Source organism: Sphingosinicellaceae bacterium (assembly GCA_019285715.1).
In the GTDB taxonomy this organism is placed as follows: domain Bacteria; phylum Pseudomonadota; class Alphaproteobacteria; order Sphingomonadales; family Sphingomonadaceae; genus Glacieibacterium.
The window spans coordinates 3411715-4315706 of sequence record CP079108.1; the positions used below are offsets into that span (position 1 = coordinate 3411715).

Consider the following 903992-nt stretch of genomic DNA (forward strand, 5'->3'; position numbering starts at 1 on the left):
GTCCTCCGACAGGCCCTTGGGCGCCATGTCGGATTCGATGTCGGAGACGAAGCCCCATTTGTAGGTCGCGAGATCGTCGACCGCGGCGATTGCCGCGGCGTCGCGGACGGGCCCATCTTCGTGAACAGATTCGAGAAGGAGGTCGTCACTCATGCCAAAACTCCGGCCTTGATGCGCGCGGGCTGCAGCAGGTCGGCAAGCGACACCGCCAGCAGAGCGTCCCGTACGGCGCGATTGATCGGGCCCCAGTGGCCGCGGACGGCGCAGCTGCCCTCGAGCGCGCAGGACGAGACTTCGCCGTCCTGGCAATTGGTCAGCGCGATCGGACCGTCGACCGCCTCGACGATGGCCGCGACGCTGATTTCCCCGGGGGCGCGGGCAAGATGAAAACCGCCGGCGACGCCGCGGGTCGAGACCAGCAGGCCCTGCTTGGCGAGGGTGCCCATCAGCTTGGCGACGGTCGGCGCCGGGATGCCGGTGTGCGCGGCGACGGCGGCGGCGGACAGCCGGGGGTCGTCGCACTTCGCCGCGGCGGTCATCACCACCACGGCATAGTCGGCAAGGTTGCTGAGGCGGATCACGGCGTTCCTTGTGGAGCGGCTTTGGGAAAGCGGAGCGATTTGGTCCGGCTTACATGGCGACGCGACGGCGCGGGGTCAAGCGGTTGCGAGGGCTTGTTATCCGCGAGCGCGTGCCGCTAACTCCGCGCCGAGAGCACCGCCGGGTGCCAACAAGGGGATTGCCGTGCGCTTTGCCAAGTGTTTCCTGATTGCCGGTCTCGCCGCGACGGCGCTGACCCCCGCCTCCGGCCAGGCGCTGCGGCCCGACCAGGCGAAGTTCCGGGCGCTGTACCAGGAGCTTGTCGAGACCAACACGACGCTGTCGGTCGGGTCGTGCACGCAGGCGGCGGAGCAGATCGCGACGCGGTTGAAGGCGGCAGGCTACCCGGATGCCGACCTGACCCTGTTCAGCGTGCCCGAACATCCGAAGGAAGGCGGGCTGGTCGCGGTGCTGCCGGGCACCGACCCCAAGGCCAAGGCGATCCTGCTGCTCGCGCACCTCGATGTCGTCGAGGCGAAGCGCGAGGACTGGACCCGCGATCCGTTCAAGCTGATCGAGGAGAACGGCTATTTCTATGCGCGCGGCGCGTCCGACGACAAGGCGATGGCGGCGATCTATGCGGACACGCTGATCCGCATGAAGGGCGAGAAGCGCGCCCGGCGGACGGTCAAGCTGGCGCTGACCTGCGGCGAGGAGACCAACGGCGCGTTCAACGGTGCCGAGTATCTGGCGGCCAACAAGCGCGACCTGATCGACGCGCAGTTCGCGCTGAACGAGGGCGGCGGCGGCAGCGTCTCGCCCGACGGCAAGCCGGTCGCGCTGGCGCTCCAGGTCAGCGAGAAGATCTCGCAGAACTACACGCTGGAGGCGACCAACCCCGGCGGCCACTCGTCGCGGCCGCGCCCCGACAACGCGATCTACCAGATCGCCAACGCGGTGACGAAGATCCAGGGCTACACCTTCCCGGTGACCCTCGACGCCACCACGACGGCATTCCTGACGCGCAGCCAGGCGGTCCAGCCGGCATCGGTCGCCGCCGCGATGAAGGCGCTGGTCGCCAACCCCAGGGACGCAGCCGCGGCGGCGCTGCTGTCGAAGGACCCGCTGCTCAACTCGACGCTGCGCACGACCTGCGTCGTCACGCTGATCGGCGGCGGCCATGCCGAGAATGCACTGCCGCAGCGCGCCACCGCCAACGTCAACTGTCGCATCTTCCCGACCGAGACCGTCGAGGCGACCCAGGCCAAGCTGACCGAGATCATCGGCGACAAGGGCGTCAGCATCGTCATGAAGACCCGCCGCGGCCCGCCGTCGAAGCCGACCCCGCTCGACCCCGCCGTACTCGGGCCCGCCGAGGCGGTCGCGAAGTCGATGTACCCCGGGCTGCCGATCATCCCGTTGATGTCGACCGGCGCGAGCGATTCGATCTTCCTCGCCGCCGCCGGCATCCCGTCCTACGGCGTCCCCGGCATTCTGTACGAGGCCGACTGGGGCGGCATCCACGGCCTCAACGAGCACATCCGGGTGAAGTCGGTCTATGACGGCCGCGACTTCCTCTACACGCTGATCCGCCGCTACGCAGAGTCGAAATAGGGAGGCGGCGCGGTCGCCAGCGGGGTGTAGAAGGGGGCGTCAGCGAAAGGACGACGCCGTGAACGCACCCTACATGGACCCCCGCGAGGAGTCGGCGGAGCGCCGCTGGTCGCGCTTCAAGCCGATCACCACCGGCGACGAGTATATCGCCTCGTTGCGCGGTCGCGACGTCAAGGTCCACCTGTTCGGCGGTATCGTCGAGGAGCCGGTCGACCACCCGATCATCCGCCCGTCGATCAATGCGCTCGCCCGCACCTATGACCTCGCGGTCGAGGACCCGGAACTGGCAACGGCGTGGTCGGAGCTGATCGGGGCGCGGGTCAACCGCTTCCTCCACATCGTCGGTTCGCCCGTCGACCTGGTCATGAAGAACCGCATGCAGCGCCGCCTCGGGCAGCTGACCGGGACCTGCTTCCAGCGCTGCGCCGGGCTGGACACGATCAGCGTGCTGCACTCGATCACCTACGACATCGATGCCGCGCACGGCACGTCGTACCACCAGCGCTACCTCGAGTTCATGCGCCACGCGCAGCGCAACAACATCATCATCGGCGCCGGCATGACCGACCCCAAGGGCGACCGCTCGAAGCGCCCGAGCGAGCAGTCCGACCCCGACCTGTTCATGCACGTGACGCGGCGCACCGAGCGCGGACTCTACGTCACCGGCGCCAAGGCGCACATGACCGGCGGGCTGAACTCGCACTGGATCTGCGTCATGCCGACGATGAACCTCGGCCCCGCCGACAAGGACTATGCGGTCGTCGGCATGGTGCCCGGCGACGCGGCGGGCATGACCTACATCTACGGCCGCCAGTCCTGCGACACCCGCGCCATGGAGCCCGGCGACATCGACAAGGGCAACGCGAAATTCGGCGGGCAGGAGACGCTCGTGGTCTTCGACAACGTCTTCATCCCGTGGGAGCACGTGCTGATGGACGGCGAATACGAGTTCGCCCAGAACATGGTGGCGCGCTTCACCAGCTATCACCGTGCCTCCTACGTCTGCAAAACCGGGCTCGGCGACGTCATGGTCGGGGCGGCGGCAGCGATCGCCGAATACAACGGCGCGGACCAAGCGAGCCACGTCAAGGACAAGCTCGTCGAGATGACCCACCTCAACGAGACGATCTACTCGTCCGCCATCGCCTCCAGCCACGAGGCCAAGCAGCTCGATTCGGGCATCTTCATGAACGACGCGATGCTGGCCAACGTCTGCAAGCACAACGTCACCCGCTTCCCTTACGAGATCAGCCGGCTGGCGCAGGACCTCGCCGGCGGCCTGATGGTAACCCTCCCCTCCGAAGCCGATTTCGAGGACGAGGTCACCGGGCCGATCCTGCGCAAGTACCTGCAGGGCCGTTCGAACGTCCCCGTCGAGCACCGCCAGCGCATGCTGAGGCTGATCGAGAACATGACGCTGGGGCGCAACGCGGTCGGGTATCTGACCGAGTCGATGCACGGGGCGGGCTCACCGCAGGCGCAGCGCATCCAGATTTTGCGCGGCATGGAGGTCGAGCGGAAGAAGGGCTACGCGGCGGACCTGGCGGGGATCGTCGAGGAGGTTGAGGGGTAGGTCGCGATACGACCGGGCGAAGGCGTTTCTACCCTCCCCCCTTGAGGGGGAGGGACAGGTCGCGTCTTCGCGACCAGGGAGAGGGAGGGGAGCCGCTCACTCGGAATGAGCGGCCCCCTCCCCTCTCCCTGGCTGCAAGGGCAGCCGTCCCTCCCCCTCAAGGGGGGAGGGTAGAAGGTGCAAGCCTACACTCGCTCGATGATGATCGCCGGGGCCATGCCCCCCGCCGCGCACATGGTGATTAACCCGTACCGCCCGCCCGACCGCTCCAGCTCGTCGAGCGCGGTGCCGATCAGGATCGAGCCCGTCGCACCTATCGGGTGGCCGAGCGCCATCGCGCCGCCGTTGATGTTGACCTTGGCGCGGTCGAGGTCGAGGTCGCGGATGAACTTCTCGGCGACGACGGCGAACGCCTCGTTGATCTCCCAGACGTCGATGTCGTCCTTGGTCAGCCCGGCCTTCGCCAACACCTTCTTCGCCGCCGGGACCGGCGCATTGAGCATCAGCGTCGGGCAGTCGCCGTAATTGGCGTAGGCGACGATCCGCGCGCGGGGCTTGAGGCCGTGGGCGTCGGCATAGGCCTTCGAGGTGATCAGCAGAGCCGCCGCACCGTCGACGACGCCGCTTGAGTTGCCGGCATGGTGGACGCCCTTGAACTCGAGGCCCGGATAGGCGCGGGTGATCTGGTCGCGGAAGGTCGGGCCACCCTCATCGAGCGCCACGTCGGCGACCACATCGAAGCTCGCTTTCAATCCGGCCAAGCCCTCGGCGGTGGTCTGCGGGCGCGGGAACTCCTCGCGGTCGAGGGCGACGCTGCCGTCCTCGTTCATCACCGGCACGACCGACTTCGCGAAACGCCCTTCCTTGATCGCGACATCGGCGCGCTGCTGGCTGACCAGTGCGAGCGCGTCGACCGCCTCGCGCGAGATGCCTTCCCGGGCGGCGATGGCGTCGCCACAGACGCCCTGGTGCGACTGGGGGTGGATGGCGTCGAGCGCCTTGTTGCCTGACCCCATGCCCATCGGCTTGATGCCCGCTGCATGCTCCTCGGCGCCGACGCTGGTGGTGTAGCTCATCATCTCGGTGCCGCCGGCGATGACGACGTCCTCCATGCCCGACATGACGCTGGCGGCGGCGAGGTTCACCGAGGTGATGCCGCCGCCACAGAAGCGGTCGAGCGTCGTGCCACTGGCGCGCGTGTCATAGCCCGCCGCGAGTGCCGCCATGCGCCCGAGGTCGCCGCCCTGCTTGCCCTTCTGGGTCGAGGTCGACCAGATGATGTCGTCGACGTCGGCGGTGTCGAGGTGATTGCGCTCCTTGAGCGCCTTCAGGACCGTGGCCGCGAGGTGCTGCGGGTGCAGGTGCGACAAAGCGCCCTTGCCCGGCTTGCCGACGCCACGCGGCGTGCGGACGGCGTCGATGATGTAGGCGTCGGTCATATGGTCACTCCCAAGGCGTCGTTTTCGCCAGCCTAGCCCCAGCCCGCGATCAAAGCACTGCCCTTCTTCGCGGGCTCTACGGTGCCAAGCCGTGCGCGACCCGGGGGCGTCCGCGCGGGGGACGTGTGGCGGCCCGGTCGTACGAGCGGCACAGGAACAGTTCATGGGCCTGGTTGTTCAAGATTAACCTCCGCACCGATATACAAGACCAGATGCTGCCCAGCCCCGCTGCGAATATTGTTGTGCGTCCCCTCGGCCCCATCGGGGCCGTTGCTTTTATGCTGCTGCTCGCGGCCTGCGGCGCCAAGGACGACAAGAAGGGACCGCCCCCGACCCCCGAGGCCGGGGTCGTGACGCTCCACACCGAGACCGTGCCGCTGTTCATCGAACTGCCGGGGCGCACCGCGGCCTACGAGACCTCGGAAGTCCGTCCGCAGGTGTCGGGGCTGATTACCGCGCGGCTGTTCACCGAGGGGGCGCTGGTGAAGAAAGGCCAGACGCTCTACCGGATCGACCCGAGCCTGTACCGCGCTGCCGCAGCGCAGGCGCAGGCGAACCTCGCCAGCGCCCAGGCGGCGCAGGTGTCGGCGCAGGCGAAGGCCGACCGCTACAAGCCGCTCGCGCAGATCGAGGCGGTCAGCAAGCAGGACTTCAGCGACGCCACCGCGAGCGCCGGGCAGGCGGTCGCGGCGGTCGCCCAGAACCGCGCGGCGGTCCAGACCAGCGCGATCAACCTGCGCTTCACCCGCCTGCCCGCGCCGATCAGCGGCCGCATCGGGCGCTCGCTGGCGACGACCGGCGCGCTGGTGACCTCCGGGCAGGCGGACGCACTGACGACGATCCAGCGGCTCGACCCGATCTTCGTCGATATCCAGCAGTCGAGCGCCGACCTGCTGGCGCTGCGTCGCGCGCTGTCGAGTGGTGGGGCAACCCCTTCGTCGGCCACGGTGCGCCTGCAGCTCGAGGACGGCAGCGACTACGGCTTGACCGGCCGGGTCCAGTTCTCCGAGCCGATGGTCGACCAGACCACCGGCACGGTGACGCTGCGCGCGACCTTCCCGAACCCCAAGGGCCTGCTGCTGCCCGGCATGTACGTCCGCGCCCGGCTGTCGCAGGCGACCGCGCCCGATGCGATCCTCGCGCCGCAGACCGGCGTCGCGCGCGATCCGCGCGGGTCCGCCACCGCGCTCGTCGTCGGGCCGGGCAACAAGGCGGTGCTCCGCAACATCACCGCGGACCGCACGGTCGGCAACGCGTGGCTGGTGACCTCGGGCCTCAAGGCCGGGGACCGGCTGATCGTCGAGGGGCTCGGCCAGATCAAGGCCGGCCAGGTGGTCAAGCCGGTGCCGGCGGGGTCGAAGCCGCAGCCCAAGCCCAAGGATGGTGGCAAATCCAGCGGCGACGCGGCCTCGAATAGCTAGGCGGTGCTGTCGAAAATCTTCATCGACCGGCCGATCTTCGCGTGGGTCATCGCTATCGTCATCATGCTGGCGGGCATCGGTGGTATCGTCGCGCTGCCGGTCGCGCAATATCCCGATATCGCGCCCCCCTCGGTCAACATCCGCGCCACCTATCCGGGAGCGTCGGCGGAGACGCTTGAATCCAGCGTCACCTCGGTCATCGAGCAACAGCTGACCGGCATCGACGGGCTGATCTATTTCTCCGCGACCTCGAACGCTGCCGGGCAGGTCACCGTCACCGTGACCTTCGACAAGGGCACCAACCCCGACATCGCGCAGGTTCAGGTCCAGAACAAGGTCCAGCAGGCGCTGTCCCGGCTGCCCCAGCAGGTGCAGGCGCAGGGCCTGATCGTCACCAAGTCGAACCCCGACTTCCTGATGGTCGTCGCGGTCTATGACGAGAGCGATCGCAAGACGAGCGGCGACGTCGCCGACTATCTGGTGTCGTCGCTGCAGGACACCATCGGACGCATCAAGGGCGTCGGCGATTTCAACGTCTTTGGCGCGCAATACGCGATGCGAATCTGGCTCGACCCGTTCAAGCTGGCGAGCTTCCAGCTGATGCCGAGCGATATCACCGCGGCGATCCAAGCCCAGAATACCCAGGTCGCAGCGGGCCAGATCGGCGGCCAGCCGGGTCCCGACACGCAGATGCTGAACGCGACGGTGACGGCGCGGTCGCGGCTGACGACCCCCGCCCAGTTCCGCGAGATCATCGTCAAGACCCAGGCGGACGGCTCGAAAGTCCTGCTCCGCGACGTCGCCCGGGTCGAGCTCGGTAGCGAAAGCTACACCCAGACCGGACGGCTCAACGGCCATCCAGCATCGGGTATCGCGATCCAGCTCGCGCCGGGGGCGGACGCGCTGAAGACCTCGGAACTGGTCCGCGCCGAGATCGTGCAGGCCGCCAAGTCGTTCCCGGACGGCTTCAAATACGCCTTCCCGCTCGACACCACCGCCTTCATCAAGCTGTCGGTGGAGGAGGTCGTCAAGACATTGGCCGAGGCGATCGTGCTGGTCGTCATCGTCATGTTCGTCTTCCTGCAGAGCTGGCGCGCGACGCTGATCCCGGCGATCGCTGTGCCGGTCGTGCTGCTCGGCACCTTCGGCGTGCTGGCGCTGTTCGGGTTCTCGATCAACGTGCTGACCCTGTTCGGGCTGGTCCTGTCGATCGGGCTGCTCGTCGACGATGCGATCGTCGTCGTCGAGAACGTCGAGCGCGTCATGGAGGAAAATCCTGAGATCAGCCCGCACGACGCGACCGTGCAGTCGATGGACGAGATCCAGACCGCGCTGATTGGCATCGCCATGGTGCTGTCGGCGGTGTTCCTGCCGATGGCGTTCTTCGGCGGCTCGGTCGGCGTCATCTACCGCCAGTTCTCGATCACCATCGTGTCGTCGATGATCCTGTCGGTGATCGTCGCGCTGGTGCTGTCCCCCGCCCTCGCCGCGACCCTGCTCAAGCGCCCCGACCACGACAAGAAGCCCGGCGTCGTCGGCCGCCTCGGCAAGCGCTTCAACGACTGGTTCAACCGCACCGCCGACCGCTACGTCGAGGCGGTCAAGACGATCATCGCACGCAAGTTCATCGCCATCGTCGGCTATGCCATCGTCGTCGCCGCGCTGCTCATCCTGTTCGTCCGCCTGCCGACCAGCTTCCTGCCCGACGAGGACCAGGGCATCGCGCAGATCCAGTACACCCTGCCCGCCGGTGCCACCCAGGCGCGCACCATCGCGGCGGTCGAGACCATCGAGAATTACTTCCTGAAGCAGGAGCACAATACCGACTCGATGCTGGCGATCGTCGGCGCGAGCCAGCAGGGCACCGGCCAGAACACCGGCCGCGGCTTCGTCGCCTTCAAGCCGTGGGAAGACCGCAAGGGTGCCGATAACGCCGCCGTCGCGATCACCAAGCGCGCCACCGCGCAGCTGTCGGGCGAGCTTCGCGACGTCAAGTTCTTCGCCCTCAACCCGCCGCCGGTGCGCGGCCTCGGACAGTCGAGCGGCTTCACGCTCGAACTGCTCAACACCGGCGGGCTGAGCCGCGCCGAGTTCAAGGCGGCGCGCGACAAGCTGCTGGCCAGTGCGCAGGGCGACCCGATCCTCGCCAAGGTCCGCCAGAACTCGCTGGAGGACGTGCCGACGCTGCAGGTGGTCGTCGACCAGGCGAAGGTCGGCGCGCTCGGCATCACGCAATCGGATGTCGACTCGACGATCAGCGGCGCGTGGGGCGGTGTCTACGTCAACGACTTCGTCGACCGTGGCCGGGTCAAGCGGGTCTACGTCCAGGGCGACGCGCCCTATCGCAGCCGGCCGGAGGACCTTTCGAACTGGTTCGTCCGCACCGCCACCGGCACGATGGCGCCGTTCTCGGCCTTCGCGAAGACCGTCTGGCAGCAGGCGCCGACCACCCTCGCACGCTTCAACGGCCAGTCGGCGTACGAAATCCAGGGCGACGCCGCCCCGGGCCAAAGCTCGGGCGAGGCGATGCAGAAGATGACCGACCTCGCCAAGGACCTGAAGGGCACGTCGGTCGCGTGGAGCGGCCTGTCTTATCAGGAACGCCTGTCGGGCGGGCAGACGCCGATCCTGTACTCGCTGTCGCTGCTGGTGATCTTCCTGTGCCTCGCGGCCTTGTACGAGAGCTGGTCGATCCCGTTGTCGGTGCTGTTGGTGATTCCACTCGGGCTGGTCGGCGCGGCGCTGGCAGTGACGCTGCGCGGCCTCACGAACGACGTGTATTTCCAGGTCGGGCTGCTGACCACGATGGGCCTGTCCGCAAAGAACGCGCATTGCCTCGCCTGATTTGCTCCCGCGGCGGGGGTCGTTGCCTCATTTAAAATGCTCTCGAGATTGTTCGGGAGCGAGCTATGAGGACGGTGAGCATGGCAACGCGTACGGAGCTGGTCGCTGCGATCAGCGAACGGTACCGATCGGCTGATCGAGCAAGCAAGGGCCGGGTGCTGGACGAGTTCGTTGCGGTGACGGGATTTCACCGCAAGCATGCGATGCGGCTGATGCGGGCGGGCCCCGCGGTCACGACGGCGAACGTCCGCATCGAGCGTCGGATCTACGACGAGGCGGCCCGGACCGCGCTTATCGTGCTCTGGGAGGCGGCGGATCGGCTGTGCGGCAAGCGATTGCGACCGCTCATTCCGATCCTGCTGGAGGCGATGGAGCGCCATGGCCATCTGGACTTGGCGCCGGCGGTGAGGTCGCAGCTGACGAAGATGAGCGCGGCAACGATCGATCGCGTGCTTCGCGCCGCAAAGGCCGGTAATCGCAAACCGCGGCGACGTGGTGTCGCGGGAACGGCGCTCCGGCAAAGCGTACCGATCAGGACGTTTGACGACTGGGACAATCCGGCACCGGGGTATGTCGAAGCCGATCTCGTATCGCACAGCGGTCCGGTCGCGAAGGGAAGCTTTGCGTGGACGTTCACGTTGACTGACATCGCGACCGGCTGGACTGAGTGCGCGCCGCTACTGGTTCGCGAGCAGACGGTGCTCGTCGCGGTGCTTAGCGAGGTGCGCAGGCTGATGCCGTTCCCGCTGCTGGGGTTCGACACTGACAACGATAGCGTCTTCATCAACGAGACGGTGCGCGATTACTGCGCTGCCTCCGACATCGCGTTCACGCGCTGCCGACCCTATCGCAAGAACGACCAGGCATGGGTGGAGCAAAAGAACGGATCAGTCGTGCGCCGCCTGGCTGGCTATCGTCGCTTCGAGGGGCTGGAGGCGACCGTTGCGCTGGCTGAGCTGTACGCGGCGTCGCGCCTGTTCGTGAACTTCTTCCAGCCCTCGTTCAAGCTGGCCGAGAAGCACCGCGACGGTGCGCGGGTTCGCAAGCGCTATCATGCACCAGCGACGCCCTATCAGCGGTTGCTCGACGATCCGCGGGTATCTGATAAGACCCGGACACGCGTGCGTGCGATCTTTGCCGACCTCGATCCCGTCCGCTTGCTGCGCGATATCAGGGCGGCCCAACAGCGGCTGGTCGCCCTTGCCGACATGGTCAGCCCAGTACCGGTGAGCGAGCAGCCCGCGGCCCCACCATTGGACGCGTTCCTCTCCAGCTTGCAAACGATATGGCAGGGCGGTGAAGCGCGACCGACTGCATCCAATAAACCGGTCATCAAGCGCGGTCGTCGCCGTCCCGATCCGCTGATCGAGGTGAGCGAGCAGTTGAAGCGCTGGTTCGAGGACGAGCCGTGGCGCACCGGCAGGGAGCTGCTGGAAAAACTTCAGGTCGAGCGGCCCGACAACTATCCCGATGGCCTGATCCGTACCGTCCAGCGCCGCCTTAAGGTCTGGCGGTCCGAATACGCTCACGCACTGGTGTTCACTCATTCCGGGCTGGCGGCGGAATCTCCTACGGATACGGCGATGCCGGTGTCGGTGCTAGTCGAAGGTTGATGGGACGCTGCTCCGCTTCGCCTACGGCTCCGCTCCACAGCGTCCCATCAACCGGGAATCGACCTCGCCTGGTGATCGGCGTAGGGGAACACTCTGGTGAGGCAACGGCATCACCGCTCGGGAACATCTTCTCGTGAGGCAACACGAACGCCATCCTGATCGTCGAGTTCGCCGAGCAGGCGGAGCGTGGCGGCAAGTCGCCCTATGATGCCGCGATGGAAGCAGCGCGGCTGCGCTTGCGGCCGATCATCATGACCAGTCTCGCCTTCATTTTCGGCGTCATCCCGCTGGCGATCTCGACCGGGGCCGGAGCGCAGAGCCGCATCGCCATTGGTACCGCAGTGATCGGCGGCATGTTGACCGCGACCATATTGGCGATCTTCTACGTGCCGCTCGCCTTCGTCCTTGTGCGCGGCCTGTTCGGCGGCAAGGGCACGAAGAAGGACGGCGAGGCGGACGATGCGAAGCCCGACCTGTTGGCGCTGCCCGCTCCCGAAGAGCCGCCGCTGCTGCCGCCACCCGGAGCGCAGCCGGCATGAGGAAGTTCGTCCTGCTCGCCGGGCTGGCTGCGCTGACCGCGTGCAGCCTCGACCCGCACTACGTCCGCCCGACGCCGCCGGTGCCGGCAGGCTGGCCGCGGGGCGACAGCTATCTGCGGGCCAGCGAGGCGACGCTGCCGGCGGTCAGCTACCGCGATATCTTCCGCGACCCCAAGCTCCAGACGATCATCGAGCAGGCGCTCGCCAACAACGAGGACCTGCAGGTCGCGCTCGGTAACGTGCAGGCGGCGCGGGGCCAGTACCGCGTCCAGCGCGCCCAGCTGTTCCCGCAAGTCGGGGCCAACGCCGGACTGACCACAGGTCGGCGCAGCACGACCAGCGGCGTCACCGGCACCGGAACCGGGACGGGTACGGGCACTGGAATCGGGACCGGCGTGACGACTGGCACGAACGGCGCCAGCGGGCGTTTCTCGACCAGCTACGACGCCAACATCGGCGTCAGCGCCTTCGAGATCGACCTGTTCGGGCGTGTCCGCAGCCTGAGCCGCGCCGCGCTGCAGGAGTATCTGGCGACCGAGGCCGGCGTCCGCGCTACCCGCCTGACCTTGGTCGGCGAAATCGCGACTGCCTATCTGACGCTCGCCACCGACCGCAGCCTGCTCGGCATCGCGCTCGACACCGAGAAGAGCGCGCAGATCACCTACGACCTGACCAGCGCGCGGCTGCGCGGCGGCGTCGCACCGCGCACCGACGTCCGCCAGGCCGAGACCATTCTCGCGCAGGCGCGCTCCGACTACGCCGCGCAAACGACCTTGGTCGCGCAGGACCGCAATGCGCTCGAGCTGCTGGTCGGGGCTCCGGTCGCCGACGCGCTGCTGCCGGCTTCGATCGAGAGCGTCGACACGCTGCTCGCCGAGCTGCCGGCGGGGCTCGACTCGCGCATCCTGCTGCGCCGGCCCGATGTCGTGCAGGCCGAGTACACGCTGCGGGCGACCAACGCCCGGATCGGCGCGGCGCGCGCGAACTTCTTCCCGACGATCAGCCTGACGGCGCTCGCGGGACTGGCCAGCACCGCGCTGTCGTCGCTGTTCACCGGCGGGGCGTTCGTGTGGTCGGTGGCGCCTAGCGTGTCGCTGCCGATCTTCGATGGCGGCGCCAACCGCGGCAACCTCCTCTACGCCCAGGCGCAGCGCGACATCGCGGTGGCGCAGTACAAGAAGGCGATTCAGACGGCGTTCCGCGAGGTCTCCGACGCGCTGGCCCGGCGCGGTACCATCGACGCACAGACGGCCGCGCAGGTCGAGCTGGAGCAGGCCGCTGCCGACACCAACGTCCTCGCGACGGCGCGTTACCGCGAGGGCATCGACCCGTTCCTCAACACCCTCGACACCCAGCGGACCCTGTACACCGCCCGCCGCGCGCTCGCGCAGACCCGGCTGATCCGGGCCGAGAATCTGGCGACATTGTACCAGGTGCTCGGCGGCGACATGCTCATCGCCGACCCGCCGCCGACGACCGCAGCACCGCTCGCGGAGCCGTCGCCTCGTTAGGCTGTTCCGTTTTTGTTCTTGGATCAGTCTCGATATCCGCGCTATAATCTCGAGGTGGGCGAGTCGCCGCGGGAAGCTGGAGAGGTACCATGTCGAGCAAACTGGTCGAACTGCCGGGCAGCCATCATGACGCCCCGGTCGGCAAGCGGCTCGGCGCCGTTGCCCCCGGGCAGACCATCGAGCTCAGCATCTACCTGAGGGACCGCGACGGCGACCCGTTGCTCGACATTGCGCCCGGCGCGTCCGCAGCGGTCGCACCGTCGCGATCGGCAATTGCCGCGACGCGTCACGACGAGCATCGCGCCGACTTCAAGGCGGTGGCCGATTTTGCCGAGGCGCGTGGCCTGAGCATTATTACCGAGGATGCGGCGCGTCGGCTGGTCCGGATTTCCGGGCCGGCGGACAAGGTCCAGGCGGCATTCGGCACGACGCTCAGCGAATACGACGACGGCGGGCGGCAGTTCCGCGGGCGCTCGGGTGCACTCAAGCTGCCCGCCGACGTTGCCGACCGGATCACCGCCGTGCTCGGGCTCGACACCAGCCCGATCGCGACGCCCAAGTTTCGCGTCAACGCCAAGCCCAAGGCGGCGAGCGCCTTCCTGCCGAGCGCCGTCGGGCAGGCTTATGGTTTTGAGGGCGGCCCGACGGTCGGCAAGGGCCAATGCATCGGCATCATCGAGCTCGGCGGCGGCTATCTCGACAGCGACACGGCGGCTGGCTTCGCCGCGATGAAGCTGCCGGTGCCCAAGGTCACGGCGATCGGCGTTTCGGGCGGAGCCAACACGCCGGGCGACCCGAGCGGTGCCGACGGCGAGGTCGCGCTCGATATCCAGGTCGCGGGCGGTGTCGCGCCGGGTGCCACGATCGCGGTCTATTTCGCGCCGAACACCTCGCAGGGCTTCGTCGACGCGATCAGCCAGGCGGTCCACGACCAGGCCAACAAGCCCTCGGTGATCTCGATCAGCTGGGGCTCGGCGGAGGCAAACTGGAGCCAGCAGGCGATCGCGGCGATGAACGCGGCGTTCAAAGATGCGGCGACGCTCGGCGTGACGGTCTGCGCGGCGTCGGGTGACGGGCTCGCAACCGACGGCGAGACCGACGGCAAGGCGCACGTCGATTTTCCGGCATCGGACCCCTATGTGCTCGGCTGCGGCGGCACGTTGCTGCACGCGAGCGGCGGCAAGCGCACGACCGAAACCGTGTGGAACTCGAATGGTGGCGGCACCGGCGGCGGCGTCAGCGGCTCGTTCGTCCGACCGTCCTACCAGGCCAAGGTCAAAATCCCGTCCGGCGGCGGCGCGAGCGGCGGCCGCGGCGTTCCCGACGTGGCGGGCAACGCCGACCCGAACAGCGGCTATCTCGTCGTCGTGGCCGGCAAAACCGAGCAGATCGGCGGAACCAGTGCCGTCGCACCGCTGTGGGCTGGCCTGATCGCGGCGATCAACGCCAGCGCCGCGAGCCCCGTCGGTTTTCCGCATCCGCGCCTGTACGGCGATGCGGCGGCGTTCCATGACATCACGTCGGGCTCGAACAAGGTCGGGACCGTCGGCTACCGCGCAACCAAGGGTTGGGATCCCTGCACTGGTCTCGGTTCACCCGATGCGCCGAAGCTTCGTGCGCTTTTCGGTAGTTGAGCCAGGGCAGGCACGGTGCCGCCGTCCCGGGCGGTGTGGCTGACGGGCAGGTCGGCCACACCGCCCGGCGTCGGACCCCGGCTAGGCCCCGAAGGGGACCGCGTTGCCGAGGTCGTGCCGCAGCGATCCGGTGCCCCGCCGTTGCCGCGCCGCACTGCCGACGATACCGAAGCCGGCGACCAGCAGCGCCCAGCTGGCCGGCTCGGGCACCCCGCCGACCGATGTCGGCGCGGTCAGGAACACGCCCGAGTCCGAGGTGTACGAGACGCCTTCGACATGCCCGATGCTGATGCTGCCGGTGTTCAGGAAATCGAGTCCGACCTGGCTGGCCCTGAGGCCAAGGCTGAAATCGATCGGAATGTCCGCGGTCGCACCGGTGATCGCGTAGATGCCGGTGAAGCGCGTATCGAGCGGATCGTAGCTGGAGAACGACGAGGACACCCAGCCGCCGACCCGCGGCGCGCTGGCATAAGTGAAGACAGGGTAGTTGCCGTAAACCCCGTAATAGCCCGCGCCATAGTCCCCGAACTCGTAAGCAGAGGCACTGCCGAAGTAGAACCCGTAGTTCAGTTCGCCCGACGCGGTGGCGGGGTCGCTGCCGCCGACCAGCGTGCCGTCGAAGGCGAAGCTGACCGGAATGTAGGTGACCGTGCTGGCGGTCGCGCCGGCAATCGTGAAGTGCAGCGTATCGAGAAGGCGCGCCGAGGCGTTGGCGCCGCTGTAGTTGGTGGCCGTGGCGAGCAAGTGAACCTTGCCGGCCTTGAGATCGGCGTCGGCGTAGGCGTAGGCCGCGTCGGGCAGTGCGACGACGCTCGATGAGTCATGGGCGGCGGTCAGGGTACCGGTGGTGTCGGTCGATCCGCTGACCGTGACGACCGCGTTCTGCTGGCTGAGGTAGGCACCGGGATCGCACGGCGAGCCACCACCATCGTTGTTGATGAACTGCGCGCCGGTACTGCCGGCGTTGTACTGCGCCGCGCAGCCGCGAAGATAGCCGCGACCCGTGTTGGCGACCGTCTCGACATGATAGCCGGCATAGGCCGGAGCGGCGCCTGCGATGCAGGCGGCGGTAGCGACCGCTGCCAAAGCGGCGCTCCTCGCGACGCGGTGCGAACGGGCAGTTTTCGTGATCGAAGCATAAGCCATAACGCTCTCCTGTTACTCGTCGCGGGCACCAACCGGGACGGCGGATGCACTTCGACACCTGGCTCCCCCGCCCCCGTGTCGTCGTTAACTCCGTCTTAAAGTCGCATCGGCCTGGTCGATATCGACCGGATGGGGGAGCCGGATGGGGGATGGCCGAAAGGCGATTTGACCTTTGGTCGCCGCCCGGCAAAGCTCCGAGGATGGCACGAACATTGCCGACCAGCCTGCCGGGCAACGCGACCCCGGTCGACCGCGCCTACGCGGTGTCGCACCCGCTGCGCCCGATGCTGACCGCGGGTATCCTGTCGTTCGGGCTGTTCGTGCTGTCAGCGGCGCTCAGTTACGCGACGATCCGCGCCGCACCGCCACCGCTGACCCGGCCGCTGGTCGCCTACACAGCGATCTTCGCCTCGATCTGGGTTGTGGGCATGATCGTCATGGTCGCGCGGCGGGCGGGCCACGCCGAGCGGGTGCGGATCTGGAGCCGCTTCGCGATCGTCATCATCCTGGGCAGTCACCTTGCCTGCTTCGTGCTGATCTGGGGCATCATGCCGTTCGTCCCGACCTCGGCGCAGCTGCTGATGGCGATCCCGCTGATCGGCTGCGTGCCGACCCAATTGATCTGCAGCCCCGAGAACAGCCTCGCCAATCGCTGCGGGGTGATCGGCATCATCGGCTCGCTGGCGGTGTTCTTCGCGACCCGCGGGACCGAGCTCGCGGACTATGCCGCGCTGTATATCTGCGGCTTCGGCATCGTCATGTTCATCCTGGGGGACCGGGTCGCAGCGACGGTCCGCGCCACCGTCGCGGCGCGTCTGGCGAGCGACGATGCGGCACGGGTCCTCGACCGGCTGCTGGGCGAGGTCGCCGCCGAGCGCGATGCCAAGACCAAGTTCATCGCCGCAGCCTCGCACGACCTCGGCCAACCGCTCGCCGCCGCTGCATTGTTCTTCGACCAGAGTCTGCGCTCGACCGATGATCTTGCCCGCGCCAAGGCGGTCGAGGGGGTCCGCCGCGCCTTCGCCTCGGCCGAGCAATTGCTGTCGCACATGCTCGGGCACCTTCGGCTCGAGGCCGACGCGGTCGTGCCGCATCGCTCGCGGGTCGATATCCGGACGCTACTCGCGCGGGTGGCGACGCAGTGCGCGCCGGCGGCCGCGGCGGCGGGCATTGCCATCCGCATCGGCGGCGCGCGCGAGACGCTGCTGCTCGACCCGTCGCTGATCGAGCGGGCGCTCGGCAACCTCGTCAACAATGCCATCCAGCACAGCGGCGGGCGGCGGATCCTGCTCGGTGCCCGGGGGCGCGGCGACACCGTCCGGCTGTGGGTGATCGACGACGGCGTCGGCGTGGGTTCAGTCGACGCGCGGCACATCTTCGACGACTATTACCAGGCGACGCGGGGAGGCGACACCGTCCGCAGTGGCTTCGGCCTCGGCCTGTCGTCGGTCCGGAGGCTGGCTGAGCTGATGGGCGGGTCCGCCGATCTCGAGCGCCGCTGGTCGCACGGCGCGGCCTTCTACCTGGAGTTCGAGGCCGTGGCAGCGCGCCAATCCCACCGCGACGAGCTCGCGGCATGAAGTCGTGCCTGATCGCCGACGATCACGTCCTGATGCGCGAGGCGCTCGCCGGGACCGTCCGCCTCGGCTGGCCGGACGTGGCGATCACCGAGGTCGGCGATTTTGCGGCCGCCTGGGCAGCGGCAGCGCGCCGCCCCGACGTCGCGATCGTCGACCTGATGATGCCCGGGGCGCTACCGGTTGCCGGCATCCGCGGCATTCGCGACGCCGCGCCTGACACCGCGATCCTCGTCGTCACCGGGACCAGCGACGACCAGTTGATGCTCGACCTGCTTGACCTCGGCATCGCCGGTTTCGCGGCCAAGACCTCAAGCGGCGCAGTCATCGAAGCGGCGTTGCGGCTGATCGCTGCCGGGGGCCGCTACCTGCCAGCCCGCCTTGCGGAGATTGCGGCATCCCGGGTCGATGCTGCTCCGCCTGGCGGGAGGCCGGCGGGCAGCCGCCAACTGCTGACCGACCGGCAGCTCGCGGTCCTCCGCCTCGTCGCGCAGGGCCTGTCGAACAAGGAGATCGCCCAGTCGCTGGAGCTCGCGCCGGAGACGGTGAAGACGCACCTCGCGCGCGTCCAGTCGATCCTCGGGGCGAAGAACCGGACCGATGCGGTAACGCGAGGGCGCGATCTGCTCTAACGGGCGTAACGATGCGATCGTTTGTCGTCGTCCACACGGGACGGACTGAAAGCGAGGATCGGCGCGATGACGAACACTCCACCGGACAGCTATCGCCGCCACTTCCTCGGCACCGCGGCGCTCGCCCTTGCCGCCCTGCCCTTCGCGACGCGCGCCGGGACCACCAGCGCCGTACCGGGCACGCACACCAGCCTCGGGCCGTTGAAGCAGGTCGACGCCGGTGTCCTGAGCATCGGCTACGCGGAAGCCGGTCCTGCCGATGGCCCCGTGGTCATCCTGCTGCACGGCTGGCCCTATGACATCATCAGCTACGTCGATGTCGCCCCGTTGCTGGCGGCGCGCGGGTACCGGGTCATCGTTCCCTATTTGCGCGGTTTCGGAACGACGCGGTTCCTGTCGGGCGCAACGCCGAGGACTGCGCAGCAGTACGACGACATGGAGCGGCGGCTCGCGGCAGCGCCGGGTATCACCATACCGACGATCACCCTGGAGGGCGATGCCAACGGCGCCCCCCATCAACCCGAGACCGCCTACGCCGGCAAGTTCAAGGGCCGTTACCTGCACCGGCGGGTGAGCGGCGGCATCGGCCACAACCTGCCCCAGGAAGCACCCGAGGCGTTCGCGCAGGCGGTGGTCGATGTCGACCGAATGGTGGTTTGACACGAGCTGTTCGACGGACCGCCGCGAGAACGCTGGACAGCGGCTCGCGAAACCAGCACCCCGTTCCCACCGTGGGTCGGGCCGCGCGAGTATCTCGGCGAGATCAGCATGATGACCGGGAGGCCCTATCGGTGACAGTCGCCGCGGTCACCTACGGCAGCGTGCTGGAACTCCCGAAGCCAGCCATCGAAGCGCTGCTGGTCGACGACCACGACTTCAGCGATGCGCTCGAACGCTCCGTCCAGCGCGGGCTCACCTTGCTCGACCGCGATGCAGCCGCCCGGACCTGCGATCCGCTCGACGACCATCGCACCATGCTGGCGCACATCCGCCGGTTCCTGCGCTACCCGCTGCGGAAATAGCCGGAAACGCCGCGCGCCTCGTCAGGCGGGTTCCCGGAGTAACCCGACCTGCCGCGCCACAGCCTTGATGCGGTCGATCGCGGCGCGCTGGTCGCCGGTGATCGCCTGGACCGGGTCGGCCGTCAGGATCGGCAGGAACGGGTCCTCGACGCCGCTGTCGAGCCCCGACAGCGCCTCCATCACCGCCATTCCGAAGAACGGCACTGTGGGCGCGCTGTAGCCGCCCTCGTGGAGCAACACGAGGCGGCCGCCGCAGACCCGCTCCGCCAGCGCCTTCACGCGCTCGGTCATCGCGCGGAAACTGCCGCTGTGGAGCGACATGCGGCCGAGCGGGTCCATCGCGCCCGCATCGAAGCCGCAACTGACGAGGATAAGGTCGGGCGCGAAAGCCTCCAGGACGGGAATTGCGACCTCGTCGATCGCGGCCATATAGGCGTCGTGGCCGCAGCCGGCGTGCATCGGCAGGTTGAGGTTGAAGCCGGCCCCGGCCCCCGCGCCGGTATCCTCGACCGGGCCGGAGCCGGGCGGGAAGTTGCCGTCCTGGTGGAGCGAGATCGTCAGCACCGAGGGGTCGTCGTAGAAGATCTTCTGCGCGCCGTTGCCGTGGTGGACATCCCAGTCGAGGATCGCGACCTTGCCGATGCCGAGCGCCGCCTGGGCATGGCGGGCGGCGATGGCCCCGTTGGCGAAGATGCAGAAGCCGCGGCCGAGGTCGGCTTCGGCATGGTGGCCAGGCGGGCGGACGAGGGCGTAAGCGTTGTCGACCTGCCCCGCGACGACCGCCTCGACCGCCGCGATGACGCCGCCGGCCGACAGGGCCGCGATATCGTAGCCGCCGTGGTCGAGCAGCGCGAACTCGCCCGCGTCGCCGCCCTCGGCATCGCTCAGCGCCTGGACCCGGTCGACGTAGGCGACGGTATGGACGCGCAGCAGTTCCTCGCGGGTCGCTAGGCGCGGCTTGATCGTCGTCAGGCTGTCCGCCGAGAAGCCGCTGACGTCGAGCAGGTTCTTGAAGCGGCGCTTGGTCTCCGAGTTCTCGAAATGCTGGCCGGGCTGGATGAAGCCGCGGGCGAGAAAGACCCCGGCGGCGGGCGCGATCTCGTGCCACATGTAGCGTTCGTGCCAGACAAATCCGGTGGTCATGCGGCGGGTTCTTCCTTGGTGTCGTCCCACGGGGACCACATGGCGCGGGCTTCGGCCCAGCCCTCGGCGGGAGTGCCGGGGCCGGGCGGGGTGTAGCGGGCACCGGGCACCGGGTTGGCCGGCGGCGTCCAGGTGCCGCGCTCGACGAGCTTCTGGATGTTGCCGCGGTAGATCTCGTCGACCTCGGCATGATGGGCCGGTTCGCGGTCCATCCACAGGTTCTTGGGGTGGATCGGCTCCGCGTACATCTTGGCGAACAGCTCGGTGCGAAGGTCCTTCAGCCAATTCGAATTGAGGTTCATCGCGCGGTGCTGGCGCAGCGACTCGATGTCGATGATCGCCGCGGTCATCGTGTTCGCACCGCCCGCCGAATAGCTGATGACGTTGCCCCGGAAGTCGACGATATGCCCGTTGCCACCGGCGATATCGACCGGGTGGCGCGAGCTCGGCGACAGGTACACCGGCCCGACGTTCGGGCACAGCATGTAGACGCCGTTGAACTCGGCATGCGCGCGGTTCTGGATCATCCAGGTGCCCCCGCCGGGATAGCCCGCGCCGGTCATCGGCATCGCTTCGGACGGGCGATAGACAACCTCTGCTCCGTTAAAGGCGAGCGCGCGCACGGCCTCCGGATATTCGCCGTCCGAGCAGCAGATCGTGCCGATCATGCCGATGTCGTCGGTCCTGAGCACCGGGTAGAAGGCGTCGAGCCCGTCGCCAAAGCGCTCGACCCAGCGGTCGTAGACATCGTGCGGGGTGCAGGAACGCTCGCGGCACCAGATGTGGTTCTTGGCGGCGCGGTGGATGACGTCGCCCTGCGGCGAGATCACGAACAGCGTGTTGAAGAAGCGGTCGTCCATCACGTCGGGCCAGCGCGCCTTGCACTGGCCGATGATGTAGGTGCCGTACTGGCGAGCGAGTTGCCCGAGGCGCTCGGTCTCCTCGCCGGGCAGGTCTATGAACATCTCGCGCGCTGCGGTGACGTGCGGCACGTCGAAGATCTCGTCGGTGAAACCGGTCAGCGCCCCTTCCGCCAGCGCGACGATCTTCACCGGTGCATTGATCGCGCAGATCGAAACCGCGGCGTGGAAGGCATCCTCGATGGTCTCGAGGTTGTGCCGGATGTGCCGCCGCTCGGCGATGCCGGTGACGATCGTCGACAGGCCGATCGCCATATAGGGCGCGACGTAGGGCGGTGGGGCGGGAGCTGTCGTCATTGAGCCTCGGGTGAAGGGGTGCCGGTCGGCGATCAGGGAGCGGTGCGGGCGTCGAAGCCCAGCAGGCGGGTGACGAGCTCGGTGCGGTTGCCGACATCGAAGCGGCGGAACAGCTCCTGGACATGGTCGCGCACCGTGTAGGGCGAGAGGTCGAGCCGACGGCCGATCTCCTTGTTGGTGGCGCCCTGGCAGACGAGTTGCGCGACCTGCCCGGCGCGCGGCGGCAGGCTGGCGACGAGCAGCGGCGTACCGTCGACCGGCGGACGGCGCGGGGCTGGGGTCGCGGCCCGGGACAGGACGGTGCGGGTCGCGGCGACGCCGTGCGCGACGGGGCGCGTCCGGCGCGACGGCGGTGACCAGTCGCGCATCCCGCCCAGCGCGATCGAGGTCGCGCGGCAGATCGCGCCGAAGCGCTCAACGTCGCGCACCGCATACGGCCCGTCGCGGTCACTGGTGGCGATGTCGACCGTGCCGACGATGGCGCCGTCGACGAGCAGCGGCCCGATCACCGTCTGGTCGAAGCCCCAGCGGCGCAAATAGGCCCGGCTCGGCGAGGTCTTCCAGACGTCGATGCCGTGGAGGGCCGCGCCGGAAGCCGGCTTCCCGACCGCGACGACGTGGCGGAGCAGCGGGTCGTCGGCCCGCATGTTACGGTCGTAGTCCTCGAGGAACCCGTCCGGCACGTTCTCGGCGAAGCGGATTTCGCCGCCCCATCCTTCGCCTGAACCGTCGCCCGCGAACAGGTAGAGCCCGAGCGTGTCGGCCCCCATCCACTGGCGCAACGCCGCGAAGCAGGCACCGGCCAGCCCGGCCAGCGTCGTCGACGCGGCGATGCCGAGGACGCTGTGCAACAGCGCCGCCTCGGTCGCTGCCGCCCCTGCCTGATCGAAATTCCGGTTCATCGTCGTGCACGGCTCCCGCCAGCCAGCTTTCAGCATTCGGCAATTCCCGACGCCACGCAAGGGCCGGCCCCCTACGCCTGTCGGAGTTGTGCGCACGCTGCGCATAGCGTCTTTTTCGTAACCTGAGGCGGCTGCATACGGGCCGACGGGAGTAGGCGATGACATCCAAGGAAAACCTGCGGTTCGGCATCTTCATGCCGCCGATCCACGAGCTTCACGAGAACCCGACCTTGTGCCTCGACCGCGACATGGCGGTCATCGAGCATCTCGACCGGCTCGGCTACGACGAGGCGTGGATCGGCGAGCACCACAGCGCCGGCTCCGAACTGATCTCCAGCCCGAAGATGTTCATGGCGGTGGCGGCGACGAAGACCCGCAACATCGCATTGCCTCGCCTGATTTGCTCCCGCGGCGGGGGTCGTTGCCTCATTTAAAATGCTCTCGAGATTGTTCGGGAGCGAGCTATGAGGACGGTGAGCATGGCAACGCGTACGGAGCTGGTCGCTGCGATCAGCGAACGGTACCGATCGGCTGATCGAGCAAGCAAGGGCCGGGTGCTGGACGAGTTCGTTGCGGTGACGGGATTTCACCGCAAGCATGCGATGCGGCTGATGCGGGCGGGCCCCGCGGTCACGACGGCGAACGTCCGCATCGAGCGTCGGATCTACGACGAGGCGGCCCGGACCGCGCTTATCGTGCTCTGGGAGGCGGCGGATCGGCTGTGCGGCAAGCGATTGCGACCGCTCATTCCGATCCTGCTGGAGGCGATGGAGCGCCATGGCCATCTGGACTTGGCGCCGGCGGTGAGGTCGCAGCTGACGAAGATGAGCGCGGCAACGATCGATCGCGTGCTTCGCGCCGCAAAGGCCGGTAATCGCAAACCGCGGCGACGTGGTGTCGCGGGAACGGCGCTCCGGCAAAGCGTACCGATCAGGACGTTTGACGACTGGGACAATCCGGCACCGGGGTATGTCGAAGCCGATCTCGTATCGCACAGCGGTCCGGTCGCGAAGGGAAGCTTTGCGTGGACGTTCACGTTGACTGACATCGCGACCGGCTGGACTGAGTGCGCGCCGCTACTGGTTCGCGAGCAGACGGTGCTCGTCGCGGTGCTTAGCGAGGTGCGCAGGCTGATGCCGTTCCCGCTGCTGGGGTTCGACACTGACAACGATAGCGTCTTCATCAACGAGACGGTGCGCGATTACTGCGCTGCCTCCGACATCGCGTTCACGCGCTGCCGACCCTATCGCAAGAACGACCAGGCATGGGTGGAGCAAAAGAACGGATCAGTCGTGCGCCGCCTGGCTGGCTATCGTCGCTTCGAGGGGCTGGAGGCGACCGTTGCGCTGGCTGAGCTGTACGCGGCGTCGCGCCTGTTCGTGAACTTCTTCCAGCCCTCGTTCAAGCTGGCCGAGAAGCACCGCGACGGTGCGCGGGTTCGCAAGCGCTATCATGCACCAGCGACGCCCTATCAGCGGTTGCTCGACGATCCGCGGGTATCTGATAAGACCCGGACACGCGTGCGTGCGATCTTTGCCGACCTCGATCCCGTCCGCTTGCTGCGCGATATCAGGGCGGCCCAACAGCGGCTGGTCGCCCTTGCCGACATGGTCAGCCCAGTACCGGTGAGCGAGCAGCCCGCGGCCCCACCATTGGACGCGTTCCTCTCCAGCTTGCAAACGATATGGCAGGGCGGTGAAGCGCGACCGACTGCATCCAATAAACCGGTCATCAAGCGCGGTCGTCGCCGTCCCGATCCGCTGATCGAGGTGAGCGAGCAGTTGAAGCGCTGGTTCGAGGACGAGCCGTGGCGCACCGGCAGGGAGCTGCTGGAAAAACTTCAGGTCGAGCGGCCCGACAACTATCCCGATGGCCTGATCCGTACCGTCCAGCGCCGCCTTAAGGTCTGGCGGTCCGAATACGCTCACGCACTGGTGTTCACTCATTCCGGGCTGGCGGCGGAATCTCCTACGGATACGGCGATGCCGGTGTCGGTGCTAGTCGAAGGTTGATGGGACGCTGCTCCGCTTCGCCTACGGCTCCGCTCCACAGCGTCCCATCAACCGGGAATCGACCTCGCCTGGTGATCGGCGTAGGGGAACACTCTGGTGAGGCAACGGCATCACCGCTCGGGAACATCTTCTCGTGAGGCAACACGCGGGCAATTCGAATTGTCATCCCGGACCACATTGTTATCCCGGGCTTGACCCGGGACCCAGCTTCCTCCGAGGTCCGAGCGTTGGGTTAGCTGGGTCCCGGGTCAAGCCCGGGATGACATGCACGGGTTCGAGCCCTGCCAAGCATCTAACTGCCGCTCGGCCGCTTCGCCCAATTCCGCAGGTCGGCCTCGACCGCGGTGAACAGGCGCAGCGGAGCGCCCTCCAGCTGCCGACCGACGCGTGAGATCAGTCCGAGCGTGGTCTCCTCGATCGTCGCGTCGGCGAGCGGGATCGCGACCAGGGTGCCGTCCTCGAGGTCGGTGCGGACCGACAATGCCGGCAGGATCGAGATCGCGGTTCCCGACCGCGCCACCTCGCGCATGATGTGGATCGAGTTGGTCGTCATCGCCGGCTCAAGGAAGACGTGATGCCGGAATTCGGCCGCCGCGAGGATCTGGCGGATGCGGAAATCCTTGGGCGCGAGGCACAGGTCGTGCTCGAGCAGGTCGCTCAGCATTACCTGCTGCGCCGTCGCGAGCGGGTGCGTCGGCGCCATGATCGCCATCAGCGGCTGCGCGACCGAGGTCCGCAAGCGGATCTTTGGGTCGGGCGGAACCTGCAGCACCAGCCCGAAATGCGCCTCGTCGGCGAGCACGCTCTGGACGATGTCGGCGGATGACTTGACCTCGACGGTCAGGTGGATCTGCGGATTGGCGCGCCGGAAGATGTCGAGCATCCGGGTAAAGGCATTGCCCAGGAAACCCTCGCCGACGCCGAGGATGACATGCCCCGAGCGGACGCCGCGCAGGTCGTGCAGGCGGGCCAGCAGCGCTTCGCGGTCAGCGAGCATGCTGCGGTAGTGCTCGGTGACCAGCGTGCCGGCGTGGGTGAGCTGGATAACGCGCCGCCCACGCTCGATCAGCGGCAAGCCGTATTCGAGCTCCAGTTGAGCGATCTGGCGGCTGATCGAGGACACCGCGATGCCCATCCGGTCACCGGCGGCACGCATCGAGCCGGCACTGGCGGCCTCGTTCAGGTAGCGGAGCGCGGTCACTGTCATCGTCGCACCTCGTTGCGAATGCACAGCATCGCGCATCGTTGCCGTCACTGCAATGATGTACCGAAGGCGTTGTCATTGATGGTGCATGATCGCTGGCCTAGACCCGACCAAGGACTATATCACCGGGGGACCATCGCGTGACGAGCAAGCGCTCAAGGACGGACTGGCGCGGGTACATCCCGGCGATGCTGACGCCCTTTGCTGCCGATGGCGCGCTCGACCTGCCGACGCTGGCCCGCCACCTCGAATGGCTCCACGGCGAGGGTATGCACGGCCTCGTCATCGGTGGCACCACCGGCGAGTGGACCAGCCTGTCACCGGTCGAGCGGCGCCAGTTGTTCACCGCGGTCGGAGCGCAGATGAAGGGCCGGCTGCCACTGCTGGCGGGCTGCACCAGCTACACTCCGGACGAGGCGGTGGCGCTCGCCGAGCACGCTGCAGCTGCAAGCTTCGACGGCATCCTGCTGACCCCGCCGCCCTATCTGAAGCCGACCGAGGAGGAAATCTTCCGCTTCTACGAGGCCGTCGCGGCGCGCTCGCCGCTGCCGCTGTGCGTCTACAACTGGCCGCCCGGCACCGGCATCGACATGTCGCTGGAATTGCTCACCCGCATCGCGGCGATCGACAACGTCGCCGCGATCAAGCAGTCGACGGGCGTGCTCAGCCGCTTCGTGGCGACCTTCTTCGCGCTGCGCGAGCAGGTTCGGGTGTTCGGCTTCTCGATGGACGAGCATGGCCTGACACTGTTGCGGGTCCACGACGGCGACGGTACGATGGGCGCCGGCGGCGTCCTCGGGCGCGACCAGCCGGATTTCTACAACAACCTGTGGCGCGGCGACATCGATGCGGCGCGGGCCTGCGGCGCGAAGGACCGACTGATCCTCGACCTCTGGTACACCCCCGATCTTGTCGGCCGCTTCGGGTCGGGCCCAGCTGCGCTCAAGGCGGGTTTCGCCGCGCTCGGCATGTCGCTCGGCGGCGTCCGCGCACCCTTGATCGACGTCGACGACGCGGGCCGGCAGCGCATCGCCGAGACATTGCGCGCGGTCGGCAAGCTGTAGGGGATGGACCGCGCCGACGTCCTGGTCGTCGGCGGCGGTTTGACGGGTTGCGCGACGGCTTTCCACCTCGCGCGCGCCGGGGCCTCGGTGATCCTGATCGAGGCGGGCGAGCTGAACGGCGGCGCATCGGGGCAGAACGCGGGCTCGCTCCACTTCCAGATCGAGCGGCGCTTCCTCGAGAACGGCGAGGCGCTGGCCGAGCAGGCGACGCGGGTGCTGGCGCTCAACCGGCTCGCGGTCGCCGACTGGCAGGGGCTGCAGGCGATGTTCGACGACGACCTCGAGATCGTCATGGACGGCGGGCTGATGGTCGCCGAGACCGCGGCCGAGGTCGCCCAGCTCCAACGCAAGGTCGTCCGCGAGCAGGCGATGGGTCTCGCGACCCGCTTGATCGGCGGCGACGAATTGCGCGGACTGGCGCCGTATCTCGCGACCACAATCCAGGCTGCGAGCTGGCTCGGATCTGAGGGCCACGCCAACCCGCGCACCATTGCCCGTGTCTTCGCGCGCGCGGCGATCGCCGATGGTGTCGATGTTCGCACCCGCACCGTGCTGACCGGGGCCACAAAGCACCACGGCGGGTACGCGGTCGACCTGGCTTCGGGGGACGTGGCGACGACGGTCCAGGCCGACCGCGTGCTGCTCGCGACCGGGGCCGCGACGGCTACGGTCGGCGCGCTGTTCAACCTGCACCTGCCGATCTTCCCCGCCGGGCTGACGATGAACATCACCGACCGTCGCCCGCAGTTCCTGCCGCATCTGGTCCAGCACGTCGGTCGGCGCCTGTCGATGAAGCAGGCGCATAGTGGCAATGTCCTGATCGGCGGCGGCTGGTCATCGACCCTGCGCAAGTCGCCGACGGGAGGCTTCGACGTCAGCCGCCCGCCCGAGCTGCAACTGGCGTCGGTGCAGGGCAATCTGCGCGCCGCGGTCGACACGGTGCCTGCGGTCGCGTCTCTCAACATCATCCGCAGCTGGACCGGCATCGTCGCGCTGACCGTCGACCAGCTGCCGATCGTCGGTCAGGTCGCGCCGGGGCTGTTCGTCGCAGCCGGAGGTTCCGGCTTCACGCTGGGGCCGACCTTCGCCAGGTTGCTAGCGGCGCAGATGGCGGGCAGCCAGCCGGCGCCCGAACTGGCGATCTTCGGGCCGGGGCGGTTCGACCACCTCAATGGATTCATGGGCTGATGCGCATCGAGGATAGCGTCACACGCGGGCCGGGGCTGGACATCCTCGTTGACGGGCGCGTGGTGCCGGCCTTCGGCGGCGAGACGCTGGCGACGACGCTGATCGCCGCCGGGATCAGCGCCTTTCGCGATGACAGCCGCGACCGGCCGCGCGGGCTGTTCTGCAACATGGGGACCTGCTGCGAATGCTTCGTCCGGGTGACGGTGCCGGGGCGAGCCGCGCGCGACGTCAGGGCCTGCCTGACCCTGGTCGCTGCCGGCATGGCGGTGGAGCTGGCGCGGCATGACTGAGCCTTCGGTCTTCGATCTCGCGATCGTCGGCGGCGGCCCGGCCGGGCAGGCGGCTGCCGAGATCGCCATCGCCAATGGCCTGTCGGTCGTGATGTTCGACGAACAGCAGCGCCTCGGCGGGCAGATCCTCCGCCAGCCACCGGTCGGCTTCGCGGTAGCCCGGTGGATGCAGGGTCGGGCCTACCGCGGCGTCGCGGCCCAACTGGCGCGCGCCACCGCACTCACAGCGATCGACTGGCGCGGCGGCACGTCGGTGCTGGGCCTCTTCAAGCGCGCCGACGGCTTCGATATCGTCGCCAACGGACCCGCCGGACCGGCCTCCGCCGTGGCGACACGCGTGCTCATCGCCGCTGGCTGCTACGACATGCCGGTTGCCCTGCCCGGGTGGACGACGCCCGGCGTCATGGGCGCGGGCGCGGTGCAGGCGTTCATCAAGAGCCAGCAGTTCCTGCCCGGCCGGCGCTTCGTATTGGCGGGGACGCACCCTCTACAGCTTCTCGTCGCCGATCAGGTCCGGCGCGGCGGCGGCACGGTGGTCGCGGTGATCTTCGCGCAGTCGGCGGCCGCAGCGGTGGCCCGCGTGCTCGCCGACCCGTTGACCGCCGTCCTCAATGCATCGACGCTCGCCAGCGCGGCGGTGTCGTTCGCGCGGCTGCGCTGGGCCGGCGTGTCGGTCCGGTTCGGCACGACGGTCGCCCGCGCCGAAGGTCGCGCACGGCTGTCCTCGGTCACCCTGCAGAACTGCGTCGCCTCCGGCCCGACCGGGCGAACCGCCGGCGTGCTCAATTGCGACACGCTGGCCCTGTGTTTCGGCTTCCTGCCGCAGGCCGACCTGCCGCGCGCCACCGGCTGCACGGTCGAGCGCGATCCGGCGACCGGCGGCTGGGCGACGACGCACGACGCATGGCTGCGGAGCAGTATCGTCGGCCTCTTCGTCGCAGGCGAGACGACCGGGGTCGCGGGCGCCGACTGCGCGCTGGAGGAGGGGCGGATCGCCGGGCTCGGCATCGCGCTCGACGCCGGCCGCCTGACCGTGGCGCAGGCCGACGCAGCAGCTCGCGCACCCCGCGCTCGCCTGGCCCGCCGCCGGAAGTTCGCGGCGATGCTCGCCGACATCGCCTCGCCCGCGGCCATCGTCCCGCAATTGATCGACGACACGACCATCGTCTGCCGCTGCGAGGACGTCACCCGGGGACAGTTGCGGGCGGCGATGGCGTCGCGCGGTGGCCCGGGAGGAGCAAGCTCGCTGAAGCTCGTCACCCGCGCCGGCATGGGCCTGTGCCAGGGCCGGTCGTGCGAGCAGGCGGTTATGACCATTCTCGGCGAGACCGGGCGACCGGCGGGCTTCACCGCCCGCTTCCCGGTGCGTCCGGTCGCGGTCGCCGACCTGATTTAGGCGACCGTCGCGGTCGCCTCGATCTCGATCAGGAAGTCGGGCAACGCCAGCGTAGCGACCCCGATCATGGTGTTCGGGGCCGGTGTTGCGCCATCGTAGAACGCGCCCAGTTCGGCACCGATGACGCCGAGCTTGTCGGGCGTATGACCGACGATATAGGTTCGGATGCGGATAACGTCCGCCGGCGTCGCGCCCGCTGCCGCAAGTACGGCACGCAAGTTGGCGAGTGCCTGCCGGGTCTGCGCTGCGAGGTCGCCGGGACCGACGAGGGTGTAGTCTTTGTCCCACGCCACCTGCCCGGCAAGATGCAGCGTCTTGCCGCCGTCCTGCAGCGTCGCGTGCGAGAACCCGTAGGCGACGCTGTCGTACAGTTCGGGCGGATTGATCCGTTCGATGGCCATGGAATGCTCCTTCGCGGGTTCAGTCGACGATTTCGAGCTGGTGCCCGAACGGGTCGCGGACATAGAGGTTTTTCTTGCCGGCCAGCGGCCCGCTGTCGATCAGGATCGTCTCGAGGACGGTGCAGCCCTTTTCCGCCAAGTAGCGCGCGGCGACGTCGACGTCGTCGACCCGCAGGCCAAGGTGGTGACCGCCCCGGTCGCAGTTGCGCGGCACATGCGTGTTGCGGTCGTCGGGCTTGTCGTAGGTGACAAGCTGGAGGTTCAGGTTGCTGGTCAGCTTGAGCATGGCCAGCGTCAGCCGCGCCCCGGCAACTCCGACATGCGCCTCGGTCCAGTCGCGGCCGTCGGCTCCGGCGGGGATTTCGGCGGCATCGATCGGACCGACGCGGAACAACTCCTGCGCCCCGAACACGTCGCTGTAGAAGGCGACCGCGGCGTCGAGATCGGGGACGGTGAACGAGACATGGTCGGCGGCGAGGAACTGCGGGCGGGAGGTCATGAACGGCTCCTCATGGTCGGTGGTACAGGTGTCGCGGTGGCGGCCCTCAAGCGCAACGTCAGGCCGCCGTCGATGTCGTTGCCGCCAGCGCAACGGCGGGGCGGAGCAAGGCGCTGACGACGACCGCGACCGCCGCGTTGAGCAGCATTGCGACCAGCCCGGGCTCCCAGCCCGGCAGCAACGTGCCGGCCAGCGCCGTCACGGCCGGGACCAGTAGTGTCACATAGCCCGCGACCATGCCCGCGAACACGCCGACGGCGCTGGCCCGGGTCCAGGTGAACGCCAGGAACACACCCGGTGCAAGCATGCCGATCGAGGCGTAAGCCGACAGCCCGATCTCGACCAGCGAGCGCGTGCCGCCGATGGTCAGCCACACCGCGACCGCGGCAAAGCCGATCATCGACACCCGCGCCACTGTCAACCCGCCGCGCGGCGACAGCCGCGGCAGCAGCGGTTGGATGACGTTGCGCGAGAAGATCGAGCCCATGGTCAGCAGCAGCACCGACCCCGGCACCAGCGCCAGCAGGCAGGCGGTGCCCGCCAGCATCCCGATCACCCACGGCGGATAGCGGTCGGCGACGAACTGCAGCAGCGCGGCATTGAGGTTGCCGTCGGGCGGGATGGTGCCGGCCAGCAACGCCGCGAACCCGAGCAGGATGATGAACAGGTAAGATAGCGAATACAGCGGCTGGAAGATCGCGTTACGCCGGATCGTCGAGGCGTCGGCGGCAGAGAAGCACAGCTGGAACATGTGCGGGAAGATCCAGGTGCCCAGCGCGACGTTGAGCGCCGAGGTCATCAGCCAGGTCGTGCCCAGCCCCGCCGCGGGTTGCAGCCCGGGCAGGCTGCCGACGCCGGGATGCCGCTCCTGCACCAGACGGAACACGTCAAGCATCGAGGTCGCGCCGACATGCGAGGCGACGGTCGCACACAGCCCGGCGACCAGCGCCAGCATCAGGATATCCTTGACCCCGGCGGCGAAAGCGGCCGAGCGCAAGCCCGCCAGGAAAACGAAGGCGAGCATCGCGACGGCAGCGAGGATAGCCGCTGTGGTGCCTGAGACCTCGCTGCCAAGTGTCAGCCGCAGGATCAGGCTGAGCGCGGTGATCTGAATCTGGACGTAGACCACCAGCGCGGCGATGCCGGCGACCGCGACGATGATACCGAGCCAGTTGGCGCGGTAGTGGTCGGCGAAGAAATCGGCTTGGGTGATCAGGCCGCGCCGGCGCCCCGCGGCCCAGATTTCCGGCATCAGCCAATAGCCGATCGCCGCTGCCAGCGAGACCGAGCAGAACGCCAAATACGCCGGTGCGCCGTACGCCCAGGCAAAGCCGGATATACCCAGCACGGCGAAGGTCGTGTAGATTTCGCCGGCGTTCAAAAACCAGAAGATCAGCGTTCCCATGCGGCGGCTGCCGAGCGCCCAGTCCTCGACGTTCTTCGCGCGTGCAGCGCGGCGGCCATAGGCCATCGCACCGACGATAGTCGCTACGACGATCGCCAGCGTCAGTGCGAGGATCAAGGCGTGCCGTTCCGGGCTTCGCGGCGACGGTCGATCAGGTAGACGATTGTGATGACGAGGCTCGCGAAGACCACGCCCCCCATCTGCCACGCCATTGCGAAGGGTAGGGCAAAGGGCCGGGCTTCGATCCCGTTGGCCCACGGAGCGAGCGCAACCTGCCAGACGAACGGCAGCACCAGCAGCGCCAGGTGCCAGCGGCGTTGTCGTGGTCGATCGCTTGCCATGCCGCGCCCTCCCTTCGCTCGATCGTCGCGCTACTCCGCAACGGCAGTAAGCTCAGTTAATCGGCATTTCGCAAGCGCAGCAAGCGCAATGAGTTCGCAATTTCGTTGTCAAAAACGCTTGGCTATTTATCGGTATCGCCTGGCAGTGCATCGAGATTTTCCTGCAGGCGCCCAATCAGTCCTATCAGCCGGTCGAAATCGCTCGCGGAAAATCCGGTGATAACCCCAGCGTAAACCGGTGCCGTGATCTCGCGCGCCGCGGCCAGCAGATCGCTTCCGGCGGCGGCCAGGAAGACCTGGCGGACCCGCGCGTCGTCGGGCTTGACCTCCGACGACACCAGCCCGGCCTTCTCCATCCGCTGGACGATCCTCAGCATCGTCGACAGGTTGATCACCGCCGCGTCCGCCAGCTCGCCGACGCTGCGTGGCATGCGCTCGCCCAGCACCATCAGCACGCGCCAGTTCGGGATATCGAGTCCGATTGTCCGCAGCCGCGCCTCGATGACGATGTTGTACCGGCTGACGGCGCGGTTGAGCAGGTAGAACGGATAGCGGTCGACCTTGAAGCCCGGGCTGCCGGGATCGCCCAGCTTGCGGTTGTCGCAGGCGATGCTGTTGTTGTCGGGCACGCTCCGCAACTAGCCCCTGCAATCGTTCCGGGCAACGCGAGAATGGTTGCACGTGCAAGTTTTATCGGTCACACTTCGAGTCGTCATCCGGACCCGGGGAAATTGCATGTCAGCTGAACTGCTCCACAATTTCGCGCAGGCCGTCGCCAGCGGCACGATCCGCGCCGTTGACCTGACCCAGATCCTGTCGGAGGACACCCCCGTCCTCGTCCTGCCCGACGAGTTCGGCCAGTGCGCCGCCTTCAGCCGCGAGGAAATCTCGCGCTACGACGAGCGCGGCGTCGCCTGGTACTGGAACAATTTCACCGTCAGCGAGCACACCGGCACGCACTTCGACGCGCCGGTCCACTGGATCACGGGCCGCGACCGCGCCGACAACTCCGTCGACAGCGTGCCAGCACGCGATTTCGTCGCCCCGGCCGTGGTCATCGACTGCTCGAAGGAGGCCGCTGCAAACCCCGATTTCCTGCTGACCGTGCCGTTCATCGAGGCGTGGGAGCAGGTCCATGGCCGCATCCCGCCGCGCAGCTGGGTGCTGATGCGCACCGACTGGTCGAAGCGTTCGCCCGAGGATTACGTCAACCGCCGCGAGGACGGCGCGCACACCCCGGGCCCCGATCCCGATGCGGTGCGGATGCTGGTCCACGACCGCGATGCCCACGGCTTCGGGGTCGAGACGATCGGCACCGATGCCGGGCAGGCCCACCTGCTGACCCCGGCTTACCCGGCGCACACCTTCTTCCACGAGGCCGGGCGCTACGGCCTGCAGTGTCTCGAGAACCTCGACCAGTTGCCGCCGACCGGCGCAGTGATCGTCGCCGCCCCGCTCAAGATCAAGGGCGGCTCCGGCAGCCCGCTGCGCGTTCTCGCGCTGGTCCAGGACTAAATTCGTGGCGGAACGTTCGTTCGCACGCGAAGTCGAGCACCTCCGGCTCGGCGCTGGCGATGTCTTCCACGGTGAAGGCATCCTCGCGGTCACCAAGGGGCTGTTGCAGGCGGGCGTCGCCTACGTCGGCGGCTACCAGGGCTCGCCGATCAGCCACCTGATGGACGTCTTCGCCGATGCGGACGGGCTGTTGAAGGAGCTCGGCGTCCACTTCGAGGCCAGCGCCAGCGAGGCGACGGCGGCGGCCATGCTCGCGGCGTCGGTCAACTACCCGCTGCGCGGCGCGGTCGCGTGGAAGTCCGTCGTCGGCACCAACGTCGCCTCCGATGCGCTGTCGAACGTCGCGTCGGGTGGGGTAACCGGCGGCGCGCTGATCATCGTCGGCGAGGACTACGGCGAAGGCTCGTCGATCATGCAGGAGAGGACGCACGCTTTCGCCATGAAGTCGCAGATGTGGCTGCTCGACCCGCGTCCCAACCTGACCAGCATCGTCGACATGGTCGAGAAGGGCTTCGAGCTGTCGGAGGCGTCGAGCACCCCGGTCATGCTCGAGCTCCGCGTCCGCGCCTGCCACGTCACCGGCGAGTTCGTCGCCAAGGACAATGTCCGCCCGCCGCTCACCGTCGGCGAGGCCGCCTCCAACCCGCGCCGCGCCACCGACCGCATCGTGCTGCCACCCGCCAACTTCCTCCACGAGAAGGAAAAGATCGAGGAGCGCTGGCCCGCCGCGCTGCGCTTCGTCGCCGAGCAGCGCCTCAACGAGCACTTCGGTCCGACCAACGGCGAGATCGGCGTCATCGTCCAGGGCGGCCTGTTCAACAGCCTCAACCGCGCGCTCGAGCTGATCGGCCTGTCGGACGCCTTCGGCAACGCCGAGATCCCGGTCTATTGCCTTAACGTCACCTACCCCCTGCTCCCCGACGAGGTCGCCGCCTTCTGCCTCGGCAAGACCGCGGTGATGATCGTCGAGGAAGGCCAGCCCGAGTTCATCGAACACGAGCTCAATACGCTGGTCCGCCGCGCCGACCTGCAGACCCGCATCGTCGGCAAAGACGTGCTGCCGCGCGCCGGCGAATATACCGGGCAAGTTCTCGTCGAGGGGTTGACCAAGTTCCTGCGTACCTGGGCGCCCGCGCTCGCTCCTGACGCACCCACGCCGGTGGTGGCCGAGGCCCAGCCGCTCGCCGTCGCCGAGGTGCCGCAGCGTCCCGCCGGCTTCTGCACCGGCTGCCCGGAGCGCCCGATCTTCACGGCGATGAAACTGGTCGAGCGCGAACTCGGGCCGAGCCACGTCTCCGCCGACATCGGCTGCCACCTGTTCTCGATCCTGCCGCCGTTCGACATCGGCAACACCACGATGGGCTACGGCCTCGGCGCGGCTGGGGCAGCGGCGTTCCGCCCGTCGGGGCAAAGCGACTCGAAGCGCGCCATCGCGATCATGGGCGACGGCGGTTTCTGGCATAACGGCCTGACCTCCGGGATCGGCAACGCTGTGTTCAACCAGGACGATTCGGTTACGCTGATCGTCGACAACGGCTATTCGGCGGCGACCGGCGGACAGGATATCCTGTCATCGTCGGCGGATAATCCGAGCCGCAGCACGCATCACTCGATCGAGCGCGCGGTGCGCGGCATCGGCGGCGAGTGGGTGCGGACGCTGACCCGGACCTACGACGTCAAGGCGATGCGCGACACGCTGCGCGAGGCGCTGACCACCAAGATCGCGGGGCCGAAGGTCATCATCGCCCAGTCGGAGTGCATGCTCAACAAGCAGCGCCGCGAGAAGCCGCTGGTTGCGAAGGCGGTCAAGGCCGGCAAGCGCGTCGTCCGTGAGCGCTTCGGCATCGATCCCGACACCTGCACCGGCGACCACAGCTGCATCCGGCTCTCAGGTTGTCCTTCGCTGACCGTCAAGCCCAACCCCGACCCGCTCCGCCTCGACCCGATCGCGCATGTCGAGAACAGCTGCGTCGGCTGTGGCCTGTGCGGCGAGGTCGCGCACGCCGCGGTGCTGTGCCCGAGCTTCTACCGCGCCGAGATCGTCCAGAACCCGACCCGCTGGGACCTGCTTGCCGAGCGCATCCGGGCTGCGGTGATCGGCTTCTTCCAGGCGCGGACCGACCGCGCCCTCGCCGCGCGGGCGTTCTGATGGCGCGCCAACGCCGGACGCTGGCGATCCTCGCGCTGGGCGGGCAGGGCGGCGGCGTCCTCGCAGACTGGATCCTCGCGGTCGGCGATGCCAACGGCTGGCGGACGCAGGGCACCTCGGTTCCCGGCGTCGCCCAGCGCACCGGATCGACGATCTACTACATCGAGATGTTTCCCAGCGGCGGCCACGCCCCTGCGCCCGCCCCGGTCCTCGCGCTCAACCCGGTGCCGGGCGACGTCGACATCGTCATCGCGTCCGAACTGATGGAAGCTGGCCGCGCGATCCTGCGCGGCTTCGTAACTGCCGACCGCACGACGCTGATCGGCTCCACCCACCGGATCTATGCGATCTCCGAAAAGACCGCGATGGGCAACGGCCTCGCCAAGAGCGACCGCGTCGTCGAAGCCGCCGGCCGTCGCGCCAGGCGCTTCATCGGCTTCGACATGGACGCCGCCGCTGCCAGCGCCGGCAGCGTCATCAGCTCGGTGATGCTCGGCGCGCTCGCGGCCAGTGGCGAACTGCCGTTCGACCGCGCATCTTTCGAGGCGGCGATCAAGGCGAGCGGCATCGCGGTACCGGCCAACCTGCGCGGCTTCGCGGCCGGCTGGGACGCGGCACTCGGCGAGTCTGCGATGCCGCTGGAGGTGGTGAATACTCTCCCGGTGCCGACGACTGCGGCGGGCACGGCTTTGCTCGCGCGCATCGAGAAGGAGCTGCCGGCACGTGCCCGGCCGCTCGCAACCGAGGGCGTCCGCCGGCTGATGGACTATCAGGACGCCGCCTACGCGACGCGCTACCTCGACCGCCTCAAGGGCATTGCCGCAGTCGACGACGGCTTCGACGGCCACGCGCTGACCGCGGAAGCGGCGCGCTACCTCGCCCTGTGGATGAGCTATGAGGATACGATCCGCGTCGCCGACCTGAAGACCCGCGCCAGCCGCGTCGAGCGCGTCCGCACCGAGGTCCACGCCCGCGACGGACAGCTGCTCGGAATCACCGAGTTCATGCACCCGCGCCTGCAGGAGGTCTGCGAGACCATGCCCACGGCGCTCGGCCACTTCATCCTCAGCAGGCCGGGGCTGGTGCGCCGCCTGGAGCCGCTGTTCTCGCAGGGTCGCCACGTCCGCACGACCCGGCTACGCTGGTTCCTGGTGCTGCATTTTCTCGCCGGCCTGCGCCGCTGGCGTCCGAAGACCTTGCGCTTCGGAGAGGAGCAGGCGCGCATCGAGGCGTGGCTCAAGCTGGTCGCGGACGTCGCCTCGCACGACCCCGCGGCGGCGCGCGAACTGGTCGAATGCCAGCGGCTGATCAAGGGCTACGGCGACACCTTCGCGCGCGGCCTGCGCAACTACGACACGATCGTGGCGGCCTATCGCTCCGGGCAACTGGGTGGCGAGCCCGCGACCGCGATCCGTCGCCTGCGCGAGGCCGCGCTGGCCGACGACAAGGGCGACGCACTGGCCGAAACCAGCTTTGCACTGCAACTCGCGTCATAGCTCTTCAGGTGCGCGACTCCCGCTTGATGCCGGATGACAGCCCAGGTGGGCGGCGGGTTGCGCAACCGCTGGCTCGAGCTCGTGGGCCGGTAGCGCAGATCGGAGCGCCTAGCGTTCGCCGTTGCGGCGCATCGGCATCGCATCGATCGTCCGGCTCAAGGTCGCAAACGAAAGCGGGGCCTGCGCGCGGAGCTTTTCGCCACCGTCCTTGCCGATCAGGATCACGGTAAAGCGATCGACCGGCAGGTGGTAGGCCCGCCGTAAGCCGGCGGCACCGTCGGACGCGCCGCGCACCGCGGTGCCGAGCACCTCGACCAGCACGAGGTCACGGTCGTCGCTGCTTTCGCTCATCGCGGCGAAGATGCGGCGCTGGTCGGCAGCGGCGGCGTCGGCAGCATCCGGCGCGGTTACCAGCAGCACCCGATTTTTCCAGCGTAACTGGCTAACAGTTGCTGGCGGAGCCGGTGTGGCGGCGAAAGCCGCAGCGAGGGCGATCAAGGCGGCAGCGGACATGCCGGTCAAACGCGATCACCGCAAATCGGCTCCCGCTAGAAGAACAGCTTGCGGACCGTCAGGCGGACGGTCCGCCCGAGCGGATCGAGGCGGTCGGGCTCATAGCGGATCGGGACTGCTCCGGTGCCGTCGACAACCTTGGTACGGGCATCGAACAGGTTCTCGACCGCGAAGGTGACACGCGCGCCGCGCAGCCACGGGTGCTTGCGCGCCAGGCCGGGCACCTGTCCGAGGTCGGTGAACAGGCGCAAATTAAGCGTCGCGAGATCGGAAAAGACGAGGTTGCTGGTTGGCCGGTCGGCGATGCCGTCCACGGTCGTGCCGCTGTGCCAGTTCGCACTGAGCCGCGCGCCGATGCCGTTCCTGGTGAAGCCTGCCTGCGCCTCGATCTCGTGGCGCGCCTGGCCACCGCTGCTGCCGATCGCGGAGCCGTGGAGCAGGTCGAGCACGGGGATGCCGTCGCGGATCAGGATGTCGTCGCGGATATGCCAGGTGTGGTAGATCGCGAATTGCAGCCGGCCGCCGCCGCCGCCAAATCCGCCGCCGCCGAAGCCGCGCCCGCCGCCACCCGGCCCGCCACCACCGCCGGGCCGCCCGTCGCCGCGCTCGCCACCGGGCGGCCGCGGCAAGCCAGCACCGGCAGCGCGCAGGGCGGCGAAACGGTCCTGCGCCGCCGACTTCAGCGGCTTGGAGAAGTTGATCCCCCAACGCAGTTCCTTGCGGTCCTCGCGGGCGATATTGACCGGGCGCGCATCGATCTGGGTAAGATCGCCATTGGCGTCGCGGACGAAGCGGTCGGCGAACGCAGCCTCGATCTCCGGGGTGACGCTGCCGCTCGGGAACGCCAGGATAGCGTTGCGGGTCGCGCTGCGGACGTAGTTGGCGGTCAGCGACAAGTCGATCTTGGGCCATGGCTTGAGGGTCAGCCCGACCTTCACGACGTGGCGGTTGTCGGCGGTCAGCGCGCGGTTGCCGCCGTCGATCCGGGTGACATCGACAGTGCTGCCGGTGCGATAGTCGAACACCGGAGTCTGCGGGGTGAACAGCATCGGGTTGCCGATCTGCTGGGGCGTCGGCGCGCCGTCCTCGTCGGTCGCCGAGACGACCAGGCTGATCGCCGTAACCGGCATCCAGTGCAGGCCGTATCCGATCGTCGTCAGTGTGCCGAAGTCCGACAGATGATCGAGCGCCAGGTTGGCATTGATCGACAGGTCACCGATCGCCCCGAGCACGCCCTTGCGACGGCTGGTCAGCGGTATGTCGAGATTGACCTGCCCGTTGCCGGTGGTGCGGTTGACGCGGCCGGATTGGGCCAGCCCCGCGCGGACGGAGTCGCTGTCGAAGCCGCTCGCCGCGAACCCCGCGCGGACGCTGGTCGACACCGGGCCCGCCGGCAGGTCAAACAGCGGTCCGCTGAGCAGCAGGTCGGCGTTCCCCGAGGTTGCGACCGAGTGCGCACGGTCGCTCAGCCGCATGCCGAGGCGGGCGGGGTCGATCGGGCCGAAAGGGTTGAGCGTCGGGTCGCCACCCGTCAGGGCGGTCTGGAGCGCACCAATGTCGAAGCCGCGGTCGGTCAATGTGCGGCTCTCGTTGCGGTCGAAGGCGCTGGTCAGCGACCACCGCCAACGCGCCAAATCCCCATCGAAGGTGAAGCCGAGGTGGGCGGCGGTCGCGCGTGTGCGCTGCCGCAGCGGCTCGCCGGGATCGAGGTAGCGGTCGACCGCGACGTCATTGCCGAACGGCGAGAACGGGTTGCCCTGCGGCAGGTCGAGAGCGGCGCTGGCCAGGCCGAGCCGGGCGTCGCTGTCGTTGTACTGGAACCGCCCGTTGACCGTCGCGCCGACCTTGCCGAAGTTGCGGTTGAGGACCGCGTTGATCGACGCCTGCTGGGTCTCCGGCAGCAGCGTCCGGTAGGGCGACAGGTCGGTGGTGTTGGGCTGGTTGGCGGTCGCGGCGAAGGCCCCCAGCGCCGGGGCTCCGGTGGTGGCGGACACCGGCACCCCGGCTACGGCGACCGGCTGTCCCGCCAGCGCGCTCAGGGCCGGGTCGATCTCCGCGTTTCCAGCCGCCGCGGCGACGTTGCCCGTCAGGTCGTAGGGGCGGCGCGGCTGGGTCTCGGTGATGTCGCGCTGGCTGTCGAGCAGCGGATCGCTGTGCTGGTAATTGAGCGCGAGGTTGAACCGCCCGTTCTTGTTGATCCTGAGCAGCGTCGCGTCGGCGGTCGGGTTGTCGCCACCACCACCGGTCGAGGTCCGCCCCGCGAGCTCGCCGGTGACGGCGCGAAAGCGTGGGCGCAGGACGATGTTCACGACGCGGCTGTCGGCCCGGTAACCGTATTTCAGCGCGACCTCCTCGGGCAGGATGTCGACGCGCGAAATCGCCTCGACCGGGATGTCGCGAATTTCGGACAGCCCGGAGATGCGGTGCCCGTTCAGCAGCACTACCGGTGCGTCGCCACCGCGCCCGCGCCCGCTGGTCGTCTGCGGGGCCAGCTCGTCGAGCAATTCAGCGAGCGAACTGACGCCGTAGGACCGGATCTCGGCAGGACCCAGCTGCTGGTCGGGCGGAATGTCGCCGATCACCGCACCGCGCTGGCGCTGCCCGGTGACGACGATGTCCGGGTCCGCGTCGACGGGTTCGCGGTCGGGCGCGCTGCTGCGTTCGGCCGGCGGTTCGGCGCGGGGCGGCACCGCCTGTGCTGCGAGCGCTGCAGGCAGCACGCCGAGGGCCAGGCACGAGGTCAGGCCCGCACGGCGGACGCCGTCGAGCAGCGAGGCCTGGCGTTGCGCCGTTCGCAGCAATGCCCTCGTCACGCGGGCTTGCGGTCGCCGGCCGACTTCATACTGGGCCGCCTCGGCAGCTCGGTGCGCGCGATGAAACCGTCGGCATCGAGATCGAGCATATCGAACCGGCGATCGGCAGCCGCGACGAACTCCGCCTGGGTGATGGTGCGATTGAAGTCGCCGTCGGTGGACGCGACCGGCTCGGGAATGTTGAGCAGCCCGAAGCGGCCGGCACCCTGCAGGCCTTCGCTACCACCGCCAGAGCCGCTCGGCGGAGCGCCGTCGCCGCCGCCACCGCCGCCGCTATGACCGCCACCGCCGCCCATGCCGCCGCCCATGCCGCCCCCGCCCCTGCCGCCGCCCATGCCGCCGTGATGTCCGCCGCCGCCAGCGCCACTGCCACTGCCACTGCCACTGCCACTGCCGCGCGCTGGCCTGCCGCCACCGCCGCCGACGCTGATCTCGGGCGCGACGACGGTCTCATAGTGGTGGACTTCATCGGGCGACAGCTCGCCGTTACCATCGGTGTCGAGGGTCTTGAAGAAGCGCACCGCATCATGGCGAAACTCGGCGCGCGACAGTCGCGCATCATGGTCGCCGTCTGCGCCGTCGAACCACATCGTCATCGAGGCATCACGGCCGCCGGCGCGGAACGGCTCACCCATCGGGCTGATGAACAGCTGACCGCGCGCCGGGCCGTCACCGGCGAACCGCGGATGACCCATGCCGCCGCCGTGCGGTGGCGGCTGCGGTGTCGCGCAGGCGGACAGCAGGCAGATCACCGACCAGCCAAGTATCCGCTTGTCATGATGTTTCATCGATCGTCGGCCCCAGTTCGGGCCGAGGCTGCAGCCGCCGGCCGGTTCACGCGAGCCTTACGGTTGGTCCGGTGGATAGTCCCCGCGCCGGACGCCGCAGGAACTGCCGTCCCGATCGGCGTGATCCGGCAGGGGGATCGATAGCTCACCCTTCGTAGAGGGCCGCAGTGCGTGTTGCGGGTGGGATAACGGTTTTGCGAAAACAGACAGATGCTCGTCGCGCGAAGCTGTGCCTGCTTGTCCTCGGCGCGGTGGCGCGACCAGCCTGGGCGGGAGACCTCACGGTCAGCAACAGCCAGACGACCGCCACCACGACGTCGTCGGCCGACGGTGCCGGCCCCGGCAATATTACCGTCGCGAGCGGCGGCTCGATCATCACGAGCTCGGGAACTGCGGTAACGATCGACTCGCCGAACACGGTGACCAACGGCGGCACCATCGGGTCGAGTGCGGTCTCCGGCACGGTTGCCCTGCGGTTCAGCGGCGCCGGCGGCAGTCTGGTCAACAACGCCACCATCGACATCACCGGCACGGGCGGCAGCGGCAACACCGGCATCCTGGTCTCTGGAGCCAACGCCAGCGGCACGATCTCATCGGGACTAACGGGCGTGGTCACGGTCACCGGGGACAACGCGCTCGGGGTTTCCGTCGCATCGGCCTTTACCGGCAACATCGGGCTACGCTCGGTAACCGTCGCTGGCGCGAACTCGACGGCGATCTCGCTCACCGCCCCGCTGGCCGGCAACCTGATGTTGGCCGGCACGAACGCGTCGACAGGCGCCGGCGGCTACGGCGTGCTGGTCGCAGCACCGGTGAGCGGCACGATCGCCAACGGGTCCGCGATTTCCGCTGGTACCGCGCGGACAACCGACAGCTCCGGTGCCCTCGTCGACGGCGCCGTTGCCCTCGCCGGACTCCGGGTCAGCGCCGGTGTCGGCACCGGCATCGTCAACGACCGCTATTACATCGATACCACCGGTGCGGTCGTCGCCCCGGCGCTGGTCGATACCACGGTCGATACTCTGGTCACCGGCAGCATCACCGCAACCGGATCGGCGCCCGCATTGTGGGTCGCACCGGACGCAAACGCGCCGCAAGCGCTCGTCGTCGGAGCCGTGGGGCAAGGCGATGGCGCCTTTGCGATCGTCAACCGCGGCGTGATCTCGACGTCAATCGCCACCGCCGGTGCGGCAGCGGTCGCGATCAGGGTCGGCGGTGGCGGTGCGACGACGACATTGGTCGGCGGCATCAATTCGCAAGCGACCGCGACGATCTCGGCGGTGGCGCTCGATGCCGCGGCGACGGGCGTCGACCTGCTCGCGGGAGCGACGGTCCCGGAGTTCCTGAACCAGGGCGGGCTGGCCGTCGCGACGTCTCAGTCCGCAGCGTCCGGTTCGACGCCCATCGGCGCGGGCGGCGCGGCCTATGGGCTCATCGTCGAGCCCGGCGCATCGCTGCCCTCACTGGTCAACACCGGGACGATCACCGCCACGGCCACGGGTGCCAACGGCAGCACCGCGATCCTCGACCGCTCGGGCTCGCTGACGTCGATCGTCAACAACGGCACGATTACCGCAGTTGCCGTTGCCGGACAGGCGATCCGGGCGATCGACCTCAGTGCCGGAACGGCGGGCGCAACGGTCACCAACAGCGGCACCATCACCGGTGACATACTGTTCGGCAGCGGCGCCTCGACGCTCCAGGTCACCGCCGGCACGATCAACGGCACCATCACCTATGGCAGCGGCGGCGGACTGCTGGCGATCAGCGGTACTGGCGTGCTGGACACCACCCCGATCAGCGGGACGCCGCTCGACGTGACGCTCGCCGACACCGGCAAGCTCAGCCTCGCCAGCGGCACGACGACGCTGCGCTCGGTCGCGGCGAGCGGCAACTCGGTGCTGGTCGTGCCGGTCCAGCCCGGCGGCAGCGGCCTGCTGGTCCAGGGCGCAGCCTCGTTCACCGGCAACAGCACGGTTGTCCTTTCGCTCCAGTCGCTGGCGTTGAACCAGTCGCTTGCGGTCATTCAGGCCGACGGCGGAGTGACCACCGATCACCTGGCGACGCTGGTCGACAGCGCGTTGTCATCCTACCTGTTCACTGCATCCGCTCCGATCCTGACGCCGACGACGCTGAGCGTCGTGCTGCTGCGCAAGTCGGCGGCCGACATCGGCCTGACCGGGGGCCAGGCGAACCTCTACAACGCTTCGATCGATGCCCTGCCCGCCGGCTCCGCCGAGGCGTCGGCAATCGCCAATCTGCCGGACCGTGCCTCGGTCGTTGCCGCCTACCGCCAGATCACCCCGCCGAGCGCCAGCAGCGCGCCGCTGCGGATCGCGGAGTCGCTCGCCGACACCGGATTTGGGGCCGCCGCCCAGCGGCTCGAGGTGATCGACGCAATCCGCCGGCAGGGCGGCCACGGCATCGGCGTCTGGGGCCAGGAGCTCGGCGACTTCCAGAAGGAGGCCGCAGGTACCGAGGACCTCGGCTTTACCTCCTCCGCGCTCGGCATCGCCGGTGGCATCGACACGCCGTTCCTCCGCCACGGCACCGTCGGCATATCGGTGCTGACGAACTTCGCGTCGATGAAGCTGAACGGCGGCGACGGCCTCGCGGACGTGCCGTTGCACATCTCGACGGAGGGCATCGCGCCGTACGCCTCGTGGTCGTGGAAGATGTTCTACGTCCAGGCGATGGGGCTTGCGGCCAAGGTCAAGTACAGTAGCTCTCGGACCCTCAGCATCGGCAGTTTCAGCGACACCGTCGACGCCGACTGGCACGGCACGCAGTTCGGTGCAGGCCTGACGCTCGGCGCGCGCTTCGACTTCGGTCGGCTCGAGATCAACCCCAGCAACTCGGTCCATTGGACCAGGCTCAAGCAGGACGGCTACACCGAGACCGGCGGCGGCGCGTTCGCGCTTGCCGTCGATGGGCGGTCGGATACCGTCGCGACCGACGCCGTTCGGATGTCGCTCGCCTACCTGTTGCCGCTCACCGACGACGCCAAGCTGAGCATCGAGGCGCACGCCGGCTACGTCCACCAGTTCAAGGACAACCCGAAACAGACCGCCGCCGAATTCATCAGCGCCAGCGATGCGATCGACCTCCCCGCCGACGTCGAGAAGGAGGACAAGGCAGCCTATGGCGGAAGCTTCGGCTATCTGCAGGATTCGCTCGCGGTCAGGCTCGGCTACGACCGGCGCGCCAGCTCGGCCTACCGCGACCAGTCGGTCGCCCTGACCGCCGGGTTCGCGTTCTAGCCTGCACAATCGCCCGGAAAGCGGGCTGTCGCCGAGGGCGGATCAATTCTGCTGGAAGCGTACGCTCGTTGCGCGTGCCGGATAACGATTGCGCCCACTGGCTGCTTGTTTCGGCCGCGCAATTTGGCAAGCTAGCGGCAGCACCCGAAAACGAGAGAAGTTGCCATGGCGTCGCCGCGTTCGATCCAGAGCCGCGTCGGCGAGTCCGCGCCGGTGCCGCACTACGAGCTGTTCATCGGTGGCTTCTGGACACGGTCGAGCCGCAACGCGACCGAGCTCAAATGGGTGACGCTCCAGATGGGCAAGCGCGCCTACCCGCCGCTCGGACTGTGAGCGACCGCACACCGGCCCGCGCCGCCGTCCTGCGGACCCAGGGTGGCAAGTTCCTCGTCGAGCCGATCTCCATCGAGGCACCGCGCAACGACGAGGTGCTGGTCCGCGTCAGGGCTGCCGGTCTGTGCCACACCGACCTGATCGCACGCGACCAGCTGTACCCGGTCCCGCAACCGATCGTGCTCGGCCACGAAGGTGCGGGCATCGTCGAGCGCGTCGGCGCGGGCGTCACCAAGGTCGCGCCCGGCGACCGGGTGGTGATGAGCTTCCTCGCGTGTGGCACCTGCCCGAACTGCCGCGCGGGCGCGCCGGCCTATTGCGCGGAGCTGTTCGGCCTGTGCTTTGGAGGCTGTCGCCCGGACGGCAGCAGCGCCCTCGCCGACGATCACGGCGGGCTGTTGCACGGGCATTTCTTCGGCCAGTCGTCGTTCGCCACGCACGCGATGGCCAGTGAACGCAACGTCGTGAAGCTGCCCGACACCATCCCGTTCGAGCTGGCGGCGCCGCTCGCGTGCGGGCTGCAGACCGGCGCGGGTGCGGTCCTGAACGTGTTACGGCCGCGGCTGGGCGAAAGCATCGCGCTGTTCGGGGCCGGCGCGGTCGGCCTGTCGGCGGTGATGGCGGCCAAGGCGATCGGTGCCGGGCCGGTGATCGTCGTCGACCCCAACCCGGCGCGACTGGCGCTGGCGCTCGAACTGGGCGCGGACCTGACGATCGATCCGACTGCTCTCGATCCCGTCGCCACGATCCGCAAGCAGTACGGCGGTGCCCGGTTCTCGCTGGAAGCGACCGGGCGCGCGGACGTGCTTCGCCAGGCGATCGATGCGCTGATGCCGCGCGGCGTCTGCGGGATCGTCGGCGCGCCGGCGCTGGGGGTCGAGGCCTGCTTCGATGTCAGCGACGTGATGGTCGGCGGCAAGACGATCCGCGGCATAGTCGAGGGCGACAGCGTCCCCGACCGCCTGATCCCGGAGCTGATCCGGCTGCACGCCGAGGGGCTGTTCCCGATCGAGAAGCTCGTCCGGACTTACACCCTCGACCAGATCAACGACGCGGTCGCGGATGCCGAGGCGGGCACGGTGGTCAAGCCGGTTATCGTCTTCGCCTGACGCGCGCTAAAGCTTCACGGCGTTGAGGCGGAGCGCATTGAGCACTACCGTGAACGAGGACAGCGCCATCGCGGCCCCGGCGAACATCGGCGACAGCAGGATGCCGGCGACCGGGTAGAGCACGCCGGCGGCGACGGGCACCCCGATCCCGTTGAACAGGAACGAGAAGAACAGGTTCTGGCGGATGTTGCGCATCGTCGCCTTCGACAGCTTGCGCGCCCGCACGATCGCCGAGATGTCGCCGCTGGTCAGGGTCATGCCGGCGCTCTCGATGGCGACGTCGGTCCCGGTCCCCATCGCCAGCCCGACGTCGGCGGCGGCGAGCGCGGGCGCGTCGTTGATGCCGTCGCCGGCCATGGCGACGCGGCGGCCCTGCGCCTTGAGCTCGCCGACAATCCGCGCCTTGTCCTCCGGCTTCAGTCCGGCCCGAACCTCGTCGAGGCCGCCGACCGCAGTCGCCACGGCATTGGCGGTCGTCAGATTGTCGCCGGTCAGCATGATGACGCGCAGGCCATCGGCACGCAGCGCGGTGATGGCGTCGCGGACATTGCTACGGACCGGGTCGGCGACGGCGAGGAAGCCCGCCAGCCTGCCACCGATCGCCACGAACAGCGTGCCGCCGCCGGTCTTGCGATGCGCGTCCGCAGCCGCTTCGACCGTCGCCGGATCGACCCCGACCCGGGTCATCTGCGCCCCATTGCCCAGTACCACCGCTACGCCGTCGACCATCGCGCTGACGCCGAGCCCGGTCTGCGAAGCGAAGTCTTCGACCTTGCCGAGCCCGAGATTTTGCTCACGCGCCGCACTGACGATCGCGTGGGCGAGCGGGTGTTCGGACTGCGCCTCGACCGCCGCCGCGGCCGCGAGGAGCTGCGGCGCGGTGAAGCCCGGCGCGGGCTCGGTCGCGATCAGGCGTGGCCTGCCCTCGGTCAGCGTGCCGGTCTTGTCGACGACCAGCGTGTCGACCTTTTCAAAAGCCTGCAGCGCTTCGGCGTTCTTGATCAGCACGCCCGCCTGCGCCCCGCGCCCAGCGGCGACCATGATCGACATCGGCGTCGCCAGCCCGAGCGCGCAGGGGCAGGCGATGATCAGCACCGCGATCGCGTTGAGCAAGGCGTGCCCCATGCGCGGCTCCGGGCCGACGATGCTCCAGACGATGAAAGTGGCGACCGAGACCAGGACGACCGCAGGCACGAACCAGCCCGACACCCGGTCAGCGACGGCCTGGATCGGGGCGCGACTGCGCTGAGCGTCCGAAACCATGCGGACGATGCGCGACAGCATGGTGTCGGCACCGACCGCGCGGGCCGCCATGACCAGGCTGCCGGTGCCGTTGACGGTGCCGCCGGTGAGGGCCGCGTCGGCGGACTTCGCGACCGGTGCCGGCTCGCCGGTCAGCATCGACTCGTCGACCGCCGAACGCCCTTCGACGACGATGCCATCGACGGGAATCGCCTCGCCGGGTCGGATGCGGAGCCGGTCACCGACCCGCACATCGGCGAGCGCGACCTCGGCTTCGCTGCCGTCGGCTGCCAGCCGATGCGCGGTCTTGGGGGTCAGATTGAGCAGGGCCCGGATCGCCCGGCCGGTCGCAGCCCGAGCGCGCAGCTCGAGAACCTGCCCTAGCAGGACGAGCGTCACCACGACGCCCGCCGCTTCGTAGTAGACCGGGACCCCGCCGTGCATCCGGAACGCAGGCGGAAACACCCCCGGAAACAGCGTCGCGGCGAGGCTGTAAAGGAACGCCGCCCCGACGCCGATCGCGATCAGCGTGAACATGTTGAGATGCCAGGTGACGACCGACGTCCACCCCCTCGCGAAGAATGGCCAGCCCGCCCACAAGACGATCGGCGCGGTCAGCGCGAGTTGCACCCAGGCCGAGGTGCGTGCCTCGAACAGGTGCCAGCCGAACATCTCGGACCCCATCGAGACGATCAGCAGCGGCACCGTCAGGACGCCGGCAACCCAGAGCCGCCGGGTGAAGTCGATCAGCTCCGGATTGGGCGCATCGTCGAGGGAGGGCGCGGCCGGCTCCAGCGCCATGCCGCAGATCGGACAGCTTCCCGGTTTGTCGCGGCGAATCTCGGGATGCATCGGACAGGTCCAGACCGCCCCCGGCACTGCTGCCGCCACCGGCTGCGCCTTACCGAGGTATTTGCCCGGGTCGGCAATGAACTTCGCTCGGCAACCGGCGCTGCAGAAATGATAGGCCTGCCCGTCGTGGTCGCTGCGATGCGGCGACCGAGCCGGGTCGACGGTCATCCCGCAAACGGGATCCTTGACCGTGGTGCCGAGCCCGTCGCTCGCGAGCCAGGCATCCTGGTCGCCACGGTCGTGAAAATGCGGGTCGTCCATGGTGCTGGTCCTTTGACCCGACACATATAGGGCCGATTACGCCGGGACCCTCATGGGCCCCGGTGCCAGCAACGCGAGCGTTCCGCATTCCCTGAACATTTCCGATCGTCGCCGATCCATCGCCCACCCCGCGGTCGCATGAGCATCAGGCATCGCGTAAATGCTTGGAATACCAACGGTGAACTTGAACACGGCGATGACGGTCGCGAAAATCCCGATCCGCAATGGCACGTAAGGCCGGAGGAGCATGACGAGGTCGGCAACGACGAGGACAGCGAAGGCCGCAGCCCAGGCCCCGAGATGATGGAGTTCGCGCGGACAATGGCCTGAGTTTCGACGATTTCTCCATCGGCTCGCTCGTGCGCATATTGCAGCGCGAACGGCTAGCGGCTGCGGACGCGTTTCCGGCGGTGCTGATCGAGCCGTTGCTGGCCTTCGACGATGTCGGAGAGCCCGTAGATGATCTTGGTCGCCCGCTCGCCGTCAGGCTGGTCGTTCGCCAGGAAGTGTCCGTTGGCGGCTGGATTGGCGGTCAGCGACCTGCCGCAGGCGCGGCGCGCGAGGCCGAATGACGGCCCGTACACGCCACCAAGGTCACGGCCGAAACCCGGGCGGTCTGCAAAGCCGCCCGAAGTTCGCCAAATCACTGGAAAAATGGTGCGCCCGGAACGATTCGAACGTCCGACCCTCAGATTCGTAGTCGCATTTTGGGCCTACGCTAGGGCTTTTCTCTACCGTCGTTTGCTCACTCGGGCTAGACCTAAGTCATAGCAAATGCTGTACTTTGCGCACCGTGGCGTGGCCCGGCGTAGGTAGCCCGAACTGACCCTCGCCGATGCATTCCCCGGACTAAACCCGGACTAAAAATCGCGGCGACGGTGGTTGGTATGGCGGATCAAAAGCTCGTCCTTTCGGACCGAACGATCTTGAAACTGCCGTTCGCGGCGAGCGGGCAGTACAAGGTTCGCGACGCCGAACTGCCCGGACTTCTGCTCCTCGTCGGCCGTCGCACCAAGACATTCATGGCGCAGGGCGAGTTTTGGCGAAACGGTGAGCGCCAGTTTTCCTCGCGCATGAAGCTCGGCGAGGCGGGCGAGACCACGACGCAAAAGGCTCGCGCCAAGGCCAAGGAGATGCTCGGGCAGATTGCGCGCGGTGTTCGGCCCGGCGAACCCGAGAAGCCGAAGCGGCAGGACGTGACGCTCCGCGCGGCGTGGGAACGTTACCGCGATGCCCACATGCTACGCAAAGGCCGCAGCGCCAGAACAATCGCGAGTTACAGCGATCACGTTGACCGCCTGTTCGTGAAGTGGGCGGATAAGCCGCTTCGGCACCTGGCGGAGCAGCCGTCGCGCGTCGCCGAACTGCATGACGAGATCAGCGCGCGAAACGGTCCGTTTATCGCCAATGGCTCGATGCGGACGCTCCGGGCAATCTACAATCACGCTCTGAAGACCAACTTGGAATTGCCTGCGCGCAACCCGGTGATGGCGGTCGACTGGAACCGCGAACGCCGCCGCGACACCGCTCTCGGCGTCGAGGATCTCCCCGCGTGGTTTGGCCAACTCGCCAGGCTGGAGAACCCGATCCGGCGCGAGTTTCATCTGTTCACGCTGCTTTCGGGCGGACGATCGACCGCGACCAAAATGATCCGGGTCGAGCATATCGATTGGCGGCACCGTTCGCTCCACATTCCCAACCCTAAGGGCGGGCCCGAGCGGGCCTTCGACATCCCGCTGTCACGTGAGATGATCCGGTGCCTTGTGCGGGCGACCCGCCTTAGCCGAAAACTTGCGGGTGGAGGCGGTCCGATCTGGGTGTTCAGCGCCGTCAGCGAAGCCGGCCACCTCGTCGAGCAAAAGGAGGACCGGTCGGTCTTGTCGAAGTGGGGCAATGATCTGCGGCAGAGTTTTCGGACGCTCGGCCAGGCTGCCGGCGTGTCAGAGTTCGATGCGCGTCTGCTGATGAACCACGCCATTCAGGGCGTGAACGCCGGTTACATCACCCGCCACAAGCTGCTGAATACGCATCTTCGCAAACAACAGAACGCGATCAGCGACCTAATGATGGCCGCGGCACGAACGGCCGCGAAAACGGACGACTGCATCGCTAAGTGGCTTTCGCGTCGCGATGTCGAGCCGCGATGAAAATGCGTGTTAGCCGTCGCTCAGCCAAGATTCGCGAGGCTTCGCATTGCGATCACCAGCCGTGAAGATTTGCCGAGGCGGACAAAACCATGCGCTTCGTAGAAGCTGATTGCGCGATCGTCGATCGCATCGACAACGACCATCGATGACCCAACCGTGTCAGCGCTATCGAAAGACTTGCGCAGCGCGCTCGCGAGCAGGACCGCGCCCAAGCCCTTTCCGTGACGGCTCCGGTCTACCGCAAGGCGTCCGAGCAAGGTGGCGCTGACCAGCGGGTACCGCGGGATATGCTTGCGTGCGGCCTCGGGGACTTCGCCCTGCTCAAGCGCCGTCGCACAGAGGGTGAAGTAACCAAGAATTCTGTCCGGCGCGTCGATCGCGGTCATCACGAATACCGCATTCGCTTTGCGGCGCACATCCTGCGACGCCTGCGTCTTCAAATAGCGATCGAGGCTCTCGACGCCGCAGCTGAAAGCATCGCGATCGTGGTTCGGACCGAGCGGCTCGACACGGAGGTCGGCCGGAGGAATAGCCACTTATGCCACGACCCGCCTACGCTCGGCCTTGAACGCGCGCTGCAGGCGGTCGCTGACCGGGGGCGGGCTGACGAGGACGTGGAAGAACGACGAACGCTCTTCTTCGGTCAGCACCAGCGTCTCATGCCGCGCGATCGTCCGCTCGGCAGCCTCGGTCAAAGCCGATAGGCAATAGTCGGTAAGCTTGCGCCGCTCGAGCTGAGCGGCGCGCTCGACGAGCAGCTTCGTCGGCTGATCGACGCGGAACCCCATGCGCTCGGCACGCTGGCGCGCATCCTTCGTGATAATTGTCGCGTTCGGCATATCGAATCTCCTTGCTCGATGTACGTCCAACGTACGTCCAGTTCAAGTGAGGATAGAGTGAGAGAGCGGCTGCGCTTTCCGTGACGGGTTCGAGGTCGAGAGAGAGTCTCGCGGCCGCCCGTCGCGAAAGGCTTTGCCATGATCAAGAACGATGTGCGGCGCGACGTGGGTGCCGGTGCCAAGCCGGTGACCAGCGGCTTCAAGGTGGATATCTCCCGAGGGCAGCGGATCGGCCGCGTTTCCTCGGAATGGTTCTCACGCCCCGACGACGAGCGCTATCTCTCGCTGAGCGCGCTGCATGACGCGGTCCGCACGCGCGCGGAGCGAGCCACGGCACGCACCGTCGAGACCAAGTCGCTCCGTGTCGAGGCGCGGACCAACGACGTCAGCCGGCTGTCCCTCGCGATTCCGGGTTGTCCCGATCTGGTTGCCCCCACCCACTGGTCGTTCGGCCAGCTGTGCGGCCTGGGTTGGGCGGTGCCGCGTGCCATGCTGCCCGACCTTCCGCAGCGCGCGCTGGCAACGCTGCGCAGCCAGTTCGTGGAAACGCGCTCGATCCGCCAGCTTGCTCGCGATGCGCGCGCCATCCTCGGCGCTCTGCTCGCCGACAGCGAAGGCCCTCGGCGCCACTGAGTTACGAGCAGGGGGCGTTCTGTCCGACTGCAAGGCCGCAATTTTGCTCCTGCCAATCTTAATCGGAGGCGAGCGCTGATATTTGGTGGATTGCGCCCTGGCCGCTTTCGGGCCGGACGACTTGGATAGCGGACATATGTTCATCGGACGGGGCAGGAGAGTTTCGGCCGCGATCGGTGCCAAGCGAGCGGCTAATCATCTGCCGAACCGCGACGTCAGGCGAGGCACGATAACGCCAACGCCAACGCTGGCAGTTATGCGTCTCACCCTTATCGCCCGGCTAGATTCTTACGAAGTCTAAAACAAACCTGGGCCCGCTATTGGATGCCCGAGCCCCTGTGTAGCCCAAACTACCTAAAGCGGATACCGGCACCGAACATTGCACGTTGACGGGAAGTGTGGTCGTCATAACGCGAATAGACGTACTGGCCGTTGACGTAGAACATCGGCGTCAGCGAATACTCGACCCCGCCGCCGGCCTGGTAGCCGTCGGTCGAGTAGTGGTCGGTTGCCAAAAACCCTGGCCCGACGATGTTGCCGTTGACGTAGTACAGCCCCGTGCTCGACAGGAAGCTGTTGCGCTGCTTGTCGTTGACGTAGCCGCCCTTGCCGAACACCATCAGCGATGGCGTGAGCAGATAGCCGACGCGGATCGCGGCACCCAGTTCGTGCGACGACTGCTGGCACAACGCGCCGCCGTTCAGGGTGGTGCAGGCCGACGTGCCCTTGTTCGGACGCCAGTAGCTGCCCTCGGCGCCGACGACGATCTTGCTGCCGATCATCCCGTCGAAACCGAAGGTGCCGCCGTAACCGAGCTTGGTATTCTTGTCCCCCTCGGCCTTGAAGCGGTCACCGCCGACGTTGCCCTCGAGACGAAAGCCCCGGAACGAGGTTTCGACCTGGGCCGTGGCGACATGTGGTGCGAACAGGGCGGTCAGCAGCCCGGCGATTACATAGCGGCGCATTAGAATTTCCTTTGTGATTGCTGTGGGTTGAAACTTGCGAAGTCATGCGCCGGTTGCGTCGTGCGTGTTCATGATCGCAGCGATGCGGCGCACGCCGCTGGCGCGGTCGAGCTGGACGACGATGTCTATCATCGAGCGGGCGTAAGCGAGGGTGTCGGCGCGGCCGAGCCCGAGGCCGGACTGCATCACCATGAGCGCCAGTTGCTCGAGCGCGCCGGCCGGCGAGTTGGCATGGATCGTGGTGAACGAGCCGGGATGGCCGGTGTTGATGGCGCGCAGGAAGCTGACCGCCTCCTTGCCCCGGATTTCGCCGAGCACGATCCGGTCCGGCCGCAAGCGCAGCGCTGCCTGCAGCAGATCCTCGGTGGTAACGCGCGCTTCGCCGAGCTCGCCCTTCACCGCAACCAGCCCAAGCCCGTTCGGGCTGCGCAACCGGATCTCGGGTGTATCCTCGACGAGGATGACGCGCTCGCGCGCCGGCACTTCGGCAAGCAGCGCGTTAAGGAAGGTGGTCTTGCCGGTCGATGTGCCGCCGCTGACGAGGATAGTCTTCCGCTCCCGGACAGCGCGGCGGAGGTAACCGACGGGGTCGGCGCGCGGATCGAGCGGGGCGGCGGGCACGGCCTCGGCGAGCGCGCCGTGATCGTAGGCATCGAGCGGCAGATCGATAAGCCGGTGACGCCGGATCGCCATCGCCCAATGGTCACGCGTCGCCGACGGTGCCACGAACTGCACCCGGGCACCGTCCGGCATCGTCGCGGCAAGCAGCGGCGACACGCGGTTGACGCCCTGATTGCTGATCCGCGCGACCTGCTCGGCCAGCCGCTGAACATGACGATCGTCGAGCTCCGGCAGCGCGACCCGCAGCATGTCGCGCTCACCCGCTACTTCAATCCAGGCCTCCCCCGGCCGGTTGACGATGATCTCGGTGACGTCCTCGCGGTCCAGCCACGTCCGGAACGGCGCCAGATAAGCGTCGAGGAAAACGCTGCCACCCGCGATCTCGTGGAGCATCGCGCTCACGGGAGGACGCCGTTCGCGGCGACGGCGTCGGCTGCGAGGGCATCGCTGGCGACAGTCGAGAAATCGAGGTCCTTGGCGGTGAAGACGCGGATCGGCTGGCCCTGTGCGACACGGATGGTCGGCGGTATCTGGCCGTTGCCCTGCGCCGCGACGCCCGCGGCGCTCGTTCCGCCCGCGAGCACCACGGACGGATTGCCGATCGCCGAAAGGCCACCGATGACGGTCAGCAGGGCGGCGGCCCCGAAGCGTTTGAAGAAATGGCTGTCGACCTTACCGTCGAGCCCCGACGTTCCGGTGAACCCGACCGCCGGCGATGCCAGCGCGACGGAGACGCCGTCGGGCCGGATCAGCCGTGACCAGATCACGTAAGCGCGGGTCTGGCCGGCGGCGAGGCCCGACTTGTACTGCCCGATCAGGCGCGAGGAGCGCGGGATAAGGACGCGCGTGCCGTCGAACGACTTGACGTCGCGGCTGACCACGGCACGGACGAAACCCGGCAGGTCGGTATCAATCGCGGTTTCGAGCACCGCAGGGATCAGTGTTCCCTGGGTGACCGTGGTCGTTGGATTGCCGAGCTGCTCGGCGGTGGCGACCTCGGCCGAGCCATTGCCGATGCGCGCCGCGAACTGTTCGTTGTCGTTGCCCCCGGCCGCGAGCGGCGACCTGGGTACGGCGCTCCCGGGCACCGCTGTTGCCGTGGTGGCCGCGGTCGTGACGGCTGACGGAACGCTATTGTCGTACACCATCAAGGGCGCCGGGCCACGATCGACGGCCTGCGGTATCGCGACCGAGGGCACCGAAGGCATCATCAGCGAGTGCGGCGCGATCGGCACGACCGCACGCACCGGCGGCGCAGTGAACACCGGCGACGCGCGGGCCACGACCGGCAGTGGCGGTGCGGCCGGCGGCAGGCGATGGCTGTTCATCGACCACAAAGTGAGCCCGCCCAGCGCCAGCGCGATGCTCCCGCCAACGATCAGCCCGCCGGTATCCTTGCCGGCCTCGCGGCGCGCGACGATCGGGAAGGCGTTCTCGCTCGCCAGGACCAGTGCCTGGTCGTCGAGCACGGTCCGTGGATCGGTCGCCTCGTTCGGCAGGAAGACCAGCCGGCTCGGGGACGTGGTTTCGGTGGTCATTGCGCGTTACTCGCGAGACTGGCGGAGGGCGGCGCGAAGACTGCCGGGGCGGCTTCGCGGCGCGCCTTCCGCGCATGCCGATCGGCGGCGGGTTGTGCATCGGCGGGTTTCAGCGTCGCCATCTGCTTGCCGGAGCGCAGGATAAGCTGCGCCGGCACGTCATCGACGACGATGTAATTGCCGCGCGTCGTGTAATTGACCGGGCCCTCGATGCCCGGCGCTTCGGTCGCCAAGATCGCGGGCAGCGGCACGTCCGCCGGCCATGCGAGGAACGTCGAATGCCCGTCGTCGAACACCCGCGACGGCAGCAGAGCCTTGTCGCCCCGGCTCGCCCACGCGAAGTTCAGCGTGCTCGGGTCGGGTTCGATCGGCTTCGCTTCGGCCACCACGACCGGCGCTGCCGGAACTGCCGCGACAGGAGCCGGCCGGTGCACTGCCGGGTATGTGAACCGCAGCATGTAGACCGGCTCGGCGCGCGGCGTGCTGATCAGGTCGAACAGATAGGTGCGCTGGTCGGTCACCACTGTCATGTTGGTCCGGGCACCGGGCTTGATCGGCTTCAGGAACAGCAGGTCGGCGCGCTTGTTGGGCGCCACCTGCCAGCCGGCGCTGTCGCCCACCGCGACATTCTCGATGCGCTCGTCCGGGGCGAAGGCGATCGTCGACTGGGTGTCGCCGCGGCCGTGGATCGTGACGACCTCGCTGGGCTGGTAGAGATGCGAGGCGATGCGCGGGTCCGCGTGGGCAGCGGTGCCGGCGGCGAGCATGAGAACGACCAGGCTTCGCAGTCTCACGATACATGCTCCTTCGACAGCGCGGCAGGTGCGGCGCGGAACCGGCTGCCGACGCTCTGGATGCGGCGATCCGCCGTGCGAGCGGGACGGGCGGCGTCGCCGCCGATCGAGACGATCTGCGCCGATATTGTACGTCCGCGCCCGAAGCTGCCGGGTGCATTGGCCGGGTCGGAGGCGATGCTCACGGGGATAGACGCGACGATGCGACGGACGCGGTCGTCGCCGCCATTGGCGCTGACCGCGGCTCTAGTCCCGGACACGACCGGAGTGACGCTCGGCAGCGCACTCGCATTGCCCGTAGTCACAACGCCGTCTCGACAGTCGCTCCCGCCCGAAATCCGCCATCCGGCGATGATCGTGCTGGCGGTCTTGAGCACCATCAGCATCAGCGCGCAGTAGACACAGACGCCGAGGAACAGCACCGCGACGTCGCGGGCCTGGGGCTGGCCACCAGCGGCCGCGATGTTCCCGACCAGCGGGCTCAGCGCGCCGACCGCAGCCCCGCCGATCAGCACCGCGAACAACGGCACCAGCGCGAACATCACGACAGCCTTGAGCCACCCGACGAACAGGCCGCGGCTACTCCGGAACAGCGCCAGCACGATGAACAGCGGGCCGATCGCGAGCAGGGCCGCAAGCGCGATCTTGGACGTGAGGAGCACGCCTGCGGTGCCGAGCATCAGCAGGATCGCGCAGACCCACAATGCCGTCGCGGAGGAGAAGCCGCCGACCGTCGCCGCCGCCGGCGTGATCCCGGTATCGGTGGTCGCGCCGGGCTTGCCGGCCTGGGTCGCGGCATCGGCGACACCCGCAAACAGCTGGTCGAGCCTGTCCGCGAACGCGACGGTGGCCGAGCCGTGGCTGCCCGCCAGCAGGCCGGCGATCTGGTCGGGAGCACCACTCGCAAGCGTCCAGACGACCTGCTGATACGCGACCCACGAGGTTGCGAAGGTCAGGACCAGCCCGAGCGTCAGCATGCGCGGCGTCAGTGCCGAGATGCCGAGGCGTGAGCGCCCTGTCAGCAACGAGATCGCGAAGAAGGCGACGAACAACGTCAGGCAGCCGGTCAGCACCGGCATCAGCCTGCCGTCCGCTCCAAACAGCCGGCCGAAGGCGTAGGCGGTGGCTTCGCCGGTGCGGCAGTCGATCGCCCGCAGCGCCTGCGCGATACCCGCCGCGCTGTCGCTGTTGGCAAGGCCGGGGCAGGCGCTCATTCCGCCGCCTCGAAGAAGCGAGTATCGGCCGTTTTCCCGGGCCACTCGGCACCGGTCAGCGCGAAGTACCACGCCGCAGGCTCGTCGCCGAGCATCGCGCGCAACCCATCGAGCCGGCGTACTGTCATCTCGCGGCCCGACAACACTGCGAGGATATCCGGCTGGCCGCTCAGGTCGAGCCGGGCCACCACCGAATGATTGGCGTGGCGGACCAGGAAGCAGTGGCTGTGCGCCGGCAGCTGCCGGATCAGGTCGAGCTCGTGCTCGGTCAGGCCGAAGCCGATGCAGTAATCCTCTGCCCGCGCCTTGGCGTTGGGGGTGAAGATCATCGTTGCAGTCTGCTCGACGATGGCCGAGGCGATCCGGCTGTCGAGCGCATCGCGCGCCGACTGGGTGGCGAAGCCGACAAGGGCGTTGCGCTTGCGAAGTGTCTTCAGCCAGTCGCGGATCCGCGCGGCGAAGACCGCGTCGTCGAGCGCTTTCCAGCCCTCGTCGATCATGATCATCGTCGGTGTGCCGTCGAGCCGCTCCTCGACGCGGTGAAACAGGTACATCATAGCCGGGGTGCGCAGTGCCGGCGTGTCGAGCACAGCGGTCATGTCGAAACCGATGGTGCGGGCGTCGAGATCGAGCTCGTCAGCGGCATTGTCGAACAACCAGGCGTGCTCGCCGTTGCCGATCCAGGGATCGAGCCGCGCGGCAAGGTCACCGGGCTCGGGTCGCCGGCTGCCCGCCAGCAACTCGCGGAAGTAGCGCAGGCGACGGAAAGCGGGCTCCGCCTCCATCAGTGCATCGACGGCGGCAGCGATCGTGCCGGCCTCCTCGGTGCCGATCACTGCCAGCATCACGCTGAGCCAGTCGCGCAGGAAGGCGCGGTTGACCGCGGTGTCGGGGAGGCGGAGCGGGTTGAAGCCGGTCGGTTCGCCGGGCAGCAGGCGGCTGTAATAGCCGCCGCAGGCGCGTAGGAAGATTTCGGCACCGCGGTCCTTGTCGAATAGGATGGTCCGCGGAGCAAACCGCTGGGCCTGCGCCGCGAGGAAGTTGAGCACCACGGTCTTGCCCGAACCCGACGGCCCGATGACCGTGAAGTTTCCGAGATCGCCCTCATGGAAATTGAAGAAGTACGGCGTCGCGGCGGTGGTTTCGAAGACGGTGACGGCCTCGCCCCAGTGGTTGCCCGCGGCCCGGCCGATCGGCATCCCGTGCATCGACAGGAAGCCCGCCGCGTTGCCGGTCGAGATCAGGGCGCGGCGCACGACGTAATTCTCGTTGCCCGGAAACTGCCCCCAGAAGCTGGGCTCCAGATTAATGTCTTCGCGCACCGCCACCGCGCCGATGTCGGCGAGCGTCGCGGCGGCGGCTGCCATCGCGCTGTCGAGGCCCGGAAGGTCGGCCGCGCGAACCATCAGCGACAGATGGTGATCGCCGAACCCGGCTTGCCCGGCACCTAGGGCATCGCGGGCCGACAGCATCTCGCGCCGTTCGGCACCCGCTTCCTCGTCGGCCGAGCGCAGGCGGCGGATGGCGAGGTCGATCCGCTCGCGCGCGACCTGCCGATCAGCCGGGGCAAAGCTTTCGGTCAGCACCAACTCGTGCGGCAAACGCAGCACGCCGTCGATCAGCCCGGCCCGCGTCGTGTCGGGATAGTCCTTCATCGAGATCACGCCCGCGAACTCGCGCCCGCCTGCACGGCGTACCTCGATCGCATCGAGGCCGAAGCTCACCCGCGCATAGGGGATGTGGTGGCCGACATCGACATCGTAGGAGGGCAGCAGCACCGGCCGCATCTCGCCGTTGTAGATCGCCGACAGCATTTCCAGCGGCTCGGAGCAGCGGCCCCCGCTGCCGTCGTAAGTGCCGAGCATACGTCCGCCGTAGGCTCCCAGCCCGGCGAGCAGGGCCGTCGTCGCGGCATCGAGCGCGCGCAGATCCGCCACGTCGACGTCGACCCGCGCGCCACCCATTCGCCGCCGCAGCCGCTCGGGCCAGCCGGTCTTGCCGCGTGCCGGGCGACGGACGATGCTCAGCACCTGTTCGTTGACGAACAGCCGGCGCTCGTCGAGGCGCTGCTGCCAGCGCGCGTCGAGCATCGCTGCAAACGGTGCCTCGATCCCATGGTCGAGCTGGACCGAGACGCGCCGCCGAACGACATGATGGTAGATTACGAAACGCGCATCGAGCGCCGAGCGCAGCATCACCTCACGCACCCCTAGGTGATGGTCGAGCGCCTCCGAGTCTTCGGTCTCGAAGGCCAGCCCCGGCACCTGGATCATCCGCATCGCCGAACCGTCGCGCAGCATCAGCGTGTTCGCATCGAGATGACGCGCATAGGGCAAGCGGTCGCCCGCGCGGGCTTCCTTCTGCCCCCACGCGGCCGGACCTTTCCACTTCGCCATCGCCGAATTCCTCACTGGATTTTCAGGGCGCGTAGCTGTTGCAGCCCCAGCGCTTCCAATTGCGGACGCGCGGGGTGCGGCTGACCTTGGTGAGCCACAGGTCGAAGATGCGGGGCTCGCGCAGGGATGCGAGATAGCCGACGCCGTGAACGATGAGTGCCACCGGCAACGCCAGGAAGCTGCGCGTCATCAGGAAGGCCTCGGTGGTGACGGCCGCGTTGAGCACGAAGAAGCTGTAGGTGACGCCCGCAAACATCTGCGGTCGGGTTAGCGCCCGGAACACGGGCGTGCGAGCCAGCACCGCTCAATGCACCATCGCGGTCGTCTGGATGCCCGACACGATCGCCGAAGCGCCGAACAGCACGAAGCAGCCGACGATCACGGTCGCGCCGAAGCGCCAGTTCAGACGGCCGGTCAGCATCATGAAGCCGACCATGGCGACGGCGATCACCGCGACCGCTGTCGCGACGTTGCCGAGCAGTGTCCCCTGCAGCCAGCCGAGCGCAGCGACAATGGGCCCCGAGCCGGCGGGATCGGCACCGGCAGCCTGCGCCGAGGCGGCGGCGGGCAGCGCCAGCGCGACGAGCCACAGGTGGAATCGGTGTCTAATGTGAGTCATGGCTGCATTCCTTGCAGGACGGTGCGCTGGTCGTGTCGAGGCGATCGATGATCGAGGTGACGTAGGCGCGGGTTTCGGCGATGGCCGGCAGGCCGGTGGTCCGCAGCACTCGGCCGGGACCGGCATTATAGGCAGCGAGCGCGCGCTCGACGTTGCCGTCGAACAGATCGAGCATCGTCCGGAGATAGCGCGCGCCGCCGGCTAGATTGGCTGCCGCATCGCCCGGATCGACCGCCAAGGCATGAGCTGTACCGGGCATCAACTGCGTCAGCCCCCGCGCGCCTTTCGGAGAGACAGCGGCCGCGTGCCAGCGGCTCTCCTGCCACACTAGCGCCGCGAGCAGATTCGGACTGACCCGAGCTCGTTCAGCCGCCTGAGACAACGAACTCCGGAACGCGATCGGGACAACTGGTGCATCGACAGTCGTCAGGGCCGCATCGGGAATGTCCGGACCCAGCATGGCGACAGCTTCTGGATCCGCTTTACCGGTGACGCCGCGGTTGTTTGCCCGGACCGTGACCGAGCCGTTGGCCCCGATCTCGAACACGTCGGCGCGCGCCGCGCCAGCCAACCCCACGAAGCAGAGCGTCGATGCGCAAAGCGCAGGAAAGGAACCGCGTCTCACACCAGGGTCCACAACAGCACGAGGTTGAGGCCGGTCACGGTCGCCGAGACACCGACCGAGGTCCACTTCAACCAGCCCCGATTGGCGAAGTCGCCCATGACCGCAGGGTCGGAGGTGATTCGCACCAGTGGCACGACCGCGAACGGGAGCTGCAGGCTGAGCACGATCTGGCTCAGGACCAGCAGCTTCGTGACGCCGCTACCGCCGTAGACGCTCGCGACGAACACCGCAGGGATGATCGCCAGCGAGCGGGTTACCAGTCGCCGCGCCCAGGCCGGCATACGCAGGTCGAGGAAGCCCTCCATGACGATCTGTCCGGCGAGCGTTCCGGTGACCGTCGAATTCTGGCCCGACGCCAGCAAGGCGACGGCGAAAACGACACTGGCAGCACCTGCGCCAAGCAGCGGGCTAAGCAGCCTGAACGCCTGGCCGATCTCGGTGATGTCGGTGTGCCCGGCTTCGTGGAACGCTGCCGCCGCGAGGATCAGGATTGCGGCGTTGACGAAAAATGCCAGCGTCAGGGCGACGGTGCTGTCGATCGTGGCGAGCCGCACGGCTTCGCGCTTGCCTACGTCGGAGCGGCTGAACCGCCGGGTTTGCACAATCGACGAGTGCAGGTAGAGGTTGTGGGGCATGATCGTCGCGCCGAGGATGCCGATCGCGAGGTAGAGCTTGCCCGGGTTCATGACTATGTCGGCGTGCGGCACGAAGCCAGCCCCGACCGCGCCGAGTGCCGGCATAGCCACTATCATTTCATAGACGAAGCAGGCCGCGATCAGCCCGAGCAGCGCTATGACGAACGCTTCGAGCCGGCGAAACCCGCGCTTTTGCAGGGCCAGCACAATGAACACGTCGGCAGCGGTGAGACAGACCCCGACGGCCAGCGGAATGTCGAACAGCAGCTGGAGAGCGACCGCGGTGCCCAACACTTCGGCGAGGTCGCAGGCGATTATGCCGACTTCGCAAAGCAACCACAGCGTGATGCGGCCGGTGCGCGAAGTGCGGCTGCGGCACGCCTGCGCCAGGTCCATGCCGGTGACGATGCCGAGCTTGGCGGACAATGCCTGCAGCAGCATCGCCATGACGCTGGCGAGCAGCACCACCGACAGCAGCGAATAGCCGAACGCCGAGCCGCCCGCGATCCCCGTCGCCCAGTTGCCGGGGTCCATGTAGCCAACGGCCACGAGGTAACCCGGCCCGGTGAAGGCGAGGAGCTTCTTCCAGAACTGCCCTGCCCCCGCCGGAACACCGACCGAGGCGTGCGCCGCGTCAAGACTACGGCGCGTGATGTTCGCGAGCCCGACGGTATTGGGCAGTGGAAACGTGCCGTGCACTGAGGTGCCCTTCCCTAGGCCAGTCGGTTCAGGACGCGCAGGGTCAGCTTGCGGTGCTCATGTTGATCGTCCCGTTGACACCGGCCGGGAAGAACCCGCCCTTGGTCGCCGCGAGCTTGGTCAGATAGACGATATCGAGCACTTGGCCGGTGGTCCGGCTGTAGACGATGCTGTTGGAGTCCGTCGGCACGAGGTTGGCGTTGCCGTTCGCGTCGACGAGACCCTGGTCATCGTCGCTGGATCCATCAAGGCTGTCTCGCGCGTCGGAGATCTTCCCAGCGGCGGTGATTAGCGTCGGTGCCTGAATGCCCTTGGCGTATAATACAGTCCGCACGAGGCCGGCGTGATAGGCCTCCGCAGCGAGGATACCGGCCGCGGCCTCAATGTAGGTTGCGTTCTGGATGGCGGCGGCAGCGCCCTTGTATGCGGTCACGCCGACATCTTCAAAGATGAAGGCGCCGAGCAGGAAGTTCTCGTCGCTGGCGTAAGGATCGAAGGACTGACCCGCGCCAATCAGCCCGGCGGCACGCGCCGCGCTGGAGAATGCGCCGTTGGGATCAGTGCCGATATCGATCGTTGGCTGTGCCACGGCCGAGGCGCCAAGCGCGCTGCGAAGGAAGTTGACGTGCGCCAGTTCATCGCCCGCGATCTCGATCGCATAGGCCTTGACCACCGGATCGGTGAACATCACCTGCCGCCCACCGGTCGCTGCACCCTGCGTGCCGGTGCCGGTCTGCATGCTCGATGCGAGGCCGATGCCGTTGACTGCATATTGATAGAAACTGGCCTCGAGATACTCGAGGTTCAGCGCGAAGTTGAGGATGTCGGCATCGCCGATCTGCGGTGCCGAGGTCGAGTCCGGAACGCCTTTGCCATCGCCGCCGTCCCCGCAACCGGCGAGCATGGCGGAAGCCGCAATCGTTGCGCCGGCGGCACCGGCAACTTTCAGGAATGAGCGGCGCTCCTCGCGGCGCTTCGCTTGGCGCTCAAAGACTTCGGCGATGAGATGGTGCTGGTTCATCGGAACAATTCCTTCCGCTTTAAATGACGTCAGGCCGCACTTGCGGCGCTGAGGTTGATTGCGCCGTTGACGCCGGCGGGGAAGAAACCGCCGCTCGTCACCGCGGCACTGTTCAAATAGACGATGTTGAGCACCTGTCCGGTCGACCGGCTGTAGGCGAGGCCGTTCGCATCGAGCGGTACGATGTTGCTGGCGGTACCGATATTGCGGATGCCTTGGTCGTCGTCGCTCGGCCCGTCGAGACTGTCGCGCGCATTTGAAATTGCCTCGGTCGCATCGACCAGCGACGGGGTCTGGATGCCCTTGGCGTAGAGCGTCGTGCGCACGATGCTGGCGTGATAGGCCTCGACCGCGAGGATGCCGGCGGCGGCCTCGAGATAGGTCTTGTTGGTGATCAGCGGTGCCGCGCCCTTGTAGGCGGTAACCCCTACATCCTCGAAGATAAACGCGCCGAGCAGGAAGTTCTCGTCACTGGCATAGGGGTCAAACGACTGGCCTGGCCCGATCAGGCCGGCAGCACGTGCGGCACTGGAGAAGGCGCCGTTGGGATCGGTGCCAACATCGATGGACGGCATTGCCACGGCCGACGCGCCGAGCGCGCCGCGCAGGAACGCCACGTGCGCGATCTCGTCACCGGCAATTTCCCTGGCGTAGGATGCGACCACGGGATCGGTGAAGTTCACGGCACGGCCGCCAGTTACAGTGCCTTGCTTGGCGGTGCCGGTCAGCATGCTGGCGGCGAGGCCGGTGCCGTTGACCGCATAGGAATAAAACTGAGCCTCGAGATACTCGAGGTTCAGAGCGAAGTTGAGGATATCGGGGTCGCTCGGCGCTGCCGCCTTGGCGGCGGTCGAGATGACCGATGCACTTCCGGCGGCTGTCGCAAGGGCGCCAAAAGCCCGGAAGAAAGCGCGTCGTTGGTCGCGCCTCTCGGCCCGCGCTTCAAGCGCTTCGAGCAATTCGGTCTGGTCGGGCATAGCGCCGCTCCTATGGAACATCGGCACAAATGCTGGACGAATTTATCGTGCGGAACCAGCGTTCTAATCGGCCCGGTACGCTGGCGTTCCTTCAAGTTGGACTGATCCGGACAGCAGCCAAATGGTTCCATTATTTTATTCATCACAGCGCAGATTTTTTGCGCATCGCGAACGCCAGCGCACCGTATCTGTCCGAGCAACAAGGAATCGCCAGCCTATATGCTGACCGCTGTTAAGAGCGCCGACTCTCCAAATCAGTTTCTGCGATCGTTAAGCGTCGACGACCGGGTCTTGCTCGCCGGAAAGCTTAGTCGGATCACCGTAGAGCCGGGCGAAATACTTCTCGATGAAGCCTATCCTATTGCTGCCGTCTATTTTCCGGAGACCGTCATCGTCTCCATCGAAAGACAGTTTGGGGATACCCAGCATGTCGAGACGGCCGTGGTTGGATATGAAGGGATGATTGGCTGGTCGGCACTGGTCGGTTCAGGCCAGTCTCAAGAGCGAGCGGTTATCCAGATGCAGCCAGGTACAGTACTCGTCATCTCGATCGTCGATATCATGGCTGCCTGCGAGGCAAGTCGGACGCTGCAATACGCGGTGATGCGTTTTGTCGGCATCGTAATGACACAGATGTCACAGGCAATCGTCTCGCTTGCCCGTGACTCGCTCGATCTGCGCGTCTGCCGCTGGCTGCTGATGCGACACGACCGCATTCCCACGGACCAGATATTTATCAAACACGACGAGATCAGCCGCAACCTAGGCTCACGTCGAGCCAGCGTGACGGACTGTCTACATGTGCTTGAAGGACAGCTGCTTATTCGTTGCTATCGCGGCCGTATAATTGTCCGCGACCGTGCAAGCTTGGAGCGGCACGCCGGGCAATCTTATGGCGCTGCAGAAATGTATTATCGCACCATGATCGGCCCCTTTGGATCTCAATCAATATAGAAGTGTATAGCCGACGATGCCTTTGTTCGACGAAAGATGAAGGCGCGTGTTGGTCCGGAGATGGCTGAGCACTTCTGAATCGCGCTGTTGAATAATCGCGCATAATTTTCGGCGCCGACATGCACACGGAGTTGTAGACGTCGGTTCAGCTTCAAGCGGCTACCCATGAGCACTGTCTGGCCTGTGAACCGGGGAATGCACTGCTTAGGGTCAGGACCCATTGATCTGCACGTCGCGCTCTGATTCAGGCTCCGCAAGGAGACTGAGCATGAGCGACCTGTACGGGCTGACCGAGAATCAGATGGCGCGGCTTGAGCCGTATTTTCTGAAAAGCCATGGCACGCCACGGGTTGATGATCGGTGGGTGTTGAGCGGCATCGTTTTCGTAAACCGCAATGGCTTGCGCTGGCTGATGCACCCAGGGAGTAAGGACCGTCCAAGACGCTCTACAACCGCTAGAAGCGGTGGGGCGAAAGGGGCGTGTTCCTGCGCATGATGGAAGGATTGACCGCCGCGAGCGCTACGCCGAAGACGATCATGATCGACGCGACCCATTTGAAGGCGCACCGCACGGCATCGAGCCTGCGGGTTAAAAAGGGCGTCTCGGTCGACTCATCGATCACACCAAAGGCGGCATGAACACGAAGCTGCGCGCGGTCACCGACGCAGACGGTCGCGTACTGAGCTTCTTGATGACCGCTGGCCAGGTCAGCGACTACACAGGGGCCGCAGCGCTGCTCGACGATCTGCCCAAGGCGCACTGGCCGCTGGGCGACCGCGGCTACGACGCCGACTGGTTCCGGGATGCCCTGCTGGCAAAGGGCATAACACCCTGCATTCTTGGACGAAGATCGCGGATCATGCCCGTCAAATACGACAAGCGCCGGTAGCCGAGCCGCAGCCGCATCGCGATCATGTTCGGACGCCTAAGGGACTGGCGCCGCGTCGCTACCCGCTATGATCGCTGTCCAACGGTCTTCTTATCGGCCATCGCCTTGGCCGCCACCGTCATCTTCTGGCTTTGATCAGTGAGTCCTGACCCTAGCGTGTTAACGCTCGTCGCTATTCGTTTCAGTGATCGGCGGCTTGGAACTCTTGGGTTCAAACAAGCCGTTCACACGCGCTGAAGTACGACGCAGCGACGAATGGCATATGCAAGACGAACACTGTCGGCTTGTCAACTATCGTTCGTAGCAGTTAATGTTATCGCACTTGATAAGATTATATCAGATGGTGGGTCATACTAGACTATAAAAATAGGCTCCAGCGAAACGAAATGCTGCGGACTGTATTGTTTCCTGATCTTGGAATATAGAATTCCAGCATATGTGTCTTCGCTATCGGTGCGAAACAACTCTATACCGTTCCGTCTACGTGAGTTTCGTTATCGCAACGGCTTTAGGGATAAAACCGTCGGTGTGCTTTACATTCTGTAGTCGTAATGATCGCTTAAGTCATTGTAATCTTCCAGTTTCCACTATTGGCACACTAATTGCTTCATTCTTAAGACAGGGGGGCGTTTCGAAGGAAGATGAACAGATGAAACTGCCTCATATTTTGTTGCCTGCCCTGGCATTTCTGGCTGCCGCTGCTGCGCCGGCTGGAGCCGTAACTTATATCGTGGCTCCGGGTGCGCCCGATCCGGGTAAGTTGGCCACCGAAACAACCTTCTTTACATTCGACTCTGCGCCGACCGCAGGCTTCTCCTATAGCGGCAACTACGATATCGTCACCGGCACGTCGAAGAATCATTATGCGGCACCGGCCGGCGACACGACGGCATTTTTCTACACCTCGCCGGAAAAGCCGAACGGCGTTGCCACGTTGAACACACTCGACCTCTCGACCGTCAGTTTTTACTGGGGCTCTGTCGATGATTATAACACGGTCGACGTACTCGGTGCCGGCGGTGCTACACTAACCAGTATCAACGGGGCCGACTTTTCACCTGCAAACGGTGGACAGGATACCGCTCACACTAACGAGCGTATCTACATCACCGCCGGTGCAAATGAGGTGATCACTGGGTTGCGCTTCCACGCCACCGGCATCGCCTACGAGATCGATGATGTCGCTGGCACACTTGCGAACGGTAGCAACCCGTCGACGGTTCCCGAGCCCGCGTCCTGGGCCTTGATGGTTGCAGGCTTCGGCCTGGTTGGCGTCGGCGCTCGTCGGCGCCGTGGGGCAACGATGCGCGTTAGCGCCTAACCCGCAATCTGACTGAGACGCGGGGATTTGATCCTCGCGTCTCATCACTGACTAGGAACGCGTCAGCGCCGAAAGCCAGTTAGTTTAGGCCATCGCCATTCCGGCTGTCCACGCATAACCTTAATTTCTATGCTCTCGGCGCCGCGTCAGAGACAATCTGACTTCATATCCGTTCGGAATATCAACTGCGTATCTAACTACCTAGACCAACTAGTACTTCTGTAATGTCAATATTTGTCGTCGCTGATGCAGTCGTTGCAAGGGCAATTGAGTTGAGGAACTATAGTTCGCCATAAGCGATATTGTGCATGTGGTCCGTTTCCAGACCGCCGCCTAGGTCGAAGGTTGCCGGAGGCCCGAATGATAAATCCGGTGTTGAGCGACGATGAATTAGAGACGTGGTTCATTCGTCACGTCCATGAGGCACGTCGTATGTCTCACGACAATCTCTTACCGATCGCGCCATGGATCCCGATCATCGGCCTGCCCGCCAATGACCGCTGAACGATGGTGCATAAGTCGTCGATAAGGCTGGGATAGGCTCAACCCAACGTGTCCTTAACTCGCCCACAGATGATAACCATGATGCGGTGTGAACGAAAGTTAACAGACGTGATCAGGCAGTGTTCACGTCACTGGCCGCAAGCTGGGTATGAGAGGGCTTGCTGAGCAGCGGCGACGTGTCGTGCGAACCTGCCCTCCTGAACAACGATGTTGGTAGCAGCTATCGCGCCTAGCACGCCTGGTGGGCAGTTCGATCAACGCCGTCTCGTAGGCTAATTCGAGGGACGTGATGTGGCCGAAAATGACGATTGGCGCCGTGAACGCGCTGAGGCACTTGGCTTCGGTGGGAGCAGCCGCATAAACGGGGCCGTGCGCGTCGAGGAAGCGGCCTTGCCACGAGACGGCGTCCTGCCGATGATGCGGCAGGCGCCTGCTGCATCGGCAGCAACGTTTCCGCCGCCACCCCAGAGACGTCCCGTGCAGAGTGATGACGACATGTTGGCCCATGCCGAGGCCCCTCCACAACGATCTAGCTCCGCCACTCGTCCGGACCCACCCAGATCTCGCGGACGCCTAACCCAACGGCAGATCAGCCCGCTGGTCGTTGCCGCTGCAATTGTGGCGCTAGGCGCCAGTGGCAGCCTCGGTTGGGTTCTCCACGACGACGTATCGAGCGCCGCTAACCGCCGAGCCGTACCTGTAACTCACGTCACGCTCCTCAGTCCCCCGACCGTTTCGGCGGAGGTTGTGGTATCGGCTCCGGCGGTCTCGCTGCCTGCAGACGGCGTTCCCGCAACACTACCCGATCAGCCTAAGGAGGCTGCTTCTCGAGCCCCAAATATCGATGTCGGGTCTCGATTGATGGCACCTCAACGCTCCGCAGTATCGAGCCGCAGGGTGGTGGCTACGAACGTTCGGGTAGCCGGGGCAGCGCGAGGATCTCGTTGGTCCCGACCGGCGCATTCACTCGGCCTGTCACGCTACAACTTTGCGCCGAGCTTCAACTGTCGTCGGGCAACGGCCAAGGTCAATCAGATGATCTGTCGAGACAGAGAGCTGGCGTCACTCGATAATCAGATGTCTGCGGCGTACTACGGCGCCATCGAAGGCGGCAACTCTCCGTACGTGCGCGCGATTGATGCCGGGCAGACTGACTTTCTCAACGAAAGGTCCCGGTGCAGGAGCTCAGCGTGTACGGCTCAGGTTTATCGTGATCGCATCGATCAGCTTGCCGAGTTTAATTCCACAGGCCGGGATTAGATGCACCCGGCGAGCCTGCCGATTAGCATCCGCAATTCTGTGCCCTAGCGTTTGTCGTGGCCGGTCAAGACGGCCCCTGCGATGACCGCCGCGCACAATTCAGCGAGGGACGTGATCGCTGCAATCTCGGTTCCCTCGGCTCCTCGCCCGGATCCCTCACACCCAGAGCACGATCGCCGCCGACTCGAACAACGCGAGCATGCCGTCCTCGTAAGTCGGTATCTGCCCAAACGGCTGCAGAACACGATGCGGTGGCTCCTTCAACGCGGCGAAAGAGAGCAGACGCACGTCATAAGGCTGGCCCACCTACTCCAGAGCCCACCGCACCGCCAGATCCCGCGCCAGTCCCCGGCCACGATCGGAGGACAGCGCGAAGGCGGTGATCGTCGGGTTCATGCGGTGGCTCAAGCTGGGCGGTAGCACGATGCTCGCCGGCTCAAGGTCCGACAAGAGTACCGACATGAACGGACGGCCGAAGTCGGGGAGCTGAAAAGGCAGCCGGAATGATTTCCGTCTTCGTCGTCGCAGGTCGGTGGGCGGTGTCGGCGGATATCGTCCGCCAGTCGCGGATGTCGGCAGCCATGCGTTCGGCCCGTTGCTCGGCGCGGTTCAGGGCGTCCTGTCCGAGCAACAGGTCCAATGGCGGCTCGTCGGCTTCGACGAGCTGCAGCATCGCTGCCGCCGCAAGTGCCGGGTCACCGGCCTGGCGGCCGTCGTTCGCCGACCAGTTCGCCAACGCCTCGTCGACGGCGCGGTACGCCCGTTCCGCAGCGGTCCGTCGGATCGATTCCTCTCCGAGGAATTCGGTCCGGAAGGCGCCCGGCGAAACCACCGAGACCCAGAGACCGAACGGCGACACTTCGGCAGCCAGACTGTACGACATGGCGGACAAGGCGGCCTTGGTGGCGCCGTAGACGCCGGCGCCCATGCTCGGCGCCACGCCGGCGATCGATGCCATGTTGACGATGTGACCGCTGCCCTGCGCCCGCAGGTAGGGAAGGGCGGCGCGGATCAGCCGGAAGGGCGCGAAGACGTTGACCTCGAACAGGTCACGGAGCGCCTTGTCGTCGGTCTCCTCGATCGGACCGAGCAGTCCGTAACCGGCATTGTTGACCAGGACATCGATCCGACCGTGCACCCCGAACGCATCGGTCGCCAGACGGGCGGCGGCTTCGGGATCGCTTGCCTCGAAGGGAAGGACGGTGAGGTCACCGGGCAGGCCTTCAGGTGCGTCGCCGCTCCGCGTCGTGCCGATCACGCGGTCGCCGGCCTCCAGTGCCGCCGTTGCGAGCGCGTGGCCCAAGCCGCGGGAGATGCCGGTTATCAGCCAGGTTCTGGCCATGTCTCTTCCTCCATATCGATGCAGGCTTCGGCTGCATCGTCAGGAGCGATATGCGCCCGGAGGTGTTGGAGGATAACGCCCGGTGTTCCACTCGTCGTTGTGAGCGAGATTAGATAATCAGCTCTTCCCGCGCAGGACGTCGATCACCGTCCGTAGAGCCGGAGACATCTGGCGTTGCCGGGGATAGCAGAGATGGTAGCCGGGAAAGGTGTCGGTCCAGTCGAGCATGAGCGCTTCCAGGCCCCCGGTCGCAAGATGGTCCGCGACCTCGCGCTCGGTGACGAAGGCTATGCCGGCCCCGGCGAGCGCGGCACCTATGGCGACCTGCCGGTCGTCGACGATAAACGACCCGGTGACCGCCTTCTCGAACCATTCGCCGTCGCGCCTGAATTCCCAGGCGTAGGGCGTCTCCCGTCCTTCCCATCGCCATTGGATGCATCGATGATGTTGGAGGTCGTCGGGCACGATCGGCCGTCCGTGCTCTGCGAGATAGGTGGGCGACGCCACGGGTATCTGTCGAAGGTCAGAACCGATCCTGACCGAGATAATGTCCTGATCGATCTCCTCGCCGATGCGGACGGCGGCATCGAACCCATTCGCCACGAAGTCGATGGTCGCGTCGGTCACAGTCAGGTCGAGGACGACGTCGGGCGCAGCGGCAGCCAGACGGGCGAGCGCGGGTGCCACCTCGAACCTCGCCGCCACCCGGGAAGCGACGATGCGGACGGTGCCGCTCGGCCGGTTGGCGATGCTACGGGCGTCGGAGAGTGCGCCGCCGATCGCCTGCATCGCCGGTCCCAGACGCGCGGCGAGCGCCTTGCCGGCCGGGGTGAGGGCGACGCTGCGGGTGGTGCGGTTGAAGAGCTGGATGCCCAGCCGTTCCTCGAGAGTGCGGATTGTGTGACTGAGCGCGGACGGTTTGACCCGCAGCGCGTCTGCGGCTTGCGAAAAGCTCAGACGTTCGGCCACGAGCAGAAACGCCCGGAGATGGACAAGGTCGCCCGGCGAAAGCTCGTTGCCGATGCTGATGGAGAGCCCTTTCCAGGTCCTCGACACGAAGTGCCGACATCTCGTTGTCGAATGGACGATGCCACCTGAAGCAGTGATGTCCGCGCTAAGGTGCCCGCGATGTTAAAGGTTGCGGCACCCAAGTCCGCACATATCGACGTTGTCTATGTGACAGTCAAACGCTTGCCGTCCGTATGTCGCAAGTCACGCGAACGGTTGCCGCTGTATCCGAGCCGAAGCATGGAACCTGCATCGAACCGAAAGGCGCTTGGATCGCGATGGACATGTTTTGCGTACTTCCTCTCGCGCGGAGGAGGCAGGCTCTCTCCGACGTGCACCAAGGAATGACTGCAACGCCCCAGACATGGCCGTTCGAGACTGGCCAAGTTCGCCGAAACGGTCGGTCGGTGCACATGAACGAGCGGCAGGTTTCGGGGCGCGGGAGGTGCCGCCTGAACGGCCGATTTTGGGTCCTCGCTACCGCGAAGCCGCCAAGCAGGGAACGCCCAACGGCGTATCTTCGGCAACCTCAGTACCAAGCGCCGTCGCCAGCAGCCGCGCCAAAATCAATGTCCGGAACACTGCGTCCGCTCATCCGGGAACGGTCTCGCACATCACCCCCGATCACTTGGTGTCCAGCAAGGCAACAGAAACTTCCCAATGATCTGAGTGCCCATCTTTTTGATCTTGGGTGCACCATAATTTCGGTCACTTACCGTCGCATTTGTGGTTCCGTCTGGAAAAAGCAGCTAAAACGTAGGTTGCGTTATTCCTGTTCAACAGGCCTCTCGCGAGCGGCATGGCAGCGGGCGCAGGCTTGCGGATCAGCGGCGCGGGCTTCTACGACCATCAATGGGAGTTCCTGGCAGCTTCATGGCGGCGAGAACCTAATCCCGACCGTCCGCGGCCCTTCCTGGGCTCCCAAGACCAGACTTACGCTCAGCTCTACAACGGCTATTGCGCGTATCATCGCTGCGACGACATGCGCGGCGCATCGCGCGGCGATGTTGGGCATTGAGGCAGAGTGCACCCTGTTCGTCCCGACCCATTCCGGCCCGGCCAGGAGAGCGTGTGGGACTATCCACGCCCGGCCATCGCGGAGCGGACCGCCGCACACATCCTGATCAGGCTTGGAGGGGCGATCGTTGCCGACACCCGTCGGGCGGTGCGGACACTCGAGACCAGCCATCCGCCAAGCTATTATATTCCGCCCGAGGACATCGCGCCGGGTGTCCTGGTGCCGGCCGGAGGGTCGAGTTTCTGCGAGTGGAAGGGGCACGCTCGCTACTTCGACGTGAAGACGGACGGCGCGCACCGGGCGAGAGCTGCCTGGTCGTACCCGGACCCGACACCACCCTTTACGATCCTGCGCGACCACGTCGCCTTATACGCGGGGGCGATGGACGCGTGCTTCGTCGACGGCGAGCCGGTCGTCCCGCAGCCCGGCGGCTTTTACGGCGGCTGGATCACATCGGCGGTTGCCGGGCCGTTCAAGGGTATGCCCGGAAGCCGGTTCTGGTGATGGAGACCGTAGTCGCGCCGGACGGTCGCACCATCGCGGTCCTTGATCCGGCTGCCGCACCGTCTGCCTCAGGGCATCCACGGGCTTGGCTTTCCGCCTGACCCGTGGCTTTCTGGACCGGCAGGACGGGGTGAAGGCGACGCACGATCATCAGACCTCGGGACAGCGCCAGCGGATCTGCCTGCTTGGCGCGACCGGCACGATCGGCCGTGCGGTGACGTCTGCCCTCGTACAACGTGGCCACGACGTCGTCTGCTTCGGGCGGGGCGGCGCGGCGTTGGCGGGGGCGACCGTCAGGGTACTGGATGTCACGGATCCGCTGTCCTGGGCTCGCGACGGCTTCGCAGGCGAGCCTTTTGACGCCGTGGTGTCCTGCATGGCCTCGCGCACCGGCGTGCCGGACGATGCCTGGGCGATCGATCACGGCGCACATTTGAACGCGCTTGCGGCGGCGCAGCAGGCCGGCGTGCGCCACTTCGTCCTGCTGTCGGCGATCTGCGTGCAGAAGCCGCTGCTCGCTTTCCAGCGCGCCAAGCTGGCTTTCGAGGCAGCCCTGATTGCATCCGGCATGCGCTATTCGATCGTGCGTCCGACCGCCTTCTTCAAATCGCTGTCCGGCCAGATCGAGCGCGTACGGCAGGGCCGGCCCTTCCTGATCTTTGGCGATGGACGCCTTACTGCGTGCAAGCCGATCAGCGACGCCGACCTCGCCGACTACATCGCCGGTTGCCTGGAGCACGAAAGCCGCTGGAACCGTATCCTGCCGATCGGCGGCCCGGGCGAGGCGATCACGCCCCGCGAGCAGGGAGCGGCGCTGTTCGCGCTGCTCGGGCGCGCGCCGAAATTCCGATCCGTACCGGTCGCCCTGCTGCGCGGCATCATCGGTGTCCTCGGCACCTTCGGCCGCATCGCACCGTCGTTCGCCGCCAAAGCCGAACTTGCTCGGATCGGCCACTATTATGCCACCGAATCCATGCTCGTATTGGACCCGCGCAGCCACCGATACGATGCGGCGGCAACCCCTTCGACCGGCACCGAGACGCTCTTCGACTACTACGGCGCCGTGCTCGCCGGCACCGCCGCTCCGGAACGCGGCGACCACGCCGTTTTCTGAGCCAATCGCGCAAGAAGCCACTTCGTGTGGACGAAGGCAGAAAGTGCGGAGGATCGCGGCCCGGATGGCCGGCTTGGCGGTTCTCGGCGAAAGTCGGCAGAAAAGATGGGCAGCGACGACCAATTAGCCTCCCGTTCGCAAGACACCCGCTCCGTTATTTCATTCGCTCACAAAGGGTTAGCGGGCGTCGATCTGGACCATAGCCATCGGGAAAATAGAGCAGTCTTGGGTCAGCCGGTGTAAGGAAATCCCATTCAGGCTCCCTGGCGCGGGGTTATTCCCGGGATATCGCTGGCTTGCCTAGACCGATCGCATCCGGCCTCGCACTATCGCCACCGATGACTTGATAGAGTGTGATGCGATTGGTCAGCGCCGTGAGATCGGTGGCAATCCGGGTTTGGCGCGCGGTGTAGAGCGCGCGTGACGTGCTCCCCTGAAATCAGGCCATTGGTAAGTTGGGCTCATCGAGAGGAGATGAGCCATGCGACGGAGCCGTTTTACCGAAGAGCAGATCATTGCCGTGCTGCGAGAGCATGACGCGGGCGTGAAGACGGCGGAGTTGTGCCGCAAGCACGGGATCAGCGACGCGACGTTCTACAACTGGAAGGCGAAGTTTGGCGGGATGGCGGTGTCCGAGGTCGCCCGGCTGCGGGCGCTTGAGGACGAGAACCGGCGGCTGAAGAAGCTTCTGGCGGAATCGATGCTCGACGTTTCGGCGCTGAAGGACCTGCTGGCAAAAAACTGACCCGGCCTGCAGATCGCTTCGCGGCGGTGGAGAAGCTCGTGGGCGACCACGGCTTCTCCGAACGCCGCGCCTGTAGGCTGATTGGAGCGAACCGGTCGGCCTGGCAATACGAGCCGGTGCGTAGCGACGACGGCGCGGCGCGGGAGCGGTTGCGGGCCATTGCGAACGAGCGCCGGCGGTTCGGCTACCGGCGGCTGGCAATCATGCTCAGGCGTGAAGGCAAGACCATGAACCTGAAGAAGATCTACCGCCTGTACTGCGAGGAGCGGCTGACGGTCCGCAAGCGCGGCGGCCGCAAGCGCGCATTGGGAACGCGGGCACCGATGACGTTGCCCCAAGGTGCCAACCAGCGCTGGAGCCTCGACTTCGTCAGTGATGCATTGGCCTGCGGCCGGCGGTTCCGAGTGCTCAATGTCATCGATGACTGGAGCCGCGAATGTCTGGCCAGCGTCGTCGACACGTCGATCTCGGGCAAGCGGGTTGTCCGCGAACTGGCGGCGATCGTCGAGCGTCGCGGCAAGCCGCTGACGATCGTCAGCGACAATGGCACCGAACTGACCAGTCGCGCGATCCTGGCTTGGTGCGAGGAAACCGGCGTCGAGTGGCACTACATCGCGCCCGGCAAGCCGACGCAGAACGGCTTTGTGGAATCGTTCAACGGTCGCTTGCGCGACGAGTGCCTCAACGAGCACGCCTTCACGTCGCTCGCCGCCGCGAAGCGCATCATCGCGGCATGGCAGCTCGACTACAACACCGTACGGCCGCACAGCGGGCTTGGCGGGCTGTCGCCCGCCGCGTACGTCAGCCGTCCCAATCCGGGACAACTGTGGACCGAGCCTAACTTATGCGCGGCCTGAAAACGGGGAGCACGTCACGCGCTGTGCCACCAAGGTTGTCAGATAGGTATCGATCCCCTCGCGGTAGCGCGCCTCGGCCAGCGTGTAGGCCTGGCTCGACGCGGTGAGCAATGCCGCCTGCGCGGCTTGCTGGCGCTCGATCGTACCGGCGCGGGCGAGCGCATCGGCGACTTCCCGGAAAGCGGTCTGCACGGCCTTCTCATACTGCGCGACGTACAGGTCGCGCTGGGCCTTGCTGTAGTCGAGATTGCCGCGAGTGGTGCCGCCGAAGATCGGCAACGATGCCGACGGACCGGCCGACCACGAAAACGCGCCGCCGGTGAACAGCGAGGACAGCGCGGTGCTGGCAAAGCCGACCGCCGAGGTCAGCGTGATCGTCGGAAAGAATGCCGCGCGCGCCGCGCCGATATTGGCGTTGGCACCGACTAACTGATGCTCGGCCTCGATCACGTCGGGCCGGCCCAGCAACACCTGCGACGACAGCCCGACGCGGACCTTGGCGATCCCCCTCCCCAGATCGTCGAGCGTGCCGGGCAGCAGCGCATCCTCGACCGGCGCACCGACCAGCAACTCGAGGGCGTTGCGGTCCTGCGCGACCTGCGTGGTCGCGTTCTCGACGTCCGAGCGCGCCTGGGCGTTGGTGGTTTCGATCGAGCGGATGTCGACCTTGCCGGCAAGCCCGGCCTCGTTGAGCGCCACCGTAAGCTTCAGCGACCGCGCGGTGCTGGCGACGGTGTCCTGCGCGACGACGAGCAGTTCCTGGTCGGCGGCCATCGTCGCATAAGCGGTGGCGGTCTCGGCGATCAACGTCAGCCGCGTGTTGCGTGCGCCCGCCTCGGTGCCGAGATAGGTCTCGAACGCCGCCTTGCTGAGGTTCTTCAGGCGGCCGAACAGGTCGATCTCGAAGCTGCTGATGCCGACATCGGCCGCGAAGACGTCGACCGCTCCGCTCGCGCTGCCACCGCCGGCATACGACGCCGTGCCGCCAGCCGCGATCGTCGGCAACTGCGACGCGCGCTGGACGCGGTAGCTGGCACGCGCCGACGCGACATTGGCGACGGCGACGCGCAGGTCGCGATTATTGGCCAGCGCGCGGTCGATGATCGTGCGGAGCTTCGCGTCCGTCAGGACCTCGCGCCACGGCAGATCGACCTGGGTCGTCGATGCGGCAGGACCGTAGGATGCGCCGGTCGGCAAGCTCGGCGCCACCGGCAGGCCTGGCCGGACGTAGGCGGGCGCGAGATTGCAGCCCGACAGCAGCGCCGCCGCGGCGCCGGTGAGAACAAGCGCACGCATCACCTGGTCTCCGGCGCGGGCAAGGCCAACGGGGCCGGCGCGGGAGCCGCCTTGTCCATGCCGAACAGACGGCCGACCAGCACGAAGAACAGCGGCACATAGAAGATCGCGATCGCCGTGGCGGTCAGCATTCCGCCTACCACCGCCGTACCGATCGCGATCCGGCTCTGCGCGCCGGCCCCCGTCGCGATGGCAAGCGGGATGACGCCGGCAATGAAGGCAAGGCTGGTCATCAGGATCGGCCGCAGCCGCACCTTGGCCGCCTCGAGCGCCGCGTCGAGCGCGTTCTTGCCCGACTTGTGCGCGTCCTCGGCGAATTCGACGATCAGGATCGCGTTCTTTGCCGCCAGCCCGATCGTAGTGAGCAAGCCGACCTGGAAATAAATGTTGTTATCGAGCCCGCGCAGCGTCACCGCCAGGACCGCGCCGATCACGCCGAGCGGGATCACGAGCAGCACCGCGATCGGGATCGACCAGCTTTCGTACAGCGCTGCGAGACACAGGAACACGACCAGGATCGAGATCGCATACAGCTTGGGCGCCTGGCCGTTGGTCAGCTGCTCCTGATAGGACAGCCCGCTCCAGGCATAGCCGGTGCCTTGCGGCAGCTTCTGCTGCAGGGCGACGATCGCCTTCATCGCGTCGCCTGAGCTTGCGCCCGACGCGGCCTGGCCCTGTATCTCGTAGGATGACTGGCCGTTGAAGCGCGACAGCGACGACGGTCCCTTGGTCCAGCTCGATGTGGCGAAGGCCGAGAAGGGCGTCATCGTGCCGGTGGCGGAAGCGCGCACGAACCAGTTGTCGAGATCGGTCGGCAGGGCGCGGAACTGCTGGTCGGCCTGCATGTAGACGCGCTTCACACGCCCGCGATCGACGAAATCGTTGATGTAGGTGCTGCCCCAGGCCGAGCTGAGCGTGGCCGTCACGTCGCTCTCGGCCAGCCCGAGCGCGGCGAGCTTGGTTTCGTCGATATCGACGTGCAGCTGCGGCGTATCGTCGAGCGAGCCGGCGCGAACGCCCGCGAGCGTGGGATCCTGCCCCGCGGCCGCGATCAGCTGGTTGCGCAACTCGAGGAAGCGCGCCTGGCTGAGGCCGCCGGTATTGAGCAGCTCGAAGGTGAAGCCGTTCGACTGGCCGAGCCCCGAGATCGCCGGTGGGGTCAACGCAAAGATTTGGGCGTCACGGATCGCCGCCAGCTTCATCGTCGCGCGCCCGGTGATCGCCTCGGCGGAATCGGCCTTGTCGCCACGGTCGCTGAACGGCGCCAGGTTGCCGAAGGCGAGCCCCGCGTTCTGCCCCGAGCCCGAAAAGCCGAAACCCTGGATGCTCAACAGGCTGGCGACGTTCTTCTTCTCGTCGGTCAGGAAGTAATTCTCGATCTGATGGGCGACCGCATCGGTGCGCTCCGCCGTCGCGCCGGCGGGCAGCGTGAACTGGATCAGCGCCTGGCCCTGGTCCTCGGCCGGCAGGAAGCCGGTCGGCAGGCGCACGAACAGCACGGCGAGCACCACGCAGATCACCGCATAGACGCAGAGGTGAAGGAAGCGACGTCCGACGACCCCACGGACCGCGCTGACGTAGCGCCCGGTCGTCCGGTCGAACCAGCGGTTGAATTTCCCGAACGGTCCCTTGCGAGTGAGCGGGTCCTGGTGGCTGGGTTTCAGGAGCGTGGCGCACAGGGCTGGCGTCAGGATGAGTGCGACAAGCACCGAAAGCAGCATCGCCGAGACGATCGTGATCGAGAACTGCCGGTAGATGACGCCGGTCGAGCCACCGAAGAACGCCATCGGCAGCAGCACGGCCGACAGCACCAAAGCGATGCCGACGAGCGCGCTGCCGATTTCCCCCATCGACTTGATCGTCGCGTCGCGCGGCGAGAGACCTTCCTCGGCCATGAGGCGCTCGACGTTCTCGACCACCACGATCGCGTCGTCGACCAGCAGGCCGATCGACAGCACCATGCCGAACAGCGTCATCGTGTTGATCGAGTAGCCGAACAGCGCCAGCACGCCGAACGTCCCGAGCAGCACGACCGGCACCGCGATCGCCGGGATCAGCGTTGCCCGCCAGCTCTGCAGGAAGACGAACATGACGATGACGACGAGGACTATCGCCTCGAGCAGCGTCTTGACGACCTCCTCGACCGACAGCTTGATGAAGTCGGTCGTATCGCGCGGATAGTCGATGACATAGCCATTCGGCATGCCGGCTTCGAGCTCCTTGACCTTGGCCTTGACCGCCTCGGCGGTGGCAAGCGCATCGGCCCCGGGAGCGAGCTGGATCGCGATCGCGGCGCCGGGATGCCCGTTGACGCGGGACACGGTGTCGTAGCTCTCGTTGCCGAGTTCGATCCGCGCCACGTCGGACAGGCGCACCACCGAACCATCGGTCTGCGACTTGACGATGATGTTGCGGAACTGCTCCGGCGTCTGGAGCCGCGACTTGGCGGTGACGGTCGCATTCAGGCGCTGCCCGGCCGGTGCCGGCTTCTGCCCGATCTGCCCGGCCGAGACTTCGACGTTCTGCGCCTGGATCGCGGCCTGCACGTCCGACGGCATCAGTTTGACCGCGGCCAGCTTGAACGGATCGAGCCAGATGCGCATCGCATATTGCGACCCGAAGACCTGGCTCTGGCCGACGCCGTTCACGCGCGCCAGCGGGTCCTGGTAGGTGTTGACCAGATAGTCGGCGATCGCGGTCTGGTTGGCGCGATCGGTCTTGTCGTACACCGCGACGATCATCAGGAAGTCGCTGTTCGACTTGGTGACCGTCAACCCCTGCTGCTGGACCTCGTTGGGCAATCGCGACAGCGCTTGCTGCACCTTGTTCTGGACCTGCACCTGAGCCGTGTCGGGATCGGTGCCTTTCACGAAGGTGACGCTGATCTGCGCGCTGCCCGACGAACTCGACGTGGACGAGAAATACAGCAGCCCGTCGATGCCGGTCAGCTGCTGCTCGAGGATCTGGGTGACGCTGGTCTCGAGCGTTGCGGCCGATGCACCCGGATAGGTCGCGCTGACCGACACCGACGGCGGCGCGACGTCGGGGTATTGCGCGATCGCCAACGACATTGCCGAGGCAATGCCGGCCAGCATGATGCCGATCGCCAGCACCCACGCAAAGATCGGTCGGTCGATGAAGAATTTGCTCATGGCTCAGTTCGCCTTCACGGCGACGGGCTTGACCACAGCGCCGGCCCTGGCCTTGTCGACGCCCTCGACGATCAGGCGGTCGCCAGCCGTGAGGCCGGCCGTGATCAGCCATTTGTCACCGATCGCACGGTCGGCGGTGACGGTTTTCTGCACCACTTTATTGTCCGTGCCGACGAGCAGAGCGGTCGCGGCCCCGGTCGGGTCCCGGCTGATCCCGTCCTGCGGTGCGAGGATCGCGTTGGGCACGATCGCCTCGGGCGCCACGATCCGCACGAACATGCCGGGCAGCAGCAGGTTGTTGGGATTGGGGAAGCGCGCGCGGATCGTCACGCTGCCGGTGTTCTGGTCGACCGTCGCCTCGGCGAACTCGATGCGGCCAGCCTGCGGATAGTCGGTGCCGTTCTCCAGCTTCAACCGGATCGTGGCGCTCGCGGGCAGCGCGCCGCCCGAGGCGAGCGCTTGCCGTAACGCGACAATCTTGGCTGACGACTGTGTGATATCGACGTAGATCGGATCGAGCCGCTGGATCGTCGCCAGCGCATCGGTCTGGCTCGCCGTGACCAGCGCGCCCTGCGTATAGGCGGACCGACCGATGCGCCCGCCGATCGGCGCGGTAATCCGGGTGAAGCCCAGGTTGATGCGCGCGGTCTGCAGCGTGGCGCGGGCTTCGCCGACTGCGGCGCGGGCCGTCCCTGCCGCGGCGGTGACATCGTCCTTGTCCTGCTTGCTGACCGCCTCGATGTCGGTCAGCCGGTCGTAGCGCTTGGCCTTGGCCTCCGCGGTAACGAGACTGGCCTGTGCGCTCGCCAACGCGGCGGTCGCCTGCGCGACGGTCGCGCGGTAGAGCGACGGGTCGATCTGGTACAGCGGCTGGCCGGCCGCGACGATCGCACCTTCGGTGAACAGCCGCGCCTTGATCAGCCCGGAAATCTGCGGACGAACCTCCGACGTCAGGAAGGCCGTCGTGCGGCCGGGCAGTTCGGTCGAGAGCGTCACCGCGCCTACGGCCAGCGTCACGAAGCCGACCTCGGCCGCCGGTCGTTCAGGCGGCGCCGCCTTGTCGGCACACGCGCCCAGCACCAACACCAGCGGCGTCAGAGCCAGGGTGGCGGATCGGGCCGACACGGGAAAACGCATGAAACTCTCCGGAAGCACTGGCGGATCGTGCAATCCGGCGCGGTCCGTCCTGTGCGACGCACGCCGTTCCCGGTAGCCAAAGTTGGTGTCGATCACGTCAATTCGGTTGTCGTCCTGTAACGGCACGCAACGCCTTGTATCGGCGTGTGTCGGGACCGGGCCGCACCGAGACTTCCAATCCGCGCGATGCTATCCAGGGCGGATGCAGGCGAACCAGGAACAGCAATCCAGCCGTATCCTCGTCGTCGACGACGATGACGACATTCGCGAACTGATCACCGCGCAGCTGGTCCGCGACGGCCAGGATGTCGTCGGTGTCGGTAGCGTCGCTGACATCCGCGCCGCGCTGGCCGAGCGACCCGTCGACCTGATCGTGCTCGACCTGAACCTGCCCGACGGCGACGGCCTCAACCTGTGCCGCGAGCTTCGCGCCGAGGGCGTCACCAGCGGGATCATCATGGTCACCGCCCGCGACAGTGCCATCGACCGCGTGCTCGGCCTCGAGCTCGGGGCGGACGACTATCTCACCAAGCCGTTCGAACCGCGCGAGCTCGTCGCGCGGGTCCGCAATCTGCTGCGCCGGACGCGGAGCGAGGATGGGGCCAGGTCGCGCAATGCGCGCGTCGCGACCTTCGGCGGGTGGCGGCTCGACCTGCTGCAGCGCCGGCTGGTCGCGCCCGACGATCGCCTCGTGATCCTGTCATCGGCCGAGTTCCGCTTGCTCAGCCGCTTCACGGAGGCGCCCAATACCGTGTTGGCGCGTGAGGAATTGCTGCCTGAGCGCGCCGCGACGGTGAACTATGATCGTTCGATCGACCTCCAGATCAGCCGTCTTAGGCAAAAGCTCGCCGGGGTAGCCGGCGGCGAGGCGCTGATCCTGACGGTGCGCAACGAGGGCTATGTGCTGGCGAGCGATGTCACTTATTCCTGAGCCGCGCGGGATGCTCGTCCGGACCCGGGATTTCATGAGATCGATGGCGGGCCGCATCTTCCTGATCCTGGCGATCGGCATGACCGCCGCCTCGATCGGATCGCTGTTGCTGGCCGAGCATGCCCGTCGACATGACTTCGACCAGGCCCGGCTGGACCGCGTCGCGATGAGCGTCGCCGACATCGCCGAGCGGCTGCAGCAATCGCCCGAAATCTTCGGCAAGATGCTTGCCGAGCGGCGGATCCTCGGCGCGCTGCCGGCTCCGGCCAACGTCTCGCTGGCCGCGCCCGATCCCGTCCTGGCACGGCTCCTGAGGTCCCGCCTCGGCAGCGCCGCGCACGCCGAGGGTGGCCAGTTGCCGGGCGGGCTGTGCCTTCCGCCGCAAGGCAAGGATATCGATCGGCTGGCCGCGGGCATCGCCGACATGCCGATGCCAGAGTGCTGGCTGGTGCGCTTCGTCGACAAGGCCGGGGTGCCGCGCGCCCTCGCCATCATCCTGCCGACACTGATCATCCCGCGCAGCTCGATGCTGGACCCGGCCTATCTTCTGGTCGTGGTGGCGGCGAGCGCGGTGCTGGCGATGATCGTCGCACGGATTGCCGCCACCCCCCTGCGGCGTCTCGCGGACGCGGCCCGTACGATATCGGTCGCATCTGAGCCCGAGCCGATTGCCGAGCGCGGCCCGACCGAGGTCCGCGCCGCGCTGAAATCGTTCAACGTCATGCAGCGGCGCGTGCGTGACGGCGTGCGCGACCGGACGCAGTTGCTGGCGGCGATCAGCCACGACCTGCAGACCCCGCTGACGCGCCTGCGGCTGCGGCTGGAGCAAGTCGCCGACGAGGCGCTGAAGGAGCGGCTGACCACGGATCTGGCGGCCACGCAGACACTGGTGCGCGAGGGCCTCGAACTCGCCCGCAGCAGTGAAAGCAGCGAGCCGATATCGAGCGTCGACATCGACTCGCTGCTGTCCAGCATCGCCGAGGATGCGAGCGAATTCGGGTCGGCGGTGACCTTCGAGAGTGGTTGCGGGGCCGTCGTCCGGGTCAAGCCCAACGCTTTGACCCGGGCGGTCGTCAACCTCGTCGACAATGCCGTCAAATACGGCGGCAGCGCGCACATCGCGTGCTCGGACTCGACGAGGGGGCTGACGATCACCGTTCGCGATCAAGGCTCCGGTATTCCCGAGGACCGGATCGAGGCGATGTTCGCACCGTTCGAACGTGGCGGTGCGAGCCGCTCACGATCGACCGGCGGGACTGGCCTGGGGCTGACGATCGCCCGCGCTCAGGCGCAAACCTTCGGCGCAAGTGTCTCGCTGGCGAACCACCCGGAGGGCGGTCTGCTGGCGTCGATCGTGGTCGCGAAATAGCCTGCTTCCCGGATGCGCGGTCGCTCTCCCAGCCGTCCGCTTGTCAGCCGAGGTCGTCCAACGCCGTCACCGCTTCATCGGGAAGCTCCAGCGACGCCGCAGCAAGGTTCTCGCGGAGATGAGCGACCGAGGATGTGCCCGGGATCAGCAGTATGTTCGGCGAGCGCCGCAACAGCCAGGCGAGCGCCACCTGCATCGGCGTCGCACTCAAACGTGCCGCCACCTTGGACAGCGTCTGCGACTGGAGCGGACTGAAGCCACCGAGCGGGAAGAAGGGAACGTAGGCAATGCCGTCCGCCGCCAACGCGTCGATCATGGCATCATCATCCCGGTGAGCGAGGTTATACTGGTTCTGCACGCAGACGATCTCGACGATACCACGAGCCTGCTCGATCTGTTTGAACGTCGCATTGCTCAACCCGATGTGTCGGATAAGGCCCTGCGCCTGAAGTGTGGCGAGCGCGGCGAGTTGCGGCTCGACCGATCCCTCTTCCGGACCATGCCCGTTGCCGCCACCCATGAGGCGCATGTTGACGACCTCCAGTACGTCCAGGCCGAGGTTCCGGAGATTGTCGTGCACCGCCGCTGTAAGTGCTGAGGCATCCTGCGCCGGGTTCCACGACCCATCAGGACCGCGCACCGCGCCGACCTTCGTCACGATCGTGAGGTCGTCGCGATAGGGGTGGAGCGCCTCCCGGATGAGCTGGTTGGTAACGTGCGGGCCATAGAAATCGCTGGTGTCGATATGGTCGACTCCGCTCGCGACCGCTTCGCGCAGGACGGCCAGCGCCGCGCCGCGGTCGCGCGGCAGGCCGAATACGCCAGGGCCTGCAAGTTGCATGGCACCATAACCGAGCCGCTTCACGGTGTGGTCGCCGAGCCGGAAGCTGCCTGCCTGATCAATCGTCTGGATGTCTGTCTCCTCTTCTTCGACCAGTTAGACGTTGCCCGACCGCGCGATAATCCATCATGGTCCGCACGAGCTGTACGGAAAATCGGACAATGGATCGTGATCTTGGAGACCTGAGCGCGTTCGTCGCCGTGGCGAAGGCGCGCGGCTTTCGCGACGCGGCACGAACGAATGGGACCAGCGCCTCCACGTTGAGCGAAGCCGTGCGGCGTCTGGAGACGCGGCTCGGTCTGCGCCTGCTCCACCGCACCACGCGCAGTGTCACCCCGACCGAAGCTGGCGCGCGGCTATTAGAGCGGCTGACCCCGGCACTCGGGGAGGTGGACGCGGCGCTCAATGCCCTTCGCGGCCTCCGGGAAGGCTCGGCGGGAACGCTCCGCCTCAACGTGCCCGTCAGCGCAGCACGTCTGGTGCTGCCGGCGATCCTGCCGGGCTTCCTCGCCGCTCATCCCGGCATCAGCCTGGAGATCGTCGCCGAGGACAGCTTCGTCGATGTGCTCGCCGCAGGATGCGACGCCGGCATCCGCTACGACGAACGGCTGGAGCAGGACATGATCGCGGTGCCGATCGGCCCGCGCGTCCAGCGGATCGCCACGGCTGCCGCGCCCGCGTATCTCGATCGCCACGGCCGCCCTGACCATCCGCGTGATCTGCTCGCGCACGCCTGCCTGCTCGGACGTTTCCCGAGCGGCGCTTTGACGACGCCGTGGGAGTTCGAGCGTGCCGGCGAGATCGTCCGTATCGAGCCGCGTGGTCCGCTCATCGTGCAGGTCGGCGGCGCGATCGATCTCGCCGTCGATGCCGCCGTCGCCGGGGTCGGGATCGTCTCGCTTTTCGAGGATTGGCTGCGCCCACATCTCGACAGCGGCGCATTGGAACCAGTGCTGCCGGATTGGTGGCAGCCATTCTCAGGCCCATTCCTCTATTACTCCGACCGCCGGCTGGTGCCGCCCCCACTGCGCGCGTTCATCGATTTCATAAAGGCGACTGCCTGAGCATAACTCCGAATGGATCGGCAGCGCTGGCTGCCGCGGAGTTGCCGCTCGGCGGTCGCGCCAATCCATCGTCGTTCCTGGCCACACCGCGGTTGCCGGAAAGCTGCTTCTCTCTCATGAGCGCGAGCTACCAACACTACCGGTTTCCAACACCGACTGGTGCGCATCTCCGGAAATGGCACTCTGCCTGTAACCCGCCGCTCCGCCGGTGTGCCGGCCTTGCTCTCGCTAGCTCCACGCTGAATATTGCTCAGTGGAGTTGCATCAACAAGCGCGTGACGGCAGAGGATGGAGCATGCGCATCAGCCGCGCGGACCTGGCGGACTTTGCCTACTTCATCCTCTGGCGAAGCACCGCAGCTTTCGCCGCGCAGGGGTGGAGCTTGGCGTTACCGCCTCCGCCCTCAGCCATTCGCGAAGGGGCTCGAGACACGCATCGGCGTGCGCCTGCTCAACCGGACCAGCCGCAGCGTCACATTGACCGCGGCGGGAGAGGATTTTTACGCGGCGCTCACGGCACCTTTCGACGCGATCGGGACTGCCGTGGAGGGACTGAACTGCTATCGCGATGATCCAGCGGGCCGGATCAGCCTGAACGTCATGGAGCACGCGAGTTCGCTGCTGCTCGCTCCGGTTCTGCCGGTATTCGTGGAACGCTATCCCGGGATCGCGATCGACGTCGCGATCACCAACCACATGGTCGACGTTGTTGCGCAGGGTGCCGATGCCGGCATCCGCTGGGGCGGCACGGTGCCCGAGGACATGGTCGCCCAACGCTTGTCGAGCGACATACCCTGGGTAGTGGTGGGCTCGCCTGCGTACCTCGAGCGGCACGGCGTTCCCGCACAATGCAGTGATCAATCGCACGATCGCGTGGACCTCGGCGTGATTGGCCGCATGCACCAAGCGATCAACTATCCGCGCCTGGCCGTGGCCTTCAATCCGTTCAGCCCTTTCGATACGGCCTATCTAGCCGAGCTTCTCGGCTTCTACGGCGATGTCGGTGAAGCGAATGCGATTCTGAGAGCAGCGCAACAGCGCTTCCCAGGTCATGCCCAGCTAGCGCTAGCCGATTTCAGTTGTCGGCGCTCGGCGGCGATTCAGAGCATCCGGCATACTGATTAGCGGCGCTTGCCGTGCTCGGTACGATCGTCGCAGACTTCGCGCTGCCGATGGACCCGCTGCTATCCGTCGGTCTTGTCTGCGGTCGATCTCGCAGCTACGGCCACATTCGCTGCAACTCGCGGTGCCGGTCGATCCACTGGTGCTTGAGCGCCCCCGCGATGTGCAGCGCGAACAGCCCGTACAGCGCCCACGCAAATCCCGCGTGCCAGCCGAAGAAGATACCGTGCAGCCGCTCCTTGCCGGGCTGGGCGATGCTCATGATCCAGCCGATGCGCGGCACCTCGACGAGGCCGAACAGGGTCAGCGGATGCTCAGCGGCGGCCTTGAAGGCGCTGTCGTGCATCCAGCCGGTCAGCGGCAGGCCGACGATCACCACGTAGAGCGCGAAATGGGCGAGGTGCGACGCGGTCTTCTCCCAGCCGGCATAATGCGGCAGCGGCGGCGGCGCGTGGGTAACGCGCCACAGGATGCGAAGGGCGACTAAACCCAGCACGGTCAGTCCAATCGACTTGTGCCCGTCGATCGCGGGCCGGATCCAGTTCTCGGGCAGGCTGTCCGCAAGCAGGCCGAGCGCCACGTTGATGCCGATCAGCAACGCAATCAGCCAGTGCAGCACGATCGCCGGCCGCGTGTATTTGTCGCTGCGTGTCACGTCGCCTCGGATTCACCCTGCATGAGACATCAGGTCATGGCACGTTCACCGCACCAGCCGCTATGGGCCATGTTGCCGCTCGCGAAGGGTCCGTCTTGCCGTCCAGCCTCCAGACTTCGCTCCACGCACACTCACCGCGATTTGCAGCCCCGCCGACGCCGCTCGCGAGCCTGCTCGTCCACGGCGGCGTGGCGCTGCTGTGGGTGCTGCTGTTCGGCGGCGCCTTCTTTTTCACGGGCGTATTCGCCTGGAGCGTGGGCCTCGTCTACATCGCCTACGACACCGTGCTGCTGGGGTTCACGGCGATCCAGACCTGGACGCTGCGGCGGCTTCAGCCGTTGCCGGAGCGGGGCACGCCCGTGCGCCTTGGCGTCATCGTCGCCGCGTACAATGAGGCGGCGGTCCTGCCGATCACGCTCGACGCCTTGTTCGGCCAAGCCGACGCGCCCGAACTGATCGTCGTTGCCGACGATGGGTCGAGCGACGGCACCGCGGCGTTGCTGACGGAGCGATTCGGGCTCGTCCAGCCGCTGCTCGGCGGGTTGAGCGCACCGAGCCCTAGCCACCCGAGCCTGCGCTGGCTACGCCTGCCCCACGGCGGCAAGGCGGCGGCGCTGAACGTCGCACTGGCAGCGATCGATGCGGAGGTCGTGTTAACGGTCGATGCCGACACGCTGCTGGAGCCAGACGCGATCCGGGCCGTGCGCGCCGCCTTCGCGGCCGATCCCCGGCTGGTCGCGACTACCGGCGTGCTGGCGCCGGTTTGCGACACCTCCGTCGGCGGCCGGCTGTTCGAGTGGTTCCAGCGCTACGAATACATTCGCAACTTCCTGTCCCGCTTTGCCTGGGCCCGGCTCGACTCGCTGCTGCTGATTTCGGGCGCGTTCGCCGGCTTCCGGCGCGATGCGGTGCTCAGCGTCGGCGGGTTCGACCCCGATTGCCTGGTCGAGGATTATGAGTTGATCCACCGCCTCCGCCGTCATTCGGCGCTCAGCGGACTGGGCTGGCACACGGCCGTTGTCGGCGGGGCACGCGCCCGCACCACCGCGCCCGCGACGTTGCCGGCGTTCCTCGCGCAGCGGCGGCGCTGGTTCGGCGGTTTCCTGCAGACCCAATACTGGTACCGCGACATGGTCGGTGACCGCCGCTACGGCGCGCTGGGCCGGTGGATGTTGCCGGTCAAGGCGTTCGACACGCTGCAGCCCGTATTCGGCCTGACCGCGTTCGCGCTGCTGGTCTTCTACCTCCTCACGGGCCGCGTCCACGTGCTGCTGCCGGTGGCGCTGGTGATCGCGGCCAAGATCGCCATCGACCTTGCCTTCCACCTCTGGTCGCTCGTGCTCTACCGGCGTTGGGCGGGCGGGGCGCCAATGGGCGTTGCTGCGGCGGTGCTCGCCTCGCTGCTCGAGCCGTTCAGTTTTCAGCTGCTCCGCCACACCGGTGCGGCGCTGGGCTGGGTGACCTTCCTGACCGGTCGGCAGACCTGGAGCGCGCAGAGCCGTGGCGGGCTGGTCAAGGCCTGATCCCCTGGCAGCGCGTTCGGTCGACGCCTCAGTTCATCCGGGCCATCGTCGCGCCTGAGGCGATCAGTCGGTACATGCGGCCGGCGACGGGCGTGTCGAACCAGAAGCGTTCATAACCGCCCTTGTCCTCCTCCGCGTGCCAGAACCCGGCCTTGTCCTCCACGAGCGGCCCGGCGCCAAGCGCCACCAGCCGGTCGCCGCGGACGACGAAGTCCGCTCCGCCAATCCATGGATTTGGGGAGCGGTAAGCACCCGCCAATGCCAACAGCCGCGCCGGCGCCGGCGCTGCCCGAGCGGGTGCCTCGTTGCGCCCGAACGCACGGTCGCGGTACCAGAGCCTGTCGGGGTTCGCGTTCTTGTCCCCGTTCAAGGGAGCGGAGAACTCCAGCATCCCGGCGCGAAAGCCCGGCAGATCTGTGATGAGCCTGCCGCCCAATGCCTCCAGGCGCCCGGTCCGACCGCCCGAGCGAACCACGAGACCGGTGATGCTTTTGGCAAATTCGAGGACGGTTCCGTCGGCGGAAACCCATCGGCCGACATACCGCTCGGGCGTGTCGACCCGGCGCGGCTCGTACAGATCCGGCTGGGGCGGCAGCGGCTTGTTCGCGCGCACCGCCCGCAACGCCCGCATCGCATAGGCGGTCACCGCGACCGGTCGGTGCTCGGCGAGGATACCGTTGGTGCTCGCGAACGCGCCGACGCCGTCCTCCGCATCGACGTCGAAGGACGAGGCGAAAATCTGCATGCCACCGGTGTGATGGAGCATCTGCCGGCCGTCGATCTTCGTGCGCATGAAGCCGGACGAGTAACCGCCGCCGACCTCCTCGGCCTTCGCCACGTTGCCGAGCAGCGCCCTGGCGCTCGCATCGGGGAGCAACGGAGCACCTTTGCCGCGACCGAGCGCAATCACGTAGCGCAGATAGGCGGCCATGTCCGCGGCCGTCGCCATCACGCTGCCCGCGGCCTCGTCCATCTCGTTCCACGGCCCCTCGACCAGCGCGCAGCCGAACATCGGCGGCAGGTCGTCGGCCGTGACATAGCCGGTCGCCATGCGGCTGCGGTCCTCGACGTGGACGTGCGCCGTCGCCTGCAGCATGCCGATCGGCTTCTGCACGCGCTCGCGGATCACTTCCGGATGGGGCCGTCCGGCGACCTGTGTGATCAACAGGCCGATCAGCTCGTAGCCGGTGTTGCTGTAGGAGAAGTTGGTGCCGGGCTTCGCGCCGGTCCAAAGCCGCCCATCCGGGGAGTTCGGCGGGATCGGGGCACCGTCCGGCAACCCCGCGACGTGGTTGAGCAAGTGCTGCGCGGTGATCGGCTCGGGCGGCAGGCAGTGCAACGGCAGGTAGCGCGACACCGGCGCATCGAGGTCGATCTTGCCCTCGGCGGCGAGCTGCCACAGCGCCAGCGCCCCAAGCGACTTGGAGATGGAGCCGATCTCGAACAGATGGTCGGGGCCGACCGGGGTGCGGCTGGCGAGATCCGCCCAACCGATGCAGAGCTCGGCCTCGAAGCCTTCATCGTCGACCAGCGAGACGATCATGCCCGGCAGGCCGGTCGCGACGAGTTCAGCCTGCGCGCAGGCCCGGATCGCCTCGATCGCCGCGGCATAGTCGCGCTTGCCCGACGCCCGGAGCGTGACCCGTCCCGGATACACCTCGGTCGCGGCAACGGCAGGTGCGACGGCGGCGAGCGTGGCTGCGCCGAGTAGCGCACGGCGAGTCATGGTCATGTGAAGGCCCCCAATCACTGTCAGCCCATCAGTAAGGCGGCCGACGCGAGGGTCCAAGCGCCCTTTCGCTGCCCTGGGTGGTCGCGTCGCCGAGGTTCTTGACCGTCACGCTGACGACGCGCGGGGCGCGGTTGATGACCGCGTCGGTGACATGGGCGATTTCGAATGTCTGGCCGGTCTGAGCAGGTATCGCCCAACGTTTGCGCGATGACGATGACGTAGCCGGTGTTGGTGCGAACACTGGCCGGCCCGATCATCTCGACGACGGCATCGTTGCTATCGGTCGCCGCGTTATAGACGGGATCGCCGACATTGAGCACCGGTATGACGCCAGCGCCAACGCTGGCGTCATCACGCACAGCAGCGCAGTGACTGCCGAGGCCGTCAGCTAGACACTTCCTCCCAACAATCGCGATCGAAGCCGACCCTGCCGCGGGGCAGGCACTGTGGTGCGCGCAGTCCAGGGAGCCAGTCATCCAACCCCAAAGAACCGTCGCCCCTCAGTAGCTGGCAGCACAGCAAGATGATGATGCGCGCCACCCATGTGCCCACCGACTGTGTGTCAGGCGACTCAATCTACGCTCGCGTGGGCCCCGCGAATCGGTCACTCCAGGCCAACTAGTAAAGAATAACACCGGTTAGGCACTGTCACGCAATGAGATAGCAGATTATCGGTCTACGACTACTCTATCAGACGGGTGATTCTTCTGACAACAACAATAGAGACGAGTTGCGATCGGGATCAGGGCAGAGAATTGTCGATTCCATACAATCCTGGCGTATTGCTTCACGCTATGACGCTGAAGAAGGGCCATCCACTGTGAACCGACGGCTAGAAAGCGCCGCTCGGTCGGGAGACCCGCGATGAAACCTATCAGCAATGGCGCCGATGACAATCAGGACCATACGGCCGACATACTCGATGACGTAGTTCTCGATCATTTTACCGCGACATCGCCTGCAATCGGCCCATTTGGCGAGACGACACTTAGCTGGTCGGTCAGCGGTCCGGCCGGCTTCCACGTGCAGCTCAATGAAATCGACGTTGAGCGCTCCGGCAGCCAGGTCGTGAAACCGCCCGTGACTGAAGCTTACCGACTGTCGGCACGGGCCGGACAAGGCAGGCGCAGCTTGTCGACGCTGTCGATCCACGTCGACACCTCGACCTGCGCCGTGGTTCAGCCATCGTTCAACGATGGGCCGGGCGAAATGCTGAAGCTCCTCGTCGACCAGGTGCTCGCTGCCGACACGTCGCTGTCGATCGCGCAGCGCGTCGTCTTGGGTCCGTTCGGCCAACAGCATCTGGAGCCGCGCCAACCGACGATCAGCTTCGACCTCGGGGTCATGACGATCGAGCTGCACCTCAAGAAGAACCATGTCGCGGACGCGCCCGATCCGGATATCGACGTGACCATCAAGACCGGGCTGCGCCTCGATCCCGAGACGGGCGCGCTTGAAACGGTAAATGCCACCGTTACCGGCGAAATCGATCAGCCGTGGTGGATCGACCTGGTGCCGGTCTATGGGTTGATCGTCTCGATCAAGACCGGTGAGGCCGAAACGCGCCTGCCGATGCAGTTCGCCCCGGTCATCGCCGCGATCCCGCAGCTCGTCGGGTTCGTCTACGCGATCGATGCGAGCCGCCAGCGCTACCAGACGGTCGACATCCCCGGCGGCGACGCCAACCCGGCGATCCGCCTCGTGGCATGTGCCAAGCCCCGCACCTTCCCTTTTCCGACCGGCACCGTCGACATCGGACACCAGGTCGAAATCGAGCAGGCGACTGTAAGCCAGCCACCCCGCTCGACCGGGCCAACTCGAGTGCTTGAGCCTTCCGGCGCGGCGGGCCCGCGTCGACGCTAACCCGGTAACCGACACGTCCGATCGAACTCCAGGTCGCATCCGCACAACGTTGCGGGCTTGGGTCTCGGTGCCGCCAAAGCAGCGGCCCGGACCTGCCATTTGAGCAGGAGGTTTCAATGACTGACGATCCAATGGTGATGAATGACAGTGCCGACCCGTCCCGGTTCAAGATCGGCGCGACGTCCGCGGCGCGGCTGGCGTCGCTCAGCGGCGTCGCGACCGAGAAGTTGACCGACCTGACGATCAGCGATGCGACCAAGCAGTTCGCCCACCTGATCGATCCGCAGCTGTTCCTGTTCCACAAGATCTGCGGGACCGTGGTCAAGACCGATCCGGTCACCGGCACGGATTTTCCGGTGCCCTTCGCGACCGTCCAGGTCGAGGATACCGACTGCTCCTTCCTCGGCTATTTCCCGGTGAACTCGCCGTGGAGCTGGTACTTCCCCTTCCGTTGCCACCGCGAGGTCATCGCCACGGCCAAGACCGACGCCTGCGGCAATTTCTGCGTGTGGGTGCCGCGTTGGGACATCGACTGGGTGGTGCGCTGGCGGCTCCAGCGCAAATGCTTCCCGATAATCTTCGAACGACCGAACCTGCACGACCTGATCGACCAGATCATCCCCCAGCAGGTGCCGCCGATCCCGCGCGGTCCCGGTGATCCCGGTCCACGCCTGCCGATCGATCGCGGCCAGCTCGTCGATCGCATCGCGTCGTCGTTCGGCCGTACCGTGGGCACCAAGCTCAACCGGCTGCTGACCCCGGCGACGTTCGGGACCAACACCACGGCGGTCGACGCCGCCCTCGTGTCACCGGCCTTGCTCCCGCACATCCGGCCACCGTTGCCGGCCGAGATCCACGCTCTCGACGTGCCGCAGCCGGCCGGCCTGAAGGACGCGCCGTCGCCGACCTCGACGCTGCTCGCCAACCGCCTGTCGCTCGATCCTTCGGTCCTGAAAGCGGTCGACATGCGGCGCTACATTGGGCCGTTCAAGCGCTGCTTCGATGTCATCTTCCCCGAATGGACGCCGATCATCGATGTCCCCGACATCACCTTCCGCGTCCTTCAGGACACCGACGGCGACGGGGTCGAGGAGCAGATCTACGGCGAGACCTATTTCCAGGTGCGCTGGGACGCGGGCAACATCGGCCCCGTCACCCTCCACGCCGGCCCCAACGCGAAGGCGGCACCGCTGTGCGGCCCGACCAACATCCCGTGCGGCGACGTGCCGGCGATCGTCACTGCCGGGCGGCTGCCGGTGACCGGCGACCCGTCGACCTATGACGCCGCGACCGGCTACGCAGTCCGGACCAACCGGCCGCACCCGTCGGGAACGTTCGGCGAGGTCTCGAGCACGCCGGCACAGTCACCGCTGGCCGGTGTGCTGGCGCTCTATGGTTGCGCCAAGACGGACCCGACGGCGACGCACTACCGCCTCGTCTTCCGCTACAGTCCCGATCGCGGCGTCACCTTCACGTCGCCGACGCCGTTCACCAACTTCACCTGGCCGCTGTACCGGCTGAACGGGTCGGGCATCGGCGAATGGTATGTGGCGACGCCGGACGCACTCGGCTGGTATCCGATCGCATTGCCGGCAGGGCCGAACCCGTGGCTGCCCGAGGACCTGTTGCTCGACTGGCCAACCGGTACGCTTGCCGACGGACTTTACGCCGTGACCCTGCAGGTCGGCACCGGCGGCGCCGTCAGCCAGAGCTCGGCCGAGGTGGCGTTCACCATCGACAACAGCGCGCCGACCGGGCTGTTCCAGGTTGCGGCGGGCACGTCGCCCGGAGGCCCGTTCACGCCGATCGACGGCGTCTGTCCGGTGGTCCGGCGCGGGGTCGTACCCCACGACCTGTACTTCCAGGTCACCCTGCACGCCGCCGCTCACCACTTCCGCTCGGTCGAGCTGTCGGCCAGCGGCTGCGGCGCGGGTTCGTTCCAGTTCGAGAGCGGCTCTGGCGGCGTCCAGGAACCGGCCGGCGGCACGACCTTCCATCACTGGCACACCGCGGTCACCGACAACGACGATGTCATGCAGGTGATCTACAAACTGCCGAGCACCGCACTCGAGGGCACCTACAGCTTTGGCGGCGACATCTGGGGCCGCGCCTTCAACCCGGATGGCGGTGACGGCGGCCAGCTCGCGGTGCCACCGTGGGAATATAGCCCGGGGTACGTCCACATCACCCCGAGCGTCGCCTTCTCGGTCTTCAATTCGAACTAGTGGAGAGCTGGTTCGGCCTCGTGATCGCGACGCTGGCGACATGGCGACTGTGCCATCTGGTCGCTCACGAGGACGGGCCGTTCGGATGGGTAGCTTGGCTGCGCCGGCGGGCGGGCGGTGGGCAGTTGGGGCAATTGATGGACTGCCCCTTTTGCCTCAGCCTGTGGTTCGCCGCGCCGTTCGCTGTCTGGCAGGCCCGCGGCGTCGCCGAGGGAGTCGGCCTGTGGCTGGCCATCTCGGGTGCCGCGTGCCTGGTCGAACATGCGGCAGCGGACTGGCGGAGACCCTCGCTCCCACTGATCGACTTGATGCCTCCTGACCGGTCCGAGTCGAGCAACGCGAAGGACAGAGAGTGACCTGCTGTTCCGACCGGAGAACCGCCACAACGACGCCCTGGCTGAGGGCTGCGGCGAGCGCCCCACCGGCCGCCCCTGCCCGGACATCCACGCTGCGCTATGTCGGAACGACGCCCGTGGCGCTGCGCGGCCCGAGCGGACGGATCTATACGGTGTATCCGGGGACGCGTGACGTCACGATCGACGACGCCGATCGGTCAGTCTTGCTCAAGACTGACCTGTTTGCAGACAGCTAGGACGGCACCTGTAAACAGGACGACTGGAGGATCTCGGCAGATACGCGTTCCTATCGGATTGGCGCACATCACGTCCTCGACGGCCATGACACTGTTTCGGCCGCGCCCCGGCCATACGCACCGGCTCATCGTTCGATCGAAAGTTTCAGGCGTTGGCGCCGCCAATTCCGATATTGCTTTGCGCCTGAATCTGATGTCACCTGTCGTCACGGCGCACTGAGACAAAGCGCGTCGCCCGAAACAACGTTTCCCTGGGGAGGGTGTGCGTGGTTCGGGGACAAGCCTATGTTGACACGACGGAATCTGCTCGGGCGCATCGGCGCTGCCGGTGGCGCGGGTGCGGTCGCGAGCGCGATGCAGTCGCTCGGGATGTTCGGCGTCGCCGAAGCCGCGACCCCGCCGAATTTGCCCGCGAGCTTCGGCAAGGGCCAGCGCGTCGTCGTCCTCGGGGCCGGGGTCGCCGGGCTGGTGTCCGCCTATGAGCTTCAGGAGGCCGGCTTCGAGGTCACCGTGTTGGAGGCGCGTCACCGCGTCGGCGGCCGGGCCTGGACGGTGCGCGGCGGCGACAAGATCGAGATGATCGGCGAGGCGACGCAGACCGCGCGCTTTTCCGACGGAGTCTATTTCAACGCCGGCCCGGCGCGGTTGCCGAGCTTCCACCAGGGCATGCTCGGCTATGCCAAGAAGTTCGGGGTGCCGCTCGAGGTCGAGATCAACTCCAGCCGCTCCGCCTATATCGCTGACCAGAACGGCAGCCGCATCAAGATGCGCGTCGCGATCAACGATACCCGCGGCTATTTGTCGGAGCTGCTGGCCAAGGCGGTCAACCAGGGCGCGCTCGACCAGGCGGTAACGCCCGAGGAGAAGGCCAAGCTGCTGCCGTTCCTGAAGTTCTACGGTGACCTCGACGAGAACATGGCGTTCAAGGGTACGGCGCGCTCGGGCTTCGGGACGCCACCGGGGGCGGGCGTGTCGAGCTTCGAGACGCCGGCCGCGCCACTGCCGTTCGACAAGTTGCTGGCCAATCCGCAGCTGCCGATGACGCTGTTCGAAGACATGATGTACATGCAGGCAACGATGTTTCAGCCGGTCGGCGGCATGGACCAGATCAGCGTCGGCATCGAGCGCAACCTCAAGAACCGCGCCATCCGCAACGCCGAGGTCAAGCGCATCCGCCAGCGCCCCGAGGGCGTCGAGATCACCTATGTCGACCGGCCGAGCGGCGCCGCCCGCACGATCAAGGCCGACTATGTCGTCTGCACCATCCCGTTCCCGGTGCTGGCGAAGATCGACACCGACTTCCCGGCCGCGACCACCGCCGCGATCGCGAGCGTCATCTACGACGCCTCCAACAAAGTCGCGTTCGAGGCGCCGCGGTTCTGGGAGCGCGAGCAGATCTACGGCGGCATCAGCTTCGTCGGCGGTGACACCTCGCTGATCTGGTACCCGTCCGCAGGCCTGCACAGCGAGCGCGGCATGCTGCTCGGCACCTACACGTCGGGAGCCAAGGCGCTGGAATGCCAGGCCCGGCCGCTCGCCGAGCAGATCGCCGCGGCGCGTGCCGCGATCGAGATGGTCCACCCCGGACACGGCGCCGATTGCGTCGACCCGCTGGTCGTCAACTGGCGCAAGATTCCGTACAGCCTGGGGCCGTGGCCGGCGTGGAACGGCATCGCCACCGGGCCGGGCCAGGAAGGCCATATCGACAAGCCCGCCTACCGCCTGCTGTGCGAGCCGGCCGGCCGCGTCGTCTTCGCCAGCGCCGCGCTCAGCCAGACCCCGGGGTGGCAGGAGGGCGCTGTCCAGTCCGCCCATGCCGCAGTCACCGCGCTCGCCGGACAGGTCACCGCCCGCGCCGTGACCGAGCCGGTCCGTGCATTGGCCGCGGCGGCTTAGCTGTCGTTTAATGTTGTATAATAGTCACATCAATCCTGCCAATCGTTAGCTGCAATTCGGAAGTATCTTGTCAGTAGACGTGGGTTAATCACAGATACGTAACGCGACTAAGAACCAAAACTAAAGTCGTTGAGCGGGGATATAACTGAAAAAGCCGTTTTGGTAACTGGATAACTGCGTTCTGTTGTCACTATCCCGGACTTTGAGTTACGGAAATATGCTGGAAGACGTCGAAGAGCGTGTCTGGCGGTGGGGAGGTTTGCCGAAACCTTATCGGGGAACTCCAAATGACTAGAACCACACAGATTTCGTACGTCGCGTTGGCTTTTGCCAGCCTCTCGGTCCAATCCGCAGGCGCCCAGACCGTCGCTGCCGCCCAGACGACCGCTGCTGCCACCGACGACAGCAGCGAGATCATCGTTACCGGCACCCGCGCCGTCGGCACCTTGGCCGTCGACAGCGCCGCCCCGATCAAGATCGTCGGTGCCGATGCGATCGGCCATGTCGGCCAGCCCAACCTCAACCAGGTCCTGACCCAGCTGGTGCCGTCGTTCACCGCGCAGGGGTTCGGCGGCGACACCGCCAACCTGACGCTGTCCGCGTCGCTGCGCGGCCTCAACCCGAACGAGACGCTGGTCCTGGTCAACGGCAAGCGCCGCCACGGTACCGCCAACCTGCAGATCCTCGCTGGTGCCTTCCAGGGCGGCGCGGCTCCCGACCTCGACTTCATCACCCCGGCATCGATCGACCATATCGAAGTGCTCGAGGACGGCGCCTCGGCGCAATACGGCTCCGACGCCATCGCCGGCGTTATCAACGTCATCATGAAGTCGGGCGAAGGCGGCGAGTTGTCGGCAACCGCCGGCCAGTATTACGGCGGCGACGGGCTGACGTACTCAGCCAGCGCCAACTACGGCATCAAGTCGGAGCGCGGCTTCCTGAACGTCACCGGCTTCTATCGCTATCACGACTTCAGCAACGCCGGGAAATACGACATCCGCATCTACGACCCCGCGACCGGCGGCGTCCCGGCCGGCACCGACCCGGCGCTGGCAACCGCGCTGCTCGGCATCAAGGGCTACCCGAACCTCAACCGCGTCGTCGGCGACGCGCGCTCGAAGTTCGGTGTCGCATCGTACAACGGCGGCTACGATATTACCGACGGCGTCCAGGCCTACAGCTTCGGCTCCTACGGCGTCCGGCGTGCCGAGTCGTACGAGAACTACCGCCTGCCGAACCGGGTCGTCGGATCGACCAACGTCGGCGAGGACGGGCTCTTCCTGCCCGGCACCTACGGCGCTCCCGACGCGCTCGTCCCGCGTCCCGAGGGCTTCAAGCCGCAGGAGGCTCTTCGCGAAATCGACTTCCAGTTTACCGGCGGCCTGAAGGGCGACATCGGCGACTGGAGCTGGGACCTGAGCACGACCTACGGCAGCGACCGGACCAAGATCAAGACCTTGGATTCGCTCAACCCGCTCCTCTACACCCAGTATCACGACGACCAGTCGGACTTCTACGATGGCCTCTACAAGGCCACCGAGTGGACCAGCAACCTCGACATAACGCATGATTTCACCGGCGTCGGCACCCTTGCCGGCGGTGCCGAATATCGCCGCAACACCTACGAGATCGGCGCCGGCGAGCCGAATTCCTACTACGGCACCGGGGCCCAGTCGTTCCCGGGCTTCAACCCGCTGGCGGCCGGCAAGCACAACCGCAACAACTATGCGTTCTACGGCGACTTCCTGCTGACCGCGATCGAGAACCTGAAGCTCGACGGTGCCGTGCGCTACGAGCATTATTCGGACTTCGGCAGCAGGACGACCTTCAAGGTCACCGGTCGCTACGACTTCACTCCCACGGTCGCCGTGCGCGGCACGGTCGCGACGGGCTTCCGGGCACCGACGCTGGCGGAGGAGCAGTACACCGCCGTCAACGTCGCGCCGGGCTCGGCGACCGCCCAGCTGGCGGCGAACTCGAACGCCTCCAAGGTGCTCGGCATCCCCAACCTGGAGCCCGAGAAGTCGACCAACTACAGCGCCGGCGTCGTGCTGCGCCCGGCCCGTCACCTGGTGCTGACCGTCGACGCCTACCAGATCAAGCTGCGTGACCGGATCATCGGCAGCGGCTCGATCTCGGCCGACACCAGCAACCCGGCAGATCCGGTCGCCGCCGCCATCAAGGCTGCGGGCGTCGTGCTGGAGGCCGACCTGCCGGCGTTCGTCTCGGCGTTCATCAACGGACCCGACACCCGCACCCGCGGCATCGACGTCGTGGCCAGCTACGACACCGACTTCGGCAACGCCGGCAAGGCCGTCTTCACGCTGTCGGCCGCGTACAACAAGACCAAGATCACCAGGCAGGGCATCGATCCGGCGATCGTCGCCGCGACCGGGCAGACGCTCTACAACGCCCAGACCGACAGCTTCCTGACGACGTCGGTGCCGCACCTGAAGCTGATCGCCGGCGTCAACTGGTCGCTCGGCGACTTCACCGTCGTCGCCCGCGAGACCTTCTACAGCAAGTCGGTGGCCCTGCTGTACAACGACAACGACCCCGCTGCCGCCTCCAGCTATGCGTACAGCAAGGTCGGGTCCGCGGGCATCACCGACCTCGAGGTCGACTACAAGCTGACCAAGCAGATCACGCTGGCGGCGGGCGCGAACAACCTGTTCAACAAGCGTCCCGAGAAGGTCCGCTTCGATGCCGACGGCATCCTGTCGGGCGACTCGGCGGTCGGCGGTGCGCCCTACCAGTTCGGTCCGTACGGCATCAACGGCGGCTATTATTATGGCCGCGTGACGTTCGCCTTCTAGTACAACGACAGAACCGCCGGTCCCTCAACAGACCGGCGGTGTTACCCTGGGGAGTTATCCGATGTCCTTCATCCGCCCGACCGCAGCGCTGCTCACCGCCGCACTGCTTGCCGCCACCGCGGCGCTGCCCGCCACCGCCGCCGAGATCATGCGCCACAAGAACCCCGGCACGGCGATCATCCTGCAGGGCGTGACCGTGCCCGCCGGTGCCGAGATGCTGTACCTCAGCGGTCAGCTCGCCTCGCCGATCGACCCCGCCAAGCCGATGTCGCCCACCCTGACGATGGCGGACTACGGCGACACCAGGACCCAGACGATCAGCACCTTCACCAAGATCAAGGCGGCGCTCGCGGCGCACGGCTTCACCATGGCCGACGTCATCAAGCTGACGGTGTTCGTCGCGGGCGACCCGGCGCTCGGCGGCAAGATGGACTTCACCGGCTTCAACGACGGCTACAAGCAGTTCTTCGGGACGCCCGAGAACCCGAACCTCGTCGCCCGCTCGACGGTGCAGGTCGCGGCGCTGGCCGGCCCGGCGTTCCTGGTCGAGATCGAGGCGACCGCCGCCAAAGCTCACTGACCGCCCCCGTTTCATTCCGGCGAACGCCGGAACCCAGTTGCCCCCAGCACTCAAGTTCCGACCGTGCCGCGCAACTGGGTTCCGGCCTTCGCCGGAACGACAAACTACGCGCTCCCGCCGAGCGCCTTCCCCATCCGGATCAGCGGCACGCGGGCTTCGCCGACCTCGATCCGCTCGACCGGCACATAGCCTGCCGACAGGTACAGCGGCTCCCCGCTCAGCGTCGCCATCAGTTCGACGCGGGCGAACCCTGCCGCCCCGGCGGCACCCTCGCAAAGCCGGAGCAGCAGCCGCCCGACGCCCTGCCGCACGAAGTCGGGGTGGGTATACATCGCCCGCACCCGCGCCGGGTCGTGGCGCGGGTCGAGCAGGCCGGGGTCGCGCTGTTCCTTGCTGTGGTCGCCGCCGAACAACGTGCGCCGCTTGCTCCAGCCGCCGCAGCCGACCGCGCGCCTACCCTTCTCGATGATGAAGTAGGTGCCGTCTTCGACAAGCTGGGTGTCGAGGCCCATGACGCTGGCGCTCGCCTCGACCTGCGCGTCGGACAGGAACCCGCGCTGGAGCTGCGCGATGGCGAGCCCCATGATCGCCCGCAGTTCGGGCAGGTCGTCGAGCGTTGCGAGCCGGTGCGTGAAGTCCGTCATCGCCGCATGATGTCGGAAAGCGATGCGCGCTGTCCAATCAGCATTGGGCGATTTTATCCGCCTGTGGCGCCCCACGCGCTTGCCGCTGCCGGGGCCATGCTCTAACCGCACCCCCTTGAGGGCCCCATGTCGCGCACCGCCACGATCCAACGCCGGACCAACGAGACCAAGATCGACGTCACCGTCGATCTCGATGGCACCGGGCTGTACGATGTCCAGACCGGCATCGGCTTCTTCGACCACATGCTGGAGCAGCTGTCGCGGCACTCGCTGATCGACCTGATCCTGACCTGTGACGGCGACCTCCACATCGACCAGCACCACACCACCGAGGACGTCGGGCTGGCGATCGGGCAGGCGATCGCGCAGGCGCTCGGCGACCGGCAGGGCATCGCCCGCTACGGCGAGGCGCACGCGCCGATGGACGAGACGCTGACCCGCGTCGTGCTCGACATCTCGGGCCGCCCGCACCTGACCTGGAAGTCGGGCTTCACCACGACGCGCCTCGGCGAGTGGGACACCGAACTGATCGAGCACTGGTTTCAAAGTTTCGCACAGACCGCGGGCATCACCCTGCACGTCGAGACGTTGTACGGGCAGAACAACCACCACATCGTCGAGAGCTGCTTCAAGGGACTGGCGCGCGCGTTGCGGCAGGCGGTGACGCTCGACCCGCGCAAGGCGGGCATGGTGCCCTCGACCAAGGGCACGCTCGGCGGGATGGTGGCACCCGCCGGCATCGCCGGCAAACTCAACAATGCCTGAGGGGCCGACGCTCGTCGTCGACTACGGGGCAGGTAATCTGCGCTCGGCGGCCAAGGCGCTCGAAGCGGCAGGCGCAACCAATGTAGTCGTCTCGGGCGAGGCCAGCGCCGTCGCTGCCGCAGCGCGAATCGTCCTCCCCGGTGTCGGTGCCTTCGGCCAGTGCATCGGCGCTCTGCGCGCCAAGCCGGGCCTCGTCGCGGCGCTGGAGCAAGCGGTCCACGGCGACGGCAAGAGCTTCCTCGGCATCTGCGTCGGCATGCAGTTGCTCGCGACCCGCGGCCACGAGCACGGCACTTTCGCGGGCCTCGACTGGATCCCCGGCGAGGTCGTGCGGATCGAGCCCGGCGCCGACCACCTCAAGGTCCCGCACATGGGCTGGAACGACGTCCGCGCCCGCCAGCCCGGGTTTGTCGAGGGCAGTGGGTACTTTACGCACAGCTACCGGCTGGTTGCGGACGACGCGGCCGATGTCGTCGCGACCGCGGACTATGGCGGCGAGATCGCCGCGGTGATCCGGCGCGGCAGCGTGACCGGGGTGCAATTCCACCCCGAGAAGAGCCAGGCCTATGGCTTGGCGTTCCTGCGGGACTGGCTCGGCAACCCCACCCCTAGCCCCTCCCCTGAAGGGGAGGGGAACCCGCACGGCCGTACTGCTCCCCTCCCCTTTAGGGGAGGGGCCGGGGGTGGGGTCTTGGCCCGAGGAACAGCATGACCTTCACGATCTACCCCGCCATCGACCTCCACGCCGGCCACGTCGTCAGGCTAGCCGAGGGCGACCTCGACCGCGCCACCGACTACGGCGACGACCCCGCGGCACAGGCCGTGATGTTCGCCGAGGCCGGAGCGGGAGCGCTACATGTCGTCGACCTCGACGGCGCATTTGCGGGCAACAGTGTCAACGGCGCGGCGGTCGAGCGCATCGTCGCGGCCTTCCCGGGGCGGGTCCAGCTCGGCGGCGGCATCCGTAGCCGTGCTTCGCTCGATGCGTGGCTGGAGCTCGGCGTCGCGCGCATCGTGCTCGGGACCGCCGCGCTCGCCGACCCGCAGCTGGTCACCGAATCAGCGAAAGCCTACCCGGGGCGCATCGTCGTCGCGGTCGATGCGCGCGCCGGCATGGTGACGACGCGCGGCTGGGCCGAGACCTCGACGCTGCCGGTCGCCGAACTGGCCCGGCGTTTCGAGGGTGCGGGCGTCGCGGCGCTGCTGTTCACAGACGTCGGCCGCGACGGCATGCTCAAGGGTGTCAACCTCGAGGCGACGCTGGCGCTGGCCCGGGCGGTCAACATCCCGGTATTGGCGAGCGGCGGCGTCGCCGGTCCCGAGGACATCGACGCGCTCAGGCTTCACGCGGGCGACGGCATCGAGGGCGTCATCGTCGGGCGGGCCATCTATGACGGGCGGCTCGACCTCGCGGACGCGCTTGCCCGCGCTGCCTAGGTGCTCGCCACCCGCATCATCCCCTGCCTCGACGTCGCCGGCGGGCGCGTCGTCAAGGGCGTCAACTTCGTCGCGCTGACCGACGCCGGCGACCCGGTCGAGGTCGCCCGCGCCTATGACGCCGCCAACGCCGACGAGCTGATCTTCCTCGACATCACCGCCAGCCACGAGAACCGCGACACCATCCTCGACGTCGTGCGCCGCACCGCGGACGTGTGCTTCATGCCGCTGACCGTCGGGGGCGGGGTGCGCTCGGTCGCCGATGCGCGGGCGTTGCTGCTGGCCGGCGCCGACAAGGTCGCGGTGAACTCCGCCGCTGTCGCCGACCCCGCACTGATCGATGCACTCGCCAAGCAGTTCGGCGAGCAGTGCGTCGTCGTCGCCGTCGACGCGAAGCTGGTCGAGCCCGGACGCTGGGAGATCTTCACCCACGGCGGCCGGCGCGCCACCGGGATCGACGCGCTCGCCTACGCCGTCGAAGCGGCCGAGCGCGGCGCGGGCGAAATCCTGCTGACCAGCATGGACCGCGACGGCACGCGGTCGGGCTACGACCTCGCACTGACCCGCGCCGTCGCTGACGCCGTGCCGGTCCCGGTGATCGCCAGCGGCGGTGTCGGCACGCTCGAGCATCTGGTGGAGGGCGTGCTGCAGGGCCATGCGTCGGCCGTGCTAGCAGCCTCGATCTTCCACTTCGGCGACGCCAGCATTGCCGACGCCCGCTCGACAATGGCGGCGGCGGGCATCAGGGTGCGGTCGTTATGAGCTGGACCCCGACCGACACCTTCGATCGCCTGCACGCATCCGTGGTCGAGCGTCGCACCGGCGATCCGGAGACCAGCTATGTCGCGAAACTGACCGCCAAGGGTCGCGCCAAGATCGCGCAGAAGCTCGGCGAGGAGGCAGTCGAGACGGTGATCGCCGCGATGCAGGACGACCGCGCCGCGCTCACGTCCGAGGCGGCGGACTTGATGTTTCACCTGAGCGTGCTGCTGGCCGATGCAGGGCTCAGCTTCGACGACGTCCGCGCCGAACTCGTGGCCCGGGAGGGTGTCTCGGGGCTGATCGAGAAAGCATCGCGAAAGGACTGACCATGCCCGTCCCCGCCGTCGGCCCCTACGACGACCAGAACATCTTCGCGAAAATCCTGCGTGGCGAAATCCCGTGTCGGAAAGTGTTCGAGGATGATTTCGCCCTCGCCTTCCACGACATCGCCCCGCAAGCGCCGGTCCACGTCCTCGTCATCCCGAAGGGGCCACACGTGTCGTGGGCGGATTTCTCGGCCAAGGCGCCGGACGCCGAGATCGTCGGCTTCGTGCGCGCAGTGGGCCAGGTAGCGCGCGATTTGGGACTCGAGGAGCCGGGCTACCGGCTGCTCGCCAACGCCGGGGTGCATGGTCATCAGGAAGTGCCCCACCTGCACGTCCACGTCTTCGGCGGACGGCAGATGGGGCTGATGCTGCCGAAGTAACGGCGGGCGACGCCGCTTGTCCGGCAGGTCGTTCGCTTACTCGGCCCAACCTTACTCCGCGGCGCGCTTCTCGCTGTTCGGCTGCGCCATGTCGCGGTGCATCTTGGCCAGCGCCGGGTCGGGCAGGATGTTGGTCATCAGCGCCTGGAACTTGTTCTTCAAGCCCGCGACGACGTGGTCGTCGTTGGCCATCAGCGCCTCGTAGCCGACCTTGGCGACATCCTCGGCGCTCATCTTCTCCGACTGGCCGACCTTGGTGTCGTCCATCTCGGCGCGGTGGAAGAACTCGGTCTCGGTGGCGCCCGGCATCAGCACGGTGACGACGACGTCCTGCTCCTTCAGCTCCTCGCGGATCGCCTCGCCCCAGCTGTCGAGGAAGGCCTTGGTGCCGTTGTAGACCGACTGGAAGCTGCCCGGCATCAGGCCGGCGATCGAACCGGTGATCAGGATGCGGCCCGAACGCCGCGCGGCCATCGCCTTGGCGACGTGCTTGACGATATGGACCTGGCTGGCGACGTTGAGCTGGATCATCTCGAGCTCGGTATCGAGGTCGGTCTCGGTGAACCGGCCGCCGAGGCCGACGCCGGCGTTGGCGCACAGCACGTCGATGTCGCGGCCGAGGCCCTGCACCGTCTCGAGGACCTTGTGGATGCCGTCGCGCTGGCGAAGGTCGGCTGTCACCGCAGTGACGGCACCGCCGTTGGCCTGGAGCGACTGCGCGGCGGTCTCGAGGCCGGCGGCATCCTCGGAGTTGATGACGATGTCGTAGCCGTTCTGCGCGAACTGCCGCGCGAGTTCGAGACCGATGCCCGACGAGGCACCGGTGATCAGGGCGAGGGGACGCGAGGACTGGGGATTCATGGGGTTAGCTCCTGGGCTTGAAGGATGTCCTCGAACCGCGCGACCCGCCGACGTGTTCCGCAAAGAGGGTGGTTGTTTCGTGGTTGCGGCGATTGACCGCCGTTGCCGGGCCGTGAAGCGCCGCGGGCGACGGTGTCGACGGGGCTGCAATTCAGGCTGTAACACCTACCTCGCAGGGTGAGCGTCCACGACAACGGAGAACGAGCATGAAGATCGATCGCAAGGGTTCGGCGGAGTGGAGCGGCGGCCTGAAGGACGGGCGCGGCTCGATCACGACCGCCAGCGGCGCGCTCAGTGCCTACCCCTACGGCTTCGCCAGCCGCTTCGAGGGCGTCGCCGGGTCCAACCCCGAGGAATTGATCGCCGCCGCCCACGCCGCCTGCTTCACCATGGCGATGTCGCTGGCGCTCGGTGATGCCGGGTTCAAGGCCGACAAGATGGACACCAGCGCCAAGGTGACGCTCGAGCAGGTCGACGGCGGCTTCGCGATCACGGCGTCCGCACTGACGCTGACCGCGACCATTCCCGGCATCGACCAGGCGACGTTCGACGCGGTTGCGGCCGGGGCCAAGGCGAATTGCCCGGTCAGCAAGCTGCTCAAAGCGGAGATCACCTTGGACGCCAAGCTGGTTTGAGGCACGCCGCCCGCCACTTGCTTCTTGTCATTCCGGCGAACGCCGGAACCCAGTTGCCCCTCAGCGCTCCGCGTTGTGAGCTTGTGGTGCAGCTGGGTCCCGGCGTTCGCCGGGATGACAACTGAGCCGGAATGACAGCTGAGCCGGAATGACAATGTGGAGGGCACGATCCGCCAACTCCCGCAGGTGACGGCGGCCCGTTGACGCACTAGTCTGCTCCCCTTGCGCCACGACGGATAGGTCAGTATATCTGACCTATCTCTTGGGGAGTGTCCTGAATGGTTGCCGGCCTGCCGCCTGTCTCGCTCGACGACAAGTACCGCTTCACCGAGGGGCGCGTCTTTATGTCGGGCGTCCAGGCGCTGGTCCGCCTGCCGCTGGTCCAGCGCGCCCGCGACCGCGCGGCGGGGCTCAACACCGGTGGCTTCATCTCCGGCTACCGCGGCTCCCCGCTCGGCAACTACGACCAGGAGCTGTGGCGCACCAAGAAGCTGCTCGCGGCTGAGAACATCATCTTCCAGCCCGGCGTCAACGAGGAGCTCGGCGCCACCGCGGTCTGGGGCTCCCAGCATGTCGGCATGCACAAGGGCGCGACCGTCGATGGCGTGTTCGGCATCTGGTACGGCAAGGGCCCCGGCCTCGACCGTGCCATGGACGTGCTCAAGCACGCCAATGCGGCGGGCACCTCGCCCCACGGCGGAGTGCTGGCGATCGTCGGCGACGACCACGGCGCCAAGTCCTCCACCCTGCCCCACCAGTCCGACCATAATTTCCAGGCGGCGTTCGTGCCGTTCCTCGCCCCCGCCAGCGTCCACGAGTTCGTCGAATACGGCCTGCTCGGCTTCGCGATGAGCCGCTTCGCCGGGACCTGGGTCGGCTTCAAGGCGACCGCCGACACCGTCGAGACCTCGGCCACCATCGACCTCGCGAACGAGTGGAAGCCCATCGTGCTGCCGCCCTTCGACTTTCCCGAAGGCGGCATCTCGATTCGCGGCGGCGACATCTGGCGCGAGGAGGACACTCGCCTCCAGCGCTACAAGGGCTTCGCCGCCCTCGCCTTCGCCAAGGCCAACCGCATCGACCGGATCGTCTGGGACACGCCCAAGCCCCGCTTCGGCATCATCACCACCGGCAAGGCCCATGCCGACACCATGGAAGCCCTCGAGGAACTCGGCATCGATGCCAAGGTCGCCGCCGAGATCGGCCTCCGGGTCTACAAGGTCGGCATGCCCTGGCCGCTCGAACCCGACGGCATCCGCGCCTTTGCCGAAGGGTTGGAGGAAGTCCTCGTCATCGAGGAAAAGCGCGAGTTCATCGAGCACCAGCTACGCTGGCAGCTGTACAACTGGCGCGAGGCCGTGCGGCCCCGGGTGGTCGGCAAGCACGACGAGAACGGCGAGTGGCTGCTGTCCCCCGACAACGAGCTGACGCCGGGCGTCATCGCCAACGTCGTCGCCGGCCGCATCCAGAAATACTACGACACCGACGATATCCGCGGCCGCCTGGCGTTCTTCGCCGAGCAGGCCGACAAGGCCGCCGCCTACGAGACGCCGATCAAGCGCACGCCCTACTTCTGCTCGGGCTGCCCGCACAACACCTCGACCAAGCCCCCCGAGGGATCGCGCGCGCTGGCGGGCATCGGCTGCCACATCATGGCGCTGTGGATGGACCGTGCCGAGACCTTCACCCAGATGGGCGGCGAGGGCGTGACCTGGGTCGGCGAGGCGCCGTTCACCACCGAGAAGCACGTCTTCGCCAACTTGGGCGACGGCACGTATTTCCACTCGGGCATCCTCGCAGTGCGCCAGTCGATCGCCGCCAAGGTCAACATCACCTACAAGATCCTGTACAACGACGCGGTCGCGATGACCGGCGGCCAGAAGCATGACGGCGAGCTGTCGGTCGACCAGATCGCCGCGCAGATGGTCGCCGAGCACGCGAGGAAGGTCGTCGTGCTGACCGAGGACCTGTCGCGCTACAAGGGTGTCGTGCTGCCGACGTCGGTGCGCCTGCTCGACCGCGCACACCTGCCCGAGATCTCGGCCGAGTTCGCCGAGACCGAAGGCACCACGGTCATCATCTTCGACCAGACCTGCGCCGCCGAGAAGCGCCGTCGCCGCAAGCGCAAGACGATGGACGATCCGGCCCGCCGCGTGTTCATCAACGCCGCGGTCTGCGAGGGCTGCGGCGACTGCTCGGTCCAGTCGAACTGTGTCTCGATCGAGCCACTGGAAACCGAGTTCGGCCGCAAGCGCCGCATCAACCAGTCGAGCTGCAACAAGGACTATAGCTGCCTCAAGGGCTTTTGCCCCAGCTTCGTCACCGTCGACGACGCCCAGATCCGCAAGGCCGAGCAGAAGAACCTTGCCGCGGCGATCGACCTGTCGGGCGTCGCCGACCCGGTGATCCCCGCGCCCGGCCACGGCTACAACATCATGGTCACCGGCATTGGCGGCACGGGCGTCCTGACCGTGTCGGCGCTGCTCGGTACCGCCGGTCACGTCGAGGGCATCAGCGCGACCACCGCCGACATGGCCGGTCTCGCGCAGAAGGGTGGCGCGGTCTACTCGCACGTCCGCCTCGCCGCCACCGACGACGCCCTGCTCAGCCCGCGCATCATCGCCGGCGGTGCCGACCTCGTGCTGGCGTGCGATGCCGTCGTCGCGGCCGACAAAGCGACCCAGACGCTGATGATCCCGAGCCGGACCGCGGTCGTCGCCAACGCCGACATCGCGCCGACGTCGGACTTCGTCCGCAACCGCGACCTCGACTTCCAGAGCGCGCGAGTCGAGCGCAGCATCCGCAAGGCCGCCAACCCCAACGCCACCAGCTTCGTCGCCGCCGATACCATCGCGGTCGCCCTGCTCGGCGATGCGATCGGCGCGAACATCCTGATGATGGGCTATGCGTGGCAGTCGGGCCTGATCCCGCTCAAGCTGTCGAGCCTCGAAGGCGCGATCGAGTTGAACGGTGTCGCCATCGACTTCAACAAGCGCGCGTTCGCGCTCGGTCGCCTGCTCGCAGCGCGCCCCGACAAGGTCGTCGCCATGGTCGAGGCCGCGCGTGGCCCGGCTCCCGAGCCGCTGTCGACGACCCTCGACGGGCTGCTCGACAAGCGCGTCGCCGACCTCACTGCCTATCAGGACACCGCCTATGCCGAGCGCTACCGCAGCCTCGTCGAGCGCGTCCGCGCCGCCGGCCACGAGCCGCTGACCGAGGCGGTCGCCAAGTCCTATTACAAACTCCTCGCCTACAAGGACGAGTACGAGGTCGGGCGGCTGTATTCGGATGGCCGCTTCCGCGCCGCGTTCGATGCGCAGTTCGCGGGCGGCAAGCCCCGAGTCCAGCTCAGCCCGCCGATCTTCGCACGCATGGACCCGGCCACAGGTCGGCCGAAGAAGTACAGCTTCGGGCCGTGGGTGTTCTCGGTGTTCGGCATGCTGGCGAAGCTCAAGGGGCTACGTGGTACCGCGTTCGACGTCTTCGGCTACAGCCACGAGCGCCGCTCTGAACGCGCCGCGATCGTCGACTACGAGGCCGAGGTCGACCGGCTGCTGGCGGGCCTGACGGTCGACAACGTGGCCCTCGCCACGGAGATCGCCGCGTTGCCGCTTGCGGTCCGTGGCTTCGGTCCGGTCAAGGACGCGGCGGCGGTCAAGGTCGCCGGCGAGCGTACCGCCTTGTGGTCGCGCTGGCCCGGCGAGGCGACCCGCGCCGCGGCTTGAGATGCTACCCGACCAGTAACTATACTTAACATCCTGCTTGCTTCTTGTTCATTCGATCCGTAACGGGTGAACAAGAAGCGGGGGTTTCATGAAGATTTTACACGGGCTTGCGGGCACAATGGCGCTCGCTTTGGCCATTTCGCCAGCGACAGCGGGTAAGCGTTCGGGACACGAGGCGGTCGACCTCGACCCGTCGAGCCGCGGCGTCGTCACCGGGACCGGTCTCGAATCGCGGGACATCGTCGGCATGGCCGACCGGCTGGTGCGCGATCTGCTGCAGCGTCCCGACTTCGTGAACACCGCTAAGCCGCCGCGGATCATCGTCGACTCCTCGCGGCTGGTGAACAAGTCGAGCCAGCGCCTCGACACCGACATGATCTCCGACCAGCTCCGCGCCCAGTTGATGCGCGCCGCCGCCGGCCGCATTCGCTTCCTCAGCCGCGAAAACCTCCAGGACGTCATGGACGAGCGCGAGCTCAAGCGCAGCGGCCAGGTCGATGTCGCCACCAAGGGCATGGCGCACGCGGTCGCCGGGTCGGACTACAAACTCACCGGCCGCATCACCTCGCTCGACAGCCGCAACAACAACACCGGCATGACCCAGCGCGCGATGCAGGTGGTGTTCGAGGTGATCGACCTCGAAACCAGCGAAAGTGTCTATATTTCAGAGCCTTACATGATCCTCAGGGCTCAGGGCGACGACGTCGTCTACCGCTAGGACGCACCTGCCAGACGCCGAGGGGGCTCGGCGGCAGGCGCGACCGATAATCTGAATAGGGGCTACAGGCATGAATATCGTACCATTTGCGCTGGTCTCTGCGACCGCGCTCGCCGTCGCTGGCGCAGCGCTCGCGCAAGATGCTCCGCCGGCCGTCGCCACCTCTGTCAGCGCTGACCCGGCAATGGACCCGGCCACCGCCAAGGCCGCGCTCAAGGCGCGTGAGCAGCAGGTCAAGGCCTGGAAGGCGCAGTACGGCGACGGCCCCTACCCCGACGAGATCGACGGCTTCACCCAGACCCGCTCCGAGGCACTGCGCCCCTACTTCAAGGCGCTCTACACCGGCGGCGAGCGCAACGCCGTGCTCAATCTGTCGCGCCTCGGCCTCGCGGCGATGGAAGTCGGCAGCTACACCGACGCCGAGCGCGCCTTCGACGCCGCCCTGCTCCGCATCGAGTCGGTCTACGCCAAGAACAAGTCCGCCGAAGCCGCCCGCTCGGTCTTCCACAAGGAGTCGAACAAGGACTGGAAGGGCGAGCCTTACGAGCGCGCCATGGCCTATTACTACCGTGGCCTGCTGTACCTGCGGAAGGGCGACTACAACAACGCCCGCGCCTCCTTCAAGGGTGCCGAATACCAGGACACCGTCTCCGAGGACGAGGAGTTCCAGAGCGACTTCGCGCTGATGGACTACCTCATGGGCTGGGCCTCGCAGTGCGCCGGCGACAACGGCAGCGAAGCCTACGACACCGCGATCAAGGCCGAGAAGGGCCTGACCGCGCCCGGCGCCGCTGACAACGTGCTGATGATCGCCGAGCTCGGCCACGGCCCCTTGAAGGAGAAGGACGGCAAGCAGAAGGAAAAGCTCGTCTTCCGCCCCGCCGAGGGCTTCCCCGAGACCGGCGCGGTGTTCGTGCTGGCCCCGGCGACGGGCGCTTCGACACATTACGACAGCCACCTCGCGAGCAGCGTCTACTACCAGGCTACGACCCGCGGCGGCCGCGCCATGGACGGTATCCTGAACGGCAAGGCGAACTGGAAGACCGGCACCGCGACCGCGGGCAACGCGCTCCTCACCGCCGGTCTCGTGCAGGGCGGCGATGCGGGCATGTACATGGCGCTGGCTGGGGCGCTGTTCTCGCTGGGCTCGTCGGCAATGAAGACCGACGCCGACATCCGGCAATGGGACACTCTGCCCGACGGCGTGTCGCTGTCGACGACGAAGCTGGCCGGGCCCTTCACCTCAACGATCAGCTACGTCAGCGAGAACGGCGCGCTGACCCTGCCGCCGACGCCGGTGATGCAGGCGACGGCGGGCAAGTGCACGATCGTCTGGACGCGCTCGCGAACCGCGCTGACCGGCGGCGACACGCCCGGCGACGATGCCAAGGTGCGCGCCGCGGTCGCCAAGAAGAAGGACGTCGTCCAGAAGGACAAGCTGTTCCGGACCGGCATCGTCTCGACCTTTCTGCCCGAATGATCGCCCTTCAAGGAGCCCCGCCGATGCGCATCCTGCTCGCTGCCGCCTTGCTTGTCGCAACCGCTGGCCCCGCACTGGCCACCGAGAACAAGGTCGTCAGCTGCAAGACCTATCTGGCGCGCTGGGCAGGCCATACTGGCGGTCCGGCGCTCGTCGCCAACGTGCCGTCGTCGATGACCCCGATCGACCTCAACGCGGTGCTGTTCACCGACAAGAAGCTCGACCGGCAGGTCATCGTCGAAGGGCTGTTCGCGCAGCGCACGCCGGTCGGCGGGCTGCGGGTAATGGCGCGGCTGGTCAACTGCACCGACAAGACCCTGGTCATCCAGGCACGGTCGAACTTCATGGACGCCAACCAGCTGCCGACCGAGGCGGCGTCGGCTTGGCGGACCCTCTACCTCTCGCCCCGCGCCACCTCGGTCTACGAGGAAAACTCGGTCGGCCCGCAGGTCGGGGCCTATCTGATCGAAGTGCGGCCCGACCTGTGACGAACCTCATCCCCGGAGCTGGCCAAATGCGGACCCTGATCGCCGTCGGCCTGTTGCTCGTCGCGTCTGCCGCGGCAGCGCAATACCGCGACGATCCCGCCGGTGCACCCGCCGGGGCCTTCCGCGACGGACCCGAGGTGCTCGCGCCGCCGCCGGTGCCGATCCCGGCCGGTGTCGTCGCGGCGGGCAACTTCCGCGCCGTGTACGACCGCGTCGGCCGGCCCCGGATGCTGGTGTTCTGGAACCGCAGCTTCAGCGACGAGGTCAGTTCGACCTACCGCGACAATCTTCACGCCGAAGCCAGCGCGAGCAGTGCCGCTTCGGGCTCGACGTCGACGCGCTCCGGCTGGAACGGCACCGACTCGAAGACCGCCGCCGAGGGTAGCAGCCATTCGTCACTCGACGTCTCGGTGGGGGCACAGCGGGTCGAGGACGGCCGCTTCAACCCACTCGAAGAGAACATCGATTTCGCCGTCGAGGCCGCGTTCTCGCAGACTCTCGCCGGTAACGGTGCCCAGCTGATCGACCGCAGCCTGGCGATGCGGACGGCGCGCGGCGCACGTGGGGCCGGCAGCCGCCCGAACATGCAGGCGATCGAGACCGAAGCGGCCACGTCGCGCGCCGACCTGCTGATCGAGGTGCTGCAGACGTCCGCCTCCGGTACTCCCACCGGGGCGGTGTTCAAGGTCACCGTCAAGGATATCAAGCGCGCCCGGCTGCTCGCCACGTTTACGACCGCGGGCGATCGTCCGTACCGCAAGCCCAGGCTCGTCGCCGGGGCTGGTGGCTTCGTCCGTGCCGGCGCCGAAGGCACGTCGCCAGATGGTGTCGGGCGTGAGCTGGCCAACCGCACGATGGCGGCGCTCGCGGGGTCGCTGCGCTAGCCTACCTGGTTGATCCTAAAACCTGTTTCACGTGAAACAGGTTCGCACCTTCACCCTTGCGTAACAAAGCAGGCCTTGCCCGCAAACGCCAGCTTGGCGCACGTGTCCCGCGCCGCGTCGCGCGATGCGAACGGCCCGAGCTGAAACTTTACCACCGGCCCGGCGGAGTCAAAGATTGGCTTGGCCTTGCCGATCGCGCCCGAGTTCGCCGACTTCACCGAAGCCCAAGCGGCGTCGGCGAGCTTTTGCGACGAGAACGCCCCGAGCTGGACGCGCCAGCCGGCAGGCTTCGCCGGGACCGGTTTCAGGTCGGCGAGCGCCACCGTCGCGGGCTTTAGGTCGACGACATCGGCCTTTGCCGGACGCGCGTCGGCAAGCACTGGCTTCGGTAGCGGCGTTGCGGCGGGAACTGTTGCAGTCGGGGCCGAGGTCGCTGTCGTGGTCGCCGCATCCCCGGGGTTTGGCGGGCCCAGCGATCCACGCGCGGTCGCCGTGGCGGGTGCGACCGGACGCGGATCGGGGACGGCGGTGGCGTTGTCGATCGGTTTCGGCGCTGGCGGCGTCGTGCCCGGCAGGAACGGCTTGGGGCCGGGAACGGCAGCGCTGGCGTCGGACTGGAGCTTCGGAGCCGGGTGCGTCACCGGGTAGGCGGTCGTGATATCGGCGGGGGGCCTGACTGTCGTCGAGCGGGCCGGGTTCGGCACCACGGCCGCGGGCGGCCTCGCCTGGAACGTCCGCGACGACAGGCTGGCGTCCGCGGTCTGCGTCACCGGCTTCGTCACGACCGGCGGGGGCGGGGCAAAGCCGAAGGCCGAGCGCACCGAGGCGACGACGTTGCCCGCCGCGGTGCCGATCGCGCCGGTGGCGTTCGTGGCGAGGCTGCCGGGACGCTGGATGCCGGCCGGGCCGGTACGCTGGATGCTCGCGGCAGCCAGCGCACTCGGTACGCCGGTTCCGGCTGCGAGGCTGGCCGCCATCGCGGTGCCGGCACTGCGCGCATCCGGGGTCAGTACCGGCTCGATCGAGCCCAGCGCGGTCGTCGCCTGCGCCAGTCCGCTCGCCTGGGCGCGGAGCAGATAGCCATAGGCAAGGCCGAGGTTCTTAGGGGTGCCGTCGCCGTTGTAGGCCGCGATGCCGAGCACGTACTGGGCCCGCGCCTCGCCCCGATCCGCGGCCTGCTTGAGCCACTTGACCGCCTCGAGCTTGTCGCCCGCCTGGAACAGCGCGATGCCGAGGTTCGCCTGCGCCGGCAGGTGCCCCTTGAGCGCGGCGCGGCGGTAGTAATCGCGCGCGACTGCCGGGTCCTTGGCGACGCCGCGCCCGAGCTTGTAGGCCTGCCCCATGTTGAAGCAGGCGTCGGCATCGCCTTGGGCGGCAAACGGCAGCCACGCGGCGACGGCGGCGGGATAATCGCCGGCTCGCCAGCGCTCGACGCCCGACTGGACAGTGGCGGGCTGGCCCACAGCGGCAGCACCAACGGCGAGGGTAATCAGGCTCAACATATTGGGATCATGAACTCCACACGATGTCGCCGCCCTTAACGGTCATCGCGACGCGGCCTTGCACGGCCATGCCGTCGAACGGCGTGTTGCCGGCGCTGGCGACGCTGGCGTCGGCGTCGATCCGCCAGGGTGCGCCGGGGTCGTAGACGATGAGGTCGGCGGGGGCTCCGGCAGTCAGGTGCCCCCCGGGCAGGCCGAAAATCCGCGCCGGGGCGGAGGTCATCGCGGCCAGCACGATTTCGCGGCCGATGCCCTCGTTGGTCAGCGTCAGCGCCAGCGCGAGCAGGGTCTCGGCCCCGGTCGCACCCGGCGCGGCATCGGCGAACGGCAGGCGCTTGTCCTCCTGCGTGCGCGGGTCGTGGCCGCTGGCGATGACGTCGATGGTACCATCCGCTAGGCCCTCGATGACGGCACGGCGGTCGTCGTCGTGGCGCAGCGGCGGCGACAGCCGCGCGAAGGTCCGGTAGCCGGTCACTGATTGCTCACCGAGCAGGAAGTACGCAGGCGTGACCCCGCAGGTGACCGCGACGCCGCGCGCCTTGGCGTCGCGGACGAGTCCGATACTTTCCGCCGTGGTGACCTGCCGGATGTGGAGCTTGCAGCCGGTGGCCTCGGCGAGGCGCAGATCGCGGGCGACGCGCAGGGCCTCGGCAAAGGCAGGCGCGGCCGGCAGGCCCATGCGGGTCGCGAACTCGCCCTCGGTTGCGACGGCGTCGCCGGTCAGGCCGTCGTCCTCGGCGTGGACGACCACCACCAGGTCGAAGCCGCGCGCATACTGGAGCAGCCGGTGCATGACGCCGCTGTCGTTGATCCCGGCGCGCCCGGTGGCGCAGCCGACCGCCCCGGCCTCCGCGCACAGCCCGATCTCGGCAAGCTCGACGCCAAGCAGCCCGCGGGTCGCGGCGGCGAGCGGATGGACCCAGACGTCGGGCTTGCCGATGCGCTGGGCGAATTCGATCAGCGCGGGGTCGTCGAGCGGCGGCGAGCGGTCCGGCATCAGCACCACCCGCGTGATCCCGCCCGCGAGACAGGCGGCGGCATCGGCGGCGAACACCCCGGCGTCGATCAGTCCGGGCGCGAGGTGCTTGCCGCCGCAGTCGATGACCTTCGCGTCGGCAGGGGCAGTGCCGCCGATGCTCTCGATCAGCCGGTCGCGGACGACCAGCGTGCCGAGATTCGCGGCGTTGGTGAAGGCAAGGACGCTCACCAGCCGGCGACCCCCCGCCGGCTCCGCGTCAATACGTCGAGGCAGGCCATGCGGACGGCGACGCCCATCTCGACCTGCTCGGTAATCGCCGAGCGGGCGATGTCGTCGGCGACCGCGGTGTCGATCTCGACGCCGCGGTTCATCGGGCCGGGGTGCATGACCAAGACGTCGGGCTTCGCCTTGGCCAGGCGCGCCGCGGTCAGGCCGTAGAAGTGGAAGTATTCGCGTGGGGACGGCACATAGCCGCCGGTCATGCGCTCGCGCTGGAGGCGGAGCATCATCACGACGTCGGCGCCGTCGAGGCCCTCGTCCATTGAGGTGAAGACCTCGACGCCCATGCGGTCAACGTCGGTGCCGATCAGCGTCGGCGGCGCGACGGCGCGGACATGCGCGCCGAGGCTGCCAAGTAGCTGGAAGTTGGAGCGCGCCACCCGGCTGTGCAGGATGTCGCCGCAGATCGCGACGGTCAGCCCCTCGATGCGCCCCTTGCGGCGGCGAATGGTCAGGGCGTCGAGCAGCGCCTGGGTCGGGTGCTCGTGGCGGCCGTCGCCGGCGTTGAGGACCGGGCAGTCGACCTTCTCGGCGATCAGCTGCACCGCGCCCGCGGCCTGGTGGCGGATGACGATCGCATCGGGGTGCATGGCGTTCAGGGTCAGCGCAGTGTCGAGCAGGGTCTCGCCCTTCTTCACTGACGACTGGCCGACGGTCATGTTGACGACGTCGGCACCCAGCCGCTTGCCGGCGATCTCGAAGCTGAGCAGCGTCCGGGTCGAGTTCTCGAAGAAGGCATTGATCACCGTCAGGCCGCGCAGCCGGTCGTCGTGCTTCTCGCGGCCGCGCCCGATCTCGATCCAGCTCTCGGCCTCGTCGAGCAGATAGAGCGCTTCCCACGGCTTCAACTCGGCGACGCCGAGCAAGTGACGATGGGGGAACGGGTGGACGCCGGCGGCGGCGAGATCTGCGTGGCGCGCGGTGGCGTTCATCGGGGCACCGTGTAGCGGTTTGCAGGGGGCGGCGGCAAGCGGCGGGCGGACTCGACCAGTCGTGCGGGCGGCACGGACTGGCGGCGGCATCGTGTCGACGACAACGTACCGGGGCCGGCGGAACTTGCATTTCGCTAAATTTTCGCCCATATCGCCGGTGCCGAAGGTGCCTCACCCGACGAGGCGCTGTTACGGCCCCTAATTCGTTGATGCGCTACCGGTGCTCTGCAGGGATTTTCCCCGGCGGGCTATCGAGACTAAGGACGTTACTATGACGGCAGGCACTGTTAAGTTTTTCAACACCACCAAGGGCTACGGCTTCATCGCCCCCGATGGTGCTTCCAAGGACGTTTTCGTCCACATCAGCGCCGTTGAGCGCGCCGGCCTCGACGGCCTGAACGAAGGCCAGAAGGTCAAGTTCGACGTCGAGAACGATCGCCAGGGCCGCGCTTCGGCCGTCAACCTGTCGCTCGCTTAAGTCGCCTGTGGCGAAGGAAGAAGCCCTCAAGGTCGAAGGCGTGATCGCGGAGATCCTGCCTGATGGCCGGTTCCGCGTTAAGCTGGAAAACGACCACGAGATCATCGCCTACACGGCGGGCAAGATGCGCAAGAACCGCATCCGCTCGATCGTCGGCGACCGGGTTCATGTCGAAATGACCCCGTATGATATCGACAAGGGCCGCATCGTCTTCCGCGAGAAGACCGCACCGATGCCGATGAACCAGAGACGGTTCTTCCGGCGCTAGGGCGCTCCTCGCTGAAAGCTTCCACCCCCTCCCGGCAACGGGAGGGGGTTTTGCTGTGTGGACTAGCTCAGCTCGAATTCCGCCGGGTCGGGCGCCCGCGTCGCGCTCCAATAGTCGACTAGGGCAAACGGCCAGTTTTGGGCCACCCGCCCGGACTTCGCCTTGTACCAGCTCGACACGCCCGACACGCCCCAAGCCATCTTCGCGTTCGCCGCATCGACCCGCAGGTTAAAGGCGTCGTGGACCGCGCGCTTGGGAGCCAACGCCGTCCCGCCGCCCTCGATCAGCAACTTCAGGCAGCCGAGGATGTAGTTCACACTCGCCTCCGAGAAGAACACGATCGAGCCGTTGACGACAATGTTGGTGTTCGGACCGTAGAGCATGAAGAAGTTCGGGAAGCCCGGCACGGTCATTCCGAGATAGGCGCGTGCGTCGCCGGCCCACTCAGCGTGGAGGTCGCGGCCGGCTTCGCCGGTGACCCGCATCGGCATCAGGAATTCCGACGCCGTGAAGCCGGTCGCGTAGATCAGCACGTCCGCCTCGATCAACCGCCCGGACGCCAGCCGCACGCCCGTCGGCTCGACTGCGGCGACCGGATCGGTGATCAACTCGACGTTCGGCTGCTTGAGCGCCGCTGCCCAGACGCCGTTGTCGACCAGCATGCGCTTGCCACCGGGGGCATAGGTCGGGACGAGCTTGGCAAGCAGGTCAGGCCGGTCCTCGTATTGCGACGCCAGGCTCGCCTCGAGCATTGCCCGCAGGCCAGCATTCGCCGGCGACAGCGAGCCGGGTTCGTTCCAGCCCTCCTCGTGCGACACCGCCGGCAGCAGGAACTCGGTCAGCGACCAGAACAAGGCGAAGCGGTACCACTTGGCGTAGAACGGCGCGTGGCGGAGCAGCCAGCGCTTTTCGTGCGCGACCGCGTCGTGATACGCCGGCTGGGGCAGAAGCCACGGCGGCGTGCGCTGGAAGATGCTCAGGCTAGCGACGTCGGCGGCGATCTCGGGCACGATCTGGAACGCCGACGCGCCGGTGCCGATGACCGCGACGCGCTTGCCCTTGAGGTCGACGTCGGCTCGCCATTCCGCCGAGTGAAAGGCTGTCCCCGCGAAGCTGCCGATGCCGGGCAGGTCGGGCAGCTTCGGCCGGTTCAGCTGCCCGACCGCGCTGATCACGGCGCGGGCGCGCAGGGTCTCGCCGCCGACCAGTTCGACCGCCCACGCGCTGCCGTCCCAGACCGCCGACGCGACCTTGGTGTTGAAGCGGATGTGCGCGGCGAGGTCGTATTTCGCGCTGATGCGCTCGAAATAATCCTGCAGCACGTCACCGGTCGAATAGCGGTACGGCCATTCGTGTGCAGGCTCGAACGAGTAGCTGTAGAGGTGATTCGGGGTGTCGACGCGGACACCGGGATAGCGGTTCGCCCACCATGTCCCGCCGACCTTGTCGCGGGCCTCGACAATGGTGAACGGCACCCCCGCCTGCTTCAGCGCGATGCCCGCGAGCAGGCCCGACATTCCGGCACCGACGATCACGACCGGCCATTCGGCCTTGGTCGCCGTCGGCGCGTCGATGACGACGCGCGAGGCCAGGGGCAGGCCGTCGAGGTGGAGTTCGTCGGTCAGGAAGTCGTGATAGGCGGCGGGCACGTCACCGCCGGCGACGTAGTTCAGCGCGCGCTCGACAGCGGCTGCCGTGGGCCGGGGCAGTTCCGGGAAACCGGCATCGCGCCACCGGCTCAGGTGTACGAGGGCAAGGTCGCGGGCGCGTGCCTGCTGGTCTGTGGGGATGCCGCCGTTCTCGTCGCCGAGCGCGCTCAGGCCGGTCGCGGGCGGGTCGAAGCCGTCGAGATGGTCGGCGTTTCCGGTGAAATGGATGAGGCTGGCGAGCAGCGCCGGGATATGTGCCGCTTCGAGCGCGGCACGGATGCTCGCGTCGTCGTCGGTGAAAGGCTCGGCCATCCAACTGTCTCCCAAGGTCTTTTCCCGGGAGCTTAACGTGCACGGCAACCGGGCGCGACCCTTGTTTTCGGGCGCCCCTCAGAGCGTAGGGTCGAGGAACTTCGTCATGTCGTCCAGCGCCGGAGCCTTGCCTCGGAACGGCTTCGACAGCGCCAGCAACAGTCCGATGTGGCCAATGCCCGGATAGTCGATGACCTGCGCCGAAGCCCCTGCCGCCTTCAACTTTGCGGCCAGCGACGTGGCGTTGCGCGGCTTGACCGTGGTGTCGTCATGGCCGGTCAGCAGCAGCGAAGGCGGCGCGGCGGCGCTGGCAAAGCTGATCGGCTGGTTGACCCTGGGGTCGCTGTTGCGCCCGAACGCGGCCTCCGCCGACCCGCCGGGTTCGAACGGGTAGAAGTCGTAGGGGCCAGCCAATCCGACGAAGGCCTTGATGCTGCCCGGCGGCACGCGCCCCGGCTCCAGCGCCAGCATCGCGGCGATGTAGGCACCCGCAGAGTGACCTGCGACCGCGACCCGCGCCGGGTCGCCGCCGTAACGCCCGACGTTGGCGCGAACCCACGCCATTGCCGCCGCGCCGTCGTCGACGAAGGCCGGAAAGTGCACTGCAGGCACCTTGCGGTAGTCGGGCACGACGACGACGAAGCCGCGCGCCGCCAGCGCATGGCCGACAAAGCCATAGCCGTCGCGGCTGCCGGTCGCCCAGCTGCCGCCATAGAAGAACACGATGACGCGGGCGTTGCTCGCGTCCCTGGGTGCATAGACGTCGAGGCGCTGGAGCGGGTCGATGCCGTACGCGACCCCGTCGCCGACCTTGCTGGTGCCGCCGTCGCCGGGCGTCAGGTCGTTCAGGGTGCGGAGCGTGCCGAGGCTCGAACAGCTGGCGAGCAACGCGGTGCCGACGAGCGCAAGGCCGATCCCGATGACGCTGCGGCGTGTGATTGTCTGCATTGCTGCTCCCGGCTTGCCCGCTCACCGGCTTGGCGTCACTGTCCATTACGTTTCAGCGGAGTGGAAGATGCGTCGGATTGCGGTTCTTGGGCTTGGGCTGGTCGCGAGTGCGGCCAGCGGCGCGGCACCGGCGGTTTCACCCGTCGAGCTCCGCGCGACGATCGAGCACCTCGTCGGCTTCGGGACCCGCCACACCATGTCGGACCAAGCCTCGCCGACCCGCGGCATCGGCGCGGCACGAACCTACGCGGCTGCGAGCTTCGCGGAGATCGCGGCGAAATGCGGCGGCTGCCTGACCATCGAGCAGCCCGAGCAGATCGTCGAGGGCAAGCGCATCGCGACGCCGACCCGGCTGGTCGACGTCCTCGCCGTCCAGCGCGGCACCAGCGATCCGGAGCGCGTCGTCATCATCTCCGGGCATATCGACAGCCGCAACACCGACGCACTCGATGCAACCGGCGACGCCCCCGGCGCGAACGACGACGGATCGGGCACGGCGGCGGTGATCGAGGCGGCGCGGGTCCTTTCGGGTCGCAAGTTCGCCGCGACCATTGTCTACGCGGTACTGTCGGGCGAGGAGCAGGGCCTGTACGGCGGCAAATTGCTGGCGGCGACCGCCAAGGCGCGCGGCTGGAAGGTCGAGGCAGTGCTCAACAACGACATCGTCGGCAATACCCACGGCTCCGGCGGGGCCAAGGACGACCGCACCGTGCGCGTCTTCGCGGAGGGCACACGCGCCACCGAGACTCCGGACCAGGCCACCAGCCGACGCTACAACGGCGGCGAGGTCGACAGCCCGGCGCGGAACCTCGCACGGTTCGTCGAGGCGCTTGGGCCGAAGGCCGGGATCACCGTCGAAATGGTCTACCGCACCGACCGCTACAGCCGCGGCGGCGACCAGGTGCCGATGCTCGAGGCGGGCTATCCCGCAGTCCGCATCACCGAGCGCCAGGAGAACTACGACCGCCAGCATCAGAACGTCCGCGTCGAAAACGGCCGGCGCTACGGCGACACCATCGACGGGGTCGACTTCGGGTATCTGGCGAAGGTGACGCGCCTCAACGTCGCCGCGCTTGCCGCGCTCGCTGCTGCTCCCGCGCCGCCCTCGGGTGTGACCATCGAGGGTGCGGTGACACCGGACACGGTCCTCAAGTGGCAGGCGGTGCCGGGCGCGGCGCGCTATGTCGTGTGGTGGCGCAAGACCGACGCGCCGCGCTGGCAGTTCAGCCGCGACGCCGGTGCTGCGACGACGCTGACCCTCAAGGGCATCGACATCGACAGCTGGTTCTTCGGGGTGTCGGCGGTGGCAGCGGACGGCTCGGCGAGCCCGGTGGTCTTCCCCGGCGCGGCAGGCGCATTCTGATGGGCAGCCTCTACCCGCCGATCGAGCCATACGAGACCGGCACCCTCGACGTCGGCGACGGCCATGTCCTCTATTACGAGCGCAGCGGCACGCCCGGAGCCAAGCCCGCGGTGTTTCTCCACGGTGGGCCGGGTGCCGGCATCTCGCCCGAGCATCGTCGATTGTTCGATCCCGCGCGCTACGACGTGCTGCTGTTCGAGCAGCGCGGCTGCGGCCGCTCGACGCCGCATGCAGGGCTCGAGGCCAACACGACCTGGCACCTGGTCGCAGACATCGAGCGCTTCCGCCGGTTGGCGGGGGTCGAACGCTGGCTGGTGTTCGGCGGCTCGTGGGGCTCGACGCTGGCACTGGCCTATGCCGAGACGCAGCCGGAGCGCGTCACCGAGCTGATCCTGCGCGGCGTCTATACGTGCACCAAGCCGGAGATCGACTGGTACTACCAGTTCGGCGTGTCGGAGATGTTCCCCGACAAGTGGGAGCGATTCCTTGCCCCCATTCCCGAGGCCGAGCACGGCGACCTGCTCCACGCCTACCACCGCCGCCTTACCGGCGACGACCTCGCGGTGCAGGTCGCGGCCGCGCGGGCGTGGAGCCTGTGGGAGGGTGAGACCATCACACTGCTGCCCGATGCCGAGAAGTCGGCGCACCACGACGACGGGCATTTCGCGGTCGCTTTCGCGCGGCTGGAGACGCACTTTTTCGTGCACGACTGCTGGCTCGAGCCGGACCAGTTACTCCGCGATGCCGGGCGGCTGGCGGACATCCCCGGCACGATTGTCCAGGGCCGCTACGACATGCCGTGCCCGGTGCGCTACGCGTGGGCGCTGCACAAGGCATGGCCGCGCGCCGACTTCCACCTCGTCGAGGGGGCCGGCCATGCCTGGGACGAGCCCGGCATCCAGTCGCGGCTGGTGGACGCGACCGACCGCTATGCCTGAGGCCGCCACGCGGAACCGCTGACGTCGGCGCTGGTTGGCGAGCTCAACCGGGAGCCCTGCAATGCCGATCCGCGCCGTCCTGTTCGATCTCGACGGGACCCTCGTCGACAGCAATGACCAGCACGTCGCGGCGTGGGACGAGGCGTTTCGCGCCGCCGGCTACACGTTCCGGCGGGGCATGATCCACAACCAGATCGGCAAGGGTGCCGACGGCTTGGTTCCCGCCCTGATACCGTGGGCCGACGCGGAGTTGGCGGACGCTCTTGGCGAGGCCTCGGGCAAGATCTTCAAGGACAAATACCTCGATGCTATCCGGCCATTCGCGGGTGCGCGCCAGCTACTCGTTCGGGTCCACCGCGCCGGACAGCGCATCGTGCTGGCGTCGTCGGCATCGATGGCCGAGGTAGAACACTATCTCGACCTGCTCGACGCGCACGATCTGGTCACCGCCACGACCAGCGCCCACGATGTCGAACACACCAAACCCGCGCCCGATATATTCAAGGCGGCACTGGCCAAGCTCACCCCGATGACCGCCGGAGAGGCGATCGTCGTCGGCGACACGCCCTATGACATCCAGGCGGCGAAAGCCTGCGGAATCCCGACGATCGCCGTTCGTTCGGGCCGGTTCCCCGACATCTCGCTGTTCGATGCCGGCGCGTTCGCACTTTACGACGATGTCGCGACGCTACTTGCTGGCTACGATAGCTCGCCGCTGGCCGCGCAGCCCGACGCGCTGCACCACCGGCTCTAGGCCGCGCTCGCCGCCGCCGCGCGCTCGGCTAGCCAGCGCTCCAGCCACTTGATCGAATAGTCGCCGGCCTGGAACTCGGGATCCTCGATCAACGCCTGGTGGAGCGGGATCGTCGTCTTGGGGCCGTGGATGACATACTCCTCGAGGGCGCGCCGCAGCCGGTTGATCGCGTCCTCGCGGGTCGCGCCGTAGACGATCAGCTTGGCGATCAGCGAGTCGTAATAAGGTGGGATGCGGTAGCCGTCATACAGCGCGCTATCGACACGGACGTGGAGGCCGCCCGGCGCGTGATAGTCTGTCACCCGGCCCGGCGACGGCGCGAATGTGGCGGGGTCCTCGGCGTTGATCCGGCACTCGATGGCGTGGCCCTCGAAGCGCACCTGCTCCTGCGTGACAGACAGCGGCAGCCCGGCGGCGATGCGGATCTGCTCGCGCACCAAGTCGATGCCGGTGACCGCCTCGGTGACCGGGTGCTCGACCTGGAGCCGGGTGTTCATCTCGATGAAATAGAATTTCCCGTCCTCGTAAAGGAACTCCATCGTGCCGGCGCCGCGGTATTCGAGCTTGGCGACGGCAACGCGGACGATCTCGCCCATGTCGGCGCGCTGCTGCGCCGACAGCGCGGGCGACGGAGCTTCCTCGAGCATCTTCTGGTGGCGGCGCTGGAGCGAGCAGTCGCGCTCGCCGAGGTGGATCGCACCGCCCTTGCCGTCGCCGAAAACCTGGAATTCGATGTGCCGCGGTTCGGACAGGTACTTCTCGATGTAAACGGTGTCGTCGCCGAACGCCGCCTTGGCCTCCTGCTTCGCCGCCGCGATCAGGCCCGGGGCGCTCGCCGCATCGGGGATGACCTTCATGCCGCGGCCGCCACCGCCAGACGCGGCCTTGACCAGCACCGGGTAGCCGATGGTGTCGGCGATCGCGATGGCTTCCTCGGCGCTCGCGACCGGACCGTCGGAACCGGGGACCAGCGGCAGGCCGAGCATAGCCGCGGTGCGCTTGGCCTCGATCTTGTCGCCCATGCGGCGGATGTGGTCGGGGGTCGGCCCGATCCATACGATGTTGTGCTCCTCGACGATCTCGGCGAAGCGCGCGTTCTCGCTTAGGAAGCCGTAGCCCGGATGGATCGCGTCCGACTGCGAGATTTCCGCCGCCGAGATAATGTTCGGCACGTTGAGATAGGAATCGGTCGCCGACGCCGGCCCGATGCAGATCGCCTCGTCGGCCATGCGGACGTGCATCGCGTCCGCATCTGCGGTCGAGTGCACGGCAACGGTCTTGATCCCCAGCTCGCGGCAGGCGCGGTGAATCCGGAGCGCGATTTCGCCGCGATTGGCGATCAGGATCTTCTTGAACATGGTCTGCGGCCGCGGGTTCATTCGATGATGACGAGCGGCTCGTCGTACTCGACCGGCTGCTCGCTCTGGATGAAGATGCGCGTCACGACGCCGTCACGGGGCGCAGTGATCGGGTTCATCACCTTCATCGCCTCGACGATCAGCAGTGTGTCGCCCGCCTTGACCGCCTTGCCCTCGGTGATGAACGGCGGGCTGCTCGGGTCGGCGGTCAGATAGGCCGTGCCGACGATCGGCGAGCGGACCAGCCCCGGATGCGTCTTGTAGTCGTCGACAGCAGCCGCCGCCGGGGTGGCTGCCGCAGCGGCCGGGGCCGGCGGTGCGACCGCCCAGACGTTGCCTGCCGAAGGTCCGGGCTGCCCGGAATACTGCGGCGGCTTGCGAACGACGCGGATGCGCCGTTCGCCGTCGGTGACCTCGATCTCGGTCAGCTGCGTGGTGTCGAGAAGTTCGGCGAGCTCGCGCACCAGCGCGGTGTCGACCTGCATGCCCGTGCCCTCGGTCATTTGGTCCTCAAGATTTGTGGATCCCGTCCAAGTGTCAGAATGCCGCAGCCGCGTCCAGCGCCAGGCGATAGCCCAAGGCTCCGAAACCGGCGATGGTTCCACGCGCGACGGGCGCCAGGTGGCTGCGGTGGCGAAAGCTTTCCCGCGCATGGGGGTTCGACAGATGGACTTCGATGACCGGCGTGGTGACGGACTTCACCGCGTCGCGGAGCGCCACCGAGGTGTGGGTCAGCCCACCGGCGTTGAGGATCACGGCGCGGACGCCGCGGCTCGAGGCCTCGTGGATCCAGTCGATCAGGTGGCCCTCGTGGTTCGACTGGCGCAGGTCGATCGCCAGGCCCAGCGTCTGGCCGTGGTCCTCGAGCATCGCCGCGATATCGTCGAGCGTGTCGCTGCCATAGATCTCGGGCTCGCGGGTCCCCAGCAGATTGAGGTTCGGCCCGTTCAGGACGAACACGAGGTTGCTGGCATCGCTCACGGCGGTGCTTATATGGACCAAACCGCGCCCCGTCATCCCTCCGTCATTTCTAGGCCCATGACCCTGTCCATCATCATCAACGGCGAGCCCCGCCGCGTTGCCACCGGCAGCACCATCGCCGCGCTGCTCGGCGAACTCGGACTCGATGCGGCGAAGGTCGCGGTCGAGCGCAACCTGAGCATCGCGCCACGGTCGGCGTTCGCGCAGACTGCGCTCAGTGACGGCGACACGCTCGAGATCGTGCATTTCGTGGGCGGCGGCCAGGATGACGGCGACGGCTGGGAGGTCGCGGGCCGTAAGTTCAGCTCGCGGCTGATCGTCGGCACCGGCAAGTACAAGGACTATGCCCAGAATGCCGACGCGGTCGAGGCTTCGGGGGCGGAGATCGTCACCGTCGCGGTCCGCCGGGTCAACGTGACCGACCGAAATGCGCCAATGCTGACCGACTTTATCGACCCGAAGAAGTATACCTATCTGCCGAACACCGCCGGCTGCTTCAACGCCGACGAAGCGGTGCGGACGCTGCGGCTGGCGCGCGAGGCGGGTGGCTGGAAACTGGTCAAGCTCGAGGTGCTCGGCGAAGCGCGGACCCTGTACCCCGACATGGCCGAGACGCTGGTCGCGACCAAGACGCTGGTCGCCGAGGGCTTCGACGTCATGGTCTACTGCGCCGACGACCCGATCGCGGCGAAGAAGCTGGAGGACCTCGGCGCCTGCGCGATCATGCCGCTCGGCTCGCTGATCGGCTCAGGCCTGGGCATCCAGAACCCGGTGACGATCCGCATGATCGTCGAGGGCGCCACGGTGCCGGTGCTGGTCGATGCCGGCGTCGGCACCGCGTCCGAGGCGTCGGAGGCAATGGAGCTCGGGTGCGCCGGCGTGCTGATGAACACCGCGATCGCCGAGGCCAAGGACCCGATCCTGATGGCGCGGGCGATGAAGCTCGCGGTCGAGAGCGGCCGGCTGGCTTACCGCGCCGGACGCATGGCCCGCCGACGCTACGCGGACCCATCGAGCCCCTTGGCGGGCCTGATCTGAGGCTTGCCCGAAACGGCTTAACCGGTCAGGTTGCGCCCTAGTAACGGGGAGTCGCGTCCATGGGCCTGATCGGCTGGATCGTCGTCGGCGCTGTGCTGATCGGGCTGTACACCTGGTACGCCAACATCGTCACTCGCCGGAACCGCGTCGGCGAAGCGCTGGCGGGTGTCGACGTCCAGCTCAGCCAGCGCCACGACCTGATCCCCAATCTGCTCGCGGTCGCCAAGCGCTTCATGGAGCACGAGCGCGGGCTGCTGGACGAGATCACCGCGCTCCGCGCCAAGGCCGCGAGCGCCACACAGCCGGCCGCCAAGTTCGCCGCCGAGGGCCAGCTCGATGCCGGGCTCGGCAGGCTGTTCGCGGTCGCCGAGGCTTATCCGCAACTCAAGTCCGACGGCCCGATGATCGAAGCGCAGCGCGGCCTGACCGAGGTCGAGACCAACATCGCCGCTGCCCGGCGCTTCTACAACACCGCCGTGACCGACCTCCGCAACGCGACGCAGATCTTCCCCGGCTCGCTGCTCGCGGGGCTGGCGGGAGCCTCGACGCCGCCGCCGTTCTTCGAAGCCCCCGAAGCCAGCCGCGCCCCGGTCGACGCGGCGAAATACCTGTAGGGGTAGGCGCCGTGACCGAGCCTGCCGCCGCTGCCCGTCCGGCGCTGGCACGGGTCGTGCTGGTCTCGGCGCTCGCTGCGGGCGTGGCGGTATTCGTGGCGTCGGTGATGGCCTCGGTCCACAAGACGCCCGGCATCGGCGGGCTGATGACCGGCATCTTCGCTGGCCTGTTCGGCGGGCTGCTGGTCGCGGTGGGCGGTGCGTGGCTCGGCATGAGACTCGCGGTGCCGGATGTCCCGCCGGTGATCGACACCGCGCTTGGCGATCGGCTCGCGGCGGGACTGGGGGACGTGCTCGGCGAGCTCGAGGCGACCCGCGTCGACCTGTACGCACAGGCGATCGCCCGCGCGCGGTGGCGGGTGCCGCTCGGCATCGCCGGCGGCGTGGTATTCTGGCTGATGCACCAGTTCGGTGGTGACCCCGACGGGGTCTTCGAACTTCTGATGTATCTCGGCATGGGCGGCATGGGGGGCGCATTGCCTCGCCTGATTTGCTCCCGCGGCGGGGGTCGTTGCCTCATTTAAAATGCTCTCGAGATTGTTCGGGAGCGAGCTATGAGGACGGTGAGCATGGCAACGCGTACGGAGCTGGTCGCTGCGATCAGCGAACGGTACCGATCGGCTGATCGAGCAAGCAAGGGCCGGGTGCTGGACGAGTTCGTTGCGGTGACGGGATTTCACCGCAAGCATGCGATGCGGCTGATGCGGGCGGGCCCCGCGGTCACGACGGCGAACGTCCGCATCGAGCGTCGGATCTACGACGAGGCGGCCCGGACCGCGCTTATCGTGCTCTGGGAGGCGGCGGATCGGCTGTGCGGCAAGCGATTGCGACCGCTCATTCCGATCCTGCTGGAGGCGATGGAGCGCCATGGCCATCTGGACTTGGCGCCGGCGGTGAGGTCGCAGCTGACGAAGATGAGCGCGGCAACGATCGATCGCGTGCTTCGCGCCGCAAAGGCCGGTAATCGCAAACCGCGGCGACGTGGTGTCGCGGGAACGGCGCTCCGGCAAAGCGTACCGATCAGGACGTTTGACGACTGGGACAATCCGGCACCGGGGTATGTCGAAGCCGATCTCGTATCGCACAGCGGTCCGGTCGCGAAGGGAAGCTTTGCGTGGACGTTCACGTTGACTGACATCGCGACCGGCTGGACTGAGTGCGCGCCGCTACTGGTTCGCGAGCAGACGGTGCTCGTCGCGGTGCTTAGCGAGGTGCGCAGGCTGATGCCGTTCCCGCTGCTGGGGTTCGACACTGACAACGATAGCGTCTTCATCAACGAGACGGTGCGCGATTACTGCGCTGCCTCCGACATCGCGTTCACGCGCTGCCGACCCTATCGCAAGAACGACCAGGCATGGGTGGAGCAAAAGAACGGATCAGTCGTGCGCCGCCTGGCTGGCTATCGTCGCTTCGAGGGGCTGGAGGCGACCGTTGCGCTGGCTGAGCTGTACGCGGCGTCGCGCCTGTTCGTGAACTTCTTCCAGCCCTCGTTCAAGCTGGCCGAGAAGCACCGCGACGGTGCGCGGGTTCGCAAGCGCTATCATGCACCAGCGACGCCCTATCAGCGGTTGCTCGACGATCCGCGGGTATCTGATAAGACCCGGACACGCGTGCGTGCGATCTTTGCCGACCTCGATCCCGTCCGCTTGCTGCGCGATATCAGGGCGGCCCAACAGCGGCTGGTCGCCCTTGCCGACATGGTCAGCCCAGTACCGGTGAGCGAGCAGCCCGCGGCCCCACCATTGGACGCGTTCCTCTCCAGCTTGCAAACGATATGGCAGGGCGGTGAAGCGCGACCGACTGCATCCAATAAACCGGTCATCAAGCGCGGTCGTCGCCGTCCCGATCCGCTGATCGAGGTGAGCGAGCAGTTGAAGCGCTGGTTCGAGGACGAGCCGTGGCGCACCGGCAGGGAGCTGCTGGAAAAACTTCAGGTCGAGCGGCCCGACAACTATCCCGATGGCCTGATCCGTACCGTCCAGCGCCGCCTTAAGGTCTGGCGGTCCGAATACGCTCACGCACTGGTGTTCACTCATTCCGGGCTGGCGGCGGAATCTCCTACGGATACGGCGATGCCGGTGTCGGTGCTAGTCGAAGGTTGATGGGACGCTGCTCCGCTTCGCCTACGGCTCCGCTCCACAGCGTCCCATCAACCGGGAATCGACCTCGCCTGGTGATCGGCGTAGGGGAACACTCTGGTGAGGCAACGGCATCACCGCTCGGGAACATCTTCTCGTGAGGCAACACGGGGGTTATTTCTGGGCCACCGCGGCGCTGAGCGGGCGCTACGTTCGCCTGTACAAGGATCGCGTCCTGCCCCGTCTCGCCGCCGGCTTCGGGCCGATCTCGTACCGTGAGGCCGTCACCCCCGACCTCGCTCAGCTCCGCGCCGAGCACGTCTTCGCGGACTTCGACGACCACAGCTGCGTGGACGAGCTGTTCGGCACCTACCGTGGCCTGCAGGTCAGCATCATGGAGCTGTCCCTCCACAAGGGCAGCGGCGACGACCGCCGGACGGTGTTCAACGGCCTGATCGCGCAGATCGACCTGCCGCGCGGGCTCAGCGGCGACACCGCGATCATCGCCGACGAGGGTATGGCCGGCACGGTGCGCGACTGGATGATGCGCGGCGACCGCCAGCGCGTCCGCGTCGAGGACCCCGAGTTCGAGGCCGCATGGCAAGTCTATGGCACCGACCAGATCGGCGCGCGCGCGCTGCTGACCCCGGCGTTCATGGAGCGCTTCAAGCAACTCGCGCGCCGTCCGGGTTTCGGCAAGCCGCTGGGGCTGGCGAACGGCAACCACCTGCTGCTGGCGCTGCCGAGCTGGGGCGGGTCGCCGTTCAGGACGCCGAGTTTCAGTAAACCCGCCGCCAGCCGCGACACGCTGATCGCGCTCCATGACGGCATTGCCGCGCTGCTCGCGACGGTCGACGCGGTCATCGACCTCGACCAGGGCAGTCGGGCGACCGCAGCGCGTCAGGTGACCGGAGGCAGCGCCGCCAGGACCTGAGTGTAGAGGTCGCGCTTGAACGGCACGATCAGCGAGTCGAGTTCGTCGCGAGCCGCCCATTGCCAGGCGCTGAACTCGGCATGCTTGGTGCCGATATCGACGTCGGCGTTGGTGCCGAGAAAGCGCATCGCGAACCACTTCTGACGCTGGCCGCAGTAGCGGCCCTTCCAGATTGTGCCGATCAGCTCGTCGGGCAGGTCGTAGTAGAGCCATTCCGTGCTCTCGCCGACGACCTCGACGAGATCAGGCGACACCCCGGTCTCCTCGGTCAACTCGCGCAGCGCCGCCTCGAGCGGCTCCTCGCCCTTGTCGATGCCGCCCTGGGGCATCTGCCACGCCTCCAGCGTCGAATCGAGGCGCTGGCCGACGAAAACCAGCCCCTCCGCGTTCAGCAGCATGATGCCGACGCCGGCACGGTAGGGCAGCCCGGACGTGTGCGTGCGATCGGTCAACGTCCGGTCTCCTTGCAGGCAGCTGCGGTTTCGCCCTTGCGGCAGGTCAGCAGCGGCGCGAGCCGTTTCAGCTTGGCGGCGGCCTGTCGTTCGAAGCCGGCGGTGGCGGCGCCGCGCTCGGCGTACTGGACGGTCCACATGTTCTGGTCGTCGCGGAAAACCGCGATCACGGCGCGCTCGCTGCCGGGTCCGCCTTCAGCGCCGCAGCCGATGACGACGGTACGATAGGCAAGCGGCGGCTGCATCGTGGGGCCGAGGTCGCGGTAGACGCGTCCGGGACACGTGCCACGATCGAAGACGGCACTGGCCAGGGCCTTGTCGGGTATCCGTGCAGCCCAGCCACCTTTCTCGCCGGATACCGTGATCATGCGGGTCCAGCGTTCCGGCATTTCCCCGTCGGGCACATATTCGAACAGGAAGCTGGACGTCGTCTGGCCCCGCCAGGATGGGACGAACGGGCGCGGCAAATCGAACCCTACGGTTCGCGTCCACACCTGCTGCACTGTCGTCAACTTGCCGAGGCCGGGCTTCTTCCACATCTGGCGGGTCACTTGCGCCATCGGGGCGACTGCGTCGGCACCCGGGTCGGCAGCAACGGCCGAGGCCCCGAACGCCACTAACAACAGCGCGACGAGGCGCTTCATTCGGCGGCCTGGGCCTGAACGACGACTGGCAGGGCGGCCACCGCTTCGTCGATCAGCAGCTTGAGGTCGGCGAGGCAGCCGTGGAGGTCGGCCTGCGCGCTCGGGATCGCCGCCCTGAGGTTCATGCAGCCGTGGATCTGGCCCGCAGCCTCGCGGAAAATGGTACGGACGCCCTGCCCGACCAGCTTGGCGGCATAAGCACGACCCTGGTCGCGGAGCGGGTCGAGGCCGCAGGTGAAGACCATCGCAGCAGGCTGCCCGGCGACGTCGTAGGCGAACGGCGAGGCGTAGGCGTGCCCGAAATCAGCGCTGCCCCCCATGTAGTGTTCGGTGAACCAGCCCATACCCTCGCGGGTCAGCAGGAAACCTTCGGCGAACTCGTCCATCGAACCGCCCTGGGCCGCCATGTCGACGCCGGGGTAGATCAGCCACTGCGCGAGGATCGGCACCGCGAGCTTGCCGCTCAGCTGCTGGCTGATCACCGCCGCGAGGTTGCCGCCGGCACTGTCGCCCGCCGGGATCAGCCCGGTAATCACATGCCCGATCGCCATCGGCGTCTCGGCGAGCCAGCGCGTCGCGGCGAGGCAGTCCTCGGTCGCGGCGGGGAAGGGGTGCTCAGGAGCAAGGCGATAGTCGACGCTGACGACCGTGACGCCCAGGACGCGCGCCACCTCGGCACACAGTGGATCGTGGGTCTCGAGGTCGCCGATGACCCAGCCGCCGCCGTGGTAGAAGACCACCACCGGTCCGGGACCGGGATTCGCCGACGCACTGTAGACGCGCGCCGGTATCGAGTGACCGTGCGGCGACGGGATCTTGAAGTCGACGACATGAGCAAGGTCGCCGCGCGGCAGCTCCGCGATCTGGCCCATCATGCGCATCATCTGGCGTGCAGCCTCGGGCGTGCCTTCGTGCATTTGCGGGCCGGGCTGTGCCGCGACCATGTCGAGAACGGAGCGCACGTCGGGACGGACGAAAACCATGTTGCGACTCTCCCCAGAGGTTCGAGGCGACCATAGGCACGGCGCGCGGCGCTCGCCAAGGGCCGGACCGACGTCGCGGCTCCGGTGAACGCTTATTGGGGCGCGAGCGGTTTCGGCTCGCTGGGCGGCGGCGGCTTCTTCGGCGGCTTGGGCTTCTTGGGCGGCGGCGGCGCGTTCGGATCGGCACCCTGGGGCAGGTTGGGTTCGCCGTTCATCTTGACGAAGTCGGACGGCGGCGGCACCGGTGCAGCGGCGGGCGCCCCCTCGGGAGCGGGCTCGGCGAAACCCGGCACAGGCGGACCCAACAGCATCGTCAACAGGGCGAGTCCGGCGCGCTTCAGGATGTGCACGGCGCCGGGGTCAGGCTGACCACCGCCCCGTTGGCAAGGTCGAGGACCTGATCGAAGCAACCGTCCGGGCGGCGGATTCTCTGCCGGATATGGCGGTCGTCGATCTTCTGGCTGCATAGCACGGTCACCGATCCCCCGTTCTGCATCTGCGTCAGCTGCCAGTACGGATTGGCACGCGCTGGCCACCCGTCGGTTGCGACAGCCGGACGAAGATAGGGCGACACCCTGCCCTGCGACGACCACATGGTCGCGCTGGCGGGAGTGACCGCGGGCGTCACGGCGCGGATGCGGCTCCGCGAATAGTCGATACGGTCGCGCAGGAGCTCGGCCGGGACCCAGTAGATCGCGCCCTCGTTCTGCTCGTCGAAAACACGGACCAGGACATCCCCGGTCTTGCAGATGGTGCCGTCGATCGACAGCTTGCTGGTGGCGCTCTGGTAATAGCGGTAGGGCGCGTTGAGGCAGGTGATGTTGCGGCTGGCGACCTTGATCTGCTCCTCGGCCTCGGCCGCCGAGCCCGACTTGATGTCCTTATAAAACGCCATGCCCTTGTCGAACCATACCGGCACCGCGGAAATCAGCGGCACGATGATCGCGGGCACGAGCAGCAGTTGCTTGAGGCTGACGCCGCCGCTGGAGCGCGGAGCCGCCGGGTCAGGGCTGGCAGCGGTAGGAACTGGAGACGCGGCAACGTCGGACATGGGGGCTCCCAAGTTTACGAAGTTTCGGCGCGGCCCTGCCTTATTTTATTGGGGCATAGCACCGGCCGGTAAAGACTTTGTCAATAGATAGAGGGTGGCGGCGCAACCGGTCGCGTGGCGGCGGCGGCCCGCGCCGCCTATGTCGGCGGTGTGAGCTTTGCCCTCGTCCACCACCCCGACTATGTCGCGCCGCTGCCCGAGGGGCACAGCTTCCCGATGGACAAATACGGGCTGTTCATGGTGGCGATGGCGGCGAGCGGGGCGGCCTATGACCTTCACGAGCCGGAGCCGGTGCCGATCGACTGGATCGAGGCGGTCCACGATCCAAGTTACGTTGCCGCGGTCTTCGACGGGTCGCTCGCGCCCGAGCGGCAGCGGCGCATCGGCTTCCCGGTCACCGAGCGGATCGCGCGACGCTCGCGGCTGGTCAGCGGTGGCACTTGGCTGGCGGCCCACCTCGCGCTCGCCCGGGGCTTTGCGGCGAACAGCGCCGGGGGCAGCCACCACGCGCTGCCGGACGGCGGCGCGGGCTACTGCGTGTTCAACGACCTCGGCATAGCCGGCGCGCGCCTGCTGGCCGAGGGCGCCGTCGAGCGCATCCTGTTCGTCGACCTCGACGTCCACCAGGGCGACGGCACCGCCGCGATTTTTGCCGACGAGCCGCGCGCCGCGACCTTCTCGATGCACGCCGCCAAGAACTTCCCGGTCCGCAAGATGCAGTCCGACCGTGACGTCGAGCTGCCCGACGGGATCGGCGACGACGACTACCTCGCCATACTCGGCACCGAGTTGCCAGCCCTGCTGGACGCCCACGCCCCCGATCTCGTGCTGTTCCAGGCAGGTATCGATCCGCATGTCGACGACCGGCTCGGGCGGCTGGCGCTGACCGACGAAGGCCTGCAGCAGCGTGACGGATACGTCGTCCGCACCTGCCGGCAGCGTGGTATCCCGGTCGCGGCGACACTCGGCGGCGGCTACGGTCGTGACCGTCTGGCGATCGCCGAACGCCATGTTCGCGGCGTTCTTGCGATGGCGACTGTCGCTTCCCGCTATTCGTCGCCCTAACAAAACTTCTTGGCCCACCTATTTCGACAGGCGTAGAGGGCGCGGACTAATCTCCCTTGGGATGTGTGAATGGCAACGGCCCTTAGTGACGTTTTCGACAACCAGAATGACAAGCCTGCCGAAGCCGAAGCGGTCGTCGTCCGCTTCGCCGGCGATTCCGGGGACGGCATGCAGCTCACCGGTGGCCAGTTCACCCTGTCGTCGGCGCTGAGCGGCAACGACTTCGCGACCTTCCCCGACTTTCCCGCCGAAATCCGCGCGCCGCAGGGCACGACCTTCGGAGTCTCGGCCTTCCAGATCAACTTCGGCTCGATCGACATCGAGACCGCCGGCGACGAGCCGGACGTGCTGGTCGCGATGAACCCGGCCGCGCTGAAGACCAACGTCGGGGCGCTGAAGGCCGGCGGCCTCGCGATCATCGACACCGGCGAGTTCGGCGCGCGCAACCTCGCCAAGGCCGGCTATGCGGTCAATCCGCTCGAGGACGGCAGCCTGGCCAAGTGGCAGATCCTGGCCTTCGACATCAGCGCCCAGACCCTGATGGCGGTGAAGCCCTTCGGCCTCGGCAACAAGGAGGCGCTGCGCTGCAAGAACATGTGGACGCTCGGCCTCGCGCTGTGGATGTTCGACCGTGACCGCGCCCCGCTGATCGAGTGGCTGACCGTCAAGTTCTCGAAGAACCCGGTGCTCGCCGAGGCCAACGCCGCCGCGCTCAACGCCGGTCACGCTTATGGTGAGACGGCCGAGATCGGCGGGCCGCTCAAGCAGTATCATGTCGACGCCGCGGTGGCCGAGCCGGGCTATTACCGCACCGTCACCGGCGGCGAGTCGCTGGCGCTCGGCCTCGTCGCGGGCGCCAAGCTGGCGGGGCTGGAGATGTTCTTCGGCTCCTACCCGATCACGCCCGCCTCGCCGATCCTGCACAATCTGGCCCGGCTCAAGGAGTTTGGGGTCACCACCTTCCAGGCCGAGGACGAGATCGCCGCGATCTGCTCCGCCATTGGCGCGAGCTATGCCGGGCAGCTGGGCGTCACCTCCTCGTCCGGCCCCGGCATCGCGCTCAAAGGCGAGGCGATGGGCCTCGCGATCATCACCGAGCTGCCGCTGATCATCGTCAACTCGCAGCGCGGCGGGCCGTCCACGGGCCTGCCGACCAAGACCGAGCAGTCGGATCTGTACCAGGCAGTCTATGGCCGCAACGGCGACGCACCGCTGGTCGTGCTGGCGACCCGGTCCCCGAGTGACTGCTTCGAGGTCGCGGTCGAGGCGTGCCGGATCGCGACCCAGTTCATGACCCCGGTGATGATCCTGACCGACGGCTACATCGCCAACGCCGCCGAACCGTGGCGCGTCCCCGATCGCGCCGACTTCGAGGCGTTCCCGGTCGATTTCGCCGAGGGTCCTGACGCCGATGGCCGGGTGCTGCCTTACAAGCGCGACCCGGAGACGCTTCGCCGCCCGTGGATTCGCCCCGGCACGCCCGGCATGATGCACCGCATCGGCGGCATCGAGAAAGCCGTCGACACCGGCCACATCAACTACGAGCCGGCCAACCACCAGGCGATGACCGACATCCGCAAGGCCAAGATCGACGGCATCGCGCGCTACATCCCAGAGCAGGCGCCAGAGATCGGCAATAGCCGTGGCAAGCTCGCAGTCGTCGGCTGGGGGTCGACTTACGGCGCGATCCGGAAGGCGGTGCAGCGCTCGCGGATGCGCGGGCTGGACGTGAGCCACATCCACATCCGCAACATCTGGCCGCTGCCGTCGAACCTCGGCGACCTGCTCCGCGGCTACGACAAGGTGCTGGTGCCCGAGATGAATACCGGCCAGCTCAAGACCGTGCTCCGCGACCAGTATCTGGTCGACTGCAAGCCGCTCAACAAGGTCAGCGGCCACCCCTTCAAGATTACCGAGATCGAAGCTGCCATCGAGGGACTGCTGGCATGAACGACATGACCCCCATCCCGCTGCCGACGACCAAGCCCGACGACTGGGCGACCGATCAGGAGGTGCGATGGTGCCCGGGTTGCGGCGACTATGCGATCCTGAAGGCGGTGCAGCGGACCATGCCCGACATCGGCACGGCACGTGAGAACACCGTGTTCGTCAGCGGCATCGGCTGCTCGTCGCGCTTCCCGTATTACATGGAGACCTACGGTTTCCACACCATCCACGGCCGCGCGCCGGCGGTGGCGACGGGGATCAAGCTGGCCAATCCCGAGCTCGACGTGTGGATCGTCACCGGCGACGGCGACGGGCTGTCGATCGGCGGCAACCACCTGCTCCACCTGCTGCGGCGCAACCTCGACGTGCAGGTGCTGCTGTTCAACAACGAGATCTACGGCCTGACCAAGGGTCAGTATTCGCCGACCTCGCGGACCGGCACACGCTCGCCGACGACGCCGTTCGGGTCGGTCGAGCGGCCGCTCCACCCCTGCGCTTTCGCGATGGGCGCCGGCGCGCGCTTCGTCGCCCGCACCATCGACACCGCGCAGAAGAACATGCCCGAGGTCCTGAAGCGCGCCCACGCGCACAAGGGCACCAGCTTCGTCGAGATCTTCCAGAACTGCATCGTCTACAACGCCGACGTGTTCGCCGCCTTCACCGAGAAGAAGAACGCCGCGGACAACCAGTTGTGGTGCGTCCACGGGCAGCCTTTGCTGTTCGCCGGCGGCAGCAAGGGCCTGCGCCTCAACTCGGCGACGATGGAGCTCGAGGTCGTCGACATCGCGGTCGGCGACACCGCGCAGGTGCTGATCCACGACGAGACCAGCCGCGTCCAGGCGCAGTTCCTGATCGACATGCCGTTCGGGCCGTTCCCGATGGCGCTCGGCGTGCTGTACTGCGATCCGGTCACGAGCTTCGAGGTCGCCATCGAGGCGCAACGCGAGCGCGTCGTCGCCGACAAGACCGCGGACTTCAACGCGCTGCTCCGCAAGGGCCAGAGCTGGGAAGTCATGGCGAAAGAACTGCGCCCGGTCTGACTTGCTACCCTCCCCCCTCGGGGGGAGGGACAGGCGTGCCCTTGCGCGCCGGGGAGAGGGGCGGGGGCCGCTCACTCGGGATTCCCCCACCCTGCCCTCTCCCTGGTTGCGACGAAGCAACCTGTCCCTCCCCCCAAGCGGGGGAGGGAAGCCTTGCCCCACTACCGAAACGTCGCCACATAGCCCCCATGGCAAATCCCGCGCCCAACGCGCGCCGCACCTTCGCGATCATCTCGCATCCCGACGCCGGCAAGACGACGCTGACCGAGAAGCTCCTGCTGTTCGGCGGCGCCATCCATCTGGCGGGCGTCGTCAAGGCGCGCGGGCAGAACCGGCGCGCGCGCTCCGACTGGATGAAGATCGAGCAGCAGCGCGGCATCAGCGTCACCAGCTCGGTGATGACCTTCGAGCGCGGCGGCGTCACCTACAACCTGCTCGACACGCCAGGCCACGAGGACTTCTCGGAGGACACCTACCGCACGCTGACCGCCGTCGACTCCGCGGTCATGGTCATCGACGCGGCGCGCGGTATCGAGGCGCAAACCCGCAAATTGTTCGAGGTCTGCCGGCTCCGCGACGTGCCGATCATCACCTTCATCAACAAGGTCGACCGCGAGGGCCGCGACCCGTTCGAGCTGCTCGACGAGGTCGCCGAGATGCTGGCGCTCGACGTCGCGCCGCTGAACTGGCCGGTCGGCCAGGGCGGGCAGTTCCGCGGCCTGTGGGACCTGCGCGGCAACAAGTTGCTGCTCCCCGACGGCACCGACACCAAGGCGGCGGGCCGCACCGAGCAGCTGACCGGCCTCGACGACGCGCGCCTGCCCGGCCTTGTCGGCGACGAGGGCGCGGCGATCATCCGCGAGCAGGCGGAGCTGGCGCTTGGCGGCTACGCGACCCTCGACATCGACCTGTACCGCAAGGGCGCGCTCACGCCGGTGGTGTTCGGCTCGGCGCTCAAGGACTTCGGCGTCGAGGCGCTGATCGACGCGCTGGCGGACTATGCGCCGACGCCGCGCTCGCAGCCCGCGCTGCCCGCCGCGGTGACCCCCGACCGGCCCGACGTCACCGGCTTCGTGTTCAAGGTGCAGGCCAACATGAACCCGCAGCACCGCGACCGCATCGCCTTCATGCGGGTGTGCTCGGGCAAGTTCCGGCGCGGCATGAAGCTGAAGCAGGTCTCGACCGGCAAGCTGATCGCGATCAACTCGCCGATCTTCTTCTTCGCGCAGGACCGCGAGATCGCCGACGAAGCCTTCCCCGGCGACATCATCGGCATCCCCAACCACGGCGTGCTGCGGGTCGGCGACAGCCTGGTCGAGGGTGAGGACGTGACCTTCACCGGCATCCCCAACTTCGCGCCCGAGATCCTGCGCCGGGTCAAGCTCGGCGACCCGACCAAGTCGAAGCAGTTGCGGACCGCGCTCACCGACATGGCCGAGGAGGGCGTCACCCAGCTGTTCCGGCCGCTGATCGGCTCGCAGTGGATCGTCGGCGTCGTCGGGCAGCTCCAGCTCGAGGTGCTGATCTCGCGGCTGGAGGCCGAGTACAAGGTCGACGCGGGCATCGAGCCGTCGCCGTTCGACACCGCGCGCTGGGTCGGTGCGGACGAGCCCAAGGCCCTCCAGGCGTTCATCGACAACCACCGCGGCGCGATGGCCGAGGACCGCGACGGCGCGCCGGTGTTCATGGCCCGCGACCAGTGGGAGCTCAACTATGTCGCCCAGCGCGAGACCGCGCTGCGCTTCACCGCGACCCGCGAGCGGGCATGATCCGGGCCGCGCGCGCCGCATGATCGTCACCTGTCCCGGTTGCGCCTCGCGCTACCGCGTCGGGGACGAAGCGGCCGTTCCCGGACGGCGGTTGCGGTGCGACAACTGCGGCACGCGGTGGAAGATCGAGGACGAGCCTGAGACCATGCTGACCGATGCGGCGCTGGTCGACTTCCCGGACGACGACGAGGAACCGCGGCGTCGCGGCTTCGTGCGGCGGCACTGGCTGGCGATCGTCGGCGTCATCGTGCTGCTTTTCGGCGCGACCTTGTTGTGGCTGATCTTCACCGCGCCGCTGGGCCGGGCGCTGGAGCCGCTGAAGGAACCGAGCCTCGTCATCCTGGATGCAGCCGGCAATCCGATCGCACGACGCGGCAACTACAAGGAGCAGCCGGTCACCATCGCCGAGCTGCCGAAGTACGTGCCGGCAGCACTCATCGCGATCGAGGACCGGCGCTTCTATTCGCACTGGGGCATCGACCCGCAGGGCATCCTGCGCGCGCTGTTCCGCAACGCCGAGAAGGGCGGCGTCAGCCAGGGCGGCTCGACCCTGACCCAGCAGCTCGCGAAGACCAGCTTCCTGAGCTCCGAGCGCAGCATCAAGCGCAAGCTGCAGGAGGTGATCATCGCCTTCTACCTCGAGTCGCGCCTGACCAAGGACGAGATCCTGTCGCGCTACCTGTCGAGCGTCTATTTCGGCGAGGGCGCCTACGGCATCCGCGCCGCTGCCCGGACCTATTTCGATCGCTCGCCCTCGCAGCTGACCGTCGGACAGGCGGCGATGCTCGCTGGGCTGGTCAAGGCACCATCGTCGCTCGCTCCGTCGCGCCATCTGGCGGCGGCGCAGGCGCGCGAGCGCGTCGTCCTGCAGGCGATGGTCGAGGACGGCGCGTTGACCGCCGATCAGGTCCGCCACGTCCAGCCGGCGCGCTTCGTCCCGGGCCGCGAGGCGCTGCCGACCGGTTCCTACTTCGCCGACTGGGTGCTGCCGCAAGCCAAGGCCGCGATCGACGTCGCGCAATACGGCGACACCGCGGTCAACACGACGCTCGACCCGGCGCTGCAGAAGGACGCCGAGCGCGCCGTCCGCGAGGTGCTGGGCCAGTACCGGGGCCTCAACGTCACCCAGGCGGCGCTGGTCGCGATGCGGCCCGACGGGCGCGTTGTCGCGATGGTCGGCGGCGCCGACTACAAGGCGACCAGCTTCAACCGTGCGACGCAGGCGATGCGGCAGCCGGGCAGCTCGTTCAAGCTGTTCGTTTATCTCGCCGCGCTGCATGCCGGGGATACGCCGAACACCATCATCGACGACTCGCCGATCACCATCGGCGACTGGCAGCCCAAGAACGACGAGGGCAAGTACCGCGGCCCGATCCCGCTGGTCACCGCGTTCGCGGCGTCGAGCAACATCGCCGCGGTCAAATTGGTCCAGCAGGTCGGGGTCGAGGCGGTGCGGGCGCAGGCGCGTCGGCTCGGCGTCACCGTGCCGCTGTCGAACTACGAGGGGCTGGCGCTCGGCACCTCGGGCATCCCTTTGATCGAGCTGACCTCAGCGTACGCAGCGGTGGCGGCAGGCGAGTATCCGGTCAAGCCGATCGGGCTGAGCAACCCGACCCGCGAGGGTGTCGCCGACAAGTTGCGCGGTGTCGTCAAGTCGCTGCGCCCATGGCCCGAGCGCGAGCCGATGATGCAACTCCTCAAGTCGGCGGTGGCACGCGGCACCGGCAAGGACGCGACCCTTCCGATCGCCACCTATGGCAAGACCGGCACCACCCAGAACCACCGCGATGCGCTGTTCGTCGGCTTCGCGGGCGATCTTGTGGTCGGCGTCTGGGTCGGCAACGACGACAACTCGCCGATGGGCGGCAGCGTTGTCGGCGGTACCATCCCGGCGCGGCTGTGGAAGCACTTCATGACCGCCGCGCTGACCCGCGAGGGCCTGCTCCGCGCGCCGCCGCCGCGGACGTTCCAGGACGATCTCGGCGACGCGCTCGGCAAGGCCGGGGTTGCGGTCGATGCCCTCGACGCGGCGGGTGACCTCGTCGGCGGCGTCATCGACAACGTCACCGGCGGCGACCGTGACAGGGGTCGCGATCGCGAGGACTCGCCGGAGTCGCCGCCACCGCCCGAGGACCAGCGCTAGGCACGAGGTGCAGCGCACGAGAGCGTCCGATCTGCAGCGATGAGAAAGATCAAGTGGCCGTTCGTTCAGCGCAATCCCGTTTGTACCAGATGGGCGATGCGTAGGACAGGGCGCGGAATCGTTGCTCAGTTCGATCCGAAGGCCGATGCCAACCCCGTTGTCATCCCGGGCTTGACCCGGGACCCAGCTAACCCAGCGCTCGGGCTCCGGGGTTAGCTGGGTCCCGGGTCAAGCTCGGGACGACAGGGGTCGCTACGCGTCCAGCAAGGTGTGGGCACCGCGGATGAAGCGGTGGAAGGGGATCGGCCGGCCGGGCGTCTCGAAGCGGGCCGCGACCTCGGCCAGGATCATGCGGGTGATCTGCGGCAGGTCGAGCTTGGCCGCCTCGTCCCAGTCGAACCACGCCAGCTCGCCGAGTTCGCCGGAGCCGCTGCCGGGTTCGAGGGCGACCAGCGCCGTTGCCTCGGCGACGAAGAAGCGGGCATCGAAGCGCCGCGTCCGGCCCGGCGGGGTGATCGCACGAGCGACGTAGTCGAGGGCGCCGAGGTCGGGAAGCGCACCGGTGGCGAGGAAGTGGCGCCACTCACCCCGGCTGCTGCGCGGTGTTGTCCCGGCCCTGGCGAGGAGCAGCCCGGTCTCTTCGAAGGTCTCGCGGATCGCCGCCAGCGCCAGCGCCCGGCCACGCACGCCGGGGCAGCCGCGCTCCAGCGCCGCTGCGACCTCGGGGCGAAGCTCCGACGCCACCGGCACACGGAAGTCGCTCGGATGGATGCGCCCGCCGGGGAACACCCATTTGTCGGGCATGAAGCTGTGCCCGCGGCTGCGCTGGCCCATCAGGACACGCGGCACCGGTCCGTCACGGCGGACGATCAGCAGGGTCGCGGCGTCCTTGGGCTTGGGGGCGGGCATGAGCGCACTGTGGCGCTCCCGCCTGCCCCCGGCAACCGGTCGGCCCCTAGCGTTTAAACCAGGGTCGCGAGCGCGCTACGATCAAAGCCCTGGAGCTCGGCCCCGCGGCCGTCGCGGACCTTCTGGACCCAGTCGGGATCGACGATCAGTGCGCGGCCGACTGCGACGAGGTCGAACTCGCCCTTGTCGAGACGCTCCAGCAAGCGCTCGAGCGAGGCTGGCTTGGAGCCCTCGCCGCCGAAGCCCGCGATGAACTCGCCGTCGAGGCCGACCGAGCCGACGGTGATCGTCGGGGTGCCGGTGACCTTCTTGACCCAGCCCGCGAAGTTGAGGCCGGCCTCCCCGTCGAGGTCGGGAAACTCGGGCTCCCAGAAGCGCCGCTGCGAGCAGTGGAAGACATCGGCACCGGCATCGGCGAGCGGTCGCAGCCAGGCCTCGAGCGCCTTCGGGTCGGGGGCGAGCTTGGCATCGTAGTTCTGCTGCTTCCACTGCGAGATGCGCAGGATCACCGGATAGTCGGGGCCGACCGCGACCCGGACCGCCTTCAGGATCTCGGCGGCAAAGCGCGCGCGCAGCGGCAGCTCGGCACCGTTCCAGTCATCCTCGCGGGCATTGGTGCCGTCCCAGAAGAACTGGTCGATCAGGTAGCCGTGCGCGCCGTGCAGCTCGACCGAGTCGAAGCCGAGGCGCTTGGCGTCGCCGGCGGCCTGGGCAAAGGCGGCGATGGTGTCGCCGATGTCGCTGTCGGTCATCGCCTTGCCGTGCGGCTTGCCGGGCTTGAACAGGCCCGACGGGCTCTCCGGCTCGCCGTCCGACCCGGCGTGGTTGATCGCGCTGCCGACGTGCCACAGCTGCGGCGCGACGAGGCCGTTCGCGGCGTGGACCTCCTCGACGACCTTGCCCCAGCCGGGCAGCGCGTCGCCGTAGAAGTGCGGGTAGTTGGGATCGTTGGCCGAGCCCGGACGCTCGACGACGGTGCCTTCGGTCACGATGAGCCCGACTTCGCCCTCGGCACGGCGGCGGTAGTAGGCCGCGACGTTGTCGCCCGGGATGCCGTTCGGCGAGAAGCTCCGCGTCATCGGCGCCATGACGATGCGGTTGGGCAGGTGGAGGCCCTTCAGGTCGAACGGTTCGAACAGCGGATTGGTCATGGGTGCGTCCTGTAGTTGGCCGGGCGATCTACGGTCGAGGAGGCGGCGGCGGCAAGGCGTCGTTGGGCAAGGATTTCTTGTGGGCGGTGACGTATCGCAGGGGTGGCGGCGGGGCAAATGGTAGGATGTGGACGCTTATTAACCATATTGAGCCGCCTACCATTTCAAATAACCGGTTATAACAACCTTCTTCGTTAGTCTATTCGGTTAGTTTTGTCAAGGTGGATCGCGGCTTGTCCCTCGTCCGCAGGGGAGCAGGTTGCCGGGCGCGTCCCCCTCCCCTAGAGACGCCGGCTGCCTTGAGGACATCGACCCGTGACTGCCGCCGCCGCCACCCTTCACCTGCCGATCCGGCTGAGCACGCTGCTGCGTCTCGCGGGCCCGGTGGTGCTGTCGCGGCTCGGCATCATGACGATGGGGCTGGTCGATACCATCGTCGTCGGGCGGCATTCGGGCGTCGAGCTGGGGTATCTGGCGCTGGCGTGGGCGCCGACGGGGATCGTGCTGACGACCTCGATCGGGCTGCTGTCGGGCGTGCAGGTGCTGACCAGCCAGGCGATCGGCGAGGGTCGGCGCGAGGACACCGGCGCGGTGCTGCGGCGGGGCCTCATCTATTCGGCGCTGATCGGGATTGTCGCGGCGGCGCTGCTGATCGTGGGTGGCCCGTGGTTCCTCCACCATGTCGGGGTCGAAGCCAGCCTCGCCGACGGTGCGACCCCGGTGCTGGTCATGCTGGCACTGTCGCTGCTGCCGATCCTGGTCGGCGACGCCGGCATCTTCTGGCTCGAGGCGCACGGCCGTCCGGTGCCGGGTGCGGTGGTGATGTGGGCGTCGAACGTCGTCAATCTCGCGCTCAACCTGTGGCTGGTGCCGGGCCGCTCGCCGTTCGCGGTCGAGGGCGCGGTGGCGGCGAGCTATGCGACCTTGATCAGCCGGATCGCGTTCCTGATCATGGTCGCGGTCGCGATCCTCGGCTGGCACGAGGCCAAGTCGCTGGGCGTCCTGAAGCGCCACGGCCGCGACCGGGGTGCCGAGGCCGCGCTGCGCCGCATCGGCTATGCCGCGTCGTTGAGCTATTTCGTCGAGGCGGGCGCGTTCCAGGCGATGACCATCGTCGCGGGCTGGCTCGGCGCGACCGCGGTCGCGGCGTGGGCGGTCACCGTCAACGTCGCCGCGCTGATCTTCATGCTGCCGCTCGGCCTCGCGACCGCGACCGGCGTGCTCGTCGGGCGCGCCTACGGGGCCGGCGACCGGGTCGGCGTTCGCCGCGCCGGGGTGCTGGGTTTCCGCGCGGTGTTCGGGCTGCTGCTGATCGTCTGCGCCATCGTCGGCTTCGGCAACCACGCCATCGCCGCTGCCTATACCCACGACCCCGCAATCCGGGTCGCGGCCGCGTCGGCGCTGCTGCTGTCGTGCCTGTTCTACGTGGCGGACGGGTTGCAGGTCGTCGGCTCGCAGTCGCTGCGCGCACAGAACGACATCTGGGCGCCGACCGCGACGCATTTCTTCAGCTATCTCGTGGTCATGATCCCGGCGTGCATCCTGCTTGCGATCACGGCGGGCCTCGGCGTCGACGGTATCGTGCTGGGTGTGGTGATCGCGTCGCTGGTGTCGGCGGCGCTGCTGATCGGGAGATTCTGGTGGAAGGTGCGGGGGCACGGCTGAGGGCACGCGAAGGGCGCACGGCCGCCTTTGTCATCCCGGGCCCCATTGTCATCCCGGGCTTGACCCGGGACCCAGCTAACCCCGGAGTCTGAGCGCTGCGTTAGCTGGGTCCCGGGTCAGGCCCAGGATGACACGTGATTGCAAACCCCGCCTCAGGCCGCGACCCGCTGCACTCGCGTCGCGCCGCTGGCGATCTCACGCTGGATGTCGCGCACGTAGATACCGAAATCGAGCTGCATGGTGTGGCGCGGGCTGGCGTAATAATGGCCGCGGTGGAGCGTCTCGTCGCTGGCGATGACGCGGCGCATGGTCGCCTCGTCGGGCAGCGCGTACTGGCCGCTCGCCCACGCGACGAACAGCTTCGACTGCTGCTCCGCGAGGTTGACCAGCGTCGGCAGCGACTGCGCCAGCCCCATGAACCACAGGCCGTGGCGCGCCGGCTCGGGCTGCACCATGCGCTTGAACAGCGGCAGATGGTTGCCGGTGACGGGGGCATCCTCGGGGCTGAGGAAGGGGAACTCGACCCGGTAGCCGGTGGCGGTGACGATGACGTCGACCGCCTCGACGCTGCCGTCGCTGAAGCGCACGTTCGGGCCTTCGAGCGCGGCGATCCCGGGCCGCACGACGATGTCGCCGGCGGCGCAGCGGGGCAGGAACTCGGCCGATACGGTCGGGTGGGCGTGGAGCGGCGCGTGGTCGGGCTCTGGCAGCCCGTAGTCGGTCATGTTGCCGACGGCGCGGCGGACAGCGCCAGCCGCGAGCTTGCGCGCCAGCTTCGGCGGGATCCACGCGGGCAGCGGCGTCTTGTCGATCGGGCGGCCGCCGAGCATCTTGGGCAGCACCCAGACGCCGCGCCGCGCCGACACGAACAGCCGCTCGGTGACCGTGCGCTGGGCAAGCTCGGCGGCGATGTCGACGGCGCTGTTGCCGAGGCCGACGACGACGACGCGCTTGCCGGTCATGTCGACCGGGTCGGTCGGGGTGCGGTAGTCGTGGGCGTGGATGACGGTGCCGTCGAACCGGCCCGGCCATTCGGGGCGGTTGGGTGACCAGTGGTGACCGTTGGCGACGACGACCGCGTCATACGCCTCGGTGCCGAGCTTCGACGTCACGTCCCAGCGGCCGTCGTCCCGGCGCGCGACACTGGTCACTGGCGTCTCGAAGCGGATCAGCGGGCGCAGGCCGAAGTGGTCGACGTAGTCGTTGAAATACTTTGCGATCAGGCTGTGGTGCGGGAAGTCGGGCCAGTCGGCGGGGACCGAATAGTCCTCGAACTGCAGGCGGGTCTTGGACGTGTCGATGTGCAGCGACTGGTAGGCCGAGCTCATGCCATTGGGGTTGGCGTAGGCCCAGTTGCCGCCGATCCGGTCCGACGCCTCGTACCAGTCGAACTCCAGCCCCTCGTCCTGCAGCCGCTTGGCGGTGGTGAAGCCCGAGCAGCCGGCGCCGATGATCGCGGTTCTCATGGACGGGATGCTACGCCGGAAGGCCGGGCGGGCGATAGCCTGTCTGGTGCGCGATCTCGGTCCACAGCGCAGCGGACAAGCGGCGGGTGATCGGGCCGGGCTTGCCGCTTGCGATCGGCTTCCCATCGAGCGCGACGACGCCGACGACGGGCGCGCTCGTCGAGGTCAGGAACGCCTCGTCGGCGGCGTGCGCCTCGGCGAGCGTGAACGGCCGCTCCTCGACCCGCAGCTGCAGGTCCCGCGCGAGCCGGATCGTCGTCGCGCGCATCACGCCGGGCAGGATGCGCGCACTCAGCGGGTGCGTGACGAGGGTGCCGCCAGCCACGATCCAGGCGTTGGTCGAGCCGCCCTCGGCGACGACCTCAGCCTCGTCGACGAGCCACGCCTCGAACGCCCCCGCCGCCTTCGCCGCCGCCTTGGCGAGGACGTTGGGGAGCAGCCCGACCGTCTTGATGTCGCATCGGCCCCAGCGCTGGTCGGGCACGCTCAATACCGCGACGCCCCTGGCCTGCAGCGCGACGCGTCCCGCGAAGTCGAAGGCGCGGACGGTCATCACCAGGGTCGGGCGCAGGCCGGCGGCGATGGCATGGTCGCGGCGCCCGGCCCCGCGCGACACCTGGATGTACAGCAGCGCCTCGGTCGCGCGGTTGTGTACGATCAGCCGGCGCGCCTGCAGGTCGAACGCGGCGGCGCTCATCGGGGCGGGGATGTTGAGCGCCGACAGGTTGCGGGTCAGGCGCGCGAGATGCTGTGGCCAGTCGAGCAGGCGGCCGTTCAGCACCGCGCCGACCTCGTAGACCGCATCGGCGAACTGGTAGCCGCGGTCCTCGATCGAGACGCGCGCGTCCGCCAGCGGCACCATGCGACCATCGACATAGGCGAGACGCGGCATCTTTCCCCCGGGCGGCGGCGTTGCACGGGGGTTAGACCGTGTTGCCACCCTCACCGCAAGGCCGCCGAATGCCAGCCCCGACCCCAGAGCCGCAGATCATCTGGTTCCGACAGGACCTCCGCCTTGCCGACCAGGCGGCGGTCGCGGCGGCGGCACGGCGCGGGCCGGTGATCCCGGTCTATGTGCTTGACGACGAGACGCCGGGCGCGTGGCGGATCGGTGGGGCGCAACGCTGGTGGCTACACCACAGCCTTGCGGCCCTCGATGCCGACCTTAAGGCGAAGGGCGCGCGGCTGCTCCTGCTGCGCGGGCGGGCGGGAACGGTGCTGTCGGAGCTTGCGCGCGCCACCGGGGCAGGCGCGGTCCACGCGCTGTGGCACTACGAACCGTGGGCGCGGATCCAGCAGGAGGAGGTCGCAAGCGCCGCGGAACTCGTCCTCCACGACGGCAACTTCCTCAGCCCGCCGGGCACGGTGCGGAGCGGCGGCGGCTCGCCCTACAAGATCTTCACGCCGTTCTGGAACGCCCTCAAGCAACGCATGCCGCCGCCGGAGCCGCTGCCCGCTCCTGAAGCGCTGGCGTTGGCCGAGGCTCCGGCGGGCGATGCGCTCGCGGATTGGGACCTGCTGCCGACCAGGCCCGACTGGTCCGGCGGCTTCGACGTCTGGACCCCGGGTGAGGCGGGGGCGCAGGCCGCGCTCGCCGCCTTTGCCGCCAAGGCCCGCGACTACGAGCGCGCCCGCAACTACCCCGCCGAGGCTGGCAGTTCGCGCCTGTCCCCGCACCTGCACTTCGGCGAGGTCTCGCCCGCCGCGGTCTGGCACGCGGTCCCAGACTCGGACTCGTATCGCCGCGAGATCGGCTGGCGCGACTTCGCCACCGGGCTGATCGACAGCCGGCCCGACTATCACGTCGCCCACGGCCGCGCGCAGTTCGAGGGCTTCGCCTTCCGCGACGCCCCCGACGAGCTGAAAGCGTGGCAGCACGGCCGCACCGGCTACCCGGTCGTCGATGCCGGGATGCGGCAGTTGTGGGCGACCGGCTGGATGCACAACCGGGTGCGGATGATCGCCGCGTCGTTCCTGGTGAAGCACTTGCTGGTCGACTGGCGGCGCGGTGCCGAGTGGTTCTGGGACACGCTGGTCGACGCCGACCTCGGCAACAACTCGCTCGGGTGGCAGTGGATCATGGGGTCGGGCGTCGACAGCTCGCCGTTCAACCGCATCTTCGCGCCGGTCGGGCAGAGCGCCAAGTTCGAGGCAGCGGCGTACATCCGCGAGTGGGTGCCGGAGTTGCGCGGGCTGTCGGACGAGGCGATCCATGCGCCGTGGGAGCGCGGCGGGGCGAAGGGCTATCCGCCGCCGCTGGTCGATCACGCCGTGGCGCGGGCGCGGGCGTTGGCCGCGTACGGGGCGATGCGAGGCTGACTTGCTACCCTCCCCCCTCGGGGGGGGAGGGTAGAAGGGCTAGCTTCGCAGCGCCTCGATCGGACTGAGCTTTGCCGCGCGCGTCGCCGGGTACCAGCCGAAGAATACCCCGATCGTCGCCGACACCCCGAACGCGACCAGCACCGCGAACAAAGTCACCGACGTGTCGAAGCCGATCAGCCCGCTCGCGACATTGGCGCCGAGCGTCCCCAGCCCGACCCCGACCGAGCAGCCGAGCAGCGACAGCATCAGCGCCTCGAGCAGGAACTGCAGGCGGACCGCCGCCCGGCTCGCGCCGATCGCCATCCGGATGCCGATCTCGCGGGTGCGCTCGGTGACCGAGACCAGCATGATGTTCATGATGCCGATGCCACCCACGATCAGGCTGATCGAGCCGATCGCGGCGAGCAGCGCGGAGATCGCCGCGGTCGTCGTCGACAGCGTGTCGGTGACCGCGGTCAGGTTGGTGACGGTGAAATCGTCGACGGTGCCGGGGTCGAGGCGGTGCGTCCGGCGCAGCAGCGTGGCAATGTTGTCCTGCACCGCATCGAGGTTCTCGGACGCGTCGACCCCGACTGCGATGGTCCGGATCGAGCGGCGGAAGGCGTTGCCTTGGAGCTGGCGCAGCGCGGTGGTCAGCGGCACCACGATGATGTCGTCGCGGTCCATTCCGCCGAACCCTTGCCCGCGCTTGGCCATGATGCCGATGACCGAGAAACTGGTGCCCTTGATGCGGACGCTCTGCCCCATAGGGTCGTTCGCGCCGAACAGGTTGTCGGCGACCGACTGGCCGATCAGCGCGACGCGGGCGGCGGCGCGCTCCTCCATGTCCGAGAACGCGCGCCCCTGCACCGGCCGCCAGTCCTGGACGATGAACCACGACGGCGGCGCGCCGGTGACCGTGGTCGCCCAGTTCGCCGGGCCAGCGACGACCTGCGCCGGGATCTGCGTCGAAGGCGCCGCGGCGACGACGTTGTCGAGGCGGCTGATCGCGTCCGCATCGTCGAGACGCAGCGTCGCGCCCGTCCCCGCGCCGCCCATGAAGCCGCCCGACTTGCCCGACCCCGCGGTGACGATCAGCATGTTCGAGCCCAGCCCGGCGATCGAGTCCGCGACCTGCTTCTGCACGCCGCCGCCGATCGCCAGCATCAGGATCACCGCCGCGACGCCGATGATCATGCCGAGCATGGTGAGCGCCGAGCGCAGGCGGTTGGCGACGAGCGCGGACCACGCCTCGGCGAGCATCGCGGGGATCATGAGCGGCCACCCTTCCCTTCAGGGGAGGGTCGGAGAGACGGCGCAGCCGGCCCCGGGGTGGGGGCTTCCGCGAGTGCATCGACGTTGGAGCTTGCGACGAAGGGCCCACCCCCGGGGCCGGCGCCAAGGAGCGCCGTCTCTCCGCGCCCCTCCCCTGAAGGGGAGGGGGTAGGGGTGTCCACCACCTCCGGCCCGTGCCCGTACAGTGCGGCCTCGGTCGGCGGGCCGTCGTAGAACACCAGCCCGTCCTGGATGCGGACGACGCGGTCGGTGGCGCGCGCGACCTCGGGATCGTGGGTGACGATGACCACGGTCACGCCCTGCTCGCGGTTGAGGGTCTTGAACAGCCCGAGCACCTCGACCCCGGTCTTGGTGTCGAGCGCGCCGGTCGGCTCGTCCGCCAGCAGCAGGTCGGGGTGGTTGGCCAGCGCCCGCGCCACGGCGACGCGCTGCTGCTGGCCGCCGCTGAGCTGCGAGGGGCGCGAGCGGGGCTTGTCGCCGAGGCCGACCGAGGCCAGCAGCGCCTGCGCGCGCTCGTCGCGGTCGCGCTTCGAGGCGCCCGAATAGACCAATGGCAGCGCCACGTTGCCGAGCGCCGTCAGGCGCGGCAGCAGGTTGAACTGCTGGAAGATGAAGCCGATGCCCTTGTTCCGCAGGCGCGCCAGCGCGCTCTCGCCGAGCGTCGCGGTGTCCTGCCCCTCGAAGCGGTAGGTGCCGCCGGTCGCCGAATCGAGGCAGCCGATGATGTTCATCAGCGTCGACTTGCCCGACCCCGACGGCCCCATGATCGCCATCAGCTCGCCCTTGTGGACGTCCATGCTGACGCCGTGCAGCGCCCGGAACGTGCCCGCCTCGCTGGCATAGTCCTTGACCACCCGGTCGAGCGACAGGACCGGTTGCGCCGGGCTTGGCGTCATTTCTTGTTGCCGCCGGTGCCAGGAGGCCCGAAGCCGCCCTTCTTGTCCTTCGACGTGTCGCCGGTGATCATCAGGTCGCCGGCCTTGAGGGGCCCCGAGACGATCTCGCTGTTGTCCTGGTCCGACGCGCCGATCTTGATGCGGACGGCCTCGGGCTCGGCCTTGGTCAGGCGGAACACCGTCAGCATCGCCGGGTCGGTTACCGCGCCCCGCGCGCGCTTCGCCGGCACATAGTCGGCGGGCTTCCAGCTGAGCGCGGCGTTGGGCAGCAGCAGCGCGTTGGCGTGCTTCGAGACCAGGAACGAGGCGTTGGCGGTCATGCCCGGCAGCAGCGCGCCGTCGGGGTTCGCGACGCTGACGATAACGGTGTAGGTCACGACGTTCTGCTGGGTCGTCGGGTTGAGACGGATCTGCGCGACGGTGCCGGTGAAGTTGCGCTGGCCGTAGGCGTCGACGGTGAAGGTGACCGCCTGCCCGATCCGGACCTTGGACACGTCGGCCTCGGCGACCGCGGCCTCGATCTGCATCTTGGTCAGGTCGCGGGCGATCCGGAACAGCTCCGGCGTCGAGAAACTAGCCGCGACGGTCTGCCCGAGGTCGACCGAGCGCGCGATGACGACACCGGTCACCGGTGACCGGATGATCGTGTACCCCAGGTTGGTGCGGTCCTGCTTGATCTGCGCCTCGGCGGCGAGGACCTGCGCGGCGCTGCTCGAGGCGCTCGCCTGCGCGGTCTCATAATCCTGCCGGCTGATGTAGTTCTGCTTGAACAGCTCATTCGAACGGCGCGCGTTGGCTGCGTTGAGCGCCGCGGTAGCGCGGACGTTGGCCAGCGCCGCCTCGCTCGCCGCGAGCCGGGCGGCGTAGACCGACGGGTCGAGCTTGAGCAGCAGCTGGCCCTCGACGACGCGACTGTTGAAGTCGGCGTGAAGCTCCGCGACCGTGCCCGAGACCTGGGTGCCGACGCTGATGACGCGGACCGGGTTGAGGATGCCGTTGGCGGTGATGACGTCGCTCAGGTCGCCCTGCGTGACCGCGGCGGTCTTGTACTGCGACCCCGGTATCGGCTTGTGGGTCTGGCGGTAGATCAGCCACGCCGCGACGGCGAGCACGACGACCGCGAGGAAGATCCAGCGCTTCTTGATCCGCGGCAGTCTCATCGACCCGTCCTCATGCTGTCGACATTCTCGCCGATGCCGCCGATCGAGCGGGCCAGTTGCGCCTGCGCGGTGCGGACGTTGAAGTCGGCCTGCACCAGCTGCTGCCGCGCACTGGCGAGCTGGCTTTGCGCGTTGAGCAGGTCGGTGAACGTCCCGACCCCGGCCTTGTAGCGGCCCTGCGCGATGTCGGCGGCGGCGGTGGCGCTGGCGATCAGGTCGCGCGCCGTCGCCAGGCTGCGGATCGCGGTGTCGAGCGCGGTGTAGTTACTGAACACGTCGAGCCCGGCGTTCTGGCGGGTCTGCTCGGCGACGGCGCTCGCGCGGTCGAGCTCGGCCTTGGCCTGCGTCACCTGGTAGGTGCGCGCGTAGCCGTTGAACAACGGGATCGACAGCGTCAGGCCGACGCTCGCGGTGTTCCGGTCGGTGTCCGACGCCGCATAGCTGACGCCGTTCTGAGCGCTGGCCCCGACCGTCGGGCGCAGGTCCGAGCGCGCGGCGCGGACGTTGGCGGCGGCGACGTCGACCTGCGCGCGCTGGGTCAGGATGTCGGGGCGCAATTTCTCGGCGTCGCGGATCAGCGTATCGACGTCGGTCTTGAGCAGGTCACTCGACCCGAGCGGCGGCGGCGGTGCGAGGTCGAGCCCGGTCGATGGCGGCAGCCCGACGGTGGTCGACAATTGCCCGTCGCTGGTACGAAGGTTGCCTTGCGCCTGCACCAGGGTGAGCTCGGCCTGCGACAGCGAGCTTTGCGCCTGGAGCCGGTCGGATGGGGTAGCAACGCCCGCGACTTCACGACCCCGGGCAACATCGAACGACTGCTTGGCGAACGCCACGCTCGCCTCGGCGGCGGTCACCGAGGCGCGGTTGGCGTTGACCGAATTGTAGGCGGTGACGGTGTTCAGCGCGACGGTTTGGGCGGTATCGGCGAAGCTGGCGAGCGCGGCCGCCTGGTTGGCGCGCGCCGCGTCGATGCGCGCGCGCCGCCCGCCGAAGTCGAAGATCAGCCAGTCGAGCGCGAGGTTGGCGGTCGACCCAAGATCGGTCGAGCTGCCCGACGCGAAGAACTCCTGGCCCGGCGCGATCAGGACGCTCTGGTTGCGGAAATAGTCGGTGCGGCTCAGCGTCGGGCCGATGTTGGCGCTCAGCGTCGGCAGTTCGGCGGCGCGGGCGATGCCGACCCCGGCCGCGGCGCTGCGCACGCTGGCCCAGGCGACCGCGGTGGCGGGGTTGCGGCACAACGCGAGGTCGACGAGATCGGGCAGCGTCAGCGGGCCTGCCGGGGCAGAGTCTCCACACGCCGGGCCGTTGGTGACGCGGGGCCGCTCGGTCGGCATCAGGTGGCGCGGGTCGTCGGTGCCCGCCAGCGCTGGCACGGCGGTCCCCGCCCAGCCGAGCATGGCGGTCAGGCTGGCGAGGATCGTCAGTCGGAGAAGCATCAGTCCCGGGTCATAGCGGCGCGGCGACAGCCGTCGAGGGAATACGTCGCCGCGCCTGTCCGTCACCCGAGGTCGAACACCAGCAGCTCGGCGCCCTCGTCGCTGGCCATGGTCAGGCCGGAGACGTCGCTGAGCGCGAGCCCATCGCCCGGCGCCATCGACTGGCCGTTGACGACCGCGTTGCCCTTGACCGCCTGCACCCAGGCATAGCGCCCGGCCGCGAGCGGCACGTCCAGCTTGCCTTCGGCCGCCAGCGTGGCGCGGTGGATCGCGGCGTCGCTGGTGATCTTGACCGCCTCAGGCCCGCCCTCGGGACTGGCGACGAGGTCGAGGCGGCTGTCGCCCTGCACGACCTTGGGCAAGGTCACCTGCTCGTAGCCCGGCGCGATCCCGGTCCTGGACGGCATCAGCCAGATCTGCAGCAGGTGCGCCGGCGCCGTCTTGCTGGCATTCGCCTCCGAATGCCGGATGCCGGTGCCGGCGCTCATGCGCTGCGCATCGCCGGGCAGGATGACCGCGCCGGTGCCGGTCGAATCCTTGTGCTCGAGTGCGCCGTCGACGAGGTACGTGACGATCTCCATGTCCTGGTGGGCGTGGGTCGGGAAGCCACCGCCGCCGGCGATGCGGTCCTCGTTGATCACCCTGAGCGCGCGGAAGTTCATGCGCGCGGGGTCGTGGTAGTCGGCGAAGCTGAACGTGTGGAAGCTGTCGAGCCAGCCGTGGTTGGCGTGGCCGCGCGCGGCGGATGGGCGGTAGCTGAGCATCGAGGCCTCCTTTGGTTGGTCGGGATGTGGGGCGGGTCGGTGCGGGAGGCTAGGGGGAGGGCATGCATTCTACCCTCCCCCCTTGAGGGGGAGGGACGGTCGCCGCTTGGCGACCAGGGAGAGGGAGGGGAGAAAGTGGTGACGCGGCCCTCGCGCCCGCCTAAACCCGCTCGCATGACCGACCGCCTGACCATCGGCCTCGCCCAGTTGAACGCCAGCGTGGGCGACCTCGTCGTGAACTCCGATGCGATCCTCGCCGCCCGCGCGACGCTCCCGGATGCCGACCTGCTGGTCACGCCCGAACTGTCGATCGTCGGCTATCCGCCCGAGGACCTCGTGCTCAAACCGGCGCTGGTCACCGCCTGCCGCGAACAGCTCGACCGGCTCGCCGCAGCCACCGGCGACGGCGGCCCCGGGCTGCTGGTCGGGCTGCCGATCGCGGAGGACGGCAAATTGTACAACGCCGCCGCCCTGCTCGATCACGGGCGCATTGTCGGCATCACCCGCAAGCACGAGCTGCCCAACTACGGCACCTTCGACGAGAAGCGCATCTTCGAGCCCGGCCCCCTGCCCGGCCCGCTGGTGTTCCGCCACGTGCGGCTGGGCGTCGCGGTGTGCGAGGACATCTGGTTTCCCGACGTCACCGAGTGCCTCGCCGAGACCGGCGCGGAGATGCTGATTGTCCCCAATGGCTCGCCCTTCGAACTCGGCAAGGACGACCGGCGGCTCAGCCTCGCGGCCTCGCGGGTCGGCGAGGCGGGTATGCCGATGATCTACCTGAACCGCGTCGGCGGGCAGGACGAACTGGTCTTCGACGGCGCGAGCTTCGTCCTCAACGCCGACCGCAAGCCGATGTGGCGGCTGCCCGACTGGGACGAGACCGTCGTCGCCACCCAATGGAGCCGCAGCCACCACGGCTGGTCCTGCGCCCCCGGCACCCTGACCCCCGGCGACGACGACCCCGCGGACATCTATCACGCGATGCTCGTCGGCCTGCGCGATTATGTGAACCGCAACCGCTTCCCCGGTGTCGTGCTCGGGCTGTCGGGCGGCATCGACTCGGCGCTGTCGGCGGCGGTCGCGGTCGATGCGCTCGGGGCCGACCGCGTGCGCTGCGTGATGATGCCGTCTCGCTTCACCGCGCAGGACAGCCTGGACGATGCGGCCGAGTGCGCGCGCCTGCTTGGGTGCCGGCTCGACGACCTGCCGATCGCACCCGCGATGGCGGCCTTCGACGACATGCTTGCGCCGCTGTTCGAGGGCCGGCCGCGCGATCTGGCGGAGGAGAACATCCAGTCGCGCATCCGCGGCCTCAGCCTGATGGCGCTGTCGAACAAGTTCGGGCCGATGCTGCTGACCACCGGCAACAAGAGTGAAATGTCGGTCGGCTATGCGACGATCTACGGCGACATGGCGGGCGGCTATTCGGTCCTGAAGGACGTCTACAAGACCACGGTGTTCAAGCTGTCGGAGTGGCGCAATGCGCACAAGCCGTGCCTCGGCATGGGGCCGTCGGGGCCGGTGATGCCGCAACGGGTGATCGACAAGCCGCCGACCGCCGAGCTGCGCGACAACCAGCGCGACGACGACAGCCTGCCGCCGTACGACGTGCTCGACGCGGTACTGCTCGGGCTGGTCGAGGACGAGTTGTCCGCCGGCGACCTGGTGGCCAAGGGCTTCGACGCGGCGCTGGTGACCCGCATCGAGCGGCTGCTGTATGTTGCCGAGTACAAGCGCCGGCAGGCCCCGCCAGGCGTCAAGATCGGCCGCCGCAACTTCGGCCGCGACCGCCGCTACCCGATCACCAACGCCTTCCGCACCGGGGCGTGAGGTGATCCTCACCCCCACTCCCATTGTCATCTCGGGCTTGACCCGGGACCCAGCTCAACCCAGCGCTCGGACTCCGGAGTCAGCTGGGTCCCGGGTCAAGCCCGGGATGACAATGGGGTCCGGGACGTACGCAATCCGCAATTTGGTGTGGCTCACCTCGCCAAGCTAAGCTGATGTGAACACCGATTCGGTGAACATTCAGGTCGAGATGAGAACGATGCACCGAAATTTCGCCCCGCACACCGCCGCGTGAGCCGCCGGCTCGACCCCGACCTGCTGCTCCACGCCTACCGCATCGGCGCGTTCCCGATGGCCGACAGCGTCGAAGCCGAGGACGTCTACTGGGTCGAGCCGCGACTGCGCGGCATCATCCCGCTGGGTGGCTTCCATCTGTCGCGGAGTCTCGCCAAGACGGTACGGCAGGACCGTTTCGAGGTCACCGTCGACACCGACTTCCCCGGCATTATGCGCGCCTGTGCCGCCGCCGCGCCGGGGCGCGAGGACAGCTGGATCAACGGCACTATCCTCGACGCCTACGCGGTGCTGCACGCGCGCGGCAACGCGCATTCGGTCGAATGCTGGATCGACGGCGAGCTGGTCGGTGGGCTGTACGGGGTCAAGCTGGGCGCGGCGTTCTTCGGCGAGAGCATGTTCAGCCGGGTCCGCGATGCCTCGAAGGTCGCACTGGCGCACCTGGTAGCGCGGCTCGGCGTCGGCGGTTTCCGGCTGCTCGATACGCAGTTCCTGACCGGGCACCTGGCCGGGCTCGGTGCGATCGAGGTGCCGCGCGCTGCCTACCGGGTTCAGTTGGCGGGGGCGATCTCGGTCCCCGGCGACTTCTTCGCGCTCGAGGGCTTGGCGGGCTTGCCATCGCCGGCCGCTGCTTTTCCCGCCGCGACGGTGTCCGGGCCGGTGGCCGGAAAGCTCATCGTGCAGCTCTTGACCCAGACGTCGTAGAGCGCGTGCTCGAGCGGATGGAGCGACGGGCTCTCCGCGAACATCCAGCCCGAATACAGCCGGCGGGTCGCGGTGCGCTGCGTCTCGTCGATCTGCAGGAATGCGCCGGTCAAGGTCGCTTCCCACGGCGGCGTCGTCTCGCAGGCCCGGACCCGGATGGTCAGCGTATCGAAGCTCACCGTTTGACCCGGGTGCGCCGTGAACGACTCGGTGCGGCCATTGCGCTTGTTGAGCGCGGCGAAGGCGACGACCCGCTCGGCCATCGGGGTGGTGCCGGCGAGCGGGACGACCGGCACCGGCTTGGCGGCAGGAGCGATGGCCTTGCGGGGAACCGCGGCCGTAGCCGGCGCGACCGGCACCGCGGCACCGACCGCGAGCGCCAGCATGATGATCATTGCGCCGGGGGCGGCGCCGCGCCGGGAGCAGCCGCTCCGGCGGGTGCCTTGGTGCTGTCGCCGCTGCCCGAACGGTTGATGTAGCCGCCGATCAGACCCATCAGGTCGGTCGCGCCCTGCGTGTCGTCGATCTCGTCGCCGGCCTTGAGCGTCTTGGGGTCGCCGCCGGGCATCAGCGAGATGTAGCTGCCGCCGAGAATGCCCTCGCTGGTGATCGCCGCACTCGAGTCGATCGGCAGCTTGATCGCCGGGTCGATCGACAGCTGGAGCACGGCCTGGAAGGTCTTGGCATCGAGGCGCTGCCCGGTGACGCTGCCGACCTTCATTCCCGAGACACGGACGTCGGTGCCGGTGTTGACCCCGGTGACGTTCGGGAAGCGCGCCGCGATCGTGTAGCCGCCGTCGGGGCCCTGCCCGGTGCGCTGGTAGGCGAACACCACGAAGCCGACCGCGACGATCAGAACGAGCAGGCCGACCAGCGCCTCGACGACGTTATCCTTGAGCAAGGCACGCATTTATTCGGGGCTCCAGGCTTCGTAATCGCCCGTCGCCTTCGCCCGCTTGGCGGTGACGGCGAGGCTGCCCGAGGGCGCATGCGCCGCAGCCGTACCGGTCAGGTTGGGCACCCACGGCTTTTCCCAGACCCGCGGCTTGATCGGCAGTTCCGACGGCAGCGTGTCGATGGTCTTATGGAGCCACAAATACCATTCGGGCGGCACCCGGCTCGCCTCCGGGGTGCCGTTGTAGATCACCCAGCGGTGGCCGGCCTTCGAGCCGTAATAGACGTTGCCCTGGGAATCACGGCCGACTTCCGTGCCCGTGCGGCGCGTCGCGATGAGCGTTCCCAGCCCGGGACCGTTCCACCACGTAAAGAGCATCGACAGCAGCTTCATAGCGCGCGGCTTAGAGCGCGTCGCGGCGGCGGGCGCAAGGGTGGCGCTCGACTGGCATCAGTTGGACGCTCAGCCGGGCAGCTTGTAGCGGACCGCGTCGCCGGGCTTGAGCCCGATCTTCGCGGCCTCGCCGGCATTGAGTTCGAGCACCGCCGCCGCCGCGCCCGACGACTGTATCAGGTCCCGGGAATAGGGCTTGGCATCGGCCGCGACGTTGAGCACGCGCGAATCGGCACCGATAAAGACGATATCGAGCGGCAGGATGGTGTTCTCCATCCAGAAACTCGCAGGCCGCGGCGGTGCGAACGGGAAGATCATGCCCTGGTTCGCCGCCATCGCGGTGCGGAACATCAGCCCGCGCTCCTGCTGTTCGGGGCTCGCGGCGATCTCCACCGAATAATTGTGGCGGCCGCTGCTGGTGTCGAGGCGGAGCTTGGTGCGCGGCAATTCCGCTTGTGGCGCGACGATCGGTAGCGCCGCCACCTGTGCGACCGGGAGCAGGGCCAGCAGCAGCGCTGCCGCGAGGAGTTTCAAGCCGGAGGTTGTGCGAGCCATTCCACCGTGTCGCCGCCGCTCGGCCCGTCGTCAATGCCAACATCGCTGGCTTGGTCGCGCTTTCCTGCCTCGTCGGCGCTGCGGCGACCACTGCCACGCTCCTGCAGCACGACGGCGAGCGGCCCCTTCTGGCCGGGCGCGATGCGCGCTTCGAGCAATTGCCCGGGCTCGAGTTCGAGCAGGCCGGCACGGCGCACCGTCTCCATGTGGACGAAGATGTCCTGGTCGCCGCCGTCACGGACGACGAAGCCATAACCCTTGAGGCGGTTGAACCACTTGACGGTGACCGGCTCGAGGTCGCCGGCACTCGACAGCAGTGCCACCGGGTCGACGCGGCCGGCGGTACGCGCCAGCGCCGTCTCGGGATCGGGACCGATGGCGGTCGACAGGTCGAGGTCGATGATTGCCTTGGCTTGGCGCCCGCGGTCGCGCTGCAGGATCGTGCAGGTCAGCGTCGCGCCTTCGGGCAGGCTGCGCCGGCCGATCTCGCGGACGACGGTAAAATGGATGAGGATGTCGCCGTCGGCGTCGTCGGGGACGATGAACCCATAGCCGCGCACGGCGTCGAACCACTTGACCACGCCACGCGCCTGCGGCTCGGGCGTCCCCCCGTCTTCGGTCTCGCTCAAGTCGCCAACCAGTACGCTATTTTCGGTCACACGGCCCCCCACGCGACCCACCAAGTCAACTTTCGTAGCACATGAACGGGGTATGACGAAACCATGTTGTTGCAAGCAGCCGGTCAGGCGTTCTATTCGTGCTTCGGGCATCGCGACTGCCTATCCCGATTTGGAGTCAAGCCGTGGAATTAAAAGGCGAAACCCGAATCGCTGCGCCGCGCGAAGCGGTCTGGACGGCGCTCAATGATCCCGCCGTCCTGGCCCGTTGCATCGAGGGCGTCGAGACGCTCGAGCGCACGACCGACGCCGACGGGCAGGTTCGTTTCGACGGCAAGATGAATGCAAAGGTCGGCCCGGTGCGCGCTACATTCGCGGGCGGAGTCACCGTGACCGAGCCCGATCCGCCGCACCGCTATGTCCTGGTCGGCGAGGGCAAGGGCGGCGTCGCGGGCTTCGCCAAGGGCCAGGCCGAGGTCGTGCTGACCGCAGATGGCGCGGACACGCTGCTCACCTACGCGGTGACTTCGAGCGTCGGCGGCAAGCTGGCGCAGCTCGGCAGCCGGCTCATCGAAGGCACCGCCAAGGGCTATGCCGCGACCTTCTTCACGCGTTTCAAGGCCGAGGTCGAGGGGCCGGCCGAGTCCGCCGCGGTCGCCGAATTTGCCGGCGGGGCGGGCGACTCGGGCCTCGCGAGCGGCGCGGCCGAGGCCGGACTGGCCGACACCGGAATGACCGAGGGCGGCAGCGTGTCCGCCAACCTGACCGAGACCGCCGCCGACCCGCAGGCGCTGCCCGCGGTCGAGGCGGCACGCGGCGGGGTCCCGCCGCTCGTCTGGGGCACTGTCCTCGTTATCGTCGTGGCGATGGTCCTCGCGTGGCAATTGCTGTGAGCGACACCGACGATCTCGGCATGCTGCTTGGTGCGGCGCAGGCGTGGCTCGCGGCCGGGCACGGCGTCGCCATCGCCACCGTCATCGAGACCTGGGGCTCCGCACCCCGCGCCAAGGGCGCACACCTCGTGGTCCGCGACGACGGGCTGTTCGAGGGCTCGGTCAGCGGCGGCTGCGTCGAGGGCGAGGTCATCTCCGAGGCGCTGGCGCTGATCGCCCCGGACGGCTCTTCAGCCGGACCCTCGAACAGCGCCGGCTGGACCCGCCTCGACTACGGCGTCGCGGACACCCGCGCGTGGGAGGTCGGGCTGGCCTGCGGGGGCAAGATCGCGGTGCTCGTGCAGGCGGTGGCGGAGGGCGTGTTCCCGCCCGCACTCATTGCCGCGCTCGCCGAGGCCCGCGCTAGTGGCACGACGCTGACCCTGGCCACAGACCTCGCCAGCGGCGTCACCAGCATCGGCGACACGGGCGATTTCGTGCGCCTCTACCCGCCGCCGCTGCGCCTCGCGATCGTCGGCGCAGTCCACATCGCGCAGGCCCTCGTGCCGCTCGCACGGCTGGTCGGCTACGACGCCACCGTCATCGACCCGCGCGGGCTGTTCGCCGCCGGGCCGCGTTTCGAGGGCGTCGCCATCGACGACCGCTGGCCCGACGAGGCGTTGGCGGAGTGGCAACCCAACCGCGCCAGCGCGGTCGTCGCGCTGACCCACGATCCCAAGCTCGACGATGTCGCGCTGGCGGCGGCGCTGCGCTCGGACGCCTTCTACATCGCCGCGCTCGGCAGCCGGAAGAACCATGCCGGGCGGCTCGAGCGGCTCCGCGCGATGGGTTTCGACGACGCCGCGCTGGCCCGCATCCACGGCCCTGCCGGACTCGACATCGGTGCCAGCGGCCCGGCCGAGATCGCGCTGTCGGTCGCGGCGCAGATGGTCGCGGCTTGGCGGGGCAAGGCTTGAGGTTCGCGAGCGTTCACGTGGCGCAGGCAGCCGGCGCGCTGCTCGCCCACGGGCAGACGGTCGGCGGCGCGCGCTGGGCCAAGGGGCGAATACTTTCCGACGACGACCTCGCCCTCGCGGTGGCGTCTGGACTCGCGGCGCTGACCGTCGCGCGCCTCGACGCGGGCGATGTCGAGGAAGCCGTCGCCGCGGCCCGGCTCGGCAAAGTGCTTGCGGGAGGAAACATCGTCGCGCTCGACCCCGCGCACGGTCGGGTCAACCTCGCCGCAACGGCGGCCGGGGTGTTCCTGGTCGAAGCGCCCGCGGTCGATGCGCTCAACGGCGTCGACGAGGGCATCACACTGGGCACCCTGCCCGCCTTCGCGCGGGTCGCGGCGGGTGACATCGTCGCGACGGTCAAGATCATTCCCTATGCCGTACCGGGACCGGCGCTCGATGCGGCGCTCGCCTTGGTCCGTCCGCTCGGCGTCGCGGTCTTCGAGGCGGTGGTCGTCGACCTGATCCAGACCGTGCTGCCCGGCCAGAGCGGCAAGGCGCACGCCAAGACGCTCGCCGTCACCAGCGCGCGGCTGGCGTCGCTCGGCGCGGTCACCGGGCACAGCGAAACCTGCGGCCACGCCGTCGCCGCCCTCACCGAACGCCTTGCCGCCCCGACCGTAGCCCGCATCACGCTGGTCGCCGGAGCCTCCGCCACCGTCGACCGCCGCGATGTCGTCCCCGCCGCGATCGTTGCTGCCGGCGGTGTCGTCGAGCGGCTCGGCATGCCCGTCGACCCGGGAAACCTGCTGTGCCTCGGGCGCATCGGCGACCGCGTCGTCATCGGCCTGCCGGGGTGCGCGCGGAGCCCGAAGCGCAACGGCTTCGACTGGGTGTTGGAACGGCTGGTGGCGGGCCTACCGGTTGACGGCGCGGGGATCGCGGGCATGGGCGTCGGCGGGCTGCTTGCCGGAGCTGAACCCCGCGCTCGCCTGCCGTGAAGGTTGGCGCGCTGATCCTTGCCGCTGGGCTTGGTCGGCGCATGGGCGGCCCGAGCAAGCTCACCGCCGACCTGCATGGCAAGCCCGTCGTCGCGCACGTCGTCGACGCGGTCACCGCCGCTGGCCTCGGGCCGCCGCTGGTCGTGCTCGGCGACCGCGCCGACGAGGTCCGCGCCGCGGTCGGCGAACGTACCGCAACCTTCGTCGTAGCAGCGGACTATGCGGAGGGCATGTCCGCCTCGCTGCGCGCCGGCCTCGCCGCAGCGCCCGCCGAATGGGATGCGGTGCTGGTCCTGCTCGGCGACATGCCACTGGTCCAGCCTGCCACCCTCAGCGCCCTCGGCGCAGCGCTTCTGTCACCACAAGCCGTTGTTATTCCTGAGTATGATGGCCAACGCGGGAACCCGGTCGGCTGGGGCCGCGACCACTGGCCCGCCCTCGTCGCGCTCACCGGCGACACCGGCGCTCGTTCGCTAATACCCCGCATAGGCGTCACGTTCGTACCAGTCGACGACCCCGGCATCCTCGCCGATGTCGACACGCCCGAGGCGCTGGCAGCGCTGCGCGACCGCTAGCGCAACGTCGCCAGCCACTGGAGCACCGCGGTCTCGAGCGCGATGCGGCTGTCCGAGTAGCTGTGGTCGGTCGCGAAGTGCCGCTCGGTGACCTGCGTCCCTCCGGCCTTGCGGACACCGGCGACCAGCGCGTTGGCATCGCCCAGCAGACCGTCGTCGGAGGTCACCACCAGCAGCGGCAACCGCGCCAGCCCGGGTGCTGCCGCCCCGACGTCGAATGCCGCGGCGTTGGCGGTGAGCTCGTCCGCCATCGCGGCGGGCGTCGTCACCAGCGTCTCGGTCTCGCCGCCGGTGAAGCCGAGCAGCCGGTCGCGCGGCATCTTGCCGAGGTTCCCCATGTTGGCCATCGAGACCAGCGCCGCGCCGATCAGCAGCGGGTCCTTGGCCGCGACCAATACGGTCACCCAGCCGCCCATGCTGTGCCCCTCCAGCGCGATCCGGCGCGGGTCGATGCCGAGCTTGGTGGCGTTCCCCGGCACGCGTAGGTAGGCTAGCACCGCCGCCGTATCCTCGGGGTTCTGGGCGAAGTGGAACTGCCCCGGGCTGCCCCATGAGCCGCGGTAGTTGAAGGTCACGGCGTTCCACCCGGCACGCCGCACGGCCTGGGCGAGGTCGAGGTTCTTCTCGTTGCCGGGCCAGCCGTGGCACAGCACCAGCGTCGGATGCGGTCCCGCCCCCGAGGCAAGGTAAGCGACCGCGACGATCTCGACCCCGCCGACGGGGACATGCAGCACCTCCATCCGCGCCGGGTGAGCTGCGTCATGCGGCGGGTCGGTGAACAGCGCCGCCGGGGGTGCCGCGAGCGTCGGCGCGGCGATCAACAGCGCCGCCAGGGCAAGCATCAGCCGCATGTCAGTCTTCCTCGGGTTCGCGCTTCAGGACACTGCGCACGGTCGCCATGTCATGCCCGGCGCGGAGCATCGCGCCAACCTGCTTGCGGTGGCGGTCGATGTCGAACGGCAGCCGGTCGTACGGGCCGAACCGGCGACGCCGCGCCAGTGCCTCGGCTGCGGAGGCGTTGTCGACGGTGTCGCTGATCTCGCGCGCCAGGTCGCGCTCCAGTCCCGCTGCTCCCAGCGCCTGCCCGACCCGCATTCGGCCGAAGCCCTTCGACGCCAGCCCGCGCGCTTTTGCCTCGCCGAAGACGCGGTCGTCGACGTATCCGCGCTCGACACAGCGGGCGACGACGGCAACGGTCGGGACCTCGCCGGGCCCCGCCCAGCCGCGTTCCCACAGCTTGCGCCCGAGGTAGCGCTGCAACTTTGCTGCCGTCGTCGCGTACTTGCCGACATAGCGCAGCGCCATGTCGTCCAGCGCCGCCGCATCGATGGGCGGTGGCGGCGGGCGCTCCTCACGAGGCTTGCGCTCGCGAGGCTGGCGTTCATCGCGGGTTTTGGATCTGGAGCGCACCGCCATGCTTCTGCCATAGTGGAGTCCGAATTTGAACGTGTCGCTCTGACAGTGGAAATTAACGACCGGATGCGCGCGATCTATCGTGCAGACATTCGGCGAGGGGTTCGAGGAGAGGCTGGCTTGCCGCAGACGATGGACGATAGCGCTGTGGCGCTAGCCCGACGGCCCGTATTCGCGGCCGTTCCCAGCGTCGTGGCCGCCGTCGAAGGTGCCCCTGTCACGCCGACGCTGGATGCGCTGCCGCGGCGACTTGCTGATTTCGACACGCTCGGCGAGGCGCTCGATTATGCCGCGCGCGGCGTTCGCGGCCTCAATTTCTTCGATGCGCGTGCGACGCTCGCCCGTGCCTACCCGTTCGCCGAGCTCCGCAGCGACGCCCTCGCGCACGCGCAGCGGCTGATCGCCGCCGGGGTCGCTCCCGGCGAGCGCGTCGCGCTGATCGCCGAGACCGGCGCGGACTTTGCCGCGCTGTTCTTCGGCGCGATCTATGCCGGCGCATTGCCGACGCCGCTGCCACTGCCGACCTCGTTCGGTGGCCGCGATGCCTATGTCGACCAGATCCGCGTCCAGCTGACCAGCTGCGACCCACTGCTCGTGCTATCGCCGCCGGGCCTGTTTGCGCTGGTTGCGGAGGCCGCCGCCGAACTGCCGCGCTGCACCGCGCACGACTGGGCGGTGTTCGCCGGCCTGCCGGTGCCCGACGTCGCGCTGCCCCGCGCCGACGCCGACGACATCGCCTATCTCCAGTATTCGAGCGGCAGCACCCGCTTCCCGCACGGCGTCGCGGTCACTCACCGCGCCCTGCTCGCCAACCTGTCCGGCCACGCCATCTCCACCGAGGTCCAGGCCGACGACCGCATCGTGTCGTGGCTGCCGTGGTACCACGACATGGGGCTGGTCGGCTGCTTCCTGTCGCCGCTCGCCAACCAGATGTCGTCGGATTACCTCGCGACCGAGGATTTCGCGCGCCGGCCGCTGTCGTGGCTGACCCTGATCAGCCGCAACGAGGGCCACACCCTCAGCTATTCGCCGACCTTCGGCTACGACATCTGCGCCCGCCGCGTCTCGTCGGCGATCGACGTCCACGCGCGCTTCGACCTGTCGCGCTGGCGGGTTGCCGGCAACGGTGCCGACATGATCCGCCCCGACGTGATGCAGCATTTCGTCGATGTCTTCGATGCGGCCGGGTTCAAGCCGTCGTCGTTCCTGCCGAGCTACGGTCTCGCCGAAGCCACGCTCGCGGTCAGCATCATGCCGGTCGGCGAGGGCATCGTCACCGACCTAGTGGACGAGCGCGAGCTATCGGGCGAAGGTCGCGCTGGTCCGGTCGATGCACTCAAGCCGATCCGCTACCGCGCCATCGTCAACTGTGGGCGCCCTGTCCGTGGCCTGACCGTCGTCGTCCGCGACGAGGCTGGCGAGGTTCTCCCCGACCGTCGCATCGGGCGCATCTTCGTTGCCGGCGAAGGTGTCATGTCGGGCTATTTCCGCGACCCCGACGCCACCGCCGCCTGCCTGAAGGACGGCTGGCTCGACACCGGCGACATGGGCTACCTCGTCGATGGGTACATCTACATCGTCGGCCGCGCCAAGGACATGATCATCGTCAACGGCAAGAACCACTGGCCGCAGGACATCGAGTGGGCGATCGAGCAGCTCCCGGGCTTCAAGGCGGGCGACATCGCCGCCTTCTCGATCACCTCCCCCGCCGGCGAGGAGGAGCCCGCCGTGCTCGTCCAGTGCCGCACCTCCGACCCCGTCGAGCGTGCCAACCTCCGCGACGCGATCCGCAACAAGGTCCGCAACCTGACCGGCATGACCTGCGTGGTCGAGCTCGTCCCGCCGCGCACGCTGCCCCGCACGTCGTCGGGGAAACTGTCGCGCACCAAGGCGCGGCTCCAGTATCTGTCGGGCGAGATCCAGCCGTTCGAGATCGCCGCGTGACCCCTCTACCCTCCCCCCTCGAGGGGGGAGGGCAGTGATCCTCGCGGTTACTGGCGGTACCGGGTTCGTCGGGCGCCACCTGCTCCGCATCGCCGTCGAGCAGGGCCATCACGTCCGCGCCCTCGCCCGCTCTCCGCAGCCCGACCAATCCGGCGTCAGCTGGTTCGCCGGCGACCTCGCCACCCCCGGTGACCTGTGCCTCGGAGCCGACGCCGTCATCCACGTCGCGGGGGTCATCAGCGCCCGCACACCGGCCGGGTTCGCGGTCGGCAACGTCGACGGCACCGCCTCGATCCTTGCAGCCGCTTCTGCCGCCGGTGTCGCGCGCTTCGTCCACGTCTCGTCGCTGGCCGCGCGCGAGCCCTTGCTGTCCGACTACGGCGCGAGCAAGGCCGCCGCCGAACGGCTGGTCGAGGCGTCGGACCGCGATTGGTCGATCGTCCGCCCGCCCGGCGTCTACGGCCCCGGCGACCGCGAGACGCTGGCGCTGTTCCAGATCGCGGCGCGGGGCCTCGGCATCGTCCCGGCGCGGGGGATGGTCTCGATGATCGAGGTCGGTGACCTGACGCGGGCGCTGCTCGCGGTTGCCGCCGGGCCGGACACGCACCGGATCGATGAGGTCAGTGACGGTACCCCCGTCGACCATGCGACGCTGGCGCTGACCCTCGGCAAGGCGGTCGGGCGGCGCATCCGCCTGATCAACCTGACCCCCGCGGCATTGCGCATCGCCGCGTCGTTCGACATTGCTCAAGCGCGGCTGCGTGGCCGCTCACCCCGCCTCAGCTTCGACCGTGCACGCTACCTCACTCACCCCGACTGGACCGCACACGGCGACAACCTCGCGGGTGTCTGGGAGCCCAAGGTCGGATTGGCGGAGGGCACCGCCGCGACCGCGGCATGGTACCGCACCGCCGGCTGGCTGCGCTAACGCAGCACCTGCTCGAGGCAGTAGGCGATCAGCGTCAGCGCCAGCCCGACTACGAACACCCGGTAGCCATAGCCGAGATACTTGAATTTGCGGTGCTTGAGGACGGAGCCCATCTGGTGGATGTCGCGCAGCATCGCGTCGTGGATGCCCGGGTTGCTGCTCAGAATCTTGACCATGTGGTCGCGCCACTCGGCCTCGGGCAGGTCCGCGAACGCCCCGAAGAACAGCATGTTGTGATTAACCGCCTTTTGCGGGCGACCGATCGACGGCATTACCGCAAGGATGCACAGCCCGGCCCCGGCGAACGCCGAGAAGGCAAGGATCAGCAGAGACGGCGACAGCTGGTCGGCATGGCCCTGGCTGACCACCAGCGCGAAGATCACCGACGCGGCGGCAATCACGATGTTCGCCTTCTGGTCGGCCATCTGCGAGAGCGAAACGTGGTGCTGCTGGATGGTCTGCAGTGCGAAGATCGCGCTGTTCGCGACGCTCGCCCGGTCGCTCGCCACGATCGCTGGGTTCGGCTCGTCCGCGAGTGGCTTCGCGCTATCCGCTACCGGCGTCGCGAGGCCTGTATCTTCGACTGTCGCCATGTCCGTGCCCCTTGACAGCGGCATCGCACGTCGGGGCGCTTCCCGGCAAGACCCGGCTAACGCCTCAGTGCGGCAATAAGCCCGCCGACCCGGCGACGAACAGCACGAAGCCGCCGACCAGCCCAAGCAGGAAGACCCGGTAGGCGTGGCCGATGAGCTTATACTTGCGCCGCCCGAGCACCTGACCGAGCTGATACACGTCGCGGACCATGGCGCGACGAACCGTCGCGTTGCTGGTCATGACGTCGGCCATCCGGGCCTGGTAGGTCGCCTCGTCGAGGCCGACGAAGCTTCCGAAGAACATCATGTTGGGCGTGTTGCCCGGCCGTCCCTTGGTCAGCGGCACGACCGCGGCAATGGCCAGCACTGCCGCCAGGAACGATGCGCCCGCGATGCACAGCAGCGGCAACCCGACCGCCTGCGTGCTCGCATCACGGAAGATCAGCGTCATGATCACCGCCGTTGCACCGATCAGCATGCTCGCCTTCTGGTCGGCCTGCGAGCTGAGCTGGACGTGGTGCTGTTGCATGGTCCGCAGCATGTAGATCGCGTAGACACCGTCCGGACCCTCATCGTCGCTACCAACGCCGTCTACCACTCGCGACTCCGATGTTCTTGTTTCGCCGACGGCTAGCAGCCCAGCCCCGCTTTGGCCATTTTGTCTTGGCATCGCCGGATGACAATCAGGAGTAGTGAATGCCGGGCTCTCAACCTCTCGACCGGAAGGCGATCTTCGACCGGATCGCCGCGCTGATCGAGCCGCTCAACAAGAAGGGCATCGTCGTCACCGAGAATACGACCTTCGCGGATGACCTCGAGCTGGACTCGCTGACCGTCATGGACCTGGTCGCGAATATCGAGGACGAGTGGGACATGGTGCTGCCGCTTAACATGCTGCCCGAGCTGGAAACCGTGGGGCAGGTCGCCGACGCGGTGGCGAAGCTTGCCCCGGAAGCAAAGACAGCGTGATCAACCTCCTCGATAAGTTCGACGGCATCGTCGCCGAGCGCCAGGCGCTGCTCGACTCCGGCATGCGCGATCCCGTCGGCGTCGTCATGTCGGCGGTGATCTCGCCGACCGAGGCGATCATCAACGGACGCGAGACGATACTGGTCGGCACCTACAATTACATGGGGATGACCTTCGACCCCGACGTCATCGCGGCGGGCGAGCGCGCGCTCCACGACTTCGGCGCCGGCACCACCGGCAGCCGCGTGCTGAACGGCACCTACGCCAGCCACAAGGACTGCGAGGCGGCGCTGCGCGAGTTCTACGGCACAACCCACGCGATGGTGTTCTCGACCGGTTACCAGGCCAATCTCGGGATCGTTTCGACGCTGGCGGCGCGTGGCGACTTCGTCATCCTCGACGCCGACAGCCACGCCTCGATCTACGACGGCTGCGCGCTCGGCAACGCCGACATCGTGCGATTCCGGCACAACAGCGTCGAGGACCTCGAGAAGCGCCTGCGCCGGCTGCCGCCCGAAGCCGGCAAGCTGGTGATCCTCGAGGGCGTGTATTCGATGCTCGGCGATATCGCGCCGCTCGCCGACATGGTCCGTGTCGCCAAGGCTGCGGGCGCGATGATCCTCGTCGACGAGGCGCACGCGATGGGCTTTTTCGGCGAGCATGGCCGCGGCGTTACCGAGGCAGCCGGCGTCGAGGCCGACGTCGACTTCATCATCGGCACCTTCTCGAAGTCGGTCGGCACCGTCGGCGGCTTCTGCGTGTCGAACCATCCGAAGTTCGAGGCGCTGCGGCTGGTGTGCCGCCCCTACGTGTTTACCGCAGCGCTGCCGCCGACCGTCATGGCGTCGAGCGCCGCGTCGATCCGCAAGCTGATGCACAGCCCCGCCAAGCGCGAGCGGCTGTGGGAAAACACCCGAGCGATGCATTCCGGGCTGCGCGCACAGGGCTTCACGCTGGGCACCCCCGACGCCCAGAGCGCGATCATCGCAGTGATGATGCCCGACCAGGAGACCACCGTCCGGATGTGGCAGGCGCTGCTCGAGCGTGGTGTCTACGTCAATTTCGCGCGGCCGCCCGCGACGCCGATGGGGACATTCCTGCTGCGCTGCTCGCTTTGCGCCGAGCACCGGCCCGAGCAGATCGCGACGATCCTGCAAGCGTTCGCCGATGCCGCCGCCGAAGTCGGGCTCGACCTAGCGCACGGCCCCCGAGCGGAGCAGGCGGGGTAGCAGCACCAGCCCGCCGAGGATCGGCCAGCGGCGCTGCCACGGTGCGATCGGCACCGGCACCCCGGCGTGGCGCTCGATTTTCCACGCCAGGTAATCGAGGCCGCCGTCGAAGGTGAAGGTTGCCTTGGCGAGGCGCGCCACCGACAGCATTTTGCCCTCGCGGCGGCGACGGCTCCATGCGGCAGCTCCAGTCGCGCGGTTGACGCCGGGCGCGATAGTGATCCGGTCGCCGTCCATAAACGCGGGCACTCGCGCAGCGGCCAGGGCGGGTGCGGTGAACGCACGGTAGCGCTCGGGGTCGGCGGCGAAGATACTGTCGCCGCGCCCTTTGCGCTCAGTACGCAGCTCGGCGGCAAAGGTCAGCGCGAAGGCCCCGGTCCACAGCGCCTCGACGGTCAGGTCAGCGGGCAGCGCCGAGGCAGCTGCCGCCAACAGCGCTGGCGCCGCCTGCGCCACCGCCGCGATGGCGGCCTCCCGCGCCGCCTCGTCCCGCACCCACACCAGCCGCGACGGCTGCGCGAACCGCGCCCAGACGCTCGGGTTGCGGGTCCGCGCGCTGCACAGCCGGGCGAAGTCGGCGCTGTCGAGGACGGCGTACTTGGCGCGCAGCCCTGCATAGGCGACCTGAAAGACATTGGGCGGCACCAGCCGGTTGGCCCGCGCCCGCCAGCCACCACCGTACGCTTCGTCGTAGCTGTCGACGATGACGTAGAAGTCGAGCATCAGCCCGTCGAGCGAACCCGACCGCAGACACGAACCGTAGAACAGGACGGCGTTGGTGGAGGGCAGCAGACCCGCGACGTGCGCGGCGAAAACAGTGACCTCGGGCGCGACCGCAACGGCGAGCTCGGCGGCTACCAGCCCTCGCAGCTCAGGCGGCAAGGCGGACGAACGACACCGGCGCGGTCGTGGTCAGGGTGATCGACCCACCGCTCGCGGCCTGGAAGATTTCCCCGTCCATGACGACGCTCGGCCGGCCGCCTTCGATTCGGATGGTCTCGCCGCCCTCGAGGTGAAGGCCGCCGATCGAGCGGTTGCCGAGGCGGCCGATCAGGACCTCGAACGCGATGCGGATCATGGTGATCGGGTTCTGCTCGATCGCCATCATCTTGAGAGTGCCGCCGATGCCGTTCGGACGGATGTTGAGCGCGATGCGTTCGAGCGTCGTCACCATCACGACCATGAAGTTGCCCTCCTGCCGGCCGTCGCCGCGGGTCAGCCGCATGCGGTCGTTGCGGCCCGGCAGCCATGTCGCCTTGATCCCGAGGACGACGCCGAAGACCATCGCAACCGCGGCAAGGAAGTGGCTGAGCCAGTTGGGCAGGCCGAGCGGATAGATCTTCTCGCGGCAGAACAGGATGATCGAGGCAAGGCCCGCACCGCCAAGGAACATGCCGAGCACCGGGCGGGTGTTGTCCTGGCCCGTGGTCAGCGCGATCAGTTGGCGATGGACGACGTGCGGGTCCATGCCGTCGCTGGCGATGCGCACGAGCTGGCGCAGCGCGCCCAGCGCGTCGCCCTGGGCACCGAGATCGAGAGCGATGAGGTTGGTCTTGCCGTTCGGCAGCACCGCGACCGGTGGAATGCGCCCGTCAAAATGGCCGCCGAGGTGCAATTCGGTCAACGCCGCCTGGACGGTGCCGTCGCCGCCGTTGATCGCCAGCACCATCGGCTTCATCCGGGCGATCGTGCGCAGCGCCTCCGGCACCTCGCTGACGTCCTCGACCTCATAGTGGAAGATGTTGGGGTGCGCGGCGACGAAGCTGCGGACCTGCGGCAGGATCGCGAGGTTGCCGGTCGAGCGCGGATTCGACAGCAGCGCAATCACTGGCATCGGATTTGGCGAAGCGACCGGCGGCGCGGTTCCGGCAACTGTCGGGCCGCTGACCGCCGAGAGCTTTGCCGCGATCGGCTTGACGCGTGCCAGCAAGCTTAGCGGGAGGCTGGCGTTCACAGGTAGTTCAGCCGGATATCGACGGTCGTCAGCCCGGTGCCGGCGGCAAAAGCGACCTTGCCGACGTCGGGCTTCGACCAGCCGAGCTTGGGATTGTTCGAGAAGCCGCCGCCGTCCTTGAAGATATTGGCGTGATGGTCGCCGTTGCGGTCATGGAGGACCGCAACGCCGTAACGGCCGGCACCCGGCAGCGCGACGCAGACATCGGCGTCACCGCTCGCCGGCACCGCGACGTCGATGCGGCGTACATAGCGGCCCGAAACCAGCCAATCGGCGCTGGTCGCCTGGTAGGTCGAGACGCGGATCAGGCCCTCGCGATCCTTGAATCCATGGATCTTGACGAGCAGCGCGGCCGCGTGCCCGGAGCACGCTGCGGCATCGGGTCCGATCGCCTGCGCCCCCCCCGGCTGGGCAAGTGCGGCAACCAGTGCGACGCCAAGTCGTGCCCCGAGTCGTGCAGCGCCGCGCGCGAGCTTCACTTTTGCCATGACCTTCGGTTAGCGCCGCCGTATAGGCGGCACGCAGACGAGCAGCCTGAATGGTCCGCATCTGCGGCTAAAATTTGTCCGAGGGACGGCAGCAATTTGGGACTACTGACCCGCTTCGACCGCTACCTCGCCCGGTTGATCCTGGTACCGCTGATCGCGTGCCTGACGATCGCGGCGATGTTGCTGCTGCTCGACAAGATGCTCAAGCTGTTCGATTTCGTCATGAACGAGGGCGGCCCGGTGTCGGTCGTCTGGCGCATGCTGGGCAATCTGATCCCCGAATATCTGTCGCTCGGCATCCCGATCGGAGTGATGCTGGGCATCCTTCTCGCCTTCCGCAGCCTCGCGATTTCGAGCGAACTCGACGCGCTGCGGGCCGTCGGCATCTCCTACAATCGGCTACTCCGGGTCCCGATGATCTTCGCCGCGGTGTTCGCGGTGATCAATTTCGGCATCGTCGGCTACCTCCAGCCGTATTCGCGCTACGCCTATGAGGGGCTGCGCTTCGAGCTGCGCTCCGGCGCGCTCGGCGCCAGCATCAAGGTCGGCGAGTTCGCCAAGCTCGGCAAGGGCATGACGCTCAGGGTCGAGCGTTCGGAGAATCGCGGCCGCGACCTGTTCGGGCTGTTCGTGCGGGCCGAGGGCAAGGACGGCAAGGCGCTCGCAGTCACCGCAAACACCGGCACCTTCCTGTCGACCGACGACCCCGACGTCATCCTGCTGCGCCTCCACCACGGCACTCTGGTCCACAGCAACGGCGACAAGCAGCTGCCGCGCGTGCTGTCGTTCGACCAGCACGACTTGCCGATCAACCTGCCGACGATGGAGAACTTCCGCGCCCGCGGCGACCGCAACCTCGAGCTGACGGTGCCCGAGCTGGCGCGCGTCGACCTCGATCCCAAGGCCGGGGCGCTCGACAAGTTGCAGAGCGCCTCGACGCTGAACCGGCGCCTCGTGCAGTGCGTGGTGATGTTCGTGCTGCCGTTCCTCGGCCTCGCGCTGGCGGTCCCGCCGAAGCGCTCGAGCTCGGCGCTCGGAGTATTCGTCGCGATCGTGCTGATCGTCACCTATCACAAGATCAGCGAGTATGGAGAGCGCATGGGCTCGATCGGCCGCGTCGACCCGGTGCTGGCACAGTGGATCCCGTTCACCATCTTCACCGCAATCAGCCTGTGGATGTACTACGTCCTCGCCTACAAGCCGGGGGGCCAGCCGATCGGCTTCCTCGACCGATGGTTCGCCAAGCTCGCGAGCCTGGTCACCAAGGCGGCACGGCGGGCGACGCCGTACCGCGACAGCGCGCTGTCGGCAGGCTGAACCCTATGGCCATGTTTCCGTCGGCGACGATCGCCCGCTATACCGCGCGCCTGTTCCTGATCCGCACGTTCGCGTTCCTGGCTGGCCTCGTGGTCATCCTCGAGACACTCGACCTGCTCGGCGAATCGAGCGCGATCCTCGCGGTCGCGGGCAACGGCGAGCATCAGCTCTGGCATTACGTGGCGTTGCGCGTGCCGCAGCTGATCCAGCTGTTCCTGCCGTTCTCGGTGCTGCTCGGCACGCTGGTGACGCTGGCGACGCTCAACCAGAACAGCGAGGTCGTTATCTTCAAGTCGGCGGGCATCTCCGCGCATCAGATCCTCAGCCCGCTGATCCTCGCCGCATTCGGCATCGCGGTCGCCAATTTCGCCTTCAACGAACGCATCGGGGTGCGCGCGACCGAGACCCTCGATGCCTGGCAGGCGGTCAACTACAAGTCCGTCCCCCAGACCAGCGGGGTAATGACGGAGCAGTGGGTGCGCGGCGGCGACGACCTGTTCCACGCGACGACGGTGCGCGGCCACGGCGACGCGACCCGACTCGGCGACGTCGTCATCTACGACCGAGACGGCAACCGCCTGACCCGCATCGTGCGCGCCGAGAGCGCACGCCCTGTACCCGGCGGGTGGGAATTGACCCAGGTCCGCAGCTTCGACGTCGCCAAGGGCATCGAGACCCCGAGCCCGACGCTGAACTTCCCCAGCACCGTCATCGCGCCGCAGTTCACCGCCGGCACCATCGAGCCGAGCCACGTGCCGTTCTGGGACCTGCTCACCGACATCGAGCGCCAGCGCGATGCGGGCAAGAACGTCGACTCCCTCGTCGCGGCCGCGAACCACAAAATCTCGGGGCCGTTGTCGGCGGTGCTGATGCCGCTGCTCGGCGCGGTCGCGGCGTTCGGGCTGGCGCGTTCGGGCCGGCTGTTCGTCCGCGCCGTGATCGGCATGTTCCTCGGCTTCGCGTTCTTCGTCGCCGACAACTTCATGGCGGCGATGGGGAATTTCGGCACGGTTCCGCCCATCCTGGCGGCATGGGCACCGTTCATGCTGTTCTTCCTGATCGGCGAGACCGTGCTGTTCCGCACCGAGGAGTGAGCGCCGAGCGGCGCGAGGTCACCACTCGCGACGTCGCTCGCGCTGCCGGAGTCAGTGTCGTCTCCCGCCTCGGCGCGGTCGTCGAGGTCCTCACCACCCCCGCCCTGACCTGGCTGTTCGGGGTTCCCGCCTACGGAGTCTACACCGTCCTCGCCGCCGCCGTGACGCTCTGCCAGGGCACCGTCGACTGCGCCATGACCAGCGTCCTCCAGCGCGTTGTCCCCCAGGCCCGAGACGAGGACGAAGCCGCCGCCGCGGTCAAATGGGCGCTGATCCTGGGGACCGGGCCGTCGATCGTCATCGCGTCGGTCGTCAGCGTGCTCGCTGGCCGCATCGCCCTGACCATCAACGCCGCCCCCGCCGACCGGCCCAGCCTCGCCGTCGCCGTGATCCTGTTCGCCTGGGCCTTGCCCCTCAACAGCCTCGTCGAAGTGACCACGGCCGCGGTTCGTGCCCGGCACGTCTTCGGCCCGGAAATCCGCCTCAAGGTGTTCTGGGAGCAGGTCATCAAGCTCGGGCTGGCGGCCGGCCTCGGGCTGGCGGGTTTCGCCCTGGGGGTCGGCTGGGGACGCGGCGCATTGGCACTAGCGCTGGCCCACCTCGGCTCGCAGGTCGCTGTCGGTGCGCTCGGGCTCCAGCTCGTCGCGCGCTTCTACGATGTCGGCCAGATCTGGCGAGCGCCGCTCCACGTCGCGCAGGCGCGGCACATGCTCGCCTACGGAGCGGGTATCATTCCGGCGAACCTGCTGCGCCGCGCGCTGACCGACCTGCCCGCGATCCTGCTAAACCGCTGGCTGCCCGGCACCAGCGGCGCGGTCGCGGCGGGCCTGTACGGCATCGCCCGCAAGCTCAGCAGCATCCCGCAGCTGGTCCGAACCGTCTTCGCCTACGTGATGTCACCGCTGGCGTCCTCGCAGGCGGCGCACGACCGCGCCCGCATTGCGCCGCTGTTCGGCTTCGCGACCCGGCTCGCCACCGCGCTCGCGCTCCCGCTGGCCGCCGCGATCATCGGCATCGGGCCGATCCTCCTCGGGGGCTTCGCGCCCGGTGCCGGAGCGGCCTTCCCCCTCCTCGTGCTGCTCGTCGGCGCCCGCGCTGCCGAAGCCGTCGCCGGCCCCGCCAGCTCGGTTGTCGAGATCATCGGCCATCGCGCCCGCCCGACGATCAACGCCGTCCTCGGCCTCATCGTCTGGCTCGGGCTGGCGTGGTGCCTTGTTCCCCGGCTGGGTGCGACCGGCATGGCGGCGGCAGTCGGTGCCTCGATCGTCGTCAGCGCCTGGGCGGCGCTGGCGCAACTCGCGGCCTACGACCGCCTCGCGCCGTTCGCGGCTCCCTATTGGCGCGTTGCCGGCATGGCGGTCATAGGAGCGGCCGTGACGATCGGCGTCGGGCTGGCCCCCTGGGGATGGGTCGCCGTCCTGCCCATCGCGATGTTCAGCGGCTGGGCGACGCTCCGCTACGGATTGTCGCTGGCCGACCGCGCGGCACTCGGTAGCCTTGGTCGGCGTTTAGGCGTCGGGGTAGCGCAGATCACCGCGCAGCCCTAACTCTATAAAGTCCTAAATCTGCCGCATTGGCCGCCTAACCAGCCGCCCGAACTTCAGGAGAATATGGTGAAGGCGCTTACCCTGCCCAAGCCCGGAATCTGGAACCGCTCGCATTATCTGAACAAGATGACGCTGAGCGAACTGGTCGTCGCCTATTTCCAGTATTACGCGATCCAGGCCTATCTCGCGCTCGCCGTCGTCGCGGCAGCGGTCGCGGCTTATTATCCGCCGACGCTGCTGCAGGGCGTCGTCGCGACCGTGTTTGCGGTGCTCGTCTACCCGCTCGTCTGGTACGGCCTCCACCGCTTCGTTCTGCACGGCCGCTGGATGTTCAAGTCGCCGCTGACCGCCAAGACCTGGAAGCGTATCCACTACGACCACCACCAAGACCCCAACCACCTCGAGATCCTGTTTGGCTCGCTGTCGACGACGCTGCCGCCGATCGTCATCATGACGATCCCGGTCGGCTGGCTGATCGGCGGCGTCGGCGGGGCTGCGGTCGCGCTGTGTGCCGGGCTGCTGACGACGTGCTTCTACGAGTTCTGCCACTGCATCCAGCACCTCTCGTACAAGCCGAAGAACCGCTATCTCGCATTGATGAAGGCGCGTCACATGGCGCACCACTTCCACGACGAGAGCGGCAATTTCGGCATCACCAACTTCGCCTGGGACAAGGCCTTCGGTACCTTCTACGAGCGCGAACAGCGCCCGGCGAAGTCGCCCACCGTGTTCAATCTCGGCTACACCGACGAGGTCGCGGAGACCTATCCGTGGGTCGCCGAGATGTCGGGCGGCGTCGCCAAGGGCCATCCGCGGCAACGCCAGTCCGCATGACCCTGACAATTCGCGCGGCGACGACGCCCGCCGATCACCGCGCTTTCGTCGACCTGCAGTGGGCGCTGTACGGCAGCGATCCGCACTGGGTGCCGCCGCTGAAGGGCGAAGCACTCGGGCTGATCGCGGGGCCGAAGAAAAACCCCTGGTTCGAGCACGCCCGCGCCGCTTTTTTCCTCGCCGAGCGTGACGGCAAGGTTGTCGGTCGCATCTCGGCGCAGGTCGACGACCTCGTCCTCGAATACCAGGGCAAGACGCTCGGTCAGTTCGGCATGTTCGAGAGCATCGACGACCAAGCCGTCGCCGACGCGCTGATCGCCGCCGCTGCCGGTTGGCTGCGCGGCCAGGGCATGAACCGGATGCAGGGACCGTTCTCGCTGTCGGTGTGGGATGAGGTGGGGCTCCACGTCACCGGCTTCGACAGCGATCCGACGATCATGATGGGCCACGGCCTGCCCTACTATGAGCGGCTGCTGACGGCCGCCGGCTTCGCGCCCGTCAAGGACACCCACACCTGGCAGGTCGACATTACCCGCCTGTTCCCGCCGCTGGTCCAGAAGATCGTCGCGAACGGCGAGAAAAATCCGCGCATTCGAGTCCGGACACTCCGCAAGGCGCAGTTCGACAGCGAGTTCTCGACGATCCTCAACATCCTGAACGATGCCTGGGCGACCAACTGGGGCTTCGTGCCGCTGACTCCGGCGGAGATCACGCACGCGGGCAAGAAATTCAAGCCGATCGTCTTCGAGGACCTGATTTACCTCGCCGATTACGACGGCGAGACCGTGGGCTTCATGATCGCGGTGCCCGACATGAACGAGGTCATCAAGGGTCTCGACGGCAGGCTGTTCCCGTTCGGCTGGATCAAGCTGCTGCGCCAGCTGCGCCGTCCGCGCAGCTTACGCATCCGCGTCCCCCTGATGGGCATCAAGAAGAAGTTCCAGGGCTCGCGCACCGCGTCGACGCTGGCGTTCATGATGATCGAGTACACCCGCCGCAATGCCCACAAGAAGTTCCACTCGACCGACGCCGAGATCGGCTGGATCCTCGAGGACAACGGCCCGATGCGCTCGATAGCCGAGGTTCTAAACGGCACGATTACGCGGACGTACCGGGTATTCGAGAAGGCGATCTAGCTCCGGAGCGTGATCCACGTCGGCGCGTGGTCGCTAGCCTTTTCCGCCGCCCGCACCTGCCGGTCGACCCCGGCGTCGAGCAACCGGTCTGCAAGCGCCGGCGATAGCAGCAGCCGGTCTATGCTGAGCCCGAGGTCGCGCGGCCACGCGCCCATCGTGTAGTCCCAGAAAGTATAAATCTTGCCGGTCGGGTGGACGGCGCGCAGGCCATCGGTCCAGCCCTGCCCGATCAGCGCCCGGTAGGCGGCGCGGCTCTCGGGCTGGCAAAGCGCATTGTCGGCCATGGCGCGCTCGCTGAAGGCGTCCTCGGTGGTCGGACAGACGTTGTAGTCGCCGGCCAGCACCACCGGCACTTCGCTCGCCAGCAGCCCCGCCGCGTGCGCGTGAAGGCGCGCGAACCAGCTCAGCTTGTAGTCGAACTTCGGGCCGGGAAACGGGTTGCCGTTGGGCAGGTACAGCGCCGCGACCAGCAGCCCATCGACCGCGGCCTCGAGGTAGCGCGACTGGACGTCCTCAGGATCGCCGGGCAGGCCGCGCTGGGTTTCGACCGCCGGCCGCTTCGACAGGATCGCGACGCCGTTCCAGCTCTTCTGGCCGTGGACGAGGGCATGGTACCCCGCCGCCTCGATCGCGGCATGGGGGAAGTTCTCGTCGGGAGCCTTGAGCTCCTGCAGGCAGGCGACATCGGGTTGCGCCTCCGCCAGCCAGTCGAGCAGGCGCGGCAGGCGCGCGTTGATACCGTTGATGTTGAAGGTGGCTATGCGCATGAGCGGCGGTGTAGCGCCCCGCGCCGCGAACTCAAACGCCCGAAGCTCAGATGCCGAACGAAGTCCCGCAGCCGCAGCCGCTGGTCGCATTGGGGTTGGTGACTTCGAACGCCGCCGCGCCGATCTTTTCGACGAAATCGACCTGCGCACCCTCGAGAAACGGCAGGCTGACCGAGTCGACGAGCATCGTCACGCCGTCGGTCTCGGTAACCAGGTCGTCAGCACCGATCTCGTTCTCGAGCGCGAACCGATACTGGAAGCCAGCGCACCCGCCCCCGTCGACTGCAAGGCGGAGCTTGAGGCCGGGCTTGCCCTGCTTGGCCGCGATCGCGGCGACCCGCGCAGCGGCGGCGGGCATCAGGATGGGTGCGCTCATGGACAGGATGTAGGCGCTTGCAGGCTCCGCTTCAATCGCGGTGCCGGCGCTCCTCGCGGCTAGTTGCGGATCAGGATCGGCTGGAGGCCGGTGGTGTGCAGCGTAAAGGTCGTGGTGTCGTCACTGGTATCGAGCAGCGTGACGTTGGTCGGGCCTTCGACGCCGCGCGGTGCAGCACCCTGCGCGGCGAGCATGAAAGCGCTCGCCTCGAGGAACGGCCGTGGGTTGATGGCGCGGCCGTCGAGGCGGATCTCGTAGTGGAGGTGGGTGCCTGTCGAGCGGCCGGTCGAGCCCATGCGGGCGATCAGCTGGCCCTGGCGGACGTGCGCGCCGGGCTGCACGAGGATCGCCGAAAGATGGCCGTAGCGAGTCGCGAGGCCCTTGCCGTGGTCGATCTCGACGAGGTTACCATAGGCTCCCGAGCGACCACCGGTGACGACCGTGCCGTCGGCGGCTGCGTAGATCGCCTCACCCGGCGTACCCGCCATGTCGAGGCCGGCATGCATCGCGGAGCGGCCGTTGAACGGATCGTAGCGGACGCCAAACGGGGACGTAAACGTATAGGTCTTGACCGGTACGTACGACGGGATCGCGGCAATCGCCGCCTCCATCGCAGCGACCTGCTGGTAGCTGGTCGCGAGCGTCGTGAAGCGTGGGTCGCTGGCAGTCGTCGTAACGGGGATGTACGGGCCGCCGATACCGACCGGGGTGCTGCCGGTGAAACGCTTCGGGTCTAGGCCGACTCGGCGCAGCAGCGCCTCGGCCGCCTGCAGGCGGCTCTTCACCGAAGACGCCGCGCGGTCGATTAGGCCACGATCGGCAGTGGCGTTCCCGGTCGTCGGGGTCTCGGCCATCAGCGCGTCGACCTGATGCTGAAGGCGGGCGAAGTCGGCTTGCTTGGCGGTGTCGACCGCGCCGGGCGTCGCGGCGCCCAGCCAGGCTGCGATCAGTGCTGCTCCACCTAATGCCATGTGCGCCGCAAGTCCTTGATTCGGCGAGCGAGGTACAAATCATCAGCGATCGCCCACGAGTACACCCGCGAACGCCTTCGACCGCCGAAAAGCTTGAACCCCACCCGAAGCAAATAACTTGCCGACGGGCTGGCCCGCCGACCCCCCTGTTGGAGCAGCGATGCCGAAGCCCGGCAACCCGCCAGCGCCCAACCGAGGGTGAGTTGCGCTGAAGGCGCGGCGAGCCGATGATTTACGCAAATATACTTAGGCTGGGATGCAACTTTACAGGCGGTTGGGCGTGCAACGACCCGATTCCCGGCATCATTCTGGCGACTTTGCCGCTGTCAGCACTTCGGCTGCGTGGCCGGGGACCTTCACCTTGTGCCAGGCGCGGACGATCTTGCCGTCGGTTCCGACGAGGAAAGTGGCGCGCTCGATGCCCATGTATTTGCGGCCGTACATGCTCTTCTCGACCCACACGCCCCAGGCTTCGCAGGCGACGCCGTCGGGATCGGAAGCGAGTGTGACGCCGAGATCGTACTTGGCGCGGAATTTCGCGTGGCTGGCGAGCGCATCCTTCGACACGCCGATCACCTCGACCCCAGCCTGTTTGAAGTCGGCGGCGAGCGCGGTGAACTCCTGCCCCTCCTTCGTGCAGCCCGAGGTATCGTCCTTGGGGTAGAAATAGACCACGGCTCTGCGTCCGGTGATGGCGGTGCGCGCGCCGGCGTCGGTGTCGAGGTCGAGTGCGGGGGCGGTGTTGCCAGTCTCGAGGGTCATCGCGAGTGTTACCTTTTGCTGCCGAAGACCTCTGCCCATGCCGCAATCACCCGCGCCTTGGCGAGTCCCAGCGCGGCCTCGACGTCGGTCTCTCCGGCCAGCCGCGCCAACAGGTCGCGGGCAGTGGCGCTCGGCGCTCCGTCGGGAGCGACGAGGCGCAGCGTCACCAGGCAGCGGGTCAACAGGCTGTGCGCGTCGACGAGGTCGGGCCTCAGCACCGCGATCGCGGTCCCGAGGTCGGGGTTGAGGCCGGCGCCGTCACGGAGCTGAAGGTAGTGGACGATGAACTCGAGATCGACGAGCGCGCCTGGCGCAAGCTTGACGTCCCACTTGCCGCCGCCCGGCTTCGCGGCCGCGATCTCGGCCCGCATCGCGACGACCTCCTTTGCCAGTGTCGGCGGCGGCGTAGCGGTCAGGATGGCGCAGATGGCGTCGGTCACTGGGCCGGGGTCGCCCGCGACCACCCGCGCCCGGGTCAGCGCCATGTGCTCCCAGGTCTCGGCCTCCTCGGCCTGATAGCGCGCGAAGCTGTCGAGGCTGACGGCGAGCAGTCCCTTGGCACCGAACGGTCGCAACCGCGTATCGACCTCGTACAGCGCCCCGGACGCGGTCGGCACCGACAGCGCTGCCGAGACCCGCGCCGCCAGTCGGTTGAAGTACTGGGTGCCGGCGTAGGGCCGCTCGCCGTCCGATACCGCGTCATGCGCGCCGGTGAACAGGTAGACGAGATCGAGGTCGGAGGCGTGGCTGAGCAGTACGCCGCCGTAGCGCCCGAGCGCGAGCACCACCAGTCCGCCGTTCGCGATGCGACCGTGGACGGCCTCGAAGTCCGCTGTAATACGCTCGACCAGCAGCGCCAGCGCGACGTCGGCGAGGTGGGCGAGGTCGCGCCCGACGCGCAGCGGATCGGCCCGCCCCTCGATAAGCTGGGCACCAAGCTGGAAGCGTCGCTCGCCGGTCCATCGGCGCACACGGTCGAGCACCTCCTCGGTATCGCGCGCGCCCGCTACCATCGCGTCGAGATCGGCGCGCAGCCGCGGTGCATCGGGCAGTGGCGAGAAGGCATCGGCACCTAGCAGCACGTCGAACAGCGCCGGCGTCCGCGCCAGCGCGTCGGCAAGTACCGGCGTCACCCCGAGCAAGCGCCCGAGCAGCGGCACTAGCGGCGGGTTCGCCTCCAGCAATGCGAGGAACTGTACGCCTGTGGGCAGTTGCGCGAGGAAGCCATCGAGTCGCGCCGCCGCCTGCGCCGGGTCCGCCGCCTTGCCGAGCACGTCGACGAGCGAGGGCAGGAGAGCTTCGAACGACGCCTTCGCCGCCTCTGACCGCAGCGCCCTGTACGACGACGTCCGCCAGCGCGCGATCATCGGGGCCAGCAGCTTGCCGGTCTTGCCGAGCCGTGTCGCCAACGCCTTGGGCTCGTCGGGCAGCGACTTCGGCCCCTTCGCCTCCGCGATCAGCCGGTCGAAGGCGCGGGCTACCGGGGCCGTCGTCGCCTTGAGGCGGCGCTCGAGGCCGCGCCAGTCGTCGAACCCGCACAGCCTGGCTAGCGCCAGTCGCTGCGGTGCCTGCATCGGGATGCTGTGGGTCTGCGCGTCTTCCAGCATCTGCAGCCGGTGTTCGACCGAGCGCAGTGTGCGGTACGACGCGGCAAGGGTGTCGGCTTCTTCCGACGAGATGCGACCCGCCACGGCCAGCGCGACCAGCGCATCGAGCGTTGCCGGCGCGCGCAGCCCGGGCTCGCGGCCGCCCCAGACGAGTTGGTGGAGCTGGGCGAAGAATTCGACTTCGCGGATGCCGCCACGCCCACGCTTGAGGTCGAAGCCGGGGCCGAGGCTCTGCCCCGCGTCGAAATGATCGCGGATTCGCAAGGAGACCGCCTGGATGTCGCGAATCGCGGTGTAGTCGAGGCTGCGGCGCCAGACGAAGCCCCTGATTGCGTGCAGAAAAGCCTCGCCGAGCGCGATGTCGCCGGCGCACGCCCGCGCCCGGATGAAGGCGGTGCGCTCCCAGGTCAGTGCCTCGGACTGGTAGTAATGCTCGGCCGCGGCGACGGGCAGCGCCAACGGGGTCACCTCGGACGCTGGCCGCAACCGCAGGTCGACGCGGAAGACATAGCCCTGAGGGGTCGGGTCGTTCATGATCGCGACCGCGCGCCGGGCGATGCGAACCGCAGCCTCGGCGACGTCTTCGCGGGGCCGTACCGGTATCAGGCCAGGCTCGTAGAGCAGGATCAGGTCGACATCGGACGAGTAGTTGAGTTCGTGGCTGCCGAGCTTTCCGAGCGCCAGCGCGACCAGGCCACGATTCGGCGCTTCGCGCTCTGCGAGCGCGGCGGCGATACTACGGTCGAGGGCAAGATCGGCGAAATCGGACAGCACGCCGGTGACGCGCTCGAGCGGCCAAGCACCCGACAAGTCAGCGATCGCGACGATCAGCGCGACCTGACGCTTCGCAGCGCGGAGAACCATCGCCGGATCGCCATCGGCCCCCGCAGCAACGAATGCGGCGGTTATAGCGGCATCGGCGCCGTCATCGATTAGCCCGGTGGTGCAGTGGGGTTGGCTACGGATCAGGCCGCGAAGGTAGGGTGCGTATGACCATGCATGGGCCAGCGCGGTCGCCAATCCCGGCTCGGGAATACGGCCGGCGAGCAGCCTGGCAAGTTCCGGCGGCGGATCGAGGGACGGCAGGTGCACGCGCCTATTGGCACTCCTGCCGCCCCAATGTCATCCCGCGTCAGGCGATCGTCGACCTCAGCATCCACGCGTTCTCTTCGTGTACGCCGATACGAGCGATGATCATGTCCTCGGTGAACTTGTCGTCGTTCTGCTCGGCGACATTGCTGACCTCGAACATGCGGCGAGCAACCGCCTCGTTGTCGCCGACGAGGATCTGGAGCATTTCCGCGGTCGTGGTGTGCGGGGTTTCGACGTCGACGCAGCTCAGGTCGCGGAACTCGGCGAAGCTGGCGGGCGCGACATGGCCGAGCGAACGGATGCGCTCGGCGATCGCGTCGGCGGCCTGGTGAAGCTCGTTGTACTGTGCATCCGTGAGCTTGTGGATACCGAAAAAGCCAGCGCCCGTGACGTTCCAGTGGACGCCCAAGGTCTTGAAGTACATTGCGTAGCTGTCTGCCAGCGCCTGCTTCAACGCTGTCGCGACGGCATCGCGCTGCTTGGTCGAGATGCTGATGTCGAGGACTTCGTCGTCGGTCGCACCCTTGCCGCTAATGATGCTTTGCGCGTTGCTGGCCATGTCATGTCTCCGATGGTTGCGATTGTGTTCGTCCAACCATCCGACGTTAGCACTGTTCCGTAGCGCTTCGGCTAGCACCCGCCCGCACTAACCACGTGCGAGCGTGTCGACCTGCCCCATGATCTGGTTGAGCGCCGAAACGCCCTGGGTCGGCGGATCGAGACGCCGCGACGGCAACAGTCCCTCGTTGAGGATGATCTCCAACGCCGCACGGCCACGCGCGACACGCGACTTGATCGTCCCGACCGCGCAGTCGCAAATCGACGCCGCTTCCTCGTAGGCGAAGCCGCCCGCCCCGACGAGGATCAGCGCCTCACGCTGCGCCTGTGGCAGCTGCATCAAGCCACGCTGCAAGTCGGCAAGGTCGATCTGGCGGTCCTGCCCGGCCGGTGCCGCGAGCAGCTTGTCGGCGGTGAAGTCGTCCCACTCGCCCTTGAAGCGCGACCGGCGCATCTGGCTGAGGAACAGATTGCGCAGGATGATGAAGGTCCACGCCCGCATGTTGGTGCCGGCCTGGAAGCGCTCGCGCGCCGCCCACGCCTTGAGCAGAGTCTCCTGAACCAGATCGTCGGCGAGATCGCGGCTGCCCGACAACGAGCGCCCGAAGGCACGGAGGTGAGGGATGACCTGCGCGAGCTGGTCCTTGAAGTCCTTGTCCGACAGCGCTTCGGGACGCGGCGGAGGCGGTGCCTCGCCCTCGCCGAGGCGCGCCAGGATGTCCATGAACATCTGCGGCACCGCGTCGTCGCTCGACTCGGCGAATGCGACGCGCAGGAACGCACCCAGGTCCTTCGCCGCCGGCGCGACCGGAATCGCGTTGGGATCGGGAGTGTGATTGACGCGCGGCGCGCGAACTTGTCTGGCCATGGTCTTCTCCCCGGCGCAAAAATTCAGTCTACGGACTTCAACCGTAGACCGAATAGATAATCGCGAACGCGACGATGACCAGCACAAGGGCGACAATCATTATCGTACGCACTTGCGTGCCTCGCGAACCACCACGCGCCTCGGTGGTCGTCAATTTGATCTTATCGTCGTTCACTATGTCCCTCGCTCTCGGCCTCGTAACGGGTGCGACCGTGCTCGGTTCCGTCGGCAGTGGTCAGGCGAAGCTTGCGTCAGCCGAAGCTGGCGGTCGAGTTGAAGAACAGCGCCTGGGCAATTGCCGCTTTCACCGTCGAGCGCTGGAATGGCTTGGTGATCAGGAACGTCGGCTCGGGACGCTCGCCGGTCAGCAGGCGCTCCGGGAACGCCGTGATGAAGATCACCGGCACCGAGAACTCGCCGAGGACATCCTTGACCGCGTCGATCCCCGAGCTGCCGTCGGCGAGCTGGATATCGGCGAGGACCAAGCCTGGCTTGTCGGACTTGGCAAGTGCAGCTGCCTCGTCGCGGGTGACGGCGATGCCGGTGACTTCGTGACCGAGGTCGCGGACGATCGACTCGATATCCATCGCGATGATCGGCTCATCCTCGATGATCAGCACGCGAGTCGCGGTCTGGCGGTCGATCTCGGCCAGCGCCTCGGCGACCAGGCTGGCGACATCGCCAGGGGTGCTGTCGATGAGATAGCCGGCGTCCTCGTTGGTGAAGCCCTCCATCGCAGTCAGCAGCAGCGCTTGCCGCGACAACGGCGTGATCGCCGCAAGCCGGTCCTGCGCAACGCGTTCCATGGCGTGGATGGCATCGGGTTCGACCGCGACCTCGACGTTGGCGCTGCTCCAGATCGCGTGGAAGATCTTGTACAGGCCAAGGCGCGCATCGACGTCACGCGGGAAATCTGCCGGACTGGCGACGATAGCCTCGAGGGTGGCACGGACGAACGAATCGCCGTTTGATTGGCTGCCGGTCAGCGCGCGGGCGTAGCGGCGCAGGTAGGGAAGGTGCGGTGCGATATCGGAGGCAAGTGACATTGGCGGTGAGAACCCCTGTTAACGGGCGTTGCTGTCGGCCGTTTTCGGTAAAAGGTGACCGGCGAATTTACCGGCCATAGCGTCTAAGCATCTGCACGAACAGTCGACTGAGTTTTTTGTTTCGCTATTGAGACGAGCTACCCTATCGAACGGCCAGTTGGTACGTTGATGCGTCTCCGGGCAGGGACAGATTCGATCCACCATCTGGGGACCCAATGGCCGAAACGTGCGAACCCCGTGAACATCGATCCTCGACGCCGGGCACGCCGTTGGACGTCGTCGGCACGGCTCTGCGGCAGGCCTTCGACGCCGATGCTGCCGAACCGCTCCCCGAGACATTCGAGGACCTGTTGCGGCAGCTTCGGTAAGCGTGGATCGTCAGGTCCGGATTGAGAGGCCCGGATTGAACAGTCGACCAGCACGATCACCTTTGCGCGACTGGTCGATGACCGCCAAGGTGATGGTGGCGCTGGCGGTGGCGCTGCTACCGCCAGGCGTCGTCGCGGTCGGCGCGGCGCTCCGCAGCTACCAGGACGCCGTCGCCCACGGCGAAAGCAGCAGGCTTGGGCTGGCCCAGGCGCTGTCCATCGCCCTGCCGATCCTGATGTGGTTCGCGGCGCTGGCGATCGGCTGGATCATTGCGCGCCACCTGATTGTCAGGCCGCTGACCCAGATGCGCGATGCCGTCGAGAATTATACCCGCGGCGACAAGGACGTGCGACTGTCGGGGCAGCGCTTCTTCAGTCGGGAGGTCGCCGAACTCGCCGCCGCATTCGATAGCCTCGCCGACGATATCAAGGTCCACGATGCCGAACTGGTCGCGTCCCTGGTCGAGCAAAAGCGCCTGACCCGCGAGGTCCATCACCGGGTCAAGAACAACCTCCAGATCGTCTCGAGCCTGCTCTCTATCCAGTCACGCGACGCCGCCAGCGCCGAGGTCGCGCACGCCTATGCCGTCGTTCAGGCCCGGGTTGCGGCGCTCGCCGTCGTGCACCGCTGGATGTACGAGTCGGATGCGCCGGGCGACACCCACGGCGTCGACCTGAAGGCCCTGGCCACCGACCTTGCTGCCGGGCTCGAGCAGAGTCTGGCGGCCAGCGAGCAGATCAACGTCAGTATCGTGCCGCATGTGGAGCGGCTGTTCGTCAGCCAGGACACCGCCGTGCCGCTCGCCTTCCTGATCACCGAGCTGATCAGTTGCGCAGCGCGCAGCAGCGCACCCGATGCGCTCGCGGCGACAGTCTCGGCATCACAATTCGATGGCCGGGCAGTGTTGACCATCGCTGCGCGGGTGTTCGTCGGCGGAGACATTCTCGCCGCAGGGCGCACTCATCCAAGCAGCCGCATCGTCGGGGGGATGGCCCGGCAATTGCGCACGCCGCTTGTGCATGACCCAGTCGCGGGCAGCTACGCCATCGCCTTTACGCTGCCCGCGCAGTAGGGCCTCTACAGCGCGACGTGCGTCACTTCGCCACCGCTCGGCGGCTTCTGGGTGATATTCGCCGCGGCAACCTGGAACAGCTGGACGAGCTTGTTCGGCTCATCCCACAGCGTCGCGTGCGACGGCGTCACCTCGATCAGCGCGGTCGTCGGCGCCTCAGGACCCTCGGGCATCCACGCCTCGGCGAACGGCGACCACAGTTGCTTCGCCTTGGCGGCATCGCGGACCACACGGGCCTTGCCGGTGACCGAGACCCAGCTGTTGGCACCATGCGCGCCGAACGAGACGTTGATGTCGGAGTCGTCGGCGATCTCGGTGGTCTTGCTGCTGTCGATGCGGGTGATGAACCAGAGTTTTCCTGCCTCACGATCGACGCTGGCGCTCATCGGCCGGCTCTCCAGGCCCTGCGGCCCGCTCGTCGTCAGCATTCCGGTGCGGATATCCTTGATGGTATCCCAAAGCTTTTCGCGGTCGTCCACAAGCCGTCTCCCTATCGAAGTTACGGGCGACAGACGTTTAAGTCGTTACGGCGGTTCCCGATTTTAATCGTGTGGTAGACGGCTTCCCGCAAATCCGCTTTGCCTACCGGAAATTCTCGATTGAGGGTGGAACCCTAACCTAGGTTACCCGTTCAACACGTCGGATAGCGGCATTTGCCCCCCCGCTCCCGCTATCCTCCCAAGGGCCCGGCGACATCATCCCCCCCGAATGTCGTCGGGCCCACACTTCAAAAAAGTAAAAAATCGCCAGCCTGCGGAACATGCCTGCTCCGCAGGATTTGTTGCGTCGTCAACATGACGCATCTGGAGATTTACGCATGAAGAAGTCCGCCATTCTCGCCACTGCCATGGTCGCTGCGCTCGGCCTTGCGGCCTGCAACACAGTCGCCGGCGCCGGCAAGGACGTGAGTTCGGCCGGCAAGGCGGTTACGAAGACGGCCAACGACGTCAAGAACTAGTCGACGGTTGCCGCTCTGGGGCAAACACTCCAGAGCGGCCTATACGAGGTCGTCGGGCACGAACCACGAAGGCCGCGCGAACCGCCGCGCCCGCGCCAGCTTATGCGGTACGATGAAGCCCTGCCGCGCAGCCGGTTCCAGCGACAGATTGGCCAGCCCTATGCGCCGCCATGTCGCCAGGCCTTTCTCCAACGCAATACCGCCGTCGGCCTCGCTGGCGAGTAATTGTGACCACGCCTGACGGCGAAACGCCGCGACGCCGGCAGCATCTTCCCACAGCATCCCGAATTCGGTGTCCCAGCGCAGGCTGCGACCATTGATGTTCGCCGACGAAACCAATGCGTGCCGGTCGTCAGCGATCAGCAACTTGGCGTGGAGGCAACTTGGCGTGGAGGTAGATCGTTCCCGCACCGAACACCGTGCCGCGATCCGCGACGAATTCCTTCTCCGCCTCGGTCGCAGCCGTCGGCCTGGCGAGCATGAACAGACCAACCCGGTCGCCGAGCGCCTTGGTCAGGACTTCGAGGTTGCGCATCTGCAGCCACTCGCCGTGCCGATGCGGAGTGCGCCGGTCGCCGTCGTAGGCGACCTCCTCCGGGGCGCTCGGCAGCACGACGATGACCTCGAGTTCGGGCCGCGCCCGTGCCCGCGCGACGATCCACCGGGCGGCGTCCTTGTAGCGGAAGAACTGTGCCTCGATGTAGAGCGAGCGCTCCGCGGCGCCGATCAATCGCCAGTGCGCATCGGCGATCTCCATCACCTGCGGGCGCGGCCCGACCGCAAACAGGCGGTGGTCGCGGCTCGAGACGGTGCGGACTGCCTGCACCGTCGCTTCGCCGACCGCCTCGGGTACCGGCGGCAGTGCGTCGATCGATGCCAGCGGGTCGAGAGCCAGGGCGCGGTCGGTGCCGCTCGTCCAGTGCTCGGCGATGGCGCGGAAGCGGGGCAGCTCGGCGTTCCAGCAATCGCGGAAGTGCGCCGCCGCGTCGACCACGGCGGGCCCTTCGACCGCGACGCTGAGGTCGTGCCAGGTCCGGTCGGCGCGCTGGCGGTGGCGCTTGTCGTCATAGCGCCGCTCGTCGACATCGAGACCGCCGACGATCGCGGTGCGCCCGTCGATGACCGCGAACTTCTGGTGGTAGGTCGCGGGCCACAGCCGAGGCGCATGGCCAAGGCGGAAGCGCGGCCGCCCCCTGGCATCAAGCCGGTGGTGCCGCCACAGCCCGGGGCGGACGCTGAGCAGCTCGGCAGGATTATCGGCCTCCGCTCCCATGCGCCGCAGAAGGCGCGCGATCTGGACGCCGACGACGATCCGCAGCAGTTGCCGCGTCCCGAAGCCAAGTTCGCCCTCGTGCTGGATGACGATGATCTGCAGCCGCTCCTGCATCGCCTCGGGCAGCGTCGCGCTCATCGCCCGCAGCGTCCGGAAGGTCGACCACGAGCCGCCGTGGAGGTGGTCCGCCATGATCGGCTCGAAGTCCGCGAGCAGCAGCCGGACCGTTACCCCCGCTTCGATGACGTGCCGGATCAGCGCGGTCCAGTCGCCGAGGCCAAGCGCCCTCGCCTCCGCTGAGCGCGTCGCGGTGTCGGGATCGAAGATCCGGAACGCCAGCCAGACCTGTCCGGTCGCGGCGAGGACCCGGCGTTCGAGGGCCGGATACATGTCCGCCGCCTCGATCAGCGGGGTGACGCGGTTGCCGGGCCGGGCCGGGAACAGCGGCCGCTCGAGCACGGTGCCGGGATCGCCGGCGCACACAAACAAGTTGCCGGGATCACCGGCGTTGACGAACAAGTTGCCGGGATCACCGGCATTCACGATCAGGTCGGCCAATCTATTCGGCGACGACCGGCAGTCGGGCTGCGTCACGCGCGCGCCGCCGCTCGGTGAACCAGATTCCGATGATCGAGATTTCGTAGAGAATCACCAGTGGCACCGCGAGGGCGATCTGCGACCACAGGTCGGGCGGGGCCAGGATCGCGCCGACGATGGTCGCACCGACGATGGCGTAGCGCCGCGACTTGATCAGCTGCTGCCGTGTAATGATCCCGGCGCGTTCGAGCAGCATCAGCAGCACCGGCAGCAGGAACGCTACGCCAAATGCGATGATGAACTGCATGACCAGCGCGAGATAGTCGCCCATCGCCGGCAGGGCTTCCTGCGCCAGCCCGTTGCGGCCGCCATTGTGCTGGAAGCCCAGGAAGAACTTGAACGCGGTCGGCATGACCACGAAATACGCGAGGCTAGCGCCCATCGTGAACAGCACGGGCGTGGCGATCAGGAACGGCAGGAACGCGCGCTTCTCGCGCTTGTATAGGCCGGGCGCGACGAACGCCCACAACTGGTTGGCGATGACTGGGAAGGCGAGCACGAAGGCGGCGAACAGCGACACCTTGATGTCGACGAAGAACGCCTCGTACAGCTTGGTGTAGATCAGTTTTCCGCCCGAGCCGGGACCGAACGCTACCGCCAAGGGTCGGACCAGGAAATCGAAGATTCGCTGAGACTGGGTAAAGGCGATGCCGAAGCCGATGATCAGCGCACCGATGCACCACAGCAGCCGCCGCCGCAGCTCGATCAAGTGATCCATGAGCGGCGCCTTGCTGGCGTCGATATCGGCGTCGTCGCTCATGTTGCGGGGTGGACGGACGCGGGGTGAACCGGCGCGAGCGGCAACTCGGGCTCAGCGGCGCCGACGGTCGGAACTGCCTCGGACGCGGTCAGGTGCAGCTCGGGCAGCGCCTCGCTGGGCAGCGGCGGCTCCGGTAGCGGCCCCTCCGGCAGCGCCGTCATCGGCGTGGCGGTCATCAAGGATCCCGATGTCGCGGCGACGATCGCCGCGTTCTGCGCATCCCACTGCTTCTGCATTTCCTCGAGCTCGGACTCGCGCATCATCGTGTCGAAGCCGGCGCGGACATGGCGAGACATCGCGCGCGCCTTGCCGACCCACTGGCCGACGAAGCGCATGACACGCGGCAAGTCCTTCGGGCCGATCACCACCAGGGCGACGACCGCGATGAACAGGAACTCGCTGCCGTCGATACCGAACACGGCTACTGGCCTTTAAGGGCGCGGTGCTTCGCCGGGAGTCGGCGCGGGAGCATGCACGACCGGCGGGGCGGGTGCGACCGGGGGCTGGATCTGCTGCGTCACCGTGGTCGTGGGCGCGGTCGGGTCTTCGGCAAGACCCTTCTTGAAGCTGTTGATACCCTTGGCGAAATCACCCATCAGGTCGGAAATCTTGCCGCGGCCGCCGAACAGCAGCATGAACACGATAATGACCAGCAACCAGTGCCAGATGCTGAATGAACCCATGACGTAAACTCCTTCGCCCCTCCGATATGGGGCCCGTGACGCGCGCTTTCTAGCGCAGCGACGCGGCCACGTCATCCGGCGCGTCACTGCGTACGGTAGCCATCGTCTTGCACGCCGCGCGGGCGTCGTGTTAACGTAAACGTCAACCAACCGCCTGGGGAGGCTGATCGTGGACCTGAATTTTTCGCCCGAGGACATCGCGTTTCGCGACGAGGTCCGCAGCTTCATCGCGGCGAACTACCCCGCCGGGCTCCGGCAGAAATCCGAAGAGGGCGAGGAGCTGGCGAAGGAGGATTTCCTCAGCTGGCACCGCGCGCTCGCCAAGCAGGGCTGGGCCGGCATCGCCTGGCCCACGGAATACGGCGGCACCGGCTGGACCTCGGTCCAGAAGTACATCTTCGGGGAGGAGAGCGCCCGCGCCGACGCGATGCGGCTGCTGCCCTTTGGCCTCAACATGGTCGCGCCGGTGATCTGGACCTTCGGGACGCCCGAGCAGAAGGCGAAGCACCTGCCCGGCATCCTGTCGGGTGAGGTGTGGTGGTGCCAGGGCTATTCCGAGCCCGGCGCCGGCTCCGACCTCGCCTCGCTGCGCACCAAGGCCGAGCGCTTCACCGGCGACGACGGCAAGGAATATTACAAGGTCAACGGCCAGAAGACCTGGACGACGCTGGCCCAGCACGCCGACTGGGGCTTTTTCCTGGTCCGCACCAATTCCGAGGTGAAGGCGCAGGAGGGCATCAGCTTCCTTCTCATCGAAATGAAGACGCCGGGCATCACGGTCCGCCCGATCATCACGCTGGGCGGCGAGCATGAGGTCAACGAGGTCTGGCTCGAGGACGTCATCGTGCCGGTCGAGAACCGCGTCTACGAGGAAAACAAGGGCTGGACCTGCGCCAAGTTCCTGCTCGCCCACGAGCGCACCGGCATCGCGGGGGTCGCTGCCTCGAAGCGCGGCGTCGAGAAGATCAAGTCGATCGCGCGGACCGAGCTCGACAGCTTCGGCAGCGAGTCGAAGCCGCTGCTCGACAACCCGTTCTTCCGCCGCAAGGTCGCGGAACTCGAGATCGACTTGACCGCGCTCGAGTTCACCGAGCTGCGGACGCTGGCCGGCGAAAGCTCCGGCAAGGGCCCGGGGCCGGAGTCGAGCCTGCTCAAGATCAAGGGTACCGAAATCCAGCAGCGCATTACCGAACTCGCGCTGGAGGCGGTCGGCCACTACGGCGCGCCCTATTTCCGCGGCTTCGGCGAGGGTGACAACGAGCACCCGATCGGTCCCGACTACAGCCACCGCGCCGCACCGACCTACTTCAACATGCGCAAGACGAGCATTTATGGTGGATCGAACGAGATCCAGCGCAACATCATCGCGAAGATGGTGCTCGGGTTGTAATGTCTACCCTCTCCCCTTGAGGGGGAGGGACAGGTCGCACGTGCGACCAGGGTGAGGGTTCGCGCCCCGCCCCCTCATCCTGGCGCGAAGGCGCCTGTCCCTCCCCCTCAAAAGGAGAGGGAAGTATTCTCGGGGACCGACACATGGATTTCAACTTCAGCGACGAGCAGACTATGGTCCGCGACTCGGTCGCGCGCTACCTCGCCGATACCTACGATTTCGAGACCCGGATGAAGACCGTGCAGGGCGAGGCCGGCTGGAACCCCGCGGTATGGAAGGCCTTCGCCGAGGAGCTTGGTATCCTGGGTGCATCGTTCTCGGAGGCCCACGGCGGCCTCGGCGGCGGCGCGATCGACAACATGGTCATCATGGAGGAGATCGGCAAAGCGCTGGTCATCGAGCCGTATCTGTCGACTGTCGTCATCGGCGGCGGCTTCCTGAAGGCGGCCGGTGGCGCGCTGGCGGACACAGTCATCCCGCAGATCATCGCGGGCGAGGCGATCATCGCCTTCGCCTACGCCGAGCCGCAGGGCCGCTACAATCTCGCTGACCTGCGCACCACGGTGAAGCCCGACGGCGACGGCTTCACCCTCAATGGCCACAAGGCGGTCGTCCGCGACGCGCCGTTTGCGACCCATTTCATCGTCACCGCGCGCGGCAGCGGCGGCCAGCGCGACCGTGATGGTGTTTCGGTCGTCCTGCTCGCGGCGAATACGCCCGGTATCACCCGCCGCGACTACCCGACCGTCGATGGGGGCCGCGCCTCGGAAGTCTATTTCGAGAACGTCCACGTGCCCGCCGAAGCCTTCATCGGCACCCATGGTGCCGCGCTCGAGCTCGTCGAGCAGGTCGTCGACGAGGCCATCGCAGCGGTCTGTGCCGAGGGTGCGGGCGTCATGCGCCGCCTTCACGAGGGTACTCTCGACTACGCCCGCCAGCGCAAGCAGTTCGGCAAGGCGATCGCCGATTTCCAGGTGCTCCAGCATCGCATGGTCGACATGTTCATGGAGGTCGAGCAGGCGGTGTCGATGACGCTGATGGCGACGCTCCGTCTCGAGGACGCCGATCGCGGCAAGCACGTCTCGGCAGCCAAGAACAAGATCGCCCGCGGCATGCGCTTCACCGGCCAGGCCGCGGTCCAGATCCACGGCGGCATCGGCATTTCGAACGAGCTCGCAATCGGCCATTATTTCAAGCGCGGCACGATGATCGAGAGCCAGTTCGGCGACGGCGACTACCACCTCGCGCGCTTCGAAAGCCTGATGGACTGACATGGCGGGCGGCAGCGCGCCGCCGCCAACGCCCTGAACATCGATGCTACACGATCGGCGCTACAGGATCGGCGGGCCGCCGAACGGGGGGCCACCAGCCATGCCGCCGCGACCGCGCTTGCGGCCATGGTCACGCTTATCCATCTTCTCGAAGCGCGACCGCATCGACTTCGCGTCCGCGACGAAGGCCCGGCGGTCGGCGGTGCTGAGCCCCTGCAGGGCCTGCAGCACGGCTGCCTGACGCCGCGCGTGCATCGCGGTAGCGGCGTCGCGCTCGTCGTCCATGGCGCGCTTCAGTGCCTGCGGATCGAGCCGATCGGCACCCAGCACCGCAAGCATGTGGTCGCGCGCGGCCCCGACCCGGGCACGCTCGGCGCGGTCGACGTCGCTGCTCGGACGCAGCGCCTCGGTCACCGCGCGACGCCCGGCCTCGCTCATCCCGGCGAAGGGCCGCGGGCCGCGCCGGTCCATCTCGCGGCCATCCGGTCCGCCGGGGGGTGGTCCCTCGAACTGCGCCAGCGCCGGAACCGCTGCCAGCAGCGCGGCGGCCAGCATGCCGGCCCGCACCAGCCCGCCCCGTCTCGGCGTCGTCATAGCACGTCCTCTTCGTCCGGCGTCGTCGTGAACAGCGTCGAGAAAGCCCCGGCCGCGGTCAGCGGCGCGGCCGTTCCCGTGGACACGGTCGCCACCGGCACGGGAGCCGGAGTCGGCGTGCCGATCAGCAGCACTGCCGCCAGCGCTGCGGCAAGGCCGCCGCCGCCAGCCGCCCAGCGCCGCCACGGCCGCGCCGGCTGCAGCACGCGTGCCGCCGCCGCGCCCGCATCGACTCCGGCACCAACATCGCGCCGCGCCCACTCGCCGAGCATTGCGTCGAGCTCCGCGGCCTCGGCCTGCTGCGTTCGCAACGCGGGATTGCTGCGCAACGCGGCGATCACCGCCTCGCGTTCTTCGCCAGGCCAGCGCGCCGAGTCGGCACCGTAGCTGTCGAGGATTTCGCGCGCGCGCGCCGGGTTCGTCATCGTTCTCTTTCGGGTGCATCGCTGGCCAGCAGCGACTTTAATTCCATACGTGCACGTCCAAGCAATCCCTCGACGGCCTTGGGCGTGGTGTCCAGCGCAGCAGCGACTTCGGCCATGCTCGCGCCCTCGCCGTGGAACAGCGCGATGGCGGCGCGCTGGCGCGGATTGAGCATCGCCATTGCCGAGTCGATGCGGCGTGCGCGGGCGTTGGCGGCGGCAGCTTCGGCGGGATCGGGGCCAGGGTCGGCGATATCCCAGGCATCGTCGAGGGTCGTCGTGACCCGGTTCTGGACAAGGCGGATGCTACGGCGGCGGTCGAGGCAGAGGTTGACCAGCACGCGCCGGAACCAGGCACCGACGCTGCCGCGCTCAGGGTCATAGCGTCCTGCCAGCGTCCACAGCCGAGCCAGCGCGACCTGCACTACGTCTTCGGCGTCGGCGCGGTTGCCGAGCACGCGAGTCGCAAGCCCGAGCGCGCCGCCGTGGAGCTTGAGGACCAGCGCGGTGAACGCCTGCGCGTCGCCGTTCGCGACCCGCGCCATCAGCCGGGCATCTTCGTCGAGCGGTTCGATCTTCACAGCCTGCATACGCTCACGCTACGCCACTTGCGTCACCGATCCCCCGCAGCTCAGGCGACGGCGCGACTAACCAGCAATTTGTCGATCTTGCGGCCGTCCATGTCGACCACCTCGAAGCGCCAGTCGCCGACGACGACGACCTCGCCGGTCTCCGGCAGGTGCCGCAGTTCGCTCAGCAGATAGCCCGCGACGGTCTGGTAGTCGCGGCTGGTGGGCAGTTCGAGGCCGAGCCGGTCGGCCATTTCGTCGGCGGCGAGCGAGCCCGACAGCAGCCACGAGCCGTCCTCGCGCTGGACGCAGGCCTCGGTACCCTCGTCGATATCGGAGCGGAACGCCCCGGCGATCGCCGCCAGCAGGTCGGCAGGCGTGACGATGCCTTCGAAGTGCCCGTACTCGTCATGCACCAGCGCGATCGGGATGGCAGCGTCGCGCAGCACGGCTAGCGCGTCGACCGCGTCGATGACGTCGGGCAGCACCGGGGCTGGTTGTGCCAGTTCGCGCAGGTCGAGCGGCCGCCCTTCGATTAGCGCGGCGGCGATGTCGCGCGCCTGGATGACGCCGATCACCATGTCGACGGAGCCCTCGGCGACCAGCAGGCGGGTGTGCGGGGTCGCGACCAGTGCCGCGCGAGTCTCCTCGTCGCTGGCCCCGGCGTCGAGCCATTCGACCTTGTTGCGCGGGGTCATGACGCCGCGCACCCGCCGATCGGCGAGCCGCATAACGCCCGAGATCATCGCGCGCTCCTGGACTTCGATGACGCCGGCATGCTCGGCCTCGAGCACGACCGAGCGCAGTTCCTCCTCGGTTACGGAATGCTCGGCCTCGCGCTTCTGGCCCAGAAGCGCGAAGATGCCGGCGCTGGTCCGGTCGAGCACCCACGCGAAGGGTGTCGCGACGCGGGTCAGCCACGTCATCAGAGGCGCGACCGCGATGGCGATGCGCTCCGGCGAGCGCAGCGCGAACTGCTTGGGCACCAGCTCTCCGATGATGAGCGAGATATAGGTCGTGACCACGATGACTAGCCCGAAGCCGAGGTCTTCTGCGTTGGCGGGCGTCATGTGGGCGTAGGCGACGAGGCGCTCCGCGACCGGCCCGGCGAGCTGCTCGCCCGAATAGGCACCGCTGAAGATGGCGACCAGCGTGATGCCGATCTGGGCCGACGACAGGAAGCGCGCCGGGTCTTCGCCAAGCTTGAGCGCGGCCTGTGCGCCGCGGTTGCCGCGCGCCGCGAGGCCTGCCAGCCGCGGCCGCCGCGATGCGACGATCGCCAGCTCCGACATTGCCAGGAAGCCATTGAGGAAGATCAGCGCAACGATGATCGCGACATCGATCCAGGGGAAGGCGTTCATCGGCTCCTGCCGCGCGGGTTCGCGCTGGTCGGTTGGCTGTAGCGGCATCGCGCGCTTCGCGCCATCCGTTCATCGACACGACACCGATCCCGCGCTAGCCCGGCAGGAACGAGGAGACCGAATGAGCTCGCCGATCACGACCGTGCGTACCGTCGCCGCTGTCGCCGCCACCAGCCTGCTGCTTGTCGCCTGCACCAGTGCGCCCGCCCCCCAGCCCGTCAGCGCGCCCGTCGTGCGCGGCGCGAACGTGTCGGCGGCGATGCTCGGCCCGGTCCTCAACACCCGCCGGGTCCGCGTCCAGGCGACCAGCGCGGCGAGCATCGGCCCGGTGCCGAGCGGCGGCGTGGTCGCCTACATGGACCGGCAGGAGCGCGACCTCCGCGCGCGTACTGCGGACACCGGGGTCGAAGTCGTGCGCCAGGGTCAGAATATCGACCTGCGCATGACCAGCGGGATCACCTTCGATTTCAACGCCAGCACCGTCAAGGCGCAGTTCCGCACCACCATGATTGCCATCGCCCAGACGCTGGCGGCCTATCCGTCGACATTCGTCGATGTCGCGGGCTTCACCGATTCGCTCGGCACCGACCCGGTCAACCAGGCGCTGTCCGACCAGCGCGCCGCCGCGGTCGCCGACAATCTGGCGCGCCTCGGCGTCAACCGCGCTCGCATCGCCACCAAGGGCTACGGCAAGGCGCAACCGATCGCCTCGAACGCCGACGAGGCCGGACGGGCCCGCAACCGCCGGGTCGAAATCCACATCTCGCCGATCGTCGAAGACGACGTCCGCGGGCGCTACTGAGGCTCGCATGGCATCCATCCTCGTCCTTTACGGCTCCTACCGCTCCGACCGGACCGGCATCCGCCTCGCCGATTACCTGGTCCGCCGGCTTGGCGAACGCAGCCACGCGGTCGAGTTGATCGACGCCAAGGCGGTCGGCCTGCCGATGCTCGACCGCATGTTCAAGGAGTACGCGCCCGGCACCGCACCGCCCGCGATGGCAGACCTCGCCGCCAAGATCCGCGCTGCCGACGCCTTCGTGTTCGTCGCCGGCGAGTACAACTGGGGTATCCAGCCGGGCCTCAAGAACCTCACCGACCATTTCCTCGAGGAGTGGTTCTGGCGGCCCGCCGCGATCACCAGTTACTCCGCCGGACGGCTCGGCGGCGCGCGCGCGAACTCGATGTGGCACCCGGTGCTGACCGAGATGGGCATGGTCGTGGTCCCCAGCACGCTGACCGTCGGCCCGATCACCGGCGCGCTCGACGCGCACGGCCAGCCAACCGGCGATGCGGGCAAGGCGCTTGAGGGCAGCTTCGGGCGGTTCGCCGCCGACCTCGAATGGTGGACTGAGGCGGGCAAGGCCCAGCGCGCCAAGGGGCCACCGCCTTATTGAAGCCGAGCCTTCTGCTTTGCGGCGAAGAAGTAGAGTAAGCGGCGCGAATATGAACGAGAGTTGTCAGAGTTGATACCGTCACGATTTTTCTGCGAACTCGCTTTTGTGCCGTCCAGCGATGAGAAAGATCACAAGCCAGCGAGTCCGGCGTAACCACACTGTACCAGATGGGTAAACTGTAGGACAGCGCGGCTTACCGGTATAGGGCCCTCACTTCCGTTCGACCTGTGGATGCCCCGAAGACGATCACTCGAGTAAGGGCTGCGCATGGACGCCGAACGCACTGCCATTGCCGAAGACTGTCTCAAGGCCGCACACAACGGCAGCCTCAGTTTTCCCGAGATAATCGGAACTCTGCTCGAGGTAGGCTTCGAAGGTTATTCGGTCGACTATCGACGCAACAGCCAGACCTATTAGCTTCCGGACGGCTACACTATCGATCTAGCACTGCCATATCCCGTAGAATCGGTTGCAGCAGCTTTCGACAAAGCTGGTGTTGCGGCGCTGGTACGCTGGGCGCAAATCAATGATTCGGAATACAACTATTCTGCGTTCTCCGAAAAGGCGAAGGCAGCAGGCTGTGCCGGATATATCGTCTCGTTCCCAGGCCACCGGGTGGTCTATTACGGGCGCACTGCCGAAACGCACGTCGAACTCTTCCAGAAGTAGAAGCGCTTCTATCGACGCATATCGGGGTCGGTGGCGACGTTTCGCAGCCAATCGACCCGTTTAAACGATCGCCCCTGCCGATTACCGCCGCGAACCGCCGTTCTGGCTATCCCTCATTCCCACTCGATCGTCCCCGGCGGCTTCGACGTATAGTCGTACACCACCCGGTTGATGCCGGGGACCTCGTTGACGATGCGGGTCGCGCAGGCGCTGAGGAAGCTCGGGTCGAAGGGGTAGATGTCGGCGGTCATGCCGTCGACCGAGGTCACTGCCCTGAGCGCGCAGACGTTGTCGTAGGTGCGGCCGTCGCCCATCACGCCGACGGTGCGAACCGGCAGCAGGACCGCGAACGCCTGCCAGATCGCGTCGTACAGCCCGGCCTTGCGGATCTCGTCGAGATAGATGACGTCCGCTTTCCGCAACGTGTCGCAGCGCTCCCTAGTGACCTCGCCGGGGATGCGGATGGCGAGGCCGGGGCCGGGGAACGGGTGGCGTCCGACGAACGCCGGCGGCAGGCCGAGCTCGCGGCCGAGGACCCGGACCTCATCCTTGAACAGTTCGCGTAAGGGCTCGACGAGCTGCATGTTCATGCGCTCGGGCAGCCCGCCGACATTGTGGTGGCTCTTGATCGTGACCGAGGGCCCGCCGGTGTAGCTAACGCTCTCGATGACATCGGGGTAGAGCGTGCCCTGCGCCAGGAACCCAACACTGCCTTCCGGGCCGCCGATCTTCTTCGCCTCGGCTTCGAACACCTCGATGAAAGTCTTGCCGATGAACTTGCGCTTCGCCTCAGGGTCGGTGACACCCGCCAGGCCCGAAAGGAACAGGTCGGCGGCGTCCACGTGGACAAGCGGGATGTGGTAGTGCTCGCGGAACAGTCCGACGACCTGCTCGGCCTCCTGCGCGCGCATCAAGCCGTGGTCGACGAAGACGCAGGTCAGCTGGTCGCCGATCGCCTCGTGAATGAGGACCGCCGCAACCGCTGAGTCGACGCCGCCCGACAGCCCGCAGATGACCTTGCCGTCGCCGACCTGGGCGCGGATGTCGGCGACCTTGGCGGCGCGGTAGGCGTCCATGCTCCACGTCGCGGTGCACCCGGCAACATGGCGAACGAAATTGGCGAGCAGCTTGGCACCGTCGGGCGTGTGGACGACCTCGGGGTGGAACTGGACCCCGTAGCGGCGGTGTTCGTCGTCGGCGATGGCTGCGAACGGCGCACCTTCGGTGGTCGCGACGACGCGAAAGCCGGCCGGGATGGCGTCGATGCGGTCGCCGTGGCTCATCCAGACCTGGTGGCGCTCGCCCGCCTTCCACAGCCCGTCGAACAGCATGCAGTCGGCGGCGATGTCGATGAAGGCGCGGCCGAACTCGCGGTGGCTGGACGGCAGCACCGAGCCGCCGAGCTGCGCCGCCATGGTCTGCTCGCCGTAGCAGATGCCGAGCACGGGCACGTTGCTGTCGAACAACGCCTGCGGGGCGCGCGGGCTGCCGATCTCGGTGGTCGAGGCCGGGCTGCCGGACAGGATGACGCCACGAGGCTGCAGGCGCTCAAGCGCTTCCTCTCCCTTGGAGAACGGCACCAGCTCGCAATAGACACCGGCCTCACGGACGCGGCGGGCAATCAACTGCGAAACCTGACTGCCGAAGTCGAGGATCAGGATGGCTTCGGGGTGTGCGGACATGCGCTCCCCTAAAGCCAAGCGGCCGGGCTGTCACCCCCGGCCATCATGTCCTCTAGCCGAGGCGGATGCCGGTGACCTGCCCGTAGGCGGCGCGGCACGAGAAGCCGAGGCGCTGCAGCGGCGCGTTCTGGCCGCGGTCGATCTCGAGGTAGCCGAGCACGTTGGCACCGCCCTCGATCGGATCGACGCGGTCGATGCCGGTCACGTGAGCGCGACCGCCACGGGTCTCAGCCTGTTGCTCGGCGGCGCGGGTGCAATCCTCGACCGGGCCGTTCTCCGCCGAATTACGACCGTCGAGCGCTTCCGGGGGCGGCGGCGGACCGGCCTCGCCATAGACTTCGGGCTCATAGCCCTGGGCGTAACCCGGCTGCGGCGACGGATCGCCGTAATAGACCGGAGGCTGGTCACGGTTGTTGTTCGAGGCCGCGACCGCGATGCCGCCGATGATCGCCGCACCGAGCAAGGCACCGCCGAGGCCGATACCGCCACCGCGATGATAATTGTGGTAGCCGCCATGATAGCCGCCGTAACGGCGCGCCTCGGCGGGAGCGCTGGCCAGCGCGAGCGACAGGACGAGGGCGATTCCGGTATTGCGGGCGATGCGGTTTGCGACGGTCATTGATCGTCTCCTTCGACCCGGTTGTAGGCGGAACGGGCTATACCGTCGATGAACCGATCAGGCGGCGAGCCGCTGGAGTCCGGCGCGCCAGTTCTCGGGGAGTGACGTGGGCCGGCGATGCGCGCGGTCGACGTAGACGTGGACGAAGAAGCCCTCCGCGGCGGCCTCTGCGACGCCGGCCGTGAACAGCCCGACTTCGTAACGGACGCTCGATCGGCCGAGCATCGCGACGCGCAACCCGAGCTCGACGACCTCAGGAAAGGACACCGGGCGGGCGTAGCGGCAGCCGGTCTCGACGACGAGGCCGATCAGCACCCCACCCGTAATGTCGAGCAGCCCGGCCTCGACGAGATAGGCGTTCACCGCGGTGTCGAACAGGCTGTAGTGAACGACGTTGTTGACGTGCCCGTAGGCGTCGTTGTCCATCCACCGCGTCGCGACCGAGCGAAACACCGGGTAGGCGTCTCTCGGCCGGAACGGCGCCGGCATCGGACTCGGCTCAAGCGGCTTCGTCGAACTCTTCGACCGGGCCCGAATCCTGGCCCTTGGCGCTGGTGTCGCGGTCGACGAACTCAACGATTGCCATCGGGGTCGCATCGGAGCGGCGCAGGCCGGCCTTGACGATGCGGATGTAGCCGCCCTCACGGGTGGCGTAGCGCTCGGCCAGGATGTCGAACAGCTTGACCAGCTGGACATCGTCCTTGAGGCGGGCGTCGGCGAGGCGGCGGTTCGACAGACCGCCATGCTTGGCGAGCGTGATCAGCTTCTCGACGTACGGGCGGATTTCGCGCGCCTTCGGGAGCGTCGTCTTGATCTGCTCGTGCTTGATCAGGCTGGCGGCCATGTTGCGGAACATCGCAAGGCGATGGCTCGTGGTCCGGCCGAGCTTCCGGTTCGAATTGCCGTGACGCATGGTATTTCCTTCGTTCGTTCGGGGGCCGTGTCAGGTACCCCGGAGCAGGCCGCGCGAAATTGCGCGGCCTATTTCCGTCGGCGCGAGGCTTAGTATTCGGCTTCGAGCTTCTTCGCCATCTCCTCGATGTTCTCGGGCGGCCAGCCGGGGATTTCCATACCCAGTCGCAGCCCCATCGCGGTCAGCACTTCCTTGATCTCATTGAGCGACTTGCGGCCAAAGTTCGGGGTCCGCAGCATCTCGCTCTCGGTCTTCTGAACGAGGTCGCCGATGTAGATGATGTTGTCGTTCTTGAGGCAGTTCGCCGAACGCACCGACAGCTCGAGCTCGTCGACCTTCTTGAGCAGGAAGCGGTTGAGCGTCGCGGTGTCGTCGATCTCGATCGGGCCGCCGGTGTGGACGGCGTGGCTGACCTGCGTGACCTGCGACGGCTCGTCGAAGTTGACGAACAGCTGGAGCTGGTCCTGCAGGATTCGCGCGGCATAGGCGAGCGCATCGTCCGGGGTCAGCGTGCCGTCGGTCTCGACGGTGATGTTGAGCTTGTCGTAATCGAGCTCCTGCCCGACGCGGGTGTTCTCGACCTTGTACGCGACCTGGCGCACTGGCGAGTACAGGGCATCGACAGGAACCAGCCCGATCGGCGCATCGGCCGGGCGGTTGGCCGACGCCGGGACATAGCCCTTACCGGCCTCGATGGTCAGCTCCATGTTGAGCGTGGCGCCCTCGTCGAGGGTGCAGATAACCAGCTCCGGGTTCATGATCTCCATGTCGCCGGTGACGGCGATCTGGCCGGCCGTGACGGGGCCCGGTCCGGTCGCCGACAGATGCACACGCTTGGCCTGATCGCCCTGCATGCGCACTGCGATCTGCTTGATGTTGAGGACGATGTCGGTCACATCCTCGCGAACGCCGGCGAGCGACGAGAACTCGTGCAGCACGCCGTCCATCTTGATCGCGGTGACCGCGGCCCCCTGGAGCGACGACAGCAGGACGCGGCGCAGCGCGTTGCCCAGCGTCAGGCCGAAGCCACGCTCGAGCGGCTCGGCAACGAAGACGCCCTTGCGGCGGCTGTCGACGCCGGGCTTGCTCTCAAGCCGATTCGGCTTCTTAAGTTCGGTCCAGTTCTTTGCAATGACTGCCATTTTTTCCACCTCGGGGGGCTGGGATCGCGCGGGTCGTCACCCGTCGATCGAATTAGAGTGCCGCGACCGCGCAATCGCGGACGACGGCTACGGCAGCGTCAGACGCGGCGGCGCTTCGGAGGCCGAACGCCGTTGTGCGGGATCGGCGTCACGTCGCGGATCGCGGTGATGTTGAAGCCGACCGCCTGCAGGGCACGCAGCGCGCTCTCGCGACCCGAACCCGGACCGCGAACCTCGACCTCGAGGGTCCGCACGCCGTGCTCGGCGGCCTTCTTGCCGGCGTCTTCGGCGGCCATCTGGGCGGCGTAGGGCGTCGACTTGCGCGACCCCTTGAAGCCCATCGTGCCGGCCGACGACCAGGCAATCGCATTGCCCTGCGCGTCGGTGATGGTGATCATCGTATTGTTGAAGCTGGCGTTCACATGCGCAACGCCAGAGGTGATGTTCTTGCGCTCGCGGCGCTTGATGCGGGCTGGTTCACGGGCCATCGGTCTATCCTGAAACTGGAGCGAAGTTTACGACTGGTGCGCATAAACGCACTTATCGCTTACTTCTTCTTGCCGGCGATCGGCTTGGCCTTACCCTTGCGGGTGCGGGCATTGGTGTGGGTGCGCTGGCCGCGAACCGGCAGGCCGCGACGGTGACGCAGGCCACGGTAGCAGGCGAGGTCCATCAGGCGCTTGATGTTCATCGCGGTCTGGCGACGCAGGTCGCCCTCGACCGAGAACTCCTTGTCGATCTTCTCGCGGATCTGCAGCACCTCGGCGTCGGTCAGGTCCTGGACCCGACGCTCGCGCGGGAAACCGAGGTCGGTGACGATACCGAGAGCCTTGGTCCGGCCAATGCCGTGGATATAAGTCAGCGCGATCTCGACGCGCTTGTTGGTCGGGATGTTAACACCCGCGATACGTGCCACGTTTACGTTCTCCCAAGCTCCACGGGCTGCCCGGGCTGGCACCCCATCTCAAAGCACGAAACCGGTGCGGCCGCAGCCACCCCGGTCAGGTTCATCCGGTCAATCGGAAGCGGGCTAGCTAGGCAGCGAATCCCGCAATGTCAAGTCACTTACGAATTTGTTCCGCGGACCGGTGCGTTTCCGAGCACCTCGTCGATGGCCTTTGCCACCACGTCCATGCTCGCCATGCCGTCCACCCGCGAAACCAAGCCTTTGGCTTCGTAATACGGCAGGATCGGCGCGGTCTTGGCGCGGTACTCGGCCATCCGGGTGCGGACGACCTCGGCGTTGTCGTCGGGGCGGCGCTTGAACTCGTGGCTGCCACAGACGTCGCAGACCCCCTCGACCTTCGGCTGCTTGGTGCGGTCATGGTAGAGCGCGCCGCACTTCACGCAGGTGAAGCGTCCGGTGATGCGGTCGACCAGCGCGTCCTCGTCGACCTCGAGCTCGATGACGTGGTCGAGCTTCAACCCCTTGGCGGCGAGCATCGCGTCGAGCGCCTCGGCCTGGGCCTGGGTTCGCGGGTAGCCGTCGAGAATGAACCCCGGATGGTCCGACGGCACGTCGAGGCGCTCGGCAATCAGACCGTTGACGATGTCGTCGGAGACCAGTTCTCCGGCGTCCATGACCGATTGGGCGCGCTTGCCGAGCTCGGAGCCCGACTTGATCGCGGCGCGCAGCATGTCACCGGTCGACAGCTGGACCAAGCCTCGGTTAGCCGTGAGGCGTTCGGCCTGGGTGCCCTTGCCCGCCCCTGGCGGTCCGAGCAGGACAAGTATGATCAACGGCGATTTCCCCTGAGCTTGGACTTCTTGATGAGCCCTTCGTACTGGTGTGCGAGCAGGTGCGACTGGATCTGTGCAACGGTATCCATCGTGACGTTGACGACGATCAGCAGGCTGGTGCCGCCGATCGCGAGCGTGCCGAGACCCATCTGCGCGGTCAGGAATTCCGGCAGCAGGCAGATCAGGGTCAAATAGGCGGCGCCGATGACGGTCACGCGGGTAAGGACGTAGTCGAGGTACTCGCTGGTGCGCACGCCCGGCCGGATGCCGGGAATGAAGCCGCCGTACTTCTTGAGGTTCTCAGCCGTCTCCTCGGGGTTGAAGACCACCGCGGTGTAGAAGAAGCTGAAGAAGATGATGCCCGCCGCGTACAGCAGCATGTACAGCGGCTGGCCGTGCTGGAGCGCGGCGGTGACGGTCAGCAGCCAGTCGGGGCCGGTGCCGGTACGCCCGGCGAACTGCGCCACGGTCAGCGGCATCAGCAGCAGCGACGACGCGAAGATCGGCGGGATGACGCCCGATGTATTAATCTTCAGCGGCAGGTGCGAGCTGTCGCCCTGGAACATCTTCGATCCCACCTGGCGCTTTGGATACTGGATAAGGATCCGCCGCTGGGCCCGCTCCATCAGGCAGATGAAGGCGATGGTGGCGAGCGCGATGATGCCGATCAGCACCAGGAAGCCGCCGTTGATCGCGCCGGTCCGTGCCTGCTCGAACAGCTGGCCGATCGACATCGGCAAATGCGAGACGATGCCGGCCATGATGATCAGCGAAATGCCATTACCGATGCCGCGGCTGGTGATCTGCTCGCCGAGCCACATCAGGAACATGGTGCCGCCGATCAGCGTGATGACGGTGGTGATGCGGAAGAACCAGCCCGGGTCGATGACGGCGGTGCCGCCGCCCCAGCTCTCGAGGCCGGCGGCGATGCCGTAGCCCTGGATCGCGGTGAGCAGCACGGTGCCGTAGCGGGTGTACTGGTTGAGGCGCTTGCGGCCGCTTTCGCCTTCCTTCTTCAGGGTGGCGAGGCTGGGGACCAGCGAGGTCATCAGCTGGATGATGATCGAGGCCGTGATGTACGGGGTCACGCCAAGCGCGATCAACGACATGCGCTGCAGCGCGCCGCCCGAGAACATGTTGAAATAGTCGAGGGCGCCGCCCTTGGTGGTGTCGAACAGCGACGCCAGCGCAGCGGGATCGACGCCGGGCAGCGGTACGAACGACACCAGCCGGAAGACGATCAGCGCGCCGAGGGTGAACCACAGGCGCTTCTTGAGTTCGGTAGCCTTGCCGAAGTTCGCGAAGCTGAGCTGCGCGGCCATTTGCGCTTGTGACGCCATTCTCGTTCCCACCCGTGCGGGCCGCAAAGGGGGCCCGCTGGCCTAGATAGGCAGGCACGAAGCGAAGCGCCATGCCCGCAAAGCAGAACGGCCCGCCCCGGATGGAGCGGGCCGGAGATTACTTGCCCTTGGCAGCAGCTTTGGCAGCCCGGGCGGCAGCGATCGCCTTGGGTCCGGCGAGCGGCTTGCGCTCCGCCCGGCCCTTGGCTTCGCGTGCCGTGGCACGGTCGACCTTCTGCTCGTCGCGGCTGCGTGGTGCGGCCTTCGGAGCCGGCAGTTCGAGGCTACCACCGGCGGCTTCGAGAGCCGCCTTGGCACCGGCGCTGGCACCGGCGAGCTTCAGCTTGAGCGGGGTGGTCAGGACGCCCTTGCCGAGCAGGCGGACGCCTTCACGGGCGTGGCTGATGACACCGGCGGCGACCAGCGCGGCGCCGTCGAGAACGGTGTCGGCGTTGATCTTGCCGGCATCGACTGCGGTCTGCAGCGTGCCCAGGTTGACCTCGGCATACTCGACGCGGAAGACGTTGTTGAAGCCACGCTTCGGCAGCCGCATGTGGAGCGGCATCTGGCCGCCTTCGAAGCCGGCGATGCTGACACCCGAACGGCTCTTCTGGCCCTTCTGGCCGCGGCCGGCGGTCTTGCCGACGCCCGAACCAATGCCGCGGCCGACACGGACGCGCGACTTGCGGGCGCCGGGATTATCTCGAAGGTCGTTCAGTTTCATGGTGTGCACTCGCTTTCGCTTTGGTCGCGCAGTTAAGGTTTATTGCTTCGCTCGATCGCACATGGATAATATCCGGCAAGATATCCGAAAAAGTATCCAGCGTATCCAGCGATACACAAGGCGGTCAAGCTGATCATGACGCGAACATAAACGTTTGCCGTCAATCGGCTCAAATTACTCGCCCTCGACGCTCAGCAGATGCCGGACCTTGCGGATCATCCCGCGGACCGAAGGGGTGTCCTCCAGCTCCCGCGAGCGGTGCATCTTGTTGAGGCCGAGACCAATCAGCGTCGCTTCCTGGTCGGGGCGACGGCGGATCGGCGAGCCGGTCTGGGTGATCTTGACGGTGTTGGCCATGTTCGTAGTCCTCAGGCGACCGCTTCGGCGTCGGCTTCGACGGTCCGCGAACCGGCGTCGCCACGGCGTGCCATCAGGTCGGCGATCTTCTTGCCGCGACGCTGCGCCACCGACTTCGGCGACGTCTGCAGGCCGAGTGCCGCAAACGTGGCGCGGATCATGTTGTACGGGTTGCTGGTGCCGACCGACTTGGTCACCACGTCCGAGACGCCGAGGCTCTCGAACACGGCGCGCATCGGGCCGCCGGCGATGATGCCGGTACCCTGGGCAGCCGAGCGGACATAGACCTTGCCTGCACCGAAGTGGCCGTAGCCGTCGTGGTGGAGGGTGCGGCCGTCACGCAGCGGCACGCGGATCATCGCCTTCTTGGCGGCGGCGGTCGCCTTGGAGATCGCCTCCGGAACTTCGCGCGCCTTGCCGTGGCCGAAACCGACCCGGCCCTTGGCATCGCCGACGACGACGAGCGCTGCAAAGCCGAAGCGCTTGCCGCCCTTTACCGTCTTCGAGACACGGTTGATGTGCACGAGCTTTTCGACGAGCTCCTCGCCACCATCGCTCGAACCGCCGCGGCTGTCGTTGCGACCACGGCCGCCACGATCGTTGCCGCCACGACCACGACCGCCGCCGGGACCACCGGGGCCACCGCCGCCGGGACCGTTGCGACGCCCTGCGTTGGGGCCTGCGCCTGCTGTCTCAGCCATCGCTTAAAACTCCAACCCGCCTTCGCGGGCTCCCTCGGCGAGCGCCTTGACGCGGCCGTGAAACAGAAAACCGCCGCGGTCGAAAACGACGCTGGTGACGCCCGCCGCCTTGGCGCGCTCAGCCAGCCGCTTGCCGACGTCCGCCGCTGATCCGCAGGTCGCGCCGGTCGTCTCGCGGACATCCTTCTCGAGCGTCGAGGCGGCAGCGACGGTGGTGCCGAGGCTGTCGTCGATGATCTGCGCGTACATGTGCTGCGAGGTGCGGTGGATCGACAGGCGGGGACGCGCGCCGGCCTTGGCACGGAGCGAGGTCCGCACCCGGCGACGCCGCTGCTCGAACAGGGAGAGGTTCTTGCCCATTACTTCTTCTTCCCTTCCTTGCGGAAGATGATTTCGCCGCGGTACTTGATGCCCTTGCCCTTGTAGGGCTCCGGCTTCCGCCAGCGGCGGATTTCGGCAGCGACCTGGCCGACGACCTGGCGGTCTGCACCGCTGATCTCGATCGTCGTCTGGTCGGGCGTCTTGATCGCGATACCCTCGGGGATCGGATAGTCGACGTCGTGGCTATAGCCGAGTTGCAGCTTCAGGTTCTTGCCCTGCACCGACGCGCGGTAGCCGACGCCGGTGATCTCGAGGACCTTGGTGAAGCCGTCCGAGACGCCGACCACGAGGTTCGACACCAGCGTGCGGTGCATGCCCCAGAAGGCGCGCGCCCGCTTCGTCTCGTTCGCGGGAGCGACAGTGATGCCGTCGTCGCCGAGGACATACGAGATCTCGTCGACCATCTTCATCGCGAGCATCCCCTTGGGACCCTTCACGCTGAGCTGGCCGCTCTCGATGGAGGCGGTGACGCCTGCCGGCATGGGGACCGGCTTCTTTCCGATGCGCGACATACTCAGAATACCTGGCAGAGGACTTCGCCGCCGACATTCTGCTCGCGCGCTTCCGCGTCGGACAGAACACCCTTGGGCGTCGAGACGATCATGATCCCGAGCCCGTTGCGGACGCGGGGGATTTCGGTGGCGCCCGAGTAAACCCGGCGGCCGGGCTTCGAGACGCGGGCGACGTGCTGGATCGCCGGCTGGCCCTCGAAATACTTGAGGTCGATACGGATGCCCGCGGCGGGACCCATGTCGGCATCGCTGTAGCCGCGGATATAGCCTTCGCGCTGGAGCACGTCCAACACGCGGGCGCGGAGCTTCGAGCCCGGCGTCAGGACCGAGTCCTTGCGCGCCTGCTGGCCATTGCGGATGCGGGTGAGCATGTCACCCAGGGGATCGGTCATCGACATGTGGCGTTCCTACCAGCTGCTCTTGGTCACGCCGGGGATCAGGCCCTTGTTGGCCAGCTCCCGGAGCATGATCCGCGACAGCTTGAACTTGCGGTAATAGGCGCGGCTGCGGCCGGTCAGCTCGCAGCGGTTGCGGACGCGGCCCGGGGTCGCATTGCGCGGCAGCTCGGACATCTTGAGGCGGGCCAGCAGGCGCTCGCTGTCATCGAGCGACTCGTCGGCGGCAATCGCCTTCAGGGCCGCGAACTTCGGCGCGAACTTCTTGACCAGCGCCTTGCGGTGCTCGTTCTTCTTGATCGAGGAGAGCTTGGCCATGCTTAAGCCGCCTTTGCCACGGGCTCGATCATCCCGATGAAGGGAAAGCCGAACGCCTTGAGGAGCGCGCGCGCCTCGTCGTCGGTGCGCGCGGTGGTGGTGATGATGACGTCCATGCCGCGGACCTGGTCGACCCGGTCATAGCTGATCTCGGGGAACACGAGCTGCTCCTTGAGGCCCATCGCGTAGTTGCCACGCCCGTCGAACGACTTCGGGTTCAGGCCGCGAAAGTCGCGGACGCGCGGCAGCGCGATGGTCACGAGACGGTCGAGAAACTCGTACATCTTCTCGCGGCGCAGCGTCACCTTGCAGCCGATCGGCATACCTTCGCGCAGCTTGAAGGTCGCGACCGACTTCTTCGCCTTGGTGATGACAGGCTTCTGGCCCGCGATCAGCGCCATCTCGGCAGCCGCCACGTCGACCTTCTTCTTGTCCTGGGTGGCTTCGCCGACACCCATGTTGATGACGATCTTGTCGATCTTGGGAACCTGCATCAGGTTCTTGTAACCGAACTCCTCGATCAGCGCGGGACGCACCTTCTCCTGATAGAGAGTCTGCATCCGCGTCAGGTTTGCCTGATCAGCCATCGATCACTTCTCCCGAGCGCTTGGCGACACGCACCTTGCGACCGTCTTCCAGAAACTTGAATCCAACCCGCGTCGGCAGGCCCGTCTTCGGGTCCTCGATCGCGACCTTGGAGACGAACATCGCCGCTTCGATGCGCTCGAGACCACCCTGGGGGTTGGCCTGGCTCGCCTTCTTGTGGCGCGTCATCATGTTGATGCCGCTGACGATGACCTTGCCGGTCTTCGGCATGGCGGTCGTGACGACGCCGTGCTTGCCCTTGTCCTTGCCGGACAGGACGACGACCTTGTCACCCTTCTTGATCTTGGCAGCGCTCATTACAGCACCTCCGGAGCAAGGCTGATGATCTTCATGTGGCCCGAGGCGCGCAACTCGCGGACGACTGGCCCGAAGATGCGGGTACCGATCGGCTCCTCGTTCTTGTTGATCAGCACCGCGGCATTCCCGTCGAAGCGGATCACCGAACCGTCGGCGCGGCGGATGTCCTTGGCGGTGCGAACGACGACGGCCCGGTGGACGTCGCCCTTCTTCACCTTGCCCTTGGGCGCGGCTTCCTTGATCGACACGACGATGGTGTCACCGACGCCGGCGAACCGGCGCTTCGAGCCGCCGAGCACCTTGATGCACATGACGCGCTTGGCGCCCGAGTTGTCGGCGACGTCGAGGTTGGTCTGCATCTGGATCATACGTGCGATCCTTCGATCACTTGCCCGGCGGTCACGGTGTCGAGCACGCGCCAGGTCTTGAGCTTGCTAATCGGGGCACACTCTTCGATGCGCACCACGTCACCGGTCTTGACGGCGTTCGCCTCGTCATGGGCGTGGTACTTCTTCGAGAGGCGGATGATCTTGCCGTAGACCGGGTGACGGACCTGGCGCTCGATGAGCACCACGACCGTCTTGTCGGTCTTGTCGGAGACGACTGTCCCCTGCAGGATGCGCTTGGGCATTACTTCGTCTCCTGCGCGGCTGTCGCGCGCTGCGTCTGCAGCGTCTTGATGCGCGCGATGGTGCGGCGGACGGTCCGCACGCGGGCCGGCTTCTCGAGCTGCCCGGTCGCGGCCTGGAAGCGCAGATTGAACTGCTCGCGCTTCAGCTCGCCGAGCTGCGTCGCCATCTGGTCGTCCGACTGGACCTTCAAATCTTGCGTCTTCATCTGCTTATGCCTCGCCGGTCGGCTCGCCGAGGCGAACCACAACCTTGGTCTTGATCGGCAGCTTCGCGGCGGCGCGCTCGAAGGCGCCCTTGGCGATCTCGTGGCTGACGCCGTCGATCTCGAACATGATACGGCCCGGCTTGACCCGTGCCACGTGGTACTCGATCGCACCCTTGCCCTTGCCCATGCGGACTTCGGCCGGCTTCGACGTCACCGGGATGTCCGGGAAGATGCGGATCCACAACCGGCCGGCACGCTTCATGTGACGGCTGATCGCGCGACGTGCCGCTTCGATCTGGCGCGCGGTGATCCGCTCGGGCTCCATCGCCTTCAAGCCGAAGGCACCGAAGTTGAGTGCCGAGCCGCCCTTGGCGTCGCCGTGGATGCGACCCTTGAACTGCTTGCGGTACTTGGACTTTTTGGGCTGCAACATCTTGTATTACCTCAGCGCGCCGGACGGACGCCGGAAGTCTGCGCTTCCATCATCAGCCGGTCCTGCGACATCGGGTCGTGACCCAGGATTTCGCCCTTGAAGATCCACACCTTGACGCCGCAGACACCATAAGCGGTGTGGGCCTGCGCTTCGGCATAATCCATGTTGGCGCGCAGCGTGTGCAACGGCACCCGGCCCTCGCGATACTGCTCGCTCCGCGCGATCTCGGCGCCGCCGAGACGGCCACCGCACGAAACCTTGATGCCGTCGGCACCGAGGCGCATCGCCGACTGAACTGCGCGCTTCATGGCCCGGCGGAAGGCGATCCGGCGCTCGAGCTGGTCGGCGATGCCCTGCGCGACGAGGCGCGCATCGACTTCCGGCTTGCGGATCTCGACGATGTTCAAGGAGACTTCGCTCTTCGTCATCTCGCCAATCTGGCGGCGGAGCTTCTCGATGTCCGCGCCCTTCTTGCCGATAATCACACCAGGACGAGCAGCGTAGATCGAGACGCGGCACAGCTTGGCCGGACGCTCGATGACGACCTTCGAAATCGCGGCCTGCATGTGCGTCTTCATGATGAAGCTGCGGATGCGCAGGTCCTCCAGGAGCAGCGTGCCATAGGTGTCGCCTTCGGCGTACCAGCGGCTGTCCCAGGTGCGGTTGATCTGCAGGCGCAGACCGATCGGATTGGACTTGTGACCCATTATGCTTGCTCCGCCGGATCGGCCAGTTCGCGCACCACAACGCGTAAGCGGCTGAACGGCTTTTCGATGCGCGCCGCACGACCACGGGCGCGCGGGGTAAAGCGCTTCATGACCAGGGCCTTGCCGACGCTCGCCTCGTGGACGATCAGCGCGTCAACATCGAGGTTGTGGTTGTTCTCGGCGTTGGCGATCGCGGACGCCAGAACCTTGCGCACGTCGAGCGCCATGCCCTTCTTGGAGAAGGTCAGGATGTCGAGCGCGTCCGACGCCTTGCGGCCGCGGATAAGGCCGGCAACGAGGTTGAGCTTGTACGCCGAGCCACGAATGGTCGTCGCCAGTGCCAGCGCCTCGCGGTCGCCGACCTTGCGGGGATTGTTGGGCTTGCCCATCAGCGCTTGGCCTTCTTGTCGGCGGCGTGACCCGTGAAGGTCCGCGTCGGTGCGAACTCGCCGAGCTTCATGCCGACCATGTCCTCGTTGACCGAGACCGGGATGAACTTGCGGCCATTATAGACGCTGAAGGTCAGGCCGACGAACTGCGGTAGGATCGTCGAACGGCGCGACCAGGTCTTGATCGGACCACGCGTGGTTCCAGCCTGCGCGGCCTCGGCCTTCTTGACGACATGCAGGTCGACGAACGGACCCTTCCAGACGGAGCGGCTCATAGTCAGCCCTTCTTCTTCTTGGCGTGACGCGACCGGATGATCATGTGGTCGGTCGACTTGTTGGAGCGCGTCTTCGCACCCTTGGTCGGCTTGCCCCACGGGGTCACCGGATGGCGACCGCCCGAGGTCCGGCCTTCACCACCGCCGTGCGGATGGTCGACCGGGTTCTTGGCAACACCGCGGGTCAGCGGGCGACGGCCCATCCAGCGGACGCGACCGGCCTTGCCGAGGTTCTGGTTCGAGTTGTCGGGGTTCGAAACCGCGCCGACCGTCGCCATGCAATCGGAGCGCGTGTAGCGCTGCTCGCCCGAGTTCAACCGGATGATGACCATGCCGCGGTCACGACCGACGACCTGGACGAAGGTACCGGCGGCACGGGCGATCTGGCCACCCTTGCCGGGCTTGAGCTCGACGTTGTGCACGATGGTGCCGACCGGCATCGAGCCGATCTCCATCGCATTGCCGGGCTTGACGTCGACCTTCTTGCCGGCAGTGACGACATCGCCGACGGCGAGGCGCTGCGGCGCGATGATATAGTTCTGCTGGCCGTCCGGATACTTGACGAGCGCAATGAACGCCGACCGGTTGGGGTCGTACTCGAGCCGCTCGACGGTCGCCGTGACGTCCCAGGTGCGACGCTTGAAGTCGACGATGCGGTACAGCTGCTTGTGGCCGCCGGCGATGCCGCGAGCCGTAGCGTGACCCATGTTGTTGCGTCCGCCCGACTTGCGCAGACCCTCGGTCAGTGCCTTGACGGGACGACCCTTGAACAGGTGCGACCGGTCGACGAGGATCAGGCCGCGGCGACCCGGGCTCGTCGGATTATAGGATTTCAAAGCCATGACTTAGATTCCCGTCGTCACGTCGATGCGGTCGCCTTCGGCGAGCGTCACGACGGCCTTCTTCTCATCGGCGCGGGTGTAGGGCTTGCCCTTCCAGCGCTTGTTCTTGCCCTTCTGGACCATCGTGTTGACGGCCATGACCTTGACCGAGAACAGCGCCTCGATGGCAGCCTTGATCTCAGGCTTGGTGGCGCGGTTCGCGACCTTGAAGACGACCTGGTTGAATTCGCTGACCATCGTCGACTTCTCGGTAATGACCGGCTTCAGCACGATGTCGTAGTGCTTGAGATCGATCGCCGCCGGGGCGGATTTGGGGGCCTTAGCCATTGACGCGCGCCTCCAGGCTAGCAACCGCGGCGCGGGTCAGGACCAGCGTGTCGTGGTTGAGGATGTCGTAGACGTTGGCGCCGATTGCCGGCAGCACGTCGATCTTGTGCAGGTTGGCGCAGGCCATCCCGAAGTGGGTGTCGATCGCATCGCCGTCGATGAACAGGCCGCTGGTGATGCCGAGGCCCTCGAGCCGCGCGAGCAGCGTCTTGGTCTTGGCTTCATCGAGCGTCAGGTTCTCGACGACCACCAGCTTGCCCTCGGCGGCCTTGACCGAGAGAGCGATGCCGAGGCCGAGGCGACGGATCTTCTTGTTGAGGCCCGGATCGAAGTCACGGACGCGGGGACCGTGAGCCTTACCACCACCGATGAACTGCGGCGCGGCGCGGTTGCCGTGGCGGGCGGTACCGCCACCCTTCTGGTTGCCGAGCTTCTTGCCGGTGCGCTTCACTTCGCTGCGCTCGCGCGCCTTGCGGGCGGTGGCGCGGCGCTTTTCGAGCTGCCACGTCACGACGCGGTGCAGGATGTCGACGCGCGGCTCCTTGCCGAACACGGCGTCCGACAACTCGATGTCGCCGGCGGCCGAATTGTCGAGGTTCTTGACTTCAAGCTTCATGGCTCAAGCCTCCTCGGTAGCGGTTGCGGGGGTGGCGTCGTTGACCTGTGCGGCTTCGACGGCCTCGTTCTCGATGACCGGGGTCTCGGCAACGGTGTCGGCCGGAGCAGCGTCACGCGACCTGAACGAACCGGGGTACGGCGCGTCGGCGTGGCGCGCGACCTTGACCGCGTCCTTGATCAGCAGCCAGCCACCCTTGTGACCGGGGACCGAGCCCTTGAGGAAGATCAGGCCGCGCTCGACATCGGTCGAGACGACTTCGAGGTTCTGCTGGGTGCGCTGACGGTCGCCCATGTGGCCGGCCATCTTCTTGCCCTTGAAGACCTTGCCCGGATCCTGGCGCTGGCCGGTCGACCCGAGCGAACGGTGCGAGACCGAGACGCCGTGGGTGGCGCGGAGGCCACCGAAGTTCCAGCGCTTCATGCCGCCCTGGAAACCCTTACCGACGGTATCGCCGGTAATGTCCACGAACTGGCCGGCAACGAAGTGGTCCGCCGACAGGGCCGCACCGACATCGAGCAGCGCGTCTTCCGACACGCGGAACTCGGCGACATGCGCCTTGGGCTCGACCTCGGCCGCAGCGAAATGGCCACGCTCCGGCTTCGTCGTGTTCTTGGCTTTCTTGGCACCCGCGCCGAGCTGCACCGCGGTGTAGCCGTCACGCTCCTGGGTGCGGGTGGCGACGACCTGGCAGCCCTCGAGCGCCATGACCGTCACCGGGACATGTTTCCCGTCGCTCAAAAAGAGCCGGGTCATTCCCATTTTCTTCGCGATCACGCCACTGCGCATGATCAATTCCTTTCCTATCAGAGGCCCCAAGCAGGGGCTTGACCAAATGAAGTTCGCTCCGCGTATTTCGTTCGTAAGTTCAAGCCTGGAGCTTGATCTCCACATCGACGCCGGCGGCGAGGTCGAGCTTCATCAGCGCGTCCACGGTCTGCGGCGTCGGGTCGACGATATCGAGAAGCCGCTTGTAGGTGCGGACCTCGAACTGCTCGCGCGACTTCTTGTCGACGTGCGGGCCCCGGTTCACGGTGAACTTCTCGATGCGCGTCGGCAGCGGAATCGGACCACGAATGGCGGCACCGGTGCGCTTGGCCGTATCGGCGATCTCACCCGTGGCCATATCGAGGACCCGGTGATCGAACGCCTTCAGGCGGATGCGAATGTTCTGCGTGTCCATCGAAACCAATCAAATCTCAAAAACGAAGCGGCCCAGCGAGTAAGCGCGGGCCGCTCAACTCGAATCGCTGGGATCCGAGGCGAGCGGCCCTATAGCCTTACTTGCTGATCTGCGCAACCACGCCCGAACCAACGGTGCGGCCGCCTTCGCGAATTGCGAAGCGCAAACCCTGCTCCATGGCGATCGGAGCGATCAGCTTGACCTGCAGCTGGACGTTGTCGCCCGGCATGACCATCTCGGTGCCCTCAGGCAGCTCCACGGTGCCGGTGACGTCGGTGGTGCGGAAGTAGAACTGCGGGCGGTAATTGGCGAAGAACGGCGTGTGACGGCCACCCTCGTCCTTCGACAGCACGTAGACCTCGGCGGTGAACTCGGTGTGCGGCTTGATCGAGCCCGGCTTGCAGAGAACCTGGCCGCGCTCGACGTCCTCACGCCCGACACCGCGCAGCAGCGCGCCGATGTTGTCGCCGGCCTGGCCCTGGTCGAGCAGCTTGCGGAACATCTCGACGCCGGTGCAGACGGTCTTGCGGACCTCGGGAGCGATACCGACGATCTCGACTTCCTCGCCGACCTTGACGATGCCGCTCTCGACGCGACCGGTGACGACCGTGCCGCGACCCGAGATCGAGAATACGTCCTCGATCGGCATCAGGAACGGACGGTCGAGCGGACGCGCCGGCTGCGGGATGTACTCGTCGACAGTCTTCATCAGGGCGATGATCGCGTCGCGACCGATCTCGTCGCGCTTGCCGTCGAGGGCGCAGACAGCCGAACCCTGCGTGATCGGCGTGTCGTCACCCGGGAAGTCGTACTTCGACAGCAGCTCACGGATCTCGAGCTCGACGAGCTCGAGGATTTCGGCGTCGTCGACGAGGTCGACCTTGTTCATGAACACGACCATCGACGGCACGCCGACCTGCTTGGCGAGCAGGATGTGCTCGCGGGTCTGCGGCATCGGGCCATCGGTCGCCGAGACGACGAGGATCGCGCCGTCCATCTGGGCGGCACCGGTGATCATGTTCTTCACATAATCGGCGTGGCCCGGGCAATCGACGTGCGCGTAGTGGCGCGCTGCCGTCTCGTACTCGACGTGCGCGGTCGAGATCGTGATGCCGCGCTCGCGCTCCTCGGGAGCCTTGTCGATGTCGGCGTACGCCGTGAACGTGGCGCCACCGGTCTCGGCGAGAATCTTGGTGATCGCGGCGGTCAGCGACGTCTTGCCATGGTCGACATGACCAATGGTGCCGATGTTGCAGTGCGGCTTGTTCCGCTCGAATTTCGCCTTACCCATGAGTCCTCATCCTTCGTCGAATTGCTGCCCGGCCCGGGGAGCCGGGGCGTCTAGTTTCTGTGCAAGTAAAAGTAAAGGCGCTGACCGAAATCAGGCCATCTTGAGCTTGATTTCCTCGGCCACGTTCGAGGGCACTTCCTCGTAATGGCTGAACTGCATCGTGTACTGCGCGCGACCCTGCGACATCGAGCGGAGCTGGTTGACGTAGCCGAACATGTTGGCCAGCGGCACCATCGCCTCGATCACCTGGGCGTTGCCACGGCTGTCGGTGCCCTGGATCTGGCCACGACGGCTGTTCAGGTCGCCGATGACATCGCCCATGAAGTCCTCGGGGGTGACGACCTCGACCTTCATGACCGGCTCCAGCAGCTTGATGCCGGCCTTGGTGGCGGCTTCGCGCATGCCGCCGCGACCGGTGATCTCGAACGCCAGCGCCGACGAGTCGACGTCATGGTAGGCACCGTCATACAGGCGCGCCGTGAAGTCGATGATCGGGAAGCCGATCAGCGAACCCGAAGCGGCGACCTCGCGGATGCCCTTCTCGACCGAAGGAATATACTCCTTCGGAATGTTGCCGCCCTTGACCTCGTCGAGGAAGATAATGCCCGAACCACGCTCGCCGGGCTCAACCGAGAACTTGATGCGGCCGAACTGGCCGGAGCCGCCCGACTGCTTCTTGTGGGTGTAGTCGACGTCGACCTTGCGGGCGAGTGATTCGCGGTACGCGACCTGCGGCGCGCCGACGTTGGCCTCGACCTTGAACTCGCGGCGCATGCGGTCGACGAGGATCTCGAGGTGAAGCTCGCCCATGCCCTTGATGATAGTCTGGCCGCTCTCCTGGTCCGACGAGACGCGGAAGGACGGGTCCTCCTGCGCCAGGCGGTTGAGGGCGATGCCCATCTTCTCCTGGTCGGCCTTGGTCTTGGGTTCCACCGCGACCTCGATAACGGGGTCCGGGAACTCCATGCGCTCCAGGATGATCGGCTTCAGCGGCGCGCACAGCGTGTCGCCCGTGGTGACGTCCTTCAGCCCGACCAGCGCGACGATGTCGCCGGCATAGGCTTCCTTGATGTCCTCGCGGTTGTTCGCATGCATCAGCAGCATGCGGCCGATCTTCTCGCGCTTGTCCTTGACCGAGTTGAGCACGGTCGAGGCGGCTTCCATCTTGCCCGAATAGATGCGGGCAAAGGTCAGCGTGCCGACGAACGGGTCGGTCATGATCTTGAAGGCGAGCGCCGAGAACGGTGCATCGTCCGAAGCTTCGCGGATCTCGTCCTCGTCCTTCAGGTTGATGCCGTGCATCGGCGGAATGTCGAGCGGGCTCGGCAGATAGTCGACGACGGCGTCGAGCAGGGGCTGGACGCCCTTGTTCTTGAAGGCCGAGCCGCACAGCACCGGCACGAACGCGAACGCCAGCGTGCCCTTGCGGATCAGCGACTTCAGTTCAGCGGTCGTCGGCTCGGTGCCTTCGAGGTACGCCGTCATCAGGTCGTCGTCCTGCTCGACCGCCATCTCGATGAGGTCTGAGCGCGCGGCAGCGGCAGCCGCCTTCATGTTCTCGGGGATTTCCTCATACTCGAACTTGGCGCCGAGGCTCTCCTCGAGCCAGACGATGGCGCGGTTCTCGACGAGGTCGACGAGGCCGATGAAATCACCCTCGAGGCCGATCGGCAGGTACAGCACCGCCGGACGCGCACCGAGGCGGTCCTTGATCATCTCGACGCAGCGGTCGAAGTTCGCGCCGGTGCGGTCAAGCTTGTTGACGAAGCACATCCGCGGGACTTTGTACTTGTCGGCCTGGCGCCACACCGTCTCTGACTGCGGCTCCACGCCGGCAACGCCGTCGAAGCACGCTACCGCACCGTCGAGCACGCGCAGCGAACGCTCGACTTCGATGGTGAAGTCGACGTGGCCGGGTGTGTCGATGATGTTGATGCGGTGGTCGTTCCAGAAGCACGTCGTCGCGGCAGACGTGATCGTGATGCCCCGCTCCTGCTCTTGCTCCATCCAGTCCATCGTCGCGGTGCCTTCGTGCACTTCGCCGATCTTGTAGGACTTGCCGGTGTAATACAGGATACGTTCGGTGGTCGTGGTTTTCCCGGCGTCGATATGCGCCATGATCCCGATGTTTCGGTACATGTTGAGCGGGGTCGTGCGAGCCATTTCGGGCAGTCCTAAATCAGCGTTGTGCTTGCGAATTCGACGATGTGATCAGGGGAAGAACAGCTTGGTGATCGCTGCTCCTGCCCCCAGCAAGGCCGCCGTCGCGAGCATTGCCTGAAAGATCATCGCGCGCGGCAGAAATTCAACCTCGGCTGCAATCTTCCGCACTTCAACACGCGTTTTCGAGATTTCCTCGAGCGTCTTGTCGATGCGCGCGATCTGCTCGCGCAGGTCGAGCGAAGGTTCCAGCTGGGTTGCCATGCCGCCTCCTAGCACATCCCGCCTACCAGCGGTAATGCGAGAAGGCGCGGTTGGCTTCGGCCATGCGATGCGAGTCTTCGCGCTTCTTGACCGCGGTACCGCGGTTATTGGCGGCGTCGACCAGTTCACCCGACAGGCGCTGGGCCATCGTGTGCTCCGAGCGGTTGCGCGCGGCACCGATCAGCCAGCGAATGGCCAGGGCCTGCGAACGCTCGGGACGAACCTCGACGGGGACCTGGTACGTCGCACCACCGACGCGGCGGCTGCGCACCTCGATGCCCGGGCGGACGTTCGCCAGTGCATCGTGGAACACGCCGATCGGATCGCGACGGGTCTTCGACTCGACGGTCTCGAGGGCATTGTAGACGATCGACTCAGCGACCGACTTCTTGCCTTCGACCATGACGAGATTCATGAACTTGGAAAGGATGACATCCCCGAAACGGGGATCGGGGAGAATTTCGCGCTTCTCCGGGCGACGACGACGGGCCATCTATCTGATCCTTACTTAGGCCGCTTCGCGCCGTACTTCGAGCGCGACTGCTTGCGGTCCTTGACGCCCTGGGTGTCGAGCTGGCCACGGATGATGTGGTAGCGCACGCCGGGAAGGTCCTTGACGCGACCGCCGCGGATCATGACGACCGAGTGCTCCTGGAGGTTGTGCTTCTCACCCGGGATGTATCCGATGACCTCGAAGCCGTTGGTCAGGCGCAGCTTGGCGACCTTGCGGAGTGCCGAGTTCGGCTTCTTCGGGGTCGTCGTGTAGACGCGCGTGCAGACGCCGCGCTTCTGCGGGCAGGCTTCCATCGCGGGAACCTTGTTGCGGGCCTTCTGCGGCTCGCGACCCTTGCGGATCAGCTGGTTAATCGTTGGCATGCGTTCACGTCACCTTATCTGTTCGGTCAGACCGATCCCCAACGGACCGATCTCACCTACTCCAGCCTTGCACCACCCTCACGGCATAAGCGCGAAAGGCCCCATCTCTGAGGCCCGTCGCGCGCGGCACAGCCTGTCGTTGCACGTTTCCGACACCGGCGGGCCGAGTCTCATGGACCCCACCGCCGAACGGAAGCGGGCCTTTACTGGAAGGTCCGCCGCCAGTCAACGGGTGCACCGCGAGGCCCCGTGGCGGAGAGGGTGGGATTCGAACCCACGGTGCGCTTACACGCACAACGGTTTTCGAGACCGTCCCGATCGACCACTCTGGCACCTCTCCGCGAGGCGTTGTCGGGGCCGCTGGCCCGGTCGAGCCGGGGCCTATAGACCGGCCGAGCGGCGCTTGCCAAGCCTTGGCAGCGCCCGGCCCTTCACGAAACCCGACATGCGCCTATATGTTGTGCAGTAGAGAGGCGTACCACCATGACGATTTCCGGTTCAGAGAACGACGAGATGGCGACGCCGGAAGGCAATGTCGCGGCGACCGCCAGCTTCGGCATCGGCGAGATCGTGCGCCACAAGCTGTTTCCGTTCCGCGGCGTGATCTTCGATGTCGACGCCGAGTTCGCCAACTCCGACGAGTGGTGGGAGGCGATTCCCGAGCCGGTGCGCCCGCGCAAGGATCAGCCGTTCTACCACCTCCTCGCCGAGAACGACGACGCCGCCTATGTCGCCTACGTCAGCCAGCAGAATTTGATCCGCGAAGGCGACGGCGCCGAGGAAGTCGGCCACCCCGCAATCAAGCAGATGTTCGGCGCGTTCGAGGGCGGCCGCTACATGCTGCGTCCCGAGGTGCGGAACTAGACCGACGGCAATGTCATCCCGGGCTCGATCCGGGACCCAGCTAACCCAGCGCTCGAACTCCGGAGTTAGCTGGGTCCCGGGTCGAGCCCGGGATGACATTGCCGTCAGATTCGCTTCGTCACGCCGATCGCGACACGGCATCCTGCGCGGATCACCGCGCTGAGCAGCGGGTAGCCGCCCATCTCCTCGGCCCCGTGCGCGATCGCGGTCGCCTTGTGCTCGACCTCCTCGGCCTGGAAGTCCGCGATGTGCGCCTCGAGTTCGGGGTCGCTGCCCGCGAGCGCGTCGCGCTGGGACTGGTAGTGCGCGTCGATCTCGGTCTCGACGGCGGCCGTGCACGCCATCGCCGCCTTGGGGCCGAGCAGCGCCGTCGCCACGCCGAGCGCATAGCCCGCAACGTGCCACACCGGCTGCAGCAGCGTCGGCCGTACCCGGCGCTCGGTCAGCAGGCGCTCGAAGACTTCGAGGTGGCGCTGCTCCTGGAACTTCATCCGCGCAATCTCGGCACTGCCCGGCGCGCGGCCGCCCATCACCGCCAGCTGCCCGGCATAGATTCGCGCCGCGCCGTACTCGCCCGCGTGGTCGACGCGGATCATCTGGGCGGTGCTCTCCCGGCGGTCGCCCGGCAGTGCTAGCGTTTTCTCAGTAGCCACAACGCGCCTCCAGCGATCCCGAACGACAGGACCCCGTTCCACCCTGCCATCGAAAGCCCGAACAGGGACCACGCCGCCGTGTCGCAGCGGACCAGCGCGGTCGCCATCACCTGCGCCATGATGTCGGCGCTGCTGCCGCCGTTGAACGCTGCGCTGCACGCCGTCGGCCCAGTCCACCAGTGCAGCTCGACGCCCATGTGGAAGAAACCGATTGCGCCACTGGTGAGCGTTGCCAGCGCCGCCAGCGTCACGACGACGCGGTTGCTGCGCAATGCCCAGGCCAGCAGGCCGAGCACAATCGCCGCGAGGTGCGGCCAGCGCTGCCACAGGCACATCTCGCACGGCGCGAGCCCGCCGACGTGCTGGAACAGCAATGCCCCGCCGAGCAGCGCGCTCGACCCGAGCAGGACGAGGGCGTTGGCGACTTGATTAGAGCGCATAGCGAACCACCACGAACACCGCGAGCAGGCCCGCGACAGCAATCGCCACCGAATGGAAGTGGCGTTCGATATAGCCCTGTGCGGCGCGGCCATAGTATTTGAGCAGCAGTGCCACGACGAGAAAGCGCCCGCCGCGCCCGATGACCGAGGCGGTCAGCGCCCCGAGCAGGCCGAGATGGACACTGCCCGCAGCAATCGCCGCGGGCATCGGCGCGACGAGGAAGGCGAGCGGCCACAGTAAGGCATTGCCGGCGACGGCGCGCCCGAACTCCTCGAACTCGGCGGTGCGGCCGGTCACTTCCAGGATCGGCACGCCGACGCGCTCGAACAGGAACGCGCCGATGTAATAGGCAATGACCGCCCCTGCGGCCGAAGCGATGGTGCCGAGCGCGGCGTAGCGGAGCGCATGCCGGGGCCGTGCGATCGACATCGGCAGCTGCATCAGCTCGGGCGGTACGGTGAAGAACGCACCGTCGATGAAGGCGACGGTCGCCAGCCACAGCGGCGCGGCGGGGCGCCCGGCCAGTTCGAGCATCCGGTCGTAGAGGCGGCGCAGCACGGCAGCTCCGTCGGTTGGACCGGCGCACCGGCGGCGCGCGGCGTCTAGCACCCGCTCAGGTCGCGGTCACCCTCTCAACCGACACGACCGCCGGCGCCGCCTTCAACGCAGCGGTGATCGCGTTCAATTGCTGCAGGTCGACGACCTCGATGTCGATGATGTCGGTGTGGAACTCGCGGTCGCGGTGCTTCAGCGACAGGTTGACGATGTTGCCGGCGTGGCCCGCGATGATGTTGGCGACCGCCGCCAGCGCACCCGGCTGGTTGTGGACGACGGTGGCGACGCGCGCCGTGGCCCCCGGGCTCTCGGGGTCCCAAGCGAGGTCGAGCCGGTCGCCCGCCTCGCGCTCGAGCACCGGGCATTCGAGCGCATGAACCTCGACCCCCTGCCCCGGCCGCGACAGCCCGGCGATGCGGTCGCCCGGCACCGGGTGGCAGCACGACGCGAGGTGGAAGGCGGCACCCTCGCTTAGCCCCTTGATCGGGATCGCGGGCGCGGCCTTGGTCTTGCGCGGCTTGCGCGTGCCCTCGGTCGAGCCCGGGTGCAGCGCCTCGCGCAGCGCCGTTTCGCCAACCGTCTGGCGGGCGAGCGCGACGAACAGCGCAGAGCGGTCGGGCAGCTTGAGCCGGGTCAGCGCGGCACCCACCGCCTCGTCGCTGTCGAGCAATTTGTAGCGGGTCAGCACCGCGTCGAACAACTGACGGCCCATGGTGAGCTGGGCGTCGCGCTCGCGGGCCCGGACCTGGCGGCGCACCGCGGCGCGCGCCTTCGGGGTCACCACGAAACTCTCCCACGCCGGGTCGGGCGCCCGGACCTTGGAACGCAGGATCTCGACCTGGTCGCCGTTGACCAGCCGGGTCCGCAGCGGCACGTCGCGGCCGTTGACGCGCGCGCCGATGCAGGTGTCGCCGATCTCCGAATGGAGCTGATAGGCAAAGTCGACCGGAGTCGCGCCCTTGGGCAGCGGTTGCAGCGCGCCCTTCGGGGTGAACACGAAGACCTGGTCCTCGAACATCGCCATGCGGGTATTCTCGAGCACCTCCTGCGGGGTCTGCGCGTGCTCGAGCATCTCGACGAGGTCGGCGAGCCACGGATAGCTTTCGCGTGCTGCGGCACCCTCGTCGCCCTGCTTGTAGGCCCAGTGCGCGGCGACCCCGAGTTCGGCCTCGGCATGCATCGCGGCATCGCGGATCTGGATCTCGATTCGGGTGCCCTCGCTGTAGAACACCGTGGTGTGGAGCGAGCGGTAGCCGTTGCGCTTGGGCGTCGAGATGAAGTCCTTGAAGCGCCCGAACACCATCTTCCAGTGCTGGTGGATGATGCCGAGCGCGCGGTAGCAGTCGGCGGGCGAGGTCGTCACCACCCGGAACGCCATGACGTCGGACAGCGCCTCGAAGGCGACGCGGTGGCCCTCCATCTTGCGCCAGATCGAGAATGGCCGCTTCTCGCGGCCCTGCACGGTCGCCTCGACGCCGTGCTTGGCCAGCTGCGTCCGGATGTCGTTCGAAATCCGCGCCACCATATCGCCGCCGCCGGCGCGCAGCCGGTCGAGCCGCGCGACGATCGAGGCGTGCGCCTCCGGCTCGACCTCGCGGAAGCCGAGCTCGTTCAGCTCGTCCATGACCTCGTACATGCCGATCCGCCCGGCCAGCGGCGCATAGATGTCCATCGTCTCGCGCGCGATCCGACGGCGCTTGTCGGGATTCTTGATGTGGACCAGCGTCCGCATGTTGTGCAGGCGGTCGGCCAGCTTGACGAGCAGCACGCGGATATCGTCCGACATCGCCAGCAGGAACTTGCGGAGGTTCTCGGCCGCGCGCTCGTCGTCGGACTGCGCCTCGATCTTCGACAGCTTGGTGACCCCGTCGACGAGCCGCCCGACGCTCTTGCCGAACAGCCGGTCGATCTCGTCCTGGGTCGCGACGGTGTCCTCGATGGTGTCGTGGAGAATGCCGGTAGCGATCGTCTCGACGTCGAGGTGAAGGTCCGTGAGGATGCCCGCGACCTCGATCGGGTGGCTGAAATACGGGTCGCCCGAGGCGCGCAGCTGCGCGCCGTGCGCCTTCAGCGAGAAGACATAGGCCCGGTTGAGCAGGTCCTCGTCGGCCTGCGGGTCGTACGCCTTGACGCGCTCGACGAGTTCGTACTGACGGAGCATGCCCTCAACGTAGTGGAGAAGTGCAGCAGGGCAATGGAATTGAAGTTAATGGAATCGCAACGATGACGCAGCCGCGGTCGGGCTAGCGGACGACCGCTAGCCCGACCGCGGCTTACTCGTAATCCGGACCCATGTTCTGGTTGCGCGGCGGCTGCGCGGCCGTAAGCCGGAGCGCTTCGGCCGAGGCGGCGAGCGAGCCGACCGCGTCCGGGGTCTCGTCGTTGTCGGCGATGACACGCTGCATCGAAGCGATCAGCGACTCCGCGAGGATCGCGGGCGAGACTGTCTCCTCGGCGATCTCGCGCAGGGCGACGACGGGGTTCTTGTCGCGGTCGCGGTCGATCGTCAGTTCGCCGCCGCTGCTGATCTGGCGGGCGCGCTGGCCGGCGGCGAGCACGAGCTCGAAGCGGTTCGGAATCTTGTCGACGCAATCTTCGACGGTAACGCGCGCCATCTGCTACTCCGGGGTGTTCTGGAAGGCCGCGTCGGCTACAGCCACCCGGCTCTCAAGTCAAGGTTTTGCCTTGACCTCGCCCCCCGACGCCGCTAACGCCCCCGCTTCGCAATTGGCCCTGCACCCCCGGTGAAGCAGTGGCCGCGCATGGCAGTTCCTTAGGCAGGAGCTCGGTCATGCGGTGCGAGACCGGGGTATGCGGGCATCCTGCCTGCAGTCAAAGCGAATTGGACCGACATGACCAAGCGTACCAGTGCGAAGTACAAGCTCGACCGCCGTATGGGTGAGAACATCTGGGGCCGCCCGAAGTCGCCCGTCAACAAGCGCGAATACGGTCCCGGCCAACACGGCCAGCGCCGCAAGTCGAAGCTGTCGGACTTCGGCATCCAGCTCAAGGCGAAGCAGAAGCTCAAGGGCTATTACGGCGACGTCACCGAGAAGCAGTTCCGCGCCACCTACGCCGAGGCCGTCCGCCTCAAGGGTGACACGTCGCAGAACCTGATCGGCCTGCTCGAGCGCCGCCTCGACATGGTCGTCTACCGCGCCAAGTTCGTGCCGACGATCTTCGCGGCGCGCCAGCTCGTCAACCACGGCCACGTCATGGTCAACGGTCGCCGCTGCAACATCGCCTCGGCGCGCGTCTCGCCGGGTGACACCATCGAGCTCGGCAGCAAGGCCAAGGACATGGCGCTGGTCATCGAAGCCCAGGGCCTCGCCGAGCGCGAGACCCCCGAGTACGTCGCCGTCGAAGGCACCAAGGCCACCTACGTCCGCGTCCCGACGCTGGACGAGGTTCCCTACGCGGTGAAGATGGAGCCGAACCTGGTCGTCGAGTTCTACTCGCGCTAAATCCGAACTGCGGTCGCGATTAGCGGCTGCGTCCCAACTTACTCCCGTCATCCCCGCGCAGGTGGGCACCCATCACCCCGCAATGTCGTGGTGATGGGTCCCCGCCTTCGCGGGGATGACGTGCGTCCGGGGGGATGACGTGCGTTTGCGGGAGGCGGCGCGCGTCTGGCCTACCCCCTACCCCGCCGCTGCCACTTTAGCCGCCCGCGCCTGCGCCACCGCCGCCTTCAGCGCATCATACCCGACCATCCCCATCAGCACCCGGTCGCCGACGACGTAGCTCGGCGTCCCCGTCAGCTGCAGCTCGCGCCCGAGGTCGAGGTTTTTCGTCACCTCCGCCTTGAGGTCCGGCGCGGTCAGGTCCTTCGCGGTCTTCGCCGGGTTCAGCCCCGCCGCCGTCGCCGCCGCCAGAGTACGATCGTGGCTCAGCCGTCCCGAACCCGCGAACAGCCCGTCGTGGAATGCGAGATACTTGCCCTGCCGCGCCGCCGACAGGCTCGCCATCGCGGCCTCGGTCGAGGGCTCGCCGAGCACCGGGAAATCGCGGAACACCACCTTGAGCTTGGGATCACTGGCGATCAGCCGGTCGACATCGGCATGCGCCGCCTTGCAGTACGGGCAGGCGTAATCGAAGAACACCACCAGCCGGACGTCGCCGTTCGGATTGCCCGCGACGGCCCCGGCGAAAGGCGTCTCGAGGGCGCTGCGGTGCGCCGCCAGCGTCTTCGCGACCGTCCGCGCCTCCAGCCCGTTCATCGCCTCGGGAATGATCTCGGGGTGCGCGAGGATGTACTCGCGGACGATCTGCTCGATCGCGGCGCGGTCCTTGCCCGTGATGCCCGCAGCCGGGTCGCCGCTCGCTTGGCCCGTGACCAGCACCGTCGCCATCACAGCCGCGCCCACGCCCGCCGTCAGTGCCAATCCACGCATCGTCATGCTCGCAATCTTGTTCATCGGGTGTGTGCCGCTCAGCGCCGGTGCTTGCGGTCGGCAATTTCGTTCGAGGCGAACTCGGCGATGTCGTCCGCCCGCAGCCAGTCGCGGCTGCCCTTGGGGAGCCCGGCGCGGGCAAAGCGCGCGCGCGCCGCCGCGGTCTTCATCTCGCCCTCGAGGCTGCTGCTCTCGGCCTGCGCCAGCGCGGCGCGGGGCTCATCGTGCTGGCGGTCGTAGATGACCCCGAGCTGGTACCAGGCGAAGGGGTTCTCAGGGTCCTGCTGGATGGCGCGCTTGAGTACCGGGATCGCCTCCTCGAAGTCCTTGGGGTCCTCGGTGGCGATCAGCGCGTGCCCGTACAGCGTCGCGATCAGCGGCTCGTTGCCCGCCGCCGCGACGGCGCGCCTGAGTACCGGCACGGCTTCCGCCGGCTTGCCCCCCTCGAGCAGGATCTGGCCCTTCAGCTCGAGGAAATACGGGTCGTTCGGCGCGGTCTTGAGCAGCGCGTCGATCTCCAGCCCGGCGGCGTCGTCATAGGCGCTGCGGTGCCACGCATAGGCCCGAGCATAGCGCGCGCCCGCCGACACGTCGCTGTCGGGATAGGTCGCGAAGACGTGCTTGGGGTCATCGACATAGCCGACCAATTTGCCCTTGATCCGCAGGAAGCGCGCCTGCAGCGCCGCGTCGACCGGCGTGTTCCAGTACGGCGACGCCTTCAGGTCGGCCTCGAGGTTCTCGATACGCTGGCCCGACAACGGGTGGGTGCGGTCGTAGGCGTTGTCCTGCTTGATCGCGAGCCGGTACTCTTCGCCGAGCAATTTGTGGAAGAAGTCGATCATGCCCTTGCCGCTGATCCCGGCGGTGCGCAGGAAGCCCGCACCGGCGGCGTCGGCGCGGCTCTCGACGTCGCGGCTGAACGCCAGATACTGGCTCTGCGCGATGCCGAGCCCGCCGCCCAATATGCCCATCGCCGCGTCGGGCGCGCCGGCGGCGACGGCCGCACCCGCCAGCAGCAGCGACAGGATCGAGATGCGGGTCGCTGGCCCGGCGCCCTCGCCGAAGCGGATCAGATGCCCGCCCGCAACGTGGCCGAGCTCGTGGGCGATGACGCCCTGCAGCTGGTTGACGTTGTCGGCCGCGATGATCAGCCCGGAAAAGATGAAGACGTTCTGGCCACCCGCCGCGAACGCGTTGATCGAGGGATCGCCGACGAGGACGACCTGCACCGACTTCGGGTCGAGGCCGGCCGCCAGGATCAGCGGCCGCGCGATGTCCTTGAACAGCGCCTCGGTCTCGGCATCGCGGAGGATCGACGGCGCGGACTCCTGCGGCATCGCCGGCGTCGCCGCGACCAGCGCGAGCGCCATCCCGGCATATCTGGCTAGCTTGCGGGCAGGAGACACGGCGCTCACCTCGCCGCCATAGACTGAACCCGTGGTGAAGGGGAGACTTTCCGGCGTCGTTCCGTCATAAGCCGCGACATGAAATTCCTCGATCAGGCCAAGATCTACCTGCGCTCCGGCCAGGGCGGCGACGGAGCGGTGTCCTTCCGGCGGGAGAAGTTCGTCGAGTTCGGCGGTCCGGACGGCGGCGACGGCGGCAAGGGCGGCGACATCATCTTCGAGAGCGTAGCCGGGCTGAACACGCTGATCGACTTCCGCTACTCGCAGCACTTCAAGGCGCAGCGTGGCACCGGCGGCTCGGGCCGCAACCGCACCGGCGCGGGCGGCGACGACCTGATCATCAAGGTGCCGGTCGGGACGCAGGTCATCGACGACGAGACCGAGACGCTGCTCGCGGACTTTACTGCTCCCGGCCAGCGCATCATCCTGCTGCGCGGCGGCGACGGCGGCAAGGGCAACGACTTCTACAAGACCTCGACCAACCGCGCCCCACGCCAGTTCCAGCCGGGCTTTCCGGGTGCGGAGTGCTGGGTCTGGCTGCGCCTCAAGCTGATCGCCGACGCGGGCCTGCTCGGCCAGCCCAACGCCGGCAAGTCGACCTTCCTCAACGCCGTCACCAACGCCGAGGCCAAGGTCGGGGCCTACCCGTTCACGACCCTGAAGCCCCAGCTCGGCGTCGTCGGCTGGAAGGGCCGCGAGTTCGTCCTCGCCGATATTCCCGGGCTGATCGAAGGCGCGGCGGAAGGCGTCGGCATCGGCGACCGCTTTCTCGGCCACATCGAGCGCTGCCGCATCCTGCTGCACCTCGTCGATGCCAGCGCCGACGACCCGGTGGCGAACTACGAAGTCGTCCGCGACGAGCTCGAAGCCTACGGCGCCGGCCTCGACGACAAGGACGAGATCGTCGCGCTGTCGAAGTCCGACGCGGTCGACGCCAAGACGCTGACCAAGCTCAAAAAGAAGCTCGCCAAGGTGTCCGGGGCGGAGGTGTTCGTGCTGTCGGCGCTCAGCCGCGCCGGGGTCGACGACGTGCTCGACCGGCTGATCGAGGTCGTCGGACGCGCCAGCGAGCAGAAGGACTCGGAGGCGAAGGCGTGGACGCCGGTCTAGCAACGCGTGCGGAACTGTTCCGCTTGACAAAACGAACCATATCGGCTAGTGAGAGGATGTCGGATGGTCCTGCGCCGTTCGATGCCGGGACGAGGGCGCGCTACCCGAACCCCGGCGCGATCGATGCAGGGGCAATCACGGATAGTCGCCGCCACCGGCAACCCGCGAGACATCGACCGGACGCGCATCCGGACGCTGGACCGCACCCCCTACGACCCGAACACGCCGATGGCGTCCTGCCCCTGCATCGTCCGCGCTGCTGCCGCATCCACGCCAAGGCCCCCGCCCAGTTTGCGCCGGGAGGGGAAAATAGCCCGGGATGGACGGCGAGACACTCGCCCCCACGGTGTTGGAACACCGGCGGGGGCTTCCGAGCGTCTGCCGTCCTGCCCCCCGTGAACCGGGAGGCGCGCCGTTGAGCGCCCGCTTCGCCCCCGCCGCGGCCCCGCGCCTGGTCGTCAAGATCGGCTCCTCGCTCCTCGTCGGCAGCGACGGTGCGGTCCGCCGCGACTGGCTCGCCTCCGTCCTCGCCGACATCGCGACGCGGCGAGCCGCTGGCCAGCAGGTCGCGATCGTCTCATCGGGAGCGATCGCGCTGGGCGCACGGCGGCTGGGCCTCGCGAAGGGCGGGCGGGCCAGCCTCGAGGATGCGCAGGCCGCGGCCGCGTGCGGCCAGATCGAGCTGGCGCGGACCTATGCCGAACTGCTCGGGCATCACGACACGGTTGCCGCGCAGATTCTGCTGACCTTGGGCGATCTGGAGGACCGGCGTCGCTACCTCAATGTCGCGGCGACGCTCGATCGGCTGCTGTCGCTCGGCGCGGTGCCGGTGCTGAACGAGAACGACAGCGTCGCCACCCAGGAAATCCGCTTCGGCGACAACGACCGGCTCGCGGCGCGCGCGGCGCAGGCGGCGCAGGCGGGCGCGGTGATCCTGCTCTCCGACATCGACGGGCTGTACACCGCCAACCCGCGCCTCGACCCGGCCGCGACGCTGATCCCGGCGGTCGAGCGCATCGCCGACGTCGCGCACATGGCGGATGGGACCTCGGCCTCGGGGCTCGGCTCGGGCGGCATGGCGGCAAAGGTCCAGGCGGCGCGCATCGCGGTACAGGCGGGCATCCACCTCGCGGTCGTCGACGGGCGTGCCGACCATCCGTTGCAGCGCTTCGACTCGACCGGCCACGGCACGGTGTTCGTCGCCGAGGGTGGTGCCAGCGCGCGCAAGGCGTGGCTGGCGGGTCGCCTGACCGTCGCGGGAAGACTGACGATCGATGCCGGCGCCGCGGCAGCGCTCGGGCGCGGCAGCAGCCTGCTTGCAGCGGGAGTCGTCACGGTCGAGGGCGAGTTTGCGCGCGGCGATGCGGTCGCGGTAATCGCCGGCGGCACGGTCATCGCCCGCGGTCTGGTCGCCTACGATGCCACCGAAGCCCGCGCCATCGCGGGCGTGCGCAGCGACGCCCAGGCCCCGATCCTCGGCTATGCGCCGCGTTCGGCGATCATTCACCGCGACCAGCTGGTGCTCGTCGCCGGGACATGAAAAAGGGCGGGCGGTTTGACCCGCCCGCCCTCATTTTTCATCGACGCAATTAGGCGGCGACGGTGTTGCTGCGGCGACGGGCGGCGAAGCCGACCATCATGAAGCCGCCAACCATCAGCGCCCACGACGCGGGCTCCGGCACTGCGCTGACCGACAGGTTGTCGATCTCGAAGGCGCGGTCGGTCGACGTGAAGTTGATCGACTTGATCTGGTCCGACGCCAGGAAGTTGAACGTGTAGCGGCCGGCAGCGAGGCTCCCGCCACTACCAAGCGCAGTCGTGCCGTTCAGGCCGACCGCACTCAGCGTGTTGTAGCTGTCCGGCGTGCCCCAGTCGAAGGAGATGCTCGTGATGAAATTGCTCGACGTGTAGGTGGCGGTGCCGGTCTTGGCACCCTCGATCGGCACGGCGAGGAACGGCGAGGCGTTCGGGCCGGTGGCGACGTTGTGGATGCTCGTCATGAACAGGCTGTACGAACCCGAGAAGCCCGGAGCGGTGCCGTTATTGAAGTCGATAACGGTGGTCGCGGCGTTCGCTGATGCGGCTGCGAAAAGAGCGGTGGCGGCGAAGGCGATGTTCTTCAATTTCATTCCGAAACGCTCCCGAAACAACACCTTACGAGCGGTGTAGCCTAACATTAAGCAAGGATTGGGCCAAGTTCAAAAAGCACGGAAATCCGCCATCTCTACGCTTTGGTAACCATTATAGTGTAAAACTTACCGACACTTTATGTCGAACCGGATCACCCGGCCTCGTCGGCGAATATGCCGGCGTCGCCCCGCTCCCGCCGCCGCGCTGCCTCGCCCGCGCTCTGCGGTTTTACGAACACCGCCGAGATCTCGGGATGGGCGGCGCGCAGGCAGGCCTCGAGTGCCTTCACCGCAGTTTCGATCTCGGGCGTCCGCAAGCTGTCGATGAAATCAACGCTCAGCGTCACCACGACCTGGTCGGGGGCGAGCTGGATCGTCGCGACGCCGTTGGCATGCTCGACACCGGGGATCGTCGAGGCGAGTTCGAGGATCGCGGCGCTCAGGGCCGGGTCGGCGCGCTCGCCGAGCAGCAGCGCCTTCGATTCGCGCCCTAGGATCAGCGCGACGATACCGAGGATTGCGCCGATGACGATGCTGGCGACGCCGTCCCAGCGCGGATCGCCGGTGACCAGCGCCAGCCCGACACCGGCGGCGGCGACAAGGATGCCCGCCAGTGCCGCGGAGTCCTCGAACAGCACCATGAATGTCGCTGGGTCCTTGGACGACCGGAACGCCTGCCACCAGCTCTGCTCGCCCTGGGCGCGCCGGAACGCCCGCAGCGCGATCATCCACGAAATGCCCTCGAAGACGAACGCCGCGCCCAGCACCGCGAAGACGATCCCCGGGCGCTCGATCGAATTCGGGTTCTGGAGATGGTGGATGCCCTCGTAGATCGACACCCCGGCACCACCCGCGAAGATCAGCAGGGCGACGACGAACGACCAGAAGTACAGCTCGCGGCCATGGCCGAGCGGCAGTTCGGCATCGGGCGGCAATGCGGCGCGGTGGAGTCCGTACAGGAGCAGGACCTCGTTGCCGGTGTCGACCAGCGAATGCACCGCCTCGCTGAGCAGCGCCGACGAGCCGGTGACCGCGGCGGCGACGAACTTGGTGACGGCGATCGCAAGGTTGCCGATCAATGCGGCGACGACGACCAGCTTCGATTCCTGCGCCACGCATTCTCCCGACGACCTGCAAAGGCTGGGCGCGACGGCCCGGCTGTGACATGAACCGCCACTGTGACACTGAACGCCATCATGACCGATAGGGCACCATCCGAAGACGCCGGCGCAGCGATGGCGCGGATCGGCGGTGCCGCGCGCGCCGCCGCCGCGACACTGGCGCGCCTGCCGACCGCGACCAAGGCCGCTGCCGTGCGCGCCGCCGCCGCCGCTTTTCGGGAGCAGTCGCCGGCCATCCTCGCCGCCAACGCCGCGGACATGGACGCGGCGGTCCACCTGTCGCCCGCGCTGCGTGACCGCTTGCTGCTGACTGCCGAGCGCATCGAGTCGATGGCCGACGGTCTCGACGCCGTCGCCGGGCTCGACGATCCCGTCGGACGGGTTATCGAGACCTGGGAGCGACCGAACGGGCTACAGTTCGAGCGCGTCCGCGTGCCGCTCGGCGTCATCGGCATCATCTACGAGAGCCGCCCCGGGGTCACCGCCGACGCCGGGGCGCTGTGCCTGATGGCGGGCAACGCCTGCATCCTGCGCGGCGGGTCGGAGGCGGCACGCTCCAACGCCGCGATCCACGGCGCGATGGTCGGGGCGCTGGCCGCGACGGGACTACCTGAGGACGCCGTCCAGCTGATCGCCGGCACCGACCGGGCGATGGTCGGCGCGATGCTGGCGGCGCACGGGTTGATCGACGTGATCATCCCGCGCGGCGGCAAGGGCCTTGTCGCGCGCGTCCAGGCCGAGGCGCGGGTGCCGGTGCTCGCGCACCTCGACGGCATCAACCACGTCTACGTCGACGCTGCCGCCGACCCCGCCAAGGCAGTCGCGCTGGTGGTCAACTCCAAGCTGCGCCGCGTCAGCGTCTGCGGCGCGATGGAGACGCTGCTAATCGACTGCGACTATGCAGGCGGACGCGCGATGGTCGCGGCGCTGCTCGACGCCGGCTGCGCGCTGAGGGGCGACCCGGTTGCTCAGGCATTCGACCCGAGGGTGAGCGCCGCGACCACCGCCGACTTCGACACCGAATGGCTCGACTCGGTCGCCAGCGTCGCGGTCGTCGACGGCGTTGCGGGCGCGGTCGCGCACATCGCGGCGCATGGCTCGCACCATACCGACGCGGTCGTCACCGAGGACGCCGGGGTCGCCGCACGCTTCCTCGCCGAGGTCGACTCGGCGATCGTGCTGCACAACGCCTCGACGCAATTTGCGGACGGCGCCGAATTCGGGTTCGGGGCCGAGATCGGCATCGCGACGGGCCGCCTCCACGCCCGCGGCCCGGTGGCGCTGGAGGGGCTGACGACGTATAAGACCGTCGTGCGCGGCAACGGACAGGTGCGGGCGTGACGGCGAAGCGGGATATTCGGGACGAGGACTGGGTCGACGACCTGCCGGTGCCGCCATGGGTGCGCCCGCTGTCCCTCGATGAGCAGGCCGCGCTGATCAAGGAAGCGCAGGACGAGTTCGATCGCGGGGAAGGCATTCCACACGACGAGGCGATGCGGATCATCGATGCGATGCTGGCTAAATACCACTAGATGCGAATACCAAGCTGGTCGCCCCGTTCGCTGGACGACCTGCGCCGAATTCAGGACTATTTCGATGCGATCGACGAAGATCTTTCGGAACGCATAATCCGGTCGATCCGCAGCACTACTAACCGCTTGATCGATCACCCACGCTCAGGATTGCCCATCGGTGACAGCGGTTTTCGAAAGCTGATCGTGCCGCGTTACTCGTATGTCATCATATACCGGGTTATTGGAGACGACACGCTCGTGTTTCGTGTCCGTCACATGGCCGAGGACTGGCACCCCGCTTGACCCGCATCGGCCTCCTCGGCGGCTCCTTCAACCCGGCCCACGCCGGGCACCGCCGCATCAGCGTCGGGGCACTCGATCGGCTCGGACTGGATGAGCTTTGGTGGCTGGTCAGCCCGCAGAACCCGCTCAAGACTGCCGACGGCATGGCACCGCTGGCGGCGCGACTCGCGTCGGCGAGGGCGGCGGCGCGGCATCCGCGGATCCGGGTGATGGCGGTCGAGGACGAACTCGGCACGCGTTTCACCGTCGATACCGTCGCGGCACTGCAGCAGCGGCACCCGCGCCACCGCTTCATCTGGTTGATGGGGGCCGACAATCTCGGCCAACTGAACCGGTGGCGCGACTGGCGTGTTCTGGCCCGGCGCGTGCCGATTGCCGTTTTCGCCCGTCCGGGGTATAGCCTTAACGGTCTCGGTGCGCCGGCAATGGCGTGGTTGAGGCGATGGCGGCGGTCACCTGCGACCGCGCGCGACTGGACGAGGTGGACGCTGCCCGCGATCGTGATGCTCGAACTCAGGCTAGACCGCCATTCGGCGACGCAGCTTCGCGCATCGGATCCGGATTGGGCAACGCGCTCTCCTACCCCCTCATGAGGACTTCGATTTGGCACTGACCCCCGCCGCCGCGCTCCGCGCCGTGGCTCCCGTGAACGACGCTGAAGTGACGGCGCTGCACGACCTGATTCTCAAGTCGCTGGACGACGACCAGGCGGTCGAGGTCGTGACGATCCCGCTCGCCGGCAAGACCAGCATCGCCGACCACATGGTCATCGCCAGCGGCCGCTCGAGCCGCCAGGTCGCGTCGATGGCCAGCAAAATTGCTGAGCGCATCAAGACCGACCTCCACCGCAGCGTCCGCATCGAGGGGCTACCGACCGCCGACTGGGTGCTGATCGACGCGCAGGACGTCGTCGTCCACCTGTTCCGCCCGGAGGTCCGGCACTTCTACAACCTCGAGAAGATGTGGACCTTCGACGGCCCGTCCGGCTCGACCAGCGAACGCCGCGCGCCGCCCAAGGTCGCCAAGGATCTGGTCGTCGAGGACGATGCGCCGTTCGACACCGCGCCCGAAGGCGTCGAGGCCGACTATCCGATCGACGAACTGCCGATCGACGATTTCGAAGACGACACCCGCGACGCCTGAGCGTCGTGCGGCTCCACGTCATCGCGCGCGGGCGGATCGGGCGCGGCCCCGAGGCCGAACTGGTCGCCCGCTACCTGAAGCGTATGACGTGGCCGACGAACTTTACCGAGCTTGGCGAGACGGGTCCGTTGCCGGAGGCCGTGCCGCAGTCGCGGACCGTGGTGCTCGACGAGCGCGGCCCGGCGCTCACGTCGAAAGCGCTCGCCGAGAAGTTGGCGGCGTGGCGTGATGACGGGGTGCGCGAGGCGCGTTTCCTGATCGGGGGCGCGGACGGGCATGACGCGGCGACTCGCGACGGGGCGGACCTGCTACTCAGCTTCGGCCCGGCGACATGGCCGCACCTGCTGGTGCGCGCGATGCTGGCGGAGCAGCTGTACCGCGCGACGTCGCTGCTGGCGGGGCATCCTTATCACCGCGAGGGGTGAGGCTCGCGGTTAGAGGCTCGCGGAGCCGCTCGCACCCACCCCCAACCCCTCCCTTGAAAGGGAGGGGAGCAGCAAGCGCAGGAGGATTCCCCTCCCCTTCAGGGGAGGGGTTAGGGGTGGGTACTTTCTAGCCTCGCCCTACCCGACGTCCCGCAAAAAGCTCAGCAGGTCCGCCGTCACCCGGTCCTTGTGCGTCGCCAGCAGCCCGTGCGGCGCCCCGTCGTACTCGACCAGCTTCGCCCCCGGGATGCCGCGCGCTGCAGCCCGCGCGGTCGCATCGATCGGCACGGTCTTGTCGCCGGTGCCGTGGAGGATCAGCGTCGGCACCGTGAAGCTCGCGAGGTCGGGGCGGAAGTCGGTCTTGCCGAACGCATCGACGCAGTCGAGCGTGCCCTTGAGCCCCGCCTGCAGTGCCGACGCGACCGACCACGCGATGACCTCATCGCTGACCGGGCTGCTGATCAGCCCCGCGCCGTAGAACGACTTCATGAAGCCCGCCAGGAACTTGGGCCGGTCGGCCTTGATGCCGTCCTTGATTTTTTCCAGCTCCTCGCCCGGCACGCCGTCGGGGTTGTCGTTGGTCTTGAGCACGTACGGTACCACCGACGACACCAGCACGGCGGCGCGGGCCTGGCCGGGATTGCGCGTCAGGAAGCGCGCGACCTCGCCGCCGCCCATCGAGAAACCAACCAGCGCCGGCTCCTCCGCCTCGGTCGCCTCGATCACCGCTGCAAGGTCGTCGGCCAGCGTGTCGTAGTCATAGCCGTCCCACGGCTGCTCCGACCGCCCGAAGCCGCGCCGGTCATAGGCGATGACCCGGTAGCCGGCGTGGGCCAGCCCGAGCGCCTGGTCGTCCCAGCTGTCGGCATTGAGCGGCCAGCCGTGGATCAACACCACCGGCGGACCCTCGCCCCACTCCTTGATGTACAGCTCGATGCCGTCGCTGCCTTCGACGTAGGGCATGGTATTCTCTCCGGTTAGTGAACTGGGCCAACGCCTGCGCTGTGCCGCGTATCCGCGTCATTCGTGCCATGGCGCGTTCAGGCTGCCGCGACTATGTTGCGCTTCGACCCTGGGCTGCGGTTCGGCCCCGGCTCCGAAGGAGTACGCGTCATGTCGAAGGCCTGGAGGATCGCGCTGCCCTTGGTGGCGCTGGCGCTGCTGCCCGCGTCGGCGGCGGTGCAGCCCCCCGCCGGTCCCGACGATAACGACACGTACAAGCAGCTCGACACGCTGATGGACGTCTTCAAGCGCGTCCGCACCGACTATGTCGACAAAACTACCGACAAGGCGCTGATCGAGGGTGCGATCAACGGCATGCTGGCCAGCCTCGACCCGCACTCGAGCTACCTCGACGCCCGCGACTTCGCCAACATGCGCCAGACTACCGACGGCGAGTACGGCGGCCTCGGCCTCACAGTTTCCACCGAGGAAGGTGCGGTCAAGGTCATCGCCCCGACCGACGACACTCCGGCAGCGCGCGCCGGCATCAAGGCCGGCGACTTCATCACCCACTTGAACGGCGAACTCCTGTACGGCGTCAGCCTGAGCGACGCGGTCGACAAGATGCGCGGCGCGCCCGGCACGACGATCAAGATCACCGTCGTCCGCGAAGGCGCGACCAAGCCGCTCGAGTTCACCCTCAAGCGCGAGGTCATCCAGATCAAGCCGGTCAAGATGGAGGTCCGCGGCACCGTCGGCGTGATCCGCATCTCGGCGTTCAACAAGAAGACCGGCGCCGACACGCGCGCCGCCGTCACCGACGTCGAGAAGCAGCTCGGGTCGAAGCTCAGCGGCTTCATCGTCGACCTGCGCTCGAACCCCGGTGGCCTGCTCGACCAGGCGATCGAGGTCAGCGACGTCTTCCTCGATCACGGCGAGATCGTCTCGCAGCGCGGCCGCACCAAGGCCGACATCCAGCGCTATTACGCCCACGCCGGCGACCTGACCGAGGGGCGGCCGGTGGTCGTTCTCGTCGACGAGGGCTCGGCCTCGGCGTCGGAGATCGTCGCGGGCGCGCTGCAGGACCACCGCCGCGCGCTGATCCTGGGCGCGCGCACCTTCGGCAAGGGCAGCGTCCAGACGCTGATCCCGCTCTCCCCCGACACCGGGCTGCGCCTGACCACGGCGCGTTACTTCACCCCCGCCGGCCGGTCGGTCCAGGAAGGCGGCATCGAGCCCGACATCGCCGTGCCCCAGCTCAGCGACGCCACCGTCCGCGACCGCCCCGCCCGCCTGCGCGAAGCCGACCTGCGGCGGCACCTGGTCAACGAGATCAAGACCCCCGACGACAAACTGATCGAGGCCGACGACAAGCCCGACCCGCGTTTTGTGGCAACGGCGGACGGGCTGAAGAAGGCGGGGGTGACGGACTACCAGTTGGATTATGCGACGAAGCTGGTGACCCGGCTTGGCGCGAGCCCGCCGGTGTTGAGCGCCAGCGCGGGGTAGCGGCGAGGCGCGGAGTAGCGCTGGGATCTTGTCATTCCCGCGCAGGCGGGAACCCATGAACACGAACTGTCGAGTTCAGTTGCACATGCGTGTTCATGGGTCCCCGCCTGCGCGGGGATGACAACGGCCTCAGCGCGCCACCTCGATCACCGCTTCCGACACCCAGCCCTTAGTGCCGAGTTCGTCCTCGACCTCCCAGAAGCCGACCGACTTGTTGCCGGTGGGGTACAGGATCGCGCCGGGGTCGAGCGACTTGATCACCCGGCCCTTGACCGAGGCCGTCGCGAACATCCGGCCCGGGCGCTTCATCGACACCGCCTTCTGCTCGGCGGGGCCGGCGATGGTCTGCGCCATGCCCTGGATATCGTTGACCATCTTGGCATAGGCATCGAGGTAGGCGAGCGCGACGACCTGGCCGATCTCGGTGTCCTGGTAGGTGCTGGCACCGCCGGCGGCGAGGAAGCCGCCGGTGAAGAATCCGCCGCCGCCGCCGAAGCCGACGTCGGTCTTCTTGGCCTGGCCCTCGGCGACATACTCCTCGGACGTCTTGTTGTTGATCGTGTTGAGGACGACGTTCGCGACGCGCTTCTTGACGTTGATGCCGCCGAGCAGCGCCCCGCCGATGCCGGGCACGAAGCCGCCCAGCAGCCCGCCGATGTTGGTACCGCCGCGGTTGCCGTTCGCCGTGACGATGTCGGGGATGACCGTGAAGTCGGCCTCGACCATCTGGCCCTTGCCGACGACGCCGCCGCGGCGCAGTTCGCCGCCGCCGGCGAGGTCGCGCTCGCGCTGCATCGCCTCCATCCCGCGCGCCGAGCGGTTGACCAGGCGGAAGCACTTTGACTGCTGGACGTAGACCCGGATCAGCGCTTCCGGCGAGCCGAGGCCGAGGCCGCCCCACCAGTTGGTCTCGGGCAGCGATACCGCCAGCGTGCCGAGCGGCCGCGGGCATTGCGGCAGCGTAGCCTGCACCGCGCCGCGCTGCTTTTCGATCGAGCCACGCCGGCCCGCTTCGATCTGTGCCGTTGCGGGGAATGCCCCGCCGAGCATTGCTGCCGTCGCGACTGCCGCGCCGAGCCGATAACCCAATGAAACCTTAGCCACCTGTACGCCTCCCTGAACGTTGCCGTTCCATAACGTGGTGCCCAAGGCTTTTCCAGCCGAGGTTTCACCGATGATGCGACGCTGCTAGACGATAACCGATGATGACCGACACCGATACGCTGAACGAATTCCGTGCGGCGGGAGCCTTGCTGGAGGGGCATTTCATCCTGTCCTCCGGGCTCCGCTCGGGGCGCTACCTGCAGTGCGCGCGGGTGCTGATGGACCCGGCGCGCGCCGCCCGGCTTGTCGCGGCGCTGGTTGCCAAGCTGCCGCCGGAAGCGCGCAACGTCGGCGCGGTCGTCGCCCCGGCGATGGGCGGCGTCATCGTCGGCTACGAGGTCGCGCGCCAGCTCGGGTGCCCGTCGATGTTCGTCGAGCGGCCCGGCGGCACCTTCGAGCTCCGCCGCGGCTTCACGCTGACGCCCGGCCAGACCGTGCTGATGGTCGAGGACGTTGTCACCACCGGGCTCAGCTCGCGCGAGGCGATCGCCGCGATCGAGGCCGCCGGAGGCCGCGTCATCGCGGGCGCTTGCCTCGTCGACCGTTCCAACGGCAAGGCCGATATCGGCGTGCCCCTCACCTCCCTCATAGCGCTCGACGTGCCGACCTACAGCGCCGACGCGCTGCCGCCGGAGCTCGCGGCGATTCCCGCGGTGAAGCCGGGAAGCCGGGCGGCGTGAAAGCCCTGGTCGCACTGGCAGCCCTGGCGCTGGCCACGGTCACGCAGGCCGCGCCGTCGGAGCAGGCCGACCCGGCAATCGCCCGTGCTTTGCTCGAGCGGCATCTCCCGGACATTGAGGCGAGCTCCGATGCGCCGGATGCGGCGCCACCGCTCGCGAAGTCGCCAGTGATGATGCCGGCCGGTTTTCCAGGCGTTGTCGCGGTTAGCAGTGCCAGCGACGGCGTAATCCAATCCAACGGCAAGCTCCCCAACGCACCACCGCCGAACGCAATCTGGCGCTGGGCCTCGGTGACCAAGCAGGTCGTCGCGGTCCTGGTCATGCAGGAGGTCGAGAAGGGCCGCATCGACCTCGACGCCCCGGCAACCAAGTATCTGCCCAAGGTCGCCCTGCCCGGTGGCGACACGGTCACCGTGCGCCGCCTGCTCAACCACACCTCGGGGCTGTTCGACCCGGAGGATGGGCCGAAGAACGCCGCCGGAGTGCCGCTCACCTACCTGCGCTCGTCGCCGAAGCCCGCGCCCGGCCTCGACCCGCAGTGCCTCAAGCCGTCGGGCCGCGCCGTCGGCGAGGGCTTTCGCTACAACAACTGCGATTATCTGGTCCTCGACGCGCTGCTCGAAGCGGTCACCGGCAAGCCCTTCGCGATGCTGGTCGCGGAGCGCATCGCCGAGCCCCTCGGCCTGAAGTCGCTGCGCGTCCTCCAACCCGGCGAAAAGGACGACATCGTCGCCGTCGACGACAAGGGCGCGACCGATACCGACATCGACCCCGGCCGCTACGGCGCCGCCGCCAACCTCGCCGGGACCGCCGTCGACCTGCTGACGTTCGACCGCGCGCTGATCGACGGGAAGCTGCTCGGCAAGGCCGCGACCGCCGAGATGTGGCAGGGCGACCCGAAGGCCGGATATGCGGCGCTCGGCGTCTGGTCGTACCCGGTCAAGCTCAAGGGCTGCACCACCCCGCAACACGTCGTCGAGCGGCGCGGGCAGGTCGGCAATGTCCAGGTCCGCAACCTGATCGCGCCCGAGCGCGGCATCGCCGTCGTCGCCTTTGCCGCCTCGAGCGTCCCCGATTTCGGCGAGCCGTGGCAAGGCAAGGGCCTGACCTACGAACTTCTGAGTGCAGCTTTATGCCCCTCCGCCTAGGCGTCAACATCGACCACGTCGCGACCATCCGCAACGCGCGCGGCGGGCGGCATCCCGACCCGGTCCGCGCCGCGATCGTCGCCGCTGCGGCCGGAGCCGACGGTATCACCGCACACCTGCGTGAGGACCGCCGCCACATCACCGATACCGACATCGACCGGCTGATGGCCGAGATCGACCTGCCGCTGAACCTCGAGATGGCCGCGACCGAGGAAATGCTCGGCATTGCGCTGGCCCACCGCCCGCACGCCGCCTGCATCGTCCCCGAACGCCGCGAGGAGCGCACCACCGAGGGCGGGCTCGACGCCGCCGGACAGCACAACACGCTCGCGCCGTTTGTCGCGCGCCTCAAGGACGCCGGCGTCCGCGTCAGCCTGTTCGTGGCCCCCGACCTGCACCAGCTCGACGCCGCCGCCCGCCTCGGCGCTCCGGTCGTCGAGCTGCACACCGGGCCCTACGCCCACGGGTCGGGCGACGCCGAGCTCGAGCGCCTGAAAAAGGCTGCCGAGCACGCCGCCGGGCTGGGCCTCGAGGTTCACGCCGGGCACGGGCTGACCTTCGACAATGTCGGACCGGTCGCCGCGATCCGCACGCTCGCCGAGCTCAACATCGGGCATTTCCTGATCGGCGAGGCCGTGTTCACCGGTCTCGACCACGCGATCCGGACCATGCGCGCGGCGATGGACGCGGCCCAATGATCCCCTCCCCTTCAGGGGAGGGGCGCGGAGAGACGGCGCATCTTCGCGCCAGCCCCGGGGGTGGGCACTTCGCTCCGATGTCGACTGCCGGTGCGCGCGCGGAAGCACCCACCCCGGGGCCGGCTGCGCCGTCTCTCCGACCCTCCCCTGAAGGGGAGGGTGAGGCATGATGGTCCTCGGGCTCGGCAACGACCTGTGCAACATCGAGCGCATCCAGTCGTCGCTCGACCGCTTCGGGCAGCGCTTTATCGACCGCATCTTCACACCGCTCGAGCAGGCTCGCGCGGAGCGTCGCCCGCTGACCCGCACCGGCACCTACGCCAAGCGCTTCGCCGCCAAGGAGGCCTGTGCCAAGGCGCTCGGCACGGGCTTTCGGCAAGGCGTGTTCTTCCGCGACATGGGCGTCGTCAACCTGCCGAGCGGTGCACCAACCCTGACGCTGACCGGCGGTGCGGCGGAGCGGCTGGCGTTTCTCACGCCGCCGGGGCATAGCGCGCTAATACACCTGACCCTTACCGACGATCATCCCTGGGCACAGGCGATCGTCCTGATCACGGCGAGCAAGGCATGACGGATACTGTGATGGCGACCAAGCCGGCCGAGAAGAAGACCAACTGGGCCCACGAGGCCTGGCAGTTGTTCCTGCTCGCGCTCGTCGTGCTGGGCATCCACAGCCTCGTCGCCAAGCCGTTCTACATCCCCAGCGGATCGATGGAATCGACGCTGCTTGTTGGCGACCAATTGATCGTGTCGAAGTTTCCCTATGGCTACAGCTACCTGTCGCCGAGCATCCCCTTCGTCGGGCCGGTCCTTCCGGAAATGCAGGGCCGGCTGTTCGCGCATTTGCCGCAGCGCGCCGACATCGTCGTGGTCAAGTCACCGGTCACCCACGACGACTGGATCAAGCGCGTCATCGGGCTCCCCGGCGACACCGTCGAGATGCGCAACGGCGTCCTGTGGCTCAACGGCGCCGCCGTCCCCAAGCGCCCCGAGGCCCCGGCTGAAATGATCGTCTCGCCCAACACACCGTGCGACGGGCCGTCGTCCCAGTACCTCACCGTTCGCCCCGACGGCGTCTCGGTATGCCGGGTGCCACGCTTCCGCGAGACCATCGACGGGCGCAGCTACGATGTCCTCGACCTCGGCCATACCGAGCAGGACGACTATCCCGCGACCATCGTGCCCGAGGGCCACATCTTCCTGATGGGCGACAACCGCGACAACTCCGAGGACAGCCGCTTCCCGTCGAACGTCGGGCTGGGCATGTTGCCGATCGAGAACCTCGTCGGGCGGGCCGAGTTCATCACCTACTCGGTCGACGGCTCGTGGTCGCTCGACCCGCGGACCTGGTTCTCGGCACTGCGCGGTGGCCGGGCCTTCAGCAGCCTGCACCCGAGCGCCGGCAAGTAGGCACGAAAAAGGCCCGGGACTCGCGCTGAGTCCCGGGCCTCTTCGTTCCCCGTTCGAGCGGGCTTAGCAGCGACCGTCGCGCTCGATGGCGTTGCCGGCGACAGCGCCGAGGCCGGCTCCCGCTACAGTCCCGATGCCGCGGTTGTAGCGGTGGCTGACGCTGTTGCCGATCAGGCCGCCGGCGATCGCGCCGAGAACCGCGCCGCTGCCATCAGTGCGGCACCGATAGCCGCGATCATAGCCGCGGCGATACCCGTAGCCGCCGCTGTAGGCACCGTAGACCACCGGGTAGCCGCCACCGTAATAGCCACCGTCGTAGTAAGGATCGCCGTAGCCGTAGCCATAACCGTAAGCGGGCACGACGTAGACCCGAGGACGATAATAACCTCGACCGTAATAGCCGCCGCGGTAGCCGTAGCCGCCGGCGTAATAGCCGCGGCCACCGTAATAGCTGCCGCGGTAGCCACCGTAGCCGCCGCGATAACCTCCGCCACCGCCGTGGTAACCGCCACCGCCGCCGCCATGATAGCCGCCGCCACCGTGGTAACCGCCGCCACCGTGCCCGCCGCGATCGGCAAGGGCGGGGGTTGCCGCCAGTGTCGCGAGACTCGCGACCGCGATCAAAATCGCTTTCATCGACGCTCTCCTTTAAGCATACTGCCCAGCCTTGCCGGGTACCTCACCGGTATCGCAGTGACGGCGTTAACGCGCTCTGAACCGGAACATTCGTGGTCCTTCGCGCATTGTTTCGTAGGCTATTCAATATTCAAGGGTGATCGCTCATGCGTCTTCTAAGCTCGTTGGTCCTCGCTGCAGTCGCGACGACTTCACTGGCCGTAACCCCCGCCGAGGCCCGCCGCCACGACAACCGCTATTATGACGGCAACCGCTATTACTCGAGCTACGACGACTGCATGCGGCGTCGCAGCCGGGCCGCCAAGCGCGGCACGGTGATCGGCGCGGTCGGTGCCGGTGCCGGTGCTGCCGTGCTCGGCGGCAACCTCGGCGAGTCGCTTCTCGGTGCGGGTGTCGGCGCTGTCGCCGGTAACGCCATCGGTCGCGGCAGCGAGAAGCGCTGCTACCGCCGCCGCTAGAGGTTCGTCACCCTCCCCTCCCTAATCGGGAGGGGAGCCGGACCTAGCGCCGCGGCTTCTTCCGCCCGGCATCGTCCTCGAACAGGCTCGCGAGCTGATCGATGATCGTGCCGCCGAGCTGTTCGGCATCCATGATCGTCACCGCCCGCGCGTAGTAGCGCGTCACGTCGTGGCCGATGCCGATAGCGACCAATCCGACCGGTGAGCGCCCCTCGATCCAGCCGATGACCTGCCGCAGGTGGCGCTCCAGGTAGCTGCCGGTGTTGACCGACAGCGTCGAGTCGTCGACCGGTGCGCCGTCGGAGATCACCATCAGGATGCGGCGATCCTCGGGCCGCGCCAGCAGCCGGGCGTGCGCCCACAACAGCGCCTCGCCGTCGATGTTTTCCTTCAGCAGCCCCTCGCGCATCATCAGCCCGAGGTTCTTGCGCGCCCGCCGCCACGGCGCATCGGCCGCCTTGTAGATGATGTGGCGCAGGTCGTTCAGCCGCCCCGGTTTGCCCGGGCGTCCCGCTGCCAGCCACGCTTCACGACTTTGACCACCTTTCCAGGCGCGCGTGGTGAAGCCCAGGATCTCGGTCTTGACCGCGCAGCGCTCCAGCGTCCGCGCCATGATGTCGGCGCAGATCGCCGCGATCGAGATCGGTCGCCCGCGCATCGAGCCCGAGTTGTCGATCAGCAGCGTCACGACGGTGTCGCGAAACTTGGTATCGCGCTCGATCTTGTAGCTCAGCGCGTGCATCGGATTGGTGATGATCCGCCCGAGCCGCGCGGCGTCGAGCAGCCCCTCCTCCTGGTCGAAGTCCCAGGCCCGGTTCTGCTGCGCCATCAGGCGGCGCTGGAGCCGGTTGGCGAGCTTGGTCACCGCGCCCTGCAGGTGGACGAGTTGCTGGTCGAGGTACGACCGCAGCCGGGTAAGTTCTTCCGGGTCGCACAGCTCCTCGGCCCCGACGATCTCGTCGTACTTGGTGGTGTAGGAAATATAGTCGAAGTCCGGCGGCAGGTCGGCAATCGGCGTGTTCGGCCGCCAGGGCGTCATGCCCTCACGCCCCTCCTCGCCCATCTCGGCCTCGGACACCATGTCGGTGTCCATGTCGACCTGCTGCGACTCGCCGTCCTCGGACGCCTCGTCGGACTGCTCGGCGCGGGTCTCGACGGACTGGTCGGCGGAGGCCCCGGCGTCGTCCTGGTCGTCGCCGTCGTCGGCGGGAGCGTCGGCGTCCTCGGGGTCGCCCTCCTCGCCATCCTCGCTGTCGGGCTCGGCGTCCGGGTCGGTCCCGAGGCCGAGGTCGCTGATCACCCGGCGCAGTGCGAGGCCGAACGCCGACTGGTCGTCGATATTGCCGAGCAGCGTATCGAGGTTTGCCCCCGCCCGCGCCTCGATATCGGTCCGCACCAGACTGATCGCCGTCGCCGCCGCGCGCGGGATCGCCGCCCCGGTCAGCCGCTCGCGCACCAGCAGGCCGAGCGCCGTCGCCATCGGCACTTCGTCCGCCGACCGCGCCCGCACGATCGGATCGGTCTTGACCCGCGCCTCGGTCATCCGGTCGAGATTGACCGCGACGCCGAGCATCTCCGACGACCCGATGGCCTCGATCCGCGCCTGCTCGACCGCGTTGAAAATGTCGCGCCCGATCCCCGCCTCGGGCTGGTCCACGGCATGCAGCTTGGCGTCATGGTGGCGCTTCCTCAGCGCGAACGCGTCCGCCCAACCGCGCACCTCCGCAACCTGGTCCGCGGGCATGGCCCGCCCCGGCTGCGGCACCCGCGCCTGATCCCCGAAACACGACGGCTTGTCGGCGGTGTACGCGAGCTCGAAGTCCGGCTCATGCCCAAGCGCCCGCAACGTCGCGGCGAGCGCGATGCGGAAGTCCTCGAGCGGATTGTCAGGCTGGGCCATCGCGCCGCGAAGCCTAGCGCTTGCCCTTGACCGCGACTGATTCCGGCAGGTCCTCGCCGAACACCCGCTGGTAGTATTCCGCCACGATCGACCGCTCGGCCTCATCGCACTTGTTGAGGAAGCTCAACCGGAACGCGAAGCCGACGTTCTTGAAGATCGTCGCGTTCTGGGCCCAGGTCAGGACCGTACGCGGGCTCATCACGGTCGAGATGTCGCCCGACATGAAGCCCTGGCGGGTCATGTCGGCAACCTTGACCATGTTGGCGACCTGCTTGCGCCCCGCCTCGGTATCGAAGCCCGGAGCCTTGGCGACGACGATCTGGCTCTCGACCGCGGGGGCGAGGTAGTTGAGCGTCGTGACGACGTTCCAGCGGTCCATCTGGCCCTGGTTGATCTGCTGGGTGCCGTGATACAACCCAGTGGTGTCGCCGAGGCCGACAGTGTTGGCGGTGGCGAACAGCCGGAACCACGGGTTCGGGCGGATGACGCGGTTCTGGTCGAGCAGGGTTAGCTTGCCCTCAACCTCGAGCACGCGCTGGATGACGAACATCACGTCCGGGCGGCCGGCGTCGTACTCATCGAAGACCAGTGCAGTCGGGGTCTGCAGCGCCCACGGCAGCAGGCCCTCGCGGAACTCGGTGACCTGCTTGCCCTCGCGCAGCACGATCGCGTCCTTGCCGACGAGGTCGATGCGGCTGATGTGGCTGTCGAGGTTGATACGGATGCACGGCCATTTCAGGCGCGCCGCGACCTGCTCGATATGGGTCGACTTGCCGGTACCGTGGAAGCCCTGGACCATGACCCGGCGGTTGAAGGCAAAGCCCGCGAGGATCGCCAGCGTCGTGTCCGGGTCAAAGACATAGTTTGGATCGAGGTCGGGCACGCGCTCGTCGGCGATGGAGAACGCCGGCACCGTCATGTCGACGTCGACCCCGAAGACGCTGCGTGCGTCGATGGTGATATCGGGCGCGTCCATCGCGGTGGTCGCGTGGTCGTGGGTATCCGGCGTGTCGGAATCGGCGTTGAGTACGGTGGCCAACTCAGGCTCCCTGTGATCGTGACGAACGTTGCAATCGAGGCGTCAACGGGCGGTTTTTGGGTCAGCCCGGAAGGCTGCGGCGGACTTCAGGTGCGTATAGGCTTGAACCACGTCCTGCAACTTTCGTTCGTGGCTGCGGTCGCCGCCGTTACTATCGGGATGGAAACGCCTGACCAACGCTTTATAGGCCCGTTTTATCGTCGCAAGTGTCGCCGACGCGTCGAGCTCCAACGTCTTCAAGGCCTTGACGTCAACCTCGGCGAGCACCGTACCGGCATTGGTACGGCGACCGGCGAAGGCGTCCTGCCCGAACTTGCCGTGAAGCGCGTTCAGCGGGTCGTTGAACTTGTAGCCGTTGACGTCGTGGACGACGTGCGCCCAGCCGGCCAGCGGCGACTGCGCCTCGCTGATCTCGTCCGGCGCCATGCCGTCGAAGAAGTTGTAGCCGGCGTTGAACTGGCGGACATGGTCGAGGCATAGCCACTGCCAGCCGCCGACATGACCGGCGACGCGGTTCGAGGCGGGTGCGCGGAACTCGGCTTCGGTGGTGCAGCCCGGATGCGCGCAAGGGGTCGGCTGCGGCAGCTCGACGCGGCCATGAAAGCGCGCGCGGCGCGGCGGGGAATGATCCTGGTCCAAGGGAACTCGCGTTGGGTGTCGGACGTCGGCATATAGGCGGTCATCAGCCGCCAAGGGAGTCGTCGATGGGTGAACGGGCCAACGAAATCGAGCAGCGTCTTGTCGCAGCGCTCGCGCCAACCGCGCTGAAGGTGATTGACGACAGCGACGACCACAGCGGCCACGCCGGCCATTCCGGCGCGGGCGAGAGCCACTTCACCGTCCGGCTGACCGCGGCATCCTTCGCGGGCCAGTCGCGCCTCGAGCGACAGCGCGCCGTCTACGCAGCCCTTGGCGACCTGATGGCTCCCGACCGCATCCACGCCCTCGTCATCGAGGCGAAGGCTCCCGGCGAGGACTGACCGCACGCGGCCCTATCGTTTCTGCAGCTTGACCGAGCGGGCACTTGCCGCGAGCGTCAACCCATGGACCTGAACTGGAGCGCCGCCGACCTCGCCTTCCGTGACGAGGTGCGAGCCTTCTTCGCCGCGGAACTGACACCCGAGCTGCGTGACGCCGCCGCTTGCTTGACCAGCGTGTACGCGCCCCCGGAGATCGCGCTCGAATGGCAGCGCCGCCTCCACTCCCATGGCTGGGTCGCGCCGTCGTGGCCGGTCGAGTACGGCGGCTGCGGCTGGAGCCAGGTCCAGAAATACATCTTCGCCCGCGAGGAAGCCGAGGCGGGCGCCCCGCCGCTGTCGCCGATGGGCCTCGGCATGTGCGGCCCAGTGCTGCTCGGCTACGGTACGCCCGCTCAGAAGGCGCATTGGCTGCCCCGGATGCTCGCGGGCGACGATTTCTGGTGCCAAGGCTACTCCGAGACCGAGTCGGGCTCCGACCTCGCCTCGCTGCGGATGAAGGCGGTCCGCGACGGCGACGACCTCGTCTGCACCGGGCACAAGATCTGGACCACCCACGGCCACGCCGCCAACATGATCTTCGTGCTGGTCCGCACCGCGACGCTCGCCAAGCCGCAGCAGGGCATCACCTTCGCGTTGATGGACATGACCAGCCCCGGCGTCACCGTTCGCCCGACCGTGTCGCTGTCGGGCGAGCACATCCAGAACCTGATCACCTTCGACGAGGTCCGGGTGCCCGTCGCCAACGTCGTCGGCGCCATCGACGACGGCTGGCGCGTCGCCAAGTACCTGATGGAGTTCGAGCGCGGCGGCAGCCAGTACGCCCCGCACCTGCGCACTCGCCTGAACCGCCTCGGCGCGCACATCGCGACGCTCGAGCACGGCGGCGCCGCGCTCCGCACGCGCATGGCCCGCGTCGCTACCGATGTCGAGGCAATGGACGCGCTCGAACTCCAGTTGATGAGCCGCCTGTCGGTCGGCGGCGCGCCCGGCACCATGGCGTCGGTCCTCAAGGTCCTCGGCACCGAACTCAGCCAGCGCCTGACCGAAGTCGAGCTCGACGCCGCCGGGCCCTACGCCGCCGCCTGGCAGCCGCAGCTGACGGTGCCGGGCGGCCCCACCCCCGGCTTCACCGCACCCGCCAACGGCCGCGCCGCGGGCAGCGCCTTCGCCGCCAAGGCCGTCCCGAAATACCTCAACGACCGCGCCGGCTCGATCTACGCCGGCAGTAACGAAATCCAGCGCAACATCGTCTGGGGCACCCTGGGTCGCCAGTAATCGGCCGCCGCTGCAGTTGCCGAGCGACGCCCGCTTGCGTTAATGGGCAGCGCGCCATGCCGGCTTAGCTCAGATGGTAGAGCACCTGATTTGTAATCAGGGGGTCGCGGGTTCGATTCCTGCAGCCGGCACCGTCGCGCGCTGGGCCGGTGCTGCGGCGGCGACGGCCATGAACACCCGGTCGTCGACGGCGTGGAGGCGGCGGACATCGTCGCGTGTCGTTGGGGTCGGGCGGGTCAGGAAGACCGGGGCATCGACGTGCAGCGGGGCGCTCGCGATGCGGCCGGTCGAGACCGTCGAGGGGGCCAGCCACAGCACCGCCGCGATCGCCACCGCCCAGCGGATACGGTGGCCGGGTTTCGGAGCCACGATCACAGCGAGAAGCTCACGCCGGCGCGGGCCGCGACCGAGGCGCGGCCCTGCTGCTGCTCGGCGCTGACCTCGCCGACGAGGCGGAAGCCGCCGCTGCCGCCGACCGCGCGCAGGCGGCCGATCCAGCCGTTGGTGCGGTCCTGGGCGCGGAGCGTAAAGGCGTCCCCGCCGGCGAACCGCGCCGTGGTGTCGCCGAGCCCGCCACCGACGATCTGGCGGCGGCCGCCCTCGGTCTCGATCCGGAACCAGTTTTCGACAAAGGTGCGGTCGCCGAAGTTGAGGCCCGCCACCAGGGTCGCCGACAGCGCAAGCTCGTCGCTGTTGCGCGAGTCGACGTTCAGGTCGAAGGCCTTGCCGCCGCCGTTCTCGGTGTAGCCGCCCTCGTGCAGGCGGTAGTAGTCGACCGCGGCGACCGGGCGCACGGTGAAGCGGCCGAAGCGCGTCTCGTAGGCGATGGCACTCGAGGCCGACAACAGGCTGCCGTCCCACTTGCCCTCGGCGTCGCGCGACACGGCCTCGCTGCCGATGCTGCCCTGGAAATGGCGCGTGCCGGTGAAGTTGATCTTCGCGCCGGAGACGCGGGCATTGGCGGTAAAGCCGTGCCATTGACCGCGCCAGTAGGCGGCAAGTTCGTACTGGTCGGAGCCGACCTCGTTGTCGGTGCCACCGTCGGCATCCTTGCCGTGGAGGTAGGCGAGCGAGCCACCGAAGCTGCCGACCCCGGTGGCGATTTCGCCGCCGCCGGTCGCGCCCCAGCCGCTGACGTCGAAGCCGGCGGTGCTCGCGATGCTCTTGGAGCGGCCCCACGCAACCTGCTGCAGGTAGGTGCTCCAGCGGCCGTGCTCGACGAGGTTGCCCTGCGGGTCGGCGAGCAGCCGGGCGGTGGCGCGCGATCCCTGGGTCACCGCCTCGAAGGTGCCGCCGGCGTGATCGGGCAGCAGCTGGCGCAAGGTGGTGCCGAAGCGTTTGGCATCGGCGATGTCGAGGAACGCACCCGCGACCTTGGCATCGCTGTCGAGCGCCTTGACGACGGCGTCGTAGGCCCGTGACTGGGAGTCGTTGAGGCCGAGTTCGGTCGCGGTCTTGCGCTTCAGTTCGACCGCGATCTCGTTGGCGCTGCCGGCGATGACATTGCTCTTGAAGATGAAGGGCAGCAGCATCGGGCTGGCGGTGAGGTTGGCGGCCCCGCTGATCGAGCCGGCCTGCACGATGACGTAGCGCCCCTCCGCCTGGCTGACGTTGCTGAGGGTCAACGCGACCTGCGACCCGGCGGCGAAGCTCGCCGCACCGGCGACCTGGAACACCGTGTTGGTCTTAGCCGCGGCGTCGATGGTGACGCCGAGCACGCCCTGTGCGCCGACGCTGAGCGAGCCGAGCGCGACGGCCCCCTTGGTGTTGAGCATCAGCGCGCCGCTGCCGACGTTGACCGCAAGGTTGCCGCTGCGGAGCAGGCTGCCGGTGAATTTACTGCCCTCGGTGATCGACAGCTGGTCGCTGCCGCCGCCGAAATCGGTGGTGCCGGTGAAACTCGACTTGCCGCCGAGCGACAGCGTGTCGTTGCCCGAGCCGAACAGGATGTCCCCGGTGATCGACGGTGCGGTCGCCCCGGCGGCACCCGCAACCTGCCGGACAACGGCACCAGCGGTGTTGGCACGCAGGTCGATGGCGACGTTGCGGGCGGAGGTCGCGGTCGCCCCCGACGCGGCAATGGTGCCGCTGTTCTCGACCAGGGTGAGCGTCCCCGAGCGGTCGACGATGCCGGTCGCGAAGCCATCGACGCCCGACGCAACCGCCTTGACCGTGCCGCTGTTGCGGATCGTGCCGACGGTCGCGCCGGCATCGATGGCGATCGCGGTCGAGGTCGCGGTGGCAACGCCGCCACCGGCCGCGCCGACCACGCCCGCGACCCGGATTTCGGCGACGCTGGCACCGTTGCCGAAGCGCAGGGCGGTCGCGCTGGCGTTGTTGGAGATCGCCTGGACCGTGCCGTTTACCGCGATGCCGCCGGCGATTGTGACCGCGCCGCCGAGGCCACCGACCTGCAGGCCGGTCGCAGCGACGTCCTTGTAGACACCGAGCCCGGACACACTGCCATCGATGACGAGGCCGAAGGTCGACCCGGTGACCGCGCCGATGGTCACGGCATGATCCGCTGCGCCGATCCGGACGGCGGGGGCGGCGCCGTAACTGGTGACTGCGGCGGCGCCTTCGGTGGCGTCGGGGATGCCGTCCTTGTCCTCGTCGTCGTTCTTGGGATCGGTGTCCTTCGGTGCGATGGCGAGGATGATGCCGCCCGCGACATTCCCCGCGACGCTGAGCGCCGGACCGCCCTGCAGCAGGTCGTCGGCGTCGAGCTTGGTGATGTCGGCCGGCAGCGTCGTCGCGCGGTAGCCCGTCGCGCTGAGGGTGCCCTGCACGACCAGTCCGCCACCGATGTCGCCGAGGAACGACGCGCCGATCGCATCCTTGCCCTGGGCGGTCACCGTGCCGGCGACGCGAACCGCTCCGCTGACGGCGTTGGCGCGGACCCCGACCGAGCGGTCGCCGACGACCGCGACCGTGCCGCTGGTACTGAGCGACCCGGTCAGCGCGCCGTCGAGGGCGATGCCGGCGGAGTCGTTGCCCTCGATGCCGATGCCGCCGGTATTGGCGACGTTGCCGGTGAAGGCGCCCGCGGTACGGATGCCGGTGCGGCGGAACCCGGAGGCGAGGCCACCGTCGAGGTCGCCGTCCTTGTCGGTGTCGACCGGGACATAGGTCTCGTCGACGGTGATCGTGCCGCTGTTGAGGATGGCGCCGGTACTGCCCATCGCAGCGAGGATGCCGACGGCGTCGTTGGCGTCGGTGATCTTTACCGTCCCTTCGTTAGTGATCTTGTTCACGCCGCTCAGCGTCACGCCGACGCCCGTCCCCAATGTGATCGAGCCCGCCGACGTGATCCGGATGTCGTCGGCCGCACCGCCCTTGATCGTCGCGGTCGCCGCCGCCGTCGTGCGCTTGGTGTCGATCAGGGTCTCGGCATGCGTCGCGCCGGCGAGCAGGAGTGCGAGCGGGGTCAGGCAGGTCGACGCGAACAGTGTACGCAAGGCAACTTACTCCGGCACAGGCGGGGGAACGCGGGGTGCGCTTGCCTGTCAGGAGGGTTGACGATGTCGTAACCGGCCAGCCTTGGCGGCGGCCAGCAATTTTCTCAGAAGCGCGCGTCGATGCCGAGACGGAGGGTGCGCGGCCGCAACGGCGTGATCTGGTCGGCGCCGAGCGACTGGTACGGCGTGCCGAGCGCGAAACGGTTGCCGGTGCTGTCCGCCAGATTGGTCAGCGCCAGCGTCAGTCCGAGTTCGGGGCGGCCGACACGCGCGGTCAGCGCGGTATCCAGGTAGTTCCCCTGCGCCTCGCCGAGCAGCGGCCCGACGCCGAGCCGCGACGTGCCGGTGTAGCGCGCCGACGCGCCGATCCGCAGGTCGAGGGTGTCGTTCAGCGCAGTGTGGTAGTCGATGCCGAGACGCGCCGTCACCCGCGCGACGTTGGGGATCCGGCGGAGCGGCGTGGCCAGCATCGGCGCGGCGGCCGAGGCTCCGTCGGCCAGCGCTGCGCTGGAGGCTATCGGCAGCGCCGCGCCGAGCAGCGCCACGCCGACCAGCGACTGGATGTCGGGGCTGGTGACCTTGCTGTCGTTGACGATCACCGCCGCATCGATCGACAGGCCCGGCATTGGCCGCCAGCCACCGGTCACCGCGAAGCTGTAAATGCGCCCGTCGCCGATGTTGGCGGTGGTCGGCAGGCCGTTGCCGTCGATGAAGTCGGCCTGGATGTCGCGCCACCGGGTCCGCGACACGGTTGCCGCGAGGTCGTAGTCGCCCTTGCCCGTGACGCCGGTGCGGACCCCCGCCTCGATCGTCGCGACGCGGTCGCTCTGGAAGCGCCGGACGAAGTCGGTGTCGACCGACAGCCCGCCGGGGCGGAAGCCTTCGCCGTAGCGCGCGAACAACTCGATGGCACGGGTTGCCTTCAAGGTCGCCGACAGCGACGGCAGCACGCGGGTGTGTGTCCGGCTGGCGACGATGCTCTCGCGCGCCAGCTCGACGGTCTTGGCCAGCGCCTCGACGCTGGTCGGGACGTCCTCGACCCCGCCGGACAGCTTCGACCGTGACAGCCGCGCGCCGCCGGTGATGGTCAGCCCGGCCAGCGGCACGACGCTGGCCTCGCCGAACAGCGTCGCCTCGTCGATGGTGTTGGCGACACCGGTGACCGGCGCGGGCGCGTCGAGCGGCCCGAGCGAGCGCTTCAGCCGCGCCCGGTTGTGGAGCAGGCTGCCGCCGAGCGTCCAGCCGAAGCCGTTCTCCAGGGGGCGCCACAGCCGGGTCTCGTTGGTGATCAGCGAGGTGTGGTTGCGCTGGTCGAAGACCCTGTCCTCGATGTCCGCGGTGGTAGCGTCGAAGCGCTCCGCCAGCGTCTGGCTGGCGATGCCGGTCGACGACACGAGGCGGACACCGTCCCACGCCTTGGTGACCACCAGGTCGCCGAGCCGATAGTCGGCGTCGAACCCCTGCGCGATGGCGCTGGCGTGGGTCAGCAGGGGCCGGCCGCGGTCGGCGTACTGGCTGTCGTCGCCGCGGATCGACTGGAGCGTACCGCCGAGGTCGACGATCCAGTCGTCGCCGGCATCGAGCCGCAGCGCGATCCGGCCACCGGCGGTGCGCGTCCGGTTGATGTTGTCCAGATGGCGCTCGACGTCGTCGATATAGCCGCCCTCGGTGATCCCGTAGCCGACCATGCGGAGGCCGAGCTTGTCCTTGACCAGCGGCAGGTTGACCATGCCGCCGACGTCGCCGCTCGGATCACCGTGCTGGGTCGCCGAGACACCCGCCGAGATCGACGCCTCGGGTTCGCCGAGCCGTGGCGGGTTGCGGACGATGCGCAGGATGCCGCCGAGCGAGCCGGCACCGTACAGCGTCCCCTGCGGCCCTTCGAGGACCTCGACCGCGGCGACGTCGTACAGGCGCAGGTCGGGGTCGGGGGCGTTGTAGGTCAGGCGGACGTCACCGAGGTACTGGCCGACAGTCGCCTGGGTCGGGCCGGTGAAGCTCGAATCGGCGATGCCGCGGATGAACAGCTTGTTGCGACCGTCGCCGAGGTGGGTCGACGAGATGCTCGCCAGCCGCCCCAGCACGCTGTCGCTGCCGCCCTCGCCCCCGAAGCTCAGGTCGTTGCCGTCGAGGCGGGTCGCAGTGCCGGCGAAATTGGCGAACTGGAAGCCGCGTTTGGTCGCCGTGACCACGATCGGGGCGTCGTCGGCCACGGCGGCGCGCATGGCGAACAGGGTCGGCACGGCGGGAGCGGAGGCAATCGCCCGGCGCACCACCGGGCGGTCGATGCGCCACGTGACGGCGTCGATCGCGACCAGCCGCGCGCCGCTCATCCTGGTCAGCCGGGCCAGCGCCGCCGCGACGCCGCGTTCCTTGATGGCGGGCACGCGCTGGCTCCAGAGCCCGTCGTCGCCGATCGCGACGCTGATGCCCGCCTGCCGCCCGAGCACCGCGACCGCCTGGCCGAGGGTCCCGGCGGGCAGGTCGAGCGTGGGCGCAGATGCGGCAATGGCCGCGACGGGTGTCGCGGCCAGCAGAGTGGCAAACAGGAGTGCGCGGGGCCGGGTCACCCGGTCCGTTCGGCCAGCAGCCAGCCGTCCGCGACCGGCCGCACCTCGACGCCGAGCAACGGCCCGAGGCGGTTCATCACGGCGTTGCGGTCGCGCCCGAAGCTGATCACGCCGCGGAACTTGCGGGCCGCGACCGCCGGGCTGGCGGTGATGTGGGTGCCGAGATTGCGGGTCAGGTCCTCGGCGACCAGCGCCAGCGGCGTGCCCGCATAGACCAGCCGCCCGGTCCGCCACGCGCCGATGACACCGGGCTCGATCTCACCGATCACCAGCCTGGTATCGCGGTCGACGACGTGGAGCGTGCGGCCCCCGGACAAATGGACGTTCTCGCCCTTCGGATTGTAGACCACCGCCCCTTCCGCGACCGCGACGTCGGTCGAGCCGTCACGCCGCACGACGTTGAACACCGTCCCCGCATCGACCAGCGTCGCGCCGCCGACGGCCAGCCGAAACGGGTCGGCGGCGTTGTGGACGACGGTGAACACCGCCTCGCCGTGGTCGAGGGTCACGGCGCGTGCGTCATTGTGGTCAAGGGTCAGCCGCGTACCGCCGTTCATCGCGACCTGGCTGCCGTCGGCGAGGGTCAGCGTCCGGGTCTCGCCCGCCGCAGTCTCGATATCATAGGGCGCAGTCCGGTGCCCCAGGGCGCCGTAGCCCAGAACGAGCAGCGACGCCGCGATCGCGCCACCAAGCCAGGCGCGGCGCGGGATCGCGCGGCGTGGCGCTGGCGCGAACAACGGGCGGGGTGCCCGCGGCACCAGGTCGTCGAGCTCACGCTCCGCGTCGGCGAGGGCGTGATAGGCATCAGCGTGGCCGGGCGACGTACCGAGCCAGGCGGCGAACGCCTCCCAGTCGGCGAACGCGGTCTCGCGCTGCCGGATCACCCAGTCGAGCGCCTGGTCGTCGATGGTCATAGGTCCGGACTTCGCGGGTTCAGGGTTCATGGCATCCTCGTGCGCATGACGTTGCCGCGGTCCACGGGCCTTGATGTCCTGTCGGCTTGGGCTCTAGTTGTCATCGAGGCGCTGCCTGAGTTCGATCATCGCACGGTAGGCGCGGCGCAGGTCGCTCTCGACCGTGGTCAGGCTGATCCCGAATTCGCTCGCGAGGTCGCGCTGGGGAATGCCATCCAGCCGGTGCCGCCGGAACACCGCCGCGGCGCGCTCGCCGACGCCGTCGAGCACCGCCCGCGCCTGCTGCAGTTGTTCGCGCGCGATGAGGGCGCGCTCAGCCGCCGGCTCGGCGACGACGTCGACTTCGTCGCTCCAGGCATGATCGCGCTTCGCCGCCTGCCGCGCCGACCGGTAGCGGTCGAGCATCAGGTTGTTCGCAGCGCGGTACAGATACGCCAGCGGCTGCGCGACCGGGCCCGGAGGAGCCTTGCCGATCTTGATCCACAGTTCCTGCAGCAGGTCCTCCGCGGCGTCGCCGGCACCGTGGCTGCGCAGGAAACCGAGCAACGCTGCACGGCTGCCGAGGAACACAGCCTCGAGCCCATTGGCCGGCTCGGTTCCCGGTCCGGGACTGGTCGATGCAACACTCGTCATTGAGGTCGCTGGACCTAGCCGAAAGGCTGCGGCGGCGATACCCATCGTGCTTGTCGGCGCTGGCCCCGCGTTTCGGCGCACCTAGTCAAACAATGTATTGCAGCCTCCGGTCGATCGACCGACAGGCGGACAAGCGATTGCCGGGGCTCACGCAGGTCCCGCACGATGCAAGCCTGGGAGGCAAGATGGCGGACGGGTTCGCGCTGGCCGGAGCCTGCAACTGCGGGGCGGTTCGCTACACGATCACGGCACCGCCGCTTTCCGTGATGGCCTGCCATTGCACGAGCTGCCGCCGCCAGTCGGGGTCGGCCTTCTCGGTCAACCTGATCATTCGCACCGAGGACATGGCCGTCGAGGGCGCGATGGCGTCGTGGGAGGACCGCGACACCAACAGCGGCGCGCCGCTGTCGCGCGAGTTCTGCGGAAGCTGCGGCTCACCGATCCGATCGGTGCCGTCGGTCAGCCCGCAATTCCTCGCGGTCAAAGCCGGAACGCTGGTCGAACCCGACCGATTTGCCCCGTCGATGCATATCTGGACCAGTTCCGCCCTGCCGTGGGTCGTGATCCCGGCGGACCTGCCCCAGTTCGCGCAGGGACCGCAGTAGTTGCAAACCGAGTCCCGCCCCGCCGGAGCTGCGGAATCCTTCGCTGTCGACCGTCCACTGGCGGGCATCCGCGTCGTCGACGGAGTGCGCGGGCCGCTTGCGGCGATCACCCGCTATCTGGCCGAGCTCGGTGCCACCGTCGACCGCGTGGTCCCCGCCGACCCCGCGGATCCGTTCGCCGACATCGCCGCCAACATCGGCAAGCGCTCCTTCGGTGCCGCCATCGACAGCCCCGCCGCGCAGCCGCTGATCGCTGCTGCCCACGCCATCGTCGTCGAGGCCGGGCAATGTATCGACCTCGCCGCGCTGCGCCGCGAGCGCCCCGCGCTGGTGACCATGACGGTCAGCGATTTCGGCACCGGCAATCCGATCAGCGGCTGGCAGGCGACCGACCCCGTCCTCCACGCGCTCTCGGGCGAGCTGTCGCGCTCGGGCATCCGTGGCCAGCCGCCGCTGCTGCCGCCCGGCGAGCTGGCGTACCAGTGCGCCGCGTCGCAGGCGGCCTTCGCGCTCGTCGCGGCGCTGTACAATGCGCTCCGCACCGGCGTCGGCGACCATATCGACTATTCGGCGCTCGATGGCGCGGTGCAGGCGCTCGACCCCGGCTACGGCATCAACGGCAGCGCGACTATGGGACGGCCCGCCCACCTGCTGTCGCGCGACCGGCCCTCGCGGGGGTTCTCGTACCCGATCCTGCGCTGCGCCGACGGCCATGTCCGGATCTGCATCCTCGCGCCGCGGCAGTGGCTGGGCATGTTCCGCTGGATGGGCGAGCCCGCCGCCTTCGCCGACCCAGCCTTTGCCGGCATCTCGCACCGCAACCGCTCGCCCGAGTTGATGCCCGCGATCGCGGCGTTCATCGCCGAGAAGACCCGCGCCGAACTCGAGGCCGAGGGCGAGCGCCGCGGCGTCCCGATCGCGGCGGTGTTGACCTTCGCCGAGTGCATGGCCACCGAGCACATGCGCGCCCGCCACGCCTTCACCGAAGCCCGCCGCGACGACGGCACGGCCGTGACCCTGCCGAACGGGGTCGTCACGGTCGAGGGTGAGCGCCTCGGTATCGCGCCCACCCCCACCGCTGCCGCTACCGAGCCGGACTGGTCGCCGCTGCAGCCCGCCACCGCGCGCATCTTCACCGGGCTCCGCGTCCTCGACCTCGGTGTCATCGTCGTCGGGGCGGAACAGTCGCGCCTGCTCGCCGACCTCGGAGCCGACGTCATCAAGGTCGAATCCCAGGCGTTCCCCGACGGCAGCCGCCAGTCTTACCTGTCCTACGGAATGTCGATCAGCTTCGTCACCGGACACCGCAACAAGCGCAGCCTTGGCCTCAACCTGCGCGATCCCGCCGGGCATGCGCTGTTCCTCGAGCTTGCCAAAAAGGCCGACGTCATCCTGTCGAACTACAAGCCGGGCACGCTCAAGTCGCTCGGCCTCGACCACGAGCAGATCGCCGCGATCAACCCGGCGATCGTCATGGCCGACAGCTCGGCGTTCGGTGCGACCGGACCGTGGAGCACGCGCATGGGCTATGGCCCTCTGGTCCGGGCCGTGACCGGGCTGGCGACTGCGTGGCGCTACCCCGACGACCCCGAGGGCTTCTGCGACTCGGTAACGGTCTATCCCGACCATGTCGCAGCTCGGATCGGCGCGATGGCAGCGGTGGCCCTGCTGATCCGCCGCCTGCGCACCGGCCGCGGCGGCACCGCGAGCATTGCCCAGTCCGAAGTCATGCTGGCGCACTTCGCCGCCGATGCGGCACGGCTCTCGCAAGGCCAGCCCACCGGCGGCCCGCCCGACTGGCCCTGGCAGGTCTATCCGACGTCCGGCGACGACGAGTGGTGCGTGGTCACGGTGCGCGGCGGCGCGGACTGGAGCGCACTCGACGCCCTGGTCGGCGTCGGTGGCGACCCGCTCGACACTCCAGTCGCGCGGCTCGCGGCGCGTGACCGCATCGACGCCGCCCTCGGGCCGTGGCTGCTGGCGCGCACCGCCGACGCCGCGATGACCGAGCTGCAGGCCGCTGGAGTTCCGGCCGCGCGCATGCTCCGCGTCGCCGACCTCCCCGACTTCGCCTATTTCCGCGAGCGCGGCCTGTTCCGGACCGAGGCGCACCCGTTCCTGCCCGACGACTTCCTGACCGAGCGCTGGCACGTCCCCAGCCTGACCAACGCCGAGCCGCCGACCCGCCCAGCGCCGCTCGCCGGCGAGGATACCGCCGAGGTCGTCGCGGACTGGCTCGGCCTCGATCCGGCGAAGGTCGAGGCCCTGATCGCCGCGGGGGTCATCGAACCGCTGGCGGAGGACGTGCGCGCCGCCGCCGAGGCCGCGCGCCGGGTCTAGGCGGAGCGGGCCGGCCGCCACATCGGCATCAGCGGCGGGCAGCCCGGCGCGGGTATGAACGTCGGGCCGGGCACGAACCCCTGCCCGGCGTAGAAGCTGGTGTTCCGGGGGTTGCTGTTTTCGAGATAGCAATCGGTACCGGTCGCATCGCACTCCGCAAGAACCGGTGCCAGCAGCGCCTGGCCGAGCCCCTGCCCGCGCGCGCCCGGCGCCACCCCGACCGCGAACAGGTACAGGTGAGGCGCGACCGGGCGGTGCTGCTTCATCGCCGCATCGACCGCCAGCGCGCGGCGGACCGAGCCGAGGCCGGAGCGTCCGAGCATCTTCGCCGCGACCGCCAGCGTCGCCCCGAGCGGCAGTTCCTTCGACCGCCCGGGCTCGAGCCACATCGTGCCGCCGTTCTCGCCGGCGAGGAAACAGCGCCCGCGCGGCAGGTAGACGTAGCGCGCCAGCGCCTGGAAGGTCGACACGATCATGGCCGCGCTGCCGAGCGTCCAAAGCGACACCGGGTCCGCCGCGAACGCGCTGCCGATGACCCTGCCGAGCGGCTCCCAGTCGCCGGGAGCCGCTGTCGTGATGCTTGCTGCCATGATGTGACGCTGGCTTCCCGGGCGCCGCGACGCAAGCGTTCGTTTCGGAAGCGCGGCGCTGACTCGCTTGCCGCTGCGTGATAATGACGGGCCGCGCATTATCCGGGGGCTACTCGATGACGATCGCCTACATCCCGAACGACCCCGTCTCCGGCACCCCGTCCCGCCAGATCACGCCGTCGCCCGACCGCGCCGCGCCCAAGGTCGGTTTCGCCGTCGCCGGCCTGCCCGTCGAGCAGGTCTACGGCCCCGACAGCAAGGAATACGCCGCGTGGACGGCGCGCGAGGCGGCACTGTCGGCGATCAACGCCTACGAGGCCTGCGCCGGCGCGCTGAAGGCCTGGCAGGGCACGCCGCCGCGCATGACCTTGCCGCTCAACACCGACGCCGGGCAGGACGTCAACGCCTACTACGACCGCGCCAGCCTGTCGTTCTTCGAGAGCCCGATCGCCGGCAAGACCTTCTATTCAGGGGCCTCGCAGGACACCGTCGCGCACGAGACCGGCCACGCCATCCTCGACGCGCTGCGCCCGGACCTGTGGGACGCGGCGATGATCGAGGTGTCGGCGTTCCACGAGGGCTTCGGCGACTGCATCGCGCTGATGACCGCGCTGTCCGACCAGCAGAACCGGCTGGCGATCCTCAAGAACGATCCCAAGCTCGCCAACGCCAACCCGGTGGAGACATTGGTCGAAGCGCTGGCAGCCGCAGTCGCCGCGGCGTTCGGCCCGACGATCAATGCCGCGCTGCCCCGCCACTGCCGGAACGACTTCCGCTGGCTGCTGCCGACCCAGCTGCCCGCCGACGGCCCGGGCACGGTGCTGATCAACGAGATGCACTCGCTCGGGCAGCTGCTCGGCGGCACCTTCTACCGGACCATCGTCGGCATCTTCCTGCGCACCAAGCAGGACGAGGCCGGGCTGTGGCAGGCGACCAAGGTGGCGATGTGGCTGCTCGTCAACGCGGTGCTGCGCGCGCCGGTCAAGCCGCGCTATTTCCAGTCGGTCGGGGTCAACATGCTGGCGCTCGACGCGGCCGCCTACAAGGGCGCCAACAGCCCCGACATACGCGCGGCCTACAACCACCACGGCATCGACGTCGGCTCGTCGACGCTGCTGACGCCGCAGCAGCCGCTCGGCCCGGTCGCGGCAGGGTTCGCGGCGTCGGGCGACACCCCGCTCGGCAGCGGCGGCGACCGCGACCTCGCGACCCTGCTCGGTGCTCCCGCCGGGTCGACCACCAATTACCGCCGCGTCGAGTTCGGCGCGCGCGCCGTCGCCGTCGCCAGCATCGACCGCGCCGTCGACATCGGCAGCCTTGATCCCCGCCTAGCGGGTGCGGTCGCGGTCGCCCCGCAGGAGGCCTTTGTCGGCGAGAGCGGCGGCAGCGCGGCCTTGCTCGGCGCGGTCGACAGCGGTGCCTCGATCAGCGCCGAGGTCCGGTCCTTCGTCGAGACCCTGCTGCGGCGCGACGACATCGCCTTCGACGCGCCGCCGGCGGCCGCGAAGAAGCGCGCGCCCCGCAAGCCGAAAGGCACCGGTGCGGTCGCGACCCCGGGCACCAAGACCCACGCCGTGACTGCGGGCGTGACGGGCTCCGCACCCCAGCTCCGCCGCATCGCGTTCGCGTGCGGTTGCCGGCACCGCCCCTAGTACGCCGACTTCCGCCGCTCGATCAGCCGCTGCTTGCCGTTCTCGCGCACCAGGACGTGCGTCACCCCGGGCGGCAGCGGCGCGAGGGGGTCGTCCGTTTCCAGCACGCGTCCATGCTGCTTCAGGACCGCGAGGAACGCCGCCGCCTCATTCCTTGCTTCATCGGCATCGTCACCCATCCGGGCATCCTGCCGCAAAACCTCGACACCCGCGAGCAATCTGCCGCATACTCGGCGTTCGACGGGGGATGGAGGCGGACCATGGCTGACGGGTCAGCGGACGCGACCGGCCCGATGTTGCCGCCGGACGCTCCGCCTGCCGCCCCCTTGCCCGTTGCCGCCCGCCGCCGCCCCCGCGCCATTTCGGTCCCCAGCGTTCGCCGCCTCCGGGTGTTCGCGCTCGACCCCGCCCTCGCCGCGAGCCTCGACACCGTGTCCCTCGCAACCGCCACGATCGACGTGCCCTACGAGGCCGATCATCGTGGCAATTCCGTCCTCCGCCCCGGCCCGGTCGGCGAGTATATCGAGGTCGTCGACGTCGATCCGGCGTCGGACCGCGCCTACCCGCCGGTCAACCTCGACGACCCGCGGCTGCTCGCCAGCGACGGCCTGATGCCGTCGGAGGGCGACCCGCAGTTCCACCAGCAGATGGTCTACGCGGTCGGCATGAAGACCATCCACGCCTTCGAGGGTGCGCTCGGGCGGCAGGCATTGTGGGCACCGCGCAACACTGTCGTCGGCGGCAAGGCGGTGTTCGAGTACGTGCCGCGGCTGCGCATTTACCCCCACGCGCTGCGCGAGCGTAACGCTTATTACAGCCCGCCCAAGGCGGCGCTGCTGTTCGGCTATTTCCCGGCAGCCGCCGACGTCGGCTCGACCGTGGCGGGGACGATGGTGTTCGCCTGCCTGTCCGCCGACATCGTCGCGCACGAGATGACCCACGCGCTGCTCGACGGCGTCCACCGCCATTACCGCGAGCCCTCCAACCCCCAGGTCGCGGCGTTCCACGAGGGTTTTGCCGACATCGTCGCGTTGTTCCAGCACTTCACCATGACCGATGTCGTCACCGCCTCGATGGCGCACGCGCGCGGCGAGATCGGCGCGGCGCGGCTGCTCGGCGGGCTCGCGGTCCAGTTCGGCGACGCGGGCGGGCGGGCCGGAGCACTCCGCGACTACCTCGACCCCGCGACCGGTAAGCCCCGGCCGGACAACCCGACCGAGGCGCACTCGCTCGGCGCGCGGCTGGTGTTCGCGGTCTACGAAGCCTTCGTCGCCATCGTCGAGAAGCGCATCGGCGACCTCGTGCGGCTGGCGACCGGCGGTTCGGGCATCCTGCCGCCGGGCGAGCTCCACCCCGGGCTGCTCGAACGGCTGGCGCGCGAGACCTGCAAGGCAGCGGCCCAGCTGCTGCGGATCTGCATCCGCGCGATCGACTATTGCCCGCCCAACGACATCACCTTCGGCGAGTACCTCCGCGCGCTGCTGACCGCCGACCTCGACCAGGTCGCCGACGACCGGCTCGGCTACCGTACCGCGCTGATCCAGGCTTTTCGGGGTCACGGACTCCTCCCGCCGCGCCTGCGCACAGTGTCGGTCGAGAGCCTCGCGTGGCGCGCGCCCGCCGACACCCGCCCGGCATGGCTGGCGACCGCGATCGCCAAGTTCAACATCGACTGGGCGGTGACCGCCGACCGATGGACCAGCTACCGCGTCGCCGCCGATCGCAGACGCCTGCTCCATGGCCACCTCGCGCGCGCCTTCAAGGGGCGGGGCGGCGACGCCCTCGCCGACGCACTCGGGCTCGACCCCAAGCTCGGTGCCTTCGACGAGAACTTCCAGCCGATCCAGGGGAGTGGCCTCGACTTCCACGTCCACAGCCTGCGCCGCGCCCGCCGCGTCCGCCCCGACGGCACCCCTGCCAACCAGATTGTCGCGGTCATCGCCCAGCGCCGCCCCGAACTCGTCGACCCCACGCAACCCGACGGCCCACGCTTCTGGTTCCGCGGCGGCGTCACGCTGATCGTCGACCCGGCACCCGAGGGCCATTTCCCGGCCCAACCGGAGATTCGCTACTCGGTGGTCAAGCACATGCTCAGCACGACGCGCCTCGACCGCCAGCGCGCCTTCGCCGCCGCACCGCCGGGCAGCGTCATCCGGTCCCAATATTTCGACACCCACGCCCTCGCCGCCGCCGAGCCCTTCGCCATGGCGCACGCGGACGACATTTCGTGAGCCAAACCTCATGAGCAAGGTCCGCGCCCGCCTCTATTGCCACGGTCTCGGCGACTGCAGCCTGATCGAGTTCGCGCGGCCAACCGGGGCCAAATCGTTCTGGATGCTGATCGATTGCGGCATCCACAACAGCGCGCCCGGGGGGCCGTCGCGCATCGCTGCGGTCGTCGCCGACATCGCCTCGCTGACCAGGCAGCTCGACATCGTCGTCCTGTCCCACGAGCACTGGGACCACGTCTCGGGCTTCGCGACAGCCGACTTCGCGCAGTTCGAGGTCGGCGAAATCTGGTGCGCGTGGACCGAGAACCCGGCCGACGCGCAGGCGCAGGCGCTCGACACGTTCAAGGGCGAGGCACTGACCGCGCTCGCCGGAGCCGCCGACCGGCTCCGCGCGACCGCCGACGACGGGCCCGCCGCAGCCGCCTTGGCGGACGGCCTCGACGCCTTGCTCGGCTTCAACTTCGGCCTTGCCGGCGAGAAGTCGCGCGATGCCCGCGACAAGGGCATCGCGCTCGGTAACGGCCATGTCCGCTACCTCGAGCCGGGCGCGGTCGTGCCGCTGCCGGCCGGACTCGGTGTCACCGCTTATGTGCTCGGGCCGCCGCGCGACCCGAAGGCGCTCGGCGTCCGCGACGGGCCGAACAGCTACGGCATCGCCGCCAGCCTCAACGCCAGCTTCGCCCTCGCCGACGGCACTATCGGGGTCGACGACGATGCCGGCGCGCCTTTCGACGAGACCGAGGGCATCGCGCTCTCCGCGTTACCCACGACCGGAAGGCATGCCGCCTTCCTCCGCGACCATTACCTCGGGCCGGCGGTGGTCGACCCAGCGCCGCTGCCGACCGACCCCGACCCGCCGCAGACCGACCAGGCGTGGCGGCGCATCGACGGTGACTGGCTCGGCGCGGCCGCCGACCTCGCGCTCCAGCTCGACGACCGCACCAACAACACCAGCCTGGTACTGGCGCTCGACCTCGGGCGGTCGAAGGACGGGCTGCTGTTCGCCGGCGACGCGCAACTCGGAAACTGGGGCTCGTGGGCGGCGGTCGCATTCGCCGACGGCACCACCACCGCCGACCTGCTGGCGCGAACGACACTGTACAAGGTCGGCCACCACGGCAGTAGCAACGCCACCGCCCGCACCGGCGGTCTCGAAGCGATGACCCACAAGGCGCTGCAGGCGTTCGTGCCGACCGACGAGGTCATGGCCCGGAAGGTCGGCTGGGGCGCGATCCCGGCGCCCGGCCTGATGGCGCGCCTTGCCGAGAAGGGGGCCGTGACGCGTTCCGACGAGGTCGGCGGCAAATTGTTCGTGGATTATGAATTCGGTGCGTTGCCCACGTCTGTCATCCCGGCGCACGCCGGAACCCAGTTCGGTAAAGCGGGTGCGCGGAAAGCTGGGCCCCGGCGTGCGCCGGGATGACAGGTGTGGGCGGTCTAGGCTCGCCGCCAGGTCGTCCCGCCGGGTCCATCCTCCAGGACGATGCCCCGCCCCGTCAACTCGGCGCGGAGGCGGTCGGACTCGCCAAAATCCTTAGCCGCGCGGGCAGCCGTCCGCCCGGCGACGAGCGCGTCGATCTCCGCATCCTCAGGCGACCGGGCTCCGGCGTCGGGCTCCAGCAACCCCATCAGGCCCATCGCCGCGCGCATCCCGCCGACATCGTCGAGCCGTGACAGCCGCGCCAGCGTCGCCACCGCGTCGGGGGTGTTGAGGTCGTCGGCGAGCGCGGCGATGAAGCGCTCGGGCACCGCGGTCGCGGGCGCGTCGGAGCGGCGCAGGAAGCCCTGCCAGCGGTCGAGGGTCGACTTCGACTGTTCCAGCAGAGCGTCGTTCCACTCGAGCGGCTGTCGATAATGCGCGCTGAGCAGGGCGAGGCGCAGCACCTCGCCCGACCAGCCGGCGGCCAGCAGGTCGCCGACAGAGGTGACGTTGCCGAGCGACTTCGACATCTTCTCGGTGCCCATGCTCAGGAAGCCGTTGTGCATCCAGACCTGCGCCAGCGGCGCGTGGTTTGCGCAAGCCGACTGCGCGAGTTCGTTCTCGTGATGCGGGAAGATCAGGTCGAGCCCGCCGCCGTGGATGTCGACGGTCGTGCCGAGCACCTCGCGGATCATCGCCGAGCACTCGATGTGCCAGCCCGGGCGGCCACGGCCCCAGGGCGAGCCCCAGCCCGGCTGGTCGTCGAAGCTCGGCTTCCACAATACGAAATCGGCGGGGCTGCGCTTGTACGGCGCAACCTCGACGCGGGCACCGGCGATCATCTCGTCGAGGCGGCGACCCGACAACTTGCCGTAGTCGGGGAACGCACCGACGTCGAACAACACGTGCGCCTCGGCGGCGTAGGCGGCGCCGCGCTCGACCAGTTCGGCGATCATCGCGACCATCGCGGGAACGTATTCGGTCGCATGCGGCGCGACGTCGGGTGGCTCGACCCCGAGCGCGCCCATATCGGAGAGGTAGTGGCCCTCGAACTCGGCGGTGACGTCGGCGATGCGGACGCCCCGCGCCTCGGCGGCGGCAATGATCTTGTCGTCGATGTCGGTGATGTTGCGGGCGTAGACGACCTGCCGCTCGGGATATTGGTGCCGGAGCACGCGGCGCAGCAGGTCGAAGACCACCGCGGGCCGGGCGTTGCCGATGTGGGCGCGGCTGTAGACCGTCGGGCCGCAAACATACAGTGTGACGCGGTCGGCGCGGGCCGGCTCGAACGCCTGCTTGCTGCGGGTCAGCGTGTTGTAGAGGCGCAGGGTCACGACCTGGGGCTCACGACTTCTTGTGCGCCTCGGCGTTGGCGATGGCCGCGCGGGCGCGGCGCTGCTCGACGAAATCGACCATCGCCTTGGATGGCGCCTCGATCAGCGGCGCGGTGCGGACGGGGCGCAGCCATTCGGGGCGCAGGCCGGGGTCGACGACGTCGAACACCATGGTACCAGCGAGGAATAGTACTGAGGCCGCAAGCAGGCCCTTCAGTCCGCCGAAGCCGAGCCCGAGGAGCCGGTCGAACGGCCCGAGCAGCGAATTACGCGTCTGGCCGCCGATCGACGTGGCGATCGCGCGGACGACGAAGAACGCGGTGAGGAAGATCACCGCGAACGCCAGCACCGCACCGCCGGCCTCGGTCCCGGTGAAGCGCGTCGCGATGGCCTTGCCCGGCGCATAGAGGTAATGGACCGCGGCGAAACCGGCGACCCAGCCGAGCAACGACAGCACCTCGGTGACGAAGCCGCGCGACAGCCCGCTGAGCCCGCCGAGCGCGATCAGCAGCAACGCGACGATGTCGAAAGCGGAGAGGTGGAGAGCCATTATCGTCGCGTGTAGGGGATTGCCGCGGCGCGGTGAAGGGCGGTCAGTGCTCTGCCTTGACGCCGAGATAGTCGACCAGCCCGTTCAGCGTCCGGAAGCCCTGGATGCGCAGGCCGCCACCTGCGGTGCTGGCGGGCGCCAGCGCGGCGCCGAAACCGAGTTTCGCCGCCTCCTTGAGCCGCAGCCCGGCGTGGCCGACGGCACGCACCTCGCCCGACAGCGCGATCTCGCCGAACGCGATGGTGTCGGCGGGCACGACGCTGTCGGTCAGCGCCGAGATCAGCGCGGCGGCGACGGCGAGGTCGGCGGCGGGGTCCTGGACGCGCAGGCCGCCGGCGACGTTCAGGTAGACTTCGCAGGCCGAGAAGCTGAGGCCGCAGCGCGCTTCCAGCACCGCGAGGATCATCGCCAGCCGGCCGGAGTCCCAGCCGACGACGGCGCGCCGCGGGGTGGCGCCGCTCGCCAGGCGGACGACCAGCGCCTGGATTTCGCACAGGACGGGGCGCGTGCCCTCCAGCGCCGGGAAGACGACGGTGCCGACCACCGGGCTATCGCGATCGGTGAGGAACAGGCTCGACGGGTTGGCGACCTCGGCCAGCCCGCCCTCACCCATCGCGAAGACGCCGATCTCGTCGGTGCCGCCGAAGCGGTTCTTGACGGCGCGGAGGATCCGGTACTGGTGGCTGCGCTCGCCCTCGAAGTACAGCACGGTGTCGACCATGTGCTCGAGCACGCGCGGGCCGGCGATCTGCCCGTCCTTGGTGACGTGGCCGACGAGGACGACTGCTGCACCACTGGTCTTGGCATAGCGGATCAGCTCCTGCGCCGCCGCCCGCACCTGGCTGACGGTGCCGGGCGCGCCCTCCAGCGTGTCGGAGTGCATGGTCTGGATGGAGTCGATGATGACTAGCGCCGGCGGCGGGCCGGCGGAGAGGGTCGTCAGGATATCACGGACCGACGTCGCGGCGGCGAGCTGGACCGGGGCCTTGGCCAGCCCGAGGCGGCGGGCGCGCAGGCGGACCTGGTCGGACGCCTCCTCGCCGGTGACGTAGGCGACGCGGTGCCCGTCCTGCGCCATGCGGCCGGCGGCCTGCAGGAGCAGGGTCGACTTGCCGATGCCGGGGTCGCCGCCGATCAGCACCGCCGACGCCGCGACGAGGCCGCCGCCGAGCGCCCGGTCGAGCTCGGCAATCCCGGTCGAAAGGCGGGGCGGGATCGCGACATCGTCGTCAAGGCCCGCCATCGACAGCTTGACGCCGCCGCCACTGAGCGAGTGCTTGGCGGAGAAGGCGGTGACCGTCGCCCCCGCCTCGGCGCTGATGGTGTTCCACTCGTTGCAGTCGCCGCACTGCCCGGCCCAGCGCGACGCGACCGAGCCGCACGCCTGGCAGACATAGCGGACGGCGGCGCGGGCCATGAAGTTTTCCCCTGAACGAAGCGGGAACATAGCGCCGGGTCAGGCGGAGGGCAAGGGCGCCTTCGGCTTACCGACGCGCCCGAACCAGCGGACGATGAGCGGGCTGGCAAGCAGTGGCACGAACGCCGCGTAGGGCAGGATCATGCCCGCCGTGAACGCGAGGACACCGACGAAGACCGGCGCCCATGCGCGCCGCTGCCCGCGCCGCCGCTCGACCGGGTCGACGATCGGATCGAGCAGGTCGCTGGTCGCGAGCGTTCGCATGACGAGCAGGTTCATCAGGCCGGCAAAGGTCAGCCAGACCGCGTAGAAGCCGATGCCGACGCGGGTGCTGGCGTAGTTGCTGATCACCGCGGTTGGGAACGGCATGAAGGCGATGCTGAGCAGGAACAGCAGGTTGCGCCAGACGATGCGGTCGTTGGCCCTGGTCAGGTAGCCGAAGGCGCGGTGGTGGCCGATCCAGAACCGCCCGATCACGAAGAAGCTGATCAGGAAGCCGATATACTGCGGGATCAGCGCCAGCAGGGCGTTGGCAAGTTCGAGCTCGGTGACCGGGTGGTGCAGTTCGGGGACGCGAACCTCGATGATCAGCAGGGTAATCGCAATCGCGAAGATCGCGTCGGAGAAGAACACCAGCCGGTCGAGCTGGACGCGGTCGTGGTGCGCGGGGCTGGTCATCGGAGGCCAGCCTATGCGGTGGCGGTCGCGCGCGAAAGCCCACTGTCATGCGCCTGAAATATCGGCGACGGATTGATCGCCACCGGATGTCCGGCCTAGACCGGCGCGCGAAGGAAACGACGATGATCAAGCGCTTTGCCGCCGTGCTGGTTCTACTCGGAGTTGCGACGGGGGCCAGCGCGGCGCCGCCGCCGCGCCCGAAGCTTGTCGTCGCGATCTCGATCGACCAGTTCTCGGCGGCGCTGTTTGCCCAGTACCGCGGGCGCTTCACCGGCGGCCTCAAGCTGATGCAGGCGGGCGCGGTGTTCCCGAGCGGCTACCAGAGCCACGCCGCGACCGAGACCTGCCCGGGCCATTCGACGCTGCTGACGGGGCGCCACCCCGCCGCGACCGGGATCGTCGCCAACATGTGGTACGACCCGACGCTCGGCCGGCAGGTATACTGCGTCGAGGACCCCGCCGGTCCGGTCCCCGGCCGCGAGACCGCCCCGCGCGGACCCGCCCACCTCAGGGTGCCGACGCTCGGCGAGTGGATGAAGACCGCCAACCCCGCCAGCCGGGTCTATGCAGTGTCGGGCAAGGACCGCGCCGCAATCACCATGGCCGGTCACAATCCCGACGGCGTCTTCTGGTGGGACGACGAGCGCGGCTTCAACACCTACGTCCCCGCCGGTACGCTGGCCGAGGCGCGACTGGCTCCGGTGGCCGCGTTCAACAAGGCGCTGGCGACCCGCTGGGCCAAGGCCCCGCCGGTCTGGCGGCCCGCCGGCATGGGCTGCGTCGCGGGCGGCAGCGACCAGTTCGGCAAACTGACCGTCGCGCACAGCATCCCGCCCGCGGGCTACACCGGCGACTGGACCGACCCCGCCAACCTCAAGTATTTCCGCGCGACCCCGATGCTCGACGAGACGACGCTCGACATGGCGGCGGCGCTGCTCGACCGCTTCAAGCTCGGACGCGGCCCGGCTCCCGACCTGCTCGCGGTCAGCCTCAGCGCCACCGATTATGTCGGGCACCGCTACGGCAGCGAGGGTGTCGAGGCGTGCGACAACCTCGCCCATCTCGACCGCGCGCTCGGCGTGTTCCTGGCCAAGCTGGCGGCGTTGAAGGTGCCGGTCGTCGTCGTGCTGAGCGCCGACCACGGCGGCATCGATGCGGCCGAGCGGGTCGCGGCGCGCGGGGTTCCGGCCGAGCGCCTGAGCGCCGACGTGATCGCCGAGGTCGGGGGTGCGGTGCAGGCCGAGCTCAAGCTCGACTTCCAGCCGCTCGCCGGTGACGCGCAGCAGATCAACATCACCGGTTTCGGTGAGCGCGACCCGAAGCTGACGGCGCAGATCGCTGCTGCCGCGACCCGCCTGCTCCGCGCTCGCCCCGACGTCGTCGCGGTGTTCAGCCGGGCGGAGGTCGCCGCCGCGGTCCCGCCGCCGGGCAAGCCGGTCGACGAACTGACCCTCGCCGAGCGCTTCCACGAGAGCTACGACCCGGAGCGCAGCGGCGACATCGCGGTCGCGCATAAACCGTACAGCAGCGGCGGGGCTCCCGCGGTGCTCGGCGACTATGTCGCGGGCCATGGTAGCCCGTGGAACTACGACCGCCGCGTGCCGATGCTGTTCTGGTGGCCGGGCGCGACCGGCTTCGAGCAGCCGCTGCCGGTCGAGACCGTCGACATCGCGCCGACGCTGGCGGGGCTGCTCGGGGTGCCGACGACGACGGTGGACGGTCGCTGCCTCGACCTCGACGCGACCGCGACCGGGAACAGCTGTGCACCAGCGGCAAAGTAACGTCTTTCAGGTCCGCTCCGAAGCGCCTTAAGAGCAACCGGGGAGCGACCATGCGCGAGAAGGAACTGCGGCTCGCGCTCGTCTGCTACGGCGGCGTCAGCCTCGCGGTCTACATGCACGGCATTACCAAGGAGGTCTGGAAGCTGTTGCGCGCGTCGGCGGCGGCGCACGCGCGGCCCGATGCCGAGCACAAGGTCATGATCCGCGATTCCGAGGCCGTCTACCTCGACCTGATCGCCGAGCTCGCCCCGCGCCTCGACTTGCGCATCGTCAGCGACATCATCGCGGGGGCAAGTGCCGGCGGCATCAACGGCATTTTCCTGTCGCACGCCATCGCCGGCGGCTTCGACCTCGAAGCGCTGCGCGACCTGTGGCTTGGCGGTGCCGACATCGACAAGCTGCTCGAGCCCGAAGGTGCGGCCGGGCGCTTCAGCAAATGGTGGGCGGCACCGCTGGTGTGGTGGGCGCAGCGCCGCGGCATCGGCATGGACCTGGTCGAGCCCGAAGTTCGCGCCGAGGTCCGGGCCAAGCTGTCGCGGCTGATGCGCTCGAAGTGGTTCAAGCCGCCGTTCTCGGGCGATGCCTTTACGGGCATGCTGTACGACGGCTTTGTCGCGATGGAGGCGGGTGAGCGCGGCCCGCCGCTGATCCCCGCCGGGCTACCGCTCGACCTGTTCGTGACCGTCACCGACTATTACGGCAGCCCCGAGCACCTGCGCCTGCACTCGCCCGCCGACATCGTCGAGACCGAGCACCGGCTGGTCATCCACTTCGTCTCACCCGGCGGCGGCGACGCGACCGCGCGTGCCGACGGCCGCTGCCTTGGCAACCGCGCCGAGCTGACGTTCGCCGCACGCGCGACCGCATCGTTCCCCGGGGCCTTTCCGCCCGCCCGCATCGGCGAGGTCGACGCGGTCGTCGCGTCGCGCGCCGCCCATTGGGACAGCCGCTCGGCTTTCGTCGCGCGGGTCTTTCCGGAGCGCCACGGCAACGGCGACGCGACGCTGATCGACGGCAGCGTCCTCAACAACCGCCCGTTCGGACCGGCGATCGAGGCGCTGCGCCATCGCCCCGCGCACCGCGAGGTCGACCGCCGCTTCGTCTACATCGACCCCAAGCCCGGGGCACACACCGACCGGGCGGCGGGCGAGGTCCTGCCCGGCTGGTTCTCCACCGTGCTGCGCAGCCTCGCCGACATCCCGCGCGAACAGCCGATCCGCGACAACCTTGCGGCCATCGCGACCCTGTCGTCGAGGATCCGGCGGCTGCGCTTCGTCGTCGACGGCATGACCCCGCAGGTCGACGCGGCAATCGAGGGCGCGGTGGGGGCCCGTTTCTTCATGTTCAAGCTGACCCGAACCCGACTGTCGGACTGGCGCTCGCGGACCCAGAGCGTCGCCGCCAAGGAGGCCGGATACGCTTACGCCGCCTACGCCCAGCTCAAGCTCAGCCACGTCGTCGAAGCACTGGCCGAGCGCCTGATCGACCTCGGCGGCCATGCCTCGGCGCGCACCGACGAACTCGTCCGGCAGGGCCTGTGGCGGTCGGTGCGGGCCGCCGGCTTCGACCAGGTCGCCGCCGCAACACTGCGGGGCGGGGCGCTGTCCGACTACGTCACCTTCCTGCGCAGCTTTGACCTGGAGTTCCGCATCCGCCGGCTCCGGTTCGTCATCCGGCGCCTCAACGGCCTCGCGGTGGCGGTCGAGGACAGCGCCGACCGCCGCGCCGTCGAGCAGCTCAAGGCCGCGCTCTACACGATGCTGGCACCCTATCTCGGGCGTCGGCAGAGCGCGTTTTATACCGACTCGGTCCACCTCGATGCCGCGGCCGCCGCGACCGATCCGCAGGCGGCGCTCGACGGGCTCGGCCGGGCGATGGACCTCAAGCCACTCGACGACGCGACCGACGCGCGGCTGGTCGAGGTGCTCGCCACCAAGCTGCCTTCGCAATTCCGCAAGGCGCTGCTGCGCGCCTACCTCGGCTTCCCGTTCTACGACATCCCGATGCTGCCGCTGCTCGAAGGCGACGGCCTCGACGAATTCGACGAGATCCTGGTCGACCGCATCTCGCCCGACGACGCCGTCGCGATCCGGCGCGGCGGCACGCTGAAAGGCATCCAGTTCAACGCCTTCGGGGCGTTCTTCAGCCGCGCCTACCGCGAGAACGACTATCTGTGGGGCCGCCTCCACGCCGCCGAGCGACTGATCGACATCGTCGTCTCGGCGGCGCCTGAGGGCAGCGCCATCGACGCTGCCCCCTTCAAGACCCGGGCATTCCGCGCCATCCTCGACGCCGAGCGCGACCGGCTCACCGCCATCCCGGAGCTGTTCGCCACCCTCGACCGGGAGGTCGGCTAAAACGTCCCGGGAGGTCGGCTAGAGCATCCCGGAAGGTCGGCTAGGCGACCGCGAGCTTGCGTCGCCGCATCATGGCACCGGTCATGCCGAAGCCGCCGACCAGAAGCGCCCAGGTTGCCGGCTCGGGGACCGCACCGAACGCGACGCTGACGCCGGGCGTGGTCTCGAAGCGGAAGCCGTAGAGCGTGGTCCCGGCGGTATCCGCATAGCCGTACTGCAGGCCCTGACCGAGATCGAAGCGAAAGCCGACGAGGCCCTCCGAGATCGAGTAGGCGACGGCGGCGGGTGTCGCGAACGACAGGAACAGCGGCAGCTCGCCGCCGGGGCCGAAGCTGCCGCCGCGGTTGAAGAAATAGGAGGTCGGCTGCGGCGGGTCGTAGAACGGCGCGCCGAAGCCGCCGACCTTTAGGTTGCCACCGGTCGAGACCGCCTCCGGCGCGAAGAAATCGCCGGTGTTGCTGATCGTCAGCGTGTTACCGCCACCGAAATCGTAGGTGTACGGCGTGGTCGCGAACGACGCCCCGATGTTGATGGTCTGGACCTGCGCCAACGCCGGAGTCGCGGAAAGAACGAGGGCGGCCATCGCGCCCGTGAAAACCATTCGCATTGCAAGCCCTGTCTATTACCGAGGCATGAATGGCCCCGTCGTGCATACTCGCCAGATCGGCTACCGGATGCGTCCCGCGCCGCGATTCCGATCGCTTTGCGACGAACCGATCTGGCGCACTATCAACCGTTAGTCATCTTCCCTAACGGGCGGTAGGCGGGTCCGCGCCGGGGTCGCTGCCTTGCATCGCACCAACCCCCATGCTAACGCCGCCGCCGTCAGCGCCAGGGGCCTTTTCGGGTCTCGCGCGGGCATATTCTTCCAAGCCATTTCACTCTGGGCGAGGTTCGTGGAAACATCGGGCGGCATCGTTGCTGGACTGTCGGGACGCTATGCGACCGCGCTGTTCGATCTTGCGCAGGGGGATGGTAGCCTTGGCGCCGTCGCCGCCAGCCTGGCGACGCTGAAGGGCGCGCTGAGCGAATCGGCCGACCTGCGGACGCTGACCACCAGCCCGCGTCTCGACCGCCCGTCCGCCGGGCGCGGCATCGCCGGCGTCGCCGTCAGCCTCGGGCTCGATAGCCTCACCACCAAGTTTCTCGGTGTCCTTGCCGCCAACCGCCGCCTTGGCGACCTGCCCGCGATCATCCGCGATTTCAACGCCCTCGCCGCCCGCCAGCGTGGCGAGACCACGGCCACCGTGACCAGTGCGCTGCCGCTCGATGCGGACCAGCAGGCCGCGCTGAAGACCGCGCTCAAGACCCGTTTGCGCCGCGACGTGGCGCTCGACCTGCGGGTCGACAAGGACATCCTCGGCGGGCTGGTTGTCCGTGTCGGTTCACAGATGATCGACAGCTCGCTCCGTACCAAGTTGAACACTCTCGCTCACGCGATGAAAGGCTGACGGCACTCGCCGTCTAGGAAAGGCTGACAATGGACATCCGCGCTGCGGAAATCTCGAAGGTCATCAAGGACCAGATCGCTTCTTTCGGTACCGAGGCCGAAGTTTCCGAAGTCGGCCAGGTGCTGTCGGTCGGCGACGGCATCGCGCGCGTCCACGGCCTCGACAACGTCCAGGCGGGCGAGATGGTCGAGTTCCCGGGCGGCCTCAAGGGCATGGCGCTCAATCTCGAGGCCGATAACGTCGGCATCGTAATCTTCGGCTCCGACGCTGGCGTGAAGGAAGGCGACACCGTCAAGCGTACCGGCGACATCGTCGACGTGCCGGTCGGTCGTGGCCTGCTCGGGCGCGTCGTCGACGGCCTCGGCAACCCGATCGACGGCAAGGGCCCGCTGACCGACGTCAAGCGCAGCCGCGTCGAAGTGAAGGCCCCCGGCATCATCCCGCGCAAGTCGGTCAACGAGCCGATGCAGACCGGCCTCAAGGCCCTCGATGCACTGGTTCCCGTCGGCCGCGGCCAGCGCGAGCTGATCATCGGCGACCGCCAGACCGGCAAGACCGCCGTCGCGCTCGACACCTTCATCAACCAGAAGGTCACCAACGAAGCCGCCGGCGACGATGACAGCAAAAAGCTGTTCTGCATCTACGTCGCGGTCGGCCAGAAGCGCTCGACCGTCGCACAGATCGTCCGCGCGCTCGAGGAGAACGGCGCGATGGAGTACACCATCGTCGTCGCCGCGACCGCTTCGGAGCCCGCTCCGCTGCAGTTCCTCGCGCCCTACACCGGCTGCGCGATGGGCGAGTATTTCCGCGACAACGGCATGCACGCGGTTATCGTCTACGACGACCTGTCGAAGCAGGCCGTCGCCTACCGCCAGATGTCGCTACTGCTGCGCCGTCCGCCGGGCCGCGAAGCCTATCCTGGCGACGTCTTCTACCTGCACTCGCGGCTGCTCGAGCGTGCCGCCAAGATGAGCGACGCGCACGGCAACGGCTCGCTGACGGCGCTGCCGATCATCGAGACCCAGGCCGGGGACGTCTCGGCGTACATTCCGACGAATGTCATCTCGATCACCGACGGCCAGATCTTCCTGGAGACCGAGCTGTTCTACCAGGGCGTCCGCCCGGCCATCAACGTCGGCCTCTCGGTCAGCCGCGTCGGCTCGGCCGCGCAGACCAAGGCGATGAAGAAGGTCGCCGGCTCGATCAAGCTGGAACTGGCGCAGTACCGCGAGATGGCGGCGTTCGCGCAGTTCGGCTCGGACCTCGACGCCTCGACCCAGAAATTGCTCAATCGCGGCGCGCGCCTGACCGAGCTGCTCAAGCAGGGTCAGTTCAAGCCGATGCCGTTCGAGGAACAGGTCGTTTCGATCTTCGCCGGCGTCAACGGTCACCTCGACACGGTTCCGGTCAAGGCCGTGACCCGCTTCGAGGGCTCCCTGCTCAGCTACATCAAGGCCGAGCATGCCGGCCTGCTCGATGCGATCCGCACGTCGAAGGACATCTCCGACGACACCAAGAAGGGCCTCAACGAGGCCATCGGCAGCTTCGCCAAGTCGTTCGCGTAAAGCTGGATAAACGATCGTCATCCCGGCGAAAGCCGGGACCCAATCGGAGCGGAATGGGTCCCGGCTTTCGCCGGGATGACGAGGTCAGAAAGAGAAGATGGCAAGCCTCAAAGCCCTAAAGGTCCGCATCGCTTCGGTGAAGTCGACGCAGAAGATCACCCGGGCGCTCAAGATGGTCGCCGCGTCGAAGCTGCGTCGCGCGCAGGAAGCGGCGGAAGCAGCGCGTCCGTACTCGGAGCGCATGGCACACGTCATGGCGTCGCTCGGCAGCCGCGTCACAGTGGGTCCTGAGTCGCCGCGCCTGCTCGCGGGCACCGGGGCCGACCAGACCTACCTGCTGCTCGTGGTGACCTCGGAGCGCGGCCTCGCGGGCGGGTTCAACACCAACATCGTCCGCCTCGCGCGCCGCCGTGCCGAGGAGCTCCAGCGCGAAGGCAAGACCGTCAAGCTGCTGATGGCCGGCAAGAAGGGCCGCGCCGCGTTCCTGCGCACCCACCGCAGCCAGATCATCGACACGCTCGAGCTGACCCACGGCAAGCCGCTCAAGTTCACCGAGGCGCAGGTCATCGGCGACGAAGTCATCCGGCGCTTCGAAGCGGGTGAGTTCGACGTCGCCGAGATGTTCTTCTCCAAGTTCCGCTCGGCGCTGGTCCAGGAGCCGATGGCGGTCCGCCTGATCCCGGCCGCGCTGCCGAGTGCCGCCGACGCCGCCCCCAGCGACGGTGCCGACGCGACCATCGAGTACGAGCCCGACGAGGAGACCATTCTCGCCGACCTGCTGCCGCGCAACATCGCGGTGCAGGTGTTCCGCGCCATGCTGGAGAATCAGGCGAGCTTCTTCGGCGCGCAGATGAACGCGATGGAAAACTCGACCAACAACGCCGGCGACATCATCAAGCGCCTGACGGTGACCTACAACCGCACCCGGCAGGCGGCGATCACCAAGGAGCTCATCGAGATCATCTCGGGGGCCGAAGCGATATGATGCTCCGTATCGCCATGATCGCGGCGGTCGCGGTGGCGACCATCGCCGCCGCTCCGGACGGCCCGTCCGAGAAGAAGTTCACCAAGCTGCGCACCGCGCAGGGCGAGACCTGCCCGCCGATCCGCAACCTGTCGTGCACCAAGCTCGGCGATCCGACCGAGTTCAAATGCACCTGGGACGAGAAGTTCAAGGGCAAGAAGTGGCGCACCAGCACCGCTCTCGTCGGCCGCGACGGCAAGTCGTGGACCTGGCTCGACGGCGGCCCGCGCTGCTCGTCGCTGCCGCAGCAGTAAGATCTAACGGATTTCAGAGGACCACCCCATGGCCACCACCCCCACCACCCCCACCACCAACAACGTCGGCCGCGTGTCGCAGGTCATCGGTGCCGTCGTCGACGTGCACTTCGACACCGACCTGCCGGCGATCCTGAGCGCGCTCGAGACCCGTATCGAGGACCGCCGCCTGGTCCTCGAAGTCGCCCAGCACCTCGGCGAGAATACCGTCCGCACCATCGCGATGGATGCCACCGACGGCCTCGTCCGCGGCCAGGAAGTCACCGACACCGGCTCGCAGATCCGCGTGCCGGTCGGCCCCGCCACGCTCGGGCGCATCCTCAACGTCATCGGCGAGCCGATCGACGAGCGCGGTCCGGTCAATGCGACGACCACCATGCCGATCCACGCCGAGGCGCCGCTGTTCATCGACCAGGCCACCGACAGCTCGATCCTGGTCACCGGCATCAAGGTCATCGACCTCATCGCCCCTTACGCCAAGGGCGGCAAGATCGGGCTGTTCGGCGGTGCCGGCGTCGGCAAGACCGTGCTGATCCAGGAGCTGATCAACAACATCGCCAAGGGCCACGGCGGCACCTCCGTGTTCGCCGGCGTCGGCGAGCGCACCCGCGAGGGCAACGACCTTTACCACGAATTCCTCGACGCCGGGGTCATCGCGAAGGACGCCGACGGCAACCCGACCAGCGAAGGCTCCAAGGTTGCGCTTGTGTACGGCCAGATGAACGAGCCCCCGGGCGCCCGTGCCCGCGTCGCGCTGTCGGGCCTGACCAACGCCGAATATTTCCGCGACGTCGAGGGCCAGGACGTGCTCTTCTTCGTCGACAACATCTTCCGCTTCACCCAGGCCGGCTCGGAAGTGTCCGCCCTGCTCGGCCGCATCCCGTCGGCCGTGGGCTATCAGCCGACGCTCGCCACCGACATGGGCCAGCTGCAGGAGCGCATCACCTCGACCACCAAGGGCTCGATCACCTCGGTACAGGCGATCTACGTGCCCGCCGACGACCTGACCGACCCGGCGCCGGCGACCTCGTTCGCCCACCTGGACGCGACGACGACGCTGAGCCGCGCGATTTCGGAACTCGGCATCTACCCGGCCGTCGACCCCCTCGACTCGACCTCGCGCGTGCTTGAGCCGCGCACCGTCGGCGAGGAGCATTACGCCGTCGCCCGCTCGGTCCAGGAGGTCCTGCAGCGTTACAAGTCGCTCCAGGACATCATCGCCATCCTCGGGATGGACGAGCTGTCGGAGGACGACAAATTGACCGTCAGCCGCGCCCGCAAGATCCAGCGCTTCCTCAGCCAGCCATTCTTCGTCGCCGAGATCTTCACCGGCACGCCGGGCGTGTTCGTCGCCGTCGAGGACACCATCAAGGGCTTCAAGGCGATCGTCGCCGGCGAGTACGATCACCTGCCCGAGAACGCCTTCTACATGGTCGGCACCATCGAGGATGCCGTCGCCAAGGGCCAGCGCCTGGCTGCAGAGGCCGCGTAACATGGCCGACCTGTTCCACTTCGAGCTGGTCAGCCCGGAGCGCCTGCTGCGCTCCGGTGAAGTCTACATGGTCGTCGTGCCGGGGAGCGAGGGCGACTTCGGCGTCCTGCCCGGTCACGCGCCGTTGATGTCGACAATCCGCCCCGGCGCGATCGCGGTCTATCCGACCAGCATGAACGACGTGCCGGAGCGGATTTTCGTCGACGGCGGCTTCGCGGAAGTCTCCGCCACCGGCCTGACGATCCTCGCCGAGAGCGCGACGCCGGTCGGCGAGATCGACATCGAGGGTGGGGCCACCCGGCTGGCCGAAGCCCGTGCGTCGCTTGCCGCAGCGGCAGGCGATGCCGAACGCGACCTCGCCGAGAAGCGCGTCGCCAGCCTCGAAGCCATGCAGGCAGCGGCGGTCAACTAATCTTTTCCCCTCCCTCACGAGGGAGGGGGAGACGTTCAGCTCAGACCGTGCTCACCTCCTCGGTCAGCATGAACACCGGTGGCCCCGCGACCCACTGCACCAGTTCCTTCGCGACCGCCCGGCTCGCCTCGGTAGCGATGTCGGTCCAGAATCCGGTCATGTCGGCGACTTCCATGATCTCGACATAGTCGTACGGGGCCTTGCCCTCGGCACCGAGCAGGCCGGTCGTCCTGAGCACGGTCAAGTCGTCGACGGAGGGCAGCGAGCGGATGCCAGGAATGTCGCGCGTCCGGGCCCACTCCTCGTAGTCGGCAGCAGTGACGTCGGGCTTCAGGTTGAGCAGCACGATGATTCGCATTGGGGATCCTCGGGATAGGCCGGACAAACTAGCGCAGCCCCTCCGACGTTGGGGGCACAGCCCCATCAACGAAAGCAGCTACCGCACCGTTCCGGCTCTGCTATGCGTTGCCATATCAACTGGACCGCACGGACCGCCGGGAGTGAAGCATGCGTCGACTGATCCTGATTGCCATACTCGCGGTCGCTGCCCAGACGGGCGTGTCCGCACCGGCGCTGGCGCAGTCGTCGCTGAAGCCGCCCGCGTCGACCGACGGTACCCAGCCGCGCGAGAAACTGGTCATCGTCTACGGTAACGACGCCTGCCCGAAATCCGATGACAAGAACGAGATCATCGTGTGCTCGCGCCGCCCCGACGAGGAGCGCTACCGGATTCCGCCGGCCGTCCGCAACGACATCGGCAAGCCCGGCGCGGCAGGCCGCGGCGCGCTCGTCGGCCAGGCGGCGGGCGGTGCCGGCGGCAGCATCGGCAGCTGCACCAACATCGGGCCGGGCGGCGGCACCGGCTGCCAGCAGCAGATGCAGGACCAGTACCGCGCCGAGAAGAAGGCGGCGCGGGGCATTCCGCAGGACTAGGCGGTCGCAAAGCCGGTTTGTCATCCCCGCGGAGGCGGGAATGACAGCATAGGACGCTGTCTAACTCGCCGGCAGCCGCCCGCCGCCGCGCACCAGCCCGAGCAGCAGCAGCCCGACCGCCAGCAGCACGCTGATCGGCAGCAAGCCGAGACGCTGCGAATGTGTCGCCACCGTCGTGTACTGGACCAGCATCGGCGCCAGCCAGCTCGTCGCCAGCCCGGCGAGCGAATAGATCCCGAAGAACGCGCCGATGCGCTCCGGTGGCACCACCCGGGTCAGCATCGTCCGGCTCGAGGCGTAGCAGGCGGTGATCGACAGCGCCGCGAGGAAGCCGGCGGAGATCAGCGCGACCTCCGGGACCGTCGTGAACATCGGGCCGCGCCATAGCGGCGCATGGGCGGTAGCGTCCCAGGGCTGGTAGAACAATTCGTCTCGTCCGATGCCAAGCGAGATCAGTTGCGAGATTATCACCAGCGTCAGCTCGATCTGCAGCGCCAGCTTCGGCCCGACGCGGCTGTCGAGCCACCCCGCCATCAGGCCGCCGATCACCGCGACGCAGCTCAGCAACACCCCATAGGCGAGCAGTTCGAGCGTGCCCCAGCCCATCCGCCCGGCCGCATAGACCCCGCTGAACACCAGGATGCCGGTCAGCCCGTCGGTGAACACCATGCGCGCGCCAATGTAAGTCAGCGCGTTGGCGTGGCCGCGCGCCTCGCGGACCAGCCGGACCAGGTCGCCCGCGCCGGCTCGGATCGCCGCCCCGAGGCGCATCCCGGTGGCGGGCACGTCGGGGACGCGGAGGAACAACGGCAGGCTGAGCAGCGCCATCGTCACCGCGACGATCGGCCCGACGATGCGATCCTGCTGGTGGCTGGCGGGTTCGATGCCGAACAGCGGCGCGGCCGGGATCCAGCTCCACGGCACATGGCCGGGCAGCGCGAATGCCCACAGCACGAAGGCCAGCAGGAACACCGAGACGAAATTGCCGAACGCCAGCGCGAGGCCGGATGCGGCACCGGCGTTCAGTGGTCCGGCAGCGGGCAGCAGCAGCGCATTATGGAGCGTGTCGGACAGCGCGTAGAGCAAGGTCACCACGGCAAACAGCGCCACCACCCCGCCGATGCCGAGCGGGCCGCCGTCGGGGGTCACCGTCCACAGCACCGCCGCGCACGGGATCAGCAGCCCGGTGACCAGCAGCAGCGCCGGCTTCCGGCGTCCGGTGCGGTCGACGATCGCCCCGAGCAGCGGCGCGACCAGCATCACCGCCCAGCCGCCGTATTTGGCCGCCATCGCGGTCACCGCCTGCCCGCGCACCGGATCGCCGACCACGACGGTCGCGAAATACGGCGCGAACACGTAGATCGTGACGAGGATCACATAAGGATCGCGCGCTCCCTGGAACAGCGCCCAGGCCCAGGCCGCAGGGCCGAGCGGTCGAGGACGGCCGAGCGCAAGCGGCGGCGTCACGGTGTCGATGGCAACCTCCCCAGGTCGTATGTCACGACCATGGCGGAAAGCCGGGGGAGTGCAAGCGCGCGCGGGTCGCGAGCGTCCTAGCGCCAGAAGCGCGGTGCCTCGAGGACGGCGTGGCGCGCCGCCGCGGCCTTGGCGAGCCGCTTCTCGCGTCCGGCTGGTGGCTCGACGGCGTCCGGCAGCGGCAACCCGAGCCGCTCCAGCGTCGCCACCCCCGAGGCATCGTCGTTCAGCTCGCCGAGCCGCTTCTGCAGGCGCTCGAGCGTGTCGATGAAGCGCTTGTGATCGTGGGCCTTGCGGCGCGGCGCGTAGAGCGAGGTGAAGAACTCGCTGGCGTAGCGCAGTTTCTTGGCGGCGATCCTCGCCTCGTGCCGGTGCTCGTCGGTCAGGTGCGCGAGACGTCGGCCCCGCCGCTGCAGGCGCTTGCGGGCGTGCGACAGGCTGGCGGCAGCGAACTCGAGCACCGGCATCTCGCGCGCCGCCAACGTTTCCGGACACGACCGCCACACCCCGCATTCGATCCACTCGGCGAGGTCGAGCAGCAGCGCGCGCGGCCGGGACGAGGCCAGCGTAGCCTCGATCCCGGCATAAGCGTCGTCACGGGCCTCGTGCAGCCGGTCGAGCAGGTCCGAAGGCTCGGTGCGCCCGATCAGCACGTCGATATCGCGCGCCTCACCGAGCCGGCCCGCGAGCCAGCGCAACTCGCTCGCCAGCGCCTCGACTCGCGCGTCGGCGACCACCGGGCGAAACAGCGACAATGCCGAGCGCAGCCGCCGCAGCCCGATCCGCGCCTGGTGCAGTGCCCCCGCCGAGCGCGAACCCGTCCGCAGCAGGTCCTCGTTGAGCCGATACTGGCGGATGCACGCCGCCACGCTCCGCGCGAACGCCTCGCCAGCGGTCATGGCCTTCGCCAAGACCGGCGCTCGGGCCTTCACGGCACCATGGTTGCGCTCGGCGAGCCGGTAGCCACGCTCCGACTTCGACATCACGCCGAGCCGCACCGGCACCTGCGCATCGAGCTCGCGCGCCAGGCCGAACAGCGGGGCCGCGCCGCCCTCGCGCAGCTCCATCTCGAGCTCGCAGAGCGGCAGCGCGTGCGCGCCGTGCTGGAGCTCGCCGCGGTCGATGCTGACCTCGATCCGAGTCCCGGCGAGGCTCGCGTCGATGGTCGTGCGCTCGACCTCAGCACGGAACACCGGAGCCAGGTCGCCGCTCAGCCCGAGCGTCGCGAACTCCTCGGGCAGGTCGCCCAGCGTCGGCGGCGTGTCGTCGACGTCGCGCTCCCACTCGGGCCGCGCGAACAACCCGGCCACGGCCGCGCCCTCGGCCTTCACCGTCAGGATGCGCCGCTCGCCGATCCGGCGGATCCGCAGCGACAGCCCGGCGGCGCGCAGATCGTGATCGGCAGTATCGAAATACACGGTGTCGAGGTGTTCGGTAGCACGCGCACCGCTGTCGAATAGCGGCGACGCAATGGCCGCCGCGACATCGGCGGGGTCGAGATCGAGCTTCAGTTCGACTTCCAAGACCCGGACCATCCTTATCTTTCGTTACCGTACAGACGGTTCGGCGGTACCGCCAGTTCCCGTCAGCAGCGCTAGTGCGAGCGAGGTGCAGGGCCGCGCGAGCCATGCTAACCGACGGCGATGCGGCCCGACCTGCTCAATCCGTTGTTCGTCGAGCTGACTGCCGTCAAGGGCGTCGGGGCGACGCTGGCGCGACAGCTCGGGCGCCTGAAGCTGACGCGCGCCGTCGACCTGATCTTCCATCTGCCCGTGATGGCGATCGAGCGCGTCCGCCTCGACACGGTGGACGAGATGTACGTCGACCGGACCGTGACCGTCGCGATCACCCCGATGACCTATGAGGCGGGGGCGTTGCGGCGACCGTTCAAGGTCAATGCACGCGACGGCGGCGGCAACTGGCTCGCCCTCGCCTACTTCGGCGGCGGCGGCGAGTACGCGAAGAAGCTGCTCCCGCTCGGCGAAAAGCGCGTCGTCAGCGGGCGGCTGGAGCGCTTCAACGCGACCCTGCAGATCGCCCACCCGGACTTCGTCGTCACCCCGGACAAGGCCGACACCATCCCGACCCGGGAGCCGGTGTACGGCCTGACCGAGGGCGTCACCAACAAGCGCATGGGCGCTCTTGCGGCGGCTGCGATCGAGCGTGCGCCCGAACTGTCCGAGTGGATCGAGCCGAGCGTGCTGGCCAAGTACGGCTGGCCGGCGTGGCGCGAGGCGGTGGTGCGAGCGCATGCGCTCGACACCGAGGCCCGCGACCGGCTGGCGTACGACGAACTGCTCGCCAACCAACTCGCGCTGCTGCTGGTCCGTGCCGATACGCGGCGGCGGCGCGGCCGCGCCCTGCCGGGAACGGGCAGGCTGACCGAGGCCCTGGCCGCCGCGCTGCCGTGGCCGCTAACCGCGGCCCAGCGCCGGGTCAGCGCCGAAATCGCGGGCGACATGGCGCAGGCCTCGCCGATGCTGAGGCTGCTGCAGGGCGACGTTGGCTCGGGCAAGACTCTGGTCGCGGCACTGGCGATGCTGACCGCGGTCGAGAGCGGCGCGCAGGCGGCAATGCTCGCCCCGACCGAGATTCTGGCGCGCCAACACTGCGCGACCCTGACGAAACTGCTCGCCCCCCTGCCGGTCCGCATCGCCGTACTGACCGGGCGCGACAAGTCCAAGCCGCGCGAGGCCATGCTGGCGAGCCTCGCGGCGGGCGAGATCGACATCCTGATCGGCACCCACGCGATCTTCCAGGAGGGCGTCGGCTACCACGACCTCGGTCTGGTGGTGATCGACGAGCAGCACAAGTTCGGGGTCGCGCAGCGCCTCGCGCTCAGCGCCAAGGGCCGGACCACGCCGCACCTGCTGGCGATGACCGCGACGCCGATCCCGCGCACGCTGGCGCTGACCGCCTACGGCGAGATGGACGTGTCGGCGATCGACGAGCTGCCGCCCGGGCGCACGCCGGTCGAGACCCGCGTCACCGCCTTCGAGCGCCTCGACGAGGTCGTCGCCGGGCTCGGCCGCCACCTCGAGGGCGGCGGGCAGGCGTACTGGGTCTGCCCCTTCGTGGAGGAGAACGAGCTCGGCGACGACGCGGCCGCCGAAACCCGCGCCGCCTACTTGCGGAAGCGCTTCGGCGAGACCCGCGTCGGCCTCGTCCACGGCCGCATGAAGGGCCCCGAGAAGGACGCGGTGATGGCGGCGTTCGCGAGCGGCCAGGTGCCGCTGCTCGTCGCGACGACGGTGATCGAGGTCGGGGTCGACGTGCCCGCCGCCGCGCTGATGATCGTCGAGGCGGCCGAGCGCTTCGGGCTGGCGCAGCTCCACCAGTTGCGCGGCCGGGTCGGGCGCGGCGCGGCGCGGTCGGTGTGCCTGCTGCTTCGCGGTGACAACCTTACGGTCACCGCAACCGCCCGGCTCAAGCTGATGCGCGAGACCAACGACGGCTTCCGCATCGCCGAGGCGGATCTCAAGCTGCGCGGCGCCGGCGAGATCCTGGGCACCCGCCAGTCCGGCGAGCCCGAGTTCCACCTCGCCGACCCCGAGCGCATGGCGACATATCTCGCCGTCGCCCGCGACGATGCGAAACTCCTGCTCGACCGCGACGGCGGCCTCGACAGTCCACGAGGGAGCGCGGCGCGCCAATTGCTCTACCTGTTCGAGCGCGATGCCGCCGTGGGCTTGTTGCGGTCGGGCTGAGCGGCTAGGTCCGCGCCTTCCGTGCTCCGCCTCCTCATCATCCTGCTGCTCGCCGCTCCGGCTGCGGCCTTTGCCGCTCCGCCGCGGTGGGCGATGGCAGTGCTCAGCGACGGCCTCGATGCGCATGCGCGCCGCGATTACAGCCGCGCCCGTGCCGATTTCCTGCGGCTGGCGGCCCAGGGCTCGGCGATCGCCGAGACGATGCTGGGAGTCATGACGTCGGAGGGGCACGGCTCCCGCCGCGACCTGGCGACCGCCGCGACGTGGTGGCTGCGCGCCGCCAACCGGGGCTACGCCCCCGCGCAACTCGCGGTCGCGGAGGCCTTCACCCGCGGCGAGGGCGTGGCGCGCGACCCCGGCTCGGCGTGGGTCTGGGCCCGGCTGGCCGCGACGCACGGCGACGACCGGACGGCGGCGGCGGCGAAACTCCTCGCGGCGCGGCTCGCCCCCGGTTTCGATGCGCCGACGCTGGCCAAGCTCGACCGCCGCCGGCTGGCGTGGCGGCCGTGGGCGACGCTGGCCCTCTAGAGGTAGGCACGAAGCTCGAGCCACCGCTCGCGCTTCGCCACAAAGCTCTGCCCGGCGTTGGCGGCACTGCTCGACGGTAAATCGACCATCGCGACCGCGCATCCCGCCAGTTGCCCCCGCCCGATCCTGGCCGACGTGCCACCGTTGAAGCCGATCGCGCGCAGGTCGGGCAAGGTCGCGACCAGCCCAGCGAGGTCGTTGCCGCTGTGCTCGCGGATCGCGCTGTCGAGGCTGCCCGAGCGCCGCGCCGTCGCGATCGAATCCCACAGCCCGACCCCGGCGGCGTTCAGCGCCACCAGCCGCTCCGGGTACGGCAGCGCGCGCAGGTCGCGCTCGATCACCGCCCCCGCCAGTTCCCAGAAGCGGTTGGTCGGGTGGGCATAATACTGCCGCTCCGCCAGCGAGCGCTCGCCCGGCAGGCTGCCGAGGATCAGGACGCGGGTACGCGCATCCGCGACTGCCCCGAACGACGCCTTGAGGGTCACGGCGTCGGCTGACTCACGCGGCGACCAGCACCCCGTGGCGCTTCTTACCCGCCGAGATGCGCGCGCCCGGGCCCGCCAGCGCCGCCTCGTCGGTCACCGCCTCGCCGTCGATGCGCGCGCCGCCGCCCGCCACCAGCCGCCGCGCCTCGCCCTTCGACGCGGCAAAGCTGAGCCCGACCAGCGCGTCGAGGATGCTGACCGGCGCCCCGACCGCGAAGCTCGGCAAATCCTCGCCCGCGCCGCCACCGGTGAAGGTCGCCTGCGCGGTCGCTGCCGCCGCCGCCGCCGCTTCGGGGCCACGACACAGCGCTGTCGCCGCATTGGCGAGCGCAACCTTCGCGGCGTTTATCTCGGCCCCCTCCAGCGCCTCCAGCCGCGCAATTTCCCCGAGCGGCAGGTCGGTGAACAGCTTCAGGAAGCGCCCGACATCGGCGTCGTCGGTGTTCCGCCAGAACTGCCAGTAATCCCACGCCGGCAGCGAATCCTCGTGCAGCCAGATCGCGCCGCTCGCGGTCTTGCCCATCTTGGCGCCCGAGGCGGTGGTGATCAGCGGCGTCGTCAGGCCGTAGGCGGGCTTGGCGTCGACCCGTCGGATCAGGTCGGTGCCGTTGACGATGTTACCCCACTGGTCGCTGCCGCCCATCTGCAGCATGCAGCCGACGCGCCGCGACAACTCGAGGAAGTCGTAGGCCTGCAGGATCATGTAGTTGAACTCGAGAAAGCTCAGCGGCTGCTCGCGGTCGAGGCGGAGCTTGACGCTGTCGAAGCTGAGCATCCGGTTGACCGAGAAATGCCGCCCGATGTCGCGCAGGAACGGGATGTACGCCAGCCCGTCGAGCCAGTCGGCATTGTCCGTCATGATCGCGGCGTTGGGTCCGTCGAAGTCGAGGAAGCGCTCGAAGATGCGGCGGATGCTGGCCTTGTTGGCCTCGATGCGCGCGTCGTCGAGCAGCTGCCGCCCCTCGTCCTTGCCGCTCGGGTCACCGACCTTGGTGGTGCCGCCGCCCATCAGCACGATCGGGCGGTGACCGGTCTGCTGGAGGTGGCGCAGCATCATGATCGACACGAGGTTGCCGATGTGGAGAGACGGCGCGGTGCAGTCGTAGCCGACGTACGCCGTCACGACGCCCCCGACCGCGGCCGCGTCGAGCGCGGCGGCGTCGGTGACCTGGTGGATGAAGCCGCGCTCGTCGAGCGTGCGGAGGAAGCCTGAGGCGTAGGTCATGATGCCGCCCGATTAGGCCAGCGCGCCTGCCCTGTGAAGCCGCGCCACTCCCCACGCCGAAAAGCCCGTGCTAGGCTCCGCTCAAGTCTCTGGGGAGAGAACGATGCACGACATGGTGATTCGCGGCGGCACGGTCGTCGACGGGACAGGGCGAGCGCCCTTCGCGGGCGATGTCGCGATCGACAAGGGCCGGATCAGCGTCGTCGGCACGGTCAGCGCGCCCGGTCGCGAGGAGATCGACGCCACCGGCAAACTGGTCACCCCCGGCTTCGTCGATATCCACACCCACTACGACGGCCAGGCAACCTGGGACGGCGAGATGGGGCCGAGCGCGTGGCACGGCGTGACCTCGGTGGTGATGGGCAATTGCGGCGTCGGCTTCGCACCCGCCAAGCCCGACAAGCACAATTGGCTGATCGGCCTGATGGAGGGCGTCGAGGACATTCCGGGCACCGCGCTCGCCGAGGGCATGAGCTGGAACTGGGAGACCTTCCCCGAATATCTCGACGAGCTCGAGCGTCTGCCGCGCACCGTCGATGTCGGCACGCACGTGCCCCACGGTGCGGTGCGCGCCTACGTCATGGGCGAGCGCGGGGCCAACAACGAGGCCCCGACCGAGCACGAGATCGCGCGCATGTCGGCGATCGTCGAGGAAGGCCTGCGCGCCGGTGCGCTCGGCTTCTCGACGTCGCGCACGGTGCTTCACAAGTCGGTCGATGGCGTACTGGTCCCCGGCACCACCGCGACCAAGGAGGAGCTGATCGGCATCGGCCGTGCCATGGGCCGGGTCGGCCACGGCGTCTTCGAGATGGCGTCCGACCTGCGCTACGAGTGGGACGAGTTCGGCTGGATGGGCGAGCTCAGCCGCGAGACCGGCATGCCGGTGACCTATGCGATGCTCCAGTCGATCGCCAAGGAAATGACCTGGGTCGAGCAGATGGCGGCGACCAAGGACTGGAACGCCAGGGGCGCCAACATCGTCGCCCAGATCGCGTTGCGCGGCACCGGTATCCTGATGGCATGGCGCGGCACCGTGCACCCGTTCCGCTTCAAGCCGGCGTGGGTCGAGATCGAGACCCTGCCCTGGGCCGAGCAGCTGGCCCGCCTCAAGGACCCGGCGTTCAAGGCGCGGCTGCTCGCCGAGGACAACGTCTTCCCGCAGTCGGACGTCATCGAACTGCTCTACGCGGTCGCGCTCGGCCACCACCTCCACTACGCGATGGGGGACGAATTCAACTACGAGCCGACGCAGGCCGAGACCGTCGCCGCGCAGGCCGCCGCCGCTGGCAAGTCCGGGGCCGAGCACGCCTACGACCTGCTGATGGCCGACGACGGCACCGGCTTCATCTACTTCCCGATCCTCAACTACGCCGACGGCAACCTCGACTTCGTGAAGGGGCTGCTGGAGCGCGACGACACGGTGATCTCGCTGTCGGATGGCGGCGCGCATTGCGGCACGATCTGCGACGCCGCCTCGCCGACCTTCCTGCTCCAGCATTGGGCGCGGGACCGGTCACGCGGCAGCATCCCTGTCGAGCAGGCGATCAAGCGCCAGTGCAGCGACACCGCGCGGCTGTACGGCCTCGACGACCGCGGCGTCCTCGCGCCTGGCTACCTCGCCGACCTCAACGTCATCGACTTCGCGCGGCTGAAGCTCGGCAAGCCGTGGATGGCGTTCGACCTGCCCGCGGGTGGCAAGCGCCTGCTGCAGAAGGCCGACGGCTATGCCCTGACGATCAAGTCGGGCGTGGTGACGTTCCGCGACGGCGTGCCGACCGGCGCGCGGCCGGGTGGCTTGATCCGCGGGCCACAGGCGGCTCCGGCGATGGCGATCGCGGCGGAGTAAAGCGGCAGCCTCTGCCATAGGCCGCTTCATCGCCTCGTCGCGCCGTATCACGCTGGCGACGCGAATGCTTTGCGCTTAAAGCTTTCCTGTACGGGCGGTCGGGACCGCGTCGTCGGGGGGCTCAATGGACGAGATCGACACCGTCGCCCAGGAACGCGGGCTGCACCAATCGCTGAGCAAGGCCCAGATCACCATGATCGGGATGGGCGGCGCGATCGGCACCGGGCTGTTCCTCGGCAGCGGCATCGCCATTGGCTACGCCGGGCCGGCGGTGATCCTCAGCTACCTGATCGCCGGGTTCGCCGCCGTGGTGATGGTGCTCAGCCTGTCCGAAATGGCGGTCGTCCACCCGAGCGCGGGGTCGTTCGGGGTCTATGCCGAGACCTACCTCAACCCGTGGGCGGGGTTCATGGTGCGCTACACCTACTGGCTGGCGCAGGTCATCGCGGTCGGCGGCGAGGCGGTCGCGGCCGGACTCTACATGACCTTCTGGTTTCCCGACGTCCCGGTCTGGATGTGGTCGGTCGGCTTTGCTGCGATCCTGCTGTATTTCAATTCGCGCTCGGTCAATAATTTCGGGACGATCGAATACTGGTTCGCACTGATCAAGGTCGTCGCCATCGTTGGCTTCATCATCCTTGGTGCCTCGACCATTCTCGGCATCGGCCAGCCAGCGACCGGCACTGCCAATTTGACCGGGCTGCCCGGCGGCTTCATGCCCAACGGCTGGAGCGGCGTCTGGATGGGCGTCATCATCGGCATCTTCTCGTTCAACGGCATCGAGGTCATCGCCGTCACCTCGGGCGAGACCGCCGACCCGCGCACCACCATCCCGGCAGCACTGCGCACCATGGCGATCCGCCTGATCCTGTTCTACGTGCTGGCGCTGGCGATCGTCGTCAGCTTCGTGCCGTGGACCGAGACCGGCGCGAAGGTCATCACCCAGAGCCCGTTCGTGCGGATCTTCGCGCACAGCGGCATTCGCCACGCCGCCGGAATCATGAACTTCGTCGTCATCAGCGCCGCGCTGTCGAGCATGAACACGAACATCTATTTGTGCTCGCGGATGCTGTTCTCGCTGTCGCGCGGCACCTATGCGCCCGCCTTCCTCGGCCGCCTCAGCCCGAGCGGTGCGCCGGTGGCGGCGATCCTGGTGTCGGGCGGCAGCATCCTGGCGACCGCAGCGCTGTCGGTGGTGACCCCGCTCGCCTATAATTATCTGTTCGGCATCGCCTTGTTCGGGGCGATCGTGGTGTGGATGACCATCCTCACCAGCCACCTCAGCTTCCGCCGCCACCACGACCCCGCGACCCTGCCGGTGCGGATGCCGTTCTTCCCGTACATGCAGATCGCGGGGCTGATGCTGCTCGCCGCGATCCTGATCACGATGGGCCTCGACACCAGCTTCTGGAATATCTCGTGGATCGTCGGGGTCCCGTGGATGCTGTTCATCACGGCCGCATACTTCTTCTGGAAGCGTCGCCACTCAGCCGTCGCCGCGGCCCTTTGACGTGAGGATGTCGGCGAGCGTCGCGGCGTCGAGGTTGCCACCCGAGACGACCGCGCAGACCCGCGCATGACCATGGTCGCCGAACAGCGCGGCGGCGACCGAAACCGCGCCCGCACCCTCGGCAACGACGTGGCTCGACATCGCGAGGTGGCGGATCGCCAGCCGGACCTGGTCGAGGCTGACGGTCACGACCTCGTCGATCATCGCCGACACCAAAGGCCACATCTCGGGCAGCACGAAGCCGTAGCCGACGCCGCTGACGAAGCCCGGCGCGGCCTCGACCGTGACCGGGTGCCCGGCCGCCATCGCGGCGCGCATCGGCTGGGCGGTGTCAAGCTCGCAGGCGACGATGCGGACGCCGGGGCGCAGCGCGCGGAGGGCGCAGGCGATGCCGCTGGCCAGCCCGCCGCCGCCGAACGGCACGAACACCGCGTCGAGCGCGCCGCAATCCTCGGCGATCTCCAGCCCGATGGTGCCGTCGCCCGCCAGTGCCGCCGGGTCACGCACCGCGTCGACATACTGGCCGCTGAGCCCCGCGAGCGTGCCGGTCTCGATGACCGTCCACCACTCGGCATAGGGCAGCACGATGATCTCGGCCCCGAGCGCGCGCAGGCCGGCAAGCTTGGCCTCCGGGGCGTTGTCGGGGACCACGGTCGTCGCGCGCAACCCGAGCCGGCGCGCCATCCAGGCCACCCCGAGCGCGCTGTTGCCCGAGCTCGACGTCCAAATGCCACCGGCCTCATGACGCTCGCGGGACAACACGACGTTGCCGATCGGGCGCACCTTGAACGAGCCGATCGGCTGCAGGTTTTCCAGCTTGAGCCAGACCTCACGCCCGTCCGCAGGGTTCGCCGCGACGATCGGCGTCCTTACCGCCAGCCCCGCCAGCCGCGTACGGGCGACCTCGATTGCGGCCATCTCGACCGGCCTGACGTCGAACATCGGCGCGCCCCTTTGGAGTTACGAAATTGACGATCCCCGAAGCGACGATGCCCGATTTCGCCGCGCTGCGCAGCCGCTTCCCGCTGCTCGCCGAAAAAACCTACCTCAACAGCGGCTCCTACGCGGCGTTGGCCGACTCGGTGCGCGCCGCATTCGGGCGCTACCTCGACGACCGGCTCGAGGTCGGCGCGAACTGGGACGTCTGGGTCGCCAAGAACGAGGCGGTGCGGCGCGCCGTCGCCGGCATCCTCCGCGCCGACCCCGACGAGGTCGCAGTCACCACGTCGACCACCGCCGGGCTGAACGCCGTCGCCAGCGCCCTCGACTTCACCGGGCCGCGCGACACCGTCGTCACCACCACACTCGAGTTCCCGACCAACGCCCAGGTCTGGCATGCGCAGGTGCCGCGCGGCGCGCGAGTGGTCCAGATCGCCGCCGACCCCGACGGCACGATCCCGGTCGAGCGCTTCGCCGCGGTCATCGACGAGCGCACCAAATTGGTCGCGATGACCCATGTCTGCTTCCGCAACGGCGCCCGCCTCGATGCCGGTGCCATTGCCGCCGTCGCCCGCGAGCGCGGGGCGCTGGCGTTGCTCGACTGCTACCAGTCGGTCGGGTCGATGACCGTCGACGCCGGCGCACTCGGCGTCGATTTCGCGGTCGGCGGCATGTACAAATACCTGCTTGCGACCGCCGGGATCGGCTTCCTGTATGTCCGCGGCACGCTGGCGCGGACGCTGGTGCCGACCAATTCGGGCTGGTTCGCGCAGGCCGACATCGGCGCGATGGACGTCACCGGCAACTACCCGTCGCCGAGCGCCCGCCGCTTCGAGGCCGGCTCGCCCCCGGTCGTCGCCTGCTACGCCGCCGAGGCCGCGCTGGCGATCGTCGCCGAGGTCGGGACCGACGCCATCGAGGCCCGGGTCCGCGACCTCTCGGGCCGCTGCATGGACCGGCTTTCCGACATCGGCTGGCCCGCCGTGACGCCCCGCGACGACGCCCGGCGCGGTGCGATGATCGCGGTCCCGTCCCGCGACAGCGCCGGCCTCGACGCCGCCCTGTTCGCGCGCGGCATCATCACCTCGCACCGCGACGCGAACCTCCGCGCCGCCTTCCACTTCTACAACGACGACAGCGACATCGAGGCCTTCATCACCGCAATGTCCGGGCTCAAGGCCGCGTTCGCACCGCAGGGAATTGCCTGATGCAGATCGTCGTCCTCAAGGCTGACGAGGTTCGGGCCCTGCTGCCGATGGCCGACTGCATCGCGCTGATGCGCACCACCATGATCGCGGTCGCGGAGGGGCGCGCCGCGATCCCGCTGCGCAGCGTCGTCCGGATGCCCGGCGACCGCGGCATGATGGGCAACATGGGCGGCTATCTCGGCGAGCCCGAGTGCTACGGCGTCAAGATCGTCAGCCTGACGCCCCGCAACATCGGCACCGAATACTCGTCGCACCTCGGCGTCGTGCTGCTGTTCGAGACCGACCACGGCCGCCCGGTCGCCTTCCTCGACGCCGGCGAGATCACCGCGATCCGCACCGCCGCCGCCAGTGGACTGGCGACCGACCTGCTGGCGCGCCCCGAGGCATGCGACCTCGCCATCCTCGGTTCGGGCGAGCAGGCGCGCAGCCACCTCGCGGCGATGCGCGCGGTGCGCCCGGTGCGCCGTGTCCGCATCTGGTCGCGCCGCGCCGAAAGCGCGCAGGCGTTCGCCGACAGCGAGGGCGAGCGCCACGGCATCACCATCGAGGCCTGCACTAACGTTGCCGACGCCGTCCAGGGCGCCGACCTGATCTGCACCGTCAGCAAGGCCGCCGAGCCGATCCTGCTCTCGACCGATGTCGCCGACGGCGCCCACATCAACCTCGTCGGCTCCAGCATTGCGAGCGCCGCCGAAGCCGACATCCCGCTGGTCGCGCGCGCCCGGTATTTCGTCGACCTGCGGCTGTCGACGGTGAACGAGGCGGGCGAGTACCTCCGCGCGCTGGCGGCAGGCGCGATCACGCCCGCGCACATTCGCGGCGAGATCGGCGAGGTCGCCAACGGCTCGGTCGCGGGCCGCACCTCACCGGGCGACGTGACAATCTACAAGTCGCTCGGAATTGCGGCACAGGACCTCGCCGCCGCACATTTCGTCACCGCAAGGGCGCGTGAGCAGGGGGTAGGACAGCGCGTCGACTTCTAGGGGAGGGGCCGTCATGCAACCTGGATTGGCATCCGCGCGCACGCGGGTATGAATCACGCCAGGTCCACGGGATTGTCTCGATACAAAGACGTCGGCGAACGTCCGGGTCTGGTGGTTAGCCGCCGTTATCAAGGTGCGGATAATACGCCCGATAATCCGGGTGCACGGCAAACAGGGCAGCAAAACTTTCCCCGTCCCTGAAGAATAATGTCAACTGCCGCCCGAGATCACCATAATCTTCAATTGCAATCGATGCGGTCTCAAGCGTGGAATGCTGGTCATCGATAGCAGTCAATGACTCGCCTCTATCCCCCAAATATTCGCCATCGATCACGTTTGCATGAGCGTCGGAGTTGTATTGATCGGAAGGCAAAAACGCGCCGAATGCGACACCCATAGGAGGGTCCAAATGCTTGTCTTATGAAGACTCCGGCCTTTCTGCGAAGATAGGCCGCCGCCGACGAGCCGCAAACTCGCCGGTGGCGGGAAGGGACGGATCGTAAAAATGCTGGTCGTCATGGACCGAGCTAGAGTTTGATCGCCCTTCTCTTTTCCTGTGGCCTGAACGGATACGTGGGCTTGTGGGCCCGCATGACAAGCAGAGGACCTGGAAAAGATGGAGACCAGTATAGCTCAGAATGTCGGCGTCGATATCTGCAAAGCGACGCTCGACGTTCACTTGCACCCGGCGGGCACAGCCCGCCAGTTCACCAATGATGCCAAAGGCCTCAAGGCCTTGCTGGGCTGGCTTGCAGATCGTCGCATCGCCCGCGTCGTCTTCGAGCCGACCGGACGCTACCACCACAACTTCGAGCGCCGGCTCGGTAGTGCCGGCTTGCCGCTTGCCAAGGTCAACCCGCGCCAGGCCCGGCGCTTTGCCGAGGCAATCGGCTGCAACGCCAAGACCGATGCAGTCGACGCCGCGATGCTGGCACGCATGGGTGCCTTGCTCGAGCTGCCGTCGCGGCCAATCGTCAGCGAGATCCTCGACGATATGAAGGAGTTGCAGGTTGCCAGGCTCGGCCTGGTCAAGGACCGGACCGCTGCAAAGAACCGCGAGCATGTTTGTCGCTCGCGGCTTTTGAAACGCCACGCCGCGCAGCGGCTTGCCCAGATCGACCGGCAGATCGCCGCGATCGACGCCGAGCTGAAAGCCAGCCTGTCCCGCGAGCCGGACCTTGCAACGCGCTTCGAGGTTCTCGTCTCCATTCCCGGTATCGGCGAGACTACGGCGATCGCCATGCTCATCGAAATGCCCGAACTCGGAACGCTCGACAGCAAGCAGGTCGCGTCGCTGGCCGGCCTCGCACCAATCGCCCGCGACAGCGGGCAGCACCGCGGCAAGCGTCATATCCGGGGCGGACGAGCCCAGCTGCGACACGCGCTTTACATGCCCGCGCTCGTCGCCACCCGGTTCAACGCCGACATGAAGGCTAAATATAAGGCTCTCGTTGCTGCCGGAAAACCGCCGAAAGTAGCCATCACAGCGGTCATGCGTAAGCTCGTCATCCTGGCAAACTCGCTGCTCAAAACAGGCAGAAACTGGACACCGAAATCCGCTTGATCACAACGGATACTCTAGAACGGCTGTTCCGACTGGCATCTCGCCTTGATACACGCTGACCCGCATAGCTTGGTGTCTCACGCTGGCTGGTTGTCTGCAAGTGGGCGTAAGCGGTCGTCCCCGCCTCTAGACTTGCAGGCTCTATGATCGCCAACAACCAGGAAATGGGCCTACATTCGGGCGGGATGACGACAAGCGATTGAAGTAAACGCAATGGAAATGCGACCACGTCCGTCCGCTCTGGCCAGCGGCGTGTGTCAGCACTGTCCTACACATCGCACATCTGGTACAATGTAGCCACGCTTGCCTCATCGTCGCTGTTCTTTCTCATCGCCGATCCAACCCTGGCCCAGGAATTGCAAAAGTCTCGAGGGTGTAAACTCTGACAACTCTCGTTCAAATTTGCGGCTGCTCAGTGGCGGTTGTTACCGGTCTCGCTCTACGCGGCGTCGGCCTTCGCCACCGCCTGCAGGCGGGTGCGCCAGTCCTCGGGCCAGGCCACCGCGCGGCCGGTCGACGTGTCGATCAGCGCCTGCACCAGCGCGACCGTGAACCGCGGCGCACCGTCGACCGTGGCCGCAACCTCCAGCTCGATCGAACTCGTCCCGACCCGCTTCAGCCGCACCCCCAGCGTCAGCAGCTCGCCCATCCGGCACGCCACCTTGAACTCGGTGGTCAGGGTGATCGTCGGCAGCCCCCGCCGCTGCTCGCCGTGGAGCGTGGCGCGGTCGATGCCCAGCGTCGCCGCGGTCCAGTCCTCGATGCCCGCATCGACCAGCGCCAGCAGCCGCGGGTAATAGCCGATCCCGGCGGCGTCGCAGTCGCCGAAGCGCACCGGCAGCGTGACCGTGAAGGCCATTCAGCCGGCCAGCAGGGCGCGGGCGATGACGATCTTCTGGACCTCGCTGGCGCCCTCATAGATGCGCAGCGCCCGGACCTCGCGGTACAGGCTCTCGACCGGCACGCCGTGGACGACGCCGAGGCCGCCGTGGATCTGGACCGCCTTGTCGATGACCGACTGCGCGTGGTCGGTGGCGTACAATTTGGCCATCGCCGCCTCGCGGCTGTTGCGGCGGCCCATGACGTCGCGGGTCCAGCCGGCACGGTAGATCAGCAGCGCGGCGGCATCGACGTCGACCGCCATCTCGGCGAGCATCGACTGGATGACCGGGTTGTCGGCCAAGGTCTTGCCCTGCAGCCGCCGCGACTGGGCGCGTGTCGTCGCCTCGTCGAGTGCCCGCCGGGCGAAACCGAGCGCCGCCGCACCGACCGTGGTCCGGAAGATGTCGAGCGTCGCCATCGCGTGGGTGAAGCCGCGGCCGGCCTCGCCGAGCAGCGCATCCTCCGGCAGCGTCATGCCGTCGAAGCGCAGCGTCGCCAGCGGGTGCGGCGCGATCACCCGGATACGCTCGGCGATGACCAGGCCCGGCGTGGTCGCGGGCACGATGAACGCCGAGATGCCCTTGGCGCCGGGGGCCTCGCCGGTGCGCGCGAACAGGATGTAATAGTCCGCGATGCCGCCGTTCGAGATGTAGGTCTTGGCGCCGTCGATGCGCCAGCCGTCCGCGGTCCGCGTCGCCGAGGTGGTCATGTTGGCGACGTCGGAGCCGCTGTCGAGCTCGGTCAGCGCGAACGCCGCCATGGTCTTGCCGCTGGCGACGCCGGGCAGGTACGCCGCCTGCTGCGCCGGGGTGCCGAACAGGCTGATCGTGCCCGAGCCGAGGCCCTGCATGGCGAAGACGAAGTCGGCGAGGCCGGAGTGGCGGGCCAGCGTCTCGCGGATCAGCGACAGGCTGCGGACGTCGAGGCTGTCGTGGACGCCGCCGTGGCTGGCCGGGACCGCGTAGCGCAGCCAGCCGCCCGCCCCGAGCAGTCCGAGCAGGTGGCGGCACTCGCGGTCGACGTCGGCCTCGTCGTGCGCCAGCCCGTCCAGTTCGCGGACGCACCAGGCATCGAGGTCGTCGGCAAGACGCCGGTGGTCGTCGCCGAGAAACGGCCACTCGAGGAAGCTGCGGTCGGGCATCAGTTTCCCTCGAACACCGGGGTGCGCTTGTCGACGAAGGCCTCGAAGGCGCGGGTGAAGTCCTTGGTCTGCATGCAGATCGCCTGCGCCTGCGCCTCCATCTCGATGGCGACGTCGAGGCTGACCGCCCACTCGGTGTTGAGCTGGGTCTTGGTGATGCCGTGCGCGAAGTTCGGCCCGGCGGCGAGCATCGCGGCATAGGCCTGCGCCTCGCCGAGCAGGGCGGCGGCGTCGACGATGCGGTTGTGGAAGCCCCAGCGCTCGCCCTCGTCCGCGGTCATCATGCGGCCGCTGAACAGCAGGTCGGACGCCCGGCCCTGGCCGATGATGCGGGGCAGGATCGCGCACGCGCCCATGTCGCACCCCGACAGCCCGACGCGGGTGAACAGGAAGGCGGTCTTGGTCGCGGGCGTCGCGAGGCGGATGTCCGACGCCATCGCGAGGATCGCGCCCGCACCGACGCAGATGCCGTCGAGCGCGGCGACGATCGGCTGCGGGCAGCCCCGCATCGCCTTGACGAGGTCGCCGGTCATCCGGGTGAAGTCGAGCAGCTCGGGCATCGCCATGCGGGTCAGCGGTCCGATGATATCGTGGACGTTGCCGCCCGAGCTGAAGTTGCCGCCAGCGCCGGTCAGCACCACCGCCTTGACGCTGCGCGCATAGACCAGCGCGCGGAACAGGTCGCGGAGCTCGGCATAGCTCTCGAAGGTCAGCGGGTTCTTGAGCTCGGGGCGGTTGAGCGTCACCGTCGCGACGCCGGCCTCGAGGCTCCAGCGGAAGTGGGTGGGGACGTAGGTCTCGGGGTTGAAGCCGGTCATGGCATCTCCTCAACATTGGCGTGGGCGATCGACACCTTCATCGCGCCGAGCAGGTCGAACATCAGGTCGCGCTGGTCGGGCGAGATGCCCGCCAGCATGGCGTCGATCCAGCCGTGGTGCGCTTCGGCGAGCTCGTCGAAGTAGGTCTGGCCCGCGCGCGTCAGCCGGGCGACGCTGGCGCGGCGGTCGGCGGGCGACGGCTCGAGGCTGACATGGCCGTCGGCAACCAGCTTCTGGATCAGCGCGGTGACGTTGCCGTTCGAGACGAGCAGCGAGCTCGACAGCGCGCCGAGCGTCATGCCGTCGGGGTGCCGGTCGAGCGCAGCGAGCACGTCGAAACGCGGCAGCGTCGTGTCGAAGCGGGCGCTGAAGCCGCGGCGGACCTGCTTCTCGATGACCATCGTGCAGCTCAGCAGCCTGAGCCATAACCGGACGTTCGACGAGCGCCCCAGCGCGCCGTCGTGTTTCTCACGCATCGCCGATGCCATCAGTTCACTTCCCCGCCCGCTATGTTGATCGTCTGCCCGGTGACCGAACCGCTGCCGGGCAGGCAGAGCCATAGCACGGCATCGGCGATCTCCTGCGGGTCGATCAGGCGGCCCTGCGGGTTGAACGCCGCGAGGTTGGCGCGGGCGGTTTCGGCGTCGCGCCCGGTCTTGGCGACGATGTTCGCGATCGAGCGCTCGGCGATCGGCGTGTCGGTGAAGCCCGGGCAGACCGCGTTGACGGTGATCCGCGTCTTCGCCAGCTCGACGGCGAGCGCGCGGGTCAGCCCGACCGCACCGTGCTTCGCGGCAGTATAGGCGGCGGTGAAGGCGTAGCCCTTGACCCCGGCGGTGCTGGCGACGGTGACGACGCGCCCGGCAGCGGCCGCCCGCAGGTCGGGAATCAGGGCCTGCGTCATCATGAACACCGCGTCGAGATTGATCGCCATCATGCGACGCCAGTGGCCGAGATCGATGCGCTCGAATGCCGCGCTTTCCGCCGCGCCGGCGTTGTTGACGAGGATCGAGACCGGGCCCGAGCGCTCGCGTGCCGCCGCGACAATCGCCGCAACGCCGTCGGGATCGGTGATGTCCCCTGCAATCCCAGTGATTTGCGCATGGTCCGCCGCAACGCTATCGAGCAGCCCGGCCCGCCGCCCGACGATAGTGACGGTGGCGCCGGCCGCGGCCAACGTGCGCGCGATCGCAGCCCCGATGCCGGTGCCGCCGCCGGTGACCAGCGCGTGCGTGCCCGAGAGCTGGGCGTTCCCGGTCATTGCATGCCTTCCCAAACGCTTTAGGTTTGAAACGTTAGCCGCGATCCACTAGCTTGCAAAGCCACGACCAGCACCAGGGGGCAGTCTTTTGCGCATCAGCATCGTCGGTGGCGGCCCGGGCGGCTTCTATCTCGCCATCCTGACCAAGAAAGCCAGGCCCGACTGGACGGTCGAGCTGTTCGAGCAGAATCGCGCCGACGACACCTTCGGGTTCGGCGTGGTGTTCTCGGACGAGACGCTGGGCGAGTTCCTCAGCCGCGATCCCGAGTCCTACGAGATGATCGCCGACGCCTTCGCCTACTGGGACGACATCCGCGTCCGCTACAAAGGCCACGACATCCGCTGCGGCGGCAACGGTTTCGCGGGCTGTGCGCGGCTCAAGCTGCTGCAGATCCTGCAGGCGCGCGCCGAGGCAGTGGGGGTCGAGGTCCACTTCGGCGAGGTCATCGACCCGGCGGCGGTGGAAACCCGCTTCGCAAGTTCCGACGTGATCGTCGCCGCAGACGGCATCAACAGCCGCATCCGCGACGCCCATTCCGATCACTTCGGGCCACGCATCGCCTACATGCGCAACAAGTTCACCTGGATGGGATCGACCCGCCAACTCTCTGATTTCACGTACTTTTTCCGCGAGACCCCGCACGGCATCATCGTCGCCCACTGCTACCAGTACGAAGCCGCGCACTCGACCTGGGTGATCGAGACGACGCCCGAATGCTGGGCCGGCCACGGCTTCGACACGCTCGACGAGCACGCCGCTGCCCGGGTCCTCGAGGGCATCTTCGCCGAGGAACTTGAGGGTCACCCATTACTCGTGAATCGCTCGCTTTGGCGTAACTTTCCAACCATTTCATGCACCAACTGGAGCTACGGCAAGATCGTCCTGCTCGGCGATTCGATGGCAACCGCGCACTTCTCGATCGGTTCAGGCACCAAGCTGGCGATGGAGAGCGCGATCGCGCTGTCAGACGCCCTGCTCGAGCACGGCGAGCGCGACGTCCAGGGTGCCTTCGCCGCCTACCGCGAGAACCGCGCCACGGCGATCGAGGTCACCCAGCACAATGCCGGCGTATCGCTGGCCTGGTTCGAGCATATCGCGCGCTCGTGGGACATGCCGCCGGTACAATTCGCAATGATGGTGATGTCGCGCGCCAAGTCGATCACCTGGGACAATCTCGAACTGCGCGACCCCGCCTTCCTCGAAGCCGTCGAGGACGACTTCTACCGGAGCTACGCCGCGGACACCGGCATCGACCTCGGCAAGAAGCGCCCGACGCCGATGTTCACGTCGTTCAAGCTACGCGACCTCGTCATCCCCAACCGCGTCGTCGTCGCTCCGATGGCGCAGTACCGCGCGGTCGATGGCGTGCCCGGCGACTGGCACCTGATGCACTACGGCGCGCGCGCCGTCGGCGGGGCCGGGCTGGTTTATGTAGAGATGACCTGCACCTCGCCCGAGGCGCGGATCACGCTCGGCTGCCCCGGTCTGTGGAACGACGAGCAGGAAGCGGCATGGCGCCGCATCACCGACTTCGCCCACGCCAACGGCCCGGCCAAGATGGCGATGCAGCTCGGTCACGCCGGGCGCAAGGCGTCGACGCAACTCGGCTGGGAGGAGGCCGACCACCCGATCGCCGACCCGGCGCTGAACTGGCCCCTGGTGTCGGCATCGCCGCTGCCGTGGTTCCCGGGCGAGAGCCAGGTGCCCGCCGAGCTCGACCGCGCCGGCATGGACGCCGTCGTCGCCGATTTCATCGCTGCCACCCAGCGCGCCGACCGGGCCGGCTTCGACCTGCTCGAGATGCACGCCGCGCACGGCTATCTGCTCGCCAGCTTCCTGTCGCCCCTGACCAACCAGCGTACCGACAACTATGGCGGCAGCCTCGCCAACCGGCTGCGCTTCCCGCTCGAGGTGTTCGCGGCGATGCGCGCGGCGTGGCCGGCGGCGAAGCCGATGTCGGTCCGTCTGTCGGGCAGTGACTGGCTCGACGGCGGCATGAGCGAGACCGACCTGCTCGCCGTGGCGCGCGCCTTCCACGACGCCGGCTGCGACCTAATCAGCATGTCGTCGGGGCAGACCGTGCCGGACCAATCGCCGGTCTATGGTCGCATGTACCAGGTGCCGTTCTCCGAGGCCGTCCGCAACGAGGTCGGGGTCGCGACGATGTGCGTCGGTGCGATCACCGAGCCGGGGCAGATCAACACCATCATCGCGTGCCGCCGGGCCGATCTGGTCGCGCTCGGGCGGCCGCATCTGGTCGACCCGTTCTTCGCGACCCGAGCCGCGGCCTGGTACGGCAAGCGCGCCGTCGCGGTCGCGCCGCCATACATGGCCGGAGCGGCGCAATTGATGCGGGAAACCGAGAAGGCCCGTGACAAGCAGCGCGACCTTCAGGTCAAAGCGAAAATCACGAGCGGGGCTAAACGATGAGCGCGCGCGCACTGCTGCCAGACGGCTGGCCGGTCCCCAAGGGTTATGCCAACGGGATGGCGGCGACCGGCCGCCTCGTCGTCACCGCCGGCGTCGTCGGCTGGGACGCCGAGGGCCGCTTTGCCGAGGGGCTGGCCGCCCAATGCGCGCTCGCCTTCGCGAACATCGTCGCGATCCTGGCCGAGGGTGGCGCGGTCCCCGCCGATGTCGTCAAGCTGACATGGTACATCACCAGCCGCGAGGCTTATCTCGCCGAGGTCAAGGCGATCGGCGCCGCCTACCGCGCGGCGTTCGGCGGGCATTACCCGGCAATGGCGGTGGTGCAGGTGACGGGGCTCATGGAAGCCGCCGCCCTCGTCGAGATCGAGGCGACGGCGGTCGTCGGAGTCTAGCGCTGTACCCCCTCAGTAATTGATCGCGGGCGACATCGACGGGTAGAACACCCCGATCAGGTTCATGCCCTCGGGGCTGGTGCACTCGACCGAATGCGACTGCTTGCGCGGCAGGAAGATCGTGTCGCCGGCTGCAATCGCGGTCTTTGTCGCATCGGTCCACATGATGCCCTCGCCCGACAGGATAGTGATCGTCTCCTCGTAGAGATGGCGATGGTGGGCGGCGCGTGACTGCGGGATATGCCCGATGAACTGCGTGACCTCGGTGCCTTGCGTCTCGCCGTCGACGAGGACCTGGTAATAGCGGTCGGCCATCGCCGCGCGCTTGGAGGGATCGACCGCCTCCACCCGTACGGCTACGCTGGCATCGAACGTTGACGGCATCTCGGTGAGGATTTCGGGCTGGGGGCCGAGCGGGCAGACCGTGAGGTTGAGCCGCATCGGAACCGCTGCGGTGATCCGGAACGCCTCGCCGGTGCGGACATAGGCACCGCTTTCGGGCGGCAGTTCAAAACGCCGGTCGCCGATCTCGATCTCGCCGAAACCCTCGATGACGTAGATCACGGTGTCTGCGGAGGCGAAGCACACGATCGGCGCGACTCCCGTCGCAACTGTACCGCTGAACTGGCTGAGGCGCTTGGCCCCGTCTGCCGGCCCGATCACTTGGTAGAGCGCGAGCCCGCCCTCCCGAAGCGTCGCCGCCGCCTTGGGCCGTATGACGAAGCAGTTGGCATCGAGCGCCGCCCGGCCCGCGCCGTCGGCGTTGTCGGTCATCGCCACCAATGCTGCGTCGGAGGCGTCGTCTTCCATCGGTGCACCGTAGCTCGCCGACAGGCTGTTGTGCGCGCCGTCGCAATAAGGCCCGCTCATCGTCCGCTTGCAGGCGCAGAGCAATTCCTCGTCGGTCTCCTGCGCCTTGAACATCAGCGGCTTGAACTTCGTCCCGACGTGCGAATTGTCGCAGAAGGGCTGCTCTTTGCTCAACCCGCAGGTGCACCACAGGTACCGCTGGCCTTCGACGAGTGCGACCAGGCAGGGCTTGGTTCCGGCAACGACAGGTTCGTCCATGTCCATCTCACCATTCCGCGATATCGACGACATCCGTAGCCCACGTCCCGGCCGGGCGAAACTATTTTCACCCTAAAGCATCTCGCCAGGGCGGTTTTGCCGCTATACCCTTCGAAGGCTGCCGCCTATGGCTTGGGCTTCAATATCTCCCTCGGTCGAAGCGGCTGTGATCGGTGGTTTTTTCGGAGAAGCGTGACGATGGCGGACAGCGAAACTTCGAGCGGCGCCGATTGGTCGCGCCTGCGGGCTCGCTTCCGGCTGCTCGACACCCAGCTCTTCATGAACAGCTGCTCCTACGGCCTGCTTTCGGACAGCGTCGAGGCGGCGTTTCACGAATATCTCGCCGACCGCCACGCCCACGGCAGCCACTGGGACGCCTGGATCGGGCGCTATGAAGGCCTTCGTGGCGACTTCGCAGCCCTGCTCGGTGCCGATCCGAGCGAGATCGCCGTCACCGGCTCGGCATCGGCGGGCATCAACTCCGTCGCCACTGCGATGCGCTTCGACGAAGGACGCGACAAGGTCGTGATCACCGACCTCGAATTCCCGACCAACGCGCAGATCTGGTACGCGCAAGCCGCGCGCGGTGCGACTGTCGAACGCGTCGCTGCCGACAGCAACGCGACGCTGCTCGAGCGCCTCGAGTCGGTCATCGACGAGCGCACCAGGATCGTCGCCGTCACCCACGTCTGCTACCGCAACGGCGAGAGGATCGACGTCGCAGCAGTGGCCCGGCTGGCCAAGGCCAGGGGGGCGCTGGTGCTGATCGACGGATTCCAGGCGGTGGGCACGATGCCGATCGACGTCCGCGCGCTCGACTGCGATTTCTACGTCGGGGGGACGTTGAAGTACCTGCTCGGGACGGCGGGCGTCGCCTTCCTGTACGCTCGCGCCGCCACGACGGCGGCGATCCAGCCGACGAGCACCGGGTGGTTTGCGCAGGAGGACATCGGTGCGATGGACCACACTGCGCATCATCCGGCGCACAGCGCGCGCCGGTTCGAGGGTGGCACGCCGCCGGTCCCGAACATCTATGCGGCGCGTGCCGGTCTGAAGATCATCGCCGAAATCGGGCTCGAAGCAATCGGTGCGCGTATCGCCGGCCTGACCGCGCGCATCGTCGAGCATGCCCGCCGCCTGCACATCCCGATGGCGACGCCGGACGACCCCGTGCGGCGCGGCGCGATGGTCGCGCTACGCTGCCACGATGCCCCGGCGCTGGTGACGGCGCTGCATAACGCCGGCATCGTCACCTCGTCGCGCGACGGCAATCTCCGACTGTCCCCGCACTTCTACAACCAGGACGCCGACGTCGACCGGGTCTTCGCCGCGATCGAAGCCAACCGCGGGCTCGCGCTTTGACGGTCGCGACATGAGCCAGGCGACCGACGCCTTCGACGACTGGATCCGCGGCAATTTCGTCGCGATGAACACTGCGCTCGAGGCGCTCTATTTCGCGCAAGACGACCGCGCCGCGGTGGACGGCGTCGGCGACGACATCAAGGCGGCGATCCGTGACGAGGGCCACGCCCATGTCGTCGCGCTCTGGCGCGAGGGAAACACCGGTGCCGGCTTCGAAAGCGCGTTCGAGGTGCTTGGCAACGTCGGGCTCTACATGGGCGCACTGCGGCGGCACGAGCTGACCAATCCCGCGCGCGAAGATCGCTCGCCGTTCCGCGAGGCGTCGTCGCTGGCGCTGCTGGCGGGTGCGTCGATCGGCATGGCACCGCGCTTCGCCACCGCCCATCTCGCGACCCATAACCGGGCTGTCGCGGGCGTCCGCAAAAGCTTCACGACCCTTCCTGACGAGTTCCTGTTCATCGACGAGAATGCGCGCGCCATCCTGTGCGTCCAGCGCGCCGCCGATGCCCTGCACCGGATTCTCGCGCTGGGCATCACCAGCCCGGTCGCCGACGTCCAGCTCGAAGCGGCGGCAGCGGCGCTGGCGGGCATGCGGACGATCAACGCGCGCCTGTTCGGGGGCCTCGATACCGACCGTTTCTTTTACAGCGTGCGGCCGTACTACAAGCCGTACCGCGTCGGGCGGCACGAGTTCCGGGGCGCGAACGCCGGTGACTTCTCGGGCATCAACGAGGTCGACCTGCTGCTCGGCCTGTGCAGCGCCACCGACCCGAACTACGCGCAGTTGCTCGTCGACAAGATGCCGTTCATGCGCCCCGAGGACCAGGCCCGGCTGCGCGACTGCATCCCCCAGCCGAGCCTGCTCGACGGCCTGCTGGCTTCGGCCGCGAATGGCGGCCCGGCGTGGCGGCGCAACGCGGCGCTGTTCCTGGATGTCGTCGCAATCTACCGCGAGACGGCGATCCAGCATCACGACCAGCTCGTGACCAAGTTTATCCTGGGACCGTCGGGAGAACTCCGGCCGGATCAGCGGACGCAGCTCACCGCCAGCGGTCCGCCCCTCGACGTCTTGATGGCGTCCCTGGCGTTGCTTCGCGATCAGCGCGCTGCGGCACCTGTCGAGGGCATCGGGTCGCGTCACGACGACCTCGCCCACTTGAGCCGCCTGGCAACCGCCGCCGATCCGGACAGTGCACCTCGACCATAGCTCTGCCGCAGCGACGCCTTGCTCCCGCCTCCGCAGATCCGACCATGCGTTTCACGCGACGGACTTGAGACGCTTGGGGTTTTCGGATGGCAACCGAAGCTCCGCTGACCATCCGCTCTCCAACCACGCCAGAAAAGCCTCCAGCGGCATCGGCCGCGCGAAATAATAGCCCTGCGCAATGCGGTAGCCCAGGCTGCGAAGCTGCTGGAGCTGCTGCTCGGTTTCCACGCCCTCGATGATGCAGTCGAGGCCAAGCGTCTGGCAGAGCCCGAGGATCGCGTTGACGATATTCCGGCCCGAGGGTTTGCTTATGTCCGAGACGAAACTGCGATCGACCTTGACCCGGTCGAGCGGCAGTCGGTGCAGGTAGCCGAGGCTCGAGTACCCCGCGCCAAAGTCGTCGAGGGCGATCCGGCTGCCGAGGCTCCTCAGTCGCTTGATACCCGAAACCGCCGCTGTGAAGTCTCGCATCAGTGCAGTCTCGGTCAGTTCGAATGTCACCCGCTTGGGATCGATACCAGCATCGGTGATTTCATCGATGAGGCGGCAGACGGTGTCGGGCGATATGATGTCCTGCGCCGACAGATTGAACGAGAGCCCGATCGCCTGCGGCATGAATGCCAAGCTGTGGAGTGCTTTCTGAAACAGCTTCAGGGTAATCGCGTGGATGATGCCCAGCCGCTCCGCAGTGGTGATGAACTGCTCCGGCGGCACCACGCCGACGCGCGGGCTGGTCCACCGCCCGAGGGCCTCGACACCCAGGACGGTCATCGTCTCGGCGCATATTATGGGCTGGAACTGGACGTGCAGCTCGGCTTCGAGGTTTGCACCCTGCAGGGCCGCTTCGATCGATCGCTCGGATCTGATCAGCGTCTCATGCTCGAGTGAAAACAGGGCACAGCTGCCACGCCGAACCGATTTGACGTGATAGAGTGTGTAGTCCGACCGGTCGAACAGCTCGTGCGCCGAGGAGCCTGCCTCTGGAAACATCGCGAGACCTCCCGAACAGCCGACCGACACCCGGTTGCCGTCGATCTCGAAGGGGCAGGCGAGGACGTCGCACAAGTCCTGGCCGATCTCGCGCGCGCGATCGACATCATCGGTAATCAGGATGCCGAATTCGTCGCCTCCCAGCCGGGCGATGACGAGCGTCTCGCCGGCACGACCCGCAAACCGTTCGCCCACCGCGCTGAGCAGTCTATCGCCAAATAAATGGCCGTACGAATCGTTCACAGCCTTGAATCTGTCCAGATCGAAAACGCCGACCACAAATCGCTCTTTGCTGACTCGACCTGTGCACAGAAGCTCCTCGAGGCGCTGGAAGAAATAGCGCCGATTGGGGAGTCCGGTTAGGGAATCGGTCATCGCCAGGAGCGCATTTTCCTTGCTCAGTCGTTGCGCTTCACGTTGTTCGATTGCCAAAGTTTCTTGAACTCGAACAAGCCTGACGAAAGCGGAAAAGTTGTCTAGCAAAATCTTAACTACGACTCCGGTCACCAGAGCGATATTGATTGCAATCGCGATAAAAACGCGATTTCCCTGAATGAAAGAATAGGCCACATACGGAGACGTAACGAACGCCATTACGAGCAGTGCTGCCTGCGGAAGATGGACAAGACAGGTTATGCAGCCGATCATTGTTACTGCGATGAATATGGCGACGTGCCCGTGTTCGATCTGTCCACCATATTGGTCGATGAAAAGTGCCCAACCGACGAATGCGATACTAAGCGGGATCGACACGAGTGTCGCGTTGCGGATCTGAAATCGCGCCCGTGCAGCATCGACGATCGCAGCATCACGAGATAGCATCCAGTGTAATATCCGCCATGTCGAAGCGATTATTAGCAGGACGGGAATATAAATGACGAGCCAGTTTGGTGCGTACAAATAATGGGTGTATGCTACTGCTAATGCATTGACTATAAGAAGCGAATACATCCACGGAATCTGGCGCTTGAGCTCGCCGTATTGGGCAATCATGATTGCGGGTTCGGTCGATAAACCAAGCCACTTATCTATATTCATTGGTATAAGTCGCCTTTCGGCGCTGGTAATAAACACGAATTTGTTAACATTGCGTCGACCCGTGGCACGACACACCTGGCGTCGACACTATACGGACTGTGCGTCGGTTGCTCTTCACCGGATGCTAAGCCCGCTGCCCTAGCCTGCACGCTCATGGTCGCGGGCACCTTTTGGCACGTCGGCGATGATCAACCGGAGCATGGCATGCAGACCGATCATCGACCTGAGTACGCCAACGCAACGAATGGGCTTTGTCCCCATGGGTAGGACGAGCAACCGGAAACCGTCGGGGAAAGCTGCCCCAGACTGTGCAACCCGCATGATTTTGCGTACCGCGGCCCTGTTGGTCGCAAGCGGTCTGACGGCGACAGCGACCCTTGCCGCCACGCCTTTTCCGCTCGGGGTCTATGTCGGCAACGCCGACGCCTCGAGCCCAGCAGCAATGGCCAGCTTCAAGGCATCGTACGACGCGCACAACGCCATTCTTGGTGAAAAGCCGAAGTACTTCAACACCTTCACCGACTATCGCTTCGCCCCGAGCACTTGGGCATCGTCGGCGCGCTTTGGCGCGGTATCGGCGACGCTGAGTGGTGCCGACTATCTTGCCGCATCGTCCGGAATCACGCCCGATGTTGGCGTCCCGATGTCATGGAGCGGCCAAGGCACCACCAAGGTTGCCGATTTCTACCGCGCCACCATCGCCGGTACCTACGACAGCGCCTACAAGGGCATCGTCGATGCCTGGGCCGACGGCGGCTACAAGACGGTCGACTTCCGTCCCGGCTACGAGATGAACGGTACCTTCCAGATCTGGTCGCCGAACAACTCCAAGGACCCGGCCGCGAACCAGCTGTTCGTCCAGGCCTTCCAGCACATCGCCGACCTCCTCCACAGCGAGGGCGACGCACGCGGCATCGATGCGGTCGTCCACTGGAACCCGACCGCGATCAACTACACAAACTACCCGGTGACCACGCTGTACCCGGGCGACGCCTATGTCGACGTCATCGGCGTCGATGAATACAGCACCATGTACCCGCTCGACCTGACCGACTGGCGGACCGCGAACCACGTCCAGATGGCCAACGTCACCGAATGGGCCGCGGTGCCGGAAAACCGGGCCCACTATTTCCTGTATCCGAACGCCACCCAATATCTGCCGACGCCGACGCTCACCAGCAAAGGCTGGTCGCTGGCGCAAGCGATCACGCTGGCGGAGCTCCATGACAAGCCGATCGCCATCGACGAGACCGGGGTTGGCCCCTCAGGGACATCGGTCGGGCTCGCCGATGACCCCGAGTTCCCCAAGATTCTGGCGCAGATACTCGCCGATGCCGAAGCTCGTGGCGTCACGGTGCGCAACGTCAATATCTGGGACACCAACCTTTCGGACGGAAACTGGAACTTCATGAATGGCTCGAAGCCTTTGACCGCGGCGGCGTGGCGCGAGTATTTCGGCTTGATCCCGCCGGTCGGCATCCCCGAGCCGCGAACGTGGATGCTGCTGCTGCTGGGCTTTGGCCTCGCGGGAGCCCGGATCCGCCGCGCCCGGACCGGCCACCGCGCCGCGGCGACCGGCTGACCACCACCCGACCCGGCATCGACGACCTCCGCAAAGTGGCGGTTTCCAGCCTCGCATCGCGCGTCCGCCGCACGGCGGCTCGCGTGTTCGATGCCGGGGTGGACGTTGCCGCGCACGACGGCGAAAAGACGCTCGTCGCGCAGTTCATCGCGGCGGTGCTGATGGCGGCGATCGTCGCCGCCAACCTCGGCATCCGCTTTGGCCTTGCCTGGATCGGCCTCGCAATCCTCGGCGAGCTTTTCATTTACCTGTTGCTGCGGCTCCGGTTCCGAAAGGGGGAGCCGGGAACGCTTGGCGCGCGCGCTCTGTACGTGGCGGGGTGTTGCACCATCGCAAGCATCTGGGCGAGTATTCCGCTGGCGTTCTGGTTTGTCGGGACCCCTGGGTTGAGCGCGGCCGCAATCGTTATCATCGCGAGCTCGCTCATCCACGCGCAGGCGTTCGCCTATCGATCGATCGCGGTGCTTGTCGCAACCGGCGGACCGTCGGCGCTCGTGCTGCTGCTTCTGCCGTGGCTTGGCGAGCCACTTACCGACATCGAGCTGATGTCCTTCTCGCTCGCGACGATCTTGTCGATCGGCTACGCCTGCGCGAGTGTCCATGCGCACCGCGGGGCCGCAAGAACGTTGCAGGCATTGCAGGACGAGCTTGAGCGCTTCGCCTATTTCGATGCGCTGACGTCGCTCGCCAACCGGCGGCAGTTCAGCGACAACCTGCGCAAGTTGATCGCGCTGTCCGAGCGGCGCGGCACGCGCTTCGCGCTGCTGCTGCTCGACCTCGACCAGTTCAAGCAGATCAACGACACGCTCGGCCACGACGCCGGCGACGCGTTGCTGATCGCGGTCGGGGCACGGTTGCGCAACGCCATCCGCGCCGAGGACAATGTCGCGCGCCTGGGCGGCGACGAGTTTGCCATCCTGCTGTCCGGAGCCGACGATGCGGCCGCGATCGCCGCGGTCTGCGAGCGCATCGCCAGCAGCTGCGGCCCCGCCGTCGACTTCAACGGCATCTCGATCCGGTCGAGCCTGAGCGTCGGCGTTGCGCTGTTCCCCGATAATGGCGACCGTCAGGACAGTCTCTACAAGTCCGCCGATCTCGCACTCTACGAGGCCAAGCACTCCGGTCGAAACACCTGGCGCCATAGCGGGTTGACCGTCGAGCCGATCGCGCGGCGCGTACCCGCCGGAGCATCGACGTAGCGCAACACCTTCGGTGCCGAGGACTACGCCGACCACCCGGCCTAAGCCGACATCGCCAAAACCGCCTGAAGCGACGGGCGCGGTTCCGGCCGCGTCGAACCGACGATCGTCGCGGGCGAGGCGCTAGTTCCAGTCGCCTGCAAGCGCTTGCCACAATCCGACGGAGACCGCCGCAGCCGTGTCGGCGCGCAGGATGCGGGGCCCGAGCGAAACCCCGATCGAACCCTGGACAGCGCGAACGGCGTCGCGCTCGGCAGGCGTGAAGCCGCCTTCGGGTCCGATCAGGATCGCGGTGGGGCCTGGCCGCGCGGCTTCGGTAAACGGCGCGCCGCCGGTTTCGTCGGCGAAGATCAACGTGCGATCCGCCGGCCAGTCCCGGAGCAGCGCCGCCAGTGTCAACGTCTCCGACATTTCGGGCAGCGCCGTCCGTCCGCATTGCTCCGCCGCCTCGATCATGTGCGCGCGCAGCCGGTCGAGGTTGAGCTTGTCGACCACGGTCCGCGCCGTCAGCACCGGCACCAGCCGCGCGACGCCGAGCTCGCAGGCCTTCTCCGCCACCCAGTCGATGCGACCGCGCTTTAGGGGCGCGGCGCACAGCCACAGGTCGGGTACGGTCTCGCGGACCCCGAGCTGTGCCTCGATGCGAATCCCGAGCGCCTTGCGCGTACCGCCGTCGACCCGCCCGAGCCACTCTCCGGTGCGGTCATCAAACAGCCGCACCGCGTCGCCGGGGTTCAGTCGCATGACCGTGGCGAGGAAATGGCTGGCGGGGGTCGGCAGCACAATCGCCGCGCCGAGGCCGAGCGGCTGATCGACGAACAGCCGCGGCGTGCTGGCGGGGAGGCGTTCGTCGCTGCTCAACGTCCACCGTCCTCACGAATGTTCGCCCCACCTAGCCCCGTCATGCTGGCGAACGCCAGCACCCATCGCCGTGCGAGCACCGCGGCCCGGGCTGCGCGGCACGGTAGGTGCTGGCGTTCGCCAGCATGACGCCGGTAAAGGGTGAGCCGCATGTCGAGCATCGCCACCCCCGACGCGGAGAGCGTCCCCGCCAGCTGGGTCGACCGGCTCCCGCTCGGCCTGCGCGACTACGCCCGCCTCGCGCGCTTCGACCGCCCCATCGGCAGCTGGCTGCTGTTCTGGCCGTGCGCCTGGGGGCTGGCGCTGGCGGGAGGCCTGCGCGAGCATTGGCCGCTGCTGTTGTGGTTCCTCGCGGGCAGCATCGCGATGCGCGGCGCGGGGTGCGTCTACAACGACATCGTCGACCGCGACCTCGATGCCCGCGTCGCTCGCACCCGCGACCGGCCGCTGGCAAGCGGGCGCGTCCGGCTGAAGGCGGCATGGGCGTGGCTGGTCGCGCTGGCGCTGGTCGGGCTGGTGGTGCTGCTCCAGCTGCGGTGGCAGGCGCAAATTATCGCGCTCGGCTCGCTGGCGCTGGTCGCCGCCTATCCGTTCATGAAGCGCATCACCTGGTGGCCGCAGGCGTGGCTCGGGCTGACCTTCAACTGGGGCGCGCTGGTCGCCTGGATCGCCTTCGCCGATCCGTCGTGGGGCCTCGCGGCGCTGTACGCGGCGGGCATCGCGTGGACGCTCGGCTACGACACCATCTACGCGGTGCAGGACATCGAGGACGACGCGCTTGCCGGCATCAAGTCGAGCGCGCGGGCGCTGGGCGACGGCGCGCGGGCGGGAGTCGCGGCGTTTTACACGGCGACGGCCGCGTTGCTCGGGGTCGCGGTGTGGAGCGTCTATCCGGGGCCGGTCGCTCTGCTGGCGCTAGTGCCGGCGGCGGCGCATCTGGCGTGGCAGGTCAGCGCACTTGGCGACCGCTCGTCGGCCAACGCGCTGCGGTTGTTTCGCTCGAACCGAGCTGCCGGACTCCTGGTGTTTGCGGCGCTCGCGGTGGTCGGGCTGTCGTAGGCCACGCTTGAACATCTTCGACGTGCGATAAGCAGACGTTCAGTCAGCTCGTATGAGACTGAAACCGTCCATTCCTTCCGCCTTTATCACCGCTTTGGAAGCCACGCCCGACGCTATCTCGGGCGTTAGTTTAACGCCCGTTACCACTATCGACGTCCAAGCCGGATGATGCTCAAACACGGTCCAAAGCATATCGACAGGGTCGGAGCCCAGATTAAAGACGGCACTGTTCTGGCCGATACTCGACGCGCACGCTTCGAACCATGCGCGATTATGGTCAGTGTCAACAATCCAGACCGCATCTGAGGGGCTAGCAGAATAAGCGGTCTCGAAGATAATGAGGACTTCCATCGCCGTCTCCTGCCCGGATGCGCAAATGTCCGCAACCGGGCGCAGCGGCCATCCCGACACACCCCGGGGATGACGCCGCCCGCCAAACGCCCTACATCCGCTTCATGCTCACCGTAGATGCCGCGCTCGAACGCCTCACCCATGCCCTCGGCGAGGCGCGCAAGGGTGGGGCCACTGCCGCCGACGCGGTCTATGTCGGGGATGCCTCGACCTCGGTCAGCGTGCGCCTGGGCGCGCTCGAGGATATCGGGCGCAGCGAGGGCGAGGAGGTTGGCCTGCGGGTTTTCGTCGGCGACCGCGCGGCCAGCGTGTCGACCTCGGACCTGTCGCCGAACGGCCTCAGCCTCGTCGTCGAGCGGGCGCTGGCGATGGCGCGCGAGGCGAGCCCCGACCAGTGGGCCGGCCTCGCCCCGCCTGAGCGCCTGATGCGGTCGGGCGTTCCCAACCTCGACCTCGACGACGGCGGTGACCCCTCCGCGGAGAGCCTCAAGGCCGCAGCGCTCGCCGCCGAGGACAGTGCGCGCAGCGTCGAGGGCGTCACCAATTCCGAAGGCGGCGGGGCCAGCGCCGGCCGCGCCGTGACCGCCCTCGTCACATCGACCGGTTTCGCAGGTGGCTACCGCGGCACCAGCTACGGCCTGTCCGCCAGCGTCATCGCCGGTGTCGGCGAAGGCATGCAGCGCGACTATGGCTACCACACCGCGCGCTATCTTGCCGACCTGGAAGGTGCCGAGGCGATCGGGCTCCGCGCCGGCCACCGGGCGATCAAGCGCCTCAACCCGCGCAAGCTCGAGACCCAGGCGCTGACCATCGTCCTCGATCCGCGCGTCGGGACCAGCCTGCTCGGGCACCTCGTCGGCGCGATCACCGGCGGCGCAATCACCCGCAAGTCGAGCTTCCTGCTCGACAGCCTCGGCAAGCAGGTGTTCGCGCCCGGCATCGAGATCATGGACGATCCGCACCGTATCCGTGGCCTGCGCTCGCGCCCGTTCGACGGCGAGGGGCTGGCGACGACCCCGACCCCGATCATCCGCGACGGCGTGCTGACCCAGTGGCTGCTCGATTCGAGCGCGGCGCGGCAGCTTGGCCTCGCCCCGACCGGGCACGCAGTACGCGGCACCAGCGGGCCTCCGGGCGCGGGTCCGGCCAACCTGCACATGGCGGCGGGCACGCAGACGCCAACCGAACTGATGGCCGGCATCAAGCGCGGCATTTACGTCACCGAGCTGATCGGTATGGGCGCCAACGGCCTGACCGGCGACTACAGCCGGGGTGCGTCGGGCTTCCTGATCGAGGACGGCGAGCTGACCGTGCCCGTCGCCGAGGTGACGATCGCGGGCAATCTCAAGGACATGTTCCTCAACCTGACGGTCGCGAACGATCTCGATTTCCGCCACGCCACCAATGTGCCCACGATCCGCATCGAGGGCATGACGCTCGCCGGTGCCTGACGTCCTCGAGCAAGGCGGGGGAGACGATCTCGCCCTGCTCGTGCGCTGCGTCCGTGCGGCGAGCGAACTCGCGATGGCCAGCTTCCACGACAAGGTCGAGGTCTGGGACAAGTCGCCGGGCAACCCGGTCAGCGCCGCCGACATTGCCTGCGACGACTATCTGAAGGACCGCCTGCTCGGCGCCCGCCCTGGCTACGGCTGGCTGTCGGAGGAGACCGCCGACGCACCCGACCGGCTGGCCTGCGAGCGCGTCTGGGTAGTCGATCCGATCGACGGGACCCGCGACTTCGTCCGCGGCCGCACCGGCTGGTGCGTCTCGGTGGCGCTGGTCGAGCATGGCCAGCCGGTGCTCGCGGCGCTGGCGGCCCCGGCGCGCGGGCAGTTGTTCGTCGCCACCAAGGGGCGCGGCGCGCAGTGCAACGGGGTCCGGCTGCGGACCAGCGGGCTGGCGACGCTGGAGAACGTTCGCCTGCCGATGGACCCGCCCAATCTCACTGCGGCGTTCTGGCCGTCGCCGTGGCCGGGCAGCGTCGTCGAGAAGCCGAACAGCCTGGCGCTCCGCCTCGCCAAGATCGCCAGCGCCGAGGCAGATGCGTGGCTGGAGGGCCGCACTGTCAACGAATGGGACCTCGCCGCCGCCGCGCTGATCTGCACCGAGGCCGGCGGCACCGTCACCGACCGCGCCGGGCGGCCCCTGGCGTTCAACCAGCCCGACCCGGTCATCCACGGCGTCGCCGCCGCGTCGAGCCCTGAACTGCAGGGTGAGGTCCGCGAGCGGCTTGACTACGCGCTCAAGGCACTCGGAGCGGCGCGGCGGCGTTAGCGAAATGCGTCCGCTTCCGGACGTGGGGCAATACAGGGAAGGGCCGTCACCGATGCGTCTGCCGACGACCGCCACCGCACCCTTCTGCCCGCCCGAGGTAGTCGGCACGGTCGCCGTGCCGGTCGGGCTGTCGCTGCTGCAGAAGTTCTTCCGCTTTGCCGGTCCGGGGCTGCTCGTCTCGGTCGGCTACATGGACCCCGGCAACTGGGCGACCGACATCGAGGCCGGGTCGCGCTACGGCTATGCCCTGCTGTTCGTCGTCGTCGCGTCGAGCCTGGCGGCGATCGTGCTGCAGACGCTGGCCGCCCGGCTCGGCATCGCCTCGGGCCGCGACCTCGCGCAGATCGCACGGGACCGCTATTCGCCCGCCGTCGCGCGCTTCCTGTGGGTGCTCGCCGAAATCTCGATCATCGCCTGCGACGTGGCCGAGGTGCTCGGCAGCGCGCTGGCGATCAAGTTGCTGTTCGGCCTGCCGCTGTGGCTCGGCGTCTGCCTGACCGCGTTCGACACGGTGCTGGTGCTCGGCCTCGCGGGTCGGGGATTCCGCAGCGTCGAGGCGATCGTGCTGGCGCTGGTCGCGACGATCGCGGCGTGCTTCGCCATCCAGCTGGCGATCGTCCAGCCGAGCCTGACGGCGATCCTGCCCGGGTTTATCCCTGACCCGGCCAAGCTTGCCGACCCGCACGCGTTGTACCTCGCCATCGGCATCCTCGGCGCGACGGTGATGCCGCACAATCTGTACTTGCACTCGTCGATCGTGCAGACCCGGGTGGTCGCCCCGACGGTGCCGGCGCGGCGCGAGGCGATCCGCTTCTCGACCGCGGACATCGTCGTGTCGCTGCTGCTTGCCAGCCTGGTCAACGCGGCGATCCTGATCCTGGCCGGTGCCACGTTCCACGGCAGCGGCAACACCAATGTCGCCGATATCGAGGATGCGTGGCGGCTGCTGACACCGCTGACCGGGGCCGCCATCGCCGCGCCGCTGTTCGCGGTCGCGCTCTTCGCCAGCGGCCAGAGCGCGACCTTCACCGGCACCATCGCCGGCCAGATCATCCTCGAGGGCTTCCTCGACCTGCGCATCCCGTGCTGGCAGCGCCGCCTGATCACCCGCGGGCTGGCCTTGGTCCCGGCGCTGACGGGGGTGCTGTGGTTCGGCGATCACGCGGTCGGGAAGCTGCTGGTGCTGACCCAGGTCGTGCTGTCGGCGCAGCTGCCGTTCGCGATCTATCCGCTGGTGCGCTTCACCGGCGACCGCTCGATCATGGGGCAGTTCGCAAGTCCGGTGTGGCTGCGGGCGCTGGCGTGGGTGCTGTTCGCGGTCATCGCGGCCGCGAATATCTGGCTGGTCGTCGACTTCCTCGGCTAGATCTTGCCGTCGAGGAACGCGCGCACCGTGGCGACCGTGGCGGCGGGGTTCTCCTCCATGATCCAGTGGCCGGACGCCGGGATGACGGCACCCCGCACGTCGCTGGCGGCGAATTCGGTGACGGCCTGCATCGTCCGGCCGAACGATTTCTCGCCGCCGACCGCAAGCACCGGGATGGTCAGCTTGCCCGCCGCGACGAACGCCTTGTTGTCGACCGCGTCCTTGTCGAACGCCGCGAACTGCGCGAACCCCGAGTGCATCGCGCCGGGTAGCGCATACAACGCCGCGTAGTGAGCCCGCGAAGCTTCGTCGAACTTCTTCGGGTCGGAGGAAAAGTCGTTCCAGAAGCGGTCGAGGTAGATCCGCTCGCGCCCCGCCACCAGCCGCTCCATGTCGGGGCCACCGAAGCGGAAATGCCAGAGCAGCGGGTTCTTGATGATCTCCTCCCACGGCCCGACGCCGGGCAGCGGCGCGTCGATCAGCACCAGTTTCGTCACCCGGTCGCGAAATTGCGCGGCGAAGGCATAGGCGACCATGTTGCCGATATCGTGGGCGACGACGTCGGCGCTGCGGACCTTCAACACGTCGAGCAGCCCGGCGATGTCGCGGCCCTGCGTCGCCTTGTCGTAGCCACCTGCCGGATGGTCCGACAGCCCCATGCCGCGCAAATCGGGGACAATGACAGTGTGGTCGCGCATCAGCTCGACCGCGAGCGGGGTCCACATGTCGCCGGTCTCGCCGTAGCCGTGAAGCAGCACTACCGCCGGGCCGCTGCCGCCGACGCGGACATGGAGCGTCGTGCCGTTGGTGGCGATCTCGCTGATCCGGAACTTCGCCGGATAGGGCCTGACCTCGGCGGTGGCCGCAGTCGCCAAGGTCAACGCGAGGGCGGCAATCAGGGCGCGATGCATCGGCGTCTCCGGAGGTCGCAGGACGTTAGCGGCGATCTCGTTCCGGTACCAGTGTGTTACCCACGCCCGTGTCAGCTTTCGTCGGGCACGACCTTGGCGACGCCGAGGCGCCGCAACTCGATCTTCGGGCAGCGGTTCATCACCACCTTCAGGCCCGCCGCCTCGGCCTTGGCGGCGGCCTCGGCGTTCTCGATGCCGAGCTGCATCCACACGGCTTTCGCTCCGACGGCTATGGCGTCGTCGACGATCGGGCCGACGTCCTCCGAGCGGCGGAAGATGTCGACGATGTCGATGGGGTCGCCGATCTGCGCCAGCTCGCGCCAGACGAACTCGCCGTGGACGTGCTCGCCGGTGATCCGCGGGTTGACCGGGATGGCGCGGTAGCCGTGCGCCTGCAGCGCGCCCATCACCTCGTAGCTCGCCTTGGCGGGATCGTCGGATGCGCCGACGACCGCGATGGTGCGCGCCGAGGTCAGCAGGTCGCGGAGTTCGTCGTCGGTGGTCAGCGGCATGGCGTGGTCCTTGGCTTCGTTTTGTCATTCCGGCGAAGGCCGGAACCCAGTTGCATTACAAACTCTGAATTCGGAGCCTTGGACGCAACTGGGTTCCGGCCTTCGCCGGAATGACAACTCGGAATACGCTACAAACCCAGCCCCGCCGCCACCCGTTCCGCGATGCCCGCGAACTCCGGTGCCGCGCCCGGCTCCCCAGCGTCCGAGGCCAGCCGCAGCGCCATCGTCAGGGGCACCGCCCCCAGGAACGGCACGCCGACACCCTCGCCGAGCGCCTCCGCGCCGCCGTGGCCGAAGATGTCGCTGCGCTCGCCGCAGTGCGGGCAGACGAAGGTCGACATGTTCTCGACCAGCCCGATCACCGGCACCCCGACCTCGACGAACATCGCGATGGCCCGGCGCGCGTCGATCAGCGCGAGGTCCTGCGGGGTCGAGACGATCAGCGCGCCGCTGGGCTTGAGCTTCTGCGACATGGTCAGCTGGATGTCGCCGGTGCCGGGCGGCAGGTCGATGACCAGCACGTCGAGCGCCCCCCAGTTGGCGCTCTCGACCATCTGCATCATCGCCGACGCCGCCATCGGCCCGCGCCAGATCACCGCCTTGTCCTGCGCCATCATCATGCCGATCGACAGCGCCTTGATGCCGTGCGCGACCATCGGCAGCAGCTTCTTGTCCTCGATCTGGGCGCGGCCCGGCAGCCCCAGCAACGTCGGCACCGACGGCCCGTAGATGTCGGCATCGAGCAGCCCGACCGCGAGGCCGCGCTTGGCCAGAGCCACCGCGACGTTGGCGGCGATCGTCGACTTGCCGACCCCGCCCTTGCCGCTGGCGACTGCGAGCAGCCGCCGGATGCCGGGCACGGCGCTGTCCTGGGCGACCGCCGGACCATCGGGCACCGCACCGCGGTCGGCGGTGAGGATGATGCGTGTCGCGGTGACACCTGGGACGCCGCGCGCGGCAACCTCGACGGCAGCGCGCAGACGTTCAGCGGCGGCGCGGTCGAGGCCGTCGACGGCGAGCACGAGGCCCGCCGTGCCGTCGGCGAATGTCAGGCCCGAGGCGCGTCCCGACGCGACGATATCGTCGCTGCGGGATGGGTCGGTCACGGCCGCGAGCGCGGCGGCGAGGTCGTCGCGGCTGGTCATGGCGCGTCCTTTTGGCTCAATTGGGCTGCATCTCGCAAATTGCGCCCCACGTCGTATATAGCGAAGACTGATCCCCACGCCCGCAGGAACCTTGATGCCCTGGCAGAATAATAACGACAGCAGCGGCGGGGGCGGTGGTCCCTGGGGTGGCGGTGCTGGCGGAGGTTCCGGCAGCGGTGGTTCGGGCGGCAGCGGCGGTTCGGGCGGCGGCGACGGCAAGCCCCCGAAGAGCCCGTGGGGCGAGGGTCCGCCGCGACGGCCCAACCGCCCGACCGGGCGCGGCACCACCGACTTCGACGCCTTCATCAAGCGCAGCCAGGCGAAGCTCCGCGAATCGCTGCCGGGTGGCGGCAATGGCGGCGGCAGCCACGGTAACTTCGAGATCAACAACCGCACCATCGGCATCGGCCTCGGCGTGCTCGTGCTTCTCTGGGTCGGCCTGACCTCGACCTACCGCGTCGACCCGCAGGAGCGCGGCGTCGTCATGCGCTTCGGTCGCTACGTCGAGACCACCGGACCGGGCTTCCACTTCAAGCTGCCCGCGCCGATCGACACCGTCATCAAGCCCAAGGTCGAGGAGATCCACTCGGTCGATATCGGCGTCGGCGAAGGCACTGCCGAAAACTTGATGCTCACCGGCGACCAGAACATCATCGACATCGCCTACGCGGTGCGCTGGAAGATCCGCGACCCTGAGCTGTACCTGTTCGAGCTGGCGCAGCCCGAGGACACCATCCGCGAGGTCGCCGAGAGCGCGATGCGGGCCGAGATCGGTCACACCACGCTGAACGCCGCGATCGGTCCCCAGCGTGCCCAGATCGCCGACCAGGTCCGTGAGCGCATGCAGGACCTGCTCGACAGCTATCGCGGCGGCATCGAGGTGCGCGGCGTCGACATCAAGCAGGCCGACCCGCCCGCCGCCGTCGACGACGCCTTCAAGAGTGTCTCGGCTGCCCAGCAATACGCCCAGCAGGCGCTCAACAACGCCAACGGCTATGCCTCCCAGCTCGCCGCGGTCAGCCAGGGTGCGGCCGCGCAGTTCGAGGCGGTGTACGCGCAGTACCGGCTCGCCCCCGAGGTGACGCGCAAGCGCATGTACCTCGAGACCATGGAGAGTGTGCTCGGCAAGGTCGACAAGACCATTGTCGAGCCGGGCAGCGTCAACACCTATTTGCCCCTTCCCGAACTCAAGAAGCGGCAGGTGCCGATCGACGACACCACCGCCGTCAGCCGCTAAGGCCAGCCATGTCCCTGACCCGCTATCCACTGCTCTGGGCCGCCATCGGTCTGCTCGTCGTGTTCGTGCTGATGAGCAGCCTGTACACGGTGCCCGAGACCAAGGCGGCGGTGGTGCTCCGGCTCGACCGCCCGGTGCGCATCGTCAACGCCTATGATCCGAAGGCGACCTTCGGCAACACCGATGCCGGTCTCGTTGCCAAGGTGCCGTTTTTCGAGACGGTGCGCTTCGTCGACAAGCGCGTGCTCGACCTCGACATGCCCGAGCAGACCGTGCTGTCGACGGACCAGCTGCGCCTCGTCGTCGATGCCTTTGCGCGATTCCGCATAATCGACCCGCTGCGCATGATCCAGACCGTCGGCAGCGAGGACCGGGTCGCGGAAGCGCTCGCGAGGATTCTCGGCTCCAGGCTTCGTAACGAGCTCGGCAAGCAGCCTTTCGCGGCTTTGCTGAGCCCTGAGCGGACCGAGCTGATGAACGATATCCAGTCGAGCGTGAACAAGCAGGCCCGCCAGTACGGCGCCGAGATCGTTGATGTCCGCATCAAGCGCGCCGACCTGCCGACCGGCGCGCCGCTCGAGAGCGCGTACTCCCGTATGCGTTCGGCGCGCGAGCAGGAGGCGCTCAATATCCGCGCCCAGGGCGACAAGCAGGCGCAGCTGATCCGGGCTTCGGCGGATGCGACCGCGGCGCAGGTCTATGCCGCGAGCTTCGGCAAGGACGCGGACTTCTACGCCTTCTACCGGGCGATGGAGGCCTATCGGAAGACCTTTAAGGACAGCAGCTCGACGATGGTGCTGTCGACCAACAACGAGTTCATGCGCGAATTCGAAGGCCGGAAGGGCGACCGCTGAACGACCGGCGATCGCTGCGGTCTTGGCCGCGACGATTTTCCGCTTCCTGTTGCATAAATGCACCGTTAAGGCGCAGCCCGCAAAGAGCGCCTGCACCGACTCGCTGAACGCCACTCACTCTGCCGAAAGGTCGTCCAATCCGTGCGTAGTCCCAAGACATTCGCTGCCGCCATCGTCCCCGCGCTGCTGATCGCGGGCGGGGCCATTGCCGTGTTCGGCCCGGCGGGCGCGCAGATCGCGACCTCTCCCGCCGTGGCCCCCCCGGCCCAGAACGAGGTGCCGCTGGCGCCGACGACCGCGCCGCGGCCCGGCGCGCCGATGAGCTTCGCCGACCTGACCGCGCGCCTGACGCCCGCGGTCGTCAACGTTTCGACCACCCAGAAGGTCGAGATCGGCAAGGGCCGCAATCTCGGACCCGGCGGTGGTGGCGGCGGCGGCGGCGGCGACAGCGGCAATCCGCTCGAGGAACTGTTCAAGCGCTTCCAGCAGCAGCAGCAGGGCGACCAGGGCGAACCCGTCACCCGCGAGGCAACCTCGCTCGGTTCGGGCTTCATCGTCGACCCGTCAGGCTATATCGTCACCAACAACCACGTCATCTCGGGTGGCGATCCGCGCGGCGGCGACGCCAAGGTCTCGGTCGACACCATCACCGTAACATTGGCCGACCGCCGCGAGTTCAAGGCTCGCGTCATCGGCCGCGACACGTTGTCCGACCTGGCCCTGCTCAAGATCGAGGCGACCAACCTGCCCTACGTCAAGTTCGGCAACAGCAAGGCTTCGCGCGTCGGCGACTGGGTCATCGCCATCGGCAATCCGTTCGGCCTCGGCGGCACCGTCACCGCGGGCATCGTCTCGGCGCTCCACCGCAACATCGGGTCGGGCCAGTACGACCGCTACATCCAGACCGACGCGTCGATCAACCAAGGCAACTCCGGCGGCCCGCTGTTCGACCTCGACGGCAATGTCATCGGCATCAACACCGCGATCTTCTCGCCGACCGGCGGCAACGTTGGCCTCGGCTTCGCGATTCCCGCCGAGAGCGCGGCACCGGTCATCGAGCAACTCAAGGGCGGCAAGACCGTCACCCGCGGCTATCTCGGCGTCAGCATCCAGCCGCTGACCGCCGACATCGCTGCCGGCCTCGGCCTGCCCAAGGATCGCGGCGAGATCGTCGCCCTCGTCGAGCCGACCGGCCCGGCAGCGCGCGCTGGCCTCAAGCAGGGCGACGTCGTCACCAAGGTCGCCGGCCAGGACGTGACCTTCGACAACACATTGAGCTTCATCGTCGCCAACCAGGCGGTCGGGAGCACGGTACCGATCGAGGTAGTCCGCGGCGGCAAGCGCCTGACGCTCAACGCCAAGATCGCGATGCGGCCGTCGGAAGCGACGATCCAGGGCGCGGTCCCGAGCGACGGCGACGATGACCAGGACGCCCCCGCGACCCCGCAGTCGGATGCGACGCGGTCGAGCCTCGGCATCTCGTTGACCCCGCTGACCCCGGCGCTCCGCGCGCAGCTCAAGCTGCCCCCGACGGTCGTCGGCGTGGCGATCGCCGGCATCAATCAGAACAGCGATGCAGCCGCCGAGGGCCTGCAGCGTGGCGACGTCATCCTGCAGATCAACCAGATGCCGACGCCCACTCCGGCAGCGGCCGCTGCGGCGGTCGACGCAGCCCGCAAGGCCGGCAAGGACACCGTCCTGATGCTGGTCCAGCGCGGCGCGGTGCCGGCGCGGTTCATCGGCATCAAGCTGCAGCCGCCGGGCACGAAGTAAGGCTTTCTTCCCTCTCCCGCTTGCGGGAGAGGGCGAGAGACGCGCGTCAGCGTGGCCCGGGGAGAGGGTGTCTTTCCGGGCTGGCTGGCTCGCCGATCGAGCATGGACGAACTCACTCCGCGAGTGAGTCCTCTACGGTGAGACACCCTCTCCCCGGGCCGGCGCCGACGCGCCGTCTCTCGCCCTCTCCCGCAAGCGGGAGAGCGAAGATCCGCCCCCTACTTCCCCGCGATCGTCCCCTTCGGCAAACACGCCCGCGTCTCGCTCTCGATCGACGAGTTCGCCTTGTACTTGGCGACGAACGCATCCCAACCCGCGTCGTGCTTCGGCATCTCGGTCCCGCCGTATACGTGGATCGTCAGCACCTTCGTCACAGACGCCTTCGCCTCGCCGTCCGACTGCTCGTAGACCGGCGCCGTGATGAAACGATCGGCCTTCAGCCCATGGTCGATATACCACTTGGCGTTGGCCTTCGCCGCTTCCGCAAAGCCCGCCATGCTGCCGCCCGGCTTGAGCTTCGACACGCGCATCGCAACCAGTTCGCCCGGGCAGGCGGCGTTGGCAGCGCTCCCGGTCAGCACAGCCAGCATCGCGCCCAGAATAACCGTCTTCATGCTCATATCTCTGATGTCGTTGCGCTAGCGTAGCGAACGTAGCGCCCGCTTCAACCCCGCTGGCAAACGCGCTACGCAGTCGTGAAAGCGGGGAGTGACGCATGGCCGACAGCATCTTCATCGGAAAAGGCGAGGAGCATCCGCAGGCGCTGGTCCTGCGCCGCGCCAACCGCCACGGCCTGATCGCGGGCGCCACCGGCACCGGCAAGACCGTCACCCTGCAGACGCTGGCCGAGGGGTTCAGCCGCGAGGGCGTGCCGGTGTTCCTGGCGGACGTGAAGGGCGACATCGCCGGCATGGCGATGATGGGCAACGCCGCCGCCGACTGGACGATCAAGCGCGCCGCCGAGATCGGCATCGAGAACTACAGCTTCGCCGACAACCCGGTGGTGTTCTGGGACCTGTTCGGCGAGCAGGGCCACCCGGTCCGCACCACGGTCATCGAGATGGGGCCGCTGCTGCTATCGCGCCTGATGGGCCTCAACGACACGCAGGAGGGCGTGCTGTCGGTGGCGTTCAAGTACGCCGACGAGAACGGCCTCGCGATCCTCGATCTCAAGGACCTGCAGTCGCTGCTGTCGTGGTGCGCCGACAACGCGGGCGAGCTTGCGGCCAAGTACGGCAACGTCACCAAGGCCAGCGTCGGCACCATCCAGCGCCAGTTGCTCCAGCTCGAATCGCAGGGCGCGGCGCACTTCTTCGGGGAGCCGGCGCTCGACATCCACGACTTCATGGTCGTCGACGAGCAGGGCCGCGGCCAGGTCAACATCCTCGCCGCCGACAAGCTGATGCAGTCGCCGCGCCTGTACGCCACCTTCCTGCTGTGGCTGCTCAGCGAGCTGTTCACGACGCTGCCCGAGGTCGGTGACCCGGCGAAACCCAAGCTGGTGTTCTTCTTCGACGAGGCACATTTGCTGTTCGACGAGGCGCCAAAGCCGCTGCTCGACAAGATCGAGCAGGTCGTCCGCCTGATCCGCTCAAAGGGCTGCGGGGTCTATTTCATCAGCCAGAACCCGATCGACATTCCTGAAACCGTCGCCGGCCAGCTGGGGAACCGCGTCCAACATGCCCTGCGCGCCTTCACCGCCAACGACCAGAAGGCGATCCGCGCCGCCGCTGACACGTTCCGCGCCAATCCGAAGGTCAACGTCGTCGAGGCGATCACCCAGTTGAAGGTCGGCGAGGCGCTGGTCTCGCTGCTCCAGGACGACGGCTCGCCTTCGATCGTCGAGCGCACCCTCATCGCGCCGCCCCGCTCGCGGGTCGGGCCGATCACGGCGGTCGAGCGCAAGGTGATGATCGACACCTCGGGCGTCGCGGGCAAGTACGAGACCGTCATCGACCGCGAGAGCGCCTACGAAATCCTCAACGCCAAGTCGGCAGCGGCTCAGGCCCAGGCCGACGCCGATGCGGCCAAGACCAGCCAGGAGAAGGCCGCCGCGATTGCTGCCAAGGCGCAGGCGAAAGCCGATGCTGACATGGCGAAGGCGGCGGCGGTGCAGGCGCGAGTCGACGCCCGCCCCCAGCCGCAGTCGATGGCCGAGAAGATCGCGCTGAGCGTCGCGCGCTCGGCGGCGTCGTCGGTCGGGCGGCAGGTCGCGGGCAGCCTCGGGCGCTCGCTCGGCGGGAAGGCGGGCGGCCAGATCGCGGGGAATATCGGCAGCACGCTGCTGCGGAGCGTGCTGGGGTCGCTATTCAAGTAAGATCGTCCCTCGCCCGCTTGCGGGAGAGGGAAAGGGTCACTCCCCCGCCAGCCGCTTCAGCTCGTAGATCAGGTCGAGCGCCGCCCGCGGGCTGAGCGTGTCGGGCGCCACCCCCGCCAGCGCATCCCGCAGCCCGTCCCGCGGCGGCGGTGCCGGCGCAGCCGCGAACAACGGCAAGTCCGTCAGCGCCGCCGCCAGCCCACCCGTCTTGTCCCGCTGCGCCTCGAGCCGCCCGAGCACCTCCTTCGCCCGCGCGATCACCGGCGCCGGCAGCCCCGCCAGCCGCGCCACCGCAAGGCCGTAGCTGCGGTCCGCCGCGCCGGGCACGACCTCGTGCAGGAAGACCAGTTCGCCCTGCCACTCGCGGACGCGGACGGTGGCCAGCGCGAGGCCCTTGAGGCGCTCCGACAGGCGGGTCAGCTCGTGGTAATGCGTCGCGAACAGGCAGCGGCAGCCGAGCTTGTCGTGCACCGCCTCGAGCACCGCCCAGGCGATCGCGAGGCCGTCGTAGGTCGAGGTGCCGCGCCCGACCTCGTCGAGGATGACCAGCGACGAGCGGGTCGACTGCGACAGGATCGCGGCGGTCTCGACCATCTCGACCATGAAGGTCGAGCGCCCCGCGGCGAGGTCGTCGGACGCCCCGACCCGGCTGAATAGGCGGTCGACGATGCCGATGTGCGCGGACCGGGCGGGGACCCACGCTCCCGCCTGCGCGAGCACGGCCAGCAGCGCGTTCTGGCGCAGGAAGGTCGACTTGCCCGCCATGTTGGGGCCGGTGACGAGCCACAGGCGGCGGTCCTCCGACAGGTCGCAGTCGTTGGCGACGAACGGCTGGCGGGCAGCGCGGGTCGCGGCGTCGACCACCGGGTGCCGCCCCGCCTCGATCAGGAAAGCGCAGCTGTCGTCGACAATTGGCCGGACCCAGCCGTCCCGGCCCGCGATTTCGGCGAGCCCGGAGCAGACGTCGAGCCGGGCCAGTGCCTGCGCGGTGCCGCTGATGACGCTGGCGCGGGCCAGCAGCCCCTCGCGCAGTTCCTCGAAGTGCGCCGCCTCGGCCGCGAGCGCGTGGTCGCCGGCCTGCGAGATGCGGATGCCGAGGTCGTGGAGTTCGGGCGAGCCGAAGCGCACGACGCCGGCCAGAGTCTGCCGGTGCGTGAAGCCCGACTCGGCGCGCATCAGCGGATCGGCGGCACGGGCCGCGACCTCGATGTGGTAGCCGAGCACGTTGTTGTGGCGGATGCGCAGCGTCGCGACCCCGGTCGAGGCGCGCAGGCGGCTCTCCAGCGCCGCGACCAGCCGGCGCCCGTCGGCTCCCGTGCCGCGAAGTTCATCGAGCGCGGCGTCGTAGCGCGGCGCGATATAGCCGCCCTTGGCCGTCTCGATCGGCGGCTCGGCGACAAGCGCTGTGCGGAGCCGGTCGATATCATTGCCGTGCGCGCCGATGCCCGCCAGCGTCGCCTCGATCAGCGGCGGCAGGCCGAGCTGGCCATGCGCGACCAGCGCGGTCTTGAGCGCCGTCGCCAGCGCGAGCCCGTCGCGGATGTTCGCCAGGTCGCGCGGGCCGCCGCGTCCCAATGCCAGCCGCGACAGCGCGCGCTCGATGTCGGGGCAGGCCTTGAGCGCCTCGCGGGCACGGGTCCGGGCGATGCCTTCCTCGACGAACCAGCCGACCGCATCGAGCCGCGCGTTGACCGCGGCCGGGTCTGTCAACGGGCCGGCGAGGTCGTCGGCGAGCAGCCGCCCGCCGCTGCCGGTCACGGTCAGGTCGATGCAATCGAGCAGCGAGCCCGTGCGACTACCGCCGACACTGCGGGTGAGCTCGAGGCTGGCGCGGGTCGCCGCGTCGATTGCCATCCAGCCCTCGGTCGGGGCGGGTTGCGGCGGCAGCAGCAGCGGCACGCGCCCCGCTCCGGTCGTGTCGAGATAGGCGAGCAAGGCCCCCGCCGCCGCCAGCTCGGGCCGCGTGAAACGCCCGAAGCCGTCGAGCGTCGCCACCCCGAACTGCGCCTTCAGCCGCGCCTCGCCGCCCGCACTGTCGAAATCGTGCGCCGGGCGCGGCGTCGCCGGAACCTCGTGCCAGCCCTCGGGCGCGATCACCTCGGTCGCCCCAATCCGCGCCAGTTCCGCGGCCAACCCGTCGGCGGTGCAGGTCAACGTCCGGAACACGCCCGTCGAGACGTCACACCACGCCAGCCCGACGCCAGCTCCTGCCTTGGGCGCCCCCGGAGCCACCGCCGCGAGCCAGTTCGAAGCGCGCGCATCGAGCAGCGCCGCCTCGGTCAGCGTGCCCGGCGTGACGATCCGCACGATGGCGCGCGCCACCACCGACTTGCCGCCGCGCGCCTTGGCGGCCTTGGGGTCCTCGATCTGCTCGGCGATGGCGACGCGGTGCCCGCCCTTGATCAGGCGCTGGAGATAGACCTCGTGGCTGTGCACCGGCACGCCGCACATCGGGATCGGCTTGCCGTCGTGCTCGCCGCGTGCGGTCAGCGCGATGTCGAGTGTCGCTGCCGCCGCGGCCGCATCGGCGAAGAACAATTCGTAGAAGTCCCCCATCCGGTAGAACAACAGGCAGTCGGGCACCCCGGCCTTGAGCCCGAGGTACTGGATCATCATCGGGGAGGGCTGGTGGGCGGGCGCGGTCATCGACGCCGATGGTCTACCGGCAAGACGCCGAGGTTGGAACCTTCTTCCCCCGGCCCCGTGCGTTCCCTATGGGTACTGCCATGAGCGATGACAGCAGCACGGCGCAGACCCTCGACCGCGAGGCCCTGCTTTTCCACTCGATGGGCAAGCCCGGCAAGCTGGAGATCGTCGCCACCAAGCCGATGGCGACGCAGCGTGACCTGAGCCTCGCCTATTCGCCGGGGGTCGCCGCGCCCGTGCTGGCGATCGCCGCCGATCCGGAGACCGCCTACGATTACACCGCCAAGGGCAACCTCGTCGCGGTGATCTCCAATGGTACCGCTATCCTGGGGCTCGGCAACCTCGGCGCACTGGCGTCGAAGCCGGTGATGGAGGGCAAGTCGGTGCTGTTCAAGCGCTTCGCCGACATCGACTCGATCGATATCGAGCTGGCGACCGAGGACACCACCCGGCTGATCGACGCGATCGAACTGATGGAGCCGACCTTCGGCGGCATCAACCTCGAGGACATCAAAGCCCCCGAGTGCTTCATCATCGAGACCGAGCTGAAGGCCCGGATGAACATCCCGGTGTTCCACGACGACCAGCACGGCACCGCGATCATCGCCGCCGCCGGCCTGATCAACGCACTGTTCCTGACCGGTCGCAAGCCCGCCGACATCAAGCTCGTGGTCAACGGCGCGGGCGCTTCGGCAATCGCCTGCACCGAGTTGATGAAGGCGCTCGGCGTCCGCACTGCGATCATGTGCGACACCAAGGGGGTCATCTACCAGGGCCGCACCGAGGGCATGAACCAGTGGAAGTCGGCGCACGCCGCGGTCACCGACGACCGCACTTTGGTCGAGGCGGTGCGCGGCGCCGACGTGCTGCTCGGCCTCAGCCAGAAGGGTGCCGTGACCCGCGAGATGGTCGCCAGCATGGCCCCCAACCCGATCATCTTCGCGATGGCCAACCCCGACCCGGAGATCACGCCGGAGGAGGTCGCCGCCGTGCGCTCCGACGCGATCGTCGCCACCGGGCGATCGGATTATCCGAACCAGGTCAACAACGTGTTGTGCTTCCCGTACCTGTTCCGCGGTGCGCTCGACGTCCGCGCCACGACGATCAACGAGGAGATGAAACTCGCCGCAGCGCACGCCCTCGCCGGCCTGGCGCGCGAGCAGGTGCCCGACGAGGTCGCCGCTGCCTACGGCGGCAAGTCGCGGACCTTCGGGCCGGACTATATCATCCCGTCGCCGTTCGACCCGCGCCTGATCGAGGTCATTCCCGCCGCCGTCGCCAAGGCCGCGATGGCCTCGGGTGTCGCCAAGAAGCCGTTCTTCGACGAGGCCGCCTACCGCGACCAGCTGCGCAGCCGCCTCAACCCGACCAACTCGCTGCTCGGCGGCGCGTTCGAGCTCGCGCGGGCCCGACCCAAGCGCGTCGTCTTCGCCGAGGGTGAGCAGGAGGTCGTGCTCCGCGCCGCGGTCAGCTTCAAGACCGCCGGCTACGGCACCCCGGTGCTGGTCGGGCGCGAGACCCCGATCCGCGACGGGCTGCGCGCCATCGGGGTCACGGACGTCGACGCCTACGAGATCCACAACTCGGCGGTCAGCCCGCTGGTCGAGCGCATGGTCGAGTTCCTGTACAAGCGCCTCCAGCGCCGCGGCAGCGTGCTCCGCGACGTCCAGCGGCTGGTCAACCACGAGCGCAACATCTTCGGGGCGCTGCTCGTCGAGCTCGGCGAGGCGGACGCGATGATTACCGGCATCACCCGTAACTTCGCGCAGACCTTCCGCCAGATCCGCCAGGTCCTCGACCCCGCGCCGGGCCACTCGCCGTTCGGGGTCCATATGTTCGTCGGACGCTCCGACACGATCTTCATCGCCGACACCACGGTCAACGAGCGGCCCTCGGCCGAGAAGCTGGCGGACATCGCCGAGGCCACGGTCGCGGTGGCGCGCAAGCTGGGACAGGACCCGCGCGTCGCTTTCCTCAGCTACTCGAACTTCGGCAACCCGCCGGGCGAGTACCTGACCACCCTGCGCGACGCGGTGCGCCTGCTCGACGAGCGCCGCGTCACCTTCGAGTACGAGGGCGAGATGTCGCCCGACGTCGCGCTCAACCGCCGGATGAAACTGCTCTACCCGTTCTCGCGGCTGTCGGGTCCGGCGAACGTGCTGATCATGCCCGGTCTGCAGTCGGCGAACATCTCGGCCAAGCTGCTGCGCGAGCTTGGTGGCGGCAAGATGATCGGGCCGATCCTGGTCAACATGTCGAAGCCGGTGCAGATCGCGCCGCAGACCGCGTCCGCCGGCGACCTCGTGACGATGGCGGTCCTCGCGACCTCCGGCGTGGTGCGTTGACGCAACTGTATTTCATCCACGGCATGTGGAGCACCCCGGCGGTCTGGGACGGACTGCGCGAGCATTTCCTGCGGCTCGGCATCGCCAGCCACGCGCCCGCGCTCCCCCATCACGACCGCCGCCGCGACGAGCCGCCGCCGCCCGAACTCGCCGCGCTCGGGCTGCAGGATTACATCGACTACCTCGTCGCCGACGTGTCGCGGCTACCCGAGCCACCGGTTATCGTCGGCCATTCGCTCGGCGGTTTCCTGGCGCAGGCAGTGGCGTCGCGAGTCCAGCCGGCCGGGCTGGTCTGCCTGTCGCCCGCCGCGAGCACGAAGACGACCGCGCTCAGCACCGACGCGGTCCGCTCGGTGTGGCCGATCGTATCGCGCTGGGGCTGGTGGAAGCACGCGACGATGATCGACCCGGCAACCGCGCGCTGGGGCATCTTCAATAATGTGCCCGGTCCGGTCGCGGAGGCCGAGATCGATGCCCTGGTCTGGGACTCGGGCCGCGTCCTCGCCGACCTCGGCTTCCCGTGGGCGACCCGGAACGGCGCCGCGGCGGTCGACTACAGCCAGCTGACGATGCCCGCGCTCGTCGTCATCGGTTGCGAGGACCGGATCACCCCACCGGCGGTCGCCCGCGCCACCGCCCGCCACTTGTCCGGTACGGTCGACTATCATGAGTTGCCCGGCATCGGGCACTGGCTGTTCCACACTCCGGTCGTGGAGAGGGTCGCCGCACTGATCGAGGCGTGGCTGCCGGAGTGATCCGCCCCCCGAATGAAGTTCCCGTCACCAACCATCGCGCCGCGGCCGAGCGGCCAACCCCTTGGGGAAGACCAGTGATCAACCCGACTGCATCCCGCCGCGCAATCCTCGCCGGCCTCGCCACCCTCGCCGGCAGCGCCGCCATACCTGTCGGCGCCGCACCGGCGAAGGCAGCGCCCGTGCCCTCGAACCCGCTCGTCCACCAGCGCGCCGACGCGCAGGTCTTCCGCCACGACGACGGCTACTATTACATGACCGGGTCGGTCCCCGAGTACGACCGGCTGGTGCTGCGCCGGTCGCGCACGCTTGCCGGCCTCGCCACCGCGCCCGAGGCGATCTTGTGGAGGCATCTCGCCAGCGGCCCGCTGTCGGGCTTTCTCTGGGCTCCCGAGCTGCACAAGATCGACGGCCGCTGGATCATGTATTTCGCCGCCGGCCCGAGCGGCGGCGGCGAGGACGTGTTCCGCATCCGGACCTGGGCGGTGGTCTGCGACGGGGCCGACCCAATGACCGGCAAATGGACCGTGCTCGGCCAGTTGCAGACGCCGTGGGACAGCTTCAACCTCGATTCGACCAGCTTCGTGCACCGAGGCAAGCGCTATTTGTGCTGGGCGCAGCGCGAGCCCGGCATCGACACCAACAGCAACCTGTACCTCGCACCGCTGGCGACGCCGCTGACGCTCGCGGCCCCGCCGGTGCGGCTGTCGGTACCGACGCTGCCGTGGGAAATCCTCGGTTACAAGGTCAACGAGGCGCCGTCGTTCCTGGCGCACGGCGGCCGGGTGTTCCTCAGCTATTCCGCCAGCGCCACCGACTCGCGCTACTGCCTCGGCCTGCTCACCGCCGACGCGGGGGCCGACCTGATGGACGCGAAATCGTGGATGAAATCGCCAGAGCCGGTGTTCACGACGTCGGCGGTCACCGGCGTCTACGGCCCCGGCCACAACAGTTTCACCGTCGACGAGCGGGGCCGCGCCATCCTCGTCTACCACGGCCGCGACTACGACAAAATCACCGGCGACCCGCTGTTCGACCCGAACCGCCATACCCGGGTGCAACGCCTGTATTTCGACGCTGACGGCCGCCCCGACTTCGGCATCCCGGTCGGTAACGGCCCGCTGCCGGTGCGCCTGTCGCCCGCCGGTCGCCCGGCGGAGTTCCTCGTCCACGACGGCAACGCGGTCGCGGTCGGCACCGGGCCGATCCCGTCGACCCAGTTCCGGATGCTCCCGTGCCGCGCCTCGGGCACCGTCACCCTGCAGCCGATCGACGCGCCCGACCTGCGCGTCAGCTGGAGCGACGGCGCGACCGTAGCGCTCTCCCGCGACGACGGCTCGGCCGGGTTCGCCGCGACGTCGAACCTGACGCTCCGCCCTTACCCACGCACGCCCGGCGGCTACACCCTGGTCCCGGTCGGCAAGGCGGGCCGCGTGCTCACGCACGGCAACGGTCGCGCGGTGATCGCACCCGGCAGCGGCGCGGGCGCGACCTTCGTCCTGACCTGAGCCTATTGCGGCGCGTCCCGGAGCAGCAGCCCGAGCGGCCACAGCGGCCCGACCGGGATCAGCTCGAAGGTCATCATCTGGCGCTGGCCGAGCGGCAGTGCCTCGAGCAAGGCGTGCGCCTCGGCGACGGTGGTGACGTTCATCAGGAACACCGCGCCCGACCCGTCCGACTTGGCGAACCATTGCTCGATCTTGCCGGTCAGCATCAGCCGCAGCGTGTCGCGCGCCTCGAACGGCATCACCGGCGGACGCGTCTCGGGCGTCGCCTTGGCAGTCCAGGTGCCGATCGCGAGGACCTTGGTGACCAGCGCCTGTGCGGCCTTCATCTCGACCGCACCGGTCGTCGATCGTGTCTCGTCGGTCATGGGTGAGCCTTTCGGAGGTGCAGCTTGAGCAATGGCGGGGAGGACGAGCAGCAGTGCGGCTGCGAGTGGGCGCCTCATGACAGCAGCGCCTTCGCGACGATTTCGGGCTGGTCGGACTGGAGCCAATGGCCGCCCGGCACCGACTGGAACGAGCCGTGCCTGAAGCGCGACGCGCGCTCCCGGCCGAGCGCGAGATTGAGATACGGGTCATACTCGCCCCAGATCACCTTGACCGGCAGGTCGAGCGCCGCCAGCTCCGGCAGCCGCGCATTGTTGCGCTTGAGGGCGTCGTCGAACTGCGCCGCCATCTGGACGAACGCCGGGCCGGAGCTCGGCGCGACGATGAAATTATCGGCGACGACCTGCCCGACGGTGGCGCGGAAATGCGGCTTCTGGTCCTTGGGCAGCGCGTCGTCGAACGTCTGCTTCTGCCAGTTCAGCAGCCACCCGAATTGCGCCGGGTCCTGCGCCACGGCGAGCGCGAGCGCGCGGAGCCTCGGGTCCGCGAACAGCGTGATCATCTCGGGCCAGACATTCAGCGGCGTGTCGTCGTAGGCCGAGTTGAGGATGCACAGCGCCGCGACCTTCTCCGGATGGTCGAGCGCGAAGTTGATCCCCGGGAGCCCGGACGAGTCGTGCGGGACCAGCACGACCTTGCCGAGCCCGAGCGCATCGACGACGGCCTCGAGGTCGCCGCGCTGCGTGTCGAAATCGTAGGTCGCGCCGGCCGGCTTGTCGGAAGCGCCGAAGCCGAGGAAATCGAAGGTCACGACCCGGCGGCCGGCGGCGACCAGGTACGGCACGAGGTCGTCGTAGATGCGGAGGTTATCGGGGAAGCCGTGCATCAGCACGAACGCCGGCCCCTCCCCCGCATAGTCGCGGGCATAGACGCTGCCCGGTCCGCGCGGGACCCGGTGCTCGGTAAAGGCTGCGGTGGTCATGCGCGTTAACTACCACTGTCGTTCTGCACCCAAAACGTCGTATATCCCTCCTTTCGGGTCACGAGGGTCGGGCATGCTCAAGGTCGGTTTCGTGGTCACGCCGGAGTTTCCGGTGATGAGCCTCGCCGCGCTGTCGGTGTTCGAGTTCGCGAACCTGCGCTCCGATCCACCGCTCTACGACGTCCAGATCCTGTCGCAGCACGGCGGCCCGATCGCGGCCTCGCTCGGCGCGACCGTCGAGACACTGCCGTTCGGGGACAAGCAGTTCGACACGCTGATCATCGGCGGCAACGTGCGCTTCGTCCCCACGTCGCCAGCCTTGCGAACGTTCATCACCGAAACCGCGCGCACCGCCCGGCGCATCGCGTCGATCTGCACCGGGGTGTTCGCGCTGGCGGATGCGGGCTTGCTCGACGGCCGGCGGGTGACGACGCACTGGTTGTTTACCGACGAATTACGCGCTCATCTGCCCGGCGTCCGTCTCGAAGCGGACCGCATCTTCATCACCGACGGCCCGGTGTGGACTGCAGCCGGCAACTCCGCCGGGATCGACCTGGCGCTCGCCATGCTGGAGAACGACCACGGGGCGGAGCTGGCGCGGACGGTGGCGCGCATCCTGGTCGTCGAATACCGCCGCGCCGGCGGGCAGCCGCAGCAGTCGGCGCTGCTCGACCTCGCGCCGAAATCAGACCGCATCCAGAACGCGCTCGCCTACGCGCGATTGAACCTGCGCGAGGTGCTGAGCGTCGAGAGTCTGGCCGCTGCGGCGGGTCTCGGCCCACGCCAGTTCAGCCGCGCTTTCCGGGCCGAGACCGGCGTTTCCCCTGCCAAGGCAATCGAGGGCCTGCGGCTGGAGGCGGCCCGCCTGATGGTCGAGCAGAGCCGCCACCCGGTCGATGTCATCGCCGTCGAGACCGGCTTCGGCGACCAGGAGCGGATGCGGCGCGCGTTCCTGCGCGGCTATGGGGAGCCGCCGCAGGCGGTGCGCCGGGCCGCTCAGGCAAAGGCGGCCGCCTAGTCCAGCAGGTCCGGCTGTTCCCGCACGATCCGCTCCCACATCGGGCGGAAGCCGAACGCGCCCGGGTCTGCCCCCGCCATCTGGCCCGCGGTATAGCGCGCCACTTCGGGCGTGATCGGCTTGACCCGACCCGCGGCCTCCGCGAGCAACTGCGTTTGCGCGGCGTTCTCCATCGCGACATAGCTGGCGACGGCGCTCTCGACGCTGCGGCCTACCGTCAGCAGCCCGTGGTTCTGCAGGATCGCGGCGCGCTTGTCGCCGAGCGCCAGGGCGATGCGCTCGCCCTCCGAGGCGTCGAGGACGATGCCCGAATAGACTTCGAACAGGACGTGCTGCTCGTGGAAGAAGCAGGCGTCCTGGGTTACGGGATCGAGCAGGCGACCGAGCGTCGACCACGCCTTGCCGTACAGCGAGTGCGAGTGCGCCGCCGCGACGACGTCGGGCCGGGCCTTGTGGATTTCGGAGTGGATCGCGAAGCCGGCCTGGTTGATCGGGCCCTCGCCGGCCAGGATGTTGCCGCCGTGGTCGACGAGGACGAGGTCGGAAACCCGGATGTGGCCGAACCACGGACCGATCGGCGCGACCCAGAAGCGGTCCTCATACTCCGGGTCGCGCGCCGTGATGTGGCCCGCGAGGCCGAGGTCATAGCCCCGGTCGGCGAAGATCCGGTACCCGGCCGCGAGCCGCTGCTTGCGGTGCAGGCGCTCGGCCTCGACCGAGTTGCGGGGGGCCTCGCCGGCCAAGCGGAAGGCGTCGCGATGGATGACGGCGTTCATGAAAATGCTCCTCAATAACCGGCGGCGACATCGACGAGATCGTTCAGCGGCTCGCCGCGCACGAAGCGCCCGAGGTTGGCCGCGACCTTGTCGAACAGGGCGTTGCGAACCTGCATGTAGTTCGACGAGACGTGCGGGGTCAGGCGGACCAGCGGGTGCGTCCACAGCGGATGCCCCTCCGGCAGCGGCTCCGGGTCGGTGACATCGAGCGTCGCGAAGCCGAGCCAGCCGGCATCGAGCGCGGCGACCAGCGCCTTCTGGTCGAGCACCGAGCCGCGCGCGACGTTGATCAGGTGCGCGGTTGGTTTGGCGCGCATCAGCAGCTTCGCATCGACCAGCGCGCGTGTCGCGTCGGTGGCGGGGACCGCGAGGACGAAGTGATCGGCGGAGGCCACGACATCGCCGATATCGGCGAGCAGCTCGACCCCCTCGACCGGGCTGGGCACGTCGCGGCGGCGGACCGCGGTGACCTTGGCCCCGAGCGCCAGCGCACGCCTGGCGACCGCCGTCCCGATGCCACCGAGCCCGACGATGCCGACGGTGCTGCCCGCCACCCGCCCGAGCGGTGCCTGCTTCCACTCGGCCGGGCTGCGCGCGCGGACCGCCTCGAGGTTTTTGGCGTGCGCATAGATCGCCGCGATGGCGTAGTCGGCGATCTCATCGGACGCGACGCCTCGACCGCAGGTCACCAGCGGCGCATCGAGCAGCCAGCGCGGGTAGAAGTCGATGCCGACCGACGCGCTGTAGACCCATTGCAACCGGCCGGGCCACGCGTCCGGGCGCGGCCGGCCCCTGGTCTCGCGCCATGCCGGGGAGGGTCGCACGAGCAGCACGTCGGCATCGTTCGCGGCCTCCCACGGGTGGGCCTCGCTGACCGCGATCACCGTCGGCGCGCTCGGCTGGGCGCGGAGCGCGGCGTTGAAGCCGGCCTCCATCTGGCTGGCGATGACGAGGCTCCGGCCGGCACCGCTCATAGCCCGAAGCCGAGGCGGCCGGCGGCGGCGAGGATGGTGTCGTCCTGCGGCGAGTGGATGCGGCTGCACAAAACGTCGCGGTAGTGGCGCTCGAGCGGGTTCTTGCGGCTGATGCCGGGGTTGCCGGTAAGTTCGAGGCCGATCTCGACGGCGCGGATGGCGTTGGTCGTGACGAGGTACTTGATGGTGTTGGCCTCGGTGGCGCTCGGCGGATCACTGGCATCGGCGCGCGCGGCGGCGCTCTCGATCAGCACGCGGTTGGCGTAGAGGAGCGCGTCGATCTCGCCGAAGTTCTCCTGCACGCGCGGCAGGGTCGCGAGCGCCGCGCCGAGGTTGCTCGGGGTCCGGGTCTTCAGATAGTCGCGGAGCCAGTCGCGCGCCGCCTGCGCGACGCCGTCGTAGATCGTCGCGATCGCGAGGCCGTTCCAGATCGCCTGCGAGCTATCGCCGGGCTTGGGCGCCCAGTCGGCGGGCAGGCGCAGGTCGACGGCGTGGTCGAGCGGTATCGGCGTGTCGGTCAGGATGACGTCGTGGCTTACGGTGGCGCGCATGCCGAGATGGTCCCAGGTCGGCTCGATGACGATGCCCGGGCTGTCGGCGCGGACCAGGAAGACGCCGACGCGCGGCGTCTCCTCCTCGGTCCTGGCCCAAACGGCGTACCAGGTCAGACCGGTCGAGCCGGTCGAATAGATCTTGGTGCCGCTGATCGCCCAGCCGTCAGCCGTGCGCCGCGCGGTGGTCTTGGGCATGCCGCCGCGGACCGGGGTGCCGAGCTCGGGCTCGACGCGCAAGCCGCCGATCAGGCCGCCGCCCGCCACCGCCTGCCCGGCCAGCGTCGCGTACAGGTGCCGCGGCCAGCCTTGCGCGCGGGTCGTGGCCGCGTGGTAGCCGTAGGTCATGAACAGGATCAGCGCGGTCGACGGCTCGCCCTTGGCGACGGCGCCGAGCACCCGCAGCGACTCCGCCAGCCCCGCGCCGCGCCCGCCGAACTCCGGTGCGACGGTCAGCCCGACCAGCCCCTCGGCGGCGAGGATGTCGAAGTTCGCCTGCGGGAACACGGCCGAGCGGTCGAACGCCTCCGCGGTCTCTGCCAAGCGCTGGGTCAGGCGGTCGAGTTGCTCCTGCGGTACCGGTTCGGCGACCGGCCAGTCGTGATCCACGGGGGCCTGAACGACGGCGAGCGATGCGGACATGATCTCAGACCTTCTCGTCGATGATGGCGTTGAAGCGGTCGTCCCACAGCGGCCGGACGTCGACGGCGTGGGGGATGAGTTTCTGCCTCGCGAACAGGTCGGCGACGTTCTGCTGCGAGGCGATCGCGGCGTCGTCGATCCGGCGCAGGGTGTAATAAGCGCTGCGGCGGCGTTGCTGGTCGCGGACGAACTCGACCGGCACGCCGATGCTGGCGGCGACGGTTTTGGTCCACTCCTCGGGGTGCGCGGCGGCCCAGGCGTAGGCCTGCCGGGTGGCGCGAAGGTACTTGCCGATGACCTCGACCTTGGCCGGGTCGGCGAGCGCGTCGACGTGCGCCGAGACGATATAGTTGCCCCACAAAAAGCCGAGCGCGGTCTTCAGGATGCGTGCGCCCTCGGTGGCGATGGCGCGCTGGATCGGGAAGCCGTAGATCGCCCACGCATCGAGCGCCCCGGTCGAGAACGCCGCTGCGCCGTCCGACACGCCCATCGCGACCGGTGTGATGTCGCCCCACTCGAGCCCGACCGACTCGAGCATGCGGATCAGGAAATACTGCGACGTGGTGGCGCGGACGTAGCCGACGCGCTTGCCCTTGAGGTCCTTGAGCGACTCGATCGGGGAGCCCTTGGGGACCAGCACGACCTGGTTGTTGACGTCGCCGTGCGCGACCGCGATCTGCCTGAAGCTCTGGTGGCTGGAAGCGGCGGCAAACACCGGCGGAATTTCGCTCATCCCGCCATAGTCGAGCGAGCCGCCGTTCATCGCCTCGATCACCAGCTGGCCCGAGGCGAACTCGCTGTAATCGACCCGGAAACCCGGGGTCGCGATGCCGGCGGTCTTGAACAGCAGGCGGGTATCGGCGTCGCCCTTGCCGGTGATCGAGGCGCGGAGCACCGGCTCGCTGCCGGTCGTCGCCTTGCCGCAGGCCGCGAGCAACAGGCCGCCGAGCAGTACGGAACGCCGGTCGAAATCGAGTCTCATGCGCGCGTCGAACTCAAGGCCGCTCTCCACTGCCGGTCAGTCCCGGCGATGCGCCAAGGTTCACTGGCAGAGACGTCCATGCAAACGCGCAATCATTCGCCATAGACAAGCCCATCTTAACTGTTGAGGATTGCTCATACGACAGATGAGCAGCGCTATAGTGGAACAACTCCAGTAACTATTAGCCCAGCTTATCGACGCATTAGGATAATCCGTTCGTCGTTACGACAGCCGCGTCCTAGCCTCTGGCATCAACACTTAGCCGGGATGACTGCGATGTCGAACAAACGCACGATCAAGCTTGGCCTTATCCTTCACGGCGTCGGCCGGACCTGGGGCGACTGGCGGCATCCCGACCGCGATGTCGGGGCTAGCACCGACCTCGGCCTGTACAAGCAGCAGGCGCTGACCGCCGAGCGCGGCAAGTTCGACTTCCTTTTCGTCGCCGACAGCCTGTCCATCACCGAGAAGTCGAGCCCGCACTATCTCAACCGCTTCGAGCCGATCACCATATTGTCGGCGCTGGCCGCGGTAACCGACAAGATCGGCTTCGTCGGCACACTGACCGTCTCATACTCGGAGCCGTACAACGTCGCCCGCCAGTTCGCCTCGCTCGACCACATCAGCGGCGGCCGCGCCGGGTGGAACGTCGTCACCTCGTGGCTCGGCGACACCGCCGCCAATTTCAGCAAGGCCGAGCACCCGGCGCACGACGTCCGCTACCGCATCGCCGCCGAATATCTCGACGTCGTGCAGGGCCTGTGGGACAGTTGGGAGGACGACGCCCACGTCGGCGACAAGTCGGGCGGCGTCTTCGTCGACCCCGATAAGCTCCACCGCCTCGACCACAATGGCGAGTTCTTCCAGGTCCGCGGCCCGCTCAACATCAAGCGCTCGCGCCAAGGCCAGCCGGTGATCTTCCAGGCCGGAGCCTCGAACGACGGCCGCAACTTCGCCGCCAAGCGCGCCGAGGCGATCTTCAACGGTGCCCAGACCCTGGCGGAGGCGCAGGAATACTACCGCGACGTCAAGGCCCGCGCCCGTGGCTTCGGCCGCAACCCCGACGAACTCAAGATCCTACCCGGCATCTCCCCCGTGGTCGGGGCGACCGCTGCCGAAGCCGAGGAAAAATACCGCGAGCTGTCGGCGCTGGGCTCGCTGGAGACCGGGCTCGGCTTCCTCGCGCGGTCATTCAACGATCACGACTTCTCGGGCTACGACCTCGACGCGCCGTTCCCGGATGTCGCCGCACTCGGCTGGAACAGCAACCAGAGCGCCTCGCAGCGCATCCTCGCCGAGGTCCGCGACGGCAATTTGACCCTCCGCCAGATCGCCGAGCGCCTCGCCACTCCGCGCGGCAGCTTCGTCGGGTCGGCCAAGACCGTCGCCGACGCGCTGCAGAACTGGTTCGAGAACGAGGGTTCGGACGGCTTCGTGCTGTTCGAGACCCTGCCCGGCCAGCTCCAGGTCTTCGTCGATACGGTGATCCCGATCCTGCAGGCGCGCGGCCTGTACCGCGAGGACTATGAGGGCGACACCTTCCGCGAGCGCCTCGGGCTGCCGTTCGCGGTCAACCGGTATACGGCGGAGCGGGCTACGCGGGTGGCGGCTTGAGAGGCAGCACAGAGCACTGTGAGGCTGGCAACCACCGGCATGACGAAGACGCGAGTGAAGGGTCGTCGTCAGAGCTCGCGGATGACCTGCGTCGCGAGCTCGGCCAGCCGCGACGTCGCGGAGGTCAGCGCCGCCCCCGATCCGACGATGCACGCGACCTGCGGCAGTTCGGGCAGCGGCCCGACCTCGATCACCGCGAGATCGTGGAGGAACAGCGCGGTGCGGCAGGTGATGCCGAGCCCGGCGTCGACCGCGGCGGTCAGCGTCGACAGGTTCGGCGTCTCGACCGCGATCCGGTAGCGTCGGCCGGCCCCGTCGAGCCGGGCGATCGCCGCCTCGCGGAAGCGGCACGGCTTCTCCAGCACCGCCAACGGGATCACCGGCTGGTCGAGCAAAGTCGCGTCGCCGTACCAGATCATCGGCGCGATCCGGATCGCGGCCGGGTCGTCGGCGGCGGAGAAGCCGAGGATGACGTCAAGCTGGTTGCGCTCGAGCATGGTCTGGAGCTCCGCGGTGCCGGCAACCCGCGCGAAGATCTGCGACTCGGGGTGGAGGCCGGCAAAGCGCGACAGCAGCCCGGTCAGCAATGTCTCGGCGAAATCCTGGACCATGCCGACCCGCACCGGCCCGGCGAACTGCCCGGCGCTGACCGACGCCAGCGCCTCGTCGTGGAGGACCAGCATCCGCCGCGCATAGCCGAGCAGCACCTCGCCCTGCGCGGTCAGCGCGAGCCGCCGCCCCTCGCGTCCGAACAGCGGCTGCTGGACCAGTTCCTCGAGCCGCTTGATCTGCAGGCTCAGCCCTGACTGCGTGACGAACACCTGCTCGGCGGCGTTCTGCATCGACCCCGAATCGACGATCGCGACGAAGCTCCGGAGCAGCGTGGTCGGCAGGTTGACTGTCATTCCAGGCCCTCGCGTAATCCGCACGAACAGATATCCTATCAGTACGATAGGATATCGAGCCACAGGCAAATCTTGGCCGTTGCAAAGCGATCGTTGTCCGCCCGCCAGGCCTGCCCTTGTGTTAGATTTTCTCGTTCAATATCAGACGTTTGAACCGCTTTATGAGCGCTGGTCATAGGTCGCGTTGCAGAAAATCGATTGCAGTAAACCAGTCCTCGTCCACCCTCCTCCCTCGATCGACCCGGAGATCCCATGTCCAATAAACCCAAGCCACGAGGCGCTGCATCGCGAGGACTGTCGAGCTTGTACCGCTCGCGCTGGGTGTCCCCAGTGGTGTTGATGTTGTTGTGGGAACTCGGCTCGCGAACCGGCATGATTCCGGAGCGCACCCTCGCCGCCCCCTCCGCCGTGCTGCTCACCCTCGCCCAGATGATCGCCTCCGGCGAACTCGGTTCCAACCTCCTGGTCTCCGCCGGTCGGGTCGCCATCGGCCTCGCCATCGGCGTCACCACCGGCATCGTGCTGGCCTTGATCGCCGGCCTGTCGCGGCCCGGAGAAACCGCCATCGATGCCCCCGTCCAGATGCTGCGGACCCTGCCGGTGCTGGCGCTGTCGCCGCTGTTCATCGTGTGGTTCGGCATCGGCGAGACCCCCAAGATCGCGCTGATCGCCTTCGGCTCGCTGTTCCCGGTCTACCTGAACCTCTACAACGGCATCCGCGGTGTCGATGTCCGGCTGGTCGATGCCGCCCGCAGTTTCGGGCTGAGCCGCGCCGCTCTCATCATCCACGTCATCATGCCCGGCGCGCTGCCGTCGCTGCTCGTCGGCCTGCGCTATGCGCTGTCGATATCGGTACTGATCCTCGTCGTCGCCGAGCAGATCAACGCCTCCGCCGGGCTCGGCTACCTTATCAACAACGCTCGCGATTTCATGCGGACCGACATCATCGTGGTCTGCCTGATCGTCTATGCCGCACTCGGTCTGGGGGCAGACCTGCTCGTCCGCGCCATCGAAGCCCGCGCACTCGCGTGGCGCCCCACCCTCGTGAAAGGCTGACCCATGGCCACCTTGCTCGACTTTCCGAACGGCGTCCCCCTAGAATATAAGTTAGTGCCGCCACCGCCGAAACCCGTCGTCCGCCTCCGCGGCTTCACCCGCAGTTTCGGCTGCGAGACGGTCATCGACGGCCTCGACCTAGACATTGCGCCGGGCGAATTCGTCGCCCTGCTCGGACGGTCGGGGAGCGGTAAGACGACCTTGCTGCGAACGCTCGCGGGGCTCGACGAGGTCGACGGACAGGATGTCACCGTGCCGAAGTCGCGCGCCGTGGTCTTTCAGGATGCCCGCCTGCTGCCGTGGAAGCGCGTCTGGAAGAACGTCGCGCTAGGCTTGTACGGCCCCGGCATCCGCGAGCGTTCGGAGGCGGCCCTGCGCGAGGTTGGCCTCGGCCACCGCCTCGATGCGTGGCCACTGACCCTGTCGGGCGGCGAGGCGCAGCGCACCGCGCTCGCCCGGGCGCTGGTCCGCGAGCCGCAACTGCTGCTGCTCGACGAGCCCTTCGCCGCGGTCGATGCGCTGACCCGGATCAAGATGCATGCCCTCGTGCTGTCGCTGTGGCGCGCCCACAAGCCCGCGGTGATGCTCGTCACCCACGACGTCGACGAGGCGATCCAACTTGCCGATCGAGTACTGGTCCTCGACCGCGGCCGCATCATCGCCGAGGAACTGATTACCGCCGAACGCCCGCGCAGCCTCGCCGATGCACGCGACCTCCGCGCTCGCCTGCTCCACCACCTCGGCGTCGAGGGCGCGGCGCCGTCGTGGTCGGATACCAAGACTCCAGAGCGTCGCGAGGATGGGCGCTGGGGCGCGGCGCGATGAACGCGCATAGCCCGATCGTCGCGGCCGCCAAGGCGGGCCGCCTGGATGACTTTGTCGCCGCGTTCGGAGCGCTGCTCGATGCGACCGCCGATGAACCGCAGATCCTGGCCCGGGGTCGCGAACTGCTCGGCAGCCTGATCCCGCACGACGACTGGCTCGCGCCGGCATTCGCCGAGCCGGACCCGGAGCGCTACCGCCAGTACCTCCTCCACCGTGACCCGCAGGCGCGCTTCAGCGTCGTCAGCTTCGTCTGGGGGCCGGGCCAGTCGACCCCGGTCCACGACCACCGCACCTGGGGCCTCGTCGGCGTCCTGCGCGGCGCCGAGCGTAACCAGAGCTTTGCCGTGGAGGCTGCTGGCCTGCGTGAGATCGGTGAACCGACGCTGCTGAACCGCGGCGAAGTCGCTGCCGTGTCGCCTGACATCGGCGACGTCCACCGCGTCGCCAACGCCTACGATGACCGCGTCTCGATCAGCATTCACGTCTACGGCGGCGACATCGGCGCGATCGAGCGTGCCACCTACGACGCCGCGGGTACGCCGAAGCGCTTCGTCTCGGGCTACGCGAACAAGACTGAAGCCACCCCCCAGGAGGTCCGCGAGGTACTGCTCGCCGGGTCCGAGATCGCCCTCATCGACGTCCGCAGCGAGGCCGAGTTCGCGCTCGGCCACCCGCTGTTCGCGGCGCAACTCCCGCTCGACCGCATCGGCCTGGAGGCGGCGATCCGCTTCCCGCGCCGCGACGTGGCCGTCGTGCTCTACGGCGCCGGCGAGGGCGACGCGGTGCTCGCCGCGCTCCGCTTCAAGGCGCTCGGCTACACCGACGTCAGGACGCTCGGCGGTGGCCTGCAGGGCTGGCGCGACGCCGGCTACGAAGTCTTCGAGGACGTCAACTCGTACAGCAAGGCGTTCGGCGAACTCGTCGAGGCCCGCAAGCACACGCCTTATCTCGAGGCCGGCGACGTCCGCGCGCTGATCGACGAGCGCGCCGACCACGTCATCCTCGATGCCCGCCGCTTCGAAGAATACGCGACGATGAGCCTGCCCGGCGGCGTCAGTGTCCCCGGCGCCGAACTCGTCCTCCGCGCGGCCGAACTCGCCCCGGACCCCGACACGCTGATCGTCGTCAATTGCGCCGGGCGGACGCGGAGCATCATCGGCACCCAGTCGCTGATCAACGCCGGGTTGTCGAACCGCGTCGTCGCGCTGAGGAATGGTACCATCGGCTGGACGCTGGCCGGCGACACCCTCGCGCTCGGACAGGGCCGCAAGGCACCCGAGGTTGCGGGCGACGCGGTCGCAATTGCTCGCGCTCGTGCCCGCGCCGTCGCCGACCGGGCGGGTGTCAGGCGCCTCGACCTCGACGGACTGCGTGCCCTCGAGGCCGACGCCGCCCGCACCCTCTACCGCTTCGATGTCCGCACCCCGGAGGAGTTCGCCGGCGGGCACATCGCCGGCTTCCGAAGCGCGCCGGGCGGCCAACTCGTGCAGGAAACCGACAGCTTCGCACCCGTCCGTGGCGCGCGCATCGTCCTCGCCGACGACCTCGGCGTCCGCGCCGACATGACCGCCTCGTGGCTGGCACAGATGGCGTGGGAGGTGTTCGTCCTCGACGGCGGCTTCGACGGTCCGCTCGAGGCACTCGACCCGCACGCCCTGCCGCCGCGCCCGCCCGAGGGCCGCTACCGACGCCCCTACGAAGGCACCGCCAACAAGGTAGAGGCGATGCAGGCCTATCTCGACTGGGAATACGGCCTCGTCGACCAGCTCGACCGCGACGGCACCCACAAATTCTTCGTCATCTGAACCGGAGACGTATCATGTCAGTCAAGTTCATCGGCTACATCGGCTTCAACAATACCTCGGAGCTCCACAGCGCCGAGCGCAGCCGGGCGCTCGACCGCGACTATATCGAGGCCGCCGCCGAGGCGCAGGAGAAGGGCGGCTTCGACCGCGTGCTGATCCCGTTCGGGTCGATCTCGCCCGACAGCCTGATCGTCGCCGCACACGCCGCCGCCTTAACCACCAAGCTCGGCTTCCTGGTCGCACACCGCCCCGGCTTCACCCAGCCGACCGTCGCGGCGCGCCAGCTGGCGACGCTGGACTCGCTCACCGATGGGCGCGTCGCGGTCCACATCATCACTGGCGGCGCGGACTCCGAGATGGCGCGCGACGGCGACACCTCGACCAAGGTCGAGCGCTACGCCCGCACCGACGAATACCTCACCATCCTCCGCCACGAGTGGAGCGACACCGCGCCGTTCGATCACGAGGGCCGCTTCTACCGCGTCCGCCAGGGCTTCAGCTCGGTCAAGCCGAACAATTTGCCGGTGTTCTTCGGCGGCTCGTCCGACGAGGCGATCGAGGTCTCGGGCAAGCACGCCGACGTCTACGCCTTGTGGGGCGAGAGCCTGTCGCAGACCCGCGAGGTCGTGTCGCGCGTCCGCCGCGCCGCCGCCCCACATGGCCGCCGCCCCGGCTTCTCGCTGTCGCTGCGCCCGGTCCTCGCCGACACCGAGGAGGCCGCGTGGAAGCGCGCCGCCGAGATCGTTGAGCAGGTCCGCGACCTCCGCGCCGCTGCCGGTGCCCCGACCGAAGGCCACGCGCCGGTCAACGCCGGCTCGCAGCGCCTGCTCGACACCGCCGCGCAGGGCTACCGCACCGACAAGTGCCTGTGGACCGGATTGGCCGCGGTCGGTGGGGCGCAGGGCAACTCAACCGGGCTGGTCGGCACCCCCGAGCAGGTGACCGACGCGCTCCTCGACTATTACGACCTCGGCATCGACCACTTCCTGATCCGCGGCTTCGAACCGCTCGCCGACGCGATCACCTACGGCAACGAGCTGATCCCCCTGGTCCGCGAAGCCGTCGCCGCGCGTGACGAGCTGAAGTTGAAGAACGTCGCCTAGGGGGCGTCATGTCCCTCCATCCTCCCGCTGTCATTCCGGCGAACGCCGGAACCCAGCTGCCCCGCAGACCCAAAGTTCAGGATGCGCGATGCAACTGGGTTCCGGCCTTCGCCGGAATGACAATTGGAGAATTGATCGACTAGAGAAGTTAAGTAAATCGAATATATCGATGACATTAAATTCACAAACATAAGATGTACTGAGGTAAAGATATGACGAGGTGCGATTAGAACAGCGTTAATCTAGTCTTCGAGAACGATCAATTCGGGGACTAGCAAGTGCATCACGGTCAAAGACTATCGATCCATCTCCTGCTCGCCAACGCCATCACGTTCGTCCCGATGATACTTCACGCTCAAGCGGCACCGGCAACTACCCCTCCCCAGCTCCTCGCCGCTGCCGAAGCCGCAGACAGCGCTGCCGATGACACCGGCGGCGAGATCATCGTCACCGCCGAGCGCCGCGAGACCAGCCTGCAGAAGACACCGATCGCGATCTCGGTGTTCACTGGCCAGACCCTGACCGACCGCAACATCCGCGACGTCCGCGACCTCGCCGGCCAGGTGCCGAACCTGTTCGTGCCGCGTGTCACCATCAGTCACACGACGCAAACGTTCGCGCTGCGCGGCATCGGCGAAAGCGACCCGATCCAGGAGCCGGTGCTCGCGGTCTATGTCGACGACGTCTACATCCCGCGCCAGATCGGCTCGATGGTCGAGTTCAACGACCTCGAGCGGATCGAGGTGCTACGCGGTCCGCAGGGTACGCTGTACGGGCGCAATTCGAGCGGCGGCGCGCTGCGCATCATCACCCGCGACCCCGGCCAGGAAACGCGGATCAGCGCCGAGCTCGGCTATGGCAGCAAGAACGAGATCGACGCCCGCGCGCTGCTCAGCGGGCCATTGTCCGACACACTGTCGGCGAGCATCTCGTACATCCATCACAGCCGCGACGGGGTCACCCAGGACCCGACGCTCGGCCACGACGTCAACCGCATCGACGTCGACGCCTTCCGGGCCAAGCTGCACTGGACCCCAAGCGGGGCCCTCGACGTGCTGGCAACGGTCAACGTCGTCCGCGACCGCTCCGACAGCCGCAGCTACATCCCGGTCAACCAGCCCGGCGTCGTCTTCGACAAGCGCGTGTCCTACTCCGAGGTCGAGCCGCTGCAGGATCTCGACGGGCGGTCGGCGTCGTTGCGGGTCAAGTACGACCTCGGTTCGCATCTCAGCCTCAAGTCGATCAGTGCCGTCAGCGGCTTCAGCCTGAACCCGGTATCCTACGACAACGACGGCCAGTCGGCGCTGATCCAGAAGAACCTGATCCACTACCGCGACTCGTCCGAGACTCAGGAATTCCAGCTCAACGGCGACTATCGCGCACTGACCTTCACCGGCGGGCTGTTCTATCTGCACGAGCGTTTCTTCGTGCAGCGCGACGGCTTCACGCGGGTCGGCACCTCGCCGACCGCGGCGATCAACAGCCAGCGCGCCCACAACACGACGACGAGCGACGCCTATGCGATCTTCGGCGAGGCGACCTATCGTTTCTCCGACATCTTCAGCCTGACCGGCGGCCTCCGCGGCACCATCGAGCGCAAGAAGTTCGTCTTCGACAACAAAGTGCTCGATCTGCAGCGCAATCCCATCGCCCAATCGATCGTCGGCGAGGCGTCCAAGACCTGGCGAGCATTGACCCCCAAGGGCTCACTGCAGGCGCAATGGACCCCGTCGCTGCTCCAGTACGCAAGCTATTCGCGGGGCTTCAAATCGGGCGGCTTCGACAACCGTGCCACCCGCCTCGACCTCGCGACCCTACCGTTCGCGCCGGAGACTGTCAGCACCTACGAGACCGGTCTCAAAGCGACGCTGTTCGAGAAGGCACTGCGGGTCAACGCGGCGGCATTCTACAACGACTACAAGAATCTGCAGGTCTCGTTCTTCGATCCCGCCTACGCCGGCACGCGGCGCGGTAACGCCGGCAAGGCGCACAGCTGGGGCATCGAGGTCGAAACCAGCGCGTCGCTGACCGACCACCTGACCGCACAGCTGTCGGGCGGCTACCTCAAGGCGATCTACGACGACTACAAGGGCGCCGGCGGCAAGGGCATCGACGCCGACGGCAACGACCTGATCAATGCCCCCCACTGGAGCCTGTCGGGCGGCCTCGCCTACGACATCGGGCTCGGCAAGCGTGGCGGGTTGCGGCTAGCGGGCGATGCGCAATACCAGTCGAGCATCTACTCCTCGCCGCTCAACCGCCCGCAGGACAAGTCGCCCGGCCAGGCGTTCTTCAACGGCACGATCACCTACACGACCCCGGACCCGCGCTATCGAGTCATCGTCTCGGGTCGCAACCTGTTCGACTCCGACAAGCCGGTATCGGCGAGCTACACGCCGTCGATCGGCGCCTATTACCAGAACTTCCCCGACGGCCGGACCTTCCTGGTCAGCGTCCGGTTCACCCAGTGAGACGGACCTGGCCGCGCCGATCCGGCGTCATGAGACCAAAGAACGACGCCGGAGGGGCAAAGTTGGCGGATAGTCGCATTGTCGAGAACCGCCCTGCGGACGATTGATAGCCCGAAACTCCGCCAAGCAACCGGGCGGAAAAGACGGAGAACGAATATGCTGCATCAGGCGCTCGACAAGCTGAAGGGCAACATCGCGATCCGGACACGGTATGACAATTACATCGGCGGAAAATGGGTCGCCCCGGTCGAAGGCCGCTATTTCGACAACCCTTCGCCGATCAACGGCAAGACCTTCTGCGAGGTTGCGCGGTCCAGCGCCGCCGATATCGAGCTTGCCCTCGACGCCGCCCACGCCGCCAAGGATGCCTGGGGCCAGACTTCGACGACCGAGCGCGCGATCATTCTCAACAAAATCGCCGACCGGATGGAGGAGAACCTCGACCTGCTGGCGATGGCCGAGACGATCGACAACGGCAAGCCGATCCGCGAGACGACGCTTGCCGACCTGCCCTTGTCGATCGACCACTTCCGCTATTTCGCCGGCTGCATCCGCGCCCAGGAAGGCAGTATCTCGGAGATCGACAAGGACACCGTTGCCTACCACTTCCACGAACCACTGGGCGTTGTCGGGCAAATCATCCCGTGGAATTTCCCGATCCTGATGGCGGTGTGGAAACTCGCGCCGGCGCTGGCAGCGGGCAATTGCGTCGTGCTGAAGCCGGCCGAGCAGACGCCGATGTCGATCATGGTGCTCGCCGACATCATCGGCGACCTGCTGCCGCCCGGCGTCCTGAACATCGTCAACGGGTTCGGGGTGGAGGCCGGCAAGCCGCTGGCGTCGAACAAGCGCATCGCCAAGATTGCCTTCACCGGCGAGACCACGACCGGCCGCCTGATCATGCAGTACGCATCGGAAAACATCATCCCGGTGACGCTCGAGCTCGGCGGCAAGTCGCCCAATATCTTCTTCGCCGACGTAATGGACGAGGACGATGCGTTCTTCGACAAGTGCCTCGAGGGCTTCGCGATGTTCGGCCTCAACCAAGGCGAGGTCTGCACCTGCCCGAGCCGTGCGCTGGTTCAGGAGTCGATCTACGACCGTTTCATCGAACGCGCGATCGAGCGCGTGAAAGCGATCAAAACCGGCAATCCGCTCGAGATGTCGACGATGATGGGCGCGCAGGCTTCGAACGACCAGCTCGAGAAGATCATGTCCTATCTCGACATCGGCAGGGCTGAGGGTGCCGAGGTCCTGACCGGTGGCAAGCGTAACGCGTTGCCCGGCGACCTCGGCGGCGGCTATTACGTCGAGCCGACGATCCTCAAGGGTCACAACAAGATGCGCGTCTTCCAGGAGGAGATTTTCGGACCCGTGCTCGCGGTGACGACCTTCAAGGACGACGCGGAGGCGATGGCGATCGCCAACGACACACTCTACGGCCTCGGCGCCGGCGTCTGGACGCGCGACGGGACCCGCGCCTATCGCTTCGGCCGCGGCCTCCAGGCAGGGCGGGTGTGGACCAACTGCTATCACCTCTACCCCGCCCATGCGGCGTTCGGTGGCTACAAGCAGTCGGGCATCGGGCGCGAGAACCACAAGATGATGCTCGACCACTATCAGCAGACCAAGAACATGCTGGTCAGCTACAATCCCAACAAGATGGGATTCTTTTGAGCCCGCCTGGCGATGAGGCATTGCCGGCCCGCGTCCTCGCGACACCGCTGGCCGAGGACTGGATCGGGCGACTGACGGCAATCCACGGGCCGCTGATGTTCCACCAGTCCGGCGGCTGCTGCGACGGCTCCGCGCCGATGTGCTATCCGCGCGGCGACTTTCGCACCGGCGCCAGCGACCTGCTGCTCGGCGAGATCGCCGGTGACGTGCCGGTCTATATCGGGGCCGACCAGTACGCATACTGGTCGCACACGCAGATCGTCATTGACGTCGTGCCCGGTCGCGGCTCGGGCTTTTCGGTGGAGTCGACCGAGGGCATCCGCTTCCTGACCCGGTCACGGGTCTTTTCCGACGCTGAGCATCAGCGCCTGCTCGACCATGCGCCGGCGACTGGTGCCACCTGACACGGCGACTATCGCCAAGCCTCCGAGGTGGGCAGACTGGCAGGGTATGACCGCGAGGAGGCTGCCGATGCTTGCACCGATGACTGAAGTGCGGTCGCCACCAAGCGTACGCGCGGCCGCGACCCATCACCTCGATCCGGTCGATGCTGTCGCCGAACTGCGCGCCGGCCTCGGCGACGCACCCCTTGCAGGCATACTGCTGTTCGTTTCCAGCCGCCACGACCTTCGCCGCCTCGCGACCGAATTGGCGCTGGCCTTCGACGAGTTGCCGATTGCCGGCTGCACCTCGTCGGGAGAACTCACGCCGGCCGGCTATGACGACGGCACGATCACCGCGATCGGCTTCCCTGCCGATGACTTCATGCTGACAATCACGGCCTTTCCCGACCTCGGCGAGTTCGATTCGGTGCTCGCAGCGAGCCGGATGCGCCGCGCCGTCGCAGATGCCGGATGCGCTGCCGAGCGCTTCGGCCCAGCGACGAACCATGTCGGACTGTTCCTCGTCGATGGTCTGTGCACCCGCGAGGAAATTATCGCGATGACGCTGCAGGACGCGCTCGGGGATATTCCGCTAATCGGCGGCTCCAGCGGCGACAACCTCGATTTCGCCGAGACCTTCGTGTTCGAGGCCGGGCGCTTCGTCCGCGACACCGCGCTCGTCATCATCATCTCGACGCCGCGCCCGATCGCAGTGTTCCGCAGCCAGCATTTCGTCGCGACGCCGACGCGCATGGTGGTCACCGCTGCCGACCCCGTGCGGCGCATCGTCCATGAGATCAACGCCGAGCCCGCTGCACAAGAATATGCGCGCCTGATCGGGGCCGGGGTCGAGGCATTGTCACCAAGCCTGTTCGCCTCCCACCCACTGCTGGTTCGGGCCGGCACAGATTACTACGTCCGCGGTATCCAGCAGGCCGGCGCCGACGACAGCCTGAAGTTTTATTGCGCCATCGACGAGGGCATCGTCCTGACCCTGGGCAAGGGCGTCGACATCGTCGAAAACCTCGAGCGCCAGTTTACCGAATTGCGCGAGGCGGTGGGCAAAATCGACATCGTCATCGGGTTCGACTGCGTGCTCAACGGCCTCGAGATCGAGCAGAAACAGCTGCGGACCAAGGTCTCGGAGTTGTTTGCAGAGAACCGCGTCATTGGCTTCAGCACCTACGGCGAGCAGTATCACGCACTGCACGTCAACCAGACCTTTTCCGGGCTCGCCATCGGCGCGAGGGACGGATGACGACGCCCCACGGGGAAATCGAGGCACTGCGCCGCGAGGTCGCGAAGCTGCGCCGCATCAACGAGGCTTTGATGGACCGCGTCGAGCGTTCGACCGACCTTCAGGGCGGCGCGTATTCGGTGTTCCAGACGGCGATCACGCTCGAAGAGCGGGTTCGCGACCGGACCCGCGAACTCGGTGATGCGATGCGCGCACTGTCGGCGTCGAATGCCGGGCTGAGCCGCGCCAACGAGGAGGCAGGGTTGGCGCAGCAACGCTTCCGCGATGCCATCGAGAGCATCAACGAGGGCTTTGCACTGTTCGACACCGACGACCGGCTGGTGCTGTGCAACTCGACCTACCTCGGGCTGTGGCCGACGATCGCCGACCGGATCGTGCCGGGTCTGACCTTCCACGAGATCGCCGGGCTGATCGCCGAAGAGGGCATCACCCTCGGTGCGATGGTGACACCGGATCGCTGGCTGTCGGAGCGGATTTCGCAGCATGCCATCGCCGACGGGGCTCATGTCCACGCATTTGCCGACGGGCGCTGGATTCAGATCAACGAGTTGCGAACTTTCGAGGGCGGCATCGTCTGCGTCTACACCGACATCACCGACGTAAAGGTCGCCGACGCACGCTTGCGCGAACGCGAACTGGCGGCGAAGTCCGACCTGCTGCAGGCGACGCTCGATGCCATCCCGCACGGCGTCGCGGTCTATGACGCGGACCGCCGCTTGACCGTCTGGAACCGGCCGTTCCGCCTGTTGCTCGACCTGCCTGCTCAGGTCGTCGCGAACGGTGCGACCCACGACCAGCTGGTTGCCTACAACCTTAGGCAAGGCACCGCCGGCATGGCGGAAGAAGCGCTCGCCTGGTCGGGAAGTGGTGCCGCCGAGGAACAGCCGTGGCGGCGCAGCACGCTCGAGGTCCGTCGCGCGGCCATGCCGGACGGCGGGCTGGTGCTGACCTTCGCCGATGTCACCGAGCGTCGCCAGTTCGTCGAGGCGCTGCGCGACGGCGAGGCGCGGCTACGGCTGGTCGCGGACGGCATGCCGGCCTTCATCGCCTATATCGACGACCGCGAGCGCTATCAGTTCGCCAACCGCCATTATGTCGAGCGCTTCGGCAATGGCCGCACCAACATCATCGGCCTGGGCGTCCGCGAACTGCTCGGCGAGGCCGCCTACGCCGTGCGCCGCCCGCACGTCGTGCGCGTGCTGGCGGGCGAGACGACCGGCTTTGAGTTGGGCAGCGACGGCGGCAGGGTGTTGTCGGCCGCCTATATTCCGCACCGTGACGAGGACGGCAGTGTTCGCGGCTGGTTCACGCTGATCCAGGACATCACCGAGCAACGCGACGCCGCTCGGGCGCTGGAGCACCGGGTCGCCGAACGCACCGCCGAACTCTCGGGTGCCAACCTTGCGCTGCAGGGGGCGAAGCAGATTGCCGAGGCTGCGAACCTGTCGAAGACACGCTTCCTGGCGGCCGCCAGTCACGACTTGCTGCAGCCGCTGAATGCCGCACGACTATTCGTCACCGCGCTCGCCGAGCGTCGCCTGGCGAGCGAAAGCCGTGGCCTCGTCGACCGGATCGAGTCGGCGTTGTTGTCGGTGGAAGACCTGCTCGAGTCCCTGCTGGAAATCTCCGTCCTCGATGCGGGCGCCGTCCAGCCGCAGCGTACCGACTTTGCCATCCAGCCGCTGCTTGCCAGCCTGCATGCCGAGTTCGCCCCGCTGGCGCTGGCGCGTGGCATCGAACTCGGCATGGTGCGGAGTAATGCGACGATCAACAGCGACCAGCGCCTGCTGCGCCGTATCCTGCAGAACTTCATCTCGAACGCGCTGCGCTATACCGATGGCAAGCGCATCCTGGTCGGCTGCCGGCGTGAGCCCGGCGGCGTGCGGGTCGAGGTCGTCGACACTGGGCCCGGCATTGCCGCCGACAAGCACGCGTTGATCTTCGACGAGTTCGCCCGCCTCGATGGCGAGGTGCGCGGCATCGGCCTGGGCCTGGCGATCGTCGAGCGGGCCGGCCGCATGCTCGGCCATCGCATCATGCTGCGCTCTGCCCCCGGACAGGGTTCGACCTTCGGCGTGTCCGTCCCGACGAGTTCCGTTGTGTTCGGCCTCAAGCCCGGCGAGGCGCTGCCGGCGGTGCGCCGCCACCCGCTCGACGGTGTGCGCTTGCTCGTCATCGACAACGAGCCGGCGGTCCGCGACGGGATGGCGGCGCTGCTCGGCGGCTGGTCATGCATCGTCGCCACCGCCAGCGACGCCGCGTCGGCGGTAGCCCGCATCGATGAGGGGTTTCAGCCACAGGTGCTGATCGTCGACTATCACCTCGACGGTGGCCTGCTCGGCTGCACCGAGGTCGCGACGATCCGCGAGCGCTTGCGCCGCGAGGTACCCGCGATGATCGTCACCGCCGACCGGTCGCCCGAGACCCATGCGGCGATTCTCGCGGCGGGACTGTCGGTGCAGACCAAGCCGGTCAAGCCGGCACAGCTCCGCGCGCTGATCACCAGGCTGGCGGAGAACGCCTGAGCGTCGACTATGACGACGGCGCCTAAGGACGCCCGGGGATCTCGCCGGCCAGGAAGCCGACGCGGTTGGCCAGGATCACCGCCTGCGTCCGGCTGAAGACCTGCAGCTTGGCGAGGATCGCCGAGACGTGCGCCTTGACCGTGGTCATCGAGATGCCGAGCTCCCAGGCGACCTCCTTGTTCAGGCGACCCGCGACGAGCCGCTGCAGCACGACCTTCTGCGCCGGGGTGAGCGTCGCGATGCGGGCGCGGAAACCGGCCTCCTCCTCGCTCTCGGCCTCGTTGGCACCGAGGTCGTCGGGCGTATAGACGCCGCCCTCGAGCACGGTCTTCAGCGCGGCGACGATGCCGCTGCGCCGCATCGACTTGGGCACAAAGCCAGCCGCCCCTGCCGCCATCGCTGCCGCAATCTGCGCCCGGTCGGTGCTCCCGGAGACGATCACCACGGGCAGCGAGGGGAAGTGCTCGCGCATCCTGTGGAGGCCGGCCAGGTCGGTCATGCCGGGCATGTTCAGGTCGAGCAGCACGAGGTCGAAGTCGCCCTCCCGCGAGATGATCGCCATCGCTTCGTCGACGGTCGCCGCCTCGAACAGTTCGCAGCTGTCGAAGGTCACCAGCAACACGGTGCGCAGGCCGTCGCGGACCAGTGGATGGTCGTCGGCGATCAACGCGCGATCCATGCGACACTCCTGCATCCGCACAGCCTAGCACGCTGCGGGACTCGCGCACCATGAGACGCTCTGAGATGGCAACTCGCGCCTCGGTACAGCGTAATCAAGCCGGTACGGCGACCCCATGCTACTTAGGGATAAGGGGCCACCCGGAACGGTCGTCGGCGACCTCGTCATGGCCCACGGTCGACGATATTCCGGTCGTGGCCCTGACATCGGCCTGTCGATTGGCGGAGCCGCAACGGTCGCGAAACGGCCGCCAGAGCGCCCAACAGACTTTAGTACAATACTAGTTGGTGGAACCTCGTCCTAGCTTCCTTACAAGTCCCGTGCGCAGCCATGGTTAAAACCGCGGCGGTCGACAGTCGGGACACGAAAGACGTCCCAGGGAGGATCAAATGCAGATGAAACAGGGGTTGCTCGCGGCCGTCGCCGTGGTCGCGCTGATCGGTGCGACAACACCGGTCTATGCCGACACAACCGCCGATCTGCTGCTTCGGCTCAAGGAAAAGGGGATCCTGAGCGAGGACGAATACCAGCAACTGCTGAATCGCCGCACGGAGGAGGTCAAGGCGGCCCCCACCACTGCCCCGGCGAACAGCGCCAGCGTCCAGACGCAGGGCGCGGGACCCGCCGAAACCGTCGCTGGCGAGGACAAGAGCATCGTCCGCATGGCCGAGGGCGGCGGCATGACCTTCGGCGGCGTGACGCTCAAGGTCTCCGGCTCGATCAACGGCTTCTACACCCACGACAGCGGCAAGACGCCGAGCGAAACGACGACCGTCGACGGCGGCCTCGCGACGGTCGGCAGCCGCAACACCTCGTCGGTCCGCAACGGCCTGCTGCCGGGCTTCATCAAGTTCGACGTCACCACGACCCAGCTCGGCATCGACGTCGGCGCGCACTTCGGCCTGTATCCGGGCATCAACAGTGTCACCGGCGTCGGCGGCGCCAACTCGGCCGGCAATCCGGTCGGTCTCTCGACATCGGGCATCGATGCCCGGCAGACCTATTTGACCTTCGGCACCAAGACTATGGGCACGATCAAGATCGGTCGCGACATCGGGCTGTTCGGGTCCGACGCGATCCTTAACGACATCACCTTGCTCGGCGTCGGCAGCGCTTCAGGCAACGCCGGACCGAGCAACACGTCGCTCGGCCGTATCGGCATCGGGTATATCTACACCGACTGGATCCCGCAGATCACCTATTCGTCGCCGACTTACGCGGGCTTCCAGGTCTCGGCGGGCGTGTTCACGCCGCTGGCCACGGCCGGCCGCAACGAAGTCAACAGCAGCCCCGGCTTCCAGGGCAAGGTCACCTACGACTACAAGGGCGACGCGATCGCGGTCCACGCCTGGCTCGGCGGCATCACCCAGAAGCACGACGAGTATCTCGGCATTCCGAAATACACCGGCAACGCCCTCGATCTCGGTGCCAAGCTGACCTACGGACCGGTCGGGCTGACCGGCTATTACTACACCGGCAAGGGCGTCGGCACGACCGGCCTGTTCATCCTGGCAACCGACGACTTCGGCAACAAGCGCAAAAGCGACGGCTTCTACGTCCAGGGCACGGTGGGCTTTGGCAAGTTCACGATCGCCGGCAGCTACGGCGAGAGCAACCTCGACCTGGCCAAGGGCGAGATCAACCCGCTGCTCGTCAGCAAGAACAGCAGCTACGTCGGGCAGCTGCGGTATGGCCTGACGCCATGGGTGACGCTGCTGACTGAGTACACGCACACCAAGTCCTCGGCACAGGGCATCAACGAGGCGGATTCCGACACGATCGCGACCGGCGCGATCCTGTTCTTCTAGCCAGGCAACGGCTCCACCGCGCCGCCCGTTGCGATCGAATATGAACGAGAGTTGTCAGAGTTTGTACCTGTGCGCGTTCTGTGGATCGAGAGTTGGCGGCCCTCGAGCCGTTCATCGACGCCACAGACGAGCCGCTACATCCGGCATCCGGCAATGAGAAAGATCACAGGGCAGCAGGTTCGGCCCAGTCCTATTGTACCAGACGGGTGTGATGTAGGAAAGCTCGGGTGCGGGCTCGGCTCTCAAGTTCCTGACCGTCATGCTGGTTAAGGCCAGCAACCATGTTGGTGCGAGCATCAACACCTCGCGGTTGCACAGCCTTGGGTACTGGCCTTCGCCAGCATGACGTGCGCGTTTTGCGCGTGGCACTACGACGCGACCGCCAGCTGAACTTAAGCGGTGCTAGCGCGCCGGCGACCCGGCCATGCGCACCGCGGCGATGCCCCAGGGACCCTTGCCGGCGTCGACCTTGGCGATCACCGACATGGTTCGCGGATCAACGATCGAGACATCGTTCGAGGAACCGTTCGCCGTGAATGCCAGCCCGGCATCCGGAGCGAGTGCCAGGCCCCAAGGGCGCGGCCCGACGACAGCAAAGCCGGTGACCGGGTTGCCCGGGGCATCGACGTCGACCCGGACCAGGCGGCCACCGCGACCGGTGGTCAGCAGCATGGTGCTCGGGTTGAGCCGGGCAACGCCCATCGGGCGGTCCTCCTTGCGCAGGGTGATCGTGCGCAGGCGCTTCTGCGCCTTGAGGTCGACGACGCTCAGCGACGCGTCGAACTCGCCGGGCACGACGACGCGGTCGGGGGCTAGGAACAACGCATTGCGGGGACGCTCGCCGACCTCGACGCGCCCGACGACCGCGAGCGGCGTGCCGCGCACGATGGCGAGGCTGTGGTCGCCCTCCGAGGTCGCGAGGATAGTATGGCCGTCGGGCGAGACCGAGACACCCTCCGGCTCGCTGCCGACGGCGAGCGTGCCAAGCATGGCACCGCCGCTGCTGATGATGATGAGCTGGCCGGTGTCCTCGCTGGCGACGTAGAGCCGCTCGCCGTCAGCGCTGATCGCGATCTGCTCGGGGTCGGAGATACCGCGCAGGGTGCGCAGTACCTGCCGCGAGCCGAGGTCGATGACGACGATGCCGTCGGCGGCGCGGTCGGGCGGCGGCAGCTTGCTTTCGTCAACGCCCGGCCCGGCGATCGGCGAGCCGCTGACCGCGACGTAGAGCAGCTTGCCGTCGGGGCTGGCGACGAGCCCGCGAGGGCGCTTGCCGATGGCGATCCGCGCGACTTCGAGCTGCGTCGCCGGGTCGATGACGCTGATGTCGCCAGAGCCCTCGTTGGTCGCATAGACCAGGTAGCCGCTCGGCACGGCCGCCGACACGGTCAGTTCGGGCGGTGCCCGCAGGGCGGAAATCAGGGCGTTCAGGCGCGTCTCGAGGGCACCGGGCTGGCGGCAAACGAGCGGCAGCATGCGCTGCCGGTCTTCCATGATCCGCGTATCCCACTGGACCTGTTCGTCGGCGGCGGCGCGACGTTCGGCGGCGGCCTTCGCCGCTGAATTGTCGAGGGCGGCCTTCGCCGCTGGATTGTCGAGGGCGGCCTTCGCCGCTGGGCTGTCGAGGTCGACATAGCCTTGCTCGATGCGGCGGGCGAGCTGGTCCTGGCGGCCGTTGAAGCGGCGAATGCCGTTGATGATGATGCGGCGCTCGGCATCGATGGTCTCGATCAGGCCAGCGGCGAGGCGGGCCCGGGCGACGTCGGGATTAGGCTGGCGAGCGGCGAACTGCTGGAGCTGGAGCCCGGCCTCGGGAACCGGCACGCTGCGCGGCGCGACATCGGCGACAAGCCGCGCCAGCGTGGCATCCGACCGCCAGTTGCGTGCCGACGGAGTGCCGGCCGGAGCCCAGATATCGGCGGCGGTGAGCGTCGAAGCCGGCTCGGTTTCGCAGGGCCATTCGGGCGTGGCGGAGGCCGGATGAGGTGCGGCCACCGCCTTCGCTGCGGGGGCAGCGAAAGCGTTGCCAGCCGCCCCTACCGTGAGGGCGATAAGGGCAGCGGCCGTGAACTTCACTTGCCGGACGCAGCAGCGCCGGTCTGGGATAGATAGGCGATGAGGTTCGCACGGTCTGCCGCGACAGGAAGGCCGGCGAAGATCATCTTGGTGCCGGGCACGACCGCCTTGGGGCTGGTCAGGTACTTGTCCAGCGTATCCTCGGTCCAGGTCAGGCCGATGCTCTTCATGGCGGGCGAGTAATTGAAGTTGGGGATGCTGCCCGACTTGCGTCCGACGACGCCGGCCAAGGACGGCCCGATGCGGTTTTCGCCGGCGGTGAAGGAGTGGCAGACCATGCACTTGTTGGCGACGACCTTACCGGCGACGGGATCGCCCGCGGCACTGGCGGCGGCGGGCAGCGCCAGCAGGATGGCGGCAACGATGAAGGCGTTTCGCTTGGTCGTCATGTCATTCTCCAGATCAGGGTTCGCGGTAGCAGGTTTGACCATGCTGACGCTTCAAAAGCAGCGGAAGTCGGCTTCGACCTGGGCTTCGCGAAGCCGGTCGACGACGTCCTTGAGGGCCGGGGTGTCGCGGAACATGCCGGCGGCCTCGCCACCGACGAGACGCATTCGCAGCACCGTGTCGGCGCGTTCGTAGATCTCAAAGGGCATCGCCGAAGCAATAGTGTCGATGCTGCATGAACAGCGTCTTAGCGCATCCTGCGTCTGCCCGTTCGCCGCCATGCAGCCGATTACGTAATCGGCGGTGGTTTCGGTCGGATAGCTGTTCGCCGCGGCCTTCGCGGGGAGCATCCCGGCGGGCACCGCGACCAGCGCGGCGCAGAGAAATTGACGGAGGAGTGCTTGACGAATCATGGCGCAGCCTCCGTAGGCGGCAGCAACGGCACGTGGGAGGCAGTCAGGATCGCCTCGATCGGCGCACGGTTGGCGGTAATGAATTGCTCGATGCGAGCCTTCCACCGGGCCTCGCCGAAGCGCGTCGCCATGCCGATGTCGAAGGCGAGCGGCGACGGCTTGGGGCCGCTCGCGAGCGGCGTGACGCGGAACACGCCGGGCTGCAGGCTGGCGAACCACGCACCAATCGGGCCCCATACCACGGCGGCGTCCACCTGGCGCGCGGCGACGTCGTCGATCATGCGCTTGCCGACGATCGCGGCACCGGTGTCGAAGGTCAGCGAATAGCCTCGCATGGTGTCGAGCATGCCGGCGCGGGCGAGCACGTCGGCGGCGGGCGAACTCGACTGCGCCCCGATCGACAGGCGCTTCAGGGCCGGGTCGTCGAGCGTCGTCGCGGTGATGTTGTCGGCGGCGCGGGTGACCAGCACATAGGTAGAGCGGTAATAAGGAATCGTCGTCGAGGCGATGTCGATGCCGACGACGGTGCCCATCACGACGTCGCAGCGCCGCGCCATCAGCGTGCGTCGGTAGAAGCCGATGCCGGTCGGGAACCACGTGTAGGCGACGGGCACGCCCAGGTCCTTGGCGAACAGTTCGGCGATGCGGTTCTCATAACCCTTGCCGTCCTCGGTCGACGACGGCGGTGCGGACGGATCGGCACAGACGCGGAGAGTAGCACGGTCGATCGCCTCGGCACGCTCGGCGGCGATGGTCGGCGTCGCGGCGGAAAACCCAAGCGCCGCGAGCAGGACCGCGCGCCAGGTCGCCGGCATCAGGACCCCATGCAGGCAGTTTCGGCTGCGGCGACATCGGCGGGTTTCTTGGGCTGGGGATCCGGGCGGCCGCGGCCAAGCGAGCCGTCGGCGCGAGCCTTCAGGTAGGTGTAGATATCCTCGATGTAGCACATCACGTTGGGGTCGGTGCCGAACGCGGGCATCGCCAGCTCGCCGTTCTGCTTGCCGTTGACGACGGTGGTCAGGAACGTGTCATGATCCATCGTCTTGAGCGAGTTGGTCAGGTTCGGGGCGAAGGTGCCACCGAGCGCATCGGTACCGTGGCAGACCTGGCAGTTGCCGCTGTAGCGCTTGTAGCCGCTGAATACCGGCCAATCGACAGCCTTACCTGGAGCGGCTGCGGCGGCCGGTGCGGTGACCGCTGCGGCGGGAGCCTGGGCATTGGCGATATCGAGGTTGGACGAAAGGACGAGCGCCGTAATCATGACGCTCAGCTTGAACACGGTTTTCATTAAATCTGCCTGCAAGCCTTTATCGAAGATACGGGGAGCGCCACAGCGGCGCTCCCCAGATTAGTCATTCTCCGGCGATCAGTTCGATGCGACCGCCGCTCCACCGGGAACCTCGAACACGGTTAGAGCACCGCCGAGGTTGGTGTACTGCGACAGGCTGCGATAGGCACCGACGGCACCCAGGCCTTCCTGGTCGCCGGTCAGGCCAGCGGCCATGCCGATCGCCGCCCAGCCACCGACGCCCGACAGCACCGCGACGTACTGCTTGCCGTTGTAGGTGTAGGTGTTGATGTTGCCGATGATGCCCGACGGCGTCTTGAACTTGTACAGTTCCTTGCCGGTGTTGGCATCAACAGCCTTCAGATAGCCTTCCATGGTGCCGTAGAAGACAACGTCGCCGGCGGTGGCGAGCGCACCGCTCCACACCGAGAACGGCTCCTTCACTTCCCACTTCACCTTGCCGGTGGTCGCATCCCAGGCGGCGAAGCGACCGAGGTTGGTCTCACCCTTGGGCGGGAACATCGTCAGGTTGGCACCGACGTAGGGCGACCCGGCGACATAGGCGACCTTGGTCGGCTCGTAGTTCATGCAGACGTGGTTGCCCGGGATGTAGAACAGGCCGGTCTTCGGGCTGTAGGCCGAGGGCTGCTGGTCCTTCGAGCCGAGTGCGGCCGGGCAGACGTCCTTGGTGACGACGTCCTCGCCGTTGCCTTCGGTCGAGTATGCGGCGACGCGCACCGGCAGGCCGGTCTTCTTGTCGATCGAGGACGCCCAGTTGACCGCCGGGTCGTACTTCTCGGCGACCAGCATCTCGCCGGTCAGGCGGTCGAAGGTGTAGCCGAAGCCGTTGCGGTCGAAGTGGACGAGGAGCTTGCGGTCCTTGCCGTTCATCTTCTTGTCGACGAGGATCATCTCGTTGACGCCGTCATAGTCCCACTCGTCGTGGGGGGTCATCTGGTAGATCCACTTGGCCTTGCCAGTGGTGGCATCGCGGGCCCAGACCGACATCGACCAGCGGTTGTTGCCGGGACGCTGTGCCGGGTTCCACGCACCCGGATTGCCGGACCCGTAGTAGATCAGGTTGGTCTGGGGGTCATAGCTGGTCCAACCCCAGGTGGTGCCGCCGCCGAGCTTCCACTGGTCACCCTTCCAGCCGGCGAGGCCGGAGTCCTTGCCGACGGCCTTGCCCATCGACATGGTCTTTGCCGGGTCGATCAGCGTGTCGCTGTCGGGACCCGACGAATAGGCCCGCCAGACGCGCTTGCCGTCGGCGATGTTGTAGGCCGTCATCGCGCCGCGAACGCCGAACTCGCCGCCGCTGTTGCCGATCAGGACCATGTTGCCGATGACCATCGGCGCGGCGGTGCCGGTCTCACCCTTGGTCGGGTCGCCGTTCTTGATGGACCACAGCAATTTGCCGGACTTCGCATCGAGCGCGACCAGCGTGGTGTCGGCCTGGTGCAGGAAAATCTTGCCGTCGCCGTAGGCAACGCCGCGGTTAACGGTATCGCAGCACATCACCGCGATGGTCTTGTTGTCCTGCTTCGGCTCGTACTGCCAGGCGATCGTGCCATCCTTCGACAGGTCGAGGGCGAACACCTTATTGGGATACGGGGTGTGGATGTACATCATGTTGCCGATGACCAGCGGGCCGCCTTCATGGCCGCGGAGGACGCCGGTGGAGAAGCTCCAGGCAACGCGCATGTCCTTGACGTTGGTCGCGTTGATCTGGCTGAGTTCACTGTAGCGCGTGCTGCTGTAGTTACCGAGCGGCATGACCCACTGGTTGGCGTCCTTCTGCAAAGCTACCAGTTCGTCGCGTGCAGTCGCGGGTACCGCCGTGGCCGCAAGTGCCAGGCCCATCGCCGCGCCAACCAGATATTTCCTGACCATCATCATCTTCCCCAGTGACCTCCGAAATCGTCGACCAGACCTCTGCGAAGCCGTCGCGACATGCCAGTTTTATCCCGATCTGGCGCCGGGTGTTCGATTTGAAATCTGTCTGCCCTAGCTTGCAGTCCGTCAACCCAACTTTAGTAGCATACGCAAGCGCACCAAGTTGTCAGCCCGAGAAAGTGCCGCTTAATCAGTGTAAGACGCTGATCATCTGCGACAATATGATTATTTCCGCCCGCCGTCTGCTGCAGGTGCGAAGGATTTATTGTGCAGGTGCGAACGAATGGTGATGCCGCATCAACCTGTTCGGTGCGAAATAGCCGAGCGGACCAATAACGATCCCAGGTTCAGCTTTCAGATGCCGCTAGTTCGGCGTGCGCAGCGGCAGGGACGTCATCAATCCGTCATGGATCTCGCCGGCGAGGAAGCGTCCGGCCCGGGCCCACGACTCGTCGCTGTCGTCGCGAAAACTCAGGTCTCGCGCCCAGATCGTGCGATTGCTCTGGGTGTCGACCAGCCGGGTCACGACATTCATGATCAGGGTACTGACCTTGTGGACCGTGGTCACCGCGATCAGCGTCGCGTTCTTCGCCCGGGCCAGTGCGAGCTGGCACTCGGCATCGTTGTTTGGGCAGCCGGCGTGCATCGCCTCGCTGGTCTCGATCTGCGCCGACACGCCGGGCTGGTGGCCGAGCGCCGCCGCCATCTCGGTCGACATCGAGCGCTGGCGCCGATCATGGTCGGCCTTGTGGTCGGCCTGCTCGTTGGAGGTGTCGAGGAAGCTGACCGGATAGACCGCGATCACGGCCGCCGCGCTCGCCGGTCCTGCCGCCACCAGCGCCAGCACGGCTATCATCACGCGACGTGCGGCGACCATATTGGAGTTCCTCCCGAGAACGCTGCGGGATACGCGCCACTCGGAGGCTGGTTCCGGTAGCCCCCGCGTGACCACCGTACACGACCGGCCGGACTGCGTCAGAATTTCGCCCGCACTCCCGCGAGCCAGCGGCGCGGTGCGCCCGGCCCCAGGCTGCGCGGGTCGCTGGCACCAGGGGCCTCGGACAGCTCGACCTCGCCGGTCTCGGAGAAGGTACCGAAGGTGGCATAGCGCTTGTCGAAGACGTTCGACAGCTCGGCGAACAGCGTCACCGGGCCGGCCACGGCGACGCTGCTGCGCAGGTTGACCAGCGCGTAACCGCCGGTCTTCGGCTGCAGGTTCGCCTCGTCGCCGACCAGATACTGGCCGGTCTGCGCCTGGACGTCGCCGCCCAGCGAGAAACCGCGCCCGGTGTAGTCGACCGAGACCAGCCCGCGGTGGCGCGGCACGCTCGGCAGGCGGTCGCCGCGCCCGACCGCGATCTGGCCGTCCTCGTTCGCGGAGGGATTGTCGGGACTGTTGAGCAGCAGCGGCGTGCGGAAAGTGGCGTCGGTAAAGGCATAGCCGGCGTGGATCGACCACGGCCCCTGGACCGCGGTGACGCTGGCCTCGACCCCCTGTCGCCGGGTCTGGCCGATGTTCTGGAAGAAAGCCCGGCCACGGGTTTCGGCGGCGATGAACTGGATGTCGTCGTGGTTGGTGGCGCGGTAGCCCGAGAGCAGCCAGTCGATCTGCCACTGGCCCTCGTGCAGCCGGCCCGATGCGCCCAGCTCCCAGGTCTTGGCGACAACCTGCTTGAGCGGCGGATCACCGACGAAGAAGTTGGTCAGGCTGCACGGAGCATTCTCGTCGGCGCAGGCGAGCTCGGCCGGGGTCGGCGCGCGGTTGGTCTCGGCATAGCCGCCGCGGAACGACAGCGCCGTCGAGATTTCCCAGTCCAGCTCGGCGCCCGGATTGACCCGGGTGAACTTGTGGTTGCCGTCGAGCACGGTGCCGATGCGGTCGTCGAGGATGACCTTGGCCTGGTTCCAGCGCACCCCGAGCTCGGCGCTCAGCCCGCGGAACAGCGGCAGTTTGTCGGCGAGGAACACGCCCGTGTAGCGGGTCCGGGCGTTGAGCGCGACCGGCGTGATCGAGCCGTCGGGCTGGGCGATGATCGGCCCGAGCCCGGTGACGCTGCGGTCCTCGGTCAGCTGGCCGAGTTCGGTCGAGCTATCGAAGCGCGTGTGGCTGCGGTCGTAGCTGGCGCCGATGGTGAGCTGGTTCTCGCCGCCGAACAGCGCGCGCTTGTCGACCAGCTGGACCAGCGCGCCGCCGGCCCTGGTGTTGGTGCGGCTGCGGTTGAGGACTCCGTAGCCCTCCCCGCCGAGCGTGTCGGGAACGAAATTGCCGGCATTGTCGCGCAGCAGGTCAGCATCGCCGGCGGCATTCTCCAGGCACAACAGGCCCGCGGCCTCCTCGCCGTCGCATGCCTCGACGTCGGCAGCGTCGCCGTTGACCGTCTTCTGCCTGAGCTGCTGGTAATAGAGGCTGGCTTCGAGGCGGGTGGTGGACGACAATTCGACCCACGGATGCAGGCTGACGCGGCCGTATTTGTTGCGGGTGTTGTCGGGGTAGGTGAACACCGCCCGGCGGTCAGCGGCGAGCAGCTCGACGGGTGCGGACCCATTCCCGGTCAGGTCGCTGTCGGCGCCGGTCAGCTTGAGGTGAATGCCGGCCTTGTCGCCATCGTAGCCGAAGTCGGCGAAGCCGTTGTACAGCGTCGAGGGCGAGTGCCGCCGCCAGCCGCTGTCATGGTTCTCCTCGAGCGCGATGTAGGCGCTGAGCGGCCCGCTGTTCCAGCCCACCTCGACCGAGCCTTGCGCGCGGCCATAGCGCCCGCCCGCGCCCGAGATCGCGAACCCCGGTGCGGTCCGCCCGGTCTTGGTGCCGACGACGATCGCGCCGCCGAGCGCGTTGAGGCCGTAGACCGGGCTGGCGTCGAGGATGGTGATGGTGTCGATCGCGGCTTGCGGCAGCAGGTCGAAGTTGACGGTGTCGCCGAACGGCTGGTTGAAGCGGGCACCGTCGACGTAGAACGCCAGGCCCTGCGCGGTGCCCTGCAGCGGCGAGGCGACGAAGCCGCGATAGACCAGGTTCGGCTGGAACGGATTGCTCTGCGCCTCCGACAACGACAGCCCCGGCACCGTCCGCGCCAGCCCGCCGAGCAGGTCGGCATGGCCCGCCCGGTTGAGGTCGGTCGAGGTCACGACAGTCGCATCGTCGAGGTCGAGGCCACCGCCCGGAGCGGTCACGACGATGGTCGGGTTGGAGGGATCGGAGTCCTGCGCCACCACCGGGCTCGCGACGAGGACCGGCCCCGCAACGAGGGCGATGACGAGAAACTTCCGGGCCATGCAGCACTCCCCCTGGGACTGGCCCGATTCCGGGCCTTGCCCCGTCGTTAGAAGGTGAGCGGCGAAGAATCCTGAAGAGTCGTTCAGGTAACGTCGTCCTTTAGGACAAGCTGGAAGCCCCGGCCGCGCAGCGTGCGGATCGTTGGCGCGTCGGGGTGAGCCGCCAGCGCGCGGCGCAGCGTGCCGACATAGACGTCGACCGCATTGTCGCTGACATCCGCTTCGCTGCCCCACACCGTCTTGAGCAGCGTCTCGCGCGCGATCGGGGCACCGCCACCGACGACGAGCACGGCGAGCACCTCGAAGGCGCGCGGGCTGAGGCCGAGGCGGGTGGCGCCGACGGAGGCTTCGCGGGCGAAGCGGTCGAGGCGCAGGCTGCCGAAACCGATGCGCCCGGGCCTCGCCCCGGAGCGGCGGATCATCGCCGCCAGCCGCGCCACCAGCTCCGCGAACGCGAACGGCTTGGGCAGGTAGTCGTCGGCGCCGCAGTCGAAGCCGTCGAGCCGGTCCTGCAGCGTCGTCCGCGCCGTCAGCATGATGATCGGCGTGTCGATGCCCGCCGCGCGCATGTCGCGACACAGGTCGAGCCCGTCGCCGTCGGGGAGGCCGAGGTCGAGCACCGCCGCGCAATAGTCGCCGCTGGCGAGGCTGGCGGCGGTGTTGCGGCCATCGCGCTGCCAGTCGACGACATAGCCCTCGGCGGTCAGTCCGCGAAGCGCGAAACGGGCGATGCCGGGATCGTCCTCGACGAGCAGCAGCCTCATGCCGGGACCGCGAGCGGAAGTTCGATGGTCACCACGCAGCCACCCGCCGCGGCGTTCCCGGCACGGATCGTGCCGCCGTGCTGCTCGACGACCCAGCGTGCGAGCGCGAGACCGAGCCCGACACCGCTGCGCGAGCGTGGCGTCGCCGACTGGTAATAGGGATCGAAGACATGCGGCAGGTCGGCCTCGGCGATCCCCGGGCCCTGGTCGGCGATGACCAGCGCGGCCCCGGCGGCGCTGGCGGACAGTTCGACCCGCAGCGTGCCGGCACCCGAGAACTTGATGCCGTTGTCGATGATCGTCAGCGCCGCCTGCTGCAGCCAGCGCGCATCGCCGTCGACGACCAGCGGACCGGACGGGGTGCGAACGTCGAGCACCACATCATTCGACCCGGCGTATCCGGCGACCGTCGCCGCACTTGCCTTGACCAGCGCCGCCAGGTCGACGGGGGCGCGCTCGAGGACGAGCCGGCCGTCGTCGGCGCGGGCGATGCCGAGCAATTCCTCGAGCCGGCGGTCGAGCACGTCGGCCTGCACGACGATCTCGCCAAGCACGCCGCGCATCGCCGCCGCATCGTCGCCAACCCGCAGCGCGACCTCCGCCTCGCCACGCACCACCGTGATCGGCGTCCGTAGCTCGTGGCTCAGCTTGGCGAAGAACAGCCGCCGGCTGCGGTCGACCTCGGCCAACCGCTCGCTCTTGGTCTCGAGTTCGGCGGTGCGCTCGCGCACGAGTTGCGCCAGCTGGCGGTTGCCGTAGCGAAAGGCCAGTCCGGCAACCACTGCGAGCGCCACTGCCGCGCCGGCCAATGCCAGCCCGACAAGGTTCATGCGGAGCCGCAGCCGCGCCATCGACGCTGCGGTGCCGACGGTTTCGGCCTGCTCGCGCGCCGCAATGGCAGCGACAGCGTCGCTCAACTCGCGCAGCGCGGACACGGCAAGTGCCGGATCACTCGCCGACGCCGCCTGCAGCGCCAGCGCCTCGAAATGCCTGGCCGTGTTGCGCTCGGCGACCAGCGCAGCGCCGATCCGGCCGCGCTGGCGCTCGACCACCGCGGCTTCGTGTTCGACCGAGGCCCGGTACGCCTTGAGCTGCGCGGCCAGCAGCGCCCGATCGGCGCCCCCCCGGCTGCCGTCACGGACCGCTCCGGCCACCGTCGCGGCGATTGCCGACACCGCGGTCGACTGCTCCTGCGAGGCCAGCGAGCGCTCGAGATAGCGGTCGGCAGCGGCGAGGCTCAGGAACTGCACCACGGCCAGGGCTGCGACACAGAGTATCAACAGGGTCCCGCAGATCGCGGCGGCTGCGGGTTTCATCACCGGGAGCCTAGGTGATGGACCTGCCCGGCGCAAAGCGCGCCGCCGTCGCCAGGACCGGCGAAGTCGATCCCGGTCGACAATACCGGGAGCTATCGTCAATACGGGGGATGCCCCGAGCCTCTGGCCAGATTGCAGCGCTGCCCTACCGGATCGAAGCCGATGGCCGCGCGTCGGTGCTGTTGATCACATCGCGGGGAACGCGGCGCTGGGTGATCCCAAAGGGCAACCACATGGCCGGCATCGACCCGCACCAGGCGGCGGCAGTCGAGGCCTTCGAGGAGGCCGGCATCAGCGGCCTGCTGTGCCCGACCCCGCTCGGCAGCTTCATCTATGACAAGCGCCGCGACAACGGCAGCGTCCGCGAAGTCGAGGTCGTGGTGTTCCCGCTTGCGGTGACCGAAGAACTGGAGAGCTGGCCCGAGGACCAGCAGCGCCTGCGCCAGTGGTTCTCGCTCGACGAGGCCGTCGCGGCGGTCGACGAGCCCGAACTCAAGGCGATCATCCGGGCGTTCCGCAATCCGCCGCGCTTTCCCGGTATCACCGATCGTGCCGTGTCGTGGGCGCGCGAGGCAGGAGGAAAAAGGTATCCGATGCTGGGATGGTTCCAGGCGCTCATGCCGAAACAGGGCCGGTTCTTCGAGCTGTTCGACGAACACGCAGCGACCCTGGTTGCGGGTGCCGACGCGCTGGCGCGGCTGCTCCAGGGCGGCAGCGGCATCGCCGAGCACAGCAAGACCATCTACGACCGTGAGAACGAGGCCGACAACATCACCCGGCAGGTCCTCCAGGACGTCCGCCGGACCTTCGTGACGCCGTTCGACCGCAGCGCGATCACCAGCCTGATCAGCTCCATGGACGACGCCATCGACCAGATGAACAAGACCGCCAAGGCGATCTCGATCTTCGAGGTCACCGAGTTCGAGCCCCAGATGGGCGACATCAGCGGCATCATCGTCGAGGCGGCGCGGGTGACCGCGGAGGCGATCCCGCTGCTGCGCTCGGTCGGCGGCAATGCCAGCCGGCTGCACGTCCTGACGGCGCGCATCATCCGGCTCGAGGGCGAGGCCGACGATATCCACGACGCCGGCCTGAAGGGACTCTTCAAGCGCTACGGCGAGACCCGCCCGATGGGGTTCATCGTCGGACGGGAGCTGTACGGCCACCTCGAGCGCGTCGTCGACTGCTTCGAGGAGGTCGCCAACGAGATCCAGGGTCTCGTGATCGACCACGCCTGATGGTCCTGTCCTTCGGCATGCTGTGCGCGCTGATCGGCGTGGCGCTGGTCTTCGACTTTCTCAACGGCCTCCACGACGCCGCCAACTCGATCGCGACGATCGTCTCGACGCGGGTGCTGCGCCCGCAATACGCCGTCGTTTGGGCGGCGTTCTTCAACTTCATCGCGTTTCTGTTCTTCGGGCTGCACGTCGCCCAGACCGTCGGCACCGGCATCGTCGACGCGGCGATCATCGACCCGCAAGTCATCTTCGGGGCGCTGATGGGCGCGATCGTGTGGAACGTCGCGACCTGGATCCTCGGCATTCCGTCGAGCAGCAGCCACGCCTTGATCGGCGGCCTGCTCGGGGCCGGCACCGCCAAGGCCGGGACCAGCGCCATCGTCTGGGCCGGCGTGCTCAAGACCTCGGCGGCGATCGTGCTGTCCCCGGCAGTCGGACTGCTGCTGGCGCTGCTGATCGTGCTGATCGTCGCGTGGCTGTTCGTGCGCGCGACGCCCTCGGCCGCGGACGGCATCTTCCGCAAGCTCCAGCTGGTCTCGGCGTCGCTCTACTCGCTCGGCCACGGCGGCAACGACGCGCAGAAGACGATGGGGATCATCGCGGTGCTACTGTATTCGCAAGGGCGGCTTGGCGGTGCGTTTCACGTACCGTTGTGGGTCGTGCTCTCGTGCCAGGCCGCGATGGCGCTCGGTACGCTGCTCGGCGGCTGGCGGATCGTCCACACCATGGGCTCCAAGATCACGCGACTGACCCCGATGCAGGGTTTCTGCGCCGAGACCGGGGGTGCGATCACCTTGTTCGCGGCGACCTGGCTCGGCGTGCCGGTGTCGACCACCCACACGATTACCGGCGCGATCGTCGGGGTCGGGGCGTCGCGGCGCCTGTCGGCGGTGCGCTGGTCGATTGCCGGGCGGATCGTCATCGCGTGGTTCGTGACTTTGCCGGTGGCGGCGCTGGCGGGCGCGCTGTTCTACTGGGCGGTCAGGCTGGTCGCGTAAGCTGGCGAGGTTCCGGCGAGCGTGGCCATGGTGACCGGCAAGGCATCGAGATCGCCGCAGACCAGCCACGCGCCGGAAAAGTCCTCGCCGCGACTGTAGAGCGACGGCGTCACGATCGTCCTGATCCCGCACGCCGCCGCCGCAACCAGCCCATTGCGCGAATCCTCGATCGCGACGGCTTCGTCCGCGGCGACCCCGAGCGCCGCCAGTGTCAGCGCATAGACCTCCGGGTCGGGCTTCTTGATCCTGACGTCCTCGCCGGCGACGATCGCGTCGAACCACGTCGCGGCGTCGGGGGCGAGCAGCTGCACGAGCAACGCGTCGAGGTTCGACCGGCTGGTGGTGGTCGCAATGCCCAGCTTGACCCCCGCCGCGCGCGCCTCGCCGATTAGTCGCGCCACGCCCGGACGTAGCGCCACCTCACCGCTCGCGACGAGGTCCGCGTAGAGCGCGTTCTTGCGGGCATGGAGGGTGGCGATCTCGGCAGGTGTCGCGGTTTCGCCGATGGTCGTCAGGAAGTGCGCGATACGCTGCTGGCCGCCGGTAACGCGGAGCAGGTCGCGGTAGGCATCGACGCTCCAGTACCAGTCACGACCGGCCTCGGCGAACGTCTGGTTGAAGGCGGCGCGGTGGGCTTCCTCGGTTTCCGCCAGCGTGCCGTCGACGTCGAAGATCAGCGCGCGCAGCCCCACCTAGGCCGCCCGGCGCATCGCACCCGACGCGGCGTTGCGGATCGCGTCGATGTTGGCGCGGTAGTCGACGACGCCCTTGCCCTTGAACACGGCCGACCCGGCGACGACCACGGTGGCTCCAGCGGCCGCGACCGCCGGCACCGTTTCCGGTGTGATGCCGCCGTCGACCTCGATCTCGATCGGGCGGTTACCAACCAGATCGCGGACAGTGGCGATCTTCTCGAGCACCGACGGGATGAAAGCCTGGCCGCCGAAGCCGGGATTGACCGACATCAGCAGGATCAGGTCGAGCCGATCCAGGACATGGCGCAGGAAATCGACCGGCGTCGCGGGGTTGATCGAGACGCCCGCTTTCTTGCCGAGCGAGCGGATGAGCTGGAGCGTCCGGTCGAGGTGCGGTCCAGCCTCGGCATGGACGGTGATGATGTCGGAGCCCGCGTCCGCGATCGCCTGCACGTAGGCGTCGACTGGGGCGATCATCAGGTGGGTGTCGAAGATGCGGTCGGTGTGCGGGCGCAGTGCCTTGATGACCGCGGGTCCGTAGCTGATATTCGGTACGAAATGGCCGTCCATGATGTCCATGTGGATCCAGTCGGCACCCGCGGTGGTGACGTCGGTGACCTCCTGGCCCAGCCTGGCGAAGTCGGCGGCGAGGATCGAGGGGGCGATGATCATGCGACGTGCTCCGCGGCGATGAAGACCCGGCTGGAACGGATGTCCTCGGGTTCGAGCGTCGACAACTGGTCGGCGGTGACCGGTCCGCTGGATTGTTCGAACAAGCGGATCGCCTGCCGCAGCCGGGCGCGGTCGAGGGCATTGCGGATCGAGCGGGCATTGGCGAACAGCGGCTGGCTCTTGCGCGCCGGGACATAGTCGATCAGCGCGGCGCGGGCCGGGTCACTGAGGCGGTAGTTGAGTCGCGACAGCATGATCTCGCCGATCTCGACGAGTTCGGTGTCGCTGTAATCCGGAAAGTCGATGTGGTGCGCGACGCGCGAGCGAAAGCCGGGGTTGGAGGCGAAGAACGTCTCCATCCGGTCACCGTAGCCCGCGAGGATGACGACCAGGTCGTCGCGCTGGTTCTCCATGACCTGAAGCAGGATCTCGATCGCCTCCTGCCCATAGTCGCGCTCGTTCTCGGGCCGGTACAGGTAGTAGGCCTCGTCAATGAAGAGCACGCCGCCCATCGCCTTTTTCAGGACGTCCTTGGTCTTGGGCGCGGTGTGGCCGATGTATTGGCCGACGAGATCGTCGCGAGTCACCGACACCAGTTGCGGCCGCCGGACATAGCTCAGCTTGTGCAGGATGCCCGCCATCCGCATCGCCACCGTCGTCTTGCCGGTGCCCGGGTTGCCGGTGAAGCTCATGTGAAGCGTCGGCGGCTCGGTCACCAGCCCGAGCCGCGCCCGCACCCGGTCGACCAGCAGCAGCGCTGCGATCTCCCGGATGCGACGCTTGACCGGGGCAAGCCCGATCAGTTCGGCGTCGAGTTGCGCGAGTTCGTCGGCAATGCCGCTTTCGGCGAACTCGCGCTGGAGGTCGACGGTATCAGGCACTGTAGCGCTCGCCTTCCGGACGGTCGGCCGAGTAGGCGCGGGTGGTGTAGCCGATCTGGCGACCGGCGCGCTCCTGCCGCTCGAGCGCGAAGCCGGGTTCGTTCGCCGGGCGGTCGGTGATGAACGACAGCCGCACCGACTCCCAGCCGTGGCTCGCATCGAACGCCGTCAGCCGGATGTAGTTGCTGCCGGCGTGCGCCTTGCGGCATGCCGCAAGCTCGAACATCACACCTGCCGCGTCAGGAACGTCGAACATCGGGATGCCCCACATCTCCCAATAGGTGTTCCGCGGGTGAGGATCGTCGGTATATTCGAGGTTCACCGCCCAGCCGTGATCGAGGCAGTATTGCACCTGCGTCGTGATCTGGTCATCGGTCAGGTCCGGCAGGAACGAGAATGTGCCCTGGGTGATACGCATGGCTGCTTCTCCTTATGCGAAGGTCGGGGTGGGAACGAAGTCGGCGGTGTCGGTCGACTCGTAGTTGAAGCTGATGCCCTTCCAGGTATCGAGCGCGGCCTTCAACGGTGAGCACCAGCGCGCCGCCGCCGCCAGGATCTCGGGACCCTCGGCGAGGTAATCGCGGCCTTCGTTACGCGCCATGATCATCGCTTCCAGCGCCACCCGGTTGGCGGTCGCACCGGCCTGGATGCCCATCGGGTGGCCGATCGTGCCGCCGCCAAACTGCAGAATGACGTCTTCACCCAGATAGTGGATCAGTTGGTGCATCTGTCCGGCGTGGATGCCGCCCGAGGCAACCGGCATGACCTTGTTCAGCGAACCCCAGTCCTGGTCGAAAAAGATGCCGTGCTCGAGATTCTCGGGGACGCGATCCTCGCGCAGCACGTCGTAGAAGCCGGCGATCATCAGCGGGTCACCCTCCAGCTTGCCGACGACGGTGCCGGCGTGGATGTGATCGACGCCCGCCATCCGCATCCATTTGCAGATCACGCGGAAGTTCATGCCGTGGTTCTTCTGGCGCGAATAGGTCGAGTTGCCGGCGCGGTGAAGGTGGAGGATCATGTCGTTCTTGCGGGCCCACTTGGCCATCGACTGGATCGCGGTATAGCCGATCACCAGGTCGATCATGACGATGTTGGAGCCGAGGTCGCGGGCGAATTCGGCGCGCTCGTACATCTCCTCCATCGTGCCGGCGGTGACGTTCAGATAATGGCCCTTGACCTCGCCGGTCGCCGCCTGCGCCTTGTTGACCGCTTCCATCACGTAGAGGTAGCGGTCGCGCCAGTGCATGAACGGCTGCGAGTTGATGTTCTCGTCGTCCTTGACGAAATCGAGCCCGCCTTTGAGCGCCTCATAGACGACGCGGCCATAATTGCGGCCCGACAGGCCGAGCTTGGGCTTGGTCGTCGCGCCGAGCAACGGGCGGCCGAATTTGTCGAGCCGCTCACGCTCGACGACGATGCCGGTCGCCGGGCCCTGGAAGGTCTTCAGATAGGCGACCGGGATACGCATGTCCTCGAGCCGCAGCGCCTTGACCGCCTTGAAGCCGAAGACGTTGCCGATGATCGATGCGGTCAGGTTCGCAATCGAGCCGCCCTCGAACAGGTCGATGTCGTAGGCGATGTAGGCGAAGAACTGATCCGGGGAATTCGGCACAGGCACGACGCGGTAGGCCTTGGCGCGGTATTTCTCGCACGCGGTCAGCCGGTCGGTCCAGACGACGGTCCAGGTCGCGGTCGAGCTCTCCCCGGCGATCGCCGCAGCCGCCTCGATCGAGTCGACGCCGGCTTGCGGCGTGACCCGGAACAGCGCGATCAGGTCGGTGTCCTTGGGGACATAGTCGGGCTCCCAATAGCCCATCTTGGCGTATTCCATGACACCGGCGGCATAGCGCTCCTTGCCGGTGATCGGGGTCTGGATGTTCATGCGGCTTCTCCTTGGATAGAGGCACGGGGTTTCGGATCGAGGGCCCCAGAGGCGTAGCGGCGGGCCATGTCGGCGATCGGCACGATCTTAATCTTGCTGGCGTTGCCCGCCGTCCCGAACGCCTCGAAGCGGGCGCGGCAGATCGAGGCCATCGCGTCCATCGAGGGTTTCAGGAACTTGCGCGGGTCGAATTCGGACGGCTGGGTGGTCGCGATGCGCCGGAACTCGGCCGCCGCGACCAGGCGCAGGTCGGTATCGATGTTGATCTTGCGGACGCCGTGCCGGATGCCGCGGACCAGCTCGTCGACCGGGACGCCGTAGGTCTCGCGCATCTCGCCGCCGTTGGCGTTGAAGATTTCCTGCCACTCTTCCGGCACCGACGACGAGCCGTGCATGACGATGTGCGTGCCGGGCAATCGCTCGTGGATGCGCTCGATGACGTCCATCGCCAGGATGTCGCCGGTCGGCTTGCGGCTGAACTTGTAGGCGCCGTGGCTGGTACCCATCGCGACGGCCAGCGCATCGACCTTGGTCTCGGCGACAAAGCGCTCGGCCTCGTCGGGGTCGGTAAGCAGCATCGAATGGTCGAGCGCGCCCTCGAAGCCGTGGCCATCCTCGGCCTCGCCCTGCCCGGTCTCGAGTGATCCGAGGCAGCCGAGTTCGCCCTCGACCGACGCGCCGACCAAGTGCGCGAGGCGGGCGACTTCGGCGGTGATACCAACGTTGTAGCCGTAGTCGGCGGGGGTCTTGGCGTCCTCCTTCAGCGAGCCGTCCATCATCACGCTGGTGAAGCCGTTCTGGATCGCGGTCAGGCACGTCGCGACATCGTTGCCGTGGTCCTGGTGGATGCAGATCGGGATGGCGGGGAACATCAGTTCCAGCGCCTCCATGATCTTCGCCAGCATGATGTCGCCGGCGTAGGAGCGCGCGCCCCGCGAGGCCTGCAGGATGACCGGCGCGTCGCAGGCCTGCGCCGCCTGCAGGATGGCGAGGCCCTGTTCCATGTTGTTGATGTTGAAGGCGGGCACGCCGTAGCTGTGTTCGGCGGCGTGATCGAGCAACTGGCGAAGCGTGATGCGGGCCATGATCGCCTACTCCTTGTACTGCACGACGAGGGCGCGCGCAGCCTGCGCGACCGCGTCGGGGGTGATGCCGAAGTGGCGGTAGAGTTCGGGAGCCGGGGCGCTCGCGCCGAAGCCGGTCATGCCCACAAAAGTCCCGCGCTCGCCGATCCAGCGATCCCAGCCCAGCCGAGCCGCGGCTTCGACCGCGACGCGCGGCGCGGTGCCGAGAACGGCGCGCCGGCAGGCATCGGGCCGTTCCTCGAACAATTCCCAGCACGGCATCGAGACGACCGCCGCCCGGATTCCTTCGGCGGAAAGCGTGTCGGCGGCGGCGAGTGCGATCTCGACCTCTGAGCCAGTCGCCAGCAGGGTCACGTCGCGACCGCCCTCGGGCTCGATCAGGACATAGGCCCCGCAGGCGGTGCGGAGCTCGGCACCGTCCTCGTGGCGGACCAAGGGTAGCGCCTGCCGCGACAGGATCAGCGCGGTCGGCCGGCTCCGCTCGGCGAGCGCGATTGCCCATGCCTCGGAGGTCTCGACGATGTCGGCAGGGCGGATGACCAGCAAGTTCGGGGTTGCCCGCAGCATCGCCAGGTGCTCGATTGGCTGGTGGGTCGGGCCGTCCTCGCCGAGGCCGATCGAATCGTGGGTGAGCACGTAGATCACCCGCAGGCCCATCAGCGCCGAGAGCCGGATAGCGCCGCGCGCATAGTCCGCGAACGCCATGAAGGTGCCGCCGTAGGGCACGAGCCCGCCATGCAGCGCAATGCCGTTCATCGCCGCCGCCATGCCGTGCTCGCGGATGCCGTAGTGGAGGTAGCGGCCACTGAAGTCGCCGACCGTCACCGAGCCCAGCCCTGGTGTCAGCGTCAGGTTCGAGTGGGTCAGGTCGGCCGAGCCGCCGACCGTCAGCGTCGTCGCGCCGTTGATCGCCACGAGCGCAAGTTCCGACGCCTTGCGGGTCGCGACCTTGGTGGCCTTGGCGATATGGTCGGTGCGCAGCGCCGCCAGCGCTTCGAACACCGCCGCGGGCATATTGCCTGACATCGCGGCCTGGAACTCGGCCCGGGTCGGCGACGCGGCCAGTCGCTGCTCCCACGCCGCGCGACACGAACTGCCGCGAGCGCGCACCGTGCCCCACGCCTCGCCGACCTCGGCCGGGATATGGAACGGCTCGTGCGGCCATTCGAGGCCGAGCCGTGCCGCGGCGATCTCCTCGACCCCGAGCGGCGCGCCGTGGATGCCTTCGTTGCCCTGCTTGTTCGGTGCGCCCTTGCCGATGATCGTCCGGCAGGCGATCAGCGACGGGCGCTCGTCGGCCAGCGCGGCTGCCAGCGCCGCATCGATGGCCACCTCGTCGTGCCCGTCGATCGCCTGGGTGTGCCAGCCCGACGCCGCAAAGCGCGCGAGCTGGTCGGTCGAGGTCGACAGCGAGGTCGGCCCGTCGATCGAGATTTCGTTGTCGTCCCACAACAGGGTCAGCCGCCCGAGCTTGAGGTGGCCCGCGAGATCGATTGCTTCCTGGCTGATGCCCTCCTGAAGGCAACCGTCGCCGGCGATCACATAGGTGCGGTGATTGACCAGGGCGGAGTGGAAGCGCGCCGCCAGCATCCGCTCGGCGATCGCCATCCCGACCGCGTTGGCGAGGCCCTGGCCGAGTGGACCGGTGGTGGTCTCGATGCCGAGTGCGTGCCCGTATTCGGGGTGGCCGGCGGTGCGCGCGCCGAGCTGGCGGAACTGCCGCAGGTCGTCGGTTGCCATGTCGGCGTAACCGATCAGGTGGTGCAGGGCATACTGGAGCATCGAGCCGTGCCCCGCCGACAGGACGAAGCGGTCGCGGTCGGGCCAGTCGGGGCAGGACGGGTCGATGGTCAGGAAGTCGCGGAACAGCACGGTGGCGACGTCGGCCATGCCCATCGGCATGCCCGGGTGGCCCGAGTTTGCCGCCTGCACCGCGTCCATCGCAAGCATGCGCAGGGCGTTGCCCATGCCCGGCCGCGGCCGCTCCCGAGTCTCGGGCATCGTGCGAGCCTCTGGCATCGTGCTCATGCCATCCTCCGCTTGCGCTCGATGAGCTGCATGATCAGTGGGGTGAGGATCAACTGCATCGCGATGTCGAGCTTGTTGCCCGGCATGACGATCGAGTTGGGCCGTGACATGAAGGACTGCGGCACCATCGACAGCAGGTACGGAAAGTCGATCCCGCGCGGATTGGCGAAGCGGATCACCAGCATCGACTCGTCCGGGGTCGGTATCCACCGCGCGATGAACGGATTCGAGGTGTCGACGATCGGCACGCGCTGGAAATTGATGTCGGTCAGCGAGAATTGCGGGGTGATGTAGCGGACGTAATCGGGCATCCGGCGCAGGATCACGTCCATCACCGCCTCGGCCGAGTAGCCCCGCGTCGCCCGGTCGCGGTGAATTTTCTGGATCCACTCGAGGTTGATGACCGGCACCACCCCGACCTTCAAATCCGCATGGCGCGCCAGATTGGCGGTGTCGGTCTGGGCGCAGCCGTGCAGCCCCTCGTAGAACAGCAGGTCGCTGGGCTCGAAGTCGCGCCACTCGGTGAATTTGCCCGGCGCGACGCCGAACGCCGCCGCCTCCTGGTCGTCGTGAACGTAGCTGCGGGTCTGGCCGGTGCCGGTTTCGCCGTATTGCGCGAACACCGCGTCGAGCCGGTCGAGTTCGTTGGCGGCGGCGGCAAAGTGCGTGAAGTTCGGGTTGCCGCGCTGCTGCTCGTCGGCGACCTTGGCGGCCATCTCGGCACGGTCGTAGCGGTGGAAGGCGTCGCCCTCGATGTACGCGGCGTCGACGTTCTCGCGACGGAAGATCAGCTCGAAGATGCGCTTGACCGAAGTCGTCCCGGCTCCCGACGAGCCTGTCACGGAAATGATCGGATGGAGTGCGGACATGCTGCTTCCCCTTCAGACGCGGAACAGGCCGCGCTTGCCGAACAGCGGTGCACGCTCGGCAATCTGGCTAGGGAGGGTGTGGTAACGGCCGATGCGCGTGACCTCGGCCTCGGAGCCGAACACGAGGGGCACGCGCTGGTGCAGTTCGCTCGCTGCGATATCAAGCATCGGCTCGATACAGTCGGTGGCGCAACCGCCGGCCTGCTCGACCAGCATCGCGATCGGGTGAGCCTCGTAGACCAGCCGCAACCGGCCCTTGGCATAGCCGCGGCGGCGATCGGCAGGGTACAGGAAGACCCCGCCGCGGATCAGGATGCGGTAGGTGTCGGCTACCAGCGAGGCGAGCCAACGCATGTTGAATTCGCGCTCGCGCGGGCCGTGGCCGCCCTTGATGCAGTCGTCGAAGTACAGCCGCACCGGCTCGTTCCAGTGGCGGTAGTTCGCGGCGTTGATCGCGAACTCGGGCGTCCGACGCGGGATCGCGACTGGATCGACCGCGAGCCGGAACTGCCGCTCCGCCGCGGAATGCACGAAGATCTGCGTGCCCGCGCCGAGCGTCAGCACGAGGCAGAGCTGCGGGCCGTAGATCAGAAACCCCGCCGCCAGCTGGTCGCGGCCCGGCCGCAGGAAACTGGCGAGCGGATCGGCCTCGGCTGCGCCGACGCACTCGCGGATCGAAAAGATCGTGCCGATCGAACTGTTGGTATCGATGTTCGACGACCCGTCGAGTGGATCGATCGCCACCGCCAACGGTCGCGCGGGGTCGATCAGGACGGGCTGGTGGAGCTCCTCCGAGGCGTAGACCGCGACCGGCGCGTCGACGAGCGCGGCCATGAACCGGTCGTCCGCCAACAGGTCGAGCCCGCGCTGCTCATCACCATCGGCGTTCGAGCCGCCGTTCTTTTCGGAGAATGCGGCACCGAGCGAGCCTTCGGCGATCATCGCGGCGAGCGCGATGCCGGTATCGGCAAGGATCTGAACCGTCGCCGCCACCTCGGCGGCAAGCCGCGCGTCGCTCGCGGCATGGCGCTGCAGAAACACGTCGAGGCCGATACCGATCATGCGCTCCCCGTCTGGCGCGCCTTGATGGCGCCGCTCGTGACCTCAGGAACCACCCCACCCGATACTCAGTAAAGTTTGTAATATTTACAGATGCACTCAGAAAAACTTACTCTGTATGGATGCGTAAACTCACCCTTCGCCAGTTGAGAACCGTCCTGGCGGCGAACAGGCTGGGAAAGATCAATCTGGCGGCGCGCGAACTCGGCCTGACTCCGCCCGCCGTAACGCTGCAGCTCCAGCAAGTGGAAATCGCGGCAGGCACCGCATTGTTCGACCGCACCAGCGACGGTTTGCGCGCCACCGACGCGGGCCGCGCCGTCGTTGCTGTCGCGCAGGCTATCGAGTTCCAGCTCGAGCAGCTGGCCGACGACCTCGCCGCGATCCGCGGCGTCGGGCGCGGCACGTTGAGGCTGGGGGCAGTCTCTACCGCCAAGTATTTCGTGCCCCAATTGATGGCGGCGTTCCTTGTCGAGCATCCGGGGATCGATCTGAGGCTGTCGATCGGCAACCGCGCCGATACCATCGCCGCGCTGGAGCAACAGACGATCGATATCGCGCTGATGGGCCGGCCGCCGCACCAGCCGCCGGTCAACACCTTCCTCATCGGGGAGCATCCGATGGTCGTCATCGCGCCGCCCGGGCACGCGCTGGTCGGTGTGCGCCACATCGCGCGCTCGGTCATCGCGGGGCATCCGCTGCTCGTCCGGGAGTCCGGGTCGGGGACGCGCCGCTCGCTCGAACTCTTCCTCGGCGAGACGCCGGGCCAGACGCCGTTGCGCAGTACCGAATTCGCATCGAACGAGACCATCAAGCAGGCGGTGATGGCCGGCCTTGGGCTCGCATTGATCTCGGCGCACACGATTGCGCTCGAGGCCGAACTCGGCCGGATCGCAATCCTCGATGTCGTCGGGACGCCGGTGCGCCGGCAATGGTTTGCGGTCACCCGCGCAGACCGCACCCTGTCGCCGACGATGGCTGCCTTCAACGGTTTCATCCGGCTGCGCGCCCGCGAATTCCTGCCGGTCCTGAAGCCGCCACCGTCGTGAGTCCCTGTTCGCCGTGTATCGGTACGGTGAGAGGCTGCGAGCCTGTCGCGCCGGCATCACCAGGCTGCTGCGCTCCCGTGATGGAGAGCAAACTCCCGGGCGCCTGCTGGTGATGGACTCGACCCTGCCGATTTGCGCTCGCGTCGATCCGCCCCTAGCAACGTAAACGACGGCGGGAGATCGAATGGACAAGCGCGGAACGCGGCTATCGTCGTGTCTTGCAGCCGCGGCTGCCCTTTGCCTGCTCGGCACCGCCGCGAGCGCCCGCGACTGGGTCGTTCGGCCGGAATGGGTCCGGGCGCACGAGAGCTTCCTCGCCAGCGACGCCCTGCAGGGCCGGGGCAGCGCGACCCGCGACGAGGCCATCGCCGCCGCCTATGTCGCGTCGCAATTCGAGGGCTTCGGATTGGCCAAGGCCCCGGGAATGACAAGCTTCGACCAGAGCGTGCGTCTCATCCGGCCGCGGCTCGACGGCCACGCGCAGCTTAACGCGGGCGGCACGCCGCTGGCATCGCTATCGCTGCTGCGGACCTCGGGCGAGGTGCGTGGCACCCTCGGCGTGCTGGCGTCGGTGGACGCGGCGCAGATGCCGAGCCAGCCCGTGATCGTCGTCACCGATCGAAAGGTCTCGATGGACGCCGTCTACGAGGCTGCCGCCGCGCGGAAGGTCAAGCTGTTGATCGTGCACGAGACCGATGCGCCGCGGAAATCCTATGCTGCCCGCGGCAATGCCCCGCGCCTCGCGACCTATTTCGAGGGTGGCACACTGCCGGAAAGCATGGCCGTCGCGACCTTGTCCGACGCCGACATCGACCGACTCGCAACCAGAGCGGGGGCCGCGGTCACCCTTACCCTGCCGCCGATCATCCGCGAGCTCGCCTTCACGACCAACGCCATCGGCTATCTGCCCGGCACCGACCCGAAGGCGGGCGTGCTGCTGATCACCGCGCATCTCGATCACCTGGGGATCGTCAACGGCGTCGTGATGCCGGGGGCCAACGACGATGCTTCGGGGACGACCGCGGTGCTCGAACTGGCGCACGCCCTCGCCGGGGGCCAGCGCCTGCGCCGCGGCATCCTGTTCGTCTGCTATGGCAGCGAGGAGATCGGCGGCTTCGGCTCGCGCTATTTCGGTGCGCATCCGCCGGTGCCGCTGAGCGATATCGTCGCCAACCTCGAGATCGAGATGATCGGCGCGCAGGACCCCAAGCTGCCGCCCGGCACGATGATGATGACCGGCTACGAGCGTTCGGATTTCGGCCCGGCGCTACGCAAGCACGGCGCGCTGATCACCTCCGATCCCTATCCCGATCAGCATTTCTTCGAGCGCTCGGACAATTACTCGCTCGCGCTGGAGGGCGTCGTCGCGCACACGGTTTCGGGCTGGGCGGTAACGCCGACCTATCACCAGCCGACCGATACGCTCGGCAACCTCGACATCGCTTTCATGACCCGCGCGATCCAGTCGCTGATCGTCCCGCTGCGCCGGCTCGCGAGCGGCGACTTCAAGCCGGCATGGGCTCCCGGCGGACGCCCGGCGCCGGAACCGACGCGCTGACCGAAAGGATCACGATCAGGGATCGCACCCGCTTCACGGGGCCCGCAGTTCCCGGCCCGTAGTGGACGAAATCGAGGTCGGGCCGGCCATCGCGCCGGGTATCCGACGCTCCTCGAGGATATCGGCCAGCCCGGCTACTTCGAAAGCTGAGCAGCCGGGCGGCCCGGATCAGAACCGCACAGTCCCCTGCAGCGCGATCTCGCGGGGGCGCCCATCGGCAACGGCAATCTGGCCCGGGGGCGAGAAGGTCTTGTCCGAACTGCCGACGCCGTAGCGCTTGTTGGTCAGGTTGCGCCCGATCAGGCCGAGCTCCCAGCTGTCGTCCTCGCGGTGCAGGCGCAGGGCGGCGTTGATCAGTACGAACCCCTTTTGATAGCCGACCGGGTTCTCGTTCTCCTGCATCCAGTAGCCGGTGGTGTAGCGCGCGTCGCCGGAGAGGCCGAGCTTGAGCGTGTTGGTCAGGGTGGCGTCGTAGGTAACGCCGCCGCTGACGTTCCACGCCGGGGCGCGGACGAGCGCAGTGCCGGACAGGTCCTGGACGCCGCCGACGCAACCCTCGGCCTCGGTTTCGCCGCCGTAGCAGGGCGCGCCGAGGAAGTTCAGGTACTTCGCCTTGTTGTAGCCGAGCGCGCCGCGGATCGCGAGGGCATCGGTGGCAGCATAGCTGGCGTCCGCCTCGATGCCGGTGGTCCGCGCGGCGGCGGCGTTGCGGATCGAGAACGCCACCGTCTGCGCGTTGAACGAGGTCAACTGCAACCCGGTGAACTTGTAACGGTACAGCGCGGTGTTGATCGTCAGCTTGCGGCCGAGGAACGAGCCCTTGGCGCCGAGCTCGCCGCCCTTGGCCTTCTCGGGCTGGAAGCTGAGGTCCGCGATGGTCTGGCCGAACGACAGGATAGACGGGTTCGAGAAGCCGCCCGACTTGTAGCCGGTCTTGTACGCCGCGTAGAGCGTGGTGCGCGATGTCGGGTGCCATGACAGCGTCGCTTCGGGCGAGAAGTTGTTGTCCTTGAAGCGCCCGTTGATCTGGATACCCGCCGGATTGACGATGCCGAATGGTGCGAAGTTGGCGTTTACGAAGGTGTTTTCGACAAGGGTACGCTTCACCTCCTTGGTCCAGCGGACGCCGCCTGCCAGCTCGAGGTTGGGCAGGATGTTGTAGATCGCCTGGCCGAACAGCGAGTAGGTCTTGCCGTGGTTGTTCGAGATCAGCGACCAGTTGTTGTAATAGCCGGTGGTGGGGTCCAGGCCGACCGCGGCGATCATGCCGTTGCCGAGCGTGTCGCGTTTGGCGCTCTCGTAATAACCGCCGAGCACGAAGTTGACCGGGAATTCGAAGCTCGTGGCGAGCCGGATTTCCTGCGAGAAGGCGCTGCTGTTGTCCTGATTCAGGCCCCAGACCGCGCCGAGCGCCGAGGCGTCGAAGTCGTCGAAGCCCGAGTTCTTGTACTTGTAGTAGCCGGTCACCGAGGTAATCGTCGCGGCATCGCCAAGCTTGTAGTTCATCGTCAGCGAGGTCAGGATCGAGCTGTAGTCGGTGTAGGGCCGGCCGTCCTTCGAGCCCGGATAATTGACCGCACGACCCGCCGGCAGCGACGCCGACGAACGCTTGCCGTCGATCTTGCAGTCGCCATAGGGGTCGGTGACGTAGACGCCGCTGGACAGGTCGAGGGTCGCCGGCTTGCCGTTGGGATCGGCGCACTTGACCTCGTTGTTGGCCGACTCGCCGCCGTCCTTGAGGCTTGACCCGAAGATCTTCAGGGTCGCGTCGAAGTTGTCGGTCGGGCGCCACTCGAGTGTGCCGCGGCCCACGAACTCGCGGTTCTTCGGCGAGCGGCGATCACCGGCACCCGGCCGGATGAAATCGGGGTCGCTCGGCAGCACCAGCGGGCCGGCGACGTTCTTCAGATAGCCGTCCATCTTCTGGCCACGCAGCGCAATGCGAAAGCCGAGGGTGTCGGTGATCGGTCCGGATACCGCGCCTTCGAGGTAGCGCTCGTCGGCGTTGAACTCATAGCCGGCGCGGACGTAGGCCTCGAGTGTCTTGGTCGCGCCGGCGGTGTGCAGCGAGATGACGCCGCCGGGGCTGTTCTTGCCGAAGAACAGCGCCTGCGGGCCCTTGAGCACTTCGACCTGCTGGAGGTCGAAGAAGCCCTGCGTGACGACCCGCCCGCGGCTGACCTGGAGGCCGTCGATGTTGACCGACACCGTCTGGTCGATGCCGGCGTCAGCCGCCGACGAGCCGATGCCGCGGATCGAGAACGAGGCGCCCGCGCCGCCGCTGCCGGTCTTGGCGATGATCACCTGCGGAACCAGTTGCCCGAGCTTGGTCAGGTCGTTGGCCTGGTAACGGTTGATGTCGTTGGCGCTGAGTGCGGTCACCGCGACCGGCACTTCGAGCAGGGTCTCGTCGCGCTTGCGCGCCGTGACGATGATGTCATCGGCACCGACGCCGGTGACCTGACGGGCCGGCGAAGTGGTGGCCGGAGCGGCACCGCCAGCCTGGCCGGGCGTCTGCGGAGCCGGCGTGCTCGACACGGCATCCTGAGCGGCGAGTGGCGAGGCCATGGCGGCGGACGCCAGCAAAGATAGGACAACGAGCTGCCGGGACGACGGCTTACGCATTTCGGACTCCCCAAGGTCGGATTCGATTGATCCGATCCCTGGGGGAGCCCGGGCACCCTCGATACTGTTCAAACTCGTAGGTTGCGTACATTCGGCAAAACCTGCGGCAAAACTGCCGCAGTCGAGCCTGCAGACCGCTAGGCTGCGAGCGCGAGCCTCGGCGTCCGGGTACGTCTGCGCATCGCCGTGCCGGTCATCGCAAAGCCGCCGATCATCAGGGCCCATGCCGCCGGCTCAGGTACGGCTGTCGCTGCGATACCGCCGACATAATCGAGCCGGTCGGTGCCGTCGGTAACGCTGGCGCCGTAGGTCGGGCCACCGCCGTAATCGCCGTTACTCCACAGGTTGACCCCGTAACCCCCCGTGATCGTGAAAACGATGCCGTAGATGTCGAGGAAGCCACCGTGCGCGTCATAGTCGCTCGCGGCCTGCGGTGAGCCGCCCGGGTAATATAGGCCGTCATACGACAAGCCCGGAGCGATGCCGTCCGGGCCGGGCGATCCGTTGAGGATCGGGTAGAAGCCGAAGCTGTGCGGAGCCAGAAGGTTGCCAGGGGTCGGATTGGCCGGGTTGCTGGGCACGATCCCGGTTATCGTCGCGTTCGAGATGCCGAGCGTCGAGTCGGAGAACGTCCCGCTGATCCCGGTGACGATGTAGGAGCCCACTGGATCGAATGTATTGGGCGATGTCCCCAGCGGCCCGGTATTGGGGTTCGCGACATAGGTTAGTCTGATCGAACCGGTTACCCCAGAGCCGCTGAGTTTGTAAGCGGTGTTACTCGCGTACGCCTGGGCGCTTGACAGGGCCGCGAGCACCAGGGCGCCCGCAAGCGTATGCTTCTTCATGGTAAACAATCCTCCCAACGACGACTTCACGTTTATTGAGACGGAGTGTTAGACAGTCGTGGCTCGCTGTCAAACCTTGATTATTATTGCAGAACTATGACGATTGGGAGGGGTCGACATCGCAGGGTAGGCGCCGTGATCCCGTGCCGGTTGCCGCCGCCGGTCGACTTCAAGCCTCATTGCCTCAAGGCTCGTCCCTCAAACCGTCATCGACATGCCGCGATAGATCCGCGCCCGGTAGCGCGAGTCCTCGGCGTCGGGGATCGGCGCACCGGCCAGCAGCACGGCGCGGGCGAAGCGCCGGACCTCCTCGAGATGCTCCTCGAGATTGCGCGGCTCCTCCGACCGGACCCGTCGGGTCAGGTTGATCTGGTTGACCGCGACCTCGTGGACCAGCCGCTCGTTCTCGACCGCGAGCGTAGCGGTGAAGGCATGCAGCGCGGTCTTGACGAAGTTGGCGAGCGCGAACGCCGGCCCGGTGTTGCCCATCGCCACGTCGGGCGTGACCAGCACCAGCTGGCAATGGTCGTACAGCGAGACCTTGCGGCTGACCCGGAAATGATGGGTCAGATTGTCCTCGATCAACTGCGCGAACTCGGGCGGCGTCAGCGGCTCCTCGCCGAACAGCCGGTCGGGCAGCGGCGCGAACGGCGACGAGACCACCGTCGTCGGCGGTCCCCACTGGACCAGCGCACGGTCCATCGCGTCCTCGAGGCTGTCGTCCGCAGCAACGAGGGTCTCGACCGTGCCGCCGCCACCCAGCTCCGCAGTGATCGCCGCGCCGGCTTCGGGCGTGCGGACGATCAGCACGATGCGCTCGACGGCGCAGTCGGCGAAGGCTTGCGCGGCGGCGGTAAGGTGATCGGTCAAATGCTCGCCGACGATCCACACAGTCTTGCCGCGCATGCGGTCGAGGCGCTCCTGCTTGGGGCTGCCGAACAGTTCGCGCTCGACGGTCGAGCGTTCGAGGCTGAGGCCGCCCGACGGCATGAAGGTTTCACCGCTGACCGCACGGTCGGCCAGAAAGAACACTGTCGCCTGCGCGACCTCGCCCTCGGTCGGCATGCGGCCGAGATTGAGCAGCGAGGTAACCCCCGCGCCGACCTTGGTCGCCTCCGCCGCGACCTTGGCCTCGGGTAGCCACGGCTTGTCGCCGACCGGAACCCTCAGCAGCCAGCCGCCGTTCGCGTCCGCCGTGTCGGGGCGGTCGCGCCAGGTCGCGGCGTCACGGAGATAGCCGCCGAGGCGCAGGCGCTTGACCAGCCGCGCGGCGATCTCGCGGGTCAGGATGAAACGGTCCCAGGTGCAGGTATCGTCCCCCTCCTGCGCGCAGGCGAGCGCCAGGTCGCGAAGCTCGCGCGGGTTGTCGGTGTCATGCGCGATCCGCACGCTGTCGTTGCGCGACAGGCGACCGAGCACGGTCTCGACCGGGATGCCGCGTCGGACCGCCCGGACGACCGCCGAGTGGACCGCGTTCAGCCGCTTGTTCTCGAGGATCAGCCGCCCGCGCCGTTCGAACAGCCCCGGCTTGCCGCCGGTGCCGCCGAGCCGGTCGCCGTCGACGGGACCGGGCGCAATCGCATTGATCTGCACCTCGGGCCCGAGCGAACGCGCCATCGCCTCCGCCATCGCGCGCTGGCCGGCTTTCGACACGGCATAGTCGGCGCGGTTCGGGTAGGCGACGGCGAGGTGCTTCTCGCCGCCGAAGTAGCTGGAGACGTTGAGGATATAGCCCGACCCCTGCGCCTTCATGCGCGGCACGACGGCGTGCGCGAGGACGTAGTTCGAGATCAGATTGGCATCGAGCGTCCGCCGCCACGCATCGACGTCCATGTCGACGACCATCTCCTCGGCCCCCGAAATCCCGGCGTTGTTGATGAGGTAGTCGATGCGCCCAAACGCGGCGATGGTCGCGTCGACCGCGCCGGCCAGCGCTGCGTGGTCGCTGACGTCGATGCCCGACAGCGTTCGCACGCGCCGTTCGACACCGGAAAATCCGATGTCCTCGAGTTCGCCGACGATCCGCGCGCGCATGGTCGCCAGCTCGGTCTCGCGCCGCGCCACGAGCATGACCCGGGCGCCGGCCAGCGCCAGCAGCCGTGCCACCTGCCCGCCAATGCCCGCGGATCCGCCGGTGATCAGCGCGACCTTGCCGAGGTGGAGCCCGGTGATGTTCTCGGCGAACCCGACCATCGCGACGCGCGCGCCGGTGGCTTCGCCGATCGACGGCGGCAAGTGCAGGCTGATCGGCTCGATGCGACGCTCCTTGAGCAGGATGCGCGCGCACTGCCCGGCCGTGAAGCGGATGTTCTCCGACTCCGCGTTGCCGCTGCGGACGATCTGGTTGCCCCATTCCGCCTGACGACGCCGTCCGAGCTCGACATCGACCGTGCTCTCGTCGCGCCAGACCCGGATCAGCTGCTCGCAGACCGCAGCGAACAGCCCGTTCCAGGCGTTGGCGCCGCCGTCGCTTGGGCCGCCGACGAAGACGAAGCGGGGGTCGTGGACGAGGCTGTCGTGGAGCTTCCAGTAGCGGGTCAGTGACCGCGCCACCGCGACCGCGCCGGTGAGTTCGTCGTCGATGAAGCTGTCGACCTGCTCGTCGCTGGCGGCGTGGAGCGGACCGGTGAAGTTGTCGCTGCCGAACTCCGGCAGGACGATCGCGCCGGTGACCTCGCCCTCGGCGGCGCTGAACTCGGCGAGGCAAGCTTCCATCTGGGCCGGGTCGGAACGGTCGAAGCGGGCGAGCGTCAGGCGTCCGGTGGCAGGGTTGGCGTCGAGGCGCTGGCGCATGATCGCCACCGCCGCGTCGCTGCCGAAGCCGAGCAGAACCGCCGCGCCGCACGCCGCCTGAACCCGCGCGATCTCGAGCGCATCGTTAAGCGAGTCACCGCCCGCGACGACGATGCCGAGCCCGGCGCCGTCGATCGAGCGCATCGTCGGTCGCGACAGATAGGTCGAGCGCGACTCCTTCGGCACGCTCATGCCGTGCGTGACCTCGAAGTCGTGCCCAGTGATCGCGGCGCTCTCGTCGGAGCCGAGGAAGACGCATGTCGCGGCAATGTCGGGGGGGGTCGGCAGCGGCTTCGCGGCAGGTTCAGCACCGCCGCGGGCCAGCGCCATGATGCCGGTGAAATGGTCGGCGGTCGTGTTGGCGGCCTTGCCCTGGAGCTTGTCCATCGCCGCGAAGACGGTGCGGATGCGGTCGCTCTCGATCGGCCCGGGGAACAGCAGGTTGACCCGGATGCCGCGCACCCCGAGCTCCTGCGCCAGCGTCCGCGACAGCGCGTTCATCGCGGCCTTGGGGACCACGTAGGCGGTCCTCGCGTAATAATGCGTGCGGCTGAAGATCGTCGAGACGTTGATGATCGAGCCGCCTGCCGGGATGAACTCCGCCGCCGCGCGCACCAGGTTCCACGCGACGCCGAGCAAGCTCCGCGCCGCCTGTGCCACGGTCTCGGTGTCGCCGTTCGCCAGCTCCTCGACCGTCAGCGGGACGCGCTCGAGCGGCGCCTTGGGACCGGCCGATCCGGCATTGTTGACGAGGATGTCGATCCGTCCGTGGCGCTCGACAACCTCGGCAATGCCGGCGCGCACGGAGGCGGCGTCGGCACCGTCGAGCACCACGGTCGACACCCGCGCTGGGTCGGCCCCGGTCGCTGCAAGCACGGCGTCGCGCGCCGCGTCGGTCCGCGCCGGGGTGCGCCCGGTCATCACCACGGTCGCGCCCTCGCGCAGGTAATAACGGACGATCTCGCCGCCGAGGTTGCCCGCGGCTCCGGTCACGAGGGCGATCTTGCCGGCCAGGCGACCCGTGGTCTGGGCGGCGGTCATCGGCTCGAGGATCGGAGCGTTCACTTGGCTTCTCCAGATTCCGCTTCCTGCGCCGCCCAGGCCTCGAGCAGCGCGTCCTTGCTGCGCAGCCCGAGCGCCGGGAGCGCGTGGTTGACGACATAGGTCGCGCCGGAATGGCGGTTCTCCCACATCGACTGGTGCGCCTCCGGCAACCCCTCCCACGGCACCACCGTCGGCGGCGTCACGTCGAGCAGCCCGGCGGCGATCATGTCGTTCATCCGCGTCACCTCGTAGGCGTTGCACAAATGCGTGCCGCGGATCTCGGCGGTCGGCATCAGGATGCGCCGCTGCCGCGTCCACACCTGCGGCGCATAGAAGCTGAAACGCCGCCCGGCGCAGTCCTCGGCATAGACGACGCGCCCGGTGAACGGCTTGACCAGCGCGGTCGACGCCCCGAGCGTGTCCTGCCCGGCGCGCTCGATGATCAGGTCCGGAGACCCGCGCGGGTTGTCGGGCGAGCGCAGCAGGCGGCCGACCGCCGCGCCGAAGGGCTTCAGCGTCTTCTCCTGATAGTCGCGGACCTGGGCGCGGAAGCTCTCGATGTCCTCGCGCGCCGGGGTCAGGCGGGGCATCGCGTCGGGCCATTCGAACTGGTCGCCGAGGCGGCGGCTGAGGTCCTCGAGGCTGACGATCCCTGCGATGGCGTCCTCGAAGCCGAGCGACTGCAGGAACTCGCGCTGGCCATCGGTGGTGGTGACGACCACGGTCCGCGCCTTCACCGCGCGCGCCGCCTCGATCATCTCGAGCCCCGTCGTGTCGGCGAGATCGCGGCTGCGCGGGCCGTAGAACAGCAGCACCGCCTCGCCGCCGCGCAGCTTTGCCCGCCGCAGCATCGCCTCCGGTGTCGAGACGCCCGACTTGCCGACGAAGGTGAAGTGGTAGCCCGACGACGCGCCATAGAAAGCGAGCACGCCGCCCTCGCCGAGCAACTGGAACGAGCGCGGGAAGGCGGTCTCGCCGGCGTGGCTGACGACATAGTCGGCCAGTTGCCCGTCGTTCATGGCGCGGTACTCGTCGAGCAACGGCTGGCCCGCCGCCTCCCATGCCGCCCACCCGGACGGGTCCTCGGGCACCGGCGTGAACGCGTTGGCAAAGCGCGCGTCGGTTCGGTCGAGCGCACCGACCGCGCCGCATTCGCGCACGAATGCCGCCCGGGCAGGCGACGAGACCAAGCCGGTGACGTGGAGCCCGGTGCGGATGCTGGTCTTGAGCGCGTCGTGGCCGGTGCCGGTGGCCGAGCCCTCAACGAACAGCCGCTTGCCGGGCTCGATCTCCAGTGTCGTGAACAGCGCGCGGACGACGGTGCCGAGGTTGAGGATGTAGCTGCCCGCGGCCTCCAGCGTCAGGTCGGCGGGGACGTGGTGGAGCTGCGGCGCCTGGGTGACGAGGAACTGCGCGTGGCTGCCGGTCTCGGTCTCGTAGCCCTGGATGGCGAAGTCCGCGAACATCGGGTCGCGCCCAACCTGGGGGGACAGCAGGTCGTTGGTCCCCGAATAGACCGCGACGAGATCACCGACCTTGAGCCGCCCCTCAGCGCGCGCTTCGGAACCGAGCGAGGCGATCAGCCCGACGCCGCCGGAGCCGGTGGTCTGGTAGTCGTTCTCGTGGCCGTCGAAGGGCGACACTGGGATGCCGGTCAGCGCCCAGATGTCGTTGAAGTTGACCTCCGAGGTTAGCATGTAGACGAGCGCGTCGTTGGCCTCCGGCTGGTCGACGGGGACAAGCATCTGCTTTTCATGGGTCGCGGGCGGGCCAAAGCCGGGTTCGCCGGTTTCGGGGCTGCGCGCGATGCCGAAGGCGTATTGGCCGGTCGGCAGCGGCGTGATGCCGGGGAAGAACGGCGCGCCGATGGGCAATGCGCCGCTCGTATCGGCGTTCGCCGTCCCGCTCCGCACCGGGAGCGGCGGGCTGGTCTTATCGATGAACTGGCGGATGCCGGTCTTGCCGCCTTGGGGATCGACCACGGCCTCGGCGAAGTGATCGGCCTCGCGGGCCAGTCCGGCAGCGATGCCCTGCGTCCAGCCGACGCGCATGGCGTCGATTGCGCGCCGACCGGCATCGCCCCGGCCGGCCCATTCGAGCTGTTGCAGAATGCGTTTAATATCATCGCTCGCCAGCGCCGACTCAAAGTCCTCGACGCCGGGCTCGTTCCATTGTGCGGTCGACGCGCGGCGGACGGCAAAGCTGCGCCCGAGGTCGCTGTCCGCGCCGACGCGGACGAAATCCCGGACGAGCGAATGCGCCTCCGTGAGGGCGTCCACCGAACCTGCGGCGGTCGCTTCGATCAATCCGGCACGGCTGGCGGCATCGACGTCGATCGTGCGCCCGCCGAGGATCATCTCGAGCGCGACCGCGATGCCCTCGGCGCCGGTCCGCCCGGCCAGCAATCGCGGCAGCCGCTGCGTTCCTCCATACCCCGGGATCAGACGCAGCCGGATCTCTGGTTGCCCGAAGCGGGCGTGCGGTTCGGCGATCCGGTAGTGGCAGGCCAGCGCGAACTCCATGCCGCCGCCGAGCGCGACGCCCTGGATCGCGGCGATGCACGGCTTGTCCATGGCCTCGATCTTGTTGAACGCCAGCTGCGCATTGTTCGGCAGGACGCGGGCTTCGTCCTCGTCGTGGATTTCGTCGAGGAACTGGCGGATGTCGGCGCCGGCGACGAAGCTCGCGGTGCCTTCGCCGGTGAAGACGACGGCAACAACGTCGTCACGATGCGAGAGGTGGTCGACGACGATGTTGAGCTCGTCGAGCGCGCGCTCGTTGAGGGCGTTGACTGGCGGGTTGGTGACGGTGACGGTCGCGACTTTCTTGCCGGGGGCGACATTGTTGTACTGGATCTTGAAATAGCGGTAGCGCTCGAACAGCTGCTGCGTCTCGCTAAGTCGCTGGCGACGCTGCCATTCCTCGATGACGGTGCGGAGGTCGTCGAGGCTCTCGGGGTTCTTCAGGGTTGAGGTGTCGCCGAGGTCGCCGCCCTCGACGAGCGCGCGGACCATGCGCCGGACGTACTTGCCCGAGCGCGTCTCGGGGAACGCCTTGACCTCCAGATAGTCGGCGGGGACGGCGGTCGCGCCCTTCTCCTGCCGCACCAGCTCGGTCAGGCGGCGGCGGTCGTCCTGGGTGATGCGGCGGCCGGGGGAGGCGACGATGAACGCCAGCGGGGTCAGGCCGCGGGTCGCGTCGGGGGCGCCGACGACGAGCACGTTGCCGACCGGCGAGTTCGGGTCGAGCGCCTTGTCGCGCAGGATCGCGCCCTCGATCTCCTCGGTGCCCATGCGGTGCCCCGAGACGTTGATGACGTCGTCGGAGCGGCCGTGGAGCGAGAACGAATCGTCGTCGTGCTGCACGGCGAAATCGCCCTGCGTGTAGGCGGGGGTGCCGTCCCAGCGCGTCCAGTAAGCGTCCGCCCACCGCTGCCCGTCGCCCTTCCAGCCGGGCTGCCCGACGTTTGCGGCGTCGCCCCAGACGGTGCGCGCGAGGTAGGGATAAGGTGCGGCGATGACGATCTCGCCCTTCTCGCCGCGCTCGGCCTCGCGCCATTTGGCGTGGGTGGTGGCGTCGTCGGTGGGCACGCGCACCTCGCCGACGATCCACGGCAGCGCCCAGGTGTGCGCGTCGGGGCGGAGCGGGAAGTCGCTGGCGCCATAGAACTGTGTCCAGGCGATGCCGCCGTGCTCGGTCGCCCAGTAGGAGTTGATGTACCACGGCGTGATCTCGGCCATGCCGAACGCCTGCACCGGGGGCGAGGTCGGCTCGGCGCAGAAGGTCGCGACGCGCAGCGAGGACATGTCCCAGGCCCTGAGGTCGCGGAGGTTCTGGGGGTCTGACATCACCGACTTCAGGAAAGTGACGCCGGCCTTGAAAATGGTGACGCCGTGGCGCTCGATCGACGCTGCGAAGCGTCCGGCGTGCGGGAATACCGGCGCGCCCTCGGTGATCAGCGTGGTGACGCGCGAGGTCAGCGCGGCGGAGATCAGGTAGCTCTGCCCGGTAATCCAGCCGGGGTCGGCGACGACGTACAGCACGTCGCCCGGACGCGCGTCGAAGGCGACCTTCATGGTGTGGGCGATGCCGGCGACATAGCCGCCGTGGACGTGGACGACGCCCTTGGGCTTCCCGGTCGAGCCGCTCGTGTAGATCACGAACAGCGGGAATTCGGCATCGACGGGCAGCGGCGGGCACGACTTCCAGATCGCCGCGATAAACGCTTCGTCGGGGAGCGCGAGCAGCTCAGCCTCCGATGCCAACCCGGCGGCAGCGAGCAATTCCTTGCCCGCGGCGTCGGTCAGCGCGTGGCTCCACTGGTCGCGGCTGCGCCAGACCAGGTCGGGGGTCGACGTGTGCCGGACCACCACCACGGCGTCGACGCGCGGCGGTGCGTCGACGAGCGCCGATGCAACAGCGATGCGGACCCGGCTCGATTCCGCGGCATCGAGGCCGAGGCTGGCGAGCGCCCGGCCGACACCGCGCATGACGTCCGAGCGCTCGACCGTGACCTCGCCCTTCAGCGCGGCGCGCGCGGCTTCGTGGATCGCGGCCTTCTGCTCTGCGGGCAGGTCGAGGCCTTCGATCAGGCGCAGCGCCACCTCGACCGGCACGTAATTGTCGAGCGCGGGGTCGGTGTAGGCGGTCTTGAAGGGCACCACCTGCGCGTTGCGGTAGCCGCCGTCAGCAGTAACCACGACGCGCGCGCCGGCGTCGTGGATGCGGTCCGACAGCGTCTTGTCGGAGAAGCCGCCGAACACCGGCGTGTAGATCACGCCGGCGCGCTTGGCACCCTCAGTCCAGAAGATCTGCGGTACGATCGACGGCAGGTTGAGCGCGATGCTGTCGCCAGCCTTGAGCCCGAGCGCCTTCAGCGCCAGCGCGCACTTCGCGCTCTCCAGCAGCAATGTCCGGCGCGACACCGGAAAGGTATCGACCGGGCCGCCGCGGCCGCCGTTCGCCGCCATGTCCCAGCGGTCGCCCTCGAAAATCAGCGCCGCTTCAGCGCCGTGGCCCGCCAGCACATGCCGGTCGACCTCGTTGAAGGCGGCGTTGGTCAGGCCGCCGGAGAACCAGCGATAGTGCGGGGCGTCGCTGTCGTCGAAGGCGCGGGCCCATGGCTCGAAGCCCGGCCCGAGTTCGCGGCTGACGGGGGCCGCTGTCGCGGCGTCCCAACCGGACCAGAGATTGCCCTCGCCACGGCTCAGCCATGCGCCGTCGACCAGCCAGTGGATCGCGGCACCCGCAATTTCGCCGTGGAAGCGACCGGGGTCAGCCAGCACCGCCTCGCGCATGGCCTGCCAGGTCGCCCGGTCAGTAACCGGGTTCACCGTAGCGGCGGGGGCCACCGGGGTCCGAGCGTCGCTAGCCAGACTTGACACCTTCACTCCACAAAATGTCGCATTGATACAATACTTGCTACAGGAGGTAGTTCCAAGCAATATTATTACTGTTGTGCGGCAGTGTGCCGCAGATAAGGTGCATTTTGCCGCCCCGAATGGATCGAAAATGCCTCGGAGCAGCGGCCTGGCGAAGCGACATCGGTACAGTTGGTGCGGCATCGCAAATCCCGCCCGATGGTCTAGTCTGTGCGCTCCATCGTCTCCGTGAGGTCCACATCGTGCCCGACGACCAGCCTCCCGAGCCCTCCAAGCTCACCCTGTCCAAGCGGCGCTGGGCCAGCGAGGGCAAGTTCCTGACCGGTGCCGAGGCGCGCCCCGACGAGCAGCGGCTGCCACCCGGACAGCATCTCGTCCGCGACTGGCCGGTGCTCGACCTCGGCCGCCAGCCCGAGGTCTCGCGCGAGCGCTGGTCGCTTCGCATCGGCGGCATGGTCGAGCGGCCGATCACCCTCGACTGGGCCGGCCTGATGGCGTTGCCGCAGACCGGCAGCCGCTCCGACATCCACTGCGTGACCAGCTGGTCACGCTACGACAACGACTGGGACGGGGTCGCCACCGCGGACCTGCTCGACCTCGTCGATCCGCGCGACGAGGCCGTGGCGATCATGCTCCACGGCTCGGACGGCTACACCACCAACGTCACGCTGGCCGATTTTGCGGCACCGGGCGTGCTCCTCGCGCACAGCTGGCAGGGCAAGCCGCTGGAACGGCAGCACGGCGGTCCGGTCCGGCTGGTCGTGCCGCACCTGTATTTCTGGAAAAGCGCCAAGTGGCTGTCGGAGATCGAGTTCAAGGGCGTCGACCGGCCCGGCTATTGGGAGCAGAACGGCTACCATATGCGCGGCGATCCGTGGACCGAGGAGCGCTATTCCTGACGGGGACTTTTGACGCAGCTTGCCGTATCCCTGTTGGCTTCCGGCGACCGCTGGTCTAGCCGCCCCATGAAGCCCGCCGCCGAGGGAATGTCGACGCCATGACCAACCAGCGCTCAACTGCCGCCCACCTGTCCCGGTCCGCGCCGATCGGCTGGCCCGTCGCCTTCGCCGCCGCGACCGTGCTCGGGACGCTGGCGACGGCGTGCATGATGCCGTTCGTCGCGCTCGCGGTCGTCGCCGCGGCCACCTTGCCGCTGCGCCGGGCGGTGGCGACGGTCGCAGTGATGTGGGTGGTGAGCCAGGGGCTGGGCTTCGCGCTGCTCGGCTATCCCGCGACCGGCTATGCCATCGCCTGGGGCGTCGCGCTGGGCTGTGCCAGCCTCGCGGCGATGCTGGTTTCGCGGCGGCTGCTCGGCCGGGCGCCGTTGACGACGTTGCGGCTGGTCGGGGTGTTCCTCGCCGCGTTTGTCGTCGACGAGACGCTGCTGTTCGGGTTCGCCAGCATCGTCGGCGGCACCGAGACCTTCACGCCCAGGATTATCGCGCAGTTGCTCGCCAACGACGGGGCGTGGTTCGCCGGGCTGGTGGCGCTGTATTTCGCACTGACCGGACTGGCACCGCGGGTATTCGGGCGCTCGCCGGCATTGCGGTTCGCCTGATGGCCGCCGACCCGATGGGTCCCGCCTGATGGCGGCGCGTCCGCGCGTCGTCTCGCTGCTGCCGAGCGCCACCGAGATCGCCGTCGCGGTCGGGCTCGGCGACAGTATTTTCGGGCGCTCGCACGAGTGTGATTTCCCGCCGTTCATCAAGGCGCTGCCGGTCTGCACCTCGACCAAGCTAGAGAAGGGGCTGACCTCGCTCGAGATCGACAACCGGGTGCAGGAGATCGTTCGCCAGGGCCTGTCGGTCTACGCCGTCGATGCCGAGCTGCTGCGCTCGCTGAAGCCCGACGTGATCCTGACCCAGTCGCAGTGCGCGGTGTGCGCCGTCACTCCCGCGGACCTCGAGGAAGCGCTCGCCGACTGGGTCGGGACGGCACCGGTGCTGCTGTCGCTGGCGCCCGACGACCTGGGCGACGTCTGGGGCGATATCCGCCGCGTCGGCGAGGCGGTCGACGCCCTGCCCCAGGCCGAGGTCGCGATTGCCGAACTGCAGGAGCGGCTGGAGCGGCTGGCTGCGCGCAGTGCCGGCTCCGCCCGTCCGACCGTCGCCGCGATCGAGTGGATCGACCCGCTGATGGCAGCCGGCAACTGGGTGCCCGAGCTGATCCGCATCGCCGGCGGCGAAGCGCTGTTCGCCGCGCCCGGCCAGCATTCGCCGTGGCTGGAGTGGGATGCGCTGGTTGCCGCCGACCCCGACGTGATCGTCATGATGCCGTGCGGCTACCAGATCCCGCAGACCCTCGCCGACCTGGCGCCGCTGACCGGGCGGGACGGGTGGCAGGATCTGTCGGCAGTCCGAAATGGCCGGGTGTTCGTCGCCGACGGCCACCATTTCTTCAACCGCCCCGGACCACGGCTAGTCGAATCCGCGCAGATCATCGCCGAGACGCTGGGCGACGGTGGCGCCGGCGAGGGCAGCGGCTGGCTGCGCCTGCCAGCTACGCGAGCGGCCTGATCATACGATAAAGCGCCCTCGGCGACCGGCCGGCCGCGCGCTCAGTCGGCCGCCCGCTCAGTGGACGATCACCAGCGGTGTCTCGCACGCCTTGAGCATGCGCCGGGTGACACCGCCGAACAGCGCCTCGCCGACCCGCGAGTGACCATAGGCACCCATCACGCAGTAGCTCGCGTGATAGTCGAGGGCTTTGCGGCGGATGATCGCGTCGGCGTGCTCGCCATTGGCGGGGACACGCACGATCTCGGCATGGATACCGTGGCGCGACAGATACTCCGCCGCTTCCTCGGCCGGCGCGGCATCGGCGGCAATGTCGATCTCGAGGATGTGCACCGATCCCGCCAGCTTGAGCAGCGGCAACGTCCCTGACAGCGCCGCCATCGCCGACAGCGAGCCGTCCCAGGCAACCAGCACCGCGCCGCCGGTGTCGAAGCGGCGCACTGTGTCGGCGACGGCGACGACGGGCTTGTGGGTCGCGATGGCGACCGAAGCCGCGATCGCCGCCATGTCGAGCGGATCGTGCTCCAGCGCGCGGTTGACGACGATGATGTCCGCGAGCCCGGCGGCGCGCGTCACGCAGCCCGCCAGGTCGCCGAGCCGGTCGAGCCAGTTCCAGCTTACCGCCTCGTTGGCGAACCGCGCGGCGAGCGCCGCGTGATTGGCGGTCTCGCGCGCCATCTCGTCGACCAGCAGCGTGTTGTCGCTGCCGCCGTACAAGCCGTCGGGCGCATAGATCATCTGCACGACGTCGACGCAGGTGATATGGCCGTCGAGGGCGCGGGCAAGGTCCAGCGCGACCTGCAACCGCGCCTCCTGCCCATCGTCGTCATGCACCAGCAACAGGATGTTCTTCATGGGCGGTCTCCAGCGTCGACCTGCCTGTCGTAGGCCCGCACCGGCGACCGCGTTATCCGGGACTTTACGGATGGCGCTTATAGCGTCGGGCGATGGTAACGTACTGGATCGTACAGAGGTGACCAGACAGACATCGGCGTCGACCCGGGCTGGACCGGAAATGTCGGCGCCGGCGCGCGTAACGGCGTAGCGCAGTCGGATGCGAGACGCCGCCACCACGCGCCACCGGCCCTCGAGGCTCTGGTTTGCCGTCACCGCCGGAGCCGTGGCGATGCTGTCGGCGGGCTGGCGCCGGGCGATGGCCGACAAGGCGGTCGCGGTGCGTGCTCGTGAGACGCGGGACGAGCTCAACCTGTTGATCGACGGGGCGATCGATCATGCCATCTACATGATCAATCCACAGGGGATCGTGACGATCTGGAACAAGGGCGCCGAGCGCCTCAAGGGCTGGACCGAACAGGAGGCGGTCGGCAGGCACACGTCGATGTTCTATCCCGCCGATCTCGTTGCTGACGGCAAGCCGGACGAGGATCTTCGCCTGGCACGCGAAAACGGCAAGTACGAGGAAGAGAACTGGCGGGTCCGCAAGGACGGCACCGAGTATCTGTCCAGCGTCCTGATCACCGCATTGTACGACAAGGACGGCACTTTGCGGGGCTTCGGCAAAGTCTTGCGCGACGTTACCGAATCGCGCGCCGCGGAGAGTGCGCTGCGTTCGAACGCCAGCCATTTGCGCTCGATCCTGTCGACCGTGCCCGACGCGATGATCGTCATCGACGAGCGCGGCGGAATCGTGTCCTTCAGCGCTGTCGCGGAACGCCTGTTCGGGTTCGTCGAATCCGAGGTCGTCGGCTCGAACGTCAGCCGCCTGATGCCTGATCCGGACAGCCAGCGTCACGATCGCTATCTGACCAACTATCTGACGACGGGCGTGCGCAAGATCATTGGCATCGGCCGCATCGTCATCGGCATGCGTCGCGACGGCTCGACCTTCCCGATGTCGCTGTCGGTCGCGGAAGCAATCAGCGAGGACGGCCAGCGCCTGTTCACCGGCTTTGTCCGCGACCTGACCGAGCGCCACAAGACGCAGCTGCGGCTCGAGGAGCTCCAGTCCGAACTGATTCATGTCGCGCGGGTCAGCGCGATGGGGACGATGGCGTCGACCCTGGCGCATGAACTCAACCAGCCCATCACGGCGGTCGCGAACTATGTCGCGGCGGTGCAGGCCCTGCTCGAAGACCCCGACCCCGCCGACTTGCCGATGATCCGCGAGGCGCTCAAGGATACCGTTGCCGAAGCGATCCGCGCCGGCGATATCGTCCGCCGCCTGCGCAATTTCGTGGCACGCGGCGAGGTCGACAAGACCGTCGAGGACCTTCCGGCGCTGATCAGCGAAGCCGCGGCATTCGGACTGCTGAGTGCACGCGAGATGAGCGTAACCACTCGCTTCGACCTTGACCTCGCAGCCTCGCCGGTGCTTGTCGACAAGGTCCAGATCCAGCAGGTCCTGATCAACCTGATGCGCAACGCGGTCGAGGCGATGTCCGAATCCCCCGAGCGCCGCCTTACGGTGAGCAGCCGCGACGAGGGCAATGGGTTCATCCGGGTGACGGTCGCAGACACCGGACCGGGTGTCGCGCCCGAGATCGTCGGCAAGCTGTTCATCGCCTTCATCAGCACCAAGGCCGAGGGCATGGGCCTCGGGCTGTCGATCTGCCGCACGATCATCGAGGCCAACGGCGGTCGAATCTGGCTGGATCCGCGCGAAGACGGCGGCTCTGCCTTCCATTTCACCTTGGTCAAGGCCGTCCCGGAGAAAGCCGATGCCTGAGCCCCGAACCGTCCATATCGTCGACGACGAGGAGACAGTACGCCGTTCGACCGCCTTCTTGCTGAAGACCTCGGGCTATACCGTTGCGACTTATGCCTCGGGAGCGGCCTTCCTGAAGGATGCCGGCACCGCCAGCCTTGGCTGCGTGCTGCTCGACGTCCGTATGCCCGACATGGACGGCTGCGAGGTCCAGCAGATCATGATCAAGCGCGGCATCACCATGCCGGTGGTCGTGCTCACCGGACACGGTGACGTGAGCATCGCGATCAAGACAATGAAGGCAGGAGCGGTCGATTTCATCGAAAAGCCGTTCGAGAAAGAAATACTGCTCACCGCCATCGAGACCGCATTCGCGCGGCTCGACAACGGTGCCGGGCGGGCCCGCGATACCGCCAGCGCGCGGATTGCCATCGCCGGCCTGACCGACCGTGAGCAGGATGTACTGAAGGGCATGGCGGAGGGGCTGCCGAACAAGTCGATCGCCCACAATCTGGACATCTCGCCCCGCACCGTCGAAGTCCACCGCGCCAATCTCATGACCAAGCTCAGCGTGAACAGCTTGTCGGCAGCGCTGCGCATCGCTTTCGCCGCCGGATTGGGGGAGGGAGGGCAGGACTGACCGCGGATCGCGTATCCGTATACTTCCGTATACCGGGGGCCGTGCCCTCGCGGTAAAATGAGCCTCGTCACGGAACGGGGCTGAGTTGCGCAGAACTGAATCAATCGGCTTGGGCAAACGCCGGAGTATCATGCTGGTCGAGGACGACCCGGCGGTGCGGCGCTCGCTGTGTATGCTGTTCCAATCGCGCGGCTACGTTGTCCGGGCCCATGCGTCGGCGAAGACCCTGGTCGCTGATCCGGAGCTTGGCGACGCGGCCTGCCTGGTCGCCGACTACCGGCTTGGCGACGACGACGGCGTGGCGCTGCTCAGGACCTTGCGGCGGCGCGGCTGGCTTGCTCCGGCGATCCTGGTTACCGGGCATAACTCCCCCGAGATCACCGCGCAGGCGTTGGCCGCCGGCTTCAGCACCGTCATCGAAAAGCCCTTGCGTGAGGGCTTTCTCGTCGGGGTGATCACGCAACTGGTCGCGCAGTCCCCGGCTCCGGCGTTCACCGTGACCTAGCCGTCGAGGGCTTCAGGCGGCACGGTCCAGCGCTGCCCGGCGGTGCGCATCCACGGGGACCAACACGTCGGCCAGCCCGATCACCGCGGCGCTGTGGCTGGCGACCACCAACCCCTGCCCGGTACGCGCGCGATGCAGGCGCAGGCGCGTGATCACCGTCGCCTCGAGCGCCGCATCGAGGCCCGTCGTCGGCTCGTCGAGCAGCAGCCACGGCGCGTCCGACAGATAGGCCCGCGCCAGCGCCAGCCGCCGCCGCTCGCCGCCCGACAACTGCGTGCCGTTCTCGCCGATCCAGGTGTCGAGCCCGAGCGGCGTCCAGCGGAAGCGCTCGTCGAGGGCGGCATCGTAGAGCACCTGCCACAGCTGATCGTCGCTCGCCGCAGGGTTCGCCAGTTCCAGATTGTCGCGCACGCTGCCCGACAGCAGCATCGCATCCTGCGGCACCCAGGCGAAGGCCCGGCGCAGCGTTGGGGCCGGAATCACGGCGATGTCGACGCCGTCGACCCAGGCCAGGCCAGCGACCGGCTCGCGCAGTCCGAGCAGCATCTCGATCAGGCTGGTCTTGCCCGACCCCGACGGGCCGGTAATCGCGATGACACCGCTGGACACGAGGCCGGTCGCGGATCCGAACTGCAGGCTCGGCATCGTGGCGAGCGAGGGCACGGCCGGCCGCGGCACGGCATCGGCGAGCACCTCGCCAAGCCTCGCCTCCGCCTCACGCAGCGTGCCGCGCTGGCTGAGGTCGCGGATAAGGGGGAGCGCGGCGTCGATGGTCATCACCGCCGCCAGGGCGGCGAGCGCGGCGAGCGGTGCGCCGGCGCTCGCCGACAGCAGCAGGGCGGCACCCCCGGCAATCCCGACCGCGACGGCGGTCGCCAGCTCGAACCAGCCGCTCGCCCGCGCCTGCGTGACCTGGGCGTCGGCGAGAGTGCGGCTGGCCGCGTCGATCCGCGCCGTCGCCCAGTCCTCCAGCCCATAGCAACGCAGCTCCGCCGCCGCACCGAGGAGCGCGCCGAGCTCGTCCTTGAGCGCACCGTTGGCCCGCTGCACGACGCGGCCGGGGGCCTCCAGACGCGCCGCCAGCCACGTCGCCACGCCGAGCAGCGCCGCCGTGCAGGCCAGCGTCGCGAGCACCGCAGGCCACAGCCCGAACGCTGCCAGCCCGGCCATCGCCGCGAGCGCCGCCGCCAGCCCCCACGGTGCCGAACGACGGGCGAAGCCGGCCTCGACCGCGCCGACATCGTGGACCATGCGCGCGGTCGCCTCGCCGCGGGTCCAGCCGAGCGCGCGTGCGATCGGCGCGGCGGCGAGCGCGGCGAACAACGCCGGCCGGATGCGGGCGAGTGCGCCGAGCGCCGCGTCGTGGCTCGCCAGCCGCTCGCCGTAGCGCGCGCCGGTGCGGACGATGGCCGCGAGCCGAATACCCGCGCTCGGCAGCATGTAGTTGAAGGCCAGCGCCGCCACCGGCCCGGCAAGCCCCGTCGCGGCCGCCGCGGAAATGAACCAGCCCGACAGCCCGAGCAGGAACACTGCGGCCGCGGCTACCAGTGCGGCGTAAACGGCAGCGCCGCGCAACGGCCCGCGCTGGCGCAGCGCCTCGGCGGCAAGCAGGCGCGCCAGCGGGGTCATCGCGCGCCGCCCAGCCGCACGACGACGTCCGCAATCGCCGCCAGCCGGTCGCTGTGGGTCGCGATCAGCACGGTGCGCCCGGCGCAGGCCCGATGAATCGTCGCGATCAGCGCCGTTTCGGCTTCCGCATCGAGGTGCGCGGTCGGCTCGTCGAGCAACAGCAGCGGCGCCGGCTTGAGCAGCGCCCGCGCCAGCGCAATCCGCCGCCGCTCGCCACCCGAGAGCCCGCTGCCGCGCGCATCGAGCAGTGTGTCGAGGCCGTGCCGCCGCGCCGCCAGCATCGGGCCGAGCCCGGCCCCGCGCACCGCGGCGGCGATGTCCGGCTCGCCGGCATCGGGCCGGGCGAGCGCGATGTTGTCGCGGATCGAGGCCGGCAGGATCAGCGAGACCTGGCCCGCCCAGGCGGCGACGCCCGCGAAATCCCCCGCCTCGGCCAGGTCGACGCCGCCGAAGCCGACCCGTCCGCCGGTGAGCGGGGCGAGGCCGAGGAGCAGGTTGAGCAGGCTCGACTTGCCACTCCCCGATGGCCCGACCAGCGCCACGACCTGCCCGGCGGGGATGACCAGCGAGACGTCATTGACCGCCGCATCGACGCTGCCGGGGTAGCGGATCGTGACGCCGTCGAAGACCAGTTCGGCGGGTTCGAGCGATACCGCCCTGCCCGGCATTCGGGTGGACGTACCGAACGACTGCAGGCGCTCCGCTGCCGTGTCCGCCGACTGGCGGTCGTGATAGGCCGCCGCCAGCCGCCGCATCGGCGCGTAGAACTCCGGGGCAAGTGCCAGGACGAAGAAGGCGCGGGCGAGATCGAGTTGCTCGGGTGCCGCGAACGGCAGGATGCCGAGCAGCGAGAAGCCGCAATAGACCGCGACCAGTGCGACCGACAGCGCCGCGAAGAACTCGAGTGCGCCCGACGACAGGAAGGCGATGCGCAGCACCTTCATTGTCCGCGCCGCGACCGCGTCGGCCGCGACACCGAGCGACGCGGTCTCGCGGTCCTCGGCACGGAAGGCGAGGATGACGGGCAGCGCGCGGATGCGGTCCGCGAATTGTCCCGACAGCCGGGCGAGGGCCTCGAACTGGCGGCGGGATTCGTCCGCCGCGGCACTACCCGCGAGGATCATGCCGATCACGAAGGGCACCAGCGTCGCGACCAGGATCGCGGCGGCGACCGGGCTGGCGAGCGCAACCACCGCCAGCACCAGCAGCGGCGCCAAGGCGGCAGCGTGGCGCGCGGGCAGGAAGCGCGCGACATAGCCGTCGAGCGCCTCGACCTCGTCGACCACCGTGGTCATCAGCGCCCCGGTGGTAGCGCGCGCCGCACCGTCGTCGCGGAACACGCCGCCGACGATCCGCTGCCGCAGCCGCAGCTTGGCCTGCCGCGCGCCGTCCGCTCCGGTCCGCGCCGACAGCATCGCGCACAGCCCGCGCGTGCCGGCGGCGAGCAGGATCAGCGCGGTCCACGGCAGCATCGCGGCGACGCCCGAAGGCACCGCGACCACGGCCTGCGCCAGCCCGCCCGCAAAGCCGATGGCGGCGACGCTGTCGAGCATCAGCAGCACCGTCGAGCTGCGCGTCCGGCCGCCGTCGCCGACCGCTGCGGTCAGGAACGCGCGCCGCGCCCGCGCCGGGTTTGCGGCGGCGGGGACCGCGATGGCGAGGCTCGTCATCGCCCGATCATGCGCGCGCGCGACCGTGCTGTCTTTGACTCAGGTCAATGCCGGTACGTTTCCGCACGCGTAGGCTGCAACCGTGGCCGACGACCGGCAGCGTGGAGACTGACCCATGGACCTTACGGTCATCGACCTGTCGCGGCTGCAGTTCGCACTGACCGCGCTTTATCATTTCCTGTTCGTCCCGCTGACGCTCGGCCTGTCGTTCATGCTGTTCATCATGGAGAGCGTCTATGTGATGACCGGGCGGGCGATCTGGCGGACGATCACGCGCTTCTGGGGGCGAATCTTTGCGATCAACTTCGTCCTCGGCGTCGCCACCGGGCTGACCATGGAGTTCCAGTTCGGCACCAACTGGGCGTATTTCTCGCATTATGTCGGCGACATCTTCGGTGCCCCGCTGGCGATCGAGGGGCTGATGGCGTTCTTCCTCGAGGCCACGTTCGTGGGGGTGATGTTCTTCGGCTGGAGCCGCCTGTCGAAGCTCGGCCATTTGTTCACGACCTTCATGGTCGCGCTCGGCACCAACCTGTCGGCGCTGTGGATCCTTGTCGCCAACGGCTGGATGCAGAACCCGGTCGGCGCGACCTTCAACCCCGAGACGATGCGGATGGAGGTCAGCGACTTCGGCGCGGTGCTGTTCAACCCGATCGCCCAGGCGAAGTTCGTCCACACCGTCAGCGCCGGCTATGTCTGCGCCTCGGTCGTCGTGCTCGGCGTGTCCGCCTTCTACCTGCTGCGCGGGCGCTGGGTCGCGGTCGCCAGCCGGTCGATGACGGTTGCCGCCGCGTTCGGGCTGGCGGCGTCGCTGTCGGTCGTCGTGCTCGGCGACGAGTCCGGCTACGCGCTGACCGACAACCAGCGCATGAAGCTCGCCGCAATCGAGGCCGCGTGGCACACCGCGCCTGCGCCTGCCGGACTGACCCTGTTCGGCCTGCCCAGCGTCAAGGACCGCACCACCCGCTACAGCGTCGAGCTGCCGTGGGTGCTCGGCATCATCGCGACCCGCAGCCTCGACAAGCAGGTCACCGGCATGTCGGAGCTGGTGCTCAAGGCACAGGAGCGCATCACCTCGGGCGTCGTCGCCTACGATGCGGTCCAGAAGCTCAAGCTCGACCCCGGCAGCCTGCCGGACCGCGCGCGCTTCGAAGCCCACAAGCGCGACCTCGGCTATGCGCTGCTGCTCAAGCGCCACGTCGCCGACCCGCGCTCGGCCAGCCCGCAACTGATCGCCGAGACGGCGTGGGACGTGGTCCCCAACGTGCCGCTGATGTTCTGGAGCTTCCGGGCGATGGCCGGCATCGGCTTCGCCATGATCGCACTGTTCGCGACGGCCTTCACGTTGTGCTCGCTCCGCCTCCACACCAAGTCGCGCTGGTTCCTGAAGCTCGCCGTGCTCGCCATCCCGCTGCCGTGGATCGCCATCGAGCTCGGCTGGATGCTCGCCGAGATCGGGCGCCAACCGTGGGCGATCGAGGGCGTGCTGCCGACCTTCCTCGCCGCCTCCTCGCTCAGCGTGCCGATGCTGTGGACGACGATCATCGGCTTCACCGCGATCTACGGCACGCTCGCGGTGATCGAGGTCCGGCTGATCCTTGCGACGATCCGCCAGGGGCCGTTCGATCACGGCGAGGACCCGCAGCCGGCACCCGGACCGATCCCCGCGCAACCCGTCGTCGCCTGAAGGAGGACCCGGCATGTTCGACTACGAGACGCTGCGGATCATCTGGTGGGGCTTGCTCGGCGTGCTGCTGATCGGCTTCGCGGTCACCGACGGCTACGACATGGGGGTCGCGACGCTGCTGCCCTTCGTTGCCCGCACCGACGTCGAACGGCGCATGGTGATCAACTCGATCGGGCCGACGTGGGAGGGCAACCAGGTCTGGTTCATCGTCGGCGGCGCGTCGTTCTTCGCGGCCTGGCCGTTCGTCTACGGCGCGGCGTTCTCGGGCTTCTACCTGGCGATGTTCGTCGTGCTGGCGGCGCTGATCCTGCGCCCGGTCGGCTTCAAGTACCGCTCCAAGCGCCCCGGTGCGGCGTGGCGCTCGCGCTGGGACTGGGCGCTGTTCGTCGGCGGCTTCGTGCCGGTGCTGGTGTTCGGCGTCGCCGTCGGCAACGTCCTGCAGGGCGTGCCGCTGCGCCTCGATAGCGATCTCCGGGCCTTCTACGACGGCAGCTTCCTTGGGCTGTTCACGCCGTTCACCCTCGTCTGCGGCCTGTTGTCGGTATCAATGCTGGTGCTCCACGGCGCGACGTGGCTGACCTTCCGGGTCGAGCGCGCCGCGGTTCACGCCCGTGCCCGGACCTATGGCTCGGTCGCTGCCGTGGCGACCATCGTGCTGTTCGCCGCCGGCTGGGCCTTCGTGCGCTTCGGCAACATCGGCTTCCAGCTGACCAGCGTGCCCGATCCGTTCGGCGCTTCGAACCCGCTGCGCAGCACGACGGTCGCGGCGAACGGTGCCTGGCTGGCGAACTTCACCCTGTATCCGTGGATGATCATCGGGCCGGTGCTCGGCTTCGGTGGCTCGGTGCTGGCGCTGCTCGGCATCAACCGCGCCTGGGAAAAGACCTCGTTCGCCGGTTCGGCGCTCGCGGCGACCGGGATCATCGCGACGGTCGGGCTGTCGATGTTTCCCTACATCCTGCCGTCGCGGATCGACGCCCACTCCAGCCTGACGGTGTGGAACGCCTCCTCGTCGGAGAAGACGCTGGGCACGCATTGCCTCGCCTGATTTGCTCCCGCGGCGGGGGTCGTTGCCTCATTTAAAATGCTCTCGAGATTGTTCGGGAGCGAGCTATGAGGACGGTGAGCATGGCAACGCGTACGGAGCTGGTCGCTGCGATCAGCGAACGGTACCGATCGGCTGATCGAGCAAGCAAGGGCCGGGTGCTGGACGAGTTCGTTGCGGTGACGGGATTTCACCGCAAGCATGCGATGCGGCTGATGCGGGCGGGCCCCGCGGTCACGACGGCGAACGTCCGCATCGAGCGTCGGATCTACGACGAGGCGGCCCGGACCGCGCTTATCGTGCTCTGGGAGGCGGCGGATCGGCTGTGCGGCAAGCGATTGCGACCGCTCATTCCGATCCTGCTGGAGGCGATGGAGCGCCATGGCCATCTGGACTTGGCGCCGGCGGTGAGGTCGCAGCTGACGAAGATGAGCGCGGCAACGATCGATCGCGTGCTTCGCGCCGCAAAGGCCGGTAATCGCAAACCGCGGCGACGTGGTGTCGCGGGAACGGCGCTCCGGCAAAGCGTACCGATCAGGACGTTTGACGACTGGGACAATCCGGCACCGGGGTATGTCGAAGCCGATCTCGTATCGCACAGCGGTCCGGTCGCGAAGGGAAGCTTTGCGTGGACGTTCACGTTGACTGACATCGCGACCGGCTGGACTGAGTGCGCGCCGCTACTGGTTCGCGAGCAGACGGTGCTCGTCGCGGTGCTTAGCGAGGTGCGCAGGCTGATGCCGTTCCCGCTGCTGGGGTTCGACACTGACAACGATAGCGTCTTCATCAACGAGACGGTGCGCGATTACTGCGCTGCCTCCGACATCGCGTTCACGCGCTGCCGACCCTATCGCAAGAACGACCAGGCATGGGTGGAGCAAAAGAACGGATCAGTCGTGCGCCGCCTGGCTGGCTATCGTCGCTTCGAGGGGCTGGAGGCGACCGTTGCGCTGGCTGAGCTGTACGCGGCGTCGCGCCTGTTCGTGAACTTCTTCCAGCCCTCGTTCAAGCTGGCCGAGAAGCACCGCGACGGTGCGCGGGTTCGCAAGCGCTATCATGCACCAGCGACGCCCTATCAGCGGTTGCTCGACGATCCGCGGGTATCTGATAAGACCCGGACACGCGTGCGTGCGATCTTTGCCGACCTCGATCCCGTCCGCTTGCTGCGCGATATCAGGGCGGCCCAACAGCGGCTGGTCGCCCTTGCCGACATGGTCAGCCCAGTACCGGTGAGCGAGCAGCCCGCGGCCCCACCATTGGACGCGTTCCTCTCCAGCTTGCAAACGATATGGCAGGGCGGTGAAGCGCGACCGACTGCATCCAATAAACCGGTCATCAAGCGCGGTCGTCGCCGTCCCGATCCGCTGATCGAGGTGAGCGAGCAGTTGAAGCGCTGGTTCGAGGACGAGCCGTGGCGCACCGGCAGGGAGCTGCTGGAAAAACTTCAGGTCGAGCGGCCCGACAACTATCCCGATGGCCTGATCCGTACCGTCCAGCGCCGCCTTAAGGTCTGGCGGTCCGAATACGCTCACGCACTGGTGTTCACTCATTCCGGGCTGGCGGCGGAATCTCCTACGGATACGGCGATGCCGGTGTCGGTGCTAGTCGAAGGTTGATGGGACGCTGCTCCGCTTCGCCTACGGCTCCGCTCCACAGCGTCCCATCAACCGGGAATCGACCTCGCCTGGTGATCGGCGTAGGGGAACACTCTGGTGAGGCAACGGCATCACCGCTCGGGAACATCTTCTCGTGAGGCAACACGGGCATCATGCTGTTCGTCGTCGCGCTCTTCCTGCCGATCGTGATCGGCTACACCAGCTGGGCATTCCACATCATGTGGGGCCGGGTGACCACCGACGACGTCGCCACCAACCCCGACTTCTACTAAGCGGAGAGCCTGTCATGTGGTATTTCACCTGGGTGCTCGGCCTCGGGCTGGCGGTCGGCTTCGGCATCCTCAACAGCATCTGGCACGAGTTCCATCTCCCCGACGACAGCGGCGCGGACTAAGTATATTCGCGGATGCCGGGGACGTGACGGCGACGATATGAAGGGACATGGTGCAAGCGAGTCAGACCTGCGGCGATTGCACAGTCCGGCACCGAGCGCTGTGCAGCAGCCTCGACGACGCCGAGTTGTCGGCGCTCGAGGCCATCGGCCGGCGGCGGCGCCTGCAGCGCGGCGAGGCGCTGATCTGGGCCGGCGACGAAAGCATCGTCTGCGCCAATTTGCTGACCGGTGTCCTCAAGATCAGCGGCTCGACCGGCGACGGCCGTGAGCAGATCGTCGGACTGCTCTACCCGGCCGAATTCGTCGGCCGCCCGTACAGCGACGTCGCCGACTTCACGATCACGGCAGCGACCGAGGTCGAGCTCTGCGTGTTTCCGCGGGGTGCCTTCGAGCGCGTCCTCGCCTCGAATGGCGGGATGGAGCGCCTGCTCCTGCGCCGCACCCTGGCCGCGCTCGACCACGCCCGCGCCCGCACCGTCATGCTCGGGCGGATGTCGGCGACCGAGAAGATCGCCAGCTTCCTGATCGAGATCGCCGAGCACGTGGCCGATGGCGGCTGGCAGCGGCGCAGCGGCAGCGGCGTCACCTTCGACCTGCCGCTCAGTCGCGGCGAGATGGCCGACGTGCTCGGCCTGACCATCGAGACCGTAAGCCGCCAGATGACCCGGCTCAAACTGTCGGGGCTGATCGAACTCCCCGGCGGACGCACGGTGACGATTGCCGACGTTGGCGCGCTCGCGGCACACGCCGAAGCCGCCTAGCGGCGCGCACCACACAGGCAGTCGACCAGCATGTCGCGCGCCGTTGTCGTCAGGCGCAGCCGTCCGAGTTTGAGGATCGCCAGTTCCTCGAAGACGAGCGCATCGCGGCAACCCTCGAAGAAGCTGCGGAGCATGTAGCCGATCGTCTCGGGCGACGGTGGGCAGGCATCGTTGCGATCACCGCACAACGCCGCCACGACGTCGCTCGCATGGTCGCTGCACACGGCATGGCGGTCGGCAACCTCACGGAGCAGCGTGCGGTCGAGCCGAGCGGCGCGGCCGCTCTCGAAGTTGCCGCGCAGGAAATCGCGGTCGCCGGCGAAATCGACCCTCAGCCTGCTACCGAGTTCTCGGCCCAATGCTGAGACTATCCCGGCGGGCGGCCGCGCCGGCAGGACATCCGCGCACGCCTCGAGCCGATCGCAGAGGCCCCTCAGCCGGCGGTGGCGGACGACCAGCCGGGCAACATCGAGCTCGGCGATGACGTGCCAGCCGAAGCTTCCCGCTCCGACGCTTTCGGACAGGCTGTCGCCGACCGGCATCGCAGGTCAGAAGCGCATGCCGAGGCCGACCCCGACGACGATCGGGTCGAGGTTGACCCGGACCCGGTTGACCGTCGCGCCGCTGGTCAGCCGCGCCGTCGTGTCGATGTCGATGTACTTTATGTCGAAGTTGGCGAACACTCGCTTGGTTATGTCGACGTCGAAGCCGGCCTGCACCGCGTAGCCGAAGCTGTCGGACAGATGGACATTGGTCGGGCCAACCGCGGCCTTCAGCCCGTCGGTCGCCTTCGAATTGTAGAAGACCGTGTAGTTGACGCCGGCACCGACATAGGGCCGCAGCTTGCCCTGCGGCAGGAAGTGATACTGCAGCGTCAGCGTCGGTGGCAGCACCCAGGTGCCGGCGAGATCGCCGACACTCGCCAGGCTGTCCCGCCCGGAAACATGGTGCTTGGTCGTCGCGAGGATCAGCTCGGCACCGATGTGGTTGGTCGCCATGTAGGTAAAGTCGACTTCGGGCGCGAAGCTCTTGTCGACGCCGACCCGCGAGCCCGGAAAGCTTGGCGCGACCGGCCCCGACTTGTCCTGCGGGTCGACCATCAGCGCGCGCAACCGGATCAGCCAATCGCCCTGCTCGGCCTGCGCCGGGCCGGCGGCAATGGCAGCCGCGAGCAGCGCCGCGGCGGAAATATAGGTGCGCATGCGATCGGCCTCCTGAAAGAAGGAGCGATAATTTACGCCGGTCTCGAGCGCATTGATCCAGCGCAACGGTCGCCCTGCAGGCTCCGCAGTCTTGGACCGGGGAAGAAATGGCCCGATGCTGGCGTCCCCGGCCTCACGTTCGGCTGGCAGCGACCCGGAAGCCGTACGAAGTGGCGGTTTCGCACCGCCGCATCAACACTTCGCGCTTTGTCGCAGCTGTCGTGCCGAGCCCTTCCCATCGCGGAACCCTCCAATTACAGGATTGCCGCGTCGGCTTGACGACCAGGAACCGTGGCGGTGCAGCCTCCCGAAATCTTCCATGTCGGCACGGCTGCAAGTCCGGTGCTGCTCATCGACGAGATCAGCGGGCAGGTCGACGCGGTCCGTGACATGGCGGCGGCGCTGGCGCCCTTCCCGCCGGCACGCGGCAACGCCTATCCCGGCATGCGGCGCCATATCACCGACAGTGACGGTGCTGCAGCCGCCTATGCGCGACGGACTCTCGGAGCCGCTGTCGGTGCGATCAACGCGGCATTCGGCTTCGACGGCTTCGATCTCCTCGATGCGAGTTTCTCGATCGTGACGGCAGCGCCAGCCAATCTCGCGGGCGACATCCCGTCCAGGGCGGCGACGACTTGCGCGGCGAGTGCGGACCCCGTGCCGATGCGCTAGAGACGATTCTTCAGGGTTGCCCGGACGGCCGGTTCCCGATGGCAGGACTGACGCAATGACCAACCCCGCAGCGCACCGGACCCGCCGCGTGCTCACCGCCAGCCTGGTCGGTACGGCCGTCGAATTCTACGATTTCTACATCTACGCTACAGCGGCGAGCCTCGTCTTCGGACCCTTGTTCTTCCCCGCGTCCTCGCCCTCGGCGCAGCTGCTCGCGGCCTACGCCAGCTTCGGCCTGGCCTTCATCGCTCGCCCCGTCGGCGCAGCGTTGTTCGGCCACTTTGGCGACCGGGTCGGCCGCAAGTCGACGCTGGTGACTTCGCTGCTGCTGATGGGCGGGTCGACGACGGCGATCGCTTTCCTGCCCACCTACGCCGCCGTCGGCTGGGTTGCGCCGGCGCTGCTGTGCTTGCTGCGGGTCGGACAGGGCCTTGGTCTCGGCGGCGAATGGGGCGGCGCGGCCCTGCTCGCGGTGGAGAACGCACCGCCCGGGTGGAGCGGGCGCTTCGGCATGGTCCCCCAGCTCGGCGCTCCGGTCGGGTTCCTGCTGGCGAATGGCCTGTTCCTGCTGCTGGGGCTCGCGCTGACGCCTGAGCAGTTCCACGATTGGGGATGGCGGCTGCCGTTCCTGGCCAGCGCCCTGTTGGTTGCCGTCGGATTATGGGTGCGGCTCAAGCTGACCGAGACTCCGGTGTTCGCCGAGGTCGTTGCCATGGGCGCGACGGAGCGAGCTCCCCTGACGGCGGTGCTCGGCAAGCATCTCGCGCCGGCGCTGGCCGGGACCTTCAGCGTGATCGCATGCTTTGCGCTCTACTACATCGCGACGGCCTTCGCGCTCGGCTACGGCACCACGACGCTCGGCTATACGCGATCGGACTTCCTGCTCGTGCAGCTTGGCGCGATCCTGTTCATGGCCGTCGGGATCGTCGCCGCCGGAGTTCTGTCGGACCGGTTCACGCCTGGCGCCGTCCTGCTCGGCGGCTGCATCGCTACGATCGTCGTCGGCCTGCTCCTGCCGCTGATGCTGGAAAATGGCGCGCTCCTGGTCGTCTTCGCATTCCTGTCGCTGGCGCTGCTGGCGATGGGCTTCGTCTATGGCCCCCTCGGCGCGTGGCTGCCGAGCCTGTTTCCGCCGGCGGTTCGCTACACCGGGGTCTCGATCGCGTTCAACGTCGGCGGCGTCATCGGCGGCGCGCTGACGCCGTTTGCAGCACAAGCCATGGCCGACCGCTACGGCCTTCCTGCCGTCGGCTGGTACCTGTCCGCCGCCGCCGGTGTCAGTTTCGTCGCGTTGCTGCTGGCACGGCGGCACGACCGGGAGCATTGAGTTCGCCCAGCCGCGGCGCACTTTTTGCCAACTAAAGGAGGCTCGATGCCAACGCGTCCGTTCGCCTTTGCCAATGCCGCGGGCCAGCAACTTGCCGGGCGGCTTGAGCTGCCGGTCGGGCCGCCCCATGCCTGGGCGCTGCTTGCGCACTGCTTCACCTGCGGGAAGGACAATCTCGCCGCGGTGCGGATCGCGCGACGGCTGGCCGGGGCCGGCATCGGCGTGCTGCGCTTCGACTTCACCGGGCTGGGGCAGAGCGAGGGCGACTTCGCAGCGACCAATTTCAGCCTCAACGTCGCCGACCTGGTCGCGGCGGCGGCGGCGATGACCGCCGCGAACATGCCGCCGACACTGCTGATCGGCCACAGCCTCGGCGGTGCGGCGGTGCTGTCAGCGGCCGGGGCGCTGCCGGATATCCTAGCCGTCGTGACGATCGCCGCACCCTTCGATGTCGCGCATGTGCTCAAGCAGATTTCGCCCGAAGCGCTGGCCGAGGTCGAGCGCGACGATAGTGCCGACGTCCGACTCGGCGGGCGGCCCTTCACCATCGGTCGGCAGTTCGTCGCCGATGTCCGGCAGCAGGACCAGCACGCGAAGATCGCGGCGCTTCGGCGCCCGCTGCTGCTGCTCCACGCGCCCGGCGACCAAGTCGTCGGGATCGACAACGTCACGCAGATCTTCCTCGCTGCGCATCACCCGAAGAGTTTCGTGTCGCTCGACGGCGCCGATCACCTGCTTTCCAAGCCGCGCGACGCCGACTTCGTCGCCGACATCATTGCAGGCTGGTCCAGTCGCTATCTGCCCGAGCCGATTGCGGGGGCACCGAGCGACTACGATGCCGAGGCCGAAGAGACCGGAATGGGCAAGTTCCAGCTGGCGGTGCGCGCCGGCCAGGCCGCCTTCATCGCCGATGAACCTGTCAGCGTCGGCGGCCTCGGTTCGGGACCGTCGCCCTATGACCTGTTGTGCGCCGGGCTCGCCGCCTGCACGACGATGACGTTGCGGCTGTACGCGGCCAACAAGGGCTGGCCGGTCGAACGCATCCGCACCGCCGTGGCGCACCGCAAGGAAACGGACGCGGTGCCGCCCGACGTCTTTACCCGGCGGATCACCATCGAAGGCTCCATCGATGAGGAACAGCGCGCCAAGCTGGGCGGCGCGGCGGACCGCTGCCCGGCGCATCGGACACTGGAACAAGGCTCGCGCTTCGACGATGTCGAGGTGCGAATAGTGAGTGGAGAAACGCGATGAGCACGCCAATGACGCCCACGCCCATGAAGATCGACTTCGTCTCGGATGTGTCGTGCCCGTGGTGCATCATCGGATTGCGCGGTCTCGAGGAAGCGCTCGAGCGCAGCCGCGACGCGGTCGCTGCCGAGATCGTGTTCCGGCCGTTCGAGCTCAATCCGTCGATGCCGGCGGGTGGCCAGAATATCGGCGAGCATGTCGCGCAGAAATACGGCTCGACGCCCGCGCAATCGGCGAGCAACCGTCAGATGATCGCCGAACGTGCCGCCGAACTGGGCTTCACCATGGCGATGACCAGTGACAGCCGGATCTACAACACGTTCGATGCGCATCGCCTGCTGCACTGGGCAGAGAGCGCCGGTCATCAGGCCGAACTCAAGCATGCGCTGTTCACCGCCAACTTCACCGAAGGCAAGGACCCCGGCGATCGCGACGTGCTGGTCGAAGCGGCGGAACGTGCCGGGCTCGACGGCGCCGCGGCTGCAGACGTGCTGTCGTCGGGACGCTATGCCGACGAGGTGCGGCGGGAGGCGGCCTTGTGGCGCGCGCGCGGTATCAACGCGGTGCCGGCGATCGTCATCAACGACAAGCACCTGATCTCCGGCGGCCAGCCGGTCGAGGTCTTCGAAGCAGCCCTCCGCCAGATCGCTGCCGAGGGCTGACGTCTCCGCTAGCGCCAACGGCAGGGCACGGTGTCGGTCTTGCCATCACGGGAGTCGACGATGACCGACCAGATCAATCCCGCGGCCGAACCCTCCGGGACTGGCTGCGCGGAATGCCTGCAGGGCGGGGGCTGGTGGTTTCACCTGCGCCGATGCGCCGCCTGCGGCCATGTCGGCTGCTGCGATTCCTCGCCGGGCCAGCATGCGACCGCACACTTCCGGCAGACGGGACACGCGGTGATACAGTCGTTCGAACCCGGCGAGGACTGGTTCTGGGATTACCGTGAGGATAGCGAAGTTCGGGGACACGCACTGGCACCGCCGACCAGTCACCCGCTCGACCAACCCACGCCGGGGCCAAAGAATGCCGTCCCGAGCGACTGGATAGAGCGGCTATACTAGTCACGACCGAAAGTAACTTCAGCCAACACAGCGAACCTGTTGGCGTGCCGAGACACTGCATTGGTTGGCGATGTATCGCGACCCGAAGCTCGTCGATGCCGCCGTCGCCCGGCGAACCGTCTTCGACCTGTCTTGAAGATTTCACGGACTGAGAGCAGTTGGTCTGCGTCAAATCATCGCGGGAGCGCGTGTGTGTTAAGAAGATGCGACACCGGTGTCATTTGATAACCGAGGCCATCCCTTACTGGTCAGCCGTTCGGATATCGATAAAAGGTGATCTGTTGTTTCAGCGCGCGGTCGAGGTCATCCCGGTTGGGAGGCCGAGCCGCGTCGAAACGCTCTGCATCGCGCACCGGCCCGAAGGTCTGTGATTTACGATGACGTATGTTCGTCAACGCCTGTTCCACTACGCGAATAAAGGTGACTCGATCAGCGATAGCGGTGGCCCGGTCCGCAAAGCGGTCCCGGCAACAGATCATCGCGAGCAGTCTGCTCGGTCGACCTGACGACTATAGCAATTGTACGAAGAAGTACAATTTAACTAAGTTCTACAAATCGTGATCCGGCTCGGATTGGGCGCGACAAATAAAAACCGCAGCTGCATTTTTAGTAGTTAAATATTAACGGCGCCTCGTAATAACTGTCAAAATCGCAACGGGTATGAGGAGTTGAACGAGCTTTGACTGTTTCCACCTCTATGATGCTGTGATGTTGTTGTGGGGTTTAATCTGGCCATGACATGCCGGAGCAGTTTTCCGACATTACGATCGCGGCGTGATAACTTTCGTGGAGTTTATTGAATTATATCATAATAATTACAATCATTTGGGTCGCAATTTAAGTTAGGGGCTTTATGCGTATCTTGATTATCGAAGACGACCAATTAATGGCCAGGTCTATCGAGCTCATGCTCGGTGGCTCCGGCCTAGAGCATGAAACCGCGTCAACAGGCGAGGATGGCATCGAGCTGGCACGGCTCTATGACTATGACGCGATCCTGCTCGACCTTACTTTGCCCGATGTTCATGGCTACGAGGTGCTTCGGCGTCTCCGCATTGCCCGTGTCGGTACGCCAGTCATAATACTGACCGGCAACACTCAGACTGAAACAAAGATTTCCGGCTTCGACCTGGGCGCGGATGACTATGTCACCAAGCCTTTCCAGCGCGCAGAACTGCTGGCCCGGGTGCATGCGCTGATCCGGAGGTCAAAGGGTCATCCCCGGTCAATCGTGACGACCGGCCTCCTTGCCGTCGACCTGGCCGCGCGCACTGTCGAGGTCAACGGACGACGGGTTCATCTGACCGGCAAGGAATATGCGATCCTGGAGATGTTGTCGCTCCGCAAGGGCATGACCTTGACCAAGGAAATGTTCCTCACCCATCTCTATGGCGGCCGTGACGAACCCGAGCTCAAGATCATCGACGTCTTCATCTGCAAGCTGCGGAAGAAGCTCTCGTTGGCCGGCACGGACTCTTCCGGGTATATCGAGACGGTGTGGGGCCGCGGCTACGCACTCCGTGACCCTGAGGCCAAGCTCGAGCCACAAACGCAGGCGGCGTAGCATCACGATCGATGTCGACCGACGTTCCTCGCAACCTGGGTGGGCTCAACCGGCACCGCAGCCTTTCCGGCGGTGGCCCCCGGCAGAGCCCACCCGATTTATGGAACGAAGACATTTCAGGCGCGGTGCAGCCGACCATTCAATCGCCGCAGGTCGACGAGAAAAAACGGTCATTGCTGGATTTTGAACACTTACCTTGGCGCCGTTGATAACCATCACCGTATTCTTAAGTACTCGGTGAAGTCAGTGGCGCAGGGGCGATGGAGCGCTGCCTTGGCTGTTGACAAAGCCTGTCGATCCCCAGACCTCGACGGGAAGCGGGCTCAACCCAGCCGCCGGGACGCGCGGGTGACGTGGTTCGACGCGCCCCGTATCCGCGTCGATGACCCGCCTTATTTCGCGGAAAAACTGTAGCTGCCCTCGGCGGACTGGTTGTCGCTGGAGACGGCGTGCCAGGTCACCTTATAGGTGCCCGCCGGCAGCGCGCGCGGAAGCGCGATCGCAAGCGCCTTGCCGTCGGCGCTCAAGGCAGTCTTGAACCCGGCGATCTTCATGGGCTGGTGGCTGGCCATGCCGGGCATCGCCGTCATCACCATCTCGACACCCGAGACCGTGTCGATGACGCGGTCCGAGAAGTTCAGCGTGAGGCTGCGCACATTGGCCGCGGTAGCGCCGGCCGGCGGCACGGCGGAGACCAGCGTGCTGCCAGCGAGCGCCGGAGCGCTTGCCCATAGGCCCACGGCGACGAGGGCGGCAACGAGGCGGGACTGGACGCGCATGGATATTCCCTTGGCATTGATGTCGGCTATTCGTTCATACGCAGCGAAACCGCGCACCCCTTTCGATCTGAGTGGTTTTTCGAGGGGCTGCGTATCGCCATGCAGGAGGTGACGATGACCGATATCGACAGTGTCCTGGTGGAGATGCGCGCGGCCCTCGCCGATGTGCGACTGGCAGCGACGGAGGACATCGTGCTCGGCAGGGCCAGTGCACGGCGCGCGCGCGTCCACGGCCAGCGGAATCTCCTGGCGACGGGACTGCTGGCGCTTGGCGCGGGCGTCATCGCAAACATCGCTTTGCCACAAGGGGCCGAAGCCGAAGCCGCGCTGACCTTCACCGCCGCGCCGCCGACCGCTCCGTCCAATCTGCTTTTTGGCGCGCGCTGAACGATGGCGCGCTATCCCGTACTCGTGATCGTGGTCGCCTTCGTTGCGGCCTTCGCGGGTATCCTGGCGGGGAGGACGTTGATCGCGCACCAGCCGCCGATCGAGAACCAGTTTCACACCCTCATGCACGAGGAGCTGAATCTCGACGCCCGGCAGAAGGCGCAGCTCGCCGCACTGGAGAGGAGCTTCGCACTCCGCCAGGCGATGTACGAGCGGGAGATGCGCGAGGATAACCGGGAGCTCGCCGGGGCGATCGCGTCGGAAAGGGGCTACGGCCCGCAGGTCGCGCAGGCGATCGATAAATCCCATGTGGCGATGGGCATGCTGCAAAAGCAGACGATGCAGCACCTGTTCGCGATGCGCGCGATCCTGAACCAGGAGCAGGCGGCCCGCTTCGATGCAGCGATGGTGAAAGCGTTGACCGCACCGGCGCGGTGAGCGGGTCGCTGTCTTCCGAACCGGAGCCGGACGACGGTGTCCTCGCTTTGCAGGCGCTGGCCGGGGCCGAGAATGCCTATCGACTGCTGATGCGCCGCCACCGCGATCCGGTCTTTCGCTTTGTCCGCGGACAGGTCGACGACAGTGATGCCGCCCTCGACATTGTCCAGGAAAGCTTCATCGCGGCGTTTGCCAACCTGCACCGCTACGATCGCCTTCGCCACTTCCGCTTCTGGATCATGCGGATAGCGCTCAACAAAAGCCGGGACTGGCGCAGGCGGCGCGCCGTGCGCAGCTTCTTCGTGCGTGCCCGCCCCCTCGATGAAGGGACCGCAATCGCGGACGAGGCGCCGGACGCGCAAGCCGGGATGATCGCCCGCGCCGACCTGCGACGCGCGCAGGCGATCATCAGCCGGCTGCCGGAAAACCTGCGAACGGTCCTGCTGCTGCGGACAGTCGAGCAGATGAGCCAGGCCGAGGTAGCCGAAATCCTGGGTATCAGCGGGAAAGCGGTGGAAACCCGCCTGTACCGCGCCCGCACGAAATTGACGGAGCAGATGAGGGGCGCGGAATAGCGGCGCGTATCAAGGTTGACACCGCCACGCGTTTTCGGCTCCCAGCCCTCCCAAAGGATGTTTCCCCCTTGCAGTCCGCGAGACTTGACCGACGATCCGTCATCACCGGTGCGGCACGGCTGGGGGCGTTGACGGTGCTTGGCGGTGCTATGCCGGGATGGGCGCGGGCCGGGACGTCGGGTGCCGGAGCCGGGAGCGTGCTTTCAGGCGAAAGCATCCGCATAGACATCGGTCACGTCCCGATCACCGTCGGCGGCAGGTCGATGCATGCCGTGACCGCCAACGGCACGATGCCGGGTCCGCTGATCCGCCTGAAGGAGGGGCAGAAGGTTCGTCTTTCGGTGGCGAATGGACTGGCAGAGGACACGTCGATCCACTGGCATGGCCTCATCGTGCCGTTTCAATATGACGGCGTGCCTGGCATCAGCTTTCCCGGGATCAAGCCCGGCGAGGTCTTCGACTATGACTTCACGATCAGGCAGGCCGGGACGTACTGGTATCACAGCCACAGCAACATGCAGGAGGCGATGGGCCTGTTCGGCCCGATCGTCATCGATCCGGCCGGCGCCGAGCCGGCACCCTATGACCGCGAGCATGTGATCCTGCTGTCCGACTGGAGCAGCATCCATCCCCATGTCCAGCTGCAGCGGCTCAAGCAGATGGGCGGCTATTTCAACCGGCAGAAACAGACCCTGGGCGGCCTGCTGGCGGGCAAGGACCAAGACCTTTCGGAACGCCTCGCGTGGGGCAAGATGCGGATGGACCCCACCGACATCTCGGACGTGACCGGCTCCACCTACAGCTATCTCGTCAACGGCCACGACACGCAGGCGAACTGGACCGGGCTGTTCGTGCCCGGCGAGCGGGTCCGGCTGCGCTTTATCAACGCCTCGTCCATGACCAATTTCAACGTGCGGCTGCCGGCGCTGCCGATGACGATCGTGCAGGCCGACGGCCAGGATGTCGAACCGGTCGAGACCGACGAATTCCAGATCGGCATCGCGGAGACCTACGACGTCATCATCCGGCCGGAGAAGGCCGAGGCGATCGCGATCATTGCCGAGGCGATCGATCGCTCGGGCCTGTGCCGCGCGACGCTGGCACCACGGATCGGCATGGTCGCGCCGATGGTGGCCGTCCGTGAGCGCCCGCTGCTCGCGATGAAGGACATGGGCATGGACATGTCCGGAATGGACGCAGCGAGCGGCACGCTCGACCTCAGCGCCCCGGTTACGGCTCCCGCCAAGGCGGGCAGCCATGGTGCGATGAACATGCGCGACACGTCGCTGGTGCCGGCCAGCGTCCGCCTGGGGCCGGGGGTGGCGACGATCTCCGCTGCACCTGCCGACCGGCTCGGCGACCGGCCGACAGGCCTCGAGACGGTCGGCCACCGGGTCCTGACGTATGCGGATCTGAAGGCCCTCGTCCCGCATCCCGACCGGCGTACGCCCGAGCGTGAGCTGGAAGTGCACCTGACCGCGAACATGGAACGCTACATGTGGTCGTTCGACGGAGTTAAGCTGAGCGAGAACCCCGAGCCGCTGGCGTTCCGGCACAACGAGCGGGTGCGGGTGACGCTCGTCAACGACACGATGATGCCGCATCCGATCCATCTCCACGGCCATTTCTTCGAGCTGGTCAACGGCGCGGAAGACCGCCAGCCGCGCAAGCACACGGTCAACGTCCTGCCCGGCGGCAAGGCGAGCTTCGACCTCACCGCCGATGCCGTGGGCGACTGGGCCTTCCACTGCCACATGCTGCTCCACATGCACGCGGGGATGTTCCGCGTCGTGACCGTCCGCGCCGACGGACCGAGCGCGACATGAGGCGACGTCTGGGACGCCTGCTGCCGTTGCTCGCACTGGCTGCCGCGACTGGAGCGAGTGCGCAGGATCATGATGCGCACGTGATGAGTGGCATGCCGATGGCTGGAGCGCCTCTGCCAGCCTCCTCCCTGCCGACGGCTCGCCGGTGGTTACTCCGCCCGGGCCGCCGAAGGATCACGCTGCCGACGCCTATTACGATCCAGCCGCCATGGCCGAGGCCCGGTCGATGCTGCGCCACGAGAGCGGCGCCATGTCGAACAGGATGGTGATGATCGATCGCCTGGAATGGCGGCCCGGCCCCCAGGCCAACCGCTACGACTGGGAGGCCGAGGGCTGGACCGGCGGGGATACCGACCGCCTGGCGTTCAAGACGAAGGGCGAAGGTGCTTTTGGCGGCAAGGCCGAAAAGATCGAGCTTCAGGCAGGCTGGCTGCATGCCATCGACCCCTGGTTCGACGTGCGCGCCGGCATCCGTCAGGATTTCCAGGCCGGGCCGCACCGTACGCAGGCGGTCGTCGCGGTCGAGGGGCTGGCACCCTATTGGCTCGATGTCGAAGCCGAGCTGTTCCTCTCGCAAAAGGGCGAGCTTACGGCACGCACCGAGGCCAGTTACGACCAGCGTCTCACCCAGAGCCTGATCCTGCAGCCACGGGCCGAGCTCAACATCTCCGCGCAGGATGTGCCTGAACTCGGCCTCGGCTCGGGGCTGAATTCGGTCGAACTCGGCCTGCGGCTGCGCTACGAGATCACTCGCAGATTGGGACCCTATGTCGGCGTCAGTTGGGAACGCAAACTGGGTGGCTCGGCACGTTATGCGCGCGCCGATGACGAGAAACCGCAAGGCGCGCGGTTCGTCACCGGCATCCGATTATGGTTTTGACCACGTCCCCATCTGTATTTATGTCTAGACATAGGCGCGTCGGCGGCGAGCGCATTTGAGACACGCGATGGTTTGGAATTAGTCTGTGGCGCTGGAAATTGCAGGCAATGACCGTCGCGGGTGGCCCGAATACGCGACGGTCTGGCGATGGCATTTTTATGCCGGCCTGTTCTGCATTCCCTTCGTCTGCTGGCTCGCCCTCACCGGCTCGATTTACCTGTTCAGGCCCGACATCGAGGCCTTCCTCGACCGTCCGTATGAGAACCTGAAGATCGCCGGCGAGCGAGGCTTGCCGTCACAGGAAGCCGAGGCCGCGGTTGCGGCGGTGAAGGGCTCTCACTTCAGCCGCTACGAACCCCCCGCCACCGCAACCGGCGCCGCGCAGGTCGTGGTCTCCAGGGGCGACGAACTGATACGCGTCTATGTCCAGCCGGCGACCCTCAAGCCGATGAAGATCGTGCAGGACGCGCACCGGCTGATGGAGATCCTCGCCAAACTTCACAGCTCCTTTCTGCTGGGACCGGTCGGATCGGTGGTCATGGAGCTTGCCGCCTCATGGGCGATCGTCATGATACTGACGGGCCTGTTCCTGTGGTTTCCGCGCAATCGCAAAGGCTTCGCCGGTATCCTCTATCCCCGGCTCGGCAAGCGCGGCCGCATCTACTGGCGCGATCTGCATGCGGTTACCGGTATGTGGGTCTCGCTCGTCGCCCTGTTCATGCTGCTCAGTGGCCTGCCCTGGTCTTATGCCTGGGGTAATTATCTGACCTGGGCCCGGAACCTGTCGACGATCACGTCGGGCGCCCCGGACTGGCCCGTCGGCGGCGAGGCCGCCAAAGCCAAGGCCGGCGGCGGGCCAAGTTCGATGCCGGGAATGACCGCAGCCGAAATGGCCGCCATGGCACCCTCCGCCACGCACACTATGGGCATGGGCATGAGCGCCGCCGCGCACGACGCCATGCTGATGTACGCACTGGATCTGGTCGCGCCAACGGCAATGAAACTCGACGTTCCCAGGCCCGTATGGATCTTGCCACCCGCTGCTCACGGCGACGACTGGACCGTTTCCTCGCAAGCCCAGGACCGACCTGAGCGGGTGACGTACACCGTTTCCGGCATGGACGGGCAGGTGACCGGCAGAGCGGGCTTTGCCGACCAGAACGTCGTGGACCGGGTCGTCAATGTCGGTGTTGCGGCCCACGAGGGTCACCTGTTCGGGCGCATAAACCAGGCCATCCTGCTCGTCACGGCGCTCAGCCTGATCGGCATGACCGCGAGCGCCGTCGTGATGTGGGTGAGACGAAAGCCAAAGGACCTGCTCGGCGCGCCCCGGCCTGCCCCAGGCTCCCGGTCCAGCGGCGGGCTTGTCGCGGCGATCTTCATTCTGGCGCTGGTCATCCCGCTGTTCGCGCTGTCGCTGCTTGCTGTCCTCATCGTCGAGTGGGTCGTCTTGCGCCGCGTACCGGGCGTGGGCCGCTGGCTCGGCCTGCGCAGCGCGGCCAGAGTGTGATCGGGGCCGGACTGTGATCGGGGCCGGATGCAACACTTGCCGGCGTGTCGCGCCGGCAAGTGTCTTCGCACCTTAAGATTTTCGAAGCGCTAGAAGACCTTCGAGATCCGGACACCGATGCTCCGGGGCGGCCCGACGTGATAGGAGAAGTAGCTGGTCGCCGTGGTGTTGCCCGGCGATGTCGCGAACTCGGCACCATAGACCGGGATGGCGTCGGTGATATTGTTGACGAAGACGTCCACCGCGATGTTGTTGGCGGTCGTCACGCCGATCGACATGTCGAGCAGCGTATAGTGCGGCCGTCGCAAGACCTCGCCCTCACCGAAACCGCTGTCGGTAGCGCCGACATGCCGAGCCGCAAAAAACAGGTTGCCCGTCAGCTTGGCACTGACCGGGAAGGAATAGTCGGCGCGCGCATTCCAGTTGAACTTCGGCACGTCGAGAACCCGTGACCCCGCATCCAGGAGCAGTTGCGGCACGGCGTTTCGGTAGGTCGCATCGGTGTAGGAAGCTCCGGCCTGCAGGTTGAGCCCGGTGATCGGCGTGAGCAGGATCTCGAGCTCGCCACCGTTGCTGCGAACCCTGCCGGCATTCACGATGAACGAGACCGAATGCTCGCTGTTGGCACCGCACGTCGTCTGGAAAGCCTGCTGGAAATTCTTCCACTGGATCGAATAAATCGCACCGTTCAATCGCAGTTTGCCGTCGAGGAATCGCGTCTTGGCCCCGACCTCGTAGTTGTTCGTCTTGTCGCTCTTGTAGGGAGCCGGGTCGTCGGGCAGGCCCTGCGCCTCCCGTTCGGCCGCCGTGCAGACATTGTCCGTGATCGGAGCGTTCACGCCACCGGTGCGAAACCCTTGCGAGAAGCTGGCATAGAACGAAGCCGCGCGGCTGGGCTCATAGGACAGGGTGAAGCGGGGCGTGACGCCGCTTTCCTTGTTCTTTTCCGAGTAGGCATAAGCGAGGTCGCCGCCGGCCGCCCCGCCCAGGCCATAGCTGCTGCTCGTGTCGCGCTGCTTGTAGCTGAAGACCCGGGCGCCCGCCGCAGCCTTGAAGTGTTCCGCGAAGGCGTAGGTGAACTCGCCGAACGCGGCGATTTCGCTCTCCTTGAAGCGGGTGTTGTTGTCCTGGATGACAGGCGGGTTGCTGGCCCCGAGTGGCAGCGGCGCGACCGCACCGAACAGATCCGCGACCGTGATATTCCGATTAAAGTCCTGCTTCATGTTGCGGTAAAAGACACCGGCAACGTACTGCAACGGACCCGAGTTCGTCGAAACCGCGCGGATTTCCTGCGTGAACTGCCTAGTGTGCGAGATATCCTGCAGCGGCGTCGGATAGAGCCGGCCGCCCGGCCCGGGGCCGACGATGTCCTCGACCGTCGGCGAATAGAAAGCCGTTACGTCGAAGAACAGGTGCGTCTTGCGGTCCATGTAGGACGACATCGAGAGCAGCGAAAATCCACCGAGCGCCTCGAAGTCGTTTTTCACCAGCAGCGATCCGATGGTGAATTTGTCCTTGGCGTAGGTGTCCTCGAAGCGGGCCTTCTCCCGGGCCCGCAGGCCGAAGTTGATGTCGCTGAAGGTTCGGTCGGTATTGCTGTACGCGGTCTGGTAAATGATCGACGGGGTGATGGTCAGCGTCGGTGCGGCGTTCCACAGCACCGAGGCGCGGACGGTCTTGTAGCGAGACCAGTTGTCGTCCTTCCTGATGGCGTCCGGATGGTTCAGGTTCTCCGAGAGATCTCCCGTGGTGGGACGGAGATCGTCGATCCAGCCGCCCTGCCGAACGATGCTGCCGACGACCCGCAAGGCCAGGACATCCTGCACGATTGGCAGGTTGATCATGGCTTTGACGTCCCAGTTTTCGCTGCCATCCTTGATCGTGGCGACGCTCGCCTCGGCCGATGCGGCGATCCCCGTCGGATCGGGCTGGTTGGTGACGATGCGGACGAGACCGCCCATCGCCGAGGATCCGAACAGCACGCCCTGGGGCCCGCGCAGGATCTCGATGCGGGCAATGTCGTAGAGCTGGGGATCGGGCTGGGAGGCGCCGCGCAGGGCCCGGCTCTGCAACGGTGTTTCATCGAGATAGACGCCCGTCAGCGGGGACTGGGCGACGCCGACCGACCCGATGCCGCGGATGATGTACTGCGAGTTGCCGACACCCGTCGTCGCGAAGGCCACGCCCGGCACGGAATCCGCGACCTGCGAGAAATCCTGGGCGTGCAGTTTCCCGAGCAGGTCACCCGAGAGGATGCTGATGCTGGCCGGGACGTCCTGCAGGCTTTGCGACCTTTTCAGCGCAGTAACGACGATATCGTCGCTCGCCAGGGTTACCCCTTCTACGGCCTTGGAGGACGGAACTTCCTGCGCCAGCCCGCTGCTGGATATCGACATGCCTGCCAGCAGGCTCAGCATCATGGCTCGCTTGGCGAGTGTCGTTCTCATTCTGTTACCCCTTCTCAGACCAGTGGCCGCCTGACGTACCTCTCCCAAGAAGCGCTTCTTATCCGAGCCGGCTTGCATCGACTCGCCTGTCATATTGGTGACACCCGTTCCGTGTTTTGTATAGACATAACTTCGGCGGAGCCTGATGAGCATGCGCATCCGCCGGTGGCCTATCTGGCGACGTGCGCCTCGCACTGAACTTCGACGGCGGCACCGCCCAGGCTGGTGACGCCGAACGACATGCGCGCCGGGTACCGGCCCGGCTTGAAATACTTCACGTACACGGCGTTGAAAGCGTCCCAGTCATCCATGTTGGTCAGCGCGATGGTGCACTTGTAGACGTCGTCCATCGTCGCGCCCGCCAGCTTCAGGTTCCGTCCGACCACATCCATCGTGTTCGTTGCCTGGGTGGTGAAGTCCGCCGGCATCGAACCGTCCGCGGCGGTGCCCGTCGAGCCCGCCACGTAGACGTTGTCACCGATCCGGACGGCCGACGAAAACGGCTTGCCGGGCCGCGGATAATACTGCGCCGAGGGTTCGGCCGCGACCACCGGGACGGTGATTGCGAGTGCCAGGGCCGTCAGGCCGATCCGAAAGGCGTTCGACATGCAAATCTCCAGACTGGACGAGAGGATCAGGGCGCAACTGGCGGTCAGGTGGACGCCGGGGTCTGCATCGGCCGCGACGGCCGATAGGGCGCGAGCATCGGTTCGTCGCGACCCATGACGAGCTCGTCCGCCATGTAGTCGCCGAACAGCGCTGCCAGGGTGACGCCACTGTGCGTCACGCACACGGATACTCCGGGGACACCCGGCACCGGGCCGACGACCGGGAACCCGTCGACCGGCATCGGCCGGAACCCGAGCGTCATGAAGCCGAAATCCGCCTTGGCGAGCCCGGGCACATAGGCCGCGAGCTTGGTCAGGATCCGGGTGCCATGCATCTCGGCGATGCCCGGCGGGAAGGCCATCGCGTGATCCCGGATCTCGGCGTGGACGTCCAGCGGCGGCGGGGCCGATGCCTCGAGGCCGACGATGGTCCCGTCCGCGGCCTGCTTCCATTCCAGTGCCCCGGGCCCATCGTAGACTCTGCGGGTCATGATCGGCAGCGGCTTCGAGTGGACCAGCGCGCCGGGCCGGTGCAGCAGCGGCAGGGTGTAGCCAAGCGGCGCCAGCATCGCCGGCGCGTCCACACCCGTCGCGATCAGGATTTGATCGAAGCGCAGCCGTCCCCGCGGCGTGACGACGGTGACGCCGCCCGCGGCCGGCTCGATCGCCGTGACCGGGCACGGATACAGGACGCGCGCACCCGCCGCCCGCGCGACGACAAGGAAGCGGTCGGTGGCGTGGACTGCATCGACATGGCCGCCCAGTTCCGACCAGGTCGCCTCCACCAGCGCGCCCGGGTCGATATCGGGGGAAATCTGCTTGAGCGCCGCGCTGTCGAGTGAGCGGGTCGGATAGCCGGCCTCCGCGAGATGCTTCGACTGGATCGCCATCCGGCCACGGTCGGCGACCTTGTCGGTGAAGCCGACATAACCGCCCCAGACCACACCCATGCCGAGGGGTCCGTCGATCGCCTGCCAGCGCTTTTGCGCCTCGATCCGCATCCTCATGTAATACGGATCGTCCATGAACGGGTTGATCCAGGCGAGCGACTTGGAGGTCGCCCCCGCCGCCGGCGCCGTCTTCTCCAGCAAGGTCACGTCCGCACCGCTCTGCGCGCACCGCATCGCGATCGCCGCTCCCAGGATGCCGCCCCCGATGATGCCGATGCGGGGCCTGGCACCCTTCCCGGCGGCGAAAGCCATGGTCGACAGACCAGCGCTCGCGGCGGCGCCCAGAAACAGCCGCCGGTCGATGCGCAACCCGCCGCTCACGATCCGGACCCGGACTGCGGGGCCGCGTGCCGATCGATCTTCACCACGGCTATCTCCCGGAAATCAAAGCAGACGAACATCGAACAGGGGTGGGCAGGCATCGCTAGGGCCGATCCGGGACGGCAAGGCCCGCGCGCGGCTGACCCGAAAAACCAGCCCGCAGGAAATCCACGATCCGCTGGCGAAGCGCGATGCCGTGATACGGTTCGACGCTCGGGTAGCCGTAATAATTCTGGCCGAGTTCGTGATGGGTTTCGCGCGGAAACAGGACCAGTTCGACCGGCGCCCCCTCCTGACGCAGGGCGCGATACAGTTCGTGCGACTGGCCGAGCGGATTGACCGCGTCGTTTTCGCCGTGAAGCAACAGCAGCGGCGTATGTGCATTCGCAACGCCGGCAAGCGGGCTCTGGCGCCATGCCGCCTCGAGCCGCCGCCACGGCTGGCCAAAGTACCAGCGGTCGTACCAGCTCGACCCTTCGGTGCCAGATTCGCTGATCTGGTCGACGACGGGAGCGGCCGCCACGATCGCCTTGAAGCGGTCGGTGCGTCCCAGCGCAAAGCTCGCCAGCGTGCCGCCGTAGGAATAGCCGATCAGCGCCAGCCGGTCCCTGTCCAGCGATGCCTGGGCAATCGCCGCATCGACGCCGCTCATGAGGTCGCGGTAGTCGGCGCCGCCCAGGTCGTCCTTGATGGCGGCCAGGAAATCGATGCCGTAGCCGAAGCTGCCGCGCGGATTGACGTGCAGCACGGCCCAGCCCTGCGCGAGCAACAGGCGCACGAGCGGGGTGTCGCCGTCCTCGAACCGGCCCGCCGGCCCGCCGTGCGCGTCCACCACCAGGGGCACGCGCTGGCCGGCAGCCGCGCCGTCGGGGAGATAGAGCAAGCCGTCGATCGTATGACCGTCGCTGGCCCATTCGATCCGGCGGGCATGGAGCGGTTGCCAGTCGGCCGGCTGCAGCTCCGGATTCGCGAGCCGGGCGTAGCGGCGCAAGCCTGCATCGGCGAGCTGGACCGCGCCCACCCCTCCCCGTTCGGCGGCGAGTAATGCGAAGCCGGTCTGGCCGGCGTTGGTGCTGATGCCTTTGACGACCGCCGCGGGCACGCCGATCCAGCTGACCCGGCCATCCGCGGGTCTGATGCGCGCGAGTTGCTGGTCGAAGCGCCGCGCGATCGTGACCAGGATGTCCCCTGTCGCGGTGACGACGGGCCCGGTTTTCGAGCCGCCGTCGACGCCGTTGATCAACGATCCGTCGATGCCGTCGGTCAGGTTCCGCGGCTTCGACCCGTCCAGCGCTTGGACGAAAAGATCGCGGCAGACGATGGGCGCGTCGCGGCCGCAGCGGGCGACATAGGCGATACGTCCGTCCGGAAGCCACGAAATCGCCTGGACGTTGTCCGCCGTGCCGACGATCTCTCGCGCTGGCCGGCCGTCCTCGACAAGCCAGACGCGGTTGGTCGCACCCAGGTCATCCGACGGCGGCGACGTGATCGCCAGCAGGCGGCGACCGTCCTTGCTCCAGGTGACGCTGCGAACGTCACCGGGCAGCCCGATTTCGCGCACCGGTGCCGCCCCCTCGACCAGATAAAGGTGGACCGGGTCGCTCTGTCCGAAAAGATGATGGTCGTCCTTGGCTGCCGCTTTTGCGTCCGGCGGATCGCTCGCCCAGACTGCGACGGTGCCCGACGCTGCCGAAGCGAAGCCTTTTGCGACAAGGGCCTTACCGGCTGGCACGGTGCCCCAGCCCCCGGCGACCCCGGTTCCTTGCCGCGTCAATGTCAGGGTTTCGCTGAGGCCGCCCTTGAGGTCGAGCCGCTGGACTGCGGCACCCTCCCCGGCCTTGCGCAGATAGAGGATCGAGCGCCCGTCCGCTGCCCAGACCGGGCCGCTTTCGTCGCTGCTGCTAGCGTTTCCCGTACCGGTGATCTGCTTCGGGCTGCCGGTCTTCGACAAGGTCCAGATATGCGACCGCCCGCCCGCCTTGGTGGCATCGGTAATCACCGTCGCTACGGTTTTCGCATCGGGCGACAGGGCGATCTCCCGGACCTCCCGGATCGAAGCGATCTGCCGGTTCAGGTCCGCCGGTGCGTCCGCCGACGCGTGCAGCGGGTAGCCGAGCAGCAACAGCAGCGGGACGTGGCGGAACCGATGGCGCATGCAACGGGGTCTCCCAACGAGGCTGTTGTCAATCAAACACATCGGCTGTAGCAATGTCTATACATATCTCGGCCAGCGCGTGGCGGGACCGCTGACAAGCCCCGGGGGACGTACCGACCTTGCCCAATTCCCCGCATCCTGGCGAAGGCGCGGTGTCGGCTGCGACCGGCTCGATACCGAGCACGAAGGCCGCCGAAAGCGCGGTGCAGGCGTCGCCCGCCAGCAGTCGCCTCCTGGTAATCGATGCCGCGACCATCGCCGCCGCCCTGTCGCCGTCCCAATGGATCGAGGCAGTCGAGCAGTCCTTGCGCGGCGTGTCCGATGGCTCAGTCATCCAGGGTATCAGGCAGATATTGCCACTCCCGGACGATAGTGAGCGCGGGCGAGTCTTGTCGATGATGTTCGGCGCTGTCCGCCAGCCGGCCTTTTTCGGCGCGAAAGTGATCGCGGTCTTCCCCGACAACTTCAGCCGCAGCATCGAATCGCACAGGGGCGCGGTCCTGTTGTTCGACTCTGCCGACGGCGCGCTGGTGGGCCTGCTCCACGGCGGCGAAATCACCGCGGCGCGCACCGCGGCGGCCAGTGCCGTGGCGACCCGCGCGCTGGCTCGCGCGGACTCGCGGGTGCTCACCGTCCTCGGCTACGGCGAACAGGCGACGCGCCATGTGGATGCGATCGCCACGGTCCGGCCGATCGACGAGGTCCGCTGCTGGGGCCGTGACCCGGTCAAGGCCGCGGCATTCGTGAAGGCCGTCGGCACCCGCCATGCAGTCCACGCGGTCGCTGCGTCGACCGTCGCCGAAGCGGTGGCGGGCGCGGACATCGTCTGCACGACGACCGCCGCCAGGGAGCCGATCCTGACCGGGGACCTGCTCGAGCCCGGCATGCACCTGAACGTCGTCGGGTCGAGCACCGCCGACTACCGGGAGGTCGACACCGCGGCGGTGGTACGCGCGTCGATCTGGGTCGACTACCGGCCGATGACCGAGGCGAGCGCGGGCGAATACCGGCGGGCGCTGGCGGAGGGTGCGATCGATCCGGACCACCTCGTCGGGGAGATCGGGGCGGCGTTGAACGGGACCCTCCGCCGCCGTTCCGACGAGCACGAGATCACGATGTTCAAATCGCTCGGAATGCCCGCGGAGGACCTGTATCCCGCGCAGCTGATCTACGAGATCGCCGCCGCGAAGGGCCTCGGCACATGGGTAGGATTGTGATGGCGACGGCCCGGCACGATGCCCGGAGCAGATACCCTGAATCGGCCGCTATGGGCACCATTCCCATCATTTGAGAGGTAACGACGGTGACCAGGCAAGCGCTCATGACACCCAGTCGGCGTGGCTACCTGAACACGGCGCTGACAGGTTTGCCCGGTCCGGCCGCAGTAAATGCCGCGCGCGAAGTCCTCGATGCCTGGGCAAGCGGCACCCTCAACTGGGCGGACGCCGTCGATCGACTGGACGTCGCCCGGCGGGCCTTTGCCGCTCTCGTCGGCGTGTCGCACGAGCGTATCGGCGTCGGGCACACCGCGGCCGGCACGCTTTCCGCGATCGCGGCGAACCTGCCGGACGGCGCCGTCGTGCTCGCGCCGGTAGGCGAACATAACTCCAACATCTACCCCTACCTCCACCAGGCCCCACGCGGCATCCGCATGGAGTTCGCTCCTCTCGAACACCTCGCTGAGGCGGTGCGCCCTTATCATGCAGCGGTCGCGTTCGGCCTCGTGCAGTCGGCGGATGGGCGCATCGCAGACCTCGCCGCCATCGCTTCGGCAGCGCGCGATGTCGCTGCGCTGACACTGGTCGACGTTACGCAGGCCTGCGGATGGCTGCGCTTCGATCCCGAGCTTTGCGACGTGTTCGTCAGCGCTTGCTACAAATGGCTGATGACGCCCAACGGCCCGGCGTTCGTTGGTTTCAGTCCACGCGCGCTCGACCGGTTGCGGGCCGGACACCGCTCCTGGATCGGGAACCTCGACGTTCATGCCGCGCCTTATGGCCCGGGCGGCGAAGCTGCGCTGGACGCGCGCCGGTTCGACCTCGTGCCCAACTTCATCGCAATTGCCGCCGCGGCGCAGTCGCTGAACCTGCTGGCCACGATCGGTGTCGCGCGGATCGAGGCGCACAATCTCGGCCTGGTCCGGCGCTTTTGCACAGCACTTGGCCTGCCACCCCACAACTCCGCGATCATATCGGTCGATGCCGGGTCGGTAGAGTCGATCTCCGGAAATCTCAGCGCCACGGTCCGATCGGGACGGGCGCGCTTTTCCTTCCACCTGTATAACGACAATGACGATGTCGATGCCGCCGTGGACTTTGTCCGCACAGCCTGCGGATCGAGCGGCGGCGACTGATCATCGCGCGCCGGCACCAACTTCGCTATTGGATCGGTACCTCGAGCTAGCGTTCAGGGGCGAAAGTGCGCCTCGATACTGAACTCGCTGCCCGGGTGGATAATTCGGACGTACGTAATCTTCTCCTCGGATCGCCACGTCCAGCGCTCGACCACCATGCAGGCGCTGTCTTGGCGGACGCCGAGCGCGCTGGCCGTCTTGGGGTCGGCGTTGATTGCCGAGATACGATGCCGCGCATCGCTCCACGGGACGTGGGCAAAAAGCCATGAGTTGGGCGGATCCCGGTCGAACGCCGCGTTCCGTGCTTCGGGAGCGAGCCTCAGGTTTATGATCCGATCTTCCAGCGAATAGGGCTTGCCGTCGACAAAGTGGGTGCACTTGAGCGCGAGCACCTCACCATCGGCGATATCGAGGTGTGACCGGTCGCTCGCGTTCGCCTCGCGGACGGTGCGACTGGTCAGGTCGAACTCGTATTTCTTTCCCTCACCGGTAATCTGGGAGCGCAGGTCGGGAAGGTCGAATGAGGCGCGATGGACTTTGGGCGCTGACACAAAGGAGCCGGCGCGCTTGCGCCGCTCGATCAGGCCGCGTTCGACAAGGGTACCGAGTGCCTTGTTGATCGTCATCCGGGAGCAGTCGTACTCAATCATCAACTCGTGCTCGTACGGAATCCGATGGCCGGGCACCCATGTCCCCGACATCACATTCGTCTCGATATCCTGGCGAATACGGTCGTGCAGCGAGAGAATTTCGCGTGCACCATGGATTTTCTGAGCTTTTTTCATCGTTCGAGTCACGCCCGATCCTGTTCTTCCGATCACGCCATCTTGGCCGATGACCCATCATGAGGACCAAAGATAACGGACAATCTTGCCGACGTTCGCTGCAACGTAGAGCAACTCTCAATCAGTGGTCGCTCACATAACCGGCTTATCCAGCTACGGTTGCGCTTCATCTCACCTGATAGAAAGACTGATCACATAGGTGTCGCCGATGACTGCCAGCGCGATGGGCTCGTCGGCAGCGTCGTCGAGACGAACGGCATCCCAGGGCTTCAGCAAAACCGTTTCCGAGCGCCATCGCACGCGTCCCTCGCCACGGAAAAGGATGATCGTTGACCGCGCTGCGGGTGCGATCGAGACCCGCTCGGGCGATGCGAGCCGTTCGATCGTCCCCGTCCAGCGGCCGCGGCGCACCATCAGATTGAGGTCGATGACCTCGCCGCCCACGGGCGCGCCGAAACAGCCGATGTCTCCCGGGAATGCGTACGGGCGGCTGGCTGCAGTCAGTTCGACCAATTCGGCCTGACTATCGAACGCAAGTCCGAGCCGCCCCTCGATCACGGCGAGGGTTCGGTCGACACCATCGAAATACGAGAAGCGGCCGGGCGTGGCGACCGACGCCATGCTGATCCGCCAGTCGAAAGCCTCGAGCCCGACCCCAGGGGGCGAGGCCGCGACCTCGCTGGTCGTGCCGCCGCCGTTCTTCCAGGGCTGCACCAACCGGTCGGCAGCAGGCAGCAGGTGCATCCGGCTCACCGGGTTATGCCCGGCAAATCCAGTCCGCGCTCGCGCGCACAGTCGACCGCGAGCTCATAGCCGGCATCCGCATGGCGCATGACGCCGGTGGCCGGGTCGTTCCATAGCACGCGCGCGATCCGCTTTGCCGCGTCCGGCGTGCCATCGGCGACGATCACCATGCCGCTGTGTTGGGAATAACCCATGCCGACGCCGCCGCCATGATGGAGTGACACCCAGGTCGCGCCGCTGGCGGTATTCAACAACGCGTTGAGCAGCGGCCAGTCCGACACCGCGTCGCTGCCGTCCTTCATCGCCTCGGTCTCACGATTGGGCGAGGCGACCGACCCGCTGTCGAGATGGTCGCGACCGATCACGATCGGGGCCTGCAGTTCCCCCGACGCGACCATTGCGTTGAACGCCAGGCCAAGTCGATGGCGATCTCCGAGACCGACCCAGCAGATGCGCGCCGGGAGGCCCTGGAACCGGATCTTGTCGCGCGCCATGTCGAGCCAGCGGTGCAGGTTGGTGTCGTCGGGCAGCAGTTCCTTTACCTTCGCATCGGTCTTGTAGATGTCCTCCGGGTCGCCGGACAGCGCGACCCACCGGAAGGGGCCGATGCCCCGGCAGAACAGCGGGCGGATATAGGCGGGGACGAACCCCGGGAAGTCGAAGGCGTTCGTGACGCCGGCGTCCTTGGCGACCTGGCGGATGTTGTTGCCATAGTCGACCGTCGGCACGCCGGCCGCCTGGAAATCGAGCATCGCCTGCACATGCACGGCCATCGATGCCTTTGCCGCCGCCGCGACCCCCGCCGGGTGCTGCTCGCGCGAGGCGATCCAGCGCTCGACGCTCCAGCCGGCGGGCAGATAGCCGTTGACCGGATCGTGCGCGCTTGTCTGGTCGGTCAGCAGGTCCGGTCGGATGCCACGCGCGAACATTCCCGGCAGCAGCTCGGCAGCGTTGCCCAGCAGCCCGACCGACACGGGTTTGCCCCCGACCCTGGCCTCGTCGAGGATCGCAAGAGCCTCGTCGATCGTGGTGGCGCTCCGGTCGAGATAGCCGGTGCGCATGCGCATCTCGATCCGGCTCTGCTGGCACTCGATCGCGAGGCACGAGGCGCCGGCCATGACCGCAGCAAGCGGCTGCGCCCCGCCCATGCCGCCAAGCCCCGCGGTCAACAGCCAGCGGCCGCCAAGGTCGCCGCCATAGTGCTGCCGGCCCATCTCGACGAAGGTCTCGTAGGTGCCCTGCACGATGCCCTGCGTGCCGATGTAGATCCACGAACCCGCAGTCATCTGGCCGTACATCGCCAGGCCCTTGCGATCGAGCTCGTCGAAATGCTCCCACGTCGCCCATTTGGGCACGAGGTTGGAGTTGGCGATCAGCACGCGCGGCGCGTCGACATGGGTCTTGAAGACGCCGACCGGCTTGCCGGACTGGACGAGCAGCGTCTCGTCGTCCTCCAGGCGTCGCAGCGTCTCGACGATCTTGTCGTAGCTTTCCCAGTCGCGCGCTGCGCGCCCGATGCCGCCGTAGACGACCAGCTCCTCGGGCCGCTCGGCGACGTCGGGGTGCAGGTTGTTCATCAGCATCCGCAGCGGCGCCTCGGTCAGCCAGCTTTTCGCCGACAGGACGGTACCGGTCGCGGGTCTGATGATGCGGCTGCCGTCAAGGCGGGTCATGGAGGTCCTTTCAGCGATCGGCAAAGGCGAGGCAGGCCTTCAGGATATCGGAGAGCGTCGCCGCCAAGGGCGCGGCAAAACCCGGATCGAATTCGCCCGGCCAGTTGTCTGGCCCCGGCACGACCGGCTCCCGGTGATACCCGCGGATCGCGAGTTCCATCTGGATCGCGTGGACCCCCTGTTCCGGACAGCCGTAGTGACGCGTCGTCCAGCCACCCTTGAAGCGGCCATCGCGAACGACGCTGTGGCCGCTCGCTGTGCAGATCGACTGGACCGCATCGGCGAGCGCGAGCGCACACGCGGCGCCGCTGTTGGTGCCGATGTTGAACTGCGACAGCTCGCCGTCGAACAGGCGTGGGACGTGACTACGGATCGAATGGGCATCGTACAGCACGACCTTGGGGTGGTGCGCACGCAGCCGGTGCAGCTCCTCCGACAAGGCAGCATGATAGGGATCGAAGTAGGCGGCCCGGCGGCGCTCGATCTCGGCCTGGCTCGGCGTCATGCCGGCGTACAGCGGTTCTCCGTCGAAGCTTTCCACCGGGCATAGGCCGGTCGTCGTCTGGCCGGGGTAGAGAGAAGCGCCGGAAGGATCGCGGTTGCAGTCGATTACGCTCCGCGACAGCCGGGTGCGGACGGTCGTCGCCCCGAGCTCATGCGCGAAGCCATAAACACGATCGATCCACCAGTCGGTGTCCTTGCGCGCCAGCCACGGGGAGACGAAAGCGTTGTCCAGCTCGGACGGCAGCTCGGTACCCGTATGGGGAAAGACAACGACCAGGGGGGCCGTGCCGCGGTGAATTTCCAGGAACGCGTTCACGCCAACCCCGGCAGGTCGAGCCCCACCGCCTCGATAAGCGCGCCGTCGCGAACGATCGCGTTGGCCGCCTCCAGGTCGGGATGGAAATGCCGGTCGTCCTCCAGGGTGGGGACCACACGTCGCAGCCGCGCCCGCGCCGCCTGCAGTGCAACGCTCGAGGCAAGCGGCGCGTGAAAGTCGCAACCCTGCACCGCCGCGAGCAGCTCGATGCCGATCACCGCTGTCGCATTCTCGGCCATTTCCAGTAGCCGACGGGCACCGTGCGCGGCCATCGAGACATGGTCTTCCTGGTTCGCGGAAGTCGGAATCGAATCGACGCTGGCGGGGGTGGCGCGTTGCTTGTTCTCGGACACCAGCGCCGCCGCCGTCACTTGCGGGATCATGAAACCCGAGTTGAGGCCCGGCTTCGGCGTCAGGAAAGCCGGCAGGCCCGACTGCGCGGGATCGACCAGCATCGCGACGCGCCGCTCGGCGATCGAGCCGATCTCGCAGATCGCGAGTGCGATCATGTCGGCCGCGAACGCAACCGGCTCCGCATGGAAGTTGCCGCCCGACAGCGCCTCGTCCGCCTCCGGGAAGATCAGCGGATTGTCAGAAACGCAGTTGGCCTCGATCTCCAGCGTCGCCGCCGCCTGCCGGAGCAGGTCGATCACGGCGCCCATGACTTGCGGCTGGCAGCGCAGGCAATAAGGATCCTGCACGCGGATATCGTCGACCAGGTGGCTGGCCCGGATTGCCGAGCCGGCCATCAACCGGCGCAGCGCATCGGCGGTCTCGATCTGGCCGCGGTGGCGGCGCAGCGCGTGGATGCGGGGATCGAACGGCGTGTCGGAACCCTTCGCGGCCTCGGTCGACAGTGCACCAGTGATCAGCGCCGACTGGAACAGCCGTTCGGCCTCGAACAGTCCGGCAAGCGCATTGGCGCAAGAGAACTGCGTCCCATTGAGCAGGGCCAACCCCTCCTTCGGTCCCAGCTCGAGCGTCGACAAGCCGGCGTCGCGCAGTGCCTCGGTGGCCGGCAAGCGCCGGTCGCCGACGAAGATATCGCCGACACCGATCATCGTCGCGGCCATGTGCGCGAGCGGTGCGAGATCACCACTGGCACCCACCGACCCTTTCGCCGGGACAACGGGTGTCAGCCCCTTTGCGAGCATGGCTTCGAGGAGAGCGACGATCTCAGGCCTGACACCCGATGCACCCTGCGCGAGGCTGGCGAGCTTGAGCGCCATCATCAGCCGGATGACCGGGATGGGTGCCGGTGCGCCCGTCCCGGCAGCATGGCTCAGCACGATGTTACGCTGCAGTCTGGCGAGATCCGCGTCGCCGATGCGGACGCTGGCCAGTTTCCCGAAGCCAGTGTTGATGCCGTACACCGGCTCGCCCCTTGCGAGGATCCGCGCCACCGCTGCGGCGCTGGCAATGATCGCGGGCAACGCGGCGGGGTCGAGCCTCGGCGTCGCGCCACGATAGACCGCGCGCCACTCGGCCAGGCTCGCGGCGCCGGCGGTGATGATGATCTCGGTCACTGTCCACTCCAGACGCGGGCATGAAGCGGATTGAATCCCATGCGGTAGACGAGTTCGGCGGGCCGTTCGATGTCCCACACCGCGAGGTCGCAAGCCTTGCCGGCTTCGAGTGTGCCAATCCGATCCTGCAAGCCGAGCGCGCGAGCGGCGTTGCGGGTGACCGCGGCGAGACACTCGTCGACGGTCAGACGGAACAGGGTCGCGCCCATGTTCAGCGCTAGCAGCAGCGAGGTGAGCGGCGAGGTCCCGGGGTTGCAGTCGGTCGCCAGCGCGATCGGCACGCCCGCCGCACGCAACGCCGCAATCGGGGGCAGCCGGGACTCGCGCATGAAATAATAGGCCCCGGGCAGCAAGGTCGCGGCGGTGCCCGCGGCGGCCATTGCCGCGACCCCCGCATCGTCGAGATGCTCGAGATGGTCGGCGGACAGCGCCCTGGCCTCGGCGGCCAAGGCCGCACCATGAAGGTTGGAGAGTTGCTCCGCATGGAGCTTCACCGGAAGCCCCGCCGCCCTTGCCGCGTCGAACACCCGCCGGGTCTGCGCCGGCGTGAAGCCGATCCCCTCGCAAAAAGCGTCGACCGCGTCGCCGAGCCCGGCCTCGGCGACTGCGGGCAGCATCGTGTTGCAGACATGGTCGATATAGGCGTCGGCATCGCCGGCAAATTCAGGCGGCAACGCATGTGCGCCGAGGAAGGTCGTGACGATCCGCACGGGCCGTTCCTCGCCCAACCGCCGCGCCGCGCGCAGCATCTTGATCTCGTCGTCGCGAGTCAGGCCGTAGCCGGACTTCACCTCGACGGTCGTCACGCCCTCGGCGATCAGGGCGTCGAGCCGGGGCAGCGCGCTCGCCACCAGGTCGGCTTCAGTTGCGCTCCGCGTCGCCGTCATCGTCGAGATGATGCCGCCACCCGCGCGGGCGATCTCCTCATAGGAGGCGCCCTGGAGCCGCAATTCGAATTCGTGCGCGCGGTTACCCGCGTGGACCAGATGTGTGTGGCAGTCGATCAGGCCGGGCGTAATCCAGCGCCCTTCGCAGTTCACTGTCGTATCAGGTTCCAGAACCGGCGCATCGGCGACTGGGCCCGCATACAGGATTCGACCGTCGACGGCTGCGACCGTCCCGTTCTTGATCAGGCCGAGGCCATCGCCGGCCATCGTTGCCAAGCTAGCATTGGTCCACTGGGTATCGCAGCGCATAACAATGTCCATCGGGTTCGCTAACTTGGCAGCACCGCAACCTAATGTATAGACATAACTGACAATTTTCTAGGAAGCATTTCGATGGCGCATGCCGATGCCCGCCTCCACGCCCGCTCGATACTCTTGCCAGCCGGCTGGCGCGAGGATGTTCGCCTGACGGTGTCGGGCGGTATTGTCACCGCGATCGAGACTGGCATTGCCCCTGGGCCCCGCGACGAGTTGCACGGGGCCATCCTGCCGGGGATGGGCAATCTCCACAGCCACGCATTCCAACGGGGAATGGCCGGTCTCACCGAAGCCCGCGGCGTCTCCACAGACAACTTCTGGACCTGGCGAGAGACGATGTTCCGGTTTGTCAATCGTATCGGCCCGGACGAGTTGATGGCGGTCGCGGCGTTGGCCTATGCCGAAATGCTGGAGAGCGGCTTCACGCGCGTCGGCGAATTCCACTACCTCCACCACGACACCAGCGGCGTGCCCTTCGCCGATCCGGCCGAAATGAGCCGGGCAATCGTCGCGGCGGCGGCGGAAACCGGCATCGGCCTGACGCTGCTGCCGGTCTACTATGCCCATGCCGGCTTCGGAGGTACGCCCCTCACTACGGGCCAGCGCCGCTTCGGCAGCGACCTGGACAGCTTCACCCGGCTGCTCGAAGCGGCGCGCGCCGCCGCCGCTGCGCTGCCAGACGCGGTCGTCGGCATCGCGCCTCACAGCCTGCGCGCCGTCACTGCAGACGAGCTCGATGCATTGATGCCGCTTGCCGCCGACGGACCGATCCACCTCCACGTCGCCGAGCAGACGCAGGAGGTCGAGGATTGTGTGCGCTGGTCCGGGGCGCGACCGGTCGAATGGTTGCTGGATCACGCACCGATCGATGCGCGCTGGTGCCTGGTCCACGCGACGCACATGACGGACGCCGAAACGGTCGGGCTCGCGGCAAGCGGGGCGGTAGCCGGACTTTGCCCGATCACCGAGGCGAACCTGGGCGACGGCATATTCCCGGCAAAGGCCTTCCTCAGTGCCGGCGGGCGCATTGGCATCGGCTCCGATTCCAACGTCAGGGTGGATCTTTCGGAAGAGCTTCGGCTGCTTGAGTACGGCCAACGGCTGTCGCTGCGGGGGCGCAACATCCTGTCGAAACCCGATGAGCTATCGACCGGCGAGAATCTGTTTCGCCAGGCTTTGGAGGGGGGCGGCCGCGCGCTGGGAATCGAGAACCCCTCGATCAGCGTCGGACAGCCGGCAGACTTTGTCAGCCTCGATGTCGATGGCCCTGCTTTCCAGGCGCGAGGATCGGACAAACTGCTCGATAGCTGGATCTTCGCTGCCGGCGATCGCGGCGTCGACTGCGTATGGCGGCGGGGCTGCAAGATGGTCCAGGGGGGACGGCATGTCGCCCGCGGCTCGATCGTCCGGCGCTATGCCACAGCACTGGCAAAATTACTGGCGTGACGCGCCAGTTGTGCGCAGCGATGCCGTCTGAGCGGGGTGGTCGCGGTCCTGGGCGACCACCCCGCGGACTCAGCGTGCGGCGCTAGCGGGTATCCGTGGCGGAGCGGGTGGGATTCGAACCCACGAAGGGCTTTTGACCCTTACACACTTTCCAGGCGTGCGCCTTCGACCACTCGGCCACCGCTCCGTTCGGCGGCGGGGGTTAGCACGGGGTTTCCAATACCGCCAGCACGACGAAAACGCCCGGCGGTCAGGGACCACCGGGCGCGTCTTCGTCGCTTCGATTTAGCGGAGCAGCTGCAGGACCTGCTGCTGGTTCTGGTTGGCCTGCGCCAGCATCGCCTGCGCGGTCTGGCTGAGGACCTGGGCCTTGGCTAGGTTGGTCGTTTCTGCCGCGAAGTCGGCGTCCTGGATCCGGCTGCGACTGGCGGTCAGGTTGGTGACGTTCGAGGTGATGTTGTTGACGCTCGCCTCGAGCCGGTTCTGCACCGCACCGAGGTTGGCGCGGTCGATGTTGACGGATTGCAGCGCCTCGTCGATCGCTGCCAGTCCGGCGCTGGCACCCTCGATCGTGGTGACATCGACGTCGCGGATCTTCAGGCCGCCGTCGTCGGAGCCGTACTTGTTCTCCTCGAAGCCAAGCTTGGTGAAGTTCGACGCCGTCGAGTAGCTGAGCGTCCCCGCCCCCAGCTCGATGCCGCGCGAGGCGGTCAGCGAGACGGTGGCATAGGCAGTCTGCACGGTGTCGGCCGAATAGTCGGTCGGATCGGTCAGGCCGGTGACGGTGTAGGCGGTGCCGGTGCCGCGAACGGTGACGCTGCCGAGGCCGAAGTTGGCCGCGCTCGCCGCCTCGTCGCTGTCATAGCTGACCGCGATGTTGCGCCCGTCGGCGGCGGTGAGCGACAAGCCGCCCTTGCCGCTGTCGGTGGCGACGACGCCGGTCAGCCCGCTGTACTTGTTGATCTCACGAGCGACGTTCTCGCGTGTCGCCTGCGCCGTGTCGGTGGCATCGAGGGTGATGTCGATGCCGACGCCGTTGATCATCAGCGTCGCCGTCGCGGTGGTGCCGATCACCGTCGTCGGGGCGGCACCGTCGAGCGTCAGGGCGTTGGCCTTGGCAGTAACTCCTGTGGCCGCAGTAGAGGAGTTGATCGCGGCGGAGATCGCGATGGCGCTGCCGCCCTTCAGGCTCGAGAGTGCGAGGTTGTCCGAATAGGTGTCGTCCGCAGCGGTGGCGGCGCGGATGTTGATGCCGTTGATCTTGAGGTCGCCCGAATTGAGCGTCGAGGCACCTGCGGCATTCGTCGCGACGGCACGGGAGTCGGTGGTGACCGCCGAGACGCCGCGGGCGTAGGTGCCGATCTGCAGGCCGGAGCGGCTGACCTTGCCGGCGCTGGTCGAACTGATCTCGACCGGGTTGCCGTTGTTCGACACCAGGCTGTAGGTGCCCGACTGGGCACCCGCCTTGAGACCGGTAGCGGCGGCGGTGAGCGTCGTCATGCTGACGATGACGTTGCGGCCATCGGCGGCTTCTAGGCGGAGGCCGGCATTGTCGTCACCGGTGTCGACCACGACGACGCCGGTCTGGCCCGAGATGGCGTTGATCGCGTCCTTGACCAGCACGCGGTTGGCGGCGGCGTTGGTCGTGGTGGCGATGGCAACGGTGGTCTTGCCGTTGATGGTGACGGTGCCGGTCAGGGCCGCTGCGGTCATCGCCGAGCCGGTCATGATGGTCTTGCCGACCACTGCGGAGACGCCGCTCTCGACGGCCGAGCGGTTGATCGCGGCAACTTTGGCGACGGCGGAGGCGACCTTTTCACCCGAACTGATGCTGTCGTCGTCGGCCGACGACGGCCCAATGTTGACGCCGTTGATGATCAGGTCGCTGGCGATCAGGGCCTGGTTGGCGGTCAGGTTGGTGACCGTGCCTTCGAACGCGCCGGTTGCCGACAGCGCGGCGGTGGCGCCGGTGCCGAGGTCGTTGGCGCGGGCCGAGCCGATGCCGAAGGTGATCGTCTCGCCGGCGCGGCTGCCGGTCTGAAGCAGCAGGTTCTTGGCCGAGCCGTCGAGCAGCTTGATGCCGTTGAAGTTGGTGCGGGTGGCGACGCTGTCGATTTCGGAGCGCAGCTGCACGACTTCGGCCTGCAAAGCTGCCCGATCGTCGCCGGTGATCGTGCCGTTGGCGCCCTGGACGGCGAGTTCACGCATCCGCTGAAGCATGTTGGTGACTTCGCCCATCGCGCTTTCCGCAGTCTGCGCGAGGCTGATGCCGTCGTTGGCGTTGCGCATCGCGACGCCGAGGCCGCGCACGTCCGACGTCATCCGGGTGGCGATGGCGAGGCCGGCGGCGTCGTCCTTGGCCGAGTTGATGCGGCTGCCGGTCGACAGGCGCTCCATCGCGGCGCTCAGGTTGGTCTGCGCCATGCGCTGGCCGGTCTGGGCGGTCAGTGCCGACAGGTTGGTGTTGATGACGGTCATTGGGTGTCCCTCTCCGCTGGGGTGGCAGGCCAAGGGACGGCGGGGCGCGCGGATTGCTTAATTCGGCCACTCGGCACAGTGGGGGCGGGTGCAAATCCCAATCCTCCACATCGACGCCCACCTGCTCGTCATCGACAAGCCCGCCGGCCTTGCGGTCCACCCCGGGCCGAGCACGCCGCGCAGTCTCGACGATCACCTGTGGAGCCTGCGCGAAGGCTTCGTCCGCAACCCCCAGCCGGCGCACCGGCTGGATCGCGACACTTCGGGCTGCCTGGTGCTCGGGCGACACCCGAAGGCATCGAAGAAGCTGACCCAGATGTTTTCGGCCGGGCAGATCGGCAAAGTCTATTGGGCGGTGGTCGAAGGCGCGCCCGCCGAGGAAGAGGGTCGCATCGACGCGCCGCTCCGCAAGATCTCGAGCGCCGAGGCGGGCTGGCGGATGGTCGTCGACCCGACCGGCAAGACAGCGGCAACGGCATGGCGCGTGCTCGCCCGCGAAGGCTCGCGCAGCCTGATGGAGTTCCGGCCCGAGACCGGGCGCACGCACCAGGTCCGGGTCCACGCCGCGACGCTCGGCCATCCGATCCTCGGGGACCCGGTCTATGGCGCGGGACAGGGTCCCATGCGGCTGCACGCACGCGGGCTGTTGATCCCGTACCGCGACGACGCGCCCCCGGTGGACGTCGAGGCTCCGACGCCGGAGGGGTGGCCGGTCTTCTGATCCTCGAAGGGGAGGATTTAACTCACCCGTACTTCTGCTCGTCCCACCACGGGAAGAAGTCAGGCATGGCGTCGGATACCTTGTCCGGGAACAGCGCCGGGCGCTTCTCGATGAACGACATCACCCCCTCCTTGGCGTCGCCCGAGCGGCCGCGGCTGTAGATCGCGCGGCTGTCGAGCTTGTGCGCGTCCATCGGTGAGGCGGCGCCGAGCATCCGCCACATCATCTGGCGGGTCATCGCGACCGAGACCGCCGCCGTGTTCGCGGCGATCTCGTCCGCCAGCGCGTAGGCGGCGTCGAGCAGTTCGTCATCCGGGACGACGTGGCTGACGAGGCCGCCGGCGAGCGCCTCGGCGGCCGGGAACACCCGCCCCGAGAAACACCATTCCAGCGCCTGCGCGATGCCGACGATACGTGGCAGGAACCACGACGAGGCCGCTTCGGGGACGATGCCCCGGCGCGCGAAGACGAAGCCGAAGCGCGCGCTCTCACTGGCGATGCGGATGTCCATCGCCAGCTGCATGGTGACGCCGATGCCGACCGCAGGGCCGTTGATCGCGCCGATGACCGGCTTCAGGCATTCGAAGATACGCAGCGTGACGCGCCCGCCGCCGTCGCGGACCGCATCGTGGGTGTAGTCGATGCTGCCGTCCTCGCGGACCGGCGAGCCTTCACGGTGGCCGTCGGTGCGCTTGTCGTAGTCGAAAGTCGCCGCGCCCTGGCTCAGGTCGGCACCCGCACAGAAGGCGCGGCCCTCGCCGGTGACGACGACGGCGCGGACGTCGTCATCGGCATCGACCTCGTCGAAGGCGGCGATCAACTCGTGCATCATCGTCGCGGTGAAGGCGTTGAGCTTCTCCGGGCGATTGAGGGTGATCGTCGCGATGCCCTCTGTAACCTCGTAGCGGATCTGGGTGTAGGCCATTGTGTCCTCCTTGCTCCCCTTCCCCCTTGAGGGGGAGGGACCGGCGGCATAGCCGCCAGGGTGAGGGGTCGGGGCTCAACCCCTCTCCCTGGTCGCGAAGACGCGACCTGTCCCTCCCCCTCAAGGGGGGAGGGGAATTAAAGCGCCTCGATGATCGTGACGTTCGCGAGCCCGCCACCCTCGCACATGGTCTGCAGGCCCCAGCGCTTGCCGCGCGCCCGCAGGGCATGGACGAGCGTCGCCATCAACTTGGTTCCCGAGGCGCCGAGCGGGTGGCCGAGCGCGATCGCGCCGCCGTTGACGTTGAGCTTCGCCGGATCGGCACCGAGTGTCTGGAGCCAGGCCATCGGCACGCTGGCAAAGGCCTCGTTGACCTCGAACAGGTCGATATCGCTCAGCTTGATGCCAGACCGCTCGAGCGCGCGCCGGGTCGCCCCGATCGGCGCTTCGAGCATGATCACCGGATCCTCGGCGATGACGGTCATGTGGTGAATACGGGCCAGCGGCTGGACGCCGAGCGCCTTCAGGCCGCGCTCGTTGACGACCATCACGCCAGAGGCGCCGTCACAGATCTGCGAGGACGTCGCCGCGGTCAGGCGGCCGCCTTCCTGGATCAGCTTGACGCCGCGGATCGCCTCGAGGCTGGCGTCGAAGCGGATGCCCTCGTCGATCAGGTGCAGCTCGCGGGTGCCGTCGGGCAGCTCGACCTCGATGGGCACGATCTCGTCCTTGAAGGCGTCGGCCTTGCTGGCGGCGGCGCCGCGGCGCTGGCTTTCGAAGCCGAAGCCGTCGAGGTCGTCCTTCGACAGGTTATACTTCTTGGCGATCATCTCGGCGCCGGTGAACTGGCTGAACTGGACGCCCGGATAGCGCGCCTTGATGCCGACGCTGGCGTAGGGGCTGCCGAGGCCGGCCTCGTGCGCCGCCTTGGCGCCCGCAGCCATCGGCACGCGGGTCATCGACTCGACCCCGGCGGCGATGACGCAGTCCATCTGGCCGCTCATCACGGTGGCGGCGGCGAAGTGCAGGGCCTGCTGGCTGCTGCCGCACTGGCGGTCGACCGACGTGCCCGGAACCGTCTCGGGCAGCTTCGACGACATCACGGCGTTGCGGGCGATGTTGCCCGACTGCTGGGCGAACTGGCTGACGCAGCCCATGATGACGTCCTCGACCATCTTGGGGTCGGCACCGGCGCGATCGACGAGCGAGTCGAGCACCTGGGCCGCGAGGTCGGCCGGATGCCACCCGGTCAGGCGGCCGCCGCGGCGCCCCCCCGCTGTACGCGCGGCAGCTACGATATAGGCTTCGGACACGGGGATTCTCCCAAGATGGCGGTCAATTGTGCACTGTGCTTTACGTTTACGGCAACCCTCGCCATGGTCGACTATCACTAAAGCGGGCGAGCGATGAAGCGAGAATCCGAATGAACAGGGCGGTGGCCGGCGTGGTTTTGCTGGCGTTTGTAAGTAGTGCGGCGACCATGGCAGCGGGGGCGCCGGTCAAGCGCGCCGCGCATCCGGCGCACGCCGCCCGCAAGGCTGCACCGCACCCGGCGAGGCCGGCGACCCTGCCCGACACCCCCCAGGTGACGCAGCTTCGCGCTGCCTTCCAGTACGCCTTCCCGGTCTACGAGATGATGCGGACCCGTGCCGGCACCGTCGCCAAGGCGCAGGCCTTCGGTCTGAGCGGGGTCAACCGGCTGTTCGCGCGCAAGACCCTGGCGGACGCGACGACCCGCGAGGTGACGACGCCGAACAACGACACGCTGTATGCCAGCGCCTGGCTCGACCTGAAGAACGGGCCGGTGACGCTGACCGTCCCCGACCTGCCGGGGCGGTACAATTCCGCCGCGCTGATGAACATCTTCACCGACAATGTCGCGGTCGTCGGGACGCGAACCGGGGGCACCGGACGCTTCACCATCGCCGGGCCGGGCTTCACCGGGAGGGCTCCCGAGGGCACGACGCTGCTGCGCTCCGACACCAACGACGCCTGGCTGCTGGTCCGTGTCTACGTCGCGGGACCAGAGGACATCGCCGCGGCGGGCGAGGCGATCGACGGCTTCAAGCTGGAAGGCGGCGGCGAGGCCGTGCCGGCCACCATCGCTCCGACGCCGACCCCCGATGCCAAGACCTTCCTCGCGGTCGTCGGCGAGGCACTGGCACGTTCCGGAGTGACACCGCGCGTCGAAGGCCTTGCGCCCTACGCCGAGTTGCCTGCCGAGACGCAGAATCTCTGTGCGACCGCGATCCCGATTTTCCGCAACGAACTCAAGGCCGGCTTCGCCAAGGTCGGCACGGTTGCCGACGGCTGGAGCTACCCAGGCCCAGGCATCGGCAACTTCGGCGATGACGACGCGGGCCGCGCCGCGGTCGCGGTCGGCGGCCTCGGTGCGCTGCCGCGGCAGGAGGCGGTGTACCTCAGCGCCAATACCGACGCCGACGGCAAGCCGCTTACTGGAGCAAGCGCCTACACCGTCCACATTCCGCCGCGTCCCCCGGTCGGGGCGTTCTGGTCGCTGACGATGTACCAGATCGACAAGGACGGGCGGCTGTTCTTCGTGCCCAATCCGCTCGACCGCTTCGCCGTGCGGTCGGCGGCGAAGTCGCTGCACTACGAGCGCGACGGCGGCCTCGACATCTTCGTCCAGGCCGCCAGGCCGAGCGGCGAGCGCGTCGTCAACTGGCTGCCCGCGCCGCCGGGGCCGTTCCGCCTCGTCTGGCGCGCCTACCTGCCCCGCGTCGAATTGCTCGACGGGACGTTCCGCCTGCCCCCTGTCACAGCCAGCGAGGTCGTGCCTTGAGCACTGCTGCCCCAACCACCGAGCCCGAGAACCGCGCCCCGCTCGCGCACCTTCACGGCGAGCGGCCGCCTGCCCCCGCATGGTTCGACGCCGCGCTCGCCGACGCGCCCGAGGTCGGGCGCGTCATGGTCGAGGGGGCCGGGATCGAGACGCTGGCGTGGGGCGAGCGCGGCAAACCCGGGCTATTGTTCCTTCACGGCAACGGCGCGCACGCGCGCTGGTGGAGCTTCATCGCGCCGTTCTTCGCCGCCGACTACCGCGTCGCCGCGCTGTCATGGTCAGGCATGGGCGGCTCCGACCACCGCGAGGTCTACACCGTCGAGAGCTTCATCGCGGAAATCTTCGCGGTCGCTGCTGCCACCGGGGCCAGCGATGCCGGCCCGCCACTGATCGTCTCGCACAGCTTCGGCGGCTTCCCGATGATGGCCGCAGCGGCCACCCGTGGCGCGGAGATGCGCGCCGCGGTGATCGTCGACACGCCCTTCCGCGGTGTCGGCGAGGAGGGCGGGCGTCCACCCAATGCGACGCTGCGCCCGCACAAGATCTACCCGACGCTCGCCGATGCGCTGGCCCGCTTCCGCCTCGCGCCACCGCAGGGCTGCGAGAACCTGTTCATCGCCGACTATATCGCGCGGGGTTCGTTGATCGAGGTGCCGGGCGGCTGGACCTGGGCCTTCGACCCATTCCTGTGGTCGCGCTTCGAGATCGGCGAAGCGCGGTCGCTGCTCAACCATCCCGGCTGCCCGGTCGGGCTGATCTGGGGTGAGCAGTCGATGCTCATGCCGCCCGACCGTGTCGCCTCGATGCGCGAGGCGCTTCCCGCCGGTTCGCCTGCGATCGGCATCCCGGATGCCGAGCATCATGTCATGATCGACCAGCCGCTGGCGCTGGTGACGGCGCTCAGGGGCCTGTTCGCGCGCTGGCCCTAGGCGCTCTTCTTCGGCTCGCTGCGGCGCGTGCCCAGCACCCGGCGGACAGTGCCCGACGAGGCGCGCATGACGATGCTCTCGGTGGTGATGGTCCCGTCGCGCTTGCGCCGCACGCCCTGCAGCAGCGAGCCATCGGTGACGCCGGTCGCGGCGAAGATCACGTCGCCCTGCGCGAGGTCCTCGAGCTTGTAGATGCGCTCGAGGTCGGTGATGCCCCAACGGCGCGCGCGACCGCGCTCGTCCTCGTTCCGGAACACCAGCCGGCCCTGCATCTGGCCGCCGACGCAACGCAGCGCCGCCGCCGCGAGCACACCCTCCGGCGCACCGCCACTGCCGATGTACAGGTCGATGCCGGTGTCAGGATCGGTCGTCGCGATGATGCCGGCGACGTCGCCGTCGGGGATCAGCATGATGCCGCAGCCGAGCGCACGGAGTTCGGCGATCAGCGCGTCGTGGCGCGGCCGGTCGAGGACGCAGGCGATGATGTCGCTCGCCTGGACGCCCTTGGCGCGGGCCAGCGACTCGACGTTCCAGGTCGTCGATTCGCGCAGGTCGATCGTGCCCTCCGGGTAGCCTGGCCCGATCGCGATCTTGTCCATGTAGGTGTCTGGCGCATTGAGCAGCCCGCCCTCCTCGGCGATCGCCAGCACCGCGAGCGCGTTGGGGCCGGCCTTGGCGGTGATCGTCGTGCCCTCGAGCGGGTCGAGGGCGATGTCGATCTTGGGGCCGCTGCCGACCCCGTTGTCCCGGTAGCCGCGGCCGACCTTCTCGCCGATGAACAGCATCGGGGCCTCGTCGCGCTCGCCCTCGCCGATGACGATGGTGCCGTCGAAATCGAGCATGTTGAGCGCATCGCGCATCGCTTCGACGGCCGCGGCATCGGCGGCATGCTCGTCGCCGCGCCCGATCTGCTTGGAGGCGGCGATCGCCGCATACTCGGTGACGCGGACCATCTCGAGGACGAGCACGCGGTCGAGGACCGCGCTGGCGGGAGCGGGGCGGGCAGAGACTGGGCTGGTGGGCATTTGGACTCCGGGGTCAGGTCCCCATGGGACTAGGCCGCGCCCCCGCAAAAGTCGAGTTCGGTGCGGTCGTCGTTAACGCGGTCGTTAGAGGTCGAGGATGTGCATCATCATCGGCGCGCCGACGACATCGTCGAGTGCGGCCATCCGGTCGAGCGCGGCGCGGACCTGCCGCTCGACGCTGTGGTGGGTGACCATGACGACAAAGACGCTGCCGCCGGGCCCATCGCCGCGCTGGATCAGGCTCTCGATCGAGACGCTCGAATCGCGCAGGGCCGCGGTCAGGGCAGCAAGGACCCCGGGTCGGTCGACGACGGTCAGCCGCAGGTAGAAGCGGCCCTGATGATCGGCCTGGTCGGCAGCGGGGAGCGCCGAAAGCTGGGCGACCGGCATCGCGAAGGCCGGGCCGACCTCGCCGCGCGCAACGTCGATGAGGTCGGCGACGACGGCGCTGGCGGTCGGTCCGGCACCGGCTCCGCGGCCCGAGAAGAACAGCCGTCCGACGAAATTGCCCTCGGCAACCACGGCATTGAGGGCGCCGTCGACGTGAGCGAGCGGGTGCGACTTGGGCACGAGGCACGGGTGGACGCGCTGGAACAGCCGGTCGCCGGCGGCACTCGCCAGCCCGACCAGCCGGATGCGGAAGCCGAGAGCCGCCGCATACTCGATATCGGCGCTGTCGACGGCGCGGATGCCGGTCGTCGCGACGCTGCCGAAGTCGGGCCGGCTGGCAAAGGCGAGGCTGGCGAGCAGCGACAATTTGTGCGCCGCGTCGATACCGTCGATGTCGAAGCTTGGGTCGGCCTCGGCATAGCCGAGCCGCTGCGCGTCGCCGAGGACCGCCGCGAAGCCCAGCCCTTCGGCCTCCATCCGCGTCAGGATGTAGTTACAGGTGCCGTTGAGGATGCCGTAGACGCTCGACAGCTCGTTCGCCGCCGCGCCCTCGCGCAGCCCCTTGATGACCGGGATGCCGCCTGCCACCGCGGCCTCGTACTTGAGCGCGGTGCCTCTGGCTTCGGCGAGCGCGGCGAGTTCGAGGCCGTGGTGCGCCAGCATCGCCTTGTTGGCGGTGACAAAGGCCTTGCCCGCGCCGAGTGCCGCGCGCGCCAGCGTCAGCGCCGGGCCATCCGCGCCGCCGATGGTCTCGACCACGACGTCGACATCGTCACGGCTTGCGAGTTCGCCCGCATCGTCGACCCAGGCAAAGCGCGACAGGTCGACACCGCGCTCGCGGTGCCGGTCACGCGCGCTGACCGCGGTGACGACGATCTTGCGGTTGGCACGGCGGGTGATCAAAGCGGCGTTGGTGTGGAGGAGGTCGAGAACGCCACCACCGACGGTGCCGAGCCCGGCGAGGCCGATGCGCAAAGGTTCAGCTGGCAACGGATTTGATCCCCGGCGTGTTGACGCCCATCGACTGGAGGTAGCGCTTCACCCCGCGGGCCGCCTGCCGGATGCGGTGCTCGTTCTCGACCAGCGCGATGCGGACGAAGCCTTCGCCCTCCTCGCCGAAGCCGGTGCCGGGGGCGACCGCGACCTGGGCGTGGGTAATGAGCTGCTTGGCGAACTCGACCGCGCCGAGGTGGCGCAGCGCCGGCGGGATCGGGGTCCAGGCGAACATGCTGGCGCGCGGCACCGGGATCTCCCAACCGGCGCGCCCGAAGCTCTCGATCAGGACGTCGCGGCGGCGCTTGTACAGCGCGCGGTGCTCGGCGATGCAGTTCTGCGGGCCGTTGAGCGCCGCTACCGCCGCCGCCTGGATCGGCGTGAACGCGCCGTAGTCGAGGTACGACTTGACCCGGGTCAGCGCTGCGATGAGCTGCGGATTGCCGACCGCGAAGCCGATCCGCCAGCCCGCCATCGAGTAGGTCTTGGACATCGAGGTAAACTCGATCGCGACGTCCTTGGCACCCGGAACCTGCAGGATTGACGGCGTCGGCTTGTCGTCCTCGAAGTAGATCTCAGCGTAGGCGAGGTCGCTGATAACCCAGATGCTGTGCTCCTTCGCGAACGCGACGACCTGCTCGTAGAACGCCAGGTCGACGGTTTCCGCGGTCGGGTTCGACGGGTAGCCCATGACCAGCACGGTCGGGCGCGGCACGGTGTAGCGCACGGCGCGCTCAAGCTTCTCGAAGAAGTCCGGGCCCGGCGCGGCCGGGATCGAGCGGATCGTGCAGCCGGCGATGATGAAGCCGAACATGTGGATCGGGTAGCTCGGGTTCGGCGCGAGGATGACGTCGCCGGGGGCGGTGATCGCCTGCGCGAGGTTGGCGAGGCCTTCCTTCGAACCGAGCGTCACGACAACCTCGGTCTCGGGGTCGACGACGACGTTGAAGCGGCGCTTGTAATAAGCGGCCTGAGCCTTGCGCAGGCCCGGAATGCCCTTCGAGGCCGAATAGCCATGCGCGTCGGGCTTGGCCGCGACTTCAGCCAGCTTGGCGATGACGTGCGCGGGCGGCGGGCTGTCGGGGTTGCCCATGCCGAGGTCGACGATGTCCTCGCCGCGGGCGCGTGCAGCGGCCTTCATCGCGTTCACCTCGGCGAACACGTAGGGTGGCAGGCGGCGAATGCGGTAGAAGTCGTCGTTCATGGTGTGGTCCGGACGCGGCCCGCACTGGCGCGGGCCGCGTTCCTCCTGCCACACCGCGCCTGAGCGCGCGAGTGGACTATTTGGCGGGTGCTTCGGTTGTCGTGGTCGTGGTGGTGGTCATCGCCTTGTGGGCGACGTGCTTGTGCTTCTTGTGCATCGCCGGCTTGCTCATCGCCGCGCCGCCGATCTTGTTGTTGCCGGCGTCCCGGGTGTCGGCGGGATAATGATCGAGGGCATTTGCCTGCTGCGCCTTGGTCTGCTGGCAGCTGTCGGTAACCTTGGCCGAGCACTTCGGCAGGCTTGCCGGCGCAGCGGCAGGCGCGGCGGCGTCCGGTGCGGCGGCAGCGTCCGGAGCAGGGGCGGAGGCGTCCTGCGCCAGGGCAACAGTCGGCAGCAGCGCCAGTGCAGCAATCAGAATCAGGTGCTTCATCGGTAACTCCCCGGTTGGCACGGGCCGACGTTGCCCGTCGGCAACGATGCTAGCGCCAAATCGATGTCGTCGCCAAGTGTCTAGACGCTTCCGCCCGGCGTCCGGGTAGCCTAGACTCGGTAACGGGGACGGAGACGCCGATGACCGAAGTTGCCGACACGCCCGCGCTGCCGGCACTCGACCAGTTTCAGCGCTGGAGCGACCTGATCGGACGTGGTCAGCAGACCATGCTCGAGTTCATGACCCGCGAGGCTGCGCCCGCCAACCCCGACCCGTTCGGGATGCTGGCGACATGGCAGAAGGTCGCCGCCGCCGCGGCTGCAGACCCGCAGAAGATCGCCGCGATGCAGACCCGGTTCATGACCGACAGCCTGGCCTTGTGGCAGTCGTTCCTGACGCCCGGCGCATCGTCCGAAACCAAGCCCGACGTCAGGGACAAGCGCTTCAAGGATGCGGCCTGGGCCGAATTGCCGGCCTTCGACCTGATGCGGCAAAGCTATCTGCTCGCCTCGAAATACGTCCTCGAGACGACCGCGGGCCTGGACGGTCTCGACGAGCACGACAAGGCTAAGGCGCTGTTCCACGCCCGGCAGTTCGTCGACGCGCTGAGCCCGTCGAACTACCCGCTGACCAATCCCGAAGTGCTCAAGGCGACGATCGAGACCAAGGGCGAGAATCTGCTCAAGGGCCTCGACCATCTGCTCGACGACCTGAAGGCCGGGCGCATGCGGATGACCGACGAAACCGCTTTCGAGGTCGGCCGCAATGTCGCCGTGACGCCGGGCAAGGTGGTGTTCGAAAACCGGCTGTTCCAGCTGATCCAGTACGCGCCGACAACACCGGACGTGTATGCGACGCCGCTGTTGATCTTCCCGCCATGGATCAACAAGTTCTACATCCTCGACCTGACGCCGGAGAAGAGCTTCATCCGCTGGGCGGTCGAGCAGGGCCTGACGGTGTTCATCGTTTCCTGGAAGAACGCCGACGCCAGCCTGGCGGACGTCACCCTCGACAATTACGTCGGCGAAGGCATGGTGATGGCGATCGCCAAGACGCTGGAGGCGACCGGCGCCGAGCGCACCCACGCGATCGGCTATTGCGTAGCGGGCACGACGCTGGCCGCGACGCTCGCCTACCTCACCGCCAAGGGCCAGGCCGACAAGGTTGCGACCGCCACCTTCTTCACCGCGCAGGTCGATTTCGCCGACTGCGGCGACCTGTCGGTGTTCGTCGACGACGAGCAGATCGAGGGTGTCGCCAAGATGACCGAAGGCAAGGGCTATCTGCCCGGCGCGGCGATGGCGACGACCTTCAACATGCTGCGCTCGAACGACCTGATCTGGAACTACGTCGTCAACAACTACATGCTCGGCAAGGATTATCTGCCGTTCGACCTGCTCTACTGGAACAGCGACGCGACCAACGTGCCGGCGCAGTGGCACAAGGCGTATCTCGAGGACATGTACCGCGACAACAAGCTGATCGTGCCCGGCGGGATCAGTGTCGCCGGCGTGCCGATCGACCTGTCGACGGTCATGACGCCGAGCTATATCCAGGGCGGCAAGGAAGACCACATCGCCCCGGCGCGCTCGGCCTACCGGATCACCCAGGCGTTCGGCGGCCCGGTCCGCTTCGTGCTGGCAGGGTCGGGACACATCGCCGGCGTCGTCAACCCGCCGAGCCAGCACAAATACCAGTACTGGACCAACGACGCCCTGCCCGCCGCCTTCGCCGAGTTCGTCGCCGGCGCGACCGAGCACAAGGGCAGCTGGTGGCCCGACTGGATCGTGTGGCTGAGCGCGCAGTCGAGCGACAAGGTCCCGGCGCGGGTGCCGGGCGAGGGGCCGCTCAAGGCGATCGAGGACGCGCCGGGGAGATACGTGAAGGAGCGGGCGTGAACTTCCCTCGCCCGCAAGCGGGGGAGGGAAGAAAACTTAGCGCCGCGGGCCGAAGCCCGGCATGATCGGGGGCGGGGCGCGGTTGCGGTCGCGGCGGGGCTGCTGGGCCTGATAGGCGACGGCGCAATGCTCCATGCAATACGGGAAACCCGTCGCGCTCGGCTTGCCGCAGAAGTGGAAGTCGGTGTCGCCGGGATGGCCGATCGGCCATTTGCAGACCTTCTCCGACAGGTCGAGCAACGTCGTGCGCGCCGGCTTGGCATTGGTCAGCGGGCGCGGCTTCTTGATCACCGCCACGGGAACCGGGCGCGGCGCGGCGGGTGACGGCGCGGCGCTCGAGGACGCGACCGGAGTCGCGACAGAGCTGGCGATGACCTCGGCGATGGCGGCCTCGCCACCCTTCACGGGAGACGGGCGCGACTGCAGCCCGAGACGGTGCGCCTTGCCGATGACGGCGTTGCGGGTAACACCTTCGCCTAGCAGCTCGGCGATCTGGCTCGCCGTCATACCCTGCTCCCAGCTGTTGCGGAGCAGGTCGATGCGAGCGTCGGTCCACGACATGGGCGGCGGTTCCAAACTTGGCGAGACGCGGAACGGCTTGCGACGAGCGGCCCCTGACGCCTAGGAGTGGGACGATGCTCGACCAGACCGCTCAACGACCGCTGAACGATGGCCACGCCGAGCCGGGGGTGATGGTCATCCCCTCGGTCAACTGGCAGGGCCTGAAGACCCTCTACTTGAAGGAGGTGCGGCGGTTTTTCAAGGTCCAGCTGCAAACCATCTGGGCACCGGCAATCACGACGCTGATGTTCCTGGTGATCTTCGCGGTGGCGATGAGCCGTTCGCGGCCGTCGATGCTTGGCGTTCCGTTCGCCGATTTCCTCGGGCCTGGGCTGATCGTCATGGGCATGATCCAGAACAGCTTTGCCAACACGTCGTCGTCGCTGCTGATCGCCAAGATCCAGGGCACCATCGTCGACGTGCTGATGCCCCCGCTGTCGGCCGGCGAGCTGCTGGTGTCGTGGGTCGGCAGCGCGCTGACCCGGGCCTGGCTGGTCGGTCTCGCGGTGTGGGTGGCGATGCTGATCGCGCCCGGCGTTGACGTGCCGATCCGCTATCCGCTGGTGGTCCTGTATTTCGGCACGATGGGGAGCGTCCTGCTGGCGCTGCTCGGCATCCTGACCGGCATCTGGGCCGACAAGTTCGACCACGCCGCCGCGATCACCAACTTCATCGTCCAGCCGCTGACCCTGTTGTCGGGCACCTTCTATGCGATCGACAAGGTCTCGCCGACGATGGCGGCGATCAGCCATGCCAACCCGTTCTTCTACGTCATCGACGGGTTCCGGTACGGCTTCCTGGGGGTCAGCGACGGCCTCGCGCTGCAAGGTGCGCTCGTGCTGCTGGTCCTCGACGTGGGCTTGTGGTGGCTCTGCTACGCACTGCTCAAGTCGGGCTGGCGGCTCCGGCCATGACCCAGCGGCCGTGAGCCTGCGGTGATACTGGTCGCGGTTGCGCTGCTCGCCGGGGCAGCACCGTGGGAAACCCCGCAGCGGCTGGTGCCGCTTGCCGACGGGCGCAAGATCAACCTCTACTGCATCGGTACGGGCAGCCCGGCGGTGGTCCTCGAGGCCGGCTTCGGCGCAACGACGTGGGCGTGGTCGAAGGTTCAGCCGATGATCGCCCGGACCAATCGGGTCTGCTCCTACGACCGCGCAGGAATGGGCTTCAGCGACCCCGGGCCGATGCCCCGCGACGGACGCGCCGTCGTCGCCGACCTCGCGGCGGTGCTCAAGGCTGCGAAGGTCGCGCCGCCCTATGTCCTCGTCGGCCATTCGGCGGGCGCGATGACGATGCGGCTGTTCGCCGATGCCTACCCCCGCTCGGTCGCCGGGATGGTCCTCGTTGACCCGTCGATCGAGGGTCAGTTCGACGAGCAGGACGAGATGGTCGCCGCACGGGTCGCGGTGTACCAGCGCTGCGCTGCAGCCGCACTTGCCCACGCCCTGCCGTCGACCGATCCCAAGCTCGCGCGTTGCACCCCCGCCCTGTCACCCGGCCTGTCGCCGGCAATGGCGAAAGTCTTGCAGGCCGCTGCCCTCGACCCCGGCCACTGGCAGACCCAGGCGAGCGAGTATGCCGCGATCGCCGGGGCCAACACCGACGCACTTCGCGCCGGCCGGCAAGACTACGGCGACCTGCCGATCATCGTCCTGACGGCGGGCCTGAGCGCCGATGCCGACCCGCGCTGGGAGGCGCGCCACGCGGCGCTCGCCGCCCGTTCGACCCGCGGCGCCCAGCGCACCGTCGCGGGCGCATCCCACAACATCATGAAGGACGCCCCGCAGGCGGTGGTGGATGCGGTCGCCGAAGTGTCGCGCTGAAGCTGCGAAGCGCTAGAGCCTGGAGCCGCCCGAGACTTCGACGATCTGCCCGGTGATCCAGCGCGATGCGGCCGACGCATAGAAGGCGACGACGTCGGCGATGTCGTCGGGCTGGCCGATGCGCTTGAGCGCCTGCATCGACAGCACGAAGGCGAGGCCCTCGTCCGATCCGGCGAAAATCGACGACATGTCGGTTTCGATGACCCCCGGCGCGATGCCGTTGACGGTGATACCGCGGGGCCCAAGCTCCGCCGCCAGGTTGCGGATGAAGACGTTCACGGCGCCCTTGGTCATCGCGTAGGACAGGTAGCCCGGGAAAGCGGTCCGCGCGACCACCGACGACAGCACGATGATCCGCCCGCCATCGTCGGCAAGGTGCGGCAGCAGCGCCCGGGTCAGGAACAACGGCGCACGGACGTTGACCGCGAACTGCTTGTCGAACAGCTCGACCGTCTCCTGCTCATACGTGCCCCCGGCGAGGATACCGGCGTTGTGCACCAGGATATCGAGCCTGGCGCCGTCCAGCGCAGCGATCGTCGACGTGGCCAGCGCGGCAACGCCAGCCGGGGTTTCGAGGTCACCGGTCACCACGGTCGCCTTGCCCCCCGAAGCGACGATCGCGGCGACCAGCGGGCTGTCACCGGCGACGCGCTGGTGCGCGAGCACATGCGCACCGCGCGCCGCGAGGGTGGTCGCAGTCACATGCCCGATGCCTCGCGCGCTGCCGGTAACGAGTGCGATCTTGCCGGTGAGGTCGGTGGTCATGGTCCGTCTCCTGAATTGGAGACGCAGACGTAACCATCGCGGGCGACCGGAGAAGGGGCGACGTCGCGAAGATTTCGTTTGGCGGTGGTCGAGAGAAGTTTCGCGACAACAGCCCGTGTCGCGCGACGTGATGTCCGTCCCCCAGCCAAGAGACAGGGCTTGAGCCACCCCCTCCCACCCGCTAAAGGATCGCCCTTCGGGCGGCCGTTGGTGCCGCCCGTTTGCGTTGGCGAGAAGGCCCACGACGATGACGATCACGGCTATGATGCCTGTCTACGGCCGCTGCGAGGTCGCTCCGGTGCGCGGCGAAGGCTGCTACCTGTACGATGCCGAAGGGCGCGAATGGCTCGACTTCGCCAGCGGCATCGCGGTCAACGCGCTCGGCCATAGCCATCCGCACCTGATCGGCGCGATCCAGAAGCAGGCCGCGACGCTGATGCACATCAGCAACCTGTACGGCGCGCCCGACCAGGCCCGCACCGCGCAGCGCCTTGTCGACCGGACCTTCGCCGACACGGTATTCTTCACCAATTCGGGTGCGGAAGCGCTCGAGTGCGCGATCAAGACCTGCCGCCGCCATCATTTCGCCGCCGGCAACCCGCAGAAGTATCGGATCCTGACGTTCTCGAACGCCTTTCACGGGCGGACGATGGCGACGATCTCGGTGACCGACCAGCATAAGCTCCGCGACGGCTTCGAGCCGCTGCCCGACTGGGCGACGGTGCTGCCGTTCGGCGATCTCGAAGCCGCAACTGCAGCGATCGACGACAGCATCGGCGGCATCCTCGTCGAACCTATCCAGGGCGAGGGCGGCATCCGCCCCGGTACCCAGGCGTTCCTGCAGGGCCTGCGCGACCTCGCCGACAAGCACGGGCTCCTGCTCATCTTCGACGAGGTCCAATGCGGCGTCGGGCGCACCGGCGAACTGTTCGCCTATGAGCATTACGGCATCGTCCCCGACATCATGTCGATCGCCAAGGGTATCGGCGGCGGCTTCCCGGTCGGGGCGTGCCTCGCCACCGAGCACGCTGCCAGCGGCATGGTCGTCGGCACCCACGGCTCGACCTTCGGCGGCAATCCGCTGGCGATGGCAGCGGCGAACGCCTGCCTCGATATCATCGACGACCGCGCCTTCCTCGACCACGTCAAGGACATGGGGCTGCGGCTGCGCCAGGGCCTCGAGCAGATGATCCCGAACCACGATCACCTGTTCGAGAGCGTTCGCGGCGTCGGGCTGATGCTCGGCCTCAAGATGAAATCCGACAGCCGCGCCTTCGTCGGCCACGCGCGCAGCCACGGCATCCTGACCGTCGCCGCCGGGGACAACGTCATCCGCCTGCTGCCGCCGCTGATCATCGAGGAGCGCCACGTCCGCGAGGCGATCGACAAGCTCAGCGACGCGGCGCGGGCCTACGTCCCCGCCCAAGCTGCCTGACCGTGAGGCATTTCCTCGACCTCGCGACGCCCGGCAAGGCAGCGCTGCGGACGATCCTCGACGAAGCGCATCGGCGCAAGGCGGCGCGCGCCGGCTTGCCCAAGGGTGCGCTCGACTCAGATGCGCCGCTGACCGGGCACAGTCTCGCAATGATCTTCGAGAAGCCGTCGACGCGGACCCGCTTCAGCTTCGACATCGGCATGCGCCAGCTCGGCGGCTCGGCGATCGTGTCGAGCGCGGGCGACATGCAGCTCGGGCGCGGCGAGAGCATCGCCGACACGGCGCGGGTGCTGAGCCGCTTCGTCGATGCGATCATGCTCCGCGCCGATCTCCATGCCACGGTCGAGGCGCTGGCCGAGTCCGCATCGGTGCCGGTGATCAACGGGCTGACCGATCTCGGTCACCCCTGCCAGGCGATGGCCGATCTGATGACCGTCGAGGAGCGCCTCGGACAGCCGGTCGAGGGCACCTGCTGGGCCTGGCTCGGCGACGGCAACAACATGGCGCACTCGCTTATCGAGGCCGCCAGCGTCATGGATTTCGACCTCAAGCTTGGCGTTCCCCACGGCTATGACCCCGACCAGGCGGTCATGGCGACGGCGTGTGCGCGCGGCGGTTCGCTCGACGTGGTCCGCAGCGCCAAGGCCGCGGTCGAGGGTGCGATCGTTGTCGTCACCGACACCTGGGTGTCGATGGGCCAGGCCGAGACCAAGGACAAGGTCGGCGCGATGACGCCGTTCCGCGTCACCCCCGACGTCATGGCGGCCGCCCTGCCCGATGCCGTGTTCCTGCACTGTCTTCCGGCCCATCGCGGCGAGGAAGTCACCGACGCGGTTATCGACGGCGCGCAGTCGGCGGTCTGGGACGAGGCCGAGAACCGGCTGCACGTGCAGAAGGCGATCCTGCTCTGGTGCCTTGGGAAAATCGGCTGAGCTTCCTATCTGGGTGAGCCTGCCCGCCCAACGCACGTCATCCCGGCGAAAGCCGGGACCCATCTCCCGAATTCCGGTGATGGGTCCCGGCGTTCACCGGGATGACGATTGATTTTACGGAACGCTCGCCATGCTGACCGAAACCCTCGCCCCAATCGCCGACCGCTCGCTCGGCTTCTCCGTCGCCGACCGCAACGTGCGCGGCCGCGTCGTGCGCCTCGACGCCGCGCTCAACGCGGTGCTGGCGGCGCATGATTACACGGAGCCGGTCGCGCGCCTGCTGGCGGAGGCGTTGACCCTGACGGCGCTGCTCGGCGGCACGTTGCAGGACGGCGCGGCCCAGATGACGCTGCAGGCCCAGTCGACCGGCGGCGCGGTCGACCTGCTGGTCTGCGACTATCGCGGCGGGCAGGTCCGTGGCTACGTCCGCTTCGACCGCGACGCGGTCATCCCGGGGGGCATGAGCCTGCCCGGCCTCTTCGGCACCGGGCACCTCGCGATCACCCTCGACCCGACCGCGAGCAGCGAGCGCTACCAGGGCATCGTGCCGCTGGAGGGGGCGAACCTCAGCGAGGCGGTCACCGGCTATTTCGAGGGTTCCGAACAGCTCCCCACCCTCGTCAGGGTCGGCATATCGGGCAGCGCGGAAACCGGCTGGATCGCCGGCGGCATCCTGGTCCAACACCTCGCGCGGAGCGAGATCGGCGGCGAGCGGCTGTCGGTCGCCATCGACGAAGGCCGCGCCCACCCGGACTGGGAGCATGTCGTCGCGCTAACCTCGACGGTCAGCGATGCCGAACTCACCGACCCCGACCTGACCGCAGAGACTCTGCTGTGGCGGCTGTTCCACGAGGAGCAGGTGCGCGTCGTCGAGGGGCCGGTGCCCGGCCGTGGCTGCCGCTGCTCGCCGACCCACATAGCGACCGTGCTCGGCAAGTTTCCGGAGGCGGAGCGGGTTCAGATGCGTGGCGACGACGGCAAGGTCCGTGTCGACTGCGAATTTTGCGCGCGGACGTGGGTGATCGAGGTTTAGGACCGGCCCCGAACGCCGGGTGTCATCCCGGGCTGACAATGAGAGCAGTTGCAACGCCGTCCAAGCTGGACAGTCGCCGAAAATACGAGGGGCGACCCGCTGGGCCGCCCCTCGCTGCAGGCTAGAAGTGGAAGACCAGCGCAGCCGACGGGCGGATGCTCTGGAGGTCATAGGTGTCGACCGCGAGACGCAGCCGGACGCCTGAGTTCTTGGCAAGGCCACCGAGCCCGATGCTCTTCGGGCCGACTTCGACGCCGAGGCCATAGACCTCGTTGCGATCGTTGCCGAAGCCGTGGCGGCCTTCGATCCAGCGGTAACCGGCGCGGACGAAGATCAGCCCGCTCTCACCAGCGCGCAGGCCGATGCGGCCCATCGCGCCGTATTCCCACTTGATGTCCTGGAAGCCGCGGGCACCCTGACCCTCGACGCCGACGACGACCGGCCCGAGCGGCACGTCGACACCGGCAAAGGCGTCGATCGCCGGGGCGTGGGCGCCGTTGCCCTGGGTGAGCGGGCCCTTGGTCACGTCCTTGTCGAAATCCTGGTAACTGCCGCCGATGCCGAAGTACGGCGACAGGCCGAAGGCACGCGTGCCGTCGGGAGCGGTGGCGGGCGCGGTATCCTGTGCGAAGGCGACGCCGGGCGCGGCGAGCGTGGCCGCGCCGAGCGCGGCGGCGATGACGATCTTAAGCATTAAGCACCTATCTGTGACTACTGATGCCCGGACGCGTCCAACGCGAATGCCGGGACGTGCAAAAACCCTGCAGACCGATAAGGCTCCGTGGTCGGCCGAACGTTTCTGATATCAGTGGCTTATGGGCCACAGTTGTTACGGGCTGACAACGCGTAACAATTCTGTCATGGGGCGAACTGGGTCAGGCCGCGACCCGCTCCCGCACGACCGGGTTCGTAAACGTCATCCGCCCGTCCGCCACTTTCCCGTAGCGGATCGTCATCAGGTCCTTGGCGTAGTTCTGGTCGACCCGCCACGGCTTCTCGACGCCCTGCTTCGGGAATCTCCCGACGCCGCGCGCCACGTAGCCGCTGCTGAAATCGAGGAACGGCGCGGGGTCCATCGCGGCGTCGCCGCGGAGCGGGGTGCACTGGCGCATGCCCTTGGCGTCCATCGCGTTGAGCAGGCGGCAAGCGTACTCGCTGGTGAGGTCGGCCTTCAGTGTCCACGAGGCGTTGGTGTAGCCGAACACCGACACCAGGTTCGGCACGTCGGAGAACATCATGCCCTTGTAGCTGAGCGCCTCATTGAGCGCGACCGGCGCTCCGTCGACGCTGAAGTGCACCCCGCCCGCCAGCTGCATGTCGAGACCGGTCGCAGTGACGACGATGTCGGCGGGCAGTTCCTTGCCCGAGGCGAGGCGAATGCCGGTGGGCGTGAACGTCTCGATGGTGTCGGTGACGACGTCGGCGCGCCCGGCCTTGATCGCGTCGAACAGGTCGGCGTCGGGCACCAGGCAAAGGCGCTGGTCCCACGGGTTGTAGCGCGGCGTGAAGTGGGTATCGACATCGTAGTCGGGGCCGAGATGCTGGCGCACCATGCCGACCAGCCGCGCCTTGACCTTCTCCGGCTTCTTGCGCGCCATGTTGAAGAAAAACATCCCGAGGCTGACGTTCTTGAAGCGCACTAGGCTGTAGGCGAGCTTGGCCGGCAGGTGGCCCCGCAGCCAGTCCGCGATCGGGTCTGCCGCGGGGCGCGACACCACGTAGGTCGGCGAGCGCTGGAGCATCGTCGTGCTGGCCGCGGTGCGTGCGATCTCCGGGATCAGCGTCACCGCAGTCGCGCCGCTGCCGATGACGACGACGCGCTTGCCGGCGTAGTCGAGGTCTTCGGGCCAGAATTGGGGGTGGATGACCTGCCCCGCGAAACCGGCGGTGCCGGGCCATTCGGGCGTGTAGCCGGCGGCATAATTGTAGTAGCCGCTGCAGAGCATGACGAAGTTGGCGGTGATCTCGCGGGTCTCGCCGCCCTGCTCGGCGACGATCGTCCAGCGCGCGTCCGCGGTCGACCAGGCGGCGGACTTGACGTGGTGGTCAAAGCGGATGTGCGGCTCGATGCCAGCCTCGCTGGCAGTGTCGCGGACGTAGCTGAGGATCGACGGGCCGTCGGCGATCGCCTTGGCCTCGCGCCACGGCCGGAAGCTGTAGCCGAGCGTGTACATGTCCGAGTCCGACCGGATGCCGGGGTAGCGGAACAGGTCCCAGGTACCGCCGATGCTGCCGCGGCCTTCGAGGATGACGTACGATTTCGACGGGCAACGCTGCTGGAGATGATAGGCCGCGCCGATGCCCGACAGCCCCGCGCCGACGATCAGGACGTCGAAATGCTCGGTCATGGTGGTCGCCTTGACGTTAACGTCAGGCAGGATAGCGCGGATGACGTCCCGCGTGAAGCGCTGCGGAGCGCTCCTACGCAGAGGCGCCGTGAGCCGGCGCGGCGGCTTGGTGCGCGGGATGCTTGTCCCCTTCCCACTTCGCCACCACCGCAGTCGCCACCGCGTTGCCGATCACGTTCGTCGCCGACCGCCCCATGTCGAGGAAGTGGTCGATGGCGAGGATCAGCAGCACGCCCGCCTCCGGAATCTGGAAGAATGGCAGCGTCGCGGTGATTACCACCAGCGACGCGCGCGGCACCCCGGCGATGCCTTTCGACGTCACCATGAGCAACAGCAGCATACCGATCTGCGAGCTCAGCGGCAGGTGGATACCATAGGCCTGCGCGATGAACAGCGCGGCGAAGCTGCAGTACATCATCGAGCCGTCGAGGTTGAACGAATAGCCGAGCGGCAACACGAACGACGCGATCCGTGGCGGGATGCCGAAGCGCTCGAGCGCCTGCAGCAGCTTGGGGTAGCTCGCTTCCGACGAGGCCGTCGCGAAGGTGATCAGGAACGGTTCGCGGACCGCGCGGATCAGGCGCAGCACGGGCCCGTAGCCGATGACCGCGCCGCCGGCCGCGATCAGCAGCACCCACAGAATGACCAGTGCCAGGTAGAACCCGCCCATGAAGCGCGCGAAGGTGACGATGATGCCGAGGCCCTCGGTGGCGATCGAAGCGGCGACCGCGGCGAACACTGCAAACGGCGCGACGTTCATCACGTAGCCGGTGATCTTCAGCATCAGGTGGACCAAAGCGTCGAGGGCGCGAGTGATCGGGTGCCCGGCCTCGCCGATCGCGATCAGGCCGATGCCGGCGAACATCGAGAACACGACGATCTGCAGCACCTCGTTTTTCGACATCGCCTCGAAGATCGAGCTCGGCACGATATGCCCGACGAAGTCCTTGAGGTTGAAGGCGGTCTTGACCACGCCGGTGACCGCATCGACCGGCGGCAGCGGCAGCCCGACACCGACGCCCGGCTGGAGCAAATTGACCATCACCAGGCCGAGGCTGAGCGACACCAGGCTGGCGACGATGAACCACGCCAGCGTCCGCCCGAACATCCGGCCGATCGCAGCGCCCGCCCCCATGTGCGCGATGCCGGTGGTCAGCGTCGCCAGCACCAGCGGCGCGATGATCATCTTGATCAGGCGCAGGAACACGTCGGTGACGATGCCGAGGTAGCCGGCGATCGATTTCGCCTGCTCCGGGCTCGCGGCGAAACGGTTGACGGCCCAGCCGGTCGCGATGCCGACGACGAGCGCGATCAGGATGTAGCGCGTGAGGCGGTTGTTCATCGGCTGCCAAGTGGCGGGAGGCCGCCGCGGCGGTCAACGATAATCGTCAGCTCTCCTCGATACGCCGGTCGTCCTCCGGCAGCAGGGCCAGCTGGCGCCAGTCGATCTCCTCCTGGAGCAGATAATAGCTGTCGTCGCTGAGCTCGTGGGTCTCGCGCATCCATTCGAGCTTGGCGCGCTCGGCGGCGACCGCGGTCAGCCCCATCTTGCGGTAGCGGTGCCAGGCTTTCACCGCCGCAGGGTCCGCCTCGAGCGCGTAGCGGGACCTGAGCACGTCGGGCTCGGCCCCGGCCTGGCCCTCAAGCATTCCCAGACCGGCCGAGGCCAGCTTGATGCGCGCCTTGGTGAGCAGCCGGTCGCCGTCCTCCAGTTCGTCGAGCTTGAGCCAGCGGATCAACGGCGCCAGCGTCATGCCCTGGATCACCAGCGTCGCCAGGACGACCGCAAACGCAGTCAGCACGACGATGTCGCGCTGCGGAAAATCGGCGGGCAAGGCGAACGCCGTCGCCATCGAAAGCAGCCCGCGCATCCCGCACCAGCTGACAAACAGCCCTTGCGACGTGGTCGGCGGCTCGAGGTCGCCGCGCATCAGGCGCGAATAGACCGCAAGCCGGTTCCACCCCATTACCACGACGAAGCGCACGACGATCACCGCAGCGATGGTCATCCCGGCGATACCAAGCGCATCCTGGAAGCGCGCCGGCTCCATGCGGCCGACGATGGTCCGGGCCTGCATCCCCATCAGCAGGAAGGCAAAGACGTTGAGCAGGAACACCACCGTCGCCCACACCGCGAAGCTGTGGACGCGCATTCGGGGCGAGCTTTGAACCGTGCGGTCGCGGGCGATCGTCATCGCGAACGCCACGACCGCCAGGACTGCCGACAGGTGCAGTCGGTCGGCGATGATCCAGATCAGGAAGACGTTGACGAACTGGAGCAGGTTGCCGCCGAGCGTCCCCGCGACGAAGCGGTTGAGCCACTTGGCGACATAGGCGAGCGCGATGCCGAGCAGGATGCCGCCGGGCGCCGCAAGGCCGATCTGCAGGGCGACACCGCCGGTGAAGCTACCCTGCGCCTGCACCGCCAGCGCACCCGCGAACAGCAGCAGTGCGGTCGCGTCGTTGAACAGGCTCTCGCCCTTCAGGACCGTCACCGTCCGGTGCGGAACCGATACACTGCCGAGCACCGCGGTCGCAGCAGCTGCGTCGGGCGGCGCGACGATCGCCCCGAGCACGACTGCCGCAGCGAGTGGCAACCCGGCGAAGGCCCAGCCGATCCACGCGACCACTGCCGCCGTCGCCAGCACCGACACCACCGCGAGTACGAACAGCGGGCGCCACAGCTTCCACGCGGTCCCGACCGGCAGGTCGTAGGCGGCATCAAGCAGCACCGGCGCGATGAACAGCGGCAGCGCGGTGTGCGGGTCGATCAGGATCGTCGGCGCACCGGGCACGAACGCGACCCCGACACCGGCGAGCGCCAGCATCGCGGGATACGGCAGCCCCAGCCGCCGCGACACCTGCAGCAGCAGGATCGCCGCAAGCATCAGCGCCAGCAGGCTTTCGAAAAAACTCATCCGTGCAGTCTAACGCGCGGCGGACCCACCAAGGCAATCGCCACGTGGCGCAAACCTAGGCGATCAGTGCGTCGACCGTGTCGTGGAAGCGCTTGATGCCCTGCTCCAGCCCGCCGAGCAGGACGTGGTCTACCGCCCCCGACGACAGCCCGCGCTGGCCGAGCGTTGCGGCGCGGAAGTCCTCGGCCGCGAACACCCCGCCGTCGAGCAACGCCCAGCTGCGGGCCCAGTGTGCCTCCGCCTTGTCGGTCGCGGGCGCCTCCGGAATCAGCATGAAGTCCTCGACCAGCGTCCGGTCGACCGCCTGCGGCATCAGCGTCATGATGTTGATATAGTCCGGCGACGCGACGACGATGGTGCCGGGGACCAGCTGGTAGGCGAAGGTCACGGTCTTCCGGAGCGCGCCCCAGTCCGACCAGTCGATGCCCTCGAGCTTCTCCGCGCGGCCTACCGCGGAGCGCGCGTGCGGCCCGATGGTGTCGCCGGTGGTGACGCCGTCCTGGAAGAACTTGCCGATGGTGTCGGCGTGCAGTCGTGTGACGTGATAGCTCTCGAGGAAAGCGTCCATGATCAGCTTCCAGTTTGAAGCGACGTCATGGGTCTTGCGCGCGTAGAGGAACTGGTCGCCGAAGCCGAGCGCGTCGAAGTCCGCCGCCAGCGGCCCGGTCGCGAGGTCGAAGTCGTAGTTTCGGTCCGCCCTCAGGCCGACCCAGATGAGTCCGCCGGCCTCGCGCGACGGCAGCTCGACGAGGCCACGCGTCGTCTTGTCGAGACCGGGGAAAGTCTCCGGGCGGGGTAGCCCCGAGAGGCTGCCGTCGAGCTTGTAGGTCCACGCATGATAGGGGCAGACGAGGCGCGGCGTTTCGGTCGGCTCGCTCGCCTCGACCAGCCGTGTGCCGCGGTGGCGACAGACGTTGAGGAACGCGCGGACCCGCCGGTCCTTGTCGCGGGTCAGCAGGATCGGCACGCCGAAGCCGTCATGGGTTACGCTCATGCCTGGACGGGGCAGCAGCGCCGATGGTGCGACCGGCACCGGCAGGGCCTCGAACAAGCGCTCGCGCTCGGCGGTGAAGCGAGCGGGGTCGGTGTAAGCGGTGGCCGCGACCCTCGACGTGACCTCGGTCCCGCGCCCGGCCAGCGCCACCGCCGGCATCGCCTCGGCGAGCGCGAGTTGGCCCGGCGTCGGGCGGCGGAAGGGCGTGACCGCGTTCATGGCAGGCACGATACTCCCGATTGACGGGCCCGTGAACTGCGACAATCCGATTGACATAACGAACCTTTTGGGTTAATCTTGATCCTGGGTCTCGTATCCTTTGGTGAGGGCCCACCGGCGAACAGGGAGCGCTACCCTGAACTCCGGTTTCGAGTTCGATGCACGGGCACCGGGAAGCCGCCGACGACAGGACGCCACGCTGCCGACCGAGGCCTGCGAAGCCCGGGTTGAGCAGCACCGCCGCTCGCCACCTTTACCGTCCTGTCGACGCCCGCCCCTGCATCGATCGCTCTCGCATTCAGCCTTGAGGCCCCACCCAGTTAGCGCCGGGCGGGAGATAGCCGGAGGATGGACGAGCCTAACAAGCGCCCCCACGGTGTTGGAGCACCGGCGGGGGCCTTCGCGCGCCTGCTCCTCGCCTTCTTCAGGGGAGGGGGGAGAAGTGGCGGGGGCATCGCCGCAATGCCCCACACTGGCGCGCCCGCGCGCCGGTGCTAGGGTCGCGTCATGAACTCCGTCCCCGCCGCCAGCTGGCGCAACATCCTTCCCGCCGCGGTCCGCCCGTACGCCGAGCCCGCCCCGCTGGCGGCACTGGCGCTGGGGATTTCGTCGGGGTTTCCGTACACGATGATCGCGGCGACGCTGGCGAGTTGGCTGTCCGACGACGGCACCGACATCAAGGCGGTGACGGCGTTCGCGCTGGTGCTGCTGCCGTACAACCTCAAGTTCCTGTGGGCCTGGGTGATCGAGGGCGTGCGCCTGCCGGGCCTCGGGCGGATGGGGCAGCGGGTGTCGTGGATCCTGTTCGCGGGCGCGCTGGTGATGGCGGCGGTGATCAACCTCGGACTGCATCCGCCGTCGGGCGGTCTCGGGGCAACGGCATTCGCGGCGCTGCTGGTCGGCGTTGCGGGCGCGACCTATGACATCGTCATCGACGGCTACCGGATCGAATTGCTGTCCGAAGCGCAGCTCGGCGTCGGGTCGGGCATGTCGCAGTACGGCTGGCGCATCGGCGCTGCGGGCGCGGGTGGGCTGGCGCTGGTCATCGCGCAGCGGTCGGGCTGGCCGCTGGCGTATTTCGTCTGCTCGGGGTTCGCGCTGTTCGCAGTCGGCGCGGCGCTGCTGATGGGCGAGCCCAAGCGCGCCCACGAGCCCGACACCAAGCGCACCGGGGCCGAGCTGTGGCGTGCCATCGCCGGGCCGTTCGTGGAGTTCTTCCAGCGACCGGGAGCCTTTCTGATCCTGCTGTTCATCCTGGTCCACAAGATCGGCGACACGCTGGCCAACCTGACCTTCCGCCCGCTGTTCAAGGCGCTCGGCTACAGCAAGGACGAGATCGCGATCTACGACGTCGGGGTCGGGTTCTGGACGCTGCTGCTGGGCATCTTCGTCGGCGGCATCCTGTACAGCCGGCTCGGGCTCAAGCGCTCCGTGCTGATCGCGCTGATCCTGATGGGCGTGTCGAACCTCAGCTTCGCCGGGCTGGCGGTGGTCGGGCACAACAACCTCGCGATGGGGGGCGCGATCGGCTTCGAGAACTTCTGCAGCGGCATCGGCGGGGTCGCGGTCGTCGCCTATTTCTCGGCGCTGTCGAACCTGCGCTTCACCGCGGCGCAATACGCGCTGATCTCGGCGGCGGCGAGCATCCTTGGACGCCTCGTTACGGGCACCAGCGCCGGTGCGATGATCCAGCAAATGGGTTTTGTCGACTTCTACCTGTTCACCACGCTTGCTGCCGTGCCGGGAATTACTCTTTATCTTTATATGCTTAGGTCGGGACTGGCGGACGTGCCACGCAGGGATGGCGACAGCAGCGCGCCACTGTCATAAATCTCGGCTACGGCGCTGTCACAATTCCGGGGCGGCTTGGAGCGGGCACATGGCACACGCGATGAAGGCGACGGCGGTGGCGGCGGACTGGCTTGCGGCGACGCCGTTCATCCATCGGTCGGGGCAGCTCGACGTCCGGCTGGCGACCTCGGCGGAGGAGATCGCCGCGGCGCAGGCGTTGCGTTACCAGATTTTCTACGACGAGATGGGCGCCTCGCCGACGCCGCGGATGACGACCGCGCGGCGCGATATCGACGACTATGACGCGGTCTGTGACCATCTGCTCGTCATCGACCACGGCGACGACGGCCGGCCGCACGTCGTCGGCACCTACCGCCTGCTCCGGCAGGTCGTCGCCGAGCTCAATCGCGGCTTCTACTCGGCCGGCGAGTACGACCTGTCGCCGTTGGTCGCGACCTCGGCGACGTCGGGCCAGCTTCTCGAACTCGGCCGCAGCTGTGTCGCGCCTGCCTACCGCAACAACACCACGATCACGCTGCTGTGGCGCGGCATCGCGAGCTACCTGCAGACCCACTCGATCGGCCACATGTTCGGCTGCGCGTCCCTCCACGGCACGGATCCTGCCGCGCACGCCGCCGAACTCAGCTACCTGTACCACCACCACCTCGCGCCGCCGGAACTGCGCGCCCGCGCTCTGCCCGAGCATTATGTCCCGATGGACGTGCTCGACCCGACGCGCTTCGACACGCGCGCCGCGTCGAAGGCGCTGCCGCCACTCGTGAAAGGCTATCTCCGCGTCGGCGCGATGATCGGCGACGGCGCTTTTGTCGATCGCCAGTTCAACACCACCGACATTTTCGTGGTGATGCCAGTCGAGCGCATCACCCGGCGCTATGCGGGGCGCTTCGTGATCGGCGCGAACGACTCCGACTAGCCGGCGTCCTGGCCGTTGGCCTGGAGCACGCCACCCGCGAGGTAGAGCGAGCCCGCGACCAGCACCACCGGCGGCCGGGCGCGGTCGGCACCCTTGGCAATCTCGGCGATGGCGGCGCTGACGTCGGTGGCGGCCACCCCCGGCAGCCCGACGTCCTTCGCAGCAGCGGCGAGCGCTGCCGGCGAGTGATGCTCGTGCCCCGGTACCGGCACCCCGTAGACTGCAGTTGCACGGCCCGCGAACGGCTTCATGAAGCCGCCCATGTCCTTCACCGCAAGCATGCCGACGACGATGTAGAACGGCCGCTCGGCAAGGCTGTGGCCGCGAAATGCGTCGGCGACGGCGCGGGCCCCGGCGGGGTTGTGCGCCCCGTCGAGCCAGATTTCGCTGTGGGGCGGCAGCTTGGCGGTCAGCGGCCCCGGCTCGAGCTTTTGCAGGCGCGCCGGCCACTCGGCCCAGCCCATCCCGGCGCGCAACGCCGAATCGGGCATCGGCAGCACATGCTGGGCGCGCAGCATCGCCACCGCGAGCGCGGCGTTGTCGAGCTGGTGCGCGCCGACGAGGCGCGGCAGCGGCAAGCTGACCTTGCCCGCCAGGTCGCGGTAGTGAAGCGCGTTCTCGTAGGTCGCCGCATCCCAGTCATCGCCGCGGACCAGCAACTTCGCTCCCGCCAGCCCGGCGACTTCGGCGATCCGCGCCGTGACCGCGCGCGGGTATTTCGACAGCACCAGCGGCCGTCCACGCTTGGCGATCGCGGCCTTCTCGCCGGCGATTTCCAGGATGGTGCGCCCCAGCCATTGCTGGTGGTCGAGCCCGAGCTGCGCGATGCCCGCGACCTCGGGGATGACGACGTTGGTCGCGTCGAGCCGCCCGCCCATGCCGACCTCGACGATGCAGGCGTCGGCGGGTGTGCGCGCGAACGCCATGAAGGCCAGCGCCGTGGTCAGCTCGAAGAAGGTGATGCGCCCGCCGCCGTTGACCGCGAGTACCTCCGACAACAGCCCCTTCAGCGTCTCGTCGTCGACGATATTGCCGGCCAGCCGGATGCGCTCGTTGAAGCGGATCAGGTGCGGCGAGGTATAGCTGTGCACCCGCCGCCCCGAGGCCTCGAGGCAGGCGCGCAGGAATGCCGCGGTCGACCCCTTGCCGTTGGTTCCGGCGATGTGGAACACCGGCGGCAGCTTCAGGTGCGGGTTGCCGAGGCGGCGGAGCAGATGCTCCAAGCGCCCGAGGCCGAGGTCCATGGTCTGCTCATGCAAAGCGAACGCCGCCGCGAGCAGCGCGTCGAGCACCGGGTCGGTCGCCCGCGCGGCTTCCATGTCAGGCGTCTTTGGCGGCAAGCGAACTGGCGTTCACGCCGCCTTGGCCCGGTGCATCAGCAGCCCGAGGATGCGCCCGAGCGTGGTGCGAAGGTCCTTCCGCTCGACGACCATGTCGAGCATGCCGTGCTCGAGCAGGTATTCGGCGCGCTGGAAGCCTTCGGGCAGCTTTTCGCGGATGGTCTGCTCGATGACCCGCTGGCCCGCGAAGCCGATCAGCGCGCGCGGCTCGGCGAGCTGGATGTCGCCGAGCATCGCATAGCTTGCGGTGACGCCGCCGGTGGTCGGATCGGTCATCACGACGATGTAGGGCAGGCCGGCCTCGCGCAGTTCGGCGATCGCGACGGTGGTGCGCGGCATCTGCATCAGGCTGAGGATGCCCTCCTGCATGCGCGCGCCGCCGGCCGCGGTGAAGACCACGTAGGGTGCCTTGGCGGTAATCGCGGCGCGGGCACCGCTGAGGAACGCCTCGCCGACGCCAAGGCCCATCGAGCCGCCCATGAAGGCGAAGTTCTGGACCGCGACGACGGCCTCGACGCCCTCGATGCTGCCGCGCGCGACGATCATCGCCTCGGTCTCTCCGGTCGCGGCGCGGGCGGCCTTGAGGCGGTCGAGGTAGCGCTTCTGGTCCTTGAAGTGCAGCGGGTCCTCGGCAACCGGCGGCACCGAGATGCGGACGTGGCTGCCGCCGTCGAAGACGTGCGCGAAGCGGATGTCGGGGCCGATGCGCTCGTGGTGGTCACAGCGCGGGCAGACCCGGAGGTTCTCGTCGAACTCCTTGGTGTACAGCATGGCGCCACAGTTCCGGCACTTGTGCCACAGGTTCTCAGGCGTCTCGCGGCGCGAGATGAAGCCGCCGAGGCGTTGTCGTGTGCGGGTGAGCCAGCTCATTCCGCTGCTAATTGCGCGCGCGCCGAGCGGACCGCAAGGCTCAGGCTGGCGACGAAGGCCTCAACTTGCTCCGGCAGGTCGTTGGCGCGGGCGATCGAGGCCGCCCCGATCAGCTCGACGATCGCCGAACCGACGACGACCGCGTCGGCCACCCGCGCGACGGCGGCAGCCGCCTCGGGGGTGCGGATGCCGAAGCCGACCGCGACCGGCATCATGGTGGCGGCCTTGATGCGCGCGACCGCGGCGCCGATGTCGTCGGCGGTCGCGGCATTGGCCCCGGTGATCCCGGCGACCGCGACATAATAGAGGAAGCCCGAGGCACCGCTGACGATCGTCGGCAGGCGGCGGACGTCGGTGGTCGGGGTCGCCAGCCGGATCAGGTGCAGGCCGTGGCCCGCCAGCGCCGGCGAAAGCTCGGCATCCTCCTCGGGCGGCAGGTCGACGACGATGCAGCCATCGAGGCCAGCAGCGGCGGCATCGGCCGCGAACGAGGTCGGGCCGTAAGCGAGGATCGGGTTGAAATAGCCCATCAGGATCAGCGGCGTCGCCTGGTTCCCGACGCGGAAGTCGCGGACCATCGCCAACACCTTGCGCAGTGTCGTGCCGGACCCGAGCGACCGGATATTGCCCGCCTGGATCGCCGGCCCGTCGGCCATCGGGTCGGTAAACGGCATGCCGATCTCGATCACGTCCGCCCCGCCGGCGACGAGGCTGTCCATCACCCGTGCGCAGGTGTCGAGATCGGGGTCACCCGCGGTGACGAAGGTGATCAGCGCGGCGCGGTGGGCCATGGCGCAGGCGGCGAAGGTGCGGGACAGGCGGTCGGTCATGCGGGGGGCTGCCGGAAGAGCACCGTAATCGGCGTGCATCCTGTGTTTGAGATGCCCCTCACAGCTCCACGCCCAACGCCGCGGCGACCGTGAAGATGTCCTTGTCGCCGCGTCCGCACAAGTTGGCGACGACAATCTCGTCCGCTCGCATCGACGGTGCGAAGCGCATTATCGCGGCGATGGCGTGCGCCGGTTCGAGCGCGGGGATGATGCCCTCGGTGCGGCACAGCAGCTGGAACGCGTCGAGCGCCTCGGCGTCGGTCGCCGACTGATATTCGACGCGGCCGATCGAGTGCAGCCAAGCGTGCTCTGGGCCGATGCCGGGGTAGTCGAGGCCGGCGGAGATCGAATGCGCCTCGGCGATCTGCCCGTCGGCATCCTGGATCAGCCGGGTCTTGTTGCCGTGCAGGACGCCGTCGACGCCGCCGAGCAGGGAGGCGGCATGCTTGTCGGTGTCGACGCCGTGGCCCGCCGCCTCGACACCGATCATCTTGACGCTGGGGTCGTCGAGGAACGGGTGGAACAGCCCGATGGCGTTCGAGCCGCCGCCGATCGCCGCGACCAGGACGTCGGGCAGTCGGCCCTCGGCCTCCAGGATTTGCGCCTTGGCCTCGTGGCCGATCACCGACTGGAAGTCGCGGACGAGCTCCGGGTACGGGTGCGGGCCGGCGGCGGTGCCGATGATGTAGAAGGTGTCGTGGACGTTGGTGACCCAGTCGCGCAGGGCCTCGTTCATCGCGTCCTTCAGGGTCTTGGAGCCGCTCTCGACGGGGCGGACCTCGGCGCCGAGCAGCTTCATGCGGAAGACGTTGGGCGACTGCCGCTCGACGTCGCGCGCACCCATGAAGATCGTGCACGGCAGGCCGAACCGCGCCGCCACGGTCGCGGTTGCGACGCCGTGCTGGCCCGCCCCGGTCTCGGCGATGATGCGAGTCTTGCCCATGCGCTTGGCCAGCAAAATCTGGCCGATGCAGTTGTTGATCTTGTGCGCGCCGGTGTGGTTGAGTTCGTCGCGCTTGAAGTAGATTTTCGCGCCGCCCAAATGCTTGGTGAGCGCCTCGGCGAAGTACATCGGGCTGGGGCGGCCGACGAAGTGCTTCATCAGCCAGTCGAACTCGGCCTTGAACGCCGGATCGGCCTGCGCCGCGCGGTAGGCGACCTCGAGGTCGAGGATCAACGGCATCAACGTCTCGGCGACATAGCGCCCGCCATAGGGGCCGAAATGGCCGCGCGCATCGGGACCGGCGCGCAGGCTGCCGCCGAAATCCCGAACCAAATTATCTTGTAAAGCCGTCGCCACTACGCCGTCCTCGCCGCTTCGATGAACGCCCTGATCTTCGTCACCGACTTGACGCCGGAAGCCTCCTCGACCCCCGACGACACGTCGACCAGCGCCGGACCGCAGCCCCGGATCGCCTCGGCGACGTTGCCGGCATCGAGCCCGCCCGACAGGCCCCAGGGCAGGTCGGGACGCGCGTCCGTCAGCAGTCGCCAGTCGAAACGGAGCCCGTTGCCGCCCGGCAGGGGGGCTTCGCTAGGCGCTTTGGCATCGAGGAGCAACAGGTCGCAATTGCCGCGCGCCGCCGCAATCGCGGCGCGGATATCGGCGGCGCTGGCGACTCCGGCGGCGCGCCACACCGGCTTGCCGTAGCGGGCGCGGAGGGTCGCGGCGCGGGCGGGGGCCTCGGTGCCGTGCAGCTGGATGATGTCGAGCGCGGGCATTGCGGCGTCGAGCAGCGCGTCGTCGGGATCGACGAACACCCCGACCTTGCGGACATGCGGTGGCACCCGCGACGCGAGATCGGCGGCGCGCTCCGGCGACAGGTTACGGGGCGAGGCGGCGAAGAACACGAAGCCGACGTGGGTCGCGCCTGCTGCGGCCGCGGCGTCGATGGTCTCGGGCGTCGAGAGCCCGCAGATCTTGATGTCGGTCACAGGCTGGCGAGGATGCTGCGCGCGGCCTCGGCGGGATCCTTGGCGGCGGTGATCGGGCGGCCGATGACGAGCATCGACGCGCCCGACTGGAGCGCGTCCGCCGGGGTAACGGGGCGCTTCTGGTCGTCGCGCTGGGCTCCTGCAGGGCGCAGGCCGGGGACGACGAAATAACCGTCGGGCCACTCGGCCTTGATCGCGGCGACCTCGCGGCCCGAGCAGACGATACCGTCGAGCCCGCATGACTTCGCCAGCCGGGCCAGCTTCAGCGCCTGCGCCGACGTCGCCGCGCCGATCCCGGTTTCGCCGAGGTCGCGGTCGGACAGGCTGGTCAGCACCGTCACCGCAACGACCTTGGTCGCCGGGTCGGCGATGCGCCGCGCGCGCTTGAGCATCTCGCGGCCACCCGCTGCGTGGACGGTCATCACGGCAGGCTGGAGGCCGCGCACCGACTGGATAGCGCGCGACACGGTGTTGGGGATGTCGTGGAACTTCAGGTCGAGGAAGATCGGCAGGCCGAACGCGGCCATCGCGCGCACCCCGTCCGGGCCGTTGGCGGCGAAGAACTGCAGCCCGAGCTTGATGCCACCGACATGGGGGGCGACCGTCCGGACCAGTTTCTGGGCGACTCGGAGCTGGGCAGTATCGACCGCGACGTAAATCGGATTTGGGACCGGGTTGGTCATCCGCACCCCGGCGGCACGATCGTCGGCTGGGCGAAGCTGACCGCACCGGGATGCCCGAGCGGCGGCGTCGGCATGGCCTCGGGCGACAGCGGCGCTGCATAACTGGCGAGCGGCGCGACCGCGGCGCTCCGCAGCACCCACCGCCGCCGCACCAGCCGGTGGACGATGTACATCGGCAGGAAGCCGATCAGCAGGACGCCGAGCAGCAGCACCGGCAGGTTGATTATGATCTCGGTAGGGCCGAAGACCAGCGGCACCTTGATCCAGTTGGCGCCTGCGAAGACCCCGAACGCGACCAGCGCGATGAGCCACAGGACGAGCCGTACGACGCCCATCACAGCTCCCCGTCGAGGGGCGCGAGGCCGGCCTCGGTCAGCGCCGCGAGCAGCGCCACCGCGCACGCATCAAGCAACACCGGGTCGGTGGCACGGATGACGAAATTGGCCCCCGTCCGCCCCTCGCGCCAGAACGGGTAGCTGCCGATCTGGGTGCCGGGGTTGGCCTTCTCGACCGCCGCCAGCGTCGCCGCGACCGCGCTCTCGGCGGTCCAGGCCGCGACCGTGCGGCTGAGCACCGGCGCACCGCCCTGGAGCTTGCCGTCCAGCGCCGCGAGCATGCCCTGGGTTATCGCCGGGACACCCGCCATGATGAAGATGTTGCCGTGGCGAATACCGGGCGCACCGGTGCGCGGGTTCTCGATCAGCTCCGCCCCGTCGGGCACCCGCGCCATCCGCAGCCGGGCGTCCGTCAGCTTGTCACCGTAGTATTTCTCCAGGATCGCGCGCGCCTTGGGGTGAACGACGACGCCGACCCCGAGCGCGGCGGCAATCGCGTCGACGGTAATGTCGTCGTGTGTCGGCCCGATGCCCCCGGTGGTGAACAGATAATCGTGCGCGACCCTGAGCGCGTTGACCGCGTCGCCGATCGCCGCGTGATCGTCGGCAACGACCCGCACTTCGCGCAACCGGATGCCCTGCACCCCCAGCCACTTGGCAAGGTAGGCAAGGTTCGCATCCTGCGTCCGCCCCGACAGGATCTCGTCACCGATGATCAGCAGGGCGGCGGTGTAGATGCGGCCAGCGTCGGGTGCGCTTTCGGGGGCGAGGTCGGCCATGTCGCGCGGGTCTAGCGCAGGGTGCCGCCGCACGGAAGGCCCGGCCAGCGATGAACATTCGACGCCTCGACAGAAGGGGCCGGCGCTGCTGCGCCGGCCCCCTGCCGTTCAAGTGCTTCGGTCAAGCGCTTTGTTCAAGCGTTCGGTTTAGCGAAGGCGCTCAGGCGGTGCGCGCGAAGCTGCGGCGCATCGAGAAGCCGGTCATGCCGAAGCCGGCAATCATCAGGCTCCAGACTGCAGGCTCCGGGATCGCGCTCGTCGGCGTTGGCGGGATCAGGTAGGTCGCCTCATCGTTCGTCGCGATGACGAACACACGGTCGATGACGAAGTCCTTGGCGGGAGCGCCGAACGAATTGAAGGTGAACGAGGTCAGGTAATTGCCCGACGTCACGATCTGCGCGACGCCGCTGAAGTTGTACCATTGCGTGGCACCGACCTGTGATGCGGTGAAGCTGGCGACATCGACGCCGATGATCGAGCCGGCAAAGGTGGCGTCGAATCCGTTGTTGGCACCGTTCTGCGGCAGATACGCGCTGAAGCCGATACGGTAGTTGCCAGAATGCAGGGCGGTCAGCTGCGAAATCGACTCGTTGTTGGCGTAGTCCGCAACGAAATAGGCCGCATGAAGGCCGACGACGTCGGGGCTCGCGGACACCGAATTGTCGAAGGGAACGGCTTCGCCGTAGGCGCCGCCGCCCTGGCCGTAGCTGGCGGCGCTGTTGTAGTTGAGGACAACGGCAGGGTCGGCAAGGCCAGCGGTGCCGGTGTGCGTGAAGCCCGTGAAGTCACCGGCCTCGAAGCTGCCGTTGACGATCAGGTTGACGGCAGCGCTGCCCGGCGCGGCAATGCCGAGAACGGCGGCTGCGCTCATGAGCGACACGATTGTCAGGCGAAAATTCATTCAAGGTCCTTCGTGTGTGACGTTTGTTATGCATCCGTCACGAAGCAATTCCCGTGCCAAACAATAAGTCGTTGAATAGGCGTAACGGAATGTTAGGCGCGATGCTCAAAGTGTAAAAATCACCGACACATTTGCCGGGGCGGAAGTGAACGAACTGGTCGACAGTGGTCGTGCTTGCGCGTTTCCGGCCCCGGACATACATCGTACCGATGACCTACGCCGCCACCTACGACGCGCTCGCCGATGCCGAGGAGCGGACCGCGACGATCAAGCTGCATGGCCCCGAAGGTTTTGCCGGGATGCGCAAGGCCGGAAAACTCGCCGCGGAAGTGCTCGACATGCTGACCGCGCACGTCGTGCCGGAGGTCGTGACCAGCGATCTCGACAAGCTCGCGTACGACTTCGCCTTGGCCCACGGGGCGCTGCCGGCGACGGTGTTCTACCGCGGCTACAGCCATTCGCTCTGCATCAGCGTCAACCACGTCGTCTGCCACGGCATGCCGGGGGCCAAGCGGCTGAAGGACGGCGACATCGTCAACATCGACGTCACCGTCATCGTCGACGGCTGGCACGGCGACACCAGCCGCATGTACCTGGTCGGCGACGTGCCGCTGAAGGCGCGCCGCCTCGTCGACATCACCTGGGAATGCCTGCAGCGCGGCATCGCGGCTGCCAAGCCCGGCAACACGCTCGGCGACATCGGCCACGCGATCCAGAGCTACGCGGAAGGTCAGCGCTGCTCGGTGGTGCGCGATTTCTGCGGGCACGGCGTCGGCCGGGTGTTCCACGATGCACCGAATGTCGTCCACTTCGGCCGCCCGAGGACCGGCGAGATGCTCAGGGCCGGCATGATCTTCACCATCGAGCCGATGATCAACCTCGGCGCATCGAAGGTGAAACTGCTGGAGGACGGCTGGACGGCTGTAACCCGCGACCGCTCGCTGTCGGCGCAGTTCGAGCACAGCATCGGCATCACCGAGGACGGCTGCGAGATCTTTACCGGATCACCCGCCGGCCTCGATCACCCGCCCTACGCGGTCTCGTAACGGAGACGTGATGACCTCGGCACGGCGAGCGACTAGGCTCCCCGCATGCCTGGGGACGAAGATCAGAAAAGCGGACACCGCGAACGGCTGCGCGAGCGGCTGATCGAGGGCGGCGGCGATGCCTTCCTCGACTATGAGCTGATCGAATACATCCTCGGGCTGGCAATTCCGCGCCGCGATACCAAGCCGTTGGCAAAGCGCCTGCTCGACGAGTTCGGCTCGTTTCCGTCGATGCTGGCGGCCACTGCCGGCGAACTGGCGCGGGTCGAGGGAATGACGTCGGGCGCGGCGGCGGCGATCAAGTTCGTCGAGGCGGCCTCGCTCCGATCATTGCGCAGCGCCGCCATCGGCCGCGAGGTGCTGTCGGGCTGGCAGGCACTGACCGACTATCTCCACGCCAGCATGGCGCACCGGGTGACGGAGGAGTTCCGGGTAATCTTCCTCAACAACCGCAACGTCGTGGTCCGCGACGAGGCAATGGGGAACGGCACCATCAACGCCGCCGCTGTGTATCCGCGCGAGGTCGTCAAGCGGGCGCTGGAGCTCGGGGCAAGCGCCGTCATCCTGGTCCACAACCACCCCAGCGGCGACCCGTCGCCGAGCCGGGACGACATCCAGATGACGAAGACCATCGTCGACGCCGGCAAGCCGCTCGGGCTGGCGGTCCACGATCATGTCGTGATCGGACGCACGGGCCACGCCAGCTTCCGCGCGCTCGGCCTGCTGTAGCGCCCACGAAAAAGGGGCCGCTTGCGCGACCCCTTCCGTCCTCTCGGTGCGACCCGAAGGGACAACCGACGCGAGCGTTGCGCTAGGCGCGCTCGCGACCCCGGTTCAGCGCGGGGGAGTCGTTGAATCAGCCGGTGCAGCAGAATCGGCCGGTGCCGCGCCATCCGCGGGCGGCGTCGTCTCGGACATCGGCGCCATCGGAGCTCCGGCGTCAGGCGCCGGGGCTGCTCCGGCCGGAGCGTCGGCCGGCATCGGTGCCGAGCCCATCGCCGGGCCAGCCGCCGGTGCACCGGCACCGCTGGCGCTGGCGAGCTGCTGGGTGTTGAGATCCTTGGTCACCGCCTGCGCCTTGGCATCACCGCCGGCGGCAGCACGATGGTGCTTCATGCTTGTCCGCGCATCGGCGGCGGTAGCGGTCAACGCGGTGGCAGCGATAACCGCCGCCCAAAGAGTCCGGTTCATAACATTCTCCTTCGTGCAAATTCGTTCTTGCGGCCAACACCGGGACCCTCGGGGTTGCTCCAGTGCTGCCAGCTCGTGGTCGTCCCGACGCTGTCGCCGGTTACGGCCAAGCCACGATCCTTAACGGTTCGAAGGCGCGAAAGGTCCGTCGCCGGTCGCGTTGTCTGCCCGGCTCACCCTGTGCTACCCCCCGCGCTTTCCTGCCGAGGCCCGACCATGATCCCCCGTTATTCGCGTCCCGAGATGGTCGCCATCTGGGACGCCCGCACGCGTTTCCAGATCTGGTTCGAGATCGAGGCGCACGCCATGGACGCGCTGGTCGAGCTCGGCGTCGTTCCCGCCGAAGCCGCGAAGGCGGTGTGGGAAAAGGGCGGCTTCGACGTCGACCGCATCGACGAGATCGAGCGCGAGACCCGCCACGACGTCATCGCCTTCTTGACCAACCTTGCCGAGCACGTCGGGCCGGAAGCGCGCTTCGTCCACCAGGGCATGACCAGCAGCGACGTCCTCGACACCTGCCTCGGCGTCCAGCTGGCGCGCGCCGCCGACCTGATGATTGCCGACATCGACGCGCTGCTGGTCGTGCTGAAGCGTCGCGCCCTCGAGCATCGCCTGACCCCGACGATCGGTCGCAGCCACGGCATCCACGCCGAGCCGACGACCTTTGGCCTCAAGCTTGCCCAGGCCTACGCCGAGTTCGACCGCTGCCGGGCGCGGCTGGTGCTGGCCCGCGAGGAGGTCGCGACCTGCGCGATCTCGGGTGCGGTCGGGACCTTCGCCAACATCGACCCGCGCGTCGAGGAGCACGTTGCCAAGGCGATGAACCTAACCGTCGAGCCGGTCTCGACCCAGGTCATCCCGCGCGACCGCCACGCGGTCTATTTCGCCACGCTGGGCGTCGTCGCCGGCTGCATCGAGCGGCTCGCCACCGAGGTCCGCCACCTGCAGCGCACCGAGGTCCTGGAGGCGGAGGAGTATTTCGCCCCCGGCCAGAAGGGTTCGAGCGCGATGCCGCACAAGCGCAACCCGGTCCTCAGCGAGAATTTGACCGGGCTCGCGCGGCTGGTCCGCGGCATGGTCACGCCGGCGCTGGAGAACATCGCGTTGTGGCACGAGCGCGACATCAGCCACTCGTCGGTCGAGCGCATGATCGGCCCCGACGCAACGGTGACGCTCGACTTCGCCCTCGCCCGGCTGACAGGGGTGATGGACAAGCTCGTGGTCTATCCAGAGCGGATGCTGGCCAACCTCAACAAGATGGGCGGGCTCGTTCATTCGCAGCGCGTCCTGCTGGCGCTGACCCAGGCGGGCGCGAGCCGCGAGGACGCCTACAGCCTGGTGCAGCGCAATGCGATGAAGGTCTGGCAGGCCGATGGCCAGCTCCAGCTGCTCGACCTGCTGACCGCCGACGCCGAGGTCACGGCGTACCTGGAGCCCGATGCGCTCGCCGATCTGTTCGACCTCGGCTACCACTTCCGCCACGTCGACACGATCTTCGCGCGGGTGTTCGGAAGCTAGGCCGGAACGGCTCCGATCGGCTGCCGGGGCGCGAACGGCCGGAGTGCCGCAAGCAAGCGCACCGCGGCGATCTGTTGCGGCCGCCATCCGGGCTGGAGGAAGCGCACCGCGGTGACCACCAGCACCGCCGCGACGTTCTTGCGAGCCGCCAGTCACCGGATTCCGCTCCGCCGCGAAGACACGGTGCATCAAGTTGCGGTCGCGGGCCATCCGCACGGCCACCACGCACGACCGTCCACCGCAGCCTCAGGCGGGGACGCCCTCGCACAGGGTCCGGACGAGGTCGCGACCGTGGGTGAAGGCGCGCCAGCCGAGGTCGCGGGCGATCCCGGAGGGGTCACCCAGCTCCACGTCGGCAGGCCGTGGGGCGGGCAGCCGGTCGCCGAGATCGACCTTGAAATAGGCGGCGGCGTGGACCGCGATGTCGCGGCGGCTGAGCGCGACGCCGGTGGCGACGACCTCGTCGCGGGGCACCGGGGCCTGCAGCATCCGCCACATCGCGTCGACGTACTCGGGGGTCCAGCCGAGATCGCGGGCGCTGTCGGGGTCGTCGAAATTGGGCAGCACGCCGCTGCGCGCGAAGTCCCGGACCGCGAGCACCGCCGCCAGGGCCCAGTGGTCGGGCGGATCGAGGCGCGAGGCATGGTCATAAAGCCGGCCGGAGACCACGAAGCGGCCCGGCTCGGCGATGGTCACGCCGTTGCCGCCGGGACCGGCCGCGACGAACACGCGCACCTCGGGCCAGGGCGTGGTGCAGGCGCTCGCATCGACACTGCCGTCGAGGACATAGACCTCGTCGTGCGGCGGGCCCTCGAGCGAGGCGAGCGCGGAGGCGAGCAGGTCGACCTCGTCCGCGCCGAGCGTCGCCAGCATTGCGGCGGCCCGGTCGGGGTCGGTTGAGCTGCCCGCGACCGTGTAGTGGCGGGCCCTCAGCAGGCGCGCGAGATATGCTCCGGCGGGGGTGTCGAGGCCGATGATGGTGGCGCGTGAGGCGGCGGATGAAGACATGGGCGGCGAAGTGGCGGCGGCGGCGGCCCGGGTCAAGGCCGCTTCGCAGGCACCGGCGACCGTGATTATACGCTCCGGTGCAGCACTGCGTCGCCAATGGGAGCCGGAATGTCGATCGAATGGCAGGGAAAATACCTCGAGGTTCACGTCGAGGGCACGTGGGAGTTCGCGGCGCGGACCCGCGACATTGCGGCAGCGGTCATCCTCGCGGTCACCGATGTCCGCGAGATCGTGCTGGTCGAGCAGTGGCGGGTGGCGCTCAAGGCACCGACCATCGAGCTGCCGGCCGGGCTGGTCGGCGACGACATCCCCGGTGAAGACATGGCCGCGTCGGCGGCACGCGAGTTGGAGGAGGAGACCGGCTTCACCGCGGCGCACCTCGATGATCTCGGCGAGTTCGCGACCTCGCCGGGCATGACCTCGGAGCGCTTCCGGCTGTTCCGCGCCCACGGGCTGGTCCGCACCGGTCCCGGCGGCGGCGTCGAGGGCGAGGCGATCACCGTCCACCTCGTGCCGCTGGCGGGCCTCGGCGGGTGGCTCGCGGCACGCCGCGCCGCCGGGTGCGTTATCGACTCGCGGCTGCTGGTCGCACTCGGGCCGACTGTCATGGAAACTTAACGTCCGGGTGAAGACGGTGCTATGAGGGCCGCGGGTCACAACAACAAAAGCCACTCGTAAAGCATGGGCTGGACACTCAACGACATCGACTGGAACGCATTCGACGCCGCGCGCGTCGACCCGCGCTTGCTCGCGCTGGTCAAGGCGGCGGCGCTCGTCGAGGCCAATGCCGCCGACTATGTCGCGTACCTGCGCGGCGTGTTCGCAGGCGACGCGGCCTTCCTGGGCGAAATCACCACCTGGGGTGCCGAGGAAGCCCAGCATGGTTCGGCGCTCGGACGCTGGGCGATGCTGGCGGACCCCAGCTGGGACTTCGACGCCGCCCTCGCGGCCTTCCGCTCGGGCTACCGGATCGAGGTCGACGCCACCGCCTCGATCCGCGGCAGCCGGGCGGGCGAGCTGCTTGCCCGCCAGGTCGTCGAGACCGGCACCTCGAGCTTCTACACCGCGCTCCGCGACGCCGCCGACGAGCCGGTGCTGCGCCGCATCGCCGGGCGCATCGCCGCCGACGAGTTCGCCCACTACCGCCTGTTCGCGCGCACCGCCGAGGCGATGCCACCGCTGCCCTTGCGCGAGCGGCTGCGCATCGCCGTGACACGCTTTGCCGAGGCGGGTGACGACGAGCTGGGGTGGGCGTGGTTCGCGGCGAACGTGCTGCCGGGCGACCCGGCGGCCACCTATACGCCGGGGGTCCACACCCGCGCCTACGCCGCCCACGCGCTCGGGCTGTACCGGCGGCCGCATGTCGAGAACGGGGTGCGGATGACGTTGCGCGCGGTCAGCCTGCGGTCGGACGGGGCGCTGGCGCGCTGGGCGACACGGGTGTTGTGGGGCGCGTTGCGGGTAAAGCGGGCGGTCGCGGCCTAGCGTCGCCTGAGGATCACGTACCACGCTCCGCCACCGCCATGCCGCGGGTGCGCCGGGCGCAGCGCCGCGATCCACGGCCTTAGTGACGGCGACTCGAGCCAGCGCGGCAGCGAGGCACGGATGACGCCGCGCGGGCGGTCGGGGTCGTGGTCCTCGTCGTCGCCCCGCCGCGCGCCCTTGCCGGTGATCACCAGCAGCACCCGCGCGCCCGACAGCGCTGCGTCGCCGATGCGGGCGTGAAGCTCGGCCTCGGCGCGGTTGCCGGTGTAGCCGTGCAGGTCGATGGTCATGTCGGGGCGCAGCGTGCCGCGCATCATGCGCTTGTCCCAGGTGCCGTCGAGCGTCGCGGCGTCGACCGCGATGCGATTGGCGATCGCGGTGCGGCGTGGCGGCGGCGGGGCCTCTGGCGGCTTCTCGGGCAGGCGCATGCCCGGTGGCGGCGGCGGTGGCCGGACCTTGCCGGCGATGGGACGCACCGTCGCCGCAACCCGCGACCACAAGGCCGCATTCTCCTCGGGCGTCGGCGGCTTGCGCTTCACCGGAGCCCGAGGCGCGCGACGCTAGTGGGCGGCAGCAGCAGGACCACTCGACCTTGGGATGCGAGTCCGCCAGCGGTCTTGCGCGCAACCTCGCCAGTCCCCTGGAACAGGTCGAGGCGGTTGGGTCCGCGGATCGCGCCGCCGGTATCCTGCGCGACCATCAGCGTCACGGCGCCACCGCGGTCGAGCCACAACGGCGCGCCAAGTGGCACGAACTTCGGGTCGGCAGCGACGCTGGTGCCCGGCGTGAGCGGGATGTTGAGTGCGCCGGGCGGACCGAGGCCGGGGTCGCCGCCGGGCAGCTTGCGGAAGAAGATCTTGGAGCGGTTCTCGTGCATCAGCGCCGCGCCGCCGTCGGGCTGGGCCTTCATCCAGGCGATGATGCCGTCCATCGTCGCGCCGCCCGACGGGAGCGCGTTGCGCTCGCGCAGCACCTTGCCGATGGCGGTATAGTCGCGCCCGTTCTGGCCGTCGTAGCCGATGCCGACGATGCTGCCGTCGGGCAGCCGCAGCCGCCCCGAACCCTGAATCTCGAGGAAGAACGCGTCGTAGGGATCGGCCGCCCACGCGAGTTCGAGGCCCCGCCCGGCCAGCGCCCCGGCGTCGATCTCGGCGCGGTCGAAATAGGGCACGAAGGCAGTTCCGGCGACCCGCCCGCGGACCTTGCGGCCTTTCAGGCTGTCGGCGAACGCGCCGAGGTCCGCCTCGATCAGGTCGGGCGGACGGCGGTAGAGCGGCACCGCGTAGCCCGGGGCCCGGGTCAGCGAGGCCGCCAGCTCGGGCTCGAAATAGCCGGTGTTGAGCCCGGCACCATCACCGATGCGGACCGCGACGAACTGGCTGGCGAAGAAGCTCCGCGCGTCGGGCGCGGTTGCGGCAGCGGCGCAGGCGGCGGCCCAGTCGCCGGGCTGGGTCAGGCCGCTGACGTCGGTGCGCTTGAGCAGCGCCGGGCACGAGCGGCGGAAGGCGGCGAGTGCGGCGGCGGGACTGGTCGGCGCGACGGCGGCGGTGCCGACGGGCGACGCGGCGCGCACGACGCCGGCTTCACGCGCGGTGGCGGGACCGGTCGCGGCGGGCGGTGTCGCGGTGGATTTCGGCGGAGTCGTGCTGCATGCGGCGAGCAAGGTCAGCACCGCGAGTGTCGCCCAAACGCCCCTCCCCTCGCGGGAGGGGGTGTGCCGCCTCACGGAAAGGCGACGTCGTCGGTGGCGATCAGCAGCCAGTTGGGGTCGAGCGAGGTCGCCAGCCGGCTGAACGTCCAGACGTCGCTGGTCGGCACGGCATCGCTTGTCGAGCCCGAGACGACGGTACCATCCTTGCCGCGGCTGACCGAGACGATATCGGCGTCGAAGCGCACCGTGACCTCGGCCATCGCGCCGATCATCTGCGCCGCGACGATGCTGGCACGGTTGATGCGGACGAGGCGGTTGTCGATGGTGATGCCTTCGGCCTGGCGCTCGGTGACGGCGTGGGCGAAATCGTCGTGGACCTGGTCGGACATCAGGCCCGTGAGGCTGCCGACATCGCCCTTCCAGAACGCTTCGAGGATCTGCGAATACGCACCCTTGGCACCACCGACGAAGCGCACGGGGTCGAAGTTGCGGTCGGCATCGGCGATCTGCTCGAGCGCCGGGGCGAGGCTTGCCTCGGTGTCGGCGGGGAGTTCGAGGGCGCCGCGCGGGGCCGACTCGGTGCCGCGCACGGTCGGGTTCATGACCTCGGCGGCGGGGCCGCGGAACTGGTCGCCGACCGGGCGTTCGCTACCGGTGCGGCGGCCGAGGACGCTGACCAGCCGCAGCCCGATGAAGCCGGCGAGCATCGCCAGCAAAATAATCTCGATCCACGATCCGCCGTCCGCCATCTGGCCTCACCTCAACAACGCGTCGGCTGAAACGCGTATAACACGCTTGCTACAACGCACGACGATAGCAATTCGCAGCACCGGGGTCCATCTCCGCGCCGTTAGTGCGACATGAGTAGCGCTGGAGCCAAGCGCAACCCCCGTTCGCGTCGCCCCGTCCGTCCGGCACCGGCGCGTCCGCCTTGCACCCGCGGAAGCCCCCTGCTAGCCGTCGCGCCGTTTCCACGCCCAGATTATCGAAAGACCGACATGTCCGACGACAGCATCAACGCCGACTTCGCCCCGGAGCCCAACGGCTTCGACGAGGAGGCGGCGACCGGCCCGCAGGTCGGCATCCTGACCCAGTACACCAAGGACCTGTCGTTCGAGAACCCGGGTGCGCCGCAGTCGCTGCAGATGGAAGGCGCCCCGCGCATCGAGATCAACGTCAACGTCAACGCCCGCCGCGCCGGCGACGACGTCTACGAGGTCGAGCTCAAGATCGACGCCCGCGCCGTCAACGGCGAGGCCGTCGCGTTCGTCGTCGAGCTGCTCTACGCCGGGCTGTTCGGCCTGCGGAACATCCCCGAGGAGCAGCTCGAGCCCTTCCTCGTCGTCGAGGCGCCGCGCATCCTGTTCCCGTTCGCGCGCCGGATCATCGCCGACGCCACCCGCGACGGCGGGTTCCCGCCGCTGATGCTGGAGCCGATCGACTTCGGCTCGCTCTACATGGCGCAGCAGCAGGCCGGTGCCGGTAATCCGGCCGGAGTGATTGGCAACGCGTAACTTGCTTCCCTCTCCCCAGCGGGGAGAGGGCGACTCGCACCGCAGGTGCGGCGGGGAGAGGGGCTCTTTCGGAGCATCCCCACCCGGCCCTCTCCCTGGCGCTGTGCGCCTGTCACTACCCCCGCGGGGCGAGCGTCGATGAACCTGCTTCGCGCCACCGGCACGATCGGCGGGCTGACCCTGGTCAGCCGCATCCTCGGCTTTGTCCGCGACATGCTGTTCGCGCGTTTCGCCGGCGCGGGACTCGCGTCCGACTGCTTCCTGATCGCCTTCCGCCTGCCCAACCTGTTCCGCGCCTTGTTTGCGGAAGGGGCCTTCTCCAGCGCCTTCGTGCCGATGTTCAGCCGGCAGGTCGGCGAGCATAACGGCGACACCACCGCCGCCAAGCGCTTCGCCGAGGAGGCTCTGAGCGTCCTGCTACCCGTGCTCGTCGTCTTCACCGGACTGATGATGCTGGCGGCCGGGCCGCTGGTGTACGCGATGACCGGCGGCTTTCCGGGCGCGTCACCGGCCAAGTTCGCGCTCGCCGTCGAGCTGACGCGGGTCACCTTCCCCTATCTGCTGATGATCAGCCTGGTGTCGCTGCTGGGGGGTATCCTCAATTCGCTGCAGCGCTTCTGGGTCAATGCCGCCGCACCGATCCTGCTCAACCTCAGCCTGATCGGCGGGCTGGTCTTCTTCCACTCGTCGAGCGAGATCGGCACCGCGCGGGTCCAGGCGGCGGCGGTTACCGTCGCGGGCATCGCGCAGTTCATCTGGCTGCTGTGGGCCTGCCTGCGCGCCGACGTGAAGCTGAAGCTGCGGCTGCCCAAGCTGACCCCGGCGGTCGTGCGGCTGCTCAAGATCATCTGGCCCGCCGCGCTCGGGGCCGGAGCGCTGCAGTTCAACCTGCTGATCTCGACCGCGCTGGCGGCCCGTTTCCTGCCCGAGGGCGCGGTCAGCTATCTGTATTACGCCGATCGACTCAATCAGTTGCCGCTTGGCCTCGTCGGAATCGGCGTCGGCACCGCGCTGCTGCCGACCCTCGCCCGGCAACTCGGGGCCAGGCAAGACGCGGTCGCGATGCACACCCAGAACCGCGCGATCGAGCTGGTGCTGCTGCTGACGCTCCCCGCTGCGGCTGCGCTGGTGGTCAGTGCGCTGCCGATGATCCGGACGCTGCTGGAGCATGGCCGCTTCACCGCGAGCGCTTCGATCCACTGCGCGCAGGCGCTGGCGTGCTTCTCCCTCGGCCTGCCGGCGTATGTGCTGATCAAGGTGCTGACGCCGGGCTTTTATGCACGGCAGGATACGCGAACCCCGGTGCGCATCGCCATCGCCTCGATGCTGGTCAACCTCGTCGGCAACCTCGCGCTGATCTGGAGCCTCGGCACCAGCGGCATCGCGCTGTCGACGGCGCTCGCGGCCTGGGTCAACGCCATCCTGCTGTGGTGGATACTGCGCAAGCGCGGGCATTTCGTCATCGACGCGAGGCTCAGACGCACCGTCCCGCGCCTGCTCGCCGCTACGGTCGCCATGGCCGCGGTGCTGGCGCTGGCGAACCCGTTGGTCGCACCGTGGATGACCGCCGGCCTGTTCGTGCGGGCCGCCGTGCTGGCGCTCCTGATCGGCGGCGGCTTCCTGGTGTTCGTCGCCGGCTGCGCGCTGTTCCGTGCCGTCAGCGTCTCCGAAGTCCGCGCCCAGTTGAACCGACGGGGCTAGGCCCTTGGTTGTTTCGGCGCGATGTCGTATATGGAACACGGCTTGGTGTTGTTCAGATAGACACCGCATGGACTCGCTGTTTGCTGACGGCGGGTTCAACGAAAGGGCGGGGGCCTGCCAGGGCCCCCGCCCACACTGTCCCGGCGCTAGCGCCGACCCAGCGTCACGATGGCAACAACCAGCGACAGGCCGGTCAATACCAAGGTGATGGCTTGATAATTATTCAGATATAGCACCTCCTTAGGGAGGCATGATTGCCGTGCAATATGGTGTCGCGCGCGGCCGCCCCCCGGCTCGGCATTATGCGATATCGTCACTTAGGCGTAACGAATTCGCGCCGCTGGACACTCCCCGCCCCACCCCCGATAAGCCGCCCCCATGAACCGCGTCTTTTCCGGCATCCAGCCCACCGGCAACCTTCATCTCGGCAACTATCTGGGGGCGATCTCCAACTGGGTGGCGATGCAGGATGCCTATGAGTGCATCTACTGCATCGTCGATCTGCACGCCGTCACCAGCTACACGGAGCCGACCGCCCTGCGTTCGGCGACCCTCGACATGGCGGCCGCCCTGCTCGCCGCGGGCATCGACCCCGAGCGCGCCGTGCTGTTCTGCCAGAGCCGCGTCAGCGCCCATGCCGAGCTCGCGTGGCTGCTCGAGTGCGTCGCCCGCGTCGGCTGGCTCAACCGCATGACCCAGTTCAAGGACAAGGCCGGCAAGGACCGCGAGGGCGCGTCCGTGGGCCTGTACGCCTACCCCGTCCTCCAGGCCGCCGACATCCTGACGTACAAGGCGACGCACGTTCCGGTCGGCGACGACCAGAAGCAGCACCTCGAGCTCGCCCGCGACATCGCCGCCAAGTTCAACACCGACTACAAGGTCGACCTGTTCCCGCTGCCCGAGCCGGTGATCGGCGTCGGCGCGGCGGCGGGCGTGGCCCGGATCATGTCGCTCAGGGACGGCACTGCCAAGATGTCGAAGTCCGACCCGAGCGACCAGAGCCGGATCAACCTCACCGACGATGCCGACGCCATCGCCAACAAGATCAAGCGCGCGAAGACCGACCCCGAGCCGCTGCCGTCCGAAGCCGCCGGGCTGGCCGATCGCCCCGAGGCGCGCAATCTCGTCGGCATCTACGCGGCGCTTCGCGGCAGCACCGTCGATGCCGTGCTCGCCCGGTTCGGCGGGCAGGGTTTCGGCCAGTTCAAGCCCGCCCTGGCGGAGTTGACGGTAGCGACGCTCGCCCCGATCAATGCCCGCTACCTTGCGCTGCGCGGTGACGAGACCCAGATTGAGGCTGTACTCACGTCGGGTGCGGAACGAGCCCGCGCGATTGCCGCACCCGTACTATCGCAAGTCCATGAAGTCATGGGATTTCTTCGATAACGGTTCGCGCCGAATCCGCGAGGGTTCAGTTGCGGTTCACACGTACAGTCTGATAATTCATACGCTTCACCCCGGTCAGGACGTTTCCAAAATGCGTACCGTCGCTCTTGCACTGCTTCTCGGCCTTGCCGCCTGCTCGACGCCTTTCGAGGCGCGCGTCAACCGCTTTCAGCAGCTTCCCGCCCCGCAGGGCCAGACCTTCGCGATCCAGGCCCATGACCGCAGCAAGGCCGGCAGCCTCGAGTTCGCCACCTACGCCGGCATGATCCGCTCGCATCTGCTTGCCGCCGGGTTCGGCGAAGCCAGCTCGACCGGCGCTGCCAGCCTGGTCGTCGATCTCGACTATGCGGTCAGCCAGCCGCGCGAGAAGGTCCAGAGCTATCCCGGTTACGGCGGCTTCGGTTACGGTGGCTACGGCGGCGGCTGGGGCGGTTGGGGCGGCGGCTATGGCGGCTTCGGCCGTTACGGCGGGCGCTTCGGCGGCTTTGGCGGCTACGGCGGCTTCGGCTACGGCGGCCTGTGGGGCGGCGGTTACCCCGAGGTCTACAGCACCACCTTGTTCAACAGCTACGTCGCGATGCGGATCAGCCGCTCCGCCGACAACCAGAGCGTCTTCGAAGGCCGCGCCGAGACCGTCAGCCAGACCAACGACCTGACCCGGCTGGTGCCGCCGCTGGTCGATGCGCTATTCACGGGCTTCCCGGGCAACTCGGGCGAGACCATCCGGGTGCGCCTGCCCGAACTTCCGGCGAAGGCCGCGATCAAGAAGGCACCGTCGGGCTACGCACCGGGCTGACGGTCGATGCCGACGGCGGTCGGGTGCGGTGCGCCCGACTTGCCGTGGCGTGCGATGGGCGTAGCATGGCGTCGATGGATGCCAGCTACCTCGTCGTCGTCGATGACACCCCCGAAAGTCGCGTCGCGCTGCGCTGGGCGACGCTTCGTGCGTCCAACGTCGGCGCGCGGCTGAACCTCCTCCACACCGTTCCCAAGACCGAGTTCATGGCGTTCGGCGGCGTCCAGGCGACGCTGGAGGCGGAGGCCAATGCCGCTGCCGACACCCTGCTCAGCGGCATCGCGGCGCAGTGCGAGAAGTGGACCGGTGCCCGCCCCGGGCTGATCGTGCGCAGCGGCGAGGCGACCGTGGCGATCATGGAGGTCGTTGCCGCCGACCCGACGATCCGTGCCCTCGTGCTCGGTGCCGCGGTCAAGGGCGCGCCGGGCCCGCTGGTGACCTTCTTCGCCGGTGAGCGCGCCGGCACCCTGCCCTGCCTGGTGATGATCGTGCCGGGCGGGCTCGACGATGCGCGGCTCCAAGCGCTGGCGTAAGCTTGCTCATCGCTTGATTAACCCTCCGCGCCGCGCCACATGAGCGGCAACGGAGACAGTCCCATGTTCATCGAGACCGAGCGCACGCCGAACCCGGCGACCCTGAAGTTCCTGCCAGGCCGGCCGGTACTGGAAGGCGGCACCGCCGATTTCGCGACGCCCGAGGATGCCGAGACCTCGCCGCTCGCCGCCGCGCTGTTCGGCCTCGGCGACGTCGAGCGCGTGTTCTTCGGCAACGACTTCGTCTCGGTGACCAAGTCTGAGGGCTCGGCCGACTGGACCAGCCTCAAGGTCCAGGTGCTGGGCGTCCTCGTCGACCATTTCAGCAGCGGTGCGCCGCTGTTCTCAGGTGTCGCCGCGACCGCCGAGATGGCCGTCACCGACGACCCGGAGGATGCCGACATCGTTGCCCAGATCAACGAACTCCTCGACGAGCGCGTCCGGCCGCAGGTTGCCAACGACGGCGGCGACATCGTCTATCGCGGCTTCCAGCGCGGCATCGTCTACCTGCAGATGCAGGGCGCCTGCTCCGGCTGCCCGTCGTCGTCGGCGACGCTGAAGCAGGGGATCGAGTCGCTGCTCAAATATTACGTGCCCGAAGTCGTCGAAGTCCGTGCCGTCTGAGGCGCTGACCATGGCCCACCCGATCGGCGACGCCGCGCTCGATACGCTGTTCCGGCAGGCGCACACCGCCTACAAATGGACCGATCGCCCGGTCCCCGAAGCGACGCTGCGGGAGCTGTATGACCTCGTGAAGCTCGGGCCGACGTCGGCGAACGCATCGCCGGCGCGGCTGATCTTCTGCACCAGCGACGACGCGCGTGGCCGCCTTGCCGCCCATGTCTCGGCCAACAACCGCCCACGTGTGCTCGCCGCGCCGGTGACGGTGATCATCGGCCACGACATGGAGTTCCACGAGCGCCTGCCAGAGCTGTTCCCTTTCGCCGACGCGCGCAGCTGGTTCGCCGGCAACGATGCGCTGATCGCCGAGACCGCGATGCGCAACGGCTCGCTGCAGGGCGCCTACCTGATCCTCGCGGCGCGCGCGCTCGGGCTCGATACCGGGCCGATGTCGGGCTTCGACATCCCGGCCGTCGACGCCGATTTCTGGGCCGGCACCACCGTCCGCACCAACTTCATCTGCTCGCTCGGCTATGGCGACCCGGCCGGCAACAACCCGCGCGCGCCCAAGCTCGCGTTCGAGGACGCCGCGCAAATCCTGTGACGATTCTCGTAATCGACACCGCCCTCGCCGCCCATTCGATCGCGTTGCTCGACGGGGCGGCGGTGCTGGCGTGGCACCACGAGATCATCGAGCGCGGCCACGCCGAGGCCCTGATGCCCGCCCTTGCCGCGCTGATGCAGCGCGCCGGGGTCGAGCGGCCCGACGCGGTCCTCGTCGACACCGGCCCAGGCAGCTTCACCGGCCTGCGCATCGGCATCGCCGCGGCGCGCGCCCTCGGCCTGGCCTGGGGCGTGCCGGTCACCGGCTACCGCTCGCTGGCCTTGATCGCCGCGCCGCTGTTCGCCGCCGATCCGGGACTCGAGCGCCTGTCCGTCGTTGCCGAGGCCGGGCGTGGACAGCTGTTCCTGCAGGTCCTCGACCGCAACCTCGCCGATGTCGCCGAACCCCTTGCCCTCGATGCAGCAGCGGTGGCCGCGCGCCTCGATCCAACGCTTCCCCTCGCCGGACCGGGCGCGGCCCGAGTCGCGGCGCTGGGCAACTTCCGCGTCGTCGGCGAAGCGTGGCCCGATGCGCGCGACGCGGCGCTGCTGCCCCCCGCCGCGCGCGCGTTGTCGCCCGACCCGCTCTACGTCCGTCCGCCCGACGCGGTACCGACCGCGGTGGCGGCATGAGTGTCCGCCTCGTCTCCGGCGGCAGCGGCGACCTCGACGCACTGACCAAGATCACCGCGGAAGCCTTCGACCCGCGCTTCGGCGAGGCGTGGTCGGCGACGCAGTTGCGCGGCACGCTGGCGCAACCGGGCAGTTGGCTGCGGATCGCGGTCGACGGCGACGCCGCTGTCGGCTTCACCCTGTGCCGGGTGATCGTCGACGAGGCCGAGCTGCTGCTGATCGCGGTCGCACCCGGCGCGCGCGGCACCGGGGTGGGGCGGCTGCTGCTCGACGCGGCGCTCGAGGATGCGCGGGGTCGCGGTGTCACCTCGATGTTCCTCGAGATGCGCGACGGCAACGCGGCCGGCAGCGCGCTCTACCATGGCCGCGGCTTCGTCGAGGTCGGACGGCGCCGCGACTATTACCGCGGTGCGGAGGCACAGCGCTTCGACGCGATCACCATGCGCCGGAGCCTGAACCCATGACTGCGCCTGAACACATGAACAAGAGCGCCGTCGTCCTGCTGTCGGGCGGTCTCGACTCGACCACCGTCGCTGCGATCGCACGCGAGCAGGGCTACCGTGTGCTGGCGCTGACCGTCGACTACAACCAGCGCCACCGCATCGAGCTCGACGCTGCCGCACGGGTCGCGGCGCTGTATGCCGAGCGCCACATCGTGTTGCCACTCGACCTGTCGGGCTTTGGTGGCTCGGCGCTGACCGCCGACATCGACGTGCCGAAAGAGGGCGTCATGCCCGGCATCCCGGTGACCTATGTCCCGGCGCGCAACACGATCTTCCTGTCGGTCGCGCTCGGCTGGGCCGAGGCGGCAGGCGCGCGCGACCTGTTCATCGGCGTCAACGCGCTCGACTATTCGGGCTATCCCGACTGCCGGCCGGAGTTCATCGCCGGCTTCGAACGCCTCGCGAACCTCGCCACCAAGGCCGGCGTCGAGGGCGAGGGCTTCACCGTCCACACGCCGCTGGCCGCCATGACCAAGGCCGATATCGTCCGCGAGGGCACGCGGCTCGGCGTCGACTTCGGCATGACCTGGAGCTGCTATGACCCCGATGGCGGCAAGCACTGCGGCCGCTGCGACTCGTGCCGGCTCAGGCACAAGGGCTTCGTCGAGGCCGGGATCGCGGACCCGACGATCTATGTGGCCGACCCGACGACAGTGTCATCCCGGGCTTGACCCGGGACCCAGCTTCCTCCGGAGTCCGAGCGCTGGGTCAGCTGGGTCCCGGGTCAAGCCCGGGATGACAGTCCAGCAGCGGCCAGACGCTAGTGGATCCGCTCCATCTGCTCCTTGAGGCGCAGTTTTTCGCGCTTCAATTCGGCCAGCCTGACCGAGTCGGGAACGGGCCGTTGTCCTTCGCGCAGTACCGAAGCCTCGAGCTGCGCATGACGGGCGGCGAGGGTGTTCAGGTGCGCGTTCGGCATGGGGCGATCCCTTGGCTGGTGCGACGTAACCCGACGAACAAATCAGAGGATTGCCGCATTGTCCCGATTAATTTTTGACGGCAGGTCATGTTAAGGGTTTAGCGGGTCGGGTTGAGCGGAGGACGCGTGGAAGAAGTCGAACTGCGCGCGCGACTCGAAGCGCTGACCCATGAGCACCGCGACCTCGATGCCGCGATCGAGGCGCTGCGCGGCATGCCCGGGCACGACCAGATCCAGCTCGCGCGCCTCAAGAAGCGCAAGTTGCGACTCCGCGACGATATCGCCCACGTCCAGGACCAGCTGATCCCCGACCTGATCGCCTGACGCCCGGCGACGTGCGTCGGGCCGGCACTGCCTGCCGGGCGGGATATCTGCTATGGCGATGGCGTTGTTTGGGAGGCAGCGATGATAAAATCCTTGGGTGTGACGGCTCGTATGGCGGCTCTGGTCGCCTTGAGTGTTCCGGCGGCAACGACCGCAGCGGCTTCGATTCTCGGCAACGGGCTCGGGCGCGAGTGTTATCTCGCAGCGGAAACCGCGACGACGTCGCGGTCCGGGATGGAGGCCTGCGACCGGGCCATCAACGATGAGGCGCAAACCCTCAACGACCGCGCCGCGACCTTCGTCAACCGCGGCATCGTCCACATGCAGGCGAAGGAGCTGAACGCCGCGATCGCCGACTTCGACGCCGCGATCCGGGCGCGCCCCGAAACCGCGGAGGCCTATGTCAACAAGGGCATCGCGCTGGTCCACCTCGGCAACCACGACCGTGACGCGGTCGAGCTGCTGACGCTCGGACTGGCCCGCAACCCGGCGCGCCCGGAGGTCGCCTATTACGTCCGCGGCATCGCCAACGAGCAGCTCGGCGAAACCCGCGACGCGTACGACGACTATACCCGCGCCGCCGCGCTCAAGCCCGGCTGGGCCGAGCCGGTCGCGCAGCTGGAGCGGTTCACGGTGCGGCGGAAGGCGACGGCCGGGGTTTGAGGGGTCTAGCGACTGGTCCCCGGTAGGTTCGCTCCGCCCTTTCCCCGTCATCCCCGCGCAGGCGGGGACCCATCAGCCCAAAATCTGTGGTGATGGGTCCCCGCCTGCGCGGGGATGACGACCGGGGATCGTAGCCGCCCCCCAAACGAAAACGGGGCGGAGGTCACCCTCCGCCCCGCATCCTACGCTACGGTCGAGGTTACTCGGCCGCGGCGCGCTCGACGTCGATCAGGTTCGAGTTGGCCGGGGCCAGCGGGGCACCGATCTCGACCTTGCGGGGCTTCTTGTGCTCCGGGATCTCGCGGACCAGCTCGACGGTGAGCAGGCCGTTCTCGAAGCCCGCGCCGGTCACCTTGATGGTGTCGGCGAGCTGGAAGCGACGCTCGAAGGCGCGCTTGGCGATGCCGCGGTGGAGGAACTGACGCTCCTCGCCCTTGGCCTCGGCGTCGGCCTTGCCGGTGACGACCAGGGTGTTCTCCTGGACGGTCAGCTCGAGTTCTTTCTGGCTGAAGCCGGCAACGGCCATGGCGATGCGGTAGGCACCGTCACCGACCTTCTCGATGTTGTACGGGGGGAAGCCGCCGTCGGCGTTCTCGGGGCGGCCGGCGAACTCGACGAGGCGGTTCAGGCCTTCGAAGCCGATCGAGGAACGGAGGAGCGGCGAAATGTCGAAGCTACGCATTTTCTTCATCCTTTGCTAAGCGATGTTACAGTGCCCCCGCCCAACCGGGCCGGGAGTGCGGACGGCCCCGATAGGCAACCGTCACGAGGAGGAATCTAGGTGGCGCGCGGCGGGCTTCAAGAGGTCGACGAAGCGCTGGTGATGCGTCTCCATGAGAACGCGCTGCGACTCGGCGACGAGGCTCGGCGGCAGTTTTCCGGAGATTGGCGGCGCGGCCTCGACGCTGCCGGGCAAGCCGACGTGACGATCGGCGCGCTGGCGATCTCGACCCGGCTGATGGAGGTGATGACCTGGCTGCTGACCGCGCAGGCGGTAGCGGCACACGAGGTCAGCGACCCCGGCCCGGCGGTGTGGCGCGCGAGCGCCGCTCCGTCGGTTTTGCCCGGCCGCCTCGGGGAGCTTGCCGTAGCGGTCGACCGGCTTTACGGGCGCATCGTCGCAACCGACGCGGAGGTCCGATGAGCGCCCTGTTCCATTTGGCCTTTCCGGTCGACGATCTCGACGCCGCGCGCGGTTTCTACAGCGGCGTGCTCGGCTGCCCGGAAGGCCGCAGCGATGCGCGCTGGGTCGATTTCGACTTCCGCGGCCACCAGATCACCGCCCACCTCGCGCCGCGGGCGCCCGAGGCTGCGAACGACGTCGACGACCATGCCGTGCCGGTTCCGCACTTCGGGCTGATCGTCGACATGATGTCGTGGGAGGACCTGCGCGACCGGCTGGTGGCGGCGGGCACGGACTTCATCATCGCGCCGTATTTGCGCTTTGCCGGCGAACCGGGCGAGCAGGCGACGATGTTCCTGCGCGACCCGGCGGGCAATGCGATCGAGTTCAAGGCGTTCGCCGACCTCGAGTCGCTGTACGAGCGCTCGCTGCCATAGGCCCGCAGCTTGACCTGTAGGAACCTTTATGGTACGTGGTGCACGCCCTGAAGGTCCGCTCAGTTGATTATGGCGGCGACTGATAAGCTCAAAACTACGGATATGCGTAAAAGTCGTAAAGTTTCGCCCGCCGGAACCTAGTGGAAGTCCCGTGACGGCGGCAGGATACGTATGTTGCGAGGGTGCTGGCCGCGCCCAGAGACGGCCCGGACCTCGTCCTGGACGCGCATGTCGAGGTTGCCGAGCGCCGGCGTCCAGTCCTCGAAGCGGTCGGCGACGATGTGCGTGACACCGCCGTCGTCGGCCTCGCCGCGCTGGATGCGGCCGTGGATCAGGACCATGCGCGCGCCCATGACGATCGGGCGCTGGGCCTCGAACAAGGTCCGCCAGACGACGATGTTGGCGGTGCCGGTCTCGTCCTCGATGGTCAGGAAGACGACGCCCTTGGCGGTGCCGGGTCGTTGCCGGACCAGCACGACGCCGCCGACCTTGATCCGCCGCCCGTCGCGGATGCCGGGCAGGTCGATGGCGGGGACTGCGCCGACCGCTGCGAGCCGTTCGCGCAGGAAGGCGACGGGGTGGCCCTTCAGGGACAGCCGGATGCTCTGGTAGTCCCCGACGACCTCCTCGCTGGCGCTCAGCTTGGGCAGCGCCGCGGGCGGCACGCCGTCACCCTCGTCGAGTCCGGCATAGTCGAACAGCGGCGCCGACACCGGCCGCGGCACGCCCTTCGCCGCCCACAGCCCCTGCCGCCGCCCAAGATCGAGCCCGCCGAGCGCATCCGCCCCCGCCAGCTTGTCGAGCGCGGCAGGGGGCAGCGCCGCTCGCCGCGCAAGGTCGTCGAGGCTGTTGAACGGCACCGCCACACGCGCCGCCACGATCGCATCCGCCCACACCCGCCGGAACCCGGAGATCATCCGGAACCCCAATCGCACCGCCCGCCGCCGCCGCTGCCCACGCCGTTCGAGGCTGCAGTCCCAGCCGCTCGCAGCGACATCGACAGGCCGCACCTCGATACCGTGCTCGCGCGCATCGCGGACGATCTGCGCCGGCGCATAGAACCCCATCGGCTGGCTGTTGAGCAACGCCGCCGCGAACACGTCCGGCCAGTCGCACTTCAGCCACGACGACGCATAGACCAGGTGCGCGAACGACGCCGCGTGGCTCTCCGGGAAGCCGTACTCGCCGAACCCCTTGATCTGGCCGAAGCAGTTCTCGGCGAATTCGCGCGGATAGCCGCGTCGGGTCATGCCGTCGATCAGCTTGCGCTCGTAGTCGCCGACGTTGCCCATGTGCCGGAAGGTCGCCATCGCGCGGCGCAGTCCGTTGGCTTCCTCGCCAGTGAACTCGGCCGCGACCATCGCCAGCCGCATCGCCTGTTCCTGGAACAGCGGCACGCCGAGGGTCTTGCCGAGGATGCCGGCCAGTTCGTCGGGCTTGCCGTGCTCGGGCGACGGTGCCGGGAAGTCGATCTCGAAGACCTCGCCGCGCGCCTCTGCCTGCCGTCTCAGCAAGCGATTCCTGAGGTAAGGATGCACCATCTTGCCCTGGATCGGCCCAGGACGGACGATCGCCACCTCGACCACAAGATCGTAGAAGCTGGTCGGTCGCAGCCGCGGCAGCATCGACATCTGTGCCCGGCTCTCGACCTGGAACACACCAAGCGAGTCGGCGCGCTGGAGCATCGCGAAGACGCGCTTTCGCGATTTCTCGCCGATCCGCGCGAGTTCGAGCCGGTTGCCGTCGGCATCCCGGAGGCCATAGGTTTCGGCGAGCATGTCGAGGCCGCGCCGCAGCGCCGTCAACATCCCCAGCGCCAGGATGTCGACCTTCATCATCCCAAGTTCGTCAATGTCGTCCTTGTCCCACTCGGTGAACGTACGCTTCTCCATCGCCCCGTTGCCGACCGGAACGGTGTCCACCAGCGGCCCCTTGGTCAGCACGAAACCGCCGACATGCTGGGACAAGTGGCGCGGAAACTTGATGAGCTGCGCGGTCAGGTTAAGCGCGAGCTCAAGGCGTGGATCGGTGCGGTCGAGTCCGGAGTGATCGACGTGCCCTTCCGCGATCTCTGTGCCGAACGAACCCCAGACGGTGTTCGCCAACCGTGCCGTCACGTCCTCGGTCAGCCCGAGCGCCTTGCCGACGTCGCGGATTGCCGAGCGCGGGCGGTAGTGAATGACCGTCGCGACGATCGCGGCACGGTCGCGGCCATAGCGATCGTAGACGTATTGCATCACTTCCTCGCGGCGCTCGTGCTCGAAATCGACGTCGATGTCGGGCGGCTCGCTGCGTTCCTGCGAGATGAAGCGCTCGATCAGCAGGTCCTGCTTCGTCGGGTCGACCCCGGTGATGAACAGGCAATAGCAGACGATCGAGTTCGCCGAAGACCCCCGGCCCTGACACAGGATCGGCGGCTTCTGCGCCCGCGCCCACGCGACGATGTCGTGCACAGTGATGAAATAATGGGTGTATTTGAGCCGGTAGATCATCCGCAGCTCTTTCCGGAGCGTCACTCTAACCGCAGGCGGCACACCCTTGGACCAGCGCTGCGCCGCGCCTTGGCGGGTCAATTCCGCCAGATAGCGCCATGCCGACATGCCCGGTGGGACCGGCTCGTCAGGGTATTCGTACCGCAGGTCGTTGAGCGAGAACGTACAGGCGCGCACGATCTCGAGCGTCCGCGCCAGCGCCGCCTCGTGGCCTGCGAACAGCCGCCCCATTTCCTGCGGAGGCTTGAAGTGGCGTTCGGCATTGGCCTGCAGCAGGAAGCCCGCCGCATCGATGGTCGTGCCATGCCGGATGCAAGTCAGCACGTCCTGCAGACGACATTGGTCGGGGTGGTGGTAAAGCACGGCGTTGCAAGCGACCATCGGTGCCTCGGCGGTCCGGGCCAGCGACGCGAAGCGCGCGATCCGGGCGCGGTCGTCGCCGCGGTAACGAGGGGCAACCGCCAGATAGAGCGTATCCGGCCACCGCCGCCGCCAATCGGCGAGCCGCGACGCGAACACCGGATCGTCGTGGTCGGGGGCCGGTACCAACGCCACCAACCCTTCGCCGAGCAATGCCGCCTGCTCGAAATCGAGCAGCGTCTCGCCCTTGGTGAAGCGCTTGGGCGGGGGCCCGGCGGGCGGAATCTGGAGCGCCACGATACGACGCTCGGGAGGGGCGGCCTGGATGGTTTCGGTCTTGCCCTGCGACAACAGCCGACACAGCCGTCCATAAGCGGCACGGTCGCGCGGGAAGACCATAAGCTCCGTGCCATCGATAAAGGCCAGCCGGCACCCGACCAGCAAACGCAGCCCGTTCTCCTTCGCCGCCTTGTGGGCGCGGACGACGCCCGCCAGCGTGTTGCGGTCAGCGATCCCGACCGCGTCGAGGCCGATCGCGGCGGCCTGCTCGATTAACTGTCCCGGATGCGACGCGCCTTCCAAAAAGCTGAAATTGCTCATCGCGCCGAGTTCGGCATAACCTGCGGTCACGCGAAGACGCCGTGTAGCCACCATGCCGGGGGCGTGGCGTCGATGGTGTCACCGCTGTCGTACAGGCCTTCGCGGAACAGCCAGAAACGCTGCCCCTCGGTGTCCTCGACCCGGTAATAGTCGCGGGTCCGCGCCGATGGCGGGCCCCGCCACCACTCGGGGGCGATGCGTTCGGGGCCTTCGACCCGCGCCACACGGCGCACCAGCCGCCGCCAGCGGAACTGGACCGGCGCGCCGTGGGGTACGAGCGCCGTCGCCTCGATGATCTCGGGTGGATCGAGGATGATCAGCGGGCGTGGAATCGCGGACGGATCCGAGGGGCCCACCTGGTCGAGCCGGCTGCCCTGCGCCGGGTGCCAGCGTTCGGCACGCTCAGGCAGCCAGCTCGCCTCCCCACGCGCAACCCGGACTGCGCCGCGCCGCAACCGTGCCGACAGCCGGTCGATCAACTCGGACAGCGACTCGCGCGTGGTTTCCTCGTCCTGCAGGGCGCGGTCGGCCTCGGCGACGATGCCGGTGCCGGAGGCCGCGAGGACCAACGCATCGATGCCGAAGCCGAGGTCGAGATGCTCGAGTCCTGCGGTATCGATCAGTCGCCGCCACAGCCGTGTGTCGCGCGACGCCCCCATCCGGACGCCGATGCTGGTGACGCAGCCATCGATGCGGCAACCGGTCAGCCGCAGGCCGGTGGCACCGAGACCCGACCGCGCCAATTGCGCCGCCAGATCGTCGAGCATCGCCGGCAGGCGTGCCGCGACCCCGGCGATTTCGGTCACCGGTTCGGCAAATACCGCGCGGACGACGTGGCTGGCCGGTACCTCGACCATGTCCAGCGCTTCGCCGGCGACGCCAAGCAACTGGTCGAGGCGCTCGACGACGCCGAGGCCGAGATCGCCGCGAAACCGCCGCGCCAGACCGGCGCGCGGCATAGCATACAGGTCGCCGACGACCTTCAAGCCCAGCATCCCGGCGGCAGTCCGGGTCGCGGGTTCGAGCCGCAACGCCGCCAGCGGCCACCCTGCAGCGGCGGTCGCGAGGTCGTCGCCAAGCACAGTCCTGGGCCTGTCCGAGAACCGCGCCGCCGCCCACGCGGCACCCGGCGTAGCGGCGACCGCAACCCGTACGTCGATACCGGCGGCCGTAAGTCTGCGAACGATGTCGGCGACCAGCCCATCGTCGCCGCCGAACAGGTGTGCGCTGCCGCCGCAATCGATGAAGGCCCCGTCGGGGGCATCGACGGCGACGCTCGGTGACCAGCGAATGCACCACAAAGCCAACGCCGCCAGCGCCCGTGCGTCCTCGTCGGGCTGCGCGGGCTTGGTCAGCAGCCCCGGCACCATCGCTGAGGCGTCGGCATGTCGCTGGCCGATACGAAGCCCCAGCGCGCGGGCGGCCGGGTTGATCGCCGTCAGCACGACCCCGTGGGCACCACGCTCGACCAGCGCAAAGGGCGTGTCGTCAGGCGGCGCGCCGTGTGCTCGGGCGTAGACGGTCAGCGGCCAGTCCGGGAACCACAGCGAAGCCACACGTCGCGGGATCGTGTTCGAGGACCCAGGCTGCGGGTGGCCCGTCACGTTGCCGCACCAGCATTGCCGACAGGCGTACCGGGCCCGGTGCGGCGGCGTCGAAGGGGTGCGGAGCCGAGGGCAAGGCCTCGATCCGCCAGCGACGGCGCGCGGCGCTGAGGTCGCCGCCCCGGCACCGCAACAGCGCGGCGAAACTGCCACCGTCGCGCGCCGCGAAATCGAGACGCCGGGTCTGCGTCAAATTCGCGCCCTCGATGACCCCGAGCACGCCGCCAAGCGCCCCCGACTTGAGCGCCTGCTCCATCGTCCACAGGGCATCGGCGAGCGTCGCGGGTACAACCATCAGCAGCGCCGAGCCGGGACGCCACGGCGCCACCCCGTGGACGCTCGGACGGCCGAATTCGCGACGCTCCGCCCTCGGTACGACGATCATGACCGGCTTGCCCGGCTCGCACCTGGACAGTGCGAACGCCAGGCTGGCGGCACGGTTGATCGGCGACTCCGCGACGATCTCCTCCAGCACTGGCATCGGTTCGGGAAAAGGGCTGCATGACGATTGCAAAGGACTCGGCAGGGACATTTGTTCTATATCTGTTCCTGCGACTCCGGTGGAGTCAAGCGCCGGTCGGTGCTTCCCCCCAACCACGCTTTCCGCCATGAGGAACCGTCAATGCCCGACTCGACCGACGTGCCAGCCCTCGATGTTCTCGACTTCCGCCGCCGGAGGGCGAAGTTCCGCGCCTGGCACCGGGGCACGCGCGAGGCGGACCTGATGATCGGGGGCTTCTCGGACCGCTACCTCGACGGCTGGGGTGCCGCCGATCTCGACTGGTTCGAGGCAATCCTCGAGGAGACCGACGTCGACGTGATGGCGTGGGCGATCGGGACGCAGGTCGCGCCGGCGCGCTACGAGGGACCGCAGCTCAACGCGCTGCGCCAGCTCGACTACATCGCCAAGGCCATGCGTTGATCGGGGATCGGCCTTGATCGACCCCCGCAACGTCGTCACGGCGAAGCGCTCGCTGACGCTGGCGAGCGCGCCGGCGGGCTATCTGCCGTGGCTCATGGCCGACCTGGCGCGTGCGGCGAAGGGCCGCGCGGTGTACATCGCCTCGGACGACCTGGGTGCCCGGGCGCTGCTCGACGCCGCAACCTTCTTCGCGCCCGAGCTCGAGACCCTGTACCTGCCGGCGTGGGACTGCCTGCCCTACGACCGCGCCTCGCCGTCGCTCCGCGTTGCCGCCGACCGGCTGGCTGCCCTCGCGGCGCTCGCCCATCCGAGCGACAAGGCGCAATTGCTGGTCACCACGGTCAACGCGATGCTGCAGCGGACGCTGAGCCCCGACCGCATCCGCGAGACCACCGCCGTGATCAAGCCCGGCGCGCGCTACGACCGCGCCAAGCTGGCCGCCGCGTTGTCGGCCAACGGCTATGTCCGCACCGATACCGTCGTCGATGCGGGCGAGTATGCGATCCGCGGCGGGCTGCTGGACCTGTTCCCCGCCGGTGCGCCAGACGCCCTGCGCCTCGACTTCTTCGGCGACGAGATCGAGACCGTCCGCCGCTTCGACCCGTCGACCCAGCGTACCGTCGCGCAGTCCGACGGCTTCACGCTGCTGCCGGTCAGCGAAGTGCTGCTCAGCGACGAGAGCGTGCGGCGCTTCCGCGGCGGCTACCTCGCCGCGTTCGGCGCGACCGCGACCGGCGACCCGCTGTACGAAGCGATCAGCGACAAGCGCCGCCTTGCGGGCATGGAGCACTGGCTGCCGCTGTTCGAGGACGGGCTGTCGACGGTGTTCGACTATCTCGGCGAGGACGCACTGGTCGTCCGCGACGCCGGGGTCGCCAACGCCGCCGCCCAGCGCTTCGAGGCGATCGCCGACTATCACGACAACCGCACCGCCGCGATCAAGGCCAAGCAGGGCAACTACCGCCCCCTGCCCGCCGACGCCTTGTACCTGAGCGAGGCCGAGTGGGGCGAGCGGCTGGGCGCCGTCCACGCCCACGTCACTGCGCCGTTCGGCCTCCCCGAGGGCAGCGGCGACACCATCGAGTGCGGGGCCTCGTCGCCGCGCGACTTCACTCCGGAGCGGACCGCCGGGACCAACGTCTACGAGGCCGTCCAGGCCCACGTCGACGCGCTCCGCAAGGCCAAGACCCGCGTCGTGCTCGCCAGTTATTCTAACGGCTCGCGCGAGCGGCTGCGGGGGCTGCTCGACGATCACGGCGTCAAGAAGATCGGCCTGGCGGACAGCTGGCAGGAGGCGCTCGGGGAGGCAGCGAAGGGCCTCGTCGCGCTGACCGTCGTGCCGCTCGACCACGGTTTCACCACCCCCGACCTCGCCGTGCTGACCGAGCAGGACATGCTCGGCGACCGGCTGGTGCGCCGCCGGCGTTCGGCGAAGAAGGCGGACGCGTTCCTGGCGGAACTGGCGATGCTGACGCCGGGCGACCTGCTGGTCCACGCCGAGCACGGCATCGGGCGCTACGAGGGGCTGGTCGCGGTCGACATCGGCTCCCGCGACGCCCGCGCCCCGCACGACTGCGTCATGCTGAGCTACGACGGTGGCTCCAAATTGTACGTGCCGGTCGAGAACATCGACGTGCTCAGCCGCTACGGGTCCGAGTCCGACGGCGTCGCGCTCGACCGCCTCGGTGGCGTGGCGTGGGCAGCGCGCAAGGGGCGCATGAAGCAGCGCATCCGCGAGATCGCGGGCGAGCTTATGGCGACCGCTGCGGCGCGGGCGCTGCGCGAGGCCGAGCCGGCGATCCCCGATCCACACGGCTATGCCGAGTTTACCGACCGCTTTCCCTATTCAGAGACCGAGGACCAGCAGAACGCCATCGATGACGTGCTCGCCGACCTCGCCAGCGGCTCGCCGATGGACCGTCTGGTCTGCGGGGACGTCGGCTTCGGCAAGACCGAGGTGGCGTTGCGCGCGGCCTATGCGGCGGCCTTGCAGGGCATGCAGGTCGCGGTGGTGTGCCCGACGACCTTGCTCGCCCGCCAGCACTTCGCGGGCTTCCGCGAGCGCTTTCACGGCCTGCCGGTCGAGGTCCGCCAGCTGTCGCGCCTCGTCCCCGCCGGCGACGCCAAGACGACCCGCGAGGGCCTGACCGACGGCACCGTCGACATCGTCATCGGCACCCATGCGCTGCTGGCCAAGTCGATCGAGTTCAAGCGGCTCGGCCTTGTCATCGTCGACGAGGAGCAGCGCTTCGGGGTCACCCACAAGGAGCGGCTGAAGAATTTGAAGGTCGACGTCCACGTCCTGACGCTGACCGCGACACCGATCCCGCGGACGCTGCAGATGGCGCTGACCGGGCTGCGCGAGTTGTCGATCATCGCGACCCCGCCGGTCGACCGGCTGGCGGTGCGCACCTACGTCATGCCGTGGGACCCGGTGGTGATGCGCGAGGCGCTGCTGCGCGAGCATTACCGCGGCGGGCAGAGCTTTTTCGTCACCCCCAAGATCGCCGACCTCGGCGACATCGAGCAGTTCCTGCGCGAGCAGGTGCCCGAGGTGAAGTACGTCACCGCCCACGGCCAGATGGCGCCGACCGAGGTCGAGGAGCGGATGAGCGCCTTCTACGACCGCAAGTACGACGTATTGCTGTCGACGACGATCATCGAGAGCGGGCTCGACATCCCCAGCGCCAACACGCTGATCGTCCACCGTGCCGACCGCTTCGGCCTGGCGCAATTGTACCAGCTTCGGGGCCGCGTCGGGCGCGCCAAGATCCGCGCTTATGCGTACATGACGACGCCCGCCGACCAGCAGATCACCGAGACCGCCGAGAAGCGCCTGCACGTACTGTCGAGCCTCGATTCGCTCGGTGCGGGCTTCCAGCTGGCGAGCCACGACCTCGACATCCGCGGCGCCGGCAACCTGCTCGGCGACGAGCAGTCGGGGCATATCCGCGAGATCGGCTTCGAGCTTTACCAGTCGATGCTGGAGGATGCGATCATCGAGGCGCGCGCCGGGGCGGCCGGGGTCAAGCCGCCGCCGGAGGCGTTCTCGCCGTCGATCACCGTCGACGCGCCGATCCTGATCCCGGAGGACTATGTCCCCGACCTCAACCTGCGGATGGCGCTGTACCGCCGCATGAACGAGCTCGCCGACCGGTCGCAGGTGGATGGCTTCGCGGCCGAGTTGATCGATCGCTTCGGGCCGCTGCCGGAGGAAGTCTCGAACCTCGTGCAGGTCATCGAGATCAAGCAGTTCTGCCTGCAGGCCCGCGTCGCCAAGCTCGAGGCCGGGCAGAAGGGCGCGCTGGTGACCTTCCAGAACAACGAGTTCGCCGAGCCCGCGGCGCTGCTCGACTATATCGCCCGGCTCGGCACACGGGCGAAGCTGCGCCCCGACCAGAAGGTCTTCATCGGCGGCGACTGGGGCTCGACGCGGTCGCGGCTCAATGGCGCGCTGAGCCTGGCGAAGGCATTGGCGCGGCTGGCGGCGGGCGTGACGGTAAAGCCGACTGCGGCTGTCGAGGCCCCCAAGGCCAAGCCGCTGCCGCCGCGACCGGCGGTGTTCAAGTCGAAGGGCGCCGTCGGGCGGCGCTGACCCTGGGTGCCGTCTCGGCCTCGGCATCAATCCACCCTTTAGTTGCGCGACCGTTGCGTTGCCCCCTGTCCTACAGGTTACCCATCTGGTACAATTTGCACAAGCCGAGCTAAAGCCCCTTGCTCTTTCTCATCGCTGGAATGCCGCCCCGAGTGCGTCGCACAATTTCTCGAAAACTCCGCGCGCAGCCTGAACACCGAATCTGAAAAACCCTTCGAGGGTGCTTACTCTGTTGATTCTCGTTCATATTCGGGCTGCCCGATCCCGGTCTGCCACCGCCGAGACAGTCAGTCCGTGAGCACCCGTCCGACCGCATCTGCCTGCCACGCCTCGACAAAATCTGCCAGTTCCGCTCCCGGCATGGGTGCCGAGCACAGGAAGCCCTGGTACCAGTCGCAGCGCGCCGCGGTAACCAGCGCGAGGTCACCGGCGGTCTCGACGCCCTCCGCGACGACTCGGATGCCGAGTGCCCGGGCGAGCGCGACGACAACCCGTACGACGACCCGGTCGCGGCGCTGGCCCGCCAGGTCGCGCGTCAGCCGCTTGTCGAGCTTGAGCATGTCGAGCGGCAGCGACTTCAGGTAGGCGAGGCTCGAATAGCCGGTGCCGAAGTCGTCGAGCGCGATGCCGATGCCGCGCGCCCGCAGGTCGGCCAGCGTCGCCGCCGCCGCATCGAGGTTCTCGATCAGGTCGCTCTCGGTGATCTCGAGCACCAGGCGCCCGGGCGGAAAACCGCTCGCCGCGATCGCGAGGCCGAGAATGTGGGCGAACTCGGGCTCGCGCAGGTCGCCGGCGGTGACGTTGACCGACAGTTGCAGGTCACCCAGCACCGCGGGCCACGCCGCCGCCTCGCGCAGCGCCTTGGCCCGGATCGAGGCACCGAAGGCGGTCGCGAACTCCGCGCTGGCGGCGGCCTCGAGCAGGGTCTCGGCGGACAGCGGCCCGAACACCGGGTGGCACCAGCGCACCAGCGCCTCGACCCCGGCGATCCGACCCTGCCCAGAGCGACCTTGTCCAGGGCTGCCGAGCGCGACCTGCGGCTGGTAGACGATGTCGAAGTCGTCCTCGGCGACGGCGCGGCGAAGGTCCGACTCGAGGTCGGCCAGCCGGGTCAGCGGATCGCCGCCTTCACCCGGACCGCGGAAAGTCTCGATCGCGCCGGGCGTGCCGGTACGGGCCTCCGCGAGCGCAGCCCGGGCGTGCCGGAACAGGCGCTCGGCACCGGCGGCGTCGCCACTGCCTTCGGCAACCGCGACACCGATGCGGACCGCGAGGTGGACGATCCGGGCATTCGAGGCGAACGGCGTCTCGAACGCGGCGACGATGCGCCGCGCCAGCGCGACCCCGTCGGCGACCGCCACGGGCCACGGCAGCACGACCGCGAACTCGGCACCCGCCATCCGCGCGACCAGCTGATCGCCGCCGCTGCCGTCCTTGCGGTCGCCCTCGCCGACGACCCGCGTCAGGCGCTCGGCGACCGCCTGGAGCAGGGCATCGGCAGCCGGCTGGCCGTGGGCCGCGTTGATCGCGGCAAAGCGCCCGACCCCGATCAGCAGCAGCGCCGCCGCCGGGTCGCGCTCGCCGCCGAGCAAGCCGCGCAGCCAGCCGAGCGCATGATAGGCCGTCGCGAGACCGGTCAGCGGATCGCGGTGCAGGTGCCCGTCGCCGCTCTCCTCGCCGCCGCCGACCGCCGACAGCCGCTCCGCAATGCGCTTGGCGAACCCGATGGCCTCGCCCAGTTCATCCGCCCCGAAGGGCCCGACGAGCACCTGCGTTGCACCGGCGGCGCGCGCGGCCGCGACCGCGCCGACGTCGCCTCGTGCCACCAGCACCAGCATGACGCCGCGCCGCGCCTCGACGATGCCCGCAATCTCGTGCGCCGCCAGCATCGCGGCCGCCATCGCGCCCCGCGCATCGACGACCGCAACCGTCGCCGCCGACCGCACCAGCGCCGCCGCCGCCGCCGCCGGGCGCTGGACGATCTCGGCCGGAATGCCACGCGCATCGAGCACGACGCCGAGATCGCGCGCATAGCGCGGCGCGACGACGAATATCGAGGCTACGACCGGCGTCATCGCCTCCAACTCGTTTCAGTTCGTTACTCCAGCATGACGATACAGATTAACCGCTGCCTCGACTACTCCCTCCCGCACTCCCGGCGCCGCAGTGGTGGACTTTCGACCGTCGCATCGCCACGTAGAGCAACGATGCTTGCTGACCTCGCCCTCGCCACGCCCCCGACCCGCCCAGTCCCGCGGCGCCTCGTCGACCCGTTCGGGCGGCGCATCGATTATCTGCGCGTCTCGGTGACAGACCGCTGCGACTTCCGCTGCACCTATTGCATGGCCGAGGACATGACCTTCCTGCCCAAGGCCGAGGTCCTCAGCCTGGAGGAGATCGACCGGCTGGCGAGCGCCTTTGTCCGGCGCGGCACCCGCAAGCTCCGCCTGACCGGCGGCGAGCCACTGGTCCGCCGCGGCATCGTCGACCTCGTCACCATGCTCGGCCGCCACCTTCGCACCGGCGATCTCGACGAGTTGACCCTGACCACCAACGGCTCGCAGCTCGCGCGCCACGCCGAGGGGCTGTTCGCCGCCGGCGTCCGCCGTATCAACGTCAGCCTCGACACACTCGACCCTGAAAAGTTCACCAGCGTGACGCGCTGGGGCCGCCTGCCGCAGGTGCTGGAGGGCATTGCCGCGGCAAAGGCGGCCGGACTCCACGTCCGCATCAACACGGTCGCGCTGGCGGGCATCAACGACCGCGAATTCGACGACCTGCTGCGCTGGACCGCAGCGAATGGCCACGACCTCGTGCTGATCGAGACGATGCCGCTCGGCGAGGTCGCGGAAGACCGCCTCGACCGCTACCTGCCGCTCAGCCAGGTCCGTCGCGACATCGAGAGCCGGTGGACGCTTATCGACCTGCCCGACTCGACCGGGGGGCCGGCGCGCTATTCCCGCGTCGCCGAGACCGGGCAGCGCATCGGCTTCATCACGCCGCTAACCCACGATTTCTGCGCGACCTGCAACCGCGTCCGCCTGACCGTCACCGGCCAGCTGTTCCTGTGCCTCGGCCAGGACGCGTCCGCCGACCTGCGCTCAGTGATCCGCAGCAACGCGAACGACGCCGAGCTTGACCTCGCCCTCGACGCGGCGATCGCGATCAAGCCGCTCGGCCACGATTTCCGTATCGACCGGCGCGGCGCGGCACCCGCGGTCAAGCGCCACATGAGCGTCACCGGCGGATGAGCAGCGCTCGGTGAAGCTCGCGCTGCTGGCCTCACCGACGCCTCAAGCCGAGGCCGCCGCGGTCGCGCTGCGCAGCCAGTACGACTGGGTCGCGATCGGCGATGCCGATGTCGTCGTGACGCTCGGCGGCGACGGCTTCCTGCTTCAGGTCCTCCACGCCGCGCTCGATGCGCGTGCGCCGCGCCCGGTGTTCGGCATGAACCTCGGCACCGTCGGCTTCCTGATGAACGAGTACCGCCCCGACGACCTCGTCGAGCGGGTCCGGGCCGCGCGCGCCTTCATCCTCCACCCGCTCAGCATGACCGCGACGACGGTCAGCGGCACGACGACGATCTCGCCCGCGATCAACGAGGTCTCGCTGCTCCGCGAGACGCGCCAGGCCGCCAAGATCGAGATCAGCATCGACGGCCGCGTCCGCATGGCCGAGCTGTCGTGCGACGGCGTGCTGGTCGCGACGCCCGCCGGCTCGACCGCCTACAACCTGTCGGCGAACGGCCCGATCCTGCCGCTGCAGAGCGACCTGCTGGCGCTGACCCCGCTCAGCCCGTTCCGGCCGCGGCGCTGGCGGGGTGCGTTGCTGCCCCAGTCGAGCCGCATCGAGTTCCGCATGCTCGAGGCCGGCAAGCGCCCGGTCAGCGCCGTTGCCGACCAGCTCGAGGTTCGCGACGTCCAGCACGTCGCGGTGACCAGCGACAAGTCGGTCTCGCTCGAGCTGCTGTTCGACCCGGACTACGCCCTCGATGACCGCATCGTCATGGAGCAGTTCCTGAGCTGAGCGACATGCCGGCGGGCCATGGCTGCATTATCCCTTGGCGCGCCCGGCAGGCGTTGCTATAGGCCCGCCTCCCATTCCCTGGTAGCTCAGCGGTAGAGCGTTCGACTGTTAATCGAAATGTCGTAGGTTCGAATCCTACCCGGGGAGCCATTCTTTTCTCATAAGATATGGGCTTTATTGAAGAATAGCTGACGGTTGGCGGTCTGCTCCCCTTTGCGAGCACCGACTGGGGAAACATTCAGGCCCTAGCTCGACAGACGAGGCTCGGCGACCCGCTCGAAGTTTGGTGTCTAAGCACGCGCATCTATTTCGACAGTAACGACGCCGTGACTGGCTGCGGATGCGGCGCGTAATGCCGACCGTCGAGCTGTGATGGCGCAATTGGCGTTCTGCGTGATAGCGACGGCCTATCGCCCGAGCGCTGGCGGTCGGGATCGGCTTGAACGTCTGATGCCGAGCCCCTGACTTGACCTCATTCGACCGTCTCGAACCGTCATCTGCGCGCGCTGACGGCGGCAACTCGGGGGACGTTATACTCGTCCAGGATGTCACTGACCTCCGCTGCCTTGCTGGCGAGTATGCCTTCTACCTCCGACTGTACTGCGGGCGTGTTGCGGCGGACGCCCATCGAAATGTCATAGGCCATTGGCCAGTCTGGCCCGTCGAACTGCGGGGCGACGGGCTCGACGCGAAGCTTGACCCCACTTTTCGAGGCGAAATAGCCGGCGAGCGGCCCCCAGACGACGGCGACGTCGACTTCGCCGTTCGCCACCGCGTCGATGATCGCGGCGGGCGGGTTGGGCTTGGCATAGTCGCCGTAAAGCATGAAGCCGCGGACGTTGTCGGTCATCCCGCGCCGCGAGAGCGCATGTGCAGGCGGGGTGTTCATCGCGTCGTTGCCGACCATCTGGACGCCGACCTTGGCGTGCTGCAGGCGCGGGTCATCGAAGCTCAGACCGGCCAGCGGTTTGTCGGCGCGCGTGACGAACACGTAGGTCGAGCGGTAGTAGGGCTTGGTCGTGGTCACTGTGTCGACACCGGAGGCAACACCCGGCCAGATATCGCACTTGGCCTCGCCGAGCGTGTTGCGGACATAGCCCCGCCGCTGCGCCCACCAGACATAGCTGATGTCGGCGTTCATCGACTTGGCCAGAAGCGCCGCGATACGGTTCTCGAAGCCCTCGCCGGCGCGGTTCGAGAACGGCAGGTTGTTGGGGTCGGCGCACACCGTGAGGACCCGGCGGCCGGTCGCTGCCGCCGGGGCCTCCGCACTCGCCATTCCTGCCGCCGCCGCTACCAACGCTGCGGCGACAACGGTCAGGCGGAGACGCACTACTGCGTCTCTACCGAGGCCGGTACAGGCGCCGGGTCCTGCGAGGGCGTGTTGTTCTTGATCGCCGCCAGCGTCGCGGGCAGCGACATCGAGCGGACGTAGGTCGCGATCTTCCAGATATCGACGTCGGGGATCTTGCCGCCCCATTTGGGCATGCCGTTGGGCCGGCCCTCGACGATGGTGGCGTGGATGTCCTCAATGCGACCGCCGTAGATCCACTCTTCGTCCATCAGCGCCGGGCCCATGCCACCGCCTCCGTTGGAGTGGCAGCCGTTGCAGTTGTGTGACTGGTAGAGCGCTTTGCCCTCCATCACGACCGCCTTGCTGTCGAGATAGGGAAGCACCCGCGGATCGACCTGACCGACGGCAAGCCCGGGGTCGTGGACCGGCGTGAAGCCCGGCTTGGACTTCATGTGGGTGACGGTCGTGGTCTCGGTCTTCGGAGACTTGTCGCAGGCGGCAAGTGTGAGCAGGGCGAGGACAGCAAGTCCGGGCCCGGCCTTAGCGAGGGAGTGAGAAAACATAAAGAGTCCCTCCAGCCTTGGTGTATTTGTCGAGGTCGGACATCGCGTTGACCATTCCCAGGGCGGCAGTGCCGTCACGCTTGTCGACTGGTCCCGAGACGACGGCGCCCGCCCAGCCGCCGACACCCGACAGCACCGCGATATACTGGTGGCCGTCGGGGCCCTTGTAGCTGATCGGCTGCCCGATGATGCCGCTGTCGGTCTTGAAGCTCCACAGCAGCTTGCCGGTCCTGGCGTCGACCGCCTTGAACAGGCCGTCCATGGTTCCGTAGAAGACGATGTCACTGGCCGTGGCGACGGTGCCCGACCAGATCGGCAGCTCCTCCTTGATCGTCCACGCCGGCTTGCGCAGCACGGGGTTCCACGCCGACAATTGCCCGCGGTTACCGCCCGGACCGGGTTTCATGTGAACCTCGGCACCGACATAGGGCGTGCCGGAGATGTAGTTCACCTTCACGCTGAGCCAGTCCATGCACATGTTCTCGTGCGGGATGTACATCAGGCCCGTGCGCGGGCTGAACGAGCTTGGGTTCCAGTCCTTCGCACCCGATGCGGTCGGGCAGATGTTGCTGGTCCGGCGGTCCGGGGTGGTGCCCTTGTCGGGGTTCTTGATCAGGCGGCCGGTCTTCAGATCGACGCCCTTGCTCGAATTGGTCGGGCCGAACGGGTCGGCCGACAGCACCTGCCCGGTGATCCGGTCGATGACGTAGACGTAGCCGTTGCGATCGGGACGGACGAGCACCTTCCGCATCTTGCCGCCGAACGGCATGTCGAGGAGGATCTGCTCGTTGACGCCGTCGTAATCGTGCTCGTCGTGCGGCGACAGGCCGTAATACCACTTGGCCTGGCCGGTGTCGGGGTTGCGGGCGAAGATGCCCGCCGTCCACTTGTTGTCGCCGGGGCGCTGCTCGGCGTTCCACGGACCCGGGTTGCCGGTGCCGTTGTAGACTTGGTTGAGTTCGGGATCGTAGGTCATCCAGCCCCAGCCGGTGGCGCCACCGATCTTCCAGGCGTCCGTTGGCCAGGTCGAGACGCCAAGGTCCTTGCCCTTGTCCGAAGCGTAGAACGGCTTGAAGCTCGCGCCGATCAGCACGTCCTTGTCGGGACCGGTGCCGTGCGCCTTCCAGACCTGCTTGCCGGTCGCTTCATCGAGCGCGATCATCCAGCCGCGGACGCCCATCTCGCCGCCGGAGTCGCCGACGTAGACCTTGCCGCGCGCCACCAGTGGCGCCATCGTCATGGTCTCGCCCTTGTTGATATCGCCCAGGCGCACCTTCCAAACGACCTTGCCGGTCTTGGCGTTGAGGGCGATCGTCTGCCCGTCGAGGGTATTGAAGATGTACTTGCCCTTGCTGACCGTGCCGCCGCGGTTGACGACATCGCAACAGGCGACGCCCTGCGCGGCGGGGAGCACGTCGGGCGTGTAGCTCCACACCGGCTTGCCGTCGCCCTTCTTCAGGTCGAACGCGAATACCAGGTTGGGGTAGGCGGTGACGACGTACATCATGCCGTCGGCGACGATCGGTGCTGCCTCCTGGCCCTTGGCGACGCCGAGCGGGAAGGTGAAGGCGGGCTTCAGCGTCGCGACGTTGGCGGCGGTGATCTCGGTCTGCGCGGAATAGCGGGTCGAGGCATAGTTCTTCGACGGCATGGTCCACTGGCCGTCGTCGACCGGCGCATTCGCCAGGCTCGGCGCGGTCTTGCCAGCGCTGGGCGTCGGCGGCGACAGCGCGCGGCCGATCTGGGCGGCGGTAAAGACCTCGGCGGCCGGCACCGGCGGCGACATCGTCTGCGCGCCGGCAGCCACCGGCATCGCGGCAAGCGCCAACAGGGCAGTGACGGCGTGCCGCTCGCCGGACCTCCAGCTCAGTCGCCGATTGGATACTGGCATCTCTGAAACCTTTCGTGCACAACGTCGTACCATACCGCACATCGGCAAGATGCATGCAATCTTCTTTTGTGTTTTTCTAGATATAAAGCGCTCGCCGTCGTATCGAAGGTCGAAAATACGGCATCGATAACACCCGTTCTATTACTGCATTATTGTAACGAAATGGTTTATCTGAAGATTCTCGAACACGTGTTGTTGTGAGCCAATTTCAAGAAACTTGGCTGTTGATGACGTATTGGTTAGGCGCAAGTTCCGGGGTCAGCCGAATTAACGACCTCTACTGGGAGACAGTTCAAGTGTCTTTACTTTTGTACGGTTCGGAGTATTACGACCACACGCTCGTTAGCACGCGATCTCTTCCTTTGTTTTCGATTATTTTCCTAGGAGCTATGGAATGACCGGTAATCGCGGCGTCGTCTATATCGAACCCGGCAAGGTCGAGGTTCAGAACATCGATTATCCGAAGTTCGAGGATCCCAAGGGTCGCAAGATCGATCACGCGGTAATTCTCAAGGTCCTGTCGACCAACATCTGCGGCTCCGACCAGCACATGGTCCGCGGCCGGACCACTGCCAAGGCCGGGCTCGTGCTGGGCCATGAGATTACGGGCGAGGTGGTGGAAAAGGGTGCCGACGTCGAGATGCTCAGCGTCGGCGACATGGTCTCGGTGCCGTTCAACGTCGCCTGCGGGCGCTGCCGGACCTGCCGCCACGGCGACACCGGCGTCTGCCTGACCGTCAACGGCGACCGTGCCGGTGGCGCCTACGGTTATGTCGACATGGGCGACTGGATCGGTGGCCAGGCCGAGTACGTCATGGTCCCCTACGCCGACTTCAACCTGTTGAAGTTCCCCGACAAGGAACGGGCGATGGCCAAGATCCTCGACCTGACCATGCTCACCGACATCCTGCCGACCGGCTTCCACGGCGCGCTCCGCGCCGGTGTGGGCGTCGGCTCGACGGTCTATGTCGCGGGTGCCGGCCCGGTCGGGCTGGCGGCGGCCGCCTCGGCGCAGCTGCTCGGTGCCGCGGTCGTGATGATCGGCGACTTCAACAAGGAGCGTCTTGCCCACGCCAAAGCGGTCGGCTTCGAGCCGATCGACCTCGCCGCGCACGACAGGCTGGGTGAGTCGGTGGCCGAGATCGTCGGCGTGCCCGAGGTCGACTCCGCGATCGACTGCGTCGGCTTCGAAGCTGTCGGCCACGGCGGCGGCGCGCAGCCGGCGGTCGTGCTCAACCAGATGATGGAGATCACCCGAGCGGCGGGCTCGATCGGCATTCCGGGACTTTACGTGACCGAGGATCCCGGCGCGACCGATGCGGCGGCGAAGACTGGTAACCTCAGCCTGCGCCTCGGCCTCGGCTGGGCGAAGTCGCACAGCCTGCACACCGGGCAGACGCCGGTGCTGAAGTACAACCGCCAGCTGATGCAGGCGCTGCTTCACGACCGGCTGCCGATCGCCAAGATCGTCAACGCCCAGGTGCTGACGCTCGACGAAGCGCCCAAGGGCTATGCCGAGTTCGACAAGGGCATCGCCGCGAAGTTCGTACTCGACCCTCATGGCGTAATCGCCAAGCCGCGCTGATCGGAGCGTCGGTACGGCGCGTCGCCCGTCTGGGCGACGCGCCGTCATCCTATTTCAACCTTTCGGCATGCCATGCGAGGTGGTCGGCCATGAAGGTCGAGATGAAATAATAACTGTGGTCGTAGCCCGGATGCAGCCGCAAAGTCAGCGGGATGCCTGCTGCCTCGCATGCCGCCGCGAGCAGTTCGGGTCGTAGTTGCTCGACCAGGAACTGGTCCGCCTCGCCTTGGTCCACCAGAATGGCGGCGACGCGCGCGCCGTCCTCGATCAGGGCGACCGTGTCGTGCTTGCGCCAAGCCGCCTGGTCGGAGCCGAGGTAACCGCTGAGGGCTTTGTGGCCCCACGGAACCTGGCCCGGCGCGACGATCGGCGCGAAGGCCGACACCGAGCGGTACTTGTCCGGATTGAGCAGCGCCAGCGTCAGCGCACCGTGCCCGCCCATCGAGTGGCCGGTGATACCCTGCCGCGCCATGTCGACAGGGAAGGTCTCGGCGATCAGCTCCGGCAGTTCCTTGGTGACGTAGCTGTACATCCGGTAGTTGGTCGCGAACGGCGCCTCGGTCGCATCAACGTAGAAGCCGGCACCCAGACCGAAGTCATAGGCACCGGCCGCATCGTCGGGGACGCCTTCGCCGCGCGGCGACGTATCGGGCGCGACGAAGATCAGTCCGAGTTCAGAGCATGCGCGCCGGAAGTCACCCTTGTCGGTGACGTTAGCGTGCGTGCAGGTGAGCCCCGAGAGGTACCAGACGACGGGCAGTTTCGCGCCCGGCGCATTATCGGGCACGAATACGCTGAACACCATCGGCGTACCGGTTTCGGCGGAGACGTGGCGATAGACGCCCTGCGTGCCGCCATAGGCCCGGTTGGTCGATACTGTTTCCAGCGCGCCGCCCGTCGTCTCGGAGCTCATCTTGGTCCTATTCGTCGGTGAAGCTGTAGGCGGTGATCTTGTTGCCGTCCGGGTCGCGGACGTAGGCAGCATAAGCGGTAGGAGTGAAGGCGCGCGGGCCGGGAGCACCCTCGTCGGTGCCGCGATTGGCCAGCGCGGCGTCGTAGAACGCCCGGACCGCGGCGCGGTTCGGGGCGAGGAAACCAAGGGTGCCGCCATTGGCCGGGCAAGCCGGCTTGCCGTCGCCAGGCTTGGTGATGATGAACTCGGGGCCGGTGGCACCGTACATCATGCCGTTGGCACCGAATGCGCCCTGCTGCTTGTTGCCGAGCGGGGCGAGTGCCGCGTCGTAGAATTTCGTCGCCTTGGCGAGGTCATTGGTTCCGAGCACGGCGTGCGTAAAGATCGACATTTCTGCTGCTCCTCGTGGATTGAATTTAGTAGACGACGACGCTGCGGATCGACTTGCCCGCATGCATCAGTTCAAAACCCTTGTTGATCTCGTCGAGGGTCAGGACGTGGGTGATCATAGGATCGATCTCGATCTTGCCGGTCATGTACCAGTCGACGATCTTCGGCGTGTCGGTGCGGCCGCGCGCACCACCAAAGGCCGAGCCCTTCCAGACGCGGCCAGTGACCAGCTGGAACGGACGCGTCGAGATTTCCTTGCCGGCTTCCGCTACGCCGATGACGACGGAGACGCCCCAGCCGCGGTGGCAGGCCTCGAGGGCCTGGCGCATCACGGTCGTGTTGCCCGTGCAGTCGAACGTGTAGTCGGCCCCGCCATCGGTCAGTGCAACAAGGTGCTGGACGATGTCGCCCTCGATTTCCTTGGGGTTGACGAAATGGGTCATGCCGAAGCGCCGACCCCATTCCTCCTTGTCGTTGTTGAGGTCGACACCGATGATCTTGTCGGCCCCGACCATGCGGGCACCCTGGATGACGTTGAGCCCGATGCCGCCGAGACCGAAGACGATGACATTCGAGCCCGGCTCGACCTTGGCGGTGTTCACGACCGCGCCGACGCCGGTGGTGACACCGCAGCCGACATAGCAGGCCGACTTGAACGGCGCGTCGGTGCGGATTTTCGCCAGCGCGATCTCGGGCAGCACGGTGAAGTTCGAGAACGTCGAGCAACCCATATAATGGTGCAGCATCTGACCCTTGTAGCTGAACCGGCTGGTGCCGTCGGGCATCACGCCCTTGCCTTGCGTCGCGCGGATGCGGGTGCAGAGGTTGGTCTTCTGGCTCAAGCAGCTTTTGCAGGTCATGCACTGCGGCGTGTACAGCGGGATGACGTGGTCGCCGACCGCGACGCTGGTCACCCCAGCACCGATCTCGCGGACGATACCAGCGCCTTCATGGCCGAGGACGGCGGGGAACAGGCCCTCGCTGTCGAGCCCGTCGAGCGTGTAGGCGTCGGTGTGGCAAATGCCGGTCGCCATGATTTCGACAAGGACTTCGCCCGCCTTGGGGCCTTCCAGGTCGAGCTCGACGATTTCGAGGGGGCGCTTGGCTTCAAAGGCAACAGCAGCACGGGTCTTCATTTGGACTCCTGTGGATTGATCGACAACGTAGGCGCTGGCGTCGCTGGGTCGGAATAGGCAGAACGGCAATACATTATTGCAGCTGAGGGATAATAATGATCTCGAACTGGGACGGCATAGACGAGTTCGTCGCGGTTTTCGAGCGTGGCAGCTTCAATGCCGCTGCAGCGACGCTGGGCGTATCGGCCTCGCACGTCAGCCGCGCCGTCGCCCGGCTCGAGGAGCGGCTGCAATCGCGATTGTTTTACCGCACGACACGGCACGTCACCGCGACCGACATCGGCAAGGCCTTCGCCGAGCGCTGCCACCGCATGATCGAGGACCGCGACGACGCCATCGCGGTGATCGGCGAGCGTGTCCGGCCACACGGCACGCTGCGGGTCGCCTGTTCGATCGCGTTCGGCGAGAGCTATGTGGCGCGGTTGCTGAGCGAGTTCGTCGCGGATCATCCCGGCGTCGAGGCGGTGCTCGACCTCAGCAACAACCTCGTCGACATCGTCGCCCAAGGCTATGACCTGGCGATTCGCACCGGCAAGCTGTTGGATTCGCACCTGATCGGCAGCCGCATCGCGTCGCGCAGCCTGCACCTGTGCGCCTCGCCCGAGTACCTGGAACGTCGTGGCCGTCCGACGACCATTGCCGATCTAGCGGCGCATCAGTGCCTGGTCGGCTCGAACGACTATTGGCACTTCGAGGGCGACGGCGGGCCCGTCGATTTCAAGCCGACGGGGCGCTGGCGGTGCAACAGCGGGTTTGCGGTGACGGACGCCGCGGCTGCCGGCCACGGCATTTGCCAACTGCCGGACTTCTATGTCCTCAAGCGCATCGAGGCGGGCCTGCTGGTGCCGCTGCTAGCGGAGTTCGCGCCGCCTGAGGAGCCGGTGTGGGCGGTGTACCCGCACCGCCAGCATCTGCAGTCCAAAGTCCGGATGTTCGTCGATGTCCTGCGGCGGCACCTCGATGAGCCGCGCGCCGCAGTGCCGAGCCGGGCGTTCTAGGCGTCAGCCCGTGAAGGCAGCCGCCGCCGCCTCGGCGACGATGATGTCGTTGGCGACCGAGCCGCCGCTGGCACCGACCGCGCCGACCACCGCGTCACCGATCTTGATAGGCACACCGCCGCCGAAGACGACGATCTTGCCGCCGTTGGTGGTGTTGATGCCGAACAGCGACTGGCCCGACTGCGACGCGCCCGACAGTGCGTCGGTCGACATGTCGAAGGCGCGCGCCGAGAATGCCTTGCTGATCGAGATGTCAATGCTGCCCATCCACGCCCCGTCCATACGGACGTGGGCGATAAGGTTACCGCCCGCATCGGCGACGGCGATGTTGTAAGGGACGCCGATTTCCTTGGCCTTGGCTTCGCCGGCAGCGATCAGGATACGGGCGTCAGCGAGGGTTAGCGTCTGAATGGAAGCGGTCATTTCGCGGTCCTTGTACTGCCCTGTCCGGTACCGTTGCGCACACAATACGCGGTAATCCTAATGACGATTGTCGGGCAGGACCAGCCGGAGTGATGGGCGCGCCCGCTACGCCATGCCGCTTCGCGCTTCAGCGGCAAGGCTGGGTCGCCGGCGACCGCGGCACATCGGGCACGGTGTTGCCGCAGAGAACGGAACCGGGATCGTCGGAACTCAGCAGTACCTGGGTCCGGATCAGTTGGCCGGTCTTGAGCAGCCGCGATCCGGGAATCGCTGCGGCATCGTTGAAGCGGATGCGGCTGGCCCGCGCGTTGCTCAGGGTGATGCCACGGCCGAGGCGGTTGCGGCAGATGTTATGCTCGATGACGATGCGGTCGAAGCCGCCGTCGTCGACGCCGTTGCGCACGTGATTGCCGCCGAAAATGCACTGGACGTCGCCGGTGATGTTGTTGCCGGTAATCGTGATGTCGGACACCGGCAGGCCGGGCGGACGGCTCCACATCTGGATACCGTCGGGATGGTCGCCGTCCTTGACCAGCTTGCCGTCGGCATAGATCGGCGGCGTTGGGTTGAAATTCAGCATGACATTGTCGGCGATCACCCCGCGGTGCGACAGCGCGATGTCGATGCCGTCGGAGCCAAGTCCGTCGAAGCGCGACTTGACCACGGCGAAATCGGTGACCGTGTTGAACACGATGCCGCGGTGCGCGCCGCCGATCTGGACCTTCTCGATGCGGATGTTGGCGGACTTGACGACCGAGATGCCGTAGCTGTTCTTCGCTGGCGATCCAGTGATCGTCGTTTCCAGCAGGGTAACCCCGTCGACGTCCCTCAGCACGAGGCCGGCGAAGCTGCCACCGCGCAGCACGAGGGGCGGCGAGAACTTGCGACCGGCGATGGTGACAATATCGTGCGTGCCGGTCACCGTGATCGTCGCCCCATCGGTGGCCGAGGCGATCACGGAGGCGAGCGTCGCGGGGGTCGCAGTCAGTTGGGGTGCGGCCTGCACCGCGGCGGGGATCAGCAGCGTGGCGGCGAGTAACTGGCGGAACATGGCTGGCCCTTGCTGGCGTCGCGGATCGTTCCGTATCGTCATCACCCGGTCGGTGTCGAGGCACCCTGTCGCTGCAAAGAACCGTGCCCCTGTTCGGTCGGTGTCGGCACCACTATGATGGCGGCAACCGCAACCAAACGAGCCGCGCACCCATGAACGACGCGTCGACCTTAGCGCCGCGAACCGAGCGCGTCGCGCTGGGCGATGCCCGCAACGCCGGGTCGCTGTCGTACCGGTTCCGATTGCGCCGCGACCGGCTGTTGCGCGAGATCATCCTGGGCGAGCGCCGGGGGATCGACGGCACGTTCCGCATACTCGATCTTGGCGGCACCGCGGATTATTGGCGGCGGGTCGGTTTCGACTTCCTCGAAGCCAACGATATCGACATCACCTGCGTCAACCATATCGCCACCGAGTTCGGTGTCAGCGCCAGCGAAAGCTCGCGGTTTCGCTGCATTGTAGGGGATGCCTGCGCCATGACCGGGCATGCCGACCGGAGCTATGATTTCGTCCATTCCAACAGCGTCATCGAGCATGTCGGGCGGTGGCCGGAGATGCGGGCTTTTGCCAATGAGGTCAGGCGCTTGGCTCCGGCGTATTACGTCCAGACACCGTATTTCTGGTTCCCGGTGGACCCGCATTTCTACCGCATCCCGCTGTTCCACTGGATGCCCGAATCGTGGCGGCTGAAGCTGCTGCGGCACTTCAAGGTCGGCTGGGCGAAACCGGTCGAGGACCTCGACCGCAGGATGAGCCTGGTGATGTCGTCGATCCTTATCGACGCTACGCAGTTTCGCGCCCTGTTTCCCGATGCGCCGGTGCGCTTCGAGCGCGTCGTCGGCCTGCCGAAATCGTTGATCGCGATCCGGTCGGCGGCAAAGGCCGGCTGACGGGATTCCCTTCGCGCCGGACCTGGCCTAGAGTCGGCGCGGTCATGGCATCGGTGTTCAACGTACAGCGCTCGGCGCTCGGCAACTGCTGGCAGTGGCGCGGCGGCGTTGCGCCCGATGTCGCGAGCGACAGCGCCGACGGTACGGACGCGATGATGCGCCAGCTGTTCCGTGCGCGCGGGGCCGGGGCGGCCGATTTCGACCGTTTGCGCGCTCCCACAATCCGCGACTGGCTGCCAGACCCCTCCATCTTCCGCGACATGGACGTCGCCGCCGCACGGCTGGCCAAGGCGATCGTGGCGCGCGAGAGCATCGTCGTGTTCGGCGACTACGACGTCGACGGCGCGACCAGCGCGGCGCTGCTGGTCCGCGTCATCCGCGACTGCGGCGGCATCGCGAGCAGTTATATCCCCGACCGCCTGCTGGAGGGCTACGGCCCGTCGGCGGACGCGATGCGGGCGCTGGCGGCGTCGGGCGCCGACCTCGTCGTCACCGTAGACTGCGGTACCCAGGGCTTCGAGGCGCTGTCGGCCGCCGCCGCTGAAGGGCTGGACGTGATCGTCGTCGACCACCACCGCGCCTCGACCGAATTGCCGCGCTGCGTCGCCGTGGTGAACCCGAATCGCCTCGACGAGGGCGAGGGGGCAGCATTCGGGCACCTGGCCGCGGTCGGCGTCGCCTTCCTGCTCGCGGTCGGCATTGTCCGGAACCTGCGGCTCGCGGGCATTTTCGGCGAGCGGCCCGAGCCCAAACTGACCCAGCTGCTGGACATCGTCGCGCTCGGCACGGTCTGCGACGTCGTCCCGCTGACCGGCCTTAACCGCGCCTTCGTTGCGCAGGGCCTCAAGGTCATGGCGCAGCGCCGCAACCTCGGGCTCAACGCCTTGATCGCGGCGTCGGGCCTCGAGCGCGCGCCGACCTGCCACGATTTGGGCTTTGCGCTCGGGCCGCGGATCAACGCCGGTGGGCGCGTCGGACAGGCCGATCTCGGCGTCCGGCTGCTGACCACCAACGATCCCGACGAAGCGACCGCACTCGCCGCCGAGCTCGACCGGCTCAATGTCGAGCGCCGCGCCATCGAGGCCGATGTGACCGAGGCCGCGCACCTCGCGGCCGGCAGCCACGCCAACGAGGCGATTGCGGTAATCGCCGGCGAAGGCTGGCACCCTGGCGTCGTCGGCATCGTCGCCAGCCGGCTGAAGGACCGCCTGCACCGCCCCGTGATCGTGCTGTCGCTCCAGCCCGACGGCTCGGCCAAGGGGTCGGGGCGCTCGGTGCCCGGAGTCGACCTCGGCGGTGCAGTTCTCGCGGCCAAGGAGCGCGGGCTGCTGGTCGCGGGCGGTGGTCACGCGATGGCGGCGGGCGTCACCGTCGCCCCCGGTGGCATCGATGCCTTCGCGGCATTCATGAATGAGCGTTGTGCCGCCGAAGTCGGTGCGGCCCGTGTCGCGGCGTCACTGATGTGCGATGCCGCGGTGTCGCCGCGCGGGGTGTGCATCGAGCTGGCCGAGGCGCTCGACGGGGCTGGACCCTATGGTCAGGGCTGGCCGCACCCGCGCGTCGCCTCGGGACCGTGGACGATCGTCAAGTGCGAGGTCGTCGGCGAGGCCCACGTCCGCGTCATACTGGCGGGGGCGGACGGAGCACGCCTAAAGGCGATGGCCTTCCGCTCCGCCGACGGCCCGCTCGGGGTCGCGCTGGCGAGTGCCGGGCGCCGGCCGCTCTATCTCGCGGGCCGGGTCAAGCGCGACGACTGGGGCCGGACCCCCGCCGCCGAGCTTCACCTCGATGATTTCGCCTTTGCCGACTGAGCTGCGTTCGCAGACTGAGATCCGGCGCTAACTTCAGGCGGGGCTGACGCGGCGGTAGCGAATCGCTCCGCCAGCGAGTCCGAACCCGGCAACCATCAGGATCCAGGCCGCCGGCTCGGGAGCGTTGCTCGACGAGGGCGGGCCGGGAGGCGTGACGCCACCACCCGGAGGCGTAATGACACCGCCCGGAGGCGTAGTGACACCGCCACCTGGGGGCGTAATGCCACCGCCGCCGCCCGGCAGTCCCCCGCCGCCGCCAGTCCCGCCCGGAATGCCGCCGCCGCCACTGGTATCGTCAGGGCTGAAGCCGCCAAACGGGAAGCCGCCGCGTGACGTTGTTCCGGGTGCGTTGCCCAGCAAGGGGCTCAATTCGCTCATCCCGCCACCGCCGCCCTCGCCGAGGCCACCACCGGCGAGCGTCACGCCCGGCAGGCAGTCGGGCCGTGCCGCAGCTGCATCCAGCAGCGGCGACTGGACAACGCGGTGGACCGCGGGACGGGGCGAGAAGTGTCGCTTGACGACATGTGCGGCGGGGAGGATTGCCGCGCCGGTGCCCGCGGCACAGACGCACATGGTAAGCTTGGAGAGTACAGGGTTCATGGGACGAGACGCCTTACGCAATACGCAACTGGTTTACGTGGTGTAAACATCGGCTGAATGGAATAGTTTCGGAAGTGTGTCAACTTTTTTGTTTCGGCGTTAACCATTTAGCGCGTTTCCCATCGAAACTTGACCGGCGGGGGCGGCTGCTTTAGCTGGCGCTTCCGCATCGGTCCCTTCGTCTAGCGGTTAGGACGCGGCCCTTTCACGGCTGAAGCACGGGTTCGATTCCCGTAGGGATCACCAAGCGCCGCGGGCTCGCCGGGCATCGCCCCGCGCACGCCCTGTCCGCCGCTGCGTCGAAACCGGGGAACCCGAGCGCGCGTCGCTCGCTAGGCCCCAGCCGCACTCCTGCCGCGAAAAACAGGATATTCCTTATGGCCGAGGCCCCCGAAGACCTTACCGATCTCTATACCGACGAGCTCAAGGACCTGTGGTCCGCGAACGACCAGATGACCCGCGTCATCAAGAAGCTGACGCCCAAGGCCAGCGACGCCAAGCTCAAGGACATGCTCAAGCAGTCCGTCGACGGCATCGCCAAGCACACCGGCGTGCTCAAGGAGCTTCTCGCCGCGCACGACGAGAAGGTTTCCAAGGAGCACTGCAAGGGCATGGAAGGCCTGGTCGCCGAGGCCACCAAGCACGGCATCGAGGAAGCCCCCGAAAAGGGCCCGGTGCTCGATGCAGTGATCATCGCCCAGTACCAGCGCATGACGCACTACGGCATCGCCGGCTTCGGCACCGCCGCCGCCTATGCCAAGGCGCTCGGCTTCAAGGACGATGCCACCAAGCTCAGTGCCGCCACCAAGGAGATCTACGGCGGCGACGAGTTCATGAGCAAGCTTGCCGACACCTCGGTCAACCTCGCCGCCGATTCGGCCTAACGGCTTCGGGGTGCCGTGCGCAGCGGCACCCCGTCGAGCCTTCCGGCGTCTGTGTCGAACGCCATTTCCGACCGGCGCGGCGCGCGCCGAACGGGTGCTAACGTACAGACCGACGGAACTACTTCGTACAAATCCTGTTGTCGAAGCGAAACGGCGCTGCCGGCGTGCGGGTAGCCGCTGTCCTTCGGGAGAGTGATATTTCGGATTTCCCCGCGGCAACGCCGGGCGAGCACATTGTACGCTCGCCGGCCTTCCTAGCGGGGGGTGGCGAGATGGGCATGCTGATGCGCGCCCATGACTGGACGCGGTCATCGCTGGGAGCTCCGGGCGAGTGGTCGCCCGCACTCAAGACCGTGGTGCAGATCCTGCTCAACAGCGGACACCCGATGTACGTCTGCTGGGGCGCCGACGGTGCCTGCCTGTACAACGACGCCTACCGCCGGTCGATCGGACCGGAACGCCATCCGGGTTCGCTCGGCCTCCCGGCACGGCAGGTCTGGGACGAGATTTGGGACGAGATCGGCCCGCAGATCGCGCAGGTCATGAGCGGCGGTGAACCCACGTGGCACGAAAACGCGTTGATCCCGATTACCCGCAACGGCCGCCGCGACGACGTCTACTGGACCTACGGCTACAGTCCGATCGGTGACGCTGCGATGCCCAACGGTGTCGGCGGGGTGCTCGTCGTCTGCAACGAGACGACCGCCATGGTCGACACCCAGCAGCGCCTGCTGGCCGAGCGCGAACGGCTGGCACGCTTGTTCGACCGGGCCCCGAGTTTCCTGGCGATCATGTCGGGTCCCAAGCACAGGTTCGAGCTGGTCAACGCATCCTATGTGCGCCTGATCGGCGGCCGCGACGTGATCGGCATGGAAATCGCGGTGGTGCTGACCGAGGCCGTCGACCAGGGCTATGTCGCGTTGCTCGACGGCGTCTACCGCAGCGGCAAGGCGTTCAACTCGACCGGCGCGCGCTTCGCGATCGCCCCCGGACCGGGCGAGCCTGCGGTCGATCGCTACCTGGACTTCGTCTACGAACCGGTCCGCGACGACGATGGCACCGTCACCGGGGTGTTCTGCGAAGGCCACGACGTTACCGAAGCCTATGTCGCGCAGCAGAAGTTGCTGGCCCTGACGGCCGAACTGCAGGGGCGGGTCGAGCTGGCGGTGCGGGCCAGCGAGGCGGCGCTGATCCGCCTCCACGAGGCCCGGCGGCTCGACACCATCGGCGAGCTGACCGGCGGCGTCGCGCATGACTTCAACAACCTGCTGACCCCGATCCTCGGCGGCCTCGACCTGCTGACCCGCAAGCTCGGCGGCGAGCCGCGCCTGCAGCGCACTGCGGGTCTAGCGCTTGAGGCGGCCGAGCGCGCGCGGGTGCTGGTCCAGCGGCTGCTGGCGTTCGGGCGGCGGCAGACCCTGCAGAGCCGCGCCGTCGACCTCGAGGCGCTGATCAACGGGGCCCGCGTCTCGTTCGAGCGCGCTGTCGGTACAACGATCGCGGTGACCATCGATGTCGCCGCCAACCTGCCCCCGGTAGAGATCGACCCGGCCCAGCTCGAACTGGCGCTGCTCAACCTCGGCCTGAACGCGCGCGACGCGATGCCCGGAGGCGGTACGCTGGCGATCGTCGTGAGGCGCAGTGGCGACGACGTCGCGGTCCGGGTCGCCGACACCGGGCACGGCATGGCCCCCGAGACGCTCGCCCGGGCGATCGAGCCGTTCTTCACCACCAAGGCGATCGGCCAGGGCACCGGGCTCGGCCTGTCGATGGTTCAGGGGCTGGTCGCGCAGTCCGGCGGCATGCTGACCCTGACCAGCCAGCCCGGCGCGGGCACCACGGTGGAACTGCGACTGCCGGTCGCGGTGACGGCGGCGGTGGCCGCGACCCCGGCGCTGGGCAGCGTGCCCGACGGTACCGGTGCCGTGATCCTGCTCGTCGACGACGAGGAACTGGTGCGAATGTCGATCGCCGACGGCCTGCGCGATGCGGGTTACACGGTCGTCGAGGCCTCCTCCGCCGCGACCGCGCTCGCCTACCTCCACGGCGGCGGCATCCCCGACGCGCTGGTCACCGACTATCTGATGCCCGGCATGACCGGCACTGCGCTCGCGGCCGAAGTCCGGCGCTCCTTGCCCGGCCTGCCGATCCTGCTGATCACCGGCTATGCCAACCTCGAACCCGACGAAGCCCGGGGGCTGGAGGTCATGGCCAAGCCGTTCCGCCAGCACGACGTCGTCGCCCGGCTGCGCGCGCTGATCGACCGCAGCAGCACGCTCCACGCCACGGCCGCGAGCTAGGCGACGTTGCACCGAGTGCCGCCCCGCTATTGCAGCGCGGTCAGCTCGACTCCGGGACCGGTCCGGACGATGCTGGTGAGCAGCAGTTGCACCAGGGCGGCCTGGCGATTGGTGCCGGTCTTGGCGAAGACCTGCTTCAGGTAGGTCCGCGCCGTCGGTGGCTGGATCTGCAGCCGCGCCGCCGCCTCGACGACGCTCGCACCCCCGACCAGCAGTTTCGCCAGCCGGGTCTCGGCCCCGGTCAGCCCGTAGATCGCGCACGCCGGCAGCAACGGCTGCTCGACGTCGCCCTGGGGGTCGACCGCATGGACCACGACCCGCCCGTCGCCGCCGCTACCCCGGTCACCGCGCATCACCGCAACGGAGAGCGGCCGCGCGCCCTCGCGGCGTATCGACAGGACCGGTGCCTGCTGTGACGCTCCGCTCGTCGTTCCCGCCACCGCGTGGTCGCCGGAGCCGGCGTGGGCGATCGCGGTCTGCAGCCGGGCCGAATCCTCTAGGCTGCACGCGGTCAGCATGCTGCCGACCTTGCGCAATCCGTCGCCGGCGTCGAGCAACACGCGGGCGGCACCGTTGGTGTCGATCAGCCGCCCCTGGCCATCGAGCACGAACACCGCCACGCCGACGAGATCGAGAGCCGCGTGCAGGCTGTCGCCGCGCTGGCGGTCGCGCCGCTGCCGCCACCACAGGCACATGAAATCGCCGATCCAGTCGCTCATGCGGCGCGCCGCGCGTTCCTCGTTGATGGTGAACGGCGCCAGCTCGCGGGTCGCGACGATCAGCAGGGATGCGCCTGCGACCCCGACCTGGACGACGAGAACTTCGCCGTGCCCGGAAGCGCTCGACAGGCGCGCGACCTCGACCGCACCGGCCGGGTCGGCGGCGTCGCGGCCGAGCCGGCGTGCGAGGCCGAGCAGGCTCGCTTCGAGCGCGTCGATGTCGCCGGCCTGCCCCACCGTCGCGACGATGCCGGCGATCCGCGTCGCGGGATCATACTCGAGCGCAACGACACACTCGGCATCGAGCAGGCGACGCACGCGTCCGAGCAGGCTTTGGATGGCATCGGCCTCGACCGCTGGCGCACAGGGCTCCGCGAACATGCGCTGGGCGTTACCGATCAACGCAAACATTACAGTCTCCCCTGCATTCGCGACCTGCTTTACCAGCAAGTCGGATCTGGATGCCCTTCAATAATTGTAACTCCGACGCCTCATTAGCCGAGCAACTGTCAATCCCGGCGAGAGGTCTACCCGATTTGCAGCAAGATATGATATTCCAGTGATCTGTAGCTCTACGTCGTTACGTAGCCGGCATATAAAAGTGCGTTAGGTGGGAATAACACCGAACCTGATCTAATACCAGTACGCGTCACCGGCAATATCGTTTCTTTGCGATTCTAGATTGTTTCGCGCCGCTGATGTCCTACCCAAGTGTTGGATGTAATCGTGGCGAGGCGGCATCGACAGAGGGTGTTTTTACCCAGCCGTATGACTGTAGGCCCGCGAGGGGTTCCGCAGTCTTGCCGTTGTTGGCGAATGCTTGGCGGCACCGTGCCGCTGTGTCGCGATCAGCCAGCGCAGCGGCATCGCGGCAACCGGATGCCGGTTGAGCCGCGCCGCCCAGCGTCGGCACTCGGCAGGCTCGCCGGCCAGCACGGCGGTACCCGACCGGGCATCGCGGACGACATGACCGTCGGCTTCGGCGACCGTGAAATAGCGCCCGTCGTCGACCGGATGCGGCCCGCCCGCGAAATAATGTCCGAGCCAACCGGCCGCATCCGGCACCGCCGCAAGATAGCGCCACGCCACCGGCAACGCGTCGGACGCCACCGCCAGCGCCGCATCGCGCCAGCCCGGCAATTCGGCGCGGTCCCCGGTTTCGCCGGCGATGTGCCAGACCACGGCGCGCGACCCGAGCAGCCGCACGACGAAGGCGAAGTTGCTTTCGGTCGTCCGACGCAGCGTGTGGTCCCCGGCGCTCGGCAGCAGCATGAACACCGCGACCGCGCGCGCGGCCGGGTCGAGCCGGTCGAGGCGCGCGGCGACGGGATCGGCATGGTCGGCGAACGTCCCCGAGCCGCACCCGCCCCGCACCGCGCCGGCGATGCGGTCGCGGATGCTCCCGGGGGCGCATGCCGCCGCGCCTGCCGGGGCCGCGAGGTCGCCGAGGATCGCCTCGAAACGCCCTGCCGCGATGTGCTCGGCGAGCTCGGCCATGTCGTTCGCGAGGTCGGCGGGGATCAGGTGCGCGACGGACATGGCTTGCTCCCCGTGGCTCACCGAGTACGCGGCGCCAGTCGGGAAGGACGGCTGCGGCGGCGCGTTGTTGCGCGCCGGATCGAACCTCAGGCCGCCGCCGCCATCCCGACTTCGAGAGCCTCGCTCGCCGCCAGCCACGCGGCCTCCGACTTCTGCAGCGTCCGCTCCAACTCGCCGCGCTCGCGCATAAGGTCGGCGGAGGTACGCTTCTGGTCGCCGGGCAGAGCCGTCGACGGGTCGAATAGCGCCCGGTCGATCGCCGAGCGCCGCTGGGTCAGGCGCGCGGTCTCGGCCTCGTGCGTCTGCACCGCCTTGCGCAGCGCCGCGGTCGCCTCGCGCGCCTGTGCGGCGGCGCGGCGCTCGGCCTTCTTGTCCGCCTTGCTTGCCCCCACCGAACCTTCGGGCCGGGCGTCGCCCTTGCCGAGGACCTGCGCGGTGTAGTCGTCGAGCGAACCCTCGAAATCGAGCGCCCGCCCGTTGTCGACGACGACCAGCCGGTCGGCGGACGCCTCGATCATGTGGCGGTCGTGGCTGACAACGACGACCGCGCCGCCGAAGCCGCTGAGCGCCTGCACCAGCGCCTCGCGCGCATCGACGTCGAGGTGGTTGGTCGGCTCGTCGAGGATCAGCAGGTGCGGCGCGTCGCGGGTGATCAGCGCCAGCGCCAGCCGGGCCTTCTCGCCGCCCGACATCTTGCCGATCTTCTGCTCGGCCATGACGCCCGAGAAGCCGAATCGCCCGAGCTGGCCACGCACCTGCGACGGCGACGCGCCCTTCATCAGGCGGCTCATGTGCTGCAGCGGGGTCGCGTCGGTGTCGAGTTCCTCGACCTGGTACTGGGTGAAATAGCCGACCTTGAGCTTGCCCGGGGCCGCCATCGACCCCGCCATCGCTTCGAGTTGCCCCGACAGCAGCCGCGCCAGCGTCGTCTTGCCGTTGCCGTTGCGCCCGAGCAGCGCCAGCCGCTCGTCGGGGTCGAGCCGCAGGTCGAGCCGCTCCAGGATCGCCTTGCCGTCATAGCCGACGGCGGCCTGCTCGAGCTGGATCAGCGGCGGCTTCAGCACGGCGGGCGACGGAAAGTCGAAGACCAGCGACGGATCGTTGGCGGCCTCGGCGATCGGCTGCATCCGGGCCAGCGCCTTCTGCCGCGACTGCGCCTGCTTGGCGGTCGAGGCGCGCGCCGAGTTCCGCGCGATATAGTCCTGCAGCTTGGAGCGCTGCTCGGCCTGCGCCTCGCGTGCTGCCGCCAGCTGCGCCAGCCGCTCTGACCGCTGCCGCTCGAAACTGTCGTAGCCGCCCGCGTACAGGGTCGTCTTGCCGCCCTCGAGATGGAGGATGTAGTCGACGACGTTGTTCAGCAGGTCGCGCTCGTGGCTGATGACCAGCATCGTCGAGCGCGTGTTCTTGAGGAAGTCCTCGAGCCACAGGGTCGCCTCGAGGTCGAGGTGGTTCGACGGCTCGTCGAGCAGCAGCATGTCGGGCGCCGAGAACAGCAGCGCCGCCAGCGCGACGCGCATCTTCCAGCCGCCCGAGAAGCTGTCGAGCGGCCGGTGCTGCGCGTCCTCGTCGAAACCGAGCCCGACCAGGATACGCGACGCCCGTGCTGGCGCGGTGTGCGCGTCGATGGCGTTCAGGCGCTCGTGGATCTCGGCGATGCGGTGGGCGTCCTCGTGGCCGCCCGAGAATTCGGCCGCGTGCTGGGCCTCCTCCTCGGCGATCAGCGCGGCGCGCTCGGTATCGGCCGCGAGCACGGTCTCGAACGGCGTTTTGGTGCCGGCGGGGGCCTCCTGCGCGATGTAGCCGATGCGCGCGGCCTTGGGCATCGAGACCTGGCCCTCGTCGGGATCGAGCAGCCCGGCGACGACCTTCATCAGCGTCGACTTGCCCGCGCCGTTGCGCCCGATCAGCCCGACACGCGCCCGCGTCGGCAGCGCCGCGGTGGCCTTGTCGAGGATCACCCGCCCGCCGAGGCGAACGGTCACATTATCGATAGTCAGCATGGGCGGGGCCTGTAGCACAGGTTGATGCTGCAGCGCACCCTCCGGCGCGACAGCCCGTCTCAGCCAGGCCGGCCCGCTTCGGCGGTCGGCATGCAAGAGTAGTTTCGCCTGCCATCGAAAGCGTGCCATAAGTTCGTTACGGCTCCGATCGAGCCGCGGAGGGCACCTGCGATGAAGCTTACAACGGCGACGCTTGGCGTCGTATGCGCGCTGGCGACCATGCCGGCGCAGGCCGCGGTGTACGGGGCTACCTACACCAGCACGCTGGGTCCTGTGACAACCGCCAGCTTCCTGTTCACGACCGCGGATGTGCTCAATACGCGCGGCGGCTACGATATCCTGTCGCTATCCGGGCACGTCAACCAGCACCCGATCACCGGCTTGATCGCCAACCCGAACGCTCCGAACACCTAATCTCTCTCTCGGCGGCCGCTGGAACCTCGACAACGTCTATTTCGACGGTCCTCACCTGCTCGATTCGGACGGCGTGCTGTTCACTGTCGATACCGGTGCCGAGTATAGTCTGTAGGGCAACTCGGAGACCTCTTATACGATGGGGTCGAAAATCGAGGACATCAACAATCCGGGCAATTGGATCCGGGTCGGATCGACCGATGGCTATATGGGGTCGATCCAACCCCCGCCGCTGCCACTTTCGCCGGCGCATCCTTCCGTGGCCGCCACCGTGCTGACCTTCGAAGAGTTGCTGCCCTCGACTAGCGGGCCCATCCCATTCCAGAACATCCCCGTCCTGACCCAGGGGTTTCAGATCAAGAATGCCGCCGAGGTATGCTGCACTTACGTCAGCACCATGGCACCGACGAGCCCGGCAAACGGGGGAATAATTCCTCTCCTACATCGACGACGACACCGTGCTGACCCCGGTGGACGGCAGCAACTTCTTCGTCACCAGCTTCGATGCCAAATCGCGGAACGACCTGACCACTCCTGAGTCGCTGCTCCTGACCGGGCTTCGCGCCGACGGATCGCAGGTTACGGCCGCTTTCGACCTGACACACGCCTTTCAGAACTTCAGCCTCACGGGCTTCGACGATCTCGTTTCCTTGACGTTCGGCAGGCCTAGCACCGGTTACTGGTCAGTCGACAACATCGTCATCGGGCCGTCGGCGGTACCGGAGCCGGCCGCGTGGGCGCTGATGCTCGCGGGATTTGGTGCACTCGGCGTCAAGCTTCGCAGACGGCGCACGCTGCGCTGGGCCATCTCCGGGTAGTGCCTACCGGGCAGGGCGGGTTCCGCTCCGCGCTTGCCAAAGGCGCGACCTTGGCGATAACTCCGTGCCAACGACTGTGGGAGGACGAACATGGCCAAGGGTGCTTCGAAGCCGGGCAAGGAAACGCGCAAGCCCAAGAAGGAAAAGGTCAAGACGATCGCCGCCAACCCGTCGACCAAGGGCACGCTGAAGCCGGCCTGACCCGGTGACCAACCTCCATCCGCACAGCATCGTCACCGAGGGCCTCGCCTTCCCGGAAGGGCCGGTGTGGATGCAGGACGGCTCGGTCGTCGTCGTCGAGATCATGGCCGGGCGCATCACCCGCGTTCATCCCGACGGCCGCACCGAGATCATCGCGACGCCGGGCGGCGGCCCCAACGGTGCCGCGGTCGGCCCCGACGGTGCGCTGTATGTCTGCAACAACGGCGGCTTCACCTGGGATACCGCGGGCGGCATGATGCTGCCCGGCGGCGCGGCGAGCGACTACACCACCGGGCGGATCGAGCGCATCGACCTCGGCACCGGCACGGTCGAGCGGCTGTACGACACCTGCGACGGAGTGCCGCTGTCCGGTCCCAACGACATCGTCTTCGACGCGCACGGCGGCTTCTGGTTCACCGATCTCGGCAAGCATTTCCACACCCAGACCGCGCACGGCGGGCTTTTCTATGCGAAGCCCGACGGGTCGAGCATCGTCTGCGCGGTGCGCGGGCCGAACCTCAACGGCGTCGGCCTGTCGCCCGATGGCCGCACCGTCTACGCGGCGCACACGCAGGAGCGCCTGCTGCTGTCGTTCGCGGTAGTCGGCCCGGGCGAAGTCGCGCCCTCCGCCCTCGCCGCGCTGCCTGGTCACGTCGTCACCAGCTGGCCAGGGCGCATCCTGCTCGACAGCCTGGCGATCGAGGCCAACGGCAACATCGCGCAGGCGACCCTGGTCGAGCATCCGGGCGTCTGCTCGGTCGATCCGGCGACCGGGGGGCAGGAGTTCTTCGACTTCCCCGACCTGCTGACGACGAACATCTGCTTCGGCGGCGACGACATGATGGACGCCTGGGTGACACTGTCGACGACCGGCAAGCTGGCCAAATGCCGGTGGCCGCGGCCCGGATTGAGATTGGCACATTATGCGTAGTTGGTGGCGCGGAGGACTCGCGGCAGCCCTACTTGCGGTCGGGGCTCCGCTGGTGGCGCAGGCCCCGGCGGCACCGCTCGGGATCGTCGACACCGTCGTCGGGCGCGGGCCGATTGCTGCACCCGGCACCGTTGTGCGCGTCCGCTACACCGGCTGGCTGTCGAACGGCGGCAAGCGCGGCGTCAAGTTCGACAGCAGCGAGGGCCACGGCGGCGGCTTCCTCGACTTCCCGCTCGGCGCCGGACAGGTTATCGCCGGTTGGGACCAGGGCATCGTCGGGATGCGGGTCGGCGGCAAGCGGACGCTGACCATCCCGCCCGACCTGGGCTACGGGGTCGAGGGCGCCGGCGACGCCATCCCGGCGAACGCGACCTTGATCTTCGATGTCGAACTGGTCGGGGTCGAGCAGCCCTAGCGCCGCGCCGCGAAGAACGCGCGGAGGAGTGCTGCCGACGCCGTTTCCCCGATGCCGCCGTAGACGTCGGGCGTGTGGTGGCAGCTCGGCTGGGTGAAGATACGCGGGCCGTGGTCGACGCCGCCGCTCTTGGGGTCCGGCGCGCCGTAGTAGAGTCGGGCAATGCGGGCAAAGCCGATCGCTGCGGCGCACATCGGGCAGGGCTCCAGCGTGACGTAGAGGTCGTGACCGATCAGGCGCTCGCTGCCGGTCCGGGCGCAGGCTGCGCGGATCGTGAGCAGCTCAGCGTGTGCCGTTGGATCTTGAAGCTCGCGGGTGCGGTTGCCGGCGCGGGCGATCACCTCGCCGCCGGGGCCGACGATCGCGGACCCGACCGGAACTTCACCGCGCTCGCCTGCTGCCTGAGCTTCGGCAAACGCCGCCGCCATGCCGGGGGATGGTGGGAAAGCGGGGGGCATCACGCCCCGCCGCCTAGACCCTCCGCTGCGCCAGCACCACCCACAGTGCGTGCAGCACGCCGGGCACCCAAGCCAAGATCGTCAGCACGACGTTGATCCAGAAGTCGGTGCCGATGCCGCGCGCCAGGAACACCGCGAGCGGCGGCAGCAGGATCGCGGCGATCACCATCAGGACGGTGTTCGCCGACGGCTCGTTGAGCGTGTCAGCCATCAGTTCTTGGCGTCCGGCGCCTTGTTGACGGTCACGGTAGGCGTCTCGACGGTGGTCGTCTTGCTGCCGACGTCGATGCTGCCGGTGGTGATCTTGGGGGCCTCGCCGCCGCTGACCGCGACCGTCGGCAGGGAACCGCCGCTGCTGCCGATCAGGCCGTAGTGGAATGCCGCCCAGACCAGCGCCGCGATGATCACCAGCACGACGAGCCAGCCAATACCGCCGCCGCCGCGCCGACGCTCGACGACGACCGGATTGCCGGCCGCATCACGCACCGTTTCGTATTCCGCCATGACCCATTCCCTTGTTGAACTCGTTGCGGCGTCAACTGACGAGGCCCGCGAAAGTTCAATCCGGGAAGGGTTAGGCAGCTCCCGCTATGCGGCGTTCTTCGCCCGCGAGGCGCGCTTGCGCTCGTTGGGCTCAAGGTGGATCTTGCGCAGGCGGATGAAGTTAGGCGTCACCTCGACCAGCTCGTCCTCGTCGATGTAGGCGATCGCCTGCTCGAGCGTCAGGCGCTTGGGCGGGCTGAGCTGGATCGCGTCGTCCTTGCCGCTGGCGCGGAAGTTGGTCAGCGCCTTCGACTTCAGCGGGTTGACCTCAAGGTCCTCGTCACGGGCGTTTTCGCCAATGACCATCCCTTGATAGACCGCTTCGCCGGGCTCGATCATCAGCGTACCGCGCGGCTGCAGGTAGCCGAGCGCGTAGCCGACCGCCTCGCCCGTCTCGGTCGAGATCAGCACGCCGTTGCCGCGACCCGACACCGGGCCCTTGTAGGGGCCGTACTTGTCGAACAGCCGGTTCATGATGCCTGTACCGCGGGTGTCGGACAGGAATTCACCGTGATAGCCGATCAGGCCGCGCGCCGGCGCCGTGAAGGTCAGCCGGGTCTTGCCGCCGCCCGAGGGCCGCATGTCGGTCATCTCGGCCTTCCGGCCCGCCATCTTTTCGACGACGGTGCCCGAATACTGCTCGTCGACGTCGATGACGACGGTTTCGTAGGGCTCGGTACGCTTGCCGTGCTCGTCCTGGCCATAGATCACGCGCGGACGCGAGATCGACAGCTCGAAGCCCTCGCGGCGCATCGTCTCGATCAACACGCCAAGCTGGAGCTCGCCGCGGCCGGCGACTTCGAAGGCGTCCTTCGACGCGCTCTCGGTGATCTTGACCGCGACATTGCCCTCGGCTTCGCGGATCAGGCGGTCGAAGATCATCCGGCTGGTGACCTTGGAGCCGTCGCGCCCTGCGTAAGGCGAATCGTTGACCGCGAAGGTCATCGACAGCGTCGGCGGATCGATCGGCTGGGCGTGCAGCGGCTCGGTCACCGAGATATCGGCGATGGTGTCGGCGACAGTCGCCTTGCTGAAGCCTGCGAGCGCGATGATGTCACCGGCATGAGCCTCGTCGACGGGGACGCGCTCGAGGCCACGGAACGCGAAGATCTTCGACGCGCGGCCTTCCTCGACGACGACGCCCTCGGGGTTCAGCGCGCGGATCTGGGTGTTGAGCTTGAGCGTCCCCGACAGGATGCGCCCGGTCAGGATGCGGCCGACGAAGTTGTCGCGGTCGAGCAGCGACACCAGCATCTTGAACTCGCCGTCGACGTCGGCGGCGGGCGGCGGCACGTGCGAGACGATGGTCTCGAACAGCGGCGTCAGGTCGCCCGAGCGGACTTCCGAATCGCGGCCGGCATAACCGTTGCGGCCCGAGGCAAAGATCACCGGGAAGTCGAGCTGGGCGTCGGTCGCCTCGAGGTTCACGAACAGGTCGAAGACTTCGTCGAGGACTTCCTGGGCGCGAGCGTCCTGGCGGTCGATCTTGTTGACGACCACGATCGGACGAAGCCCGAGCGCGAGCGCCTTGCCGGTGACGAACTTGGTCTGCGGCATCGGGCCTTCGGCGGCATCGACGAGCAGCACGACACCGTCGACCATCGACAGGATGCGCTCGACCTCGCCGCCGAAGTCGGCGTGGCCGGGGGTGTCGACGATGTTGATGTGCGTGGTGACGTCGGTGGTCTTGTCGGTCCACTCGATCGACGTGCACTTGGCCAGAATCGTGATGCCGCGCTCTTTCTCGAGATCGTTCGAATCCATCGCGCGCTCGGCGACGCGCTGGTTGTCGCGGAAGGTACCGGACTGGCGGAACAGCTGGTCGACGAGGGTCGTCTTGCCATGGTCGACGTGCGCGATGATCGCGATGTTGCGCAAGCGCATGCGGGAAGGCCTTCGGGAAGAGTGTGCGGAAGGCGGTGCCCTTAGCCGAGATTGTGCGTCGCAACAAGGTGGAGCGGAAGGCCAAGGGTCGAAGTAGCCGGCGCGTCGCCGGAGCGCGGATCGCCGAATGGTAGGATGTTCACGCTTATTTGATAGTTTCGCACCGCCGCCCGGTGCAATGCAGGCGAGCTTCAGGATGGCGCGGATCATGGCGTGTCCTTGCGACAGGGGCGTCGCCTTCCACTGTACCATATAGGCGTGTCTGTAGGACATGCAGGGCGCCTGGCCGGGCGCGGGACCGATCCGGTATCGACCCGACCGGTACGCATGGCGCATAGTCGCGCCAATAGCAGCAGGAGACCCCGAATGCGTGTCATGGTCCTGGTCAAGGCAACCGCGCACAGCGAGGCCGGCTCGATGCCGACCACCGAGATGTTCGCCGCCATGGGCAAGTTCAACGAGGCGCTGGTCGATGCCGGCATCCTCGTCACTGGCGACGGACTGCACCCGTCGAGCAAGGCCAGTCGCGTCCGCTTCGACGGCACGCAGCGCACCGTCAACGAGGGCCCGTTCGGACCGCCCGAAGACCTCGTCGCCGGGTTCTGGATCTGGCAGGTCAGGGACATGGCCGAGGCCGTCGAGTGGGTGCAGCGCTGCCCCAACCCGATGCCCGGCCCGAGCGTAATCGAGATCCGGCCGATCTTCGAAGCTGCGGACTTCGGCGAAGCGCTGACGCCGGAGCTGATGGCGCACGAGGAAAAGTTGCGGGGGCGCATTGGCGGAAGCTAAGCCTCCCGATGCCAGCCGCGGATTGAAGCGACCGAGTGACCACGTTCAGTCGTTTGCCGGAACCCGATGAATCCCATCGTGATCCCGGACTTGACCCCGGACCCAGCTAACCACGGAAACCAAGCGCTGGGTTAACTCGGTCCCGCGTCACGTCCGAGCCGACCCGGAAGAGCGTGGCCGGGGCCCCCCTATTCCGCCGCGACGACCTTGGTGATCGGCACGACGTCCGCGCCGACCGGCAGCGCCTCCTGGATGCGGCGGAAAGTGGCGAGCGCCTGGCCCGTCACCTGGTCCATGTTGTAATAGCGGTAGGTCGCCAGCCGGCCGACGAACCAGACGTTCGGGGTCGCCATCGCGAGGCGCTCGTACTTCTTGTACAGCTCGGCGTTCTCCGGGCGCGGGATCGGGTAGTAGGGGTCGCCCTCGGCGCTTGGGTATTCGTAGGTGATCGCCGTCTTGGGGTGCACCTGGCCGGTCATGTGCTTGTATTCGCTGATCCTTGTGTAGGCCTCGGTCTGCGGATAGTTGACGGTACCGGTCGGCAGCGCCTGCTCGACGTCGAGCGTCTCGTGGCGGAATTTCAGGCTGCGGTAGGGCAGCTTGCCGTGGCGGAAGCCGAAATACTCGTCGACAGGGCCGGTCCATATCAGGCGCTTGAAGCTGGCCTCGTTGCGGATGTCGGCATAGTCGGTCTGGGTCATCACCTTGATGTTCGGGTGATCGAGCATCTTCTCGAACATCCGGGTGTAGCCGTGCTTGGGCATGTACTGGAATTCGTCGGTGAAATAGCGGTCGTCGCGATTGGTGCGCGTCGGCACGCGCGCCGTCACCGACTTGTCGAGCTCCGACGGGTCCATGCCCCACTGCTTGCGGGTGTAGCCCTGGAAAAACTTCTCATACAGCTCGCGGCCGACGACCGAGACGACGACATCCTCGGACGTCTTGATCTCGGCGGGGTGCTCGGCCTTCGACGCGAACCACGCCGGCAGTTCCTCGCTGGTCAGGTTCAGGCCGTACAGCATGTTGACGGTGTCGAGGTTGATCGGGATCGGCACTTCCATGCCGTCGACCTTGCCGAGAACGCGGTGCTCGTACTTTCGCCACTCGGTGAACTTCGACAGGTGGTCGAAGATCATCTGGCTGTTGGTGTGAAAGATGTGCGGGCCATACTGGTGGACCAGCAGGCCGTCGTCGTTGTGCCGATCATAGGCATTGCCGCCGATGTGCGGGCGGCGGTCGATGACCAGTACCTTCTCGTCGCGCTCGCTGGCGATACGTTCGGCAAGGGTGGCACCGGCAAAGCCCGCACCGACGATCACCCAATCAAACATCCGCCACCTCCAGCTTTGGCGCGGCCGTAGCGGCGGCGCTCAGGATCTTGTCCATTTCGACGTGCATCGCGGCCCACGTCCGGTCCCACGAGCCCTGCGCGAGCTGTGCGTCGACCGCCGCCAGCCAGTCGAGGCGCGGGCGACTGAGAACCTTGACCAGCGCCGCCAGCGTCTCCTCCGGGGTCGAGGCGAGCTCGACAAGACCGGCCTCGCCGTAGGGACGGATGACATCGCGGATCGCGGTCGACACCACCGGCAGCCCGGCGGCGAGAAACTCGGGCGTCTTGGTCGGCGAGATGAACCGGGTCGCGTCGTTGATCGCAAACGGCATCCAGCCGACGTTCCAGCCCGCCAGGTAAGCCGGCAGCTCCTCATAGGACTTGCCGCCGAGCCAGTGGATGTTCGGCGCCTTGGGCAGCGTCGCCGGATCGATCTTGGCGACCGGGCCGATCATCACGAACTGGACGTCAGGCGCGAGCGCGGCAACATTCCGCAACAGCTCGATATCGAAGCGCTCGTCGATGACCCCGAAGAAGCCGACGCGGGGATCGGCAATCCCGGCCTGGTCGGCAGGATCGGCCAGGCCGCCATCGCGTGCCGAGGCAAAATGCGCGACGTCGATCGAAGACGGGAAGCAATGGATATTGGCGTGGCGGTGGGCGGCCGCCTCATGCATCGAGGCACCGCCGGTGAACACGACGTCGGCGAGTTCGAGCAATTCCTGCTCAAGCGCAAGCAGCAGCGGCGGGGCGTGTTGGAAGGCGGACAACTCGTCCATCTTGTCGAAGACGATCAGGTCGGCGGGCACGTGGCGCGCAAACGGCAGCGCCATCGGCGTGTAGAACCACAGCACTACCGGGCCCTTGGCGGAGGCGACAAGGCGGTCGAGTATGTGGCGCTGGTGGTCGACGGCATCGGCGCCGTCGGTGCCGTGCGGCAGGATCGGCTGAATGACGGTGACAGCGTCGCGCGGAAGGGTTTCGCTGCGGGGCTCGCCGCCGTCGACCCACACCGGCTCCTCGAGAAAGATCACCTCGAAATCGCGGGCGGCGCGGGTCATAAGGTGCTGGGGCCGCTGCGTAACGAAATCCCACCGTAGGTGCGACAGCACGATTAAGGTCGGCCGTATCGATTCGCGGCGGTTAGTGGGTTCCGGACGCACGTCCGCAGGCGCGGCGAAGACCGTCATCGGGGCTCCCGGTTTAAGTTAAAAATAGCGATTTGGCCCAACGAGGACCGGCGCCAGGCGGGCACCTCACACCAAACGGAGAATTGCCTAATTCGTTCCCGGGGTTGCGCGGCGATGCTGCGGTGCGGCGCGGGCGCCGCACCCTCTGGAGCAGGTCAGCGCCGCGCCCGTGCGTTGGCGGTCGCAAGCAGCTGGCGGGCGGCGGCCGCATGCAGCACCTCGACGAGCTTGCCGTCGTAAGTGGTGACGCCCCGGCCCTCTGCGACGGCAGCCTCGTAGGCGGCGAGCAGGCCCGTCGCTGCGGCGATCTCCTCGGGAGTCGCGGCAAACACCGCGTTGACGACGTCGACCTGCGAAGGGTGGATCAGCGTCTTGCCGTCGAAGCCGAACATCCGCGCTTGCCTCGCCTCGGTGCGCAACCCGGCCTCGTCGCGGATGTCGGTGAACACCCCGTCGAAAGCGAGAATGCCGGCCGCGCGCGCCGCGATGACGATCGCCGACATGCTGTAGTGAAGCGGCGTCCGTGCGGCATCCGGGCGCAGGCCGAGGTCCTTCGACAGGTCGGCGAATCCGGCAACGAGAGCGGCGATGCCCGGGGTCGCAGCGATGGCAGCAACCTCGATGACGGCGCGCGGCGTCTCGATCATCGCCCACACCGGCACGCCGCCGGCCATGCGGACGGCCTCGACCGCCTCCGCCGCGCTGTCGACCTTGGGAACGACGACCGCTGCGGCACCGGCCTCGCGGGCGGCGGCGAAGTCGGCGGGTGCCCATTCGGTGTTGATGCCGTTGGCGCGGACCAGGACTTCGCGGTGCCCCCAGTCGCCGGCGCGGATGGCGGCGACGGCCTTGGCGCGGGCGGCGACTTTCTGGTCCGGCGCCACCGCATCCTCGAGATCGAGGATGACGCAGTCGCAGTCGAGCGTTCGCGCCTTGGCAACCGCGGAGTCGCGGCTGGCCGGGAGGTAGAGGATGGAGCGGCGGGGGGTTGGCATCCGAGGTCAGTGCCAGCGTTGGCGCGCGATAGGAAGGGTCGCGGCAAAGCCGCGCCGTCGGACGGGTTCGGCGGTGGGGCCGCCGGCCCGCCGGCCGGCAGCGGGCGAGTCCGTGCGCTGCATCGCGAACGCAAGCGCGTTCACTCCGCTGCTTCGGCCGCTCCGCTGCGCACCAGAGGACCTGTAAGCCGGGTTCTGTCCGGAGGCCGAAGCCTCGTGGACGGCCATTCCTCTAGGACGGCCATTACTGACCGCCTCAAGCAACCAACCCGGGCGATCGGGCCGCTTCCTGCCCTGGTCCGCACCCGAGGGTCCGGACCGGTGCCGCCCCTATGCGGTCTTGCTCCCGGTGGGGTTTACCTTGCCGCTCGGGTTACCCGTCGCGCGGTGCGCTCTTACCGCACCCTTTCAGCCTTGCCTGTGATATCCGAAAATACCCATCGGCGGTCTGCTCTCTGTGGCACTGTCCCTGGGGTCGCCCCCGCCGGGGGTTACCCGGCACCGTCGTTGCGTGGAGCCCGGACTTTCCTCCCCCGTGTCACCACGGCGGCGGCCGTCCAATCCTCTGGCGCGCGACGGATGCCTAGCCCCGTACCGAACGCTTGCCAAGTCTTGGCCGCCGCGCCTAGTGGACCGCATGCGCACACTCGCCCACGCCGCCATGGTTGCCGTCCTGCTTGCCGCCACCCTTGCCGGGTGCGCCAGCGTCCGCAAAGGCCTTGGCGAATACCAGAAGGCCGCCGACAAGGGCGTCAACATCGGCGGCCCGCCGGTCGATGCAGCCGACTCCAGTGGCGGTCCGTCGAACCCTGGCAAACCCGGCAAGCCGGGCAAGCACTCAGACCTCCCGTCCGGTCTCGGCGGCGACAAGGCCAACGCGCAATACACGAGCGTGCCGCAGAGCTGAGGCTCAGCCTTGGGCCAGCGCGCCCAGCACGATCGGCCGTGACGGATCGCCGCCCTCGTTCGCCACGATCACCGTCGTGCCGGGCTCGAACGCCGGGGCACCGGTGACGAGCACCTCCGCCCAGTCCGAAGCCTCGCCGTCGCCAGCGGGCTGGGTGAACCGCACCCGGCCACGCGCCTCGGGATCGTCGGTGTCGACCACCGTAGCGCGGAACACGCCGCCATTCGTACCGTCCATCATGTCCATCACCCTTCCGGTTTGAGCAGCCCGTACAACAGCGCCCGGCACTCGGCGTCGATGGCTCCCGACCAGTCGCGCGGCCTGAAGCGGCGCTGGAACGCGACCACCGCCGGGGTCGCCTCGGTGGTATCGTAGCCGAAGCGCCCGAGCGCCATGATGAAGCCCGCGTCGGTCCACTTTGGGTCGATGCCCATCGCCGGGATCGGCAGCGCCAGCCCGGCCCGCGCCAGTCGCGGCCAGTCGAACAGCTCGCCCGGATCGTCCTTGCGCGCCGGCGCGATGTCGCTGTGGCCGACGACCAGCGCGGGAGCAACGGCGTGACGCTGGACGATGCCCGCCAGCAGTGCTTCGACGGCGTCCATCTGCTGGACGGGGAACGGCCGGTAGCCGAACTCGTGGCCCGGGTTGACGATCTCGATGCCGACGCTGGCGGAGTTGATGTCGGTGACCCCGCGCCACCAGCTGCGGCCGGCGTGCCAGGCGCGGTCGGCCTCGTCGACCAGCGCGAACACCTGCCCGTCCTCGGCGACGACGTAGTGCGCCGAGACCTTGGCGGCGGGATCGGTCAGCCGGTCGAGCGCCGCGGCGGCGTCGGTCATGCCGGTATAGTGGAGCACGACCATCGTCACCGGCAGCGCCCGGACATCGAAGTTCGGACTCGCGCAGGCGATGGTGTTGGCGATCATGCGGCTTGCTCTTCGCGCGCCGGGGCTGTGCGATCGCGGGCCTGCGAGGTGCGCAGCGTGATGATCGCGATGCCCGCCAGCGTCAGCAGCCCGCCGACCACCATGATCGGCGTCACCGCGTTGCCGAACACCAGCACCGCGACGATCACCCCGAGCAGCGGCGTCGGCAGGGTCAGCGGTGCCACCGTCGACACCGGGTAGCGCTGGAACAGCCAGGTCATGCCGCCGTGCCCGATCAGCGAGGCACCGACCGCCGAATACACCAGCCAGCCCCAGGTGTGCAGCGGCACCGCCGCGACGTTGAGGAGCGCGCCGGGTTCGAAGACCAGGCTGGCGGCGGCGAGCAGCGGGATCGACACCGCCGCCAGCCAGAAGTGGATGGTCAACACGAACACCCCCTGCAGCCGCCGGAACAGCAGGTTGCCGATCGCCCAGCACAGGGCCGCGGCGACCGTCAGCAGCAGCCCGACGCGCTCGTCGAAGATGCGCGGATCGAAGGCCAGCACGCCGACCCCGGCGAAGGCGAGGAGGATGCCGGTGATGCGGATGAAGTGGATGCGCTCGTGGTAGAAGATCACCGCGAGGATCAGGCTGAAGGGCACCCCGACCTGCCCCGCGATGGCCAGCGCCGAGACATTGTCGGCGAGCGAGTAGCTGAGCGCACCGAGCCCCATGAACAGCGCCCCGGCAACGACGCCGGTGCCCGCGATCGCCGGCATCCGCCCGGGCAGCCACCGCGCCCACGGCGCACAGCACAGCAGCACGATCGTATAGCGCAGGGTCACGGCCATCAGCGGCGGGATCGCCTCGACTGCGAACTTGATGGCGACGATGTTCCCCGCCCAGATCAGGTCGATCAACAGGATGGCGAGCAGGTGGGTGCGCTTCATCCGCCGGCCGGATCGGCAGGGTTACGCGGATGCAGGACCGCGTAGGCGGCATTAATCGCCGCCATCCGGTGCTCGGCGACGTGGATGAACTCGGGCGGCGTGCCCTCGGCGATGTGGCGGTCGGGGTGGTGGAGCTTGACCAGCGCGCGGTAGGCGGCGCGCACGGTGTCGGCGTCGGCACCGGGCTCGACCCCGAGCACCAGCCACGGGTCGTCGGGCGCCGCCGCGAGGTGCCGGGCGCGGATGCGGGCGTAGGCGGCGGCATCGAATCCGAGCCGCGGCGCGACGGCATCGAGATAGGCGAGCTCGGCCGGGTGAATGCCATCGATCTTGGCGATCAGCAGCAGCGCCTCGAGCAGGTCCTCGAGCATCGGCGAACCCGCGCCGAGCAGCGCCGCCGCCTGGTCGGCATAGGCCTCGAAGCCGGCGACCGAGCCCTGCGCCAGCCGGTAGAAGCGCGCCGCATTGGGGCGCTCCACCTCGGGCACCCGGAACAGCCGCTCGAAGGTCGCGAACTCGGCCGCCGTGGGCGTGCCGTCGGCGGCGGCCATCTTGGCGGCCAGCGCGATCGCGGCGATGGTGAAGGCGACCTGGCGGCGGTCGGGGCGGCTGAGGCGGCGCTCGACCAGTGCGCGGCCCTGCGAGACCGCGGCGAGCACGCCGGTCCGCCCGCCGGACAACAGCCCGACAGCGGTGCCGATCACCGTGTCCCACGCGCTCACCTGGTCGCACCCTCTCCGTCTTGACGCCTCACGGTCTTAGGCGATTAGAAGTGCGAAAGTCACCCTGCCGGAGTTGCCGTCATGCCGCGTGCGATCGTCATCGGAGCCAGCCGCGGCATCGGCCACGAACTCGCCCGCGTTTACGCCGCCGATGGCTGGGAGGTCATCGCGACAGTCCGGCGGCCCGAGGATGGTGCGGCACTCGAAGCCTTGGCGGGCGTCGAGGTCGCCGTCGCCGACATCACCGACGAAGCTTCGCTGGTCGCGCTGGCGGGTCGGCCCGGCACCATCGATCTCGTCGTCGTCAACGCCGGCGTCGGCTCGCGCGAAGCCGGCCTCGATGCGCTCGATCCGGCGGAATGGACCCGGGTGATGGCCGTCAACGCGCTCGGCCCGCTGCTCGCGGCGCAGGCCCTCGCCAATTCGTTGAAGGATGGCGGCAGCTTCGTCGCGCTGTCGTCGATGATGGGATCGATCGGCGGCAACTCCGGCGGTGGCTCGTACAGCTACCGGATGTCGAAGGTAGCCCTCAACATGGCGCTGATGAACTTGGCGATCGCGTGGAAAGCGCGGCGGATCGCGGTGGCGGCCATCCATCCGGGCTGGGTCAAGACGGCGATCGGCGGTGCCGGCGCGCCCGTCGAGGTCGCCGATTCGGTCGCCGGGATGCGGACGATCATCGCGGGACTGACGCCGACGGGCCGCGCTCGCTTCCTCGACTACCGCGGCAACCGGCTCGACTGGTAGCTCGCGGTCAGCCGAGCGGTGCCGTCCGCATTGCCGGTGTCGAGCACGACCCCGGCATCGCGCGCCTGCTCCGCCAGCACTCCGGCCAGCGATGCCCGGGTCGTCGTCACGAGTTCGCCGCCAAGCGCCGCGACGACCTCGCCGGGCAGAGTCGTTCCCGTCGCCACGACATTGCCGACCTCGATCACCAGCACCGTGCCGCGCGGCGCCGCCTCGGCCGCGACCATCGCCAGCCCCGCGGTCAGCGCTGCGAAACCCGGCGGCCATGGTGCATCTTCGTCGGACCAGTCGAGCGTCACCTCGCCCCGCGACGCCAGCCACGCCGAAACCAGCGCCTTGGCACGGGCCGCGGCAAGCGGCTCCGCGGACGGGGTCAGCACGTAGCGGTAAAGCTCGAGCGCCGCGGTCAACGCCGCCGAGCTGTCGGCGGCAAGCTCGAGCAGCTCCGGATCGGGCGCGTCACCGAGCATGTCGACCGCGGTGCCGATCGCACCGGCAGGTCCGGCGAAGTCGTGGCACAATCGGCGCGCAAGCAGTGCGGCGAGGCTCATCTTGTTATCCCGGCGACGATGGCGGCTATGCCAAACGCTGCCAAGGCGGCTGCGGTGAGCCGGTTTAGCCACAATAGATGAAGATCGGTGACACGTTCCCGCAAAGCGCGGGTCGCCGTGCTGATCACCACCCACCACAGCATCGAGCCACCGAAAACACCGCCGACGACGATCGCCGAATTGAGCAGCCGCTGCGGCGAGCCGTGGCCGATCGCGTCGAAGCCGATCGCCCCGAAACTGCCCAGGAAGAAGAACAGGGTCGCGGGATTGGTCAGTGTCATGCCGAGCACCATCGCCGTCAGCCGCGGCGTCGGCAGCTCGCGCTCGGGCTCGCCGATGTGCGGGCTCGCCCGCCACACGACGACGGCGAAGACCAGCATGATCAGCCCGCCGACGATGCGGATGATGCCACCGTGCTCGGCGAGCAGGAGCCGCACCGCGCCGAGCCCGAAGGCCGCGACCGCAGCGAAGATCGCATCGCCCAACGCGCCCGCCGACCCGGTCAGCAGCGCCGCCGGCTGGCCGCGGGTCAGGGTGCGCTGGATGACCAGCAGGTTGATCGGTCCCACCGGTGCCGCCGCGGCGAGCCCGATGCCGATGCCCGCCGGCAGGTAGGCGTTGCTGAGGTCGATCACGCGGTTTCGGTCATGTCGGGGCGACGCGGAGCCCTGTCGCAAGAAGCCGCCCGTCGCCGAGCTGGGTCAGTTCGAACTCGACGCGCTGGCCGTCCTCGAGAGCCTCGAGCCCGGCGCGGTGGACTGCCGAGACGTGGACGAAGACATCGCGCGGGCCGAGGTCGGGGCGGATGAAGCCGAATCCCTTCTTGCGGTTGAACCACTTGACCTCGCCGATCGCCATCAGCTCAGCTCAGCTCAACGGGCGTGAAGCCGGTCGCGTTGCGCAGCCAGCCGGTGAGGGCATCATCGGCGACGATCACCCACAGCTGCCCGTCCTCCGCCGCCCGCGCCGCGTCGGTGGTCGAAGGTCGCGCCAGCCTGTTCGGATGCGAGTGATAATGCCCGATCACCGCCAGCCCCTCGCCGCGCGCCGCCCGGTGCCAGTGCAGGAGAGCCGCCAGGTCGATCTCGAAGCCGCGCTCCGGGTCGAGGGCAAAATTCGCTGTCGGCTCGGCGCGGACGACGTTGCCAGGCGACCCGATCAGCAGCCCGCACGCCTCACGCGGGTGCTCGCGCCGCGCATGATCGCGGATCTGCTCGCTTGCGCCGCTTGCAATCACGAACTTCATCCCGACATCGGCTAGGGGATGGGGGAGCCAAAGTCGATTCAGCGCGTTCAGGTGACCCCGGAGATGGCCGGCTGGCGCCTCGACCGCGCACTTGCGGTGTCGATCCCGACGCTGTCGCGCGAGCGACTTAAGGCGCTGATCTCCTCGGGCGAGGTCGAGGGCCCCGCAGGTCTGTCGCGCGACCCGGCCAAGAAGGTCGCGGCGGGCGATGCCTTCACGGTGCACATTCCGCCGGCGCGTCCGTCGCACAGCGAAGCGCAGGATATCCCGCTGACGGTTGTCTTCGAGGACGAGCATCTGCTCGTCGTCGACAAGCCCGCGGGACTGGTCGTCCACCCGGCGGCGGGCAATTTCGACGGGACCTTGGTCAACGCGCTGCTTCACCACTGCGCCGGCAAATTGTCGGGCATCGGCGGCGTGGCACGGCCCGGCATCGTCCACCGCATCGACAAGGACACCTCGGGCCTGCTGGTCGTCGCCAAGACCGATCCAGCGCACGAGGGCCTGTCGCGGCAATTCGCCGCGCATACGGTGGAAAGGCTCTACACGGCGATCGTTGCGGGCATCCCGGTCCCGCCCGCGGGGCGCATCGAGGGAGCCCTCGCCCGCTCGAGCGCGAACCGCCAGAAAATGGCGATCGTAGCCGACGGTCGCGGCAAGCACGCGATCACTCACTACCGTACCGTTCAGGGGTTGTTCAATGCTGCGCGCGTAGAGTGCAGGCTGGAAACGGGGAGAACCCATCAGATCCGCGTGCACATGGCGTCGATCGGCCACCCGCTGCTCGGCGACCCATTTTATGGGGGCGCAAAGGGTAACCAAAGGGTCGTTCTGACCGAACTCAATTTCAGGCGGCAAGCGCTCCACGCCGCGACACTGGGGTTCGTCCATCCCATTACCCAAGGAAAACTATCTTTCGCGTCACCGCTGCCCGTCGATATAGTGGACCTAATCGGTCGTCTTTCCGTTTGACGACCTCAAGTAGAGAAAGGGGAAGCCCCCATGGCTAATGTTCCCGCCAAGATCACGTCCATCCCCGCCCTCGGCGGCGAGGCTGGCCTCAACCGTTATCTGTCAGAGATCCGCAAGTTCCCGCTGCTCGCGCCCGAGGAGGAGTACATGCTCGCCAAGCGCTGGGCCGAGCACCAGGACCCCGATGCCGCCGCCAAGATGGTGACCAGCCATCTGCGCCTGGTTGCCAAGATCGCCATGGGTTACCGCGGCTATGGGCTGCCCGTCGCCGAGCTGATTTCCGAGGGCAACATCGGACTCATGCAGGGCGTCAAGAAGTTCGACGCCGAGCGCGGCTTCCGCCTCGCGACCTATGCGATGTGGTGGATCCGCGCCTCGATCCAGGAATACATCCTGCGCTCGTGGAGCCTGGTTAAGATCGGCACGACGGCGGCCCAGAAGAAGCTGTTCTTCAACCTGCGCCGACTCAAGGGCAAGATCGACGCGATGGAGGACGGCGACATGAAGCCGGCCGACGTCGAGAAGATCGCGACGACGCTCGGAGTGACCAACGACGAGGTCATCTCGATGAACCGCCGCATGTCGATGGGCGGCGATACCTCGCTCAACGCGCCGCTGCGCGAGGAGGGCGAGGGCGAGTGGCAGGACTGGCTGACCGACACCGGCCCGATCCAGGACGAGATCGTCGCCAACGAGCAGGAGCGCACCCAGCGCCACGCCATGCTTGTCGACGCGATGGAGGGACTGAACGACCGCGAGAAGCACATCCTGACCCAGCGCCGTCTGGTCGACGACCCGGAGACGCTCGAGGAGCTGTCGCAGCAGTACGGCATCAGCCGCGAGCGTGTCCGCCAGATCGAGGTGCGCGCCTTCGAGAAGCTTCAGAAGGGCATCCGCAACCTCGCGGGCGAGCGCCGGCTGCTCGAGCTGGCGTGAACCTGTCGTCCGAGTGTGCTAGGGCGGCGGGGTGAGACCCTCCGCCGCCCTCGACCTGCACCGGGACGCGGTGCGCGCGCTGATCGCCGCGCACCGCGCGGTCAATCCGCGCGTGTTCGGCTCAGTGGCTGCGGGTACGGATACCGAGGACAGCGATCTCGACCTGCTTGTCGACGCTTTGCCCGGTACGACCCTGTTCGATCTCGGAGACCTCTATGGGGAGTTGCAGAACCTCCTCGGTGTGCGGGTCGATCTGGTGACACCGGGCGATCTCTCGAAATACATCCGCGCCGATGTGGTCGCCGCCGCCCGCCCATTGTGATCGATGCGCGTGTCGGAAAGCTGCTGCGCCAGATGCAAGAATGCGGACGAAATGCTATCGACTATGTCGAGGGCCTGACGCGCGACGAGTTCCTGGCTTCGTCGCTGCAACAGAGTGCCGTCGCCATGATGATCGTCGTCATTGGCGAGATCGCAACAACGATCGCTGTCGAGTATCCAGTCTTCGCATCGTCGCACGCGGATGTGCGCTGGACCAGCATGCGCAACATGCGCAATCGCATCGCGCACGGCTATTACGACCTGAACTGGGAGGTCGTCTGGGACACCGTCGACGTCGACCTGCCCCCGCTCCTGACCTGGGTCGAAATGGTCCTGGATGCCGACGCCTGACGTCATCGTCATCGGCGCAGGCGCTGCCGGGATCGCGGCGGCGCGCCGGTTGCGCTCGGGCGGTGTATCCGTGCTGGTGCTCGAAGCGTCCGGCCGCATCGGCGGGCGCGCGCACACCGTCGTGCGCGAGGGGCTGGCGCTCGACCTCGGCTGCGGTTGGCTGCATTCCGCCGAGCGCAATCCGTGGGTCGGACTCGCCGAGGAGGCCGGGCTGACGGTCGACCGGTCGAACCCGGGCTGGGACCGGCAGTGGCGCGACCTCGGGTTGCCACCTGCTGACCATGCCGACTTCAGGCGCGCGTTCGAAGCCTTCGACGACGAGGTGGTGCGCCTGGCGGCGGGCGACGACGTGCCGCTGTCTGCGGCGCTCCCTGCTGCCGGTCGCTGGGCCGGCGCGATCGACGCGGTCGTCGGCTATCTCGACGGAGCGAGCGCGGGCGAAGTCTCGCTGCACGACCACCACGCCTTCGACAGCGAGGCCTCGACCAACAATTGGCGGATTCTTGAGGGCTACGGCACCGCGGTCGCGCGCGCCGCCGACGGCCTCGATATGCGACTGGGCACGCCGGTTTCGGCGGTCGAGGTCGTCGGTAGCGGCGTGCGGGTGACGACTCCGGGCGGGATCGTCGAGGCCTCGCGGGTCATCGTCACGGTTTCGAGCGGCATCCTCGCCTCCGGCGCCATCAGGTTCACGCCCGGCATTCCCGACGTCGTCGCTGCCGCTGCCGACCTGCCGATGGGCCGGGTCGGCAAACTGTTCCTCGCCGTCGAGGGCGCCGACGAGTTGCCGACCAACGGGCACCTCCGCGGCCGCCCCGGCGAGGCGCGCTCGGCCAGCCATCGCCTCCGCCCCTTCGGCTGGCCGGTGATCGAATGCTATTATGGCGGCCCCTATGCCGCCGACCTCGAAGCCAGTGGCGAGGCTGGCACAGCCGATGCGATGATCGGCGAACTGACCGGCCTGCTTGGCTCGAACTGGCGCGACCGCCTGCGCCCGCTGGCGATCAGCCGCTGGCACGACGAGCCGTACATCGGCGGGGCCTGGTCCTATGCCCGCCCGGGCCGGCGCGGGGCGCGGTTCCACCTCGCCGTCCCGGTCGCGGACCGCATCTTTTTCGCCGGCGAGGCGACACATCCGGTCGACATCGGCACCGCGCACGGCGCGCACGCCACCGGGGTCCGCGCCGCCGACGAAGTGCTGGCGAGCCTCGGTCGCGCTTGACGCTGCGTGCTGCACCCGCACAATGGCGGCGTGGCTAACGGGGGAGCAAGTTCAGCAGTGTCCGCCGTCGGGGGTCTTTTCGGGCGGTTTCTGCGGCTGGTGGTGATCGGCATCGTCGGGCTCGTGCTGCTCAGCGTATTGTGGGTCGTCGCCTACCGCTGGGTCGATCCGCCGATCACCTGGCCGATGGCGCGTGACGCGATCCATGGCCAGCATGTGGAGCGCAACTGGGTGCCGCTTACCGAGATCGCCAACGCCGTGCCGCGCGCCGCGATCGGCGCCGAGGACGCGAACTTCTGCAATCACAACGGCTTCGACATGAACGCGATCAGCAAGGCGTTCGAGCGCAACGCCGAGTCCAAGAAACTTCGCGGCGGCTCGACGATCTCCCAGCAGACCGCCAAGAACGCCTTCCTGTGGCCCGATCGGTCGTGGGTGCGAAAGGGTCTGGAGGCCTATTTCACCGTCCTGATCGAGGCGATCTGGGGCAAGCCGCGGATCATGGAGGTCTATCTCAACATCGCCGAGATGGGCCCCGGCATCTACGGCGTCGACGCCGCCGCTGGGCATTATTTCGGCAGCAGCGCCGGCAGACTGACCGCGCAACAGGCGGCGCGGCTGGTCACCATCCTGCCCCAGCCGATCAAGCGCGACGCCGCCGACCTGCACGGCGCCAACCGTCGCCATGCCCGCGCCATCGAGAAGCGCATCCGCGTCGTCCGCCGCGAGGCCATCGACTCCTGCCTCCGAGGCTAACGCCTTAACCAAAATTACTTGTTTCGGTACCGAACCGTGTTCATGATCGGCACGGGGTCGGGGGAAGTCATGCGCGCAGCGATAATGTGTGTCGTCGGAACGCGACCCGAGGGGGTCAAGCTGGCGCCCGTCATCCTGGCGCTGCGGGACCATCCGACGTTGCAACCCCTGGTGTGCGCCACCGGCCAGCACCGTGAACTGCTGAGGTCCGCCCTCGAGGGTTTCGGCATCGACGCCGACATCGACCTCGACGTCCTGCAGCGCGGCCAGACCCCCGCCGATGTCATCGCCTCGACGCTGCCCGCGTTGATGGCGGTGATTGCCGCCGCCGCCCCCGCCGCGGTCGTCGTCCAGGGCGACACCGCGACTGCCTTCGCGGCGGCGCAGGCGGCAGGCTATTCACGCGTCCCGCTTGTCCACGTCGAGGCCGGCCTCCGCACCGGGGTCGCTGACGAGCCCTTCCCCGAGGAGATGCACCGCCGCGCCATCGCGCAGCTCGCCAGCCTGCATTTCGCGCCGACGGTGACGGCCCAGCGCGCGCTGATCGCCGAGGGCATCGACCCGGCGAGGATCCACGTCACCGGCAACAGTGGTGTCGACGCGCTGCGGCTGGTCGAGGCGAGGCTCTCCGACCCGTTCGAAGCCGCTCGGCAGTTCGCGTCCCACCCCCGGCTCGATCCGTCGCGGCCGCTCGTCGTCGTCACGGTCCACCGTCGCGAGAATCACGACGCACCGCTGCACCGGATCATCGACGCGCTGGAGCGCCTCGTCGACGAAGGCGTCGAGGTCGTGCTCCCGGTCCATCCTCACCCCAAGATCGGCGAGGTGCTCCGGGCCCGCCTCGGGGAGAGGCCATTCGTTCACCTCGTGCCGCCGCTCGACCACGCCAGCTTCATCGCGCTGATGCGCCGCGCTGCGGTCGTATTGACCGATTCGGGTGGCGTGCAGGAGGAAGCGCCGGCGCTCGGCGTGCCGGTGCTGGTGATGCGCGGAGTCACCGAGCGCGCCGAGGGGATCGCGAGCGGCAATGCGCGAATGGTCGGCACCTCGACCGCCGCGATCGTTGCAGGCGTCCGCGCGCTCCTCGGGGACCCCCGCGCGCTCGCCCGGATGTCGGCGCCGGCGTTGCCCTACGGCGATGGCGAGGCGACGCCGCGCATCGTTGCGGTGATGGCTCGCCTGTTCGGACCGGCCTCGGCGCGGGCGGAGCTGGTTCACTAGCCAAAGGCGCGTATTGAACCGGCGATAAGCCCATCCGATATAGCTCAGGCGTCGGGGTCGATGGCTGGCGCTTTGACACCCGGGGGGCGCTGTGGCAAGGCACCGCGCCTGTGACGCACCGTACCCGGGGCGCAGGAGTCTGACACATCGTGATCAAAGCCGAATGGGGCACCAAGCGTGCCTGCCCGAAATGCAATACGCGGTTCTACGACCTCGGTCATGAAGACCCGGTGACGTGCATCGCCTGCGGCAACGCCTGGGCTCCCGAGCCGGTGCTCAAGTCCAAGCAGACCCAGTTGTTCGAAGTCGCGAAGCCCGCCGCCAAGGTCAACGACGAGACCTCGACCGACGACGATCTCGACATCGATGCCGACGAGGATGCCGCCGACGCACCCGATGTCGATCTCGGTGACGACGAGGAAGACCTCAACGCGGTCGTCGCGGGCAGCGACGAAGAGGAGCGCTGAGGCGCTGCCGGGCGGCGGGGGAATTCCCCCGCTTGCACCGGGCAGCGAATTGACTTAGGGCACCGCCTCCCGGACCAGCGGGAGATACGAGAGATGGGGCGTTAGCTCAGCTGGGAGAGCGCTACGATGGCATTGTAGAGGTCAACGGTTCGATCCCGTTACGCTCCACCATCTCTCTGTGCGGTAACAATATAAGTGCGCCGCTGGCGCACATGGATGCGCCGCTGTGCTCGACTACGAGGCGGGATCCCCCGAGCGGCATGCGAGAGCGACGCGAACGGCGCCTCGTTGCGGCATTCGTCGCGCAAGCTACCATCAATGGATCCACAAAAGCCGTTCTGTTGCGGCGTGCACCGGGTGATGTGATATCATTCGATGCGGACGTACTGTGGACAGCTCTGCGTATGCGGCTGTGGATAAGCAAAATAAAGATCGGCACCCGACCGACGCTTATGAACCCAGTCGTCGAGGCTACGATGTGCTCCGTAGGTTGTCAGGTCCTTACAAGCGGTAGTTGAGGCATTGGCATCGACACCACGACGGCAACGCGATTTGTCAGGGGGATCGCAACCGCCCAGAGTTGCATGCATAGGAGCGATTCGCTTGAACAGGTCGCGATCGACAGGGCGTATAACGAGAGAGGTTCAGATCGGATGCTATCTGACGAAACTTGAGGGTGCGATGCTGGCGTCGTACGCAGCGGATCTCGAGCTGTCTCGGCAAAATCTCTGCGCGCTGCTAGTGCTGAGAGAGATCACCCGTAGTCAGCTTGGCGATCTGAAGAAGCGCTTTGCAGGCTCAGAATCTCGTGCCAGGTCGACGAGAGTGACGGCCCGTATCTCAAGTCAGACGACCAAGACCGCCTTCTCGAAGATTGCCAAGGCGAACGGAGTCGGATCCGACGACGCAGCCGCGTTTGTGTTCCGTGCCGAGCTGCAGACTGGATGGTTGAAGGGAGCGTTGCATGCCTGAAACAGAATCGCAGTTGATTCCCCGATTCAGTCGAACTACGCTCGGAGCCTATGGCGACCCGGTCGAATAGTTGCAAGAGTTCTTGTTTTGTTCTATCGCATACAGTTCGAGTTAGCCTCGACGGAAAGAGACCTTCATGCCGATAATGTCCGTCGTCGAACGCAGCGATGCACGAGCTTCCGCACGCGTTCTCGCCAAGACCGCGAAGCGATGCATTGACGGCGAGCTCGAGGCGAAGACGCATCGGCATGCGCTCAACAATCTGTTCCGGTTACTCAACGCCTATCGGGCGCATGGTTTCGCGGGCTACGAGTACCAGGCTAGATCGCAACGCACCCCCGAGAAGCTGACTCTTATGCCTTCGACCGATCGGCATGTCGTCGATCTCGGTGTGGCGCTGGACAGCGCTCTCACCGAAATCTACGGCGAAGAGGATCGTGGCCAAGCGATCAACCATATCGATCTGGTGATCCGTTGCGTCGCCAAGTCGGATGCTCCGGATGAAGGAGAGCGCGCCCGCACGTCGCGTTTCCTCGACGCGTTCATCCATCGCCTCGCCGTACATTGAGCGTTGGATCCGCGGAGCTTTCTCGTCGAAGAATGGAAGAGCGTTACAGCGACGCTGAATGAGACCCTCCGACATGACTACGGGCCGGAACGCAGCCGCACCTACTTCGAGGAATGCCGAGTCCGCCTCGACGTCGTGGAGCAGGCGCTCGAAGACGAACCGGTCATGGACCGTGAAACCATCGCCGAGCACATGCGCGCTCTCGGCGCACTCGGCTCCCGCATATCGCTGATCGAACGTTCCCACCTCGGTGAATTCTCGTGGCCCTTCTCGACGATAATCGAGAACGTAGCGGAGAAGCTCTTCTTCGAAACCACCCTGGACGAACACGGCAACCCTAAGAAGATGGAGCCGATCGTCCATGTCGTCGCCGAAGGCACGGACTACCTGATCGTCGATGACGAAGTGCCGCCGCCGGGCGAGCGGCGCATCGTCATTGTCGCCTTTCCCCGTCAGCTCAAGCACCACGTTCTTCTGCACACCATCTTCGGTCACGAACTCTCACACGTCGCGATTAACGCGGAAGGGCCCGGACGCGACATGGCACGCGCGGTCCTGCCGCTGCTCTTCTACGGCCCGCTGCAGGACGAGACCCAGGCGTCGGCGTGGCTTCGCCGTGAGGATGCGCCGGCGACCATCCGGGCAACGGCGTCGGCTCCCGGATTCATCTTCCAGGAAGCTTGGCTGGCCAACTGGCGCAAGGAGATCGTCTGCGACCTCTTTGGGCTGATGCTGTTCGGCCCCGCGTTCGCGGCCTCGCACCGGACCATATTCGAGGCGCTTTGCCCACCCCCCGATTTCTTCGATCTCAGCAGTACGACGCACCCGCCCTATCCCGTCCGTCAGCGCATCCTCGCAACGGCGATCCACGTGCTTGAGTGGGATACGCCGGTCACGGTAGCCGCCGACGGCGCCGTCAACGACGCCGAGATTGGGTTGATATCGTACATCACCGAAGGCTTGGACGACCCGTGGTTCGCGATCTTCGACAAGCCTCATCTCGAGACGATCCTCAACGGTCTCGCGGAGGTCCTCGCACTGTAGATTTCCAGTGAGAAGTGACCCGGGAGCGGCATAAGTTTTCACTGAGATTTGACCCATGTTTGGACCTGCCTCTGGCTGACCGGCCGGAGGTATTAGGAGTGATCAACATGGATTTACTGAGCGTAGTACGTCGCTGGCGTTTCCGGCAGAAGCTCGCACTTCGGGAGATCGAGCGGCGCAGCGGCTTGTCGCGCAACACGATCCGCAAGTACCTGCGCGCTGAGACGGTTGAGCCGCAGTTCAAGGTTCCCGACCGGCCGAGCAAGCTGGACCCATTTGCCGAGAAGCTGTCGGGCTGGCTGGTGATCAATGCCGGCAAGTCGCGCAAGCAGAAGCGCACGGCCAAGCAGATGCACGCCGATCTGGTCGTCTTGGGCTACGATGGATCTTACGGCCGTGTCGCGTCATATGTGCGGGCGTGGAAGGCTGATCGACAGATTGAACAGCAGACCAGCGGCCGCGGCACCTTCGTGCCGCTGGTGTTCCAGCCAGGCGAGGCCTTCCAGTTCGACTGGAGCGAAGACTGGGCCATTATAGGCGGCGAGCGCGTCAAGCTGCAGGCGGCGCACACGAAGCTGTCACACAGCAAGGCCTTCATTGTACGGGCCTATCCGCTCCAGACCCACGAGATGCTGTTCGACGCGATGACCCAGGCGTTCCGGGTTCTGGGCGGCGTTCCGCAGCGCGGGATCTTCGACAACATGAAGACCGCCGTCGACCGGATCGGTACCGGCAAAGCCCGGCAGGTCAACGCCCGCTTTGCCGCGATGGCCAGCCATTACCTGTTCGAGCCCGAGTTCTGCAACCCGGCGTCGGGGTGGGAGAAGGGCCAGGTCGAGAAGAACGTGCAGGATGCGCGGCGCCGCCTATGGCAGCAACTGCCGAGCTTCCCGGATATCGATGCGCTCAATGTCTGGCTCGAGGAACAATGCATCGCGCAGTGGAGCGAGATCCAGCACGGCAGCTTGCCCGGCACTGTCGCTGATGTGCATGCGCAAGAGGTCGGCAATCTGATGCCGCTGGGTCGGCCCTTCGACGGCTTCGTCGAGCACACCAAGCGGGTCTCGCCGATCTGCCTCCTGCATTTTGAGCGCAACCGTTACAGCGTGCCGGCCTCGTTCGCCAACCGCCCGGTCAGCGTCAGGATCTATCCCGAGCGGATCGTCGTGGCGGCCGAGGGGCTGATCCTGTGCGAGCATGCCCGCATCATCGAGCGGTCTCATCACCTGCCCGGGCGGACCATCTATGACTGGCGGCACTATCTGGCGGTGATCCAGCGCAAGCCTGGGGCGCTGCGGAATGGCGCGCCGTTCACGCAACTGCCCGATGCGTTCAAGCAGCTGCAAAGTCAGTTACTGCGCTGCGCCGGCGGCGATCGCGAGATGGCCGAGATCCTGGCGCTCGTGCTGCAGCATGACGAACAGGCGGTTCTTTGCGCGGTCGAACTGGCACTGGAGGCTGGCGTCGCGACCAAGACCCACGTCCTCAACGTTCTGCACCGGCTCACCGATGGTAAGGCTACGCCAGCCTCCCCGATCGACGCCCCGCAGGCGCTGCGCCTTGCGCAAGAGCCGCTCGCCGATGTCGGGCGATATGACGGTCTTCGCGATGGAGGGCTGCGCCATGCGTCATGATCCCGCCAGCGCCGCAGTGGTCGTCATGCTCAAGGCGCTCAAGATGTACGGCATGGCCCAGGCGGTCGGCGACCTTATCGAGCAAGGCGCCCCGGCGTTCGAGGCGGCAGTGCCGATCATCTCCCAGCTGCTCAAGGCAGAGATGGCCGAGCGGGAGGTCCGCTCGATCGCCTACCAGATCAAGGCTGCCCGGTTCCCGGCCTACAAGGATCTAGCCGGGTTCGACTTCGCTTCCAGCGAAGTGAACGAGGCAATGGTCCGCCAACTGCACCGCGGTGACTTTATCGACGGCGGCGACAACGTCGTACTGATCGGCGGTCCCGGCACCGGAAAATCCCACGTCGCCACCGCGCTGGGCGTCCAGGCTGTCGAACATCACCGCAAGAAGGTCCGGTTCTTTGCCACGGTCGATCTGGTCAATGCGCTTGAACAGGAAAAGGCAATGAACAAAGCCGGCCAGCTTGCCGAGCGCCTGCTGCGCCTTGACCTCATTATCCTCGATGAACTGGGCTACCTGCCGTTCAGCCCGTCAGGCGGGGCGTTGTTGTTCCATCTGCTCAGCAAACTCTATGAGCGTACCAGCGTCATCATCACCACCAACCTCAGCTTCAGCGAATGGGCCGAGGTGTTCGGTGATGCCAAGATGACCACCGCCCTGCTCGACAGGCTTACCCACCACTGCCACATTCTCGAAACCGGCAACGACAGCTTCCGGTTCAGGGCAAGCGCTGCTGCGCCCAAAACACGGAAGGAGAAATCATCAACTTGACCCACACCCCGCATCGCGGGACATAACTTCACCCGGGTCAAATCTCGATGAAAACCCCGGGTCACTTCTCAGTGGAAATCTACAGGCTTCCGAACGACCGCTTTGTAGCGCCAGGCGGATCTCAGTATCTCGCAACCTCACGCGTGATCGGCTGAAAGTGCACGATAGCACGACCGATCGTCTTTGCATGGCCGACCACGTCGCCGGTTCCCCCCGAGCCTGCCGCCGGCTCCCCGTCCCAGACCGCCAGTAGGACGTCACAGTCGTCGGCAACGCGCATTCCCGCTGCGAGGAATGCCGCTTCGTCGTCCTTCGCCTCGGGCATCATGATCACCTCGGACGATGATAGTAGGCGTTGATAGCGAGAGAGGTCTTCGCCACGGAAGTTCTCCTCATATCCCTCGAGCGGGATGATCGCGGTCAGCGCTCCCTGCGCCTGCAGTATCTCTTCCGCGAAAACCTGATCGGCACCCCGCGCCAGCGAGGATAGGCCGCGCAGGTCCGGCCCTCCGCACTGCACTTCTCCGCGGATCATCACGCGGACCCATGCCCAGTCGATCCCTTCGCGTTCCTGATGCCCCGTTATGCCGTAGATCATTTCCGCTTCTTGGCAGCCTTCGTCACCGCCGCGATGCTGGTCTCGCCCGTCGCCTTCCGCATCGTCTCCAGCTTAGCGAGAGGGGAGAACTGGTGTATCGGGTCGGGGAGGTTCTTGTTCAGCGTGTCGCCACGCTTCTGCTGGATCCGTCCGGTTTTCGGCGGCGCCGTGTCACGATGACGGCCGTCCAAGCCAGGTTCCTTCATCGCCCACTCCAGATCAAAGCTGTGGTGTTCACCTTACCAGCCCCGAGCAGACACGGGAACCGGTGCGGCCCGAGAATTCGAGGAACTCCCGATTAACTCGCTCCCGGCCATCCCTCGAAGGACAGAAAGGCCGGAAGACGATCCGGTGCGAAGCTTGAGATTCGCCAACCGAACGGTCAGCGGTAGCGGGTGAGGCTGGTGACCTCAAAGAATGCGGGTCCGCTGACCCTCGGGTGGGCGGCGTCGGAGTAGATGTTCCTCGCCAACCAGAACTCCTCGGCCATCCGCTCAGTGTCGGGCACCTCCCGCGCCCACACCCTGTCGACGGGATCCCAGCCATACCCTCGCGCCTTGAGCTGGTCCTTGACTTCGAAGTTGGCGCCGATGGCGCGGACGACCCAGCTGGGCAACTCGGCCCGCTCGATCAACCTGGACAACGCAGTGCGCCCGTCCGACGCGACATGGGTCAGCAGAGCGATCACCGCGTCGACGTCGGCGGTCGCCCGGTGGGCGTCGTAGAACCAGCCGATCTGCGACACCAACCAGCCCAGTGAGCGGCCTTCGAGGGCATGATCCTTCCAGTCGATGCCGACGCAGGAACACGCCCAGGCGAGACCGGACGCCGTGGGCAGCCGCCGTTCGACGAACTTGCGGTCGAAGCCCGCGTTGTGTCCGATGCGGTAGTCCGCCGATGCGATGATCTTGACCGCGAGGTTGTCGTCCAGGCGATGTCCGGCCACCGCGGCGTCGGTCAGACCGGTGATCCTGGTCACCTCGTGCGGGATGGGCGCCGAGGGCTCCTGCAACCAGGAATACGCCCTGTCGATCTTCGTGATGATTCCGGCGGCGTCGTAGCGGAAGCGCCGCAGCGCCAACTCGATGATCTCGTCGTGCTCGTGGTCGAGGCCGGTGGTCTCGCAGTCGATGACCACACCGACGAACGGTGCAGCCGGGTCGCCGAGGCCGGTCGGACCTTCGACAAGGCGCAGGCGCCTCAAAATGCGGACGTCGTCGTCGCCATCGGCCACTAAGCCCGAACGTTGATCATCAATGTCCATCGGTCATCTCCCAGTAAGAGGCCTCGCGAGCGGTCAGCCGCCGCCTGCCCAAGCGGCGGCTGACAATGCCGTGCGGGATCACGCATCCATGCGCTGCTCGAAGTTCAGATCGAGTCCGCCGGCGACCGGAGACACGGGATCGGCGTCGACCTTCTCGAGGAGATCGGCGACGGCCGGGGCGACGAGAGCCTGAGCGAAGGCCTGTGTCCGATCGAAGCCGGGGGTGATGGCAGCCCCGGTGGCAGCGGTCCCGTAGCGCGCCCAGAGCCGTGCCGCGATCTCCGCCGGACTAGACGCCACCGAGGCGTGAAAGGCGTGAAGCAGCGCACCGCCGGTGCGGTCGGCGATCGTCGCGGTGTAGAGACGCGGCCGACCGTCCGGTTGGCCCGCAGGTGTGCCCTCGCCGTTCGCCGGACCGAGATCGCAATGGTCGGCGGGGGTCTCATGCATGTCGAGCTCGGCGTCGTCCGAGAACAGGTCGTCGAGGTCGTCCGGGTCGGCGTCCAAGCCGAGCGCCAACCCGTGCAGGAGCATGGCGCGCATGAAGGGCTGATGCTCACGACAGGCGCTCAAGGCGTTGCGGCCGTCGAACAGGCGCCGGGGCGCGAGCATCCACGCCATGGGGTCATGCTCCGAACCCTCGGCCGCGAAGCGAGTGGCGGCCTGCGCCGCGATGAGCGCGACGCGGCACAGTCCCCGCGCCGTCGTGATGACCGACACGTCCCGAGGATCGTCGATGCCGATCGGATCCTCATAGGCCAGGGGCTGGGTGACGAGCGAACTGTGATGCGGGGCCCGATTCAATACATTCATCTGCATGTTCATTCCCTTCGTACCGTCGACGGGACCTGCCGTCCCTGTGCCCGGCGGCGAACGGGGACGGCACCCGCTCATCGTCGCGCATCCAACATAGACCTCCATTCGCAACAATACAATAGTTCCGGAACTGCCGAATGATTGGATCAGGGGTTAGTTGATTGTTAAGTCGGTTCTGCTAATCCCGAACGATGGAACTGGAAGCCGCCGCTGCCGTGATGTCAGCCTTGGGACAGACGACGAGATTGAAGGTGGTGACGCTCTTGGCCGACCACGAGCCGACGGGGCTTCCGGCGAGCGAGATCGCCGATCTGGTGGGCACGCCCCGCAATACCATGTCCGGGCATCTCGGCATCCTCTCGAACGCCGGGATCGTCACGTCGAGCCGGTCCGGTCGGACCATCACGTACCGGTTGTGTCAGAACGTGGTGGCCAACATCGCGGATATTATCGGCAGACTTTCGCCCGCCAAGTTGCCGAACGTCTCGAAAAGGCGCCGGGTCTAGCGTCAGCATCGGGAGCGGGCGCCAAGGGCATGCGTTTGCAGAATGCAGCGACCGGACGTCTCGCCCGCTCGCCTCTGTGGCCTTCGTGTCTCGTAGCTGGACCGCTAACGGTCGCCTTGGTCCAAGTGCAGAACCCGGTATCTAACGCAAAGTCGGGCTGACCGCTGCTCGTGGCGGCCGACGCACGGCCTGTCGGTGACGAGTCCCGTCAAGGCAACGGTTTGAGCTCCCAGTAGATGTGGCTCACGGCGACCTTGCTCGTGAAGTGGCACGAGAAGCAGTTGGTGCCCTGCGCGAAGGTCTCGATGGTCGCGTTGGCCAGCTGGTTGGTGCCGACCTCGTTGCCTCCGCTCGGGGCGGCGCCGCCGATCGTCCAGGTGGTGCCGACCTGGAAGTAGCTCTTGCGGACGTCACCGGCGACCAGTTGGCTGAGGACGCTGGCGTTCGCGGAGATGACCTGCGTGTTCAGCGACGTGTTGGTTCCGATGGTGCCCCACGGAAAGGCGCGGATGACGGCGCTCGGAGCGACCGGCGGTCCGGTGATCGCCGTCCCGTTCCAGCTCGCCTTCATCGCGTTGAACGGACCCCCCGAACCGGACGGGGTGAACGTCCAGCTGCCGGCGGTGTTCTGGGTGACGGTCTTCAAGCCGGTGGTCGAATTGTACTTGTAGGTCGCGTTCGGAGCGTTGTCGGCGTGCTCGAAGCTGCCCCACACCATCTCGCCGTGGCCCTTGGTGCTGCCGACGACGTGGACGCCGACCATCACGAGTTTCACGGCCTTCTGGCCAAAGTGAATCCAGTTGTTCGGATCGCTCGTGTTGAACGTCGGCACGATCGCCGTGGTCTGCACGTACGACGCGGGATCCGCGACGGACATCGCCTCCACCCAACTCGACTTCGTCTCCACGGCCAGCGCGTCGGGTTCGAGGATCGTATGACCCTTGCCCGCGGCGAAGGCCTTCACCGCCGCACCGTCCGCGGCCGTCAGCGGGAACGTGATGCCGGTGTTGGCAGGTATGACCGCCGCTCCCTGCATCGTACGGTGATACGCATATCCGCGCGCATCGGAGCAGGCCGCGTTTGCGCTGGCCGAGCGGGGGGTGCGGGCGTCGGTGGTCCGTCCCGCGCGCTCGGTGCACGGGGTGGGCGAGCGTCACGGCTTCGTGCCTCAGCTCGCCGGTGTTGCTCGCGAGAAAGGCTTTTTAGCTTTTGTAGGAGACGGACAGAGCCCGTGGCCCGCCGTGCATCGGCTAGATGCGGCGCGCGTGTTTCGCCTCGCGCTCGAGCGGGGCGTCGGAGGTGAGGCATATCATGCCGTCGCCGAAGGCTTATCGTTCAAGCTCATGGTCGAGGCGATCGGCAGGCAAGTCGGCGTGCCCTCGAGGTCCTTGGCTCCAGACGCGGCCGAAGCGCACTTCGGCGCTTTAGCGATCTGGCTAACTGGCAGTGGCACTGTGTCCAGCGAGTGGACCAAAAAGGTTCTCGGATGGCAGCCGAAAGAGATCGGCCTGATCCAGGACATCGATCGGCCGGAGTATTTCGCGTGAGCGCCGCCCACACCGGGGCGGCGAGCACGACCATGCAGATCCATCGCAGCAGGACCGCGCCGACTGTTGCGCGACGATCTGGGTGAGAGACGCATTGCCTCGCCTGATTTGCTCCCGCGGCGGGGGTCGTTGCCTCATTTAAAATGCTCTCGAGATTGTTCGGGAGCGAGCTATGAGGACGGTGAGCATGGCAACGCGTACGGAGCTGGTCGCTGCGATCAGCGAACGGTACCGATCGGCTGATCGAGCAAGCAAGGGCCGGGTGCTGGACGAGTTCGTTGCGGTGACGGGATTTCACCGCAAGCATGCGATGCGGCTGATGCGGGCGGGCCCCGCGGTCACGACGGCGAACGTCCGCATCGAGCGTCGGATCTACGACGAGGCGGCCCGGACCGCGCTTATCGTGCTCTGGGAGGCGGCGGATCGGCTGTGCGGCAAGCGATTGCGACCGCTCATTCCGATCCTGCTGGAGGCGATGGAGCGCCATGGCCATCTGGACTTGGCGCCGGCGGTGAGGTCGCAGCTGACGAAGATGAGCGCGGCAACGATCGATCGCGTGCTTCGCGCCGCAAAGGCCGGTAATCGCAAACCGCGGCGACGTGGTGTCGCGGGAACGGCGCTCCGGCAAAGCGTACCGATCAGGACGTTTGACGACTGGGACAATCCGGCACCGGGGTATGTCGAAGCCGATCTCGTATCGCACAGCGGTCCGGTCGCGAAGGGAAGCTTTGCGTGGACGTTCACGTTGACTGACATCGCGACCGGCTGGACTGAGTGCGCGCCGCTACTGGTTCGCGAGCAGACGGTGCTCGTCGCGGTGCTTAGCGAGGTGCGCAGGCTGATGCCGTTCCCGCTGCTGGGGTTCGACACTGACAACGATAGCGTCTTCATCAACGAGACGGTGCGCGATTACTGCGCTGCCTCCGACATCGCGTTCACGCGCTGCCGACCCTATCGCAAGAACGACCAGGCATGGGTGGAGCAAAAGAACGGATCAGTCGTGCGCCGCCTGGCTGGCTATCGTCGCTTCGAGGGGCTGGAGGCGACCGTTGCGCTGGCTGAGCTGTACGCGGCGTCGCGCCTGTTCGTGAACTTCTTCCAGCCCTCGTTCAAGCTGGCCGAGAAGCACCGCGACGGTGCGCGGGTTCGCAAGCGCTATCATGCACCAGCGACGCCCTATCAGCGGTTGCTCGACGATCCGCGGGTATCTGATAAGACCCGGACACGCGTGCGTGCGATCTTTGCCGACCTCGATCCCGTCCGCTTGCTGCGCGATATCAGGGCGGCCCAACAGCGGCTGGTCGCCCTTGCCGACATGGTCAGCCCAGTACCGGTGAGCGAGCAGCCCGCGGCCCCACCATTGGACGCGTTCCTCTCCAGCTTGCAAACGATATGGCAGGGCGGTGAAGCGCGACCGACTGCATCCAATAAACCGGTCATCAAGCGCGGTCGTCGCCGTCCCGATCCGCTGATCGAGGTGAGCGAGCAGTTGAAGCGCTGGTTCGAGGACGAGCCGTGGCGCACCGGCAGGGAGCTGCTGGAAAAACTTCAGGTCGAGCGGCCCGACAACTATCCCGATGGCCTGATCCGTACCGTCCAGCGCCGCCTTAAGGTCTGGCGGTCCGAATACGCTCACGCACTGGTGTTCACTCATTCCGGGCTGGCGGCGGAATCTCCTACGGATACGGCGATGCCGGTGTCGGTGCTAGTCGAAGGTTGATGGGACGCTGCTCCGCTTCGCCTACGGCTCCGCTCCACAGCGTCCCATCAACCGGGAATCGACCTCGCCTGGTGATCGGCGTAGGGGAACACTCTGGTGAGGCAACGGCATCACCGCTCGGGAACATCTTCTCGTGAGGCAACACGGTTCTCACCGTGATTGTCGCGCAGCACAAGCCTGAATCTGTCGAACTGAATGATCTAGGCGTCTTGGCGCGGGTTGAGGGGACGGCATCGTCGAGGGGCGAAGTCCGCGATCCGTCATGCGGCCGGCGATCAGCGCCCTCTCCTTGCGCCGTGCGCCTCTACCGTCTTGGGCGCGCGATCTTCCTGGATCGGCACCGACGGACAGTTCGGCGAGTTGGTCGAGGGCACGACCCAGGGCTGCCGTGCCTTTGTAGTATCCGGTTCGCAGCAGGTTGCCTGCTTAATGGATGTTGTCGTGGGTGAACATCCAATCGCGGAACCGGTCGCGTGCGGCGGAAGTCGTGAAGCGGTGGCGGTAGACCTCTTCGAAGTCGGTGCCGTTCCGACTGAACAGCATCTCGCCGAAGACCACCTCGACCGGATCCTCGTGCTTCCTGACGACAGTGCCAATCACTTCGGCGATGGGCGTTTCGGTGAGGAGCTTTGACATGTGCCGGCCGACGGCCTCGTGATCGACGGCCTCGGCCAGGCGTCCCCACGCCGGCCACTGGTCCCGGCGGATGCTCAGCCATCGGCCGAGCTCATCGAAGGTCCGCCGATCCGTCGCCGCCCGTCCCCACAGCGGATTGATGTGGCCGCCGCGCTCGAACATCGCCCTCGTGAGGAGGACGAAAAGGTAGCCGTCCCGGATATCGCCGACGAACAGATGGCTTCCGCTGTCGTCGATGTGTTGCAGAAGCATTTCGTATTCCTTGCTGATGGCTGAGTGCCGTCAGCGTTACGGGAGATTGTTTTCCTCCCACTTGCCTCTGGCGCCTTCCACCTAGACCCTAGATCCTTCCTTCGTTTCGCTTCTGTGCCCCACTCGAGTTGAGCATCCTCGCCGGGAGCGGTCGCACGGCGGGTCCGTCTATCGGTGCCCTCAGGTCGCCGCGTTGGACGGCCGCCAACGGTTTGCAGGGGCGGTCGCGCGCTGTAGCAGTGCCGCAACGGCCGGGGGACGCGTATGACGAGCATCACTGTGACATCGACCGATATCGGGCACATCTCGATCGGGAGGCTGACCGCGAAAACCAACGCTGCCGGAACGCGCGTTCTGAGATACTACATCGATCTCCGCCACACGAAGCTCAACCTGCACAAGGAACTGAGCGCGACGGAGATCTCGATCCTGCAGAGCAAGGTCAACGTCCACGTCACCAGCTGGGATGTCAAATCGGCGCAGGACGGCCTTCGCAGATTGCTGCAGTCCGGCAAGGAGGCGGCCGACGAGGCGACTGTTGAAGCCGGGGCCGCCCAGGAGGGCCTGAGCCGCATTTGGGCTCGTACCCTGTCAGTGGACGACGCCGTGGACTGGTATGCTCTCAAGGACCGGTCCGCCTACGCGATGCCCGCCCGATTCTCGGAGCCGAAGCCCGTGGCGACGGTTATCGACGTCCCCGTGTTCGCGGCGCCCAAAGTTGGTATCGCCGACCGCCTGCTGGGTCGGAAGCAACGCATCATGTCGGACGCCGAAGAGGCCCATGCCGCAAGCGTCTCCGACTGCCGCCGAAGGCAGTCCGAAGCGGACGCTGCGGATGCCGTCGCACTCGCCGGGTGGCAGCGGCGGGAGAGGAAGTTCTGGGCTCTGCACCGGGAACAGGAGCAGGCCTTCCTGAGTGAGCAGGCGGCGAACAACGCGAAGATCGACGGGCTGCGCTCGGCCTTGAAGACCGGTGAGCCGGAAGCCGTCGGCCCGCGCCATTGATCTTGACCGGTTGAAATTTCTGCGAGTCCAGCAACACCATCACTTTCGATCGCCGCCAACGATCAATGTGCCGCCCGCGTACAACGCCGTGATGATACCCTTTCAGTTTTTATATACTCCGGATCTGCAAACACCGCCTCCGCTTCGTTCGCAATCACGGAACAATTATCAAGTCGTTACAGCCTTATGGACATCGCGCCGAAGATTGGGGATGACTACTCCCGTAAAGTCTTTTTAAAAGCACAGAACAAGTACGTTTGCCCGCCTCTTGGAGTTCCTGAAACCCGGGTGCGGACGCGTAAGTTCAGCCGGACCAACAACCCTAGCAGAGGCCGCATGGGTGCCGTATCCAGACCCTTGGCGACGCGTTTATTCGGCTCTAAGACTAGCGTCGGACGCGAGCGCTAAGACAGTCGAAAGCCGAGCCACGATGCAAATCCTTGTCCGCGACAACAACGTCGACCAAGCAATTCGTACTCTCAAAAAGAAGCTGCAGCGCGAAGGCGTCTACCGCGAGATGAGGCTCCGGGGTCATTACGAAAAGCCGTCGGAGAAGCGGGCGCGCCAACGAGCGGCGGCGATCAATCGTGCTCGAAAGGCAGACCGCAAGCGAGGCGAACGCGATAATTGAATAAGTCGTGCGCAGTGATGCGGCATTACCTTGCGAACCGACCTAAAAGTTCCGGGCACAGAGGGGTCATGCCGACATCGCGGCGGTAGCAGGCGCTCGCCGCAAGGCGAGAGGTGCCTTGCGTCGGGAGGGCGCCGAGAGGTTCGTGACAGTCGTTAAAGCGCTTGATCTGCCTTTGAGACAGCGATGCCGGTTGGGCCGACATAGAATCACGACGTCAATACGTCGACAGCTAAAAGCGAGTTAGCGACTGCTTCCCTGGTGCAAGGACGATTCGCGCATACTTCATTTAAATCATTTCACCAGTCGGATTAATCTGGCCGTTGTCACTTAACGGTCCATGACCGCGCTGTTCCCCTCCCCGGCCGAGGCTGGTATCGTCTTGCCGGAACCATGATCGAGCAATGGACGATGAAGGAAACTGGGTTGGACGGCCGTCACCGGGACAAGACCCCGCCCAAGACCGGCCAAATCCAGCAGAAACGTGGCGACACGGTGACCAAGAATTTGCCCAATCCGATCCCTGAGTTCTCGGCGCTCGCGAAGCTCGGGACGATGCGGAAGGAGACCGGTAAGACCAGCGTGGCGGCGGTGACAAAGGCCGCCAAGAACCGCAGCTGAGGCGAGTTTGGGCGTTCTGCTTCGCCGTCACGCCGGACGTCCGCCGGATCTTTGCCGATGCTGCGGCCGCAGACCATCGCCTACTTCGAGCGAGTTGCGTGTGGAGACGTTGCGGTGATCCGGACGACCTTGGCGATCCTGGCGCTGGTCACGACGCCAGTGTCGGCCGCCCCCGTCTACCCGCCTTTCGGGTTGGATCTCGCGGCGCCCGACCTGTCTGTCCGCCCCGGCGACGACTTCTTCGAAGCCTCCAACGGTGGCTATCTGAAGCGTCTCGAGATACCCGCGGACCAAGTCCTCGCGGGCAAGCGCTTCGATATGACCCAACGCATCGAGGATCGCCTGCACGGCCTCCTCGAGGATGCGGCGAAGCACGCGCCGGCGGAACCGACGACGCTCGAGGGCAAGGTCGGCGCAATGTATGCGGCGTTCATGGACGAGGCGGCGATCGAGTCCTCGGGCGCGGCTCCAATCCGGCCGGAGCTGAAGGCGATCCAGAACGCGCGCGACCGCGGCGAGCTCGCGGCGCTGATGGGCGAGAACGGTAGCTCGTTCTACGCCTCGCCGTTCGCCGCCGGCATCGATCAGGATCTGAAGCAGCCCGGCCGCTATGCCGTCTTTCTCAATCAGACGGGGATGCTGCTGCCGGATCGGGATTACTACTCGAAAGCCGAGTTCCAGCCGCACCGCGACGCCTACCTTAAGCACGCCGCGACGATCCTCGCGGCCGCCGGGTGGCCAGACCCGCATGCCGCCGCCGCCGCCGCGCTCGCCTTCGAGACGAAGCTCGCCGAGGCCAGCTGGACGATGGTCCAGCAACGCGACCTGACCGTGCAGTACAATCCGATGACGCCCGCTGCACTTGCGGCCTACGCCCCCGGTTTCGACTGGCAAGCATACCTGCGCGGCGCCGGGCTTGGTTCGAAAACGCGGCTGATCGTCATGCCCAGAACCGCCTTCCCGAAGCTCGCCGCCCTAGTCGGGTCGACGCCGCTGGAGGTCCTGAAGGACTGGCTAGCGTTCAGAGCCGCTGACGCCGCGGCGCCCTACCTCGCGCATGCCTTCGCTGACTCTCACTTTGAGCTGCACGGTCGGATGGTCGCCGGGCAGTTAGAGCAGAAGCCGCGGTGGAAACGCGCCATCCTGGCGGTCTCCGGGGGCGATTGCGCTGCCGAACCCGATTCATGCTTCGGCACACTCGATTGGGCGGTCGGCGAGCTCTATTCGGCACGCTACTTTCCCACCGCGGCCAAGGCCATGATCGAGGCGCTGGTCGCCGACTTGAAGGCAGCCTTCCGTCACCGCATCGAGAAGCTTGACTGGATGGGTGAGGCGACGCGGACGGAAGCCCTGAGGAAGCTCGACACCTACGTCATCAAGGTCGGCTTTCCCGACCGCCCGCGCGACTATTCCAGCGTGCGGATCAGGCGTGGCGACCTGCTAGGCGACGTCCGCCGCGCGACCGAGGCCGAGTGGGCCTTCCAACGGGCGCGCAGCGACGGGCCGGTCGACCGCGACGAATGGATCATGACGCCCCAGACGAACGACGCTTACAACGGCCGCCTGCGCGACGTCGTGTTTCCTGCCGGCATCCTGCAGGCGCCGATGTTCGACGCCGAGGCCGATCCAGCGATCAACTACGGCGCGATTGGCGGTGTCATCGCCCACGAGATGACGCACGGGTTCGACGACCAGGGTCGCGCTATCGATGCCGCGGGGGCGCTGCGCGACTGGTGGACGCCCGCCGACGCCGCCGCCTTCAAGGCGCGGGCAGCGGTGCTGGGCGCGCAATACGCGACCTACCAACCGGTGCCGGGTTTCCACATCGATCCCGACCTGACGATGGGCGAAAATCTCGCCGACCTTGGCGGCCTGTCGATCGCGCTCGACGCCTACCGGGCTTCGCTCCACGGCAGACCGCCACCCGTGATCGGCGGTCTGACCGGAGATCAGCGAGTCTTTCTCGGCTGGTCGCAGGTCTGGGCCGGCAAGGCCCGACCTGAGACGATTCGCAAGCAGGTCTCCAGCGACCCGCATTCCTACCGCAGGTACCGGGTCAACGGCGTCGTCCGCAACATAGATGGCTGGTATGCGGCGTTCGGGATCAAACCCGGCGACGCGCTATACCTGGCACCCGCCGAACGCGCCCGCATCTGGTGATACAGGACATGTTGCGGCATCTTGCAGGCGTTTCGTTGCGCTTTAACGCAATGACGGCAATTAGTGAGCGTCGGTCCCCGTACCCACTGGACCCGTCCCGTCAAGGTCTGGCGGAACGCCCGCAAATGAGACATCTGGAACGAATCCGGAGGCTTGCGGCTGCGTGTCCGGCGACCGGCGTAGTCTTGGCGCGGTAGCCTTCGACCGGCGTTAGACGCCCGCCCGTTGGAATGTGACTACGACCCTAGCTGGATCTTAAGGCAAGCTGGCATATTTGACTGCCCTCCGTTGCGGTGCTGCTCCTGACCCGGCTTGCGTGGCGACCCGGGCAATCAGGTCCGCTTACGCCCTCGGGGCAGGTTCGCAGGAGTCTCGGCACCTGCCGCGGGCGCTTTCAGAAGCACGGCGACCGGGACGTCGAAGGTGGTTGCTAGCCGGTCCATCAAGTCAACCGACGCTGCCACCACGCCGCGTTCCAGCTCGCTGACGTACGCGCGGTCGATTCCCGAGTCGGCAGCAAGACGCTCCTGCGAGAGGCCCCGCTCGGATCTCAGCGCCCTCATGTTCCATCCAAGCAGCGATCTCGCGTCCATCCACTGCAGCGACGGTCTGGACGACAATTAAACCACGGGCTATAGCCCGAGTTATTAATCCGAAAGCTATGGAGGCACCTATGCGCGATGCCGGTTCGTGCACAATCCCGTTCCTGGCCCTGACGATCGCCGTGCTCGTCGCCGGTCTCGGCACCAAGGCCGTCGCCGGACCGGCGGCGGGCGAGGTGCTGATAGGCTCAAATTTGGCCGGCCATCAGATCGGGGCCGATACCACCGGCGGCCGGGCGGATCGACGTCCCGAAGGCATGACGGCAACGCCGTACGAACTCGAAACCTACGATACGACGGTTGCGTCGAAGTTGCTCGTACAGGGCGATCCCGCCACTTTCGAACTCTACGGCTTCAAGCTGGGAATGTCGGTCCGAGAAGCTGACCGCAACGCCAGGCGCCTGCACCTGCGCTTCAACGGCGGTGACTTCACGAGCCCGTCCTTCGACGGCCGGGTTGCCGTCCGCGCGGCCGCGTTGCTTGGCCGTCCAATCCCTAAAGTGCCTCGCGTACTGTCACGCACCTCGATGGCCGACGCCGAGGGCAACCACTACCTGCTCGAATTCCTGCCGATGGAGGCTGGAGCGAGCGTTTCCTCCATCACCTATTCGGGCTCGCGGCAGGGCGAGTCGCCGAGCGAATTCCTGGCCGCTCTGCAAGCTAAGTACGGCAAGCCGACGTCCAAGTACGCAGGCGTCGACAACCTCGAGGCAAGGTGGTGCTCCAACGGTGATCTCGTCGCCCTGTGCGATGCAAGGCCGGCGCTCGGCGCAACCGGTTCGGACCGGGTCGACATCGTGCTTGTGCTGGGGAGCCGCGCCTCGCACGAGCTCGACCACCGGGTCGACACGAAGGCCGCGGAGGTCGCTGGAGCGGAGCGGCGACCGCCGGCATTCTGACCCACTCCCGATTTAACCGGGTTGCCGCCGCGGGGCCATGATCAGTTCTAATGAAAGGTCCGGTTGATGCCGATGGTCTGGGTGCTTCTCGTCGGGCTAGCGCTCCGGGGGCGGGGCGTGGTCGGGCTGTTCACCTGGACGTTGGGATCGGCGCTCGTACGCGCCGTCGTCGGTGCCAACGTGTCCCCAGCCGCCGGGTCGTGGTCGCAGATCATCTTCACCGGTACACTGTTCGTCTGGGCGATCCGACGTCCGACCGAGTCCGAAGCCAAGCTCGGCTTTCTGCGGGCCCTTCGACTGCTAATCGCGCTATGCATGATCGCGACTGGGCTGATTGGGCTGCTGATGCTGGCCATCCACGGCTTCCGCTTCTCCGGGTCTGGAGCACCGGTCTGGCTGCCGCTGGGGACGTCGGCGATATGCGGATCGATCCTGTTTGCTTTCAAAAAGTGGCTTGTACTCAACGAGAGGCGCAAGAAGTCTACCTGACTGGGCGGTTCGTATAATCGCCGCGCGCATCGCCGATAGAGGCGGTTCAGCTTAAGGGCACCATAGGGGGGCTCCCTGATTGGGCGTTTGCAGCGAGACGGACCTGACACGGCATGAGCCGCTAGCCCTTCCGAAGGGGGCCGCTCACGCACGGCGCGCGCAGCGCCGCAGTTGCTCGCGATCAACCTAATTAAGCGGCAAAGGGCATCATTGAAAGCTGACATGCGGGCGCGAATAAGATGCGATAATGCTGGTAAATGTCGAAAGTTGCTAATTTATCTTATTTTCTGAACCATTCAGGACATAACCCGATACAAGCAAGTTGAATAGCAACGAGGTTTTTATTTAGAGGAGATCATGAAACCTTATCCTCTGCTGTTTCTCGCATCATTGTGCGTCTTTCCGGTGTCGATGACTGAAGCCCAAGGAAACGATTTATCCGGATACATGTACATCGGAACCAACGCTGGTTCTGCCAATGGAATAGTGGTGCTTGGCCGGCATCAAGATGGAACCCTCACTGAGCTTAAAGGCTCACCGTATTCGACTGGAGCCAGAGGTGAAGCCTTAGCTGGCGATTTCGATACGCAATGGGCGGTGCGGATTGTCGGGGACTATCTGCTGACGATCAATGCCGGGCACAACCCGATCAACGGCAGCATCTCAGTGTTCAGGGTGAACCGCGACAATGGCACCCTGACGCAGATTGATCAGAACCCGGCGACGCCCGCCATGGACAACATCGATTCACACGGGATCAGGCCCGCCTCGATCGCAACGACAAGCGCGGAAGGCGTCACGTGGGTGGTCATCGGCAACCAGCACAGCAATCCGCTTTATCTGGACAACAAGCCGGCGCTGACCTCTCCCGTCGAAGCGAGCTCGCTTCGTAACCTCGCGGTGTTTGACCTTGATCCTGCTACGGGGATCATGAAATTCCGAAGTATCGGGGCCACCTACGACAGCGGGAAATATGGGGGGCCTGTAACCGTAGAGTTTAACCCCGGCGGCGACAAGCTCAGCGTGGTCACCTTCGGAGTGCCTGATGTGCAGGCCCATCCCCGGCCAAAACTGCAGGTCCCTGGACGGCTTTATATCTACAGCTTCAAGCGGGGGAATTTGAAGCAGACAGGTTTATATGAGGAGACAGGAGTGTCCGGCAACACTGGCTCCTCCTGGAGTCCTAACGGGCAATACGTCTATGTCACCAATGCAAACGCGGTATTGCAGGACCATGATCTCACCGTGCACGATGGTGTTACCGCCGCCAAGGTGCAGCATTTTGCGACGGGTTCCGACAATGACCAGAAAGATGAGGTCTGCTGGTCGCTAGTCAGCCTTGACGGAAAACGGCTCTATACCGCCAGCACGGGCACCAACGAGATCACAGTATTTGACATCGGCGATGATGGACGCCTCAGCAAGTCTCTCAAAAACAATGTCTTCCCGCTAAATGAAATCACCGGGGAAGATGCCAAGGATATGTATGAAACGCCCGGCCGCCTCTACGTCATGGCGGCGTTGAGAAGCCATTCAGTCGTCGCTTTCCGGACGGCCGCGGACGGGAGATTGACACAGGTAGGACCGCCCTATCGCATTCCCTCCTTGGCGAGCGCCAAAGCGGCGATCGCGGGCGGTGAGGGGGAGGTGGGGCTCGAGGGGATGACAGGGTTCGAGCGGTCGTCCTCAACAGCTAAGCCTTAGGAGTTACTCATGAACATGACGATCCCCGACCGCGCCGCACGAGCGATAGGCAAGACGGCGGGGGTGATCGCTTTAGCGCTGACGATCAACGCCGGCGCAACCGCTCAAGGAGCTGAAAAGGTGAGAACTGCTACGGCCAGCGATGCCGCATCCGCGTTCGACAAGCAGTTCACCCACCACAAGATTTATGTCGGAGATGTCCGCCTCCACTATGTGCGTGGAGGTCATGGCAGCCCTCTGATCCTCGTGCATGGCTGGCCATCGACATGGTATGAATGGCGCCGCGTGATGCCCGCATTGGCCAAGCATCACGACGTCATCGCGCTCGACATCAGGGGCTTGGGCGACTCGAGCAGGCCAGTCGGTGGGTACGACAAGGAGACTGCTGCGGCCGACATCGCCGGACTGATCCGTCAGTTGGAGCTTGGTCCCGTCGACATGGCCGGTCACGACATCGGCGGGCAAATCGCCTTCGCATTCGCTCGGAAGTACCCGGACTTGCTGAGGCGGGTCGCTATCCTGGATATCGCGTTGCCGGGGCTGCCGGAATGGGACCAGTCGCAGTTGTGGCACTTTGCATTCCAGGGTCAGCCGGACATGCCCGAATGGCTGGTAGCCGGCCATGTGCGGGAATACATAAGCTACTTCTTCAATAACGAGACGTACAACCCCTCGGCGTTCACCCGAGAAGATGTCGACGAGTACGTGCGGACCTACACGCAGCCTGGCGCGCTGCGCGCCGGCTTCGATTATTACCGCGCGTTTAAGCAGGACGCGATTGCCAACAAGACATGGGCCGACAAAGGCGGGAAGCTTTCGATGCCCGTGTTCTGGCTCGGCGGGCTTTCATCATCGAACCAGCGGCCAAGCGGCCAGTCAGAACCGGCCGGCGTTGGCGACCTGCTCCAACGTCAGTTGGTGGGTATTGCGACTGATCTTCATGGCGAACAACTTGCAGCCTGTGGCCACTGGATGTCCACCGAATGCCCCGACACAGTGTCGCGCAAGCTGCTCAACTTTTTTGACGGGGCGGCTGATGAGAAGAGGAAAGATTCCTAGCCGGAGGATGTGCTTTCGGTAGATATCTTAGCTGCTTGGTTAACTAACGATATTTACACCGTGGGCCATTTGTCTTCTGGGACCGCAAACCATACATGCCCTGACTCTTGCAAATTGAAGATGAGCTTAGATCGACCGAAAACAATGTTGCGAATGGAGATTTTTTTATGAAACGAACCTATCTACTCCTCAGCGCCAGTACAGCCCTTGTCGTAAACGGAGCGGGATCGGGGGCGGTCGCCCATGTGAGTAACGTTTCACACGCGACAGCAATCGCGCCGGTCAACCCCAACAACTGGTTGGGGTTCGCGAACACCCACGATTCCCAGCGCCGATCCGATCTAAAGCAGATCACGCGCGCAAATGTTGATCGGCTTGCCGTAACCTCGACTTACGACTTAGGCGAAACGAGTAATTTCGCGTCGGCGCCGGTGGTGATCGACGGTGTCATGTACATCAGCGCCAACACGAGCACGTTAGCAATCGACGCTGTCACCGGCACGCTCAAGTGGAAGCACGTTTACCGTGACTTCAAGCCGTCGCCGCCGCCCGACGCGATCAACAACTCTCGGGGCGTCGCCTATGCAGATGGTCGCATCTTCCGCGGTGTTGGCAATGGTTATGTCTATGCCCACGACGCGGTGACCGGCAAGGTGCTATGGAAAGTCAAGGGAGCAAGTCAAGTGGGCGGGGAAAGCCTGCCAGCGGCACCACAAGTCTGGAAGGGCCACGTTTTTACCACGCTGGCCGGCGGCGATATCGCCGGGGTTCGCGGGCGCGTTATGGCGTTCGACGTCACGACCGGCAAGCGGGACTGGACGTTCGAGCTGGCTCCCATAAGCGGGGCTGGTTCCGAGACATGGCCCAAGCCGACGGCACAGGTGCCACGGACGGGCGGCGGCTCCTACAGTTCGAGCACTCTAGACGAGAAGGCTGGCCTGCTTTACGTCCCTGTCGGGAATGCAGGCCCTGATTTCGACATCGCCGCCCGTCCCGGGCTGAACCTGTACACCAATTCGATCGTGGTCCTGAAGGCCGATACTGGAAAGCTGGTCAAGTATTTCAAGATCACCCCGGACGATTATCATGACTGGGACATCGTCGCGCCCCCAGCGTTGATAACCACCAAGGGCGGCGTCCGCATGATGTCAGCGGGCGCGAAAGACGGCTACCTGTACGGTATCGATCTGGACACCGGCAAGACGCTTTACAAGTCGGTAATCACGACGCGCGAAAATACGGCAGCGCCAGTGTCGGCGGCAGGTACGCGCTTCTGCCCCGGCATTCGGGGCGGAGTTCAGTGGAACGGACCTTCCTTCGATCCGCCGTCGAATACCTTGTTCATCGGCACGGCCGACGTCTGCACCACCGTCAAACTGGGCAGCCCTCCGCCACCGGTGGAGCTGGGCAAGACCTATAGCGGCGAGCCTAAGGGCTCCTTCTTCGGCACGTTCGATCCGTTCGATCAGGCCAAGGGCTGGCTGACCGCTGTCGACGCGGACAGCGGCAAGATCAAGTGGCGATATCATGCTGAAGCGCCTGTGATTGCGGGCGTGATTTCGACCGCCGGCGGACTGGTGTTCACTGCTGATCTGAGAGGCAACGTCATGGCCTTCGACGAATTGAATGGTAATATGCTCTACAAGCATGCGACAGGACAGCCGGTGGGTGGCGGCGTCATTACCTACGCCGTGAATGGCAAGCAATATATTGCAGTCGCGGCAGGTATGGAGTCCCAGGCTGAGTGGCGTATCAAAGGCACCAGGGCGCAGGTCTTCATATTCAGCCTGCCGGCGAAAGGTGCGGAGCCAAATCGGGCCGTGCGATGACATGTGTATAGACGACAGGGTTAATTAGCCCTTCTATCGGAGCTTTGAACCGGTTGAAAGTTTTATTCGATTTCGAGCCTGCATCAACTGCCTGCCACTTGGTGATCGCGGGAATGCATCACCCTTAGTCGGATGATTTTGGGGCGGGTTACGCGTTCGGCGGTGTTCCGTTAGACTTTTTCACGTACTATAACAACGACAAATACTGGATTTGAGCGCCCGTCGCGTGCGGCCGCCGCGACCGCTCACGGCGCCCGCCAAACTCACCGCGAATAAATGCGCCGTCGTCCGACACGTCCGCCCGTAAACGCGTCGGGCCCAGGCATTTATTGGAGGACAGCCATGAATGAGTATATATTGGCCTCGAACTGTCGTTGAAAGAGACTGCAGTTTCCGTGCGACGCGACGACAAGCGGATCTGGCGCGGAAAGCGCGTGTCCGATCCGAAGATCATTTCCGATCTCATCCGCAACAGCGCACCAGCGACCGAGCGGGTCGTGTTAGAGACGGGGCCGTTGTCGGTCTGCCCCTTGAAACCGGTCGTTCTCAGTTAAGCTGGAGCGCCTTCCTCTTCCAACGCTAGTCTATGCAAAGTCTCAAACAGCGCCTCGCCGGTCATGCGCGCCGGATCAAAACCACTTTGCTGTACCAGTGAACCGAAGCAGGCCGCATCAACCATGGACGCACCCACAAATCCCATCGACCAGTTTGCGAAAGCTCGGGACGGCACCGCGTCGAACGCCAGCAGTGACACATCGCCGTGGCGTTCATCCTGCTGGATGCGCTCGAACACCGCCTCGACGGCATCGCGTCCACCCTCCAGTACCTGAGCGAAGCACCCTCGGTTGAACATGAGGGCCCCCGTGACCCCAACCCGTTGATTATTGGCCTGGCTTTTAGCAAGGATCGATGTGATCGCGTTTGCCGCGTCGCCTCGGATGGCGTTGTGGCTATAGTACACTAACCGATAGAGATCATCGGACATGTCGGAGTTCCTCAGGCCACTAGGGCAAGGTGCGCGGATTGTAGCAGTGCCGTAACGGCGGCGGCTGGCATCGGTCGACCGGTCAGAAACCCTTGTACCTCGTCACACCCTGCGGCGCGGATACAGAGAAGTTCGGCCTCGGTCTCAACCCCTTCCGCAACGGTCCTCATGCCAAGCGCCGAGGCAAGGGCAATGATAGCGCGAGTGATCGCCCTTCGGTCCGCGTGGGCATCCATATCACGGACAAAGCACTGATCGATCTTGATCTTGTCGAACGGAAACATCTGAAGGTAGGCAAGAGACGAATAGCCGGTGCCAAAGTCATCCATCGACACGCTGACACCCACGTCTCGCAGCCGGCTCAACGTCCTTAAAACGTCAACGGTGTCTTCAAGCAGCGCGCCTTCGGTGATCTCGACCTCCAGCCGCTGCGCCGACAGTTCGGACAGGGCGAGCGCGGCCGTCACCACCTCAACAAGCTTGCCGCTACGGAACTGTATCGGCGCGATGTTAACTGCGATCGTCAGTGATTCCGGCCACCCAGCGGCTTGCATGCATGCCGTCCGCAGCACCCATTCGCCGATCGCGCCGATGATACCAATTTCTGCCGCTAACGGGATGAAGTCGCCCGGTGAGACGATCCCGCGCGTCGGATGTCGCCAGCGTAGCAGTGCTTCAAATCCCGTGATGTTATTCGACGTGAGGTCGATCTGAGGTTGATAGGCGATTTCAAATTGCTTGAGCGCAAGAGCCCGGCGCAGGTCGATTTCCATCGATCGCCGCGCCTGCATTCGCTCGTCCATCCCCGGTTCGAAGAAGCGATGGCAGCCGCGTCCCTCAGCCTTAGCGCGGTAAAGCGCCAGGTCGGCATTCTTGAGCAGGGCATCAGGCTCACGGCCGTCATTCGGCGCTACGGCTACACCGACGCTGGCGCCGATGTGGAGCATGTGGCCATCGACCGCGTAAGCACGACCGATCAGGTCGACCAGCCGCGTTGCGAGAGCGACTGCAGCAGCAGGCTGCGGCGCGCCGGATTGAATTACCGCAAATTCGTCGCCGCCAATCCGAGCGGCGAGATCTCCTTCGCGCAGCGCGCTCTTGAGCCTCTCGGCTACCTTGCGGAGAAGCGCATCGCCGATCGGGTGGCCGAGCGTGTCGTTAACTGCCTTGAACCGATCGAGATCAATATAGAATACCGCTGTACTTTCGCCGGTCCGGCTGGCGGCAGAGAGCCGTTCGACAAGGCGCTCGCGCAGAGCCTTACGGTTTAAGAGACCTGTCAACCCATCGCGCAACGCAAGCTCGGCGTTTCGCACGTAGGTCGTGACGTCGTCCATGCTAAGCACAAAACCGCCGCCGGACAGCGCCCGCAGTGTACAATCGAGCAGTAGGCTATCGGACAGCCGCAGTCTGATCGGTGCCGGTTCGGCGCCCGCGTCGACAGTCAAAAACACATCGTCGCCGCCGGTTGCGCCGCTGCTTGCGAACAATGCAGCGAGCGTGCATCCAATCGGATCGACCGGCGCGAACAGCGCTTCGGCACTGGCGTTGACGTACTCGACGTCGCGGTTTTCATCGAGGATCAGCACGGCCGTCGCCATTTCCGGCAGCGCCGCGCTTCGGGGCTCCAACGCTTTGACAGTTCCCTTCAAACTGGCGACGGTCATCCGGGCCTCCTCTACTGTGGAAGCTAGGCGATACTGCTCAACTTTGAATGAACACTGCCACCCGGCGATGCGGGACGCTATCAGCGCTGGCCCCGCCATCGAACTGCAATTCTGATGTCGTCGATGCAAACAGCCTGCTGGACGCTGGAGCCGGCTTGGCGTGTTCAACCGCATCTTCGCGGCACTGGCGGCGATGGGTGGCAAGCCCGACCAGCTGATGACCGGCGCGACCCCGTACTCCGGAAGTTCTATGACAACGTAAGAGTTCGAGCCTGATTGCCGGACACGCGAAAGCCGATCAAGGTGTGCGGTGGTACGCGGGTGCCGTCTGACGCTGTGCGGACCTGGTCAGTTGGATTGAACAGATTAAAATCAACGGCGACATCACCGGCTAGGACACACTGTTCGATCACCATTTCTTCATCCCCCAGCAGAGGAAATCGGCACTGACTTGTCTGCGCACGGAGAAGACCTGCAAACAGCTCGGCTCTTGTCGGCGAAAGCTCGTCCAGGCTGTCGCTGGTCATGAGGACACCGCCGGCTGCGGCTGCAAAGCGCGCCAATGCGTCGACCTCAACTTCGCTCAAATCGTGGAACCGATCACGCAGCAGGATGCAGTCGGGATCGGCCTGCCAAAGCACCCCGTGGCCATGGTTACGTGTCAGAAGGTCGCGCAGCAGGCTCTCTGCCGAATATTCACCATGCCAGCTGACGCCCATGTCGCGGCCGATACGCACCGTATCAATGAGACCTACCGAGGCCCACAGAGGCGAACCGCAACCGGCAACTACGACGTCTTCACCGACGGCCTCGCGGATCAGCGTCATCATGAGCCGCCAGATCGCTATCCGCGACAGGCCCGGTTGATACCAGCGCGCACGCTCAGGACCATATTCGGCACCGTGGAGCAGGAAGTCCGCTTTGATATAGCGGGCGCCCCACTCCTCGGTCCAGACGCGCAATACCTCAGCAATGTGGCCGGCTGCGCCGGGATGCGTGATGTCGAGAACATGATATTCTTCCGATCGCTTGTGCCACCGGAACTCGCCGTAGAAATGAAAGGCAAGGAGCGGCTTGCCTGTCGTGCAGTCTGCGACCAGCCACTCTGGATGTGTCGCAAATAGGCTTGAGCGATTGCCAACAAGGAAAGGGGCGATCCACAAGCCGGGCATGAAACCCGCCGCTGCTACTTCGGCGAGAAGCGGTGCAATGCCGCGTGGGAATTGGGGCCTGACGTCAAGCCAGTCGCCCATCTCAGGAGTAAAGCCGTCGTCGATCTGAAAAATTTCGAGCGGCACCTTGTAAGCGTCGCGATAGGCGGCGGCAGCGCGGATCTCGCGGCTAATCGTTGTCTCATCGATTGCCGCAAAATGATTGTACCAAGAGCACCAGCCTGTAATTCGCCGCGTCGGTAAGCGCGGCGACAGCGGCGCCACGGCGGCGACGCGGCGGGACCAGCGGCGGAGCACAGCTTCGACTTGATCACCGTCAAAGAGGAACAATGTCTCGGCCTCACAACCGCCGGTGCGGTCGAGAAGGGTCTCGGCGTCGATAATCAGCCCGGCCGCGTTACCGCCGAAGCGAAAGCGTGTCTGAAAACGGTCGTGGCGGTCAAATCCGAGCACGGCGGCCCCGTCCGCGTTCTCGGGCAGCAGGGCTGTCATGGCGAAACCCAGGGTCGGCGCCTTCGCAGGTTGGCCGTCGCCCGTAGAGGTACCCGGGCGGACAAAGTAGCTGCCGTCCCAGCTCTGGTACCCGTTGCGTAAATACGAGCGCACGCCGGTCGCGACTATGCGGATACCAAGGCTGTCGAGAAGCTGTCTGCAGCCGTCCATCGCAACGTCGAGAGCCAGCAGTTCATCGCCGTTCATGCGGAGTACGACCGCACCGCCGCTCTCGAGCGGCCAGCGGATCTCGTCGGCGCTGACGCTGGGCACCCCATGGTTCGGAACGGCACCGTCAAGTAGCGGCGCGACGATGCGCAACGTCACGCCACGGCGGACAAATTCAGGCAACAAGACGAATCTCCCGGCGCTCGTCCGCAGATTGTCGGGCAGCGAGCGCAAGGCGCAGGCTTGCAGCGCCATCGGCAAGGGTTACGGATGGCTGCCGGCAGCTTTCGATCGCGTCTACTACGTCGGCGAGCTGCGCCTGGAAAACGTCGATTGTGCCAGCCACGACTTCAGCTTCGCTTCCGGCGATCGTCGGCGTCAGGATCGCATCGTTCCATCCGCTGAAGCGCCCTGTCACCTGCTCGGCATAAAGCTGCCAGTCTTTGTGCCACAGGCCCGGTGTTGCAATGTTCGACGCGTTGAGCGTCGCCAGGCGCCCGTCGTCCCAGCCGAACACGATCGCCGACACGTCCTCGCCCGTATACCCGGCTGTGGACCGGTGCAGAAGGTTAGCGCGCCGGGCGTAGACGGTATCAGGATCGCCCATAAGGTGGCGGATAAGGTCGACTTGGTGAATAACCTGTTCAACGATCTGTCCGCCGGACCTGTCCTCATCGCGCCACCACGCCGCGTGGAGGGCGTTACAGTGATAGGTGCCAGCGTACAGGCAGACGGGGCCCGTGTCGCTCGCCCGCCAACGGCGCACCGCATCGCCGAAGCGGTACATGAAGCCGTTTGCAGCGACGATGCCTGCCTGGTGGACAGCGCTGACCATGCGGGCAGCCGCCGCGTTGGTCAACGTAAGCGGCTTTTCGACGAGCAGGTGCAAACCTCGCATTGCGGCATGTTCGACTTCGCCCGAATGGGCGAACGGCGGCAGAGCGACAATTAGCAACTCGGGAGCCTCCGCGTCGATCATGACGTCGAGATCGGTATACGCCGCACCTCCATTGGCTGTTGCAAACGCCTGCGTACGCTCGACGTCGCGCCCAACGCAGGCGACTAGCCCGTGGCCGAGCGCCTTTGCGGCGGCCGCATGACGCACGCCGATCCCGCCACAGCCGAGCAATGCGATCCTCATGTGTTAAATTCCAGCATCGCCTGAAGCAGGCCGGGCTCGCCGCGATCGAGCCGTTCGAACAGTCCGGGTGCATCGGCAAAGGGCGCGACGTGGGTTATCAACGGGATCAGGTCGAGGACGCCGCGGTACTGCAACTCGATCGCCGTGCGCCAGAGGCGCGGCTTCGACCAACGGTGCTGAGCTTCGGGTGCGGTACCCGAAATCTGCGAGCAAATAAGTTCGACACGATTATGGTGAAACTCCTCGCCGAGCCGGAGTCCTGGCACTTCGCCCTGAAAGAAGCCCATCGCAACGACGCGGGAGGAATAGGCGACGGCGCGTATTGCGTCGGCAAGCGCAGGCGGTGAGCCCGAAACCTCAATGCACACGTCGGCGCCGCGGCCCTCGGTCATCGCCTTGACTTCCTCGGCCGCCCCTCCGGCCGAGTCGAGCAGGTGATGCACACCGAGCCCCGCCGCCAATGCGCGCCGCGCGGGATCGGGATCGATGCCGATCACCGTCGCGCCGCTGGCGATCGCAGCCTGAGCGACGATCTGGCCCGGTACGCCCAGCCCCCACACCGCAACCGTATCCCCGATCCGGAGCCGCGCATCGTGAACCCCGTTAAGGGCGACCGCGCCGATATGGCTGAAGATGCCGATGCGGGGATCGGCATCTTCAGGCAAAAGTCGATCGCGCGCGTAAGCGGCCGCGGCGACGTGGTGCGAGCGGTGGTTCCAGGTGCCGTAGATCCGCTGGCCGACTCGAAGATCGTTGACGCCGGTCCCCAACTCGACGATCTGGCCGACTTCCTCGTAGCCGAGGTTGACGACCGGGTAGGGCCAGCTTGGTGCTTCGGCCTCGACGAACAGTCGACGCACCTCGTCCCAGCGGCGGTGCATGAACGGATTCGTGCCGCGATACTGCGATAACTCCGTGCCTGCGCTAATCCCGGAGAATAAGGTGGCGATACGTACTTCATCCTCACGCAGCGACGCATCGGGCGTCGTTTGAAAGGTGAGACGGCGCGGCGCCTCAAGCATGAGCGAGGTACTCACGCCAACACCTGAGCATTGGCGATCACAGCCCGTCGTGTCGTGCCGGCGGTCGCAAGCAGGATAACTACCGCCAATGCATAGAGCGCTGCAAGCGAGCCGAGAGCCGATGCCATGCCGAACGCGCCTGCCGCCTTAGCAACGAAGAGCGGCGCGATGCCGGCACCAGCAAAGCCACACGTCGTCATTAGGCCGACTGCCGTGGCGCGGGCGGTGGGCGGTACCACGTCCTGCATCGCGGCGTAGATGCAGCCGTCGAACAGACCCTTGCCGAGCGTCGTCCCGATCAGCACCAACGCCACTTGCGTGCCCGACGTCACCCAAGCCATCGGGGCAAGCAGCAATGCCGCCACAGCAAGACCAATGGCGAGTGTGTAAAAGCGACCTGCTGGCGTTTTGCGCGCCAGGAGGTCCGCGAGCAAACCCCCAAGTGGGACGGCAACGAACCCTGCGATGTTAATGCTCGCGGCGCCGTATAGCGCCGACCCCGCAAGGCTTTCGCCGAGTGCGTCATGGACGAAGGTCGGTGCCCAGACGGTGATGCCGCTGGCGACGGTGTTCGCGAGGAAAAACACCGCAAACAGCATCAAAGCGGGTTTTATCCGCAGGACAATCCCGTAGGGTTCTGGCTTCAGTCCCTTTTCGGCCGCGGTATGACGGATCGGTGCATCGCGCAGTGTCCGAAACAGCACCGCCGTCCAAACGAGGCCCGCGCCGGCAAACACCATAAACGGCGCGCGCCAGCCAAGCCGATCGGCGATGAGGCCGGCGAGGACTGCTCCCAGACCCGATCCTGCGAAGACCGCCGTCTGATGCAGTGACAGCGCACGGCTACGCCTTTCGGACCCGTGCCAGTCCCCGATCAAAGCTGTTGCGGTAGGATAGTAGGTAGACTCGCCGACAGCGACCACCGCGCGAAGCGCCAGCAACATGCCAAATCCTGCCGAAAGTGGCATGAGGCCCGTTGCTACGCTCCAAAACATCAAACCGTAGATAACGACCCGCGTTCGCCGTGTACCGTCGCCGAGTCGGCCGGCGAAAAGCGCAGCGGCGGCGTAGACCCAAAAGAATACACTCGACACGAGAGCGAGCTCGGTCGGCCCAAGGCCGAACTCGGACCTGATCGCGGGCATGACAGCAACGATGACCGAACGGTCCGCGGCGTTCAGGAAGGCTACTACCCATAGCAACCCGATCAACATCCACGGGTAATGCGGCGACGACGACGGGTTGTTCGTTGACGTGGCCATCACATCTCCATCAACTGTCCGCATCGATCAAGATCGCGCGGAAGTCGTTGACGTTGGTCAGTGTCGGACCCGTAACGACGATGTCGCCGAGACGTTCGAAGAAGAGATAGGCGTTGTTCTCGGTCAAGAACTGGATTGGATCGAGACCGAGCGCTGCGGCGCGGGCAAGCGTGGTGGGCGTGACGATCGCGCCGGCTGCGTCCTCGGTACCGTCGATCCCATCGGTATCGCAGGCGATAGCCCAAATGCCGGTCGCGCCATTGAGCGCAATTGCCAGGCCCAAGCAATACTCTAGGTTACGGCCGCCACGGCCAGCCTTGTTGACGACCGTCACCGTCGTCTCGCCGCCGGAAACGATCGCACGGCGCACGCCGTCCTTGGCTAGGCGCCGCGAGAGCGCGCCGTGACTTGCGCCGAGGTGGCGCGCCTCGGCCTGTAGCTGATCGCCAAGATCGGTAACCTGATAGCCGAGATCGCGAGCCATTTCACCTGCAGCGAAGAGCGCGTCGCGGGCTCTTGCAATTATTGCGGTCTCGGCACCGGCGACGCCAAGGGTGTCGGCTGCAGGCGTTTCGTTGACCGGGTCAGCAAGTGCTTGCATCACTTCTGGTGAGGATGTGATGCCGTAGCGCTGGAGGACTTCACGCGCCTGTTCGAGACTGCTGGTATCGGCGACGGTCGGGCCCGACGACACGAAACTGGGATCATCCCCCGGCACGTCCGAGATGATCCACGTTGTAACGGCAGCATGCCGAGCGGCAACCGCGAGGCGGCCGCCCTTGATCAGCGAAAGATGCTTGCGGACCCGATTTATCTCCTCGATCGTTGCACCCGACTGCAGAAGTGCACGGGTGACGACCTGCTTGTCGGCCAGCGTCACGCCTTTCACCGGGGCCGCAAGCAGCGCCGAGCCACCCCCCGACAGCAGGACCAACAGATGATCGCCTGCTTCCAGCCCGTGCGCCAACTCAAGCGCACGATGAGCGGCGCGCACGCTGTCCTGATCGGGATAAGGATGGCCGGCCTCGATTAGCTCGACGCCCGGCCAATCGACGCCGCTGTCCGGCAGATGGCCTTTCCGTGTGACGACCAGTCCCTCGATCCGCCCCTTGGCCCGGACGTGGGCAACGCGCATCATCTCGGCCGCACCCTTGCCGACCGCGATGACGACGGTGCGACCATGTAGCGCCAGCGGAATGTGTGCCGGCATCGCGGTCCACGGTAAGACCGCGCGTACTGCCTCGGCGAACAAGCTTCGCAACTCCGCGCGAACCCGTTCTCCAGCTTTGGCAGACATGCTGTCGATGATAACGTCCTCCTGGCTGGCGGCGACCACATTGTCCGATTGAAGCGACTTTGCCGGATAACCAAGCCAGCGAACCTGCAACGCTCCGTTGTAAAAGTTGCAACAGTGCGCTTCGGCTTTAGAGTTCCCAGGAAAGCGTCGGGCGCAGGTGCTCGACGAGGAAATCGATCAGCTTGCGGACGCGAACCGGCACGCCTTTGGGGTCGGCAAAAAGGGCAAAGAAGTGCATGTCCGCGGTATGCCAGTCCGGAAGCACTTCGATCAATCTGCCTTCCGCAAGGTCGCGCTTACATAAAAAGGCAGGCAGGGTAGCGATGCCCAGTTCGGAGAGCACCGCCTGTCGCAGCAGGATAAAGTCGTTGCACAGCAGACGCGGGGTGAACTCCACCGTAACTTCAGCGTCCGCCGAATGCAGGCTCCAGCGATGCCGACGATCAATCATCCCGGCTGCAAGCAAGTCGAAGCGCGGCAGGTCGACATGGCTTTGCGGAGTACCATTCCGCTCGAAATAACCAGGTGCGCCGAACGCGCCGCAGCCCGTCGAGCCGAGCTTCACTGCGATCAGCCCAGAGTCCGCGAACGGTCCAACGGCGAGCGCGACGTCGAAGCCCGCCTGCAACAGGCCAACTGCATCGTCGCTCAAAACGCTCACCAAGCGCACGTCGGGGAACTGCTGGAGGAACCTTGCAAGCAGCGGGCCGATCAGGCTTTGGCCGAGCACGTAGGGTATTGCGATCTTGACGACGCCGTGGGGCACCGCGCGGCGGTTCACCAGCGCACGCTCACCGTCCCGCAGCACTCCCATCGAACGCAGGCAATAATCGAAAAAGGTTGCACCGTCTTGGGTGACCGTCACGGCACGGGTGGTGCGGTGAAGCAGTTGTACGCCAAGATGCTCCTCCAGGCGTGAGAGGCGCCGACTGACCGTGGACTTCGGAAGGCCGAGGACATGGCCCGCTTTCGTCAGGCTCTCGGTTTCGACGACTTTCGTGAACACCATGAGGTCGCCGAGATCGAGCATAACGCAGTGCTAAGGTATGTTGAGCGATTTGCAACAGTGCGTTGCGCGATCGCCGACTTCCCGACCTATGTCTCTGGCCTCACGCTCGTCAAATCCAAAGACGCGTAACAAAGCGTCGGAGCAGGGGAGAGAAAGATGAGCCGCTTAGCCACGTCCGGTCTCAAAGTCGCCATGCTGACGACATCAGCGTTCTGGGCACTACCAGTTGTGGCACAAGTTGCGCCAGACAGCACCCGAACCAGCGCACCGACCGCAGCCGTCGGGACTCCCGACGACCGTCCGCCACAGGACGATCAAAGCGAGATCATCGTGACCGGAACAAGTGTCGCGCGTCGCGCCCTCGACACACCGCTGGCGGTGTCGACGATCAACGCGGACAGCCTGCAACGGACCAGCCAGATCAACCAGGCCGACATTCTCAACACGATTCCGACGATCAAGGCCGACGGCGGTGGCGGTGAGGTCGCGGCCAACGTCTTCGTTCGCGGTTTGCCCTCGGGCGGTCAGTACCAATTTACGCCACTTGAATACGACGGCATTCCGGTGCTTTCGACCTTCGGTCTGAATTCCTCAGCCTTTGACGTGTATTATCGCAACGATCTCGGACTGGACCGGCTCGAGTTCGTCCGCGGCGGCGTGTCGAACCTGTTCGGACCTGGCTCGGTCGCTGGGCTCATCAACTATATCAGCCGGACCGGCGGCGACGAGATGCGGGGTACGGCTCAGCTCGAGATTGCGGAGCGGGGGCGCTACAAAGGCGACGTAGCCGTCAGCGGGCCACTTGGACACGGCCTCTATTATGCGCTGTCTGGCTGGTACCGCACCGACGACGGTCCGATCCGAACCGGGCTTGACACCAAGGGCTACCAAGTCCGCGGCAATCTGAAATACGAGTTTCCCGACCAGAGCGGTTCGATCACTGTTTACGGACAGTACATCGACGATCAGGTGCAGTATTATCTGCCAGTGCCGCTGGACGGCAAAACCCGGAATCGAACAGCGGGTAATGACGGCAAGAAGGTTTATCAGGTCATCAACAACAACGTGGCCGGGCTCGGCTTTAACACGCCTGACGGACCGTTTACGACCGATATCACCGACGGCGTCACGACCAAGGGCGGGCAGATCGCCGTCGCCTTCGACAAAAAGTTTGGTGACTCCGGGTTTGCGATCAACGGTCGCGGTAAGTATTCGCGATACGCTCACAAGTTCGGGCTTTGGTCGGACGGCGACGGCATCATCAACGTGCCCGAAACCCAGGCGAGTTTTCTCACCAATCGCGGACTAGGCTCGACGGGCAATGCGAGCTTCACCTACGCGGACGATGGCACCACATTGCCCGGCGATAACATCCTGTTCGCCAATCGCTTCACGGATCGCAATCGCCCGACGCATGACTACACCGGCGAACTAAACCTGACACTGGATGCCGAAACCGGGTCGGTGCATCACAACTTTACGCTAGGCGGCTTCTATGCCGACGCGACGGCGCGCGATTTCAACGTGACGACGACCTATCTCGGCGAGTTCAACAACAAAGCCCGTTTGGTGGACCTCACGGTCACCAACCCAGTGACCAACCTGCAGACGATCTATTCACGCGATGGGCTACTTAACGCCGGTGCGGGCTATGTCAACAACCGTGCCGAGGTGAAGCGCTACGCCGCCTATTTCGCTGACCAGACAAGGATCGGCGATCGCTTCAATCTCGATATCGGGGTGCGAGTGGAGCATTTGAGCGGTGACATCAGCCGGGAACGGACCTCAGTCACGGTCACCGACGCGACGACCCCCAATCTGTCCCCAGCGCTGCGCGACGTGATCTGGGGCAATGACGGCTACCTCACCGGTCACGTGTCTTCGACACAATGGGCAGTTGCAGGTGGCGCCTTGTACAAGGTTTCGGACCGGGTCAGCCTATACGTAAACGGTTCCCGGGGTTATTTCTTTCCCGAGATCAGGGCAGTGCAATTTCGTCCGCTGCCCGTAGGGACTGCCGCGAACGCCAGCGTTTCCCCCGGCACCAACACATATGACGGCGAGATCATCAAACAATTCGAGGGCGGCATCAAGGTCGACCAGCCCTGGTTCAACCTGACTGCGGCAGCCTTCTACACCAAGCTCGACAACCGCCGGCAGATCAATTTCATCAACGACGGCGCGGGCGGTTTCACCGAACAGGTCAACCTCGTCGCCACCCGCTCGTATGGGGTCGAAGGCACGCTGGATGTCAAGATCCTTGATCACCTGCACTTCAATGGCAACCTGACTTTGACCAACGCAAAATACACGAAGTTTCAACAGAACGGGACCGTTTCGGTCTTTGTCGGTAAAGACTTGGAGAGACAGCCGGATCTTTTGTATAACGCCGGACTATACTACGACGATGATCGGTTTGATCTCTCAATTTCGACAAATTATACCGGAGATAACTTTACGGCGGCGAACAATGCAATCCGTTTGAATGGCTGGAACGTGGTCAATCTCGACACGGGGATTAAGATGCGGGTGCTCGGCGACCGGCACGTCAGGCTGAGTCTCAACATCTTCAACTTGCTGAATACCGACGCAGTCACCGAGGGGTCTCCGCGGCAGGACATCAATCAGGCGGCCGGAGGGGATTATTTCGTCGGTCGCCCGGTGCTGCCGCGGCGCCTGACTGGCCGCCTGACATTCAACTTCTAACGATCTCCAGTAAGTTGAGCGGGCCTCCGGGCCAGTTCTCATCATTGACGGATAGCATGTGACCGAACCCGACAAAACCGCCCTTGATGAGGCCGCGCGCGCGATCTTGAAGGAGAACGATCGTGGCGGCTACACCGTGCCGAATGGTCGGGTATACCCGTTCCAGTGGAACTGGGATTCGGCGTTCGTCGCGCTCGGCTTTGACACTTTCGACCGTGACCGCGCCTGGACCGAGATCGAGACGCTGTTTCAGGCCCAGTGGGCGGACGGCTTCCTTCCCCACATCGTCTTTTGGCAGGACGACGCGGGCTACTTCCCCGGCCCCGACGTGTGGGGTGCCCAGCGTACGCCTCGGACATCCGGAATCACACAGCCACCGGTCGCCGCAACGGTCGTTCGGCGGCTCTGGGACAGCGCCGTCTCGGCTAGCAGCGCCGAAGCCTTCCGGATCCGCGTCGAAAAGCTGTTCGACCAGCTGCTGGCGTGGCACCGATGGTTCGCCGAAGTCCGTGATCCGGAAGGGCGCGGGGTGGTCGTCGCGATGCATCCTTGGGAGACGGGCCGCGACAATTCTCCGGAATGGGACGCCCCGGGAGAACTGATCGACGTTTCGAACGTGGGCGATTACATCCGTCGAGATACGGGGCATCTCGACGCTAAGATGCGCCCCACCAAACTCGAGTACGACCGTTACCTGGCGCTCGTCCAATACGGCCGTGCCCAGGGCTGGGATCACGCTCGCATCGCCACTAGCAATCCATTTCGCGTTGCGGACGTCGGGATGTCGATGATCCTTTTACGGGCCAATCGCGACCTGCTAGCGCTCGCCCGCATGCTCGGACGAGACAGCGGCGAGATCGTCGCTTGGATCGAACGTGCGGAGACGGGTATCGGCTGGTTGTGGGACGAGGCCGCAGAATGCTGGTGCTCGCGCGACCTGTTGACCGGGCGGTCTTCCGGGCTGGTGACCAGCGCCTCATTCCTGAGCTTCTACGCCGGACTCGCCGATCCGGGGCGTGATGCCGCCACAATAGGGCATATCGAACGGATCGTCGGGACAGTCCGCTACCTGATGCCGAGCCTTGATCCCGATGATCCCGGCTTCCAGATGATCCGCTACTGGCGCGGTCCCGTATGGGCCGTCGTCAACTGGATGATCGGCACTGGCCTCGCCGAGGCGGGTCAAGAACGCTGGGCCGCCAAGGTCCGCGACGATACCTGCGTCCTGATCGCCCGTCACGGCTTCTTCGAAGCCTTCAGCCCTGTTGACGGCACCTGCAGTGGCGGCGGTGACTTCTCATGGACAGCGGCGATCTGGCTGGTTTGGGCCAAGGGCTGACGGCGCGATGGACGCATATTATCCCGATCACCACATCGCTCCGCTGTCGGTCGCGTACCCTGCTTCTGCAGTGCCAAGCGACCTCGACGAATATTTGTTCGACCTGCGCGGCTATCTAATTCTTCCGGCACTGCTCAGTGCCGACGACCTGCGCGATGCGAATTCACGGATCGACGCGCTCCCGCCGCTGTCCCGCGGTGAATGGCACGGCTGGCTTCAACGCGAGGACCACCCTGATCATCGCGGCATCAGCTATCAGCAAGCCTATGAACTCGGGGGAGTATTCGAGCGACTGATCGATCACCCACGATACCTGAACTATGTTCTGCGGTTCCTTGGCGGACAGGACACCTATGATACCTATCACGGACCCGGCTTCGTCGACGAAAACTTCATTACGCTGCGCGGGCCCGGCGACGCCATTCCGGTGCATTCGGGCGGCCACGAGCGCGCCAAGCGGACGAGTTACGGCTATCACAATGGCCGCTTCGAGTGCGGCCAGATCAATGTCCTGACTGCGCTTACCGACATCGGACCCGGCGACGGCGCAACGATGGTTATCCCCGGATCGCACAAGTCGAACATCATCCATCCCGCGTTCCTGCGCCGCGACCGCAAACACGAATGGTCCTCCGCCGGCGGCGGCTCGGTAGACGGTGTCGAGGGCGCGATTGAGGTCCATCTGAAGGCGGGCGACGCCATCTTGTTCGTCGACGCGCTCTGCCATGGTTCGGCCCTGCGGCAGAAGCCGGGCGACCGGCGGATCAGCGTTTACCGCTACGGCTCGGCCTGGAACCGGACCCGTTTCGGTCACCAGCCCTCGCCCGAGCTGCTCGCACGGCTGAACCCGCTGGCGCGTCGTCTGATCCACCCCCGCGACCTGATCCGGCCGCCCGGCACGCCGCCACGTTGGTAGCTTAGCGATCCGGATCGACCGGAAGCAGATGTGCCGCCGCGCGGATTCCCGAGGGGCTGCTGCCAAGGACGCGCCGCACCGTCTTGTTGAAGTGCTGCGGATCCGGGATCCCGGCACGTTCGGCGATACGCCAAACTGGCAAGTCGGTCGATTCGAGCAGATAGCGCGCATGCTCGACGCGGCGCAGGAGCAGGCGATGCGGCACCGTCGTGCTGTAGCGCGAGCGGAATGCCCGTGCGAGATGGGCCTGGCCGCACCCGGCGGCGGCGGCGACGTCGGCGGCGCTTAGCGGCTCGGTGAACCGCTGGTCGATCAGCGCGGCGGCACGCTCGGCGACCCCGGGCCGGGCAAGTGGTTTGTCATCGGTGAGCTCGAGCAGCAACGTCTGTAGGGCAAGTCCGGCAAGCGTTGCTGCGGTCGACCCGCCGCGTGCATAAAGCGCCGCGATATGGGCCATCTTCTCGCGCGTGTCTTGGCGGCCCGTAATGTGCAGCGGCATCGACACGGTCTCACCTCGCGCCGCCGTGGTGAAATGAATGCACCAGTGTGCGCCTGGGGCATCGAGATCGTAGGCCGAGGCATCCCCAGCAGGGCTGATGGTTACGTCGCCGCGGGCGATCTGCCGTTTCCCGCCAGTCAGCCGAACTCGTCCCGTATAGTCGTGGCAATGCAGCGCATGCGTCGCGCCGAGATAGCGGGTCTCGTACCCGCGATCGGCGAGCGGGAACCGCCCGGCGACCGAGATCCGGGGGATGGAGGCAAGCGGCCAATCGAACATGCGATTTTATACCACAAAGGGATACTGGCGCCATAGGCGTTGCCCTGAAATCCCGCCATGATCAAAGCGACATCAGGAGAGCCTCTCATGACCGGCCTTAATTCGGAGCAATTGCAAGCCTACCAGGATCAGGGCTTCATTCATCTTCGCGGCCTGCTCTCGCCCGGCGAGGCTGCCGCCTACCGAACCGAGGTGCATGACATCGCGGCCTCGCAAGGGACGAAGGACGCGACATGGGCGAGCGTGCGCGGCAGCACCCAATTGATCCATTGTCACGACGTCCAATTCCGATCTGCCGCCTTTACGCGGTTGCTGGTCGACCCCCGGCTGACCGGCGTCGCCCAGGCGATCATCGGGCCGAATGTGCAGCTCCATCATACGAAGATGTTCGTGAAGCCGCCGGAGCGCGGCTCGCCCTTCCCCATGCATCAGGACTATCCGTATTTCCCCCACCGCGATCATTCAATGATTGCCGTCATTCTTCACTTCGATGATGCGAGCGAAGACAAGGGCTGCCTGCGGGTCTATCCAGGCAGCCACAAGCGGGGCGTACTGCCATCGCTCGGCGATGATCACCACCTGAGCGAGGATGAATTCCCGCTCACCGGGGCAACGCCCATCGCGGCGCGGGCCGGCGACGCGATCTTCTTTTCGTACCTGCTGGCACATGGCTCTGGTCTCAACATCTCGGACGAACCGCGCACCACCTTGCTGATCCAACTGCGCGACCCAAATGACGTGCCCTTGAAAGAGGGGCATGGTTCCCGCGGACAAGGCATGATGCTGGCCGGTGTCGACAGGTCGGCAGGCGCGTTCCGCTTCGCTTGGGAAAGCAAGGCTGCTTGAAGTTTGCCGCAATCTGGCTGCTGCCGCTCTTGCTCGGTCTTGCTCCAACGGACTCCTGCCGCGACCTCGCAAAGTTGAGCCGTCCCGGTCTGACCGTCACGGCAGCGAGGGATGGAAGTTCGTGCCGCGTCGAAGGTGTAGCTCGGCCGCGCCCGGCGAGCGCGATCCGGTTCGAACTCTGGCTCCCCCCGAAGGATCGCTGGAGCGGACGTTACTATCAGATGGGCAATGGGGGCTTCGCGGGACATATCGACCGTCCGGCGCTCGTTGCTGCCGCGGCTCGGGGCGATGCCGCAGCAGCAACCGATACAGGGCATGAAGGCGATGGCTTCGACGCAGGCTGGGCGGTCGGACGACCGGATCTTATCGTCGACTATGCCTGGCGTTCGATCAAGGTCACGTCGGATGCTGCACGGGCGATCGCGCGGGAGTACTATGACCGGATCCCAACGCGCCGTTATTACATGGGATGCTCGTTCGGCGGACGGCAGGCGCTGGTCGCCGCTACACGATGGCCAAACGACTGGGACGGAGTAATCGCCGGCGCGCCGGCGACCCGGTGGCCGGTTCGACTTCGCGCCTTCGGGCGCATACAGGCGGCACTACGTTCAGGTCGGATCGCGTCCAAGCAGGTCGAGCCGCTGATCGCAGCCGCTCGGCTCACCTGTCCGACGGCGGGCTATTGTGGCGCACGTGCGGCGGCGCTCGCATGCCGGGCAGGTGATAGGCGGCTGTGCCTGACAATGTATCAATCTCGGGCGATAGCAACGATCGAAAGGGCGGGTTATCCACTGACGGCTGCTGAGGCCGGTGAATGGCGTCGCTGGATCTTGGATCCCGATGCCACCGCGCCTTCACAAGCGGCATTCGGGCGACAAGCGTCCCGGCTAGCAGGATACGATCGAGATTTTGCGTTGGGCAGTCTCCGGACCTTCGCCGCGCGTGGCGGACGCGTGATTAGCTATTTCGGTACCGCGGACCCCGTCCTTCCGTCAGGTCGGGCGCTTGCGGACGCGGCCTCGATCGGCGCTCGAGATGATTTCTATCGTCTGTTCATGGTGCCAGGCATGGCGCATTGCCAGGGTGGCACGTCGGCTCCGGCGTTCGGCCAGTCGCTCGCTGCACCCGCGGCGGTGGATGATCCGGAGCATGACATACGCAGCGCACTGGAAGCATGGACTGAGCAGGGCGTTGCGCCGGACCGGCTGCTTGTGGTTGTTAACAGCGGTCGACGGGCCGTGGCGCTGTCGCCCGTCATCTTCCCGAGGTGACGAGACACTTATGAAGCGGCCCGATGCCGCGTGTTTTGCTTTCGTCAACACAGCGTTTCGATCAGCGTGCTGGCCATGATCCGATGACGCTGGGATAGCTGTTTTGAAGGCTAAGGTAGGTGAGCATGACGCTGTTGGACAAAGTTTACGGATGCCTGATCGGTGGCGCGATCGGCGACGCGATGGGGGCTCCTGCGGAGGATTGGCACTACAGCGACATCCGGCCGACGTTCGGCCGCATCGAGACCTTTCTGCCCCAGCCGGCGCGGTCGCGCGATGGAGCCCCGGGCCAGATCACCGATGACACGACCCTGCGGCACTACATGTGCTTGGCAATCATTCAGAAGCGGGGTCGGATCACACCGGACGACTATGCCGAGATCTGGCTGTCGACGCTCAATCCAGCGAGGCTTTTCTTCACCGAGCGCATCGTTGTCGAAAAGCTCAAGCTCGGCATGAGCCCGTGGGAAACGGGGCGCGGCCAGCCGCTGGCGGACGCGGCGATCATGGCGGTGGCGCCGGTCGGGATCATCAACGCAGGTAATCCGGCGCAGGCATATCAGGACGGGTTCAACCTATCATCCATTCATCAGGATGGCATCGAGCGTGACGCCGCCGCCGCGACCGCCGCCGGCTTTGCAGCCGCGTTTCTGCCTGATGCGACGGCGGCAAGCATGCTCGATGCCATGTACGACCATGGAACTTTCGACACTCGGCGACTCATCTCAATCGGCCGCGAACTTGCCAGCGACACGGGCGAGGTCGATCGATTCACCGAGCAGTTCTATCTGCGCTTTCTAGACCGATCATTTCCCAGGCCACCCGGTTGGGCGTGGGACAAAGATCGGACTGTAAGTCCGACCAGCCGCGAGGTGTTGCCGATCGTCGCAGGCCTGTTCGAGCTTTGCGGTGGACAGCCTGAGGCGTGCATTTCGGCGGGCTCAAGCTTCGGTCGTGATGCCGATACGATCGCGACCGTCCTCGGCGGTCTAAGCGGCGCTTTATGCGGGGCGGCGGCGATCCCGGCGGACTGGATCGCTGCGTCGGAAGCAGCCAATACTGACTTTTTCCATGAAGTTTCGCCCAACTGCGTTACAACGTTTTTGACGACGGCCGGTGATCTTGTTGAAGCACTTAAGTCGGAACGGGATCGGACGGCAGATCGGCTCGCATGGCTTGACCGACTTGTTGCTCAGGCATGAGGCTTGCTGCAGCGACCGTCTCCGTCCTGGGCAGCATCAATCTAGACGTAGTGTTTCGCGTAGCGCGATTGCCGCGCCGCGGCGAGACGCTCTCGGCATCGAGCATGATGCGGAACATGGGCGGGAAAGGTGCCAACCAGGCAGTCGCTGCAGCACGCGCCGGAGCGACGGTACGGATGTCCGGAGCGGTTGGCGATGATATCGAAGGCCGCATGCTGGTGCAAATGCTGCAGCAGGAGGGCATCGACTGCAGCGAAATCCGATATGTTGCCTCCGCTCCGACTGGCACCGCCTACATAGCCGTCGACGACCTCGGAGAGAACCACATCGTCGTTTCTGCCGGCGCGAACGCCGTTGGTGAAATGGAAGTGGTGACCGAAGCTCGCGTTCTCCTCGCTCAACTTGAGACGCCGCTCGCTTCCGTCGCGGCCTTTCTCTCTAATCGGCGAGCAGGCTCGGTCACCGTCCTGAATGCGGCGCCGTTCCACGGCGACGCGTTTGCCTTGCTCACACTCGCTGATATCGTCGTTCTGAACGAGATCGAACTTGCCGGGTACTGCCGCGAGCGGGACCCGCCACGATCGCCCCGGCACGCAGCCGAAATGGCCGTCACCATACTGAACGGGGACGATCAGCGTATCGTCGTCACTCTAGGCAAAGCGGGCTCGGTGACCGTCGATCGCCAAGGAGTGTCGTTCGCGTCAGCCGGCGTTGCGGACGTCGTCGATACGACAGGCGCCGGCGACTGCTTTTGTGGTTTTCTTGCCGCCGGTATGGCCGCCGAGAGGACGCTGGCTACATCGATCGCGGATGCACATCGAGCCGCTGCGATCTCGGTCGGGCGATCGGGTGCCGCATCGTCGATCCCGTTTTTCGGAGAGCTATCGGCGGCACGTTGGCCCGTTGCCTGATCATCGATTGCAAACCGGGCCGACGTTCACGTCCCGTGCAAGCGTCTGCGGTGTGCAAACGGCAGAGCGTTACGCCAGGTGCAGGCAATTCGCGGAGCGATCAAGGGCGTACCAGCGCGAACAGGCCGCTCTACGAGACCTTGATGGATAGGTTGTCGAGCGGACCAGCTCTTTACGCAGGTTAAATCCCGACCAGCCTGGCTTTGTGGTTGTTAGCATCAGGCCTAGGTCTGGAGACTAGGGGCCGATGATCACAGTGCCGAACGCGGCGATGCCGATGCTCGCGATGTGGGCACCTCCCGGCAATGCATCCTCCACGCAGTCAACTATGCTATTTAACGCGGTCGCCGGGTACGCATCCGGTGAGGGCCGCAGGGTCGCTGCGACACGCTCAGGCGGCTTGAGCGAGCGGCACGTCTGAGGTGTCGGGTCGCCAGTTCCACGGGAGCAGTTCGGCGAGGCGCTGCTGTGGGAGGTCGGCGATGCGGGCGAGGACATCGGCGAGCCACGCTTGCGGGTCGATATCGTTGAGCTTGGCGGTGACGATGAGCGAGTACATGAACGCAGCGCGCTGTCCGCCGCGGTCGGAGCCGGCGAACAGCCACGACTTCCTGCCGAGGGCGACACCGCGCAAGGCTCGTTCGGCGGCATTGTTGGTCAGGCAGATCCGTCCATCGGCAAGGAACCGGGTGAACGCGGGCCAGTCCTTGAGCATGTAGTTGATCGCCACCGCGACCGGATTATGCCGGGCAAGCGTCGCACGCTGCTGGCGCAGCCAGTGTTCGAGCTCGGTTACGATGGGCGTGACGAGTTCCTGACGCACGGCGAGCCGCCCTTCGGCGGTCTTGCCGCAGATCGCGCGTTCGATGTCGAAGATACGGTCGATCCGCGCCACCGCCTCGAGCGCCAATGGCGAGATCACCGGGGCAATGTCGGGCTTGCGCTTCACCTGGGTGGCGACGTCGGCGAGAACGAAGAACTTGCGCCGTGCGTGTGCCCAGCACAGCGCGCGGGTGACCTGCCCGGCTGAGCGCCCCGGCTTGAACAGCTCGTTGTACCCGGCATAGGCGTCGGCCTGCAGGATGCCGTTATAGTGGGCCAGATGATCACGCGGATGCTCACCGCGCCGGTCGCGCGAGTAGTGGAACAGCGCTGCTGGAGGGGCTGGGCCACCGAATGGCCGGTCATCGCGGATATAGGTCCAGATGCGACCGATGTCGGTCTTGACCTTGGCCAGCACGGGCACCGTGGTATCGTCGCCGTGCAGGCGCTCGGCGGCGAGGACGTGGGCCTCGATCAACCGATGCAGTGGTTTAAGCGCGGCGGTGCAGGCGCCGACCTGGTCGGCCAGCGTCGACAGGCTGAGATCGACACCTTCATGCGCATAACGGTCGCGTTGCCGGTTTAACGGCTGGTGCTGCCCGAACTTCTCGAACAACAGCATCGCCAGCATACTTGCGCCGAACAGCCCCCGCGGGGTGACGTGGAACGGTGCCGGCGGCTGGCTGACGCGCTCGCAGGCCCGGCAGGCGAAGCGCTCGCGCACCGTCTGGATGACCTTCCACCGGCGCGGGATCACCTCAAGGGTCTCGGTGACATCCTCGCCGAGCTTCGACAGGCGGTCCGAGCCGCAGCCGGCGCAGCAGGTCGGGCTCGGGATCACGACACGCTCGCGCGGCAGGTGCGCGGGCAGCGGTTGCCGCGACGGTAGGGCGCGGACGAACGCGGTGACGGTCGTGGTCTTCGCGGCAGCACGTGCGGCGGCGGCTTCGTCGGCAGCGGCGGTCGCCTCGGCCTCCTCGAACACCAGCTCCATCTGGTCGATCAATCGCCGGCTGCGCTCCGAACGCTGGCCGAACCGGTCGCGCTTGAGCATCGCGATCTGGAGCGCCTGAAGGGCGATGCGGGCCTCAAGGTCGGAGTTGATCGCGCGAGCGTTGGCGGCGTCGGCCCGGGCGACGGCGGCATCGCTTCGTGCCTCGTCAAGCGCCTGTCGGAGCGCAATAATATCGGCGGGAGACAACGCTTCCATCGCCCCACAACCTAGCAAAATCGCGAGGAACCGTGAAGCGTTTTGGCGTCGTCTGGCTTGGGAAAAGACCCTATCCCGCAGCGCTTGGCCGCCATGTATGCTGCGGGTTACGCCAGTCGATGCCCTCCAACATGCACGCCATCTGCGACGCCGAGATCGCGACGACACCGTCGGTCGCGGAAGGCCAGACGAAGCGACCGCGGTCGAGCCGCTTCGCATAAAGCGACGTGCCGAGGCCGTCGTGCCACAGGATCTTCACTAGGCCACCGGTGCGTCCGCGGAAGATGTACAGGTCGCCCGCGTGCGGGTCGCGGCGCAGCCCCTGCTGCACCTGCAGCGCCAGCCCGTGCATGCCTTTACGCATATCGGTGTGACCGGTTGCGAGCCAGATCCGGACGCCACCCGGGACCGGGATCACCGCGCCAGCGACCGCAACACCGCCGTTACCAGCTTTGCCGGCGCGTCCGCCGCGATCCGCACGACCGAGCCACCGATCTCGACCAGCATCGCCGGCGGCGGTGATGATGCTGGCGCGACATCGCGGGGGTCGGCGCTGACAACGACCGGCGCAAAGCCCGCGCCCGCGTGGCCAGCGCCGTACAGGTCGCGACGCCACCGATAGATCTGGCTCGGTCGGACATCCGCGGCCCGCGCCACCTCAGCGACAATCGCGTCGGGCGCAAACGCCGCATCGATCAAGGCCCGCTTCTGCTCGTCGCTCCACTGGCGACGACGCTCGACACCCGAATATACCGTGACCTGGCCCATCGCACCGTCGCTAACACTGGTGCAAACACCGTCGCTTGCACCAGTGCTACGTCACCGCAGCCGTCAAATCACTCAAGGCGGCCCTCACCGGAAGCGTACGTCGCCGGTGACGTCGCAGGCCATTGATGTTGCACCAACGTCGCTCAGAGCTCCACGACACGGACGACGATTTTTTGTCCCGCCCGCTTCGATAGCCGCGTACACCTCGCTGTTCGCTACAACACCTTGGGCGGCCCTGATTAGACGGACGTTAGGCGGTGCAGTCACCGACGACCCTCTAAGGGGGAGACCGACTTTAATCCTGTGCCATCCCGCTTTTGCCGTTCGCAGTGCGGTCTCACCAGTTTGTCAGGCTTGTGGCCGGAACTCATATCTTCCGCGACGTAGATTTTTGCATGCATATCGTAACCACCCATCGCTGACAGCGAAGTTTGTGATCTACAAGGGTCAGGTGCGAACATTGGACAAAATTAATTTCGCGCATTGAAAGCATCGTGGGCATTCTCTTCAATCAAGTCGGATATTCGATCAAGTCGGATCTTCGATCACCCCCGCCACAGCCGCCCCGCGACGATCTTCACGTTTTGCCAGCAGCAGCGCTTCGTCCGCGATCGCGATCAGTCCATCCAACGTCACATTACTCGGGCCAGCGACTGCGAAGCCGGCGCTAACACCGACGTGGATGACGTGTCCCTTGGCGGTATAGGGAGCGCAGATGACGCTGCACAACCGCTGCGAGTAAAGTCGTACCTCGTGATGACTGCGCGCCGCGCGTTGCGCGACGACGAACTCATCGCCGCCGGTGCGGGCGGCGACATCGCCTGGCCCGATGACCGAGCGCACCCGTTCCGCCACTTGGCGCAGCAGGTCGTCGCCGGCAGGGTGACCAAAACGGTCATTGACCGGCTTGAAATGGTCGAGATCGAGACAGTGGACGGCAAGCCTCACGTCGTCGTGGTCGTTGAACTTCATGATCCGATCGAAACTCTCGCGAAGCCCGAGGCGGTTCGCGAGCCCGGTCAGGACATCGTGCCGCGCCACGGTCGCCATATCATCGCGCTGGGTAATCTGACCCGCCGCGACTCTATAACCGCTCCACACGCTCTCAACGCTGCCCAGTAGGAACACGGCATAGATCGCGGCCACAAGATAATCTCCGGAACGGCCGTTCAGCACCGCCGCGGCCACGACAGGCACCGCGGCAAGCAGCAGCGATACCGTGCACATTCGGGGTCGCACCAATCCGCGAACGATCACGCCAGCGCAGTAGCCGAACATCAGGGCGGCTGCGAGAGACTGAGACACCGCTGATGGGCGGCTGAAGTTCACCGCCGCGAGACCGCCAACCGCAATTGAGAAGACCCACGTGCAATAAGCGTAGCCGCGCTCCCACTGCCTCGCCTGCGCAACCGTAAGGGCCCGCTCCGACCGTCGGTCCCGAAAGGCGTATAATAAGAGCATTTTGACCGCCGACGCTGCGGCGCCGGTCACGCCGACGCTTGCCGCCAAGACGGCGATCAGGCCCGTCGAGGTACGGTAGGAGACCGCCGCCACAGTGATGAAGATCATTGCCATGATGAGCGTTGGCCAGAGCACGAGAAAGAGGGCGGACACCAGCTCGACGTATACGCCGTCCGGCTCGGAGCCGGGATCAAAGTAAGCTTGCATTTTTCGTGTTCGCATGGCGGCGGTTAAAAAGGATGAAGAGAGGCTCGCAGACATACGATTTTGGTCACGCGCCCCATTCAACGTCATTGCCTAACGTGCGAGCAGGATCGTAAACTAGGGCGACCAAGCCGTATTAGGCCGAGGGGAGTTTGCAAGTTAGGCGTTCGCCTAATCCGCCTCCGAACCGCCTTATTCAACCTGAAGCGAGCGACGATAGTCCACGTCAGGTCGTGGCTACATAGCAGCTGCAAAATATGGCCTACGCAAACGAGCCGATCGCGTGCCGGTTGCGGGGGCGTTGCATTCGCCATCACCTTTTCATGCTACATCTTCGGAGTTATTGCGCTTTTTGGTCGCCGCTTGGCTCGATTAACGGTTTAGCGCCGTTGCACCTGAAACCGAACGGAGCGAGTTTTCGTGCGGTCAAGTATGCTTGTCGCTTCGCGTTGATGCGGTATCGCCCGCTGACAATGAAAGCCTCGGTCATGTTCGATGGTCTCGCCTCTGAATCGACGGTCGCGCCACATGAGCGTTAACCCGACTTTTGACTGTGCCTGGCCCACCGGAACGGTGACAGACCTAATCGACGGCCCGTTCATGACGCCTGCGACCAGCACGGCGCTTCGCACACGGCTGGACTCTAAGCCGCGAACCGGTGTCGCAGTTTTCGACGCCGGCCAGTTCAAAGCTTTGGAAGCGATCGCGGCGCGGCTTCTGCCCCAAGGTGGACGCTCCGCACCGATCGACCATGCGCGCGAAATGCACGACCGGTTGGCTAGTGGCAGCGGCGACGGCTGGCGTTTTGCGAAGCTTCCGAACGACATCGAGGCGCATCAGCGCGGTCTTTCCGCCGTCGACGCGGCAGCGGACGCCGGTTACGGCAGGACATTCGCGCAATTGTCGGTATCCCAACAGGACGATCTACTTCGTGAGATCCAGTTCGGCCGCGTGAGTGCTCCCGGTTGGGGAGAGCTTGATCCGGCGCTGTGGTTCACGGAGCTGTTGTCGCTGCTCGTCGACATCGATTATTCGCATCCTGCCGCTCAGGAAGAAATCGGCTACCTCGGGATGGCTGACGCTCGCGGCTGGCAGGATGTCGGCATCGGCGCGCGAGCGCCGCACGAGCCCGAGCCCTTGGCGAAAGAAACATCATCCCAATCATGACCAATCGTTTTGCGGCCAACGACCCTGTCGATGCTGTCGTCATCGGAACGGGCGCAGGCGGCGCACCGCTGTTGGCCAGGCTAGCCGCCGCCGGGCTCAAGGTCGTGGCTCTCGAGGCTGGTGTCCACTGGTCACCCGCGGCCGACTTCGCGACCGACGAAGAGGCTCAAAACAAGCTTTTTTGGATGGACGAACGGTTGAGCGGCGGTGATGACCCGCTGGCTTTCGGCAAGAACAATTCGGGTATCGGCGTCGGCGGCTCGACGCTTCACTACACGGCATACGTGCCGCGCGCGCAGCCAGACGATTTTCGCCTCCGGACGGAATTCGGCGTCGGTGCGGACTGGCCGATCGACTACGACGACCTGGCCCCCTATTATGACGAGATTGAGGCTTTTCTCGGCGTTTCGGGCCCTGCGCATTATCCGTGGGGGCCGCCGCGCGCTACAAGCTACCCGCTCGCGCCGCTGCCGCTGAACGGTGCCGCCCAATTGATGGAGCGGGCGTGCGGCACCCTTGGTATCCGCACATCGGCGGCCGCCAACGCCGCGCTGTCGGGGTCGTATTTTCAGCCCGGCGTCGGATGGCGGCCTGCGTGTAGCAATCGCGGTTTCTGCCAGGCGGGCTGCTCAACCGGCGCCAAGGCGAGCATGGATGTCACGTATATCCCGCTTGCTCTGATGCACGGTGCCGAGTTGCGCACCGAGTGCTTCGTGACAAGTTTCGAACGTAATCGGACAGGTGCGGTAACCGGCGTGGTGTATACCCACAGGGGCGCCGAGCACCGCCAGAAATGCGTTCACGCCTTTCTGTGTGCAGGTGCAATCGAGACGCCACGGTTGTTGATGATCAATGACATGGCAAATGCCAGTGGCCAACTCGGCAAGAACTTCATGGCGCACACAGGCATGCAGGTTTGGGGATCGTTCGACGATATGATCCGCCCGTACAAGGGCATTCCCGGCGGCTTGATCTCGGAAGATACGCACCGTCCTGCCGACGCCGACTTCGCCGGAGGCTACTTGCTCCAATCGATCGGCGTCATGCCTCTGACCTATGCCGGCCAGATAGCGCGCGGTCGCGGATTATGGGGCGAGGATCTAAGGCGGCACATGCGCGGCTATAATCATGTCGCTGGCATCAACATTCTCGGCGATTGCCTGCCTCACAGCGGTAATGAAATGGTGCTTTCGGATGAACTCGACGCACGTGGCCTTCCTAAGCCGCTGATCCGTTTCACGGCTGGCGACAATGAACGCCGCCTTACCGCCCACGCCGAGCGTGTCATGCGGCAGATCTGGGACGCCGCGGGTGCGCACGACGTCTGGTCGTTCGACCGTTTCGCCCATACAATCGGCACCGCGCGAATGGGTGACGATCGCGCGACCTCGGTTGTCGACGCCGACGGTAGGGTCCACGACGTCCCCGGCCTGACAATCTGCGACAATTCGGTGTTCCCGAGTGCGCTCGCCGCGAATCCCGCGCTGACGATCATGGCGCTGTCGCTGCGAACTGCGGACCGCTTCCTGAGCCGGAACAAGCGTGGAGACACCTGATGGCCACTGGTTTTCTCGATATGGTCAAGCGCAAGTTCGGTGACGGCAACTACGCCGGGGACGAGTTCGGCGGTGCGCGCGGTGGCGACGGCAGCGGCCTGCCTACGGGCAATGCTAGCAACTTCATGTTCGCAACGGGTATCGAATGCTCCAATCCTACCATCGACAATGGGCGCACGCGGCGCGACCAGTTGCTCGAATGCGGTCATTACGATCGCTGGCGTGACGACCTGCGCCTGACCTCCGAGCTCGGCATCAAGGTCTTGCGCTACGGCCTTCCGATCCACCGTGTCTGGCTGGGGCCGGGCAAGTTCGAATGGGAGTTCGCCGATCTTGTGATGGCCGAAATCAAGCGGCTGGGCATCACCCCGATACTCGATCTCTGCCATTTCGGAGTTCCGGACTGGATCGGCAATTTCCAGAACCCCGACTTCCCCATGCTTTTCCACGGTTATTGCGATGCCGTTGCGGAACGCTATCCATGGGTGCGCTATTACACGCCGGTCAATGAAATCTACGTCAATGCGCGCCTGTCGGCGAAAGACGGGTTGTGGAACGAGCAGCGCAAGGATGATCGAAGCTTTGTCAATGCACTCAAACATTGCGTTGCCGCCAGCATTCTTGGCAATCAGGCGATTGCGGCGCGCCGTCCGGACTGCGTCATCGTGCAGTCGGAAAGCGCCGAGTATCTGCATGAGGCGCGGGCGACGGTTTCCGACGCGGTGCGGCTGCAGAACAAGCAGCGCTTCATCGCGCTCGACCTGCTCTACGCTTTTCCGTTCGACGCCGAGGTCGACCACTGGATGGCAGACAACGGGCTGACGCGCGAGGAATACGACTGGTTCATGGCCGGCGAGCCGCCGGGGTATCAGATCATGGGCAACGATTATTACGGGCACAACGAACGCATTCTGAAGCCCGACGGCGGGATGTGCCCAGCCGAAGATGTGCTCGGCTGGTACAACATCACACGCGCCTATCACGATCGCTACAAAAAACCCGTTATGCACACCGAGACGAACGTCTTCGACGCTGCCGCCGCGCCGACTTGGCTGTGGAAGCAGTGGATGAATGTCCTGAAGATGCGCCGCGACGGAGTGCCGGTACTCGGTTTCACTTGGTACAGTCTAATCGACCAGATCGACTGGGATACGGCGCTTGGCGTCAAGAACGGCAACGTCAACCCATGCGGCCTCTACGATCTCGACCGCAATCCACGCCCGGTTGCAGCTGCCTATCGTATGCTGCTCGAGGAGTTCGGGCAGATTACGATCGTACCGCATGGCGAGTTGTTCGAAACGACGACGATGCCGGCCAAGCTCAAGGTTGAGGTCTGAACAATATATCCGGGCGTTCAGGTTAAATCAGATACATGAATTGAGGCGACCATGACCGAGACTGTTGGCGATTTTATCATCGAACGACTTCACGACTGGGGCGTCCGGCTGATGTTCGGCTACCCGGGCGACGGCATCAACGGTACCTTTGCCGCTTTGCAGCGTGTTGAAGGGCGGATCGGCTACGTTCAGGCGCGGCACGAGGAAATGGCGGCGTTCATGGCATCGGCGTATGCTAAGTTCAGCGGCACGATGGGCGTCTGCATTTCGACCGGCGGCCCGGGCGCGTCGCATATGGTCACCGGACTGTACGATGCGAAGCTCGACCACCAGCCGGTTTTGGCGATCACTGGTCAGGCCGCGCAGACTGTCCGGGGCGCCCATTACCAGCAGGAACTCAATCTCGACCGCCTGTTCGCCGACGTTGCCGATTATGTCCAGGAGGTCGTCGCTCCAGCGCAGACGCGTCATGTTATCGACCAGGCATGCCGTGTCGCCCAGGCCAATCGCGCGCCGACCGTCGTCATCTTGCCCGCCGATTTGCAGATGCAGGCCATGGAGCAGCCGATGCGTGAACATGGTTTCGTCCGGTCGGGTGTTGGCTATGCTTATCCTAAGATCGTGCCCTACGACACCGAACTGAGCCATGCGGCGGCGGTGCTCAATGCTGGTACAAGGGTCGCTATCCTGATCGGCGCGGGCGCGATGCACGCGCACGACGAGGTTATTGCGGTTGCTGACGCACTCGGGGCCGGCGTTGCCAAGGCGCTTCTCGGCAAAGCGGCGCTGCCCGACGACCTGCCGTTCGTCACCGGTACCATCGGGTTGCTCGGCACTGAGCCATCGTCGAATATGATGGACGAATGCGACACGTTGCTAATGGTGGGCACCAGCTTTCCTTGGGCGGAGTTCCTGCCCAAAGACGGTCAGGCGCGCTGTGTCCATATCGACATCAAGGCGCAAACACTCGGGATGCGCTATCCAAGCGAGGTCAATCTTCATGGCGATAGTGCCGAAACTCTGCGCGCGCTGCTCCCCCTGCTGACCCGAAAGACGAACCGGTCCTGGCGGAACAAGATCGAAGCCGATGTTGCCGACTGGTGGACGACGATCGAGAACCGTGCTTTCATGCATGCGACGCCGGTCAACCCGCAGCGTGTCGTTTGGGAAATGTCGCCCCGCCTGCCTGCCAACGCGATCATCACCAGCGACTCAGGCAGTTGCGCCAACTGGTATGCCCGCGATCTCAGGATCAAGCGCGGCCAGATGGCGTCGTTGTCGGGTGGCCTCGCGTCGATGGGTGCAGCGGTGCCCTATGCGATCGCCGCTAAATTCGCCCATCCCGACCGACCGGTAATCGCACTGGTCGGCGACGGTGCGATGCAGATGAACAACATGGCCGAGTTGATCACTGTCAAGAAATATTGGCGTGACTGGATCAGCCCGACGTGGATCTGCTGTGTGTTCAACAACGAGGACCTGAACCAAGTGACGTGGGAGCAGCGCGTCATGCTCGGAGAGCCGCGCTTCGACGCGACGCAACTCATTCCTAACGTCGCGTATTCAAAGTTCGCCGAGTCGCTTGGTTTGAATGCAATCTATGTTGACGATCCCGACGCGCTTGGAGCGGCGTGGGATGCGGCGCTGGCGAGCAACTGTCCGACAGTGATCGAAGTGAAGACCGATCCCGAGGTGCCGCCGCTGCCGCCGCACATCAGCTTCGAGCAAGCACGCAAGTTTATGTCGACTATGCTGAAGGGCGACACCGGCGGCGCGCATCTGGTCGTCGAATCAGCGCGGCAGGTGCTGAGCGACGTGCTTCCGGGAGATCGCCGGACATGAACCGACCGCGGCTGGTTTTCGCACATTATTTCGGCGGGTCGTCGCGATCCTGGGCTGCGCTCGTCGACGCGATCGGCGGCGACATTGACTGTATCGTCCCCGACTTGCCGGGTTTCGGCGGTACGCCGGCGCCGCGCGACCTGTCTCTAAACGGCTATGCCGATGCATTTTCGACAATTGCTGGCGATACACCGTTCGTCGCGGTCGGCCATTCGATGGGCGGCAAGATCGCTCTAGCCCTAGCGGCGCGGCGACCGGTCGGGCTGACCGGATTGATCCTCCTTGCCGCGTCACCGCCAACTCCCGAGCCGATGTCCGATGCGGACCGGCAGGCGAACCTCGACGCTTTTGGCAACCGCCTGATCGCACGCAAGAACCTCGGCTCAATCGGCAGCCGCTTGTCGCCACAGGCGTTGAGCATTGTGGTCGATGACGAACTACGCGTTGCCGAACCGGCGTGGCGGTGGTGGCTCGAACACGGCAGCCGTGACGACATTTCGGCAGCAACGCGCTGTATTACGCTCCGTACGCTGGTCGTCAGCGGCGATGACGACCAAGTCATGGGCGAAGCGACGGCGCCGGCAATTGCTCGCGGTCTGACCGGCGCGACATTACGTATTGTACCCGACGCCGGACACCTGCTCCCGCTCGAACGCCCGCAGGCCACGGCCGCCCTGATCCGTGACTTCATCGAGGTCTGAGCCATGGACGCGATCAACATCGACGACTTGCGGCGCACCGCGCAGTCGCGGCTGCCAAAACCGGTTTACGAGTATGTCGCAGGCGGATCGTATCGCGAACTGACCCTCGCCCGCAATCGCGCAGATCTTGACGCGTTGACGTTCTCCGGCACAACGATGAACGACGTCTCGCATATCAAGACAGCGACCAGCCTTGCAGGCGACGCCGCAAGCATGCCGCTAGCGCTCGCCCCCGTCGGCATGGTCGGAATTGTCTGGCCTGATGGCGAGCTCCTTGCGGCGCGCGCGGCAGAGGCGGCGGGGTTGCCGTTCTGCCTGTCGGGCTTTTCGATTGCGTCGATCGAAGATGTCGCCGCGGCGACGACCCGACCGTTCTGGTCACAACTTTATATGATGAAGCAGCGGTCGGTAAATGAGAATCTTATCCGCCGCGCCGATGCCGCCGGCTGTTCGGCGCTTGTAGTGACGCTCGACGTCCACGTCCACAGCCAGCGCTGGGCCGATAACCGCAACGGCCTAACCTCGCCGATCCGGGTGACCGCTGGCAACGTCGTCAACATACTCGGCCACCTGCCATGGCTCGTCCATATGCTCTCGAGCCGCCGCTGGACTTTCGCGACGATGGCGCAGGAACACCCGGAGGCGAAAAACGTCTTGGCGCTTGCGGCGTGGGTCAATGCCAATCTCGATGCGTCGATCGACGCCGAGACGATCCGCTGGGTACGGTCGCTGTGGCCCCGCAGGCTCATTCTCAAGGGTATCCTGACGGTCGACGACGCGCGCCGGGCGGTCGATCTCGGTGCCGATGCCATCGTCGTCTCGAACCATGGCGGCCGTCAGCTCGACGGCGCGCCGTCGACGATATCGGTGCTTCCCGCAATTGCGCGCGCCGTCGGCAGCGAGGTGGAGGTGCTTTGGGACAGCGGCGTGCTGACTGGCTTCGACATCGTCCGCGCTATGGGCCGCGGTGCGCATGGCTGCCTCAGCGGCAGGGCGTGGACGTACGGGTTGGCCGCGCACGGTGGCAAGGGCGCAACCAGGGCGCTCGATCTGCTGCGCCAGGAACTGCTAGATTGTATGGCGCTGACCGGCACGCGCGACATCACCGACCTCGCCCCGGGGCTGGTCACCACGGAGCAACCGCTATGAACCGGCTAGCATCGACGATCTACGCGAGCACCGACACGCCGCTCGGCAACGGCGCATTTACTGCCAGTGGGCAGCTCGTCGTTAGTCATCATCCGATGTACGAAACGCCGCACCGCGTATCGATCTTCGAGGCCGACGGGTCACTATCACCTTTCCCTAATCTCGCGTGGAATACGCCGGGAGATGAGCCGATGGCCTATCTCGACGCGGTGCTCGGTTTACACGATGACAGCCAGGGTCGAATCTGGCTCGCAGATATGGGAACGCGCTCCCAGATCCAGCCCAAACTCGTGGTCTGGGACACGCGCGCCGATGCTCTGTGGCGGGTAATACCCTTGCCTCCCGAGGTGACGACACCGTTCTCCGAGCCTAACGACTTCGTCGTCGATGAGGTACGCGGCAAGGTCTATATAGCCGACGAGGGCGCTGGCGGCGGCGGCGACGGCAGCCGGGCCGCGCTCATCGTGGTCGATATAGAGACCGGCACGGCCGAACGGCGGCTCGAAGGAGCTGAAGGGATCATGGCTGAGCGCCGGCCGCTGGTCATCGACGGCAAAAGGATCGAACGCAACGAACTCGACGGCTCGCGCACCGCGCTTCACGTCGGTGTCGACGGTATCGTCATGGACCGCGCCGGGCGCTGGCTGTATTTGTCGCCACTCAACGGTCATTCGTTATGGCGGCTGCAGGTCGCCGATTTGCTCGACCCGGCGCTCGATGACGCGGCGCTAGCAGCAAGGCTCGAACGCTATGCCGACAAGCCGAACTCGGGTGGCATGTGCATGGACGAGGATGATAATGTCTATCTGACGGTGATCGAGACAAACGCCATCGGGCGTGTCTCCAGCATCGACCGCAGCTACGACGAGCCCGTTAAGCGCGACGATATGTTCTGGCCCGACGGATTAATGCGCGGCCCGGATGGGGCGATATACTGCGTCTGCACCCAATTGCCGCGCTCGCCAGCGCTGGCTCGACCCGGCGATCGTCTCGATTTGCCGTTCAAGGTTTTCCGTTTCGATCCGCGCCCGGCGGAACTGCCGGGTGTCGCCGCGCGCGCAGCCGCCGGAGCACTCGCCGGCATCGTATCATCGGCGGCGGTGATGGTATTCCAGAGCGCGTGGGGACTTACCAAGCTGCCGCCGGCTCCCGACGGTCTGGTGTCACCACCAGAGAAGGTCGCCGTAATCGTCAGCCAAGCAGCCGGTCATCGACTCGGCCCCAGCGAGGCCCGCGTCGGCGGTACAGTCGTGCATTTCGCGACAGGGGTCGGTCTGGGTGCGCTATATGGCGTGCTAAGCGATCGCTGGCCGGCTGTCAGGAGGGGCGGCGGGACGCTCTACGGCCTCGGCGTATGGACCATTGTTGGCGAGACGGGTCTCGCACTGGCCGGCCTGAAGCCACCGCCGTGGCGCATCGACGCCGCACGCCATGGGCTAGAAGCCATGTCGCACATCGTTTTCGGCATCACGCTTGAAGCTGCTTTGACCCGAATCTTGCCAAAGCGGATGTGACCCACCTGAGGGCCTGGACTAGCACCGAGCGTAGCTGATCATCGTCCTTCTCCGGTTTTGGTGACCTGACCCAGTTCCGCCGGTCGTCGTCGCCGAGATCAGTCGCTCCTCTCCGCGAAGTGATCGGCCTCCACCGAGTGGTCCGAGACCATTGTTATTGCCTTGTTGCCTCCGCCGCCAACGGTGCGCTGGCTCGGCCGAAGGTCGGCGCAGAGCGCAATCTCAGCAACGTTCGCGCCCGGCTCGCACATCGCCGCGACCAGCGTCCGCTTCTGCTCACCCATCCACGCGCGACACCGCCCAACACGCGAAAACACCGTCACCTGAATCATCGCACCGGCGCTGACACCGGTGCAAACACCGTCGCTTGCACCAGCTCCACGTCAGCCAACCATGCCGGCCCGGCAAGGCGCACCTGACGGATACCCTCCTGCTCGGCACTCCTGGTCCCTTTTCGTGATCCAGACGATCATATTGATGGACCACTCGGGCAGGGGCAGATCAAACGCAGCCCCGCTATAAGCTCAATGCGCGTCCTTGCGTCAGCGCGGCAGACCTTGCCACTGATCCAGCTACGCTCGACATGGAAGAGTGCGCATTCTCATTCTACGACGCACCTGTCGCATACGGTCAGGCATGCCTGTGAAAGATTACAGCGCATGCTTGACGTCTTTGAGCGCAACGCCGCATTGCAAACGGCATAAAATAAACAGTTCTATCGTTCGTAAGCTTTCCCGACCTTGCCGCTGCGGACAAGTTCAGTGCTGCGGCGACGCATGGTGAAACCAATCATGCCGAAACCACCGATCATCAGCGCCCAAGTCGCTGGCTCAGGCACCGACGCGGTCACCGATACCAAACCTGTGATATTGAGTTCGGGCAGCAGTCCCGTGGTTTGTTCCAAGAACGATAATGAAGAACCATCGGCGCCGACGTTATAAACATTTATACCCCCCTTCTGACCAAGCAGCTGGTAGATGTATCTGCCATCGGCGCTTACCGCGATATCGTCGAACAGATCCGCGTTGACGAATGGGTCGGGGAGGCCGGGAACCGCGGGAATGCCAACAGCGGCGCGGTCGTCGATCAAAGTCGCAATGCCGTCGGCGTCCAATTTGAAACTAGAAATTGCGGCGTCCGCCGCACTCGCCGTCCAAAATGTCCGGCCATCGGGCGAAATGATGACCCAGCATGTGCTGACCGGTCCACCGGTCAGGCTCGGGCCGGTCTTGAAAAGACCTGTAAGAACATCCTGAGAGAGAGGTGTCATCGAGCCATCGGCGTTCAATTTCCATGTCGATACAGAACCTGTCTGAAGTTGTTCTAGCCCGCCAAGAATGCCGTCGGGTTGGATTTCGCGAGATTCGGTCGCGACAATGATCTCGGCACCGCCCCGCTTGACGATGTCAAAACCGATTGTCGACGGCAGATTGCGCCCGGTCGGACTGCCCGGCAAAGTCGATATGACGGTACCCTGCGCCCCAGCAGTCAGATTGCCGTCCGCCTGCACGCCGAAGCTCTGCAGTTGCGACAAACTTTGCTCAGGAAGCAGGGCTCCGCCTGCGTTCTGTCCTGAAGCAAGGACGTGCTTGCCATCTGTTGAGAACACGACATTTGCTGGACGAACACCGAGTTCGCGGGTCGAGCCTGCGATTGGCGTCAGCATGCCTGTGGTCTTGTCAAGCCTAAGGCCGGTGATGTTGCCGCTTTGATCAGAAATCGAAGTATACTTGCCATCGGTGTCGGCATTAGAGACGTAAACAAGTCCGTTACGGTAGGCAATGCTGTTCGGGCCAACTCCGCCGGTCGATACGGTGTTGACGAGTGACAGGCTGAAATCGCGATTCACCCGAAGGGACGAGATCGTATTGCTGCCAGCATTGACAGCCAAGATAAACCGGTTGTCGGCATTAAACACGGCATCGGAACCGGCAAGCGGATCGTTGGTAGTGCCGGGCGCCAAAATGCCGCCCAGACCGCCAGTCGCATAGTTGCCGATCGGTGTGAGTGTGCCGTTGGCATTACGGCCAAATGCGGAGAGCGAATTACCGTCAAGCTTGTTAGTTCCGGCGTAGACGGCACCGGAGAACGTCGCAGCGGCTGCATTGCCCGACCATCCTATGGTGAGCGCTATACCTGCAAAAAACGCGAATTCGAGATTTCGATATCTTGATATTCGTTCGCACTTCGCAATCACAGACGAGGCTGACATGCTTGTCATAACGAGGACCCTAGCTTGATTGATGATTTCAAGACTACGCTTGCTGTCTATTGTCGATTCGAAAACCTGTGAAGTCAAAGTGGCGTTCCAAACAGACAATATGAACATATCGGATTTGGCAATCGAAGATAAAATCAAGCAAAGATGCGCGACGGCGAAGCCCGCTACCCGGGTCCACGCCACACGCCTGATGAACTATGATTGTGCCTGGACGCTCGATGAGGGACACGACGTCCGGCTCGAGATCTCGATGATCAAGGCGGACGCGACCGGTCTGGTTTAACGATCGTCGACCGCGACATGCAACACCACTACGCGATGGGCCTGCGCGCGAGCTGCAGTTACACTTGATGGCTTCGAAGTTGCGGACGATGCGAATTTGGGACGGCCCGACCGAACTCCACCGGACGGTCGTGGCAGGCAATTTGCTATGTTGACGTCCGTCAACCGAAGCCCAGAGATGAACGTGCGCAAGCTACTTGCGTCGACTATGCCGGCAGCTTGGCCTTGATCTCGCATTTCCACCGTTGAGGCATTGCGCTGCGCTTCCGTACTGTCCGTGGCTCCGCTTCGTCGTCCAGCGGCACCAGCGGTACGCCCAGGCAGACGCTCTTGGCGCGAAGCACCTAGCACCACTCGCGGATCAACTGTTTGTAGACGGTCTCGACCTTACGGATCCTACGGTCCGGGTCGTGGAGACCGCGACGTTGATCCGACCGTTGTCCTCGCACGACGGGTGTCTCAGTTGAGCTGATCGGTCAGGAATTATAAGGTGGAGCCGGTTATCGGCACGCCGTTGCTGCGCACTTGGATGACGTTGGCCCATTCCGTGCGGAGCCATTTACCGCCTCGTCCCCACCTGGCCCCTCGTTGCGCTATACCCTGGCCGTCAGTCCGCCGTGGGACCGCCTGCTCGCCCTTCATTTATTCTGGTGTCGTGATCCGACTGATGCGCTTTGCGCCGCCGACGGTTCAGGAACACGAGCAGCCAGCCACTCAGCAGTACGGCCGTGCCGATGTACCAGGCGTTGTATTTGGCGGACGGGTCTGACGACGAGATGCCCGCCGAATACGCGACATAGGCAAGCATGACGAGCGCCAGCGTGGGAAGAAGCGACAAGGCCGAAGCCGTCAAACGAAGATGCTTCGACCATACGAGCCGAATGTACGCAGCGAGCATCGCCACATAGGACAGCACCAGCGTGATCGTGAAAGTGTCGATATACCAGACAAGATTCGCGATTGGCCGGAGCCAGACTGCGATGACGCCTGCAAACGCTAGGCCGAAAATCGCGTTGGAAGGTGCTTGATGACGATTGACTCGGCAAACCTTCGCCGGAAGATGTCCTTCTTCTCCCATACGGTACAATGTCCGTGCGCCTGAGTTGAGCGACGCCTGCATGCCCGCGAAGCTGGACGTAACGACGACTAGAGACGCAATCCATGTGAGCGAGTGTGGCAGATAGACCGCAGCGACGGATGCGATTGGACTGTCACCCGGCGTCGCGCTTGCCTTGATCAGCTCTGGTATCGGGACGGCGAACTGCCATCCGATTGCCGCGAGACTATAGACGACGAGCGCCAGACAGAGGACCAAGACCAGCGACCGCTGAACGGTACGTACCGGCACCTTGGACTCTTCGATGAAGTTGATCGCCGAGTCAAAGTTCGCGAGCATGAAGACACCGAATAGGATACCTTGACCAACCGCCATCAAGTCACCTGCTGCGCCGATTGAATAGAGCGACAGGACAGGTATGTCGTGGACCTGAGGAGCGATGAGGCCACAAAGACCGAGACCGGCAACGACGAAGATCTCGAACGCGAGCAGCACTCCCGCGATTTTAGCCGTCAATTCCACGCCGAAATTGCTGATTACCGAGAACACGACCAGCATCACCGTGCCGGTGATCCGCGCTTGGTAGTCCCCGGCCAGGGAAGGGAAGAGCGCTTGGATATACTGGGCACCTATGACTGCGGTGAGCGGAGCGGTGGTCGCGGCCATGACGGTATAGGTCCAACCCAGAATCGTAGCGGCACCGGGGTGGACGAAACGCTCGGTAAAGGTGAAGACGCCGCCGGCCGAAGGCGCTGCCCGCACCAGGCGGATCAGACAGAATGCCAAAACGCACATGGGAAACAAGAACGCAATCAGGATTGAAAGCGGCGCTGCGTGCCCGACTACTCCATAGATTAGGGGAATTGCGGAAGCCGCGATATACCCGGGAGCGTTAAAGGCGAACGCCGCCAGCGTGACGTCGTAGGTGTTCAGTCGACCCTTCTTCAAAGTGGTTTCGACTTCCGTGATGGACCCGCCTTGGTCATAGCCGGTCAGATCGTTGAACGTCGTCGCGCGTACTTGGTCGGCATTGCTCCGCTTACGTTCACGGGTCATCTTCTGCTCCTCGGCGCGAAGTTAGGTTGCCGCCTGCGACCCCGTCGATGGTGACGCGACTACGGCTTGGCCGGATACCATCTGTCCGGCTCGGGGTAGGTCCAGTCGCCAGGAAAGACATAGGTCTCGAAGCACGTCGTGGTGGCGTCTTCGGTGCCGAAGAAGGCGAAGTGGTTCGCACCCATCCAGCTACCCGACTGAATCAGCTTGAATCCCCGCCGAGCGAATTCTTCAAGCCGCGCTTCGAACGGAATGTCATTGCAGTCATGAGCAGTGTGGTGGATTCCCTCCCCATGCTGATCCAGGAAGTCACGGAAGATGGTATCTCCTGAGACAGGCTCGATGACTTCCCAGATCATGTCACCCATCTCCGCGAAGCAAACCGTCAGTACGAACTCACTGGGTCTCCCTTGATAGGTCTGATCGGTCGTGTTTTCGGGGCTGAACGTGAACACCTGCCATGGGCCTATACCGAGGCGCCATAGACCCTCCATGCATCGACGGTGATCTCGGGTGACGATGCAGGTCTCTACCATCTTGCCTAGGAACGTCATGCGCTCGACAGATATCTCGGCCGGTCCGCTGCTTTCCAAAAACTCGGGCTGGTGGGCCATGGCGTCAACTCTCTAGAGACGAGGTCGGCAGGTCGATTGCGTCGAGCCCAGCGCCAGGCTTCATCGGCATATCGGGAAGCGCCTAGACAGGATGATCCCGGGTGAAGCTCAGTATCAGCAAAAGGCGTTGCCCAAGCTTAACCAGTTTAAGCGACCGCCACGGCCCGAGACCCTGCGGGGGTCAGTCGGAGATCGGCCCGCCGCCTCTAATGTTTCTACCACGGCGGTCGACCGGCTCGGTGACGCCGGGCCGACGGTTACCGGTACTTGGCCCCCGGGACGAGAGGCGGACGTCCCCGCTCGCGCGCAACGCGAGCGCGCTCCGCTTCGGGGGTATGCTTCGGGACCCGGTCCCCGGCTATGATATTGGTGCCGCTGTCGAACTCGTCGTCGCCATGGCGACCGGCGTCCTCCCGCTGGCCGCTCACCTCCAGATGAGGCTGTGGTGACATCGGCTTGCCGGATGGTGTAGCCGTCGGATCCACCGCTGGCAGATCGTCGGCGGCATCGCTGCGGACCATCCCGTTCACGAGATCATCTCCTGTTCAAGGGATCCGGTCCGCGAAGCACCTTCCGATGGCTTGCGGTTCGGAGTTGTCGGCATGCGCCAAATCATCGCGAGGTGCATCAAGCCGGCGACCGCGACACGGCCCCGACGCATGACGCCGGCGAGGCGAATAGGCGGTACGCGACCCAGGTGCCGCCGAAACCAACGTGAGGTCCAGATCGACCGACGGTAGGGTCGGGTCAGCGGTCGCCTTGCGCGAAAACATGCCGCGTTCGGCAGGACAGATCATCGAACAAGGGCGCGTGCTAGCACCGCGTTCGAACGACTGGCCGGACGACGGTCCGGACATGCGCTGCGCGAAGATCGACGCCGGGCGGCTGGGGATACGTTCGAAAGGCGGTCCATACGCCTCGCATCGGGGAGGAAGGCGCTGAAGATCAGGCATGCTCGCCCGTCCCCCTTCTCCGGTCGGCTGCGAGGGCTCTCAGGGCTTCATTTAGGTCGCCATCGGTGCAGGCCTCAACGACTCGCCGAGCGTGGTCTCCTGGAATGTCGGGTGTTCCATCGTCGTGTACGCCGTCGATGATGCGACCGGTCGTCACCATCGCACCATCGGTAAGGGTGCGATGGACTGGACAGCGATCAGCGATCTCAAGCAGCCGGGCCTGCTGATCTTCGTCGATCCCGCCCTCGAAACCGATTCGCCGGGAAAAGGTCTCGCGCGCCGCGCCGTGCCTGCCCGTATGCCCCACCTCGACGATCGTCCGATCTAGGGACCATCCTTTGCGATCAGCGTACATCCGGCACGTCATCGCTGTGCACGCGCCAAGACCTGCGGCGATCAGGTCGTAGGGCGACGGCCCAGAACCCAGCCCTCCAACGCTCACCGGCTCATCGACGAGAAAACTGGCGGAGGGGCCGACGACCCTCACTTGGAACCTGCCCATGCCAGTTTCCTCGACGCGGAGGCCACGCACGGGAGCCACCGGGTCCGTGACCGCGGCGTCGAGATATCGGCGGGACCACGCACCGATCACCTCTGCGGCGTAGGCGGCGTCATTCTCTTTTCGGAGTAGATGATCGGCGTGATCGAGCGAGACGAAGCTCTTCGGGTGACGGGCTGCCAGGAAGATTTCGGAGGCGTTCGCGATGGAAACGATTTCATCCAGAGGTGAATGCAGGATCAGCAAGGCCCGGCCCAGTTCGGCGATACGAGGCTGCTGATGCTGAGCACGGATGTCCTCGACGAAGCTGGACCCCAAGCAGAACTCGCGGCTGCCGATCGAGACGGGGACACGACCGTCGCCTGCCACGTTGTCCAGCACGGTGCCAAGATGGGTAAGAACGTGCTCGGCGTCGAAAGGAGTGCCGATGACCACGACCGCCTTGACTTCATCGAGCGCGCCAGCCGCAGCCAGCACGGCAGCCCCCCCGAAACTGTGACCTATCAGGAGCTGAGGTGCCATCGCCGCGCGTGCCATCGCGGTCGCTGCCGACACGATGTCGCGAACATCACCAGACAATCCGCGCCCGAACTCGCCCTCGCTCTCGCCAAGACCGGTGAAGTCGAAGCGAAGGACGCCGATACCGACCTTTGCAAGCGACCGGCTCACCCTGACCGCGGCGAGCGAGGATTTGTCGCAGGTGAAGCAATGCGCGAAGATGGCGTAGGCGTGGATGGGTACGGATCCCGTCTCAAGGATCCCTGAAAGGCGATGACCTGCTTCGTTGTTGAAGGCGAATTTGGTGCTGGCCACTGCTTTCGATGCGCTCCGGTCCGATTAGCCGATCGGCTTCATACGCTCATCGACCTCGAGCGCGACTCCACCCCTACAGTGCGGCTGGGTGACCAGGCAATCGTGGACGACCAGAGCAGATCAATAATCCGAGCCGAACTGGGTCCTTTGCTAGCACTTTCGAGCCTTTCCTGCTGCTTAATCGCGCAAAGGCCGGTTTGCATATCGAAGTTCAATTCCAGCATGATACCAAATTCTTGGAACGATACGATGAGGCTCCTACGCTGAGTACTTTGGTAGTCTTAACCTCGCCCTTGAAAGTCTGCGATGACGGATAGCTTGACCTCGATTCGGCGTGCCGTGGACATCGATTCGGCAGTTGCCGCCGCTACGGCCGCGTACATCATGCGGTCGACACTCGGCGGAACGCCTCCGAAACGTGGTCTTGTCGGCCCGTTCCGGGCGTCGCCGGTAAGTCGAGGCCGGCTCGGAGCAACCACCGGCCGTGCTACCGACCCGCGTCCGGATGCATCGCGGCGCTCGGTATTGCGGAGCGCCATCTCCTCACCGCCCGATCGTCGTCGCCGCGATGGCCCGGCCGGTGCAGAACGAAGGAAAACGTCATGAATCCTACCAGCACCGCCACCGCAGAGACGCAGACCGAACCTGAGATCCAGATGGCCGCACACGGACTCGGCGCGACCGTCGCGAGGATCGGAGGCTGGACCATCACAGTCGCACTCACGATCATCTTCCTATGGTTCGGGGGCATGAAGTTCACGCCGTTCGAGGCGGAGGGCCTCGTCCCGATCATCTCCAACAATCCCCTGATCTCATGGCTGTACACGCTCTTCGGCGTACAGGGCGGAGCAAGGTTCCTAGGCGTGTTCGAAATCGTCACGGGCCTGCTGATCGCTGCGCGGTTCGTGGATCCTCGTGCTTCGGTGCTCGGCGGAGCGATGGGTGCTTGGTCGTTCGTCCTCACCTTAAGCTGCATCTTCACGACGCCTGGTGTCATCGCGGCGGGCCACGAGGGCACGTTGAACCTGTCGACGGCGCCCGGGGCATTCCTGCTCAAGGACATCGTCCTGTTCGCGGCTTGTCTATGGTTGATTGGCAATTCTCTGTTGGAAGCTAGCGACCATCGGCGCCTGCGCTGACGGATCGCCGGGCCGCGCGTCGCTCCCCCCTCCCCCGGCGCGCGGTCCGAAACGTCGACTCGATTGTTATCCGAGCCACCTCGAAGGTTGCCTACGAGCGGCTCGAGGTCCGCCACTGACACGTGACACTCAAAGGGCCGCCGGAGATCGGGTAACGGGCGAAGTCACCCCCTTTGCGCTGCAATGGATCAGTCTGGAACAAGGAACGACCATGACGTCAGACCTCAGGGATCCATCGTCGCCGTTCAAACGGTTCGCTGAGCATCTGCTGCGCGGTGCCCTCGTTGCGGTCTTTCTGATTTTTGGCCTCCAGAAGTTTTCGCCGATAGAGGCCAAGGGCATCGCTCCCTTGGTGAGCAACAGCCCACTCACCTCATGGCTGAACGTACTAGGCGTCGATGGCGCCAGCATGGTGATTGGCGCGTCCGAATTGACCTTCGGTACCCTGCTGGCTGTTGGCTTCTGGCGAGCAGGATCAAAACTTGCTCTGGCGGGTGCGGCTGGATCGTGTGTGACCTTTCTCACCACGCTCAGCTTCCTCCTGACCACCCCTGGGGTATTCGCGTCCAACGCGGCCCCGGTGATGTCGGCGGACGGCTTGTTCTTGGTGAAGGACATTGTCCTGCTCGCAACGTCGGTACTGATGCTTTCAATAGGTCTGGCTCAATATGGCGCGAACCGGGTGCCTGCGCCGCGCGCCGACCTCTCCGCCATGCTGACGTCGCGGGAGACTGTTGGTGAATAACTCGACGACATGGTTACGTGAACTCGGGCGTAGGCTCGAACCCACGCGGCTGCAGGACGACGGCGCCAACCCGCTGGTCCGCAAGTTGTCCCACTTCGCGCAACTGTCGCAACTGGACCGCGACGTCCTGGACGCGCTCGTCCGTGATGAGGAGTGCTTCCCGTCGGATGTCGACTTGGCAACCGAAGGGAATGCACCCCGGTCGATGTTTATCGTGAAGGAGGGCATGGCGGTTCGCTACCGCTCGCTTCCCGACGGGGGGCGGCAGATCATCACCTTCCTCCTTCCCGGAGATCTATGCGACGCCCACGCGTTCCTGCTTCGCTCGATGGATCACTCGATCGGTACGCTGACCCCGGTGCGGATCGCGCCGATCTCACGCGACAGCATGATGGACACCTTTGCACGCCGACCACGTCTTTCCGCCGCGCTTTGGTGGAGTTCGATGCAGGAGGAGGCGATGCTCCGCGAGCGCATCGTTTCGCTGGGACGCCGCGATGCTCGGGGACGCATTGCATACCTCCTTTGCGAACTTCTCTGGCGCCACGCCGCAGTCGGTCTCGCGGACGGCAACCGATTTCAATACCCGCTTACCCAGACCGAGCTTGGCGACACCCTCGGCATCACGCCCGTTCACGTGAACCGGATCCTAAAAGAGTATCGGCTACAGGGTCTGATCTCGATGGAGCGCCGGATGATTCACCTCGTCGACGTCCGCAGTCTTCAAGGCATCGCCTGCTTCGATGAGAGCTATCTGCAGCTACGCGGAGCGACCGCCGACGTGGCCCACTACTTCGACGAATTGGAACGTCGCGAACCCCCAGCCCTACGGGTGCTAGCCTGATCGATTTCGACACTACCGAAGCTCTCCGGCGGAGGAAGACAATCCAGTTAAGCGGCCGCCGGTCGATAGACGACTAGACAGGTGGTTGACGGCGAACGTCGGGTCGTTTCGCACTCAGAAGGTGCTGTCGCAGTTCTGGAGATAAAGATGACGGATCAAGAGCGCCATAAGGAAACTGTCAGGCGGATCTACGCGAGCTGCTGGAATATGGGTGACATGGCCAGCATCGATGAAATCTTCGCGAGCGATGTCAAGCACGCCCACTTTCTGCCGGGCTGGCCAACGGGACGTGAAGGCTTCAAGACGCTCGTGCAGTTCTGGCGTAACGCGTTCCCCGACATCCGCGAGGACGTCGTGGAGATCCTCGCTGAAGACGATCAGGTAGCCAGTCGCTTCCGGTTGCAGGGTACGCATAGTGGCGATTTCTACGGTATTCCTGGCACAGGACGTAGAGTCGACATCTACGGCGCCGAGATTTTCCGATTCAAAAACAATGTTGTCGTCGAATACGTGTACCACGAAGACGCACTCGGTCTCTTCTTCCAGCTCGGCGTGTTTCCGCTTGGCAATCCGGATATCGCAGGCGTGCTGACCAAGGCCGATTGACCAATCTACGCCACTTGCGTTCCGTTACCCTTGCTGCCGTCCAGCATCGGCACCGCGACTGCCACCATCGGATCACAAGCCATGCCTGTGCCATTCATTAATCTGTCGGGGCGCATCGCCATAGTCACAGGCGCGAGCCGGGGGATCGGCTACGCAGTCGCCGAAGCCTTTGCTAACGCCGGTGCGCAGGTTCACATCATCGCTGAAGGCGAGGACGTGTATCGGGCAGCGGAGGGGATGTGGCCGGGCGTCGGTCGCAAGGTGACCGCTCATCGCTGCGACATAACCGATCGGGTCGCCGTGGAGGCACTCGCGGCGAAGATCCCGCCGCCCGACGTTTTGGTCAACAACGCCGGCTTTGAGGGTCTTACGTGGATCGCCGACGCGAGCAGCGCGACGCTGGAACGGGTCGAGAGGATCAGCCAGATCAACATCGTCGGAACGTGGTCCCTCACCCAAGCGCTGCTGCCGGCCATGGTGAAGGGTGCATCGATCATCTGTACGGCGTCGATCTGGTCGCGAACGTCCGAACCCGGTTTTTCTGCCTATGCAGCCTCCAAGCACGCCACGTTGGGCCTAGTTCGAACATGGGCGAAGGAGCTCGGTCCACGCGGCATCCGCGTCAATGCGGTGGCGCCGGGTTGGGTGCGCACGGACGCGGCACTACGTTCGGCCGATCACCTGGCCGAAGCCACTGGACGTACGAGCGAGGCCATCCTTGCCGAAGTCACCGCGCAGCAGTCCCTCCCGGGTCTCATCGAGGCGTCTGACGTCGCGGGTGCGTATCTCTTCCTTGCGAGCGACTGGTCCGCGAGTATCACCGGCCAATCCATCCAAGTCGATCGCGGTGCGGTACACGCGTGAACGATGCCGCACTGAATTGGAAGCAGCCGAGATGACCCTGACCGACCATCCACGCGAATCAGGCCTAACGAAGCATCGCTACGCGTCAGTGCATGGTCGTCGCGTCTTCTATCGTGAAGCAGGCGACCCTTCCGCTCGCACGATCATCCTGCTGCCGGGATTGCCCAGCGGCAGTCAGATGTTCCGGGACCTGATCCCGGCGCTGACGAGCCGGTTTCATGTCATCGCCCCGGACTATATCGGCTTCGGTCATTCCGATGCACCACGGAACACGGAGTTCGAATACAGTTTCGACAACCTGACCACTCACGTGACCGGCCTGATCGACGTACTCGGACTTGCGTCCTACATTATCTACATGCAGGACTACGGGGGTCCGATCGGCTGCCGCATCTTCACCCAGCGTCCGGAGGCGGTGGCGGGTCTGATTTTCCAGAACGCCAACTCCTACTTGGAAGGTGTCGGCGATCCGCTGACGGATACGCTGACTCCACTCTGGACGAAGCGCACGGCCGCTACGGAGGCTCCCGGTCGCGAGTTCCTCAAGCTGGCCAGTACCCGGTATCAGTGGCTTGTCGGTGCCAAGGATGAGGAAAACATCAACCCGGACAATTGGGTGCTCGACCAGGCACTGCTGGATCGGCCAGGCACTCTGGACTATCAAGTTGATCTGCTGGAAGATTACAAATCCAACATCGCCAGATATGACGATCTGCATTTAGCTTTCCGGGAGCATCAGCCCAAAACGTTGATAATCTGGGGCAAGAATGATCCGATCTTCATCGCTCCCGGAGCGGAGGCTTACAAGCGCGACCTGCCCGACGCGAGACTTGTCTGGCTCGACGCGGGCCATTTCGTGCTGGACGAGAACACGCCGCAGGTCGCACGCGAGATCGAGACATTCTTCGCCGATTAGTGGTCTGTGCCGAAGGACCGCTGGGCAATTCGCCAGAGGCGGACCGATCGTCTAGATCGACCAGATCAACGCTGCGAGTTTGCGAGCCGGTCGGGAAACCTCGAGCAGCTCGCCGTCGATGGCGTTGACGACGCTTGGTGCAATACCGCAGGATCTTTTGATCGGCTTATACGCCGAGCGCAGGAGGCCGCCGGCCGCCCGCGGGAGCGATCAGCTCGAAGGTATGGCTCACGCCGCATGGCCCCTGCCGATGGGCCGAGGCCGTTCGTCGGCTCTGCGACACGCAGCCGACCGTCGATACTCGTGCTGCTCGTCTGAGCCCTAAACTTCGCGCTCGATCGGCAAAAACTAAACTGGTTCCGCTACTGTCTCCACAGGAACGGTTAAACGGTCGTATGCGCCAACATCAAGAGCCTCACGGTCACGCTGCGCTGCTGCTGTGCGAAAGCCTCATGATCACGTTGGTGGAAACCGGAGTCCTTGCGAAAGACCAGGCACGGGAGACGGTCGAGCACGTAGTCAACGTCAAGCGCGACAAGGTCGTGGTAGGCATCGAGTCGATCGGACTGCTGCGAGGCATCGAACGAAGTCTTGCGGCCACTGCCATGCAGCGATCGGACCGATCGTGACCGGGACGGTGGCGGTGCGTCACGGCCGGTCATGAGGGCAGCCGGCTCCAACCCGTCGGTCGACGCGACGGGGTCGTCCATCCACGCCATAGCCGGCACGGACCCGGGAGCCCGGACCGCCGCCGAGCAGGTATCAATGTTCTGCCGCGGGTCCGCCGACGTCTTCGCCGTGACGCGTTGCACGTTGGAAACGATCACCGCCGCGGCGGAAACGGCGATTTTCGTCCTCGTGACCCCGGATCGCGCCTTACGGGAAGCGGCGGAATCGTCGGCGCGGTATGGCGAGGGTCGACAGCTGGGGACGCTCGACGGCGTTCCAATCGCCTGGAAAGACCTGTTCGACTTGGAGGGGGAGGTCACTCGGGCAGGATCCCGGATCCTTTGTGACGTGCCTGCCCAGACCGACGCGGTCCTCGTGCAGCGCCTCGCTCACGCTGGTGCCGTCACGGTCGGCAAGCTCAACTTGACCGAATTTGCGTTCTCCGTCCTGGGACTGAACCCGCACTTCGGTACGCCGCGGAACCCATGGGGTCACGACCCGCGCGTGCCTGGCGGCTCCTCCTCCGGCTGTGGCGTTGCGGTGGCGCGGGGCATCGTGCCACTCGCGATCGGCACCGACACCAGCGGATCGGTTCGGGTACCGGCCGCGTTCAACGGCATCGTCGGATTCAAGCCATCCGGCGGGCGTTGGCCGTTGGGCGGCTGTTTCCCGCTTTCTAAGACGCTTGATACCGCGGGGGTGCTCTGCCGCACCTTGTCCGACGCGGTGGAGGTCGACGCGGTAGCGCGTGATGCCGTCGGGTCATCTCGAGGCACATGCGATGTCGCCGGCCTGAGGTTGGTGGTGCCGACCAACGCGGTCTGGGAGGGCTGCCAGCCGGCCGTCACGGCGAATGCCGAAGCGGCGCTTCGGCGACTCTCCGACGCCGGTGCGCTTGTCGACCGCCGCCCCGTACCGGTGCTCGACTCCGTGCTGGAGCTCAACGCCCGTTTCGGGACGCTAGTCGCCCTGGAAGCATATCGCTTGCACGAAGCCCGCCTTTCGAAAGACTCGGCGCAGATGGACCGGCAGGTTGCCGCCCGGATGCGTGCCGGCTCCAGCATAGGGCATCATGCAGAGCAGGCGATCCGTGCCGGGCGGGATCGCCTCATCCTGGAGCTTGACGAACTTTTCGACGGAGACACCCTCCTGGCCTTCCCGACCGTGCCGCACGTCGCGCCGCCGATTGCACCGCTCGAGGCGGATGACGGCCTCTTTGCTGCCACGAACGCGATGACGATGCGTAACACCATGCTCGGCAATTTCCTGGACTGGTGCAGCGTGTCGATACCAAGCGGCTTCGACGGCGAGGGTCTGCCCACCGGCCTTCTTCTCTCTGGCGGCCCTGGACTTGACGATCATCTACTCGCGGCTGCGCTCGCTGCGGAGCCCTTTATCCGAGGGTTCCCGCCGAACACGTCGCGTCGATCGGCCGTAGACATTGGCAACAATTCGCTGGAGGCGTCGTGACCAAGGAAATCCTCTGCAGCTTCGGCGTCGATGTCGACGCGGTCGCTGGCTGGCTCGGGTCCTACGGCGGTGAAGACTCGCCTGACGACATATCTCGGGGCCTGTTCGCAGGCGAGGTCGGCACCCCCCGACTGCTCAGGATGTTCGAGCGGTTCGACATCCGGACGACCTGGTTCATCCCGGGGCATTCCATCGAGACCTTTCCGGCCGAGATGAAGGCGGTAGCGGACGCAGGGCACGAGATCGGGATACACGGTTACAGCCACGAAAACCCGATCGCGATGACCCGAGAGCAGGAAACGGCCGTCCTCGACAGATCTATCGAACTCGTGACCGCTCTCTGCGGAAGGCGTCCTACCGGCTACGCCGCCCCCTGGTGGGAATTCTCAGCCGTCACGAACGAACTGTTGCTAGAGCGAGGTATCAAATACGATCACTCGTTGATGCATCATGACCACCAGCCCTACTATGTGCGGGTCGGCGACAGTTGGACAAAGATAGACTATTCGAAGCAGCCCGCGGATTGGATGAAGCCCCTCGTTCGCGGTGCCGAGACCGATCTGATCGAGATACCCGCCAACTGGCATCTGGATGACCTCCCGCCGATGCTCTTCATCAAGAAGGCGCCGAACAGTCACGGGTTCGTGAACCCTCGTGACGTAGAGCAGATGTGGCGCGATCAGTTCGACTGGGTGTACCGCGAGCACGAATACGCAGTTTTTCCGATGACGATCCATCCTGACGTATCCGGCCGGCCGCATGTGATCATGATGCTGGAGCGCCTGTACGCACATATGATCGCACGCCCAGGTGTGCGGTTCGTAACAATGGACGAGATGGTGGACGATTTCGCCAAGCGCTCGCCCCGCATCCGGTAGCGCCGGATGTGCTCCCTCTGCGGCGTACTGGGCGGCAGCGAGCATTGGGCGGATGCTCACGCCCGGCCAGGCACCTTCACGCGCAACACGTGCCCGACCGAACGACATCGCGAACGGACGCGAAAGGTTCGCCATGCCTGTGAGATCCTGCGACCGCTCGGCCTTGAGATGGTCGATTGGAACGGAGCAGCGTTCCTTCTTTCGACCCGAACCGGCAGGACCGAAGTCGTCGACAACCTTGGTCACCTCTGGGTTGCGGTGGAAGCGCTTCTCGGAGCGGCCGCCGATCCGCTCGAGATCAACCTGCTGCGCGCTTTCGAAGCCGGGCCGTGACCGAGATACCGGTGTTCACACCGGTTTTCCTACTCACCGGCTTCTTAGGCTCCGGCAAGACCAGCTTGCTCGGCCGACTTCTGCGCGATCCAGCGCTTGCGGACACGGCGGTCCTGATCAACGAATACGGTGAGATCGGGCTTGATCATCACCTGCTTGAACGGATCGACGAGACGGTGGTCCTCCTTCGGTCAGGCTGCGTCTGCTGCACGATCAGGGGGGAACTGTCGGGCGCGATCGGCGCGTTGCATTCCCGCCGTGCTCGGGGCGAGGTGCCCCCTTTTAGCCGGCTGGTCATCGAATCCACCGGGCTAGCGGATCCACTACCCGTGATGACCACGGTGGCAGCGGATCCCGTGCTCAAGCACCACTTCCGGATGAGCGCTGTCGTCACCACGGTCGACGCCGTCAATGGTGGCAACCAGCTCGCCAGCCAGCCCGAGAGCGTGCTTCAGGTCGCTGTTGCGGACCGCATCGTGCTCACGAAGACCGACATCGCCGCTCCGTCGACACGGCAGCCGTTGATCGAAGTTTTAAAGGCCATCAATCCCGATGCGCCGTTGATCAGTTCCGCCGACGCCTTCGATGCCCAAGACCTACTGAATGAACGATCATTACCTGACGCGGTCATCCGCGCCCGTTCGCCTAATGGCGCCCAGGGTCACGCGGCCGACGTCTCCTCTCTCGCCTTGATCCTCGACCGACAAATCGACTGGAGCTTGTTCGGGTTGTGGTTGACCATGCTTCTCCACCGCCACGGCGACCGCATCCTTCGCGTCAAATGTCTGTTGAACGTCGAGGGCTCCGAGGGTCCCGTGGCCGTTCACGGCGTCCAGCAGCTCGTCCACGTCCCGACGCACTTGTCCCGGTGGCCTGACCACGATCGTCGATCGAGGTTGGTGTTCATCACGCGTGGTCTGGATCCCTCCTTGATCGAGCGATCGATGAGGGCCTTCAACCTGCTCGGATAGAGCGCGGCGCCAGGGTGGACGCGGTCGGCGATTATACCGGCGCGCGATATACCAGTTAAGTGCGAGGATGAGACCTTGTCGATATACCGGGCATATCGAAACCCGGTCCGGTACCGATAACGTGTCGGGAGGGTCGCGGCGCGCACTTCGCGAGGAACGTTCATGGGGCTGCAGCTGGCGAAGATTTCGGGCCGGTACGCTCGATGAACTGGATCTTCCTGCTGCTGGCCGCGGGGTTCGAGGTCGCCTTCACGACGACCTTCAGACTGAGTGGGAATTTCAAGAACGTCGCGGCGACCTTCGCATTCTTGATCAGCCTCCTTATGAGCCTGTTCTTTCTTCAGCTTGCGATCCGGTCGATCCCGCTGGGCACTGCCTACGCCATCTGGACCGGGATCGGTGCGATCGGGACGGTGGCGATCGGAATGGCCTGGTTCGGCGAGCCCGTGACGGCGCTCCGCATCGTCCTGATCCTGAGCATCGTCGCGGCCACCATCGCGTTGAAGTTCGCTTGAACCCGCAACCGGAACGGAGAGGCTGTAGCGATATGCCCATCGAGCGACCACTTTCGCCTCACTTGACATGGTACAGGCCCCAGTTGACGTCGTTGCTCTCGATCATGCACCGCGCCTCCGGGGTGGCCCTATCGGCCGGGTCGATCCTCCTCGTCTGGTGGTTGATCGCCATCGCGTCGGGCGGTGCGACGTTTCTCGCGACGCAGGCGCTGATCGCGTCTCCGGTCGGCATCGCGGCGCTGGCCGGCTGGTCCGTTGCGTTCTTCTATCATCTAAGCAATGGCATTCGGCATCTCGCATGGGATGCCGGATACGGCTTCGAGCTCAAGACAGCTTACCGCAGCGGTTACGCCGTCCTGGCCCTCACCGGGATACTGAGCGCGATCGCCTGGCTCGTAGCGATGGGCGAGTAGATGGCCGCATCCAAAGGAACGAGCCCCGCAGGTGTGACCGCCCTGCGGGAGAGCGTCCGGTATCGCCGGGTTGCCGGCCCAGGAAGCGGCGGCAACGGGAGGGCGGAGTGGCGGCTGCAACGATTGACCGCCCTGGCGCTGATCCCCCTTGGCCTGTATTTCGTCGTGTCTGTCCTGCACTTGGCGACCGCCCGAAGCGACACCGCGGCGAACTGGCTCGGGCGACCCGCAAACGCGTTCGTCATGCTCCTGTTCGTTGTCGCGACGCTATCGCACGCGGTGGTCGGGTTGCGGTCCGTACTGACGGACTATGTACACGGCCAGGGCCGCTTGGTCGGTGCCGGGATAGTCGTCGGTGGGCTTGCGATAACTCTTTGTCTTGCTGGCGTCCTCGCGATCCTGAAGGTGTTCACCGACGGAGGCGGGTCGTGACCCAGGCCTACGAAATCATCGACCACGAGTTCGACGTCGTGGTCCTCGGAGCGGGCGGGGCGGGTCTCCGCGCCACGCTTGGAATGGTCGCAGGGGGTCTGAGAACCGCATGCGTCACGAAGGTGTTTCCGACGCGCAGCCACACCGTCGCCGCGCAAGGGGGCATCAGTGCGGCGCTTGGCAATATGGCCGAAGATGACTGGCGCTGGCACATGTACGACACGGTAGCCGGAGGAGTCTGGCTTACCGATCAGGACGCCGCTGAATTCATGTGCCGTCAGGCAATACCTGCGGTCGTCGAGCTCGAGCACCTTGGCGTACCGTTCAGCCGCACTGACGACGGACTCATCTACCAGCGACGCTTCGGCGGCCACACGACCCACTTTGCACGAGGCGAGTTGGCGCAGCGCTCCTGCGCCGCTGCCGACCGAACCGGACACGCCATCCTGCATACCCTCTACACGCAGTGCCTGAAGCATCGGGCGCGCTTCTTCGTGGAATACTTCGCTTTGGACCTCCTTATGGCCGAGGATGGTAGCTGCATCGGACTGCTTGCTTGGTGTCTCGAAGACGGAACGATCCACCGTTTCCGCGCTCACCAAACTGTTGTCGCAACGGGCGGGTTCGGCCGCGCCTACGAGGCATGCACCTCCGCACACACCTGTACAGGGGACGGCAACGCGATGGCGCTTCGAGCCGGGTTGCCGTTGCAGGACATGGAATTCATCCAGTTCCATCCGACCGGACTGTACGGCGTCGGTTCTCTGATCACTGAAGGCGCGCGCGGTGAGGGCGGATACCTCACGAACGCGGCAGGCGAACGCTTTATGGCGAAGTATGCGCCGCGTGAGAAAGATTTGGCGAGCCGCGACATCACCAGTCATGCCGAAGGCGTCGAGATCCGTGAGGGCCGCGGCTGCGGCATGAACAAGGATCACATCCTTCTCCACCTTGAGGACATAGAGCGCACCCAGTTGCTGGAACGACTGCCCGGCATCATTGAGACAGTGCGCATCTTCGCGGGCCTAGACGCCACGAAAGAGCCGATCCCGGTAGTGCCTACGGTGCACTACTGCATGGGCGGCATTCCGACCAACTTGCAGGCCGAAGCGATCAATCCCTCGGGAGGCGACGTCAACCGGACGGTGCCCGGTCTGATGGCGATAGGAGAGGCCGCCTGTGTCTCGGTCCACGGCGCGAACCGACTCGGTACCAATAGCCTGCTGGACCTGATCGTGTTCGGGCGTGCCGCTGCAGAGCGGGCGGTCGGGCTAATCCAGCCCAACCGTTTCGTCGCTGAGGTACCGAAACGATCCGAGGCAAAGATCATCGACCGGTTCGACGGCATCCGCTTCAAGAGCAAGGGGCGCACGCCGGGGCAGGTGCGGCGCAGCATCCAGAAGGTCATGCAGGACAGTTTCGGCGTCTTCCGCACGCACGACGCGATGCAGGAGGGCAAGGACAAGCTCCGATCGCTTCGGCCAGAGATCGCGGCGATGTCGTTCGACGGAGGGAGCCTGCGATGGAACGTGGCGCTGGTCGCGGCTTTGGAAGCGCACAACCTCGCCGATCAAGCCGATGTCGTCGTCGAAAGCGCACTGAGGCGCACCGAGTCACGTGGGGCGCATATCCGCGACGATTTCACCGAGCGCGACGACACGAATTGGCTCAAACACACCGTTGCGTGGCGCGACGACAATGGTGAGGTCAAGGTCGACTATCGACCAGTGCGTCTGAAGACCTTGTCGAACGAGACTCCCACCATTCCGCCCGGAGAGCGGATCATCTGACACTTTCCCGATGCCGTTTATCGTTATTGGAACAGGCCATGGCCGAATTCAGTCTGCCCGCGAACTCCAAGGTCGAGACAGGCCGTCACTGGCCATTGCTCAGCCCGTGCGCGGCGGAGAGGTCGAAGTCATTCGCAATCTACCGCTGGGACCCTTCCTCCGGGCGAAATCCGCGTCTCGACATCTTCGACATCGATCTGGACGGTTGTGGGCCGATGGTGCTCGACGCCTTATTGAAGATCACGGCGGACATCGATCCCTCCCTGGCCTTTCGATTCTCCTGCCGCGAGGGCGTCTGCGGTTCCTGCTCGATGAACATCGACGGTGTGAACACGCTGGCATGCCTGACGCCGATCGAGCATCTTCGTTCCGGCGAAAGCCGACTGGCTCCGCTACCGCACCTGCATGTCCTGCGTGACCTGATCCCCGACCTGACCGGACTGTACGCGCAGTATGAGTTGATCGAGCCGTGGCTCAAGAACGACCAGGCTGCACCCGACCGTGAGCGCCGTCAGTCGCCGGCCGATGCCGCCAAGCTCAACGGTCTGTCGGAATGCATCCTGTGCTTCTGCTGCTCGACCTCGTGCCCGAGCTACTGGTGGAACCCCGACAGGTATCTTGGTCCTGCGATCCTGCTTCAGGCGCAGCGCTGGCTCGCCGACACGCGGGATACGCATGCGGGCGAGCGGCTCGAGCAGCTCGACGATCCGTTCCGGCTCTATCGCTGCCACACCATAATGAACTGCACGAAGACCTGTCCGAAAAATCTCAACCCGTCGCGAGCGATCAATGCGATCAAGCAGCAGATGCTGGGGCGTGGATAAGGCCATGGGGAACGCCAGTCACGAGACTAGGGAATCGAACCTCGCCCTGACCAACGACCCGCGGCGCAACAAGGGCACCGCGTTCTCGCTTGTCGAACGGGAGGCCAACGGATTGGTCGGCCTTCTGCCGCACAGTGTCGAGACGCTCGAACATCAGCTCCACCGTGCTATGGAGCATCTGGCCCTGAAGTCGTCCGATCTCGAGCGTTACATCTACCTGACCGGTCTTTTGGACCGGAATGAGACCCTCTTCTACCGTGTCGTCATGAGCGACCCGGTTCGCTTCCTTCCGATCATCTATGCGCCTACCGTCGGTGAGGCGTGCCTGAAGTTCGGCAGCATCTACCGTCGCGCGCATGGCATGTACATCGCACATGACATGAAGGGTCGGGTCGCCGACGTGCTCCGGAACTGGCCGGAGCGCGACGTCCGTTTCATATGCGTATCGACTGGTGGCCGGATCTTGGGGCTTGGCGATCTGGGTGCGAACGGGATGGGCATCGCCATCGGAAAACTGCAACTCTACACCGCGTGTGCGGGCGTTCCGCCGGAGAAGCTGCTGCCGGTGCTCCTCGACATCGGCACCAGCCGGGCATCGCTGCGCGCGGACCCGCTCTATCTCGGCTTGCGCCAGGAGCCTCCGCCTACCGCCGAGCTGGACGAATTCGTCGAGGAGTTCGTGCAGGCGGTCCAGGAGGTGTTTCCCGGCTGCTGCATCCACTTCGAGGATTGGAAGGGAAGCGACGCCATTCGGCTGCTTGACCGATATGCCGACAGGATTCTTTGCTACAACGATGACATCCAAGGTACGGCGGCCGTCGCCCTTGCAGGGCTGACGACCGCCTCGCAGATCACGGGCGCGCAGCTCACCGACATTCGCCTGCTCATCCTCGGCGCCGGCTCGGCGGCGACGGGCGTCGCGGGGCTGATCGTCAAGGCCATGCAGCTCAAGGGGCTTTCCGAAGAGGACGCCAGGGCGCGCATCGCGATGTTCGACAAGCACGGCCTCATCGAAGCGTCACGCCAGGACCTTTCGCCCGAGCAGCGCCTCTATGCATGCCACGCGGCGCAATCCACCGACTTCGTCGCGACGATTAAGTGGTTCGAGCCTACCGCCCTACTCGGTTTGAGCACGCACGGCGGTGCATTCGATCAGCCGGTCATTGAGGCGATGACGGTGCTGAACCGTCGTCCGATCATATTCGCGCTTTCCAATCCGACCGAGAAGGCAGAGTGCACCGCCGAACAGGCCTATGCATGGTCCAAGGGTGCGGCTCTCTTCGCCGCGGGCGTGCAGTTTCCGGACGTCGATTACAGAGGCAGGCGGTTTCACCCAGGGCAGGCAAACAATTTCTACATCTTCCCGGCTATCGGGCTGGCCACCTACGCGGCGCGTCCGACACGGATCACCGACGAATGCTTCATCGTCGCGGCGGAAGCCTGCGCCGATCAGGTCGGTGAAGGTCTCCGCGAGATGGGGATGCTGTTTCCGCGACAGGTCGACATCCTCGCCGTGGAGGTCGCAACGGCGACGCGGGTCGCTGAGTTCATGTTCGGCGCGGGACTTGCAACCGCGGAACGGCCGTCTGAAATCCGCCCTTGGATCGAGGCAATGCTCTATACGCCGACATATCGCGATCAATTGTGAAGGTGGATTTGGCGACCGTGCTCTGCGACGGCGGTAACGACCTTCTTGAGAAAGGGATCGGACGATGGGCAAGATCAGCATCGCCGCGTTCATCGTGGGGGCGCTGCGCCAGGCCGGTGTACAGCGCGTCTATGGAATTGCGGGAGATAGCCTGAACGCGGTGACGGAGGCACTGCGCGAGCAAGAAGGCATCGCGTGGATTCATACGCGGCATGAGGAGACCGCGGCGTTCGCGGCCGGGGCCGAGGCCCATCTAACCGGGTCGCTCGCGGTGTGCGCCGGATCTTGCGGCCCCGGCAACATGCACTTGATCAACGGCCTGTACGACTGTCATCGTTCGCGGGTGCCCGTACTCGCAATCGCGGCCCAGATTCCCAGCGCAGAGACTGGACGCAACTATTTCCAGGAAACGCGACCACAGGCCTTGTTCCGCGACTGCAGCCACTATTGTGAAACGATATCAACGGCCGAACAGCTCCCTGGCGTCATCGAGTCCGCAATCCGCGTTGCCGTCGCCAAGCGCGGCGTCTCCGTTATCGTCCTGCCGGGAGATGTCGCATCGCAGCTTGCGGACTTCGCGCCGTTGTCCTCAGCGCTTCTCCCTTCCGCGCCTATAGTCCGGCCGCAGGACCAGGATCTGGACCGGCTCGCCGGCCTTTTGAATGACGCCACTCGCGTGACGATGCTGTGCGGGCGCGGTTGCGCTAACGCGCATTCCGGGCTGCTTGAATTGGCTGAGATGCTGAAGGCGCCCATCGTCCATGCGCTAGGTGGCAAGGAGCACGTCGAATGGAACAACCCCTTCGATGTCGGAATGACGGGGCTGATCGGCTTCAGTTCTGGCTACCGTGCAATGAACGACTGCGACATGCTGCTGATGCTTGGCACTGATTTTCCCTACCGGCAGTTCTACCCGGCCGACGCCGTCATCGCCCAGGTCGACCTGAGACCGGAAAGCCTAGGTTTGCGCTGCCGGCTCGACATGGGACTTATCGGGGATGTCGGCGCGACGGTTGCGGGTCTCCTGCCCCGGCTAGAGCGAAAGCACGACCGCGCCCATCTAGATCGGAGCCTTGCCCATTACCGCAAGGCGCGACTTGGGCTCGATGATCTGGCGGTCGGGCACGCCGGCCGAAAGCCGATGCACCCGCAGTTTCTGGCCAAGACGCTCAGCGACTTGGCGAGCGACGATGCGGTATTCACCTATGATGTCGGTACGCCAGCCATATGGGTGGCGCGGTATCTCGCGATGAACGGCAAGCGGCGGTTGATCGGATCGCTCAATCACGGGTCGATGGCCAACGCGTTGCCGCAGGCGATCGGTGCTCAAGCGGCCTACCCGGAGCGCCAGGTGATCTCGTTTTCGGGTGATGGCGGGTTCGCCATGCTGATGGGCGACCTACTGACGCTTACGCAGGAGAATCTGCCGGTCAAGGTTGTAATCCTGAACAACGGCACGCTGGGTTTCGTCGAACTTGAGATGAAGGCTGCGGGGCTGCTCGAAACCGGCGTAGCTCTCCATAACCCCGATTTCGCGGCGGTCGCGACGGCAGCTGGGATCTTTGCGCGGCGCGTCGAGGATCCGGCCGATCTCCAAGCCGCGCTGGCGGACGTTCTCGCTCACCCGGGGCCCGCTCTTCTCGACGCCGTCACGGCGCGGCAAGAACTGTCGATCCCGCCGCACATCGAGCTCGCTCAAGTCAAGGGATTTGGGCTCTGGCTCGCCAAGGCCGTTCTCAACGGCCAAGGAGATCAGGTCGTCGAACTTGCAAGGACTGCGCTCCTTAGATGACTTAGCGGTCTGACCGCCCTGACGAACGCAAGCTCGCTGGCGTCCCTGGGGAGGCTGATCTTAGTACTGGAAGCAGCCGGATCGGTGCCGATCGGCTGCGATGGCCAAGCGTACGCCTAACGTTTCACCGAGGAAGGGATGCTCGAGCTGCAAGCGCCCCCGCGGCGGTGTAGATGTTGATGAGATTGCCATCAGGATCGCGCAACAGCATCGACCGGTTGCCCCAAGGCTGTGTCGTCGGGTCCATCACCCAATCTCCTACGACGCCCTGTAGGCGCGAGTACTCAGCATCGACGTCGTCGACCTCGAACTCGAGGATCACCGAGCGGTTGGACGCCGACCGCGCCGCCGCGGCGTTGTCTTTCAAGACCGAGCGTTCGCTGCAGATCGCCAGCACGCTGCCCGAGGTGCGGATTTCGACGAAATCCTCGTTGCCTACCGGGATGACACCGATAACGTCCTCGTAAAACCGTGCGAGGGTGGAGACGTCCTTAGTGACGATCCTCGTGGAAGCAAGTTTCATTGACATGAACTCCATCTGAGGGCGACTCTACCTAGACAGCCCAATCTGATACAGTACGGTACTGTGCAGTGCCGTTTCTGGTCAAGCGGGAAGTTCGGAGGGCGGCGCATGACAGCGGAGGCGGTAGACAAGCGGGTCCAACGTTCGAAGGCGATTGTACTGGCTTCGGCTTATGCTCTCCTGTCGGAAGGCGGCATAGGGGGCGTCAGCATGGATCAGGTGTCACGCCACTCGGGCGTTTCCAAGACTACGATCTACCGGCATTGGCCATCCCGATCAGCTCTGCTGCTAGCGGCCTGCGCGACGATGAACTCGCCGTCTCTTGCCCCCGACACAGGAAGCTTAGCGAAGGACCTCCAACTGCTTGTCGCCGGCCTTGTCGACCAACTCGCGTCGGCGAAATGGACGACTATCCTGCCCTCAATCATTGATGCCGCCGAACGCGACCCGGAACTTGCTGCCCTCCACGCCGCCCTCCACACGAGCTTGATGGCACCGTTCCTGGTCGCGGCGGAGCGGGGCCTGGCACGGGGAGATCTGCCGGCCGGCCGGACTCCTGCCGATTTAATTGCATTGGTTGTCGGTCCGTTATTCTACCGTCGGTGGTTCTCCAAGGAACAGATAGACCGGACGTTTGCGGCCAAAGTGGTCGCACTGGCATTGATAGTTTCGAATTAATTTAGCGCAACGACAGTCCTTTGCCCGATATTCTTTAGCAGTGCGGCTTGGCCGCCGCACGAGCGCTTCCTGTTGCTTCGTTGGCAAACATGAGCTTCGCACTTTTTAACATGCTCGTACTGTGAGCGAACGTCAAATAGGGCCGAACAACGTGACACCTGTGGAAGTCAAGGAATCAAGGCGGGGCGGGTGTCGCGAGCTGTCATGCTCACCGCCGCCCAGCTCCGCCGTCTTGGATCATCTCATCTGTCGGCTCGAGCCCGCGCTTCAGCACCCGACGTCGGAAGCATTCGGCCTATAGGTCTGGAAGACCCAATTCCGGCCATTTACGGTCGATCTTGCGCTTCGCAATACCGGCCATTCATTTATCTCGGTTGAAGGGCTGTTTTCAGGCGTACCGCTCTTACTACTCAACGGCGGGGGCCAAGTGGCACGTGGACAGCGAAGCAGATGATCCGGCGATTGAGCCGGTCGGCAGTCCAGCGGTGGCTCACAGTCCAATTTGTCGTCTTCAAAATTCAAAAGATTATGACCGGCTAGCGGGTCCGGGTGCGACGACGACGGCTGCTAGGCTAGCAAGTCGCAAGAGGCCGCCAACGGCCGTCGTCAAGGATATAGGGGGCGAAGCGCCGAACGTCCGCCCCCTTTCGTCTCAGGCGGTTATAACCCTGCGACGTCGGATCGACGCCCCGACCAGCCCGAAACCTGACACCATCAACGCCCAAGATGCCGGCTCCGGTACCGCGCCGAGCTGCCCACGGATTTCACCACCGGGGAAGGTCGAGGTATGGACGTTAGCATAGACCAGCCCGCCGTCGAGCCCGGCAAGAAATGCTGACTGAGCGAGAGCGGCGGTCCCGCCTGACGCGGTTACGAACCCAGGAGTATAGATCGCCGCCGACGTCAGGTCGAAGGTCTGATTTATCGATCCGGAGGTCGCCGAGGCGAAGGTGAATGGGATTGCAACCGCGGCATTTGACCCCGGCGCGGCGCAGCAGTGGAGGTGGCCCGCCACCGCCGGTGCAGTCAAGCCGTTGAAGGTAACCGCGACTTCGAGCGAATTACGATCGTCGGACAGGGTGAAAAGGCCCGTCCCGACGCCGGTCGAGCCGGTCGGCACAGTCTCGTTCGCGCCGCTTAGCGTAGCATTAAAATTAGTGACCGCTGCCGCGGGCAGCGCGCCCATGAGAAGCACCGCCGCCGCGGCAACCGCTGCGATGGGTCGTGAAAGTCCGAATGGCATGATCCAGCTCCCAAATTTCGCCTCCGGCCGACGGCCATCAGCGTTCAGCCCACCCCGAGACATTTCGTACCACCGATCGATGACAAATCCAGCGATCGCGCAGACTGTTGCCGTGCTGTTCGGTATGCGGCGGCGTCATGCCGCACTCGGCGCTAAGTCACAGTCCAGCCGCCCCCGGCGACAACGACCCACATGCAGCCATTCGACTTCCCTGCGGAGCTCCCCAACTCTGGACGCTCATTTATGTGGGTGGATGACCAATTTCGGTAGGCGATGGTGTTCGGCCGAATGGCGCGAGGTGGTTGCGGTCCGGCAGCTATTGGGATTGATAGCAACGATAGCGGACTTCACGCGAACTCTTGGAGAAATGCATGACTCGGACCATTATCGCCACCCTCGCGGCGCCCAAGGCACCTCCGTCCTACAGTCAGGCCGTGAAAGTCGCCGGGCATGTCTTCGTATCGGGAACTGCGCCGGTCGATCCGGATACCGGCCAGCTGGTCGAGGGGCCGGTTCAAATCCAAGTCGCCCAGTGCTTGCGTAACATCGCTGCCATTCTCGAAGCGGCCGGGAGCAGCCTGCAGAAAGCCGTAAGTGCCACGTTGATCGTGGCCGACGAGGACGACTTCGCCGCTGCCAGTGAGGAATGGCTGAAGTGGTTCCCGACCGATCCGCCGGCGCGGCAAGGCGCGAAGTTGCCGGTTCGCATCCCCGGCTTGAAGATTTCGATTGCGATGATCGCCGAGGCTTGAGTTGATGCGAGCCTTGCCCGATCATGACCTTTGAGCACCGAATAACCGGGCCTTACGACGGCGCAGGGCGACGTGAGTTTGCGCCAGCAGTCTTCCTCTTCCCTTCGATTAGAACAGCCTGCTGCCATCGGCTCGGCGCCTTGTCGGCTCGGTGGATGCAACCCGCCCAGCAGCACGGTCGCTTCTTTCCTCCCGGTAGTTCGTCACGGGTGCGTGCGATGCGCCGCCGGCGGGTTAATGCCTGCTTGGCGTCATCGACCCAGCAGACGAACTCGTTGCGGCCGAGAGGAGTCAGGTGTTCCCAAAGGGCTAATACGCTCGGATCCGGACGCATCGCGACCTGGAGGTCTTCCCGGGCTCGTGCGCTGTGCCATGAAGAAAAGCGTTAGCCACAAGACCTCAGCCCGTTCGCTGGAACCGGGTCGCTACTGCCGTTTGCGCGTCGGCTCAAGCATGATCTCCGCACCACCGAATGTCCACGGCGGGGCGGCTCGTGCCATGGCAGTGAGGACCGGTTGAACCCACCCCCAAAAGCAGACATTCACTGTTGGTTTGCCGATCCCTGATAAAGGACGTTTGTTCAGGTGATGCCTTCATCATAAAACCAGCCGTGGTTCGGATCCGCTCAGCCATCGGCGACGGACGCTACGCTCATAGCGCCGATCACCTCGCATTCGCCTTTGCGTCATAAGCAGCGCGGATTAGACCGGCGCGGCGATGGAGCGCGCACTTGATCAAATAGATTTCGAACGGCCGCCCTTCGTTGTGCCGGGAAGGCTGGAGGCGGAGAGCTACGTTCAACCATCGCCATCCTTCGGCGGCGTGTCCGCTGGCTTCTACCGCAATGCCGGATCGCCTATCGAAATCAGCGATGAGTGGGATCCGGTGCCTGTCTACCAGATCCCCGTCCTGTTGCGGGGAACGCCCTCCCACAACGCTTGGCGCGACGGCCGACACGTCGTCCTGCCGTCACTATCGGCCGGAACAGTGACCTGCTTCGACATGCGTGATCAGTGGCGGGTGGAGCTCTGGTATCCATTCGAAAGCTTGCATTTCTACATTCCGCAGCAGGCTTTTGATGAGTTCACCGACGAGCTGAGGCAGCCGAGGATCGGATCGCTGACGTGCTCGCCGACTGACCAGGTTGTCGATCCGACCATCCACCACCTGGCATTGGCCCTGGCGAGCCTGATGGACCGGCCGTCCGCCCCGCCGAGCCTCCTGACCGACCAGATCCTTTCCTCGGTACAGATCCATCTCGCCTGCACCTACGGCGGCATCGCACCTCCGGTAAAGGCGACAGGAAGGCTCTCCGAGCAGCAGATCGGACTGGTTCGTGGGTTATTGCTCGACGATCTGCAGAGAGACGTCCGTCTCAGCGATCTTGCCAGCGCCTGCAATCTTTCACTGTCCGAATTTCGAAGGTCCTTCAAAGGCGCCTTCGGGCGCCCCCCGCATCAATGGCGTCTGGCCCAAAAGGTCGAGCGAGCTCATCGACTGCTCGATCGAACGAACTGCTCTCTTGCCGAGATCGCAGCGCTGTGCGGCTTTGCGGATCAGAGCCACCTCACCCGATCGTTTGCTCGAATGATTGGCGTGCCTCCTGGCGCCTATCGTCGAGCCCGGCGAAGCTAAACCCACGCAAGCTGGCCGTCGCCAATCGTTCAAAATTTGGTGCGGAGCGTTCAAGACGATCACGGCTGGAGTCCGTAGGCTCAGCGGCAATTGAAATGATCGACTCAGCTGGCTTCATCGGGCACGCACCCCCTGTGTTCCGGCGAGGGCGGTACTTCACCGAGGGGCATCGACATGACGGACGTGACTACCACCGAAGACGGCACCAAGATCTTCTTCAAGGACTGGGGCCCAAAGGACGCGCAGACCGTCTTCTTCCATCATGGCTGGCCGCTCAGCGCAGACGACTGGGATGCGCAGATGATGTTCTTCCTGCAGCACGGCTACCGCGTTATCGCGCATGATCGGCGCGGGCACGGACGCTCGACCCAAACGGCGGCTGGCCACGAGATGGATACCTATGCCACCGATGTTGCGGCAGTCACCGATGCGCTCGACCTCAGGGGCGCAATCCACGTCGGCCACTCGACGGGTGGCGGCGAGGTCACGCGCTACGTCGCGCGCGCCCAGCCCGGCCGGGTATCAAAGGCGGTGCTGATCAGCGCGGTCGGCCCAATCATGGTCCGGTCTGACAAGAATCCGGGCGGCCTGCCCATTGAGGTATTCGACGGTTTCCGCGCATCGTATCTTGCCAATCGCGCTCAATTTTTCGTCGACGTGCCAGCGGGACCCTTCTATGGCTTCAACCGGACAGGCGCCAAGGTAAGCCAAGGTATCATTCAGAATTGGTGGCGGCAGGGTATGATGGGCGGTGCGAACGCGCACTACGAGTGCATCAAGGCGTTTTCCGAGACCGATTTTACCGAGGATCTGAAGAATATCCAGGTGCCGGTGCTGGTGTTGCACGGCACTGACGACCAGATCGTCCCCTGCGCCGATGCCGGCCCGCTGGAAGCCAAGCTTTTGCAGAATGGGACTCTTAAGACCTACGACGGCTTGCCGCACGGCATGTGCACCACCCACGCCGACATCATCAACGCTGACCTCCTAGCCTTTATTGAAGGCTAGTCGACTGATCTAGCCGCTGCTGGTATGGCCGTCGCCGACGCGATCCTCGCCAAATGCCGGATGATCACGGCGCACTGAGCCCGAGCGTCTGCCGGCGACTGGGACAAGGATAAAACATGGTGGTTGGCGCAACGTTTATTCCTGCCGTGTTGCTGGCAGCGACGCTCATCGGCGTCGTCGCAATACGATCGCGGCCAGCGCCCCTTAAGCTCGCTGTCGAACTCGCTCTTGTCGCCTTGATCGCTGGTCTCTTAATCAGTCGTGGCCTGACCCCGCTGCCGACCAGTATTCAACTAGCGCGGCTAAACGATGGCCCGCTGCTCAGGGCGCTCGCCGTCGTCTGGTGGCTGATCGCTGGCCGGATGGTCGCGACGTTAGCGGTTCTGGGTCTCGGCCGTGATGCTCGGTCGAAGCAGGCCCGGCTGTTCTCCGACCTGCTAGCGGGTGCGATTTACCTGACGTCGATCCTGATCATTCTCAATTCGGTACTTGGCTTGCCGATCAATGGCGTGCTGGCCACGTCCGGGGTTATCGCCATCGTCCTCGGCTTGGCGCTGCAGAACACACTTGCCGACGTCTTCTCAGGAATCGCCGTCGGGCTCGAACAACCCTTTCATGTCGGTGACCGGGTCTCCATCGCCGACCATGTCGAAGGCGTCGTCGTGGAGATGAACTGGCGGTCAATCCGCATTCAGACCGATGGCGAAGATGTCGCGACAATCCCTAACAGCATCGTCGCCCGCAGCCAGATCATCAATCGAAGTGTGCCGACCGAGCGCCGGGCGGCGACACTCGACATTCCAACTCTGTCGACAGCCCCGTCAGAGCAACTGATCGGCCTGATCCAACAAGCGACCTTGCTGTGCGAGAACCTGCTTCCGGTGCCAGCGCCGAGCGTCTCGCTGAAGTATGTCGGCACCCGCACAGCGACGATCAGCGTCGGGTACTTCGTTGCGTCGACCGGCGTGATGACCGCCGCCAAGAGCGAGTTGCTCCGCCAAGTCCGCCGCCTGTTCCAACACGCGGGCATCGACGACGGCCAGCCACCCTCCCGCGTGAACTTGCTGGCGAGCCTCGTCCTGTTCGATTCACTGGATGAAGACCAGATTACCCGGTTGGCGGCCGGCATGACATTGCGTCGCCTGCAGCCTGGCGAAATACTGTTCGCGCAAGGGAGCGTCGGCGGGTCACTTTACATTATCCAGTCGGGCATCTTGGAGATCCGCCGTCGAAGCGGCGATGGACGCGACGTCAGCCTCGGCAAGATCGGTCCTGGCGAATATCTCGGCGAGATCAGCATGATGAGTGGCGAACCCCGCGCAATTACCACAGCTGCGATCACTGAAGGAAGCGCGTTCGAGTTGCCCAAGGCTGCATTGGCAACGCTGCTGCACGACAACCGGCAATTGAGCGCCGCGCTCGAGCGATCGGTTCAGCGCGGCTTGGAGATACTCGAGCGCGACCATGCGGCGCGCAGTTGCGAGCCGCTCGATCAGAATGGCAAGCTGCTGGAGCGCATCCGGAGTTTCCTCGGTTTTCAACGTCCGTGAATCGACGCGTCTGAAGGCGCGAAGGCCGTGAGCTCCGTAAAGACTCGGCGACTCCCGCCGCCCAATCCCCTGTAGCGAGGACCCATACCCGGACGTTCGCGGAATCTCTGGGGCGTCCGGAATACGGTCGTTCGTTCATGCGGTCGATTGACCGACGGCTAGCTGACCCCGTGCTAACGCTCCGAATAAGCGATAGCAAAGATTAGGCTGGCCCCGGTGTCCGAACGCTAGAGGTACCATCTCAGGCCCCCGTTTTTGCGGCTCGGTCAGGCCGCCTGAGCGAAGCGACGGCGGCGGCGTCACAGGATGACGCTCGTCAGGCCAAAGCCCGCGATCATCATGAGCCAGCTCGGTGCCGGTCATCGGAGGCTGGCTCGGGTACTGCTGCTTAGAACCAGCGGGCCGTCTTACCGCCGAACGGGCGCGCAACGTCACAGGGCTGCAACATCGCTGAAATTTGCTCGTCAAATCGGCTGCCTAGCTTTTCGCTGTGACACACAGGAGGCACCTCATGAAGCTCAAGCTAGGTTTGCTCGCTGCATCGATGATGGCGATGCCGGCAATGGCCGCGCAGCCGATCGCGGGCGTCAAGAACATCATCGTCCTGCTCAATGACGGCGCGGGCTACACGGTCTACGATGCAGCCCGGGATTTTGCCCGCAAGCCGCTGGTTGTCGACGGGGCGGGCTGGAAGAGCATCGGCGTGTCGACCTATTCGCTGCGTCACGACAGCCCTGCCAACAATCAGCCGGGCTCGCTGACACAAGAGCCCGACGTCGTCTATAACTCGGCGAAGTACTGGGACACGACCCCGGTCGCCGGCAACTCGACCGTGCCCGGCTATACGGCCTATCCGGCAGGGTTCGCAGGCTATGAATACAGCCGCTACGCGCACCCGGACTCTGCGCCGACGGCCTCGGCCCTCGCGAACGGCAACAAGAGCTACAACAACGCGATCAACGTCAACGGCGCCGGCGATCCGCTGATGACTTCGGCGCAAGCCGCGCACGCCGCGGGCAAGGCCACCGGGGTGGTCTCGACGGTCGAGTTCGCCGATGCGACCCCCGCCGCGTTTGGCGGCGCTCACAACATCGCCCGCGCCAACCACTTCGCGATCGCCGATGAGATGTTCTCCGCCGGAACGCTCGATGTTATCGGCGGCACCGGCAATCCAGACTTCGACAACAATGGAATGGCCCGGCCGGCCGCGTATAATTGGGTCAGTCCGGCGTTGTGGAACGACCTCAAGAACGGCACTAATCTGTCCGGCAAGAACGCGCAGAACTGGACGCTGGTGCAGACCAAGGCCGGCATCCAGGCCTATGCCAACGGCACCGTAGTCCCGCCTGAAAAGCTGGCGATGATCATGCAGGCAGACAACAGCACGCAGGCCAATCGCAGCGACGCGCCCGGCACCGACGTCGCGACCTATGTGCCGTTTACGACGCCGTTCCTGACCAATACGCCAACCCAAAGCGACCTGACCCTGGCCGCTCTCAACCGGCTTGGTCAAAATACCAACGGTTTCTACCTGATGTCGGAAGGCGGCGCGATCGACCGGGCCGAGCACGCCAACAATTTCGGCCGCACGATCGAGGAAACCCTCGCCTCCAACGACAACGTGCAGTCGGTGGTCGACTGGGTGAACCGCAGCGATACCGACGCGACCTGGGACAATACTCTGCTCATCGTGACCGCCGATCACGACCATTTGCTCTACGGACCCGATGGCGCGACGGTCCCCTATCAAGGTCTGGTCGACAATGGCGCCGGCAACCTGCCAGGCTACTCGTGGTTCGGTCCGAACCACGGCAACGGATTGGTGCCGCTCTTCGCCTACGGTCGGGGCTCGGACGAGATCGCCGCACTGGCGACGATGTTCGACAGCTACACCGACGCGCAGGGCCGAGTTTTCGGGCACGGTGCGTACACCGACCAGACTGCGATCGGTCAGGTGCTGTTGGCAACCGCGGGTGCTGTTCCTGAACCGGCAAGCTGGGCTTTGATGATCGTCGGTTTCGGCATTGTCGGCTCGACGATGCGCTACCGGGCGAGGACGGCCTCGCTGTCGCGAAAGCCGGTCTGATCACTACAGCAGGGTGCTTGGTAATGATAAGTCGGGGTAAGCTATCTAGGCCGAGAAGATGGCCGGGGCTCACGACGGCGTCCCCCGCGCCCCGTAAATCCCGTCGCTACCACTTCTAGCGGCGATCCGCTGCACGTGACTTGTCGGCTGCGAAGTGCGCTTAAAGCTACCTGAACGAGCGTCCACTTACGCTGCTTGAGCGCCTCAAAGCAGCCGTGCCTCTATCCACCAGGCTGTGTAAAGCGCTGGTGTGTAATCGCCTCGGCAGCGTCAATGAGAGCCGCTGGCGTTTTATTCGGGAACCTAACGGTTGCAACCAGTTGTTCTGTCTGCCGGTGAGGCGCGGGCCTGGTCGGCTAAAACCTTCACGCCGCCGACGATACCGGAAGCCGTTTCATCGTACAGACGAGGTCTTGTACTCAATCACGATCGCACGTCCTCGGCCAATTTGGGTCATCAGGCCGCGAGGCGACAACCACCAACGCGCTTACCGTGCTTGTGGAACTCGGCTACATTTCGGAACCTAAGGTGTTCGCCTTCGAGGCAGCCGGCATAGTACCGTCCTGCCCGAACCGCTTACGTCTGATGGGTCGAGCCTTTCATGAAGTCCATGCGGTGGGCAGTATAAACCAGTTAAGCAGGAAACAGGCTGGCGCCGACTAGAATGCCAAGAGATGGTCGGGCGGTCCGTGGGGCAGAGCGTGCGGGATCGGGCTGAATGGGCTGAGTCCACGACAAGGGGCGCGCATGCGACAGGTTGTAACCGTACCAGACCCCTACGAGCCCTTCGCAATATCGCAAGGAATCTGCTCCGACACCCTCGTCTTTATTTCCGGGCAGGCAGGGTACGACGATGCGGGGCTAATAGTCGAGGGAGGCTTCGTTGCTCAAGGTGAGCAGGCATTCGCAAATTTGGACCGTGCCTTGAGGGCTGCCAACTCCAGTCTGGATAATGTGTTGAAAGTCACGATTTTCATCACGGACATGGACCATTTCGAAGCGGTCGTCGCTCTGCGACGCAAGTTCTTCTCGCCGCCGTATCCGGCTGACAGCCTTGTCGGCGTGAAAGCGTTGTACCGGCCGGAGGCGTTGTTCGAGATCGAGGCGGTTGCCGCCACTCGATCCGGTGCGAGCGCCTCGCCACCGGCCGCATAGCGTCGCATTCCCGATCCAGATTGCGATCCTGCGGAGGCGTCCGATCCTCGAGTGGCGGCTTTTCCGGACGGAGTAGTCCCATGTCGATCGTCTCAGCCTATGTCTACCGCGAAGGTGAGCGAAAACGCCAGATCCAGCCGAGCGAGATGTTCGACTGCCCGGATGACCGTTCAGCATTCGTCTGGATCGATGCAGTTAATCCTACAGTCGAGGAGATGGAAACCCTTGCGTGTCAGTACGGACTTCACCCACTGGCGATCGGCTACGCACTCGAACCTCACCAATCACCAAAGCTCAACGTCTACGCCGATCAGCTTTTCCTGATCGCATGCACCGCTGATCGTGATCCAGGCGGAATCGTTTACGGTGAAACGGCTGTCTTCGTCGGTCGGAGTCACGTCATCACGGTCCGCCTGGGGGCTCTCAAGAGCCAAAGCACGCTACGCGAGGAACTAGAGGCCGCGCCGCCGCTGCTTATCCACGGCGTTGACTACGTCCTGCATGCCATTCTGGACTTCATCGTCGGTAGCTACCTTCCCTTGATCGCGGGACTGGAAGAGGAGGTGATCGCGATGGAGCAACGGACGCTCGAAAGCTCGTTGCATCGGCACGACGTCCGCTGGATATTCGATCTGCGCCATGACCTTACGCGACTTGCGCGCATGCTTCGTGCTATGGGCGAGATAACAAGCAAACTGGTCGGCTTGGATCTACCTTGTCTCGACGCGACAGTGAAACCATACTTCGCTGATGTGGCCGACCACATCCGCCATATAACCACGAGCGTTGAAGGGCTACGCGAAGTCCTGACTTCCGTATTCGAAATCAGCAACCTGCTCGAGCAGCAGAGGACGGGAACTATCACTCGGCAGCTGGCGGCCTGGGCCGCGATACTGGCGGTTCCCACCGCGGTCGCAGGGATCTACGGCATGAATTTCGAGTACATGCCGGAACTGAAGACCCACTACGGCTACTTCGTGGTCCTCGCCTTAATTTTGACCGCTTGTATAATCCTCTATGTCCGCTTCAAACGTGCAATGTGGTTGTGATCCTTGGTCGGCCCATTCCGCGGAGTTTTCGAGAAGCGCAGAACCGTTGCCTCAATGATTGCGACCAGGGTCGCATCCTGCAGACGAAGCGAAACGTGCTATTGCCGGCTTATATTGCGCTAAACCGGGTTGGCACGGTGCGGCCCGGGCGACTTTGTTCGAAGCTGTGGTCTATAACTTGTCGACATCAGCCCGAACATGGATCCCCTGATCGCCGCGCACTTGCGCCGTATCCGGTGTTGCATCGGGTCCGCGATAAGAGGCTCGGCAGCGTTGACGGTACTACTTCACATCGACGCGAGTGTCCGTGACGAACGGTCGATCTCACGACAACTGAGTCGGACATTCGTGGACGCGTGGCTTGCGAATGAGCCGCGGTGCACCGTCCTCAGACGTGATCTATCCGCCTTTCCGCCGCCCTATGTCGATCAGCTTTGGATCTCTGCGGCGTTTACCGATGCGGCTTCCCGGACCCGGGAGATGAATGATGCGCTTGCGCCATCCGACGAGTTGATCGACGAACTCGAGGCGGCCGATGTCATCGTGCTGGGCACGCCGATGCACAATTACGGGATGCCAGCCCGGCTCAAGGCCTGGGTCGATCAGGTTGTTCGGGTCGGCCGGACATTCTCCTTCGACCTCGGGCGAGGGGATTTCCCGCTGGAAGCCACGTTGTCGGGAAAGGCACTGGTGCTGCTGACCTCCGCCGGCGAGTTCGGTTTCGAACCCGGCGGTCTGCGTGGAGCGATGAACCATCTCGCCCCTCACGTCGCGACCGTCAGCGGCTACCTCGGCGTGGAGGACACCTATCATCTCGGTGTCGAGTACCAAGAGTTCGGCGATCATCGCCACGTGGCGTCGGTAGCCAACGCCATAGCCGCCGTGCCTGCGTTGGTAGTCACCGTAGCCGGGCGCCTGCGACCCGTTTGATCGAGTTCACAACCAAGGAGAAACCGGTGGACGCTTCGACCGCAGCGAATGTCAGCACTTACGATGTCATCGTCGTCGGCGCCGGATCGGCGGGTTGCATCGTCGCCGGTCGACTCGCCATCGAAACCGATGCACGTGTGCTGGTGATCGAGGACGGCGGGCGGGACTGGTCTCCGCTCATCAAGATCCCGGCAGGATTTTCGAAGCTGCTCGAATACCATCAATTCATGTATCCCTACGAAACCGTCCCACAGAGGTGGCTCGGTTTGTCTGAACAGGCCCGCGCGATTTCCAAGTGGAGCGGCTGCCGGTTTCATGCCGCTGCGAGAAGCGGTTGGTTGAAGTAGACGTGATCGGGCGTCTTGCGGTCAAGCGATGAGTGCGGGCGTCGGCCGTTGTAAAATTTGAGGTACCGACCAAGCGAAGCCCGGGCGTCGCTCACCGAGCTGTAGGCCCGCAGGTAAACCTCCTCGTATTTGACCGATCGCCACAGGCGTTCGACGAACACATTGTCCCGCCAGGCGCCGCGGCCGTCCATGCTGATCGCGACCTTCTCGCGGTGCAGCACGCTGACGAACGCCATGCTGGTGAACTGGCTGCCCTGGTCGGTGTTGAAAATCTCCGGGGTTCCGAAGCGCGTCAGCGCTTCCTCCAACGCCTCGATGCAAAAATCCGTCGCCAACGTGATCGACAGCCGCCAGCTCAGCACTCGCCGGCTGAACCAGTCGACGATGGCGATGAGGTAGACGAAGCCGCGCGCCATCGGGATGTAGGTGATATCCGTCGCCCAGACCTGGTTGGGTCGCGTCACTGCCAGCTTGCGGAGCAGATAGGGATAGACCTTGTGTCCTGGCGCCGGCTTCGAGGTGTTCGGCCGCCGGTAGATCGCCTCGATCGCCATCTTCTTCATCAGCGTCGAAACATGCAGGCGACCGACCTTGACGCCTTGGGCGGCAAGCAGGTCACGCAACATCCGGCTGCCCGCGAACGGAAAATCCATGTGCAGCTCGTCGAGCCGCCGCATGATGGCGAAATCGGAAACCGAGGTCGGTCGCGGCAGATAATAGACGCTGCCGCGGCTGATCCCCAACTCCCGCGCCTGCCGTGTCACGGGCAGCGCGTGCGTGCGGTCGATCATCGTTTTGCGCTCGGCAACAGTCCCGCCTTGCCGAGCGCCCCGGACAAAAAATCGTTCACCAGCGTCAACTCGCCGATCTTGGCATGCAGCGTCTTCACGTCGATCGCCGGCTCCGCCGGTTCGGCGTGGCCATCTGACCCGAAGACCCCGGCAGCGCCTTCCAGCAACTGCCCGCGCCAGGTTGTGATCTGGTTCGGGTGCACGTCGAACTGCTGCGCCAACTCGGCCAGCGTCTTCTCGCCCTTCACGGCAGCCAAAGCCACCTTCGCCTTGAAAGCCGGACTGTGGTTCCGGCGTGTGCGCTTCGTCATCTGGTCTCCTGTTCGGCAGCCATCCTGGCCACCTTCAGGCAGAAACTCCACTTAGCCGACTGTGCAGATTAGCCGAGCCACCTCTCACAACGGCATCTCGGTGGTCGCCGAATCCCTCTAGTCCAAGGCCGCGGCCTGGGTGGCAGCGGCTCGATCAACGCCATGGTCTGGGTCCTCGGCCAGCCTAGGGATTACGACTCCTGGCAGACCGCGGTTGGCAACACGGGAAACTGGTCCTTCGCGGATATGCTGCCGCATTTCCGAGCCCTGGAGGGTAACGAGATATTCGCGGGACCCTCCCACGGCACAGATGGGCCGATAAAGGTTTCGCAGCCGCTAGCGATCGCACCCATCAATCGGGCTGTGCTGAAGGCTTTCCAACAGGTCGGACTGCCATACAATCCGGACTACAATGGTAGACAGCAGCGCGGAGTGGGGCCGTGTCAGCTCAACATGGCGGATGCAGAGCGGTGCAGTTCGGCGCGGGCCTATCTGCACCCTGCAGAGAAGCGTCCGAATTTAACTGTGCGAACCGACGCTCTGGTGACGCGGGTGATCGTGGAAGGCGACCGGGCGGTTGGCGTCGAGCTGGTGCATTCCGGGGTCGTGGAACAGGTCTTCGGCACCGAGATAGTGCTGAGCGCCGGCGCGCTCAGCACGCCGCGTCTCCTGATGCTTTCCGGTATCGGCCCCGAGGCGGAACTTGCTCGGCACGGCATTCCCCTTAAGGTGCGCTCCGAAGGCGTCGGCGATAATCTGCACGACCATCCCGAAGTTCCCGTCATTGCGCAATCGCACTCCGAGATGGGCTACTTGAAGGACAGCTCGTTGTTCGGAGCGTTCAAGGCGGGTTTGCGCTACATTGGTACGAAAAGCGGACCCGCGGCAAGCAATGGCATCGAAACAGTTGCTCACTTCAACCCGGAGTTTCCCGAGGAGGAGCCGACCGTACAATGCTTCCATGCGCCGGTCATCGCGCGACGAGCGCTTGGTCAGCTCGATCCGGAGCCCGGCCTGACGCTCGAGAACGTGGTGCTCCAGCCGAAGAGCCGTGGCAGACTGACGCTCAGGGATGCGGATCCCCGGTCAATGGCGTTGATCGATCCGGATTATCTAGCGCATCCCGATGACATGCGTACCATGCTGCTCGGCCTGCGCTACGCTCGCGAGGTCCTCAGCGCGCCCGCGTTGAAGGAGCTGCTGAAACCTGAGCTCCTGCCTGGTGCGAGTGTCCAGAGCGATGCCGACCTGACGGCATATGCGCGCGAGAACATGTCGTGCATGCTGCATCCCGTTGGTACCTGTCGGATGGGCACCGACGACGGTGCCGTAGTGGATGCGTCCCTGCGGGTCCATGGCGTGAGGGCGCTTCGCGTCATCGACGCGTCCATCATGCCGAACATCGTCAGCGGCAATACCAACGCTGCCGTAATGGCATTGGCGCACAAGGGCGCGGAGGGGATGTTGGTCGATACGAGGGTGTGATCAGCCTCTTTCGAAATTGGGGAAAATGACGAAATGAAGCCGGTCGATCTTCTGGATTGTACCTCGTCGGACGAGTGGGCGACCCGTTTATCAGCTGCCCCCGTGCTGAGCAGCGACGGGACGGGGTGGTCACGCGGCGCGATACGGCTTTGGCGGGGGATCGAACCGGAGAGCTATCCGCCTCTGGATCAGCACTGCGTGACGCTTCACCTCGGGAACCCACGGCGCATCGTCCGTCGAGGCGAGGGAAACACCCATCAGGCCGACATCGATCCGGGCGCATTCTCGATCACACCATGGGGCGCCGCATACGACTGGAGGACAACCGGTCCTGTCGACTACGCGGAACTCTACTTCTCGCCGGCAATGCTGCATCAGGTCTTCAACGAGGTATTGGACAAGGACCGTTGCGGGCATTCCCTGCAGGACCCCCTAGGTGCGGTCGACCCGCTCGTCGAGGCACTGTTCACGACGATGCTCGAAGAATTGGGCTCGATGCGCGGCGGCTCTCGGCTGTTTTTGGACACGTTGTTCAATGCAGTGTTGCTGCGGCTGGTCCGGCTGTATGCGAACGCGGAGTCGATCGCCACCGCGGCGCGCGTGGCGCTCGCTCCCGAACGAACCCGGCGTGTGCTAGACTACATCGAAGCGAACCTTGCCGCGGACATCGGCGTCGCCGAACTGGCCGGCGTCGCCGGCGTCAGTGCCTTCCATTTCAGCCGGGCATTCAAGAATGCGACGGGTACGACGCCATACGCCTTCTTGACGGCGCGAAGGGTGGCGGTAGCGAAGCGGGCCTTGATCGACAGGAACGCGACCATTTCCGCCATCGCGGGTATCTGCGGGTTCAAGACCGCTGGTCAGTTCTCCCGCATGTTCAAGCAGTGGACCGGCACTACACCAACGCAATTCAGGCAGGGCCTGTGATCGAAGGTTTCGAGACGTTCAAGTGGCTTAGGCTGAGGACTCATTAAAGCGATGGACTTACGAGTCGAGGAATTCTTGCTCTCCTTTTCGCAGCCTAATTTCTACTCTCATGCGACAACGGCTTACGACATCCCCGCATGACGGGAGTGGAGATTGGGAAGCGCGACTCAATGGGCGCGTTCGTAAACTCGGCTAAGGCCGTTCGCGCTTACCCACGCCGGCGGGGCTCGGGGGCGGGCCAGCAGTGCCAGCAATTTATTCTGTAACGTGTAACCGGACGCTCCGCCGGCTCGTAGGAGGTGGAGTCTCGAACATAAGGGAGGGTCTTCATGCGCCACTTGTCTTCACTAATCGCCGCAATCGCCGTCGCCGTCGCCGCTGTTCCCGCAGTCGTCATTTCGGCTCCTGCGGTTGCTGCCGCCCCAGCGGTCCAGCCCTATAATCAGGCAGCTTTCGACGCCGCGCAGAAGGCGGGGAAGCCGATCATCGTGTGGGTCCATGCGCCGTGGTGCCCAGTGTGCCGTGAGCAGGCAAAGACCATCGCCCGGGTGACAGCCCAGCCCGCCTACAAGGACATGCAGGTCTTCCGGATCGACTTCGACACGCAGAAGCCGCTTTGGCAGAAGTTCGGCGCGACGATGCAGTCGACGGTGATCGCGTTCCACGGCAAGCGCGAGACCGCGCGCATCTCGCACGATACCGACGACGCCAAGATCTCGGCCGTCATCAGCAGCGCGATCGCCTGATCCGCCCAAAATGGCTTCCGCATTGAATCCCGCGCTCGCCTTCGCAGCGGGCGGGCTCACCATCCTGTCCCCGTGCGTTCTCCCGCTTGTCCCGATTGTGCTGTCGTCGGCGGCGCAACGGCACCGATTTGCCCCGCTGGCCTTGGCGACGGGGCTGGTGGTTGCCTTCACGATCACCGGGTTCGTCATCGCCGCCTTCGGCCAGGCTCTCGGCCTCGACACGCTGGTGGTGCGCGCGGCAGGCGCGGTGATCCTGTGCATCGCTGGCGTGGTCCTACTGGTTCCCAAGCTCCAGGATGTGCTCGCGCGTGCCGCGACGCCGCTGGCCGCCTGGGCGAGCGGGAAACAGACTGCGCTCGATGCGCGTGCCGGCCTGTGGGGACAGGCGGCGGTAGGCGCGTTGCTCGGCATCGTTTGGGCGCCGTGCGTCGGCCCGACGCTCGGTGCCGCGATCGCGCTGGCTGCGGAAGGAAAAGAGCTCGGCGAAGTTGCGTTGGTGATGGCGGCGTTCGGGCTCGGGATCTCGGCGGTTCTGCTCGTCATTGCTTTCGCGGCGCGTGGCGTGATGGCACGCTGGCGCGGTCGCATGATGACGGCCGGAGGGCGCGGTAAGGCCGTGCTCGGCGCGCTGCTGCTCGCGATCGGCGTTATGATCCTCATCGGCTTTGATAGGAAGATAGAGGCATTTGCGCTCGATCACTTGCCCGACCAATTCACGGAATGGTCGACGCAGTTCTGAGGCTCTGCGCCTCAATCCCAACCAGAACCTTCAAGTGCGGGAATTGACACAATGGACATCATGGAAAAACGCGCAATCGTCACTGGCGGGACAAGCGGCATCGGCCTCGAAATTGCCCGCGAGCTGGTCCAGCGCGGCGCGCGCGTAGGCATCACCGGCCGGGATAAAAAGGCGGTGGATCGCGCCGTATCGCTGCTAACGCCCGACGGCACCGTGCACGGCATATCTGCCGACGTGACGACAGAGGAAGGGCGGCAGCACACGCTAGCGCTGGCTGTGGACACGCTCGGCGGGCTCGACATCCTCATCAATAATGCCGGCGGGGTGCGGGCGGGCCGTCTCGAAGCGATCAAGGAGGATGAGATCCTCCACATGATCGCGGTGAACCTGACCGCGCCGATCCTGTTGACGCGCGAAGCGCTGCCGGCGTTGCGCAAGAGCGGCAAGGCGCTCATCGTCAATGTCAGCTCGGAGATCGCACGGATCGCCCTGCCGTTCTACGCGACCTATGCCGCAACCAAGGCTGGTATCGCGTCGTTCAGCGAGGCGCTGCGGCGCGAGTTGGCGGGAGAAGGGGTCGGCGTTCTGACCGTCTACCCATCCGCGACAGAAACGCCGATGATGGCGACGTCCGGGCTGGCCAAGGGCGAGCGGCAGAGCCCCGCCGTAGTCGCGAAGGCAGTGATCAAGGCAATCATCGCAGGCGATGTCGAAGTGGTGCGCACCGATGACGAGCGGCGCAAACTGGCGGTGCTCAACCGTGCCGATCCCGCCGCGGCCGATGCGGCTCTCGCGGAAATGAAGGATCACATCGAGCAGGCCGCCAAGAATCACTCGGCGCTTTGAGACACGGGTCCGCTCCCGGGACCAAGCCGGGACGGACTAGCATCAACGGCTCCGCGCGGTTCTCGCGCATGTTTGAACAATCCACCGGCTGCACGCCACTCAGGTTCCGCAACCGGTAGCTGCCTCATCAAAGCCATTTAGCCCGCCTGAAGCCGAGATAAGGGCCTGTGCAGGCACTGGTCATGGCGGCCAGCACGACGGAAAATCCGTAGTCCGCGCAGCTCGGATGAGTAGACGAAATTCATACCGTAGACACCAGCAACCGCTGTCGGCACGGCGAGGCTCGCTGCCCAAGCCGCAAATTGCTACATCATCGCTCCATCGCCATCACTCTTTCCTCTAACGTCTTGATGAACGGCCGATAGCTTTCGACAATTAAATCTAGGATCGTGTGCAGGACATGATTGACCGATAAAGAGGAACAAATCATTTCAGCTGACATAGCCGCTATAATTGAGTGGTTTGCAGACGGGCAACTTCGGGCTGGAGAAACGGCCATGTAGCTCATTACGGCTAGGATATCGAATGCACTCGAATTCAATTCATCGAGCAGGCGCTGCCGACAATCAGAAGTTCACAGCAAAAGGCCGCCCTGTTTTTGACAGACGGCCCTTTACCTCACTTAAGTGATGACTGCTTAGGCAAAATTGACGCACGTCGCGAGCTTGTTGCGGCGGCGGAGCGAGCCGCCGACTGCGCCGAAACCGACGATCATCATTGCCCAAGTTGCCGGCTCGGGAACTTCCCCTGCGACCGATGTCGTAAAGCTGAAGTTGTCGAAGATTACGCCACCCGGATCGTTCGAGAAGACAATCAGCTGCGTGATGTTCGGCACGATGGACAAGTTGAACACGTCCTGGGTGAGAGGGTCTCCATCCGCGAAAAGTTGCCCTGTAAAGGACGCCGTTGTTGACGAGCCCTCAAATCCTAGCGTGCTCGTCACGTCATCATCGGAGTAGTTAAAGGTGAGATTCGAGACCGGCTTTGCGAAGTCGATAATGAGAGTACCGCTGCAATCGGCTTGAAATGCGCAGAGCGCCAGGCCGGTGCTGCCGGAAACAGCGCTGAACACCCCCGACGACGAGCTGAACGTCACCCCTGGGTAGCCGATCGAACCCTCAGCCTGCACGCCTACCGCCAGGTTTTCAAAGTCAATCGTCTCGGCGAGCGCTGGAGCGCTGGCCACGAGCAGCGAACTTACCGCCGCCATTAACTTATGCAACGTCTTCATTGTCACTCCTGAACTCGCGCCGCGCTGCATCTGCGCGGACGCGCGAGGACGCTATGGTAAACGTCTGTGCGGGGGTCAACGGCGCGGGTCAGGATGCTAGGTGAGAGAGCATGTCGCGTATGCTGCAAGGGTGCCCCGTGCGTCGGTCGTTTCGTTTCTGGGTTGCAGGGTTAGCGCCATTCGGAGTCGGCCTTGTCCTGATCACAGCGTCGCGGCAGTGCTGGTTGCTGGACTTGTGGCTGTCGTGGTTGAAGCACAGAGCATAGACGTTCCGTAAGGCATGACTGGTGAGCGATCATCGCACGCCGACGTGGCTTCCATACCGCTACGGCACCTCTACAGGCCCGCTCTACACCTCTGCCCACGGCGGGGTCAGATACTGAGCGCCGTAACGGTCGGCACGTGCAATCGCATTCTCGTAGAAGGCACGGGTCGCGGCACCGGGACGCGGGCCAGGTGCAACGCAGTGGGCTGCCGACACTCAGGCTGACCGCAGGCATCTCCGGAGCGGATTTAGCTGCCTGCCTTAGCCATCACCAACCTGCCTTAAGTACGAAATTGGCGATTCGATGATCCGTCTGAAACACCGAATGCACTCACCCCGTAGACAGAGAGCGGCCATTCGCTGCTCTGCCTTACCCAAATGAGCATATTCCGCAAGATCGGTTTAGAATCCGCAGGATAGGCAGCCCTCGCTAAGCCGAGCGATGCAATTGAGCGCATTCGTACGCATAAACAGTGAGCGGAGCTGAATTCCGTGATAGGAGTAGCGCCAGATTGTCGACCCCGGCTGCCAGCCTGTTAATGATTTTCCGATCGACCTTATTGCGTAGTTCTTCGGTTAATGGCACATGAGGCGAGGTGTTACACTATGCCAGATCTCACGTTGGCTGTTCCAACCGCCGTGAACAGTCTGCTACTAGCGGTGATTGGCGCATCAGACGCGCCACTTGTACTACTAGATGGGGACTTCACCGTTCTCGCGGTTAGCAAATCATTCTGTAGCATCTACGATATGGTAGCCGCGCATGAAGTCGGCCGGTCTCTGTTTAATCTGCGGGGCGGTGAGTGGGACGTACCAGAGGTCCGTTCGCTACTTCATTCGACGATGGCCGGCTATTCGAAGATCGGGTCGTTTGAGATTGATCTCGAACGACAGGGTAAGGGTGCTCGACGCCTTGTCCTCGGGGCACAAAGAATGGACTATGCGGACTGGGACAACATACGGATCATCTTAACGATCGCGGACGTGACCGATGCGCGCCTTGCGGAGAGGATCAAGGAACGGGTACTCGAGGAGAAGACAATACTCCTCCGCGAGCTGCGGTATCGGTTCGCCAACAGCCTGCAGATAATCGCGAGTGTTCTGATGCAGAGCGCAAGTCGCATTCACTCTGAAGAGACCCGGTCCCACCTCTACGATGCCCATCACCGTGTCATGTCGGTCGCTGCGATCCAGCGGCACCTCACCAACGTCACGGAGAGCGGCGTCCAGATGCGCACCTACCTGACGGAATTGTGCCAGAGCATCTGCGCTTCGATGATCAACAGAGACCAGAGTTTGGCGCTGCAGGTCCATATCGATGACAGCATGGCCACCGCTGATTTCTCGATGAGCATAGGCTTGGTAGTGACCGAACTGGTCATCAACGCGCTGAAGCACGCCTTCCCCGGCCAGCGCGCGGGTACGATCAACGTCACTTACAATGGCTTCAAGAAGGATTGGCTTCTTTCGGTAATTGATGACGGCATTGGAATGCCCACGAATTCTTTGCATCACCACGCCGGCCTGGGGACCAGCATCGTGAGTGCCATCGCACACCGGCTCTCCGCTCGGGTCGAGCGGGAAGATGCCAACCCCGGAACGAAGGTCTCGGTGCTCAGCGGACTGCGCGACGATCGAGCCGGCGTCCGAGGCGGCATGAGGTTGTCGACATGACCGCGCTTAGCCCATTGCGGTATCCGGTTTCTCCGCTTTCCTGGGATGGGATCTCCGCGCCGCCGCTGATGAGCAGCGAGGGCGGTGGTTGGACGCGGCCGCTGATCCGCTGGTGGTGCGACGTCGAACCCGACATCGTGCAGCCGGCGCTCGATCATCATTACCTCACGATGCATCTCGGCGGACCGAAGCGGATCGTGCGTCGAGGCGAGGGCGGCGTTGAAACCGTTGAAACCGATACGGGCGCCCTATCCATCGTCCCGGCTGGCGCCGCTTACGAGTGGAGTACTGTGGGCCCGATCGAATTCGCGCATATCTATCTCGCACCGGGTGCTCTCCGCCGTGTCAGCTTGGAAGAGCTGGATCGGGACGTTGGGTCCCTGTGTCTCGAAGATCGACTGGGAGTGCGTGACCCACTGCTGCAGACGTTGTTCCTCGAGTTGCTGGAGGAGATGGCCGGGGCGACCCCGGCATCCCGTCTATACGTAGATACCTTGCTCCACTCGCTTCAGCTCCGCCTGCTCAGGACGTACGCTAACGCTCCGTCCGCGCCCTTGCGACAGCGGCATTCGATCGCTCCGTTCCGGCTGCGGCGAGTGCTGGACTTCATGGAGGCGAACCTCGCCGAGGATATCGCGTTGACCGACCTGGCGGCAGCGGCCGGAGCCAGCCCGTTCCATTTCAGTCGCGCCTTCGCTACCGCAACCGGAATGCCCCCGTACCGGTACCTCCTCACCCGGCGGGCCATCCGGGCCAAGGACCTGCTAGCTTCGGGCGAAGGATCGATGGCGGATGTCGCGCGCAAGTGCGGCTTCAACAGCGCGGCACAGTTCTCGCGGATGTTCAAGCTGATCACCGGAACATCTCCGCTCAAGTTCAGGCAGAGATGATCATTGCCAGCCGTCGGATCGGACGCTGAGCTAAGGTCAGGACCCATTAATTTGCTTGCGTAAGTGGCGATCGCTTGATTCAGTGGTAGCGCTGAAGGAGGTGTTGCCATGAGCGATTTGATGTTGTTGTCGGAGGCGCAGATGCGGCGGATCGAGCCGCATTTTCCGCTGTCGCACGGGGTGCCGAGGGTCGACGACCGTCGGGTGATCAGCGGGATCATTTTCGTGATCAGGAACGGGCTGCGCTGGCGCGATGCGCCCAAGGACTACGGCCCGCACAAGACGATCTACAACCGCTTCATCGGCTGGAGCCGGCTGGGCGTGTTCAACCGAATTTTCGCCGCGCTCGCGGCGAAAGGCGGCAAGCCCGACCAGCTGATGATCGATGCGACGCACCTGAAGGCGCACCGGACTGCGGCCAGTCTCCTCAAAAAGGGGCTCTTCCCCGATGTATCGGACGCACCAAAAGGCGGCCTGAACTCGAAGCTGCACGCGGTCTGCGACGGCCAGGGCCGACCGTTGGTCATGCTGCTCACCGAGGGGCAGACCAGCGACTACAAGGGCGCCGCGCTGATGCTCGAGGCCTTGCCGAAAGCCAAGGTCATGCTCGGCGACTGGGGCTACGACGCCGACTGGTTCCGCACCGCCCTGCTCGCCAAGGGCATTGCGCCGTGCATTCCATCGAAGGCCAACCGCAAGGTGCCGATCGACCATGACCGGACGCTCTACCGGCAGCGTCACCGCATCGAGAACATGTTTGGCAAGCTCAAGGATTGGCGCCGCATCCACACCCGCTACGACCGCTGCGCCCACACATTCTTCTCGGCCATCGTTATCGCCGCCACCGTCATCTTCTGGCTTTGATCAATGAGTCCTGATCATAGGTCATAGCTTATCCTGCCGATAACAGGCTGATCTTGCTGGCTTTGCTCGTGGTGGGCGCTACTGATCGCATTCATCTAGCCCTGAGGCTCTGTCGGATCATTATAGCGGTTTGTCGGGATCATCTGGGATTGCGCATTGGCTATCACCCGCGGCTTCAAGGGGCGACGTCGGCCCTCGGGCGAGCTCTCCGACCGAGTCCCTCCTGGTCAGCACCTCGTTTCCGACTTTCCGGTGCTGACTGCGGGTCCCACCCCGCATACCTCCTTGGAGCGCTGGTCGTTGACGCTGCGCGATTCGGAGCGAACGTTCGCCACATTGAGCTGGTCCGACCTCGGGGCTCTGTCGCAGACCGAGCTGAACGCCGACATTCATTGCGTCACCAAGTGGACAAGACTCGACACGCGCTGGCGCGGCGTCACGATAGACGATCTTCTGATAACGGCAGGCCTGAGCAGGCCGCCGGGCAGGTTCGTCACGGCCGAGTGCGATGGCGGTTACACGACTAACCTGCCTGTGGAAGACCTGATCGATGGAAGGGCGATCATTGCGACGCACTTCGCTGACGTACCCTTGGCCCCAGCGCACGGCGGCCCGGGGCGTCTGCTAGTGCCCCATTTATATCTCTGGAAGAGCGCTAAGTGGATCCGGGCGCTTCGTTTCTGCGACGAGGACCATCCGGGGTTCTGGGAGTCTCTGGGCTATCACATGTATGGCGACCCTTGGCGTGAACAGCGCTATGCGGGCGATGCCTGATGAGTGCGCGGCAGCCACCCATTCGCTGGCTGATCGCCACCGTTATCGCGAAGCAGCTTGAGACGCCGTACGTGATGACATTGGTCCTGAACGTCCCGCATTGGCCGGGTCACAAGGCGGGCCAGCATGTCGACTTACGCCTGACGGCGGACGACGGATATCAAGCGCAGCGCAGCTATTCGATTGCGTCGGCCAGCGACGGCGGGACGGTCGCCATCACCGTCGAGCGCGTCGCCGACGGAGAGGTCTCCTCTTTCCTGCTCGACGAGGTCCGGATCGCCGACGATCTCGAGCTTCGTGGTCCGATCGGAGGATATTTCGTCTGGAGTCCGGAAGATCGCCGTCCGCTGCTCCTTATAGGTGGAGGTTCGGGGGTCGTACCGTTGATGTCCATACTGCGTGCCCGAGCTAAGGCACAGGAGCGTCCCACGGCTCACCTGCTTTACTCGTCGCGTGAGCAAGACGCGATAATCTACCGCCACGAACTCGATCGGATGGCCGCAGGCGACGACGGGATAGAGATCCTCTATACTTTAACGCGCAGGCAGCCTTCCGGTTGGGCGGGCGCAAGCAGGCGGATAGACAGATCGATGCTGGAGGGCTTCGGCTTTTCCCCGGACGACGATCCGATCGCGTTTGTATGTGGCCCAACGGCATTCGTCGAGGAGGTCGCGGCCAACCTGCTCGCGATCGGCTATAGGAACGACATGGTACGAACCGAGCGCTTCGGACCGACGGGAGCAGATGAATGATCGAACAACGCTTCCCTCTCGACGGCAACGCAGCTGGCGGCCCGCTCACGAGGTTGTTTGCCGCCGACATCACTGGGGCCATAGTCACGTGCGTGGGATGCGGCCGCGAGGGACCGCTAGCGACACTCGCCTTGTACGGGAGGGAGAGTGGCTTGATACTCCGTTGCCCGGGCTGCGCGACGATAAACCTGCGGTTTCTCGATACCGGCAAGACGATGCATCTCGACCTTCGAGGATGTGCGCTCCTAACCATACATGAAGCCGGGTCCGCCTAGTTCGGAAGAAGGCAGGTGCGACGTCGAGGGACACTCCTCAACGGGCCGAAGCGATAGCCGTCCACGTCACTGAGCTTCCGTTCATGCGGAAGCTGCAGTCCGGCCGGTGCGGGCGCTATCGCAGGATCGTTCGGCGTCTATCCATCTTAAGCGTCAGCTGATTCGCGTCTCGTCCCGATCGCGCTGTTACGGTGGGTTGGCTCGCCGTCCGATAGGCGGCTCTCCGTCGCCAAGCCGACCGTCCGCCGCGCCGCGCCGCGCCGGCGAATGATACCGACGCTTGCTTCTAAATTGCCAAGGTGGTGCTAGAAAACCGCGGCCAGCACGCACCTCCAGTTTGCGACGGTGAGTATTCGAAATGGAGGGCCAGAGACTTGGATCTAAGTGCTATCGAGGCCGACCTTGCGTGTCTCGTCGATCGCCAACGCTATCGTTGCGTATCACCGCGCACCGGCATCGACTTCTCGTCAAATGATTATCTGGCGCTGGCATCGTCGGCGAGCCTGACCGGTGCCGTTGTCGACGCCGTGGCGCGTGGCGTGCCGGTCGGCTCGGGCGGATCGCGGCTGCTACGGGGCAACGATCCTGAACACCAGCGGCTCGAGGTCGAGGCAGCTGCCTTCTTCGATACGCCGGCTGCGTTATTCTTCTCAAGCGGCTATGTGGCGAATGTCGCGCTGTTCTCGACGCTGCCGCAGCGTGACGACCTGGTCGTCTACGACGAGCTGATCCACGCCAGCGTGCATGAAGGACTCCGGCTCAGCCGGGCCGAACACCGCGCTGCCGCGCATAACGATGTCGGGGCATTCGCCGAAGCGATCGAACGTTGGCGAACCGACGGTGGCAGCGGGCGTGTCTGGATCGCCGTGGAGAGTCTGTACAGCATGGACGGCGACCGCGCTCCCCTGGGACAGTTCGCGGCCTTGGCCACCATTCATGACGGCATGCTTCTGGTCGACGAAGCCCATGCGACGGGCGTCTTCGGTCAAGCCGGACGCGGGCTCGCAGCCGAGCTTTCCGATCGCGACAACATCATCACGCTGCACACCTGCGGCAAGGCACTCGGCTGTGAAGGCGCGCTAGTCTGCGGACCGCATGTCGTTCGCGATTTCCTGATCAACCGCGGTCGCGGCTTTATCTTTTCGACAGCGCCCTCGCCGTTGATGGCGGCAGCGGTACGCGGAGCGCTCAGGATCCTTGCGGACGAGCCGGAGCGCCGGACGCGGCTTACCACCCTGATCGCCCATGCGTCGCGCCAACTCGGCCCGCTCGGAGCATGCGCTACCGGCACCCAGATCATGCCGTTGATCATTGGTGACGACGCCCGAACCATGATTATCGCGGGCCGCCTTGCCGAAGCAGGCTTCGACGTCCGAGGGATCCGTCCACCGACGGTGCCGGTTGGAACATCGCGGCTGCGGATTTCGCTGACCCTGAATGTCGACGAGGCGATGATCGACAGCCTCGCCGAAGCATTAGCAAAGGCTCTTGCATGACGCTGATCATCACGGGTACCGGCACCGGCGTCGGCAAGACGGTCTTCGCTGCGGCGCTCACGGGTGCGCTAGACGGTGCCTACTGGAAGCCGGTTCAGGCAGGGCTTGACGAGGAGACGGACAGCGAGATCGTTATCCGCTTATCGGGCTTGCCGAAGGACCGCATCCACCCCGAGGCTTATCGTCTGCGTACGCCTTGCTCGCCGCACCGCGCCGCCGCTCTCGACGGCATGGCGATTGACCCCGCATCGCTAAGCCTGCCGATCACCGACCGCCGCCTGATTGTAGAAGGCGCCGGCGGAGCCCTGGTACCGCTGACCGGCAATCTGTGCTTCGTCGACGTCTTCGCGATGTGGCGAATGCCGGTTGTTATCGTGGCGCCGACCGGCCTCGGCACGATCAACCATAGCCTTTTGACGATCGAGGCCTTACGCCGCCGATCGATCGAGATTCGCGGGATCGCCTTCACTGGTGACCCCAATGAAGATAGCGAAACAGTTATCGCGCAGCTTGGCGCGGTTTCCAGGCTGGGCCGCCTGCCGCATCTCGCCGAGTTGACCGCTGGTAACCTTGCCCACGCCTTCGCGGCGCACTTCAATATCAGGAACTTTTGCGAATGACATCGCCGATCTGGCACCCATTTACCCAGCACGGCCTGAACGAACCGATCCCGATGGTCAGCCATGCGGAAGGCGCGGCGATCTTCACCGCGGACGGGCGGCGGATCGTTGATGCGATCTCGTCCTGGTGGGTGACCACGCATGGGCACTGCCATCCGCGGATCATGGCGGCCATTGCGGAACAGGCGCGCCATCTCGATCAAATCATCTTCGCCGGATGGAGCCACGAGCCAGCGGAAACGCTGGGGGCGGGGCTGGTCGCGTTGCTGCCTCCGCAACTCGCCCATGTCTTTTTTTCGGACAGCGGTTCGACCAGCGTCGAAGTCGCCCTCAAGATGGCGCTCGGTTACTGGCTCAACATCGGCAGGCCACGCCACCGCATCATCGTAATGGCCGGGAGCTATCACGGCGACACGATCGGCGCGATGTCGGTGGGTGCACGCGGCGTCTACAACCGTGCCTATGCGCCGCTGCTATTCGATGTCGCTCCGCTGCCCTTCCCGTCGCCCGGCAACGAGCAGGCGACGCTCGACGAGCTAGAACGCTTGTGCAGAAGCCAAGAATCGCCGGCCGCGTTGATCGTCGAGCCATTGGTCCTTGGGGCGGGCGGCATGTTGATCTATGCCCCCGTGACGCTCGCCGCGATGCGTGCCGTTTGCACTCGTTACGGCGTGCTGTTTATCGCCGACGAAGTTATGACTGGCTGGGGCCGGACCGGCACGCTTATGGCGTGCGAGCAGGCGGGTATCGTGCCCGACCTGTTGTGCCTGTCCAAGGGACTGACCGGGGGCTCCCTGCCGCTCGCCGCGACGCTGGCCACCGCCGAAATCTTCTTGGCGCATCGGTCGACCGACCGGGCCAGCATGTTCTTCCATTCGAGCAGCTACACCGCCAACCCGATCGCCTGTGCTGCTGCCAATGCGAACCTGGCAATCTGGCGTGACGAGCCGGTGCTCGGACGCATCACGGACCTCGCCGGGCGCCAGGCGCGTCGGCTCGCAGCTTTGTCGAGCATGGGGGACGTACGAAACGGGCGGCAGATCGGCACCATCACGGCATTCGAGATCGGCGATCCAGCGAGCGAATATCTCTCGTCGATCGGCCCAGGCCTGATGGCCCTGTTCGCCCGGCGCGGCGTTCTTCTGCGACCACTGGGCAACACCGTTTATGTGATGCCGCCCTATTGCATCGACGACGACGATCTCGACGCCGTGTACGACGCAATTGCCGAGGCGGTCTCGACCTTCGGACGCAGTCTGGCCTAGTGGCATCGGTACAATATTGGCACACAGAAATACGGTAGGCACCTTGCGTCGCGTTTCGGTGTGGCCTTGTGAGAAGCGCAGTTGCAAAGCGTAGCGGCGCGTACGAGCGTCTCGTTCAGGTCTGCATTGCTGCGGTCAGCCTTGCCATTCCGATGAGCGCGATGGCCGCGCCTGATGTTGCAGGCGAGGACGTGGATGCCATTCGCGGTTCCGACGCTTTTCAGCTTCCGCGTCTTGAAGTGGCTTCGTCCCATTGAGCCTCTGATGATGCCGAAGACGTGCTCGACCGCGCGTCGTCGGACCCGCATGGCGTCCGGCCTCCGGTCGAGGCGAGCCTGCATGGCCTCGATAAACTCTTCGCTTCCACCGCCTGATGCGGCGCTCGATGCACTCGGTGCATTGCGCCTTCACGGTGCACCAGGACGGCAGGCGGACGTTGAGTACGCCGTCAAGCATCATGCCGTGCTGGATGGTGGCAAAGCGCTTCGCATCGTTTAGCCGACTGGACAGCGATAGCTGTCGCTTTCTATCCAGCTGTCAGAGCCCGGTAGCATCGGGTTGTCGGATCCCGTGATCTGGGCGGCGATCAGCAGCGGCAATCGGCTTTTCCTGTGTGATTTTTGGGCTTTGCTGCTCCAAACGCGTGGGCATCTCTACTGCACCGCCGATGCCCCCCCGCGCTCCCCGGTCTCTGTTATGGTCTCTGTTCAAGGCGTCCACTTCCAGCAGGGGCAACGGTAATGGCGAGCATTGAGGTTCACGGCGCCGACGAGGGCAGTTCGCCTGATCGGACGATCAAGCAATCTGACCATGTCACGCGGTCTGGCAGTTGGGCCATCACCGCAGCGCTCGCGATCGTGTTCCTGTGGTTCGGCGGGCTAAAATTCCTGAGCTTCGAGCAACAGAGTCTAGTAGGGATCATCTCGAACAACCCTCTGATATCGTGGCTCTACAAGATCTTCGGCGTAGCTGGCGGCGCCATCTTCTTGGGTGTTTTCGAGGTCACGACAGGACTTCTGATCGCTGGCCGGCTGTTACACCCTCGCTTGTCGGTGATTGGGAGCGCTATGGGCGTCTGGTCGTTCCTGCTGACGATCTCCTGCATGTTCACGACGCCGGGCGTCATCCAGTCCGGTTATGAAGGCACGCCTGCGCTCTCCGCGCTTCCCGGCGCCTTCCTTCTCAAGGACATCGTCCTGCTTTCCGCGTGCTGGTGGCTCCTCGGCACGTCGTTGACGGAACTGCGGAACCGCCGCCATACCCAGCCCGGCCGTTGAACCCAGGCTTCTCGCGAAGACGCCTTTCCGAGATCTCGGGAAAGCCATGCCATTCTCAAGTTCTAATCCTAGCGAGGATTCTGGATGGGCGACGCTCAACTCCTGACTGCGCTTTTCCCGGTGATCGTGCTGTTGACGCTCGGGGTCGCCGCCGCCGTTGGATCACGTGCCATTGGCCTGAGTCCGATCGTGGGATACCTCGTGCTCGGGCTCGGGCTGCGGTACGCAGGTCTGAATGCCGTGCTCGACAATGAGACGATCGCGATCCTCGCGGGGCTCGGGGTCGTGTTCCTTCTTTTCGACGTCGGACTCGACTTTTCGTTCGCACACATCCGCACGCATGCTGCGGACATATTCGGCTTGGGACCGGTCCAGGTACTGGCTGGCACCGTCGCGCTGTCCGGAGTGGCCTATTTGGCAGGTTCCACGCCTGCCGCCGCGCTGATCATCGGTGCGACGCTCGCGCTTTCATCGACGGCGGTAGTTGCACGATTGATCGCTGAGCGCCACCAGCAGAACTGCCCCGTGGGCCTCACCGCGACTGCGATCCTCATCTTTCAGGACGTCGCTGCGATCTTCCTGTTGATTGTCGCCGGCGCCCTCGAAAGTCGCGCATCCTTGTTGCCTGCCCTGAGCTTGGCCTTGATCAAGGCGGCAGCCTCGTTCGGGGTAGCACTGCTGATAGGCCGCTTCGCGGTACGGCCCGCCTTCGCCATGATCGCGCGAAGTCGTAATGAGGAGGTATTCACCGGCATCGCGCTCCTCGTCGCCTTGGCCGCAGGGTGGGCCACCGGTGCGTTAGGGCTTTCATTGACCCTCGGCGCATTCCTTGGAGGCATGATCATCGCAGAGACGCCTTATCGCGCGGTAGTACAGTCGGAGATCAAGCCGTTTCGCGGCCTCTTCCTGAGTTTCTTCTTCATCGCCGTAGGATTGTCGATCGATGTCTCGACGTTGCTGCGGGTCTGGCCTGCCTTGATCGGTGTGACCGCGCTCCTCGTCGTGACGAAGATAGCGGCAAATGCCGCGGCCAGTTTCTCTTTCCGATGGTCGGTTCCGGGCTCAACTCAGTTGAGCTTCCTGCTCGCGCAAGGTTCTGAATTTGCGTTCGTTATCCTGAGCCTGTCTCCGATCCGGCAACTGGTTGGTGAAAGTACGAGCGCACTTCTGATCGCTGCAGTCGCCATCAGCCTTGGCGCAACGCCGACCTTGGCCGAATTCGGACGCTTCCTGGCCGGATGCATGCGATCCCGAAGGCCGGCCTTGCCCGACCCGGAACTGCAACCTCGCGCTGAGATCGAGCCGGTCTTCATCGCGGGCATGGGCAGCGCAGGACGGACACTCGCCGACGCCCTTACCGCGTTCGGGATCGATTACGCAGCCATCGAACGCGACGAACGTCGTCTACGGCAGGCGGTAGCGGACGGCTACAAGGTCGGTTTCGGAGATTTCGCCGATCCGAGGATTTGGGGCCCGATTGCTCTGCACGGTCGACGCATCAGCGTTCTGACCACGCCCTCGTTCGACGTTTCGCACGAGCTGTCGTCATCGATGCTGGACCTCTATCCTTCGCTCACGCGCATCGTGATCGTCCATAATGAGGCCGAGGCGCGGCAGTTCAGCTCAATCGGCATGCTGACGGTCATCGACAGGAGCATTCCCGCTGGTCTCGACGTCGCCAAGCTCGTGCTGCAGCAACTCGGAGTCGAACCGGTTGATATCGATCGATGGCTTGCGGAGGAAACGGAGCGAACGATCGGGCCGCGTTCTGCCAGGGCCGAAGCCGCGTGAGCCGACGGCTCCTATTTCCAGGCGGGCGGGCTTCCCGCCGGCGTTTGAGCCACATTGCATCCACTGCCGGCGACCGTTTCCGCCCCGCGTCGAGTAACCGAAAGCGGTCCGGCCGCGAATGAAGGCCGTTGGAGTTAGTCTGGTGGACCCTTCTGCAGGTCGCCAGTTCCGGTAGCAGATTCATAGGAGACGTCCGAAATGCCGAAGGCCTTCATGTTCGCTACGGGCATCGAGAACTCCAATCCGACCATCAACGGCGGCCGCACCCGGATCGACGAGCTCGAGAGCTGCGGGCACTATCGTTATTGGCAAACCGACTTCACTCTCGTTCAGGAGATGGGGATCAGCTATTTGCGTTATGGGCCGCCGCTGCATCGCACCTGGCTTGGCGATGGCCGCTATGACTGGGAGTTCGCTGATCTCGCCTTTGCCGAGATTTACCGCAAGAACATCGTTGCAATCGTCGACCTTTGCCATTTCGGCCTGCCTGACTGGGTCGGCAACTTTCAAAACTCCGATTTCCCGAGGCTTTTCGAGCGTTATGCAATGGATTTCGCCTCACGCTATCCATTCATCCAGTTCTATACGCCGGTGAACGAGATGTTTATTTGTGCGCTGTTTTCCGGAAAGTTCGGATGGTGGAATGAGGAGGGTAAGACCGATCGGACCTTCGTAACTGCGCTGAAGAACCTTGTTCGTGCGAACGTTCTCGCGATGCGCGCTATCCTGAGAGTTCGCCCTGACGCAATCTTCATCCAATCCGAGTCCTCTGAGTACTTTCATGCCGAGGGACCAACTGCCATCGCCAAAGCCGAGATGCTGAACTCCATGCGGTTCCTGAGCCTCGATCTGAACTACGGCAAGCGCGTCGATTCCGGGATGTACCAATACCTTGGAGACAACGGCATGAGCCGTGACGAATACGACTTCTTCATGAACCAGCGGCTCAAGCCTCACTGCATTATGGGCAATGACTACTATTGGACAAACGAGCATCGGGTCATGATGGACGGCGAGAGCCGTGCCTCAGGCGAGGTGATCGGCTACGACGCGATAACCAAACAGTATCATGAGCGTTATCGGCTACCGGTCATGCATACGGAGACGAACTTCAACGACGGTGGCGACGGTGAGGGGGCCGTGGATTGGCTCTGGAAGCAGTGGGCGAACGTGCTGCGGGTGCGCAACGACGGTGTTCCGATCCTAGGTTTCACCTGGTACTCGCTGACGGACCAGATCGACTGGGACACCGCCCTCCGCGAGAGCAACGGCAACGTCAACCCGGTTGGCCTCTTCGATCTCGCCCGCAACATCCGTCCTGTCGGGAAGGCGTACAAGCATCTTATGGAGCAATGGTGCACCGTCCTTCCGACCCAGAGCATGTGCCTGGTCGTTCCGACCATTTGGCCGCAGGAATATGATCACCCACACGCGAGGCGGCAGCGTGCGGACGCGCTCGAATATCGCAACTGGCTCGATCGCAGTGAGGCGGGCACCTAGGGCTCGATGCCCGTGGGCACAGTGTTCGGGAGGTCACGAACTTTCCCAAAGCCTTCGTACATGCGCATCCATGGCATCCTCGCCGCGTGCGGCGCAATCGCATGCATCTACATCCGCGAAGCGTCCCCGGATGGCGGATCGGTGCTCTCCGACGGGACTTATCGAGGTCGCGGCAAAGCGGAGTACCATTCGTTCGGTCGATGCTTGACGCCTACGATGCGCAGATGTGCATCTTTTTCCGGTGCCGCAAACTCGACCGACCGACGGAGCGCCGCTTCGACCGTGGCCACACATCGGGATCGCAGCTCGCCGACGACATAGATCACGGTCCGGACGCCACGGCGGCATTTTAAGCTTTAACGGACCAAATCCGGCGGCGCTTGCGCATAGTCGGGTCGTACGATCTGAGGTCGGAACGTCATCTGCTTGAGTCCTGTTCCGGTGTTGCACAGATAAATTGAGCGCTTCTCTCCTGGAAGCCGCAGATGTCGGAGTAGAACATGAGAACGCGCGATATCCTTGGCATCCTGCTGCTCACTATCTCGGTTCCAGCAATGGCTCGGGTGACCAGCAGCGCCGTAGCAATGACCGATATCACAGCGTTGCAGGACGAGGCAGCCAAGGAGTCCGGACGACCAGCCTATTCCGTCGCGAATGGGGTGCAGTTCAAGACGAGCGATCATGTATTCGTCAAGAGCGCCCTGGCTGTCGACTTCACCTACCGTGCGGCGCAGGTGACTCTACCCTTGTACCGGGGGCTTTCACCGCGAGGCGAGGACGTTTTCTACATCATCACGGACGCTTCCGACTACGATGTCGCGAAGTCGATGGGTTTGAATTACGCTCCTAAGATGTCCAAGGCTGCGGGATCGGCAGGTGCGCAGCCGGTTACCATTAGCAACGGCGTGATGCAGTTCAAGGGGACCGTCGACTTTTCGCCCAATTACGAAGTGACACCCGGTGCCGCGCCGACGTTCTTTCCGCCAAAGTCATTTAGGCCCGGTGCCGTAGGGGATTCAGAATGGTCATCAATGGCGGTCCTACCGAACGGCATCGTCCTAAACGTTCAAATTGTGCAGAACGCGTCGGGGGCCCATGACCGCTTGAAATCGATAGATCTCGAAAAGCGTACCGTGACCATGTCCTTGCTGGACGGGTTCCAGGCCGGAAAACAGTATTACTATCATCTCGTGACGGATGTCTCCGCCGACCTGCCGGCGGTGCTCGAGAAGGGCGTCTTCACACCACGCTTGGCGGCCGTTCCCGGCTTCGGAAAGTCGATGCCCGGTGATGATTCTGCACTCCTGGGTTTCTCACCGGTGCTCAACGGACGCACGGATGAGGGTTCGGGCGAGGATCAAGGGTTCTCAACCTCCCTCGCAAACAAGGGCATTGACCCTATCAACGTGTTTCCGGTTCCACCCCGCAATGAGGAGCGCTCGCCGAGCAACAACTACAGTCCGCTATGGGACGCGCACGTGAGCATGTGGACGCCGGCGGCGATCGCGGCAGGCAAGGTCAGGCGGATCCGTTCGCTCGACGAGCTCAAGGCGCTGATCAAGGAGGGCCTCGTCACGAGCGCATCGATAAATCCTGCAGGACCGGGCAACGCGTTTCTCGGCGGTTTGCGACCAACGCACGCGATCATCAACTGCCCAGTCATAGCGCAGCCCGACCTTCCAAGCCGCTAGTTCCACCGTCCGGCATCCGACTGAGGGGTTGGGGACGGCATCGTCTGCGTCCCATGGCAGTAGGAGTTCCGATGCGCCTCGCTTTGATCGGTCTGCGGCACGCCGGAATCGACATCGTCCGTCGCCTTATGCAGGGCGGCCATGAGGTCGTGGTGTACGACCACGATCCCCAGTCTGTCGGCATCTTGGCGGGGGACGGTGCCATGGCCGCTACGTCGCTGATCGACCTAGTGGCGCAGCTCACGTCGCCGCGCGTACTATGGATCGTTCTTCCAGCCGACGAAGAGACCGAGATAATGATCGCCGAACTTCTCGACCTGTTAGATCCCGGCGACCTTCTAGTCGACGGCGGCCATACCTTTTACAAAGACGACATCCGCAGAGCTGCGTCATGCAGGCAACGGGCCCTTCACTATGTGGATGTCGGCATCTCGAATGCACGCCCGGCCGGAGATCGCGGGTTGTGCATGACGATCGGCGGCGACGCGTCGGCCGTCGAGCTGCTTGATCCGATTCTTGCCTCGCTGGCACCGGGCCTCGGTGACATCGCACGCACGCACGGTCGCCTCGGTCGCGACGATCGTGCGGAGCTAGGATACGTTCACGTCGGTCCGGCAGGCGCTGGTCATTTCGTCGGAATGATCCAAGAGGGCGTCGAGTACGGACTGATGCAAGCATACGCTGAAGGCTTCGAGATTCTTCGCGGCCGTGCATCCGAGAAGCTGCCGTCCGAGGTGAGGTTCCAGTTCAACCTCGCCGATATCGCAGAGGTCTGGCGGCGCGGGAGCATCATCTCATCAAAGCTGCTCGACCTGATCGCGGCGGCCTTCGCGGAAGATGGCGATCTCCGGCGGTTCAACGGCCGCGTGGGCGATGCTGGTGATGGACAGCGGACGATCGAGGCGGCGATGGAGGAGGCGGTTCCCGCCCAGGTACTCTCGGCGGCGCTTTTTGTCCGGTACCGTAGCCGCGGCGACGATCCGTTCGGTGACAAGGTCCTTTCCGCCGTGGAGTTTGGCGCCGGTGGTCATCTGGAGAGATCGCAGTGAAATCTGAAAGCGACGGTCCCTCACGTCGATCGTTCCGGCCTAATTGGCTAACCCTGGCATCCCTGCGCACTGTGACCCGCACCAAGTGCCTCGCTGCGAACCGAACTGCCTCCTATTCGGGGTTCGCAGGGATACCGGCTTTGTGATCGATGTAAGAGAGAGGGAGCTGACCATGACGTCCTATGGCAAGTCCGAGGCCGCTATCGCGGCCCTCACGCCTGAGCAGTATCGCGTCACTCAGCGGAACGGTACCGAACACCCTGGAACTGGGGCGCTGCTCGACAACAAGCGGCTCGGAATCTACGTCGACGTCGTGTCTGGAGAGCCACTGTTCACAAGCACGGATAAGTACGAGAGCCACTGCGGCTGGCCAAGTTTCACCAAGCCGATTGAGCCGGCTAACGTAATCGAGATCGAAGACCGTTCGCTCGGGACGGTTCGCACTGAGGTTCGCTCGGCACACGGCGACAGCCACCTCGGCCATGTCTTCGACGATGGTCCGCAATACGCGGGAGGCCTTCGCTACTGCATCAACTCGGCCTCCCTTCGCTTCATCCCTCGCGACGAAATGGAAGCAGGCGGTTACGGCAACTACATGTCCCTGCTGGAGGGCACCGATTGAGCGCGGGCGTGAGTGCCTAGCGGGATGCAAATTCTGGAACCTTCAGGGTCTGATCCGAAGGCTGCTGCGTGTCAGGTCGCCCGCATCGGCTGTTTGGCCGCAACTGCTCATCTCGGTTTATTGAAAACACAACGGTCGCGCGGAGGGGATCGAGTCCATTTTCGATTGTACGCTGACTAGACTCCGAGGACCGCGAGTTAATCTTTGGCCTAACTGATCCAACCACTGCCGATCGAAGAGAAACGTCAACGGCTCGAGCTATCGGCCCGCGATCCTTTGCACCAGTGCAGCCAAGAAGCTGAGGCCAAGCTGGCGAGCGGCGAGCAAAGACTCAAATCTTTATTGCGCGCGGCGGTCGTCACAGCGTCGTGCCTGCCGGGCGAATGCCTTCGTTGCAAGTCTCGGCCCGGCGCCGATCTCATCCTGGGTGAGCCCGTGCAGATTTAGGTGATCGGATGTGCTCGCGCGCCCATCACAGCACAGGGCTAGGTCCGTTTCCAGTGCGCCGTGGAACCTTGCGTTCATTCGGCCTTGGGCGTGATCGGTGGTTGGCGAGGTTCGTTGTCACGTTGAGCCGATTGCCTGATCCGATGACGCCGGTGTTTGGCTGCCGCGATCCTGACGGCGCAACGGGCCGTTCCGCGGCACCGCCCTCGACGCCCGTCTCCTTTCCTATTCACAGCCGCTCCGCCAACAGGCCTGTCGCCATCAAGCGGAACGCTGTGATGGCGTCCGGAAGGACGGACTCAGGTTTGTCACTGGCGGCGACCCAAAGTGCCGCGTTGAGTGCCGCGCCATTGAGAAGCCGGGCAGCAGCCTCCACGTCGACGGGAACCATGACGCCTTCGCGGATCAGCTCGGCCACGGCCTGCCTAGTCAAGAGTAGGCAGGCGTTTTGGCTTGGCCACCGTGATGGATCGCCCAGAAACGCCGGTCCGTCCAACAGCACGATCCGCCGTACCTCGGGTTCGATCGCCATTCCGATGTAGGCCGATCCTTCGATCATCAGCCGCTCCCAGTTATCTCCTGCACTCACTCCGGCTTGGAACGCCCGTGCGGCCATCTCACCATCTATCTCGGCTACCACTGCGGCGAGCAGGCCCGTCTTGTCGCCAAAGCCGTGGTACAGCGCGCCTCGAGTAAGGCCGACCTCGGCGGTCAGTTCGTCCATCGAGGATGCGGCGAAGCCTTTCGCACCGAACGCGCGTCGGCCCGCCGCGATCAGTTTGAGGCGGTTCTCCTCCATCGTATCAATTCGACGCTTCACAACCAACAGCCCCCTCCCTTTCAGATACGTTGCGTATTTCAATTGACAGCACGCAAATTCAGGTGTTGAACATACGCGCCGTATCTGAACAGCTTCGGTGTGTCGAGGTAGTCGCCGGAGCGGGCTCAGGAAAAGACTAGGAGAACTTCCATATGACACGCGACGCGATTTTCCCTGCGGGCCGACACGCACTCTACGATGCGCACCGCTATTCGGCCGCCGTACGGGCCGATGATTTCTTGTTCGTATCCGGCCATGTTGGGAGTCGCGCCGACGGCTCGCCGGAGGCGGGGTTCGAAGATCAGGTAAGGCTGGCATTCGCCAACCTCGAGGCCACGTTAACAGCGGGCGGGTGTGGTTTCGACGATATCGTCGATGTGATGACGTTCCATACCGATCCTGAAAAGCAGTTCGATACGGTCATGGCCGTAAAGAACGCGATCTTCGACAGGGCACCTTTTCCCACCTGGACAGCAATCGGCGTGAACTGGCTGGCTGGCTTCGATTTCGAGATCAAGGTGGTCGCCCGCGTTCCGGGCTAATGGCCTTTATGTGAACGTTATGCGGGCTGGCAAACCTCGGTCAGCCGCCGCTGATTGACGCGAGCGCAAGAAGCGCTGTTTGAGCGGGGGCTGTCAGCAACCCTGCTGCGACGCCCTCGGTTAGGTTTCGCAGACTCTTCCCTGTTTCTCGCAGAATTGAGGCTACGGGACTGGGCTTCTGTAACTGTGCCTTGATTGTCGCTAGATCGCCCTCGACGTCTGATCGCAACGGACTATTATCGCAACCAATGAGCGCGTCTTCGGCAGCTTTGACCGCCCGCTCTATCGCGACGTTGTCAAGGTGATTTTCTATCGTCATAGTTGATCGGCTCGTTCCCTGCTGCATTCCGCCAATGATGCCATGCGCATGGATAGTATTATTTGTTATTGGTTGTGGATCAACAGCGATAAATTCGTCAACGCCTAAGTTGGACTGACGCAACCGAAATCTGATATATTCCCATTGATCGTTGATCTTATCATCCAAGACAGTGACAGCGCTGGGACCCAGATTAATACTCTTCACTAGCGTCAATACACCTAGGCTCATTGTTTTGTAAGTTTCGGTGAGTGATAGGCCCGTCAGGTGTCTGAGTTCAGCAGCATCAAGATTACTCCTTGAACGGAAGCGCTTTAGCTCGGCAAGACTGTCGTCCACCAATTCAATCGTAGCTGCTTCTAACAACGAAAGCGCACGTTTGACGGTCATCCCAGAGTTAAGCCGTCCGCTTGCGGCATTAACGCCGATCATCTCCTTGACTGATCGTTCGAGATGCCGCGATGCTATAAGCCCAGTTCGCCTTGCCAGTTCGTTAAAGTCATCGAATGTTGGCTTGTGTTCCATAATGCTCACTTGGTTGCATGGAGCATATCCGAGGCGAAAAACTGTGGCGACCTAAAAATGATATGCTTACTTGAGTGTACTTGCTCAGATACACCTGCGTCGCCTGCGACGAACTGAGTGAATTTGCCGTTGAACGGGTTTAGCCATCATCGTATAAACAGTTACCGGAGAGTTAACCGGCAGCGTGCGTAAGCGGGGCTAGCCTCGCGTAATCACAGGGTTATCCCGCGCTTCGTCAGGGGGCAAGCGACCTGAAAATGGTGTGATTACGCGAGGGGGTAGCTTCAAACTCCAAGCGCGCATAGGCACCCGTACGTCCGTCTGCTGCTCCGTGCCAGCGCAGGGGGCACACCCGTCTTATCAATTATGGATCACGATGCCGCTGAGGTTGGCAGGGAAGGCCACTGGCGAGGCTGGCGCTCGGCCTTGGCGGCCATCATGGCCGGTCAGCCTGCCGATGCTCAGCGGGGCTGCGGCTGTATCGAATACCACCGATCGCGATACCGTTTGCCAGTGCGTATCGGAATATAGTTGTTGCCCCCTGATGATCCGTACGCGGCCCCAGTCGCGGAGCAGCCCCGCTCGTTCGTCAATACCGCTCAGTCCGGCACCGGGGGCTTTCGGCCTGCTAAGTCCGGCGAACCGCTGGCGAGGGCTACGGCGTCCCCATGGCTTACACCGGGCCAGCCATCGCCATACCAGCATCGTCCTAGCTTATAACGATTAGGCGTTGAGCCTCGACCTGCTCAGCGGCAGCTATTAGTCGCCGTGCCGTCTCACGCGCCGATGCGATAGTTAGCGTGGGGGTTTGAGCACTAAAACCTCCGACGACGATCTCGTCCTCAGAGACATCGACTGTCAGCGCCCCTTCGTGAACAGGGATAATCTTGATTTCACGGTCTCGCATGACCATGCCTCTCTGCGATCACCTTAACGGGCAGTCTGCCCCCCTCTATGGGTTCGGCCGACAGTAAGCAATGTCCTCGCACAGTCGCTGCCGGCCCGATGATTTTTAATTTGAAGAAGAGCGAGATCAGTAGGAAGTGTGCAATGCAAGCCATCCACAAGTGCCGGTCGGCGTTGCCGTCCCCGGACAGATCTTGGAGCAAGTCTGCCGCCAAGGCCTTGCAGATAGGACCTACCCATGCCTGCCAAGGCTAACGCAGTCATATCTTAAGCAGGATGTTGGCTTGGTGCTGACGCTACGTCCGCGCCAGTCAAGCGTCCGCCGGGCGTCAGTCCGACTTTTCAAAGCTTCACAGTTCACCAAGATTCTTAAACGCTGTTTTCGGCTACCCGGCTGCTTCGTAGAATCAGATCAGAAGTCGAATGGCATGACGGTAGTTCTTGAGCCAAGCATGAGCGCATCCGCGACCAGCTGAAATGGCGCTGCGTCGACATTGGACCTGAGCCCGTTCAGCAACTGCACAAACTCTTTGTAGATTCTAGGATATTCATCAGCCGGTCCCTCAAAGAGCGGCCCTTTACCGCAATCTAACCGCGAGCCGCCGTTGTCGAGCGTGAGTTTGGTGCCATCGACTGTTTCGACATCGATAGACCAGGTCTGCGGCCCGGTCTGGCGCCAGTCGAACTCACCTATCAGCTGCTCATCGGTGGCAAGGCCGGTGCTGAAGGTCAGGTTGGCGGCGATGGGCATCTGGCGGTTGCTTGGAACGAACAGCTCTGCGGCGCTCACGAATACGGGTTCGGGTAGGATACGGGTAACGATCGACAGGGCGTTTATACCGGGATCGAAGATGCCTAGACCGCCTGCCCCTAGGATCCAGTCTTGACCCGGATGCCAGCGCCGCAGGTCTTCTTTCCACCTGATGCAGAGTGACTTAAGCGTCTTGCCAGCCAGCAACTCGGCGGCCCGCTCGACGGCCGCATTGTGCCGGGCGTGGTACGTGGCGAAGGCTACCCTACCGGCCGCCTCGGCACGGCGGGCAATGTCGCCGACCTCCGTTACAGTCGCCGCTGGCGGCTTTTCGAGCAGCACATGCTTACCCGCCGCCAGGCATGCGGCAGCGATCGAACGGCGCGGTCCAGGCGGGGTGCAGATTGATACGGCGCTGAGGTCGGGGACCGCGTTGAGCATCTCATCATAGCTGGCGAAAGCGGGCACGCCTTCCGGCGCCGCTCCGCCACCGACGTTGGACACCGCGACGAGTTCAAACTCGGGTGTGGCTGAGATCGCCGGGACGTGCTGGTCGCGCGCGATCTTGCCGAAGCCGATGATGCCGATGGGGTGCTTAGCCATTACTCGTCCTTTGTGGGCTGGAAGGCGTTGCGGCACCGCCCTTGGGGCAAGGCTTTCCGATATCGGTTCACGGGCTCCGAACCGGATGTCAGCCCGCGAGGTTGGTTTGCCTTATTGATTTGATAACCCCGCCGTAGAAGCCCGAGTCAATGGCGAACCGTCCCCGGCGGGAAATGACACAGATCGACGATAGGCACGATATTGGTTCGGACTAGATGCCCAAAGGTCACGTCGGCAAACTCCCATTCATAGCGGCCGGATCCGCGGAAGGTCGTACGCATCGGCGGCCCGTAGCGCAGATAGCCGACGCCGATCTCGTCGAGCAGTGCGAAGCCCTCCCGCCCGCGCCGGTAGTGGTCGCACTTCGCCATCTCGTCGACCCGCACAATCCCGCCCTTGACCGTTGGAATGCTGTTTTCGATACCGGTGCCGAACATAAGCGGAGCCATCATACCCTGTTTCCTTGTCGGTCCATGTACGGGTCGGAGCCTCGGCGGGTTACACGACGACGTTTCCGCTATCCGACGATGCGCCAACCGCCGTCCCCGGAGGCCGATCTCGCCAAGCCCCCGACCTTTAAGCATCAGGCGAGCCACCATCCGTCAAACGCCGTGCGTGATCTTGAACACCGTATCGCCCTACGAGTTGGTCGGCAGACCGTCTTGCCATGCGATTCCGACCAGTCCCCTTCTTGCGGCAACCGTCCATGTGGATGATCCGGCGCTTATCAAGCTTGATATTTAAGATTTTCTCTAAATTTTCCCCCCTAAACATCGCACGACCGTGCTTTTCTTGCTGCATAGCCAACCACCCCGCCTCGCCGGACCGCGGAAACGCAGGTACCCATTGTAAGCACAGCAATAAGAGTGTTTGTCAGGGTTGCGTTCCGGCAACAACTCATTGAGGTCACACTACGCAAGCTGGCCTGTATCGTGCAAATGGGGCTGGGCAGAGCAAAAAGTTGGCACTTTTGTAAACGCCGCTCGGTGCTCACGTGCATAACATATACCGGCTTGAGATCAGGACGCGACGGAATTTAGATCGGAAAGTTGTAACTTTGACCTGGTCGCCGCCGAAGATGGCCTTGAGAGCTTCGGAGAGTGTCGTGATGACCCTATCGTTCACCAGCATGGCTGCCATCGCGGGTTTGATCGCCGCGCCGGCGCTCGCCGATGCAGCGCATCCGACGATCGTTGAATTGTATCAGAGCCAAGGCTGTTCTTCGTGTCCGCCCGCGTTGAAGAATATCGCCGCGATCGCAGACCGCCCCGGCGTACTGGCGCTGACTTTCGCGGTGACCTATTGGGATCAACTCGGCTGGAAGGATAGCTTCGCTACGCCCGCCTTTACCCAGCGGCAGTGGGACTATGCCAAGGGACTTCATCACGATCAGGTCTGGACGCCGCAGGTGGTCGTCGACGGCCGTCACGACGTCGTGGGGGCGCGGGCGAGCGAGATCGAAGCCCTACTTGCCAAGGCGTCGCGACCGAATGCGCCGTCGTTAACACTGACTGGCGATACTGTCTCGGTCGGTGCCGGGACTGCTCCCGTCCAGGGTGCCAGTGTCTGGCTGGTGCGTTACGATCCGCGAACTATACAGGTCGCGATCAAGGCGGGCGAGAACGATGGCCGCACGCTCGGCCATCGCAATGTCGTGCGCCAGTTGGTCAAGCTGGGCAGTTGGCAGGGCACGCCTCGAACCTACAAGCTTTCGCCACCTGTGGCAGGGTTATCGACTGCCGTTCTAGTCCAGCCGACTGGCGGCGCCATTATCGCCGCGGTTCGTGGCTGAACCAAGTTTTCACCCCCGCCGCTTGCCGTTGGGGCAAGCGGCCAAACACGAGAGAGACGATCATGACTTACAAGACTCTGATGATTGCCACAGCCGTCGCTGCGCTGGGTGCCACTGGTGCCATGGCGCAGGACACGACCAAGGCTCCTAGCGCCGACGCCATGGCGACGCACGACGCCATGGCGTCGGATCATATGGCTCCCAAGACCAAGATGACCAAGTCACAGATGAAGAAGCACGACGCGATGATGAAGCGTGATGCGATGAAGCACGATTCGATGAAGCCGGATGCGATGAAGCACGACGCTCCGGCTCCGCAGTAAGCGCAAACCTGCGGGCGATGAGGGCTGCGTTCTACCTCATCGCCCGCATTCGTTCGATTGGCGCCGAGTTTTAGGACGCACAATGGCCCCTGTCGCCGACACCCCTGTAGTTGCCGAAGCGCCCCCGCCGGAAGTTGGCCGCGTATACTACCGTCACCGTTTCCTCACGCGTCTGTGCCACTGGATCAACGCGCTCTGCATCGGTTTTTTGCTGGCCAGCGGTCTCAACATCCTCAACGCCCATCCGGCGCTCTACTGGGGAAATTACGGAGCCGACGCCGACGTCGGCCGCCGCTGGCTTGAAATCGGCGCGATGGACAAGCCCGACGGCCGTGTCATGGGCACGACCCGTCTCGGGTCGCTGTCGGTCGATACCAGCGGTATTCTCGGCACAAACGCCGACGCTGACGGTGAAGTTCAGCAACAAGCATTCCCGCGCTGGGTCACCTTCCCGGCAGACCGCGATCTCGCGACCGCGCGCCGATGGCATTTCTTCTTTGCCTGGTTGTTCATTGTCAGCGGACTCGTATATCTAATTTTCGGCTTGTTCACGCGTCACTTGCAGAACGATGTCTGGCCGCGGCTCAAAGAGCTCTCCCCGCAAAACCTTTGGAGCGACATTGCCAATCACGCCAAGTTGCGGTTCCCGCGTGGCGAGGATGACAAGCACTATCATATCCTCCAGAAGATCGCATACGGCGGCACAGTCTTCGTGCTCTTACCGCTGATGATCTTGACCGGGCTGTCGATGTCCCCTGGTTTCAATGCCGCGCTGGGCGGGGCCTTGCCGAGCCTGTTCGGTGGCCGAGCCTCGGCGCGATCGATCCACTTCATCGTCACCAACCTGACGGTCGCTTTTATCGTCGTCCATGTCTTGATGGTCGTCCTGGCCGGACCGTGGAACCAGATGCGGTCGATGATCACCGGACGGTATGATGTCGGCAAGGAGCGCCGCCCATGACAATCCTTACCCGACGTTCGCTGATCAGCGTGGGTGCCGGCGGCCTGGTTCTCGCCGGGTGCGACAGACTGTCGAGTTCGATGGGAGCCAACACCTTCGTCGATAAGGCGGAAAATGCCACCTACGGCTGGCAGAGGTTGATCGGCGGTCGGACTTTGGCGCAAGAGTTCAGCGCTGCCGATATCTCGCCGGTGTTCAAGGCGAACGGTTCGACCGACCCGACCGATGATGTCTACCGGCGGCACGTCGACGAAGGCTTCAGGAATTGGCGGCTCAAGATCGACGGACTGGTGGCGCGGCCGACGTCGCTGTCGATCGAGCAACTGCGCGGATTACCCGCCCGGACCCAGATTACCCGACATGACTGCGTCGAGGGGTGGAGTGCGATCGGGCAATGGAGCGGGCCGCAACTTGGGCCGTTGCTCAAGGCTGCGGGGTTGCTACCGACTGCGAAGTACATCGTCTTCCACTGCGCCGACAATTACGGTGGTGAGGTATCGAAGGGCGGGATGCAATCTACCGGCCTCTACTACGAGAGTATCGACCTCAACGACGCCTTTCACCCTCAAACGATCGTAGCCCACTCGATGGCCGGCAAACCGCTGACCGTCGCCCACGGAGCACCATGTCGAATGCGGATCGAACGCCAGCTCGGCTACAAGCATGCCAAGTACGTCATGCGCATTCAAGCGGTCGATAGCTTCGCGCATATGGAGCTGGGCAAGGGCGGTTATTGGGAAGACCGTGGCTACGAATGGTATGCAGGAATCTGAGTGTCCCGCGCTTGGGACACGCTGATGATCGCCGGGCAAGCCGGCGATGGTCCTGCCTACCGGCATTTGCTCGACGATTTGCAAACGTGGCTCGAACGCTACTATCGCCGCCGCCTGGATCCAGACAGTGACGATGATGCCGTTCAGGACGTTTTGATTTCATTCCATCCCGGACGCCACACCTATGGTGATGGGCGACTTTTCGGTCCGTGCCTTGCGGCGATCGCCCGATACAAATGGATCCACCGGCTGCGATCGATGACCGCGCGCCCTCTCGAGATGCTTCCTGAGGGCGACGCGGTACCAAAGCATGGTAACGGCCGATACGGGATACGCGGCGATCGGCGCGACTGTTCTCGGACTGCTCGAGACGTTGAAGCCGGCACAAGCGAGCGTCATCCGCTTGGTCAAGCTGCAAGGCTTCAGCATCGAAGAAGCAGCAATGGCGACCGGACAAGGTACGGCGCTGGTCAAAGTCAACATCCACAGGGGTTTGGTTCGATTGGCCAGACGAGCCGGAGAGCACGGAGATGATCGCATTGGCTAAAAGGTCATCGAGTGAGGCACTTGTCGACAGCCTCGTCGCGGACCTTGCCCCTGTGCAAGTACGCTGCGCCGGGCGTGATGGCATGGTTGTGCTGGCCCTTGCCGCCGTTGAACTTGTCCTCATCCTAAGCATGGCCCGGCCGCGGCCTGACCTGCTAGCCGCGATGAACAGCACGATGTTCTGGTGGAAGATGGCGAGCTGCTTTTCATTGGCGCTATCCGGAGGCACGGCGGTTGTATTGGCCCTCGACCCGGCTGGCGCGCCCCGGCGGTGGTGGTGGGCCTTGGCGAGCGTTGCGCTGGTCGCGGTCGCAGTTGTTTTCGGCAATTCAATGGAGATGCCGCATGGCCTCGCGGCCCGGCTGCAATGGCACGAAGGCGTGAAGTGCGCCGCCCTGACGCTGGTCTACGCGCTGCCGATAGCATTGATGCTCACAATGCTGGCCAGTCGTGCAGCGCCGACGAAACCGCGACTGGTAGCATGGGCCGCTGGCTTCGGCAGTGCCGGCTGGGGTGCGTTCGCGTTCGCGTGGAGCTGCTGGCACGACGACCCGTTGTATGTCGTTGTATGGTACGGCGGCGCAGTCCTCAGCTGCACGGTGCTCGCCCGCCTGGTACTCTTCCGCTGGATCAAATGGTGATCGTCGTTCGCGTCGAACGCCTCGCGTCAACGTGCGGGCATGTTGGCTACGGCAAACAGCTTAGCAAAGTTTGGCATATGCGGATCAGGCTTGTCTTCCAGTCATGCTTGCCTACTACGAGCCTAATAGTATCTGGGTTTTTGCGTAGACTTACGCTGATCTGTCTATGTCACATATGGCACGAGTTGGAGGCAAAATGATCGACTGCAGCATCGATCCGACAGCTGATCAAGTTCGCGGTTTAAGAGACGCTGGTTTGGACCGCCCCGTGATTATGCTTAACTTGCTTAAGTTCCGCGAGAGAGCGCGCTATCCTGAAGGCAGCGGCCAGCCTGACTGTTCAGGCGAGGAGGCGTACAAACGCTATCAGATGATATTTACTGTCACGGTTGGTGCGATAAGCCGAGCGGAGGTGCTTTATGACGGTGGGGTCGAGCATGTGTTCATCGGAATGGCCGGCACGCCGGAAACCGACTGGGACAAGGTGCTGCTTGTGCGCTACCCATCTGCAAAGCACTTTCTTGCGATGATGGCGAACGAGGAATATCGGGCAGCCGGCCTCGTGCATCGCTACGCCGGGCTGCAGCGGACCGTCCTCCTTCAGTGCAACGAATAGGCAGCGATGGCCCGTCAATGGCAGCAGACTGCTTTCCGCGGTTCGGCAGTAGCGCTCTGCCAAAAACCGCTCCAGCTCCGAGGGCGTGCGGATCGACGATCCGGGGGGGACCTGCTTGCGGCCAGCCTATCGGAGCCCTCGAGTTCGATGCGCCTGGATGCATGGCAGCTCGTCTTCTCCCATCCGCACACTTCGCGATCGACGCCATCGGCGTCGAGCCCTGGGACAATTTCGGGGCTCATCATCAAGGTGGACAGCGTCCGAGCCGATCCTGTTCAATCTGGTGCGCGTTGCTCACATCGCCACGTCTGGAAGGGAACGGGCGATCTGCCACTCGGCCTTCAGTGGCGAGCTGCTTCCCTGCGAAGCAGTAGGCTCGCCACACAGGAACGACAGTGCCGCCCGGCTTGGTAGGAAGAAGTAGCCGCCACCAACGACGCGGGTGAACTGGTGCAGATGCTGAAAACGGATCGGACCCGCCTCGGTGGGTACGGTAAATCGCCCGGCACGACCGGCCGAGGGTACAATGGCATCGACCTCGTCTTCGAGCCCGTGGAAGTTGGGATTGTTGATCCAGTTCTGCTGCACGAATTCGAACTGGCGTTCGATGTCACCGCAGATAGCGGTGAACATGAGGCCACGTTCGGTAATCTTCCCGCCCTCGCCCTCAATCTCGTAGTGTCTCCCGCGACGCAGCATGCGATGACGGTTGCTCCCGCTGATCGAGCCGGGTGCATCCGGTTCAAGGCTGTCGCGTGGATTTGAGCGGCGGATATGTGCGCCGAGCGGACAGGCAAGGCCGCGGGGGTCTTCGGCGGCAAAGGAGAAGTCATTGGTAGGATGGGCGACATGGCCGCTTGGTCGGCTTCTTTCGACGAGCGGTGTACCGTCCGGCCAGCGCCCGATCATCTTACCGGCGACCCAATCCCCATCCACCTTCTGACCGACCAGGCCGGACAGGTTGGGGTAGCGGTCGTTGAGCATTGCAGCCTGCTCTGAGATCGCCTCCTGAAAGCGTGGGACCTCCTGGACGATCTGGCGGATCACGAGAAAGCTTCCGTTGCGCCCGAAATCGCGAAACGGCGAAGACACGTCTCCCTTGTCGAAGCTCGGGAAGCGGCGGGACGGATCCTGGCTGACGTCCGGCAGCTGATTTGCCGGATCGCGCTCCAGGCAGATTTTCATTGCAAGAGCCGGGTAGCCCTGATTGCCGACGTAACCGAGCACGAACTCGCCCGCCTCGACCAGATCGTTGGCAGACTTTTTGCGCGCCGCCGCCGCGGTGCCACGCATTGCGGGCTGTGAAATGCCATCGCGAAAGCCGAAGTGATCGCGGCTCCGTGGTTGTCCGGTCGGTGGCCGCGTGCGTACGGCATGGTGAATGGCACCGCCGTGAGCCGATAGCCACTCGGCGATGGCCTCCTGAGCGAGGTCGCGCGTTCGGGCATCGACCGCATTCACGACCAAGACGCCGTCGATCGGCTTGCCGTGCAGTTCATCGTCATCCCAGTGCCACCCGGTCTCGCGATGGACGTCCCCAAGCACATTGGCCCGCGCCCGCATGCCGGCGACATAGGCGAAGGGAAAGCTCGCCAGACCGTCCACCTGATCCACGTCCCCGAATTCGAGCCCGCGTAGTCCACGTGCGGACAAGCCGCACGTGACAAAGCTACAGTTCCCCGTGCGCTCGCTGATGCACTCGCCGAAGCTGATGGCAGGCAGATGCGCCATTCCCGCGAGCAAGCCGGCCAGCGACTCGCGTCTGCGCGAGGTGCTATCGCCGAAAGCGACGAACAGGTAGCAACCGTCCGGGCGGTTCGGCGTGGCATGCAGCACCAGTGACTGGATCTGACCCGTTTCGATCATGGCCTGCGGGCGCTGCAGCGAGCCGAAGCAGGCTATCCACTGACGCGCCGTGCTGTCGCTCGCGGCTCGTGCGAGGCCATGATGGATGATGGCGTTGAGTCTAACGCGGTCGAGGGTAAGCTCCGGGTAGCGGCTGTACCAGAAGTGGGTCGGCCGTTGCTGCCGTTTGACCCAGCGCTTGAAGCGGTCCCCGTCCTTCGCGCCCTCCCCGACCAATCCGCGGGTGCGTGGAAAGCCTTCGCCGTGAGACCAGGCTGCGGTCTGTCCCTGGTGAGCCTTGGTGACGAAGTCCTCGAGGTAGCTTTCCCAGCTGCCGTCGTAGTTGCTGAGGAACAACAGCTTTTCCGGCTTGTCGATCCTGATCCAGCGCGCGAAGTGGATCGTGCCCATGTCCAGGATGAAACCGGGGCGAGTTCTATACTCTACGAAGAAACTGATGCCCCACATCGCCAGCGCGAACGTCAGCCGTCGCAACGGCCCGGGTTTGATGTCCGAACAAGCCAGGATGTGATTCTGGGCGTAACCTGGAGCGTTTTCGAGCAGCGAGATCTCTTTGCGCAAGGCAAAGTCCGGATCCCGTTCGTCCGGCCGGTCCCTGTCCTCGAGGCGACGCAGCGCGACGTAGGCTGCGCCGCCGATCACGAGGAGGAAGGCGACCAGACTCGATACGCCGACGAGCAGGACGGTCGTGGCGACGCCGAACCAGCCGAGCACTGTCGCCGGGGTGGGGAGTGCTGCCCAGCTCAGCGTCATCGTGATCAGAAGCGCCGCGATGATCGCCAAAACAGCTGGCTGGCCCTGGGCGGAGCAAAGATACGCCCAGGCGGCCGCAAGCCATGAACGGTCCTGCCAGTCGGTGAAGCTTAGCCGCTTGCGGCTCGGCACGAACAGCATCGAACGCAGGGTGCCACCGCGCTTCTGGAGGACCGCGAGCTGGTCGCGAAGCGTCGTCGACACCGTCTGGTCGCTCGCGTCGACCGCGCCTAGGATTAACTGCCTGACGAAACGTAGCGCGGCGATCGGCCGATCACTTTGTCCGCCGTTGAGCTGGAGATGAAGATCGAGCGCATCGCTGGCGAAGGCAGCCAACTCGCGCTGCTGCGTTATCTGCCGGGCCGAGAAATCCCGGCTACCGTTGTAGCTCAAGCCGGTATTGCCGAAAGGACTGAAGCTCTCCTGCAGACGGTGGCGGAGCAGAAAACCGGCCAGACCCTCCCGGCCCGGATCATGGCCGGCGGCTCTGATCACCTCCCGCAATCCTGCCGGTGCGAAGGCGGCCACCCTTGCTGCCGCCTGCTCGTGGGTCCCGTCGCAGTTGAATTCTACAACCAGTCGCCAGTCCGCCTTCTGCATTGTGCCGACATCGACGGCACTAACCGAAACGAAGTGGACGATGCCGGCTTCGTCGAAAGCGTCGCGGACGGTTTGTTTGGCGGGATTGCCGAGATTCGACAGCTCGGCGCGAACGCGTCCGGCTTCAGCCTCGGGCAGCGGAACCAGGATGGTCGTCATCGCATGCCCGGCCGGCTCGCGGGGTTGCGTGAACGTCATGTCAAGGCGTCGTGGGAAGGGCGTGATAGAGTGAAGCAGACCATCCGGTCCGATCGCCCGACGAAGCCCGGGAAGGCGCAGAAGCTCGGCGAACAGCTTCTCGAGTTGGCGCATCGCCACCATTGCGCCCATGCAGGTGTGGATGCCGTCCCCGAAGACGAGGCGGGCGTTGGGTCTCGGACGCCGCGGGCTGAACCGTCGCGGCCGGCAATAGACGCGGGGATCGCGCAAGCCCTGGGCGGTCGCGGCCAGCACGACCGTACCCGACGGCACGCGGGTGCGCCACCAGCCCCGTCGCGGCAACTCGGTCGCGACGGGAACGTAGCGGAACTGACCCGGATTGAGCGGCGGCCGCAAGCGCATCGCTTCGGCGATGATCGGCTGCAACTCCTCGCCCGGCACGTCCGCGACCGAGACGGCGCTCTGCCAAGCGTCCGGGTCCGACAGGAGGTAGGACAGGGCGTTGCCGGCTGCCAGCGTGATCGTCGGCACCAGCGCGACCGCCAGCCCGAACAGGACCGCACGGATCTCCTCGTCGTCGAGCACGCGCTGGTTCACGAGTTCCCGCACGAGACCACGCGCCCTGCCGGCTCGGGCCGTCTTGATCGCGAGGTCGGCGAAGCCGCCGAAGCGCCATGCTGCATGTTGGGACAGCTCACGGATCGCCGCGTCGCCGAACGGGTCCGCGAAGATCACGGCGGACATCGCCAGGGTCCAGTCCGCGAAGCCGTCGACGTCGTCGACTTCGAGCCCGAGAAAGGTGATGGCCGTCTCTGCGGCGACCCGGGTGAAGTAGTCGCGCATCACGTCGATACGTCCGCCGGAGCTCTCGAGCAGGTACCGCGCCTTCGCCGTCGTATCGTTCAACAGCTGTTCGTAGAGCTGCGGATCTTGGAGACACCGCGACACCGCATCGTGCTGTCGCATGTGTTCCGGATCGGGCAGTCCGAGCATGAAGGTCGCACCGGGGCTGAGCGCGCGCATGTCCGGCTTGAAGGGGACCACGAAGTCGTCGGCGCGGTTCAGGACGGTTTCGATGTCCGCGAACCTGGTCAGGATCAGCAGCCGGCCGATGCGCAGGCGAGGCAGGAACGTCTGCAGCAGCGTGAGGACGAAGCGCTGGAGGCTTGGCCACACGGCAGCGCGGAGCCGACCCCACCAGCTTGTCGGGTTCAGGCGTTCGAGATCGAATTGGACCTGGGCTGCGTCACGGGCGCTGAGGCGCCAGTCCGGTACCTTGTCCAGCTGACCGTCGTACTTCAGCCTGAAACCCATCGCCCACTCTCCTGGCCTCTACGTGTCCGCTGCGGCGTCGATCCCGGTCTTCAGGCATTCGCGCCATTTCGGATCCGAGAACGGTATCCAGTCGATGTAGCTCGTCTCGAAACCGGGTCGGTTGTGCTGGAGATCCTTCCACGCGCGCCGCGCGTCCGCAGGTTTCCCACTGCGGGCGAGAGCATTGATCTTGCAGACGTGTGCATACCAGTAGCCGGGGCGCAGATTGATCGAGCGATCGGCCGCGGCCAGCGCTTGGTCGAGTTCGCCGAGCATGAGTTGCGCCATCGCGACCTCGCCTTGCTTGTAGAATTGCCGGTAGTCGAGGGGCGCCAGCCGCATCGCCGTCGCCAAGGGCTCTAGCGCCGCATCCGGCCGACCGGTGAGGATGCGCAGCGTGCCCAGCTGATCCCACGCGATACCGAGGCTCGGATTGAGGTCGACCGCGCGCAGGAGCGACATCTCCGCGGGGATCGGCTGCCGCCGCCACATCTCGGAGGCACCGACAAGCATGTGGCCACGCGCATCCTCGTAGTCGAGAACGACGGCGCGCTGGGCGAGCGCCCGGATCTCCTCGACGGACTCTCCGGTCAGGCGACGGTTCCAGGCCCTGAGAGCGAGATGGCGCGCGTATTCGAGCACTGCCACGGACCAGTTCGGGGCCAGTTCCAAGGCCCGCTTCAACAGTTTCCCGGCCGTCTCCGTATCGTGATGCGACAGCCGATCCTGGTGCCAGCGACCGCGCCAGACCAAATCCGCCACCGAAAGCTCGACCTCGGGGACGGCGAGCGCACGCACCCCCTCGAAATCGGCGACACGGTTCTCGAGCACCGCGACCAGCTCTGCGACCAGGCTCGCCAGCGCACCGGACGCCTGCGGGGCCGGCAGTCGCAGGCGCGGCGACCAGACCAGTTCACCGGTGGCCACGTTTATGACCTGCCCTGACAGCCAGTAGCCGTGGTCGACGCGTCGCAGGCGCCCGCCGAGAATGTAAGCCGCGCCAAGGGTGCGGCCGGACTCGAGCAGGCCCGCTTTCGGCGCCGGTCCCGGGCCGGGCGAGATGACCGGCAGCCAGCGCAGCCGCGACACCCGATCTATGAGTTCTTCGCCGATGCCTTCGGCGAGGTAGTCCGCGTCCGGATCTCCGGTCTGATTTTCGAACCCCAGGATCGCCAGCGATGCCGGCCGGCCGGGAGTGAGGGCCGGCTTCGGAAAAGGTGTTGGCGGGCTTTTCGGGACGACCGTGGCGCGACGCTGTTCGCGCAGCCACTCCTCGAAGACCTCCTCGCCGCGCAGATCGATTCCTTCGAGGAAATCGCTAGCGGATGCCGGCATCAGTTCGATGGCATCGAGCCGTAAGCGGACACGGTCGCCGGTAGTCTCGATCAGAGCCAGGCCATGGTCGTCGAGTATGCGGCGAACCTGGGACAGTTCGCGACGCAGACTGCTCTGAGACTGCTCGCGCTCGCGCGAACCCCAAAGGCGGTCCTGCAACCAGCCCCGCGAGCGCTCCCCATCGGGTGACGTGGCGAGCATGGCCAGCAGTGCGATTCCCTTCCGGCTCGGTACTTCGATTCGCTGGCCTGTGGCCGAAGTCAGTCGGAACGGCCCGAACAGACCCAGTCGAGGCTTCGCTGCACCAGACATTCTGCCCCCTCATCGCCCCCGTGTCGTGTCGATTCCCAACGCAGTCAGCCAAATCACGCACAATTCACGCCCGCCGAACGCCTTCCGAGCGGTCTCCGCACTCCCGCCACGTATTCATGGCGGCGATGACCAGCGACCAATTAGTCCTGGGGCGTAGCGGAGAATGACCATGGCAATTCCCAGTGAGATGTTGGACAGGCCGATCGATTGGCGAGATCCTCAACTGGCGACGTTACTCGCCCGCCTGCAAGGCAATATCCTCAAAGGACATGGTCGGGATCAGACCCTCAACCTGTTTTTGAGGTTCGACTCGCAGCAGGTGGCGAAGGTCCGGATCGCTCTCAAGGAGCTTGGCGGCCATGTAACGTCGGCGCTGAGCCAACTCGAGGCGACGGAGAAGTTCAAGTCCTTGGGCATCGGCGGGGCGACCCCTGTGTTCATCATGATCTCGGCGGCAGGTTATCGCGCCTTAGGCGTCGCGGACACGGAAATTCCGGCGGACCCGCAATTTCGGGCAGGCATGAAGGCGCAGGCCGCCATCCTGCACGACCCCTCGCCCCAATCATGGGAGCCCAAGTTCGCCGAGGAGATCCATGGCCTGGTCGTGATCGCCGATGACAGCGTCACGGCGGTTGCCAACGCTGCGGCCAAGATCGAGACCCGCCTGACCACGGCGGGCATCCACGTCGTCGGCCGCGATGCAGGTCACGCCCTGCGCCGCGTCGACAAGGGGCCTGGGATAGAGCACTTCGGCTATGTCGACGGTCGCAGCCAGCCCCTGATGCTTGCCGACGACGTTGCCGCCGAGCGGGTGTCGGGTGGCATCGGCCAGTGGGACCCCGCCTTCGGTCCCGGGCGGATCGCGCTGGTCGCCGACCCGGCATCCCGGGCCGAAGACGCGTACGGTAGCTACCTCGTCTATCGCAAACTCGAGCAGGACGTCCGCGGTTTCAAGCGTCAGGAGCAGCAGCTCGCGGCGACGCTCGGTCTGGTCGGTGTCGACGAAGAGCGGGCTGGAGCGATGGTGGTCGGGCGCTTCGAGGACGGGACGCCACTCGCGGTCCAGAAGTCCGACACCGGGGTTCCACCCGCGGCGAACGACTTCAACTATGCTGGCGATCTCGACGGCCTGAAATGTCCGTTCCAGGCGCATATCCGTAAGGTCAATCCACGCGGCGGCACCGTCGACGAGTTCGGAGCGGTTGAGGCGCAGGAGCGCGCGCACCTGATGCCAAGGCGGGGCATCCCGTTCGGCGAGCGTGCCGATGATCTCGATACCATCTCGTCACTACCGCGCCGCGGCGTGGGACTGCTATTCATGGCATACAATCAGGACATATCCCGGCAGTTCGAGTTCACTCAAAGCCGTTGGGCCAACGAACCCGACTTCATCCGCGCGGATACAGGGATCGACCCCATCATCGGACAGCTGTCTCCAGGCGAGACCGCCGTCCAGCAGTGGCGAGCTCACTACGGAGCGCCCGCCAGCGCGCAGGTCGACGCGGATTTCCATGGCTTCGTGACGATGCGCGGCGGTGAGTACTTCTTCGCCCCGTCGCTGACCTTCTTCGCCGAGCTGTAACGGGGGAGGTGTTCCATGCGCAGTGGACCTGATCAGATCTGGGAAGAATCGAGCTACGTCGGCCGCACCTACGGCAGATCGCTCCGAGACAACTTCAATTCCTGCCGTCCCACCCACACGGACCGTTTCGCCGATCTCAAGCGTGAGTACGCGGAGGCGATGCGGAAGCCGCATCCGGAGTTCTCGGAATTCCTGTACATCGAGGCGGGTCTCGTCGACACCATGCCGGACGAGATGATCTTGGCCCGGTTCTGGGCGATCAACGACCGGTTCCGCCGCGTCGTGCCGCTAGAGACCCGCAAGACCTACCTGGACAGTATTCCTCCCAAGGATGACGTCCGTTGGCAGGGCGCCGACTTCCTTCGTGAGCAGACGAAGACGCTGCTCGACATCATCCACAGCAACTATTTGATGAACATCGCACGCGAGAAGTCGATCAAGCGCCTGAAACTCTTCATCTGGGTGTCGTTCGCCGTCGCCAGCAGCATGCTCGCTATCACCTACGATCACATCCGAGAACCCGCTTTCAAGGGGATGACCGTTCTGGTCGCATTGGGAATGTTCGGAGCACTGCTCAGCATCAGCAACCGCCTGCAGCAGGCGGTATCGCGTGACGCGCTCACCGAGGACGGCGTCTACGAACTTACCGGCCTGCGTATCGGCTGGGTCGGCATCCTGATGTCGCTGTTCACCGGCGGCGGCTTCGCGCTCGTGATCTACTGGGTCGTGATGGCGAATCTGCTCGGCAGCATGCTCCCCGAGACGATCGCTTCGGCTAGGAGCCCGGTCACGCAGGGCTCGACCGCAAACTCGACCGGCGTGGCGAAGCCGCGCCCGGAAGCGAGCACCGGCACTGGCGGCGGAACGGATGCAGGAAAATCGACACCGGCCCGATCGGACAGCAAGGTGGAGACGCCGGCCGCGCCAATCGTGCCGGTGGGCAATGATGCAGCCCGTGCGGCTCCTGCGCCGCTGACAGCGGTATCGACGCCGACGCCCAGCACGAAGCCCCCGGTCGATCCCAACGGCGCGGGCGCGAAGGCGGCCGACGAGTCGACCACCACTTACGTCGCCAGCGATTGTCGGGCGCGTGGGCTCAACGACAAGGCCTTCTGCAGGACGGCGATCGGGCTCGGACTCTTCGACCAGCCGAGCTTCTTCAGGATGCTCATCCTCGCGCTGCTCGCCGGCTTTGCCGAGCGCTTGGTTCCCGACATCCTCAGCCGGCTCAGCAAACAGTCCTCCAGCAACTAGGAGATACGCGATGTTTCGGAACAGGTCATGGATCGGGGCCACGGGCCTCGTGATTGCTCTCGGTGGATGCGCGACCAATGCGCTACGCGTCGAGTACGCTGGCAAGGTCGCCGAGCAGGGGCATGTCGCGGCTGTCGCGTCGCGGCAGTTCCTCGGCAAGGTGGAAGCTAGCCGACGTGCCGCCAACATCGCACTAGTCACGGCCGATGCTGCGTGTGGCCGCCCGGATGCCCGACTGCGGACCGAACCTGAGCTCGTCAGGACCACCAACGGAGGCGCCTTGTGCAGCGGTCCGGGCGGTCCCGCCGGGAATCCGCTGTCGCTCAAGCCGTTGACCGACCAACTCACGCCGGCTCTGACCCTGATCGAGGCGCTGAGCAGCTACGCCGATGCGCTCACGCAGATCGTCGAGGCGAAGCCGGCCGATCCTGCGCGCCAGTTCGAGGACGCCTTCACCACCGCGAAGGCGGCCGAAGGGCTGTTCGTCGCCGTTCTCAACAAGCACCCCGTGCTGCCTGCCGAAGACGACAAGCGCGTCGCGGCGGTCAAGGACTTCATCGGATATCTTGGTGAGCTTGCCGCCCAACAGGACAAGGTCGACCAGTTGAGAAAGCTGGTCGCAAAGCGCCCCGAAGGAGAGGATCCGATCTTCTCGGCGTTGCGCAGCCAGATCGCGATCTGGGAGAACAGCCGCAAGGGCGACGAAGTCCTGTTGCTCGGCCTCGCCGCCCAGCGCATGCAACACGCTCTGAACGCCGCGCCACCGGTAGCGTCGAAAGAGCGTCACGACGCGATGGTCGACTTCTACGCCCGCAGCGATGCGGCCGAGACAGCGGGACAGCTCTATCCGGCGCTCGACCATCTTCTGGTGGTCGTCGCCGAGACCGACAAGGATCTCAGACGGGTCCTTAAGGCCGATCCCCATCTGAGCCGCACCGAACGCGCGCGTGTGGCGGAGATCGCCCGCCAGCGCGTCGTCCGCGCTCTCTCCGCGGTCACCGCAATTGTAAACGCCTTCCGAGGAACATAGTCATGGCGACCAAAGCCAATCTCGTTGGATCCTTCGGCAGCCTGCTCGACACGCTGCAGCATCGCCTGGATCCGCTCGCTACCGACTCCGTGTTCCAAGCCTGGATGTCGGCGCTCACGACCGCCGCCGGTCTCGCCCGGGCGACCGCACGATGGAACCAGCTGCCCGACGAGGACGGGCGTTACGACGAAACCGTGCTTTCGCTCGATGCCGCGACGTCGGCACTCGTCCAGGCGACCCTCGCCGAAGCTGGCGACATCGCGGGCGCTCTCGGCCTCGTTCGGCGGACTCTAGCGATGCTGCAGGCGATCCTGTTCTGACGTATCTACCGTGCCGGACTACAGCTTGTCTTATGAAGACTCCGGCCTTTCTGCGAAGATAGGCCGCCGCCGACGAGCCGCAAACTCGCCGGTGGCGGGAAGGGACGGATCGTAAAAATGCTGGTCGTCATGGACCGAGCTAGAGTTTGATCGCCCTTCTCTTTTCCTGTGGCCTGAACGGATACGTGGGCTTGTGGGCCCGCATGACAAGCAGAGGACCTGGAAAAGATGGAGACCAGTATAGCTCAGAATGTCGGCGTCGATATCTGCAAAGCGACGCTCGACGTTCACTTGCACCCGGCGGGCACAGCCCGCCAGTTCACCAATGATGCCAAAGGCCTCAAGGCCTTGCTGGGCTGGCTTGCAGATCGTCGCATCGCCCGCGTCGTCTTCGAGCCGACCGGACGCTACCACCACAACTTCGAGCGCCGGCTCGGTAGTGCCGGCTTGCCGCTTGCCAAGGTCAACCCGCGCCAGGCCCGGCGCTTTGCCGAGGCAATCGGCTGCAACGCCAAGACCGATGCAGTCGACGCCGCGATGCTGGCACGCATGGGTGCCTTGCTCGAGCTGCCGTCGCGGCCAATCGTCAGCGAGATCCTCGACGATATGAAGGAGTTGCAGGTTGCCAGGCTCGGCCTGGTCAAGGACCGGACCGCTGCAAAGAACCGCGAGCATGTTTGTCGCTCGCGGCTTTTGAAACGCCACGCCGCGCAGCGGCTTGCCCAGATCGACCGGCAGATCGCCGCGATCGACGCCGAGCTGAAAGCCAGCCTGTCCCGCGAGCCGGACCTTGCAACGCGCTTCGAGGTTCTCGTCTCCATTCCCGGTATCGGCGAGACTACGGCGATCGCCATGCTCATCGAAATGCCCGAACTCGGAACGCTCGACAGCAAGCAGGTCGCGTCGCTGGCCGGCCTCGCACCAATCGCCCGCGACAGCGGGCAGCACCGCGGCAAGCGTCATATCCGGGGCGGACGAGCCCAGCTGCGACACGCGCTTTACATGCCCGCGCTCGTCGCCACCCGGTTCAACGCCGACATGAAGGCTAAATATAAGGCTCTCGTTGCTGCCGGAAAACCGCCGAAAGTAGCCATCACAGCGGTCATGCGTAAGCTCGTCATCCTGGCAAACTCGCTGCTCAAAACAGGCAGAAACTGGACACCGAAATCCGCTTGATCACAACGGATACTCTAGCCTGGTCACGCCATCCGACTCAGGCGGACCCGGGTCGCCGGGACCACCCCGCGGCAGCGCATCGCATCACGAGCAGAGGCGCAATCGTCCGGCGGGCGGATGTCGACGCGGCCTTGACAACCCTACCTGTGGCGCCATGCAGGCGACCTCTAAAGACAACCAAGTAATTCAATCCTCGGCGCAGGCACTTCGCATCTTGACCAGACGCGCGAGCGAGAAGTTGGCCGGGATGGCGTTTTCGGCGTCGCTGCTGACCATGGGTCTACTCCGGGCACACCTGTGTTTTTCAAACGTGCCAGCCGTTGTGGGTCATCAAGCAAGGACCGTCAACGATGCACTGCCCAAAGCCTGGTCCGGCCGCCGCCCCTCACCAACACATCGTTCGAACAACAAGTCGTCGCGCCCTCCATCGTCTGAACATCCCTTTTATCGATGCGACGGTCCGTCCGTTGCGCCGAAACCGGTACCGCCCGCGGCCTTCACAACCTGCTGCGTAAACTCTTGGCGAAACCTGCTCGGCAGGCCCGACCTCACGAAAACTCCGCCGGCCTCATCGGTCAATCGCAGGCCGGCGAGCTGTCATCCGCGGTGTGCCGCCAGGTGGCGCGGTTAGGCCAAGGCCCTTATATCGCTCAATCATCAAGACGGTCGGCATGGTCGGTTTCATTCCTGCCTTGGATCAAGCGACAGGGTTGACTGACGACGAGCGGCGCCATTCAGTTCTTGGTTCCGTGCTTCTCAGCGGGGGGAGTTACGACCGAAAAGAGGTGATCGATGGCCCCTTTCGATACTCCTCGTCGGTCACCTTGCCTGTGAACTCGACCGTTCCCTCGTGAATGGCCAGGTAGGTCATGGCCTCATCGGGCGTGGCACCTTCCCAATGCCTCTCCCCGGGCGGACACCAGATCACATCGCCGGCGCGGATCTCGACGATCGCCTCGCCCCCGCATTGCGCCCAGCCCATACCATCGGTCACGATCAATGTCTGACCCAGAGGGTTCACCTTCCAGGGCGTCCGGGCACCAGGGGCGAACGTGGCGACTGCTCCGGCCAGCCGGCTTGGCGCGTTGCGCCGGTAATATCCGCTGATTTGAACACCGTCCGTGAAGGTACTTTCCGGAGGTGCGTTTGTCGGCGTTGCTGCGCGACAATCACGGTGAGAACCGTGTTGCCTCACGAGAAGATGTTCCCGAGCGGTGATGCCGTTGCCTCACCAGAGTGTTCCCCTACGCCGATCACCAGGCGAGGTCGATTCCCGGTTGATGGGACGCTGTGGAGCGGAGCCGTAGGCGAAGCGGAGCAGTAGCGGCGCGCACTCAGTCCAGCCGGTCGCGATGTCAGTCAACGTGAACGTCCACGCAAAGCTTCCCTTCGCGACCGGACCGCTGTGCGATACGAGATCGGCTTCGACATACCCCGGTGCCGGATTGTCCCAGTCGTCAAACGTCCTGATCGGTACGCTTTGCCGGAGCGCCGTTCCCGCGACACCACGTCGCCGCGGTTTGCGATTACCGGCCTTTGCGGCGCGAAGCACGCGATCGATCGTTGCCGCGCTCATCTTCGTCAGCTGCGACCTCACCGCCGGCGCCAAGTCCAGATGGCCATGGCGCTCCATCGCCTCCAGCAGGATCGGAATGAGCGGTCGCAATCGCTTGCCGCACAGCCGATCCGCCGCCTCCCAGAGCACGATAAGCGCGGTCCGGGCCGCCTCGTCGTAGATCCGACGCTCGATGCGGACGTTCGCCGTCGTGACCGCGGGGCCCGCCCGCATCAGCCGCATCGCATGCTTGCGGTGAAATCCCGTCACCGCAACGAACTCGTCCAGCACCCGGCCCTTGCTTGCTCGATCAGCCGATCGGTACCGTTCGCTGATCGCAGCGACCAGCTCCGTACGCGTTGCCATGCTCACCGTCCTCATAGCTCGCTCCCGAACAATCTCGAGAGCATTTTAAATGAGGCAACGACCCCCGCCGCGGGAGCAAATCAGGCGAGGCAATGCGCGCTACGGCCTGCTTGCCGCCGAATGCGACTTCACGGTTGAGTGGGCCCAGAGCGAACCCTGCCTGCTCCGGTTCCCCATCGGTGACGTCTGGAACGACTGGTACGCCGACCTCTGGATCAGCCGTGTCGACGGGCCCGACGAACTCGTTGAGTACAAGCGCGACGAGCGCCAGCTCGAGGAGCCCGGCTACCGGCTGAAGCTGGCCGGCGTCGAAGAGATCTGCCGCCGCATCGGCATGCGCTTCCGCCTCGTGATGGCCGACGAGATTCTCGAGAACCGTTACCACCGCGACAATCTCGAGACCTTCGCGGGCCGCCGCTTTGTCAGCATAACGCCCGAGCATTTCCGGCGCTTCGAAGCCTACGCGATCCAGAACGGCTCGGAGTCCACCTACGGCGAGCTCGCCAATGTCATCGACCCCTCCTGTCCCGCCCGTGGTGCCGCCGTGATCCAAGGCCTGACCGTCCGTCGCCGCGTCGAGATCGACCTACGCCAGCTGCTGACCAACCGCACCCCCGTGCGCATCCGCTGATCGGAGGAACGTTATGAAGCACACTACGAGCACCGCCCGCCACCGCAAGGGTGTACCCGCCAAGTCCCGAGGCAGCGTGCGGCCGTCGGCTTTCCGCCGCGATCAGAACGATACCTCAAACAGTACGAGGTCGTTCGGCGGTCCTGAAAAGCTGATGACCTACGCCGCCCGGGTAGAGACGCTCGTGTTAAACAGCCACAGCACCATTTTCCGCCCGACGCTCACAGTCTGCATCGACGAGTTCAGTCGGTGCATCGTCGGCTACGACACGCGGTAACCAGCCGCGAGAACCCCGAAATCGGGACGCCACCCGGCGTCCTCGTCCGGGTTCGCAGGCCCGGTTACCGAGACCGTGCCTACGGTCGGCAGATCGCCGACGCACGCTCTCCGCACCAGGAGACGCATCGTGAACGACCAGCTCCTTCCTAGATACAACTACCCCATTGGCACGATCATCAGGATCGACGGCCGGCCTCACAAGCCGCCCGTGTACGCGGTCCCAGGTCGCCTGATGCTGATGGACTGCCACACCGGCCAGCCCTTCCTCATCCCCGACGGCCATGGCGGCACCGCGATGCCGACCGACGACGACTACGACCGTCTCGTCGTCGACGACCGCATCGACGTGACGCTCCCGGAGAACGTGGTCGCCTCCCGCCTGCTCGCCGCCACGGCCGAGTTCGACATGTCCGATCTCGAGGAGATCGATCCGGGTCTGCGCAAGTCCATCGCGCAGGTGGAGGTGCTCGACGCCAACGGCATCAAGAACGGGGTCAAGGCGATCGCCGACGGCCTGGCCGAGCATTGGACCCCAGCCCTTCGTGACGAACACGGCGAGCCCGACAACGCGCACACGATCAAGCGCTGGCGCTCGGAGCGCGGCAAGCCCGGTGCGCGACGGCCCAAGCTGATGGTCCGCCTTTCGGGCAAGGTGCCGCGGGCACCCTACCTCGACGACACGGCCGAGGAGATCCGCCAGAAGCACGCCCTCGACACCGTGCAGACGAAGCGGTCGATGACGGGTGGCTACTCGCTGGCCGCTACTGAGCTGCGCGAGGTCAACATGGGCATGAGCGTCCTCTATCCCACGCCGGAAAAGCCGTATCCGATCTTCTCCTACGACGCCTTCCGCCGCTCCTGCATCGCGTTGCGGGGTTCGGACACCGTCGCGGCCCGCGACGGCAAGGAGATGGTCAAGAGCACAATGCGCGGCGGCGGCCAGCCGCTGACCGCGAGCCGCATCCTCGAAAAGGTCATCATCGACCACACCCCACTCGGGGCCTTCGTCGTCATCGACATCGAACGCGACATCGTCGCGGGCAGGCCTTGGCTCACCTTCGCAATCGACGTCCACAGCCGCGCAATCGTCGCGTGGGTGATCACCTTCCGTCCACCGAGCTACGCCACCGTGTGCGAGACGTTGCGGCGCATGAACCTGCCCAAGCGGCCGCCGGCCGTCGACGCCGAGCGCTACCCGATCCTCAAGCGCATCTGCGGCAAGCCCACCGAGATCATCGTGGACAACGCGTCCGAGTTCACCTGTCACGGCATGGAGGACGCGACCAAGTCGGCCGGCATCTCTGTCCGCTGGTGCCCAATCAAGTCGCCAACCTACCGCGCCGTCGGCGAGCGCGTGAACGGCACCGTCGAGCGCAAGATGCTCGAGCACCTGCCTGGCGCGGCCGGCACCATCCTTGAAAACGAGCGCTCCGGTCATGACGGGCAGGATTACGCCGCGGTCACGATCAACGAGATCGAGGCGCTGTGCAACAAGGCTATCGCCGAGCTGCACACCGAGATCAACGAGGGCATAGGATGCCAGCCGGCGCTCAAGTGGCAGAAGTCGGCCAACCGGCACGGCATCGACGTGATGGGCGACGTCCGCCGCTTCCGTCTCGACACGCTTGACGTCCAGCAGAACGTCCGCATCACCAAGAGCGGCGCCCGCATGTTCAACGGCCTCCGCTACTTCTGCCACGCCGGCGTCCCGCGGCTGATCGACAACAACCTGCGCTTCGAACCGCGCCGCCAAGCCAAGGTCGACGCGTCGGTCGTCACCAAGGTCAAGTTCGATCCGGAGAACATTGCCGTGGTCCACGCCTGGGACAAGACCACGAAGTCCTACGTCGAACTTAAGTGCCAGAACGAGACGTACGCCGACGGCATGCCGCTCTGGTTCCACCGCGATCTGGTGGCGCTCGCGGCAAAGGAGGCCACCGCCGAGCCTGAGGACAGTGCGAAGCCCCGGGCGAAGAGGCTCGCCCAGGCGGCCGACGGCGACATCCCGCCGCCGTCGCTGCGCCGCCTGTCGCAGATCGACCAGGACGAGGCCGCACCCCGGGGTTTCAACACCGAGGCCGAGCGCCTAGAGGCCCGGGCGCGCCGGATTACCGCGGTCCGCAACATCGCCCCGGGTGCCAAGCACCGCGAGCGACTTACCTTGGCCAAGCTCTTGGAGATCCCTCGCCTGCGTCGGATCACCGGCAACATCGTCCACCTCGACACCGACTACGCCGCGTCCGCCTCGATCGACGACTTCATCTCGCATGACAGCGCGGCGTTGACCGCACTCGACGCCGAAATACTCGCGCCTAGGTCGGTACCGCGGCGGAAGGCGCGTCCGGGGCGCTTCGACCGTGATGGCCATGTCGACACCCGTGACGCCGGCAAACCCAGGGACCCGAGGGCCGGCGCCGCACCGCCGGCTGGCGGCGAGGACGACGTCCTGCAACCAAGCCGCCGTCGTCGCAGCGGCGGCGCGGCCGCCTGAAACAACGCCCCGCCCGCGGTGCGGGCGGGGCCCAGAGGAGCCACCCGATGACCTATGAAGCGCCTGATCAGCTCGACGACCCTGACTTCGACCTCGACGCCCTGCAACAGAGGGTATCGGTCCTGACGGGTAAACCACTGGACCCGACTAAGCTGACCGGTCACCTGCTCGTCGCCTATCGGCGCCTGATCGTCCGGGGCATCCGTAGCCCCTACGCGCCGCAGACCGAGATGGACGAGACGTTCGAGGAGATGCGGGTCGCCGCACCGCTCCTGCGAATGGCGCGGATGCCCCAGCCCTGCGTCAAGATCCTCGCGCCCAGCTACACCGGCAAGAGCGTTGGCGCACGTGACTACGTCAGGCGCATCAAGGTCGCGCTCGGCGAATCCACCGCTTCGGCCGTCTACGTGAAGCTCGACAGCGATGGCTCCGTCGGCTCGCTTGCCGCCGACATCCTGCGCGCGCTCGGTGAACCCAGGCCCGAGAGCCTCACTCCCGATAAGCGCTGGGCCCGGGCCCGCCGTTGCATCAAGGATCGCAAGGTCGACCTCATGATCCTAGACGAGTTCCAGCGGGCCGGCCGGCGCCTGACGATCCACCCCGTGATCGCGACGAAGATCCTCGACATCCTCGACGACGGCGACTGCGCGATCGCGTTCGTCGGCAAGCTCAAGGCGAAGGCGATCTTCAAGGCGACGGATGACCTCGGCAACCGCCTGGACACCCCGGTGAGCATCGGCCGTCTGATGTGGGGCATACACCAAGCGGAGTTCACCGCTTTCGCCGATGCGTTCGACGAGGCGCTCGTCGATGCCGGCGTGATCACGTCCAAGGCCGGCCTCGGCGCGCCCGTCATCGCCCAGCTTCTCCTCGAGTCCGCAAGCGGCTTGATCGGGCAGTTCAGCCGGATAATCGAGACCGCAGTCATCAACATCACCCGCGACGGCCACAGCGGCATAACACGTCAGGACCTCTCCGACGCCGTCCAGGACTGGGCCGTGGGCAACGAGCGACTCGCCTACAACCCGTTCGACGGCACGCAGCCGCAGAGCGTGCCCCGGTCTGCCAGGGAGGATGCACACCGGACCGTCGGGAGAGACGATGGGAACGGCGTCGACGCCGACGATGATCATGAGGGGGACGTCCCATGACTGACTTCATCTTCATCCCCGGCGAGTCCTTCAACGGCGCGGTCGCGCGCTGGGCCGACGAGGCGGATTTCGAACGCATGATCGACGTCACCTCGCACGCCGGCGTGGTCTACGGGCACAGGCAATACGCTCCTTACGCCACACCCGAGCAGATCGCCGCTCTCGCCCACGTCATGAGCTGCGAGGCGGACGAACTTCTCGTTCGCGCCACGCCGCGAACCGAGCAGGATCCTTCGAGTCGATACGACCGCCACGTATTCCACGGCGTCGCGATACCGAGCTACCTCATCGAGAAGCACTCTCGCCGCTACGCCCCCCGCGGACTGGCGATGTCGCTGGCGGACAAGCACATCGGCCACGCATACGACCGCGCCGTCTGGCACATCCGTGCGTTTCCGTTCTGCACGGAGAGCTGGCAGACGCTGCGCGACACCTGCCCGGGGTGCGGGAAGCGCCCCGCCTGGCGGCAGACACTCGGGATCGACCGCTGCGAGCATTGCATGGCGGATCTCAAGACGGCTCACGCCGGCGTCGTTCCGAAGGTTCTTCGGCCATCGCTCACCGCAGCCGCTGGCCTCGTCAACCACGATCCCGGCCGGCGTTCGGCATCGCTTGCGCTTCTACCAGAGCGTATCTCGAAAGCCGGTCCGTCGGTCGCACTCGACCTGCTCGTCAACCTGTTGCCGGTAGTCGATCCCTCCCTCGCCACCGATCCGGTGCTTCTGTTCGCCGCCCCGACCCTGCAAATCTGTGGCGCCGTCGCCGGTGCGTGGCGGGTGATGGTGGGCTGGCCAGACGCCATGGGCGCACTGGCGTCCGCCCGGATCGCGACGCGCACCGACCGCCACAACGACGGCAACGGCGGCCGCACGATCCGATTTCTCAGCCCGAAGCGGAACACCGGCGTTTCCTCCGAACTACAGGCGCTCATCGCGGAGTGGCGCGTCGACGTCGACCTCGACGGCCCGAACGGCGACGCCATCCTGAAGCGCACCCGCTCCATCACCGACGTTGCGCAATCCTCCAGCATTGGTTCCCAGGAACTCTCCGACCTACGCCACCGGAATGCGTTCCCGACAGTGTTCGTCCTCGACCATGGCCGGCCCGAGCCCCGTTTTCCGGTCGAGGTCTTCCAGACCATCGTGAACCTCGGCCGCGTCCGGATGTCGATGGCAGCCGCGCGATTGGCGATCGGCGTTTCATGCCAAGGCATCGAGCAACTCGTCGCCATGCGGCTGCTCGACCAGGAAGACCATCCATTCGTCCTGGCGCGCTACGGCACGATGCAGATCGTGGCTTCTTCGATCGACCGCCTCGAGCGCCAACTAGCGGCAGGTGCCCACGGCGATCCGGAAATCTGCACGCTTCCGCTCTACTCGGCCATGAAGGCCGTCGGCGGCCGCCTCAAACCATGGGGTCCGGTCTTTGCAGTTCTCGTCGACGGATCGATTCCGCCCGGCACGAAGCTTAATTACGCCCTCGCATCCCACTCGGGCCCGCTGTCCCGGCGCATCCTCATCGATCCGTCCGATCTCCGACGGGTGTGCCAAATGGCGTTCGACGCGCGCGATAGATCTTTCCGCCAGATTTCCTACTCGGAGACGATGTCGAAGATCGATGCGACTGAGGTCCTCAACCTCGGGTTCAGCAAGTCCGTCCCACTGCTCGGTGCCATCCGCACAGCCCCCGGCACGCACGAAAAGCTCGTGCCCGTCGCCTACGTGCTCGACCTCGCGCGAACTCACATCTCCGCAGGCGAACTCGCTGCCCGTCGAGGTGTGTCGCGGCAGCACGCGTTGCGGGACGCAAGGAGGGCCGGCGTTCCGAACCTCGGGCCGGGCGGCTTCTGCAGGAGGGAAGGGGAGAAGCATCTCCTCGCATTGGCTGCAGATGCGATCGGAGCAGGGTTCAACCAGAGGAGTGGAAAATGAACTTCGCAATCGAACGAATGATCGGAGACACGTACGTGAGTCTCAAAGGGAGCGACCATCGCGACGGCTTGGACCACCATATAGCGCTGGCCAGTGCGATCTCGACGACGGGCCGGCACGACCCGCTCGAGATCCAAGCATTCTGCAAAGCCCTGAGCGGACTCGCCTCGACGAGCTACACATCCCTCGTGCAGGCTCTTCCAAAGACGCCGTTGCCGTTGGGCTACAGCCATTTCCGCTTGTTCGCCGCTGAAACCGGTGAAATCTGGAATACGACGTTCGTATATGAAGATCGGCGGCTGCTTACGCTCCACGATGTCCTGTTCGGCGCGTTGAACCAGCCGTTGCTGGAAATGGCGACCTGGACGTTGACCGAATGGTTGCCGGATCAGCTTCCGGGTGTCCTCGACCTCGAACTGACGTTCGAGACCAAGCCGCGGATGGCCCCCTTCAGGCTGAGGCCCTGACCGTAGAGCCGTCAGCCGGGGCCCTTGATCCAGTCGACATCATCGAAATCGATCTTGAATAGTTCATAGAGCAGATGCGCACGCTTCAAGTCGGGACTGTCGACGTTCCATTCGCCGGTAGCTTGGCGTCGGACCAGATTGGCGGGCGTCTGGAGAGTGAGGTGTGTCACGCCAGCCGCGTCCGCGTCGCCCATGGCGGTGATTGCCGCCGCATATGCCGCGAGATGCGGTGATCCGCTCGCCAGCTGCCAAGACCGCTCGACGCCATCGTTCCTAATCGTGAAAACAACGCCGAGCGGTGTGATCGGCTTGATGAGGCCGTTGATCGTCACAGTCGCCCGCTTGGTGGGATGCCCGTTCAGTACTCTCGCCATTTCGTTGCTTGTCCCGCTTCTGTAGGCGCGCGAGCATGTCACGCTAATGATAACTGAATAGTTAATGCCGGAGCCTTGTCGTGAACCGATCCGTCGCCGACGGCGACCACAGATTTCGAATATCAGATCACGTTGTCCGATGCAGGAATACGATCATCACCAGCGATAACCGCCTGCGATGACGGCCTAGGAGCAAGGGTCCACAAATCGAGTAGGTTGGAGGAGCAGTGTAATGCATGCTCCTAAGTGCAAAACGAAGCCTCCCCTTCGAACAGCGGCGCACGCATATTCCGACCGGACACTCTCGAACGTCACGATATTACGATCCCGGCATACCGCCCGCCTAAGCCGGCGGGCGCGACTGCATCGGCTGGTTCGACGGCCCCTGGTTGGTCACGCTCGGGTTGCTCCGGGTGCGCCAGGTATCGATCCCGGCCCGGACGACGACCACGACGACCGCCGTGATTACCGCGATCACCGCGAGCGCTCCCTTGCTACGCACGTCCATTACCGGTTTCCTGTTCGCGTCGGTCGAGGCAGCGCGGGAGGCGGGCCTTCGTCGTGACGTGACTCGCACGTCCGGCGCGCGCTAGAAAGCGCAGATGTTCATCAATCTCACCGAAAACATCGCCGTTGCCGGGCAGATTGCGCCCGCCGACCTGATCACGGCCGCCGCCCAAGGCTTCGTCGCGGTGGTCAACAATCGGCCCGATGGCGAAGAGGCCGGTCAGCCGACGAGCGCAACGATGCGCGAGGCGGCGTTGGCGGCGGGCCTGCGCTACGACGCGATCCCCATCGACCAGAGCGGACTCTCGATGCCGCAGGTCGAGGCGATGGCCGCGGTCCTCGACGCCGCCGGTGAAGGCCGCGTGCTGGCCTGGTGCCGGTCGGGGACGCGTTCAACGCATCTGTGGGCGCTCGCCGAGGCGAGCCGGGGGGGTGACCCCGACGTTATTGTCGCAGCCGCCGCGACGGGCCGTTACGACGTCTCCGGGCTGCTCCCGACGCTGCGGAAACTTAGCGGGCAGTGATCATGTTCGCTGCCTCGCTGGTGGCGATCGCGGTTCTCGTCGGAATCTGCTGGGCGCTCGGCTTTCGGGGCGAGCCCGTGCTGGCCGACGCGGCTGAAGCAGAGCGGGTGGCGGACGCAGCCCTGACCGGCTTCCGCGCCAGGGATGCGATTCTAGCGGAAAACGGACATGGCGCGCTGCTGCGGGGCGACGACGGACGGCTGGTCGCAGTGCGCCCGGTCGGTGACCGCTGGCTGGTGCGGGTGCTCGGGCCGGATGCGACGCGCGACGGCGATCGGCTCGTCCTACCCCGCGAGGCTGGGGCGCGGGCAGCGCTGACGCTGCCCGAATCGCAGCGCTGGGCCGCATGGCTGTGACCTTCCCCGACGTCATCGCGCTCGCGACCCCGGCGTTCATCGTGCTGGTGGCGGCCGAGATGATCGCGGTGCGGGTGTGGAAGCGTGGCGCCTACGACTGGCGCGACGCCGGCACGTCCCTGCTGCTCGGGCTCGGCAGCACCGTCGCCGGGCTGGTCGTCGGCGGCGTGGTCGCCGCGAGCTACGGCCTGACCTTCCGCTACCGCCTGTTCGACATTCCGATCGCGTGGTGGTCGGGCATCCTGTGCTTCGTCCTCGACGACCTCGCATATTACTGGTTTCACCGCACCGCGCACCACGTGCGCTGGTTCTGGGCGGGCCACGTCGTCCACCATTCGAGCCAGCACTATAACCTGACCACCGCGCTCCGGCAGACCTGGACCGGCTTCATCGCACTGAGCTTCGTCTTCCGCCTGCCGCTGTTCCTACTCGGCTTCCCGCCGGCGCTGGTGTTCTTCTGCATCGGGGTGAATCTCGTCTACCAGTTCTGGATTCACACCGAGGTCGTGCGCCGGCTGCCGTGGGGCCTGGAAACGGTGCTCAACACGCCGTCGCACCACCGCGTCCACCACGGTACCAACCCGCGCTACCTCGACCGCAATTTCGCCGGGGTGTTCATCGTCTGGGACCGCCTGTTCGGCAGCTTCGAGCCCGAGGATGATGCCGAGCCGGTGCGCTACGGCCTCGTCCACAACCTGCCCGGCTTCAACCCGCTCTGGGCCGCCGTCCACGAGTGGCACGGCATTGCCCGCGACCTGTGGCGGGCGCGGAGCTGGTCGGAGCGCTGGCACCTCGTCGCCGGGCCACCGGGCTGGTCGGCGGACGGCAGCCGCGACACCGCTGAGGCGATCCGCGCGCGCTGGGCGAGGCGCGTCGACGGGTCGCCGACCCCCTAGCCGACCTCGCGCACGCCTAGGGCTTCCGAAACCGATACACGAACTGGTCGGTCTTCCCCCTGATCGACGGGTCGAAGACGATAGCCGTGTGCGGGTCCGCCGGATTGGCGAGCACCTTGCTCTCCCCGTCGAAGACGAAGCCTGCCGAAACGACCTCGGCCTTGACCACCGCGGGGTCGATGCGGTGCAGCGTCTTGGTAGCGCTCAGCCCGCTGCCGGCGGCGGCGGCGTGGTCGACGATGACGAACACCCCGCCCTTCTTCAGCGCCGCGAACACTGCCATGTCGAAGCCGACGACGGCCTCGGGCGGCAGGCTGTTGTGGAGGTCGTGGTAGTTCTGCGCGGTCCAGAAGACGTCGAGCGTGCCGGAGAGCGACGGGTCGGTGACATGGCCGACGACGCTGACGTTGGGGTAGCCGGTCGTCGCCAGCGCGCGCACGGCTTTCGACTGGTCGGGATAGGCTGCTTCCGCTGCCTCGGGGATGATCGCGGTGACGTGGCCGGTGGGGCCGACCGCGGCGGCGAAGATGCGGGTGAAATAACCGCCGCCGGGGATCATGTCGGCGACCTTCGAGCCGGGCTTGATGCCGGCGAAAGCTACCATGTCGGCGGGCTTGCGCGCGGCGTCACGGGCGATGTCCTCGGCGGGGCGTACCGGAGCCTGGGCAAGGGCGGGTGCGGCGAGCGCCAGCAGCACGGCTCCGAACAGCATCTTCATCGATCGTCTCCCCGGCAGTCGAGCGCTGCCTGCCGAAGATATGCCACGGCCCGAAATGACCGGCTAGAGCCCAAAAAAATGGCCCGGCGGTCGAGACCGCCGGGCCAGGTTGTTTCCTTGGGGAGGAACTCGGTAACTCAGTAATTGTACGCCCGCTCGTCGTGCGAGCTGATGTCGAGGCCTTCGCGCTCGGCATCCTCGCTGACGCGGAGACCAATTGTCTTGTCGATGATGAAGTAGAGCACCGCCGAACCGACACCCGACCACACCAGCGTCAGCAGCACTGCCTTCGCCTGGATGATGATCTGGGCACCCATGTCGTAGGTGCCGGCGACGGCGGGGAACACGGTGTAGTCGAAGAAGCCCTGGCCGCCGAGCGCCGGGTCGGCGACGATCGCCGTACCGAGCGCGCCGACGATGCCGCCGATGCAGTGCACACCGAAGACGTCGAGGGTATCGTCGTACTTGAACTTGTTCTTGATGACCGTGACGAACAGGTAGCAGATCGGCGACACCACCAGCCCGAGGACAATCGAGGTCATCGGGGCGGCGTAACCACTGGCCGGCGTGATCGCGACGAGGCCGGCGACGGCTCCCGACGCGGCACCCAGCATCGACGGCTTGCCGTGGCGGAACTGCTCCACCAGGGCCCAGCTGACGGCCGCTGCGGCGGTGGCGACGAAGGTGTTGATGAAGGCGACCGCGGTGACGCCGTTGGCTTCGAGGTTGGAGCCGGCGTTGAAGCCGAACCAGCCGACCCACAGCAGGCTGGCACCGATCATCGTCATCGTCAGCGAGTGCGGCGGATGCGATTCCTTGCCGTAGCCGACACGCTTGCCGATCATGATGCAACCGACGAGGCCAGCGATGCCGGCGTTGATGTGGACGACCGTGCCGCCGGCGAAGTCGAGCGCGCCCATGCCGAACAGGTAGCCGAAATCGGTCTTCGCATCGGGCAGGAAGTCCGGACCCGCGAAGTACCAGACCATGTGGGCGATCGGCAGGTAGACGACCGTCATCCACAGCACGACGAAGACGATCAGCGCCGAGAACTTGATCCGCTCCGCGAACGCCCCGACGATCAGAGCCGGGGTGATGCAGGCGAAGGTCATCTGGAACACGACGTACGCGTATTCAGGGATGTAGACGTTGTTCGAGAAGGTCGCGGCGTAGGTGCTCGCCGAGACGCCCTGCAGGAAGAGCTTGGAGAAACCGCCGAAGAACGGCGTGACGCCGCCGGTGAAGGCCTCCGAATAACCCCAGCAGCACCACACCAGCGTCGCGACCGAAACCACCATGAAGACCTGCATCAGCACGCTGAGCATGTTCTTGGTGCGCACCAGGCCGCCGTAGAACAGCGCCAGGGCGGGCACCGACATCATCAGCACGAGCGCCGACGATATCAGCATCCACGAGGTATCGCCCTTGTTGACCATGGTCGCCTGCTGGGCGAGCGTCGGGGCCTTGATCAGTGCCGCGTCGGCCCAGGCCGGTGCCGCGGCGAGGAGGGTGGCAAGCGTTGCCGCCACTCCGGCCCCGGCGATCTTCGAATCGAATTTCATCTGCTCAGCCCCCCTTAAAGCGCGGTTTCGTCGGTCTCGCCGGTACGGATGCGGAGCGCGCCCGCAACCTCGGCGATGAAGATCTTGCCGTCGCCGATCTGGCCGGTGTGGGCAGTCTGCTGGATGGTCTCGACGACCTGGCTCGCGATGGCGTCGGTGACGACCACCTCGATCTTTATCTTCGGGACCATGTTGGTGGTGTATTCGGCACCGCGGTAGATCTCGGTCTGGCCCTTCTGGCGGCCGAAACCCTTGACCTCGCTGACCGTCATGCCCTCGACGCCGACCGCAGTCAGCGCCTCGCGCACTTCGTCGAGCTTGAACGGCTTGATGATGGCGGTGATGAGTTTCATTTAGCTCCCCCGGTGCCTTGCCGGGATCACTATGCACGGACCGTGCCAGTTCGGTTGCCCTGTTGCGCTGCAGCACAACACTCATGACAATGCCGTTAATTTCGGCACCTGCCGGGGCATGCCCGTAATTTAGGCGATACCCAGCGCCTCGATCTCGGGCCATGCCGCCTCGACGGTCGCCGCACCGATCTCGATCAGCTCGTCCGCCTTCGTGAAGTTGCGGACATCGATATGGCCGATGGCGGGGGCGAGCTCGAGGTCGGGCGGGTCGAGCAGCAGGCTCTGGCGCGCCAGGTGGGTGATCATCAGGCTGAGGCCCGCGCGGCCGACGCGGAGCGGGGTCATCAGGCGCTTGGCGGGCGGCAGGCCGACGGCGGAGCGGCGGAGATAGTCGCCGTGGAGGTTGATCGCGAGCACCGGTGATTTGCTCAACGCGCGGACGGCACGAACCGGGACCGGCGTGATGACACCGCCGTCGATGAGCACGCGTCCGCCGGTGCGGACGGGCGGGAACACGCCGGGGATGGCGATCGAGGCGCGGACGGCCTCGACGATCCGCCCGCGGGTGATCGACACCTCCTCGCCGGTGACGAGGTCGGCGGCGACAACGGCGCAGGGGATGAAGAGGTTCTCGAGATGATCGTGACCGAAATGCTGGCGCAGGCGGTTGGCGACGGTGCGCCCGCCGAGCATCGAGCCGCGGCGCGGATCGATGTCGAGGAAGCGCACGATCTGGCGCAGCTTGACCGAGCGCGCCATGTCCTCGAGCACGTTGAGGCGGTCGGCGGCGAAGCACACCGCCGCGAGCGCGCCGATCGAGGTGCCGCTGACCGCGTCGACGGTGACGCCGTGCGCCTTCAAGGCGTGGAGGACGCCGATATGGGCCCAGCCGAGCCCGGCACCGCCGCCGAGCGCGAGCGCGAGCTTCATACCGAAGCGAGTCCGAGCAGCGCCCGCGCCGCGACCGCATCCTCGTCGAGCACCATCAGGCGCACGCCCGACAGCCCCGAGCCGATCAGCGAGGCGATACCGGCGTCGAACAGCACCGCCTCGATGCCGGCGGCCGACAGGCTGGTCCGCATGACCTGCGCCTCGACGGGGTCGTAGACGGTCTTGAGGTTGACGAGGCTCATGCCGGACGCCCGTTAGTCGACCTTCGGCGCCTCAGGAAGCGCCAATAGAACAGCAGATTGAGTGCGAGCAGGATCGTGCCCAGAACGATCTGGGTGCCGCGGGTCAGCCCCTCGGGGTAAATCACCGACGTCAGATAATGGTCGATGAAGCCGCCGTCGTAGCCGGGACCGCCCGCCGCCTCGCGCAGCCGGTTCTCGAGCGGGGTGAGCGGGCAGATGGTGCCGGAGAACTCGATCCACGCGCCCCACGCCAGTGCCGGGACGTGCAGCCAGACCAGCGCAGGCCAGCGCACCAGCAGCGCCGCCCCGGCGATCACGAACAGGACGAACGCCGCGTGGAACGCAACGACGGCGTCGGCCATCCTAGTCGGCCATGATCAGGTGCCGCTGGCCCGCAAACTCACGCCGCGGTGCCGCCGACCGTCAGCCCTTCGATCAGCAGGGTCGGCTGGCCAACGCCGGCGGGCACCGACTGCCCGCCCTTGCCGCACATGCCAACACCCTCGTCGAGCGCCAGGTCGTTGCCGATCGCCTTGACCCGGGTCAGCACGTCGGGGCCGTTGCCGATCAGCGTCGCGCCCTTGATCGGTGCGCCGATGCGGCCGTTCTCGATGCGGTAGGCCTCGGTGCAGGTGAAAACGAACTTGCCGCTGGTGATGTCGACCTGCCCGCCGCCGAAGCTTTTGGCATAGATCCCCGACTTGGCGCGACTGAGGATCTCGCCCGGGTCCTCGGTGCCGCCGAGCATGAAGGTGTTGGTCATGCGCGGCATGGGCGCATGGGTGAAGTCCTCGCGGCGGCCGTTGCCGGTCGACTTGACGCCCATCAGGCGGGCGTTGAGGCGGTCCTGCATATAGCCCTTGAGGATGCCGTCCTCGATCAGCACGGTGCGCTCGGTCGACGTGCCCTCGTCGTCGACGGTCAGCGAACCGCGGCGTGCGTCGATCGCGCCGTCGTCGACGACCGTGACGCCCGGCGCGGCAACGCGCTGGCCGAGCATGCCGGCGAACGCGGACGTGCCCTTGCGGTTGAAGTCGCCCTCGAGGCCGTGGCCGATCGCCTCGTGAAGCAGGATGCCGGGCCAGCCAGGCCCGAGCACGACGGTCATCTCGCCGGCAGGAGCTGCCACCGCGTCGAGGTTCACCAGTGCCTGATGCAGCGCCATGTCGATCGCGACGTTCCAGGTCTCGGGCTTGAGCAGGTCGTCGTAGAGGTAGCGCCCGCCGAGGCCGTGGAAACCGGTCTCGCGGCGGTCGCCGTTCTGCGCGACGATGGAAACGTTGAGGCGGACCAGCGGCCGGACGTCGCGGACGCGGGCCCCGTCGGCGCGGACGATCTCGACCACCGACCACGAGCCGAGCAGGCTGACCGAGACCTGCGCGACGCGCGGGTCGCGAGCGCGGGCAGCGGCGTCGATCGTCGACAGCAGCGCGATCTTGTCGGCGAAGGGGATCGCGCTCAGCGGGTCGGCGTCGGTGTAAAGCTGGCGGTTGGTGCGCGGTGGGGCGTTGAGCGCCGCATTGCCGCCGTGGCCCGAGCGGACGACCGAGATCGTCTCCCCGGCGCGGCGGATGGCAGCCTCGCTGAGTTCGTTGGCATGGGCGAAGGCGGTGGTCTCGCCCGCCACGCCGCGAAGCCCGAAGCCCTGCGAGGTGTCGAAGGTCGCCGCCTTCAGGCGCCCGTCGTCGAACGAGAAGCTCTCGGACGCCGCGTACTGCAGGAACAACTCGCCGTCGTCGCAACCCTTGAGGGCGTCCGCGACCAGCCGCTCGGTGCGGCCGGGGTCGAGGCCAGTGTCGCGGTAGAAGATGCCGGCGGGGTCGATCATGCTCATGGCACGGATATAGGGTTCGCTACCGGACCCGGACAGGGGCAATTTGTCCCGTCCGATCTGGCCGGGCCCGAATCCAGCGCCCTAGAAGTCGCAGGTCAGCAGCCAGCGCTTGCCGGGCCGGTCGAGCTCGATCCGGCTGCAGTGGTCGAGGACGTCGCGGCCGATCAGGATCCACGGCGTGCCCTTGCGCTTCTTGGTGGCGGTGACGGTAATCGCATCGGCGTCGTCGTCGGCGGTGCTGGTGCCGGCCTTGGCGGCGGCGTCGAGGGCCTTGGCTTTCGCCTCTGTCACCCGCGCCGCGGGGCGGAGCAGCGGCAGGCCAAGCAGGCGCGCGTTCGGCATCGGCGTCAGCCGCTCGAACGGCAGATGGACGTTCGGAAACGGCGTCCACAGCCCGACCACGCCCGACCGCTTGAGCACCCCGGCGCGGACCATTGCATCCGCCGCGCCCGCACTCATCACGGTCTCCGGCGTCACGAGGTCGAGGCCGATGGTGACTTCGGTCCCGGCGATCGTCGCGCGCACCGCGGAGTCGTTGCGGCCCTTGCGCGCGAGTTCATGCACCGTGCCGCCACCGGTGCGCTGGAGCGCGACGCGGTCACCTTCGAACGACAGCAGCGAGACGACCCCGTCGGCATCCGCGGCGATCGGCTTGTCCAGCCACGCCGTCGGGACGGTGTGGCTCGGCTGGCCGCCGAGGCCGACGCTGTACAGGTTGAAGCGCGCCACCACCGAGCCGCCGGGGATCAGCGCATTCTTGACGGTCGCCTTGCCGAAGAACGGCACCGCCTTGAGTTTCGCCGCAGTTGCGGGACCGAGGTTGAGCAGCAGGGCACTGTCGAAGGCGAGCGCGATGCGGACCGGCAGCGTCGCGTCCTTGATCCTGGCGGGGACGATCGGCTGGGCCTCGCGCGGCCAGTCGATGACGATCGGTGGCGGTGGCGGCGCGGCGGCGGTCAGCAGCAGCCCCGCGACAGCGAGGCGGACTACTTGCAATGAGCGTCGCCGCTCGGCCTTCAATGCCCGTCGCCGGCCGCCGCACCCTCGGCGAGCACGAAGCGCCGGTCGCAATAGCCGCAGTCGACGAAGCCATCGCTGCCCATCTGCAACCAGACCCGCGGGTGACCGGCGACGCCGTCCTCCTCGCCGTCGCAGGCGACACGGCTGCTGGTGACCTGAAAGACCTGGGGCGGGGGGATCGATTCCATCGGCCGCTGTTAGCGCAGCCGGCCCCCCGGCGGAAGCACCGCGCTTGTCGCCCCGCCGGGACGAGCTTAGACCGCGCGACATGACTCCAGTCACCACGTCCACGACCTCCGCGATCGCCATCCGCGGCCTCGCCAAGACCTATGCCAACGGCAAGCAGGCGCTCGGCGGCATCGACCTCGACATCCCGCGCGGCTCGATCTTCGGGCTGCTCGGCCCCAACGGCGCGGGCAAGTCGACGCTGATCAACATCCTGGCCGGGCTGGTCCGCAAGACCGCCGGGACCGCGAGCATCTGGGGCTTCGACATCGACGAGCACCCGCGCAATGCCAAGGCCTCGATCGGCATCGTCCCGCAGGAGATATTGTTCGACGCGTTCTTCACACCGTTCGAGACGATGGAGCTTCAGGCCGGGCTGTACGGGGTGCCGCCGAAAAAGCGCCGGACGATGGAGATTCTCCGCGCCGTGCACCTCGAGGACAAGGCGCACACTTATTCGCGGACCCTGTCGGGCGGCATGAAGCGCCGGCTGCTGGTGGCGAAGGCGCTGGTCCACAACCCGCCGGTGCTGGTCCTCGACGAGCCGACCGCGGGCGTCGACATCGAGCTGCGCCAGCAGCTTTGGGATTATGTCCGAGAACTCCACGCCGGCGGCACGACGGTGGTGCTGACGACGCACTATCTCGAGGAGGCCGAGGCGCTGTGCGACCGCATCGCGATAATCGACCAGGGCATGGTGGTGGCCAACGACGAAACCCGGACCTTGCTGGCGACGGCGCAGGACAAGTTGCTGATCGTCACCTTCGACGCCGATGTCGGGATCATTCCCGAGGGCCTCGGCGAACGCGCCGAACTGCGCGGACCCCGCAGCCTCGCGATCACCTACGACAAGAGCACGACGCAAGCCGGGCAATTGCTCCAGCGGCTGGGGGAGGCCGGGCTGTCGGTGGTCGACGTCTCGACGCAGGAAGCCGACCTCGAGGACGTGTTCCTCAAGCTGACCAAGCGCGCGGCCTAGCCATGGTCACCAAAGCCTCCCAACCCCAGGTCTACGACGTCGTCGTCATCGGCTCCGGTGCCGCCGGCCTGACCGCGGCGCTCAACCTCGCGACGCGCTTCAAGGTCGTGGTGCTCGCCAAGGGCGACATCTCGGCCGGGTCGACGGCGTGGGCACAGGGCGGCATCGCCGCGGTGCTCGAGCCCGGCGACACCTACGAGAGCCACATCGAGGACACCATGGTCGCCGGCGGCGGCCTCAACGACCGGACCGCGGTCGAATATGTCGTCGAGCACGCGGCGGGCGCGATCGACCGGCTGGCCGACCTCGGCGTGCCGTTCAACGTCGGCGAGACGGTCGGGGACCGCTTCCACCTGACCCGCGAGGGCGGCCATAGCCACCGGCGCATCGTCCACGTCGACGACGCCACCGGCTGGGCGGTGCAGGAAGCGCTCGCCAAGGCCGCCGCCGCGCACCCGAACATCACGCTCGCCTCGGGCCAGGTCGCGCTCGACCTGATTACCGAGCGCCACGTCGAGGGCGACCGCTTCGCCAGGCGGGGCTGCCACGGCGTCTATGCCTTCGACCTCGAGGCCAAGCGCGTCCGGCGCTTCGTGGCGCGGGCCGTCGTGCTGGCGACCGGCGGAGCGTCGCGGGTCTACCAGTATTCGACCAACCCCGACGGCTCGACCGGCGACGGCATTGCGATGGCGTGGCGCGCCGGCTGCCGGGTCTCGAACATGGAGTTCAACCAGTTCCACCCGACCTGCCTGTGGCACCCGCGGGTCAAGAACTTCCTGATCACCGAGGCGATGCGCGGCGAGGGCGGCGAACTGAAACTACCGGACGGTACCCGTTTCATGGCGCGCTACGACAACCGCATGGAGCTGGCGCCGCGCGATGTCGTGGCGCGCGCCATCGACGCCGAGATGAAGCGCCTCGGGCTCAGCCACGTCCTGCTCGACATGACGCACCTGGAGGCCGACTTCATCCGGCACCATTTCCCGATGATCCACGCGCGGCTGCTGGAGCTCGGCATCGACTGCACCACCCAGCCGATCCCGGTGGTGCCGGCGGCGCACTACACCTGCGGCGGCGTGCTCGTCGATCTCGCGGGCCGCACCGACCTGACCGGGCTGTATGCGGCGGGCGAGTGTACCCAGTCGGGGTTGCACGGCGCCAACCGGCTGGCCTCGAACTCGATCCTCGAATGCCTGGTGTTCGGGCAGGCCTGCGCCGACGACATCGCGGCCGAGTGGGACCGCCTGCCCGAGCCGCCCGAGATCAAGCCGTGGGACGAAAGCCGGGTCACGCACTCCGACGAGGAGGTCGTGGTCGCGCACAACTGGGCCGAACTGCGCCGCTTCATGTGGGACTACGTCGGCATCGTGCGGACCGACAAGCGCCTCGAGCGCGCCGCGCACCGGGTCAAGCTGCTGCGCAAGGAGATCGCCGATTATTACGGCAATTTCCGCGTCACGCCGGACCTGATCGAGCTGCGAAATCTCGTGCAGGTCGCCGACCTGATTGTGCGCTCGGCCCGGGCCCGCAAGGAAAGTCGCGGGCTGCACTACACCACCGATTATCCGGAGACTCTGGCCAAGGCGCGCGACACCGTCCTCGACCCGGTGCAGACGCGGTGATCCTGGCGCTGCTCGTCGCCGCCGAAGTGGTCCGGCTCAGCCCCGAGGCCGCCACCGCCGCGCGCGCCGAGGGCGAGGCGCGGGCGGTCGAGATGTACGCGCGGGAGGATGCCGCGGCGCGGGCTAGGCGCGGGCCGAAAGGATTCCTCGGAGCGGGCGTCGGCACTCGCGCCCTGTCGCGGGCACACGCGCCGCTCGGCGACGTCGGGCAGTCGGACTTCGTCTATACGCCGGGGTCGGTGGGCTACAGCCGGTACCGGGATAATTAGGCCGAAGCTCCCTGATCTTTCTGCTCCTCCCCTTCTTCAGAGGGAGGAGCAAGCGGGTCAGGCCGAAGCCCCCTCGTCGCCGCCCGCTTCCGCACCCCCGACCTCCGCCGGCACCGCCGGGGCCACCGCCGAACCGGGCGCGTCCGGGACCCTCAGCATCTGCCCACAATAGATCCGGCTCGGGTCCGACAGCTTGTTGCGGTTGGCGTCGTAGATCCGCCGGTACTCGGTCGCCGCGCCGTAATAATGCAGCGCGATGCTCGCCAGAGTCTCGCCGCGGATGACCTCGTGCAGTGTGAAGCCGGTGGTCGCGACGCCGTCTGTCTCGGGCGTGATGCCGAGGTCCTCGGGCTTCAGCCGGTCGAGCGCGACCCCGACGTCGTTCAGCGGCGGCGGGCGGTACAACCGGCGCTCGGGCAGGTCGTCGCCGGCGTCGTGCCAGCGGCGCTTGGCGCTGACCGACAGCTCGTGGAGGGTCTGTGGCCCCGGCGCGCGGTCCCAGCGGGGCAGGAATCCCATCAGCCACGCCAGCGCGCCGGTCGGCTTTTTGCGCATGTTGTCGAGGTGCTCGCGCGCCGACGGCGCGAGGCTGTAGATCCGGCTGTCGAGATTGGTGTCGAGCTCCAGCCCGGCCGCCCGCGCGCCGTCCCAGATCCAGTCGAGCGCCTGGTCCGACAGGCCGCGCCGGTCACCGCCGCCGCCGACCGAGCCGTGGGTGCCGGGGAACCACTTCTGCTGGTAAGGCGCGTCGGGAGCGGCGCTGGTGGTACCGCGCAGTTCGTTCATGGTGTCGAGATTGTCCCACAGCGACGGGGCGAACGCCTTGCGTCGCTCGTCGATGGCGACGGCATGGCGCGCGGCCGTCACCCGCGGGGTCAGGACGGTGTCGTGGAACTCGTACTTGCGGTTCCACCAGTGCGAAAGCGCGCCGAATGTCGACGGAATGCCGAGCGCGCCGACCGTATCCCAGACGCCGAGATAGCGGATGTTGAGGATCGGTGCCGAGCCGAGCGTGTAGGTCGGGTCGGTCTCGGCGCGCCACTGGTCTTCCTGCTGGCTGACGCAGATGTCCGGGGAGGCGTCGCAGCGGAACCGGTTCATCTTCAGCGAGTCCGGCGAGGTGTCCTTGCCGCGGCTGCGGTACAGGTCGATCGCCTTCGAGGTCAGCGCCGCGTCGCAACGCCGGACGATGCCGCAGTTCCGCAGCAGCCCCACGAACGAGCGCGCCGTGTACGCCCCGCGCGAGAAGCCGAAGACGAAGATGTCGTCGCCGGGGCAATAGTTGAAGATCAGGAAGCGGTAGGCATCCGCCAGGATCGGCTCGACTCCAACGCCGAGCAGCCCGCCGGTCCAACGCTCGCGCTTGGTCGTGCCGACACCCTGGTCGTACCAGATCAGCTGCGCCGTCCCCGCCTTGCCAGTCGGGATGATGCTCTCCGCGGTCAGCACGACGTTGGTCGGATTGTTGGCGTCGAGACGATTCCAGGTGCCGTCGAAGCAGAACACCAGCCGCTTCGTGGTCATGCGCACGGATCCTCGCCGGGAGGCGGGAAAGTGCGGGATTTGGCGAGTGCGGTCAACTTCGGGCAGCATCGACCCGACCTCTTGTGCCGGCTGGTCGTTTCGGTGCTATGCCGCTTCCCAGGGCGGGCGGGCAAACAGGAAGTATGGACATCACGAGCCAGCGGCTGGCGGAAAGCCGCGAGTGGTCCGCCATAGGGCTGGCCTACGCTCTGGTCGGTCTGGTGCTCGCAATCGACCTGGTGGTCTCCGTCTATCTCGGCCTGTCGATCGGGCACTGGTGGCTACCGATCCCGCTGAGCGGCAGCCTGCTGATCCTGTCGGCCGCGTATCGCCGGCGCAGCCCCGGTATTGCCCAGACCGCCGAACTCGGGGCGCTGTGGATCGCCTTTATCGCGACGAGCTGCATACTGAGCTACCTCAGCGCGACGCTCGCGTTTCCACTGAAGGACGCGCTGCTCGAGCGCATGGACCGCGCCATCGGGTTCGACTGGGAAGCGAACCGCGCCTTGGTGATCGGCTCGCCCGTCGCGCACCTGCTGTTGTTCGGTGCGTACGTCAGCCTGCTGCCGCAGATACTGCTGTCGATCGTCTACTTTCCGGCGCGTGGACAGGGGCAGCGAAGCGCCGAGTTCATCCTGCTCGCGATGCTGGCGCTGTTCCCGACCTGCGTCGTCTCCGCGTTGTGCCCGGCGGTCGGACCGCTCGCGGTCTTCCTGCCGAACCAGGCGGTCCATCTGCATGACCTGCTTGCGCTGCGGGCTAGCGGTCCGTGGCATTTCGACCTGCCGGCCATGGAAGGCATCGTCAGCATGCCGTCGTATCACGCCGCGCTCGCGGTCCTGTTCACCTATACGTTTCGGCGCAGCGGCGTCCTCGGCTGGCTCGTCGCCGGGTTGAACGTCCTGATGCTGCTGTCAGTGCCACCGATCGGCGGACACTATCTCGTCGATCTGGTCGGCGGCATCATCGTCGCGCTCGGCTGTATCCTCGTCGTGCGGCACGTGCTGCCCGGCGACGATACGACGCTCGGGACGAGGCCCCGGCTGGCACCCTGACCGCCGACCCGCTACATCCCGGCGATGGCGAAAAACCACCTCTACCTGGTCGACGGCTCCGGCTACATCTTCCGCGCTTACCACCGGTTGCCACCGCTGACCGATCCCGAGGGCACTCCCGTGGGCGCGGTGTACGGGTTCACGGCGATGCTGTGGAAGCTGATCGAGGAACTCAACAAGGCAGAGGCCCCGACCCACCTGCTGGTGGTCTTCGATGCCGGCAGCCACACCTTCCGCAACGACATGTACGACGGTTACAAGGCGCAGCGCCCGCCGCCGCCCGAGGATCTGGTGCCGCAGTTCCCGCTGATCCGCGACGCGGTGCGGGCGTTCTCGATCAAGTGCCTCGAGCAGGACGGCTACGAGGCCGACGACATCATCGCGTCATACTCGCTGGCGGCGCTGGCGGAGGGTTTCGACGTCACCATCGTGTCCTCCGACAAGGACCTGATGCAGCTGGTCCAGCCAGGGCTGGACATGTACGACACGATGAAGAACTGCCGAATCAACCGCGAGGACGTGGTCGCGAAGTTCGGCGTGCCGCCCGAGCAGGTCGGCGAGGTGCTGGCGCTGATGGGCGACTCGGTCGACAACGTCCCCGGCGTGCGCGGCGTCGGTCCCAAGGGCGCGGCCGAACTGATCCAGCAGTTCGGCACCGTCGACGTGCTCCTGTCGCGGCTCGACGAGATCAAGCGGCCCAAATTGCGCGAGATGCTCGAGACCGGTGCCGACAATGCCCGGCTGTCGCGCGAGTTGGTGCGGCTCAAGGACGACCTGCCGCTGATGGAGCCGCTCGAGGCGCTGACGCTGCAGGAGCCGCCGCACGGCCCGCTCGCGGCGTTCCTGGCCAAGCACGGCTTTCGCGCCCTGCTCTCGAAGCTCGGCCGCGAGACCGAGGCGGCGCACGCGATGCCCGCCAAGGACGTCCCCGACGTGCCGTTCGACCACTCGGCCTACGAGTGCGTGACGACACTCGACCGCCTCGACTGGTGGATCGAGCAGGCGACGACCCACGGCCTCGTTGCGGTGGACTCGGAGACCAACAACCTCGACCCGACGCGTGCCTGCCTGGTCGGGCTGAGCCTCGCGATCGCGCCGGGCGTCGCCTGCTATGTGCCGTTGGACCACAAGTCGAGCGACGGGCTGCTCGCGGAGCCGATCGTGCAGCTCGACGCGAAGACCGTGATCGCGCGCCTCGACCCGCTGTTCGCCGACCCCGGCGTCCTCAAGGTCGGGCAGAATTTCAAGTACGACCTGATCGTCTTCGGGCGGCACGGCGCGGGGCCGATCGCGCCGTACGAGGACACCATGCTGATGAGCTACGCGCTCGATGGCGGGCGCTGGAACGGCCACGGCATGGACGATTTGTCGACGCGCCACCTCGGCCACACCCCGATCAGCTACAAGGAGGTGACCGGCACCCACAAGGCGCGGGTAACGTTCGACTATGTGCCGCTGCGCAAGGCGACCGACTATGCCGCCGAGGACGCCGACGTCACGCTCCGGCTGTACAACCGCTTCAAGGACCGGCTGTGGCGCGAGCAGGCGACGCGCATCTACCGCACCGTCGACCGCCCGCTGATCCCGGTCGTCGCGGTGATGGAGCGCGACGGCATCATGGTCGACCGCGCGCAATTGGCGGCGATGTCCGCGACCTTCGAGGTCGAGATCGCCAGCCTGGAGGCCAGTATCCACGAGCAGGCCGGGCACAAGTTCACCATCGGCAGCCCCAAGCAACTGGGCGAAGTGCTGTTCGACAAGCTCGGGCATGCATCCGGCAAGAAGAGCGGCAAGACCGGTGCGTTCGCGACCGACGTCACCGAGCTCGAGCGGCTGGCGGCGTCCGGGGTCGACATCGCCCGAAGCGTCCTCGACTGGCGCTCGCTGACCAAGCTCAAGTCGACCTACACGGACGCGCTGCAGCAGCAGATCCACCCCGACACCGGCCGCGTCCACACCTGCTTCGGGCTGGCGTCGACGACCACCGGGCGCCTCAGCTCGACCGACCCGAACCTGCAGAACATCCCGATCCGCACCGAGACCGGGCGGCGTATCCGCCATGCCTTCGTGGCGGCTCCGGGAAACGTCATCCTGGCGGCGGACTACAACCAGATCGAGCTGCGGCTGGTCGCGCACATCGCCGACGTGCCCGAGCTGAAGCAGGTCTATTCGGACGGTGGCGACGTCCACGCTCTGACCGCGCAGGAGGTCTTCGGCGAGGTCAACCGTGACACCCGCGCCCGCGCCAAGACGATCAACTTCTCGATCATCTACGGGATATCAGCGTTCGGGCTGGCGCAGCGGCTGGGCATCGAGCGCTCCGAGGCGGCGCGCTACATCGACCTGTATTTCAGCCGCTTCCCCGGCATCCGCAACTACATGGCCGAGACCATCGCCAGCGCCAAGGAATACGGCTTCGTCTCGACGCTGCACGGCCGCAAGGTCCACGTCCCCGCGATCTTCTCGAAGCAGATGGGCGAGCGCCAGAACGCCGAGCGCCAGGCCGTCAACGCCCGCGTCCAGGGCACCGCCGCCGACATCATCAAGCGCGCCATGGTCCGGATGAACCCGGCGCTCGCCGCCGCCGGGCTGACGCAGACGCGGATGCTGCTCCAGGTCCACGACGAACTGGTGTTTGAGGTCGCCGAAGCCGAGGTCGATGCCGCCAGCGCGGTGATCCGTGACGTCATGGCCGGCGCGGTCGGACCCTCGGTCAGCCTGTCGGTGCCGCTCGGGGTGGAGATCGGGTCAGGGCGCAGCTGGGGCGACGCGCACTAGGCGCGGTACGCAGCCTCCTCTACCCCGCACCGATGCACGGCTGGATCATCCTCGACAAACCCCTCGGCCTCAGCAGCGCGCAGGGCGTCGCGGCGATCAAGCGGCTGCTCCGTACTGCAGGCCTGCCGGTGCCCAAGATCGGGCATGGCGGCACGCTCGACCCGCTCGCGACGGGCGTGCTGCCGATTGCGCTGGGGGAGGCGACCAAGCTGGCGGGGCGGATGCTCGACGCGACCAAGGGCTACAGCTTCACGGTCGCGTGGGGGTCCTCGACGACAACCGAGGATGCGGAAGGGGCGGTGACCGCCTCCTCCGACGTCCGCCCGACCGAGGCGAAAATCCTTGCCGCGCTGCCGCAGTTCACCGGGCCGATCGTGCAGACTCCGCCGGCGTACTCCGCGCTCAAGATCGACGGCGAGCGGGCCTACAAAAGGGCACGGGCGGGCGAGGTCGTGGTGCTGGCCCAGCGCCACCTGACGATCTTCGCGCTCGACCTGATAGAAGCGTCGCCCGACTCCGCGACGTTCGAGGTGACCTGCTCGAAGGGCACCTACGTCCGCAGCCTTGGGCGCGACCTCGCCTTGGCATTGGGCACGGTCGGACATATCTCCATGCTGAGGCGGACGCGGGCGGGTCCGTTCGTTCTGGCGCAGGCGATATCGCTGGACAAACTGAACCAAAGCGCCGATGGGGCCGCGCTTGAACAGGCGGTCTTACCGCTGACCGCAGGGCTGGACGACATCCCGGCTTTCGCAGTCTCGCCCGAAGAGGCAGCCGCGCTCCGCAAGGGGCAGGCGCTCCCCGGGCACCCCGCTTCCCACGGGCTGTATCTCGCAACCGACGGGCCTGTTCCGGTTGCACTGGTGGACGTTTCGTCTGCCGCGGTACGGGTCGTGCGCGGGTTCAACCTTTGATACGAGGAGTTCCCGATGTCGATCACCACTGGCCGCAAGGCCGAAGTCATTGCCGATAACGCCCGCACTGCCGGCGATACCGGCTCCCCCGAAGTCCAGGTTTCGATCCTCACCGAGCGTATCGTCAACCTGACCGAGCACTTCAAAATCCACGCGAAGGACAACCATTCGCGCCGCGGTCTGCTGGTCCTCGTCAACAAGCGCCGCTCGCTGCTCGACTATCTGAAGAGCCGGGACGGCGGTCGCTACACCGCACTGATCACGAAGCTCGGGCTTCGTAAGTAAGCCGCGCGGCCACCCCCGGGTGGCCGTTCGCATATTGGGCCGGCCGCGATGGTCGCGGTCGCCCACACCCGCAGGCTGCGCACGGCGATAGGGCCGGGCGCTACAGAAAGCACGAAACCATGTTCACGATCCACAAGCAGGAAGTCGATTTCGGCGGCCGCAAGCTCACCCTCGAGACCGGCCGCATCGCGCGCCAGGCCGATGGTGCCGTCCTCGCCACCTACGGCGAAACCGTCGTGCTCTGCGCCGTGACGGCCGCCAAGAGCGTCAAGGAAGGCCAGGATTTCTTCCCGCTGACCGTCCATTACCAGGAGAAGTTCTCCGCCGCCGGTCGTATCCCGGGCGGCTTCTTCAAGCGCGAGCGCGGTGCCACCGAGCACGAGACGCTGACGTCGCGCCTGATCGATCGTCCGATCCGCCCGCTGTTCCCGGAAGGCTTCTACAACGAAGTCCTGATCATCGCGCAGGTCCTCAGCTACGACGGCGAGAACGAGGCCGACATCGTCGCGCTGATCGCCGCCTCCGCCGCCCTGACCCTGTCGGGCGTGCCGTTCATGGGCCCGCTCGCGGCCGCCCGCGTCGGCTATATCGACGGCCAGTACATCTGCAATCCGACCAAGGACCAGATCAAGGCCGGCAGCCTCGAGCTGATTGCCGCCGGTACCCACGACGCCATCCTGATGGTCGAGTCGGAAGCCAAGGAGCTGAGCGAAGAAGTCATGCTCGGCGCCGTGATGTACGCGCACAACCAGTCGAAGCCGGTGATCGAGGCGATCATCAAGCTCGCCGAGGCCGCCGCCAAGGAGCCCTGGGAACTCAAGAGCGACGACAGCAGCTCGACCCTCGACAAGATCAAGGGCGCGGTCGGCGATACCATCGCCGACGCCTACAAGATCATCGCCAAGGCTGACCGCCAGTCGGCGCTGGGCAAGGCCAAGGCCACGGTCAAGGAGCTTTTCAAGGACAGCGCCCCCGCCGAGGCCCTGAAGGCGTCGAAGCTGGTCAAGAAGGTCGAGGGCAGCATCGTCCGCCAGGCCATCCTGAAGGAAGGCAAGCGCATCGACGGCCGCAACACCACCACCGTCCGCCCGATCGAAGCGATGGTCGGCTTCCTGCCGCGCACCCATGGTTCGGCGCTGTTCACCCGCGGCGAGACCCAGGCGATCGTCTCGACGACGCTCGGCACCTCGGACGCCGAGCAGATGATCGATGGCCTCGACGGCCTGCGCTACGAGCGCTTCATGCTCCACTACAACTTCCCGCCTTACTCGGTCGGTGAAGTCGGCCGCTTCGGTGCGCCGAGCCGCCGCGACATCGGTCACGGCAAGCTGGCGTGGCGCGCGATCAACCCGCTCCTGCCGACCAAGGAGGCGTTCCCCTATACGATCCGCGTCCTCTCCGACATTACCGAGTCGAACGGCTCGTCGTCGATGGCGACGGTCTGCGGCGCCTCGCTGGCCCTGATGGATGCGGGCGTTCCGCTCACCCGTCCGGTCGCCGGCATCGCCATGGGCCTGATCCTCGAGGGCAAGGAGTTCGCCGTGATCTCCGACATCCTCGGCGACGAGGATCACCTCGGCGACATGGACTTCAAGGTCGCGGGCACCAGCGACGGCATCACCGCGCTGCAGATGGACATCAAGGTCGCCGGGATCACCGAGGAGATCATGAAGGTCGCCCTCGCCCAGGCGAAGGACGGCCGCGAGCACATCCTCGGCGAGATGGCCAAGGCGCTCGACACCACCCGCACCGAGATGTCGGCCCACGCGCCGCGCATCGAGACGCTGCAGATCGACAAGTCGAAGATCCGCGACGTCATCGGCACCGGCGGCAAGATCATCCGCGAGATCGTCGCCACCACCGGTGCGAAGGTCAACATCGAGGACGACGGCACCGTCAAGATCGCCTCGTCCGACCCGGCGCAGATCGAGGCCGCCAAGAAGTGGATCCTCGGGATCACGCAGGAAGCGGAAGTCGGCAAGGTCTACGACGGCAAGGTCGTCTCGATGGTCGACTTCGGCGCGTTCGTGAATTTCATGGGTGCCAAGGACGGTCTCGTCCACATCTCGGAAATCAAGAACGAGCGCGTCACCAACGTCAAGGACGTGCTCACCGAGGGCCAGGCCGTGAAGGTCAAGGTCCTCGCCATGGACGAGCGCGGCAAGGTCCGCCTGTCGATGCGCCTCGTCGACCAGGAGACCGGTGCCGAAATCGCCGACACCCGCCCGCCGCGTGAAGGTGGCGAGGAGTCGCGTGGACCGCGCCGTGAAGGTGGTCCGCGTCGTGACGGCGGTGCCGGCGGCGGCGACCGTGGTGGCCGTGGCGGCGGTGACCGTGGTCCCCGCAGCGAAGGCGGCGACCGTGGCCCGCGCCGCGATGGTGGCGACCGTGGTCCCCGCAACGAAGGCGGCGACCGTGGCCCGCGTCTGGAGCGGACCCCCGAGGCCGCTGAGTCCGAGCCGACGTTCGCGCCGAGCTTCCTGACCGGCGACCGCGACTAGACACGATCTCCGCGAACGAAATGAGGGCCGCCTGGCAACGGGCGGCCCTTTTCGTTTGTGATCGTCGCATGCGCCTCGCGCCTGCTCCGGTCGGTCGTTCTAAAGGCACGCAAGCGCGCACAAGCGCTTTGTTGGCGCTTTTGTGCCAAGCCTTACGTATAGGCCGGTGATGGCAAACGCGGACAAGGCTCACTGATGCTGCACGGACTGGGCGCGGTGCTGATGGGCGGCCGCGAAATTCTGCCTCTCGTCGAGGGGGGCAAGGGCGTTGCGGCGACCAACCACCTGTCGTCGGGTGCGTGGGCGCTGGCGGGCGGGGTCGGTACGATCAGCGCGGTCAACGCCGACAGCTACGACCCGACCGGGCGCATCATCCCCCAGGTCTACCAAGCCCTGACGCGGCGCGAGCGCCACGAGGAGCTCGTCAACTACGCGATCGAGGGTGCGGTCCAGCAGGTCCAGCGCGCCTATGAGATGGCGGCAGATGAGCTCAACCGCGGTCTCGGCGCGCTCAACATCAACGTGCTATGGGAAATGGGCGGGGCGCAGCGCGTCCTGCAGGGTGTCCTCGAACGCACCAAGGGGCTGGTCAACGGCGTTACTTGCGGCGCCGGCATGCCCTACAAGCTCAGCGAGATCGCCGCGCATCACGGCGTCTATTATTACCCGATCATCAGCAGCGCCCGTGCCTTCCGGGCGCTGTGGAAGCGCGCCTACTCCAAGGCTGCCGAATGGCTCGGCGCAGTGGTCTACGAGGACCCGTGGCTGGCGGGCGGACACAACGGCCTGAGCAACGCCGAGGACCCGCGGGTCCCCCAGGACCCCTTCCCCCGTGTCCGCGACCTACGCGCGACGATGCGCGAGTCGGGCATTCCCGACACCATCCCGATCATCATGGCAGGCGGCGTCTGGCGGCTCGACGAGTGGACCGACTGGATCGACAACCCCGAGCTCGGCAAGATCGTCTTCCAGTTCGGGACACGGCCGTTGCTCACCCAGGAAAGCCCGATTCCGGACGGCTGGAAGGCGCGGCTGATGACGCTCAAGCCGGGCGATATCTCGCTGCATAAGTTCTCGCCGACGGGCTTCTACTCGAGCGCGATCCGCAACCCGTTCCTGCGCGAACTCGAGGCCCGCAGCCACCGCCAGATCGCGTTCTCGGCGACCGCCACCGGTGACCACCAGTTCCTCCTCGACGTCGGCGTCGGCCGCAAGAAATACTACGTCACCCGCGACGACCTGCTCAGCGCGCGTGAATGGTACGCGCACGGCTTCGTCGACGCGCTCAAGACCCCCGACAACACCCTGGTCTTCGTCGGCACCGGGGAGCGTGACACGATCCGCAAGGACCAGGCCGACTGCATGGGCTGCCTGAGCCAGTGCGGCTTCAGTAGTTGGGCCGACACCGAGACCAACACCACCGGGCGTCTGGCAGACCCTCGCTCGTTCTGCATCCAGAAAACGCTGCAGGACATTGCGCACGGCGGCGACACCGAGGCGAACCTGATGTTCGGCGGCCACTCGGCGTTCCGCTTCGCCCAAGACCCGTTTTACTCGAACGGTTTCGTGCCGACGGTGAAGCAACTTGTCGACCGGATCATGACCGGGGCCTGAGCCCGGCTCCCGGCCCTAGCGGTCGGGATCGTATTCGCGCTCGCGACGCTCATTGTAGTGATAGCGGCGATCATGGTCGCGGCGGTCGTAGTAATAACGCCGTCCGTTGCGGTCCTCGTAGCGGTTGTCGTCGTCGATCGTGCCGACCACCGCACCGCCAGCCGCACCGATCGCCGCGCCCGCAGCAACGTTGCCTGTGAGCGCGCCGATGACCGCACCGCCCGCCGCACCGATCAGCGCGCCGCGCCCGGTGCCATTCAGATGCTGGTCGCCGTAGCGGTCGGTCGTGCAAGCGGTCAGGCATGTCGCCCCGACCAGCGCGACGAGGGCGGTCTTCAAACCAGACATAACGCAAGCTCCATACACAATGACCGCACCGGAACGACCAGCGCGAACTGTCGTTCCGGATTCGACGAATCTAACGGAAAATGGAGCGGGCGAAGGGATTCGAACCCTCGACCCCGACCTTGGCAAGGTCGTGCTCTACCCCTGAGCTACGCCCGCTCGGGCAAACCGGTGCGAACGCCGGTTGGGAGGCGGTGACTTAGCGAGGGCGCGCGGGCAGCGCAACCCTAAACTGCCCAAGCAAGGCGAAGACCGCGCCACCCGGCCCGGGGTTGGCAGTTCTGTCACCGCCGCCCCATATGAGGGCCCTTACCGAATCCCGACCAGGAGTGATGCGTGGCCAGCCTTGCGACCGCTGCAACCGAGAAAGCCAGTATCGAGGCGTTTCGCCGCGATGTCGTCGAGGCGTCGGCGACAGCGCTCGTGCTCGTCGACTTTTGGGCCGAGTGGTGCGGGCCCTGCAAGACCCTGACCCCGATGCTCGAACGGACTGTCGCCGAATATACGCCGCGCGTGTCGCTGGTGAAGATCGACGTCGACAAGAATCAGACGCTCGCCAGCCAGTTTCGCATCCAGTCGATCCCGACGGTCTATGCGTTCCTGAACGGCCAGCCGGTCGACGGCTTCCAGGGCGCGCTCGGCGAACGTGAGCTGAAGGCGTTTATCGACCGGCTGCTCGCGACCATGCCCGCCGCCGACACCAGTGCGGCCGATGCCGCTGCCGAGATCGAGGCGCTGACCGAGGCTGCCGCTGCCGCGCTCGCCGAAGGTGCGGCCGCCGAAGCCGCCGAAATGTACGCGGCGCTGGTCCAGGAGCTGCCCGACCGCCACGACCTCGCAGCGGGTTATGCGCGCGCGCTGCTCGCGCTCGGGCAGGTCGACGCCGCTGCCGATGCGCTCGCCGCGGTCCCGCCCGAAAGCAAGGACCCTGCCGTGGCCCAAGCCCGGGCGGCGTTGGCGCTGGCGCAGGATACCGGGCCGGTCGTGGACCTCGGACCGCTCAAAGCACGCCTCGCGGCCGACGCCGATGACCATGAGGCGAGGTTCGAGCTGGCGAACGCACTGCTCGCCGGCGGTGACCGCGACGCTGCCGCCGCTGAACTGCTCGACATCGTCCGCCGCGACCGGGCCTGGAACGAGGGTGCCGCCCGCGCCCGACTGCTGACGCTGTTCGAGGCGACCGGCCTCGGCGATCCATGGTCGGTGGCGACACGGCGCAAATTGTCGACCATATTGTTCGCATGATCGATATTCCCAACTCCGAGTCCGGCCCTGAATCCAGCGACGAGACGCTGGTCCTGCCCGACGCGCTGCCGGTGTTCCCGCTCAGCGGCGCGCTGCTGCTGCCGCGCGGAGTGCTGCCGCTCAACATCTTCGAGCCTCGCTATCTGGCCATGATCCGCGACGCGATGAAGGGTGCGAAAGCGATCGGCATCGTCCAGCCGCGCGACCCCGAAGCCGACCCGTCGCCGCTGTATCAGGTCGGTTGCGCCGGCCGGATCAGCGATTTCCGCGAGACCGGCGACGGCCGCATCATCGTCGCACTGACCGGCGTCACCCGCTTCGGCATCGTCCGCGAGCTCGACGTGACGACACGCTACCGGCAGGTGGTCGCCGACTATGCGCCGTTCGAGGACGACCTCGAGGAGCCCCGGCCGGTTGCTGCCGCGGTCCGTGCCGAGCTCGAGGCCAAGCTCCGCACCTACCTCGACGACCAGGGCCTCAGCGCCGACTGGGAAGCGGTCAGCGGTGCCGACGACGAGTCGCTGGTGACGACGCTCAGCGCGGTCTGCCCGTTCGAGCCGGTCGAGAAGCAGGCCCTGCTCGAGGCGACCGACCTGCCCGCCCGCGCCGCGACCCTGACCGCACTGATGACCTTCGCCCACGGCGGCACTGCCGACAGCCTGCAGTGAGCGAGCCCGTCGCCCCGGTTCACACGATCGACCCGAGGCTGCTCGAGATCCTCGTCTGTCCGATGACCCGGACGACCCTGCGTTATGACGAGGTGGCGCAGGAGCTGATCTCCGACAGCGCCGGCCTGGCCTACCCGATACGCGACGGCGTGCCGATCATGCTGGCGGATGAGGCGCGGGAGATCGTGACCTAGTCGCGCGATCGGGAAGTCGCGTTAGCGCGGTTCGATCGGCGCGGCTGCGGTTGTCCGCGGCGGCCGGTAACTTAAATCCCCATGGTTAGGGCTTGGGTGACCAACCTTGGAGGGTCGACCCTGAGCCCGCATGCGGCGGTCGGCGTCCTGCCAGTCCGGCAGGTCTCGGCCCGCCTGGTCCCAATGGACGATGCTTGCTTCGTCGCACCACCGGATCAGCATCGGCATGGCCCGGAGATGAGCACCACTGGCCATGTAGCGCCGCATGTCGGCCTGTTCCCGCCACAGCGTCATCGTCCAGAAGGTCAGCTTGCGATCGGGTAGCAGCGATCCGGCGAGGAAGCCCTCGGCGCGCTTGACCTGCGCGTTAGATCTCAAAGCGTGGAGCGCGAACGGCGGCAGGAACCGCAGTGAGCGGATGCGCAGGCGGGTGATGCTGACATATGCCACGGCTTTTCTAGACCAGCTCACCCGTCAGCAATTTCGGCCGCGCTCCCGTCTCGCCCCGCGCCTCCGCCATGAACCCCGCCTTGAGCCGGGGAATTCGCTCGACCGCCGCCAGCCCGAGCCGCCGCACCGCCGCGGGCAATCCGCCCTTCACCGCGAACAACCGGTTGAGCGTGTCGGTCGCGGCTGCCACCGCCATGTTGTCGACGCGCCGCCAGCGGTCGTAGCGCTCCAGCAAAGCGGGCGCGCCGAGGTCCATGCCGAGGCGGATGCCGTCGACGATGACCTCGGCCAGTGCGGCGACATCACGCAGCCCCATGTTGAGGCCCTGGCCGGCGATCGGGTGGATGCCGTGCGCGGCATCGCCGACCAGCGCCAGGCGCTCGGCGACGTAGCTTTCGGCGTGGTGGAACGCCAGCGGATAGGATGCAGCGGGGGCGATGACCTCGACCTTGCCGAGGTAGCCGCCGGTGTGGCGCTCGATCTCGGCCGCCAACCCACGCGGCCCGAGCTTGAGCATGCCGGGCGCGTCGGCGGCGTCGACCGTCCAGACGATCGCCGAGCGGAAGCCGCCCAGCATCGGCAGCACCGCGAACGGCCCCGACGGGTAAAACAGCTCCGCCGCCACTCCGCCATGGTCGCGGTCATGGCCGATCATCGTGACAATGGCGGTGTTGGGGTAAGTCCAGCGGCTGCTGCGGATGCCGGTCGCCTCGCGCAGCGCCGAGCGGCGGCCATCGGCGGCGACGACCAGCGGCGAGGTCAGCACGGTGCCGTCGGTGAGCGTCACGGTGACCCCGTCCTGCGCACGCACGACGCTGGCAGCGCTGGCGGGGGCGTGGAGCTCGATCCCCGCCGCGGCGCGTCCGGCGGCGAGCAGCGCAATGCGGAGCAGGCGGTTCTCGACCATATAGCCGAGCGGGCCGCTGTCGCCCTCGGTGGCGTCGAAGTGCAGGTGCAGGGGCGACAGACCGTCGGTAACCCGGATGCCGCCGATCGCGCCGCCGTGCTCGTTGAGGACCCCGCCGAGGCCGATGACGCGGAACATCCGTGCGGACGCGCTCGCGATGGCGGAGGCGCGGCCGTCGAAGCCCTGTGCCAGTGTCTGGTCGAGGTCGGCGGCATCGACCACCGCGCTGGTGACGCCATGCGCGTCGAGCGCCAGCGCTAGCGTCATGCCGACCAGCCCGCCGCCGATGATGATCACGTCGTGCGCCATGCCGGCGCTTGTAGCCCCGGGCAGAGGCTTTGCGAAGCGGCGTGGCGACGCGGACGATCTGCCCGATTTTCAGGCAGGCGACTTCGCGCGCCGCGCTTTTAGGCAACAGCTGCTGCTTTTGGGCCGCTTTTTCCCTGTTTCGGGCTTGGCACGGTAATTGAATAGCAAGCAATGGATGCCTTCGGCTTCCTGTGCTCGCTCTTGGACCTGAGAGGGTTCCGCAACTACCGGCCGGGGGCTGTGAGGCCACCGGCCGATTTTCTGGGCGGCGGCACCTGCATTTCTTGACCGCGAGTCCAGCGGCGCGCATTTTACCCGTCGAGGCGGGGAGTTTGAAGATGGCGACGTCAGCAGCGGTTCTCCGCAATACGCCGACGCGTGGCGGCACTCAGCGTGCCCCGGCGCGGGCCGGCATCGTGCCCGAGCGCTGGGTCGCGGCGCTGCGCCAGATTCTCGGCCAGGGCTTTGGAGTGTTGCTCGTCGCGGCCGCTGTCGCCGCGCTCGTCGCGCTGATCGGCTACGACCCGCGCGACCCCTCGCTGGGGACCGCGAGCGGCCGGCTGCCGCAGAACCCGCTCGGTGGCATCGGCGCGATCGTCGCGGACCTAGGGCTGACCGTCTTTGGCTGGGCGGCGGTGGCGCTGCTCGTGCCGGTCGTGATCGCGGGCCTGCGGCTGCTCGGCACCGCGGGGGTTCGGCGCTGGCGCGTAATGCTGCTGCTGACCGTGATCGGCACGATGCTGCTGGCCGCCGCCGTCGGTGCCGTGCTGCCGGATCGGGTCGAGCTGCCGGCCGGCACCGGCGGCATGGTCGGCCTCCTCGGGGCTAAGGCCCTGGCGCGCCTGCCCGACCTCGCTGGCGTCGCCATCGCGCCGCCCGTCGCCGTGGTCCTCGGCCTGGTCGCGCTCACCCTGCTCGGCTGGGGCAGCGGCCTCGGTCACCGCGATATCGCCGCCTTCGCTGGCCTGTTCCGGCGTGTTCCCGCCGACGACGACGATGGTGTCGACACCGTCGAGCGCATCCGCCGCCCGCGTCCCGCCCGGCCCGAGGCGCTCGTCGATACCTTCGCGCCGGAGCTTGCCGCCGCCCCCCGGACCAACATCGTCACCGACAGCCGCATCGCACCGCCGCCGTCGAAGCGCCTTGCCAAGGACCGCCAGCCGTCGCTCGACCTCCGCGATCGCTACCAGTTGCCGTCGCTCGCGCTGCTCAAAGCCCCCGCCAAGGGCCCGGTCGTCAGGATCGACGCTGCCAGCCTCGAGCAGAACGCCCGGCTGCTGGAGAGCGTGCTGGACGATTTCGGCGTCAAGGGCCGCATCGGCGACGTCCGGCCCGGCCCCGTGGTCACCATGTACGAGCTCGAACCCGCTCCGGGCATCAAGGCGAGCCGCGTCATCGGGCTGTCCGACGACATCGCCCGCTCGATGAGCGCATTGTCGGCGCGCGTCGCGGTCGTCGCGGGCCGCAACGTCATCGGCATCGAGCTGCCCAACCAGCGCCGCGAGATGGTCGTGCTGTCGGAGCTGATCAACTCCGCCGCCTTCGACGACAGCGCGCAGACGCTGCCGCTGGTGCTCGGCAAGTCGATCGCCGGCGACCCGGTCATCGCCGACCTGTCGCCGATGCCCCATTTGCTGATCGCCGGCACCACCGGCTCGGGCAAGTCGGTCGGCCTCAACTGCATGATCCTGTCGCTGCTGTACCGGCTGACGCCGCAGCAGTGCCGGATGATCATGATCGACCCCAAGATGCTGGAGCTGTCGGTCTACGACCGCATCCCGCACCTGCTCGCGCCGGTGGTGACGGAGCCCGCCAAGGCGATCCGCGCGCTCAAGTGGACCGTCGAGCAGATGGAGGATCGCTACCGCATGATGGCGACGATCAACGTCCGCTCGCTCAGTGGCTTCAACCAGCGCGTCGCCGAGGCCAAGGCCAGCGGCAAGCCGTTCATCCGTAAGGTCCACACCGGCTACGACGACGACGGCCAGCCGATCCACGAGGAGGAGACGCTCGACTTCGACACGCTGCCGCTGATCGTGGTCGTCGTCGACGAACTTGCCGACCTGATGATGACCGCCGGCAAGGAGGTCGAGTTCCTGATCCAGCGCCTCGCCCAGAAGGCGCGCGCGGCGGGCATCCACCTGATCATGGCGACCCAGCGCCCCTCGGTCGACGTCATCACCGGCGTCATCAAGGCGAACCTGCCGACCCGGATCAGCTTCCAGGTGACCAGCAAGATCGACAGCCGCACCATCCTCGGCGAGCAGGGCGCGGAGCAACTCCTCGGCAAGGGCGACATGCTCTACATGCCCGGCGGCAAGGCGGTGGTCCGCGTCCACGGGCCGTTCGTCACCGACGAGGAGGTCGAGGCGGTTGCCGAGCACTGGCGCGGTCAGGGCCGGCCCGACTACGACGATGCGGTCACGCGCGAAGTGCCGCCGGACGGCGATGGCGGTGGCGGTGGCGGGCTCGGCCTCGACGGTGGCCCTGGTGGAGGACCGGGGGGCGGCGACGCGGAGGCGGACCTCTATGCCCGCGCTGTGCAGGTCGTCGCCGAGAGCCAGAAGGCCTCGATCAGCTATGTCCAGCGCCAACTCCGGGTCGGCTACAACAGCGCCGCGCGGCTGGTCGAGCGCATGGAGAAGGACGGCTATGTCGGCGTTCCCGACCATGTCGGCCGCCGCGAGGTGCTGATCGACGCGAGCGGAGTCCGCAATTAGCGACGTCGAGCACACGCCCGACGGCCGCTACATCATCGTCCGCGGGCGGCTGTGGCGGGCGAGCAAGCCGGGGCTGGCGGAGGCCGAGCGGCAGGCCCTCGTCGACCGCCTGATGGACGCCCGCCGCGCCGTCCGGGCCGCCCGGGGCAACCCCGTGGCGCTCGCCGCCGCCCGGGCCGAGGTCGACGCCGCCAAGCATGGCCTCGGCGAGCGCGGCCCGCCGTGGTGGACCGACGGCGCGCCCGACTACAACCGGTACATGTTCGAAAACACCCCATACGCGCAAAAGTCGTAACATAAGGCGCCATGACCGCGGCTTGCGAGCGCTACGACGCGTCGCTAACGCTGCCACCCTATGGACATCGCCGCCGTGCTGACCCCTGCCGCACTCGCCGTCTTCGGGCAGGTGGTGCTGATCGACCTCGTGCTGGCGGGCGACAACGCGATCGTCGTCGGGGCGCTCGCGGCCGGGCTGCCGATCAAGGACCGCCGGCGCGTCATCCTGATCGGCATCATGGCGGCGTTCCTGATGCGGATTGGCTTCGCTCTGATGGCGACGTGGCTGCTGCAGATCATCGGGCTGGTGCTGGCGGGCGGCGTGCTGCTGCTGTGGGTGTCGTGGCGGATGTGGCGCGACGTCCGCCAGCCGCCGCACAACGAGAACGCGGCGCACCTCGTGCAGCCGCGCAGCTTCGGCGCGGCGGCGTTCCAGGTCGCGGTCGCCGACCTGTCGATGTCGCTCGACAACGTCCTTGCGGTCGCCGGCGCGGCGCGCGAGCACCCTTACATCATGGTCGCCGGGCTGGTGCTGTCGGTGGCGATGATGGGGCTCGCCGCCAACTGGATCGCCGGGCTGATCGAGCGCTTCCGCTGGATCGCCTACATCGGGCTGCTGACCATCGTCGCGGTGGCACTCAAGATGATCTGGGACGGCTATCACCAGGTCGAGCCGTTCGCCGAACGGATGTTGATAGGCTGACAACGTGACGCACCTGTAACCCGGGGGCCGCCCCGAGCGTATCTCGGTGCATGATCGACAGCATCACCCGTCGCGGCGCAATCAGCCTTGGAGCACTGGCCCTCGCCGCGCCCCTTGTTCTCAAGTTCGGAGGATCGGCGCGCGCTGCCCCCGCCACCCGCTACACGGTCACGCTGGCCCCGGCGCAGTGGCGCGCCCGGCTTAGCCCGGCCGCCTACAACGTGCTGCGCGAGGCGGGAACGGAGCGCCCGTTCACCTCGCCGCTGAACGACGAGCACCGCAAGGGTGTCTTCACCTGTGCCGGCTGCGCGCTGCCGCTGTTCGCCAGCGACACCAAGTTCGACAGTCACACCGGCTGGCCGAGCTTCTTCCGGCCGCTCGACCATGCGGTGCTGACCACCACCGACACCGCATTCATGATGGAGCGCACCGAAGTCCATTGCCGACGCTGCGGTGGCCACCTCGGCCACGTCTTCGACGATGGGCCGCCACCAACCGGCAAGCGCTATTGCATGAACGGCGTCGCGATGAAGTTTGCCGCGACCAAGGCTTAAGGACCGAGATGATGAGCAAATTGACCACCGGCCTCGTGACCGTCGGCATCGTCGGCGCCGCGGCGTTCACTTTCCTCCAGCCCGCAGCATCGGCGGAAGCGATGCGGGTCGTTCCCGCGCCCGTCGTCGACGAGGTGCGTCCCGCCAAACCAGCCACCGAGGTCGCGGTGCTGGCCGGCGGCTGCTTCTGGGGCCTCGAGGGCGTCTTCGAGCACGTCGCCGGGGTCAAGGACGTCGTCTCGGGCTATGCTGGCGGCGGTGCTTCGACGGCGCATTACGAGATCGTCGGATCGGGCCTGACCGGGCACGCCGAGTCGGTACGCATCACCTATGATCCGGCTAAAGTCAGCTTTGGGCAGCTGCTGCGGGTGTATTTCTCGGTCGCGACCGACCCGACCGAGCTCAACCGCCAGGGACCGGACACCGGCAGTCAGTACCGCGGCACCGTCTTCGCCCAGACGCCAGAGCAGGTGCGAATTGCGAAGGCCTATATCGCGCAGCTGAAGCCGGCGTTCGCCAAGCCGGTGGTGACGACGATCGAGACCGGCAAGGCGTTCTACCCGGCCGAGGCGTACCATCAGGACTTCCTGAACCGGAACCCCGACTATCCCTACATCGTCGTCAACGACATGCCGAAGGTCACGGCGCTGAAGCGGCTTTTCCCGGCGTTGTACAAGGGCTGACGACAGCGCGGCTTGCCGGGCGCTGGAACGGCTGGACCATTTGGCCGGCCAGCGTCGGTGCCATGACGGTGTCGGTACCGTATTCGGCGGGCCATTCGCGCGGCAGGTGATGGGTGCCGAACAGCCGATCGAGGGCGGGCAGCATCGAGGCGAAGTTGCGGTCGATATGCTCGCGCCGCGTGTGGTGCCAGTGGTGGAAGGCGGGCGTCGCCACCAGCCACTCGAGTGGGCCCAGCCGCCAGCGCAAATTGGCGTGGATGAAGAAGCCCCAGAAGCTGCCGACGACGATGACCAGCGCCGGCAGGCTCGCCCCGCCGGCTCCGGTCCCCGCCAGGCCGAGAGCATAGAGCGGCACCAGCCCGCACAGCCGCGTGAACAGCATGTCGACCGGGTGGGCGCGGGTGTTGATCAGGAAGTCGAGGTGAGCTGGGCTGTGGTGGACGGCGTGGAAGCGCCATAGCAGCGGCACGTGATGGCTGAGCCGGTGTCCCCAGTAGAAGCCGGTCTCGCCGACCAGGAATGCCAGCGCGATCTTCGACCAGGCCGGCAGCGCGGCGACCGCGGCGTAATAGCTCGCCGGCACGACGGTGTGGACGGCGGTCGCGACCAGCGCCATCGGCAGCCCGAGCAGGACCGCGGGCACCAGGCTGCTGAGGAAATAATAGCCGAGGTCGGTCAGCACGCCGGGACGCCAGGCCTTGCCGGTACGCAGGGCGAACAGGCGCTCGAGCGGTACGAACACGGCGACCAGCAGCGCCAGCCAGACCGCGAGGCGAAACACCTCAAAGGCAAAATGTGACAGGTTGTCGGACACTCGGGCAGCAACCTTGGGGAAAAACTGACGTTGCCGGACGGGTGAACCCGCCCGGCAACGCTTTACGCTAGTTCAGCGGTTCAGGCAGCAACGACGTTGCTGCGGCGGCGTGCGGTGATGCCGACCGCGCCGAAGCCGACGAGCATCAGGCCCCAGGTGGCGGGCTCGGGAACCGCGGCGGTCAGCGAGACGCCGTCGAGGAACGAGATCGGCGGGGCACCATTGGGGGTGCCGACGGCGAGGAAGCTGAGGACCTGCGACACGGCCGAGGCGGTGAAGGTCATCGACTGCGCCTGCCACGGGCCGACGCCGGCCTCGGGCAGCGAGAACAGCGACGACAGCTGGCTGCTGCTCCCGAACGAGACCTGCCACTGCTCCGTGGTCGGGCCGGTGAAGCCGAGCTGCTGGCCAGCAGCCTGGTAGAAGTTGACGACATACGACTTGCCGATGATCAGGCCGCTGATCGTCTGGGAAATAACGCCCGAGTAGTTGGGGTCGCCATCGGCCAGGACGAAGTTGCCGCCGTCCGGGCTGGTCGTCGGGAACGGGCCGTAGACCGACAAGTACGAACCGTCGTCGGCGGTGCCGGGAGGGGCGAGGTAGGTCAGATTGGCGCCGCCGGTCCAGCCGGTGACGTGGTTCTCGAACTGGATCTTCGATGCGGTCGTGTCGGCATCGAACGAGCCGTTGACGACGAGATTGGTGGCGGCGTGGGCCGTGCCCACGACGCCGGCCACGGCGACGATCGCCATGGCAAGATGAGGAAAGCGCATCAAGAACTCCTGTGAACGCTGCGACCGGGCCGGCGCATCGTGCGCGGACCTCCGGAGCGCGTCCGGTCGGGGGCGCTCGACCTCCTGTTGCAAGCGTCGTGCCAGTTCAATCGGGGACGAAACGAAACACCCTTAACATAAATCAATTACTTGCATGGTCGCTGCCCGGCGCAGCGTCACAGAAATTAACGAAATACTGTCGGCAGATTTTACACTTACGCGGTGAGTGCTCCCCGCAAACGTAGCAATGGCCACCGAAATTGCTGCCGTCTTCGAAGCGCGGTGGGTCCGGACGCTGATGCCGGCGGCTTCAGGCGACGACCGGCCGCTGCCGCCGCAGCGCCAGCCACGGCAGCGCACCGACCGCGGCAATCGCGATGCTGATGCCGAGCAGCCTCGGGTCGGACGCGCCGCAGACCCCGGCAGTGAACACGAACATCGCCGCCGCCAGCCAGCGGTCGCGGGTCGTACCGATCTTCGCCAGCACGCAGCAGATGCCGAGGTAGGCGAACAGGCAGAACAGCGTCGAGACGTTGATGATCGTCTCGAACTGCTTGCCGATGCTCGGGGCTGCCGTGGCCAGCGTGACGAGGCTGAGGCCGGCGGCGATGAGCAGCAGCGCGCGGCGCGGCGGGCGGTCGAAATCCTCGTACAGGCCGCGCGGGAACAGGCCGGCGTGGGCTCCGGCGCGGGCGGTCTCGGCGCCGACCAGCAGCCAGCCGCCGAGCGTGCCACTGGCCTTGATCAGCGCGCACGCCGCGACCAGCCCGCCCGCGATGCCGCCGACGGCGCGCGCCACCGCATCGGCGAAGGGCGCGGTCTGCCTGGCCATCTCGAGCGCCGGGGTGATGCCGCTGAGCGCGGTGCACGCGGCGATGTAGATGACCGCGGCGACGGCGACCCCGCCAACCGTCGCGATCGGCACGTCGCGGGCCGGGTTGGCGACCACGGCGCTCGCCATCGCGGCGCTCTCGAGCCCCGTGAAGGCCCAGAAGATCAGCACCAGCGAGGCCGGCAGCGCGGTCGTGATCGGCTGGCCGCTGACGTTCCACGAGGCGGTGAAGATATCGGCGGAGAACCACCACCAACCCGCGACTGCGACCAGGAGCACCGGCACGAGCCCGATGACCAGCGCGCCCGCCTCGATCCGCGCTACCAGCCGCGCCCCGAACAGGTTCGCCGCGGTCATGATCCACAGCGCCGCGACGGTGCCGACCACGGTCCACCACGGCTCTGCGAGGCGCGGCACGAACCACGCGAGGTAGCCGATCGCGGCCAGCGCCACGGCGATGCAGCCGGTCGTCGCCGACAGCCAGTACAGGAAGCTCCACAGGTACGCCGCGAAGCCGCCGAACTCGGCGCGGACGATGTCGGATAGCGTGCACCCGGCGGTCAGCCGCAGCACCGCGACCCGTGCAAAGACCAGCGCCAGCAGCAGCGCGCCTGCCGCGATCACCACCCACGAGACGATCGTCATCGAGCCGATCGTCGCGGTGGTCAGCGGCAGCAGGTAGATGCCCGAGCCGATCATGTTGCCCGCGACCAGCGCGGTCGCGAGGCCGAGGCCGAGTTGCTTGTCGGGGTTGCTCATGCCCGACTTTCGCCCGTCGTGCCGGCAAATGCCAGCGCGACCGAGCGATCGTGCGCCGGGCTCAGAACTGGCCCGTGAACGACTTGCCTTCGCCCGCCAGTTGCGCCAGCAGCGGCGCGACCTCGAAGCCGTAGTGGGTCAGGCGCTCGACGATCTTGGGGAGGCCCTCGCTGTCGGCCCAGAACATCGGCCCGCCGCGGTAGACCGGCCAGCCGTAGCCGTTGATCCAGACAATATCGATGTCCGAGGCACGCTGCGCCATCTTCTCCTCGAGGATCTTCGCGCCCTCGTTGACGATCGGATACAGGCAGCGCTCGAGGATTTCCTGATCCCCGATCTCGCGGCGGTTGATGCCCTTCTCGGCGGCGTAGGCGAGGATGATGTCGTTGGCGACGGGGCTCGGCACGCGGTTCCGCTGCGCGTCGTAGTCGTAGAAGCCCTTGCCGTTCTTCTGGCCGCGCAGGCCAGCCTCGCAAAGCCGGTCGCGGATCGAAACACCCTTCGAGGTCTCGGCGGACCAGCCGATGTCGAGGCCCGCCAGGTCCGACATCTGGAACGGCCCCATCGGGAAGCCGAAATCGTAAAGGACGCGGTCGACCTGCTCGGGCAACGCGCCCTCGACTATGAGCGCCATCGCCTGCCGCTGGCGGCTGCCGAGCATGCGGTTGCCGATAAAGCCGTGGCAGACGCCCGCCACCACCGCGACCTTGCCGATGCGCTTCGCTGCCGCCATCGCGGTCGACAGCACCGCGGTATCGGTCTTGGCCCCGCGCACGACCTCGAGCAGCCGCATGACGTTGGCGGGCGAGAAGAAGTGCAGCCCGACGACGCTGCCCGGGCGCGATGTCGAGGCAGCGATCTCGTCGACGTTCAGGTAGCTGGTGTTGGACGCGAGGATCGCGCCGCGCTTGGCGATCGCGTCCAGCTTTCCGAACACCTGCTTCTTGATGTCCATGTTCTCGTAGACCGCCTCGATGATCAGGTCGGCCTGGCCGAGGTCCTCCATCGCCAGCGTCGGGGTCAGCAGGCCCATGCGCTTCTCGACGTCGTCGGCGGTCATGCGGCCCTTGGCTGCGGTGTTCTCGTAATTCTTGCGAACCGTCGCGACGCCGCGGTCGAGCGCGTCCTGCTGCATCTCCACCATCGTCACCGGCACGCCGGCGTTGAGGAAGTTCATCGCGATGCCGCCGCCCATCGTGCCGGCACCGATGATGCCGACGGTCTCGACGGTCAGGACCGGCGCGTCCGCCGCGAGCCCCTCGATCTTGTTGGCCTGGCGCTCGGCAAAGAAGACATAGCGCTGGGCTTTCGACTGGAGGCCGGTCATCAGCGGCATGAACAGGTCGCGCTCGACCTTGAGGCCGTCCTCGAAGGGCAGGTTCACCGCCGCCTCGATGCACTTGATGTTGGCCTCGGGGGCGTCGAAACCGCGGAACTGGCGGGCATTGGCCTTGCGGAACTCGGCGAACATCTGCGGCGCAGTGGCACGTGCCGCCTCGACCTTGTCCCGCCGGTCGCGGACCTTGACCAGCGCGAGTCCGGGGCGGCTAGCAAATGCCTTGGCCGTCTCGAGCAGCGCGCCCTCGGGGGCGAGGTCGTCGATCAGTCCGGCCGCCAGCGCTGCCTTGGCCGAGATCGGCACGCCGCTGGTCACCATCTTCAGCGCCTGCTCCGGGCCGACGAGCCGTGGCAGCCGCTGGGTCCCGCCCGCACCCGGGAGGAGACCAAGCTTGACCTCGGGCAGGCCGAGCTTCGCGGAAGGCACGGCGACGCGGTAGTGGCAAGTCAACGCGACCTCCAGCCCGCCGCCGAGCGCGGTGCCGTGGATCGCGGCGACGATCGGCTTCGGGCAATTCTCCATGTCGCGCTGGAGCTGGTGGAGCGAGGCACCGCGCGGCGGCTTGCCGAACTCGCTGATGTCGGCGCCGGCAATAAAGGTGCGACCGCCGCAGATCAGCACGACGGCCTTGATTGCCGGGTCGGCGGCGGCAGCGGCGATGCCCGCCGACAGCCCGTCGCGGACGTCGGCCGAGAGCGCGTTCACCGGCGGCGAGTTGACCGTGAGGATGCCCAGTTCGCCGTCGACGCTCAGATCGACTACCGCGCTCATTGCCGTCATTCCGCTCTCCCAAGGTTGACGTTTGGGTGAGGCTTAATCGGGCGGACACGGAATGTCATCCGGGCAGGGCCTTTCTTTCGTCCCGTTCGCGCGTTACCGCTTACGCTGCACCGCACAAGGCACTCCCATGCACGCCCCCGCGCCGCGCCCGCATCCCTCGCGGGGCACCATCCTGTTGCTTGGCTCGCTGACGGCGTTCGGCGCGCTGACCATCGACCTGTACCTGCCGGCGCTGCCCAGCATCGCCCGCGAGTTCGGGGTCGGGGCGGCCGCGTCGCAGCAGACCCTTGTCGCGTTCTTCGTCGGCATGTCGCTCGGGCAGCTGGTCTACGGGCCGATCTCAGACCGCATCGGACGGCGGCCGCCGCTGCTGTTCGGCATCGCGCTGTACATCGTCGCGTCGCTCGCCTGCGCCTTCGCCCCGACCATCGGCGCGCTGGTCGCTGGGCGTTTCGTCCAGGCGCTGGGCTGCTGCGCCGGCATGGTGGTGGCACGCTCGGTCGTCCGCGACCGCTTCGACCATCAGGATTCGGCGCGCATCTTCTCGCTGCTGACCCTGGTCCTCGGCGTCGCGCCGATGATCGCGCCGACGGTCGGCGGCTGGCTGGTGACCGTGACGACGTGGCGGTGGCTGTTCGGTATCCTTGCCACGGCGGGCGCGGCGGTCGGCTTCGCGGTGGTCTTCAACCTCGACGAGTCGCGGTCGGCCGAGACCGCAGCGAAGGCGCGTGCCGAGACGCCGCTGTCGGCGTATCTGGCGCTGCTCAAAAAGCGCCGGCTGATCGGCTACCTGCTCGCGAGTGCGCTCGGCGGCGCTACACTGTTCAGCTACATCGCCAGCGCACCCGACCTGATCATCGCAATCTGGGGCTTCTCACCGCGCGCCTTCGGGCTGATCTTCGCGGTCATCGCGATCGGCGTTATCGGGTCGAGCCAGGTCAACCGCTGGCTGCTCAACACCTATTCCGCCGACCACATCCTCGGCATCGCGGTGCTCTTCGCGGTCGGCTTTGGGGTGGCGTTGCTCGCCGCGACCCTGGTCCATGCCGACAAGTGGATCGTGCTCGCGCTGATGTTCGCGACACTGAGCATGAACGGCCTGTGCGGAGCCAATGCGCTGGCCGGCGCGCTGTCGGTCGATCCGCTGCGCTCCGGGTCGACGTCGGGGATGTTCGGCGCGTCGAGCTTTGCCTTCGGGGCGGGCGCGGCGGCGCTGGCAGGAGCGTTCCACGATGGCACCGAGCGGCCGATGGCGGCGGTGATGGCCACCAGTCTCGTGCTGGCGGCGGTCGCGCTCTATGGGCTGGCGCTGCCCCGGCGCGGCGAGGCCGAGCTGCCATGACGCAGGAGTTCGGCTGGCGTCCGGCGCTGCTGGCGCTCGCGGTCGTCGCCGTCTGGGGCGTCAATTTCGCGGTCATCAAGGTCGCGCTGGGGGAGCTGCCGCCGCTGCTGTTCGCGGCGCTGCGCTTCACCTTCGCGGTGTTCCCGCTGATCCTGTTCGTCAAGCGCCCCGCGGTCCGCTGGTGCCAGCTCGCGCGCTACGGCCTGTTCATCGGGCTCGGCCAGTTCGGACTGCTGTTCATCGCCGTCGACGGGCTGATCTCGCCCGGCCTCGCGTCGCTGCTGCTCCAGGTCCAGGTGTTCTTCACCATCGGCATGGTGATGCGCGGCACCGGCGAGCGGCTGGCCGGCGTGCAGTGGATCGCGCTGGCAATGGCCGCGGCCGGGATCGGCATCATCATCGCCCACGTCGGCGGCTCGACCACCATCCTCGGCGTCGGCCTGTGCCTGACCGCGGCGTTCTGCTGGGCGTCGGCCAACATCGTCAACCGCAGCATCGGCCAGGTCAACATGCTCGGCTTCATTGTCTGGTCGAGCGTCTTCGCGGTGCCCCCGCTGTATGCGCTGGCGTTTGCATTCGAGGGCTCGGACCGGATCGTCGCGGCGCTCGGCCACGCCGGGCCGGGGGCGTGGGCCGCGGTCGCCTACCAGGCTGTCGGCAACACGATGTTCGGCTACGGTGCCTGGGGCTGGCTGCTGGCGCGCTATCCCGCCAGCGCGGTCGCGCCGATGTCGCTGCTCGTGCCGGTGTTCGGCATGGGCACCGCCGCCGCCTGGCTCGGCGAGCCGCTCGAGCCGTGGAAGCTCGCCGCTGCCGCGCTGATCATCGGCGGCCTCGCGGTCAATCTGCTTGGGCCCAAGGTGTTCAGGCGGCTGTCGGCGGCTCCGGAAGGGTGAGATTGTACGGCCCGCCGCGGTTCAGCGACGCCTGCCATGCGGCCCGCGACTGGATACGCCGGACATAGGCCTCAAGGTTCGGGAAGTGGGCCGCGCCGCCCTGCGCCACCGCGATCTCGGCGACGAAGCTCATCATGATGTCGGCCCCCGACAGCGTATTGCCGACCAGCCAGTCGTTGTCGCCGAGGCTTTCCGAGAAGAAGTGCAGGTGGCTGTGGATTTGCTCGTCGATACGCGGCTTAAGCGGCGCGGCGGCGTCGCCGAGTCGGCCGGTGTACAGCTTGAGCAGCAGGGGCAGCATCGCCGAGCCTTCGGCGAAGTGCAGCCACTCCAGATATTGCTCGTGAAGCGCGGTGCCCGGGGCCGGTTGCAACGCGCCCTGGCCATAGGTGCGGATCAGGTAATCGGTGATCGCGCCGGATTCGGAGAGGCGCAGGTCGCCGTCGTCGATCACCGGCGACTTGCCGAGGGGGTGGATCGCCTTCAGCTCGGGCGGTGCCAGCCGGGTCAGGTCGTCGCGCATGTAGAACACGATGTCGTAGCCGGTGCCGAGCTCCTCGCAGAGCCACAGGATGCGCTGCGAGCGCGAATCGTTGAGGTGGTGGACGGTGATCAAGGCGGCGGCTCCCCGTGGCGGCTGGTTGTGGGAGCTTGTAGGGTGCCGCGATGATCGACGTCACCCCCGAAATCTCGATCGACGAAAGCGAGTTCGGCGAGACCTTCATCCGCGCCTCCGGGCCGGGCGGGCAGAACGTCAACAAGGTCAGCTCGGCGGTGCAATTGCGCTTCGATGCGCGGCGCTCGCGGGCGCTGCCGGACGAGGTCGCGGTGCGGCTGATGCGACTGGCGGGGTCGCGCTTGACCCGCGACGGGGTGATCGTGCTGACCGCCGACCGCTTCCGCGACCAGGCCCGGAACCGTGTCGACGCCCGCGAGCGGCTGGTCGCGATGATCGTCCGCGCCGCCGCGCCGCCGGTGCCGCGCCGTCCGACCAAGGTCACCAAGGCCGCCAAGGCCCGTCGCGTCGACGGCAAGGTCGCGCGGGGCACGGTGAAGGCGACGCGGGGGCGCGTGCGTTCCGACTAGGCTGGCGGACTAGGCCCGCGGATGGGCGTTCCGGTACACGTCGAGCAGCTGCGCCGCGTCGACAGCGGTGTAGATCTGTGTCGACGACAGGCTGGCGTGGCCGAGCAATGCCTGGATCGAGCGCAGGTCGGCCCCACGCGCCAGCAGGTGCGTCGCGAAACTGTGGCGGAGCGCGTGCGGCGTCGCGCTGGCCGGCAGCCCGAGCGCGACGCGGGCGGCGGCCATCGAGCGGCGCACCAGTTCGGGCTGCAGCGTGCCACCCTTGGCGCCGCGGAATACCGGGCCGCCGCGCGGGAACGGGCACAGCTTGAGGTACAGTTCGACCGCCTCGCGCACCGCGGGGAGAAGTGGCACGACGCGCGTCGTGTTGCGCTTGCCGGTGACGCTGAGCGTTTCGGCGAACGGCAGGTCGGCGGCATCGAGCGCAAGGGCCTCCGAAATCCGAAGGCCCGCACCGTAGCACAGCAGCAGCACCGCGGTGTCGCGCGCCGCGATCCATGGCTGGACTGCAAACTCGCCAGCGTTCTTCGCCAGCGCCAGCGCCGAGGCGGGATCGACCGGGCGTGGTACCCGGCGGGGAACTTGCGGCGACTTGAGCCGCGCCACCGCATCGCGCTTGAGGCCGTAGGCACCGGCCCCCCAGGCGAAAAAGCTTCTAAGCGCCGCGACCTCGCGCGCCAGCGAGGCGTTGAGCAGCCCGGCACCGCGGCGATGCGCGAGATAGGCACGCAGGTCGGTGACCTCGAGGCTGTTCAGTGCCGGAATGTCGACCGGCCCGCCGAGTTGCAGCCCCATGAATGCGACGAAGCCGTGCAGGGTTGCTGCATAGGCCCGCAGCGTATGGGGCGAGCGGCGGCGGGCATCGCCAAGGTGCGCGACGAACGCGACGACCAGCGCCGTGGCGGGGTGGCTGTCGAGGATCGCCACGGCATGCGCTATCGGGAGCGGTTCACGCGATCGTCTGCCCGGTCTTCGCCCAGTCGGCATCGAACGCCGCCAGCCCGCTCCCGGTCAGCGGGTGGTTGGCGAGTGCGCGGATGACGCTCGGCGGCATCGTCGCGACGTCGGCACCGATCTTGGCCGCCTGCAGGACGTGGACCGGGTGGCGGACGCTGGCGACCAGGATCTCGGTCTTGAAGTCGTAGTTGTCGTAGATGATCCGGATATCCTCGATCAGCTGCATGCCGTCGTAGCCGATGTCGTCGAGCCGCCCGACGAATGGCGAGATGAAGGTCGCGCCCGCCTTGGCTGCGAGCAGCGCCTGCGCCGGGCTGAAGCACAAGGTGACGTTGGTCATCACGCCGTCCTTGCTCAAATGGTGGCAAGCGGTCAGCCCGGCCATGGTCAGCGGCAGCTTGATGCAGATGTTGCTGCCGAGCTTCTTCAGCACCTCGGCTTCGCGGAGCATCCCGGCGGTGTCGGCGGCGACGACCTCGGCCGATACCGGGCCGGGGGTGAGCGCGGCGATCTCGCGGATCACCTCGAGGAACTGCCGTCCCGACTTGTGGATCAGGCTGGGGTTGGTGGTGACCCCGTCGAGGAGCCCGGTCTCGGCCAGTGCCGCAATTTCGGCGGTGTCAGCGGTGTCGACGAAAAACTTCATGTGCGGGCGGCTCCAGTGTCAGGCCGCTGTAGGCGAGCGCGCCGCGCTCGCCAAGCCACGGGGCGCAGGTTTAGACGGCGGCAGCGACAACCGGCCGGCGGCGCATCGCCGAACCGACGAGGCCGAAGCCGATGATCAGCATCGCCCAGGTCGCGGGCTCGGGGACGCCAGCGACCTCGAAGGTCAGGAACTGGCTCGGCAGGCCCGCAGTGAAGTTGTTGTCCGCGACCAGCACCAGGCTGCGGCGGCCGTTCTCGAGGGTCTTGCCGAAGGTGATGCCCTCGATGTTGTCGATCGCGAAGCCGAGGTTGTCGAGGTCGGCGACCAAGATCTTGGTGACCGCGGTGAAGCCGCCGCCGGCAAGGCTGGGGATCCCCGAGACATCGGTCGCGCCGCCGATGTCGAACTGGTAGATCTTGATATCGTAGCCGGCACCGATCGAGAACGAGCGCTCGACCGCGAGGAACGAGGTGCTCGACAACGCCAGCAGCTCGGTCAGGCCGTTGACGTAGAATTGGTTCGCCGGCACCGGCATCTGCGCGACGGCGTCGAGCGGATAGGCGAACTCGGCGGTCTCCAGCCCGGTCACTGCATCGAACTGAAGGATGCGCGACGTCGCGCCGGCGGTCGGCGTCGCCTGCGGTCCGTCCTGGTAAAGCGCACTCTCGGTCGCGGCGAACAGGCTCTTGCCATAGGGCGTGAAGGCCAGGCTCTCGAAGGCGAGGTTGTTACGGATGCCGGTGCTCTGGTCGGCGGTCGGGTTGTACTTCGCGGGTACCGCGAAGTCGCGGACGTAGGTGCCGTCGGCGTTCATCTAGCGAATGGTCGGGTTCTGGAAGGCAGCCGGGGTCGATGCGTCGCCCTCGCTCGACCAGACGTAGGTGCCGGTCGAGGTCTTGCGGATCGACTCCGGGTCGACGCTCGCCGCCGGAAAGGCGGAGCCGTCGGGACGCTTGATGACCGTCGTCTTCACCGGGGTCGCCGCCGTGAAGCTGGTCGAGGTGTAGGCGAGGTCGAAGTTATAGAAGCGCGCCGGGTTGAGCTGCGACCGGTCGTCGGCGATCGCCGTGTAGAGTCCCGTCGTCTTGTCGTAGTCGATGCCCGACAGGCCGCCGACCCGCGTGCCTTCATAGGTCGCGTCCGCCGCGAGAGTCTGCAGGCCGATGAAGCGGACCGCAATCGGCGGTGCCACGGACGCGGCCGCAGCGCTGGCGAGCAGCACGGCGTTGACGGCGAGCAGGGCGGCAGTGGCGAACTTCATCAGGTAATCCTCGTAAAGCGAGGCTTCACCTAGATGACCGCCGACGACAGGTTTGTGGCAGTCCGTGGTTGGTTCAGCGAAATCTAGGCCGCCATTTCGCGACAACTGGCGGCGCAGGCGCGGCATGCGGCGACGCAATCCTCCATCCCGTCGAGGCCCTCGCAGCTGTCGGCGCATGCCTCGCAGACTTCGGCACAGGCAGCGCAGATCGCAGAGTGGTGCGACGACGAGCGGAGCATGAAGTCGGCGGCAGTGGCGCAGATCTGCGCGCAGTCGGCCATCAGGCGGAAGTGCAGCGGCGCGACATGCTCGCCACCTTCCTCAAGGCAATGATTATAGGCCATCGCGAGGCAACTGCCGTGACAGCGGTTGCACGCCTCGATGCAGGCCTGGATCATCGGATCGAGAGGGTTCATTCCAGCCTTCTTCGCAACTGCAGCATAGCGTTCGCGGTTGCACAACACGGCAAACCCTGAGTCGTTGCATCGCGGAACCCCGCCGCTATGGTGCGCGCGCTTTCGCCGCCCCTATCCGCAAAGGTTTGCCCGTGTCGCAGGACGTCAAGAAATTCACCGGAGCCGGTGGCGCGGCCTCGGGCGTCAACAAGGTCGTGCTGGCTTTCTCGGGCGGCCTCGACACCTCGGTGATCCTGAAGTGGCTGCAGCAGACCTACCAGTGCGAGGTCGTGACCTTCACCGCCGACCTCGGCCAGGGCGAGGAGCTCGAGCCGGCGCGGCGCAAGGCCGAGCTGATGGGGGTCAAGCAGATCTTCATCGAGGACCTGCGCGAGGAGTTCGTCCGCGACTATATCTTCCCGATGATGCGCGCCAACGCGCTGTACGAGGGCCAGTATCTGCTCGGCACCTCGATCGCCCGGCCGCTGATCGCCAAGAAGCAGATCGAGATCGCCCGGATGGTCGGCGCGGACGCGGTCAGCCACGGCGCCACCGGCAAGGGCAACGACCAGGTTCGCTTCGAACTCGGCTATTACGCCCTCAACCCCGACATCCGCATCATCGCACCGTGGCGCGAGTGGGACCTGACCAGCCGCGAGGCGCTGATCGCCTTTGCCGAGGCGCACCAGATCCAGATTCCCCGCGACAAGCGCGGCGAGTCGCCGTTCTCGACCGATTCTAACATCCTGCACACCTCGTCGGAGGGGAAGGTGCTCGAGGACCCGTGGGTCGAGGTTCCGGACTATGTCTACAGCCGCACCGACAACCCCGAGGACGCGCCGAACACGCCCCAGTACATCACCGTCGATTTCGAGGGCGGTGACGCGGTCGCGGTCGACGGCGAGGGGCTGAGCCCGGCGTCGCTGCTGGCGCGGCTGAACGACCTTGGCAAGACCCACGGCATCGGGCGGCTCGATCTCGTCGAGAACCGCTTCGTCGGCATGAAGTCGCGCGGCATGTACGAGACGCCGGGCGGCACCATCCTGCACATCGCCCACCGCGGCATCGAGCAGATCACCCTCGACCGCGGCGCCATGCACCTGAAGGACGAACTCGCGCCGAAATATGCGGGGCTGATCTACAACGGCTTCTGGTTCAGCCCGGAGCGCGAGATGCTCCAGGCCGCGATCGACCACAGCCAGAAGAAGGTCACCGGCACGGTGCGCCTGAAGCTGCTCAAGGGCATGGCGCAGGTGGTGGGGCGCAAGTCGCCGTTCTCGCTGTACTCGCCGGGAATCGTGACGTTCGAGGACGATGCGGGGGCGTATGACCAGCGGGATGCGGAGGGGTTCATCAAGCTGAACGCGCTCAGGCTACGGTTGCTGGGGCGGCGGGACCTTTAGGGGCGCAGCGCGGCTATTCGTTGATCGTCATCCCGGCGAAAGCCGGGACCCAATCTACTGCGAGCGCGGGCGTGTCGGAATGGCTCACGGCTTTCGCCGGGATGACGATCTTCAACTATTCCCCCGCGACGCCAAAATCCCCGCCCCTACTCCGTCAGCAGCGCCGTGAAGAACCCCGTCACCAGCGCCTGCACCCCGAGCGCGCACAGCAGCACCGACGGAATCGCCACCCGCATCAGCGACTCGGTCGCCATGTCGCCGTAGCCTGCCCCCGCCCAGCCGAACACCGCGCCTGCCGCGAGCGCGATCCCGGTCGCCAGCATCGCGCCGCCCGCCACGCAGCCGCGGTCGATGCTGAACCACTTGCGCGCCAGGACCGTGCGCGGGCTGGACGGCCACAGGCCCTCGCGCACCCCGAACAGGCGGGCGACCACGGCAAAGCTCATCAGTTGCGCGCCGATGATCACCCCGGCGGCAGAAAACAGCATGGTGTGGACCCCGAGCCGGACCTCGCCGACCGGCAGGTCGCCCGGCAGCAGCAGCGCCAGCCCCAGCCCTCCCGCCAGCGCCAGCAGCGCGCCCGGATAGAAGAACAGCCACTTCGGCGCGAAGGTCAGCAGGAACTTCAAATGCCGCCAGCCGTCGCGCCAGCTCCGCAGATGCGGCGGCCGCGACCGGCCATCGGGGGACAATGTCGTCGGCACTTCGGCCAGCCTGAGTCCCGAGAGCTGTGCCTTGACGACCATCTCGGAAGCGAACTCCATCCCCGTCGTCTTCAGCCCGAGGTTGAGGATCGCGGCGCGGTCGAAGGCGCGCAGCCCGCAGTGGAAATCGCCGATCGGCGCGTTGTAGAGGACCCGGCCCGCGAAGCTGAGCACCGGGTTGCCGAGGTAGCGGTGCAGCGGCGGCATCGCGCCCTTGGCGATCCCGCCGAGAAAGCGGTTGCCCATGACCAGCTGGTCGCCGGCGCGCAGCCGCTCCAGAAACGGCATCAGGCCGAGGAAGTCGTAGCTGTCGTCGCTGTCGCCCATCGCCACGAAGCGGCCGTGCGCCGCCGCGATCCCCGCCGCCAGTGCTGCGCCGTAGCCTCGGAACGGCACGGGCACGACGCGGGCGCCGAGGGCTTCGGCGATGTCCTGGCTGCCGTCGGTCGAGCCGTTGTCGGCGATCACGACTTCGCCCGCGACGCTGTTTTCGGCAAAGAAACGCATCGCCTTGGTGATGCAGATCGCGAGCGTCTCGGCCTCGTCGAGGCAGGGCATGACGATCGACAGCTCGACCGCATTGGGTTCGAGGGCAATGACCTCGTGCCGCGCGAGATTGTCCCTGGTCGTCATCGATGCACCCCTGGCCCGCGAAATTCGCCCGAAATTCGACCGCACAACTAGGTGATGACAGATTTACGCCAGATGAAAACTCTCGCGTATGCCGTCGATGACGAATTGCGCCGCGAGTGCTGCTAGCACCACACCGAGCAAGCGCGTGATCATCGCCTCGATCTTGTCGCCCATCAGCCGCATCAGCGGACCCGCCGCGAGCAGCGCCGCTAGCGTGATCACCATGACCGCCGCCAGCGCGCCCAGCACCGTCACCCGCGCCTCGAACCCCTGCGCCTTGGCCATCAGCAACATCACCGCGGCGATCGACCCCGGCCCCGCCAGCATCGGGATCGCCATTGGAAAGACGCTGATATCCTCGGCTTCCAGTGGCTTGCCCTCGGCATCGCAGTCGCGGGCGACGTCGCCGGCGCGTTCCTCGCGCCGCTTGGTGCGGGTTTCGAAGACCATGTCGACGGCGATCAGGAACACCATGATGCCGCCCGCCAGCTTAAACGCCGGCAGCGTAATGCCGAGCGAGGTCAGGAACGCCTTGCCGAACAGCGCGAACAATAACAGCACAACCGCCGCGATCGCCGTCGAGCGCAGCGCCATGTTGCGGCGGTGCGCGCCACTTGTCCCGGAGGTCAGCGACGAGAAGATCGGCACGCAGCCCGGCGGATCGAGGACGACGAACAGCGTCACGAACGACGAGACGAAGAGCGCCAGCAGGTCGGGAGCGGTCACGGCGTGGGTGCCGCCAGCCCGGCGCGGGCGTGAGCCGCGAGCAACGTGTTCCGGAGCAGGCAGGCGATCGTCATCGGGCCGACGCCGCCGGGGACCGGGGTGACTCCGGCCGCGATTTCGAGGGCCTCGGCAAAGGCGACGTCGCCGACCAGCTTCGTCTTGCCCTCGGGGATGCCGATGCGGTTCATGCCAACGTCGATGACCGTCGCGCCGGGCTTCAGCCAGCTGCCCCGCACCAGTTCGGGCACACCCACGGCCGCGACGACGATGTCGGCACGCGCGACGTGGGCCGCGAGATCGCGGGTGCGCGAGTGGGCAACGGTGACCGTGCAGCTCGCCCCGACCAGCAGCGCCGCCATCGGCTTGCCGACGATGTTGGAGCGCCCGATGACCAGCGCCTCGAGGCCGCTGAGGTCGCCGAGCCGGTCCTTGAGCAGCATCAGGCAGCCCGACGGCGTGCACGGTACCAGCCCCGGCAGGCCGCTCGCCAGCCGCCCAGCATTGACCGGGTGGAAGCCGTCGACGTCCTTGTCGGGGTCGACCGCGGCGATGACACGGGCCTCCGAGATATGCTTCGGGCACGGCATCTGGACGAGGATGCCGTCGACCGCGTCGTCGGCGTTGAGCCTCGCGACCAGCGCCAGCAACTCCGCCTCGGGGACGTCGGCGGGGAGGCGGTGCTCGAACGACACCATGCCGGCCTCTACGGTCTGCTGGACCTTGTTGCGGACGTAGACGTGGCTCGCGGGATCGTCGCCGACAAGGACGACCGCGAGGCCCGGGGCGCGCCCGGTCGCGGTGATGAAGGCCGGGACCGCGGCGGCAACGCGCGCGCGCAGACCTGCCGCGAACGTCTTGCCGTCGATAACGCTGCCGGTCACCGTACCCCGGCGTCGAGCAGCATCGCCCCGTACAGGCGCTGGATCAGGATGATCGCCAGCCACAGCACCAGCGGCGACAGGTCGATGCCGCCGAAGTCGGGCAGCACCCGGCGCAGCGGGCGCAGCAGCGGGGAGAAGAAGCGGTCGAGCCCATCGATCACCGCGCCGACGAAGCGGTTCGAGGTGTTGACGACGTTGAACGCCACCAGCCACGACACCACGGCATAGGCGATCAGCAGCCAGATCACCCACTGCAGCACGACGTAGACGATGAAATCGGTGATCGCGAGCAACGTGTTCAAAGCTTCACCTCAGGGGGGCACGACGAAGCCTCCATCTAGGGTGCGGCGTGCTGCGGCGCAACGCGTGCGGGCTTTACGCGGGCTTCACGGTCGCACCCCCGTTTCACATGGCGACGACGCATGCCGGGCGCCCATCTTGCAAGCTGGAGACGGGGCTGACCCGTCCCGGAGGCGGAGCCGATCCGCCAGGAAAGACGCAAATGATCGACTGGCTTGCTGCACGCCGCCCGACCGACCTGATCCTGATGGCCGCGACCCTGTTGTCGCTGGTGGCCGCAGGTGTCCAAGCGGTTCTCGACTGAAGTTCCGCTTCGCGCTGTTACCTCAGGAGTACCGACATGGCCTATCATTTCGACGATCGCCGCGACCACACGATCTTCTACGTCGGCGAGGATGCCGAGCATCACCACGTCGTCCAGGAGAACCACGGCCGCGTCGGCGGCACCTTCGCGAGCCGCGCCGAGGCGGTGTGCTTCGCCCAGCAGGCGGCGCAGGCGGTGCCGGGCGCGCTGGTCCTGATCGCCCCGACGCTGGCCGGCCGCCATGCCGGCTGACCATCCCGGCGGCGGCGCAGCCCGTGCCGCCGATCCGCTCGCGGCCGCGTGGCGAGCCTGCCAGAGGCTCCCGCGTTGCCACGGTGCCGCCCTGTTCGTCGGCGGCTATGCGAGCGTCGTGGTGATCTTCACCGCGGCATTGTCAGGGTTGGTCGAGATGCTCGCGACACCCTGACGCCTGAGGACGGCCATCGGACCAAATTGTCATCCCGGGCTTGACCCGGGACCCAGCTAACCTGGCGGTACAGCTTCGGAGTTAACTGGGTCCCGGGTCAAGCCCGGGATGACAATGGCGCACGTCAGCGCCGACGCTGGCAGGACGGGGTGTGTGAGTTCCGTCTCTTCCCGTCATCCCCGCGAAGGCGGGGACCTATCAGCCCAAAATGCTGTGGTGATGGGTCCCCGCCTTCGCGGGGATGACGGGTGGGTGTGGGTTAGACCCTACCCCCGCGCGTCCAACCATTCGCGGACCTGCGGGCCGACGTCGTCGCGGGCCAGTGCCAGCGCGATGTTGGCGGTAATGAAGCCGGCCTTGTCGCCGCAGTCGAAGCGCTCGCCGCCGAACGTCAGGGCGTGGAAAGGCTGCACCCCGATCAGCTCGGCCATCGCATCGGTCAGCTGGATCTCGCCACCGGCACCGCGCTTGTGCGCCGCGAGGTGCGTCATGCACTCGGGCTGCAGGATGTAGCGGCCGACCGCGGCGAGGCGCGACGGCGCGGTGCCGGCGGCGGGCTTCTCGATCAGGCCCTTCACTTCGGTCAGGACGCCGTCAACGACCCCCGGCGAGACGATGCCGAAGCGGTTGGTGTGCGCCTCGGGCACCTCGACGACGGCGATGACGTTGCCGCCGACGCGTTGGTAGGCGTCGTTCATCTGCTTGAGGCAGGGGTTCTCCGGCGACCACAGCAGCTCGTCCGGGAGCAATACCGCGAACGGCTCGCCGGCGGTGATAAAGCGCGCGCACCACACCGCGTGACCAAGGCCGGCGGGCTCCTGCTGGCGGACATAGGCGATGCGGCCGGGCTCGAGCTGGGTGGTCTCCAGCACCGCGAGCTCGGCGTTTTTGCCCTTGGCCTTGAGGCTGGCGACCAGTTCACCCGCGACGTCGAAATAATCCTCCAGCGCCGACTTGCCGCGCGCCGTCACGAAGACGAGCCGCTCGATGCCCGCCGACAGCGCCTCGTCGACCGCATATTGCAGCAGCGGCTTGTCGACGACCGGGAGCAACTCCTTGGGCACTGCCTTGGTCGCGGGCAGGAAGCGCGTACCCTGGCCCCCGACGGGGAAGACGGCGGTCTTGACGGGGCGAATGGTCACGCGGGAGACTCCTCGGTTGCAGGTCGGTGACTACGCGTCGCTGATTACGCGTCGGTTTAGACGGCAACTAAACCAGCCACGGCGCGCGCGTATCCAGCGCCATCATCTCGGCCGCGCTGCGCCGTGCACTGACCAGGGCCCAGCGGGCGCCCGCGACCATCACCTCGGGCACCAGCGAACGCGAGTTATACGTCGATGCCATCGTCGCGCCGTAGGCTCCGGCGGTCGTGAAGGCGATCAGGTCGCCCGCCACGACCGAAGGCATGTCGCGGTCCTCCGCAAAAGTGTCGCCGGTCTCGCAGACCGGGCCGACGACGGTCGCGGTCATGCGGTCGGGCGTCGCGGCCACCGCGACGATGCCGTGCCAGGCGTTGTACAGCGACGGGCGCAGCAGGTCGTTCATGCCGGCGTCAACGACCACGAAGGTCCGCGCGACGCCCTGCTTGAGCAGGATCACCCGGCTGACCAGCACGCCCGCATTGCCCGCGATCATGCGCCCGGGTTCGAAGATCAGGCGGACCGGCCAGCCCCGCGTCGCGCGCGCCACCATCCGCGCGTAGGCGGCGGGTTCGGGCGGCGGTGCGACATCGGGGCGGTATGGCACGCCGAGGCCGCCGCCAAGGTCGATGCGCTCGACCGAATGCCCGGCGACGCGCAGCCGTCCGGCCAGCGCGCCGAGCCGGTCGAAGGTTTCTTCCAATGGCCCCAAGTCGCTAAGCTGGCTGCCGATGTGCGCGGCGATGCCGAGCGGGCGCAGGAAGGCGTGGCCCGCGGCCTGCTCGAACGCCGCTTCGACGCGGACCAGCGGGATGCCGAACTTGTTGTCGTCGCCGCCGGTCGAGATCTTGGCGTGGGTCTTGGCGTCGACGCCCGGGTTGACCCGGACCGCCATCGCGACGGGTAGGCCGCGCTCGGCAGCGACCGCGCCGAGCATGTCGATCTCGGCCTCAGACTCCACATTGAACTGGTAGATGCCCGCGTCGATGCCGGCCTCGAGCTCGTCCTTCTGCTTGCCGACGCCGGAGAACACGATGCGCTCCGGCGGTACGCCCGCTGCCAGCGCTCGCGCCAGCTCGCCGCCGGACACCACGTCGGCCCCGGCCCCGGCCTTGGCCAGCGTCGCCAGCACCGACAGGTTCGGGTTGGCCTTGGCGGCGAAGGCGACCAGCGGCGGAGCGTTGCCGAGGTGTGCGACGGCGTCGGCGAAGACCCGGTAGTGGCGCTCCAGCGTCGCGCTCGAATAGCAATAGAACGGCGTCCCGACCTCCGCTGCGAGGCGGGACAGGTCGACGCCCTCGGCGTGGAGAACGCCGTCGATCGAGTTGAAATAATCCATCAGTTCAATGCAATCAGCCGGGGGGCGGGAGGTCGAAGCGGTCGTTCTTGCGCTCTTCAGACCGTTTCAGAGGGTCGTCGATGCGATCAGGCGCAGCCTGCGGCGCGAGCTTCAGTTGCTGCTCGGGCGTCGGCGGGACCAGCGCATCGGCGGGGCGCGGCGGCGTGCGGTCGGGCGCGGTCGGGGTCAGCGGCCCGAGCTTGCCGCAGGCGGCGAGCAGCAGCGCGACGGCGATGACGACGAAACGCTTCACGATACAGCCTCCGCAGCGGCAATGGCTTCGCGAACCCGGGCCGGGGCGGTGCCGCCGAAACTGGAGCGGCTCGCGACCGAGGCCTCGACGGTCAGCACGTCGAACACGCGCGCGTCGATGCGCGGGTCGATAGCCTGCAGCGTCGCCAGCGGGAGTTCCGCGAGTCCGAACCCCGCAGCCTCGGCGGCAGCGACGGCACGCCCGGTGATGTGGTGGGCCTCGCGGAACGGCACGCCGCCCTCGCGGACCAGCCAGTCGGCAAGGTCGGTGGCGGTCGAGTAGCCGGCACCGGCGACGGCGCGCATCCGCTCGGGCATGAACTCCAGCGTCGCCACCATTCCGGTCATCGCCGCGATGCCGAGGCTGAGCAGGTCGTAGGCCTCGAATACCGGCGGCTTGTCGTCCTGCATGTCCTTCGAATAGGCCAGCGGCAGGCCCTTCATCGTCCCCGCCAGCGACACCAGGCAGCCGAGCAGCCGGCCCGAATGACCGCGCACCAGCTCCGCCGCGTCTGGATTGCGCTTCTGCGGCATGATTGACGAACCGGTCGAGAAGGCGTCGGGGAGCCGCACGAAACCGTAAGGCTGGCTCGCCCATATGACGATCTCCTCCGCCAGGCGCGACAGGTGCAGCCCGGTCATCATGGCGGCGGACAGGAACTCCAGCGCGAAGTCGCGATCGGAAACGCTGTCGAGCGAATTTGCGGTCGGGCGGTCGAAGCCGAGCGCCTTCGCCGTGCTGTCGCGGTCGATCGGGAAACCGGTCCCGGCCAGCGCGGCGCTGCCGAGCGGGCATTCGTTGAGGCGGCGACGGGCGTCGGCGAGGCGCGAACGGTCGCGACCTGTCATCGCGACATAGGCCATCAAGTGGTGGCCGAGCGTCACCGGCTGCGCGATCTGCAAATGGGTGAAGCCCGGCATTACCGTGCCGGCATGCTCCTTGGCCCGGTCCAGCAACGCCGCGTTAAGGGCCGCAAGCCCCTCGTCGAGCGCGTCGATCGCATCGCGTACCCATAAACGGAAATCGGTCGCGACCTGGTCGTTCCGCGACCGCGCGGTGTGAAGGCGTCCGGCAGCCGGGCCGATCAGTTCGGCCAGCCGCGTCTCCGCGTGCATGTGGATATCTTCGAGCGCCGGGTCCTCGACGAGGCCGCCCGCTTCGTATTCCGCGGCGATGGTGTCGAGCCCGCCGAGAATCGCCGCGACATCGGCAACGTCGACGATGCCCTGCGCGCCCAGCATCGTGGCATGCGCCTTCGAACCCGCGAGGTCCTGACGCCACAGCCGCTTGTCGAAGGAAATCGAGGCGTTTATGTCGCGCATTACCGCCGCCGGGCCGCCGGCGAAGCGGCCGCCCCAGAGTTGATTGGATGTTTCGATGCGCGTCGTGATCGGGATCGTCCTCGGCTTGTCGCTGGCCTCGTGCGGGGCGCCGGGCTCGGCTGCCGCGGATAAGGGAAAGGCGGGGGCGTCGCAAGGCAAGCCGCTTGCCGCGCGCCTCGATCGCAGCCACGTCGGGCAGGCAGCGCCAAAGGTCAGCTTCGAAATGCGCGACGGCAGCAGCGCCACGGTCGCCAGTTTCGCGGGCAAGCCGGTGCTCGTCAATTTGTGGGCGACGTGGTGCGTGCCGTGCCTCGCCGAACTGCCGGCGCTCGACGACATGGCGGAGGGCCACCCCGGCCTCGTCGTGCTGGCGGTCAGCCAGGACCTCGGCGGCTGGCACGCGATCGACAAGTTCTGGACGCCGGGCAAGTTCGAGACCCTGCAGCCGCGCCTCGACAAGCCGGGCAACTTCGCCCAGGCGATCGGCGCGGGCGGCCTGCCGATGTCGATCCGCTACGACGCCCGCGGCCGCGAGGTCTGGCGCATCGCCGGGCCGGTCGAGTGGAACACGCCCGCCGCCGCAGCGGTCCTCAAATAGCCGTCAGGAGTTCGACCGCATGGCCCAGCTGTTCACGCCGTTCGAATTCGGCGGCCTCGCGCTCGCCAACCGCATCGTGATCGCGCCGATGTGCCAGTATTCGGCGGTCGACGGCTGCATGACCGACTGGCACACGCTCCACCTCGGCCATCTCGCGCTATCGGGCGCGGCACTGCTGACCATCGAGGCGTCGGCAGTCGAGCCCGAGGGCCGCATCACCTACGCCGACGTCGGGCTGTACGACGACGCCAGCGAGGCGGCGATGGCGGGTGTGCTGGCGACCATCCGCCGGCATTCGGACATGCCGGTGGCGATCCAGCTCGCGCATGCCGGTCGCAAGGCCTCGACAAAGGTGCCGTGGGACGGCGGCGCGCAGATCGCTCCCGGCGAGCCGAACGGCTGGCAGACCGTCGCGCCCTCGCCCGACCCGTTCACCGGCGGCGCCGCCCCCTCGACCGCGCTCGACACGGCCGGGATGGCGCGGGTTCGCGATGCCTTCGCGGCGTCGGCAAGGCGCGCGGTCCGGCTCGGGCTCGACGCGATCCAGCTCCACGGCGCGCACGGCTATCTGCTCCACCAGTTCCTGTCGCCGCTCGTGAACAAGCGCACCGACGACTACGGCGGCAGCCTCGAGAACCGCATGCGCTTCCCGCTCGAGGTCTTCGACGCGGTGCATGCTGCCGCCCCCGGCATCCCTGTTACGATGCGCGTCTCGGGCACCGACTGGGCCCCCGGCGGCTGGGACGTCGAGCAGACCGTCGCCTTCTCCCGCGCCCTCGAAACACGCGGTTGCGCCGCAATCCACGTCTCCAGCGGCGGCGCGGTCGCGCACCAGCAGATCGCCGTCGCGCCCGGCTACCAGGTGCCGCTGGCGCGCGCCGTCAAGCAGGGCTGCGGGCTCCCCGTGGTCGCGGTCGGGCTGATCGCCGAGTACGAGCATGCGGAGGCGATCGTCGCCGGGGGCGATGCCGACCTGATCGCGCTGGCCCGGACCATGTTGTACGATCCGCGCTGGCCGTGGCACGCGGCGGCGCATCTCGGGGCGAAGGTCAAGGCGCCGAACCAGTACCTGCGGTCGCAGCCGCGGCGGTTCAAGGATCTGTTCGAGGGGTAGGCAAGACCATACCCAACCGTCATCCCCGCGCAGGCGGGGACCCATCACCCCAGCATTGAGAGGTGATGCTCAACGGTCCGCCCGTTCGTCCCGCATTCCGGGGGGATGGGTCCCCGCCTGCGCGGGGATGACGGTGAGCGCGAGCGCACCGACCTGATCGCGTTCCGGCTGCGCCGTTAAATCAGTCCCGCAGCAACTCGTTGATCGCGGTCTTCTCCCGAGTCCGCGCGTCCACCCGCTTGACGATCACCGCGCAACTGAGGCTCGGCCCCGGCGTCCCGTCCGGCAGCGGCTTCCCCGGCAGCGCGCCCGGCACCACCACGGAGTAAGCTGGCACCCGTCCGAAGAAGATCTCGCCCGTGGCGCGGTCGACAATCTTGCTGGTCGAGGAGATGAACACCCCCATCGACAGCACGCAGCCGCGCTCGACGACGACGCCCTCGACGACCTCGGAGCGCGCGCCGATGAAGCAGTCGTCCTCGATGATCGTCGGGCCGGCCTGGAGCGGTTCGAGCACCCCGCCGATGCCGACGCCGCCCGACAAATGGACGTTCGCCCCGATCTGCGCGCAGCTGCCGACCGTCGCCCAGCCGTCGACCATCGAGTTCGCGCCGACATGCGCCCCGATGTTGACGAAGCTCGGCATCAGCACGACGCCGGGCGCGATGTAGGCGCCGCGCCGGACGATGCTGCCTGGCACGGCGCGGAAGCCCGCGGCGCGAAACCGTGCCTCGTCCCAGCCGTCGAACTTGGACGGGACCTTGTCCCACCAGTACCCGCCGCCGGAGCCGCCCTCGATCAGCGCCATGTCGTTCAGGCGGAACGACAGCAAGACCGCCTGCTTGAGCCACTGGTTGACCTTCCAGCCACCGTTGCCGTCCGGCTCCGCGACCCGTAACGAGCCGTCGTCCAGCCCCGCCAGCGCCGCGTCGACCGCAATCCGCAACTCGCCGCGCGTGTCGGGCCCGACCTCGGCCCGTACTTCCCAGCCCGCTTCGATGACCGACTTCATGCTGATTCCAGTTCGTTGACGATGCCGCCGAGCCATGCGCCCAGGTCGGTGATCCGATAGTCGATATAGTCGCCCGCGACGTCGGGCCCCTGCTCGCTGCCGTTGTCGATCCATACCGTCGTCATGCCGATCGCCTTCGCCGGCGGCAGGTTGCGCGCCATGTCCTCGACGAACAGCGCGGTGGTAGGGTCGATCGCATAGACCGCGCACAGCCGGTCGTAGGCGTGGGCGTCGGGCTTGGGCCGATAGTCCATCGCATGGACGTCGTGGATGGCCTCGAAGCTGTCCTCCAGCCCGAGCCGCGCCAGCACCCGCTCGGCATAGGGCAGGTCGGCGTTGGTGAAGATCAGCTTGCGACCGGGCAGCCGCTGCAGCGCATCGACCAGCGCGGCGTCGTGCTCGACCACCGACACGTCGATGTCGTGGACTCGTGCCAGGAAGTCGTGCGGGTCGACCCCGTGCTCGTTCATCAGCCCGCGCAACGTCGTGCCGTGGGCGTGGAAGAAGTCCTTCTGGATGCGCCGCGCGGCGACCGCGTCGACCTTGAGCAGGTCCTGGATGAAGCTGCCCATGTGTGCGTCGATCTGCGCGAACAGGTTGCACGACGCCGGGTACAGCGTGTTGTCGAGATCGAAGATCCAGGTGTCGATACGGGCAAGCGGGTGCGTCATCGCGGCGGGTATAGCAGCGGCGCACAGCCCGCCAACCGCTTATCCAGAGGGTCGTCCACAGGCGCGCATTGCCGTGCGGGGCCGGTGGGGCGACAAGGCCGGATGATCAACCCGTCGCCCCTGCGAATCGTGCCGACCGCCGCCGAAGCCGCCGCGCTGCCCCAGAACCTCGAGGCCGAGGCGGCGCTGCTCGGCGCGCTGATGATCGACAACCGGCTGGTCGAGGATGTCATGCTCAAGCTTAGGCCCGAGCATTTCCACGAGGCGCTGCACGGTCGCATCTACGAAAAGATCCTGGCGCTCGCCGATCGCAACATGATCGCCACGCCGGTTACCCTGAAGCCGTTGTTCGAGAGCGACCAGGCGATGCAGGAGGTCGGCGGCACCGCCTATCTCGCCAAGCTGACCGAGCAGTCCGGGGCGCTGATTGCCGCGCGCGACTTCGCCCAGCAAATCTATGACCTCGCCCTCCTGCGCGAGATGATCCGCGTCGGTCGCGACATGGCGGCGGGTGCGCTCGACACCGCCGCCGACATCGCGCCGCTGGCCCAGATCGAGGCGGCGGAGCTGGCGCTGTACAAGGTCGCCGAGCAGGGCGAGGTCGCGGGCGCGGTCAAGACGTTCCGGATGGCGACGCAGGAAGCGCTCGGCATGGCCGAGCGTGCGATGAAGTCCGGCGGCAATTTGTCGGGCTACACCACCGGCCTCGACGGGCTGAACGCCAAGCTCGGCGGCCTGCACAAGTCCGACCTCATCGTGCTCGCCGCGCGCCCGGCGATGGGCAAGTCGGCGCTCGCCACCAACATCGCCTTCGCCTGCGCCATGCGGGCCCAGCAGGACGCCGCCGAGGGCATCGAGGAGAGCAAGCGCAGCGGCACCGGCGTCGCGTTCTTCAGCCTCGAGATGTCATCCGACCAGCTCGCGACCCGCATCCTCGCCGAGCAGTCCGGGGTCAATTCCGAGCAACTGCGCAAGGGCCTGATCAACCAGACCGAGTTCAACAGCCTGGCGCGTGCCGCCGGAGCGCTCAGCGAGCTGCCGTTCTACATCGACGACACGCCGGCGCTGTCGATCGCGGCGCTGCGCACCCGCGCCCGGCGGCTCAAGCGCCAGCGCGGCGTCGGCTTCATCATCGTCGACTATCTCCAGCTGCTCCAGGGTTCGGCCCGGACCTCCGAGAACCGCGTGCAGGAGATTTCGGAGATCACCCGGGGCCTGAAGACGCTGGCCAAGGAGCTGCAGGTGCCGGTGCTGGCGCTGTCGCAGCTCAGCCGCGCCGTCGAGAACCGCGAGGACAAGCGCCCCCAACTTTCCGATCTTCGCGAGTCCGGCACCATCGAGCAGGACGCCGACATCGTGCTGTTTATCTACCGCGAGGAATATTATCACAGCCTCAAGCAGCCCGACATCGAAGACCGCGAGCAGCACGCCAAGTGGGCCGAGCGCGCGGCCTCGCTGCACGGCTTGGCGGAAGTTATCGTCTCGAAGCAGCGCCACGGCTCGACCGGCACCGTCCGGCTGACCTTCCACGGCGCCAGCACCAAGTTCGCCGACCGCGCCGAGGAAGCCTATCTGCCCGAGCGGCGCGACTGACGGCCCGTGACGTTTAGCGACCCGCGCTTCATCAGCTACGCCGCCGCGGGCGTCGGCATCGCGGTCCTGCTGTTCTTCCGGCTGCGCGCGATGCGGCGCGCGAAGCCGCTCAAGCTCGAGCGGCTGTGGATCATCCCGGCGCTCTACACGGCGTTCGCCTGCGCCTTGTTCTGGAAACTGCCACCGCACGGGCTGCAGTGGCTGACCGTCACGGCGGCGCTGGCGGTGGGTGCGGGCGTCGGCTGGCTGCGCGGCAGCACGATGCGGATCGCGGTCGACCCGGTCACCCACGACCTCAACCAGCGCCAGTCGCCCGCCGCGCTGGTGCTGCTCGTGGCGCTGATCGGGATGCGCTACGTGGCGCGCGAGCATTTCGGCGGCGACCTCACGCACGCCGGCGCCGGGGTGATCGACGCGTTCGTGGCCTTCGCAGTCGGGCTGCTGGCGCTGCAGCGCGTCGAGATGTTCCTGCGGGCGCGAAGGCTGCTGGGGGAAGCGCGGGCGAGGCGCACGACCTGATCGCCTGATTTGTCATTCCGGCGAACGCCGGAATGACAAACGTAGTTACGTGCAGCTACAGTCGCCGCAGGTTTGCAGCACGCGTCGTGGCGGCTAAGCCACTTCCAATGCACCTCCCCGCGCTCCGCCTGACCGTCGATACCGCCGCCCTCGCCGCCAACTGGCAGTGGCTGCGCGCCCGCGGCGGGTCCGCGACATGCGGCGCGGCGGTCAAGGCCGACGGCTACGGCCTCGGCGCGCGCGACACAGTGAAAGCCCTCGCGGCTGTGGGCGCGACCGAGTTCTTCGTCGCAACCTGGGCCGAGGCCGCGGCACTCGGCCGGATGCCGCCAGGCACACGGCTGGCCGTCCTCCACGGCCTGATGCCCGACGAGCTGCCGCTGCCGGGCATCGTGCCGGTCCTCAACACCATCGCGCAGGTGACGCGCTGGCAGGCCGCGGGCGGCGGACGCTGCGACCTGATGGTCGACACCGGCATGAACCGGCTCGGGCTGAGCCTCGCCGACGTCGCGGCCCTGCCCGCGGGCCTCGACGTCGATGTCCTGCACAGCCACCTCGCCTGCGCCGACGAGCCGGATCACCCGATGAACGCGGCACAACTCGCGCGTTTCCACGGCGTGGTCGCCGCGGTCCCGCACCGCCGCGCTGCCCTCGCCAATTCGGCGGGCATCTGCCTCGGCGCGGATTATGCCTTCGACCTGACGCGGCCCGGCATCGGGCTGTTCGGCGGCGTCATGCACCCCGCCGCGGCCGGCCACCTGCGCAGCGTCGCCGGGATCGAGGCGCGGGTCGTGCAGGTCCGCGATGTCGGCATCGGCGAGACCTTCGGCTACGGCGCAACCTGGACCGCGGCGCGTGCCAGCCGGGTCGCGGTGATCAACCTCGGCTATGCCGACGGCTACCGGCGCGCCTTTGCCGGCAGCGGCCACGCTTTCGCCGGCAACACTGCCTGCCCGGTCGTCGGCCGCGTCTCGATGGACCTCACCGGGGTCGACGTCACCGGGGTCGACGTCGCCGAGGGCGACTGGCTGCGGGTCGACTTCGACCTGCCCGCGGCATCGGCAGCGACCGGCATCGCGCAATATGAGTTGCTGACCGGGCTTGCGGGCCGCTATCAGCGCCGCTTCGCATGAACCGCCTTGCCCACCAGTTCGCCGCGCTGCTGACCGCGATCGGCCACCTGGTCATCGAGGGCCTGGCGTCGATCGGCCGCGTCACGCGCTTTGCCGGACGCGCGGTCGCCCATGGCGTGCTACCGCCGTATTACCCGGCGCGGCTGGCGGAGCAGGTCCTGATCATCGGCTATTTCTCGCTGCCCGTCGTCGGGTTGACCGCGGTCTTCATCGGCTCGGCGCTGGCCCAGCAGATCTTCATCGGCGGCAGCCGCTTCAACGCCGCCTCGACCGTCCCGGCCGTCGTCGTCATCGGCATCGTCCGCGAGCTCGGGCCGGTGCTGGGCGGCCTGATGGTCGCCGGCCGGGTGTCGTCGGCGATGGCGGCCGAGCTCGGCACGATGCGGGTCACCGAGCAGATCGACGCGCTGGCGACGCTGCGCACCGACCCATTCCGCTACCTGATCGCGCCGCGCATCGTTGCCGCGGTGCTGGTCATGCCGGTGCTGGTGCTGGTCGCCAATGCGGTCGGCGTGCTCGGCGGCTTCCTGCTGGCGACCAACAAGCTCGGCTTCAACAGTGGCAATTATCTTGCCACGACAATGCATTACCTCAAGCTCGACGACGTCGCCTCGTCGATGGTCAAGGCGGCGGTGTTCGGCTTCATCATCGCGCTGATGGGCTGCTACCACGGCTTCAACTCGAGCGGCGGCGCCGCCGGCGTCGGCAAGGCGACGACCAACGCGGTGGTCAGCGCGTTCATTTTGATCCTGCTGTCGAACCTGATCATCACCGTGATCGTTTTCGGTTCGTGACAGAGATTCCGAAGATCGCCCTCAAGGGCATCCGCAAGCGCTTCGGCGACAAGCACGTCCTGAACGGCGTCGATCTCAACATCTGTGCCGGCGAATCGATGGTTATCATCGGCGGCTCCGGCACCGGCAAGTCTGTGACGATCAAGTGCATCCTCGGGCTGATACGGCCCGATGCGGGCCACATCGAGGTCGACGGCGTCGACACCACCCACCTCAAGGGTCGCGCGCTGGCGGCACACCAGGCGCGCTTCGGCATGCTGTTCCAGGGCGGCGCGCTGTTCGACTCGCTCAGCGTCTGGAAGAATGTCGCCTTCGCACTCGACCAGTCGCAGGGCAGCACACGGCTAAAAGCGGCAGCGATCGACAATCTCGCACGCGTCGGCCTCGGCGCCGACGTCGCCGACCTCCGGCCCTCCGAACTGTCGGGCGGTATGCAGAAGCGAGTCGCGCTGGCGCGAGCGATCGCGCCGCGCCCCGAGATCATCTTTTTCGACGAACCGACCACCGGACTCGACCCGATCATGGCCGATGTGATCAACGACCTTATCGTCGAGCTGGTAAAAGATCTGAAGATCACCGCCCTGACGATTACCCACGACATGGCCAGCGTGCGGAAGATCGCCGACCGTGTGGCGATGCTCTACAACGGCCGCATCGTCTGGCACGGACCGCGCCAAGGCATTGACGCGACTGGAAATCCGTACGTTTATCAGTTCGTCAACGGGCGGGCAGAGGGGCCGATCAAGATGGCGGTGCGCGGTCAGTGAGCGGAGCGGGCGCGCTGGTTGCCTTGCTCGACCGCACCGCCAGCGGCGATCTCCCGGCGTTTCGCGGCCTTTACGATGCGACGTCCGCAAAACTATTCGGGGTCATCCTGCGTATCTTGCATGAGCGGGGTGAGGCGGAAGACGTTTTGCAGGAAGTTTACACCATCGTCTGGCGCAAGGCGGCAGAGTTCGACGCGACGCGCGCCAGCCCGGTGACGTGGATGGCGACGATCGCCCGCAACCGCGCGATCGACCGCCTGCGCGCCCGCGGCAGCCGTCCGACGGTGCCGATCGACGCCGCCGCCGAAGTCCGCGATGAGCGTCCCGGTGCCGATGACCTACTGAGTGCGAGCGACGAGGCACGGCGCCTGAACGCGGCACTGGGCAAGCTCGACGCCCGCCATGCGGCCGCAATCCGCAGCACCTATTTCGACGGACTGACCTATGAGGCGTTGGCGGTGCGCGAGGGCGTGCCGGTCGGGACCCTCAAAAGCTGGGTCCGACGTGGCCTGATCCGGATGAAGGGAGAACTCGCGTGACCGAGTTCGACCCCGCCGACCCGATGCCCGACGACGACGCACTGGCGATGGACTTTGCCCTCGGCGTGCTCGACCGCGAGGCTCGGATGGCAGCGCAGTTGCGACTGGCGCGCGACCCCGCCTTTCGCGCCGAAGTCGAAAGCTGGCAGGCGATGCTCGCGCCGCTGGCCGAGGCGGTCGCCCCGGTGACGCCGCCGCCAGCGCTGTGGGACCGTATCGCCGCCGAGACTTCACCCGCGACGACATCGCCCGCGAAGCCACGCGTCGCGCCCGCGGCAGCCCCGTCCTTGTGGTCGAGCCTTGGCCTGTGGCGCGGGCTGGCGGCGGCCTCGCTCGCGCTCGCAGCAATCGTCTCGGTGATCCTGATCGAACGGCCCGGTCGCTCGACCCAGCCGCTGCTCGTCGCGACGCTGTCGTCACCGACCGGTGGCGCAATTCTTACCGCGACCTACGATGCAGCGCGTGGCGCTGTCATTCTCGCCCCCGCCGGCAAGTCCGACGCGGAGGGCCGCACGCCAGAATTGTGGGTGATCGAGGGCGACAAGCCGCCGCGCTCGCTCGGCACCATCGACATCGACACCCCGACCAGCCACGCGATCCCGGTCGAGCGCCTGAAGGGCCTCGCGGTCGGCTCGACGCTGGCGATCAGCCTCGAGCCCAAGGGTGGTTCGAAGACCGGGGCACCGACGGGTCCGATCGTCGCGACGGGCAAGCTGACCGGCATCTAGCCTTGCAGCCGGTACCCGCGACGCACCGCCGCGGTACCGCTTGCAACCACCACGCAACCACATCCGTATCCTCGAGGTCCGCATATTGGGCGGCGTACCCCAGGAGAGTTTCACGATGACGATGTCGAAGCACATGCTCGGCGCTGCCTTGTTCGCGGTCGCCGCCGCCGGTCTTGCGGGCGGCAGCGCGAGTGCCGCGATGATGCACGGCAAATCGGTGATGGTCGGCGGCGCGCCGATGCTACCGTCGAAGAACATCATCGAGAACGCGGTTAATTCCAAGGATCACACGACGCTGGTGGCTGCAGTCAAGGCTGCCGGCCTCGTCGACACGCTGTCGGGCCCGGGCCCGTTCACGGTGTTCGCGCCGACCAACGAAGCCTTTGCAAAGTTGCCCGCCGGCACCGTCGAGTCGCTGGTCAAGCCCGAGAACAAGGGCACGCTGACCACCATCCTGACCTATCACGTCGTCAGCGGCACGATGGACTCGAAGGCTATCGCCGCGGCGATCAAGGCGGGCAAGGGCAAGGCGATGCTGCACACCGTCCAGGGCGGCGACCTGACCGCGTCGATGTCGGGTGGCAAGCTGGTGCTGACCGATGCCAAGGGCGGCACGTCGACCGTGACCATCAAGGACGTCTACCAGTCGAACGGCGTCATCCACGTTGTCGATACCGTGCTCATGCCGCAGTAGGCGGCCGTCTCGGCCACCGCAAAGGGCGGGCGGAAAGGGCGGGCCGAAAGGTCCGCCCTTCTTCGTACCGGCCGACACCACGCGCTCGGCGAGGATCGTACCGCAGACAGTGTTAACGCCGCGATAACATTTGACAGAAGGTCGTTTCGTTATAACAACGAGCCTAATAATTCTCTGGGGCAGCCGAATGATCAAATCTCTTGTCGTTGTCGCGTCGCTTGCGTTGGCCGCGTCACCGCTCGCCGCAGTCACGGTGACCAACGCGGCACCGATCACTGTCCCGGATCCCGGCGAGACGACCAGCACGATCAACGTCGCCGGGCTGGGAAACATCACCGGCCTGACGGTGACGTTGAACGGCCTCACCCACAGCTATCCCGACGACCTGGTTTTCGGCGTGCTGAACGAGAGCCTCGGCCTGGGCTTCGTGTTCCTGAGCGGTGCGGGTGGCAGCGACAACATCGACGGTGTCACCCTGACGTTCGGCGACGCGGCATCCAGCGTCCTGCCGAAGTCGTACGTCGGGGGTGCGATCGTCTCCGGCACCTTTCTGCCCTCGAACTTCAGTGGATTCGCGTTTACCTATTTCCACAATGCCGGGTCGTTCGCCGCCTTCAACGGCTTCAGCGCCAACGGTGCCTGGACGCTGTACGTCGACGATATCTCCTCTTCTGACGGCGGCTCGATCGCCGGCGGCTGGAGCCTGAATTTCACGACCGTCGCCGGTGCCGTGCCGGAACCGGCGACGTGGGCGCTGATGCTCGGCGGGTTCGGCCTCGTCGGCGGTGCCATGCGCCGCCGCGGCACCCAGCCTCGCGGCGCCGCCTGACGCCGGCAAGCTTCGGCGACCAAGCGAAGCGGCGGGCTATCTGTCCGCCGTTTTTGCTCAGTTCAGTTCGTGGCCGCAGCCAAGCGTCGCGGCTGCCCTGGCCAGCCCGGCATCCCAGGCGCAGATCTTCAAGCCCCGATCCGCCGCAATCGCAAGATGGGGCGCGTCGCCGGCCCGCAGGTCGGTCTCGCCGCGATCGGCCATGCGCGCCGCGCGCCTGAAATCGGCGCGGCGCGTGCCGAGTTCGTTCACCAAAAGCGTGACGAGCAGGGACGTGTCGAGATAGCCGGTGAATCGCGGGCGTTGCCACGCATGCGACCGATGAAGTCGTCGCCGTCTTCGGCCTGCATTGGCGTGCTGCCGGTGAGCGCACGAAGCACGTCGACGTCGATCGGCTTCCGCTCGATCTCCGCCGGAACCAGCCGAGCCGCCGGCTTGCCGCGCCGCAGGATCGAGATCTTCTCGCCTGCAGGGCCCGCTTGACCAGCGCGCTCAGGTGCGCCTTCGCCTCGGCTAGATTGACGCTCTCCATCGCCCGGCTCCTGACCAACTAACTGGTCATGCCGGCCCCAACGCCGCTTCCGGCAATCACTCCGCCGCCTGCAACTGCTCCGCTTCGGCCTCCGCCTGCTGCAAATTCCACATCGCCGCGTACGCCCCGTCGCGGGCCATCAACACCGAGTGGGTGCCGCGCTCGACGATGCGCCCGGCGTCCATGACGATGATCTCGTCGGCGTCGGTGACGGTCGACAAGCGGTGCGCGATGACCAGCGTGGTGCGGCGCGCCGAGACATCGTGGAGCGCGGTCTGGATGTCCGCCTCGGTTGCCGAATCGAGGGCGCTGGTCGCCTCGTCGAGGATCAGCAGCGCCGGGTCCTTGAGGATGGTCCGGGCGATGGCGACGCGCTGCTTCTCGCCGCCCGACAGCTTGAGGCCGCGCTCGCCGACCGTCGTCGCATAGCCGTCGGGAAGCGACAGGATGAAGTCGTGGATCGCCGCACCCCTGGCAGCCGTCTCGATCTCGGCCTGCGAGGCGCCGATGTGGCCATAGGCGATGTTGTATCCGATGGTGTCGTTGAACAGCACGGTGTCCTGCGGCACGATGCCGATGGCGCGACGCAGGCTGTCCTGCGTGACCTTTCGCAGGTCCTGGCCGTCGATGGTCACCGCGCCCTTTTCGATGTCGTAGAAGCGATAAAGGATGCGGCTCAACGTCGACTTGCCCGCGCCCGAATGGCCGACGACCGCGAGCTTCTTCCCCGGCGCGATGTCGAACGACACGTCGTGGAGGATCTGGCGGCGCGGCTCGTAGCTGAAGTCGACGTGGCTGAACTGGAGATGCGCGCCGCTCAGCGCCAGCGGGGTCGCGTCGGGGGCGTCGGCGATCTCGGCGGGCGTGTCGACCAAGCCGAACATCTGCTCCATGTCGATCAGGCCCTGCTTGATCTCGCGGTAGACCATGCCGAGCATGTCGAGCGGCCGGAAAAGCTGCGCCAGCAACGTATTGACCAGCACTACGTCGCCGACGGTGAACTTGCCCTGGCTCCAGCCCCAGACGGTGTAGCCCATCGCGCCCGCCATCATCAGGTTGGTGATCAGCGCCTGCCCGACGTTGAGCGACGCCAGCGACACCGCGTTCTTGATCGAAGCCTCGGTATAGCGCTCGAGCGCCACGCCGTAGTTGCGCGTCTCGTGAAGCTCGGCGTTGAAATACTTGACGGTCTCGTAATTGAGCAGCGAGTCGATGGCGCGCGCGGAAACCTTGTTGTCGCTCTCGACCATCTCGCGGCGCATGCGGTTGCGCCAGTCGGTGACCTTGCGGGTGTACAGGATGTAGGCGGTCACCATGACCAGCGTCGCGGCGACCAGGCCGGGCCCGAGCTTGATCCAGAAGATCACGCACACCGCGGTCAGCTCGAACACCGTCGGCACGATGTTGAACAGGATGAAGTACAGCATCGTGTCGATGGACTTGGTGCCGCGCTCGACGATCCGCGTCAGGGCACCGGTGCGGCGCTCGAGGTGGTAACGCAAGCTGAGCCGGTGGATGTGCGCGAAGACGTCCTGGCTGAGGTGGCGCGCCGCGGTTTGGCCGACGCGCTCGAAGATCGCATTGCGGAGGTTGTCGAACAGCACCCCGCCGAAGCGAGCGCCGGCATAGGCGACGACCAGCGCGACCGCGATCTGCACGCCCTCGGTCATCGATCCCGACATGCGGTCGATCGCGCCCTTGTAGGCGAACGGCATCAGCAGCGTCGTCGCCTTGGCGAGCAGCACCAGCACCATCGCGACGACGACGCGCATGCGTAGCTGCGGACTGCCGGCCGGCCACAGATAGGGCAGGAATCGGCGCAGGGTCCGGAAGTCGGGGTCGCCGACGTTGGTCGCCGCGGAATCTCTCATGGCCCCTAAATGGCGCGTTGCGACGCCGACGCCAACCCCGTGCGGCACTATCCATTCGTCACACTTCCGGGGCGGAACATCGCAGTTCGTCGAACATTTAGCCTGTGAAGGAGCGGCGCGATGACCCCTGTACTGATCGTCATGGCGATCCTTGGTTGCGCCGACGCCGGCGACCGCTGCCAGACCGTCAAGGTCGAGCCGGTCACGTACGCCAGTGTCGCCACCTGCAATGCCGCCGCCGAAGCCACTCTCGGGCGCTACACTGGGCTGACCTATCCGGTCGTCGCGGCGAGCTGCCAGCAGTCTACCGGCCCGACCCTTGTCGCGGCCGAGGTTCAGCCTGCGGGCTGAACCACGCCGGGAGCGGGGCCGCGCTCCTGGCGTTTGATCCTTCATGGACGACCTAGCCGAGCCGACCGGCACGCCCGAACGGATCGCCCCGGCGATGTTCGTCGCCGCTGTCCACCTCGCGCTTGTCTATGCGTTGATCGTCGGGCTTGGCATCGACGTGCCGGAACAGATGCAGGCGAGCCTGCAGGTGTTCGAGGTGCCACCTGAAGTCCGGCCGCCGCCGCCGCGCCGCCTCCCCGCCCGCCACGCGACTCGGCGGCCCCGAGGCGCTGCAGCGCCCCCGAACATCCGCTCGCGGGCGACGCCCGTAGTCGCGCCGCCACCGGTGATCCCGCTCGTCGCGCCGCCGCTGATCGTCGTCGCGCCGGTCGCTGGCCTCGGTGCGGAGGCGAGGTCGGGAGCGGCACCGGTGCGCGGCCCGGGCACCGGCAGCGGCGGAGTCGGCACCGGGACCGGCAGCGGCGATGCGGGCACCGGCGACGGCGACGGCGGCGAGACTCCGCTGGTCCACATCAAGGGCCGCATCACCGACGCGGATTACCCCGAAGCGGCGGCCAAACTCGGCATCGGCGGCACTGTCCATGTCCGCTTCGTCGTCGGGGTGAAGGGCCGCGTTACCGACTGCCGGGTCACCCGCACCTCGGGCAACACCGCACTCGACGAGACAACGTGCCGCCTGATCCAGCAGCGCTTCCGCTACCGCCCGACGATGAACGCAAGCGGCAAGCCGATCCCCGATGTCGTCGTCGGCGAGCATTACTGGGAGATTGGCGAGCGGCCGGTGGACGGGCGGTAAACGTCTCGAGCGAGCGTGTTGCTGGCACCCTCAGTCGAACAGGCTCGACACCGAGCTTTCTTCCGACGTCCGCCGCATGGCCTCGGCGAACAGCGGTGCGATGGTGATGATGCGAATCTTCTTCGCCGCCTTGACCGCCTCGAGCGGCGCGATCGAGTCGGTGATCACCAGCTCGCTCAGCGCCGAACCCTCGACACGCGCCACCGCGCCGCCCGACAGCACGCCGTGAGTGACGTAGGCGGTAACGCCCGTGGCCCCTGCCTCCATCAACGCGGCCGCGGCGTTGCACAAGGTGCCCGCCGAATCGACGATGTCGTCGACGAGCACGCACATCCGGCCCTGGACGTCACCGATGATGTTCATGACCTCCGATTCGCCGGGCTTTTCGCGGCGCTTGTCGACGATCGCGAGCGGTGAGTTGCCGAGGCGTTTGGCCAGCGCCCGCGCCCGGACCACGCCTCCGACATCGGGCGACACCACGGTCAGCTCTGCGCCCTTGCCGAGCCGCGCCTCGATATCGGCGCTCATCACCGGTGCGGCGAACAGATTGTCGGTCGGAATGTCGAAAAAGCCCTGGATCTGCCCGGCATGCAGGTCGACCGACAGCACGCGGTTGGCCCCCGCCACGGTGATCAGGTTGGCGACCAATTTGGCCGAGATCGGCGTACGCGGGCCGGGCTTCCGGTCCTGCCGGGCGTAGCCGAAGTACGGCACCACCGCGGTGATCCGGCGCGCCGACGAGCGCCGCAGCGCGTCGATGCAGATCAGCAGCTCCATCAGATTGTCGTTGGCGGGCGCGCTCGTCGGCTGGACGACGAAGACATCCTCGCCGCGGACGTTCTCGTGGATCTCGACGAAGACCTCCTCGTCGGCGAAGCGCCGGACGCTTGCCTTGGTCAGCGGAATGTCGAGATACTTGCCGATCGCGCTGGCGAGTTCGAGGTTGCTGTTCCCAGCGAGAATTTTCACGTGTTCGACCCCTCCGCCAAGCGAGCGTCTCCCCTAGCGGGGCTGTCACGCAGGGGCAACAAAACCCGCACCCGAAATGTGAACACCCCGCAACGAAGCGTTCAGCGTCGCGGCATACAATGCCGCCCATAAAGGCCCCAGCAGCCGATCGCGGCTGAACGAAAGGAACCGCCATGTTGGGCAAGATAATCACCAGTTTCGCGGCAATCGCGACGCTCGCCACCGCGACGGTGCCGGTGGCCGTCAGCGCCTACGACCACGACCGCTATGACAACCAGCGCGGCGACTATTACAACAACGGCTACAATCACGGCCGCGACCGTCACGGCTACCGCAACAACGACCGTCGCGGCTATTACGGTCGCAACGACTACCGCGGCCGCTGCAAGAACAATGGTTCCACCGGCACAATCGTCGGCGCGATCGCCGGTGGCCTGCTCGGCAACGGCATCGCAGGCCGCGGCGACCGCACCCTTGGCACCGTCGTCGGTGCGGGTGGCGGTGCGCTCGCCGGACGTGCCATCGACCGCAGCGGTAGCCATCGCTGCTGAGCCCGGAACGGACGTCACGGGGGCTGGGCAAGGCAGCCCCCGTAATGCCGTCATACTCGCAACGAATGGCTCGCAGCGAAGGGGTCGCGGGATGAGTGAGATTTTGCAACTGGTCGCCGAGCACGACGTCGCCATCGGACTGGCGGGGACGGCGCTGGTCGTGCTGGCCGTCCTCGCCGGCTTCGGCCGTCACCATCGGCGCGGCACCGACGCCCGCGCCCGGCACCGGGAGTAGCGGCGCGCATCGGCCCCTATTAGCCCGCGGCCCCGTGTCATCCCGGGCTTGACCCGGGACCCAGCTAACCCGGAGCTCGGTGTGCGTAGTTAGCTGGGTCCCGGGTCAAGCCCGGGATGACAACCCTGACTATCCGAGCGCTATCATCGAGATCTGGCGCCCATAGTCGCCCTCTCCCGCATGCGTCGTGCGCCGGTAGCTGAACCAGCGCCCCGGGTCCGCATAGGTGTCGAGCCCGAGCGCCGTGATCCGGCTCAGCCCGGCCTCCGCCAGCCGCCTCACGATGAAGCCCTCGAGGTCGAACTGGTGGTGCCCGGCACGGCCCGGCGTGAAGAAGTCGTCGTGGCGCTCGTCGTCGGCGATGAACTTGCCGCGGAAGCCGTCGTCGACCTCGTAGCTGCGCCGCCCGATGGTCGGGCCGATCGCCGCCGCGATCCGGCCGCGGTCCGCCCCGAGCGCGACCATCGCGTCGATCGTCGCGGGCAGCACGCCATGCAGCGCCGGCCGCCAGCCCGCGTGCGCCGCCCCGATAACCCCCGCCTCGACATCGGCGAACAGCACCGGCGCACAGTCGGCGGCCAGGATTGCCAGCGCGAGGCCCGGCCGGTCGGTGACCATACCGTCGGCGTGGGGCCGGTCGGCGTCCGCGAACGGCACGGTGACGGTGACGACGGTCGGGCTGTGGACCTGGTGGAGGGTGACGAGGCTCGCGCCCGGGGCAACGGCGGCCAGCGCGCGGGCCCGATTTTCGACGACAGCGGCGCGGTCGTCGTCCGACCCGAGGCCGCAGTTGAGGCTGGCGTAGATCCCGGTCGAGACGCCGCCCCGCCGCCCGAGGAAGCCGTGGCGCGTGCCCGCGAGCGCCGGCGCGGTGACCAATTCGACAGCTTCAGGCTCAGGAAACTCAGCCATCGAGCTTCAGCCGGCACAGGAGCTCATCGTCGGCGTGGTTGCCGACCATGAACTTGAACGGGCGGACTTCCTCGAAGCCGTAGCGCGCGTACAGCCGCCGGGCGCGGTGGTTGTCCCCGAACACCGACAGCCACAGCTCCGCGTTGCCGCGCCGCCGCGCCTCGGCCAGCGCCCAGTCCATCAGCACGACCCCGATGCCGGTCCCCTTGGCGGCTTCGAGCAGGTACAGCTGGCGCAGCTCGATGCAGCCGCGCCCGACCGGGTCATAGGGCAGCGACGGCGGCCCGAGCTTGCAGAAGCCGACCAGTCGGCCGTCGTCCTCGGCGAGGCGGAAGGCGTAGGCGGGATCGCCGAGCTGGCCGCGGAACGTCTCCTCGCCCTGGCCGGCGATGAAGGCGTTGTAATCCTCGGCGGCGTAGAGGTGCCGGAACATGCCGTCGAAGCTCTCGATGTAGACCGCGCGCACGGCGGCCGCGTCGTCGACGGTGCCGTCGCGGTAGGTCGCGGTCATGCCGCGAACCCCGCCGGCGTCGGCCAGCCGGTGCCGGTCAGCGCCATCACCTTGAACAACTCGCCCATCGCGTTCTCCCCCGTCAGCCGCGCGGTCGCCGCGTGGATCGCCTCGCGCTGCGGACCGGTCGCCCTCGTCTTGAGCGCCGCCGCTCGCGCGTCGATACCGAGCGCCCTCAGCCACGCCCCTTGCCCGACAGGGCCGTGCGAAACCACCCCGGCCGACGCCCCAAGTGCCGAAAAATCGACGTGCGCGGTCAGGTCGACCTCGCCGGGGTCGACGAACGGATCGGCGAAGGCGTGGGCGCGCACCGCCTGCAACGTGTCGCCGGTGGCGGGGCCGGCGTAGCCATAGTCGATGATGAGTGCGACGCCGCCCTGCGCGCGCAGCCGGGCACCGATCTCGGCGACAATTGCGGTCGAAGCGGGAGAGGTTTCGACGATCGTGCCGGGCGGGGCGATGGTGAGCAGCGGGGCGGGCTTGCCGAGGACGGGAGCGAACTCGAGGCCGACGCAGCGCTCGCGCCACTCCCCTGCAAACACGAACTGCCGCACCGGCAGCGCATCGAAGAACTCGTTCGCCACCAGCAGCAGCGGCCCGTCGTCCGGTACCTGCGCCAGCGCCTCGTGCCACGTCGCGCCCGGCACCCGCTCGGCCTGCGCCGCGCGCAGGGTCGGGCTGGTCTCGACGAAATGCACCGCGGGGGCGAGGCCCGAGACTCGCGCGGCCCGCAGCAGGTCCGCCATCAGCGTCCCCCGCCCCGGGCCGAGCTCGACCAGCCGCACGCCCTCCGGCGACCCCGCGCGGACCCACGCATCGCCGAGCGCGACGCCGACCAGCTCGCCGAACATCTGGCTGATCTCGGGCGCGGTGGTGAAGTCGCCCGCGACCCCGAGCGGGTCCCGCGTCGCGTAATAATGCGCGTTGCACAGCGCCATCCAACGCGCCACCGGCATCGGGCCGTCGTGCTCGATCTCGCGCCGCAGCCGGTCGCCGAGGCTCACGCCGCGGTTGCAGCCCGTCGCGCCGCGCGGCCGCCGCTGGTCGCGATCATGACGATGCCGATCAGGATCATCGGCAGGCACAACAACTGCCCCATGGTCAGGTGGAAGGCGAGGTAGCCGACCTGCACGTCGGGCTCGCGGAAGAACTCGATGATGAAGCGGACCAGTCCGAAGCCGCCGATGAAGACGCCGCTGAGCAGGCCCGGCTGGCGGCGCGCATCGGTCCGCCAGAACAGGTACGCCAGCAGCAGGAACAGCACGACGCCCTCGCCGAACGCCTCGAACAGCTGGCTCGGATAGCGCGGCAACGGCCCGCCGCCGGGGAAGATGATGCCCCAGCTGGAGCCAGTGATGCGCCCGAACAGCTCGCCGTTGACGAAGTTGGCGAGCCTGCCGAAGCACTGCCCGATCGGCACCACGCAGGCGACGTAATCGCCGACCCGGAGTGCATCGAGCCGGTTGCGGCGGGCGAACCACGCCACCGCGACGATCATGCCGATGGCGCCGCCGTGGAACGACATGCCGCCGTCCCACAGCCGGATGATGTCGAGCGGCTGTTGGGCGAAGTGCTGGAAATTATAGAACAGGACATAGCCGATGCGGCCGCCGAGGATGATGCCGAGCGTCGCCCAGGTGATGAAGTCGTCGGCCTGGACCTGCGTCATCGGCGGCGTTGTTGTTGTTGTTGAAGTCTGCGGCGTGCGCAGCAGCCGCTTCAGGTAGAACCAGCCGAGCAGGATGCCGCCGATATAGGCGAGGCTGTACCAGCGCAGCGCCAGCGGCCCGATCTCGGTGCCCGCGACGGTGAACGCCGGGATGCTGAACAGTTCGGGGCGCAGGCCGAGCGTGGTGAAATCGAGCGCTATCTGGATCGGTCCCGGCATCGTGCTTAACATTTCCTTTGACCACCGGGCGCGGCGCACCATAGTCGGCGGCAACGATAAGACACAACGATAAGACTGCGGCAGAGACCGTGCGCAAGATCCCGTGGGAGACGACCGTGACCGACCAACTCGAGGCGTTCCGCGCCGAGACCCGCGACTGGCTCGAAGCCAATTGCCCGTCTGAAATGCGCGAGCCGGTGGCGCGCGATGCCGACATCTGCTGGGGCGGCCGCAACGTCAAGTTCGCCAGCGACGCCCAGCGCCTGTGGCTCGAGCGCATGGGCGCGCGCGGCTGGACCGTGCCCGAATGGCCCAAGCCCTACGGCGGCGGCGGCCTTTCCAAGGACGAGGCCAAGGTGCTGGCGTCCGAGATGCGCCGCATCAAGGCGCGTTCGCCGCTGTCGTCGTTCGGCATCTGGATGCTCGGGCCGGCACTGCTGAAATACGGCAGCGAGGACCAGAAGCTCGAGCATCTGCCCCGCATTGCGCGCGGCGAGATCCGCTGGTGCCAGGGCTATTCGGAGCCCGGCGCGGGGTCCGACCTCGCCAGCCTGCGCACCTCGGCGATTCTTGAGGGCGACCATTATACGGTGAACGGCCAAAAGGTCTGGACCAGCTACGCCGACCAGGCCGACTGGATCTTCTGCCTGGTCCGCACCGACCCGGCTGCGCCCAAGCACCTCGGCATCTCGTTCCTGCTGTTCGACATGGCCTCGCCGGGCGTCTCGACCTCGCCGATCCGGCTGATCTCGGGCGCCTCGCCGTTCTGCCAGACCTTCTTCGACGACGTGAAGGTCCCCGCCGGCAACCTCGTCGGGACGCCGGGCAAGGGCTGGGACATCGCCAAATACTTGCTCACCCACGAGCGCGAGATGATCGGCGACATGGACGGCGGTCGCGAATCGCTGAGCGAGATCGCCCGGCGGCACCTGGGCATGGACGGCGCAGTGCTGTCCGACGCGGGTCTGCGCAGCGACATCGTCCGCCACGAGATCGACGCCTGGGCGTTCGGCCTGACCATGGAGCGGGTCAAGGACGAGGCCAAGGCCGGGCAAGGTGTCGGGGCCCTGTCGTCGATGCTGAAATACTACGGCACCGAGCTCAACAAGCATCGCCAGGAACTGCTGATGTCGGTCGGCGGGACCGACGCTTTGCTGTGGGAGGGCGACAACCACGCGGGCGACCAGGCGCGGTCGTGGCTGCGGTCGCGGGCAAATTCGATCGAGGGCGGCACGTCGGAGATCAACCTCAACATCATCGCGAAGCGCGTGCTGCAGCTGCCGGGGGCTTGATGGCAGGACTTGCAACCCGGCGGCGGGAGTCGCATGTACACACTATGGACATGCAGTCAGCTCAGCAAAAGGGTTCCCGGCTGGTCGTCATGATGACGCCGACCGAAAAGCGGGCGATCGAAGCACGTGCCCGGCACATGAGCCTGACCACGAGTGAATTCATCCGGCGTGCTGCCCACGATTACGACGAGGTCGATCCGACCGAGCGGATCGCGCTCGAGCTTCTCGCCGATGAACTGGAGAAGACCGTCGTCTCGATGCGCAACAGTTTCCAGCGCGCCCGCGAAGATTTCGAGTTCCACCAGGCTGAAATGGCGCGAATCAAGGCGTCGAGATGAGCCTGCTCGATCGCGTGCTCGACAGCGTCAAGGAACTGGTCGTGATGCGGAGCGAACTCGACCGCATGGCCGGCGACCTGGCGACGACCCGCGCCGACGTGCGTAGCCACGAAGATCGACTGATCCGCATCGAGACGATGATCGAAATGGGCGGGCGACCGGCATCGCCGCAACGACGACTGCCGAAACAATGAATTAGCAGGCCGCAGAGCCTGCCGTCCTTGGGAGTTCTAAATTGGCACTGGTACTGACCGACGACCAGACGATGATCCGCGACTCCGCGGAAGGGTTCTTCCGTGATTCAGCCCCGCCCGCGCAGTTCCGCAAGCTCCGCGACGCGCACGACGCGACCGGCTTCGACCGCGGCCTGTGGAAGCAGATGGCGGAGATGGGGTTCACGGGCGTGCTGGTGCCCGAGGCGCATGGCGGCGCCGGGCTCGGCTATGTCGCCGCCGGGCTGATCCAGGAAGCCGTGGGCCGCAACCTGTCGCTGAGCCCGTTGCTGTCGACCGCCATCCTCGCGGCGTCGGCGCTGGTCGCGGCCGGGACCGAGGAGCAGCAGGCAAAATACCTGCCGCAGATCGCGTCGGGCGAACGCTTGTTCGCGCTCGCCGCCGACGAGAAGGCACGCCACGCCCCGCACCACGTCGCGACCCGCGCCGAGGCCTCGGGCAACGGCTTCAAGCTCAGCGGCAGCAAGACCTTCGTCCTCGACGGGCATGTCGCCGACACCTTCATCGTCGCGGCGCGGACCTCGGGCGACGACGCAGATTCAGCCGGCATCACGCTGTTCCTCGTCGATGCGAAGGCCGCCGGAGTGGACACGAAGCGGACCTCGATGGTCGACAGCCGCAACGCCGCGAACATCGTGCTGGCCGACGTGCAGGTCGACGGTGCCGACGTGCTCGGGACGATCGGCGAGGGTGGCGCGCTGCTCGACCGGATCCTCGACGCCGGGCGCGCCTGCCTCGCGGCGGAAATGCTCGGGGTGTCGGCGCAGAGCTTCGAGACCACGGTCGACTACCTCAAGACCCGCGAGCAGTTCGGCGCGAAGATCGGCAGCTTCCAGGCGCTCCAGCACCGCGCTGCCCACCTGTTCTGCGAGGTCGAGCTGGCCCGCTCCGCCACCCTCCGCGCGCTCCAGGCCCTCGACGCCGACGAGGAGCGCGCGCCGCTGTTCGTCAGCCTCGCCAAGGCCAAGGCGGGCGAGGTCGCACGGCTCGCGACCAACGAGGGCGTCCAGATGCACGGCGGCATCGGCATGACCGACGACGTCGATATCGGCTTCTACATGAAGCGGGCGCGCGCGGCGCAGGAGACCTTCGGCGACGCGACCTTCCACGGCGACCGCCTCGCCCGGCTGATGGGATACTAGGATGAAGTCCGCGCTCGACACCGCGCTCGACGCGGTCATCGACACCATCATCGCGCCCGGCGGGCAGTTGGCCGTCGGCGAGGCCAAGGTCCGCGAGGCGACGCTGCCGGTGTTCGCCAACGGCCCGTCCAACATGCGCGACTATCTCGCGTATTTTTTCGGGGCTAACGCCGACAAGGAGTTCCTCGTTTACCGCGACGAGCGGCTGACGTTCGCGGAGGTCTATGCGCAGGCGATCAAGGTCGCGGCCTGCCTCCAGCACAATCACGGCATCGCCAAGGGCGACCGCGTCGCCATCGCGATGCGCAACTATCCGGAGTGGGTCGCGAGCTTTGTCGCCGTCCTCCACCTCGGCGCGATCGCGGTACCGATGAACGCCTGGTGGCAGTCCGACGAGCTGGCCTACGGGCTGGCGGATTCGGGCACCCGGCTGGTCATCGCCGACGAGGAGCGGGCGCGGCGCATGGCCGACCTCGCGGGCGCCAACCGCAAGTTGCTCACCGTCCGCACCAGCCGCGAAGTCGCCGACGAACTCGGCTTCGAGCGCCTTGAGGACAGCCTCGCCGCATCGCCGCCGACACCGTGGTTCCTGCCCGAGATCAGTCCTGAGGACGACGCGACGATCATGTACACGAGCGGCTCGACCGGAAGCCCCAAGGGCGCGGTCAGCACGCACCGCGCGCTCGCGTCGGGCGCGATGAACTACCTCGTCGCGGGTCTGGCGCTGCTCGAGCTCGGCACTCGGGCAGGGATCGCGCCCGCCGAGCAGCAGATCATGTTGCTCAACGTGCCGCTGTTCCACATCACCGGGTCGGTGCCGGTGCTGCTCGTCTCGATCGCTATCGGCCGCAAGATGGTGATCATGCACAAGTGGGATGCGGGCGAGGCGCTGCGCCTGATCGAGAGCGAGCGCGCGACCTATTTCGTCGGCGTCCCGACGATGTCGCTGGAGCTGATGCAGCACCCCGACCGCGCAAAATACGACCTGTCGAGCCTCGTCGACATCGCGAGCGGCGGCGCGCCGCGCCCGCCCGAGCATGTAGAGCGCATCGCCGAAAGCTTCCCCGGCAAGCACCCCGTCCAGGGCTACGGCCTGACCGAGACCAACGGCGTCGGCGCCGGCAATTTCCGCGACAACTACCGGTCGAAGCCGGCCTCCACCGGGCGCGCCTCGCGGCCGCTGGTCGAGCTGCAGATCATCGACGACGACGGCACCCCGCTCGGACCCGACACGGTCGGGGAAGTCTGCATCCGCTCGGTCGCCAACTGCCGCGGCTACTGGAACAAGCCCGAGGCGACCGCGGCGGCGTTCTCGGCCGACGGCTGGTTCAAGACCGGTGACCTCGGCCTGATCGACGCGGACGGCTATCTGTTCATCGTCGACCGCAAGAAGGACATCATCATCCGCGGCGGCGAGAACATCAGCTGCCAGGAAGTCGAGAGCGCGATCTACAACCACCCCGCGGTCGCCGAGGCCTCGGTGTTCGGCCTGCCCGACGAGCGGCTCGGCGAGGTCGTCGGCGCAGTGGTCTATCCCAAGCCCGGCGCCGCGCTGGAGGCGGACGCTCTCCACGAACTGCTCAGCCGCGAACTGGCGAGCTTCAAGGTGCCGTCGCAGATCTGGCTGGTCGACGAGCCGTTGCCGAAACTGGGCAGCGCGAAAATCGACAAGGTCACCCTCCGCAAGCTATACTGCGAGAAGTTCGCCGCACGGGAGAATGCGTGATGTTTACCGCCATGCAGCAGGGTACCGCCGAGGATTGGGCCCACATCGCCAAGGAACACATGGTCCACCAGCGGACCCAGGCACCGCTGCAGATCATGGATTCGATGCGGCGACTCGGAGCCATCCAGGTCGGTTTCGCCGCCGACCAGCTGACCCACTGCCTGATGACCGCGACGCTCGCCCGCGCCGACAACGCCACCGACGAGGAAGTCGTCGCCGGGCTGACGCACGATCTCGGCAAGTTGCTGTCGATCCCCAACCACGGCGCGATCCAGGCCGAGGTGCTCAAGCCCTATGTTTCCGAGGACATCTACCGCGCCGTGATGTGGCACCAGCATTTCCAGGGCGCCTATTATTACGGCTACCTCGGCAAGCCGACCGACATGCGCCAACAGTTCAAGGACGAGGCGTGGTTCGAGTTCGCCGAGAAGCTGGTCGACAAGTGGGACGCCCCCGCATTCGACCCGGACTTCAAGGTCGACAGCCTGGAGAGCTTCGAACCCGAGGTCGTCCGGGTGTTCAGCACGCCGAAGATGTTCTGACCTGAATCCTCCCCGTCTCCGGGGAGGTTTTCAGACGCGCCAAAGCCCCCGCCGGTATTCGGACACCGTGGCGGCGGATCGTGAAGCTCGTGCGGTCAGGCAGATGCGAACCTAGCGACTGCCCTTCACGTAGCGCATCGCCTCGCCGTGGAAGTTCATCACCGCCGCCCCGGGCTCGATCAGCACCGGCTCGCCCCGAAAGTCGTGCTTGCCGAGGTCGTTGGCGTCGAAGCGGTAGGTCAGGTCGTTGTGCCCGTCGACCGGGAAAGCCTGCATCGGGATGCCGTACATCTCCAGGCCCATTTTCAGCCCGACGAGCTTTTTCCCCGGCGGCAGGTCGGTGCGGAAGCCGTAGTCCTGGGTGACCCCGGTCAGGGGCTCGCCGGTGCCGATGTCGGCCTCGACGTCGATCAGCGCGATGCCGCTGCCGTTGGCGCCGACGACCTTGATCTCGAGCGTGCCAGCCGGCCCGGCGACGCTGCGAACGAGCGTGAAGGCCGGCGCGACGATCGGCTGGTCGCTGGTCAGGAAGACCGTGCGGCCCGACTGCCGCCAGCTGCCGGTCGCGTGCTCGTCGAGTGCGCCGTAGCTGAGGAACCACTCGAAGCGGCCGCCGGGCATGAGTTTGAGCCCGGACCCGACCTCGCGCTGGCCCTGCAGTTCATAGGTCCCGACGACGCCGGGGGCCGCGGGCTGGGCTGCGGCGACCGCGAGGGCGATGAGGGTGCCGATCACGCGGCGAGGCTAGGCCGCCGACGGCTCCGTATCAATCACCCGCTTGGTCCGTTCGGGAAGCCTTACGAGGATCAGCGCCGCCACGACCAGCGCCGCGCCGCCGATCTCGACCGCACCGGGCACCTCGCCGAAGCGCAGCGCGCCGATGGTCGCGGCGATGGCGGGCTGCACCAGCAGGGTCAGCCCGACGACGATCGGCTTCAGGTGCCCGACGGCATAGACGATCAGCCCCTGCCCGACGACCTGGCTGCCGAGCGCGAGCAGCACCAGCGGCGTCCAGTCGGTCGGCAGCAGCGGCCCCGGCCCGGCGAGCGCGACCGGGAACAGCAGAACCGCGCTGAGGACCGTGACCAGTGCCAGCAGCGGCATCGGCCCGATGCTCCGCCGCGCCCGGTCGATGACGAGCAGATAGCCGGTGTAGAACACTGCGGCACCGAGGCAGAGCAGGTCGCCCGCCAGATGCCGCGCCGAGACGTCGGCCGAGCGACCGAGCAGCAGCGCCGTGCCCGCCGCCGCGCAGGCCAGCGCGATGCCGGCGTTGCGCCCGGGCAGTGTCCGCGCCGCGGCATAGCCGACCAGCGGCAGCAGGAAGCTCGCGGCGTTCGACAGCAGCGCCGCGTTGGCCAGTGTCGTCCGCGCAATGCCGAGGTGCCAGACCGCGAGATCGGCGGCGAAGCACGCCGCCGCCAGCGAACAGATGCCGAGCAGCGGCCAGCGCAGGTCGCCCAGCCGCGCACCGCTCAGCCGCGCCAGGGCCAGCATCGGCAACGATGCGAGCGCGACGCGCCAGAACGCCGAGGTCACCGGCGGCACGTCCGCCAGCCGTACCAGCCATGGTCCGAAGGCGAGGCAGATACTGCCCGCCAGCATCGCCGGGAAGGCGGCGCGCGGCGTGGCGGAAGGCAGCGGCTGCACCGGCACTACCACCCTGTCATTCCGGGGTGCGCATCTTCAGCGGGCGAGGTCGCGCAACACGGCATTGACCAGCGGGCGCCCGGCGCGGGTCAGGCGGAGGCCGGTGGCGTCGTGCTCGACCAGTCCGAGGTCGGTAAGTCGCGCCACGGCCTTCAGGTCGACGGCGTCCCTCAGCGCGGTGCCGGTCCGCTGCCCGAACGTCCCGGCGTCGATGCCGGCGGTCAGCCGCAGGCCCATCATCAGCGCCTCGGTCGCGCGGGTCGCGGGGTCAAGTTCGGTGGTCTCGACGATGCCAGTTCCGAGCGCGATCGCGGCGTTCCAGTTCTCGGGCTTCTTGTGGCGCACGGTGGCGACGCCGGCGCGGCGGCCGTGGGCTCCGGGCCCGACCCCCGCGTAGTCGCCGTAGGTCCAGTAAGCGAGATTGTGGCGGCTCTCGGCGCCGGGGCGAGCGTGATTCGAGGTCTCGTAGGCGGGCAGCCCGGCCGCCTCGGTCGCGGCCTGTGTGAAGTCGAACAGGTCGGCGCTGGTGTCGGCGTCGGGGGTGCGCAGCCGGCCGGCGGCGTGCTCGACGGCGAAGCGCGTGCCGGCCTCGATGGTCAGCTGGTACAGCGACAGGTGCTCGGTACCAAAAGCGAGGGCGCGCGCCAGTTCGGGCTCCCACGCGGCGATGCTGTGGCCGGGCCGGTCGTAGATCAGGTCGAAGCTGACGCGCGGGAAGTTGGCCTGCGCGATGTCGAGGGCGGCGAGGCCCTGCGCAAGGTCGTGCGGCCGCCCGAGCAGCTTCAGTGCGGTGTCGTCGAGCGCCTGCAGCCCAAGACTGACGCGGTTGATGCCGGCATGCGCGAACCCGGCGAAGCGCGCCGCCTCGACGCTGGAGGGGTTGGCCTCGAGGGTAATCTCGGCGTCCCGCTCGAGCCGCCAGTGGCCGGCGACCGCGTCAATCACCGCGGCGGTGGTGGCGGGCGACATCAGCGAGGGGGTGCCGCCGCCGAAGAAGATGCTGTGGACCCGGCGGCCGGGTGTGACCGCGGCCTCGGCGGCGAGGTCGGCGAGCAATGCGGTGCGCCAGCCGCTCTCGTCGATGCTGGCGCGGACGTGGCTGTTGAAGTCGCAATAGGGGCATTTGGTGACGCAGAACGGCCAGTGGATGTAGACCGCCAGCGCTTCACCCTCCCCTTCGGGGGAGGGTCGGAGAGACGGCGAAGCCGGCCCCGGGGTGGGCTCTTGACCCGCAACGAAGAACCCACCCGCGGGCCGGTGCAAGGGCACCGTCTCTCGCACCCTCCCCTGAAGGGGAGGGTCTAAAAGCACGCCGCCACCAGTTGCTCGAACGCCCGTGCGCGGTGGCTCATCGCGTGCTTCGCCGCCGGGTCGATTTCCCCGAAGGTCTGGTCCATGTGCTCGGCGACGAACATCGGGTCATAGCCGAAGCCGCGGTCGCCGCGTGGCGGCCACACCAGCCGGCCGTCGACGCGACCCTCGAAGGTCTCGACGCTGCCGTCGGGCCAGGCCAGCGACAGCGCGCAGACGAAGTAGGCGGTGTCGGGCGATCCGAACGCCATCGCCCGGTGGACGCGCTCCATGGCGACGCCGAAGTCCTTGGCCTCGCCCGCCCAGCGCGCCGAATAGACGCCCGGAGCGCCGTCGAGCGCATCGACACAAAGCCCCGAATCGTCGGCGAGCGCGGGAAAGCCGGAGGCAGTGGCCGCCGCGAGCGCCTTCAGCTCGGCGTTGGCGCGGAACGTGGTGCCGGTCTCCTCGGGCTCCGGCAGGCCGAGGTCGCCCGCGGCGACAACGTCCATCCCGAACGGGCGCAGCAGGTCGCCGATCTCGCGCACTTTTCCCGGGTTATGCGTCGCCAGTACCAGCCGGCCGGGGGCGAGGCGGCGGCTCACCGCCCGGTCGCGACCCGCTGCGCCGCGAAGATCTCGGTGCAGCCGATGCGGGCGAGGCGGAGCAGGCGGAGCAGCGCCTCCTCGTCGAACGGCGCGCCCTCGGCGGTCGCCTGGACCTCGACGATGCCGCCGGTCGCGGTCAGCACGAAATTGGCGTCGGTGCCGGCGTCCGAATCCTCCTCATAGTCGAGGTCGAGCACCGGGTTGCCGTCGTGGATACCGCACGACACCGCGCCGACCTGGGTCGTCAGCGGGTCCACGGTCAGGCCGTTCTTGGCCATGATGCCGTCGATGGCGAGGCGCAGCGCCACCCAGGCGCCGGAGATAGCGGCGGTGCGGGTTCCGCCGTCGGCCTGGATGACATCGCAGTCGAGGGTGATCTGGCGCTCGCCGAGGAGCTTGAGGTCGGTAACGGCGCGGAGCGAACGCCCGATCAGGCGCTGGATCTCCTGGGTGCGGCCCGACTGCTTGCCCTTGGCGGCCTCGCGCGCGCCCCGCGTGTGGGTGGCGCGGGGCAGCATGCCGTATTCGGCGGTGACCCAGCCCGACCCCTTGCCGCGCAGCCACGGCGGCAGGCGCTCCTCGACCGACGCGGTGACGAGGACATGGGTGCGCCCGAACTTGACGAGGCACGAGCCCTCGGCATGCGCGCTGAAACCGGGGATCATCTCGATCGCCCGCATCGCGTCGGGGGCGCGGCCGGAGGGACGCATGGGACAGGCTCCTGAAGGTGAGGCTGCGGCTTAGCGGGTTGCCCGCCCCCTGTCACCGCCGGGCCACTGTCACAGAAGGACTGGCTGCCCTACATGAACGGTATGCTCCCCTCCGGTCCCCCCGATCTCGGCGAACGCGCCCGCGAGGTGTTCCGCCAGATCGTCGAATCGTACCTCGCCAGCGGCACGCCGGTCGGGTCGCGGACGCTGTCGAAGCTCGGCGCGATCGGGCTGTCCCCCGCCTCGATCCGCAACGTCATGCAGGACCTGGAGGAGCTCGGGCTCCTTGCGGCACCGCATACCTCCGCCGGGCGGCTGCCGACCGAGCTCGGCCTGCGGCTGTTCGTCGACGGCATGATGCAGATGACCGCGCCGTCCGCCGACGAGCGTGCCGCGATCGAAGGCAGCGCGCACGGTCAGTCCGCCATGGAGGACATCCTCGGCCGCACGACGCAGGTGCTGTCGGGGCTGAGCGCCTGCGCCGGCATGGTGCTGGTGGCAAAGGACGAGGTCCGGCTGCGGCAGGTCAGCTTCGTGCCGCTGTCGCCGGTCAAGGCGCTGGCGGTGCTGGTCGGCACCGATGGTTCGGTCGAGAACCGGGTCATCGACCTGCCGCCCGAACTGCCGCCGATCGCGCTGGTCGAGGCGGCGAACTACATCAACGCGCGGCTGGAGGGGCTGACCCTCGCTGCCGCGGCCGAGAAACTGCGCAGCGAGATCGCCGGCGCCCGCGCCGCGCTCGACGACGCGACCCGCGGGCTCGTCGAGCAGGGGCTGGCGGCGTGGTCGTCGGACGGGGCGCGCGCGGTGCTGATCGTGCGCGGCAGCGCCAACCTCGTGGCCGGCGACGAAGCCGACCTCGAGCGCGCCCGGCAACTGCTCGGCGACATCGAGGGCAAGGAGGAACTCGCGCGCGTGCTGGACCTCGCGCGCACCGCATCGGCGTGCAAGATCTTCATCGGTTCGGAGAACAAGTTGTTCTCTTTATCGGGTTCAAGCGTTATCGCCGCGCCGTACCGCGGACCCGACGGGCGCGTCGTCGGCGTGGTCGGCGTCATCGGTCCGACCCGCTTGAATTACGCGCGCATCGTTCCGATGGTTGATTACACCGCCCAGACACTCAGCAGGTTGATTTGATGAACGACGTTAACGACACCAACGAAACCACGTTCCCGGAAGGCATTTCCGAGGCCGAGAGCGGTGCGCCGAGCACCAGGGACGCCATGGCCGAGGAGTTGCTGGCCCGCGACCAGGAGATCGCCGACCTCAAGGACCGGCTGCTGCGCTCGGCGGCCGAGATGGAAAACACCCGCCGCCGCCTCGACCGCGAGCGCGTCGACGCCACCGCTTATGCGATGACCGGCTTCGCCCGCGACCTGCTCGGCGTCGCCGACAACCTCAAGCGCGCCGTCGCGGCACTGCCGGCGGAGGGCAATTTCGACAGCGTCCGCACCGGCATCGAGGCGACCGAGCGCGAGCTGCAGGCGGTTCTTGGCCGCCACGGCATCAGCCGCGTCGAGACCGAAGGCCAGAAGCTCGACCCCAACCGCCACCAGGCGATGATCGAGGTCGACAGCGACGCGCATGAGGCCGGCGCGATCGTCGCCGAGCTGCAGGCCGGCTATGTCATCAAGGACCGCCTGCTGCGCCCGGCGCTGGTCAGCGTCGCGAAGGCGAAGGGCTAGCACACTCTGCTCCCCCTCCCTTTCAAGGGAGGGGAACAGGAAGTCAGGGGTCTCCGAACGGCAGCAACGCCTCCAGCGCCGGCGTCGGCCGCCCCGCCTCCCGCGCCCGGTAGCAATGCTCGACGATCATCGCCTGCTGCTCGATGCCGTACGCGGTGAACGGCTTGCCCGGCTCCAGCCGGTAGCGATACGGCGCGAACGGGCGGCGGCTCAGCACCAGGTTGATGCCCGACTGGTGCTGCCAGACGTGGGTCATCTCGTGGACGAAAAGCGCCCGCCACGGCAGCACCGTTGCCGCGAAGTCTTCGCACCACAACCCGCCGTTGGGGTGGAACCAGATGTCGCCGTCGGGGGCCATGGTCACCCATGCCGGCTGGAACATGAACCACTTGGCGCGGCGCAGGTGGACCGCATCGAGGTCGAGTGCGCTGCCGAAGATCGAGGCGGCGATGTGCCTCTCGCCCGCAGACAGATTGCGCTCAGTGCCCCTCATGCATCTCCATAGCCATGCCCGGGGCCACAGCGCGAGCCTCGACGCGCACCGTCTGGCCATCGGCGAAGTGCAGTTGCAGCGGCACCGTCGACCCGGCCTTCACCGTGCTGGCCAGACCGAAGATCATCAGGTGATTGCCGCCCGGCGCGAAGGTCGCCCGCGTCCCGGCGTGAACCAGCACCGCGGCGAGCTTCTCCATGCTCATCACGCCGCCCGCCATGCTGCTGCTGTGCATCTCGACGCGCGACGCCAGCGGGGAGGCGACGCTGGTCAGCGTCGCCGGTCCGCCGCTCAGCGTAAAATAACCTGCCGCCGGGCGGCCCGGCACCGCGGCCAGCGCAACCACCGCCTCCTCGACCCGAACGCTTCCGACGCGCAGACCCGTGGCCGCCTCGACCCGCGACGCGACCAACGCCGCAACCAGCAAGGCGATCGATACCGCGCAAGCCCCCCAGCCGACCGCGCGCTCCCAGCCCTTGGTCAATTCATCCCTCCCGGTGCCGGGCCGCGATCGCGCAGCCCATGCAAACGCGGGCTGTACAGGAGCGTACGCCGCGGCGTCCATGCGGCGCGGCGCCCTGCGACACACTGTGCCGTAGAAGCATCACAGCGAGGGCGAACGCGCTTGTAGGGCAAAAACGGTTCCCTATATCGGCCCGGTCGGGTGAAACGCACGTTGCTTTACGGCAAGGGCGTGCGTCCAAGCCGTAACCTATCGCTTCAAGAGGATGAAAATGGCCAAAGTTATCGGGATCGACCTCGGCACCACCAACAGCTGCGTCGCCGTCATGGAGGGCAGCGCGCCGAAGGTCGTCGAGAATGCCGAGGGCGCGCGCACGACGCCGTCGCAGGTTGCCTTCACCAAGGACAAGGAGCGCCTTGTCGGCCAGCCGGCCAAGCGCCAGGCGGTGACCAATCCCGAGAACACCGTTTTCGCGGTCAAGCGCCTGATCGGTCGCGGCTTCAACGACCCGCTGACCCAGAAGGACATGGCCCTCGTCCCCTACAAGATCGTCAAGGGCAACAACGGCGACGCTTGGGTCGGTGCGGGCGGCGAGCAGTACTCTCCTTCGCAGATCAGCGCCTTCATCCTGCAGAAAATGAAGGAGACCGCCGAGGCTTACCTTGGTGAAAAGGTCACCCAGGCGGTCATCACCGTCCCCGCTTATTTCAACGACGCCCAGCGCCAGGCAACCAAGGATGCCGGCCAGATCGCCGGCCTCGAAGTCTTGCGCATCATCAACGAGCCGACGGCAGCGGCGCTCGCCTATGGCCTCGACAAGATCGGTGCCAAGACGATCGCGGTCTACGACCTCGGCGGCGGCACCTTCGACGTCTCGATCCTCGAGCTCGGCGACGGCGTGTTTGAGGTCAAGTCGACCAGCGGCGACACCTTCCTCGGCGGTGAGGACTTCGACGCCAAGGTCGTCGAGTTCCTCGCGGCCGACTTCCAGAAGGCGGAAGGCATCGACCTCAAGAAGGACAAGCTCGCCCTGCAGCGCCTCAAGGAAGCGGCGGAAAAGGCCAAGATCGAGCTCTCGTCGAGCGCTTCGACCGAGGTCAACCTGCCCTTCATCACCGCTGACGCGACCGGCCCGAAGCACCTCGTCAAGACGGTCACCCGCACCGACCTCGAGAAGCTCGTGCTCGACCTCATCGAGCGCACCCGCAAGCCGTGCCTGGACGCGATCAGCGAAGCCGGCGTCAAGACGTCGGAAATCGACGAGGTCATCCTCGTCGGCGGCATGACCCGCATGCCGCGCGTCCGCGAGTTCGTGAAGCAGCTGTTCGGCAAGGAGCCCAACACCTCGGTCAACCCCGATGAAGTCGTCGCCATGGGCGCGGCGATCCAGGCGGGCGTGCTGCAGGGCGACGTCAAGGACGTGCTGCTGCTCGACGTGACCCCGCTGTCGCTCGGCATCGAGACACTGGGCGGCGTGTTCACCCGGATGATCGACCGCAACACGACGATCCCGACCAAGAAGTCGCAGACCTACTCGACCGCCGACGACAACCAGAACGCGGTTACCATCCGCGTCTTCCAGGGCGAGCGCGAGATGGCGGCGGACAACAAGCTGCTCGGCCAGTTCGACCTCGTCGGGATTCCGCCGGCGCCGCGCGGCCTGCCGCAGATCGAGGTGACCTTCGACATCGACGCCAACGGGCTGGTCGCGGTGAACGCCAAGGACAAGGGCACCGGCAAGGAGCAGCAGATCCGCATCCAGCCATCGGGTGGCCTGTCCAAGGACGACATCGAAGGCATGGTCAAGGATGCCGAGCGCTTCGCCGAGGAAGACAAGAAGCGTCGTGCCGTCGCCGAGGCCCGCAACCAGGCCGACAGCCTGGCGCACTCGACCGAGCGCCAGCTGGTCGAGCACGGCGACAAGGTCTCCGCCGACGTCAAGGCCGAGATCGAGGCAGCGATCGCCGACCTCAAGGGCGTGCTCGACTCGGGCGACGCGGATGCGATCACCGCCAAGACCACGGCCCTCGGCCAGGTCGCGATGAAGCTCGGCGAGGCGGTCTATGCCGCCGAGCAGGCCAAGGCCGCGAGCCCCGAGGCCGAGGCACCGCACGACGATAACGTCGTCGACGCCGAGTTCTCGGAGGTCGAGGACGACAAGAAGTAGCCCTGTCTCAACGACAGGGACCGGGCGGGAATGGTGTTCGAATCCGTCGATTAGGCGTGAAGTTCGTACCATTCCCGCCCTTGCGATCTGGGCAGGGGCCGTTCTTTGAGTATCGATATCGACTTCTACGAGCTGCTCGAATGCGAGCGCACCGCGGACGACGGCACCCTCAAGGCGTCGTACCGGCGTCTCGCGATGCAGTGGCATCCGGACAAGAATCCGGGCAATGCCGTCGCCGAGCAGCGCTTCAAGGCGATCAGCGAGGCCTACGACTGCCTCAAGGACCCGCAGAAGCGCGCCGCCTACGACCGCTACGGCAAGGCCGCCTTCCAGCAGGGCGGCGGCGGCGGCGGTGCGGGTGCGCAGGGCTTCGGCGGCTTCGGCGACATCTTCTCCGACATCTTCGAGCAGTTCACCGGGCGCGGCCGCCAGCCGACCGGGCGTGGGCAGGACCTGCGCTACGACCTCGAGATGACGCTGGAGGAAGCCTTCAACGGCAAGGAAGCGGCGCTCGAGATCGAGGTCGCGGTCGGCTGCGACACTTGCCACGGCTCGGGCTCCAAGGCCGGCAGCGCCGCCAAGACCTGCGGCACCTGCCGCGGCCAGGGCCAGGTCGCGATGCGGCAGGGCCTGTTCATGGTCGAGCGCACCTGCCCGACCTGCCACGGTGCCGGCCAGATCATCGCCGACCCGTGCGACACCTGCCACGGCCAGGGCCGCGTCGAGCGCCAGAAGTCGCTGTCGGTGAAGATCCCCGCCGGCGTCGACGAAGGCACCCGCATCCGCATGGCAGGAGAGGGCGAGGCCGGCATGCGCGGCGGACCGACCGGCGACCTGTACATCTTCGTCCACATGAAGCCGCACGCGGTGTTCAAGCGCGACGGCACGACCTTGTTCGCGCAGGCCCCGGTGTCGGTCACGACGATGGCGCTCGGCGGCGAGATCGAGGTGCCGGTGCTCGACAAGACCGTCGCCGCGATCAAGGTTCCGCATGGGACCCAGACCGGCAAGCAATTCCGCGTTCGTGGGCGTGGCATGCCGGCCCTGAACGGTGCGGGATTCGGCGACCTGGTGGTCCAGCTCGACGTCGAGACTCCGGTCAAGCTGACCAAGCGCCAGCGCGAACTGCTCGAGGAATTCCAGGCGATCGAGGCCGAGCAGGACGGCAAGAACAACCCTGCCTCGACCGGCTTCTTCGGCAAGCTCAAGGACGTGTGGAGCGAATTGACCGACTGACCTGAACCCCGGGACTCGTTTTTATTGACACCGGGGGCAGGTTTCCTTACCAACCCGCTTCCCGCGCGGGCTCCGGCCTCGCGCGCTTTCGTTTGAGATCAAGGCAGAGACAATGTTCGCGGTAGTGCGCACGGGCGGCAAGCAATATCGCGTCGCCGCAAACGACACGCTTCTCGTCGAGAAGCTCGATGGCGAGGCCGGGGCGACGATCACCCTCGACACGCTTATGTCGGGCGAGGGCGAGACCGTCACCATGGGTGGCGCGGTCACCGCGACGATCATCGCCCAGACCAAGGGCGACAAGGTCATCATCTTCAAGAAGAAGCGTCGCCACAATTACCGCCGGAAGAACGGGCACCGTCAGCAGCTGACCGTGCTCAAGATCACCAGCGTCGCGTAAGGGTTTCGGACAATGGCACATAAGAAAGCAGGCGGCTCGACCCGCAACGGCCGCGACTCGGCCGGTCGTCGTCTCGGCGTCAAGCTGTTCGGCGGACAGCGCGTCCTCGGCGGCGGCATCATCGTTCGCCAGCGCGGCACCCGCGTCTATCCGGGCCGCAACGTCGGCTGCGGCGTCGACCACACGCTCTACGCACTCGATGCCGGCGTCGTGGTGTTCCACGACGGCAAGCTCGGTCGCAAGTTCGTCAGCGTCGACCCGATCGTCGCTCCGGAAGCCATCGCCGCCGAATAGGCCGTCGGGGTTTCGGCCCCGTCAGATGCTCGCTACCCGCCCGCCGGCGTGGCGAGCCAGCCGCCCTCCCAATTCGAGGTCGAGTAGCACGGCCGCAACGCTGGCGCTCGGCAGCCCGCTGAGCCGTACGAGCTCGTCGACCACGACTGGCGTCGGTGACAACAGCTCTGCTATCGCCGCCATCTCGGCATCCCCAGCGAACATCGTCGGTTGGACCTCGTAAGCCGGCATCGGCTGCGAGCGGAAGCTGCCGGCGCTAAACCCGCTCATCGCCTCGATGATATCGGCGGCATTCTGCACCAAGGTTGCGCCTTCCCGAATCAGCTGGTTGCAGCCTTGCGCGCGCGGATCGAGCGGCGACCCCGGGATTGCCATGACCTCCCGCCCCGCCTCTGCCGCCAGCCGAGCGGTGATCAGCGAGCCCGACCGCACCGCGCCCTCGACGACGACCGTGCCAGCGCACAGCCCGGCGATGATGCGGTTGCGGCGTGGGAAGTGGCGCGCCTGTGGCTGCGTCCCAAACGCCATCTCGGCGACGACCAGGCCCTGCTCGCCCCCGCCTCGCTCTCCCATGCGGCGCTGTAGATCGGCGGTCTCGGGCGGGTAGCAGATGTCGATACCGCCCGCGATCACCGCAACGGTGCCGCCCGCCAGCGCGCCCTCGTGCGCTGCCGCGTCGATGCCGCGCGCCAGCCCGGAGACGACGACGAAGCCCGCGTCCGCCAGGTCCGCCGCCAGCCCGCGCGCGAATCGCACCGCGGCCGCACTCGCGTTGCGCGCGCCGACCATCGCCACGGCGGGGCGTTCGAGAAGCGCCGCGTCACCCTTGGTGGCGACGACCGGCGGAGCGGTCTCGGTGCGCGCGAGCAGCGGCGGGTATTCGGGCGTGCCGATAAAGACCGCCCCCGCGCCGAAGCCGTGGAGCCCATCGAGTTCGCGCTCGGCAGTCGCGGCATCGCAAATCTTAGGCACCTTGCCGCCACCGCGCCGGGCGAGATCGGGCAGTGCCTCGAGCGCCGCCGCGGCGTTGCCGAATCGCGCAATCAGCTGCCGATAGGTAACCGGGCCGACGTTCTCGCTGCGGATCAGGCGGAGACGCGCGACCGCGTCCGCCGGAGCCGGAATCAAGACTTCTGGCCGATTCGGCTTTCGTTACCGGCGCGCAGGCGGGCGATATTTTCGCGGTGTTTCCACAGTAGGATGACGACGATGACGGTGAGCCACGCCGCGAGGTCCGTACGCCCCACGACAACCGCTGCGACGGGAATCGCAATTGCGGCAAGCATGCCGCCGAGCGACGAGTAGCGCGTGGCCAACGCGACCGCGAGCCAGACGACACCGAACACCAGCGCCGCGATCGGCAGCAGCGCCAGCGTCACGCCCAGCAGGGTCGAGACGCCCTTGCCGCCCCGGAAGCCGAGCCAGACCGGATAGACGTGGCCGAGGAACGCCGCGACGCCGGCCGCAGCCGGGAGCCAGGGCTCGCCGGCACCGAACCGCGACGCCAGCCACACCCCCGCAAACCCCTTGCCCGCGTCGAGCAGCAGAGTCGCCGCCGCCAGCCACTTGTTGCCGGTGCGCAGGACGTTGGTCGCGCCGATGTTGCCCGAGCCGACGCTGCGCAGATCGATGCCGGCGGCGCGCGCCAGCAGCAGGCCGAAGGGAATCGAGCCGAGCAGATAGGCGGCGGCAATCAGGAGTATTGCGGAAGTCATTGCGGGAACGTTAGCGGATACGCCTCGGGTCGTCATCCCTAGGTAGGCGGGGATGACGAAAGATGGGTGGGACGAGCAAGCGCACCCGGCCTCAGTCCTTCTCCATCGTCGCCTGGAGCGGGTGCTGGTGCTCGCGGGCGAAGTCGATGACCTGGCTGACCTTTGTCTCGGCAACCTCGTAGGTGAAGATGCCGCACACGCCCACGCCGCGCTGGTGGACGTGGAGCATCACCCGCGTCGCGTCCTCGATCGTCATCTTGAAGAATCGCTGGAGGGTCAGCACGACGAACTCCATCGGAGTATAATCGTCGTTCAGGATCAGCACTTTGTACAGGGCCGGCTGCTTGGTCTTGGGCTTGGTCTTGGTGGCGACACCAGTGGTGGTGCCGCCATCCTCGCTGCTGTCGGGTCCGTTCATGCTCATCGCAGCAATATAGTCCGCTGGGGGCCACCGCAAAAGGGGGCGATCGCCGTGCGACTAGATCGGCTCGACCTTGTGGAAGCGGCTGTAGTCGAGGCTGCGTCGGCCGCTCTCGAGGTTGCCGAGAACGTCGACGAAGCGCTTGTTCCACTGGAGCTCGGACGCGATGTAGGCGGTGCGCGCGTGGATGGCTTGCGCCATGCTCTCCTTGGTGCCCGAAATGATGACGATGATCTCGTCGCTCGACGCGACAATCGCGTCGGAGTCCATGCCGAAGAACCGGTTCGACGGGGTGATCTTGCATCATCGAACACCGCATTGATGTCGCATACGAGGTCGAAGAACCGCCGCATGACGTGGCCCTGGTCGTCGATGCCGGCGCGCAGCAACGAGGCGCGCGCACTCGCTTCGAGGATGAGATTATGGCGGCGGTTGATGGCGCGGAGCATGATCGTCGGGACGTCCTCGAAGGGTGCCACCACAGCGGCATTGCTGAACAGGATTCGCGCCGTCGACCGGGCGAAGCGCGATAATGCCAGCACGGTGGTCACTGCGAACCCGAGCACGCCGGTGGCCGCCTCGAAGACGACAACGATATTGGCGTACAGGCTGTCGGGAACGACGTTGCCGTAGCCGATGGTGACCAGGGCGTGGACCGAGAAGAAGAAACCCCGCCAGGATCGCGGCACCCCAGAAGCCGTCCCGCCGATCAGCTGGAGCCCGTCCGGATCGAGGTAGTACAGCCCGGCAAACGCCAGGTTGAAGGCCATGAAGCCGACGATGAACTGGACCAACAACCGCGGCCAGGTTTCGTGGAGCCGCCGGTAACTAGGTGTCGCCGAAGACCGCTTTCCGCGTCCCGGTGACAACGAGGTCGACGCCGCGACCGTCGAGCATCAACCGCAACGCCGACACCGGGCAGGTGCGGCGCCACCGTACCGGCAGTCGACCGGCTCGAACCGGGCCTCCGCAAGGTGGGTCGTTGCTGCATTGCGACAAGCATAGTGCTCGAATTGAACCCTTTCCAATTCGGCTCGTTGTGTATCCGCAACGCCGGCTCCATACCGGTTGCACGGTTTCAGCTGCGAAAGGACTCATCATGGCGAACAAGGACACCATCGAAGGCTCGCTCAACGAATTCGGCGGCAAGGTCGAGGGCGCGTTCGGCGACGTTACCGGCGATACGAAGACCCAGGTTTCGGGCAAGATCGACGAGATCAAGGGCAAGGCGCAGGATGCCTACGGCAAGGCGCGCGAAAAGGTTACAGAGTGGGCCGACCATGCGCCTGAGTCGGTGCAGCGCGCCCGCGAGACCGCCGGTCGCTATGCCAACGAGGGCGTCGAGCGCGCCAAGACCGCCGTTCAGGACCAGCCGGTCGCCGTCATCGCTGGCGGTATCGCGCTCGGTTTCGTACTCGGCTGGCTGCTCAGCGGCCGCCGCGACTAGGCTGCAGGCGAACCGGTCACGCCGGTTTGAACTACGGAGGGCCGGGTTGCCGCAGGGTGACCCGGCCCTTTGCTGTGCGCGATCCGATATCGCGCACATTTGCTGTATTTTTTCGCAAGGTGCAGGTTCCGGCCAGGGGATAACCCGGGGAGCGGCACATGACGACCGAACTGACGCTGCTGGCGTGGACGCTCGTACTGGCGCTGGTCCAGATCCTCGCGTTCGACGTGGCGCGCACCGCGCAATACGGGACCAGGTGGAACACCGGCGCGCGCGATGCCGACATGCCGCCGTTGTCACCGGTCGCCGAGCGCCTGCGCCGCGCCCAGAACAACCTGTTCGAAACCCTGCCGCTGTTCATCGCCGCGGTGCTGATCCTCCACGTCGCCGGCATCCACACGGCAAGGACGTTGCTGGCCTGCGAGCTCTATTTCTGGGCGCGAGTGGTCTACGTGCCGCTTTACGCGCTCGGCGTGCCGTGGCTGCGCTCGCTGGTCTGGGTGGTCAGCTTCGCCGGGCTAGTCATGCTGTTGTTCGCGATCCTGGCGTAACGAATTGACATTCGCGCTGCGGTGCACCATATGCACCGGGCGTCAGCGGCGAGTGCCGCCAGGACGGGTGCGTGATCGGGCAACTGCCCTAGACCCCTCCTCAGCCGCAAGCCATCCAGGGCCACCCCCATCACGCGGGTCGTTCAGCGAACCCGCGTTCGCGTGAACACCCATGTTCGCGCGTCCGCTCCGTGGCCACCCCGCGGACGACGAAAGACTATGACAATGACTCGCTTTTCCGACTTCGGCCTTGCCGATCCGATCGCCCGCGCCCTCGAGGCCAAGGGCTATACCGACCCCACCCCGATCCAGACCCAGGCGATCCCGATAGTGCTGGAAGGCCGCGACTTGTGCGGCATCGCCCAGACCGGCACCGGCAAGACCGCGGCGTTCGCGCTGCCGACGCTGCACCGCCTCGCCGCTGCGCCCAAGCAGCTGACCCGCGGCCACGTCCGCTGCTTGGTGCTCGCCCCGACCCGCGAGCTCGCCAGCCAGATCGCCGAGAGCTTCAGCCAGTACGGCAAGTTCATGAAGTTGCGCGTCGAGACCGTCTTCGGCGGCGTGCCGATCAACCGCCAGGAGCGCGCCATGCAATACGGCGTCGACGTCCTCGTCGCCACGCCGGGCCGCCTGATCGACCTGATCGACCGCGGCGCGATCACGCTTCGCATGGTCGAGGTGTTGATCCTCGACGAGGCCGACCAGATGCTCGACCTCGGCTTCATCCACGCCCTTAAGCGCCTCGTCACGATGGTCCCGAAGCAGCGCCAGACGCTTTTCTTCTCGGCGACCATGCCGCGCGCCATCGAGGATCTCGCCGCCAAATTCCTGACCAACCCGGCCAAGGTCTCGGTCAAGCCGGCCGCCACGACCGCCGAGCGCGTCGAGCAGTCGGTGTACTTGGTTAATCAGTCCGAGAAGCCCGCTTTGCTCCAGATCGAACTCCGCAAGGAGGGCGTTGAGCGCAGCCTGGTGTTCACGCGCACCAAGCACGGTGCCGACCGCGTCGTCCGCCAGCTTGGCAACGCCGGCATCCAGGCCGCCGCCATCCACGGCAACAAGAGCCAGGGCCAGCGCGAGCGGGCCCTCGCCGACTTCAAGGCCGGCAAGGTCAAGGTCCTGATCGCCACCGACATCGCGGCGCGCGGCATCGACGTCGAGGGTGTGAGCCACGTCTTCAACTACGAACTGCCCAACGTCCCCGAGAGCTATGTCCACCGCATCGGGCGGACCGCACGTGCCGGTGCGGCGGGCCAGGCCGTGGCGTTCTGCGCCGACGACGAGAAGCCCTACCTCAAGGACATCGAGAAGCTGACGCGCCAGGACATCATGCGCCTGCCGCTGCCCGCCGACTTCCGCGCCTCGGTCTCGGCCGCCGCGAAGGTCGAGCGCGCTTCGCCGCAGCCGGTCCGGGAAGAGCGTCACCCGCAGTCGATGGCCGGCCGTCGCGCCGGTGCTGGTGGTGGCGGCGGTGGTCGCGGCCGTAGCGGCGGCGGTGGCGGCAATGGTGGCGGTGGCGGCGGTGGGCGCGGCGGCAACGGTCCGTCGCGCGACCCCCGCGTCGTGGTCAACCCGGTCCGCCAGCGCGGCCGCTAGGCCATCGGCTTCACGGCATCGAACGTTAACGCAACACGACGACGTCGCCGCTGTGACCTGCGTCACAGCGGCACACGGTAAGGTTCCGATAGGAGAGGTCATGGGCACGGCGGATCCGTTCCCGAACTTCGAAAGGAACTTCGCCGTGAAGACCATCCTCGTTACTGTCGCTGCCATCGCCCTAAGCGGTCTGGCTGCCACTACCATTCAAGCCCAGGAACTGAACACAACCAAGGTGTTCTATGGTGACCTCAATCTGGGCAGCGCGTCCGGCATGCAGACCCTGGCATCGCGTATCCAGCGCGCCGCCAGCCGGGTCTGCCCGGATGCCGACCACGACCTGACGGCCACATCTGTCAGCAAGTGCCGTGCCGTCGCCGTTGCCGACGCGATGAAGAATGTTGCGGGCAAGAGCGGTAACCAGATCGCGTCGCGCTGAACGCGCCAGGTCGAGCGGCATGGCGGCGAGCCAGCAGGGCTCCCCGCCGCCGCTTCCCGCCTGCCGACGATACGTGCTAGCGCGACCTGACGGCTCCGCCACCCGTGGCGGAGCCGTCATGATCCTCGGGTAACGGGTGATGTCATGCGAATCAGCGACGATCTGGTAGCGCAGCTCGGGCATAGTCCGATATTCGAAACCCTGTCGCCAGAGGCGCGCCAGCGGCTTGCCGCCGCCGGCACGCCATTGCGCCTCGCACACCGCGCACGGTTGTTTACGGCAGGCGATCCCGGGGACGCTGCTTTCCTGCTGCTCAGCGGCGAACTCGAGGTCAGCCTGAGCCGGCCAGATGGCGGCGAAACCTGGCTGGCCCAGCTTGCGCCGGGGTCGGTGGTCGGCGACATGGCCGTCCTCGACGGCGGTTTACGCTCCGCCGATGTGACGGCCATACGCGCGTCCCAGCTGCTGCGGTTCGGCCGCGGCGCAGTGCTCGAGGCGCTCGCGAGCGAGCCCCAGGCGACACTGGAGCTGCTGTCGGTCCTGACCGGGCGGCTGCGGTCGGCAAACGCGCTGGCCGAGGCGTCGGCGAACTTCGACCTTGGGGTCCGGCTCGCGCGCGTCCTGCTTAGGGCCGAGCGTTGCGAAACCCGCAGCCAGACCGAACTCGCGCGTATCGTCGTCGCTACCCGTGAAAGCATCAACCGCAAGATCGCGGTGTGGCGCGCGGCCGGGTGGGTAGACGTAGGGCGGCACGGCATCGAGGTCCTTGACCGCGCGGCGCTCGCCGCGACTGCCCAGCTCGCCTAGCCCCGCGCGCGCTTCACGATTCAGGCGCTGACCGTCGCCTTCACGATCTTGCCCGGCTTGGCCGGCGGCTCGCCCTTGGGCAGCGCGTCGACATGCTCCATGCCACTCTCGACCTGGCCCCAGACGGTGTACTGGCCGTCGAGGAAGCCGGCGTCGCCGAAGCAGATGAAGAACTGGCTGTTGGCGCTGTTCGGGGCCGAAGTGCGGGCCATCGAGCAGGTGCCGCGGACGTGCTTCTCCTTGGAGAACTCGGCCTTGAGGTCGGGCTTCTTGCTGCCGCCCGAGCCGCGCCCGGTCGGGTCGCCGCCCTGCGCCATGAAGCCAGGGATGACGCGGTGAAAGACGACGCCATCGTAGAAGCCCTCGCTAGCGAGTTCCGAAATCCGCGCGACATGACCGGGCGCGAGGTCGGGGCGCAGGCGGATCACGACGTCGCCGGTGTCGAGGCTGAGGGTCAGGGTCGGGTTGTCGGTCACGTTAATCTCCTCGAAGGTCGCGGCGCATCTAGGCCTTGAGGGCCCATTCGCCAAGCACTGCACGCAACGGCTCGGGAAGCGGCGCGGGTCCGGTGTCACCGCGATACACCATGACGGTGTCGCACAGCCCGATGCAGCCGCCGTCCTGGAACAACGCCATGGCGACCCGGAAGCTGCTGTTGCCGAGGGCGGCAATGCCGTAGGCGCTGGTCACCGGGGCCGGGTAGCCGCCCTCGGCGAGATAGTCGATCTCGACCCGGCCGACGAGATAATGCGGCCTGAGTTCTGGGTGCGCAGCGCGCAGCCCCCAGTTGAAGCGCACCCGCGTCTCCTCGTACAGCTGCGCCACCGCGACATTGTTGAGGTGGCGGTTGACGTCCATGTCCGAGAAACGCGTCGCCAGGACTGTGCTCCACGGATAACTGGCGAGGTCGCGGCGGCGGGGATCATTGCGCATGGCCCGCGTCATATCCGTGGTTGCAACGCAGCAACAGCCCGCCCGTCAGCGTCACTGGACCCCTGAGTTTCCTAATTTTGGATGTTTCGGTTGCCAGCCCCCGATTGCCTTCTGACGGCAAGGGACGCGTCACCGAGGCGCGGATGGGGTTTCAGATGATGACGAATATTCGCTGGCGCGCGCTTGGCGGGATCGCACTGGTCGCTTTGGCGGGCAGCTGGACGGCGGCGCAGGCCCAGAACACGATGGTCGCCGATGCTGCCGCGGTCACCGACAGCAGCAATGCCGACATCATCGTGTCGGCCAGCAAGCGCAACGAGCGGCTGAGTCAGGTCGCCATGCCGATCAGCGCGGTCACCGGCGAGCAGCTCGCCAAGGCCAACGCCAACAGCCTGTCGGACTATATCGTGCGGCTGCCGGGGGTGGTTTTCAACGACTACCAGCCCGGCATCTCGGAGGTCGTCATCCGCGGCGTCGCGGCGACGACCTACCACGAGCAGGGCCAGACAACGGTCGGCTATTACCTCAACGAGATTCCGCTGGTCGAGCCGGGCTTCCCGATCGCCATTCCCGACGTCGACACCTTCGACCTCGACCGCGTCGAGGTGCTGCGCGGCCCTCAGGGAACGTTGTTCGGTTCATCGACGCTCGGCGGGCTTGTCAACTACATCGTCAAAGTCGCCGACCCGACCAAGCTCGACGCCGCCGCCTCGGGCCTGATCGGCTCGGTCAAGAACGCCAACGGCGACCTCGACTATGCCGTCAAGGGCATGGTCAACGTGCCCATCATCGCCGACAAGCTGGCGGCGCGGGTGGTGGCCCTGCAGCGCTACGACGCCGGCTACCTCGACAACCCGCTGACCGGCAAGAAGGGCGTCGCCGACCTCAAGACGCGCGGGCTGCGCGGCTCGGTCGTGTTCACGCCGACCGAGGACACCACTATCGGCTTCCTGTCGACCTACCAGGACACCCACCTCAACGACCAGACCTACGTCGACTTCACCGACCCCTACAACCGCAGCACGCCGCGCGCCGAACCGCAGAAGACCGACTTCTGGCTCAACAGCCTGCGCCTGGACCAGGAGCTCGGTTTCGCTAAGCTGACCGTCATCGGCTCGGTCGACGAGAAGAAGAATACCACGGTGTTCTCCTATCCCTACGCCTACGTCACCGGGGTCACGACCGGCGACGCGGCCGCCTATTCGGTCGGCCACGCCAACGCCAACATCAAGACCATCGAGGCCCGGCTGACCTCGTCGGGCGACGGGCCGTTCAAGTGGCTGATCGGTACCAGCTACCTGCGCGCCAAGAAGTTCAGCTACGACCAGATCTTCCAGCAGGGCGCGGGCGCCTTCATCGACGCCAATCCGGGGCTGTTCGGCGGCTTCAGCGGCAGCCAGCTCACCCCGAACGACCGACTCTACGGCTATCTGTCCGACCAGCTGAACGAGGACTTCGGCATCTTCGGCGAAGCCTCGTACAAGTTCACCGACAGCCTCGAGCTGACCGTCGGCGGGCGCTATTACGACACCCGCGCCAAGGCGACGGTGGTCAACCAGGCGGGTGCACTCGGCGGCTATCCGGGCGGCTTCACGCCGACCGACAGCAGCGGCAGCACCGACCAGAAGGAAGACGGCTTCACCCCGAAGGTGACGCTGGCGTTCCGCCCGTCGAGCAACTTCACCGCCTACGGGACCTATTCGCAGGGCTTCCGCGTCGGCGGCATCAATCCCAATGCCGGGCTGCTGCCGTCGATTCCCCAGACCTACAAGAGCGACAGCGTCGACAACTACGAAGCCGGCATCAAGACCACCGTGCTCGACGGCCGCCTGACCATCGATGCGACGGTCTTCCACATCAAATGGAAGGACATCCAGGCACGCTTGTTCGGCGATGCCCCGTCTTACTATTCGTACGTCACCAACGCCGGCGGCGCGCGGATCAACGGCGTCGAGTTCGCCGGTGCCGCCAAGATCACGCGCCAGCTGACCTTCGCCTCGAACGTCACCTACCAGGACGGCCAGCTGACCAAGTTCCTGCCCGACACGTTCGCGGCCGGTGGCGGCTATGCCAGCGGCACAACACTGCCGGGCTCGTCGAAATGGTCGGTCGCCAACAACCTGACCTTCGACCTGCCCGACACGAAGGGCCAGCCGAGCTTCGAGATCGCGCACCGCTACATCTCGAAGGCCCCGACCGCGTTCAACAACGCCGCCACCCGCGGCGGTTTCAACCAGGTCGATCTTCGCGCCTCGTTCAGCGTCAACGAGCACATCCGGGTGCTTGGCTATGTCAACAACGTCTTCGACAAGTTCGGCATCCTGAGTGCACCGTTCGCCGACGCCTTCGCGCCGCTGGGCACGATCATCCGGCCACGCAGCTACGGGCTCCGGGTCGACTGGTCGCTGTAGTTCGGGCAGGGCAGCCCGCATGGGACTCTCCGACGCCGAAGCGCTGCGTGTTGGCCGGCTAGACGCGCACGACCAAGCCGCACTGGTCGCGAGCGGCACGCTGTCGCGCCGCGAACTGGTGGCGTCGGCGCTGCGCCGCATCGAGCTGATCGACGGACAGGTGAACGCGGTAACCCATGTCGCTGCGGACGAAGCGCTGGCCAGGGCAGACGCAGGTGGCGGCGACGATCCGCTCGCGGGTGTGCCGTACCTGCTCAAGGCGTCGCTCGAGTATCCGGGTTGGCCGGTGACCTCGTGCTCGCGCTCGCGGGTGGAGGCCCGGGGCGGCACCGTCTGGCCGTTCGTCGCGGCGCTCGACGTCGCCGGCCTGATCCCGGTCGGCATGAGCGCGATGCCCGAGTTCGGGCTGCTGACCGGTGGCGAGCCGATGCTGACCGGCGCGGTCCGAAACCCCTGGACTCCCGGCCACTCGGCGGGCGGGTCGAGCACCGGCGCGGCGGCGGCGGTCGCGGCGGGCATCGTGCCGCTCGCCCACGCCAGCGATGCCGCCGGGTCGATCCGCGTGCCCGCCGCGTGCTGCGGCGCCATCGGGCTGAAGGCGACCCGCGGCGCGAACCTGCGTGCGCGCGCCCCGCATGTGCTGGACGACTTGTTGTGCTCGGACGGCCTGATCGGGCGCTCGGTGCGCGACGTCGCGTGGGGTTTCGAGCGGACGCTTGCACCGGGTGCGAAGCTGTCTAAGGCCAAACCGGTTGCCGCGCTGCGGATTGCGGTGTGCCTGACCGGGCTCGACGGCCGCGCACCCGATCCGGCCGTCGCGACCGCCACACTCGCCGCTGCCAAACTGTGCGAGAGCCTCGGCTGCATCGTCGAGATCGCCGACCTCCCGGTTGCTGGCCCGCCGATCATCGAAGCGTTCAAGACGATCTGGCTGCACGAGGGCGGCGAGATCACTGACATGATCGCCGCGAGCAACCCCGGCCGGACGCTCGACACGTTGCTGGAGCCGTGGACGCTGGGGCTGGCGGAGCACCGTCACGCCCTTGCTCTCGGCAGCACCGGCGCGGCGTTCGAGCAGGTTGCCGCCAGCGCGGTCGTGCTGGCGGGGTTCTTCGAGCGCTACGACGTCGTCCTTTCGCCGGTGACCTCGACGCCGCCGCCGCCGCTTGGCGTATTCGACCCGGCGGGCGACTTCGAGGCGCTGTGGACGGCGTTCTGGGACTATACCAACTACACGCCACTGCAGAACATCGCCGGGACGCCCGCGATCACACTGCCGCTGACCCGCAGCGGCGATCTGCCGATCGGCACTATGTTCGCTGCCGGCGCTGGGCATGACCGCACGCTGCTGGCACTCGCCGAAGCTCTGGAACAGGCGGCGCCGTGGGGTGCGGAGTGGCCGGCGCTACTGGACGGGCGCGGCGTCTAGCGCCGGGACCTCGTTACCCGACCGAACGCCGATGATCCGGGTCACCGCCATGTCCGCCGTCACGTTGCCGATGGTGCGGAAGATGTCGGGGATGGTCTCGACCGCGAGAAGCAGCGGCAGCACCTCGACTGGCACGCCCATCGCCAGGCACACCGGGCCGATCGCGGTGAAGAACGACACCTGGCTCGGCAGGCCGACCGCGGCCAGGCTGACCACCGTCGCGACGATGACACCGACCATGAAGGTCAGCGGGCCGATCGGAATGCCGTGCAGCGCCGCGACGTACAGCGCCACCGCCATGTTCGCCGCCGCGCTCGTCACCCGGAACACCGATACCGCCATCGGCAGCACCATGTTGCGGACCGGTTCCGGGACTTCCAGTGGGCCACTGACGGCTTCGATCATCGACGGCAGCGAGGCGATCGACGACTGGGTGCTAAGCGCGATCGCTTGCGCCGGCAGGGCTGCCGACGCGAACCGCCGAATGCCGATGCGCCCGGCGACGATAACCACCGGATAGACCAGCAAAGTCACCGCCACGCACGAAGCGACGATTATCGCGATATAATGGGCGAGCGTGCCGGCTGCGGCGACCCCCGCCGTCGCCCCGGCGACCAGCGCCAGCGCGAACACGCCCGCCGGGGCGAGCCACAGCACCCAGTGGACGATGACCAGCAGCGCCGCGGAAATGCCGTGGAAGGTGCGGAGCAGGCTGGCGCGATACTCGCCGTCGATTCGGGTCACCGCGAAGCCGAACAGCAGGGCGAACAGCACGACCGGGACCATCTCGCCCTCCGCTGCCGACTTGATCGGGTTGACCGGAATGAAGCTGAGCAGCCATTCCGCAGAGATCGAGGTGCTCCCGACGGGCATCCCCGGCGCGCCGCCCAGTGATGCCAGCGCGCCCGCCGGCACCGGCCAGACGCTCAGCGCGCCCTCGATGATCACGCCGCTGACCAGCGCCGAGGCGAAGAGCCCGATGGCGAAATACAGCAGCGCCCGCCCCGCGACGCCGCCCGCCCGCGCCGCATCGGCCGCGGACGCGACTCCGGTGACGAGCAGCACGAAGACCAAGGGCACGATCGTCATCCGCAGGCCCCCGAGCCACGCGGCGCCGACAGTCTTGGCGACAGGCAGCAGCGCTTCGGGCACCGTGCCGCCGAACTTGCCGAGCACGACGCCGGCGACCAGCCCGCCGGCCAGCGCCGCGAGGATCCGTTGGCTCAATGTCATGCGTGCGCGCTTCCCTGTAGTGCCCCGACGCCAACGCCCGGTTCGCGGTTCAGGCCCCCGGCGGCCGCCAGCCCCCGCAGCGCACGTTCCGCCTCGGCCTCGGTCAAGCTGCCGAAACCGATGCGCAGGCCGCGCGGCGCGTCGGGGGTCGCAGTGAACGAGGCCGACGCGGCGAGACGGAGGCCCTGTGCCGCCGCGCCGCCCTCGATGCGGTCGAGCAACGCGCGGTCGGGAAAGCGCAGCCAGAAGGCCAGCCCGCCGTCGGGGACGCGGTAGTCGACATGGTCACCGAAGGTCGAGCGCAACTGCCGGTCGAAGGCGTGGCGGCGGACGGCGTAGATCTGGGTGACGCGGCGCGCATGGCGGCGCAGCTCGCCCTCGACAATCAGCTCGGCCGCAGCGTCCTCGGTCAGCGTGTTGCCCATGCCGTCGGTCAGCGACACCCCGTGCGCGACCGCGTCGATGAAGGCGCGTGGTGCCGCGATGTAGCCGATCCTGAGCGCCGGTAGCAGCAGCTTCGACAGTGATCCGACATAGATCACCCGGTCGGGCGCATAGCTCGCCATCGGCAGCAGCGGCTGCGAGTCGAAGTGGTACTCGTGGTCGTAGTCGTCCTCGATGATTGCGAAGCCGAACTGGCGCGCCAGCATCAACAGCCGCAGCCGGCGCTCGGGGCGCAGCGCGACCGTGGTTGGGAACTGGTGGTGGGGGGTCAGGAAGATCGCGCGGACGCGGTGGAGCCGGCACTGGCGCTCGACATCGACGACATCGACGCCCTGCTCGTCGAGGTGAACTGGTACGATCTTGGCGCCTAGGTCGGTGAATGCAGCAACCGCGGGTTCGTAGGTCAGGGCCTCGACCAGCACGGTGTCGCCGGGCGCGATCAGGGTCCGCGCCGCGAGGTAGATGCCGTTCTGGCTGCCCCGGGTGATGCAGATCTCGTCGAGCCCGACGGCCAGCCCGCGCTCGCTGCGGAGCATGCCCGCCACCGCCTCGCGCAGCCGGGGCGAGCCGCGCGGGTCGCGGTACTGCATGCGGTTGTCGCGCGAGGCGCGGTGGATCGCCGAGCGGTAGGCGCGGGCCAACACGTCGGCGGGGAACAGCCGGCCGTCGGGCGCGCCCTCGTCGAGCTTGAGGCCGCCCTCGCCGGACAGCGCCAGTGGCCGCTCCGGGGGCGCGCGGAAGCTGTACTCGGCCTCCGCGGGGGCGTTCTTGACCGGCGGAGCGAGCGTCGGCGGTGGGCGCAGGACGTGCGACAGCTCGGCCGCGACCATCGTGCCGCGGGTGCCGCGCGACTCCAGCCAGCCCTGCGCGACGAGGTCCTCGTAGGCGACGACGACGGTCTTGCGGTTGACCGCGAGGGTCGCGGCGAGGTCGCGGCTGCTCGGCAGGAAGGTGCCGGGCGGCAGGCGCCCGGCCTCGATGCCGTGGATGACCGCGTGGACGATCTGGAGGTACAGCGGCCGCGGCAAGGCCGGGTCGACGGGCCCCAGCATGATCTTCCACGGTCGCAGCATTGGCCCCCTCGACTGCCCAGTTCCATGGGCCATTACGGGGCCAAGACTACCACTCCGGCGTCGCGATGCAAGCGCGCTGGCCCCGGTGCATTCGCGGTGTTGGCACTTGTGGCGCGGTCGGCGACTGGCATGGTGAGCGGGCTGGCAACGCAGGGAGGCACGATGGCACCGGAGCGGATCGGGACGGGGGTGCTGGCGCTGGTGATCGCCGCGCTCGTCGGGACTGCCGCGACCGCGCGCGGGCCGATCGAGCCGGCCGACATCATGGGCCTGCGCGACATGCGGCAGGTCGCGATGGCGCCGGATGGGCGTACGATCCTGTTTACCGTGCAGGACCAGATGGCGACCTTCTCGCCGCCGCACGCGACGGTGTGGTCGGTGCCCGCCGACGGCAGCGCCCCGGCGCGCCGCTTCATCGTCAGTGCGGGGGTCGACGACAGCCCGGCCTGGGCCCCGGACGGGCGCTCGGTCGCCTTCCTGTCGAACCGCAAGAACCCGCTCAGCGGCGGTGCAGACACGGGTTATGCCTTCAGGGTCGATGCCGCGACCACCCCGGGCGCGCCGGTCGCCGCGATTCCGCCACCCGCCGAAATACCCGCCGCCGGGGCCGAGCCGTCGCGGCAATTGTGGCTGATCCCGGCGCATGGCGGCGAGGCCGAGCCGCTGACGGCGCTGCCCGGCGACATCGCCAGCTTCGCCTGGTCGCCCGACGGCACCCGCGTCGCCTTCCTCAGCGCCGATCCCGAAACGCCTGCGGAGGTCGCCGACCGGACCGCCAAGCGTGACGCCGTCGTGGTCGACAAGCCGCGCGCCTTCACCCGGCTGTGGGTGTTCGACCTCGCCAGCCACGTCGCGCGCAAGCTGTCGCCGCCCGGGCTCAACGTCAGCGCGGTCGACTGGTCGCCGAACGGTCGCGAACTCGCGCTGCGGGTGTCCGACACGACGGGGATCAACGAGTATTTCTACCACTCCCGGGTCGTCCGCTTCGACCTCGCCACCGGCAGCGTCGGCCCGGCGCTGGTCGAGCACGCTGGCGAAGGCCCGCGCTGGTCACCGGACGGTCGCTCGATCGTCGCGGCGCAGATCCAGCCCGGCTTCATCGGGACGGCGGTGCGCGTCGTCGATGTCGTCTCGGGGCGCGTCGCGGCCCCGGTCGACTCCTATCCGGGGCTTTTGAGCAATCTCCGCTGGACCCCGGACAGCCGCTCGCTGACCGCGCTGTCGTTCGAGCGGACCCGGTCGAAGCTTGTCCGCATCGCCCTCACCAAGCCGGGCGTGACGGTGCTGGCGGCGCTCGACGGCGAGGCCGCCGAGGCGTCGGCGAGCACCGACGGCAAGCGCTTCGCGGTGGCGCTGTCGAGCCCTGACCGACCGGCGGATGTGTGGACAGTCGCGGCCGGCGCGCCGCCCAAGGTCGTCACCCGGATCAATCCGCAGGTCGCCGACTGGTCGCTCGGGCACGTCCGCGAGATCCAGTGGAAGAACACCAAGGACGGCCAGACGATCTATGGCGTGCTGGTGACGCCGCCGGGATATGTCGCCGGCACCCCGATCAAGACCGTCGTGCAGCTGCACGGCGGGCCGGAGTGGGCGTGGTGGTCGGGGTGGCTCGGGAGTTGGCACGAGTGGGCGCAGATGCTCGCCAGCCACGGCTATGCGGTGCTGCTGCCCAACCCGCGCGGCTCCGATGGGCAGGGCACGGCCTTCGCGCGCGCCGTCGGCAAGGACTGGGGCGGCATGGACTATCAGGACGTGCTCGACGGCATCGACAGCCTGGTCGCGCAGAAGATCGCCGATCCGGCGCGGCTCGGCATCGGCGGCTGGAGCTATGGCGGCTTCCTGTCCGCATGGGCGGTGACACACGGCGACCGCTTCAAGGCGGCGGTGGTCGGTGCGGCACCGGTCGACCTGTCGGCGATGGCGCGGATTACCGACACGCCGGACTTCACGCTCGGCTATCTCGGGCAGGTCGATGCCAACGCCGCGAACTACGACGTGCATTCGCCGATCCGGCGCGTCGACACGGTGACGACGCCGGTGCTGGTGCTGCACGGGGCCGAGGATACGCGGGTGCCGGCCACCATGGGCCTGCAGTTCTATCGCGGTCTGAAACTGCTCGGCAAGGACGCCGAGATGGTGCGCTATCCGAGGGAGCCGCACTGGTTTCACGAGCCGGCGCATCAGGAGGATGTGCAGCGGCGGGTGCTGGCGTTCTTCGACGCGCATTTGTAGCGCTACGGTTTGGGGACGTCCCGGCCCCGATCGTCATCCCGGGCTTGACCCGGGACCCAGCTAACCCAGCGCTCGCACCCCGAAGTTAGCTGGGTCCCGGGTCAAGCCCGGGATGACGATTTTGAGCGGCTTCCCCCGGGATGACGACTCAGCGCTCGAAGCGCCGCATCCAGCGCACCAGCGCCGCATCCTCGTGGCTGGCGGCGATGCGCTCGAAGGTCGGGCGCGCCTCGTCCTGCCCCAGCTTGAAGCGGCCGTGGACCGCGGTAACCTTCGCCCGAAACGCGACGATCGCGCGGAGCATGCCGTCGTAGCGCGGGCCGATTTCGGACGACTGCCAGGGGTCGGGGCGGCCCCGCTCCACCGCGTCCGAGAGCACGTCGACCGACATCGCGGTCTCGTCGGGCAGGAACTCGACCTCGGCCTCGATGCGCAGCTGGGCATAGTTCCAGGTCGGGGCCCAGTCGCGGCGGCCGGCGTGCTCGGGGGAGATGTAGGCTTGCGGGCCCTGGAACAGGATCAGCGACCGGGGCGAGGCCGTCAGTTGCGCGAACAGCGGATTGCGGCGCCCCATGTGACCGAGGAGGTGGGTCACCCGGCCGTCGGGGCCGTCTTCGCCGAGCAGCGGCAGCAGGCTCGCCGCCGCCATGCCGCCGTCTGCCGCACATACCCAGGCGAGCGGGTATTCAGCGATCAGGTCGCGGACGTCGCCGTCCCGGTAGGTCTCGAAAACATCGGTCACAGGTTCAGCTATCGGCCCCAGCAGCGTCGATCATCGATGCTGTGCCCGGCTCGCGGCGACAACCGCCAAGACCGGAAAGAGTTCGGGGCCAAGCGCTGCGGCCCGGTCACGGGGCCGGTGGCACGACCTCCGCGGCGCGGGCGTACGCAGCAACGGTCGCGGGCCGCGCCTTGATCGCCGCGACCCAGCGGTCGACATGCGCGAAGTCGCCGGGAGCCGCGAACTCGTTGCTCAGGGCCGCGAACACCCACGGGTAACTCGCCATGTCGGCGACGCTGTAGTCGGCACCGGCGAGGAAGTCGTGGTCGGCCAGCCGCCGGTCCATGACGCCGAGCAGGCGCTTGGTCTCGTCGGTGTAGCGCTTGATGCCGTACTCGACGCGTTCGGGCGCGAACTTGACGAAGTGCGCGGCCTGGCCCGCCATCGGCCCGAGTCCGCCGACCTGCCAGAACAGCCACTCCTTGACAGCGACGCGCTCGCGCAGCGTGTCGCCGGCGAAGCGGTGCGCCTTCTTGGCGAGGTATAGCAGGATCGCCCCCGACTCGAAGATGCTCAGCGGCCCCTGCCCGTCGCCGGGATCGTGGTCGACGATCGCCGGCATGCGGTTGTTGGGGCTGATCTTGAGGAAGGCCGGCTCGAACTGCTCCTTGTTGCCGATGTTGACGGGCTTGAGCCGGTACTCGAACCCGCACTCCTCGAGCATCAGCGTGATCTTGTGCCCGTTCGGGGTCGGCCAGTAATAAAAGTCGATCATCCGGATTTCCTTACTGACCACGTCCTCGCGCCTGCACGGCGGCGCGCCGGGCTTCGACATCGGCGGCACCGACGCTGGCGTTGGCGGCCGCCCCGCGCTCGTGCTCGAGCGCCATCCCCTCGCCTAGGCTCGTCGCATAGCCGTCGTCGATCAACTTCTTGTAGGCCTGGATAAAGCCGGTCTCGATGCCCGCCATGTCGCGGGCGAGCGCGGTCGCGGCACCGAGCAGCTCGTTGGCCGGGACCACCCGGTTGACCAGCCCCCAGCGCTCGGCGGTCGCGGCGTCGAGGAAATTGCCGGTCAGCGACAGCTCCTTGGCCCGCGACGGGCCGATGATGCGGGAGAGCTTCTGGCTCAGCCCCCAGCCCGGCATGATGCCGACCCGGGCGTGGGTGTCGGCGAAGCGCGCGCCCTCGCTGGCGATCAGCACGTCGCAGGCGAGCGCGACCTCGAAGCCGCCGGTGATGGCGACGCCGTTGATGGCCCCGATGACCGGCTTGCGGCACAGTTCGATCGCCTTGACCGGGTTGGCGTCGGGCGCATCGGCGGTGGCGTCGGCCATCGCGCCCGCGTCGCTGCCGAGCTCCTTCAGGTCGAGCCCGGCGGTGAAGGCGCGGGTGCCCGACCCGGTCAGCACGACGGCGCGGACGCTGTCGTCGGCGTCGAGCGCGTGCATCGTCGCGGCCAGGCTCGCGCGCAGCGATTTCGACAGCGCGTTCATCGCCTGCGGGCGGTTGAGCGTCACTACCGCGACCCCGTCGCCGATCTCGACCAGAACCTCGTCGCTACCGATCTCGTTCATGCCGTGCTCCTCAACCGCTGTCCGCCGTGCGTCTTTGCCGCGCTCCTGCGGCCCCGTCAAAATCGCCGATCGACGTTGCCAAACTGCCGGGCCACCAATATCAACGCGCTATGGACGGGGCTCCCCTGATCGAGGTGAACGCCGAGGCCCCCGCCACCTACTCCCGCATATCGTGGGTGCTGGCGCTGGTCGCTGCTGCCGGCTTCGCGTTGCTGCTGGGCGGGCTGGTCCAGTCCAGCCTGCGCGCCAATGCCGCTCGCGACAACGCCGCCGCGTGGCAGCTGCACACGTACCAGGTCATGCTCACCGCCGAGCGGTTGCAATCGGCGGTGTTCGATGCCCAGCGCAGTCGGCGCGGCTATGTCATCAACGACGGGCGCGACCTGGCGCTGCTGATCCCCTACCGCGCCGCGGTGGCGAAGGTGCCGGGGCTGATCCGCGAGTTGCGCCGGCTGACCGCCGACAGCCCCGACCAGCAGCAGCGCATCACCACGCTCGACGCGCTGATCGCGCCCCAGCTCAGGCGGATGGCCGATCTGTCGACCGCGACCCGGCAGAAGGCGACGGTCGGCAACGACGGCAGCACGTCGGCGGGCGAGGTCAATATCAACCAGATCCGCGCGGCCGTCGCCCGCATCGTCGACACCGAGCAGGGCCTGCTGCGCGCCCGCAACGACCGCGTCCGCGAGGCCGATGCCGAGGTCAAGGCGGCGTCGCGCTCGCTGTCGTTCTCGGGGCTGGCGTTGCTCGTCATCGCGCTGGTGACGGGTAGCTTCGCGGTCAATGCCCTGCTGCGGGCGCGGCGCGCGGCGCAGGACGCCGCGGAGGCGGTGCAGGCGCGCATCGCACTCGAGGTCGCGGTCAACGCGCGCACCGCCGAGATCGCCGCGTCGAACACCGCGCTGCGCCAGGAGATCGCCGCCAAGCAGGCCGCCGAGGCGCAGATCCGCCAGATGCAGAAGCTCGAGTCGATCGGCCAGCTGACCGGCGGCATCGCGCACGACTTCAACAACATGCTGTCGATCATCATCGGCAGCCTCGACCTCGCGGTGCGGCGCTTGAACGAGCCGGACGGACGCGTCCGCAAGTACATCGACAACGCCACCGACGGCGCCAAGCGCGCCGCGGCGCTGACCGCGCGGCTGCTCGCCTTCTCGCGCCAGCAGGCGCTGGCGCCGGAGCCGATCGACGCCAATGTCTTCGTCGGCAACATCTCGGAACTGCTGCGGCGGACGCTCGGCGAGGGCATCAAGATCGAGACGGTGCTGGCGGGCGGCCTGTGGCGCACTTATGCCGACGCGGGCGAGCTCGAGAATGCGGTGGTCAACCTCGCGGTCAACGCCCGCGACGCGATGGAGGGCAGCGGCCGGCTGACCATCGAGACCGCCAACACCCACCTCGACGATGCCTACGCCCGCGACCATGCCGATGTCACGCCGGGGCAATATGTCGTGGTCTGTGTCACCGACACCGGCGGCGGCATGCCCGCCGAGGTCATCGAGAAGGCGTTCGACCCGTTCTTCACGACCAAGTCGGTCGGCAAGGGCACCGGCCTCGGGCTCAGCCAGGTCTACGGCTTCGTCAAGCAGTCGGGCGGCCACGTGAAAATCTATTCGGAGGCCGGCAAGGGCACGACGGTCAAGCTGTACATGCCGCGCTGGACCGGAGCGGATGCGACCCCGCGCGAGCTCCTGCCCACCGCCGCGATGCCGGTCGCCGTCGACGGCGAGATCATCGTCGTGGTCGAGGACGAGGAGCGCGTCCGGCTGGTGACGGTCGATGCGCTGCGCGACCTCGGCTACCAGGTCGTCCACGCCGGCGACGGGCGCGAGGCACTGACCTTGCTGGCCACCATGGACCGGGTCGACCTGTTGTTCACCGATATCGTCATGCCCAACATGAACGGGCGCGAGCTTGCCGACGCCGCGCGCTTCCACCGCGAGGGCATCAAGGTCCTGTACACCACCGGCTATACGCGCAACGCCGTCGTCCACAACGGCATGCTGGATGCGGACGTGGCGTTCCTGCCGAAGCCGTTCACGGTCCAGGCGCTGGCGTTGAAGGTGCGGCAGGTGCTCGACGGCGGCGGGGTCAACCGGCGGGTCTGAGAGGAACAAGGGCCGAGCTAGATCAACATTGACAGGGCGGAAAGTGATGAGCGGATGCTGGACTCTCCCCCACCTACTTCTGCCCCCGCCCGCGCCCCTTGGTCATCGGGTCCGGCTTCTTCGGCCGCACCCACCCGGGCGGCGGGGTCATGCGCTGCTGGCTGGTGCCGAGCCCCATGCCGCCGGGCTGCTGGCGGTGAAGTTCACCCGCCTCGCGCGCCGTATCCGCATCACGCAGCGCCTTGAGTTCGTCCCGCAGTCGTGCCGCGAGTTCGAAGTCGTTGTTTGCCGCCGCGGCGCGCATCTGGGCTTCGAGGGTATCGCGGGTGGTCGCCATGGCCCCTCAACGCATCACGCGAGATCGGGTGGCACGGCCTCGCCCGCCAGTTTGGCGATCGCCTCCGCCAGGGGCAGCACGATCTGGTCACCACCACCGAGCGGCCGCAGCGCGACAGTGCGCTCCTCGGCCTCGCGGCGTCCGACGACGAGCAGGTAGGGCACCTTGGCGAGGCTGTGCTCGCGGACCTTGTAGTTGATCTTCTCGTTGCGGACATCGGTGTCGGCGCGCAGGCCCGCGACCGTCAGCGCCTTGGTGACCTCCGCCGCATAGTCGTCGGCATCGCTGACGATCGTCGCGACCACCGCCTGCACCGGGGCAAGCCACAGCGGGAAGCGCCCGGCGTGGTGCTCGATCAGGATGCCGATGAAGCGCTCGAAGGTGCCGAGGATGGCGCGGTGGAGCATGACCGGGCGGTGGCGCTCGCCGTCCTCGCCCACGTAGCTCGCGTCGAGGCGCTCGGGGAGCACATAGTCGAGCTGAATGGTGCCGCACTGCCACGTCCGGCCGATCGCGTCGGTCAGGTGAAATTCGAGCTTGGGCGAGTAGAACGCGCCCTCGCCCGGCAGTTCCTCCCAGCCGTACTCGGGGCCTTGGCGGCCCGCGAGCCGCACGGCTTCGCGCAGGTCGCCCTCGGCGCGGTCCCACATTTCCTCGGTGCCGAAGCGCTTTTCGGGGCGCAGCGCCAGCTTGATCGCATAGCTGTCGAAGCCGAGGTCCTTGTAGATTACGTCTAGGAGCTCGCAGAACAGCCGCACCTCCTCGACGATCTGGTCCTCGCGGCAGAAGATGTGCGCGTCGTCCTGGGTGAACTGGCGGACCCGCATGATGCCGTGGAGCGCGCCGTGGGGCTCGTTCCGATGACAGCAGCCGAACTCCGCCATGCGGATCGGCAGGTCGCGGTAGCTCTTGATGCCCTGGCGGAAAATCAGCACGTGCGCCGGGCAGTTCATCGGCTTGAGCGCCATCAGGTCGCCCTCGCCTGACAATACCGGACCCTCGTCGTCGATGTTGGGGACCTCGTCGGGGACCACGAACATGTTCTCGCGGTACTTGCCCCAATGGCCCGACGCCTCCCACTGGCGCGCGTCCATCAACTGCGGCGTCTTGACCTCGCGGTAGCCGGCCGCGTCGAGGCGGCGGCGCATGTACGCCTCCAACTGGCGCCAAAGGAGGAAGCCCTTGGGGTGCCAGAACACCGAACCTTGCGCCTCCGACTGGAGGTGGAACAGGTCCATGTCCTGACCGATGCGGCGATGGTCGCGCTTCGCCGCTTCCTCGAGCCGCACCAGATGCGCGTCGAGCTGCTTCTTGTTGAGCCAGCCGGTGCCATAGATGCGGCTGAGCATCGCGTTCGACTGGTCGCCGCGCCAATAGGCACCGGACACGCGCGTCAGCTTGAAAGCGTTGGGGTCGAGCTTGCCGGTCGAAGGCAAATGCGGGCCGCGGCACAGGTCGAGCCACGCGTCAGGCTCGTTTCCTGCCTTGTAGACCGTCAGCGGCTCGCCCTCGGGAAGCTCCGCCGCCCACTCTGCCTTGAAGCTCTCATTGTGGTCGCGGAAGTGCGCGATCAGCCGGTCGCGGTCCCACTCCTCGCGGATCAGCGGCGCGTTGCGACCGATGACGCGGCGCATCTCGGCCTCGATGGCGGGCAGGTCCTCCTCGGTAAACGGGCGGTCCTTCGGCGCGAAGTCGTAGTAGAAGCCATCGTCCGTCGACGGGCCGAAGGTGATCTGCGTGTCGGGGAAGAGGTGCTGCACCGCCTCCGCCAGCACGTGCGCATAGTCGTGCCGCGCCAGCTCGAGCGCGACCGCCTCGTCCTTCGACGTCACCAGCGCCAGCGACGCATCCGCTTGAATGGGCCGCGACAGGTCGACCAGCGAGCCGTCGACGCGCGCCGCCAGCGCCGCCTTGGCGAGGCCCGGGCCGATGCTCTCCGCAACCTGAAGGCCGGTAGTGCCACGCGCGACTTCGCGAGCGGAACCGTCGGGGAGCGTCAGGGTGATAAGGTCGGACATAGCGCGCGGAGGTGGGCAAACCCGCGCGCTAAGTCAACCTGCGGGCCTCAGCGCGCCACCACCCGCGTATACAGGTGCCACGTCGCGTACCCCAGCACCGGCAGCGCGACGACCAGGCCGACGAACAGCGGGATCGCGCCCGCCAGCAGGACCAGGGCGACCGTCACGCCCCAGCGGATCATCGTGCCCGGCGAGGCGCGGAACGCCGCGACGGACGTAGCGACCGCCTTGAGCGGATCGACGGGCCGGTCGACGACCATCGGGAAGCTGAACGCCGCGACCGCCAGCGTCAGCAGCGCGAACAATGCGCCGACGAGGTTGCCGACGACGATCATGGTCAGGCCGGGGCCGGTGGTCAGCGCGTTGGCGAAGGTCGAGGGGGTGTCGGGCCCGAGCTTGCCGAGCGTCTCCTGGTAGATCAGCCACGCCGCCGCCATCCACGCGACGAAGATCACCGCGAGCATGCCGGTCAGCATCGCCAGTGGCAGCCGCGAGCGGCCCTTCAACGGGTCGAGGAAATGCCACCAGCTGGCGTCGATGCGCGCCTCGCGCCGCCGCGCCAGCTCGTAGAACCCTGCCGCCGCGATCGGCCCGACCAGCGCAAACCCGGCCGCGAGCGGGAAGATCAGCGGGAACAGCTCCGAGTTGAAGGCGAAAACGGAGGCGAGGAAACCGACCACGGCGTAGATGAACGGGATCAGCAGGATATCGCCGCGCTTTTCCTTGAAGTCATTCCAGCCCTCCTTGAGGGCCCAGTCGAGGTCGGCGGCGGTGATGGTTCGGACGGGGGCGGGCGCCGTATCGATGCGGCCGTCGTGCGTCAGATTGGTGTCCATCACTCGTCTCCTTCGAAACGCCGTCAGGCTGGGGTCGATCAAACAGTCCCGGTCGTATTCCTCGTCTCGCGCCCGAACGGCGCGTTGCGGATGACGATAGCGCGATTGAGCACGCCGGCAAAGCTGACCCAAAGCAGGTAGGGCACGACGAACCATGCGCCCGCCGGTGACTGCGCGTGCACGACCACCACCAGCACGGCGACCGAAACCCACAGGAAGACCCACTCGATCATTGCCCAGTCGGGCCGCCGCGCGACGAAGAACAACGGGCTCCACAGCAGGAAGAACACCGCATTGACCGCGTAGGCGATGATCAGGTCGACGCGGCCCGCGGCATCGGCGGCGTTCCACGCCCAGACCGCGGCGGTCGCGGCGCCGGCGAGAATCAGCGACCAGGCCGGGCCGAACAGCCAGTTCGGCGGCTGCCACGGCGGCTTGGCGAGATCGCGGTACCAAGGTGTCAGCGGCGTCGTCGCGCCGCCCGCGGTGCCCAGTGCCAGCGCGCACCCGGCTGCGACATAGATGACCGTCTGCATTGCTGGCGGTTGTCCCATACCCGTCGCCTGACTTACAACCGCAAAGATGATCAGCGCCTTCCCGGTATCCGCCTCGTTCCCGTTCTCGGCGATCGTCGGGCAGGACGAGATGAAGGCGGCGCTGCTGATCGCGGCGGTCGACGCGCGCATCGGCGGGGTCATGGTGTTCGGCGACCGCGGCACCGGCAAGTCGACCGCGGTACGAGCGCTCGCGGCGCTGCTGCCGCCGATTCGCGTGGTCGCCGGCAGCCGCTTCAACGCCGACCCCGACGACCGCGCGCGCTACGCCGCCGACCCTGTCGCGCTGACCGGCAAGGCGGTGCGCGGCGCGGTGCCGTTCGTCGACCTGCCGCTGGGTGCGACAGAAGACCGCGTCGTCGGCGCGCTCGATCTCGAAGCCGCGCTGACCCGCGGCGAGAAGCGCTTCGAGCCCGGCCTGCTGGCGCGCGCCCACCGCGGCTTCCTGTACATCGACGAGGTCAATCTGCTCGAGGACCACCTCGTCGACCTGCTGCTCGATGTTGCCGCGTCGGGCGAGAACGTCGTCGAGCGCGAGGGGCTGTCGGTGCGCCACCCGGCGCGCTTCGTGCTGGTCGGCAGCGGCAACCCCGAGGAGGGCGAACTGCGCCCGCAATTGCTCGACCGCTTCGGGCTGTCGGTCGAGGTGCGGACGCCCAACAACCTGACCGACCGGGTCGAGATCCTGCGCCGCTGCGATGCCTTCGAGCGCACGCCTGCAACGTTTGCCGAGCATTGGGCGAAGGCCGAAGCCAAGACCCTGCGCCGGATCGCGCGGGCTCGCGACGGGGTGAACGGCGTCGTCGTGCCGGACGCGGTGCTCATGCTCGCGTCGAAACTGTGCATGGCGGTCGGGGCGGACGGGCTGCGCGGCGAGCTGACACTGATGCGGGCGTCGCGCGCCGCAGCGGCGCTCGACGGCGACGACATGGTGACGCCCGCGCATGTCGGCAGCGTCGCGGCGATGGCGCTGCGGCACCGATTGCGGCGCGGGGTGCTCGACGAGACCGGGTCGGGCGTGCGGATCGAGCGGGCGCTGGCGGAAGTCCTCGCGGCGTGAGCGACGCCGAACCGACCGTGCTCGACCTGTTCGCGGTCGACCCGATCGGTTTCGGCGGCGTCATCCTGAGCGGCCCGCCGTCGCTGGCGCGAGACCGCTGGCTGGCGGGGCTCGCGGCTTGCATCGGACCGCTGCGCCGCCTGCCGCCGGGGATCGACGATGCGCGGCTGATCGGCGGGCTCGACGTCGCCGCGACGCTGGCGGCCGGGCGGCCGATTGCGGCAGGGGGCTTGCTCGCCGAGGCCGACGGCGGGGTCGTCGTGGTGCCGATGGCCGAGCGCATCGGCGACGGGCTGGCGGGACGGCTGGCGGCGGTACTCGACACCGGCGAGGTCGTGGTCGAGCGTGACGGCGCGGCGGCACGGTCCCCGGCGCGGGTTGCACTGGTGCTGCTCGACGAGGGCGTCGAAGAGGAACGTGTACCGGATGGGCTCGCGGAGCGGATTTCGTTTCACGTGAAACAGGATTTGAGCAGCACGGTACCCGACCCGGCGGCAGTCGAACGCGCGCGTGAGCGGCTGGCAACCGTCGGCGCGGCATCCGACGCGGTGCTTCAGGCGCTGTGCGCGGCGGCGGCGCTGCTCGGGGTCGATTCGGCGAGAGCGGTGGTGTTCGCGCTGCGGGCGGCGCGGGTTGCGGCGGCGCTCGGCGGGCGCAACGTGATCGGTGATGAGGATGCCGTGATGGCCGCTCAGTTGGTGCTGGCCCCGCGCGCGACGCGCGCCCCGCCGCTGCCCGAGGAGCAAGCGGACGAGCCTCCGCCACCGCCGCCCTCCGACGAGGCTCCCGACGACGCCGACCGGGACGAGGCCCCGCGCCCCGATGCGCTGACCGAGATCGTGCTCGCGGCGGTGCGTGCGGCATTGCCGGCGCAACTGCTCGCGGGTGGAGCCACCCCGCGCTCGCGCCGGCGCGGCGGAGTCGAGGGTGGGCGCGGTGCAGGCGAGCGGCGGCTGTCGTGGCGGCGCGGGCGGCCGACCGGGACTCGCGCCGGCACCCCGGGGGGCGGCAAGCGGCTCGCGCTGGCGGCGACGCTCGCGGCAGCAGCGGTGTGGCAGCGTGCGCGGCGTGGCGAGCTTGTCGAGTCGGGGCCGGGACCCGTCATCGTGCGCCCCTCCGACCTCCGCGTCCGGCGCTTCGAGACCCGCACCGAGGCGACCGTCATCGTCGTCGTCGACGCCAGCGGCTCGGCGGCGCTGGCCCGCCTGGCGGAGGCCAAGGGCGCGGTCGAGCTGTTGCTGGCACAGGCGTACGTCCTTCGCACACAGGTCGCCCTGATCGTTTTCCGTGGGAGCGGGGCCGAGGTGCTACTGCCGCCGACCCGCTCGCTGACCCGGGCGCGGCGCGTGCTCGGCGAGATGGCGGGAGGTGGGGGGACTCCGCTTGCGGCAGGCCTCGATGCGGCGCGGATGCTGGCGATGGCGGTGCGTGCGCGGGGGCGCACGCCGCGGCTGGTGGTCCTTACCGACGGGCGCGGCAACGTCGCGCGGGCCCCCGAAGCCGGCCGCGCGCAGGCCGAGCTCGACGCGACCAACGCTGCATCGCTGGTCCGCGCCGCCGGGATCGCGGCGATCCTGATCGACACGGCGCCCCGCCCGCGCCCCGCCACCGCCGCCTTCGCCGCGACAATGGGCGCGCGCTACCTCGCGCTGCCCCGCCTCGACGCAGACGCCGTCGCTAACGCTGCCGTGGCGCACGCCGCCGCCGCATGAGCAAGCCCGACTGGACCATCGAGGGCCGCGACTGGCCGAACCGCGACGCCAGCCGGTTCGTGGTCGCGGGTGGACTGCGGTGGCACGTCCAGGTCGCCGGCAACGGCCCGGTCGTGCTGCTCCTCCACGGTGCGGGCGCGGCGAGTCACAGCTGGAGGGACATCCTGCCCCGGCTGGCGGAGCGCTTCACCGTCGTCGCCCCCGACCTGCCCGGCCATGGCTTCACTGCGACCCCCGACCGTCACGGCCTGACGATGCCCGGCATGGCGCGCGCCGTCGCGGCGCTGCTGAGCGAACTCGGGCTCGCGCCGGCGCTGGTCGTCGGCCATTCGGCGGGAGCGGGCGTGGCGCTGCGACTCAGCCTCGACGGGCTGGTCCCACCGGTCCCGGTCGTGGCCCTCAACGGCGCGATGCTGCCCTTCCCGGGGGTTGCGGCGCAGCTGTTCCCGGCGCTGGCCCGGGTGCTGTTCACCAACCCACTGGTGCCGCGCCTGCTCAGTCTGCAAGCACAAATGCCGGGCGCGGTGGCGCAGGCGATCGGTCGTACCGGGAGCCGCATCGACGCCCGCGGGGTCGAGCTTTACGCGCGGCTGTTCCGGCGCTCCGGGCATGTCGCGGGGACGCTCGGCATGATGGCGAACTGGGACCTCGCGGGACTGAAGCGCGACCTGCCGCGGCTAGCGTCGCCGCTTCACCTGCTTGCGGGCGAGCGTGACATGACGATTCCTGCGAGCGTATCGCGGCAAGTCGCACCGCTGGTGCCGGGCGCGCGGCTCGAGATCATTTCCGGCCTCGGCCACCTGATGCACGAGGAACAACCGGAGCGCTTTGCCGCGCTGATCGCCAAGGCCTGAGCACCAGACCCTGCCCCCGTCTTGTCATTCCGGCGAACGCCGGAACCCAGTTGCATCACAAGCTCTGAACGCGGAGTTCGGAGGATAACTGGGTTCCGGCCTTCGCCGGAATGACCATCTTGCGCGCAAGAGACCTCTTCGTTCTACCGCCACCGCGGCATGCGGAACGGCAGCATCGCCTTGACCAGCGGGTGGCGGAAGCTGTCGAGGGCGAGACTCTCGTGAACGCTCAACACCGCCTCGCCGAACAACTGCCCGGCGACCGTCGAGCGCGCGTAGAAAGGTGAATCTTCCCACGTCCGGACGATCGAGGCCGCGGTCCCGGCGTCGGCGCGGGTCCGGCGGCCGACGCGCCACCCTGTCCTGGGCAGTTCGAACGGCGGCGGCGCGGTGACCGGCTCGGGTTGGCCGTGCCGGTCGAAACGGAGCGCCAGCGCGAACTCGCTGCCGTCACGCCGCAGCCCCTCGTAGAACACCAGGGTGTCGTCGCGGCGGTGGGCGCGCGACCATTGCCAGTCGGCGAAGCCCTCCTCCAGCGCCTCGCGGCCGTGGTTGCTGTCGATGTAGCCGGTGCCCGACCATTTCAGCCCGGGTTCGGCGAGGTCGACCTCGACGCGGGCGCGGGGAGCGACCGGCTGCCAGACATGGCGGCTGGCGGGGTCGAGCGGGAAGGCCTGCTCGTTGAAGTTTTCGGGCGTGATCCGGGCAGTACCGCGCAATTTCCGCGGGATCGGCGCGCCAATTTCGGCGAAGTCGACGACCAGCGCGTCGCCGTCCCAGCGCATCGCGCTCGGGCCGATGCGGAGCGTGTCGCGGTCACGGAGCAGGCTGTCACGCCCGCGCTCGGTCATCGCCCAGCGTCCGCGCGGGCCGTACAGCGCGACGTTCAAGGCGACATGGTCGAGCGGATCGCGGCGGCCCGATGCCCAGTAATACGGCGAGAACACGCTGCCGATGAACGCGATGATGGTTAGTCCGTGAACGCGGTCGTCGCTGAGCGCGTCGATGTACCACCAGGCATAGCCCTGCGGCTGCACCGCCGCGTCGAAGGGCGGGATCGCTAGGCCAGATCGTCGGTCAGGGCCTCCGCTCCCCGCATCCCTGAGAGCGCCGCCATCGGCACCCCCGCGCCCGGATGCGTCGCCCCGCCCGCCAGGTACAGCCACGGTAGCCGCGTCCGCGCTCCCGGCCGCTGGAACGCCGCGAACGGCCCGTGCGTCGCCCGACCGTACAGCGCTCCCCCCGTCGCCGGGAACAGGTCCGCGAAGCCCTGCGGCGTCGTCAGCACGCTGGCGCGCGGCGTCAGCGCCAGCCCGCTCCGCCTCAGCCGCTCGAAGGTCGCCGCCGTGCATGCCTCGATTGCGCCACTCCCCGGGGCAGTCTCGCCGAACGCGGGTGCGTTGACAATCAGCTGGAAACGCTCCGTTGCCGCAGTGGGTGCACCGGCGTCGGCGTCGCGGTCCTGCGCGCAGATGTAGACCGTCGGGTCGGCGGGCAGGCGGCCGGCGGCGAGGTCGGCGAACTCGCGGGGGTAGTCGTTCGAGAACAGGACGTTGTGCCGGACCAGCGGAAAGCCCGTGGCGGTGCCGTCGATTGTCCAGACCAGCGCCGACAGCGAGCAGTGCTGTTCGGCCATCGCCCGCACGGCCGGCCGCACCACTGCCCCGAACAGCCCCGCTGCCAGCGCCTGCGGGTCGGCGTTGACCACCACCGCAGCGGCCTCGATCCGCTCGCCGCCCGCCAGCACGACACCGCCGGAATCGATCGTCGCGACGCTCGTGCCATAGCGGAAGCCCACGCCCTGGGCCTTGCCGAGCGCTGCGAGCGCGCGGGCCAAAGCGTGCATGCCGCCGTCGACCAGCCACACCCCGTCCGCCTCGACGGCGGCGATCAGCATCAGCGTCGCCGGTGCCGCAAAGGGCGACGACCCCGAGTAGGTTGCATAGCGCCCGAACAGCTGGCGCAGCCGCGGATCGGTGAAGTGCCTCGCCGAGCGGTCCCACAGCCGCGCGAACGGGTGGATGCCGGCAAGGCCGCGCAACCCCGCCAGCCCGACTCGCCGCGTCAGCCCGAGCGGCGAGGTCGCGGTGCCGCGCAGGAACGGCGTCTCGAGGGTGCGCAGGATCGCCCGCGCCTCCGCCATGAAGCTGCGGAAACCGCGCGCGTCGGCGGCTCCGGCAAAGACCCCGACCGCATCGGCGCTGGCGGCCTCGTCGGCGAACAGATCGAGGCGGTCGGGCCCCCAGGCGTGGCGCGCGAGGATGCCCGCGGGGCGCAGCGTCACCGCGTCGTCGAGGCTCGCGCCGCAGCGGGCGAACACCTCGTCGAAGACCCAGCGCATCGTGAACACCGTCGGGCCGCCGTCGACCGCAACGCCGCCGACGTCGACCTGCCGGACCTTGCCGCCGGGCGCGTCCTGCCGCTCGACGACGGTGACCGCGAAGCCGCGCGCCGCCAGCAGCGCGGCGGCGACCAGCCCGCCGATGCCGGCCCCGACGACGACGACGCGCTTCAGGAGACGCCCTGCGGATAGTGCGCGGCGACGCTGGCGAGCTCCGCCCAGGGGTGCGCGGACTGCTCCCACACCGAGCGCAGCGGCGGCGGTGCCTGCGGGTCAGCGAAGGCTCCGACCGCGATGCCGATCAGCCCGGGGTGCTTCGCGGTCGACCACACGACGCTGGCGCCGCACACCGGGCAGAAGCGCGTCGTGAACGTTCCGCCGGTCGCGGTCGGGCGGCTATAGGCCCGTGCCGCACCGCTGACGGTGACCGCCTCGGCGGGGTAATAGGCGGCGACGCCGAACGCCGAGCCGGTGCGGCGCTGGCAGTCGATGCAGTGGCACGCGACCACCATCGGCGAATAAGCGGCGACCTCGGCGGTCAGCGCGCCGCACTGGCAACTCGCGATCGGCATGGTCTGTCTCCCCCGGTTGCGGCCCGGCTCCACACCGCTGATAACAGCCGCCATGAGCTTGCGCATCCTCGTCGACGGCGACGCCTGCCCGGTCAAGGAGGAGATCTACAAGGTTGCCTTCCGCCACGCCGTGCCGGTCGCCGTCGTCAGCAACAGTTATTTCCGGGTCCCCCAGCACCCGCTCGTCGAGCAGGTCGTGGTCAGCGACAAGTTCGATGCCGCCGACGACTGGATCGCCGAGGCGGCGGGGCCAGCGACCATTGTCGTCACCGCCGACATCCTGCTCGCCGACCGTGCGGTCAAGGCAGGCGCGACGGTGCTGTCCCCGACCGGCAAGCCGTTCACCGCGAACTCGATCGGGAGTGCGGTGGCGACCCGCGCGATCATGGCCGACCTGCGGGCCGGGGGTGACATCATCGGCGGCCCAGCTCCGTTCGCGAAAACGGACCGGTCTCGGTTCCTGTCGGCGCTGGACGCAGCGCTGGTGCGGATGGGGCGCGCTTGAGCTTGCGCGCGGATTGGGTGCGATGGCGCAACCGGCGGCTGTCCTCGCCGCGCTTCCAGGCGTGGGCGAGCCGCTTCCCTCTGACGCGGCCCCGGGCACGGGCCGAGGCGGCCGGGTTGTTCGATCTGGTCGCGGGGTTCGTCCATGCGCAGATCCTGGCGGCGTGCGTCGAGCTGGGTCTGTGCGAGCGGCTGCGGAAGCGGACCGCGACGACTGTCCAGTTGGCGGCGGAGTTCGAGCTGCCGCTCGATTCGATGCGGCGGCTGTTGCGCGGGGCGGGGGCGCTGGGGCTGGTGGAGCCATTGGGTGACGGCTGGGCGCTGGGGTCGCGGGGGGCGGCGCTGCTCGGCAATCCCGGGGTGGCGGCGATGATCGCGCACCACAAGGCCTTTTATGCGGACATGGCGGACCCGGTTGCGCTCCTGCGGCGCGGCGGGGGTGGCGGGGCGCTGGCGGACTACTGGGCCTATGCGCGGGCCGACGACGCGGCGGCGGCGAGCCCGGCGGCGGTCGGTCCGTATTCGGCGCTGATGGCGGCGTCGCAGCCGATGGTGGCGGCACAGGTGGTCGCGGCGGCGGGACTCGGCGGCTATCGGCGGCTGCTCGATGTCGGCGGGGGCGAGGGAGCGTTCGTGCGGGCGGTCGCTGCAGCGGTGCCGGGGCTGGAGCTTGCGGTGTTCGACCTGCCGGCGGTGGCGGCGCGGGCGCGGGTGGCGCTCGAGGCGGCGGGGCTGGCGCGGATCGAGACGCATGGCGGCAGCTTCTTCGACGACCCGCTGCCGGGGGGCTTCGACCTCATCACGCTGGTCCGCATCCTCCACGACCACGACGACGCGCCAGTGCTGAAGCTACTGTGCCAGGTCCGCGCGGCGCTTCCCCCCGGCGGGACGCTTCTGATCGCCGAGCCGATGACTGCGCCGCGCCCGGAACGGGTCGGCGACGCGTATTTCGGGTTTTACCTGCTGGCGATGGGGTCGGGACGGGCGCGTACCCCCGACGAGTTAGACGCGCTGCTGGCCGAAGCCGGGTTTACCGGGATCCGCCGCATTGCCACCGACCTACCGCTGGTCGCCGGGATCATCCTAGCAAAAACAACCGTCAAAGCTGGTTGACAAGTATTTGCGTCAACCTAGACTGACACTTCGAAGCGTCCAGTTCATCTGACACTGGGCGCAGGCGGCAAAGTCCGCCGAAGGGAAGGGTCGTCTGGTGGAAACCATCGCTGTCGTCATGGGAGGACCGGGGCAACTCGCACTGCGTCCGCTCGGGCTGACGCCGATGGCCGCCGATGCCGTAACCGTCGCTATCGACTGGAGCGGCATTTCGACCGGCACCGAGCGGCTGCTCTACACCGGCCGGATGCCCGACTTCCCGGGCATGGGTTATCCGCTGGTGCCGGGCTACGAGTCGGTCGGTACGGTCGTCGATGCCGGCGCAGACGTCCGCTCGCGCCTCGGTGAGACGGTGTTCGTGCCCGGCGCGAACTGCTTCGACGGTGCCCGCGGTCTCTTCGGCGGCGCAGCGCGGCGGGTGGTCATCCCCGCGGCGCGCGCGCACCGCGTCGACGCATCGCTCAAGGAAAACGCGGTCCTGCTCGCGCTCGCCGCGACCGCGCACCACGCGCTCGTCGCCGGGCGTGTCCCCGAACTCGTCATCGGCCACGGCGTACTCGGACGACTGCTCGCCCGGGTCATCGTTGCCGCCGGTCACGCGGCGCCGGTGGTCTGGGAGACCAGCGCCGCCCGCCGCGCCGGTCAGCACGGCTACAGCGTTATCGACCCGCAGGCGGACGCCCGCCGCGACTATGCCTGCATCTGCGACATGAGCGGCGACGCAGGCCTGCTCGACACGCTGGTCGGACGGCTCGCCAAGGGCGGCGAGCTGGTCCTGGCGGGCTTCTACGAGGACCGTGTCGGTTTCGCCTTCGCCCCAGCCTTCATGCGCGAGGCGACGATCCGCATCGCCGCCGAGTGGCAGCCCGCCGACCTGACGGCGGTCAACACCCTGGTCGCGAGCGGCACACTGTCGCTCGACGGCCTGATCACCCACCGTTCCGACGCGAGTGCCGCCGCCGAGGCCTATCCGACCGCTTTCGGCGAGCCGGCCTGCCTCAAGATGATCCTCGACTGGAGGGCCCACGCGTGAGCCTCGAGAGTACCGATAAAGTCGCTGGCCTGACCCTCGACGACTTCCTGCGCATGGAAGCGGCGATCGAGCCCGACCCGGTTCACACCGGCGAGGTCACCAAGGAAACCCAGATCATCGCGATCTACGGCAAGGGCGGCAGCGGCAAGTCGTTCGCGCTGTCGAACCTCAGCTACATGATGGCGCAGCAGGGCAAGCGCGTCCTGCTGATCGGCTGCGATCCAAAGTCCGACACCACCTCGCTGCTGTTCGGCGGCAAGTCGTGCCCGACGATCATCGAGACCAGCAGCCGCAAGAAGCTGGCCGGCGAGGAAGTCCGCATCGAGGACGTCTGCTTCCAGCGCGACGGAGTCTTCGCGATGGAGCTTGGCGGCCCCGAGGTCGGTCGTGGCTGCGGCGGACGTGGCATCATCCACGGCTTCGAACTGCTGGAAAAGCTCGGCTTCCACGAGTGGGGCTTCGACTATGTCCTGCTCGATTTCCTCGGCGACGTGGTCTGCGGCGGCTTCGGCCTGCCGATCGCCCGCGACATGTGCCAGAAGGTCATCGTCGTCGGCTCGAACGACCTGCAGTCGCTCTACGTCGCCAACAACGTCTGCAAGGCGGTCGAATATTTCCGCAAGATGGGCGGTAATGTCGGCGTCGCAGGCATCCTGATCAACAAGGACGACGGCTCGGGCGAAGCGCAGGCGTTCGCGGACGCAGTCGGCATCCCGGTGCTGATCTCGATCCCGGCCAACGAGGACATCCGCAAGAAGTCCGCCAACTACCAGATCATCGGGACCCCCGAGAGCCAGTGGGGCAGCCTGTTCGAGACGCTCGCCGAGAACGTCGCCGAGGCACCCCCGGTGCGCCCGACGCCGCTGACCAGCGACGGGCTGCTGGGGCTGTTCTCGCCCGAGGATACCGGCGCCAATGTCACGCTCCGTCCTGCCAGCCAGGCCGACATGCGCGGCGCGGCGTACGTGACGAAGCCGAGCCTGGAAGTGGTTTACGACGCCGTATGACAGACCTCGGCGTCTCGACACCGGCGAACGACGGCGATGCGATCGCGATCGACGGCGGCTGCGCCAGCGGTTCGACCCTCCGCGATGCCGCCGAGCGCGCCGGCAAGTCCGAGATTCTCGCGCGCTACGCCGCCGACTATCCCAAGGGCCCTCACGACCAGCCGCAGTCGATGTGCCCGGCGTTCGGCTCGCTCCGCGTCGGCCTCCGCATGCGCCGGACCGCGACGATCCTCAGCGGCTCCGCCTGCTGCGTCTACGGGCTGACCTTCACCTCGCACTTCTACGGGGCGCGGCGCTCGGTCGGCTACGTGCCGTTCAACTCCGAGAGCCTCGTCACCGGCAAGCTGTTTGAAGACATCCGCGACGCGGTCCATGAGATGGCCGATCCGGCGCTGTACGACACCATCGTCGTCACCAACCTGTGCGTGCCGACCGCGAGCGGGGTGCCGCTGCAGCTGCTCCCCGACCAGATCGACGGCGTCCGCATCATCGGTATCGACGTGCCCGGCTTCGGCATCCCGACCCACGCCGAGGCCAAGGACGTACTGGCGGGGGCGATGCTCGCCTACGCCCGCAAGGAGGTCGAGGCCGGGCCGGTCGCGGCGCCCAAGACCCGCGCCGACCGCCCGACGATCACGCTGCTCGGCGAAATGTTTCCGGTCGACCCGATCGGCATCGGCCAGATGCTGGAGCCGCTCGGGCTTGCGGTCGGGCCGAACGTGCCGACCCGCGAGTGGCGCGAGTTGTACTCCGCGCTCGACTGCGCCGCAGTCGCCGCGATCCACCCGTTCTACACCGCCAGCGTCCGCGAGTTCGAGGCCGCCGGGCGCACCGTTTTGCCTTCCGCCCCGGTTGGTCGCGACGGCACCGCGGCCTGGCTCGATGCGGTCGGCGCGGCGTGCGGGATCACGCAGGCACAGGTCGACGCCGCCAAGAACAAGTTCCTCCCCGCCATTGGCGCGGCGCTCGCGAATGCCCCGATCAAGGGTCGCATCACCGTCTCGGGCTACGAGGGCTCGGAGCTGCTGGTGGCGCGGCTGCTGATCGAGAGCGGCGCGACGGTGCCCTATGTCGGCACTGCCTGCCCGCGCACCAAATGGTCGGACCCCGACCGTGAATGGCTCGAGGCCCGCGGCTGCACGGTCCAGTACCGCGCCAGCCTCGAGAACGACCTGGCCGCCGTCGACGCCTTCCAGCCCGACCTCGCGATCGGCACGACCCCGGTCGTCCAGCACGCCAAGGCGAAGGCGATCCCGGCGCTGTATTTCACCAATCTGATCTCGGCTCGTCCGCTGATGGGCGTGGCGGGGGCGGGCAGCCTCGCCACGGTCGTCAATGCGGCGCTCGGCAACCAGCATCGCTTCGACCGCATGCGCGACTTCTTCGAAGGCGTCGGGTCAGGCGACACCGCCGGCATTTGGGAGGACACGCCACGCCTCCGCCCCGAGTTCAAGGCCAAGATGGCGGGCAAGCGCATCGCCGCGGCCAAGGCCGAAGAGGCGATCGGGGCATGACGCTCGTTCTCGATCATGACCGCGCTGGCGGCTATTGGGGCGCTGTCTACGCCTTCACCGCGATCAAGGGCCTGCAGGTCATCATCGATGGACCGGTCGGCTGCGAGAACCTGCCGGTGACCTCGGTCCTCCACTACACCGATGGCCTGCCGCCGCACGAGCTCCCGATCGTCGTCACCGGGCTGGGCGAGGATGAGCTCGGCCGCCACGGCACCGAGGGCGCAATGAAGCGCGCCTGGGCGACGCTCGACCCCGACCTGCCCGCGGTCGTCGTCACCGGAAGCATCGCCGAGATGATCGGCGGCGGCGTGACGCCCGAGGGCACCAACATCCAGCGCTTCCTGCCGCGCACCATCGACGAGGACCAGTGGCAGGCCGCCGACCGCGCGCTGACCTGGCTGTGGACCCAATACGGCACCAAGAAGGTCCCTGCCCTGCGCCCGCGCAAGGAGGGTGCCAGGCCCCGGGTCAACATTATCGGGCCGCAGTACGGCTGCTTCAACATGGCGTCCGACCTGCACGAGATCCGCCGCCTGATCGAGGGCATCGGCGCCGAGGTGGGCATGGTTTTCCCGCTCGGTTCGCACCTCGCCGACGTCAAGCGGCTGGCCGATGCCGAGGTCAACGTCTGCATGTACCGTGAGTTCGGGCGCGGGCTGTGCGAGACACTCGAGCGCCCGTATCTGCAGGCCCCGATCGGGCTGACGTCGACGACCTTGTTCCTCGAGAAGCTCGGTGAGCTGCTAGGCCTCGACCCGCAGCCGTTCATCACCCGCGAGAAGCACACCACGATCAAGCCATTGTGGGACCTGTGGCGGTCGGTGACGCAGGACTTCTTCGGCACCGCGAGCTTCGCCGTCGTCGCCACCGACACCTACGCGCGCGGCATGCGCGCCTTCCTCGAGGACGACCTCGGGCTGCCATGCACCTTCGCGTTCAGCCGGACAGCGGGGATCAAGCCCGACAACCAGGCGGTCAAGGCGGCGCTCAAGGCGACGCCGCCGCTGGTGATGTTCGGTTCCTACAACGAGCGCATGTACATGGCCGAGCTCGGCAGCCGCGCGGTGTTCGTGCCCGCGAGCTTCCCCGGCGCCGCGATCCGCCGCGCCACCGGCACGCCCTACATGGGTTATGCGGGCGCGACCTGGCTGGTGCAGGAGGTCTGCAACGCGCTGTTCGACGCGCTGTTCAACATCCTGCCACTGTCGACCGCGATGGACGCCGCCGACGCGACGCCGGCGCGGATCCTCGCGCAGGTCAGCTGGGAAGACGACGCCAAGGCCGAGTTCGACGCGCTGGTCGAGGCGCAGCCGGTGCTGGTTCGCATCAGTGCCGCGAAACGCCTGCGCGATGCCGCCGAGCGCGCCGCCCGCAATGCCGGGCTTCCTGCCGTTACCGCGCGCGAGTTGGCCGCTGCCGCCCGCGCCCTCGAGAGCATGGCCGCATGACGCGGCCCCGCAGCCTTTCAGCCCAAGGGCTGTCAGCTTTTTCGGGTCTGAATGACCCTCAACCGATCGTCCCGGCGAAAGTCGCCGCGTCGATGCCGCCAGGAGGCGCCGCCGGCACCCTCCCTGTCCCGGCGGGCAAACTGGAGATGGAGCAATGAGCGATATCAGAGACCGAGACGAGCGGATCACACCGAGCACGTACCTCAGCGAGGCCGAGGCGAAGGAATTTCACAAGCTGTTCATCACCAGCTTCCTGATCTTCACCGCCATCGCGATCGTCGCGCACATCCTCGTCTGGATGTGGCGTCCGTGGCTCGGTGAAGTGCGGACCGTAACCGCGCTCGACACCGCCCACACCCCAACCATCAGCGCGACAGCATAGGGAGACATCGTCATGTGGAGAATCTGGCAAATGTTCGACCCGCGCCGTGCGCTGGTCGCCCTGTTCGCATTCCTGTTTATCCTGGCACTGCTGATCCACTTCATCCTGCTCAGCACCCAGCGGTTCAACTGGCTCGACGGTCCGACCCACGGCACCGTCGGAACGACCGTCGCGGCACCCGCTGCGACATCCTGAACCGCGACGTTCCGGACGATGACGTACGGAACGACGACGTTCTAACGATTGACCGGCGGAACCCCTCACCCGCGTTCCGCCGGACATTCGAAAAGTCTGCAAAGGACCGCCGGCCCCTGTGTGGCTGCGGTCGGAGGGCCTGAATCATGGCGCTGTTGAGCTTCGAGCGGAAATACCGGGTACGCGGCGGCACTCTGCTCGGCGGCGACCTGTTCGATTTCTGGGTAGGACCGTTTTTCGTCGGCTTCTTCGGCGTCACGACGCTGTTCTTCTCGATCCTCGGCACCGCGCTGATCTTCTACGCGGCTTCGCAGGGACCGACCTGGAACCCGTGGCTGATCTCGATCGCCCCGCCCGACCTGAAATACGGTCTCGCGCTGGCCCCGCTCAACGAGGGCGGCTTCTGGCAGATCATCACGGTCTGCGCGATCGGTGCCTTCGTCTCGTGGATGCTCCGCGAGGTCGAGATCTGCCGCAAGCTCGGTATCGGCTATCATGTGCCGTTCGCCTTCGGAGTCGCGATCTTCGCCTACGTCAGCCTGGTGGTGATACGGCCGCTGCTGCTCGGGGCGTGGGGCTTCGGCTTCCCCTACGGCATCTTCAGCCACCTCGATTGGGTGTCGAACACCGGCTACCAGTACCTGCATTTCCACTACAATCCGGCGCACATGCTGGCGGTGAGCTTCTTCTTCACCACGACGCTGGCGCTGGCGATGCACGGCGGCCTGATCCTGTCGTCGGTCAATCCGAAGAAGGGCAGCGAGGTCAAGACGCCCGAGTTCGAGGACACGTTCTTCCGCGATCTCATCGGCTATTCGATCGGCACGCTCGGCATCCACCGCCTCGGGCTGTTCCTGGCGCTCAACGCCGGCTTCTGGAGCGCAGTCTGCATCATCATCTCAGGCCCCTTCTGGACCCGCGGCTGGCCCGAGTGGTGGACCTGGTGGCTCAACCTGCCGATCTGGTCGTGAGGGGGTAAGGACAATGGCGCGCTATCAGAATATATTCACCCAGATCCAGCTGCGATCGGCCCCCGAATTGGGTGTGCCGCTGCCGCACGGCGACTTTCCGCGCGACGGCAAGCCCGGCTATTCCTACTGGGCCGGCAAGCTGGGTGCGGCGCAGATCGGCCCGATCTACCTCGGGCGGCTCGGCCTGCTGTCGCTGATGTTCGGCTTCCTGGCGTTCGAAATCGTCGGCCTCAACATGTGGGCGTCGGTGAACTGGGACCCGGTGCAGTTCGTCCGCCAGCTGTTCTGGCTGGCGCTCGAGCCGCCCGCCCCCAAGTACGGCCTACAGATCCTGCCGCCGCTGGCGCAGGGCGGCTGGTGGCTGATCGCGGGCTTCTGCATGACCACGTCGGTCCTGCTATGGTGGGCGCGGACCTATACCCGGGCACGCCGCCTCGGCATGGGTACGCACGTCAGCTGGGCGTTCCTGTCCGCGATCTGGCTGATGCTGGTGCTCGGCTTCATCCGCCCGCTGGCGATGGGGAGCTGGTCTGAGGCGGTGCCGTTCGGCATCTTCCCGCACCTCGACTGGACCGCGGCCTTCTCGATCCGCTACGGTAATCTGTTCTACAACCCATTCCACTGCCTCTCGATCGTCTTCCTGTACGGGTCGACCCTGTTGTTCGCGATGCACGGCGGCACCATCCTCGCGGTCGGGCGCTACGGCGGCGAGCGCGAGATCGAGCAGATCACCGACCGCGGCACCGCGGCCGAGCGCGCCGGGTTGTTCTGGCGCTGGACGATGGGCTTCAACGCCACCTACGAGTCGATCCACCGCTGGGCGTGGTGGTTTGCGGTGCTGACCACCTTCACCGGCGGCATCGGCATCCTGCTGACTGGCACCGTCGTCGACAACTGGTACCTGTGGGCGCAGCAGCACCACTTCGCGCCGATCTACCCCTCGACGGGGACGATCGATCCCAGCACGCTTCCGGGAGCGCCGAAATGAGGATGGTACCGCATAGCCTCGCCCTTGTGGCGACACTCGGCCTGGGCCTCTCCGGCTGCGACGTCGGCATGAAAAGCTGGGCGCAGACCGGCTACCGCGGCACCGGCGGCGACCAGATTCGCGACACCAGCGAAGCCAAGGCGCTGGCCAAGCTGCAGGTCGTGCCACCGCCGCCCTACCCGCTCGAGCCGGCGATGCTCGGCGGCGAGCGGGCCGGGCAGACCTACCAGAACGTCAAGGTGCTGAACAACATCAGCACCGAGCAGTTCAACTACATCATGGCGGCGATGGTAACCTGGATCGCGCCCGGCGATGCCGAGACCCAGGGCTGCAATTACTGCCACAACCCAGCGAACATGGCGTCCGACGAGAAATACACCAAGGTCGTCGCGCGCCGCATGATCCAGATGACCCAGAGCATCAACGGCGCGTGGGGCAAGCACGTCTCGCCCGCCGGCGTGACCTGCTGGACCTGCCACCGCGGCAACGGCGTGCCGGTCAACAAATGGGCGATCGACCCCAAGGGCGGCGACGATTCGACGGTCCTGATGGGCAACAAGCGCGGCCAGAACACGCCGCTCAAGACAGTCGCCTACGCCTCCCTGCCGTCCGATCCGTTCAGCAGCTATCTGCGCGACAACCAGGAAATCCGGCTGGCGGGGGCCACACCCTATCCGGTGTCGAGCGCCCCGGTCGTGGTCAGCGGTGGCACCAAGCACGCCGAGAAGACCTACGGCCTGATGATGCACATGTCGTCGGCGCTCGGGGTCAACTGCACCTACTGCCACAACGCCGGCAACTTCCAGTCGTGGAACCTGAGCAAGCCGCAGCGCGCCACCGCCTGGTACGGCATCCGCATGGTCCGCAACATCAACAACGCCTATATCGAGCCACTTGCCGCGGTCTTCCCGGCGTACCGCAAGGGCCATCTCGGCGACCCCTACAAGGTCAACTGCCTGACCTGCCATCAGGGCGTCGCCAAGCCGATGAATGGCTATCCGATGCTGAAGGACTATCCCGGCCTGAAGGGTCCGCTGGCACCGATGACGGTAGCGGCGGCGTCGCCGAACTGGCACGCGCCGCTGGGTCCGGACTCGGTCCGCAGCCTCAATCCGCAGCCGCTGCCGCCGGTCGCCACGGTGGCCATGGCCCCGATCCCCGCCAATGCCGGAGCGGCCGAGACGACAATCGACGGTGTCGACCCGTCGGTGGCGCGCCATCCCGAGAACGGCGTGCAGCACTAGGGGCAGTGACGTCACAGGAGCGGGCGCGGCCTTGACCCGGCCGCGCCGCTCCCCCACTCCGCGGCGGTGACCATCACGACTTTCGAGGATGTCGAGGCCGAATTCGAGGCGCTCGACGAGTGGGACGACCGCTACCGGCTGCTGATCGACCTCGGCCGCGCGTTGCCGCCGATGGACGACGCCTTCAAGACCGACGCGACCAAGGTCCGGGGTTGTGCCAGCCAGGTCTGGCTGTACCCGACGCGGACGCCCGAGGGCCGGCTCCACTTCAGCGCCGACAGCGACGCCGCGATCGTCAAGGGACTGGTCGCTCTGGTGATGCTGCTGGTCCAGGATCATGCGCCCGCCGACATCGACCCGGCAAGGATCCGCAGCCAGCTCGACAGCCTCGGGCTGTCGAAGCACCTGTCGTCGAACCGTACGCAGGGCCTCGCCTCGATGATCGCGCGCATCGGCGAACTGGCTCGGACATGAGTGACGACCGCCCACTACCAACTACGCCCCCTGGCCGCCTGCACGCGATGATCCAGCATTTCATGGGCAGCGTGCCGCACATCGCCAAGCTCGGCATCGTCTACAGCGGCCACGGCGCCGACTGGGCCGAGCTCGCGCTGCCGCCAAACCCGCGGCTGGTCGGCTATCCGGACTACGGTATCGTCGCCAACGGCGCGGTGTTTTCGCTGGTCGACTCCGCCGCGGGCTTTGCGGTCTCGGCGGCACGCGGCGCGATCGGTCATGCGACGCTCGACCTGCGCCTCGACTATCTCGGCACTCCGCCGCCGGGCGCGACGATCACCGCACGGATGACATGCTACCGGATGACCAGGCACGTCGCCTTCGTCCACGGCCACGCCCATGCCGGCGACCCCGAACGCCCGATCGCGGCGGCCACCGGCACCTTCATGTTCACCATTCCGCGCCCCGAAGGTGCCGCATGAGCATCGCCGAGGCTACCGCCGCTTTGCGTGCCGGCGGGCAGGGCATCGTCCTCGACATGCTGCCCTACGCCGCGCTGATGGGTGTCCGCGCCGACCGCGACGGCGACGACGTCGCGCTCTTCATGCCGTTCACCGAGCATCTCGTCGGCGCCCCCGGCCGCCTTCACGGCGGCGCGGTCGCGGGGCTGCTCGAACTCGCCTGCATCGCCCGGCTGCTGGTCGCGCTCGAAGCCGAGGAAGCGCCGCCGCTGCTCAAGCTGGTGACCGTCACGGTCGACTATCTGCGCGAGGGCGGCGGCCAGGGCACCCACGCCACCGCGACCCTGACCCGGCAGGGCCGCCGCGTCGCCAACCTCCACGCGGTCGCCTGGCAGTACGACCACAGCCGCCCGATCGCGACCGCGAACCTCAACTACCTGCTCGACCGGAGCTAGAGGGTCCCAGCCAGCGATTTTTGTCGTCCCGGCTCAAGCCCGGGATGAAATTTCCGCTACTTCCGCACCGCCACCGCAGCGCTCCCCGGATCGTCTGAGAACAGCCCGTCAATGCCGGTCGCAAGGAACGTCCGGTACTCGGCGGCCAGGTCGCCGTGGCCGCGCGGGTCGGTGCCGATCCGAAAGTCGAGCGGCAGGAAGTAGTTCTCCGGCCTGAACGTCCACGGGTGGACCTTCAAGCCAGCGGCATGGGCGTCGGCAACGAGGCTGGTCGGCGCGAGCAGTTTCGCATTGGCATCACGCGGGATGATGCGGTCCTTGTTCGGCCCGATCCCGTCGGCGTAGGCGGCGATGGCCTTCAGCCCGGCCGGAGTCATCATCGCGTCGTAGGACTGCCCGTCGGCCGAAGTGCCGGCGTCGACGAGCTGGATCAGGCGCACGCCGGTCTGGCTGCGCAGCGCCTTCAAATTGCCGATCTCGAACGACTGGATGAATACCGGGGCGTCGGCGGTCGTCCAGCCGGCGGCCTTGAGCGCGGCCAGCAGCGGCGGCTCGAGCGGCAGGCCGATCCCGCGGAAATAGCTCGGGTGCTTGGTCTCCGGGTAGATCCCGACCGGACGCCCGGCGGCCTTGGCCAGCGCGATGATCTCGGCAAAGGTCGGAATGCGCTCGTCCGTGTAGGCGAGGTTGGCAGGGCGGAGCTGCGGCAGCCGCTCGCGGGCATGCAGCGTCTTCAGTTCGGCGAGCGTGAAGTCCTCGGTGAACCAGCCGGTCTCGCTGGTGCCGTCGATGATCTTGGTGACCTTTCGCGCGGCGAATTCGGGGTGCTCGGCAACGTCGGTGGTGCCGGTGATGTCGTTCTCGTGCCGCGCAACCAGGACATGGTCCTTGGTCGAGACGAGGTCGGGCTCGATGAAGTCGGCCCCGGCGCGAATCGCTTCACGGTACGACGCGAGCGTGTGCTCGGGCCGGACCGCGCTCGCGCCGCGGTGACCGATGACGAGCGCGCGCGCCTCCGCAGCGCTGCCTGCTGTCGCCGCCATCATCGCCGTCACCATTGCCAGTAGCCTCAACATTTTCACGTTCCTCGAGATGATGGCGTCGGACTGGTCATGGTCGCCACTTGTTTCGCCTGCGTTACCGCGCTAGGCTGAAGCTTCGTAAGGGAATGGCGATGATGGTCGTGGCGGGGTGCCCGCGACCGGAGCTGACGGCAACGTCCGTGTCCACTGCGTAGGCGTGGAATCGGGGGATATCTAGATGGCGCGTGGCTTCGCGCGGCTGGCTGATGCAGCGCTGATCGCGGCTCTTGTCGTGGTCGGCCTCGCTGTGCCGCTGGGCTTCGCCGTGCCCGCACGCGCCCAGAACGCCACCAGCCTGCCGACCCGCAACGAGCTCAACCCCGCCGAACGCACGCCCGAAGTCGTCCAGCAGCCCGATCTGTTCAGCCTGCCCGCGCCCGGCCCATGCCCGCTCGCCAGTTCGACGCTGACCGTCGCGTTCAAGGGCGCCAAATTCTCGCATCTGACCGGCGTGCCTGCGGAGGTGCTCAGCCCGGCGTGGCAGGGCTCGGTCGGCAAGACCGTGCCGCTCAGCGATTTCTGCGCGATGCGCGACCGCATTGCCGAACTGCTGTTCAAGTCGGGCATCCTGGCGAGGGTCGAAATCCCCGAACAGCGCATCGATTCGGGCATCGTCACCTTCGAGGTCGTCGAGGCGCGCGTTATGAGCGTCCGGGTCACCGGCGACGCCGGCCCGGTCAAGGCCCGCATCGACGACTATGCCTCGAAGCTGCGCGGCATGAACCCATTCAACCTCGCGGTCGCGCAGCGCTATCTGCTGCTCGCCTCCGACCTGCCCGGCATCCGCCTGCGCACCAGCGTGCGTCCTGCGAAGGCTGGAGGACGCGGCGCGGTCGATATCGAGATGAACGTCACCCGCAACGCGGTCGCGGTGGTGTTCAACACCCAGAACTACAACAGCCGCGCGACCGGACGGTTCGGCGCACTGGCGCGGGTCGACTTCAATAGTCTGACCGAGGCGGCCGAGCGCACCAGCGTCATCTTCTACCATACGGTCCCCGACAACGAGCAGTTCGTCGGCCAGCTGCTCGAGGAGCTCCGCATCGGCGGCGACGGACTGCTGCTGCGCGGCAGCATCGCTTATGGCGAAACCCGCCCTGGCGCGGCGATCGAGCCTCTCAACATCCGCTCGATCTCCACCGTTGGGTCGCTCGAACTCGCCTACCCGCTGATCCGCCTGCGCCGCGAGACGTTGACGCTCGCGGGGGGTTTCGAAGCGATCAGCCAGAAAAGCCAGATCCGCGGCGGCGGCGGGCGCTTCCTTCAGGACGACCTGCGCATCGCCTACATCCGCGGCGAGTACGAATTGCGGCCGTTCATCGGCACCCGCCAGGCGGTGTTCGGCGGCGAGCTGACGCTGCGCAAGGGCGTGTCATTCCTGGGTGCCAGCGACGCCGGCTCGTTCCTGCTGTCGCGCGCCGACGGCAAGCCCGATGCCTTCGTCGTCCGCGCTTCGGCCCGCGCGCTGCTGCCGCTGGCCGACAAGTTCGCCCTGTTCGGGCGGCTCGAGGCACAAGTCTCCCCCGATGCATTGCTCAGCTACGAGGAGCTGCCGATCGGCACGCTGACCATCGGCCGCGGCTATGACCCAGCGTCTGCATCGGGCGATTCCGGCATCGCCGGATCGTTCGAGGCGCTTCGGGCCGTTCCCGGTCGGCAAGAACATCCTGCTCAGCCCCTACGGCTTCTTCGACGTCGCCAACGTCAGCAACAAGCATAACCTCGGCTTCGACGGCACGCTGACCTCGGCGGGTGCTGGCGCGCAGCTGCGCTTCTCGCGCTGGCTGCTGCTCGACCTCGCCTACGCCAAGCCCTTCGACCGGCCCGCCCCCGGCTTCGCCAAGCCGAGCGACCGAGTCCTGGTCAACCTGACCGTCGCGTTCGAATAAGATGAGGGACCGACCCATGGCTCGCCCCGACCGATCGACTCGCGCCATGTTGCTGGTCCGCACTGCAATGAGCAGCGTGCTGCGCACCGCGATGGGCGGTGCGGCGTTGTGGGGGATGCCGGCCAACGCGCTGCCCATTACAACGCCGACGACGACGGTCAACACCGGCGGCACCCTGCCGGTCCTGACCAACGCCGGTGCGGTCCAGACGATCAAGCTCAACGCGCCGCGGACCGTGCTCCAGTACAGCGGCTTCACGGTCGCGACCGGCGAAACGGTCAATTTCCGCTTCGACAGCCGCAGCGACCTCGCGGTCGTCCACAGCACCAGCAGCGCGATCCAGATCGACGGTACGCTGAACAGCTTCGTCGGCGCCGGCTCGACCTACGGCGGCAACGTCTGGCTGCTGTCGGCGGCGGGCGTATTCTTCGGGGCGGGCGCGCGGGTCGATGTCGGCGGGCTGCTGGCCAGCACCTCGATCCCGACCGACCTGCTCGATGGTAACGGCTTGGTAAGGCCCAATAGCGCGGTCCTGACGCCCACGACGCTGGCCTTCGACTTCGGCGACGGTGCCGGCGCGGTCACGGTGGCGGGCGGCGCACAGATCACCGGCCACGGCGGCACGCTGGCGTTCATCGCGCCGAGCGTCACCACCGGCAAAGGCGCGGTCATCGGCGGGGCCAGCGGCAGCGTCGGCAACACCGCGGTGCTGTACGGCGCGGCGCAAGCGTACACGGTGCGCTTCATGCAGGAGGCCAGCAACGACCTCGACCTGCTAGACTTCGAAGTCCCCGGCCTGACCGCGGGCAGCACTGCGGCGCTGCCGCTCCAGCTCGCGGGGACCACCGCTGCGGGCAACGTCTATATCGCCAGCGTCAGCCGCGCCGATGCGGTCCGTGCCGTGCTCGACGCCCAGGGTGACATCGGCGCCGTGAGTGCCGGGCTCGAGGGCGGGACGATCGTGCTGACCGCGGGCGGCGGCATCGCCAACCGCGCCGCCGCGCCGCTGTTCACCGACGGCATCAACCGCCAGGACATCAGCGCGACCGGCGCAATCAGCGCCGCGCACGACGTCACCGTCACCGCGACCGGCGACATCAACCTGCCGGGGACCGTCACCGCCGGCGGCTCGATTCGCCTACGCGGCCTCAACGTCAGTGCCACCAGCCTGACCGCGGGCGAGGACATCGTGGTCCGCGGCGGCGACGAGGTCGGCAGCACCGCCGGCAGCGGCTATGGCTATGGATACGGGGGACACTATCAAGCCGAGGGCGGCCAGCTCCAGATCGCCTCGGCGACCGCCGGCGACGACGTGCTCGGGACGACCTGGAACGGCGATACCGAGTTCGGCTCGGTCAAGCTTGCCGGCACCGGCGGCGACCTCGCGGGCGATCCGCTCGGCATCCTCGATGCGGCTGGCGACGGACACCGGCTGCGGCTGACCACGACCGGCGATAGCGGCGACGTCTACCTCGGCCGCGACGGCGAATTCCGCGGCGGCCAGAGCAGCCCGAGCTTCGCCTTCGAGAACCCGATCGACACCCTCGACATTGGCACCAACGGAGTCGTCAGCCTCGACGCGATCGGCGCCGTCGGCGTCACCCTGCTCGGCAACGCGACCATCCACGACGCCGTCGCGCGCCAGGGCCTGGCAACGTTCGGCGCGACGGCTGCGATCAACGTCGGCACCGTGACCGCGGTCGGCGGCATCGGCGTCGAGGGCACGAGCGCCAGCGTCGGCACCGCTACGACGTCCCTGGATGAAAACGGCAACGGGCTGATCGTCGTCCACGGCCTGACGTCCGCATCGATCGCCAACGCCAACGCCGCGACCGACGTCCTCGTTGTCGCCGACAATGGCAACGCCAGCGTCGGCGTCGCGCACGCCGGCGACGACGTCATCATCCGCGCTTATGGGGGCAGCGCGTCGCTGGCATCGGCGACGGTCGGCGTGTCCATTGGCGAGGGCAGCGAGGCCCCCGATCACAACGCCAACGAGTATTCGTTCGGCGAGGGCGGCTTGGTCACGCTGTTCCCGGGCCGCAGCTTCGACTTCGACGGCAACGGCCGGGTCATCGACATCGCGGCCGAGACCAGCGCGTTCGCTCCGGTCTTCAACCTGCTGCCACCGCCGCCCGCACCCGGCGCCGGCGACGTCTTCCTCGGCCTCGGCACCGGCACGATCAGCGGCGCGGAGCACGTCTTCCTCGATGCCGGTCACGATATCGTCGTCGACCTCATCGGTGCGCCAACCGTCGACGAAGCGTTCGCCGGCCACGACATCAGCGCCGTCGCCGACGCGATCGTTATAAACGACCTCGAGGCCGGCGGCAGCGCCAGCGTCACCGCGCGCTCCGGCGATGCCCACGTCGACTACGTCGCGACCGCGCTCGACCTCAGCCTTGTCGCCGCGAACGGCCTCGCGCACATGGGGGACGCCCATGTGGGCCAGGACTTCCTGCTCAGCGGCAAGACCGTCGAGCTCGGCAGCCTCACCGGCTATTCGAACCCCGGCTATGGCTATGGTTGCTATGGCTATGGCGGCAACGGCTCGATCACGCCGACCCGCGATATCACCATCCTCGCGAGCGCGGGTGGCTTTACCTACGACCAGTCGCTGACCGCGACGCGCGACCTGACGATCAACGTCAGTGGCGATCTTTTGGTCTCGCAGCTCGATCTCGAGCAGCCGGCCGCCGTCCTGACCGCGGGCGACGACGTCCGCCTGCACGGCGCGACGGTCACCGTCGACACCATCGACACCACCGGAACCGGCCCCGATACGGAGGCCGACGGCAGCAACATCGTCGTCGGCGGTGGTGCGGTCACCGTCTACCAGGCCGCCTCGGCGAACGACATTCTGGTCGACAGCCCCGGGCTGGTGGAGCTCGGCACCGGCTTCTTCGCGACCGCCGCGAACGACATCATCATCCATGCCGCCGATATCGAATACGGCGCGCTCGACGCCGGCCGCGACCTCAAGCTGACCGCGACCGCGGGCACGCTGACCGTCAAGGGCTTCGGGACCAGTGAGCTGTCGTCAGGCCGCGACGTGCTGATCGACGTCAGCGGCGACCTCGTCGCGGGCAGCCTCGCAGCGGTCCGCGACCTGACGCTGGCGGCCGCGACCATCACCGTGCAGGCCGACGCCGAGAACGCGGGTACGGTCATCGCCGGGCGCGACCTGACCGCAACCGCACGCACCGGCGCGCTGGTCATCACCGATGCCGAGGCGGGCGACGACGTTCACCTGGCCGGCCTGACGATCGACGTCGACACGGTCCGCTCCACCGGCACTGGGGGCGACAGCGAAGGCGACGGCTCCAACATCTTCGCGAACGGCGGCACCGTAACCCTCGAGCAGGCGGTCGCGGCGACCGACATCCAGGTCGTCGGCACCGGGGTCGTCACCGTCGGCACCGGTGCCGCGGGCGAGCAGATCGGCAGCGTTGGCGATTATTTCGCGCAGGCCGCGCAGGATATCCTGATCACCGGCGCGTCGGTGCTGGTCGGACCGCTCGATGCCGGCCGCGATGTCGGCCTGACCGCCACCACGGGCGGTATCGAAGCGCTCGATTCGATCTTCGCAGGCCGCGACGTCCACGCCAATGCTGCCGGCGCAGGCTCGTTCGGCGGCTTCGTCTCGGCCGGGCAGGACATCGGGCTGACGGCCCTGACCCTCGAAGCCGTCGACCTCGATGCCGAGCGCGACATCACCGCGACTGCGGGCAGCATCGACATCGGGTCCGCATCATCGCGGCGCGACATCCTCGTCACCGCGACCAGCGGCGACGCCCACGTCGGCAGCGCCGAGGTCAAGCGCGACCTGACCGTCCTCGCGGCGCTCGGGCTGGCGGCCGTCGGCGATGCACAAGTCGGCGGCAACCTGCTGATGACCGGCAAGAACGTCTCGCTCGGCAGCCTCGATGGCTACACCGACAGCGGTTACGGCGGGAACGGCTACGGGGGCTACGGCTACGGCGGCGAGGGCGGCTACGGCTACGGCGGCACCTTCACGCTGACCCAGAACGCGACGCTGACCGCGACCGCGGGCAATGTCTTCGGCGATGCCTCGCTGTTCGTCGCCAACGACGTGCTGCTCAGTGCCACCGGTAACATCGTGCTCGGCGATATCGGCGCCGGCAACGACGTCATCGCGACCGCGGGAGGCGCGCTCGAACTCGGCGCCGTCAGCGGCGGGCGGGACGTGCGCCTGGAGGGGGGCACCCTCGCCACCGGCGGCATCGACGCCGGGCGCGACCTCAGCCTGACCACGACCGCGAGCGGCATCACCGTCGGTGACCTGACCGCGGTCCGCGACCTCACCCTCGACGCCTTCGCCGACCTAAACGCCGGCAATGTCGGGGCCGGGCGTGACCTCGTGCTGGCCGGAGCGAATGTCACTGCGGTCAACGCAACCGCGGGCGGCGACGTCACCGCGACCGCACGGACCGGCACGCTGACCCTCGCCACGGTCAGCGCCGGCGACGATGCGCGGCTCGACGGCGTCACGCTGGCGCTCGGCCAGGTCACCGCGACCGGTCTCGGCAGCGACAGCGAGGCCGACGGCTTCAACATCGTCCTGACCGGCGGCACGATCGGCGCAAGCCAGCTGTCCGCCGCGACCGACATCGACGTTATCGGCACCGGCGCGGTCATCCTCGGGCAGGCCACCGCGGGCCAGGACGTAACCGTCGCGGGTGCGACCGTCGACGAGGCGCTGCAGCTCAGCGGCCGCGATGTCTCGGTGACTTCGGGCGGCGCGTTCACTGCGACCGCCGGGCTGAACGCGACGCGCGACCTCCATCTCACCGCCGGCACGACGCTCGACTACGCAACGCTGACCGCGGCGCGCGACCTGTTCCTGACCGGCGCATCCGTCACCGGCGGCAGCGCCACCGCGACCCGCGACCTGACCGTGATGGCGACGCTCGGCATCACCGGCGACCTCTTCCAGGCGGGCCGCAACCTGGTCCTCGACCCCAACCAGCCGATCGTCGCGGGCACCGCAATCGCCGGCGGCAACGCGACCCTGATCGGTTCGTCGATCGGCGTCGGCACGCTGACCGTGGGCGGCACGACCTTCGCCCAGGCGACCGCGGGCGGCATTTCGTTCGCCACCTTCCACGGCACCGGCGACGCGGTGCTGATCGCGACCGGCAAGGTCGATCTCGGCGATGTCACTGCGGCGGCCCTGCGCATCGTCGGCGGCGATCTCGACGTGCGCAACAGCCTCGTCGCCTCGACGCTGGCGGTCGAGACGCCCGGCAACATGATCATCGGCGGCACCGCTGGCCAGGGCGAGACCGGCTTCCGCCTCGCCGCCGCCGACATGGCGCGGCTCAAGGTCAGCGGCATCGCCAGCTTCTACGCGGGCGTTACCACCGCCGCGAACGACGGTCAGGTCGCGGACGGCAATCTGACCATCCAGGACTTCGGCTACAACCCCGCCGACCTGCCGCGGATCGCGTTCTTCGCCGATCGCAGCCACATCGTCGACGTCACCGGCCATGTCCTGCCGACGACCAACGGCGGCGCGGTCCAAATCGGCGACTCGAACGTCAACGGCCGCTTCCGCCCCGCGTCGATCTACGTCTCGGGCGGGCTGGGCAGCGCCGAGCTGGTCGCCAACTGCTTCGGCAAGATCGTCGGCCTGGCTTCGCTCTCGATGTTCGCGGTCAACGACATCATCTTCGGTGCCGCCGACTTCCGCGGCGTCATCCAGAGCACCGATGCCGGTGCGATCGACCTCGGGGCGGGCGCTCCGGGGGTGCCGGCTGGACCCGCCGACGACCGGCTGTTCGTGGTCTCGGCGCGCTTCAACGTCGACGCGGGCGGCAAGATCGTCTCGCAGAACACCGCGAGCCGCACGGGTGAGTACGCTGGCATGTTCATCACCGGCATCGGTGCCGCCGGGCAAACCGTCAGCGTCGGCAACGCCCGCGCCATCGACCTGTCGGGCAGCTTCGTCGACGGCACCAATGCCCTGCGCTCCGGGCCGACCGCCGCCAAGGACAACGAGCTCGGGCCGGGCGGCGTCAACGGCGGGGTCTTCCGTTTCAACGGCTGCATCGTCGGCGGCGGCGACTGCACCGGCCAGCCCGGCGCGAACCCGTCGGAGGCGCTGCGGATCGAAGCCTACCAGACGCCGCGACCGGTCGACATCACCGACGGCCCGCTGACCACGGTGTTGGTCATCGACCAGCAGCTTGACGGCCTTGATGTCCTGACCGTCGACAACGACGGAAACGTCATCGTCATCAAGAAGAAACCCGGACAGTAACGCGACGCCGATGTCGCCGATGCTGGCGCGCTCCGGCCTGGCGGGCTATCGAGCCGATCGATGACACGCGTTCCCGGCCCGCTCGACGACCTGCTGATCGTCGACCTGTCGCGCGTTCTCGCTGGCCCCTATGCGACGATGGTGCTCGGCGATCTCGGCGCCCGCGTGATCAAGGTCGAGCGTCCCGGCCTCGGCGACGACAGCCGCCACATCGGGCCGTTCAAGGCCTCGGAGTCAGGCGCGGAGCAATCCGCCTATTTCGCCAGCATCAACCGCGGCAAGCAGTCGATCGCGCTCGACCTCAAGATCCCCGCCGACCGGACAGTATTCGAGGCGCTGCTCGCCCGCGCCGACGTGCTCGTCGAGAACTATCGCCCGGGCGTGATGGCGCGCCTCGGCTACGGCTGGGAGGCGGTCCACGCCCGCCACCCGCGGCTGATCTATGCGGCAGTCAGCGGGTTCGGCCAGACCGGGCCGGACGCGCACAAAGCGGCGTACGACATGATCGTCCAGGCGATGGGCGGCATAATGTCGGTGACCGGGCACCCCGGCGGCCCGCCGACGCGGGTCGGCACGTCGGTCGGCGACATTACGGCGGGGCTGTTCACCGTTGTCGGGATCATGGCGGCGCTCCACGACCGGGCACGAACCGGAACGGGGCAACTGGTCGACGTGGCGATGCTCGACGGCCAGATCGCGATCCTCGAGAACGCCGTGGCACGCTATGCGGTCAGCGGCGTCGCGCCGGGACCACTCGGCGCGCGCCACCCGTCGATCACGCCGTTCGCCGCCTACGCCTGCAAGAACGGCCACATCGTCATCGCGGCCGGCAATGATGCGCTGTGGCGCGCCCTCCTCAGGGCACTCAAGCTTCCGGACGGCGACCCGCGCTTCGCCACCAACGCCAGCCGAAGCGAGCACGCCGACGCGGTCGCCGCGCTGATCGAGGGCGCGCTTGCCGCCGCTCCGCCCGAGCACTGGCTGCCAGTGCTCGATGCCGCGGGAGTACCGTGCGGGCCGCTCCACGATGTCGCGCAGGCGCTGGCGCACCCGCAGGTCGTGGCGCGCAACATGGCGATCTCGACGAGTTTTCCGGACGGCAGCCCGCTGCTCGCGGCGGGCAATCCGGTCAAGCTGTCGGGCCACGCGGACCCCGCCGTCCGCCCGGGCGCACCCGAGCTCGATGCGGACCGAGCGGCCATAATGGCGGAGTTGGGCCTGTGAACGACCGCGAATTCGCCGAGGCGCTGGCCGAAACCGCAGGCGCGGCGATCCGCCCGTATTTCCGCAGCGCCACCCAGGTCGAGACCAAGGCCGACGCCTCCCCGGTCACCGCCGCCGACCGCGCCGCCGAGGCCGCGATGCGCTCGCTGATCGCCGAGCATCGCCCCGACGACGGCGTCATCGGCGAGGAATACGGCGAGGACCGCCCCGACGCCGAGCGCGTCTGGGTACTCGACCCGATCGACGGGACCCGCGCCTTCATCGCCGGGCGGCCGCTGTTCGGGACGCTGATCGCGCTGATGGAGCGCGGCGTGCCGGTGCTCGGCGTCATCGACCAGCCGATCGCGCGGGACCGCTGGATCGGCGGCGTCGGCGCCCGCACGACACTGAACGGGGTGCCTGCGACGACCCGCACTGGCCGGGCGCTGGGCACCGCGCATCTCGGCACGACCTCGCCGCATGCCTTCGATACCACCGATTTCGCGCGTTTCGAGCAGCTCCGCGCCGCTGTCGGCGACACCATCTACGGCGGTGACTGCTATAATTATGGGCTGGTCGCGAGCGGCCACCTCGACCTCGTGGTCGAAGCGTGGCTGAAGGTCTATGACTGGGCGGCGCTGGTCCCGGTCGTCGAGGGGGCGGGCGGCGTCATGCGCGACTGGGCGGGCGCGGCACTTTGCCTCGGCAGCGACGGGCGGGTAGTCGCGGCGGGCGATGCAGCCCTGGCGGACGCGGCACTGGAAAGGCTCGGGGTCTGATGGCGGAGAAGTTCGAGCGGCACCGGCAGGCGTGGACCAGCGACGAGGTCCAGAAGCTGCACACGTTGGCGCGCAAGGGCATGGCGCTCAGGGCAATCGCCAAGGCGCTAACCCGCAGCGAGGAATCGACCCGCGACCGCGCCAAGGCGGACGGGCTGTCGATCGCCAAACTGCGCTGAGGCGACGGCCGGCGCTGACCCAGGGTCGTTGCGGGGCTGGTTTACACTTCGATACCGTTGCGTAGAATGCCCCCGGAACGAAGGGGAGCGACGCCATGACCATGATGCAGCGACTGACCGCGGAGTTTATCGGCACCTTGTGGCTGGTGCTCGGCGGCTGCGGCTCGGCGGTACTTGCCGCGGCCTTCCCGGCACTCGGCATCGGCTTCGCGGGCGTCTCGCTGGCATTCGGCCTGACGGTGCTGACCATGGCCTACGCCGTCGGCCACGTCTCCGGCGCCCACTTCAACCCTGCGGTGTCGATCGGCCTATGGGCCGGCGGGCGTTTCCCGGCGAAGGACCTGGCACCGTACATCGTCGCGCAGGTCGCTGGCGGCATCGCGGGCGCCGGCATCCTCTACGTCATCGCCAGCGGCCATACCGGCTTCGACCTTGCGGGCGGCTTCGCCTCGAACGGCTACGGCGAGCATTCGCCGGGCGGCTACACGCTGCTGGCCTGCCTGGTCACCGAGGTCGTGATGACGTTCGGTTTCCTGTTCGTCATTCTCGGCTCGACACACGGCAGTGCCCCCAAGGGCTTCGCGCCGATCGCCATCGGCCTGTGCCTGACGCTGATCCACCTGATCTCGATCCCGGTCACCAACACCAGCGTCAACCCGGCGCGCAGCCTCGGGCCGGCGATCTTCGTCGGCGGCTGGGCACTGCAGCAGGTCTGGCTGTTCTGGCTCGCCCCGATCATCGGCGCGCTGGCCGCCGGTGCGGTCTACAAGTTCGTGGGCGGCGCCGCCAACCCGGCCCCGGTCGACATCGTCGGCGGTGGCTGACACCCTCGCCCCGGCGCGGCAAAGGGCCCCTCAGATCATATAAAGATATCTTTATACTTGCTCCCGGAGGGCGGTGCGTCTAGGCGGGCGGGCATAATCGCCCGTTAGGATTCGCCATGGCCACCGCCCCCCAGACCGCCTTCATCGACTATGTCGTCACCGACATCGGCCTCGCCGACTACGGCCGCCGCGAGATCGACATCGCCGAGACCGAGATGCCCGGCCTGATGTCGCTGCGCGAGGAGTTCGGCACGACCAAGCCGCTGACCGGCGCGCGCATCACCGGCTCGCTGCACATGACGATCCAGACCGCCGTGCTGATCGAGACGCTGACCGCGCTCGGGGCCGAAGTGCGCTGGGCGACGTGCAACATCTACTCGACCCAGGACCACGCCGCCGCCGCGATCGCGGCCACCGGCGTGCCCGTGTTCGCGATCAAGGGCGAGAGCCTCGCGGACTATTGGGACTATGTCGGCAACATCTTCGACTGGGGCGATGCCACCGCCAACATGATCCTCGACGACGGCGGCGACGCCACGATGTTCGCATTGTGGGGCGCCAAGCTCGAGGCCGGCGCGACGATGCCCGAGCCCGAGAACGAGGAAGAGGTCGAGATGCAGCGCGCGCTGAAGGCGTTCATCGCCCGCCGCCCCGGCTACCTCACCGAGACCGTCAAGAACATCAAGGGCGTGTCGGAGGAGACCACCACCGGCGTTCACCGCCTGTACGCGATCGCCAAGAAGGGCGAGCTGCCGTTCCCCGCGATCAACGTCAACGACAGCGTCACCAAATCGAAGTTCGACAACCTGTACGGCTGCAAGGAGTCGCTGGTCGACGCCATCCGCCGCGGCACCGACGTCATGCTCGCCGGCAAGGTAGCGACCGTCGCCGGCTTCGGCGACGTCGGCAAGGGTTCGGCCCAGAGCCTGCGCAACGGCGGCGCCCGCGTCCTGGTCACCGAAGTCGACCCGATCTGCGCGCTGCAGGCGGCGATGGAGGGCTTCGAGGTCGTCACCATGGAGGAGGCGGTCACCCGCGCCGACATCTTCGTCACCGCAACCGGCAACGCCGACGTCATCACCGCCGAGCACATGGCGGGCATGAAGAACATGGCGATCGTCTGCAACATCGGCCACTTCGACAGCGAGATCCAGATCGCCGCGCTGTCGAACTACAAGTGGACCGAAGTGAAGCCGCAGGTCGACCTCGTCGAGTTCCCGGACGGCAAGCAGATCATCATTCTGTCGAAGGGCCGCCTGGTCAATCTCGGCAACGCCACCGGCCACCCCAGCTTCGTGATGTCGGCCAGCTTCACCAACCAGACGCTGGCGCAGATCGAGCTGTTCACCAAGCCCGAGGAGTATGAGAACGACGTCTACGTTCTTCCCAAGCATCTCGACGAGAAGGTCGCCGCGCTCCACCTCGACAAGCTCGGCGTCAAGCTGACCAAGCTGACGCCGCAGCAGGCCGGCTACATCGGCGTGCCGGTCGAGGGGCCGTTCAAGCCGGACCACTACCGGTACTAGATGGCCTGTGCTTGCACGCGGATTGCGCGTGCAAGCACAGGCGGCTAGAATGGCGCGATGCAGACCCGCCGGGCACAGAAACCGATCACGATCCGCTCCGACCGCGCCGCGGCCAGACTGGCGGTCCTTACCCGTGGCGGTCGCAGCCAGGCCGAGGTGATCGAGCAGGCGCTCGATCTGGTGCCGGAGCCGACCCCGCATACCGACGAACTCGCGGCCCGAATCGCTCGGATCGATGCGATCACCGCGCAGACATCGCTGTATCGCCTGCCGACCCTGGCTGAATTCGACGCCGGGGAATACGACGAAGACGGCTTGCCGCGTTGAGCGTGCCATCGATGGTGGTCGATACCTCCGCACTCATCGCCATGCTGCAGCGTGAGGACGGGCACGCTGCGATCGGTGAGGCCCTCGCTGCCGAGAAATTCATCCTGCCAGCCCCGGCTCTCGTCGAGTTCTGGCGGGTCGCGCGACGTGGCAATCGCATGCCGGTCGCGCTGATCGACGACTTCCTTGCTGTTATCTTGTCTACCGGGAGCGTCGCGCCGTTTCTCGAAGACCATGCGCGCGCCGCATCAATCGCGGCTGAACACTATGGCTCCGGCAACGGCAAGGGCGGCCCCCTCAATCTCCTCGACCTGATGGTCTATGGCGTCGCCAAGGTCACCAGGCTGCCGATTCTGTTTACGGGCATGGACTTCCCCTCGACCGACGCAGCGCTCCACCCCGCCAGCCGCGTCGGATGACTGTCGACGAGACGGGCCTTGCCGCCGTCGCCGCCATCCTCGCCCACACGCTCCGCCCCGGCGATATCGTCGCGCTGTCGGGTGACCTTGGCGCGGGCAAGACCAGCTTCGCACGCGCCGTAATCGCCGCCCTTGGCTGGAGCGGAGAGGTGCCCTCCCCCACGTTCACCTTGGTCCAGCCCTATCCGACGACGCCGGAGGTCTGGCACGTCGACCTGTACCGCCTCGACGATCCGGCCGAAGCGGACGCGCTCGGATTGTTCGAGACCGACGCGGTGCTGCTGATCGAATGGCCCGAGCGGCTGAACGCGCGGCTGCCTGCGGACGCGCTGCGATTGCACCTCGACGGGGCCGGGGAAACGACGCGGCGCTTGACTTGGACGGTGCCGCCGGGTTGGGAGGGCCGATGGCCGCCACCCCCCGCACGGAGATGACGCCGCCCGCCGCAGCGCCCGCTTTCCTCGCCCGCCACGGCTGGGCCGGGGCCGAGATCCGGCCACTGGCGGGCGACGCCTCGTTCCGCCGCTATTTCCGCATCCACGACGGCGACCGCACCGCCGTGTTGATGGACGCGCCCCCCGAACACGAGGACTCGGCGCCCTTCCTCGCCATCGGCGCACACCTTCGTGAACTCGGGCTGTCGGCCCCCGCTCCGCTCGGCGTCGACCTCGGTGCGGGATTGATACTGCTCGAGGATTTTGGCGACGACCGCGTCACGCCGGTCCTCGCCGCCGAGCCGGGGCGCGAGACCGACATCTATGCCCGGGCGATCGACATTCTCGCCGAGCTTCACCGGCATCCGGCCCCCGCCATCCGGCGCTACGACGTCACCGAGTTGCGCCGCGAGGCGCGGCTGTTCGTCGAATGGTATCTGCCCGCGGCTGCGCTGAGCGAGGCCCCCGGCTATGACGCAGCCTGGGACAGCGTTTGGCCGCTCGCGCTACCCGAACGCGCGGTGCTCACTTTGCGCGACTATCATGCCGACAATCTGATGCTGTTGAATGGCGGCGGGCTCGGCCTGCTCGATTTCCAGGACGCGCTCGCCGGCCACCCCGCCTACGATCTCGTGTCGCTGCTTCAGGACGCCCGCCGCGACGTTACCCCGGCCGTCGAGGCGGCGATGCTGGACCGCTACATCGGCGCGGCACGGGTCGCGGACGCCGAGGCTTTCCGCGCCAGCTACGAAGTCCTCGGGGCGCAGCGCAACACCAAGATCCTCGGAGTCTTCGCCCGCCTCCGGGACCGCGACGGCAAGGCGAGTTACATCCCGCTGATGCCGCGCGTTTGGGCCCACCTCGAGCGCAACCTCGCACACCCGGCACTGGCTGCCATCCGCAACTGGTTCGACGCCAACGTGCCCGCAAGTGCCCGCGGCAACGCTCTGGAGGAAAGCCGATGAGCCGGCGTTTTGCCGCTCCGCTCGCGCTCCGTCCCGAGATCGCGATCACCGTGCCGACAACCGCAATGGTACTCGCGGCGGGCCTCGGCAAGCGGATGCGGCCGCTGACGACGACGCGCCCGAAGCCGCTGATCGAGGTGGCCGGACGTACCCTGCTCGACCGCGCCCTCGACCATCTCCGCGTCGCGGGCGTGTCGCGCGCCGTCGTCAACGCGCATTATTTCGCCGACCAGATCGTCTCGCACCTCGCCGGGCAGCCCGCCGGCTTAGACATCCAGCTGTCGGACGAGCGCGGCCTGCTGCTGGAGACCGGTGGCGGCGTGACCAAGGCGCTGCCGCTGATCGACAGCGACCCGTTCTACGTCGTCAACAGCGACAATCTGTGGATCGACGGCTCGGTCGACACGCTGCGCCTGCTCGCCCAGCGCTGGGATGCGAGCGAAATGGACGTGCTGCTGCTGCTGGTGCCGCTGGCGCGCGCGACGGGCTACGACGGCCGCGGCGATTTCCACATGGACCCCGCAGGCCTGGTCCGGAAGCGTGGCGAGCACCGCGTCGCGCCCTACGTTTTCTCAGGCGTCCAGCTGCTGTCGAAGCACCTGTTCGAGGGCGAGCCGGTCGAGCCGTTCACGATGTGGCGGGTCTGGGACCGCGCGCTCGCGGCCGGCCGCGTCTACGGCATCGTCCACCAGGGCCTGTGGTTCCACGTCGGCACCCGGCAAGCCGTCACCGAGACCGAGGCACTGCTTGCCGACAGCTGAGCGCCCCGGGACATCGCCAACGACGCGTCCGAGCGTCTTCACCATCGCGCCGCATGTCGCGTTCGTCGATGCGCTAGCGCAGGGGCTCCTCGACCACGCCGCGGGCGACACGCTGGCACTCGCCCGGGCGCGCGTGTTCCTGCCCAATCGCCGCGCCGTCCGCTCGCTGACCGACGCCTTCGTGCGGCGCTCGGATGGCGGCCTGCTGCTGCCGCGCATGACCCCCATCGGCGACCTCGACGACGGTGCTCTCGATACCGAAGCCACCGGTCTTGGGCTGCCGAGGCCCTTCGACCCGTGCGAGCGGCGGTTGCGTCTGGCCCAGTTGGTCCGCCGCGGCAGCATCGCCCGCGGTGACCGGGTGACGGCGGTCGAGGCGCTGCGGCTTGCCGACGCGCTGGCGAGCGCCCTCGATGCGCTGACCGCCGAGGAAGTGCCCGCAAATGCGCTCGAGGACCTCGAGCTCGACGGGTTGTCGGAGCATTTCCAGGTGACGCTCGACCACTTCAAGGCGGTGCGGACGCACTGGCCGGCGGTGCTGGCCGCGACCGGCACGATCGACGCGGTGTCGCGCAACAACGCCACCCTCGATGCGCTCGCCGAGGCGTGGCGGACGGCGCCGCCCGCCGGGCTGATCGTCGCCGCGGGCATCACCGTCGCGCCGCCGCCACTGGCACGCCTGCTCGGGGTGATCGCGCGGCTGCCGCAGGGCCGCGTCGTCCTCCCTGGCCTCGACACCGGCATGCCCGACGATGAGTGGGACGCCCTCCGCATCGACGCCGGGGCTGGTGACGAAGCGCACCCGCAGTTCACCCTGAAGCGCCTACTCGACCGCATGTCGGTCGGGCGCGGCGAGGTCGCCGACTGGCCCGCGACCACCGCCGCCGACGGCCCGGCGCTGCGCAGCCGAGAAGTCGCGCGCGCCATGAGCCTCGCAGAGTTTACGGGTAGCTGGGGCAAGGGGGTCGAAGCGGAAGCCTTTGCGAATGTCCGGACCGTCGCCGCCAGCACCCCGGACGAGGAGGCACAGGTCGCCGCACTCGCGCTGCGCCGGGTGCTCGAAACCGAGGGCCGCACCGGCGCGCTGGTCACCCCCGACCGCGGCCTGGCGCGCCGGGTCGCCACGCATCTCGCGCGCTGGGGCATCGCGATCGACGATTCGGCGGGGCAGCCGCTCAAGTCGACGCCGCCCGGCACGCTGGTGCTGGCGCTTGCCGAAGCCGCGGTCGAGCATTTCGCGCCGGTCGCGCTGCTCGCGGTATTGAAACACCCACTGGTCCGGCGCGGCGACGAGCGGCTGGCATGGCTCGACGGCGTCCGCGCGCTTGACCTCGACCTGCGCGGCATCCGGCCCGCGCCTGGACTTGCGGGCATCACCGCGCGAGTTCGCGAGCGCGACGCCGAGCGCGGTGACAAACGTGCCGCTCAACTGCCGTGGTGGAGCGATGCCGCTGCGCTCCTCGAACCCTTGGCCGGGGCATTCAGCCACCCGGCCTGCGACCTCGCAACCGTCGTCGGCGTGCTCCGCGACACCGCCTTCGCGCTGGCGGGCGACGAGCTATGGCGCGGTCCCGCCGGACGCGCGCTCGCCGACATCGTCGCGGCGCTGACCGAGCATGGCGAGCATCTCGAACCGTTCGAGCCCGCCGATGCACCACCGCTTCTCGCCGCCTTCCTGCGCGACGTGCCGGTCCGCCCGGCCTATAATCGTCACCCGCGGCTGGCGATCTACGGCACGCTCGAAGCACGTCTCCAGCACGCCGACTTCGTCATCCTCGGCGGCCTCAACGAGGGCGTCTGGCCGGGCACGCTCGCGCCCGATCCTTGGCTGCCGCCGAAGCTGCGCAGCACGCTCGGCCTTGGCGGCCCGCAGCGCAGCGTCGGCCTTGCGGCACATGATTTTGCGGAGGGCCTTGGCGCCCCGGAGGTGCTGCTGACCCGCGCGCGCCGCGACGACAGCGCACCGACCGTCGCGTCGCGCTTGTGGCTCAGGCTGGCGGCGCTCGCCGGACCGGCGCTTCGCGAGGACAACGACCTTCTAGCCTGGGCCCGCGCGCTCGACCGCCCCGCGGAGGTAGTGCCGTCCGCACGCCCGGCCCCGGCGCCTCTCGCAGTCCTGCGCCCGCGCCGCATCTCGGTCACCGGGGCCGAACGGCTGCGCGCAGATCCGTTCAGCTTCTACGCGGGCCAGATGCTCAGGCTGCGCGCGCTGTCGCCGCTCGACGAGGACCCGAGCGCCGCCGAGCGCGGCATCGACCTCCACGGCGTACTGGAGCGCTGGACCAAGACTGGCGGCGACCTGCAGGCGATTGCGGCGGACATGCTGGACGGCAAATGGGCCGCACACCCGCTGATGCGCGCCTTGTGGGCGCCGCGCGTCCGCCGCGCGCTCGACTGGGTGATCGGCGAAAGCAACGAGTGGGAGGGTGCCGGCTGGGAGTCCCTACAAGCCGAGGCCAAGGCGCGGCTCGAACTCGCCAGCGGCATCGTCGTCGACGGGCGCGCCGACCGGGTCGACCGTGACGACGGCGGCAACCTCGCGATCATCGACTACAAGACCGGCACGGTGCCGACCCATGCGCAGGTCGAGGGTGGCTTCGCGCTGCAGATGGGCCTGCTCGCGTGGATGGCCGGGCGGGGCGCGTTCGAGGGCGTGCCCGGCGCACCAGTGACGGCCTTGCGCTACTGGAAGCTCGGCGGCGGCAAGGACCCCGGCAAGGCGACCAATCCGTTGCTCCACCGCAAGGACGAAACGCCGGTCGACGACCATGTCGCCGCGACCCTGTGGCAGTTCGAGCAGCTCTGCACAGACTTCCTGCTCGGCACCAAGCCCTTCACCGCCAAGCTCCACCCCGACCACGCGGCGCGCTACAGCGACTTCGACCACCTCGCGCGGGTTGCCGAATGGCAGGCCCGGCCGGAACAATGAAGCCCCTCCACGACCTCCGCGCCGAACAGGCGAACGCGGCGACTCCCGCCGACAATGCCTGGGTGTCGGCCTCGGCGGGAACCGGCAAGACCCAGGTGCTGAGCGCCCGCGTGCTGCGGCTGCTGCTCGGCGGCGCGGCGCCCGACCGCATCCTGTGCCTGACCTTCACCAAGGCGGGCGCGGCGGAAATGCAGGCGCGGGTGTTCGATCGGCTCGCGCACTGGGTCCGGGCGAGCGACGACGAACTGCGCTCCGATCTCGATGCGATACGTGCCGACAGCGGCCCCGAAGCGCTGGCGCATGCCCGCACGTTGTTCGCGCACACGCTCGATTCGCGGGGCGGCCTGCGCGTCCAGACTCTCCACGCCTACGCCCAGTCGCTGCTCGCCGCCTTCCCGGTCGAGGCGGGGATTGCCCCCGGTTTCGAGGCGCTGGCGGACCGCGACGCGCAGGCCCTCAGGGGGCGCATCCTGACCGAGAGCATCGAGGCGGCGGCGGCCGAGCACGACACGCGCTTCCTCGACGACGTCGGCGCGATCAGCATCGCGCGCGGCGAAGGGGCGCTCGACAAGCTCGCGACCGTGCTGATCGGCTACACCGGGCCGATTGCCGACATGGGCGACCCCCGCAGCTTCGAGGTCCGCCTGCGCCGCGCCTTCGGGCTGCCGGGCGAGGGGACGCGCGACGAGGTGCTGGCGGCCGCCATCGCCCGGCTCGACCACGAGGGCCTCAGGGAACTGGCCGAACACCTGCTCACCGGGCCGTCGACCTTCGCGGTCCGCGGCGACAATCTGTTGTGCTGGCTCGGTTACGCACCGCCGGCGCAGACCGCCCAGCTGACCATGCTGTGCCACGTCTTCCACAAGAAGACCGTCGACGAGCGGATGGTGGCGCTGGTCCACGGCGGCAAGAAAGCCGACGCCTTCATGGTCGAGCTGGCGGACGAGCTGTGCCTGTCGATCGACGCGCTCGTCGAACTGCGCCGGATGCTCGATGCAGTCGACAACGCCGCGCGCCACCTGCGCGTCGGCGCACGGCTGTGCGCCGCCTACAACGCCCACAAGCGCCGCGCCGGGGTCATCGACTACAACGACATGATCGCGCTGGCAGCGGAACTGCTGGCGCGGCCGGGCATGGGCGAGTGGGTCCGCTACAAGCTCGACGCGCGCATCGACCATCTGCTCGTCGACGAGGCGCAGGACACCAACCCGTCGCAGTGGCGCATCGTCGGGGCGCTGACCGACGAGTTCTTCGACGGCCAGGGCGCGCGCGACGTCCAGCGGACGCTGTTTGTCGTCGGCGACTTCAAGCAGGCGATCTTCAGCTTCCAGGGCTCCGACCCCAAGCTGTTCGACGAGCAGCAACAGGCCTTCCGCCAGAAGGTCGGCGACGCACTGCTGGGGTGGCGCGACGTCGACCTCGCCGAATCCTTCCGTTCCGTGCCGGCGGTGCTGGAGGTCGTCGACACGGTCGTCGGCCAGCTTGGTTTCGCAGCGCTCGGGCTGGCGAAGGCCCCGCCGAGCCACGTTCCGGCGCGCACGGCGCTCCCCGGTGCAGTTACCCTGTGGCCGCCGCTAACCGGCGAGGGTGACCCCGAGGAGGACGAGCGCGCGTGGCTGCCGTCGGGGCAGATCCAGATGGCGCACCAGTTGGCGCGGCAGATCGCGGCGTGGCTCAAGCCCGAGACCGCGCTCCGCCTGCCGGCACGAGACCGCAACGTCCGACCCGAGGATATCCTCGTGCTGGTCCGCAACCGCGGCGAGTTCGTCCAGCCGCTGGTCGCAGCGCTGCACCAGTTCGGGGTCCCCGTCGCCGGGGCCGACCGCCTCCGCCTGACCGAGCCGCTGGCGGTGCAGGATTGCCTCGCGCTGATCCGCTTCGTCCTCCAGCCGGGCGACGACCTGACCTGCGCGACCCTGCTGACCTCGCCGTTCATCGGCCTCGACCACGACGCGCTGTTCGAACTCGCGCACAACCGCAAGGGCAGCCTGTCGGCGCAAGTGCAGGCGGCGGGCGGCCCGGCGCACGAATGGCTGGCGGCGGTGCTCGGCCTCGCCGACTTCAGCGCGCCGTACGAGTTCCTGGCGACAATCCTGTCGGGCGACCTCGGCGGCGGGGCGAAACTGCTGGCCCGGCTCGGCGAGGAAGCCCGCGAGGCCGTGCAGGCAGTACTGGCGCAGGCGCTGGCATTCGAGGTCGCCAACGCACCGACCTTGCAGGGCTTTCTCGCGTGGATGGAGGGGCAGGCGACCGACATCAAGCGCGATCCCGACGCGCCGCTCGATGCGGTGCGGATCATGACCGTCCACGGCGCCAAGGGGCTGCAGGCGCCGGTGGTGATCCTGGCGGACGCAGCGCGCGGCGAGGGGCGGCCCGACGACCACGTCCTGATCGACTTCGGCCACGGCCCGGTGCCGGTCTTCCACGGCGGTGCCTCGGGCCGGGTCGGGCCAATCGCGGAGGCTGCGGACTACGCCGAGGCGCGGGCGCTCGAGGAACATTGGCGGCTGCTGTACGTCGCGCTGACCCGCGCCGAGGACCTGCTGTTCGTCGGCGGCGCGCTGCCCCGGCCACGCGGCGACAAGCCCGTCGAAGTCCCCGAAAACAGCTGGCACGGCGCGGTCGAAGCGGCGCTCGCGGACCTCGACGCAGTCGCTGAGCCCGTCGACATCTGGGGGAGCGCGCTGGTCTACCGCTCGCACGAGGACGGCGACGCGCAGCCGGATGCGAAGCCAGATGCCGCGCCCGCACCGCCCGAACCGCCGGCCTGGGCGCGGACGATGGCCCCGGCCGAAGCCCAGCCGCCGCGGCCGCTGAGCCCGTCCGCGATTGCCGCCGATGACATCGCGAGCCCACCGCCGACGCCGGCGATGCAGCGCGCCGCGCGCCGGGGCAGCCTGCTCCATGCGCTGTTCGAGCGCCTGCCGCAGGTCGCGGTGGCCGAGCGCGAGGCCGTTGCCGAACGCTGGCTCGGCACCCATGCGCCGGAATTCGACGCCGGCGAGCGCGCCGCCCTCGCCGCGACCGCGCTCGGCATCGTCGGCGACTCGCGCTTTGCCGCGCTGTTCGGACCGGATGCGCTCGCCGAAGCCCCGATCGCGGCGGTGATCGAGGGTGTCGTCGTCGCGGGCACCGTCGACCGGCTGCTGGTCGAGGCCGGGCGCGTTCAGCTGGTCGATTTCAAGACCGGGTCGCGGGTGCCGTCGGGACCGGATACGGTCGAGCCCTATCATCTCAAGCAGATGGCGGCGTACGTCGCCGCGCTGCAGGTCGTGTTCCCGGGCCGGCGCATCGAGGCGGGGCTGCTCTACACGCACGACGCGACGCTGATCGAGCTGCCGGCTGCTCTGCTCGAGACGCATCGCCCGCGACTGGGACCGCGACTTGGGGCACCCAAAGAAACGCTTGGGGTCGCCCCGCGTTGATCACCCGACAGCCTGCGCCTATCTCGGACAGGTAATACCCTACAGGAGCGCCATCATGGCCACCAAGCACGTCACCGACGCCTCGTTCCACACCGACGTGATCAGCGCCGAGCGCCCGGTCCTCGTCGACTTCTGGGCGGAGTGGTGCGGCCCCTGCCGCCAGATCGGCCCGGCGCTCGAGGAACTGAACGACGAGCTGTCGGGCGTCGACATCGTCAAGATCAACATCGACGAGAACCCCGATGCGCCGACCCGCTACGGTGTCCGCGGCATCCCGACGATGATCCTGTTCAAGAACGGCGAGATCGCCGCGACCGCCGTCGGCGCGCGCCCGAAGTCGGCGATCAAGGCCTGGCTCGAGGGCGAGCTGGCTTAAGCACCCTAACTTTCGTCATTCCGGCGAACGCCGGGACCCATCACCTGAGTTTGGGGGATGGGTCCCGGCGTTCGCCGGGATGACGCGCGTTGCGGGCGAGCGAGCGATCAGCTCGCAGCGCTCTCGGTCCTCAGCTCGGGGGACCGCTGGCCGCCGCCGCCACCCGCGCATCCTCGGCCGCGTTCAGCACCACATACGCCGCCTGGATCGCCTGGAAGCGCTTCGCCGCGTCCGCGTCGCCCGGCTTGATGTCGGGGTGGTTGGCCTTGGCCAGCCGGCGATAGGCCGCCTTGACCGCGGCCATGTCGGCTTCGTCGTCGAGTTCGAGCGCGGTCAGGGCGTCGCGCTCGCCCCGGCTGCGGCGCCCGTCACCGGGCCCCGCCCACGACCAGTGCGAGGCGCGCTTGAACTGGGTCTCGCCGTCCGCATCGGCCTCGCGCGCCGCGGCTTCCTCGGCGCTCAGTCCTTCGAAGTAGTTCCAGCCGCTGTTGTATTCGGCGGCGTGGCGCTCGCAGAAATACCAGCGCTCGGGGCGGTTCGGGGCCTTGGGCGCGGGGCGGTCGCCGGGCTGCTCGCAGCCGTCGCGGTCACAGGTCCGCACCGTCGCCGGTGCACTGCCGCCGGCGCCGTAGTCGCGCCAGCGGGGAAAGCCCCAGTCGAGATTGCGTTTGGCCTTGGTCACCATGACAACATAGGGCCCTCAGGCCTTCCCGAACAGCTTGCCGGCGAAACCCATGATGTCGTCGAGCGGATTGCCGTCCTTGTTGACGTCGAGCATCGACATCAGCGTGCCAGCCGCGCCCTGCGGCCCGCTCGACTTGCCGGCCAGCGTACCGGCGGCGAGCGTGGTCACCATCGGCAACAGCTGCGCGAGGATACCGGCGTCGAGCCCGGTCGCCTGCGCGGCGTGGGTGGTCACCGCCTGCGAACCCGCAGCACCGCCGAAAATCTTGCCTGCGAGATCGTTACCGTGCGCAATCGAGGCTTCCGTTGCAACGGCGGAGGGATTGGCCAATTCGGCGGCCGGGGCGGCATACTGGTCAAGCGTCCCCGCATCGGCCTGCTTCGTCATCCCGCCCGCAACCGCGGGCATCAGCGCCGCCATCGCCGACTGGACCTGCTCCGGCGACAGCCCGACCTTCGCCGCCATCGCGTCGATCGCGCCGGCACCGCCGAAGCGGCTGATGAGGTCGAGCAGTTGTTGCGACATCGGGGCTCTCCTTGAATTGGTTCGATCATAACTCCCGGCGGTGGATTTTGCACCCGGCTTGGCGAGTGCGGCGCTTGCGCCTAGCCTGATCTTCGTGTCGCTGCTCGCCACCCGTCGCTTCGGACCGCTGTTCGCGACGCAGTTCGCCGGGGCGTTCAACGACAATCTGTTCAAGACCGCGCTAATCTTCCTTGTCGCCTTCCACCTCCACGCCGACGACCCGACGGCGGCGCAGCTCCTCGCCACCGTCGCGGGCGGCATATTCACGTTGCCGTTCCTGTTGTTCTCGGGCGTCGCCGGAGCAATCTGCGATGCCCGCGACAAGGCGGTAGTGGCGCGCTGGGTCAAGCTGGCCGAGATCGTCTTCATGGCGCTCGGTGCTGCTGCCCTGACGCTCGGGTCAGTCCCGCTCGGACTATTCGTGATCTTCCTGATGGGGCTCCACTCGACGGTCTTCGGACCCGTAAAATACGCGATCCTGCCCCAGCACCTGCGCTCCGACGAACTGCTCGCGGGGACTGGGCTGGTCGAGGGCGCGACCTTTGTCGCGATCCTGCTCGGCCAGATCGCGGGCGGGCTGCTTGCGGCGGGCAATGCGGGCTGGCTGGCGGTTGCTGTCGCCCTGGCCGGAGCGACCGCGTCGCGCTTTATCCCGCCGGCGCCGCCGCTTGCGGTGTCCGGCGTCAGCCGCCCCCGCATCGACTGGAACCCGTGGACCGCGTCGCGCACCGCCCTTGGCGGAGCCTTTGCCAACCGCAGCATCGCGGTCGCGACCATCGCGATCTCGTGGTTCTGGGCGATCGGCGCGATCTACACGACCCAGTTCGCGCCGCTGGCGAAGTCGGTGCTCGGCGGCAGCGAGGGCGTCGCGACCCTGTTCCTCGCCGCCTTCTCGGTCGGTGTCGCGCTCGGCTCGGTGGCGGTCGGGCGACTGCTCAAGGGCCGGGTTTCGGTACGGCTGGCACCCTGTGCCGGGCTGGTCATGGCGGTTGCCGGGATCGACCTGTACTTCGCCGAGAGCGCGTTCGCCGCCGATGCCGGCACGCTCATGCAGTTCCTGGCGCGGCCGGCGGCGTGGCGCCTGCTCGCCGACCTTTCTGTACTTTCGTTCGCGGGCGGGGTGTTTTCGGTGCCGCTGTACGCGGTGCTGCAGACCGCGGGAGAACCCGGCGGACGGTCGCGGGCGATCGCGGCGAACAATATCATCAACGGCGTGTTCCAGATCGGCGGCGTCGTCGCGATCGGCGCCGCGGTGTCGGGCGGAGTCGGTATCACGCTGGCGCTGATGGTCGCCGGACTGACCGTCGTCGTGCTGATCCCGCTGCTGCTGCGGCTGCGAGTGTCGACAAACGCCGCCCCGGCTTGCTAGCGGGCCGCTCCCCCGACGCTCCCCGGCCGGGACGCAGTCGACTTTGTATCTCGAGTCGAGCCATGTCATTCCCGCGCTGCTGCGCAAGGCGGTCGAGGCGCGCGACACCGGCGCCGAGACGATGACGGTGTGGGGCACGGGCACGCCGCGGCGCGAGTTCATGCACGTCGACGACCTCGCGGACGCCCTGGTGTTCCTGCTGCGCGGCTACTCCGAGGACAGCCACATCAACGTCGGCGTCGGGGAGGACGTGACTATCGCCGAGCTGGCGCAGACCGTCGCCGATGTCGCTGGATTTCAAGGTCGGCTGGTGTTTGATACGTCACGTCCAGATGGCACCCCGCGCAAACTGATGGATTCCTCACGGTTGATGGCCCTCGGCTGGCGGCCCCGTATCGGGCTACGCGACGGGTTGGCCGATGCGTTGAAGGCGTTCGAAGCCACCACGCTGATTGGCCCATGAGTTTGGCGATCGGTCAGCCACGGCGTATTATCGGCCTCGCCGCGCGATTGCGAGCCAGCGCTGCGGCGCGCCGGATCGCGGCCAACACCAGCTGGCTACTCGGCGACCGTCTGGTTCGGCTTGTGCTCGCCTTCGTCGTGGGAGCGTGGGTCGCGCGCGCCACTGGCGACCTGATCGGCTATCTCAATGCCGACGACTTCTTCTGCCGGATCGACGCGGCGCAGTTGATCGCCACCGCAGCGACCGCCAACCCCGGGGCCGCCGCGATTTCGGGTAGCGTTGCTATCGTCGCGGCCCGCGACCCGTCGAAGCTGCGCCGCGCCTACCCGGCCTCGCCGTTCGCGCAGTGCATGCTGCGCTTTGGCCACATGCCGCCGCATCCGGGCTCCTATACAAGGGCGGCAGCGTTCGACCGGATCGGCGGATTCGACCCGACGATCCGCACCGGCGCCGACTTCGAGTGGATGCTGCGCTTCTTCATCCGCGAGCGACTCGCCGCCGTGCCGATCCCCGAGACCCTGGTGACCTTGCGGGACGGCGGCATCACCAACGACGGTTTCGGCAGCCGTCGCCGCATCAACGCCGAGGCGCTGGCCTCGCTGCGCCGCGCCGGGATCGCCAGCAGTGCGCCGCTGATCTGGTCGAAGTACCTCGCCAAGGCGGCACAGCTGGTCGTTCGGCCCCGCGGCTGGCCAGCCCCGCTCCCGGTGCGCTGGACGCCCTAGGCCGCCAACACCGTCTGCCCGAGCGGCGGGAAATTGACGACGACGTGATCGAGCGCGACCGCAATGCCCCTGGTGCCGAGCCGGATCAGCCGGCCCGCGACCGGCGCGTCGCCCGAGCCGTCGGTCCGGACCTTGACTGACTGTCCCACGGTGAAGCCGCTCGCCGGTTCGACGCCCTCGCTGCGGTCGGGCGCGGCGGCGTGGGCGACAACGATGGCGTCGGCACCACTAATTTCGACCGGATGGCCGTGGCCGATCGCCGTCACCCGCTCATACCACGCCGCGAGGTGCGGCAGCGCGGCGATCGCCCGCGCGGTCCCGGACCCGGCGGCGCGCTCGCGGACGAACCACAGGTTGCTGTAGAAATTGAGGTCGGCATGGCCTGGGGCCTCACCGCCGACGAAGGCGCGGCCATCGGCGAGCGCAGTATCGAGCCACGTCGCGCCGACCAGCGCCTGCGCCGCGAGATGCGGCGTCGCCTTCGCCAGCTGCGCCATGTCGAGCCCGAATCGCGCCCGGCGGTCGTCGATGAACGCCTGTGGCAGCGCGCCCGGCGGCAGCAGGCCCATCGCGGCGCCGACGTGCGCCAGGAACTGCGGCCCGCCCGCCCAGCCCGCCAGCATCCGATGCAGGCTGCCGAGCGGTGCGGGGTACAGGCTCGGCGCGGGCTGGAACGCCTCGAGCGCGTCGAGGATCGCGGCGGTGTCGCAGTAGACGTCGGCCCCGATCTGCAGCACCGGGGTCCGCGCATAACCGCCGGTCAACACCACCAGATCGGGCTTGGGCAGGATCGCCGGGATCGTGACCGAGCGGTATTCGAGGCCCTTCAGCCCGAGCGCGAGCCGGACCAGCTCGGCGTAGGGCGAGGTCGGATAATGGTGCAGGACGACGGTGTTGGCGGCGGTCGCGGTAGTCATGGATATTCCCCAGCTTCGACTTTCGGACCGCTTCAGCTGCGGTAATCCGCGTTGATCGAGATGTAGCCGTGGGTCAGGTCGCAGGTCCACACCGTCGCGCGACCGTCGCCCAGCCCGAGATCGACCCCGATCTCGATGTCCGGCCCCGTAAGGTGCGCCGCGACCGGGGCCTCGTCGTAGCCCGGCACGACCGCACCGTTGGCGGCTACAGTGGTCGCGCCGAAGCGGATGCCGAGCCGGTCGCGCTCGGCGCGCTCGCCAGCCTTGCCGACCGCCATCACGACGCGCCCCCAGTTGGCGTCGCCGCCGGCGATCGCGGTCTTGACCAGAGGCGAGTTGGCGATGCTGAGCGCCACGACCTTGGCGGCGCGGTCGTCCTCGGCGCCCTCGACCGAGACCGCGATGAACTTCGACGCGCCCTCGCCGTCGCGGACCACGAGTTGCGCCAACTGGCGGCAGACGTCGGTAAGCGCTGCGGCGAACGCGTCCGCTCCGGGCGATGCGGCCTCGACCAGCGGCGCGTTGCCCGCCGCCGCGGTCGCGAAGGCGAGCACCGAGTCCGATGTCGAGGTGTCGCTGTCGACGGTGATGCAGTTGAAGGTCGCGTCGGTCGCGGCGCCGAGCATCGCCTGCAGCAAGGGGGCACAGACCGCGGCATCGGTGAACACGAACCCGAGCATGGTCGCCATATCCGGCGCGATCATCCCCGAACCCTTGACGATACCCGCGACAGTAATCCGGACCCCACCGACCACGGCGTAGGCGACCGCGCCCTTCTCGAAGGTGTCGGTGGTGCCGATCGCGGCGCAGGCATCGACGAGACTCGCGTGCCCGAGCGCGGCGTGGGCGGCAGGCACGACTCCAACTGCCTTGTCGACCGGCAGCGGGACACCGATCACGCCCGTCGAGGCGGCGAAGACCTCGTGCGCCGCGCAGCCGACCGCGCGCGCCACCGCCTCGACCTGCGCGCGGCTCGCATCGCGGCCTGCGGCTCCGGTAAAGGCGTTCGAGTTGCCCGCGTTGACGACCAGTGCGCGCGCGACACCGCCCGCGAGCATGCCCCGGCACCACTCGACCTCGGGTGACGGGCAGCGCGAGCGCGTCAGCACTCCCGCGACGCTGGTCCCGGGCGCGAACTCGACGAGCGTCGTGTCGGCGCGCGTCCACGGCTTGTAGCCGGCAGTCGCGGTGCCGATGCGGACCCCGGCGACCGCGGCGATTTCGGGGAACGGGCGGGCGAGGGGCGAGCGGCTCATCGGCTTCCAATGCCGCGCGCGCGCGGCCGAGTCGAGCACGGACCCCGTAGCGATCGGCGGGCGTTTGCATGGCCGACTAGGGGTTGCCATGGCTTCGACGACGGCGAGAACAGGATCGACGAGCGGTCGCGACGCGGCGACGCCGCTGGAGATGCCGGCGCGCGGCTGGTGGCAGATCCTGAAGCGCACCTACGTCGAGGCGGGTAAGGACAATCTCGACCTGATCGCCGCCGGAGTCGCGTTCTACGGCTTCCTGGCGATGGTGCCGCTGCTCGGCGCGATGGTGCTGACCTACGGGTTGGTCGTCGACCCGGCCGATCTGGCCAAGCACATGCACGCGCTGACCGGGCTGGTCCCGGGCGATGCGGCCAAGCTGATCGACGAGCAACTGGTGTCGGTCGCCAAGACCGCAGCGGGCAAGAAGGGCCTCGGCCTGGCCCTGGCGCTGGCGCTGGCGCTGTACGGCGCGATGAAGGGCGCGGGCGCGGTGGTGACCGCGCTCAACGTCGCCTACGAACAGCGCGAGACGCGGGGTTTCATCAGGACGACCATGGTCAATGCGGCAGTGACGCTGGCAGCGGTCCTGATGGCGGTAGCGTTGCTGCTGGCGACCTCGGTTACCGGTTTCCTCGAAGATCTGGCGCGCGGGCTTGGCGACGGTGCGGCGCTGGCGATCAAGCTGGCGGTGTGGGCGGCGACCGCGTGCCTGGCGAGCGCGGCGGTCGCGGCGCTGTACCGCTACGCCCCGGCGCGGACGCATGCCCAGTGGCACTGGCTGACCCCGGGGTCGGTACTGGCAACCCTCGGCCTCGTGCTGACGGCACTCGGCTTCGGCTTCTACGCCGCCAACTTCGGCAATTACAACGCGACCTACGGCTCGCTCGGTGCGGTTGTCGTGCTGCTGCTGTGGCTGTACCTGTCGGCGTACGTGCTGCTGCTCGGCGCCGAGTTCAACGCCGAGCTCGAGCACCAGACCGAGCGCGATACGACCGCGGGTGACGAGAAGCCGATGGGGCAGCGCGGAGCGAAGATGGCCGACGAGGTCGCGGCGGAGGGTTGAGCGGGGATGGGACTGGCTGCGCTTGGCGTGCCAGCTCCCGCCCAGAAATCGCCATGGAGCAACGATTGACAGCGTCCCGAAACTGACCTTTCGTGACGTCCGCGGGTGGCCTATCCAGGGAGGATGGTCGCGCAGTCTGAATTATGGAAGCGATTGGCTGAGCACCTCGGCATCGTCGCAGTCGCACCGGTTGAACTTGAGATAAAAGGCCAACGTTTATCGTTCGCCGCTCTGCTTCCACAGTTTGGTGGACGCGCGGGTCTTGTCGCCGACCCTTCATGGGAGGTCATTGAGCCTCACGTAGAGTGGCTCGTTGGTGCGGGCCTTGCCTATTCAGCGGTGACACTGGATGACACCGTCGACGACGAATCGGCTCGCGATATGTTGCGAGACTGGGCGTGGACCGGGGACGGGGCAGCACCAGACTGGTTCTAAGCGGGTGCCTCCCCAAACACCGTCTGCGAACAATGCCGATCATCCGAAAGCTGCCGGACCGCTTCCCACCCCATTCCGGACAGCCCGAGCCTGAGCGCACGCCCGCCCGCGCGCCGGTTGACGAACGCCGGCCACCATTCGACACCGCGCAATGGCCAAGCTGTATTTCTACTACGCCTCGATGAACGCCGGGAAGTCGACGGCGCTGCTCCAGGCCGACTTCAACTACCGCGAGCGCGGCATGAGCACGCTGCTGTTCACCGCCGCCATCGACCGCCGAGCAGGGTTCGGGATGATCGCCTCGCGGATCGGGCTGACGATGCCGGCGAACACTTTCACCGCGACCACCGATCTGCGTGCGGCCATAGGTGCAGGTGAGCCACCGCTGGCGTGCGTGCTGGTCGACGAGGCGCAGTTCCTGACCCGGGAGCAGGTCTGGCAACTCGCGGGCGTCGCCGACGAGCTCGACGTGCCGGTGCTGTGCTATGGCCTGCGCACCGACTTCCAGGCGCAGCCGTTCGAGGGCGCAACGTGGCTGCTGGCACTGGCGGACGTGCTGACCGAGATCAAGGCGGTCTGCACCTGCGGCCGCAAGGCGACGATGAACCTGCGCATCGACGCCGGCGGCCGCGCGGTCACCGAGGGTAACCAGACCGAGATCGGCGGCAACAGCCGCTACGTCGCGCTGTGCCGGCGCCACTATATCGCGGCGCTTGCCGACGCGACTGACTGATCGCGTCGAGTGACCGGACGGTAGCCCTCGCCCGAAGTCGATGCTAACCCCGTGTGGGGAGCGGAAAAAGCGGGGGGACAGGCATGGCCGGAAAAGCACACGCAGCGCGGTCGGCGCTCTGGGATATCGGTTACGCCGCCGCCGGCATCATCGCTGCGAGCTTCGGGCTCAAGGGCTTCCTGATCCCCAACCACTTCTTCGATGGCGGCGTCACCGGAGTCACGCTGCTGATGCACGAAATCTATCACGTGCCGGTCGCGGTCGTGATCGTCGTGCTCAACCTGCCCTTCATGCTGCTTGGCGGCCGGCTGATCGGCACCGGCTTCGCATGGCGAATGCTGGCCTGCGTCATCGCCTTCGGCCTGTGCCTGTATTTCGTGCCGTTCCCGATCATCACCGACGACAAGTTGCTGGTCTCGATCTTCGGCGGCGTGCTGATGGGCCTTGGCATGGGGCTCGCGATGCGCGCCGGCACCGCGCTCGACGGCGTCGAGGTGCTGGCGCTCTACACCGTCGAGCGGCTGAGCTTCACGATCTCGGAGATTATCCTCGGCATCAACGTCATCATCTTCCTGATCGCAGCGCTCGAGGTCAGCCTGCCGACCGCGTTATACTCGATGCTGACCTACTACGCCGCGTCCAAGACCACCGATTTCGTCGTCGAGGGGATCGAGGAATATACCGGCATCACGATCATCTCGGCACAGGCCGACCGCATCAAGGAGATGCTGGTGATGGTGCTCGGCCGTGGCATCACGATCTACAAGGGCGAGCGCGGCTATCTGCCCGATTCGTTCGAGGTCCGCGCGCCGGTCGACATCATCTTCACGGTCATCACCCGGCTCGAGGTGCGCCGCATGCGCCGGCTCGTGCACGCCATCGACCCCAAGGCCTTCATCGTCAGCAATACCGTCAAGGAAGCGGCCGGCGGTGTCCTGAAGCGGCGCTCGCATCACGAGGCGCACCACGAGCCACACCACGAAACGCATCACGCGGCGAAACCGTAGCGGCCGCGACTGGTCGGGCCGGTGGCACGATCGCGACGCGGCGGGACCCGGCCCAGACCTCGATGCAGCAGTTCTCGCGCTGCCCCTCGGCATAAGCGAGCGCGGCGGCATCATCGGCCAGCCTGAAGCGGCTGGCGCTGTCGACCAGCCCGGCGGCATTCAGCTTGAAGAACTGGAACTCGGTCAACATCGGCATCTGGGCATGAAAACGACCCCCCCGAGCCGTTAGGACGATCTTAACTTAGCTTTACCGCATTTTCTATCGCCCGCCCATGACAATTGCATCCGTGTCCGACCCGAATAATTGACTAAACAGGCTGCCGCACCTACATCGCCGCAGGTATGGACCGGGCGCGTGCGCGCCGCCCGTCCGCCAGCGCGTCAGGATTTACATGCTCGGATTCGGCGGCATCGCCAAACGTCTGTTCGGCTCGTCGAACGACCGCTACGTCAAGTCGCTCAGCCCCCTGATCGCGCAGATCAACGGCTTCGAGGCACAGATCGTGCCGCTGTCGGACGCCGACCTTGCCGGCCAGACCGCCAAGTTCAAGGCGCGCTTCGCCGCCGGCGAAAGCCTCGACGACCTGCTGCCCGAAGCTTTCGCCACCGTCCGTGAAGCCGCCAAGCGCGCGCTCGGCCAGCGCCACTACGACGTCCAGCTGGTCGGCGGCGTCGTCCTCCACCGCGGCGAAATCGCCGAGATGCGGACCGGCGAGGGCAAGACCCTGGTCGCGACGCTCGCGGTCTACCTGAACGCGCTGAGCGGCAAGGGCGTCCACGTCGTCACCGTCAACGACTACCTCGCGTCGCGCGACGCCGAGTGGATGGGCCAGGTCTATAAATTCCTCGGCATGACTGTCGGCGTCATCGTCCCCAACATCGACGACGATACCCGCCGCGCCGCCTACGCCGCCGACATCACCTACGGCACCAACAACGAGTACGGCTTCGACTATCTCCGCGACAACATGAAGTACTCGCGCGAGCAGATGGTCCAGCGGCCCTTCAACTACGCCGTCGTCGACGAGGTCGACTCGGTGCTGGTCGACGAGGCGCGGACGCCGTTGATCATTTCCGGCCCGACCGACGACAAGTCCGAGCTGTACATGCAGGTCGACGCGGTCGTGAAGCAGCTCGTCGCCGCCGACTACGAGATCGACGAGAAGCAGAAGTCGGTGATCTTGACCGAGGACGGCACCGAGAAGTGCGAGCGCGCCTTCGAGGCCGCCGGCATGCTCGAGGGCGAGAACCTCTACGACTTCGAGAACACGCAGGTGGTTCACCATCTCAACCAGGCGCTGCGCGCCAACGCGATCTTCCGCCGCGACACCGACTACATCGTCCGTGGCGGCAAGGTCATCATCATCGACGAGTTCACCGGTCGCATGATGGACGGGCGGCGCTGGTCCGACGGACTGCACCAGGCGGTCGAGGCCAAGGAGGGCGTCGACATCCAGCCCGAGAACCAGACGCTCGCCTCGATCACCTTCCAGAATTATTTCCGCATGTACCCCAAGCTCGGCGGCATGACCGGCACCGCGGCGACCGAGGCGGCGGAATTCTTCGACATCTACAAGCTCAACGTCGTCCAGATCCCGACCAACTTGCCGGTTCTGCGTCAGGACGTCGACGACGAATTCTACAAGAATTCCGAGGAAAAATATAAGGCGATCGTCAAGACGATCCGCGAGACCAGCGCCAAGGGCCAACCGATCCTGGTCGGCACCGTGTCGATCGAGAAGTCCGAACTGCTCAGCGAGTTCCTCAAGAAGGAGCAGGTCGAGCACGTCGTCCTGAACGCCCGCTACCACGAGCAGGAAGCCCATATCGTCGAACAGGCCGGGCGCTTGAACGGCGTCACCATCGCCACCAACATGGCCGGGCGCGGCACCGACATCCAGCTCGGCGGCAACTTCGACGCACGCGTCATCCGCGAGCTCGAAGGCGTCGAGGGCGATGAGCGCACCGCAGCAGTCGCGCGCATCAAGGCCGAGGTCCAGGCTGAGCGCGAGGCCGTGCGCCAGGCCGGGGGCCTGTTCGTGCTCGGCACCGAACGCCACGAGAGTCGCCGCATCGACAACCAACTCCGTGGCCGCTCGGGCCGCCAGGGCGATCCCGGGCTGAGCCGCTTCTACCTCAGCCTCGACGACGACCTGCTCCGCATCTTCGGCCAGCAGTCGATGCTGACCCGGATGATGAACAACGGGCTTGAGGAGGGCGAGGCGATCGTCCACCCGTGGATCTCCAAGGCGATCGAGACCGCGCAGAAGAAGGTCGAGGCGCGCAACTACGACGTTCGAAAGCAGCTCCTCCAGTACGACGACGTCATGAACGACCAGCGCAAGGTCGTGTACGACCAGCGCCAGGACATCATGGACTCCGACACTGTCGGGGACGTCGTCGTCGACATGCGTCACGAGGCGGTCAACAATATCGTCGCAACCGCCTGCCCCGCCGGCACCTACCCCGAGCAATGGGATGCGGAGGCCCTCACCACGGCGGCGATCGACACGCTCGGCGTCGATGTGCCGATCGCGGACTGGTTCGCCGAGGAGAAGATCGACCAGGAGATCATCGTCGACCGCCTGATCGCGGCTGCCGACGCGGCGATGGCGACCAAGGCGGAAGGCCTGCCGCCCGAGACCTGGATCCAGATCGAGAAGAACTTCCTGTTGCAGGCGCTCGACCATCACTGGAAGGAGCATCTGGCCACCCTCGACGCGCTGCGTCAGGTCATCCACCTGCGCGCCTACGCCCAGAAGACTCCGCTCAACGAGTATAAGTCGGAGGCGTTCGCGCTGTTCGAGCGGATGCTCGCGACGGTCCGCGAGGACGTCACGCGGATGCTGTCGAACGCCCAGTTCGGCATGCAGCCGCCGGAGGATTACGCGCAGTCGGCTGAATTCACTCAGCCGAGTTTCGTCACCACGCACATCGACCCGCTGACCGGCCTGAACGACGCCTTCGGCCCGCGCGGCATGACGATGACCGAAGGCGCGTTGGCGTTCGCCGGATCGGCCACCGCGGCGCTGACCGAGGTCTCGCCCGAGGAGCTGGCCGACTGGAACCGCACGGTGTCGCGCAACGCCCAGTGCCCGTGCGGGTCGGGCAACAAGTTCAAGCACTGCCACGGCGTGATCCAAGTCGCCGCCTAAGCAAGTTTGTCATTCCGGCGAAAGCCGGAACCCAGTTGCGTAACACGCTCTGGATTCGGACCGCCGGGGGTAGCTCGGTTCCGAGGTTTCGCCGGAATGACAAGGAAGGGAACCGGAATGCTCGTCGCGACTACCGAAAACGTCGCGGGGAACCGGACCCTGATCACGCTGGGGCAGTGCTTCGGGGTCGTCGTGCGCAGCCGCGGTATCGGCGGCAACATCCTCGCAAGCCTGCGGACGATCCTGGGCGGCGAGATCAAGGAGTACATCTCCCTGCTCGAGGAGGCGCGCAAGCATGCCACCGACCGCATGGTCGCCAACGCGACCGCGATGGGCGCCAACGCCATCGTGATGATGCGTTTCGACTCGAACGAGATCGGCCAGTCGATGAGCGAGATCGTCGCTTACGGAACCGCCGTGGTCGTCGAGCCGGCGGGCTGAGGATGCTGCGCACGACGATCATCGCGGTCGTCGCGCTGTCGCTGTCGACGACGATTGCCTGCGTCGCGTTGGCAGGGGCCGGCGTCACCGGCATGCCGGTGGGGTTCGCGATCTGGGGCGCGCTGCAGTTCGCCATCATCTTTGCCGGCTTCCTGTTCGAGCGCGCCCGCTACAAATCGTTCGAGACCGATCAGCCCGGCCCCGGCTGGGAAGCGACGCCCGAGCACTTCATCGACCCGGCGACCGGTGCCCATGTCAGGGTCTGGTTCAACGCGAAAACCGGTGAGCGGCGCTACGTTACCGGTGCGCCTGTGTAACCAACCTCGGCAGCGATGCGAAAGCGGTTCCAGAGACCCTGGAGACGCCCCGATGTTCCGCCCCGCCCTGCTCGCCGCCACGCTGATTGCCGCACCTGCGCTGGCGCAAACGCCGCCGCCGTTGACCGTCGTCGAGCTGTTCCAGAGCCAGGGGTGCTCTTCGTGCCCCCCCGCCAACGCCGCAGTCAATGCGCTGATCGCCAGCCGCCCCGACGTCCTCGCGCTCAGCTTCGCGGTCACCTACTGGGACCAGCTCGGCTGGAAGGACCGCTTCGCCACCCCGGCCTACACCCAGCGCCAATGGGCCTATGCCAAGGGCCTGCGCCACGACAACGTCTGGACGCCCCAGGTCGTCGTCAACGGCCGCGCCGACACCACCGGTACTCGCGACGGACAGATCGCTGCCTTGATCGCCGCAACCGCCAAGGTCGCCGGGCCGGCACTGACGGTCACACCCGGCAGCCTGAGCGTCGCCGCCAGCAGGGCCGCCGCGCCCGCCGACGTCTGGCTGGTCCGCTACGATCCGCGCACCGTCGAGGTCGCGGTCAAGGCCGGCGAGAACGAGGGCCGCACGCTGCCCCACCGCAACATCGTCCACCAGCTGACCCGCCTCGGGGCATGGTCGGGCGCGGCACAGAGCTACACCGTCGCGCCCGCGCCCGCCGGGCTGTCGACCGCCTTCCTGGTCCAGGCCCCGAACGGCGGCCCGATCCTCGCCGCTGTCCGCGGTTGATTCTCACGACCCTCGCCGTCGGGGAAGTGACGGCAAACCCAAAGGGAGAACGACGATGACCTACGGCACTAAACTTGTCCTGATCGCCGCGATGATCGGCCTGACCGCGCCGGCCTTCGCCGCCAAGCCGGCGAAGAAGGACGCCATGGCCCACGACGCGATGGCTTCCGACGCGATGGCACCGGACAAGATGGCGAGCGACCACATGTCCAGCGATGCGATGGCCAAGCCGATGACCAAGGCCGAGCAGGCCAAGCACGACAAGATGATGAAGGCCGACAAGATGAAGGCCGACAAGATGGCAGCACCCAAGTAAGCTGCTGCCGGGCGGCGTGGTGCATCAGCGCCGCGTCGCTGGCGACAGCCGGATCTGTCCAGCCCGCAAGTCCAGGGGGAAACGATGGCGACGATACCGATGGCGGACGATACGGTGGCACCGCCGCCCGCCCGGCCCTACCTGTGGAAGCGCCATTCGGGCGTCGTTCGGGTCACCCATTGGCTGAACGTGATCGCGATCACCTTCCTGCTCGGGTCGGGCCTCAACATCTTCAACGCCCACCCGGCGCTGTACTGGGGCAATTACGGTGCCGACAACGACGACAGCCGACGCTGGCTCGAGATCGGTGCATCGCCGGACGCGCAGGGCCATGCGCAGGGGGTGACCCGCGTCGGCCCGGTCCATGTCACCACCACCGGCGTCCTCGGTCTCGCGGCCGGCGCGAACGGGGCACCGCTGGCGCAGGGCTTCCCGCGCTGGGCGACCTTCCCGAGCAACCGCGACCTGGCGACGGCACGCAACTGGCACTTCCTGTTTGCCTGGGTGCTGATCCTCAACGGGCTGTTCTACCTGGTCTACGGTTTCGCCACCGGGCATCTCGGGCGCGATCTGGTGCCCCGGCTGCGCGAGCTCAGGCCCGCTAACCTCTGGCACGACATCGCGCTCCACGCGCGGCTCAAGTTCCCGCGCGGCGAGGATGCCAAGCGCTATCACATCCTCCAGAAGCTCGCGTACGGCGGCACCGTGTTCGTGCTGCTGCCGCTGATGGTCGCGACCGGGCTCGGCATGTCGCCCGGCATCGGCGCGAGCTGGTCGTGGCTGGTCGAGCTGCTCGGCGGCCGCCAGTCGGCGCGCTCGATCCACTTCATCACCGCCAGCCTGGTCGTCGGCTTCATCGTCGTCCACGTCCTGATGGTGGTGCTGGCCGGCCCGATCAACGAGATCCGCTCGATGATCACCGGCAAGTTCCGCATCGACCCAACGAAGGAGCCAGTCTCGTGAGCCTGCTGACACGGCGCGGCCTGCTGACCACCGGAGCGCTCGGCGGCGGGCTGCTGCTCGCGGGCTGCGACAAGCTCACGCAATCCGATGGCATCATGAAGTCGGTGCAGTCGGCGGAGAACCTGACCTACCGCTGGCAGCGCCTCATCGGCCGCGACGCGCTGGCGCAGGAGTTTACCAAGGCCGACATCAGCCCGGTGTTCAAGCCCAACGGCACCACCGACCCGCAGGACGACGATTACCAGCGCCATGCCGCGCAAGGCTTCGTCAACTGGAAGCTCAAGATCGACGGCCTGGTCGAGCGACCGTCCGAACTCAGCCTGTCCGACCTGCACCGGCTGGCGCAGCGCGACCAGATCACCCGCCACGACTGTGTCGAGGGCTGGAGCGCGATCGGTGAATGGGCGGGGCCGCAGCTCGGCACCATCCTCAAGACGGTCGGGCTCAAGCCGAACGCGCGCTACGTCGTATTCCACTGCGCCGACAATTACGGCGGCGAGATCTCCAAGGGCGGCGCGCAGTCGAGCGGGCTGTATTACGAGAGCATCGACCTGGTCGACGCCTTCCACCCGCAGACCATCCTGGCACTCAGCATGAACGGCGCACCGCTCGACGTCGCGCACGGCGCGCCGTGCCGAATGCGGATCGAGCGCCAGCTCGGCTACAAGCAGGCGAAGTACGTGATGCGCTGCGAGGTCGTCGACAGCTTCGCAAAAATGGAGCTCGGGCAGGGCGGCTATTGGGAGGACCGCGGCTACGAATGGTATGCGGGAATCTGAAGCCGGCGCAGGGTACGCACCGCCAGCGCGTTTGCGTGACATCCCTTCGCCCGCTAACCACCTAAGTCGAATGACGACGTCACCCGATGTCTGGGCGCGCCTGATGATCGCGGCGCAGGCCGGCGACAAGGCCGCGTATCGCCTGCTGCTAGACGAGTTGCAGGTCTGGCTGGGGCGCTACTACCGTCGCCGGCTACCCCCCGATTCGGTCGACGACGCTGTGCAGGACGCGCTCGTCGCAGTCCACACCAAGCGCCACACCTGGGACCCATCAAGGCCGTTCGCGCCGTGGCTGGCCGGAATTGCCCGCTACAAATGGATCGACAGGCTGCGTAACCTTGCCGCCACCCGGACCGAAGAGCTGCCTGAGACCCTCAGTGTCGGCGATCACGGCGGCGGGGTGTTGAGCGCGACGGTGCTGAACGGCCTGCTGGCGACGCTGAAGCCGGCGCAGGCGGAGGTCATCCGGCTGGTCAAGCTCGATGGCCTGTCGATCGAGGAGGCGGCGGCCCGTACCGGACAGAGCCCGGCGCTGGTCAAGGTAAACATTCACCGCGGCCTCGGGCGCTTGTCCCGCACCGTCGAAGGCTACGCGAACGACGATGGAGAGCCGAGTAACTGATGCCGACTGAGCGCCTTATCGACGGGCTCGTCGCCGGGCTGACCCCGGTGCGGCGGCGCGCGCCCTGGCGCGACGTGGCGCTGCTCGCGCTCGTCGCCGCCGCCGAACTCGTGCTGGTCACGACCTCGATGCCGATGCGCCACGACATGGGTCCGGCGATGCACCGCATGATGTTCTGGTGGAAGCTGGGCGGCTCGCTGTGCATCACCGTCGCCAGCGTCGCCGCGCTGGTCGTGCTGCTGACCCCTGATGCGCGGCCCAACGCGGGTCGGCGGCGGATTCTGGGAGCAGCGGCGGCTGTACTGGCGGGCGGCGTAGCTCTGGTCGCGGCCGGCGCGATGCCGATGGGTGCGAGCCCGATGGCCGAGTGGCGCGAGGGTTTCGCCTGCATGGCCTGCATCGTGCTGTTCGGTATCCCGCTGCTTGCGGCGATGGTCTTCGTCGCGCGTCGCGCCGCACCTGCGCGTCCGCGTGCTGCCGCAACCGCCGCCGGGTTGGCCGCCGCAGGCTGGGGCGCGGTCGTGTTCGCGTGGTCGTGCCCCCACGACGACCCCGGCTATGTCGCGGTGTGGTTCGGGCTGGCGCTGGCCGGCGGGGCGCTGGCGGGCCGGCTGCTGCTGCCGCGGTTGTTACGCTGGTAAGCGAACAGACACGGAACACGGTCGCGTGGCGGGCGTTAGATCCATACACTTTTCCGTGGAGTATGCGACCGTGTCGACTGAAACCGAAAACCCCAAGACCCACCCGACCTCGAACGCCGAGAAGGACCCGTCCGACTGGACCACCGGCGACCAGCCGATGACCGGGGCACAGGCGTCGTACCTGAAGACGTTGAGCGAGGAAGCCCACGAGGAGTTCGACCCCGAGCTGTCGAAGGCAGACGCGTCGATCCGCATCGACGAGCTGCAGGACAAGACCGGGCGGGGTAAGGACTGAGGCCGCACGTCCCTGTCTCGTCATCTCGGCGTTCGCCGGATGACGAAGGAAGAGTGTGATCTCGGTGCTGGCTAACCCGCCCGCCCCACCCAGTGCAGCCCCGCCCCATGCGCACGCAGCCACGCGCGCTCCGGGGCCGGGTTGCCGCCGTTGAGTTCCGCCGCCAGTGCCCAAAAGTCGCGGCCGTGGTTGGGGTGGACGAGGTGCGCGACCTCATGCGCGACGACACTGTGGTAGACGTCGGGCGGTGCGAGGATCAGCCGCCAGCTGTAGGTGATGCGACCGCTGCCGCAGCTGCCCCAACGCGCCACCGGGTCGCCGATCCGGACTCCTCCCAACGGGCGGTCTACCCGGGCTGCGAGGGCACGGGTCGCGGGTTCGAGTTCAGCCAGAGCCTGTGCGCGCAGCCAGCGGGTGACGCGGCCGGGCAGGGTCGCGGGATCGCCGCCCACGATCAGCCTGTCATCGACGCGGACCAGACCCCGCGAGCGCGCTGCATCCCACTCGAGGCGTAGCTGGTCGCCCCTGAACGGGATCGTCGCGCCGGGCACGAACGGCAGCGCCACCGGCCAGCGCGCAACCTGCGTGGCGATCCAGCCGCCGTGCGCGCCGACCAGCGCCGCTGCCTCCGACAGCTTCGTGCGCGTCGGCAGGGTCACGCGCAGGCACCCGCGCACGGCATCGGCACGGAGCGTCAGGCGGCGGGATCGGGGGCTGCGGCTGAGCTCAATCGGCACGATGCGACCGCCAACGTTAAGCGAGGGCAGCGCGACCGGCTCGCTGCGCCGTACGGTCGAAGTTGCCCGTAGGAACCGCAGCATCGCGGGCCTCAGAGCGGCGCGTCGATGACGTGGTTCTCGAGATCGCCGGCGTCGTCCTCGCTGATCGTCCAGCCGCGCACCGAGATTCCGGCAGCGTGGACGGCCTCGCGGTCGCCGCTGACCAGGTGGTGCCAGTCGGGCAGGCCCTGGCCGCGATAGACGCGGAGGTAGGCGCAGCTCGACGGCAGCCAGTCGAGCGTCTCGAGCTTCTGCGGGGTCAGCCGCACGCACTCGGGGACGTGCGCGCGGCGGTTGCGGTAATCGGAGCACTGGCCGGTCCGCCGGTCGAGCAAGCGGCACGCGACGTTGGTCGGCAGCAGTTCGCCGGTTTCCTCGTCCTCGAGCTTGTGGACGCAGCACTTGCCACAGCCGTCGCACAGATTCTCCCACTGCTCGCGGTTCATCGCACGCAGCGGCACCGTCTCCCAGTACGGCTTGGCGGCAGGGTGGCGATCAGCGGACATAGCGCGCCAGTTCGTCGGCGACCTGCGCCGGGGTCGTGCCGTGCGGCAGGAAGTCGATCGGCGCGCCGTCGGGGCCCATCAGGTAGGTCATCGCGGCGTGGTCCATCAGATAGTCCTTGGCACCGGCGGGTCCGGCCTTGGCACCGGGCGGCCCGGCGCGGCGCGCATAGACCTTGTACGCCTTCTTGGCGGCATCGATAGCCGCGACGCTGCCGGTCAGCGCGACCAGGCGCGGATGGAAGTTGGCGGCGAAGGCGGTCAGTGCCGCCGGGTCGTCGCGTTCGGGGTCGACGGTGATGAAGACTGGTACGACTTTGGCGCCTAGTCGGGGTTTTGCCTTTTCGAAGGCGGCGAGGCCCTGGGAGAGGTTCTGGACGTCGAGCGGGCAGACGTCTGGGCAGTAGGTGTAGCCGAAATAGACGAGCGAATACAGGCCCTTGAGGTTCTTTTCGGTGAACTGTCGGCCGTGCTGGTCGACCAGCGCGAAGGGACCGCCGATGCTGCTGCCGGCGAGCGGTGCGGTCGGTACGGTGCCACGGAGTCCGGGCCACAGGAAGACCGCGGCGACGACCGCAGCGACGGCGGAGATCGCCAGCCAGAGGGTGCGGCGGCTGTTCATCAGGGGTTGCTCGACCTAGACTAGGTGGCAGATCATCTAGGGTGGAGTGTGCATTATGTCGACCTGGGCCAGACGCCTGACGGCCCCGCTGGCGGTGGTCGCCGTGATCGCGGTCGCCACAACCCCGGCCGCAGCGCAATTCTCGGACGGCTACAAGTTCATCAAGGCGGTCAAGGACAAGGACGGCGCGGCAGCCGAAAAGATCCTCAACCAGCCCGGTACGACGCTGGTCAACGTTCGTGACGGCGCGAGCGGCGACATGGCGATTCACATCGTCATCAAGCGCCGCGACATCAGCTGGCTCGGCTATCTGCTCCAGCGCGACGCCAACCCGAATGTCCGCGACGGCGAGGGCGCGACCCCATTGCTGCTCGCGGCGACCTCGAACTTCGACGAGGCGGTGAAGGTGCTGACCGACCTCAAGGTCCAGGTCGACCTGCCCAACCGCCTTGGCGAGACGCCGCTGCTGAAGGCGGTGCAGCTCCGCAACGCCAGCATCGCGCGCATGCTGCTTGATGCCGGCGCCAACCCCGACGCGACCGACAACAGCGGCAACAGCCCGCGCAGCGTCGCGCTCGCCGATGCGCGCGGCGGGCCGATCGCGCGGATGCTCAAGGACGCGCCGGCGCGCAAGGCGGCTCCGACCCAGGGCCCGGTCCTTCGATGAGCTACGCTTCGACGGTGGACTGGCCCGAGCACCCGCCGTTCGCGCGCTGGGCCCCGACGGCGCGGACGCTGCAATTGTGGACCCAGGTCGTCGGCAAGGTCCGGCTGCACCTGAGCCCGTGGCTCAACCACGGCTGGCAGGTGCCGCTGTACGTGACGGCGCGCGGCCTCGGCACGACCGCAATCCACGACCGCGGCGCGATCTTCGAGATCGACCTCGACTTCGTCGACCATCGGCTGGTGCTGCGCCGCTCGGACGGCCCCGACTCCGGCTTCGCACTCGCGCCGATGAGCGTCGCGACCTTCTACCGCCGGCTGATGGCCCTGCTCGCCGACGCCGGGCACCCGGTCACCATCGACATCATGCCCAACGAGATGCCGGACCCGGTCGCCTTTCCGGACGACGAGGGCCATCACGACTACGACGCCGCCGCCGTCCACGCGTGGTGGCGCGCACTGGTCCAGGCCGACCGGGTGTTCCGCCACTTCCGCACCGGCTTCCTGGGCAAGGCGAGCCCGGTGCACTTCTTCTGGGGCAGCTTCGACCTCGCCGTTACGCGCTTCTCGGGCGCGCGCGCCCCGCTCCACCCCGGCGGCGTGCCGTTCCTGCCCGATGCCGTGACGCGCGAAGCGTACAGCCACGAAGTCTCCAGCGCCGGCTTCTGGCCCGGCGACGATGCCCACGAGGCGAGCTTCTATTCCTACGCCTATCCCGCGGTGCCGGGGTTCGCCGACGCTGCGGTCGGTCCGGCGGGTGCGGTCTGGGAGGCGGCGCTCGGCGAGTGGCTGCTGCCGTACGCGGCGGTCCGCGCCGCACCCGACCCCGATGCGACACTGCTCGAGTTCCTGGAGGCGACGTACCGCGCTGCGTCCGGCCACTGGCCGGAGGGGCTGAACTGCGGGCTGGGCGTGCCGGGGGTGCCGCGGGTGGTTTGATGGGGCGGCCCGCGCGATACGCCGCATCGCCACCGCAACGGCACGCGCCTATACCGCCCCCATGAAGCCGTCGCCCTCGCTGGTCGCCGCCGCGCTCGAACGGCCGGGCGTCCGCGTCTGGACTTTGGTGACACTGCGCTGGATCGCCATCGGCGGGCAGTTCGCGACGCTGATCTTCGTCGGGCTGTACCTGCGTTTCCCACTGCACTGGCCGTCACTGATCGCTGCGGTTGCCGCGGCTGCGGTGCTTAACGTCGGGCTGGCGACGCTGTACCCGCGCAATGCCCGGCTGCAGGGCAATGCGGTGCTGCTCCACCTCGCCTTCGACCTCATCCAGGCGGGCGTGCTGCTGTACCTGACGGGCGGCATCAACAACCCGTTCACGGTGCTGCTGGTGGTGCCGGTGACGATTTCGGCGACGCTGTTGCCGGCGCGGGCGATGGCGGCGCTGGTGCTGATCGCGGGCGCGATCCTGTTCATGCTGTGGCACTGGGCGATGCCGCTGCCGTGGGTCGGTGATGCACCGCGGCTGCCGCCCCTCTACGGCTTCGGCGCGACCATCGCGGTGATCATCGCGATGGTCTTTCTCGGCAGCTATGTCTGGCTGGTCTCGGCGGAAGCGCGCGGCCGCGCTCGCGCACTGGTCGCGACCGAGGCCGCGCTCGACCGCGAGACCCGCATGGCGGCGCTCGGCGCACTGGCGGCGGCGGCGGCGCACGAACTCGGCGGGCCGCTCGGTACGATCACGCTGATCGCCCGCGACCTGCGCCAGGCACTCGGCGACGACCCGGTCTACGGCAAGGATGTCCGCCTGCTCGACGACGAAGCGACGCGCAGCCGCGGCATCCTCGTCGACATCGCCCGCCGCGCCGAGGCCGAGGAGCCGTTGCCCCGCCTGTCGCTCGACGCCCTGCTCCACGAGGTCGTCGCCAGCCAGGGGCCGGCGCGGGTCCCGATCACTGTTCGCGCCGGCCCCGACCTGCCGGTGGTCCGGCGTACCCCGGAACTGCTCCACGGCCTCGCGAACCTCGTCGACAACGCCGTGCGCCACGCCGGGTCCGCGGTCGAGCTCAGCGCGCAGGCGGACGGCACCTCGGTCATGGTCGGGGTCGGCGACGACGGTCCGGGCTTTCCGGAAGGCCTGCTGCCCCACCTCGGCGAGCCCGACCTGGGCCCGTCGCGCTCGACCTCGGGCGGAACCGGGCTCGGAATCTTCATTGCAACGACGCTGATCGAGCGCACCGGCGGCCGGTTGCGCTTCAGCAACAGCGCGCGCGGCGGTGCCCAGGTCGATGCGCGCTGGTCACGAGCCCATATCGAGAGCGCAGGCGTTTCCGCTAGCTGAGAGGAACTTTTCATGGCCACCGTCGCCACCAACTTGCTAATCGTCGACGACGACGCGCCGTTCCGGCAGCGCCTCGCGCTGACCCTGGAGCGTCGCGGCTACACCGTCCGCGCCGCCGCCAGCCTCGCCGAAGCCCGCACCGCGATGACCGAGGGGGTGCCGACCCACGCGATCGTCGACCTGCGGCTCGGCGATGGCAACGGGCTCGACCTTGTCGATGAACTGCGCGGGCTCGCGGCAGCGATGCGGATCGTCGTCCTGACCGGCTACGGCAACCTGGCGACGGCGGTGGCGGCGGTGAAGGCCGGCGCGGTCGACTATCTCGCCAAGCCCGCCGACCCCGAGGATATCGTCCGCGCGCTGGAGGCCGAGCCCGGCACGCGGCCCGCAGCGCTAGCCGAGCCGATGTCGGCCGACCGCGTCCGCTGGGAGCACATCCAGCGCGTTTATGAACTGTGCGAGCGCAACGTCAGCGAGACCGCGCGCCGCCTGAAGATGCACCGTCGCACCCTGCAGCGCATTTTGGCGAAACGCAGTCCGCGCTAAAGCGGACGGATGGAGCTTCACCGACTCGGCATTGCCGGCCTGACGCGAGCCTATGCGGCGGGGGAGACGACACCGTCGGAAGCGATCGCGGCGGCGCTCGCGGGGATCGACCGGCTCAACCCCAGGCTCAACGCCTTTGCCGACCTGGACCGTGCCGGGGCCGCCCGGGCAGCGGCTGAAAGCGACCAGCGCTTCCGGGATGGCAGCGCACGACCGCTCGAGGGCGTGCCCGTCGGGATCAAGTCTAACATCGCTGTCGCCGGACTGCCCTGGACCGCGGGCATGGAGTTGCGGCGCGACGTAGTCGCTGGCCACGACGCGCCTATGGTCGCCGGCCTGCGCGCGGCGGGGGCGATCATCCTCGGCACCTGCGGCATGCACGAGGCGGCGCTCGGCGCGACCAGCGACAACCCGTGGTTCGGCCGCATCGGCAACCCGCACCGGGGCGGCGTCTCGCCGGGCGGCTCGTCGGGCGGCAGCGGCGCGGCGGTCGCGGCGGGGCTTTGCGTCGTGGCGCTGGGCAGCGACACGCTCGGCTCGATCCGCATCCCGGCCGCCTACAATGGCATCTACGGCCTCAAGCCGACGTGGGGCGCGGTCGACGCGACCGACGTCTTCCCGCTGGCGCCCGGGCTCGACACGGTCGGGCCACTGGCGCGCTCGATCGACGATCTGGCGGCGCTGTGGCGGGTGATCGGCGGCGGCGATCCGACCTTCGCCTTCCGGCAGCTGTTGCTCCTCGACGCTATAGGCGAGGTCGATGTGGCGGTCCGCGCCGGCTATGAAGCGGCGCTGGCGGCGATCGACCTGCCTTGCTCGACCCTGCGCTTCCCCGATCCGTTGCCCGCGATCCGCTTGTCCGGCTTTGCCGCCATGGGCCATGCGCTGATCGCCGAGCTGGGCGACGCGCGCCACGCGCGCAGCGCCGCGCTGTCGCCTGATCTCGCCGCGACGCTGGCCTTCTGCGACGGCGTTGCTCCCGATCCCGACCTGCTGGCACGCACCCGCACGGCGCTGGTCGATGCCCTCGGGACCGACGGCGTGCTGCTGATGCCGACCGTGCCGCAGGTCGCTTTCGAGCATGGCCGCGCGCCGATGACGATGGCCGACTTCACCGGTTTCGCGAACATCGCCGGGCTGCCGGCGCTGTCGATCCCGGCCGGACGCGACGGCGGCGGCTTGCCGGTCGCGGTCCAGATCGTCGGCCCGGCGGGGAGCGAGGCGGCGCTGTTCGACCTCGGCCGCGACCTCGACGCGGCGCTGGCCGGCTATGCGCCGCCACCGGCCCGCTGGTGAGCCTGTCGCTTGCACTCGACGGAGCGGTCGCGCGGCTGGTCATCGACCGGCCAGCCAAGCGCAACGCCTTCAACAACGCAATGTGGGCCGCGGTGCCGGGCCTCGTCGCGCGGGCGATGGACGACCCGGCGGTTCGGGTGCTGATCGTCGCCGCCGCGGTCCCCGGCGTGTTCTGCGCCGGTGCCGACATCGAGGAGTTCGGCCGCGGCCTCGACGACCCGGCAGCAGGACCCGGCAACCAGGGCCTCGTCCGCGCCGCGCAGCTCAGCCTCGCCCGTGCCCCCAAGCCGGTGCTCGCGCTGGTCGAGGGCGACTGCGTCGGCGGCGGTTGCGGCCTCGCCATCGCCTGCGACCTCCGCGTCGCCAGCCCCGCCGCGCGCTTCGGCATCACACCGGCGCGGCTCGGCATCGTCTACTCGCTGCACGACACCAAATTGCTCGTCGACCTCGTCGGCCCGGGGCAGGCCAAGCGCATCCTGTTCACCGCCGGGCTGATCGATGCCGCCGAGGCGCTGCGCATCGGACTGGTCGAGATCGTCGCCGCCGATGCCCGTGCCGAGGTCGAGGCGCTCGCCGCGACGATCGTCGCCAACTCGCCGCACAGCATCGCCGGGGCCAAGCAGGTCATCCGCCGCATCCAGGACGGGCAGGCCGACGACGATGCCGCGACGCTGGCGATGTTCGCCGACGCGTTCACCGGCCCGGACTTTGCGGAAGGCGTCGCCGCCTTCCGAGCCAAGCGCCGGCCGGTGTTCTGAGGCCCGCAGTCCGGCGGGCCCGGGATGACGCGCCTACCGGACGCCTACGGCCGCCGCTTGAGCTCGTCGCGAATCTCGGTGAGCAGGGCCTCGCTCGGTGTCGGCGGAGCGACCACCGGCTGGCGGTTGGTGGCGCGATTCACCGCCCGGACGATCATGAAGACGACGAAGGCGATGATCAGGAAGTTGATCGCCGCAGTGATGAACTCGCCGTAGCCGAACAGCGCCGCGCCCGCCTTCTTGAGCGCGGCGTAATCGGTCAGCGAGCCGGTGTATTTGTCGGGCACCTGGCCGAGCAGGACGAAGTGGCTGGAGAAATCGACACCGCCGGTGATCCAGCCGATGACCGGCATGATCAGGTCGTCGGTCAGCGACGTGACGATCTTGCCGAACGCCGCGCCGATGATCACCGCGACCGCCAGATCGAGGACGTTGCCTCGCGCAATGAACGCCTTGAACTCCGAAATCATCTACCTCTCCCAAGCTACGCCCGCGCTAATCAGCCCGAACGTGGCGCGCCACGCAATCACCTCGCCGCAACAAACCGGAAATATTATGAGGAGACCCTGTTGCGTTGGCGTAATACACCTATCTAGCGCTTGGCCGAGTTGACGGCCGTTCTTGGAGACACGACGCATGACCGCCCGCACCTCGTTTGCCCGCGCCGTCCGCATCGCGCTGCCCCTCGCCCTGATCGCACCGCTTGCGGCCTGCGGCGTCAACACCATCCCCGCCAAGGAAGAAACCGCCAAGGCACGCTGGGCCGACGTCGAGAGCGCCTACCAGCGCCGCGCCGACCTGATCCCCAACCTCGTCGCCACCGTGAAGGGCTATGCCAAGCAGGAGAAGGATGTCCTCGTCGAGGTCACCAACGCCCGCGCCCGCGCCACCTCGATCACCGTCGACCCGACCAAGCTCAGCGATCCCGCCGCCGTCGCCAATTTTGACCAGGCGCAGACCGCGCTGTCGGGCTCGCTCGGCCGCCTGCTGGTCAGCGTCGAGAAGTACCCGGACCTCAAGTCGAACGAGCAGTTCCTCAACCTCCAGTCGCAGATCGAGGGCACCGAGAACCGCATCAACGTCACCCGCAAGGACTATAACGAGGCGGTGCGCGACTATAACACCGAGATCCGCACCTTCCCGAGCGTCATCGGCGCCAAGGTGATCTACGGCGCCAAGCCGCTGCAGCCGTTCAAGGCGACCAGCCCGGGTGCCGCAAACGCGCCGACGGTGGCTTTCTGAGATGAACCCGGTGGCGGGAGCAGCTTCGCTCCCCCGTTCCAGTGCTTTCGGGGTTGCAGCAGCGTGGCTTCTCGCCGCGCTGCTGCTGCTCGCCGCAACCATCGCCCACGCCGCGCCGACTTACCCACCGCTGACCGGCCGCGTCACCGATGCCGCGAACGTCCTACCGCCCGCGACCGTCGCGGAGCTGACCGCCAAGCTCGAGGCGCTCGAGACCGCGACCGGGCGCCAGCTGGTGGTCGCGACGGTGCCGAGCCTCGAGGACTATCCGATCGAGGACTATGCCAACGGGCTGTTCCGCGCCTGGAAGCTGGGTGAGGCCAAGACCAACAACGGCGTGCTGCTGCTGGTTGCGCCGACCGACCGGAAGGTCCGCGTCGAGGTCGGCTACGGCCTCGAGGATCGGCTGACGGACGCACTGTCGGCGACGATCATCCGCGACCGCATCATCCCGAGCTTCAAGGCCGGCGACCTGCCTGGAGGCGTCGTCGCGGGCACCGACGCGCTGATCGCCCAGCTCCAGCTGCCCGCCGACCAGGCCCGCGCCAACGTCGTCGCCGCTGCCCAGCAGCCGCGCGCGACGCGGCACGGCGGCCCCGGCCTGGGTGGGTTCGTCTGGCTCGGCATCATCCTGCTGTGGCTGTTCTTCTCGGTGTTCCGCGGCAGTCGCGGGCGCTCGTCGGGCATCGGCAACGCCATCCTGTGGGGTGTCGCCAGCGGCATGTTCAGCGGGCGCGGCGGTGGCGGCGGCGGTTGGGGAGACGGCGGCGGTGGCGGTGGCGGCGGCTTCTCCGGCGGCGGCGGCTCATCGGGCGGCGGCGGCGCGTCGGGCGGCTGGTAGTGGCCTTTTCCGACGCCGACCGCGCCAGCATCGCCAACGCCATCGCGGCGGCCGAACTCCGTACCACCGGCGAGATCGTCTGTATCGTCAACGAGCGCCCGCACCGCTATCCAGCGACCGGGCTGACTGTCGCCGCGCTGGTCGCGTTTGCCCTGCCGTTCGCTGCGGTGATGTGGCTTGGTGCCGATTTCGCCGCGCTGATGCCGTGGCGGAGCTGGACCGGCAGCGACTTCTCCGCCGATATCCGCGGTGCCATCGAAGCCTATGCGCTGGTGCAGGTCGTCATCTTCGCCATCGTTGCGGCGGTTGCGATCTGGACCGGGCTCGGGGCCGCGTTGACGCCGCGCACCATGAAGCGCGACCGCGTCCACGCCGAGGCGCTGAGCCAGTTCCGGGCGCGCGGCATGGGCAACACCCGCGCTCGCACCGGAGTCCTGATCTACGTCTCGATGACCGACCGCATCGCCGAGGTCGTCGCCGACCAGGGCATCTACGCACTCGTCGACCCGACCCACTGGGCGCAGGCGGTCCACGCCCTCGTCACCGGCATCAAGGCGGGTGAGCCGGCACGGGGCTTCGTCGACGCCATCGCGCTGTCGGGCGCCGTCCTCGCCGAGCATTTTCCGCCAAATCTCGACGACAATCCCAACGAATTACCCGACCGCCTGATCGAACTCTGACTCTCCGTACGGTTTCGGGCGTCATGCCGCAGGAAGGAACCCGGCCGCGATTCGTCGGGTTTATCCCGACATGAACAGCGGCTTTAAAGCCGCGTGGGCAGAGAGACGATCACATGATTACCCCGATTATCGCATCGCGTGCAGACGCGCGCGGCGAGGACGACCAACGCGGCGACAGCTTCCAGCAGCGGCTGACGCGCTTCAATCGCGACCGATTGGCGGTCGGAGTCCCGTCGCCTGACTGGGAGTCGGCGCTGACCCAGGAAACTGCGATGCGTCGGCTCGAGGGCCGCTGGATCGAGGCCGAACGCGCGCATGTCGCGGACTGCGTTGCAGCCGTCCCGACCGATGCCGAGGGCTTCATCGCTTGGTACGAGAGGTTGCTCAACGACGGTCCGGGGCAAGGCGATCCGCTTTTCCCGTGGCTCGCCGAGCACGCCTCGCTCGAGGAATTGCGCTGGTTCCTGCAGCAGGAAGTTGCCGGTGAAGCAGGCTTCGACGACCTCGTGGCGCTGACTCAGGTCAAGCTGCCGGAGAGCGCGAAGATGGAGCTGGCCCGCAACTACTGGGACGAGATGGGCCGCGGCAACATGGCCGGCATGCACGGCCCGATGCTGGGTGCGCTGGCCGAGCGCCTCGACCTTCAGCCGACCATCGAGAACACGTGTCCGGAGAGCCTCGCGCTGGCCAACACGATGGTCGCGTTCGCCACCTCGCGGCGTTATGCGTGGCATTCGGTCGGCGCGCTTGGAATCATCGAGCTGACCGCCCCGGCGCGGTCGGCGGCGGTCGCGGCTGGGCTGCGGCGGCTGGGTTATGGCGACAAGGACCGCCGTTATTTCGACCTCCACGCGGTGCTCGACGTCAAGCACTCGATCGAGTGGAACAAGGAAGCGCTGGTCCCCATCGTATCCGAGTTTCCCGAGGCCGCGCGGTATCTCGCCGAGGGCGCGCTGATGCGGCTCGAGTGCGGGGCGCGGTGCTTTGCGCGGTATCGCGAGGTGCTGTGGGGCGAGGGAGAGCGGGCGGCGGCTTGAAGCAAACTCCGGGTGGCTTCGGCTAACCTAGAACCGTAGTCCGATTCCACCGAGTATCTGGTGGCGGCTCAAGTGAGCTTCGTAATTCGAATATTGATACTCGGCCTTGACGTAAGCTCGGCGCCTTACCGGATATTCAACGCCCGCACCGACCCGCGCACCAGTGTTATTATGAGCCGAAGAGAAGCTTTGTGGCGGTCCTGAGATTGTTGCCGTGCTGGCGAAACGAGCATTCGCATAGCCGGCCTTGATATAGGCCAGCGCACCACCGACGTGTTTACCGAGACGAACCAGCGCGCTCAGGTCGCGGCGTGCCTTCACGCAAACCCGAGACGTTGCATCGGACACACACTCGTCAATGCTGCTTAGGTCGCCGTTGATCTCGGCACCGACGATTACGCCGGAATGACCCAGCGCCAGATCGTAACCGGCACCGATGCCGTAGGATCCGCCTGAGAAGTGGTTTGAGCCAAACCCATATGCGCGAAATTGGGCAGACGGCCTGTCATACCCGCCGTGGACCTCGATACGCGGGCCGGTAAATTCTGATGCCATGACGGTGGTCGACGATCCGACCGCCGCAAGCGCCAGCACTCCGGAGCGGAGCGAGTTCATCTGCATTTTGATTGCCCCCGATTACTAACAGCGTCGGACTTGTCCGAACTGCGGCGTACCGCGCTCGCTAGTGATTCATCGCGTCGAAGAAGTCCTCGTTGGTCTTCGAGTCCTTCATCTTGTCGAGCAGGAACTCCATCGCGTCGATGGTGCCCATCTGCATCAGGATGCGGCGCAGGACCCACATCTTGGACAGGGTCTGCTTGTCGACCAGCAGCTCCTCCTTGCGAGTGCCGGACTTGCCGATGTCGATGGCCGGGAAGACGCGCTTGTCGGCGATCTTGCGGTCGAGGATGATTTCGGAGTTACCGGTGCCCTTGAACTCCTCGAAGATGACCTCGTCCATGCGGCTGCCGGTGTCGATCAGCGCGGTCGAGATGATCGTCAGCGAGCCGCCTTCCTCGATGTTGCGGGCCGCACCGAAAAAGCGCTTCGGGCGCTGCAGCGCGTTGGCGTCGACACCGCCGGTCAGCACCTTGCCCGACGACGGCACGACGGTGTTGTAGGCGCGGCCGAGGCGCGTGATGTTGTCGAGCAGGATGACGACGTCGCGCTTGTGCTCGACGAGGCGCTTGGCCTTCTCGATGACCATCTCGGCGACCTGGACGTGGCGCGTCGCGGGCTCGTCGAAGGTCGAGCTGATGACCTCGCCGTTGACCGTGCGCTGCATGTCGGTGACTTCCTCGGGCCGCTCGTCGATGAGCAGCACGATCAGGTAGATCTCCGGGTGGTTGGTCGAGATCGCCCGGGCGATGTTCTGCATCATGATCGTCTTGCCGACCCGCGGCGGCGCGACGATCAGGCAGCGCTGGCCCTTGCCGAGCGGCGCGATGATGTCGATGACCCGCGCCGACTTGTCCTTGACGGTCGGATCGAGCGTGTCGAAGCGCAGTTTCTCATCCGGATACAGCGGCGTCAGATTGTCGAAGTTGACGCGATGGCGGACGACATCGGGATCGTCGAAGTTGATCGCGGTCAGCTTGGTCAGCGCGAAATAGCGCTCGCCGTCCTTGGGCGCGCGGATCTCACCCTCGAGCGTGTCGCCGGTGCGGACGCCGAACTTGCGGACCTGCTGGGGCGAGACGTAGATGTCGTCGGGGCCCGCGAGGTAGTTCGACTCGGCGGAGCGCAGGAAGCCGAAGCCGTCGGGCATGACCTCGACGGTGCCGGTGCCCATGATCATCTTGCCGTTGTCGGCCTCGGTCTTGAGAATGGCGAACTGGATGTCCTGCTTGCGCAGTGTCGAAGCGTTCTCGACCCCGAGTTCCTCGGCCATGGCAACGAGTTCGGCGGGGGTTTTGCGCTTCAGGTCGTGAAGATGCATGCGTGTCTCTGAGACTGGAGTCCGGGCGCTGTCGCAGTAAGGTCTGGCGATGGCGGACTGGTGAGCGGCCCGCCAGGATGACGGTGCTGACCCCGACGTAAGCGGCACGACCGCCAGCGTCAAGGCGGGATCGTCAAGGTGGAGGGTCGGAACGAATCTTCAGGACGGCGATGACGGCGCCTGGTTCAGAATGGCTTGACCACCACCAGCACGACGATGACGATCGTCGCCAGCGCCGGGACTTCGTTGAGCAGTCGCATCGTGCGCTCGGAATAGGGCCTGAGCCCGCGTGCGAATTTCTTGGCGGTGCCGCTCAACCAGCCGTGGTAGCCCGACAGCAGGACCACGATCGCGATCTTGGCGTGGAGCCAGCCCGCGCCCGCGAAGCCGTAGCTGGTCGCGACCATCAGCCCGAGGATCCAGACCAGCACGATGCCGGGGTTGAGGATGATCCGCTTGATGCGGGCATTGCGCTCGTTCCACAAAGCGTCCTCGGGCGAACCCGGCACCGTCGCCATCTGGTAGACCAGGAAGCGCGGCAGCATGAACAGCCCGGCGATCCAGAAGATCACCGCGATGACATGGAGCGCCTTGACCCAGGGATAAGCGTCACCGAGCCAGCCGATCATCACCCGCCCCTAACCAGCGCAATGAACTCCTCGACGTGCGCGATCGGCGTGTCCTGGAGGATGCCGTGGCCGAGGTTCATGATGTGCGGCCGGCCTTCGAAGGCGGCACGGACCCGCGCGACGCTTTCGCGCAAGGGCTCGCCGCCGGCGATCAGGGCGAGCGGGTCGACGTTGCCCTGCACCGGCATCCCCGGCGGCAGCATCGCGTCCGCCCAGCCCGGGTCGATGGTCTCGTCGAGCCCGACCGCGTCGATGCCGGTTTCGGCCGCGTACGCCGCGAGCTTGGCGCCCGCACCCTTGGGGAAGCCGATGATCGGCACGTCGCCGTGGCGGACCATCAGGCGCCCGACGATGTCGGCGGTCGGCGCGATCACCCAGCGCTCGAATTCGGCCGGCGCGAGACTGCCCGACCAACTGTCGAACAGCTGCACTGCCTGCGCCCCCGCCGCGATCTGGCCCGAAAGATAATCGACGGTGGTGTGGACGATGCGGTCGATGAGCGCCTGGAACGCGACCGGGTCGCGGTAGGCCAGGCGGCGCGCCTCGGCGTGGTCCTTGGAGCCCTGGCCCGCCACCATGTAGGTCGCGACCGTCCACGGTGACCCTGCAAAGCCCAGCATGGCGACTTCGGGGTCGAGGGCGGCCCGCACCCGCCGCACGGTCTCGTAGACCGGCAGGAAGCGCTCAGGGGCGGCATCGAGGGCATCGAAGGCACCATCGAGCAAGGGTGGCGTCAGACGCGGCCCCTCGCCGACCCCGAAGCTCAGGTCCTGCCCAAGCGCGTGGGGGACGATCAATATGTCCGAGAACAGGATCGCGCCGTCGAGGCCGAAGCGGCGGATCGGCTGGAGCGTAACCTCGGCAGCGGACTCGCTGTCATAGACGAGTTCGAGGAAGCCGCCCTTCTCCTGCCGCAGCGCGCGGTATTCGGGCAGGTAGCGCCCGGCTTGTCGCATCAGCCAAAGCGGCGGGATGTCGAGGATATCGCCGCCGAGCACGGCAAGAATCGGCGAGGCGGGCGGCGGCGTGGTGATCACCGGTTGTCCTGTGCAAGCCGCCGTCGACCGGCGCCACCGCTCAATGCCCGCCACACCACAACCTTGCAAAGAGTCTTTAGAAGAATGGCAGTGGTAGTAGTTCGGGGGATGCCGGGGATAAGTCCCGTCGACCGATTCAGTCCACACCGCAGCGGGTCGCCGACTCGCCTGAATCCGGCGAGTCGTTAAAGTTGTCCCCGTTGTCCACAGGGCTGCCTGTGGATTCTTCCTGGATGTGGGCTGGCAAGACGGGAGTCGGCGGAAACCGGGAAAAACCCGGGCTTGCCGGTTTTCGGCCGCATCACTAACCCTCGCTCCGATGCTTATCCACAGACTTGCCCGACGGTGACCCGGCTGCACCTCCACCTCGTCTCCGATTCGACCGGGGAGACGCTGGAATCGGTAGCAAAAGCTGGTCTGGCGCGCTTCGAGGGCGTCGAGGCGATCAAGCATTTCTGGCCGATGGTGCGCAGCGAAGGCCATCTCGACCGGGTCATGGAGGAGATCGCCAAGCGCCCCGGGCTGGTCCTCTACACATTGGTCACGGGCCCGGTTCGCACCCGGCTCGAGCATCGCTGCATCACCATGGGCCTGCCGATGGTGTCGGCGCTCGACCCGACCATCGATGCGCTGTCGGACCTGCTCGGCCAGTCGGCGACGACCCGGCCCGGTCGCCAGCACATCATGGACGCGGCCTATTTTCGCCGGGTCGACGCGATCAACTTCACCATGGTCCACGACGACGGCCAGCAGAGCGAAAACTGGGAGGAAGCCGATATCGTGCTCGCGGGCGTGTCGCGAACTTCCAAGACGCCGACCGCGATCTATCTCGCCAATCGTGGCTACAAGACTGCCAACATGCCGGTCGTGCCGCAATCGCCGCCGCCGGCGTCGCTGTTCACGCTGCAACGCCCGCTCGTCGTCGGGCTGACGACGTCGCCGGAGCGCCTCGTCGCGATCCGCCGCAACCGCCTGCTGACGATGGGCAGCGCCACCGACACCGACTACGTCGAGCTCGACCGGGTCGCCGCCGAGGTCGCCTACGCCCGGCGTTTGTTCGCCGATCACGACGTGCCGGTGATCGACGTGACGCGGCGCTCGATCGAGGAAAGCGCTGCGGCGATCATCAATCTCGTGCAGGCGCGTGACGCGGCGCGCGGCGTCGAGGTTCCCGAATGACGGGCATGATCGTGCTCGCGTCGACGAGCAGCAGCCGCCAGGCGATGCTGCGCGGTGCCGGCGTCAAGTTCGAGGCGGTCGCGCCCAACGTCGACGAGAGCGAGATCAAGGTCTCGATGGTCGCCGCCGGTGCGGGTGCGCGCGAAGTCGCCGACACGCTCGCCGAGATGAAGGCGCTCAAGCTGTCGCGCCGCGTGCCTGGTGCGCTGGTGCTCGGCAGCGACCAGATCCTCGAAACTCACGACGGCGCGCTGCTCGACAAGCCCGAGGGCCGGGCCGGGGCCGAGGCCCACCTGCGCCGCCTGATGGGCCGCGACCACCGGCTCGTCTGCGGCGCGGTCATCGCCATGGACGGCGCGGTGGTGTGGCGCGTCGTCGACACCGCGCGGCTGTCGATGCGGCCGCTGAGCGACGCCTTCATCGCGGCGTACCTCGACCAGGAGGGCGACGCGGTGCTCGGCTCGGTCGGGGCGTACCGGATCGAAGGGCTGGGGGCGCAATTGTTCAGCCGGATCGACGGGGATCATTTCACGGTGATGGGGCTGCCGCTGCTGCCGGTGCTGGATTTTCTAAGGGTGCGGGGGGTGCTGGCGTCGTGACCCGCCCCTATGCCGAGGTCATCGGCGACCCGATCGCGCACTCGAAATCCCCGCTGATCCACAAATTCTGGCTCGCGAAGCTCGGCATCGATGCGGATTATGTCGCCACTCGGGTCGACCCCGCCGACCTCGCCGCGCACATCGCGCGCCGCACCGCCGACCCCGACTGGCGCGGCAGCAACGTCACCATCCCGCACAAGATCGCGGTCATCGACCACGTCGGCGACCCCGGGGGCGTTCGCGCCAGCATCGGCGCGATGAACACCGTGTTCCGGCAGGATGGCGCGGTCGTCGGGACCAACACCGATGCTGCCGGCTTCTACGCGCCGCTCGCCGGGTTCGACCTCGAAGGTGCGCCGGTCGTCGTTGTGGGCGCCGGCGGTGCCGCCCGCGCGGTGCTGTTCGCGCTGTTGAAGTCTGGGGTCGGCCCCGTCACCATGCTGGCGCGGTCGCCCTTGAAGGCAATGGGACTGCTCGCGCAGTTCGGGCTCGAGGGCGACGTCAAGCCTATGACCGCTCGGCTGCCGGCGGCCGCGTTGCTGGTCAACGCCAGTTCGCTCGGCATGGCCGGTCAGCCGCCGCTCGACCTCGACCTGTCGCCGCTGCTCGAGGGCGCGGTGGTCTACGACGTCGTCTATGCGCCGCTCGAGACCCCGCTCCTCGCCGCCGCCCGTGCCCGCGACCTGGACACCATCGACGGTCTCGAGATGCTGGTCGGGCAGGCGGCGGTCGCGTTCGAATTGTTCTTCGGGGCGGCACCGCCGCGCGAGCACGACGCCGAACTACGCGCTCTGCTGGTCGCCAAATGAGCCTGATCGTCGGCCTGACCGGCTCCATTGGCATGGGCAAGTCGACCGTGGCGGACATGTTCGAGCGCCTCGGCGTGCCGGTCTTCGACGCCGATGCGACGGTCCACGTCCTGCAGGCCCCCGGCGGCGCGGCGCTGCCCGCCATCGAGGCCGAATTCCCCGGCACAACCTCCCAAGCCGGCCTCGACCGGGGCAAGCTCGGCGCTCTCGTGTTCGGCGATCCCGTAGCGCTCAAACGGCTTGAAGCGATCATCCACCCGATGGTCGGCGCGGCGCAGAAGCGCTTCCTGCTCAGGCATCGTCGCGAGCCGGTGGTGGTCCTCGACCAGCCGTTGCTGTTCGAGATGGGCGGTGCCGATAAGGTCGACGTCGTCGTCGTGGTATCGGCTCCGCCTGAGGTCCAAGCCTCCCGCGTCCTCGCCCGGCCCGGCATGACGCCCGCGAAATTCGCCGCGATCCTGAGGCAGCAGATGCCCGACGCCGAGAAGCGCGCGCTTGCCGACGTCGTCATCCCGACCGGATGCGGCCGGCAGGTAACGCGGCGCGCCGTCAAACGCCTTGTGGCTTGTTTGAAGGCCCCGGTTCCCCGATATGCACGGCATGCGTGAAATCGTCTTCGACACTGAAACCACCGGCATCATGCCCGGCGACGGCCACCGCGTCGTCGAGATCGGCGCTCTCGAGATGGTCGGGCGCGTCCTGACCGGAAAAACCTTCCACACGTACATCGACCCGTGCCGCCCGATGCCCAAGGACAGCCAGGCGATCCACGGGCTCAGCTCGGCGTTCCTGACTGGTCAGCCGGTGTTCGAGGCGGTCGTCGACGAGTTCCTGGCCTTCATCGAAGACTCGCCGCTGGTCGCCCATAACGCGGTCTTCGACTTCGGCTTTATCAACTACGAACTGAAGCGCTGCGGCATGCGGATCATCCCCGACACCCGCGCCGTCTGCACCCTCGAACTGTCGCGCAAGAAGCACCCCGGCGCGAAACACACCCTCGACGCCTTGTGCAACCGCTACGGCGTCGACCTGTCGGCGCGGACCAAGCACGGCGCGCTGATCGACGCTGAGCTGCTGGCGCGGGTCTATGTGGAGCTCACCGGCGGCCGCCAGATCGGCTTCGACCTCGCCGCCGAGCTGGTCGAGGACGCGGCCCCGGTCGAGCGCACCGTCCACGCGGCGCGCGCCTTTGCCGCCTCCGACGCTGAATTGCTGCGCCACGCCGCCTTTATCGCGACGCTGAAGGACCCGGTCTGGTTGTCCTGACCTTGGTTTCGGCGCTAGACTGACGGGCTTCGAAAGTAAGAGGAGCCAGTTTTATGGACATTCGCGTTTCGGGCCACCAGGTCGACGCCGGTGCCGCCTTCCGCGAGCACGTCGAGACCCGGCTCACGGCGATCGTCACCAAGCATTTTCCGCGTGCCCTCAAGTCGACCGTGACGCTCGGCTCCGGTCCGCACGGCGACTTCACCTGCGATATCATCATGCACGTCATGGCCGACCTGATCCTCAAGGGGGCTGGACGCGCCCAGCTCGCGCAGGCCGCCTTCGACGGTGCTGCCGACCGGATCGAGAAGCAGCTGCGCCGCTACATGCGCCGCCTGAAGGACCGCCACGGCCCCGGCAACGCCGTCCAGAACGGAGCCGTCATTCCCGAGATCGACAACGCCGCCTACACCATCTTCGCCGCCGCCGAGGAGGAGCCGGAGGATAACCCGCTGGTCATCGCCGAGACCCGCGTCGACATTCCCGACGCGACCGTCGGCGACGCGGTGATGATGCTCGACCTGCGCAACACCACGGCGCTGCTGTTCCGTAACAGCGGTACGGGCGCGCACAACATGGTCTATCGCCGCGAGGACGGCAGCATCGGCTGGGTCGAGCCGCGCTCCTAGGCGGCCGACCGATGACCGGTGACGATCAGGCTCCGAACGTCGAGCATTTCCGCGCGCTCGAACGGCTGTACGCGGGCGCGCCGATCAACCGCGCCTTCGCCTCCACGCTGACCGTCACCGGTCCGGGCACGACCCGGATCGAGATGAACGCGACACCCGAGCACTTTCACGCCGCCGGCGCGGTCCACGGCACACTGTATTTCAAGGTGCTCGACGACGCGGCTTTCTATGCGGCGAATAGCCTGGTGCCCGAAGTGTTCATGCTGACCACCGCGTTCAACATCCTGATGTCGCGGCCGTTGCGCGAGGGGCCCATCGTTGCCGAGGGGCGCTGGGTGTCCGGAGCGCGGCGGGTGCTGATCGCCGAAAGCTGGCTTACCGATGCCAGCGGCGAGGAGGTCGGGCGCGGCACCGGCACCTTCATGCGCTCGCGAATTCCGCTCGCGTCGTTGGCGGACTACACCTGAGCGAGCCGCGCCTTGCGGCCGTGATTTGGGTCAACGCGCTGGTCCGCCGGGTCAACGCGGCGGGCGATTTCGCGACCGTGCTCCACAGGGGCGATGCAGTGGCGGGCAGCGCTGTCGTCGTTCATCGCCGCGGCAACCACACCCGTGCGCTGCAGCGGCTGATGAATGCCAACGGCGGCTATGAATGGCGCGAGACCGCGAGCGGAGACTCGGTCGACAACTGGCTCGAACGCCAGCGCCGCTACGACCCCGACTTGTGGGTAATTGAACTCGACACCCCGGATCCGGCACGGTTCATCGACGAAACAATAACGACGGGTTGATCGCCCACCACTGTTTCTGCATGCCGGATTAACGAAAACGTCGGACCCGTGGGCGGGGCTGGCGATGATCAACCCAAGCGGTCCTGATCCGGTTCAGCCCAGCGACGTTCGGCACGAATACAAACTACGCCGAGCGAATGCGGACCGGAAGCCAGGCCGTGGGTAGCAGACGAGTGAATGACCCTTAGGTTCCATAATGTTACCCGAATTGCAGGCATCATGCTTGCCGGGTTCGCACTCCTCGCCGCTGGCGAGCTGCCGCAGAGCGTAGTCACCGCGACCGCCACGGCTTCCGAAAACACCCTGACCCCCGCTCTCTACCCGACCCCCGCAGTCGTCGCCGACACTGCCGCCCTCGACCAGTCGGACGAGACGTCTGCCGCCGACGTCGCCATCGCCCCGCCGGCCAGCCTCCGCACCCTCGTCGGCCAGGTCGTCGACCTCCCCGCCGCTCCGCTCGGCGCCGACGCCAAGTGCCTCGCCAAGGCGGTGTTCTTCGAAGCCCGCGGCGAGCCCCTCGAGGGCCAGCTCGCGGTCGCCCAGGTGATCATCAACCGCGTCGCCTCGGGCCATTATGCCGACAGCGTCTGCGGTGTCGTCGACCAGCCCGGCCAGTTCACGTTCGCCCGCCGCACCGTCAACACGACGTCGCCGGATTACCGCGTCGCGCAGGCCATCGCCGTCATCGCCCAGGCCCAGCGCTGGCTCGAGGTCGCACCGCGCGCGATGTCGTTCCACGCCACCCGCGTCAACGTTGCCTGGGGCAACATGCAGCGCGTCAGCCGCATCGGGAACCACGTCTTTTACCGGTAAAGGCGCGACCCTATATCGGGGCACGAAGGAGTGCCCCCCGATGACCGACACCCCCACTATCCCCGTCCGTGACGACCAGCTCAGCCCTGAGGCGCGCCATGTGCTGCGCGATCATGGCACCGAGCGCGCCGGCACCAGCGAACTGAACTTCGAGAAGCGCACCGGCGTCTATCACTGCGCCGGCTGCGGCACGCCGGTCTACGACTCCGGTGCCAAGTATGACAGCGGCAGCGGCTGGCCGAGCTTCTTCCGCGAGATCCCCGGAGCCGTCGAGACCAGCGTCGACAAGAAGTTCGGCATGACCCGCACCGAGGTCCATTGCGCCAAGTGCGGCGGGCATTTGGGGCATGTGTTCCCCGATGGACCGGCGGAGACGGGGCTGCGCCACTGTATCAACGGCGTGGCGCTGGAATTCGAGGCGAAGGCTTGACCTTCGGGTCGCTCGGCTCGCTGGTCGCGAGGGGTAGAGCGGGCGTGATCGCCTGCTCCGCCCCGATCGCCTTAGCCTCGTCGTCGTTCCCCACCCACTGCCAGCGCACCATCGATGGCGGTATCATCCCGAAGCCGTTCAGCCCGTCGTAGAATTGCTTGACCGTGAATCCGGGCTTGGTCTCGAACAGTTCGTCGAACAATTTGTCGACCTGGTATTTGCCGGTGATGTAGCTGGTGCCATAGCCCGGCTGGCGCAGGTAGAGGCCCTGCTCGAACCCCACCAGCGGCAGCGTCGGGCTCATCCAGCCGTTGGGCGTGCGCGCCACCTGCATCGCCTGCGCCGCCTTGAGGTCGATTTGGTTCGCCTGCGCGTACAGCGACGCCAGCCCCCGCGCCGCCCGCTGCGCCGCCATGATCCACACCACCTCGCGCTCGCGCGGCGACACGTCGAACAGCCCGGCGTGAAGCATCATCTCCTCGTTCGCGGTGGCGAAGCCCTCCGACCGCGTGTCCCAGATATTGTACAGCAATGCGCCGCGCCGGATCGGATCGGGGTTCGGGTCGGTCCGCATCACTGCGAGGTCGAACCAGTGGTACCAGTGCATCCACAGCGCCAGCGGCGCGCGGTGCTGGACGATGGTGAAGAAGTCCTGCTTCTCGGGCGGGACATAATGCCCGATCTTCGCCAGCAGCGCCGGCGCCATGTAGTCGTGCACCGTGAAAATGTCGTTGTCGCGCGCGAAGTCGATGTAGCGCCGCACCGCTGCCTGGGCCTGGACCGTGTAGGCCGCCTCGTCCGCCGCACCGACCAGCGGCGGCAGGTCGCGGTGGTTGTGTTCCTCGAGCCGCAGCGCCGAGTGCGCCCGCCCGAGCTCGCGCTTGAGGATCGCGACCTCGCCGACCCAGGTCAGGGGCGAAAGCTGGACGTTCTTCAGGTACCAGTCGTAGTTCTCGATCCCGACCCCGGACGGCCCGGTCTTCTTCGGCGCCTCCGCGGTCAGCCACGCGATATACTCGGCGGTCGCCGCCTGCGCCTCGGCGACCGCCGCCTTCAGTTCGGGGCTGGCACCGGTGATCCTGGTCGCCAGC

877 protein-coding genes, 7 tRNA genes, 1 other RNA gene and 14 pseudogenes (2 of these 899 only partly in view) are annotated in these 903992 nt (G+C 67.2%); 489 read left to right on the forward strand and 410 right to left on the reverse strand.

Going from position 1 to position 903992, the window contains the following annotated elements; genetic code table 11:
* Positions 1 to 153 carry the 5' end (the start) of a Fe-S cluster assembly protein SufB gene (gene sufB / locus KX816_15590; GenBank protein ID QXQ05636.1) on the reverse strand. Its footprint begins 1356 nt before the window's first position, so 153 of the gene's 1509 nt are visible here — the first part of the coding sequence; its start codon is at positions 151 to 153; its stop codon lies beyond the left edge, outside the window.
* Positions 150 to 578 (reverse strand): SUF system Fe-S cluster assembly regulator, encoded by a 429-nt coding sequence (locus KX816_15595; GenBank protein QXQ08613.1) that lies wholly within the window; start codon positions 576 to 578, stop codon positions 150 to 152. The genes sufB and KX816_15595 overlap by 4 nt, the downstream gene beginning before the upstream one ends.
* Positions 579 to 744: 166 nt before the next feature.
* Between KX816_15595 and KX816_15600 the strand changes: the two genes are divergently transcribed.
* Both KX816_15600 and KX816_15605 read left to right on the forward strand, forming a co-directional pair.
* A complete protein-coding gene (locus KX816_15600; protein ID QXQ05637.1) occupies positions 745 to 2154 on the forward strand; it encodes a M20/M25/M40 family metallo-hydrolase in 1410 nt (469 codons plus the stop codon).
* 73 nt (positions 2155 to 2227) lie between these two features.
* Complete coding sequence (locus KX816_15605) at positions 2228 to 3727, forward strand: hypothetical protein (protein ID QXQ08614.1); 1500 nt, start codon at positions 2228 to 2230, stop codon at positions 3725 to 3727.
* A gap of 185 nt (positions 3728 to 3912) precedes the next feature.
* Here the strand turns inward: KX816_15605 and KX816_15610 are convergent, their stop codons facing one another.
* Positions 3913 to 5166: an acetyl-CoA C-acetyltransferase gene (locus tag KX816_15610; GenBank protein ID QXQ05638.1), complete on the reverse strand. Its 1254-nt coding sequence runs from the start codon at positions 5164 to 5166 to the stop codon at positions 3913 to 3915.
* 278 nt (positions 5167 to 5444) lie between these two features.
* On the opposite strand from KX816_15610, the gene KX816_15615 reads away from it, so the two are divergent.
* The 6 genes and pseudogenes from KX816_15615 to KX816_15640 all read left to right on the forward strand — a co-directional run bounded on the left by KX816_15615 (position 5445) and on the right by KX816_15640 (position 14728).
* Entirely contained in the window at positions 5445 to 6587 is a 1143-nt protein-coding gene (locus tag KX816_15615) for an efflux RND transporter periplasmic adaptor subunit (protein QXQ05639.1), read from the forward strand.
* A 3-nt stretch (positions 6588 to 6590) separates the two neighbouring features.
* A complete protein-coding gene (locus tag KX816_15620) occupies positions 6591 to 9431 on the forward strand; it encodes an efflux RND transporter permease subunit (protein QXQ05640.1) in 2841 nt (946 codons plus the stop codon).
* A gap of 65 nt (positions 9432 to 9496) precedes the next feature.
* Positions 9497 to 11044: a DDE-type integrase/transposase/recombinase gene (locus tag KX816_15625; protein ID QXQ05641.1), complete on the forward strand. Its 1548-nt coding sequence runs from the start codon at positions 9497 to 9499 to the stop codon at positions 11042 to 11044.
* A gap of 146 nt (positions 11045 to 11190) precedes the next feature.
* A pseudogene (locus tag KX816_15630) lies at positions 11191 to 11583 on the forward strand (efflux RND transporter permease subunit).
* Positions 11580 to 13094, forward strand: a complete 1515-nt coding sequence (locus KX816_15635; GenBank protein QXQ05642.1) for an efflux transporter outer membrane subunit — start codon at positions 11580 to 11582, stop codon at positions 13092 to 13094. The pseudogene KX816_15630 and the gene KX816_15635 overlap by 4 nt, the downstream one beginning before the upstream one ends.
* Positions 13095 to 13183: 89 nt before the next feature.
* A complete protein-coding gene (locus KX816_15640; protein QXQ05643.1) occupies positions 13184 to 14728 on the forward strand; it encodes a S53 family peptidase in 1545 nt (514 codons plus the stop codon).
* Between the two features lie 81 nt (positions 14729 to 14809).
* On the opposite strand, the gene KX816_15645 is transcribed toward KX816_15640, so the two are convergent.
* Complete coding sequence (locus KX816_15645; protein ID QXQ05644.1) at positions 14810 to 15874, reverse strand: PEPxxWA-CTERM sorting domain-containing protein; 1065 nt, start codon at positions 15872 to 15874, stop codon at positions 14810 to 14812.
* 200 nt (positions 15875 to 16074) lie between these two features.
* Here KX816_15645 and KX816_15650 point away from each other — a divergent pair, with 200 nt between their 5' ends.
* The 4 genes from KX816_15650 to KX816_15665 all read left to right on the forward strand — a co-directional run bounded on the left by KX816_15650 (position 16075) and on the right by KX816_15665 (position 19105).
* Positions 16075 to 17454 (forward strand): HAMP domain-containing histidine kinase, encoded by a 1380-nt coding sequence (locus KX816_15650; protein ID QXQ05645.1) that lies wholly within the window; start codon positions 16075 to 16077, stop codon positions 17452 to 17454.
* Complete coding sequence (locus KX816_15655; GenBank protein ID QXQ05646.1) at positions 17451 to 18083, forward strand: response regulator transcription factor; 633 nt, start codon at positions 17451 to 17453, stop codon at positions 18081 to 18083. Before KX816_15650 ends, KX816_15655 begins: the two co-directional genes overlap by 4 nt.
* 66 nt (positions 18084 to 18149) lie before the next feature.
* Entirely contained in the window at positions 18150 to 18743 is a 594-nt protein-coding gene (locus KX816_15660) for a hypothetical protein (protein ID QXQ05647.1), read from the forward strand.
* Between the two features lie 131 nt (positions 18744 to 18874).
* The gene (locus KX816_15665; protein QXQ05648.1) at positions 18875 to 19105 is read left to right on the forward strand and encodes a hypothetical protein; all 231 of its coding nucleotides are present in this window, start codon (positions 18875 to 18877) and stop codon (positions 19103 to 19105) included.
* Between the two features lie 21 nt (positions 19106 to 19126).
* Here the strand turns inward: KX816_15665 and KX816_15670 are convergent, their stop codons facing one another.
* The 3 genes from KX816_15670 to KX816_15680 are packed head-to-tail and all read right to left on the reverse strand — an operon-like array spanning position 19127 to position 22367.
* Positions 19127 to 20248, reverse strand: coding sequence for a class II histone deacetylase (locus KX816_15670; protein ID QXQ05649.1), 1122 nt, complete (start codon positions 20246 to 20248; stop codon positions 19127 to 19129).
* Positions 20245 to 21465, reverse strand: coding sequence for a hypothetical protein (locus KX816_15675; GenBank protein ID QXQ05650.1), 1221 nt, complete (start codon positions 21463 to 21465; stop codon positions 20245 to 20247). Before KX816_15675 ends, KX816_15670 begins: the two co-directional genes overlap by 4 nt.
* Positions 21466 to 21497: 32 nt before the next feature.
* On the reverse strand, positions 21498 to 22367 hold the full coding sequence (locus tag KX816_15680) for a LuxR C-terminal-related transcriptional regulator (protein ID QXQ05651.1): 870 nt from the start codon (positions 22365 to 22367) through the stop codon (positions 21498 to 21500).
* Between the two features lie 158 nt (positions 22368 to 22525).
* Between KX816_15680 and KX816_15685 the strand changes: the two genes are divergently transcribed.
* Positions 22526 to 22801 (forward strand): LLM class flavin-dependent oxidoreductase, encoded by a 276-nt coding sequence (locus KX816_15685; protein QXQ05652.1) that lies wholly within the window; start codon positions 22526 to 22528, stop codon positions 22799 to 22801.
* 30 nt (positions 22802 to 22831) lie between these two features.
* Positions 22832 to 24379 (forward strand): DDE-type integrase/transposase/recombinase, encoded by a 1548-nt coding sequence (locus KX816_15690; GenBank protein ID QXQ05653.1) that lies wholly within the window; start codon positions 22832 to 22834, stop codon positions 24377 to 24379.
* A 292-nt stretch (positions 24380 to 24671) separates the two neighbouring features.
* Here KX816_15690 and KX816_15695 read toward each other — a convergent pair whose 3' ends face one another.
* Positions 24672 to 25586, reverse strand: a complete 915-nt coding sequence (locus KX816_15695; GenBank protein QXQ05654.1) for a LysR family transcriptional regulator — start codon at positions 25584 to 25586, stop codon at positions 24672 to 24674.
* Positions 25587 to 25723: 137 nt separating this feature from the next.
* On the opposite strand from KX816_15695, the gene KX816_15700 reads away from it, so the two are divergent.
* Genes KX816_15700 through KX816_15715 form a run of 4 tightly spaced genes read left to right on the forward strand, consistent with a single transcriptional unit; the run spans position 25724 to position 29521 of the window.
* Positions 25724 to 26647 (forward strand): dihydrodipicolinate synthase family protein, encoded by a 924-nt coding sequence (locus KX816_15700; protein ID QXQ05655.1) that lies wholly within the window; start codon positions 25724 to 25726, stop codon positions 26645 to 26647.
* A 3-nt stretch (positions 26648 to 26650) separates the two neighbouring features.
* Positions 26651 to 27835 (forward strand): FAD-binding oxidoreductase, encoded by a 1185-nt coding sequence (locus tag KX816_15705; GenBank protein QXQ05656.1) that lies wholly within the window; start codon positions 26651 to 26653, stop codon positions 27833 to 27835.
* Complete coding sequence (locus tag KX816_15710) at positions 27835 to 28125, forward strand: (2Fe-2S)-binding protein (protein ID QXQ05657.1); 291 nt, start codon at positions 27835 to 27837, stop codon at positions 28123 to 28125. The genes KX816_15705 and KX816_15710 overlap by 1 nt, the downstream gene beginning before the upstream one ends.
* On the forward strand, positions 28118 to 29521 hold the full coding sequence (locus KX816_15715; GenBank protein QXQ05658.1) for a (2Fe-2S)-binding protein: 1404 nt from the start codon (positions 28118 to 28120) through the stop codon (positions 29519 to 29521). Before KX816_15710 ends, KX816_15715 begins: the two co-directional genes overlap by 8 nt.
* Here the strand turns inward: KX816_15715 and KX816_15720 are convergent.
* From KX816_15720 to KX816_15740, 5 genes are all read right to left on the reverse strand, one after another.
* The gene (locus KX816_15720; GenBank protein QXQ05659.1) at positions 29518 to 29922 is read right to left on the reverse strand and encodes a RidA family protein; all 405 of its coding nucleotides are present in this window, start codon (positions 29920 to 29922) and stop codon (positions 29518 to 29520) included. The two genes, KX816_15715 and KX816_15720, sit on opposite strands and share 4 nt — an antisense overlap.
* A gap of 19 nt (positions 29923 to 29941) precedes the next feature.
* Positions 29942 to 30421, reverse strand: a complete 480-nt coding sequence (locus KX816_15725) for a VOC family protein (GenBank protein ID QXQ05660.1) — start codon at positions 30419 to 30421, stop codon at positions 29942 to 29944.
* Positions 30422 to 30479: 58 nt separating this feature from the next.
* Positions 30480 to 31943, reverse strand: coding sequence for a sodium:solute symporter family protein (locus tag KX816_15730; GenBank protein QXQ05661.1), 1464 nt, complete (start codon positions 31941 to 31943; stop codon positions 30480 to 30482).
* Positions 31940 to 32167, reverse strand: a complete 228-nt coding sequence (locus tag KX816_15735) for a DUF3311 domain-containing protein (GenBank protein QXQ05662.1) — start codon at positions 32165 to 32167, stop codon at positions 31940 to 31942. Before KX816_15735 ends, KX816_15730 begins: the two co-directional genes overlap by 4 nt.
* Positions 32168 to 32289: 122 nt before the next feature.
* Positions 32290 to 32778, reverse strand: a complete 489-nt coding sequence (locus tag KX816_15740; GenBank protein ID QXQ08615.1) for a MarR family winged helix-turn-helix transcriptional regulator — start codon at positions 32776 to 32778, stop codon at positions 32290 to 32292.
* Between the two features lie 124 nt (positions 32779 to 32902).
* Here KX816_15740 and KX816_15745 point away from each other — a divergent pair, with 124 nt between their 5' ends.
* The 3 genes from KX816_15745 to KX816_15755 are packed head-to-tail and all read left to right on the forward strand — an operon-like array spanning position 32903 to position 37327.
* Positions 32903 to 33682, forward strand: a complete 780-nt coding sequence (locus KX816_15745; GenBank protein QXQ05663.1) for a cyclase family protein — start codon at positions 32903 to 32905, stop codon at positions 33680 to 33682.
* 4 nt (positions 33683 to 33686) lie between these two features.
* The gene (locus KX816_15750; protein ID QXQ05664.1) at positions 33687 to 35831 is read left to right on the forward strand and encodes an indolepyruvate ferredoxin oxidoreductase subunit alpha; all 2145 of its coding nucleotides are present in this window, start codon (positions 33687 to 33689) and stop codon (positions 35829 to 35831) included.
* Positions 35831 to 37327 carry an indolepyruvate oxidoreductase subunit beta family protein gene (locus tag KX816_15755; GenBank protein QXQ05665.1) on the forward strand — a complete coding sequence of 499 codons (1497 nt, stop codon included), beginning with the start codon at positions 35831 to 35833 and terminating at the stop codon, positions 37325 to 37327. The genes KX816_15750 and KX816_15755 overlap by 1 nt, the downstream gene beginning before the upstream one ends.
* Before the next feature lie 108 nt (positions 37328 to 37435).
* On the opposite strand, the gene KX816_15760 is transcribed toward KX816_15755, so the two are convergent.
* From KX816_15760 to KX816_15770, 3 genes are all read right to left on the reverse strand, one after another.
* A complete protein-coding gene (locus KX816_15760; protein QXQ05666.1) occupies positions 37436 to 37840 on the reverse strand; it encodes a DUF4174 domain-containing protein in 405 nt (134 codons plus the stop codon).
* A 35-nt stretch (positions 37841 to 37875) separates the two neighbouring features.
* A complete protein-coding gene (locus KX816_15765; GenBank protein QXQ08616.1) occupies positions 37876 to 40584 on the reverse strand; it encodes a TonB-dependent receptor in 2709 nt (902 codons plus the stop codon).
* Positions 40585 to 40649: 65 nt separating this feature from the next.
* A complete protein-coding gene (locus KX816_15770; protein QXQ05667.1) occupies positions 40650 to 41441 on the reverse strand; it encodes an EF-hand domain-containing protein in 792 nt (263 codons plus the stop codon).
* A gap of 194 nt (positions 41442 to 41635) precedes the next feature.
* On the opposite strand from KX816_15770, the gene KX816_15775 reads away from it, so the two are divergent.
* From KX816_15775 to KX816_15785, 3 genes are all read left to right on the forward strand, one after another.
* The gene (locus tag KX816_15775; protein ID QXQ05668.1) at positions 41636 to 44701 is read left to right on the forward strand and encodes an autotransporter domain-containing protein; all 3066 of its coding nucleotides are present in this window, start codon (positions 41636 to 41638) and stop codon (positions 44699 to 44701) included.
* Between the two features lie 165 nt (positions 44702 to 44866).
* Positions 44867 to 45034 (forward strand): hypothetical protein, encoded by a 168-nt coding sequence (locus tag KX816_15780; GenBank protein QXQ05669.1) that lies wholly within the window; start codon positions 44867 to 44869, stop codon positions 45032 to 45034.
* On the forward strand, positions 44983 to 46143 hold the full coding sequence (locus tag KX816_15785; GenBank protein QXQ05670.1) for an NAD(P)-dependent alcohol dehydrogenase: 1161 nt from the start codon (positions 44983 to 44985) through the stop codon (positions 46141 to 46143). The genes KX816_15780 and KX816_15785 overlap by 52 nt, the downstream gene beginning before the upstream one ends.
* Positions 46144 to 46149: 6 nt before the next feature.
* Here KX816_15785 and KX816_15790 read toward each other — a convergent pair whose 3' ends face one another.
* Positions 46150 to 48498, reverse strand: coding sequence for a heavy metal translocating P-type ATPase (locus tag KX816_15790; protein ID QXQ05671.1), 2349 nt, complete (start codon positions 48496 to 48498; stop codon positions 46150 to 46152).
* A gap of 138 nt (positions 48499 to 48636) precedes the next feature.
* Between KX816_15790 and KX816_15795 the strand changes: the two genes are divergently transcribed.
* A complete protein-coding gene (locus tag KX816_15795) occupies positions 48637 to 48828 on the forward strand; it encodes a hypothetical protein (protein QXQ05672.1) in 192 nt (63 codons plus the stop codon).
* A gap of 53 nt (positions 48829 to 48881) precedes the next feature.
* On the opposite strand, the gene KX816_15800 is transcribed toward KX816_15795, so the two are convergent.
* Entirely contained in the window at positions 48882 to 49082 is a 201-nt protein-coding gene (locus KX816_15800) for a hypothetical protein (protein QXQ05673.1), read from the reverse strand.
* A gap of 303 nt (positions 49083 to 49385) precedes the next feature.
* On the opposite strand from KX816_15800, the gene KX816_15805 reads away from it, so the two are divergent.
* Positions 49386 to 50645, forward strand: coding sequence for an integrase arm-type DNA-binding domain-containing protein (locus KX816_15805; protein ID QXQ05674.1), 1260 nt, complete (start codon positions 49386 to 49388; stop codon positions 50643 to 50645).
* A 20-nt stretch (positions 50646 to 50665) separates the two neighbouring features.
* On the opposite strand, the gene KX816_15810 is transcribed toward KX816_15805, so the two are convergent.
* Together KX816_15810 and KX816_15815 are read right to left on the reverse strand one after the other, a co-directional pair.
* Complete coding sequence (locus tag KX816_15810) at positions 50666 to 51181, reverse strand: GNAT family N-acetyltransferase (protein QXQ05675.1); 516 nt, start codon at positions 51179 to 51181, stop codon at positions 50666 to 50668.
* Positions 51182 to 51484 (reverse strand): DUF1778 domain-containing protein, encoded by a 303-nt coding sequence (locus KX816_15815; protein ID QXQ05676.1) that lies wholly within the window; start codon positions 51482 to 51484, stop codon positions 51182 to 51184.
* A 138-nt stretch (positions 51485 to 51622) separates the two neighbouring features.
* Here KX816_15815 and KX816_15820 point away from each other — a divergent pair.
* Positions 51623 to 51952: pseudogene (locus KX816_15820) on the forward strand (DUF932 domain-containing protein).
* 515 nt (positions 51953 to 52467) lie between these two features.
* Here the strand turns inward: KX816_15820 and KX816_15825 are convergent.
* The 12 genes from KX816_15825 to KX816_15880 all read right to left on the reverse strand — a co-directional run bounded on the left by KX816_15825 (position 52468) and on the right by KX816_15880 (position 64221).
* Positions 52468 to 53082 (reverse strand): porin family protein, encoded by a 615-nt coding sequence (locus KX816_15825; GenBank protein QXQ05677.1) that lies wholly within the window; start codon positions 53080 to 53082, stop codon positions 52468 to 52470.
* 42 nt (positions 53083 to 53124) lie between these two features.
* A complete protein-coding gene (gene virB11 / locus KX816_15830) occupies positions 53125 to 54096 on the reverse strand; it encodes a P-type DNA transfer ATPase VirB11 (GenBank protein QXQ08617.1) in 972 nt (323 codons plus the stop codon).
* Between the two features lie 5 nt (positions 54097 to 54101).
* Positions 54102 to 55241, reverse strand: coding sequence for a type VI secretion protein (locus KX816_15835; GenBank protein QXQ05678.1), 1140 nt, complete (start codon positions 55239 to 55241; stop codon positions 54102 to 54104).
* Positions 55238 to 56008, reverse strand: coding sequence for a TrbG/VirB9 family P-type conjugative transfer protein (locus KX816_15840; protein QXQ08618.1), 771 nt, complete (start codon positions 56006 to 56008; stop codon positions 55238 to 55240). Before KX816_15840 ends, KX816_15835 begins: the two co-directional genes overlap by 4 nt.
* A gap of 23 nt (positions 56009 to 56031) precedes the next feature.
* On the reverse strand, positions 56032 to 57249 hold the full coding sequence (locus KX816_15845) for a type IV secretion system protein (GenBank protein QXQ05679.1): 1218 nt from the start codon (positions 57247 to 57249) through the stop codon (positions 56032 to 56034).
* Positions 57246 to 59645 (reverse strand): VirB4 family type IV secretion/conjugal transfer ATPase, encoded by a 2400-nt coding sequence (locus KX816_15850; GenBank protein ID QXQ05680.1) that lies wholly within the window; start codon positions 59643 to 59645, stop codon positions 57246 to 57248. Before KX816_15850 ends, KX816_15845 begins: the two co-directional genes overlap by 4 nt.
* 22 nt (positions 59646 to 59667) lie before the next feature.
* Positions 59668 to 59901, reverse strand: coding sequence for a VirB3 family type IV secretion system protein (locus tag KX816_15855; GenBank protein ID QXQ05681.1), 234 nt, complete (start codon positions 59899 to 59901; stop codon positions 59668 to 59670).
* Positions 59902 to 59949: 48 nt separating this feature from the next.
* Positions 59950 to 60264: a TrbC/VirB2 family protein gene (locus tag KX816_15860; GenBank protein QXQ05682.1), complete on the reverse strand. Its 315-nt coding sequence runs from the start codon at positions 60262 to 60264 to the stop codon at positions 59950 to 59952.
* The gene (locus KX816_15865; protein ID QXQ08619.1) at positions 60251 to 60724 is read right to left on the reverse strand and encodes a lytic transglycosylase domain-containing protein; all 474 of its coding nucleotides are present in this window, start codon (positions 60722 to 60724) and stop codon (positions 60251 to 60253) included. Before KX816_15865 ends, KX816_15860 begins: the two co-directional genes overlap by 14 nt.
* A 161-nt stretch (positions 60725 to 60885) precedes the next feature.
* On the reverse strand, positions 60886 to 62178 hold the full coding sequence (locus tag KX816_15870; protein QXQ08620.1) for an Nramp family divalent metal transporter: 1293 nt from the start codon (positions 62176 to 62178) through the stop codon (positions 60886 to 60888).
* Positions 62179 to 62266: 88 nt separating this feature from the next.
* Entirely contained in the window at positions 62267 to 63244 is a 978-nt protein-coding gene (locus tag KX816_15875) for a ferritin-like domain-containing protein (GenBank protein QXQ05683.1), read from the reverse strand.
* A 29-nt stretch (positions 63245 to 63273) separates the two neighbouring features.
* Positions 63274 to 64221: a ferritin-like domain-containing protein gene (locus tag KX816_15880; protein QXQ05684.1), complete on the reverse strand. Its 948-nt coding sequence runs from the start codon at positions 64219 to 64221 to the stop codon at positions 63274 to 63276.
* A 29-nt stretch (positions 64222 to 64250) separates the two neighbouring features.
* On the opposite strand from KX816_15880, the gene KX816_15885 reads away from it, so the two are divergent.
* The 4 genes and pseudogenes from KX816_15885 to KX816_15900 all read left to right on the forward strand — a co-directional run bounded on the left by KX816_15885 (position 64251) and on the right by KX816_15900 (position 67386).
* Entirely contained in the window at positions 64251 to 64457 is a 207-nt protein-coding gene (locus KX816_15885; protein ID QXQ05685.1) for a hypothetical protein, read from the forward strand.
* Positions 64441 to 65175 carry a Crp/Fnr family transcriptional regulator gene (locus KX816_15890; protein QXQ05686.1) on the forward strand — a complete coding sequence of 245 codons (735 nt, stop codon included), beginning with the start codon at positions 64441 to 64443 and terminating at the stop codon, positions 65173 to 65175. Before KX816_15885 ends, KX816_15890 begins: the two co-directional genes overlap by 17 nt.
* A gap of 268 nt (positions 65176 to 65443) precedes the next feature.
* A pseudogene (locus KX816_15895) lies at positions 65444 to 66200 on the forward strand (IS5 family transposase).
* A 514-nt stretch (positions 66201 to 66714) separates the two neighbouring features.
* The gene (locus KX816_15900) at positions 66715 to 67386 is read left to right on the forward strand and encodes a PEPxxWA-CTERM sorting domain-containing protein (GenBank protein ID QXQ05687.1); all 672 of its coding nucleotides are present in this window, start codon (positions 66715 to 66717) and stop codon (positions 67384 to 67386) included.
* Positions 67387 to 69315: 1929 nt separating this feature from the next.
* On the opposite strand, the pseudogene KX816_15905 reads toward KX816_15900, so the two are convergent.
* The 3 genes and pseudogenes from KX816_15905 to KX816_15915 form a co-directional block, all read right to left on the reverse strand.
* A pseudogene (locus KX816_15905) lies at positions 69316 to 69546 on the reverse strand (glutathione S-transferase).
* 40 nt (positions 69547 to 69586) lie between these two features.
* A complete protein-coding gene (locus KX816_15910; protein ID QXQ05688.1) occupies positions 69587 to 70492 on the reverse strand; it encodes an SDR family oxidoreductase in 906 nt (301 codons plus the stop codon).
* 117 nt (positions 70493 to 70609) lie between these two features.
* Positions 70610 to 71548 (reverse strand): LysR family transcriptional regulator, encoded by a 939-nt coding sequence (locus KX816_15915; protein ID QXQ05689.1) that lies wholly within the window; start codon positions 71546 to 71548, stop codon positions 70610 to 70612.
* A 976-nt stretch (positions 71549 to 72524) separates the two neighbouring features.
* Here KX816_15915 and KX816_15920 point away from each other — a divergent pair.
* The 3 genes from KX816_15920 to KX816_15930 all read left to right on the forward strand — a co-directional run bounded on the left by KX816_15920 (position 72525) and on the right by KX816_15930 (position 75738).
* A complete protein-coding gene (locus KX816_15920; protein QXQ05690.1) occupies positions 72525 to 73022 on the forward strand; it encodes a DUF427 domain-containing protein in 498 nt (165 codons plus the stop codon).
* A 130-nt stretch (positions 73023 to 73152) separates the two neighbouring features.
* Complete coding sequence (locus tag KX816_15925) at positions 73153 to 74136, forward strand: NAD(P)H-binding protein (protein QXQ08621.1); 984 nt, start codon at positions 73153 to 73155, stop codon at positions 74134 to 74136.
* Between the two features lie 481 nt (positions 74137 to 74617).
* Positions 74618 to 75738, forward strand: a protein-coding gene (locus tag KX816_15930) for an IS3 family transposase (protein QXQ05691.1) whose coding sequence is annotated in 2 segments (ribosomal slippage) — positions 74618 to 74864 and positions 74864 to 75738 — 1122 coding nt in all. Because the reading frame shifts where the segments join, the coding sequence is not laid out codon by codon here.
* Here the strand turns inward: KX816_15930 and KX816_15935 are convergent.
* Genes KX816_15935 through KX816_15945 form a run of 3 tightly spaced genes read right to left on the reverse strand, consistent with a single transcriptional unit; the run spans position 75724 to position 81323 of the window.
* On the reverse strand, positions 75724 to 77034 hold the full coding sequence (locus KX816_15935) for an efflux transporter outer membrane subunit (GenBank protein QXQ05692.1): 1311 nt from the start codon (positions 77032 to 77034) through the stop codon (positions 75724 to 75726). The two genes, KX816_15930 and KX816_15935, sit on opposite strands and share 15 nt — an antisense overlap.
* Positions 77034 to 80186 carry an efflux RND transporter permease subunit gene (locus KX816_15940; protein ID QXQ05693.1) on the reverse strand — a complete coding sequence of 1051 codons (3153 nt, stop codon included), beginning with the start codon at positions 80184 to 80186 and terminating at the stop codon, positions 77034 to 77036. Before KX816_15940 ends, KX816_15935 begins: the two co-directional genes overlap by 1 nt.
* 3 nt (positions 80187 to 80189) lie before the next feature.
* Entirely contained in the window at positions 80190 to 81323 is a 1134-nt protein-coding gene (locus KX816_15945) for an efflux RND transporter periplasmic adaptor subunit (GenBank protein ID QXQ05694.1), read from the reverse strand.
* Between the two features lie 202 nt (positions 81324 to 81525).
* On the opposite strand from KX816_15945, the gene KX816_15950 reads away from it, so the two are divergent.
* Both KX816_15950 and KX816_15955 read left to right on the forward strand, forming a co-directional pair.
* Positions 81526 to 82254, forward strand: coding sequence for a response regulator transcription factor (locus KX816_15950; protein QXQ05695.1), 729 nt, complete (start codon positions 81526 to 81528; stop codon positions 82252 to 82254).
* Positions 82238 to 83623, forward strand: coding sequence for a HAMP domain-containing protein (locus KX816_15955; protein QXQ05696.1), 1386 nt, complete (start codon positions 82238 to 82240; stop codon positions 83621 to 83623). Before KX816_15950 ends, KX816_15955 begins: the two co-directional genes overlap by 17 nt.
* A 43-nt stretch (positions 83624 to 83666) precedes the next feature.
* On the opposite strand, the gene KX816_15960 is transcribed toward KX816_15955, so the two are convergent.
* Positions 83667 to 84536 (reverse strand): aldo/keto reductase family oxidoreductase, encoded by an 870-nt coding sequence (locus KX816_15960; GenBank protein QXQ08622.1) that lies wholly within the window; start codon positions 84534 to 84536, stop codon positions 83667 to 83669.
* 89 nt (positions 84537 to 84625) lie between these two features.
* On the opposite strand from KX816_15960, the gene KX816_15965 reads away from it, so the two are divergent.
* Together KX816_15965 and KX816_15970 are read left to right on the forward strand one after the other, a co-directional pair.
* The gene (locus KX816_15965) at positions 84626 to 85528 is read left to right on the forward strand and encodes a LysR family transcriptional regulator (GenBank protein ID QXQ05697.1); all 903 of its coding nucleotides are present in this window, start codon (positions 84626 to 84628) and stop codon (positions 85526 to 85528) included.
* Between the two features lie 295 nt (positions 85529 to 85823).
* Positions 85824 to 86652: pseudogene (locus KX816_15970) on the forward strand (LysR family transcriptional regulator).
* Between the two features lie 94 nt (positions 86653 to 86746).
* Here KX816_15970 and KX816_15975 read toward each other — a convergent pair.
* Positions 86747 to 87316 carry a cytochrome b gene (locus tag KX816_15975; protein ID QXQ08623.1) on the reverse strand — a complete coding sequence of 190 codons (570 nt, stop codon included), beginning with the start codon at positions 87314 to 87316 and terminating at the stop codon, positions 86747 to 86749.
* Positions 87317 to 87366: 50 nt separating this feature from the next.
* Between KX816_15975 and KX816_15980 the strand changes: the two genes are divergently transcribed.
* Positions 87367 to 88827, forward strand: a complete 1461-nt coding sequence (locus KX816_15980; GenBank protein ID QXQ05698.1) for a glycosyltransferase — start codon at positions 87367 to 87369, stop codon at positions 88825 to 88827.
* A 28-nt stretch (positions 88828 to 88855) separates the two neighbouring features.
* On the opposite strand, the gene KX816_15985 is transcribed toward KX816_15980, so the two are convergent.
* Entirely contained in the window at positions 88856 to 90559 is a 1704-nt protein-coding gene (locus KX816_15985; protein QXQ05699.1) for a beta-lactamase family protein, read from the reverse strand.
* 200 nt (positions 90560 to 90759) lie between these two features.
* Between KX816_15985 and KX816_15990 the strand changes: the two genes are divergently transcribed.
* The 7 genes from KX816_15990 (at position 90760) to KX816_16020 (ending at position 100531) form a co-directional block, all read left to right on the forward strand.
* Positions 90760 to 90951, forward strand: coding sequence for a hypothetical protein (locus KX816_15990; GenBank protein QXQ05700.1), 192 nt, complete (start codon positions 90760 to 90762; stop codon positions 90949 to 90951).
* Between the two features lie 472 nt (positions 90952 to 91423).
* Positions 91424 to 92422 carry a hypothetical protein gene (locus KX816_15995; GenBank protein QXQ05701.1) on the forward strand — a complete coding sequence of 333 codons (999 nt, stop codon included), beginning with the start codon at positions 91424 to 91426 and terminating at the stop codon, positions 92420 to 92422.
* Positions 92423 to 92538: 116 nt separating this feature from the next.
* A complete protein-coding gene (locus KX816_16000; GenBank protein ID QXQ05702.1) occupies positions 92539 to 94647 on the forward strand; it encodes a hypothetical protein in 2109 nt (702 codons plus the stop codon).
* Positions 94647 to 95003: a DUF1360 domain-containing protein gene (locus tag KX816_16005; protein ID QXQ05703.1), complete on the forward strand. Its 357-nt coding sequence runs from the start codon at positions 94647 to 94649 to the stop codon at positions 95001 to 95003. Before KX816_16000 ends, KX816_16005 begins: the two co-directional genes overlap by 1 nt.
* Positions 95004 to 95524: 521 nt before the next feature.
* A complete protein-coding gene (locus KX816_16010; protein ID QXQ05704.1) occupies positions 95525 to 97135 on the forward strand; it encodes an FAD-dependent oxidoreductase in 1611 nt (536 codons plus the stop codon).
* A gap of 287 nt (positions 97136 to 97422) precedes the next feature.
* Entirely contained in the window at positions 97423 to 99951 is a 2529-nt protein-coding gene (locus KX816_16015) for a TonB-dependent receptor (protein QXQ05705.1), read from the forward strand.
* A gap of 61 nt (positions 99952 to 100012) precedes the next feature.
* Positions 100013 to 100531 carry a RidA family protein gene (locus KX816_16020; protein ID QXQ05706.1) on the forward strand — a complete coding sequence of 173 codons (519 nt, stop codon included), beginning with the start codon at positions 100013 to 100015 and terminating at the stop codon, positions 100529 to 100531.
* Between the two features lie 104 nt (positions 100532 to 100635).
* Here KX816_16020 and KX816_16025 read toward each other — a convergent pair whose 3' ends face one another.
* Positions 100636 to 101175 (reverse strand): GNAT family N-acetyltransferase, encoded by a 540-nt coding sequence (locus tag KX816_16025; GenBank protein QXQ05707.1) that lies wholly within the window; start codon positions 101173 to 101175, stop codon positions 100636 to 100638.
* 126 nt (positions 101176 to 101301) lie between these two features.
* On the opposite strand from KX816_16025, the gene hisB reads away from it, so the two are divergent.
* The 6 genes from hisB to KX816_16055 are packed head-to-tail and all read left to right on the forward strand — an operon-like array spanning position 101302 to position 104845.
* Positions 101302 to 101940 carry an imidazoleglycerol-phosphate dehydratase HisB gene (hisB, locus tag KX816_16030; protein QXQ05708.1) on the forward strand — a complete coding sequence of 213 codons (639 nt, stop codon included), beginning with the start codon at positions 101302 to 101304 and terminating at the stop codon, positions 101938 to 101940.
* Positions 101933 to 102652, forward strand: a complete 720-nt coding sequence (hisH, locus tag KX816_16035; GenBank protein QXQ05709.1) for an imidazole glycerol phosphate synthase subunit HisH — start codon at positions 101933 to 101935, stop codon at positions 102650 to 102652. The genes hisB and hisH overlap by 8 nt, the downstream gene beginning before the upstream one ends.
* Positions 102649 to 103377 (forward strand): 1-(5-phosphoribosyl)-5-[(5-phosphoribosylamino)methylideneamino]imidazole-4-carboxamide isomerase, encoded by a 729-nt coding sequence (hisA, locus tag KX816_16040; protein ID QXQ05710.1) that lies wholly within the window; start codon positions 102649 to 102651, stop codon positions 103375 to 103377. The genes hisH and hisA overlap by 4 nt, the downstream gene beginning before the upstream one ends.
* Positions 103378 to 104139 (forward strand): imidazole glycerol phosphate synthase subunit HisF, encoded by a 762-nt coding sequence (hisF, locus tag KX816_16045; protein QXQ05711.1) that lies wholly within the window; start codon positions 103378 to 103380, stop codon positions 104137 to 104139.
* A complete protein-coding gene (locus tag KX816_16050) occupies positions 104136 to 104465 on the forward strand; it encodes a phosphoribosyl-ATP diphosphatase (protein ID QXQ05712.1) in 330 nt (109 codons plus the stop codon). Before hisF ends, KX816_16050 begins: the two co-directional genes overlap by 4 nt.
* 2 nt (positions 104466 to 104467) lie before the next feature.
* Positions 104468 to 104845, forward strand: a complete 378-nt coding sequence (locus KX816_16055; protein ID QXQ05713.1) for a histidine triad nucleotide-binding protein — start codon at positions 104468 to 104470, stop codon at positions 104843 to 104845.
* 51 nt (positions 104846 to 104896) lie between these two features.
* Here KX816_16055 and KX816_16060 read toward each other — a convergent pair whose 3' ends face one another.
* Entirely contained in the window at positions 104897 to 105706 is an 810-nt protein-coding gene (locus KX816_16060) for an SDR family NAD(P)-dependent oxidoreductase (protein QXQ05714.1), read from the reverse strand.
* 206 nt (positions 105707 to 105912) lie between these two features.
* Between KX816_16060 and KX816_16065 the strand changes: the two genes are divergently transcribed.
* From KX816_16065 to KX816_16090, 6 genes are all read left to right on the forward strand, one after another.
* Positions 105913 to 106341 carry an OsmC family protein gene (locus tag KX816_16065; protein QXQ05715.1) on the forward strand — a complete coding sequence of 143 codons (429 nt, stop codon included), beginning with the start codon at positions 105913 to 105915 and terminating at the stop codon, positions 106339 to 106341.
* 278 nt (positions 106342 to 106619) lie between these two features.
* Entirely contained in the window at positions 106620 to 110066 is a 3447-nt protein-coding gene (locus KX816_16070) for an indolepyruvate ferredoxin oxidoreductase family protein (protein ID QXQ05716.1), read from the forward strand.
* 88 nt (positions 110067 to 110154) lie between these two features.
* Complete coding sequence (locus KX816_16075) at positions 110155 to 110784, forward strand: penicillin-binding protein activator LpoB (GenBank protein QXQ05717.1); 630 nt, start codon at positions 110155 to 110157, stop codon at positions 110782 to 110784.
* 70 nt (positions 110785 to 110854) lie between these two features.
* A complete protein-coding gene (locus tag KX816_16080; GenBank protein QXQ05718.1) occupies positions 110855 to 112264 on the forward strand; it encodes a hypothetical protein in 1410 nt (469 codons plus the stop codon).
* 23 nt (positions 112265 to 112287) lie between these two features.
* The gene (locus tag KX816_16085; protein QXQ05719.1) at positions 112288 to 112752 is read left to right on the forward strand and encodes a hypothetical protein; all 465 of its coding nucleotides are present in this window, start codon (positions 112288 to 112290) and stop codon (positions 112750 to 112752) included.
* A gap of 26 nt (positions 112753 to 112778) precedes the next feature.
* A complete protein-coding gene (locus KX816_16090; GenBank protein ID QXQ05720.1) occupies positions 112779 to 113636 on the forward strand; it encodes a hypothetical protein in 858 nt (285 codons plus the stop codon).
* A 50-nt stretch (positions 113637 to 113686) separates the two neighbouring features.
* On the opposite strand, the gene KX816_16095 is transcribed toward KX816_16090, so the two are convergent.
* The 3 genes from KX816_16095 to KX816_16105 are packed head-to-tail and all read right to left on the reverse strand — an operon-like array spanning position 113687 to position 117328.
* Complete coding sequence (locus tag KX816_16095; GenBank protein QXQ05721.1) at positions 113687 to 115138, reverse strand: SPOR domain-containing protein; 1452 nt, start codon at positions 115136 to 115138, stop codon at positions 113687 to 113689.
* Positions 115139 to 115145: 7 nt separating this feature from the next.
* On the reverse strand, positions 115146 to 116348 hold the full coding sequence (locus tag KX816_16100; GenBank protein ID QXQ08624.1) for a dihydroorotase: 1203 nt from the start codon (positions 116346 to 116348) through the stop codon (positions 115146 to 115148).
* Entirely contained in the window at positions 116342 to 117328 is a 987-nt protein-coding gene (locus tag KX816_16105; GenBank protein ID QXQ05722.1) for an aspartate carbamoyltransferase catalytic subunit, read from the reverse strand. Before KX816_16105 ends, KX816_16100 begins: the two co-directional genes overlap by 7 nt.
* A gap of 271 nt (positions 117329 to 117599) precedes the next feature.
* Here KX816_16105 and KX816_16110 point away from each other — a divergent pair, with 271 nt between their 5' ends.
* Positions 117600 to 117806, forward strand: a complete 207-nt coding sequence (locus KX816_16110) for a cold-shock protein (protein QXQ05723.1) — start codon at positions 117600 to 117602, stop codon at positions 117804 to 117806.
* A gap of 7 nt (positions 117807 to 117813) precedes the next feature.
* Complete coding sequence (gene infA, locus KX816_16115; protein ID QXQ05724.1) at positions 117814 to 118074, forward strand: translation initiation factor IF-1; 261 nt, start codon at positions 117814 to 117816, stop codon at positions 118072 to 118074.
* A gap of 62 nt (positions 118075 to 118136) precedes the next feature.
* Here infA and KX816_16120 read toward each other — a convergent pair whose 3' ends face one another.
* A complete protein-coding gene (locus KX816_16120; GenBank protein ID QXQ05725.1) occupies positions 118137 to 120035 on the reverse strand; it encodes an NAD(P)-binding domain-containing protein in 1899 nt (632 codons plus the stop codon).
* A gap of 78 nt (positions 120036 to 120113) precedes the next feature.
* Positions 120114 to 120983 (reverse strand): alpha/beta hydrolase, encoded by an 870-nt coding sequence (locus tag KX816_16125; GenBank protein QXQ05726.1) that lies wholly within the window; start codon positions 120981 to 120983, stop codon positions 120114 to 120116.
* Positions 120984 to 121050: 67 nt separating this feature from the next.
* On the opposite strand from KX816_16125, the gene KX816_16130 reads away from it, so the two are divergent.
* The 3 genes from KX816_16130 to KX816_16140 all read left to right on the forward strand — a co-directional run bounded on the left by KX816_16130 (position 121051) and on the right by KX816_16140 (position 124038).
* Positions 121051 to 122346, forward strand: coding sequence for a M20/M25/M40 family metallo-hydrolase (locus KX816_16130; protein ID QXQ05727.1), 1296 nt, complete (start codon positions 121051 to 121053; stop codon positions 122344 to 122346).
* Positions 122346 to 123284 (forward strand): prolyl aminopeptidase, encoded by a 939-nt coding sequence (gene pip, locus KX816_16135; GenBank protein QXQ05728.1) that lies wholly within the window; start codon positions 122346 to 122348, stop codon positions 123282 to 123284. Before KX816_16130 ends, pip begins: the two co-directional genes overlap by 1 nt.
* 61 nt (positions 123285 to 123345) lie before the next feature.
* Positions 123346 to 124038, forward strand: coding sequence for an HAD family hydrolase (locus KX816_16140; protein QXQ05729.1), 693 nt, complete (start codon positions 123346 to 123348; stop codon positions 124036 to 124038).
* On the opposite strand, the gene accC is transcribed toward KX816_16140, so the two are convergent.
* From accC to aroQ, 3 genes are read right to left on the reverse strand one after another with little or no spacing between them, the layout of a single operon-like run.
* On the reverse strand, positions 124035 to 125396 hold the full coding sequence (accC, locus tag KX816_16145; GenBank protein ID QXQ05730.1) for an acetyl-CoA carboxylase biotin carboxylase subunit: 1362 nt from the start codon (positions 125394 to 125396) through the stop codon (positions 124035 to 124037). The two genes, KX816_16140 and accC, sit on opposite strands and share 4 nt — an antisense overlap.
* 17 nt (positions 125397 to 125413) lie before the next feature.
* Complete coding sequence (locus KX816_16150; protein ID QXQ05731.1) at positions 125414 to 125899, reverse strand: acetyl-CoA carboxylase, biotin carboxyl carrier protein; 486 nt, start codon at positions 125897 to 125899, stop codon at positions 125414 to 125416.
* Between the two features lie 34 nt (positions 125900 to 125933).
* On the reverse strand, positions 125934 to 126413 hold the full coding sequence (aroQ, locus tag KX816_16155) for a type II 3-dehydroquinate dehydratase (GenBank protein QXQ05732.1): 480 nt from the start codon (positions 126411 to 126413) through the stop codon (positions 125934 to 125936).
* On the opposite strand from aroQ, the gene thiS reads away from it, so the two are divergent.
* The 5 genes from thiS (at position 126390) to KX816_16180 (ending at position 131041) form a co-directional block, all read left to right on the forward strand.
* Positions 126390 to 127415 carry a sulfur carrier protein ThiS gene (gene thiS, locus KX816_16160; GenBank protein QXQ05733.1) on the forward strand — a complete coding sequence of 342 codons (1026 nt, stop codon included), beginning with the start codon at positions 126390 to 126392 and terminating at the stop codon, positions 127413 to 127415. The genes aroQ and thiS overlap by 24 nt on opposite strands.
* Positions 127416 to 127474: 59 nt before the next feature.
* On the forward strand, positions 127475 to 128029 hold the full coding sequence (locus tag KX816_16165) for a LemA family protein (protein ID QXQ05734.1): 555 nt from the start codon (positions 127475 to 127477) through the stop codon (positions 128027 to 128029).
* 11 nt (positions 128030 to 128040) lie between these two features.
* On the forward strand, positions 128041 to 128553 hold the full coding sequence (locus KX816_16170; GenBank protein ID QXQ05735.1) for a hypothetical protein: 513 nt from the start codon (positions 128041 to 128043) through the stop codon (positions 128551 to 128553).
* Between the two features lie 30 nt (positions 128554 to 128583).
* Positions 128584 to 130131 (forward strand): DDE-type integrase/transposase/recombinase, encoded by a 1548-nt coding sequence (locus KX816_16175; GenBank protein QXQ05736.1) that lies wholly within the window; start codon positions 128584 to 128586, stop codon positions 130129 to 130131.
* A gap of 133 nt (positions 130132 to 130264) precedes the next feature.
* Complete coding sequence (locus tag KX816_16180; protein ID QXQ05737.1) at positions 130265 to 131041, forward strand: DUF3137 domain-containing protein; 777 nt, start codon at positions 130265 to 130267, stop codon at positions 131039 to 131041.
* Here KX816_16180 and KX816_16185 read toward each other — a convergent pair.
* From KX816_16185 to KX816_16200, 4 genes are all read right to left on the reverse strand, one after another.
* A complete protein-coding gene (locus tag KX816_16185) occupies positions 131008 to 131631 on the reverse strand; it encodes an RNA pyrophosphohydrolase (GenBank protein ID QXQ05738.1) in 624 nt (207 codons plus the stop codon). The genes KX816_16180 and KX816_16185 overlap by 34 nt on opposite strands.
* A gap of 502 nt (positions 131632 to 132133) precedes the next feature.
* On the reverse strand, positions 132134 to 133120 hold the full coding sequence (locus tag KX816_16190) for an alpha/beta hydrolase (protein QXQ05739.1): 987 nt from the start codon (positions 133118 to 133120) through the stop codon (positions 132134 to 132136).
* Between the two features lie 92 nt (positions 133121 to 133212).
* Positions 133213 to 133470 (reverse strand): hypothetical protein, encoded by a 258-nt coding sequence (locus KX816_16195; protein ID QXQ05740.1) that lies wholly within the window; start codon positions 133468 to 133470, stop codon positions 133213 to 133215.
* Entirely contained in the window at positions 133458 to 134171 is a 714-nt protein-coding gene (locus KX816_16200) for a hypothetical protein (GenBank protein ID QXQ05741.1), read from the reverse strand. Before KX816_16200 ends, KX816_16195 begins: the two co-directional genes overlap by 13 nt.
* Positions 134172 to 134387: 216 nt before the next feature.
* Here KX816_16200 and KX816_16205 point away from each other — a divergent pair, with 216 nt between their 5' ends.
* The 5 genes from KX816_16205 (at position 134388) to KX816_16225 (ending at position 142135) form a co-directional block, all read left to right on the forward strand.
* Complete coding sequence (locus KX816_16205) at positions 134388 to 135236, forward strand: histone deacetylase (GenBank protein QXQ08625.1); 849 nt, start codon at positions 134388 to 134390, stop codon at positions 135234 to 135236.
* A gap of 69 nt (positions 135237 to 135305) precedes the next feature.
* On the forward strand, positions 135306 to 137186 hold the full coding sequence (locus tag KX816_16210; GenBank protein ID QXQ05742.1) for a 2-oxoacid:acceptor oxidoreductase subunit alpha: 1881 nt from the start codon (positions 135306 to 135308) through the stop codon (positions 137184 to 137186).
* Entirely contained in the window at positions 137183 to 138223 is a 1041-nt protein-coding gene (locus KX816_16215; protein ID QXQ05743.1) for a 2-oxoacid:ferredoxin oxidoreductase subunit beta, read from the forward strand. Before KX816_16210 ends, KX816_16215 begins: the two co-directional genes overlap by 4 nt.
* A gap of 188 nt (positions 138224 to 138411) precedes the next feature.
* Positions 138412 to 139992 (forward strand): peptide chain release factor 3, encoded by a 1581-nt coding sequence (locus KX816_16220; GenBank protein QXQ05744.1) that lies wholly within the window; start codon positions 138412 to 138414, stop codon positions 139990 to 139992.
* 19 nt (positions 139993 to 140011) lie between these two features.
* Positions 140012 to 142135, forward strand: coding sequence for a zinc-ribbon domain-containing protein (locus KX816_16225; GenBank protein QXQ05745.1), 2124 nt, complete (start codon positions 140012 to 140014; stop codon positions 142133 to 142135).
* A 252-nt stretch (positions 142136 to 142387) separates the two neighbouring features.
* Here KX816_16225 and KX816_16230 read toward each other — a convergent pair whose 3' ends face one another.
* On the reverse strand, positions 142388 to 143044 hold the full coding sequence (locus KX816_16230; GenBank protein ID QXQ05746.1) for an NUDIX hydrolase: 657 nt from the start codon (positions 143042 to 143044) through the stop codon (positions 142388 to 142390).
* A gap of 53 nt (positions 143045 to 143097) precedes the next feature.
* Positions 143098 to 144195 carry an NADH:flavin oxidoreductase gene (locus tag KX816_16235; protein QXQ05747.1) on the reverse strand — a complete coding sequence of 366 codons (1098 nt, stop codon included), beginning with the start codon at positions 144193 to 144195 and terminating at the stop codon, positions 143098 to 143100.
* Between the two features lie 315 nt (positions 144196 to 144510).
* Here KX816_16235 and KX816_16240 point away from each other — a divergent pair, with 315 nt between their 5' ends.
* Positions 144511 to 145860: an MATE family efflux transporter gene (locus KX816_16240; protein ID QXQ05748.1), complete on the forward strand. Its 1350-nt coding sequence runs from the start codon at positions 144511 to 144513 to the stop codon at positions 145858 to 145860.
* A 152-nt stretch (positions 145861 to 146012) separates the two neighbouring features.
* Here the strand turns inward: KX816_16240 and KX816_16245 are convergent, their stop codons facing one another.
* A complete protein-coding gene (locus KX816_16245) occupies positions 146013 to 147326 on the reverse strand; it encodes an NAD(P)-binding domain-containing protein (protein QXQ05749.1) in 1314 nt (437 codons plus the stop codon).
* Positions 147327 to 147336: 10 nt separating this feature from the next.
* A complete protein-coding gene (locus KX816_16250; GenBank protein QXQ05750.1) occupies positions 147337 to 148218 on the reverse strand; it encodes a D-amino-acid transaminase in 882 nt (293 codons plus the stop codon).
* A 68-nt stretch (positions 148219 to 148286) separates the two neighbouring features.
* Here KX816_16250 and KX816_16255 point away from each other — a divergent pair, with 68 nt between their 5' ends.
* A complete protein-coding gene (locus tag KX816_16255) occupies positions 148287 to 149645 on the forward strand; it encodes a DNA photolyase family protein (protein QXQ05751.1) in 1359 nt (452 codons plus the stop codon).
* Between the two features lie 39 nt (positions 149646 to 149684).
* Here the strand turns inward: KX816_16255 and KX816_16260 are convergent, their stop codons facing one another.
* From KX816_16260 to KX816_16280, 5 genes are all read right to left on the reverse strand, one after another.
* A complete protein-coding gene (locus tag KX816_16260; protein ID QXQ05752.1) occupies positions 149685 to 150902 on the reverse strand; it encodes an ABC transporter permease in 1218 nt (405 codons plus the stop codon).
* Positions 150899 to 151819 carry an ABC transporter ATP-binding protein gene (locus KX816_16265; protein QXQ05753.1) on the reverse strand — a complete coding sequence of 307 codons (921 nt, stop codon included), beginning with the start codon at positions 151817 to 151819 and terminating at the stop codon, positions 150899 to 150901. Before KX816_16265 ends, KX816_16260 begins: the two co-directional genes overlap by 4 nt.
* Positions 151816 to 152979, reverse strand: a complete 1164-nt coding sequence (locus tag KX816_16270) for an efflux RND transporter periplasmic adaptor subunit (protein ID QXQ05754.1) — start codon at positions 152977 to 152979, stop codon at positions 151816 to 151818. Before KX816_16270 ends, KX816_16265 begins: the two co-directional genes overlap by 4 nt.
* Positions 152976 to 154415, reverse strand: a complete 1440-nt coding sequence (locus tag KX816_16275; protein QXQ05755.1) for a TolC family protein — start codon at positions 154413 to 154415, stop codon at positions 152976 to 152978. Before KX816_16275 ends, KX816_16270 begins: the two co-directional genes overlap by 4 nt.
* Positions 154416 to 154477: 62 nt before the next feature.
* Entirely contained in the window at positions 154478 to 155179 is a 702-nt protein-coding gene (locus KX816_16280) for a pirin family protein (GenBank protein ID QXQ05756.1), read from the reverse strand.
* Between the two features lie 174 nt (positions 155180 to 155353).
* Between KX816_16280 and KX816_16285 the strand changes: the two genes are divergently transcribed.
* Positions 155354 to 157009 carry an NAD+ synthase gene (locus tag KX816_16285; protein QXQ05757.1) on the forward strand — a complete coding sequence of 552 codons (1656 nt, stop codon included), beginning with the start codon at positions 155354 to 155356 and terminating at the stop codon, positions 157007 to 157009.
* A gap of 249 nt (positions 157010 to 157258) precedes the next feature.
* Positions 157259 to 157966: a leucyl/phenylalanyl-tRNA--protein transferase gene (aat, locus tag KX816_16290; protein QXQ05758.1), complete on the forward strand. Its 708-nt coding sequence runs from the start codon at positions 157259 to 157261 to the stop codon at positions 157964 to 157966.
* A gap of 391 nt (positions 157967 to 158357) precedes the next feature.
* On the opposite strand, the gene mlaD is transcribed toward aat, so the two are convergent.
* The 4 genes from mlaD to KX816_16310 form a co-directional block, all read right to left on the reverse strand.
* Positions 158358 to 158876, reverse strand: a complete 519-nt coding sequence (gene mlaD, locus KX816_16295; GenBank protein ID QXQ05759.1) for an outer membrane lipid asymmetry maintenance protein MlaD — start codon at positions 158874 to 158876, stop codon at positions 158358 to 158360.
* Positions 158877 to 159254 carry an NADH:ubiquinone oxidoreductase subunit NDUFA12 gene (locus tag KX816_16300; GenBank protein QXQ05760.1) on the reverse strand — a complete coding sequence of 126 codons (378 nt, stop codon included), beginning with the start codon at positions 159252 to 159254 and terminating at the stop codon, positions 158877 to 158879.
* Between the two features lie 69 nt (positions 159255 to 159323).
* Positions 159324 to 159809 carry a DUF192 domain-containing protein gene (locus KX816_16305; GenBank protein QXQ05761.1) on the reverse strand — a complete coding sequence of 162 codons (486 nt, stop codon included), beginning with the start codon at positions 159807 to 159809 and terminating at the stop codon, positions 159324 to 159326.
* Complete coding sequence (locus KX816_16310) at positions 159785 to 160579, reverse strand: CspA family cold shock protein (protein ID QXQ05762.1); 795 nt, start codon at positions 160577 to 160579, stop codon at positions 159785 to 159787. The genes KX816_16305 and KX816_16310 overlap by 25 nt, the downstream gene beginning before the upstream one ends.
* 32 nt (positions 160580 to 160611) lie before the next feature.
* On the opposite strand from KX816_16310, the gene KX816_16315 reads away from it, so the two are divergent.
* From KX816_16315 to KX816_16330, 4 genes are read left to right on the forward strand one after another with little or no spacing between them, the layout of a single operon-like run.
* Entirely contained in the window at positions 160612 to 161319 is a 708-nt protein-coding gene (locus KX816_16315; GenBank protein ID QXQ05763.1) for a carbon monoxide dehydrogenase subunit G, read from the forward strand.
* A 20-nt stretch (positions 161320 to 161339) separates the two neighbouring features.
* Complete coding sequence (locus tag KX816_16320; protein ID QXQ08626.1) at positions 161340 to 162275, forward strand: XdhC family protein; 936 nt, start codon at positions 161340 to 161342, stop codon at positions 162273 to 162275.
* Entirely contained in the window at positions 162272 to 163252 is a 981-nt protein-coding gene (locus tag KX816_16325; GenBank protein ID QXQ05764.1) for a molybdopterin-binding protein, read from the forward strand. Before KX816_16320 ends, KX816_16325 begins: the two co-directional genes overlap by 4 nt.
* A complete protein-coding gene (locus tag KX816_16330; protein QXQ05765.1) occupies positions 163249 to 163827 on the forward strand; it encodes a nucleotidyltransferase family protein in 579 nt (192 codons plus the stop codon). The genes KX816_16325 and KX816_16330 overlap by 4 nt, the downstream gene beginning before the upstream one ends.
* On the opposite strand, the gene KX816_16335 is transcribed toward KX816_16330, so the two are convergent.
* Together KX816_16335 and KX816_16340 are read right to left on the reverse strand one after the other, a co-directional pair.
* A complete protein-coding gene (locus KX816_16335) occupies positions 163824 to 164669 on the reverse strand; it encodes an alpha/beta hydrolase (GenBank protein ID QXQ08627.1) in 846 nt (281 codons plus the stop codon). The two genes, KX816_16330 and KX816_16335, sit on opposite strands and share 4 nt — an antisense overlap.
* 10 nt (positions 164670 to 164679) lie before the next feature.
* Positions 164680 to 165243, reverse strand: a complete 564-nt coding sequence (locus tag KX816_16340) for a RecX family transcriptional regulator (GenBank protein QXQ05766.1) — start codon at positions 165241 to 165243, stop codon at positions 164680 to 164682.
* A gap of 129 nt (positions 165244 to 165372) precedes the next feature.
* Here KX816_16340 and KX816_16345 point away from each other — a divergent pair, with 129 nt between their 5' ends.
* Both KX816_16345 and KX816_16350 read left to right on the forward strand, forming a co-directional pair.
* Complete coding sequence (locus KX816_16345) at positions 165373 to 167184, forward strand: fatty acyl-AMP ligase (protein QXQ05767.1); 1812 nt, start codon at positions 165373 to 165375, stop codon at positions 167182 to 167184.
* A 34-nt stretch (positions 167185 to 167218) separates the two neighbouring features.
* The gene (locus KX816_16350) at positions 167219 to 168112 is read left to right on the forward strand and encodes an NAD(P)-dependent oxidoreductase (protein ID QXQ05768.1); all 894 of its coding nucleotides are present in this window, start codon (positions 167219 to 167221) and stop codon (positions 168110 to 168112) included.
* Here the strand turns inward: KX816_16350 and KX816_16355 are convergent.
* Positions 168109 to 168705 carry a hypothetical protein gene (locus KX816_16355; protein QXQ05769.1) on the reverse strand — a complete coding sequence of 199 codons (597 nt, stop codon included), beginning with the start codon at positions 168703 to 168705 and terminating at the stop codon, positions 168109 to 168111. The two genes, KX816_16350 and KX816_16355, sit on opposite strands and share 4 nt — an antisense overlap.
* 64 nt (positions 168706 to 168769) lie before the next feature.
* A complete protein-coding gene (locus KX816_16360) occupies positions 168770 to 169303 on the reverse strand; it encodes a hypothetical protein (protein QXQ05770.1) in 534 nt (177 codons plus the stop codon).
* Between the two features lie 98 nt (positions 169304 to 169401).
* Here KX816_16360 and KX816_16365 point away from each other — a divergent pair, with 98 nt between their 5' ends.
* Both KX816_16365 and KX816_16370 read left to right on the forward strand, forming a co-directional pair.
* Positions 169402 to 169674, forward strand: coding sequence for an acyl carrier protein (locus tag KX816_16365; protein QXQ05771.1), 273 nt, complete (start codon positions 169402 to 169404; stop codon positions 169672 to 169674).
* Positions 169671 to 170903 (forward strand): aminotransferase class I/II-fold pyridoxal phosphate-dependent enzyme, encoded by a 1233-nt coding sequence (locus tag KX816_16370; GenBank protein QXQ05772.1) that lies wholly within the window; start codon positions 169671 to 169673, stop codon positions 170901 to 170903. The genes KX816_16365 and KX816_16370 overlap by 4 nt, the downstream gene beginning before the upstream one ends.
* Here KX816_16370 and KX816_16375 read toward each other — a convergent pair.
* Entirely contained in the window at positions 170868 to 171785 is a 918-nt protein-coding gene (locus KX816_16375) for a hypothetical protein (protein ID QXQ05773.1), read from the reverse strand. The two genes, KX816_16370 and KX816_16375, sit on opposite strands and share 36 nt — an antisense overlap.
* On the reverse strand, positions 171775 to 172737 hold the full coding sequence (locus KX816_16380; GenBank protein ID QXQ08628.1) for an acylglycerol kinase family protein: 963 nt from the start codon (positions 172735 to 172737) through the stop codon (positions 171775 to 171777). The genes KX816_16375 and KX816_16380 overlap by 11 nt, the downstream gene beginning before the upstream one ends.
* A gap of 449 nt (positions 172738 to 173186) precedes the next feature.
* Here KX816_16380 and KX816_16385 point away from each other — a divergent pair, with 449 nt between their 5' ends.
* From KX816_16385 to KX816_16405, 5 genes are all read left to right on the forward strand, one after another.
* Positions 173187 to 174662: an LptF/LptG family permease gene (locus KX816_16385; protein QXQ05774.1), complete on the forward strand. Its 1476-nt coding sequence runs from the start codon at positions 173187 to 173189 to the stop codon at positions 174660 to 174662.
* 5 nt (positions 174663 to 174667) lie between these two features.
* Positions 174668 to 175756: an LPS export ABC transporter permease LptG gene (gene lptG, locus KX816_16390; protein ID QXQ05775.1), complete on the forward strand. Its 1089-nt coding sequence runs from the start codon at positions 174668 to 174670 to the stop codon at positions 175754 to 175756.
* Positions 175753 to 177303 carry a polysaccharide biosynthesis C-terminal domain-containing protein gene (locus tag KX816_16395; protein ID QXQ05776.1) on the forward strand — a complete coding sequence of 517 codons (1551 nt, stop codon included), beginning with the start codon at positions 175753 to 175755 and terminating at the stop codon, positions 177301 to 177303. The genes lptG and KX816_16395 overlap by 4 nt, the downstream gene beginning before the upstream one ends.
* 63 nt (positions 177304 to 177366) lie before the next feature.
* Complete coding sequence (locus KX816_16400) at positions 177367 to 178137, forward strand: sterol desaturase family protein (protein ID QXQ05777.1); 771 nt, start codon at positions 177367 to 177369, stop codon at positions 178135 to 178137.
* Entirely contained in the window at positions 178134 to 179273 is a 1140-nt protein-coding gene (locus KX816_16405; protein QXQ05778.1) for an N-acetyltransferase, read from the forward strand. Before KX816_16400 ends, KX816_16405 begins: the two co-directional genes overlap by 4 nt.
* Here KX816_16405 and xth read toward each other — a convergent pair.
* The 9 genes from xth to KX816_16450 form a co-directional block, all read right to left on the reverse strand.
* Positions 179270 to 180040, reverse strand: a complete 771-nt coding sequence (xth, locus tag KX816_16410; GenBank protein ID QXQ05779.1) for an exodeoxyribonuclease III — start codon at positions 180038 to 180040, stop codon at positions 179270 to 179272. The genes KX816_16405 and xth overlap by 4 nt on opposite strands.
* Before the next feature lie 46 nt (positions 180041 to 180086).
* Positions 180087 to 180416 (reverse strand): iron-sulfur cluster insertion protein ErpA, encoded by a 330-nt coding sequence (gene erpA, locus KX816_16415; protein QXQ05780.1) that lies wholly within the window; start codon positions 180414 to 180416, stop codon positions 180087 to 180089.
* A gap of 59 nt (positions 180417 to 180475) precedes the next feature.
* Entirely contained in the window at positions 180476 to 181387 is a 912-nt protein-coding gene (locus KX816_16420; protein ID QXQ05781.1) for a M23 family metallopeptidase, read from the reverse strand.
* Positions 181388 to 181690: 303 nt separating this feature from the next.
* Complete coding sequence (locus tag KX816_16425; GenBank protein ID QXQ05782.1) at positions 181691 to 182149, reverse strand: peroxiredoxin; 459 nt, start codon at positions 182147 to 182149, stop codon at positions 181691 to 181693.
* 8 nt (positions 182150 to 182157) lie between these two features.
* Positions 182158 to 184791 carry a bifunctional [glutamate--ammonia ligase]-adenylyl-L-tyrosine phosphorylase/[glutamate--ammonia-ligase] adenylyltransferase gene (gene glnE, locus KX816_16430; protein ID QXQ08629.1) on the reverse strand — a complete coding sequence of 878 codons (2634 nt, stop codon included), beginning with the start codon at positions 184789 to 184791 and terminating at the stop codon, positions 182158 to 182160.
* A gap of 97 nt (positions 184792 to 184888) precedes the next feature.
* Positions 184889 to 185407: a DNA starvation/stationary phase protection protein gene (locus KX816_16435; protein ID QXQ05783.1), complete on the reverse strand. Its 519-nt coding sequence runs from the start codon at positions 185405 to 185407 to the stop codon at positions 184889 to 184891.
* An 87-nt stretch (positions 185408 to 185494) separates the two neighbouring features.
* Entirely contained in the window at positions 185495 to 186130 is a 636-nt protein-coding gene (locus tag KX816_16440; GenBank protein ID QXQ08630.1) for a sigma-70 family RNA polymerase sigma factor, read from the reverse strand.
* 181 nt (positions 186131 to 186311) lie between these two features.
* The gene (locus tag KX816_16445) at positions 186312 to 186449 is read right to left on the reverse strand and encodes a hypothetical protein (GenBank protein QXQ05784.1); all 138 of its coding nucleotides are present in this window, start codon (positions 186447 to 186449) and stop codon (positions 186312 to 186314) included.
* A gap of 76 nt (positions 186450 to 186525) precedes the next feature.
* Positions 186526 to 187320 carry a response regulator gene (locus KX816_16450; protein QXQ05785.1) on the reverse strand — a complete coding sequence of 265 codons (795 nt, stop codon included), beginning with the start codon at positions 187318 to 187320 and terminating at the stop codon, positions 186526 to 186528.
* Positions 187321 to 187589: 269 nt separating this feature from the next.
* Here KX816_16450 and KX816_16455 point away from each other — a divergent pair, with 269 nt between their 5' ends.
* Both KX816_16455 and KX816_16460 read left to right on the forward strand, forming a co-directional pair.
* Positions 187590 to 187688, forward strand: coding sequence for a hypothetical protein (locus KX816_16455; protein QXQ05786.1), 99 nt, complete (start codon positions 187590 to 187592; stop codon positions 187686 to 187688).
* Positions 187689 to 187765: 77 nt separating this feature from the next.
* Positions 187766 to 188761 (forward strand): HAMP domain-containing protein, encoded by a 996-nt coding sequence (locus tag KX816_16460; GenBank protein QXQ05787.1) that lies wholly within the window; start codon positions 187766 to 187768, stop codon positions 188759 to 188761.
* Between the two features lie 5 nt (positions 188762 to 188766).
* On the opposite strand, the gene KX816_16465 is transcribed toward KX816_16460, so the two are convergent.
* Positions 188767 to 189240, reverse strand: coding sequence for a pyridoxamine 5'-phosphate oxidase family protein (locus KX816_16465; protein ID QXQ05788.1), 474 nt, complete (start codon positions 189238 to 189240; stop codon positions 188767 to 188769).
* A 338-nt stretch (positions 189241 to 189578) separates the two neighbouring features.
* Between KX816_16465 and KX816_16470 the strand changes: the two genes are divergently transcribed.
* A complete protein-coding gene (locus KX816_16470; GenBank protein ID QXQ05789.1) occupies positions 189579 to 189719 on the forward strand; it encodes an entericidin A/B family lipoprotein in 141 nt (46 codons plus the stop codon).
* A 39-nt stretch (positions 189720 to 189758) separates the two neighbouring features.
* Here the strand turns inward: KX816_16470 and KX816_16475 are convergent, their stop codons facing one another.
* The 5 genes from KX816_16475 to KX816_16495 are packed head-to-tail and all read right to left on the reverse strand — an operon-like array spanning position 189759 to position 193032.
* Complete coding sequence (locus tag KX816_16475) at positions 189759 to 190130, reverse strand: hypothetical protein (GenBank protein QXQ05790.1); 372 nt, start codon at positions 190128 to 190130, stop codon at positions 189759 to 189761.
* Positions 190072 to 191550: a hypothetical protein gene (locus tag KX816_16480; GenBank protein QXQ05791.1), complete on the reverse strand. Its 1479-nt coding sequence runs from the start codon at positions 191548 to 191550 to the stop codon at positions 190072 to 190074. The genes KX816_16475 and KX816_16480 overlap by 59 nt, the downstream gene beginning before the upstream one ends.
* 1 nt (position 191551) lies before the next feature.
* Positions 191552 to 192349, reverse strand: coding sequence for a twin-arginine translocase subunit TatC (gene tatC / locus KX816_16485; GenBank protein ID QXQ05792.1), 798 nt, complete (start codon positions 192347 to 192349; stop codon positions 191552 to 191554).
* Complete coding sequence (tatB, locus tag KX816_16490; GenBank protein QXQ05793.1) at positions 192346 to 192768, reverse strand: Sec-independent protein translocase protein TatB; 423 nt, start codon at positions 192766 to 192768, stop codon at positions 192346 to 192348. Before tatB ends, tatC begins: the two co-directional genes overlap by 4 nt.
* Before the next feature lie 12 nt (positions 192769 to 192780).
* The gene (locus tag KX816_16495) at positions 192781 to 193032 is read right to left on the reverse strand and encodes a twin-arginine translocase TatA/TatE family subunit (GenBank protein ID QXQ05794.1); all 252 of its coding nucleotides are present in this window, start codon (positions 193030 to 193032) and stop codon (positions 192781 to 192783) included.
* A 169-nt stretch (positions 193033 to 193201) separates the two neighbouring features.
* Here KX816_16495 and KX816_16500 point away from each other — a divergent pair, with 169 nt between their 5' ends.
* Both KX816_16500 and KX816_16505 read left to right on the forward strand, forming a co-directional pair.
* On the forward strand, positions 193202 to 194422 hold the full coding sequence (locus KX816_16500) for an acyl-CoA dehydrogenase family protein (GenBank protein QXQ05795.1): 1221 nt from the start codon (positions 193202 to 193204) through the stop codon (positions 194420 to 194422).
* Positions 194423 to 194565: 143 nt separating this feature from the next.
* Positions 194566 to 195693: an acyl-CoA dehydrogenase family protein gene (locus tag KX816_16505; protein QXQ05796.1), complete on the forward strand. Its 1128-nt coding sequence runs from the start codon at positions 194566 to 194568 to the stop codon at positions 195691 to 195693.
* A 60-nt stretch (positions 195694 to 195753) separates the two neighbouring features.
* Here the strand turns inward: KX816_16505 and KX816_16510 are convergent, their stop codons facing one another.
* Genes KX816_16510 through KX816_16525 form a run of 4 tightly spaced genes read right to left on the reverse strand, consistent with a single transcriptional unit; the run spans position 195754 to position 198639 of the window.
* Positions 195754 to 196287 carry a periplasmic heavy metal sensor gene (locus KX816_16510; protein QXQ05797.1) on the reverse strand — a complete coding sequence of 178 codons (534 nt, stop codon included), beginning with the start codon at positions 196285 to 196287 and terminating at the stop codon, positions 195754 to 195756.
* A complete protein-coding gene (locus KX816_16515) occupies positions 196284 to 196712 on the reverse strand; it encodes a hypothetical protein (GenBank protein QXQ05798.1) in 429 nt (142 codons plus the stop codon). The genes KX816_16510 and KX816_16515 overlap by 4 nt, the downstream gene beginning before the upstream one ends.
* Positions 196709 to 197290, reverse strand: coding sequence for a sigma-70 family RNA polymerase sigma factor (locus tag KX816_16520; protein ID QXQ05799.1), 582 nt, complete (start codon positions 197288 to 197290; stop codon positions 196709 to 196711). The genes KX816_16515 and KX816_16520 overlap by 4 nt, the downstream gene beginning before the upstream one ends.
* A 50-nt stretch (positions 197291 to 197340) precedes the next feature.
* Positions 197341 to 198639 (reverse strand): hemolysin family protein, encoded by a 1299-nt coding sequence (locus tag KX816_16525; protein QXQ05800.1) that lies wholly within the window; start codon positions 198637 to 198639, stop codon positions 197341 to 197343.
* 121 nt (positions 198640 to 198760) lie between these two features.
* Between KX816_16525 and KX816_16530 the strand changes: the two genes are divergently transcribed.
* The 3 genes from KX816_16530 (at position 198761) to KX816_16540 (ending at position 200453) form a co-directional block, all read left to right on the forward strand.
* On the forward strand, positions 198761 to 199441 hold the full coding sequence (locus KX816_16530) for an OmpA family protein (protein QXQ05801.1): 681 nt from the start codon (positions 198761 to 198763) through the stop codon (positions 199439 to 199441).
* A gap of 7 nt (positions 199442 to 199448) precedes the next feature.
* Positions 199449 to 200036, forward strand: coding sequence for an NAD(P)H-dependent oxidoreductase (locus tag KX816_16535; protein QXQ05802.1), 588 nt, complete (start codon positions 199449 to 199451; stop codon positions 200034 to 200036).
* A gap of 267 nt (positions 200037 to 200303) precedes the next feature.
* A complete protein-coding gene (locus tag KX816_16540; protein QXQ05803.1) occupies positions 200304 to 200453 on the forward strand; it encodes a hypothetical protein in 150 nt (49 codons plus the stop codon).
* 365 nt (positions 200454 to 200818) lie between these two features.
* Here KX816_16540 and guaA read toward each other — a convergent pair whose 3' ends face one another.
* The 36 genes from guaA to KX816_16720 form a co-directional block, all read right to left on the reverse strand.
* Positions 200819 to 202387, reverse strand: coding sequence for a glutamine-hydrolyzing GMP synthase (gene guaA, locus KX816_16545; GenBank protein ID QXQ05804.1), 1569 nt, complete (start codon positions 202385 to 202387; stop codon positions 200819 to 200821).
* Between the two features lie 52 nt (positions 202388 to 202439).
* Complete coding sequence (locus KX816_16550) at positions 202440 to 203006, reverse strand: hypothetical protein (protein QXQ05805.1); 567 nt, start codon at positions 203004 to 203006, stop codon at positions 202440 to 202442.
* Positions 203007 to 203063: 57 nt separating this feature from the next.
* On the reverse strand, positions 203064 to 203495 hold the full coding sequence (locus KX816_16555) for a thioesterase family protein (protein ID QXQ05806.1): 432 nt from the start codon (positions 203493 to 203495) through the stop codon (positions 203064 to 203066).
* 10 nt (positions 203496 to 203505) lie between these two features.
* Complete coding sequence (gene rplQ / locus KX816_16560) at positions 203506 to 203919, reverse strand: 50S ribosomal protein L17 (GenBank protein QXQ05807.1); 414 nt, start codon at positions 203917 to 203919, stop codon at positions 203506 to 203508.
* 89 nt (positions 203920 to 204008) lie between these two features.
* Positions 204009 to 205061 carry a DNA-directed RNA polymerase subunit alpha gene (locus tag KX816_16565; GenBank protein ID QXQ05808.1) on the reverse strand — a complete coding sequence of 351 codons (1053 nt, stop codon included), beginning with the start codon at positions 205059 to 205061 and terminating at the stop codon, positions 204009 to 204011.
* Between the two features lie 98 nt (positions 205062 to 205159).
* Positions 205160 to 205549 carry a 30S ribosomal protein S11 gene (gene rpsK, locus KX816_16570; protein QXQ05809.1) on the reverse strand — a complete coding sequence of 130 codons (390 nt, stop codon included), beginning with the start codon at positions 205547 to 205549 and terminating at the stop codon, positions 205160 to 205162.
* A 59-nt stretch (positions 205550 to 205608) separates the two neighbouring features.
* Positions 205609 to 205977 (reverse strand): 30S ribosomal protein S13, encoded by a 369-nt coding sequence (gene rpsM / locus KX816_16575; GenBank protein ID QXQ05810.1) that lies wholly within the window; start codon positions 205975 to 205977, stop codon positions 205609 to 205611.
* 149 nt (positions 205978 to 206126) lie between these two features.
* On the reverse strand, positions 206127 to 206798 hold the full coding sequence (locus tag KX816_16580) for an adenylate kinase (protein ID QXQ08631.1): 672 nt from the start codon (positions 206796 to 206798) through the stop codon (positions 206127 to 206129).
* Complete coding sequence (gene secY, locus KX816_16585) at positions 206798 to 208141, reverse strand: preprotein translocase subunit SecY (GenBank protein ID QXQ05811.1); 1344 nt, start codon at positions 208139 to 208141, stop codon at positions 206798 to 206800. The genes KX816_16580 and secY overlap by 1 nt, the downstream gene beginning before the upstream one ends.
* A gap of 118 nt (positions 208142 to 208259) precedes the next feature.
* Positions 208260 to 208865: a 50S ribosomal protein L15 gene (gene rplO, locus KX816_16590; GenBank protein QXQ05812.1), complete on the reverse strand. Its 606-nt coding sequence runs from the start codon at positions 208863 to 208865 to the stop codon at positions 208260 to 208262.
* A gap of 174 nt (positions 208866 to 209039) precedes the next feature.
* Complete coding sequence (gene rpmD, locus KX816_16595; protein ID QXQ05813.1) at positions 209040 to 209222, reverse strand: 50S ribosomal protein L30; 183 nt, start codon at positions 209220 to 209222, stop codon at positions 209040 to 209042.
* 11 nt (positions 209223 to 209233) lie between these two features.
* Positions 209234 to 209923, reverse strand: a complete 690-nt coding sequence (gene rpsE, locus KX816_16600) for a 30S ribosomal protein S5 (protein ID QXQ05814.1) — start codon at positions 209921 to 209923, stop codon at positions 209234 to 209236.
* Positions 209924 to 209926: 3 nt separating this feature from the next.
* Positions 209927 to 210283 (reverse strand): 50S ribosomal protein L18, encoded by a 357-nt coding sequence (gene rplR / locus KX816_16605; GenBank protein QXQ05815.1) that lies wholly within the window; start codon positions 210281 to 210283, stop codon positions 209927 to 209929.
* Complete coding sequence (rplF, locus tag KX816_16610; protein ID QXQ05816.1) at positions 210283 to 210816, reverse strand: 50S ribosomal protein L6; 534 nt, start codon at positions 210814 to 210816, stop codon at positions 210283 to 210285. Before rplF ends, rplR begins: the two co-directional genes overlap by 1 nt.
* Positions 210817 to 210818: 2 nt before the next feature.
* Positions 210819 to 211214 (reverse strand): 30S ribosomal protein S8, encoded by a 396-nt coding sequence (rpsH, locus tag KX816_16615; GenBank protein QXQ05817.1) that lies wholly within the window; start codon positions 211212 to 211214, stop codon positions 210819 to 210821.
* A 9-nt stretch (positions 211215 to 211223) separates the two neighbouring features.
* The gene (rpsN, locus tag KX816_16620) at positions 211224 to 211529 is read right to left on the reverse strand and encodes a 30S ribosomal protein S14 (protein QXQ05818.1); all 306 of its coding nucleotides are present in this window, start codon (positions 211527 to 211529) and stop codon (positions 211224 to 211226) included.
* Positions 211530 to 211531: 2 nt separating this feature from the next.
* Entirely contained in the window at positions 211532 to 212116 is a 585-nt protein-coding gene (rplE, locus tag KX816_16625; GenBank protein QXQ05819.1) for a 50S ribosomal protein L5, read from the reverse strand.
* Positions 212109 to 212432 (reverse strand): 50S ribosomal protein L24, encoded by a 324-nt coding sequence (gene rplX / locus KX816_16630; GenBank protein QXQ05820.1) that lies wholly within the window; start codon positions 212430 to 212432, stop codon positions 212109 to 212111. Before rplX ends, rplE begins: the two co-directional genes overlap by 8 nt.
* Positions 212432 to 212800 carry a 50S ribosomal protein L14 gene (gene rplN / locus KX816_16635; protein ID QXQ05821.1) on the reverse strand — a complete coding sequence of 123 codons (369 nt, stop codon included), beginning with the start codon at positions 212798 to 212800 and terminating at the stop codon, positions 212432 to 212434. Before rplN ends, rplX begins: the two co-directional genes overlap by 1 nt.
* The gene (gene rpsQ, locus KX816_16640; GenBank protein QXQ05822.1) at positions 212797 to 213063 is read right to left on the reverse strand and encodes a 30S ribosomal protein S17; all 267 of its coding nucleotides are present in this window, start codon (positions 213061 to 213063) and stop codon (positions 212797 to 212799) included. Before rpsQ ends, rplN begins: the two co-directional genes overlap by 4 nt.
* Positions 213063 to 213269, reverse strand: coding sequence for a 50S ribosomal protein L29 (gene rpmC / locus KX816_16645; GenBank protein QXQ05823.1), 207 nt, complete (start codon positions 213267 to 213269; stop codon positions 213063 to 213065). Before rpmC ends, rpsQ begins: the two co-directional genes overlap by 1 nt.
* Before the next feature lie 4 nt (positions 213270 to 213273).
* The gene (rplP, locus tag KX816_16650; GenBank protein ID QXQ05824.1) at positions 213274 to 213702 is read right to left on the reverse strand and encodes a 50S ribosomal protein L16; all 429 of its coding nucleotides are present in this window, start codon (positions 213700 to 213702) and stop codon (positions 213274 to 213276) included.
* An 11-nt stretch (positions 213703 to 213713) separates the two neighbouring features.
* A complete protein-coding gene (rpsC, locus tag KX816_16655) occupies positions 213714 to 214409 on the reverse strand; it encodes a 30S ribosomal protein S3 (protein QXQ05825.1) in 696 nt (231 codons plus the stop codon).
* Positions 214409 to 214798: a 50S ribosomal protein L22 gene (gene rplV / locus KX816_16660; protein ID QXQ05826.1), complete on the reverse strand. Its 390-nt coding sequence runs from the start codon at positions 214796 to 214798 to the stop codon at positions 214409 to 214411. The genes rpsC and rplV overlap by 1 nt, the downstream gene beginning before the upstream one ends.
* The gene (rpsS, locus tag KX816_16665) at positions 214798 to 215073 is read right to left on the reverse strand and encodes a 30S ribosomal protein S19 (protein ID QXQ05827.1); all 276 of its coding nucleotides are present in this window, start codon (positions 215071 to 215073) and stop codon (positions 214798 to 214800) included. The genes rplV and rpsS overlap by 1 nt, the downstream gene beginning before the upstream one ends.
* Positions 215074 to 215075: 2 nt before the next feature.
* Positions 215076 to 215915: a 50S ribosomal protein L2 gene (rplB, locus tag KX816_16670; protein QXQ05828.1), complete on the reverse strand. Its 840-nt coding sequence runs from the start codon at positions 215913 to 215915 to the stop codon at positions 215076 to 215078.
* A gap of 3 nt (positions 215916 to 215918) precedes the next feature.
* Positions 215919 to 216242, reverse strand: a complete 324-nt coding sequence (locus tag KX816_16675; protein QXQ05829.1) for a 50S ribosomal protein L23 — start codon at positions 216240 to 216242, stop codon at positions 215919 to 215921.
* Entirely contained in the window at positions 216235 to 216858 is a 624-nt protein-coding gene (rplD, locus tag KX816_16680) for a 50S ribosomal protein L4 (protein QXQ05830.1), read from the reverse strand. The genes KX816_16675 and rplD overlap by 8 nt, the downstream gene beginning before the upstream one ends.
* A gap of 3 nt (positions 216859 to 216861) precedes the next feature.
* A complete protein-coding gene (gene rplC, locus KX816_16685) occupies positions 216862 to 217647 on the reverse strand; it encodes a 50S ribosomal protein L3 (GenBank protein QXQ05831.1) in 786 nt (261 codons plus the stop codon).
* A 79-nt stretch (positions 217648 to 217726) separates the two neighbouring features.
* Positions 217727 to 218041: a 30S ribosomal protein S10 gene (gene rpsJ, locus KX816_16690; protein ID QXQ05832.1), complete on the reverse strand. Its 315-nt coding sequence runs from the start codon at positions 218039 to 218041 to the stop codon at positions 217727 to 217729.
* Between the two features lie 97 nt (positions 218042 to 218138).
* The gene (tuf, locus tag KX816_16695; protein QXQ05833.1) at positions 218139 to 219332 is read right to left on the reverse strand and encodes an elongation factor Tu; all 1194 of its coding nucleotides are present in this window, start codon (positions 219330 to 219332) and stop codon (positions 218139 to 218141) included.
* Between the two features lie 90 nt (positions 219333 to 219422).
* Positions 219423 to 221495 (reverse strand): elongation factor G, encoded by a 2073-nt coding sequence (gene fusA / locus KX816_16700; protein ID QXQ05834.1) that lies wholly within the window; start codon positions 221493 to 221495, stop codon positions 219423 to 219425.
* A 48-nt stretch (positions 221496 to 221543) separates the two neighbouring features.
* Positions 221544 to 221756: a hypothetical protein gene (locus tag KX816_16705; GenBank protein ID QXQ05835.1), complete on the reverse strand. Its 213-nt coding sequence runs from the start codon at positions 221754 to 221756 to the stop codon at positions 221544 to 221546.
* A 22-nt stretch (positions 221757 to 221778) separates the two neighbouring features.
* Positions 221779 to 222249 (reverse strand): 30S ribosomal protein S7, encoded by a 471-nt coding sequence (gene rpsG / locus KX816_16710; protein ID QXQ05836.1) that lies wholly within the window; start codon positions 222247 to 222249, stop codon positions 221779 to 221781.
* Between the two features lie 11 nt (positions 222250 to 222260).
* Complete coding sequence (rpsL, locus tag KX816_16715) at positions 222261 to 222632, reverse strand: 30S ribosomal protein S12 (GenBank protein QXQ05837.1); 372 nt, start codon at positions 222630 to 222632, stop codon at positions 222261 to 222263.
* A gap of 250 nt (positions 222633 to 222882) precedes the next feature.
* Positions 222883 to 222972: transfer RNA gene (locus tag KX816_16720), tRNA-Ser, on the reverse strand.
* Positions 222973 to 223115: 143 nt separating this feature from the next.
* Between KX816_16720 and hspQ the strand changes: the two genes are divergently transcribed.
* Positions 223116 to 223496, forward strand: a complete 381-nt coding sequence (hspQ, locus tag KX816_16725; GenBank protein ID QXQ05838.1) for a heat shock protein HspQ — start codon at positions 223116 to 223118, stop codon at positions 223494 to 223496.
* A 104-nt stretch (positions 223497 to 223600) separates the two neighbouring features.
* Here the strand turns inward: hspQ and KX816_16730 are convergent, their stop codons facing one another.
* The 5 genes from KX816_16730 to rpoZ form a co-directional block, all read right to left on the reverse strand.
* The gene (locus KX816_16730; GenBank protein ID QXQ08632.1) at positions 223601 to 224092 is read right to left on the reverse strand and encodes a demethoxyubiquinone hydroxylase family protein; all 492 of its coding nucleotides are present in this window, start codon (positions 224090 to 224092) and stop codon (positions 223601 to 223603) included.
* Between the two features lie 35 nt (positions 224093 to 224127).
* Entirely contained in the window at positions 224128 to 224589 is a 462-nt protein-coding gene (locus tag KX816_16735) for a disulfide bond formation protein B (protein ID QXQ05839.1), read from the reverse strand.
* Entirely contained in the window at positions 224579 to 225148 is a 570-nt protein-coding gene (locus KX816_16740; protein QXQ05840.1) for a DedA family protein, read from the reverse strand. The genes KX816_16735 and KX816_16740 overlap by 11 nt, the downstream gene beginning before the upstream one ends.
* 55 nt (positions 225149 to 225203) lie before the next feature.
* On the reverse strand, positions 225204 to 227306 hold the full coding sequence (locus KX816_16745) for a bifunctional (p)ppGpp synthetase/guanosine-3',5'-bis(diphosphate) 3'-pyrophosphohydrolase (GenBank protein ID QXQ05841.1): 2103 nt from the start codon (positions 227304 to 227306) through the stop codon (positions 225204 to 225206).
* A gap of 112 nt (positions 227307 to 227418) precedes the next feature.
* Positions 227419 to 227760 (reverse strand): DNA-directed RNA polymerase subunit omega, encoded by a 342-nt coding sequence (gene rpoZ / locus KX816_16750; GenBank protein ID QXQ05842.1) that lies wholly within the window; start codon positions 227758 to 227760, stop codon positions 227419 to 227421.
* A gap of 237 nt (positions 227761 to 227997) precedes the next feature.
* Here rpoZ and rpsD point away from each other — a divergent pair, with 237 nt between their 5' ends.
* Positions 227998 to 228609, forward strand: a complete 612-nt coding sequence (gene rpsD / locus KX816_16755) for a 30S ribosomal protein S4 (GenBank protein ID QXQ05843.1) — start codon at positions 227998 to 228000, stop codon at positions 228607 to 228609.
* A gap of 177 nt (positions 228610 to 228786) precedes the next feature.
* Here the strand turns inward: rpsD and KX816_16760 are convergent, their stop codons facing one another.
* Positions 228787 to 229563 (reverse strand): DsbA family protein, encoded by a 777-nt coding sequence (locus tag KX816_16760; GenBank protein ID QXQ05844.1) that lies wholly within the window; start codon positions 229561 to 229563, stop codon positions 228787 to 228789.
* A 14-nt stretch (positions 229564 to 229577) separates the two neighbouring features.
* Entirely contained in the window at positions 229578 to 230909 is a 1332-nt protein-coding gene (locus KX816_16765; GenBank protein ID QXQ05845.1) for a M48 family metalloprotease, read from the reverse strand.
* A 114-nt stretch (positions 230910 to 231023) separates the two neighbouring features.
* On the opposite strand from KX816_16765, the gene obgE reads away from it, so the two are divergent.
* Together obgE and proB are read left to right on the forward strand one after the other, a co-directional pair.
* Complete coding sequence (gene obgE, locus KX816_16770; GenBank protein ID QXQ05846.1) at positions 231024 to 232055, forward strand: GTPase ObgE; 1032 nt, start codon at positions 231024 to 231026, stop codon at positions 232053 to 232055.
* Between the two features lie 319 nt (positions 232056 to 232374).
* Positions 232375 to 233595: a glutamate 5-kinase gene (gene proB / locus KX816_16775; GenBank protein ID QXQ05847.1), complete on the forward strand. Its 1221-nt coding sequence runs from the start codon at positions 232375 to 232377 to the stop codon at positions 233593 to 233595.
* Between the two features lie 49 nt (positions 233596 to 233644).
* Here proB and KX816_16780 read toward each other — a convergent pair whose 3' ends face one another.
* Complete coding sequence (locus KX816_16780) at positions 233645 to 234184, reverse strand: PEPxxWA-CTERM sorting domain-containing protein (GenBank protein QXQ05848.1); 540 nt, start codon at positions 234182 to 234184, stop codon at positions 233645 to 233647.
* 152 nt (positions 234185 to 234336) lie between these two features.
* Positions 234337 to 235299: a cation diffusion facilitator family transporter gene (locus tag KX816_16785; GenBank protein QXQ05849.1), complete on the reverse strand. Its 963-nt coding sequence runs from the start codon at positions 235297 to 235299 to the stop codon at positions 234337 to 234339.
* A gap of 81 nt (positions 235300 to 235380) precedes the next feature.
* Here KX816_16785 and KX816_16790 point away from each other — a divergent pair, with 81 nt between their 5' ends.
* From KX816_16790 to KX816_16815, 6 genes are read left to right on the forward strand one after another with little or no spacing between them, the layout of a single operon-like run.
* Positions 235381 to 236646, forward strand: a complete 1266-nt coding sequence (locus KX816_16790; protein ID QXQ05850.1) for a glutamate-5-semialdehyde dehydrogenase — start codon at positions 235381 to 235383, stop codon at positions 236644 to 236646.
* A complete protein-coding gene (locus tag KX816_16795) occupies positions 236643 to 236837 on the forward strand; it encodes a hypothetical protein (GenBank protein QXQ05851.1) in 195 nt (64 codons plus the stop codon). Before KX816_16790 ends, KX816_16795 begins: the two co-directional genes overlap by 4 nt.
* A complete protein-coding gene (locus KX816_16800; protein ID QXQ05852.1) occupies positions 236838 to 237122 on the forward strand; it encodes a type II toxin-antitoxin system RelE/ParE family toxin in 285 nt (94 codons plus the stop codon).
* Positions 237119 to 237715 (forward strand): nicotinate-nucleotide adenylyltransferase, encoded by a 597-nt coding sequence (locus KX816_16805; protein QXQ05853.1) that lies wholly within the window; start codon positions 237119 to 237121, stop codon positions 237713 to 237715. The genes KX816_16800 and KX816_16805 overlap by 4 nt, the downstream gene beginning before the upstream one ends.
* 43 nt (positions 237716 to 237758) lie before the next feature.
* A complete protein-coding gene (gene rsfS / locus KX816_16810) occupies positions 237759 to 238265 on the forward strand; it encodes a ribosome silencing factor (GenBank protein QXQ08633.1) in 507 nt (168 codons plus the stop codon).
* A 5-nt stretch (positions 238266 to 238270) separates the two neighbouring features.
* Positions 238271 to 238690, forward strand: a complete 420-nt coding sequence (locus KX816_16815; protein QXQ05854.1) for a 23S rRNA (pseudouridine(1915)-N(3))-methyltransferase RlmH — start codon at positions 238271 to 238273, stop codon at positions 238688 to 238690.
* Between the two features lie 138 nt (positions 238691 to 238828).
* On the opposite strand, the gene KX816_16820 is transcribed toward KX816_16815, so the two are convergent.
* The gene (locus KX816_16820) at positions 238829 to 239653 is read right to left on the reverse strand and encodes an alpha/beta hydrolase (protein QXQ05855.1); all 825 of its coding nucleotides are present in this window, start codon (positions 239651 to 239653) and stop codon (positions 238829 to 238831) included.
* A 150-nt stretch (positions 239654 to 239803) separates the two neighbouring features.
* Between KX816_16820 and KX816_16825 the strand changes: the two genes are divergently transcribed.
* Positions 239804 to 241141, forward strand: coding sequence for a S41 family peptidase (locus KX816_16825; GenBank protein QXQ05856.1), 1338 nt, complete (start codon positions 239804 to 239806; stop codon positions 241139 to 241141).
* Between the two features lie 129 nt (positions 241142 to 241270).
* Here KX816_16825 and KX816_16830 read toward each other — a convergent pair whose 3' ends face one another.
* The gene (locus tag KX816_16830) at positions 241271 to 242245 is read right to left on the reverse strand and encodes a penicillin-binding protein activator LpoB (protein ID QXQ05857.1); all 975 of its coding nucleotides are present in this window, start codon (positions 242243 to 242245) and stop codon (positions 241271 to 241273) included.
* Positions 242246 to 242346: 101 nt separating this feature from the next.
* On the opposite strand from KX816_16830, the gene pyrE reads away from it, so the two are divergent.
* The 5 genes from pyrE to lepB all read left to right on the forward strand — a co-directional run bounded on the left by pyrE (position 242347) and on the right by lepB (position 246181).
* Positions 242347 to 242925, forward strand: a complete 579-nt coding sequence (gene pyrE / locus KX816_16835) for an orotate phosphoribosyltransferase (protein ID QXQ08634.1) — start codon at positions 242347 to 242349, stop codon at positions 242923 to 242925.
* On the forward strand, positions 242922 to 244073 hold the full coding sequence (locus tag KX816_16840) for a beta-lactamase family protein (protein QXQ05858.1): 1152 nt from the start codon (positions 242922 to 242924) through the stop codon (positions 244071 to 244073). Before pyrE ends, KX816_16840 begins: the two co-directional genes overlap by 4 nt.
* A complete protein-coding gene (locus tag KX816_16845; protein ID QXQ05859.1) occupies positions 244058 to 244771 on the forward strand; it encodes a pyridoxine 5'-phosphate synthase in 714 nt (237 codons plus the stop codon). Before KX816_16840 ends, KX816_16845 begins: the two co-directional genes overlap by 16 nt.
* A gap of 169 nt (positions 244772 to 244940) precedes the next feature.
* Positions 244941 to 245342: a holo-ACP synthase gene (gene acpS, locus KX816_16850; protein ID QXQ08635.1), complete on the forward strand. Its 402-nt coding sequence runs from the start codon at positions 244941 to 244943 to the stop codon at positions 245340 to 245342.
* Positions 245339 to 246181 (forward strand): signal peptidase I, encoded by an 843-nt coding sequence (lepB, locus tag KX816_16855; protein QXQ05860.1) that lies wholly within the window; start codon positions 245339 to 245341, stop codon positions 246179 to 246181. Before acpS ends, lepB begins: the two co-directional genes overlap by 4 nt.
* A 63-nt stretch (positions 246182 to 246244) precedes the next feature.
* Here lepB and KX816_16860 read toward each other — a convergent pair whose 3' ends face one another.
* Positions 246245 to 246817, reverse strand: coding sequence for a glycine zipper 2TM domain-containing protein (locus KX816_16860; protein ID QXQ05861.1), 573 nt, complete (start codon positions 246815 to 246817; stop codon positions 246245 to 246247).
* Positions 246818 to 246963: 146 nt separating this feature from the next.
* Here KX816_16860 and KX816_16865 point away from each other — a divergent pair, with 146 nt between their 5' ends.
* Complete coding sequence (locus KX816_16865) at positions 246964 to 247275, forward strand: hypothetical protein (GenBank protein ID QXQ05862.1); 312 nt, start codon at positions 246964 to 246966, stop codon at positions 247273 to 247275.
* Between the two features lie 43 nt (positions 247276 to 247318).
* On the opposite strand, the gene cobT is transcribed toward KX816_16865, so the two are convergent.
* The 3 genes from cobT to KX816_16880 all read right to left on the reverse strand — a co-directional run bounded on the left by cobT (position 247319) and on the right by KX816_16880 (position 250853).
* Positions 247319 to 249175 carry a cobaltochelatase subunit CobT gene (gene cobT, locus KX816_16870; protein ID QXQ05863.1) on the reverse strand — a complete coding sequence of 619 codons (1857 nt, stop codon included), beginning with the start codon at positions 249173 to 249175 and terminating at the stop codon, positions 247319 to 247321.
* 13 nt (positions 249176 to 249188) lie between these two features.
* Positions 249189 to 250151: a cobaltochelatase subunit CobS gene (gene cobS / locus KX816_16875; GenBank protein QXQ08636.1), complete on the reverse strand. Its 963-nt coding sequence runs from the start codon at positions 250149 to 250151 to the stop codon at positions 249189 to 249191.
* Positions 250152 to 250256: 105 nt separating this feature from the next.
* Positions 250257 to 250853, reverse strand: a complete 597-nt coding sequence (locus KX816_16880) for a J domain-containing protein (protein QXQ05864.1) — start codon at positions 250851 to 250853, stop codon at positions 250257 to 250259.
* A 65-nt stretch (positions 250854 to 250918) separates the two neighbouring features.
* Between KX816_16880 and KX816_16885 the strand changes: the two genes are divergently transcribed.
* From KX816_16885 to KX816_16895, 3 genes are all read left to right on the forward strand, one after another.
* Entirely contained in the window at positions 250919 to 251194 is a 276-nt protein-coding gene (locus tag KX816_16885) for a BolA family transcriptional regulator (GenBank protein QXQ05865.1), read from the forward strand.
* Positions 251195 to 251257: 63 nt separating this feature from the next.
* Entirely contained in the window at positions 251258 to 252469 is a 1212-nt protein-coding gene (locus tag KX816_16890) for an acyl-CoA dehydrogenase family protein (GenBank protein QXQ05866.1), read from the forward strand.
* A gap of 58 nt (positions 252470 to 252527) precedes the next feature.
* A tRNA-Thr gene (locus tag KX816_16895) sits at positions 252528 to 252600 on the forward strand.
* Here KX816_16895 and KX816_16900 read toward each other — a convergent pair.
* From KX816_16900 to KX816_16920, 5 genes are all read right to left on the reverse strand, one after another.
* Positions 252566 to 252838, reverse strand: coding sequence for a hypothetical protein (locus tag KX816_16900; protein QXQ05867.1), 273 nt, complete (start codon positions 252836 to 252838; stop codon positions 252566 to 252568). The genes KX816_16895 and KX816_16900 overlap by 35 nt on opposite strands.
* Positions 252839 to 252840: 2 nt before the next feature.
* Positions 252841 to 255927 carry an autotransporter domain-containing protein gene (locus KX816_16905; protein ID QXQ05868.1) on the reverse strand — a complete coding sequence of 1029 codons (3087 nt, stop codon included), beginning with the start codon at positions 255925 to 255927 and terminating at the stop codon, positions 252841 to 252843.
* A 104-nt stretch (positions 255928 to 256031) separates the two neighbouring features.
* On the reverse strand, positions 256032 to 258497 hold the full coding sequence (locus tag KX816_16910; protein QXQ05869.1) for a TonB-dependent receptor: 2466 nt from the start codon (positions 258495 to 258497) through the stop codon (positions 256032 to 256034).
* Positions 258494 to 259405: a FecR domain-containing protein gene (locus KX816_16915; GenBank protein ID QXQ08637.1), complete on the reverse strand. Its 912-nt coding sequence runs from the start codon at positions 259403 to 259405 to the stop codon at positions 258494 to 258496. Before KX816_16915 ends, KX816_16910 begins: the two co-directional genes overlap by 4 nt.
* 99 nt (positions 259406 to 259504) lie before the next feature.
* Positions 259505 to 260044, reverse strand: coding sequence for an RNA polymerase sigma factor (locus tag KX816_16920; protein QXQ05870.1), 540 nt, complete (start codon positions 260042 to 260044; stop codon positions 259505 to 259507).
* A 185-nt stretch (positions 260045 to 260229) separates the two neighbouring features.
* Between KX816_16920 and KX816_16925 the strand changes: the two genes are divergently transcribed.
* Together KX816_16925 and KX816_16930 are read left to right on the forward strand one after the other, a co-directional pair.
* A complete protein-coding gene (locus KX816_16925; GenBank protein QXQ05871.1) occupies positions 260230 to 260649 on the forward strand; it encodes a GFA family protein in 420 nt (139 codons plus the stop codon).
* Positions 260650 to 262989, forward strand: coding sequence for a CoA transferase (locus KX816_16930; protein ID QXQ05872.1), 2340 nt, complete (start codon positions 260650 to 260652; stop codon positions 262987 to 262989).
* Here KX816_16930 and KX816_16935 read toward each other — a convergent pair.
* Complete coding sequence (locus KX816_16935) at positions 262986 to 263579, reverse strand: GNAT family N-acetyltransferase (protein ID QXQ05873.1); 594 nt, start codon at positions 263577 to 263579, stop codon at positions 262986 to 262988. The genes KX816_16930 and KX816_16935 overlap by 4 nt on opposite strands.
* Positions 263580 to 263695: 116 nt before the next feature.
* On the opposite strand from KX816_16935, the gene KX816_16940 reads away from it, so the two are divergent.
* Positions 263696 to 265231 carry a hypothetical protein gene (locus tag KX816_16940; GenBank protein ID QXQ05874.1) on the forward strand — a complete coding sequence of 512 codons (1536 nt, stop codon included), beginning with the start codon at positions 263696 to 263698 and terminating at the stop codon, positions 265229 to 265231.
* Here KX816_16940 and KX816_16945 read toward each other — a convergent pair.
* Positions 265228 to 265410 (reverse strand): hypothetical protein, encoded by a 183-nt coding sequence (locus KX816_16945; protein ID QXQ05875.1) that lies wholly within the window; start codon positions 265408 to 265410, stop codon positions 265228 to 265230. The genes KX816_16940 and KX816_16945 overlap by 4 nt on opposite strands.
* An 81-nt stretch (positions 265411 to 265491) precedes the next feature.
* Here KX816_16945 and KX816_16950 point away from each other — a divergent pair, with 81 nt between their 5' ends.
* Together KX816_16950 and KX816_16955 are read left to right on the forward strand one after the other, a co-directional pair.
* Positions 265492 to 267462: a hypothetical protein gene (locus KX816_16950; GenBank protein QXQ05876.1), complete on the forward strand. Its 1971-nt coding sequence runs from the start codon at positions 265492 to 265494 to the stop codon at positions 267460 to 267462.
* Positions 267463 to 267472: 10 nt separating this feature from the next.
* Complete coding sequence (locus KX816_16955) at positions 267473 to 268885, forward strand: MBL fold metallo-hydrolase (GenBank protein QXQ05877.1); 1413 nt, start codon at positions 267473 to 267475, stop codon at positions 268883 to 268885.
* 14 nt (positions 268886 to 268899) lie between these two features.
* Here the strand turns inward: KX816_16955 and cysS are convergent, their stop codons facing one another.
* From cysS to KX816_16975, 4 genes are read right to left on the reverse strand one after another with little or no spacing between them, the layout of a single operon-like run.
* Positions 268900 to 270216, reverse strand: coding sequence for a cysteine--tRNA ligase (gene cysS, locus KX816_16960; protein ID QXQ05878.1), 1317 nt, complete (start codon positions 270214 to 270216; stop codon positions 268900 to 268902).
* Between the two features lie 10 nt (positions 270217 to 270226).
* A complete protein-coding gene (locus KX816_16965; GenBank protein QXQ05879.1) occupies positions 270227 to 270766 on the reverse strand; it encodes a CvpA family protein in 540 nt (179 codons plus the stop codon).
* 43 nt (positions 270767 to 270809) lie between these two features.
* A complete protein-coding gene (gene radA / locus KX816_16970) occupies positions 270810 to 272183 on the reverse strand; it encodes a DNA repair protein RadA (GenBank protein QXQ05880.1) in 1374 nt (457 codons plus the stop codon).
* A 39-nt stretch (positions 272184 to 272222) separates the two neighbouring features.
* Positions 272223 to 272861, reverse strand: a complete 639-nt coding sequence (locus tag KX816_16975) for a DUF1211 domain-containing protein (GenBank protein ID QXQ05881.1) — start codon at positions 272859 to 272861, stop codon at positions 272223 to 272225.
* Positions 272862 to 272983: 122 nt separating this feature from the next.
* On the opposite strand from KX816_16975, the gene KX816_16980 reads away from it, so the two are divergent.
* Together KX816_16980 and KX816_16985 are read left to right on the forward strand one after the other, a co-directional pair.
* Positions 272984 to 274642: an alkaline phosphatase family protein gene (locus tag KX816_16980; GenBank protein ID QXQ05882.1), complete on the forward strand. Its 1659-nt coding sequence runs from the start codon at positions 272984 to 272986 to the stop codon at positions 274640 to 274642.
* A 50-nt stretch (positions 274643 to 274692) separates the two neighbouring features.
* Positions 274693 to 276999 (forward strand): patatin-like protein, encoded by a 2307-nt coding sequence (locus KX816_16985; protein ID QXQ05883.1) that lies wholly within the window; start codon positions 274693 to 274695, stop codon positions 276997 to 276999.
* A 40-nt stretch (positions 277000 to 277039) separates the two neighbouring features.
* Here KX816_16985 and KX816_16990 read toward each other — a convergent pair whose 3' ends face one another.
* Entirely contained in the window at positions 277040 to 277606 is a 567-nt protein-coding gene (locus KX816_16990) for a PEPxxWA-CTERM sorting domain-containing protein (protein ID QXQ05884.1), read from the reverse strand.
* A gap of 289 nt (positions 277607 to 277895) precedes the next feature.
* On the opposite strand from KX816_16990, the gene KX816_16995 reads away from it, so the two are divergent.
* From KX816_16995 to KX816_17020, 6 genes are all read left to right on the forward strand, one after another.
* On the forward strand, positions 277896 to 278450 hold the full coding sequence (locus KX816_16995) for a F0F1 ATP synthase subunit delta (GenBank protein ID QXQ05885.1): 555 nt from the start codon (positions 277896 to 277898) through the stop codon (positions 278448 to 278450).
* Between the two features lie 29 nt (positions 278451 to 278479).
* The gene (atpA, locus tag KX816_17000; GenBank protein QXQ05886.1) at positions 278480 to 280015 is read left to right on the forward strand and encodes a F0F1 ATP synthase subunit alpha; all 1536 of its coding nucleotides are present in this window, start codon (positions 278480 to 278482) and stop codon (positions 280013 to 280015) included.
* A 97-nt stretch (positions 280016 to 280112) separates the two neighbouring features.
* Complete coding sequence (locus tag KX816_17005) at positions 280113 to 281000, forward strand: F0F1 ATP synthase subunit gamma (GenBank protein QXQ05887.1); 888 nt, start codon at positions 280113 to 280115, stop codon at positions 280998 to 281000.
* Positions 280997 to 281293, forward strand: coding sequence for a hypothetical protein (locus tag KX816_17010; protein ID QXQ05888.1), 297 nt, complete (start codon positions 280997 to 280999; stop codon positions 281291 to 281293). Before KX816_17005 ends, KX816_17010 begins: the two co-directional genes overlap by 4 nt.
* A gap of 28 nt (positions 281294 to 281321) precedes the next feature.
* Positions 281322 to 282785 (forward strand): F0F1 ATP synthase subunit beta, encoded by a 1464-nt coding sequence (atpD, locus tag KX816_17015; protein ID QXQ05889.1) that lies wholly within the window; start codon positions 281322 to 281324, stop codon positions 282783 to 282785.
* Position 282786: 1 nt separating this feature from the next.
* Positions 282787 to 283197, forward strand: coding sequence for a F0F1 ATP synthase subunit epsilon (locus tag KX816_17020; protein QXQ05890.1), 411 nt, complete (start codon positions 282787 to 282789; stop codon positions 283195 to 283197).
* Between the two features lie 40 nt (positions 283198 to 283237).
* Here KX816_17020 and KX816_17025 read toward each other — a convergent pair whose 3' ends face one another.
* The gene (locus KX816_17025) at positions 283238 to 283555 is read right to left on the reverse strand and encodes an REDY-like protein HapK (protein QXQ05891.1); all 318 of its coding nucleotides are present in this window, start codon (positions 283553 to 283555) and stop codon (positions 283238 to 283240) included.
* Between the two features lie 149 nt (positions 283556 to 283704).
* Between KX816_17025 and KX816_17030 the strand changes: the two genes are divergently transcribed.
* Entirely contained in the window at positions 283705 to 284130 is a 426-nt protein-coding gene (locus tag KX816_17030; GenBank protein QXQ05892.1) for a hypothetical protein, read from the forward strand.
* Positions 284131 to 284190: 60 nt separating this feature from the next.
* On the opposite strand, the gene KX816_17035 is transcribed toward KX816_17030, so the two are convergent.
* Both KX816_17035 and KX816_17040 read right to left on the reverse strand, forming a co-directional pair.
* Positions 284191 to 285534 carry an MFS transporter gene (locus KX816_17035; protein ID QXQ08638.1) on the reverse strand — a complete coding sequence of 448 codons (1344 nt, stop codon included), beginning with the start codon at positions 285532 to 285534 and terminating at the stop codon, positions 284191 to 284193.
* A gap of 149 nt (positions 285535 to 285683) precedes the next feature.
* Positions 285684 to 287129 (reverse strand): CHAD domain-containing protein, encoded by a 1446-nt coding sequence (locus tag KX816_17040; GenBank protein ID QXQ05893.1) that lies wholly within the window; start codon positions 287127 to 287129, stop codon positions 285684 to 285686.
* Between the two features lie 120 nt (positions 287130 to 287249).
* On the opposite strand from KX816_17040, the gene recG reads away from it, so the two are divergent.
* Positions 287250 to 289313: an ATP-dependent DNA helicase RecG gene (gene recG / locus KX816_17045; protein QXQ05894.1), complete on the forward strand. Its 2064-nt coding sequence runs from the start codon at positions 287250 to 287252 to the stop codon at positions 289311 to 289313.
* Positions 289314 to 289334: 21 nt separating this feature from the next.
* On the forward strand, positions 289335 to 289841 hold the full coding sequence (locus KX816_17050) for a sel1 repeat family protein (protein QXQ05895.1): 507 nt from the start codon (positions 289335 to 289337) through the stop codon (positions 289839 to 289841).
* Here KX816_17050 and KX816_17055 read toward each other — a convergent pair.
* Entirely contained in the window at positions 289838 to 290326 is a 489-nt protein-coding gene (locus tag KX816_17055) for a DNA-deoxyinosine glycosylase (GenBank protein ID QXQ05896.1), read from the reverse strand. The two genes, KX816_17050 and KX816_17055, sit on opposite strands and share 4 nt — an antisense overlap.
* 13 nt (positions 290327 to 290339) lie before the next feature.
* A complete protein-coding gene (gene tyrS, locus KX816_17060; GenBank protein QXQ05897.1) occupies positions 290340 to 291551 on the reverse strand; it encodes a tyrosine--tRNA ligase in 1212 nt (403 codons plus the stop codon).
* 103 nt (positions 291552 to 291654) lie between these two features.
* On the opposite strand from tyrS, the gene KX816_17065 reads away from it, so the two are divergent.
* Together KX816_17065 and KX816_17070 are read left to right on the forward strand one after the other, a co-directional pair.
* Complete coding sequence (locus KX816_17065; protein QXQ05898.1) at positions 291655 to 293397, forward strand: D-aminoacylase; 1743 nt, start codon at positions 291655 to 291657, stop codon at positions 293395 to 293397.
* Positions 293398 to 293521: 124 nt separating this feature from the next.
* Positions 293522 to 294907, forward strand: coding sequence for an amino acid permease (locus KX816_17070; GenBank protein ID QXQ05899.1), 1386 nt, complete (start codon positions 293522 to 293524; stop codon positions 294905 to 294907).
* Here the strand turns inward: KX816_17070 and KX816_17075 are convergent.
* Entirely contained in the window at positions 294884 to 295849 is a 966-nt protein-coding gene (locus KX816_17075; GenBank protein QXQ05900.1) for a pyridoxal-phosphate dependent enzyme, read from the reverse strand. The two genes, KX816_17070 and KX816_17075, sit on opposite strands and share 24 nt — an antisense overlap.
* A gap of 47 nt (positions 295850 to 295896) precedes the next feature.
* On the opposite strand from KX816_17075, the gene KX816_17080 reads away from it, so the two are divergent.
* Together KX816_17080 and KX816_17085 are read left to right on the forward strand one after the other, a co-directional pair.
* The gene (locus tag KX816_17080) at positions 295897 to 297054 is read left to right on the forward strand and encodes an aminotransferase class V-fold PLP-dependent enzyme (protein QXQ08639.1); all 1158 of its coding nucleotides are present in this window, start codon (positions 295897 to 295899) and stop codon (positions 297052 to 297054) included.
* Positions 297054 to 298037, forward strand: a complete 984-nt coding sequence (locus tag KX816_17085) for an ornithine cyclodeaminase family protein (protein QXQ05901.1) — start codon at positions 297054 to 297056, stop codon at positions 298035 to 298037. The genes KX816_17080 and KX816_17085 overlap by 1 nt, the downstream gene beginning before the upstream one ends.
* Positions 298038 to 298152: 115 nt before the next feature.
* Here the strand turns inward: KX816_17085 and KX816_17090 are convergent, their stop codons facing one another.
* On the reverse strand, positions 298153 to 298434 hold the full coding sequence (locus KX816_17090; GenBank protein ID QXQ05902.1) for a hypothetical protein: 282 nt from the start codon (positions 298432 to 298434) through the stop codon (positions 298153 to 298155).
* A 219-nt stretch (positions 298435 to 298653) separates the two neighbouring features.
* Between KX816_17090 and KX816_17095 the strand changes: the two genes are divergently transcribed.
* Positions 298654 to 299601, forward strand: a complete 948-nt coding sequence (locus KX816_17095) for a transposase (GenBank protein QXQ05903.1) — start codon at positions 298654 to 298656, stop codon at positions 299599 to 299601.
* Positions 299602 to 300040: 439 nt separating this feature from the next.
* Here KX816_17095 and KX816_17100 read toward each other — a convergent pair whose 3' ends face one another.
* Genes KX816_17100 through KX816_17120 form a run of 5 tightly spaced genes read right to left on the reverse strand, consistent with a single transcriptional unit; the run spans position 300041 to position 303703 of the window.
* The gene (locus KX816_17100; protein QXQ05904.1) at positions 300041 to 300460 is read right to left on the reverse strand and encodes an acyl-CoA thioesterase; all 420 of its coding nucleotides are present in this window, start codon (positions 300458 to 300460) and stop codon (positions 300041 to 300043) included.
* Entirely contained in the window at positions 300461 to 301624 is a 1164-nt protein-coding gene (locus KX816_17105) for an acyl-CoA dehydrogenase family protein (protein QXQ05905.1), read from the reverse strand.
* Positions 301624 to 302442 carry an enoyl-CoA hydratase family protein gene (locus KX816_17110; GenBank protein QXQ05906.1) on the reverse strand — a complete coding sequence of 273 codons (819 nt, stop codon included), beginning with the start codon at positions 302440 to 302442 and terminating at the stop codon, positions 301624 to 301626. The genes KX816_17105 and KX816_17110 overlap by 1 nt, the downstream gene beginning before the upstream one ends.
* Positions 302439 to 302930, reverse strand: coding sequence for a MarR family transcriptional regulator (locus tag KX816_17115; GenBank protein QXQ05907.1), 492 nt, complete (start codon positions 302928 to 302930; stop codon positions 302439 to 302441). The genes KX816_17110 and KX816_17115 overlap by 4 nt, the downstream gene beginning before the upstream one ends.
* The gene (locus KX816_17120; protein QXQ05908.1) at positions 302930 to 303703 is read right to left on the reverse strand and encodes an SDR family NAD(P)-dependent oxidoreductase; all 774 of its coding nucleotides are present in this window, start codon (positions 303701 to 303703) and stop codon (positions 302930 to 302932) included. The genes KX816_17115 and KX816_17120 overlap by 1 nt, the downstream gene beginning before the upstream one ends.
* Positions 303704 to 303791: 88 nt before the next feature.
* On the opposite strand from KX816_17120, the gene KX816_17125 reads away from it, so the two are divergent.
* Both KX816_17125 and KX816_17130 read left to right on the forward strand, forming a co-directional pair.
* A complete protein-coding gene (locus tag KX816_17125; GenBank protein QXQ05909.1) occupies positions 303792 to 306134 on the forward strand; it encodes an FAD-dependent monooxygenase in 2343 nt (780 codons plus the stop codon).
* Entirely contained in the window at positions 306131 to 306526 is a 396-nt protein-coding gene (locus KX816_17130; GenBank protein ID QXQ05910.1) for a RidA family protein, read from the forward strand. Before KX816_17125 ends, KX816_17130 begins: the two co-directional genes overlap by 4 nt.
* Before the next feature lie 12 nt (positions 306527 to 306538).
* On the opposite strand, the gene KX816_17135 is transcribed toward KX816_17130, so the two are convergent.
* Complete coding sequence (locus KX816_17135) at positions 306539 to 307594, reverse strand: cupin domain-containing protein (protein QXQ08640.1); 1056 nt, start codon at positions 307592 to 307594, stop codon at positions 306539 to 306541.
* A gap of 198 nt (positions 307595 to 307792) precedes the next feature.
* On the opposite strand from KX816_17135, the gene KX816_17140 reads away from it, so the two are divergent.
* Positions 307793 to 308956 (forward strand): aminotransferase class V-fold PLP-dependent enzyme, encoded by a 1164-nt coding sequence (locus KX816_17140; GenBank protein QXQ05911.1) that lies wholly within the window; start codon positions 307793 to 307795, stop codon positions 308954 to 308956.
* 10 nt (positions 308957 to 308966) lie between these two features.
* Positions 308967 to 310163: a DUF1864 family protein gene (locus KX816_17145; GenBank protein QXQ05912.1), complete on the forward strand. Its 1197-nt coding sequence runs from the start codon at positions 308967 to 308969 to the stop codon at positions 310161 to 310163.
* Positions 310164 to 310214: 51 nt separating this feature from the next.
* Here KX816_17145 and KX816_17150 read toward each other — a convergent pair whose 3' ends face one another.
* Entirely contained in the window at positions 310215 to 312104 is a 1890-nt protein-coding gene (locus tag KX816_17150; GenBank protein QXQ08641.1) for an EAL domain-containing protein, read from the reverse strand.
* 406 nt (positions 312105 to 312510) lie between these two features.
* Between KX816_17150 and KX816_17155 the strand changes: the two genes are divergently transcribed.
* Both KX816_17155 and KX816_17160 read left to right on the forward strand, forming a co-directional pair.
* On the forward strand, positions 312511 to 313773 hold the full coding sequence (locus KX816_17155; GenBank protein ID QXQ05913.1) for a glycoside hydrolase family 26 protein: 1263 nt from the start codon (positions 312511 to 312513) through the stop codon (positions 313771 to 313773).
* Positions 313774 to 313808: 35 nt separating this feature from the next.
* Positions 313809 to 314972: a GGDEF domain-containing protein gene (locus tag KX816_17160; GenBank protein QXQ05914.1), complete on the forward strand. Its 1164-nt coding sequence runs from the start codon at positions 313809 to 313811 to the stop codon at positions 314970 to 314972.
* A 123-nt stretch (positions 314973 to 315095) separates the two neighbouring features.
* Here KX816_17160 and KX816_17165 read toward each other — a convergent pair whose 3' ends face one another.
* Positions 315096 to 315833, reverse strand: a complete 738-nt coding sequence (locus KX816_17165; GenBank protein ID QXQ05915.1) for a 16S rRNA (uracil(1498)-N(3))-methyltransferase — start codon at positions 315831 to 315833, stop codon at positions 315096 to 315098.
* A 150-nt stretch (positions 315834 to 315983) separates the two neighbouring features.
* Here KX816_17165 and ubiA point away from each other — a divergent pair, with 150 nt between their 5' ends.
* Positions 315984 to 316892, forward strand: coding sequence for a 4-hydroxybenzoate octaprenyltransferase (ubiA, locus tag KX816_17170; GenBank protein ID QXQ05916.1), 909 nt, complete (start codon positions 315984 to 315986; stop codon positions 316890 to 316892).
* 39 nt (positions 316893 to 316931) lie between these two features.
* Here ubiA and KX816_17175 read toward each other — a convergent pair whose 3' ends face one another.
* On the reverse strand, positions 316932 to 317243 hold the full coding sequence (locus tag KX816_17175) for a hypothetical protein (protein ID QXQ05917.1): 312 nt from the start codon (positions 317241 to 317243) through the stop codon (positions 316932 to 316934).
* Positions 317244 to 317347: 104 nt separating this feature from the next.
* On the opposite strand from KX816_17175, the gene KX816_17180 reads away from it, so the two are divergent.
* The 3 genes from KX816_17180 to KX816_17190 all read left to right on the forward strand — a co-directional run bounded on the left by KX816_17180 (position 317348) and on the right by KX816_17190 (position 320883).
* Positions 317348 to 318694, forward strand: a complete 1347-nt coding sequence (locus KX816_17180) for a TldD/PmbA family protein (GenBank protein ID QXQ05918.1) — start codon at positions 317348 to 317350, stop codon at positions 318692 to 318694.
* A gap of 73 nt (positions 318695 to 318767) precedes the next feature.
* Entirely contained in the window at positions 318768 to 319517 is a 750-nt protein-coding gene (locus KX816_17185) for a 3'(2'),5'-bisphosphate nucleotidase CysQ (protein QXQ08642.1), read from the forward strand.
* A gap of 52 nt (positions 319518 to 319569) precedes the next feature.
* Positions 319570 to 320883, forward strand: a complete 1314-nt coding sequence (locus KX816_17190; GenBank protein ID QXQ05919.1) for an Nramp family divalent metal transporter — start codon at positions 319570 to 319572, stop codon at positions 320881 to 320883.
* Here KX816_17190 and KX816_17195 read toward each other — a convergent pair.
* The 3 genes from KX816_17195 to KX816_17205 form a co-directional block, all read right to left on the reverse strand.
* The gene (locus tag KX816_17195) at positions 320880 to 321794 is read right to left on the reverse strand and encodes an alpha/beta hydrolase (protein QXQ05920.1); all 915 of its coding nucleotides are present in this window, start codon (positions 321792 to 321794) and stop codon (positions 320880 to 320882) included. The genes KX816_17190 and KX816_17195 overlap by 4 nt on opposite strands.
* Positions 321795 to 321865: 71 nt before the next feature.
* A complete protein-coding gene (locus tag KX816_17200; protein QXQ05921.1) occupies positions 321866 to 322306 on the reverse strand; it encodes a CoA-binding protein in 441 nt (146 codons plus the stop codon).
* 128 nt (positions 322307 to 322434) lie between these two features.
* The gene (locus KX816_17205) at positions 322435 to 323451 is read right to left on the reverse strand and encodes an Mrp/NBP35 family ATP-binding protein (protein QXQ05922.1); all 1017 of its coding nucleotides are present in this window, start codon (positions 323449 to 323451) and stop codon (positions 322435 to 322437) included.
* Positions 323452 to 323545: 94 nt separating this feature from the next.
* Here KX816_17205 and hflK point away from each other — a divergent pair, with 94 nt between their 5' ends.
* The 3 genes from hflK to KX816_17220 all read left to right on the forward strand — a co-directional run bounded on the left by hflK (position 323546) and on the right by KX816_17220 (position 327315).
* Positions 323546 to 324688, forward strand: coding sequence for an FtsH protease activity modulator HflK (gene hflK, locus KX816_17210; protein QXQ05923.1), 1143 nt, complete (start codon positions 323546 to 323548; stop codon positions 324686 to 324688).
* 8 nt (positions 324689 to 324696) lie between these two features.
* Positions 324697 to 325542 carry a protease modulator HflC gene (locus KX816_17215; protein ID QXQ05924.1) on the forward strand — a complete coding sequence of 282 codons (846 nt, stop codon included), beginning with the start codon at positions 324697 to 324699 and terminating at the stop codon, positions 325540 to 325542.
* Positions 325543 to 325683: 141 nt separating this feature from the next.
* The gene (locus KX816_17220; protein QXQ05925.1) at positions 325684 to 327315 is read left to right on the forward strand and encodes a Do family serine endopeptidase; all 1632 of its coding nucleotides are present in this window, start codon (positions 325684 to 325686) and stop codon (positions 327313 to 327315) included.
* Between the two features lie 218 nt (positions 327316 to 327533).
* On the opposite strand, the gene KX816_17225 is transcribed toward KX816_17220, so the two are convergent.
* The gene (locus KX816_17225; protein QXQ05926.1) at positions 327534 to 327935 is read right to left on the reverse strand and encodes a hypothetical protein; all 402 of its coding nucleotides are present in this window, start codon (positions 327933 to 327935) and stop codon (positions 327534 to 327536) included.
* A 95-nt stretch (positions 327936 to 328030) separates the two neighbouring features.
* On the opposite strand from KX816_17225, the gene KX816_17230 reads away from it, so the two are divergent.
* On the forward strand, positions 328031 to 329632 hold the full coding sequence (locus tag KX816_17230) for a DUF853 domain-containing protein (protein QXQ05927.1): 1602 nt from the start codon (positions 328031 to 328033) through the stop codon (positions 329630 to 329632).
* A 36-nt stretch (positions 329633 to 329668) separates the two neighbouring features.
* Here KX816_17230 and mutS read toward each other — a convergent pair whose 3' ends face one another.
* Complete coding sequence (mutS, locus tag KX816_17235) at positions 329669 to 332248, reverse strand: DNA mismatch repair protein MutS (protein QXQ08643.1); 2580 nt, start codon at positions 332246 to 332248, stop codon at positions 329669 to 329671.
* Positions 332249 to 332358: 110 nt separating this feature from the next.
* On the opposite strand from mutS, the gene KX816_17240 reads away from it, so the two are divergent.
* The 3 genes from KX816_17240 (at position 332359) to KX816_17250 (ending at position 336883) form a co-directional block, all read left to right on the forward strand.
* The gene (locus KX816_17240; protein QXQ05928.1) at positions 332359 to 334623 is read left to right on the forward strand and encodes an NADP-dependent malic enzyme; all 2265 of its coding nucleotides are present in this window, start codon (positions 332359 to 332361) and stop codon (positions 334621 to 334623) included.
* Positions 334620 to 335378, forward strand: a complete 759-nt coding sequence (locus KX816_17245; GenBank protein QXQ05929.1) for an alpha/beta hydrolase — start codon at positions 334620 to 334622, stop codon at positions 335376 to 335378. Before KX816_17240 ends, KX816_17245 begins: the two co-directional genes overlap by 4 nt.
* Positions 335379 to 335455: 77 nt before the next feature.
* The gene (locus tag KX816_17250) at positions 335456 to 336883 is read left to right on the forward strand and encodes a family 43 glycosylhydrolase (protein QXQ08644.1); all 1428 of its coding nucleotides are present in this window, start codon (positions 335456 to 335458) and stop codon (positions 336881 to 336883) included.
* A 2-nt stretch (positions 336884 to 336885) separates the two neighbouring features.
* Here the strand turns inward: KX816_17250 and KX816_17255 are convergent, their stop codons facing one another.
* Both KX816_17255 and KX816_17260 read right to left on the reverse strand, forming a co-directional pair.
* Positions 336886 to 337248 carry a hypothetical protein gene (locus KX816_17255; protein ID QXQ05930.1) on the reverse strand — a complete coding sequence of 121 codons (363 nt, stop codon included), beginning with the start codon at positions 337246 to 337248 and terminating at the stop codon, positions 336886 to 336888.
* Between the two features lie 74 nt (positions 337249 to 337322).
* Entirely contained in the window at positions 337323 to 338189 is an 867-nt protein-coding gene (locus KX816_17260; protein ID QXQ05931.1) for an alpha/beta hydrolase, read from the reverse strand.
* 73 nt (positions 338190 to 338262) lie between these two features.
* Here KX816_17260 and KX816_17265 point away from each other — a divergent pair, with 73 nt between their 5' ends.
* Complete coding sequence (locus KX816_17265) at positions 338263 to 339207, forward strand: GlxA family transcriptional regulator (protein ID QXQ05932.1); 945 nt, start codon at positions 338263 to 338265, stop codon at positions 339205 to 339207.
* On the opposite strand, the gene KX816_17270 is transcribed toward KX816_17265, so the two are convergent.
* The 4 genes from KX816_17270 to KX816_17285 are packed head-to-tail and all read right to left on the reverse strand — an operon-like array spanning position 339204 to position 343132.
* A complete protein-coding gene (locus tag KX816_17270) occupies positions 339204 to 339983 on the reverse strand; it encodes a class II aldolase/adducin family protein (GenBank protein ID QXQ05933.1) in 780 nt (259 codons plus the stop codon). The genes KX816_17265 and KX816_17270 overlap by 4 nt on opposite strands.
* Before the next feature lie 11 nt (positions 339984 to 339994).
* Positions 339995 to 340957, reverse strand: coding sequence for a dehydrogenase (locus KX816_17275; protein ID QXQ05934.1), 963 nt, complete (start codon positions 340955 to 340957; stop codon positions 339995 to 339997).
* A complete protein-coding gene (locus KX816_17280) occupies positions 340954 to 342150 on the reverse strand; it encodes an acyl-CoA/acyl-ACP dehydrogenase (protein ID QXQ05935.1) in 1197 nt (398 codons plus the stop codon). Before KX816_17280 ends, KX816_17275 begins: the two co-directional genes overlap by 4 nt.
* A gap of 4 nt (positions 342151 to 342154) precedes the next feature.
* Positions 342155 to 343132 (reverse strand): ABC transporter substrate-binding protein, encoded by a 978-nt coding sequence (locus KX816_17285; GenBank protein QXQ05936.1) that lies wholly within the window; start codon positions 343130 to 343132, stop codon positions 342155 to 342157.
* 276 nt (positions 343133 to 343408) lie between these two features.
* Between KX816_17285 and KX816_17290 the strand changes: the two genes are divergently transcribed.
* Positions 343409 to 344746 (forward strand): LLM class flavin-dependent oxidoreductase, encoded by a 1338-nt coding sequence (locus KX816_17290; GenBank protein QXQ05937.1) that lies wholly within the window; start codon positions 343409 to 343411, stop codon positions 344744 to 344746.
* A gap of 68 nt (positions 344747 to 344814) precedes the next feature.
* On the opposite strand, the gene KX816_17295 is transcribed toward KX816_17290, so the two are convergent.
* Positions 344815 to 345651, reverse strand: a complete 837-nt coding sequence (locus KX816_17295; protein QXQ05938.1) for a LysR family transcriptional regulator — start codon at positions 345649 to 345651, stop codon at positions 344815 to 344817.
* A gap of 252 nt (positions 345652 to 345903) precedes the next feature.
* On the opposite strand from KX816_17295, the gene KX816_17300 reads away from it, so the two are divergent.
* The 9 genes from KX816_17300 (at position 345904) to KX816_17340 (ending at position 358754) form a co-directional block, all read left to right on the forward strand.
* Complete coding sequence (locus KX816_17300; protein ID QXQ05939.1) at positions 345904 to 346707, forward strand: ABC transporter permease subunit; 804 nt, start codon at positions 345904 to 345906, stop codon at positions 346705 to 346707.
* Between the two features lie 3 nt (positions 346708 to 346710).
* Complete coding sequence (locus KX816_17305; protein ID QXQ05940.1) at positions 346711 to 347532, forward strand: ABC transporter ATP-binding protein; 822 nt, start codon at positions 346711 to 346713, stop codon at positions 347530 to 347532.
* Positions 347529 to 349337, forward strand: coding sequence for a hypothetical protein (locus KX816_17310; GenBank protein ID QXQ05941.1), 1809 nt, complete (start codon positions 347529 to 347531; stop codon positions 349335 to 349337). Before KX816_17305 ends, KX816_17310 begins: the two co-directional genes overlap by 4 nt.
* 14 nt (positions 349338 to 349351) lie before the next feature.
* Positions 349352 to 350440: an LLM class flavin-dependent oxidoreductase gene (locus KX816_17315; GenBank protein ID QXQ05942.1), complete on the forward strand. Its 1089-nt coding sequence runs from the start codon at positions 349352 to 349354 to the stop codon at positions 350438 to 350440.
* Positions 350441 to 350781: 341 nt separating this feature from the next.
* The gene (locus KX816_17320) at positions 350782 to 352911 is read left to right on the forward strand and encodes a TonB-dependent receptor (protein ID QXQ05943.1); all 2130 of its coding nucleotides are present in this window, start codon (positions 350782 to 350784) and stop codon (positions 352909 to 352911) included.
* Positions 352912 to 353067: 156 nt separating this feature from the next.
* Positions 353068 to 354588 (forward strand): aldehyde dehydrogenase family protein, encoded by a 1521-nt coding sequence (locus tag KX816_17325; GenBank protein QXQ05944.1) that lies wholly within the window; start codon positions 353068 to 353070, stop codon positions 354586 to 354588.
* A gap of 95 nt (positions 354589 to 354683) precedes the next feature.
* On the forward strand, positions 354684 to 354992 hold the full coding sequence (locus KX816_17330) for a DUF779 domain-containing protein (GenBank protein QXQ08645.1): 309 nt from the start codon (positions 354684 to 354686) through the stop codon (positions 354990 to 354992).
* Positions 354993 to 355071: 79 nt separating this feature from the next.
* Positions 355072 to 356229 carry an FIST C-terminal domain-containing protein gene (locus KX816_17335; GenBank protein ID QXQ08646.1) on the forward strand — a complete coding sequence of 386 codons (1158 nt, stop codon included), beginning with the start codon at positions 355072 to 355074 and terminating at the stop codon, positions 356227 to 356229.
* Positions 356226 to 358754, forward strand: a complete 2529-nt coding sequence (locus KX816_17340) for a PAS-domain containing protein (GenBank protein ID QXQ05945.1) — start codon at positions 356226 to 356228, stop codon at positions 358752 to 358754. The genes KX816_17335 and KX816_17340 overlap by 4 nt, the downstream gene beginning before the upstream one ends.
* Positions 358755 to 358776: 22 nt before the next feature.
* On the opposite strand, the gene KX816_17345 is transcribed toward KX816_17340, so the two are convergent.
* Entirely contained in the window at positions 358777 to 359433 is a 657-nt protein-coding gene (locus KX816_17345) for a response regulator transcription factor (GenBank protein QXQ05946.1), read from the reverse strand.
* A 389-nt stretch (positions 359434 to 359822) separates the two neighbouring features.
* Here KX816_17345 and KX816_17350 point away from each other — a divergent pair, with 389 nt between their 5' ends.
* A complete protein-coding gene (locus tag KX816_17350; GenBank protein QXQ05947.1) occupies positions 359823 to 361241 on the forward strand; it encodes a porin in 1419 nt (472 codons plus the stop codon).
* 402 nt (positions 361242 to 361643) lie between these two features.
* On the opposite strand, the gene KX816_17355 is transcribed toward KX816_17350, so the two are convergent.
* The 6 genes from KX816_17355 to KX816_17380 all read right to left on the reverse strand — a co-directional run bounded on the left by KX816_17355 (position 361644) and on the right by KX816_17380 (position 367298).
* Complete coding sequence (locus tag KX816_17355; protein QXQ05948.1) at positions 361644 to 363236, reverse strand: hypothetical protein; 1593 nt, start codon at positions 363234 to 363236, stop codon at positions 361644 to 361646.
* Between the two features lie 77 nt (positions 363237 to 363313).
* Positions 363314 to 363706 (reverse strand): cytochrome c family protein, encoded by a 393-nt coding sequence (locus KX816_17360; GenBank protein QXQ05949.1) that lies wholly within the window; start codon positions 363704 to 363706, stop codon positions 363314 to 363316.
* 51 nt (positions 363707 to 363757) lie between these two features.
* Positions 363758 to 364117 carry a hypothetical protein gene (locus KX816_17365; protein QXQ05950.1) on the reverse strand — a complete coding sequence of 120 codons (360 nt, stop codon included), beginning with the start codon at positions 364115 to 364117 and terminating at the stop codon, positions 363758 to 363760.
* Positions 364114 to 364932, reverse strand: a complete 819-nt coding sequence (locus KX816_17370; GenBank protein ID QXQ05951.1) for a quinoprotein dehydrogenase-associated putative ABC transporter substrate-binding protein — start codon at positions 364930 to 364932, stop codon at positions 364114 to 364116. Before KX816_17370 ends, KX816_17365 begins: the two co-directional genes overlap by 4 nt.
* Positions 364932 to 365405, reverse strand: coding sequence for a c-type cytochrome (locus tag KX816_17375; GenBank protein ID QXQ05952.1), 474 nt, complete (start codon positions 365403 to 365405; stop codon positions 364932 to 364934). Before KX816_17375 ends, KX816_17370 begins: the two co-directional genes overlap by 1 nt.
* A 78-nt stretch (positions 365406 to 365483) precedes the next feature.
* Entirely contained in the window at positions 365484 to 367298 is a 1815-nt protein-coding gene (locus KX816_17380; protein ID QXQ08647.1) for a methanol/ethanol family PQQ-dependent dehydrogenase, read from the reverse strand.
* Positions 367299 to 367312: 14 nt separating this feature from the next.
* Here KX816_17380 and KX816_17385 point away from each other — a divergent pair, with 14 nt between their 5' ends.
* Positions 367313 to 367591: a hypothetical protein gene (locus KX816_17385; GenBank protein QXQ05953.1), complete on the forward strand. Its 279-nt coding sequence runs from the start codon at positions 367313 to 367315 to the stop codon at positions 367589 to 367591.
* A gap of 74 nt (positions 367592 to 367665) precedes the next feature.
* On the opposite strand, the gene KX816_17390 is transcribed toward KX816_17385, so the two are convergent.
* The 4 genes from KX816_17390 to KX816_17405 all read right to left on the reverse strand — a co-directional run bounded on the left by KX816_17390 (position 367666) and on the right by KX816_17405 (position 372654).
* Positions 367666 to 368178, reverse strand: coding sequence for a DUF3280 domain-containing protein (locus KX816_17390; protein QXQ05954.1), 513 nt, complete (start codon positions 368176 to 368178; stop codon positions 367666 to 367668).
* A gap of 98 nt (positions 368179 to 368276) precedes the next feature.
* Positions 368277 to 370574, reverse strand: coding sequence for a TonB-dependent receptor (locus tag KX816_17395; GenBank protein QXQ05955.1), 2298 nt, complete (start codon positions 370572 to 370574; stop codon positions 368277 to 368279).
* Positions 370575 to 370657: 83 nt separating this feature from the next.
* Complete coding sequence (locus KX816_17400) at positions 370658 to 371338, reverse strand: response regulator transcription factor (protein QXQ05956.1); 681 nt, start codon at positions 371336 to 371338, stop codon at positions 370658 to 370660.
* Positions 371335 to 372654, reverse strand: a complete 1320-nt coding sequence (locus KX816_17405; GenBank protein ID QXQ05957.1) for a HAMP domain-containing histidine kinase — start codon at positions 372652 to 372654, stop codon at positions 371335 to 371337. Before KX816_17405 ends, KX816_17400 begins: the two co-directional genes overlap by 4 nt.
* Positions 372655 to 372764: 110 nt before the next feature.
* On the opposite strand from KX816_17405, the gene KX816_17410 reads away from it, so the two are divergent.
* Complete coding sequence (locus KX816_17410; GenBank protein QXQ05958.1) at positions 372765 to 373892, forward strand: DUF47 family protein; 1128 nt, start codon at positions 372765 to 372767, stop codon at positions 373890 to 373892.
* Positions 373892 to 374890, forward strand: coding sequence for an inorganic phosphate transporter (locus KX816_17415; GenBank protein ID QXQ05959.1), 999 nt, complete (start codon positions 373892 to 373894; stop codon positions 374888 to 374890). The genes KX816_17410 and KX816_17415 overlap by 1 nt, the downstream gene beginning before the upstream one ends.
* On the opposite strand, the gene KX816_17420 is transcribed toward KX816_17415, so the two are convergent.
* From KX816_17420 to KX816_17460, 9 genes are read right to left on the reverse strand one after another with little or no spacing between them, the layout of a single operon-like run.
* Positions 374863 to 375582, reverse strand: a complete 720-nt coding sequence (locus tag KX816_17420; protein ID QXQ05960.1) for an HAD-IA family hydrolase — start codon at positions 375580 to 375582, stop codon at positions 374863 to 374865. The genes KX816_17415 and KX816_17420 overlap by 28 nt on opposite strands.
* Complete coding sequence (gene rpe, locus KX816_17425; GenBank protein QXQ05961.1) at positions 375583 to 376257, reverse strand: ribulose-phosphate 3-epimerase; 675 nt, start codon at positions 376255 to 376257, stop codon at positions 375583 to 375585. It abuts the gene before it with no gap.
* The gene (cbbX, locus tag KX816_17430; protein QXQ05962.1) at positions 376254 to 377138 is read right to left on the reverse strand and encodes a CbbX protein; all 885 of its coding nucleotides are present in this window, start codon (positions 377136 to 377138) and stop codon (positions 376254 to 376256) included. The genes rpe and cbbX overlap by 4 nt, the downstream gene beginning before the upstream one ends.
* Positions 377131 to 377556 (reverse strand): ribulose bisphosphate carboxylase small subunit, encoded by a 426-nt coding sequence (locus tag KX816_17435; GenBank protein QXQ05963.1) that lies wholly within the window; start codon positions 377554 to 377556, stop codon positions 377131 to 377133. The genes cbbX and KX816_17435 overlap by 8 nt, the downstream gene beginning before the upstream one ends.
* A gap of 12 nt (positions 377557 to 377568) precedes the next feature.
* Positions 377569 to 379023 (reverse strand): ribulose-bisphosphate carboxylase large subunit, encoded by a 1455-nt coding sequence (locus KX816_17440; GenBank protein ID QXQ05964.1) that lies wholly within the window; start codon positions 379021 to 379023, stop codon positions 377569 to 377571.
* Positions 379020 to 380108 carry a fructose-bisphosphate aldolase class II gene (gene fba / locus KX816_17445; GenBank protein ID QXQ05965.1) on the reverse strand — a complete coding sequence of 363 codons (1089 nt, stop codon included), beginning with the start codon at positions 380106 to 380108 and terminating at the stop codon, positions 379020 to 379022. The genes KX816_17440 and fba overlap by 4 nt, the downstream gene beginning before the upstream one ends.
* A 6-nt stretch (positions 380109 to 380114) precedes the next feature.
* A complete protein-coding gene (gene tkt / locus KX816_17450) occupies positions 380115 to 382109 on the reverse strand; it encodes a transketolase (GenBank protein QXQ08648.1) in 1995 nt (664 codons plus the stop codon).
* A 23-nt stretch (positions 382110 to 382132) separates the two neighbouring features.
* Positions 382133 to 383005, reverse strand: coding sequence for a phosphoribulokinase (locus tag KX816_17455; protein ID QXQ05966.1), 873 nt, complete (start codon positions 383003 to 383005; stop codon positions 382133 to 382135).
* 12 nt (positions 383006 to 383017) lie between these two features.
* On the reverse strand, positions 383018 to 384067 hold the full coding sequence (locus tag KX816_17460; GenBank protein ID QXQ05967.1) for a class 1 fructose-bisphosphatase: 1050 nt from the start codon (positions 384065 to 384067) through the stop codon (positions 383018 to 383020).
* Between the two features lie 119 nt (positions 384068 to 384186).
* Between KX816_17460 and KX816_17465 the strand changes: the two genes are divergently transcribed.
* Together KX816_17465 and KX816_17470 are read left to right on the forward strand one after the other, a co-directional pair.
* Positions 384187 to 385113, forward strand: coding sequence for a LysR family transcriptional regulator (locus KX816_17465; protein ID QXQ05968.1), 927 nt, complete (start codon positions 384187 to 384189; stop codon positions 385111 to 385113).
* A gap of 184 nt (positions 385114 to 385297) precedes the next feature.
* A complete protein-coding gene (locus KX816_17470) occupies positions 385298 to 386671 on the forward strand; it encodes a M28 family peptidase (protein QXQ05969.1) in 1374 nt (457 codons plus the stop codon).
* Between the two features lie 168 nt (positions 386672 to 386839).
* Here KX816_17470 and KX816_17475 read toward each other — a convergent pair whose 3' ends face one another.
* The 4 genes from KX816_17475 to KX816_17490 form a co-directional block, all read right to left on the reverse strand.
* Positions 386840 to 389239, reverse strand: a complete 2400-nt coding sequence (locus KX816_17475) for a TonB-dependent receptor (GenBank protein ID QXQ05970.1) — start codon at positions 389237 to 389239, stop codon at positions 386840 to 386842.
* Between the two features lie 194 nt (positions 389240 to 389433).
* On the reverse strand, positions 389434 to 390141 hold the full coding sequence (locus tag KX816_17480) for a PEPxxWA-CTERM sorting domain-containing protein (GenBank protein ID QXQ05971.1): 708 nt from the start codon (positions 390139 to 390141) through the stop codon (positions 389434 to 389436).
* A gap of 198 nt (positions 390142 to 390339) precedes the next feature.
* Positions 390340 to 393975: an SDR family oxidoreductase gene (locus KX816_17485; GenBank protein QXQ08649.1), complete on the reverse strand. Its 3636-nt coding sequence runs from the start codon at positions 393973 to 393975 to the stop codon at positions 390340 to 390342.
* 20 nt (positions 393976 to 393995) lie between these two features.
* Positions 393996 to 399275: an AMP-binding protein gene (locus tag KX816_17490; GenBank protein QXQ08650.1), complete on the reverse strand. Its 5280-nt coding sequence runs from the start codon at positions 399273 to 399275 to the stop codon at positions 393996 to 393998.
* A 203-nt stretch (positions 399276 to 399478) separates the two neighbouring features.
* Between KX816_17490 and KX816_17495 the strand changes: the two genes are divergently transcribed.
* From KX816_17495 to KX816_17505, 3 genes are all read left to right on the forward strand, one after another.
* Positions 399479 to 400258, forward strand: a complete 780-nt coding sequence (locus tag KX816_17495; protein QXQ05972.1) for a sulfite oxidase-like oxidoreductase — start codon at positions 399479 to 399481, stop codon at positions 400256 to 400258.
* 98 nt (positions 400259 to 400356) lie between these two features.
* The gene (locus tag KX816_17500; GenBank protein ID QXQ05973.1) at positions 400357 to 400917 is read left to right on the forward strand and encodes a hypothetical protein; all 561 of its coding nucleotides are present in this window, start codon (positions 400357 to 400359) and stop codon (positions 400915 to 400917) included.
* A gap of 28 nt (positions 400918 to 400945) precedes the next feature.
* Positions 400946 to 401875 (forward strand): cobalamin-binding protein, encoded by a 930-nt coding sequence (locus KX816_17505; GenBank protein QXQ05974.1) that lies wholly within the window; start codon positions 400946 to 400948, stop codon positions 401873 to 401875.
* Positions 401876 to 401932: 57 nt separating this feature from the next.
* On the opposite strand, the gene KX816_17510 is transcribed toward KX816_17505, so the two are convergent.
* Positions 401933 to 402730 carry a universal stress protein gene (locus KX816_17510; GenBank protein ID QXQ05975.1) on the reverse strand — a complete coding sequence of 266 codons (798 nt, stop codon included), beginning with the start codon at positions 402728 to 402730 and terminating at the stop codon, positions 401933 to 401935.
* A gap of 199 nt (positions 402731 to 402929) precedes the next feature.
* Between KX816_17510 and KX816_17515 the strand changes: the two genes are divergently transcribed.
* The 3 genes from KX816_17515 (at position 402930) to KX816_17525 (ending at position 405685) form a co-directional block, all read left to right on the forward strand.
* Entirely contained in the window at positions 402930 to 404561 is a 1632-nt protein-coding gene (locus KX816_17515; protein ID QXQ05976.1) for a PAS domain S-box protein, read from the forward strand.
* Complete coding sequence (locus tag KX816_17520; protein ID QXQ05977.1) at positions 404554 to 405180, forward strand: response regulator; 627 nt, start codon at positions 404554 to 404556, stop codon at positions 405178 to 405180. The genes KX816_17515 and KX816_17520 overlap by 8 nt, the downstream gene beginning before the upstream one ends.
* Before the next feature lie 130 nt (positions 405181 to 405310).
* Positions 405311 to 405685: a response regulator gene (locus KX816_17525; GenBank protein ID QXQ05978.1), complete on the forward strand. Its 375-nt coding sequence runs from the start codon at positions 405311 to 405313 to the stop codon at positions 405683 to 405685.
* Between the two features lie 12 nt (positions 405686 to 405697).
* Here KX816_17525 and KX816_17530 read toward each other — a convergent pair whose 3' ends face one another.
* Both KX816_17530 and cydD read right to left on the reverse strand, forming a co-directional pair.
* Positions 405698 to 407314 (reverse strand): ATP-binding cassette domain-containing protein, encoded by a 1617-nt coding sequence (locus KX816_17530; GenBank protein ID QXQ05979.1) that lies wholly within the window; start codon positions 407312 to 407314, stop codon positions 405698 to 405700.
* Positions 407311 to 408984, reverse strand: a complete 1674-nt coding sequence (gene cydD / locus KX816_17535) for a thiol reductant ABC exporter subunit CydD (GenBank protein QXQ05980.1) — start codon at positions 408982 to 408984, stop codon at positions 407311 to 407313. Before cydD ends, KX816_17530 begins: the two co-directional genes overlap by 4 nt.
* A gap of 115 nt (positions 408985 to 409099) precedes the next feature.
* Between cydD and KX816_17540 the strand changes: the two genes are divergently transcribed.
* From KX816_17540 to KX816_17560, 5 genes are all read left to right on the forward strand, one after another.
* A complete protein-coding gene (locus tag KX816_17540) occupies positions 409100 to 410671 on the forward strand; it encodes a cytochrome ubiquinol oxidase subunit I (protein QXQ05981.1) in 1572 nt (523 codons plus the stop codon).
* A gap of 13 nt (positions 410672 to 410684) precedes the next feature.
* A complete protein-coding gene (cydB, locus tag KX816_17545; protein ID QXQ05982.1) occupies positions 410685 to 411719 on the forward strand; it encodes a cytochrome d ubiquinol oxidase subunit II in 1035 nt (344 codons plus the stop codon).
* A gap of 65 nt (positions 411720 to 411784) precedes the next feature.
* A complete protein-coding gene (locus tag KX816_17550) occupies positions 411785 to 413332 on the forward strand; it encodes a DDE-type integrase/transposase/recombinase (GenBank protein ID QXQ05983.1) in 1548 nt (515 codons plus the stop codon).
* 286 nt (positions 413333 to 413618) lie between these two features.
* Entirely contained in the window at positions 413619 to 413726 is a 108-nt protein-coding gene (cydX, locus tag KX816_17555; protein QXQ05984.1) for a cytochrome bd-I oxidase subunit CydX, read from the forward strand.
* 47 nt (positions 413727 to 413773) lie between these two features.
* Positions 413774 to 414487, forward strand: a complete 714-nt coding sequence (locus KX816_17560; GenBank protein QXQ05985.1) for a Crp/Fnr family transcriptional regulator — start codon at positions 413774 to 413776, stop codon at positions 414485 to 414487.
* Here KX816_17560 and KX816_17565 read toward each other — a convergent pair.
* Together KX816_17565 and KX816_17570 are read right to left on the reverse strand one after the other, a co-directional pair.
* A complete protein-coding gene (locus tag KX816_17565) occupies positions 414484 to 415029 on the reverse strand; it encodes a hypothetical protein (GenBank protein ID QXQ05986.1) in 546 nt (181 codons plus the stop codon). The two genes, KX816_17560 and KX816_17565, sit on opposite strands and share 4 nt — an antisense overlap.
* Positions 415030 to 415035: 6 nt before the next feature.
* The gene (locus tag KX816_17570) at positions 415036 to 415689 is read right to left on the reverse strand and encodes an OmpW family protein (GenBank protein QXQ05987.1); all 654 of its coding nucleotides are present in this window, start codon (positions 415687 to 415689) and stop codon (positions 415036 to 415038) included.
* Positions 415690 to 415986: 297 nt separating this feature from the next.
* Between KX816_17570 and KX816_17575 the strand changes: the two genes are divergently transcribed.
* From KX816_17575 to KX816_17595, 5 genes are read left to right on the forward strand one after another with little or no spacing between them, the layout of a single operon-like run.
* Positions 415987 to 416361 (forward strand): hypothetical protein, encoded by a 375-nt coding sequence (locus tag KX816_17575; protein QXQ05988.1) that lies wholly within the window; start codon positions 415987 to 415989, stop codon positions 416359 to 416361.
* Between the two features lie 55 nt (positions 416362 to 416416).
* On the forward strand, positions 416417 to 417688 hold the full coding sequence (locus KX816_17580; protein ID QXQ05989.1) for an MFS transporter: 1272 nt from the start codon (positions 416417 to 416419) through the stop codon (positions 417686 to 417688).
* A gap of 45 nt (positions 417689 to 417733) precedes the next feature.
* On the forward strand, positions 417734 to 418939 hold the full coding sequence (locus tag KX816_17585) for an alpha/beta fold hydrolase (protein QXQ05990.1): 1206 nt from the start codon (positions 417734 to 417736) through the stop codon (positions 418937 to 418939).
* Between the two features lie 23 nt (positions 418940 to 418962).
* A complete protein-coding gene (locus KX816_17590) occupies positions 418963 to 419598 on the forward strand; it encodes a DsbA family oxidoreductase (GenBank protein ID QXQ08651.1) in 636 nt (211 codons plus the stop codon).
* 60 nt (positions 419599 to 419658) lie between these two features.
* A complete protein-coding gene (locus tag KX816_17595; GenBank protein QXQ05991.1) occupies positions 419659 to 420000 on the forward strand; it encodes a UBP-type zinc finger domain-containing protein in 342 nt (113 codons plus the stop codon).
* Positions 420001 to 420248: 248 nt separating this feature from the next.
* On the opposite strand, the gene KX816_17600 is transcribed toward KX816_17595, so the two are convergent.
* Positions 420249 to 420407 (reverse strand): hypothetical protein, encoded by a 159-nt coding sequence (locus KX816_17600; protein QXQ05992.1) that lies wholly within the window; start codon positions 420405 to 420407, stop codon positions 420249 to 420251.
* Between the two features lie 446 nt (positions 420408 to 420853).
* Here KX816_17600 and KX816_17605 point away from each other — a divergent pair, with 446 nt between their 5' ends.
* A complete protein-coding gene (locus KX816_17605; GenBank protein QXQ05993.1) occupies positions 420854 to 421564 on the forward strand; it encodes a response regulator transcription factor in 711 nt (236 codons plus the stop codon).
* A gap of 11 nt (positions 421565 to 421575) precedes the next feature.
* Positions 421576 to 421773, forward strand: coding sequence for a hypothetical protein (locus KX816_17610; protein ID QXQ05994.1), 198 nt, complete (start codon positions 421576 to 421578; stop codon positions 421771 to 421773).
* A gap of 183 nt (positions 421774 to 421956) precedes the next feature.
* On the opposite strand, the gene KX816_17615 is transcribed toward KX816_17610, so the two are convergent.
* Positions 421957 to 422343, reverse strand: coding sequence for a copper resistance protein CopC (locus KX816_17615; protein QXQ05995.1), 387 nt, complete (start codon positions 422341 to 422343; stop codon positions 421957 to 421959).
* Between the two features lie 114 nt (positions 422344 to 422457).
* On the opposite strand from KX816_17615, the gene KX816_17620 reads away from it, so the two are divergent.
* From KX816_17620 to KX816_17645, 6 genes are all read left to right on the forward strand, one after another.
* On the forward strand, positions 422458 to 422730 hold the full coding sequence (locus tag KX816_17620) for a hypothetical protein (GenBank protein QXQ05996.1): 273 nt from the start codon (positions 422458 to 422460) through the stop codon (positions 422728 to 422730).
* Positions 422731 to 422733: 3 nt separating this feature from the next.
* Positions 422734 to 423168: a periplasmic heavy metal sensor gene (locus KX816_17625; protein ID QXQ05997.1), complete on the forward strand. Its 435-nt coding sequence runs from the start codon at positions 422734 to 422736 to the stop codon at positions 423166 to 423168.
* A gap of 89 nt (positions 423169 to 423257) precedes the next feature.
* On the forward strand, positions 423258 to 423743 hold the full coding sequence (locus KX816_17630; GenBank protein ID QXQ08652.1) for an RNA polymerase sigma factor: 486 nt from the start codon (positions 423258 to 423260) through the stop codon (positions 423741 to 423743).
* Between the two features lie 68 nt (positions 423744 to 423811).
* Positions 423812 to 425569, forward strand: a complete 1758-nt coding sequence (locus KX816_17635) for a copper resistance system multicopper oxidase (GenBank protein QXQ05998.1) — start codon at positions 423812 to 423814, stop codon at positions 425567 to 425569.
* A gap of 208 nt (positions 425570 to 425777) precedes the next feature.
* Positions 425778 to 426449: a copper resistance protein B gene (locus KX816_17640; protein QXQ05999.1), complete on the forward strand. Its 672-nt coding sequence runs from the start codon at positions 425778 to 425780 to the stop codon at positions 426447 to 426449.
* Between the two features lie 85 nt (positions 426450 to 426534).
* Entirely contained in the window at positions 426535 to 427959 is a 1425-nt protein-coding gene (locus KX816_17645; GenBank protein ID QXQ06000.1) for a PepSY domain-containing protein, read from the forward strand.
* Between the two features lie 89 nt (positions 427960 to 428048).
* Here the strand turns inward: KX816_17645 and KX816_17650 are convergent, their stop codons facing one another.
* The 4 genes from KX816_17650 to KX816_17665 all read right to left on the reverse strand — a co-directional run bounded on the left by KX816_17650 (position 428049) and on the right by KX816_17665 (position 434407).
* Entirely contained in the window at positions 428049 to 430565 is a 2517-nt protein-coding gene (locus tag KX816_17650) for a TonB-dependent receptor (GenBank protein ID QXQ06001.1), read from the reverse strand.
* 11 nt (positions 430566 to 430576) lie between these two features.
* Positions 430577 to 431014, reverse strand: coding sequence for a RidA family protein (locus KX816_17655; protein QXQ06002.1), 438 nt, complete (start codon positions 431012 to 431014; stop codon positions 430577 to 430579).
* Between the two features lie 44 nt (positions 431015 to 431058).
* Positions 431059 to 432285 (reverse strand): FAD-binding oxidoreductase, encoded by a 1227-nt coding sequence (locus tag KX816_17660; protein QXQ06003.1) that lies wholly within the window; start codon positions 432283 to 432285, stop codon positions 431059 to 431061.
* Positions 432286 to 432388: 103 nt separating this feature from the next.
* Entirely contained in the window at positions 432389 to 434407 is a 2019-nt protein-coding gene (locus tag KX816_17665; protein QXQ06004.1) for an alpha/beta fold hydrolase, read from the reverse strand.
* Positions 434408 to 434592: 185 nt separating this feature from the next.
* Here KX816_17665 and KX816_17670 point away from each other — a divergent pair, with 185 nt between their 5' ends.
* Positions 434593 to 435657, forward strand: coding sequence for an ornithine cyclodeaminase family protein (locus KX816_17670; GenBank protein QXQ06005.1), 1065 nt, complete (start codon positions 434593 to 434595; stop codon positions 435655 to 435657).
* A 104-nt stretch (positions 435658 to 435761) separates the two neighbouring features.
* Positions 435762 to 436793, forward strand: coding sequence for an aminotransferase class V-fold PLP-dependent enzyme (locus KX816_17675; protein QXQ06006.1), 1032 nt, complete (start codon positions 435762 to 435764; stop codon positions 436791 to 436793).
* A 53-nt stretch (positions 436794 to 436846) separates the two neighbouring features.
* On the opposite strand, the gene hutC is transcribed toward KX816_17675, so the two are convergent.
* The 6 genes from hutC to hutI form a co-directional block, all read right to left on the reverse strand.
* Complete coding sequence (gene hutC, locus KX816_17680) at positions 436847 to 437578, reverse strand: histidine utilization repressor (protein QXQ06007.1); 732 nt, start codon at positions 437576 to 437578, stop codon at positions 436847 to 436849.
* Positions 437579 to 437749: 171 nt separating this feature from the next.
* Entirely contained in the window at positions 437750 to 438322 is a 573-nt protein-coding gene (locus KX816_17685; protein ID QXQ06008.1) for a HutD family protein, read from the reverse strand.
* A gap of 5 nt (positions 438323 to 438327) precedes the next feature.
* Positions 438328 to 439995, reverse strand: a complete 1668-nt coding sequence (gene hutU / locus KX816_17690) for a urocanate hydratase (protein QXQ06009.1) — start codon at positions 439993 to 439995, stop codon at positions 438328 to 438330.
* A gap of 10 nt (positions 439996 to 440005) precedes the next feature.
* The gene (gene hutG, locus KX816_17695) at positions 440006 to 440815 is read right to left on the reverse strand and encodes an N-formylglutamate deformylase (protein QXQ06010.1); all 810 of its coding nucleotides are present in this window, start codon (positions 440813 to 440815) and stop codon (positions 440006 to 440008) included.
* Positions 440812 to 442341 (reverse strand): histidine ammonia-lyase, encoded by a 1530-nt coding sequence (hutH, locus tag KX816_17700; protein ID QXQ06011.1) that lies wholly within the window; start codon positions 442339 to 442341, stop codon positions 440812 to 440814. Before hutH ends, hutG begins: the two co-directional genes overlap by 4 nt.
* A complete protein-coding gene (gene hutI / locus KX816_17705; protein QXQ08653.1) occupies positions 442338 to 443537 on the reverse strand; it encodes an imidazolonepropionase in 1200 nt (399 codons plus the stop codon). The genes hutH and hutI overlap by 4 nt, the downstream gene beginning before the upstream one ends.
* An 84-nt stretch (positions 443538 to 443621) precedes the next feature.
* Between hutI and KX816_17710 the strand changes: the two genes are divergently transcribed.
* Entirely contained in the window at positions 443622 to 444992 is a 1371-nt protein-coding gene (locus KX816_17710; protein ID QXQ06012.1) for a formimidoylglutamate deiminase, read from the forward strand.
* Positions 444993 to 445088: 96 nt separating this feature from the next.
* Here KX816_17710 and KX816_17715 read toward each other — a convergent pair.
* From KX816_17715 to KX816_17725, 3 genes and pseudogenes are all read right to left on the reverse strand, one after another.
* Positions 445089 to 445179: transfer RNA gene (locus KX816_17715), tRNA-Ser, on the reverse strand.
* A gap of 98 nt (positions 445180 to 445277) precedes the next feature.
* Complete coding sequence (locus KX816_17720; protein QXQ08654.1) at positions 445278 to 446036, reverse strand: hypothetical protein; 759 nt, start codon at positions 446034 to 446036, stop codon at positions 445278 to 445280.
* A 960-nt stretch (positions 446037 to 446996) separates the two neighbouring features.
* Positions 446997 to 447470 (reverse strand): annotated as a pseudogene (locus KX816_17725) (flagellin protein FlaA).
* Between the two features lie 88 nt (positions 447471 to 447558).
* Between KX816_17725 and KX816_17730 the strand changes: the two are divergent.
* Complete coding sequence (locus KX816_17730) at positions 447559 to 448191, forward strand: RNA pseudouridine synthase (protein QXQ06013.1); 633 nt, start codon at positions 447559 to 447561, stop codon at positions 448189 to 448191.
* A 22-nt stretch (positions 448192 to 448213) separates the two neighbouring features.
* Here KX816_17730 and KX816_17735 read toward each other — a convergent pair whose 3' ends face one another.
* Both KX816_17735 and KX816_17740 read right to left on the reverse strand, forming a co-directional pair.
* Complete coding sequence (locus KX816_17735) at positions 448214 to 449116, reverse strand: crotonase/enoyl-CoA hydratase family protein (GenBank protein ID QXQ06014.1); 903 nt, start codon at positions 449114 to 449116, stop codon at positions 448214 to 448216.
* 137 nt (positions 449117 to 449253) lie between these two features.
* Positions 449254 to 450429, reverse strand: a complete 1176-nt coding sequence (locus tag KX816_17740; GenBank protein ID QXQ06015.1) for an acetyl-CoA C-acetyltransferase — start codon at positions 450427 to 450429, stop codon at positions 449254 to 449256.
* A gap of 110 nt (positions 450430 to 450539) precedes the next feature.
* On the opposite strand from KX816_17740, the gene KX816_17745 reads away from it, so the two are divergent.
* Both KX816_17745 and KX816_17750 read left to right on the forward strand, forming a co-directional pair.
* Positions 450540 to 451919, forward strand: a complete 1380-nt coding sequence (locus KX816_17745; protein QXQ06016.1) for a DUF1254 domain-containing protein — start codon at positions 450540 to 450542, stop codon at positions 451917 to 451919.
* Positions 451916 to 452848, forward strand: coding sequence for an alpha/beta hydrolase (locus KX816_17750; protein ID QXQ06017.1), 933 nt, complete (start codon positions 451916 to 451918; stop codon positions 452846 to 452848). Before KX816_17745 ends, KX816_17750 begins: the two co-directional genes overlap by 4 nt.
* On the opposite strand, the gene glpX is transcribed toward KX816_17750, so the two are convergent.
* From glpX to KX816_17770, 4 genes are all read right to left on the reverse strand, one after another.
* Positions 452845 to 453873 carry a class II fructose-bisphosphatase gene (gene glpX / locus KX816_17755; protein QXQ06018.1) on the reverse strand — a complete coding sequence of 343 codons (1029 nt, stop codon included), beginning with the start codon at positions 453871 to 453873 and terminating at the stop codon, positions 452845 to 452847. The two genes, KX816_17750 and glpX, sit on opposite strands and share 4 nt — an antisense overlap.
* 84 nt (positions 453874 to 453957) lie before the next feature.
* Entirely contained in the window at positions 453958 to 455253 is a 1296-nt protein-coding gene (locus KX816_17760; protein QXQ06019.1) for a homoserine dehydrogenase, read from the reverse strand.
* Entirely contained in the window at positions 455243 to 456460 is a 1218-nt protein-coding gene (locus KX816_17765; GenBank protein QXQ06020.1) for an LL-diaminopimelate aminotransferase, read from the reverse strand. Before KX816_17765 ends, KX816_17760 begins: the two co-directional genes overlap by 11 nt.
* A 76-nt stretch (positions 456461 to 456536) precedes the next feature.
* The gene (locus KX816_17770) at positions 456537 to 456890 is read right to left on the reverse strand and encodes a hypothetical protein (protein QXQ06021.1); all 354 of its coding nucleotides are present in this window, start codon (positions 456888 to 456890) and stop codon (positions 456537 to 456539) included.
* Between the two features lie 140 nt (positions 456891 to 457030).
* Here KX816_17770 and phaC point away from each other — a divergent pair, with 140 nt between their 5' ends.
* Entirely contained in the window at positions 457031 to 458788 is a 1758-nt protein-coding gene (gene phaC, locus KX816_17775) for a class I poly(R)-hydroxyalkanoic acid synthase (protein QXQ06022.1), read from the forward strand.
* Between the two features lie 36 nt (positions 458789 to 458824).
* Here the strand turns inward: phaC and KX816_17780 are convergent, their stop codons facing one another.
* Complete coding sequence (locus KX816_17780; protein QXQ06023.1) at positions 458825 to 459349, reverse strand: GcrA cell cycle regulator; 525 nt, start codon at positions 459347 to 459349, stop codon at positions 458825 to 458827.
* A gap of 131 nt (positions 459350 to 459480) precedes the next feature.
* On the opposite strand from KX816_17780, the gene KX816_17785 reads away from it, so the two are divergent.
* A complete protein-coding gene (locus KX816_17785; GenBank protein ID QXQ08655.1) occupies positions 459481 to 460263 on the forward strand; it encodes an ABC transporter permease in 783 nt (260 codons plus the stop codon).
* Positions 460264 to 460284: 21 nt separating this feature from the next.
* Positions 460285 to 461172 carry an alpha/beta hydrolase gene (locus tag KX816_17790; protein ID QXQ06024.1) on the forward strand — a complete coding sequence of 296 codons (888 nt, stop codon included), beginning with the start codon at positions 460285 to 460287 and terminating at the stop codon, positions 461170 to 461172.
* A gap of 12 nt (positions 461173 to 461184) precedes the next feature.
* Here KX816_17790 and KX816_17795 read toward each other — a convergent pair whose 3' ends face one another.
* Positions 461185 to 461937 carry an SDR family oxidoreductase gene (locus KX816_17795; GenBank protein ID QXQ06025.1) on the reverse strand — a complete coding sequence of 251 codons (753 nt, stop codon included), beginning with the start codon at positions 461935 to 461937 and terminating at the stop codon, positions 461185 to 461187.
* Between the two features lie 247 nt (positions 461938 to 462184).
* On the opposite strand from KX816_17795, the gene KX816_17800 reads away from it, so the two are divergent.
* From KX816_17800 to KX816_17810, 3 genes are all read left to right on the forward strand, one after another.
* The gene (locus KX816_17800; GenBank protein QXQ06026.1) at positions 462185 to 463372 is read left to right on the forward strand and encodes an aspartate aminotransferase family protein; all 1188 of its coding nucleotides are present in this window, start codon (positions 462185 to 462187) and stop codon (positions 463370 to 463372) included.
* Positions 463373 to 463374: 2 nt separating this feature from the next.
* The gene (argF, locus tag KX816_17805) at positions 463375 to 464304 is read left to right on the forward strand and encodes an ornithine carbamoyltransferase (protein QXQ06027.1); all 930 of its coding nucleotides are present in this window, start codon (positions 463375 to 463377) and stop codon (positions 464302 to 464304) included.
* A 130-nt stretch (positions 464305 to 464434) separates the two neighbouring features.
* Positions 464435 to 465337: an Hsp33 family molecular chaperone HslO gene (locus KX816_17810; protein ID QXQ06028.1), complete on the forward strand. Its 903-nt coding sequence runs from the start codon at positions 464435 to 464437 to the stop codon at positions 465335 to 465337.
* A gap of 121 nt (positions 465338 to 465458) precedes the next feature.
* Here the strand turns inward: KX816_17810 and KX816_17815 are convergent, their stop codons facing one another.
* The 5 genes from KX816_17815 to KX816_17835 form a co-directional block, all read right to left on the reverse strand.
* On the reverse strand, positions 465459 to 466031 hold the full coding sequence (locus tag KX816_17815; GenBank protein QXQ06029.1) for an opacity protein: 573 nt from the start codon (positions 466029 to 466031) through the stop codon (positions 465459 to 465461).
* Between the two features lie 181 nt (positions 466032 to 466212).
* On the reverse strand, positions 466213 to 467685 hold the full coding sequence (locus tag KX816_17820; protein QXQ06030.1) for an NAD(P)/FAD-dependent oxidoreductase: 1473 nt from the start codon (positions 467683 to 467685) through the stop codon (positions 466213 to 466215).
* A gap of 73 nt (positions 467686 to 467758) precedes the next feature.
* Positions 467759 to 469027, reverse strand: coding sequence for a dicarboxylate/amino acid:cation symporter (locus KX816_17825; GenBank protein ID QXQ06031.1), 1269 nt, complete (start codon positions 469025 to 469027; stop codon positions 467759 to 467761).
* Positions 469028 to 469073: 46 nt separating this feature from the next.
* On the reverse strand, positions 469074 to 470603 hold the full coding sequence (locus tag KX816_17830; GenBank protein ID QXQ06032.1) for a sodium:proton antiporter: 1530 nt from the start codon (positions 470601 to 470603) through the stop codon (positions 469074 to 469076).
* Positions 470604 to 470658: 55 nt separating this feature from the next.
* On the reverse strand, positions 470659 to 471816 hold the full coding sequence (locus KX816_17835) for an aromatic ring-hydroxylating dioxygenase subunit alpha (protein QXQ08656.1): 1158 nt from the start codon (positions 471814 to 471816) through the stop codon (positions 470659 to 470661).
* Positions 471817 to 472323: 507 nt separating this feature from the next.
* Here KX816_17835 and KX816_17840 point away from each other — a divergent pair.
* Both KX816_17840 and KX816_17845 read left to right on the forward strand, forming a co-directional pair.
* A complete protein-coding gene (locus KX816_17840; GenBank protein ID QXQ06033.1) occupies positions 472324 to 473646 on the forward strand; it encodes an MFS transporter in 1323 nt (440 codons plus the stop codon).
* A 61-nt stretch (positions 473647 to 473707) separates the two neighbouring features.
* A complete protein-coding gene (locus KX816_17845; GenBank protein QXQ08657.1) occupies positions 473708 to 474541 on the forward strand; it encodes a GNAT family N-acetyltransferase in 834 nt (277 codons plus the stop codon).
* Here KX816_17845 and KX816_17850 read toward each other — a convergent pair.
* From KX816_17850 to KX816_17890, 9 genes are all read right to left on the reverse strand, one after another.
* On the reverse strand, positions 474538 to 475860 hold the full coding sequence (locus KX816_17850; protein ID QXQ06034.1) for a bifunctional folylpolyglutamate synthase/dihydrofolate synthase: 1323 nt from the start codon (positions 475858 to 475860) through the stop codon (positions 474538 to 474540). The two genes, KX816_17845 and KX816_17850, sit on opposite strands and share 4 nt — an antisense overlap.
* A 33-nt stretch (positions 475861 to 475893) precedes the next feature.
* Positions 475894 to 476751, reverse strand: coding sequence for an acetyl-CoA carboxylase, carboxyltransferase subunit beta (gene accD, locus KX816_17855; GenBank protein ID QXQ06035.1), 858 nt, complete (start codon positions 476749 to 476751; stop codon positions 475894 to 475896).
* Positions 476748 to 477581, reverse strand: a complete 834-nt coding sequence (gene trpA / locus KX816_17860) for a tryptophan synthase subunit alpha (protein QXQ06036.1) — start codon at positions 477579 to 477581, stop codon at positions 476748 to 476750. Before trpA ends, accD begins: the two co-directional genes overlap by 4 nt.
* Positions 477582 to 477639: 58 nt before the next feature.
* Positions 477640 to 478857, reverse strand: a complete 1218-nt coding sequence (gene trpB, locus KX816_17865) for a tryptophan synthase subunit beta (GenBank protein ID QXQ06037.1) — start codon at positions 478855 to 478857, stop codon at positions 477640 to 477642.
* 23 nt (positions 478858 to 478880) lie between these two features.
* Positions 478881 to 479516 carry a phosphoribosylanthranilate isomerase gene (locus KX816_17870; GenBank protein QXQ06038.1) on the reverse strand — a complete coding sequence of 212 codons (636 nt, stop codon included), beginning with the start codon at positions 479514 to 479516 and terminating at the stop codon, positions 478881 to 478883.
* A complete protein-coding gene (pyrF, locus tag KX816_17875) occupies positions 479513 to 480199 on the reverse strand; it encodes an orotidine-5'-phosphate decarboxylase (protein ID QXQ06039.1) in 687 nt (228 codons plus the stop codon). Before pyrF ends, KX816_17870 begins: the two co-directional genes overlap by 4 nt.
* Positions 480196 to 480534, reverse strand: coding sequence for a hypothetical protein (locus tag KX816_17880; protein QXQ06040.1), 339 nt, complete (start codon positions 480532 to 480534; stop codon positions 480196 to 480198). The genes pyrF and KX816_17880 overlap by 4 nt, the downstream gene beginning before the upstream one ends.
* The gene (locus tag KX816_17885; GenBank protein ID QXQ06041.1) at positions 480534 to 481313 is read right to left on the reverse strand and encodes a competence/damage-inducible protein A; all 780 of its coding nucleotides are present in this window, start codon (positions 481311 to 481313) and stop codon (positions 480534 to 480536) included. Before KX816_17885 ends, KX816_17880 begins: the two co-directional genes overlap by 1 nt.
* Positions 481314 to 481473: 160 nt before the next feature.
* On the reverse strand, positions 481474 to 482184 hold the full coding sequence (locus KX816_17890; GenBank protein QXQ06042.1) for a PEPxxWA-CTERM sorting domain-containing protein: 711 nt from the start codon (positions 482182 to 482184) through the stop codon (positions 481474 to 481476).
* Between the two features lie 239 nt (positions 482185 to 482423).
* Here KX816_17890 and map point away from each other — a divergent pair, with 239 nt between their 5' ends.
* Together map and radC are read left to right on the forward strand one after the other, a co-directional pair.
* Complete coding sequence (gene map, locus KX816_17895) at positions 482424 to 483260, forward strand: type I methionyl aminopeptidase (protein ID QXQ06043.1); 837 nt, start codon at positions 482424 to 482426, stop codon at positions 483258 to 483260.
* 45 nt (positions 483261 to 483305) lie between these two features.
* A complete protein-coding gene (gene radC / locus KX816_17900) occupies positions 483306 to 483989 on the forward strand; it encodes a DNA repair protein RadC (protein QXQ06044.1) in 684 nt (227 codons plus the stop codon).
* Positions 483990 to 484094: 105 nt separating this feature from the next.
* On the opposite strand, the gene KX816_17905 is transcribed toward radC, so the two are convergent.
* Positions 484095 to 484451 carry a hypothetical protein gene (locus KX816_17905; protein ID QXQ06045.1) on the reverse strand — a complete coding sequence of 119 codons (357 nt, stop codon included), beginning with the start codon at positions 484449 to 484451 and terminating at the stop codon, positions 484095 to 484097.
* A gap of 216 nt (positions 484452 to 484667) precedes the next feature.
* Between KX816_17905 and purB the strand changes: the two genes are divergently transcribed.
* Positions 484668 to 485969, forward strand: a complete 1302-nt coding sequence (gene purB / locus KX816_17910; protein QXQ06046.1) for an adenylosuccinate lyase — start codon at positions 484668 to 484670, stop codon at positions 485967 to 485969.
* Between the two features lie 246 nt (positions 485970 to 486215).
* Here purB and KX816_17915 read toward each other — a convergent pair whose 3' ends face one another.
* On the reverse strand, positions 486216 to 486977 hold the full coding sequence (locus KX816_17915; GenBank protein QXQ06047.1) for a GDP-mannose 4,6-dehydratase: 762 nt from the start codon (positions 486975 to 486977) through the stop codon (positions 486216 to 486218).
* Between the two features lie 108 nt (positions 486978 to 487085).
* Between KX816_17915 and KX816_17920 the strand changes: the two genes are divergently transcribed.
* Together KX816_17920 and KX816_17925 are read left to right on the forward strand one after the other, a co-directional pair.
* Positions 487086 to 487595 carry an NUDIX hydrolase gene (locus KX816_17920; GenBank protein QXQ06048.1) on the forward strand — a complete coding sequence of 170 codons (510 nt, stop codon included), beginning with the start codon at positions 487086 to 487088 and terminating at the stop codon, positions 487593 to 487595.
* A gap of 63 nt (positions 487596 to 487658) precedes the next feature.
* Positions 487659 to 488462, forward strand: coding sequence for a ferritin-like domain-containing protein (locus KX816_17925; protein ID QXQ06049.1), 804 nt, complete (start codon positions 487659 to 487661; stop codon positions 488460 to 488462).
* Here the strand turns inward: KX816_17925 and KX816_17930 are convergent.
* The 3 genes from KX816_17930 to KX816_17940 all read right to left on the reverse strand — a co-directional run bounded on the left by KX816_17930 (position 488459) and on the right by KX816_17940 (position 490862).
* The gene (locus KX816_17930) at positions 488459 to 488890 is read right to left on the reverse strand and encodes a Smr/MutS family protein (protein ID QXQ08658.1); all 432 of its coding nucleotides are present in this window, start codon (positions 488888 to 488890) and stop codon (positions 488459 to 488461) included. The two genes, KX816_17925 and KX816_17930, sit on opposite strands and share 4 nt — an antisense overlap.
* Before the next feature lie 107 nt (positions 488891 to 488997).
* Positions 488998 to 490188, reverse strand: coding sequence for a murein transglycosylase A (locus KX816_17935; GenBank protein QXQ06050.1), 1191 nt, complete (start codon positions 490186 to 490188; stop codon positions 488998 to 489000).
* Complete coding sequence (locus KX816_17940; GenBank protein ID QXQ06051.1) at positions 490185 to 490862, reverse strand: Tim44/TimA family putative adaptor protein; 678 nt, start codon at positions 490860 to 490862, stop codon at positions 490185 to 490187. The genes KX816_17935 and KX816_17940 overlap by 4 nt, the downstream gene beginning before the upstream one ends.
* 249 nt (positions 490863 to 491111) lie before the next feature.
* Between KX816_17940 and secB the strand changes: the two genes are divergently transcribed.
* The 10 genes from secB to queC all read left to right on the forward strand — a co-directional run bounded on the left by secB (position 491112) and on the right by queC (position 499074).
* Positions 491112 to 491627: a protein-export chaperone SecB gene (gene secB / locus KX816_17945; protein ID QXQ06052.1), complete on the forward strand. Its 516-nt coding sequence runs from the start codon at positions 491112 to 491114 to the stop codon at positions 491625 to 491627.
* A gap of 138 nt (positions 491628 to 491765) precedes the next feature.
* Positions 491766 to 493328, forward strand: coding sequence for a murein biosynthesis integral membrane protein MurJ (gene murJ, locus KX816_17950; GenBank protein ID QXQ06053.1), 1563 nt, complete (start codon positions 491766 to 491768; stop codon positions 493326 to 493328).
* A gap of 378 nt (positions 493329 to 493706) precedes the next feature.
* A complete protein-coding gene (gene trpS / locus KX816_17955) occupies positions 493707 to 494714 on the forward strand; it encodes a tryptophan--tRNA ligase (GenBank protein QXQ06054.1) in 1008 nt (335 codons plus the stop codon).
* Positions 494715 to 494805: 91 nt separating this feature from the next.
* Positions 494806 to 495510, forward strand: a complete 705-nt coding sequence (locus KX816_17960; GenBank protein QXQ06055.1) for a DUF4136 domain-containing protein — start codon at positions 494806 to 494808, stop codon at positions 495508 to 495510.
* Between the two features lie 74 nt (positions 495511 to 495584).
* The gene (locus KX816_17965) at positions 495585 to 496043 is read left to right on the forward strand and encodes a universal stress protein (protein ID QXQ08659.1); all 459 of its coding nucleotides are present in this window, start codon (positions 495585 to 495587) and stop codon (positions 496041 to 496043) included.
* 63 nt (positions 496044 to 496106) lie between these two features.
* Positions 496107 to 496667 (forward strand): NifU family protein, encoded by a 561-nt coding sequence (locus KX816_17970; GenBank protein ID QXQ06056.1) that lies wholly within the window; start codon positions 496107 to 496109, stop codon positions 496665 to 496667.
* A 10-nt stretch (positions 496668 to 496677) separates the two neighbouring features.
* Positions 496678 to 497268, forward strand: coding sequence for a malonic semialdehyde reductase (locus tag KX816_17975; GenBank protein QXQ06057.1), 591 nt, complete (start codon positions 496678 to 496680; stop codon positions 497266 to 497268).
* Positions 497265 to 497900: a tRNA (adenosine(37)-N6)-threonylcarbamoyltransferase complex dimerization subunit type 1 TsaB gene (gene tsaB / locus KX816_17980; protein ID QXQ06058.1), complete on the forward strand. Its 636-nt coding sequence runs from the start codon at positions 497265 to 497267 to the stop codon at positions 497898 to 497900. Before KX816_17975 ends, tsaB begins: the two co-directional genes overlap by 4 nt.
* Positions 497897 to 498364 carry a ribosomal protein S18-alanine N-acetyltransferase gene (rimI, locus tag KX816_17985; protein QXQ06059.1) on the forward strand — a complete coding sequence of 156 codons (468 nt, stop codon included), beginning with the start codon at positions 497897 to 497899 and terminating at the stop codon, positions 498362 to 498364. The genes tsaB and rimI overlap by 4 nt, the downstream gene beginning before the upstream one ends.
* The gene (gene queC / locus KX816_17990; protein ID QXQ06060.1) at positions 498361 to 499074 is read left to right on the forward strand and encodes a 7-cyano-7-deazaguanine synthase QueC; all 714 of its coding nucleotides are present in this window, start codon (positions 498361 to 498363) and stop codon (positions 499072 to 499074) included. The genes rimI and queC overlap by 4 nt, the downstream gene beginning before the upstream one ends.
* Positions 499075 to 499163: 89 nt before the next feature.
* On the opposite strand, the gene KX816_17995 is transcribed toward queC, so the two are convergent.
* On the reverse strand, positions 499164 to 499322 hold the full coding sequence (locus tag KX816_17995) for a YdcH family protein (protein ID QXQ06061.1): 159 nt from the start codon (positions 499320 to 499322) through the stop codon (positions 499164 to 499166).
* A gap of 126 nt (positions 499323 to 499448) precedes the next feature.
* On the opposite strand from KX816_17995, the gene KX816_18000 reads away from it, so the two are divergent.
* Together KX816_18000 and KX816_18005 are read left to right on the forward strand one after the other, a co-directional pair.
* Entirely contained in the window at positions 499449 to 499646 is a 198-nt protein-coding gene (locus KX816_18000) for a DUF465 domain-containing protein (protein QXQ06062.1), read from the forward strand.
* Between the two features lie 99 nt (positions 499647 to 499745).
* A complete protein-coding gene (locus KX816_18005; protein ID QXQ06063.1) occupies positions 499746 to 500309 on the forward strand; it encodes a tetratricopeptide repeat protein in 564 nt (187 codons plus the stop codon).
* 199 nt (positions 500310 to 500508) lie between these two features.
* Here the strand turns inward: KX816_18005 and KX816_18010 are convergent, their stop codons facing one another.
* Positions 500509 to 500991, reverse strand: coding sequence for an Hsp20 family protein (locus KX816_18010; protein QXQ06064.1), 483 nt, complete (start codon positions 500989 to 500991; stop codon positions 500509 to 500511).
* 99 nt (positions 500992 to 501090) lie between these two features.
* Between KX816_18010 and KX816_18015 the strand changes: the two genes are divergently transcribed.
* Complete coding sequence (locus tag KX816_18015) at positions 501091 to 501453, forward strand: DUF1465 family protein (protein ID QXQ06065.1); 363 nt, start codon at positions 501091 to 501093, stop codon at positions 501451 to 501453.
* Complete coding sequence (locus KX816_18020; GenBank protein ID QXQ06066.1) at positions 501450 to 501869, forward strand: VOC family protein; 420 nt, start codon at positions 501450 to 501452, stop codon at positions 501867 to 501869. The genes KX816_18015 and KX816_18020 overlap by 4 nt, the downstream gene beginning before the upstream one ends.
* Before the next feature lie 137 nt (positions 501870 to 502006).
* Here KX816_18020 and KX816_18025 read toward each other — a convergent pair whose 3' ends face one another.
* The 3 genes from KX816_18025 to KX816_18035 are packed head-to-tail and all read right to left on the reverse strand — an operon-like array spanning position 502007 to position 507406.
* A complete protein-coding gene (locus KX816_18025; GenBank protein ID QXQ06067.1) occupies positions 502007 to 505375 on the reverse strand; it encodes an error-prone DNA polymerase in 3369 nt (1122 codons plus the stop codon).
* On the reverse strand, positions 505348 to 506877 hold the full coding sequence (locus tag KX816_18030; protein ID QXQ06068.1) for a DNA polymerase Y family protein: 1530 nt from the start codon (positions 506875 to 506877) through the stop codon (positions 505348 to 505350). Before KX816_18030 ends, KX816_18025 begins: the two co-directional genes overlap by 28 nt.
* Positions 506810 to 507406, reverse strand: a complete 597-nt coding sequence (locus tag KX816_18035; protein QXQ06069.1) for a hypothetical protein — start codon at positions 507404 to 507406, stop codon at positions 506810 to 506812. The genes KX816_18030 and KX816_18035 overlap by 68 nt, the downstream gene beginning before the upstream one ends.
* 141 nt (positions 507407 to 507547) lie before the next feature.
* On the opposite strand from KX816_18035, the gene KX816_18040 reads away from it, so the two are divergent.
* Positions 507548 to 507847, forward strand: a complete 300-nt coding sequence (locus KX816_18040) for a succinate dehydrogenase assembly factor 2 (protein QXQ06070.1) — start codon at positions 507548 to 507550, stop codon at positions 507845 to 507847.
* 94 nt (positions 507848 to 507941) lie between these two features.
* On the forward strand, positions 507942 to 511442 hold the full coding sequence (mfd, locus tag KX816_18045) for a transcription-repair coupling factor (protein QXQ08660.1): 3501 nt from the start codon (positions 507942 to 507944) through the stop codon (positions 511440 to 511442).
* A gap of 287 nt (positions 511443 to 511729) precedes the next feature.
* On the opposite strand, the gene KX816_18050 is transcribed toward mfd, so the two are convergent.
* A complete protein-coding gene (locus KX816_18050) occupies positions 511730 to 513517 on the reverse strand; it encodes a bifunctional diguanylate cyclase/phosphodiesterase (GenBank protein ID QXQ06071.1) in 1788 nt (595 codons plus the stop codon).
* A gap of 132 nt (positions 513518 to 513649) precedes the next feature.
* Here KX816_18050 and moaA point away from each other — a divergent pair, with 132 nt between their 5' ends.
* The 3 genes from moaA to KX816_18065 all read left to right on the forward strand — a co-directional run bounded on the left by moaA (position 513650) and on the right by KX816_18065 (position 515618).
* Entirely contained in the window at positions 513650 to 514693 is a 1044-nt protein-coding gene (moaA, locus tag KX816_18055) for a GTP 3',8-cyclase MoaA (GenBank protein ID QXQ06072.1), read from the forward strand.
* A 10-nt stretch (positions 514694 to 514703) separates the two neighbouring features.
* On the forward strand, positions 514704 to 515468 hold the full coding sequence (locus tag KX816_18060; protein QXQ06073.1) for an NAD kinase: 765 nt from the start codon (positions 514704 to 514706) through the stop codon (positions 515466 to 515468).
* Positions 515469 to 515543: 75 nt separating this feature from the next.
* Positions 515544 to 515618 (forward strand) — tRNA-Asn (locus tag KX816_18065).
* A gap of 343 nt (positions 515619 to 515961) precedes the next feature.
* Here the strand turns inward: KX816_18065 and KX816_18070 are convergent.
* Genes KX816_18070 through KX816_18080 form a run of 3 tightly spaced genes read right to left on the reverse strand, consistent with a single transcriptional unit; the run spans position 515962 to position 519216 of the window.
* Positions 515962 to 516801 (reverse strand): quinoprotein dehydrogenase-associated putative ABC transporter substrate-binding protein, encoded by an 840-nt coding sequence (locus tag KX816_18070; protein QXQ06074.1) that lies wholly within the window; start codon positions 516799 to 516801, stop codon positions 515962 to 515964.
* Positions 516801 to 517325 (reverse strand): cytochrome c, encoded by a 525-nt coding sequence (locus tag KX816_18075; GenBank protein ID QXQ06075.1) that lies wholly within the window; start codon positions 517323 to 517325, stop codon positions 516801 to 516803. Before KX816_18075 ends, KX816_18070 begins: the two co-directional genes overlap by 1 nt.
* Positions 517303 to 519216 (reverse strand): PQQ-dependent dehydrogenase, methanol/ethanol family, encoded by a 1914-nt coding sequence (locus tag KX816_18080; GenBank protein ID QXQ06076.1) that lies wholly within the window; start codon positions 519214 to 519216, stop codon positions 517303 to 517305. Before KX816_18080 ends, KX816_18075 begins: the two co-directional genes overlap by 23 nt.
* A gap of 394 nt (positions 519217 to 519610) precedes the next feature.
* On the opposite strand from KX816_18080, the gene fdhA reads away from it, so the two are divergent.
* The gene (gene fdhA, locus KX816_18085) at positions 519611 to 520801 is read left to right on the forward strand and encodes a formaldehyde dehydrogenase, glutathione-independent (protein QXQ06077.1); all 1191 of its coding nucleotides are present in this window, start codon (positions 519611 to 519613) and stop codon (positions 520799 to 520801) included.
* A gap of 49 nt (positions 520802 to 520850) precedes the next feature.
* Here the strand turns inward: fdhA and fghA are convergent, their stop codons facing one another.
* The 3 genes from fghA to KX816_18100 are packed head-to-tail and all read right to left on the reverse strand — an operon-like array spanning position 520851 to position 523240.
* Complete coding sequence (fghA, locus tag KX816_18090; protein ID QXQ08661.1) at positions 520851 to 521687, reverse strand: S-formylglutathione hydrolase; 837 nt, start codon at positions 521685 to 521687, stop codon at positions 520851 to 520853.
* A gap of 34 nt (positions 521688 to 521721) precedes the next feature.
* On the reverse strand, positions 521722 to 522105 hold the full coding sequence (locus tag KX816_18095) for a VOC family protein (protein ID QXQ06078.1): 384 nt from the start codon (positions 522103 to 522105) through the stop codon (positions 521722 to 521724).
* Positions 522106 to 522130: 25 nt separating this feature from the next.
* Positions 522131 to 523240 (reverse strand): S-(hydroxymethyl)glutathione dehydrogenase/class III alcohol dehydrogenase, encoded by a 1110-nt coding sequence (locus tag KX816_18100; GenBank protein QXQ06079.1) that lies wholly within the window; start codon positions 523238 to 523240, stop codon positions 522131 to 522133.
* A gap of 98 nt (positions 523241 to 523338) precedes the next feature.
* Here KX816_18100 and KX816_18105 point away from each other — a divergent pair, with 98 nt between their 5' ends.
* Entirely contained in the window at positions 523339 to 524238 is a 900-nt protein-coding gene (locus tag KX816_18105) for a LysR family transcriptional regulator (GenBank protein QXQ08662.1), read from the forward strand.
* A gap of 3 nt (positions 524239 to 524241) precedes the next feature.
* On the opposite strand, the gene KX816_18110 is transcribed toward KX816_18105, so the two are convergent.
* Both KX816_18110 and KX816_18115 read right to left on the reverse strand, forming a co-directional pair.
* On the reverse strand, positions 524242 to 524661 hold the full coding sequence (locus KX816_18110) for a heme-binding protein (GenBank protein ID QXQ06080.1): 420 nt from the start codon (positions 524659 to 524661) through the stop codon (positions 524242 to 524244).
* A gap of 127 nt (positions 524662 to 524788) precedes the next feature.
* Positions 524789 to 525712 carry a right-handed parallel beta-helix repeat-containing protein gene (locus KX816_18115; protein ID QXQ06081.1) on the reverse strand — a complete coding sequence of 308 codons (924 nt, stop codon included), beginning with the start codon at positions 525710 to 525712 and terminating at the stop codon, positions 524789 to 524791.
* Between the two features lie 152 nt (positions 525713 to 525864).
* On the opposite strand from KX816_18115, the gene KX816_18120 reads away from it, so the two are divergent.
* Positions 525865 to 526602, forward strand: coding sequence for a class I SAM-dependent methyltransferase (locus KX816_18120; protein QXQ06082.1), 738 nt, complete (start codon positions 525865 to 525867; stop codon positions 526600 to 526602).
* A 44-nt stretch (positions 526603 to 526646) separates the two neighbouring features.
* Complete coding sequence (recJ, locus tag KX816_18125; GenBank protein ID QXQ06083.1) at positions 526647 to 528413, forward strand: single-stranded-DNA-specific exonuclease RecJ; 1767 nt, start codon at positions 526647 to 526649, stop codon at positions 528411 to 528413.
* A gap of 33 nt (positions 528414 to 528446) precedes the next feature.
* Here recJ and KX816_18130 read toward each other — a convergent pair whose 3' ends face one another.
* The gene (locus tag KX816_18130) at positions 528447 to 529013 is read right to left on the reverse strand and encodes a PEPxxWA-CTERM sorting domain-containing protein (protein ID QXQ06084.1); all 567 of its coding nucleotides are present in this window, start codon (positions 529011 to 529013) and stop codon (positions 528447 to 528449) included.
* Between the two features lie 171 nt (positions 529014 to 529184).
* On the opposite strand from KX816_18130, the gene KX816_18135 reads away from it, so the two are divergent.
* From KX816_18135 to KX816_18145, 3 genes are all read left to right on the forward strand, one after another.
* Positions 529185 to 529259 (forward strand) — tRNA-Glu (locus KX816_18135).
* A 131-nt stretch (positions 529260 to 529390) separates the two neighbouring features.
* Positions 529391 to 529897: a ferritin-like domain-containing protein gene (locus tag KX816_18140; GenBank protein ID QXQ06085.1), complete on the forward strand. Its 507-nt coding sequence runs from the start codon at positions 529391 to 529393 to the stop codon at positions 529895 to 529897.
* Positions 529898 to 530169: 272 nt separating this feature from the next.
* The gene (locus tag KX816_18145; GenBank protein ID QXQ06086.1) at positions 530170 to 532197 is read left to right on the forward strand and encodes a response regulator; all 2028 of its coding nucleotides are present in this window, start codon (positions 530170 to 530172) and stop codon (positions 532195 to 532197) included.
* A 26-nt stretch (positions 532198 to 532223) separates the two neighbouring features.
* Here KX816_18145 and KX816_18150 read toward each other — a convergent pair whose 3' ends face one another.
* The 3 genes from KX816_18150 to KX816_18160 all read right to left on the reverse strand — a co-directional run bounded on the left by KX816_18150 (position 532224) and on the right by KX816_18160 (position 536455).
* Positions 532224 to 533327: a hypothetical protein gene (locus KX816_18150; protein ID QXQ06087.1), complete on the reverse strand. Its 1104-nt coding sequence runs from the start codon at positions 533325 to 533327 to the stop codon at positions 532224 to 532226.
* Between the two features lie 345 nt (positions 533328 to 533672).
* Positions 533673 to 534455, reverse strand: a complete 783-nt coding sequence (locus tag KX816_18155) for a hypothetical protein (protein QXQ06088.1) — start codon at positions 534453 to 534455, stop codon at positions 533673 to 533675.
* Positions 534456 to 534541: 86 nt separating this feature from the next.
* On the reverse strand, positions 534542 to 536455 hold the full coding sequence (locus tag KX816_18160) for an ATP-binding cassette domain-containing protein (GenBank protein ID QXQ06089.1): 1914 nt from the start codon (positions 536453 to 536455) through the stop codon (positions 534542 to 534544).
* 171 nt (positions 536456 to 536626) lie between these two features.
* Between KX816_18160 and KX816_18165 the strand changes: the two genes are divergently transcribed.
* From KX816_18165 to KX816_18180, 4 genes are all read left to right on the forward strand, one after another.
* Complete coding sequence (locus KX816_18165) at positions 536627 to 536869, forward strand: hypothetical protein (GenBank protein ID QXQ06090.1); 243 nt, start codon at positions 536627 to 536629, stop codon at positions 536867 to 536869.
* 443 nt (positions 536870 to 537312) lie between these two features.
* A complete protein-coding gene (locus KX816_18170) occupies positions 537313 to 537687 on the forward strand; it encodes a PEPxxWA-CTERM sorting domain-containing protein (GenBank protein QXQ08663.1) in 375 nt (124 codons plus the stop codon).
* 271 nt (positions 537688 to 537958) lie between these two features.
* Positions 537959 to 538819 carry an SMP-30/gluconolactonase/LRE family protein gene (locus tag KX816_18175; protein QXQ08664.1) on the forward strand — a complete coding sequence of 287 codons (861 nt, stop codon included), beginning with the start codon at positions 537959 to 537961 and terminating at the stop codon, positions 538817 to 538819.
* Entirely contained in the window at positions 538812 to 539234 is a 423-nt protein-coding gene (locus KX816_18180; GenBank protein QXQ06091.1) for an FKBP-type peptidyl-prolyl cis-trans isomerase, read from the forward strand. Before KX816_18175 ends, KX816_18180 begins: the two co-directional genes overlap by 8 nt.
* On the opposite strand, the gene KX816_18185 is transcribed toward KX816_18180, so the two are convergent.
* From KX816_18185 to typA, 4 genes are all read right to left on the reverse strand, one after another.
* On the reverse strand, positions 539231 to 539662 hold the full coding sequence (locus tag KX816_18185) for a nucleoside deaminase (protein ID QXQ08665.1): 432 nt from the start codon (positions 539660 to 539662) through the stop codon (positions 539231 to 539233). The two genes, KX816_18180 and KX816_18185, sit on opposite strands and share 4 nt — an antisense overlap.
* A 43-nt stretch (positions 539663 to 539705) precedes the next feature.
* Positions 539706 to 539903: a YqaE/Pmp3 family membrane protein gene (locus tag KX816_18190; protein QXQ06092.1), complete on the reverse strand. Its 198-nt coding sequence runs from the start codon at positions 539901 to 539903 to the stop codon at positions 539706 to 539708.
* A complete protein-coding gene (locus tag KX816_18195) occupies positions 539903 to 540196 on the reverse strand; it encodes a hypothetical protein (protein ID QXQ06093.1) in 294 nt (97 codons plus the stop codon). Before KX816_18195 ends, KX816_18190 begins: the two co-directional genes overlap by 1 nt.
* 84 nt (positions 540197 to 540280) lie before the next feature.
* Positions 540281 to 542119 carry a translational GTPase TypA gene (gene typA, locus KX816_18200; GenBank protein QXQ06094.1) on the reverse strand — a complete coding sequence of 613 codons (1839 nt, stop codon included), beginning with the start codon at positions 542117 to 542119 and terminating at the stop codon, positions 540281 to 540283.
* A gap of 366 nt (positions 542120 to 542485) precedes the next feature.
* Here typA and KX816_18205 point away from each other — a divergent pair, with 366 nt between their 5' ends.
* Positions 542486 to 542908 (forward strand): YciI family protein, encoded by a 423-nt coding sequence (locus KX816_18205; protein QXQ06095.1) that lies wholly within the window; start codon positions 542486 to 542488, stop codon positions 542906 to 542908.
* 188 nt (positions 542909 to 543096) lie between these two features.
* On the opposite strand, the pseudogene glf reads toward KX816_18205, so the two are convergent.
* The 3 genes and pseudogenes from glf to rnpB all read right to left on the reverse strand — a co-directional run bounded on the left by glf (position 543097) and on the right by rnpB (position 546992).
* A pseudogene (glf, locus tag KX816_18210) lies at positions 543097 to 545299 on the reverse strand (UDP-galactopyranose mutase).
* Positions 545300 to 545583: 284 nt separating this feature from the next.
* Positions 545584 to 546423, reverse strand: coding sequence for a CoA ester lyase (locus KX816_18215; protein ID QXQ06096.1), 840 nt, complete (start codon positions 546421 to 546423; stop codon positions 545584 to 545586).
* A 168-nt stretch (positions 546424 to 546591) separates the two neighbouring features.
* Positions 546592 to 546992: RNase P RNA component class A (rnpB, locus tag KX816_18220), an RNA gene on the reverse strand.
* Positions 546993 to 547060: 68 nt separating this feature from the next.
* On the opposite strand from rnpB, the gene KX816_18225 reads away from it, so the two are divergent.
* Complete coding sequence (locus tag KX816_18225) at positions 547061 to 547330, forward strand: hypothetical protein (protein QXQ06097.1); 270 nt, start codon at positions 547061 to 547063, stop codon at positions 547328 to 547330.
* Between the two features lie 3 nt (positions 547331 to 547333).
* Here KX816_18225 and KX816_18230 read toward each other — a convergent pair whose 3' ends face one another.
* From KX816_18230 to KX816_18245, 4 genes are read right to left on the reverse strand one after another with little or no spacing between them, the layout of a single operon-like run.
* Positions 547334 to 547570 carry a phage baseplate assembly protein V gene (locus tag KX816_18230; GenBank protein QXQ06098.1) on the reverse strand — a complete coding sequence of 79 codons (237 nt, stop codon included), beginning with the start codon at positions 547568 to 547570 and terminating at the stop codon, positions 547334 to 547336.
* 5 nt (positions 547571 to 547575) lie between these two features.
* The gene (locus KX816_18235) at positions 547576 to 548256 is read right to left on the reverse strand and encodes an N-acetylmuramoyl-L-alanine amidase (GenBank protein QXQ06099.1); all 681 of its coding nucleotides are present in this window, start codon (positions 548254 to 548256) and stop codon (positions 547576 to 547578) included.
* Positions 548253 to 549146 carry an EamA family transporter gene (locus tag KX816_18240; protein QXQ06100.1) on the reverse strand — a complete coding sequence of 298 codons (894 nt, stop codon included), beginning with the start codon at positions 549144 to 549146 and terminating at the stop codon, positions 548253 to 548255. Before KX816_18240 ends, KX816_18235 begins: the two co-directional genes overlap by 4 nt.
* The gene (locus KX816_18245) at positions 549143 to 549868 is read right to left on the reverse strand and encodes a DnaJ family molecular chaperone (GenBank protein ID QXQ06101.1); all 726 of its coding nucleotides are present in this window, start codon (positions 549866 to 549868) and stop codon (positions 549143 to 549145) included. The genes KX816_18240 and KX816_18245 overlap by 4 nt, the downstream gene beginning before the upstream one ends.
* Positions 549869 to 549949: 81 nt before the next feature.
* Between KX816_18245 and KX816_18250 the strand changes: the two genes are divergently transcribed.
* Positions 549950 to 550615 (forward strand): SDR family NAD(P)-dependent oxidoreductase, encoded by a 666-nt coding sequence (locus KX816_18250; GenBank protein QXQ06102.1) that lies wholly within the window; start codon positions 549950 to 549952, stop codon positions 550613 to 550615.
* On the opposite strand, the gene KX816_18255 is transcribed toward KX816_18250, so the two are convergent.
* Genes KX816_18255 through KX816_18270 form a run of 4 tightly spaced genes read right to left on the reverse strand, consistent with a single transcriptional unit; the run spans position 550588 to position 552412 of the window.
* Positions 550588 to 551166: a hypothetical protein gene (locus tag KX816_18255; GenBank protein ID QXQ06103.1), complete on the reverse strand. Its 579-nt coding sequence runs from the start codon at positions 551164 to 551166 to the stop codon at positions 550588 to 550590. The two genes, KX816_18250 and KX816_18255, sit on opposite strands and share 28 nt — an antisense overlap.
* Positions 551163 to 551801, reverse strand: coding sequence for a LysE family transporter (locus KX816_18260; protein ID QXQ06104.1), 639 nt, complete (start codon positions 551799 to 551801; stop codon positions 551163 to 551165). The genes KX816_18255 and KX816_18260 overlap by 4 nt, the downstream gene beginning before the upstream one ends.
* A gap of 10 nt (positions 551802 to 551811) precedes the next feature.
* Positions 551812 to 552024 carry a cold-shock protein gene (locus tag KX816_18265; protein ID QXQ06105.1) on the reverse strand — a complete coding sequence of 71 codons (213 nt, stop codon included), beginning with the start codon at positions 552022 to 552024 and terminating at the stop codon, positions 551812 to 551814.
* Between the two features lie 4 nt (positions 552025 to 552028).
* A complete protein-coding gene (locus KX816_18270; protein ID QXQ06106.1) occupies positions 552029 to 552412 on the reverse strand; it encodes a M67 family metallopeptidase in 384 nt (127 codons plus the stop codon).
* Between the two features lie 18 nt (positions 552413 to 552430).
* Here KX816_18270 and KX816_18275 point away from each other — a divergent pair, with 18 nt between their 5' ends.
* The 9 genes from KX816_18275 to KX816_18315 all read left to right on the forward strand — a co-directional run bounded on the left by KX816_18275 (position 552431) and on the right by KX816_18315 (position 558829).
* Entirely contained in the window at positions 552431 to 553384 is a 954-nt protein-coding gene (locus KX816_18275) for an RluA family pseudouridine synthase (protein QXQ06107.1), read from the forward strand.
* 30 nt (positions 553385 to 553414) lie between these two features.
* Positions 553415 to 554320 (forward strand): RNA polymerase sigma factor RpoH, encoded by a 906-nt coding sequence (rpoH, locus tag KX816_18280; protein ID QXQ06108.1) that lies wholly within the window; start codon positions 553415 to 553417, stop codon positions 554318 to 554320.
* Between the two features lie 31 nt (positions 554321 to 554351).
* Complete coding sequence (locus KX816_18285) at positions 554352 to 554642, forward strand: nucleotidyltransferase family protein (GenBank protein QXQ06109.1); 291 nt, start codon at positions 554352 to 554354, stop codon at positions 554640 to 554642.
* Positions 554639 to 554992: a DUF86 domain-containing protein gene (locus KX816_18290; GenBank protein ID QXQ06110.1), complete on the forward strand. Its 354-nt coding sequence runs from the start codon at positions 554639 to 554641 to the stop codon at positions 554990 to 554992. The genes KX816_18285 and KX816_18290 overlap by 4 nt, the downstream gene beginning before the upstream one ends.
* Entirely contained in the window at positions 554979 to 556214 is a 1236-nt protein-coding gene (locus KX816_18295) for an FAD-dependent oxidoreductase (GenBank protein ID QXQ06111.1), read from the forward strand. Before KX816_18290 ends, KX816_18295 begins: the two co-directional genes overlap by 14 nt.
* 57 nt (positions 556215 to 556271) lie before the next feature.
* Positions 556272 to 556970 (forward strand): monofunctional biosynthetic peptidoglycan transglycosylase, encoded by a 699-nt coding sequence (gene mtgA, locus KX816_18300; GenBank protein ID QXQ06112.1) that lies wholly within the window; start codon positions 556272 to 556274, stop codon positions 556968 to 556970.
* Between the two features lie 69 nt (positions 556971 to 557039).
* The gene (wecB, locus tag KX816_18305) at positions 557040 to 558191 is read left to right on the forward strand and encodes a UDP-N-acetylglucosamine 2-epimerase (non-hydrolyzing) (GenBank protein QXQ06113.1); all 1152 of its coding nucleotides are present in this window, start codon (positions 557040 to 557042) and stop codon (positions 558189 to 558191) included.
* Positions 558192 to 558340: 149 nt separating this feature from the next.
* On the forward strand, positions 558341 to 558658 hold the full coding sequence (locus tag KX816_18310) for an FYDLN acid domain-containing protein (protein QXQ06114.1): 318 nt from the start codon (positions 558341 to 558343) through the stop codon (positions 558656 to 558658).
* Positions 558659 to 558753: 95 nt separating this feature from the next.
* Positions 558754 to 558829 (forward strand) — tRNA-Ala (locus KX816_18315).
* On the opposite strand, the gene KX816_18320 is transcribed toward KX816_18315, so the two are convergent.
* Positions 558817 to 559020 (reverse strand): transposase, encoded by a 204-nt coding sequence (locus KX816_18320; protein ID QXQ08666.1) that lies wholly within the window; start codon positions 559018 to 559020, stop codon positions 558817 to 558819. The genes KX816_18315 and KX816_18320 overlap by 13 nt on opposite strands.
* A gap of 319 nt (positions 559021 to 559339) precedes the next feature.
* Here KX816_18320 and KX816_18325 point away from each other — a divergent pair, with 319 nt between their 5' ends.
* From KX816_18325 to istB, 5 genes are all read left to right on the forward strand, one after another.
* Entirely contained in the window at positions 559340 to 559630 is a 291-nt protein-coding gene (locus KX816_18325; protein QXQ06115.1) for a hypothetical protein, read from the forward strand.
* Positions 559631 to 559775: 145 nt separating this feature from the next.
* Positions 559776 to 560198, forward strand: coding sequence for a hypothetical protein (locus KX816_18330; GenBank protein ID QXQ06116.1), 423 nt, complete (start codon positions 559776 to 559778; stop codon positions 560196 to 560198).
* Between the two features lie 3 nt (positions 560199 to 560201).
* Positions 560202 to 561242, forward strand: coding sequence for a hypothetical protein (locus KX816_18335; GenBank protein ID QXQ06117.1), 1041 nt, complete (start codon positions 560202 to 560204; stop codon positions 561240 to 561242).
* 107 nt (positions 561243 to 561349) lie between these two features.
* Positions 561350 to 562876, forward strand: coding sequence for an IS21 family transposase (gene istA, locus KX816_18340; protein QXQ06118.1), 1527 nt, complete (start codon positions 561350 to 561352; stop codon positions 562874 to 562876).
* Complete coding sequence (gene istB / locus KX816_18345; GenBank protein ID QXQ08667.1) at positions 562866 to 563645, forward strand: IS21-like element helper ATPase IstB; 780 nt, start codon at positions 562866 to 562868, stop codon at positions 563643 to 563645. The genes istA and istB overlap by 11 nt, the downstream gene beginning before the upstream one ends.
* Before the next feature lie 121 nt (positions 563646 to 563766).
* Here istB and KX816_18350 read toward each other — a convergent pair whose 3' ends face one another.
* The 4 genes from KX816_18350 to KX816_18365 all read right to left on the reverse strand — a co-directional run bounded on the left by KX816_18350 (position 563767) and on the right by KX816_18365 (position 566332).
* On the reverse strand, positions 563767 to 564243 hold the full coding sequence (locus KX816_18350) for a hypothetical protein (GenBank protein QXQ06119.1): 477 nt from the start codon (positions 564241 to 564243) through the stop codon (positions 563767 to 563769).
* Positions 564240 to 564434 (reverse strand): hypothetical protein, encoded by a 195-nt coding sequence (locus KX816_18355; protein ID QXQ06120.1) that lies wholly within the window; start codon positions 564432 to 564434, stop codon positions 564240 to 564242. The genes KX816_18350 and KX816_18355 overlap by 4 nt, the downstream gene beginning before the upstream one ends.
* Before the next feature lie 191 nt (positions 564435 to 564625).
* Positions 564626 to 565507, reverse strand: coding sequence for a DNA polymerase III subunit epsilon (locus KX816_18360; protein ID QXQ06121.1), 882 nt, complete (start codon positions 565505 to 565507; stop codon positions 564626 to 564628).
* 78 nt (positions 565508 to 565585) lie between these two features.
* Positions 565586 to 566332 carry a hypothetical protein gene (locus tag KX816_18365; GenBank protein ID QXQ06122.1) on the reverse strand — a complete coding sequence of 249 codons (747 nt, stop codon included), beginning with the start codon at positions 566330 to 566332 and terminating at the stop codon, positions 565586 to 565588.
* Positions 566333 to 566514: 182 nt separating this feature from the next.
* Between KX816_18365 and KX816_18370 the strand changes: the two genes are divergently transcribed.
* Complete coding sequence (locus KX816_18370; GenBank protein ID QXQ06123.1) at positions 566515 to 566829, forward strand: metalloregulator ArsR/SmtB family transcription factor; 315 nt, start codon at positions 566515 to 566517, stop codon at positions 566827 to 566829.
* A gap of 208 nt (positions 566830 to 567037) precedes the next feature.
* On the opposite strand, the gene KX816_18375 is transcribed toward KX816_18370, so the two are convergent.
* Positions 567038 to 567865: a hypothetical protein gene (locus tag KX816_18375; GenBank protein QXQ06124.1), complete on the reverse strand. Its 828-nt coding sequence runs from the start codon at positions 567863 to 567865 to the stop codon at positions 567038 to 567040.
* Between the two features lie 106 nt (positions 567866 to 567971).
* On the opposite strand from KX816_18375, the gene KX816_18380 reads away from it, so the two are divergent.
* Together KX816_18380 and KX816_18385 are read left to right on the forward strand one after the other, a co-directional pair.
* A complete protein-coding gene (locus KX816_18380; GenBank protein ID QXQ06125.1) occupies positions 567972 to 568376 on the forward strand; it encodes a hypothetical protein in 405 nt (134 codons plus the stop codon).
* A 172-nt stretch (positions 568377 to 568548) separates the two neighbouring features.
* Positions 568549 to 570096, forward strand: coding sequence for a DDE-type integrase/transposase/recombinase (locus KX816_18385; GenBank protein ID QXQ06126.1), 1548 nt, complete (start codon positions 568549 to 568551; stop codon positions 570094 to 570096).
* A gap of 426 nt (positions 570097 to 570522) precedes the next feature.
* Here the strand turns inward: KX816_18385 and KX816_18390 are convergent, their stop codons facing one another.
* Complete coding sequence (locus KX816_18390) at positions 570523 to 570984, reverse strand: hypothetical protein (GenBank protein ID QXQ06127.1); 462 nt, start codon at positions 570982 to 570984, stop codon at positions 570523 to 570525.
* Positions 570985 to 571248: 264 nt separating this feature from the next.
* Here KX816_18390 and KX816_18395 point away from each other — a divergent pair, with 264 nt between their 5' ends.
* From KX816_18395 to KX816_18410, 4 genes are all read left to right on the forward strand, one after another.
* On the forward strand, positions 571249 to 571989 hold the full coding sequence (locus KX816_18395) for a DUF3405 domain-containing protein (protein QXQ06128.1): 741 nt from the start codon (positions 571249 to 571251) through the stop codon (positions 571987 to 571989).
* Positions 571990 to 572419: 430 nt separating this feature from the next.
* Positions 572420 to 572620, forward strand: a complete 201-nt coding sequence (gene rpsU, locus KX816_18400; protein ID QXQ06129.1) for a 30S ribosomal protein S21 — start codon at positions 572420 to 572422, stop codon at positions 572618 to 572620.
* 426 nt (positions 572621 to 573046) lie between these two features.
* The gene (locus KX816_18405) at positions 573047 to 573241 is read left to right on the forward strand and encodes a hypothetical protein (protein ID QXQ06130.1); all 195 of its coding nucleotides are present in this window, start codon (positions 573047 to 573049) and stop codon (positions 573239 to 573241) included.
* Positions 573242 to 573298: 57 nt separating this feature from the next.
* Positions 573299 to 575401 (forward strand): M13 family metallopeptidase, encoded by a 2103-nt coding sequence (locus KX816_18410; GenBank protein QXQ06131.1) that lies wholly within the window; start codon positions 573299 to 573301, stop codon positions 575399 to 575401.
* 332 nt (positions 575402 to 575733) lie between these two features.
* On the opposite strand, the gene KX816_18415 is transcribed toward KX816_18410, so the two are convergent.
* Entirely contained in the window at positions 575734 to 575994 is a 261-nt protein-coding gene (locus KX816_18415) for a helix-turn-helix domain-containing protein (protein ID QXQ06132.1), read from the reverse strand.
* 80 nt (positions 575995 to 576074) lie between these two features.
* Between KX816_18415 and KX816_18420 the strand changes: the two genes are divergently transcribed.
* From KX816_18420 to KX816_18440, 5 genes are all read left to right on the forward strand, one after another.
* Entirely contained in the window at positions 576075 to 576902 is an 828-nt protein-coding gene (locus KX816_18420; GenBank protein QXQ06133.1) for a hypothetical protein, read from the forward strand.
* A 66-nt stretch (positions 576903 to 576968) separates the two neighbouring features.
* Positions 576969 to 577391: a hypothetical protein gene (locus KX816_18425; GenBank protein QXQ06134.1), complete on the forward strand. Its 423-nt coding sequence runs from the start codon at positions 576969 to 576971 to the stop codon at positions 577389 to 577391.
* 411 nt (positions 577392 to 577802) lie between these two features.
* Positions 577803 to 579095, forward strand: coding sequence for a hypothetical protein (locus KX816_18430; protein QXQ06135.1), 1293 nt, complete (start codon positions 577803 to 577805; stop codon positions 579093 to 579095).
* 9 nt (positions 579096 to 579104) lie between these two features.
* Positions 579105 to 580154, forward strand: coding sequence for an alpha/beta hydrolase (locus KX816_18435; protein ID QXQ06136.1), 1050 nt, complete (start codon positions 579105 to 579107; stop codon positions 580152 to 580154).
* Positions 580155 to 580261: 107 nt separating this feature from the next.
* Positions 580262 to 581983 (forward strand): PQQ-binding-like beta-propeller repeat protein, encoded by a 1722-nt coding sequence (locus tag KX816_18440; protein ID QXQ06137.1) that lies wholly within the window; start codon positions 580262 to 580264, stop codon positions 581981 to 581983.
* Positions 581984 to 582533: 550 nt separating this feature from the next.
* On the opposite strand, the gene KX816_18445 is transcribed toward KX816_18440, so the two are convergent.
* The 8 genes from KX816_18445 to KX816_18480 form a co-directional block, all read right to left on the reverse strand.
* The gene (locus tag KX816_18445; protein ID QXQ06138.1) at positions 582534 to 582968 is read right to left on the reverse strand and encodes a BLUF domain-containing protein; all 435 of its coding nucleotides are present in this window, start codon (positions 582966 to 582968) and stop codon (positions 582534 to 582536) included.
* Positions 582969 to 582979: 11 nt separating this feature from the next.
* Complete coding sequence (locus KX816_18450; protein QXQ06139.1) at positions 582980 to 584635, reverse strand: EAL domain-containing protein; 1656 nt, start codon at positions 584633 to 584635, stop codon at positions 582980 to 582982.
* 248 nt (positions 584636 to 584883) lie between these two features.
* Entirely contained in the window at positions 584884 to 586722 is a 1839-nt protein-coding gene (locus tag KX816_18455) for an alpha-galactosidase (GenBank protein QXQ06140.1), read from the reverse strand.
* Positions 586643 to 587608, reverse strand: a complete 966-nt coding sequence (locus KX816_18460) for a Gfo/Idh/MocA family oxidoreductase (GenBank protein ID QXQ06141.1) — start codon at positions 587606 to 587608, stop codon at positions 586643 to 586645. Before KX816_18460 ends, KX816_18455 begins: the two co-directional genes overlap by 80 nt.
* Positions 587605 to 588645, reverse strand: a complete 1041-nt coding sequence (locus KX816_18465) for a zinc-binding dehydrogenase (protein QXQ06142.1) — start codon at positions 588643 to 588645, stop codon at positions 587605 to 587607. The genes KX816_18460 and KX816_18465 overlap by 4 nt, the downstream gene beginning before the upstream one ends.
* Positions 588642 to 589892, reverse strand: a complete 1251-nt coding sequence (locus KX816_18470; GenBank protein QXQ06143.1) for an MFS transporter — start codon at positions 589890 to 589892, stop codon at positions 588642 to 588644. The genes KX816_18465 and KX816_18470 overlap by 4 nt, the downstream gene beginning before the upstream one ends.
* Before the next feature lie 10 nt (positions 589893 to 589902).
* Complete coding sequence (locus tag KX816_18475) at positions 589903 to 591279, reverse strand: glycerate kinase (GenBank protein QXQ06144.1); 1377 nt, start codon at positions 591277 to 591279, stop codon at positions 589903 to 589905.
* Between the two features lie 37 nt (positions 591280 to 591316).
* Complete coding sequence (locus tag KX816_18480; GenBank protein ID QXQ06145.1) at positions 591317 to 592219, reverse strand: LysR family transcriptional regulator; 903 nt, start codon at positions 592217 to 592219, stop codon at positions 591317 to 591319.
* Between the two features lie 135 nt (positions 592220 to 592354).
* On the opposite strand from KX816_18480, the gene KX816_18485 reads away from it, so the two are divergent.
* The 3 genes from KX816_18485 (at position 592355) to KX816_18495 (ending at position 597159) form a co-directional block, all read left to right on the forward strand.
* Positions 592355 to 594904 carry a TonB-dependent receptor gene (locus tag KX816_18485; protein ID QXQ06146.1) on the forward strand — a complete coding sequence of 850 codons (2550 nt, stop codon included), beginning with the start codon at positions 592355 to 592357 and terminating at the stop codon, positions 594902 to 594904.
* 58 nt (positions 594905 to 594962) lie between these two features.
* Positions 594963 to 596243 (forward strand): hypothetical protein, encoded by a 1281-nt coding sequence (locus KX816_18490; protein ID QXQ06147.1) that lies wholly within the window; start codon positions 594963 to 594965, stop codon positions 596241 to 596243.
* A 94-nt stretch (positions 596244 to 596337) separates the two neighbouring features.
* A complete protein-coding gene (locus tag KX816_18495) occupies positions 596338 to 597159 on the forward strand; it encodes a phytanoyl-CoA dioxygenase family protein (GenBank protein ID QXQ06148.1) in 822 nt (273 codons plus the stop codon).
* A gap of 1 nt (position 597160) precedes the next feature.
* Here KX816_18495 and KX816_18500 read toward each other — a convergent pair whose 3' ends face one another.
* Positions 597161 to 597937: an AraC family transcriptional regulator gene (locus KX816_18500; protein ID QXQ06149.1), complete on the reverse strand. Its 777-nt coding sequence runs from the start codon at positions 597935 to 597937 to the stop codon at positions 597161 to 597163.
* A gap of 87 nt (positions 597938 to 598024) precedes the next feature.
* Here KX816_18500 and KX816_18505 point away from each other — a divergent pair, with 87 nt between their 5' ends.
* The 4 genes from KX816_18505 (at position 598025) to KX816_18520 (ending at position 602167) form a co-directional block, all read left to right on the forward strand.
* Complete coding sequence (locus tag KX816_18505) at positions 598025 to 598783, forward strand: phytanoyl-CoA dioxygenase family protein (GenBank protein ID QXQ06150.1); 759 nt, start codon at positions 598025 to 598027, stop codon at positions 598781 to 598783.
* Positions 598780 to 600054, forward strand: a complete 1275-nt coding sequence (locus KX816_18510; protein QXQ06151.1) for a tannase/feruloyl esterase family alpha/beta hydrolase — start codon at positions 598780 to 598782, stop codon at positions 600052 to 600054. The genes KX816_18505 and KX816_18510 overlap by 4 nt, the downstream gene beginning before the upstream one ends.
* Before the next feature lie 125 nt (positions 600055 to 600179).
* Positions 600180 to 601256 (forward strand): ADP-ribosylglycohydrolase family protein, encoded by a 1077-nt coding sequence (locus tag KX816_18515; protein QXQ06152.1) that lies wholly within the window; start codon positions 600180 to 600182, stop codon positions 601254 to 601256.
* Positions 601253 to 602167, forward strand: coding sequence for a ribokinase (locus KX816_18520; GenBank protein ID QXQ06153.1), 915 nt, complete (start codon positions 601253 to 601255; stop codon positions 602165 to 602167). Before KX816_18515 ends, KX816_18520 begins: the two co-directional genes overlap by 4 nt.
* A gap of 391 nt (positions 602168 to 602558) precedes the next feature.
* On the opposite strand, the gene KX816_18525 is transcribed toward KX816_18520, so the two are convergent.
* The 4 genes from KX816_18525 to KX816_18540 all read right to left on the reverse strand — a co-directional run bounded on the left by KX816_18525 (position 602559) and on the right by KX816_18540 (position 606722).
* Positions 602559 to 604199, reverse strand: coding sequence for an IS66 family transposase (locus KX816_18525; protein ID QXQ06154.1), 1641 nt, complete (start codon positions 604197 to 604199; stop codon positions 602559 to 602561).
* A 70-nt stretch (positions 604200 to 604269) separates the two neighbouring features.
* Complete coding sequence (gene tnpB, locus KX816_18530; GenBank protein QXQ06155.1) at positions 604270 to 604617, reverse strand: IS66 family insertion sequence element accessory protein TnpB; 348 nt, start codon at positions 604615 to 604617, stop codon at positions 604270 to 604272.
* Entirely contained in the window at positions 604614 to 604967 is a 354-nt protein-coding gene (locus KX816_18535) for a transposase (protein QXQ06156.1), read from the reverse strand. Before KX816_18535 ends, tnpB begins: the two co-directional genes overlap by 4 nt.
* Before the next feature lie 528 nt (positions 604968 to 605495).
* Entirely contained in the window at positions 605496 to 606722 is a 1227-nt protein-coding gene (locus KX816_18540) for a GGDEF domain-containing protein (GenBank protein ID QXQ06157.1), read from the reverse strand.
* A 510-nt stretch (positions 606723 to 607232) separates the two neighbouring features.
* On the opposite strand from KX816_18540, the gene KX816_18545 reads away from it, so the two are divergent.
* Genes KX816_18545 through KX816_18575 form a run of 7 tightly spaced genes read left to right on the forward strand, consistent with a single transcriptional unit; the run spans position 607233 to position 615898 of the window.
* Positions 607233 to 607799: a gluconate 2-dehydrogenase subunit 3 family protein gene (locus KX816_18545; protein QXQ06158.1), complete on the forward strand. Its 567-nt coding sequence runs from the start codon at positions 607233 to 607235 to the stop codon at positions 607797 to 607799.
* Positions 607793 to 609355: a GMC family oxidoreductase gene (locus KX816_18550; GenBank protein QXQ08668.1), complete on the forward strand. Its 1563-nt coding sequence runs from the start codon at positions 607793 to 607795 to the stop codon at positions 609353 to 609355. Before KX816_18545 ends, KX816_18550 begins: the two co-directional genes overlap by 7 nt.
* 20 nt (positions 609356 to 609375) lie before the next feature.
* Positions 609376 to 610692: a family 1 glycosylhydrolase gene (locus tag KX816_18555; protein ID QXQ06159.1), complete on the forward strand. Its 1317-nt coding sequence runs from the start codon at positions 609376 to 609378 to the stop codon at positions 610690 to 610692.
* A 51-nt stretch (positions 610693 to 610743) separates the two neighbouring features.
* Entirely contained in the window at positions 610744 to 612534 is a 1791-nt protein-coding gene (locus tag KX816_18560; GenBank protein QXQ06160.1) for a thiamine pyrophosphate-requiring protein, read from the forward strand.
* Positions 612531 to 613235 (forward strand): alpha/beta hydrolase, encoded by a 705-nt coding sequence (locus KX816_18565; protein ID QXQ06161.1) that lies wholly within the window; start codon positions 612531 to 612533, stop codon positions 613233 to 613235. The genes KX816_18560 and KX816_18565 overlap by 4 nt, the downstream gene beginning before the upstream one ends.
* A 3-nt stretch (positions 613236 to 613238) precedes the next feature.
* Entirely contained in the window at positions 613239 to 614384 is a 1146-nt protein-coding gene (locus KX816_18570; protein ID QXQ06162.1) for an alpha-hydroxy-acid oxidizing protein, read from the forward strand.
* Positions 614381 to 615898, forward strand: a complete 1518-nt coding sequence (locus KX816_18575) for a DUF1440 domain-containing protein (protein QXQ06163.1) — start codon at positions 614381 to 614383, stop codon at positions 615896 to 615898. Before KX816_18570 ends, KX816_18575 begins: the two co-directional genes overlap by 4 nt.
* A 98-nt stretch (positions 615899 to 615996) precedes the next feature.
* Here KX816_18575 and KX816_18580 read toward each other — a convergent pair whose 3' ends face one another.
* Together KX816_18580 and KX816_18585 are read right to left on the reverse strand one after the other, a co-directional pair.
* Complete coding sequence (locus tag KX816_18580) at positions 615997 to 616182, reverse strand: hypothetical protein (GenBank protein ID QXQ06164.1); 186 nt, start codon at positions 616180 to 616182, stop codon at positions 615997 to 615999.
* Positions 616183 to 616613: 431 nt separating this feature from the next.
* Positions 616614 to 617168 carry a PEPxxWA-CTERM sorting domain-containing protein gene (locus tag KX816_18585; GenBank protein QXQ08669.1) on the reverse strand — a complete coding sequence of 185 codons (555 nt, stop codon included), beginning with the start codon at positions 617166 to 617168 and terminating at the stop codon, positions 616614 to 616616.
* Positions 617169 to 618141: 973 nt separating this feature from the next.
* Here KX816_18585 and KX816_18590 point away from each other — a divergent pair.
* Positions 618142 to 618556 (forward strand): annotated as a pseudogene (locus tag KX816_18590) (acyl-CoA dehydrogenase family protein).
* A 452-nt stretch (positions 618557 to 619008) separates the two neighbouring features.
* Here KX816_18590 and KX816_18595 read toward each other — a convergent pair.
* The 3 genes from KX816_18595 to KX816_18605 all read right to left on the reverse strand — a co-directional run bounded on the left by KX816_18595 (position 619009) and on the right by KX816_18605 (position 623393).
* Positions 619009 to 620514 carry an APC family permease gene (locus KX816_18595; protein QXQ06165.1) on the reverse strand — a complete coding sequence of 502 codons (1506 nt, stop codon included), beginning with the start codon at positions 620512 to 620514 and terminating at the stop codon, positions 619009 to 619011.
* A 59-nt stretch (positions 620515 to 620573) separates the two neighbouring features.
* Positions 620574 to 621128: a VOC family protein gene (locus tag KX816_18600; GenBank protein ID QXQ06166.1), complete on the reverse strand. Its 555-nt coding sequence runs from the start codon at positions 621126 to 621128 to the stop codon at positions 620574 to 620576.
* 945 nt (positions 621129 to 622073) lie between these two features.
* Complete coding sequence (locus KX816_18605) at positions 622074 to 623393, reverse strand: bifunctional alpha/beta hydrolase/OsmC family protein (protein ID QXQ06167.1); 1320 nt, start codon at positions 623391 to 623393, stop codon at positions 622074 to 622076.
* 602 nt (positions 623394 to 623995) lie between these two features.
* On the opposite strand from KX816_18605, the gene KX816_18610 reads away from it, so the two are divergent.
* From KX816_18610 to poxB, 18 genes are all read left to right on the forward strand, one after another.
* Positions 623996 to 624532 (forward strand): YkgB family protein, encoded by a 537-nt coding sequence (locus KX816_18610; GenBank protein ID QXQ06168.1) that lies wholly within the window; start codon positions 623996 to 623998, stop codon positions 624530 to 624532.
* A 211-nt stretch (positions 624533 to 624743) separates the two neighbouring features.
* Complete coding sequence (locus tag KX816_18615; GenBank protein QXQ06169.1) at positions 624744 to 625277, forward strand: DUF417 family protein; 534 nt, start codon at positions 624744 to 624746, stop codon at positions 625275 to 625277.
* Positions 625270 to 626121 (forward strand): Crp/Fnr family transcriptional regulator, encoded by an 852-nt coding sequence (locus tag KX816_18620; GenBank protein QXQ06170.1) that lies wholly within the window; start codon positions 625270 to 625272, stop codon positions 626119 to 626121. Before KX816_18615 ends, KX816_18620 begins: the two co-directional genes overlap by 8 nt.
* A gap of 207 nt (positions 626122 to 626328) precedes the next feature.
* Positions 626329 to 626727 (forward strand): ester cyclase, encoded by a 399-nt coding sequence (locus KX816_18625; protein ID QXQ06171.1) that lies wholly within the window; start codon positions 626329 to 626331, stop codon positions 626725 to 626727.
* A gap of 30 nt (positions 626728 to 626757) precedes the next feature.
* Entirely contained in the window at positions 626758 to 627591 is an 834-nt protein-coding gene (locus tag KX816_18630) for an SDR family oxidoreductase (protein ID QXQ06172.1), read from the forward strand.
* A gap of 31 nt (positions 627592 to 627622) precedes the next feature.
* Positions 627623 to 628507, forward strand: a complete 885-nt coding sequence (locus KX816_18635; protein ID QXQ06173.1) for an alpha/beta hydrolase — start codon at positions 627623 to 627625, stop codon at positions 628505 to 628507.
* A gap of 452 nt (positions 628508 to 628959) precedes the next feature.
* Positions 628960 to 629136, forward strand: a complete 177-nt coding sequence (locus KX816_18640) for a hypothetical protein (GenBank protein QXQ06174.1) — start codon at positions 628960 to 628962, stop codon at positions 629134 to 629136.
* A gap of 31 nt (positions 629137 to 629167) precedes the next feature.
* Positions 629168 to 630646 (forward strand): amidase, encoded by a 1479-nt coding sequence (locus tag KX816_18645; GenBank protein ID QXQ06175.1) that lies wholly within the window; start codon positions 629168 to 629170, stop codon positions 630644 to 630646.
* Positions 630643 to 631524: a polysaccharide deacetylase gene (locus KX816_18650; GenBank protein QXQ06176.1), complete on the forward strand. Its 882-nt coding sequence runs from the start codon at positions 630643 to 630645 to the stop codon at positions 631522 to 631524. The genes KX816_18645 and KX816_18650 overlap by 4 nt, the downstream gene beginning before the upstream one ends.
* A 6-nt stretch (positions 631525 to 631530) precedes the next feature.
* Positions 631531 to 631857: a hypothetical protein gene (locus tag KX816_18655; GenBank protein ID QXQ06177.1), complete on the forward strand. Its 327-nt coding sequence runs from the start codon at positions 631531 to 631533 to the stop codon at positions 631855 to 631857.
* Entirely contained in the window at positions 631854 to 632828 is a 975-nt protein-coding gene (locus KX816_18660) for a GTP-binding protein (GenBank protein QXQ06178.1), read from the forward strand. The genes KX816_18655 and KX816_18660 overlap by 4 nt, the downstream gene beginning before the upstream one ends.
* A 203-nt stretch (positions 632829 to 633031) precedes the next feature.
* On the forward strand, positions 633032 to 633343 hold the full coding sequence (locus tag KX816_18665) for a multidrug efflux SMR transporter (protein ID QXQ06179.1): 312 nt from the start codon (positions 633032 to 633034) through the stop codon (positions 633341 to 633343).
* Between the two features lie 32 nt (positions 633344 to 633375).
* Positions 633376 to 633756, forward strand: a complete 381-nt coding sequence (sdhC, locus tag KX816_18670) for a succinate dehydrogenase, cytochrome b556 subunit (GenBank protein ID QXQ06180.1) — start codon at positions 633376 to 633378, stop codon at positions 633754 to 633756.
* A 33-nt stretch (positions 633757 to 633789) separates the two neighbouring features.
* Positions 633790 to 634188: a succinate dehydrogenase, hydrophobic membrane anchor protein gene (gene sdhD, locus KX816_18675; protein QXQ06181.1), complete on the forward strand. Its 399-nt coding sequence runs from the start codon at positions 633790 to 633792 to the stop codon at positions 634186 to 634188.
* The gene (gene sdhA / locus KX816_18680; GenBank protein QXQ06182.1) at positions 634185 to 635978 is read left to right on the forward strand and encodes a succinate dehydrogenase flavoprotein subunit; all 1794 of its coding nucleotides are present in this window, start codon (positions 634185 to 634187) and stop codon (positions 635976 to 635978) included. The genes sdhD and sdhA overlap by 4 nt, the downstream gene beginning before the upstream one ends.
* Positions 635979 to 636016: 38 nt before the next feature.
* Positions 636017 to 636802 (forward strand): succinate dehydrogenase iron-sulfur subunit, encoded by a 786-nt coding sequence (locus KX816_18685; protein QXQ08670.1) that lies wholly within the window; start codon positions 636017 to 636019, stop codon positions 636800 to 636802.
* On the forward strand, positions 636795 to 638450 hold the full coding sequence (locus KX816_18690; protein ID QXQ06183.1) for an NAD-dependent malic enzyme: 1656 nt from the start codon (positions 636795 to 636797) through the stop codon (positions 638448 to 638450). Before KX816_18685 ends, KX816_18690 begins: the two co-directional genes overlap by 8 nt.
* A 64-nt stretch (positions 638451 to 638514) precedes the next feature.
* The gene (poxB, locus tag KX816_18695; protein QXQ06184.1) at positions 638515 to 640242 is read left to right on the forward strand and encodes a ubiquinone-dependent pyruvate dehydrogenase; all 1728 of its coding nucleotides are present in this window, start codon (positions 638515 to 638517) and stop codon (positions 640240 to 640242) included.
* 124 nt (positions 640243 to 640366) lie between these two features.
* Here poxB and KX816_18700 read toward each other — a convergent pair whose 3' ends face one another.
* Positions 640367 to 640765: a VOC family protein gene (locus KX816_18700; protein QXQ06185.1), complete on the reverse strand. Its 399-nt coding sequence runs from the start codon at positions 640763 to 640765 to the stop codon at positions 640367 to 640369.
* 108 nt (positions 640766 to 640873) lie between these two features.
* Between KX816_18700 and KX816_18705 the strand changes: the two genes are divergently transcribed.
* A complete protein-coding gene (locus KX816_18705; GenBank protein ID QXQ06186.1) occupies positions 640874 to 641443 on the forward strand; it encodes a TetR/AcrR family transcriptional regulator in 570 nt (189 codons plus the stop codon).
* A 652-nt stretch (positions 641444 to 642095) separates the two neighbouring features.
* Here KX816_18705 and KX816_18710 read toward each other — a convergent pair.
* The gene (locus KX816_18710) at positions 642096 to 642686 is read right to left on the reverse strand and encodes a CHRD domain-containing protein (GenBank protein QXQ06187.1); all 591 of its coding nucleotides are present in this window, start codon (positions 642684 to 642686) and stop codon (positions 642096 to 642098) included.
* Positions 642687 to 643120: 434 nt separating this feature from the next.
* On the opposite strand from KX816_18710, the gene KX816_18715 reads away from it, so the two are divergent.
* Entirely contained in the window at positions 643121 to 643438 is a 318-nt protein-coding gene (locus KX816_18715) for a RidA family protein (GenBank protein QXQ06188.1), read from the forward strand.
* 52 nt (positions 643439 to 643490) lie between these two features.
* Here the strand turns inward: KX816_18715 and KX816_18720 are convergent.
* Positions 643491 to 643831, reverse strand: a pseudogene (locus tag KX816_18720) (YdeI/OmpD-associated family protein).
* Positions 643832 to 644155: 324 nt separating this feature from the next.
* On the opposite strand from KX816_18720, the gene KX816_18725 reads away from it, so the two are divergent.
* From KX816_18725 to KX816_18760, 8 genes and pseudogenes are all read left to right on the forward strand, one after another.
* Positions 644156 to 645073, forward strand: a complete 918-nt coding sequence (locus KX816_18725; protein QXQ06189.1) for an AraC family transcriptional regulator — start codon at positions 644156 to 644158, stop codon at positions 645071 to 645073.
* 174 nt (positions 645074 to 645247) lie between these two features.
* Positions 645248 to 646081 (forward strand): alpha/beta hydrolase, encoded by an 834-nt coding sequence (locus KX816_18730; protein QXQ06190.1) that lies wholly within the window; start codon positions 645248 to 645250, stop codon positions 646079 to 646081.
* A gap of 119 nt (positions 646082 to 646200) precedes the next feature.
* Positions 646201 to 647631 (forward strand): mechanosensitive ion channel, encoded by a 1431-nt coding sequence (locus tag KX816_18735; protein ID QXQ08671.1) that lies wholly within the window; start codon positions 646201 to 646203, stop codon positions 647629 to 647631.
* Between the two features lie 1975 nt (positions 647632 to 649606).
* A pseudogene (locus KX816_18740) lies at positions 649607 to 649717 on the forward strand (PEPxxWA-CTERM sorting domain-containing protein).
* Positions 649718 to 650464: 747 nt separating this feature from the next.
* Positions 650465 to 650872: a RidA family protein gene (locus tag KX816_18745; protein QXQ06191.1), complete on the forward strand. Its 408-nt coding sequence runs from the start codon at positions 650465 to 650467 to the stop codon at positions 650870 to 650872.
* Positions 650873 to 650952: 80 nt separating this feature from the next.
* The gene (locus KX816_18750) at positions 650953 to 651921 is read left to right on the forward strand and encodes a magnesium and cobalt transport protein CorA (GenBank protein ID QXQ06192.1); all 969 of its coding nucleotides are present in this window, start codon (positions 650953 to 650955) and stop codon (positions 651919 to 651921) included.
* Positions 651922 to 652119: 198 nt separating this feature from the next.
* Positions 652120 to 652851 (forward strand): NAD(P)H-dependent oxidoreductase, encoded by a 732-nt coding sequence (locus KX816_18755; protein QXQ06193.1) that lies wholly within the window; start codon positions 652120 to 652122, stop codon positions 652849 to 652851.
* 26 nt (positions 652852 to 652877) lie between these two features.
* A complete protein-coding gene (locus tag KX816_18760) occupies positions 652878 to 653198 on the forward strand; it encodes a GMC family oxidoreductase N-terminal domain-containing protein (GenBank protein ID QXQ06194.1) in 321 nt (106 codons plus the stop codon).
* Here the strand turns inward: KX816_18760 and KX816_18765 are convergent.
* A protein-coding gene (locus tag KX816_18765; GenBank protein ID QXQ08672.1) for an IS3 family transposase occupies positions 653165 to 654300 on the reverse strand; the annotation gives its coding sequence in 2 pieces (ribosomal slippage) (positions 653165 to 654031 and positions 654034 to 654300; 1134 coding nt in all). The genes KX816_18760 and KX816_18765 overlap by 34 nt on opposite strands.
* Before the next feature lie 162 nt (positions 654301 to 654462).
* Here KX816_18765 and KX816_18770 point away from each other — a divergent pair.
* The 6 genes and pseudogenes from KX816_18770 (at position 654463) to KX816_18795 (ending at position 659043) form a co-directional block, all read left to right on the forward strand.
* Positions 654463 to 655785, forward strand: a complete 1323-nt coding sequence (locus KX816_18770) for a GMC family oxidoreductase N-terminal domain-containing protein (GenBank protein QXQ06195.1) — start codon at positions 654463 to 654465, stop codon at positions 655783 to 655785.
* A gap of 33 nt (positions 655786 to 655818) precedes the next feature.
* The gene (locus tag KX816_18775) at positions 655819 to 656712 is read left to right on the forward strand and encodes an AraC family transcriptional regulator (GenBank protein ID QXQ06196.1); all 894 of its coding nucleotides are present in this window, start codon (positions 655819 to 655821) and stop codon (positions 656710 to 656712) included.
* 51 nt (positions 656713 to 656763) lie between these two features.
* A pseudogene (locus KX816_18780) lies at positions 656764 to 656978 on the forward strand (DUF1993 domain-containing protein).
* A gap of 63 nt (positions 656979 to 657041) precedes the next feature.
* Entirely contained in the window at positions 657042 to 657458 is a 417-nt protein-coding gene (locus KX816_18785; GenBank protein QXQ06197.1) for a thioredoxin family protein, read from the forward strand.
* A gap of 10 nt (positions 657459 to 657468) precedes the next feature.
* The gene (locus KX816_18790) at positions 657469 to 658197 is read left to right on the forward strand and encodes a cytochrome c biogenesis CcdA family protein (protein QXQ06198.1); all 729 of its coding nucleotides are present in this window, start codon (positions 657469 to 657471) and stop codon (positions 658195 to 658197) included.
* Between the two features lie 51 nt (positions 658198 to 658248).
* Positions 658249 to 659043 (forward strand): SDR family NAD(P)-dependent oxidoreductase, encoded by a 795-nt coding sequence (locus tag KX816_18795; protein QXQ06199.1) that lies wholly within the window; start codon positions 658249 to 658251, stop codon positions 659041 to 659043.
* Between the two features lie 637 nt (positions 659044 to 659680).
* Here the strand turns inward: KX816_18795 and KX816_18800 are convergent.
* Positions 659681 to 660274 carry a PEPxxWA-CTERM sorting domain-containing protein gene (locus KX816_18800; GenBank protein QXQ06200.1) on the reverse strand — a complete coding sequence of 198 codons (594 nt, stop codon included), beginning with the start codon at positions 660272 to 660274 and terminating at the stop codon, positions 659681 to 659683.
* Between the two features lie 1108 nt (positions 660275 to 661382).
* Here KX816_18800 and KX816_18805 point away from each other — a divergent pair.
* The 14 genes from KX816_18805 to msrB (KX816_18870) all read left to right on the forward strand — a co-directional run bounded on the left by KX816_18805 (position 661383) and on the right by msrB (KX816_18870) (position 677079).
* Entirely contained in the window at positions 661383 to 662213 is an 831-nt protein-coding gene (locus tag KX816_18805; GenBank protein ID QXQ06201.1) for a sensor histidine kinase, read from the forward strand.
* Complete coding sequence (locus KX816_18810; GenBank protein ID QXQ06202.1) at positions 662210 to 663103, forward strand: AraC family transcriptional regulator; 894 nt, start codon at positions 662210 to 662212, stop codon at positions 663101 to 663103. Before KX816_18805 ends, KX816_18810 begins: the two co-directional genes overlap by 4 nt.
* A 108-nt stretch (positions 663104 to 663211) precedes the next feature.
* Complete coding sequence (locus KX816_18815; protein QXQ06203.1) at positions 663212 to 663967, forward strand: IS5 family transposase; 756 nt, start codon at positions 663212 to 663214, stop codon at positions 663965 to 663967.
* Positions 663968 to 664129: 162 nt separating this feature from the next.
* On the forward strand, positions 664130 to 664741 hold the full coding sequence (locus KX816_18820; GenBank protein QXQ08673.1) for a sulfite oxidase-like oxidoreductase: 612 nt from the start codon (positions 664130 to 664132) through the stop codon (positions 664739 to 664741).
* The gene (locus tag KX816_18825) at positions 664741 to 665493 is read left to right on the forward strand and encodes a ferredoxin reductase (GenBank protein ID QXQ06204.1); all 753 of its coding nucleotides are present in this window, start codon (positions 664741 to 664743) and stop codon (positions 665491 to 665493) included. The genes KX816_18820 and KX816_18825 overlap by 1 nt, the downstream gene beginning before the upstream one ends.
* A gap of 649 nt (positions 665494 to 666142) precedes the next feature.
* Positions 666143 to 667264, forward strand: a complete 1122-nt coding sequence (locus KX816_18830; protein QXQ08674.1) for an 8-amino-7-oxononanoate synthase — start codon at positions 666143 to 666145, stop codon at positions 667262 to 667264.
* On the forward strand, positions 667261 to 667884 hold the full coding sequence (gene bioD / locus KX816_18835; protein ID QXQ06205.1) for a dethiobiotin synthase: 624 nt from the start codon (positions 667261 to 667263) through the stop codon (positions 667882 to 667884). The genes KX816_18830 and bioD overlap by 4 nt, the downstream gene beginning before the upstream one ends.
* Entirely contained in the window at positions 667881 to 669149 is a 1269-nt protein-coding gene (locus tag KX816_18840) for an adenosylmethionine--8-amino-7-oxononanoate transaminase (GenBank protein QXQ06206.1), read from the forward strand. Before bioD ends, KX816_18840 begins: the two co-directional genes overlap by 4 nt.
* Positions 669150 to 669889: 740 nt before the next feature.
* A complete protein-coding gene (locus KX816_18845; protein QXQ06207.1) occupies positions 669890 to 670426 on the forward strand; it encodes a YkgB family protein in 537 nt (178 codons plus the stop codon).
* Positions 670427 to 670510: 84 nt separating this feature from the next.
* Entirely contained in the window at positions 670511 to 672217 is a 1707-nt protein-coding gene (locus tag KX816_18850) for a cation:proton antiporter (GenBank protein QXQ06208.1), read from the forward strand.
* A 198-nt stretch (positions 672218 to 672415) separates the two neighbouring features.
* Entirely contained in the window at positions 672416 to 673717 is a 1302-nt protein-coding gene (locus tag KX816_18855; GenBank protein QXQ06209.1) for a family 1 glycosylhydrolase, read from the forward strand.
* A gap of 500 nt (positions 673718 to 674217) precedes the next feature.
* A complete protein-coding gene (locus tag KX816_18860; GenBank protein ID QXQ06210.1) occupies positions 674218 to 675408 on the forward strand; it encodes a hypothetical protein in 1191 nt (396 codons plus the stop codon).
* 71 nt (positions 675409 to 675479) lie between these two features.
* Positions 675480 to 676457, forward strand: a complete 978-nt coding sequence (locus KX816_18865) for an NADP-dependent phosphogluconate dehydrogenase (protein ID QXQ06211.1) — start codon at positions 675480 to 675482, stop codon at positions 676455 to 676457.
* 172 nt (positions 676458 to 676629) lie between these two features.
* Positions 676630 to 677079 (forward strand): peptide-methionine (R)-S-oxide reductase MsrB, encoded by a 450-nt coding sequence (gene msrB / locus KX816_18870; protein QXQ06212.1) that lies wholly within the window; start codon positions 676630 to 676632, stop codon positions 677077 to 677079.
* 676 nt (positions 677080 to 677755) lie between these two features.
* Here the strand turns inward: msrB (KX816_18870) and KX816_18875 are convergent.
* Positions 677756 to 678325: a TetR/AcrR family transcriptional regulator gene (locus KX816_18875; GenBank protein QXQ08675.1), complete on the reverse strand. Its 570-nt coding sequence runs from the start codon at positions 678323 to 678325 to the stop codon at positions 677756 to 677758.
* A gap of 173 nt (positions 678326 to 678498) precedes the next feature.
* Between KX816_18875 and KX816_18880 the strand changes: the two genes are divergently transcribed.
* Positions 678499 to 678888 carry a RidA family protein gene (locus KX816_18880; GenBank protein ID QXQ06213.1) on the forward strand — a complete coding sequence of 130 codons (390 nt, stop codon included), beginning with the start codon at positions 678499 to 678501 and terminating at the stop codon, positions 678886 to 678888.
* Between the two features lie 40 nt (positions 678889 to 678928).
* On the opposite strand, the gene KX816_18885 is transcribed toward KX816_18880, so the two are convergent.
* From KX816_18885 to KX816_18895, 3 genes are all read right to left on the reverse strand, one after another.
* Positions 678929 to 679732: a hypothetical protein gene (locus KX816_18885; protein ID QXQ06214.1), complete on the reverse strand. Its 804-nt coding sequence runs from the start codon at positions 679730 to 679732 to the stop codon at positions 678929 to 678931.
* A gap of 1318 nt (positions 679733 to 681050) precedes the next feature.
* Positions 681051 to 681992: a Gfo/Idh/MocA family oxidoreductase gene (locus tag KX816_18890; protein ID QXQ06215.1), complete on the reverse strand. Its 942-nt coding sequence runs from the start codon at positions 681990 to 681992 to the stop codon at positions 681051 to 681053.
* A 146-nt stretch (positions 681993 to 682138) separates the two neighbouring features.
* On the reverse strand, positions 682139 to 682429 hold the full coding sequence (locus tag KX816_18895; protein QXQ06216.1) for a hypothetical protein: 291 nt from the start codon (positions 682427 to 682429) through the stop codon (positions 682139 to 682141).
* Positions 682430 to 683121: 692 nt separating this feature from the next.
* Between KX816_18895 and KX816_18900 the strand changes: the two genes are divergently transcribed.
* From KX816_18900 to KX816_18930, 7 genes are all read left to right on the forward strand, one after another.
* Positions 683122 to 683784 carry a DUF1223 domain-containing protein gene (locus KX816_18900; protein QXQ06217.1) on the forward strand — a complete coding sequence of 221 codons (663 nt, stop codon included), beginning with the start codon at positions 683122 to 683124 and terminating at the stop codon, positions 683782 to 683784.
* Between the two features lie 62 nt (positions 683785 to 683846).
* Positions 683847 to 684107, forward strand: a complete 261-nt coding sequence (locus tag KX816_18905) for a hypothetical protein (protein QXQ06218.1) — start codon at positions 683847 to 683849, stop codon at positions 684105 to 684107.
* Between the two features lie 82 nt (positions 684108 to 684189).
* Positions 684190 to 685068 (forward strand): cytochrome b/b6 domain-containing protein, encoded by an 879-nt coding sequence (locus KX816_18910; protein QXQ06219.1) that lies wholly within the window; start codon positions 684190 to 684192, stop codon positions 685066 to 685068.
* On the forward strand, positions 685065 to 685841 hold the full coding sequence (locus KX816_18915) for a molybdopterin-dependent oxidoreductase (GenBank protein ID QXQ06220.1): 777 nt from the start codon (positions 685065 to 685067) through the stop codon (positions 685839 to 685841). Before KX816_18910 ends, KX816_18915 begins: the two co-directional genes overlap by 4 nt.
* Before the next feature lie 310 nt (positions 685842 to 686151).
* Positions 686152 to 686388: a hypothetical protein gene (locus KX816_18920; GenBank protein QXQ06221.1), complete on the forward strand. Its 237-nt coding sequence runs from the start codon at positions 686152 to 686154 to the stop codon at positions 686386 to 686388.
* A complete protein-coding gene (locus KX816_18925) occupies positions 686372 to 687028 on the forward strand; it encodes a DUF1109 domain-containing protein (GenBank protein QXQ06222.1) in 657 nt (218 codons plus the stop codon). Before KX816_18920 ends, KX816_18925 begins: the two co-directional genes overlap by 17 nt.
* A 196-nt stretch (positions 687029 to 687224) precedes the next feature.
* The gene (locus KX816_18930) at positions 687225 to 687644 is read left to right on the forward strand and encodes a DUF1330 domain-containing protein (GenBank protein QXQ06223.1); all 420 of its coding nucleotides are present in this window, start codon (positions 687225 to 687227) and stop codon (positions 687642 to 687644) included.
* A gap of 294 nt (positions 687645 to 687938) precedes the next feature.
* Here KX816_18930 and KX816_18935 read toward each other — a convergent pair whose 3' ends face one another.
* Positions 687939 to 692336, reverse strand: coding sequence for a cytochrome P450 (locus KX816_18935; protein QXQ06224.1), 4398 nt, complete (start codon positions 692334 to 692336; stop codon positions 687939 to 687941).
* Positions 692337 to 692354: 18 nt separating this feature from the next.
* Positions 692355 to 693983, reverse strand: coding sequence for a hypothetical protein (locus tag KX816_18940; GenBank protein QXQ06225.1), 1629 nt, complete (start codon positions 693981 to 693983; stop codon positions 692355 to 692357).
* A 169-nt stretch (positions 693984 to 694152) separates the two neighbouring features.
* Here KX816_18940 and KX816_18945 point away from each other — a divergent pair, with 169 nt between their 5' ends.
* From KX816_18945 to KX816_18965, 5 genes are all read left to right on the forward strand, one after another.
* Positions 694153 to 695565 carry a peroxidase gene (locus tag KX816_18945; protein ID QXQ06226.1) on the forward strand — a complete coding sequence of 471 codons (1413 nt, stop codon included), beginning with the start codon at positions 694153 to 694155 and terminating at the stop codon, positions 695563 to 695565.
* A 15-nt stretch (positions 695566 to 695580) separates the two neighbouring features.
* A complete protein-coding gene (locus KX816_18950; GenBank protein ID QXQ06227.1) occupies positions 695581 to 696819 on the forward strand; it encodes a hypothetical protein in 1239 nt (412 codons plus the stop codon).
* Between the two features lie 10 nt (positions 696820 to 696829).
* Positions 696830 to 697849: a hypothetical protein gene (locus KX816_18955; protein QXQ06228.1), complete on the forward strand. Its 1020-nt coding sequence runs from the start codon at positions 696830 to 696832 to the stop codon at positions 697847 to 697849.
* Positions 697850 to 697851: 2 nt separating this feature from the next.
* Positions 697852 to 698169: a hypothetical protein gene (locus tag KX816_18960; protein ID QXQ06229.1), complete on the forward strand. Its 318-nt coding sequence runs from the start codon at positions 697852 to 697854 to the stop codon at positions 698167 to 698169.
* 228 nt (positions 698170 to 698397) lie between these two features.
* The gene (locus KX816_18965) at positions 698398 to 699345 is read left to right on the forward strand and encodes a transposase (GenBank protein QXQ06230.1); all 948 of its coding nucleotides are present in this window, start codon (positions 698398 to 698400) and stop codon (positions 699343 to 699345) included.
* Between the two features lie 769 nt (positions 699346 to 700114).
* Here the strand turns inward: KX816_18965 and KX816_18970 are convergent.
* Positions 700115 to 700453, reverse strand: coding sequence for a cupin domain-containing protein (locus tag KX816_18970; GenBank protein QXQ08676.1), 339 nt, complete (start codon positions 700451 to 700453; stop codon positions 700115 to 700117).
* A gap of 204 nt (positions 700454 to 700657) precedes the next feature.
* Positions 700658 to 701281, reverse strand: a pseudogene (locus tag KX816_18975) (transposase).
* A gap of 34 nt (positions 701282 to 701315) precedes the next feature.
* On the opposite strand from KX816_18975, the gene KX816_18980 reads away from it, so the two are divergent.
* The 6 genes from KX816_18980 to KX816_19005 all read left to right on the forward strand — a co-directional run bounded on the left by KX816_18980 (position 701316) and on the right by KX816_19005 (position 708216).
* A complete protein-coding gene (locus KX816_18980; protein QXQ06231.1) occupies positions 701316 to 701897 on the forward strand; it encodes a hypothetical protein in 582 nt (193 codons plus the stop codon).
* Between the two features lie 13 nt (positions 701898 to 701910).
* Complete coding sequence (locus tag KX816_18985) at positions 701911 to 702174, forward strand: hypothetical protein (protein QXQ06232.1); 264 nt, start codon at positions 701911 to 701913, stop codon at positions 702172 to 702174.
* Positions 702175 to 702303: 129 nt separating this feature from the next.
* The gene (locus KX816_18990) at positions 702304 to 704667 is read left to right on the forward strand and encodes a transposase family protein (GenBank protein ID QXQ06233.1); all 2364 of its coding nucleotides are present in this window, start codon (positions 702304 to 702306) and stop codon (positions 704665 to 704667) included.
* 47 nt (positions 704668 to 704714) lie between these two features.
* Positions 704715 to 705818 (forward strand): TniB family NTP-binding protein, encoded by a 1104-nt coding sequence (locus KX816_18995; protein QXQ06234.1) that lies wholly within the window; start codon positions 704715 to 704717, stop codon positions 705816 to 705818.
* On the forward strand, positions 705815 to 707749 hold the full coding sequence (locus KX816_19000) for a hypothetical protein (GenBank protein ID QXQ06235.1): 1935 nt from the start codon (positions 705815 to 705817) through the stop codon (positions 707747 to 707749). Before KX816_18995 ends, KX816_19000 begins: the two co-directional genes overlap by 4 nt.
* The gene (locus tag KX816_19005; GenBank protein ID QXQ06236.1) at positions 707746 to 708216 is read left to right on the forward strand and encodes a hypothetical protein; all 471 of its coding nucleotides are present in this window, start codon (positions 707746 to 707748) and stop codon (positions 708214 to 708216) included. Before KX816_19000 ends, KX816_19005 begins: the two co-directional genes overlap by 4 nt.
* Before the next feature lie 11 nt (positions 708217 to 708227).
* Here KX816_19005 and KX816_19010 read toward each other — a convergent pair whose 3' ends face one another.
* Both KX816_19010 and KX816_19015 read right to left on the reverse strand, forming a co-directional pair.
* Entirely contained in the window at positions 708228 to 708548 is a 321-nt protein-coding gene (locus KX816_19010; protein QXQ06237.1) for a hypothetical protein, read from the reverse strand.
* A 385-nt stretch (positions 708549 to 708933) separates the two neighbouring features.
* Positions 708934 to 709098 (reverse strand): hypothetical protein, encoded by a 165-nt coding sequence (locus KX816_19015; GenBank protein ID QXQ06238.1) that lies wholly within the window; start codon positions 709096 to 709098, stop codon positions 708934 to 708936.
* Between the two features lie 94 nt (positions 709099 to 709192).
* Between KX816_19015 and KX816_19020 the strand changes: the two genes are divergently transcribed.
* From KX816_19020 to KX816_19030, 3 genes are read left to right on the forward strand one after another with little or no spacing between them, the layout of a single operon-like run.
* Positions 709193 to 709621, forward strand: a complete 429-nt coding sequence (locus KX816_19020; GenBank protein ID QXQ06239.1) for a TIGR01244 family phosphatase — start codon at positions 709193 to 709195, stop codon at positions 709619 to 709621.
* A gap of 2 nt (positions 709622 to 709623) precedes the next feature.
* Positions 709624 to 709977: a hypothetical protein gene (locus KX816_19025; protein QXQ06240.1), complete on the forward strand. Its 354-nt coding sequence runs from the start codon at positions 709624 to 709626 to the stop codon at positions 709975 to 709977.
* A complete protein-coding gene (locus KX816_19030; GenBank protein ID QXQ06241.1) occupies positions 709968 to 710873 on the forward strand; it encodes a sterol desaturase family protein in 906 nt (301 codons plus the stop codon). The genes KX816_19025 and KX816_19030 overlap by 10 nt, the downstream gene beginning before the upstream one ends.
* Before the next feature lie 16 nt (positions 710874 to 710889).
* Here KX816_19030 and KX816_19035 read toward each other — a convergent pair whose 3' ends face one another.
* From KX816_19035 to KX816_19075, 9 genes are all read right to left on the reverse strand, one after another.
* On the reverse strand, positions 710890 to 711591 hold the full coding sequence (locus tag KX816_19035) for a methyltransferase (GenBank protein QXQ06242.1): 702 nt from the start codon (positions 711589 to 711591) through the stop codon (positions 710890 to 710892).
* Positions 711592 to 711728: 137 nt separating this feature from the next.
* A complete protein-coding gene (locus tag KX816_19040; GenBank protein QXQ06243.1) occupies positions 711729 to 713153 on the reverse strand; it encodes an ammonium transporter in 1425 nt (474 codons plus the stop codon).
* Between the two features lie 14 nt (positions 713154 to 713167).
* Positions 713168 to 713506 (reverse strand): P-II family nitrogen regulator, encoded by a 339-nt coding sequence (locus KX816_19045; protein QXQ06244.1) that lies wholly within the window; start codon positions 713504 to 713506, stop codon positions 713168 to 713170.
* 129 nt (positions 713507 to 713635) lie between these two features.
* Positions 713636 to 714436, reverse strand: coding sequence for a patatin-like phospholipase family protein (locus KX816_19050; GenBank protein ID QXQ06245.1), 801 nt, complete (start codon positions 714434 to 714436; stop codon positions 713636 to 713638).
* Positions 714433 to 714639 (reverse strand): DUF2007 domain-containing protein, encoded by a 207-nt coding sequence (locus tag KX816_19055; GenBank protein ID QXQ06246.1) that lies wholly within the window; start codon positions 714637 to 714639, stop codon positions 714433 to 714435. The genes KX816_19050 and KX816_19055 overlap by 4 nt, the downstream gene beginning before the upstream one ends.
* Positions 714636 to 715001: a DUF2784 domain-containing protein gene (locus KX816_19060; protein ID QXQ06247.1), complete on the reverse strand. Its 366-nt coding sequence runs from the start codon at positions 714999 to 715001 to the stop codon at positions 714636 to 714638. The genes KX816_19055 and KX816_19060 overlap by 4 nt, the downstream gene beginning before the upstream one ends.
* Positions 715002 to 715039: 38 nt before the next feature.
* A complete protein-coding gene (tldD, locus tag KX816_19065; GenBank protein QXQ06248.1) occupies positions 715040 to 716473 on the reverse strand; it encodes a metalloprotease TldD in 1434 nt (477 codons plus the stop codon).
* Between the two features lie 81 nt (positions 716474 to 716554).
* On the reverse strand, positions 716555 to 717469 hold the full coding sequence (locus KX816_19070) for a hypothetical protein (protein ID QXQ06249.1): 915 nt from the start codon (positions 717467 to 717469) through the stop codon (positions 716555 to 716557).
* A 20-nt stretch (positions 717470 to 717489) separates the two neighbouring features.
* Entirely contained in the window at positions 717490 to 717681 is a 192-nt protein-coding gene (locus KX816_19075; GenBank protein ID QXQ06250.1) for a zinc-finger domain-containing protein, read from the reverse strand.
* 80 nt (positions 717682 to 717761) lie between these two features.
* On the opposite strand from KX816_19075, the gene KX816_19080 reads away from it, so the two are divergent.
* From KX816_19080 to KX816_19090, 3 genes are read left to right on the forward strand one after another with little or no spacing between them, the layout of a single operon-like run.
* Positions 717762 to 718697, forward strand: coding sequence for an ABC transporter ATP-binding protein (locus KX816_19080; protein ID QXQ06251.1), 936 nt, complete (start codon positions 717762 to 717764; stop codon positions 718695 to 718697).
* A 2-nt stretch (positions 718698 to 718699) separates the two neighbouring features.
* Positions 718700 to 720319 carry an L-aspartate oxidase gene (nadB, locus tag KX816_19085; protein QXQ06252.1) on the forward strand — a complete coding sequence of 540 codons (1620 nt, stop codon included), beginning with the start codon at positions 718700 to 718702 and terminating at the stop codon, positions 720317 to 720319.
* On the forward strand, positions 720316 to 720588 hold the full coding sequence (locus KX816_19090; protein QXQ06253.1) for a hypothetical protein: 273 nt from the start codon (positions 720316 to 720318) through the stop codon (positions 720586 to 720588). The genes nadB and KX816_19090 overlap by 4 nt, the downstream gene beginning before the upstream one ends.
* Before the next feature lie 57 nt (positions 720589 to 720645).
* Here KX816_19090 and KX816_19095 read toward each other — a convergent pair whose 3' ends face one another.
* Positions 720646 to 722112: a DUF2235 domain-containing protein gene (locus KX816_19095; protein QXQ06254.1), complete on the reverse strand. Its 1467-nt coding sequence runs from the start codon at positions 722110 to 722112 to the stop codon at positions 720646 to 720648.
* A gap of 143 nt (positions 722113 to 722255) precedes the next feature.
* Here KX816_19095 and KX816_19100 point away from each other — a divergent pair, with 143 nt between their 5' ends.
* The 6 genes from KX816_19100 to KX816_19125 all read left to right on the forward strand — a co-directional run bounded on the left by KX816_19100 (position 722256) and on the right by KX816_19125 (position 731259).
* Positions 722256 to 723167 (forward strand): phosphatase PAP2 family protein, encoded by a 912-nt coding sequence (locus KX816_19100; GenBank protein ID QXQ06255.1) that lies wholly within the window; start codon positions 722256 to 722258, stop codon positions 723165 to 723167.
* A gap of 24 nt (positions 723168 to 723191) precedes the next feature.
* Positions 723192 to 725945 carry a DNA polymerase I gene (gene polA / locus KX816_19105; GenBank protein QXQ06256.1) on the forward strand — a complete coding sequence of 918 codons (2754 nt, stop codon included), beginning with the start codon at positions 723192 to 723194 and terminating at the stop codon, positions 725943 to 725945.
* Positions 725946 to 725977: 32 nt separating this feature from the next.
* Positions 725978 to 726859, forward strand: a complete 882-nt coding sequence (gene truB / locus KX816_19110) for a tRNA pseudouridine(55) synthase TruB (protein ID QXQ06257.1) — start codon at positions 725978 to 725980, stop codon at positions 726857 to 726859.
* 15 nt (positions 726860 to 726874) lie between these two features.
* On the forward strand, positions 726875 to 727144 hold the full coding sequence (gene rpsO / locus KX816_19115; protein QXQ06258.1) for a 30S ribosomal protein S15: 270 nt from the start codon (positions 726875 to 726877) through the stop codon (positions 727142 to 727144).
* Positions 727145 to 727263: 119 nt separating this feature from the next.
* The gene (gene pnp / locus KX816_19120) at positions 727264 to 729645 is read left to right on the forward strand and encodes a polyribonucleotide nucleotidyltransferase (protein QXQ06259.1); all 2382 of its coding nucleotides are present in this window, start codon (positions 727264 to 727266) and stop codon (positions 729643 to 729645) included.
* Between the two features lie 195 nt (positions 729646 to 729840).
* The gene (locus KX816_19125) at positions 729841 to 731259 is read left to right on the forward strand and encodes a nitronate monooxygenase (protein QXQ06260.1); all 1419 of its coding nucleotides are present in this window, start codon (positions 729841 to 729843) and stop codon (positions 731257 to 731259) included.
* 15 nt (positions 731260 to 731274) lie between these two features.
* On the opposite strand, the gene KX816_19130 is transcribed toward KX816_19125, so the two are convergent.
* Both KX816_19130 and KX816_19135 read right to left on the reverse strand, forming a co-directional pair.
* Positions 731275 to 731598 carry a hypothetical protein gene (locus KX816_19130; protein ID QXQ06261.1) on the reverse strand — a complete coding sequence of 108 codons (324 nt, stop codon included), beginning with the start codon at positions 731596 to 731598 and terminating at the stop codon, positions 731275 to 731277.
* Between the two features lie 90 nt (positions 731599 to 731688).
* Positions 731689 to 731763 (reverse strand) — tRNA-Gly (locus KX816_19135).
* A gap of 177 nt (positions 731764 to 731940) precedes the next feature.
* On the opposite strand from KX816_19135, the gene trxA (KX816_19140) reads away from it, so the two are divergent.
* The 3 genes from trxA (KX816_19140) to KX816_19150 are packed head-to-tail and all read left to right on the forward strand — an operon-like array spanning position 731941 to position 733711.
* A complete protein-coding gene (gene trxA / locus KX816_19140; GenBank protein QXQ06262.1) occupies positions 731941 to 732849 on the forward strand; it encodes a thioredoxin in 909 nt (302 codons plus the stop codon).
* A complete protein-coding gene (locus KX816_19145) occupies positions 732846 to 733517 on the forward strand; it encodes an LON peptidase substrate-binding domain-containing protein (GenBank protein ID QXQ06263.1) in 672 nt (223 codons plus the stop codon). Before trxA (KX816_19140) ends, KX816_19145 begins: the two co-directional genes overlap by 4 nt.
* Positions 733514 to 733711, forward strand: coding sequence for a Trm112 family protein (locus tag KX816_19150; protein ID QXQ06264.1), 198 nt, complete (start codon positions 733514 to 733516; stop codon positions 733709 to 733711). Before KX816_19145 ends, KX816_19150 begins: the two co-directional genes overlap by 4 nt.
* A 21-nt stretch (positions 733712 to 733732) precedes the next feature.
* Here the strand turns inward: KX816_19150 and KX816_19155 are convergent, their stop codons facing one another.
* Together KX816_19155 and KX816_19160 are read right to left on the reverse strand one after the other, a co-directional pair.
* Positions 733733 to 734161, reverse strand: a complete 429-nt coding sequence (locus KX816_19155; protein QXQ06265.1) for a hypothetical protein — start codon at positions 734159 to 734161, stop codon at positions 733733 to 733735.
* A 7-nt stretch (positions 734162 to 734168) separates the two neighbouring features.
* Positions 734169 to 735377, reverse strand: a complete 1209-nt coding sequence (locus tag KX816_19160; protein ID QXQ06266.1) for a UbiH/UbiF/VisC/COQ6 family ubiquinone biosynthesis hydroxylase — start codon at positions 735375 to 735377, stop codon at positions 734169 to 734171.
* A gap of 338 nt (positions 735378 to 735715) precedes the next feature.
* Here KX816_19160 and KX816_19165 point away from each other — a divergent pair, with 338 nt between their 5' ends.
* Genes KX816_19165 through msrA form a run of 5 tightly spaced genes read left to right on the forward strand, consistent with a single transcriptional unit; the run spans position 735716 to position 740313 of the window.
* Positions 735716 to 738097 carry a DNA translocase FtsK 4TM domain-containing protein gene (locus KX816_19165; GenBank protein ID QXQ06267.1) on the forward strand — a complete coding sequence of 794 codons (2382 nt, stop codon included), beginning with the start codon at positions 735716 to 735718 and terminating at the stop codon, positions 738095 to 738097.
* The gene (locus KX816_19170; protein ID QXQ08677.1) at positions 738093 to 738392 is read left to right on the forward strand and encodes a hypothetical protein; all 300 of its coding nucleotides are present in this window, start codon (positions 738093 to 738095) and stop codon (positions 738390 to 738392) included. Before KX816_19165 ends, KX816_19170 begins: the two co-directional genes overlap by 5 nt.
* A 60-nt stretch (positions 738393 to 738452) precedes the next feature.
* Positions 738453 to 739076, forward strand: coding sequence for a YjbE family putative metal transport protein (locus KX816_19175; protein ID QXQ06268.1), 624 nt, complete (start codon positions 738453 to 738455; stop codon positions 739074 to 739076).
* A gap of 50 nt (positions 739077 to 739126) precedes the next feature.
* On the forward strand, positions 739127 to 739630 hold the full coding sequence (msrB, locus tag KX816_19180) for a peptide-methionine (R)-S-oxide reductase MsrB (protein ID QXQ06269.1): 504 nt from the start codon (positions 739127 to 739129) through the stop codon (positions 739628 to 739630).
* Positions 739631 to 739641: 11 nt separating this feature from the next.
* Positions 739642 to 740313, forward strand: a complete 672-nt coding sequence (gene msrA / locus KX816_19185; GenBank protein QXQ06270.1) for a peptide-methionine (S)-S-oxide reductase MsrA — start codon at positions 739642 to 739644, stop codon at positions 740311 to 740313.
* Here the strand turns inward: msrA and KX816_19190 are convergent.
* The 4 genes from KX816_19190 to KX816_19205 form a co-directional block, all read right to left on the reverse strand.
* Positions 740270 to 741127, reverse strand: a complete 858-nt coding sequence (locus KX816_19190; protein QXQ06271.1) for a sterol desaturase family protein — start codon at positions 741125 to 741127, stop codon at positions 740270 to 740272. The genes msrA and KX816_19190 overlap by 44 nt on opposite strands.
* An 80-nt stretch (positions 741128 to 741207) precedes the next feature.
* Positions 741208 to 741411, reverse strand: a complete 204-nt coding sequence (locus KX816_19195; protein QXQ08678.1) for a PEPxxWA-CTERM sorting domain-containing protein — start codon at positions 741409 to 741411, stop codon at positions 741208 to 741210.
* Positions 741412 to 742210: 799 nt separating this feature from the next.
* Positions 742211 to 743491, reverse strand: a complete 1281-nt coding sequence (locus KX816_19200) for an amino acid permease (GenBank protein QXQ06272.1) — start codon at positions 743489 to 743491, stop codon at positions 742211 to 742213.
* A 61-nt stretch (positions 743492 to 743552) separates the two neighbouring features.
* A complete protein-coding gene (locus KX816_19205; GenBank protein QXQ06273.1) occupies positions 743553 to 745610 on the reverse strand; it encodes an enoyl-CoA hydratase/isomerase family protein in 2058 nt (685 codons plus the stop codon).
* A 175-nt stretch (positions 745611 to 745785) separates the two neighbouring features.
* Between KX816_19205 and KX816_19210 the strand changes: the two genes are divergently transcribed.
* A complete protein-coding gene (locus tag KX816_19210; GenBank protein ID QXQ08679.1) occupies positions 745786 to 746952 on the forward strand; it encodes a multidrug effflux MFS transporter in 1167 nt (388 codons plus the stop codon).
* Positions 746949 to 747848 carry an EamA family transporter gene (locus KX816_19215; protein ID QXQ06274.1) on the forward strand — a complete coding sequence of 300 codons (900 nt, stop codon included), beginning with the start codon at positions 746949 to 746951 and terminating at the stop codon, positions 747846 to 747848. The genes KX816_19210 and KX816_19215 overlap by 4 nt, the downstream gene beginning before the upstream one ends.
* Here KX816_19215 and KX816_19220 read toward each other — a convergent pair.
* Positions 747817 to 748464 carry a glutathione S-transferase gene (locus tag KX816_19220; protein QXQ06275.1) on the reverse strand — a complete coding sequence of 216 codons (648 nt, stop codon included), beginning with the start codon at positions 748462 to 748464 and terminating at the stop codon, positions 747817 to 747819. The genes KX816_19215 and KX816_19220 overlap by 32 nt on opposite strands.
* A gap of 50 nt (positions 748465 to 748514) precedes the next feature.
* On the opposite strand from KX816_19220, the gene arfB reads away from it, so the two are divergent.
* On the forward strand, positions 748515 to 748934 hold the full coding sequence (gene arfB / locus KX816_19225) for an aminoacyl-tRNA hydrolase (protein ID QXQ06276.1): 420 nt from the start codon (positions 748515 to 748517) through the stop codon (positions 748932 to 748934).
* A gap of 9 nt (positions 748935 to 748943) precedes the next feature.
* Here the strand turns inward: arfB and KX816_19230 are convergent, their stop codons facing one another.
* The 5 genes from KX816_19230 to KX816_19250 form a co-directional block, all read right to left on the reverse strand.
* Entirely contained in the window at positions 748944 to 749921 is a 978-nt protein-coding gene (locus KX816_19230; protein ID QXQ06277.1) for a tyrosine recombinase XerC, read from the reverse strand.
* On the reverse strand, positions 749884 to 750537 hold the full coding sequence (fsa, locus tag KX816_19235) for a fructose-6-phosphate aldolase (protein ID QXQ06278.1): 654 nt from the start codon (positions 750535 to 750537) through the stop codon (positions 749884 to 749886). The genes KX816_19230 and fsa overlap by 38 nt, the downstream gene beginning before the upstream one ends.
* A 70-nt stretch (positions 750538 to 750607) precedes the next feature.
* The gene (locus KX816_19240) at positions 750608 to 750868 is read right to left on the reverse strand and encodes a PEPxxWA-CTERM sorting domain-containing protein (protein QXQ08680.1); all 261 of its coding nucleotides are present in this window, start codon (positions 750866 to 750868) and stop codon (positions 750608 to 750610) included.
* Positions 750869 to 751351: 483 nt separating this feature from the next.
* Positions 751352 to 751798 (reverse strand): esterase-like activity of phytase family protein, encoded by a 447-nt coding sequence (locus tag KX816_19245; GenBank protein QXQ06279.1) that lies wholly within the window; start codon positions 751796 to 751798, stop codon positions 751352 to 751354.
* Positions 751799 to 751881: 83 nt separating this feature from the next.
* The gene (locus KX816_19250; GenBank protein ID QXQ06280.1) at positions 751882 to 752214 is read right to left on the reverse strand and encodes a four-helix bundle copper-binding protein; all 333 of its coding nucleotides are present in this window, start codon (positions 752212 to 752214) and stop codon (positions 751882 to 751884) included.
* Between the two features lie 131 nt (positions 752215 to 752345).
* Here KX816_19250 and KX816_19255 point away from each other — a divergent pair, with 131 nt between their 5' ends.
* The gene (locus tag KX816_19255) at positions 752346 to 753596 is read left to right on the forward strand and encodes an argininosuccinate synthase (GenBank protein ID QXQ06281.1); all 1251 of its coding nucleotides are present in this window, start codon (positions 752346 to 752348) and stop codon (positions 753594 to 753596) included.
* A gap of 146 nt (positions 753597 to 753742) precedes the next feature.
* Here KX816_19255 and KX816_19260 read toward each other — a convergent pair whose 3' ends face one another.
* The 4 genes from KX816_19260 to KX816_19275 all read right to left on the reverse strand — a co-directional run bounded on the left by KX816_19260 (position 753743) and on the right by KX816_19275 (position 756842).
* Positions 753743 to 754933 (reverse strand): glycosyltransferase, encoded by a 1191-nt coding sequence (locus tag KX816_19260; GenBank protein QXQ06282.1) that lies wholly within the window; start codon positions 754931 to 754933, stop codon positions 753743 to 753745.
* A 63-nt stretch (positions 754934 to 754996) separates the two neighbouring features.
* Complete coding sequence (locus KX816_19265; GenBank protein QXQ08681.1) at positions 754997 to 755644, reverse strand: MarC family protein; 648 nt, start codon at positions 755642 to 755644, stop codon at positions 754997 to 754999.
* A gap of 11 nt (positions 755645 to 755655) precedes the next feature.
* Positions 755656 to 756540, reverse strand: coding sequence for a bifunctional methylenetetrahydrofolate dehydrogenase/methenyltetrahydrofolate cyclohydrolase FolD (gene folD, locus KX816_19270; GenBank protein QXQ06283.1), 885 nt, complete (start codon positions 756538 to 756540; stop codon positions 755656 to 755658).
* Entirely contained in the window at positions 756537 to 756842 is a 306-nt protein-coding gene (locus tag KX816_19275; GenBank protein QXQ06284.1) for a YggT family protein, read from the reverse strand. The genes folD and KX816_19275 overlap by 4 nt, the downstream gene beginning before the upstream one ends.
* A gap of 338 nt (positions 756843 to 757180) precedes the next feature.
* Here KX816_19275 and KX816_19280 point away from each other — a divergent pair, with 338 nt between their 5' ends.
* Both KX816_19280 and KX816_19285 read left to right on the forward strand, forming a co-directional pair.
* Positions 757181 to 757396: a hypothetical protein gene (locus tag KX816_19280; GenBank protein ID QXQ06285.1), complete on the forward strand. Its 216-nt coding sequence runs from the start codon at positions 757181 to 757183 to the stop codon at positions 757394 to 757396.
* Positions 757386 to 757571: a hypothetical protein gene (locus tag KX816_19285; protein QXQ06286.1), complete on the forward strand. Its 186-nt coding sequence runs from the start codon at positions 757386 to 757388 to the stop codon at positions 757569 to 757571. The genes KX816_19280 and KX816_19285 overlap by 11 nt, the downstream gene beginning before the upstream one ends.
* Positions 757572 to 757837: 266 nt before the next feature.
* Here KX816_19285 and KX816_19290 read toward each other — a convergent pair whose 3' ends face one another.
* The 4 genes from KX816_19290 to argH all read right to left on the reverse strand — a co-directional run bounded on the left by KX816_19290 (position 757838) and on the right by argH (position 761681).
* Positions 757838 to 758707 (reverse strand): UTP--glucose-1-phosphate uridylyltransferase, encoded by an 870-nt coding sequence (locus tag KX816_19290; protein QXQ08682.1) that lies wholly within the window; start codon positions 758705 to 758707, stop codon positions 757838 to 757840.
* Positions 758708 to 758780: 73 nt separating this feature from the next.
* The gene (gene lysA, locus KX816_19295; protein ID QXQ06287.1) at positions 758781 to 760049 is read right to left on the reverse strand and encodes a diaminopimelate decarboxylase; all 1269 of its coding nucleotides are present in this window, start codon (positions 760047 to 760049) and stop codon (positions 758781 to 758783) included.
* Positions 760050 to 760062: 13 nt separating this feature from the next.
* Positions 760063 to 760305 carry a hypothetical protein gene (locus tag KX816_19300; GenBank protein QXQ08683.1) on the reverse strand — a complete coding sequence of 81 codons (243 nt, stop codon included), beginning with the start codon at positions 760303 to 760305 and terminating at the stop codon, positions 760063 to 760065.
* Entirely contained in the window at positions 760299 to 761681 is a 1383-nt protein-coding gene (argH, locus tag KX816_19305; protein ID QXQ08684.1) for an argininosuccinate lyase, read from the reverse strand. The genes KX816_19300 and argH overlap by 7 nt, the downstream gene beginning before the upstream one ends.
* Before the next feature lie 166 nt (positions 761682 to 761847).
* Between argH and KX816_19310 the strand changes: the two genes are divergently transcribed.
* Both KX816_19310 and KX816_19315 read left to right on the forward strand, forming a co-directional pair.
* Positions 761848 to 762222 carry a TlpA family protein disulfide reductase gene (locus KX816_19310; GenBank protein ID QXQ06288.1) on the forward strand — a complete coding sequence of 125 codons (375 nt, stop codon included), beginning with the start codon at positions 761848 to 761850 and terminating at the stop codon, positions 762220 to 762222.
* Between the two features lie 19 nt (positions 762223 to 762241).
* Positions 762242 to 763336: an NADH:flavin oxidoreductase/NADH oxidase gene (locus KX816_19315; protein QXQ06289.1), complete on the forward strand. Its 1095-nt coding sequence runs from the start codon at positions 762242 to 762244 to the stop codon at positions 763334 to 763336.
* A 181-nt stretch (positions 763337 to 763517) separates the two neighbouring features.
* Here the strand turns inward: KX816_19315 and dapD are convergent, their stop codons facing one another.
* A complete protein-coding gene (gene dapD, locus KX816_19320) occupies positions 763518 to 764348 on the reverse strand; it encodes a 2,3,4,5-tetrahydropyridine-2,6-dicarboxylate N-succinyltransferase (GenBank protein QXQ06290.1) in 831 nt (276 codons plus the stop codon).
* Positions 764345 to 765019, reverse strand: a complete 675-nt coding sequence (locus KX816_19325) for a pyrimidine 5'-nucleotidase (protein QXQ06291.1) — start codon at positions 765017 to 765019, stop codon at positions 764345 to 764347. The genes dapD and KX816_19325 overlap by 4 nt, the downstream gene beginning before the upstream one ends.
* A gap of 102 nt (positions 765020 to 765121) precedes the next feature.
* Between KX816_19325 and KX816_19330 the strand changes: the two genes are divergently transcribed.
* From KX816_19330 to KX816_19370, 9 genes are all read left to right on the forward strand, one after another.
* Entirely contained in the window at positions 765122 to 766612 is a 1491-nt protein-coding gene (locus KX816_19330; protein ID QXQ06292.1) for a replicative DNA helicase, read from the forward strand.
* A 6-nt stretch (positions 766613 to 766618) separates the two neighbouring features.
* Positions 766619 to 767131, forward strand: a complete 513-nt coding sequence (locus tag KX816_19335; GenBank protein ID QXQ06293.1) for a cytochrome c biogenesis protein CcdC — start codon at positions 766619 to 766621, stop codon at positions 767129 to 767131.
* A 107-nt stretch (positions 767132 to 767238) separates the two neighbouring features.
* Positions 767239 to 768264 (forward strand): alanine racemase, encoded by a 1026-nt coding sequence (locus KX816_19340; GenBank protein QXQ06294.1) that lies wholly within the window; start codon positions 767239 to 767241, stop codon positions 768262 to 768264.
* Complete coding sequence (locus KX816_19345) at positions 768261 to 769058, forward strand: ABC transporter permease (protein ID QXQ06295.1); 798 nt, start codon at positions 768261 to 768263, stop codon at positions 769056 to 769058. The genes KX816_19340 and KX816_19345 overlap by 4 nt, the downstream gene beginning before the upstream one ends.
* The gene (locus KX816_19350; GenBank protein QXQ06296.1) at positions 769055 to 769825 is read left to right on the forward strand and encodes an ATP-binding cassette domain-containing protein; all 771 of its coding nucleotides are present in this window, start codon (positions 769055 to 769057) and stop codon (positions 769823 to 769825) included. Before KX816_19345 ends, KX816_19350 begins: the two co-directional genes overlap by 4 nt.
* A 23-nt stretch (positions 769826 to 769848) precedes the next feature.
* Positions 769849 to 770364 (forward strand): sigma-70 family RNA polymerase sigma factor, encoded by a 516-nt coding sequence (locus KX816_19355; protein QXQ08685.1) that lies wholly within the window; start codon positions 769849 to 769851, stop codon positions 770362 to 770364.
* Complete coding sequence (locus tag KX816_19360) at positions 770361 to 771092, forward strand: anti-sigma factor (GenBank protein QXQ06297.1); 732 nt, start codon at positions 770361 to 770363, stop codon at positions 771090 to 771092. Before KX816_19355 ends, KX816_19360 begins: the two co-directional genes overlap by 4 nt.
* 121 nt (positions 771093 to 771213) lie before the next feature.
* Positions 771214 to 771786, forward strand: coding sequence for a fasciclin domain-containing protein (locus KX816_19365; protein ID QXQ08686.1), 573 nt, complete (start codon positions 771214 to 771216; stop codon positions 771784 to 771786).
* Positions 771787 to 771973: 187 nt separating this feature from the next.
* A complete protein-coding gene (locus KX816_19370) occupies positions 771974 to 772615 on the forward strand; it encodes a PEPxxWA-CTERM sorting domain-containing protein (GenBank protein ID QXQ06298.1) in 642 nt (213 codons plus the stop codon).
* Positions 772616 to 772672: 57 nt separating this feature from the next.
* Here KX816_19370 and KX816_19375 read toward each other — a convergent pair whose 3' ends face one another.
* Together KX816_19375 and KX816_19380 are read right to left on the reverse strand one after the other, a co-directional pair.
* Positions 772673 to 772867 (reverse strand): hypothetical protein, encoded by a 195-nt coding sequence (locus tag KX816_19375; protein QXQ06299.1) that lies wholly within the window; start codon positions 772865 to 772867, stop codon positions 772673 to 772675.
* Between the two features lie 336 nt (positions 772868 to 773203).
* Complete coding sequence (locus tag KX816_19380; protein QXQ06300.1) at positions 773204 to 775018, reverse strand: ABC transporter ATP-binding protein/permease; 1815 nt, start codon at positions 775016 to 775018, stop codon at positions 773204 to 773206.
* A 120-nt stretch (positions 775019 to 775138) separates the two neighbouring features.
* On the opposite strand from KX816_19380, the gene KX816_19385 reads away from it, so the two are divergent.
* Both KX816_19385 and KX816_19390 read left to right on the forward strand, forming a co-directional pair.
* On the forward strand, positions 775139 to 775369 hold the full coding sequence (locus KX816_19385) for a hypothetical protein (GenBank protein QXQ06301.1): 231 nt from the start codon (positions 775139 to 775141) through the stop codon (positions 775367 to 775369).
* Between the two features lie 94 nt (positions 775370 to 775463).
* The gene (locus tag KX816_19390) at positions 775464 to 776165 is read left to right on the forward strand and encodes an energy transducer TonB (protein ID QXQ08687.1); all 702 of its coding nucleotides are present in this window, start codon (positions 775464 to 775466) and stop codon (positions 776163 to 776165) included.
* A gap of 30 nt (positions 776166 to 776195) precedes the next feature.
* On the opposite strand, the gene KX816_19395 is transcribed toward KX816_19390, so the two are convergent.
* On the reverse strand, positions 776196 to 777134 hold the full coding sequence (locus KX816_19395) for a ribose-phosphate pyrophosphokinase (GenBank protein ID QXQ06302.1): 939 nt from the start codon (positions 777132 to 777134) through the stop codon (positions 776196 to 776198).
* A 173-nt stretch (positions 777135 to 777307) separates the two neighbouring features.
* Here KX816_19395 and KX816_19400 point away from each other — a divergent pair, with 173 nt between their 5' ends.
* Positions 777308 to 777685 carry a glycine zipper 2TM domain-containing protein gene (locus KX816_19400; protein QXQ06303.1) on the forward strand — a complete coding sequence of 126 codons (378 nt, stop codon included), beginning with the start codon at positions 777308 to 777310 and terminating at the stop codon, positions 777683 to 777685.
* A 91-nt stretch (positions 777686 to 777776) separates the two neighbouring features.
* Entirely contained in the window at positions 777777 to 777920 is a 144-nt protein-coding gene (locus KX816_19405) for a hypothetical protein (protein QXQ06304.1), read from the forward strand.
* Positions 777921 to 778049: 129 nt separating this feature from the next.
* Here the strand turns inward: KX816_19405 and pgeF are convergent, their stop codons facing one another.
* The 4 genes from pgeF to lgt all read right to left on the reverse strand — a co-directional run bounded on the left by pgeF (position 778050) and on the right by lgt (position 781231).
* Positions 778050 to 778832: a peptidoglycan editing factor PgeF gene (gene pgeF / locus KX816_19410; GenBank protein QXQ06305.1), complete on the reverse strand. Its 783-nt coding sequence runs from the start codon at positions 778830 to 778832 to the stop codon at positions 778050 to 778052.
* Positions 778825 to 779343 carry a GNAT family N-acetyltransferase gene (locus tag KX816_19415; protein ID QXQ06306.1) on the reverse strand — a complete coding sequence of 173 codons (519 nt, stop codon included), beginning with the start codon at positions 779341 to 779343 and terminating at the stop codon, positions 778825 to 778827. The genes pgeF and KX816_19415 overlap by 8 nt, the downstream gene beginning before the upstream one ends.
* Positions 779340 to 780281, reverse strand: a complete 942-nt coding sequence (locus KX816_19420; protein QXQ08688.1) for an SAM-dependent methyltransferase — start codon at positions 780279 to 780281, stop codon at positions 779340 to 779342. Before KX816_19420 ends, KX816_19415 begins: the two co-directional genes overlap by 4 nt.
* Before the next feature lie 62 nt (positions 780282 to 780343).
* Positions 780344 to 781231 carry a prolipoprotein diacylglyceryl transferase gene (lgt, locus tag KX816_19425; GenBank protein ID QXQ06307.1) on the reverse strand — a complete coding sequence of 296 codons (888 nt, stop codon included), beginning with the start codon at positions 781229 to 781231 and terminating at the stop codon, positions 780344 to 780346.
* A 116-nt stretch (positions 781232 to 781347) separates the two neighbouring features.
* On the opposite strand from lgt, the gene KX816_19430 reads away from it, so the two are divergent.
* Genes KX816_19430 through KX816_19455 form a run of 6 tightly spaced genes read left to right on the forward strand, consistent with a single transcriptional unit; the run spans position 781348 to position 786504 of the window.
* On the forward strand, positions 781348 to 782523 hold the full coding sequence (locus tag KX816_19430; GenBank protein QXQ06308.1) for an acyl-CoA dehydrogenase family protein: 1176 nt from the start codon (positions 781348 to 781350) through the stop codon (positions 782521 to 782523).
* A gap of 44 nt (positions 782524 to 782567) precedes the next feature.
* Positions 782568 to 782861 carry a hypothetical protein gene (locus KX816_19435; GenBank protein QXQ06309.1) on the forward strand — a complete coding sequence of 98 codons (294 nt, stop codon included), beginning with the start codon at positions 782568 to 782570 and terminating at the stop codon, positions 782859 to 782861.
* Positions 782858 to 783055: a hypothetical protein gene (locus tag KX816_19440; GenBank protein ID QXQ06310.1), complete on the forward strand. Its 198-nt coding sequence runs from the start codon at positions 782858 to 782860 to the stop codon at positions 783053 to 783055. Before KX816_19435 ends, KX816_19440 begins: the two co-directional genes overlap by 4 nt.
* Positions 783056 to 783096: 41 nt before the next feature.
* Positions 783097 to 784236, forward strand: coding sequence for an acyl-CoA dehydrogenase family protein (locus KX816_19445; GenBank protein ID QXQ06311.1), 1140 nt, complete (start codon positions 783097 to 783099; stop codon positions 784234 to 784236).
* A 1-nt stretch (position 784237) separates the two neighbouring features.
* A complete protein-coding gene (locus KX816_19450) occupies positions 784238 to 785962 on the forward strand; it encodes an acyl--CoA ligase (protein QXQ06312.1) in 1725 nt (574 codons plus the stop codon).
* Positions 785962 to 786504: an HD domain-containing protein gene (locus KX816_19455; protein QXQ08689.1), complete on the forward strand. Its 543-nt coding sequence runs from the start codon at positions 785962 to 785964 to the stop codon at positions 786502 to 786504. The genes KX816_19450 and KX816_19455 overlap by 1 nt, the downstream gene beginning before the upstream one ends.
* 111 nt (positions 786505 to 786615) lie before the next feature.
* Here KX816_19455 and KX816_19460 read toward each other — a convergent pair whose 3' ends face one another.
* From KX816_19460 to rph, 5 genes are all read right to left on the reverse strand, one after another.
* Positions 786616 to 787239, reverse strand: a complete 624-nt coding sequence (locus KX816_19460) for a hypothetical protein (protein QXQ06313.1) — start codon at positions 787237 to 787239, stop codon at positions 786616 to 786618.
* 9 nt (positions 787240 to 787248) lie between these two features.
* Positions 787249 to 788166 carry a DMT family transporter gene (locus tag KX816_19465; GenBank protein QXQ06314.1) on the reverse strand — a complete coding sequence of 306 codons (918 nt, stop codon included), beginning with the start codon at positions 788164 to 788166 and terminating at the stop codon, positions 787249 to 787251.
* Between the two features lie 24 nt (positions 788167 to 788190).
* Entirely contained in the window at positions 788191 to 789315 is a 1125-nt protein-coding gene (hemW, locus tag KX816_19470) for a radical SAM family heme chaperone HemW (GenBank protein ID QXQ08690.1), read from the reverse strand.
* Between the two features lie 140 nt (positions 789316 to 789455).
* Positions 789456 to 790049: an RdgB/HAM1 family non-canonical purine NTP pyrophosphatase gene (gene rdgB / locus KX816_19475; GenBank protein QXQ06315.1), complete on the reverse strand. Its 594-nt coding sequence runs from the start codon at positions 790047 to 790049 to the stop codon at positions 789456 to 789458.
* On the reverse strand, positions 790046 to 790762 hold the full coding sequence (gene rph, locus KX816_19480; GenBank protein ID QXQ06316.1) for a ribonuclease PH: 717 nt from the start codon (positions 790760 to 790762) through the stop codon (positions 790046 to 790048). The genes rdgB and rph overlap by 4 nt, the downstream gene beginning before the upstream one ends.
* A 102-nt stretch (positions 790763 to 790864) precedes the next feature.
* Here rph and hrcA point away from each other — a divergent pair, with 102 nt between their 5' ends.
* Both hrcA and grpE read left to right on the forward strand, forming a co-directional pair.
* Positions 790865 to 791899, forward strand: a complete 1035-nt coding sequence (hrcA, locus tag KX816_19485; GenBank protein QXQ08691.1) for a heat-inducible transcriptional repressor HrcA — start codon at positions 790865 to 790867, stop codon at positions 791897 to 791899.
* On the forward strand, positions 791899 to 792447 hold the full coding sequence (gene grpE / locus KX816_19490) for a nucleotide exchange factor GrpE (protein QXQ06317.1): 549 nt from the start codon (positions 791899 to 791901) through the stop codon (positions 792445 to 792447). The genes hrcA and grpE overlap by 1 nt, the downstream gene beginning before the upstream one ends.
* A gap of 43 nt (positions 792448 to 792490) precedes the next feature.
* Here the strand turns inward: grpE and KX816_19495 are convergent, their stop codons facing one another.
* On the reverse strand, positions 792491 to 792940 hold the full coding sequence (locus tag KX816_19495) for a vgr related protein (protein ID QXQ06318.1): 450 nt from the start codon (positions 792938 to 792940) through the stop codon (positions 792491 to 792493).
* Positions 792927 to 793424, reverse strand: a complete 498-nt coding sequence (locus KX816_19500) for a copper chaperone PCu(A)C (GenBank protein QXQ06319.1) — start codon at positions 793422 to 793424, stop codon at positions 792927 to 792929. The genes KX816_19495 and KX816_19500 overlap by 14 nt, the downstream gene beginning before the upstream one ends.
* A 250-nt stretch (positions 793425 to 793674) precedes the next feature.
* On the opposite strand from KX816_19500, the gene dnaK reads away from it, so the two are divergent.
* From dnaK to rpmA, 4 genes are all read left to right on the forward strand, one after another.
* Positions 793675 to 795570 carry a molecular chaperone DnaK gene (gene dnaK, locus KX816_19505; protein ID QXQ06320.1) on the forward strand — a complete coding sequence of 632 codons (1896 nt, stop codon included), beginning with the start codon at positions 793675 to 793677 and terminating at the stop codon, positions 795568 to 795570.
* A gap of 105 nt (positions 795571 to 795675) precedes the next feature.
* Positions 795676 to 796806: a molecular chaperone DnaJ gene (gene dnaJ, locus KX816_19510; GenBank protein ID QXQ06321.1), complete on the forward strand. Its 1131-nt coding sequence runs from the start codon at positions 795676 to 795678 to the stop codon at positions 796804 to 796806.
* Between the two features lie 112 nt (positions 796807 to 796918).
* The gene (gene rplU / locus KX816_19515) at positions 796919 to 797206 is read left to right on the forward strand and encodes a 50S ribosomal protein L21 (GenBank protein QXQ06322.1); all 288 of its coding nucleotides are present in this window, start codon (positions 796919 to 796921) and stop codon (positions 797204 to 797206) included.
* A gap of 12 nt (positions 797207 to 797218) precedes the next feature.
* Positions 797219 to 797500: a 50S ribosomal protein L27 gene (gene rpmA / locus KX816_19520; protein ID QXQ06323.1), complete on the forward strand. Its 282-nt coding sequence runs from the start codon at positions 797219 to 797221 to the stop codon at positions 797498 to 797500.
* Positions 797501 to 797521: 21 nt separating this feature from the next.
* On the opposite strand, the gene dprA is transcribed toward rpmA, so the two are convergent.
* The 4 genes from dprA to KX816_19540 all read right to left on the reverse strand — a co-directional run bounded on the left by dprA (position 797522) and on the right by KX816_19540 (position 799906).
* Positions 797522 to 798625, reverse strand: a complete 1104-nt coding sequence (gene dprA, locus KX816_19525) for a DNA-processing protein DprA (protein ID QXQ08692.1) — start codon at positions 798623 to 798625, stop codon at positions 797522 to 797524.
* Positions 798625 to 799215: a glycerol-3-phosphate 1-O-acyltransferase PlsY gene (plsY, locus tag KX816_19530; GenBank protein QXQ06324.1), complete on the reverse strand. Its 591-nt coding sequence runs from the start codon at positions 799213 to 799215 to the stop codon at positions 798625 to 798627. Before plsY ends, dprA begins: the two co-directional genes overlap by 1 nt.
* Before the next feature lie 91 nt (positions 799216 to 799306).
* On the reverse strand, positions 799307 to 799639 hold the full coding sequence (gene clpS / locus KX816_19535; protein ID QXQ06325.1) for an ATP-dependent Clp protease adapter ClpS: 333 nt from the start codon (positions 799637 to 799639) through the stop codon (positions 799307 to 799309).
* 54 nt (positions 799640 to 799693) lie between these two features.
* Positions 799694 to 799906, reverse strand: a complete 213-nt coding sequence (locus KX816_19540; protein QXQ06326.1) for a hypothetical protein — start codon at positions 799904 to 799906, stop codon at positions 799694 to 799696.
* Positions 799907 to 799987: 81 nt separating this feature from the next.
* Here KX816_19540 and KX816_19545 point away from each other — a divergent pair, with 81 nt between their 5' ends.
* On the forward strand, positions 799988 to 800269 hold the full coding sequence (locus KX816_19545) for a hypothetical protein (protein ID QXQ06327.1): 282 nt from the start codon (positions 799988 to 799990) through the stop codon (positions 800267 to 800269).
* Here the strand turns inward: KX816_19545 and KX816_19550 are convergent.
* A pseudogene (locus tag KX816_19550) lies at positions 800161 to 800406 on the reverse strand (hypothetical protein). The gene KX816_19545 and the pseudogene KX816_19550 sit on opposite strands and share 109 nt — an antisense overlap.
* Positions 800407 to 800735: 329 nt before the next feature.
* Between KX816_19550 and KX816_19555 the strand changes: the two are divergent.
* From KX816_19555 to KX816_19575, 5 genes are all read left to right on the forward strand, one after another.
* Entirely contained in the window at positions 800736 to 801083 is a 348-nt protein-coding gene (locus KX816_19555; protein ID QXQ06328.1) for a DUF883 family protein, read from the forward strand.
* Positions 801084 to 801241: 158 nt separating this feature from the next.
* Complete coding sequence (locus tag KX816_19560; GenBank protein ID QXQ06329.1) at positions 801242 to 801634, forward strand: MAPEG family protein; 393 nt, start codon at positions 801242 to 801244, stop codon at positions 801632 to 801634.
* Between the two features lie 225 nt (positions 801635 to 801859).
* Positions 801860 to 803230, forward strand: coding sequence for a DEAD/DEAH box helicase (locus tag KX816_19565; protein ID QXQ06330.1), 1371 nt, complete (start codon positions 801860 to 801862; stop codon positions 803228 to 803230).
* Positions 803231 to 803330: 100 nt separating this feature from the next.
* Positions 803331 to 803669 (forward strand): UrcA family protein, encoded by a 339-nt coding sequence (locus KX816_19570; GenBank protein ID QXQ06331.1) that lies wholly within the window; start codon positions 803331 to 803333, stop codon positions 803667 to 803669.
* A gap of 144 nt (positions 803670 to 803813) precedes the next feature.
* Positions 803814 to 804476, forward strand: a complete 663-nt coding sequence (locus KX816_19575) for a Crp/Fnr family transcriptional regulator (protein QXQ06332.1) — start codon at positions 803814 to 803816, stop codon at positions 804474 to 804476.
* A gap of 20 nt (positions 804477 to 804496) precedes the next feature.
* On the opposite strand, the gene KX816_19580 is transcribed toward KX816_19575, so the two are convergent.
* Entirely contained in the window at positions 804497 to 804952 is a 456-nt protein-coding gene (locus KX816_19580; protein QXQ06333.1) for a peptidylprolyl isomerase, read from the reverse strand.
* A 28-nt stretch (positions 804953 to 804980) separates the two neighbouring features.
* Positions 804981 to 805409 (reverse strand): acyl-CoA thioesterase, encoded by a 429-nt coding sequence (locus tag KX816_19585; GenBank protein ID QXQ06334.1) that lies wholly within the window; start codon positions 805407 to 805409, stop codon positions 804981 to 804983.
* 158 nt (positions 805410 to 805567) lie between these two features.
* Between KX816_19585 and KX816_19590 the strand changes: the two genes are divergently transcribed.
* Together KX816_19590 and KX816_19595 are read left to right on the forward strand one after the other, a co-directional pair.
* Positions 805568 to 807820 carry a TonB-dependent receptor gene (locus KX816_19590; GenBank protein ID QXQ08693.1) on the forward strand — a complete coding sequence of 751 codons (2253 nt, stop codon included), beginning with the start codon at positions 805568 to 805570 and terminating at the stop codon, positions 807818 to 807820.
* A gap of 19 nt (positions 807821 to 807839) precedes the next feature.
* On the forward strand, positions 807840 to 809249 hold the full coding sequence (locus tag KX816_19595; GenBank protein QXQ06335.1) for a hypothetical protein: 1410 nt from the start codon (positions 807840 to 807842) through the stop codon (positions 809247 to 809249).
* Here KX816_19595 and KX816_19600 read toward each other — a convergent pair.
* Positions 809226 to 810482, reverse strand: a complete 1257-nt coding sequence (locus KX816_19600; protein QXQ06336.1) for a dicarboxylate/amino acid:cation symporter — start codon at positions 810480 to 810482, stop codon at positions 809226 to 809228. The genes KX816_19595 and KX816_19600 overlap by 24 nt on opposite strands.
* Positions 810479 to 811999: a PLP-dependent aminotransferase family protein gene (locus KX816_19605; GenBank protein QXQ06337.1), complete on the reverse strand. Its 1521-nt coding sequence runs from the start codon at positions 811997 to 811999 to the stop codon at positions 810479 to 810481. Before KX816_19605 ends, KX816_19600 begins: the two co-directional genes overlap by 4 nt.
* A 162-nt stretch (positions 812000 to 812161) precedes the next feature.
* Here KX816_19605 and KX816_19610 point away from each other — a divergent pair, with 162 nt between their 5' ends.
* On the forward strand, positions 812162 to 814231 hold the full coding sequence (locus tag KX816_19610; GenBank protein QXQ06338.1) for a S9 family peptidase: 2070 nt from the start codon (positions 812162 to 812164) through the stop codon (positions 814229 to 814231).
* Positions 814232 to 814379: 148 nt separating this feature from the next.
* Here KX816_19610 and KX816_19615 read toward each other — a convergent pair whose 3' ends face one another.
* From KX816_19615 to KX816_19625, 3 genes are all read right to left on the reverse strand, one after another.
* On the reverse strand, positions 814380 to 814973 hold the full coding sequence (locus KX816_19615) for an FMN-binding negative transcriptional regulator (GenBank protein QXQ06339.1): 594 nt from the start codon (positions 814971 to 814973) through the stop codon (positions 814380 to 814382).
* A gap of 106 nt (positions 814974 to 815079) precedes the next feature.
* On the reverse strand, positions 815080 to 815727 hold the full coding sequence (locus tag KX816_19620) for a glutathione S-transferase N-terminal domain-containing protein (protein ID QXQ08694.1): 648 nt from the start codon (positions 815725 to 815727) through the stop codon (positions 815080 to 815082).
* A 10-nt stretch (positions 815728 to 815737) separates the two neighbouring features.
* Positions 815738 to 816529 (reverse strand): enoyl-CoA hydratase, encoded by a 792-nt coding sequence (locus KX816_19625; GenBank protein ID QXQ06340.1) that lies wholly within the window; start codon positions 816527 to 816529, stop codon positions 815738 to 815740.
* 110 nt (positions 816530 to 816639) lie between these two features.
* Between KX816_19625 and KX816_19630 the strand changes: the two genes are divergently transcribed.
* Positions 816640 to 818637, forward strand: coding sequence for a CHASE3 domain-containing protein (locus KX816_19630; GenBank protein QXQ06341.1), 1998 nt, complete (start codon positions 816640 to 816642; stop codon positions 818635 to 818637).
* Between the two features lie 73 nt (positions 818638 to 818710).
* On the opposite strand, the gene KX816_19635 is transcribed toward KX816_19630, so the two are convergent.
* Genes KX816_19635 through KX816_19650 form a run of 4 tightly spaced genes read right to left on the reverse strand, consistent with a single transcriptional unit; the run spans position 818711 to position 822364 of the window.
* Complete coding sequence (locus KX816_19635; protein ID QXQ06342.1) at positions 818711 to 818974, reverse strand: UvrB/UvrC motif-containing protein; 264 nt, start codon at positions 818972 to 818974, stop codon at positions 818711 to 818713.
* A 14-nt stretch (positions 818975 to 818988) separates the two neighbouring features.
* Positions 818989 to 820992 carry a threonine--tRNA ligase gene (gene thrS / locus KX816_19640; GenBank protein QXQ06343.1) on the reverse strand — a complete coding sequence of 668 codons (2004 nt, stop codon included), beginning with the start codon at positions 820990 to 820992 and terminating at the stop codon, positions 818989 to 818991.
* Positions 820993 to 821039: 47 nt separating this feature from the next.
* Positions 821040 to 821828, reverse strand: coding sequence for a DUF2189 domain-containing protein (locus KX816_19645; protein QXQ06344.1), 789 nt, complete (start codon positions 821826 to 821828; stop codon positions 821040 to 821042).
* A 38-nt stretch (positions 821829 to 821866) separates the two neighbouring features.
* Complete coding sequence (locus KX816_19650; protein QXQ06345.1) at positions 821867 to 822364, reverse strand: tryptophan-rich sensory protein; 498 nt, start codon at positions 822362 to 822364, stop codon at positions 821867 to 821869.
* 46 nt (positions 822365 to 822410) lie between these two features.
* On the opposite strand from KX816_19650, the gene bchI reads away from it, so the two are divergent.
* The 3 genes from bchI to KX816_19665 are packed head-to-tail and all read left to right on the forward strand — an operon-like array spanning position 822411 to position 826008.
* Positions 822411 to 823442, forward strand: coding sequence for a magnesium chelatase ATPase subunit I (gene bchI, locus KX816_19655; protein QXQ06346.1), 1032 nt, complete (start codon positions 822411 to 822413; stop codon positions 823440 to 823442).
* Positions 823439 to 825154 (forward strand): magnesium chelatase subunit D, encoded by a 1716-nt coding sequence (locus KX816_19660; protein ID QXQ06347.1) that lies wholly within the window; start codon positions 823439 to 823441, stop codon positions 825152 to 825154. Before bchI ends, KX816_19660 begins: the two co-directional genes overlap by 4 nt.
* Positions 825151 to 826008: an alpha/beta fold hydrolase gene (locus KX816_19665; GenBank protein QXQ06348.1), complete on the forward strand. Its 858-nt coding sequence runs from the start codon at positions 825151 to 825153 to the stop codon at positions 826006 to 826008. The genes KX816_19660 and KX816_19665 overlap by 4 nt, the downstream gene beginning before the upstream one ends.
* Positions 826009 to 826151: 143 nt before the next feature.
* Here the strand turns inward: KX816_19665 and KX816_19670 are convergent, their stop codons facing one another.
* From KX816_19670 to KX816_19680, 3 genes and pseudogenes are all read right to left on the reverse strand, one after another.
* Positions 826152 to 826859, reverse strand: a complete 708-nt coding sequence (locus KX816_19670) for a hydratase (GenBank protein QXQ08695.1) — start codon at positions 826857 to 826859, stop codon at positions 826152 to 826154.
* A gap of 119 nt (positions 826860 to 826978) precedes the next feature.
* Positions 826979 to 828523 (reverse strand): annotated as a pseudogene (crtI, locus tag KX816_19675) (phytoene desaturase).
* On the reverse strand, positions 828520 to 828975 hold the full coding sequence (locus tag KX816_19680; protein QXQ06349.1) for a GFA family protein: 456 nt from the start codon (positions 828973 to 828975) through the stop codon (positions 828520 to 828522). Before KX816_19680 ends, crtI begins: the two are co-directional and overlap by 4 nt.
* A gap of 4 nt (positions 828976 to 828979) precedes the next feature.
* On the opposite strand from KX816_19680, the gene KX816_19685 reads away from it, so the two are divergent.
* The 14 genes from KX816_19685 to KX816_19750 all read left to right on the forward strand — a co-directional run bounded on the left by KX816_19685 (position 828980) and on the right by KX816_19750 (position 840692).
* Positions 828980 to 829426 carry a YaiI/YqxD family protein gene (locus KX816_19685; GenBank protein QXQ08696.1) on the forward strand — a complete coding sequence of 149 codons (447 nt, stop codon included), beginning with the start codon at positions 828980 to 828982 and terminating at the stop codon, positions 829424 to 829426.
* 2 nt (positions 829427 to 829428) lie between these two features.
* On the forward strand, positions 829429 to 830538 hold the full coding sequence (locus tag KX816_19690) for a methyltransferase domain-containing protein (protein QXQ08697.1): 1110 nt from the start codon (positions 829429 to 829431) through the stop codon (positions 830536 to 830538).
* 118 nt (positions 830539 to 830656) lie between these two features.
* Positions 830657 to 831571, forward strand: coding sequence for a chlorophyll synthesis pathway protein BchC (gene bchC, locus KX816_19695; GenBank protein ID QXQ08698.1), 915 nt, complete (start codon positions 830657 to 830659; stop codon positions 831569 to 831571).
* A gap of 53 nt (positions 831572 to 831624) precedes the next feature.
* Positions 831625 to 832578 carry a chlorophyllide a reductase iron protein subunit X gene (locus KX816_19700; protein ID QXQ08699.1) on the forward strand — a complete coding sequence of 318 codons (954 nt, stop codon included), beginning with the start codon at positions 831625 to 831627 and terminating at the stop codon, positions 832576 to 832578.
* Positions 832575 to 834092, forward strand: a complete 1518-nt coding sequence (bchY, locus tag KX816_19705) for a chlorophyllide a reductase subunit Y (protein QXQ06350.1) — start codon at positions 832575 to 832577, stop codon at positions 834090 to 834092. Before KX816_19700 ends, bchY begins: the two co-directional genes overlap by 4 nt.
* A complete protein-coding gene (bchZ, locus tag KX816_19710; protein ID QXQ06351.1) occupies positions 834089 to 835540 on the forward strand; it encodes a chlorophyllide a reductase subunit Z in 1452 nt (483 codons plus the stop codon). Before bchY ends, bchZ begins: the two co-directional genes overlap by 4 nt.
* Before the next feature lie 154 nt (positions 835541 to 835694).
* Positions 835695 to 835922 carry a light-harvesting protein gene (locus KX816_19715; GenBank protein ID QXQ06352.1) on the forward strand — a complete coding sequence of 76 codons (228 nt, stop codon included), beginning with the start codon at positions 835695 to 835697 and terminating at the stop codon, positions 835920 to 835922.
* Positions 835923 to 835934: 12 nt separating this feature from the next.
* Positions 835935 to 836117, forward strand: coding sequence for a light-harvesting protein (locus KX816_19720; GenBank protein QXQ06353.1), 183 nt, complete (start codon positions 835935 to 835937; stop codon positions 836115 to 836117).
* Between the two features lie 146 nt (positions 836118 to 836263).
* Entirely contained in the window at positions 836264 to 837088 is an 825-nt protein-coding gene (gene pufL, locus KX816_19725; GenBank protein ID QXQ06354.1) for a photosynthetic reaction center subunit L, read from the forward strand.
* Between the two features lie 13 nt (positions 837089 to 837101).
* Complete coding sequence (gene pufM, locus KX816_19730; GenBank protein QXQ06355.1) at positions 837102 to 838076, forward strand: photosynthetic reaction center subunit M; 975 nt, start codon at positions 837102 to 837104, stop codon at positions 838074 to 838076.
* Positions 838073 to 839320 (forward strand): photosynthetic reaction center cytochrome c subunit, encoded by a 1248-nt coding sequence (locus KX816_19735; protein ID QXQ06356.1) that lies wholly within the window; start codon positions 838073 to 838075, stop codon positions 839318 to 839320. The genes pufM and KX816_19735 overlap by 4 nt, the downstream gene beginning before the upstream one ends.
* 72 nt (positions 839321 to 839392) lie before the next feature.
* A complete protein-coding gene (locus KX816_19740; GenBank protein ID QXQ08700.1) occupies positions 839393 to 839794 on the forward strand; it encodes a SufE family protein in 402 nt (133 codons plus the stop codon).
* A 47-nt stretch (positions 839795 to 839841) separates the two neighbouring features.
* Positions 839842 to 840258 carry a PaaI family thioesterase gene (locus KX816_19745; protein QXQ08701.1) on the forward strand — a complete coding sequence of 139 codons (417 nt, stop codon included), beginning with the start codon at positions 839842 to 839844 and terminating at the stop codon, positions 840256 to 840258.
* Positions 840255 to 840692, forward strand: coding sequence for a PaaI family thioesterase (locus tag KX816_19750; protein ID QXQ06357.1), 438 nt, complete (start codon positions 840255 to 840257; stop codon positions 840690 to 840692). The genes KX816_19745 and KX816_19750 overlap by 4 nt, the downstream gene beginning before the upstream one ends.
* A 56-nt stretch (positions 840693 to 840748) precedes the next feature.
* Here the strand turns inward: KX816_19750 and KX816_19755 are convergent, their stop codons facing one another.
* Positions 840749 to 841768, reverse strand: a complete 1020-nt coding sequence (locus KX816_19755; protein ID QXQ06358.1) for a glycerophosphodiester phosphodiesterase — start codon at positions 841766 to 841768, stop codon at positions 840749 to 840751.
* Positions 841769 to 841952: 184 nt separating this feature from the next.
* Between KX816_19755 and KX816_19760 the strand changes: the two genes are divergently transcribed.
* From KX816_19760 to trxA (KX816_19830), 15 genes are all read left to right on the forward strand, one after another.
* Positions 841953 to 843494 carry a hypothetical protein gene (locus tag KX816_19760; protein QXQ06359.1) on the forward strand — a complete coding sequence of 514 codons (1542 nt, stop codon included), beginning with the start codon at positions 841953 to 841955 and terminating at the stop codon, positions 843492 to 843494.
* A 215-nt stretch (positions 843495 to 843709) separates the two neighbouring features.
* On the forward strand, positions 843710 to 849946 hold the full coding sequence (locus KX816_19765) for a filamentous hemagglutinin N-terminal domain-containing protein (GenBank protein QXQ06360.1): 6237 nt from the start codon (positions 843710 to 843712) through the stop codon (positions 849944 to 849946).
* 60 nt (positions 849947 to 850006) lie between these two features.
* Positions 850007 to 851170 carry a CoA transferase gene (locus KX816_19770; protein ID QXQ06361.1) on the forward strand — a complete coding sequence of 388 codons (1164 nt, stop codon included), beginning with the start codon at positions 850007 to 850009 and terminating at the stop codon, positions 851168 to 851170.
* Positions 851167 to 851928 carry a histidinol-phosphatase gene (gene hisN / locus KX816_19775; protein ID QXQ06362.1) on the forward strand — a complete coding sequence of 254 codons (762 nt, stop codon included), beginning with the start codon at positions 851167 to 851169 and terminating at the stop codon, positions 851926 to 851928. The genes KX816_19770 and hisN overlap by 4 nt, the downstream gene beginning before the upstream one ends.
* The gene (locus KX816_19780) at positions 851928 to 852107 is read left to right on the forward strand and encodes a hypothetical protein (protein ID QXQ06363.1); all 180 of its coding nucleotides are present in this window, start codon (positions 851928 to 851930) and stop codon (positions 852105 to 852107) included. The genes hisN and KX816_19780 overlap by 1 nt, the downstream gene beginning before the upstream one ends.
* A gap of 101 nt (positions 852108 to 852208) precedes the next feature.
* Positions 852209 to 852931 carry an aquaporin Z gene (gene aqpZ, locus KX816_19785; protein QXQ08702.1) on the forward strand — a complete coding sequence of 241 codons (723 nt, stop codon included), beginning with the start codon at positions 852209 to 852211 and terminating at the stop codon, positions 852929 to 852931.
* A gap of 116 nt (positions 852932 to 853047) precedes the next feature.
* Entirely contained in the window at positions 853048 to 854457 is a 1410-nt protein-coding gene (gene ahcY, locus KX816_19790) for an adenosylhomocysteinase (protein ID QXQ06364.1), read from the forward strand.
* A gap of 57 nt (positions 854458 to 854514) precedes the next feature.
* Positions 854515 to 854784, forward strand: a complete 270-nt coding sequence (locus tag KX816_19795; protein ID QXQ06365.1) for a hypothetical protein — start codon at positions 854515 to 854517, stop codon at positions 854782 to 854784.
* 11 nt (positions 854785 to 854795) lie between these two features.
* The gene (locus KX816_19800) at positions 854796 to 855203 is read left to right on the forward strand and encodes a type II toxin-antitoxin system VapC family toxin (GenBank protein ID QXQ06366.1); all 408 of its coding nucleotides are present in this window, start codon (positions 854796 to 854798) and stop codon (positions 855201 to 855203) included.
* The gene (gene tsaE, locus KX816_19805; protein ID QXQ06367.1) at positions 855200 to 855637 is read left to right on the forward strand and encodes a tRNA (adenosine(37)-N6)-threonylcarbamoyltransferase complex ATPase subunit type 1 TsaE; all 438 of its coding nucleotides are present in this window, start codon (positions 855200 to 855202) and stop codon (positions 855635 to 855637) included. Before KX816_19800 ends, tsaE begins: the two co-directional genes overlap by 4 nt.
* On the forward strand, positions 855634 to 856602 hold the full coding sequence (locus KX816_19810) for a phosphotransferase (protein QXQ08703.1): 969 nt from the start codon (positions 855634 to 855636) through the stop codon (positions 856600 to 856602). The genes tsaE and KX816_19810 overlap by 4 nt, the downstream gene beginning before the upstream one ends.
* Positions 856599 to 857363 carry a nucleotidyltransferase family protein gene (locus tag KX816_19815; protein QXQ06368.1) on the forward strand — a complete coding sequence of 255 codons (765 nt, stop codon included), beginning with the start codon at positions 856599 to 856601 and terminating at the stop codon, positions 857361 to 857363. Before KX816_19810 ends, KX816_19815 begins: the two co-directional genes overlap by 4 nt.
* On the forward strand, positions 857350 to 860292 hold the full coding sequence (gene addB / locus KX816_19820) for a double-strand break repair protein AddB (protein ID QXQ06369.1): 2943 nt from the start codon (positions 857350 to 857352) through the stop codon (positions 860290 to 860292). Before KX816_19815 ends, addB begins: the two co-directional genes overlap by 14 nt.
* Positions 860289 to 863717, forward strand: coding sequence for a double-strand break repair helicase AddA (addA, locus tag KX816_19825; protein QXQ06370.1), 3429 nt, complete (start codon positions 860289 to 860291; stop codon positions 863715 to 863717). The genes addB and addA overlap by 4 nt, the downstream gene beginning before the upstream one ends.
* A gap of 55 nt (positions 863718 to 863772) precedes the next feature.
* On the forward strand, positions 863773 to 864093 hold the full coding sequence (gene trxA / locus KX816_19830; protein ID QXQ06371.1) for a thioredoxin: 321 nt from the start codon (positions 863773 to 863775) through the stop codon (positions 864091 to 864093).
* A 130-nt stretch (positions 864094 to 864223) separates the two neighbouring features.
* On the opposite strand, the gene KX816_19835 is transcribed toward trxA (KX816_19830), so the two are convergent.
* Complete coding sequence (locus KX816_19835) at positions 864224 to 864778, reverse strand: J domain-containing protein (GenBank protein ID QXQ06372.1); 555 nt, start codon at positions 864776 to 864778, stop codon at positions 864224 to 864226.
* Between the two features lie 15 nt (positions 864779 to 864793).
* A complete protein-coding gene (locus KX816_19840; protein ID QXQ06373.1) occupies positions 864794 to 865303 on the reverse strand; it encodes a DUF937 domain-containing protein in 510 nt (169 codons plus the stop codon).
* A gap of 85 nt (positions 865304 to 865388) precedes the next feature.
* Here KX816_19840 and KX816_19845 point away from each other — a divergent pair, with 85 nt between their 5' ends.
* From KX816_19845 to KX816_19855, 3 genes are read left to right on the forward strand one after another with little or no spacing between them, the layout of a single operon-like run.
* Positions 865389 to 866672 carry an MFS transporter gene (locus KX816_19845; GenBank protein QXQ08704.1) on the forward strand — a complete coding sequence of 428 codons (1284 nt, stop codon included), beginning with the start codon at positions 865389 to 865391 and terminating at the stop codon, positions 866670 to 866672.
* A gap of 43 nt (positions 866673 to 866715) precedes the next feature.
* The gene (locus tag KX816_19850) at positions 866716 to 867135 is read left to right on the forward strand and encodes an NAD-dependent epimerase/dehydratase family protein (GenBank protein QXQ06374.1); all 420 of its coding nucleotides are present in this window, start codon (positions 866716 to 866718) and stop codon (positions 867133 to 867135) included.
* Positions 867132 to 867860 carry a hypothetical protein gene (locus KX816_19855; protein ID QXQ06375.1) on the forward strand — a complete coding sequence of 243 codons (729 nt, stop codon included), beginning with the start codon at positions 867132 to 867134 and terminating at the stop codon, positions 867858 to 867860. Before KX816_19850 ends, KX816_19855 begins: the two co-directional genes overlap by 4 nt.
* On the opposite strand, the gene KX816_19860 is transcribed toward KX816_19855, so the two are convergent.
* Both KX816_19860 and argJ read right to left on the reverse strand, forming a co-directional pair.
* Positions 867857 to 868777, reverse strand: a complete 921-nt coding sequence (locus tag KX816_19860; protein ID QXQ06376.1) for a glutathione S-transferase family protein — start codon at positions 868775 to 868777, stop codon at positions 867857 to 867859. The genes KX816_19855 and KX816_19860 overlap by 4 nt on opposite strands.
* A gap of 32 nt (positions 868778 to 868809) precedes the next feature.
* Entirely contained in the window at positions 868810 to 870033 is a 1224-nt protein-coding gene (gene argJ / locus KX816_19865) for a bifunctional glutamate N-acetyltransferase/amino-acid acetyltransferase ArgJ (protein QXQ06377.1), read from the reverse strand.
* 88 nt (positions 870034 to 870121) lie between these two features.
* On the opposite strand from argJ, the gene KX816_19870 reads away from it, so the two are divergent.
* The 14 genes from KX816_19870 (at position 870122) to KX816_19935 (ending at position 881530) form a co-directional block, all read left to right on the forward strand.
* The gene (locus tag KX816_19870; protein ID QXQ06378.1) at positions 870122 to 871093 is read left to right on the forward strand and encodes a YihY/virulence factor BrkB family protein; all 972 of its coding nucleotides are present in this window, start codon (positions 870122 to 870124) and stop codon (positions 871091 to 871093) included.
* A 123-nt stretch (positions 871094 to 871216) separates the two neighbouring features.
* Positions 871217 to 871528, forward strand: coding sequence for a hypothetical protein (locus KX816_19875; GenBank protein ID QXQ06379.1), 312 nt, complete (start codon positions 871217 to 871219; stop codon positions 871526 to 871528).
* 151 nt (positions 871529 to 871679) lie between these two features.
* Positions 871680 to 872261 (forward strand): thymidine kinase, encoded by a 582-nt coding sequence (locus KX816_19880; protein QXQ06380.1) that lies wholly within the window; start codon positions 871680 to 871682, stop codon positions 872259 to 872261.
* A gap of 83 nt (positions 872262 to 872344) precedes the next feature.
* Complete coding sequence (locus KX816_19885) at positions 872345 to 873268, forward strand: YitT family protein (GenBank protein QXQ06381.1); 924 nt, start codon at positions 872345 to 872347, stop codon at positions 873266 to 873268.
* 392 nt (positions 873269 to 873660) lie between these two features.
* Positions 873661 to 876423 carry a preprotein translocase subunit SecA gene (gene secA, locus KX816_19890; GenBank protein ID QXQ06382.1) on the forward strand — a complete coding sequence of 921 codons (2763 nt, stop codon included), beginning with the start codon at positions 873661 to 873663 and terminating at the stop codon, positions 876421 to 876423.
* A gap of 117 nt (positions 876424 to 876540) precedes the next feature.
* Positions 876541 to 876864: a heavy metal-binding domain-containing protein gene (locus KX816_19895; GenBank protein QXQ06383.1), complete on the forward strand. Its 324-nt coding sequence runs from the start codon at positions 876541 to 876543 to the stop codon at positions 876862 to 876864.
* Positions 876865 to 876866: 2 nt separating this feature from the next.
* Positions 876867 to 877181, forward strand: coding sequence for a hypothetical protein (locus KX816_19900; protein QXQ06384.1), 315 nt, complete (start codon positions 876867 to 876869; stop codon positions 877179 to 877181).
* 52 nt (positions 877182 to 877233) lie between these two features.
* A complete protein-coding gene (locus KX816_19905) occupies positions 877234 to 877914 on the forward strand; it encodes a DUF1223 domain-containing protein (GenBank protein QXQ06385.1) in 681 nt (226 codons plus the stop codon).
* 55 nt (positions 877915 to 877969) lie between these two features.
* A complete protein-coding gene (locus KX816_19910) occupies positions 877970 to 878230 on the forward strand; it encodes a hypothetical protein (GenBank protein ID QXQ06386.1) in 261 nt (86 codons plus the stop codon).
* Between the two features lie 99 nt (positions 878231 to 878329).
* Complete coding sequence (locus KX816_19915) at positions 878330 to 879193, forward strand: cytochrome b/b6 domain-containing protein (protein ID QXQ08705.1); 864 nt, start codon at positions 878330 to 878332, stop codon at positions 879191 to 879193.
* Entirely contained in the window at positions 879190 to 879972 is a 783-nt protein-coding gene (locus KX816_19920) for a molybdopterin-dependent oxidoreductase (GenBank protein QXQ06387.1), read from the forward strand. The genes KX816_19915 and KX816_19920 overlap by 4 nt, the downstream gene beginning before the upstream one ends.
* Before the next feature lie 70 nt (positions 879973 to 880042).
* Entirely contained in the window at positions 880043 to 880594 is a 552-nt protein-coding gene (locus tag KX816_19925) for a sigma-70 family RNA polymerase sigma factor (GenBank protein ID QXQ06388.1), read from the forward strand.
* On the forward strand, positions 880594 to 881235 hold the full coding sequence (locus KX816_19930; protein ID QXQ06389.1) for a DUF1109 family protein: 642 nt from the start codon (positions 880594 to 880596) through the stop codon (positions 881233 to 881235). Before KX816_19925 ends, KX816_19930 begins: the two co-directional genes overlap by 1 nt.
* The gene (locus KX816_19935; GenBank protein QXQ06390.1) at positions 881153 to 881530 is read left to right on the forward strand and encodes a DUF3072 domain-containing protein; all 378 of its coding nucleotides are present in this window, start codon (positions 881153 to 881155) and stop codon (positions 881528 to 881530) included. Before KX816_19930 ends, KX816_19935 begins: the two co-directional genes overlap by 83 nt.
* A 71-nt stretch (positions 881531 to 881601) precedes the next feature.
* Here the strand turns inward: KX816_19935 and KX816_19940 are convergent, their stop codons facing one another.
* The 3 genes from KX816_19940 to KX816_19950 are packed head-to-tail and all read right to left on the reverse strand — an operon-like array spanning position 881602 to position 883434.
* The gene (locus tag KX816_19940) at positions 881602 to 882351 is read right to left on the reverse strand and encodes a M48 family metallopeptidase (GenBank protein ID QXQ06391.1); all 750 of its coding nucleotides are present in this window, start codon (positions 882349 to 882351) and stop codon (positions 881602 to 881604) included.
* Between the two features lie 8 nt (positions 882352 to 882359).
* Positions 882360 to 882815 (reverse strand): YcgN family cysteine cluster protein, encoded by a 456-nt coding sequence (locus tag KX816_19945; GenBank protein QXQ06392.1) that lies wholly within the window; start codon positions 882813 to 882815, stop codon positions 882360 to 882362.
* Positions 882805 to 883434, reverse strand: coding sequence for an SCO family protein (locus KX816_19950; protein QXQ06393.1), 630 nt, complete (start codon positions 883432 to 883434; stop codon positions 882805 to 882807). Before KX816_19950 ends, KX816_19945 begins: the two co-directional genes overlap by 11 nt.
* An 88-nt stretch (positions 883435 to 883522) precedes the next feature.
* Here KX816_19950 and KX816_19955 point away from each other — a divergent pair, with 88 nt between their 5' ends.
* From KX816_19955 to KX816_19980, 6 genes are all read left to right on the forward strand, one after another.
* Entirely contained in the window at positions 883523 to 884101 is a 579-nt protein-coding gene (locus tag KX816_19955; GenBank protein QXQ08706.1) for an ankyrin repeat domain-containing protein, read from the forward strand.
* Complete coding sequence (locus KX816_19960) at positions 884098 to 885036, forward strand: hypothetical protein (protein ID QXQ06394.1); 939 nt, start codon at positions 884098 to 884100, stop codon at positions 885034 to 885036. Before KX816_19955 ends, KX816_19960 begins: the two co-directional genes overlap by 4 nt.
* A 61-nt stretch (positions 885037 to 885097) precedes the next feature.
* Positions 885098 to 886381: an ActS/PrrB/RegB family redox-sensitive histidine kinase gene (locus KX816_19965; GenBank protein QXQ06395.1), complete on the forward strand. Its 1284-nt coding sequence runs from the start codon at positions 885098 to 885100 to the stop codon at positions 886379 to 886381.
* Positions 886382 to 886393: 12 nt separating this feature from the next.
* The gene (locus KX816_19970; protein QXQ06396.1) at positions 886394 to 886927 is read left to right on the forward strand and encodes an ActR/PrrA/RegA family redox response regulator transcription factor; all 534 of its coding nucleotides are present in this window, start codon (positions 886394 to 886396) and stop codon (positions 886925 to 886927) included.
* 9 nt (positions 886928 to 886936) lie between these two features.
* Entirely contained in the window at positions 886937 to 888223 is a 1287-nt protein-coding gene (locus KX816_19975; GenBank protein QXQ06397.1) for an amidase, read from the forward strand.
* A complete protein-coding gene (locus tag KX816_19980) occupies positions 888220 to 888981 on the forward strand; it encodes an enoyl-CoA hydratase/isomerase family protein (protein ID QXQ06398.1) in 762 nt (253 codons plus the stop codon). The genes KX816_19975 and KX816_19980 overlap by 4 nt, the downstream gene beginning before the upstream one ends.
* 44 nt (positions 888982 to 889025) lie before the next feature.
* Here KX816_19980 and mscL read toward each other — a convergent pair whose 3' ends face one another.
* Positions 889026 to 889451 carry a large conductance mechanosensitive channel protein MscL gene (mscL, locus tag KX816_19985; GenBank protein QXQ06399.1) on the reverse strand — a complete coding sequence of 142 codons (426 nt, stop codon included), beginning with the start codon at positions 889449 to 889451 and terminating at the stop codon, positions 889026 to 889028.
* Between the two features lie 166 nt (positions 889452 to 889617).
* Between mscL and KX816_19990 the strand changes: the two genes are divergently transcribed.
* From KX816_19990 to KX816_20005, 4 genes are all read left to right on the forward strand, one after another.
* Entirely contained in the window at positions 889618 to 890223 is a 606-nt protein-coding gene (locus KX816_19990; GenBank protein ID QXQ06400.1) for a LemA family protein, read from the forward strand.
* 1 nt (position 890224) lies between these two features.
* Positions 890225 to 891064 (forward strand): TPM domain-containing protein, encoded by an 840-nt coding sequence (locus KX816_19995; GenBank protein QXQ06401.1) that lies wholly within the window; start codon positions 890225 to 890227, stop codon positions 891062 to 891064.
* Positions 891064 to 891744, forward strand: a complete 681-nt coding sequence (locus KX816_20000; GenBank protein QXQ06402.1) for a hypothetical protein — start codon at positions 891064 to 891066, stop codon at positions 891742 to 891744. The genes KX816_19995 and KX816_20000 overlap by 1 nt, the downstream gene beginning before the upstream one ends.
* Positions 891745 to 891857: 113 nt before the next feature.
* Positions 891858 to 892781 (forward strand): iron-containing redox enzyme family protein, encoded by a 924-nt coding sequence (locus KX816_20005; protein QXQ06403.1) that lies wholly within the window; start codon positions 891858 to 891860, stop codon positions 892779 to 892781.
* A gap of 27 nt (positions 892782 to 892808) precedes the next feature.
* Here the strand turns inward: KX816_20005 and KX816_20010 are convergent, their stop codons facing one another.
* The 4 genes from KX816_20010 to hemE form a co-directional block, all read right to left on the reverse strand.
* Positions 892809 to 893396: a porin family protein gene (locus KX816_20010; GenBank protein QXQ06404.1), complete on the reverse strand. Its 588-nt coding sequence runs from the start codon at positions 893394 to 893396 to the stop codon at positions 892809 to 892811.
* Positions 893397 to 893463: 67 nt separating this feature from the next.
* The gene (gene rho, locus KX816_20015; GenBank protein QXQ06405.1) at positions 893464 to 894720 is read right to left on the reverse strand and encodes a transcription termination factor Rho; all 1257 of its coding nucleotides are present in this window, start codon (positions 894718 to 894720) and stop codon (positions 893464 to 893466) included.
* A gap of 185 nt (positions 894721 to 894905) precedes the next feature.
* A complete protein-coding gene (locus tag KX816_20020) occupies positions 894906 to 895349 on the reverse strand; it encodes a CopD family protein (GenBank protein ID QXQ06406.1) in 444 nt (147 codons plus the stop codon).
* A complete protein-coding gene (hemE, locus tag KX816_20025; GenBank protein ID QXQ06407.1) occupies positions 895349 to 896839 on the reverse strand; it encodes a uroporphyrinogen decarboxylase in 1491 nt (496 codons plus the stop codon). Before hemE ends, KX816_20020 begins: the two co-directional genes overlap by 1 nt.
* On the opposite strand from hemE, the gene KX816_20030 reads away from it, so the two are divergent.
* The 10 genes from KX816_20030 to msrB (KX816_20075) all read left to right on the forward strand — a co-directional run bounded on the left by KX816_20030 (position 896732) and on the right by msrB (KX816_20075) (position 902901).
* Positions 896732 to 897565 carry a kinase/pyrophosphorylase gene (locus KX816_20030; protein QXQ06408.1) on the forward strand — a complete coding sequence of 278 codons (834 nt, stop codon included), beginning with the start codon at positions 896732 to 896734 and terminating at the stop codon, positions 897563 to 897565. The genes hemE and KX816_20030 overlap by 108 nt on opposite strands.
* Positions 897566 to 897570: 5 nt before the next feature.
* A complete protein-coding gene (locus tag KX816_20035; protein ID QXQ08707.1) occupies positions 897571 to 898164 on the forward strand; it encodes a Maf family protein in 594 nt (197 codons plus the stop codon).
* Positions 898161 to 898973 (forward strand): shikimate dehydrogenase, encoded by an 813-nt coding sequence (locus KX816_20040; GenBank protein ID QXQ06409.1) that lies wholly within the window; start codon positions 898161 to 898163, stop codon positions 898971 to 898973. Before KX816_20035 ends, KX816_20040 begins: the two co-directional genes overlap by 4 nt.
* Positions 898970 to 899581, forward strand: a complete 612-nt coding sequence (gene coaE, locus KX816_20045; protein ID QXQ06410.1) for a dephospho-CoA kinase — start codon at positions 898970 to 898972, stop codon at positions 899579 to 899581. Before KX816_20040 ends, coaE begins: the two co-directional genes overlap by 4 nt.
* Positions 899574 to 900239, forward strand: coding sequence for a DNA polymerase III subunit epsilon (gene dnaQ, locus KX816_20050; protein ID QXQ06411.1), 666 nt, complete (start codon positions 899574 to 899576; stop codon positions 900237 to 900239). Before coaE ends, dnaQ begins: the two co-directional genes overlap by 8 nt.
* A gap of 53 nt (positions 900240 to 900292) precedes the next feature.
* Positions 900293 to 900868: a ribosome-associated translation inhibitor RaiA gene (raiA, locus tag KX816_20055; GenBank protein ID QXQ06412.1), complete on the forward strand. Its 576-nt coding sequence runs from the start codon at positions 900293 to 900295 to the stop codon at positions 900866 to 900868.
* An 11-nt stretch (positions 900869 to 900879) separates the two neighbouring features.
* Positions 900880 to 901335 carry a PaaI family thioesterase gene (locus KX816_20060; protein QXQ06413.1) on the forward strand — a complete coding sequence of 152 codons (456 nt, stop codon included), beginning with the start codon at positions 900880 to 900882 and terminating at the stop codon, positions 901333 to 901335.
* A 20-nt stretch (positions 901336 to 901355) separates the two neighbouring features.
* Positions 901356 to 901658: a DUF1491 family protein gene (locus KX816_20065; protein QXQ06414.1), complete on the forward strand. Its 303-nt coding sequence runs from the start codon at positions 901356 to 901358 to the stop codon at positions 901656 to 901658.
* A gap of 219 nt (positions 901659 to 901877) precedes the next feature.
* A complete protein-coding gene (locus KX816_20070; GenBank protein QXQ06415.1) occupies positions 901878 to 902471 on the forward strand; it encodes a cell wall hydrolase in 594 nt (197 codons plus the stop codon).
* A 40-nt stretch (positions 902472 to 902511) separates the two neighbouring features.
* Positions 902512 to 902901 (forward strand): peptide-methionine (R)-S-oxide reductase MsrB, encoded by a 390-nt coding sequence (msrB, locus tag KX816_20075; GenBank protein QXQ06416.1) that lies wholly within the window; start codon positions 902512 to 902514, stop codon positions 902899 to 902901.
* Here msrB (KX816_20075) and KX816_20080 read toward each other — a convergent pair.
* On the reverse strand, positions 902864 to 903992 hold the 3' portion of the coding sequence (locus tag KX816_20080) for a DUF885 family protein (protein ID QXQ06417.1). The gene runs 593 nt beyond the window's last position; 1129 of the gene's 1722 nt are visible here — the last part of the coding sequence; its start codon lies beyond the right edge, outside the window; its stop codon occupies positions 902864 to 902866. The two genes, msrB (KX816_20075) and KX816_20080, sit on opposite strands and share 38 nt — an antisense overlap.

Excerpts from the sequence above, each read along its gene's own strand:
- KX816_15605 (QXQ08614.1), top strand. The coding sequence starts at position 2,228 with ATGGACCCCCGCGAGGAGTCGGCGGAGCGCCGCTGGTCGCGCTTCAAG.
- KX816_15610 (QXQ05638.1), bottom strand. The coding sequence starts at position 5,166 with ATGACCGACGCCTACATCATCGACGCCGTCCGCACGCCGCGTGGCGTC.
- KX816_15615 (QXQ05639.1), top strand. The coding sequence starts at position 5,445 with ATGCTGCTGCTCGCGGCCTGCGGCGCCAAGGACGACAAGAAGGGACCG.
- KX816_15625 (QXQ05641.1), top strand. The coding sequence starts at position 9,497 with ATGAGGACGGTGAGCATGGCAACGCGTACGGAGCTGGTCGCTGCGATC.
- KX816_15635 (QXQ05642.1), top strand. The coding sequence starts at position 11,580 with ATGAGGAAGTTCGTCCTGCTCGCCGGGCTGGCTGCGCTGACCGCGTGC.
- KX816_15640 (QXQ05643.1), top strand. The coding sequence starts at position 13,184 with ATGTCGAGCAAACTGGTCGAACTGCCGGGCAGCCATCATGACGCCCCG.
- KX816_15645 (QXQ05644.1), bottom strand. The coding sequence starts at position 15,874 with ATGGCTTATGCTTCGATCACGAAAACTGCCCGTTCGCACCGCGTCGCG.
- KX816_15650 (QXQ05645.1), top strand. The coding sequence starts at position 16,075 with ATGGCACGAACATTGCCGACCAGCCTGCCGGGCAACGCGACCCCGGTC.
- KX816_15655 (QXQ05646.1), top strand. The coding sequence starts at position 17,451 with ATGAAGTCGTGCCTGATCGCCGACGATCACGTCCTGATGCGCGAGGCG.
- KX816_15660 (QXQ05647.1), top strand. The coding sequence starts at position 18,150 with ATGACGAACACTCCACCGGACAGCTATCGCCGCCACTTCCTCGGCACC.
- KX816_15670 (QXQ05649.1), bottom strand. The coding sequence starts at position 20,248 with ATGACCACCGGATTTGTCTGGCACGAACGCTACATGTGGCACGAGATC.
- KX816_15675 (QXQ05650.1), bottom strand. The coding sequence starts at position 21,465 with ATGACGACAGCTCCCGCCCCACCGCCCTACGTCGCGCCCTATATGGCG.
- KX816_15680 (QXQ05651.1), bottom strand. The coding sequence starts at position 22,367 with ATGAACCGGAATTTCGATCAGGCAGGGGCGGCAGCGACCGAGGCGGCG.
- KX816_15685 (QXQ05652.1), top strand. The coding sequence starts at position 22,526 with ATGACATCCAAGGAAAACCTGCGGTTCGGCATCTTCATGCCGCCGATC.
- KX816_15690 (QXQ05653.1), top strand. The coding sequence starts at position 22,832 with ATGAGGACGGTGAGCATGGCAACGCGTACGGAGCTGGTCGCTGCGATC.
- KX816_15695 (QXQ05654.1), bottom strand. The coding sequence starts at position 25,586 with ATGACAGTGACCGCGCTCCGCTACCTGAACGAGGCCGCCAGTGCCGGC.
- KX816_15705 (QXQ05656.1), top strand. The coding sequence starts at position 26,651 with ATGGACCGCGCCGACGTCCTGGTCGTCGGCGGCGGTTTGACGGGTTGC.
- KX816_15710 (QXQ05657.1), top strand. The coding sequence starts at position 27,835 with ATGCGCATCGAGGATAGCGTCACACGCGGGCCGGGGCTGGACATCCTC.
- KX816_15715 (QXQ05658.1), top strand. The coding sequence starts at position 28,118 with ATGACTGAGCCTTCGGTCTTCGATCTCGCGATCGTCGGCGGCGGCCCG.
- KX816_15720 (QXQ05659.1), bottom strand. The coding sequence starts at position 29,922 with ATGGCCATCGAACGGATCAATCCGCCCGAACTGTACGACAGCGTCGCC.
- KX816_15725 (QXQ05660.1), bottom strand. The coding sequence starts at position 30,421 with ATGACCTCCCGCCCGCAGTTCCTCGCCGCCGACCATGTCTCGTTCACC.
- KX816_15735 (QXQ05662.1), bottom strand. The coding sequence starts at position 32,167 with ATGGCAAGCGATCGACCACGACAACGCCGCTGGCACCTGGCGCTGCTG.
- KX816_15745 (QXQ05663.1), top strand. The coding sequence starts at position 32,903 with ATGTCAGCTGAACTGCTCCACAATTTCGCGCAGGCCGTCGCCAGCGGC.
- KX816_15755 (QXQ05665.1), top strand. The coding sequence starts at position 35,831 with ATGGCGCGCCAACGCCGGACGCTGGCGATCCTCGCGCTGGGCGGGCAG.
- KX816_15760 (QXQ05666.1), bottom strand. The coding sequence starts at position 37,840 with ATGTCCGCTGCCGCCTTGATCGCCCTCGCTGCGGCTTTCGCCGCCACA.
- KX816_15770 (QXQ05667.1), bottom strand. The coding sequence starts at position 41,441 with ATGAAACATCATGACAAGCGGATACTTGGCTGGTCGGTGATCTGCCTG.
- KX816_15780 (QXQ05669.1), top strand. The coding sequence starts at position 44,867 with ATGGCGTCGCCGCGTTCGATCCAGAGCCGCGTCGGCGAGTCCGCGCCG.
- KX816_15785 (QXQ05670.1), top strand. The coding sequence starts at position 44,983 with ATGGGTGACGCTCCAGATGGGCAAGCGCGCCTACCCGCCGCTCGGACT.
- KX816_15790 (QXQ05671.1), bottom strand. The coding sequence starts at position 48,498 with ATGGACGACCCGCATTTTCACGACCGTGGCGACCAGGATGCCTGGCTC.
- KX816_15795 (QXQ05672.1), top strand. The coding sequence starts at position 48,637 with ATGAGCATCAGGCATCGCGTAAATGCTTGGAATACCAACGGTGAACTT.
- KX816_15805 (QXQ05674.1), top strand. The coding sequence starts at position 49,386 with ATGGCGGATCAAAAGCTCGTCCTTTCGGACCGAACGATCTTGAAACTG.
- KX816_15815 (QXQ05676.1), bottom strand. The coding sequence starts at position 51,484 with ATGCCGAACGCGACAATTATCACGAAGGATGCGCGCCAGCGTGCCGAG.
- KX816_15825 (QXQ05677.1), bottom strand. The coding sequence starts at position 53,082 with ATGCGCCGCTATGTAATCGCCGGGCTGCTGACCGCCCTGTTCGCACCA.
- virB11 (QXQ08617.1), bottom strand. The coding sequence starts at position 54,096 with ATGCTCCACGAGATCGCGGGTGGCAGCGTTTTCCTCGACGCTTATCTG.
- KX816_15835 (QXQ05678.1), bottom strand. The coding sequence starts at position 55,241 with ATGACCACCGAAACCACGTCCCCGAGCCGGCTGGTCTTCCTGCCGAAC.
- KX816_15840 (QXQ08618.1), bottom strand. The coding sequence starts at position 56,008 with ATGCTCGCCGCCGGCACCGCTGCCCACGCGGACCCGCGCATCGCCTCG.
- KX816_15845 (QXQ05679.1), bottom strand. The coding sequence starts at position 57,249 with ATGAGCGCCTGCCCCGGCCTTGCCAACAGCGACAGCGCGGCGGGTATC.
- KX816_15850 (QXQ05680.1), bottom strand. The coding sequence starts at position 59,645 with ATGGCGAAGTGGAAAGGTCCGGCCGCGTGGGGGCAGAAGGAAGCCCGC.
- KX816_15855 (QXQ05681.1), bottom strand. The coding sequence starts at position 59,901 with ATGTTTGCGGGCGTCACCTACAGCTTCTTCGTGCTCAACGCGGCCGTC.
- KX816_15860 (QXQ05682.1), bottom strand. The coding sequence starts at position 60,264 with ATGACTCACATTAGACACCGATTCCACCTGTGGCTCGTCGCGCTGGCG.
- KX816_15865 (QXQ08619.1), bottom strand. The coding sequence starts at position 60,724 with ATGCTGGGTCCGGACATTCCCGATGCGGCCCTGACGACTGTCGATGCA.
- KX816_15875 (QXQ05683.1), bottom strand. The coding sequence starts at position 63,244 with ATGAACCAGCACCATCTCATCGCCGAAGTCTTTGAGCGCCAAGCGAAG.
- KX816_15880 (QXQ05684.1), bottom strand. The coding sequence starts at position 64,221 with ATGCCCGACCAGACCGAATTGCTCGAAGCGCTTGAAGCGCGGGCCGAG.
- KX816_15885 (QXQ05685.1), top strand. The coding sequence starts at position 64,251 with ATGCTGGACGAATTTATCGTGCGGAACCAGCGTTCTAATCGGCCCGGT.
- KX816_15890 (QXQ05686.1), top strand. The coding sequence starts at position 64,441 with ATGCTGACCGCTGTTAAGAGCGCCGACTCTCCAAATCAGTTTCTGCGA.
- KX816_15900 (QXQ05687.1), top strand. The coding sequence starts at position 66,715 with ATGAAACTGCCTCATATTTTGTTGCCTGCCCTGGCATTTCTGGCTGCC.
- KX816_15910 (QXQ05688.1), bottom strand. The coding sequence starts at position 70,492 with ATGGCCAGAACCTGGCTGATAACCGGCATCTCCCGCGGCTTGGGCCAC.
- KX816_15935 (QXQ05692.1), bottom strand. The coding sequence starts at position 77,034 with ATGCGTGCGCTTGTTCTCACCGGCGCCGCGGCGGCGCTGCTGTCGGGC.
- KX816_15940 (QXQ05693.1), bottom strand. The coding sequence starts at position 80,186 with ATGAGCAAATTCTTCATCGACCGACCGATCTTTGCGTGGGTGCTGGCG.
- KX816_15945 (QXQ05694.1), bottom strand. The coding sequence starts at position 81,323 with ATGCGTTTTCCCGTGTCGGCCCGATCCGCCACCCTGGCTCTGACGCCG.
- KX816_15950 (QXQ05695.1), top strand. The coding sequence starts at position 81,526 with ATGCAGGCGAACCAGGAACAGCAATCCAGCCGTATCCTCGTCGTCGAC.
- KX816_15955 (QXQ05696.1), top strand. The coding sequence starts at position 82,238 with ATGTCACTTATTCCTGAGCCGCGCGGGATGCTCGTCCGGACCCGGGAT.
- KX816_15965 (QXQ05697.1), top strand. The coding sequence starts at position 84,626 with ATGGATCGTGATCTTGGAGACCTGAGCGCGTTCGTCGCCGTGGCGAAG.
- KX816_15980 (QXQ05698.1), top strand. The coding sequence starts at position 87,367 with ATGGGCCATGTTGCCGCTCGCGAAGGGTCCGTCTTGCCGTCCAGCCTC.
- KX816_15985 (QXQ05699.1), bottom strand. The coding sequence starts at position 90,559 with ATGACCATGACTCGCCGTGCGCTACTCGGCGCAGCCACGCTCGCCGCC.
- KX816_15995 (QXQ05701.1), top strand. The coding sequence starts at position 91,424 with ATGAAACCTATCAGCAATGGCGCCGATGACAATCAGGACCATACGGCC.
- KX816_16000 (QXQ05702.1), top strand. The coding sequence starts at position 92,539 with ATGACTGACGATCCAATGGTGATGAATGACAGTGCCGACCCGTCCCGG.
- KX816_16010 (QXQ05704.1), top strand. The coding sequence starts at position 95,525 with ATGTTGACACGACGGAATCTGCTCGGGCGCATCGGCGCTGCCGGTGGC.
- KX816_16015 (QXQ05705.1), top strand. The coding sequence starts at position 97,423 with ATGACTAGAACCACACAGATTTCGTACGTCGCGTTGGCTTTTGCCAGC.
- KX816_16020 (QXQ05706.1), top strand. The coding sequence starts at position 100,013 with ATGTCCTTCATCCGCCCGACCGCAGCGCTGCTCACCGCCGCACTGCTT.
- KX816_16025 (QXQ05707.1), bottom strand. The coding sequence starts at position 101,175 with ATGACGGACTTCACGCACCGGCTCGCAACGCTCGACGACCTGCCCGAA.
- hisB (QXQ05708.1), top strand. The coding sequence starts at position 101,302 with ATGTCGCGCACCGCCACGATCCAACGCCGGACCAACGAGACCAAGATC.
- hisH (QXQ05709.1), top strand. The coding sequence starts at position 101,933 with ATGCCTGAGGGGCCGACGCTCGTCGTCGACTACGGGGCAGGTAATCTG.
- hisA (QXQ05710.1), top strand. The coding sequence starts at position 102,649 with ATGACCTTCACGATCTACCCCGCCATCGACCTCCACGCCGGCCACGTC.
- KX816_16050 (QXQ05712.1), top strand. The coding sequence starts at position 104,136 with ATGAGCTGGACCCCGACCGACACCTTCGATCGCCTGCACGCATCCGTG.
- KX816_16055 (QXQ05713.1), top strand. The coding sequence starts at position 104,468 with ATGCCCGTCCCCGCCGTCGGCCCCTACGACGACCAGAACATCTTCGCG.
- KX816_16060 (QXQ05714.1), bottom strand. The coding sequence starts at position 105,706 with ATGAATCCCCAGTCCTCGCGTCCCCTCGCCCTGATCACCGGTGCCTCG.
- KX816_16065 (QXQ05715.1), top strand. The coding sequence starts at position 105,913 with ATGAAGATCGATCGCAAGGGTTCGGCGGAGTGGAGCGGCGGCCTGAAG.
- KX816_16070 (QXQ05716.1), top strand. The coding sequence starts at position 106,620 with ATGGTTGCCGGCCTGCCGCCTGTCTCGCTCGACGACAAGTACCGCTTC.
- KX816_16075 (QXQ05717.1), top strand. The coding sequence starts at position 110,155 with ATGAAGATTTTACACGGGCTTGCGGGCACAATGGCGCTCGCTTTGGCC.
- KX816_16080 (QXQ05718.1), top strand. The coding sequence starts at position 110,855 with ATGAATATCGTACCATTTGCGCTGGTCTCTGCGACCGCGCTCGCCGTC.
- KX816_16085 (QXQ05719.1), top strand. The coding sequence starts at position 112,288 with ATGCGCATCCTGCTCGCTGCCGCCTTGCTTGTCGCAACCGCTGGCCCC.
- KX816_16090 (QXQ05720.1), top strand. The coding sequence starts at position 112,779 with ATGCGGACCCTGATCGCCGTCGGCCTGTTGCTCGTCGCGTCTGCCGCG.
- KX816_16095 (QXQ05721.1), bottom strand. The coding sequence starts at position 115,138 with ATGTTGAGCCTGATTACCCTCGCCGTTGGTGCTGCCGCTGTGGGCCAG.
- KX816_16105 (QXQ05722.1), bottom strand. The coding sequence starts at position 117,328 with ATGAACGCCACCGCGCGCCACGCAGATCTCGCCGCCGCCGGCGTCCAC.
- KX816_16110 (QXQ05723.1), top strand. The coding sequence starts at position 117,600 with ATGACGGCAGGCACTGTTAAGTTTTTCAACACCACCAAGGGCTACGGC.
- KX816_16120 (QXQ05725.1), bottom strand. The coding sequence starts at position 120,035 with ATGGCCGAGCCTTTCACCGACGACGACGCGAGCATCCGTGCCGCGCTC.
- KX816_16125 (QXQ05726.1), bottom strand. The coding sequence starts at position 120,983 with ATGCAGACAATCACACGCCGCAGCGTCATCGGGATCGGCCTTGCGCTC.
- KX816_16130 (QXQ05727.1), top strand. The coding sequence starts at position 121,051 with ATGCGTCGGATTGCGGTTCTTGGGCTTGGGCTGGTCGCGAGTGCGGCC.
- pip (QXQ05728.1), top strand. The coding sequence starts at position 122,346 with ATGGGCAGCCTCTACCCGCCGATCGAGCCATACGAGACCGGCACCCTC.
- KX816_16140 (QXQ05729.1), top strand. The coding sequence starts at position 123,346 with ATGCCGATCCGCGCCGTCCTGTTCGATCTCGACGGGACCCTCGTCGAC.
- accC (QXQ05730.1), bottom strand. The coding sequence starts at position 125,396 with ATGTTCAAGAAGATCCTGATCGCCAATCGCGGCGAAATCGCGCTCCGG.
- KX816_16150 (QXQ05731.1), bottom strand. The coding sequence starts at position 125,899 with ATGACCGAGGGCACGGGCATGCAGGTCGACACCGCGCTGGTGCGCGAG.
- thiS (QXQ05733.1), top strand. The coding sequence starts at position 126,390 with ATGGACCAAACCGCGCCCCGTCATCCCTCCGTCATTTCTAGGCCCATG.
- aroQ (QXQ05732.1), bottom strand. The coding sequence starts at position 126,413 with ATGACGGGGCGCGGTTTGGTCCATATAAGCACCGCCGTGAGCGATGCC.
- KX816_16165 (QXQ05734.1), top strand. The coding sequence starts at position 127,475 with ATGGGCCTGATCGGCTGGATCGTCGTCGGCGCTGTGCTGATCGGGCTG.
- KX816_16175 (QXQ05736.1), top strand. The coding sequence starts at position 128,584 with ATGAGGACGGTGAGCATGGCAACGCGTACGGAGCTGGTCGCTGCGATC.
- KX816_16190 (QXQ05739.1), bottom strand. The coding sequence starts at position 133,120 with ATGGTTTTCGTCCGTCCCGACGTGCGCTCCGTTCTCGACATGGTCGCG.
- KX816_16200 (QXQ05741.1), bottom strand. The coding sequence starts at position 134,171 with ATGTCCGACGTTGCCGCGTCTCCAGTTCCTACCGCTGCCAGCCCTGAC.
- KX816_16205 (QXQ08625.1), top strand. The coding sequence starts at position 134,388 with ATGGACAAATACGGGCTGTTCATGGTGGCGATGGCGGCGAGCGGGGCG.
- KX816_16210 (QXQ05742.1), top strand. The coding sequence starts at position 135,306 with ATGGCAACGGCCCTTAGTGACGTTTTCGACAACCAGAATGACAAGCCT.
- KX816_16215 (QXQ05743.1), top strand. The coding sequence starts at position 137,183 with ATGAACGACATGACCCCCATCCCGCTGCCGACGACCAAGCCCGACGAC.
- KX816_16220 (QXQ05744.1), top strand. The coding sequence starts at position 138,412 with ATGGCAAATCCCGCGCCCAACGCGCGCCGCACCTTCGCGATCATCTCG.
- KX816_16225 (QXQ05745.1), top strand. The coding sequence starts at position 140,012 with ATGATCGTCACCTGTCCCGGTTGCGCCTCGCGCTACCGCGTCGGGGAC.
- KX816_16230 (QXQ05746.1), bottom strand. The coding sequence starts at position 143,044 with ATGCCCGCCCCCAAGCCCAAGGACGCCGCGACCCTGCTGATCGTCCGC.
- KX816_16235 (QXQ05747.1), bottom strand. The coding sequence starts at position 144,195 with ATGACCAATCCGCTGTTCGAACCGTTCGACCTGAAGGGCCTCCACCTG.
- KX816_16245 (QXQ05749.1), bottom strand. The coding sequence starts at position 147,326 with ATGAGAACCGCGATCATCGGCGCCGGCTGCTCGGGCTTCACCACCGCC.
- KX816_16250 (QXQ05750.1), bottom strand. The coding sequence starts at position 148,218 with ATGCCGCGTCTCGCCTATGTCGATGGTCGCATGGTGCCGCTGGCGGAC.
- KX816_16255 (QXQ05751.1), top strand. The coding sequence starts at position 148,287 with ATGCCAGCCCCGACCCCAGAGCCGCAGATCATCTGGTTCCGACAGGAC.
- KX816_16260 (QXQ05752.1), bottom strand. The coding sequence starts at position 150,902 with ATGATCCCCGCGATGCTCGCCGAGGCGTGGTCCGCGCTCGTCGCCAAC.
- KX816_16265 (QXQ05753.1), bottom strand. The coding sequence starts at position 151,819 with ATGACGCCAAGCCCGGCGCAACCGGTCCTGTCGCTCGACCGGGTGGTC.
- KX816_16270 (QXQ05754.1), bottom strand. The coding sequence starts at position 152,979 with ATGAGACTGCCGCGGATCAAGAAGCGCTGGATCTTCCTCGCGGTCGTC.
- KX816_16275 (QXQ05755.1), bottom strand. The coding sequence starts at position 154,415 with ATGCTTCTCCGACTGACGATCCTCGCCAGCCTGACCGCCATGCTCGGC.
- KX816_16280 (QXQ05756.1), bottom strand. The coding sequence starts at position 155,179 with ATGCTCAGCTACCGCCCATCCGCCGCGCGCGGCCACGCCAACCACGGC.
- KX816_16285 (QXQ05757.1), top strand. The coding sequence starts at position 155,354 with ATGACCGACCGCCTGACCATCGGCCTCGCCCAGTTGAACGCCAGCGTG.
- mlaD (QXQ05759.1), bottom strand. The coding sequence starts at position 158,876 with ATGCGTGCCTTGCTCAAGGATAACGTCGTCGAGGCGCTGGTCGGCCTG.
- KX816_16300 (QXQ05760.1), bottom strand. The coding sequence starts at position 159,254 with ATGAAGCTGCTGTCGATGCTCTTTACGTGGTGGAACGGTCCCGGGCTG.
- KX816_16305 (QXQ05761.1), bottom strand. The coding sequence starts at position 159,809 with ATGGCTCGCACAACCTCCGGCTTGAAACTCCTCGCGGCAGCGCTGCTG.
- KX816_16310 (QXQ05762.1), bottom strand. The coding sequence starts at position 160,579 with ATGCCCGAAGCACGAATAGAACGCCTGACCGGCTGCTTGCAACAACAT.
- KX816_16320 (QXQ08626.1), top strand. The coding sequence starts at position 161,340 with ATGCTGCTTGGTGCGGCGCAGGCGTGGCTCGCGGCCGGGCACGGCGTC.
- KX816_16335 (QXQ08627.1), bottom strand. The coding sequence starts at position 164,669 with ATGCTTGCCCTGGCGGCGCTGTTGATCGCCGCGCCGACGCTCGCGGCA.
- KX816_16340 (QXQ05766.1), bottom strand. The coding sequence starts at position 165,243 with ATGGCGGTGCGCTCCAGATCCAAAACCCGCGATGAACGCCAGCCTCGC.
- KX816_16345 (QXQ05767.1), top strand. The coding sequence starts at position 165,373 with ATGGACGATAGCGCTGTGGCGCTAGCCCGACGGCCCGTATTCGCGGCC.
- KX816_16355 (QXQ05769.1), bottom strand. The coding sequence starts at position 168,705 with ATGGCGACAGTCGAAGATACAGGCCTCGCGACGCCGGTAGCGGATAGC.
- KX816_16365 (QXQ05771.1), top strand. The coding sequence starts at position 169,402 with ATGCCGGGCTCTCAACCTCTCGACCGGAAGGCGATCTTCGACCGGATC.
- KX816_16380 (QXQ08628.1), bottom strand. The coding sequence starts at position 172,737 with ATGCCAGTGATTGCGCTGCTGTCGAATCCGCGCTCGACCGGCAACCTC.
- KX816_16385 (QXQ05774.1), top strand. The coding sequence starts at position 173,187 with ATGGATCTTGACGAGCAGCGCGGCCGCGTGCCCGGAGCACGCTGCGGC.
- lptG (QXQ05775.1), top strand. The coding sequence starts at position 174,668 with ATGGCCATGTTTCCGTCGGCGACGATCGCCCGCTATACCGCGCGCCTG.
- KX816_16400 (QXQ05777.1), top strand. The coding sequence starts at position 177,367 with ATGGTGAAGGCGCTTACCCTGCCCAAGCCCGGAATCTGGAACCGCTCG.
- KX816_16405 (QXQ05778.1), top strand. The coding sequence starts at position 178,134 with ATGACCCTGACAATTCGCGCGGCGACGACGCCCGCCGATCACCGCGCT.
- xth (QXQ05779.1), bottom strand. The coding sequence starts at position 180,040 with ATGCGCATAGCCACCTTCAACATCAACGGTATCAACGCGCGCCTGCCG.
- erpA (QXQ05780.1), bottom strand. The coding sequence starts at position 180,416 with ATGAGCGCACCCATCCTGATGCCCGCCGCCGCTGCGCGGGTCGCCGCG.
- KX816_16420 (QXQ05781.1), bottom strand. The coding sequence starts at position 181,387 with ATGGCATTAGGTGGAGCAGCACTGATCGCAGCCTGGCTGGGCGCCGCG.
- KX816_16425 (QXQ05782.1), bottom strand. The coding sequence starts at position 182,149 with ATGACCCTCGAGACTGGCAACACCGCCCCCGCACTCGACCTCGACACC.
- KX816_16435 (QXQ05783.1), bottom strand. The coding sequence starts at position 185,407 with ATGGCCAGCAACGCGCAAAGCATCATTAGCGGCAAGGGTGCGACCGAC.
- KX816_16440 (QXQ08630.1), bottom strand. The coding sequence starts at position 186,130 with ATGGACATCCTGGCGCGCCTCGGCGAGGGCGAGGCACCGCCTCCGCCG.
- KX816_16450 (QXQ05785.1), bottom strand. The coding sequence starts at position 187,320 with ATGTCACTTGCCTCCGATATCGCACCGCACCTTCCCTACCTGCGCCGC.
- KX816_16460 (QXQ05787.1), top strand. The coding sequence starts at position 187,766 with ATGACCGCCAAGGTGATGGTGGCGCTGGCGGTGGCGCTGCTACCGCCA.
- KX816_16470 (QXQ05789.1), top strand. The coding sequence starts at position 189,579 with ATGAAGAAGTCCGCCATTCTCGCCACTGCCATGGTCGCTGCGCTCGGC.
- tatC (QXQ05792.1), bottom strand. The coding sequence starts at position 192,349 with ATGAGCGACGACGCCGATATCGACGCCAGCAAGGCGCCGCTCATGGAT.
- KX816_16495 (QXQ05794.1), bottom strand. The coding sequence starts at position 193,032 with ATGGGTTCATTCAGCATCTGGCACTGGTTGCTGGTCATTATCGTGTTC.
- KX816_16505 (QXQ05796.1), top strand. The coding sequence starts at position 194,566 with ATGGATTTCAACTTCAGCGACGAGCAGACTATGGTCCGCGACTCGGTC.
- KX816_16510 (QXQ05797.1), bottom strand. The coding sequence starts at position 196,287 with ATGACGACGCCGAGACGGGGCGGGCTGGTGCGGGCCGGCATGCTGGCC.
- KX816_16515 (QXQ05798.1), bottom strand. The coding sequence starts at position 196,712 with ATGACGAACCCGGCGCGCGCGCGCGAAATCCTCGACAGCTACGGTGCC.
- KX816_16525 (QXQ05800.1), bottom strand. The coding sequence starts at position 198,639 with ATGAACGCCTTCCCCTGGATCGATGTCGCGATCATCGTTGCGCTGATC.
- KX816_16530 (QXQ05801.1), top strand. The coding sequence starts at position 198,761 with ATGAGCTCGCCGATCACGACCGTGCGTACCGTCGCCGCTGTCGCCGCC.
- KX816_16535 (QXQ05802.1), top strand. The coding sequence starts at position 199,449 with ATGGCATCCATCCTCGTCCTTTACGGCTCCTACCGCTCCGACCGGACC.
- KX816_16540 (QXQ05803.1), top strand. The coding sequence starts at position 200,304 with ATGGACGCCGAACGCACTGCCATTGCCGAAGACTGTCTCAAGGCCGCA.
- guaA (QXQ05804.1), bottom strand. The coding sequence starts at position 202,387 with ATGTCCGCACACCCCGAAGCCATCCTGATCCTCGACTTCGGCAGTCAG.
- KX816_16550 (QXQ05805.1), bottom strand. The coding sequence starts at position 203,006 with ATGACCGTCGCAAACCGCATCGCCCGCAATACCGGAATCGCCCTCGTC.
- KX816_16555 (QXQ05806.1), bottom strand. The coding sequence starts at position 203,495 with ATGCCGGCGCCGTTCCGGCCGAGAGACGCCTACCCGGTGTTTCGCTCG.
- rplQ (QXQ05807.1), bottom strand. The coding sequence starts at position 203,919 with ATGCGTCACGGCAATTCGAACCGGAAGCTCGGCCGGACCACGAGCCAT.
- KX816_16565 (QXQ05808.1), bottom strand. The coding sequence starts at position 205,061 with ATGGCAGTCATTGCAAAGAACTGGACCGAACTTAAGAAGCCGAATCGG.
- rpsK (QXQ05809.1), bottom strand. The coding sequence starts at position 205,549 with ATGGCCCGTGAACCAGCCCGCATCAAGCGCCGCGAGCGCAAGAACATC.
- secY (QXQ05811.1), bottom strand. The coding sequence starts at position 208,141 with ATGGCGTCACAAGCGCAAATGGCCGCGCAGCTCAGCTTCGCGAACTTC.
- rplO (QXQ05812.1), bottom strand. The coding sequence starts at position 208,865 with ATGAAACTGAACGACCTTCGAGATAATCCCGGCGCCCGCAAGTCGCGC.
- rpmD (QXQ05813.1), bottom strand. The coding sequence starts at position 209,222 with ATGGCCAACACCGTCAAGATCACCCAGACCGGCTCGCCGATCCGCCGT.
- rpsE (QXQ05814.1), bottom strand. The coding sequence starts at position 209,923 with ATGGCTGAGACAGCAGGCGCAGGCCCCAACGCAGGGCGTCGCAACGGT.
- rplR (QXQ05815.1), bottom strand. The coding sequence starts at position 210,283 with ATGGGCAAGAACCTCTCCCTGTTCGAGCAGCGGCGTCGCCGGGTGCGG.
- rplF (QXQ05816.1), bottom strand. The coding sequence starts at position 210,816 with ATGTCGCGCATCGGAAAGAAGCCGGTCCCCATGCCGGCAGGCGTCACC.
- rpsH (QXQ05817.1), bottom strand. The coding sequence starts at position 211,214 with ATGTCGATGACCGATCCCCTGGGTGACATGCTCACCCGCATCCGCAAT.
- rpsN (QXQ05818.1), bottom strand. The coding sequence starts at position 211,529 with ATGGCCAAGCTCTCCTCGATCAAGAAGAACGAGCACCGCAAGGCGCTG.
- rplE (QXQ05819.1), bottom strand. The coding sequence starts at position 212,116 with ATGGCTGATCAGGCAAACCTGACGCGGATGCAGACTCTCTATCAGGAG.
- rplX (QXQ05820.1), bottom strand. The coding sequence starts at position 212,432 with ATGAGCGCTGCCAAGATCAAGAAGGGTGACAAGGTCGTCGTCCTGTCC.
- rplN (QXQ05821.1), bottom strand. The coding sequence starts at position 212,800 with ATGATCCAGATGCAGACCAACCTCGACGTCGCCGACAACTCGGGCGCC.
- rpsQ (QXQ05822.1), bottom strand. The coding sequence starts at position 213,063 with ATGCCCAAGCGCATCCTGCAGGGGACAGTCGTCTCCGACAAGACCGAC.
- rpmC (QXQ05823.1), bottom strand. The coding sequence starts at position 213,269 with ATGAAGACGCAAGATTTGAAGGTCCAGTCGGACGACCAGATGGCGACG.
- rplP (QXQ05824.1), bottom strand. The coding sequence starts at position 213,702 with ATGTTGCAGCCCAAAAAGTCCAAGTACCGCAAGCAGTTCAAGGGTCGC.
- rpsC (QXQ05825.1), bottom strand. The coding sequence starts at position 214,409 with ATGGGTCACAAGTCCAATCCGATCGGTCTGCGCCTGCAGATCAACCGC.
- rplV (QXQ05826.1), bottom strand. The coding sequence starts at position 214,798 with ATGGGCAAGCCCAACAATCCCCGCAAGGTCGGCGACCGCGAGGCGCTG.
- rpsS (QXQ05827.1), bottom strand. The coding sequence starts at position 215,073 with ATGAGCCGCTCCGTCTGGAAGGGTCCGTTCGTCGACCTGCATGTCGTC.
- rplB (QXQ05828.1), bottom strand. The coding sequence starts at position 215,915 with ATGGCTTTGAAATCCTATAATCCGACGAGCCCGGGTCGCCGCGGCCTG.
- KX816_16675 (QXQ05829.1), bottom strand. The coding sequence starts at position 216,242 with ATGGCTAAGGCCCCCAAATCCGCCCCGGCGGCGATCGATCTCAAGCAC.
- rplD (QXQ05830.1), bottom strand. The coding sequence starts at position 216,858 with ATGAAGCTTGAAGTCAAGAACCTCGACAATTCGGCCGCCGGCGACATC.
- rplC (QXQ05831.1), bottom strand. The coding sequence starts at position 217,647 with ATGCGCAGTGGCGTGATCGCGAAGAAAATGGGAATGACCCGGCTCTTT.
- rpsJ (QXQ05832.1), bottom strand. The coding sequence starts at position 218,041 with ATGGACACGCAGAACATTCGCATCCGCCTGAAGGCGTTCGATCACCGG.
- tuf (QXQ05833.1), bottom strand. The coding sequence starts at position 219,332 with ATGGGTAAGGCGAAATTCGAGCGGAACAAGCCGCACTGCAACATCGGC.
- fusA (QXQ05834.1), bottom strand. The coding sequence starts at position 221,495 with ATGGCTCGCACGACCCCGCTCAACATGTACCGAAACATCGGGATCATG.
- KX816_16705 (QXQ05835.1), bottom strand. The coding sequence starts at position 221,756 with ATGGCAACCCAGCTGGAACCTTCGCTCGACCTGCGCGAGCAGATCGCG.
- rpsG (QXQ05836.1), bottom strand. The coding sequence starts at position 222,249 with ATGGCCCGTCGTCGTCGCCCGGAGAAGCGCGAAATTCTCCCCGATCCC.
- rpsL (QXQ05837.1), bottom strand. The coding sequence starts at position 222,632 with ATGCCAACGATTAACCAGCTGATCCGCAAGGGTCGCGAGCCGCAGAAG.
- hspQ (QXQ05838.1), top strand. The coding sequence starts at position 223,116 with ATGACGATTTCCGGTTCAGAGAACGACGAGATGGCGACGCCGGAAGGC.
- KX816_16730 (QXQ08632.1), bottom strand. The coding sequence starts at position 224,092 with ATGATCCGCGTCGACCACGCGGGCGAGTACGGCGCGGCGCGAATCTAT.
- KX816_16735 (QXQ05839.1), bottom strand. The coding sequence starts at position 224,589 with ATGCGCTCTAATCAAGTCGCCAACGCCCTCGTCCTGCTCGGGTCGAGC.
- KX816_16745 (QXQ05841.1), bottom strand. The coding sequence starts at position 227,306 with ATGCTCCGTCAGTACGAACTCGTCGAGCGCGTCAAGGCGTACGACCCG.
- rpoZ (QXQ05842.1), bottom strand. The coding sequence starts at position 227,760 with ATGGCGCGCGTTACCGTCGAAGATTGCGTCGACAAGATTCCGAACCGC.
- rpsD (QXQ05843.1), top strand. The coding sequence starts at position 227,998 with ATGACCAAGCGTACCAGTGCGAAGTACAAGCTCGACCGCCGTATGGGT.
- KX816_16760 (QXQ05844.1), bottom strand. The coding sequence starts at position 229,563 with ATGAACAAGATTGCGAGCATGACGATGCGTGGATTGGCACTGACGGCG.
- KX816_16765 (QXQ05845.1), bottom strand. The coding sequence starts at position 230,909 with ATGGCGCTCGCGCTGGTCGCGGCGACGCCGGCGATGCCGCAGGAGTCC.
- obgE (QXQ05846.1), top strand. The coding sequence starts at position 231,024 with ATGAAATTCCTCGATCAGGCCAAGATCTACCTGCGCTCCGGCCAGGGC.
- proB (QXQ05847.1), top strand. The coding sequence starts at position 232,375 with ATGGACGGCGAGACACTCGCCCCCACGGTGTTGGAACACCGGCGGGGG.
- KX816_16780 (QXQ05848.1), bottom strand. The coding sequence starts at position 234,184 with ATGAAATTGAAGAACATCGCCTTCGCCGCCACCGCTCTTTTCGCAGCC.
- KX816_16790 (QXQ05850.1), top strand. The coding sequence starts at position 235,381 with ATGACCGATAGGGCACCATCCGAAGACGCCGGCGCAGCGATGGCGCGG.
- KX816_16800 (QXQ05852.1), top strand. The coding sequence starts at position 236,838 with ATGCGAATACCAAGCTGGTCGCCCCGTTCGCTGGACGACCTGCGCCGA.
- KX816_16820 (QXQ05855.1), bottom strand. The coding sequence starts at position 239,653 with ATGCCCTACGTCGAAGGCAGCGACGGCATCGAGCTGTACATCAAGGAG.
- KX816_16825 (QXQ05856.1), top strand. The coding sequence starts at position 239,804 with ATGTCGAAGGCCTGGAGGATCGCGCTGCCCTTGGTGGCGCTGGCGCTG.
- pyrE (QXQ08634.1), top strand. The coding sequence starts at position 242,347 with ATGACCGACACCGATACGCTGAACGAATTCCGTGCGGCGGGAGCCTTG.
- KX816_16845 (QXQ05859.1), top strand. The coding sequence starts at position 244,058 with ATGCCCCTCCGCCTAGGCGTCAACATCGACCACGTCGCGACCATCCGC.
- acpS (QXQ08635.1), top strand. The coding sequence starts at position 244,941 with ATGGTCCTCGGGCTCGGCAACGACCTGTGCAACATCGAGCGCATCCAG.
- lepB (QXQ05860.1), top strand. The coding sequence starts at position 245,339 with ATGACGGATACTGTGATGGCGACCAAGCCGGCCGAGAAGAAGACCAAC.
- KX816_16860 (QXQ05861.1), bottom strand. The coding sequence starts at position 246,817 with ATGAAAGCGATTTTGATCGCGGTCGCGAGTCTCGCGACACTGGCGGCA.
- KX816_16865 (QXQ05862.1), top strand. The coding sequence starts at position 246,964 with ATGCGTCTTCTAAGCTCGTTGGTCCTCGCTGCAGTCGCGACGACTTCA.
- cobT (QXQ05863.1), bottom strand. The coding sequence starts at position 249,175 with ATGGCCCAGCCTGACAATCCGCTCGAGGACTTCCGCATCGCGCTCGCC.
- cobS (QXQ08636.1), bottom strand. The coding sequence starts at position 250,151 with ATGGACGCGCCCGATATCACCATCGACGCACGCAGCGTCTTCGGGGTC.
- KX816_16885 (QXQ05865.1), top strand. The coding sequence starts at position 250,919 with ATGGGTGAACGGGCCAACGAAATCGAGCAGCGTCTTGTCGCAGCGCTC.
- KX816_16890 (QXQ05866.1), top strand. The coding sequence starts at position 251,258 with ATGGACCTGAACTGGAGCGCCGCCGACCTCGCCTTCCGTGACGAGGTG.
- KX816_16920 (QXQ05870.1), bottom strand. The coding sequence starts at position 260,044 with ATGACGAGTGTTGCATCGACCAGTCCCGGACCGGGAACCGAGCCGGCC.
- KX816_16925 (QXQ05871.1), top strand. The coding sequence starts at position 260,230 with ATGGCGGACGGGTTCGCGCTGGCCGGAGCCTGCAACTGCGGGGCGGTT.
- KX816_16935 (QXQ05873.1), bottom strand. The coding sequence starts at position 263,579 with ATGGCAGCAAGCATCACGACAGCGGCTCCCGGCGACTGGGAGCCGCTC.
- KX816_16940 (QXQ05874.1), top strand. The coding sequence starts at position 263,696 with ATGACGATCGCCTACATCCCGAACGACCCCGTCTCCGGCACCCCGTCC.
- KX816_16945 (QXQ05875.1), bottom strand. The coding sequence starts at position 265,410 with ATGGGTGACGATGCCGATGAAGCAAGGAATGAGGCGGCGGCGTTCCTC.
- KX816_16950 (QXQ05876.1), top strand. The coding sequence starts at position 265,492 with ATGGCTGACGGGTCAGCGGACGCGACCGGCCCGATGTTGCCGCCGGAC.
- KX816_16955 (QXQ05877.1), top strand. The coding sequence starts at position 267,473 with ATGAGCAAGGTCCGCGCCCGCCTCTATTGCCACGGTCTCGGCGACTGC.
- KX816_16965 (QXQ05879.1), bottom strand. The coding sequence starts at position 270,766 with ATGGCTCTCCACCTCTCCGCTTTCGACATCGTCGCGTTGCTGCTGATC.
- radA (QXQ05880.1), bottom strand. The coding sequence starts at position 272,183 with ATGGCCCGCGCCGCCGTCCGCTATGTCTGCCAGGCGTGCGGCTCGGTC.
- KX816_16975 (QXQ05881.1), bottom strand. The coding sequence starts at position 272,861 with ATGACCAGCCCCGCGCACCACGACCGCGTCCAGCTCGACCGGCTGGTG.
- KX816_16980 (QXQ05882.1), top strand. The coding sequence starts at position 272,984 with ATGATCAAGCGCTTTGCCGCCGTGCTGGTTCTACTCGGAGTTGCGACG.
- KX816_16985 (QXQ05883.1), top strand. The coding sequence starts at position 274,693 with ATGCGCGAGAAGGAACTGCGGCTCGCGCTCGTCTGCTACGGCGGCGTC.
- KX816_16990 (QXQ05884.1), bottom strand. The coding sequence starts at position 277,606 with ATGCGAATGGTTTTCACGGGCGCGATGGCCGCCCTCGTTCTTTCCGCG.
- atpA (QXQ05886.1), top strand. The coding sequence starts at position 278,480 with ATGGACATCCGCGCTGCGGAAATCTCGAAGGTCATCAAGGACCAGATC.
- KX816_17005 (QXQ05887.1), top strand. The coding sequence starts at position 280,113 with ATGGCAAGCCTCAAAGCCCTAAAGGTCCGCATCGCTTCGGTGAAGTCG.
- KX816_17010 (QXQ05888.1), top strand. The coding sequence starts at position 280,997 with ATGATGCTCCGTATCGCCATGATCGCGGCGGTCGCGGTGGCGACCATC.
- atpD (QXQ05889.1), top strand. The coding sequence starts at position 281,322 with ATGGCCACCACCCCCACCACCCCCACCACCAACAACGTCGGCCGCGTG.
- KX816_17020 (QXQ05890.1), top strand. The coding sequence starts at position 282,787 with ATGGCCGACCTGTTCCACTTCGAGCTGGTCAGCCCGGAGCGCCTGCTG.
- KX816_17025 (QXQ05891.1), bottom strand. The coding sequence starts at position 283,555 with ATGCGAATCATCGTGCTGCTCAACCTGAAGCCCGACGTCACTGCTGCC.
- KX816_17030 (QXQ05892.1), top strand. The coding sequence starts at position 283,705 with ATGCGTCGACTGATCCTGATTGCCATACTCGCGGTCGCTGCCCAGACG.
- recG (QXQ05894.1), top strand. The coding sequence starts at position 287,250 with ATGCGGCCCGACCTGCTCAATCCGTTGTTCGTCGAGCTGACTGCCGTC.
- tyrS (QXQ05897.1), bottom strand. The coding sequence starts at position 291,551 with ATGACCTACGCCTCAGGCTTCCTCCGCACGCTCGACGAGCGCGGCTTC.
- KX816_17065 (QXQ05898.1), top strand. The coding sequence starts at position 291,655 with ATGCACGACATGGTGATTCGCGGCGGCACGGTCGTCGACGGGACAGGG.
- KX816_17070 (QXQ05899.1), top strand. The coding sequence starts at position 293,522 with ATGGACGAGATCGACACCGTCGCCCAGGAACGCGGGCTGCACCAATCG.
- KX816_17075 (QXQ05900.1), bottom strand. The coding sequence starts at position 295,849 with ATGTTCGACGTCAGGCCGGTCGAGATGGCCGCAATCGAGGTCGCCCGT.
- KX816_17080 (QXQ08639.1), top strand. The coding sequence starts at position 295,897 with ATGCCCGATTTCGCCGCGCTGCGCAGCCGCTTCCCGCTGCTCGCCGAA.
- KX816_17085 (QXQ05901.1), top strand. The coding sequence starts at position 297,054 with ATGCAGATCGTCGTCCTCAAGGCTGACGAGGTTCGGGCCCTGCTGCCG.
- KX816_17090 (QXQ05902.1), bottom strand. The coding sequence starts at position 298,434 with ATGGGTGTCGCATTCGGCGCGTTTTTGCCTTCCGATCAATACAACTCC.
- KX816_17095 (QXQ05903.1), top strand. The coding sequence starts at position 298,654 with ATGGAGACCAGTATAGCTCAGAATGTCGGCGTCGATATCTGCAAAGCG.
- KX816_17100 (QXQ05904.1), bottom strand. The coding sequence starts at position 300,460 with ATGGCCTTCACGGTCACGCTGCCGGTGCGCTTCGGCGACTGCGACGCC.
- KX816_17105 (QXQ05905.1), bottom strand. The coding sequence starts at position 301,624 with ATGCCCGACCGCAGCTTCCTCGAGTGGCCGTTTCTCGGCGACGACCAC.
- KX816_17110 (QXQ05906.1), bottom strand. The coding sequence starts at position 302,442 with ATGACCGGCTTCAACCCCGAGACCTACGTCCCCACCCACTTCCGCTGG.
- KX816_17115 (QXQ05907.1), bottom strand. The coding sequence starts at position 302,930 with ATGGCATCGGCGATGCGTGAGAAACACGACGGCGCGCTGGGGCGCTCG.
- KX816_17120 (QXQ05908.1), bottom strand. The coding sequence starts at position 303,703 with ATGACCGGGAACGCCCAGCTCTCGGGCACGCACGCGCTGGTCACCGGC.
- KX816_17130 (QXQ05910.1), top strand. The coding sequence starts at position 306,131 with ATGAGCGCGCGCGCACTGCTGCCAGACGGCTGGCCGGTCCCCAAGGGT.
- KX816_17135 (QXQ08640.1), bottom strand. The coding sequence starts at position 307,594 with ATGGACGAACCTGTCGTTGCCGGAACCAAGCCCTGCCTGGTCGCACTC.
- KX816_17140 (QXQ05911.1), top strand. The coding sequence starts at position 307,793 with ATGGCGGACAGCGAAACTTCGAGCGGCGCCGATTGGTCGCGCCTGCGG.
- KX816_17145 (QXQ05912.1), top strand. The coding sequence starts at position 308,967 with ATGAGCCAGGCGACCGACGCCTTCGACGACTGGATCCGCGGCAATTTC.
- KX816_17150 (QXQ08641.1), bottom strand. The coding sequence starts at position 312,104 with ATGTATTCGCTTCTTATAGTCAATGCATTAGCAGTAGCATACACCCAT.
- KX816_17155 (QXQ05913.1), top strand. The coding sequence starts at position 312,511 with ATGATTTTGCGTACCGCGGCCCTGTTGGTCGCAAGCGGTCTGACGGCG.
- ubiA (QXQ05916.1), top strand. The coding sequence starts at position 315,984 with ATGTCGAGCATCGCCACCCCCGACGCGGAGAGCGTCCCCGCCAGCTGG.
- KX816_17175 (QXQ05917.1), bottom strand. The coding sequence starts at position 317,243 with ATGGAAGTCCTCATTATCTTCGAGACCGCTTATTCTGCTAGCCCCTCA.
- KX816_17180 (QXQ05918.1), top strand. The coding sequence starts at position 317,348 with ATGCTCACCGTAGATGCCGCGCTCGAACGCCTCACCCATGCCCTCGGC.
- KX816_17185 (QXQ08642.1), top strand. The coding sequence starts at position 318,768 with ATGGCCAGCTTCCACGACAAGGTCGAGGTCTGGGACAAGTCGCCGGGC.
- KX816_17190 (QXQ05919.1), top strand. The coding sequence starts at position 319,570 with ATGCGTCTGCCGACGACCGCCACCGCACCCTTCTGCCCGCCCGAGGTA.
- KX816_17195 (QXQ05920.1), bottom strand. The coding sequence starts at position 321,794 with ATGCATCGCGCCCTGATTGCCGCCCTCGCGTTGACCTTGGCGACTGCG.
- KX816_17200 (QXQ05921.1), bottom strand. The coding sequence starts at position 322,306 with ATGCCGCTGACCACCGACGACGAACTCCGCGACCTGCTGACCTCGGCG.
- KX816_17205 (QXQ05922.1), bottom strand. The coding sequence starts at position 323,451 with ATGACCAGCCGCGACGACCTCGCCGCCGCGCTCGCGGCCGTGACCGAC.
- hflK (QXQ05923.1), top strand. The coding sequence starts at position 323,546 with ATGCCCTGGCAGAATAATAACGACAGCAGCGGCGGGGGCGGTGGTCCC.
- KX816_17215 (QXQ05924.1), top strand. The coding sequence starts at position 324,697 with ATGTCCCTGACCCGCTATCCACTGCTCTGGGCCGCCATCGGTCTGCTC.
- KX816_17225 (QXQ05926.1), bottom strand. The coding sequence starts at position 327,935 with ATGAGCATGAAGACGGTTATTCTGGGCGCGATGCTGGCTGTGCTGACC.
- KX816_17230 (QXQ05927.1), top strand. The coding sequence starts at position 328,031 with ATGGCCGACAGCATCTTCATCGGAAAAGGCGAGGAGCATCCGCAGGCG.
- mutS (QXQ08643.1), bottom strand. The coding sequence starts at position 332,248 with ATGATGATCCAGTACCTCGGGCTCAAGGCCGGGGTGCCCGACTGCCTG.
- KX816_17240 (QXQ05928.1), top strand. The coding sequence starts at position 332,359 with ATGAGCGATGACAGCAGCACGGCGCAGACCCTCGACCGCGAGGCCCTG.
- KX816_17255 (QXQ05930.1), bottom strand. The coding sequence starts at position 337,248 with ATGACCGACGAGACACGATCGACGACCGGTGCGGTCGAGATGAAGGCC.
- KX816_17260 (QXQ05931.1), bottom strand. The coding sequence starts at position 338,189 with ATGACCACCGCAGCCTTTACCGAGCACCGGGTCCCGCGCGGACCGGGC.
- KX816_17265 (QXQ05932.1), top strand. The coding sequence starts at position 338,263 with ATGCTCAAGGTCGGTTTCGTGGTCACGCCGGAGTTTCCGGTGATGAGC.
- KX816_17270 (QXQ05933.1), bottom strand. The coding sequence starts at position 339,983 with ATGAACGCCGTCATCCATCGCGACGCCTTCCGCTTGGCCGGCGAGGCC.
- KX816_17275 (QXQ05934.1), bottom strand. The coding sequence starts at position 340,957 with ATGAGCGGTGCCGGCCGGAGCCTCGTCATCGCCAGCCAGATGGAGGCC.
- KX816_17280 (QXQ05935.1), bottom strand. The coding sequence starts at position 342,150 with ATGTCCGCATCGCTCGCCGTCGTTCAGGCCCCCGTGGATCACGACTGG.
- KX816_17285 (QXQ05936.1), bottom strand. The coding sequence starts at position 343,132 with ATGAGACTCGATTTCGACCGGCGTTCCGTACTGCTCGGCGGCCTGTTG.
- KX816_17290 (QXQ05937.1), top strand. The coding sequence starts at position 343,409 with ATGTCGAACAAACGCACGATCAAGCTTGGCCTTATCCTTCACGGCGTC.
- KX816_17295 (QXQ05938.1), bottom strand. The coding sequence starts at position 345,651 with ATGACAGTCAACCTGCCGACCACGCTGCTCCGGAGCTTCGTCGCGATC.
- KX816_17300 (QXQ05939.1), top strand. The coding sequence starts at position 345,904 with ATGTCCAATAAACCCAAGCCACGAGGCGCTGCATCGCGAGGACTGTCG.
- KX816_17305 (QXQ05940.1), top strand. The coding sequence starts at position 346,711 with ATGGCCACCTTGCTCGACTTTCCGAACGGCGTCCCCCTAGAATATAAG.
- KX816_17310 (QXQ05941.1), top strand. The coding sequence starts at position 347,529 with ATGAACGCGCATAGCCCGATCGTCGCGGCCGCCAAGGCGGGCCGCCTG.
- KX816_17315 (QXQ05942.1), top strand. The coding sequence starts at position 349,352 with ATGTCAGTCAAGTTCATCGGCTACATCGGCTTCAACAATACCTCGGAG.
- KX816_17320 (QXQ05943.1), top strand. The coding sequence starts at position 350,782 with ATGATACTTCACGCTCAAGCGGCACCGGCAACTACCCCTCCCCAGCTC.
- KX816_17325 (QXQ05944.1), top strand. The coding sequence starts at position 353,068 with ATGCTGCATCAGGCGCTCGACAAGCTGAAGGGCAACATCGCGATCCGG.
- KX816_17330 (QXQ08645.1), top strand. The coding sequence starts at position 354,684 with ATGTTCCACCAGTCCGGCGGCTGCTGCGACGGCTCCGCGCCGATGTGC.
- KX816_17335 (QXQ08646.1), top strand. The coding sequence starts at position 355,072 with ATGACTGAAGTGCGGTCGCCACCAAGCGTACGCGCGGCCGCGACCCAT.
- KX816_17340 (QXQ05945.1), top strand. The coding sequence starts at position 356,226 with ATGACGACGCCCCACGGGGAAATCGAGGCACTGCGCCGCGAGGTCGCG.
- KX816_17345 (QXQ05946.1), bottom strand. The coding sequence starts at position 359,433 with ATGGATCGCGCGTTGATCGCCGACGACCATCCACTGGTCCGCGACGGC.
- KX816_17350 (QXQ05947.1), top strand. The coding sequence starts at position 359,823 with ATGCAGATGAAACAGGGGTTGCTCGCGGCCGTCGCCGTGGTCGCGCTG.
- KX816_17360 (QXQ05949.1), bottom strand. The coding sequence starts at position 363,706 with ATGACGACCAAGCGAAACGCCTTCATCGTTGCCGCCATCCTGCTGGCG.
- KX816_17365 (QXQ05950.1), bottom strand. The coding sequence starts at position 364,117 with ATGATTCGTCAAGCACTCCTCCGTCAATTTCTCTGCGCCGCGCTGGTC.
- KX816_17370 (QXQ05951.1), bottom strand. The coding sequence starts at position 364,932 with ATGCCGGCGACCTGGCGCGCGGTCCTGCTCGCGGCGCTTGGGTTTTCC.
- KX816_17375 (QXQ05952.1), bottom strand. The coding sequence starts at position 365,405 with ATGAAAACCGTGTTCAAGCTGAGCGTCATGATTACGGCGCTCGTCCTT.
- KX816_17380 (QXQ08647.1), bottom strand. The coding sequence starts at position 367,298 with ATGGTCAGGAAATATCTGGTTGGCGCGGCGATGGGCCTGGCACTTGCG.
- KX816_17390 (QXQ05954.1), bottom strand. The coding sequence starts at position 368,178 with ATGGTCGCCGCACGTCGCGTGATGATAGCCGTGCTGGCGCTGGTGGCG.
- KX816_17395 (QXQ05955.1), bottom strand. The coding sequence starts at position 370,574 with ATGGCCCGGAAGTTTCTCGTCATCGCCCTCGTTGCGGGGCCGGTCCTC.
- KX816_17400 (QXQ05956.1), bottom strand. The coding sequence starts at position 371,338 with ATGAGGCTGCTGCTCGTCGAGGACGATCCCGGCATCGCCCGTTTCGCG.
- KX816_17405 (QXQ05957.1), bottom strand. The coding sequence starts at position 372,654 with ATGAAACCCGCAGCCGCCGCGATCTGCGGGACCCTGTTGATACTCTGT.
- KX816_17410 (QXQ05958.1), top strand. The coding sequence starts at position 372,765 with ATGCCCCGAGCCTCTGGCCAGATTGCAGCGCTGCCCTACCGGATCGAA.
- KX816_17415 (QXQ05959.1), top strand. The coding sequence starts at position 373,892 with ATGGTCCTGTCCTTCGGCATGCTGTGCGCGCTGATCGGCGTGGCGCTG.
- rpe (QXQ05961.1), bottom strand. The coding sequence starts at position 376,257 with ATGATCATCGCCCCCTCGATCCTCGCCGCCGACTTCGCCAGGCTGGGC.
- KX816_17435 (QXQ05963.1), bottom strand. The coding sequence starts at position 377,556 with ATGCGTATCACCCAGGGCACATTCTCGTTCCTGCCGGACCTGACCGAT.
- KX816_17440 (QXQ05964.1), bottom strand. The coding sequence starts at position 379,023 with ATGAACATCCAGACCCCGATCACCGGCAAGGAGCGCTATGCCGCCGGT.
- fba (QXQ05965.1), bottom strand. The coding sequence starts at position 380,108 with ATGGCCCGCATCACGCTTCGCCAGTTGCTCGATCACGCCGCCGAACAC.
- tkt (QXQ08648.1), bottom strand. The coding sequence starts at position 382,109 with ATGCCCGAGACTCGGGAGCGGCCGCGGCCGGGCATGGGCAACGCCCTG.
- KX816_17455 (QXQ05966.1), bottom strand. The coding sequence starts at position 383,005 with ATGTCCGCACTCCATCCGATCATTTCCGTGACAGGCTCGTCGGGAGCC.
- KX816_17460 (QXQ05967.1), bottom strand. The coding sequence starts at position 384,067 with ATGATCGGTATCGGCCTCGACGTGTTTCTGCAGCGCCATGCCGCGAGC.
- KX816_17465 (QXQ05968.1), top strand. The coding sequence starts at position 384,187 with ATGCGTAAACTCACCCTTCGCCAGTTGAGAACCGTCCTGGCGGCGAAC.
- KX816_17470 (QXQ05969.1), top strand. The coding sequence starts at position 385,298 with ATGGACAAGCGCGGAACGCGGCTATCGTCGTGTCTTGCAGCCGCGGCT.
- KX816_17475 (QXQ05970.1), bottom strand. The coding sequence starts at position 389,239 with ATGGCCTCGCCACTCGCCGCTCAGGATGCCGTGTCGAGCACGCCGGCT.
- KX816_17480 (QXQ05971.1), bottom strand. The coding sequence starts at position 390,141 with ATGAAGAAGCATACGCTTGCGGGCGCCCTGGTGCTCGCGGCCCTGTCA.
- KX816_17485 (QXQ08649.1), bottom strand. The coding sequence starts at position 393,975 with ATGACCGCCGCCCAGACCACGGGTCGCCTGGCCGGCAAGATCGCCCTC.
- KX816_17490 (QXQ08650.1), bottom strand. The coding sequence starts at position 399,275 with ATGCGCGAGGCGGTGCTGGCTGACCCCGGTCGCTTCCACGGCGAAATT.
- KX816_17495 (QXQ05972.1), top strand. The coding sequence starts at position 399,479 with ATGGATCGAAAATGCCTCGGAGCAGCGGCCTGGCGAAGCGACATCGGT.
- KX816_17500 (QXQ05973.1), top strand. The coding sequence starts at position 400,357 with ATGACCAACCAGCGCTCAACTGCCGCCCACCTGTCCCGGTCCGCGCCG.
- KX816_17505 (QXQ05974.1), top strand. The coding sequence starts at position 400,946 with ATGGCGGCGCGTCCGCGCGTCGTCTCGCTGCTGCCGAGCGCCACCGAG.
- KX816_17510 (QXQ05975.1), bottom strand. The coding sequence starts at position 402,730 with ATGAAGAACATCCTGTTGCTGGTGCATGACGACGATGGGCAGGAGGCG.
- KX816_17515 (QXQ05976.1), top strand. The coding sequence starts at position 402,930 with ATGCGAGACGCCGCCACCACGCGCCACCGGCCCTCGAGGCTCTGGTTT.
- KX816_17520 (QXQ05977.1), top strand. The coding sequence starts at position 404,554 with ATGCCTGAGCCCCGAACCGTCCATATCGTCGACGACGAGGAGACAGTA.
- KX816_17525 (QXQ05978.1), top strand. The coding sequence starts at position 405,311 with ATGCTGGTCGAGGACGACCCGGCGGTGCGGCGCTCGCTGTGTATGCTG.
- KX816_17530 (QXQ05979.1), bottom strand. The coding sequence starts at position 407,314 with ATGACCCCGCTGGCGCGCCTGCTTGCCGCCGAGGCGCTGCGCCAGCGC.
- cydD (QXQ05980.1), bottom strand. The coding sequence starts at position 408,984 with ATGACGAGCCTCGCCATCGCGGTCCCCGCCGCCGCAAACCCGGCGCGG.
- KX816_17540 (QXQ05981.1), top strand. The coding sequence starts at position 409,100 with ATGGACCTTACGGTCATCGACCTGTCGCGGCTGCAGTTCGCACTGACC.
- cydB (QXQ05982.1), top strand. The coding sequence starts at position 410,685 with ATGTTCGACTACGAGACGCTGCGGATCATCTGGTGGGGCTTGCTCGGC.
- KX816_17550 (QXQ05983.1), top strand. The coding sequence starts at position 411,785 with ATGAGGACGGTGAGCATGGCAACGCGTACGGAGCTGGTCGCTGCGATC.
- cydX (QXQ05984.1), top strand. The coding sequence starts at position 413,619 with ATGTGGTATTTCACCTGGGTGCTCGGCCTCGGGCTGGCGGTCGGCTTC.
- KX816_17560 (QXQ05985.1), top strand. The coding sequence starts at position 413,774 with ATGGTGCAAGCGAGTCAGACCTGCGGCGATTGCACAGTCCGGCACCGA.
- KX816_17565 (QXQ05986.1), bottom strand. The coding sequence starts at position 415,029 with ATGCCGGTCGGCGACAGCCTGTCCGAAAGCGTCGGAGCGGGAAGCTTC.
- KX816_17570 (QXQ05987.1), bottom strand. The coding sequence starts at position 415,689 with ATGCGCACCTATATTTCCGCCGCGGCGCTGCTCGCGGCTGCCATTGCC.
- KX816_17580 (QXQ05989.1), top strand. The coding sequence starts at position 416,417 with ATGACCAACCCCGCAGCGCACCGGACCCGCCGCGTGCTCACCGCCAGC.
- KX816_17585 (QXQ05990.1), top strand. The coding sequence starts at position 417,734 with ATGCCAACGCGTCCGTTCGCCTTTGCCAATGCCGCGGGCCAGCAACTT.
- KX816_17590 (QXQ08651.1), top strand. The coding sequence starts at position 418,963 with ATGAAGATCGACTTCGTCTCGGATGTGTCGTGCCCGTGGTGCATCATC.
- KX816_17595 (QXQ05991.1), top strand. The coding sequence starts at position 419,659 with ATGACCGACCAGATCAATCCCGCGGCCGAACCCTCCGGGACTGGCTGC.
- KX816_17605 (QXQ05993.1), top strand. The coding sequence starts at position 420,854 with ATGCGTATCTTGATTATCGAAGACGACCAATTAATGGCCAGGTCTATC.
- KX816_17610 (QXQ05994.1), top strand. The coding sequence starts at position 421,576 with ATGTCGACCGACGTTCCTCGCAACCTGGGTGGGCTCAACCGGCACCGC.
- KX816_17615 (QXQ05995.1), bottom strand. The coding sequence starts at position 422,343 with ATGCGCGTCCAGTCCCGCCTCGTTGCCGCCCTCGTCGCCGTGGGCCTA.
- KX816_17620 (QXQ05996.1), top strand. The coding sequence starts at position 422,458 with ATGACCGATATCGACAGTGTCCTGGTGGAGATGCGCGCGGCCCTCGCC.
- KX816_17625 (QXQ05997.1), top strand. The coding sequence starts at position 422,734 with ATGGCGCGCTATCCCGTACTCGTGATCGTGGTCGCCTTCGTTGCGGCC.
- KX816_17630 (QXQ08652.1), top strand. The coding sequence starts at position 423,258 with ATGCGCCGCCACCGCGATCCGGTCTTTCGCTTTGTCCGCGGACAGGTC.
- KX816_17640 (QXQ05999.1), top strand. The coding sequence starts at position 425,778 with ATGGCCGAGGCCCGGTCGATGCTGCGCCACGAGAGCGGCGCCATGTCG.
- KX816_17650 (QXQ06001.1), bottom strand. The coding sequence starts at position 430,565 with ATGCGCATGCTCATCAGGCTCCGCCGAAGTTATGTCTATACAAAACAC.
- KX816_17655 (QXQ06002.1), bottom strand. The coding sequence starts at position 431,014 with ATGTCGAACGCCTTTCGGATCGGCCTGACGGCCCTGGCACTCGCAATC.
- KX816_17675 (QXQ06006.1), top strand. The coding sequence starts at position 435,762 with ATGACACCCAGTCGGCGTGGCTACCTGAACACGGCGCTGACAGGTTTG.
- hutC (QXQ06007.1), bottom strand. The coding sequence starts at position 437,578 with ATGAAAAAAGCTCAGAAAATCCATGGTGCACGCGAAATTCTCTCGCTG.
- KX816_17685 (QXQ06008.1), bottom strand. The coding sequence starts at position 438,322 with ATGCACCTGCTGCCTGCTGCCGACCGGTTGGTGCAGCCCTGGAAGAAC.
- hutU (QXQ06009.1), bottom strand. The coding sequence starts at position 439,995 with ATGACCCGCCTTGACGGCAGCCGCATCATCAGACCCGCGACCGGTACC.
- hutI (QXQ08653.1), bottom strand. The coding sequence starts at position 443,537 with ATGCGCTGCGATACCCAGTGGACCAATGCTAGCTTGGCAACGATGGCC.
- KX816_17710 (QXQ06012.1), top strand. The coding sequence starts at position 443,622 with ATGGCGCATGCCGATGCCCGCCTCCACGCCCGCTCGATACTCTTGCCA.
- KX816_17720 (QXQ08654.1), bottom strand. The coding sequence starts at position 446,036 with ATGATCAACGGCGTCGGCATCGACATCACCCTCGATGCCACCGACACG.
- KX816_17735 (QXQ06014.1), bottom strand. The coding sequence starts at position 449,116 with ATGGCCTACACCCAGATCCGCTACGAGGTTACAGAGGGCATCGCGACG.
- KX816_17745 (QXQ06016.1), top strand. The coding sequence starts at position 450,540 with ATGAACAGGGCGGTGGCCGGCGTGGTTTTGCTGGCGTTTGTAAGTAGT.
- glpX (QXQ06018.1), bottom strand. The coding sequence starts at position 453,873 with ATGCCCACCAGCCCAGTCTCTGCCCGCCCCGCTCCCGCCAGCGCGGTC.
- KX816_17765 (QXQ06020.1), bottom strand. The coding sequence starts at position 456,460 with ATGAACGACGACTTCTACCGCATTCGCCGCCTGCCACCCTACGTGTTC.
- KX816_17770 (QXQ06021.1), bottom strand. The coding sequence starts at position 456,890 with ATGAAGCACCTGATTCTGATTGCTGCACTGGCGCTGCTGCCGACTGTT.
- phaC (QXQ06022.1), top strand. The coding sequence starts at position 457,031 with ATGACCGAAGTTGCCGACACGCCCGCGCTGCCGGCACTCGACCAGTTT.
- KX816_17780 (QXQ06023.1), bottom strand. The coding sequence starts at position 459,349 with ATGTCGTGGACCGACGCTCGCATCGACCTGCTCCGCAACAGCTGGGAG.
- KX816_17785 (QXQ08655.1), top strand. The coding sequence starts at position 459,481 with ATGGTCATCCCCTCGGTCAACTGGCAGGGCCTGAAGACCCTCTACTTG.
- KX816_17795 (QXQ06025.1), bottom strand. The coding sequence starts at position 461,937 with ATGACCACCGACCTCACCGGCAAGATCGCACTCGTTACCGGCAGCGCG.
- KX816_17800 (QXQ06026.1), top strand. The coding sequence starts at position 462,185 with ATGACGATCACGGCTATGATGCCTGTCTACGGCCGCTGCGAGGTCGCT.
- KX816_17810 (QXQ06028.1), top strand. The coding sequence starts at position 464,435 with ATGCTGACCGAAACCCTCGCCCCAATCGCCGACCGCTCGCTCGGCTTC.
- KX816_17815 (QXQ06029.1), bottom strand. The coding sequence starts at position 466,031 with ATGCTTAAGATCGTCATCGCCGCCGCGCTCGGCGCGGCCACGCTCGCC.
- KX816_17820 (QXQ06030.1), bottom strand. The coding sequence starts at position 467,685 with ATGACCGAGCATTTCGACGTCCTGATCGTCGGCGCGGGGCTGTCGGGC.
- KX816_17825 (QXQ06031.1), bottom strand. The coding sequence starts at position 469,027 with ATGAACAACCGCCTCACGCGCTACATCCTGATCGCGCTCGTCGTCGGC.
- KX816_17830 (QXQ06032.1), bottom strand. The coding sequence starts at position 470,603 with ATGAGTTTTTTCGAAAGCCTGCTGGCGCTGATGCTTGCGGCGATCCTG.
- KX816_17835 (QXQ08656.1), bottom strand. The coding sequence starts at position 471,816 with ATGAACGCGGTCACGCCCTTCCGCCGCCCGACGCCGGGCCAACTCGCG.
- KX816_17840 (QXQ06033.1), top strand. The coding sequence starts at position 472,324 with ATGAACTCCGTCCCCGCCGCCAGCTGGCGCAACATCCTTCCCGCCGCG.
- KX816_17845 (QXQ08657.1), top strand. The coding sequence starts at position 473,708 with ATGAAGGCGACGGCGGTGGCGGCGGACTGGCTTGCGGCGACGCCGTTC.
- KX816_17850 (QXQ06034.1), bottom strand. The coding sequence starts at position 475,860 with ATGGAAGCCGCGCGGGCGACCGACCCGGTGCTCGACGCGCTGCTCGCG.
- accD (QXQ06035.1), bottom strand. The coding sequence starts at position 476,751 with ATGAGCTGGCTCACCCGCACACGACAACGCCTCGGCGGCTTCATCTCG.
- trpA (QXQ06036.1), bottom strand. The coding sequence starts at position 477,581 with ATGACCGACCGCCTGTCCCGCACCTTCGCCGCCTGCGCCATGGCCCAC.
- pyrF (QXQ06039.1), bottom strand. The coding sequence starts at position 480,199 with ATGACCAACCCGGTCCCAAATCCGATTTACGTCGCGGTCGATACTGCC.
- KX816_17880 (QXQ06040.1), bottom strand. The coding sequence starts at position 480,534 with ATGGGCGTCGTACGGCTCGTCCTGTGGCTCATCGCGCTGGTCGCGTTC.
- KX816_17885 (QXQ06041.1), bottom strand. The coding sequence starts at position 481,313 with ATGGCCGACCTCGCCCCCGAAAGCGCACCCGACGCTGGCCGCATCTAC.
- KX816_17890 (QXQ06042.1), bottom strand. The coding sequence starts at position 482,184 with ATGAGCGCAGCCGCCGTTCTCGGCATTGCCGCGCCGGGCAGCGCTGCC.
- map (QXQ06043.1), top strand. The coding sequence starts at position 482,424 with ATGACCTACGCCGCCACCTACGACGCGCTCGCCGATGCCGAGGAGCGG.
- radC (QXQ06044.1), top strand. The coding sequence starts at position 483,306 with ATGCCTGGGGACGAAGATCAGAAAAGCGGACACCGCGAACGGCTGCGC.
- KX816_17905 (QXQ06045.1), bottom strand. The coding sequence starts at position 484,451 with ATGAACCGGACTCTTTGGGCGGCGGTTATCGCTGCCACCGCGTTGACC.
- purB (QXQ06046.1), top strand. The coding sequence starts at position 484,668 with ATGATCCCCCGTTATTCGCGTCCCGAGATGGTCGCCATCTGGGACGCC.
- KX816_17915 (QXQ06047.1), bottom strand. The coding sequence starts at position 486,977 with ATGTCTTCATCCGCCGCCTCACGCGCCACCATCATCGGCCTCGACACC.
- KX816_17920 (QXQ06048.1), top strand. The coding sequence starts at position 487,086 with ATGTCGATCGAATGGCAGGGAAAATACCTCGAGGTTCACGTCGAGGGC.
- KX816_17925 (QXQ06049.1), top strand. The coding sequence starts at position 487,659 with ATGGGCTGGACACTCAACGACATCGACTGGAACGCATTCGACGCCGCG.
- KX816_17930 (QXQ08658.1), bottom strand. The coding sequence starts at position 488,890 with ATGCGCCTGCCCGAGAAGCCGCCAGAGGCCCCGCCGCCGCCACGCCGC.
- KX816_17940 (QXQ06051.1), bottom strand. The coding sequence starts at position 490,862 with ATGGCGGACGGCGGATCGTGGATCGAGATTATTTTGCTGGCGATGCTC.
- secB (QXQ06052.1), top strand. The coding sequence starts at position 491,112 with ATGTCCGACGACAGCATCAACGCCGACTTCGCCCCGGAGCCCAACGGC.
- murJ (QXQ06053.1), top strand. The coding sequence starts at position 491,766 with ATGAACCTGCTTCGCGCCACCGGCACGATCGGCGGGCTGACCCTGGTC.
- trpS (QXQ06054.1), top strand. The coding sequence starts at position 493,707 with ATGAACCGCGTCTTTTCCGGCATCCAGCCCACCGGCAACCTTCATCTC.
- KX816_17960 (QXQ06055.1), top strand. The coding sequence starts at position 494,806 with ATGCGTACCGTCGCTCTTGCACTGCTTCTCGGCCTTGCCGCCTGCTCG.
- KX816_17965 (QXQ08659.1), top strand. The coding sequence starts at position 495,585 with ATGGATGCCAGCTACCTCGTCGTCGTCGATGACACCCCCGAAAGTCGC.
- KX816_17970 (QXQ06056.1), top strand. The coding sequence starts at position 496,107 with ATGTTCATCGAGACCGAGCGCACGCCGAACCCGGCGACCCTGAAGTTC.
- KX816_17975 (QXQ06057.1), top strand. The coding sequence starts at position 496,678 with ATGGCCCACCCGATCGGCGACGCCGCGCTCGATACGCTGTTCCGGCAG.
- rimI (QXQ06059.1), top strand. The coding sequence starts at position 497,897 with ATGAGTGTCCGCCTCGTCTCCGGCGGCAGCGGCGACCTCGACGCACTG.
- queC (QXQ06060.1), top strand. The coding sequence starts at position 498,361 with ATGACTGCGCCTGAACACATGAACAAGAGCGCCGTCGTCCTGCTGTCG.
- KX816_17995 (QXQ06061.1), bottom strand. The coding sequence starts at position 499,322 with ATGCCGAACGCGCACCTGAACACCCTCGCCGCCCGTCATGCGCAGCTC.
- KX816_18010 (QXQ06064.1), bottom strand. The coding sequence starts at position 500,991 with ATGCGTAGCTTCGACATTTCGCCGCTCCTCCGTTCCTCGATCGGCTTC.
- KX816_18020 (QXQ06066.1), top strand. The coding sequence starts at position 501,450 with ATGAGCGCCCTGTTCCATTTGGCCTTTCCGGTCGACGATCTCGACGCC.
- KX816_18025 (QXQ06067.1), bottom strand. The coding sequence starts at position 505,375 with ATGGTGGCTACACGGCGTCTTCGCGTGACCGCAGGTTATGCCGAACTC.
- KX816_18035 (QXQ06069.1), bottom strand. The coding sequence starts at position 507,406 with ATGCCAGTGCTGGAGGAGATCGTCGCGGAGTCGCCGATCAACCGTGCC.
- KX816_18040 (QXQ06070.1), top strand. The coding sequence starts at position 507,548 with ATGCCCGACTCGACCGACGTGCCAGCCCTCGATGTTCTCGACTTCCGC.
- mfd (QXQ08660.1), top strand. The coding sequence starts at position 507,942 with ATGGCCGACCTGGCGCGTGCGGCGAAGGGCCGCGCGGTGTACATCGCC.
- KX816_18050 (QXQ06071.1), bottom strand. The coding sequence starts at position 513,517 with ATGACGCCGGTCGTAGCCTCGATATTCGTCGTCGCGCCGCGCTATGCG.
- moaA (QXQ06072.1), top strand. The coding sequence starts at position 513,650 with ATGCTTGCTGACCTCGCCCTCGCCACGCCCCCGACCCGCCCAGTCCCG.
- KX816_18075 (QXQ06075.1), bottom strand. The coding sequence starts at position 517,325 with ATGTTTTCTCACTCCCTCGCTAAGGCCGGGCCCGGACTTGCTGTCCTC.
- KX816_18080 (QXQ06076.1), bottom strand. The coding sequence starts at position 519,216 with ATGCCAGTATCCAATCGGCGACTGAGCTGGAGGTCCGGCGAGCGGCAC.
- fdhA (QXQ06077.1), top strand. The coding sequence starts at position 519,611 with ATGACCGGTAATCGCGGCGTCGTCTATATCGAACCCGGCAAGGTCGAG.
- KX816_18095 (QXQ06078.1), bottom strand. The coding sequence starts at position 522,105 with ATGTCGATCTTTACGCACGCCGTGCTCGGAACCAATGACCTCGCCAAG.
- KX816_18100 (QXQ06079.1), bottom strand. The coding sequence starts at position 523,240 with ATGAAGACCCGTGCTGCTGTTGCCTTTGAAGCCAAGCGCCCCCTCGAA.
- KX816_18110 (QXQ06080.1), bottom strand. The coding sequence starts at position 524,661 with ATGACCGCTTCCATTCAGACGCTAACCCTCGCTGACGCCCGTATCCTG.
- KX816_18115 (QXQ06081.1), bottom strand. The coding sequence starts at position 525,712 with ATGTTCCGCCAGTTACTCGCCGCCACGCTGCTGATCCCCGCCGCGGTG.
- KX816_18120 (QXQ06082.1), top strand. The coding sequence starts at position 525,865 with ATGAACGACGCGTCGACCTTAGCGCCGCGAACCGAGCGCGTCGCGCTG.
- recJ (QXQ06083.1), top strand. The coding sequence starts at position 526,647 with ATGGCATCGGTGTTCAACGTACAGCGCTCGGCGCTCGGCAACTGCTGG.
- KX816_18130 (QXQ06084.1), bottom strand. The coding sequence starts at position 529,013 with ATGAACCCTGTACTCTCCAAGCTTACCATGTGCGTCTGTGCCGCGGGC.
- KX816_18140 (QXQ06085.1), top strand. The coding sequence starts at position 529,391 with ATGGCCGAGGCCCCCGAAGACCTTACCGATCTCTATACCGACGAGCTC.
- KX816_18145 (QXQ06086.1), top strand. The coding sequence starts at position 530,170 with ATGGGCATGCTGATGCGCGCCCATGACTGGACGCGGTCATCGCTGGGA.
- KX816_18150 (QXQ06087.1), bottom strand. The coding sequence starts at position 533,327 with ATGTTTGCGTTGATCGGTAACGCCCAGCGCATGTTCGCGGAGCCCTGT.
- KX816_18155 (QXQ06088.1), bottom strand. The coding sequence starts at position 534,455 with ATGTCCGTCGCGCACCTGATCCCCGCCGACCTCGCGAACGACATGGCC.
- KX816_18160 (QXQ06089.1), bottom strand. The coding sequence starts at position 536,455 with ATGCTGACTATCGATAATGTGACCGTTCGCCTCGGCGGGCGGGTGATC.
- KX816_18165 (QXQ06090.1), top strand. The coding sequence starts at position 536,627 with ATGAAGCTTACAACGGCGACGCTTGGCGTCGTATGCGCGCTGGCGACC.
- KX816_18175 (QXQ08664.1), top strand. The coding sequence starts at position 537,959 with ATGCAGGACGGCTCGGTCGTCGTCGTCGAGATCATGGCCGGGCGCATC.
- KX816_18180 (QXQ06091.1), top strand. The coding sequence starts at position 538,812 with ATGCGTAGTTGGTGGCGCGGAGGACTCGCGGCAGCCCTACTTGCGGTC.
- KX816_18185 (QXQ08665.1), bottom strand. The coding sequence starts at position 539,662 with ATGGCGGCGGCGTTTGCCGAAGCTCAGGCAGCAGGCGAGCGCGGTGAA.
- KX816_18190 (QXQ06092.1), bottom strand. The coding sequence starts at position 539,903 with ATGGCTGACACGCTCAACGAGCCGTCGGCGAACACCGTCCTGATGGTG.
- KX816_18195 (QXQ06093.1), bottom strand. The coding sequence starts at position 540,196 with ATGGCGGAATACGAAACGGTGCGTGATGCGGCCGGCAATCCGGTCGTC.
- typA (QXQ06094.1), bottom strand. The coding sequence starts at position 542,119 with ATGCGCTTGCGCAACATCGCGATCATCGCGCACGTCGACCATGGCAAG.
- KX816_18205 (QXQ06095.1), top strand. The coding sequence starts at position 542,486 with ATGCGTGTCATGGTCCTGGTCAAGGCAACCGCGCACAGCGAGGCCGGC.
- KX816_18215 (QXQ06096.1), bottom strand. The coding sequence starts at position 546,423 with ATGCCAACCCCCCGCCGCTCCATCCTCTACCTCCCGGCCAGCCGCGAC.
- KX816_18225 (QXQ06097.1), top strand. The coding sequence starts at position 547,061 with ATGCGCACACTCGCCCACGCCGCCATGGTTGCCGTCCTGCTTGCCGCC.
- KX816_18230 (QXQ06098.1), bottom strand. The coding sequence starts at position 547,570 with ATGATGGACGGTACGAATGGCGGCGTGTTCCGCGCTACGGTGGTCGAC.
- KX816_18235 (QXQ06099.1), bottom strand. The coding sequence starts at position 548,256 with ATGATCGCCAACACCATCGCCTGCGCGAGTCCGAACTTCGATGTCCGG.
- KX816_18240 (QXQ06100.1), bottom strand. The coding sequence starts at position 549,146 with ATGAAGCGCACCCACCTGCTCGCCATCCTGTTGATCGACCTGATCTGG.
- KX816_18250 (QXQ06102.1), top strand. The coding sequence starts at position 549,950 with ATGCCGCGTGCGATCGTCATCGGAGCCAGCCGCGGCATCGGCCACGAA.
- KX816_18255 (QXQ06103.1), bottom strand. The coding sequence starts at position 551,166 with ATGAGCCTCGCCGCACTGCTTGCGCGCCGATTGTGCCACGACTTCGCC.
- KX816_18265 (QXQ06105.1), bottom strand. The coding sequence starts at position 552,024 with ATGGCGATCGGCGAGGTCAAGTGGTTCAACCGCAAGAAGGGATTCGGC.
- KX816_18270 (QXQ06106.1), bottom strand. The coding sequence starts at position 552,412 with ATGAAGTTCGTGATTGCAAGCGGCGCAAGCGAGCAGATCCGCGATCAT.
- KX816_18275 (QXQ06107.1), top strand. The coding sequence starts at position 552,431 with ATGGGGGAGCCAAAGTCGATTCAGCGCGTTCAGGTGACCCCGGAGATG.
- rpoH (QXQ06108.1), top strand. The coding sequence starts at position 553,415 with ATGGCTAATGTTCCCGCCAAGATCACGTCCATCCCCGCCCTCGGCGGC.
- KX816_18295 (QXQ06111.1), top strand. The coding sequence starts at position 554,979 with ATGCCGACGCCTGACGTCATCGTCATCGGCGCAGGCGCTGCCGGGATC.
- wecB (QXQ06113.1), top strand. The coding sequence starts at position 557,040 with ATGCGCGCAGCGATAATGTGTGTCGTCGGAACGCGACCCGAGGGGGTC.
- KX816_18325 (QXQ06115.1), top strand. The coding sequence starts at position 559,340 with ATGCTGGCGTCGTACGCAGCGGATCTCGAGCTGTCTCGGCAAAATCTC.
- KX816_18330 (QXQ06116.1), top strand. The coding sequence starts at position 559,776 with ATGTCCGTCGTCGAACGCAGCGATGCACGAGCTTCCGCACGCGTTCTC.
- istA (QXQ06118.1), top strand. The coding sequence starts at position 561,350 with ATGGATTTACTGAGCGTAGTACGTCGCTGGCGTTTCCGGCAGAAGCTC.
- istB (QXQ08667.1), top strand. The coding sequence starts at position 562,866 with ATGCGTCATGATCCCGCCAGCGCCGCAGTGGTCGTCATGCTCAAGGCG.
- KX816_18350 (QXQ06119.1), bottom strand. The coding sequence starts at position 564,243 with ATGATCTACGGCATAACGGGGCATCAGGAACGCGAAGGGATCGACTGG.
- KX816_18360 (QXQ06121.1), bottom strand. The coding sequence starts at position 565,507 with ATGGACATTGATGATCAACGTTCGGGCTTAGTGGCCGATGGCGACGAC.
- KX816_18365 (QXQ06122.1), bottom strand. The coding sequence starts at position 566,332 with ATGAACATGCAGATGAATGTATTGAATCGGGCCCCGCATCACAGTTCG.
- KX816_18370 (QXQ06123.1), top strand. The coding sequence starts at position 566,515 with ATGGAACTGGAAGCCGCCGCTGCCGTGATGTCAGCCTTGGGACAGACG.
- KX816_18375 (QXQ06124.1), bottom strand. The coding sequence starts at position 567,865 with ATGCAGGGAGCGGCGGTCATACCTGCCAACACCGGCATCACGTTCCCG.
- KX816_18385 (QXQ06126.1), top strand. The coding sequence starts at position 568,549 with ATGAGGACGGTGAGCATGGCAACGCGTACGGAGCTGGTCGCTGCGATC.
- KX816_18390 (QXQ06127.1), bottom strand. The coding sequence starts at position 570,984 with ATGCTTCTGCAACACATCGACGACAGCGGAAGCCATCTGTTCGTCGGC.
- KX816_18395 (QXQ06128.1), top strand. The coding sequence starts at position 571,249 with ATGACGAGCATCACTGTGACATCGACCGATATCGGGCACATCTCGATC.
- rpsU (QXQ06129.1), top strand. The coding sequence starts at position 572,420 with ATGCAAATCCTTGTCCGCGACAACAACGTCGACCAAGCAATTCGTACT.
- KX816_18410 (QXQ06131.1), top strand. The coding sequence starts at position 573,299 with ATGCTGCGGCCGCAGACCATCGCCTACTTCGAGCGAGTTGCGTGTGGA.
- KX816_18415 (QXQ06132.1), bottom strand. The coding sequence starts at position 575,994 with ATGGACGCGAGATCGCTGCTTGGATGGAACATGAGGGCGCTGAGATCC.
- KX816_18420 (QXQ06133.1), top strand. The coding sequence starts at position 576,075 with ATGCGCGATGCCGGTTCGTGCACAATCCCGTTCCTGGCCCTGACGATC.
- KX816_18425 (QXQ06134.1), top strand. The coding sequence starts at position 576,969 with ATGCCGATGGTCTGGGTGCTTCTCGTCGGGCTAGCGCTCCGGGGGCGG.
- KX816_18430 (QXQ06135.1), top strand. The coding sequence starts at position 577,803 with ATGACTGAAGCCCAAGGAAACGATTTATCCGGATACATGTACATCGGA.
- KX816_18435 (QXQ06136.1), top strand. The coding sequence starts at position 579,105 with ATGAACATGACGATCCCCGACCGCGCCGCACGAGCGATAGGCAAGACG.
- KX816_18445 (QXQ06138.1), bottom strand. The coding sequence starts at position 582,968 with ATGTCCGATGATCTCTATCGGTTAGTGTACTATAGCCACAACGCCATC.
- KX816_18450 (QXQ06139.1), bottom strand. The coding sequence starts at position 584,635 with ATGACCGTCGCCAGTTTGAAGGGAACTGTCAAAGCGTTGGAGCCCCGA.
- KX816_18455 (QXQ06140.1), bottom strand. The coding sequence starts at position 586,722 with ATGGCGCTGCAAGCCTGCGCCTTGCGCTCGCTGCCCGACAATCTGCGG.
- KX816_18460 (QXQ06141.1), bottom strand. The coding sequence starts at position 587,608 with ATGAGGATCGCATTGCTCGGCTGTGGCGGGATCGGCGTGCGTCATGCG.
- KX816_18470 (QXQ06143.1), bottom strand. The coding sequence starts at position 589,892 with ATGGCCACGTCAACGAACAACCCGTCGTCGTCGCCGCATTACCCGTGG.
- KX816_18480 (QXQ06145.1), bottom strand. The coding sequence starts at position 592,219 with ATGCTCGATCTCGGCGACCTCATGGTGTTCACGAAAGTCGTCGAAACC.
- KX816_18485 (QXQ06146.1), top strand. The coding sequence starts at position 592,355 with ATGAGCCGCTTAGCCACGTCCGGTCTCAAAGTCGCCATGCTGACGACA.
- KX816_18500 (QXQ06149.1), bottom strand. The coding sequence starts at position 597,937 with ATGTTCGATTGGCCGCTTGCCTCCATCCCCCGGATCTCGGTCGCCGGG.
- KX816_18505 (QXQ06150.1), top strand. The coding sequence starts at position 598,025 with ATGACCGGCCTTAATTCGGAGCAATTGCAAGCCTACCAGGATCAGGGC.
- KX816_18515 (QXQ06152.1), top strand. The coding sequence starts at position 600,180 with ATGACGCTGTTGGACAAAGTTTACGGATGCCTGATCGGTGGCGCGATC.
- KX816_18520 (QXQ06153.1), top strand. The coding sequence starts at position 601,253 with ATGAGGCTTGCTGCAGCGACCGTCTCCGTCCTGGGCAGCATCAATCTA.
- KX816_18525 (QXQ06154.1), bottom strand. The coding sequence starts at position 604,199 with ATGGAAGCGTTGTCTCCCGCCGATATTATTGCGCTCCGACAGGCGCTT.
- KX816_18535 (QXQ06156.1), bottom strand. The coding sequence starts at position 604,967 with ATGGGCCAGGTCACGGTATATTCGGGTGTCGAGCGTCGTCGCCAGTGG.
- KX816_18540 (QXQ06157.1), bottom strand. The coding sequence starts at position 606,722 with ATGACGTTGAATGGGGCGCGTGACCAAAATCGTATGTCTGCGAGCCTC.
- KX816_18545 (QXQ06158.1), top strand. The coding sequence starts at position 607,233 with ATGACGCCTGCGACCAGCACGGCGCTTCGCACACGGCTGGACTCTAAG.
- KX816_18555 (QXQ06159.1), top strand. The coding sequence starts at position 609,376 with ATGGTCAAGCGCAAGTTCGGTGACGGCAACTACGCCGGGGACGAGTTC.
- KX816_18560 (QXQ06160.1), top strand. The coding sequence starts at position 610,744 with ATGACCGAGACTGTTGGCGATTTTATCATCGAACGACTTCACGACTGG.
- KX816_18565 (QXQ06161.1), top strand. The coding sequence starts at position 612,531 with ATGAACCGACCGCGGCTGGTTTTCGCACATTATTTCGGCGGGTCGTCG.
- KX816_18570 (QXQ06162.1), top strand. The coding sequence starts at position 613,239 with ATGGACGCGATCAACATCGACGACTTGCGGCGCACCGCGCAGTCGCGG.
- KX816_18575 (QXQ06163.1), top strand. The coding sequence starts at position 614,381 with ATGAACCGGCTAGCATCGACGATCTACGCGAGCACCGACACGCCGCTC.
- KX816_18580 (QXQ06164.1), bottom strand. The coding sequence starts at position 616,182 with ATGGGTGAGCAGAAGCGGACGCTGGTCGCGGCGATGTGCGAGCCGGGC.
- KX816_18585 (QXQ08669.1), bottom strand. The coding sequence starts at position 617,168 with ATGACACCTCTCTCTCAGGATGTTCTTACAGGTCTTTTCAAGACCGGC.
- KX816_18595 (QXQ06165.1), bottom strand. The coding sequence starts at position 620,514 with ATGACCCGTGAACGTAAGCGGAGCAATGCCGACCAAGTACGCGCGACG.
- KX816_18600 (QXQ06166.1), bottom strand. The coding sequence starts at position 621,128 with ATGGCCCACCAGCCCGAGTTTTTGGAAAGCAGCGGACCGGCCGAGATA.
- KX816_18610 (QXQ06168.1), top strand. The coding sequence starts at position 623,996 with ATGAATCCTACCAGCACCGCCACCGCAGAGACGCAGACCGAACCTGAG.
- KX816_18615 (QXQ06169.1), top strand. The coding sequence starts at position 624,744 with ATGACGTCAGACCTCAGGGATCCATCGTCGCCGTTCAAACGGTTCGCT.
- KX816_18625 (QXQ06171.1), top strand. The coding sequence starts at position 626,329 with ATGGGTGACATGGCCAGCATCGATGAAATCTTCGCGAGCGATGTCAAG.
- KX816_18635 (QXQ06173.1), top strand. The coding sequence starts at position 627,623 with ATGACCCTGACCGACCATCCACGCGAATCAGGCCTAACGAAGCATCGC.
- KX816_18640 (QXQ06174.1), top strand. The coding sequence starts at position 628,960 with ATGATCACGTTGGTGGAAACCGGAGTCCTTGCGAAAGACCAGGCACGG.
- KX816_18645 (QXQ06175.1), top strand. The coding sequence starts at position 629,168 with ATGAGGGCAGCCGGCTCCAACCCGTCGGTCGACGCGACGGGGTCGTCC.
- KX816_18655 (QXQ06177.1), top strand. The coding sequence starts at position 631,531 with ATGTGCTCCCTCTGCGGCGTACTGGGCGGCAGCGAGCATTGGGCGGAT.
- KX816_18665 (QXQ06179.1), top strand. The coding sequence starts at position 633,032 with ATGAACTGGATCTTCCTGCTGCTGGCCGCGGGGTTCGAGGTCGCCTTC.
- sdhC (QXQ06180.1), top strand. The coding sequence starts at position 633,376 with ATGCCCATCGAGCGACCACTTTCGCCTCACTTGACATGGTACAGGCCC.
- KX816_18685 (QXQ08670.1), top strand. The coding sequence starts at position 636,017 with ATGGCCGAATTCAGTCTGCCCGCGAACTCCAAGGTCGAGACAGGCCGT.
- poxB (QXQ06184.1), top strand. The coding sequence starts at position 638,515 with ATGGGCAAGATCAGCATCGCCGCGTTCATCGTGGGGGCGCTGCGCCAG.
- KX816_18700 (QXQ06185.1), bottom strand. The coding sequence starts at position 640,765 with ATGAAACTTGCTTCCACGAGGATCGTCACTAAGGACGTCTCCACCCTC.
- KX816_18705 (QXQ06186.1), top strand. The coding sequence starts at position 640,874 with ATGACAGCGGAGGCGGTAGACAAGCGGGTCCAACGTTCGAAGGCGATT.
- KX816_18710 (QXQ06187.1), bottom strand. The coding sequence starts at position 642,686 with ATGCCATTCGGACTTTCACGACCCATCGCAGCGGTTGCCGCGGCGGCG.
- KX816_18725 (QXQ06189.1), top strand. The coding sequence starts at position 644,156 with ATGGAGCGCGCACTTGATCAAATAGATTTCGAACGGCCGCCCTTCGTT.
- KX816_18730 (QXQ06190.1), top strand. The coding sequence starts at position 645,248 with ATGACGGACGTGACTACCACCGAAGACGGCACCAAGATCTTCTTCAAG.
- KX816_18745 (QXQ06191.1), top strand. The coding sequence starts at position 650,465 with ATGCGACAGGTTGTAACCGTACCAGACCCCTACGAGCCCTTCGCAATA.
- KX816_18750 (QXQ06192.1), top strand. The coding sequence starts at position 650,953 with ATGTCGATCGTCTCAGCCTATGTCTACCGCGAAGGTGAGCGAAAACGC.
- KX816_18755 (QXQ06193.1), top strand. The coding sequence starts at position 652,120 with ATGGATCCCCTGATCGCCGCGCACTTGCGCCGTATCCGGTGTTGCATC.
- KX816_18770 (QXQ06195.1), top strand. The coding sequence starts at position 654,463 with ATGGTCTGGGTCCTCGGCCAGCCTAGGGATTACGACTCCTGGCAGACC.
- KX816_18775 (QXQ06196.1), top strand. The coding sequence starts at position 655,819 with ATGAAGCCGGTCGATCTTCTGGATTGTACCTCGTCGGACGAGTGGGCG.
- KX816_18785 (QXQ06197.1), top strand. The coding sequence starts at position 657,042 with ATGCGCCACTTGTCTTCACTAATCGCCGCAATCGCCGTCGCCGTCGCC.
- KX816_18790 (QXQ06198.1), top strand. The coding sequence starts at position 657,469 with ATGGCTTCCGCATTGAATCCCGCGCTCGCCTTCGCAGCGGGCGGGCTC.
- KX816_18795 (QXQ06199.1), top strand. The coding sequence starts at position 658,249 with ATGGACATCATGGAAAAACGCGCAATCGTCACTGGCGGGACAAGCGGC.
- KX816_18800 (QXQ06200.1), bottom strand. The coding sequence starts at position 660,274 with ATGAAGACGTTGCATAAGTTAATGGCGGCGGTAAGTTCGCTGCTCGTG.
- KX816_18805 (QXQ06201.1), top strand. The coding sequence starts at position 661,383 with ATGGCCGGCTATTCGAAGATCGGGTCGTTTGAGATTGATCTCGAACGA.
- KX816_18810 (QXQ06202.1), top strand. The coding sequence starts at position 662,210 with ATGACCGCGCTTAGCCCATTGCGGTATCCGGTTTCTCCGCTTTCCTGG.
- KX816_18815 (QXQ06203.1), top strand. The coding sequence starts at position 663,212 with ATGAGCGATTTGATGTTGTTGTCGGAGGCGCAGATGCGGCGGATCGAG.
- KX816_18825 (QXQ06204.1), top strand. The coding sequence starts at position 664,741 with ATGAGTGCGCGGCAGCCACCCATTCGCTGGCTGATCGCCACCGTTATC.
- bioD (QXQ06205.1), top strand. The coding sequence starts at position 667,261 with ATGACGCTGATCATCACGGGTACCGGCACCGGCGTCGGCAAGACGGTC.
- KX816_18840 (QXQ06206.1), top strand. The coding sequence starts at position 667,881 with ATGACATCGCCGATCTGGCACCCATTTACCCAGCACGGCCTGAACGAA.
- KX816_18845 (QXQ06207.1), top strand. The coding sequence starts at position 669,890 with ATGGCGAGCATTGAGGTTCACGGCGCCGACGAGGGCAGTTCGCCTGAT.
- KX816_18850 (QXQ06208.1), top strand. The coding sequence starts at position 670,511 with ATGGGCGACGCTCAACTCCTGACTGCGCTTTTCCCGGTGATCGTGCTG.
- KX816_18855 (QXQ06209.1), top strand. The coding sequence starts at position 672,416 with ATGCCGAAGGCCTTCATGTTCGCTACGGGCATCGAGAACTCCAATCCG.
- KX816_18860 (QXQ06210.1), top strand. The coding sequence starts at position 674,218 with ATGAGAACGCGCGATATCCTTGGCATCCTGCTGCTCACTATCTCGGTT.
- KX816_18865 (QXQ06211.1), top strand. The coding sequence starts at position 675,480 with ATGCGCCTCGCTTTGATCGGTCTGCGGCACGCCGGAATCGACATCGTC.
- msrB (QXQ06212.1), top strand. The coding sequence starts at position 676,630 with ATGACGTCCTATGGCAAGTCCGAGGCCGCTATCGCGGCCCTCACGCCT.
- KX816_18875 (QXQ08675.1), bottom strand. The coding sequence starts at position 678,325 with ATGGAGGAGAACCGCCTCAAACTGATCGCGGCGGGCCGACGCGCGTTC.
- KX816_18880 (QXQ06213.1), top strand. The coding sequence starts at position 678,499 with ATGACACGCGACGCGATTTTCCCTGCGGGCCGACACGCACTCTACGAT.
- KX816_18885 (QXQ06214.1), bottom strand. The coding sequence starts at position 679,732 with ATGGAACACAAGCCAACATTCGATGACTTTAACGAACTGGCAAGGCGA.
- KX816_18890 (QXQ06215.1), bottom strand. The coding sequence starts at position 681,992 with ATGGCTAAGCACCCCATCGGCATCATCGGCTTCGGCAAGATCGCGCGC.
- KX816_18895 (QXQ06216.1), bottom strand. The coding sequence starts at position 682,429 with ATGTTCGGCACCGGTATCGAAAACAGCATTCCAACGGTCAAGGGCGGG.
- KX816_18900 (QXQ06217.1), top strand. The coding sequence starts at position 683,122 with ATGGCTGCCATCGCGGGTTTGATCGCCGCGCCGGCGCTCGCCGATGCA.
- KX816_18905 (QXQ06218.1), top strand. The coding sequence starts at position 683,847 with ATGACTTACAAGACTCTGATGATTGCCACAGCCGTCGCTGCGCTGGGT.
- KX816_18910 (QXQ06219.1), top strand. The coding sequence starts at position 684,190 with ATGGCCCCTGTCGCCGACACCCCTGTAGTTGCCGAAGCGCCCCCGCCG.
- KX816_18915 (QXQ06220.1), top strand. The coding sequence starts at position 685,065 with ATGACAATCCTTACCCGACGTTCGCTGATCAGCGTGGGTGCCGGCGGC.
- KX816_18920 (QXQ06221.1), top strand. The coding sequence starts at position 686,152 with ATGGTAACGGCCGATACGGGATACGCGGCGATCGGCGCGACTGTTCTC.
- KX816_18925 (QXQ06222.1), top strand. The coding sequence starts at position 686,372 with ATGATCGCATTGGCTAAAAGGTCATCGAGTGAGGCACTTGTCGACAGC.
- KX816_18930 (QXQ06223.1), top strand. The coding sequence starts at position 687,225 with ATGATCGACTGCAGCATCGATCCGACAGCTGATCAAGTTCGCGGTTTA.
- KX816_18935 (QXQ06224.1), bottom strand. The coding sequence starts at position 692,336 with ATGGGTTTCAGGCTGAAGTACGACGGTCAGCTGGACAAGGTACCGGAC.
- KX816_18940 (QXQ06225.1), bottom strand. The coding sequence starts at position 693,983 with ATGTCTGGTGCAGCGAAGCCTCGACTGGGTCTGTTCGGGCCGTTCCGA.
- KX816_18945 (QXQ06226.1), top strand. The coding sequence starts at position 694,153 with ATGGCAATTCCCAGTGAGATGTTGGACAGGCCGATCGATTGGCGAGAT.
- KX816_18950 (QXQ06227.1), top strand. The coding sequence starts at position 695,581 with ATGCGCAGTGGACCTGATCAGATCTGGGAAGAATCGAGCTACGTCGGC.
- KX816_18955 (QXQ06228.1), top strand. The coding sequence starts at position 696,830 with ATGTTTCGGAACAGGTCATGGATCGGGGCCACGGGCCTCGTGATTGCT.
- KX816_18960 (QXQ06229.1), top strand. The coding sequence starts at position 697,852 with ATGGCGACCAAAGCCAATCTCGTTGGATCCTTCGGCAGCCTGCTCGAC.
- KX816_18965 (QXQ06230.1), top strand. The coding sequence starts at position 698,398 with ATGGAGACCAGTATAGCTCAGAATGTCGGCGTCGATATCTGCAAAGCG.
- KX816_18980 (QXQ06231.1), top strand. The coding sequence starts at position 701,316 with ATGAGGCAACGACCCCCGCCGCGGGAGCAAATCAGGCGAGGCAATGCG.
- KX816_18985 (QXQ06232.1), top strand. The coding sequence starts at position 701,911 with ATGAAGCACACTACGAGCACCGCCCGCCACCGCAAGGGTGTACCCGCC.
- KX816_18995 (QXQ06234.1), top strand. The coding sequence starts at position 704,715 with ATGACCTATGAAGCGCCTGATCAGCTCGACGACCCTGACTTCGACCTC.
- KX816_19000 (QXQ06235.1), top strand. The coding sequence starts at position 705,815 with ATGACTGACTTCATCTTCATCCCCGGCGAGTCCTTCAACGGCGCGGTC.
- KX816_19005 (QXQ06236.1), top strand. The coding sequence starts at position 707,746 with ATGAACTTCGCAATCGAACGAATGATCGGAGACACGTACGTGAGTCTC.
- KX816_19015 (QXQ06238.1), bottom strand. The coding sequence starts at position 709,098 with ATGGACGTGCGTAGCAAGGGAGCGCTCGCGGTGATCGCGGTAATCACG.
- KX816_19020 (QXQ06239.1), top strand. The coding sequence starts at position 709,193 with ATGTTCATCAATCTCACCGAAAACATCGCCGTTGCCGGGCAGATTGCG.
- KX816_19025 (QXQ06240.1), top strand. The coding sequence starts at position 709,624 with ATGTTCGCTGCCTCGCTGGTGGCGATCGCGGTTCTCGTCGGAATCTGC.
- KX816_19030 (QXQ06241.1), top strand. The coding sequence starts at position 709,968 with ATGGCTGTGACCTTCCCCGACGTCATCGCGCTCGCGACCCCGGCGTTC.
- KX816_19035 (QXQ06242.1), bottom strand. The coding sequence starts at position 711,591 with ATGAAGATGCTGTTCGGAGCCGTGCTGCTGGCGCTCGCCGCACCCGCC.
- KX816_19040 (QXQ06243.1), bottom strand. The coding sequence starts at position 713,153 with ATGAAATTCGATTCGAAGATCGCCGGGGCCGGAGTGGCGGCAACGCTT.
- KX816_19045 (QXQ06244.1), bottom strand. The coding sequence starts at position 713,506 with ATGAAACTCATCACCGCCATCATCAAGCCGTTCAAGCTCGACGAAGTG.
- KX816_19050 (QXQ06245.1), bottom strand. The coding sequence starts at position 714,436 with ATGAAGCTCGCGCTCGCGCTCGGCGGCGGTGCCGGGCTCGGCTGGGCC.
- KX816_19055 (QXQ06246.1), bottom strand. The coding sequence starts at position 714,639 with ATGAGCCTCGTCAACCTCAAGACCGTCTACGACCCCGTCGAGGCGCAG.
- KX816_19060 (QXQ06247.1), bottom strand. The coding sequence starts at position 715,001 with ATGGCCGACGCCGTCGTTGCGTTCCACGCGGCGTTCGTCCTGTTCGTG.
- tldD (QXQ06248.1), bottom strand. The coding sequence starts at position 716,473 with ATGAGCATGATCGACCCCGCCGGCATCTTCTACCGCGACACTGGCCTC.
- KX816_19075 (QXQ06250.1), bottom strand. The coding sequence starts at position 717,681 with ATGGAATCGATCCCCCCGCCCCAGGTCTTTCAGGTCACCAGCAGCCGT.
- KX816_19080 (QXQ06251.1), top strand. The coding sequence starts at position 717,762 with ATGACTCCAGTCACCACGTCCACGACCTCCGCGATCGCCATCCGCGGC.
- nadB (QXQ06252.1), top strand. The coding sequence starts at position 718,700 with ATGGTCACCAAAGCCTCCCAACCCCAGGTCTACGACGTCGTCGTCATC.
- KX816_19095 (QXQ06254.1), bottom strand. The coding sequence starts at position 722,112 with ATGACCACGAAGCGGCTGGTGTTCTGCTTCGACGGCACCTGGAATCGT.
- KX816_19100 (QXQ06255.1), top strand. The coding sequence starts at position 722,256 with ATGGACATCACGAGCCAGCGGCTGGCGGAAAGCCGCGAGTGGTCCGCC.
- polA (QXQ06256.1), top strand. The coding sequence starts at position 723,192 with ATGGCGAAAAACCACCTCTACCTGGTCGACGGCTCCGGCTACATCTTC.
- truB (QXQ06257.1), top strand. The coding sequence starts at position 725,978 with ATGCACGGCTGGATCATCCTCGACAAACCCCTCGGCCTCAGCAGCGCG.
- rpsO (QXQ06258.1), top strand. The coding sequence starts at position 726,875 with ATGTCGATCACCACTGGCCGCAAGGCCGAAGTCATTGCCGATAACGCC.
- pnp (QXQ06259.1), top strand. The coding sequence starts at position 727,264 with ATGTTCACGATCCACAAGCAGGAAGTCGATTTCGGCGGCCGCAAGCTC.
- KX816_19125 (QXQ06260.1), top strand. The coding sequence starts at position 729,841 with ATGCTGCACGGACTGGGCGCGGTGCTGATGGGCGGCCGCGAAATTCTG.
- KX816_19145 (QXQ06263.1), top strand. The coding sequence starts at position 732,846 with ATGATCGATATTCCCAACTCCGAGTCCGGCCCTGAATCCAGCGACGAG.
- KX816_19160 (QXQ06266.1), bottom strand. The coding sequence starts at position 735,377 with ATGGCGCACGACGTGATCATCATCGGCGGCGGGCTGGTCGGCATGACG.
- KX816_19165 (QXQ06267.1), top strand. The coding sequence starts at position 735,716 with ATGGCGACGTCAGCAGCGGTTCTCCGCAATACGCCGACGCGTGGCGGC.
- KX816_19175 (QXQ06268.1), top strand. The coding sequence starts at position 738,453 with ATGGACATCGCCGCCGTGCTGACCCCTGCCGCACTCGCCGTCTTCGGG.
- msrB (QXQ06269.1), top strand. The coding sequence starts at position 739,127 with ATGATCGACAGCATCACCCGTCGCGGCGCAATCAGCCTTGGAGCACTG.
- msrA (QXQ06270.1), top strand. The coding sequence starts at position 739,642 with ATGAGCAAATTGACCACCGGCCTCGTGACCGTCGGCATCGTCGGCGCC.
- KX816_19195 (QXQ08678.1), bottom strand. The coding sequence starts at position 741,411 with ATGACCTTCACCGCCTCGGCCGTGTCGCAGGTCCTCAGCTTCCTCGCC.
- KX816_19200 (QXQ06272.1), bottom strand. The coding sequence starts at position 743,491 with ATGAGCAACCCCGACAAGCAACTCGGCCTCGGCCTCGCGACCGCGCTG.
- KX816_19205 (QXQ06273.1), bottom strand. The coding sequence starts at position 745,610 with ATGACGGCAATGAGCGCGGTAGTCGATCTGAGCGTCGACGGCGAACTG.
- KX816_19215 (QXQ06274.1), top strand. The coding sequence starts at position 746,949 with ATGACGCAGGAGTTCGGCTGGCGTCCGGCGCTGCTGGCGCTCGCGGTC.
- arfB (QXQ06276.1), top strand. The coding sequence starts at position 748,515 with ATGATCGACGTCACCCCCGAAATCTCGATCGACGAAAGCGAGTTCGGC.
- KX816_19230 (QXQ06277.1), bottom strand. The coding sequence starts at position 749,921 with ATGCCGACTGGGCGAAGACCGGGCAGACGATCGCGTGAACCGCTCCCG.
- fsa (QXQ06278.1), bottom strand. The coding sequence starts at position 750,537 with ATGAAGTTTTTCGTCGACACCGCTGACACCGCCGAAATTGCGGCACTG.
- KX816_19245 (QXQ06279.1), bottom strand. The coding sequence starts at position 751,798 with ATGAAGTTCGCCACTGCCGCCCTGCTCGCCGTCAACGCCGTGCTGCTC.
- KX816_19250 (QXQ06280.1), bottom strand. The coding sequence starts at position 752,214 with ATGAACCCTCTCGATCCGATGATCCAGGCCTGCATCGAGGCGTGCAAC.
- KX816_19260 (QXQ06282.1), bottom strand. The coding sequence starts at position 754,933 with ATGACGACCAGGGACAATCTCGCGCGGCACGAGGTCATTGCCCTCGAA.
- KX816_19280 (QXQ06285.1), top strand. The coding sequence starts at position 757,181 with ATGGCCTATCATTTCGACGATCGCCGCGACCACACGATCTTCTACGTC.
- KX816_19285 (QXQ06286.1), top strand. The coding sequence starts at position 757,386 with ATGCCGGCTGACCATCCCGGCGGCGGCGCAGCCCGTGCCGCCGATCCG.
- lysA (QXQ06287.1), bottom strand. The coding sequence starts at position 760,049 with ATGGATTATTTCAACTCGATCGACGGCGTTCTCCACGCCGAGGGCGTC.
- KX816_19310 (QXQ06288.1), top strand. The coding sequence starts at position 761,848 with ATGCGCGACGGCAGCAGCGCCACGGTCGCCAGTTTCGCGGGCAAGCCG.
- KX816_19315 (QXQ06289.1), top strand. The coding sequence starts at position 762,242 with ATGGCCCAGCTGTTCACGCCGTTCGAATTCGGCGGCCTCGCGCTCGCC.
- dapD (QXQ06290.1), bottom strand. The coding sequence starts at position 764,348 with ATGAAGTCGGTCATCGAAGCGGGCTGGGAAGTACGGGCCGAGGTCGGG.
- KX816_19325 (QXQ06291.1), bottom strand. The coding sequence starts at position 765,019 with ATGACGCACCCGCTTGCCCGTATCGACACCTGGATCTTCGATCTCGAC.
- KX816_19330 (QXQ06292.1), top strand. The coding sequence starts at position 765,122 with ATGATCAACCCGTCGCCCCTGCGAATCGTGCCGACCGCCGCCGAAGCC.
- KX816_19340 (QXQ06294.1), top strand. The coding sequence starts at position 767,239 with ATGCACCTCCCCGCGCTCCGCCTGACCGTCGATACCGCCGCCCTCGCC.
- KX816_19345 (QXQ06295.1), top strand. The coding sequence starts at position 768,261 with ATGAACCGCCTTGCCCACCAGTTCGCCGCGCTGCTGACCGCGATCGGC.
- KX816_19365 (QXQ08686.1), top strand. The coding sequence starts at position 771,214 with ATGTCGAAGCACATGCTCGGCGCTGCCTTGTTCGCGGTCGCCGCCGCC.
- KX816_19370 (QXQ06298.1), top strand. The coding sequence starts at position 771,974 with ATGATCAAATCTCTTGTCGTTGTCGCGTCGCTTGCGTTGGCCGCGTCA.
- KX816_19380 (QXQ06300.1), bottom strand. The coding sequence starts at position 775,018 with ATGAGAGATTCCGCGGCGACCAACGTCGGCGACCCCGACTTCCGGACC.
- KX816_19385 (QXQ06301.1), top strand. The coding sequence starts at position 775,139 with ATGACCCCTGTACTGATCGTCATGGCGATCCTTGGTTGCGCCGACGCC.
- KX816_19390 (QXQ08687.1), top strand. The coding sequence starts at position 775,464 with ATGTTCGTCGCCGCTGTCCACCTCGCGCTTGTCTATGCGTTGATCGTC.
- KX816_19400 (QXQ06303.1), top strand. The coding sequence starts at position 777,308 with ATGTTGGGCAAGATAATCACCAGTTTCGCGGCAATCGCGACGCTCGCC.
- KX816_19405 (QXQ06304.1), top strand. The coding sequence starts at position 777,777 with ATGAGTGAGATTTTGCAACTGGTCGCCGAGCACGACGTCGCCATCGGA.
- pgeF (QXQ06305.1), bottom strand. The coding sequence starts at position 778,832 with ATGGCTGAGTTTCCTGAGCCTGAAGCTGTCGAATTGGTCACCGCGCCG.
- KX816_19415 (QXQ06306.1), bottom strand. The coding sequence starts at position 779,343 with ATGACCGCGACCTACCGCGACGGCACCGTCGACGACGCGGCCGCCGTG.
- KX816_19420 (QXQ08688.1), bottom strand. The coding sequence starts at position 780,281 with ATGGCGCTGTGCAACGCGCATTATTACGCGACGCGGGACCCGCTCGGG.
- lgt (QXQ06307.1), bottom strand. The coding sequence starts at position 781,231 with ATGCCGGGACCGATCCAGATAGCGCTCGATTTCACCACGCTCGGCCTG.
- KX816_19435 (QXQ06309.1), top strand. The coding sequence starts at position 782,568 with ATGGACATGCAGTCAGCTCAGCAAAAGGGTTCCCGGCTGGTCGTCATG.
- KX816_19440 (QXQ06310.1), top strand. The coding sequence starts at position 782,858 with ATGAGCCTGCTCGATCGCGTGCTCGACAGCGTCAAGGAACTGGTCGTG.
- KX816_19450 (QXQ06312.1), top strand. The coding sequence starts at position 784,238 with ATGAAGTCCGCGCTCGACACCGCGCTCGACGCGGTCATCGACACCATC.
- KX816_19455 (QXQ08689.1), top strand. The coding sequence starts at position 785,962 with ATGTTTACCGCCATGCAGCAGGGTACCGCCGAGGATTGGGCCCACATC.
- rph (QXQ06316.1), bottom strand. The coding sequence starts at position 790,762 with ATGCGTCCCTCCGGCCGCGCCCCCGACGCGATGCGGGCGATCGAGATG.
- hrcA (QXQ08691.1), top strand. The coding sequence starts at position 790,865 with ATGCTCCCCTCCGGTCCCCCCGATCTCGGCGAACGCGCCCGCGAGGTG.
- grpE (QXQ06317.1), top strand. The coding sequence starts at position 791,899 with ATGAACGACGTTAACGACACCAACGAAACCACGTTCCCGGAAGGCATT.
- KX816_19495 (QXQ06318.1), bottom strand. The coding sequence starts at position 792,940 with ATGAGGGGCACTGAGCGCAATCTGTCTGCGGGCGAGAGGCACATCGCC.
- dnaK (QXQ06320.1), top strand. The coding sequence starts at position 793,675 with ATGGCCAAAGTTATCGGGATCGACCTCGGCACCACCAACAGCTGCGTC.
- rplU (QXQ06322.1), top strand. The coding sequence starts at position 796,919 with ATGTTCGCGGTAGTGCGCACGGGCGGCAAGCAATATCGCGTCGCCGCA.
- rpmA (QXQ06323.1), top strand. The coding sequence starts at position 797,219 with ATGGCACATAAGAAAGCAGGCGGCTCGACCCGCAACGGCCGCGACTCG.
- plsY (QXQ06324.1), bottom strand. The coding sequence starts at position 799,215 with ATGACTTCCGCAATACTCCTGATTGCCGCCGCCTATCTGCTCGGCTCG.
- clpS (QXQ06325.1), bottom strand. The coding sequence starts at position 799,639 with ATGAGCATGAACGGACCCGACAGCAGCGAGGATGGCGGCACCACCACT.
- KX816_19540 (QXQ06326.1), bottom strand. The coding sequence starts at position 799,906 with ATGGACTCCGACGCGATTGTCGCGTCGAGCGACGAGATCATCGTCATC.
- KX816_19545 (QXQ06327.1), top strand. The coding sequence starts at position 799,988 with ATGACGTGGCCCTGGTCGTCGATGCCGGCGCGCAGCAACGAGGCGCGC.
- KX816_19555 (QXQ06328.1), top strand. The coding sequence starts at position 800,736 with ATGGCGAACAAGGACACCATCGAAGGCTCGCTCAACGAATTCGGCGGC.
- KX816_19560 (QXQ06329.1), top strand. The coding sequence starts at position 801,242 with ATGACGACCGAACTGACGCTGCTGGCGTGGACGCTCGTACTGGCGCTG.
- KX816_19565 (QXQ06330.1), top strand. The coding sequence starts at position 801,860 with ATGACTCGCTTTTCCGACTTCGGCCTTGCCGATCCGATCGCCCGCGCC.
- KX816_19570 (QXQ06331.1), top strand. The coding sequence starts at position 803,331 with ATGGGCACGGCGGATCCGTTCCCGAACTTCGAAAGGAACTTCGCCGTG.
- KX816_19575 (QXQ06332.1), top strand. The coding sequence starts at position 803,814 with ATGCGAATCAGCGACGATCTGGTAGCGCAGCTCGGGCATAGTCCGATA.
- KX816_19585 (QXQ06334.1), bottom strand. The coding sequence starts at position 805,409 with ATGCGCAATGATCCCCGCCGCCGCGACCTCGCCAGTTATCCGTGGAGC.
- KX816_19590 (QXQ08693.1), top strand. The coding sequence starts at position 805,568 with ATGACGAATATTCGCTGGCGCGCGCTTGGCGGGATCGCACTGGTCGCT.
- KX816_19595 (QXQ06335.1), top strand. The coding sequence starts at position 807,840 with ATGGGACTCTCCGACGCCGAAGCGCTGCGTGTTGGCCGGCTAGACGCG.
- KX816_19600 (QXQ06336.1), bottom strand. The coding sequence starts at position 810,482 with ATGACATTGAGCCAACGGATCCTCGCGGCGCTGGCCGGCGGGCTGGTC.
- KX816_19605 (QXQ06337.1), bottom strand. The coding sequence starts at position 811,999 with ATGCTGCGACCGTGGAAGATCATGCTGGGGCCCGTCGACCCGGCCTTG.
- KX816_19610 (QXQ06338.1), top strand. The coding sequence starts at position 812,162 with ATGGCACCGGAGCGGATCGGGACGGGGGTGCTGGCGCTGGTGATCGCC.
- KX816_19620 (QXQ08694.1), bottom strand. The coding sequence starts at position 815,727 with ATGATCGACTTTTATTACTGGCCGACCCCGAACGGGCACAAGATCACG.
- KX816_19625 (QXQ06340.1), bottom strand. The coding sequence starts at position 816,529 with ATGAACGAGATCGGTAGCGACGAGGTTCTGGTCGAGATCGGCGACGGG.
- KX816_19630 (QXQ06341.1), top strand. The coding sequence starts at position 816,640 with ATGGACGGGGCTCCCCTGATCGAGGTGAACGCCGAGGCCCCCGCCACC.
- KX816_19635 (QXQ06342.1), bottom strand. The coding sequence starts at position 818,974 with ATGGCGACCACCCGCGATACCCTCGAAGCCCAGATGCGCGCCGCGGCG.
- thrS (QXQ06343.1), bottom strand. The coding sequence starts at position 820,992 with ATGTCCGACCTTATCACCCTGACGCTCCCCGACGGTTCCGCTCGCGAA.
- KX816_19645 (QXQ06344.1), bottom strand. The coding sequence starts at position 821,828 with ATGGACACCAATCTGACGCACGACGGCCGCATCGATACGGCGCCCGCC.
- KX816_19650 (QXQ06345.1), bottom strand. The coding sequence starts at position 822,364 with ATGCAGACGGTCATCTATGTCGCAGCCGGGTGCGCGCTGGCACTGGGC.
- bchI (QXQ06346.1), top strand. The coding sequence starts at position 822,411 with ATGATCAGCGCCTTCCCGGTATCCGCCTCGTTCCCGTTCTCGGCGATC.
- KX816_19665 (QXQ06348.1), top strand. The coding sequence starts at position 825,151 with ATGAGCAAGCCCGACTGGACCATCGAGGGCCGCGACTGGCCGAACCGC.
- KX816_19670 (QXQ08695.1), bottom strand. The coding sequence starts at position 826,859 with ATGACCGAGCGCGGGCGTGACAGCCTGCTCCGTGACCGCGACACGCTC.
- KX816_19680 (QXQ06349.1), bottom strand. The coding sequence starts at position 828,975 with ATGGCGGCTGTTATCAGCGGTGTGGAGCCGGGCCGCAACCGGGGGAGA.
- bchC (QXQ08698.1), top strand. The coding sequence starts at position 830,657 with ATGGGAGGACCGGGGCAACTCGCACTGCGTCCGCTCGGGCTGACGCCG.
- KX816_19700 (QXQ08699.1), top strand. The coding sequence starts at position 831,625 with ATGGAAGCGGCGATCGAGCCCGACCCGGTTCACACCGGCGAGGTCACC.
- bchY (QXQ06350.1), top strand. The coding sequence starts at position 832,575 with ATGACAGACCTCGGCGTCTCGACACCGGCGAACGACGGCGATGCGATC.
- bchZ (QXQ06351.1), top strand. The coding sequence starts at position 834,089 with ATGACGCTCGTTCTCGATCATGACCGCGCTGGCGGCTATTGGGGCGCT.
- KX816_19715 (QXQ06352.1), top strand. The coding sequence starts at position 835,695 with ATGAGCGATATCAGAGACCGAGACGAGCGGATCACACCGAGCACGTAC.
- KX816_19720 (QXQ06353.1), top strand. The coding sequence starts at position 835,935 with ATGTGGAGAATCTGGCAAATGTTCGACCCGCGCCGTGCGCTGGTCGCC.
- pufL (QXQ06354.1), top strand. The coding sequence starts at position 836,264 with ATGGCGCTGTTGAGCTTCGAGCGGAAATACCGGGTACGCGGCGGCACT.
- pufM (QXQ06355.1), top strand. The coding sequence starts at position 837,102 with ATGGCGCGCTATCAGAATATATTCACCCAGATCCAGCTGCGATCGGCC.
- KX816_19735 (QXQ06356.1), top strand. The coding sequence starts at position 838,073 with ATGAGGATGGTACCGCATAGCCTCGCCCTTGTGGCGACACTCGGCCTG.
- KX816_19745 (QXQ08701.1), top strand. The coding sequence starts at position 839,842 with ATGATCCAGCATTTCATGGGCAGCGTGCCGCACATCGCCAAGCTCGGC.
- KX816_19750 (QXQ06357.1), top strand. The coding sequence starts at position 840,255 with ATGAGCATCGCCGAGGCTACCGCCGCTTTGCGTGCCGGCGGGCAGGGC.
- KX816_19755 (QXQ06358.1), bottom strand. The coding sequence starts at position 841,768 with ATGTTGAGGCTACTGGCAATGGTGACGGCGATGATGGCGGCGACAGCA.
- KX816_19760 (QXQ06359.1), top strand. The coding sequence starts at position 841,953 with ATGGCGCGTGGCTTCGCGCGGCTGGCTGATGCAGCGCTGATCGCGGCT.
- KX816_19765 (QXQ06360.1), top strand. The coding sequence starts at position 843,710 with ATGTTGCTGGTCCGCACTGCAATGAGCAGCGTGCTGCGCACCGCGATG.
- KX816_19770 (QXQ06361.1), top strand. The coding sequence starts at position 850,007 with ATGACACGCGTTCCCGGCCCGCTCGACGACCTGCTGATCGTCGACCTG.
- KX816_19780 (QXQ06363.1), top strand. The coding sequence starts at position 851,928 with ATGGCGGAGAAGTTCGAGCGGCACCGGCAGGCGTGGACCAGCGACGAG.
- aqpZ (QXQ08702.1), top strand. The coding sequence starts at position 852,209 with ATGATGCAGCGACTGACCGCGGAGTTTATCGGCACCTTGTGGCTGGTG.
- ahcY (QXQ06364.1), top strand. The coding sequence starts at position 853,048 with ATGGCCACCGCCCCCCAGACCGCCTTCATCGACTATGTCGTCACCGAC.
- KX816_19795 (QXQ06365.1), top strand. The coding sequence starts at position 854,515 with ATGCAGACCCGCCGGGCACAGAAACCGATCACGATCCGCTCCGACCGC.
- KX816_19800 (QXQ06366.1), top strand. The coding sequence starts at position 854,796 with ATGGTGGTCGATACCTCCGCACTCATCGCCATGCTGCAGCGTGAGGAC.
- tsaE (QXQ06367.1), top strand. The coding sequence starts at position 855,200 with ATGACTGTCGACGAGACGGGCCTTGCCGCCGTCGCCGCCATCCTCGCC.
- KX816_19810 (QXQ08703.1), top strand. The coding sequence starts at position 855,634 with ATGACGCCGCCCGCCGCAGCGCCCGCTTTCCTCGCCCGCCACGGCTGG.
- KX816_19815 (QXQ06368.1), top strand. The coding sequence starts at position 856,599 with ATGAGCCGGCGTTTTGCCGCTCCGCTCGCGCTCCGTCCCGAGATCGCG.
- addA (QXQ06370.1), top strand. The coding sequence starts at position 860,289 with ATGAAGCCCCTCCACGACCTCCGCGCCGAACAGGCGAACGCGGCGACT.
- trxA (QXQ06371.1), top strand. The coding sequence starts at position 863,773 with ATGGCCACCAAGCACGTCACCGACGCCTCGTTCCACACCGACGTGATC.
- KX816_19835 (QXQ06372.1), bottom strand. The coding sequence starts at position 864,778 with ATGGTGACCAAGGCCAAACGCAATCTCGACTGGGGCTTTCCCCGCTGG.
- KX816_19840 (QXQ06373.1), bottom strand. The coding sequence starts at position 865,303 with ATGTCGCAACAACTGCTCGACCTCATCAGCCGCTTCGGCGGTGCCGGC.
- KX816_19855 (QXQ06375.1), top strand. The coding sequence starts at position 867,132 with ATGAGTTTGGCGATCGGTCAGCCACGGCGTATTATCGGCCTCGCCGCG.
- KX816_19860 (QXQ06376.1), bottom strand. The coding sequence starts at position 868,777 with ATGACTACCGCGACCGCCGCCAACACCGTCGTCCTGCACCATTATCCG.
- argJ (QXQ06377.1), bottom strand. The coding sequence starts at position 870,033 with ATGAGCCGCTCGCCCCTCGCCCGCCCGTTCCCCGAAATCGCCGCGGTC.
- KX816_19870 (QXQ06378.1), top strand. The coding sequence starts at position 870,122 with ATGGCTTCGACGACGGCGAGAACAGGATCGACGAGCGGTCGCGACGCG.
- KX816_19875 (QXQ06379.1), top strand. The coding sequence starts at position 871,217 with ATGGTCGCGCAGTCTGAATTATGGAAGCGATTGGCTGAGCACCTCGGC.
- KX816_19880 (QXQ06380.1), top strand. The coding sequence starts at position 871,680 with ATGGCCAAGCTGTATTTCTACTACGCCTCGATGAACGCCGGGAAGTCG.
- KX816_19885 (QXQ06381.1), top strand. The coding sequence starts at position 872,345 with ATGGCCGGAAAAGCACACGCAGCGCGGTCGGCGCTCTGGGATATCGGT.
- secA (QXQ06382.1), top strand. The coding sequence starts at position 873,661 with ATGCTCGGATTCGGCGGCATCGCCAAACGTCTGTTCGGCTCGTCGAAC.
- KX816_19895 (QXQ06383.1), top strand. The coding sequence starts at position 876,541 with ATGCTCGTCGCGACTACCGAAAACGTCGCGGGGAACCGGACCCTGATC.
- KX816_19900 (QXQ06384.1), top strand. The coding sequence starts at position 876,867 with ATGCTGCGCACGACGATCATCGCGGTCGTCGCGCTGTCGCTGTCGACG.
- KX816_19905 (QXQ06385.1), top strand. The coding sequence starts at position 877,234 with ATGTTCCGCCCCGCCCTGCTCGCCGCCACGCTGATTGCCGCACCTGCG.
- KX816_19910 (QXQ06386.1), top strand. The coding sequence starts at position 877,970 with ATGACCTACGGCACTAAACTTGTCCTGATCGCCGCGATGATCGGCCTG.
- KX816_19915 (QXQ08705.1), top strand. The coding sequence starts at position 878,330 with ATGGCGGACGATACGGTGGCACCGCCGCCCGCCCGGCCCTACCTGTGG.
- KX816_19925 (QXQ06388.1), top strand. The coding sequence starts at position 880,043 with ATGACGACGTCACCCGATGTCTGGGCGCGCCTGATGATCGCGGCGCAG.
- KX816_19930 (QXQ06389.1), top strand. The coding sequence starts at position 880,594 with ATGCCGACTGAGCGCCTTATCGACGGGCTCGTCGCCGGGCTGACCCCG.
- KX816_19935 (QXQ06390.1), top strand. The coding sequence starts at position 881,153 with ATGTCGCGGTGTGGTTCGGGCTGGCGCTGGCCGGCGGGGCGCTGGCGG.
- KX816_19940 (QXQ06391.1), bottom strand. The coding sequence starts at position 882,351 with ATGCTGCGGTTCCTACGGGCAACTTCGACCGTACGGCGCAGCGAGCCG.
- KX816_19945 (QXQ06392.1), bottom strand. The coding sequence starts at position 882,815 with ATGTCCGCTGATCGCCACCCTGCCGCCAAGCCGTACTGGGAGACGGTG.
- KX816_19950 (QXQ06393.1), bottom strand. The coding sequence starts at position 883,434 with ATGAACAGCCGCCGCACCCTCTGGCTGGCGATCTCCGCCGTCGCTGCG.
- KX816_19960 (QXQ06394.1), top strand. The coding sequence starts at position 884,098 with ATGAGCTACGCTTCGACGGTGGACTGGCCCGAGCACCCGCCGTTCGCG.
- KX816_19965 (QXQ06395.1), top strand. The coding sequence starts at position 885,098 with ATGAAGCCGTCGCCCTCGCTGGTCGCCGCCGCGCTCGAACGGCCGGGC.
- KX816_19970 (QXQ06396.1), top strand. The coding sequence starts at position 886,394 with ATGGCCACCGTCGCCACCAACTTGCTAATCGTCGACGACGACGCGCCG.
- KX816_19975 (QXQ06397.1), top strand. The coding sequence starts at position 886,937 with ATGGAGCTTCACCGACTCGGCATTGCCGGCCTGACGCGAGCCTATGCG.
- mscL (QXQ06399.1), bottom strand. The coding sequence starts at position 889,451 with ATGATTTCGGAGTTCAAGGCGTTCATTGCGCGAGGCAACGTCCTCGAT.
- KX816_19990 (QXQ06400.1), top strand. The coding sequence starts at position 889,618 with ATGACCGCCCGCACCTCGTTTGCCCGCGCCGTCCGCATCGCGCTGCCC.
- KX816_19995 (QXQ06401.1), top strand. The coding sequence starts at position 890,225 with ATGAACCCGGTGGCGGGAGCAGCTTCGCTCCCCCGTTCCAGTGCTTTC.
- KX816_20005 (QXQ06403.1), top strand. The coding sequence starts at position 891,858 with ATGATTACCCCGATTATCGCATCGCGTGCAGACGCGCGCGGCGAGGAC.
- KX816_20010 (QXQ06404.1), bottom strand. The coding sequence starts at position 893,396 with ATGAACTCGCTCCGCTCCGGAGTGCTGGCGCTTGCGGCGGTCGGATCG.
- rho (QXQ06405.1), bottom strand. The coding sequence starts at position 894,720 with ATGCATCTTCACGACCTGAAGCGCAAAACCCCCGCCGAACTCGTTGCC.
- KX816_20020 (QXQ06406.1), bottom strand. The coding sequence starts at position 895,349 with ATGATCGGCTGGCTCGGTGACGCTTATCCCTGGGTCAAGGCGCTCCAT.
- hemE (QXQ06407.1), bottom strand. The coding sequence starts at position 896,839 with ATGCTTGATCGCCTCGACGCCCTCGAAGCGCGCCAGACCAGCTTTTGC.
- KX816_20035 (QXQ08707.1), top strand. The coding sequence starts at position 897,571 with ATGATCGTGCTCGCGTCGACGAGCAGCAGCCGCCAGGCGATGCTGCGC.
- coaE (QXQ06410.1), top strand. The coding sequence starts at position 898,970 with ATGAGCCTGATCGTCGGCCTGACCGGCTCCATTGGCATGGGCAAGTCG.
- dnaQ (QXQ06411.1), top strand. The coding sequence starts at position 899,574 with ATGCGTGAAATCGTCTTCGACACTGAAACCACCGGCATCATGCCCGGC.
- raiA (QXQ06412.1), top strand. The coding sequence starts at position 900,293 with ATGGACATTCGCGTTTCGGGCCACCAGGTCGACGCCGGTGCCGCCTTC.
- KX816_20060 (QXQ06413.1), top strand. The coding sequence starts at position 900,880 with ATGACCGGTGACGATCAGGCTCCGAACGTCGAGCATTTCCGCGCGCTC.
- KX816_20070 (QXQ06415.1), top strand. The coding sequence starts at position 901,878 with ATGCTTGCCGGGTTCGCACTCCTCGCCGCTGGCGAGCTGCCGCAGAGC.
- msrB (QXQ06416.1), top strand. The coding sequence starts at position 902,512 with ATGACCGACACCCCCACTATCCCCGTCCGTGACGACCAGCTCAGCCCT.